The organism is Alteromonas naphthalenivorans (genome assembly GCF_000213655.1).
GTDB lineage: Bacteria > Pseudomonadota > Gammaproteobacteria > Enterobacterales > Alteromonadaceae > Alteromonas > Alteromonas naphthalenivorans.
In genome coordinates this window covers 2,076,176-2,998,921 of the sequence record NC_015554.1, presented here as the reverse complement: position 1 = coordinate 2,998,921, position 922,746 = coordinate 2,076,176, and the positions used below count along the sequence as shown (strand labels likewise).

The following is a 922,746-nucleotide window of genomic DNA, read 5'->3' as shown; positions in this document are numbered from 1 at the left end:
CATTCTCGGGATCTGTACCCCCAAAGCAAACTAGAATACGTTTTCTTTTTTCTTTCTCGTTGGTTTCAAGTGCGATGTTGGGTATGTGTTTTTGGGTTCTTTTAGGGGAAGCCGCGTAGAACTCTTCTCGCAATAACGTGTACTGTGGCCCCAAAAGCGTGATGCAATCTTTCGGAACAAGACTTTCATATCGTGAAGTGCTATTTGGCAGCAAGTTGCCATCTAAAAGCAGATCGCAGTGGTGTTTTCTATTGGCAAGATCATCAATCACCATCACACCCGAAACCTTCTTGTATAAACGTGTTTCGTAGTGAGCGTCTAAGCTATAGTGGTCGATAATAATCAGGTCGGTTTTAGGCGATATTACCGCTAATGTATTCGCAGCGTGTTGCGCCGGGTCGTTGTCTATGTCAGCAATAACATGTACATCGTACCCAGAAGCTTCTATCTTGGATGAAAGCGCAGCCCCGCTGTTACTGATAATAAATTCGCAATACGCAACGTTACGCAGTGCTCGAGCCAAGGTAAGGCAACGCATAACGTGGCCAGCACCAATAGCGATGGAAGCATCAACGCGAAAAGCGACTTTTAACATTCACCCATCTCTTTAAGTACTTTGTACAACACTTCTGCACGCTTCCAATCTTCGGGTGTATCGATATCTTGAACTAGGTGTGATGGGAGTTTAATCATGCGAGATTGAGGGGAAAATACCCGCTTAGTTTTATCTAGCCATGTATTGGCATAAGCAACGTATAGCTGCCCAGCATCATGAAAGGTGTCGGGTAAATCTTGCGAGCGTTTACCAATCGTTTCAGGATTAAATGGCATTACTTCACCATATTCAGATTGCAATAGTGCTCGTTGAATAGGGAAAGAGAATTGATTTACCGTAAAGACAAACTCAGCATTATCTTGCTGAAGCCGGTGAACAGCATCATCCATTAGCGACCCACTTAAAAAAGGTGCGGTAGCATACAAGCACGCACAAACATTAACATCCCACCCCAGAGCGACTAAAGATTCTAGCGCACTGCGAATTACCGGCGTAGTACCTGTCTTGTCGTCTGCCAGTGATACCTCTCTTAAGAAAGGCACTTCTGCGCCATATTGAATGGCAATATCGGCAATTTCCCTATCGTCAGTGGACACCACGACTTTATCAATAGCAATACTGCTAAGTGCGGCTTCTATTGAGTAGGCAATAATAGGCTTACCCCGAAATAACTTAATATTCTTTCGAGGGATGCGCTTACTTCCGCCTCGGGCTGGAATAATGGCTATATTCATGAGTAACGTGCTCTATACCTTTGCTTTCATTACGGCTTCATTATTTTGTACTCGCGGCACTTATCAAGCGACGAGTAAGCGTGCTTCTTTTACTTTATCGGCCACAAGTGAAATTTGTGAAGGCGTAAGATCTGGAAATAGTGGAAGGGTAACTGCTTGTGTGTAGTAGGTTTCGGCATTCGGGCAATAACCCTTTTTGAAGCCCAAAGCTTGATAGTAAGGTTGAAGATAAATTGGAATATAATGAACATGCCCTACAATACCTTGTTCGCGCAAGAACGTTATAACCTGGCGATGCTGATTATCATCAATGCCAATGAACCGAACCACATAGAGGTGATAACTGCTATAGCTGTTTTCGTCGACGACTAACGGTGCTATCTCGACTTGGCTTTCGGCCAGCAACTCGTGCATTTCAGAAAATAGCTGGTGGTAGCGCTTAGCATGTTGATTACGCTTCTCTACAAACTGGGGCAATTTTGTAAGTTGGCTTAAACCTAGTGCCGCTTCTACATCGTTCATACGGTAGTTGAAACCTAACGAGTGCTGCTGATAATACCAGGGACCGTGGGAAGGTTCGGTTAACAAAGCCGCATCGGCAGATACACCATGACTTCGTTGCAACGCCATTTGGTTGCATAGTTCTTCGTTATTGGTAAGCGCCATACCACCTTCCATCGTGGTAATGATTTTAACGGGGTGAAAACTAAAAATACAAATATCTGAAAACTCGCAACTACCTACGTTTTTGTCGTTGTAACGAGCGCCTACCGCATGTGAGGCATCTTCGATTATTCGAAATTGATACCGTGTTGCAAGTTTCGCAAGTTCAGCCATGTCACAGGACTGCCCTGCAAAATGAACGGGTATCAAAACTTTAGGTAGCGTGTTGTCGCGTTCTGCCGCTTCAAGTTTTTCAGCAAGAGCCCGCATGCACATATTGCCGGTGGAGAAATCAATATCAACGAAATCCACATCTGCGCCACAGTAAAGGGCGCAGTTTGCTGATGCCACAAAAGAGTTTGGTGATGTCCATACACAATCACCTAAACCCACATTGAGTGCCAAGCAGGCAAGGTGTAATGCGGAAGTGGCGCTGTTGGTTGCTACAGCATGATTGGCATTGCAATAACTGGCCATCGCTTGTTCAAACTTAGGTACAGCGGGGCCCTGTGTAAGCCAATCCGATTTTAGGGCTGACACTACTGCCTCAATATCATCGTCATCTAAATGCTGACGACCATAAGGGATCATGCCTCAGACTCCTCGTTAAACTGAATTATCTCATCAACAGTTAAAAACGAAGGGTTTGTATCTGATATATATTCGAAACCTTCCGCTACTGGCTTACCTTTTTCATCAAGGGCATTGCTAGTAAAATTATTGCTGCGGTGAAAGAATTTAATGGCCGGCGCAATCACGAAATGATCGTCAAATTCGTAAGTGTGAAATGCCATATCGCCGGGGCACATCATTTCGTGTAGCTTTTCACCTGGTCGTATACCAATAATCTTTATAGGTAAGTTAGGTGCCATCGCTTTTGCTAATTCGGTAATGCGAATAGAGGGGATTTTAGGAACAAAAATCTCTCCGCCCAGCATACGCGCAAAGTTTTTCAATACAAAATCTACGCCTTGCTGAAGCGTGATCCAGAATCGCGTCATATCTTGATGCGTAATAGGTATATGGTCGTTACCTTCATCAATTAATTTATTGAAAAAAGGCACCACTGAGCCTCTAGATCCCACAACGTTACCGTAGCGTACCACTGAGAATCGAGGTTTCTTACCGCCAACCATATTATTAGCAGCTACAAATAATTTATCTGAAGCGAGTTTTGTTGCACCGTATAGATTGACAGGGTTAGCCGCTTTGTCAGTGGATAATGCAATGACTTTACTCACACCGTTATCGATGGCGGCGTTAATCACATTTTCAGCGCCATCTATATTCGTGCGTATACACTCGGTTGGGTTGTACTCTGCAGCAGGCACTTGCTTCATAGCAGCGGCATGAATAACATAATCAACACCTTGCATAGCACGAGTTAACCGGTCTTTATCACGAACATCACCAATGAAATATCGCATACAAGAGGCGTTAAATTTCTGCTGCATTTCGTATTGCTTGAGTTCATCACGAGAGTAGATGATTAAGCGCTTAGGTTTGTAACGAGACAACAAGGTTTCTGTATATTTGTGTCCAAAAGACCCAGTACCACCTGTTATCAGTATTGATTTACCGTCGAACATGTCTCGCTCGCTATTTTTATCATTATGAAAATAAATATATCATGTGTCGGCGCGAATGCCATAAACCATTAGTTTTTAACAGTTCCTATTCGCTATATTTCGCTTTTAAATACAAATTTAGCACGCCAATCTATATATGAGTATGCCAATGTATACTTATTAATGATGAAGTGGGGTACTTGAGTTTCGTAAAATGCTGTATAATTACTGAACTAATTACCGCAATTATCACTTAACCGGAGGTTAATATGTTGAAAGTTGATTCTGACATAGGCAGTTCGCTTCTTCAGCAAGTACAAGAAAAGCAAAATACGCTTTTGGAAAAACTTGCGTCCGGCAAAGAAATTAATAGCGCTTCAGACGGCGCAGCGGCCCAACAAATTATTGACCGTTTAACTTCTGAGGTTGAAGGCAATCGTCAGGCTGTTAATAACGTTTATGATGGCATTTCGTTAGCCCAAGTCGCTGAAGGCGGGTTAAGTAACATCAATGATGATGTTAACCGTATACGTGAACTTACCATTCAGTCAGGTAATGGCGTTTTAAGCGACGGCGACCGTCAAGCACTGCAATCTGAAATATCACAGCTTCAAGAGAACATCAGCTTTACCATTGAACAAACCAATTTTGCAGGTAAACCCTTGTTGTCAGACAATGGCGCGCTAAGTTTTCAAGTTGGGGCGAATGGTGGCAATTCAGTTGATGTTAAAACCCAAGATATTGGCAGCCAACTATCAGATGTTCTTTCTATCGATTTAACCTCTGGTAGTAGTGTTGATGATGCGTTAAGTGCTACCGACGAAGCGATTGAAATTTTGGGTGGCGCACGTGGGGATTTGGGCGCTACGCAAAATAGTTTGGCTAGTACTGCTCGAAATTTAACCCAATCCAATGTGAACACCGCAGAAGCACGTAGTCGAATTCAAGATTTAGATTACGCTCAAGCAAGCTCTCAACAAGCGGCAAATGATGTGCAAGGACAAGCGGCTTTAACGGTTCAAGCCCAAGCGAATCAGCAGCAAGGGCAGGTTTTAGCGTTGCTCAGTTAAACATTAAATTTGAGTGAGTTATTCGAAAGAAGCAGGGAATCCTGCTTTTTTTATTGCTACATTTCCGAAAACACCAGTTGCGCTGCGATCTTTTGTCGTTACAATTTACAAATGCGCTAAACTGTAAATAATAACAAAGCGTTCTCGGGGATTTGATGAAGGATATTTTGCTGGTTAGTGATAGCCAGGAACTAATTCATAGCTTAGAAACCATAGTCACCTTTTTGGGAGAGTCGTGTCAGTCACGAGGGCTTTCTGACTGTGAAAGTTACCTGAAAGAAAAGGGCGCAGATGCGGTACTTATTGAGTACGCGTCACCGTCAGTGGTGAATTCACTGGTTGCTCGTTTTCCACACATACCATTCGTTGCCATTTTACATTCAAATGGCGAAGTGGCCGCGTCGTGCAATTTAGTCAGCGTGATCACCTTACCGCTTACTTACCCAGTACTTACGCAATCAATTCACCGATGCCAAGAATACAGCCGCAGAAAGCCGGGTAAAACCCGCGCTGGTGGGTCTAAAACTCGCTTGTTTAGAAGTTTGGTTGGTAAAAGCGACGAAATTCAGATTGTGCGTAGGTTGGTAGAGCAAGTGGCTCCAACAGAGGCAACAGTGCTAATTTTGGGTGAGTCTGGTACAGGTAAGGAAGTGGTGGCACGTAATGTACATTTCTTGTCAGAACGTAAAGATGGCCCCTTTATTCCTGTTAACTGCGGTGCTATTCCCGGCGAGCTTCTTGAAAGTGAATTGTTTGGTCACGAAAAAGGCGCGTTTACTGGAGCTATAAGTGCTCGAAAAGGCCGTTTTGAATTAGCCGAGGGTGGAACATTATTTCTAGATGAAATTGGCGACATGCCGTTGCAGATGCAAGTCAAACTGCTGCGGGTACTGCAAGAGCGTATTTACGAGCGAGTAGGTGGTAGTAAGCCTCAACAATGCAATGTTCGTATTATTGCGGCAACCCATCGTCATCTAGAAACTATGATCAAAGAAGATAAGTTTCGTGAAGATCTCTACTACCGCTTAAATGTGTTCCCTATTGATAGCCCTGCATTACGTCAACGCAAAGACGACATCCCGTTACTGCTGCAAGAACTCAACAGCCGTATTCAAGGGGATGGTGTAGATAGTGTGAGGTTCACTGAACGCGCAATAGAATCGTTAATGGAACATAATTGGGCGGGTAATGTTCGTGAACTCTCAAATTTAGTTGAGCGCCTGAGCATACTTTATCCCGGTCAAATCGTTGATGTGGCCGACCTTCCAGAGAAATACCAGTACGGTGAAATTCAAGCGTACGAACCAGATTACCCCGAAGAGTTGCTAGAGCGAGACGCGTTTAATGCGCTTTTCGCAGAATCAGCTTCGCAAGACCCGTACGATGAACCAGAAGAAGAGTCTGGCTTGCCGGTTTCTTCCTCACTTCCTGAAGAAGGGGTTAATCTAAAAGAGTATCTTTCTGAGCTTGAGATCACCCTCATTCGCCAAGCATTAGAACAACAAGAGTGGGTCGTTGCTCGCGCTGCAGATAAGCTCGGAATGCGTAGAACTACCCTTGTTGAGAAAATGCGTAAGTACGATATTCAGCGTATGGAAGAAGTTTAACGTCAATTACCTGACGTTAAACTTCTGCCTAAATTTATCGTAACTATCTGATAAATATCATCTAAAAAACTGGCATGGCTTCTGCTATATAAAATCATATACACAAACCGTCTTTAAATTGACGAGAGCCATATGATTTTTGATAGCACACACGACAGCAGTACTTCATCTTCTGAACAATTCACTTCATCTTATGATGTGCCTAGTGTCGAGCATGCGCTTGAGGCTGCAACACCGTCGTATGTGAGTGAAGCAGAAGTCAGTTCACTTCGTCGCCAAGCTAGTCGTTTGGAGAACTTGCTTCAGGTCATGCCAGCTGGCGTCATCGTTATTGACGGCAAAGGGGTTGTGCGTCAAGCCAATGACTTAGCTAAGGCATTGCTGGGTGAGCCGTTAGAAGAACAAATATGGCGTAGCATCATTGCTCGCTCATTTAACCCTCGTGCAGACGATGGTCATGAAGTGTCATTGGTAGATGGTCGTCGCGTTAAACTTTCTATAACGCCACTTGAAGACGAGCCAGGGCAACTGATTGTTATTACCGATTTGACGGAGACACGTCGGCTTCAAGCCAGTGTCAGCCATATGCAGCGTTTATCTTCGTTAGGCAAAATGGTGGCATCCCTTGCGCATCAGATTCGCACGCCTTTATCCGCCGCTATGCTTTATGCCTCTAATTTAACGCGAAAAGATTTACCCCAGCATGCATCTGAGCAATTTGCTCGAAAGATGACAGACAGACTGAAAGAGTTAGAAAGCCAAGTTAATGACATGCTGTTGTTCGCCAAGTCTGGTGAACAACAAGTTGTGAATACCTTGTCGCTTGCCAGCTTGCGAGAAGCCATTGAGCCGAATGCGCAAACCATCACTGCGCAGCAAGCACAAAAAATTGCTTTTCATGGCTTCGATTCAACGGATGCACTTATCACTGGGAATCTCACCGCGTTGCAAGGTGCTGTGCTGAACCTTATTCAAAATGCGAGTCAAGTTACGCCTAAGGGCTACACGGTTTCAGTTAATGCAGTAGTGCATGAAGATAAGGTGCTACTTTGCGTTAATGATAAGGGACCAGGTGTACCCAATACCCTAATCAATAAAATATTCGAGCCGTTCTTTACCACCAAAACTCATGGTACAGGGCTGGGGTTAGCCGTGGTGAAATCGGTAGCTAAAGCACATAACGGTTCGCTTAGCGTGGTAAATCTTAATGAAGGAGGTGCTTGCTTTACGCTTGCATTGCCTTGTAACACTCAGGCTATCGGGCAACACAATAAGCCTCACTCAAATGTCGCTTAATTGCTAGGAGAATTAGAAATGTCTAAAACAACTATTCTTATCGTGGAAGACGATGCTGGGTTACGCGAAGCGTTGTACGACACCTTATTACTAGGCGATTACGATGTTGTAGATGCCGACTGTGCCGAGGCTGCATTAATGGTATTAGCGGGTCGAAAGATAGATCTTGTGGTGAGTGATATTCAAATGGGTGAAATGAGCGGCCTTACTTTGTTGAAAAGCATTAAGGCGAAATACCCTCAACTGCCTGTATTGTTAATGACAGCGTATGCCACCATTGATGATGCCGTGCAGGCCATGCGAGATGGTGCTACTGATTATCTGTCTAAGCCATTCGCCCCTGAAGTGCTACTTAATCTTGTTGGGCGCTATGCACCTGCTCAAAAAGTAGAATCTTGCACGCCTATTGTGGCTGACCCTTCTAGTTTAAAACTACTTGAATTATCAAGAAAAGTGGCGAAGTCAGAAGCGACCGTGATGGTGCTTGGGCCAAGTGGTTCTGGTAAGGAAGTACTTTCTCGCTATATACACGATCAGTCTACTCGCGCCGATGCGCCTTTTGTGGCAATTAACTGCGCCGCTATTCCTGAAAACATGCTTGAGGCTACCTTGTTCGGGTATGAAAAAGGCGCGTTTACCGGCGCTATTCAGGCCTGTCCGGGTAAGTTTGAACAAGCCCAAGGCGGTACACTGCTATTAGATGAAATTACCGAAATGGATTTAGCGCTTCAGGCGAAACTACTTCGTGTTATTCAAGAGCGTGAAGTAGAGCGACTCGGTGGGCGCAAAACGATTAAACTAGATGTACGGGTTATTGCCACCAGTAACCGCGATTTACGTAAAGCGGTAGAACTAGGAAACTTCCGAGAAGATTTGTATTACCGCTTAAATGTTTTTCCTATCACATGGCGGCCACTTGCTGAGCGTCCGGGTGATATTGTACCGCTAGCTGAACATCTGATTAATCGTCACACTAGCGTACAAGGCTTAGGCAATGTTCGTCTCAGTGCCGCGGCACGAAATAAATTGGCGCAATACACTTGGCCAGGTAACGTGCGAGAGCTTGAAAATGTTATTCAGCGGGCTCTCATACTGTGTGAAGATGGCAGTATAGAGTCTGGTGACTTAATGATTGATATGGCGGTGCATGACGAGATGGCAGTAAAGCAGGACGAGCCCGAAGATAATAGTCGTTTAGGCTCAGAGCTTCGCCAGCAAGAACATCAAATCATCCTTGATACACTTACCTTGTGTAACGGTAAGCGTAAAGATGTGGCAGAAAAACTAGGTATCAGCCCTCGAACCTTACGTTATAAGTTAGCTAGAATGCGTGAAGATGGGATTGAATTACCCGCCTAACATATCAAACTAGCTTGGTAATTAAGAGGGGCTTTTATTCTTTATTTTAGCCCCTTATTTTTAACGTGTTATCTGCTGTGCTGTACTATTTGTTGGCTTAGCTTGGCCTTGTATTTGGTTGTGCGTCACGGTAATACACGAAGTGTTTTGCGCTGCTCCTCGCTATTTTACATTACGCATTTACACCACTTTACGCCCATTCACTTTCTTGACGCTATTTCCCCCTCTCTGTCATAAAATTGGCTACTTCTTTACAAATCTGCGTAACTCATTGCTTTGAAATGGTTTTTGCGTGACTTTTAAAGTTGGCTTGCCACTTGCTAGTAGTCTTATAGTTATAACTAGTTGTCTTATAGTTAAGTATTAGTCATCAGAGCGCATTGTCGTTAAACGGCAATTCCCCACCGATATTCGAAGGAGTGGTTATGGACGTTAAAGCCAATAGTTTGTACCAAGAAATGCAAAGCATGATTGGGCAAACTCGTATGCCTGCAAACGAACTTCAACCATCAAACGAGATTAACCCCTCGGCCAACGAGTTCTCTACCATGCTTAAACAAGCGGTAGATGGGGTTAATGGCATGCAATTAGAATCTAAAGATTTACAGCAGCGGTTTGAAATGGGTGATAAGTCATTGAGCCTTGCCGAAGTTATGCTAACCAAAGAGAAAGCAGGCATAGCCTTTGAGGCCACAGTGCAAGTACGTAACAAGGTACTTGAAGCGTATAAAACCATTATGAACATGCCGGTGTAGTTGGAGTAAGTCATGGCTGAAGCAACAGGCACAAATTTAACCGTTAACGACCCTTCCATGGGGAGCGATAACGAGCCTGAGAATAAATCAGGATTTATGGATACCTTAGGCAGTGCAGACATGATGCGCCAAATGGCGTTAGTGGTAGTGCTTGTTATTTGTGTCGCAATTGCAGTCTTTATACTAATTTGGGCGCAAGAGCCTGATTTTCGTCCGTTAGCAAAAATGGAAACCCAAGAGCTTATCGAAACCTTGGATTACATGGACGCCAATCAAATAGAATATCGTTTAGAGGGAAATACGGTTTACGTTCGAAGTGACGAATTTCAAACTATACGCTTGGGCATGACACGTCAGGGCTTAACCGGTTCTTCTGATGCTGGTACCGATATCATCATGCAGGACATGGGATTCGGAGTAAGTCAGCGGGTAGAGATGGAACGCTTGAAACATGCCCGTGAACAACAAATAGCCGCCACTATTGAAGATATCTCCAGTATACAAAAAGCACGCGTTCTATTGGCCATGCCAAAAGAAAATGTGTTTGCTCGCCGAGAGAAAAAAGCCTCGGCTACGGTAGTACTTACCGCTAAGCGCGGCAAAGTGATTGCGGGAGAGGAAGTCGACTCAGTTATCGATATTGTGGCGTCAGCCGTACAGAACATGGAGCCTTCAGCGGTAACGGTGACCGATAGCAATGGCCGATTGCTAAATTCGGGTTCACAAGATTCACTCAGCGCTCGTGCACGAAAAGAATATGAAATTGAAAGACAGCGCGAACAAGAATATCTAGAAAAAATTGACGCTATTCTTATTCCTGTTTTAGGTATTGGTAATTACACCGCGCAAGCGGATGTGAGTATGGACTTTACTGCACTTGAGCAAACTCAGCGTAGCTATAATCCCGACTTACCAGCTGTTCGTAGCGAAATGATCAACGAACAAAATAGCGTGGGTGGTGGTGCTATGGGTATTCCTGGCGCGTTAACTAATCAACCTCCGTTAGACTCGAATATTCCTGAAAATCCAGAAGCAGGCGCACAAGCTACTTTGCCAGGAAGCACGTCGAAAGTATCTACTCGTAACTACGAACTAGACACCACCATTAGTCATACCAAAAAGCAAAGTGGCGTAATTCGCAGGTTAAGCGTATCGGTGGCGGTAGACTATCTTCAAGTTGCTGGTGAAGATGGTACTACCTCGGCAGAGCCTCGCAATCAAGAAGCGTTATTAAACATTCGCCGTTTGCTACAAGGTGGTGTTGGGTTTGATGTGACTCGTGGCGACTCGCTAGAAGTGGTGAGTGTTCCGTTCACTCGTATGGATGATGGTGTTATTGAAGATGCGCCAATATGGGAACAGCCCGCATTTTTGCCTATACTCAAGCTAGTCATTGGTGGTTTGGTTATTATCGTGCTTATCATCTTTGTGATAAGACCAATGCTACGTCGCTTGATTAACCCTGATGAGTCGAAAGAAGCTGACGACTTTGATGCAGATGAAGGTTTAGACCTTGGTGACGAAACCATTAGTATGCTGTCTACTGACTTCGATGAAGGTCAGGTGGGCTTCGCGGCAGATGGTTCACTAATGCTGCCAGATTTACATAAAGATGAAGACGTATTAAAAGCGGTTCGTGCACTGGTTGCGAACGAACCTGAATTGTCAGCCCAAGTTGTTAAGGGCTGGCTGATGCAAGATGAGTAAGTGAGAGCGTATTATGGCTGAAGAACTTGCCACTACTGAAGAAGCGTCCTATGACGTCAGTAAGCTAGAAGGGGTTGAAAAAGCCGCTATTTTGCTTCTGAGTTTGTCTGAAGAAGACGCTGCACAAATATTAAAACATCTTGAGCCAAAGCAAGTTCAAAAGCTGGGCTCTGAGATGGCAAAAGTGGATGATATGACGCAGACAAAAATTACGTCTGTGCATAAACACTTTATTGAAGAGATTCAAAACTACAGTACCATCGGCTTCCAGAGCCAAGACTTTGTTAAGCGAGCGCTTACAGCTGCACTAGGTGAAGATAAAGCGGCTAACTTAATTGACCAAATACTGATGGGAAGTGGGGCGAAAGGCCTAGATTCGTTGAAGTGGATGGACTCGAAGCAAGTGGCCAGTATCATTCGAAACGAGCACCCTCAGATTCAAACCATTGTATTGTCGTACTTAGAGCCAGAGCAGAGTGCCGAAATATTGGCGCAGTTCCCAGAAAAAGTGCGCCTAGACTTGTTAATGCGTATTGCTAACCTTGAAGAAGTTCAGCCTGCTGCACTGCAAGAGCTTAACGAAATCATGGAGAAACAGTTCGCCGGTCAAGCGGGTACGCAAGCAGCTAAAATGGGCGGCCTGAAATCTGCAGCGAACATCATGAACTATCTTGATACCGCTATTGAAGGTCAGTTGATGGATGCCATCCGTGAACAAGACGAAGAGATGAGCCAGCAAATTCAAGATCTCATGTTTGTCTTCGACAATTTAGTCGATGTAGACGATAAAGGTATTCAAGCTATCTTGCGCGAAGTGCAACAAGATGCGCTGCTTAAGTCAATTAAAGGCGCCGATGAAGAACTTAAGAACAAGATTATGAAAAACATGTCGAAGCGTGCAGCAGAAATGCTTAACGACGACCTTGAAGCCTTAGGGCCTGTACGTATATCTGAAGTTGAAACCGCACAGAAAGAAATTCTCTCTGTTGCCAGAAGACTGTCTGATTCAGGTGAAATTATGCTGGGCGGCGGAGGCGGTGAAGAGTTCTTATAACCCTTCATTAATTATTCGCCATTGTGGTTAAAATAGGCCTTTGCGTTAATTTCCTAAAGGCCTCATAAACGTTACCTGGGTAGATTGATGTCATCAAATAAAGGCTTCAGCGACGACGAATTAAATGATGCAAAACCTTGGGATTTGCCCTTCGTTGAACAGCCCGAAAAGCCACAAGATAAAGACAAAACCAATGCGCTAAATTTCCGTTCAGATTGGAAATACGAGCCACCGGAAGAGGAAGAAGCTGAAATTCTTCCTCCTACTGCACAAGAAATTGAAGCGATTAGACAAGCTGCTCATGATGAAGGCTATGGACAAGGCAAGGCGCAAGGTTTCGAAGAAGGTAAAGCCGAAGGCCTAGAATTAGGGCTTAGTGAAGGACGTGAGTCTGGTCACGCAGAGGGTCTTGAACAAGGGTTAGAAGAAGGTAAGGGCTTAATTTCTGCGCAAGTTGAAATCTGGCAGCAACTTATCGAAAAGCTTCATACGCCATTGTCACAAGCCAACGACGAAACCCGCGACCAGCTAGTAAAGCTTGCAGTTACCCTTGCTAAGTCGGTGATTAAAACCGAAATCACATCGAATCATCAAGTGATTTTACAAGCGCTTAGCGAAGGAATGAAAGCCCTGCCGGTTAATCAAACTCGGTATCAAATTCATATGCATCCTGATGATATAGCGTTAGTAACCGAACATTATTCTGAAGCTACATTGAAAGAGAAAGAGTGGCAATTCATTGAAGCGCCTACGATGGAGCGCGGTGGCTGCGACATTGCAACTGAACAAAACGCCGTAGATGTTTCCATTGAACGCCGCTGTCGCGATGTCATTGATAAATTCATGGTGAATCAGGGTTTATCAGATGAGTAGCCCTTGGCATGCACATTTTGATAGTTTGCAGAAACAAGTGTCATCGCCGCCTATTGTGGCGGCAGGTAAACTTGTCAGAGGCATAGGCCTTACACTGGAAGCAGTTGGGTGCCAACTACCAGTCGGTAGTCAGTGTCTTGTGCAAACTATTGAGGGCGAAATTGAAGCCGAAGTGGTGGGGTTTGGTGCCGATATTACTTATTTAATGCCCACCGAAGCCGTACGGGGCATAGTGCCAGGAAGTCGGGTAATGCCGCTAAATCGACAAAGTGGTCTTGCTGTGGGTATGGGGCTGTTGGGTCGTGTTGTCGATGGCAACGGTAACCCTTTAGACGGACTTGGCGAAATTAAAACTGAAACCCGCGTACCTACTACGCGCCCTCCTATCAACCCTTTAATTCGCCGCGCTATTACCCAACCTATGGATGTGGGTGTTCGCGCCATTAATGCATTGAATACCGTTGGCGTAGGTCAACGTATGGGGCTCTTTGCGGGCAGTGGCGTGGGGAAAAGTGTTTTACTCGGTATGATGACCCGGGGCTGCGAAGCCGACGTGGTTGTGGTTGGCTTAGTGGGAGAACGGGGCCGAGAAGTAAAAGAATTTATCCACGATATCTTAACCGAAGAAGAACGTGCCCGCGCGGTAGTGGTAGCAGCGCCTGCTGACACTTCACCGTTAATGCGCTTAAAGGGCTGCGAAACAGCAGTTACCATTGCTGAATACTTTCGCGATCAAGGTTTAAAAGTATTACTGCTTATTGACTCTCTTACTCGTTATGCCATGGCCCAACGTGAAATTGCATTAGCGGTAGGTGAACCACCCGCAACAAAAGGCTATCCACCTTCAGTATTTGCCAGGTTACCCGCATTGGTAGAAAGGGCTGGTAACGGCAGCGAGAAACAAGGGTCTATTACGGCGTTTTATACGGTATTGACCGAAGGTGACGATTTGCAAGATCCAATCGCCGATGCTGCAAGGGCTATTTTAGATGGTCACGTTGTGTTATCGCGCACTCTCGCTGATAGCGGTCATTACCCTGCCATCGATATTGAAGCTTCTATTAGCCGTGTTATGCCTATGGTGGTCAGTGATGAACATCAACAAATGGCACGCAGAGTAAGGCAAGTTTATTCAAACTATAAACAAAACCAAGACCTCATTTCCATTGGTGCTTATGCCAAAGGTTCAGATCCTCGCATCGACCTAGCCATACGAGCAGAGCCTGCAATTAACGCGTTCCTGCAGCAAGGTATGAAGAACGTGTTGCCTTATGATGAATGTTTAGAGGGCATGGCTGCATTAGCGAAAGGCTTGGGACAAGGGTAATCAATTATGTCTAAACAACTAGAGCGTCTGGCTGAGTTTGAACGAGAAAGAGAGCAACGCATTGCGCAAATGTTCCAACAAGCGCAGCAAAATGTGATGCAGCAGAAACAAAAGCTCACCAGCCTCGAGCAATATAGAATTGATTACTTAAAAGGCATTCAGCAAACGGGAAAGGCGGGTGTGACTGCTACCCATTACCAACAGCATTTATCGTTTGTAGGCAAATTAGATAAGGCCTGTGAACAGCAAATGAATGTGATAGCACAAGCGAATATGGCTGCCGATCAACGCAAGCAGCTTTGGCTTAAGCAGCAGCAAAAAGTGAAAGCGGTAGAGTTGCTTCTTAATAAACGCCATTTAGCTAAAGTGGCAAAAGAAGCGAGGGCAGAGCAAGCCATGATGGACGAATTTGCCACACAGAAATTTTTTAGAAGCGGAAAAACATTCTTCTAGCCAGTTTATCCAATTTGCTACTTACCCGAAGTCGTTCAATTCTTTCGATTTTTTAAATACCTCGTCATTTAATCTCCACAATGGAACACTCTTTGCAAATTCGTTAGTCATTAATGTGTTTATTCGCCTAATTTGAATACTGATACGGAAGCTTTTATAAGTTAAGTGTCGGTCTACAGCCCACGGACACTGGGGTTGTAGAGACAAAACGATTCAATCTGGGTTTTCATGGTTCTGACTTTTAAAGTCATAGCAGGACGGTAAAAATATGATGCAACAAGTTGCCGCACAAAAAACAGACATTGCCGCATTGCCTTTCTCTGCTTCGTCAACGGCAAAAGCCGTAGAAGCTGGCATGGGTGCAGAGGATTCATCGCAGAATAATAACGCGTTTGAAGCTGCGTATATTCAAGCTAAAGAATCGAGTGCAAAATCTCTCGAGGCCCAAAACAAAGGTCATTCCTCGCGACAGACCAGCACCTCAGTGAGCGACAGTGCAAACCCTGCTATCGATAAGAAATCAGCTGATAGACATGCGTCTGACCCAGAAAGGGGGAACGTTGATTTACCTCCGGTGAAAGATGACGAAGCGCAAGCGCGAAATGGTGATCAAGCAGACAAAAAAGCCCAAGAGGGCGACTTAACATCACCTGATGAAGACACGGATGAATTAATCATTGCCGATGCACAGTCACGTCGAATCGACACTGACACAAAGAAAGATGGCTCACTCCTTATTGATGGTAAAGGCACAGGCAAAGAGGACAGCAAAGGCGTTGGCAAAGACGAAAGCCAAAATGGCAGCGACAACAAAAAAGACTTCTTTGGCGGCCATATTGATTTACCGCCCGAAGAGTTAACAAGTATTGGAAACGGGGATAGCGAAAGCCCCACAGATTGGATTGAGTATGTCACATCCATGATGGGCGCGTCTGGCGATGACAACGTTATTTCAGATGCAGAGGCTACCGCGATCACTGATGATTTATTAGACGCAGGCGAGATAGAGGATGCCGAATTAGCCGCGAAGCAATTAGCACAAGCTTTGCTAGCGGGTGATGAATTGGCGGGCGAGGATGTATTAAGTGCGTTGGCGTCTAATAACGGTAGTAACGAAAGCGATGCAGCAGTAAACGGTACATTAACCTCGACGAATCTTCCTGAGGATGTTGATACAAGCTCAGCAACAGAAATAACCGCTTATTTAATGAGCTTGCTAGAGAATCAAGCCGGTGAGGAACTTGGTCAAGATGCAGGCGAAGGGCTTAGTAGTGAAACCTTAGAAGCAGTAAAAGCACTCACCGCGGCCTTATTGGCTAAAGCAAATGAAAACGCTGCAACAAGCGATGTCGATGCAGGGCAGTCTGAAAAAGTCGACCCATTAGCCAACCTGCTTGCGCAGTTTTTAGGTGATGCTAGCGAAAATGGCGAAGAAACTTCTGATGCTCAAACACAGAATTCAGAGCACGCGCTATTAGTCGAACAAGAAGCCGCAGATGAACAAGCCTTGAGTGCCGATGAGGCGTTAGTATTAAGTCTTCTTCAAGAGCAAGTTACTGCGCAAACTGACACCAAAGAGACGCTAAATGCAGCGCTAGCCAACGGTGTTTCAAGCCAATCTACTGCATCAACGCAAACGAATAGCAACCCTATCGATACAGTCTCTACAGAAGCTAGCGATATACTTACCGATAGCCAAGGCGAGTCTTTATTGCAGTCAATTGCGATGATGTCACCAGAAAGTGCGCAAAAGGCGGCTGAAGCATTTGCCGAACGCGTAGCGGCATCATTACCTACTGCGACAACCGCAGCCCAACAGCAAGCGGTTAAATCTAACTTGATTGCTGGCATAAACGAGTTTCAGCAACAAGTCGCTCAAGGGCGTGAGCCAGGAATAGATCTTTCGGCACTTGTAGCCGATGCAGCGTCTGAAGCAGGGTTAACACAAACACAAATGCAAAATGTAGCGGGGCAAACTGATGCGCTCGCAGGCCAATTTATGCAATTGGTAAACGGCACCCAGCAAAGCGCTCATCAAGCATTGCAAAGTGAGCTCGTCAGTATCGATTCTCACATGAATGAAAACAACCAAGTTCGCGCGGAGTCGACCAAATCTCAGCTTCAATTTGAGGGCGCTGACAAACCGGTCAATATTTTAAAGCCTGAAGGTCAGCAACAATTGCATGAGAAAATTCGTTGGATGGTGAATGCGCGAAACAGTATGGCAGAAATTAGGCTCGATCCGCCTGAACTGGGCAGTATGCAGGTACGAGTGAATGTATCGGGTGATGCAGCCAGTGTGAGCTTCATTGTGCAGTCACAGCACGCTAAAGATGCACTAGCCGATGCCATGCCTAGGTTAAAAGATATGCTAGCAGAACAAGGCATTAATTTAGGTGAATCAGAAGTGCGTAAAGATAACTCATCACAAAATGGTGATGGAAGTGGCCAGCAACTTGCAGGTAACGGTGTACCTAGCCAAGATATCGACGGTGAGTTCGACGAGGGTTCCACGGTGATAGAGCAGTCTGTCACAAGGGAAGCGAAAGGCGGTATAGACTATTACGCTTAGTAGGTTGATAGCGAAGGCAAAGACTTAAGTAGGGTTGATGTACAATTGCGCTATCTGCTATAAGAACTGCAAATTTATGCAGGCTTACGTTGCCATTTGCGTCGTAAGCCTGATAATACGAGTTCCTCGTGGGATATTGACGGATTAGACATGGCTGAAGAAGAGTTACAGATTGAAGAAGGTGGTAAAAAGAAAGGCAAAATGATGCTGATTATTATTATCGCCGTAGTGTTAGTTGGCGGTGGTGCAGCAGCCTATTTTCTTTTATTCGCTGGTGGTGAAGAGCCTGTAGCTGCAGAGCAACTTGCCGAAACCGACGAGCAAGCCGCCACTGAAGCCGCGGCCCCAGGTGGAAGCGCAGAAGTAGGTACCGCCTTGTACGTTGCTATGCCGCGCCCTTTCGTGTTTAACGTTCCGGGTACAGGTCGAGACCGATTAGTACAAATTAAAGTGCAGCTTCTAGTGCGGGGCTCAGACAACGAAGAGTTGGCTAAAACCCACATACCGTTAATTGAAGGCACTTTGCTGCAAGTCTTTAGTACATCAAATGCCGATGATTTGGTGACTGAAGCAGGAAAAATTGAACTGCGTGAACAAGCGGTGACTGAAGTACAAAAAGTGCTTAAAGACATCGCGGGAAGTGATGTGGTTGAGCGTGTGCTCTTCACTGGTTTTGTGATGCAATAACAGGTAGATAACTGTGAGTGATTTATTATCTCAAGATGAAATCGATGCCCTTCTACACGGGGTAGACGATGTAGAAGAAGACGAGGTTGGCGATGCCGACTCCGATGCTTCTACGCTAGAGTACGACTTCTCGTCACAGGATAGGATTGTTCGTGGGCGTATGCCTACACTGGAAATCGTTAATGAACGCTTTGCCCGTCACATGCGGGTGAGTTTGTTCAACATGATGCGCCGCTCTGCGGAAGTGTCAATTAACGGTATTCAAATGATTAAGTTCGGTGAGTACATTCATACCTTGTTTGTACCTACTAGCTTGAACATGGTGCGGTTTCGCCCGCTTAAAGGTACCGGCCTTATTACCATGGAAGCCCGCTTGGTTTTCATTCTGGTAGATAACTTCTTTGGAGGTGATGGCCGCTATCATGCAAAAATTGAAGGGCGGGAATTTACGCCAACAGAGCGGCGTATTATTCAAATGCTGCTTAAGATTATTTTTGAAGATTATAAAGAAGCGTGGGCGCCAGTAATGGACGTGTCTTTTGAGTATTTAGACTCAGAAGTAAACCCCGCGATGGCGAACATTGTGAGCCCCACTGAAGTGGTGGTGATTAGCTCGTTTCATATAGAGCTTGACGGTGGTGGTGGTGATTTCCACGTGTCACTTCCATACTCAATGCTAGAGCCTATCCGCGAATTGCTAGATGCGGGTGTGCAAAGTGATAAAGAAGACACTGATTTACGTTGGAGTAAAGCGCTTCGCGATGAAATCATGGACGTAAAAGTGGCACTGACAACCCACATGCTTGATGTGGATGTGTCATTACGCCAAGTAATGGAATTTAAGCCAGGAGAAATTATTCCTGTGGAAATGCCAGAAACCATTACTGTGCTAATTGAAGATTTACCTACGTTCAGAGCTAAGCTAGGTCGCTCACGAGATAACTTAGCCCTGAAGATAGTAGAAAAGATTGCAAGACCGACTTCTGTGAAGTCTGAGCTACAATTATTAACCCGCGGCGGGCGCATTATAGATAATGATGCCGAGCTGCAAGTACTCGAAGAAGACCTGTAAGGTGAGGGGAATATCCCATGAGTGAAGACGGTATGGACGATTGGGCTGCCGCCATGGCGGAGCAAGCCGATTCTGAGGCTGACGATCAGGAAAATGATGATGTTCAGGTTGCAGAACTCGACGAATTAACCGACGACACACCCATAACCCAAGAAGAGAAAAAGAAGCTGGATACCATTTTGGATATTCCAGTCACTATCTCGATGGAAGTAGGGCGTAGTCAAATAAGTATCCGAAATCTGCTACAGTTGAACCAGGGATCTGTGGTGGAGCTGGACCGAGTTGCTGGTGAGCCATTAGATGTATTGGTAAATGGCACGTTGATTGCTCATGGTGAAGTAGTAGTGGTCAACGATAAATTCGGTATTCGGTTAACGGATGTTATTAGTCAAATCGAGAGAATCAAGAAGCTTCGATAAATCTTCTTACATAGCAAGGGGTTGCGCAATGCTGCCCCTTATATTTACGCAAGTAGTGAATGCGCAATCTACCCAATCAATCACTAACCCCACCTCTGTAGTGTCAATTTTTCTATCACTTCTTTTAGTGGTTGGAATTATTTTTGCGCTTGCTTACCTCATGCGTCGATTTAATGTCGGTAACATGGGTAGTGGGCAAATGAAGGTGGTCGCCAGTATGGTGGCAGGCACTAAAGAAAAAATAATGGTTATTCAGGTGGGCGATGAACAGCACCTAGTGGGCGTGACCAGTCATAATATTTCCCATTTAAGTAAACTTGAAAAGCACTTAGACACGCCAGTCGCAAATGGGCAGCAAGGCAGCGGTGACGCATTTAAACAAAAGCTGGTTGCCGCCATGGCAGGTAAGCTGAACCCTTCAATAAAGGAAGATAAAAACGATGCGTAAGTTTTGGACCGCATTTTTTGTAGTGTTAGCTTCTTGGGTGATTGCTGAGCCTGCACTGGCACAGCAAGGAATTTCAGCCGTGACCGTTGTGACTAATGACGATGGGTCGCAAGATTACACTATGACGTTACAAGCGCTGTTTATCATGACAGCGCTCAGTCTTATTCCTGCATTCATCATGATGATGACCTCGTTCACCCGCATCATAGTGGTGTTATCAATTTTGCGCCAAGCGATTGGTTTGCAGCAATCTCCTTCTAACCAAATTTTGGTTGGGGTGAGTTTGTTTTTGTCTATGTTTATTATGGCGCCGGTGTTTGAAGAAATTAATGAACGCGCATTGCAGCCTTATCTGTCGGAACAAATGACAAGTTTGGATGCCATAGAGCAAGCTAAAGGGCCTATGCGCGCCTTTATGCTGTCGCAAACCCGAGTGAAAGATTTAGAAACCTTTGTGCGTATTGCTGGTGATGAGGGGAAATATGCAGATACAGACGAAGTACCGCTAACTATCCTTATTCCTGCGTTCGTGACCAGCGAGCTAAAAACCGCGTTCCAAATCGGATTTATGTTGTTTATTCCGTTTCTTATTATCGACCTTGTTGTGGCCTCAATATTGATGGCCATGGGTATGATGATGCTGTCGCCCATGATTGTTTCACTGCCATTTAAACTCATGTTGTTTGTGTTAGTTGATGGCTGGAATCTAATATTTGGCACACTGGCTACCAGCTTCGGTATGGGTGTGTAGGAGGGCTTATGTCTCCAGAAGTCTTTGTTGAAATACTCCGCGAAGCCATGTTTATGGTTATCGTTCTGGTGTCTGCGGTTATTGTTCCAAGTCTTATTGTAGGGTTAGTGGTTGCTGTGTTTCAGGCTGCTACCTCAATTAACGAGCAGACCATGAGTTTCTTGCCGCGCTTACTTGTTACCTTACTAGCGCTTAGCTGGGGTGGTAACTGGTTAGTACAAAAGTTAATGGACTTCACTTTCCACATGGTAGAAATGATACCTCAGGTTGTCGGTTAATATGGTCGTTGAACTGGCTACCATCAATCAGTTTCTTGCTGATTTAATGCTGCCTTTTATGCGCATTAGTGGCCTGTTTGTGGCGATGATTGGCTTAAGTGCACAATCTATTCCTCCGCAAGTTCGTGCTCTGCTTGGCATTATGCTGACCCTTATTATCATGCCGGTAGTGCCGCCAGCCCCAGTAGACGACCTCGTCAATTTGGGAACCTTTATTTTGGGCATTCAGCAGTTGTTAATTGGTGTCGCTATCGGGTTTGTTTCCATGATGGTGCTAAATACCTTTGTACTGGCTGGGCAAATTATCGCGATGCAAACGGGTTTAGGTTTCGCCTCAATCGTAGACCCAGTCAATGGTATTAACGTGCCAGCCGTAGGCCAATTTTACTTAATTCTAGCTACCTTGCTTTTTTGGACCTTAGACGGGCATCTAGCGATGATCCACATGATTGTGTTGAGCTTTCATGCGTTCCCAATAGGAGAAGCATGGTGGACAGGGGAGCAGTTTAGGGAAATTGCTCACTGGGGCGGTTGGATGTTTGTTTCAGCGATTACACTGTCCTTGGCGCCCATTGTTTCCCTACTTATAGTAAATTTAGCGTTTGGCGTAATGACTAAAGCAGCGCCTCAACTTAATATTTTCAGTATCGGTTTTTCTATTGCACAAGTAATGGGGTTGCTTATCATTTGGATAACCCTAGACAACTTTACCGCGCATTTTGAAACACAGTGGCTGCGGGCAGAGCAGTTTATGTGTCAACTTCTTAGGATTTGCCCATGAAAATAAGTCAGGTGATATATGGCTGATTCAGATTCTAGCGAAAAAACAGAAGACCCCACGGGGAAAAAACTCGAAGACACCCGAAAAAAAGGGCAGATAGCCCGATCCCGAGAGCTATCCACAACCTTAGTGTTAGTGGTCAGTGCCTTTATGTTTTTGTTCGTTGGAGGCTGGATTGCCGAGTCGGTATTTAAGCTGACGCAGCGTATGTTTGTTCTGTCTCGAGATGAAACCTACGATACCACCCATATGTTTGGTGCATGGGGCGAAGCAATTTCGACAGTCAGTGTACCTGTATTGCTTTATATGACGGTGGCCATGTTAGCCGGAATATATGGCTCTATTGCGTTAGGCGGCTACAACTTCACCTGGGAAGGTGCCAAATTTAAAGGCTCTAAAATGAGCCCGCTTAGTGGGTTTAAGCGTATGTTTGGCATGAATGGTTTGGTTGAGTTAATTAAATCTATCGCCAAAGTGGTTGTTATTGTGGGAATGGCGTTAGGCGCACTGCTGTTTTTTGAAGACGAAGCACTGCACCTAGATTTAGAGCTGTACCCGGGGAATATTTTTCACGCGTTAGATATGTTGAAATGGGCCTTTATCATGTTGGTTTGCGGCATGATACCTATTGCACTTATTGATGTGCCTTATCAGATTTATAAGCACAACAAAGAAATTAAGATGACTAAGCAAGAGGTGAAAGACGAGCGTAAAAACTCTGAAGGTGATCCTCTGGTAAAAGGGCGCATCCGTCGCTTGCAGTATCAAGCTGCCACAAAGCGCATGATGCAAGAAGTTCCTCAGGCCGATGTGGTGGTAACCAACCCAACTCATTACTCTGTAGCAATTAAATATGATGACAGTGGTAATCGTGCCCCCGTCGTTGTGGCAAAAGGCACAGATGAATTAGCCATGCATATTCGTAAAATAGCCACCGCCAACGATGTACCGCTTATTCCATCGCCCATGCTAGCCCGAGCCGTTTACTACTCTACAGAGATTGACGGTGAAGTGCCTAACGCCTTGTTTATGGCGGTAGCGCAAGTATTAGCCCATGTTTATCAGTTAAAAGCACACAGAGCGGGTAAAGGAAAACGACCCAAACCGCTTAAGCGTGATTTACCCATACCACCAGAGCTGCGCCGTTAGGGCGCTGCTTTTGGCCTAAATTAGCGTTAAATTTTTTGCTGAAATATCGCTAAAACCAGGGCGCAAAGTGATCCCCTCTTAATTGTAGTTCTGCAAATTGCGCCCCTCCTACTTACGTTTAATCAGTTTTGAATAAAGCTGGCACGGTAGTTGTAATACTCATTGAAAGATAGCGTTAAGCGTCAATTTTCCGATAGAGAGACTCCCTGTAATGCAGTTATCCGGTTACCTTCAGCGATTCGATAAAAGTCAGCTGCAGAACATTACCAGTGGCTTAGGCGCTCCCATTGTTCTTCTTGCCATTATGGGCATGGTTATTCTTCCCATGCCGCCATTTCTGCTCGACGTATTGTTCAGCTTTAATATAGCCCTGTCTTTAGTCATTATTTTGGTGGCAGTATTAACGCAAAAGCCAGTTGATTTCGGTATTTTTCCCCTAGTATTACTTATCGCTACTGTTTTGCGCTTAGCGCTAAACGTGGCCTCTACCCGTGTGGTATTGCTTTATGGGCATGAGGGGGGCGATGCGGCTGGTAAGGTTATCGAAGCATTTGGTGCGGTGGTTATTGGCGGCAACTATGCAGTGGGTGTGGTGGTCTTTGCTATCTTGCTTATTATCAACTTTAAAGTAGTCACCGCCGGTGCTGGGCGTATTTCAGAAGTAAGTGCCCGCTTTACGCTTGATGCCATGCCAGGTAAGCAAATGGCTATTGATGCCGATTTGAATGCGGGTTATATCGACCAAGATCAGGCGCGTGCTCGCCGAGAAGAAATAACCGCCGAAGCAGACTTTTATGGCTCAATGGACGGTGCGTCAAAATTTGTGAAAGGTGATGCGGTCGCCGGACTCTTTATCATGCTTATCAATATTGTGGGTGGCCTTTTTATAGGCATGATTCAACACGGATTAAGTTTTGGTAACGCCATCGAGGTATACACCATTTTAACCATTGGTGACGGTTTGGTGGCGCAAATACCCTCACTGTTACTGTCTGTGGCTACCGCTATTATTGTTACTCGTGAAAACGAAACCCAAGAAATGGGCAAAGAAATACGTAGTCAATTAGGTAACAGCCAAGCCCTTTATATTGCCTCTGGTGTTTTATTTGTCATGGGGATTATTCCTGGTATGCCTCATTTGGCCTTTATTGGGTTTTCAGTGCTTATCGCTGGTTACGCTTATTGGCAGGGTGTTGCGGCTAAACGCGAGGCAGAAAAACCTAAAACCCCAGCGAATATCGTGAAAGATGACACTGTTGCGCCCGAAATAAAAGAGCTTGGGTGGGATGATGTGCAGCACGTAGATACCATCGGTTTAGAAGTCGGGTACCGATTAATCCCCTTAGTAGATAAGTCTCAGGGCGGAGAACTGCTCACTCGTATCAAAGGGGTGCGTAAGAAGTTATCTCAAGAGTTAGGCTTTCTTATTCCACCGGTGCACATTCGCGATAATTTAGATTTAGAACCTAATTTATACACCATTGCGATGTTGGGCGTAACTATTGGCGATGCGCAAATAAGTCACGATGAAGAACTTGCGATTAATCCGGGTCAAGTATTTGGCAAGCTGGAAGGCCGTGCAACCAAAGACCCTGCCTTTGGCTTAGATGCGGTATGGATAAAACCGAATAAGCGTGAGCATGCGCAAACACTGGGTTATACCGTGGTTGATGCTGCTACTGTGGTTGCTACTCATTTAAGTCAATTGCTGACAAACAACGCCTACCAACTACTTGGACATGAAGAAGCGCAGCAGCTTCTAGATATGCTAGCTAAGCAGCATCCTAAACTAGTTGAAGGGTTAGTGCCTGATATTCTGCCGTTAAGCACCATTGTTAAAGTGCTGCAAACCTTGCTGTTTGAAGGAGTGCCTATTCGTGACATGCGTACCATTGTACAAACCTTGAGCGAATACGGCCCGCGTAGCCAAGACCCAGATGTACTAGTGTCTGCGGTACGTATTGCGCTTAAACGCCTAATCACCCAAGAAATTACCCAAGGTGCGAAAGAGATACCCGTCATAACCTTGGCGCCAGAGTTGGAACAGATGTTGCACCAGTCATTACAAGCAGGTGGCGAAGATGGCGCTGGTATAGAACCAGGACTGGCCGATAAGCTGCAAAAATCATTGCAGCAAGCTAGTCAGCAACAAGAATTAGAAGGTGAGCCTGCAGTACTTCTCACTTCCGGTATGTTGCGCCCCGTACTATCTCGCTTCTTAAAGTATTCGGTCGCGGGTTTACATGTACTTTCCTATCAGGAAGTACCCGACGATAAGCAGATAAAAATAGTCAGTTCGGTCGGTCAATAATCTGACACTGGGTGATTGGAGAGTTTTCAATGAAAATCAGACGTTTCTTTGGCAAAGATATGCGAGAAGCTTTAAGCCAAGTTAAAGCGGAATTGGGCAGCGATGCCGTTATCATGTCAAACCGAAAGCTTGCTGACGGTATCGAATTGGTCGCCGCTTACGATAAAGAACCGGAAGCCAAACTGTCGATTAAAAAGCCAGCGCCTAGTGCAGCAGGGCGAGCGAAAGCGGCTGTTCCAAGTCTTAGCGAAATCATCGGTGATGATGGCCCAGATAGCTTAAAAGCGCTGTTGGAAAAACAACATGGTGGCAGTATTCAAAGCCCAGCTTCAGCACCTAGTGCTAACGCTCAGCATGCCAATAAAATTGCATCACACTTAGACTTTTCAGAAGCCTTTATCGACGATGTAGAAGCCAGTCAAGTCGCCTCAGAATTCCCAAGCCATCAAGCGTCAAGTCTTAATGAAAGCATTGATAACAGCAGTGCTCCTCAGTCTGACGAATTATCTCAAATTAAAGAAGAGTTGGCGTCACTACGAAATGTGCTTCAATACCAAGTTGCTGATTTGATGGAAGCAAAAAGTCGTCGTCAGCAGCCTGTACATCATTATTTAATTCAGCGTTTAACCGACATGGGGTTAAGCCAATCATTGGCAGAGCAACTGATTAGTTATACGCCGTCGCATTACAACGAGCGTGACGCTTGGGTATATCTTTTAAACCTATTGGCTAATCGCATTAATGTGACAGGTAACGATATACTTACGCAAAAGGGCGCAGTAGCGTTAGTGGGTCCTACCGGAACAGGTAAAACCACTACAGTTGCTAAATTAGCTGCTCGTTACGCACAGAAATACGGCGCCGACTCCGTTGCCATGATTACGATTGATACCTATCGTATTGCAGCGTTTGAGCAATTAGCCACATATGGAAAAATTATTGGCTGCACAGTGCGTAAAGCACAAAGTAGTGAAGAATTATCAGATTTATTGTTTCAATTACGCCATAAGAGACTAGTGTTAATTGATACGGCAGGCTTTAGTCAACGAGATAGTCGATTAATTAAACAGATAAATCAATTTGATAACGGTCAAATGCAGCCAGTGAAAAAATACCTAGTAGCGCAAGCGAATACCCAATATGCTGCATTACAACGTATTATAGATGCGTACGAAGGGGTGGAACTTAGCGGTTGTATCTTTACAAAGCTTGATGAGTGCTACTCTCTAGGCGAAGTGCTTAGCGCAGCGGTGGAGTACCAGTTACCTGTCAGTTATGTAACAGATGGACAGAAAGTTCCTGAAGACATTAAGATTGCAGAAGCAAAATCTTTAGTATCTGCTGCTGCAAAGCTTTATAAAAAGTACGGTTTGAATCATACTACTAGTAACAATGTGGTTAAAACAGCACGAGCAGTATGATTGATGATCAAGCGAGTAGCTTACGAAAAATGAAGCAATCACGATTAATCAAAGTTATCGCCGTCACCGGAGGTAAAGGTGGCGTTGGTAAAACAAATATTACGCTAAACACAGCTATTGCTATGGCAAAGCAGGGAAAGCGGGTAATGGTATTGGATGCAGACTTAGGTCTGGCCAATGTGGATGTAATGCTAGGATTGCGAGTAGAGAAAAACCTCTCCCACGTATTATCTGGTGAGTGTACCTTGGACGATGTTCTCGTTACGGGTCCTCACGGTATAAAAATAGCACCAGCCACATCAGGTTCTCAATCAATGGCAGAGCTATCACCAACGCAGCATGCAGGACTCATAAGAGCATTCAGCGAGTTGCGCACGCCCATTGATGTGCTTATTGTGGATACCGCAGCGGGTATTTCCGATATGGTGCTAAGCTTCTCCAAAGCCTCCCAAGATATTATGGTGGTAGTGTGTGATGAGCCCACTTCACTTACCGATGCCTATGCATTAATTAAAATTCTTAACCGAGAACACGGTGTCTTTCGCTTTAAAGTGGTCGCTAACATGGTCCGCGATGTTAGAGAAGGTCAGGAACTTTTCAGCAAATTATCTAAAGTAACAGGGCGATTCTTAGATGTTGCGCTAGAATTGGTAGCAACAGTTCCTTTTGACGAGAACATACGCCGAGCAGTACGTAAGCAAACGTCAATTGTAGATGCTTATCCAAGTTCTCCGGCAGCAGTGGCGATTAGCCAGCTAGCAGCCAAAGCAGGATCATGGCCTATACCTGCGCAACCGGGTGGCCATTTAGAATTTTTTATTGAGCAACTAATAGCAGATAAAGCAGTAGGAAGTCAGCGTTGAATAGCAAAGCAGCCGCTTATCAACAGCAAACAGACAAGTCACAATTAGTTGAGCGTCACGCTTCGCTAGTGAAGCGGATAGCACACCACTTAATGGCGAGACTACCAGCCAGTGTTCTTGTCGATGATTTAATCCAGTCAGGTATGATTGGACTGCTAGAAGCTGCACGAAACTTTGACGGTTCCAAAGGGGCAAGTTTCGAAACCTTTGCAGGTATTCGTATTCGTGGCGCCATGCTTGATGAAATAAGAAAAGGTGATTGGACTCCTCGTTCCGTTCATAAAAACGGTAGGGCAATCACAGAAGCCATCTCTCAAGTTGAAGGTGAAACAGGCCGAGACGCGCGAGATGTAGATATTGCAGCTAAAATGAATGTTAGCATGCAAGATTATCATCAAATGCTGAACGAAGTGAATGCCGGAAAATTGGTGGGGATTGAAGACCTTGGGGTTTCTGAAGATGTCATTTCTACAGAAAAAAACCGAGGCAGCGACGCACCGTTAGAAGATTTGATGCAAGGGGCTTTCCAAAAAGCGCTAGCACATGCTATTACTACATTACCCGAACGGGAAGCGATTGTACTTTCTTTATACTATGATGAAGAACTGAATCTTAGAGAAATAGGCGAAGTTCTTGATGTTAGTGAATCGCGAGTAAGTCAAATTCATAGTCAGGCCATGTTAAAACTCAAATCACGAATGAAATCGTGGCAAGTTGACGAAGAATAGAAATTAATAACAATTAACCCCTCATTGGAGGCTATTTTGGATAAAAGTATGAAAATTCTCGTGGTTGACGATTTTTCTACCATGAGACGTATCATAAAGAACCTGCTAAAAGATTTGGGTTTTGCCAATATCCAGGAAGCGGACGACGGTAACACCGCGCTGCCTATGCTACAACAAGGTGATTTTGACTTTGTTGTAACAGATTGGAATATGCCAGGTATGCAAGGTATCGACTTATTACGCGCTATACGTGCCGACGATAAGTTGAAACACCTACCGGTTCTTATGGTGACAGCAGAAGCGAAGAAAGAACAAATCGTTGCCGCAGCGCAAGCTGGTGTGAATGGTTATGTTGTTAAACCTTTCACTGCCGCTACGTTGAAAGAAAAATTAGATAAAATCTTCGAACGTTTAGGTTGATCCAGACGCTCACCAGAGAAATGAGGTTTACTGGATGTCGACAAATGAAAGTGTCTCCATAACGCTCGAAGAAGCCAAAAAATTGGTAGCGTATCTTGAAGAGGGCGATAACGCATCAGCGAACGCTGTCTTAGAAGCTGTTTCGATGAAAGAGTCCATTGAGCTCTTTGCTGAAGTGGGTAAATTAACGCGTCAACTTCATGACTCGTTGAATAACTTCCAAATCGATGAACGTATTAAAAATTTAACCGTTGATGACATTCCTGATGCGCAAACGCGACTGATGTACGTTATCGAAGAAACGGAAAAAGCTGCCAATACCACCATGGACGCAGTTGAAGAGAGTATGCCAATTGCTGAAGTGCTCTCTACCCGTATCGAAAAAATTATGCCGGAATGGAAGAAACTGATGAATCGTCAACTTGAGTTGGGCGAATTCAAAGTTTTATGTGCAGATTTAGACGAATTGCTAGAAGACGGATCGAAACAATCAGCTAAGCTTACATCATTGCTTACCGAAGTGTTAATGGCACAAGGTTATCAAGATCTTACCGGTCAAGTTATTCGCAGAGTGATTGAACTCGTAAAAGAAGTGGAAGATAGCTTAGTTAATATGCTGACGATGTTCGGTGAACCCGAACAGGCGGAGCAAGACAAGCCATTGGAAGCGAAAGTCGAAAAAGTTAACAAGATCGATAGTGTCGAAGCCGAAGGTCCAATTATTGATGCAGACCAACGCGATGATGTGGTATCTGGCCAAGATGACGTAGATGATCTTTTGTCTAGCTTAGGTTTTTAGGGGAGCGGGCGCATGGCGTTTGATGTTGACGAGGATATATTACAGGACTTTCTAGTTGAAGCTGGGGAGATCCTTGAACAATTACAAGAACAGCTCGTTGATCTGGAAAATAATCCTGAAGATGCAGATTTACTGAATGCTATCTTCCGTGGTTACCATACCGTAAAAGGTGGCGCCGGCTTTTTGTCGCTTACCGAATTAGTTGAAATTTGCCATGGTGCAGAAAACGTTTTCGATGTAATGCGAAACGGACAACGTACTCTTACGCCTGAATTAATGGATACCATTCTTCAGGCCACCGATGTAGTAGTCGATATGTTTGAGCGTGTTAAAGCGCAAGAACCACTAATTCCTGCAGACGCAAAGTTAGTTGATTTGCTGCATAAGTTAAGCACCCCAGAAACCCCAGACGAAAACATCTTTGGTGACAGTAGTGAAGCGGCTGAAGTCCCCGCTGCCGAAGAAGAATTCGCGTTAGAAGAAGCGCCTGTACCTGAAGCGCCTGCCGCAAGTAGCGATGGCGGCATCGACGAGATTTCTGAAGATGAATTTGAAGCCTTGCTGGATGAACTTCATGGTTCAAATGCCCCAGGTAAATCTGCGAAAGCAGAACCAAAAGCGGCAGCCCCCGCGGTTGGTGGTTCAGGTGATGATATTACCGACGATGAATTTGAAGCACTGCTAGACGAATTGCACGGTAAAGGTAAATTCAAAGAAGAAGAACCAGCGCCTGTAGCTGCGCCGAAAGCGGCAGCGCCTAGCGGTGAAGAAATTACCGACGATGAATTTGAAGCATTGCTTGACCAATTACATGGTTCAGGACAAGGCCCTACAGCGCAAGGTGCTGAACCAGCAGCAAATACGCCGCCCGTAGATAAAAAGGCGACAGAAGCAATTCAGAAAGCCAAGGCAGAGCAATCTGCCGCTAGTACGCCGGCTAAATCAACGCCTGCCGCAAAAGCGCCAGCGCCTAGTCCAGCAGCTAAAAAAGCGTCAGAGCCCGCTAAACCAGCGGCTAAGAAAGACGACAAAAAAGCAACCCCAGCACCTCCTCAAGCAGAAACTACAGTTCGTGTTGATACCAAGCGCCTAGACCAAATTATGAATATGGTTGGCGAGTTAGTATTAGTACGAAATCGTTTGCTGAGTTTAGGAATAACCAATGCCGACGAAAGTATGTCGAAGGCAATTGCTAACCTAGATGTGGTGACGGGTGATTTGCAGGGTGCGGTTATGAAAACCCGTATGCAGCCAATTAAGAAAGTGTTTGGCCGCTTCCCTCGCGTTGTTCGAGACTTAGCACGTAGTTTGAAAAAAGAAATTACCTTGGAATTGGAAGGTGAAGAGACAGATTTAGATAAAAACTTGGTAGAAGCATTGGCTGATCCCTTAGTTCACTTAGTAAGAAACTCAGTGGATCATGGTATTGAAATGCCTGATGACCGTGCTGCTACAGGTAAAACCCGAATGGGGACCGTGAGATTATCGGCTTCTCAGGAAGGTGACCATATCTTACTTACCATTGAAGATGATGGTAAGGGGATGGATGCTGAAAAACTGAAAGAGATTGCTATAAGCCGAGGTGTTTTAGACGCCGATGCGGCTGCGCGTATGTCTGATGTTGAAGCGTTCAATCTTATTTTTGCACCTGGTTTCTCAACGAAAACTGAGATTAGTGATATCTCGGGCCGTGGTGTAGGCATGGATGTGGTTAAAACAAAAATTAACCAGCTTAACGGTACTATTAATATTGATTCCCAGCTTGGGAAAGGTACTCGACTCGATATTAAAGTCCCACTCACGCTTGCAATATTACCGACCCTAATGATTGTGGTTGGGAAACAAACGTTCGCGTTACCGTTAGGTGCGGTCAACGAAATTATCAATATGGACATCAAGAAAACCAATACGGTTGATGGCCAATTAACCATGATAGTTCGTTCTAAAGCGATACCACTGTTCTTCCTCGGAGAATGGTTGATCCGCGGACCTAAAAATATAAGCAAAGAAAAAGGTCACGTCGTCGTGGTTCAAATAGGCACCCAGCAAGTTGGATTTGTTGTTGATGCGCTAATAGGCCAAGAAGAAGTGGTGATAAAACCATTAGATGCCTTATTACAAGGAACGCCAGGTATGGCGGGAGCAACTATCACATCCGACGGTGGAATTGCACTCATCTTAGATGTTCCTAGCTTACTGAAGCGTTATGCTAAAAAGCCCTTAAAGTAAAACGGCGTAACAAATAGGAAATTAACATCCATGGTCTTTAAAGTCCTGGTCGTGGACGATTCTACTTTTTATCGTCGTCGAGTTCGCGAGATTCTCGACGATGACAGAGAGCTTGAAGTTATTGGTGAAGCTCGTAACGGGCAAGATGCACTAGATAAAATAGATACACTGCTACCTGATGTAGTCACAATGGATGTGGAAATGCCGATAATGGATGGCATTTCAGCGGTAAAAGCCATTATGGAAAAACGGCCCGTGCCTATTTTGATGTTTTCGTCGCTTACGCACCATGGTGCACAAGCGACCCTAGATGCGTTAGAAGCCGGAGCATTAGATTTTCTACCAAAGAAATTCGAAGATATCGCCCAAGACCGTAAAGACGCAGCACGACTGCTGTGTACAAAAGTAAGATTGATTGCACGGCGTGGTGTCGGTATAAAACGCCCTGTATTAAAGCGTATTGAAAGTAGGAAGTTTCCTGATAACGCGCCGAAACCAGCGTTTTTCAAGAGTTCTAATCTACTTAGCGGAAGGAAAGATGCCACGAGGCAGCCCACCGTTTCCTCGATTAAGGCTTCTGGTAAAAGGTATAAGTGTTTAGCAATTGGAGCATCTACGGGTGGACCAGTGGCATTGCAGAAGATACTGGTAGCACTGCCATCAGACTTTCCTTATCCAATTGTGTTGGTGCAACATATGCCAGGCACTTTTACTAACGCATTCGCACAGCGACTTAATTCACATTGCGATATTGCGGTTAAAGAAGCTGAACATGGTGACATATTGAAACCAGGTTGCGCTTATTTAGCGCCCGGCGGTAAACAAATGTTGATAGAGAGTTCAGGCTCTCATAAGAAAGTAGTAATTACCGACGCTAACCCGTCTGATAAAATAAACTATAAGCCGAGTGTTGATTTAACCTTCGGTTCGCTGGCCAAAGCTTATGGTGGCGATTTATTGGGTATTATATTAACTGGTATGGGTGCAGATGGGCGAGAAGGTTGCCGGTTGATGAAAGACAACGGTGCCACTATTTGGGCGCAAGATCAGGATTCATGTGTTGTTTATGGCATGCCTCAAGCGGTAGCTGTTGCAAACATATCGGTTAACAGTATTGATATAGATGATATGAGCAGCTGTATCTTAACCGAAATGACATAGCCTAAGCGCAGCGATAGTATTGCCTGTGAGTGAATGACAACCCAAGTAAATATAAGCTGGGAATTAAAACGATGAAGGTGTGGACAGTTGCAAACCAGAAAGGCGGAGTTGGTAAAACAACAACAACAGTAACCTTAGGTGGTTTGTTAGCTCAACGCGGGAAGCGGGTATTGATGGTCGACACCGATCCCCACGCCTCATTGAGTTACTATTTTGGCATAGACGCAGAGTTACTCAGTCAATCTGTCTACGACATTTTTATTAAGTCTTCTGAAATTACTGCCGATATGGTCATGGACTGTTTGTGTCCAACTAAGCTAGATAATTTGTACGTTTTGCCCGCTACCATGGCGCTAGCCACATTAGACAGAACAATGGGTAGCGAGCAAGGAATGGGCTTAGTGCTAAAAAAAGCGCTGGCCAAAGTAGAGAAAGAATTTGATGTGGTCATTATTGATTGTCCGCCAGTACTTGGTGTACTTATGGTCAACGCATTGGCAGCATGCAATAAAGTGATAGTGCCGACACAAACAGAGTATTTGGCGCTGAAAGGCTTAGACAGAATGATACGCACTATGGAAATAATGGGGCGCTCTCTTCAAAAGTCTTTTGACACTGTGATTATTCCTACTATGTTCGACAAACGCACTAACGCGGCGCTTGAATCTAGAAAGCGTTTAATGAGCGATTATGGAGAGCGGGTTTGGCAAGGTGTAATTCCCGTAGATACGCATTTTAGAGATGCGAGTTTAGTACAGTTGCCAATTTCCGCAGCATACCCGAAAACCCGAGGGGTAACGGCTTATAGCAAGTTACTTGAGGTTTTGGAGAAGTAAAGTTAGATGAGCAATCAAGGACCTTTTGCACGGGAAGACGTTGTAGAGGCTTATCTCGATAGCCTATTAAAAGAGCCAGATGATCCGGCAGACGTGACTGCGCGAACGGCAAAATTGCTTGAGCAAGCGGTGCAAACGTTAGCCGAAGAAGCCACATTTGATGAAGCACCTACCACTGAACAAGTAGTGGTTGAAGAAGCCATTATTGAAGCAGTGTCATCTAGCACAGGCAAAGATGTCGAAGAAACTACGCAATACGAAAAAAGCGACTACAATGAAATAGATAATGAGACTGCTGAATCAGTCGATGCCTCTTCAGAAGAGGAGCAACCTTTAGAAAAAGCATTGTTGGTCGACAGCCTCGAAAATAATTTTCAGGCATTATTTTTTGAAGTGGCAGGGTTAACATTAGCAGTGCCATTAACCACCCTAGGTGGTATACATCAGATTGAAAAGATAGGCCCTCTATTTGGGAAGCCGGATTGGTTCATGGGGGTAATGATACATCGCGAAGAGAAGCTTAGCGTTGTAGATTCTGCAAGATGGGTCATGCCAGAAAAGTATGATGAGAGTCTCGCAGAGTCATTGAACTACCGATATCTTATTATGTTAGGGGATAGTTCGTGGGGATTGGCCAGTGAGAAACTGGTTAACACGGTCACCTTGGCAAAAGCTGACGTCAAATGGCGTGAGTCTACCGGTAAGCGTCCCTGGTTAGCGGGGATGGTTAAAGAGAAAATGTGCGCGTTAATTGACGTTAACGAATTAATATCTATGCTTAACAAAGGCTTAGGCAGTAACGACCAGACACCGAGTATTGGGAGCCAGGTTCATGAGCGACGAAAGAACGAACAGTAATACCACCGATAGTAACGATGAAGTCCTTCAATGGGTGACATACCGCTTAGGTGAGGAAACATACGGTATTAACGTAATGCAAGTACAAGAGGTATTGCGTTACACTGAAATTGCACCTGTACCCGGCGCACCTGACTACGTACTAGGTATCATTAACCTACGTGGTAATGTTGTTACGGTCATAGATACACGTGCACGTTTTGGATTACCACCAACAGAAATAACGGACAATACCCGTATTGTGATCATCGAGTCTGATGAACAAGTCGTGGGTATACTTGTTGATAGCGTGGCTGAGGTGGTTTACCTTCGCTCGTCTGAAATTGACAGTGCGCCAAACGTGGGTACTGAAGAAAGTGCTAAGTTTATCCAAGGTGTAAGCAACCGAGACGGTGAGCTTCTTATTCTCGTGGATTTAAACAAGCTTTTAAGTGACGAAGAGTGGGATGAACTAAGTTCAATTTAGTCAACCTACACGTCTAAAGGGCAGGTAACTAAGTTATCTGCCTTTTTTATTTCCGGTTTACATAGGTACGAATTAAGGCTTCTTCGCATATGGATCTGCAGTTTATTGCTCCAACAATCAACGAACTTATATTGCTTGCGCTTGTGATAGCACTTGGTGTTTTTGCAATATGGCTGACGTTTAAAGAGCGAAAAACACATGCGGCATTAAGCGAACTGCAAGACCTGGTAACGCGTAGAACCGATGACATGGATACCCAAATTCGAGATTTTGGTCATCAACAAAATGAAGCACAAACCAGAAGCTTAGTGGTCACTCGCCATCTACAAGCCCTTCAAACTAAACAAGATGACTTCGAAAATCAGATTCGTGAACTAAAACTCCAGGATCCCTCCCTAAGGCTTTATCAGCGAGCGGCCGAGTTAGTAAAGCAAGGCGCTAGTATCGAGGAAGTGATGGAGGCTTGTGATATTCCTCGTGCCGAAGCAGAAATGTTATTTATGGTACACAAACAATCCCCTTCTGGGTAATGTAATTAAACGTCCGTTTAGACGTCTAGACGTAAAGATGTTGACATCTGTGTGGTAATTGCCACAATACAGTCATAGTAACTTATGACTGGAGCCTTCTATGCCAATTCGTATACCAGAACAACTGCCTGCGCAGAATGTGTTGTTGGGCGAAAACATCTTCACCATGGAGAGCAATAGGGCGGCGAATCAGGATATACGTCCTCTTAAAGTGGGTATCTTAAACTTGATGCCTAATAAAATTGAGACTGAAGTACAGCTGTTGAGATTACTTTCCAACACTCCACTTCAAATTGATGTAGATTTTATTCGCATCGATAGTCAGGCACCCAAAAATACCCCTCAGTCTCACATGGATGCTTTCTATCACGACTTTTCACAAGTGGCAGACAAAAAGTACGATGGGCTTATCGTGACTGGTGCTCCTCTAGCATTGTTGAAATACGAAGACGTAAAGTACTGGGATACCATGACTACCATTTTAGAATGGGCACAGCGTCACGTTAACTCCACGCTATATTTATGCTGGGCTGCACATGCTGCTATGTACCATTTTTATAACTTTACCCGCACGCTGCGCAAAGAAAAATTTTCAGGCGTGTTCGAGCACAAAGTAAACGACCCCCATAATGAATTATTGCGTGGCTTCGACCCGGTATTCTATGCGCCTCATTCTCGCTATGGTCATATCGATACCGCGAATTACAATAGTGTAGATGGACTGCATGTGGTGGCAGAGTCTGAAGAAGTAGGCGCTTATATTGTCGCCTCAGAAGATAAGCGCATGGTGTTTGTTACGGGGCATCCAGAATACGATGCTGATACCCTTGGCGATGAATATTTTAGAGACGTAAAGGCAGGGCAGACACCGTCTATACCCAAAAACTATTTTACGGATAACGATCCGACCAAGCCACCTATCGTCAGATGGCGCTCCCACGGGAGTCTGTTTTTTACGAACTGGTTAAACTACTATGTTTACCAAACAACGCCATATGACTTAAATCAGTTAGCTGAAAAATCACAGCCAAAGAGGTAACGCGTGAGTCAACATCCAGTTTCTAGCGCCCAAGCAACACTGCTACGCGCTGCACAACAACGTATTCTTGTATTAGATGGTGCGATGGGAACCATGATCCAGCAGCATAAGCTGGAAGAAGAAGATTACCGTGGTACCCAGTTTGCCGATTGGCACTGTGATGTGAAAGGCAACAACGACCTTTTAGCCATTACACAGCCGGATATTATTTATCAAATTCATTGTGATTACTTTGAAGCTGGCGCCGATATCGTTGAGACCAATACGTTTAATGCTACCACAATAGCCATGGCCGATTACGACATGGAAGCGCAGTCTAGAGACATCAATATTGCTGCCGCTAAATTAGCCAGAAAAGCCGCTGATGAGTTCACAGCGAAAACCCCTGATAAACCCAGATTTGTCGCTGGTGTATTAGGCCCAACGAATCGTACTGCGTCTATCTCTCCTGATGTTAACGACCCAGGTAAGCGCAACGTGACTTTCGACGCCTTAGTAGAAGCCTATACAGAGTCTACCGAAGCGCTAATCGAAGGCGGCGTAGATTTGATTATGCTTGAAACCATTTTCGATACGCTAAATGCTAAAGCGGCAGCTTTCGCCGTGGAAACCGTGTTCGAAAAACTAGGTAAGTATTTGCCAGTGATGATTTCAGGCACCATTACCGATGCCTCAGGCAGAACGCTTTCGGGGCAAACCTCTGAAGCCTTTTATTATTCAATGCGCCACATTAGCCCGTTTTCGTTTGGCTTAAATTGCGCTTTGGGGCCTGACTTGTTACGCCAATATGTTGAAGAAGTCTCTACCATTAGCGAGTGCCTTGTCTCTGCTCACCCCAATGCGGGTTTACCCAACGAGTTTGGCGAATATGATTTAGAAGCGCCTGAAATGGCCGAGCATATCAAAGAATGGGCAGAGTCTGGATTAGTGAATATTGTAGGCGGCTGCTGTGGCAGTACGCCAGAACATATTCGTGCTATTGCCGAGGCAGTTAGCAGCATAGCACCAAGAAAGGTGCCTAAGTTCGAACCCAAAATGCGTTTGTCTGGCCTTGAGCCGTTTGTACATTAGGAGGCAGCGTGAGCGCACAATTTTCTACATTTATTAACATTGGTGAACGTACTAACGTTACCGGTTCAGCACGTTTCAAACGTCTTATTCTAGAGGGTGATTATGAAACGGCTCTTGATGTTGCCCGCCAGCAAGTTGAAAGCGGCGCGCAAATTATCGATATCAATATGGACGAGGCCATGCTTGATTCCAAGCAGGCCATGGTTACCTTTTTAAACCTGATTGCGTCCGAGCCCGATATCAGTCGGGTTCCTATTATGATTGACTCATCAAAATGGGAAGTGATTGAAGCGGGGCTAAAATGTGTGCAAGGCAAGGCGATTGTAAACTCAATCAGCCTTAAAGAAGGCGAAGAAAGCTTTCTTGCCCAAGCACAAAAAATCAAACGTTATGGTGCTGCCACGGTAGTCATGGCTTTTGACGAAAAAGGCCAAGCCGATACGCAAGCTCGAAAAGTAGAGATTTGTCAGCGCAGTTATAAATTACTGACAGAGTCTATCGGCTTTCCGCCAGAAGACATTATCTTTGACCCGAATATCTTTGCGGTAGCAACGGGTATAGAAGAGCACGATAACTACGCCGTAGACTTCATAGAAGCAACCCGAAAAATTCGTGAGCTTTGCCCTTATGCGCATATCTCGGGGGGGCTTTCTAATATATCGTTCTCGTTTAGAGGTAACAACCCTGTTCGCGAAGCGATGCACTCGGTTTTTTTGTATCACGCCATTCGTGCTGGTATGGATATGGCTATTGTGAATGCGGGGCAGCTTGAAGTTTATGATGAAATACCAAAGGAGCTTCGCGAAGCGGTAGAAGATGTCATTCTTAACCGCCGTAGTGACTCTACGGAGCGTTTGCTTGATATTGCCCCTAACTATCAAGGCGACGGTAAAGCAGCGGCAAAAGAAGATTTAAGCTGGCGAGAGCAAGACGTGAATAAACGTTTGGCCCATGCGCTTGTAAAAGGCATTACCGATTACATCATTGATGATACTGAAGAAGCCCGCCTTCAAGCCGAGCGCCCGCTACACGTAATTGAAGGGCCGTTGATGGACGGCATGAACATTGTTGGCGACTTGTTTGGTGAAGGCAAAATGTTCTTGCCTCAAGTTGTAAAATCGGCGCGGGTAATGAAAAAAGCCGTGGCTCATTTACAGCCTTACATTGAAGCCGAAAAATCCGACGGTACCAAGAGCAATGGCAAGATACTGCTTGCCACGGTGAAAGGTGATGTACACGACATTGGTAAAAACATTGTAGGCGTTGTGCTGCAATGCAATAACTTTGAAGTGATAGATCTTGGGGTGATGGTGCCGGCTGCCACTATCTTGCAAGTTGCAAAAGATGAAAACGTAGACATGATTGGCCTCTCTGGTCTCATTACGCCTTCACTTGATGAAATGGTGCATGTGGCAAAAGAAATGGAGCGTCAAGGTTTCGACTTACCGTTATTAATTGGTGGCGCAACGACTTCCAAAGCACACACAGCTGTGAAGATAGAACAAAACTATCATGCCCCTGTGGTGTATGTACCCAATGCAAGTCGCGCTGTTGGCGTGTGTCAAAAACTGCTTAATCGTGGCTCTCGAGATATTTACGCCGAAGAACTAGCAAAAGAATACGACAAAGTACGCGACCAACATGCTCGTAAAAAGCCGCGCAGCAAGCCTGTGACCTTAGCGCAAGCGCGAGCTAATGCCTTCACGCCAGATTTTACAGAAGCACCAGTAACACCTAAAAAATTAGGCGTAACGCCGGTGGATGTAGATATCTCGACCTTGCGCCCGTATATCGATTGGACGCCCTTCTTCCTAACCTGGTCTTTGGCTGGTAAATACCCACGAATTTTAGAAGATGAAGTGGTTGGGGAAGAAGCAAGATCCTTATTCGCCGACGCTAACGAGATGCTAGATAACATTATTGCTAACAACTCATTAGCCGCTAAAGGGGTTATTGGCTTATTTCCTGCCAACCGCGTAGATGATGATATTGAAGTGTATACCGATGAGTCGCGCTCAGAAGTGCAAGGTGTAGCGCATCATCTTCGTCAACAAACCTTAAAAGATAAATTTGCTAACTACTGCTTAGCCGATTATGTTGCAGAGAAATCATCAGGTATTAATGATTATATCGGTGCTTTCGCAGTGACAGGCGGAATAGGTGAAGATGAGCTAGCCGATAGCTTCATTAAAGCTGGTGATGACTACAACGGTATTATGGTGAAAGCCGTGGCCGATAGGTTAGCCGAAGCATTTGCCGAATACCTTCACGAACAAGTGCGTAAAGTGTATTGGGGCTATGCCGAGAGTGAAAACTTAACCAATGACGACCTTATTCGTGAAAATTACCAAGGTATTCGCCCTGCGCCAGGTTATGCCGCGTGCCCAGAGCATACCGAGAAGCAGCTTATCTGGGATTTATTATCGGCGGAACAACACACCGGCATGAAACTAACCGAAAGCTACGCCATGTGGCCAGGTGCGGCAGTGTCGGGTTGGTATTTCTCCCACCCTCAAAGTAAATACTTTGCCGTGGCTAAAATACAAAAAGACCAAGTGGAAGACTATGCCACGCGCAAAGGTTGGACACTGGAAGAAGCTGAGAAATGGTTGGGGCCTAATTTACATGACTGAGTCGTTCTCAAAGCCGTTTAGCCAAGCGTGCGAAAACAATAAAGCGCCAATCTTAGCTGTGCTTAATCGCACGTTTGCTAATTGTAAAGGCGTATTAGAAGTTGGCAGTGGGACAGGTCAGCACGCGGTATATTTCGCTGAAAACTTGCCGCATTTGCAATGGTATTGTAGCGACCAACCTGACTATCATGAAGGTATTATAGCCTGGTTAGAAGAAGCTTCGTTACCCAATGTCACAAAGCCCGTGGCGTTAACTATAGGTAAAGACAGCTTTCCATCGCTACCCATTCAAGGTATCTACAGTGCTAATACCGCCCACATTATGCAGCGTCATGAAGCTGAACTGTTGATGAAATCAGTAAGTGAATACTTACCTTCGGGTGGTGTTTTTTGTCAATATGGCCCCTTTACTATTGGCGGCGAATTCTCTTCTGAAAGTAACAGAGTATTTCATGAATCACTTATCGAACGTGGATATGGTGGCTATCGTGATATCAGCGAGCTGACAGCATGGAGTAATGACTTAGTGCTGCGTGAAATACATAAGATGCCGGCCAATAACTTGTTATTGGAGTGGCATAAGCCGTAACCTTTATGTTTTTCCGCATACAGCCATGATGTATTTGGTCGTGGCTGTATTGTTCATTTTGTATTTTTAAAAGAGTCTTGAAATAGTTTCGAAATAGTTTCGAAATAGTTTAAAAATTTTGGAAATTTTCGAAGACCTATCTTCTGTTATTACTCTAATCAGTTTTCAGCATCTCATTCTCTGTTGGCTTTATTCTCTATCAGTGTTTTATTCACTGTAGCATTTCTTACTGACATCACAGCTTACAGCTTACAGCTTTTTGTATCGGCTTCCCTTCATTGGTTGCGGTAAATTTAACCACTTAAAGCTATCTTGTGTGCGAAATAAACAAAAATATCTAATCTGTTTTTTTAAACTTTAGTTGAATTGGCTTTTTGCGTTAAATATGAGTTGAAATCGACTCGTTTGTATTGGAAAGTAATAATGCACTGTTTATTATGAGTAAAGTGGAAGGGAGCGCCTTTTACTATTTTAAGAGAGTGGACGATATTAAGCGCCAGATGTTCATTATCTATTGCGCGCGACTAAAATAAAAAACAAATAGAGTAGTAATCATGAGTTCATTGTCCCTTCAGAAGAAGTTTATGTTGATCGTGGGGGGAAGCATTGCAGTTATGTTGCTTGTCACCGCGTTCTTTTTGGTGAATATAGTTGGTGATAATACGAGGCACCAAGTAGAACAAGAAGTTGCAGCACTAGTGGCTAACGAAGCCGATTCAGTGGAAGCCTTTTTTTCCCTCTATGGTGGTGTAGCCAAAACCTTTTTAAGTAACCCTTTTCTTAAAGATTTCTTTATACAACACACCCGTCGTGGTGCCAGTGAAGCCCAACTTTCTGACGCCGCCACTGTTTACACTGTTTTTGACAATATAAGTAGCCAAGACACTAATATTAAGTCGGCTTTTTTTGCATCTGCCGCTACCAGTGAGTACTTTTTTGAGCAAGGGCGTGTTGGGGTTGATGAAAGCGGCCCTGATGCTGGAGATGTGAATAAAGGCTACTTTGCATCTAAACGACCCTGGTTCCAATCGGCGGTAAGCAAAGGAGAGCTTTACGTTACCCCTCCCGCGGTAGATTCGCAGGATGGCAGTGTGTCAGCGGTAGTACAATCACCTGTTTATCAAAACGGTAGGCTGATAGGCGTAGGTGGCATTGATATTCTTATCAGTACCATAGGGTCGGTTATCGACAATATTCGGTTTGAAGGTCAAGGTACTGCGTTCCTACTGGATGAGAACCAAAACATTGTTTACTTTCCAAAGCAAACCACACCGCTCCCGCTGAGCTCGTCGTTAACGTCATTTGATTCAGTATTTAGTGATACTAAGGGTTTTAGTGCCTTGTCGAGAAAGATAGCGTCGACATCATCAGGGCAAGTGTCAGTAATATGGCAAGGTGAAGAATACGTGGCGGTATTCAGGCACGCTAAGCTTGATAACCCTACGATGGATTGGTCGTTAGGTATTTTGATCCCCGCGAGTATTATAGCGGCACCAATTAATAACGCTATTTCTACCGCAGTTATTGTGGCACTAGCGATTATTTGCCTTATTGCACTTATCACTTATGTAGCCAGTGCAAAAATCACTCAGCCGTTAACCAAAATGCGTGTTGCAATGGCGGATATCGCTAGTGGCGACGGTGATTTAACAAAACGATTAGACATTACTAGTAAAGATGAAATTGGAGCATTGGCGGTAGAATTTAACCGTTTTACCGACAAGCTCCGAGGTTTGTTAACGGAAACGGCATTAAACACTAAGGCTGTTTCCGATGCAGCTGATCATTTACGAGACGTATCCCAAAGTACCAGTGCAGAAATTCATCAAGAGCGAAGCCAAGTTGATAATGTATCTTCTGCGGTTACTCAAATGGCCGCCACAGTCGTGGAAATATCAACAAATGCGGCGCACTCTAGTGAAGCGGCTAACCAAGCAGAAGCCATTGTTACTCAAGGTAGTCAACAAGCAAAAGACGCCATGGCTGAAATCACTTCTTTAGCCGAAGCCATCGACCAAGGGGTGGAAGTGGTGAGTGGGTTAAGTCAGGAGTCGGACAACATTGGCGCGGTAATCGATGTTATTAACAGTATTGCTGATCAAACTAATCTACTTGCACTAAATGCTGCCATAGAAGCTGCTCGAGCTGGTGAGCAAGGCCGAGGATTTGCTGTCGTTGCAGATGAAGTCCGCTCTCTTGCCAGTCGTACGCAAGAGTCCACCACGGATATCCGTAAAATGGTAGAGCGTTTGCAACATATGGCAGAGCAAACTGATTCAGTTATGCAAACAGGCAAGGGCCTTTCTCAAAGTGGCGTTGAAAAAACCGCTAAAGTGGTGACTTCGTTGGAGCAAATCAATCAAGCGATAGGCACCGTGCATGAACAAAGCACGCATATAGCTCACGCTACTGAACAACAAACTGAAGTCGCCCAAGATATTCATAAATCTTTGGTGGCAATTACAGGTTTAAGCGATCGTACAAGCCAACACGCAGAAGAACTGGCGGTTGAAGCAACCCAGCTTAGCGGTGTATCAACTGAGTTAAATGATTTGGTAGCGCAGTTTAAAATTTAAGTACCTATAAGTACTTATTGAGGCCGCACGGTTGCTTTGGCTAACGAGATAAATTCGTCAACAAACCCAATTGGGTCAACTTCTTTACGGTGACCCAAATATAAGGTTTTCTGTAAGCCCTTTTCACCTAAGGGCTTATACGTTAACACCGCACTTTCTTTCGCTTCATCAACCAACCATTTAGGTAGTGCGGTAACACCGCGCCCCGCTGCCACCATTTGCAAAATAATTTCTGTGGTTTCAATGGTTCTGTGTTGTTTCACGCTTGCCCCTGCAGGGGTAAGGAAGCCTGAAAAAATATCCAGTCTATTGGTTTCTACCGGATAAGTGATCACCACTTCATTGGCTAATTGCGCAGGTGTGATATAGGCGCATTCAGCCAAAGGGTGCTCATTATGCATCACCAATACTTGTTCGTAATCTAATACGCCGGTGTAACTTATTGTATCTAAATGTAATGGGTCGGGCGTGAGTAATAAATCGATGTCGTAGCCATGTAAGGCTTGTAAGCCACCGAATGAAAAGGCCCGTCTTACGTCAACGTCTACATCGGGGAAGGCCTTTAAAAACGGTGCAACCACTTTTAACAACCATTCGAAGCAAGGGTGACATTCCATTCCAATACGCAATATACCTTGCTTGCCTTCCGCCATACGGCGAAGCTGTGCTTCGGTATGCTCGAATTGAGGAAGCACTCGCTGAGAAAGCCCAACCAGGCTTTTGCCAGCTTGGGTTAACACTAACCTTCGCCCTTCCTTTTGCCACAGTGGCAACGAAAAGCTTGCTTCAAGCTTTTTCATCGAATGACTAAGCGCTGACTGAGTAACGAACAACGACTTGGCAGCTTCCGTCATGGTGCCGTGTTTATGAATAGCGCTAATTATTTTAAGGTGCTGACGTTCAATCATAATTTATGAATTTTGTTCATGTATTAACGCAAATATACCATTTTTTTTATCAATCGTGTCATGAACATGGGGTAGCTCGTGATAATATCTAGACAAGTGATTAATCGTTAATAACTTCCACCGCAGTGGAAAGTCGATTACCTATAATATCTCTTATCACAGAGGTAATTTCTCTAAAGGTCTTGCGCCCCGGGGCGGTATTTCTCCATGCCAAGGAGTGCTGCCTTTCAATAGGCATACCCTCTATTTCACAAACGTGAAGTGCTTCAGGGTGATGCAACTCTGAATGTATATATAGCCCCGGCAAAAATGCAACGCCCATACCCATGACTACCATTTGTCGCAGTGTATCTAGGCTTGTTCCTTCATAGTCTCGTTGCAGGTCTGCGCCAATTTCATCGCAAATATGTTGCACTTGATGATGAAAGTGGTGTCTATCTTCTAGCGTGAGTACTTTTTCTCCAGCAATTTGCTCAGGGCGAACAAAAGCATTTCCGGCAAGCTTATGATCAGAAGGCACAACGAATTTAAGCGGTTCGTTAAACAGAGGCTCAGTTATAAGCTGCGAATATTCACTGGAAAGTGGTGAGATAATTAAGTCGTATTCACCGTGCAGCAATCCATGTTGTAGTGCCTGTGGTGCAGCTTCTCGCACGTAGAATCGAAGCCCTGGCTTGCGCTGATGCAATTCGGGTAAAATATGGGGCAACAAGTAAGGACCAAGCGTAGGGGGGATACCAAGGCGGAAAGTAACCACTTCACCTTCAGCCAGATCCCGTGCTATTTCATTGAAACGGTGATTCGCTTGAAGTACTTCTTCCGCCGCTTCGAGTAGCGCTTTGCCTTGAGGCGATAATAAGGTGCCAGTTCTTGAACGTTCAAATAAGACTAAATCTAAACTGTTTTCAAGGGCATTAATTTGACTCGTTAAAGTAGGCTGACTAATACCTAGGCTTGTGGCTGCTTGACGAAAGCTTAAGTATTTAGCTACTGCAACAAAATAACGAATTTGGTTAATAGATGGAGTTTTACCGTTCAGTAACATGGTTATTACGTCGCCTTAATTTTTTTAATTCTCACGCTTGATAGGTGTGGGCTATCACGAACTAGTATATTAAACTATTAATCTATCAGGTGACACTGGTGCAGACAGTTAAAGACAATAATTATTATTTAATGGAGAAATTTATGGACCACGTTATTTCGGGTGTTGCGAAATTCCAGAAGGAAGTGTACCCAAATAAAAAAGCAGCTTTCCAAAAACTGGCGAACGGTCAGAACCCAGAAGTGCTTTTCATCACGTGTTCAGACTCTCGTATAGATCCAAACTTGGTAACGCAAACCGAGCCGGGTGAATTGTTTATCTGTCGTAACGCGGGCAACATCGTGCCGCCGCATAGCAACCAAACGGGCGGTATGACTGCCTCAATCGAATTTGCTGTTGCAGCACTAGGCGTTACGCATATCGTTGTTTGTGGACATACAGATTGTGGCGCAATGAAAGGCGCATTAAAGCCAGAAGGGCTTTCTTCATTGCCGCACGTTAAAGAGTGGCTGGGCCATTGTCGCGCTGCAACTGAAGTTGTTAAAGAGCGTAGTGGTTGTTCTGAACTAACCCACGATCACCTAGAAGATGTAACGAAAGAAAACGTGGTACAGCAAATTCAGCATTTACGTACACACCCTGCTGTTGCCGCAAAAATTGCGAACAAACACGTTACGCTTCATGGTTGGGTTTATAATATAGGTAGTGGCGAAGTGTTGTGCTACAACAGCGAGTCTGGTGAGTTTGAGGTAATGGATCAATCTCACGCAGAAGCGCAGCTTAAGCGATAAGCACTTTTGCGCGATAAGAATTTAGGAAACATTCCATGTTTAAGTTAAATGTAAGTAATTTACGTGGTGACATCACCGGTGGTTTAACCGCCGGTATTGTTGCCTTGCCGCTAGCCTTAGCGCTAGGGGTAGCCTCAGGACTTGGTCCGATGGCCGGCCTTTATGGTGCTATTGCGGTGGGTTTCTTCGCCGCGTTGTTTGGTGGCACACCCTCACAAATCTCTGGGCCTACAGGGCCTATGGTTGTTGTATTAGCAGGTTTGTTTGCCAGCCTCTCAGGCGATGCAAGCTTGATCTTTACCGCAGTTATACTCGCCGGTATTTTTCAAATTATCTTCGGCTTCTTAAAAGTTGGGGAATATATCCGCCTAGTTCCATACCCTGTTATTTCAGGCTTTATGTCGGGTATTGGTGCCATTATTATCATTCTACAATTAGGCCGCTTGTTGGGGCATGAGCCTCCAGGTGGCACTATTGGCGCATTAAGCTATCTACCCACAGCACTTGCAGATATTAATTTTGCAACGCTAGGCTTAGGTATTGGTACATTAATTATTGCCTACAAATGGCCTGCGTCATTAGGTAAATATGTACCGGGTGCGCTAGCAGCACTGATCATTGGTACTCTTGTAAGCTTGGCGTTATCTGTACCTATCTTAGGTCAAATTCCTACGGGCTTACCAAGCATCCAAATGCCAGTATTCGAGCAAGGTACAGCATTACTAATTTTAGAAGCTGCGTTTATTCTTGCAGTTCTTGGCGCTATCGACAGTTTGTTGACGTCATTGGTAGCAGACAACATGACCCGTACTCGTCATGACAGCAATAGAGAGCTAATCGGTCAGGGTATTGGTAACACCGTAGCGGGTTTAATTGGTGGTATTGCGGGTGCCGGTGCAACCATGCGAACGGTTGTGAATATTCGTAGCGGTGGTAAAGACCGTATTTCGGGTATGGTTCACGCATTGGTTTTACTTGCGATAGTGTTGGGTCTTAGCCCGCTCGCGGCGCAAATTCCTCATGCTGTACTTGCTGGTATTTTGGTTAAAGTGGGCTTAGATATTATCGATTGGAGCTACTTAAAGCGTGCTCATAAGGGGCCTCGTTGGGACTTCGGTCTGATGATATTGGTACTTGCACTCACTGTGTTTGTTGACCTTATCACTGCTGTGGGTGTGGGCGTGGTATTCGCAGCCCTTGCTTATGTGCGCCAAGTTGCTCACTTGCAATTAGAAGAGCTTCGCAAAATTCCAGAGTCGCTTAACGATCCAGAAGAAAATGCATTACTTGAGTCGCTTAAAGGCAAGGTCTCTATTTTCAGCTTCGGTGGCCCGTTAAGCTTTGGTGCTGCTGCTGATGTAGGTCACCATGTAAGAGATAACGTGAAAGCGGGATCGAAGGTGATGATCTTAGATTTCACCCGTGTGCCTACTGTGGATGTCTCTGCAGCAATGGCGGTAGAAACAGTGACTGTGGATGCTATAGCGGCTGGTAGACAGTTAGTGATCTGCGGTGCTAATGCCGCTGTGAACGAAGTGTTAGAGAGTATCTGTGTTAATCATCCAGGCATCGTTATTTATGACAACCTGCATGATGCATTGCTTTATGCGAAAAAAAAAGTGACGGAAACACCTAACCAAGAAGTTAATTTTAAGGCTGTATCGCAATCTTAACTTACTGTTAAATAAGATTATTTAATGAAAGCCCTTCTCATGAAGGGCTTTTTTTTTCGCTTTTTTCATTTCCTGTCACTTTTTATTAATTGAATGTTCAATTTAACTTAACGTAACTGTCACATCTGCTTTTTAAGGTGGTTGGGTAAAACACACTCAAACGATTAAAAAGGGAACATTACACATGACGCGTTACCATCTCATTGCACTTAGTGTACTTGCCGGATTATCAGGCACATCGAATAGCCACGCCGAAGCGATAGCCGAAGATAAATCTAATGAAATAGAGGAAATTACGGTTGTTGGCCGAAGCGTGTCATACGCTAATAACGCCGCTTCTGACGACATGCAAAAGCAACAAGCTAATTTAAGCAGTGTGCTTGCTGTTGTAGATAACTTACCGGGTGTACTAATTAACGAAGGGGATACCTTTGGGGCCGATGATTGGTCTACTTCTATTGTTATTCGCGGCTTTCAAGTTAACTTGAACGAACAGCAAATCGGTATGACAGTAGATGGTATTGCCAACGGCAACTCTAACTATGGTGGCGGTGCTAAAGCAAACCGCTATATCGATACCGAAAACTTACAAACCATTGAGGTATCGCAAGGCACGTCCGATATTGCTTCTCGCTCTCATGAAGCGCTGGGTGGCACTTTAAACTTCACTACTATCAATCCTAGTGAGGAAGAAGGCTTTGTTGCAAGTGTTACGGCGGGTGAGTTCGATGCGTCTAAATACTATGTGCGTTATGACACCGGCGAGATCTTAAAAGATACGTATGCATGGATAAGTCTTTCTACGCAAGAAAGCAGTGATTTCATGGATCAGGTAGCTGAAAACACCCGTGACCATCTAGCGTTGAAAGTTACCTCTATGGTGGAAAACGTTGCGTTAACTGGTTACGTCTCGTACGACGATACCCACGAAGAAAACTACCAGCGTATCTATAGCCTAGAGCAATATGCGCAAAACCCAGACTGGGATCAGCTTACCAGTGAGTGGACGGGTATTCCTTATCAAGATCAATCTTATCGTCGAGGCTGGTCTACGCTACGGGAAAACCTATTGGCTTATTTAAAAGCTGAGTTCTCTGTTGGCGCGGTCGATATTTCTACTAGTGCCTATTATCATGAGAACGAAGGGCGTGGTGATTGGGTACCGCCTTATCTTGTAGACGTAAAAGATGACGGCACTGAAGGTCATTCAGAGTTGGTTAATGGGAATACGGTTTACGGTGGGAGCGCACTGGGCAATATTTATTTTGTCGACCGCGATGGCATGCAGCTTTCTCCTATTGCTGGCTGCGAAAGCTCAATTACTTTTCCTTATGGTGGCGCGGGTGCAGAGTACGATCCAAGCTGTCATGAACAAGGTGCAATTCCAGTTGGTTCATACCGACACACCCACTACAACAAAGAACGCATCGGTTTTAATGCAGATGGTATCTGGTACGCCAAGTTAGGCGAATTCGACAACACGCTTCGCTTTGGTTTGTGGTGGGAAGATTATGAGCGTGATGAATACCGAGACTGGCACAAAATTACCGACTCAGCGATTGGGTACGATTTTAATAACTCGCCTTACTGGGTACAGTATGACCGCAGTTTCCCCGTTGATACCCTAATGTATTATGTAGAAGACGAAATTGATTTTGGGGTAGCGAAAGTACGTCTAGGCGCTAAGCGTTTCAACGTTGATATTGCGAAGAACGATAATTTCGACAGCGCTAACAACTTAGAGGTTAATTCAGATTCTGACACGCTATTTTCTGCCGGTTTTGTAGCGCCTATCGCAGTAGATGGGTTGGAGCTCTTCGCTGGTTACGGTGAAAACTTCGCTTCAATTAAAGATGCACAACTTGAGCGCGACGACACGGATTTACGCTTCATTGAACCAGAGACCGCAGAGAACATTGATGTGGGTCTTCGTTATTCAAGTGCTAAATTCAATGCCAATATTACTTATTACACCATCGAGTTCAATAACCGCATTCAATTCACCAGCAATGAAACTGCTAGCGGTATCGACTTCTTAGAAGCCGCGGCAGGTGGATATAGAAATGTGGGTGGTATTGAGTCTAGCGGTTTTGAAATGTCTGCAGACTTTGCGATTACCGATAACCTTACTGTATTTACGTCACTAACGTTAAGCGAGTCGGAATACATTGAAACCATTGGTGGCACGGGTACGCAGTATGACTCACTGGCTAGCGCACAAGCCGCTATTGCCGATACTACTAACGCTGAGTCTTCACTGGTAGCTGTAAAAGGAAATACGGTTATTGGTACGCCAGATACCATGGCAGTTATTAGCCTAGATTGGAGTAAAAACAATTATTTCGCAGGTATATCGACAAAGTATGTCGACTCTCGTTTCATCGATATTTACAATACCGCTGAAGTAGATGATTATTTGGTTAGCGACCTTTATATTGGTGGTTACATTAGCAATATAGGTCAAGGCATGGAAGAACTTGAAGTTCGCTTAACCGTAAACAACGTGCTAGATGAAGATTATGCGTCTACCATTGCCCCTAATGCATTTTGGATAGGTGCGCCACGCGCGGTTGCCATTAATGCGCGTTTAACGTTTTAATTCACTGTAAGACGGGTTGCTGTAACGTACATTTCGAGTGCGTTGCAGCGGCTCATACGGTATGGAGCAGTTACATGCCAAAAGTAGGAATGGAGCCCATTCGAAAGAAGCAGCTAATTGATGCCACCTTGGTGGTCATAGCTGAGTACGGGTTTCACAGCGCCACAATTAGTTTAATTAGTAAACAAGCGGGTCTTTCAAGCGGTATTATTAGTCATTATTTCGGCGGTAAGCAGGGGTTAATTGAAGCCGCTATGCGATACCTGCTCGAAAAGCTCAAACTCCAAGGGAGTTTTAGTAGTCATTTAGAGCGTATTGACACCATTATAGAAAGCAACTTCTCGGTTGAACAGCAAGAGTCGTCGGCAACGAATACATGGCTAAACTTTTGGGCTTTGTCGTTACATAGTGAGGGCTTACATAGACTTCAGCGAATTAACCACAAACGACTAGAAAGCAACCTAACTTATAGTTTTACAAACCTTATCCCTAGAGAGCATGCGAAAGAGGCAGCGTTGTCTACCGCAGCCATGATTGATGGTTTTTGGTTACGTAATGCCCTTGAAGGTGAAAGGCAAAATACTAAGGAAAATGTGACTAAGGCAAGCAACGCAGTTAAGCGTTATGTACGATTGGTGCTATCACAATATCAATAAAACGGTGTCTTATTACCAGTAAAATCGGCATGTAAGTCGCCGGGAAGTTGACGTTAAAAGCGAACGTGAGGTTAAAAGCCTTCAATCATGAAAGCGGCATTTAAAAATACAGTCATCAAAGAAGCCCACACGGACAAAGCGTCCGCATGGGTATCCACTTACATTACCAAATACGAACACGCTCTTCTGGCGGAAGATACAAGTCATCGCCAGGTTGCACGTTAAACGCTTCATACCAGGCGTCGTGGTTGCGTGGGGCTTGTGCACGGTAACGACCCGGAGCATGCGTTCCACCACGTAGCTGGTTTAACATGCTTTCCTCGGTACGCTTTTCACGCCAGACTTGCGCCCATGCAAGGAAGAAACGTTGATCGCCAGTTAGGCCATCAATAACCGGCGCTTCCTCACCATTTAAGCTTAGTTTGTAAGCATGATAAGCCATCGACAAACCACCTACATCACCAATATTCTCGCCTAAGCTATTACGGCCATTAACGAAGTTCCCTTCAATCGGCTCATATTGGTTGTATTGCTCGGCTAACATATCTGCTTTTTTCTCAAATGCAGCGCGGTCTGAGTCAGTCCACCAGTTGCGCTGAATACCATTAGCATCAGACTTAGAGCCCTGATCGTCAAAGCCATGTCCCATTTCATGACCAATAACTGCGCCGATTGCGCCATAGTTTACCGCGGCATCTGCGTTAGGATCGAAAAACGGCGGCTGAAGAATAGCGGCAGGGAAAACAATTTCATTAAACGAACTGTTGTAATACGCGTTAACCCGTTGCGGGGTCATGCCCCAGCGCTCACGGTCGGTTTTATCTAGTTCTTTTTCGATATCTTCAGCTTTAAAGAATTCTCTTAGGTGACGTACGTTCCCCACCAAATCATCACTGTTAATGGTTAGTCCATCGAAAGATTGCCATTTGTCTGGGTAGCCAATTTTAGGGCGAAACGCCATAAGCTTTTCTTTCGCATTTACTTTGGTTTCCTCTCCCATCCAGTCTAGGTTATCGATACGCTCACCTAGCGCGGTACGTAAATTTTCAACCAGCTCGGCCATTTGCGCTTTCGAGCTTTCTGGGAAGTACTCAGTAACGTATATCTTACCTATAGCAAACCCTAGAGATTCCGTGCTCGACATCTGGCTTACTGCACGTTTCCAGCGAGGGCGAGGCTCTTGCTGACCACTTAACGTAGTACCATAGAAATCAAAGTTGGCTAAATAAATATCTTCCGATAGTAAGCCAGCGTTGTTTTTAATGGTGTGGTACGTCAGGTAAGCCTTCCAGTCATCAAGGCTGGTCTCATTGATAATATCAATGACATCTTTGATAGGCTCAGGTTGGGTGATATTAAGTTCAGGGGCTTGAAAGCCGGTTTGTGCTAGAAAAGTGTCCCAATCAAATTGAGGATAAGCATCGGTAAGTTTGCTGCGTTCAATTTGATTCAATGTAAGGTCGCGGTCGCGGCGTTTTTCACGCGGCCACTGGATGTTTGCTATTTCGGTTTCAAGTTGAAGAATAGTGGCTGCTTCCTCTGCGGCATTTTCAACGCCTGCAAAGTTTAACATCTGTTCAATGTGCGCAAGGTAAGCTTCACGAATTTTTACGAACCTTTCGTGATCGCTAATGTAGTAATCGCGATCGGGTAAGCTAAGGCCACCAACACCAACGCTAAGCTGGTACTCATTAGGATCTAAACGGTTGTACCACATGCCAGTATCAATAGGAGAGCTAGCACCGGTGAGCCAACTTTTACCAAATACTTCGGTCAAATCTTTGGTTGAAGCAATAGCATCAATAGACGACAACACATCAGAAATAGGTGTAAGGCCTTTTTCATTAAGGGTTTCTACATCCATATAGGAGACGAAGAAATCATGAACAAGCTGCTCATCAGCGTTCAAGTTTTCTTTTTCCATTAACCCGTCAATAATATTTTTAACCTGCTCTTCACTGCGCTCGGCTAGGGCAGTAAAAGCACCAAATCGGGTTTTATCTGCAGGAAGCTCGTAATTGTCGTACCAGGTACCGCCAGCGTACATGAAGAAGTCATCGCCAGGTTTAACCGCCTCGTTTCGGGCAGATAAATCTACGCCAAATGAACCGAGTTCAGCCTGACCCATTTCTTCTTCCATCGCCGTCTTGTCAGCTGCTTGTTGTTTATTTTGTTCTGGCTGACCACAGCCTGCTAAGCCCAGCGATGCTGCTATGGCTAGCGCGAGTAGTTTTTGTTTCATATCGTTTTCTCATTATGATTATTCACCGCTAATAAAGGATTAGGGGTGTTTGTCGTTTTAAGGGTAGGTGTTATATCGTTATTAAAAGGTAAAACATCTTGGGCCTGATTGAAATACGCCACAATATGTTCTGATTCTTGTTGTAAAAATGACGCTACAGCATCATGAAAGGGGGCCGAAAATAGTTCATGTTGCGATTGGCAGTAAATAGGTTCAAAACCACGAAGAATTTTATGTTCGCCTTGGGTGCCAGGGTTAAAAAGTGGAAGCTTTTTTTCAATCGCAAAAGCAATACCCTCAAAATAACAGCACGCAAAATGTAAGCCGCTGACTTCCTCTAACGCGCCCCAATATCTGCCATATAAGCCTGTATCATCAAAAAAGAACAAAGCGCTGGCGATAGGAGAGTCATGTTTGTAAGCCGTGACAATAAGCATGTTCTTGGCCATGGTGTTACGCAACTGCCGAAAAAACGTCTCGTTTAAGTAGCCTGTATGCCCGCTGCGCTTTAAATACGTTGCTTGATAACACTGCAAGAAAAAGTCGATGACCTCATCGGTTATTTCACTGCCGGTTAAATGATGGTAGCGAATGCCTTGTTCAACAAGCTTTCGCTGTGTTTTTTTCATGTCTCGGCGCTTGCGTGATGTTAGCGCATTCAAAAAACTGTCGAAATTGGTATATTGGTAATTGTGCCATTGAAATTGAACGGCGTAGCGGGTGAGCAAGCCTGAATGATTAGCGAGTAACGCTTGAGTGAGGCTATTAGTAAATAGCCAATGACAGGAAGAGACGGCTTCTTCGCCCATGGACTGCACGGTTTGAGAAATAAGGGCTAAAAGCGCGTCACTAAAGGGCGCCTTTTCATGCGTTAGTATTCGCGAACCAGAGACTGGCGTAAAAGGAATAGCAGCAACCCATTTAGGGTAATAAGGAATACCGTGCTGGTGGTAGGCATTTGCCCATGAATGATCAAACACGTACTCGCCGTAACTGTGTGTCTTTAAATAGCCGGGTATAATGGCTATTACCGTGCTTTCAACAGACGAAGGGCACGCATCCTTGTTAATAGCCGCCTGGTCAGTCGTTTGCGCTTGTTCAATGACAAGATGTTGCGGGAACCAGCCTGACGCTTCATCGCAGCACGCACTTTGTTCTAGCGCATTTAAAAAGTCGTAACGTAAAAATGGGCCTTCGCCTTCTGCAAGCGCATCCCATGTAGCTTGGGGAACATCCGACACCGCACTAACAACTTTTACCTTATATTCCATGCTTACGTTTACTTTATTCACTTTCGTTCAACGACGCTAAAGATTACCATTAATAGTAATATAACGAGATTGAAAAGTATTTTAAGAAGGTTTCGATTAATAAAATGTCAGAATTTGACAGAAAATTCATTACCGACGCGATTACCCGCATGCTTGCACGACGAGAGCATAGCTTTTCAGAGATTTGCCGCAAGCTTGCACAAAAAGGCATCGAGAGTGAGGCGTTTATGCCTGTACTGGAAGCCTTTCGGGAGGCGGATATTCAAAGTGACGAGCGGTTCGCTGAAAGTCGCGCCCGTGCTTTGTACATGAAAGGCTCTGGCCCTCGAAAAATTAAACTCGATTTGCAGCAATACGGGGTGGATGAACTTGCCGCTGAACAGGCCCTTGATGAAATAGAACCTGACTGGTTTGAAAAAGCGAAATGGGTTAAAGACAAAAAATTTGGCCCCTTCAAAGAAACCGATTTTAAGCTATTGATGAAGCAAAAGCAGTTTCTTCAATATCGAGGTTTTTACAGCGAACACATTGAATATGCCGTCAAAGGTGAATAAAAATCGCATAAAATTCATTTATGCCCTTTATAACGGGTATAAAAGGGCTTATTTATACTAGTAGAGCAGGCTATGGGCTTAACAAAAAAGCGCTAACCATGGTATTGTTGCGCACATCCGTGCGAGGGCATGAAATGCATAAACAGCTAGGCGCTTATTAGAAAGGTTAATCTAAGGATTAATCGGCTAGTGGCATCAATCCCGCACATTCTCATTCAATGTATTAAGGAAGTTAGGTTTTCAATGACATTATCAACTGCTGACTTACGCCAAAAGTTTAAAGATTATTTCCAGAGTCATGGTCACCAGCCTGTGGCTAGCTCGTCTCTCGTTCCAGCAGATGATCCAACGCTTCTTTTTACAAACGCGGGAATGAACCAGTTTAAAGATACGTTTTTAGGTGCGGAAAAACGCAGTTATACCCGTGCAGTTTCTTCTCAGCGCTGTGTTCGTGCTGGTGGTAAGCATAATGATTTAGAAAACGTTGGTTATACCGCCCGTCACCATACTTTCTTTGAAATGCTAGGTAACTTCAGTTTTGGTGATTATTTCAAAAAAGAAGCCATTGAGTTTGCATGGAATTTCTTAACAAAAGAAATCGGCCTTCCAAAAGAAAAGCTTCTGGTTACCGTTTATTCAGAAGACGAAGAAGCCTTTGATATTTGGGAAAACCACATTGGTGTACCCAAAGAAAAGATAATCCGTATCAGTACATCAGATAACTTTTGGTCTATGGGTGACACAGGGCCATGCGGTCCGTGTTCAGAAATATTTTACGACCATGGCGCGCATATTTGGGGCGGGCCTCCAGGAACACCAGAAGAAGATGGCGATCGTTTCATCGAAATCTGGAACCTGGTATTCATGCAATACAACAAGCAAGCTGATGGCACGATGGAACCATTGCCTAAGCCGTCTATCGATACCGGTATGGGGCTTGAGCGTATTTCAGCTATTTTGCAAAACGTGCATAGCAACTACGAAATCGACTTATTCCAAAACCTAATTCAAGCTGCGGCTACAATTGTTGGCAGCGAAGATTTAGAGAATAAATCTTTACGGGTTATCGCTGATCACATCCGTTCTTGTAGCTTCCTAATTTGTGATGGCGTAATGCCTTCTAATGAAGGCCGAGGTTATGTACTTCGTCGTATTATTCGCCGTGCTGTACGTCATGGTTACCAGTTAGGTGCCAGCGATATTTTCTTCTACAAACTAGCATCGGCACTAAGCAAAGAAATGGGGGAAGCTTACCCAGAGCTTGTAGATCAGTTACCTGTAGTTGAAAAAGTATTACGAGTAGAGGAAGAGCAGTTTAGCAAAACCTTAGCCCGCGGTATGGCAATGCTAAACGATACGCTAGAAACCCTTGAAGGTGACACTATTCCAGGTGACGTGGTGTTTAAGCTTTATGATACTTACGGTTTCCCCACAGATTTAACTAACGATGTTGCCCGTGAGCACGATTTAAAAATTGATGTAGATGGGTTTGAAAGTGCAATGCAGGCACAGCGCGCCCGTGCGCAACAAGCCAGTAACTTTGGTGCCGATTATAACAATACGCTGACTGTAGACCATGCGACATCCTTCACCGGTTACAGTGATGTTGAAGGCGAAGCAAATATTGTAGAGCTTATTGCCGATAATGCGTTTTGTGAGCGTTTAGAAGACGGTCAAGAAGGGGTTGTGGTTTTAGATCAAACGCCTTTCTACGCAGAAAGCGGTGGCCAGTCTGGTGATAAAGGGGTACTGCGTGTTGCGAATGGCGAGTTTATCGTTACCGACACTCAAAAAATGGGCAATGCTTTTGCCCACAAAGGGAAAGTGAAGGGCACCATTACCAAAGGTGAGCGTGTAACGTCTGCCATTGATAACACAAACCGTGATGCTGTGAAGAAGAATCACAGTGCTACACACTTACTTCACGCAGCCCTTCGCGAGACGTTAGGTGATCATGTCACGCAAAAAGGTTCATTAGTAGAAGCGCAGCGTATGCGTTTCGACTTCTCTCACTTTGAAGCAGTAACACCCGCTCAGCTTATTCAGGTTGAGCGCAGAGTTAACGAAGAAATTCGTGCAAACCATGCGTTGAAAACCCAACTGATGGATTTAGATGAAGCCAAAGCATCAGGGGCAATGGCGTTGTTCGGTGAAAAGTACGACGAGAAAGTACGTGTAGTCACTATGGGGCCTTTCTCTGTAGAACTATGTGGTGGAACGCATGTTAACCGAACTGGCGATATTGGTTTATTCAAAATTACCAGCGAAGCGGGTATAGCATCAGGTGTGCGCCGTATAGAAGCCATTACTGGTGAGCAGGCGCTACATTATGTTCAAGACCAGCAAGCAACGCTGGCAGAGCTGTCTAGTTTGTTAAAAACCGATACGCAAAACTTGGTTGAACGGGTAGTCGCAGTACAAACTCATACTAAAGAACTAGAGAAATCACTCACTTCTGCCACACAAAAACTGGCGAGTCAGCAAGGTGCTGATATGCTTAGTAATGCAATTGAAATAAATGGTGTGAAAGTACTTATTGCTAAGTTGGAAGGTGTTGAAGCGAAATCTCTACGTTCAATGATGGATGATATTAAAAACCGAATTGGCGAAGGCATCGTAGTACTTGGTGTAGCAAGTGAAGATAAGGTCAATCTTATCACTGGCGTGACTAAAAACCTTACCGGTAAAGTGAAAGCAGGTGAACTGGTTAACTTTATCGCTGCGCAAGTTGGCGGAAAGGGTGGTGGTCGCCCAGATATGGCTCAAGCAGGTGGCGATAAGCCAGAGTGTCTAGGTACAGCGTTAGATTCAGTTAACGCTTGGTTAGAAGATAAGCTATAATCAAATCTGAAACTTGCAGTGAGTTTTTGAAGTGACACAGAAACATGGAACCACTGTTGCTACTGTCGGGTCGTGCCGATAAGTGGCGGAGTAATTAAGGAAATGTTCAGTATTAAGGAACAGGAGCAATCGAATGCTTATTTTGACTCGTCGAGTTGGTGAAACACTTATGGTTGGTGATGATGTAACTGTCACTGTTCTGGGTGTTAAAGGGAATCAGGTCCGAATTGGTGTTAATGCACCAAAAGAAGTTTCTGTGCACCGTGAAGAGATTTACATGAGAATTCAAGCTGAGAAAGGTGGACAACCTGGAACGGCTGAGTAATCACTCTCTGCACAAAAATCGGTCAGCTTATGCTGGCCTTTTTTGTTTATAGGGATTTTTTTAAATTAATTTAAAAAAATTTAGGTATTTTTCGATATTTATTATAAAAGTTCATTTTGCACTAAGACGTGCATTCCTAAATTAACCCGCTAAAATTTGATTATAACCTAACCAAAATACAGGTTTTTTGTACGAATCGTACAAAATGACAGCGAGTGAACATTTTTATCTAAAAAAGGTTTGACTCCGGCCGGTGAATCCGTAAAATGCGGCACCACTTAAGGAGAGGTGGGTGAGTGGCTGAAACCAGTTCCCTGCTAAGGAACCATACCTAATACTGGTATCGAGGGTTCGAATCCCTCCCTCTCCGCCATTGTTCGTTGATGGTGTGACGGTCAACAAAAGTTTTATTGCGCGTGTGTAGCTCAGCTGGATAGAGTACCTGGCTACGAACCAGGCGGTCGGAGGTTCGAATCCTTCCACACGCGCCACTTCTTTTAAATGCGTCACCTTTGGGGATAATACCTTAAAGTAAAAAAGTTTACGCGTGTGTAGCTCAGCTGGATAGAGTACCTGGCTACGAACCAGGCGGTCGGAGGTTCGAATCCTTCCACACGCGCCATATAAGAAAACCCACCATCTGGTGGGTTTTTTTATTTCCGCATTTTTGTTTCCGCATATCAAATTTCTATTCTTTTACGAATCTGCACAATTCGCTTCAACTCAACGATACACATTAGTCCCCAATCCCTGCCTCATCTCCTTCATGGCGATTGATAAAGAAGGACGTTCGGTTAATGTATCTTCTTATACTCCTCAAGAGAAAAACGACTTCCAGTTAGACCTTGTTGCTATGCACGCTAAATATTTCGCTAAACAACTTGATATGGATTTCACGTAAACCACAGGAGTTCATTAATTACATTTTGTGAAAATATATCCATTCACTTAGCATAAATAGTTATTTTATTGCTTTTTATTAGCATAAAGTGTGATTGCATATGCATTTTGCTTGCTTTTTTGTTGTGTTTTATACCCTCGCATGATACTTATTCACAACGAAATTTTTGAAGGGTTCACCATGGAAACAGAATCAGTTAGCAGTTTGCTGCTTGAAGCCGGCTCACTGATGCTAATAGGAATGGTATTTGTTTTTTCATTCCTGGCATTGTTAATCGTTGGAATTCACCTAATTGCAAAGTTTTGTGAAGCATTTCCGGGCGAAGCCGCACCTCAGTATGCTGCACCTCGTAGAAAAGCGGTTCAAGCTGGTGTCGATGGTAATGTTGTTGCTGCTATCACCGCTGCTGTTCATACTCATCGTCAAGCCAATAAAAATTAATTAAACAAATCATTCAGGAGTTACCATGTCTAAGCCACTGGCCTTAACCGAGCTAGTCTTGCGTGATGCCCATCAATCGCTACTTGCTACGCGGATGCGCATAGAAGATATGCTGCCTATTGCCGAAAAACTTGATAAAGCAGGTTTTTGGTCTGTTGAATCTTGGGGCGGGGCGACATTTGATTCCTGTATTCGCTATTTAGGGGAAGATCCTTGGGATCGCATTCGCCAGCTTAAAGCGGCAATGCCAAATACGAAGCAACAGATGTTGTTGCGAGGTCAAAACTTATTAGGCTATCGCCATTACGCTGATGATGTAGTGACACGTTTTGTTGAGCGTGCACATGAGAATGGGGTTGATGTATTTCGTATTTTCGACGCCATGAACGACATGCGTAATCTAAAAACAGCGATTAAAGCGACTGTTGACAGTGGCGCTCATGCCCAAGGTACAATTTCTTACACGGTAAGTCCTGTTCACAATCTTCAACTGTGGCTCGATATGGCTAAGCAACTTGAAGATATGGGCGTTCATTCTATTTGTGTGAAAGACATGGCAGGGCTGCTTAAGCCTTACGACTGTGAAGCACTTATTAAAGGGCTTAAAGAAACCGTCAGTTTGCCTATTGCTATGCAGTGCCATGCCACCACAGGATTGAGTACGGCCACTTACCAAAAAGCCATCGATGCCGGCATCGACATGCTCGACACGGCAATTTCTTCAATGAGTATGACTTACGGTCATACCGCAACGGAAACCATGGTGTCTATTGTAGAGGGCACAGATCGAGATACGGGCATGTCATTGCCGGATCTTGAAGAAATCGCCAGCTACTTTCGTGGCGTGCGCAAAAAATACAGTAAATTTGAAGGTAGCTTGAAAGGGGTTGATGCCCGTATTTTGCTCGCTCAAGTACCTGGCGGCATGTTAACCAACATGGAAAGCCAGTTAAAAGAGCAAGGCGCTGAAGATAAATTTGAAGAAGTGCTAAAAGAAATTCCTCGTGTACGTGAAGACTTAGGCTTTATTCCTTTAGTTACGCCAACCTCGCAAATTGTAGGTACGCAGTCGGTATTAAACGTACTTACCGGTGAACGTTATAAGAGTATCACCAAAGAAACGGCGGGTGTCCTTAAGGGCGAATATGGCGCTACGGCTGCGCCAGTGAATAAAGAATTACAAGAGCGTGTGCTTGATGGTGGCCAGCCCATTACCTGTCGTCCGGCAGATAATATTGCACCTGAACTAGACAGCCTTGAGACCGAGCTCACTAAGTTAGCATCAGAGAAAAGCATTACATTGTCAGATACTAAGATTGACGATGTACTTACCTATGCCTTGTTCCCGCAAATTGGCCTGAAGTTTTTAGAGAATCGCGGTAACCCTGACGCATTTGAACCTGCACCCGGCACTGAATCTGATGTTGCATCAAGTGCACCAACTGCTGCGGCGCCTGTGTCAGCTAGCGGCGCACCGGCGGCCTACGATGTGAAAGTTGAAGGTAAGGTATACCATGTTGAAGTAGCAGCATCCGGTGAATTATCTAGCATAACCCCAAGTCAGCCATCAACAGCCGCACCACAGCCGGCATCTGCTGGCAGTAGTGAAAGTGCTCAAAGCATTAACGCACCGTTAGCCGGTAATGTGTTTAAAATACTAGTGCGTGCTGGCGATGTAGTGAACGAAGGTGATGTGGTGATTATTTTAGAAGCCATGAAAATGGAAACTGAAATTCGCTCTGCTGTCACTGGTACCGTTAGCGAAGTACTTGTAGGTGAAGGCGATGCCGTAGCCAGTACTCAACCACTTATTGCACTGGGGTAATTCATGGATAAGTTGATGGTGCTGTGGGACAGCACTGCACTGGCACATTTTGAGTCAGGCCAGTTAATCATGATGGCAGTAGGTTTCCTGTTGCTGTTCTTAGCGATTGTGAAAAAATTTGAACCGCTGTTGTTAATTCCTATTGGGTTTGGTGCCTTATTAACCAATATCCCGTTAGCTGGGTTTTCAGAGGCGGGAGGATTGCTTCATTACATTTACGCTATCGGTATAGACACCGGGGTTTTCCCGCTGCTTATCTTTATGGGTGTGGGCGCAATGACGGACTTCAGTGCCTTAATTGCAAACCCTAGAATGTTGTTGCTAGGCGCGGCTGCGCAGTTTGGTATTTTTGCGACCTTGTTCGGTGCTATTGCGCTTAATATGATCCCAGGATTTGAGTTTACTCTCAAAGATGCCAGTGCGATTGCTATCATTGGCGGTGCTGATGGTCCAACGGCTATCTTTTTGGCCTCTCGATTAGCGCCCGATTTATTAGGGGCTATTGCGGTCGCAGCTTATTCATATATGGCGCTGGTACCTATTATTCAGCCTCCAATTATGAAAGCGCTGACCAGCAAGGAAGAACGCACCATAGAAATGGCGCAATTACGCCCTGTATCGCAACGTGAGAAGATTATTTTCCCACTGGCTACACTATTCCTAACTATCCTATTTTTGCCATCAGCAACGCCTCTAGTGGGTATGTTTTGCTTTGGTAACTTATTAAAAGAGTGTGGTGTAGTAGATAGGCTTAGCAAAACAGCGCAAAACGAGCTAATTAACATCGTTACTATTTTCTTAGGGCTAGCGGTAGGTTCTAAGCTATCTGCCGAGAAATTTTTAACCGTTGAAACCTTGGGTATTCTTGGGTTAGGCGCTGTAGCGTTTGCTATTGGTACTGCAACAGGCGTGTTAATGGCTAAGCTAATGAGCCGAATGAGTGGTGGTAAAATTAATCCACTCATTGGTGCTGCTGGTGTATCGGCAGTGCCAATGGCTGCAAGGGTTGTGAATAAAGTTGGCCTTGAAGCTAACCCTCATAACTTCTTATTGATGCATGCCATGGGGCCGAATGTGGCAGGTGTACTTGGTTCAGCTGTTGCTGCGGGTATCTTGCTGGCGCTAGTAGGTTAATGCGTTAGCCAATTGACTTAAATTGGCGACATTGCGAGGTTATATAGACTCACTCATATAAACAAAAAATGCGGCCTAGGCCGCATTTTTTGTTTGGGTATAAAGCGCAATGTTAAAAGGCGTTGTAAGAAATGGCGTCAGAGTCGCTGAATGACGTAGCGTCAAATCAATTTCCAAGCACCTACAAAAACCAACGTTAGCTAACTGATGGTATTGTTCGTAATTAACGACTGATAGGCCAAGATCAGCTTCTTAGTGATGGTATGTTCTGGCCAACGAAAAATCGTTTCGGTTTTCCCTTCTTCCACAATATTGCCATTTTCCATCACAATAACCCGATCGGCGATATGTCGAACTATTCCCAAATTATGGCTTATGAAAATAAACGCCAACCCCATTTCTTGTTGTAGCTTCAAAATAAGGTTTACCGTTTGCGAGCGTATAGACGGATCTAGGGCTGCAAACGGTTCGTCGGCAATAAGTACTTTCGGCTTTAATATAATGGCGCGGGCGAGGGATACACGCTGTTGTTGGCCATCAGACAGCATATGACGATAGAAATAATAATGTTCTCGTAGCAAGCCTACTTTTGTCAGCATTTCTTCAATCAGGGATTTACGTTCCGCTTCTGTTAACTCTGTGTTTAAACGAAGGGGGTCGTCGAGCACTTTTCCCACGGGCACAGAAGGGTTCATCGACTCACTACTGTGTTGCAATATCATACGAATGTCGTGGGTGCGTTTTTGTTGATTATTGTGTTGGTTGTATTTCGCCAAATATTTGTGGCTATTAAGCTCAATAACCCCTTCATCAGCAGGAATAGCGCCCACTAGCAATTTTGCTAACAATGACTTACCTGCGCGGTTTTCACCAATAATCGCAATGGTTTCGCCACGTTGCACTGTCAGGTCGATAGGCCCTAATTCAAATATCTCAGGCTTTTTTAGCCAACGTTTCTTATCGTTATGCCTAAACGTTAATCCATCTACCTGCATGATATCTGTCATAAATTCTCCATATGCAGCGGGAAATGGCAGTTATAGGTGTGGTCGTGAATATGCCTTACTGCAGGTCTAGACACACAAGCACGCTGTGCACGAGGACAGCGCGGCCCTAACCTGCACCCAATAGGTAAATGCTGCAACGTAGGGATAGAGCCGCCCAGCGTAGGAAGTTGAGATTTCGGCGGCAAATCCTTTCTGAAGCTCGGTGCGCTGTCCAACAATGCTTTGGTGTACGGGTGAAGCGGACGTTTCTTAATGTGCTTCATTTTACCCGACTCTACGGTTTGCCCTGCGTAAAGCACGGTCATGGAATGGGACATACTGGCAATAGCCAGCAAATCGTGACTCACAAACAATATACTTAGCGAACGGGTTTGATTTAAGCGAGTAAATAACTTAAGAATTTGTGTTTTGGTAGTTGGCTCCATCCCACGGGTGGGATCATCAGCAATTAATAGTTTCGGCTGAGATACCAAGGCCATGGCTATCATAAACTTTTGCCCAATATCACTGGGGATTTGGTGGGGATAGGCATTCAAATAATGCCTGTGTTGCTTTATGCCCACCTTATGTACAGTGCTTATGGCTATGCGTTTTCTATGTTGCGCACGTTGCCAAAACCAGTAACCTTCTACAAATTCGTCGGGAATGCTTTCCTCAAGTTGTTCACCTAAGGTGGCTGAGGGATCTAAGCTAGTTTGAGGGTTTTGAAATACAACAGCAATATCTCGGCGCATGACTTCTCTGCGCTGATATTTTGACATGCTTAATAAGTTTTCCCCTTTCCAACTCATGCGATCTGCAGTCATTCTCCACTGCGAGGGCAGGGCGCCACAGATGGCAGATACAATTAAACTTTTCCCCGAGCCAGACTCTCCCACCAGAGCGCGAATTTCACCGGTATTAACGGTTAAATTTACCTTGTCGAGCGCCTTGATGGTGGTGTCACCATCTACCATTTCTAAGGTCAAATTTTTAATGTCTAGCATAGGCATATTAGTGGCTCACTCTTTTTCTGAGTGCAGAACGTAGACCGTCACCCACAATATTTATCGACAACACCAATAAGAAAATCGCAATGCCAGGCAATGCCACATTCCAAGGGGCGAGGTAGGCCACATCAAGACCGTCGCCCAAAATTGCCCCAAGCTCTGCGAGTGGTGACTGCGCTCCTAAATTCAAAAAGCCTAATGCAGACACATCAATTACCGCAATCGAAAGTGCCACAGTACCTTGCACCACAAGCATTTCTGTCATGTTAGGAAGAATAGAGTGTACGAATAGTTGCCATCTATTCGCGCCGTCTAATTTCGACGCCATAATGTATTCTTTTTTCATTTCAGCGCGCACAAAGGTACGTGTACGGTGAACAAATTGTGGAATGAGCGCAAGCGTAATAGCCCACATACTATTGACCAACCCTGTTCCAAGAATAGCCACGATAATAATAGCAATAAGTAAGGTTGGAATGGCCATTAAGGCATCTAGCAAGTGGTTCACAATACTTGAACGCACGCCCCGTAGCATACCCGCAAATGTACCTATGCTTACGCCAATCAGCATGGCTAGCACTACCATAAGAAACCCCGAACCTAACGTAGTGCGGCAGCCGTAAATAATACGAGAGAAAACATCTCGGCCGAGGGGGTCGGTGCCAAATAAATGAGTTATTGAACCACTGCTTTCCCAACTAGGGGGAATGAGTAGCGCATCTATATTTTGTTCCGCTGGGTTGTATGGCGAAACCACCGGGGCGAACAGTGAAAAAATGATAAAGAAGCCAAGCAAAATAAGACCAACAATCGCAATGTGACTGCCACGGAAGGCTGCCCAAGTGCGTTGCCAGGGAGACGGATGAAACTCCTCTTCGTATAAACTAAACTGTGGCACGTTCGTACTTTTCTCGGCTAGGATCGATAATGCGGTTAAACAAATCGACCATAATAGTTAACGTAATAACGAGCGTTGATACCGCCAGCATTCCTACTCGAAGCGCAGGGAAGTCTCGTTGATAAATTGCTTGAATTAACCAGCTACCAATCCCTGGCCATGAAAATAAGGTTTCAACTATCATGGCATTGGTGATGAGGGTAGTAATTTGGATTGCCATTAAGGGCAATATAGGCAGCAATGCATTGCGAAGAACATGCCTAAAGAAAATTTGCCATTCAGATACACCTCTAGAGCGCGCGGCCACAATATAAGGGCGGTGAATAACATCAATAACCGAGCGACGGGTAATGCGCACCATTGAAGCGGTTGTTATTGCTCCTATTGCCAGCGTAGGCAAAGCAAGGTGCGAAATAGCATCTCGGTAGGCAAGCCCATGATCGATATCCTCTGCCAGCATAATATCTATAAGCACAAAGCCAGTTACAGGTTCAATATCGAACAATAAACTAAGCCGGCCCGACAAAGGCGCAATATCAAGGTGTAAGCTAAAAAACAGGATTAGAATAAGTGCCAACCAGAACACGGGAAATGAATAAGTGGTAATGCTCAATGCATTAATAGTGTGGTCGGTAGTAGAGTAACTTTTCAGCCCTGCGTAATATCCCAAGGGGATACCAATGAAAAGCGCCATTAGCATCGCATAAGTGCTGAGCTCGATAGTCGCGGGCATGGCGATACCAATTTCTTCTCGAAGGGGCAGACCTGACGCTAGGCTGTAACCCCAATCGCCTTGTAGTAACGACGATAAATAGTAAAAAAACTGTACTACATAGGGTTGGTCTAGACGAAATTGACGCATAAGCGCCTCACGCTGAATCTCATTCTGCGGCACAATGCCGGTAAGGTTTTCTAGTACATCACCAGGAAATAGATACACCAATGAGAATGACATGGCGGTTAACACCAAAAGGGTTAAGATAAATAACACACCGTATCGCGATAATATTTGAATCACAGTGATTTACCTACTCCGCCAAATCTAACACCGCCAAAGGGGTTAATGGTCATGCCTTCAAGTTCATTTCTATAGGCCTGATAACGATAAGCGTGGGCAATAGGCACCAACGGCAACCGCTCGTAAAGCAGTCTATTTACCTGTTGATAGATCAATCGCCGCGCTTCAAGGTCTTCTGTCTGCAAGGCTTTATCTAAAAGCTCGTCATAATCGTTATCACACCACATGGCGCGGTTAGTACCAGAAGGTATGGCGCCACAACTCAGTAACGGTCGGTAAAAGTTATCAGGGTCACCATTATCGGCAGACCAGCCTATTAATACAGAGTCGTGTAGGCCTTCTTGCAAGTGACGTCTAAATGTCGCCCAGTCGTAACTAACGATTGTGGCGATAACGCCCACTTCCCGTAAATATCGTTGGATCAGCTCTGCCATTTTGGCCGCATTAGGATTATAAGCACGCTCAATGGGCATAGCCCATATGGTCATGGTAAACCCAGGCTCTACGCCTGCATTTTCTAGTAGCTTTCTTGCTAGTACAGGGTTGTAAGCCGTATCATCCGCATCGTTTTGAAAGGCCCAACTTGCGGCTGGTAGCAGTGTTTTCGCGCGGGTAGCACTGTCGAAATAAACCGCTTCTAATAACGTGTTTTTATCAATAGCCGCGGCTAATGCACGCCGTACATCGGGATTATCGAAGGGAGGGCGCTGGGTATTGAATGCCCAAAAACCAACATTCAAACCGGGCTTTTCAGCCAGTAATAAGTCGTCACGGGAGCGGATAATTTCCAATTCCGTTTGTGCAGGAAATGCCGTCGCATCACACTCGCCGGTCATTAACTTAGCCAAACGCAACGAGCTCTTCGGCGTTATATCGTAAATTAAGCGTTCCGCATTGTTTTGTTCACCCCAATAGGTTTGGTGACGTTGGTAACGGATGTAGTGATCTTTGCGGTAGTTTTCGAATTTAAACGGGCCTGTACCAATAGGGTATTGGTCAATTCGATTGGGCAGACCTTGTTGTAACAATGCCTCACCGTACTCTTGTGACAACATCACCGAAAAGTCCGTGGCTAAATTAGCTAAAAAAGAACTGTCCCTGCGCGTTAATTTTATTTCTACCCTGTACCCGTTTAATCGCTCAACTGAAGCAATATTTTGTGCCAACCCCAAACTTTCAAAGTACGGGTAGCGTCCGCCCGATACGTAATGGTATGGGTGTGAGGTAAGTCGCCACCTATCAATACTAAAAATGACATCATCAGCATTAAAGTTTCTGCTAGGCGTGAAATAGCTGGTGGTATGAAATTCAACGTCTTTTCTGAGTTGAAAGGTGTAGGTTAAGCCGTCATCAGAAACTAACCAGCTACTCGCCACGCTAGGTATAATACGGCCTGAATCAGGGTCGAAATCGAGCAACCTGTCATACAACTGATGCGATGACGCATCGGTTGTAGTGCTAGACGTATCTAACTGAGGATTAAACGTCACAGGGTTGCTTTCAGAGCAATACACCAAACCGCTATTATAAAATGCATGTTCATCTTGTTTTGAACAGGCCGCTACCAGTATTACCATAACAACAGTAAAGGCAGCGTAAAAAAGCGGTTTTACAGGCATTCAGTTAGCACTCCATCGATTCAGGGGAAGAGTCTAACAGGTTGTATTTTTTTAGATAACCTCGAAGTTGATGATAAGTGAGACTAAGTTTCTCAGCAGTCTTCTTCTGATTAAATTGACTGTCGGACAATGCTTGCTTAATCATGTCAATTTCGTATTGCTGCGAGCGGTCTTTTAAATCAATTGGGTATTCAACCGTTTCGGGTTTTAACGACGGTAATACAGCAGGCGATGAGTTTGCCGCAGGTTCACTATTGGTGACTATGCCTTCTACATTAGCTGCAACTGTATTGGAAGGCACTGTTGGTTCTGCTTCAGATGTACTCGAGGTTCTGTCGTTTGTTTTAATACGAGAAGTTGGTCTGAATAAAGACTCAAAAGGGTCGAGAACAATATCGTGAACAGGTAAATGTGGGTTGTTCGTTCTATAAACCGCACGTTCAACCACGTTTTTAAGCTCTCGAATATTTCCAGGCCATTCATAATCAAGCAAGGTGCGTTTTGCTTTTTCGGTAAAGCCGCTAAAAAGTTCCATCTCCATTTCTCTTGCCATACTAATGGCAAAGTTTTCAGCAAGCATCATGATGTCTTCACGTCGCTCTCGTAAAGGGGGGATGGTAATAACATCGAAGGCGAGCCTGTCGAGTAAGTCTGCACGGAACTCACCAGCGTCAGCTAAGGCCGGTAAATCTTCGTTTGTAGCAGCAACCAAGCGCACATCGGTTTTAACCGTTTTATTCCCGCCCACACGTTCAAATTCGCCGTATTCTACTACCCGCAATAATTTTTCTTGGATTAAACCAGACGTGTTCGCCAGCTCATCAAGAAATAGGGTGCCATTGTGGGCAATCTCAAAGCGTCCTTCTCGGCGCTTTGCTGCGCCAGTAAATGCGCCAGCTTCATAGCCGAACAGCTCACTTTCTAATAAGCTTTCGTTAAGCGCGGCACAATTGAGCTTGACGTAATTTTGATCCCAGCGCTTAGACAGAAAGTGTAAACGGGCTGCTATAAGCTCTTTACCGGTTCCGCGCTCACCAATTACCAATACGGGTTTATCCAGTGGTGCTATTTGTGAAATTTGCTCTAGCACTTCTAAAAAACTATTCGCTTGGCCTAGCAAATTATCCTGCTGACGATACCTACTCATTAAATCCCTCAAATATTAGTCATTTCGACCAATTAATAGTGTAGAGTAAAAAAACTTGTTGTTCGAGCATTATTTAAACTAAACGAATATCTTTTAAAATTATCAAGTTAGGGTAATTCAAAAAACTGGCAAGCATATTGAATAGTCTTACTACAAGTTTATCTTGGTACAACCAGTTTTCGACTATGAGGTAATTATTATGGGTATCTTCTCGCGTTTCACTGATATTGTGAATTCGAATATTAATGCGCTTTTAGATAAAGCGGAAGATCCGGAGAAAATGGTCCGGTTGATTATTCAGGAAATGGAAGACACATTAGTAGAGGTGCGCTCAGCATCGGCTAAAACGTTGGCGAACAAAAAGGAAATTGTAAGCCAAATTAATAAATACGAAGCAGACGCTAACGATTGGCAGATGAAAGCGGAACTTGCGTTAAGCAAAGACCGTGATGATTTAGCCCGCGCAGCACTGCAGGAAAGAAAGAAATCAGCCGAAGCTGCTGAGACACTGACTAACGAGTTGACGGTTGTTGAACAGCAAATTAGCAAACTTCAGGATGAAATTGGTCAGCTTCAAGACAAGCTAGCTGATGCGAAGAGTCGTCAAAAAACGATTATCATGCGTCAGAAAACGGCGAGTTCACGCTTAGAAGTGAAACGCACGCTAGATAACACCAAAGTAGATTCAGCTATGGGGCGCTTTGAACAATACGAGCGTAAGATTGACGACTTAGAATCGCAGGTAGATGCCTACGACCTAGGTAAGAAGACCTTAAATGATGAATTTGCAGAATTAGAAACCGGCGATAAGATAGACGAAGAGCTAGCTGCGCTTAAAGCAAGAGTGAAAGGTGACACAAGTTCATCTTCAACATCAGAATAATAATTATAGGTAGCCTGCTTAGGCGTTAGATTTATAGTGTTGGTGCACTAGGCAGGCTAATCGGGGTTTTTTGGAGGTATTTACAATGGATGAAGGTATCATTGCAATGTTGGTAATGCCCTTAGTCATATTTATGATTTTTGTGGCACCGATTTGGTTAATTTTGCATTACCGTAGCAAAAAACAAGTCAATCAAGGTTTGAGTGTTGAAGAGCAAGCTTCACTGCAATCACTTGCTGAACAAGCTGAAAAAATGAGTGATAGAATTCAAACCCTTGAAGCTATCTTAGACAGCGAAGCCCCAGAGTGGAGGAATCGCGCATGAGAAATGGCAAGCAGCTATACCGTGATACAGACAACGCCAGAATAGCGGGTGTATGTTCGGGAATAGCGCACTACTTTGGTTTAGAAACTTGGTTAGTGCGAATTCTAGCCGTGACGGGCTTTTTCTTACTTGCAGGCCCATTCATGTTTGTTGCCTATATCGCGGGCTGGTTCATTTTAGATAAGAAGCCTTTAGGCGATGCTTCAGAAGAGCAAACTCCTGTGCATCAAAGCCGCGGCAAAGGATGGAAAAACACAAACTCTACATCAAGCAATAGTCGTCATAAGGTCGAAGTGAAAACAAAAGTTTGGCAGTCTGGTGAGCCACCTAAACAAGCATTTCACGATATTCGTAATCGTTTTCAGAAATCGGAAGTACGACTACGCAAGATGGAAACGTATGTGACCTCTAGAGAATTTGAACTTAACCGAGAAATCAGTAGATTGTAGTTAAGTAAGATTAAAATACATTCGCTAGAGACGCCCCGACAAATGCAAAACCGCTCTTCTTTAAGAGCGGTTTTTTGTATGTAAAGCATTATGTTATGAGGTTTTGTAAATAAGTTGTTACGGCTTGGCTGTGTAGCAAGAATAGGTAAACACTTCCCGTTAGCGTGCATTTCATTAGACTAATTGACAGAAGTCAGTCACGGAATATGTCGAAAGCAGTTATGGCAAAATCTAGCGTTTATCAATCAAAAACCTCAGGCAACAAAGGCGTTATAAACTGGTCAGAAGAAGAAAATCAAATCTGGGCAGAGTTGTACGCCAAGCAGCTTCCGTTATTGAAAACGCGAGCCTGTAGTCAATACATGGAAGGCTTATCGTTACTGGCACTGCCTGATGATCGCATTCCCCAGCTCCCCGATATCGATAAAGTACTATTAGCACAAACCGGTTGGAAAACTGCCGAAGTTCCCGCGCTCATCAATTTTGGCGAATTTTTTAGATTACTCGCCAACAAGCAGTTTCCTGTCGCAACCTTTATTCGCTCGAAAGACGAATTTGATTACCTACAAGAGCCCGATATTTTCCATGAGGTTTTCGGTCATTGTCCTTTACTTACGAATCCGGCGTTCGCGCACTTTACCCATACCTACGGAAAACTTGGCTTAGCGGCTAGCAAAGAGGACAGAATCTATCTCGCACGACTTTATTGGTTTACGGTTGAGTTTGGGTTAGTTCGAAGTAAAGCAAATCCAGAAAAACTAGAAATTTATGGTGGAGGTATATTGTCTTCACCGGGTGAAACGCTATATGCATTAGAGAGCGGCGATGCAATAAGGAAGCCGCTTAAAGCGATAGATGCGTTAAGGACACCGTATAGAATTGATATTATGCAGCCTTTGTATTACATACTTCCTGACTTTGATTATCTGTTCGAGTTGGCCGACATGGATATTATGAGCCTAGTGAATAAAGCGAAAGGGCTTGGGCTATATCCCGCCTTATTCGACGCCAAAAAGCAGGCTTAAGTTAATATTTTGTTACAGCGTGGCGTGATAAGGGGAAACGTTTTCACACCTTCCACTTCGCCGAATCGCTTAGAAACCCAGCCTTCCAAGGAGAAAATCTGGCATAATTAACTTGTTATCTTTTTGTAAAAGTGTGATATTGTGTACATATAAGTTTACAAGAGATGTGAAGTCACACCCATGCGATTAGAAATCAGTTGTCAGGACAGACTGGGTATTACTCAAGATGTGTTGGATATCCTCGTTACCCACGAAATCGATCTAAGAGGTATTGAGATTGATGAAACAGGCAAAATTTTTCTTAATTTTCCCAATATTGAATTTGCAGACTTCCAGCATCTGATGCCCAAAATTCGTCGCATCGATGGTATTTCTGACGTTAAAACGACGCATTTTATGCCAAGTGAAAGAGAAAAAACTCAGCTTTCTGCCATATTGCGCACGCTTCCTGATCCGGTGTTTTCTATTGATGCGAGAGGGCATATCTTACTATGCAATGAAGCAGTAACCTCTGGGTTAGAGCAGAGCGTCCACGATGTTGAAGGCATTGAAATAGGCGAAGTAGTGAAGGGCTTTAACTTCACCCGTTGGATGGATGGAAAGTTGCCTCGCGCTCAGTCTTCTAAGGTAAAGTTTATCCAACAAGACTATGTGGCTGATATGTTGCCTATTACCGTGCCTGACGGTGATAACAACATTATTATGGCCGGTGCGGTGGTTATTCTGAAATCAGAAATGCGGTTAGGCCAACAGTTTAGTGTATTCCATCAATCGCCGACTGACAGTTTTGATAGATTCGTCGTGGAATCTCAGGCGATGAAACGTGTGGTGAGTGAAGCAAAACGTATTGCTGATCTTGATGCACCGGTTCTTATTTTCGGTGAAACAGGCACGGGTAAAGAAATGATTGCCCGCGCTTGTCATCAATCCAGTCGACGCAGTGAGGGCGCGTTTTTAGCGCTAAATTGTGCATCGCTACCTGATAGCGTGGCGGAAACTGAATTATTTGGTTATGCGCAAGGTGCTTTTAATCAACCTAATGCTAAAGAAGGTCTGCTAGAGCAAGCAAGAGGCGGCACACTGCTGCTTGATGAAATTGCTGACATGAGTTCTCAGCTACAAGCCAAACTACTACGGGTGTTAGAAGACGGTGAATTTAGACGAGTAGGCGATGCGGAACCTGTTACTGTAGATGTTCGTTTTATTTGCACTACCTGCCGCGACCTAGGTCAATTGGTAGAAGAAGGGCGTTTTCGCAAAGAATTGTATTATCGCTTAAATGTATTGAGCTTAGTGATGCCATCGTTAAAAGAACGCCGACACGATATTGTTCCACTCGCCGAATCGTTTATTGCCCAGCACAGTACGAAGCTGGGTCGTAGACCGGCTAAATTAAGTAAGTCCTGCGTTGATTTTTTGCAGCAATACCCTTGGCCTGGCAATGTCCGTCAGCTTCAAAATGCACTGTTCAGAGCGTTGTCTTTGCTAGATGGCAAGGAAATTACCAAAGAAGATATTCAGCTTCCTAGTTGTGCCCCTAGTGTGACCTTTATCGATGAAAACTTCGAAGGTACATTAGACGATGAAGTGAAAAAATTTGAAAAAGACTTACTAAAACGGCTTTATCCTTTCTATCCGAGTACGCGTCAATTGGCGAGAAAGTTAGGATTAAGTCATACCGCGATTGCGAATAAATTACGTGAGTACGGTATTAATAAGGCATCAATAAAAATGTAGGTTTCACTGTTTCGTTAAATTTACGTTGCCTTGCTTAGCTAATAAGGGCGGTACTTCAGTAAGAAGTGCCGCCTTTTTTTGTACAACCAAGCTTACAGTGAAAATTATTGTCGTGTGCTCCTGACTTTTCATCTTGTTACGGGTGATGCATAAAGAATAATAAATGTTATATACGCAAAAGCGCTGATCACAGTAAGGATCCAATTTATGAAACTAGCTACTTATAAGAACGATAGCCGAGATGGCCGTTTAATGTTGGTATCTAAAGATTTAACACGTACCTGTTCAGTAGAAGATATCGCTCACACTATGCAGCAAGCACTCGACAGCTGGCAGGTTACTGCTCCGCAATTACAGATGCGCTACGAACAGCTCAATAATGGGGTAATAGAAAGTATTGAATTTGATGCTACTCGCTGTGAGTCACCCCTACCGCGCGCTTACCAGTGGGCAGATGGCAGTGCGTATGTAAACCATGTAGAGCTAGTACGAAAAGCGCGAGGCGCTGAAATACCTGAAAGTTTCTGGAGCGACCCACTCATGTACCAAGGGGGATCTGACGACTTTATCGGCCCACGGGATGACATTATATTGCCCAGCGATGAATGGGGCATTGATTTTGAAGGTGAGGTGGCCGTTGTTACCGATGATGTTCCGATGGCCTGCACTGATGCACAAGCGGCAGAGCGAATTAGACTGGTAATGCTTGTGAATGATGTATCCCTAAGAGGCTTAATTCCAGGTGAGTTGGCGAAAGGGTTTGGGTTCTTTCAGTCAAAGCCGGCCTCTAGCTTTTCACCCGTGGCGGTAACACCCGATGAACTCGGGGATGCGTGGGAACAAGAGAAAGTACATTTACCGCTTCGTTCCACCTACAACGGTGAATTGTTCGGTAAACCACAAGCAGGTGAAGACATGACATTTAGCTTCGCTAAGCTGGTGTCACATGCAGCTAAGAGTCGAAACTTAGGCGCTGGCACCATTATTGGTTCAGGTACCGTATCGAACAAACAAGGTACTGACCACGGCTCAGCCATTGCTGAAGGTGGCCTTGGCTACTCGTGTATTGCTGAAGTGCGCATGATTGAAACTATCAGGGATGGAAAACCTACTACTCCCTTTATGCAATTTGGCGATCGAATTAGGATAGAAATGTTCGATAGTAACGGACAAAGCATTTTCGGTGCTATCGAGCAACAGATTAAGCCTTTAAGCTAAATTTGATAAACGTAAGCTGAGGGTTAGGCCCATACGCTCGCCCTTAGCAAATTACGCTATGATTATAATGAGTAATACAACACACACGTAAGGCGGCGGGTATTTATGAGTTTAACTTTATATGGTTACTGGCGCTCAACGGCGTCTTACAGAGTAAGAATTGCACTTAATTTAAAAGGTGTAGAGTATCAATATGTGCCTGTGCACTTAGTCAATGAAGGTGGGCAGCAGCACAGTGCGCCCTATAAACAGCTAAACCCCGCTCAGCTAGTGCCCACTTTGGTTGACGATGATGAAGATATTATTCTTAATCAGTCTTTAGCCATTATCGAATACTTAGATGAACGTTTTCCCTCACCGTATCAATTGATACCATCGCACAAGACAGAACGAGCAAGGGTAAGGGCGCTGGCTCAGGATATTGCATGTGACACTCAACCTTTAAGTAACTTGCGTGTACTCAATCAGCTTAAGAATGAATATAGTGCCGAACAAGAAAGTGTAAACAAATGGGCGGCGCATTGGATAACGCTGAGTTTCGATGCCATTGAAAAGCGGCTACAAACCCAAGCTGGTAAGTACTGCTTTGACTTTGATGTGACCATGGCTGACTTGTGTTTGGTACCGCAGGTTTATAACGCGCATCGCTTTAATGTGGATATGACACGATATCCGCTTATTCAAAAAATAACAGACAATTGCAATGCATTACCTGCTTTTGAAAAAGCACTGCATGAGAATCAGGTTGATAGCGTGCTTCAATAACGTGAGAAAGAAGCGCAGTCGATGGGCAGCAGGGCGTAGGTTTCAATGAAACCTACTGTCGTTTGATGGGTAGCTCAGTGGTGTTCTTCACTTGTTTTAATGCGAAGGTAGAGCTGACATGATCAACCAAAGGAAGATGAGTAAGCTTCGTTTTCAGTAAAAATTCATATTCTTCAATACTTTCCACAATCACTTTAAGCAAATAGTCTTTCTCACCGCTGGTGGTGTGGCACTCAACAATTTCATCAATACTTTGTACTGCATTTTCAAAATCGGTAAGGGAGTCGCCATCATGATTTTTAAGTGTGACATAAATAAAAACAGACACCCCAAGGTTGAGTTTTTTACTATTTAAAAGAGTGACTTTACCAATAATAATGCCATCGGCTTCCATGCGTTTTACCCGTCGCCAACAGGGGGTATGGGACAACCCAACCTTCTGGCTCAACTCGGCCATAGAGACAGTGGCATCTTGTTGAAGTACTCGTAAAATCTCACGATCGAATTTATCTAATTTCATTGAACGCAGCTTCCGTCGTTTTTATGATGTTTATTATATAGAAAAATAAATTCTAGGATAGATATCCTAGAAAAATAGTATTCATACTTTGTGTATTTCACTTTACGAGGGCCGGTCATTAACTTAGCAAGGCGTGTCCTCTGGTTGTTGGGCTACACTTGGGCAAAATCCATCACATTATTAATAGGGAAAGTATGTCGGTTTTCGATCACATAGAGTTTGATAGTCACGAGCATGTCGCTTTTTATCACGATAAAGAAGCAGGCTTAAGTGCCATTATTGCCATACACAACACAAACCTAGGCCCAGCATTGGGTGGTTGTAGAATGTGGCCCTATGTAAGCAGTGCAGAAGCACTAACCGATGTACTCCGTCTTTCTAAAGGAATGACCTACAAAGCCGCGATGGCTAATATTGCATTAGGTGGTGGTAAATCAGTCATTATTGGTGATCCTCGCAAACAAAAAACGCCGGCGATGATGGAAGCCATGGGGAAATTTGTAGATTCATTGAGTGGCAAATATTTTACCGCAGAAGACTCGGGCATTTCAGTTACCGATTTACAAACCATGGCGACTCAGTCTGATTACATTGCCGGAGTAAACGCACAATACCACTACGCTGACGAACAGCCAGACGGTAATCCAGCACCCTCTACCGCTTATGGTGTGTTCGTAGGCTTAAAAGCCAGTGTAGAGCACGGATTGAATAGCAGCTTAGAGGGAGTAAGCGTAGCAATTCAGGGTATGGGGCATGTAGGGTATCGCCTTGCGTCACACCTTCATGCAGCCGGTGCAAAGCTCTATGTTGCTGATATATTCCCCGAAGGTGTTGAAAAGGCCGTAGCAGAACTGGGTGCTACGGCGGTAGCGCCTGAAGAAATTTTAGGGCTGGACGTTGATGTACTAGCACCTTGTGCATTAGGCGCGGCAATTAATGACCAAACATTACCGATGATTAAAGCTAAGGTCATCGCTGGCGCGGCGAACAATCAACTTGCACGCGAAGAAATTGGCGATATGTTAGTCGAACGAGGTATTTTGTACGCGCCTGATTATGTGATTAACGCAGGTGGCATTATCGATATCTTCCATCAGCGTATGGAAAAGAGCACGAACGCAGCGCTACGCAAGCATATTGAAGACATTGGTACGACGCTAAAAGAGATTTATACCCGTGCTGATGCCCAAAAAGCAGCCACAAATCGTGTGGCAAACATCATTGCAGAAGAGAGATTTTCGTTAAAGGGTTGAAAGTTATCGGGCAAGTAGTCATAATGCGCCCCGCGCTTAAGACTGCTGACGCCTGTTAGCATTTTATTCGCTTTCAATGGTGGGCTTTTGGTCCTCCCGCAATGATACTCTGTGAACTCGGTCAGGCCTGGAAGGGAGCAGCCGCAGCAGACGACTCATGTGCCGGGATGTGGCTGGGAGCCCGCCACCCAATTTACTCCCCCGTATTTTTGACCTTTGGCGTTACTCTGCTTTCTCGCTTACCGATGTTTTATCTGTGTCGTCTAAATATTTCATCGCATTATCGATAGCATACGTAACATTCATCTCCATTTGATTTCGTTCACTCTGGGGAAGATAAAAGGCCATATCGACTTCATAGCGGATGTAGCGTGGAGGGACTTGGTTAAGTGCCAAGCAGCATAAGTCAGCTAAATAATCAGGACTTTTAGTATTATCCAGTCCAAGTTCTGTTACACGTTGTAATACAAGATGTTCGTAATAATTATGAATGTCATCATCAAGCTTCATATTTGTGCCCTAATTTAAATTTTAACGCGATGTTATTTTTTATGGGTATGTATATTTTTAATAACGCCCCTAGATAATTTATAGCCTGTATTTTGTCGATGTCGAGTTAGCGATGTTAGAATTTCTTTCTGTGCATAACGACGACAAGAATAATCGGCATGAAAAAAAATATTGAACCCTGCTATTACGGTGATTATCTAGCGTTAGATAAAATACTTGGCGCACAAAAGCTTCAAAGTACCAAGTACGGTGAACCTGCTCATGAGGAAATGCTATTTATAGTAGTGCATCAAGTGTATGAGCTATGGTTTAAGCAACTTTTACACGAACTCAATGCGGTTATCGACACATTCAATCAAGCAGCAGTAAAAGATCAGCAACTCACTTCAGTAGTACATAGGCTGCACCGTGTTATTCAAATTCAAAAGCTGATGAACGACCAAATAGGTATTATGGAAACTATGACGCCTCAGCAGTTTCTTTCATTCAGAGATTATTTGGTTCCCGCCTCAGGCTTTCAAAGTATCCAATTTAAACAGCTTGAAATTTCATTAGGCCTTAAAAGGGAATATCGTATCGATTTCGATAAGCAAAGTTTTTATAACCGATTAAGTGATGATGATCGCAGCCTATTGGAAGCGTTAGAAGAAAAACCAAGCTTGTTTGAACTAGTGGATAAGTGGTTGGCACGTATGCCACTACTTAAAACCGAGGATTTCCACTTTTGGGATTACTACCGAAATGCAACAGATGAAATGCTTAACGATGACAAAGAAACCATAGAAAAGAATGCGTTTCTGTCGGAAGTAGAACGTCGACAAGAGCTTAAAGACTGGCAATCGACCAGAGAGAACTTTGACGGGCTATTTAATCATGATACGTATGAAGCCCTTCTTAATCAGGGTAAATTCCGCTTATCACATGAAGCATTATTGTCGGCTTTATTTATAAAGCAGTATTCAGAAGAACCCGTTTTTAATCTGCCTTTCCAACTCATTACCGCACTAACAGAAATTGATGAACAATTAACGTTGTGGCGTTATCGCCATGCCATGATGGTACAACGAATGCTGGGAACAAAAATAGGAACGGGCGGCTCATCCGGCCACCATTATTTGAAGAAAACGACGGAATCTAACAGGGTGTTTCTAGACTTTTTCAACATGGCTACGTTTCTTTTGCCAAAAAGTTCACTTCCAGAATTGCCTGAATCGGTAAAACGCAGCTTAGGCTTTTATTTACAATAGACGAAAAATGCGACATTTCTGCATTTGCGACGAATGTAATTCGTCGCAAATGGGGAACTCTTTGAATACCCCCCAAAGCCAAGCCACTCAAAAGATTACGTGTAATTTCCCTACTTCACGCCCATACCATTCATCGTAAAAATTTCCATTTACGCTTGCTTTACCCCCTTTACACATGTCAATTATACTTTCGGATAACCATAAAAATCCGTATAAAAAACAATCGTTTAGATTATCTTTATGGTTTTTTTAAATAAAGTTAAGACTAACGAAAACACACATCCAGGGAGTTATACATGCTTCAATATAAAAGAAGTGCAGCGGCTTTTGCCGTAGCGCTCAGTCTTGGTGTTTCGGCACCAGTATTTGCAAACGACACAAATGGTTTTATTCAAGGTAATACTGCAGAAATTAGCGGTGCAGAAATTAGTGGCGTTACTGTAACTATCACTAATGTTGATACAGGTCTAGTTCGTACAGTTACCACAGATGCTAACGGCGATTTTCGTTTTCCATTGTTACCGCCAGGTATCTACAATGTGGTTGCTGAGAAAGACGGCTTTCGTAACACCATCCAAGAATCTGTAAAAGTTGGTATTAGTGGTAAAACTAACTTAAACATGAAACTTGCCGGTGACGATGTTGAACGAATCGAAGTAACTGGTTCAACAATTGCCATGGTAGATGTAACAAGTTCAAGCACTGGTATCGTTGTAGACACTGTTACCCTTGATAGAGTTCCTGTTCCTCGTAACTTAACGTCAGTTGCGCTATTGGCACCAGGTACAACCCAAGGTGACTCAGCGTTTGGTGACCTTCCTTCCATTGGTGGTGCATCAGTTGGTGAGAACGGTTATTACATTAATGGTCTAAATATTACTAACTTTAGAACGGGTGTGGGTTCAAGTGAGCCACCTTTCGACATGTACGAAACCTTTGAAGTTAAAACCGGTGGTTACTCAGCGGAATACGGCCGTGTAACTGGCGGTGTTATTAACGCTAAAACTAAAAGTGGTAGCAACGAATTTAAAGCTGGCGTTAATGTTTACTGGGAGCCTGATGCACTTCGTGAGCAGAAAAGTTCTTACAGAAGAACAACTGACGGCAATTACCGCATTGATAATACCGGCGATGAAAAAGATTCGTGGGATGCAAACGTGTGGGCTAGCGGCGCGCTAATTGAAGACAAATTATTCTTCTATGCGTTGTTTAACCCGCGCTCTGTAGAAGAGAAATTCGTAGGTGAACAGCAGATAAACAGTACTGGCTTAGTTCAGAACGGTTTTACAGAAACCGATGAAGATGCGTTTTGGGTAGCGAAAGTTGATTGGTATGCTACTGAAAACAACATATTGGAAGTGACAGTATTTTCAGATGAGCGTTCAACCGAAATCCAAACGTTTGATTCGACTGATGGCGTTTTTACCACAGACTCGAGAGTTGGTTACGAAGATGAAGGTGGCCTGAACTACACGGCTAAATGGACCAGTATCATCAATGATGATTTCTCTATCTCTGCCCAGTACGGTGTGAACAAGCAAGACCGGACCGTGCGCAGTGAATTAGATGCTAATCCAGTAGCATACTTTACTTACGATAGTACTGGTGCTTTTGTTCCAACAAGCACGTGGGCTGGTTTTACTGTTGAGCAGGGGGACGATAAACGCGAAGTTATCCGCATTGATGCTGACTGGTATATTGGCGACCACTCAATTCGCTTCGGTTACGATTACGAAAACTTAACAGCAAGTAGTTATACGATTAACTCAGGCGGCGCATACTATCTTTATTATGTAAATGATGACGATTTAGCTAACGAAGAAATCTACCAAGTGCGTCATAGAGATTACGAAGTTGGTGGTGATTTCGATTCAGAAAATATTGCATTCTACGTACAAGACCAATGGCAGGTTACTGATGACTTAGTGATTAATGCCGGTATTCGTAACGACTCTTTTGAAAACTTCAATGCAGATGGTGAAACCTTCGTAAAACTTGATAACCTTTGGGCACTTCGTTTAGGTGCGGTATGGGATGTGCGTGGCGATGGTGAAACGAAAGCATGGGCAAGTTTCGGTCGTTACTACCTTCCAGTTGCAGCCAACACGAACATTCGCTTAGCCGGTGCAGAAACCTATACGCAAGAATACTATGAGTTTGACGGATACGCTGATGAGTCTTTATTCATTCCTAATCTTACCGGTGATAAAACTCAGCCTGACGATGTTTTCGCTAACGGTGAAGCAAAATCTCCAGCTGAATTAGTTGATCAAAATATTGATGCAATGTACTCAGATGAATTTATTGCTGGTTATCAGTTCCAATTGAACGACGAGTGGAGCATGGCGATTCAAGGTACTTACCGAGAATTGGCGACTACTGTTGAAGATATGGCAATTGATGCAGCGGTTATCGAATGGGCTGCGGCTAATGGCTACGGTGACGTTTCTGGTATTTGGGACGGTTTCCATCAATATGTATTAACTAACCCCAATGTAGACATGCGTATTGGTACCACTGAATTGCCAGGTACTAACGGCGAATTGGTTTATATGGATTTGTCAGCCGAAGACTTAGGCTACCCAGATTCAGTACGTAAATACGCTGCCGTTGACTTTACCTTCCAACGTGCTTGGGACGGCGTTTGGATGTTCAATGCTGCCTATACGTGGTCGCATAACTGGGGTAATAACGAAGGTTTTGTGCGTTCTGACAACGGTCAAGATGACGCAGGCTTGACAACATTGTTTGACCAACCTGGATTGTTAGATGGCGCCTACGGCGACCTTCCTAACGATCGTCGTCATCAAGTTAAAATGTACGGTGCCTATGCGGTTACCGAAGACTTAACGTTAGGTGCTAACTTGCAGTTCTGGACCGGTAAGCCAGTGAATGCATTTGGTTATCACCCGACTGATAAATTTGCACAAGCATATGATTCAGAGTCATTTTATGCCGGTGGTGAGCTTGCCCCTCGTGGCTCTCGCGGTCGCACAAGTAGCTACTACTCAATTGATGTTTCGGCGTCATATAATATTGATATTGGCGAAGATCAAACATTGGTTGTTCGTGCAGATGTCTTTAACGTGTTGAACAACGATAAAGTGACAGAGGTTTATGAAATCTATGACAGTGAATCGTCTCAAGACCCATTAGACCCAGATGTAGATCCTAACTATGGAACGCCTACACAATGGCAAACTCCTCGTTATGTTCGCTTTAGTGTGAACTATACGTTTTAAGACCTAATGCTAGGGAAGTGCGACTTATCGCGCTTCCCTAGCAATTCATCCTGTATAGGTCGAAAAATAATCGCTTCAAGACTTTAGTTGTAATATTTACGTAAATTGTAAGTAAACATTTACAGAAAAAGTAAAAAAACTTAAAAAAAGTTGAACTTTTAATTATTCCTCTCCCGATCTCAGTTGACCGTTTACGCTTGTTGTGTTTATTATCTTAGTGAGGCTTTGACCTTACTAATAATAATTCGTTATAAACGATTTTAGAAATACACACTAAACAAGTTTTAGTGGTCCAGGGAGACAACACATGTTTACAAATTCTAAGCTGGCTAAGTCAGTTAGGTTGGCCTGCGCGTTCGGCGCGGTTTCAACAATAAGTTTTTCTGGTGCAGTTGCTGCACAAGAAGCCGAAGAAGCAGCCGATACTGTTGAAAAAATCGAAGTAACCGGTTCACGTATCCGTCGCACAGACATTGAAGGCGCTAACCCAGTAACGGTTATGTCACGTGTAGATATCGAAAAATTCGGTATTACTTCAATCGGTGATGTTCTTCAAGCTATCCCATCTGCTGGTTCAGCAATCAACACAAACAACAACAACGGTGGTAATGGTACAACTACTATTAACATTCGTGGTATCGGCTCAAACCGTACTCTTGTTCTTGTAAACGGTAAGCGTTGGGCTCCAGGTCTAACAGGTTCAGTTGATTTAAATAACATCCCAGCATCAATCATTGAGCGTATCGAAGTACTTAAAGATGGTGCTTCAGCGGTTTATGGTTCTGACGCAGTAGCCGGTGTTGTAAACATCATCACTCGTCAAGATTTCGAAGGCGTTCACGCTTCTGGCTATATCGGTCAATATGACGAAGGCGACGGTAACAAAGAACAGTGGGATGTTGGCTTTGGTGCTGCGAACGACAAAGGTAACGTTTATTTCAACGTTAGTTATGTAGAAGAAGAAGCGACACTTGCTGGTGACCGAGCTATCTCTGCAGTTCCAGTTTTCGGTACGCCTGAAGGTTTCGGTGGTTCATCTGCGCCGCCTCAAGGTCGTTTTTGGACTTTTGATCAAGCTGGAACGTCTTTTAGTGAGCAAGGTGATAGTGCCGGTGGTTTAGAGCCATGGGTTGAGCCAGATAGCCGATTCAACTTTGCTCCTTTCAACTACCTATCTACGCCACAAGAAAGAACAAATATTTACTCTCAGGCGCGTTACGAGTTAACAGATAACCTAAGTGTAAACGTAACTGGTTTCTACGGTAACCGTAAATCAGAACAGGCTTTAGCACCTACACCTTTGTTTATCGGTACGGCATTTGGTGATTCAGGCTTTACTCTTTCTGCTGACAACCAATACAACCCATACGGTGTTGATATTTCTACAGACCAATCAGTTCTAGATGCAGATCCAAATGCACGTGAATTGTTCTTGTTTGGTCGTCGTATGATGGAAGCAGGCTTCCGTAGCTTCAAACAGAACGTTGACCAATTCCAGTTTAATGGTGGATTTGATGGTGTTCTTGAATTTGCAGACAGAGAATTCTACTGGGATGCAAACTACACTTATGCTGATATCACTCAAAACCAGTTAACAGATGGTCTTCTTAATATGAACCGCGTTGCGCTTGCAATCGGTGACCCAGCTAACTGTACTGGCGATTGTACTCCGCTAAACCTATTTGGTGGTTCTACTGCTCTTGGTGAAGGTACAATCACGCAAGAAATGCTTGATTACATTACTTTCACTGCACAAGATGAGCAGAGCACATCGCTAGAAAGTTACTCTGCAAACATCTCGGGTGAAGTACTTGAATTACCAGCAGGTTATTTAGCATTTGCTGCTGGATACGAAAAGCGCTGGCAAGAAGGTTACGACCAACCAGATGCAATTATTGCAGCAGGTATAACGTCGGGTAATGCACGTCAACCAACTGAAGGTTCGTTCAGCGTTGAAGAAGCATATCTAGAGCTAGCTATTCCACTTCTTTCAGACCTTGAGTTTGTTGAACAGTTAGACCTTGAACTTGCTACACGTTACTCGGACTACAGCAACTTCGGTGACACTACAAACTCTAAAGTTGGCTTGAAGTGGCGTGTTAACGACGACTTAATCATTCGTGGTACGTGGTCTGAAGCATTCCGTGCACCATCTCTAGATGAATTGTTCTCTGGTAACAGTGATAGCTTTGCTCCGCTTACCGATCCATGTAACGGCGGTGCAGCAGCAAACCCAGACTTACCTGGATGTGCTGGTATACCAGCAACGTATGAGCAGCCGAACTCACAAATTCGCACGACTGTTGGTGGTAACGCTAACCTTCAAGCGGAAGAAGCTGAAAGCTTTACTTACGGATTTGTATACTCTCCAGAGCAAGTTGATGGCCTATCAATCACGTTTGACGTATTTGATATTGAAGTAGACAACGCGGTTTCAACAGTAGGTGCGCAAACTATTCTTAACGCATGTGCGGAAACGGGCGTGAACTTATGTTCACTAATCACTCGTGGTGCAGGCGGTAACGTTGTTGACTTGTTCAACGGTGCGGTAAACCTAGGTGGACAAACTACTTCAGGCTTCGATTATAACGTTGCTTATAACTTCGAAACTGACTACGGTGATTTCCGAGTAAACTGGGATGGTACGTATGTTGACGAACGTACAACTATCGTTATCGATCCAGTTACCAACACAACCGCTGAATTTAACGATGCTGGTTTAGCGGGCGACCGTGATGTTGTTCCACGTATTCGTACTAACTTAGCAGTAACGTGGAGCTATGAAGACTTTACAGCTAACTGGTTGGTTCGCTTCATCGGTCATACTACTGAACTTTGTTCAATTGACGGTGATGTGTTAGATCAACAATTATGTAGCGACCCAAGTCTAGAAGTTGGCGGAACTAGCTACAATGAGTTAGATGACATGGCCTACCACGATGTGTCACTAGGTTATGCGGTTAACGATAACCTTCGTATCACGCTAGGTGTTAACAACTTATTTGATACAGATCCTGAGGTTTCTTACTCGACGTTTGCTAACAGCTTTGACCCGTCTATGTATGAAATTCCTGGACAATTCTTCTACACACGTTTGAATGTAAACTTCTAATTTAAAGTGTAGTTTGAATCTTTAAAAAGCCTCTTCGGAGGCTTTTTTGCTATATGGTGCATACGTTATGAATATTCAACAATTGATCGCTAAAGCAAATAAAGCACATGCTGCGAACGATATCTCTTTGGCAATGGGTTTTCTGAAGCAAGCTGGCGAAGCAGGAGACATAAATGCCGCTTTAGATTATGCATATTATCTATCGCACGATAAGCCTATTGAGTCCGTTCAATATTTAGAAAGCCTCTCATGTGTTGAAAATCCAATTGTTCAATATCACAAATTATTGATAGCTTATTTTTGCGATCTAATTACAGAATCGAATGGTGTAGCGAAAAGCTTAGTGGCTCTGGGCCAGAAAGGGGTAATTGAAGCATATTTAGTTATTTTGTCCTATTTAGAGCAAAGCAGTAGTGAGTTTTCTTTTATAGCGAATAAAGTAAGAAACATTGCACCAAATATATTCAACCAACTGAAACTCGATGAATTTGTAAATAGCAAAGTATGTGAATCAAATAACGATAAAGTAGCTCAGGGGTTGGAGAGTAAACTGTTCGAGCCGTTGCCATTACCGATTACACTAAACGAAGAGCTTCCTATAAGTTTGTTTGAGAGTACGTTGTCGGGTTTTGAGTGTAATTACCTTATCACTAAGTTCAGTGCATTATTACAACCGTCCATGGTGGTTGACCCTATTACGGGTCAAGGCCGAATAGACAAAGTTAGGACCAGTTACGTTGCTATTATTTCGCCAGAGCACTGTGACTGGCTCACGCGAAAAATTGATAAGCTTGTTGCCAAAGCAACTAAAACACGTTGTTGTGAAGGTGAGGTTCTGAATTTACTTAGATATGTACCAGGCCAAGAGTACAAACCCCATTATGATGCATTGAATAGATTACATGATGCTAAGACTTTCGAAGATGGTGGGCAAAGAACAAAAACTGCAATTATTTATTTAAATACTGTCAATGAAGGGGGGAATACCACGTTCCCCAAATTAGGTATGCGGGTATCTCCTAATAAAGGAAACATGCTTGTTTTCAATAACAGTGATGACAAGGGAAATGTTCTGATCAACAGTTATCATGCTGGAGAATCGACCCAAAAAGAAAATAAATGGTTAGTTACAAAATGGATTAGAGAACATAAAACAAATTATGGTAAATTCTTATATGGCAATCACTAAAAAAAGGGAATAGGGATGAAAAAGCTAAATCAGGTATGTCTAGTTGTAGGTCTAGCGTTAACGCTTGGAGCATGTGGCTCAAGGAGTAACGAATCTTCTCAATATGCTAAGTCTGATAGTAATGCTACAGATGATGGTATGAAGTGTAAGATGGAAAAGAAGATTGGCTCCAATCGCATGCAGCGTGTTTGCTATTCGGCAGAAGAAAGAGAACAAATGCGTGAGGCAGGTAGAGAGGGTTGGACCCGAATGCAGCGCGGCACAGAAACAAGTGGCGGTGATATGTAATTGACAGTCATTTTAGTTTAAGATGGGAGGCAAAATGCTTCCCACTTTTATGAATCAGAAAAAAAGCAAAATAGACTCAATACTCGCTAACATTGCCAATTTGATTGAAAATGGCCTTTACGACACTGCTCTTGCGGATTATAGGCGTCTGTATCAGCAGGCACCAAGTTTTTTAGAACCCTCTGAAGAATTTTCCATCACGAAGTCGCAAGCGACTCATATACATAATGCCGCAAACTTGGCACGTCGTGATCTAATCATCAAGACAAAATCCATATGCTCGACGAAAAGAATTGAAGAATCAGTAAGTGCGCTATGTGGGTTGTCTCAAAAAGCTTTTGACAAGCAGCACCAGTCACCTAGTTTTCTGTTTGTACCCCAACTGCCATCTAGCCCTTTTCCATCAATAGATTCCGTTGAAAATCTTCGCGACTTTATCCAGCAACTTTCGTATCACAAGGGATATTTTTTATCGTGTGTTTCAAAGGTAAATGAAAAGTATATACACGATATAGATGAAGTGCCGGATACACAAGAATGGCGTAATCTAACGAAATGCTGGAATTCGTTGCATTTAATGAAAGGTGGCAAGTTGACTCCTGTTGGAGAAACGTTGCCTGATGAAATTAAAACGATAATAAGATCCCCCTTATTAGCAGATTGTCCGGAACATGCTCCCGAGATTGTTATTTCAGTGCTTGATGCAAAAACCAAAATACCACCGCATTTTGGTATATCTAATATTAAGTGGACACTTCACATACCTCTGTTAGTCAATGAATTATCATACATAGAAGCCGCTGGTGAGCGCCAATATTGGACACAAGATAAAGAAGCTCTTCTATTTGATGATAGCTACAAACACAGCGCAGAAAACGGGGCGGATGAAAAAAGAGCGGTATTGATTTTAGATATATGGAATCCGTATCTATCTATAGAAGAACGTAGCGACATTAAAGCCCTAATGGAGATATATAGTAAATGGTCTTCCCAATATGGCAGCTTAGCGACACTGGATCGGAGACTTTATAAGTAATGCAAAACTCGCCCTCTATAATTATTCCTCAACTCATTCAGGCGTTTAATAAACGCGAATACAACGTGGTGTTGGATATGATTAAATTAAATCCAACACTGCTTCGTGTAGATGCAGTTGTGCCTCAGTTACAAGCAAGTGCTTTGCGTAAGTTGGGTTTCGTCAATGAAGCAACGAAAGCTTACGAAAAAGGGCTAAAGCGCTTTCCTAGTGCGTGTGATTTGATGAATAGTTTCGGAAATCTCTTGCTTGAAGTGGGTCAGAATAAAAAGGCGCTATTGTTATTTAGCAAAGCCAATAAAATAAGCCCAGAGAGTTATGACTATAAATATAATTTGGCGAGGACGTTATTTGCTGATGAACGTTATGCCGAAGCCGAAAAAAATGTACGGGAATTAATAAAGGTTCACCCGTTAAAGTTGGATTTGTTGTTAATGCTGTCGTCTATTTTGAGTCAGAAAGGACAGAACGTAGAAGCAGAAAAATATTTGCTACAAATATTAGAAATAGACTCGTCCAACATAAAGGCGCTCAATAATTTAGGTAACATTAAACGTAGTATTGGGCAACAAGACGAAGCGCTCATTCTTTACAAACGCGCCTTGGATACTGGAGCTGCTGGTGCAGAAATATACCAGAATCTTGCGGCCATATTAGCGCTTAAAGGCACCCACAAAGAATCATTTGAAGTATATGAACAAGGGTTGTCAAAATATCCTTTAAATGTCACGCTTCACAAGGAGTATGCACATTTTGCTTGGATACAAAATGCTAATAGTCCTTTTGCCCTTTTAGAGAAAGTATTGTCTACCGAACAACCCGGTTTAGTAATGGCTTATACGGAATTAATGCTCAAGATCGATGACTTTGAAAAAGCGAAACTTTGGTTAGAAAAGCTTGTGGCGAAGCAAGACCCGTCAATTCAAATTGCAGCAGTAGCTAGTCTATCTAATGCTTTGAGGGGGCTAGGTCAATTCCAAGAAGCGCTCGATGTTATAAATAGCCTTCCTAACACCAAAAGTGCTGAGTTACTGCCATTACTTATTGAAAAAAGCTATTCGTTGTTGAGCCTCGACCGAGCTAAAGAAGCTATCAGCGTGCTCGAATTAGTATGTCGAATTGCTCCTTTAAATCAAGGCTACTGGACACTGTTATCTACTGCTTATAAAGCAAATGGTGATGAGACAAAATATCAAACATTATGTCAGTATCAGGATTTTGTGAATGTCACATCGCTATTAGAAAATTCAGAAGAAAACATGCACTTTATTAATGAATTGGCGGGTTATCTAAATTCATTGCATAGCAGTACCAAGCATCCCATAGGGCAGTCGCTGAGAAATGGCACTCAGACATTTGAAAACTTACTAGACAGTGAGCACTATTTAATTCAAACCCTCAAGACTGCCCTTAAAAATAGAGCAAAGTCGTTTGTGTGCTCTCTATCAACGCAAAAAAAACATCCTTTTCTCTCTCGTATTCACTCTAACTTGCAGTTTATTGGAAGTTGGTCGGTTAGATTAAGAAAGGCGGGGTTTCACAAGTCGCATTATCATTCTGAAGGGTGGTTGAGCGGGGTACTTTACGTTGATGTGCCCGATGAAGTAAGGGAAAATGGCAACGGTTGGCTGGTGTTCGGGCGCCCAGATATTAAGGGGGTCGAAATGTTAGAAGATTTCGCCATTAAGCCTTTAGCCGGAAATGTTGTGTTTTTCCCATCTTACATGTGGCACGGAACTAACCCAATTTACTCAGATACTCAAAGATTAACTGTCGCATTTGATATAGTACCTGAGTCATAACCAAAGATCAGGCTAGTTCTAATTTGAAGGCCAATGTGTATCTAGATGTATAGCAGATTCGATTTGGTGGTCTGCCTACATGTTTGATCGCGCCATGAAATATGACAGTACGTCCTGGTTTTGGAGTACACGCGAATTCACAATCATCATCTTCGTTGTAAAATAAAGTTTCTCCACCCCATTCGATATTCCACTCCGGACACAAGAATACCAACACAGTGAGTTCATCCGCTTCAGGCAAACAATCAGTGTGAGTAAAAAGCATATCACCATAGGATGCATAGTTAACGTATCCACGATAAGCACGATACTGTTTTCCTGTAGTATGACTAATTTGGAGAATAGCTCGTTGATAAACGGCTAAGCCCCTAATTTGTTCTTCAGAAAGAGAGACGGCCCAATGTCGGAACTGAGCGGTATCTGGGCGAGCAACTTCATTTCGTTTAAAAGCACTTATCTCTAACCCTTTAAAAATAGTACTTGTTTCATCTACTGTGCAAAGGTTATCAAAAACCCATATTGGCTTATCATTAATCAGACAATTGTATTTCGGTGATTGATTCATAAATAATTTTGATTCGTTGTTTTATTGTTTAAGGCATCCGTATTATTACCAAATCAAAACCCGTACGCCAATAAATCGTGCGCAAATGAAAAAGATAAAAAATTGAATCTCGGTGCGAGATTGTTTCTATGCTTTAGTGATATTAAATAAAACTCCCACATAACTAAAAATTCTCAGAAATGGGATAACTAAAAGTACGACAGAATTTAAAGGGTTATAACGAACATATAAAGCGCAGTGGTCGGTTGATTTTCAAGCGGGTGTGAAATGATAAGGGTCAATAATGGGCGTAGATAGGACAATGTCATAAACCTTGCACCAAAATGGCACCCTGATTGGGGAGGTTTGCTTCAATACTTTGAACCAGATGGTACAACGACCGAATCTTGGTCACCTGAATTTAACACTTTGAGCTTATTTGATGTAAAACACATTCATAGTGTGACTTATGTCACTCCATTTGCCAAACAGCCTCGATATGCCCTGACAGGTTGGATTAAAGCAAGGTAAAAGCGGGGTTTATCTTTGCTCGTAAACAAAAAAATAACCGTGTATTTGCCAGTTATTTGTACGTTGGAATGAATTCTGCAGGAGAATTCGAACGTATATTAAACAGATGATAAAAAATCTACTTGGTGTAAACAGGGTGTTACTTGACTCAGTGCTGTAATCCGTGTGAGTATAATACGTTCGTAGTACTGGAAGCTAAGGTCCGTGCTACATTCCTAAAACATAATTGTGAAAGTTTAATACGCCCCTTGCCCGAACGGTTTTCCTTTATCGGCGAGGATTCAAATAAGAAATTTGGTTGGGAACTATGTCCAAAATGAGCAAGAGAACTCTTATTGCTTCTACTGTTATCGGTGCTTTCGCACTAACAGGTAGTGCAGTCTCTGCAGATACGCTTGAAGACCTTCATAAAGAAGAAGCGAAAATCCACGCAGCTGCAGCGAAATCTCAGGAAAAAATCAACACGTTGTTTGAACAGTCTCAAGAATTACTGGTTGAGTACCGTCAAACAGTAGATGAGACAGAAAACCTCAAAATATACAATGACTACATTGCGAGTCTTGTAGCAGATCAACAACGTGGTATTGATTCTTTGCAACGTCAAATTGACAGCATTGAACAAACTAAGCAGGGCATCGTTCCTCTTATGTTCCGCATGATCGATAGTCTTGAGAAATTCATCAAACTTGATCGTCCTATTCACTTAGACGAGCGTCTAGAGCGTGTTCAGCGTTTACGTGATGTTATGTCTAACTCTAACGTAACTGTTTCAGAACAGTTCCGCCAAGTAATCGAAGCATACTTGGTTGAAGTTGAGTACGGCACTAAGATTAACTCTTACCAAGGTACTATTGATAGCAACGGCACTGAGGTGACGGTTGACTTCTTTAACCTAGGTCGCACTGCACTAGTAGCATTGTCTCTTGACCAAGAAAACGCTTGGGCATGGAACAATGAAAGCCGCGCTTGGGAACAACTTGGCGACGAATATCTGTCATCAGTTGTTGACGCAGTTAAAATGGCTAATAACGTCATTCCTGCGGATCTGATCAAACTACCAATTAGTGCAGCGGAGTAATTGTTAATGAAACCAGTATTCAAATCTCTTTTAACCGCTGCCACTCTTGCGGTTGTAGCAACCGGAGCTCAGGCTCAGGAAGCAAAGAGCCTTAAAGAACTTTTAGACCAAGTTCAGGATAACCGTGTTTCTGAAACACGTATCAACAAACAGCGTGAAGCAGAGTTCCAATCTGCTCGTGCAGACAAGCAAGCGCTTCTTCGTAAAGCAGAATCTGAATTGAAAGCTGAACAGGGTCGTGGTGACCGTCTTCAACAACAATTCTCTGACAACGAAGTAACGCTTAACGAAAAAGCCGCTGAGCTTGACCAGGCAACTGGTACACTTGGTGAGATGTTCGGTGTGGTTCGTCAAGCTTCTTCAGAAGCTTATGGCCGTGTTGCTACATCAATCGTTAGTGCTCAATTCCCAGGCCGTGGTGAGTTCCTAGCTGGAATGGCAGAAGATTCTAAAGGTCTTCCTAACATTCAAGAACTAGAAGACCTATGGTTTGCTCTTCAGAAAGAAATGACTGAAGGTGGCGAAACAGTTCGTTTCACTACAGAAGTTGTAAACCTTGACGGCGGTTCTTCACAGCAAGAAGTTGTTCGTATCGGTACTTTCAACCTTGTAGGTGAAGACGGCTACCTAACTTATGATGCTGAAAACGAAATCGTTCAGCCTCTAGGTCGCCAACCAGATAGCCGCTTTGTAGGTTCAGCTGACGATTTAATCGCAGCGACTTCAGGTATGGTTCCTTTTTATGCTGACCCTTCTCAAGGTGCAATCCTTGGTCTGTTGAAGCAAAAAGCAACAATGTCTGAGCGTTATCATGCGGGTGGTGTAGTAGGTTACACAATCACTGTAATGCTAGCGATTGGTCTACTTATCGGTCTTTACAAGCTAATTACGCTTACCGTAGTTGCTGGTAAAATGCGTTCACAGCTTAAAAACCCAGGTAACCCTTCAGATGGCAACCCACTAGGTCGCATCTTGAAGGTTTATCAAGAGAACAAAGCTGCTGATGCTGAAAACTTAGAACTTAAACTTGATGAAGCTATCCTACGTGAACTTCCACGTATCGAAAGCGGCATCAACGTAATCAAGATCTTTGCTGCAATCGCTCCGTTACTAGGTCTACTTGGTACGGTACTTGGTATGATCGCAACGTTCCAAGCAATCACATTGTTCGGTACAGGCGACCCTCGTATGATGGCTGGCAGTATCTCTATGGCGCTTGTAACTACGGCTCAAGGTATTATCGCGGCGTTGCCACTGATTCTTACTCACAGCATCGTAGCTTCACGTAGCAAATCAATCATCCACATTCTTGATGAGCAAACTGCGGGTATCGTAGCAGCTCATTCAGAGTCGGAGAAAGCGTAATATGAATTACCTGATTGGATTAGTTGAATCGGTCAGGGATTTTATCGCTACCGGCGGTGACGTGCTTTATTTCGTTGCTGCCGCGCTCTTTCTCATGTGGGTTTTAATGATTGAGCGTTATTGGTATTTAACCTCGGTCTTCCCAACGGTGAAGAAAAACATCATCAAAAATTGGGATGCCCGAGCAGATACCACATCTTGGTATGCGCATAGAATCCGTGACGCGTGGATTTCTCAGGCGTCAGATGATCTGAACGCTAGAATGCTGATTATTCGCACCATTATTGCAATGTGTCCGTTAATCGGGCTACTGGGAACAGTAACCGGTATGATCGGTGTTTTCGAGACGATGGCGACACAAGGCACCAGCAATGCACGTTTAATGGCAGCTGGTATCTCCATGGCAACAGTCCCGACTATGGCGGGAATGGTAGCCGCGCTTTCTGGACTGTTCATCAGTTCTCGTCTTGAAGCGAAAGTGAAGCTGGCACGCGAAGGGTTAGTTGATAGCCTGCCACATCATTAGAGAGAGATATTATGGCTCGAAAAGTCAGAATCGAGGAAGAAGACGCACAGATTGACATGACACCCATGTTGGATATCGTGTTTATCATGCTGATCTTCTTTATCGTTACCACTGTTTTCGTTAAAGAAGCAGGGATTGAAGTTAATAAGCCCGACGCGAGCCAGGCGGTTCTTCACAAGAACGCAAACATTTTCATAGCGGTAACAGAAGATGGAAGCGTTTGGTTAGATAAACGTGAAGTAGCGCCGGACAGCGTTAGAGCGAATATTGAACGACTGCTTACCGAGCAGCCAACTGACTACGTAATCATTCAGGCTGATGTTAAAGCCAAGCATGGTTTAGTAGTAGAAATTATGGATCAGGTTAAAGCTGCAGGCGTTAATCGTGTTTCGGTAGCGGCAAGGGGTTAAGATGTTACGTATAATTGTATCTATATTCTTAGGTGCTGGTGTTGCATTTGCCCTGTTCGTACTTATGGCTAAGTTGATTGAAAACTCAGCCAGACCTGCGGACGAAGTACCTGAAGCACCGGTAATCGATATTGTGATGCAGGAACCAGACGATCAGACGCAAACGCGTCAACGTGTTCCGCCTCCACCTCCACCTCCGCCTCAACAGCCTCCTAAAATGGAGCTTGTTGAGCCAGAAGCAGCTGAACCGGATGCAGATGGCTTTAGCCTAGCAATCCCAGCTATTGATACGGGTGGTGTTGGTGTAAACATTGGTGGTGTTGGCGCTATGCAGCGTGATGGCGATGCTACTCCAATCGTTCGTATCGATCCGAAATATCCGCCTGATGCAGCCCGTGATGGCCGTGAAGGTTGGGTAAGATTGTCTTTCACTATCAATGAAATTGGTGGTGTAGACGACATCGAAGTAATTGAAGCTGAACCTAAGCGTGTATTCGACCGTGAGGCACGACGTGCATTACGTAAGTGGAAATACAAGCCTAAGATTGTTGACGGCAAAGCTGTTAAGCAAACTGGCATGTTCGTACAGCTAGACTTTAAACTGGAGCAATGATCATGATGAAAAATAAATTCAAAATGTCTGCATTTGCTTTAGTGCTTGGTGCCGGTGCAGTATTTACTGCGCCAGCGGCACTAGCACAGTCTTCACCTGTAATGTGTCCTGGTTACGAAAAGCCAAAAACAACCTTAGTAGGCGAGCGTACAGGTAAAAAAGTTCAAAAAGCGTTTGAATTTTACAACGAAGATCAAGTTGATGAAGCGTTAAACATTCTATATGAAATTGACCCTTCTGAAGACTTCGATGCGGCGTATGTAAATCGCTTTATTGGTAACTTATTAGCTGCACAAGAAGGTAAAGGCTCTAAAGCACTTGGTTATTTGAACCAGTCTGTAGAACCGAAAGTATTGAATGATCTCGAGCATTCTCAAACACTTAAGTTATTAGGTGATTTGAACATGCAAGAGAACAAATATACTGATGCGATTAAATGGTATAACGCGTGGATGGACTTTACGTGTAAAGAAGATGCGGACGTTTATACCCGTTTAGCGCAAGCTTATTATGAAGCAGGCCAATTGGATAAGATGATTGAGCCAGCTGACAGAGCAATTGCTTTGTATGATAAGCCAAATAAAAACCCTTATGTGTTAAAGCTAACGTCATATTACGAACGTAAGATGTTTCCTCAAACAGTGGCAGTTGCAGAAGAACTTGTTCGCAACTTCCCTGAGGAGCCGCGTTGGTGGACTCAGCTTGGTTTCTTCTATCTTTCAGTAGAAGACTTCGAGAAAGGTTTGTCTACGTTCGAAATGGCTTACATTCAAGGTTACCTTAAGAAAGTAAATGAGATTAAAACGTTATCTCAGTTGTTCCAAACCAACGGCATGCCTTTTAAAGCTGCTCAAATTTTGGAAAAACACGTTAAATCTGGTTTACTTGATGAAGATGCCGATATGCTAGCGAGTATTGCTAACGCATATCACCAGGCGAAAAACTATGACAAAGCAGCTTCGCTTTACGCTAAGGCTGCCGCGAAAAGTTCAGATCCTGAGCATTACAGAAAGCAAGGTACCTTGTTGTTAGTTGCTGAAGATTACAAAGGCGCGATTAAAGCATTAAACAATGCATTAGAGCGCGGCGTTGAAAATCCTGGCAAAGTTCACTTCACCCTAATGGAAGCGAACTTCTACGCAGGCGACTTCAGAGAAGCTTATAAGCACATTCAAGAAGCGAAGAAAGATCGCTCACTACGTCGTAATGCGGCGGCTTGGGAGCCTTACATTAAAGAGAAGGCTAAGAACCGCGGTATTAACATTTAGTAGTTATATCGATAAATAGAAAGGCCTCCGTATGGAGGCCTTTTTTTTCGTTTAGTTTGCTTAAAACAATTAATGCCTCAGGTCATTACACAGGACAACAAATAGCGTACTTTTTTTCTTAGTGCGTCGGTTAATGCCTTACGACCACTTACGTTTAACAGCTGAATAAGCTGATTAGTGGGGAGGGGGGATGAGCCAAGTAATAAAAGAAGTTGAGGTGTAACTGCTTCAGTTTCATTCTTACACATCTTAGTTGGCATCTTCGTAGACTTTTCAGCATTGCTAATATACTTATTAGATACAGATAGCTCAGCGGCCAGCGCGTTTATCGCAAAACCAACTTGGTTTAGCGGCCTAGTAGCATTCACAAAATGCTGTAGCTTTTTCATTAGCGTTTTTCTTACGATATCCGGTAAGGCACTCAAAAGTACGCTTTCGTTTTTTTGGCTATAGGCAAACAAGCAAGATAGTATTTCTTGTTGCGGCCGATAGCGTTCAGATATGGCTTTTACCACCAACGCACTAGTCTCTCCACTTGCTTTGTTAGGTTTTTCACCCATATCCACAAGTTTGAATCCGCATTGTTGCCAAAACTTATTAAGCTTATAAGAGGTGCCATAGGAGCTTGTCAGTGCATCAATGTCTTGTGAAAGGGCTTGCGATTTAATAAAGCGTATAAGGCCTGTACCTATACCTTGGCCTTGAAGATAAGGAGCTACTGCTATGCGGTTTATTCGCCAATAACGATAAGCTGCAGTCTCCGGATGGGCCGTGAGTAGCGTAAGCCTTTGCGCACCTAAATGTCCTTTAGGCCGGCGGGAACCATCTGCAATCCCTTTTTGTACATCAGCTAAAACCTCGCCGCCTTCACAATTTATTACTGCAGCTGCGGTTAAACGACTTGCATTCCATTCGGTGAACAATATGATATCTGGGCTGTCACAGAGCCGCATGAAGTCATCGGGTGTGGTCTGATAGTGGGCAGTGGCCAACAGTTGCATAACACTCTGTAATTGGTGTTCTGATAATGCAGACACCAAACCCATCCTGTAGTCATTGCTACATTTATTTGTCGATGGTTTATGCGGTACTTCTATCGGTACTTCTCTTGGTACTTCTTGCGGTGCTTGCCGCGATACTTCTTGTAATACTTGCCGCGGTGCATCACTGACAGTATTTAATGATTCTGTACCTTCAAATAAGCAAATATTATGTATCAGGTTTTCTAGCTTATCGTGCTTAGGCCAGCGCAGCGGTGTGCGCAATGAAAGGTGTACAGCGCCTTCAGTTTCAAAAGCAGGTAGCATGCGTTGCATAAAGCCTTGCCCACTCCCTTCGTATCCCTGCAATGTCGTGGTGATCACATAGTTATCATGAGCACCAATTAACAACTTAAGAACAGGCAAGGGGAAGGATGCTGCTTCATCAATAATAAGTAAGTCAAAGTCACCATTAATAAGCGTGGGGTTATCTGGTGCAAGCCACTGTGCGCTACCGCCTTTCTTAATACTAAAATTCTCTTTAGTGGCCGATTTAGCCGCGTCTGGCTCAGTGTCATTACTATCAGGGGGATTAGCAGTGCAGTCACTAGACTGACCTGCTTGGTCTTTGTCCTCTGAATTAAGTAAACCCATGCCTAGGCGAATATGCTTGAAAAGGGTGGTAGTGTTGTCACGAATGGCGCTTGTGATAGCTACTTTCTCGCCTTTATTCAGTCTTGAAGCAACAAACAGCCCTACCAGCGCAGACTTTCCTCTGCCCCTAGGCGCTGTGATGACAGCTTTACGAATATCTTGCGACCACCTATTTGTTAGGCAGTCAAATGCCAGCTGTTGATCCAGTGATTTAAACTGTGGTTTGCGGGTTTCATCATCACCTAGTGGCTGAGTTGCTTGTGCATTTTTTGAGACTCTCGGATAAATCGAGCCTTCGGGTTCAATCGGGTTTACATTGTTTGATGAATCAGGCGCATCGCTCCCCACTAAATCGGGGATATGGCGATGGTTACCATCCCATACAGCTACGTCTGCATTGCTTTTTATTATTGCGACAAGCCTTTTTATATAAAGGCTTTGGGTTGCTTTAAACCCGTGAGATAGATGAGTATGTTTGGCGTGTAAATGCCAAGAGGCTAACGCAGGGCAGCATAAAATGAGACACCCACCCCAACGAATAGTGCCTGCAATGGCCATCATATTTCCCGGATTAAACCCTTGATGTGAGTGTACCACCCCAATATCGCATTCATTACCTAGCAGATGTTTACGAAGGAGTGAGGTCTCCCCGCCTATTTCTTTAACGATAAGTGAAGGGGGAATATCGCTCAAAAGAGACGTTAAACGCTGGTTAACCCATTCATAATCGCCAGTAAGCACGAGTAGACGTCGATGCTCGGTATCTCGTGCTTGCGAATAAAAAGGGTTAAACAACCATTGAGTTAATTCCGGTGGCGCCATAGATGTGTTTTTTCGGTATAATTAAGACTTTCTGTGCTTATAGTAACTACTTATCTAAAGGAATTCGAATGCGCTTTCTTTCTCGGCGTCTAGTGATGCCAAACGACTTAAATTATGCCAACTCTTTATTTGGTGGCCGTGCGCTTGAGTGGATTGATGAAGAGGCTGCTATTTGGGCAATTTGTCAATTAGAAACCAATTGTTTGGTCACCAAACATATAGGGGAAATTAGTTTTGAGTCGCCTGCACTGCAAGGGGATATTGTTGAGTTTGGTCTTGAAACCAAGGCGGTTGGTAGAACGTCGATTACCGTAAGTTGTTTAGTGCGCAATAAAGCCACTAAAAAGACGATTTGTTTTGCTGACGACATCGTCTTCGTTAAAGTTGATCCAGAATCACGCCAACCTGCAGCGCATGGTAAAACACTTGAAGCGTTAGTGTCTCAAACTAACGAAGAAGTACGAAAGCTCAATCTAGAATTAGAAGAACAAAAATAAAGTCATAAGACCAAAATACGAAGTCTACTGTTACGCCAAGTTAACCGTTTAATATCTTGACGGTTTTGGCGTAACTGGTAGACTCCTCGCTGTATTCGGTATTCTAACTGAATGCATATACCAAGGGGTGTCCGTACCGCGGACTGAGATTCACATCATCACTGTGAGAACCCTTACACCTGATCCGGATAATGCCGGCGTAGGGATGGTTGACCACATAGTCGTATCACCTGCCGTACACCCGGATCTTTTTTCTTAGAAAAGAATAAGAGATCCCATGCAAAAACCAATATTTTGTCTTTCTTTAATTGCTGCATCGCTTTGTGCTAATGCGCAAACCTCTGAACAAGAAACACAACTTGAAGACGTTGAACGTATAGTCGTTAGCGGAGACTTTCGCGAAACCGTATTAGATCAGCTAAGTGCCAGTGCTACCATTTTGGGCGCTAAGCGCTTAAGCAGTCGCCAGCCTACCCATATTGATAGTGTGCTAAACAGTGTGCCAAACGTGAATTTCGCCGCAGGCGCCTCACGAGGCCGCTTTGTGCAAATACGAGGTATCGGTGAACGTAGTCAATTTGTAGAACCTATTAATCCTTCTGTTAGTTTCATCGTTGACGAATTTGATTTCTCTGGTCTTGCGGCAGCGGGGCTTATTTTTGATACGCAGCAACTAGAAGTGTACCGAGGCCCACAGGCCACCTTATTTGGTTCTGGCGCGTTAGCCGGTGCAGTAAAGCTGTCTAGCACGCCTGTAGGTTCAGAAGGCGCTGACTATGTTGAATTAAGAGCTGGTAACAAAGATAGTTATCGCGTGGAAGTTGCTACAGGTGATGATATTAACCAAGATTGGGGATATCGCGTTGCGCTAATGCACAACCGTAGTGATGGTTTTGTAGAAAATACCGTGGTTGATAGTGATGGCACCGAGCAAAAGCGTGATGATACTAATAATCTCGATGAAACCGCAGCGCGCATAAGTATTGCTGGGAATATTGACGAAAGAAGTACTTTGGCGCTGACATATCGTTGGTATGACATCGACAATGGGTACGATGCGTTCTCTCTAGACAATAATAATCAGACCTTATCTGATGAGCCTGGCTTTGACACCCATCAAACTCATGCGGTAAGTGCCAGATCTACTACCTCGACTAATGGCGGTGACTTTATTCTTATCGCCACTCATGCATCACACAATATCGGTTATGGATATGACGAAGATTGGACTTATGAAGGTTTTCACCCTTTCGGGTATACCTCATTCGACGCTTATTTTCGTGATGTAGACACACAAACCGCAGAAGTACGCTTTGTATCATCAGACAGTGCCGCGTTATTTGATGGCGCGACCGCTTGGACGCTTGGCGCTTTTTATAAAACCAGCGAAGAAGATTTGTTACGACAGTACACCTATGCTTCAGGTGATTTCACCAGTGTGTATGAACCTACCACCAAAGCAGTATATTTACAGACTGAATCTACGCTTACCAATAGCCTAACGTTAGTGGCAGGGTTACGTGTAGAAAATTATGGTTTTGACTACTCAGATAACAATGGCCTTGAAAGTAGTCATGATACTACGATGACAGGCGGGAAAGTGGCATTGCAGTACACCGCTCGGAACCACTTTTACTACGCCAGTATTTCTCGCGGTTACAAAGGGGCAGGGTACAACCCTGACGAACGAGTATCAGATGATCAGCGATTCTTTGATGAAGAATACAACTGGAATTATGAGCTTGGTGTTAAAGGACCTTTGCTAATACCAGAACTTACCATGCGAGCCGCCCTTTTCTATATGGATAGGGACGATACGCAAGTGAGTAATTTTGATGTTCAAATTCGAGAAGACGGCACACCTGATTTTATCGACATTATAGACAACGCTGATATAGGCACTAACAAAGGTGCTGAGCTAGAGTTAAGTTGGCTGGTAGATGCAAACTGGACCATGAACATGAGTTTAGGTTACCTAGATGCTACCTTTGAAGATTATACGCTGACCGACGGCACTGTGATTGAAGAACAGCGCCAAGCACAAGCACCTAAATATACGGCTAACTTATTTAGTGAGTTATCTATCACTGATGATGTGCTCTGGCGTATTGATATCGACTTTAAAGACAGTTATCGCTTTTCTGATGGGCATGACGTAGAGGCCCCTTCGACCACGTTAGTGAACAGTGAAATTGTATGGTTTTCCAATGATTGGCAAACTAGCGTGTGGGTTAAAAATGCCTTCGACAATGAGTATTACACCAGAGGTTTTGGTGGATTCAGTAACGATCCTCGTGATGAGTATGCGTTTGCAGAACCTTACTATCAATTAGGTAATGGCCGCCAGTTCGGCGTTACCGTTAAATACGAATTCTAGGAGTACGCTATGCAAGTCATGGTTGAGCTATCGCTATACCCACTAGTAGGGGAATACATTGAGCCCATTCAGCAATTTATCGATCGCTTAAATAGCTACGGCAATATTGGCGTGTTAACGACTTCCACCAGTACGCAAGTATCCGGTGATTACGGGCATGTGATGACTATTCTTGGTAAGGAAATGCAGCGAACTCACGAAGAAGTCGGGCAGGCTATTTTTGTGGCGAAATTTCTAAACTACGATGCCATGCAGGCTAATAAGCAAGCCAGAAAAGCTGAAGCATGAGTGCATTTTTTACTGAGTTTTTGTCGCAGATAGCAGCTACATCAAAATTGGAATGGCTAGCAGTAGTGCTTGCCATTGCCTATGTGTTGCTTGCGGCTAAACAGAATAGCTGGTGTTGGCTTTGCGCCTTCGCCAGCACGGCTATTTATACCTGGCTGTTTTGGCAGGTGACGTTGCCGTTTCAGTCCATGCTGAATTTTTTCTATATGATAATGGCGGGCTATGGTTATTATCAGTGGTCAAAAGGGGGAGACGAGGGCACCGAGAAGCCGGTACGTTCATGGCCGCTGTGGATACATCTAACGATAGTCCCGGTGCTGTTATGCTGTGCGTGGGGATTGTCTAAATTAGTGACCGCCCAATTTAACAGTGATCATTTATTGCTAGATGCGAGTATCCAACTGTTAAGTATAGTTACCACTTTCATGGTGGCACACAAAGTTCTACAAAATTGGATTTACTGGTTTTTTATTAATTTGGCCTCCGCCTTTTTATATTTTCAAGTGGGGATGGCATTATCAGCATGCTTGTTCCTTGGATACGTAGGATTCTCGATTTTTGGGTATCTACAATGGCAAGCGCAGTGGAATAGGCAAGATGAAACCGGAAACTATCATTCCGCTTTTGAAAGAAGCACTTAATTTATCTGATTCGGCCACAGTGGAACGTCACCCTGCAGGCTTGGTGAATCAGGTATATCATTTGAAAGACGGTACGCGTGGGTTTGCGGTTAAATGGGTGGGAGAAGATGCTTTCAGCGGCATCGACAGATTCCATCAATTTGTATTGCAACAGCAACTTGCAGAGCGAGGCATTGCACCAGAGCCTGTTTGGTTAAGCGATGATGAATTAATTTGGGTAGAGCAATGGGAAGAAGAAGCCGATCCTCATCCCAGTATTCGTTCACCCGAAGCGTTAGCATCAGTACTTGCCCGTGTGCATAGGCTGCCTATCACCGCTAGACCACTCAACTTATTTTCTCGTTGGTTGCACTACATGCATGCCGCTGGTTTAAAAGAGGGAGATACGCTTTTCGACCAGGCGATTCAACTTCGCGCAAGCTTAGTGAAAAGTGAAGGCAACACAGACGACTATGTACTGTGTCACAACGACTTACTTGCTCATCATGTGGTACGTGATTCCACGCCTTTCATTGTTGATTGGGAGTACTCCGCCATGGGTAATCGTTATTTCGATGTAGCAGGGTGTGCAAAGATAAACGCAATGAGCGAAATACAAACACAGGCATTAGCCATCGCCTATGCAAAAGAAGTCGGTAAAGATGAAAGTGAGGTCTTATCGCAAGTTCAGCTACACATGGAAATCGTTAACGTGACTAACGATTTGTGGCAGGCAGCCCTTGAGGCTAACAAGCAAACTGCTGGCTAAAGTACGCTTTTTGTTTGTTTTAACAGCGCTTTGTTTGTTTAATAAGCGGTAGTGCATAAGGTAGTAGAAAAATGCTTTACCTTTTTAATGTCATCCGTATAATGCACAGCGCGCTAGGGGTGTAGTTCGAATTGGTAGAACAGCGGTCTCCAAAACCGATGGTTGGGGGTTCGAGTCCCTCCACCCCTGCCACTTTCCCTTCATGTTTTTTAAATTCATCTTTATCATCATTTGCTATTCTCAAGCTAAGTTAAATTCAGCAAGTTAATCATTCCGTATCTGCCATTTTTATTCTGGTTTCCACTTCTACTGTGGGGTTCTAGGGATTTTCCCCTCTAAAAAGACATAATCCTCTGTAGACCACACCAATAAATGGCTGCGGAGGTGGTTTACTTTCAGCTTGGAGCCTAATCATCCACTATCGGCCTTGTTATTTCGCCAATATTGGGCAATTTCCCAGTATTAGTGAAGTTATACGTTCCGCTTAAGTTGATATTTTGCCACGCAACGGGCGAAACAGCACGAGTGATACCCGCTTTCTCTTCATCTCCTCTCGCTTCAAAGTGTCCCAGCAGATGACTCAGTATCGCGGAGTTGAAGTAGATGATCGCGTTGGCAAGCAATCTTGCACATTCATTCCAGATAGCGATTTCACTCTCGTTTTTGCCTCGGAACTGATCGCCATTCACCGACGCAATAGCCCGTCTCAGGAAGTGCCACGCTTCTCCCCGGTTAAGGGCACGCTGAACGTACTGCCGCAAACTGGCATTGTCTATGTAATCCAGTAAATATTGCGCTTTGACCAGTCGATTATACTCCGTCAGCGCCTGTAATGTCGGGTGCCCCGAAGGATAACCAGACAACTTTCTTACCAGCATTGCCTGTGTCGTTCGCTTTGTCTGAAGTGACAGAACAATGCGCCTAATATCCTGCCATCCCGTTTCGATGACATTCGTCCTGATGGGCTTTTTCAGGGCAAGGTTGGTGCCGCCGTGTTCATTTTCAGTTACGTCAAACAGATCATTGATGACACTACTGAACTGCGCGTATCGCGGTGCAAAACTGTAACCGCATAGATCCAGTAAGGCGAAGTTAACATGATTGACACCGTGTGTATCTGTCGAGAGTACGTCAGGTTTGATTTCACTGCTGTTGGATTGTAACAGGTCATAAATATAGTGTGATTCGTGCTCGTTGGAACCGATGATCCGAGCATTGAGGGCGCTGTGGTTGGCCACCAGTGTCATGGCCGTGATCCCTTTGTTGGTGCCGAAATACTTAGAGGAGTACCGGGTTTTAAAGGTTTCCAGATGGGTTTCGAATTTCTGACCATCCGCACTGACATGCAGCTGGTCCTCCTGAATATGGTAGTGGCGGAAGATGGGTAGCGCTGCAACCGCATTATTGATCACGTCGCTGGCGTCATGCAGCGTTTCAGGCCGGATATAGTTGGCCTGCACCGTACTCAGGTGTTCATAGCTTCGATCGGAGATCTGCGCCATGCCATACACACCACGGTGAGTGGCGTTGGCAATCAGAATGGCCAGTAAATCATCCTGATGAGTGAACCCTTGTTTTTGTATCGGAAGTACATGAGTCAGACATTTCATGAACCCGGTTTCGCGCTCTACATACCGCAGTACATCCGCGATACCGACCGGTTGCATTCGCTTAAAAAAGGGATTGTTGACCAGAGATGTAGCGCTTTTGGTCGGCAGACGCCAGCGGGTACCGGTACGATTTTTCATGATCACATTTCGATTGTCTCCCTCATCAATATGGAGAGCAACGTCTTTGAGTGCACTTTCCAGCCGGTGTTGTTTCTCCTGTAACAATAACTCTGCGGGCTGTTTTAGTCTGTCCAGTGTTGATGAGGCCAGCAAGGTATCCTGCGATGTCTGGGGGATCAGGTCGTCTTCCAGTGCGCGGTATTTGGTAACATTTGGCAAATAAATGCGTCCATTCAGTCGTGAGGTTAACTGCCGGTAGAGCAGCCATTCGTAACGTTGCGGGTTAACGTTATCCTGTTTAACCAACCATGGGAGGTGCTTTTTCGGGATGAGCGACGTATCCATCGTCTTCAGTGGTCCACCGAATGCGATTTCCGTCTGCATCTGTTGAAGTTGGGCGACGACGGCTTCTGAGCCTTTACCGGCCTCACATTCAAGGCACAAGAACACCTGCCTTAACAGTTGCTCCAGGAGATTGCATTGTTCATCGTAATGTTGCCACTGGTACTCTTCCACGGTCCGTTTCTGTTTTTTCAGGTAAAGGCAGAGGGTCTGGATATCCCTGTCATTCATGACCTTCAATGCCTGTTGTCTGACTACTGAGAAGGGTTGATTATCATCAATGTTCTCATCCACAAACAGATGCAGTAACTCTGCCGCTTTCGTGACATTGTCCGCGGCTGACTGCCAGGACAGGAACACTGCTTGTTGTGCAAAGGTGTTGGCAGCTTCTTGTTGCTTGCGGATATGGTAAATGAACCCATCAGTTAACCGTTCCAGTGCCAGTTGTATCCGCTCTGTCAGGTGACATAGCAACCATAGATGCTGCTGTGCGCGTTTGAATCGTTTGAGTTTACTACCGTAATAGTTGATGAGCTCACCGAAGTGTTGTCGATTTTTAAGAGACAGATTAAGCCCATCGATAACGCCATTGATTTGCGTGCGCCATGGCGCTAACTGATGATAAAGGGCAAGCTCTTTTTTAAGTTCAGGTACGGTCAGACTTTTTGCACCGCCTCTGAGCTGGTTCAGGCTTAGTCCGTCATCAATGGCTGTTATGCTGTCCAGAAAGACGTGAAGTTCAGGACTGGTGAGTTGATTAAGTTGGTGCGCCAGGTCTTTTCTGACCTGCTGCATCGCTCTGCTTATCAGTCTCTGGAGTACGGTGTACCTAGGGATAGCAATGCTGTGACTGGTTAGGAATTCAATAGCAGTATCAAAGAGGTAACGCGGCTCCAGCCAGGCATTGCCCACCTGAACAAGGTGGTCGAAAAGAGAATTGAAGTGCTGACTTTCGTCCCATTTGTGATAACCAGCAAGGTCTAATACTTTTGCGTAGAGTCGATCTTTTTGTTTTGTGAGGGAGTGAATGGTCTGAGCCCCTTGCCGCCAAGCAGCTCTTTACTGATGAACATTAAATCCTTAGAAACCTGCGAGTAAGCGATATCTAGGATGACGGGCTTTGATTTGAAGTATCCCAAAATCGCGACAAAGTAACATCTATGAGCTCTGAGACGAATTGACCGAAAAACTGCCAATTCCGCATCGTTCAGAGAAAAGTACAGACGTTGTTCTTCGATTGAAAAAATGGGTGGGGAAAAAAGATCTGCCTGTTCTGCTCTCGTGAGAATAGTAATTTCGTTTTTGATGGCCATATCAGGGCTGTTCCGTATTAAATGTACGATATTTACCTAATTTGCCACACTTATAAGTAGTAACCCACCTCCGCAGCCATTTATTGGTGTGGTCTACAGAGGATTATGTCTTTTTAGAGGGGAAAATCCCTAGAACCCCACTGTCGTTACCTTTTATTCTCGTTACCTTTTTTGTTCTCGTTAATATACAATGTTAAGCAATTAAACGAGGTTGGATTTTATGTCGCTTTCTACTTTTCAGCGTGCTGTGTTGCAAGAAATGGGGATCCCGGTATGGGTGAGCCAGTCATCGCTGCAAGATGAAGACTCGCACTCAGTTGCGGCTGATGTTGCTAATAAGCGCTCTGCCAGTGCTTCTTTTGTAACGACTAATAACCATTCTGCAGCTATGCCTTCTAATGAAGAAAAGCAAAGTCGGTTGGCACAACTTCGTGCGCAGGTATCATCAGATTCTCCCAAAGCCTCTGGCCAAACTAAATCTGCTGGCCAGAACGCCAGTGGTTCACCGTCATCGGCGCCGCAATCGATAGCTAGCAGTGCAAGCCAAGGGCAGTTTAAATCTGAGCCTACTCCATCATCGAATCATTCGCCGAACTTTTCATCCAATCCTGCTCCAAGTAGCACACCTGCTATAGTTGAATTAACCCAGGTGCAGCGATTACAGGGTAAACAGTGGCTACAAGATTTAGATGTTGCGCTAGCGTATCTTCAACTCTCCTTTACCAGCACTCAGGTAAAGATAGGGCAAGCTGTAGCAGTAACGCACGATGGCATCGTTTTACCATCAGCGCCTCACTTGCTTAACGCGGGAATGCAAAAGCAGCTGTGGAAAATGCTTTGTGCTTTATCCAACAATACAAGTTCGCCTGAAGCGCGTTAAATTCCCTAACTCGGTTGTCTATTTTGCATATCCAATTAGTTTCAGATTCAAGTAGTGCTGGCGCATTAGCGCAAGCCTACGGTATTCACGAAGCGTCCCAATTCAAACCTTGGTCATATGACACGTTTGCTGATTGCACAACGGCTCCTTATTTCGGTGTCCTTGCCATAAAAGACGATCAAGTAGTGGGTTACGCACTGGTACTTGAAGTGGTTGATGAAGCTACTTTAATGGATATTGCGGTAGACAAGCGTCACCGCCAAGAAGGGATAGGGCGGACGTTAGTGGACTATGTAAAACAACACGCTCAGCAAAACAAAATGTCGTCCATGTGGTTAGAAGTTCGAGCCAGTAATGTTGGGGCAATTAACCTTTACGAAAATGCTGGTTTTGAACATATCGAAGTAAGAAAAGGCTATTACCAAACGGCTAAGGGCAAAGAAGACGCCAAAATAATGAAGGCTTCATTCTAAACCGAACATGCTAAACAAAAAGTGCTAAACAGAACACGTTAAACTGAACACACAATCGCACAAGTTATACCTTCTCGATCTACCCGTTCACTTACGTTCCACACCTGTTCTTTGAGATAATACCTTCCAATGTTTACTTTGTTGAAAACTAACTAATGAGGATAAATGCCAAAGGTTATCAATCGTGAGATTGTGCGGTTCAAACGGTTTGCAATTAATCTGGTGACCTATCCTGAAGGTCATCGGGTAATGAGACATAACGACCCTGTTAGCGAAGGAAAATACTATAAGTTCAATGTGGTATTAAAGCAGCCAAAAGTAGGTGGGCAGTTCTGCGCCGACAAGGTTATCTTTAACCTGTTTAATCGTGTGTATTTCTTCAGGCCCGATTTATACAGTCATAGTGTCACGCCCATTCAAAAGGGACAGCGTAAGCTTTTGTCGGTAGCTATACTTTTACCATAGCCATAGCCATAGCCATAGCTTTAGTTGCTTTTGCCTTCATGCGCGATAAGGCACCTAATTATGTTGTTAAGGTTTATTTTTTGTTCAACGTAATTCCCGTATATTGCGCGCCTCAGTAAAATTTCACTTACTGTGCTTATTTTTTGTGAAACTGCCCATGCTTTTTCATTTTACAGGTATCTACTATGTCTTCTGCGTTGCCAGCTCCGTCCGTTCAAGCCAAGGGCATTAAAATGCTGTTTGTTTCAGTGTTGTGCTTAGGCTTAAGTTGGCCAGCAATGAAACTAGGCTTAGATTCCGTAAGTGCGTATTGGATGGTAGCACTTAGGCTATTATTTGCGTTACCTGTTATCGCCTTATTTGTGTTTATCACCAAAAAACGATTACCTACTTTTTCACGCCCAGACCGCGCGGGTTATCTTTACGGTAGCGGTGGTACAGTTTATTGGCTCTATGGGGTTAATTACGGTTTGTTTGCAATATATTCCAGCAGGTACGGCGAGTATTCTAATTTACACCACACCATTGTGGATGTTAGTCATTGATACCTTGTGGTATCGACAGCGTCCTACAGCAAAACGATTATTACTAACCAGCACATCCACATTAGGTGTGGCTATGATCTTGTTTGCACCTGGAGCTTGGTTACCTTTGTTTGGCATGCTGTTAGCATCAGGGCTATGGGCAGTGTCTATAAGGCGTGTATCATTTCACAAATGGCATGGCAGTGTTATTGATGCGGTGTTTTGGCAGTTCGCGTTGGCCGGTGTGGTAATGCTAGCTGTTGCGTGTGTCATCGAGGGTGTCCCCAATTTTTCTGAATACGGCTGGCGAGGCTGGTTGTCACTATCTTACATTGGGCCAATTGCCACGGGCTTAGGTTTTGGTCTTATGGTCTCTGCTGGGCCTAAACTGCCTCCCGAACGCATAGTACTTATTAGCACATTAACGCCTATTATTGGCTACGTCAGCTCGGTGATTCTACTCGGTGAAACTTTGCTGCCAATGGTGATTGTTGGCGCCAGCGTTATGCTTTGTGCGCTGACCCTCAATGCGTTGCCAAAGTCGGCATTAAAAAAATTGATATCAAAGGTGCCCGGGCAAACTAAATAAATAGGTAAACAGGGCGAACAAATAAGCTGGTGCTCTGTTATACCTGTACTAGAACGAAGTCGCTATAGCGTGAGGCGTGATTGTATAAAATCTAAGAAAGCCGAGATACGTGAGGATACTGAACTGTTTCGGTAGTACACCGCTTGTACGGGTTCTCGGTTGTTTGGCGTAAGTAAGTGCTCGCCTAATACGCTGATAAGTTTTCCGTTTTTTAAATCATTTGCCACCATAAAGTGCGACAGCAGAGCAATGCCTTGGCCTGCCAAGCATAGCAGGGCAACCGCATGAGTGCTCACTAATTAATCATGCCACTAAAACCCGCAGTTAGCACAGCTTCCAGATAGCTGGCTTTCATCCAAGCCCGTTTTTGCTTGGCGGGTATGCTGCCTTTTGATGACTCTGCCCGCAACATGTTTAGCGCTAAATGGCGTAGCATCGACCAGTTTTCGGCACCGTGATTCTGGTGTATCTGGCAGTCGTCTTCACCCATGCTGACATCCAGTACCCAATGCAAGCTGTTCTCTACAGCCCAGTGAGAACGTACTGCTTCGGCTAGTTGCTTCTCACTTAATGGTGCGGAGCTGATATGGTAGCGATATGTCAGTTCAGGTGCTTTGCCTTGTTGTTGGCGGAAGCTCATGCTCATGCCAAGCGTCTTTAACTCAGGCCATTGCGGGAACGCTTTGCTCACGTCATCAGCACTTAACACATGGTATGTCCGGGCTTCTATGCGACCCCGCTTTTGCTCGAAGGTTAAGCCACCAAGTGGTGCTTCCCGTGTCTCAGTAAACGCATCCTCGACTGCTTTACAGAGCTTGCCCTGATTGCTTTTGAGTGTGAACAGGTAATCACCACCTTGCTCGACTATTTGCTCTGCGATGCTGGTCTGGCAGCCCATAGCATCAATTGATACCAAGGTGTCCTGAACATCAAGTAACTGAATAAGCTCAGGGATCGCTGTAATTTCGTTCGACTTCTCTGAGGTTTTAACCTGACCTAAAACGACTTTATTGGTGCAGGCAAACGCGTTGACCATGTGTATCGTTGATTGGCGGTCACCGCGCTGGTAGGAGCTTCGCAGCGTTTTACCGTCAATCGCAATCAATTGTCCTTCGGTGCTTTCATGTACAGCCTGCATCCAGTTGATAAAGCAAACTCTAAACTGCTCTGGGTCGATACGCGAAATGGTACGGGCAATAGTGTCATCAACGGGGACGCCATCGCGCAAGTAACCATGTTGTTGGAACCAGCCAATATGACCGTCGGCATAGTCCCGGATATCGCTCCACCCTTCGGCTCCAGCGACGACACCACACAAGGTGATAAACAAAATATCCTCAAGTGGATAGGTCACTTTTGCTGATTGACGCGTGTCAGATAATTCCCCAAAGTGGGTGGTGAAGGCTTCGATATACATGGTTTTACTCCCCAAAAAGAGAGTATAAGATCACGACTAAACCGGATCGTCAAACTGATCGTTTAGTTTCCGCCAACTGGTCAATAAATATTCACGATCTCACCCTGCCAAGCATAGTTGCCTGATGGTTTCCCCACTAGATGCCTTTAAGTCGAAGTTGAGTTTAACCTCTTCTGATAAAGGCCATCGGTTCAAGCTTGCGCTACTGGAAAACCCAATGAGTCGATGTTTGCCCAATGAAGACAGCGCAACATCAACGTTCGAGCTAGCGAGGTATTCTGGACTTGCCACTATATGAAGCGCGCTTCGCCCCAAGGTTTTTGCATGTAGGTTAGAATCGCTAAGGTCACCGATTCGAATGGCAATGTCGGTTTTGTGTTCAAGCAAATCTATAATATTGTCGTGACTGGTGATATCGAGTTTTATTTCTGGGTACGCTTCGCGAAACTCGCCAATCAACGGGGTTATCTGATGCAGAACGAATGGGCTTGCAGCGTCTACTCTTAATAATCCAGAAGGCTTTTGATTTAGCAAACGTAGCGCTTCTTCGCCTCTTTCCAACAAATTCAAACTATCACGGGCGTACTGTAAATAGACTAGCCCTTCTTCGGTTAGCTCTAATCGGCGGGTGGTACGATTGAGTAGGGTGACATCAAGTACACCTTCTAAACGTCCCACAGCGCGAGACACTTTAGCCACTTGCTGACCGAGCAATTCAGATGCGCGAGAAAAGCTGCCAGTATCTACAACAGCAACAAAGGCTTCGATATCTTCGGTTTTGGCATTAACAGGCATAGGTTTCAGTCTATTTACTATTTTAGAAGCTCAAGTTTGAAAGACTAAAGCTTTCAAGGCTAATATACGAGAGGGCGTGTTAAGAGGCCTGCCAGTCCACGGTTGGATTATAAGCGCCCGAGTATTCATCAACACCTACTCATCGCGGTCATTAATACCATAGTTTACACAGTACATTATCAATAACGACAAAAGTATTTTGGTATTATTACTGTTTTTAACAACCAAAACAATCTGCACTACACGCCCTAGTTAAAGCAAAAATTCAATGGTTTCACGCGCAATGAATTATCACAGGCTGGGCATTACGTCTTGCGATGCGTAAAAAGCGATTGAAGACAATTATTGTGGCTGTTACGCCATGCAGCCTACATGGCTCATACTTCGCATGTCTTGTCTCCGCTGTCGTCAAGCTGAGCGCTAAAAGTGTAAATAATGCTGGATATCGGTATTGTTAATACTGAAAGCACTTTTGTTTCAAATGATACCGGTTTATATTTCGATTAATTTACGGCGCTATACGCCGTAAAAGTTAATAATAGTAAACCGCTATTTATTATGTTAGTTTATGTATGTTGTTTTTTACGGCGATTAGCGCCGTAAGTAAAGCTAATAGTAAACTAGAGGGTTGTCCGCTTGGTTGATAGCACTACTTCACATGATGATGTAGCAAAAGGGGCTTACAAACAGTCTCTTAAAGCACTTCTACCTTATGGCATGCTGGCTACTAAAAAGTGGCTGGCTGAACAAGGCTTAAATACCCATGCCATCGATAACGCAGTGAAAACAGAAACTTTATTATTACTGGCTACTGGCGTATATAGCCAGTATTCCCGCTCATTGAGCTGGGAAGGAGTGGTCGCCTCAATGCAGCGTATGAATATGCACCACTCGGATAATCTACCTTCAGTCATCGTCGGCGGATTGTCGGCATTGTCTTTGTCGGGGTTGTCGCAGTATCTTTCGTTAGGCAGCACGCCACATATACATCTATATGCACAAGGCAAGTTGCCATCATGGCTGGGGCGTTTGTCGTTGCCCGTTGTCTGTGAGGGGCATAGTACTAATACCTTATGGCCAGAATGGCTGACAAAAGATAAAAGTTTTATCAGGCTGCATGAATGGGGCGCCGAACTTCCCCCTGTATATTTTTCATGTCCTGAAAAAGCGTTATTGGAACTGCTGGTGGATTTGCCCAATGCCGTAAGTTTTGAACATGCTGATGAGATAATGCAGGGGCTAGTGAATTTATCACCCAGAAAACTCGATACACTTTTAAAAGCTTGCAAAAGTGTAAAGGTAAAACGCTTGTTTTTTTGGTTGGCTAAACGTCAGAATTATCCTTGGTTTAAGAAGCTAGGCGAAACTAGCTACGATTTAGGTTCAGGTAAGCGTGTTGTGGCTAAAAGCGGAAAGCTGGATACAGATTATTTGATCACTGTGCCGTCACATATGGCAACGGAAAGCGAAAGTTAGCTATGGATAGGAACAGTATTTATTACAAGCAAGTGCAGTTATTGATGCAAGTGTTGCCATTTGTCGCTAAACAAGAATGCTTTGCGCTTAAAGGCGGTACGGCGATCAATCTCTTTGTCAGAGAGTTTCCGCGCTTATCGGTTGATCTTTATGCCGGTGAATTTGCAAATATGAGCGAGACGGATGTACCGCTTAAGGAGCTGGTGGCCGTGAGAGAGCGTTTGGTAGCGCTGATTCACCAGGGGCTGACCAATAGTGAAAAAGGTTTTTTATTATCGTTTAAGAACCGAGAGCCGAATTGGGGATTACTTAATCTAGACGATGTAAGTGAACTTCCGGCCATTAAGTGGAAACAGATTAATCTGGCCCAAATGCCAGATGAAAAACATAAGCTAGCATTAGATAAGCTTAAAGAAGTACTGAGTGTTTGATTTATAGTACTTAGTTATTTTGCTAGAATAGCGCTCAAATTTTTCAATGCTTTGATGGAAGGTTTTGCTGGGTGTAGGCTATGGCAATCTGCTTGATGATCAGGGCGTAGAGTTAACTTTATTTTTTGTACAAATAGTTGTACAAAATAGGAATTTAGATACATGGCAAATGCCGATTTTCTTAACGAAATCAATAAGCGAAGAACGTTCGCTATTATCTCGCATCCAGATGCGGGTAAAACCACCATTACTGAAAAAGTACTGTTGTTCGGAAACGCACTGCAAACTGCAGGTACGGTAAAAGGTAAAAAGTCTGGCCAACATGCTAAATCAGATTGGATGGAGATGGAAAAAGAGCGTGGTATATCTGTAACTACCTCTGTAATGCAATTTCCTTACAACGATCATCTGGTTAACTTACTTGATACGCCTGGACACGAAGATTTCTCGGAAGATACCTACCGTACACTTACCGCAGTAGATTCTTGCTTAATGGTTATCGATGCCGCGAAAGGGGTAGAGGATAGAACCCGTAAGTTGATGGAAGTCACTCGTTTACGTGACACACCTATCCTGACCTTTATGAACAAGCTTGACCGCGATATTCGCGATCCACTAGAAGTGATGGATGAAGTTGAGAGCGAACTCGATATTCTCTGCGCACCTATTACCTGGCCAATCGGTTGCGGTAAAAGCTTTAAAGGGGTTTATCACCTTTATCGTGATGAAACCATTTTGTATCAAAGTGGCCATGGGCACACTATTCAAGAAGTTCGTATCTTAAAAGGGCTAGATAACCCTGAACTTGAAGATGCCATTGGCAGCGACCTAGCTGAAACTTTACGTGACGAGCTAGAGCTTGTGCGCGGTGCATCAAATGACTTTGATAAAGAGCTCTTTTTAGACGGCCAGCTTACGCCAGTCTTTTTCGGTACCGCATTGGGTAACTTTGGTGTCGATCATATGCTTGATGGCATGGTTGAATGGGCACCTGCGCCCCAAGGCCGTGAGACCGACGAAAGCCCCGTTGAATCGACAGATACCAAGTTCAGTGGTTTTGTATTCAAAATACAGGCGAACATGGATCCTAAGCACCGTGACCGTATCGCGTTTTGCCGTATTGTGTCTGGCAAGTACGAGAAGGGCATGAAAATGCGCCACTCACGACTTGGTAAAGACGTGCGTATTTCTGATGCATTAACCTTTTTGGCCGGTGATAGAGCCTTGCTTGAAGAGGCGTATGCGGGAGATATTATTGGCCTGCATAACCACGGTACCATTCGAATTGGCGATACCTTCACCTCAGGCGATAACTATCGCTTCAGTGGTATTCCTAACTTCGCACCAGAATTATTTAAGCGCATTCGATTGCGAGATCCGCTAAAACAGAAGCAATTGCTTAAAGGCCTTATTCAGCTTTCTGAAGAAGGTGCAGTACAGGTATTTAGGCCACTTGCCAATAATGACCTAATTGTAGGTGCGGTAGGTGTGCTTCAGTTTGATGTGGTCGTCGCCCGCTTGAAGGCAGAATACAATGTTGATGCGTTGTACGAGCACATTAACGTAAATACAGCCCGATGGGTGTACTGTAAAGACGAGAAAAAGCTGGATGAGTTCCGCCGCAAGGGTGAGCAAAACCTTGCACTAGATGGTGGCGATAATCTTACCTATATCGCACCTACTAGAGTGAACTTACAGCTGTCTCAAGAACGTTTTCCAGACATCGAATTTAAAAACACGCGCGAAAATTAAGATAAAGAACAACTATGAATATACATGCATTATTAATTAATCGATTTAGTGAAGCTTTAGAAACAATGGGTGTTGAAAACGCACCTATTCCAGTATCGCGCAGTGCTCGTCCTGAATTTGGTGAATATCAATTCAATGGCGCAATGGCGTTGGCGAAACAACTTAGACAAAAGCCTCGCGATATTGCAGAAAAGATTGTTGAGATTGTAAAACTTGACGATGTAGCCAGTAAACTAGAAGTGGCTGGCCCTGGCTTTATCAATGTTCATTTGAACAACGAGTGGCTGGCAAATCAGTGTGAGCTAGCGCTACACGACCCACGCATTGGCGTAGCAAAATCGCCAGAGCAAACCGTTGTGGTCGATTACTCTTCTCCAAACCTAGCCAAAGAAATGCACGTAGGGCACTTACGTACCACCATTATTGGTGACGCTGTAGTTAAAGTGTTGGAGTTCTTAGGTCATAAAGTCATTCGCCAAAATCACATGGGTGATTGGGGGACGCAGTTTGGTATGTTGTTGGCGCATTTGTCAGACAAACTGGAACAAGAAGTTGCTGAAACGGCGTTATCCGATTTAGAAGACTTTTACCGTGAAGCCAAAGTGCGTTTTGATGACGAAGAAGGCTTTGCCGATCGTGCCCGTGAATACGTGGTTAAGCTTCAAGGCGGTGATGAAAAATGCCTGAGCTTATGGGAAAAATTCATTGATGTGTCTATTGCACACTCTGAAGACGTTTATAAGAAATTAAACGTAAGCTTAACCCGTGCTGATATTATGGGTGAGTCTGCCTATAACCACGATTTAGCTAACGTGATAAGCGAGTTAAAAGAAAAAGGTATAGCAGTAGAAGACCAAGGCGCTCAAGTAGTATTTATTCCTGAGTTGGCTGACAAAGAAGGCAATCCTGCGGTTTATATTGTACAAAAATCCGGTGGCGGATATTTATATGCCACCACAGACCTGGCCGCCATGCGCTACCGTAGTGGTACGTTAAACGCCGACAGAACGCTTATTCTTACTGATGCTCGCCAAGCGCTACATTTCAAGCAAACCGAAATAGTAGGTCGTAAAGCGGGATTCATGGAAGAGGCACAAACCTACGAACACTGCCCATTTGGCATGATGTTGGGCAGTGATGGTAAGCCGTTTAAAACCCGTACCGGCGGTACGGTTAAACTGGTTGAATTATTAGATGAAGCAGTAGAACGTGCAGGTAAATTGATTGCCGAACGTGACAACGACTTATCAGCAGACGAATTAGCGGAAGTTGCCCGTAAAGTAGGTATCGGCGCAGTAAAATATGCCGATTTAAGTAAAAACCGTACCACTGACTATATGTTTAACTGGGACACCATGTTGAGCTTCGAAGGTAATACTGCCCCGTATTTGCAATACGCTTACACGCGGGTTAAAAGCTTATTCAGAAAAGCAGGTGTTGCTATTGAAACCATGCCAGTAGATATCAATATTGTTGAAAAACAAGAACACGCTTTGTCGGTACTGTTATTGCAGTTTGAAGAAGTGGTGGGCTTGGTATCACGTGATGCCACGCCTCATGTGTTGTGTACTTACTTGTACGAACTAGCTAGCGCCTTCATGAGCTTCTACGAAGCCTGCCCAATGCTAAAAGACGGCATTGAACTGAAAGTACGAGACAGCCGTCTGGCCTTATCAGCACTTGTGGCAAGCACGTTAAGCCAAGGCTTGAACTTGCTTGGTATCGAAACATTGGAAAAAATGTAATTCAGATAGCATAAGCGTTATCGGCCGAATATTTGCCAATGCACATGTTCAGCATGCAATGCCTATGTTGTTACTTAAAAAAGCTGACACTCGTGTCGGCTTTTTTTATGCCTCGTTGTCGAGAAGCTGTGGGGTAGGAGATTTCCACTCGGTTTTAGTGGACCAGTGCGCTATCCAATCAGGCATGTCTGTGGCGGGCATAGGCCGAGCTATACCGAACCCTTGTGCTAGCTCGCAGCCTAAATTTAGCAACGATGTGCCATGGGCAATAGTTTCTACCCCTTCAGCAATAACACTGCGATTAAACGATTTAGCTAGGGCGATAACCCCCACTACAATAGTTCTATCTTCTGGGTCGATTAACATATCACGTACAAAGGTTTGGTCTACCTTGATGACCTTTGCCGGCAATCGCCTTAAGTAAGTGAGAGAGGAATAACCTGTTCCAAAGTCATCAATGGCGAACGTGACCCCTAGCTTTACGCAATCATCCATAATTTCCGCGACTTTTTTAATATCACCTAGCTTACTGGTTTCTAATACTTCTAACTGAAACGCTTCAGGGGGAACATTGGGTACTTTAGACAACAGACGAGCTAAGCGAATAGGAAAGTTTCTTTGCTGAATCTGCAACGCAGAAATATTCACACTAATGGGAATATGAACCCCTAATTTATTCCAGCGACTAAATTGCTGCAATGATTCTTCGATAACCCATTCACCAATATCTATACTGAGCTGATGATTTTCAATAAACGGTAAAAAGGCTGCAGGGGAGAGTATGCCTTCAACGGGGTGTTTCCAACGAATAAGGGCCTCTGCGCCAATAATTTCTCCGGTGCGCATATTCACTTTCGGTTGATAGTAAAGTACGAACTCTCTGTTGTGTAGGGCTGTGGTTATGCTCTGGAGTATTTCATGACGTGCTTTTATGGCGTCCTCAGACTCTATATCAAATAAGTGATAGCAATTTTTACCTTTCTGTTTTGCTAAATACATCGCTTGGTCGGCGTGGCGGATAAGCTGGTCAGCATCAGTGTTATCTGCAGGGTAAAGCGTTACCCCGATACTGGCAGATACTTTAAGCTGGCTCTCACCAATTTTTACCGGTTCTGATGCAACTCTTAGCATATTCTTAATGATGGCAACAAAATCTTGAGGTTGCTTTAAGTTTGCCAATACCGTCACAAACTCGTCACCCCCAAAGCGTGAAATAGTGTCAGTTTCTCGCAATGTTCCTTTTAAACGATGAGCCAAGATCACAAGAAGTTCGTCGCCCACACTATGACCGAAGTTATCATTTATTTCTTTAAAGCCATCTAAATCGAGTAGTGCTACTGCCACAAACCCTTTATCAGATTTACATTGAGACAGGGCTCTATCTAGCCGCTCGGCAAGCAACGAGCGGTTGGGTAAATTAGTTAATACATCATAATGTGCCATGTGCTCTAGTTTGTATTGCTGCTCTTTGGCTTCAGAAATGTCGCTAAATATTGCGATGTAATTTTTAACATTGCCTTCATCATCATTAACTGCGCTAACGGTTAATAGTTGGGCATAAACTTCATGATTTTTACGTTTGTTCCAAATTTCTCCTGCCCAGTAACCTTTGTTGAGAATAGATGCCCATAGGTGATGGTAAAACTCTGGAGATTGTTTTCCTGACTTAAACATATTGGGCTTTTTGCCTAACACTTCGTTTCGCTCATAGCCTGTTATATCAACGAAGGTTTTGTTCACATCTATAATGTTTGCGTTGCTATCTGTAATGAATATGCCTTCTCTTGCGTGAGAAAACACACTTGCTGATAGTTTTAGTTTTTCTTCTAGATGCTTGTTCTTAGTTATGTCCTGAACTAACGAAGTTACGCTTATCACGTTGCCAGCTAGGTCAAAAATAGGGGTGCTATACCATTCGCAGATTATGGGGTGACCTAGTTTGGTAACGTTTTTATTTATTTTTCGCTTTGGCGCCTTTTTCTTAAGCAGTTGAGCGAATCCGTTGTCTATTTCCGTTTGAAGTTCAGGGGGGATAATGAGCTCCGAAGCATGTTTACCAATCGCTTCTTCTTTTTTATAGCCAAAAATAAATTCTGCCGATTTATTCCAATCGGTACAGATAAGCTGAGGATCCCAGGCTATGCACCCTAAAGGCGTATTTTCGATATGACTTGCTAATATATTTTTACTTTCCAGCAAGGAAGCTTGGCTATCGATGAGTCGTTTTTCTGCCTCAAGCCGTGTTTTTGCCATCGAAGTGAAGCGTTGCTGTAGTTTAACCAACTCAACACTACCATGCATCGGCGCGTCGCTTACCTCTTTGCCCTCAGCAAGAGCTTTAGTAGATTGAAGTAAAGTGCGTATTGGTTTCAGTACATTTCTTCGCACCCCCCATACTGAGACACCTACAAGTAGTATGACTATCGCGGTCAAAATTCCCGCCGTTTTAATCAATCGTTTATTAATGGCTTCAAGGGTTTGTTTAAGAGGAATGCCCACCGTGATATTGATTTGCTTGCCATCTTCAAATAATGGGCGTTTTACATAAACCCGTTGATAGGGGGCATTGCTAACAAAGGCGCTGGAATTAGTTGCAGTATTGGAACTATCTATTGCAGCGCTGGAGGTGTTTAATGGGGTCCCTAAGAGGCTATTGTTCGTTGGATATGCGGCAACAATTTTATTCTCGCTATCGGTAATGTAAGCCACGGTATTATCAGGTAAATGGGACTCAGAGAGTGCTTCACTCCACCATTCTAGTGAGATAACCGCTACCACTAACGCCACCACAGAATCGTTTGTAGTGTTCATTACCGGATAGGCAAAATTCACACTGGTAAGGTTAGTTGCTCGGTCTATTTGAAATTCACCTATCGAAAATTCACGAGTAGCTAGCGCCTCTTGAATGTAAGCGCGATCGAAGACATTTACGGGGGTTTTTATGGGGTGGGCGTTACACAGTAGTTCGCCATCTGCCCGTGGTACGCCGAGGTTAATATAGTTACTATTTACCTTAAGTACATCGGCAAGAAATGCACTGCATGCTTGGGAGTTTGGATTTTTAACCGCATCGAAGCTGGCAAGGTTTTGCAGAAAAATACGTGTTTTATCAATAAGCGCAGATTGGAATTTTGAAGTGGCTTGGGCGGTATTAACCGATTGGCTTATGGCAGCTTCTACAGCGCGCTCTCTTTCAACGTATGAGTCGTAAAAAACACCAATCAACCCTGGTAGGGCAACCATAATGATGAGAAGAATTATTCTCGACTGCAGTGTTTGAAAAAGATACGCCATGTAATTTTTTATAAATCCATTTTACGAAGGTGACTACGAAAAATGTAAGATTTATCGTAGTGTATAAACATAGCAAACCGTGCGTTATCTTTGGTTGTATTGCAAGCGCACTGGCAACTGGGGTAAGTATAGTAATAATACTATAAAAGCGTTAACTATGATTAACGTGTTGCTTTAACTAAATTTTATTGAATGCGTCACGACTTGTTTACTAATAGAGTAGGGAACTATTTTACAGTAACGTTTAATTAATAGGCCCGCCCTTCGCATTTTTATGTTCAATAATGTAGTAATGTATCCGCAACGGCACGTTAAATTTGTAATGACACCAATACAGGAATTTATATTATGACGAAGCTACTCGCTTTTGCTGGAAGCACACGGAACGGCTCTTTTAATCAAGCGATACTCACGGTTGCAGCTGAAGGAGCTCGGGGGTCGGGCGCCAAAGTAACAGTGGTTAATCTAGCCGATTATCCAATGCCTCTGTTTAATGAAGATGAAGAGAAAGTGTCTGGCGTGCCAGAAAATGCAAGAGCCTTCAAGCAGCTGTTAACTGAACATGATGGTTTCTTAATTGCTTCTCCAGAGTACAATTCGAGTTATCCTGCACTACTTAAAAATGCCATAGATTGGGCTACTCGCATGGAAGAAGGTGATAAACCCATGCAGGCTTTTAAAGGCAAGACGGCAGGGATTATGGCTGCATCTGCCGGCGGTTTGGGCGGAATGAGAGTATTAGTGGTTTTACGCATGTTATTGGCAAACATAGGCGTTACGGTGTTACCAGCACAACTTGCTGTAGCCAAAGTGAATACCTTAATGGATAACAATGGCGTAGTAACCGACGAGAAAACCATCAAACAACTTAAAAACTTGGGTAAACAAACCGCTGAATTAACGATGAAAATGACCGCACAGGTTCTATAAGGTAGGGCTAGTGCTCAGGAGAGGGGGCGTCAAATCGTCGCCTCTATTTTTTCTCAATCTAGCCTTTTGTAATTTAGTCTTGCTCTACTTCATTAATAAACCACTTGATCACATTACCTATTGCAAAGTTAGCGTATTGGTCTGAACAAATCTGATATCCCCGAGTTTCAGATTTTAATCGCGGCCCTAACTCAACAAGTTTACCATCTTCTATAAAAGGGTTTATTAACCCTTCCCATCCTAAACAGAGACCATGGCCGCCAATTGCCGCTTCAACAATAAGGGGGTAATTGTTGTAACGAAATAAAATTGGACTAGAAGAAGGCTTCACATTTAACGCTTGTGCCCAGCGTTGCCAATTTAACCACCTAGAATCATCTACATCTTTATGCAGTAGAGGAAGATTTCTAAGGTCACTAAGCATTTGGCCGGCCTTTAAACCATGTTTAATAGCGAAATTCGGTGAGCAAACCGGGAAAACCACTTCGGGAATTAACATCTTTTCAAACTGGTATTTACCAATTTTTGATGAGAAGTGAAATAATATATCTGCATGTGCAGTGGTTAGGTCGCTTAAGCTATTAGTGGGTTGGATTTCAAAAAGACAATCAGGAAAGGCTTGTTGTAAACGTTGTAGCCTAGGCATTATCCAGTGAAACGCAAAGCCAAAATAGGCACTAATAGATATCTTTGTTTTTGTATCGCGAAAATCTTTACGAGCATTATCAGTAGCACGCAGAATAGATGATGTAGAGCCTCTTAACTCGTTGTAATACTTAAGCCCTTCAACGGTAGGGGTAACGGGTTTCTTACTACGGTCAATTAAAATACCACCTACCACATCTTCCAGGGCGCGAATTCTTTGGGATACCAATGGCTGTGTAATACCAAGATCTTCCGCTGCTAATGTCATAGAGCCATGTCTTACCGTCGCTTCAAAACACAATAAGCCGTTAAGGGTAGGTAACTCAGATTCTTTCATTATTACTAATTTGCATGTTAGCTATAAGGCTTTGCTACTGTAATATAAACCACGATTACTTGATACTTATCTTATTGATTTTTAAGGGAGATTCTCGTGCAGCAAATAGACTATGTTATCAACGAAGCGAATGCTTCCGTGTCAGCGATTGTAAATGGACAACACTATCCTTTACCCGCATTGTGGCTTCGAGAGCGTTGCCAAGATTCTGAAAATCTTGATAAAACCACCAAACAGCGCTTTTTTGACCCACATCAGCTAGATGAAAATGTGTCGCTGACCAAGGTAGAAAAGAAGCACAATACCCTAGCTAACCTTACGTTTAGTGACGGGTATTCAGGTGAGTACGATTTGAATGAGTTCGCTGCCGACTTCGATGTTTGGGACGGTGCGCCTAACGATATAGCGTGGAAAAGCGATGTAGACAAGTCATTGTTTCATATTGATTTAGCTACATTGAAATCACAAGAGGGTTTAATTAAAGGAATAGAAATATTTTTAACCTACGGCGTATTAATTGTTGATAACGTGCCTACTGAATCCGACGCGGTATTAGAAGTAGCAAATTTATTTGGGCATGTAAGGGAAACTAACTTTGGTAAGTACTTCGAGGTATTTACCCGTCCAAATTCGAACGATCTTGCCTATCGCTCTGTGCCGTTAGGGCCGCATACTGACAACCCTTACCGTAACCCCATGCCGGGTATTCAACTTCTGCATTGTTTAGAAAATCAGACTACCGAAGGATTGTCGACGTTGGTCGATAGCTTGTCAGTTTTAGAACAGCTGAAAAAGGAAGATCCGGAAGGTTTCGCCCTGCTTTGCAAGGTACCTGTTCGTTACCGTTATTACGACAACGATGTTGATTTGATAGAAAGACGTACCATGATTGAGTCTGACCCTAGTGGCAGAATTACGGGTATCGCATACAGCCCTCGCTTGGACTATTTGCCGCTGTTACAAGATGAAGACATGATTATATTTCATCGAGCCCGTAAACGTTTGGGGCAGTTGTTATGTTCGCCTGAATACGAATGGCGCTTCAGATTAGAGCCGGGGCAATTGCAGATGTTCCACAACACCCGCGTATTACATGGGCGCACCGGGTTCGACCCGAGCGAGGGGCGACGTCACCTGCAAGGCGCTTATATTGATATTGATGCGCCGAAAGGCCGTTACAATGCGCTTAAAAGAAAGCAAAGCTCTATTCGCATCCAGGATGAACTCGAAGCAGAAAATACGAACGGTGAGTTTAAAATAGTTAATAGCAAGGCTACAGCAGAAACAGCAGAAATGAGAGGTTAAGAAATGGAAACTGTTCAATTTCGCCAAATGAAAGACGGAACAAAAGAAGAGTATTTGTTTCTTACCAAACATGAAGATGAATACGCGAAAGGCTTGCCCGATAGAATATTGGAAGCGCTTAAAAATTTAGAGAACACCTTATCGGGTTATCAGGTTTCACGGCTTGGACACTCACTACAATCAGCAACTCGTGCTGAAGCCGATGGTGCCGATGAGGAAATGATAGTCGCGGCACTTATCCATGATCTTGGTGATGACTTAGCGCCGCACAATCACTCACAATACGCGGCTTCAATTTTGCGCCCCTACGTACGCCCCGAAGTAACTTGGATTATCAACCAGCATGGGTTATTTCAAAACGTGTACTACGCCCACTTTTTAGGGGGCGATCCGAATGAGCGCGACTATTTAAAAGATCACCCTTGGTATCAAGCTTGTGTGGATTTTTGTGAAAAGTGGGATCAGTCGTCATTCGACCCTGATTACCCAACTAAACCACTCTCACACTTTGAGCCCTTAGTCAGAAAGATATTCTCTAGAACGGCTTTCGATCCTCAGTATGTAGGTGAACAAACCATGGGGAAAAGTGCAGTAGATATCGCTATGTCGGGGACGAGTGAGTAAATGGTGTAAGCCTTGTAAATGTTAGGTAAAGGCATAAGTGGTTCTGTTCTTGTGTTGGTCTATACCCCCATATAACTAAGTGCACGGCATAGTCGCCGTACTCTTAATTTGTTGGGAGTAATACTTTATGAAACTACTTATGAAATTACGCTTAATACCCATTATTTGCTCAATCACTTTGCTAAGCGCGTGTGCGGTGCCGCTGCATGGAGGTGGTGCTCGTGGCGGCTTTCACGGTGGAAATGCCGCACTAAGTATCGGCGCTGGCATTGCGGCAGGGGTTGCTGTCGCCGTGCTTGCATCTCCGCGATATGAGCCGGGGCATAGGGTGAAGCACTTACCTAAAGACGCTGCCTTTATCCGCCATCGAGGCATAGACTATCGATATAGAAATGGTGTGTATTATCGCAAAATGGGGGGCGATTTTACGGTAGTGCTTCCACCCCCTGGTGTCATCATTCACACCCTGCCTGACCACCCTGATACTATTTTTGTCGATGGGGAAACTTACTATGTCGTAGAGGGGGTGTACTACAAGCGCATAGATGGTGAGTATATCGTAGTGAAGGCTCCTGTTGAGTGGCCGCGAGCAGAAACCAACGAGTATGAAGCAGGCAAGCGCTATGATGTCCTTCCCGAAGATGCGCAGCCAGTAAAAGTACATGGCACTCAATACTTTTTGTACGGTGGTTTATATTTTCTTCCCCAATCATCTGAAGGGAAAGTTAGCTATCTAGCGGTAAGATTGAACTAGGGTTGTGAGGGCACCAATTTTTCATATTGCTATTTTATTCATAGACATGACACACTGAAAAACTACGCTTGTTTATGAATGGAACGTGAGTTCATGCTACAAAAAATTATTACGTTTTCTTCCAGTATTTTGCTGTCGATACTGGCTATTTTATTGTGCTTTGGTGTGTTAGATGCATTATGGCTAGGTTGGATAGCCCGAGATTGGTATACCACTGAAATGGCGACCTTACTGCGGGAAAACTATATTACCTGGCCTTGGGTGGTGTTCTATTTAATGTATGGTTTTGTCGTCTTTGTATTAGCCGTAGTGGCGAACAGAGATAAACCACTTTACTACGCAGGTATTGATGGAGCGCTGCTTGGGCTCGCCAGTTATGGTGCTTATAACCTAACCAACTACAGTATTGTTGAAGGCTTTACGCTGTTTATAACCGTGGTGGATTGGGCGTGGGGCACCTTCTTAACCAGCGCAAGCGCAATGGCTGGCTGGGTAGGTTTTCAAAAAGCGAGAAAGCCAGACAGCATCTGAACTGATCGTTCGAAAAAATAGTTAGCTTTTAAAAAGAGGGTTTACGACATTTTAAAAGCGTAGCGAGCAGGTTCATTGCTGGCTACTAACTCATGAATTACGCGCGGCAAGCAAGCGCAATTCTTTTGAGATATACATTCTGTTGGTTTGCATGTAAATCCATAGTTTGGTCGCAATTTGTGCCTGAAAGCTCAGTATTAATAATACCCCCCAGAATACTTGCTCATTCTGGTGAACCGTAAAAAACTGATAGCCAGTGTAAAAAAGAGCAATAGAAAATAGTACACCTAAGCCGTAAGCTGCTTTCATCATCCAGCCCATGTTGCTACTGAAACCTAGTTTAAGGTAACCGCCTAAACTTTTGTTTTCACTCATTAATGAGTCAAGTTCTTCTGATTGCTTATTAAGATCTTGTTTTAGCTTTTGTTCAAAGTTCATAGTTAGATTCCTCGTATATAGAAGTGCGAAGCGTTTCTCTTGCGCGTGATAACCGTGATTTAACGGTTCCTTCTGGAACATCCAGCGCAAGCGCGGTTTCCTGAACTGAAAGCCCATTTAAGTAATGAAGCTCTACTACGTCAGCTTCAGATGCAGGCAAGCCTGCTAGTATTGGCATAAGCTGGCCCATGTCCAAAGCTTGGTCTGCTACTTGAGAGTCGCTAGCGTCTTCATGAGCGCTATTTGCTAATATTTTATTTTTACTGCTTTTCACCCAGTCAGAAATTTCCCACTTCAGTGCTTTGAATAACCAGCTTCTAAACAGGGTGATATCGTCAAGCGTTTTAATTCTCTTACTGATTTTTAACCACACATTTTGTACAAGATCTTCGGCTAACATAGTGTCGTTAACCCGCACAAACGCAAAGCGCTTCATAGGTATGAAAAAGTGCGTGTAGAGCATATTAAATGCACGGTCATCACCATGCTTTGCTTGCAGTACAAGCAGGTTAATCATGTCTAAAGTTAACGCTGTAGATTTGCTCATAAATACCGCAAAATTAATTCAATAAGTCCTTTCAATAAGGCCCTCAAAAAATCCAGTAGGGCACGTAATACATCACTTGAAAAAGTACAGAGTCCATGTCGTTTGGTAGCCGTTTTCTTACTAGTACTGTTACTAATCTTGGCGCGGCTTTTGGGGCTAGTATTGTAACGATAAGTATTGATTTTGTTGTTAGTATGGCAGCACATTTTCATTCGATGTCACTATAACAGTGTGTATTAATTATTAAAGACGACAAATACACTCACTAGGTTCGTACACTTTTAACTTTTTATTCTAGATTTTGCCTTTGTCCTAACCATGCTCTTCATCTTATAGGACTCTGGAATTTGTTTTTTTAGATATGACACCCATTATCGGGTTAATGAAATTCTTACCAAGTCGCTAAATAAACCTGCTCAGGCGACTGTTTTATTTCTCAAAGCCCCTATCAAATTTCGTCCAAATTCGGTACTATCCGCGGTCTTATTTTACAGTTGATAAGCGGACTATGTTTGAAGTAAACCCCGTTACCAATGCGATAAAAGATATCCGCGAGCGCACCGACGCGCTTAGGGGGTATCTTTGACTTTGATGCGAAGTCAGAGCGCTTAGAAGAAGTTAACCGAGAGCTTGAAAGCTCCGAGGTTTGGAACGAGCCGGAACGCGCACAAGCGTTAGGCAAAGAAAAGGTGGCCTTAGAGCTGGTTGTAGAAACGATTCACAACCTTGAGCAGGGCACCGAAGACGTTGAAGGTTTGCTTGAACTCGCCGTTGAAGCAGAAGATGAAGAAACTTTCGATGAGGCCAACAAAGAACTAGAAGGCCTGCTGGAGCAACTTGAAAAGCTTGAGTTTCGCCGTATGTTTTCCCAGCCTAACGATGCCAACGATTGTTATATTGATATTCAATCTGGCTCTGGCGGTACAGAAGCGCAAGACTGGGCGAATATGCTCCTTCGCATGTACCTTCGTTGGGGTGAAGCCCACGGCTTTAAGACCGAACTTATTGAAGTGTCTGATGGCGACGTAGCGGGTATTAAAAGTGCTACCTTGCGTATTGCGGGTGAGTACGCTTTTGGTTGGTTACGTACCGAAACGGGTGTGCATCGCTTAGTGCGTAAGTCACCATTTGACTCAGGTAACCGCCGTCATACGTCATTTTCATCAGCGTTTGTTTACCCTGAAGTGGATGACGATATCGATATTGATATAGACCCTTCAGATTTACGTATTGATACTTACCGCGCATCTGGCGCGGGTGGTCAACACGTAAACAGAACAGATTCCGCGGTGCGTATTACCCATGAACCTACAGGTATTGTAGTGCAGTGCCAAAACGACCGCTCGCAGCACAAGAATAAAGATCAGGCGATGAAGCAGCTGAAAGCTAAACTCTACGAGTATGAGCTTCAAAAGCAAAACGCCGAGAAACAAGCGATGGAAGACAGCAAGTCAGATATCGGGTGGGGAAGTCAAATTCGTTCATACGTACTAGACGACTCTCGCATTAAAGATTTGCGTACAGGCGTGGAAACACGCAACACTCAGGCCGTGCTAGATGGTGGTCTGGATAAATTTATCGAAGCCAGCCTTAAATCAGGGCTGTAATCCGAACAACGAAAGTGAATAGGTTATGACTGACCAACAAACCGACGAAAATAAATTAATTGCTGAGCGCCGAGCAAAACTAAGCGCAATTCGTGAGGAGTGCCGTGCAAATGGCTTCCCAAACAGCTTCCGTCGTGAAAACTATGCTGACGAACTTCAAGGCAAGTTCGGTGAATTAGATAAAGAAACCTTGCAAGAGCAGGGTAATAAAGTAAGCATTGCTGGCCGTATTATGGCTAAGCGTGGCCCGTTTATGTTGCTTCAAGACATGACTGGTCGCATTCAAGCTTACGCTGATAAAGACACCCAAAAAGCCCTTAAAGCGCAGTACGGTGCGTTAGATATTGGTGACATTATTGGTGTTGCTGGTGTTTTGCATAAGTCGGGTAAAGGCGACTTATATGTGAACACGGAAAAGTATGCATTGCTAACAAAAGCGCTGCGCCCTCTACCAGAAAAGTTCCATGGCCTAAGCGACCAAGAAACCAAATATCGTCAGCGTTACGTTGACCTTATTACCAGCGAACAAACGCGAAAAACCTTTATGATCAGAAGTAAGATTGTAAATGGTATTCGTAACTACCTTACTCAGCGCGACTTCCTTGAAGTAGAAACGCCTATGCTGCAGGTGATTCCAGGTGGTGCAACTGCGAAGCCGTTTGTTACACACCATAATGCGTTAGACATTGATATGTACTTACGTATTGCCCCAGAGCTTTATTTGAAGCGCTTGGTAGTAGGTGGTTTCGAGCGCGTGTTCGAAATTAACCGTAACTTCCGTAACGAAGGGCTTTCAACACGTCATAACCCAGAGTTCACCATGTTGGAATTTTATCAGGCCTATGCTGATTTCAACGACCTGATGAACCTAACAGAAGACATGTTGCGTACTCTTGCCGAAGATATTTTAGGTTCTAGTATTATTACTAACACCACCAAAGATACCGACGGAAACGTGGTTTCAGAAGTACAGTATGACTTTGGTAAGCCGTTTGAGCGCTTAAGCATGGGCAACGCCATTTTGAAATACTGGCCAGAAGCTAATGAAGCCGCTATTCGCGACCCAGAAGCGAACCTTGATGCACTTAAAGCCATGGCGAAACAGTTGCATATTAAAGAGCCTGAAGTTGATGGTATTTGGGGTGCTGGTAAATACTTATGTGAAATCTTCGAAGCCACTGCGGAAGAGAAGCTTGAACAGCCAACGTTTATTACCGAATATCCGTGGGAAGTATCGCCACTTGCTCGTCGTAACGATGAAAACCCATTCATTACCGACAGGTTTGAATTCTTCGTTGGCGGCCGTGAGCTAGCCAACGGTTTCAGCGAGTTAAACGACTCTGAAGATCAAGCTAAGCGTTTCTCTAAGCAAGTTGAAGAGAAAGATGCAGGTGATGATGAAGCGATGCACTACGACGAAGATTATATTCGTGCGTTAGAGTATGGTTTGCCGCCTACGGCCGGTGAAGGTATTGGTATTGACCGTTTGGCCATGCTATTTACTGACAGCCCAACGATTAAAGACGTGATTTTATTCCCGCATATGAAACCTGAAGTGTCTAAAGGCGCCGAAGAAGAATAAGCTGCGTAAATAACGTTATGCGTTAGTTACTTTATATAAAACAGCGTTATAAAAAACTGCGTTATAAATTATAAAACAGCTCGCAGCGCTTATGTTAAACGTGCAGTGATTTGTTTTGTAAGAAGGGTATTGAGGGGAACTTCAATACCCTTTTTTTGTGCCATATTAACAATGTAGCCATTAATGGCTTCAATTTCGGTTTGCCTTTGGTTCTTCACATCTTGATGCATACTGGAGTAATTGCTGGCGGTAAGGCCAGCAACTTTAATTACCTGCTGTTCAATTTCAATCGCATCAAAAGACTGCCCACATGCGTTTGCCACTTGAGCAAACTCTTCACAAAGTGTTTTGCGTTCATTAGCAAACTGCTCACCAGCAATATGGCTATTGGTTATATTATTCAGCGCAGTTAGCGGGTTTATCACCACATTAATAGCAAGCTTGGCCCACAACGCTTTCATGATGTCAGTTTGATAACGCACTGGTGGAAGTAGCGCATGTAAAGTGTGACACACACTTTTCGCCCACTCAGGCATAGTGAGTTGTTTGTGTGAAACCAAATGGGGAGCAATACCAATTTGGGTGTTGCCCACACCGGTGTAAATAACCTGAGTTGACGTGCGCTTCATTGCCCCATGGCTGGTGGTAGCAAGCAGCAATGGTTGCTGGGCTGGCAATATAGATTTTGCTATTTCATACCCACCCATACCATTGTGTAGAAGCACAACAGGGGTACGCTTATCGATAAGTGGCAGCCATTGAGTAAGCGCGGTTTTCAAGTGGTGCACTTTTAATGGCAATACCAACATATCGCTAGGCGAAAGATGTGGCTTGTTACTGTTGATTTGCCTAATGGGGTATTCGGTGCCGTCAGTCCATTCTACAAAATAGGGTGTGGGTGTCTCAGTTTTAGCGGGCTCAAATTCAGGTTTCTCTATACTCGCTTTGTTAACTTGAAACACTGGGTTTCTTGGGTAAAGCCCGTAAGGTAAGCCTTGTTTTTCTGCAGCCCCAGCAAGTAAAGAACCAATAGCGCCACTGCCCGCAATGTGGATTTTTTTTATTTCGAGCTGCTCAGCCTTAAATTTGCCTTGTGCCTGCGACTTGCTCTTACCCAATAGGTTTTCTGTTCCTTTCGCACCTTGCTTGGCTTTTTGACCTTTCATAAGCTTTAGGTTTTGCTAACTAGCTGTAGTAAAGAAGAGGCAATCGCAGGCCAATTGAAGGTATCTGGCTCAGGTAATTCAGTAAGCCAACGCTTTACTTCGCTATCAGTAAATAAATCACCAGAGAGTATCGGCGCTTTCACTGAAATAGTGCGAGAGGGAAGGGGAATGCGTAGCCAGCCGGCATGTAAATGTAATCTGTCGGATGGTGCACCGCTATAAAGTGTGTCACCAAGTATCGCTGCGCCCACACTCTTAAGGGCGACTCGAATTTGATGGGTTTTTCCTGTAAGCGGTTTTACGATAAATCCGCGATAGCCAGGTTTGGCTGATTGACTAAAAAACTGGGTGACTGCAGGGTTATCTTTGCTTTTAAGAAGCATGAATTGGCCGCCGCGACGGTTTTTCATATCGCCTACAATAGAACCTTGTTTCTTTTTCGGCTTGTCGGCACTAATGGCTAGGTAGTATTTACTAACCTGACGGGATGCAAAGGCATCACCAATAAGCGCTGCTGTTTGGGCATTTTTGGCTAAGCACAGACAGCCAGAGGTGCCGGTATCTAAGCGATGACAAAGGTGAAGTTGGCTATAACCGGTTTGTTCTCGAAGTAGGGTGACAATACCAAATGCATGGGTGTCTATTTTACTATCTATTTTACTACCTATGTTATTGAGACCGCAGGCGTCAGCGCCTTCACCGGCGCTAATGTTCTCAGCAGTTCCAGTACTCTGGGTATTTGCAATATTGACAGTATTAGCACAGTCATGCATGGCGATGCCGGAAGGCTTGTTGACGATAAGCACATCTTCATCGTCAACTAAAATAGGTATTTCGTTCACTTAGGCTTTTTCAAGCAGGGCGATGGCTTCGTCGTAGTCTAGTTCGTCTACCGCGTCTTCAATTCCTTGCTTCGTGTCAGCAGAAAGTGAAAGCACGCTTAGCCACTCATCAAGTGTCGATTGGGAAATGAATTCACTGGCTTTTAATGCGGCCATAAATTGCTCACGAGCTTGTGTAGCAACTGCGCTATTTGCTTCAGGCGCGGCGGGGACAGGGGTTGCAGATAGTGCATCTACAGCCGCTATGGTTTCATCAACAAGAGCAGAAAAACTGGCGTAGTCATCAGGAAGGCATTTGTCATTTCTAACGCTTGCTTCAACGGGTTTACTGGCATGATGCAAAGCAAATAAGCCTAAGTTACCTGCCACACCTTTTAGCGTATGGATTAAAGAGTATGCCTCGTCGAAATTCCCTTCTTTCACTAATTGCTGTAAATCATCGTTTGCTGAGCGATATTCATCTGAAAACTTATTTAATAAGGTTAACAACAGTGTTTTATTACCACTTAGTTGAGACATGCCAAATTCAAAATCTAAGACTGTTGCGGGCTGATCCATATAAGTTCCTTTAACTACGTTTTTATACTGTGTTCTATGCCAGTGTATTTCAGAATTTTACAAATTAATACAATGATAGCAAGTCAGAGCAAGTAAAGCGTTAAAAAGTCTGGTAGTCTTCGATGAAACGTATGCCCCAGGCCATTGTCTCAACGGTTGTATTATTATAGACGCTAGTGTGATGCGAGTTAAATGTATTACAAAAGCGAGGCCACCTAGAAGGATCCAGCATGTCAGGAAGTTTGGCGTTTCGCCTTATTGTTGCAGTTTTTGCTATTAGCGTACTTAACGGATGCCAACGGGCAAAAGTAGATACCCCCGCCGATAGCTCCGCAGTTACTATCCCCTACGAAAAGTACACGCTCAGTAATGGATTAACGGTTATTCTTCACGAAGACCATTCAGATCCCCTCGTTCATGTAGATGTGACTTATCACGTAGGCTCTGCGCGTGAAGAAGTGGGTAAATCTGGTTTTGCACACTTTTTCGAGCATATGATGTTTCAAGGCTCAAAGCATGTAGCAGATGAACAGCATTTTAAAGTGATCACCGAAGCCGGTGGTAGTTTGAACGGTTCGACAAATACCGACAGAACAAATTACTACGAAACTGTGCCTGCTAACCAGCTTGAAAAAGTGTTGTGGCTTGAATCAGACCGCATGGGGTATTTGCTTGAAGCGGTAAACCAGGCTAAGTTCGAAAACCAACGTGAAACGGTTAAGAATGAGCGTGCTCAGCGAGTAGATAACCAGCCTTATGGTCTAAGACACGAGCTAAACGGCGAGGCTATGTATCCAGAAGGGCACCCCTATTCCTGGATGACCATTGGTTACGTTGAAGACTTAGATCGGGTTAACGTAAACGACCTTAAAGCCTTTTTCAAACGCTGGTATGGGCCAAATAATGCCGTGTTAACCATAGGCGGTGATATAGATGCGACAAAAACCAAAGCATTAATAGCCCAATATTTTGGTGATATTCCTAAAGGGCCTGAAGTAAAAGATCCTGAGCCTCAGCCTGTGACCCTATCTGAAACTTGTTATATGACGTTAGAAGATAAGGTTCACTTACCGTTACTACAAATTACTTTCCCAACCGTTTATGCACGCCACCCTGATGAAGCACCATTAGATGTGCTATCTGATATTCTAGGCGGCGGTAAAACGTCTTTATTTTATAAAAATTTAGTAAAAGAAGGCATGGCTGTCCAAGCTGTTGTGTCACACCCGTGCCGTGAGCTGGCCTGTGAATTTCAACTAATTGCTTTGGCTAATCCAGCCAAAGTGCAGTCACTTGATGAGCTTCATAAGGTAATAGAAGCTACATTAACCGAATTTGAAACCCGCGGTGTTAAGCCTGACGATTTAGCGCGCACCAAAGGCAGTATTGAAGCATCGACTGTTTTTGGCTTACAAAGCGTAGCTGGCAAAGTGACTGCGCTTGCGGCTAATGAAACTTTTTATCAAACGCCAGATTTAGTGTCTGAAGATATCGCACGATATAATTCTGTGACCGCTGAAGACGTGATGCGTGTGTATAAAAAATATATTAAAGACGCCAATAGTGTGGTGTTGAGTATTGTGCCTAAAGGTCAGCCTCAACTTCAAGCGGCAGAACCAACTTTTGAGCGCCCCGTTAGAACATTGCCTGAAACTGAGCCTGATAATCACGAATATACGTCCTCACCGTCTAGTTTCGATAGAACCGTGCAGCCTAAAGCAGGTGAAGCGCCTGTGGTCACGGTTCCGGATTATTGGGAGCGTGAACTCAGCAATGGCGTAAATGTAATGGGGGTGACTATGAGTGAGACACCCACTGTCACATTAACCCTTAGCATGGATGGCGGGATGTTGTTAGACGCTGAGGGTAAAGCGGGTACAGCATATCTCACCGCGTTAATGATGAATGAATCTACTCAAAACTACACGAATGAAGAATTAGCGAACGAACTTGCTAAGTTAGGTAGCTCAATTCGTTTTAGTGCGGCAGGTCGATACTCTCAGGTATATGTGTCTACATTAACTAAAAACGTAATGCCAACCTTGGCACTACTTAAAGAGAAGTTCTTCAACCCTGCTTTTGCACAAAATGATTTCATTCGAATGAAAGAGCGGGTGCTACAAGGTTTGCAGCAGCAAGCGAAAACCCCGTCTAGTTTGGCTCGACGTGCACGAGATTTAGTATTATTTGGTGCAGACAATCGTGTAAGTCTTCCTGATGAAGGTACCATTGAAACCGTTCAGTCCATCACACTTGACGATGTGAAGCAGTTTTATAATCAGTACTATTCACCGAGCAAAGCGAGTGCCGTCGTTGTTGGCAATATGAGTCCTGATGCAGTAGTAAATGCATTAGATTTTGTAGCGCAATGGGAAGGTGAGTCTTACACCTTTGAAGATTATGATGCGTTCCCTACCTACAATAAGAATCAGGTCTTTTTAATAGATAGTCCTAGTGCGGTTCAATCTGTTGTTTATATCGTTAAACGCAGCTTACCTTTCGATGCCACAGGCGATTACTTTAAATCTCGTTTAGTGAACTTCCCGCTAGGCGGCGGCTTTAATAGCCGCATAAATCTGAATTTGCGCGAAGATAAAGGCATTACCTATGGCGCGAATAGTGCGTTTATGGGAGGCAAAACCCTTGGCTGGTTTGAAGTTGGAACCGATCTTACTGCTGCGAACACAGCCCAAGGTATTACTGAAGTCTTTAACGAAATAAATCAGTATATCGACAAGGGGGCGACGGACGAAGAAATTCAATTTATGCGCAATGCGTTTACGTTGAGCGATGCGTTAGAGTTTGAAACCCCGAATAGTAAGGCGCGCTTTCTTCGTCAATTGCAAAGCTATGGCCTTGAAAAAGGCTACAGAACAGAGCAAATTGAGATAATTAATAGCATTAGCAAAGATGAAATTAACGCACTGGCTAAGCAGTATTTATCGACAGATGCGCTACAAGTTATCGTTGTTGGCGATAAAAATGCGATTCTTGAGCAACTGGAGTCGTTAAATATGCCGATCATCGAATTATCGGTAGATACCAATAGTAGAGAAAAGATAAACTGAGTATCTGATAGCAAGTCATTGGTAATATTGACTTGAATTTAATACGTTGTTCCCCATTTTGTGGGGAACAACTCATCCAAGGATATGAACATTGACTGTAAACTCAACGTGTTTCAACGAGCGTTTGGCTGCGCTTAAATCACCTGAATTTTTATTGGCACTCACGCAAATAAAGCGCGGTGTTGAGCGTGAAGCGTTACGAATTAAGCCAAACGGTGCTCTGTCGCAAGAGCCTCATCCCAAAGCGTTAGGTTCAGCATTAACGCACGACACGATAACCACAGACTTTTCCGAGTCGTTGTTAGAGTTTATTACGCCGCCTGAAAGTAGCGCCGCTAAATCTATTACACAGTTACAAGATGTTCATAAATACACCATTGATAATATTGGCGATGAGCAAATTTGGCCGCTTAGTATGCCGTGTTTTATCGAAGATGAAGCGCATATTCCTATTGCTTATTTTGGTGAGTCAAATATTGGCAAGATGAAGCGAGTATATCGAATTGGGTTAAAAAACCGCTACGGCAGTATGATGCAGGCGATTGCTGGTGTGCATTTTAACTTTTCTTTCTCTGATGATTTCTGGAAGCAATGGGCTGAGCTTAATGGTACTGAGCATAGCCAAGATCAGACATCAGCCGATTATTTCTCATTGATTAGAAACTATCGTCGCTATTGCTGGATAATCCCTTTTTTATATGGCGCCTCACCTGCGTTGTGTGGTTCGTTTTTGAAAGGAAAAGAACACGCATTACCGTTTGAAAAAGTCGGCAAAGGCACGTATTACATGCCGTATGCTACGTCACTAAGAATGAGTGACTTGGGATATACCAGTGCTGAGCAGTCATCGCTTAAAATTTGCTATAACCAGTTAGATAACTATGTTCGGTTGCTTCGTGGTGCTATGGATACGCCGTCAAATCGTTTTAGTAGCTTTGCTGCGGGCGACGGTGGTAACTATCAGCAGCTCAGCCGTAATATTTTACAGATTGAGAACGAGCTGTATTCGCCGATACGCCCCAAGCAACCTACGCAATCGATGGAAAAGCCTACCGATGCCCTGGTAAAACGTGGCATCAGCTACATTGAAGTGCGTGCGTTAGATGTAAATCCCTTTTCGCCAATTGGTATTAGCCAAACCCAATTTGATTTTCTTGATGTGTTCTTGTTGACCTGTTTATTGAAGCCTAGTGCGGAGTTAGACGAAGCGCAGTTGAATGAAGCTAAAGACAACATGAATAGCGTGGTATTAGAAGGGCGAAAACCTAATTTGGCGCTTGTTCGCGATAATGAGGAAACAACATTAACGGCGTGGGCTTCATCATTGTTTGACGAGTTTGAGCAAGTGGCAGAGATACTCGACTTGGCAAATGACACAACACGATATAGTGACGCGGTTGCCGCAGAGTCGAAGAAAGTTGCAAACCCTGCGCTAACTCCTTCAGGCGTGCTTTTAGAGGAATTACTTAAGCATGACAAAGATAATGGTGTTTACGGCCTAGAGTTAGCTGCACGTTATCAAGAGGAAATGAAAGGGTTCGCTTATCAGCAAACTACACAAGCTATGTTTAAAGAGGCTGCTGAGACGTCGTTAGCTGCGCAAGCCGATGTGGAAGCTGCAGATACCAAAGACTTCGATAGCTTTATTCGTGATTATTTTAACGAGCCGCTAGCAAATTCAACGAACCGTTAGCAAAAAAAAACGCCTGATAGAAATCAGGCGTTGAAGGTTCCAGGGAAACACACATTTTACTAGAACATAAGTTAAGACAAGCTATGCATCAAAAGTTCAAACCGTTGTGCATTTTTTTATCAAGTTTGGTCGTGCTTTTTCCGCTGTTTATCGCTGGATGCGCTACAACACCACCGAAAGACAGCAGTAATTTGTGCGAAATCTTCTTTGAGAAAGATGATTGGTACGATGCAGCAGCCGACGCGCGTGATAAATGGGGTGTGCCAATTCATGTGCCTATGGCGATGATGTATCAAGAAAGCTCCTTTCGCCACGATGCCTTGCCTCCCCGTGATTACGTATTTTTCGGCTTAGTCCCTTGGGGCAGAGTAAGCTCCGCTTATGGCTATTCGCAAGCTAAGACACCCACATGGGCTGACTATATGCGCGAAACCGACAACAGCGGCGCTGACCGCGACGATTTCGAAGATGCTATCGACTTCATGGGCTGGTTTATCTATAAGTCTCAAAAGGTGAATGGTATTTCGAAGTGGGATGCTTACGCCCAATACTTGAATTACCATGAAGGCTGGGGTGGCTATAAACGTAGAAGTTACGACCGCAAACCTTGGCTGAAGAAGGTTGCATCTAAAGTAAAAGCACGATCATTACGCTACGCAACCCAGCTTAAAACCTGCGAAGAAGAGCTAAGCAAAGGCTGGTTCATGAAGTTGTTTAGCTAGAAATGCAGACACCCATTTTCAACATAGACACCCACTTAATAAATTTGGACACTCACAGATTTCCAAATCTTGGACATTAATGGGTGTCCAAGTTTTTTGGTTCACTCGGCGAGAAAGGGGTGAGAAGAAACCCACATAAGGCGAAACTTAATCAATTAACCCGAAGCAGGTAGAAAAACTATCCCAAGGTTCGGTTTTTCTTTCTTGCGTATTAATCCACTATAAGCATCAAATATCCACACCAAAATTTAAGCATGCCGCGTCCTCGTAAGTCACTAATATGTTTAGAAGACACTCCTTACTATCATTGCGTTTCTCGTTGTGTGCGAAGAGCATTTCTATGCGGTAAAGACAAGTTTAGCGGAAGAAGCTACGAGCACAGAAGGCAATGGGTTGAGAATCGGCTGCTTAAGCTCGCAAGTGTTTTTGCAATCGATGTTTGCGCTTATGCAGTAATGAGCAACCATACCCATACTGTATTGCGTGTTGATAAGGGGCATGCGCTTGCAATGAGCCCTGAGGAAGTTCTGAGTCGGTGGCATACTCTTCACAATGGAACTTTGCTCACTCGTCAATTTATGAATAAAGAACAGAGGCCTGGCCTCTCTGAAGCGCAAGTGAAAACGGTACTATCTTGTGTGGAGATGTATAGAAAGCGTTTATACGATATCAGTTGGTTCATGCGGCTTCTTAATGAGTTTATTGCGAGAAAAGCAAACAAGGAGGATGAATGCACAGGGCGCTTTTGGGAAGGGAGGTTTAAGTCTCAGGCTTTACTAGATGAATCAGCGTTATTGGCCTGTATGGCCTATGTTGACTTAAACCCCATTAGAGCTAGTAATGCGAATACGCCTGAAAAGTCCATGTATACCAGTGTGAAGCGTCGTATAGCAAAGGCGAAAAAGAATAAACAACCCCAAGAGTTACTTCCATTTATTGGTGATTCACAAGATAGTAAGGTAAAAGGCTTACCTTTTCGGTTAGATGATTATTTGCAGTTAGTCGATCAAACCGGTAGACAGCTAAGAAGTAACATCAAAGGAGCGATCCCGCGAAATTGCGAGCCTATTTTATCCCGTACTGGTTTAACACAAACAGATTGGTCAGCCGTTGTAAGCTCTATTGAGAGTAACTTCTCCAGTAAGATAAGCTTGGCACTGGTAAAACGAAAAACTGGATTGAGCCCTCAATTAGCCTGCTGAACTTGAATTCGCTATCCCAACTTATGTAATTCAAATCAATAAGTACTGAGGGAGTTAATGCCTGTTTTTTAGTAACCTCAGTAATTCTTCTGATATTAAACGCCACATTTAACCAACCCGTCCGCACAGTATAACCGGACAGAAAAAAGTGTCCGTTCGGACACTTTAATAACCGTTTATCTAATAAAGTCATTATTAATCATTCAGTTAACTTTTGGCACGTTATTCGTAGTACTAGTTTACACTCCTAACAGAAACTAGATGAATATGTTGCTTTTTCACTTTATCAGCCTACCTATTGTTATTTTTATTATTGTAGTGTTGCTCGCTAATTTTGAGTCAGTAAGTCATGAGGATGTCTTATGATTCAGGATACTAGTAGTCAGGATACCGTTGTTGTAACGCAGCCGTCGCGAAAAAAATGGGTGGGTGTCTTAGCTATACTCTTAATAGTGGGTGTCTTCGGATATTTTTTTCTTTTTTCTAGCTCAACCGCCGGTCTATCTAGCAGTCGTGATTCGCTAAAATTCAGTGTAGTAACAAAAGGCGAACTGATTAGGGATATCGTCACCACTGGCAGAATAATCGCTTCAAATGCCCCGCAATTGTATAGCCCTGAGCAGGGCTATGTACTTTTAAAAGTAAAGCCCGGAGACTCGGTAGAAAAAGGGGATATTGTAGCAATAGTCGATTCTCCCGAACTGCAGAATACTATGAAGCAAGAGCAATCCGCGCTAGCAAGCTTGAAAAGTGATCTTGCTAGGCAAGAGCTTGATGTACGTAGACAGGCACTGTTATTAAACAAACAAGCTGATATTGCTAACGTAGAATTGGTTGCCGCCCAGCGAGAAGAAAAAAGAGCAAAATTGTCAATTAAAGATCACCTCATAAGCCAGATAGATTTAGAAGAGGCGCTAGATAATTTAGCCAAAGCACAAGTGACTTATAAGCACGCCATTAGTGAAATTGAACTAGCAACAGACACGTTAGCCTTTGAGCTTAAGACCACGAAAGAGAAGGTCGCCAGGCAAGCTCTAGTTGTTGATGACCTTACCCGCCAACTTGCCGATTTAACTATTAAAGCCAGCGTGTCTGGTGTCGTGGGGAATGTACTGATTCAGCCGAATGCGCTTGTGGCCAAAAATGAGCCATTAATGAAATTGGTAGATTTAACGGCTTATGAAGCTGAGCTAAATGTTGCTGAAAGCTACGCAAATGAGTTGGGGTTAGGGATGAGTGTTGAATTAAAAGTGGGTGTCCAAAAAGTGATTGGCACACTGGCTTCAATATCCCCAGAAGTTGTCGATAGGCAAGTTATTGCAAGGGTACGCTTCCCTGAAAACAGCGTGCAATCAATTCGTCAAAATCAGCAGGTGTCAGCACGAATATTGTTAGAGAACAAAAGTGATGTACTCAAGGTAGAACGTGGGAGTTTTCTTCAAGCAGGAGGCGCAACGGCCTATTTAGTTACCGGTGATCTGGCCGAGCGAATAGACATTCAGATTGGCGCAACTAGCATCCGAGAAGTCGAAATTCTCAGCGGCCTGGAAGAGGGTGATCAAATAATAGTTTCAAATTACGAACAGTTTAATCAAGCGTCTACAGTACTTCTGCGCTAATAAAAAGGATAAATAGCAATGTTAACCATGAACAACGTAAGCAAAATATATCAGACGAACAGTGTACAAACTCATGCGCTAAGAGATTTTTCGCTAACCGTAAATGAAGGCGAGTTTATTGCGGTAACAGGGCCTTCTGGCTCTGGGAAAACAACATTTTTAAACATTGCTGGTTTGCTGGAACCGTTCACATCAGGCCAATATACCTTAGATGGCGTGGATATCGGTGGATTGTCAGATAATCAAACTGCCGACTTAAGAAACCAAAAAATTGGTTATATATTTCAGGGTTTCAATCTAATACCTGATTTGAATTTATATGAAAATGTCGAAGTGCCCCTGCGTTATCGGGGCATTGCCGCAAAAGAGCGTAAAGTAAGAATTGAACAATGTTTAGAGCAAGTTGGTTTGGCCAGCCGAGCTAAACATTTACCGCAACAGTTGTCTGGCGGGCAACAGCAACGTGTTGCAATCGCACGAGCTCTTGCGGGCAAGCCTCGTTTCTTACTTGCCGATGAACCTACGGGAAATCTGGACAGCCTGATGGCCCGCCAAGTTATGGAGCTACTTGAAGAGATAAACAAAAATGGCGCCACGATTGTAATGGTAACCCATGATGCCGAATTAGCGCGCCGAGCGCCTCGGAATATTCAAGTCGTAGATGGGCAGTTAGCCGACTTTACCTTATATCAGGGTAAGCCGTCTTTAGCAGCCACCCTCGACAATAAAACCGTTGTTGCGTCAGGAGTGTAATATGTTTCTCCACTATATTGATTTAAGTTGGCGAAGCATAAAACGCACGCCCGTCATTAGCTTTTTAATGGTGTTTGCCATTGCCATTGGTATAGGGCTTACTATGACCAGTCTGTCAGTTTATCACATGATGTCGATGGACCCCATTCCCCACAAAAGCAGCGCGATTTATTATCCTCAGCTAAATATTATGGACGATGGTCGTGAGTGGCATTCATCTGACAACCTGCCGTATCAACTTACTTATCAAGATGCCGTTAATCTGTACAACGCAGACATTTCAGTCCCCAAGTCACCTAGTTTTAGAAGTGGCTTCTCTGTACACCTAAATTCGCCCGACGTTAAACCTACCATGGAGCCCGCGCGAATGGTGAATAGAGAGTTCTTTTCTATCTTCGACCGACCTTTTATTTATGGCGCACCTTGGTCTTTACACTCACAAGACACCCATGAATATGTAGTGGTGATATCAGAAAAAATTAATAACCGTTTATTTGCAGGTAAAGACTCGGTTGGCCAACATATTTACCTTGATAATAACAGTTACCGAATTGTGGGTGTCTCAGCCAATTGGGACCACCATGTGAAGTATTATGACGTGAACAACGGTGCGTTTAACTCCTCTGAACAGCTCTATATTCCTTTCGCTATTGGCGCGCTGGAAGAAATTACCACCTGGGGAAACTTAAACGGGTGGAAGCATGAGGGAATTAAGAACTATCAAGATTTAATGCATTCAGAACATGTGTGGATTCAATTTTGGGTTCAGTTGAATACGGAAGCAGAGAAGCAACAATTCGCCAATTTTCTTATGACTTTCATGGAAGAGCAAAGAGAAAAAGGCCGCTTCAACCGAGAAACGTTGGAATACAAGCTTCGAAACGTGACGGAATGGCTGGAGTACAACTCAGTGGTATCTGAAGACAATCGTATTCTGGTGGGGTTGAGTTTTATGTTTCTATTAGTGTGTGTGTCCAACATTTTAGGGTTGCTGCTGGCGAAGTTTTTAAAGCGGGCGCCAGAGGTGGGTGTCCGGAGGGCACTCGGTGCCAGTAAACGTCATATATTTGCCCAGCATATTGTCGAAGTGTCGGTGATTGGGCTAGCCGGTGGCTTGTTAGGAATTGTGATTGCGCAAATTGGGTTATGGGGAATTCGGGTGACCAACAGCTATTATGATGCCCTAGCAACTATGGATGTCTCAATGTTACTCGCTGCGCCAATTATCGCCCTTGTGGCCAGTTTCTTGGCTGGATTGTACCCAGCTTGGTTGGTGTGCAGAACACAACCCGCTATCTACTTAAAAAGCCAATAAGGAGCAGGCTATGTTAGACATTAAACCTATCTTCAATGCAATACGCCGTTCCAAAATTGGCGCCGTGCTTCTGTTACTTCAAATAGCGCTTACCATGGCGATTGTTAGCAATGCTGCATTTATGATTAATGATCATGTTTCGTATCTTCGCGAAGATACAGGGTTCCCAGAAAAGGAAATCTTTAGCTTGTCGGTCATGACATTCGGGAAAGACCGCTCCCTCAGCCAACAAGCAGAACTCGATGAAACAATGATTCGAAGCCTCCCTGGCGTAATTGACGCCAGTTTGATTCAAGCGGTACCCTTGTCAGGCGGTGGATCATCTTCATCAGTGGCATTAAAGCCTTCTCCTGAGCAGTCTAAATCTATCAGCGTGCCTTACTATTATATGGACGAACATGGTTTAAATACCTTCGGTATAAAACTGCTTGAAGGGCGAAATTTTAGGCCAGAAGAGGTTATTGTTGGCAATGACTTCACCGGTAACGGCCCCAACACAATTATTGTTTCTCAAGCCCTTGCTGATGCATTATTTTCCGATGGTGGTGCGCTGGGAGAAACGGTTTATCTTAAAAATAGACCCCTTGAAATTATCGGAATAGTGGGAACAATGAAAAGCCCTTGGCCTAATGGTATGCGAGATAAAACCACTGCTATTGTGCCGTTTATGGATGTCCAAAATTATCAACATATTCTAGTTCGTACGGATAAAACTGAACGAGCTAACATCATGGCGAATATTGAACAGAAAATGTTGGACGTTTACGATAAGCGGGTCATTATTAATGTGGACGGGTTAGATAAAACCAAAGAAAACTATGACGCCACCGATGTGCTCATGATGCGTATGTTGATTGTACTTGTTGTTATTCTTCTACTGGTGACTGCACTTGGCATATTTGGGCTTACGCAATTCAACATTAGCAAACGCACAAAACAAATTGGTACCCGCCGAGCGCTAGGGGCAAGAAAGTCTGCTATCGTAAGGTATTTTTTAGTCGAAAATACCATGGTCTGTATAGCGGGTTTAGTGATAGGGGGATTAGCGGCAGTGGTTTTAGGTGATGTAATGATGAAATCCTACTCTATTTCATCATTAGAACCCGAGTTCATTGTGGGTACTGCCGTGTTCATTTTTGTAATGAGCCTACTGGCCGTTATTGTTCCCGCCATGCGAGCCGCTAATATTTCACCCAGTATTGCTACTCGCAGTATATAAGTCGTATTTAAGAAGTGTAGACATGACCAAAGTCTTAATTGTTGATGACAACGCCGCTGTATTAGAGGCGTTATCACTATTGCTAGAAATTCATGGTTACGAAGTGGTGACAGCCACAACGCCAAAAGCGGCGCTGCAGATAGTCAATTACCAAGCTATCGGGCTAGTGTTGCAAGATATGAACTTCAGTGCAGACACAACCTCAGGCGAGGAAGGGCGCGAGCTCTTCTTCGCGCTGCGTCAGTTAAATCCGCTATTACCCATTATTCTCATCACGGCGTGGACAGAGCTAGAACAAGCGGTAGAGTTGGTAAAAGCAGGCGCAGCTGACTACATTCCAAAGCCGTGGGATGATAGTAAGCTTATTACCACCATTAAAAACCTCGTGGCGCTAGGGCAAGCCGCCAGCCAAAATAGAGTGTTGAAGCAACAAGCGGCAAATTTTGACAATACCCGCCAAGCAGCCGTAAGTATTGGGTTGGTGTACGAAAGCGCAGCCATGCAGCGGGTAGTAGATATGTCGGTGCAGGTGGCTAAATCTGATGTACCGGTACTCATCACTGGGCCTAATGGAAGCGGAAAGGAAAAGATTGCAGAACTCATTCAATCTCAATCACCCCTTAATCAGTCAGCATTTGTGAAGGTAAACGCGGGCGCCCTTCCTCAAGAGCTTATTGAAGCAGAGCTCTTTGGCGCAGAAACCGGCGCGTTTACCAGCGCTAACAAAACGCGAATTGGCCGTTTTGAAGCCGCCCACCAAGGAACCTTGTTTTTAGATGAAATCGGCAATTTGCCGCTGTCAGGCCAGGTCAAATTATTGCGCGTATTGCAAACGGGTGAATTTGAAAAGCTAGGGTCGGTGAAAACACAAAAAACAGACGTAAGGATAATATCGGCCACCAATTCTGATTTAACTCGCGACATCGCAAACGGCGCATTTCGCGAGGATTTGTTTTATCGCCTCAATGTCATCGAAATTAATGTGCCGCCCCTTAATGAGCGAGGAGATGATGTGTTGGCCTTAGCAAAGCATTTTTTACCAGGTCGAGATATTAGCCTCACTGGGCAGCAGGCGCTACAAGCCTATGCGTGGCCAGGAAATGTGCGTGAGCTTGAAAATGTATGTCGACGAGTCAGTATATTACATCCAGATGGTACGCTGGATGCTGATGACTTCGGTTTACCCTCTATTAGCGGTGAGGTGAATACAGAGCGAAAAGGGGGAAAAGAGCCGAGCAAATCAGAGATTGAGGCGGCGCTTACAGAATTTAACGGCACTATATCTAAAGTGGCAAGGTACTTAGGGTTATCCAGACAAGCGCTTTACCGCCGGCTAGATAAATATGGAATTGATTATAAATCGTGAGGTTAATTAAAAATAAGCTTCGGGTCGCTGCGCTTTGTGCCACAGCAATAGGTATGGCGCCTATGTTGTATGTAAGCGACCTGTCGGTTGTTCAAAAAGCTTTGCTTGTCCTTGTGTCTTTATGCTTATGTGCACTTGCAGTCAAAGTCTGTACAGCGCCAATAAACAAACAATTAGAGGCGCTTAAAATAGGTTTGCTCAATTTTAAAGACGGTGAGTTTTCGTCAACACTGGCTTGTAAAACAAGCGACGAGTTTAAAACCTTATTCCAGCTTTATAACGATACCGCAGAAACCCTTCGCCGAGAAAAGCAGTGGTTGTATCAACGAGAGCTAATGCTAGATAAAGTGCTGCATAGTTCACCTGACGTTTTATTATTAGTGAACGATCAGAAGCATGTGGTGCTAAGTAACCGCCAAGCCTGCGAGTTCTTCCATCCAACAACTAGGATGGAGGATACTGGCTCTGAGGAAAATGGCGCTGGTGCAAATAAGTTGGGCGCCAGTAGGTTGGGTGCTAGCAGTTCGGGTACCAGAAGCTTGGAAGGTTACACCCTCGGCACTTTACTTAACAATAAACCAGACACGCTAAAAGATGTTTTGCTAGAAAATCGAGAAGGGCTATTCACTTTGCCTCAGGGGGCTAGCGGCATTCAAACATGGCATATGTCTACAGGAACGTTTTTATTAAATAACCAAACTCACCGACTGTATATTCTTAAGCAAATGACGCGAGAGCTTAACCGACAAGAAGTATCGGTGTGGAAAAAGGTAATAAGAGTAATTAGTCACGAGCTCAATAATTCCTTGGGGCCTATTTCTAGCCTATTACATAGCGGCCAAATTGTAGGCCAACAAAATGGTGATGCCCGTCTGGTGCGTGTGTTCCATACTATTGAAGAACGTATCGCCCACTTAAACCAATTTGTTCAAGGGTATGGAAGATTTGCAAAATTGCCTCCACCAGTTTTAGCAACAATTGATTGGGATAAAATAACGGCGCAACTCAGCAATCAATGTGACTTTAAGTTAACCATGCAAGAGGCTGTTGAGGTGAAAGCCGATGCAGTCCAATTAGAGCAGCTATTAATTAACTTACTTAAAAATGCCCATGAGTCGGGAGGCGACCCACAGGATGTGGAGCTCGTCATTAAACAAACGGCTTCTCAAGTTATTATTGAAGTACTCGATAGCGGAAAAGGCATGACGGATAGCGTGATGACGAATGCGCTGGTTCCTTTTTATTCCACTAAAGCTAATGGGAGTGGATTAGGGTTAGCGCTATGCCGAGAAATAACGGATGCGCATAATGGCCACTTAGTAATTCAAAACCGAAAAGATAAGGGATTATGTGTGCGTTTTATTATTGATAAAACGACAAAGTAGCAGGCAAAAAAATAGGGGAACAGACGGGCGTCTGCTCCCCTTACGACGCTAAGCCAAGACCGTTTTTAACCTACGTCGAACAGGCATGTACAATGTATTGCAAATGAGAATGATTTGCAATGGCATTATGGGTTATTTTTAATTTTTTTATACATTGATCTCGATCAACTTCTCTACATCCCTCCTATTTACCGTATTTCAGACTTGATCCAGATCACAAACCTTCGCCAAGAAATCGCTATCATTACCTTATTAACCCTGTGAGGAGAAACACTATGTTACTAAGTATGATTTCAGATCCCGTTGTATGGGGCTCGCTTTTAGGTATTAGTATTATTATTGGAATGGGCGTGTTTTATACCTACCTATTTATGCACAACAGCGCAGAACTTGATAAGTAAAAATTGTTTTGCCTGTAAGTCGCGGCGTTTGACATGAATTAGGTAAATGATAGGTCAAAAACTCAGTAACGATAACTACGTTCACTATCGCTTATATTCTGGCGTGGGCACATCTAGCAACACAAGCAATGCCGCTTGTCCGCCGTATTCAAGTGGTGCTTGATGGAAAGCATTCACGTGTGGATGCTGTATTAAGTAGTGGGGGAGTGCATTTTTTAAAACGCCCTGTCCAAACCCGTGCATAATAGAAACACAATCTACCGACTCTTTTCGGGCGGTATAAATTAATGAGGCTATTTCTGTTTTTGCCATTTCTCGGGTCATACCGTGCAAATCCAGCAGAAACTCAGGGGAATAGTCTCCTCGTCTAAGCTGTTTTAGTACATGCGTTGGCACGCCTTCTCGGCAATACCGCATGGGGCCTTCTTGCGGAAGTACGGCTTGGTACATATCGGAAAAACTAAAACTCGCCGCTACTTGCTTACTGCCTTTTAGGTCTTTAACCCCTGCTAATTGCTTTTTCTTTTCAAGGGCGACTTTCTTATTCGGAACAATCTTGTCCTGCTCCATGGGCTTTACACCTTGCACAGCATCAGCAAATGAGAAGGTATCTTCAATCACTTTTAGCTTCTCAATGCCTTTTTTCATGGCTTTTAGTTCTTTTTTAAATGCTTTCATTATGAACCGATATGCAAATTAACGTGGGCGCAGGCGTTATCTTTGGGTATGATACCAGCTTTCATATTCCTGATGTACCCAAGCTCTTATGACCGACAAGTTTTACTTAGAAGAAGCCATCGAAGATTTACACAGCATACTTGATATGATTCGGTGGGCTACCAGTCGATTTAACGACGCCGCCCTCTATTTTGGTCATGGTACCGATAACGCTTGGGATGAAGCATTAAGCCTTACCATGCAAGCGCTACACTTGCCGCATTCGTTATCTGAGCATGTTGGCGACAGCATGTTGTCATCAAGACTCACAAAAAGTGAGCGCGAAAAAATTGCTGAGCTTGTTTTAAAACGAGTTCAAACCCGTATGCCTCTGCCTTACATTACCAACGAAGCTTGGTTTTGCGGCATGCCATTTTACGTTGATGAGCGCGTGCTTATCCCTCGCTCTCCGTTTGCAGAACTGATTCAAAATAATTTTGAGCCCTTCGTTAAAGAAGCACCGTCGCATATTTTAGATATGTGCACAGGGGGTGGTTGTATTGCTATTGCGCTTGCGCATGCGTACCCCGACTCACAGGTTGATGCGGTAGATATAAGCGAAGATGCCCTTGAAGTGGCCGATATTAATATTCAAGAGCATCAATTAAGTCACCGTGTTTACCCTATTCATTCTGATTTATTTACTAATTTAACCGGGCAGAAGTACGATTTAATCGTATCAAACCCACCTTATGTTGATGCTGAAGACATGGCCGACTTACCTGATGAATATCATCACGAGCCCGAGCTTGCATTAGCAGCCGGAGACGACGGGTTAGAACTTGTGGATATTATGCTGCGTGAAGCACCACAATACCTAACCGATAACGGCTGGTTGTTCATTGAAGTGGGTAACAGCGAAGTGCACATGGACACTCGTTTCCCAGGCCTTGAAGTCATTTGGCTTAGCTTTGAAAATGGCGGGCAGGGGATATTTGCCGTGAACAGCTCAACATTAAAAAACTATTTTAACAGCAAGGATTAATTCTCGATTATGTCAGGCAACAGCTTTGGAAAACTCTTCACCGTTACCACATTTGGAGAAAGCCACGGTATCGCCATTGGCGGTGTTGTTGATGGTTGCCCTCCTGGCCTCACGTTAAGTGAAGCTGATTTACAGGGCGATTTAGACAGACGTAAGCCTGGTACATCCCGTTATACCACCGCCCGTCGTGAAGATGATGAAGTGCAAATTTTGTCTGGCGTGTTTGAAGGAAAAACGACGGGTACCAGTATTGGTTTGTTGATTAAAAACAAAGATCAACGAAGCCAAGACTACTCAAATATTGCCGACCGTTTTCGCCCAGGCCATGCCGATTATACCTACGATCAAAAGTATGGTTCACGTGATTATCGTGGTGGTGGTCGCTCGTCTGCCCGTGAAACTGCGGTACGTGTTGCTGCGGGTGGTATTGCCAAAAAGTATTTAAAAGAAGTGCATGGCGTTGAAGTACATGGCTACCTTTCTCAATTAGGGCCTATTAGCGTTGAAAACGTTGACCATGCGGTGACGAATACCAATCCTTTTTTCTGCCCTGATGAAAGCAAACTCGAAGCGCTAGATGAATACATGCGCGAGCTAAAGAAATCTGGCGATAGCATCGGTGCTAAAGTTTCAGTCGTGGTAAAAAACGTACCAGTGGGTTTGGGCGAGCCAGTATTCGATAGATTAGATGCCGATATTGCGCACGCTATGATGGGCATTAATGCGGTTAAAGGCGTAGAGATTGGCGACGGTTTTGAGGTTATTAACCAAAAAGGCAGTGAGCACCGAGATACGCTTTCACCTGAAGGTTTCCAATCAAACCATGCGGGTGGCGTATTAGGCGGTATTTCAACAGGACAAGATCTTGAAGTACATATGGCACTTAAACCAACATCTAGTATTTCAGTGCCAGGTAAAACCATCAACAAGCAGGGTGAAGAAATCGAAATCATCACCAAAGGTCGTCACGACCCTTGTGTCGGTATTCGTGCGGTGCCTATTGCTGAAGCGATGATGGCGATTGTATTGATGGATCACTACTTGCGTCACCGTGCGCAAAACGCTTCTGTGGTATCGACTACCGTAGCTATTGCAGGTCAGGCAGGTCAGGCAGGTAAAGCTGAATAAGCGCTAACTAAGCGCTAACTAAGCGCTAACTAAGCGATAAGAAAACAGCGCGTCAGTATAATATACCATCCAGCTTATCCCCTTCATACGCCACAGGTAACGTTACCTGTGGCGCTATCGCATACGGAGTTGTGCAGTGCCATTCGCTAAATTGCCTTTTGCTAACCATAAATCACTCATTGTTCTCGCGTTAACCTATTGGCTGTACTTTGGTCAGTTAGGTGTTTTGGTCCCTTACTTGGGAATATTTCTCGATGGTCGTGGTTTTAGCTCTGCTGAAATAGGGGAGCTTTTTGCAGTGATAACCCTTGCACGTATCTTAGGGCCAGGAATATGGGCGGGCATTGCTGATAAAAAAGGCAACGCGGTGAGTGTGTTAAGGCTGGGTAGTTTTCTTACCGTGGCAACTTTCTGTTCCGTATTCTTGTTCGAAGGATTTTGGGGGCTTACCCTTTCTTTCGGCTTAATGATGATGTTTTGGACCGCGGTACTACCTCAATTAGAGGTTATCACCATGAAGTCAGTAGAAGGCACTAAAGCCAGCTACGGGCTTATAAGGTTGTGGGGAAGCATTGGCTTTATATGCTTAACGGTAGGTGTAGGTAAAGCCTTAGATAGCTTTTCTACTGAAACGCCAGTAATAGCGAGTGTGGGCGTGTTATTGCTGTTGTTCGTGACCACGTTATTCATTCAAGCGCCTAAAGCCAGTGCCGAGAAACACACGGCCGTAGGCAGTATTTGGCAGTACGCCAAACAGCGCCCGTTTGTAGTTTTCATCTTTGCTTCTATATGCTTACAAATTAGCTTCGGAGCCTATTACGGCTTTTTCGCGTTGTATATGCGCGACCTTGGCTACAGCGGTCAGCAAACTGGTTTATTTATCGCCCTGGGCGTACTGGTTGAAGTGGGTATTTTTCTTATTGCTAGCCGTTTAACTGCACGTTTTGGCGTGTGGAATCTGTTATTCGCCAGCTTGTTATTAACCGCACTGCGTTGGTACGCATTAGCATCTGCTGCCGATAGCATGGCGGTGATATTACTCAGCCAAGTTATTCATGCACTCAGTTTCGGGTTAACCCATGCGGTGTCTGTGCACTTCATTCATCAATTTTTACCACCTGCATTTCACAGCCGAGGTCAAGCCATTTATATTAGTGTGGCATTTGGGTTCGGTGGTGCGTTCGGTAACTATATGGCAGGGCAGCAATGGGACCAAGGAGCCAACGCGTACGAAACCTTTGCCACCGCAGCGGTGTTCTCGGCGATAGGGGCGGCTTCCTTGTTTTTCTGTAAGCGTAAGCACCTCATGTAGAAGTTATTCTTATCAAAGACTATTGTTCAAAAGCGCTGCCAAAAATTAGCCTACTTACAATAACTGACTATACTGTGAGAGACGCAACACGAAAAAGGTAGGAAGAATCGATGGCATCATGGAGCGATACTCTGCGCCATAGATATAGGCTTTATTGTCAGCATTCTTCTTGTATTAAAGAGGAGTGTTAGCATGAATACACGCTCTGATATGGTGTGTTATAAAAAGTTTCCCCATGCCGCTTATAGCATTGAGATTGTGGGCTCTACACTTATTAGTGAATTAGTCGGTCAATGGTCTACTGAAATATCAAATAGCTATATTGCTGATGTTAAGCAGGAAGTATCGTCAAAATTTAATAAGCGTTGGCTGCATATCGTGTTATTGGATAAGTGGGATTTGACCACATTTGATGCCATGGACAAGTTTACCGAATACGGAATATGGTGTTACGAAAAGGGTGTTAAAGCAACGTTTTATGTATACCAAACTAACCCCGTCAAACGATACCAACTGGCTAAAATGCTACCCGAACGAGCCAAAGATTACGTCAGCTTTCACGTGCTGAGTATCGATGACGCGTTTCTCTACGCCTCTGAAAATGGTTTTCTTGATGAGCCTAAGCCAAATCAAACAATTAAAACACTGAATGCCTGACATACCCCTGCCTTTGCAGCAGTAAGTCAGGCTCCTGTGTGCAACTAAGAATGTGCATATGAGTGATTGCCCCGCATATCAGAAGGTGAAAGGTACAATCATTTACTGGTTCGACACTCGGCCAGTAGGGTAGGAAGCCCGGCACTGTTTTCTTGCTCAAGTCTTACATCAAACTTCCACAATCTATGAAGATGACGCATAACCTCACCTTTGGAGTTTCCTAAGGGAATACCATGTTGAGGAACGTAGCGAAGGGTTAAAGACCGATCGCCTCTTACATCAACGTTATATACCTGAATATTAGGCTCCAAATTACTCAAATTATATTGGGCGGAGAGCTTTTCTCTAATGGTCCGATAGCCGTTCTCATCGTGAATAGCACTGACGCTTACATAGGAATTACTCGCGTCGTCCTCTAAGGCAAATAATTTGAAATCTCGCATTAGCTTGGGTGACAAAAACTGACTAATAAAGCTTTCATCTTTAAAGTTGTGCATGGCGAAATGCACGGTTTCAAGCCAATCTTTACCAGCGATAGTTGGCAAGTATTCATAATCTTCTTTGGTGGGAGACTGGCACACCCGTTTGATATCCATGAACATCGAGAACCCTAATGCATAAGGGTTGATACCAGAATAGTATGGGCTGTTGTAATCGGGCTGCATGACTACGCTGGAATGACTGTGCAAAAACTCCATCATAAAGCGGTCGCTGACTAATCCCTCGTCGTACATTTTATTTAGAATGTGGTAATGCCAAAAACAGGCCCAGCCTTCATTCATTACTTGAGTTTGTTTTTGTGGGTAGAAGTACTGAGATACCTTGCGCACAATGCGCACAATTTCGCGTTGCCAGGGTTCTAACAGTGGCGCATTCTTTTCAATGAAATACAGTAAGTTCTCTTGTGGCTCGGAAGGAAAACGTAGGGTGTTTGTATCTTTACTTTTAGGGTTGTCCGGCAAGGTTCGCCACAGCTCATTAACCTGTGACTGCAAATACTGAGCACGTTCTTCTTGACGGGTTTTCTCTTCCTGAAGCGATATTTTTTGTGGCCTTTTGTATCGGTCTACACCGTAATTCATTAGGGCGTGACAAGAATCAAGAATGTTCTCAACTTCCTCTACACCGTGTTTTTGCTCACATTTAGAAATGTACTTCTTGGCAAATACCAAATAGTCGATAATGGAACTGGCATCTGTCCAGGTTTGAAAAAGGTAGTTACCTTTAAAAAAAGAGTTGTGGCCATAGCAGGCATGGGCCATCACCAACGCTTGCATGGTAATGGTATTTTCTTCCATTAAATACGCTATGCAAGGGTCGGAATTGATCACAATTTCATAGGCCAAGCCCATTTGGCCTCTGCGGTACTGTTGTTCGGTTTGAATAAACTTTTTACCAAACGACCAATGGGTATAGTTTAGCGGCATACCTATGCTGGCATAGGCATCCATCATTTGTTCGGCGGTAATAACTTCAATTTGGTTTGGGTAGGTGTCTAGCTTAAACGCTTTAGCAATACGGTCTATTTCTGTTTCATAGTCGGTCAGTAACGAAAACGTCCAATCTGGGCCATCACCTAATTTATGTTTTTGACGCGTTGCACTTACAGACATGGGCTAACCTCCTTGCGTACTCAACTGCTCGGTACGCTTGAATATTTCTCTGAATACAGGGTAAATATCATCCGGTGTTTGAATGTGTTTACATACTATATTGTCGAAAGATTGACTGACCTTTTCGTATTCTCGCCAAAGGGTTTGGTGTTGGCGTTCGGTTATTTCAATATAGGCAAAGTAGCGGGTGGCGGGTAATAGGTTATTAACTAAAAGTGAGCTACATAAAGGCGAATCATCGGCCCAGTTATCGCCATCTGACGCTTGAGCGGCATAGATATTCCAATTGCCATCGCTAAACCGTTCGCGAACAAGCTCGTCCATGAGCTTCAGTGCGCTAGAAACAATGGTTCCGCCGGTTTCTTGAGAGTAAAAAAACTCTTGTTCGTCGACTTCTTTCGCTTGAGTATGATGCCTGATATACACCACCTCTACATTTTCGTAGGTACGTGTTAAAAATAAATACAGTAGAATATAGAAGCGTTTTGCTACATCTTTGGTCGCTTGATCCATAGAGCCTGAAACATCCATCAAACAAAACATCACCGCTTTGCTCGTTGGGATAGGGCGCTTGTCGTAGTTTTTAAAACGTAAATCGAAGGTGTCGATAAAAGGGACTTTAGCCACTTTGGCTTTAAGTAGTGTGAGCTCTTTTTCAATCTCTTCAATGGCTAGTGCATTGTTAGTAGGCGCAGTCATTAGTATGGCTAACTGTTCTTCTAACTCTCTGATACGCTTTCGGGTAGAACCGGTTAACGCAATTCGTCTTGCCACCGATCCCTTAAGGGAACGAACAATGTCTAAGTTACTCGGCACACCGTCAGTTTGATACCCAGCACGATAGGTTTCATGTTGAATCACTTTATCAAACTGCGTTTTCTTTAAATTAGGCAGCGCCAAGTCGTCGAACAAAATATCTAAATATTCGTCTTTTGAGATGGAGAAAACGAATTCATCTTCTCCGTCGCCGCTATTACCCGCTTCCCCTTCACCAGAACCGTGACCCGCGCCACCTGGTGGGCGGTCAATTTTATCGCCTGCAATGAATTGGTCATTACCGGGGTGGACAATATCTCGCTTGCCCCCTTTTCCGGTATGAAATACAGGTTCAGAAATATCGCGAGTAGGAATGCTTACCTGCTCGCCCGAGTCTAGGTCGGTAACAGAACGTTTACCAACAGCATCGGTAACAGCACGCTTTATCTGTTGTTTGTAGCGTTTAATAAAGCGCTGTCTGTTTACCGTGCTTTTGCCTTTACTATTAAGTCTTCGGTCGATGAAATGCGCCATAACCACCTGCTTGTCATAGGGTGAACCACGAGTAAATAGCCCATTATGAGGCTTTACGAACTCGTAAATACCACTCACACAATAGTCTGACTTGCTTTTGTGTATAGCCTTTTTCCGTCATTCGATTTACAAAGTCGTCATGCTTTTTCTGTTCGTCGGCCGACCCTTTTGTATTAAACGAAATAACTGGCAGCAAATCTTCCGTGTTGGAAAACATTTTCTTTTCAATCACAGTGCGTAATTTTTCATAACTCGTCCACGATGGGTTTTTACCACCATTGTTGGCTCGTGCACGAAGTACGAAATTCACTATCTCATTACGGAAGTCTTTAGGGTTGCTAATTCCCGCAGGCTTTTCGGTTTTCTCAAGTTCAGCATTTAGCGACGCGCGGTCAAAAAGTTGACCGGTTTCAGGGTCACGATACTCCTGATCTTGGATCCAAAAGTCTGCATAGGTGACATAGCGGTCGAAAAGATTCTGCCCGTATTCTGAGTAAGATTCTAAATACGCGGTCTGAATTTCCTTACCAATAAATTCAACATATTTTGGTATCAGATAGCCTTTTAAGAACTCTAAATATTGCTCACTTAAATCAGGTGGAAATTGTTCACGTTCAATCTGCCTTTCAAGCACATAAAACAAATGCACAGGGTTGGCAGCCACTTCTTGATGATCGAAGTTAAACACACGGGATAGTATTTTAAAGGCAAAGCGAGTGGACAACCCTTCCATGCCTTCATCTACGCCTGCATAGTCGCGGTATTCTTGGTATGACTTCGCTTTAGGATCGGTGTCTTTCAAGCTTTCCCCATCATAAACCCGCATTTTTGAGAACAAACTCGAGTTTTCAGGTTCTTTTAATCGAGATAGCACAGTGAACTGCGCTAAGCATTCCAAGGTATCTGGTGCGCACGGTGCCCCTTTAAGTTCACTGCTATCTAGCAGCTTACGGTAGATATGAATCTCTTCACTTACACGCAAACAGTAGGGCACTTTAACAATGTAAACGCGGTCTAAAAAGGCTTCGTTATTCTTGTTGTTTCTGAAGGTTTGCCATTCTGACTCATTTGAGTGGGCTAAAATCAGGCCATCGAAAGGCAACGCTGAAAAGCCTTCCGTAGGATTATAGTTACCTTCTTGGGTGGCAGTAAGTAGTGGATGTAGCACTTTAATTGGCGCCTTAAACATTTCTACGAATTCCATCAACCCCTGGTTCGCTTTACACAGTGAGCCTGAATAGCTATAAGCATCTGGGTCGTTCTGTGCGTATTGTTCTAACCGGCGAATATCTACCTTACCTACCAAGGCTGAAATATCTTGGTTGTTCTCATCGCCAGGTTCAGTTTTCGCAATACCCACCTGATCAAGCACAGAAGGGTAGACACGCACAACTTTAAATTGAGTAATGTCACCATTAAATTCGTGCAGACGCTTACGTGCCCACGGCGACATAATGGTTTTTAGGTAGCGTTTAGGAATACCATATTCTTGCTCAAGTAGATGTCCGTCTTCTTCGGCGTCAAATAAGCAAAAAGGGTGGTCATTTACCGGAGAGCCTTTAATGGTATAAATCGGCACATGTTGCATCAGTTCTTTTAAACGTTCAGCTAACGACGATTTACCTCCACCTACAGGCCCCAATAAATAAAGAATTTGTTTCTTCTCTTCTAACCCCTGTGCGGCATGTTTTAGGTAAGAGACTATTTGCTCAATAGCTTCTTCCATACCATAAAATTCATTAAACGCGGGGTAGCGAGAAATCACGCGGTTTGAAAATATGCGACTCAGTGCGGGGTCCGTCGCGGTGTCTATCATTTGAGGCTCGCCAATGGCACTGAGCAATCGCTCAGCAGCATTTGCATAAGCTGCTGTGTCGTCCTTGCAAATCTCAAGGAACTCCTCAATGGTAAACTCTTCCTGCTTTCGTTCTTCGTATCGGTTTTGGTAATGTTCGAAAATACCCATGAATACCTCTTAAAAAAACGGTTGCCCGTAATTTCAGCTTAGTCGGTATTTAGAAATAGGAAACAAAAATCATAGTAAACTTTTGTATAGACGTGAAATGTTTGATCTAACGAAAAATGGAATTTTTTCGTTAAAATTGAGTCAAATACCCCCATTAGTATTACTTAAAAGTCTGTATATTATTAAATAATGGGCATAAAAAAACCCGCCTAAGCGGGTTTTTGAATTTGTCTGAAAATGATTACGCGAAGTTCGCGCTAGCAAATTCCCAGTTAGCAAGTGCCCAGAAGTTTTCTAGGTACTTAGGACGTACGTTACGGTAATCGATGTAGTAAGCGTGTTCCCAAAGGTCAACCGTCAATACAGGTGTAAGCTCGTCACCAGAAATTGGTGTTTCGGCGTTACTTGTATTCACGATGTCTAGAGAACCGTCAGCCGCTTTAACTAACCAAGTCCAGCTAGAGCCAAAGTTGTTCACTGCTTTATCATTGAATGCTGCTTGGAAGTCAGCGAATGAGCCCCATTTTGCATTAATTGCGTCAGCTAGTGCACCAGTAGGTTCGCCGCCGCCATTTGGACTTAAGCAGTTCCAGTAGAACGTGTGGTTCCAAACTTGTGCTGCATTGTTGAAAACGCCACCTTCAGAAGACTTGATGATCTCTTCTAGGCTTTTGCTTTCCAAATCAGTACCTTCAACTAAACCGTTTAATTTAGTTACGTAAGTAGCGTGATGCTTGCCGTAGTGATAGTCCAGCGTTTCAGAAGAAATATGCGGTTCAAGTGCATTTTTTTCGTATGGTAATGCTGGTAATTCAAAAGCCATATCGGTCTCCATGTTGGTTTAATGTTTTTTAAACAACGTTAATTTAAGCTCGCAATGCCTGTTCAACGAGCCTGTATAAATACTTTATCTAAGATGCTTATTTTATAATAGCAAAAGCATGCTGTAGATGTAGGGGCAAATTTGTATAACTCAATGACAAATTTATGAAAATTCTAAATTCTTGTCTAGTTATAATAATTGCCTTTCAAATCCCCATATCATGAATGCTAGGTTATGCTGCGTAGCCGCTACTTTGCAAACGATAGAAACGAGAGTACTGATAGTAAGTAATATCAGCATTGGATATAAGATCACTTTCATCTTACCAATGCGACTACGCTATATAAGACTACTGCTATCCACAATTGTCGTGGGCACCACGGGTTATATAAATATCCCTTTCAGATGCGGTGAGTATAAACCCATGAAAGAAACTATGATAATATTACCCTTGAATTCTACACGCTCATTCCCACTTATAGGGAATAACTTTTCCGCTGAGAGGACCTGATGGATAACACTGAAACTCAATCCACCGTAGACAGAATTAAGCAACAAATTGAAGAAAACCCTATTCTTTTATATATGAAGGGTTCTCCTAAACTGCCAAGTTGTGGTTTTTCTTCACAAGCATCACAAGCACTAATGGGCTGTGGTGAACCGTTTGCGTATGTAGACATTTTGCAAAATCCAGATATTCGCGCTGAACTACCAAAGTATGCGAACTGGCCAACTTTCCCGCAATTATGGGTAGACGGCGAGTTAGTTGGTGGTTGTGACATTATCATGGAAATGTTTCAACAAAACGAATTGCAGCCGTTAATTAAAGAAACGGCAGAGAAACACAAGACTGAAGAATAAGATTAGAAAGCCGGCAATTAGCCGGCTTTTTTGATTAAAACCCCGCAAAATCACACCACTTTCAATTCCCGTAAATACTAATAGACAGACCAGAAAACAAAATCCTCTATGGTTTGAAAATAAATAATTATTTTGTCCAAAAACGTTTGTTTTATAAGAGTTTACATCTTATAAAACGTGGGTGCTGACAAGTATATGGTCAGCGTTAAAGGTATAAAATAACTATCACTCGCTGCACTTATTACGTTTATGAAAGCGTAGAGGTGACAGGGGGAAAATCCCGGGAAACCACTATGAATACATCTTTGTCTTTATTGACCAAACACGTTCGAGGCGTACTTGCTGCGTCAGCGGCATTTTCTGTTATGGCCATTGCGCCAGTGCACGCCCAAGAGGCGGCAGATGCAGCAGAAGCGAACGCAGAAGATTATGAACAAATCGCCATTGTAGGTTCACGCGCAGCGCCACGTTCTGTCGCTGAATCTGCGGTACCTATCGATATTATCTCTGATGAAGAGTTTAAAAATCAGGGTGCCACCGATGTTGTCTCTATGATGCAAACGGTTGTTCCGTCGTTTAACGTTAACGACCAACCTATTAATGATGCATCTACCCTAGTTCGTCCTGCTAACCTTCGTGGTATGGCATCAGATCACACGCTTGTGCTAGTAAACGGTAAGCGTCGTCACCGTTCTGCGGTAATCACATTTCTAGGTGGTGGCTTGTCTGATGGTGCACAAGGCCCAGATATCTCGGTTATTCCAGCAGCGGCATTAAAGCAAATTGAAGTATTACGAGACGGCGCTGCGGCGCAGTATGGTTCAGACGCCATTGCCGGTGTTATTAACTTCGTATTAAACGATGCGTCAGAAGGCGGCTCATTTGAAGCTCGCTACGGTTCGTATTACGAAGGTGACGGCGACATGATTCAGCTGTCTGGTAATATTGGTATGCCGTTATCTGATAAAGGTTTCATTAACCTTTCTGCAGAATACCGTACTGCCGATGATACTTCTCGAAGTGTTCAGCGTGATGATGCAGCTGCGTTAGTCGCTGCTGGCAATACTTTCGTTGCCGACCCTGCACAAATTTGGGGTTCGCCTGAAATTAAACACGACTACAAACTTTTCGCTAACCTAGGGTTAGAGCTAAGTGATACCGCAGAAGCCTATATGTTCGGTAACTTCGCTGAGCGTGAAGTGGAAGGTGGTTTCTACTACCGTAACCCGCACACTCGTGGCGGTGTTTACGCGGCTGATGACGGTTCCCTATTGGTTGGTGACTTAACCGACGACCTTTCAGGTAACTGCCCTACCGACATCATCCCTGGCGACAACGTATTAACTAACGAACGCTACATCAATGAAGTGGCTAATAACCCCGATTGTTTTGCGTTCAACGAAATATTGCCAGGTGGTTTCACACCGCGTTTCGGTGGAACGGTTACCGATATGTCATTGGTATTCGGAACCCGTGGTGAATTAGCGAACGACATCACTTATGACGTAAGTTTGAACTTAGGTGAAAACGAAGTTGATTTTGTTATCAGCAACACCATCAACCCATCACTTGGTCCCGATACTCCGTTCGAGTTTAGCCCTGGTCGTTATACGCAATCAGAGCAAACCCTTGACGTAGATTTCACTAAGCCTTTTGAAATTGGTTTGTATGAGCCGTTATTTGTAGCAAGTGGTTTCCAATACCGTCATGAAAGCTACGAGAGTTTTGCCGGTGATACTGCATCTTATGAAATTGGTCCTCTAGCGTCACAAGGCTTTGGTATTGGTTCAAATGGTTTCCCTGGTTTAGCGGCAAACAGCCAAGGCTTAGTATCGCGTCATAACATCGCGTTCTACGTAGATGCAGAAGCGTACATCACTGAGACCTTTATGTTAGCGGGTGCTATTCGTTACGAAGATTACTCAGACTTTGGTGATACCACTAAAGGTAAAGTGGCGTTCCGCTGGCAAGCGCTTGAAAACATCGCGTTCCGTGGTGCTTTCTCAACTGGCTTTAAAGCACCTACATTAGGACAAAGTAACGTACGTAACGTAACCACAGCATTTGGTACTGATGGCAAGCTTATCGACCGTGCTACGCTTCCACCTACCGATCCTGTGTCACAGCTTAAAGGTGGTGAGCAGCTTACTCCGGAAGAATCTGAAAGTATTACCTTTGGTGTAGTGGCAGACTTCGATAACGGTTTGTTCGTTACTGCTGATTACTACAACATTGAACTTACTGACCGTATCAGTACCGCTTCTGGTATTGCGCTTACTGATGAAGATATAGCGATTTTGCTTGATCAAGGCATCAGTGATGCGTCTAGCTTTAGTGAAATTAGTTTCTTTACCAATGACTTCGATACCACAACCGAAGGTCTTGATGTGGTAGCAAACTACAGCATGGATATGTTCGAAGGCGAAACTAAGTTCTCGCTCGCGTACAACTGGACGTCCACCGAAGTAGATAGAGCATCTGATAATATTTCAGCTGAACGCATCCGCATGTTGGAAGATAACCTTCCGGCAGTACGCTACAGTGCAACAGCTAACCATACGAATGGTGACTGGCGCTTCCTAGCTCGCCTAAACTATTTCGGTAGCATCTATGAAGATCACCTAGATTCAGCACTACCTATCGATAAAGTAGGGTCTGAAATCACGATTGATTTGGAAATGGCTTATAACTTCACAGAAGAGCTGACCGTAACAGTGGGTGCGAAAAACGCGTTTGATGAGTACCCAGATGAAAACACGCAGTATGCAGGTATTGCAGGTTCGTTGTATCCGACTACGTCTCCCATCGGTATCAATGGCGGTTTCTATTACCTGAGAGGTGTTTACACTTTCTAAAAACGGAAACCAGGTAAAAGGAGGCGTTCGCCTCCTTTTATTTCTCTAAATGCTAAAAATATAAGATTTCATCGTGCAAGCAGACCAATAAATTGGCATGATGGTGAAATAACTGTAAGCAATTTGAAACACCTGCAAAATTTTAATATGACCAGAAAGTCGACAGTCACCGAATCCTTCTTAAAATATCGCGCAAAGCTAATGCGTGCGGTGAGTACTATTGTGGGTGCCGACGATATAGAAGACATCGTTCAAGAAGCATTCATAAAAAGTTATGAAGCTGAGATGAATCAAGAGATTCGCTTTGAACGCACGTACATGCTGAAAACAGCACGTAACTTAGCATTAAACCATGTTGCCAGAGCCGAAAATAAAAATAATCAGCCTATTGATGACATGGACATTTTACCCCACGAACTGGTGGGTTATAGCCTAGAAAAAAATGTAGAAAGTAAGGAGCGCTTCATCCACTTTTGTCGAGCGACAGATACATTGTCTGCGGATGTTAAGCGGGTATTTTTACTTAAAAAAGTATATGGCATGCGCCAAAAAGACATCGCAGAACTCGTTGGTTTAAGCGAGAGTACGGTAGAAAAGCATGTCGCTAAAGGATTAATGTTGTGCTCGAAATATTTAGCCGAGCTATCTAAAGATGACGCCCCCGTGCGCACATCTCGTAATGCGACTCAGGACATAAGCCGTAGTTAACATGAACAATATTCGTCAGTTTTCCAGCAAAGAAGATATCCAAGAGCAAGCCTGCTTGTGGATAAGCCGTCTCGATCGCGAACTTAGCGAAGACGAAAAAACACAGCTAGATGCGTGGCTTGCCGAAAGTCCAAATCATCGCAAGGCACTCATGGAGGCCGCAAGCTTGTGGGATGATATGTCAGTACTTAACGAGTTAAGTGGCTTGTTTCCTCGTCATCAGAACAAAACCGAATCCCATAATCGCCAAAAGCGCCGCGTGGGTATAGTTACTCAAGCTCGCATGAGCGTAGCAGCTGCGTTTTTAGTTATGACTATTGCGGTAGCTGTTGTGGTTGACCGTATTTGGCTAGAAGCGCCAGATGTAGTGGCGCACATGTCTGAGAAAATTGAAACCGGTATTGGTGAACAAAGAAATCTCGTGCTTTCAGATGGCTCTACACTGCTTTTAAACACAAACTCGCGTGTTACCGTCGATTTTTCTGACGATGTGCGAAACATTGTATTGCTAAAAGGCGAAGCGCATTTTGAAGTGGCGCACGATACCACGCGACCTTTCACGGTAACCGCAGGTAATAATACGGTTACCGCAGTGGGTACTGCGTTTAACATGCAGTATGTTGACGACAACGCTTTCGAATTAGTGGTAACCGATGGAAAGGTATTAGTTAAAGACAGATTTAGTGCATTCAGTAGTAACCAATCATTATTTTCCAAAACACCCGTTGAAGGCGAAGGCCTGCTTATGTTTGCGGGTGAAAAAGCGACAGTTAAAGGCGATGTTGATGCCCGTGAAAGCTTATCGCAAAATGATATCGATGATGACTTAGCATGGCAACAAGGCATGATTGTGTTTAAAGGTGAGCGCTTAGAAGCCGTGCTTGCTGAAATTGGCAGGTATACGCAAGTACATTTCCAGATTTCTGACGAGTCACTCAAAAGCCGCCGTGTGGCTGGCTACTTTAAAGTGGGTGATATCGATGGCTTGCTAGCGGCCCTTAAAAACAGTTTTAATATTGAATACGAGAAAGTATCTGATACCAATATTCAGTTATCGGTTTCCCGAAGCTAGTTTAATACTAGTGTAAGGGCCACTACAGGGCCATTAAAGAGCTAATTCGCAGATAACGCGCGATTGATGGTCAAAGGCAATGCTTCAAGGTTAATGCTTGTCTTATAAAAGCAATACACGTGCATTACTTGGCATAAGCTTAACTATTGTGACAATATAATAAAACAAATAATAAGTACGATTTCTCATCTTGCATCATTTGCGTTCGGCCAATTTTTCTCGTGCAGTAGTGCGCAGCTATAACAGTGTGCGCAAGGCAAGTATTTGCTTTGTGTTAGCCGTTTGTGCTGGTCCTATTCAGGGCGCATTCGCGCAAGAGCCCGAGTCTCAAGCTGGTCAACGTAGCAAACAAGAAAATGCGCCAAGCCCAATAAAGCAGTCTAATCAAACGGCCTTTCAGTTTTCAATTCCAGCCCAAGATGCCGATGACGCGCTAACAGAACTAGCAAAGCAAGCTAATACCACACTCTTATTTCCTTTCGACTTAGCGCAAACGGTTAAAACTAATTCTTTAGAAGGCAACTTCACCCTTAACGAAGCCTTATCAAAATTGCTTGATGGCACCGAGCTTGCTGTGGTGACTGACAGTGCTGGGCAAGTCAGTATTCGTTCTCGCAGTGATGTAGTTGCTCAAAATAGAAAAGACGAGGGTGAAGAGAGTGTTCAAGAAGAAGACACAAGTAATGCGCTTGAGCGCATTGCCGTAGTAGGGACCAGAAGTTCTCCTCGTAGTGTGGTCGAATCGCCCGTGCCACTCGATATTATTGGCTCAGAATCGTTACGTTCACAAGGCAACAGCGATGCCTTGTCGATGCTAAGCACCATGGTGCCTTCTTTAAACGTCAACGATCAGCCTATTAATGATGCTACCAGTTTAGTGCGACCTGCTAATTTACGAGGTATGGCGTCAGATCACACATTACTGCTCGTCAACGGTAAACGCAGACATCGCTCGGCAGTCATTACTTTTCTTGGCGGTGGCTTATCTGATGGCGCACAGGGGCCGGATATTTCGGTTATCCCTGCTTATGCATTAAAACAAATTGAAGTTTTACGAGATGGTGCTGCGGCACAATACGGTTCAGATGCCATTGCCGGCGTGATTAACTTCGTACTTGATGATAGTGATTCAGGTGGCAGCATCGCACTTAAAACGGGTACCTATTCTGAAGGTGATGGTGAGTTATTTCAGATACAGGCTAATAAAGGTTTTCGTTTAGGTGAAAACGGCTTCTTGAACGCCACGGTAGAATATCGACAGCAACAAGGCACATCACGCTCTGTTCAGCGTGATGATGCACAAGGCCTCATTGATGCGGGTAATAGGCTTATAAGCAGCCCTGCGCAAATATGGGGCGCGTTAGATGTTAACGAAGACATGAAAATGTCGGCAAATGCGGGGTGGGACATTGCGCCTAACTACGAAGGTTACGCGTTAGCAACTTATGCCCATCGTGAAATAAGTGGCGGTTTTTACTTTCGCAACCCACAAACCCGAGAAGGTGTCTTTTCTGAAACGAACGAAGAAACGGGCGAGAGTCGTTTATTGGTTGGGGATTTAGACGGTATAGGGCAGGGGATTAGATGCCCCACCATTTTCCTTGATGATACCAATGTATTGGATAACCCCGATTATTTGCGTATTGCCGATAATACCACCGCACTTGGTGCGAACTGCTTTGCCTTTAACGAGTGGTTTCCCGGTGGGTTTACCCCACAATTTGGTGGCACAATCACTGATGCCTCTGTATTTGCTGGCGTCAAAACGGAATTAGATAATGGCTGGGCGATGGATTTGAGTGCCAGTGTAGGGTATTCAGATATCGCTTATCGTTTATCTGGCACCGTTAATCCTTCTCTTGGGCCAGACTCTCCGCTCTCTTTTTCTCCAGGCTCAGTTAGCCAAGTAGAGCGTACGTTTAATCTTGATTTCGCAAAGCTAATTCAATCCGTATTTGAAGAGCCAATTAGTATTGCTATGGGCGCAGAGTGGCGCAGAGAAACTTACTTTCAAAAAGCCGGTGATGATGCCTCTTATGCCGCTGACTCGCTCGCTTTTGACCCCACAACGGGGGCATCGCAAGGGTTCAGCATTGGCTCGAACGGATTCCCTGGTTACCAGCCTCAATCTGCAGGGCACTGGAGCAGAAGTAATTGGGCGGTGTACATAGACTTGGAGTTTTTCTTAAGTGAAGCATGGCAGTTTGGTGTAGCCACCCGCGTTGAACACTTTACTGATTTTGGCTCTACCTTTGATGGCAAGCTAAGTACGCGATATAAGGTTAATGACTTATTTGCCCTTCGAGGCTCTATCAATACTGGCTTTAAAGCGCCGACGGTTGGTCAAAGTAATGTGATTAATGTCACCACGGCTTATAGCGCGAATGGACTAGAAGACCAAGCCACACTGCCGCCCACTGATTTGATATCACAACAGCTAGGTGCAACACCGCTCACTCCAGAAGAGTCGGTTAACTTTAGTTTAGGTGTGGTGATGCACGTAAGTGATACCTTTTTCGCAACCCTCGACTATTTTAATATCCGTTTAATGGACAGGATCAGTACCACGTCAGCAATACCGCTTAGTGAGGCAGACATCCAAGTGCTTAGTGCGAACGGCCGCGACGATGCGGCGAACTACAATGCCGCCAAATTTTTCACCAATGACTTTGATACCCAAACCCAAGGGGTCGATTTAGTGGTTCACTACGACTTCATGGTACAAGATTGGAAGCAGACATTGTTGTTAGCTTACAATTGGACAGACACACAAGTAGAGCGGGTGACCTTGTATCCCACCATGGTTGATGGTGAGATAACCTTAATGCCAAACCTGACAACGCAGCGCATTAGAATGCTAGAAGATAACTTGCCAGCACACAGAGGCAGTTTGACGCTCGAACAGTACATTGGTGACTTTAATTTTACGTGGCGGGCAAACTACTACGGCAAATATTACGAAGACCATCTAGATGCTTCTGCGGGAATGGATATTTATGGAAGCGACACGCTAACGGCAGATGCGCAAGTAGCATGGTTTTTTTCACCGTCGTGGGGAGTTACGCTAGGTGTGCAAAACTTATTTGATACAAAACCTGATAGCAATCCGTTTAGTGGGGAAGTAGGGGCTTTATATCCGCCAACATCGCCAGGGGGGATTAATGGCGCATTCTATTATTTAGGATTGGAATACAGTGTTGATTAACGACACAAAAGTTGATTGAAATAGAAGGTCAGATAAATTTTGGATAGAATCTAAAAAATAGAAACTAGGAAAATACCTAGGAAAAAAGAAAGGGCTAGCCTACGTTTTTAAACATAGAATCATCGATGATGGTTTGATCGATAATCTGTTGTGCCATTTGGATGCACTTGCCACACTGGGAACCAAGTTCCATATGTTCACGCAATTCACGCATGTTACCTACGCCATTACCTTGTACTGCGGCGCGTATGCTTTTATCGGTAACGCCGTAACACATACATACAAACATAAAACACTCCAAATAAGTCTGTAAATGATAATAATTGCTATTTCATTCTAATGCAAGTGAGATTTAGTCGTATTCACACTCAAGAAATCATCAAAAAGGGTGGCCGTTGGTACGATGAGTGAAAAATTAGCAGAAGTAGAGTGCGTTACCGCTTGTTATCTAAGATAAAGTACCAATAAAGAGAGTTAGAAAACGCCAAGTGAAAAGACGTTTTACTTATTATTTAGTTTTTATATAAATTGGAGATATTTATGAGTGTATTAGTTGGCCGTCCAGCGCCGGATTTTACCGCTGCTGCAGTATTAGGTTCAGGTGAAATAGTTGATTCATTTTCACTATCTGAAACCATCAAAGGCAAAAAAGCGGTACTTTTTTTCTACCCGCTAGATTTCACCTTTGTTTGCCCATCTGAACTTATTGCTTTTGATAAGCGTTTTGAAGAATTTAAAAAACGGGGCGTAGAAGTGATTGGGGTTTCTATCGATTCACAGTTTTCTCATAACGCATGGCGAAATACGCCAGTAAACGAAGGTGGCATTGGTCCAGTTCAATATACGTTAGTGGCCGACGTGAAACATGAAATTTGTCAGGCGTATGATGTTGAGCATCCAGAAGATGGCGTGGCATTTAGAGGTTCTTTCCTGATTGATGAAGAAGGCCTAGTACGTCATCAAGTGATTAACGACCTTCCGCTAGGCCGTAATGTAGACGAAATGCTTCGTATGGTCGATGCACTTGCATTCCATCAGGATCATGGCGAAGTTTGCCCAGCAGGTTGGACACAAGGTAAAGCGGGTATGGATGCTTCACCAGAAGGCGTAGCCAAGTACCTTGCAGCAGAAGCTGACAAGTTATAATAGGCCGAAAGTATCTACAAAAGCTTTAAAAGTAAGCACTCAGGCTTGTTAAATAGGCTTTATGCAAATACGTCTACCTAATACTAAAACAGCGCCATTCGGCGCTGTTTTTTATTTCTACTGAATAAATTTTAATTTGAAGCGATTGCAGCTAAGGCAGCATTTCAGACGTTGCTTATCAGCAAGGCTCATCAGGGCTGATAGGTTCACCAGCTAAGGGCCAGCCGCCAAGTGCTTTGTAGCGATTTACCATAAAGCAAAATAGCTCTGTGGTTTTTTGCGCATCATATAAAGCGCTATGGGCTTCTTTTTGATCAAACTCAATACCTGCCGCTCGGCAGGCTTTAACTAATACGGTTTGACCTAAGGTTAAACCTGCAAGGCTGGTGGTATCAAATGATACAAACGGGTGGAAAGGCGTGCGCTTAATGTTGCAGCGAGCTATGGCGGCGTTCACGAAACTTTGATCGAAGGTGGCGTTATGCGCCACGATTACCGAACGCTGGCAATCCGCATCTTTTTGCGCTTTTCGAATACCTTTGCACAGCGACTTCATTGCTTCACTTTCTTCTATGGCACCGCGCAGGGCACAGTGAGGGTCAATGCCGTTAAACTCTAGCGCTGCAGGCTCTAAGTTCGCGCCTTCAAAAGGATCGACATGGTAATGAAAAGTTTGGTCGGGATAAATCAGACCATCTTCTTCCATTTTTACCGTTACGGCAGCAATTTCAAGTAAGGCATCGGTCCCAGCATTAAAACCGGCGGTTTCAACGTCGATAACAACAGGGAAGTAGCCCCTAAAACGATGAGGAAGGGAGTGGTGCAACTCAGACATAGTTTCTCTTAGCAGGTTCTTTGGTTACGTAACAAAGCTGTATCAACATAGAAATGCTACAAAAAGTGCTGGGATTATGGCAAGGATAACCCACGGTATCCAGCCTGAATTTCAATGTGGGGCGTTAGAAACCTGAAATGAGGGCATAATTGATGGTATTAATGGTATAGAAGGCTAAACTTTTCTACACTAAGGACGATATATTCTGTAAGCGCCTTTTCGTTAGGTATGGTTTATCAGTTGAGTGGGTATAGTTGTGAAGCGTAAATTCGGTTTACTTATTCCGTTGTTTTTTACTACGGTCGCAAGCGGTGCTATGCGTCAGTATTCTGCTACGGTAGAAACGTCTAACTGGGAAGTGGTTGATGCATCGCGTTTGCAATGTACATTGAACCATCCTTTACCCGGTTACGGCGATGCCATGTTTACAAGCGTGGCTTCTAAACGGCTTAATATGGAATTTGAGCTAGACATGCATTTATTGCCTAACCGCTTCGATGTAGCTGCTGTTTATTCTGTACCGCCAAAGTGGATGCCGGGTGTAGCGCCTAAAACCATCGCCGATATGACATTGCGCACGCAATATAACGGTGACCTTCCGCAAGACGCTGCATGGACTATGCTAAGTGAACTCGAAAAAGGCTTCTGGCCCACCATTTATTATCAAGACTGGTATAACGAATACGATAAAGTGAGTGTTGCATTAAACGCCAGTAATTTCTCGATGGTGTATCGAGACTTCGTTAAGTGTGTGTCTAACTTATTGCCTTACAACTTCGACGATATTGCCTATACGGTGTTGTCGTATCAGAAAAACAGTACCGAACTGACTAAGTATTCTCAAAAGCGCCTAACAATGATTGGGGAATACCTAAAAGAAGATAGCGACTTAGAGTTAGTATTGCTTGATGGCTATACCGATAGCTATGGCGGGCGATGGAACAACGAACAATTATCTATACGCCGAGCCAATGAAGTAAAAAGCTACTTAACTACCATAGGCGTGCCCGATGACAGAATTCAACTGACGGGGCACGGTGAGAAGCGCCATATAGCAAATAACGATACCCGAGAGTCGCGAGCGCAAAATAGAAGGGTAGTAGTGCGGTTATCTAAATCTTAGGGTTATCTAAAAACTAAGTAAAAAATATAAACAAATTTGAAAAAGCGGCTTAATGGCCGCTTTTTTGTGAAGTGAATAATATATTTGTTGTTGCTATTCGCCTTGTGCTTCAAGCCAGGCTTTTACCGGCGGCACATGGTCGGTAAATACGCCGTCTACGTTTACCACGTGTTTCAGGGTAGAAAGAAGTTGCTCTGCAGTCATACCTGGCGGTAGGGCATCTTGACGGAACGTGTAGGGATGAATAATGAAACCTTCTGAATGGGCATACTCAACCCAAGATGCGGGTATCAGTTTGCCTGTTTCCATCGCTTGGGGGTCTAGTAGTTGGCCTAACCAAGGGCCTAAACCGTCGGCATATTTAGCCACTTCTTTCATGCCTGCTTCACTTTTGATCCAATCGTAGTCTGTGGTTGATTCTCCCCAACTGTTTTCACCTATTAGCATGACCACTTTTCCCGCATAGTTTAGGTCTTTTCTAATGCGCTTTATTTCATCGAAGTCGAAACACTGCAAGTAACTGTTGGCGTCTTTATTGGCAAGATTAAATCGTGTTAGTGATGCAATCACAATCTGGCTAGCATCTACTCCTTGTTCGTTATGCCACGCTGGTGATTTTACTTCCGTATAAACCCCTACATTGGTATTGAACTCTCGATTAAGCTGAGTAATAAGCTCGTAGTGTTCTTCTAAGGTTGCCACGGTAAAATTTGCCGTATTCCCTGTATAGCGTTTTGTAAAAACTTGTTCACCCTTGCTGTTCGCTCGTTCGTGTACTTGCAGAGTACGAAGCTCAGCTAACGTGAAGTCTAAGGCGTAAAAGCGACCATCTTTACGTGCACGCTCTGGAAATACTTGCTCAACATTGGTTACTGTTTCTAAGTGTATGTCGTGCAAGACCACAGCAATCCCATCTTTAGTAATAACCGCATCTTGCTCAATAAAGTCAGGGTTCATGGCAAAAGCAAGCGTGGCGGCTTCTAATGTGTGCTCAGGCAGATAACCTGACGCGCCCCTATGAGCAATAACATCGAAGTCTTTCGCCAATAGTACTGGGCTTGCAAAAATCGAGATAGAAAGCGAGAAAGTAAGTAGAGCGTGACGAATTTTTAGCATGATAGGGCAATATCCTTATTAATAGGGCCGCTGTATTTTAAAATAGAGACTTATTGTTTTGTTTGAATAAGTTCGATGGCATAGCCATCTGGATCGCGAACAAAAGCAATGACAGTAGAGCCGCCCTTTACGGGGCCTGGCTTACGGTATACATCACAGCCATTTTGCTCTAGGTTTTCGCAGAACTGATAAATATCGTCTACTTCGATGGCGATGTGGCCGTAAGCCGTGCCTTTTTCATAGGTGTTGTCGCCCCAGTTATAAGTGAGTTCAAGTACGGTAGTGTTAGTTTCTTCACCATAACCCACGAAAGCGAGCGTGTATTCATAAGCTTGGTTTTCAGACTTCCTCAATAGCTTCATGCCCATCAAGTGAGTGTAGAAGTGCAAAGATGCATCAAGATCTTCAACACGAAGCATGGTGTGTAGCATTCTCATTCGACTCTCCCCGTTCTTCTAAGAACATCATATATATCAGTTTACTATGGGTATGTGAAAGGAATGAGACACTAAAGCCCAAATACAATAGCTGCAAGCACCTATCGGTAAACCGCTAGCAAAAAAGGACAATTAAAAGTTATACATTCCCTTATTGTCTATTTTAAGGTGACGGCGACGTTGTAGTAAATAACACAACTATTCTATCGACTTACGTATGTGAAATGTCTGTAGTGATTGCGCCTGCCATTGATGGTGAATGAAGGGGGAGGGCACGAGGGTTAAGGTGTGTGGGCGATTGTAATGGAAGTAATACAGTAATATGTTGCTCGATAATAGAAATAAATAGCAATATCGGTAGACTTACCTTACGGAAAGATGTACATTATGCCCGCTTTAGATAATAAAAAGCTTTTTCTACTACTGCCTTGTACCCTTTTATTCTTCAGTTTTACCGAAGTTTTAATAGATATACATTTGCGTTACTAGTAAGTTAAATCTATTGCTATCCGGTGAATTTCACCAATTACTTCAAATATATAAGGTTACAAACATGTCTGATACAGTAAACGGCACAGTTAAATGGTTCAACGAAGATAAAGGTTTTGGTTTTCTTACTCAAGACGGTGGCGGTAAAGACGTATTCGTACATTTCCGTTCAATCGCTTCTGACGGCTTCAAAACTCTTTCTGAAGGCCAAGCGGTTAGCTTCAGTGTAGAACAAGGTCAAAAAGGCCTTCAAGCTGCAAACGTTGTTGTTCTTTAAGTAGAACTTTAAAATACAACGACAAAAGGCTAAGTTTCTACTTAGCCTTTTTTAATTGTGCAGTACTAATATTTTTATTTATTTTTGGTTTGATAAGAACAGAATTTTGAAAGGAATTTTAAAACGAATAAAAAACTAGCAACATTATTATACAAAGAAAAATTATATGTCTCATACTATTAACGGCGCTTCGCTCCGTACACTTCCCCCTATTTCGACAATCTCAGTAAATAACTTCAACGTTGTTTTTACCGATAAAGAGTGTCAAAAGTCAGTTCAATTTCACAACAACAGAGATACTAAAGTATTTTTACGTTGGTTGCTTAATACTACGGTTGAAAGTATTTATGCTTAGCTAATAAGCAGGCTGAAGCAAAATTAATACTGCGTTAAGAGCTCGTGTGTCGCTATTGCCTTACAGAATATTGCGTATAAAAAAGTAAATTTCCTCTTTTATATTATGTATTCTGAGCAAGCAGCTTTATGCTTGATATAGGACAAGTAACAGTTTTGTTGCCCTTTTACCTGCAGACAAGGTTCGATTTTGCTTTCTTACTTTCATTTGGGTGTTTTTTATTTTCTCCTCATACTGGTGGTAGTCCCCGCATTTGGTCAGGAACCTATATCAGTCGGTGATGATAAGCGTATAATCGCTGATGCTAATGTGTGGCACGAATTAGATTACTCTTTTGATACATCAAATCTCGAATCAAAAAATAAGCTAGCAATTTTAAAAGAGGCTTATGAATACGCCGCGGTTGTGCCATCACTGGGTGGGAAGTCGGGAAGTTACTTTACCAAAGTAGTCTTAGATATTTCACAAAAAGGGCAGTACTTTGTTGTCGTTAATGCCAACTTCATTGATGTTGGTTTAGCTTCATATTCGTCGCCTGTTCAGCCTGAACTTAGCACTCAAGTCTTCTCTCAACTTCTTGATGACAGCTCGCCGCCGGTGCTTCATTTTCAAGCCGTGACGGTGCAAACCGTTATGGCAAATGAGCGAGTAGAATTATGGCTGTTTATTAAGGCCAAGCAGTTTCCTACGCCAGTTTCCATTACTGTGTTAGACAGTACAGAGTTTTATCGTTTCCAAAAATTTAATAACGGTATTTCCATAGCTGGCATTACCACCATGTTCATTTTGTCCTTGCTGGCCTTGCTCATCTATTCTGGGACGAGGAAAAGAGTAGCATTAACCTGTGCAGGCTATTTGGGTATTCACGCTATTGGCTGGATGGCAGCTTCTGGAATGCTAGGTGATATCGTTCATTTCCCATTCAATACCAGTTATTGGGGAATGCTACTTTTTCCTTTCGCTATTGCCTGTGCTGCTCAGTTTGTCTCAGATTTATTTGAGTGCAAAACCGACCACAAAAAGTTGTTCAAATTTCTTAACACTTTGAGTCTAGTAAGCGTTGTATTAGGCGTTGGCATGTGGTTTATGCCATTTTCTATCGCATATTTACTATCTCACTTATTGGCTATGTTCTGGATAGTGGTGACCATAGCGGTGGGTGTGAGCATGATTAGACAGCAAGATTTCCGCGCGAAATATTTTTTGGCAGGCAATCTACTCTACAGTGCATCACTTGGCTACTACATTGCTGCTCACAGCCAGTATTTCGGTGAGCTAGCGTACCCCGAATCTGTTGTTATATTTGCATTGTCGCTAGATTGCTTATGTATTTTGTTGTGCTTAACTGAGTGGTTTAAATTAAAGCAAAAGGAGTTCAATCGAAACCAGTACTTATCGCGCATAGACTCAATGACTCAGCTTGGTAACAGATTCTCTCTAACAGAATGCATTGAAGCCTTAGATGACTACTACGTTATTATTTTCATCGATTTAGATGGTTTAAAGGCCATTAACGATAAACACGGTCATGATGAAGGCGACAAACTTATTATTAAGGCTGCGAGCCTATTGCAACAATCGTTTTACTTTTTGGGAGATATCTTCCGCTCAGGAGGCGATGAGTTTGTAGGGGTATTGCAAGCCGATTCGACCAGAGAAACCCGAAACGTGGCTGATAGCGCCTTATCAATAGTATCGAATGTTTCAATGGAGCTTAGCAAGCAATGGAGTGATGCGGGCGTTAGCTTTGGGATTGCAACAAGCCTTGAGACTAAGGTGCCTTCAGAATGTATATCGTTGGCAGATAAACGTATGTATCAACACAAAGCTAAATCGAAGCATCCGCGCTCTGGCTAGGCGCTTAGTGAAAAGGCTTTTTGTAAGAGTTCTTAATAAGGGCTCAGTGGAAACGCTTAGCCTCTGTAAATAATATGACTTCGCTTTTAGTTTCAGTGCCAACTATTTAAACCGCCAAGCGTGGAGAGCCAAGCTTTATCGTATTAGGTGTTGAACTCAGTAAAAATTACGCATTTCACCATCACAGTGAACATTATCAAGGTTTCTTTGAAGCTTTACGGTGATGCTGAGCGTAAAAAAAAGCGGCTATCATCAAGGCCAAGGGCAGTAAAAAGATTAATTCAGGTCTCATGCTCAACACCCACTGTTTTGTTCACTTAATAGATAGATCAATGATTAATCATGTATTTGCAAGTGGCTCAAGCGTCCAGCCCGCTCAAATGAAAAGTCGCTCGCCTGGGGGGATCGGCTCTCATTTCTGTCTTCCTATGGCGCCTTTTTCCACATCCTTGTTCGCCTCCTTTTCCGACCCCGTTGATTTTGTGGTAACGTAATTAAATCGCACAATTTATCATAACGCATTAAAAGGACTTAACTTTCATGGCGCTGCAGCGAATAAAGGTACTATGTTTTTTTCTACTATCAATCAGCCCAATCTCCTATGGGCAAGATGCTTCTGTAGAAGATGAAACACAAAGCTTCAGTTACACCCTAATTACCGAAAAGCTAACATCGAAGGTATTATCAGAAGAGCGCACTGTGGTTGTTCAACTCCCTAAAAGCTATGCTGAAAACCCAGATAAAAAATACCCTATTATTTACCGTCTTGATGGCGCTACTACGCTCGTCATGTTGAATGCGGTTCTTGAAAGTTTGCAATCTCAGCGGGCGGCGCCAGAAGTTATTGTGGTGGCAATCGAAAACACCGACCGTCTTCGGGATTTATACCCTAACGTAAATAAAGACCCCAGTGGTCCCGTGGGTTATGGCGGCGGAGGTGCTAAGTTTTTACAATTTATCACTTCAGAATTGATGCCGATGGTGGAAAGTAAATATCGGGTGCATGATTTTCGAGTTATTGCAGGTGCATCGGCTGCAGGCGCTTTCTCATTGTATGCAATGCAGCAAGCGCCTGAATTGTTCAATGCTGCCTTAACTTACAGTGCTGCGGTATGGTGGGCACATGGCGCAACGGCAAAGACTACGGTTGAGTTCATAAAGAATAATAAAAAGCTCGATCATTACCTTTATACCGCTATTGGCAACGAAGGTGCGCCCATGCGCCCTTATTACGATGCGATGATTTCAGATATCCGTAAAAACAAGCCGGTGGGGCTACGGTGGCATAACGATGTATTCAATGACGTACCTCATAACCTTGTGACCAATGCAGCAAGCTTTAAAGCGTATTACAGTTTATTTTACTCAGAGTATATGCGCCCGAAAGACTATGATGGTGATTTGAGTTCGATTGAAAAATACTACGAAGCAGTATCACAGCAGCGGGGTGAGAAAATTGAAGCTGCAGAATGGGTTATACGAGATTTGGGTTATCACTTCGTGACACAACAAAATTTCGATGAAGCCTTTAAACTATTTAAGTACGGTATTGAACGCTATCCCAAAACGCCTGATGCATACAATGGTCTTGCCTATGGCTACGAGCAGTCAGGCCAGTTTGAAAAAGCACTGGAGCAGGTGAATAAGGCATTAGCGCTAGCTTCATCGGATTACGATGGCTATGACGTTTACGTGGGTAGACGGGAACGGTTATTGAACAAGCTGGATGAGAGTTAAAGCGCAAATGTAAACGGGCAGGAGAGTTGCTCAGTTGTACTAGCTCAGTCCTAGCCCGCTTATGCCATCTTAAGGTTAATGCCACATCTGAATCAGCAATTAAATATATACTTGCTGCATAAGCGGCAATATTTTGCGCTAATTCATTGGGATCAATCTTATCAAGCGTATCATCAGGCGTATGATGTAAATCGAAGTAATCCTGTCCATTTTGGTTTAATCGAATGGTCGGTACACCTTTTTTAGCCAAGGGAATGATGTCAGGACCACCGCCGGGAACATCTGATCCTCCTCTCACTATGCCAAGAGGGGACAATATTTTTCCTACTTCATCCATCAGCAAGGTAGCTTCTGGATTGACGTTTGATACTAACTGCCAAATGGTTTGCGCACCAAAGTCAGATTCGGTTGCCAAAACATGGTTTTGTAGGTTCGCATCATGTTGTTTCGCATAGGCGAATGCACCAAGTAAACCCACTTCTTCTGCACCAAACATTACCACACGAATAGTGCGCTTGGGGCGAGTTGGTAAGTTAGCAATTAAAGCGGCAGCTGCGGTTGTGATGGCAATGCCTGCGCCATCGTCAACCGCGCCAGTGCCTAAATCCCAGCTGTCTAAATGGCCTCCAATAAGCACGATTTCTTCAGGCTTTTCACTTCCCACTAAATCGAGAATAACGTTCCCACTTTTTACGTCGCCTTTCCACTTTGATTCTGAGTGCAATGAAATACTCATAGGCTTGCTTAAATTATGTAAGCGGCGAAGATGGTCAGCGTCTGGGTTTGAGATGGCGATAACGGGAATACTTGCCCATTTATCGTCATCACTACTCATCATTCCAGAGTGCGGAAAGCGATGTGAGTCTGAGCCAACAGAGCGAACAACCAACGCGCTAGCGCCTGCGCGCTGTGCATGTTGCCAACCAATTCTACGACGTTGATTAGCTTGGCCGTAGCCCGCGCCCGTTTGGCTTTTAACCATTTTGTCGCCATCGACAAAAGCAATTTTTCCGCTAAGGCTGCCATCCTTAACATCTGATAATGCGTGAATATCTCTAAAATATACTACATCGGCATCAATACTCTCTTTTGATGGAGCGCCACCACCTAAAGCAGTACCGTATAAATCCTGCTGGTAGGGCGAGGTTAGCGATATGTGTAGATTCCCTCTATCCCAAAAAGGCATCGTAAATGGTTCGATACTGACGTTGTCGAATCCCAAATGTTCGCCTAACTTTACCCCCCAGTCTCTCGCGCGTTTCTCAGCTTCAGAGCCTCCCAATCGAGGGCCCATTTCTGTTGTCAGCGATGTCACGATGTCCATACCTAAGTCACTTTTCAGCGCAGTTTCTATAAGGTCGTTCGCAGTTTGTTTTTGTTCGTTTGTTATCACATTAGAAGCTGCCAGTAGCGGAAAACTAAAAAAAGCTACAATAGCGGTAAAAGTGAGGCGTCTAAGTTGATGCATGTGTTCTCCATTAATACTGTTATTTGGGTCGAATTCTTATAGTAACTGCAACGTACCCCAAAATTGTTTTTTATTATTTAAGCGCTCTTTTCTAGTTTTAACGGTTTAGGCCGTAAAGTAATGCGAATTTGCTCGCGTAGAAGATGTTGCCGTTTACAGCTACAGTCTCTTAGCTAAAAGAAGAAAACCCTGAGCGCGACCAGAATATGAAATTCAACCTATAAATACTACTTTTTACATCAAAGGTAAGGTATTTCTACTGTTATATAAGCTATGTTAGACCTTCAATAGTCATTCTATTTATCGAATTAAAACAATTAGAGCAAACGAGTCATGAATAAGAGATGTTTAAGCAAGTCGGCGTTAACACTAGTCATAAGCACATTATTAACTGCCCATTCGGTTTTGGCAGACGAATCTGCAAGTAATACTTTGTCTTTAAAAGACGTATTTAATCTTGAGTATGCTACAAACCCAGTGGTAACACCTGATGGCAAACATGTTGTGTACGAGCGTCGTAGCATGGATATTATGACTGATTCAATGCGACGGAATCTGTGGACAATAGCCTTAGATGGAAGTGCTCATCTGCCTATTCTTTCTGACAGTAAAAACCACTTTAATCCTGTGTTTTCACCTGATGGCGCTAAAATGGCTTACCTTTCAAGTAAAGAAGGTAAGGTTCAAGTTTATCTAAAAGATTTAGCATCAAATAGCACAACTCGCGTAACTGATGTCGCAATGCGCCCGAGCGGTATGAGTTTTTCACCAGACGGTAAATATTTAGCTTTTGCTATGTTTACACCCACTAAAGCCAAACCGTTATTTAATTTAGATTTTAAGCCTAAAGGCGCTAAGTGGGCAGAAACCCCACAGTATATCGACCAAACCAATTTCCAACGAGACGGCATGGGAATGAAACGCCCCGGCAACATGCAAATATATGTTGTGCCAACCATTGGCGGAACGCCAAGACAAATTACTTCTGGGGAACATGACCACGCCGGTACCATAGCATGGTCTGACAATGGTCAACAGATCATTATCTCTGCTAACACCAGCGACGAAGCTGATTTCGATATGCTTAATAGCGATCTGTTTAGCATTGATGTAAAAACGTCAAAGGTGACTAGATTAACTGATATGAGTGGCCCTGAACGAAGCCCTCATTTAAGCCCTAACGGTAATAAAATTGCCTTTGTTGGTAATGAAGATAATGGAAAATCAAATCAGCTAAGCCATTTATATGTAATGAATTCAGACGGCACGGGCATCGAAAACCTGACTAGTGAGCTAGACCGCTCTGTCGGTGCAATTAAGTGGGCTGACAACGGTAAAGGGGTATATTTTAGTTATGATGATATGGGTAAGAAAAGTGTCGCCTATGTTAGTTTGTCAGGTAAAATTTCAACGAAAACAAGTGATTTAGGTGGCACTAGTTTAGGTAGGCCGTACACATCGGGCGATTACGATGTAACCCCTAAAGGTAGCGTTGTTTATACCGCTTCAATGGGCGATCGCCCTGCTGATCTTGCAATAGTGACCAGTAAAGGGAAGGTTAAACAACTGACTGACTTAAATGGTGATGTGTTTGATCACAAAACAGTGAATAAACCAGAGTTGGTGGAACTAAAAAGCAGTGTAGATAATAGAGACTTACAAGCTTGGTTGGTTACCCCTCCTAACTTTGACCCTAAGAAAAAATACCCGCTAATTTTAGAAATACATGGCGGGCCTCACACTGCGTATGGCCCCAGTTACTCAACAGAAATACAATTAATGGCTGCTGCTGGTTATGTTGTTTTATATGGCAACCCTCGTGGGTCTACTTCTCAAGGTGAAGAGTTCGCTAGTTTAATTGATAAAAATTATCCATCACAAGATTATGACGACCTTATGGATATGGTGGATGCCGCTATTGCCAAAGGTTATGTGGATGAGTCTAACTTATTTGTTACTGGCGGTTCTGGCGGGGGGACACTGACCTCTTGGATCATCGGAAAGACCGACCGTTTCAAAGCCTCTGTAGTGGCGAAACCCGTTATAAACTGGACAAGTATGATTGGTACATCTGATATCTATGCGTATATGAGCAAGTATTGGTTTACAGACTTACCTTGGAACGATTACGAGCAATATTGGAACCGTTCGCCGTTATCATTAGTGGGCAATGTAACAACGCCTACCATGGTGCTCACCGGTGAATTAGATGTACGTACTCCTATGTCTGAAAGCGAACAATATTATGGTGCATTACGCTTACAAAGTGTAGATAGCGCACTGGTGCGTATTCAAGGGGCTTATCATGGTATTGCAGCTAAACCTTCTAACTTAGCACGTAAAGTTGGATATATTTTAGCGTGGTTTGATAAGTACAAAGACGACACGAACAGTGAAAAGAAAGAAGACTAGAGATTAGTTTTCTTTAGAAGTAAAGCTTAAAAATAAAAGCCCTACATACTGTTTTAGTATTAGGGCTTTTTACTTTTTAAATGCCGTTAATTTGGCTAAGCATTTGTTGCAAATAAGCTATCTTTTACTAACCGTTTTATTGCTTATTTAATGTTTATTTAAAAAGCTTAAAATATCTTTAGATACACGTTTCACATCTTCCACCATAGGCATATGGCCAAGATCTTCATAAATAAGTGTGTTTGAATTGAGCATCAATTTCCAGTGGGTAAAATCGTCTACCGGTAACAGCTTATCGTTAAGCCCCCATATCAGCATCGACTCAGGATAATCGAAACGGTAATCACGAGAATAAAAATCGCGTAAGTTGAAAAATTGAGTAAACATGTGCGTGTATTGCTCACGCTTATTAATAAATTCCCATGCCAGTGCCCGTAAAATAAACCTTGGCACAAATGGCGGTTTTGCCATGATTAAATCGTAAAAATTAAAAAAGTCCTGCTCATTATTGTGTTCAAAAGGGTTTATATTGTTATCTATCATGTTTTGCGCGAACGGTGATTTAGCGCCCGCTGGGTCAATTAATACCGCTTTATCAATACGTTCAGGCATTTCATCGAATAGTTTAGCTGCCATCATTCCGCCCATAGAATTACCCACTATGCTAAAACGCGTAATGTTCAGTTGCTTTAATAGCGCCAATAACATTCGGCATTGGCTAGGTACAGAATAATCATCTGTGGGGCTGTAAGCCGTTTGGCCATATCCTTTAAGGTCGGGAATAATTAGATGATATTGAGAAGAGAACCTTTTAGCAAAGCGATTCCACACATACTTATCAGCACTGAATCCATGTAAAAGCACCAGCACAGGCTTATCATTAGAAAAGTGTTTCGTGTTGCTATGATAAAACACGTCTAGCCCATCAATAGAACGGCTTTCACAATGCAATCTAGCAAGTTTTGCTTCTACTTGATTAATAAAATCAAAAATTAATCGACTAATTAATATACGTCGCCGCTTAGTCGATAAAATAATCATCAATCCTACAATGACAGCAGTAATCAATAAAAAGATGATAAATAATTCCTAATGATTTCTATATTGGCTTACAACGATGTGCAGACTTTTGCTTTTAGATGGGAGTTTAATCGGAATCTAAGGCGTTGACTAGTAACGCTATTCGGACGGAAGGTTTTCGACCCGGCGGGCAGCATTGCGATAGACGTTTGTGGCAGGTAACTTATTGCAATATCTCAGCTAGCTCACTACTCAATCTCAGCTACTCTTAGTTAGCTATCTCTAGCAGGTTAAGCATCATATTTTAGCTATTCAGCATATTCAGTTTTATCTTTAAACTCGCATAAGTCTTCAATAATACAGGCGCCGCAGCGTGGCTTACGGGCTACGCAAGTATAACGACCGTGCAGAATAAGCCAGTGGTGCACATCGACTTTAAATTCGGCTGGTACCACTTTCAGCAACTTTTCTTCGACTTTCTCAACGGTTTTACCCATAGCAAGTTTAGTGCGGTTGCTTACGCGGTAAATATGGGTGTCTACAGCGATGGTAGGCCAGCCAAATGCGGTATTCAGTACTACGTTAGCCGTTTTACGGCCAACGCCAGGCAGAGCTTCTAAGGCTTCTCGGCTTTCGGGTACTTCACCATCGTACTTTTCAACCAAAATTTCACTAAGGCGATGTACATTTTTGGCTTTTGAGTTAAACAAGCCGATGGTTTTTATATATTCTTTTAACCCGTCTTCACCAAGAGCAGCAATCGCATGGGCTGTATTGGCAACGGGAAAAAGTTTGTCCGTGGCTTTGTTTATGCCAACATCGGTAGATTGCGCCGATAAAGTGACCGCGACCAACAGCTCAAAGGGCGTGGAGAAATTAAGCTCAGTGGTAGGGTGGGGGTTATCGTCCCGAAGTCGGGTTAAGATTTCACGTCTTTTTGTGTTATTCATTTTTATTTAGCTCGTTCTTTTTCCACTCGGGCTTGGTGATATTCTCTGCAACTCGCAACTCGCAACTCGCAACTCGCAACTCGCCACTTAGATTTCGTTATGCTTCAGCGGTAACACGTGCGCGAGTGGCTTTTTCTTTTACCGTAGTCTCGCGGGCTGCTATTCGAGCATCAATCATATTCTTAAAAGCAATTAAAAGCCCCATGCCCAAGAACGCACCGGGAGGCAATATTGCTAGCAAGAAAGGAGAATCGGTTTCAAATAAGGTGAGTGTCCAGTTACTGGCAATGCTGCCGAATAGCCTGTCGGCACCTGCGAACAAGGTTCCAGCACCTAAAATTTCTCGCATACCGCCAAGCACAACAAGTACGAAGGTGAACCCTAATCCCATCACTAGGCCATCATATGCTGATGCGCCCGCACTGTTTTTAGAGGCAAAAGCTTCCGCTCTACCGATGATTGCGCAGTTAGTAACAATCAACGGAATGAATATGCCCAGCGCAAGGTATAACTCGTAGGTAAAGGCGTTCATTAAAAGCTGCACTATGGTAACAAAGGCGGCAATAATCATAACAAATACAGGAATGCGTATTTCGTTTCGAACAATATTCCGTACCAATGAAACGGTAACGTTACTGCCAATCAATACTAGCGTGGTAGCTAAGCCTAACCCTAGTCCATTTATAAAGGTGGCGGTTACCGCCAGCAAAGGGCATAAGCCTAGAAGTTGCACTAGGGCAGGGTTGTTCTTCCAAATACCTTGGAGGGTAAGGTCGCGATAATCTGTCATTCGCTTAACACCTCATTGGTTGGTAATACGTCATTTTCAATACCGCACATATTAGGAGCGGAAAATAAAGTTTGTTGGTTATCTTGCACGTAAAGCAGTGCATTTTTAACCGCGCTAACCACCGCTCGCGGCGTTATTGTGGCACCAGTGAATTGATCGAACTCACCGCCGTCTTTTTTCACTTGCCATACAGGCAAGGCACTTACTGAAAAGTGTTTTCCGGTGAATGACGTTATCCAATCGCTGATCGACAATTCTATTTTATCACCCAGTCCTGGGGTTTCTTTATGCTCTAACACGCGAACACCAAGCACATTCATTTGCGTATCTACCCCAATGACCAGCGCAATATCACCGCTATAACCATCTGGTGCGGTAGCTTCAATGGCTAGAGCTGTAGGTTCGCCGTTTATCCGTGCTCGATAAACCGTATGAGGTTCTTGGGTGCCTAAATTGGAGCTTACCACCGCCGTGCAATCAGCATAAAGCTCATTGTCATGTAACTCATGCGGCACCACTTCATTTAATATACTAAGCAATTTTTGCTTTTGTTGCTGTGCAATACGTTCGGCTGTACCGTTATAGGTGAGGGCGATGAGCGCAGTACCAATTATCGCAAACGCACTTAGCATCAAACCATTTTTTACTAGCGTCTCTTTTACCATTTACTCTACTCGCCTTGCTTTCTTAGTAACCTGATGCCCGTATGTACGGGGGCGGGTATAGTAATCAATCAGCGGCACGACCATATTCATAATAATGACTGCAAAAGCAATGGCGTCTGGGTAACCGCCAAAAACTCGAATAATAACCACCCAAAAGCCAATGGCTGCGCCATAAATTATGCGCCCTTTTGGTGTGGTTGACGCAGATACCGGGTCGGTGGCAATAAAGAATGCGCCTACCATCACTGCACCGTTAATGAGATGAAAAAGCGGCGATGCATAATGATCGGCATCAATCATATAAAGCAATAATGCAAAAACCGCCACTGACGCCAACATGCTGCCTGGAATATGCCAGCTAATCACTCTTAACTTCACAAGCCACAGGCCGCCGAGTAAATAACTTAAACTTACCCATCCCCAACCTGCACCAGCAGATTGAAATAGCCCCGTGGAAAAAATAGGTCTGAGCAATGATTCTGAGTACGTAATACCCAAGGTTAAGTCAGTTTTTAGGGTGTCGAGCGGTGTGGCCATTGTTACACCGTCTGCCACAGTCCGTAACTGGGTAACATCGTAACCTGTGGTCGAAAAGTCGGTAAAAATAAGTGCCGCAGAGTCTAAGAAGCTAGGTGTTAAGCTAGCTAGGTGCTGCGGGGGTAACCATAAACTCATGGCGGCCGGGAATGAAATTAACAGTACTACATAGCCAATCATCGCTGGATTGAAAATGTTAAACCCTAAGCCACCGTATACTTGTTTGGCGACGGCAATGGCGAAAAATACGCCTGTAATCGTCATCCACCATGGCAGTGTAGGCGGAATGCTAATAGCAATTAGCAGGCCGGTTAGTATGGCGGAGTAGTCGGTTAACGTACGCTCGATAGGGCGTTTACGTAACCAGAGGATAACCCCTTCAAAAACGAGGGCACTGGCGACCGCTAAAAAGGCTTGAATGAGTGTACCCCATCCAAAAAATACGGTTTGAGCAATAATACCAGGCACCATGGCATAAATGACCAAGCGCATGACCTGGCCAGTATCGCGCTTCACTCTTTGATAGGGAGAACTCGATAAGATTAATTTCATGATTGATTGTTCTCACTTTCTGCCGCTGCTTTTTTTGCTTTAGCCTTAGCGACGGCCGCTGCAATACGGCTTTTTTTCTCAAGAGCAGGATCGTTTGCTTCTTCAGATAGTACTGATTGTGGAGCGGTTTGCTCGGCTTCGCTTGTAGGGGTAGGTAACTCGGCTTTCTCTGATACCTTTACCTGCTCAGGCTCAACATCTTGACTAGCAGTGCCTGAATCATCAGTTTGCGTTTTCTGAATTTCCGCTAAACGTTTTTTCGCTTTAGCTTTTGCTACCGCCGCAGCTATTCTGGCTTTCTTGTCATCCGCGGTGTTCGTGGTTTCGTTGTTTGACGCTTTTTCGACATTGTCAACACTACTGTTTGGCCTTTCAAGAGGCTTTTCGTGTTCTGTATCAATATGGCTAGCTTTAGCTTCAACAGTACCTTCAGCATCATCTGACGCTGTTTTAGGCGCTTTTAAATCGCCACGGCTCTGCTGTTTTTGTAATTCTGCTTTCTTAGCTTTTGCTTTAGCAATTGCGGCGGCAACCCGGGCTTTTTTCTCATCTTGCAGTTGCGTTGATGAAGCTGAGGTAGAAGCCTCTTCCTTTGCCTGACTTTGTGGTAAATCGCTTCCAATTACTTCAGCGCTGCTTTCGTCTAGTTGTTGGCGTGCTGCTTTTTTGGCTTTTGCTCGCGCGATGGCGGCGGCAACTTGCGCTTTCTTATCGTCGGCAGCCGTGCTTACATTTTCAGCTTGGTTTTCAACTTGGGTTTCAGTCGCTTGTTGATCTGTCTGTGCTGTCGATTGAGATTCTGAAAAAACTTCATCAGATTTAGGTGCTTCAGACGCCGATTCTTTAAGCTTCTGGGCTTTTTTAGCTTTAGCGCGTGCTATGGCGGCGGCAACTTGCGCTTTTTTATCATCAGCAGGTGAGCTTGCGGTAGTGCTTGTGCTATTTGTGGCTGCAGGTTTTGCGTCAGCTACGCTTGTTTCGTCAGAATTAGCGCTCTGAAGGGCTGCTTTTTTCGCTTTGGCTCTGGCTAATGCAGCCGCGACTTTATCTTTAGAGCTATTTTGCTCTGTAGAAGGGGCTGGTGATGCAGATTGGCTATCGGAATTATTCTTTGCAGCAAGTCGTGCTTCTTTAGCGCGGCGGTGTTTGGCTTCACGCTCTTCTTTTTCCCGTTCTAGGCGCTCGTTTCGCGCTTCAAAACGTTGTTTCGCTTTTTCTGCTTTGTTCTTTTCGTCTCGTTGCAATCGTATTTCAGATTTAGCTTGGCGGTAATAATGAACCAAAGGTATTTCACTGGGGCATACATACGCACAAGCACCACATTCGATACAGTCGAAAAGATCGTAGTCTTCAGCTTTGTCGTATTCTTTTGCTTTGGCGTGCCAAAACATTTGTTGTGGTAGTAAAGAAACAGGGCATGCGTCAGCACACGCACTACAACGAATACACGGGCGTTCGGCGTTATCGTCTACCAGTTCTTTTTTGCTGGGTACTAATAAACAGTTAGTGGTTTTCACCACAGGTATGGTGGCATCCGCCAAGGCAAAGCCCATCATAGGGCCGCCCATAATCACTTTAGGCGACGTTTGCTTTTTAGCTTGGTAGCTGGCTTCTTCTAGCAAGTGCTTTACTGGTGTACCAAGTAAAGCTCGAAAATTAGCAGGCTTAGCTACGGCATCACCGGTTACCGTGACAATACGTTCAATAAGTGGCTTACCGTGTAAAATAGCATCGGCAATGGCAAAACAGGTCCCCACGTTAAACATCATGACGCCAATGTCTGCCGGAAGACCGTTACGGGGCACTTCGCGGCCCGTGATAACTTGAATTAATTGTTTCTCACCACCTGCAGGGTATTTCGTTTCAATAGGTACTACCCGATACGCATCCTTGTCTTGGCAGGCTATATTAAGTGCTTGAATGGCTTCAGGCTTGTTATCTTCAATGGCAATAACAATCGCTTTAGGCTCAATAATATGCGCTAAAATGTCTAAGCCTTGGCGAATCTGCCACGCGTGTTCGCGCATAAGGCGATCATCTGCAGTAATGTAAGGTTCGCACTCAACGCCGTTTAGCACTAAAAACTCAACGGGCTTACTGGTGGCGGTTTTAATATGGGTAGGAAAGCCTGCGCCTCCCATGCCAGAAATGCCGGCTTGGCAGATGGCATCTACAATCGTATTTTTATCTACCCCAGTATAATCAGCTAAAGGTGATAGCTCGCCCCACGTATCTTTATCATCGGGCTTAATGCTAACGCACATTTCCGTAAGACCACTAGGATGAGCAACCACGTGAGGTGCTATAGCAACGATATGCCCCGAGGTGGGCGCATGCACTGGCACAGCGTAAGGTGTTGTAGCATTAGATAGCGCTTGGCCTTTGTAAACATAGTCACCTACGTTTACGCAGCATATACCTTCTGAACCCACATGTTGACGTATAGGCAATGTGAGCAGATCTGGCATTGTTGGCTGCACAATAGCGGCCTTGTTCGACAGTCTCTTTTTATCATCAGGGTGCACGCCGCCTGGGAACGAAAAGAGTTTCCCTGAATTTAGGCGTTCAATAATGTTATCAAAATCTGGGTAGTTCAACGCTTACGACACCATTTTAATTGGAATGTCACCTTTAGGTGATGAGGAAAAATCCCACTTCCATGTTGCTGTGGTTGGTGTAACAGGCACCATATCGATACAGTCTACTGGGCAGGGATCTACACATAAATCGCAGCCCGTACACTCTTCAACAATCACTGTATGCATATGCTTTGCTGCACCTAATATGGCGTCAACGGGGCATGCTTGAATACACTTGGTACAACCAATACATTCGTCTTCTCGAATGAAGGCGACTTTTTTCGTATCTTCTTCGCCGTGAGCCGCATCGAGAGGTTTTGGTTCTACCCCCATCAAATCGGCAAGTTTTTTTATGGTCGACTCACCACCTGGGGGGCATTTATTAATTTCATCACCATTAGCAATGGCTTCTGCATAGGGTTTGCAACCAGGGTAGCCACATTGTCCACATTGAGTTTGGGGCAATATTTCATCGATTTGATCAACCAATGGGTCGCCTTCCACCTTAAATCGAATACTGGCATAACCTAAAATTAAACCGAAGAGAAGCGCAAGCGCGCCTAATGCGATGATGGCGTATGTCATGGTCATTATACTTTCACCAAACCGCTAAAGCCCATAAATGCCAAAGACATAAGGCCCGCCGTTATCATTGCAATCGATGCCCCTTTAAATGAAACAGGCACATCGGCAGCAGCTAAACGTTCTCGCATGGCCGCAAATAGAACTAGCACTAATGAAAAGCCAACAGCCGCACCAAAGCCATAAATAAGGCTTTCCATGAAGTTATGCTGCTCGGTAAGATTCAGCAAAGCAACACCAAGCACAGCGCAATTGGTGGTAATAAGAGGTAGGAAAATACCTAATAAGCGGTAAAGGGTAGGGCTGGTTTTATGCACCACCATCTCGGTGAACTGAACCACGACAGCAATCACTAAAATAAACGCTAATGTTCGTAAGTAGCCAATACCTAAAGGCGCAAGTAGATAAGTCTCTACTAAGTAGCTTGTGGCCGAGGCTAGCGTTAATACAAACGTGGTGGCCATAGACATGCCCATGGCAGTTTCGAGTTTGCTCGACACACCCATAAAAGGGCATAAGCCAAGAAACTTCACCAGCACGAAGTTATTAACTAATACGGTACCAATTAATAGTAATAAAAATTCAGTCATGAAAATCGCAATTCCTACGAGGAATTAGTTGAGTCTCGGCATAATGGCCGTACTCGAAATTGAAACAGGAATAATTTGTCTATTATCGCTTTTTAGGCGCAGATTAACAACTTGATTGAATTAGGGTTATTTAATGAATATATAAGCTATTTCAGGAAGAAAAAAACGTATGAGATAATAGAAGAAGTATAAAGCGGTAATGAGCCAACCAAGTGGCTCCCCCTCCCCGATTCGAACGGGGGACCTGCGGATTAACAGTCCGTCGCTCTAACCAACTGAGCTAAGGGGGAATTGCACTTAAAGTTGTCGATGAAAAGTTGGCTCCCCTTCCCCGATTCGAACGGGGGACCTGCGGATTAACAGTCCGTCGCTCTAACCAACTGAGCTAAAGGGGACCTGCTTTTCAACGGGGCGGAATATTAAAGAGCATCTGGGTTTCTGTCAACAACCTTAATCAATTTTTTATGCTAAGTGGTCAAAAAATAGCTTTTCAGGGGTTTTGTGCTCAAGTTTGCACCAAAACCAAGAAAGTGATGCTTAATTACTGAGCGAGTATTCGTATCGCCGTATTTAACTGTATTATCGAAGGAGTGAATATTAACGAACAGCGACTCGTTTTTTGGAGTAGCAAAATACGAAACCTATATAATAAAATAGAATAAAAAATGTTTTGTATACTGGTATTGTGTACAGTGTTTAATAAATATGTAACCTACGGCTTAGTATCTCAAGGTTAGTCTTCACTTACATAATTAGGAAGGGGTTACCCAGCATAGGGCGTAATTGCTGGGGTAGAGCTACTTATCCACTAATTCTGTGGATAACTATGTTGATAGTTATTAACTTGAGGATAAATTGGTAAGATCATCGTGGTCATGATCGTTAACTTCATATGCCCGTTAGCACTAAAATTAAAATCATTTCAATAACTTATGTGTTAACGCTAGATCTCTTGTTAAGATCTTAATAGATCTGTTGGACAAAAAATATCTTGTGTGTTAATTCGTCGACTATCAGTTACTTTTTCAACGATATAACAGTCAGAAATGAAAGGTTTACATAAATTTTACATTTTGTTCGGCATAGTTCTTAAGGCAACCTAGGGTTAATCGACCGAACGACTGTCTTAAAAGCGCAATCTAGCCGTAATGAAATTGTCATTACAGTAAATTGGCTTAATTTATAAACTAACCTGACAAGGCTTCTAACATTAGCTAGCAAAAAAGTGTGTTCAACGACATCTGTGCCAATGTCTGCCTAAAACGTGTAAATTAGCCATTAGTATTAATTTAAAAGATGCTCAGGTGGCAAAACCGACACCTGACCAAGCCCAAACCTAGCTTGGTCGATTTAACATAGCCAATGTGGTCAGTCTCACATAGACTACTGTCAGCATCTTGTTGTGAGGCAAGTTTAGTTATATACGATAGTCAGTATTTATTAGCGCCAGTTATTTCTACCAATCAACTATTGAGAGGGTTTGTGAAAACAGACGAGTCCCCGAGCCGAGCAGCGAATCTTTTAAACGGTGATATTCCTTCTACCCTAAAACGCATGACAATACCTATGATACTGGGCATGGTCATGATGATGAGTTTCGGGTTAATCGATACCTTCTTTGTCAGTTTACTCGGCACTGAGCCTCTCGCTGCCATTAGCTTTACTTTTCCCGTCACCTTTACCGTTATTAGTTTAAATATTGGGTTAGGCATCGGTACGTCGGCTATTATTGGCAAGCTGCAAGGCAGTAGAGAATTAAGTGAGTCGAAGAATTACGCGACTGGTTCGCTGATGCTTTCTACCCTATTAGTGGGTACGCTGGCGTTAATTGGTTACTTCACCATTGAACCCATTTTTACTTTGCTAAACGCCTCGCCAACATTATTACCCTATATAAGGGATTATATGTCCTTGTGGTACGCGTCGAGTATTTTCCTTTCATTGCCTATGGTGGGAAACAGTGTACTAAGGGCCTGTGGCGACACGCGTACCCCAAGTATTGTTATGGCAACCGTAGGGGGCTTAAATGCATTGCTCGACCCCTTGTTTATTTTCGGTGCAGGTCCGGTTCCCGCAATGGGCATCAAAGGCGCTGCCCTTGCTACGTTATTAGCGTGGATGGTGGGTGCAGTGTGGATACTTTATTTACTGGCGGTTAAACGAAACCTTATTCTGCCCCGACTTCTTTCATTGCTAGAACTAAAGGCAATAAGCGGGGATATATTAAAAATAGGCTTGCCGGCGGCTGGGGCTAATATGCTTACGCCGATAGCTGGTGGCGTAATGACCGCAGTGGTGGCCAGTTATGGTGCCGAAGCGGTAGCAGCTTGGGGAGTAGGAAGCAGAATGGAGTCTATTGCCAGTATTGTGGTACTTGCTCTTTCTATGACTTTACCGCCATTTATTAGCCAAAACGTGGGTGCAAATAGATTTGATAGAGTGCATAGCGCTTATATGGTGTCGTTAAAATTTGTGCTTTTCTGGCAGTTGTTCGTATTTGTTGTTATGTGGGTGTGTTCCGGCTGGATTGCTGTTGCCTTCACCAGCGAGCCGGAGGTGAGCCGACTCATTCAACTGTTTTTAATGATAGTGCCTTTAGGGTATGGCATGCAGGGTATTATTATTTTGACGAATTCTTCGTTAAATGCGATGCACCACCCTTTGAGTGCATTGGCTTTGAGTGTTATCAGATTGTTTGTATTTTTTGTGCCAATAAGTATCGCGGGAAGTTACTTTTTCGGTTTAACCGGATTGTATTGGGGAACGGTAGTGGCAAACATTGCCATGGCGACCGTGTCTTTTGTTGTATTTAAAAATACGCTCTCGGTATTTAAACAGGAACAACATGCTACCTAGGTGGCAAGGTAAATAAGGTATTTAATAAATGAGTAAAGGTTTTGAACTTCATTCAAGCTACAAGCCAGCGGGCGATCAACCCGCTGCCATAGAAACCTTGGTGGATGGCCTAGAAAGTGGCTTAGCAGCGCAAACCCTATTAGGTGTTACCGGTTCTGGTAAAACTTTTACCATGGCGAATGTTATTAGCGAAGTTCAAAGACCAACGCTCATTCTGGCGCATAACAAAACCTTGGCGGCACAGTTATACGGGGAAATGAAAGATTTTTTCCCTAACAATGCGGTTGAATATTTTGTTTCTTATTACGATTACTACCAACCAGAAGCATACGTACCAAGTACCGATACGTTTATTGAGAAAGATGCATCGATAAACGATCATATCGAGCAAATGCGTTTGTCTGCAACAAAGGCATTGATGGAACGCCGAGATGTTGTGATTGTAGCCAGTGTTTCGGCTATTTATGGTTTGGGTGACCCCGAGTCGTACATGAAAATGCTTTTGCATTTGCGACAGGGCGATACTATGGATCAGCGAGATATTTTGCGCAGACTTGCCGAGCTTCAATACAAGCGTAACGATTTAGCCTTCGAGCGGGGGACATTCCGTGTGCGTGGCGATGTGATTGACATATTCCCTGCGGACTCAGAGAAACAAGCGGTGCGTGTTGAGCTGTTTGATGATGAAATTGATAAAATTAGTTTGTTCGATCCGCTGACAGGCGCAGTCGACAAATCGGTTGTACGGGCAACGGTGTTTCCGAAAACCCATTATGTAACCCCAAGAGAAAAAATCCTTGATGCCATCGAGCACATAAAAGGGGAATTGAAGTCTAGAAAGGCGCAGCTGCTAGAAATTAACAAACTAATAGAAGAGCAGCGAATTTCTCAGCGTACTCAATTTGATATTGAGATGATGATGGAGCTTGGGTATTGCTCGGGCATAGAAAACTACTCACGTTATCTCTCTGGCCGAGCGCCTGGCGAGCCGCCCCCAACGTTGTTAGATTACTTTCCTGCTGATGGCCTCATGTTCATTGATGAATCTCATGTAACGGTTTCTCAAATTGGTGCCATGTACAAAGGTGATCGCTCTAGAAAAGAAACCTTGGTGGAATACGGGTTCCGTTTACCTTCAGCGCTTGACAACCGCCCACTTAAATTTGAAGAATTTGAGCAAATTTGCCCACAAACGGTCTATGTGTCGGCTACACCCGGTGAGTACGAACTTAAGAAAACCCATGGCGATATTGTAGAGCAAGTGGTGCGCCCCACAGGGCTGTTAGATCCCATCATTGAAGTGCGCCCAGTAGCGACCCAAGTGGATGATGTATTATCGGAAATTCACAAACGAGTGGCGCTTGATGAAAGGGTACTTATTACTACGCTCACTAAGCGAATGGCCGAAGATTTAAGTGAATACTTAAATGAGCATGGCGTTAAAGTACGGTATTTGCATTCAGATATCGACACAGTAGAACGTATTGAGATTATTCGCGACTTGCGTATTGGTAAGTTCGATGTGCTGGTAGGGATTAACCTGCTTCGTGAAGGCTTAGATATGCCTGAAGTTTCACTGGTAGCAATTCTTGATGCCGATAAAGAAGGCTTTTTGCGCGCAGAGCGCTCGCTAATTCAAACGATTGGTAGAGCGGCACGTCACATCAACGGTCGCGCCATTTTATATGGCGATAAAATTACTAAGTCGATGAAAAAAGCCATGGACGAAACTGAGCGTCGCCGTGAAAAACAGATTGAACATAATAAAGCGAATAACATCACGCCGATGCGCTTGAATAAGCCAATTACCGATATTATGGATTTGGGTGAAGGGGCTCATCCAGCGTCCGGTAAAGTAAGGCTTCGCAAAGTAGAAGAGAAGAAGAAACAGAAGAAGGCGGCAAGTGCGACTGAGTTAATGGATCAAATAGCCGAGCTTGAAAAGCAGATGTTTGAATATGCCAGAGAGCTTGAGTTTGAAAAAGCTGCGTCGTTAAGAGACGACGTAGAGGCTCTAAGAAAGCAGGTCGTTGCGTTGTCGTAATGAACTCGTTGGTGATTCTGCTTAGAAAATAATCACGTTAATTTTGTTTAATCGCATATAACAGTATGTTTATCGCAGAGATTCACCTTAAATTGTCGTTGTAATCGAGGCGCCAGTTGCATATAGTTGATACTTAAGTATCTATAACTATACCTATAATGGTGCCTTTATGCTAAATCGTCTTCAAGAGTCGGATATCAAATTGTTACGTGTGTTTTATGCGGTAGCAAGTTGTAATGGTTTTACTGCTGCAGAACCTGTGTTGCGCATGCAACGTCCAAATATCAGTGCTGCAATTAAGAAGCTTGAAGAACGTTTAGATTTGGTATTATGCCACCGCGGTCGTGGTGGCTTTCAAATGACAAAAGAAGGCGAAGTGGTTTTCCAAGAAACCAAGCGTATTTTCAACGCCTTCGATAATTTTGTGTTTAATTTGAAATCATTGCACGACGACTACTCAGGTCACATTACGCTCGTGCTTATGGCTGGTCTGCCGCTTTCTATGCATTTAGCGGTGAGTAAAGCCGTTAAAAGCACGATGAAAAAATTTGATGATATCCACGTGAATATCCAAACACGTTTATACAATGAAGTAGAGCATGTTGCCTTATCCGGTGAATGTCATTTGGTGGTATCGACCTACGATATGGTAAAACCCGAATCTGTGACTTTTCATCCTATAGGGATCACCACAGATGGGCGTTTATATTGTTCACCTACACACCCGTTAGCTAAATATCGTGATACTGCGGCACTGCCTGAAAATATAAAAATTGAAGACTATCCGGCCATTGGTATCTCTGGTTTATCTTCAGCAAACTACATCGATAATGAGTCTCGTCTTGCTATTCAAACCTTTTCAGACTCCTTCGACGCTGCAATGTCTGCCATCATGACAGGTGAGTATATTGGTTTGTTGCCTGACTACATGGCAAAAGAGCAGGGCGCAGCGCTAGGGCTAGTACCTATCGCCAATGGCAGCTTGTATAACTTTAGCCACGATCTATTTGTAATGAATGGCAAGAACACACGATTGAACCCAGTGTTACGACACTGCATCAAAGAGCTCACTTACTTTATAGCTGAAAGTCAAAAGTAGGTTAGGTACGCAAATTAAGTATGAAAACGCCTTGTGAAAACAGGGCGTTTTTCGTTTCAACCAAAAAGGAATGGTTTATCTTCTTCTTAGTTAAATTAGTGTCGTTCTTTTTCGGAACGTATTTATGCTTTTCACTGCATCATTATTTTGATGTACCAGTAGTGTTGGCCGCTGCTTTTACGGGTTTAGTAGGCAGTTTTTGGCATTGGCCTAAAAAGTATGGCAATCACCCTCAAGCCGCTATTTATGCTGGCGCTTTCGCTGGTATGTGTTCAAGTGCAATTATCACGGGGTGGGAAGCGCTATTATTTATTTCTGTGGTAGGGGCTGGCGTCTATACCCTAACGCGCAATATTTTCGAAGGTTTTGGTGGTCGGCTAGGGGCTATTGCATTTACCGCAGTCAGTAGCCTTATTTTTCTAAGGGCGTTGTTTTGACGGAATTATTAGTTGTTATCACTACCCTTGCCGGCGCGTTCACCACTTACCGGTTAGCCAAGCTGCCAAGGTTTAATGTAATTCGAGCGTCCAGTTTACTCACTATTGTATTTTACTTTTCAGTGCTACTTATTCACAGCGTACTAATAAGTGAAACTCGTTCACCCGATGCGGCTGAATTTTGGGCCACGGTGTTTTTCGGAGGTAGTTTTGTAGGTATGAGCGCACCACATCGTTTTTCGTATTACTTGCTAACTATTTCGTCGTTATGTTTTGCCGTCATTTTTATGGTGTTGCTGCCATTGCTAGATGGAATTGGTGGTGCACTGGGGTGTAGTGCTTTTATTTCAGTGGCCATAAGCCACTCACTTCGCGTAACGGTGAATAAGCTAAAAGGCGCCTGAGTAGGCGCCAAATCGATTATTCGTAGCTAAGTGGGTCAGTGCAGTGATTCTCTCTGAACGCCTCTAAGCGCTCTTCACAGGCCCCGCATTTGCCGCAAGCTTTCTCTCTTCCGTTATAACACGTCCACGTTTCGCCGTAGTCTAAGCCCATTTTCAACCCGTCGGTTAAAATCGCTGTTTTGCTGTCTTTAATATAAGGCGTCACAATCTCTACCGGGGTGTAGTTGGCAATGCGACAAACATCACTCATCTTTTCCACAAACTCAGGACGGCAGTCTGGGTAAATAGCATGATCGCCCGAATGCGCGCCATAATACACTTCGTTTGCTTCTAAACTTACGGCATAGCCCACGGCTAACGACAGCAAAATCATATTACGATTAGGCACGACCGTTTGCTTCATGCTAGGTTCTTCGTAATGCCCTTCTGGTACATCGATATCAGAGGTTAGCGATGAGCCACCTATTAAGCTATTAATAGCACTGATATCCACAATTTTGTGGGGCACGTTTAACGATTTACACACTGCTGCCGCATAATCTAATTCTTTCTTATGGCGCTGACCATAATCAAAAGAAAGGGCGTGAACGGTCTTACCATCACGTAAGGCTTTGTGTAAAACAGTGAATGAGTCCATTCCACCTGAATAGATAACAACAACGTTTTCTGACATAGTTTTAAAGTTTTGAGAAATTATGCCCGAATTTTATGTGATCCTTGGTAAAATCGAAACATACAATCGTTAAAGGGTGACATTTTGTCGAAATTAATCACGCTGAACATCAATGAAATGTTCGAAACCATCCAAGGGGAAGGGGCACATACTGGTATCCCGTCTATCTTTGTTCGCTTACAAGGATGTCCTGTGGGTTGCCCATGGTGCGATACCAAACATACTTGGACGCTGGATAACGCCTTGGTAACCACGGCACAACAAGTTATTGATAAGACCAACGAGTCTGAGCACTTTTTTGAAATTGATGAAAACAAGCTATTGTCGCTATTTTCTGAACAAGGTTATGTGGCAAAGCATGTGGTTATCACCGGCGGTGAGCCTTGTATGTATGACTTGCGCCCACTTACCACGTTGCTACACAACAATGGCTTTTCTACTCAAATAGAAACCAGCGGTACTTATGAAGTGTTGTGTGATGATAGAACTTATGTGACGGTATCACCTAAAATTAATATGAAAGGGGGCATGCCAGTTTTGCTGAGTGCCCTTGAGCGCGCGAATGAAATAAAACACCCTATTGCCATGCAAAAACACATTGATGAGTTAGATGCGCTGCTAGCCGATGTCTCTTCGTTAGCAGGTAAGCAGGTTTGTTTACAGCCGATAAGTCAGCAACCAAGGGCGACCGAACTTGCAGTACAAACCTGCATAGCCCGTAATTGGCGACTATCCTTACAAACACATAAATATATTGGTATAGAATAAATTACATAAGCGTGAGCAAAGGAGTTCGATAATGGCGTTGAAGTATGTAAAAACGGCACTGCTTTTGTGTTCGTTGCTTGTAGCAACACAAAGTGCCGCGGCATTGTGGACAATTAACTACCCTAAACCGCTAGATGACTCTGACGCTCGCGCCGAATACCCCATTGCTTTGCTTAAACTGGCCCTTGATAAAACGGGTGTAAATTACGAGTTATTACCATCAGATCGCATTCTTTTGTCTTCAAAGGCATTGCGACAACTGCGTGAAAATCGTGAAGTGAACGTGGTGTGGAGCATGACGGACAGCCAACGTGAAAAAGACCTTCTCCCTATTCGAATTCCCATTGCGAAAGGACTCATTGGTCTTCGGGTATTTGTTATCAATGTAGACAGGGAAGCGGAGTTTGCACGGGTTTCATCAAAAAATGAATTAATGAACTTCACACCATTACAAGGTGAAGAATGGCCAGACACTAAAATACTACAAGCTAATGGCTTTAATGTTGCCACAGTGCCGAATTTCAAAGATGCCTATTCGTTATTGCTTCAAAACAAAGGGGATTTCTTTCCTCGCTCGGTTATTGAGGTATCAGCTGAACTTGAAGGGCGATCGGCATCACTTAAATTAGAGCCCGATATGGCACTTTATTACCCAACTGCCATGTACTATTTCGTTAATAAGAGTAACCCAACGTTAGCACGCCTAATTGAAACAGGATTGAATCGTGCAATTGAGGACGGCTCTTTTGAAGCGTTATTTAAATCTTCGAATGAAGCAATTTTAGAAGAGTTAGACATCAAAAACAGACGAATCTATACGCTTGATAACCCCTTATTACCGCCTGAAACACCGTTAGCCGACGAGCGGCTTTGGTACGTAATTGAACAGTAAAGTAGGGCTTACAATTCGCTCTAGATTTTATCTACAGCCCTTATAGAACATACATATAACTCATAAAAAAACGCGGCAAGAGCCGCGTTTTTTATTTAAAAGTTCAGGTGACTAGAATTAGTCAGAGGCACCTGAATGCACGTCTTTCATTGAACGACCTGAAGGATCGGCATTGTTCTTAAAGCTTTCATCCCACTCAAGCGCTTCAACCGTACTACAGGCAATAGATTTGCCACTAGGTACACAACGGGCAGCGCTTTCTTGCGGGAAGTAACCTTCGAAGATAGTACGGTAGTAGTAACCTTCTTTGGTATCTGGTGTGTTCACTGGGAAGCGGAACTCAGCAGAAGCAAATTGTTGGTCAGATACTTCGTTCTCAACGAAATCACGGATAGAATCAATCCAAGAATAGCCTACGCCATCACCGAACTGTTCTTTTTGACGCCATAGCACTTCAGCAGGCAGAGTATCGCCGTTGTCGAACGCTTTACGTAAAATCCATTTTTCCATTTTACCATCAAGACACATTTTATCTTGTGGGTTTAAGCGCATGGCCACGTCGATAAAGTTTTTATCTAGGAATGGAACACGGGCTTCAACACCCCATGCTGAAGTTGCCTTGTTCGCACGAGCACAATCGAACAAGTGAAGACGATCTAGTTTACGTACTGTTTCTTCGTGGAATTCTTTCGCATTTGGTGCTTTGTGGAAGTACAAGTACCCACCAAAAATTTCATCGGCGCCTTCACCAGACAATACCATTTTAATGCCCATGGCTTTAATCTTACGGGTCATTAAATACATTGGCGTTGCCGCACGAATGGTGGTGGTGTCATAAGTTTCTAGGTGGAAAATCACGTCACGAATGGCATCAAGGCCTTCTTGTATGGTGAAGTGAATTTCGTGGTGTACCGTACCAATCATATCAGCCACTTTCTTCGCAGCTTTCAAATCGGGTGCACCTTCAAGGCCTACCGCGAAGCTATGTAGGCGAGGCCACCATGCTTCTGTTTTATCTTCGTCTTCAACACGTTTAGCAACATATTTTGCCGCAATCGCAGAGACTAATGATGAGTCAAGACCACCCGATAACAATACCGCATAAGGTACGTCAGACATCATGTGAGATTTCACTGATTTTTCAAACGCTACACGTAAATCGTCAAGATTAGTGGTGTTGTCTTTTACTGCATCGTATTCCATCCAATCACGTTTGTAGTATTTCGTGATCTGACCGTCTTTACTCCAAAGATAATGCCCAGGAGGAAATTCGCTAATGGTTTTACAAATAGGCGCTAACGCTTTCATTTCTGAAGCAACGTAGAAGTTGCCATGCTCATCGTAACCTGTGTATAGAGGAATAATACCCATATGGTCACGAGCAATTAGATAAGCATCTTGTTCTTCGTCATAAAGCACAAACGAGAACATGCCTTCTAATTCATCAACAAAACTCACACCTTTTTGTTGAAAAAGCGGAAGAATAACTTCGCAATCTGAGCGAGTTTTAAATGGATAAGGTTCTGCTAAATCGTCAGCAAGTTGCTTGTGATTATAAATTTCGCCATTGACGGCTAAAACTTGTTTGCCATTTTGGCTGATAAGCGGCTGAGCGCCGGTGTCCACATCAACAATAGCCAATCTTTCGTGACAAAGAATGGTATTGTCATTATTCCAGATTCCCGACCAGTCAGGGCCACGGTGGCGCAATAATTTTGTTAATTCGAGGGCTTGGGTTCTGAGTTCAGACACATCGGTTTTGATATCAAGGATACCGAAAATACCACACATAAAACGGATTCTCTCTGTTCACTTGTTGAAAAATAATTGAGGTTTTTTCTGTCGGGTACTCGCGAACGAGTTGGCGAAGGTATTGTTGTTTTTTTTAATCGCGCTTTCGCATGCCTTGAATGTGCCAGTCTGACAGGAAATTGCAAGTACAATATGATGAGAAAATGGAAATTATTATTCCAAAACACGATGTTCTTTAGTGAAAGCATCGCTGCTGTTAGTGTCATTAACTAAGATGTCGCACAAATACTAGGCAGTATACAAGTTTCACCTCCTGTGTTTATATCAAAATTTATTTTATAACTCTTTGATTTTATAGTTTTTATATTTGTATCTCTTTGCGTTCTTTGGGCGCATAATCTGCCGGTTTTTTCAACACCTGGTAAAGGGTATGCAATTTTCAAACGACCGAGTTTCGGTATATGTTATTCCTGATGTAGATAGCCTTCAAATGGACGCGAGTGTTCAGGGTTCACGCTATCGTGATGCCATGCACATTGAAGTGACAGGCGGTGAAGCTTGGCTTTTTGAGTATGGTGTGGTGGTTTTTTGGGGTGTCGTAGAAGAGGAGCGTGTAGCCTTGCTAAATAGGTTACAGGTTAGCCCTAAGTTGTTGTCTGGTATTCATCAAGAGCATCTGCAATTTGCATTTACTAGTGATGTACTTAGATTGCAACGGGACTTAATTACGCTCTCGATTGACGATCCATTACTTCGGTTATCAATCAGCCACGGATTAGCGCAATCAATAAAGCTCAATGAATACGAGCATAAAGCGCAAGATACTATTACGCGCTATGCGTATTTGCCAAAAGCGTTGGCCGAAACAGGCAAGATAACGTTACGTCGACCCGCATTGGCGAAAATCCGCGGGCATTTATTTAGCACAAAGAGCGACATCTTTTTGCACTATGGGTTGCTTGATACACCCGAGTTCTTTTGGGAATATCCAGAATATGAACATGCTTATAATGCCACGGCGCGATACTTAGATATCCGCCCCAGGGTAGATGTGCTTTCGAACAAGCTGAATGTTATTCATGAGTTGTTCGAGATGTTAGCTGAAGAGCTAAATCATAAACATTCATCGTTTTTGGAATGGATAATTATAATCTTGATTGCGTTTGAAATAGCGACGTTTGGCGCTGAAGAGCTCAAAGGGTTGTTTATGTAAATGGTTGTGCTTAGTGCCATATAAGGGCCATATAAGGGCCATACGACGAGAGTATATGCCGTAAAGCACCTGATCTAGTACTAACAAAAAGCCCTGTCTTAACAGGGCTTTCAACGTAAATTCACACTTTTATTTTAGAATACGGGTTAATCTTGGCGTTGGAATTCACTGGTTTCTTTCCACGAAGGCCATTGTTCAGCGTTAGCTACGTTAAAACCTACATCAAACAACAGTTGGGTATCCTCCACAATGCCGCTCAAATCCCAATCGTCACGGTATTGGTCGCACACTTGATGGTAGCAACCCGTTACTATGACATTCATACGCTTACGATATTTGGCGGTTGCTTCGTCTGCGGGTTCATCTCCGCCTTCGGCATACAATGCAGGTACACCTTTTTTCGCGAAGCTGAAGTGATCGGAGCGATAATAGTAGCCAGCTTCAGGGCGATCTTCTTGAGTAAGCGTTCTGCCTTGCTTATCAGCAGCGGTTTTAAGGTAATCCTCTAAGTCTGACTTACCCATGCCTACCACGGCGACGTTCTTAGTTTTACCTAACACGTTCATGGCATCCATATTGATATTGGCAACCGTATCTTCCAGTGGGATGACGGCGTTGTCTGCGTAGTATTTGCTGCCTAATAAACCTTGTTCCTCAGCGGTAACTACTAAAAACGATACAGAACGCTTCGGTGCAATATCTAAGTTGGCGTAGGCTTTTGCCATAGCCAAAATAGCAGCACTTCCTGTGGCGTTATCGTGGGCACCATTGTAGATATTGTCGCCTTCTTTAGTTTCATCTTTTCCTAGATGATCCCAGTGCGCGGTGTAAATAACATGCTCGTTGGGTAGCTCTGAGCCAGGTAGTGTGGCAATAACATTGTGGCTTTGTGATTTTTTAAATGTATTTTGCACGGTTACCGAAGCATTGATATCCATCGCTTTATGATAAGGCCCAAGCTTGGCTTGATTCTTTTCGTCTTGAAAATTAAAACCTGCATCAGCAAATACTTTTTCTGCGGCACTTAAGGTTAGCCAGCCTTCAATGGCAACACGGCTAGCGCCTTGGTCTTTTGATACTAATCCATACTGGGGACCACTCCAGCTATTCGCCACTACTGACCAACCATAAGAGGCTGGAGCCGTTTCGTGAACAATGAGTGCGCCGGCAGCACCTTGGCGGCTAGCTTCTTCGTATTTGTAACTCCAGCGACCATAGTAGGTCATCGTTGTACCTTGGAACTTCCCACTTTCAGGGTTTTCGAAGCCTGGGTCATTCACCAATATCACGACGGTTTTGCCAGTAACATCTAAGCCTTCATAATCGTTCCAGTCGTATTCTGGTGCGTTAACGCCGTAGCCCACAAACACAAGTTCTGAGTTTTCAAGTGAAACGGTTTCTTGCTCACGCTTAGATGAAGCAACCATGTCTTCTTTATACGCAAAGCTATTATCACCAATTGTCATGGTCATTTCAGGGTTAGCGGTAATTTCCATTAACGCGACTTCTTGAAGGTAGCTGTCGCCATTACCCGGTGACAATCCCGCTTTTTCAAACTCACGGGTGAGATAATCCAGTGTTTTTGTTTCACCGGTAGTGGTGGGCAAACGACCTTCAAATTCATCAGATGACAGTATTTTTAATGGTTCGCGAATATCTGCATCTGAAATGCTGGCGTAAACTGCGTCGAAATTAGTCGCGATATTCTTTTTTTGAGTTTGAGTTTGAGTTTCAGGCTGCGTCGTGTCGTTTTCAGGCGCGCTATTGGGGCTGCAAGCACTTACCGCTGATACGGCAGTTACCAGCAAAGGCAAAAACATTTTTTTCATTGTTAGTCTCTGTTTGCTCTACAATACCGCCCAGTATAGAGAAAACCTTAAGACGAACCAATATTAAGTATGCCAATACCTGTTACTCCTTGGTGTAAACACCATATTCAAGATAATGCGTCTTTACCAGTACATACGCTGTTGAAAGAATTCATGTTGTTAGACGACACTGATTTTCCTAGTGCTACAAGGCTTAATCTTTTGCGTGAAGCGTTTCAACCGCAATGGCAGGGCCCTTTGTTTATTGCGCAAGGAGAGCTTGATAAGCGAACGGCTAACAGCTGTGACAAAAGTACAGAAAATGACAGCCGTTACTATGAAGAAATTATCGCGTGCGACAACTGCGTACCTACGCGGGGAAATAGCTGGCATGATTTGTTCAATGCCCTTATCTGGATCCAATTTCCCGCGACAAAAGCGTTACTGAATACGCTACACATGCAAGATATTGCGCACCATGGCACACACCCAAGAACCGAGCGACGAAACCGCATTACGCATTTTGACGAATGCGGCGTAGTACTGGCGCTTGAGGAAGGCGACGCGAGTAAATCAAACATGTTGCTAAATACGTTAGCCCAACATCAATGGCAGGATAGTTTTTTAACCCATAGGCACGAGTGGGGAACCCACATAACCCCCTTTATTTTCGGGCATGCAAACCTTGAGATGATGCTCTCGTCTTTTATCGGACTTACGGGGAAGTGGTTGGCAGTGAGTGTGCCTAAAGGGTTTAGCGAGATGAATAAATGGGAACAGCGACAAGAGGTAGATAAATCATTGGTAAAACGTATCACTGAGCTTGATGCGTTTAACAAATCTCCGCTATTAAAACCTATTCCTTTGCTTGGCATACCAGGGTGGTACGAAAACCAAGATGAAGCTTTTTATAACAATAGCGAGTACTTTAGGCCTATAAGGGCGGGAGCGAAACCTTCTATTCAGCTACCGCTTTTCGACATAACGACGGTTTGAACTCACTTCTTACACCAAGCTTAGGTGTAAGAAGCGCGTTGCAAGTGGTATAGCATACTAGATAAGCGCGAACACCCCCCAAATACCGTAAATCACGACGTATGGCGCAGAAGCAATAATTGCCGCCTTTTTCGTAGAGAATGAGGTCCATTGGGTAATGCCTACCATAGTGAGGTAGATAGTCCAAAACAACTCAACACGAATAGCTTGAGCAAATGCAAACCATGGTGATGTCATTTCGACACCGAGTAGGTAAGAAAGTGACAGTGGAGCAAGTATTGCCGGTGATATTTGATGATCGCCCGCAAACATAATAAGTGCCGCCGCGATAAGGCCTGTTACTACGTAAGGCATAGATACCCACCAGGTAAAACCATACCAATCTGTAAAGCCGAAAACATGACTGTCATCACTGCGTGTCGTTAAATTCAAATAAACAGCAAAAATAGCGTTAACGATAGTAAGAGCAAAGAATGCGCCTACTAATTGGGAAAGCATGAGGGTGTTTCTGGTGAAAAAGGCGCGCATTTGGTCTTCTTCTGCTGGGCTCATGGCATCTTGGGCTGCAATATTAATATTTGCAAACCATTCGATATCAACGAAGTTAACGTATAGATATTGAGCCGCTAACGTGATCATCATAACAATAAGAAAGGGGAACCAACTCCAGTTGTTTTTTTCACCGACGGCTTTAAACACGCCATTAGGCCGAAAAAATATATCATTACACGCTTGAAAGGGGTTTGATACCGAATGCATCCGTTGCTCCGAGATAAAATATTATATTAGTTTTGTTTAGGTTACTGATATACCAAGGCTAAGTACAGGAGCGGGTTAAAGAACTGTACCTCTTTTTAGTAAAAACTTGTGTCGAGAGCCTAGCTGAGAAACTCAACTGTACTTACAGCAATGCCAAAAACGTAAAAAGGCCAGTATTACATACTGGCCTTTTGATAACGTCATCTATTGGATAGCTACTACTTAGTAATAGCGGTTTATCGTTACTGACTTAAATACGTTAAGTTCAATAAACACAGCACGATAGCGCTATACAGTAACGAGATAGGTAGCCCTATTCGTATAAAGTGGCTAAATTTATAATTAGCCGCATTAAACACCAATAAGTTCGTTTGATATCCAAACGGCGAAATAAAGCTAGCACTTGCCGCAAAGGCAACCGCTAAGGCGAATGGCATAAGCGGTGCGCCTATTATTTCAACCAGCCCATATGCGAAGGGGAACATGAGCGCCGCTGCTGCGTTGTTGGTCACAAATTCGGTTAATAGTAGGGTAGTAAAATACACTACAATTAACGCAATAAACCAATTGGTGTCGGCTAAGTAGGGAATCAATTGCGCAGTAGAAATGGCAATAACGCCCGACGACTCTAATGAGGTGGCTAAGCTTAATGCTCCAACAATAACAATAATAAGGTTCAGCGGTAAATTACGCTTCATCTCACCGTTGTTCGTTACCTTTGAGCCAATCAATACGGCCGCCAAAAACAACAGCCCGATTGCGAGTGAAATAATATCTGCCGCGGCTAATGTCACAACGGTAAGGAAACCGCCAAGGGTTATCCATTCCTGTCGGTTGGTAAGCGGGCGAGAGATTTTTTGCTCAGACAATATAAAGAAGTTCTTACTTAAATTTTGTCGCGTATTGAAATCTGGGCCAGCGGCAAGTAATAGGAAATCACCTGCTTTAAGTTTTATTTCACCGAGCTTGCCTGATAGCTGCTCGCCATCACGGCGAATAGCCACTACGGCTGAATCGAACAAAGCCCTAAAACCGAGGTTTTTTATGGTTTGTCCAATAATTTGAGCGCGGTTTGCTACCACCACTTCGGTTAAGCTTTCACGCAAAATGCCATCGGTTTCGGCAAAGGTGGTTAACCCTTTTATGTGGCTTAAGTTATCAAGCTTTTGCACATTGCCGGTAAAGATAAGTTTATCGTTTTCAGCAATCACTAGGTCGGGGCCTACGGGAGAAATAAGGTTCCCGTCACGAACCACTTCAACCAAAAATAATTCAGGTAAGTTACGAAGGTGGTTTTGCTCAACGGTTTTGCCAATGAGTTCTGAACCCGAATTTACTTTCGCTTCTACCATGTACTCTTGGTAGTTGTCATTCTTGTTCGCAATATTAGGTAGTAATGGTGTAAGCAAAAACATCAGTACGCCGCAGCTTAAACCGGCTACTAGCCCATATAGCGTGAAGTCAAAAAAGTTAAACCCAGGATGACCATGCTCTTGCAAGAAACTATCTACAATTAAGTTGGTGGAGGTACCAATTAGGGTGACTGTTCCACCGAGTATGGCGGCATAGGAAAGCGGAATAAGTAAGCGCGAAGCAGGGTGATATTGATTCTGCTTAATAGGGCCTATAAGGCTGGCCACAATAGCCGTATTGTTTAATAGCGCTGAAGAAATGAAGGTGAGTGAAAACAATTTCCAATATGATTTAGAAAAGCTCGTACTCACTAGCTTTCTACCAATACGCTTTATTAACGCAGTTTTATCAATTGCACTGCTGACTAGCAGTAGCAAGACAAGGGTTATTAACCCTTTGTTGGTTAAGTTCAGCAAAATGTCGTCAAGCGACAACTGCTGAGATACCAATAGTAATAACACGGCGCCTGAAAAAACAGTAGACGGGCGCTGATTTGAAAAAATCAGCGCAAAAATCGTGCTGGCGAAAATCGCCAGCACGATAAACTGGTTAATATCCATATATTTTCCAGTCCTGCTTTTACAGCTTGCTAATGTCCACAGCGCTCCAATGAGGGAAGTGCTTACGTACTAGTGCATTAAACTCTAATTCAAACTCTGAGAAGTCTGGAGAAGCGTGTTGTGCATCTTTAGCAAGTTCATCAATGATCATACCTGCACCAACAGTACTGTTAGTCATGCGATCAATAACGATGAAAGAACCAGTAGGGCGATTACGCTTGTACGGGTCGCACGCTACGGTTTGGGTAAATTTCACATCTACCACACCAATTTCATTCAAGTTAAGGTGCATCGCGTCTTTTTCTTCAAGGGTGTTCACATCAATTTGGTTATCGATATGAGACACAACACCTGTTGTTGACTTGGTCGCAAACTTAAACAAGAACTGCTTGTTTGGCATAAGTGGCTCTTCGTCCATCCATACCAAATGTGTTTTAAATTGAGTAGAAAGTAGCGGCAAGTTACCTGACTTAACAATCATGTCGCCACGTGAAATATCAATTTCATCTTCCAGCGTAAGAGTAACCGCTTGAGGTACGTAAGCACGCTCTTGGTCGCCTTCAAAAGTCACAATCGATTTTACTTTCGACGTTTTTCCAGAAGGAAGAGCAGTTACTTCGTCGCCTGGTTCAATTTGACCAGATACCACCGTACCGGCAAACCCACGAAAATCTAGGTTAGGGCGGTTCACGTACTGAACAGGGAAACGGAAATCATCATGATTATCGTCTTCACCAATTTTTGTGTTCTCTAGCATCTGCATAAGCGGAATACCATCGAACCATGGTGTGTGTTCGCTCACGTTTACTACGTTATCACCTTCAAGTGCAGAAAGTGGTACGAATTGAATATCTGGAATATCCAATTGCTCTGAAAACTTCAGATAGTCTTGCTTAATCTGGTTGTACACTTCTTCAGAGTAATCCATCAAGTCCATTTTGTTGATAGCAACAATAACGTGCTTAATACCTAACAAAGATACTAGGAATGAGTGACGTTTAGTCTGTACTTTTACACCGCCACGGGCGTCAACAAGTATGATGGCAAGGTCGCATGTAGATGCGCCAGTTACCATGTTACGTGTGTACTGCTCATGTCCTGGAGTATCAGCAATAATAAACTTACGCTTATCAGTAGAGAAGTAGCGGTACGCTACGTCAATCGTAATACCTTGCTCACGTTCTGACTGAAGGCCATCAACCAATAAGGCTAAATCGACTTTCTCACCAGTAGTACCTGACTTTTTGCTGTCTTTAGTAATGGCAGCAAGTTGGTCTTCATAAATCATTTTTGAGTCATGAAGTAGGCGACCGATTAGGGTACTTTTACCGTCATCTACACTTCCGCATGTAAGGAAACGTAGCATGTCTTTTTGTTCGTGTTGCTCAAGGTAAGACAGTATGTCTTGCTTTAATAAATTGTTTTCGTTGTTCATGTTATGCGCTCACAAGGAAAAAGGGGTTTAACACAGACTCTTTTTGGTTGTAAGTAAGAGCGTCGGCGTTGTCATTTAACGGATCGTTCGGGTCTAGCACAGTTACATTGGCACCTGCGGCTAGGGCTACAGCATGGGCGGCGCCTGTGTCCCACTCAGATGTTGGGCCTAAGCGAGGATAAAGGTGAGCTTCACCTTCAGCCACTAGGCATAACTTTAATGAACTACCCATGGCCACTAATTCAGTTTCACCCTCTAGTTGAGACAGTAAATTTTGAATTTCGGGGCTTTGGTGAGAGCGGCTACCTACTATTTTCCATACTTCAGCACCATCGTGCTTGCGTGCAGAAATAGCAGTAAATTCGCCGTCTACTTCAGTCCATGCGCCTTCACCCACAATACCTACATAGCTTTTGTTAAGTGCCGGTGCGTACACCACACCCATGGTAGGTTTGCCGTCTTCAATTAACGCGATGTTCACTGTAAATTCACCATTCTTTTTAATGAATTCTTTCGTGCCGTCAAGCGGATCAACAAGCCAATAAGACTGCCATTGTTTGCGCTCATCCCATGAAATGTCTGCCGACTCTTCCGATAAAATAGGAAGGTCAGATTCTTTTCCAAGGGCATCAACAATTACGTTGTGCGCCGCTAAGTCAGCTTCGGTTAGCGGGCTAGTATCTTGTTTTTCGTAAATAGCGAAATCTTTATCGTAAATCGCCATTATCTTATCGCCTGCTTCTTTAGCAATGCGAAGAATGGTTTGTGCCAGTGTATTAGTCATTGTATTAGCCTGGGCCATTACACAAGTCCTTTTTCTTGCAGTAACGCATATAAGCGTTCAGCAGTTTGCTCTGCAGGTTCATCTTGATACGTTAAATGTATCTCAGGCTTTTCCGGTGCTTCATAAGCAGAGTCGATACCAGTGAAATCTTTAATCTCACCGCTACGCGCTTTTTTATAAAGCCCTTTCGGGTCGCGCTTTTCACACACTTCGATAGGTGTGTCGATAAACACTTCAACGAACTCACCGTCTTCTAAAAGGCCACGGCAATAGTCGCGATCCGCTTTAAAAGGAGAGATGAACGCTGTTAATACCAGCGTGCCAGAATCGACAAATAGTTTTGCTACTTCACTGATTCTGCGAATGTTTTCTACACGGTCTTTATCGCTAAAGCCCAAGTCGCCACATAAGCCATGACGCACATTGTCACCATCTAATAGGTAAGTGTGCTTAGCTTGCTCGTGAAACTTCTTCTCAAGCAAGTTGGCCAGAGTTGACTTACCAGAACCACTTAGGCCGGTAAGCCAGAACACGCGAGGCGATTGATTCAGCTTTGCAGCGCGGGTGGTTTTATTCACCTCATGCTTGTGCCAAACAACGTTGTCGGTGGCCATTAGAAATACCCTTCCATTTTCTTCTTCTCCATAGAGCCAGAGCTATCGTGATCGATCACGCGGCCTTGACGCTCAGAGGTTTTAGTCAGTAGCATTTCTTGAATAACTTCTGGCAAGGTAGCCGCAGTAGATTCAACAGCACCCGTTAGTGGGTAGCAACCTAGCGTACGGAAACGTACTGAACGCATTTCAGGCGTTTCGCCTTCGTTCATTGGCATACGTTCGTCATCAACCATAATCAATACACCATCACGCTCTACAACAGGGCGAGGCTTCGATAAGTAAAGCTGAGGAATGTCGATGTTTTCTAGGTAAATGTACTGCCAGATATCAAGCTCAGTCCAGTTAGACATAGGGAATACACGAATGCTTTCACCTGGGTTAACTTGAGAGTTGTAGATGTTCCAAAGCTCAGGACGTTGGTTTTTAGGATCCCAACGGTGGTTGCTATCACGAAATGAGTAAACACGCTCTTTCGCACGAGATTTCTCTTCGTCACGACGTGCACCACCAAAGGCAGCATCAAACTTATATTTGTTTAATGCTTGCTTAAGTGCAGCAGTTTTCATGATATCAGTGTGCTTTGCTGAACCATGTGAGAACGGGCCTACGCCTTGTTCAACACCTTCTTCATTAATGTGTACTAGCAAATCGAAACCATGTTTCTTGGCTTGCTGGTCACGAAACTCAATCATTTCCTGGAATTTCCACGTAGTGTCTACGTGAAGCAATGGAAATGGAATTTTACCAGGGGCAAAAGCTTTGCGCGCTAAATGCAACAACACCGAAGAGTCTTTTCCAACAGAATAAAGCATTACCGGATTATCAAATTCCGCAGCAACTTCACGGAAAATTTGAATACTCTCGGCTTCGAGTTGTTTCAGATGCGTAACAGACGGGATACTTGCAGTCATTTTCGAGTCCGATTTATGTTATATAAGATTAAGTTATATACGAGTTATTTTTATGCATAGAACAATAACACATTTATTTACTAATGTAGTATGCGATTTAGCTATTTAAAATAGCTGCCTTATTCCAAGAAATAAAACTGTCATACAATTTTGGCATAAGCGCCGAATTTTCAGTCAAAGGTCGCCGGTGTTACATACTCTAATTGTCAGAAAATAGTGCAATTGTTAACGGGTGAAACCTACAAAAAAGCCCCGTAAAACGGGGCTTTAAATAACTGTCTATCGACTATTTATGCGATTCAAGTTTCTTTTGAAAGACATCGAAGGTTTCAAGCACACCCTCACGAGGCGAGCCTGATTTGCTTAAGATTAGAATGGTCAGACTAGATAGAATGAACCCAGGAACAATTTCGTACATCCAGCTACCTAACGATTCTCCGTTAATAGTCACGGGTAGGTAAATCCAGAGTAATACGGTAACCGCACCCACAATCATGCCGCCGAGAGCAGCACGACGGGTCATTTCGCGTTTAAATAGGCTGAATAATACCAGTGGTCCAAAAGCGGCTCCGAAGCCAGCCCACGCATTACTGACTAAATCTAGAATACTGCTGTCTCTGTCGTAAGCTAAGAAGATTGCAACAAGGGCGACCGCCACCACGCTAACGCGACCGGCAATAACCAATTCCTTATCAGATGCATCACGTCGAACAAAAGTCTGGTAAAAATCGCTAGTTAATGAACTTGATGTTACTAATAGCTGAGATGAAATAGTACTCATGATGGCAGCGAGAATAGCTGCTAGCAAGAAGCCACCAATTAGTGGGTGGAAGAGGATTTGAGATAAGTAAATAAAGACAGTCTCAGGGTCAATATTATTCCCATTGCCCGTCACATAGGCTAGGCCAAACAAGCCGGTCATTAGCGCGCCAATAATAGAAACTATCATCCAACTCATACCAATTCTTCGTGCCGTTGGAATATCTTCTACAGAGCGAATCGCCATAAAACGCACAATAATATGTGGCTGTCCGAAATAACCAACACCCCAAGACATCAAAGATATGATACCGATTACCGAGATAGCCTCATTGGTAGATGCATCCATAAAAGCATTGAATAGGGCAGGGTTAATAGTATCAAGTGCATCAATAGAAGCGCCTATACCACCTAATTCAGTGATGACCACAGCAGGCACGAGTATTAGCGATATAAACATAATACAGCCTTGCACGAAGTCAGTCATACTGACTGCCATAAAACCACCTACCAGTGTGTAAGCAACTACTACGCCTGCGGTAACATACAAACCGGTTTCGTAGGAAAGACCGAATGAGGTCTCAAATAGCTTTCCACCCGCGACTACCCCTGAAGAGGTATAAAGGGTAAAAAAAATAACAATAACAACCGAGGCAATAACACGAAGTAATCGAGAGTTGTCAGCAAAGCGGTTTTCAAAATAATCAGGAAGAGTAATAGAGTTATTCGCAACCTCGGTATAAACCCTTAGACGAGGTGCAACCAAGATGTAATTAGCTAATGCGCCTAGTACAAGGCCAACGGCAATCCACGCCGCGGAAAGGCCTGAAACATACATTGCTCCGGGAAGACCCATGAGCATCCACCCGCTCATATCTGATGCACCGGCTGATAATGCAGTGACGGCTGGACCGAGTTGCCGGCCACCTAACATGTAACCTTCTACATTAGTATCTGTTTGGCGGTAAGCGAAAAGACCGATACCCAGCATGACAGCAAAATAGAGTCCCAATGAAATGATCGTACCCGTAGCCATATAAATTCCCTATGTTTTTTCATGCAATGCTACCATCAATAGCAAAGACTCTCTACGTAAGTCATTAACCTTGCATATGTTGGATACGTGCAAACCCCGATAAAGTTTTCTAAATGTAGAAACCTATCAAGGCCGAAATGGACGTTGATTTTATATGTTTTCATTCAAATAAGCGGGGAACGACATGGTTTCTATCTTACCTCTGCCGGTACTTTTAGCGCGATAGAGTAAATTGTCGCATGCCTTAATAATCTTATTGATATTACGCTCGCCTTTTACCTGAATGACGCCGGCAGAAAAGCTAGCACTGAAAGTGGACTCAGTTGCTGACCAATTCTTATTGCTCTCTAACGATTTTTTTATGTCTTCAAGCAAGGCATTCGCGTTTTCTTCTGTTGTATCGTGCAAATATAACAAAAACTCTTCACCGCCATAGCGGCAGAACTTATCTGTCTTTCTAATACGCTGGCGAACAACTTGCCCAAATTTTGTTAGTACTTCATCCCCAACCACATGACCATATCTGTCATTGACTTGTTTAAAGTGGTCTAAGTCGATGAGCACTAAACAAGATGCAATTTTGTTGGACATAGGTTTTGCGATTTCTTTAAACATAGCACGTCGAAAAAGAGCGCCTGTTAGCTCGTCAATTTCACTGGCTTGAGCACGCGAACGCTGTTCACGCCAAAACCAGAAAAGTAAAAACGTCGACATCAGGGCAGCTAACGCAAAAGTGAGGGCTTGGAATCGCTCCGCTTTTAACTTTAAGGTTTGTTTGTCTTTTAGTCGTGCCATTTCTTGCAACTTGTTAATGGTGATGTCTCGTTGCAACGGTGAATCGATACTTAACTCATCCAAGTGTATATATGCTCTATTGGGCTGGCTTTTCAGAAAATCGTACTGATGCTGGTGGTAAAGCGCTTTCTTAAAATGGCCTCTTAACGTAAATAAATCTCTAAGGAGGGTATGCTTGTTTAGTAAAATAGACCTACTGTAGGAAGAACGCTTAGCTTGTGAGTCAAAATCCGACGTTAACAAATTCATGGCCTCTTCGAAATTAGCGTCGCTGCCTTCAAGGGCCAAATAAGTTGCTTTAAGAACAGATAATACGGGCACTAAATTTATATTAGTGGGAAGTGTAGTGCCCTCAAAGTGAGATAAGTTTTCAGTTAGCGCGGCTATTTTCTCACGATCGCCCTGTTTATCTCTGTGAAGGTAAACACTGACTTTTAACCATAAACTGAATAGCGTTTGTTGAACACTTCGATTTTCGTTAGAAACTTGCTCAGCCTCCTCCACCAATGTGAAAGCATCGTCGAATCTTTGTAAGTGGTTTAGACTATTGATAATTCCAACATATACGTAGGACGTCGCAATGTCATGTTCGTGGCTATCTTCTATGACGAACCTCTGGTGTGCGACTGCACGACTATAAACATTCAGATTAGTGTAAGCATCGGCGAGCCATGAATGCGCCATTCTTTTATTAAGTGCAGTTTCTAGGTTGTACTCTTTATCAAAATGTTTCAAGAAAGGCAGTGCATATTCAATTTCCACGACTGCTTTCATTTGATTTATTTCGGAATATTCCATCGCAAGCCAGATGCTTGCAATGGCGACCGCATGATGATTTGTGGTTTTTAAGGCTTCTTGTTTGAGCGAATAGAGTAGGGGAATACTATATTCTAAACGTTCACTCGTTTCTAAATGCGCATTCGCAGTTTTATACATAATAAAGACGGCTTTTAAAGCAAAATACCGGCTTACATTAATATTCTTGAGATACGCCCAATCAGCTGGCGATGCTTCCTCAACCAAATTTAAGGGAAGTTTTGAATCTGGAGTAGATAGGGAACTGTCTAAGTGATAAAGAACGGTTTTGATTACCTTGCCAATCTCTGATGAATCCTGTTGAATTCCGCTCTTTTCAACCAGAGTAATGATCTCATCGTTACTCATCCCAGAAGAGCTGTTCCACATGTACATAACAGTGTTGACAAGATTGCCTAATTGGCGAAACTTTTCTTCTTCGATTTGAAAGTTATTAGCAACCGCATTAACTGAAGTAAGAGAGAGCAGGACTGCGAAAAAACAGAGGCGTGTCTTCTGAAAAAAGAAGTAGAAAAGAGGGGAAGCCGCACTACTAAAGCGTATATTCATAGGGTAATACTCGTTTTCTTATCTACTCTAGACGGGCGCTAGGAAAGAAAAACGACACCAAATGTTATTATTATTAGACAATAGTATAAAGTAAACTGCGCAGTGTTTAAATATACTGGGCCAGATAACTATATTTTATCTTATACTTAAGTATAGAAAATCGGCCGCAAGGGCCGATTGAAAAAGGTGGGTATAGTGGATACCGTTAAGCTATTCAACCTAAGCTAAAACAGCCAAAGCTAAAATAGAATAAGCTAAGCAGAAAAGTGAATTCTGTCGGTAATGGCTTTTTTCATTTCAGTTAAGTCAGCGTCTTTATTACCAACCACCATAATATTGGCGTGATGCATTTTTATGCTTTCGCCATGATATTGCTTGTCTTCAAACTCAGCCGGTACTCTCACATCACCGCGCTCGGGCACGATAAACACTGACATTTTCCCTTGCGGGGTATCAACAATAAGATGCAAACTTCTTACCGTACTTAAGTGGCAGTAGTTAACCACTTCAACATCACCAATCATGTCTGTAAAACTGCCACCAAAACTGGCTAGTTTTGCATTAACTTGCTCTAAATCTACTGGCAATAACGTATGCGCTCGCTCAGTCTCTGCGTATTGCATGTGAGCAAGTGCCTGCCCGCCAATACTAACCGGCTGGTGATACCACATAGTAAAACCTATCCCCACCGTAAAGGCAATACTAGCGGCCATAGCCACATACCAGCGACTACGCTTCTGGTAGCTTGCAAATTCGTTCGCCGATTGCTGCCAAATAAGTTTGTGCTTTAAATCTTCAGGCACGTCTACTTTTACAGCTTGTTTTAACTGCTTATCGAATTGCTTTTGTTCGTTCCAGAATTTACGTTTGTTTTCATCAGCTTTCGCTGCGGCGATAACATCACTGTCAGTGGTTTCTGGATCGGCGTAAATTCGACGCCTAAATTCTAATTCATCCATTTGCCTGACCTCTCTGTTCATTTTGCCTTTCTAACGCCTCTCTCAATTGGTTTCTTGCTCGAAATAATCGTGTCATCACGGTATTCTTATTTAAATTCAGTTGCTGTGATATTTCATCACCACTAAAGCCAAATATAAGCTGCAAGACAAGGGGCTCACGATATTCGTCGCTTAGTCCGCCTAACAAACGATGTAGCTCTCTGTCTTGTACATCGCCTTCTGCGTCTTGGGTTTCGTCATGCACCGACACATCATCGATATCGACAGTATCAAATTGCTTACGTTCGAAACGACGTGCATTTTCACGGCGCAATATGGTAATTAACCATGATTTGGCCGCTTTTTCATCGTTGAGTGAGTCGAGTGAGCGCCATGCTCTTAAAAAGGTTTCTTGCACAATATCTTCCGCAACCGAGCGGTCTTTAACCAGCCAGTATGCATAGCGGAATATATCTGCGTGAAACGCATTGACGAGCGCTTCGTATCGTTTGTGTTTTGCTTTCATGTTGGATAAGACCTGACTACTTCCAGATCTATTTCGTGCAAACATAAAAAATCCGACATTTTTTAATTTAATTAATTATGACACAAAAAAGCAGCCAGAAGGTTTATCCTTAAGGCTGCTTTAAGTTTCATTGCTAGAGGTTATTAAATTGCGTAGAAAGCGGATTTAATAACAAACGCGTCTAATGTTAGAACCCGTTTAATTTTGAAATACACAACTAGCTAACTTTTTTACTGGCTATCCAATTGTTGATATTTTCTTCTAAAATTGAAAGCGGAACAGGGCCATGTTTAAGTACTTCATCATGGAAACCGGCCCAGTCGAAATTATCACCTAGCTCAGTCATGGCTTTTTCTCGTAGCTCCATAATTTTAAGCTTACCAATCATGTAGGCTGTGGCTTGGCCCGGCATGGCGATATAACGCTCGATTGCTTTTTGTGCATCGTATTCTGGGTTAGGCGTGTTTTCAACTAAATAGGTCACCGCTTCTTCACGGCTCCACTTTTTAGCATGAATACCGGTATCAACAACCAGTCGGCATGCACGCCATAATTCCATCGCAAGTCGGCCAAAGTCAGAGTATGGGTCTTGATAAAAACCCATGTCTTTAGCAAGCTCTTCGGAATATAGCCCCCATCCTTCGGTATACGCGGTAAAGCTTAGGAATTTTTGGAACTGAGGTACACCTTCAAGTTCTTGTGCAATGGCGCGCTGCATGTGATGGCCAGGAATGCCTTCATGGTACGCCAATGCTTCTAATTGATAAGTTGGCATTGCGCTCATGTCGTAAAGGTTTGCGTAGTAGGTACCTGGGCGGCTGCCATCTTGCGCAGGGCTTTGGTAAAAAGCCTTTCCTGCTGATTGCTCACGGAACGCCTCAACACGCTTAACTACCATAGGGGCTTTGGGAAGAATGCCGAAGTAATCTGGAAGTGCTTCGCGCATGTCGTCAATGGCTTTCGTTGCGTCATCTAAATATTGCTGACGTCCGGCTTCAGTGGCAGGAAGATAAAATTGTTCATCTTCACGCATAAATACGAAAAACTCTTGCAATGTGCCTTCAAATTCCACCTTTTTCATAATATCGCGCATAGCTGTATGAATACGTTCAACGTTCTCAAGGCCTATCTGATGCACTTCATCGGCAGTTAAATCAGTGGTAGTAAACCAGTTTAAGCGGTTCTGATACCACTTATCGCCATCAGGCAAGCGCCATACACCGTCACCTTCAGGGGTAATGGTTTTTTGATGTTCTAATTCTTGAATAAAGTCTTTGTAAGCCGGCATTACAGACGTAACTAGCGCGGCTTTCGCTTCACCTAGTAGGGTGGTTTTTTCTACATCATCAAGCTCAAGGTTATCGACCTTTGTATTGAAATCTTCCCAAATAGTGGAGGGGGTATCACTGGTATCAAACGGTGCGCCAGTAACCACATTTTGTGATGCTGCAATCATTTGCTCATAAGCCCAAGCAGGGGGAAATACGCCTGCTTGCTCACGTAGCTTCATCTGCTCGATAACTTGTTTAAAATATTCGCTCACATTGTCTAGACGGCTAATGTAGGCTTGTGCGTCTTCTTTGCTTTTTACACCATGAATATTAATTAAGAAGCTAGGCACTTGGGTATGGGCGGCACGAAATTGGTGTACTACATAGCTGTGATGACGAAATTCATCGTTAGCTAAATCTCTTTCAATACCCAATTTATATAAACGAAGGCTTAATTTTTCTTGCTCGCTCAGCTTAGTTGTATCGAAACTTTCAATAGTTTCAAGGCGATTTTTTGCTTTGGCAATGTCTTTTTCTTTTTGCTCTTCAGAAACATCATTCCACTTATCATAGTCCCACTTGATGCCTAGGTAGCTTTGAAACATAGGCGAGCTTTTGAGATCTTCTTCGAAAGTGCGTTCAAAAAAAGCATTAACTCGTGCTGAATCAGTTTGGCTTTCAGTTTCTACTGCTGGCGGCGGTTGTTGAGTGGTTTGGCTTGTTTCAGGGGCGGGTGAACATGCCATTAGCCCAAGCATTGCAATAGCAATTGGTGATAACGATAGCAGTGGTGTTTTCATGAATTCTCCTGGTTAGGTGGTCGCGGTAGTATTGCTACCGTCTATTTTTTAGCTTTCTCTTTAAATTCGTACTCCTAGCACGAGTTAATGCCTATTGTTAAGGCACTCGTGCCAAGCAGTCCAAGTAAAGCGCCTTTCCTGTGCGCCATATCTAGGTAGAGGGGTACAAATTAGTTAAGGTGTTTTTACCAGACTTCTTGTTTCTTAACCAAGTATCTCTGGCTTTTTTAATCGCGCTTTGCATTGATTCGGGTTTCCAGTTGCTTTTCGACTGGCTAAACCGCGTTTGCTGCAATGCATTTAAATGAGGCTGAATCTCACTAGTTGCACCGTGGTCGGATGGATTTATAAACCCTCTTTGATTAGGATATAAACACTTCAACCAGGTTTGCAATGCTGGTGCAATTGCCAATGTATTACTCGCTTTTACTGACGCCATTAACGACTTAAATGCCGCCGCTTCATCACCTGAATTCGCTGCTGAAAAAGTATTAGCGGAAGTGGCCGTATAATCTGGCTTTTGCTTTCTTTGCATTAGATAAGTCGCTATCCAAGCGATAGCCGTGATCACCCAGAGGGCTGCAAATAGCCAAGTTAAGTAATGGGGAGTTTGCGCTTCGCCATTATTGGCTACTGAATTTTGTGATTCACTATTTAGCCCGCTATCACTTTCAGTTTGGCTAGCTTGATTAGCAGGTATTGAGGACGCATTACTAGCCGATTGATTATCGAAACCTGACTGTGTAGGCATAGAAGGTGACGTTGCACCAGCATCTGGTTGAACGTTGGCTGGTTGAACAGTGACTGTGCGGGCAGGGATAGTCGCATACTCTGTTTGCTCGGTTAAGGTATTAAACCAAGGGATAGTCACTTCAGGTAATACAAAGCTGCCTGCTTGAGTGGGAATTACCGCCAACGAGCTCTTACGCTGTGCAATCAAGGTGCTGTCTTTTTCTACCGTGGTAGTAGAGGATTGATCTGGATACAACTTAAAGTGAGGAGGATAAAACTCTGGTATTTCTGGTAACTGTTCTTCCACTACACCTAGTGCCGTAAGCGTGACCACGCGAGTAATCGGCTCGCCGACTACAAAGGCATCACCTTGGGGCCATTCTTCATCAACCCGCGCCAATTCAGTGGGTAACCATGGGTAGTCAATACCTGCAGGGATGGGTTTGATATTGACCGTAATATCGGGTCCAACACGGTTCACTTGTTGAGTTCTATTAAATAACCCGAAACGTTGATTCGTATTAGCGGCAGCCACTTCAGCAGTAAATACCGGCCCTCTAATAGTAAATTCGCCTGATGCTTGGGGCACAATGGCAAACTGGCGTTCGATAATTTGGTAACGGCGACCGTTTACAATGTCGGTATATTGCTTATCGTCACCTAACTGCTTTATTTCTGCATTTTGCATGGTGGGCGATTGCAAGCTGCCGCGCTCGATATTTGTCGCAAGATGCAATTTTATGGTGTAGAAAAGTTGTTGGTTTAGATAGGCTTCTTTTAAATCAATACTAGTAGTCACGAAGTAATCGCGGGCAACGTTCTCAGATTGTTGAACGGGAATAACATTCACCGACATTGGCGCAGATTGCTTGCCTTCTATACTAATAGCAGGAATGGTGAAGGTACCTTCTTTACGCGGAAACAAGGTGGTAGTCCAGGTGGTGGTTTTCTTGGTATCGAAGTTCACAATAGAGGTTTGACTGCTCACCGACGTTCTACCAACAACGAAGTCTTTTAGTAATATTGAGCTATCAAAAGACTCACGGTCTGCGCCGCCATTTGCCACAACAGTTAACCGAATAGCCTCATCAAGCATAACTGGGTTTTTATCTATAGTGGCTTCAACTGAAGTCACATCTGCCAGCACAACCATGCTGCGTAAAAGTAAGAAAAGGGTTGTAGTGAATAAAATTGCTTTCATCTACCAATCACTCCGATTTGAAGGCATGCGTTGTCTTTGGCGCTTCTGCGCTTCTAATTGCATTTTTCGTTTTAATAAGAACGCGGGGTCATCTGGTACTCTGCGCATTAAATTTTCAAGACGTTGCTGTTGTTCTTTTTCAGCATCTGTCATCTCGCCAGCTTGAGCCATGGCGGCATCACTTTCTTGCTGGGCTTCATCGGTACCTTCTTCATTCCCAGTATTTTGTGGGGCGCCTGCGTATTCTTTGTCGTTTTCTTCACCGTTGGCACCATTTTGCGCCTCCGACTCATTTTGGTTTTTGCTATCATCTTGTTCACCCCCTTCATTTTGTGAAGACTGGGGATCACTTTGACTGTCATTTTCATCGTTAGCATTCTGGTTATCAGACGCGCTCTGCTCACCATTTTCTTCAGATGTATCTTCACTGTTTGAACCATCATTATTTTGGCTATCTTGGCTACTATCGTCGCTACCTTCTTGATTTTCATCTTCGCCAGAATCTTGTTGGTTTTCACCCTCATTCGATTGCTGATTTTCTTGGTTTTGCTGTTCTTGTTCTTCTTGTTCTTCTTGTTCTTCTTGTTGCTGCTTCAACTGTTCCAATATCGCTTTATTTTCTGCAGCATCTTGATAGTTAGCATCTAGTGATAATACTTCATCATATTTGGCGATGGCCTCATCTAGCTTGCCTAAACGAGCCAATGCATTGCCTTGGTTGTACAAACCTTCAATACCGCCTTGTTGTTGATAAGCGGCAAGTGCTTGTTCGTAGTCGCCGGCCTTGTAATGCGCCGCACCTTGCCAAGCAGGGTCTTCGAATGTAGACGCGGCTTGATCAAAGGCGTTATCTGAGTAGTTTGCTAAGCCTTCTTGATTGGCATTTAAAAATGGCTTTTGCCACCATGACACAGAAGAGGAAGTTGAACTCTCTGACGGCGGCTCTTGGGTAACAGATTGCGCCATCACTGATTCACTGCTCATCGGCATGTAGATAGCTGCTATAACAGCAAACACTAAACCTCGCCGAAACCCAAGGGCTATTAAGGGAAGTAAACCCAATAATAGATAGGGGCCAAACTCGCGCCATTGGTCGCCTTCGGTATCACTCGCATCTTCCTCAGATTCGCCGTCTCTATCAAGTAACGACAAGGAAGCGAGTGAAGTAATATCATCATCATTAGTGGTGATTTCACTAAATTTACCGCCGCTAGCTCTTACAACGGCATTGACTGCACTGCTATTAAGTTTAGGGATCACAATAGCGCCACTTCTATCTTTAAGTAATTCACCTGTTATCTGCCTGATAGGTGCTCCGTCATCTGTTCCTACCGCCAGCGCATTTAAGGTGAAAGGTAATTCGGCCACGTATTCTTGTAGTTCTTGTTGCTGGCGAAAGTCAACGCCATCGGTTATCCAGTAGATCATACCTTTACTGTAGCCAGCGTTCGTTAATAACTCAGCTGCGGTTTCAATACCTAACAAAGGGTCGCTACCAGGAACGGGCATGATTTCGGGTGATAAACTTGGAAGCAGGGTAGTGATATTGGCTGCATCTTGAGTGAGTGGACTCACTACAAACGCGTCTCCCGCATAAGCCACTAAACCCATTTCGCCTTCGCCTATTTGATTTACAAGATCGATGGCTTTGTATTTTGCACGGGTAAGTCTATCTGGGGTAATGTCGGTAGCACGCATCGACAGAGACATATCCATTACAATGACATGGCCCATTTTAAGTTGATAAACCGGTTGGGGGAGGCGCTCCCATGTTGGCCCTGCTAAGGCAACAACGGCTAGCAACCATCCTAATGCAAGCAGCCAGAATGGGGGCTTCTGCCCTTTCGTAAATTTCCCTATCACCATATGCTGATATAAATGTGAGGGTATAACCGACTGCCAGCCCGACTTTTTCGACGTATTTCGCTTAAGAGCTATATAGAGTATAAGCGCGGGAATAAGTGCTATAAACCACTCGGGTCGCAGAAAATGGACATTGTTAATAAAGTCTTCCATTACACACTTTCCTTTTTATCGCTTGATGAAAGAGGTGTGCGTGACAGTGATTTAATCAATGTACTTCCAATTATTACTAATGCCCATAAGGCAGATAAAGCTAAGGCTACCGCCAATGGAAAGTAGAAAAGAGCGGTAAGTGGCCGCATTTTGCGTGCTTCACCCTGTATAGGTTCTAATGCATCTAACTTTGCGTAAATGGCTTCTAATTCATTTACATCTCTAGCGCGGAAGTATTGCCCGCCTGTAGAGGAAGCAAGGTCACTTAGCATGTCTTCATCTAACTCTTGAGAAGGATTCACCTGTCGACTACCAAAGAAACTTTGGATCAGCATTTTATCTGCGCCCACGCCAATGGTGTAAACCTTCACTTTTTTATTTACTGCCAATTCTTTTGCTTGCTCAGGAGTAATAAAACCAGCGGTATTTTGTCCATCAGTAAGCAAAATAAGTACATTGTTTGACTCTTCTTTTTCGTCAAATCGTTTAACAGCCAAACCAATAGCATCGCCAATAGCGGTTTGCTCTCCCACCAAACCAATCACAGATTCGCTAAGTAAAGTCGAAACTGTATCTCTGTCATAAGTGAGTGGCGCTTGAAGGTAGGCAGTATCGGCAAACAATATTAAGCCTAAACGGTCACCCACGCGGCGCTGGATAAAATCGTACAGCACAGACTTTGTCATGGTCAGTCGATTCACTTGCCTGCCATTTAACTCCATGTCATCAATTTTCATACTGCCGGATAAATCTACCGCCAACATCATCTCTCTGCCTTCACTCGGAATGCTTATGGGCTCTCCCAACCATTGAGGGCGTGCTGCTGCAATTACCACGCAGAGCCAAATTAGCGATGCAATAACCACTGGGATTTTGCTGCTTTTAAGCGGTGAGGGAGTGTCTTGTATACCCGGTCTCAACGCAGGGACTTGTAAGGCAGCCATTACGTGCTGGGGTTTCGCGGGCACTAAATATCGAACCAGTATAGGAAGGGGAAGTAGGAACAAAGCCCACCACCATGCGAACTCAAGCATGGGTTGCCTCCCGAACTTTTGGCTGTTCGAACGATGATGGCTGTTGTGAAGCGCGCAATCTCTTATTATTCGAAGGCGAGGTGACGTTAAAGTGTTTCACCCACGCAATTGCTGCTTTACTACATTCGTTAAAATGCTTGTTATCACATTTGGGCGCGTACTGCTGCGAATGCAGCGTTGATAGTGAGTCGCTCATAGTATTTTTGCGTCTTTCTGGCAGCGTATTCAATAGAAAATCATGCCAACTGTTCCCATAAAGCCCTGCTACTTCTTGTGGTTTGAAATAGGTCACGGCGGTACGTTTTAGTACACTATTGATTTGCATAGGCCAGTTTTCATCTGAAGATGAGATACTTCCAAGCAGTTTTAGTGCATCGCGACGAGGCTTGTTGAATTTATGCTTTTTGACAAGATAAACAATGAGGCTTATAGCACCTGCTAAAAATAACGCAATTAAGCACCACCAGCCCCAGTCCAGAGGCCAGATGTCTACATTGTCAGGAACGTGTATATCTTTAAGCTGTGCAAGAGGATCGGTTTGCGGCATACCTTGGGCTGATTGCATCAAAAGCGCTCCTGTTGCATGCCTTGAATTTGGGTATCAAGAGGCAGTCCCGCAGAAATATGGTAACGAGAAATATTTGCTTGTTTAAGTGATTGTTCCATTGCATTGTTTTGTTGTTCACGCCAACGTTGATAGGTATCTTCTTCTTTTCTGTCACCTAATAGCCATCGTTGTTGGTTAATGCCATCGGAAACGCTTACCCGTTGAATGGAGCGAGTTTGAGGCAGTGTATGCTCAATAGGATCGTCGACAATAATTGCTCTCACTTCACAATGACGTGAAAGCTGACTTAAATGCTGCTGTGCTGCACTGCCTAAATGCTGAAAATCAGACAGTAGGTATACTAGGCTACCGGGGCGAGCTAACCGACGAAGTCGAGCACACGCATCGGCAAAGGCTTGGACATCAGCCTCATTACTCGCTACCTGCTCATGGCTAGTAGCATGTAAATCCATCAATTCGTGACAAATGTGCAAAACAGCTCGTTTTCGAGCAAGGGGCTTCACTTCTTTATGCTGGCTTTGGTTAAATAACAAGGCACCTACTTTATCGCCATGGGCTGCCGCAGACCAACTTATCAACGAACAGATGTGGGCAACCTGCATAGATTTAGTCAGTAATCGTGTGCCAAACATCATTGATGGCGAGAAGTCGCAAAACAAAAATACAGGGCGTTCTCGCTCTTCACGGTATATTTTGGTGTGGGTTTTACCGGTACGGGCGGTAACTCGCCAGTCGATTGCTCGAATGTCGTCACCTGGTTGGTAATGTCTAGCTTCATCAAACTCCATGCCTCGACCCTTGTGTTTGGTCAAATAGCTACCGGCAAGGCGAGCTTGAGGCGAGCGCTTGGGCGCAAGACTAAATAATTTTGCCAACTGCTGATACCGCAATAGTTCAGCAGTAGACAAATTAACCCCGTTGGTTTGCAGTAACGCTAACTGCGAATGAACATCACTCATCTTTTATGGAACAGCTACGGTAGCAACAATTTGGTTAAGCAGATCATTCATAGTAATGCCTTGTGCTTCTGCGTGATAAGACAAAATAATGCGATGGCGAAGTACATTATGTACCACCGCTTGAATATCATCAGGGCCAACGAAATCTCTGCCACTTAACCACGCATGTGCGCGTGCGCATCTGTCTAAACTAATGGTGGCACGAGGGCTAGTACCCATCGCAATCCATTCGGCAAGGTTGGCGTCAAATTTAGCTGGCTGTCTGGTCGCCATCACCAATTGCACTAAATACTGCTCAAGTTCGGGCGCCATATGTAGTGCTAGCGCCTCTTTACGTGAAGAGAAGATATCTTGCTGGGTTAATTTAGGCGGCGTTACTGGCGGTACTGATAATGCTTCACCACGGGTCAATCGCAAAATCTCTAACTCTGTTTCGGCATCTGGATAATCAATATCGACGTGCATCAAAAAGCGATCGAGCTGAGCTTCTGGTAGTGGGTAAGTCCCTTCTTGTTCTAGAGGGTTCTGTGTCGCCATTACCAAGAATAAAGGAGGAAGCGGGTAGGTCTTGCTGCCTACCGTTATTTGGCGCTCAGCCATGGCTTCCAACAGTGCCGATTGTACTTTAGCTGGAGCACGGTTAATTTCATCGGCTAATACTAAGTTGTGAAATAGGGGGCCTTTTTGAAAAACAAATTCACCGGTTTCAGGGCGATAAATATCAGTGCCGGTTAAATCAGCAGGCAGTAAATCAGGGGTAAACTGAACGCGATGAAAGTCACCGTCGATACCATTAGCAAGCGCGTTAATTGCTCTGGTTTTTGCCAGACCTGGAGGCCCTTCTACTAAAAGGTGCCCATCAGCTAAAAGCGCAATAAGGAGGCTTTTGGTAAGTGCACTTTGACCAATGATTTGCTGATCTAAATACTTCTGCAGTTGCTGAAATTGTTCCGCTGCCATAATGCAATTATTCCGTTGAAATTCTAGTTATCAGGAAAAGTAAACCAATTAACTCGCCCAAATGTATGTTACGAGTAGATAAATTGGCATAAAACAGACTATGTTTTTCTTATATGGTTCCCTTGTCGTCTAGTTCAAGTCGTTAAAAACATCTAATTTTCAGATAGGCGACGATTATTCGACACAAATAGGCTGAAAACTGTCCGTGAACGTTGATAATTTGCTATTTTGTTCATTGTTTGTAAAAATTGGGTTTATTACAGGTCAGACCACTTATTTCCCGTGGTCCTTAATTTAGGTGCATTATGTCAACAAGACAATCTGTTACTACCCGCGAGGGTGATCGTATCGCCATTGTGGCGGGGTTACGTACTCCGTTTGCAAAAATGGCGACATACTTCCACGGTGTTCCCGCTGTCGATTTAGGTAAAATGGTCGTAAACGAACTGCTCGTTCGCCATGGCATTCAAAAAGAATGGGTTGATCAGGTTGTCTATGGTCAGGTTGTTCAAATGCCTGAAGCGCCGAATATCGCCCGTGAAATCGTATTGGGTACTGGCATGAATGTGCATACTGATGCTTACAGCGTCTCTCGTGCATGTGCAACCAGCTTCCAGTCTACCGTTAATATTGCCGAAAGTATGATGGCTGGCCACGTTCAGGTAGGTATTGCTGGTGGTGCTGACTCTACGTCTGTATCGCCAATTGGTGTATCTAAAAACCTAGCGCGCGCATTGGTCGATCTTCAAAAAACCAAAACTTTGGGTCAGAAGTTTAATATCTTTAAGCGTTTAGGCCTTAAAGATTTAGCGCCTGTGCCGCCAGCGGTTGCAGAATACTCAACAGGTTTGTCTATGGGACAAACGGCTGAGCAAATGGCGAAATCCCACCATATCTCACGTGAAGAACAAGACGCACTTGCGCATCGTTCACACAGTTTTGCCGCGCAAAGCTGGGAAGAGGGTAAGTTAGACAGTGAAGTAATGACCGCTTACGCAGAACCGTATAAAGGCGCGTTATCTCGCGATAACAACGTACGTTTCGATTCTAAGCTTGAAGGCTATGCCAAGCTTCGCCCTGTTTTTGATAAAAAATACGGTACAGTAACGGCAGCGAACGCTACTCCGCTAACTGATGGTGCTTCAGCCGTTATTATGATGACGGAAAGCCGTGCTAAAGAATTGGGTTATAAGCCATTAGGTTACCTTAAGAGTTATGCCTTCTCAGCCATTGATGTATGGGAAGACATGCTGATGGGGCCATCTTACGCCACGCCAATTGCGCTAGATCGCGCAGGCATGACATTAAACGATATTACGCTTATCGAAATGCATGAAGCTTTTGCCGCACAGACACTTTCGAACGTAAAAATGTTCGCCAGCGATAAATTTGCCCAAGAAAAACTTGGTCGTGCAAAAGCTACCGGTGAAATCGACATGGACAAATTTAACGTTATGGGAAGTTCTATTGCTTACGGTCACCCGTTTGCGGCAACAGGCACGCGAATGATTACCCAAATGCTTAACGAACTTAACCGTCGCGGTGGTGGTACTGGTCTACTAACCGCTTGTGCAGCGGGTGGTTTAGGTGCAGCTATGATTGTGGAGACAGAATAATATGAGTCAGGACACAACAATGACAAATGACGTTCAAGCAACATCTGGTGCCTTTACGTTAACCAAGCAAGACAATGGCGTTGCCATACTCACCATGGATGTACCTGGTGAGTCTATGAATACGCTAAAAGCCGCTTTTGGCGATGAAATATCTGCCATGCTGGATGACATTGATGCTGATACCAGTATTAAAGGTGTAGTGCTGGTAAGTGGTAAAGCAAATTCGTTTGTAGCCGGTGCCGATATAAGTATGTTGGCAGCGTGTAATACTGCAGAAGATGCCACCACCATCGCGGCTGGCGGCCAAGCTATTTTTGACCGTATTGAACGCATGAAAGCAACTTTTGTTGCAGCCATAAATGGCCCAGCATTGGGCGGTGGTCTAGAGCTTGCCCTAGCATGTCACTATCGAATTTGTACCGATTCACCGAGCACTCAGGTAGGTTTGCCTGAAGTTCAACTTGGTCTATTGCCAGGTAGTGGTGGAACGCAGCGATTACCTCGTTTGATTGGTATACAGCAAGCCATGAAAATGATGCTTACTGGTGCGCCAGCGCGCGCCAAGCAAGCTAAAAAGTACGGCATTGTTGATGATGTAGTACCGCATAGCGTGTTACTAAAAGTGGCAGAGCAGTTCGCCCTTAAGCGTAAGCCTGAGCGTGAAGCGCCGCAAAAAAGCGTAATGGACAAAATGCTTGAAAATACCGGCCCAGGCCGCGGTATGATGTTCAAAAAGGCCCGCGAAGCAACGTTTGCTAAAACCAAAGGTAACTATCCAGCGCCAGGTTACATCATTGATGTCATCGAAACTGGCATGCGTGATGGCATTGAAGCGGGCCTTAAAGCCGAAGCTGAAGCATTCGGAAAGTTGGTGATGACACCAGAATCTTTTCAATTGCGTCAGATTTTCTTCGCGACTACCGATATGAAGAAAGAAAACGGTATTGAAGGCGTAGCGCCAGAGAAAATGAAAAAAGTTGGCGTACTCGGCGGCGGATTAATGGGCGGCGGTATTGCGTTTGTAACCTCTACTAAAGCTGGCGTGCCTGTTCGTATTAAAGATGTTCGTCCTGAAGGCATTGCTAATGCGATGAAATACAGCTACGACATTTTAAATAAGAAAGTGAAGAAGCGCTTCATGCGTAGTAGCGAAATGCAAAAGCAACTGTCGCTTATCACTGGCACCTTAGATTATAGCGGCTACCAAGATACCGACATTGTAGTTGAAGCAGTATTCGAAGATTTAGATCTTAAGCAAAAAATGGTCGCGGATATCGAAGAAAATTGCAAAGAGAACACCATCTTTGCCTCTAACACTTCTTCTATTCCAATTACCCAAATTGCTGCCAAAGCAGCTCGGCCTGAAAACGTGATTGGTCTTCATTACTTTTCACCTGTAGATAAAATGCCATTAGCCGAAGTTATCGCTCATGAAACTACGTCGGATCAGGTTATTTCATCTACCGTCGAATTTGCGAAAAAGCAGGGCAAAACGCCAGTCGTTGTTAAAGACGGCGCAGGCTTTTACGTTAACCGTATTTTAGCCCCATATATGAATGAAGCGGCAAGCTTAATTCTTGCTGGTGAGCCTATTGAGCACATTGATAAGTCCCTAGTTAAGTTTGGCTTCCCAGTTGGACCTGTGAAGTTACTTGATGAGGTAGGCATTGATGTTGGTACTAAGATCATTCCTTTCCTAGTAGAGGCCTTTGGAGAGCGTTTTACGGCGCCTTCAGCTTTCGATAAAGTACTGGCTGATGGTCGTAAAGGTAAAAAGAACCAAAAAGGTTTTTACAGCTATGAAGGTAAGAAGCCAGGTAAAGAAGTAGATGAAAGTATCTACTCGTTATTGGGCTTAACACCGTCAACGAAATTAAGTGAAAAAGAAGTGGCTGAACGCTGCGTTCTTATGATGCTTAATGAAGCCGCTCGTTGTCTAGACGAGAGTGTTATTCGCAATGCCCGTGATGGCGACATTGGTGCTATTTTTGGTATCGGATTTCCACCTTTCCTAGGCGGACCTTTCCGTTATATGGACACATTGGGAATTAAGCATGTTGTTGAGCGTTTGAATCATTACGCTAGCACTGTGGGTGACAAATTCACACCTGCAGATGTATTGGTGAAAATGGCTGAAGAGAATAGCACCTTTTACTAATATGTAAGCTACAGATAAAAAGCCGGGAGCCTGAAAAATGAAGGTTCCCGGCTTTTTTGTGCGCAATAAGTAATTTTGCTGGTTTGCTAGTCAATTTTCAGTACAATCCTGCAGTTTCAAAGAATACCAGTCAAAATTTTGGCGCTGTATTTAAAAGAGTTTTTTATTTCCCTTAAATGGTGGGCTAAGTAGGAGAGCGTCTTGTTAGTTTTAATATCGATAAGCCTGTTAAGCAGTGTTTTCTTTTATGTAGAGGCTGTGAAGTGGGGAATGGATGCCAAATATTGGGCAGTGCTTGCTTTAGTGATAGGGCCTTTTGTATTCCCTATGTTTGGTATTGCCAGACATATACATTGGCGCAGGGCGGTAGGATTTAATAATTTGATGGTAGAAGCTTAAGCAACTACAGATTGGCTAGAGAACGACTATAGAAGCCCTGTTGTGGTTAAAGGGGTTAACCCTCTCTGTTTCTCATTGAGCCTATACATCTAGTGCGCAGCTAAATTACAGACATAAAAAAAGAGAGTCGATACTCTCTTTTTTGGAATTCTGGAAGGCTATTATAAACCTACACCGTAGCCATTACCCGTTTTAGGGCGATAGTTTTGAGGTTGTGTAACAGACTCTTTTTGCTGCTCAGGGGCTTGTTTAGCGCCTTCTTGGTTATCAGCAACAACAGGAGTGGCGGTAGATAGTACTAATGCAACAGCATACTCTTTTAACATTTTAATATTCCTCTGATTTTTTATTTTAAGAACGAACAAACAAAACCGATAGAAAGGATGTTTACCGGTTATAGAGGATATTGCGAGAGTTGTGCCAACTTTTTAACTTGTTGATTTTATTGGTTTAATTGTTGTTTTGGTGTGTTTTTTGACACTTGGATTAGCCAAAAGTAGTAAGCGCCAAAATATAGTCAGATATTTGAATGGCCAAGCAGGTTATGAAGTTTTTGATTTTCAGAAAGTAATTTTTCAAAACGCTCTGCATTGAGCGGACGGCTATATAAAAAGCCCTGTAGCATCTCGCAATCATAGCGACGCAAGATATTAAGCTGCTCTTCTTCTTCAACCCCTTCAGCCACTACTTTGAGGCCAAGGTTATGGGCGATATTAATTATTGCTGCTGCCATATGACGGTCTACGCTACTTTTAGCGATATCGTCAATAAACGCTTTGTCTATTTTAAGGGTATTGAGCGGGAATCGCTTTAAATAGGCTAAGGATGAGTACCCAGTACCAAAATCATCAAGGGCAAGGTGTATGCCGCGCTCTCTCAGTCGGCTCATCATCCGAAGACCATTTTCAGGGTCTTCCATTAGCGTCCCTTCGGTAATTTCACACTCTAAGTGCAGTGGAGATAGGCCTACTTCGCTTAAAATTCGGTTAATTCTGTCGTCTAAATCTGGAAGTTCGAATTGCTTAACTGAGATATTTACGGCTACTCGGCCGGTAAACAGGCCTTGAGAGACCCAGCGTTTTGTATCTACACAGGCTTTACGTAACACCTGCTCACCAATTTCGATAATTTGGCCTGTTTGCTCAGCAAGGGGAATAAATTGCCCGGGACTCACTATGCCTTTCTGCGGGTGTTCAAAACGCACCAACGCTTCCATGCTAACAAGTTTACCAGAGGCAATATCAACCTTCGGTTGGTAGTAAACCGTAAATAAGTCGTCTTTAATTCCCTGGCGAATTAAGTTTTCGATTTGCAACTGACGAACCGCATTTTGGTTCATTTCACCGCTGAAGAATTGATAGCTATTACCACCATTATTTTTTGCAAAGTACATGGCGGTATCTGCATTTTTTAGCATTTCTTGTGGCGTATTACCGTCGTCAGGGAAGAAGGCTATCCCTAAGCTTGCGCCCAATACAAACTCTTGCTTATTGATAATGAAAGGGCGAGCAAGGGTATCGAGTAGGTTTTGCGCATAATGGGTGACAGTATGAATATCTGCGCTATCTTCCATTAAGACACTGAACTCATCGCCACCAAGGCGATAGCAAGTGGCATTTTTGCCCGTAATTCGTTGTAAGCGTTTAGCAATTTGTTTAATTAAAATGTCGCCAGTTTGGTGGCCAAGCGAGTCATTTATTTTCTTAAAGTTGTCCATATCCAAACACAGCAGGGTGTGAGGGGCGCCTTTACGGACCAAGTTTTGATGACTCGCTTGATAGAATGAGCGGTTAGGCAGCTCGGTCAATGGGTCTATATTAGCCAGTTTCAGCAATTCTTTTTCAGTGCTCTTACGTGAGGTGATATCACTAAATACACCTACGAAATGACTTATTTTTCCATCGTCGTCGTGCACCGCATCAATGTTCAATTCCATTTCATAGCGTTCACCATTAACGCGAACAGATTCTACTTCACCTGACCAATTTCCTTTGGTTTTCAGGGTCTTTTTAATCTCTTCGGTAAATGCATCGGGATACAAATGGAAATGCAGATAGCTAGCTAAGGCTTGTTCTCTAGTTTCACCTGTGTAGCTACAGTAAGCGTTATTTACTGAAATAAACTTGAACTGTGTGGTGGTAATAAACACACCCTCAGAGATATTTTCAATTGAACGCTTAAACAGGTTTAGCTGTTCTTCAGCTTCTTTTAGATGGTTAATGTTCTTCAGTGTACCGGTCATACGAACCGGCTGCTGATTATGATCCCGTTCAACAACTTTTCCGCGATCGAGTAACCATATCCACTGGTTTTTGAAGGTTTTAGCGCGATAGGCAAGCTCGTAGAAGTCACTTTTACCTTCTAAATGGCTGCGTAATGCATCTCTAACACGTCCAATGTCGTTAGGATGGATATTAGCATCATAGGCGCCAGTGGTTCTTATATCGTCTTGTGGGAAGTCTAATGTACCCCATGTGTTGGCTCGATAAACTTGACCGCGGTACACATCCCAATCCCATAGTTCGTCACCAGAACTCCATAGGGTAAGTTTAAGGCGTTCCTCTGATTCACGTATAGAAAGTTGATTCGATTTACGTAACTGATACTGTCGAATGATAAAGGCTAGAACAATAGTCAGTATGAGTGCATAAAAAACTAATGCGACTGAATGTAACCAAGGAGGGCGTGCAATGTAAATTTTTAATTCGCGACTCTGAGACCAATGCTTCCCAGGTTCGATAGCTTGGACTTCGAAAATATAATTTCCAAATGAAATGTTGTTAAATTGTGCCGTTCTAACGTTTTCATTGTAAACCCATAAATTATCCATGCCTTTTAGGCGATATCGGTATGAGACTTCTTTAGGATATACTGCATTTATCAAGCCAAAAGAAATGCTGAACCTAGATTCAAAGTATTCGAGAGCTTTTTCGTTTTTATATGTGATGTTTGCAAGTAAACTATCTTCTTCAACTACTTTATCTGTACCAAGCAACCCCGTATTTGCTTGGTTTGACTCACCAAATACTCTAAATTCGAATAATTCAGGCATACTTGTTCGGTTCTCACTTTCAACCGTCGATGCTTGATGTGCCTTAGATATTATGTTGAAGCCTTTGTTGCCGCCAAAATAGATATCTCCATTGGAGGTTGCTAAAACTGCGCTTTCTCCTAGAGAATTAAATTCGAGTTGATCGTTTGAAACACTCGATATTTCCGTAAGTGTTGAGAGTTCGATTTGGTGGACACCCGCACTGTCTGCGTACCAAATACTGTCGTGGGTGCCAATTGATGAAAAAATGAATCCTTTTCCATCATCGCGAGTTTGTCGCTGTACGACCTGCAGAGTTTTCTTGTCGATCTTCAGTACGCCATCAGAACGGGTGGTTAACCAGTACGCGTCAGGCGTTTCATATACGCCATAAACGGGCGATGAGAGGCCTTTTTCTTTTCCAATTCGCTCAACTATTCTGTTACTTTTCAGGGAGTAAAGAAGAATGCCGCTTTCTTGCCGAAGCCACAAACGATTGTTATTGTCGCTAAATATGGGGAGGAGGATTGTAGAAGTAGCATCTACTTCATGATGAACAGGCGAAGAGCTCCCCGTATTCATCGTAGTGTCTAATGAATACAGGCCGTTATCTTCCAACCAAACCCAAACTCTGTTGTTTCCTTTATAGATATAGTCGACAAACTGACCGGGAAAATAACGCTTTAATAATTCAAGCTTATTATCTATTCGTTTATAAACACTTAAACCATTTGAACTAGCGACCCAAAAATAGCCTTCTTTATCAATTTCAACGTCCCAATAACTAGTACCAGGGGAAATATCTTCATCAAAAGATAAATAGTCGAAATCACCTGTCACTCGATCAAGCTTTCCAATTCCGTCTTGTTGAGAAGCAAAATATATATCATTTGATGAGTCTTGAGCTAGGCCCCATATTGTTGAGTTTTCATCTCTATCCGTAGCTTTAAGTGCACTAGAATGAAAACGTATTTCGGAAAATTCTGAGTGGAATTTGAATGCATTTTGCATAGTGCCGAGCCACAGCGCACCAGATCTATCTTTAGTAATACCGAAAATAATGTTTTGGCTGAGCTTTGTTATATTTTTTTTGTCTGAACTTAAATGGGCAATGTCTGCAGAAGATATATTTTTTGGTGATTCAATATTGGTGTTAACGATAAAAAGCCCATTGTCTGAACTGAACCAAACATTACCATTGAACTCTATAATGGAAGTGACATTCACGTCGGCATCAAGGTTTAATAATTCTTTACTAATGTGTTTGAGTTGGCCGCCATTTGCACTAATAATGTATACGCCTTCATTAGTAGCTAACCAATAATTGCCTTCAATTACCGTAACATCATGCAAGGCACCTGTTGCTATACTTATTCCCCACGGATTGACCTTGCCTAAGTCAAAAACTTCTTTGGTATTTTTATCTAAAATTTTTGCACCTAGTTCGTTAGAGCCAAACCAGATTCGAGACGGTTCATCGAAAATTAACTTAATAGTGCTATCTGTCTTGTAGACTTGAGCGAGTATTTTTATTTGGTTATTTTCATTCTTAGATAGAGAGTAAGCATACTTATGGTCTGAAAACAGGATACTGCCGTCATTACCTTCACTAATTGTGGTGATTACATCGAGTTTTATGACAGAATTCTGTTTGGAAAATGTTTCAAAGTCATCGCTCTCTGGTCGGTAGCGGGCTAACCCTGAATGAGTAGCAATCCAAAGAATACCATCAGAATCAACAAATAATTTTTGAATAAATCCACTGGGAAGTGCATGGGGGTCATTATCTGAAGGGTGGTACTGATTAATTTCATAACCAGAGTAACGGTTGAGCCCGTTAGGTGTCGCAAGCCATATGTATCCCTTGTCGTCTTCGGCAATGTCGAGGACAACAGTACTAGATAACCCATCTCGATTATCTAACTCAGTAAATTGTAAATCAGCAACTTCTATGGCTGCCGCATCGGAGAAAATTACTCCGAGCAGTTGAAGCCATATAGCTATAACTGAGTAAGCTAGGGTTGAGCGCACCTACACACCTTTGGCATTACGCCTTATCATTATAATTTATAGTTAGGCTGGCCGCATCCCTAACAGCCAGAACAATAAATATGCCGAAATAACGCGGGCTCTACAAGCGATTTTTAGTTATAGGTGGGTGATGGTTCAATTGTTAACCATTATTTGCTAATAATAAGGAATTTGGGATTTAAACTCAGAAATTCCATTTATGGTTCTGTGCTTTGGCGTTTCTAGTTTTTCGTGTTTACCTTCAGCAAACAGAATCAACTCTCCGCAACGCTCTCGTTTGGCAAGTTGATGCGCATAGCTTTGTATATCTTCGAAACTTAATGCGCTAATGCATTCAGCAAGTTGGGTATTTCTATTAAAGCTTAAATCTTGCGTGCCTAAGCTTATCCATAGTCTTTGTGACTTCATCGACAAGTTAAGGTCGCGCTCTTCTAGTTGCTTCAATAAGTTCTGTTTGATGGTAGACCAATAAAAACGATAGAACTCGATTTCTTCTAACTGTTGAAATAAAAATACCGTCATCGCATCTAGAAGCGTTTTGGCACTGTTATTTGGGCTTTGTACATAAAATGCCATTCCTGGGTGTTGATTGTGGGGAACATAACCGGTTCCAACAATATAGCCCAACTGCTGTTCTGTTCTAAGCGCATTAAAAAATGGTGCAGCCAACATTTGCTCTAACACCATACAAAGTGCAGTGTCGTGTAGGCCTGCAGTGGGTGCTTGTAAATACAGCACAACAGCAGCATCGTCGTGCTCACAACTGACTTGATGATAAAAAGCTTCACCAACGGGAAGTTTCGACACCGCGCGAGACAAAGGCGCACCGCTGGTATTAACACATTTACTATCAATACTTTTCGCGAAGCTTTGTGCTTGCTCGCTGGCCCAATTGCCATGCACAAAGCTTTCTATGAAATAATCGTCAAATGCAGTGTCACGCACGTTAATCATATCTTCATAGGAAGTGTTGGCTACTGCTTCCAGTAATTCCACAGGAGCTTGAGTATTGCGCTGTATCAACACGCTCAACCTAGAGAACAAGCGGTTAGTCGGTTTGTTCAGCAGTGAGTTCTGTAAATTCTGAAGCTGCATTTGTTTGTAATGCTGAAAGTTAAACTCTGATGGTTTAAACGATAAGACTGCTTCTAATAACTGCTCAGCTAATAACATCTGCTGATTGGTAAAGCCTCGGGTATGCAGTGTAAAGCCAGCTTGGTGGCCATAAATTCGATAATGTAGCCCCGCAATTTCGGCGCGGTAATACTTGGCTTGCAAGTAGTCATTTAATGCACTTAACCAAATTCGCTTAGCAGCAACCGCGTTTAAAGAATCAGAAAAGTGCACCATATCAAACGAGACATAAATGTCGCCCTTGGGGCTAAAAAACTGTTGGTCTTGTGCGAACCAAAAGCGCACGCCGTCTTTATCAACCAATTTCGTAGGGTTATCGAATCCTGTTTCTGGTAACACTAACGCGTAGCTTTCCCCTAAATAAGGGTTCGGAGGGGGCAGCGATAATGCTTCAATCGTTATTGGTGACGCAAAGGCGTTCAATTGTTCTTCAGCAATAGGCTGAACACGGTATCTTGCATTGTAATATGCGCAGCTTCTGTCGGTTTCTACATCCGGAGAGATTACCTTTAATCGAATGTTAAACGGCGTAAAGAACGACAAGGCCTCTTTCATGACTGCGCCGTCGTAGCTACCGATACTTGTGCGAAGCTTTCTTAGTTGCTCCGGAGTGAATAAAAACTGATGCTGAGCAAATTCGCTAACCATCGTTAGCGGCTTGACGTTCTCTTCATATTCTAGAGCTAGTGCGGTAAGTTGTGCTTTCTCTTCGAATCGCCATGAATCATTAATAGAAAGCTTAACCAATTCTAAGTAACTAAATAGTGCCATTACCACATGGTGTTGGTTTGCTAACCCAAGCTCTGTTAACTGAAAGCTAATATTGAAGTCTTTGAATTTGTCGCCTTCAATACCCGAACCAGCAATTAGATTTACCGCCCAGTTTTGGCTCTTTAAGTAGGCAAGTAGACTGCCTTCGCCTTCATCGCCAAGTAAATGACTAATATAATTTAGCGGTTTGGTATCAATATCATTGTGAATGCCTGGTAATGCAAAGGTTACTATCATTCGCCGCGCTGTTTGCAGCGGTTTGATATTAATTTGAATGCCAAGCTGAGAAGAGGAATAAAGCGCAGGCCAAGAATCACTGGCTAACGCGCCGGCCTCAAAACTTGAAAAACTCTGTGTTATTAACGCTTCTAGCTGAGCAATGGGAACAGGGCTTGAAATACACAAACACATATTTCGCCCACAATAATACTGTTTGTGCAGAGCTCTTAATGCCTCCCGAAGGCTGTTAACTTCGTGTTTTGAAAATATATCAGCATTGCCAACAGAAAATTTGGAGAAGGGGTGAGCGGGATTACACGTTTCTTTGTGAATTTGATAAAGCCGGCGTAAATCGTCTTTAATTTTAAACTGAAACTCTGCATCAATGGATTTGATTTCGTTTATAAGCGCGGTTTCATTTAAGATGGGCTGGCGCAACATATCGGCAAAGGCCGGAAGGGTTTGTGCAATCGCAGAACCGTCACACTGATAGTGATAATTCGCATATTCAGTACCTGTCCACGCGTTAATATTACCGCCATGTTGCTCGATGAACCCGTTGATACTATTTGGGTTTGGAAAATGTCGACTTCCCATAAAGAGCATATGTTCTAGTAAATGGGCTAGCCCCTGACAATCGCTTGGATCGTAAAAATGACCCGCACGAACCGCCATAGAAACATAGGAGGTGCTGGATTGTGGCTCGTGGCATAACATAACCCTAAGGCCGTTAGGCAGGGTAAAGTGATATGCATTGTCAAATTTTTGAACGTTAGTCACATGATCTCATTGTAAAAACTCAAGACAAAATTGTCAGGAAACCACAAACTGCTCACAATCCCTGAAATGAAATAATACAGTTTAATAACCACTATTTAGGTTTTGTGCTATGCGTAATTAAAGCACTCTGTTATCGTAACTGCACATAAAACATAGTATGCGTAATGTTATGTCAGGTCAAAGTAGCAACGACGACATTTTTTTATTTATCATGCGCCACGGAGAGGCAGAAGCGCCGCGTTTGGATGACAAAAGTCGGCAGCTCACTCAAGTTGGTAGACAGCAATCGTCGGCCGCCACGCAGTGGTTGTGTGCGAATTATTGTCCCGACAACGCCGTGGATTTGGCGTTAATCAGCCCTTATCGCAGAACGCGTCAAACCCTTGATATGGTGTCTCTCGATATTGTCGCTGATAAAGTCGAAGTCAATGAAGATATTATTCCCGACGGCTCAGCAGAATTGGTTAGCGATTATTTGTCGGCACGCATTCACAGTGCTGTGAATACAAAACAACCTCTTAAGCGAATATTGGTGGTTAGCCATATGCCCTTAGTTAGCTATTTAGTTGATGCACTGTGCCAGTCTTACACAACCAGTTTATTCGCTACCGCCTCTATTGCCGTCATCCGATACTCACCCAGAACACAAAAAGGTATCTTGGTAACGCATTATCAAGGCTGAAGGTTTAATTGACGATAATAGGCCGAGATAAGTGTGTATCTGACTTGAACATCCATGGTTACATTAGACTAAAGATTTATTTGTGAATTTTGCTTCAGAAGTTTTGTTTTTGACCGATAATTAATATTGAGAGTGTCAAAGTTTATTCGAAAGCAGGGTGGGGAATGACCAGCAAATCTATTCCTGAACTCCTCAAGCGTTCATTGCAGTCGCACATGGCGGAAGCAGATTTGCGCGAAGATGAGGAGATGCAGGACATTATTACAAAATTGTCTACGTTGTCTGACAAGGTTGCGGCTGCAAAAGCGCAAGTGCTTGCCAAACGTGCTCAAAAAGCAGTAGATAAAATCTAGTCTGAAGCGCCAGACTGGGGTGCATTGAAGTACTCCGGCATAATACGAACCGTTTTGATCATGTTTTCGGTAATATCCACAATCTCTAACGGGTAACCTGCCAAGCGAACACTCACTTTGTTCTCAGGAATTTCTTCTAAATACTCTAGCAATAACCCATTCAACGTTTTCGGCCCTTCGGTAGGCAAGTTCCAATCCATTTCTTTATTTAGGTCGCGAATGTTAGCACTGCCGTCTACCAGTACAGAACCGTCTTGCTGAACGTGCGCTTCTTTGCTGTGATCAGGCACCATACTTGTCGTGAAATCACCGATAATTTCTTCAAGAATATCTTCTAGCGTAACCAAGCCCATAATATCGCCATACTCATCAACAACGAGTGCTATACGTTCTTTTTCTGCTTGGAACTTATACATCAACGTATGTAATGGCGTTGATTCTGGCGTGTAGTATATCTCTCTTACCGCACGTAATAGACTCGACTTGGTGAACTGGTCTTTTGATAGTAACCGCAGTGCATCGCGCACATGCACAAACCCTACTGCATCATCAATACTATCGCGGTAAAGCAACACGCGGGTATGTTGGGCATGGGTAAGGTGCTTCTGAATCCGCTTCCATTCATCGTTAATATCTATGGCAACAATTTCAGCTCTTGGCACCATGATGTCTTCAGCAGTGACACTTTCTAAATCAAGGATGCTCACCAACATATCTTGGTGTTTTTTAGGGATAAGGCTTCCCGCTTCGTATACCACAGTGCGTAATTCTTCGCGGCTTAAAGAGTCGTCATTACCATCTGAGGGGCTAATTTTAAGCAGTGCTAAAATGCCATTGGTGATGCCATTGATAAACGCCACGAACGGATAAAGTATCGTTAGCAAGGGTAATAGTATGACTGAACTCGGGAAGGCCACTTTCTCGGGGTAAAGCGCAGCTAATGTTTTTGGGGTGACTTCCGCAAAAATAAGTAGAATTAAAGTTAAGCCAAAGGTAGCGGCGAACAAGCCCCAGTAATCGCCAAACAAGCGTATACAAATAATTGTCGCTAACGATGACGCGGCAATATTTACAAGGTTATTCCCTATTAATATAAGACCGATAAGTCTATCGGGGCGATCAAGAAGTTTTTGAACCCGTTGGGCAGATTTATTGCCTTCATTTTGCAAGTGCTTGAGGCGATATCGGTTTATCGACATCATGCCTGTTTCAGAGCTAGAGAAATACGCAGAAAGTAATATGAGTACGCCGAGCGCGATAAACAGCGTACTCGTAGATATGTCGTCCAACTATTGGGTTCCTATCATTTATTGATGTTCAAATACTATAATTTGAAATTAGGTCTACATGTGCAATATACGCAGCATACGCTAGGTGTGCACGTAAAATTGATTAATTCATTTGGATAAATGGCGATTTATAGCAATATTTCTCGTACCAATTTACTACCGAAGTAAGCAAGTGACAGTAGAATAACGCCGAGTACTGTCATAAATATCACTTGTTTGCCGCGCCATCCTCTAAGTTTCTGACCGACCAATAGTATTAAGTACACCACTAACGCGGCACTTGATAGCACCGTTTTATGCGCATACGTTTTATTAAACATATCGTCTAAGAAAACAAATCCACTAAGTAGTGATACAGATAACAAGCAGGTACCCGCCAGCAAAAGTTTAAACAATATGCCTTCGACTAACATCAAAGGTGGCAAAGATGAATGTAGAAGCGTTGCGCCTTTTTGCTTCAATCGATAGGTAATGTATGACATTTGCAAGGCATAAAGAAAAGCAATAACCAATGTGCAATAAGCAAACAGAGACAAGCTGATATGCACCACTAGCCCCGGTTGCAGCTCTATATGCATGATGTAAGACACGGGGATAAATAGCGAGGCCAGCACTGATAAGCTAGCAAACCCAAATACTACCGGAAGCAAAATTAGGTTGGGAATAGCGCGAGCAAATATCAGCATGGCGGTGGTGATTATCCACGCCACGAGTGAAAGCACATTGGTAATACTCATGTCTTGGCCAGGCGCAACCATAATAACTTTAAGCAAAAACGCAATATGCGCAACAACACCTAAGCTAGCTATGCCTAGGCCTAAGCGTTTGTTTGGGCCTTCTTGATGTACAAACTTGCCAAGTAAAACAATGGCGGCCATAGCGTAAAGCGCAGCGGCGGCAATGGCGAAAGCGGTGTTCATGATGTTTCCTGTAAAAAATGGTGTTTATCACCAATACTGGCGGTATTGATACTGGAAGTTGGGCTTAAATTCAACCATCTCCTTGTTTTTCTTTATGCAAGTACCATGTATTGGGGCAATAGAGTTCGTTTAATTCCCTCGCATGCAAGCCTGCGAGATGAGACAATAACGACCTGAATTAGTTTAATGGTGGCTCATAGCGCGCTTGTATGCGTGAGCAGTAGACAGAGGAAAGAAATTTCCTTCACTAGACGGTACGTTAAGTTGCCCTTTTACGTTACAATAGGCGCATTACGTCTGAAATAAATAGAAGTTTCATACTATGTTTGAAAATTTATCAGAACGCTTAGGCCAGACATTACGAAATGTCAGTGGTAAGGGGCGTCTTACAGAAGACAACATTAAAGAAACGCTTCGCGAAGTGCGCATGGCGTTACTTGAAGCGGATGTTGCATTACCGGTTATTAAATCCTTCGTTGCACAAGTTAAAGAACGTGCGGTAGGGACTGAAGTTACCAAGAGCCTGAAGCCTGGACAAATCTTTATCAAGATTGTTCAGTCTGAACTTGAAGCTGTGATGGGGGAAGCTAACGAAAAGCTAAACCTTGCTACTCAGCCACCTGCGGTTATTTTGATGGCAGGCCTTCAAGGGGCGGGTAAAACCACCTCAGTGGCTAAGCTCGCTAAATACCTTACCGAACGTGAAAAGAAAAAGGTGATGGTAGTAAGTGCCGATGTTTATCGCCCCGCAGCGATCAAACAATTGGAAACCCTTGCTAGCGAAGTGAATGTAGCTTTTCACCCGTCAACTATTTTGCAAACGCCTATTCACATTGTTGAAGGCGCCATTGATGAAGCGAAGAAAAACTTCTTTGATGTACTGCTAGTTGATACCGCGGGTCGTTTACATGTCGATAGTGACATGATGACAGAGATTAAAGATTTACATGCTGCTGTGAAGCCAATTGAAACCTTGTTCGTGGTTGATGCCATGACAGGCCAAGATGCGGCTAATACAGCAAAAGCGTTCAACGATGCACTACCATTAACCGGCGTAATCTTAACGAAAGCCGATGGTGATGCGCGCGGCGGTGCTGCCCTTTCTGTTCGTCATATTACAGGTAAACCTATTAAGTTTATCGGTATGGGCGAGAAAGTAGATGCGCTAGAGCCATTCCATCCAGAGCGCATCGCGTCACGTATTTTAGGCATGGGTGATGTACTCAGCTTAATTGAAGAAGTAGAACGTAAGGTTGACCGCAATAAAGCGGAGCAACTGGCCAAAAAAGTTCAAAAAGGCAAGGGCTTCGATCTGCAAGATTTTAAAGATCAGCTTGAGCAAATGAAGAACATGGGCGGCATGATGGGAATGATGGACAAACTGCCTGGTATGGGCGGTATGTCAGAAAAGATTAAAGAACAAGCCAACGACAAGCAGTTTAATCAGATGGAAGCCATCATTAATTCGATGACACCGGCTGAACGTTCTCGCCCTGATATCATTAAAGGGTCGCGCAAGCGTCGTATTGCTGCAGGTTCTGGTACTCAGATTCAGGATGTGAACCGTTTACTTAAACAGTTTACTCAAATGCAGAAGATGATGAAGAAAATGTCTGGCGGCGGCATGAAAAAAATGATGCGCCAGATGAAAGGCATGATGCCTCCAGGTGGCCCGGGCGGACCAGGTGGATTTGGTGGCGGCGGAGGCCCAGGTGGTTTCGGCGGCGGTGGCGGTATGTTCCCCCCAAGATAGCTGTTAAAAATTGATTATTTTGAAAGCCTCATTTGACTAAATGAGGCTTTTTTTATTTTTTTGCATCTAATTCTATGTGCAAGTCGTTTGGTTTAAGTGACAGGGCGTTAGCAGTTTTACGCGTCTATCACCGCGCCTGAATTGGCATCTGTATTGCTAATTAAGTGAATTTTATCAGTTAGTAAAATTATGGTTTAGACAACCGTGAGCTATAATAAAGTCTTACGCGATTAGATTTTTATACGAGACCATAATGATCAAAGCGAACTACTTCATTAGAACAGACAATAATGAGGTGGTTGTGCATGTCAAAGGCGCTTGGGATCTTGCTATTGCAGAGAAATTTAGCCAAGAATTTAAAAAAGTAGGCCGACAGCTTAATCATACTCCTTGGGCACAAGTTAATAATATGACACATACAGCGAGGGTCTATAAAGATCACGCACTTAAAACGTACCAGCTTAATCGCATGTTAGATGCAGAGAAACACAAGGACAATATTTGTCATGTCGAAAATTCGAGCGAAGGTTTCGCATGGCTTACAAAGCATGGTTTCCACGTTACTACTGCCAAGGTAGTCGCTTAACTTTCCCTTTTTAGTACAACACTTATCACCATTGCGTAAAAAAACAGCAGTTACTCATTCTACTGTGTTTGTCTCTTCATACTGCCTGTGCAAATCATTCATTTCATAATACACTGAACGGCTCATTAATCGATTTACAAGTAGCACCTGAGGTGCATTTTGTTAATTGTAAAAATACAACGTTTAAAATAGATAAATGTGCTTCAAGCTCCAAAGGGGGCTGTGTGCTGATACTCAAAATAATAGGATACTGAATGGCAGGCTTAAAACGTATTGTTCTCATCGATACCCATTTACCGGGTGTAGTAGAATTGAAGCTTGATGGGCATACCAACATTTGTGGTACAAATGCATCGGGTAAAACTACCTTGCAGCGGCTCATTCCAGTTTTTTACGGCGAATATCCTAGTCGTGTAGTACCAGCCACCCGTGACAGTTTTGAACGTTGGTACTTACCTCGTTTATCTAGCTTTATTATTTATGAGTATGCTCGCGCCGACGGTGATATATGCCAAGCGGTTTTAAGCTCTAATGGCACGGGCGTTAACTATCGCTTAGTAGGAAAACCGTTCGATATTGACGACTACTTAATTAAGCAAAAAAGTGGTAAACACGTTAGCGTAAGCAGTGCGGAACTTGCTCGCGCAATGAAACGCAATAACGTGATGGTAACCAGTTTGCTGAACACCAAAGATTTCCGCGCGATTGTACAAAACGATCATGGTGTATTAAACCAAAGCGGTAACGGTCGAGAACTATTAGGTTACGCCAAAATATTCAGCCTGTGCGAGCCCAGCAAGCATATGCGTCATATTGAAAAGCTTGCAAAAGCAGTACATTCAAAAGAAGGCAAGATGGAAACCATCAAAGCCATGATTGCCGCTATTTTGGAAGAAGATGGGGTAACACCGCCTACATCAGGCTTAAGCCGTAATCGTGTTGATGACTGGATTAAAGAGTGCCAGTTAATTAAACAGTTCGACAATATTCGCCCTGAGTTCAGCAAACTTGAACAAGCCGATATGGCGTTAAGCAGCATTGAGCAACTGTTAGCCAACTTAAAGCATAGCTTTGAGCTTGATAAGGTACACTTATCTACTCGCGTTGATACCACTAAAAACGAATTAGATGAGAATACCTTCCAGCGTAAACAAACTGATAGTCAGTGGCACGATACGCGGGATCATCTTAATCAAGTTATTTCGTCTGCCCGTGCTGATGTTGAAAAATACACCAGTGAACTCGATACCGTTGAGCGTGAATTCGATAAATGGCAAGACCAGAATATCGATAAACTAAAAGAAGATGTAGCCAATCTAGCGCAGTGGCAAAACGCCCGCGAACTGGCCGACAGCCGCTATCTATTGCTTACCGAAAAGCACCAAGATATTGAATCAGCTTATAACAAACGATTGGCTGAACTAGGCGATAAGTTGTCACTCTCGTTAGAGTCGCTATCAGCGGCTAGGCAAGAGGCAGCGGAAACCAAAGCAGAGCAAACCCAACAAGAACATGAAGCCATTGCCCGCATTCGCGATGATTACGCAGGCCAGCTCAGCACCCTACAAGCCAATTTTCAAACCGCCTCTGGTGAGCTTAAAGTAGCTGAAGCTGAACTAAAGGCCTCGCTATCTAACGCGGGTTACAACGAATTTGAGCAGTCGCAATTAGATTTGCTTGATGCCGCTACTAAAGAAGCGTCAGTTAACGAAGATGCAGCTCGAGCGGCTTACCGACAAACTCAGCAAGCCCACAGTAAAGCGGTGCAGTTTAGGCAAGATGCTTCAAATGCGCTTGATAAAGCGCGCGTTGCCTTTCAAAAAGAAGAAAGTGCAGTTTCAAAAATCAATGGCTTGTTGTACCCGGGTGAGGGCTCATTGCTAGAGTTCTTACGTGCCAATGTTGATGATTGGGAGTTATCGCTAGGTAAAGTACTTCGCCCTGAATTGTTAGACCGGAACGACTTAAGCCCCAGCGTGACTAAAGCTGCCGAAGACGCTAAATCAGACACCGGCGAAACGAGCACTTCGCTGATGGGCATCAACTTAGCCCTCTCAGAGCTTGAAACGCCTGAATACGCGCAAACTGAACAAGCCTTGAAGCAACAGCTTCAGTTAGCTGAAACTCGTCAAGCGGCATCCCTTGCTGCGCAGAATGAATGCGAAACGCGCTTAGCTAAAGCCAATGAAGATGTTCGCAATGCTGAATTGTCGATGACGCAAAAAGACAATGCGGTTAAAAGTGCTGAAGCTAGCCGTAAGCGCGCTCAACAAGACCGTGATAGCCTGTTAAGTGAATATCAGCAGGCGCTTTCCGCACGCAAGCAAAAGGCGAAAACAAAGCTTGAAGCTAATCTTCAAGCCCAAAAACAAGCCAAAGCCCAATATGAACTTAGCCGTGACGAAATAAAAGATCAGCAGCGAGAGTCGGAAACAGAACATAGCTTCCATTGGCAACAGCTAATTGCCGATAGCACAGGGCGTATTTCTCAAATTGATAAAGACATGCAGCAGGCAAAAGCGAATGCCGCTCGCGACCGTGAAGATATGCAAAAGTGGCTTGAAAATGAGCTGAATAATCGCGGTGTAGACATAGACGAAATAGGTCAGCTTAAGAAGCAAATTAATAAGCTGAAAGAAGATATAAACCGCACCGAAACCCACCGCCATAAAGTGGCCGATTATGAGCGTTGGTACACTACCATATTCACTAAACAAAAAGTGGTATGGCAAGACGAACTGGCAAAAGCGCGGAAATCGTTAGGGGAATCTGAGCGCGGTTTGGCTCAAAAGCAAAGTGAATATAAAGCGACGCGTGAACAACTACTTGAGATGCAGGCTTCACTTGAAACTAGGCTGAAAACTGCAACAGATCAATTAGAACAAGTTCGTTCGTTAAGCAAATCACTCAGTAAGCTTACCCTGCAAGCTGCAAAAGAGTTTACTGAAATTAAGCATGACGATGTCAGTGTGAACCAGCGTATTTCTGAAGTACAAGGGCATTTGCAAGAACGAGACACCCTTTATAGCGATATTCGTGCTTATGTAGAAAGATTCGATCAGCTAATTGCAGCGCAAGCTGGAACTGGGCTTTCTGATACCTGGGAACGGGCTCGCGAAGAATGCGCCACCATTAACGCCCATGGAGTAAAGAGCTTCGACCATCGCCGTATGGTATCGCACTTATCTCAGCTGCTTAACGTGATAGTACCTCAGAAACTGCAAGGCCTACGTGAGCAGGGCAGAATATTCGGTGCCGACTTGTCTCAGTACTACTTTGTACTTGCCGATATAGATAAGCGCATTGTGTCGCAAAGCCGCCGAATTACCCAAGAAGTCGACGGTGAGTTGTTCCTAGATGGCGTGTCTGATTCAGCTGTGAAAATTCGATCTCGCATTAGCGAGCTAGAATTTTGGCCAGAACTAGAGCAGTTTAGAAAGCTGTACGAGCACTGGATGGAAGAGGGCGCAAATACCTTGCCTGATGAAGAGTACGGGCTAAGTATGCGTCGTGTGCTAGACATTTTAGGGCGCGCTGCACTTACTGGCGGCATCAGTAAATTGCTTGATATCGAACTTCATTTACGTGAAGGCAAGAGCGACTTGGTTATTCGCACCGATCGCCAGTTAAATGAATCGTCTAGTCATGGTATGGCTTACCTTATTTTATGTAAGTTCTTACTGGCCTTTACCCGTTTATTGCGAGGCGATGCAGAAGCAACCGTACACTGGCCCATTGATGAGTTGGGTACACTGCATCAAAGCAACGTGAAGAAAATTTTCGATGCCTGTCAGAACAACAATATTAGTGTTGTAGGCGCATTCCCGAACCCTGAATCGGAAGTACTGACTTTGTTTGAGAATCGCTACCTTATTGACAAAGTCACCCGCCAGTTGCAGGTAGTTCAGCCGAGAACCAGTGGTATTGCTGCTCGCCTACAGGCTAAAAAAGCACAAGATAAAGGGAATGCCGCTAGCCAGGAGACATTATCATGATGACGGAACAAGGCCGCGTGTTAAGCGCACTATTGCAAGGGACTTTTATTTGTCAGGTTACTGACGAAGAAGCATGGCGCTTTTTGAAAAACCGTGAGAAAGCTCAGCAATTAGAGCCTCATTTAGCATTGCTAAACCGCACACTTTCAAGCACAGCTGAAGGCGATGTTTTTTTTGCCAGTTACTTAACCATTGGTGAGGCAGAGCGCAAAATTCTAACCCAACAGTTTCAGGATACTGCGTCGAACTTAGTGCCGCTGGTGGAATGGTTGTTGTTAGTACAACAAGCCAATGAGTCTGATATGCCGGTGACTATGGGCAACGCTATTCGCTTAAACGAACTGCAAACTACTATTGAAGATACCCCTGCGTATGCCGAGCAACTAGAGAAAATTTCTCGTTACCGCATGTTTGGTTCTACCAGCGTGAATTTAGATGGCCAGTTAAAGCAGGTATTTAAACGCTTAACCGAAATGGGTTACTTAACCAAGCCAAACCCAGAAAAGCAGATTTACCTTGCCACCGGTAAAGTAGAGCACTTGTATGAAATGCTGCGTTTTATTGATGAAACAGAAGCGTTAAGTTTATCTGAGCAAGCTGATGCTGCTATTACCCAGGGTAGTTTGTTATGAGCCAAGCGCTTATTCAAACAGGTGCTCGCTTACTAAATGCATTGGGTAAGCACAGCGACCTTATCATGCAGGTTTATATAAACGGCACGGTTGATGAGCAAAACCACAGCCCTAAGGTATTAGAGCAATTGGTGCAGCTTGGTGTGCTGTGGCGCCCTGAATCGCAAAGTGAATTACGACTTAAAAGTGCAGTTCGTACGTTACTAGAAGGTAGCTTACAAGATGAAAGAAACCGCACCATTAATGCCAATATCGGTGCGTCGCTCGCGAGTTTAAAAACCTTAGCAGAGCATTATAAAGAAGCCCTGCATTACAATAAATACAACGAATCCGCTGCGCACATGAGCGATTTAACCGAGCATGTGTATCAACTGTCAGAGTCTTTATCGAACAGCGTACGTGTGTTGTTCGGGCGCATTACTAATGAGTTTGGTTATGTGTCGTCGGTAGATGCGAAAATTCGTGAAAATGAACTAGCGCAAGGGCAGGTGACTGACTTGCTATCACAGCTGGAATGTTTCCGCTTCGATGAATTAAGTGAAATAGCGGGTTCAAACCGCGAACTTCGCCATTTGCTGGTGGTGTCTTTGCAGCAGCGTTTTTCAAAAGCTGCGCAAGAACTCTCGGTGGTGCAAGCGCGTTTGATAGATTTACTCGGGCGATTCAGAGAATTCCAAGGTCGTACTCGCTTGCTTAAGGGCTACTTGCTACACATGGAGCAACACCCTGACTTTGCGCCGGGTAACTACACTAACTTGACGCAAGTGCCAGTACTGTTTAATCAATCAAGCAGCGTGATGAGTGCCGCTGCGCCAGATGTGAATAATGTTGAGCACGAAAACGATTACCAAGAGATTGTGTCCTCGCTTACGCATATTCATCAACGTGCTACTAAACATGATGATGCTGAACCACAGCAAGATATCGATGTAACCGAACAATCTACGGTATCTCTTGAAAAGGATGAATTACAGTTAGCCATAGAAGACTTCTTCTGTGAGGTTATTGATTCGGGCCAACCGAAAACAGCGTTAACCTATTATGAAGAAAAAGCGTTAGCGTTTGATCGTGAGGTATGGATGTATCAAGTGATTGGAGGCTATCAAGCGCTTGCCGATCAAGAAAAGCAATTTTTTGCCCTCGATCCTCATGGTGAAAATGACAAAACGTTTACAGGCAACTTCTACATTAACGATATCACCCTAGGGCTGCGCTAGCGGCTCTATTTATTATATTGGTTTTTACATTTGTCTTTACACTTATTTCGGGCTTCTTATACGCAAGTTTACTTGGATCTCGCAAAGAAAAGACTATAATAGCAACAGTTATTTTACATTTAATTCACACATTGAACTTAATTGTTCATGGTGGCGTGATATAGCTGTCAACGAGCAGGAGCAACATTAATACTCTCGTGAAAAACAATAAACTGCCTAGCAGGATGCGGGCAAGTAGTGGTGCCAATGCGTATGGCACGAAGAGGATGAAACTATGCAACTTTCACAGCAACAAACCTTTAATCAAGCACTTATCAAATTGTCAGTATTGTTATATCAAGTAGACGGTATGGTGACGTTATCTGAACAAGATTATCTCAATTCCATGGTTGAAGAACTAGATTGGCAAAGTCCAATCTGCCGGGAAGCTTTTTTAAACGATACGATTTACCAGACCAGACAAGCTATTGATACTGGCGATGAACTTGAGTTCATGCGCGCGTTAAAAGATGACCTATCTTTTAACGCGGAAAAAACCCTAGAGGTTGCCATGGCAATCACTGGCGTTGATGGAGAGCGAAGTGAAGCAGAAACAGAGCTGTTATCGGTACTTACCCACAAACTATTGGCCAAGGCATTGATAGCAGGCAGCAGTACGCTGTCTAATCAGCTTAACAACCAAGCTCCGCACTAACTGCCTAGCGCTCGGTAAACGCCTAGCGCTTAGCTAGATGTTATGCACACAAGTTACTTTTTTTGTATCAAAGCTTGGTAACAAGCTTTGTAACAAAGATTGGTAGCAAAGACTGGGTCACTGAATAGTGATTTCAGTACATTTTCTCGCTAGTACATTGTCTTACTAGTACATTGTCTTACTAGAAAAATGCATTAGCTAACAACAAAACCATGGTGTAGCCAACGCTATAAGTAAGCAGTAATAGGCCAGAGTAACGTAGGAAAGTAGCGAATGTTAGCCCTTCCACTTTACTCATGGCCACAATACCTGCTGCAGATCCTATCACCAATAAAGAGCCACCCACACCTACCGCATAAGTGAACGATAACCACTCGGGCGTCGTCATTGCTATTTCAGCTTTTAACAATGCTGCGGTTAAAGGTACGTTATCTATCAGGGATGACACTATCCCCATCAGATAATTGGCTACGCTCACAGGCAGTGAATCGTATAAATACATAAAGCCATTAAGTGCGTGAATGTGTTCCAGCATGCCTACAAGCAATAGCACACCTAAGAAAAACAGCAGGGTATCGAATTCAATGTAACGAATGTAGTCAAGTATGGGGTCGTTGTCGTTATGTTTCCCGTAGAGCGTTGCCACCATAAACATAACCGCCATACCGGTTAAAAAGCTAAGTACGGGCGGAATGGAAAACATGACGTTGGCGACCAATGTAAATATTATGGTCGCAAGAAATATGGCGGCAATCATGTAATCAACCGTCGCAATATCATTTCGCTGTTTCTTAATTCTTACTTCCCCAGTAATGCCAATACTAAGCAATGCTGCTAGCAACATCACGGTGACAAAAGAAGGGACTATCAGCATGAGAAGTTCGGTAATAGACACTTTTTGTTGCAGGAAAATCATCAGCGTTGTGACATCGCCGGTAATCAATGACACCCCACCAGAATTGACGGCGAACACCACCAAAACGGAAAAGCGTATAGTTTGTTTTAATGGTAAGCCCAAAGACAAGACTAATGCGATTGAAACCAGAGTTGCTGTAATGTTATCGGCTAATGAGGAGAAGCAAAAACTGAAAATAGCAGTAAAGAACAGTAATGCTTTCAAGCTAATTTTCTTTGGCATCACAATATTCATCACATTTTCAATTAACCCTTTTCGGTTTAAATACGCCACGAATGTCATCGCTGCCACCAAAAATAACCACAGTGTGGAAATCTCAGTAAGGTTAGTCATCAAAGCATCGTTGATGTGCTCGGTCTGAGAAATAGAGGGGGAAAATATAAATAGAAGTAGCCAAGAGATAGTGCCAAGTAACAAGGTGGTTTTGGCTTTGTCTATATGAATGAGGTCTTCAAAGATAACGCACAGTAGTGCAAGAATGGCGATGACAATAAGTGCCACGTCTAACATGGTGTCAGTTCCTAACAGCAATTTTTATTCGCGCGGATTTTAAGAGCTAGGGAATGAAATAAACAGCGAAATGGGCATGAATGAACTATTTTATGCGACATTTTAACTATCAGCCTGATAATGTTCCGCTATCACCTGATAAAAGAGTGAAAAAATGATTTACCAATTACACAATCGGCGACAATTATAATCATGATGAAGCTTAAATAGTGCAGCTTTTAAAAGCCGCTGAGTTATAAAAAAGCCCCGTTAAAAACGAGGCTTTTAGAAGATACTTTAGGTACAAAGGAGTAGGTGAGTATTCACGCCTTTTGTATTGGCCTTAACTTACACTGGCTTCTTCGCGCAGTTCAGCCTCTCGCATTTCCCCTTCTAACCGCTGGCTTTCATCGGCGCGAGGTTTAGTAAATCGCGCTAGGGCAAGATAAAGTACTGGCGTTAGGTATAAGGTGAAGACCACCGCAATACCTAGTCCACCAAAGACAACCCAACCAATCGCATTTCGCGCTTCGGCACCTGCGCCTGTTGAAAGTATCAGTGGTAGGCCACCTAGTATAGTGGACACCAATGTCATCATGATTGGGCGAAGACGAACGCGACCCGCTTCTATAATGGCATCGTAAACGCTATAGCCTTTATCCCGTAACTGATCGGCAAACTCAATAAGTAAGATGGCATTTTTCGCCAATAGTCCTATTAGCATTACCAAGCCAATTTGCGAGTAAATGTTAATGCTTGTGCTGGTTAGGTACAGGGCATAAATAGCCGCAGCAATACCGAAGGGCACCGTTAACATTACCACAACGGCAGAATTCACACTTTCAAACTGCGCTGCCAACACTAGCAGTACAATAATAAATGCGAGTACGTAGGTTAGGGCGACTTGCTTAGACGTTTCTTCATAGGTTTGTGCTTCACCTAAGAATACTAATCCCATGCCATCGGGTAGCGTTTCGTTACCAAGTTCGCGAATGCTGTCTACTACATCACTTAACGCTAAGTCTTCCGGCAAATCCATCTCGATATTAATTGCACGGCGCTGCGCTTGGCGTTCAAGTTCAGCGGCCACACCTTCTTCAGTAATAAATGCGACACTGGATAATGGCACCAGGTTACCAGTACTGCTTTTCACATACAGATTAGTAAGGTCTGAGGGGTTAATAGAATTTCTATTATTGGTTTGTAGCATAATGGGAATGGCTTGGTCACCCACGTTTAAATCAGCAATATCATCACCATTTACCGCAGCGCGAAGGGCGCTGGCAATATCAGGCAGTGGAACACCTAATTCCTCTGCACGACGTCTGTCAATATTAACTCGCATTTGAGGCTGAGTAGGGTCGTAGCTAATTTGCGGTCTACCCACTTCAGGTAACGCATTTTCTATCTCGATAGCAAACGCTAACGCCGCTTTATGAATATTTTCATAGGTATCACCAGTGAGTGCCAGTTCTAAACCACCACCTTGACCCCGTAAATTAAGGCTGTTTCCGCCAAAGGCATTGCCCGGCGCTCCTGGAATGGCTTGCAAGCCAGGGCGAATTTCACCCACGATATCTTGTAACGACTTGTCGCGGTCATCCCAATGCTTAAGGGGAACAGTAATAAATACAATGTTAGGATCCCATTGCCCCACCACCGTATAAATTGAGTCGATGGTGCCGTTTTCTACATAAGGGAATAGCATTTCTTCCATCTTCTCGGCCTGTCGGTCCATGAAGTTCAAGCCTGCACCATCAGGCCCGCGAGCAAATATACGAATTGTGCCTCTATCTTCACTTGGCATTAATTCATTATCGATATTCTTTGCCAGCAAGTACGCACCACCGCCAGCCAATAAGCTTACTATGCCTACCGCCCATGCGTATTTTAGCGCAAACACCAGTGACTTTTGATACAGACGTAAACAGGCGTGACCGAAGCGGCCAAAGGTGGCATCGAAAAAGCCCGACTTCGTAGATTGCTTTTTCGAAAGCCTAGCGGTAAGCGCGGGTACTAACGATAAAGCAACAAACGAAGATATGATAACTGCCCCAGCTAGCACGCCGCCGAATTCTCTGAATAAGCGTCCTGCGGTAGATGGCAGGAATGCAATGGGTATAAACACCGAGGCTAATACTGCCGTGGTAGCAATAACCGCAAAGAATACTTCACGAGTACCAATAACCGCTGCTGCCCGAGGACCAAGCCCCATGGCTCTTCTGCGCTGAATGTTTTCAGATACCACAATGGCGTCATCAACAATCATGCCTGTGGCAAGTACCAACGCCAATAAGGTTAGAATGTTAACTGAAAAGCCCATGGCCCAAATAATGCCTAGCGCGCCGGCCAGTGAGACAGGAATGCTAAGGGCTGGCACAATAGTGGCGCGCCAAGAGCCAATAAACACGAGTAAAGTGAGAACAACTAACGCCACGGTAAGACTCAGCGATACCACAACTTCTTTTACCGAGTCTCGAATAAATTCAGCGTCGTCAGATGTCACTACAATCTTCATATCAGTAAAGCGTTTGTCCAAGTCTTTCACCATAGAAAGCACTTCATCTGAAATTTCAATGGTGTTTGAACTGGCTTGGCGGATAACGCCTAAACCAATAACCGGGCGGCCATCAAGGCGAACCATACTGCTGGAATCGGCAGGGCCAAAATACACACTGGCTACGTCGCCGATTCGTATATCACCTGAAACAACAATATTACCTACATCTTCAGCACTAACTGATGTAGCGTCGGCGCGCACAATTAAGGCTTGGTCGGAAGATTGAATACTCCCTGCGGGCACATCAAAAGGGGCTAGCGCTAATGCGCTGGCAATTTCAGCCATCGATAACCCAAAGCTGGTTAAACGAAGTGGGTCAACGGATACCCTAAGTACACGTTCTCTGTCGCCACTCATACTGACATCGGCCACCCCAGGAATGCTCAAAAAAAGCGGAGCCACATCGGTGTCAACACGCTCAGTTAAGGTTTCCATGTCTAAGGTGTCGCTTGAAATCGCAAGGCTTACCACCGCTTGCGCATCACTGTCTGCGCGAATAATCGCAAGCTCTTCGACATCATCTGGTAATTGTCGCTGAACGCGGCTCACCGATTCTCGGGTTTCGTTAGCGGCATCTTCTAAGTTAACGCCAGCGCGAAACTCTACCCTTATACGTGCTGAATTTTCTTCGCTTTGTGCGGAAATGTTTTTTACGCCACTAACACGAGCTACCGCGCCTTCTAGGCGACTGGTAACCTCTGCATCTACGGTTTCCGGTGATGCACCAGGGTAAGTGGCGGTAACCGTAATTCTTGGCGTATCTACGTCGGGTAGTTCTCGTACTTCTAGTGCATTTAATGCCGATAAACCAGCAATTGCAATAAGTAAGTTAAGAACAACAATGAGTACCGGTCGTCGAATTGATAAAGAGGGAAGGTCATTGGTTACCGGCGCGTTACTCATTGGCGGGGCCCCCAACCAATTCCGTCGTAATCGCTTGTCCATTTCGAAGGCGTTGTACACCTTCAGCAATTAACGTGTCGCCTTCGCTAATGGCGCCAGACACTAAAATCGCGCCACGCAAACGTTGATGAACATTCACATCAACCCGTTTCGCTTTTCCAGATTCTGCAAGCCAAATGTATGCGCCAGTGGCACCCCATAGTAATGCGGCTTCTGGAATGGCTGCATAGCGGTCGCCTTTAATGCTTAAATTCACCCGAAAGCTCATGCCAGGGCGAAATTTGTCTGCTGAGTTGTCTAACAGTGCGCGGGCTCGCAAGGTACGATCTGCTTCGTTAATGCGCGAGTCAATTTGTGCAATTTCTGCTTTAATAGACGCTTCGCGGTCGCTCCATGGCTCTAAGGTCACATCGGGCGCGTTCATCAGCACAGGTAAAGCGGCTTCTGGGGCTTTGAAATTAATGTAAAGCTTGCTTCTGTGGTCAAGCGTAGTGATTAACGTTTGCTCGTTAATTCGGTCGCCTACTTCAATGTCAGTAATGCCGACAACGCCGTCAAAAGGTGCTTTTATAAAACGGTCATCTAAGTCGACAATAGCTTCTTCCAAAGCCACTTCGGCTAGGTCACGCTGGGTGCGTGCAAGGTCAAGTTCACTGATAGGCACTGCGCCTTGGGCATGGCTGGTGATAAGTCTATCAAGCGTACGCTGTGCATCCTTTAATGTTAGCTCAGCACGCTTAACGGCATTCTTCTGGCGACGATTATCTAGCTTTATTAATACTTTCCCAGCTTCAACAAGTTGGCCAGGAACAAAATTGACTTCGATGACTTCATCGGCAACGGCGGGGTAAAGTGCAATGGAGCGAAGCGCCTCGGCACTACCCACAGCCTCCACTTTTCGGGTTTCATACATAAAAGAGACAGGCTCAGTCACGACTAACTTAGCCTGTTTGTCACCCATAAATTGGCTGTAAGCCGGTACACTTGTGAGTGCCAATACTACACAGCACGCCGATACCCTCGCGTATCGGGAGATCATATTTGTCATTTTTTTCCGAAATCTTTTAGTTTTTTATTTTTCTAATAATGATAATTAGTGGCTGTTTTCGCGTTCTTTTATTGCCACTTAACCCAAGCAAAATTCTAGTGTTATAGCACCATAGGCAGCTTAGCTAAGCAATTGCAGTTCAGCGTATTCCCTGTACAGGGTATCGCTTTTCATTAATTGTGCATGCGTTCCGATACTGACAATTTTGCCTTTATCCATTACCACAATGCGATCTGCATGCTGAACGGTGGCAAGGCGATGTGCGATAACAATACTGGTCTTGCCTTCCATTAAACGATTCATTGCCTGTTGAACCATACGTTCACTCATGGCATCTAGCGCACTTGTTGCTTCATCTAAAAGTAAGATAGGGCGATTTGCTAATATTGCACGGGCTATAGCGATACGTTGTTTCTGACCACCAGAAAGTTTGATGCCACGCTCACCCAACTGAGTGTGATATCGGTTTTCTAGATTATCGATAAACTCATGAGCAAAGGCTTTTTTGGCTGCATTAATCACTTCGTCGTCACTTGCATTCGGGCTGCCATAGCGAATATTTTCCATTACGCTACTGGCGAATACTACAGGCTCTTGGGTAACAATGGCGATATGTTGGCGCAAGCATCTTAGCGGCATGCCCACAATGGGCGTGTCGTCAAACGTGATTTCACCGGTAGTGGGGTCATAAAAACGCATAAGTAATTGGAATAGTGATGATTTTCCAGCGCCACTCGCCCCTACCAACGCAAGGTTCTCACCGGCTTTTATATTCAAGTTTAGGTTGTTAAATAATGGCTTAGTGCCTGGGTAGCCAAAACTCATGTCTTTGAACGCAATAGCGGGCGCTACCTGAGGCACTTGAGATGAAGCGGAGTGTTCAGACAGCGAGGTCACGTCTGATGTTGCATTCAGTAGCTGATAAAGGCGTTCACTAGCGCCTACGCCTCGTTGCACTTCACCAATTACTTCACTCACAGTAGCAATACTGCCACCTGCCATCACTGCATAAAATAGAAAGGCGGACAATTCCCCAACGGTCATTTTGCCTTCTAAAACTTGGCGTGCGCCTACCCATGCAATAAATATTATCGCTGTCATGCTTAAGCACATAATGCAGCCAATTAATAAAGACCGATAATGGATACGATGTTTAGCTGCATTCATCGCCGACTCTACTCGTGAAGAAAAGTGAGCGCGTTCTTTGTCTTCTGCGGTGTACGCTTGAACCGTCATAATTTCATGCAGGCTTTCATCAATGTGAGAGCCTAAATCTGCCACCTTATCTTGGCTGATTTTAGCGAACTTGCGTACTTGTGGTGCTAAAACTTTTATGGGTACAAGTACAGCAGGTACAGCGATGATGACGCAAAAAGTAAGTAGGGGACTAGATATACCCATCAACACTAACGCGCCAATAAATGTTACTACCGAGCGAAGTGTCATAGAGAGGCTCATACCTACCACGGTTTGAATTACCGTAGTGTCGCTAGTGAAGCGAGAAATAACCTCACCGGTTCTAAGCTCTGCGAAAAATGAAGGAGGAAGTGAGAGCAAATGAGAGTAAACCTGATTTCTAATATCGGCACTGACTCTCTCGCCCAACCATGTCATCAAGTAAAAGCGGGCATAGGTCGCAATGCAGGCAATTAGCGTTATTACCAATACAATAACCGTGGCTTGGTTTAAGGTTTCAGAAGCGCTTTCTACAAAGCCGCTATCGATAGCATATTTAATGCCTTGTCCTAACATTAACCATGCTATAGCGGCAGTAAACAAGGCGGCAATGGCCCCAGCGACACGTTTTTTGTATTGGCTTAAGTGTGAACCTATCCACTGCAGTACTTGTTTTGTTGACACTTCATTTAACGGTGTTGCCAAAATAACCTCTTTTAAATTTTCAACAGGATAAAGCGACGCTACGGAAAACCGTATCTAATTTGCGCTATTGATGCGTTCGAACAGAAGCCGAGAACGATTAATCGTTATGACTATACGCTGAATTAGGAAAAGTTGATTTATTCATTCGACTACAGTTGCAGTAAATCAGGTGGGTGGAACCTGGCTTGCCCTGACTTACGCGGGCCGGGTTAAAAATTTGTAAGAGAAGCCGGAAGTCGCAAAGAAATAGCTAAAAAAGAAAAGATTTTAGAAAAGAAAAAACAAGAGTAGAAAACGGCTGGGTTCAAAGTAAAAAACAAAAGTCTGGGGTTCCATTTATAACCTGGAACCCCGACGTACCTAAATGTAATAAAGCACTTTGAAGTGCAAAGCTTAAAAGCTTTGAGCGCTTAGCTTAGCAGCTTCAAGTGCTCAGCTTTGGCTAGCAATGAGGGCTTGCTCGATGTCAGCTATAATATCGTCAATATGTTCAATACCTACCGAAATACGAACCATATCTTCACTAACGCCGGCCGATGCAAGCTCATCAGCATTTAATTGACGGTGTGTAGTGCTAGCAGGGTGACAGGCTAAAGACTTTGCATCACCAATATTAACTAAGCGTAGAATTAGCTGTAGGGCGTCGATAAACTTAGCGCCTGCTGGCAATCCACCTTGAATCCCAAAGCTAATAATACCGGCCGCTTTACCGCCACAAATGCGTTGGCAGGTGTCGAAGTGCTCACTATCAGGCAGAGCCGCATAGTTAACCCAATTCACTGAAGGGTGCTTTTCAAGAAACGCAGCCACTTTTTCTGCGTTTTCGCAGTGGCGCTCCATCCGTAACGATAAGGTTTCTAAACCTTGCATAATATTAAACGCACTTTGTGCTGAAAGTGCAGCCCCTGTATTACGCAGAGGCACTACGCGGCAGCGGCCAATATAAGCAGCTGGGCCAAGTGCTTCTGTGTAAGTAACGCCATGGTAGCTAGGATCGGGTGTAGTCAGCATACTGAATCGTTCTGGCTGAGCAGCCCAGTCAAAGTTACCTGAATCAACAATAATGCCGCCCACGGTAGTGCCGTGACCGCCAATATATTTGGTTAGGGAGTGAATGGCTATATCTGCACCGTGATCGAACACCTTGCAAAGAATAGGGGTGGCAACGGTGTTATCAACAATTAACGGCACGCCTGCGGCATGTGCAATATCGGCCCAACGTTTAATATCAACAACGTTTCCTGCAGGGTTACCAATAGACTCGCAAAATACCGCTTTGGTATTTTCATCAATAGCAGCAGCAAGGCCGTCGAAGTCATTTGCTTGTACGAAGGTAGTTTGAATACCTTGGCGAGGAAAAGTATGCGCAAAAAGGTTGTAGGTGCCGCCGTATAACTGTCCAACACTTACAATATTGCTACCGACTTCTGCGATAGCTTCTATGGCGTAGCGAATAGCGGCCATGCCAGAGGCTACCGCTAATGCCCCAACACCACCTTCTAATTCAGTTAAACGCTGCTCTAACACAGCATTGGTGGGGTTCATAATTCTACTGTAGATATAACCTGGCACTTTAAGGTCGAACAAATCAGCACCATGTTGCGTATTATCAAACGTAAACGATGTGGTTTGATAAATAGGAGTAGTTGCTGCTTTTGTAGTTTCTTCGCTAGTATAGCCTGCGTGTAATGCAATGGTTTCTGGTTTCATTGAACATACCTTAAAAGTTAATTCATATTTTGTGCGTTTAGATGTTTAGATGGTTAGACGTCTATAAAGCTTTTGATCAAGGTAATCCAAAAATCTTTACTTGTGAAGTATTAAAAATTTATTTGTTAATTAAATGTAGGAGAGTGTTTTGGAAAAGCCAGTGCATCAGCCCAGACAACAAGTAACACAGCAAGGTAGTAAATCTATTCTCTACTACGTGCACGACCCCATGTGCAGTTGGTGCTGGGCGTTTGTACCAGTATGGAACACCATAAAACAAAACCTGCCAGATCACATAGAGGTGCGATATGTATTAGGCGGGCTAGCGCCCGATTCTAACGAACCCATGCCAAGTGCTATGCAAGCTGCCATCAGCGGATATTGGAAAACCATTATGCAGCGGGTGCCGGGTACCACATTCAACTTTGATTTTTGGGAAAAATGCGAGCCACGACGCTCAACTTATCCGTCATGCCGTGCGGTAATTGCTGCAAGAAATCAAGATGCCAGTAAAGAAGAATCGATGATAAATGCTATTCAACAAGGGTACTATCTTCGCGCCATGAGTCCGTCCAATGACAGTACGTTGATTGAACTGGCCAGCGAGTTAGGATTAAACCCAGAGCAATTCGAAGAAGACTTAAACAGCGCAGAAACTCAACGAACATTAATAGAAGAAATAAACATGGGGCAAGCTATTGGCGCCCAGGGCTTTCCCAGCTTAATTTTAAAAAATGAATCAGGTTATCGATTTATTGCCCTTGATTATAACGATGCGAATGTAACGTTGGCTCAGTTAGGTTTATAAACTACAGCTATAAAACTCTCATATGACATGGGTCAACTTGGGCCCATGTCGCAAAACTGTTTACGCATTTTTAACGGCTTCTAATAAAACATTATTCACTAACATTCCCTTTTTTCGTCGCACTAGACATTACAGAACGCCCGTTTTACTCTCATTATTCTTCCTGTTTCTATTCAAGCCTTAAATGATAATAAATAAGAGAAAATTCATGATCAAAAGAATCAAATTCAACACTTTGTTCGTTGGCATGCTATTCATGTTTAGCCAAACCAGTATGGCTAATACTGCCACCGAGCAGAAAATTACAAAGCATATTAATGATAACCTCACCCAATCCCAAGCGCTGTTAGAAAAAACGGTGAATATCAATAGTGGCACCATGAATTTCGACGGAGTCAAAAAAGTAGGGGCTATTTATCAAGCCGAGTTCGATGCAATGGGTTTTGATACCCAGTGGGTTGATGGAAGTGAATTTAATCGGGCTGGGCACTTAGTGGCCAGCTATGGCAATTCGGGGCCAAAGATTCTGATGATAGGCCATTTAGATACAGTATTTGCTAAAGATGATGCATTTCAGCACTACAGTGTCGTTGATGACACCCATATTGCAGGGCCTGGCATCACCGATATGAAAGGCGGCGATGTGATTATTATTGCGGCACTGCAAGCGCTGAAAGCCTTAGATTTACTCGATAAAATCAGTATTAAAGTAGTGATGACAGGCGATGAAGAAAGTAGTGGCCGCCCACTTTCACTATCTAAGAAAGCTTTAGTTGATGCAGCAATATGGGCAGATATCGCGCTAGGGTTTGAAGATGCCGATGGCGATATTAAAACGGCGGTGGTTGCACGTCGCGGCTCAATAGGGTGGCAGTTAGATGTTGCAGGCAAGCCTGCGCATTCATCACAAATATTCACCGACAATGTGGGCTATGGTGCAATATTTGAAACGGCTCGTATTTTAAATAGTTTTCGCGAACAGTTAGCGGGCGTTGGTAATATTACCTTTAACCCTGGGTTAATAGCGGGTGGTACTGAAGTTGAAGTACAACCCGAGAATTCTATCGTACAAGGCTTTGGTAAAACCAATGTGGTGGCAAAAGAAGTTACCGTGAAAGGCGGCATTCGCACATTAACCGCCGACGAGTTGGTAAAAGCTAAAAAGGTTATGCAGGAAGTGGCTTCGAACAACCTAGCGCATACCTCTGCGACATTAACCTTTGCCGATGGTTATCCGCCAATGGCACCTACCGACCAAAACTATGCACTGTTAAAGATGTATAGTGATGTGAGTGAATCTTTAGGTTATGGCCCTGTAGCGCCGGTTAACCCAAGAAACGCAGGTGCCGCTGATATTTCATTTGCAGCAGATCATGTAGACATGGCAATTGATGGTTTAGGTTTAATGGGCGATGGCGGACATACAAAGGATGAAGTGGCCGACATGTCCACCTTTGCGCAAAACATGCATAAAGCGGCTATTTTACTCTATCGTTTAGGGGAAGCTAAGGCCTTATAAGCAAGCGAAATTTTTACTCCTTCCACACTAATAGCCAATAAATAATAAATAGGGATGCATAATCCCTATTTAACCCGCATTTATACTTGCATTCACAGCCCATATCCGTATAATTCGGCGGCCTTCTCTTAGGCGCTCAATTTATAAGCGTCTAAAGAAGGATTAAGTTAACGGTAACGCTACAACGAGTTTGAGGCATTTATGGTTACTATTCGTTTACAGCGTGGTGGCGCGAAAAAGCGTCCATTTTATCAACTAGTGGTGGCTGATAGCCGTCGTGCAAGAAACGGTCGTTTTATTGAAAACGTTGGTTTCTTCAACCCAACTGCACAAGGTCAAGCAGAGCGTTTACGCGTTGACCTAGAACGTGTTGATTACTGGGTTGGTGTTGGCGCGAGCTTATCTGAGCGCGTAACTAGCTTGGTAAAAGAAGCTAAAAAATCTGCAGCGTAAGTTGCAATTAACTGGTGAGTATAGATGAGTTTAGCGTCTGACATTGTGGTTGTTGGCAAAATCGGTGCACCTTACGGTGTAAAAGGTTGGGTCAAAATCAACAGCTATACACAAACACCAGAAGGTATTTTTGAGTACTTGCCTTGGTTCCTTGGCGAAGAAAACGAATACCAAATTGACCAATGGCGAACGCATGGTAAAGGCCTGGTAGCAAAGATTGTTGGTGTGGATAACCGAGATGATGCAGAACGCATCAAAAACTTGGATATAAACATTAGCGCTTCGCAACTTCCCGATTTAGGGGACGATGGTATTTATTGGCGCGAGCTCACTGGCATGAAAGTGGTAACTACGCAAGGTTACGACTTAGGTGTGGTGAAAGAAGTATTTAATACAGGTGCCAATGACGTGGTTCACGTTAAAGCGAATGTAGGCGATGCTTTTGGTCAAAAAGAAAGATTAATACCTTTTGTGTTCGACGACGTTGTACAAGAGGTAGATCGGGAAGCGAAGGTCATTAAAGTTGACTGGGATCCGGGGTTTTAAGTGACACCGGAAAAATGGTTCGGGGTAGTTAGCCTGTTTCCAGATATGTTCGCGCCATTCACCCAGCAGGGTGTAATCGGCAGGGCAGTTAAGTCTGGTAAATTATCGGTTGATACCTTTAACCCCCGCGACTTTACTCATGACCGCCATCGCACAGTTGACGATCGCCCCTATGGTGGCGGACCCGGCATGCTGATGATGGTTAAACCGCTTACCGATGCTATACAAGCTGCCAAGAAAGTTGGTGGCGAAAACAGTAGCGTGATCTACTTATCACCCCAAGGGAAACCCCTTGACCAAGCAGGCGTTCAACGTCTTGCTGGCATTGACCGTACGATTTTAATCTGTGGTCGATATGAAGGAATTGATGAGCGCGTAATCGAAAGCCATGTAGATGATGAAGTCTCCATTGGTGATTACGTTCTAAGTGGCGGTGAACTGCCGGCAATGGTCTTAATGGACGCAGTTGCCAGATTAGTTCCCGGCGTGTTGGGGCATAAAGCTTCAGCAGTTGAAGATTCCTTTACCGATGGTCTTCTGGATTGTCCGCATTATACGCGGCCAGAAGTACTAGATGGTCAATCGGTACCTGATGTGTTGTTAAGTGGTGATCATGAAAAAATTAGGCAGTGGCGATTAATGCAGTCTTTGGGTAGAACCTTACTGCGTCGCCCTGATTTGTTAAATCACCTAGCTCTGACTGAGGAGCAGCAGCGGTTATTGGAAATATTCCAAACGCAGTTGCAGCGAGATGACAGTTAACTAGGACGAGAGGATATGATGAGCAAAGTCAGTCAAGATATCATCAAGAAAATTGAGCAAGCACAGCTTAAATCTGATGTTCCAGGGTTCGGCCCGGGTGACACAGTAGTTGTTAAAGTTCGCGTTACCGAAGGTGACAAAGAACGTCTTCAGGCTTATGAAGGTGTTGTTATCGCTAAGCGTAACCGTGGTCTGCACTCGTCTTTTACCGTACGTAAGATTTCTAGCGGCGAAGGCGTTGAGCGTGTGTTCCAAACACACAGCCCGGCTATCTCTTCAATTGAAGTTAAACGCCGCGGTGCGGTTCGTCGTGCTAAGCTTTACTATCTTCGTGAACGTTCAGGTAAATCTGCACGTATCAAAGAAAAGCTTAACTAAGATTACTAATCCTTGCGTTATTGTTAACTTCGAAAGAGCCCGCTTATTAGCGGGCTTTTTTGTGGGCGAAGAACATGTCCTTGGGTTTATGACACGCCGTAAACCCGTCCATGGGGGCTCTGCCAGCGCGTCCTGCGCTGGAAGGTCATAAACCCAATGACATATTCTTCCCACGGCACGGGGGGGAGATGTGGTGTTGGGTTCTCTGACTCGCCGTAAACCCATCCATGGGGGCTCTGCTAGCGCGTCCTGCGCTGGAAGGTCAGCGAGCCTAACACCACATCCCTTCTGAACAGCCGGTTAAGGCTCACCGTTGAATATTAATATTAGTCGCCAGTAGAAGCCCACGTGAAACGAGGCGCGAATCCATCTATGGAGTTTTCGCAATAGCTCCATGTTGTGGAAGGCTTCTGATGGGGGCGACTCCCTCTCCTATAAACGCTGACCCGTACCATGGAGTAGTGCGGCATAAACCCATCCGTGAGCGCTATGTCAGCGCATCAATGCGCTGAAAGGTCACTGCCAACTACATAGCATTCCGGATTGTATTACTTGGTGTTGGCACAATTGCTCAATGCACGTTTGCGAGATAAGATGTTGAAAATAGATAATTAAAACAATGAGTGGCCCCATGCGATTGCGTTTTTTCTGGGTAATAACGGTGTTTGTCTTTAGTGCTATGGCTAGTACAGTGGCAAATGCTGACGTTGAATTCAAAATACCTAGAAGTACTGTTGTGGAACTTCAAGACAATAAATCTAACCGAACTTACCCCATTTTTATTAAGTTACCGAAAAGCTATCGAGCTAATACGAAAGCGTCTTACCCGGTCATTTATTTGTTGGATGGTTCGTATGCATTTCAGGTTGTGTCAGGGGGAACACGATTTCCCATGAATAGCGGTGTAATGGAACAGGCTATCATCGTGGCCATATCCTACTCTAAAGGGTCTAAAGGCGCCTCTAGTCGCGTTCGCGACTATACCCCTTATCTTGCTGAAGACTGGAAGCTTGAAACTGGCAAAGCGGGGCAACATGCTGACTTTATCAATGACACGGTATTTACCTACATGGAGAATAACTATCGCGTGAAGGGAATGCATAGAACGTTAGTGGGAAATTCTTTAGGTGGGTTGTTTAGTGCCTATGTGCTTTTTACCCGTCCAAATATGTTTAGTAGTTACATTATTGGCAGCCCATCGGTATGGTTTCGCGACAATGCCATTTTGTCTGAACCGGTTGTTAAACCTAAAACGCCAGTTAAGGTCTTCCTTGCTGTAGGCGAATTAGAACGTCCCGAATATGGTGAAAGGCAAAATATGGTGGAAGGAGCACAAAAACTAGCTCAAAAAATAACGCTGCAGAATGATAATCAGGTAAATCTGAAGTTCACACTCATTGGTGAGGCCACTCACGCTACGGCGTTTCCCACCACAACAATTCAGGGGGTAGATTGGCTTTACGCAAGCAAACCACACGTGAAAGCGCAGCAGTAAGCATGAGTGCTATTGTGCGTTTTGGGGGCCTGATTCACTAATCCAACGTTTTAGCGGAATCACCCATTCATCCATAGGACGATAAAACGCACCATGTTCTTTTCCTGTTGAGATGGCTATCTCTTTAAATTCCCTTAGTTTACGGCTTCGAGCTTCTAAGAGGTTGCATGAGCCTACGTCGTCAGAAGTTTCATAAATAGAAAGCACACGACCGTATAGCTGAATATCCCGCTTACGATTAATCAATCCTGCGCAGCCCGCTAAAATCACAACGTTAACCCGAGCGTTTTTTAACTCGTTTGACGCGAGTATTGTAATCGCGCCGCCGCGTGAAAACCCGGTAAGGGTAATGTTCTGTGGGGGCACACCTGCGGTGATAAGTTGTTTAACTTCTCCAGCAAGGCGTTTAGCGTAATCGATAGGACTTACACCTTCTGGTCTGTGGTGTGCTATTAAAACATAGCTATCGTCATCAAGTGCTTTTTGAACGCTAGGAAAATTGTATACACCCCACCTAGGATGTATGGGCGTTAGATCATCCCCTTCTACAATAAAGCCATGTGAATAGAAAACGTAGCGTCTGGCAGGGTCTATACTATTTGGGAACGCATATCCGCTGGACGCTGCCTGAGCGTTAACTGTAGTAACAACAAAGAATAAAATGAGTATAAATTTCATCTACAAGATAGGTTTGCATACTTAAAACAATAATACTGACACGAAATTCGTAAATTAACGATCTGTACTCAACTATTTTCAGAATAAACCTATAACAAAAACGCAAGTGAGACAGGAATGACGGCAGATTACTTTCTTTTTTTAGGGCTATTTGGGGTGGCGTTCTTCGCGGTTTCTGGCGCACTGATGGGGCACGAAAAAAGCATTAATGGTTTTGGGGTGGTAGTGGTGGCGTCGGTCACTGCATTAGGCGGGGGAACCATCAGAGACTTATTGCTTACCCAACCTATTTTTTGGGTAGAAACGCCTTCTTATTTATACTCTGCCTATGGTGCAGTGGTACTCACAGTATTATCCATTCGCTATCTACCGCCATTATCTAACTATTATTTTATTTTGATGGATGCGGCAGGGCTTGCCATCTTTAACATCATGGGCATAGAAAAAGCACTGATAGAAGGTACAGGAATGATAGTGGCGCTAACCATGGGAATGACTACAGGGATATTTGGCGGGTTATTAAGGGATGTAATTTGCAGAGAGGTTCCTTTAGTCATGCGCGGCGACCTTTATGCAACCGCGTGCCTTTCTGGTGGCTTAGCGTATGCGGCATTGTTTGCATTAGATGCACCCTACGCGTGGTGTATTTTTGGCTCACTAATAACAACCGTATTTATTCGTCTAGGTTCGCTACATTGGGGTTGGAAACCTAACATATTTAAGAAAGGATACACTCCGAAGAGCTAACACTCACCTTTGGTTGAAAAGTAAACTAAATAGGCGTGAACTTAACTGATCGTCAGGTGAAAAACATATTTGTTGGACTTAAAGCAAAGTATTATACGTTAAAGCTTGCTTGCTTATTCGTTTGTTGTTAAAAAGTCAATGACGTTAAAGAAAATTAGAAAATGCCTGTTGTACAAATAAGTTTACATGCGAAAATATACTCTTTTGACGTTTCATTTTTTCCGTTTTTAGTAGTTAAGAGAGCCCCATGATCAAGGACACAGTAAATAATATCCACGTAAGCGCTGAAGATGTGCTTATTACCCCAGAAGCTTTAAGCGCTGAGTTGCCTGCCTCAGAGAAAGCGCTTGCAGCTATTTCAGAATCTCGCAAGATTGTTTCTGATATCATTCACCGCCGTGACCATCGTATGTTGGTCGTATGTGGGCCATGTTCTATTCACGATGTTGAAGCAGCTAAAGAATACGCGCTTAAGTTAAAGGAACTGCATGAATCATGCAAAGACACCTTATTCATTGTGATGCGCGTTTATTTTGAAAAGCCCCGTACCACAACGGGTTGGAAAGGGTTAATTAACGACCCTCACATTGACGATACATTCGATATTGAAGCTGGTCTGCGTAAAGCCCGTGAACTATTGATTTGGTTGGCTGAACTCGAACTTCCGGTTGCGACTGAAGCGCTAGATCCAATTAGCCCTCAGTACTTAGCCGAATTATTCAGCTGGTCTGCAATTGGTGCTCGTACCTCAGAATCACAAACTCACCGTGAAATGGCCAGTGGTCTATCAATGCCAGTAGGCTTTAAAAATGGTACTGATGGCAGCTTAGATATTGCCCTAAATGCCCTTAAATCAGCAGCATCAGGTCATCGCTTCATGGGTATTAACAAGCAAGGTCAAGTGAGTGTTATTGCCACCAGTGGTAATCCAGATGGCCATATTATCCTACGTGGTGGTAAACAACCAAACTACGACTCAGTGTGTGTGTCTGAGTGTGAAGTTGAAATGCAAGAAGCTGGGCTAACAGCGGGCTTAGTTGTTGATTGTAGTCATGCGAACTCTTCAAAAGATTACCGTCGTCAGCCTCTGGTTGCACAAAACGTAGTAAATCAAATACTCGAAGGTAACCAGTCTATTATTGGCGTGATGTTAGAAAGCCACTTAAAAGCGGGTAACCAAAAATCTGATGGGAAAAAGCTAAGCGAAATGGAATATGGTGTGTCTATCACCGACGGCTGTATTGACTGGGAAACCACAGAATCGCTTATTGCTCAAACCAGAGATAAATTAATAACTGTGCTACCCTTACGCCAAAATAAGCGCACCGATGTTGCCTAATAGGTGAGGTAGTCAGTGCCATTTGATTTGAGGGACACACTGAATGGCCGATTTTTCGCAGCAATCAAACACGCTGCGTGAAGGAATTGACGAGCTGGATACCCAGCTCGTTGAACTTCTCGCAAAACGCAATGCACTTACTACACAAGTAGGTCAGGTAAAAGCCGAAGCTGGCATGCCTGTTTATGTACCTTCCAGAGAAAAAGAACTCATTGCTTCACGACGAGCGCAAGCTGAAGCGTTAGGCGTTTCCCCTGATCTTACTGAAGACCTGTTACGCCGCATCATGCGTGAGTCTTATCATACGCAAAATAATCGATACCTTGGGGTAAATGCTGACGTTGGTACCATTGTGGTTATTGGTGGGGCCGGTGCACTGGGTAAAATATTCGTAAGCTTGTTCGAGCGAAGCGGATATTCAGTCTCTGTCGTTGAAAGAGAAGACTGGGAGAGTGGTCATGCTGCAAACGTGCTTTCAACCGCTGCATTAGTGGTAGTAGCTGTGCCTATTAACCTCACTGAACAGGTAATAGGTCAGCTCTCAATGTTACCCGAAAGCTGTATTTTAGCGGATATTACGAGTATCAAGGTTAAGCCCATTGAAGCCATGATGGCGGTGCATAAGGGCCCCGTGGTTGGCTTGCACCCTATGTTTGGGCCTGATGCTCCAGGTATGATTAAACAAGTTGTGGTGGTGTGTGAGGGGCGCAATGAAAGCGCTTATGATTGGCTCATCGCTCAAATGAAAATCTGGGGTGCAACTATTCATAGTAGTACCGCCGAAGAACATGATAAGTCTATGGCTTACATTCAGGTAATGCGCCACTTTAATACCTTCGTGTATGGTGAGCATTTACGTGGAGAAGATCCCGATCTTGAATCTCTCACTATGTTTAGCTCGCCAATCTATCGGTTAGAGTTAGCTATGGTTGGCCGATTATTCGCGCAAGCCCCCGAGTTGTACGCCGATATTATTTTCAACAACCCTGAAAACTTCGCTTTACTCCGCCGTTTCTATGACCGTTTCGGTTTAGCCTTAAACGTGTTGGAAAAGGGTGATAAAAAAGCGTTTATCAAACAGTTTCTAACCATTGGGAATTGGTTTGGCAGTTATGCAAAAAACTGTCTGGTAGATAGTAAGCAATTGTTGTTAAAAGCCGATGACGGCCAGCTATTGCGTAAGAAATAATAGGGTATGTTTTCTGCGAACTAGCAACAAAAAAACGGTACTTCGATGGCCATTAACCCCCGCAGTACCGTTCTTATAGCTGGCTTATATTATTCCGCTAGCGCACTAGCCGCAGCCACTTTGGTAGGGCTAATTTCTTCACTAGGGTAGCAGCCCAGTATTTTAATGTAACGGGTAATGTTTCTAAGGGCTTCAATGGCATTTTGTACAGGGCCATCTTCCACATTGCCTTTCACATCAATGTAAAACATTTCTTCCCAAGGATTACCTGGAATAGGACGAGACTCTAGCTTCGTCATATTAATGTTGTTTTCACTTAGCACCAACAGCGCTTCAACTAATGCGCCGGGCTTTTGGACCGTTGACATAACCAGTGTGGTTTTAGCGGGTACTTGAAGTGGAACTACTACGGCTTTTCGAGCAACTACGATGAAGCGACTGTGGTTTTCTTTTTGGTTGGCCAAGTTACTTTTTATTGCTGTAAGTCCATATAGGTTTCCGCCAGCCTCACTGCCAATAGCTGCAATATCATCTCGCTGTAGCTCACTCACTGTCAACATAGCCGATGATGTACTGTCCATGGTTTTCACTTCAATGTTGCCAAGCTCAGCCAAGAAGTGGCTACATTGTGTGAATACTTGTGGATGAGCGTACACGGTTTTAATTTTATCTACGGTCGTATCTGCGCCAACAAGCAAGGTGTGACGAATAGGGTGAGTAAGTTCGCCAATAATGCTTAAGTGAGTATGTTGAAGTTGGTCATAAACTTCATTAATACTGCCTGAGGTTGTATTTTCAATAGGCAGAACCGCATAGTCGGCCTCTACATTCTCTACTTTTTGAATAATTTCACTGAAACTCTGACAACCTATTTCCAGCAATTCACCCGGACGTCGAGAGAAATATTTCTGGGTAGCAAGGTACGAGTAAGAGCCTTTGTCGCCCAAGAAAGCCACGCGATTTAGTGGAAGCGTACTGCCAGGGTTCGCGCGTTCAGCAAGCATTGCCTGCTGGTTTAACACTGAGTCTTCAATGATGACGTGAAAAATCTGAGTAACGTAGTGTGGGTCAAGACCTACATCTTTACCTTCTTTAATAAGGCGAACAAGCAGTTGCTCTTCACGTTTCTGATCTCGAACTGGAATATGGTGCTTAATTTTAGTTTCAGCAACCTCGTTGGTGAGCACACGGCGCTCAGCCAATAAGGTTAGAAGTTCACTATCTAATGATGTTATGCGCTCTCTTACAGCATCTAAGGCGTTGTCAGACATAGTTTTCCACTTATCGTATTAGCTAAAAAAAAACCTCCCTTGAGGGAGGTTTTTATGCATGTAGCTGCGCCTCCCTATTTAAAGAGCATAAACGCAAAAAAGATAGCCACTGCATGTATATTATTCTGTTTCATACGATTGACTTTATGCGTACAGCGTTTCAGTGTCAACCTGTTTTTACATTGGTTTTGATTTTTATTGGGGGGAGGGCTTGATAGATACTAGTAGAAGGGGTAGGGCGAATAACGAATTTGCCTTAAAGCAGTAAACCGACGCTATGGTGTCGGTTTTCTGCTTTAATCAATATGGGGAGATTATTTGCAATTCGTAATGTTAGTTACCTAACAAGGCCGCTAGCATTTGTCGAACTTCCGTAGGTTCGAAGGGCTTATCACATAGCGCATTCACACCGGTTTGTTGAATATTGGCCATATGGGCGCTATCTGCCGCTTCGGACGTTACCATGATGATAGGAATATGCGTAGTTTCGGGGTTGAAACGGATAAACTCAGATAGCTCTCGACCATCCATTTCTGGCATATTGTAGTCGGTAACGACTAAATCAAAGGCTTCATCCTTTATAAAGGTAAGTGCCATTGCGCCGTTCTCAGCTTCTTTTATGCGCTGCAAACCCATGCCTTCAAGTACACGACGAATGTGATTACGCGCCAATTTACTGTCGTCAACCAGCAGCACTCTAACATCGTGAATATCAAATAGTTCGAGTTCAAGTTCGTCGTGATTGATTAAATCAAGGCTAGCGTTAAGCGCGCGAGACAAATGAAGAGGCTCGAATGGTTTAGGAAGAATGGCTGAAACGCCAGCTTGTTTAAATTCTTCCAATTTGCTTATTCTGTTCTCGCTTGAGACCAACATGAATGGAATAGTTTTAAATTCGTCATTTTCTTTAATGAATTTTATCAAATCTAATGCTGTGCCGTCTTCGAAATACATCGCGCTAACAATAAGGTCTGCACCGTGCGCTTTAACCGCTGACATAGCCTCAGAAAGGGTGCTAACAGGATCAATTTCCTTTACCTTTTCTTTCAACAATAGGGTAGTAATAATCTTCCTCTGTGTATCAGAGGGTTCAACTAATATGATATGTAAATCAGAAATTGACAGCTTTTCCATTCCGTTCTCTTTTTGGTATTTTAAGGAAAGTAAGGGGAGTGAATTAACCCCCAGCAATTTTAGCGCTAAAGCCCTTATCCAGCAGCAAAGCTTTTAGCTTCTCACGGTCATCCGTTTGAACTTCAATGTGTCCATCTTTTACCGCGCCACCACAGCCGCACTTCTTTTTTAATTCAGTGCCTAGCTTTTTTAACGCATCGGGGGCTAAATCGAGCCCTTTAATTATAGACACGCCTTTTCCTTTGCGGCCTTTTGTTTCTCTATGTATGCGAACAATACCATCGTCGGAAGTGGAACGCTTTGCTTCTTTAGGCGAAGGTTTAACTTTACCTGTATCGGTACTGTATACCAGCAGTGCATCTTGCCAATCTTGCATTTTATCCTCTGATTTTTTCCTGTGCGTTAAACGAGCCATATTTAGGCTTATCTACAATTGTAGCATGGCATGCTGAAATATCTGCGCTAGAATAAATTCAGTAAAGCCTAAATATACACTGAGTTCACTCCTGGAATAGTTCAGGATAAAAGGAAAAGGGAAGCAGTGTAGTTAACGGAAAAAGGGGTGATTGGATGAATGTATTAAAGGACAAGGTCAATGATCAAGAGACTTTAATCATAGAGATGGGAGACAAGTTTGATTTCAGTAAAGTGGAAGCATTTCGCTCAGCCTATCAAGATTTAGACTCTGATGTGAAGCACATCACCGTTGATTTAGCTAAGACAGAATACATGGACAGTTCAGCCTTAGGTATGTTGCTTAATATGCAAAAGGTATTATCACAAAGGTCACTGACATTTAGTATTGAGAATAGCCGACCACCCGTTGAGCGAATACTAAAAATATCGCGTTTTGACAAAAAATTTATTATTCGTTGAGACGTAGCGGTAAGTAAGCCACAGGGCGCTAACATTAAATGAAAATTCTTATCGTTGATGACGAACCAATAAATCGCACCATGTTAGTTAGCATGTTAAGCGAGGCGGGGTTTACTGATTGTGTTGAAGCTGCATGCGGTGAAGACGCGCTAGCGATAGTTGAACAAGCGATACCCGATTTAGTGTTACTTGATGTAATCATGCCGGGTATGAGTGGTTTCGAAGTTGCACCACAAATTAGAACCTTAGCTGGCGGCCGATACTTACCTATTTTATTCATCACCGCGCTGGATGACAAAGAAAGTCTGGTTAAGTGTTTAGAGGTAGGAGGGAATGACTTTGCGACCAAACCTTTCGACAAACATATTCTCACCGCTAAAATTCGTGCTCACGAAAAAATTCGTAACCTAAGCGCGCATATCGAACAGCAAAATGAAGAGCTTAGATTTTATCAGCAACGGGTAGCAAGAGAGCATGCCATTGTTGAGCATATTTTCAGTCATGCCATTGTTAATAAAAGCCACATTCTTAACTATTTTGATCACGCATTAACGCCAGCTGAAACATTTAATGGGGATGTATTTGTGTGTGAGGCTAGCCCAAGTGGCGGCCTGTACTTTTTAGTGGGAGATTTTACTGGGCACGGGCTTGCTTCAGCCATAGGTGCATTGCCGGTAACGCGCGCATTTCAAGAGATGTCAGCAAAAGGGCTGTCGGTCAATGAAATGGCGACAGAGTTTAATAAAATACTATTGCGATTTTTACCCAGCGATATGTTTATGGCTGCGGTTGTCGGCGAGGTTGGCTCTGATGGTTCACGAATTACTTTGTGGCAAGGTGGCATGCCACAGATGATGGTGGTGTCAGGCAAACGGCGATTTATCAAAACGATTTCTTCACCTCATATGGCACTGGGTATTCTTGAGCAACATGAGTTTGACAGTGAATGCGAAATTTTTGAAATGCTGGCAAATGACAAGTTAATTATCTATTCCGATGGACTAACAGAAGCGGTTGATGCTGACGGAAATATGCTAACCGAAGAGGGGGTAAAACAATGGTGTGCTGATGCTAGTGATATTACTGCCGACGGGATTTTTAATCACGCTAAAGCATTTTCGGCTACGCCTAGTTTTGACGACGATGTTTCTGTGGTTATCTTTAAAAGTCAGTCGTTAGAAGGCGTGCAGCCCTATAGAGCTACCGACGATATTCCATTGAATATAGTTATTACCTTGAGTGCCAAGCATTTGAAGCAGCCCGATATTCAAACCCGTATGCTCCACCAAACCTCTCAGTGTAGCGGTATTGAACATGTTCGTTCGGTGCTTTTTACCGTGGTTTCCGAAATGTTTAGCAACGCCTTAGAGCACGGTATTTTGAACATGGACTCACGTTTAAAGCACTCACCAGAAGGCTTTCAACTATATTATGAGCAGCGAGAAAAGCTGCTGAGCGCCCTAGATGAAGGGACGATTATTATTAGTATTGAGTCTGATCCTGTGAAAAAGGTTGTCTTTCTTTCAATAGAAGACAGCGGCAATGGTTTTGATTGGGAGCGTAAAGCCAGCCCCGAAAGTAATGACTCATTCGGAAGAGGGCTGGGCCTTATTAGAGCGCTAAGTAGTAAAGTGTGGTTTGAAAAAGGCGGGCGAAAAATAAACTGTTTGCTCAATACAGCCGTTGAATAACTACCACTAAACTAAAAATGCCAACGATTTGCCGTATATTCCCACTTCAGAACGGTGGATATGTTATGCAATAGCGTCGTTGTTTAATTGGAGCGCCTAATGCTTAAATCTTTGTTACAGCTTTTCGAAACGAAAGAGTCAGAAGAGCAACAGAAACATACTGTCGAACTTGCCACTGCTGCATTGTTAAGTGAAATTATGCGGGCTGACGATAATGTTACAGACAGTGAGCTTAAAGCTTACAAAACGCACTTATATAAGCAGTTTGAGCTCTCTGATGATGAGCTAAAATTGCTAATGGAAGAAGGTCGTATGTCAGCAGAAGAAGCTGTCGATTTAGTACAATTTACTAAGATAATTAATCAAACGTGTGATCCAGACCAAAAGCGGGATATTCTCGAAGGCTTATGGGTTATTGCTTATGCAGATAATCAACTTGCTCCTATTGAAGAGCATACAATACGGCGTATATCAGATTTACTACATGTGCCGCATTCCCATTTTATTAAAGCCAAACTGCATGTTTCACCAGAAAATTAATACAGTACTTGAAACACTTGCTCGCTATTAATAATGTAAAAAGTGCTTGTTACACAGGTAATTAGTGAAAAATAATGCTATAAATAAATCATGATTTTCTGTGGTCTCAGACATCGTCGAGATTGTGATAATAACGTAAGATTTATTTAAAACATGATTGCAATGTATAACGCGGGTGGTGTTTAAGCAAGTGGGTGTATTTAAGTCTATAAAGGCCCCAATTAGTATTGTCGTAACTTTGTCTATGTCAGTTATGGCTGCAGCTGTGTTGTGGTTTGCGGTAATAGAGCACAAAGCGCTTTATCTCAATTTGGCACATTCTCATACCGTTTCTCTTGCAAATGGCGTGGTGAAAAATGTAGCGCCAGCTATGTTATTAACTACACAAAAAGCCTCGTCTATTTCGAATGTTTTGAGCCTATTAAAGGAGCATGAACATGTTATTTCAGCAAGAATCTATGACAGTGAATTTACGCTTTTACTAGAAGAAGATGGCCCATCTGCCGATAGGTTAAATGAGCCCTTTTTCTATACACTCGAGCCATTTTCTTTAAGCGAAGGCGTATCCTCAGAAAATGACGTTATTATGGCACGAAGGGTTATAGGTTCTTCGCAATCGCCAGATGGTTTCTTGATACTCTTCGTGGATGCTAAGGCACCACTCACCGGTAGTGTTAAAAGTTTATTGCTGAATGTCGTTCCCCTTATCTTCGTGCTGTGGGTAATAAGCATTATTGGCACATTGTTTTTCATTAGTCGTGTATTTCGCCCTTTAAGTGAGTTGAGTTTTTTCACCAAACAAGTCACCGATACAAAAGATTATGCGTTACGACAAAACCTAACTTCGAGAGATGAAATTGGAGAGTTAGGAGAAAACATCAACCTCCTGTTAGAAATGATAGAGGTTGAACTACTCATCAATCATGAACAAACTCAAACGTTGGTCAATCAACAGGAAACCATGATTCGCCTGGCTAACTATGACAGCCTAACCGGGCTACCTAATAGGCAATTTGTGCTTGATAATTTGCGTTTAGAGTTGGCCCGAGCACGAAGAAATGATGATGATCTAGCGCTACTGTTTTTCGATTTAGATGGGTTTAAAGGAATAAACGATTCACTCGGTCATGAGACCGGTGACCTAATATTGATAGAAGTGGCAGATAGGGTGAGCGCACTGTTGCGGGAAGGGGATTTAGTCGCCCGTTTAGGGGGAGACGAATTTTTAGTACTACCCGACAGGGAAACGGGAGATACCACTCTTGAAAATATGGCTATTCGATTAATTGATGCCTTTACCAGTCCTTTTGAATTACGAGGATTGTCATTGTCTGTCGGCGTTAGTGTGGGCGTAGCACGAGCCATAGACGCCGACTACGATTTAAGCGAATTAATGAGCAATGCAGACCTTGCCATGTACCGCTCTAAAGCTAAAGGGCGTGGCAGCTTTACCATATTTACACCTGATATGGTGGAATCACATAAGCGTAAATTCCATTTAGCTAATGCCATAGAGCAAGGGCTAAAGAATGATGAGTTTATGGTGTACTACCAAGTTAAAGTCGATCAAAAAGGGAAGGTTATCGGCTTAGAGGGGCTTCTTAGATGGCAACACCCCGAATATGGCTTGGTCAGCCCGAATGAATTTATACCCATCGCGGAACAAGGCGGCAAGATATCTGCCATTACGCGCTGGGTCATTGAAAAAGTCTGTATTGATCTGCCCAAATTAAGAGAATGGCTTCCCCATCGTTTTCGCGTGTCAGTGAATCTATCAGGGCACGATCTTCGTGATAGCAACCTGTTTGATAATATCTATGAGATTTTTACGCGCTACGATGTAAACCCTGAATATGTAGAATTCGAGGTAACCGAGTCTGCTTACTTAGAGAACTTTGCGTCGTCAAATAAATTCTTTAAACGCATGAGCAACATGGGATGCGCCATTGCCCTTGACGACTTTGGGACGGGGTATTCTTCACTAAGTTATTTGACCCAAATTAGTATCGATACCCTAAAAATTGATAAGCAGTTCGTACATGAACTAGAAACCTCCGAAAGAAGTCGACTGGTAACGGGCGCTATTATCGATTTGGCCAAACGTCTTTCACTGACTGTATGTGCTGAAGGTATTGAGAATGAAACACAGTGGCATTATTTGATTGATCACGGTTGTGACTACATTCAAGGGTTTATGTTTAGCAAACCGATTCCTATGGATGAGCTTGTTCAATCACCTAAACAGTTTTACATAGGCAATACAGACAATAGTGAAGCCTAGGTAGGCATTCAAAGCCCATGCATTGCTTTTTTTAAGGGAAGTTAAATAGACTGTTCTAACGAACTGTTTTTGCAGCCTATTTGACGCTTTATTAGGTTGTTGGATACATTTACAGGAGTTCGTGTAACTGTGTCTGTTTCTAGAGACATCGAATAGGAGGCAAGTCGGTTTATAATTTGTAAGTGTATGATATATAGTTTATTTGTATTTTTGGCTCAATTTTAGCTTATTCAATCAGAGTTAACAGAGTTATCGAAGTTAGTTTAAGGGATTTATAAACAAGCAGTAATGCGGAGGATTCATGATGAAACGACTAGAGAAGGTTTTTCTGATTTTAATGACTATCGCGGCGATACAAGCTATATCGGTAGTTGAAGCGCACGCTTCACCTGCGAAAACGTTGATGCAGCAGCTAGATACTAATAAAGACGGTTTGATATCACTAAAAGAAGCGGTTCGTCACACCGAACTATTGCGTAATTTTGGGTTAATTGACGACAATGAAGATGGCAAATTAACCGAAGACGAATTAGCAAAAAGTAAACTGACACCGGGAAATGCAAAATCTGCCGTTAGTAAATAGCGGCGGTCAGCGAGCAAAATAAATAAAAGCCTAGCAGATGCGCCTGCCGGTACTTGTTTGAAGGAATACCACTCTGATTGAGAAATTTTCATTTGGTGAACGGCTGGTTCAGCTAGGCTCATTACGTCAACTAACGCTAGGTAGCTTCGTGCTGGCGTTAATCCCATTAATTGCGCTGTTGTGGCAAAGTCAAAGTGACTTAGCTAAAGTGGGGCAAATGACCACGCTGGAAACCCGGTATGTGGTTGATGTTGTGGGCGATATGCAGCGCCTGGATGGTGCTGTTGTTGATTTAGAGCGAAGTATTCGCCAATACGCCGTTATTCGCACCGAAAAAGTTGCCACCTTATCCGATAATGCACTCGATCAATTTGCCGTGGCTGCTGATAATCTTTGCCAAGCCTTATCTGTTCAGAGAACCTGCGAGAGGTTGTCAGAACAATTAGGCGACCTTTCTGATTACCGCATAATTGAAGATCAACTCCTACTTAATGCGTATCTAGCTAACGTCTCACGCAGTGTTTCACAACTTCGAGGCGACGTGGAACTTGCTATTTCCGAACGGGTCAAAGTGCAGCAAGATGACTTAAACGCGATGCAAGCAAAGCAGGCGTGGTCTACGGCGATGTTGGTAAGTGTTTCTTTGCTGCTTATCCTATTAGGAAGCCAACTGATTGTTAATCCAGTCAATAAACTAAAGCAAATAATACGCATAGTGGCTCATCAACAAGGTGATCTTCCCCCTTTGTCTCGCCAAGCTCCGCGAGAGTTAATAGATGTGGAGAAAGATCTGCATTGGCTGTACGATCGCCTTGGTCAATTGGAACATATACGCACAGCATTGTTGCGGCATGCTGCTCACGAGTTGAAAACACCGTTAGCCAGCATTAAAGAAGGATGTAGTTTATTATCGGAAAATGTTGTGGGCGATTTAAATGATCCTCAACGTGAAATATTGTCGCTTCTTAGCGCAAGTACGCAAAGATTGAACACCCTAATCGAAAAATTACTCGATTATAATTTGTTATTACAGCAAGCTCAGCCCGACATTGTTAAAACTGATGCGAAGAAGTTGGTTGATGCATGCTTGGGTGATTACGCACTGGCGTTACAAGAACGCGAAGTGACGGTATCGGTAGAAAGCAGTCATATTTGGGCTGACGAAGAGTTATTCCGACGAATACTCGACAATTTGGTGTCTAACGCAGTAGCTCATGGTGCTGTAGGGCGACCCATCAATGTACATATATATTTAGATAATAACTTTGCTATATTGGACGTTGCAAATCGGGGCAAGCGGATTGCCAAAGAGTCGGTTGCAACACTGTTTGAACCTTTCACCCGTGGCGCAGAGCCGAGAAATGACAACGTTATAGGCACAGGATTAGGTTTATCGATTGTTGCGGATTGTGCGCGACTGATGCATGGCGACGTGCAAGTTGTCGATGTTGATTATGCTGATGTGTGCTTTAGGGTGACGATTCCTCAACAGGAAAAATAAAATGAGAATAAGTTGTATGATACTGGCCCTGACGATGATGTCGGGTTGCAGTGTGTTGTCTAAGCAGCCAATCGAACAGAAAATTGAAGTTACTCCACCCCAGATCGTTGAAGTGGCTGTAGATGACGATATTTGCCTGTTCACTTCAGAACCTGAAAATTTTGATTACAATTGCGACATGGCTTACTGGTTAGAAGTTTGGCTTGAAGCTGATGCTACGCCTTGGATTGAACGCAAAGCGCAATTGACAGCGCTTGGTCAATCGAAAAAAGACAAAATTCACGCTTACCTTTTATCCTTATCCAGCGATACCCCGTATCAAGACAGGCTACGAGCCCAACTTTCTATAGATGATTTAATGCCTGAATTTACCGACGCTGCCGCGTTGGTTATTGACGTTGTGGTAAGTAACCCAAACAAACAATTAATGGAACTTGAGTCTGCGTTGAGTGTATTAAGCAAAGAAAACACCCTTCGAGGTCAAGAATTACAAAAGCTGTATGCTGAGCTTAAAGCTCAGCAGAAAAAACTAGAAGAACTACTCCAAATTGAAGCAACACTTATGGATAAAAACAGGAACAACTAACAATGAGTGAAAGTAGCAAGAACAAACCCCATTTATTGTTGGTTGATGATGATAAAAGTTTACTTCGCCTTTTAACCATTCGTTTAGAAGGTGAAGGTTATCAAGTTACTGCGGTTGAAGATGGTAATGCGGCGTTAAGAAAGCTTCAAAATGATGCTTTTGACGTGGTACTCAGTGATTTGCGCATGCCTGGCCTTGACGGATTAAGTTTATTTGAAGAAATCATGGGCATTCGAAAAGATATTCCCGTTATTTTAATGACCGCCCACGGTACTATTTCGGACGCGGTTGCGGCTACTCAGCGTGGCGTATTTGGTTTTCTTCCAAAGCCTGTTGATCATGATGAACTGCGTACCTTGTTACAAAAAGCATTAAGTCAGTCACAAGCGGCTCAGCCCGGTGAATGGGCGAAAAGTATTGTTACCCGCTCTCAAGATATGCTTAATGTACTTGATCAAGCGTACCGGATTGCACAACGAGAAGTCAGTGTACTCATTAGCGGAGCAAGTGGTACAGGTAAAGAATTACTTGCCAATGCCATGCATCAGGCAAGCGATCGACGCGACAAGCCGTTTGTTGCCATTAACTGTGGCGCACTGCCAGAAAACTTACTTGAATCAGAGTTATTCGGACACGCTAAGGGTGCTTTTACTGGTGCGGTAGCTGCTCACCCAGGTTTGTTTCGAGAAGCCGATGGCGGTACTTTATTTTTAGATGAAATTGGCGATATGCCAATGACACTACAAGTTAAACTATTACGTGCATTACAAGAGCGTCAAATTAGGCCTGTAGGCAGCAGTAAGCATGTAGATATCGATGTTCGTATTATCTCGGCAACGCACAAAGATTTGCTCAAAGAAATGGAAGAGGGCACTTTCAGAGAAGACTTATATTACCGTCTAAATGTGGTGAACTTAAAGCTTCCATCGTTGAAAGCGCGTAGCGAAGATATTCCATTACTCGCTCGTTCATTGTTACAGCAAAGTGCCCAGCGTCATGGTGTGAACGTGAGCCAGTTTTCAGACGATGCAATGCAGTTGTTAGTGAAATCATCTTGGCCAGGAAACGTGCGTCAATTGGTGAACGTGGTAGAGCAATGTGTTGCGTTAACACAAACTCCAGTAGTGCCTCTGCATCTTGTAGAGCAAGCACTATCAGCCACTAAGCAAAGTTGGCCAACGCTGACCGAAGCCCGCGATGCCTTCGAACAACAGTACTTGAACAAGCTTTTGAAAATGACGGATGGAAACGTGACCCGTGCAGCTGAGCTAGCCGGTCGTAACCGAACCGATATGCATAAGTTAATGAAGAAGCATGACTTAGATGCAGGAGACTTTCGCTAGTACGATCTGCACTGGAAGTATCTTTGAAGCGTAAAGCGTAAAAGCTGCCACCCAATGTGGCAGCTTTTTTATTTAGAAACGTAGGCTTCAATAGCCTTGTCAGCGATGGTTAATCTACCATTGATTCTCATTAATGATGGTTTCCGCTTTCTTGGCCATCTCTTTTAACATAAGAATTTCTTCAGCAGAAAACTCTCTCGGTTCATCATGAATTACACATAAGGTGCCAAGCTCGTACCCATCGGTTGAACGAAGAATAGCGCCTGCATAAGAGCGAATGTAAGGCTCACCTTTAACCAAGGGACCGCCTGCAAAACGGCTGTCTTTTGTTGCGTCGGTCACAATCAAATATTCTTCTTCCGCTATCGCGTAAGTGCAAAATGAAATATTGCGCGGTGTTTCTGACACATCTAAACACTGGCGAGACTTAAACCATTGTCTGTCTTCGGCAATTAAGCTCACCAAACAAATTTTGCATTTAAAATATTCTTGGGTTGCTTTGGTAACGGCATCTAGCTGTGCGTCGGGTTTGGTGTCTAGAATATTTAAATTTTCTAGGGCTTTTAATCGCAAGGTTTCGCGATCAAGCGTTGATGATTCCATTAATTATTTCACTTAAATAAAAAGTTACTATTGAGACTGTCTCAATAACTTTCATCTTATAGTAAGGTAAGAATAAGCACTAGTTAATATTCTTAATTTATAGTGCACGGCTTTGCTATTTTAAAGAGGTAAAACAGCAGCATTTTTAAAGAAATTTATGTGCATCAGAATGCATGCTAAAACAAGGCGTTTTGGCTCGGCTGTTGTTTAATGGCAAGGTTAGGAATTGCCGTATCACCATGCTTTTGGTTGTACAAATCAATAAACTGCTGCGCCAACCACGGGGCATCTTTGTTATCGGGTCGATGACAAAAGAAATACGGGCTTTTTCCTTCTAGCCGCCATTGATGAATTTTATTTACCCAAGGCGTTAAGCACGCAATATTATCTTCGTCTGTATCATTTCCTACAAAACGAACGACAGGGTTATTCGCGGTGGCAATCACATTCACCGGCACTTTAGGTTTTTTATGTCGTACCTCACTTAATAGCGCACTGTTGCTAGCCCTTGTATTAGCCCCTGTATCTAGCCTTGAAACAGGGCCGGTAAACAAGGCGCGAGTATCCATAATAATACGATTAACGTTTTGCTCAATTAACAGTTGATTCAATTGCTTTTCTTCATCGCCCTTACCGAAAAAAGCCAAATGCCTGACTTCAACCGCAACGGTAATGTGGCGTGGTAAATGGTGTAAAAACGCAGCCAGCCTTTCTAGTTTTTCAGGGCCAAAGCTTGCAGGAAGTTGCAGCAACATTATACCGAGTTTGTGCTTAAGTGGCGCAAGTGTCTGTAATTGCTCATTTACTTCATCTTCACAGTGCAATAATTGATGAACGTGGGTAATTTGTTGGTTAAATTTAAAGGTAAACGAAAAATCGCTTCCTACCGATTGCTCCCAGCGTGCTACCGCATCAGAATGGGGGAGAGAATAAAAGGTCGTATTTCCCTCAACCGTATTACACTCATTAGCGTAATGAACCAGTTGATTGTCACTTTTCGGGTAATTAGCAAACCAGGTTTTAGGCCAATGACTATGCTGCCACTGTGGCAAGCCAATAAATACCTTGGGTAGCGCCGAAGAAGTTGATAATTTAGTTACTGCAGGATTGTTTGTATTTGTCATTGGGCTTTACTGCGCATTTGTTTATACTATGCGACCTTAATTTAACACATAGTGCATGATGGCAAGGGGCGCGATCGCCTCATTGTAGAGTAATGGCAAGCAGGTTCAAGGGTTTGCCTTCCATCGTGTAACGCAAGATAAGAATATCAGGGGTCAACGACCATGCGCACAGATTACTGTGGGAACATCGATTCATCATACATTGGGCAAGAAATCACCCTATGTGGTTGGGTAAACAAACGCCGTGATTTAGGTGGCGTTATCTTCATCGACTTACGAGACCGCGAAGGTATCGTTCAAGTGGTATTCGACCCTGATTTACCAGAGGTATTAAGCGTAGCGAATAAACTTCGCGGTGAATTCTGCGTGAAACTTACTGGTAAAGTTCGTGCTCGCCCAGAAGGTCAAATTAATAAAGATATGCGTACCGGCGAAATTGAAATTTTGGGCACAGGCCTAGAAATCATCAATCGTTCTGATGCGCTTCCACTTGATTGGAACCAAGAGAACTCTGAAGAGCAGCGTTTACGCTACCGCTACCTTGATTTACGTCGCCCTGTTATGAGCCAGCGCTTGCAGTTTCGCGCTAAGGTAACTGGGGCAGTACGTCGTTTCTTAGAAGGCGAAGGCTTTCTAGATATTGAAACCCCTATATTGACCAAAGCGACACCTGAAGGTGCTCGTGATTATTTAGTACCTAGCCGTACGCATAAAGGCGAGTTCTTTGCACTGCCGCAATCGCCACAATTGTTTAAGCAATTGCTGATGATGTCTGGCATGGACCGATACTATCAAATCGTAAAATGCTTCCGTGACGAAGATTTACGTGCCGATCGCCAACCAGAATTTACTCAAATCGATATCGAAACTACGTTTCTAGATGCCGATGGCGTAATGGCGATTACCGAAAGCATGATCCGCGATTTATTCAGCACTATGTTGAACGTAGATTTAGGTGACTTCCCACGCATGACCTACGCCGAAGCAATGAAGCGTTTTGGTAGCGATAAGCCTGATTTACGTAATCCACTAGAGCTTACCGATATTGCTGACTTACTTGAAACTGTTGAGTTTAAAGTATTCAGTGGCCCTGCGAACGATCCTAAAGGTCGTGTTGCTGCTATTCGCGTACCTGGCGGTGCGAGCATGTCTCGTAAGCAAATTGACGAGTACACTAAGTTTGTTGGCATATATGGCGCGAAGGGCTTAGCCTGGATGAAAGTGAACGAAATGGCACCTGGCCAAGAAGGTTTACAATCACCTATTCTTAAGTTCTTAAGCGAAGATATTACCGACGGTATTTTGCAGCGCACTGGCGCTCAAGCTGGCGACATCTTGTTATTCGGTGCCGACACTAACACAGTAGTTACCGAAGCTATGGGCGCACTTCGCCTTAAGCTAGGTGAAGACTTTGAACTCTTAGAAGGTGAGTGGAAGCCGTTGTGGGTTGTCGACTTCCCTATGTTTGAAGAATTCGATGGACAGCTTCATGCTATACACCATCCGTTTACTGCACTTCGCGGCTTAACCGCAGAAGAGCTTAAAGCAAACCCGGTTGGCGCATTGTCTGATGCCTACGATATGGTATTAAATGGTTGCGAGCTTGGTGGTGGTTCAGTACGTATTCACAACGAAGAAATGCAATCTGCCGTGTTTGAGATTTTGGGTATTGAAGAAGAAGAAGCGAAGAATAAATTTGGCTTCTTACTTGATGCGTTACGCTTTGGTGCGCCGCCTCACGCAGGTCTAGCGTTCGGTTTAGATCGCCTTGTTATGCTTATGACAGGTGCTAGTTCTATTCGAGATGTAATGGCATTCCCTAAGACCACGACAGCGGCTTGCCCATTAACATCTGCGCCAAGTCCAGCGAATCCACAGCAGTTGGAAGAGTTGGCGATTGCAACGGTAAAAAAGCCGTCGTAAACGATGGCTTATAAAAAGCCCGAGTCGGTCCTTGTGGTGTTGTACGATCAGCACCATAAGGTACTTTTGCTACAGCGCAATGACGACCCTGAATTTTGGCAGTCGGTTACCGGCGCAATGGAAGATGGCGAACTCCCTATTGAAACCGCATACCGAGAAGTAGCGGAAGAAACAGGGATTGACGCCAAACAATTGTCTATAGAAATGTTTAACCACAATAGACAAAACCAATACGAAATTCGCAGCCGCTGGTTGCATCGATATCCCCCCGGAACCCGGTTCAACACCGAACACGTTTTTTCTCTTCAAGTAGACAGTACCTTACCGTTGGTGCTTACTGAACATTTGCAGTATGAGTGGGTAGATAAAGCACAAGCATTAGCGCGACTTTGGTCGCCTTCAAACAAAGAGGCGGTATCAATGTTTGTACCAAACGTACCTTAATGGTTATACTGGGTATAGATCCAGGTTCTAGGGTTACAGGCTACGGTGTTATTGAACGTAAGCAGGGTAAACTTGTGTATGTGGCGAGCGGTTGTATTCGCGTAGGGACGGCAGATTTGCCGTCGAGACTAGCCAATATTTATACCGGTATTAGCGATATTATTCGCCAGTACAACCCTGCGCAATTTGCTATCGAGCAAGTGTTTATGGCAAAAAATCCCGACTCTGCATTGAAGTTAGGGCAAGCCCGTGGTGCCGCTATTGTGGCAGCCACTCAAGGTGAACTGCCAGTAGCAGAATATTCGGCAAGGCAAATTAAACAGGCTGTCGTAGGTAAGGGAAGTGCAGATAAAACCCAAGTGCAGCACATGGTGAAGCATTTATTGAGTTTAAGCGGTACACCGCAAGCTGATGCTGCTGACGCTCTAGCTGTGGCGCTATGTCATGCCCATACCGAGCAAAGCCTAATAAATATGGCAGGGCAAGCACGTAAAACAGTGCGAGGCCGTTTACGCTAATTGCTTTGCTCGCCTATAAAAAGCATGGGTTTTTGTAATCACTTTTTGTAAACACTGTTTGTAAACAATAGAACCTTCCTATTCGTTTTATTTCCCTAAGTTGGGAAAATATCAGGTAAGAGAGCAGTCATGATTGGACGTATTCGCGGTACATTAGCCGAAAAGCAGCCCCCAGAAATATTGGTAGATGCAAATGGGGTAGGTTATGAAATTCATATGCCAATGACCAGCTTCTATCAATTACCAGCGGTAGGTGAGGAAGTGGTGGTTTATACCCATTTCGTCGTGCGAGAAGACGCGCAATTATTATTTGGTTTTGCCGATAAAATGGAGCGAGGATTATTCCGAGAGCTAATTAAAGCAAACGGTGTGGGCCCTAAATTAGGCTTAACCATATTATCGGGTATGTCCGCAGGCCAATTTTTGTCAGCGGTTCAAAATGCAGATGTTTCGGCACTAGTAAGTTTACCGGGTATTGGTAAGAAAACCGCTGAAAGGTTAGTGGTTGAGTTAAAAGATAGGTTAGCGAAGTTTGGCAAAGTGCAAAGTATTGCTATTCCACCGCCAAGTGGTGATTTACTTAATACCAATACGTTAGTAGAAGTAAACGATACGAGAGAAGATGCCCAGAGCGCGCTAGTGGCACTAGGCTATAAGCCTGCGCAGGCCAGTAAACTTATCGATAGTGTGTATAAAGAAGGCATGGAAAGCGAATCGCTTATACGTGAAGCGTTAAAAGCCGCTATTTGAACCTAGTTACGCAAGGCCAGAATAAGCTAAGGCTAAAATGAGCCAAAGCTCAATATGCCAAGAATGATAGAGCAACGTTGCCGATTTACACTAAAGCAGAGCCATAATGATAGAAGCTGACAGACTGATTACGCCTGATGCGAGTACCGAAGATGAAGTTATCGACCGTGCTATTCGCCCCAAAATGCTTGATGATTACACAGGCCAGCCTCACGTATGTGAGCAGATGGAAATCTTCATTCAGGCAGCTAGAAAGCGTGACGATGCTCTCGATCACTTATTAATATTTGGTCCGCCTGGGCTAGGTAAAACTACGCTAGCAAATATTGTGGCGAACGAGATGGATGTCAGTATTAAAACCACCTCAGGGCCGGTACTTGAAAAGGCTGGTGACCTAGCTGCATTGCTGACTAACCTTGAACGCAACGATGTGCTTTTTATAGATGAAATTCATCGATTAAGCCCTGTAGTGGAAGAAATTCTGTATCCGGCGATGGAAGACTATCAATTAGACATCATGATAGGCGAGGGGCCTGCTGCTCGTTCTATTAAGCTAGATTTACCTCCCTTCACACTCGTTGGTGCTACAACGCGGGCAGGTTCGCTTACCTCGCCATTGCGTGACCGGTTTGGGATAGTTCAACGATTAGAGTTTTATTCGGTTAAAGACCTTACCACCATTGTGGCTCGTAGTGCGAGTTACTTAAATTTGGATATGAGTTCAGAAGGCGCTCAAGAAATTGCACGTCGCTCTAGAGGTACACCGCGTATTGCAAACAGGCTATTGCGACGAGTTCGAGATTACGCTGAAATTAAATCTGATGGTACGGTAGGTGTTGAAACCGCTGCAAAGGCATTGGATATGCTAGATGTAGACAAAGAAGGTTTCGATTACATGGATCGGAAATTGCTTTGTGCCATTATAGAGAAATTTGATGGCGGCCCAGTAGGGCTAGACAACTTAGCAGCGGCAATTGGTGAAGAGAAAGAAACCATTGAAGATGTAATAGAACCCTTTCTTATTCAGCAAGGCTTCCTGCAGCGTACTCCACGTGGACGTATAGTGTCACAGCGGGCGTATCTTCATTTTGGCTTCACGCCTTCAGCTTAACTGTCCACTGTATGCATGGTTGTGTGGGCAGACCTTACGTTTGCTCATACTCAATGCACTTATATCTGCTATGTACATCACTTTTCTTCAGGCAAAAAAAAGCCCGCTCAATGAACGGGCCAAAACAACAAGTGTTAAAGGAAATAAATCCAGGGAACTCATGTCTAACAGGAGAAAAACTCTTGCATAACCGTGTGATACACCATTACGCTCTGTAGGACTGATGCTGCGTATTATAGGCTTAGTTAGTATTCTTGCAATTGAGTAAAATTGTTTTTTAGCCTTAGAAAAACTAATGTGTTGCGAGGGTGTTAATAGTTTATCATTTTATCTTTAAAAACAGCTAAACGCTCTACGTAGCTGAGGTTGAGAGGGGTGGTTGTGGTAAGTTGAGTTAATGATATGCAGCCAATTACCTTGATTATCGATGAATTTTATTGACGGTGAAAGAATATTTATGCATTTACACCAAGTAAGAGTGTATTACGAAGATACCGATGCAGGTGGCATTGTTTATTATGCCAACTACCTCAAGTTTATGGAAAGGGCAAGAACCGAGTGGCTTAGAGCCCTTGGCTTCGAACAAGATAGATTAATGGAACAATCGGTCGCTTTTGTCGTCAAACGCGTTGAAATGCATAACTATGCGCCTGCTCGATTCAATGATCTGTTGAGTATTGAAACGCAGGTTGTAGAATTGAAAGGTGCGAGTATGACGTTTCAACAAACCATTAAAAATAAACAAGATGTAACTTTGGTATCTGCCGATATTCAAGTTGCTTGTGTCAGTCTAGATACTATGAAGCCTAGACGACTACCACGTACATTGTTAGGGGAAATAACGCGTGTCATCTGATCTTACTTTTATCGGCCTATTTTTGCAGGCCAGCTTTATTGTTCAACTTGTTATGTTGCTTTTATTAGGCGTATCAGTTGCCTCTTGGACATTTATCTTTCAGCGTAGTAAGGCGCTTTCAAGTGCACGAGAAGAGATGCGTCAGTTTGAAGATAAGTTTTGGTCAGGTGCTGATTTAAATCGACTTTATCAAGAGCTATCTGCTCGCCCTAACTTATCAGGTATCGGCACTATCTTTTGTGCCGGCTTCAAAGAATTTGTCCGCTTACGCAAATCAAATACCGGCACCAATGCTATTGTAGACGGTACTTATCGCTCAATGCGGGTAACAATGTCTCGCCAAGTAGAAGAACTAGAAAGCCGACTCCCGTTTCTAGCAACAGCTGGTTCAATTAGCCCGTATATCGGCCTATTTGGTACGGTTTGGGGGATCATGAACGCCTTTATCGCGCTAGGGGAAGTACAACAAGCTACGCTAGCCATGGTTGCACCAGGTATCGCTGAAGCGCTTATTGCAACAGCTATTGGCTTATTTGCGGCCATTCCTGCGGTTATTGCGTATAACCGTTTTAGTCACCAAGTTGAAAAATTGGAAAACAGTTACGGTAACTTTATGGAAGAGTTTTCTGCCATTCTTCACCGTCAGGCAGTATCTGGTCAAGCTCAGCAGCCGCAAGCGTAAATGCGAACATTGATGCGAGCTTAATTCACTGGTGAGAGAGGAATTATTATGTATGTAAGAAAGCGCCGTAGGCCGGTTTCTGAAATTAACGTAGTGCCCTACATCGATGTAATGTTGGTGCTACTGATTATCTTTATGGTAACGGCTCCGCTAATTTCGCAAGGGGTTAAAGTTGATTTACCTAAAGCGAGTGCGAATCCTATTGAGCAAGAAGATAATCCACCTATTATTGCGTCAGTAGACGTTAAAGGTCGCTATTTTCTTAATGTGGGAGACGACCAAGAGTCGCCCCTGCAACAAGAAGACTTAGCAGCCTTAGTACAAGCTCAGCTACAAAAAGATCCTAATACGCCAGTGGTAGTAAAAGGAGATGGACAAGTTGCTTATAATGAAGTCATTCAACTTATGGTGTTATTGCAAGGCGCGGGCGTGCCTTCTGTAGGTTTAATGACAGACCCCGTTGAGCCAGAGTAGGTTTATTGATGACTGCAAGTTCTGTTGGCATTTATAAATCTATCGCACTCCACCTTGTGGTGGCTGCAGTGTTGCTAATTAGCGTCAGCTTTTCACCTTCTCCTTTGCCGACAATGGCCACTAATGCGCCGGTTATTGAAGCTACCTTTATTGATGCTCAAGCCATTGCCGATACCAAACGGGAACAAGCACAAGCAGAAGCGCAAGCACGAGAGGCAGAAGCGCAAAGAAAGAAGAAGGAAGCGCAGGCTGCTGCAGCTAAGCGTAAGCGAGCGGCAGAGGCTAAGCAGGCTAGAGAGAAGAAGCAAGCTGAAGAAGCAGAATTCAAACGTCAAAAAGAGCTAGAGCAGTTGGCAGCGCAAAAGGAACAACAGCGCAAAGAACGTGAAGCAAAAGCGAAAGCCGATGCAGAGCGCAAGAAAAAAGAAGCCGCTGAAAATGCTGAGATGGAGAGAATTATGCAAGAGCAACTTGCGCAAGAGCAAGCGGCTCAGCAACAACGAAGAGGTGCACAAGTTTTGACTGAGGTAGAGCGTTATACCGCATTAATTCAGCAAACGATAAAACGGAACTTGTACAACGATGACAGCTTCAAAGGTAAGGTATGTAGATTGAATATCAAATTGGCTACCACAGGTTATGTGACTAGCATACGTATCTTAGGCGGGCATGATGCCTTATGCAGAGCGGCAGAAAGTGCCGTACGCCGCGCAGAAGAACTGCCGGTCTCAGATGCGCCCGACGTTTATGAGCAACTAAAAGATATTAACTTAAAAGTGGAACTGTAGTGCAATGAAGAAAACAGGTTTATGGATAGCCGCCATCGCGATGGTATTTAGTGCCAAGGTGTTCGCGACATTAGAAATTGTGATCACTGAAGGCATAAACAGCGCTCGACCTATTGGTGTCGTGCCGTTTAAGTGGAAAGGTACAGGTACATTGCCTAGCGATATTTCTGAAGTCATCATGGCAGACCTGATGCGCAGTGGTAAATTTAGCCCCGTTGCGACAAGTAAAATGCCACAAATGCCTGAAACCGCTGATGAGGTTAATTACTCTGCGTGGGCGTCTCTTGGTGTTGATACCGTTTTGGTCGGTAGTATTGAACCTGAAGGTACGGACAAATATTTAGTTTCTTACCAATTGGTCGATGTACTAAAAGGGCAGTTAGACGGTGGCCAGTCTCAGGTATTAAAAAATGGTGAGTTAGTTGTAAGTAACGAACATGTAATAGCAGCGCGCCAATCTATTATTAGCCCTAGAGACTTTAGGCAATACGCACATCGCATTAGTGATGTCGTGTATGAAAAGTTAACAGGTGTTCGCGGTGCATTCTTAACCCGTATTGCTTATGTCATTGTACGTGATAGAGATGCGTACGAAAAACCATACCAACTAGTAATTTCAGATTATGATGGCGAGAACGAAACACGCTTGTTGTCGTCACCTGAACCATTGATGTCTCCGGTTTGGTCACCAGACGGTGAAAAGCTAGCGTACGTAAGTTTTGAAAACCGTAGACCTCAAATCTTCATACAAGACATCTATACTAGCAAACGTACAACCGTAACCGATTTTCCTGGTATTAATGGGAGTCCCTCGTTTTCACCAGATGGCAAGCAACTTGCAATGGTTTTATCGAAAGATGGGAACCCAGAGATCTATGTTATGGATCTTGCTACGAAAAATTTGACTAGAGTAACGCGCAACCGTGCTATCGATACAGAGCCTTCATGGCTACCTGATGGTAGTGGTTTAATTTTTAGCTCTGAACGGGGTGGTAAACCCCAGATATATAGCGTAAATTTAAATTCTAGAAAGGTAAGACGCGTTACTTTTGTAGGCGAACAGAACTTGGGTGCTACATTAACGCCCGACGGTAAGCAAATGGTAGTGGTTAATCAAACCAATGGAAACTACCATATTGCTAAGCAGGCATTAGACGGTGGCTCTCCACAGGTACTAACAAGAACCTTTTTGGATGAGTCTCCTAGTGTAGCGCCTAACGGTAGTATGATTATTTATAGTACCCTTCATGAAGGGACACAAGTACTTTCACTTGTTTCTCTTGATGGGCGCTTTAAAGCCAGATTACCTGCAGCCGATGGGCAAGTGAAATCGCCAAGTTGGTCACCATTTTTGTTCTAACAATTGAAATATCAAACAATAACATTTAAGGATTAGTAGGATGCAAATGAATAAATTAATGAAGAGCTTCATTATCGTCTTGCCAGTGGTGACCATGATGGCTTGTTCGTCTGGCCCTAGCGAAGAAGAGCTAGCCGCTGAACGTAACCGTCTTGCACAAGAACAAGCACAAGCAGAGCAAGATGCTCGTCAAGCTGAAGCACAGCGCGTAGAAGCAGAAGCTGCTCAGCGTATGAAGCGTTCAGAAGAAATGGTTCAGCAAGAAATGGAAGCGCTGAAAAACGAACAAACCGTTTACTTCGATTTTGACCGCGCTAGTATCAAGCCAGAATTCCAACGTTTACTTGATAAACACGCGGCGTTCTTGGTGAAAAACCCTAGCACGAAAGTGACTATTGAAGGTCACACTGATAGTCGTGGTACGCCTGAGTACAACATTGCACTAGGTGAGCGTCGTGCCCAGTCTGTTGAAACTTACCTAATGAACGCTGGTGTAAGCAGCAGTCAAATTACGGTTGTTTCATACGGTGAAGAAAAATCTGCGGTAATGGGTTCAACTGAATATGCATTCGCGCAAAATCGTCGCGGAGTGGTTGTTTACCGATAATGGCTTTTACAGCAATTAATACTATTAAAGCAGGCGTCACCTTGTGTGCCGCCTTTGCTATTTCAAGTTCAGCTTTCGCGCAGGCGCCAGTGGTAGATGCCAATGGCGGCAGCAACCTAGAACAGCGTATTGCGGTTTTAGAACGTATTGTTAAAAGCCGAACTGAAATGCAGCACCGTTTACAAACCCAATTGGACAACATGCAAAGCGAAGTTGACCAATTGCGAGGGTCTGTTGAAGTTAACACCAACGAGCTGGAAAAGGTGCTTGAACGTCAGCGTGAATTGTACCTTGAGATAGATAAGCGTGTTGAGGCACTTAAACAAGGCGGTTTGGCAAACGTAGGTGGTACTGGCGCTTCGCAAAGCAATTCTGCAGGGGTTACCCCTTCTACAAGCTCATCATCCCCACAAGAGGGTGAGGACGAAGCATACGACAGTGCTGTTAATCTTATTCTGAAATCTCGTGAATACGATAAAGCCATTCCTGCTTTTCAGTCATTCATACAACGATTTCCGAATAGCGAATATGCGCCAAATGCGCACTACTGGCTTGGACAGCTGTTGTTTAACAAACAGCAATGGAATGACGCTATTGAGCAGTTTAATATTGTATCGAACCGTTTTTCTGATTCAGTGAAACGTCCGGATGCATTATTAAAGTTAGGCGTCATTGCCGAACGCACTGGCGACAGTAGTGGAGCGCGAAACTTCTTTCAGCAAGTGATTAGCGAATACCCTAATTCTTCTGCAAAGCGGTTAGCGGAATCTAGATTAAATAATCTATAATAAAAAAACCTCTCTTAACGAGAGGTTTTTTTTCACCCCTTTGAAATTTTATACCTCTGTTGTACTGAACCAGACACAATATTTATAAGTATATTTTTAAAGAAATTCCAAAAACTACGCATTTTTTTAGACTTAATTCGGTAACATTTTGTCGGTCTAAAAAAGTTTTATAATGGTTTTGTGGTAGGAATTATGCGCGATTTGTGTTGATTTTGAGCGGTTGAAAGCTTTTTACTACAAAAATCAAAATAAAAACGCCTTTTGGGTTGCGTCAGATAAAAATCTGAGTATTATATGCCGCCGTTGCCAAGACACAGGCAACATCAGGAAAGATTGGGTCGTTAGCTCAGCTGGTAGAGCAGTTGACTTTTAATCAATTGGTCGCTGGTTCGAATCCAGCACGACCCACCAATTCTTCTCCTGGCTCCAAATGACGGGTCGTTAGCTCAGCTGGTAGAGCAGTTGACTTTTAATCAATTGGTCGCTGGTTCGAATCCAGCACGACCCACCATCATTTGAAAGCGAAGTACAATCAAGCTAATACCAACAGCTTGTATGCTCATTGTTTCATTTGTAAATGTGTGAGTAGTAAATGTGTTATTTGATGGGTCGTTAGCTCAGCTGGTAGAGCAGTTGACTTTTAATCAATTGGTCGCTGGTTCGAATCCAGCACGACCCACCATCATTTCATAAAGTGCTTTCTACCAAGCTTACTACATAAAAAATATCACTCCCAAAGCGATATATTCAAAAATTCCCTTCTACCTATTAGTGTGCTGCGCCAAAGTTGCTCCAGAACACAATATTCAAGTAAAAGAAACGTAGCGCTGTTAGGCTATCTGCTGCTAACAATTCTGCAAAAATGGGGTTACCGGCTCGTGTTAATCCTCAACTAGCACTTATTCCATGTGTAATTCACTTTTTTAGAATGATGTGGTTGAAAATCGGTCAATCATCCTTAACTAAGTAGTATGTATTTTTTATGACAGTTGGGTATAATCCACGCCCTTGTCACAACCGAGATGTAGGTCAATGTCAGTAGCCTTTCGAGTGGAACAGGTAGAGTATCCTTTTCCCGCTAAACCGCAGCCATTATCAGATGCCCGTAGAGCATCGCTTAAAGCTGAGATTAAATCTTTGCTTAAACAGCGAAATGCTGTGCTGGTTGCGCATTACTATACCGATCCTGAAATTCAGGCATTAGCTGAAGAAACTGGTGGTTGTGTTGCTGATTCGTTAGAAATGGCACGCTTTGGTCGTGATGCAGCAGAACAAACGTTAATTGTAGCGGGCGTTCGCTTCATGGGGGAAACAGCAAAAATACTCAGTCCAGAAAAAACGGTGTTAATGCCAACTCTGGAAGCTACCTGTTCGCTGGATATTGGTTGTCCCATCGAAGAATTCAGTGCGTTTTGTGATGCACACCCCGATCACACGGTCGTGGTTTATGCTAATACTTCGGCTGCCGTAAAAGCCCGAGCAGATTGGGTAGTGACCTCAAGTATTGCATTAGAGATAGTTGAGCACTTAGATAGCCAAGGTAAAAAAATCATCTGGGGGCCTGACCGTCACTTAGGCTCGTACATTGCCAAACAAACTGGCGCGGAAATGTTGATGTGGCAGGGCGAATGTATTGTTCATGATGAGTTCTCAGCGCAGAAGCTGGCTGACATGAAAGCACTGTATCCTAACGCGGCAGTATTGGTTCACCCTGAATCACCTGCCAGTGTGGTAGACATGGCTGACGCAGTAGGCTCCACTAGCCAACTGATTAAAGCGTCGCAAACCATGGACAACGACACCTTCATTGTGGCCACCGATAAAGGCATTTTTTATAAAATGCAGCAACTCACGCCCAATAAAACATTTATTGAAGCACCGACTGGTGGAAACGGCGCAACGTGTAAGAGCTGCGCTCATTGCCCGTGGATGGCCATGAACGGCCTTGAGGCGATAAAAGCCTCATTAGGCGCTACATATGAAGGCCATGAGATCTTCGTTGACGACAGCCTGCGTGAGGGCGCTTTAATCCCACTCGATCGTATGCTCACTTTCTCAGAAGAACTAAAAGCAAAAGGCGGCCTATAACGCTTATTAAGGTAAAGACGAGTAATTATTCAGCAGTTAGCGTGTTTTTTCGCGCAACGTCTTGATTAAGACACTCGCTTTACCTACTATACGCGCGCTCTAGGCAAATGCTTTGGCAGTATTTCGTTATTTGCGTTCACCGCAAATAGCACAAAAATTTGGAGAGGTGGCTGAGTGGCTGAAGGCGCACGCCTGGAAAGTGTGTTTAGGGTTAAACCTAACGAGGGTTCGAATCCCTCTCTCTCCGCCAAATAGAAAAAGCCCCGTTTCTTTGCGAAGAACGGGGCTTTTTTGTGTTTAATGCAAAATGTGTAAAAGCATAAACCATGCATGCATAAAAATTTTAAAACTCAGCTTATTGAAGTACCAAAATTTAAAGCCTCTTCAATGAGCAGATGACACAACCACTACATGAATAAATTTCATGATCTTAATTATCAAAGCGCGGCACCAAGTAGTACAATCGCGTTTTTTATTTCATCATTCGTTAGTAGAGCCGTAAAATGAAATTCTTTATAACCCTTATTCGCAACTTACTTGGGGCTATCATTGCATTTGTCGATGTAATAACCCGGGGCACTAAACTAAAACGTTCGCCAGAACAACAAGTGCAAGTGGCAGAGGAAAGCCAAAATTTGGCTTTATACCAGTTCTTTGGTTGCCCTTTTTGCATTAAAACTCGCCGCGCAATGTACAAATATAATCTGCCTATTCAAAAGCGAAATGTATCAGAAGGTTCGCCTTACAGAGAAGAGCTGTTACAAGGCGGCGGAAAAATTCAAACGCCATGTCTTCGAATTGAAAATAACGATGGCGTTGAGTGGCTATACGACTCTAAAGCGATTATCGGCTATTTAGAAACACGCTTTGTTGAAGCAAAGTAACTGATTATTATAGTTGAAGTTATTGTTAAAGTTCCTAGCTTCACTGTAACGGCTAGCCCTGCTAAAAGGGCTAACCCTCTACGAAGAACAGCTGTAGTGTGAAATACCTCCAGCATTAAAATATTCTCGCGGGCGCAAACGGTAATAACCGCTTTGTGTTTGCTCTGATTGTTCTTCGTAGGGTTTAGTCAGCACGTCTTGCAGTGCGTGAATACGATCAAAATTGCCAACTTGTGCGTCTTTATACGCCGGTACAACTAACCATTCACGCCATGTAAACTTAGGGTTAGTAAGCTTCATCTTTTTTGAAATATCATTAATATCACCCGACTTTTCAAGTTGAGTTCGCCAACTTTTTAGCCACTCATTCCATTCAAAACTCATGCTTTCTTTAAGCTCAGCATAAAAACTTGTTTTTAGTGCTTCAACATCTTTAGGAAGGTTAGATAGCTCTCTAAAAAAGTGGTTATAGTCCACACCAGTGCGCATCATTAAGTGTAATAGTTGAAGCAGCAGCTCATTATCGTAAGCGTTAAGCCCGAGTTTTGCGGCCCACATGTTGTCCATCTTTTCTTGCATGACCGTGGCAAAGTTGCTGTTCACATCACGTAATGCTTCTAGTTCAGTTGGTGCATTGATGAGCAAGGGCTCCACAGCGCGACAGAACATATCAAAGTTTTTTTCTGCCGCTACAGGCTGGTTTAAAAACGAGAAGTGACGACCTCCACCAGTCCATGGTTGGTAAGCTGGGTCGAATAACTCACAAAACCCAAAGGGTCCGTAATCAAGTGTATATCCTCCAGCCGCGCAGTTGTCGCTATTGAAGTTTCCTTGGCAATAACCTACTCGAATCCAATGCGCCACAAGGGATGTGAGTCGGTCTTGAAACGCAGTAGCTAGGGCAACAATCTGAGCTTCAAAGGGTTGGGCTGTATCGATATCATTTTTATATTCACGTTCAATCAAATGCGTTGCTAGAAGCTGAAGCTCTTTTAAAGCCGTAGGGTGTTGGTTGCTTCTTGCTCGTCTTCCAAAAAGTTCTAGCTGGCCCACGCGAATAAATGAAGGGGCAACGCGGGTTGAGATGGCCACAAGATTTGGCACCATCTCTTCTGGGTCTTGAGAGTTTGAGCCCTCTAAATACCAAGGTCTGTCGACAGTTTCAGACTGAGACATAAATAAACTGAGAGAACGCGACGTAGGAACACCCAATGCGTGCATATGCTCTTGTACTAAAAACTCTCGAACACTCGAGCGCAATACTGCTCTGCCGTCAGCGCCTCGGCAGTATGGTGTTCTTCCTGCGCCCTTTAACTGCATTTCAAAGCGCTTTCCATTAGTAACAATTTCCAGTACTGAAAGGGCTCGGCCATCTCCATATCCATTGCCCGTTGAAAATGGGCATTGCTGAATATATTCGGTGCCATAAATTGACAAGGCATAGCCGGTAGCCCAGCCATAGGGTCGTAACTCGGCGGGTAGGGAAGTCATGCCACCAGAAAACAAACGCATAAATTCAGGCGTGTGGGCAAGACTGTTATCAAAGCCTAATTCTTCAAAGAACGCTTGGCTATGAGCAACGTAGATAGGGTTTTCAATAGGGGTGGGCGTTACCGGTACATAATGGCCAGAGAATACCTGCCTTGGGTTATGCTCATTACCATCTTCTTTAGCGTGCGGATCCACAACCAGACTATTTAAAAATGAATAATCAACGTATTTTGCAAGGTCGCTAACAGTTTGAATTGGCTGTTCAGTTTTATTCTCTTGATCGTCTAACATTGGCGCCTCTTTAACACGTTTGATTTAGAGGGCATTGTACTACATATCCATCTCGTTACTTTACACTGTGGTGAGTATTTGAAGTTGCAGCTCATAGCGGTAAATTTAGATAGCCGATTCATGTCACAATTATGGTCACTTAGTCGGTGATACGGTTCTCAAAACGATTGCCGACACCATTAAAGTGACCTTGCGGGATTATGATACTCCAGGGCGTTTTGGCGGCGAGGAGTTTATTGCTATTTTGCCAGGCACTTCAGGTGAACAAGCCCTGACCATTGCTGAGCGGGTTAGAGCAGCTGTGAGCAAGCTAGAAATTGGCTTAGAAAACTCATCACAGGTATCTAACGTTACGGTTAGTTTAGGCGTAGCTAACCTAGTACCAACCGACAGCAAAGCAGAATCTATCATCGACAGAGCCGATAAAGCCTTGCTAAAAGCCAAACAGATGGGCCGTAATCAAGTGGTACTTGGTGATTAACTGTTGCACAACCTATTCGTTCAATAAGACCCAGAAGCATGTAAACCTGCTTGCAACCCTACACATACGATTTTACACTTCCGTTTTTTAAGACCCGTAACGGAAATTTTATATGAATTACAACAATGTCGATGCTTTAAAAAAGCACTTAATTAAATCTCCTGAAAGCGTTGAGTTTGGAGATGTAACAGCCCTTATCGATAATGCATTCACATTCACGCCAACGGCCTTTACCAATGGTGAAGTAACTAATGAAGCTAACCAAAACAATGGTTCTTGCAAATTACTCGCGTTAGGCCAGCATCTTCAACTTAACCAAGCACAGACATTAGCACTGTTTGGTGGCTTCTATCGTGATGACGTTTTAAAAAATCCTGATGGTGATGACCACGCAAATATTCGCAATTTTATGCAGACAGGGCATGAAGGCGTGAGTTTTGAGGCTTTTCCTCTATCCGTTAAAAGCTAGATTCTTATCTAGGCTCAGAATCTCTTAATGTTAGTATTTCTGCGCCTGTCGCCGTTACCAATACCGTGTGTTCCCACTGAGCAGATAGTTTCTTATCTCGTGTAACCACGGTCCAACCGTCTTTTTTAAGCTTTGTTTTATACGTGCCTTGGTTAATCATGGGCTCTATTGTGAAGGTCATGCCTGCTTCCAATTTAAGCCCAGTTCCCGCGCTACCCACGTGGACTATTTCTGGCTCTTCATGCATTTCTTTGCCAATGCCATGGCCACAATAATCGCGAACAACACTGTACCCATGTTTCTGCGCATGCTCTTGAATAGCGGCACCAATGTCACCAATTGTCGAGCCGTGTTTAACGGTCTCTATGCCTTTGTACATCGCTTCATAAGTCACATCAATTAACTTTTTCGCAATAGGTGAAACTGTACCAATTGCGTACATTTTGCTGCTATCTGCAATATAGCCATTTTTTTCTAGGGTGATGTCTATGTTGACGATATCACCATTCTTAAGCTTTTTAGCTGCAGAAGGAACACCATGGCAAACCACGTCATTCACAGAACTATTGAGTACAAATTGATACCCATATTGCCCTTTACTTGCGGGTCTTGCTTTAAGGCAATCAACAATAAACCGTTCTACAAAGCTATCAATTTCAAGGGTGGTAATGCCAGGAGCCATAAAGCTATCTAGCTCGTTGAAAACCTTTGCCAGTAATTTGCCTGATTCACGCATTAGTGCAATTTCACTGGCTGATTTTATAAGGCTATTCACTAACCAACCTTACTGAAGATACGTTTTGAGAGCGCATCTCTAAATCAATGATTTGTTCATAAGATAATTTGGGATTTTGCTCTGCTAGCCGGCCGACTTTCATCCAAAATTCTGCTTGCGAATTAATAGAACGTTCCATCACTGCGCTGGTTTTACGCACCTCTTCATGCAATGCATCAGATATCTTAACAATTCCCATAATAAACCCAATTTAGAAATATATGTTTTGCTACATAATGTACTAAAACATGTATCTTGTCTAATGCTTGATTCGTGAACTTAATAGCAGCAGACGTTAACAAAACACATGCGACACTTTTTGTCGCATGTGTTATTTATGCTAATAGGCAATTCCAATAACAGGTCGATACTTGTGAACGCATTCCAGCGAAAGTTAGACATTCTACAATTTATACCCCGCGCACCTCGTAAAGTGTCGAGTCGGCAGATTTTAGATAACTTGCAAAACAGTGGTCACGCCAATATTGATATGCGTACTGTGCAGCGAGATTTAAAAAGCCTTGAGCAAATAGGCTTGTTTGGCCTTGAAGTGGATAAACGCTCAAAACCCTTTGGCTGGAATATTAATGCCTGTTTCAAGAAATTAAACTTAAGCTTGATGGATGGCAATACCGCCCTTGCGTTCAATGTACTCGAGCAATCTAGTGAAACCCTTCCGAATACTACATTGAAAGAACTACAGCCTTACTTCAATAAGGCCGAGCAAATACTAGCTCATGATAACGACTCGCTTTTGCAGCATTGGTCAAAGTCGGTGAGTAATGTGCAAGTGTCACAACCTTTGGTGCCACCTGATATCGACCCGGTTACGTTAGAGCGTTTAAAAAACGCTTTGTATTACAAAAAACAGGTGAATGCAGATATAAAAAGGCTTTTCAAGCGCGCAAAAAAAGCAGTATGGAAGCATTATGATAAAGTGAACCCAATGGGGTTAATACAGCAAAATGGTCGTCTAATATTTATATGTACTTTTGGATCTTTGCATACCAGACGATATTCCTTACCGATAAATTTTATTCGAAATGTTGAGGTGACAAAGAGTGATTGCCAGCAAAGCAATGACTATCACAAAAGCCTCCGAGCTGAGTTGGTGTCAACGCAAGAAAAAGCGGAATTGAAACTGCTTATCAACGACAATTCTTTCTTCCTATTACACGGCTATAAGCTGGCTGAAGATCAAAACATCTGCAGCTCAACGATTGCCGGAAAGTCACTATTGACGGCAACGGTTACCGACGACAGTAAGCTTCGCGCATTTTTAAGAGGGCTAGGAAGTAATATTGAAGTTCTTGAGCCCTTATCGCTTAGACGTTACTTTACAGGCTTGTCGGAAAGCCTCTACCAGACTTACTGCAATTAATATAACAACGCGCGTTTTAGCGTTGATTATTCGGGCTGGCGAAGCGTTATTCTCTAGCCTTTTCCTTTTAGCCTCACGAAAGTCGGGGTATCTAGATACTCGCTTTTACCATTATAGGGTTGAGATAGTCTTGGTCGCTTCATCTCTACTATCTTTTCAGAAGAAGGTTCGCTTTGCGCATCAGGTGGAATGCCTGTCGCAATAACCAACACCTCAGCAAAGTGGGGAAGTTCTTCCGAGATAGTTACGCCACTAATAATCAATGCTCGAGAGCTGTCTATCAAGGTTTGTAGCTCAGCCAGCATACTTTCGTACATTGCAAGGCTGGGCTCTTGTTGACAAGATAGCTGAACTATTACACCTTGCGTGCCTTTAATATGGTTGGTTTGTACTAAAGGGTTCTTCAAAGCATGCGTTAGTGCATCACAAAGTGTTTCATCACTGTGCGCCACGCCAACGCCTAAGGCGGTATCACCTTCAAGTGATAGAATATGGCTGAAATCGTTGATATCAACATTGATGTAACCCGTGCTGGTTAGCATAGTAATGATGGATTCAACAATTCGCTGCATTTGCGTGTCACAATGCCGGAAGGCGCTAATAATGCCCACGGTTGCATCAAGCGCGGTGATAAGTGCATCGTTTGAAAGCACCAGGGTCGCGTTGGCTTTGCGCTTAATTTCTTCAAGGGCGTGATAGGCTATTTCTTTGCGTTTATCCCCTTCAGATTTAAAGGGCAGGGTAACAAAGCAAAGGGCATCTATTCCCATTTCTGATGCTAAATCTAACAACACTGAAGTGGCACCGCTGCCGGTTCCTCCTCCAAGCCCTGCTATCACTATAATGAGGGTGTCGTCGGCGATCAGGGCTTTTAATAACTCAATACTATGTTCGGCGGCATGTTTAGCCACTTCAGGGTTGGCGCCTGCGCCGAAACCTTTTGTGGTGTGCTCGCCAATCAACACAACTTCATGCTTTGTTGAATGTTCTTGAGATTGTTTATGTGAAAGGTTTTGACACTGGTTTAGCGCAGAAATATCGGTATTAATCGAGCTAAACCTAATGGTGCTGTGCGCTGAAGCGGAAGACATATTGCTAATTGCGTTACCTCCACACCCACCTACACCAATAACGTGAATATTTATTTTTGTTGCGTCTTTTTCCCACATAACCACCACCGAAACTTGACCAAAGAAGAGTACTTAGGATGATGTATTAATGCGGTAAAAACTGACGCACCCAGCGTTTACCTCAGTAAAAGAGCACAGTTATTTTAGTAAAAAAAGAACCTAAATCTCAAAAAGGCACTTTAGTTATCACTTTGCCATCTATCGCACGAAACATCTCTTTGTGTTCTTTCCAATAGCCGCTTATTGTTACCCTTACAGTAATGGGGCCCTCTTCAATATTCATAAAGTAAAAGCCATGATAACCTGCAAAAGGCGTTGTGAAAGCGCCACTTTGCTTGATACCTTCACCCCGGGAATACGCCATTTCAAATCCGTCAGGGTACTGCATCGCGTCTTGGCTTGAGGGATGGCCATGAAAATCGTAATACACACCTTCACCCTTGTGGTTTAGCACTTTCCAGCTATACACGAATGTACTGTCAGCAGGCATAATGAATTTATGTTCTATTTCGCCGTAGTCTTCAATATCGATATCAAAAGTTTCTGATTTAAACGGCGTATCTTCAAGATGAATAAGCCCTTGTACCGACTCGTTTATGCGCTCGGCGGTGGGATCGTAATCACCTATATTAAATGACAGCGTTAAATCTTGTGTATTGAATCGAGCAGCGCTTTCCTGTTGTGTATGTTCACTTACCGATTGCTCGGCTTTACCCATCTCGGCTTTACCCATCTCGACAAGGCCAAGTGTGCTACCTAAACCTGTAGGATCGATGCCATATTCTGCAGGCAAAATAGCCACCACTAAAATAGCGCCAGCGGCAAGGGTGGTGAGTATTATTTTATTTAACAATGTCATTATTTATTTTCCTTCACCGCGTCTTTTATCGCGGTGTTTTCGCTATTTCTAATAGTTTTAGCTTCAAGTCTTTTAGATAGCTATACCTTGGGTTTTCATGCTGTATTTGCGTTGTTTTAGCCCAATAAATAGCCGGTAATGTGCAAGCCGAACAACATAAGCCCAGCACCAAATAGCCCCATATTTACAGCGTTTGAAATAGCAGGGTAGTGGGGCTGCCTGTGCAGCCAAGATAAACTGCTCAATAGCATGACAAGTGCTAACAATTGGCCGATTTCGACACCTAAATTAAACGCCAACATGTTAGGAATGAGCCCATTCGTAGCCAAAGCCAAATCTTGCAGTTTACTCGAAAGCCCGAATCCATGAGCTAACCCAAAGCCAAACACGGCCATTTTAGGGTTTAAAAAGCGAAACTTACTTAAGTTTTCCAGTGCCTTATAACAAATAGATATGCCAATAATAGCGTCAATAAGATAGGGGTTAACATGAAGACCTGACAACACTCCAAGTAGTAGTGTTATGGAGTGGCCCAACGCAAAAAGGCTCACAAATATAGCGATGTCGCGAAATTTGGATAAGAAGAAAATGACACCCACAAGATAAAGCAGGTGGTCGTATCCGGTTACCATGTGTTTGGCACCCAAATACATAAAAGGCCAGATGTGAACACCGGAGGCATTGGAGAGAAAGCCTTGATCTTGTTGTGCTACACCATGGGCTAATGCCGACGGCGTTGCTAACAGAAAAACTAATATGCCGGCTAAAGGAAAAGCGGGTAAAAAGGCTAATAGAAAGCGAGTTAATGTGTTTTTGACCACAGCGTTATTCATTTAAACACTCTAAGCTATAGCCTCAAACCCGCGAATCTGCGGGTCCGAGTGGTTCAAAGTGAAAGCTTGCAGCACACGAGCCGGTGGTATTGGAGCTCGTGCACACCCAGGTCTAGTCAATTAAGGGGTTTCCACATAAGGAATAAAGCGCCCTAAAATAATAACGCTAGTCCACAAGAATAGTGATATCCAAGCTACCACCTGCGCATTTTTATCTAGTTGCGCCGGGGTATTCAACGCACGCGCAGATATCGGCATAGTGGCCATTTGCGGTTTGACTCGTATTACAAAATACAGTGTGTTGAGCCCCGCCAGTATTATGCATCCCATTTTGACCCAAAACGCAATATTCACAAGGTACCTATCGGCATCGCCCACAACAAAGAGCAAGCCTGAAATCACATTGATGGCGAAACCAATTAACGCCCAACGTAAGAATACGTCAACCTGCTTGATGGGCACAGCCTTAGCAAAGCCTACCATTCTTAAATCAACCACAAGCAGCGAGCCAAAAAGCAGACTCAGCCCTAGAAAATGTGCCATTTCTAATGTTGGAAATACGACGGCATTGTCCATCACAAAGCTGTTGATAGGGCTAGCATTAAGGGTATCGATAACCCACGAAAGTAACGAATTCATAGGTAACCTCCTTAAGACATGTAGCCAATTAATCGGCCAGCAATAATTGCGGCCACCCAACTGACCATGGCAATGGCAGCAAGTTTTTTATGCTTAGCCGACACGCTGTCAGTTTGTTTAATACAAATAATGACTAACCGCCATGTCAGCACAAGGCCTGCAACAACCAAAAGAATTTTAATCCGAAATGCCCAATTAAAATAAAGCTCTGATGCATTTCCACAAAATAGCGCCACACCGGAAACGAAATTAATGCCAAACCCAATTAAGGCAATATTCCAATAACTTGCCATTGCAGTAACCGGAATAACTGAAGCGAAGCCAAGCACCCGAAGGGTTAGCATTAATGCTATGCCCACCATAGTAGCCATCCCTATTGCATGTAACGACAGCACGATAGGGTAGCCCCATTCGGTAGTTGATATGGTTTGACCTACTTTTGAGTCTTCAAGTTTGTACAGCGAGCTCATAACAGATTGACTGTTTGCACTGCTGTTTTTTAAATTGTCATTTCCTGTATTTTTGTTGTCGAGTGTTGTGGCGCTAATATCAAGATTACCTGAGCCTCGTTCGGCAGTGAGGTCGTCACAGTCATAAGGTTGATAGCTGTCTTTTGTGAGAGTTACTTCATCAGACCCCGTCATTGGCGCTTTAAGGTAAAGCGGATCGGTCAGGGTATATTCACGTTTTAACACCGTGCCGTCTTCGTTTAATGAAAAGCGCTCAACAACAACCAACGCAGTGCTATTTTTGGCCGGTGACGGTGGCCCGCCATTGCCTCTTGGGCCTGCTGGAGGACCTTTTTTACCATCAGGTGCGCCTTCAGGGCGTGGAGGACGATTGTTGCCTTGAGGGCTTCCCCCCATAGGCGCCATTATCCAACCCTCATTAAACCCAGTGGTGGTAACGACTAAGGTATTTCCTTCCCATACACCGGTTGAAAATCCTGCACGATTGGGCTCATAGTCTTCGGGCATCTTAGTACCATCTAAATAAATGGTACGTGTCAGACTCATAAATCCGTAAGTCAGGTTTATCTGAGTGCTAGACTGTTCAATTTTATTAACCATAAGATCGAACCACCAATCCATGATGATATTAGTCGGTTCACATTGGTATCTAGGGTTTTCATCTTGAGTAGCCCCTTCTACCGCCAAAGCACCTGCATCAGTTAACTGTGCAAAAGCGCCGCCACCGCCAGGTCTGCTACCTTCTTTGCGCACCATTGCCCAATTTCCTGCTAGATTTGGTCTTCCATCAGCGCGAATAGTTTCGCGTTCAACGGTAACGTCACTGTCAACAGCTGATGCGGTACTTGCGCCGTTAACAAGGCTCCCGTTGTCATCAAACACACTATTTCGGTTAGCGGTTACGCCATTTTCGAAAGTAATTTGCTGCATATAACATGTAGTGGGGTCGTTTCTATCGGGAGAGCCTAAAATGGTAATAGCACTGCCTGCTTTGAATTGCTCTGTGTTCCATCCTCTACGTTTGAGTAACGAGCCTGACTGTAGCTCACAACGCATATTTGTTACGCTGCCATCTTCGTTCGTAACATCGAAATACACATAGGCATGCGGGTTTACTAACCGTACTCGAGTAATCTCGCCAGACAACTCAATCGTTTTATTCGTTTCAAATTGACCGCTACTTCCATGATGGGCGAAGGCCACATTCGGTAAAATAAGCGCTACAAGTACACATAGGCATCGTAGATTCCACATTGGTGTTGATTCCTTCCCACTTAAAAAAAGTAAATAATGCGAGCCGTTCCTCGCCTACTGAGTATCAATGAAAAAAGCAGTGATGCTAGTAATGTAAAGATCATAAAGTAAACTCGCAACGCTCGCCATTGACGAAATGTAAAGACTGGTTAAATACTTTCAAAAGCTCGGCCTTAAAGCGGTTGCTGTCATCACAAATGGTTTATCAGCCATTGTGATTGACTATTATCTTCATTTTCAAAATTCTGTTTATACCTGTATCCCATTTATCTCTTGTCCTTAAAAAACTATATTCCCTCGCATCGGGGAAACCTATACCATTTTTTAAGGAGTGCTTTATATGGCTATAGCCACAGTAAACTATCATGTGAAAAGTAACGAAGTTCAGGCATTTCATTTCGATGTTAATGGCGTTGTTGGGAATTTGATTTCACCTAAATTAATTTCAGTCAAAGTGCCGGTTACTGATATACGAAAAAAAAACTATTCAGTGAATTTCAATAAAGATGGGATCACTTTTATAAACGCACCAACAAAGGTACATGGGTTCGATGAGTCTGAAGCGTGGGCGAGTGACTATGAAAGTGAGCTTACTGCCATTCTGCAGCAACAGATAAAAGCAAAAGAAGTCATTGTATTCGACCACACAGTACGAATCGACGACCCAAATGCAACACGAAGACCTGCCCGCAACGTTCACAATGACTATAGTGAAGCTGGAGTAGAAAAGCGTTTGTTGGATATTTTAGGTGCCCAAAAAGCGCAAGAGTTTCAGCAAGGGCATTTTGGGTTTGTTAATGTATGGCGCCCAGTGGAATACACGATACCTTCATCCCCTTTAGGGTTTATCTGCCCACGCTCGATGCAAGAAGATGATTGGATGAACATCGAATTGGAATACCCCGATCGCAAAGGTCAAATATTAGGGGTAGCGGAAAATGAAACCCACGAATGGTTCTATCAATCTGATATGACGCCCGAAGAAGCGATTATATTTAATATTTACGATAACCGTGGAAGGCCACATTTGGCGCATAGCGCACTCGATATGGAAGGCGATACTGCTGTGACGAAACCACGAAAGAGTATTGAAACGAGAACCCTTGTTCGGTATTAGTCTTTTAACATGGTACAGAGCGCACTTCAGAAATTGTGGGTGGTATATAAATAGAGGTGAATACCTTTTTAAGGGTTGAGGTATTTATCTAACACTTTAAGCAGCTTTTCTTTTCTTATTGGCTTGCTAACATGGTCGTTCATGCCTGCATGTAGACAGGCGTCTATATCTTGCTGCATAGCATTTGCTGTTAACGCAATAATAGGTAAGGTGCCGTTCATTTGATGGCGTATTACCCGAGTGGCTTCGTACCCATCCATTTCTGGCATTTGAATATCCATCAAAATAATATCAAATGATTGTTGAGATAACGTGTAAATAGCGTCGTTTCCGTTAGCAGCACGAATTATTTGTAGATTTGTGGCGTTTAGCATTGCCATTATAACTTCAACGTTTATGTCATTGTCTTCGGCCAATAGCACGCGTGTTTTTTGGAACTGGGTAATGAGTTGTTCGGCTTCTTGGTTCTGAATGTATTCTTCACCTATTGAATGACAAAATTCCAAAGTAAAGTAAAAGCGTGAACCTTGTCCAATGGCGCTAACAACGTGAAGTTTAGAGCTCATTTGCTCTAATAATTTATTGCAAATATTTAAGCCTAGGCCTGAGCCTCCATACTTTCGTGCCGTTGAGCTTTCAGCTTGAATGAAGGGTTGAAACAAGTTTTCTTGTTGAGACTCACTAATACCGATGCCGTTGTCCTGAACCCATACGTCGAACAAGCAGTGGGTGTTGTCTTTCTGTTTAACCTTAATACCTATTTCTATATCCCCAGCACTTGAAAATTTAATGGCGTTGCTAATCAAGTTAGCAAGTACTTGTTTAAGCCTAAGTTCGTCAAAAATCATCTCTTTAGGAAGCTCTTTATCGATATTTAGCTTAATCGTTAATCCCTTGTTGCTTGCTTGCGCGTGGAATATATCAAGTAGCTTTCTTATGCTTTGACGTAAGTTATACGGTCCGTAATCTAGCGCTAGCTTACCCGCTTCAATTTTAGAGAAGTCCAGTAAGTCATTAATAAGTTGCAGAAGCATTTCAGATGAATTGACAATTTGGCTGGTGAGCTTTTTAGTTTGTTTATCTTCTAGTTTGTCAGTCAGTACTTGCCCAAAACCAATGATAGCGTTCAAAGGGGTTCTAATTTCGTGGCTTATGTTAGAAATGAACTCTGTTTTAAGCCTGCTGTGAAGTTCGGCTTTTTCCTTCGCTGATATATAAAGTGCATTGGTCTTGCGTGCTTTTTTAAGCAAAATTAAAATAATAACCAAGGTGACAAGGGTTAATGCAATAAAAATCACGAGCCAGCGGGTGAAGAGCTTTTGCGTTTGCTGAGCAGCTTCCCTAGCGTCAAGCAGTTCAGAAATAGCGCGGTTTTCTTTTTCTAATAGTGTGGTTTTTTCTTTTTGCTGCTCTATTTCGTAAACTAAATTTGCGCTCTCTAATAGCTCTAAATCTTCATACTTCTTAGCTTCAAGGTATTCGTTATGGTAAACCTCGTATTCCTTGTACGCCGTTTCAAAGTTACCTTCTTGCGCACTAATTTGTGAAGCGAGCTTTTCAAGTTCTGCCCGCCATGTTGTCTTTTCACCCACGCGGTAGTCGTCATAGGTGCTGCGAGATTTATCAAGCGCGACTCTCGCCTCGCTCAAACGTCCCCGTTCCATCAATGCCTTCGCTTTTAATCTATAAATTTCGCTATCGTAAAAAGAGGTGGTAAGTGGGTGAGAAGTGACTGTTTCAGCAAGCTTCAACGCTTCTTCAATGTCGTCAGTTCGAAAATAAGTAGACGCCATTCCATATAAGGCGATGTATTCTGCGTAATTAATGTCTATCTTTCTGTCAGATTCAATGGTTTGCTTAAAGTAGGTAATCGCTTTATCGAAGTTGCCCATATTTCTAAATAAAATGCCAATGGCGTACAGGTTGTCACTAACAAGCGGCCATTCATTGAGGGCTTTCGACCCAGCTAACGACTTCTCATAATACTCAAAGGCAATATCAAAAGACTTTACCGAGTGATAATAATCAGCAGCCATATAGTGATACAGGGCCGTGGCATAAGTGAGGTTATTTTCATGAACCAGTTCGTTAAGGGTATTTAATAAGTTAGCGCTTGATGCGAAAACTTGCCCTTCATTGTAGGAAAGGATGAGATACGCAATTGCTATAGCCTTAACAGAAGAACTGGCAGCAGGAGATTGTATGACTTCACCGAACAACTGATATGACCGGTCATAATTAGCATTGATGCCTACCATTCTCGCCAGCCCCAATTTAATGATTAAACCATCTTCCGTTTCAGTGACTAAAGATTCTAGAATAGTCATCACATCATCAGGGGCGGTGTGATGTAATTTGAGCTTAAGTTGAATGTAGCTAACGGCTATTTTAGTTTTTTCAAACGAGGTGAAGTCAGGGGTGAGTAATCGTGTTTCCAGCGTCGATATCACTTCGCCAATGGGCATGGGGCTTTCAGTTTTAACCCGTGAATTCAACGACTCAAGTTCAGTCAATACATTCGCATACGCCACTATTTTTCTGCTGCTTTTTATTAACGGCTGGGTGCAAGGTATGGGGTGGCCCGCCTGTGGCCGTACTATCGTACATTGGTACTCGGGGAATGAACGAGGACAAGTTGTTTCGGTTTGGAATATTGCTCATAACGTTGGCGGCGGACTCATTGGCCCTTTATTTATCTTGGGAATGGCGTGGTTTAATGATTGGCATAGCGCTTTTTATGTACCCGCAGCTTTCGCTGCATTAATCGCCGGTTTTGTATTTTTAACCTTACGAGATACACCGCAAAGTTGTGGTTTGCCGCCTATTGAGGAACATCGTAATGACTATCCCATCGATTATGAAGAAAAGCATGAGCAAGAACTCAGTGCTAAAGAAATATTTGTTACCTACGTATTGAACAACAAACTCCTGTGGTTTATCGCTATTGCCAATGCGTTTGTGTATCTCATTCGATATGGCGTTTTAGATTGGGCGCCGACGTACTTGTCAGAGGTAAAAGACTTCTCCTTCGAGCATAGTTCTTGGGCGTACTTGTTGTATGAGTGGGCGGGCATTCCAGGTACGCTGTTATGCGGTTACATTAGCGACAAATGGTTTAAAAGCCGTCGTTCACCAGCTGCTATTTTGTACATGGTGCTCGTATTAGTCGCCGTTCTTGTATATTGGTTTAACCCTGCTGGAAACCCTTCCATAGATATGGCTGCGCTAATGGCTATCGGCTTTTTAATCTATGGACCTGTTATGTTGATAGGTTTATACGCGCTAGAATTGGTGCCAAAGAAAGCCGCTGGCACGGCAGCCGGGTTAACAGGACTGTTTGGGTATCTTGGTGGTGCCGTTATCGCCAATATTGCTTTAGGTTTTACCGTCGATTACTTCGGTTGGAATGGCGGGTTCATACTTCTCACAGGTGGGTGTATTTGTGCCATTGTGCTAATCGGATTTACGGTTAAACATGAAATTGCGCATTTAAAAAGTAAAGAGGCGTCTGCAGCTAGCTAAATGATGACGTTTATTTAACGCTAGAACGTCAAGATAGACTGGGTAATGGATAGCCCGGTCTTTTCTTACATTTTGTTAAGTGACTGCTAGGCTCAAGCTAATAAGTTTGACTTAAATGCTCTACGCGTCGCTGAAGCATTTCTTTGTAATCTTGCCGGGCATCGGCCATGAAGGTGATGTACATACCGCATAGCACTTGTGCTCTGTATCTGTCTAAATCAATATAGCTATTAACCCAATCTTGTCGGGCCAAGCGTTGGCAGCCAAACACCTGTATAGCCAGAATTTCGGTGTTGATATTACCTAACAAATAGCCATCTTCACGGCCTTTTTGGCACACTTGTGAGCAGATGTCTAAGGATGTCTGAAAAATACCTCCGGGTAGTTTTTGATCAAATATTTTCGTGTTTTCCCCAGCTACAAAGGCCGCTTTATACAACCCCTCATTTGCCCTAAAAAGCGAGATAAGTTTGTCGATAAAAGCTTCGCTTGCGGTGATAGGATCAGATAATACGAGGTCTGCAAGCGCCTTTTCTACTCGCTCAATCATTTCAATAACGAGTCTTTCAAAAATATCCGCTTTTTTACCAAACAAATTATGAATGGTGGGCACGGTCACGTCGGCAGCAAGGGCTAACTTACTCATGGTAAGCGCATCTACGCCTTGGGTGGCAATAATATCTCCAGCGCGCTCTAGAATAATATGTTTGCGTTTATTGACGTTGGCAGCTCTAGTGCTGCTGCCTCGTGCTAACCCTTTTTGTGTCATCGTTATTTTTCTGCCTAGGTGACTTGCTTTATATATACGTTGTTACTGATAGCTCAGCATTAAGACACAGTTTATCATTTTTATTTTTGTTGACCACAGATTTTATTGATCGTAAAGTTTTATCACTAATAAAAACTGTGAGATCAAAAATGACACCCATAAAACACCCTGTAGATATTAGTGAATCAATTGAAGCCTGCGCGGCGCATTACGGTAAAGATGCTAACGCGATGAAAAGCTACTTGTTGGAAGGTCAGCGTAAAGCGCTTGCCATGGATAACCGCGGCCCGCTCAAGTTTGAAACAGATGGTTCTCTTGCCACCCACATTAAAGATGCTTACTCAAAATATGGCTTTTATATATTTGAGGGATTAATCTCTGATAAAGAACTCGCCGATTTAGAGCAAGACATCGAACTGCTAAAAACTCAATTTCCATTAAAAAATGGCGAAAAATTAAATGCCCAAGGAGAAAAAGCACTCGCCATTGATGCTTTAGGGCCTAGATTAATTTGGTCAAAACCACTTGGTGATCCTTTAGGCGGAACCCCTATCGCAAATGGCCGTCATCAGGTGAAATTATTTGAGCCCAGCGCCGCGAAAGATGCTCCAGAGGAAGCGGTATTTGTGCTACTCGGTTCACTTGAATATTCTGACGCTTGCTTACGTGCTTATGCACACCCGGAATTGTTAAAAGTAGCCGAATCTATTAATGGTAAAGACTTTGCGCCTTTTCATGAATGCTTGTTTATCAAAGAGCCCGGGTTAGGCGCTGCGGTATCTTGGCATCAAGACGGTGATACTCACTGGAATAGCCCAGACTTCGATGAAGGCATTCATGGTTTTAATTTTATGGCACAGGTTTACGGAAGTACCGCAGTAAACGGGGTGTGGGTAGTACCTGGTACGCATAAACAGGGCAAGCTTGATATTAAAGAAATGGTGGCGCAGGCGGGTAGCGAACGGTTAACTGAAGCGGTCCCTCTTATTTGTAATGCCGGCGATGTAGTTATTTGTAACCGTCAAATTGTACATGGCTCTTTTGCCAATACAGGCTTTGAGCCTAGAGTTACAGTGAACTTTGGATTCCATCGCCGGAGTTCGGTGTTGAATGTCAGTGGAGCCGGTATTCATTGTGCTCCGCAAGAATTCGACGACGAACATATTGCAAAGCGAACGGCGGTATTAGGTTATGCCATTGATGCTCGTATGAAAAAGTATCCAGAAGAGACACCTTATGTTTATGCATTATTTGCAAATTCCGATACCCAGTTTGAATACAACAATGATACAAAGGAAGCACTAAAAGACTACAACCTTTTAGATCTTAGTATTTAGCACAGCAGTAGGTTAATCATGAGCAAAACAGCGACAGCAAACAAAGCGAATATCGTCATATTGGGCGCTGGGAGCATTGGATGTTATTTAGGAGGTTGTTTGCTGTCTATTGGCGCGAATGTCACCTTAATTGGCCGTGCAAGACTTAAAGATCAAATTGCGAATAGCGGCTTAACGTTAACCGATTGGCGGGGTAGGAATACAAAGCTTAAACCGGCCGACGTTAACTTTACTGAAAATGCCGAGGTCATGGCGGGCGCTGATTATATTTTAGTGTGCGTAAAAAGCGGTGATACCCAAGAGGCCGCGTCGCTTATTGCGCAATATGAAAATAGTGACTCGTTGAAGGATAATCCTGTTGTCATCAGCTTTCAAAACGGGGTAAGAAACGGTCAAGTGCTATCAGAATGCTTACCGAATCATACCGTCATGAAAGGCATGGTTCCATTTAACGTGCTGGGGCAGGGCGACGGGCATTTTCATTGTGGCACAGAAGGGAATTTGTGTATTGAAGACACAACAGGGAAATCGGGAGATCTCGTCGGCCTGTTTGCCATGGCCGACTTGCCTGTTCAGGTGTACAAGGATTTATCTAGTGTGCAGTGGGGTAAACTGCTCATGAATTTAAATAACGCCGTTAATGCACTTTCTGGCAGGCCATTGCTTGAGCAATTGCACGAAAACGAATACCGAAAAGTAATGGCGGTTGTGCTAAAAGAAGCATTAGTCGCAATGAAAGCTGCCGGTATTGAGCCGGCTAAAACAGGTAAGGTCGTCCCTAAGCTTATGCCTTACATTATGTCTTTACCTAATTTTCTATTTAAAAAGGTGGCTGCAGCTACGTTAAAAATTGACCCTCAGGCACGCTCATCTATGTATGAGGATTTAGCGCTGAATAGAAAAACAGAAGTCGATTACCTAAATGGCGAAATTGTTGCTTTAGGTGAAGCGCATCAAGTGAGTACCCCCGCCAATACCGCAATAGTAAAACTCATTAAAGCGGCCGAAAACGCAAGCGACGGGTCGCCGAGGTTGAGCGCTGCCACTTTACAACAAGCGATAGCTGCTACCTAGCCCTAGCCTATCGCTTTTAATCGTCTTGAAGGTCTTTAATATCGTCAATAATATTGTTGAGCTTTTTCAGCAGATGTGACTTCTGTTTTGCGGTCATTGTTTTTACCAACTTATCGGCCAGCGATAAATATGCTTCTCGATTAGCTTGTCTGCGTGCTAGGTACTCTTCGGTGCGGTAGTCATCAGGGTGAGTAAGTAGGTGGGTTAGCTTTTGTTGAAACGCTTCTGTGTTTTGTCTGCTTGCAAACAATCGGCGCGCTTCATTCTGCATGGCTATTCGGTATTCAAGCCAGTTTCCACGGGTACGGGCGAAGTGAGGTGCAGCGTTCGCTATCTTCGTTTTTTGCTCGTCAGTTAAGTCACCTACACTGTCTTCAAAACCTTCTTCGAAATTCTCAATTAACTTTTCAAGCCTTTCACTTTCAGACATTGAGTCGTACTCATCAAGCTCTTCTTGCTCTTCGTCATTTTCTTTTTGGATGGCAGCAAACAAATAAATAACTTGGTCGTCACTTAAGCGGGAAGCGAGTTCTGCTAACTCAGGCGCTATTTTTGAGCGTAACGTCATTACGTGTTCATTAGCCTGATTTAGATGATTGGCAATAACAGCTTTGTTTAACTTATCTTGTTTGATATCTTCGGTTATCTGCTCTAGTTGGGCCAAATATAAAGCCAATTGTTCTTCTCTGTGCCAATCAATCCACCCTTCAAGCTTAATATCGAAAATAGCTTCTTGTGAATCGTTAAGCTCTACATAATCGTCCATGTACCAATAAATAAGCCAATCGAGGTTATTGTATGCAAGCTTAGACGAGCACCCTGTCAGTACTAAGAAGCCAAGAACAAGCCATAACTTTTTCATCTTTAAATCCGTTGTAGATGTAGCTATTAGCTACTGATATATAAATTAATTACTGAGCACTAATAGTTCTTAGTAATTTAGCCGCCTTTTGGATTTCGAAATCGATAAATCGCTGCTGAATTTCTATGGCAGCGCCACACATGAATATAGCTATGCGTCGATGTCCGCTAACACATCTTCAAGTTCGGCAAGGCTGTAGTTTGAATAATCAAGAGCTTGCATTAAATACTTCCATGTGGCTTTTATATTATTGAAGATGACATTCATTGACGTGTTAATAATACGGAATATTAGCCGCTAACACTACAGTATTCACCATATCTACCTGAATAGATGAGGAAAAAACATGGCAATACATGAAAAGCTTAACTACGTTGAGTTCGGTACATTCGATATCAGTAGTACTAAGCGCTTTTTCGAAACTGTATTTGGTTGGGCGTTTACCGATTACGGCCCCGAATACACGGCATTTTCTAATCAAGGATTAGACGGGGGCTTTTTTAAAGCTAAGCATGCTGGCATTACAGAAAATGGCGGTGCGTTATTAGTTTTTTACAGTGCTGATATTAGACAAACCTTAAGCAAGGTAGAAGACGCTGGTGGCAATGTGAACAAGCCTATCTTTGAATTTCCAGGCGGTTGTCGATTTCACTTTATAGAACCTGGGGGCAATGAATTCGCGGTTTGGTCTGAAAAGGAATAGAGGTCTGAAAAGGAATAGTGGCCTGAAAAGGAGCAGTGCCCTGAAAAGTAATAGAAGCCTGCGCATGTTCAGGCTGGCCCAGAGATGATCTGTATAAAAGAGCCCTTTATAAAAAAGCGCTGTATAAAAAAGCCCAGCTTAGAAAAAGCTGGGCTCTGTCGCTTATTTTTAGCGGTGTTTACGCTATTATTTATTAAGCCTTACCAAGAACTATACGCAGCATTCTTCTAAGCGGCTCGGCAGCACCCCATAGCAGTTGATCGCCCACGGTGAAGGCTGAAATATATTCAGGCCCCATGGTCAATTTACGAATTCGACCTACAGGAATAGACAATGTGCCTGTCACTTTCGCTGGCGTGAGTTCTTGCATGGTGGCATCACGGTCATTTGGTACCACTTTCACCCACTCGTTATGCTGGGCAAGAATTTGCTCAATTTCTTCAACTGGCAAGTCTTGTTTTAACTTGATGGTGATAGCTTGACTGTGACAACGCATCGCGCCTACGCGTACACAAATTCCGTCAATAGGAATAGGCTGTTCAGTTAAACCCATAATCTTATTGGCTTCAGCTTGGGCTTTCCATTCTTCACGGCTTTGCCCAGATGGCAACTGCGAATCAATGTAAGGAATTAAGCTTCCTGCTAGCGGCACGCCAAATTGCTCAGAAGGGTAATCATCGCTTCTGATAAACTCAGCGACTTGCTTATCGATATCTAAAATAGCAGACGCTGGATTGTCTAAATTTGCTTGTACATTAGTGTGAATGGCACCCATTTGGCTAATAAGTTCGCGCATATGCTTAGCGCCAGAACCTGAGGCAGCTTGGTATGTCATGGGTGAAGCCCACTCAACCAAGTCCTTTTCGAATAAGCCACCTAGTGCCAACAACATTAACGATACCGTGCAGTTTCCACCTACGAAAGTGCGAATGCCGCTTTCAACGCCAGCGTCAATTTCTTTGCGGTTTACAGGATCTAAAACAATGACCGCATCGTCTTTCATGCGCAGCGCTGACGCTGCGTCTATCCAGTATCCATTCCAGCCGCTGTCGCGCAGTGAAGAATACACTTCTTTGGTGTAATCACCGCCTTGGCAGGTAATGATAATATCTTGCTTCGCAAGCGCTTGAATATCGAATGCGTCTTCTAGTACGCCAGCGTTAGCACCTGCAAAATCTGGCGCCGGAAGGCCTTTTTGCGACGTAGTAAAAAATGTGGGTTCAATGTGCGCGAAATCTCGCTCTTCTTGCATGCGCTGCATTAACACTGAGCCAACCATACCGCGCCAGCCCACTAAACCTACTTTTTGTTGTGACATTAACTTGAGAACCCTATAAAACTAAACTGTGTATTTATGTTGAACCAGCGGTGATATCACTCTGGCAACCCTATACCTGTCGCATATTCATTATTATGCCTGCAGTCTATAAACAATTTAAAACGCTGGCTAGCGGGTTTTTAGAAATATTACGTTATAGATATAAGTGAATCACATTTGGCGAGGGCATTATCAATCTTTTGTTGAAACTAATTCTTAAAATGCATAATTATCATTCATGTTAGAGAAAGGTAGTCTTGATTCAACAGTTTTTCAGGCTTTAGCAGTCTAAATGAGTACCGAGTCAAACGCGCTCTACTTTACGAAATTTAAAAGGAAATAAACGGATGAAAACCATATTAGTAACAGGCGCGACCGACGGCATTGGTCTTGAAACCGTAAAATTGTTAGCTCACGAAGGGCACAATTTGATCATTCACGGAAGAAGTGCTGATAAGTTAAAGCGTGTAGAGCAAATGTTAGGTGCCGATTACCCTGCAATAAAGGTGACAGGGTTCGTGGAAGATTTAAGCGACTTTCAAGCAGTTGATAAATTTGCAACTGATGTGGCAGGCGCTTTTTCAGCCATTGACGTTATCATCAATAATGCGGGTGTGTTTCATTCTCCCGACATTGAGACAAGCGCAGGACTAGACGTACGCTTCATGGTAAATACGATAGCGCCGTTCATCATTACTAAACGTTTGTTGCCACTTATGCCAAGTGATGGCCGTGTAGTTAACGTGTCATCTGCGGCTCAAGCCCCCGTTAACTTTGATCTGCTAAGCCAAGGCCCTTCTATGAGTGACGGCATGGCATACGCACAAAGCAAGCTTGCTATAACCATGTGGACACGCTTTTTTGCCGAAAAATACGCAGCAACAGGGCCATTGTTCGTGTCTGTTAATCCTAAATCTTTGTTAGGCAGTAAAATGGTGAAAGAAGCTTATGGTGTAGCCGGAGGTGATTTAGCAATAGGTGCGAAGATATTTGTGGAAGCAGCTCTTAGTGATAGGTTTGCAAACGTAAAAGGTGAATATTTTGACAACGACAACAATCAGTTTGCGCCTGCACATCCATTTGGTGAAAACTCAGCAAATAGAGAGCAATTGGTTAATGCAATTGAATCTATTGTTGCCTGTCACCTAAGTTAATTATTTTCAAACATTAGCATCTTCATGTAGAACACATCAGAGCCTTTGGTGTGTTTTGCCTATTCGGCACTATTTCATTTTTTCAATCTCGCCCTTGTACTAATTTTAATCCTTATCATTGCTTGCCTTGCGAGTATGTAAAATATTCCTTCTTCTTGTAATTTCTCTAATGCCCATAAATCGGTTTTAACTTAAGTCATTAATTTAATTTAATAATTTAACATGGAATTCTCCTTGCTTCGTTCAGTTCTGAAACATGAATGTTTCACCCGAGACCGTTATTACAACGTAATCAATTAGGTTATCTCTATAAGGAACTGAAATGGCTGAATCGTTTAAATACCAAGGACAAAAAGGGCAAGGCGGCGAGTTACATCAAACCGCGGGTAATGGACACCCAGCTATGACAACAGCGCAAGGTTGCCCCATTCACGACGATCAAAATTCTCTTAAAGCTGGCCAACGAGGGCCTACTGTTTTAGAAGATCACGTACTTAGAGAAAAGATTTTTCACTTCGACCACGAGCGTATTCCTGAGCGTGTGGTACATGCTAGAGGCTTTGGCGCTCACGGCTATTTTGAAACTTACGAATCATTATCAGATATTACATCAGCAGATATTTTCCAGCGTAAAGGCGAAAAAACGCCTGTATTCACACGCTTTTCTACTGTTGCGGGCAATAAAGGTTCACCCGATTTAGCGCGAGATGTGCGCGGCTTTGCCGTGAAGTTTTATACTCAGCAGGGTAACTGGGATTTGGTAGGAAACAATATCCCTGTATTTTTTATTCAAGATGCTATTAAGTTCCCAGATCTTATTCATTCTGCAAAACAAGAGCCTGACCGCGGCTTTCCTCAAGCGCAAACTGCCCATGACAACTTTTGGGACTTTACCAGTCTATCGCCAGAATCTACACACATGTTGATGTGGGCTATGTCAGATCGCGCAATACCTCGATCTTTCCGATTTATGGAAGGTTTCGGTGTGCATACCTTCAAGTTTATAAATGCAGAAGGTGAGATGAAATACGTTAAATTCCATTGGAAGCCAAAGCAAGGTTTACAGTCGGTCGTATGGAATGAAGCACTTAAAATTAATGGCGCAGATCCTGATTTTCACCGCCGAGATATGTGGAATGCCTTACAAGCAGGTGACTTCCCAGAGTGGGAATTAGGCGTTCAGGTGTTCGACCAAGATTTTGCAGACAATTTTGAATTCGATGTTTTGGATGCGACTAAACTGATCCCTGAAGAACAGGTGCCAGTGAAAATAGTAGGCAAAATGGTACTTAATAATGTGGTTGATAACTTTTTTGCAGAGACGGAACAAGTGGCGTTTTGTACCCAAAACATAGTGCCAGGTATCGACTTTACCAATGATCCTTTGTTGCAAGGCAGAAACTTTTCCTACTTAGATACGCAGTTAAAGCGGCTAGGTAGCACGAACTTTACGCAGCTTCCTATTAATGCACCCAAATGCCCAATGCGCCATTTTCAACAAGACGGCCATATGGCAATGCAAAACCCGAAAGGGCGAGCAAACTACGAACCAAATTCGTGGGATGCTGATGAAAATAACCCTCGTGCGTGCCCAGAGACGGGTTATCAATCACATGCAGAGCCTATGGAAGGCAGTAAAACACGCTACCGCTCAGAAACCTTTGCAGACCATTACAGCCAAGCACGTCAGTTTTATATTAGTCAAACTGAAACAGAGCAAAAACATATGCGTGATGCATTTGCGTTCGAACTGTCAAAAGTTGAACGGTTAGCTATTCGCGAGCGGGTAGTGTCTCATTTGCTAAATGTAGATAAAACATTAGCCGAAAGCGTTGCACAAGAGTTGGGTTTTTTAGAAATGCCTGAACCCGCTGAAGCAGCGATGCCTACCAGACAAGATTTACCGGTATCTGACGCTCTTAGTATCTTAAAAAATGCTCCTAACACTTTTAAAGGCCGTAAATTAGGCATTCTTGTGTCTGATGGAATTGATGCCGATATGCTTTCAAATGTTATCGACTCCCTAATGGCTGAAGGGGCTATGTTTGAGTTAGTGGCGCCTAAAGTAGGTGGTGTAACATGCAGCAAAGGAAAACATATTGCGGCGCATCAAAAGGTAGATGGTGGACCATCTGTGCTTTATGACGCCGTACTATTATTACTTTCAGAAGATGGCGCAACATCTTTATCGATGAAACCTGAAGCAAAAGATTTTGTTTCAGATGCGCATGCTCACCAGAAGTTTGTAGGTTACACGGCGAACGCCATGCCATTGATTAAAGCTGCAGGTTTGGGTGATGCAATGGACGATGGTTGGTTGGATATCGAATCTATCAAGCCAGATGCGTTTATCAAACAGCTTCGCGACATACGTTTTTGGGCTAGGGGTTAAGGGCGTTTTTTGGCTATTTTCCCTTTAACAAGTTTACAGTAATCGAAAGGGAATTGGCCCTAGTCTCCAACCTGAGGGGGGGCGCTTTATAGGCGTTTCCCCCTATACCCAAGCAAATTTTCTCGTGCTAAGTTTAATTTTTAATTTAGAATAGCTAAAAGGCTCGTGAGCTTTACTTTGCAAGTTGCGTAAAATGTAATTGCATTTGCGGTAAAAAGTAGCAAGGCTCTATGAAATGTATAAGAGCGCAATTTCACTATGTCTTTTATGGTGATGCACATTAACAACCATCGCGTTAATAACCATCGCGTTGCCCGAGGAAAATATGCAGTACGATACACATCAAAAGTTTTCACCTACCACACTATTTTTACACTGGACTGTTGGCTTAATCATAATTGGCATGCTGGCTTCAGGTGTCTATATGGTAGAGCAAAATGCCTATTGGGTATTTTCGTGGCATAAATCTTTTGGCTTTATTGTGCTATTCCTAGCATTAGCTAGGGTGGCATGGCGAATGAAAAATGGTTGGCCTACAGCGGCAGGGGATTACTCTGCGTTAGTACACGGCGTAGCTAAAGTGATTCATTGGGTACTTATTCTTAGCACGCTGCTAATGCCAATATCAGGGCTTATGACTTCGGTACTGGGTGGCCACGGTTTATCTGTGTTTGGATTAGAGGTATTCGCACAAAATTTCAGTGTAGAAGACCCTGAAAAAACGTTGCCAATAAACTACGAGCTTTCAAAACTCGGCGGCACTGTGCATCATTATTTAGGCTATGTATTGATTGGTGCTGTTGTACTTCACGTTGCCGGTGCGTTAAAACACCACATTATGGACAAAGACGGCACGTTACGACGTATGTTAGGCAAAAGTATTTAGTTAGTAAAATTTAAGACTAACGGCTTCGAATAGACAAAAAACCACAGTTTACTTGCTGTGGTTTTTTTATGACTTTTCTATGCTTTTGTTAAAGACCCGCTTCTCTTAACGCTTTATCCCAGTACGGTTCACCATTATATCGCTTTTTTAAAAAGTCAATAAAGGCGCGCACTTTGGGCGCTAATAAACGGTTGCTTGGATATACAGCCCACAGTGCACACTCAGCGGTTAGGGGGTAATCTTTTAAGACTTGAACCAATTGACCACTTTCAAGATATGGGTAGCTACACCAGGTGGCCGTGAGGGTTAAGCCGTTGCCACCAATGGCTGCGTCGCGTACTGCTTCACCGTTATCCATACGAATTCGCGTTTTCGGTTTTATCGATACTACGCCCTGGGGTGTGTCGAATTCCCATGTTTCCAAACCCACAAGATTTACAGCAGCATGTTGAGGTATGTCTTGCGGGGTTTTCGGCGCACCATATTTCTTAATATAGTCTGGTGACGCTACAATAATTCGCTTGTCATCAGCCAGTTTCCTAGCGTGCAAATTAGAGTCTTTTAGCACCGCGTCACGAATTGCTACATCAAACCCGCCTTCTATCAGATCTAAAATACTGTCGCTGAATCGAAAGTCGATATTTAGCTGAGGGTAAGAGGCTAAGAATTCTTCCATAGCAGGTACTAAGTGTAGGCGACCAAAAGAGGCTGGAGCGGTTACTCGCAATGTGCCCTGTGGCGTTTGTGAGCCAACCCCAACGGCGGCTTGAGCGATCTCAATACTCGATAGCACCTCTTCCGCATGAGGTAAGAATAGTTTTCCTTCATCGGTTAACGACACTTTTCGCGTGGTTCGGTGAATAAGCCGCACCCAAATTTTCTTCCAATTTATTAATGTGAGCGCTAGCCACGGCCGGTGAAACATTCAGTTCACGCCCAGCAACACTGATGTTATTGGTATTGGCGATACGTACAAAAAGCTTAAGGTGATCGATGTTCATAATGGATTATCAATAAAATCTATAAACTGTATGTGTTTATAACCTAATTATCATATGCCTGGCTAGTGTCTATTATTAGTCTCGAACTTAACGCAACGAGGCTAACTCACATGAAAGCAATGGTTATTAACGAATTTGGCGGACCTGAAGTATTTACTGCGGCTGAAATAGATGCCCCACGACTTAAAGCGGGCCACGTCATTGTGCGTATTGCAGCAACTAGCGTAAACACTGTAGACACCATGATCCGTGAAATGGGTCAAGACCTACCATTTTCCCCTAAACTTCCAGGCGGTGTTTTAGGGATGGATTTCGCCGGAACAATCGAATCTGTAGGCGAAGGCGTAGAAGACTTTAATGTAGGTGATGAAGTTTACGGTTGCGCGGGTGGATTAGCTGACTTGCAAGGTACATTAACTGAGCTCATTCTAGCGGATGTGCGTTTGATTGCGCCAAAACCTAAATCTCTATCTATGCGTGCAGCGGCAGCGCTACCTTTAGTGGGGATCACCGCTTATGAAGGATTAACCCGCGCACAAACTGCAAAAGGTCAAACCGTGTTGGTCCATGGCGGCGCTGGCGGTGTAGGTCACCTTGCTATCCAAATGGCCCGTCACTTTGGTGCAACCGTTTTTGCTACAGGTGGCTCAGATGAGCAAGCCGCGCTTATTGAGAAGCTGGGTGCTACTTATATTGATTATCGCTCAGAAAAAGTGGCTGATTATGTTGCTAAGCACACCGATGGCGCAGGTTTCGATGTGATTTATGATTCTGTGGGTGGCGGCAATTTACAGAACTCTTTTGAAGCAGCAAAACTATGCGGTCAAGTGGCGACTACTGTTTCATTGATTGAAACTGATTTGAGCCCTGTGCACTTCAGAGGTTTGAGCTTACATGTGGTATTCATGCTGATCCCTATGATCCACGACTACAAGCGTGAAAGTCATGGCGCTATATTACGCGCTATAACCGACATTGTTGATGCAGGTGCATTAACCCCAATCCTGGATAGCGAGGTGTATACCCTTGATCAAGTAAGTGATGCACATGCGCGCTTAGCAAGCGGCAAAGCCATGGGCAAAATCGTTATCGATGTAGCCTCTTAAATTTCCGAGCACAAGCTGTTGAATACGTTCTTGAACAAGCTCTTGAAATAACGACTTGTGCTAACTTTTAGATTTGTACTGTTTACTTTCCCTAAGCGCTACCCTTTGCGCACTTTTACCCTTGGTGATAGCCGTTATGCTCGCCAAGGGGCTTTTATTTTTTCTCTCGCCTTTAATTAATCGTCAATATCCTTATCTCTGTATTAAACCATAGAGCATATTTACTTATGTTCGCATGTTGCGTTGCGAGTTTTTTAGCGCTATTGGTATTTTGTACTCGCAATTGTAAACATCCCCTAAACTATCTTCACTTGCTAATCAGGAAGGAAATTTTATGAAAGTAATGCGTTTGAAAGACAACAGTGAAGGATTAGCATCACTTTACTGCGCAGACGAAGCAGAGCCAACCGTCGTCGGCAACGATGAAATTAAAGTAAGGATCCATGCTAGCTCTCTAAATTATCATGATTACAGTGTAGCGACGGGCGCTATTCCCACAGAGGGCGATCGTATTCCTATGTCTGACGGCGCTGGCGTAGTGGTAGAAGTTGGGGAAGGCGTTACACAATTTGCCCCAGGAGACCATGTGGTTTCTACCTTTTTCCCTGACTGGTTAAGTGGCGCACCTACGGTAGGTGATTTTAGTCGCACACCTGGCGACGGTATTGACGGTTATGCCAGAGAAGTCGTGGTAAAACCGCAGCAGTGGTTTACTAAAGCACCGAGCGGGTGGTCTCATGAAGAAGCGGCTACTATTACTACGGCAGGGCTGACCGCATGGCGAGCCTTGGTTGTAGAAGGCGGGTTAAAAGCTGGAGACACGGTTCTGTTGTTAGGTACGGGTGGTGTTTCTATCTATGCGCTTCAAATTGCCAAAGCAATGGGAGCGAAAGTGGCAATAACCTCAAGCTCTGATGAAAAGTTAGAGAAAGCAAAAGCCTTGGGTGCAGATTTCACGGTTAACTATAATACAGACGAAAAGTGGGGCAAAACCGTTGCCAAATGGACTGGTGGAAAAGGTGTCGATCACGTGGTTGAAGTTGGTGGGCCCGCGACATTAGGGCAATCTATTCATGCGTGTAGAGTAGGGGGCAGCATTATACTTATTGGTGTATTAACCGGTATTAAGGGTGATATTCCAACGGCTACCCTTATGCGAAAACAAATTAGGTTAACTGGCGTAATTGTGGGAAGCAACAAAGACCAGTGGGACTTTGTCAGTGCCTTGGAATGCATGAACTTTAAGCCTGTGGTTGATACTACATTTGCCCTTGAAAGGCTGTCGGATGCGTTTGCTTTTGAGGAATCGGGTAAACACTTTGGCAAAATTTGCGTGAGCATTTAAGCTAAGCATTGTGGGCAGCAACATCGCACGCTGCCCCCTTATTTAGCAAAGCAGGAATCGCTAGGGTTAACGTAAAAGTAAAAGTAAAAGGAATACCATGAGTTTGTCCCATATTATGTCTACTCGTGTGGTCAGTGTGCACATGGATGATAGCCTAGAGTTGATACAAACCTTGTTCGCTGAAACGGGGTTTCATCATTTGGTAGTCGTGCATCAGAATCAACTGCAAGGCATCATTTCAGACCGCGACGTGTTAAAGGCGACAAGCCCTTTTGCAAATACGGTTAATGAGCGTTTTCGTGATAAAGCGACACTAGAAAAGAAAGCGCACCAAATTATGACACGAAATGTGTTAACCCTTTCTGCAAGCGATTCAATTGTTAGCGCAATTTCATTATTCAATGACAACAAGATTTCCTGCATTCCTATCATTGATGAGAAGCGATGCCCGGTTGGCATTGTCTCTTGGCGAGATGTTATGCGATTTATGGAAGCGAGGGTGAATGCTAAGAAAGGTTAGAGGCTATTGGTAGAAGTTGTGAAAACCATATAATCAGCGATGCTAACATCAATAAAAAAGGTGCGTATAAACGCACCTTTTTTGATTCTTTCCTAGTTTACAGTAAACAAACTAACTGGCTTTTCGATAGCTTACTTTGAACAAAATGCTATAGAGAACAGGCACTGCAATAAGCGTTAGAATGGTGGCAAAGGTTAGTCCGCCCATAATCGTCACTGCCATATCTGCAAAGAAGGCATCGAATAACAGTGGCGCCATACCTAAAATAGTGGTTAATGCAGCCAACGTTACAGGACGCAAACGGCTTAGCGTTGCTTCTACTATTGCCTTTTTAATTTCTAGCCCTTCTTCAATTTGTAAATCTATCTCTTCAATAAGTACGATGGCATTTTTAATCAACATGCCGAATAAACTTAAGAACCCAAGAAGTGACATAAAGCCAAATGGCATATTGGTAGACAGAAGCCCTGTCACTACACCAACTATCGCCATAGGCACCACTAACCAAATGATCAGCGGCTGACGAGCGTGTCCAAATAGCAGTACAGAAATAATGAACATCACTAAGAAACCCACAGGTAAACCTGCACCAAGCGCCGCTTGTGCATCGCTAGAGCTTTCAAACTCACCACCCCATTCAAGGGCATACCCGGCAGGAATGTCCATTGCTTCAATTTGAGGGCGAATACGGGCAAATGCTTTCGCGGCAGTTTCATTATCGCTAGGCTCAGCTTCTACTGTGATAGTACGTAATCTGTCTTTTCGGTGAATGCGCAGCTCTTCTGTCACAATATCTAAACCGCTAGATACTTGCGTAAAAGGCACGTATTGACGTTGCTGTGACGACCATACTTGGCTTTCTCGCACCGATTGAATGGCGGTATCATCAGGATGCCCCATTTTTGCCACAATACTGTAGGCATAGTCTCCATCTTGCACGCTGCCTAGACGCAATCCGCTACTGGCATATTGTACGGTTTGACTAAAGTCAGAGTGAGAAACACCAGCAATACCGGCATTGTAATTATCGTACTGGGTGTTTATGGCTACGCCTTTTTCACGCCAATTATGGCGAATATCTTTAATATTACCATCGGCCAGCATCATGCCTTTCGCTTCTTCGGCAAGGGTGCGTAAAACTTCTGCATCAGGGCCTGAGAAGCGTGCTTCAAGTTTAGCGCCAGAACCTGGCCCAAATTGCATACGTTCTTGGTAGAAGTTGGCATCAAGGTCGATGTTGTCGAGCAAGCCCGAAAGCTTTTCTTGAACGGCGGGAATATTTTCTAATTCATTAACGCGTACCATGAAAAATCCATAGTTTTCATTGGCACTTTTGGGCGCGTAAGTCAGCGTAAAGCGGTCAGCACCTTGACCTATAATGGTGGTTACAGCCGTTACATTTTCTTGCGCTAAAATACGTTCTTCAGCCTCTTTAATGATTTTTTCGGTAGCCCGAATATCACGGTCTTGAGGGCCCCAATAATGCACAAAGAACAGCGGTGCGTTGGAGGGTGGGAAAAAGCCTTGTTTAACCATCCCGAAACTGCCGTAGGCTACCACGGTAATCACAAACAACACGGCCATGGTCACCCATCGTAATTTTAAAGCCCCAGTGAGGGTTTTGGTGAACCAGCGCTGCAGTAAGGTTGGTTCATCACCATCCGTTTGCTTTATGCCTTTACGGAACACTAGCTCGCCAAGCACTGGTACTAAGGTAACAGCAAGTACCCAACTCATCATTAAAGATACTAATACGACGGCAAATAAGGAATACAAGAACTCACCGGTAGCATCATCAGATAATCCAATCCCTGAGAACGCCGCGATACCTATTACTGTTGCGCCTAATAAAGGCCACTGCGTTCGTTTTACAATAAAGCTTCCTGCATCTTTGGCAGAGGCGCCGGTAGCCATTCGAAGCATCATGCCTTCGGCCACTACAATAGCGTTGTCTACCAACATTCCCATGGCAATAACCATCGCGCCAAGGGATATACGCTGAAGCTGAATGTCCATTAGCCACATGATAAGAATTGTACCAAGTACGGTAACTAACAGTACCGCGCCCACTACCACGCCAGAGCGCCAACCCATGAATAGGCACAGCGTCAGGGTCACAACGACTACCGACATTACTAGATTTGCAATAAAGCCATCGACCGACTCATCAACCACCGAGGCTTGGTCGTAAATGGGGGTAAGGGTAATCCCCACAGGAAGGGTATTCAGTAGGTGGTCCACTTTGGCATTTACTCGGGTGCCTACATCAACAATGTTCACGTTAGACAGCGCTGAAACCGATACAGTTAAAGCTTCTTCACCGTTATAACGAATGAGCTGGGACTGAATATCAGCAGGCTCTAACTTGAGGGTGGCGACATCGGAAACGCGAATAGAGCGATTTGTACCGGGAATAACTAACGAAAGGTTAGATATTTCTTTTATTTTATCTGGTGCCCGTTCTACGATTAACCGTACATTCTTTTCGTCTACCAACACTCTGCCGCCGTTAAAAGGGCGTAAGTTATCTTCAAACAGTGAAGTTAGATCAGGAAAGGATATACCCAATCCGGCAAGCTGATAAGGATTCACGTAGGCAACTATTTGTTCGGTTTGTACACCACTTACAGTGACCTTGGCAACGCCTTCAGTCGTTAATAGGTCTCGTCGAATTAAGCGCGCAAATTCCCGTAACTCACTGGTGGTAAAGTCGGGGGCACTTAGGGCGTAATAAAGCCCGTAAACATCACCAAAATCATCAAAAACCACTGGGTCTTGTGCGCCGGTGGGCAAGGATGTGGCGGCATCTCGTAAGCGCTTCCTAAGTTCATCCCAAATTTGAGGAAGTTCAGTACTGTCATAGTTGCTTTTAACTTCAACAGTAATTTCAGACAAGGCTGGCGAAGAAGTTGAGGTCAGCTTTTTAAGTTGCGGCATTTGCTGTATAGCAATTTCTAATGGTTCGGTAATTTCCTGTTCCACTTTCTCTGCGCCAGCGCCAGCGTAGCTGGTGTAAACCTTCACCTGTTTAATCGTGAATTCGGGGTCTTCCAAACGACCAATATTGGTCATTGCAATAATACCGCCCAACAGCAGTATTACTACCATTAGCCATACATTTACAGGTTTATCAATTGAATAACGAGCGATATCCATAACTTACTTTTCTCCCTCGTAAGGAAGCACCTTCATGTCTGCTCGCATTTTAGTTGCGCCTGCTGCAACCACCTTTTCACCCAGCGCTAATGAACCACTTAGTACTGCGAAATCTTCGTGAATGTGTTCAACAGTAACGCTAACTTTGTTCACTAATTTGCTGCTTTCGTTATATACCCAAACCCCAAAGCCTGAGGCTTTGTCACCCACTAACGATTGCACTGGAACAACGACACCGTCAGGAAATGGTGAACCTTGTAAGCTCACTTTCACAACCGCGCGAGCGCCTGGCGTAAGAGGTAAATCTGCACGTGGCTCCATAGCAAAAACGACTTCATAAGTTTGCGAGACAGGGTCGGGCTGAGTGTTGTGCTCTACATAATTAACTGGATACCACTGTGTTTCTTCTGTCGTTAACGATGCACTAGCTTGCTCTATTCCACGATTAAGGTTCGCGGTGAGTAGCCTTTCAGGCACGTTAATATTGAAGTAAATTTTAGAGACATCTTGTAACCGAGCAATAGGCGTTCCTGCGGCTACAAAGCTATTATTTTCAACAAGACGCTGAGACACCTTGGCATCGAAAGGGGCATATAATTGGGTGTAACTTAAATCCTGCTTTGCCGTTTTTAGTTCTATTTCAGCTAATTCGTAGGTGGTCTTTGCCGTATCAAGAGTACTCTGCGCAACCAGTTTCTGCGCATACATTTTTTCAATACGATCTAATTCGCGTTTAGACTGTTCCAAGCGAGTACGTTGTTCATCAACACGGCGCTCGAAAGGCTGTCGGTCAATCGTAGCTAACAGCTTTCCTTCTTCAATGTCATTACCAGTGGTTAAATCGGTTTGTACTAACCGACCTGACACTTCAAAACTAAGATCTACCGTTTTCACTGCAGAAACCACTGCCGGAAAGGTAAATTCATCAAATGCAGGAACCGTGCTCACCTCGGCAAGTTTCACATAGCGGGGGGCTACCGTTTTATTTTGTATGTCATCCTCTGATGTACAGCCAGCAAGGGTAAGAACAGACAAGGCAGTAAACGCAACAAGGTGACGAATTCGCGAAATGGGCATAAGAATTTTTCGATCCGTATTTGTGGTGAACACAGTATAGACGACTATATTCACTATAATTAAAGTAAACTGTGCGGTGCATTTTAAAGATCATCCATTGAAAAGTAAACTGTGCAGTGTAAAATGGCTACATAATATTTTTAGACAGCAAAATTATGACTAGCACTACACGTACCCGAAGTGATGTTAAGCGAGATGCCATTATTCAAGCGGCAAAGCACGCATTTCAGGAGTTTGGCGTAAATGGAACCAGCATGGATAAATTGGCTGAGCTAGCAAACGTGTCTAAAAGAACAGTGTACAACCATTTCTCAGCGAAAGAAGAGCTGGTTATGCATCTCATTAAAGAGCAGTGGCAATCGGCCCTTGTTGATATAGGTGCGCCTTACAATCCTAAGGCGTTGTTGGCTGACCAACTTACCGATCTTATTATGGCCGACATAAACTTTATGAGCGGTGATGAGCACTTAGAGTTGGCTCGTGTAGCTATTGGCCATTTTTTTTACGAACCTAATCGTTTAAAAGACGAAGTTGCTCAACTTCAAGCCCAAGAAAAAGCCATGCATAGGTGGTTAAAAGCCGCAAAAAAAGACAACCGTATGGATTTTGATGACATTGACCAAGTGGTTGAAGAGTTGGATAGCCTTGTAAAAGGACAGTGTTTCTGGCCTCAATTGTTTAAGTTAGAAGACCCACTTACTGAAGCGCGTAAGTTGCAAATTGCAAAAGGCGTGACTGAACTGATACTTTGTCGTTATGGCGTGAACACTTAGTTCAAAGCAGATGCAATAAGGCTGCGAAGCTAATCAGCATACTAGTGAACCCCACAATATTTTCTTTCTGCGTCTTAATATTCCCACCGCTATACACCAGTGGGAATATTGTTAGACGTTAAAAAATCTTACCTAGTTGCCATACTCAATCTCAACCTCCACCTCAGAATCATTTGCACGAGATCTACGAAAGATTTTACGTTTTATCCACGAAAACGGTACGGCTAAGTCGAGCATGATTAAGTACAAGCAAGGCACTAAAATTAATGTGACCAGTGTGGCGTAAAGTACGGCAAAACCGAGTGCGGCGGCCATGGGTACGACGAACGCCGCTTGTAGGCTACTTTCAAACATAATCGGCAGTACACCGGCAAAGGTAGTAATCGAAGTCAGTGTGATAGCCCTGAAGCGCGCACTGCCAGCTTCTGTTACCGCTTCTTTAACACTGTAACCTTGTGCGCGGCGTTGATTAACAAAGTCTGTCATTACTAGGGAATCATTTATCACCACACCAGCGGCGGCTATCAGACCAAAAGTAGACATCATGCTTAAATCTAGGCCGAGCCAGAAGTGACCCCATATTGCCCCAGTAAAGCTAAATGGAATAACCGACATTATGATAAGCGGTTGCCCGTAGCTTTTAAGCGGTACGGCCAGAAGAATATAGACCATAATCATCGCGGCTAAGAAAAACAATAATTGCTCACTTTGCTGCGCTTGCTGTTCTTCAATATCGCCGCCAAGTTCGGTCATCACTGATGGAAATTCTTCTTGTAACTGAGGAAGTAGTTTTTCCTTAATCTGTTCTACCACTTCGTTTGGCTCTACCGCCTCTTCATCGATATTGCCCCACACATACACGCTACGGTATCCACCTTCACGACGAATGTAACTGATGCCAGGTTTTTCTTCCAATAACGCAATGTCACCTAGCAATACGTCACGGCCTTCAGGTGTTTTGATAACGGTATATTTCAAATCAGCAAAACGCTCACGGGTAAGTTCGGGATAGCGCACCATTACCTTCACTTCTTCGCCATTACGAATAACGCGTTGTGCTTCGCCGCCATAGAAGCTAGCGCCAACTTGAGAGGCAATGTCAGAAAGGGTTAAACCTAGGTCATAGGCCACCGGCAACATAACTAATTGCACTTCTTTGCTGGCAGGATCTATGGTTGAACTAACGTCAAATAGTCCATCTTGTTGTTGAAGCATTTCAATAAACTTCAAACCTGCAGCGTTCAATGTGTTGATATCAGGGCCGAATAAGAGATAGCCAAATTCACCATCATCACCATTTCCGCCATTCACATCGTCTATCACGGTGAACGACTTCATACCGGGAATGTCCGGTATGGCTTCTCGCCAGCGCCTTGCTAACTCGAAGGTATCAATAGGGCGTTTGTCCTCGTGCACCAACGGAGTCAGAATTTGGCCTTGGGTACGCTCATTGTTGAAGGCCAGTCTGTCGCGGATCATACCGGTGCCAAACTCTTCAATAACTTGTTCTTCAACGTCTAAAATAGTTTGTTCTATCGTTTTTAACGCTGTGATGGTGGCGGTATCTGACACGTTTTCATTCATTTCAATGCGAACGCTAGGAAAGTCATGAGGCACTTTCGGATTAGGCACCATTCGCACATAGTTTGCGTTGATTAGCCCGATACTAATCATCAATATCCCAAAGAATAGGAAAAACACCGCCCAACGCCACTTTAACGCGCGCTCAACGGTGCGTTTATAAGGACCGTTTACAAAGCTGTAGAATCGGGTGTTAAATTTATCCCGCCAGCTTCCTTTTTTAATCGGTGTAAAGTGTGTATGGGCAATATGTGCTGGTAGTATTAGCTTCGATTCAACTAAGCTGAACGCTAAGCAAAAGATAACCACAATTGCGATATTGTAGAAGAAGGCACCTTCAGGGCCGCTACTTAGGGTAAACGGAGCGAACACGGCAATGGTGGTCAAAACACCGAATGTAGCTGGCGTAGCAACACGCTTTGCGCCCCGTACTACGTTATCAATGCCGCCGCCTTTGCTTTCTATTTCGGTATAGGCACTTTCCCCTATGACGATGGCATCGTCTACCACAATACCTAGCACCATAATGAAAGCGAATAACGAAAGAATATTAATACTGATGCCAAATATCGGCATTAGCATAACAGCACCTAAGAAGCATACCGGTAAGCCTACCATTACCCACAAGGCCAGCTTGAAACGTAGAAATAGGGTTAGCATCAAGGCGACAAGAATGGAGCCTTGAAACAGGTTTTTAAGCATCATATCTAAGCGAGCATTCAAGTAGTAGGTCATATCTACCAATATTTCTAAGCTCACCCCATTGGGAAGGGTTTTATTTCTTTGCTCGATATAGGCTTTCACCGTGTTAGCCACGGGGATGGTATTTTGCGACTTAGTCGCACTTACCGACATGTAAATGGCGTTTTTACCATTGTATTTAAAGTATCGTTCGCCTTCGGTAAAGCCATCTTTAATTGTAGCAATGTCACCCAAAGTGACTTTGGCCCCTGCAGTGCCAATCTTAACGGGAATTTGGGCAAACTCATTTCCGCTGTAATACTGGTTTTCTACCCGAACAGAAATGATGCCTGCATTAGTACGGAGCTGACCGGCTGATATGTTAGTAGAATAGTTGCTTATTGCACGGCTAACATCGGCAATGCTAAGGCTGTATTTACGCAACATTTCTGGCTTTATTTCAATGGCAATTTCATCACTGGGTGTAGACACTTCTACTAAGGACACGTTGCCTAGTTGAAGCAGTTCATCTTCAATCTCATTGGCGATGATTTTAAGCTCTGGAAGAGGTAAATCGCCCACCAATGGCATTTCAATCACGTCTTGTTGAAACTCAATTTGCGATATATTTACCGGCTCCATTCCCGCAGGGAAGGTAGCAATACCGTCAACTCTCAGTTTAACTTTATCGAGTACATCGGTGAGTTCTTCATCGGTATCAATTTCAAGTGTTACGGTTCCAGAATCACGAAAAGCGCGGGCTACTGTTCTTTTAATCTCGGTAACGTCTTTTAGCGCCTCTTCTACTTTAATAAGAATACTTTCTTCTATTTCTTGTGGAGATGCACCAGGATATTGTGCCGACACCGTAATGTAGTTTATTTCGATGTTGGGAAACATTTGGCGCTGAATCGTAAAGTAACTGGCCAAGCCCATCAAAATGATAAATATCATTAATAGGTTCGCGGCTACGGCGTTATTGGCAAACCACGCGATAATGCCCGTTTCTGAATTTGTTTTATTCATAGTGACGCTCCTATTTCGCGGTGTCGCTGTTCGCCGCAAAACCAGCGCTGTTATCGATGACTTTTACTTCCATGCCATTTTGAGGGTATTCAGGTAAAGACATCACCACTTTGTTCGGGTTAAAAGTGCCTTGAATAAGAAAGTCGCTGCCATCTTCACGAATAACCTGAATTTTTTGCGAGACCAACTTACTTTCTTCATCTATTGTCCAAAGCGTGCGGTTGGTGACTAATTCTTGAGGAATACGGTATACATCTTCTAGCGTCTTACCTTCAAAACTTATCGTGGTATAGGTACCGAATTTCACGATAGGTTTAGTTGCATTCAGGGCGTAAGGGTCTTCAATTCTGGCTACAAAATGGGTCATTCTGGTGGCACTGTCGATAACGCCCGTGTCACGATGAATTGTCGCGGTAACTTGCGTTTTGCTTACATCGTCAAGGGTAAGTATCGCTTTTGTTCCTAGGGTGTTTTCATCTAAGAATACCCGGTCGAACCCCGCGATAGGGAAGGTGATTTCTGCCTGCTCAATATTATTGATAACCGCCGCGGTTGTGCCTTGGGTAACATAATCGCCGGTACTGATCTCTCTTGAAATAATAAGGGCATCATAAGGGGCAGCCACTTCGCAGTTATCTAAGTCGCGCTTGGCAATTTTGAGTTGAGCTTCTGCCGATTTAACCGATGCTTGTGCGCTCATAACTTGCGGCTTTCTAAGATACAAGTCGGTGACCCTTGCATCAGGCATAGATTTGGCCTCTCGAGCCGCTACATCCGCTTGAGCTTGCTCTTGTATTAATTGGGCTTGTGCGCTGGAAAGGTTAGCTTGCGCGAGTAATAGCGCTGCCTCGTAGGCATCTTTTTCAACCGAGAATAATACTTCACCTCGTCGAACCAGTCCGCCACTTACAAATTTGGGGTTCCAAGACTCGACTTCACCCGAGACCTGAGCAGCAAGGTTTGTACTTTCTAGTGGCTGCACTTCTCCATATGAAGATAATGTAATGACAGAGCTTTCGACATCAATTTGCTCGATAGTGACGGTGGGACGGGTGTCTACCGCTTCAGTTATGGCTGAATCTGAGGCAGAGGCCTCAATGCCTTTCATTATAAAATAACTTACTACCAAGATGGCAACGGGAAGTATGAATTTCATCCATTTCATAATCGGGTCTTTATTTAAAAAATTAGCTGAGAGTAGTTTAACGCCAAACTGTGTCTAAGTTATTCATCAATTGTAACTAAACGTAAGTCAATATATGTAAAGACTCAGGGAGACCAATGCTTGCATACGTAAGGGAATTAAGGGAGGGAATATCTTTGGTTGATTAGTCTAGCGACTACTTTTACGCTTGTGCTCTGTTGCGGTACATACTTTATTTCTACCGTCATTTTTTGCTTGGTATAACGCTTGGTCGGCCAAGTTTAACGCAGTAGTGAGTGTCATAGACGGCGTAATCTCGCACACCCCAAAACTTGATGTAACACGGTGCGATTTGTTATCAACCGGAATGGCATTAGCACTCAGGTTTTCTCTTATTTGTTCAGTCACCATTCTCGCATCTTGCTCATTGGTTTCTGGAAAAATAAATAAAAATTCTTCGCCGCCCCATCGTGATAGACCATCTTGAGCGCGCAAGCGACTGCTGAAAACGCTGGCAACCTTTTTTAAAACCTCGTCACCCGCATCGTGTCCGAAGGTATCATTTATAGATTTAAAGCGGTCGATATCAGCGAGCGCGATAGAAAATGGTTTTTTGTTTCTCTGCATTCTGCTGAGTTCTTGCTCAAGCTGCTGCTGCCCGCCTCTACGGTTTAAAATGGTGGTAAGGGGGTCGTATCTGGCTTGACGTTCGAACTGTTCGCTCAGGTACACGGCCGTATTGTAGCTACGTTGACGGCTATATTCATAAACTGCGGATAGGAAAGAAACCGTGATGAAAGTATAAACAATACGCGTTTTAAACTCGAAAGAATACTCTGTCGCCAATAAGGCATTATCGGGTGTAAAAAATATGACAATAATAACTGCGGCAAAACCTGTTAGCGCCATTAGCCCCCGGCGAAAACCGGTAAAAAACATGGTGACGGAGGGAACGGTAAATATCCAAAGAGGCCCCGTATTTTCACTACCACCAGTCACGACTAGTATCAGCATAAGTGACATTAGACAGGCAATTAAAACGGTAGCAGAAATGAAACTGCCTCGCTTTGCCCCTATCATTGCTTGTAGTTTATGAGATATTGCAAACAGTATGGTGGCAGAAAATAACACGCAGGTTAAGAATGTTTCTTGTGCAAACAGTGCCCGAAACCCAAGTAAAAAAGTCACGGTCATCCCAACCGCAGAGAACATGTTAACGACTCTGATTCGACGATTTAGATCGTCAGACAGAGATGCGTCGGTTCCAAGGTCTACAAACTTTTTAATGGCACTAATCATAAAAATAGGGTTATCCCTTTGTGACTTCGCTAGCGATATTTTCCGCCAAGGCATGAATAGCTTCTCGCATCACTTCGATACTTGCAGGGAATCCATCAACTGCAAGGGGGAGTGTGTACTCAAAATCCGTTGCTGACTGCGATTCGTCGATATGTTTTACAGTGTATTGACCGCTCAGAATAATATCGCCTTGCCATGTCGCGATAAAGTCGTCTATCTGTAGGGTTAAATAGTCATTAGCCTCTTTTGCATTCATATTGTGGGTAACTAACATTACACCTTGGGAGCGCAACGATGCTTTTAATGACTTAGTAATACCCTCATCAAGTGGCTCGGCCCAAAGGTGATCAGTCGCGATATGTAAACTGGTAGAGCTGGTTTGATAAACAAGGCCACGCTGTTTTAGATAGTCGGGAAGGATAATCTTATTTATTAATAAACGATGGGGGGGAGTTTCATACTCATTTGCAAAAGACGAAGTCGTTGAATGTAGCAAGTAATATTGCAGTGCGCTGCCAGATGAAGCACAGCCTACTAGTGAAGCGCCAAGAAAAGCAGCGAAAATTAATCTTGCTCTAATAACTTTGCAAACCAGCGCATTCCTATTGTTAATAAAAGTGTTCATTATTATCCTTACAGTACATAGATAGCGCTTAGCTCAGCCGCTTCTAGGTTGGCATTTACTTGCCCACGCAAACCCAGAAGCCTTATACGTATTTTAGTTCTTAGTTGACTAAGTTTCTACTTCGCTAATTTTTCGCTTTTGGTTCAATACCAGAGCTATTGCTATCAGTAAAAATTAAGCTATTCGGTGACTGATTCAGCTTTAATAACAAAGGCTGAAGATTACGCATAGTATCTTGCATAGTATCTACCGTTTCTTTGATTTCAGACTGGCTCAAGCCCCCTTCGCTGTAGTTTTTTAACAAGCTGTCTAAGCTTATCAATACTTGATTTAAGTTAGTGTTAAGCAGCTCTGTATCTACATTTTCAATAAGCAAATCAAAGTCATCACTCGCCGTTTCAACAGACTGCGCAGCCAGTTTCATATCTTCCACGGCCAATAATACGTTTGATACCATGTCACCCAAAGGCAGTTGATTTATCTTGTCTAAAATCGCATCTGCTTTTTGCGTAATTTGCGTAAACTCGTTAGATACAGTTGGGATCACTTCGTAACCGTTCAGCACCGCTATTTCATCACTGTCGTCAGGTTTTGAAACGTGCTGTAAGTCTACAAAAAGACCACCGGTGAGTACATTACCCATTCGGAGGGTAGCCCTTAAATCTTTACGAAGCCAATTGCGTATGGTTTGTTTGATGGCATTCAAGCCTTCTTCTGTGTCCGGCTGTCTGACTTTTCCAGGGTAGATGTTAATAATGACGGGGATGGGATAATCCCGTTCAAGTATGTTGCCTTCCACGGCAGGAAACGAGTTAATAGCCGTTACATTACCGATTTCAATACCTCGGTATTCAACGGGGGCGCCTACGGTAAGCCCACGAACACTTTCATCAACTAAAAGCACATACTCGGCGGTAAGCTTGTACCGTGCATTGGAGGCAGTAGCAATATCGCCGTAAATAGTAAAAAACGCGTTCTCTACCACTTGCTCACCAATTTGAACCCCTTCAGGTACACCAAAGGTAATACCGTTGGCTAACAGGGTTTCTAAACTGCCGGTTTCCATTTTTACGCCGCTTGATTCAAGCTTAAGCTTTACGCCGCTTACATCCCAAAAACGCGTATTCTCGGTAACAAGCTTATGGTAGGGGGCTTCAATAAACGCATCGTAGTACACCACACGTTCTTCAATATTAAAGACCGCATCTTCAAACTCACCGACTTTGAAGCCTTTGTAAATGATGGGGTCGCCTGGTTTATAAGCAAACTCATCATCGCTTTGCAGAATGACGTGTAATCCAGGTGTGCCAGCAGGTGTTACCGGAGGGCGCTCGAGGGCGATAAAATTGAGCTGTTCTTTACCGCTGTCATTCGCAGCCATGGCGATATAACTACCAGAGAGTAAGGTGTTTAGACCGGACACTTCTGAAAAACTAATTCGCGGGGCTACCACCCAAAATTCACTTTTATCGGTAAGTAGGTGAGATGCATTGGCATCGATGCGCGCAGTTACTAATACACCGTCCAAGTTAGGCTTAAGCGTAATTTTTTTCACTTGCCCCACATCTAAATCCCGCACTTTGATTGGGGTTTTGTTAACTTCAATGCCAGTGGCAGATTGTAACTCTATGGTGATTAGAGGCCCTTGGTTTTTCCATTGTTGATAAACCATCCAGCCACCAACCACGACTACTAATATGGGAATGATCCATATACGAGAGATTGATTTTGTGGACGTAACTTTTGCCTCTTCTGTCATGGTAGTTGTTTCCAATGCTGCCAAATTAACCGTGAATCAAATGTCATCGCGGCTATCATCGTAGTAAAGACCACCGCGCAAAACGCAAGCGCTGCGGGGCCAGGGAAAATAGAAAGTGTATTACCCATTTGAATCAATGCAACCAATACCGCGACAACGAAAACATCAATCATAGACCAGCGTCCAATTGCTTCGGTGATGCGGTAATAGCGAATGCGTAATTGTGTAGAGCCTGTTCGGCCCAGTTGAACACTTAGATTCAACCAACACAGAATGATAATTTTAGCGACTGGTACCACTACGCTGGCCACTAAAATAATAATGGCGATGGGGTAGGAGCCCCCCTCCCACAGCGTGATCACGCCGCCTATAATGGTATTTGGGGTTTCTTGACCAAAAAATTCAGTTCGCATGATAGGTAATACGTTAGCGGGGATATACAAAATAGTTGATGTAAGTAGCAGCGCCCAAGTGCGTTGTATACTGCCACTGGCTTGTTTTTCTTCTAAAGGTTTTGGCGGTGGTAAGTTGCCTTCGTGCAGCCACAACGCAAACCCTGTACTGTCAAAGTTCGACATAGAAAGAGCCATAAATGCGGTAAAACCAATAAAAGCGTAAAAAGACATACCAATAGCTACATCGGCGAGTTCGGAGACTTTTATCAAACTAACTAATGTTCCAACTAAGAATATCTCGGCCATACTCCACGGTAGCAAGGCTCTTACCCAATAAAACATTCGCTTAATAAATGGGGTTCTTGCATTGTTTAAATGTGCTAACCCAAGGGTAATAAAACCTAAAAGCACCATGCCGGGTAAAATTAACGTCGCTAATCCGGTAATAATAGCCAACGATAAATAGTCATTTTCCATTAAAACAGAAAGACCACCGGGAAGATCGATACTATGCTTCTGACCACTTGATTTAAAAGTCAAAAAGTTAAAAGGTAGGGATAGGGCCAAGAACACAAACGCACTTATTGAAAACGCCAAAAGCCGCTCGCTCGCATTTCTCTTAAATGTGAGCAAGGTATGATGGCATCGAGGGCATACTGCCCGTTCTCGATGATTCAATTCTGGCAATACAACGCGATGATGGCATTGTTCGCAAACGAGGGTTAACCTATTACCTTCAGCCATAGGGGTAAGAAAACGACTACCTTATTTTAAATGGAAACATCGAACTGTAGATCCAAGCCTTAGAGCCGGAATGTATACCCAAACTATAAAAACGACGGTTAAACCGTTGAATTGTAATTGTTAACAGAATAGCGTATTCCACGGTTAGCGGGAAGCTTCGCTGAGAAGTACAACTAAAAATAATCACCACATAAGACATTACATGAACATAAAAATTCAAATCCAGCGCCGCTTTGGGGTATTTAAGCGCGTAATCGAGCGTGGCTTACTAAAACGATCTTCAAGGGGAACAACGTTTTGGAAAAGCCTGAATTTGGCGCAGCGTTGTTATGCTGCTGCAACCTTGGTGTATTTTAGTGTACTGTTTTTCGATATTCAGGGTGTTTTCTTTAACATCGTAATTGGCGCATTGGTGACGATTGCCATTCTTCATGAATTCTGGCCAAGGTTCATGGTGGTATGGAATAGCTTACCAGGTAAAGCTTTGATCCTTTTCATTTATGCTGTAATCGCCAATTTTGCGTTGGCTTCGGCAAGTGGATTAGTGAATAGCGTTTCGGGTGTCAGCGCAGCATCACTGCCTTACAGTCATAATTTCGCCATTATCCTCATGCTACCAAGCTGGTTTTTTATCACCACGCTCTTAGCGCTGGTACTTGTTCAATTAGTCATGCCGCTGTACTTAATTGCATTACTGCTGCTAAAGCCTTTTGGCGTTCATGGCTTATGGCATGCGCCAGACTACCGGTTTGTGTTCACCACTGCTTTAGTCCGCTACGTATGGACGATATTGATATTGGTAAAGGTGTTAGAAGTGTCGATGGAATCGGGGGTGGTGAGCTTTTTCTCAGACACGCCCTCTGAAGTCGTGTCGACCAGCTCTGAAGTTGAAGATAAAGGTGTGAATGATGCCCAAATCGGCAACGCAAAAAAAACGGTTAGGTTGGCTGACGCTGCTAATAATTTAAAAGGGCTGATTGAGGCGGAATTTGAAGCTGAGCGTAAATCTTCTGCAGTTCTCGAAGCCGATTCAAAAGCATTACCAGATGCTACCTCGCCAGGCTCAACCGAAGATGAAAAAGTGGTTAGCTTTGACCTTGCTGCTCAAAGTGCTAAGTTTCGACTTATGCAGATGCAATTGCTTGCTGAGTTTATCTTCCATTATGAAGCTGATGAGTTCTCTCGCTGCGCTAACCCCGAAGGTACACGAGTTGTGGAATTGAACGACTATGAAATTTTAACTATCAGCCTTTTAGAAAATAATGATATTGGCTATTCCTATACGGTAATACCGTGTCGCTCAGCAGCGATTGGCAATGGCATAACGCCTTAATAAAATAGCGTGAAGTGATGAGTGGTAAGAAACGCTGACTGCAGAAAACAAAAAGCCAGCACAAGGTGCTGGCTTTACATAAACAAGATTTCCGACATTTAGAAGCTTGCGTTACCTGGTGTACGTGGGAATGGAATAACATCACGTACGTTTTGCATACCAGTCACATAAGCAACCAAGCGCTCGAAACCTAGTCCGAAACCAGAATGAGGTACGGTGCCATAACGGCGAAGGTCGCGATACCAAGCGTAGTCTTCTTTCGACAATTCCATTTCTTCCAAACGGGCATCGAAAACATCAAGACGTTCTTCACGCTGCGAACCACCAATAATTTCACCAATACCTGGTGCAAGGACGTCCATAGCTGCAACGGTTTTACCGTCGTCGTTAATACGCATATAGAATGCTTTAATATCCTTAGGATAGTTTTGCATAATGATAGGCGCGCCAACATGTTCTTCGGCTAAATAGCGCTCATGCTCAGAAGATAAATCAATTCCCCATTCAACAGGGAATTCGAACGTCTTTTTGCAGTTTTGTAGAATGTCGATAGCGTCTGTGTAGTCCATGCGAACAAAGTCAGAACTCACTAGCTTTTCTAAGCGTTCAACGGCATCTTTTTTAATGCGCTGAGCAAAGAAGTTCATGTCATCTGGCAGCTCTTCAAGTACGGCTTTACATACATATTTCAGCATATCTTCAGCTAACTGAGCAATATCGCTCAAATCAGCAAAAGCGACTTCCGGCTCAATCATCCAAAATTCAGCCAAGTGGCGAGATGTGTTCGAGTTTTCTGCGCGGAAAGTAGGCCCAAAGGTATAAACCTTAGACATAGCTGTACAGTAAGTTTCAACGTTCAACTGACCCGAAACGGTAAGGTAAGTTTCTTTACCGAAGAAATCTTCTGAGTAATCAACGTTACCTTTGTCGTCTAGTGGTAAGTTCATCATATCTAATGTAGATACGCGGAACATTTCACCAGCGCCTTCTGTGTCACTTGCGGTTAAAATTGGGGTTGATACCCAAAAGTGGCCGCGTTCGTGGAAGAAGCGATGAATGGCCTGTGATAAGCAGTTACGCACACGGGTTACCGCACCAATTACGTTAGTACGAGGGCGCAAGTGAGCGTACTCTCTCAAATACTCGATACTGTGACGCTTAGCTGACATTGGGTAGGTATCTGGGTTTTCTACCCAGCCTAATACCTCAACCTCAGTTGCTTCAATTTCTACCGATTGGCCTTGGCCTTGAGATGCTTTTACCACACCCGTTACCGATAGTGAGCAACTTGCTGTTAAACGCTGTACGTCAGCGTAATTTGACAGAGAACTCAGTGCTACCACTTGAATAGGGTCAAAGCAACTACCATCGTGTAGTGCTATAAAAGATAACCCAGCCTTAGAGTCGCGGCGTGTTCTTACCCAACCTTTAACGGTTACCGATTCGCCAACTGCGTACTTACCTTTAAGCACGTCGACAACGGGCGCATGCGTCATGTTAATTTCTCCGTCTCACTGATTTATGCTGTTTTGTGTCATTATCCACACGCAACAACAATGTGCATTTGCACTAATAATGGTTTTTACGTCAATCTTTTGGATTTTTTGCCGATAATTCAGCATGTTTTAGAATTTTCATCCTGAAAAAGCGAGATAGCACTTAGTCATTTTAAAAACGCGAGAATGGCGTTTACAAGAGGACTAAAAATAAATACCGCTAATAACGCATAATCCAATAGCACGCTAGTATACTCAACCTAAAGCGGGATGCCAGAGAACAGAGTGACAAATGGGAAATAAATATAATCCGTACGGTGTTGAAGAGCGACGTTCAAGACCTAGAACCGAAACGAATTTCTTTCGTGTGATGCTGGCCCTGAATGTACTAGGGTGGTTAGCATTGGTCGTAACCCTGGTTCTATTTCACTTTGCGCGCCCCGATTTTATCAGTGGCGTTCAAGAATATTGGGGCATTGAAGGCGATACAGGCTGGTCGGCTGAATATGTAAAAGCCATGCAAATCATGCTGCAAGTGTGTTTGTTGGTGAGCTTGGTGAGTATTGTAATGCGCGCCCGTCGAAGCAGGCGACAGGGCGATCAGTTCGGTTTTAATTTATTCGTATTGGCCAGCATAGCTGTGATTAGCCTTATTACGCTGGCCACTACCATGGGGGCTGCTACATAAAGGCAATGCTAATGAGCCAATAAGTGTAAATGGCGTAAGCTGCCACAAAAGCGCCACCTTCTACTCGATTTAAGCGCCCTTGGCGTTTAAAGCCGATGCAAAATACAAATAGTGCCACAGTGGCTGCTAGCATCACCACTACATCGCGATACAAGAAATCTGCACTGACTGACATAGGCTGAATAGTACCCGCAATACCCACAACAGCTAATGTGTTAAACATATTCGAGCCAATAACATTACCTATGGCTAAGTCATGCTCACCTTTTTTCACCGCTATTAAAGAGGAGGCGAGTTCAGGTAACGACGTACCAATGGCAATAACCGTTAAACCAATGATGGTATCGCTAACACCAAAGTACGTAGCAACTTCAACGGCTCCCCACACTAACATGCGAGAGCTAGCCACTAGCAGTAATAGGCCGGTAAGAAGCCATACAATGTGGGTTTTGATTGTGCCTTCAGATGCATTGATTTCCTCGCTGTATTCATCGGCGAGTTTATCTTTACTGCCTTGCATGCCGTGCCAAATACTCCAAGAGATCAGCAATACAAATAAGCCAAGTAAAGAGAATGCATCATCCTTTGATACCGTTTGGTCTAGCACCTGCCAAGAGGCAAAAAAAGTAATGCCCAGTAGTACGGGAATTTCTTTTTTAATAATGTTCGATTTAACCGCAATAGGGCTGATAAGCGCGGTTAATCCCAAAATAAGCAGTATGTTGGCAATGTTTGACCCGTAGGCGTTACCCAATGCAATACCCGAGTTCCCTTGAATAGCGGCGAAGATTGAGACAATGATTTCAGGGGCTGACGTTCCAAAACCAATGATGAGCATACCAATAAGAAGCGGAGACACCCCAAAGTGATTGGCAACAGATGCCGCGCCGCCTACAAATTTTCCTGCACTCCATAGCAAAACCGGCAGCCCAATAAGAATGGCTAAACTGGCTAATAACATACAATCTCCTACTTGTTTCTCTAAAATATGTTCGCAGTATTTTTTATAAAAAAGCTAAGTGAAAACGATCGCTTTCTTCGGCTTTCGCCTCATTTCGGCTGAGTGTGAATCACAGACTAGCGCCTTCTATCGTGCGACAGCTCTTCGCTATCAATAACCCTACTGGATAGATTAGTTTTCGTTGTCTTAACGATGAAAAAAAGCCGTGCTCAATTCGCTTTGCAATTTTCACTTTCGGCGTAAACTCAGCGCCAATCTTACTCGAGCGGTAGTGAGTATTACTTCAAATATCGCACTACTCGAATTGTAACTTACTTAATATTATTTAGAAGCGAATTACATGCACAATACGTTGATTGTGGCTGACGATGTTACGCCATTTAGCGAAACAGCGTTAACGGTACTTACCTTTCAAGATTACTTGGCGGAGTTTCCGAAGCTTAATGAACCAAAAATACGGGTGATAAACCTGTGTGATACTACCCGCTATTTAAGCCAAGGGTATTACTGTTCATTGTTAGCGCAGGCGCGTAACCATTTAGTATTACCCGGTGTAAATACCATAAACGATTTACGACTAGCAGAAGCACGCAGTGTGGATAGGCTGCCTTTTGCATTGTCGCTACCCGTGGATGAAATTGACATTCCTACTGCACCTTTATTAGTACTTTTTGGTGAAGTTAAAGATCAGCGTTTCAAGCGTGTCGCCCGTCAAGCGTTTGAAAAATATCCGTGTCCAATTTTGCTACTTACCCTGTCGGTATCTGATTCCCGTGCAGACAAAAAGGAAGGTAAAAAAGTAAGTAGTAAACATAATGTGGTTGGCTTTGCTGATATTGCTGCGAAGCCCTTTACCGCGCTAGACAGTAAACAACAGCAACAGTGTATTGCACAGTTAGAAAACTACACTACGAAACAGTGGCGCGCTTCTAAAGTAAGTAAGCGCACTCGTTGGGATATGGCTATTTTAGTTAACCCTGATGAGTCGACGCCTCCTAGCGATGAAAGAGCCATTCGTCACTTTGTAAAAGCGGCTGAGAAGGTGGGTTTTAGAGCTGATGTGGTTTCACGTTTGTCGCCTGAAGATTTGGGGCACTATGATGCGTTATTTATTCGTGAAACTACGGCGATAGACCATCATACCTACCGTTTAGCCAGAGCGGCTGAGCGTGAAGGAGTGATAGTGATGGATGATACCCAGTCTATATTGCGCTGTTGCAACAAAGTGTTTTTACAAGATGCGTTTACTTATCAAAAAGTACCGGCACCGAAAGCCACTTTTGTGTCGAATTCAGATGATGAAACCTGCGATAAGCTTATTGAAGAATTCGGCTTACCTTTGGTATTGAAGTTACCTGAAAGCTCATTTTCGAGAGGGGTGCACAAAGCAGAAAACCGTGACGTGTTAAAAGCTCGATTAGTCGAAATGTTAGCTGAATCGGCCTTAGTACTGGTTCAAGAATATATTTTTACCGAGTTTGATTGGCGTATTGGTATGTTGGGCGGTAAGCCGATTTATGCGTGTCAGTATTTTATGGCGCGAAATCACTGGCAAATTTATCACCATCAAGGCGAGCGTTTTTCATCCGGTGGCTTTACCACTATGCCAACCTTTGAAGTACCGAAGCCGGTATTGCAGGCAGCAATTAAAGCAGCAAAGGTTGTGGGTGATGGTTTATATGGTGTAGACATCAAGCATTCGGGCAATCAGGTATACGTGATTGAAGTAAACGACAACCCAAGCATAGATGCTGGAGTGGAAGATAAGTATTTAGGCAAAGCCTTGTATGAGTTAATTATGCAAGAATTTGCTGACAGACTAGAGCGGCGAGGGCGATAAGCATGAACAATGCACTTGCGCCTGAATATAATAAACTTGCACCTGAACGTAAAGGTGGGGATGAAGCTGAAAAGAATGCCGCTAACAATGTTCAATTGAGAAAAGCCACGTTAGATGATGTGAAACAAATACAACACATTGAAAACACATGCTTTAAAAGCGATAAGCTGAATGTCCGTCGTTTTCGTTTTTACGTTACGGCCAAACATGCTGAGTTTTATATTGCCGAGCATCACACCGCGCAAGGGGTTTCGCTTGCGGGTTATGGATTACTGTTGCTACGCAGAGGAACACAACTTACTCGGTTGTATTCCATTGCGGTGTTGCCCGAAGCCCGTGGTTTTGGAATTGCTGAAAAGTTGATTGCGAGACTAGGGGAGCAGGCGTTAGCCAGGGGAAAGCGCTTTATGCGCCTGGAAGTGTCTGCGGACAATAAAGGCGCTATTTCACTTTACCAACGGCTAGGCTTTAAACAGTTCGGTATGTACGTTGATTATTACGACGATCATTCAAATGCCTTGCGTATGCAGAAGGTATTGGTGTCATCGAAAGCCATGTCTCACGCTATATACCCTTGGTATCAGCAAACGACTGAATTTACCTGTGGACCATCAGCATTAATGATGGCTATGTGTTCGTTGCAAAATAATTATGAAATGAACCAGCAAAAAGAATTAGCGATTTGGCGTACGGCGACCACAATATTTATGACGTCAGGTCATGGCGGTTGCCACCCTATTGGATTGGCGCTAGCGGCACAATTGGAAGGGTTTACGGCAGAAGTTCTGATTAACCAGCCTTTGCCATTGTTTGTAGATGGCGTAAGAAGTGAGCATAAAAAGCATATTGTTGGGCAAGTAGAAGCTGACTTTTTGCTTCAAGCACAAAAAAGCAATATGGCTATTGCTACTGAAGAGTGGCGGGTTGATGTTATAGAACAGGCCCTAGATGCTGGTAAAGCAGTGGTGTGCTTAATAAGCACCTATGCATTTGATAAGAAAAAAGCACCACATTGGGTGGCTATTACCAGTTACGATGAACAATGCTTTTACTTGCACGATCCCGATGCTGACGAAGGCAATAGTCAAAACGAAAGTCAGCGTGTTGAATTTCAACACATTCCGGTGGCAAGAGACGACTTTGTTCGCTTAGCCAGTTACGGTACACGCAAAGTGCGTACGCTAGTGCTACTGTCTACAAAAGCTGCTACGTAAATAACCGGTATATTAAGTACTAATTTCTAAAGCCTTATGTAGCTACAAATGTATGCCCAATAGCCAAGATTGCTTCAATAATAAAAGGCGCAGTTGTTTTCACAACGCTAAGAAACAAAAACTAAGGTAGAGCCTAAAAGCCTTTGTTTGAGAACCTTTGTTTGAGAAGCTTGAGTTAGAAAATAGCAGCGCCTTTGTTAGTGCTTAACCTGCGCAATCGTAACTTCTTCATTTAGCGCGTTCAAGCGGCTAACTAAACCTGATAATTCCTTAACTGAACCAGAGTAGGCAAGTTGCTTGCTGGTATGTTGACCTTTCACCGCAGATTTAAAAATGGCGGTGCTTTCGAAGCAGGCTGTTTTCTTATCAAGTGCGTTCCATTCAGTCTGTAACTCGTTAGGGATACAATGACGTTTTGCACTAATTTTGTCTTTTATTTGCAACACTTTCCCAATAAGTAATTGTGCGTCAGTAGGCATTATGATTCTTCCTTACTATTTAACTAACTAAAATAATTGCGTTTTTTGTAATTGGCATAGTTTGTTTATGCTGAAACAATAAAACTCGTAATAAGGTTGTAGCATGGAGAGTGCCAAATTTGCATAGAATTTACTCAAAGTGCATTTTAGAAGAAAAAAGTAGGAGAAATAGACAGGGAAATAGATAGGGAAATAGGCAGCGCAAAAAGTGCGTTAGCGATAGCTGGCGTGCCGCGGTTTGTGCTTCAAGTGCCTAACTTGGCAGTAGCAAAGGTAAGGGCTCCACAATAATAAATTAACTAGCAAAGCAGTAATAAAACTGAAAACAATGGAAGATGGCGTAAGCGGCACCGACGGGCTGAAATTACCCAACACCTTTTGCAGCGTAGGCGCGTTTGAAGGGGAGACCATATACCAGGCTTTTTCATAATAATGCCCGTACTCAAGGGGCTTGACCCCTTGCTCTATATGGCTTAGCTTGGTGTAAAGCGCCGATTTACGTTCTGCATCTGCCCTCACCACAGCTTCACTGTTTTGCCTTAGTGCATTTAACATTGCCCCCACTGATGCATAGCCATGCTGCGTTGCTAATGCCGACATGGCCGACACTTCTTCGCGGGTTGCATCGTAATAGCCGCTTAAATACTGTCTATAGTGATCGGCTAAAATAGGCACTTGCAATGCGGCAACAAACAGAGTGGCAAAAACGATTTTATCGACAACGCGTATGAACATATAAATGACTGACCTAAAGTTATTTTTCAGCAATTAAAAGCATATAAATTTTATTAGACCAGTCATCGCACCCCTTAATTTTCACCCCTATTTTTTGCCTTGTTTTTTAACCTTATAAGTCACCTTACTGTCCGGCTTAAATAAGTGTAAATAGCATGGGTGAGTTTGCTCAGCTGGTCTGGGCTAATGATGTACGGAGGCATAATGTATACCAGCTTACCAAAAGGCCGTATCCACACACCTTGTTTTACAAAATGACGCTGAATATCGGCCACGTTAACAGGGTGAACGGTTTCAATAACACCTATTGCGCCTAGCACTCTTAAATCGGCTACCGTAGGCAGATTGGCACATTTTGACAGTTCAGTGTGTAATTGTTTCTCAATGGCGGGGATTTGTTGCTGCCAGTGATTTTCATTAATAAGTGCCAAGCTGGCGTTTGCCACGGCGCAAGCCAATGGGTTACCCATATAAGTAGGTCCATGCATGAATACACCGGGGGAGCCTTGGCAAACACCCAACGCTACATCTTCAGTACATAGGGTGGCCGCTAGGGTCATGTAACCGCCAGTAATAGCTTTTCCTAAACACATAATGTCTGGCGAAATGCCGGCATGTTCACAGGCGAATAGCTTGCCTGTTCGCCCAAATCCCGTAGCGATTTCATCACAGATAAGTAGCACGTCGTAGTTGTCGCAGAGTTGGCGGCAGCGTTTTAAATATTCAGGGTGATAAATACGCATACCGCCCGCACCTTGAACTACGGGCTCAAGAATAAGCGCTGCCATTTCATGATGATGATTTTCGAACAGCTCGGCTAAAGGTAAAATGTCGTCTTCACTGAACGTCTGGCCGAAACGGGTTTGTGGGGCTGGGGCAAATAGTTGTTTGCTTAATACACTCTCAAATAAGCTGTGCATGCCGTTTACCGGATCGCATACCGACATGGCCGCAAACGTATCGCCATGATAACCATTACGCGGTGCCACGATGCGTGATTTTTCAGGGCGGCCTTGGCACGCCCAGTATTGAATGGCCATTTTGATAGCCACTTCTACCGAGACCGAGCCGGAGTCGGCTAAAAAGACCCGTTCAAGACCATCAGGCACCATTTCTAGAAGCGTGCGACATAGGTCGACCGCTGGCTGGTGGGTAATACCGCCAAACATCACATGGGAAAAAGCATCTATTTGGCTGTGGGCCGCTTGGTTTAATACAGGGTGGTTGTAACCGTGAATGGCCGCCCACCAACTCGACATGCCATCTACTAAAACGTCGCCCGTTGAAAGCGTAAGCTCTGCTCCTTTAGCGCCAACCACTTCATAGCAAGGCAAAGGGTTGGTTGCTGACGTATAAGGATGCCAAATGTGTTTTTTATCAAAATCTATATTGTTCAAAATTCAACCGTTAGTAAAGCTTTTGAAATGGTCAGAGTTGACAACTCGTGTTTGCAGCATAGACTAAGCCAGCATTCTTAATTAGTAAAGGACAGTCAATGACTCTGGCTTCAGCGCCTGACGCGCAAAATAATACAATTCGTCACGATTGGTCACAAGCCGAAGTAGAGGCGCTATATGCCTTGCCATTTAACGACTTGCTGTTTCAAGCGCAGGTAGTTCACAGACAACACTTCAATCCAAACGAAGTACAAGTAAGCACCTTGTTGTCGATTAAAACCGGTGCATGCCCGGAAGATTGTAAATATTGTCCGCAAAGCGCGCGTTACGATACCGGCTTAGAAAAAGAGCGCTTGCTTGAAATTGAAAAAGTGATTGAACGAGCAAAAGAAGCCAAGCAAGTAGGCTCTACTCGTTTTTGTATGGGTGCTGCATGGCGTAACCCACGTGACAGAGATATGCCTTATATTGTAAAAATGGTGGAAGAGGTTAAACAACTTGGCCTTGAAACCTGCATGACCCTTGGCATGTTAACCCGCGACCAAGCGGTAGCGCTTAAACAGGCTGGTCTAGATTATTACAACCACAACCTTGATACCTCGCCTGAATACTACGGCGATATCATTACCACTCGTACCTATCAAGACAGACTAAACACCCTTGAAAACGTACGCGCGGCAGGCATGAATGTGTGTTCTGGCGGTATTGTGGGTATGGGCGAAACCGCGGGCGACAGAGCTAGCTTATTGATTCAATTAGCGAACTTGCCGGAACAACCGCAAAGTGTGCCAATTAACATGTTGGTTAAAGTAAAAGGTACGCCACTAGCCAGTTTAGAAGATTTAGATTATTTCGAGTTTATCCGCACCATCGCGGTAGCCCGTATCATGATGCCTAAATCTCATGTGCGTTTATCAGCAGGCCGTGAAGCCATGAATGAACAGATGCAAGCGCTATGCTTTATGGCCGGTGCGAACTCTATTTTCTACGGTTGTAAGTTGCTGACTACGTCTAACCCTGACACCCACGAAGACGTTATCTTGTTTAAGAAGTTAGGTATAAACACCGAACGTACTCGCGATTTTTCTGATGAAGCACATCAGCAAGTCTTAGAAGAAGAAATTGCGCAGCAACAAGAACAAGGTTCTGATGCTAGCGATTTATTTTACGACGCTAGCGCACCGCGTAAACAAAAACAGCAGCCCGCGGAGGCATAATGGCCTTCGATTGGCTTGAAGCCCGCTTAAGTGAGCGGGCTCAGCGAGGTTACCTGCGCAAGCGGGTATGCCAGCAATACGAAAAAGACAACATTATCTGTATTGATGGTGAGCACTATTTAAATTTTGCCAGTAACGATTACCTTGGCATGCGGCAACACGAAGGCGTGTTGCAAAGCTGGGTAGAAGGCTTGGCACAATTTGGTGGTGGCAGCGGTGCTTCGCCCCTGGTAACGGGCCATACCCAAGCACATTTGGCTCTTGAGGCGTACATTGCCGACGGTTTAAATCGAGACGCTGCGTTGTTGTTTAATTCGGGTTTTGCGGCTAACCAAGCATTATGTATGGCGCTATTTAGTGGTGCTCATAATCAAAGCGCTAGTAATAAAAGTGCTAGTAATCAAACCCCAAGTGCCGCAGCCGGCATTAAACATTCCGGTGAAATTTTTGCCGATCGGCTTATGCATGCCTCCTTCCTTGAAGGTGCTATGGCAACCAAAGCCAAGCTGCGTCGCTTTAGGCATAACGATTTAGCTCACCTATCCAATTTATTAGAAAAGGTTGATACCACAAGTAACAGTGACAAGTTAGTCGTCACTGAAGGTGTATTCAGTATGGACGGCGACAGCGCCCCCCTTCGTGATATGGCGGGTATAGCAAAGCAAAACAAAGCATGGCTAATGGTAGACGATGCCCATGGTATGGGTGTATTAGGTGAAAACGGGCTGGGCAGCGTTGAAGCGCAGGCGTTGTCTCAAACCGATGTTCCTATCGTGATGGGCACCTTCGGTAAAGCCGTAGGAACCGCAGGTGCGTTTATAGCTGGAAGCCAGGCGCTCATTGATTACCTAGTCAATTTTGCCAAGCATTATGTCTATTCCACTGCCATGCCACCGGCCCAAGCAGTAGCAACATTATATTCGTTAACCCATATTGCCGCTGATTCAAGTCGAACCGATGCCTTGAATCACAATATCGCGTATTTTCGTGAACGGTTTAGTACCCAAATCGGGAGTGCACGTTGTAGCAATGATGACAGCGAAGACGAAAATGGACACATACTCAAAGCGTCATCGAACAACGCTTCGTCAATCAAAGCTTCGTCAATCAAAGCTTCGTCAAATACCCATCATGATTTAGTCTTGGCTAATTCACATAGTGCAATCCAACCTATTATTGTAGGTAGCCCTGAGCGCGCTTTAGCATTAAGTGATGGCCTAAAAAGTCGAGGCATATGGATACCTGCTATTCGCTACCCTACCGTACCAAAAGGGGAAGACCGATTGCGCATTACACTAAGCGCTACTCATACCCAGCAAGATATAGACGTACTTGTTGATGCTATTGCCCTTGCGATGGAGTCGATATCATGAGCCCGCAATCTTTAGCTAAACAAGCGCCACAGCCGCTTAAACAAGATTTATCTCAACCGCTTTGCCAACAGGGCGCAGTTGCAGTGCATGCTGCTAGTCACTCCGATGGTTTATTAGACTCACAATCTGAAAGCGGGATCAGTGAAGCGGTGATCGCGAAGCAATTTTCAAAAGCCGCAAATAAGTACGATAACGAAGCGCATATTCAGTGCGAAATTGCGCAGGCAGGGTTAAACAACTTACCTATTTCTTTAAAAGGCGACTTACTTGATATTGGCTGTGCAACGGGAGCCCATAGTGACGAACTTCAGCAACGTGGCGCTAACGTCACCGGGGTAGATATTGCACCAGGCATGGTACACAGAGCACAAGCCCGCTTCCCTGATGTTAATTTCAAGCAGGGGTCGGCACAGTCTCTACCATTTCAAAATAGCTGCTTTAGTACGGTATTCTCCTCTATGGCATTGCAGTGGTGTAACAGCCCGCAAGCAGTGGCTAGCGAACTTTACCGCGTACTTAAGCCATCGGGCATGGCGGAAATTGCCATTATGGTGAGTGGTTCTTTTTCTGAGCTTCAAAAAGCGAGAAGTGTTGCCCAACTACCTGCTGCGGTAACACGTTTGCCCGAAGCTAGGTTGTGGCTTAATTCGTTTCTTGGGGCTGGGCTGCGGGTTAGCCGTCTTATTAATAAAGATTATGTTGATGAGCACCAAGATGTACTTTCTTTACTTCGTTCAATTAAAAACGTAGGGGCGGGGGCTACGGGCGCTAAACAGCAATCGCTGTCACGTAGTGATATTAAGAAATTGTCGTTGGCCTATAAAAATATTAGCGCTGTCGATGGCGTGCTACCCCTTACTTACAAAGTGTGTCATTTCAGACTAGAGAAACCATGAAGCAGTATTTCATTACCGGAACCGATACCGAAGTAGGTAAAACCTACGTTACTTGCCATCTACTAAAAGCCGCTGAAAGCGCGCAAAAAACGAGCTTAGGTTATAAACCTATTTCGGCAGGCTGTGAAAAAGTGGGAAACGACTGGGTAAACGAAGACGCATCTGAAATTCAGCAAGCAAGTAGTATTAAACTGCCTATTAGTTCTATCAATCCTATTACGTTTGTTCCGCCGATTGCGCCGCACATCGCAGCTAAAGAAGCGGGCGTAACATTAACCAGTGAAGCTGTGGTTGAAGGGCTAGTTCGCCTACAGCAAGAGACTCCTGATTTATTGTTGATGGAAGGAGCGGGAGGTTGGCGATTACCGTTAACCGATACGCTGTTTCTTTCAGATGTGGTTAGCGACTTAAAAATGGACGTGATTTTAGTGGTGGGTATGAAGCTGGGCTGTTTAAACCATGCATTACTTACCGCGCAAGCAATTCAAAATGACGGGCTTAATATTGTAGGTTGGGTAGCTAACGATATCACCGGTTGTATGTCTAGATATGATGACAATTTGGCTACGCTTAAAAACGTTATGCCAGCACCGCTGCTGCTGGAAGTGCCATTTTCAAGCGCGCCAAGTACCGAAGCGCTACAAACTGCTATTCAAAAGCTCTGTTAAATTTTCATTTGGCGCGATTGGGCGCTTTTCGTTACCTAAAAATATAAACCCGCCTTTCTCACCCACCAGTGTTAATTGCTGCTTAGACAAAGAAAGAGCGGTACCTTCACGAATGGCTACCACGGGTGTGGTGGGGTTTAGCACCGTAAATTCAGCCAATCGCTGATCACGTGTTTCACCATTGTGCCCCGGCGGGTGATAATCGCTGTAGTGCGGATTCAACTGAAAAGGAACTACATTGAGCGCATTAAAGCTTTCTGGCTCAACAATTGGCATATCATTGGTTGTTCGAATGCTTTGCCCACAAATATTTGAGCCCGCACTCCAGCCAATATATGGCGTGCCTTCAGCAATGGCGTGCTGAAGTGGTTCCAATAAGTTTTGTTGGTATATAGTATGCATCAAATGGAAGGTATTTCCGCCGCCTACTACAATGGCTTGATTATTTGCCTTTGCATTATTGATAACCTTTACAGGGTGATCAAAGGTATGAATCCCTGTCACATTACATTCTGGCAGGGCTGTTGCGACAGCTGAGACATAGTTATCGTAGCTTTGTGTCACTGCTGCGTAGGGAATAAATAGTAGGTCGCGAATGCCACCTAAGTGTGCAAGAATAAGGCTTCTCGCATGTTCAAGGTACGCTTCGTCGCCCTGACGAGAACTACTTAACATTAATACATGTGCGGTCATTACTGCTCCACAATTTTTTTAAACGGCGTTATTTACGTGAAAGTTAACATAAAGTTTAGCTTAGTGCCGTTATTGGTTTTAAAGGAATTTTTATATGGGTCAGAACACATCGGTGTTATTCGTTTGCTTGGGTAACATTTGCCGCTCACCTACGGCCGAAGCTGTGTTTCTTGCTAAGGCCGCTCGAGCTGGTTTAAAACTAGACGTAGGCTCTGCAGGAACCCATGGGTATCACATTGGCAAACAACCCGATAAACGCTCGCAAGCAGTTGGCGTAGAGCGTGGTTATAGCTTTAAAGGCTTAAAGTGTAGACGGGTAGATGACAAAGACTTCGAAAAGTACGACTACATTCTGGCGATGGATAATAGCAACTTAGACAATTTGCGTGAAATGTCGCCGCCTGAACACCACGAAAAAATTCACTTGTTCTTAGACTTCGCTAACAGTGAAGATAAAGAAGTTCCCGACCCTTATTATGGCGGAAAGCGGGGCTTTGAATTAGTGTTAGATTTAATTGAAGAGGCCTCTGACGGGCTAATTGCACATATTCAACAGAGCTAGATATGCACACTGTGTTAAAGGGAAGGGCTGCCACCTTCCTACTTTGTAGTGTTACCTTCTTGCTAACCGTTGGTGTGTTAGCCACGGTGTGGCTAACCGATTCACCCACGGCATTAAAACAACACATCACACTACAGCTTCAAATTCCGCTTATCATTACCGCTATCTTAGTAGGTAGTGTATTAGCAGTCAGTGGTGCCACTCTTCAAATAGTATTGCGCAATCCGTTGGCAGACCCAGGTATTATTGGTATCACTAGCGGCGCCAGCCTAGTGGCTGCATCCCTGTTGTTACTTACTCCTTTGTGGGCACAGCCTTATCTTCATTACATACTACCTTTAGGCTGCTTTATTGGTGCGCTAATAACAACGTTTGTTATTTATCGTCTTGCTAGAAAACTTCTGGGTTCTGCGGTTGCTGTTATTTTATCGGGTATTGCTATCTCTACCTTGAGTGGGGCAGTTATTGCTTGGTTGTACATGTTTAGTGATGCCCAATCATTGCGTAATTTAACGTTTTGGCTGATGGGAAGTGTCTATCAAACCACGTGGCCTATTTTATGGCTAAGCGGCCCACTAATTGTTGGTAGTTTATGGTATCAAATACGCCAATCTGCAAAATTCAATCGCCTGTATGCTGGAGATTTAGCCGCGTTAAGTAGCGGCGTGAATGTGCAACGACTTACCGAACGTAGTCTTATTGCTACCGCCGTGGGGGTAGGGGCGGCGGTGTCTATTGCGGGTGCTATTGCCTTTGTTGGGCTGTTAGTGCCCCACATTCTTCGGCTTATTCTTGGCCATGACAATAGAATACTGTTACCAGCAAGCGCGTTATGTGGCGCCAGTTTATTACTTGTTGTGGTGCTCATGTCTGAACTTACGCGTGCGATAACCCTGCCGGTATCGATGATCACTGCCACCCTCGGTGGCCCTTTACTCATTTGGGCATTACTTAAAGGGCAGCTTCGATGAGCCCAGTTATTTCATTGCGCAATATTAACGTGAACAAGCGTTTAACGAATATCACCCTTGATATCAATAAAGGTGATTGCGTCCATATTTTAGGGCCGAATGGTGCTGGAAAATCTACCCTTTTATCGATAATGGCAGGCGTATTACCCGCTGAACATGGCGAGGCTTTACTGCTAAAACAACCCCTACCTCAATGGCCTCTAAGTGCATTGGCAACATTTAGAACCTTATTAGCACAGCAAAGTGAAGCTGTATTTGCGGTATCAGTAAGAGAATACCTTTCGTTTTTTTCAAGTGAGCAGGCGTTCGAACTTCCCAGTTTGTTAGAGGCCACACTGGAAGTAACGGGTTTTTATCAAACGCCCTTAAACCGACTTTCAGGTGGAGAGCGTCAGCGCGTTGAAATTTGCCGTGCACTGCTGCAAGTTTGGCCTGCCATTAAGCGGGGGGAAGCGCTTTTATTGTTAGATGAACCCTTGCAAGGGGTAGATATTCGCCATCAATACGCATTGATGGCGCTGTTTCAAGCCTTATGCAATAAAGGGAATACCTTAGTGCTAAGCAGTCATGACATTTCATTAAGCGCAAACTATAGTTATAAAATGCTGCTCATGAAGTTGGGTACTAGCGTAAGTTTCGGTTTACCCGAGTCGGTATTGTCGGTTAAAAACCTAGAACATACCTTTGATTGTCATTTTGCAGTGAATAAGCGCGACGACTTTCTAGATATTCAAGTTTGCGCACCTATTGTATTAGATCAAATGTGGTAAAATGGCGCGCATACAGATAAGCGCTCATACAACGAGATTAACGTTTGCCTAAACGTAAAAACACTTAAATCAGGAGAACCCCTTGAGTAATTGGCAAGTAGACAGTTGGAGGCAAAAACCTATCCTTCAACAACCAGAGTACGATGATGCGGCACAACTTAAACAAGTAGAGCACACGCTAAGTACATATCCACCGCTGGTTTTTGCCGCTGAAGCCCGTGATCTTCGCCGTCAACTTGGTGAGGTTAGTTTAGGTAAAGGCTTTCTGCTTCAAGGCGGTGACTGCGCCGAATCGTTTGACGAATTTAATGCGCCAAAAATTCGCGATACCTTTAAAGTATTGCTTCAGATGGCCATTGTTTTAACCTTTGCAGGTCGGTGTCCAGTTACAAAAGTGGCTCGCATGGCGGGTCAATATGCTAAGCCTCGTTCATCAAACTTCGAAACCCGTGATGGTGTTACATTGCCAAGCTACCGCGGCGATATCATTAATAGTTTCGAGTTTAACGAAGCGGCTCGCCGCCCCGATCCGAACCGTTTGATTGAGGCGTACCACCGCAGTGCATCGACGCTTAATTTACTTCGCGCTTTTTCTCAAGGTGGCTTAGCCGACCTTCATGAAGTAAATCGTTGGAATATGGCATTTGTTGAAAACAACCCGCTTAAAGAGCGCTATCATGATATGGCCGTGCGTATTCAAGATACGTTATCGTTCATGGATGTGATTGGTATTAATTCCCAATCTAGCCCTACATTGCACGAAACGTCATTGTTTACGTCGCATGAAGCATTACTGCTTAACTATGAACAAGCCCTCACGCGAATTGATACGCTAACGGGTAAGCCTTACGATTGCTCTGCGCACATGATTTGGATTGGTGAGCGTACCCGTCAGCTAGACCATGCCCATATTGAGTTCTTCCGCGGTATTCACAACCCTATTGGTGTGAAAGTTGGGCCTAGCATGCAAGAAGACGAACTTATTCGTTTGATTGATGCGCTTAACCCGAATAACGATCCAGGTAGATTGACCCTTATTACCCGTATGGGGGCTGATAACTTAGCTGATAATTTACCTCGCTTATTGCGCCGCGTTAAAGCAGAAGGTAGACACGTAGTATGGAGTTCAGACCCCATGCACGGAAATACGTTCTCTGCATCAAGCGGTTACAAAACTCGTAATTTTGATGCCATTTTGCGTGAGATTAAACAGTTCTTCCAAGCACATAGCGATGAAGGCACACATGCTGGTGGTATTCACCTTGAGATGACTGGCCAACACGTGACTGAGTGTACTGGCGGTGCATATGAAATTAGTGATGAAGACTTAGCGCAAGCGTATAAAACCCAGTGCGATCCGCGTTTAAACGCCGATCAAGTACTTGAAATGGCGTTCTTAGTGGCAGACCATTTACGCAACGCATAAGCGTTAACAAAACAGAGTGAAAAGGGTAAATCGCATGTCGATTTACCCTTTTTTTGTCTGACCTTTAGATTAAATCATCACCTACGTGCACAGCTCTAAACGCTAGTATGAGAATGAAGATTCTTAATGCGCGAGCGATTCAAATTATTAACGAATAACGCACTACTAACAAATGCTAGGCTAACCACAACCACACCAAGCCAAGAAAATCTGTTAAACGCAATGAGGCCAGCATAAGAGCCTAGTGCACCACCGAGATAATACCCCAGCATGTAAATACCATTTATTCGACTTTGCGCTGAAACGTCGATTGAAAATACGCGAACTTGATTGGACACTTGGGCACTGAATATCCCCAGATCGATAAGCACTATACCTACAATTAACCCCCATAAGTTTTCTCCGAACAAACCTGAAATAGTAAACCCAAGAAAGATAAGTCCCAACGCTATATTTATCATATTGCGAACGCCCACTTTGTTTACCAAGCTCCCTGATACTTTTGCACCCACAATACCTGCCAATGCCACTACACCAAACAGCCCAGCTTGTTGTGCATTGTAGTTAAAAGGAGACTCATGAACATGTAAAGCTAAGGTAGCCCACAAGGCATTAAACGCAGCGAACCACAAGCTTCCGGTTAACGCAGACTGACGAAGCGCGGCATGTTGTTTTATTAGCGAAATCATACTTAATACTAACTTGGGATAAGGCATTGTGCTGGCGGGTTTATTCGCAGGTAAGTATAAATAGAGCAAGATACCAAAACATGTAGCTAGTAGTGCTGACATGAGAAACACCGCGCGCCAGTTAAATAACTCTCCTACAAACCCACTTACGGTTCTAGACAATAATATGCCCACGGTTAGCCCTGTCATGATAGTACCGATAACTTTCCCTTTATTCTCTGGTGTACTTAAGGACGCCGCGAATGGAATAATTTGTTGCGTAATATTGGCCCCAAGACCAATTGTGAAACAGGCGGCAACGAGCATAAATAAGCTAGTTGTTGAAAATGCCACGAGTGAAGCGATAACAAGCAAAACAGACAGTAAACCAATTATCGTTTTACGGGATACGGTGTCGCCCAAAGGAGATAGAAATAACAAGGCCACAGCATATCCAATCTGGCCAGCGGACGGAATTGCACCGAGCTGGTGGGTACTTAGCCCAGTTCTTTGCCTATCTGCGGCAATATAGGTTGATTGTAATATAGATTAGCAACGGTAGCCGCCACCGCGCTCGACATGAGCAATAATTTACCTGTTGTGAGAGAGGGTGATGATTTGGGATCCATAATAATATCTACATGTTGTGTGAGCTGTTAATGGAGGTATTTTATGGTGTTTTTATTTATTACAGAAATGATGAATTTGTATTTGATTAATCTCTATTTTGCATAAATCGATTTGTGAGCTGGATCATTCACAGCGCTTAAAAACTCGGAATAGGTTAATAGGGGGGACGCACTTACTTGTTATGCATCATTAAAATTAAATAGTGAGCCGAACTTAGTCGTCATTAAGTAGAGGCTCAACAACTGACTCTAATCCATTTAGTTTAATTTCGTACATGAGCGCGAGTTGCTGCCCCAGCTTTCCTTCGGGAAAACCTTGTTTGTTAAACCAAACTAAATAAGGTTCTGGTAGGTGAAACAGGCGTCGTCCTGCATACTTTCCGAATGGCATGGTTTGGTTGATTGCACTTTTTATTGCTTCTGGATCCATATTGCTCAAAATTACTTTAATGTCGTTAGGTTGTTAGAGTGCCTACAAGGTGTCAATATTCTCGTCTGCGATGAACAGGTATATGCACTTGTGTTCACGGTTTGAATATAAATGTCGAATATACTGGATGGGTACATTCGGTAAGAGCCTCAAGCCGCATCACTTCTTTAGTATTCATTGGCCCATTTCTTCATGATTTGAATCTCGCTGCTGAGTAGCCCACAGCCGATTGTATATACCTTGTTGTGCTAAAAGAGTCTCGTGGGTGCCATGTTCGGCAATCATGCCCTTGCTTAACACTAAGATGGTATCGGCATCGACGATAGTAGACAGCCTATGGGCAATAACCAAGCTAGTATGCCCCTTTGCGGCGTCTCGCAGCGCGCCTAATATCGCTTGCTCAGATTGACTGTCTAACGAAGAGGTCGCTTCATCGAATATCATTATTGGCGCACCTTTTAATAGCGCACGAGCGATGGCAACTCGCTGTTTTTCGCCGCCAGAGAGTTTTAGCCCACGTTCGCCTACTGTTGTGTCTAGTCCGTCTGGCAAGCTTTCAACAAATTGGGTTAAATGCGCAAGCTTAATAGCATGAGTAACTTCTTCGTCGCTAGCATCAGGGTTGCCGTAACGGATATTTTCTACCAAGGATGTATTAAACAACACGGTATCTTGTGGAACAATACCGATATGGCTTCGTAAACTGTGTTGGCTAAGTTCGCGAATATCCTGCCCGTTTATGAAAATGCCACCCTCGGTGGGGTCGTAAAAACGAAACAGCAACTTCATGATGGTGGATTTTCCAGCACCACTTTCGCCAACCACAGCAATCTTGGCGCCTGATGGCACCTCGAAGCTGATTCCTTTTAAAATAGGCCGTGCTTGCTGATAGTGAAATTGAACGTTACTAAAACGTATGCTCGCCTGTTTTGCTGAGAGGTGGGTAGCATTGGGTTTATCTTCAATTGCGGGTTTTTGGGATAGCAGGGAAAACAAGTTTTGAATGTTCGCTAGCGAGCCACGGATTTCCCGATACACAAAGCCCAAGAAATTGAGAGGCATAAATATTTGCATGGTGAAGGCGTTAATTAGCACGAAATCACCAATGGTCATCTCGCCTTCCATTACGCCATAAGCTGCATTCGCCATCATGGCTGTCATTGCTAGGGCAATAATGCTGGCCTGTCCGCCATTTAAGGCAAACAGTGATAACCGATTTTTACGCCTGGCTTTTTCCCAGCCAGCTAAATCTGTATCGTATCGATTTGCTTCGAAGCGCTCATTGTTGAAATACTTTACGGTTTCAAAGTTAAGTAAGCTGTCTACCGCGCGTGAGTTGGTGGTGGAGTCAGCTTCATTCATTTGCTGCACAAATCGCGTGCGCCAATCGGTAGCTTTCATCGAAAACATGACATAGCTGATGACACTGACCACAATGATCATCGCAAACGACCAGCCAAACTGAATCAATAGCAATATCACGACTAAGCCAATCTCTAAAAGGGTAGGCACGATGTTAAACACCATAAACCGCATTAAGAAACTTACGCCATTTGTGCCACGTTCAATATCTCTTGATAAGCCGCCCGTTCTGCGGTTTAAATGAAAGCCTAAATCTAGATTGTGCAGATGATTAAATACCTTTAAACCTAGCCGGCGCATAGCGCGTTCGGTGACACGTCCGAATAAGGTGTCTCGTACTTCGCCAAGTAAAACATTGGTGAGCCTAAGTGCGCCGTACGCAATAATTAAGCTGATAGGTACGGCAATGGCCAGTGCTTCCACATCCCCATTTAAACTATCTACCGTGTATTTGAGTACATAGGGTAGACCAATGCTGGCAAGTTTAGCGGCGACTAAGCACAGTAACGCTAATGCTACCCTACCTTTGAACTCAAGAAGGTAAGGCCACAACTGCTTGAGCACTTGCCATTTGATAGGCTCATTTTCGTTTAGCGGAAATCGATTTTTTCGCATGGTGTAATATTGTTCTCACTGCATATTTGTGACGGTGTAAAACGAAGACGTTAACGGAAGGCAGGAAGGAAAGCCCCTGCATAAAGGTGAATTGTGATAGATTAACGAACTTTAAACTACATTGTTTACGGTGAACCGTTATATTTATTTAAGAGAAATAAGTTAACGGTACGATAAAACGTTCTAATTTATGCGTTATCAAACATTTCATTCTTATTTGCAGCCGCGTAAACTGGCGAAAAGACATCATAGTCTATTTAATCACATTATTTGTTTTACGTACCCCTAAAGGGAGAAAATTTGTTAGAAGATAGCTTTGGGCGACAATTCCATTATTTGCGTTTATCGGTAACGGAGGCGTGTAATTTTCGCTGTCAGTATTGTTTGCCTGACGGCTACCAAGGTCCTTCCAGTGAGCATTTTCTTTCCTTAGGCGAAATCAACACGCTATTGAGTGCCTTTTCAGGGCTGGGTACGTCAAAAGTCCGCCTTACTGGCGGTGAGCCAACACTTCGCCGCGACTTTCTCGATATTTTAAGTGCAACGGCAAATACTCCCGGCATAAAGCGAGTGGCCATGACCACCCATGGTGGTCGTATGGCTGAACATGCTGCCGCGTGGAAACAGGCGGGTTTACACCAAGTGAATGTCAGCATAGATAGCTTAGATCCCAGGCAGTTTGCGGCAATTACAGGGCAAGACAAATTAAAGCAAGTGTTAGCCGGGCTGGACGCTGCGGTTGAGGCTGGTCTTGATGTAAAAGTAAATTCGGTGCTGCTAAATGATTTTTCTGATGCACGATTGAATCGCTTCCTTGATTGGCTGAAAACGATGCCTGTCACATTGCGGTTTATTGAGTTGATGGAAACCGGCGATACTACTCATTTCTTTAAAGCGCAGCATCAAGGTGGAACCCCACTTAAGCAAACGCTTATAGATGCCGGATGGCAACCCATGGTTAGACGAAAAGATGCTGGCCCTGCACAGGAATTCTTTCATCCTGACTATGCCGGTAAAATTGGTCTTATCATGCCGTACAGCAAAGATTTTTGTAAAAGTTGTAATCGACTTCGCGTTGCCGCCAATGGTAAATTACATTTGTGCTTATTTAGTGAGCACGGTATTGATATGCGACACCTACTAGCCGACCAAGATGTAGTAGGACTACAACAGTTTTTAGTTGAGTGCTTAGGTGAGAAGCATGCAACGCACTTTTTGCATGAAGGTAATACTGGAGCAACGAAGCACTTAGCTATGTTAGGTGGCTAAATTTACGTTCGTTGCCCAAAAAATACGAAAGCAGCAGTATAAAGTTGCTTGTAATAATGATTGGAAAGGGAAATCTATGTTTATTGAAGATAGCGCGCGCCTGTCTTTCCATTATATCACCGACGCTGATGTAGAGTTCCTGTGGGAGCTTGATCAAGATGAGGAAGTAATGCGATTTATCAGTGACGGTCAGAAAACATCTCGTGAAGATATTACCAACACCTTCGTACCACGCTTTCAAGCATATTCAAATCCAGCCCTTGGCTGGGGATTATGGCGAGTGCAAGAAAAAGAAAGTGAAGAGGATATTGGCTGGGTTTTAGTTCGGCCTTTTGGCTTTTTCACTAAAAATCCTGAGATTGATAATATTGAACTTGGCTGGCGTTTCAAACAAGCCAGTTGGGGGAAGGGATATGCCACAGAAGCAGCGATGCAAGTGAAAGATGCCCTGTATCAAATTGGTATCGACAAATTTTGTGCTATGGCAAAACCTGAAAATTTAAATTCAATCAAAGTGATGGAAAAAATAGGCATGACCTTTAGCCACGAAATTGAATATAAAGATAATCTTTATCAAGAGAAGGTTGTGGTTTACACCACCTGATCTAATAGCCCTTTAACCGTTTCGTAGCGCTGACTTTGTTCTTCAGATAGAGAAGCACTTTCCAGCGTAAAGCGGCACCTCTTCATTACCGCGTTCATATTGCCTTCCGCTTTACCTTCACGAGAGCGTCGCATTGCCGACGCTTGCAGAAGGTTTAACGCAATGGCAGGGTTTCGGGGCATAACCCTAAATGCTTGCTCGAAGGTTTTGTAAGATTTTGCCAGTTCGCCACGCTTATACTGCACTACCGCCACGTCATTGAGGTTTTTAGGGCTTATTGATATTGCTGTTTTCTCTTCAACTTCTTGGTTGATATAACGGCTAAGTAAACTGTTTGGTGCATCCAACTCTTTTTGCCGTAACGTCGCTTTATCGAGTAATTTGAGAGCGCTCCCTCTTAATCCTAAATCGTGAAACGCTTTTGCGGAATCAAGTAGCGTTTCGACAGACTGTTCTTCCAGGTTATCAATATCTAAGGCATCAAGCAGATCTTTTGCTTTATCGTTTTCATCTTTTAGATAGTGAATTCGTGCGCTAATAACTTGCAGTTGGTGGTCAAGATTCACCTTTGGGTAGGCGCTTTTTAATTGGCGCAGATATTCATTGGATTGCTTGATAATTTTGTTTGTTTGCGAGGTTTCTGCCGTCATCGCAAAATCAATACCCGCTCTGGCAACAGACAAGTACATCTCAGGGGTGTCGTGCACTGAATTCTTACCGAAACGAACCACTTTTTTTGCGCTGTTAAATTGCCCTTTATAGTCGTGGGTTAGCCTAGCAAGTTGCACTGCAGTAATATGACGCATCACATTTCGAGGTGAAATGTCGCTGGCCACATTCACACATTCCAGCGCTTCATCATACGCTTCTAACTTAATTTGCAGCTCTGCTAATAAATCATATGCGCTCAGCATACTTTCAGGTTGTAGCGCTAGCTGAATAAGGTCTCGTTCTGCATCATCAAACTCATCTAGGTGAATGTAACACTGAACGAGGCCAAGCTTTGCCCATGTAAAATTTTGAATATTGATGATTGATTGGTAAAAGAGCTTCGCGTTTTCAAACTGTCTATTCAATAGCAATAAGTCGCCCTTCGTTTTTAGGGCTAACGGGAAGTGTTCCGCGTTCTTAGGCTCAACTAAGATAAACTCTAATTCTTTAAGTGCCTGTTCGGGATTCTGCTCATCCATGTAACGATAGACATCGTGAAACATTTTTTTACGGGTGACGACTTTACTAAGTCGTTTATCTAATTCGTTAACGGAAAATGGTTTTGCTAAGAATTCGTCGGGTTGCATCTCGATTATTGCATGGACCACATCAATGGCAGTATCGGCACTAGTAAAAATAAAACCGGTAGTAAGAGGAATAATCTTTTCGGTTTTCAGCTGCTCGAATAAATTATAGCCGCCTTGTTCGTGCCTTAAATCATAAGCGCAAACAATGACGTCGTATTGCCGAGTGCGCAGTGAGGTAAGGGCGTTCGCAGCACGGTCTACATAATCGATATGTTGGAAGCCAAGTTGCTCCAAAGCATATTTCATATGGCTTTTTGCCAAAGCCTGATCTTCCGCTATTAATAAACGGGTTTGTCTTGCCAACTGTAGGTTCATTACAACCTCGTATATGCGTCAATGCTTACTCGTGTAAACAACCTAGTAGGAGTTTAGTAGAAGAATTAACTTATCACCATTGTTAAATAGTGTCCCAAAGATTGCGGTGCACGGCATGAAAAACAGCTAGAGGGCAGGGGAAATGAGTTTTCTTTTGAAAGAGTGGTGGACGTCTACTATGGTTCCTAACGAAGTTATCGCAACGAAGTTATTGAACCAGTGATTTTTGATTGTATAAAGATAAAGAGAGATGGTGGACGTCTGCTATGGTTCGTAACGAAGTTGTTGAACCAGTGATATTTTAATCGTATGAAGATAAGGAGAAGTGGTGGACGCTACTGGGCTTGAACCAGTGACCCTCGCCTTGTAAGGGCGATGCTCTCCCAACTGAGCTAAGCGTCCGATATATCAGATTTGAAGCAAAAAGTGGTGGATGTCTGCTATGGTTCGTAACGAAGTTATCGCAACGAAGTTGTTGAACCAGTGGCACTCGCCATACACTTTCAGAAAAAGTGGTGGACGCTACTGGGCTTGAACCAGTGACCCTCGCCTTGTAAGGGCGATGCTCTCCCAACTGAGCTAAGCGTCCGATATATCAGATTTGAAGCAAAAGTGGTGGACGCTACTGGGCTTGAACCAGTGACCCTCGCCTTGTAAGGGCGATGCTCTCCCAACTGAGCTAAGCGTCCGAATACTTTTTCTAATAAACAAAATTGGTGACGTCTGCTATGGTTCGTAACGAAGTTATCGCAACGAAGTTATTGAACCAGTGGCACTCGCCTGACACTTTTAAAAAAAGTGGTGGACGTCTGCTGTGGCTCGCAACGAAGTTGTTGAACCAGTGGCACTCGCCTTACACTTTTAAAAAAAAGTGGTGGACGCTACTGGGCTTGAACCAGTGACCCTCGCCTTGTAAGGGCGATGCTCTCCCAACTGAGCTAAGCGTCCATCTTGTTTATTATCTTGCCTAAGCAAGTGGGGCGGTATTATAGAGTCGGTTCTCATACTGTCAATAATAAAATGAAAGAAAAATGACTGTATGCCTGAAAAGTGAACATTTTGGGCTTTTTTTATCTGAATTGATGAAATTGTAAGCGTGATGCGACGCCATGCTATCAAACAAGACTTCATTAAAGCATAAATATAAGTTTCTATTGGTAGCTATATACCAAGCAAATGCATCGTGCTGCTTTTGTCGTGAAGCGGAGACTGGTAGAATGCGCGCAATTTCACAATCTAATAAAGATAGAGAGTTTTTATCATGTCGGTTGTAACACGATTTGCACCAAGCCCTACTGGCTACCTTCACGTTGGTGGCGCCCGCACCGCTTTATATTCTTGGCTACTTGCTAAAAACAATGGCGGAGAATTTGTACTTCGTATAGAAGATACAGATATTGAACGTTCTACAGAAGAAGCAAAGCAAGCAATTTTAGATGGCATGCAATGGCTTGGTTTGACTTGGGACACCGGTCCTATCTATCAAACCGATCGTTTCGACCGATATAAAGACCTTATCCAACAATTGTTAGACGAAGGTAAAGCGTATAAGTGCTTTATGAGTGCAGAAGAATTGGATGCTATTCGTGAAGCGCAAAAAGATCGTGGTGAAAAACCTCGTTACCCTGGCACATGGCGTGACCGCACAGATCACCCCGAAGGCGAACCTTTTGTTATTCGCTTTAAAACGCCATTAGAGGGCACGGTTGTTATTACCGACCACGTACGCGGTAAAATCGAAATTAACAATAGTGAATTGGATGACTTAATCATTCAGCGCACCGACGGCACGCCAACTTACAATTTCTGCGTTGTAGTAGACGATTGGGATATGGGCATCACACACGTTGTGCGTGGTGAAGACCATATCAATAACACGCCCCGTCAAATTAATATTCTGCAAGCATTAGGTGCGCCTGTACCTGAATATGCTCACGTATCTATGATTTTAGGTGATGACGGTAAAAAGTTGTCGAAACGTCATGGCGCAGTAAGTGTTATGCAATACCGTGATGATGGCTTCTTGCCTCAAGCGGTACTGAATTATTTAGTTAGGCTAGGGTGGTCACATGGTGACCAAGAGATATTCACTCTTGATGAAATGATTGAGTTATTCAGTTTAGATGCAATTGGCCAGTCAGCTTCTGCATTTAATACTGAAAAATTGATTTGGTTGAACCAGCACTACATTAAAAGTCTACCAGCCAGTGAAGTGGCCACACACTTAAAATGGCACTTTGATGGCTTAGGCATAGATTTAACTGCGGGGCCTGCACTCGAGTCTGTTATTGCTATTCAAGCTGACAGAGTAAAAACGTTAAAAGAACTTGCTGAGATCTCTACTTACTTTTATCAAGATTATGAAGAATTTGATGCTAACGCTGCCAAAAAGCATTTACGCCCAGTAGCACGAGGGCCGCTAGAGCGAGTAAAAGAGAAGTTGATGGCTATTGAAGCGTGGGAGCCGGAAAATATTCAGGCTGCTATTAATGCAACAGCTGAAGAATTAGAAGTGGGTATGGGTAAAGTAGGGATGCCATTGCGTGTTGCTACCACCGGAAGTGGCAATTCTCCGTCCTTAGATGTAACCCTTAATTTGCTGTCAAAAGAGAAAGTTGGCGAGAGAATCGACAAAGCGCTTACTTTTATAGCAAACAGAGAAAATTCATAAAAAAACCGTTGACATAAATGGGGTGGATGCCTAGAATGCGCCCCGCTGTCACGGAACAGTCACACAATAGTGACTATGACACAACGGGGCCATAGCTCAGCTGGGAGAGCGCCTGCATGGCATGCAGGAGGTCGGCGGTTCGATCCCGCCTGGCTCCACCAAATCTAACTGCAAGTTATATTGCGGTTTAGGCTGAAGGTTTTACCTTCGGGCATAAATTGTTTTGTAAGGATGAGGTCGTTCGGTTCGCGGAGCTCACCTCTCCTTACAAAAATGATTGATTGTAAGGATAATGTCGCTCAGCTCGCAGAGCTCGCTTCGCCTTACAAAAAATCTCAAAAGCGTAGCTTTTGAAAGAAGATTTTTTGTCCCCATCGTCTAGAGGCCTAGGACACCGCCCTTTCACGGCGGTAACAGGGGTTCGAATCCCCTTGGGGACGCCATTTTCCGGTGTCACAGTCCGTAACTGTGAAATAGGCCGGTAGTAATTAGAAAGTTACTATCAGCGACAAAAATTTGTTTTTGTAAGGTAATAAGGTCGTTCGGTTCGCGGAGCTCACCTCTCCTTACAGAAATTTAGTGAAGTGTTACTTCACTAGCAAAATTTCTGTCCCCATCGTCTAGAGGCCTAGGACACCGCCCTTTCACGGCGGTAACAGGGGTTCGAATCCCCTTGGGGACGCCATTTTCCGGTGTCACAGTCCGTAACTGTGAAATAGGCCGGTAGTAATTAGAAAGTTACTATCAGCGACAAAAATTTGTTTTTGTAAGGGTAATGTCGCTCAGCTCGCAGAGCTCACCTCTCCTTACAGAAATTTAGTGAAGTTTTACTTCACTAGCAAAATTTCTGTCCCCATCGTCTAGAGGCCTAGGACACCGCCCTTTCACGGCGGTAACAGGGGTTCGAATCCCCTTGGGGACGCCATTTTCCGGTGTCACAGTCCGTAACTGTGAAATAGGCCGGTAGTAATTGAAAAGTTACTATCAGCGACAAAAATTTGTTTTTGTAAGGTAATGTCGCTTAGCTCGATTCGCCTTACAAAAAATCTCAAAAGCGTAGCTTTTGAAAGAAGATTTTTTGTCCCCATCGTCTAGAGGCCTAGGACACCGCCCTTTCACGGCGGTAACAGGGGTTCGAATCCCCTTGGGGACGCCATATCGTTAAGCCAACCTTCGGGTTGGCTTTTTCGTTTCTACAGCTTAATTCCTGCCATTCTTATCGATATTCCACATACAAACCAATACCATCTTGATAATATAACCGTGTTAACAAAGAGGTTATTTATGCAAAATTATCCTATCGGCACGCCAGGAAAACCTTGGGGTGAAGAAGAGAAAGAAGAATGGAAACAGCGCCAAACGATTAAGCGTTCGTATAATGATGAAGTGCTTAAGCAATTAGGCAGTATTCCTGAAGGGTTTGAATTAAAGCAGTATGGCGCGTTGCCTTACGATGAGTCTCGATACCCGTTGTATGCCATAGTTCCTAAAGATATGCCTAAAAATATCCCTAAAGATATGCCTACAAATATTGATGCAGCTAAGCCTGCGGTGCTAGTTACTGGAGGGGTACATGGGTATGAAACCAGTGGTGTGCAGGGCGCACTTCAGTTTATCAATACTAAATTAAGTGATTACGCAGAAGATTTCACCATCATTGTTGTACCGTGCGTTAGCCCTTGGGGTTATGAGACGATTAACCGTTGGGATCAGTATGCGTTAGATCCTAATCGTTCATTTTACCCTAATTCTCCGGCACCTGAGTCAGCCCAGCTAATGGCATTTGTTGAATCGTTGAACTTACCATTTACATTGCATATCGATTTACATGAAACCACTGATACAGACAACAGTGAGTTTAGGCCTGCATTAGCAGCAAGAGATGCAACGACTCATGATAATTGGAATATTCCTGATGGCTTTTATTTGGTGGCTAATACCCCGAATCCACAAAAACAATTTCAGGAAGCTATTATTGATGCAGTTAAGCAAATAACTCATATCGCGCCTGCGGATGAAAGTGGCAAAATTATAGGTGCTGACTTACTGTCTGAAGGTGTGATTTGTTACGACAAAAAAGCATTGTATCTTTGCGGCGGTATGACAGGTGCAGCTTATGTAACCACAACAGAAGTTTATCCTGATAGCGCTAATGCAACGGCTGAAAATTGTAACGCTGCCCAAGTGGCTGTAATAACTGCTGCGTTGAAATATATAAAATAGACGTTTAGATGTTTGAATGTTTAGACGTCTAGATGTATAGTTGGGCCTTCTCGATGAGGAGGCTTACGTGTTTACATTTTCTGCATTAATTTATGATGGTTATAAACAACAACTAGTGACGGGGGATTATGAAGATAAAGCCCAGTTCGACGCATTCTTAAATACGAAGTTTGGTGTGCATGTTTGTATGTGGACCGCCAAAGAACCTACGCAAAAAGTAATTGATGTTATGCTGCAAGCAACTCTTGTAGCTAAAGAAAATGCCAGTAATAAACTAAACCTTAAGGCCAAATATTCGTGAGTATTACTTCACCCTGTATTGCCAACTGTAAACTAGACGAAGACGAAGTATGCACCGGTTGTAAACGTACAATCAAAGAAATTACCAACTGGTCGAATTACAGCACACAGCAAAAACAAAACATCCTCACCCGCCTAGAACAACAAAAGTTGGACACACACTCAAGTTAAGGTTAGACACAAACTTAAATCTTGGACAGTCACTCAAACTTCTCTCAAGCAACGCATCAATGTGTATAAAATCGGACAGTCAAAAAAACGTACACAAATTCTTATCGACACTTAAATAGCATGGTCATATAACCCGCACTTTGCTACACTCTCGCGCCCATTTTAATCACTCAGTTTTAGCGAAATTTTAGTTATGAAAATCATGCTGGCGCCTATGGAAGGTGTTGTCGACCATTTAATGCGAGATATGCTTACTCATGTGGGTGGGTTCGATCAGTGTGTAACTGAATTCGTTAGAGTAGTTGATCAAAAACTTCCCAATAAAACCTTCTACAAACTATGTCCCGAACTACATAATGGCGGCAAAACCCCTAACGGCGTGCCTGTGCGCGTGCAATTATTAGGGCAGCATCCACAATGGCTGGCAGAAAATGCTCACACTGCGGTTGATTTGGGTTCACCGGGTGTAGATTTAAATTTTGGCTGCCCTGCAAAAACCGTCAATAAAAGTAAAGGCGGGGCGGTTCTGTTAAAAGAAACCCAAGCTTTGTATGACATCGTAAAAGCGGTTCGTGATGCCGTACCAGCCTCACAACCTGTATCAGCTAAAATTCGGTTGGGATTTGAAGATAAATCTCTTGCCGTAGAAAATGCTATCGCTATAACCGAAGCGGGCGCATCTGAGCTAGTTGTGCACGCCAGAACAAAGACGGAAGGCTATAAGCCGCCAGCTTACTGGGATTGGATCGCTAAAATAAAGCAAAATACCGATATTCCATTAGTGGCCAATGGCGAAATATGGAATGAAGAAGACGGCAAGCGTTGCCAGGAGCAATCCGCCTGCACCAACTTAATGGTAGGTAGGGGGGCACTTGCCATGCCAAACCTAGCAAGGTGTATTCGTGATGGCGAACCGCCTATGGCATGGGAAGATGTGGCCGCGTTGCTTATCCGCTATTCGGGCTACGAAATCTACGGCGATAAGGGCAAATACTACCCAAACCGAATAAAGCAGTGGTGTGGCTATTTAAAAAGGCAGTACCCTGAAGCTGAATTATTGTTTAACGACATCAGGCGATTATCAAAATCACAAGAAATTGTAGATGTATTAGCCAGGCAAGCCTCACACTAGACTATTTAAAACATATCAACCGTGGTGTTTTGTTGATGTCGCTTAAAAAAACTAAAACCTAAAAGTCTATTGAAGATATCTTCTGGCATTAGCTATGTTGGGTTTTCTGCCATATTCGCAAGCTGATGCAAACACGCAAATTCGCTCAGCAGAGCCAATAGGGCCTGTAAATTTCCTTTCTAGTTTGGTTGAAAGGGTAATCCATGAATTATTAGAGAGTTTAAGTCTGTCCAAGATAGGCTTCATTTTCTGAGGGATAGCACCCTTCTTGTCTGGTCGCATAACGCGACCGGTTTCATCTACAAGCACTAAGTAGTCGCTCAATTTGAAAGGTAGGCTTATTTCATTAACCGGAACTTGGTCATTAAATGGCATAAGCCGAGCAGGTACTTTGTTTACTTTCAATGCGTTAATTCTGTATTGAATACTGGTAAAGTTTGATTGTTCTGATGTTTTGGCTATACCGGCTCGGATGGGGTTTAAATCGGTATAGGCCATGGTTACCGCTAGCGCATTCTCCGACAATATTGCTTGGCTCTTAAATCGGCGCTCCCAAAAATATCCAGTACATTCATCTTCTTTGTTAGCTTTTCGCGCAATAAATTCATTAAGCAGGCGCATAAACCAACTTACGCTATATAGCCGATGCCGATAAATTTCGCTTAATTCTTCAACTTTTTGAAGCTCTACTTCAGAAAGTGAACCTCGACTTTCTTCATCGAGATACCGTTGGACTAATGAGGGGCAGCGATAAAAAGACTTCCACCGAAGTAACACTTCATCCATGCTCCAGTGTTCAGCTCTCGCTTTCGCTATATGCACCACAACATGGGTATGATTGTGCATTACTGCATAGGCACACAAGTCAATCGCGAAGGTTTTCGTGAGCCTATGAAGTCTATCTACAATCCACTGTCTGCGATGGTTGTAGTTTTTGCCAGTAATAGCATCAACGCCACAAAGGAAAGATTGCCGCACACAACGTGATGTGCAGTGATAGTAGGGCGTAACTTCTAAATTGACTTGCTTGTAACGAGGTAGCGGCATTTCCATATCTCCGAGTGGTTCGGAAATAATTATGCTGGAAATGCGGTAATAAACTACTGTGCTTAGGGCGGGTTTTCAATTAAACGTAAGTGTCGATACGGGAACCCACTCTACTGTCAGAGGCAGGAGCCGCTTGTTGCGTCTGTTGGGGCGCACTTACTTCAGTTTGCTGACTAGCACGTTGTTGAACCTGTCGTTGAGGTTCTTGTTGTGGCGACTGAAGTACATTCGATACTGGCGTTGACGTTGATGATGAAACGTCCATAACAATCTCCAAATTAAGTTGTTACTTGTTTTCGCATTTACATTCTAAGTTTAAGAGCATAGCACACGTTATTGATTATTCATGATCAAAGGCGTCAGTTTTTCGAACATAAATTCGACAATCATAGGCTGAGCTTTTGCGTTAGGGTGAATACCATCACGTTGCATCAAGTCTTTTTGAAGTGCTATGTCCTCAAGAAAAAAAGGAATTTTTGTAACTTCATGTTGCTCTGACACGGTATCAAAAGTGTCGCTAAACATTTGTGTATAGCGTTTACCGTAATTAGTGGGTATCTGCATGTCTTGCACAAAAACGGTTGTATTGTCCGATTTTGCTATGCTAACAATTGCGCTCAAGTTGTTCCTAATCTTACTGATACTGTGCCCTTGCAGGCCATCATTACCACCGAGTTCTACTAAAATATGGCTTGGCGTATGTTGTTCAATTAACCTCGGAAGCCTAGCTAAACCGCCATCAGTGGTCTCACCGCTTACCGCAGCATTTACAATATCGATCGATATATTCTCGTCACGCCAGCGTTTTTGTAACAAACTCACCCAACCTTCTTGTTGATCTAACCCATAAGCAGCAGATAGGCTGTCACCTAGAATCAGTAATTTAGCTGAATTATTGGGGACGATGGTATCGGTCTGATCTGATAATGCAGATAACGGTATTAATAAAAGCAGTGTGAACAAAACGGCGCTGCGAAAACGATAAATCACGAATTAATGACCCCTATATGATAAAAACATCCAAAGTAACTAAGTCTGTAAATACGAGCGAAGGTAAGCTTGAGATCCTTCATCCTATCTCTTTTGAAGTCAAGTCCGGTGAGTCCGTTGCCATTATTGGTGCGTCAGGTTCAGGAAAATCTACTCTGTTGGGGCTGTTGGCCGGCCTAGATGAAGTTTCCAAAGGCGAAATTCACCTTGATGGTGAACCACTGCATACCATGGATGAAGAGGCTCGCGCTGTACTTCGGGGGCAAAAAGTAGGGTTTATTTTTCAAAGCTTTATGTTAGTGCAAAGCTTAACCGCTATTGAAAACGTAATGCTGCCAGCCGAAATTGCGGGTTTAGATAACCCTAAGCAGATGGCGAGTAAGATTCTTGAACAAGTAGGCATTGGGCATCGCGCGAGTCATTACCCAAATCAACTTTCAGGTGGTGAACAACAGCGAGTTGCTATTGCGCGGGCTTTTATTACTTCACCTAAAATTTTATTTGCCGATGAGCCTACTGGAAACTTGGATGCAACAAACAGCCACAAAGTCGAAGAGCTCCTTTTCGCGCTCAATCGAGAGAAAGGTACAACATTGGTACTTGTTACCCACGATAACGAGCTTGCCGCTAAGTGTGACAGGCAGTTAACCATGCAGGCGGGTGTTTTGACAGAGTCGACCCCAGTATCGCCTCGTCAGCGCTCAGAGGCTGTTTAGATGGAGGCCCTATAAATGAGCATGACATCGACCTTGGCATGGCGATTGTTTCGGCATGAGGCGAAGCGCGGAGAGCTTACCATTATCTTGTTGGCAATTGTATTGTCGGTAGGCGCGGTATTGTCGCTGTCGTTATTTAGTGAGCGGTTGCAAGGTGCGCTAAAAGAGCGTTCAGCGGCTTTTATCGCAGCTGATGCACAGTTACGCTCTGATACACCCATTAATGATACTTGGTTGCAGCAGGCTCGAGATGAGGGGCTTAACACGGCAAAGCAGGTGACTACTCGGTCGATGGTCTTTCATCGTGACGAAATGTCATTGGTGGACCTTAGGGCTGTAAACGAGAATTATCCACTGAAGGGCACGGTTAATATTACTGATGTGCCTTTTGGACAAAAAGAAGCGGCAACAGATTTGCCCAAGCCCGGCGAAGTGTGGCTGCAGTCTCTGTTGTTTCAAACTCTGAAGCTTAGTTTGGGAGACAGTATTGAAATAGGCGATGCTGAATTCACGGTAACCAAAGTGTTGGTTGATATACCTGATGCAGGGTTCAGTGTATTTAACACCGAACCAATCGCTTTGATTAGACTGTCCGATTTGGATGCAACGGCTATAACCGGGCCTGGCAGTCGGGCACGTTACGTGGGCTATTTTGAAGGCGAAAGGAGTGCTATTAGTAATTTTTACGACTGGCTCAGCCCTAACTTGCAAGATGACTTACATAATTGGCGTACCGTTGAAGATGACGAATCGGCCATTGGACGTTCGGTAGCGAGTGCTGAGCGGTATTTTTTATTGGCGAGTTTACTTGCCATAGTGCTTGCAGCGGTTTCCATTGCGGTGGCAGCCCAGCGTTACAGTCAACGTCATTTCGACCCTGTCGCTATCATGAAAACACTCGGTGCGACAAAGCAAGTCATTCGCCGTATCTATCTTCTTCAAATTCTATTTATTACTGGGCTAGGCATTATTATTGGATTAATAATGGGCTTCATTGGCCAGCAAGTTGTGGTGTGGTTAGTTGCTGAACAAGTTGATGTGGCGTTATCTATTTGGCATTGGCGGCCAGTGCTAATCGCTGTTTTCACAGGGGCAACCTGCTCGTTATTATTCTCGCTTTATCCATTGATGCAGTTGTTTTCAATTCCTCCACTGCGTGTGCTAAGGCGTGATTTAAGCACTAATTTACGTTCTCGGACCATTCAGTATGTGGCCTCAGGCGGTGCGATATTTCTCTTGATGTGGATTTATAGCCAAGATTTGATGATCAGCCTTATTTTGTTTGGCTCTGGCGTGGTTTTAGTCGCGGGGCTGCTAGGCGCAACCTTTTTGCTGATTGCAGCGGGACGTAAATTCGGCTCAGGAAAAATGGGGCCTTGGCAGCTTGCTTGGGCGCGAATTAAACGCCGTTCAATGGAAAATAGTGTTCAGCTGATTAGTTTTTCAGTCACTACCATGTTGTTGCTAGTTGTATTGGTTATGCGCAACGACATGGTATCGCAGTGGCGCTCTCAGTTGCCAGAAGGTACACCCAATTACTTTTTGATTAATATCACTGGCGATCAAAAAACAGAATTGGACACACACTTCAAATCAAACGGAATTACCATCGAAGAGTTCTATCCTGTAATACGAGGGCGCTTCGTTGCAGTGAATGATGACAGTGTAAATACCGAAGTATCTAAAGAGGAAGATTCAAATACTGAAGGTAGACAAGGACTTGGACGTGAAGCGAATTTAACTTGGAGTAATTCGTTACAAAAAGAGAACGAGATTACCAGTGGTACATGGCATGGTGACAACCCTGATGCATTAGACGAAGGCGTATTCGCTGTTTCAGTTGAAACCGATGTAGGCGAGCGACTTGGTATTGAATTAGGCGATATGCTCACATTCAATGTGGGCAGTGAAATCGTTAAAACTAAGGTAACAAGTTTTAGAAAAGTGAACTGGCAAACCATGCAGCCTAACTTTTTCTTTGTTATTCAACCTGAGGCCATGGCGGCGTTCAATCCAACCTACATCACCAGTTTTTATTTGCCCGAAGCGCAGAAATCACAACTAACCACGTTGTTAAAGCCATTTGCGTCTATCACCATGTTCGATGTTGATGCGCGAATTAATCAGCTAAGAGATATTGTTAATCAAGTGTCGGTGGCCATTGAGTTTATCTTAGTGCTGGTGCTTGTAGCAGGCAGTTTAGTGTTAATAGCCCAGGTTCAAGCTAGCATGGATGAAAGACGACAAGAGCTGGCTATTTTAAGAACGCTTGGGGCGAAAGGCAGTTTAATTCGCAAAAGCGTGGTGTTCGAGTTTGTCATCATAGGTGTTGTTGCAGGTTTCATGGCAGCGCTCGCCAATGAGCTCAGCTTGTTTATGCTGCAAACCAACGTGTTTCAAATGACTGCAAGTCTTCACTTAGAGTATTGGGTAATTGCACCGATTGTCGGGGCAATTGTGGTGGGTGCTTTAGGTGCAATTGGCTGCTGGCGGTTACTTACCTTAAATACTTCGGCACTGCTTAGGAAGATGGTCTAAAGGATGTATAGCTGTTGAAAGTTAGGAAAGACCGTTTTAAAGCGTAAGGGAGATGAAAGCGGGATGAAAGGGACAGTCACTCGAAAATAAGTACAAAAATAAATCGGACAGTCACTCAAGTGAGTATCTGAAGTCGGTACAAATAGTCGTACGAGTCACTCGATTAAATGTTGCGATTAAATGTTGGACACACACTTAACTTTGAGTGTGTGTCCAATTTCGTTCTGTGTCCCATAAAGCCGGTTGGTTCAAGTTCGAGTGTGTGTCCAATCCTGTATTTGCTTCCGAACGTCAGTGCTTATAAATTGCATCCAACGCCCCTTGCAAAGTAGGGTAAGCAAACGTGTAGCCTGAGGTTACGAGCTTTTCAGGGAGCACCTTTTGCCCTTTTAAAATCATATCAGACGATTCACCCATCGCTATTTTTAATACAAAGCCTGGAACGGTAAACAAGCAGGGCCTTGAAAGCGTTGCCGCTAATGTGTGGGAGAAGTCTTTATTAGTTGTAGGAGATGGAGCCGTAAGGTTGAACGGCCCATGGCAACTATCATGTTCAAGTAGGTAAGCAATAGCTGACACCATGTCCTCAATGTGGATCCACGATAAATACTGTTCGCCATTTCCTATTTTGCCGCCTAATCCTAGTTTGAAGGGCAGTGCCATTTTCTCTAGTGCTCCGCCATTTTCAGCTAACACTACACCGGTTCTTAGCGTACAAACCCGCGTTTCGTCGCGGGCGACAGAGGTAGCGATAGCCTCCCATTTGGCACAAAGGTCGTGTGTGAACTCTTCATGAGGGGGCGTTTGCTCGGTAACATCAACACTACCTTTACTGCCATAAAAACCGATGGCCGAACCAGAAATAAATACAGGTGGTGGGGTGCCGGCACTATTGATTTTCGCGACAAGTTTAGAAGTAATATCCCATCGACTATCGCAAATTCTTTGCTTTTGCGTGTCTGTCCAACGTTTGTCGGCAATGGGTTCGCCAGCCAAATTGATGATAGCATCGAAAATTCCAATATCATCAATGTCACTCACATCTGAAACAAACGCTACATTGCTACCCAGCAGGTGCTTAGCTTTTTTTGGGGCTCTTGTTATGACAGTAAACTGATGCTCGCCTTTAAACTTTTCAATAAACGCGCTACCAATGAGGCCAGTGCCGCCTGACATTAAAATTTTCATACAATGTGCCTATAAGAATGACTATAAAAGTGCTTATCAAATGTCGCGCAAAAAACAATCAGCCGGTTTTATTGCACGAAAGCGTTAGCGACACCGAATCAGAAAATCGCAATGCATGCGGCTTATCCACCTCAACTTCGGCGTAACGTACTGATGAGTGTTCAGCAGCCAAGCTTAATACGTCGGCGGTGAGCTTTTCGAGCAATGAAAATCGGTTGTCCTCAACCAGCTTGATAATGGCCTTGGTAATCACCTTATAGTTTAGCGCGTCTTCCATATTGTCGCTGTCCGTCGCTCTTTGGGCATCGTAATCAATCTTCACATTAACGATAACGTCTTGTTTGTTGGTGATTTCATCTTCGTTAATACCAATATAAGTTCTCAATCTCAGGTTTTTAATTTTAATTGTGGCTAAGTTGAAGGTCATTGTATTCTCGTATTTGTAGTTATGTATAAGTCACTGTAAAGTGTCTGAGTTTTTTATTAGGAATGAAGCATAAAAATGTCCATGGAATTGCGCTCACCCATAGCGAAAGTACTTATTGTCCTCGCATGTTTAGTCGTTGTGATGGCGGGGATAAAGTCCGCTAGTACGATTATGGTACCTTTTTTCTTATCAATATTTATCGCTATTGCGTGTAGCCCAATAATTCATTGGACCGGACGTTTTGGTGTACCTAAATGGCTTTCTATTACTTTAGTAATACTAATAATTTTAGTCTTTGGATTTCTTCTTGCTGGTCTAGTAGGACAGTCTATGACGGAATTTAGAGAAAATCTTCCACAATATAGGGAACAGCTCGATACCGAATTTTCGTGGATTATAGAAAAGCTCGCACAATACAATATTAACGTTAACCAAGAACTGATTGCTACCCACTTAGATCCTGCCACCGCGATGTCGGTAGCGACCAATTTTATTAGTGGTATGGGCGGCGTATTGTCGAACTTATTCCTTATATTGCTAACGGTTATTTTTATGTTGTTTGAGGCAGACAGCATTCCAAAGCGACTGCACATTGCATTGTCAGACCCCGACATGAAATTAAAACACATCGACCGTTTCATTCGTTCTGTAAATAGCTATTTGGCTATTAAAACCGTGGTGAGTTTGGGTACTGGGTTAATTATCGGTACGTGGCTTTATGTGATGGGAATAGACCATTTCCTGTTATGGGCGGTATTGGCATTCATGTTGAACTTCATCCCTAACATAGGCTCAATAATTGCTGCCTTACCAGCAGTACTTATTGCTTTTGTTCAATATGGGTTAGCTTCAGCAGGCATGGCGGCGTTAGGTTTTGTTTTAGTTAATACAATTATGGGAAACATGGTAGAGCCAAGGCTGATGGGTAAAGGAATGGGGCTATCTACTTTGGTGGTTTTTCTGTCTTTAATCTTCTGGGGATGGTTATTGGGTACGGTGGGAATGCTACTCTCTGTACCTCTTACTATGGTGGTGAAAATAGCATTAGAGTCTCGAGAGGAGAGCCAATGGCTTGCGGTGTTATTGTCTAGCGCGGGCGATAAAAAAGGTAAAGCTTAAACCGGAAACTTCACAATAAAGCGAGCGCCGCCAATAGGCGCGCGTTCGATAAGCAATTTACCTTGGTAGATGGCAATAAGGTCGCTGACTAGAGCCATGCCTATGCCTTGCCCGTCGGCGTATGTATCTAATCGGGTTCCACGCTCTAACAGGGCTTGTTTCTTATCTGAAGGTACGCCGGGGCCATCATCATCAATGGTTAAAACCGCCCAATTTCCTTCGTTTTTCAGTGCAACTAATACCTTTGAATCAGCAGCCTTACAGGCGTTATCTAACAGATTACCTACCATTTCCATAATATCGGTTTCGTCGGCTTTTATGGCGACATTGTTGATGGCTTCAATTGTTATCGATAATTGCTTATGCTGATATACCTTATCCATAGCGTTAGCCACTTTTTGTGTGATAGGTAACAGAGGAATAGCCGCTTGCCACCCCGTCTTACCAGCACTAGCACGTTTTAATTGGCGTTGAATAATTTGGTCAATTTGATTTAAAGATTCAACGGCTTGTTTGGGAAGTTTTTCAACCCCTAAAGCTACAGCCAGTGGTGTTTTTAAACTATGAGCAAGGTCACCTAAGCTGTTTTTATAACGAGCACGCTGCTGAGATTCAGATTCAATCAGTTCGTTGATTGACTGTTTCAATGGGTTAAATTCAACGGGGTAGTGGGCGTCAAGCTGTTGTTTCTGCCCGGTAGAGGTAAGTGAAATTTCGCTAATAAGCTTTCTTACTGGCATTAGCACAAGGCTGATACCCACAATTATTAACACAAGCAAACCGCCGGATAAGATAAGCAACCAACGCCACACCACCGATATAAAAGTTTCGCGCTCTTCATTAAACAGGTGTTTATTATTAAAAATATAAAAACGAACTGGCTCGAAGTTGCTTTCTGAGGCAAATTCAGCCGTAAAAGCGTAGGCGAAATAATCGGTATCATTGTCGAAATTGGCTATATACGATTCAACAAAGAGCTCGTTACCCACGTTCACGTTTAAATTCGGGGCAGGCAATGTGTAATCTAATGCTGAAGCCGACTGCCACACTACGTGACCGCGAAAAACAATCACACCCAAGTAGCCAGAGCCAGGCAAGTTAAGTTGCTCCTCGTATAAAATCTCGGGCATAAAGGGAATGTCGCCATCTAGCTCGAAAGCCGAGAGTAACCCTAGGTTCATGAGTCTAAGTTCACTCATTTTGGCTTGGGTCAAGCTTGTGGTATAGGCGTCATCTAAAATAACCACAGTAAGCGGTGCAAATAGGGCAAGTACGCTCATCGCTAATAAAATGCTCCTTATTCTCAGCGACAGTTGTTTCATAGATTGCGGTTGATCCTATACCCACGTCCGCGTAGAGTTTCAATGGGTTTAAAGCTATTTTCTGGATCTAGCTTCTTACGCAATCGGCCAACAAAAACTTCAATGACGTTACTATCAAGATCAAAATCTTGATCGTAAATATGCTCTGTTAACTCTGTTTTCGAGACTACTTTTTGCGGGTTCAGCATTAAGTATTCCATGACTTTGTATTCGTACGCAGTCAACTCGAGGGGGGCATCATTTACAGTGATTTCTTCAGCGACCGTGTCCAGCGAGATAGGACCGAACTGTATAACAGGATTTGCTTGGCCAGAGGCGCGGCGAATCAGTGCCTTAACCCTTGCCAGCAATTCTTCATTGTGAAAAGGTTTGGTAAGGTAATCATCCGCTCCTGCATCCAAACCTTCAACTTTTTCCTGCCAGCGATCACGAGCGGTTAAAATAAGTACGGGGCAGCGTATGTCTTCTTGCCTTGCATTTCGAATAACTTCGAAGCCATCCATTTTAGGTAGGCCGATATCAATAATAGCTAGGTCGTAAGCATACTCATTGAGTAGATAAAGCGCGTGCTCGCCGTTGTCGGCCAAATCTACACTGTAGCCGTGTTGCTGTAATAGACTATCAAGCTGGGTTAGAAGGCGGCTGTCGTCTTCAGCAATGAGTATCCGCATGTTAATCCTTTGAATTCTTCTTAGAGGTCTTCACTTTTCCAGAGCGCTTGTCTACATCAACAGAAACAACTCGCCCCGACTCCTTTAAAACTTTAACGCGGTATTTTTGGTTAGTCTGGCTTACACGAAGCACACGTCCAGATTCTGCCTGACGGGCACGTTCTACAGCTTGGCTTTTGCTTAATTCACCACTTTTTTCCTGCTGCGCGAAGGCACTACCACCACTGCACATAAACAGTGTTAGCACTAAAGCCACAGCGCGAAGTGTATTCACCATATATCCTCACCAAAAAAGGAGGCAAAGCCCGATAGGAACCTAGTATAGAGACCGGAGCTGAACCATTACTGAATATCTGTGTAAGTCTACCTTGCCAAATAGAAGGTGTACATAAAGCGATAGCAAGAATGATGTTAAGGACTAATGAGGTTATGAATGTGGGACAGTCACTTAAGTTTACAAGTAATTCAATGAAGTACTCGATTGGACACACACTCCAATTATAACTTTTTTGGTGAAAAAGATACTCGTGCTTGAGTGACTGTCCAATATCAAGGGCTAAGAATGAAGCGGCTAAAATTAAAGTGATTATCTAACTTTTCTTCTGAATTTAAGTGTGTGTCCAATCTTAGTCGGTGTGAAAAACTTACTGCAAGAGTGAATAGGTTATAGGTTTTAGTAGCAAGTGTTTTACTCGTTTACAGAACGTGATGCCTATGTAGCCCTTACATAGTTTGGTCTGTAGCGGTTAGAGGTTTTTCTGGCACGTAGTGTGAATTGTAATTGGGTAAGTTTATTCAAATGTATGCAACGGAGGCAATATGTCGCACGATATTAAAACGGCAATGTGGGAAGCTATGTCTAGCAGTCCAAATGTAATGGTAAGCCTTACTAGTAAAAACACGCACGCTGAACCAATGCGTGCCCAGCTCGATAAGCATGCTAATAGCGAGTTTTGGTTTTACACCACAAAAGATAATCGCATCGCTGAAGGTGGCGAAGCCATGGTACAGTTTTCATCAAAAGGGCATGACGTGTTCGCATGTATTCGCGGAACATTAGTTCAGGAAACTCGTCAAGATATTATCGACAAGTATTGGTCTAACGGCGTAGAAGCTTGGTACGAGAAAGGTAAGGACGATCCGAATTTACTCATGCTGCGATTTAATTTGGCGGATGCCGAGATTTGGGAGGCTGACCCATCCCTTAAAGGAATGTTTAAATTGATGACCGGCAAAACCATTTCACCTGATGAAATGGGCGAACACGATAAAGTGACTTTGTAGCTAGAATGCTCAAATGAGTGTGTGTCCAATTTAGACTCTAGCATTCAGTTAGCCGAAGACATCATTGGAGTGCCTGTCCTAAATTGAAAATGTTTTCGAGTGTCTGAATTTGCCAGAATATGAGTGTGTGTCCAATTTAGACTCTACAATTTAGACTCTAGCATTCAGTTAGCCGAAGACATCATTGGAGTGTCTGTCCTAAATTAAAAATGTTTTCGAGTGTCGGAATTTGCCAGAACATGAGTGTGTGTCCAATTTAGGTTTAGTCAGTGGAAAACGTAATTGGAGTGTGTGTCCAATTCAGATTCGCACACTAAAAAGCCTGAAAGGAATGCGTTAGCATTTCTCTCAGGCTTTTTTATGAGCGGTAATCAAGTTGAGTGCTCAATTGACGCTGGCTATTCATGAGGCCGAGTCAGTTAACATCACGATTGCTACTGTACCTTTGCTAGTTACAACAAAACGTAGAGTAGGTACAGGTCGATAACCGCTGAGCGTGACCGCTAAGGAAGCACTTTTTTGTAAGGTTTAACAATCACACTTTCGTAAACACCCGCTTCAATATACGGGTCAGCATCTGCCCAAGCTTGCGCCGCTTCTAGCGATTCAAATTCTGCAACCACCAATGAACCTGTAAACCCTGCTGGGCCAGGATCCGGGCTGTCGATAGCAGGGAAGGGGCCAGCTATAACTAACCTACCTTCATCTTTTAACGCATTTAAACGTGCTAAATGCGCAGGGCGGGCCGCTAAACGATTTTCCAAACTGTTTGCCACATCGGTAGCACAAATCATATAAAGCATATAATGACTCCTTAACCCTTAGCAGTGGCGGCTTTCATAGACTGCACAAACTCACCCAATGCACTTAGCATAGCATCGTTGTTGTCTAAGTTTGCTGCAATCAAGTTCACTGTAGCTGAACCTGAAATAGCGCCCGCTGCACCAGCATCAATGGCCGACTTTACTTGTGCTGGCGTAGAAATACCAAATCCAAGTAGTGGCGGTGCACATTTATGTGCCGTTAGTCGTGCAATCAACTCAGCGGCAGGAATTTCTACAGCAGTTTCAGCGCCAGTTACCCCAGCTCTACCTAACAAGTACGTATAGCCTTTCGAATACTCACCAATTTTTTCCATGGTTTCATCGGTCGCATTCGGCGGAGCTATCAAAATTTGTGATATTCCATTAGCATCAGCCGCTTTTTGGAATGGTGCTGCTTCACGAATAGGCACATCAGCAACCAAAATAGAATCTACCCCTGCATCGCTGGCTTTTTTATAAAAGCCATCGATAGACTGTGCCATCACTAGGTTGCTGTATAGAAGTAAACCAATAGGGACTTGTGGGTACTTACTGCGTACGCGCGCCAATAATTCAAAACATTTAGCTACTGTAACGTTGCTTTTGTGCGCACGAATACTCGCCGCTTGAATAGTAGGGCCATCGGCGATGGGATCTGAATAAGGAATACCAAGCTCTAGCGCATCAGCACCACTTTCAACCAATTGGCAAATAATCGCTTCAGATTGTGCTAAATCAGGGTCGCCTATCATCACGAAAGGAACAAAAGCGCCTTCATTTTTTGCGTCTAGGCGCGCAAACATTTCTGCATATCTTTCCATTACAGTTTGTCCCCTAAAATTTTGGTTACGTGAGCCAAATCTTTATCACCACGGCCAGATAAATTCACCACAATAATGGTTTCTTCTTCTGCTTCGTCGGCCATATTTAATGCGTGTGCTAGGGCGTGTGAAGACTCAAGCGCGGGAATAATACCCTCTTTACGTGCAAGCAATTGGAACGCGTTAAGCGCTTCTTCATCGGTAGCGGCAACGTACTCAGCACGGCCAGTTTCAGCTAAATAGGCATGTTGAGGGCCAACTGCTGGGTAATCTAATCCGGCAGAAACTGAATAGCTCTCTTCAATTTGTCCTTCTTGGTCCTGCATGATGAAAGTGTACGCACCGTGTAATATACCTTTAGTACCCGTCACAATAGTAGCGCCGTGCTCTTTGGTATGGATCCCTTTACCTGCAGGTTCAACACCTACCAGGCGTACAGAGGGTTCGTCGATGAAATCAGCAAACATACCAATAGCATTAGAACCACCACCTACACAGGCCACAACGGCATCTGGTAAACGGCCCTCTTTTTCTAGAATTTGTGCACGTGTTTCTTCGCCTATCATACGGTGGTATTCACGTACGATAGTGGGGAATGGGTGAGGGCCAGCTGCCGTACCTAGCAGGTAATGTGCAGTATCGTAATTAGCAGACCAGTCACGCATGGCTTCGTTTACCGCATCTTTAAGTGTGCCTGAGCCAGCGTTTACAGGAATAACTTCTGCACCCATTAGTTTCATACGGAAAACGTTAGGCGCTTGACGCTCAACATCTTTTGCACCCATATAAATACGGGCTTTTAAGCCTAATAATGCGCATGCTAACGCTGTAGCAACACCGTGTTGACCGGCGCCCGTTTCGGCAATAACTTCGGTTTTACCCATACGCTTAGTCAATAACGCCTGACCGAGTACTTGGTTTGTTTTGTGGGCACCGCCGTGAAGTAAGTCTTCTCGTTTAAGGTATAATTTTACCTTAGGGTTGCTCACCAAGTTGCGGGTTAGCGTCATTGCTGTTGGGCGGCCTGCGTAATCTTTTAATAACCCCAAAAACTCTTCGTTGAAGCTAGGATCATCTTTCGCATCTAGAAACGCTTTTTCTAGTTGGTCCAGTGCAGGAATAAGTAGCTCTGGCACATACATGCCACCGAACTCTCCAAATTTTGTATCTAATTGATTCATGCGTTGTCCTAAGTGTTAATAGCGGCGACAAATTGAAAATAGCTCGGCTAATTTTTCAGCCGACTTTTCGCCTGGGGCACTTTCTACCCCTGAATTTATGTCGATGGTTGCACAACCCACGTCAATGCCTTGAGCAATGTTGGTTGCGTTAATTCCACCGGCTAGAATGATTTTTTGCTTGTTGGCTATATTGTCTAACAATCCCCAATCGAAGCTTTCTCCTGTACCGCCCTTGGCATTACCTACTTGGCAATCAAGCAGTACATAATCGATATTTTCATCTTCTAATAACTTAGGTAGCTGTTCAGGCAAAGCGCCTTTCACGCCTTTGGCTTGCCATATTTCACAACGTGACGGCAGGGCGTCTTTCAGTTTTGCTCGATATGTTGCATCTTCGCTGCCATGTAATTGAACGGCGGATAGCGAAAGCGTTGTAGCTAACTTAGCAACATGGTCTATGTCATGATTCACAAACACGCCCACGTAATCGCCTTCAACGGTTTCTACAATATCTTTTGCGACTGATTCGGCCACAAATCGAGGTGATTTTTCAGCGAAAATTAGCCCGCCCATGCTCGCGCCACTTTCAAAAGCAAGTTGGGCCTGTTCAACACTGGTTAACCCGCATACTTTTACCGAACCGTAAATTAAGCTTTGAACGGCGCGTTTCAAATTAGCTTGCGACATAAGTGCACTGCCTACCAAGAAGCCTTGACAAAGCGGGCTTAAGCGCAATACGTCTTCATGGGTATAAATACCCGATTCTGAAATTACCACAAAGTCGTGTGTGGCACTTTCCAGCATAGGTACCAAGTGTTCTGTGGTGGCTAAATCGGTTGATAAGTCGCGCAGGTTACGGTTGTTAATACCAATAATGTTTGCTTCAAGAGCAATGGCGCGACGCATCTCTTCTTCGTTGCTTACCTCAGTAAGAATATCTAACGACAAGCTATTGGCTACGGTAGCAAGTTCACGATACTGCACATCGTCTAACACGCTTAGCATGAGCAATACGGCATCGGCATTGTAATGACGCGCTAAATAAACCTGATAAGTATCAATAAAGAAATCTTTGTTTAATACAGGCTGTGCTACACGTTCTGTAACGTAGGCCAAATATTCAAATTTACCTTGGAAATACTTCTCGTCAGTAAGTACTGAAATGCCCGCCGCATAGGGTGTGTATGCGGCTAGAATTTCGTCTAGGTCGAAATGTTCGCGAATAAGCCCTTTTGAGGGGGAAGCCTTTTTGCACTCAAAAATAAAGCCAGCATTCGGTTCATTCAGTGCATCAAACAAGCTTTTGTTCGAAGGCACTAAATCTGCTTTAAAGCTTTCAAGCGGCAAAGCCGATTTTCTGGCATCAACTTCAATGCGTTTATCGGCAACAATTTTTTCTAGCACATTAGGCATCAGTGCTGACCTCCTGACTGATTTTGGCAACCTGGTTTAATACTGCCAAAGGTTTTGCATCTTTCATTGCTTGCATGGCCATCTCGGTGCCATCTTTAAATGAATCGGCGGTACCGGTAACTTTAAGTAGTGCGCCGCAGTTCATTGCAATGGCAGCGCGATGGGCTTCTTGGCCTTCACCGGCTAATGCAGCTTCAATGTATTTCTTGTTTTCTTCTGGCTCGCCGCCCTCAATGGCCGATAATGGGTATGAGGAAAGGCCAAAGTCTTCCGCGGTGACGGTTAACTTACGAATGTCACCATGCTCAAGATCGTAAATAAGAGATTCACCATGCAGAGCAAGTTCATCTAAGCCATCGCCGTGAACAATCATGGCGCGATGTTGGCCAAGAAGCATAAGGGTTTTTGCGTAAGGTTCAAGCAGTTCAGGGGAGTAAACGCCGAACACACCATGTGTTGGGCCCGCTGGATTGGCAAGTGGCCCCAGTATGTTAAACAAGGTTCTGGTCTTCAGGGCAGCACGGACGGGGGCTGCGAAACGCATGCCTGCGTGATATACCGGCGCAAAAAGAAATGTGAAATTTGCTTCATCTAAGCATTTTCTCGACAATTCCGGCGTAATTTCTAAGTTTAAACCAAATTGTTTAAACAGATCAGCAGAGCCTGATTTACTCGATACGCTTCTGTTGCCATGTTTGGCCACTTTCACACCACATGCTGCTGCCACCACCCCTGCGGCGCTCGAAATATTAATGGTGTTATGACCATCTCCACCTGTGCCTACAATGTCGGCAAATGGGTAAGAGGGTGCCGGAAACGGCTTGGCGTTGGCAACCATAGCACTAGCTGCTCCGGCAATTTCACCCGGAGATTCATGCTTAATTTTTAGTGCTGTAAGCACCGCGGCAATAACGGCTTCGCTTTGCTCACCGTGCATAATACTGTTGAACAACGTGTAAGCCTCGGTTTGAGACAGCGCCGATTGTTTGATGAGTTTTTCAAGTAATGGAGTAGCGTCAAACATGGCTTTATCCTTGTTGCGTTAAATAGTCGATGCTTTGCTTCAGCAGCACACTACCTTGGGCCGTCAATATCGACTCAGGGTGAAATTGAAAGCCGAGCATTTTATCAGTTTTGTTAAACACGGCCATGACGGTTTCAGTTCCATCATCGTTAACACAAGACGCACAGGGTTCAAGGGCGTCAGGTAGTGTTTGTGCGGCTAACGAATGATAGCGAGCTACATGTAATGGCTGTGGCAGGTCTGTAAACATGTCTTTTTCTGAATGGGTGATGGCAGAGCTTTTACCATGCATAACTTGCGTGGCGCGGCCTACAATACCGCCATAATATTCAACAATGGCTTGATGGCCTAAGCAAATACCCAGTACCGGAAAAGTACCTGCTACTTTTTCAAGTAAAGCCGGCATACAACCCGCTTCGCTTGGGGCGCCAGGACCTGGCGACAGCATTAGCAAAACTGGGCTTTTGGTGGCTTGTTCTTGCATTTTTTCAAATAACATATCAGCGCGCACTGTGTTGCGATATACGTTTATTTCTAAATCAAGCGCACGTAATTCATCTACCAAGTTATAGGTAAAAGAGTCGACGTTATCGAGTAAGAATAGGGTGGTTTTGTTGCTCATAGTCATACTCATGCTTGAGTCTCCGCTTCCGCTTTGAGTGCTGCGGTAACCGCGCTAATAACCGCTTGCGCTTTTGCACGGGTTTCATCGGCCTCAGCTTGTGGAACAGAGTCGTAAACCACCCCAGCGCCTGCTTGAATGAAAGCACGGCCGTTTTTCACAAATGCCGAGCGAATAACAATACAGGTATCCATGTCACCTTGTCCGTTTATATAACCTACTGCGCCGCCATAGCTACCACGACGTTTTTGCTCTACTTCACGAATCAGCGTAGCGGCACTCACTTTCGGCGCGCCCACTAAGGTGCCCATGTTCATACATGCTTGATAAGCATGTAGCGCATCTAAATCGTCACGAAGTTGGCCAACAACACGGGAAACAAGGTGCATAACATGAGAGTAGCGGTCTACTTTCAATAAGTCTTTTACAAAGCGGCTTCCCGGGCGGCTTACTTTTGCCACATCGTTTCGCGCTAAGTCGACCAGCATGATGTGCTCAGACTTCTCTTTGTTGTCTTCACGCAAGTTAAGTTCAATACGACTGTCTAAATCGTGATTAATTGTGCCGTCAGGGCGTTTGCCGCGAGGGCGAGTACCAGCAATGGGGTAAATTTCAACTTGGTTGCTTTCACTTTCATATTTAAGTGCAGACTCTGGTGAAGCACCAAATATAGTAAAGGCTTCATCTTGCATATAGAACATATAAGGGCTGGGGTTTTGTTCTTTTAAATGCGCATAAGCTAGAAGCGGAGAAGGGCAAGGCAGTGAGAATGTACGTGATGGAACCACTTGGAAAATATCCCCTGCAAGGATGTGCTGTTTTAACTCAAGCACATTGTCACAGAATTCTTCATCACTTTTATCTACGTTTACCGAAATGTCTCCACCGATAACAGCGCCATCAATACCTGCGCCATCAATACCAGTGCCAGAAGTTAAAGTAGGTGTCTCAGGCATAGATTGCAATTGCTGGTGCAATGATTCTAAGCGCTGGGAAATTCCAAAGTATTGCTGGGCTACGTCTTCGCCACTAAACACGCTGCCAATCAAGTGGGTTTCGCGAGTTTGGTGATCTACCGTAATAAGCGTTTCAGCCAAGTAAAAAACGAAATCTGGACAATCATTATCGCCATCTTCTACATGAGGAAGCGATTCAAATCCCGCAAGCATGTCATAGGCAAATACACCGCCTAAAAAAAGCGCGTGGGGATGTTGACGAATAGGCGTGATTTTTTTCACGATAATACGCAAGGTATCCATTACGCTGGCAGACTTTAAACGGCTATCTTCGTCTAACTGCGCATCAGCAGGTTCACATAATAAGGTGACCGATGTGTCGGTACTGTCAACGCATGTTACCCCATTAGGGCACTGAGATTTAAATATTGGCAACACGGAAGCGCCGTTTTCCGTAAGGGCTTTTACGTCAACACGGTTTCCAGTGCACTCTAGGCGTAAAGCCGCTTGTACCATTAATAAACTTTGTAAATCGTCTTTCGAATCGATTTCTGCCGACTCTAATAACAACGCATTAGGACGTTCGGCACAAATGTGTGCGAAGGCTGCAAGAGGGTCGTCGATGTAATGCCCAACCTGCTCAATTGTTTCGACTTTGCCTGGGGTTGTGCCCAGTTCCGCTAAACTCATTTTTGCCACTCTCCGACTGCAAAAAGATAAAAAAAAGGCCCGTAAATACGGGCCTTTTGTGTTTTATTCACGCACAAATGCGCACACCACCCGTTAATCGAGGGAGTGCCACCACCAAGAAGCAATAGTTGTTGCAGTTGTGATTGTCATTAATTGCATGAATAAACTCGTGTTTGGTTCAATCTTGTACGAACATCGATAGTTATCGAAGGCGTAAATCTGTATACTTGTGCGTATAGAAGAAAACAAATTCACCTTTGTGTCAACCAATTATTGAAAAGCCTTTGAAAATAGATCTCCACAGCCATACAAAATTCTCCGATGGGCACCTCACTGCAGAGGAGCTTATACTGCGTGCGCACACCATGCAGGTTGACGTATTAGCCATTACCGACCACGACACAGTGGCGGGATTAGAAACGGCGCATAACACGCAGGCGAAACAAAAACGGCCGTTGAAAATTATTGACGGTGTCGAAATTTCCACCAATTGGCATGGTTTCGATATTCACGTTGTGGGGTTAAATGTTGATAGAACCAACCCAACATTTCTAGCGCAACTTGAAGGTCAGGCTCAAACTCGAAAAGTAAGAGCAGAAAAAATAGCGGAAAAGTTGGGCAAGTGCGGGTTTGAAGGAGTACTTCCTCGGGCTATGGCGCTGGCCGGTGAAGGGCAGGTAACCCGCGCACATTTCGCACGTGTGCTGGTGAATAACTATGGCGTTGGCACCATGAACGCTGCGTTCAAAAAGTATTTAGGAAAAGGCAAGCGTGCAGCTGTGAAAGCAGAGTGGCCAAGTGTTGAAACTGCCATTGAGTGGATCCACGGTGCAGGCGGGCAAGCCGTGCTAGCGCACCCCGTTCATTACGACATGACCGCAAAATGGCTACGTAGATTAGTTGATTTATTTGCCCAAGCGGGCGGCGATGCAATTGAAACTGCGTTTCCTGGTATTAGCAAAGACAAGCAAGCGCTGGTGAATGAACTCGCCGCTAGCCATAATTTATTAGCCTCGGCAGGCTCAGATTTTCACTTTCCATCAAGATGGACAGAGTTAGGTAAAAATTTAGGTATTAGCAGTAACTTAACGCCTATTTGGCATGATTGGCCTGTGGTCGCAGGGGTTGCAGACGCTGTGAATCAATCTGCACCTAGTATTAACGATTAGCGGCTAGTGGTTCGTAGCGTGGTATTAGCTGCCTTCTTTCGCTAAACAACAGCCAAGCAATAGGCATGAACAGGACATTATCATGAGTCAGTTTTTCTATATTCATCCTGAAAACCCACAGCAACGTTTGTTGAACCAAGCTTGTGAGCTTATACGTGAAGGGGCGGTAGTGGTTTATCCTACCGACTCTGGTTATGCCATTGGTTGTCAGATGGAAGATAAAAAAGCCTTAGAGCAACTATGCCGCATTCGAGATATTGGCAAAGACCACAACTTCACCCTGATGTGCAGAGATATGTCTGAATTATCTATTTACGCAAAAGTGGATAATACGGCATTTAGACAAATTAAAAATAATACGCCAGGCTCGTACACGTTTGTACTAAAAGCCACCCGTGAAGTGCCTAAGCGTCTGCAAAATCCAAAGCGTAAGACCATTGGAATTCGTGTGCCCGATAACGCCATTGCATTAGCGCTACTTGAAACCTTAGGCGAGCCGCTAATGTCTACCTCACTTATTTTGCCAGGCAATACCATGGCAGAATCAGACCCTGACGTTATTCGCGATAATTTAGAAAAGCAGGTGGGGGTGATTATTCACGGCGGGTATTTAGGTGAGCAACCTACCACCGTAATTGATTTATCTGAAGATACCCCTGTCATCATGCGCCGTGGTACCGGCGACCCTGCTCCGTTTGAATAGTATATTCAGATGAGCAGTGAGCAATCGCCCATTCAGCAGCCGCTTCCGCTCGCATTTATTCATGGTGAGGCGTTAATAGAAAAGCCTGAAGACTTATTTATTCCGCCTGATGCGCTAGAAGTTATTTTAGAAACGTTTGAAGGGCCGCTCGACCTTCTGCTGTACCTTATACGAAAACAAAAATTCGATATTATTACCTTGCCGGTGGCGACAATCACTAAGCAATACATGGTATATGTCGATGCTATGATGTCGTTAAAGCTAGAACTAGCCGCAGAATACCTGTTAATGGCCGCTATTTTAGCCGAGATAAAATCACGGTTATTGCTACCTAAACGTAGCAGCGATAGTGATGAGGAAGAAGACCCTCGCGCTGAACTTATTAGGCGGCTGAAAGAATATGAACTCGTTAAACAAGCCGCTGAAGATTTGGATATTCAGCCTCGTTTAGAACGAGACATATTTGATACCAATGTGTTAGCAGCCGACAGTGTTGCGCCGGTACGAATTGAACCAGAGATAAGCCTAGCGGAAATTGTACTCGCGTTTAGTGGTGCAATGAAACGGGCGGCGGCATTTGAACACCATACTATTGCCCGTGAAGCCCTAAGTACACGTGAGCGTATGTCGATGATACTCAGTTTGATAAATGCCAGTGAATTTACACCACTTGAGGGATTATTTACGGTGGAAGAGGGACGCGCTGGTGTGGTGGTATGCTTCCTAGCTATTCTAGAATTGGTAAAAGAACAACTGATTTTTTGTATTCAGGCAGGTCCTTACGCCCGAATTCATGTAAAATTAGGCAGTAGCGTTGAGTAAAAATGAAAAAAATAAAAACAGCTCAATTAAAACAACTGGTTGAAGCCGCCATATTCGTTGCCGATGCTCCTGTATCTATTCAGCGATTAAGAGACACGGTGCTAAGTGACTTCACGGTAGCAGAGAGAACCTTAAAAACAGTCATTAATGAGCTAACCTTAGATTATCAACCTAGGGGTATACAATTAGTAAAGGTAGCCAGTGGCTACCGATTTCAATCTGTGGATGCGTTGAGTCCATGGTTGAGCAAACTATGGCAGGAGACTGCCCCAAAGTATTCCCGCGCTATGATGGAAACTTTGGCACTTATTGCCTATCGTCAACCTATTACTCGTGGAGAAATTGAGCAAGTAAGAGGCGTAGCGGTAAGCAGTAGTATAATGAAGACACTCACAGAACGAGAATGGGTAAAAGTAGTGGGGCATAAAGAAGTGCCAGGCAGGCCAGCTTTGTATGCTACCACCAGTACTTTTTTAGATTACTTTTCGCTTTCATCGTTATCGGAGCTTCCCAATTCCGATGCCTTTGATGAAATGGCTAAAAGTATTGATTCCACCTCGTCGCTTAAGGTGTTAAATGAGGCACCGTCTGAGGTAACAGACCGTGCGACCGAAAACAAGCAAATAAAGAGTGATACAAATGACTGAAAAGTTGCAAAAAGTACTAGCTAACCAAGGGCTAGGCTCGCGACGAGAAATGGAACGTTGGATAGAGCAAGGTCGCGTTTCTGTGAATGGTACATTGGCAACATTGGGCGACCGTGTTGACGAAACAGGCCAGATTCGTGTTGATGGACATTTGTTGTCTCGTCAAACCGAACAGCCTGTATGCCGCGTTTTAATGTATAACAAGCCTGAGGGCGAGTTATGCAGCCGCCACGATCCTGAAGGGCGTGACACGGTGTTTGACCGTTTACCTGCTATTCGCATGGGCCGCTGGATTGCGGTAGGGCGTTTAGATATGAACACAAGCGGCCTATTGTTGTTTACTAACGATGGTGAGCTTGCAAACCGTTTGATGCACCCTAAGTGTGAAGTAGAGCGCGAATATGCTGTTCGTGTATTTGGCGATGTAACGCATCAAACGTTAAATACCTTGAAAAAAGGTGTTCAACTTGAAGATGGTGAAGCTAAGTTTTTAAGTATCTCGGGTAAAGTCGCTCCTCCAGGCTCAGAAGAAGAGAGCATGAACCGTTGGTTCAACGTTACGCTTAAAGAAGGGCGCAACCGAGAAGTACGTCGTTTGTGGGAATCACAAGGTGTTCAAGTTAGCCGATTAATCCGTGTTAAATACGGTCCAATGGACTTACAAAAGCGTTTACCTCAGGGAGCTTGGGTAGAGCTGGGTTTAGAAGACGTAAACTCACTACGGGACATTGTGCAATTACCTGAAGAAACACAAACCATGGTGGATGTACGCCAAGGCAAATTAGATCATGCACGTTTAAGCCGTATGCGTCGCTCTGTGAAAAAACACAAGGTACGTAAAGAGAATGGCGGTGTTAAAAAGCGGGTGGCAAGAACGCCTAAGCGTTAATAACAGTGTGAAATAGCAGATTCGAAAAAACGGGCATTGCCCGTTTTTTTTGCAGAATTATTTTGTATACACCTGTCTTAGCAATCGAACTTGCGCTCAACAGACATTACTTTAATGCAATGAGTCGCAATTAGTCCCGGCAGCAATACCATACTCTCGCGCTTTAGCATCTATTGATTCGCGGTTTTCAATAACATAGCGATTAAGTTTAGCGAGTACTTCTGGCTGTGACTGAGTAGAGATACGATACTTTACGCCGTCAGCAGGGACATTTTTTGCTACTGCTACTAATTCTTCAGACAGGCCCAGCGATACCAATTCACTTTTAATCGTCGCAATATTTAAATCAATAGCATCCACTAATCCTTTTAATAGCATGCGAGTAAGAATACGGACCGAACGCTCATTGGCTATAGTCAGCGTGCCTTCAGTACGCCTTTCACGCCATTTGCTGGATGGGGTAAAGCCGTATAACAATCCAAGTTTAGTAACCTCATCCATTGGCATGTCACTGTTTTCAGTTAGCACAACCGAGGTATCACATACGGTTATTAGCGCTTCACCGTAAATCAGGCCTGGGGTACCACTTTGGGTCCATCTAGGGTTATCAGGTAAGCGAAAATCAATGGCATTATCTTCAAACCAGTGATTGAAACGTTGCAAGGGAAGGGGAATGAATTCAAACGAGATATTATGGCTATTGCCAAAGTCCGTCATGATATCGCTTAATAATCCGCGATGTTGCGGTGTGGTAAAGTCCATTACGGGGTAATAATTCATAGCTTCAACACCAACTCGTAGGTGCTTAATTTCAGAGGATATAGCTAAGTTGCTGATAGGAAATAATAAAAGTATCAGCAAAATAAAACGGTTAAGCATGAGGACTACAAGGCATATATTTAATGCTGAGCAGGATACGATTAAGTGGCGTCATTTTCCACTTATTTTGTCATTTTCGATGCAGATGGGCGAATTTTTGTGAAGATACAAACGGTCCAAAAATATAGATTAACTTTTTGCAGTGAATTCGATCTCCTCAAGGTTTGAGTGCGTAGGAACAACACATCAATGATTTGATAAACGTGCACACAAAAGGAGACTGATATGAAAGATATGCCTCAGTTAGGAATGGGAACATTCCGCTTGGAAGGTGATACTGCACTCAATGCCGTAACCGATGCACTAGATGTAGGTTTCAGGCATGTAGATACCGCACAAATATACAAAAATGAGGAGCTCGTTGGCGATGCGATTAAAACCAGCGGCATTACACGCTCCGATTTATTCATTACCACCAAGGTGTGGTACGAGTCTTTAAGTGAAGATAAGTTTATTCCTAGTGTTCACGAGAGCTTGTCGAAGCTAAAAGTTGAGTATGTTGATTTACTGCTTATTCACTGGCCTTACCCAGGTAATGACATTTCTTTAGAAGATTACTTGATGCGCTTGAAACAAGCTAAAGAGCTTGGTCTTACGCGCCATATAGGGGTGTCTAACTTCACGATAGATCAGATTAAACAGGCTGAGAAAATTTTAGGTAAGGGAGAGATTTACACCAACCAAATAGAGCTGCACCCGTTTATGCAGAACCGTCAAGTTGTAAAAGCCTGTGAAGAGCGCGGTATCGGCGTAACGGCTTATATGCCATTTGCCGTCGGTGATGTAATGAAGGATGACACATTAAACGCTATAGCCGATGCGCATGACTCCAGTCCTGCTCAGGTGGTATTGGCATGGTTAGATAAAAAAGGGATTAACACCATTCCTTCTTCAACCAGCAAAGAGCACTTGGCGCAAAACTTCTCTTACACCGATATCTCACTCACAGATGATGATATTACCCGCATCGATGAACTAGATAACGGAGAGCGTATTGTTAATCCAGACTTTGCGCCTAAGTGGGATTAATGGTTAGGTGGAATAAGCCAAACCTAAATTTTAAGAGTAATTAAAAAGCGCGATAAAACGATTTCCCTTACTTCAAAAGATAGAGGGAAGTCGTTGTTTTTAATTTTTTATGGGCGTTGACGTTAAAAAAGCGTAAAAAGCCGGCATCTGTAAGAAGCTATCTTCTTCAGAAAGTAAAGTGAAAATTTACTAAGACTCACTACCAATAGTTTGATACCTTGGCTTGTAATAAAGCACGAGGAAACACAATGACTTTATATAAATTATCATGGATGATTTTTCTACTACTCGCAAACCATTCTGTATTAGCTCAAGAAACCTATTTCAAACATCAGTCCCTAGTAAATACAGAGCAAACGCCATCAATTGTTTCTTCTTCTCACGTAGCCACCGACTCATTTGTCGGTTGTATTGATTACAAAATAACTTATAGCGGCGTGAATGCACTTGATGAAGAAGCTCAAAGCAAAATCGCATTTTTAATAGAAAACAATACCGAAAATTTGGGCGTTAATAAGTCCTACTGCTTCAATGAGTTCGGGGATAAGTTGGAAATAAATTACAATGCCAACGTCGCGGATAAAACATGGTACTTTGCTGACACTAACGAGGAATACACATTATTTAAAAGCGGTATCATGAAATTTGGCGTAAATAATGTGGCAGAACCTGAGGGCTTTGAAGGTCTAGCGATTAAAAAACTTGAGGTTTTAGGACCTCAAAAAGAAATCTTGGGTTATCAAACTAATCAGGTATTGCTGGTAAGAGAGTCAGGAATAAAAACGGAATTCTGGGTTAGCGATAAGCTACTCCGTCATCCACTATCATACCAAAACAATAAATTTGGTTACGCCGACGAAATCTATGACGCAATAAAGGGAGTCCATCTTTATCAACGCAAAGTGATAGGCGATTTATTCATAATAGAAGAAGAGGCTACTGCCATCCACGCTGGTTCGCCGGATAAAGAGCTATTCATATTACCCAATGTGGATCTGTATCATTGGTAGGGTAATAAATACCCTATATCGGGGGCGTCTATTGTGTTTACTAACTACAATAATGAAGGGCTTCAACAGAGCCCATCGTCATTTGTAACCATAATATGTTTAATGATTTTCGCCGGATTACCGCCAATAACAACGTTGTCACCAAAGCTTTTGGTGACAACGGCCCCTGAAGCTACCACCACATTATTGCCTAAGGTAACACCTGGATTTATTACCGCCATACCGCCAATCCAACAATTGTGACCGAGAGTAATTGGCTTTGCGAACTCGATACCGGTTTGTCTAGATGTTGGATCGATAGGGTGTGTGGCAGTGTAAATACCTACTTGCGGTGCAATCATACAATTGTCACCAATAGTGACTTTAGCGGCATCCAATATGACGCAATTAAAATTAGCGTAAAAGTTTTCACCCACATGGATGTTTTCGCCATAGTCACACTTGAAAGACGACTCTATGTATAGGCGTTTGCCCGTAGTGCCAAAAAGCGCCTTTATTTGACGAGTGCGAGCTTTGTGTTCTGTTTGACAGGTAGCATTAAGCTCGTCTAATTTTATCCTGCAGGCCTTGCGTAATCCGGTTAACTCACGATCGCTAGGGTAGTAGAGTTCACCGGATAACATTTTCTGTTTTTCGTTCATGCCAATCTACATTTGGAATAATACCAAGACCTTACTTGCTAGATGAATAACTGACAATCACTTTTTCTTGTAGAGCGGCGTTAGCAATATCCATATTTACAGGGCGTTCAAGAATTATTGAGCCGCCGATAGAAACATCAGCGTCGATGGTGAGCTTAGGTTTCGTGCTATTTCTTTCCAGCCAGCCTTCATCACGCATCTTATAAATAATGTCGCCCTTCACTAAGGTATCGCCTTTAAGGGTGATGTCTCCATTCATACTTTCAATATTGTTCTCAACTACGCTGTCTACAATTTTAATATCACCATTAACCGTTTCTACGCTGCCTTGAATTGTACTTTGCTTTTCAATGTTTATATCACCGTTAACGGTTTCAATACTGTTAGTTACATGCAGATTCGATCCCGCATCAAGGTCGCCATTCACGATGTTGATGTCGTCAATGCGTACATGAGAACCTATCTCTACACCGCCGTTCACAACGCTAATATCTTCCGCTTGTGCATAATCTTCAATCGATACATTGCCATTGACCGAAGAAAGATCGCCTACCGAGCGATGTTCTGCTACATCTACACTACCAAACACGCTACTTATAACCTCTCCCTCTTGGGCACTGGCATTACCAACATGAATTACGCAGCCCGAAAGCATTGTTGTCGCTGCAAAGCATAAAGTGCTGGCAATAAGTGTTTTTTTCATCGTGAAGCCTTCTCAGTGTTGTTTAACGTTCTAAATTACTCATTAATGTACGCTTATCTATCACAGAGCATGCCAAGATAAAAATAGTATAATTATCAATGTTTTAATGGTTTCTGTGTCATTTCTCAATCATAGTTTTTTATGACTTCACTAGATAATAGCGAAATACACCAATTGTTCGGCATTCAAGTTATTTCTATATGAACAGCCAAGCGCCTTAAAAGGTTGTTAATAAAGGTAGATTTGGTAACTAATCAAAAACTATGAGAATTGGACACACACTCGGATATGTAGGACAGAATATGTAGGACACACACTTAAATGAGCAGCAATTGAGTTGGACACACACTCAAATGATAATAAATATGAAATATCATATGTGTTAAGCTGTTATTATCTTAATTCAGTAAGTCACTTTTCCTACAAGGTCTAAATTATGATTGTTATTCACCACAACCCCGCCTGCGGCACATCTCGTAACGTGCTTAAAATTATTGAAGATGCTGGGTACTCGCCAATTGTTGTAGATTATTTGAACGAAGGTTGGACCCGTTCTCAGTTACTTGGTTTATTTGCAGCTGCGAACTTAACCCCTAGGCAAGCACTCAGGACAACAAAGTCACCGGCAGAAGAGTTAGGGTTACTGGATGAGTCTGTATCAGACGATGCTTTGCTTGATGCTATGTTGGTACACCCAGTTTTGGTAAATAGGCCTATAGTTTGCACAGAAAAAGGCGTAGGGCTTTGTCGGCCTAGTGAAAAAGTACTCGACTTGCTACCTTCATGGCCATCAGGCCCTTATTTTAAAGAAGATGGTGAGCAAATATTAGATGAACTTGGTAAAAGGATGTAATTTATGCACGACAAACATTCGCAGTTAAAGCGAGCGAAGCAAAATGCATTAATTTGCTTATTGATAGCCGCGGGTGTTTTCGTGATTGCCATTGTCACACAGGTGTATGTTCCCAGCTTGGCTAGTGCTAAATGGTTGGGGCTGATAAAAATGGCTAGTGAAGCTGCATTAGTCGGAGGGCTCGCCGACTGGTTTGCGGTAACAGCGCTTTTTAAACCGATACCTGCTCGGTATCCCATTCCTCATACCAATATTGTCGCGAGCAATAAAAGAGTGATAGCGCAAAACTTGTCACTATTTGTTAAAGAAAAATTCTTTCATGCTAGTGCCATTGAAAGCTTAATTGCATCTAGTCAACCTGCCAAAGGGGCAGGGCGATGGTTAGAAGACCCTCAACATGCGAAAAAATTAAGCCGATTTTTATGTGATGCACTTGCCGGCATTCTTCGTTTAGTGGATGACAAGCCAGTTAAAGCCTTTATCGGTAAAACAGCTGAAAAAGGAATTAATCAACTCGACTTACAACAGCTTATAGCCACTGTGTTGAGCAGTATTACCCGAGAGCGGCATCATCAGCTTGTATTAGATAAGCTGCTCGGAAACGTTGCTAAATTGATGGGTGAGCCTGAAACGCAAGAATATATTGCTGCCACACTCATAGATTGGCTTAAAACAGAGCATAACCGATTAGAAAAACTACTTCCTTCAACTTGGTTGAGTGAGCGGGGAGCACTTATTGCGGTAAAAGCGGTTTCTCGCGTACTTGATGACGTGTACGCCGATGATAATCACCCTTTGAGGCATGCGTTTGACGAGCAGGTAAATGACTTTTTACATGAAGTGCAAACCAGTGACTCGATGGCTCAACGTATCAACAATTATAAAGAGCAACTGGTTCATGATCCCGCCCTTAAAGCTTTTTTAAATAAAAGCTGGGTAGCGTTACATGGCCGGATGCTTGAATCTTTGAGTACTGAAAGCGGTAAAGCAGAAACGAAAGTGACACATTGGCTAAATGAATTAGGCCGTTCTTTAACCACCGATGAGCGCTTATCGAGCGCATTCGACCGGCATATTGGTGAAGCTGGAAAGTACATGGCACCAGAGTTGGCAGACTTTTTAACCAAGCATATTGAAGATACCATAAATAGCTGGGATGAAAATGAGATGGCTGAGCAAATTGAGCTAAATATTGGGCGCGATCTTCAAAAGGTACGAATTAACGGCACCTTGGTGGGAGGCTTAATTGGCGCATTGTTATTTGGTTTAGAGCAAGTTATCGCACTTACGTCGCAATAGAGAATGTTGGGTTATGCGATGTTTTAGGCAATTACTGAAGAGGGAGCGCGTTCTAAAGCCTGTGCTACTGCGCTTTAAACTTACTATTTATGCTTCAGATTGAAGACTAGTGAGTCTGCCGCTACTTTACCCTTAAGGCCACCTTCCAGTGGTTCACGTTCAAGCAGAGTAATAGAATAACTAGCGTTGTATAGCCGAGCTACCTCTGTTTCGTCAACGCAAAATGGAGGGCCAGGAATAACGCTTTGGTCATAATCGAAGCTTATCAAAAGGATGGGGGCGCATTCGGTGATATCACAAATATGCGCTGCATATTTCTCGCGAAGCTCGGTAGGCAACGCAACTAATGCGGCTCTATCGTAAATACCGGTTATGCCACCCAGTGTTTCGTTGGTTAGCTCAAAAATATCACCAACAAAAATACTTAGTGGTCCATTTTTAAATAGTTTAAGACTACCTAAGGTCGTGATCTCTGGCTCAATGTCCAACTCGGCAAATAGCTGCGTGATCGCAATTTCACTTAATTCCGCACCTACTACTTCGCAGCCGTTAGCAAGCAACCAATGAATATCCTTAGTTTTACCGCACAAGGGTACGAATACTCGCGGTGAGGTAGAAGCTAATAAGGTATCAGCATACTTAACTAAAAGTGCATTGCCCTCAGGTTCATGGAAGCCAATTTCATTTTTATGCCACTTGCTGTGCCAAAAATCATGTTCCATCAATATATTCCTTAACGTGTGAGGGCTACAGATAAATCGAGGGGATAAACTTGTTTAAAGCAACTTGTGTAAACCTCTAACAAGCAAGGAGCAATCTGTTAATAAACAAACGCTCCTTCGCCATATATGTGTTAGTACTTACGGTTGCTATTTAACTGTCTAGCGGCGTATTGAATTCTTCAGACAGCTCAAAGTCACCTTCTACTGACGTTACTTTGCCGTCTTCAAATGTAATAACCATTTGCTTTTGGAAATCTTCACCGCGTTTTTTCATGCCGCGTTTCATATCGTAAACGTAGTACCAGGTATCATCATCGAAAGAATCTTGTACTACTGGGTTACCAAGTACGTAGATAACCTGTTCTTTAGTCATGCCGATGCGTAGTTTAGAAACGTCTCTTTGATCGAGAAAGTTACCTTGAGGCACATCAATACGATAAATCCAATTAGAACAAGCGCTTGATGTAAGGGTAAAACCTAAAATTATTAATAAATGTTGCAACTTCATGCGTAAATCAGTCCAGTATTGCTTTTTCTTCGTTACCCAACAGCATACAAGCGGGTGGGGTGCGTTAATGTAAGCACGAAGGCATGCTACATCGACAAGTATGACCAATCAACTGCATTTTAGTTCGATTGCGCGCTTTTCAATAACTCTTTTGCGTTAGCAAGGGCCGACTTGGTTACTTTGTCGCCAGCTAACAAGCGTGCTAATTCATCCACTCTATCTTGTTTCGTTAACGCCAACATTTGTGTTTCAGTACTTTCACCGTCGGTAAGCTTAGTAACAAAGAGTTGGTTATGCGCTTGCGCAGCAACCTGAGGTAAATGGGTAACGCACATGACTTGTACCTGTTTGCCTAAACGGCGAAGCAACCCACCCACAATCGACGCGGTAGGCCCGCTAATGCCCGTATCTACTTCATCAAAAATCATAGTAGGCGTGGCATGGTTATCGCTGGCAATAACTTGAATGGCTAAGCCAATTCTTGAAAGTTCACCACCAGATACAACTTTATCTAGTTTGTCAGCTGCTTGGCCGGGGTTAGTAGAAACTTTAATTTCTACCGAGTCTTGGCCTAAAGCTGATGGCTTTTTAAACTCATCGTAATTAACTTCAATGGCTACCTTAGCGTGAGGCATGTTCATTTGATGAATTTGGGTTTCAATTTCACTAGCCAAATAATTTGCCGCTTTTAATCTACATTCAGACAATACTTTCGTTTCACTTAGATATTGGGCTTTAAGTACATCGACTTCATCTTCTAGTGTGGTTAACAAAGACTCTTGATCGCCTAGCGAAGCAAACTCAGTCGCTAGGGTTTGGTGATGCGCAAATAAATCTTCGGGCATAACGCTGTGCTTGCGTGCTAATTCCATCGCTTTTGCGTACCGAGCTTCTACCTGCTGTAAACGAAGAGGGTCTATTTCTAGGTCATCGCAATAATGGCGCAATTCCCCGGCCGCTTCTTCAACCTGAATGGCCGCTTCATTTAACAACACAAGAATAGGGCTTAAACTGGCATCGTGAGATTCAAGTTCGCCCAAACGGTCTATGCTATTTTGTAATATAGACAGTGCATTGCCTTCGTCACTTTCGTACAAGTGATAAAAACTAGTTTGTGCTTGCTCTAGCAAACTTTGCCCATTGCTTAAACGCTTATGTTCAGTTTCGAGTTCTAAAAACTCACCGTCTTCTAAGGCAAATTCGTCTAGCTCTCTAACTTGATAAGTAAGCAATTGCAATCTGTCTTCACGCTGCTGAGCTTGCGCTTGTAGCTCGCTAAGCATTTTTTGCTTTTCACGCCATAGGGCAAAGTGTTGTTTTACATTTGAAAGGCTGTCTTTGTGGTTGCCCACAGTATCAACAAGCTGGCGTTGATAATCTTCTTTCAAAAGTTGAAGGTGAGTATTCTGACCATGTATAGCAAGCAAGTGTTGGCCTAAACCTTTCAATTGCTGAAGTGACGCGGGAATACCGTTAATAAAAGCTTTTGAACGGCCTTCTTTCGATATAACTCTGCGGATAAAACAGCTGTTTTCATCCTCGTCAGAGGTGAGTTCATGCTCATCGAGATAGCGCTTTGCATTCGCATTTGTGGCCAATGCAAAATGAGCAATAATTTCTGCTTTAGACGCGGTGCTTCTTACGGCGTTTGCATCAGCTCGTTCGCCTAAGCACAAGCTTAAAGCATCAATGGCAATAGACTTACCGGCACCGGTTTCCCCAGTGATGGCAGTAAGCCCTTTTTCAAGATTAACTGACAGTTGCTTAACCACTGCAAAGTTACTAATAGAAAGATGCGCTAACATAACTATACTCGATGTTTATACAGTGCATGTAAATATATACAGTATTTTTCACATGTAAAGTATAGTCTCATAATTTTTCATTTTACGTAGTCTATTTGTCCGAGTTGAAGAAAAAATAATATAGTTGGTTAATTTTTAACCTGTATGTATATTTATATTGATATCAGCATGACCAAGGAATGGACAATGAAAGATCCTGAGACTATCGCCGACAAAAATGCAAATCAAAAGATTCCTTACGTTGCAATACCTGTAAGTACAAAGACCTCGAAAAATAATCAATCTATAGGAAGAGCACGCTTCAAGATAAAGCTTAAATCATCTATTTCTGAGGCAATGAATGGAAAAGGGGCGAGTTTCTTAGTTGGTGGCTACAGAGGGATTGGAAAAACCCATTTAGTGGATAATGTTTCTAATAGTTATGCAGAAGCCATCAATTCAGGAGTTAAGTTAAATAGAGAAAATATCACCAACCTACATAAACTAAAACTTAAACTGAAAAAAATATATCACCATGTTTCGAGATTATGGCCTGTAAAACTGAGATTATCTTCTTTGAAAGGATCAGCCACATTTGATACCAATAAGGAGGTGGGCACTAGATCAAGTCAAGCTCTTATAATTAATTGCCATATTTTGAAATTAGACATCGGTGTTGATTCGGATCTCTCTACCCGTGACATTCTTTGCGATATAACAGAGTTGATGTATTCAATAAGCTTAGCTGGGTATCGTCGTTTCAAAATATTTTTATTTATTTTATTTTTAGGCTCGACTCTACTCTATGAGCTTTTCATTTCAGAATATTTTGCCTTCCAACCTCTATTCAAAGCGGTCGATAGTGAATCAAATAACAAAGCGTTTAATATCGACTGGCTTATCGTCAGATATTTAATCGCTACAGCATTACTCTATTGGATTGGAAAGTTCTTTTACAAACATATAGCTACCCATCACGGCTTGCTTGAAGAGCTTACATTTGCTTCGCGATTTAGTCGAGAATGGGACAACAGTAATGGTGTTGCTATTCCACAAACTAGAGTTCCACTATTTCAAAATCGTAAAAAGTTTACTCAAGAGCCAATATCCGCTCGGCGAATTCAAGAGCAACTTCAACAGTATATTAACAAGCAGCGGGCTGGAGGGCAGGGCTACATAATAATACTTGATGAAGTCGATAAAATTAACCCATCTCCTACCGAAAGTTATGCTACGAATACAAAGTCTCGCAAACAGAAAGTTGATGAGCTATTGGGAGGCTTGAAAGCACTTATGAGTAACTCACGTTGTGTGTTTATCGTGGTGGCGGGCAGAGAAATTGTAGATGCTTATTATTCTGAATCAGGCTATACCAGTGTGCTATATGAGAGCGTTTTCGATGATATTTTTTATATTCCTACACTACTCACTGATTGGTCCGACGGTCAATTCGAGCACTATACTTCTATGGTCAGGCAATATATAAATACAGTAGTTTTCGATTCGGACTCAGCTGATATTATTGGTTTTTTGAAAAGTAAAAAAGCAGATATTAATAACCTTGAAGAGAATACTATTGTTGATACTCTTTTTTACTTCGAAATCTTTGTCAAATATCTCACTCTTCACTCTTGGGGGAACTTCAAGCGTCTTAAGCTGATGTTAAATGATCATTTTGAATACTATACCGAAAATTTGAAAACTCGAATTGATGGCAACAATAACGCTTTCGTGTTTACTGCCGGTGAAGCAAAAAATCAAAAGATCCTATTATTTACCCCGTCAGATATTCGTCGTATGTTTGTTAGCGCTCGATTATATGCACTTTACGAATCAAATATTGGAAGAATAACGTCTAAAACTGACGATAAAGCAGCAGTTTCAGGTCTTATCACTATTTTAGATACCTTCCGATTTCATAGTCGTGGCTTTTCACGTTCAATGATAGATAGAACTATCGCAGGTATTGATGTTCACGCTGAATCTACGCTTTCATACATAGCTGATGACTATGTGCATTCAACTTTCCAATCTATGATTCGTCGCACCTCTAACAATATCTATCCTTATAGATATTACTTATCAACAGACATGGAGTTTAGCTTTTTCGCCAAAATTCTTGGTGCAAAATCCTCAAGCTTTGAGTTCGCATTGGACTCTTCTGAACCAGTAAGAGAATTTTATTTGCGCGAAGCAAAACGTCAATCTCCTGATGGTTCAGTAAACAGCTTTTTAGCAAGTGCTAAGCTACAGGCAATACTCGGAGACATTTTTGTTTCTGAACATCGGTATGACCTAGCGTCTAGCAGCTACAGTAATACTGTTTTCCTATTGAAGAAAGTGCTACGTACAGAAAATGAAGAAGCGTGGAGGGGAAGCGGGGGAATTTCGTTGGAAGCTCAATACATGCTTATTCGTAACTTATTAAAGAAAGGTCGGTTAGAGGAAGAGAGGGAAAATACAAATAAAGCACTGGCACTTTATCATGAAGCTAAAAAGACCGCGCAAATCTTATTTGAAGTTAGTGATAAAGACGGAAAACAAACTTCTAATAAACTTGTACATGATGATTTTTCTAATTTTGACAGAAAAAATGATACGCACCACTTCTTAAAAGAGTCACTTATAGCGAAATTTGCAGCTGATTTTGCTTATATTAAAGGCGGGAATTTTACTAGGTTAGAAAACTATGAATCTAATTACCTTATAGGTGAAAATATTGATGACTCGAATGAGGATGTAGGCAGGTTTTTGTCGAAATATCTTTCAGTTGTGTATTTTAGTGGATTTTATACAACATTCGTGAATAACCAAAGTAATGGTTATGAAAAGATAATTAGTACTATCGAAAATCTACGAAGAGAATTTAGCCAGGGCAGCGGAGATAAAACCGTGACCTCTGCAAGTTCAGTGCTTTATATATGGGGGCAATGTCAGTTTTCATTGCTGGCTAGCAACTTAAAGCTTTTGGCAAAGGAGAGTATAAAAAGACCGAGCAAGCTACGATTTTATCGGCAGTGGCTTCTGCTTGTAGATGTTATGTTTGGATGTGATTATAAGTTGTCAAAGCTACGCGATCCGGCAGTCGACTGCCAGATACATAAGAGACAAGAATATCTAACATTGCTTCCATATGAAAAACAAAATATAGATTTATTAGTTGATAGCTTTGTTAATATCTTTACCGCTGCAGATAAATCTAAGAAATCTGGCCGTTATGCAGAAGCTGCTCATCAATATACAGCAATCTTATTAAATTGGATTTCATTATTAGAAATTTTACCGTGGCAGAAGTTTAAAAGTGTACTACCCGCGAAGGCTAGCTCTAGCCAAATCTCTACCGATGAAAAAACGTTAACTGATATACTGAAAAAGATAGGTACTAAGGTTGGAAAAAAACCTGTTTGGCTAGGTGATGTTATTGAATGTGCTCAAGACTGTGTTGAGAAAGCAGATAAGTCTTCGAATGTAGCGTTACGAGAAAGAGTATTAAGTTCTTACAATGATTGTAATGTTGACTCCGCTAATTATTGCTCTTGGGGCTCCCTTAGAGTAGCCGATATCTTGAAGAAGGTCGAGAGTGAAGAGAAAGGCAGAGTGTTTCCTACACTAATTTGGTGTCGTTCTAATTTAAGTAATTATTTATTAGTTTTTGGGCTTTGGGAAAATTATTGTAGATACTCTTTCAGTCTTTGGAGTAATAATTTTTCAGAAAATAAAGTAATATTTAATTTTAAAGAAATACCTATGCCAATTGGTAACCTCCCTCGGGTTCAAGGGATTTACAATTGGATAGGAGCTCGATATCAAATGCACGAGCTAAAAAAGGAAATAGAAAAGCCAACGTCCAATCAGCAAGTTTCACCAGATAGTATAATAAAATTTACAGATTTTAAAGAAATACCTATGCCAATTGGTAACCTCCCTCGGTTTCAAGGGATTTACAATTGGATAGGAGCTCGATATCAAATGCACGAGCTAAAAAAGGAAATAGAAAAGTCAACGACCACTCAGCAAGTTCAAAAAGATAGTATAATAAAATTTGCAGACATTATCGAAAAGCTTTCTTCGACTTTGGACGATTACAAAAAAGCGTTTAGAAGTGATGATCCGGATAGTTTTCCATCTAAAACGCATGTGTTTTATAATTTGGCAGAAATTATAAAGTACATCGAGACCAATTATGAAGAATCGAGTAAGGAAGTAATAAGTAAGATTGTTAAAGAGCTGAAAATCCGAAAGCAGAACAAAGTTAGCCCTTTTTTATCTGAAAGCAATAGAGGGATTTTTTTGGAAGAAGATACAATACAATGCATGTATTTAGATAAGAACTATATAGACCTTCACTTGAATAAATACCGCTTTGATCTCCTCGAAATTGATAATATAAGCTCGCTATCCTATAAGCGGAAGTTACGTCATAAGTACTTCCTTTATGATGATTTCGATGACCCCTTTTATATTGCTGAGTGGGCATATTTAAGAATGATGTCTAGTACCTGTAGACTACTTACGGTCTGAATGGGCACCCAAAAACGTTTAGTATTTTTCAATCTTAAGGTATTGGCTGCTGTGGAATGGTTGATGTGTTTTACTCAATAAAGCTTACTACCCCAGCCTAATTTTTTACGTAACACATTGAAGTAGCTGTAACCCTTTGGGTGCACTAAATAAAGTTTATCTTCACTTTTGTTGATGCGTATTTCATCGCCAGGAAGTACAGGAAGTACGATGTGGCTGTCACAACTTATTTGCAGTGAGTCGCTGTTAACCTTCGATACTTTCATCGACACTTGGCTATCGGCGTCTACCACAATCGGTCTGCTGCTTAGTGTGTGGGGAAACATAGGCACGAGTGTAAGCGCATCAAGCTTAGGCATGATGATAGGACCACCTGCCGACAGTGAGTAGGCGGTAGAGCCAGTAGGCGTCGCAACAATTAGCCCATCGGAGCGTTGGCTGAACACAAATTGGTCATCTATATAAATTTCAAATTCCATCATGTGCGCCACTTTTCCGTGGTGAAGCACCACTTCGTTCACTGCGGAATTGCTACTTTTTAATTTTTCATGACGATACACACCCACATCTAATAAAAAGCGTTTTTCAACTACGCATTCACCTTCAAAAATGAGATCAAGTTGCTGAACGATTTCATCGGGATGAATATCGGTTAAAAAACCCAAGTTGCCTCGGTTTACGCCTACTACATGGATATCAAAGCGTGCCAATACCCTTGCTGCACCTAGCATACTGCCATCACCGCCTACTACTACGGCAAGGTCGGCTTCTTTACCAATGGTCACTAAGTTGCATGCGCGATGGTTATCACTTTCTAATTCTTTTGAGATGCTCTCTTCAACCAATAATTCACAGCCTTTTGCGGTGAGGTATTGAGCCAATAGATTTAAGCTGTCGTGCGTAGCAGCGTGTTGAGGTTTGCCAATTAAAGCAACGGTTTGATAGGGCATGTGGTGCTAATGTGTTTTCCTTACTGATGTCGGGACATTAGCACAGATATTTTACGAATGGAAAGGCTTAGCGTAACGTTTATCGGGCTGTCCAGCCGCCATCCAGTATCATGGTTTGGCCGGTAATATTGCGTGCACTATCCGACATTAAAAATGCCGCTGTGTCAGACAACTCATCTAGGCTAATAAACTGCTTTTTAGGCATTGGCTCAAGCATTATTTTGTTGATCACTTCCTCTTCTGTAAGGTTATTTTCTTTAGCCTGAGAGGCAATCTGCTTTTCGACCAACGGTGTTTTTACATAGGCAGGGCATAGAGTGTTGATGGTGACATCACAGTCGCCGGTTTCAAGGGCGATAGTTTTAGCAAACCCCAGCAGGCCATGTTTCGCTGCCACATAAGCCGATTTATAAGGGGATGCCACCAGTGAGTGAATTGAACCGATGTTGATTATTCGCCCAAAGTTTTGCTCGCGCATGTTAGGTAAAAACGCTTGGGTTAAAAGCGCGGGGCCAACCAGCATAATATTAATCAGTTGCTGCCATTTTTCAGGCGGGAAGTTTTCAATGCGTGAGACATGCTGAATACCGGCATTGTTAATCAACACATTTACTTTTTGCTCTTTGAGCAAGTCGGGTAAAGCGGCTACTTGCTGTGCATTGCAAACATCAACTTCAATAGCGCTGGCACTGCCGTTTTCTCGTATAATATCGTTCGCAGCACGCTGTGCGGCTTGTTCGTTAATATCGGCAATGATGACATGATGTCCCGCTTTCGACATCGCTTGTGCTATACCAAAGCCAATACCGCTAGCGCCACCAGTTATAAATACGGTTCGCTTAGTCATTATTTGCAGTTCCTGTATTGGTCGTTTCTTTATTGATAGCGCCTGTGTTAATGCCTTTAATCATATTGGCCACAGCAGAAATTTGCGCGCCCTTTCGATTTGCATAATCATCTGAAGTGTATCCCCACCAATCCCAGCAACCTTGGGGGTTTAATGGCATAAATAACGATTTTTTAGTTTGCGGGTACAGCACAACGATATTGTTGTCATCGGCCCATCGGTTGATACCTGTTTTGGTTACATAGCTATTGCCAACTACTTCGGCATATTGATTGCAGCCATGAAAACTAATATGTAGCCTGCACGATTCACCTGATGCACAGTTTTCGGGTACAAAAACAAACCCTTTTTCCGCCAAGGTTTCGCCATCGCTGCCCGCAAGTTTTTGCTGAGAAATAGTGTAAACCTTGCCTGAAACCGAATCATCGGGTGCGGTTAAGTAGGGCAACAGGTGGTTCAACATATTACCCGCAGTGTCGTAATTACAGTTACCAATAAAAGGGCTTTCTGAAACGCTGCAATTACTGCCTTCATTCAAGGTAGGGAAGTGGTGTGCTGCGCTTTGGTCATTCACGTATACAATATTTTGAGTGTCTGTCCAACTTTGGTATTGGCGGTACAGTAAATCGCTGGCTTGCGCCGTTACACGCACGTCGTTTGTGCCGTGAAATAACCATACTTTGGCATCTTTAAGGCCCGCTAAAGGCGCAATACTGCCTTCGTTTGCATAGTCTATGGCAACGCTTGAAAGTGCATCTAGATTAATTGGTGCGTCTACCTTATTCACGCACTGGTTTAATGCAGTGGTGATATCATTTTGCGCACAATAATAAGGCCCTGCAGCAATGATGCCTGCGCCTTTTACCCAATCACTGTGTGCAATATGAAATTGCGTCGCCATATATCCGCCAGAAGAAAGGCCAGATACCGTAACTTGCTCTACATCAAGACTTAGCGGGGGTAGTCCATTGCCTGAATTAGCAGCGTTAGATAACGCTACGCCACTGTATAACGCACAAAAGCTGGCCAATATTTTATAAGTTGTTTTCATATCAGGTTCCTACAGTTAAATGCTTAGTTTGCCGCTAAGCATTGCACTTATTTAAACGGTTCTTTTTAGTATCTATAAAGCGCTGGCAAGAAACGCGGCAATACGCTCGCCTTCGGCTTTTACATTCACAATGCCTTCAAGGTGTCCGAACGGGCCATTTAGTGTTTCCAGTTCACTTTTTTTCCCCAACTGCTTGAGTTGATTGTGCGTTGATTCTGCTAAATAGGGCATAAGCAACAAATCAGTGGATGCCGGTAAGAACAAGGTTTTAGCTTGAATTTGCTTAAGCCCTGCTTCCAGGTTATTACCATGGCCTGCTAAAAATAATTGGCAGGCGCGAACTAAATAAAGAAGATGATTAGCATCCATTTTTTCAGCGCGCTGACGAGCACGGCTTTCTAACCATTTCACAATAGAGTGCTGAGCATTAATGTTCTCTAATGGCGCTTGCTCCACCGCTTGATAGCCTAGCGTTTTACCTTGCTGGTTAAAGTACGTAGGGTACAAGGCATCTTGGGTGATCAACATCAAAGAAGCCACTAACCCTTCTGTTGGTTGGTTATGTCGAGCGTAACTACCTTGTTTCCAGTTAGCATCTAATCGAATAGGCGTTGCCCAGTGCGAAAGGGCGGCGGTTGTCCACGCATCGCTTTCACCCGTGCCAATAACCGATATCATTCTTGGCACCCAGTCGGGGTAAGCACTAGCCCAGTCGATAGCCTGCATCGACCCCATAGAAGGGCCAACCACAGCATGCAGTCTCTGTATGCCTAAGCTTTCAAGTAACGCCTTTTGTACATTCACGAAGTCACGGATTGTCACCACGGGGAAGTCTAGCCCCCACGGTTTATCGGTTTCTGGGTTGATAGTAGCAGGGCCGGTAGTAATAACGTGCTCATCGTAGGCGTTTAAATTCACTAAACTGTCTACACTTATAACGTAATAGATATCGGTATCAATGGCTTTGCCAGGGCCAATTAACGCATCCCAGTAGCCTATACTAGGGCTTGCAATACCCTGAGAGCTCTCATATACACCAGCGGCATGCGATGTGCCCGAAAAGTGGTGGGTAACAAGAATAACGTTGCTTTTGTCTGCATTTAATTGCCCGTAGGCTTCCCAACCCACTCTTACGTTATTAATGGTTTTGCCACCAAATGTGGTGAAGCTTTCTATTGAGAACGTTTCTTTCTTCGTAATAAGCGTTGGCTTATTGGTTTCTGGAGCATTTGCATCAGCGGTATTGGCGGTGTTGACAGACTTCGCGGTGAGATCTGAAGCTGAATTGGCCACATTAGCACTGCACGCTGTTGTGGTAATTAATGAAAAAGCCAGCAAAGCACAATATAAAAAAGCTATTTTTAGTTTCATGGAAATCCTTGTCTAAAACACGCTGAATAGGCCAATGGCAAGGGCAAGCCCTATAACCGGTACTACTACCGTCAATGCTGCAACGGCACCATAGGCTGCCTTATGGGTTTCATGACATATGGCGCGAATTGTGGTGACAACATACCCGTTATGAGGCAGTGAATCTAGCGCACCTGAAGAGATAGAAACAATACGATGTAATTGTTCTGGCTGTACGCCTTGGTCAAGATAATGCGGTGCAAGTAGTGGCAGTGCGATAGCTTGGCCTCCTGAAGCCGAGCCGGTTAAGCCTGCTATTACGCTAATCGCTATAGCAGCGCCAATTAACTCGTTACCAGGGATTTGCGTCATTAAAGCTACCGTTTGCTGAAATGCCTCTGTGTTTTTAGCTATAGCGCCAAACCCTACGACTGCCGCAGTATTGCCAATAGCGACCAGTGCCCCTGTGGTGCCGGTGTTTATCGCCGCTTGTAAATTGTGAAAGTGGGCGCGGTTTATAATAAGCAAAGTAAGTACGCCTCCCCCTAAGGCTACAATAAGCGCAAGTTGCGCTAGTGCTTCGTGTAAAAAGAAGGAAATACACAGCACTACTAGCAATGGAATAATACCGGTGAGCGGGTGAGGGTAGTCTCGTTCGCGTATTTCAGGGTCGGTAATACGCGCTTCAAACTCCTCGCCATTAGCTATCGCTTTGCGGATCATTTTCGCTAGCCACCAGTAACCAAGCACTGCCATGAAAATAGCAACCACTAAGCTTACTTCCCATGCAGCAAAAGGTGAGGTGCCCAAATACTTAATAGGGATCCAGTTTTGGATTTCTGGTGAGCCGGCAGAGGTCATAGTAAAGGTGACTGAACCAAATGCCATGGCTGCGGGAATAAAACGGCGAGGCAAGTTCGCATCTTTAAATAAGCTTACCGCCATAGGGTAAACCGAGAAGGCGACAACAAAAACGCTGACTCCCCCGTAAGTTAAAATAGCGCAAGCAAGCACCACTGCTAACACGGCCTGTTTGTAACCAATGCGTTGTATTATCCAACGAGAGACCGAATCGGCAGCGCCACTGTCTTCCATGAATTTGCCAAACAAAGCACCAAGCAAAAACATAAAAAACCATGCGGCAATAAAGCCTGAAAACCCACTCATGTAGGTTTCCACAAAGTTTATATCACCAATAAAAACAGACATACCGTTGGTTAACGCCACCACCAGCGCACACAAGGGGGCTGCAATGAAAAGATTCATTCCCCGAATGGTTAACACAATTAATAACACTAGTCCGCCTACCAGACCCATCATACTTAACATCATTGTTTTTCCTTAAAAATCTGTGACCGCAGATTCTCCAGAACAGTTAAGTTTATGTTTATATTGCGTTTATATGGCTTTAAGTCATGGCTTTTCACTTCAATAAACAATTGGTGAAGTCATGTCCTAGGGCTAAAGTGTGGCGGTAGTGGCGCTGAATTCCCATAGTACGATGGTACTACATACGACGAGGGTAAAATTACCTAGAGTAAAGTTCGACCGCAGGCATTACATCCGACAGTAACGATAATTTAGAACTAAAAAGGACACATTATGTCACTCACTACACACATGCAGCGTTACCCTCGCTCTATCTGTGCAGCTGCTGTTGCGAGCGCACTGTTAGTTTCACCCGTTACGTTTGCTCAAGACGCAGATGCTGACGATAAAGGCAAACTAGAACGTATTGAAGTTACCGCACGAAAAACCGTTGAATCATTGCAGGAAACCCCTGTGGCCATCACCTCAATTGGTGCGGTTGAATTAGCCGAAAAGGGCATTAGCGTACTTACTGAAGTACAGCAGTTTTCGCCGAACACTACATTGCAAACCAGCCGTGGTACTAACTCTACCTTAACCGCTTTTATTCGTGGTTTAGGTCAACAAGACCCGCTTTGGGGATATGAGCCTGGCGTAGGTATTTACGTTGATGATGTGTACATTGCTCGCCCACAAGGTGCGGTACTCGATTTGTTAGATGTACAGCGCATTGAAGTACTACGTGGGCCGCAGGGTACGCTTTATGGTAAGAACACTATTGGTGGGGCTGTTAAATATGTCACCAAAGAAATGTCAGGGGAAACCCAGTTAAATGTGCAAGCTACCCTTGGTAGTTATAGCCAGCGGGATCTTAAGGTCACAGGGCAAATCCCATTAATAGAAGATACAGTGTATTTGGGTGTAGGTTACGCTAATTTAAACCGCGACGGCTTTGGCGAATACTTAGTCAGCGCATTAGACGGCCAAGATAAAGAAAACTATAACAAAGATTTATGGGCTGCCCGTCTTACCTTAGAAGTCCACGCTAGTGATGATTTGTTTTTCCGTTTCGGCTGGGATAAAACCGAAGATACCTCAAACGCAAAAGGTGGCTATCGTCTTATCCCCAGTATTCTAACCGACGCGCCAGTGCCTGATTCAAAGTTCGATTCGTACACCAGTCTACCTACTTGGAATAAAGTAGAGCTTGAAGGGTATAACTGGCTAGCCCGATACAATGTAAGCGATAATTTAGAACTTAAATATATAGGCTCTCATCGTGAAAGCTACTCGCCTACGAATATTGATTTTGATAATACGGCATTACCTATCTTTGATGTGCCGGCCGAATATGATGACAGCAATGACACCCATGAATTGCAGCTAAATTATACGGGAAATAGCTACTCGCTCGTTTCTGGCTTATATCTTTATGATGGTGAGTCATGCGGAAACTTCGATGCAGTATTAGGTGTGTTAGGTGTGGCGCTAGGCGCACCGGGTTTAACACGTGAAGTGAGCGGCTGTAACAACTCGGAAAGCTGGGCTGCTTATGCGCAATTTAATTACGACATCAACGACAAACTTTCTCTCTCACTCGGAGCCCGCTTCACTGACGAAGAAAAATCGGCAACGGTAAATAACGGCTTAATCTTCGCCAATGTATACCCTTCTACCGATTGGATTGATGGCTATGTTCGCCCTGATGGTGACTTAGTGCCTCAAGTGCTTGGCACAGACAGCGACGGTGATGGTGTATTTGAAGGACCTGCGGTAGAAAGCTGGTCACGCTTTACGCCACGAGTAGGTGTGGAATACCAAATGAGCCGAGATACCCTATTTTTTGCGAGTTATTCGCAAGGCTTTAAATCGGGCACCTTTAACCCACGCGCTACGGTAAACGAGCCAGGGGTTGAACCTGAAGTCGTTGATAGCTACGAAGTGGGCATGAAAAGCGATTTGAATGATGCATTGCGATTGAATGTGACGTTATTCTCGTATGACCATTCAGACCGACAATATATTGGTATTGAAGGTGATTTAAGCGACCCAACTGCACTTGATCAAAGGTTACGCAACGCGGCAGAAACCGCTGCAAAAGGTGCAGAAGTAGAAATGACATGGGTAGCCTCTGATAATTTACAATTTGATGTGGCTTACGGATTTATCGATTTTGAAATTAAGAAAAATAATGCAGTACCTCCCCTTATTGGTTTGGCTAGCACACCTGAAAATACACTGAACATTGGTGCTAATTATCTTCTGGAAACAGGTTTTGGTGATATTTCATTTAATGCTAACTATTACTATCGTGGTGATTATTTATTATTTGAAACTAGCGATCTAATCGAGCAAGACGCCTATGGCATGGTGAATTTAAGCGCGCGTTGGGAAAGTGTAGAAGGCGATTGGTATGCAGGCCTTCATGTGAAAAACCTAACCGACGAAGAGTACTTGGTGGGTGGATATGACTTTGTTACTCGAGACGAAGACGGCAACTTTGGACCGGGCTTAGGCGGTGACACCACACTGATTGGGTATTATGGAGACCCTCGTACAGTTCACGTTACGCTAGGTTATCGTTTTTAGTCGCGGTAAGCCGTAATAAATAGCGTATGTATTAGCGCAATATCGCACTAGTTAGATGTACAAATAATATAAAACAGCGATACAAAGAAGGCCGGAATGAGAGTTCCGGCTTTCTTGTTTGTTTTTAACTTCACCCCGCTTCTGCATTTACCCACATCAAGGGCGGCTATTAATGCTGGGCATTTGTAACTATCATGTTATTATTGTTTTAACATTTTAATTACAACATTGCGGCAGATAATAAAATGAAAATACGCGTACTTATTGCAGATGATCACCCTTTGTTTCGAGCGGCAATGTGCCAAGCCCTTGGCGACATTGTAGGGCCTCTTATATTGCAAGCATCTACGCTGAATGAAACCCTTAGTCAGCTTGAAGCTAACCCAGATATCGATTTGGTATTTTTGGATGTGAAAATGCCAGGTAATGATGGCTTGATAGGGTTATCTGAAGTGCGGGCACGATTCCCTGACGTATTGGTGGTAATGGTGACAGCCTTAGAAGAAGCTAACCTTATTCGTAAGGCGCTTGCTTTAGGTGCGTGCGGTTTTATCCCTAAATCGGCATCTATAGAATGTATAGCCGAGGCGGTTGAACGTGTGATAGATGGCGAGCAGTGGCTCCCTGAATCGGTAGCGAATCTTAATGATGATGCGACCGAGACAGAGACTAAAACTGATGATTTTAGCGTTAAGCTAGCCATGCTCACGCCTCACCAATTAAAAGTACTTCGGATGGTGGCAGACGGGCTGTTAAATAAGCAAATCGCCTACGAACTGGATATTTCTGAGTCTACTGTGAAACAGCACGTTTCAGCGGTATTGAGAAAATTGAATGTTATTAATCGAACAAAAGCAGGTATTGCCTTTAAACATGCTATGGCTGTGCATGAGTAGGCCTAAGCGATTATCTAGACAAGTCGATTTTAACTAACGCATTAAGCAAAATAACCTATCGCCTAAATTGACGCGTTAATAAGCTATCCCTGTTAACGACATATAACCACTCATATTGTTCATCTACCAATCACTAATTTGAACACTAAGCTAGCCATCAAGTTTCAATTCATTTTTAAGCAGGCGCTTAAGGGCTAAAGGTTTAACAGGCTTGGGTAAGTAGTACAGCCCTAAGTCACTAGCAGCGTCCCTAATACCCTCACTTCTGTTTGCCGTAATTAACACCCCGGGTACCTTGCGTCCCCACTTTTCCTGTAATTGAGACACCGCTTGCGTTCCTGTTTCATTGGCATCTAAGTGGTAGTCAACAAGAAGCAAATCTGGAGGGTTAGGGCACGCTTGCATCGATTCAGCAATATTTGTGGCAACTAGCACTACCGCGCCCCAATCTGAGAGCAATACTTCCATGGCTTGGGCTATTTGTGCATCATTTTCTATCAGTAGTATTAGTCTGCCAGATAAAAATAGCTTACTTGGCATTGAGCGTGGTGTCTGTGCACTAGGCTCTATTGCGCCATTTGTTGTTTTAGTTCTAGTTTCTGCCGTTTGGGTATGTGCAAGGTCGGCGCTTTTTACTTGTAAGTTCCCGTTATCAGCGGATACGCCAACGCAAGGCACAGACACACTAAACTTGCTGCCCTTGTTTACTGTGGATACCAGCGAAATAGGGTGGTGTAGTAACCGGCCCATACGCTCTACAATGGTTAACCCTAACCCCAAACCTTGAGCGTTTTGTTTTTCATCTAATTGGTGAAATTCGTTAAAGATTTCACTTTGCTGGTGGTTGGGAATACCAGCCCCTGTATCGTACACACAAATATCAATTAGCGGTGTGGTTGATTTTAATGGGCGCTGGTGGCCTGATTTTGAGTACTTGCGCCTTATACCAACCAGTACCTTGCCTACTGTGGTATAGCGTATCGCATTCGATAATAAGTTTTGCACGATACGGCGCAACAAATTTTTATCGGAATGAATAACAAGTTGGGTGGGGACATAGCGCAAGGTTAAGCCTTTAGATGCTGCTATAACAGTAAACTCTTGCACTAGGGGCGCTAACATATCATCTAATGCAAAATTGCTTGTTTGAGGAGTAAGCTTGCCCGACTCCAACTTGGTCATATCTAGTAGCATGGTTAGCAGGGTTTCTGCACTATTAAGTGAGCTAACCACCCCTTCTGAAAGCGTGGCCAGTTCAGCACCTTTGGTTTTTTGGGCCAGCATAGCGGCAAATAAGGTAGCGGCATTAAAGGGCTGCATGAGGTCGTGTCCAGCAGCTGCTAAAAACTTTGTTTTGCTTTCGTTTGCCTTATCGGCTTCAAGTTTTGCATGCTGTAGCTCTTCAGTGCGAGCAGCTACGCGGCCTTCTAATTCAGATTTGGCGCGCTCAAGGGCTTCTTGAATGGCAATGTATTCAGTTATATCACTGTAGGTCGTTACATATCCGCCCCCAGGTAATGGCGAGCCATTTAGCTCAATCACTTTTCCATCAGGCTGTTTGCGTACATATTTGTACCGGCTGCCTTCTTTCATATAAACAATTCGTTTATTAATTTCATCGTTGGTTAGCGTGGCGTTGCCGAATAGCCCTCTTTTGGCGTTGTAAGCAAGAATACTTTCAATCGACATACCGGTTTTAAGGAAAGCTCGAGGATAGTTAAACATTTCAATATAGCGCTCATTCCACGCTAACAACTGTAGCTTTTCATCTAATACGCTAATACCTTGCTCAATATTTTGTACCGACGATTGCAGTACTTCATGATTAAACTGAAAAGATTGCGACGCTTCTTCTACCCAATCTACCAATTCAGGCAAGGTCTCATTTTTAGTTTCAGTAATAGCGCCTAACAAAATGCGCGCGCTCGGAGTGCCTACTTGAGCACTGAGCAATTTTTCTGTGCGCTGCAGCAGAGTATGGTTAGCATAGCCAGAGTTAGCATCATTAGCTTCCGAGATGTTCACTGACAATTGGTTCACTAGCGCTAGGTGAACACTGGGGTCTAGTACGCGCTTCGTTAACGCCGTTAAATCTTTAATACGAATAGCAAAAGCAGGTGATGATATAGCTTCCTGTTCAATGCCATGAAGCGGATGCTTAAACGTAGTATAAGAAACCACAATGAAGGTGACGCAGTTCGCAAACAATGAATAAGCGAACCCCATTCCTAACTCGGCATCTGAAGGTGGGTTATTAAAGTAATAGCTCGACATTATGCTGGGGTACAGCAAGTACACTACCCAAAAACAAAAACCGGCTAACAGCGCCCATACGGCGGCAGTTTTGGTGCTTCGCTGCCAATAAATGCCGAACATAAGCACAGGAAGGCACTGGCCTAATAAGGCAATGGCAATAATACCGCTTTTCACCAAAGGCGCCGATTGGCTAACATTTAAGTGATACCAAAGTGCCACCGACAACACCACTAATACGGTAAGCCGGCGAATAGTCAAAATTTTACTGGGCTGCATGGTGTGGTTGGGTTCGGCGCGCAAGCGTAGTTTTAACCATAGTGGAGTAACTAAGTTGTTGGCTATCATGATGCCAAGGGCAAGTGTTGCCACAATCACCATGCTGGTGGTAGCCGATAGGCCACCAACAAAAGCAACGATAGAAACAGACATATTTTCTGCGTAAAGAGGAAGGGCTAATACATACGCATCGGAATTCACGCTTTGCGGCAGTAGTACTTTACCAGCCAATGCTAGGGGAATAAGAAAAACCGTCATACCCAATAGATACAGGGGAAATAGCCAGCGAGCAGTGCGAAGTTCACCTTCGCCGTTTAGTTCAACAAAGTTCATATGAAATTGGCGCGGTAATACAAACATAGAGCACACACCTAAAAGCACGTGGGACAAATACACCCATGGTGCCCTATCGGCATAAATGACACTGCGCGCAGCGTCGTTGCTGGCGGCTTGCGTGACTAAATCAAGCACGCCATCAAACAAGTAAAAACAAACAAATATGCCCACCACCCAAAGTGCAACAAGCTTCACCACAGATTCAAACGCAATACTAAGCAATAAGCCTGGGTGCTTGTCGGTGAGGTTGAGCGTTCGTGTTCCAAAGACAATGGCAAAAATAGCCATTAGCCCCGCCACATACAAACTCACGTTTTGCGTTGAATGCTGGGTATCGGGCGTAATGAGATTAATGCTTTTTGTAATGGCGTCTAATTGCAAGGCAATGTAAGGAATGACACCGATAAAGCACAATATAGTGATTAAGGCGGCAATTAGGTGTGAATGTTGATATTTAAGGCCGATTAAATCGGCCAGTGAGCTGATATTGTGTTGCTGACATAACCGGCTTATATGCAATATCACAGGAAAGGCGAATGCCATGGTAAGAATAATACCCATATAGGTAGGTATAATCGCCCAGCCATATTCAGCAGCTTGCGATGTAGTACCGAAGAACGCCCAAGATGTGCAGTGAACTCCTAATCCCAAGCTATATAAAATTGGATGTTGTTGATTATCACGTAGCCGTTTATCGCCCCAGAAGGCAATGGCAAATAAGGCGAGCAAATAAAGGGCAACTACCGTTCCTACGGTCCAAATACTGAGCATCAAGATTCCCTAATATAATACCTGTCAAAGTTAACATGTTTTTTACAAAGAATGGGTGTGCAGCTCGCATTTATTGATCTATTTAAAAAAACTTAAAAACAAACCATAAAAATAGTGTGGTTACCCTTGAAGGCGGTTAAAGCAGCCCCATAATTAATTCCAACACAGACATTGCCCATGATTGAGTACGAGTCATTCATGGGTTTATGCAGTATAGACATTAACGTTTGGAGGAAAGCATGAGCGATAACCGCGACGTGCAGGCAGAGCAAGAAGTTTCTGGCGTAGACGAAACCGTACAAGATGCTGAAGTAATTCAAGAAGAGCAATCTTCACCAGAAGCTGGATCAGATGCGACACAGCGCATCTATGAGCTAGAGACCGCACTTTCAGAAGCACAGGCAACCATTAAAGAACAGCAAGATAGCGTATTACGTGCCCGTGCTGATGTGGAAAACGCCCGTCGCCGCGCTGAAATGGAAGTAGAAAAAGCACGTAAGTTCGCATTAGAGCGTTTTGCGGGCGAGCTTCTTCCTGTTGTTGACAACCTTGAGCGCGCTATCGAATTAACTGATGGCGAAAACGAAGCGGTTAAGCCGTTGCTTGAAGGTGTGGAAATGACGCATAAAAGTTTCTTAAGCACCATTGAGAAATTTGGATTAAGCCTTATTGATCCGCAGGGTGAAACCTTTAACCCTGACTTGCACCAAGCTATGTCTATGCAAGAAAGTGCAGACCACGCACCGAATACGGTAATGGCGGTTATGCAAAAAGGGTATCAAATTAACGGCCGTTTGTTGCGCCCAGCCATGGTTATGGTTTCGAGAGCGCCTAGCGGTGGTGTAGATACGCAAGCGTAAATACGCATTGCGGCTTAAATTACACAAAAATGTCAGTTTTTTTACTGACAACTATTGAAAATAGTGCGGAATAACCCCACTAAAACTGTAGATTAAATAAATTTTTGGAGACACGTAATGGGTAGAATCATTGGTATCGATTTAGGTACAACGAATTCATGTGTCGCAGTGCTAGACGGCGACAAACCTCGCGTACTTGAAAACGCGGAAGGCGATCGTACAACGCCATCAATCATTGCTTACACAAACGACGGCGAAACTTTAGTAGGTCAATCTGCTAAGCGTCAAGCGGTAACAAATCCTGAAAACACGCTTTTCGCGATTAAACGCTTAATTGGTCGTCGTTTTCAAGATAAAGAAGTACAACGCGACATCGACATTATGCCTTACAAAATTGTAGGTGCAGACAACGGTGATGCATGGGTAGAAGCGAAAGGCGAGAAAATGGCGCCTCCTCAAGTTTCTGCTGAAGTACTTAAGAAAATGAAGAAAACCGCTGAAGATTATCTTGGCGAAGAAGTAACGGGCGCGGTAATTACTGTTCCTGCTTACTTTAACGATTCACAGCGTCAAGCAACGAAAGATGCGGGTCGTATTGCTGGTCTAGAAGTTAAACGTATTATCAACGAGCCAACTGCGGCTGCGTTAGCGTACGGTATGGACAAAAAGCAAGGCGATAACGTAGTTGCGGTATACGACCTTGGTGGTGGTACGTTCGATATCTCTATCATCGAAATTGATGAAGTAGACGGCGAGCACACGTTTGAAGTACTAGCAACTAATGGTGATACTCACCTTGGTGGTGAAGATTTCGATAACCGTGTAATTAACTACCTTGTTGACGAATTCAAGAAAGATCAAGGCATCGACTTACGTAAAGATCCGCTTGCTATGCAGCGTCTTAAAGAAGCCGGTGAGAAAGCGAAAATTGAGCTTTCTTCTTCACAGCAAACTGAAGTTAACTTGCCGTACATCACAGCAGACGGTTCAGGTCCTAAGCACTTAGCGATTAAGCTAACCCGTGCAAAACTTGAGTCATTGGTTGAAGAGCTTGTTAAAAACACGCTTAACCCGCTTAAGCAAGCATTGGCAGACTCTGACCTATCAGTAGGTGATATCCAAGATATTATCTTGGTAGGTGGTCAAACACGTATGCCATTGGTACAGAAGCTAGTTACTGAATTCTTCGGTAAAGAGCCACGTAAAGACGTTAACCCTGATGAAGCCGTAGCCGTTGGTGCAGCAATTCAAGGTGGTGTACTTTCTGGTGACGTTAAAGACGTACTACTTCTTGACGTAACGCCTCTGTCTCTTGGTATCGAAACCATGGGCGGCGTGATGACAGCACTAATTGAGAAGAACACGACTATTCCAACGAAGAAGTCGCAAACTTTCTCTACTGCTGAAGACAACCAGTCTGCGGTAACTGTACACGTACTACAGGGTGAGCGTAAGCAATCTAGTGGTAACAAATCACTAGGTCAGTTCAACCTTGAAGGTATTCGTCCAGCTTCTCGTGGTACCCCTCAAATCGAAGTAACTTTCGATTTGGATGCGGATGGTATTTTACATGTGTCTGCGAAAGATAAAGACACAGGTAAAGAGCAGAAGATCACAATCAAAGCATCTTCAGGCTTGAGCGATGAAGAAGTCGAGAAAATGGTTGCTGATGCAGAAGCTAACAAAGAATCTGATGCGAAGTTTGAAGAGCTAATTCAAGCACGTAACCAAGCTGATGGTATGATTCACGCTACTCGCAAGCAACTTGAAGAAGTTGGTGATGCACTAAGTGCAGAAGATAAAGCGCCAATCGAAGAAGCCGTTAGCGCGTTAGAAACAGCGGTTAAAGGCGAAGACAAAGCAGACATCGAAGCGAAAACGCAAGAACTTATTCAAGCGTCTAGCAAGTTGATGGAAGCGGCTCAAGCACAGCAAGCAGGCGCAGCCGGTGAAGCGGGTGCTGAAGGCGCTGAGCAACAAGCATCAGGCCAAGCCGATGAAGACGTTGTTGACGCTGAGTTTGAAGAAGTCAAAGACGAAGACAAAAAGTAAGCAAACTGTTGCGATATGCCCGGTAAGCCGGGCAAACTTTAGCAGTTAAGGCGCATCAGGTTCACTTGTTGCGCCTTTGTCGTGTAATAAAACACGATAATAAATGTAGTTTCACAAGGGCGATAATGTGCTCGAACAACGTGCTTGTGATAATAATAGGTAGGATAAGTAAACACTATGTCGAAACGTGACTACTACGAAGTGCTTGGGGTAGATAAAGGCGCTGGCGAACGCGAAATTAAAAAGGCGTATAAAAAGCTAGCGATGAAATATCACCCAGACCGCACGCAGGGCGACAAAGCCCTTGAAGTTAAATTCAAGGAAATCCAGGAAGCCTACGAAGTATTAAACGACGCGCAAAAGCGTGCCGCTTACGATCAATACGGCCACGCTGGTGTAGATCCTAATCGCGGTGGCGCTGGCTTTGGTGGTGGTGGCGACTTCGGTGATATCTTTGGCGATGTATTTGGTGATATTTTCGGTGGCGGCGGTGCTCGTGGCGGTCGTCAATCTCGAGCCCGTCAAGGCTCAGACCTTCGCTACAACCTAGAGCTATCGCTTGAAGAAGCGGTACGTGGCAAAAGCGTTGATATTCGCGTGCCTACATTGGTTGAATGTGAAGTGTGTGACGGTTCTGGTGCGAAGAAGGGCTCTACGCCTAAAACGTGTCCAACCTGTCATGGAAACGGTCAGGTGCAAATGCGCCAAGGCTTCTTTGCGGTTCAACAAACTTGCCCAACCTGCTCGGGTAAAGGCAAGATTATTGAAGATCCATGTAATAGCTGTCATGGCCATGGTCGTAAAGAAAAAACCAAAACCCTTAATGTCAAGATTCCATCTGGTGTCGACACTGGCGATCGTATTCGTTTATCTGGCGAAGGCGAAGCAGGAGAGAACGGCGCACCGGCAGGTGACTTGTATGTTCAAGTACATGTTCGTGACCATAAAATCTTCCAGCGTGACGGCAACAACTTGTACTGTGAAGTACCATTAAGTTTTACTACAGCAGCCCTAGGTGGCGAGCTAGAAGTACCTACACTCGACGGTAAAGTGAAACTTAAGATTAGCCCTGAAACCCAAACAGGACGCATGTTCCGTTTACGTGGTAAAGGTGTTAAGTCGGTTCGAAGCGGCGCGGTGGGTGATTTGATGTGTAAAGTTGTGGTGGAAACGCCCGTTAGCTTGTCATCACGTCAAAAAGAACTGCTGCAAGAGTTAGAAGAGTCGATGGGTAAAGCATCAAGTAAACACAGTCCAAAAGCACAAGGCTTCTTTGACGGTGTGAAAAAGTTTTTCGATGATTTAACTAACTAAATTATATCAAGTTAATAAAGCCCTCACATGAGGGCTTTTTTTTGCCCAAATATTGGAAAAATACAAAATTTACGTGCTAAAAACTTGCGCAAAAGCTGGGTATTCGTCAGGATAGAAAACAGACCAACACAAACGAACAGGCATGGCGATAACTATGAGCAAGAATCTAGGAAAGATAATCAAAACCACATTAGCTACCGCAGCTTTAGCAACGTGTTTAGCGGGTGGCGCAATTGCGGCGACCGAAACGTCAGAAGCTTCGTCAGAGAAGCATGCAAAAGCGGCTACCCAATACCGTCAAGCGATATTCCAATTGGTACGCAGCAATATGGGACCATTGGGCGGCATGGCGAAAGGTGCACTCCCTTTTGACGAATCTGTCATGATGACTAACGGTGTAAGGTTAGAGCAACTTGCGGATATGATGAGTGACTACTTGTCTGTTGATACCCGTAAATTTGATGTAGACACAGGCGCAAAAGACGCAATGTGGGAAAACTTTTCAGATGTAGAATCTAAAATTGCAGCTTTGAAAGAAGCGTCAATGGGTTTACAAGCAGCAGTTAAAGCTGGAGATGAAAGTGCTTATCGCAGCGCGATTGGCAAAGTTGGAGCAAGCTGTAAATCTTGTCACGACGACTACAAAAAAGACTAACTGTTTAAGTCATTCACAGCGCATGTATTTCGTGCGCTGTTATTTCCTTTCCCTTCAAGTTTTAACCAACCTGTATACCCATCACTCATGCTAGTTCATGTATCTTTCTATAGAGAGCAAATGATTGCGCTTTACATATTGCAAATTTACTGGATAAAACAGTAAAAACTCTTTATTGTTGACTAAAAAATGATCACGTCTTTAACGTAAGCAGTAAAAGACGAAAAGCAAATAATTAACTAAAAATGATCGCACTATAACCATCTTAAGATGGATTGGAGTTCAACTATAATGCAGCTTCACGACGGATTGTTGGGCTCTTTACAAGATAATAGTTTACCAGAAATTACCTCGCGGTTGAGTGAAGCCAAGGTAAATATGGAAGCTACTGCTGTCTTGCTCGTTTCTATATCTCCTGTTTCCACTCGCGTGGGTATTCTATGTTGCGATGACATCAATGCAGATTCTGAAAAAGAATCACTGATCATGCCCAAGCATGCTCAGCTCCTATTATCGATGACAGAAGTGAGCGCCACTTTGCCGGGCAGCGATTTTGAATGGCCAAAGGCGCTAATCAATTGTGCCAACCAAAACGTCATTGTAGGTGGGATTAAAGATTTTCAAGGTAATATTATTGGGGCCGTTTTAATTGTGTTGCGTTGTCACCAACTAACGAGCCAACAAAAGCACTACGCCAGTATAGCCCGCCAGCAGATAGAACTAGGTCTTCAATATAAACTTATTCAGCACCCCTTTACTGACAAGCTAGCCGAAAAAATTCAGTTGCTCAATGAAATCGGACGAATTTCTCATGTTGGAGGCTGGGAGCTAGATTTACATGCTAGTCTTGTCTCGTGGACGCGGGAAACTTACTTATTGTTTGGTGTTACGCCGGGCAGAGATATTACGGTAGAGCGAGCGTTAGCCAACTTCCCACAGGCGAGCCGTGAAAAAATTGCTAAAGCAATGAAAGCGTCAAGAAAGTCGATGTCCACGTTTGCATTAGAAGTAGAATACATTAATGCAGAAGGTTATCGGCGCTGGCTGAAAATGACAGGTACGCCACAAACAGACACTACACATTCGCATCAAGAAAAAGTGTATAGGATTTATGGTTCTGTACAGGACATCACCGAACATAAACGTTTGTCAGATACACAACACAACTACACGGAGTACCTTTCTACTATTTTGGATAGTATGGCAGATGCTTTAGTGACCATTGATGTCGATGGCACTGTGATCACAGCCAACAACAGTGTAGAGCACGTGCTGGGTTACGACGCTGATGAACTGATAGGACAAGATATCGGTATTTTGGTCCCTAAAGTTGAATCACAAAATACCAAAGAACATTTGGAAACGTTCATGAAAGGGGACAGGAAAACCACTAAAGCATCCTTAGAGCATCATTTTGTTAGCCACAAAAATGGTGGCCTTATACCTGTTGATATTTCACTATCATCATTTCATTTCGATATGCAAAAACGGATAGTGGTGGTATTTCGTGACATGAGTGTTCGAAAACAATTGGCAGACCAAGTTTATCAAGCCGCTTATTATGACTCCATTACCCAATTACCAAACACTAAGTTGTTCGATAAGGCGTTGAAGGGAGTTATTCGAAAAGCGGGAGTGACGTATGCTGATATTTATTGCGCGCAAATTGCTATCGATAATATCAGTCAGTACAAGCAGGCGTTTGGCCAGCCTACCGCCGACTATGTTATGCGTATTCTTGCCTCTAGGCTCACTCGAACATTTTCTAAGCCCTTTGCTATTTTCAGAGGTGCAGAAGACAACTTCTATTTATTATACGAAGACATCATCACTGAAGAAGATAAAGACGCGCAAAAGACTATAGATGCAGTTCGCCGACAATTTACCGATGAAGTGTGTAGCGACATTACCTTGCACAACAGCCCACATAAGATTTATGCCGTGGTAACCATTTGCCAGCTAAAAGGTATGAAGGCAAATGTGTCGAAAGTAAGGCATATGCTTGAGGAAGGGTATAAACAACTCAGTAGAGATAATGTGAATACACCAGTGGTTTTTCATAGTGCTTCTAGTGTGGGTTATGACAGGTACAATTTCATTCGACAATCTCTTGGTGCTGCGGTCAGTAATCATGAACTATTCATACAGTTACAACCCCAATATGAAAGTGATGGCAGTATGGTGTGTGCCGAGGCATTAGTTCGTTGGCAGCACCCCCAATTAGGTTTAATTACCCCCGCTGAGTTTATTCCCATTGCCGAAGAGAGTGATGCAATAGTAGAAATTGGCCAATGGGTGATGAATGAATGTGGAAAGCTATTATACGAGTGTAACAAAAGTGGTTTGAGAACACGGCTTTCAATTAATATTAGTGCCAAACATATGGCTAGAGCCGACTTTACCGAGAAAATGCTAGCTGTGATTGCTCATTGGAATGTTCCTAAAGGGAGCCTTACCATTGAACTTAGAGAAGCCGTACTCATTGGAAGTTTTGCCTTGGTGCGTAATTCAATGAAAGAGCTAGCAGATAAAGGGGTATCATTCTCTATAGACCATTTTGGCAGTGGTAATTTGAATTTAAGTTACCTTCGCGATCTGTGTATAAAAGAAGTGAAACTTGATAGGCACTTTATCGATGAAGAAGATAAAATTGGGGCCCAGAGCCCACTGCTGAATAGTATTTTCGATATCGCAAAAATCTTTGAATTAAGAACAGTAGCGGAAGGAATAGAAAATACTACGCAATTTAACGACGCTATAAAGCGTGGTTGCCATGTGTTTCAAGGGTACTTTTTAGACAAGCCCCTGAATGTCACAGATTGGCGCGCAAAATTACCCGTAAAACAGCATGCTGGTGGTTAAAGTGAAGCAGATTAAGTCTCACGTTTTTAGTGACGAAGCCCCAATTTTTGATGCGGGTAGTGCTAACGATAAAGAAATAATCTCCATTTATACAATGGGTTAAGCAGCGTAAGCCTGAAGTCTTATACGATAAAATCATGTTTATGCAGTAGGGTAAAGTAATACTCTATTGCGGAAACGGTCATGAATTATCATCAAGAATATCAGGCGTCAATTGATAACCCAGAAGCATTTTGGCAAGATAAAGCACTGCATCTCGATTGGTTTACTCCCCCTAAAAAAGCACTAAGCGAAAATACAAACGGCTATCCTCAGTGGTTTAAAGGGGGAAAGCTCAATACCAGTTATTTGGCGTTAGATCACCATGTTAATGCAGGGCGGGGCGAAAACGCGGCGCTAATTTACGATTCTCCGGTTACGAATACGCAAGAAACCTGGACCTATAATACCCTGCTTAATGAAGTGGCTACGCTAGCGGGCGCGCTCACAAGCCTTGGTGTCACAAAGGGCGATACGGTTATTATCTACATGCCCATGATCCCTCAAGCTGCGGTAGCAATGTTAGCGGTGGCAAGAATAGGGGCAATTCACTCTGTGGTATTCGGTGGTTTCGCAGCCAGTGAATTAGCGGTTAGGATAGATGATGCTGAACCTGCACTTATTATTACGGCATCGTGCGGTATAGAAGGTAAAAAACTATTGCCTTACAAACCCATGGTTGATGATGCTATCGCCCTTGCTCACCATAAACCTGCAGGTTGTGTTGTTTATCAACGCAAGCAGCTTAATGCGAACTTGGTAGATGACTTTGACCATGATTGGCAAGCATTATGTCAAGCTAGTGAACCAGTAGAATGCACACCCGTGGATGCTACCGATCCCCTTTATATTTTGTATACCTCCGGCACGACGGGTAAACCCAAAGGGGTTGTTCGTGACAATGGTGGTCATGCGGTAGCACTTAATTATTCTATGCAAGCCATTTACGACATAGATCAAGGCGATGTTTTTTGGGCTGCATCAGATGTGGGCTGGGTAGTAGGGCACTCGTACATTGTTTATGGGCCACTAATAAAGGGCGCTACTACTGTTATGTTCGAAGGCAAGCCGGTAGGTACACCTGACGCTGGCGCATTCTGGCGTATGGTAGAACAGCATAGAATTAATGTATTGTTTGCCGCGCCAACAGCATTCAGAGCGATTAGGAAAGAAGATCCTGAAGCTAATTGCATCGCGCGATATGACCTAAGTAGTTTACGAACCATATTTATGGCCGGTGAACGATTAGATCCGCCCACATATCATTGGACGGTAGAAAAAACCGGTAAGCCGGTGGTTGATCACTGGTGGCAAACTGAAACCGGTTGGCCTATTTGTTCAAACCCTATTGGCATTGAACCGCTTAGCACTAAACCGGGTTCATCAAGCGTTCCTACCCCAGGTTTTAACGTGAGAGTATTGGGCGCTAACGGTGAGCCGGTTGCTACTGGTGAAAAGGGGGCTATTGCCATATCTTTGCCGTTACCTCCAGGGTGTTTAACCACTATCTGGCGAGACCATAAGCGTTTCACTCAAGGATATTTACAGGAATTCGAGGGTTATTACAGCACGGGTGACAACGGATACATAGATGAAGAAGGTTTCGTGTTCATTATGGGTAGAACCGACGATGTCATCAATGTGGCGGGGCATCGGTTATCAACGGGTGAAATGGAAGAAGTGTTGGCTTCACACAATGCCGTGGCCGAGTGCAGTGTTATTGGAGTGGCTGACGCGCTAAAAGGGCAGATTCCAGTAGGCTTAGTGCTACTTAAAGATGGCGTTAAAGTAGAAGAGGCAGCTTTTGAGCAAGAGCTCATTGCTAAAGTACGAAACACCATAGGGCCGGTGGCTAGTTTTAAGCGTGCCGTGATTGTGAACCGCTTGCCAAAAACACGATCAGGAAAAATATTGCGTAAGCTGCTAAGACAAATCGCCGCAGATGAGCCCATTAATATACCCTCTACCATTGACGATCCAGGCAGTGTGACAGAGATTGCCGATTTAATGAAAAGCAAAGGCTTAGTTGAACGCTAAGCCTTATCGTTTCTTTTGCACAAGGAATTAAAAGTACTCTTCTACTTCAGGTGCGGGCGGGGCAATTTCTATCGCGTAGTAAAGCGCAGCCGCTGTTACTAGCGCAACTGCAAGTGCAAGCCAAAGACGAGACGAGGGAATAGGCTTGTCTTCAGTGTCCTTTTGACCATGAAACATAGGGGGTACAAGTTTTTGCTTTTTATACACGGCATAAAACCCAATAGCAGCAACATGTAAGCCTATTACCCATAGTAAAATATCGAAGGCGAGATGGTGCAAGGTATTCATAAGGTCTAACGTGCTGCCGCTGACAAGATGGCGATAGGGGCCATCAAGAAAAATATCGTCGGTCATGAACAGTCCGCTTACCGCTTGAACTAATAAAAGTAGAAGCATTACCACCACAAACCAGCCACCAAGAGGATTGTGGCCTGCCACGGCGGCACTGTTTTTATCAAACAATGTACGTAAATAACCTATTACCGCACTTGGTCCTTTCACAAATTGACTAAAGCGGGCGTAAGTTGGACCTATGACTCCCCAAATTAACCTAAAGACCAAAAGCCCTAAAGTAAAATAGCCAATATAGAAATGCCATTGGGTCGCATCGTCCATCCACTCAGCGGTAACATATTGTGCTGCAATACTGGCAACCAAAAGCCAGTGAAAAAGCCGGGTGGGAAGATCCCATATAAGCTGTTTACGCATATTATTCTACCTATGTGTTTTGAAGTAATTCAATAACCATTAATGTAAACCTTGTTTAGGTCTTGGGGTAAACCCACTTACTTTCATGCTAGCTATTTTTACCGTTAAAAACGATAGGTTGCCCGCCTTTTTTGTATTAATGCTGCAATTTTTCAATTATCAGTAATATTTAAGCTTATCTCGTTGCAATAGTAACTGCATTTGGCAAAATGCGTTTACTGTTAAAGGAAAAGAATAACGTAAATGAAAGTAGGTTTATTTGGCGCCAATGGGCGCATGGGTCGGGTGCTTATTGAAGCACTTGATCAAAACGAAAATGCAGAACTGAGTGTTGCTACGGTACGTGATGATTCTCCTTGGATTGGCATGAACGTGGGCGAGTTGGCTGGCATTGGTAAAAAGCCAATTGATTGTTTAGGCATGTCTTCGCTAACTCAACAACATGCTGATGTGATGATTGATTTTACCTTACCTGTGGTTTTTGAAAATAACATTGCATGGTGTGTGGCCAATAAAATGCCAGTGGTCATCGGTACTACTGGGTTAAGTGAAAGCCAATTGGCTGTGTTAGATGAAGCGGCTAAAACCATTCCCATCGTTTTTGCAGCAAACTATAGTGTGGGCGTTAACCTGATGTTGTCATTGGTTCGACAAGCTGCGAAGGCGTTAGGTAATACGGCTGATATAGAAATTACTGAAGCCCACCACAGGTTCAAACAAGATGCCCCTTCTGGCACCGCCATGGCCATTGGGGAAGCCATTGCCGATGAGCTAGGTCGCGACCTTAAAACTTGTGCGGTTTATGGTCGTGAAGGCAAAGAGCCTGAGCGAGACCAGGGCACTATTGGGTTTGCTACCGTTCGCGCAGGCGATATTGTCGGTGAGCACACCGCATTGTTTGCCGATATTGGTGAGCGTTTGGAAATAACCCATAAAGCATCAAGTCGCTTAACGTTTGCTAAAGGCGCGGTGCATGCGGCCCAATGGCTTCACGGCAAGCCAGCAGGATTATATTCAATGGTCGATGTGCTAGACCTGAAATAATAACTAAAGACCGTGAAGATAGTTTTCATTTTAACAGCGGCTTTAGTCGCATTACTTTGCACTAATAAGTAGTGGTTTTGGCGGTTATACAAGACAAATGAGTTTAAGTGGTTATTTTAATGATTTTTAATATTTAAATTAGACATTTTTAGTCAGTCATGTATACTCGCCGGAATTTGCCCGAATTTCGTATTCTAAAGCTATAAAACTGGCTGTAGAACACGGTTTTATTAGCTGCAAAGATCGTAAAATGAGCGCTGTTAAATCAGTACTCTCATTTTTTGTGGGGTTTGGACAGAAATTCTGTTCAAACACATAGTTATCCTTAATCTGGAGGTTGACTTGGCTAATTCTGCCCTTTTGGTGTTAGAGGATGGTTCTGTCTTTAAAGGAACGGCGATAGGTGCGCAAGGCACTGCCGTTGGTGAAGTTGTTTTTAATACTTCAATGACAGGCTATCAAGAAATCATCACTGACCCATCCTACGCTGAACAAATCATTACCCTTACTTATCCACATATTGGCAATACCGGTATTAACGAAGAAGACGTTGAAGCAGATAAAATCTGGTCTAAAGGTCTTATTATTCGTGACTTACCTCTTGTTGCTAGTAATTTCCGTCAACAACAAACGTTATCAGAGTACCTCAAAGCCAAAGGCGTTGTAGGTATAGCCGATATCGATACTCGTCGTTTAACACGTATTCTACGTGATAAAGGCGCGCAAAACGGCTGCATCGTTTGTACTGATGAGTTAGATGAAGCGAGCGCGTTAGCACAAGCAAAAGATTATCCTGGCTTGAAAGGCATGGATTTGGCAAAAGTAGTAAGCATTACTGAGCCAAAGACGTGGACTGAAGGCAGCTGGAAATTGGGCGAAGGGTATATCACTCCAGCCGATAGTAAATATCATGTAGTCGCTTACGATTACGGGGTTAAGAGCAACATTTTACGTTTGCTTGCAGACCGTGGTTGTCGCGTTACCTTGGTACCCGCGCAAACACCTGCTGAAGAAGTGTTAGCTATGCAACCTGATGGTGTGTTCTTGTCTAACGGCCCTGGTGACCCTGAGCCGTGTGATTATGCCATTACAGCGATTAAAACTATCGTTGAAACAGGTTTGCCAGTGTTTGGTATCTGTTTAGGTCATCAACTACTTGCGCTTGCCAGTGGTGCTACTACGGTGAAAATGAAGTTTGGTCACCATGGTGCTAACCATCCAGTGAAAGACTTAAAACGCAATGTGGTGATGATCACCAGTCAGAACCATGGCTTCGCTGTAGATGAATCAAGCCTACCTTCTAATTTAGAAGTAACGCATGTTTCGTTGTTCGATAAGTCGTTACAAGGTATTCATCGTACCGATAAGCCAGCGTTTAGTTTCCAAGGGCACCCAGAAGCAAGCCCTGGACCGCACGAAGCTGCGCCGCTATTCGACCACTTCATTGAATTAATCGAACAACACAAGCAGTAGGAACGAGCCCGCTATGCCAAAACGTACCGACATAAAAAGTATTCTCATCATAGGTGCTGGCCCTATTGTTATTGGCCAGGCCTGCGAGTTTGACTATTCAGGCGCTCAAGCATGTAAAGCGCTACGCGAAGAAGGTTATCGCGTTATTCTGGTTAACTCGAACCCCGCTACTATCATGACCGATCCTGAAATGGCCGATGCAACATACATCGAGCCAATTCACTGGGAAGTGGTACGCAAAATTATCGAAAAAGAGCGTCCAGATGCCATCTTGCCCACAATGGGCGGACAAACTGCGCTTAACTGCGCGCTAGATTTAGATCATCACGGTGTATTGAAAGAGTTCAATGTTGAACTTATCGGTGCAACGGCTGATGCTATCGATAAAGCTGAAAACCGTGAGCGCTTCGACAAGGCAATGAAAAACATTGGTCTTGAATGCCCACGCGCCGAAATTGCACAAAGCATGGATCAAGCCCACGACGTACTAACGCGTATTGGCTTTCCATGTATTATTCGTCCGTCATTCACCATGGGTGGAAGCGGCGGCGGTATTGCATACAATATTGACGAATTTAACGAAATTTGTGGCCGGGGTCTCGACCTTTCGCCTACCAAAGAACTCCTTATTGATGAGTCGTTAATTGGTTGGAAAGAATACGAAATGGAAGTAGTTCGCGACCGTGCAGATAACTGTATCATCGTGTGTACTATTGAAAACTTCGATGCCATGGGTGTACATACTGGTGACTCAATCACAGTCGCGCCAGCGCAAACCCTTACTGACAAAGAATTCCAGCTAATGCGTAATGCCGCCATGGCAGTATTACGTGAAATCGGTGTTGAAACCGGTGGCTCTAACGTACAGTTCGGTGTAGATCCAAACACAGGCCGTATGGTGATCATCGAGATGAACCCGCGGGTATCGCGTTCATCTGCATTAGCATCAAAAGCGACAGGTTTCCCAATTGCTAAAGTGGCTGCCAAGTTAGCCATTGGTTACACCCTTGATGAGCTTGCTAACGATATTACCGGTGGTTTAACACCAGCATCTTTTGAGCCTTCAATCGATTACGTAGTCACAAAAATTCCTCGCTTTAACTTTGAAAAATTTGCTGGCGCGAACGATCGCTTAACCACGCAAATGAAATCAGTGGGCGAAGTGATGGCGATTGGTCGTAACCAACAAGAGTCACTACAAAAAGCACTTCGCGGCCTTGAAGTTGGCGCGAACGGCTTGAACTCAATGGTCGATTTAGAAGACCCAGAAGCACGCAACAAAGTGATTTACGAACTACGTGAGCCTGGTGCTGAGCGTATTTGGTACATTGGCGATGCGTTCCGCATGGGCATGACCGTTGATGAAGTATTTACGCTCACTAACGTTGACCGTTGGTACCTCGTTCAGCTTGAAGAACTTATTCAGCTTGAAGCTCAAGTAGCTGAATGTGGATTACACGGCATTGATGAAGACCTTATGCGTAAACTTAAGCGCAAAGGTTTCTCTGACTCTCGCTTAGCCGAGCTTACGAAAGTAGGTGAAGGTGACATTCGTGAAACTCGTCGCGGCTTTGGTGTAACGCCAGTTTATAAGCGTGTTGATACCTGTGCGGCAGAATTTTCTACCAGCACGGCTTACATGTATTCAACCTACGATGAAGAGTGTGAAGCTGACCCCACTGACAACGATAAGATTATGGTGTTAGGTGGTGGTCCAAACCGTATTGGTCAAGGTATCGAGTTTGATTATTGTTGTGTTCACGCGGCGCTTTCAATGCGTGAAGACGGTTACGAAACCATTATGGTTAACTGTAACCCTGAAACGGTTTCTACCGACTATGACACATCTGATCGCTTGTACTTCGAACCGGTAACGCTAGAAGACGTACTTGAGATTGTGGCTAAAGAAAAGCCAAAAGGCGTAATAGTGCAATACGGTGGCCAAACGCCGCTTAAGTTAGCACGTGCCCTTGAAGCTGCTGGCGTACCTATTATTGGCACGTCGCCTGAAGCTATCGATAGAGCAGAAGATCGTGAACGCTTCCAGCAAATGGTGAATAAGCTAGGCCTTAAACAGCCAGCAAATGCTACGGTAACTAACATCGAGCAAGCCCTAGCCATGGCTGACGGTATTGGCTTTCCGCTTGTAGTACGTCCTTCGTACGTACTAGGTGGCCGCGCAATGGAAATTGTTTACGACCTTAAAGACTTAAAACGCTACCTAACGGAAGCGGTGAAGGTTTCTAATGATTCTCCTGTACTGCTAGACCGTTTCTTAGATGACGCTATTGAAGTCGATATCGATGCAATCTGCGACGGTAAAGAAGTCGTTATTGGCGGAATCATGGAGCATATTGAGCAAGCGGGTGTTCACTCTGGTGACTCAGCCTGTTCATTGCCACCTCACTCCTTAAGTAAAGAGATTCAAGATGTTATGCGCGAACAAGTGAAAGCCATGGCGCTTGAACTTGGTGTTGTTGGCCTAATGAATACACAATTTGCGGTAAAAGATGGCGAAGTGTATTTAATTGAGGTTAACCCGCGTGCAGCACGTACAGTACCATTTGTATCGAAAGCTACAGGTGTTCCACTTGCTAAAGTTGCCGCACGCGCAATGGCGGGTGTTAGCTTGGCAGAGCAGGGTGTTACGACAGAAATTATTCCTCCGTTTTACTCTGTGAAAGAAGTGGTATTACCGTTTGCTAAATTCCAAGGTGTTGATCCACTATTAGGCCCAGAAATGCGCTCTACCGGCGAAGTGATGGGTGTGGGTGATACTTTCGAAGAAGCATATGCTAAAGCTAACTTAGGTGCAGGGGCGCCATTACCTAAATCAGGTAAAGCGTTAATTTCTGTGCGTAATAACGATAAGAACAAAATTATCGAATTAGCCAAAGCATTGAACGGCGCTGGATTTAGCATTGAAGCGACGCGAGGCACAGCAACCACACTTTATGATGCAGGTATTGCCTGTTCTGTAGTGAATAAGCTGTCTGAAGGTCGCCCTAACATTGTGGACTCCATCAAAAATGGAGAGTACGCCTATATCATCAATACTACGGAAGGTCGCCAAGCGATTACCGACTCGGTTTATATTCGCCGAGAAGCGTTGCTGAATAAGGTGACTTACACCACCACAATGAATGCTGCTTTTGCTACTATTCGTGCGAAGTCCGCAGACGATCGTGACAAGGTGGCTTCAGTCCAAGAGCTTCACGCAAGACTCTAACACTGATGACATTACATGGGATACGCGGTATCCTGTGTATATGACACTTATGTGAACCAATCAAAAGTGCGCCGGAAGGCGCACTTTTTTCTGTTTAAAATCAACTAGCTAGTCGAGACTGTATTCATGAGTCAGTATCCAATGACCGCGCACGGCGCACAGCTTCTGCGCGACGAACTAAACGAACTTAAAACAAAAACTCGCCCGCGTATTATTCAGTCTATTGCTGAAGCTCGCGAGCACGGCGACTTAAAAGAAAATGCTGAATATCACGCCGCCCGTGAACAGCAAAGTTTCTGCGAAGGCCGTATTCAAGATATTGAAGGTAAATTGTCAAACGCACAAATTATCGATGTCACCAAAATGGAAAACAAAGGTAAGGTTATTTTCGGCACTACCGTTACCATTTTGAATGTTGATACGGATGAAGAAACCACATATCGCATCGTGGGCGACGACGAAGCAGATATTAAGCAAAACCGTATTTCGGTAAATTCACCTATTGCTCGCGGCCTTATCGGCAAAGAGCTTGATGATATGGTGACTATTCAAACGCCAGCAGGTAGTGTTGAAGTAGAAATTATTGAAGTTCAATATATCTGATACACCGTAAACCAGTGGCTCTGGCCACTGGTTTCAATCAGCGCAAAGCCCCTCTATTTCACCCATTACCATCCCACCATTCTTTAATTCTCAACCTTTCTTTTTTAGGATTGAGCTAGCATACCCTGCAATTCCCAGCACTTTACACTAATTGATAGATACCAAAATCACAGATAATAGCCTACGTTTTAATAGCGCATACATTTTTTGGCAAAAGCTTACTTAAACTTTTTTGTTGCTGACACAACGCTTATTTAATCGTAAACCACCTTATCTATCTAATAGAGGCTGTCATTCGTTATGATGTTGAAAAAACTCTCGGTATTGCAGCTTACTATTTTAGGTACGGCATGCTTGTTTATATCAATCATGTTTCTGGCTTATAAAGATATAAGTACCTCTAGAGAGGTATTATCTTCCGCCGAAAGGGACATTAAGTTGGTGACATTGATAGCAGCCGTAGAGCGCGTGGCTCATCATCATGCGGTCGAAAGGGGGCTAACGGCAGGTTTTTTAGGTAATCCAAGTGATACCTCCAGAAGCAAAGTACTAAACCAAAGAAAGAAAGCCGATGCGGCCATGGACAAGATAACTAGCATAGTGGCTGAAGACTGGAAAGAGGCATCGTCAGTTGAAAAAATTCTGTCTCCTGTTTTTTCTTTAGTGAAAAACAAAAGTGAAATAAGAAAAGAGGTAGACGATTTAAATGGGAAAAATGCTTTTTCCTTCTACAGCAACCTTAATAAACGTGCGTTAAATACCACTAATGCGTTGACCATGCTGGTTAACGCTCCCGAGGCTAAACAGGTATTGTCACAAGCCTTGCTATTTGCACAAGCTAAAGAAAAAATGGGGCAGCGTAGAGGTAAAGTGAATGCTGTTTTAGCGGCAAGCGCAATTTTAGATCCCGTTAGGCAGCAAGTTTTAGCGTATACCAACGAAACCAAGTACATAGAAGAAAAGCTGAAGCTTAATTTAGATGGCGATGCATTAAACGGGTTTCAAACATTATTGAACAGTTCCACAAGCCGAGAAATTAATCAAATTGTGAATGAAGCCACCGCTGATAACCCGGAGTTCTCTTCACTACCCTCAAATGCAGAATGGTTTTCATTAGCTTCAGAGCAAATAGGCGGAATTGCTGCGTTGTTAAGTGAGCGGTTTGATTACGTGGTTAGTATTGTTAATACAAAAGCGAGTAGCGCGAATACAAACTTAGTGGTTACATTCGTCGTTATTGCGTTGCTAACGTTATTTATTGTTGTCATATATCGCACATTGCTCGGTATCATTACGCAACAGTTAAATAAATTGGTGGCGAACCTAGATAAAATTGCGAAAGAGGGTGACCTCACTATTGATTTATCAATGAGCACTAAGAACGAACTAGGTGATATATCTCGTTCAGTTAATACCACCATTTTAGCATTGCGGGATCTCGTGCGTGGGTTAGGACAATCTATTCTCACAAGTTCCAGGCTTTCCCGTCAGTTAGAAGATTCCAGTGGTGAAATGTTGGATGATGCGGGGAAAACTCAGCAACTTACCGCCAATATCGCGTCAGCAATTGAACAAGTTGCTGCGACGAGCAGAGAAATTGCCAAGGCTGGTGTAGATACGTTACGTGCGAGTAAGCAGTTAGATGGCCTTGCTGAGGCGTCACTACTGGCGAACGACAACATTCGTCATAGTATGGAAGTACTCGCTGATGATATTAAAGGGGTGCAACAAAATGCTGCCGACATGGAACAGCAAGTAACAGAAATTGGCTCTATTTTGGACACCATTAACTCGCTTTCGGATCAAACCAATTTATTGGCGTTAAATGCCGCTATTGAAGCAGCTCGCGCAGGTGAGCATGGCAGAGGTTTTGCTGTTGTTGCTGATGAAGTAAGAAAGCTGGCGCAAAGTAGTCGCGCTTCTTCTGACAAAATATCTAGCTTACTGTCTAACTTAAAAGATGCCAGTGTGGTCGTGGTGACAGATATCAACAAAAACGTAGCCTCAATTACAAGTTCTATGGATGTGACCAATGAAGGCCGCTCCACAGCACAAAAAGTAAAAGAAGCAGCCACTAATGTAGAAGGCATGGCTCACACCATGTCTTCTTCGGCAGAACAACAGTCTGCCACCACCTTAGTCATAGCTCAAGATGTGGTGAATGTTGAAGAGGCTGCGCGGCATGAAGTAAATATAGCTAAACATTTATCCAAATTATCGGGCGACATGAAAGAAAACAACCTGCTTCTTCAGCGCACAATAGATGGATTTAAAGTGGATAAAGATTAACTTTTGAAGCTTATCTCGATGAAAAAGGATAAAAGACAGCTACCACCTGAAAATGGGCTTCAAATAGAGAAGCTCCGTTAGTAATTGGACACACACTTATTTTGCTTTTCTTATATTGAGTGTCTATTTTAAGTTGCTGGCTCACGCCTAACTGCCAACCCTTTACAATCTTACTGAGACTTTTCATTGCCTAACCCCTAGGCAAAGTTTATTCTGCATAAGCTTTTTATTTAACAGGGATTTTTTCAATGGCATATGATTTTGGTTCACAGACGTTAGGCATAGCCAACCCTTTCAAAAAAGAGGGGCTTTTCCGCGCAGTGGGCGGTGGTTTGGTACTCGCTTTAGCCATTTATGCAGTAGCGGGCGTGCCCGATTTGTTTGCCGAGAACAAAGTGCGAGGTTACACGCTACTAGGCGTAGCTTTTGTCCTGATCGTGTCTGGTATTAAACATTGCGCAGTGGGTATTTTGCAGCTCATGCGCTTTTTTGTAGGACGTACTGTGCCTACCTCTCTTGCGTATAACCACTCGGTTTCCGAACAGGATGCAGCGCAAGCAGAGAAAAAATCCCTGCTGTATTCGAAAGAAAGTTTACACGCTATGTTAATGGGGCGTCGTAACACCACGTTTGAAGAGCCTCGAGGTTGGCTAGCCCGACTAGTGCATAGCGTGTTGCCGAAACTTACTTTCCTACCTTTTCCTTTGCGCCATTTATCTCAAGAAATTATTGCCATGGCGGTAACCTTCCTTGTGGCGCTACTTGCATTCGCTATTGTCTACTTTTTAGTAAGTAACGGATTAGCGGGTGAAGTCGCTAAAGTATTAGTAATGCCTTTACTCTCAATATTGCTTCTTGTTTACTTAATCGCGAATTGGGGCTCTACGGCAAAAGGCATTCACAATGAAGGCAACTCTCAACTTGCGAAAGCGAGCAGTTTATCGCTAGGAGTGATTATTGGCTTGGCGATAGTCGTGCCGTTAGGCGCGGGTGTATTCCTAGATGAGTTAGTAGGTCGCGATATCGATAAAGTACAAGCATGGGCAAATACGTTCCCACTATTTAGCGCTTGGGCAAACTTAGCCTTGTTACTAGTTTGCGTAATTGCTGTGATGGCGTTAATCATGCCGTTACTTTACAAACGAATGGGGCAGGTTACCCCTAAAACTGAAGTCAGTGAGTTTCGCGCTAATATGCAAGAGTCGGTTCACCCGAATGAAATCTTCATTAATATTGAAAATATCGTGCTTGCCAACCGAAGATACCGCGAAGTACCGAATCGCATCTATGCCGATTTCGATCCTAGATTAAAAGAGCAAGCAGAAGGTAAAGGCAGTTTTGAGGGGGAGTTATTGATAGAAACTCAGCCTACATTAACTGACGGTGTTACCTTGCCAGAGAAAAAGAAAATGGCCCTAACTGCCGTAGCGCAAGTCGCCGTGGTGGCTGCCGCCATTTTATTTTATGTGGGTGGTTTACAGCTAGCTGAGGTTCTCGATTTAGTTATTCGCCAAGGTGTAAATACCGACGCGCAAGTTAATACCGCAATTACCATGGGTAACAACCTCATATGGTTAATCTTTGCCTGGTTAACGGTTCGTGGTGCTGCCAATGTGATGAATAAAGCGTCCCACATGTTTTGGGGAGAAATGACATTCTCATCGTTACTCATGTTTATGAAAACGGAAGGTACCTATACAGAGTCTCGTGTATCTACAGGCATGGCCATTCACGATTCTACTCGTTCCGAAAACGTTGTGGTGCGTAGCAGTATTACTCCTTGGATTATAACCAGTAGAATCAACACCTCTATTTTTGCTACAAGCGGTATGAACAATTTAGAGTCGCCACGGTTCATTATGGGAATGAATAAGAACGATGCCGAGCTTGGCGAGATTGTCACTGAAATAAAGGCATTCCTGCGCGGGCGTGAAACCATCGCATCTATTACCAACGAGGCCGACTTAGCGAACGCTGGAACCATTCATCAGGTAAATCAGCAAACCCGAAGCCACAATGACGCGCCTCAAAGCAAAATTACCCTTGAGCAGGAAGAAGATGCAGCCGGCTTCTTGCGTAATAATGCCGATAAAGAAGACGAGAATAAAAGCTAAAAGCTAGGCTTTGGTACCATTTACTTTATTTAGATATCGAATGTATTTATAGAAAACGTTTATTGGACACACACTTAAATTTTGATACATATGAGTGTGTGTCCAATTTTTTGCTACAATTTTTTGCATCTCGTCTTCCAGCCTCACTCACTACTTTATTTGCTTCGTTAAAGCGGCTTAGTCAGCTTAAAATCACGCATGTTTGTGTGACTGTCCTATCTGCTATTTGTGTGACTGTCCTATCTGCTACTATCCGCTAACTATCTGTTTGTACTCGTTCTGCCATCTGAACACCTCATCTCTTAAGTCTATTTTGAGTGACTGTCCAACATATAGTTGATTCGTGGGTGGACGGAGTTGCTCCTTGCTATATGCACTTGTACACTAACTTTTTAAGGCTTACTGAAAGGCGCTGTTATGTCGGATAAGGATATTGAAACGCTCTCGTCGAAAGTGGTTTATGAAAATAAGTGGCTTAAAGTACGTGAAGATAAAATTCGTCGTGCTAGTGGGAACGAAGGACTTTATGGTGTTGTTGAAAAACCAGACTTTGCGATTATTCTTCCCATCGACGGTGATATTGTCTATCTGGTCGAGCAATACCGATACACGGTACAGCAGCGATTGCTAGAGTTTCCGCAAGGTGCCTGGGAAGATAACCCAGATGCCGATCCGAAAGTGTTAGCTGCCGGCGAATTGAAAGAAGAAACGGGGTTTACAGCCACAGAAATGCATTATGTTGGTTTTCAATATCTTGCTTATGGCTTTTGTAATCAGGGTTATCATATATTCGTTGCGAAAGGGCTAACGCAGGGCGAGCAAAAGTTAGATGTAGAGGAAGAGGATTTAAAAATTGTACCTGTGCATATTAAAGAATTGGAATCTATGATAACTGAAGGCACGATTAAAGATGCTTCTACCTGCAATGCTTACGGACTTGCCCGTTTAAAAGGATTTATTTAGTTAACAGTCTGACTATTGACTGTAACAGAGTGTAACAATTTTATGTTGAACGGTATCGCACTCACTTGTATTGTGTGACCACACTTTTTCTTTGGAGCAAACAATGGACTGCAATGGGCAATTTTCCATTACGGGGTGGGATGAAAATATACTAAGTGAAAAACGAGAAGGTGTTAAGCAAACCCATGCTAGCATAACGCAAGCTTATGAAGGCAGCATGGCGGGGCAAAGCGACGTTGAATTTCTCATGTCATATCAGACATCAATGTTGGCGCTATTCGTTGGATTCGAGAGTTTTGTAGGAGTTATAGACGGACGTCGTGGCACAGTTTCATTTAAGCACGATGGAAAATTTGTAAATGGCATTGCCAGTAGCAACTTTTCATCGATTGATGGCAGCGCTACGGGTGAACTCTCTAATTGCACTATTTCAGGAACATTCGAGTCTGCTGAAGGCGGTAAAGCAAACTACACAATAAATCTTACCGAATAAATCTTACCGATTACCTGTTTAAACACATTATGTGTAAACGAAAAAACGGCGCTTCTCAGCGCCGTCCAAAACCAGGGAAACGATTTTTAAAAACTTTGTTTAACTCTCTATTAATCGAGAACCAATCTCAATTTGACGAGGTTTTTTAGCTTCGGGTATGACACGCTCCATATCGATGTGTAATAACCCATTTTCCATATCAGCAGCTAACACCTTCACATGGTCGCCAAGCTGAAATTTTCTTTCGAAATTCCGCTCAGATATCCCTTTGTGAAGAAACTTACGCTCAGCGGTTTCTTTTTCTTCCGGCTTGCGTGTACCCGTTATTACTAGGGTGTTTTCTTGAACTTCTATGGATACGTCATCTTTACTGAAACCCGCTATTGCCATAGTCACGCGATATTTATCATCGCCAAGCAATTCAATATTGTAAGGGGGGTAAGTACTTTGTTTTTCAGCACGAGATGCAGCATCAACAAGTGAAGCTAAGTGGTCAGAACCAATGAATGAACGGTAAAGTGGAGATAGATCGATAGTACGCATAGTCATATCCTATTAATTTAGCAATATGTTAAAAATAATTCGCCCCGACTATTCGGCGGCGGTGTTGTCAACCTGAGCTTTCAGCGTCGACATAATAGATATAGGGTGGCTCAAAATCTTTTCAAGGGCTTTTTTTCAAAAAATTTTAAATTTTATTTTGAAACGTAAAACACCTTAATTTTTTCCGGCTTCTAACATGTCACCGTTGTCGTTACCGGAAATATTAAGGTGCGACCGAATTTTTATTATTCAAGTCTATTATTTTAGGTTTCGATATTTACTTTTGTCACCTTAATTTGCCTCTTATATGCAGCGCTCTATCAAATCAAACTCAAGCATTTATATGCAAACAAAAAGGGGCGAGTAAAATAAGCACTGAACTAAATGATAATTAATTGTATTTGGGTTTTGTGGGATAGTACTATAACAATCTACTTGAAAGAGTATTAAGTAAGCATTTATGTACATAAATGCTACACTTAGCGTTCTTTTTGTTAATTAATCAAACTCAAGAAATCGAATGAAAAAAGAAGTTATTGTATTAAATTGCGGCAGTTCGTCAGTTAAATTCGCTATTATCGATGCTGACACTGGTGAGGCCGGTCTAAGTGGCATTGCAGAAAGCTTAGGTAATGATGACGCAAGCATATCGTTTAAATTAAACGGTCAAAAAGAACAGCAAACCCTACCTGCTAACGCCTCTCATGCAGAAGCTTTAGCAGCAATTCAAAACATAATTGCCAGTACAGGTGTTGAGCCAATAGCCTTGGGACATCGAGTTGTTCACGGTGGTGAACGCTTCAAAGAAGCAGCGTTAGTCGACGATAGCGTATTAGCCTCGGTAGAAGAATATGCGAGCATGGCACCGCTGCATAACTTAGCTAACCTGAAAGGAATTACCACTGCCCAAGCCGCCTATCCAGATTTACCGCATGTCATCGTGTTCGATACTTCTTTTTTCCAACAAATGCCAAAACGTGCCTATATGTATGCACTACCCAAGGCCTTGTACGAGCAGCACGGCGTGCGTAAATATGGTTTCCATGGCACTAGCCACAAGTTTATTTTAGATAGCACTGCACAATTGCTTAATAAGCCTGTTGAACAAACCAGTATTATTAGTGCTCACTTAGGCAATGGTTGTAGTGTTACCGCTATTGAAAAAGGTGTAGCGGTAGATACCAGCATGGGGTTTACGCCCCTTGAAGGGTTAATGATGGGAACGCGTTGCGGCGATATCGACCCCAGCTTGCCAGGCACTTTGCAAGAAAAACTAGGCAAGTCAGCGGCTGAAATTAATTCACTGATTAACAAAGAATCTGGCCTTGCGGGTATTTCCGGGTTAAGCAACGATTGTCGTACGCTAGAAGAAGCGGCAGAAGCGGGGCACGAAGGCGCACTGTTAGCCCTTGAAATGTTCTGTTATCGCTTAGCTAAATATATATCTAGCTACATGATAGCGGTGCCGTCATTAGATGCCGTGGTGTTTACCGGTGGTATTGGTGAAAATTCATCGTATATTCGTGCAACTACCATGGGGTATTTTTCCCATCTTGGGTTTACCATTGATGAGCAAAACAACCAAGCTATGCGCTTTGGTGCGAAAGGAAACATTGCGTCTTCCTCATCCACCAAACCTGTTTTAATCGTACCCACAAATGAAGAGTGGGTTATCGCCGCTGAAGCTGCGAAATTCGCTTAGCTTTTTTGGATAAATTTTCGCGAAAAATGTCTTCGCTCAGATTGTTTTTGCTTTAGGAGCATCTATGTCACGCCGTATTATGCTGATCCCTGTTGGCACTAGCGTAGGGTTAACTACTGTCAGCATTGGGCTAGTTCGAGCATTAGAAGAACAAGCCATTAAACTGAATTTTTTTAAACCTGTAGCACAGCCTCGTAGGGGCGATACCGGTGAAGAGCGCTCAACCGCTATTATTAGTCACCACTGTAGCGTTAAACCCATAGCGCCATTCGATTTGAACGTAGTAGAGCAAATGATCAGTAGCGATAATACTGATGAATTACTTGAAGAGATTATAGAGCGCTTTGAAGCGCATCAAGAACCTGATGCAGTGGCAGTTATCGAAGGTCTGGTGACAACCCGCCACCATCCCTATGCAGAGCGCTTAAATCTTGAAATTAGTCGGGCGTTAGATGCCGACATTGTGTTTGTTTGTGTGCCAGGAAATGATGATCCTGTTGATATTAATCATCGCCTTGAAATTGTGGTAGACGCTTACGGCGGCCACAAAAGTAAAAAGGTAATAGGGTGCATATTTAACAAAGTTAACGCGCCTTATGATGAACACGGTCAACTACGTACCGATTTAAGTGTGCTTGAAGCGCCAGAGCACGATGAAACACGCAGCAAAGCGTTGCGTGAACTGCCTATATTTGCAAAGGGCTTGAACCTGCTTGGGAATATTGATTGGAATGCGGAGCTAATGTCTCCTCGTGCTATCGATATTGCTAAGCACTTAAATGCCACATTAATAAATGAAGGCAATATTGCTTCACGTCGATTAAGCAGCGTTACGTTTGCGGCCCGTGAAATTCATAACATGACACACACCTTAAAGCCTGGCGCACTGCAAGTAATGTCTGGTGACAGAGGTGATGTGTTTGTTTCGTGTTGCTTAGCAGCGTTAAATGGCACCAAGTTAGGCGCATTATTATTAACTGGCGGCTACCAGCCAGATGAAAATATAAAGCAGCTTTGTAACCAAGCATTAGAAACCGGCTTGCCTGTTATGTTGGTCAATACGAATACGTGGCAAACCGCACAGAACCTTCATGCGTTTAATCAAGAAGTGCCGGTAGATGATAGTCAGCGTATAGAAAAAGTGATGGTACATGCGGCTGAAAGTTTAGATGCTAAATGGGTCTCTTCGCTTACTGAAAAAGTATCGCGTCAAAAGAAACTTTCTCCGTCTGCATTTCGCTATTATCTAACCAATCGTGCGCGCCAAGTTAACAAGCGCGTGGTATTACCTGAAGGTAATGAACCGCGCACTGTAGCCGCAGCTGCCATTTGTGCTAAACGAGGGTTAGCGCGGCCTGTGCTGATTGGTGATGAAAATGAAATTCAACGTGTGGCACAGCAACAAGGCGTGGTGCTGGGCGATGGGGTTGAAATTGTTTCACCTGCTGCCATACAAGAAGATTATGTGGCAGGGTTAGTGAAGCTTCGCGGTCACAAGGGGGTTACCGATGTGGTTGCTCGTGAGTTGCTACAAGACAACGTTACCCTAGGTACTATGATGTTGCAGCAAGGTGATGTTGATGGCTTGGTATCTGGCGCCGTTCACACTACAGCAAATACCATTCGCCCCGCATTGCAGTTAATTAAAACAGCAGAAAATGCATCGTTAGTTTCGTCGGTATTTTTCATGTTATTGCCAGACCAAGTCTTGGTTTATGGTGACTGTGCCATTAATCCAGACCCTAATGCCCAACAGCTGGCAGATATTGCGATTCAGTCTGCTACGTCGGCGCAGATGTTTGGTATCGAGCCAAGAGTCGCTATGATCAGTTACTCTACTGGTACATCGGGTGCTGGAAGCGATGTTGAAAAAGTGCGTGAGGCTACCGAAATTGCACAAAAACTTCGCCCGGACTTACTCATTGATGGGCCGCTTCAATACGATGCCGCTGCCATTGAAAGTGTAGGGCGCAGTAAAGCGCCAAACAGCCGTGTTGCGGGTAAAGCTAATGTATTTGTGTTCCCAGATTTAAACACCGGAAATACCACTTACAAAGCGGTTCAGCGTAGTTTTGATTTGGTGTGTATTGGGCCAATGCTGCAAGGCATGCGCAAGCCTGTCAATGACTTAAGCCGTGGAGCGTTAGTAGATGATATTGTGTTTACTATTGCGTTAACTGCTATTCAAGCCGCCAATTAGTTAAGTGCGTTTAAGCTAGCTTAAGGCTATTAAAATTAGCTCAAGCTGTATTAGTTTTTGACTATGGAAATTCGATAGTGACACGAACAAAAACGGCGCATAATGCGCCGTTTTTTTATGTTTACATTTTAGTTAGTTCGTTAAACCTAACTCGTCGACTAAATAAAAATTTTGCGATTAAGGCGCCACTTTTTTTAATAAGCTTTAGCACGTTTCCTTAACCAAATCGCAATGCCGAAAAACACCAGTACCAGCACCCATACGCCTATATCTTGAATCAGGTAATAGGGCGTGAAACCAGAGGTTGCCAACACAGGGGCAGTTAAACTTGCCGCTTCAAATTGAGGTAACCGTGCAGTTATATTGCCTTTGTGGTCAATAAAGGCAGTAATGCCATTATTGGTAGCACGCACCACTGGGCGGCCAAATTCTACCGCACGCATTCGAGCAATGTCTAAATGCTGCGCTGGGCCGTGAGAATGGCCAAACCACGCATCGTTACTTACCGTAATAATCATGTCAGTAGTTTTGTAGATATTCGCGGCTACTTGCCTTGGAAAGGCAATTTCAAAGCAGATTGCTGGTGCTAAGTGAATACCGTTAGCAACAAGATTAGCTTGCTGAAAATCACCTCTGGCAAAAGAAGACATGGGTAAATCAAACAAAGGCGCCAAGGGGCGCAACCAATCTTCAAAAGGCACGAATTCACCAATGGGCAACAAATGGTGTTTAGCGAAACGATTGTTGTGGAAGTACTGATAATCCGGCGTTTTAGAATCGGGTGTTCTTTTGCCCAGCACTATCAAATTGTTCCAGGCCTCATCGGTTTCCCAATTATAATTCACAATGCCCGTAATAAGGGCTGTGTTCTCAGTAAAGGCGCGCGCATTGACTTGAGTTAAATAATCTAGCGCCAGTGGCTCTAGTTTTGGTACGGCTGCTTCGGGCCAAATTATCAGGTCGTTATCCCACAGCGGTTCCGTAAGGCTTAAATAACGGTTCATGGTAGGGGCGTCTTGTTCAGGTACCCATCGCAAAGACTGCGCAATATTACCCTGAGCCATCGCGACGTTATACTGCTGTTTAGGCGCAACCCATGTATGCTGATTGGCAATAAACCCGCTAATATACAAAGCTAAGCTAACCAAAACCGCGCCGGTGAAATGCCGTTTAGTACGGGACACGGCAAACAAGCTTGCACCGATAACTAGCAAGGCTGTTATGCCGGTTTCACCTATTATGGGGGCCCAACCCACTAGGGAACTATCGATTTGGCTATAGCCTAACGACAACCACGGAAAACCGCTTAACAACCAACTGCGTAACCATTCTGCGAATACCCAGAAAAAAGGTAAAGCCAGTGGCCAAAGACGATGTGGGAAATAGCGAGCGGTAAGCTTAAACGCAACTGCTGGAAACAACGCAAGGTAACTACATAATAAAACCATGAGGCCTATAGATGCAATTAGGGGTAAACCACCGAAATCGGCAATGCTTACGTGTACCCAACTAATGCCCGAACCAAACCAGCCTAGCCCAAATACCCAGCCGGCTAAAAAAGGGCGATGTGGAAGTTTAATAACTTGCCTAATCCCTAACGCAAAAGCGGGGATAACTAGTGGCCAGATACCAAAGGGCGCAAACGCCAGCGTTAAGCTAGCGCCGCTTAGCAAAAGCAGTAAATAAGGAATGAACCGTTTCAACGGAGTTACTCCAGAGAGGCCACCGACACTTTGAGGTGTATAAGACGGCGTTTATCAGAGTTGGTTACCTTAAAGTGAATATCACCAATGGTAACTTCATCGTTCGTTTCAGGCATGTGCCCGAACGCTTTAAGCACAATACCGCCAATGGTATCGGCTTCTTCTTCGCTGAATTTGGTTTCAAAGAAGGCGTTAAATTCGTCAACAGGCGTTAACGCTTTAACTGAATAGGTCGATTTGTTCAGTGGGCGAATATCATCGGTACCGTCTTCTTCGGTATCGTATTCGTCTTCAATTTCACCAACAATAATCTCTAGTATATCTTCAATGGTAACAAGCCCAGACACACCGCCGTATTCATCCACAACAATGGCCATGTGATAGCGTTGTTGGCGAAACTCTTTCAGCAGTACATCTACACGCTTACTTTCCGGCACAATAACAGCAGGACGTAAAATATCACGTAAGTTTAGACTTTTTTCTGGATTAAACGCATAGCTTAGCAAGTCTTTAGCAAGCAGAATGCCTTCAATATGATCTTTATCTTCACTAATAACGGGGAAGCGGGAGTGGGCTGATTCCAACACGACAGGTAGGAATTCATCTACGTTTTTTTCAACGTCTATGGTGGTCATCTGCGCGCGTGGGATCATAATATCCCTAACTCGCATTTCGTTGACACCTATAACGCCTTCAATCATCTCCCGGGTTTGGGGATCGATGATTTCGTTCTGCTCGGCTTCAGTAATAACTTCAACCAGTTCTTGTTTGCTTCTCGGCTCGCCAGAGATAGAAAGTTTAAGTTTGTCTAACCAACTTTTTCCTTGGGAGCCGTTGGTAGAGTGAGGATTATCGTCGCTCATAATGTCCGCTAATTTATTGATACAACGTCAACGTTAAATGTCTTGGGGAGGGGCGTCAATGCTTTATTGTTTATTTGCACGTAAAATACGCAACTGCCCAAGTGTAACTTGTTGGCGCTATTGGGTTTTATTGATAAGGATTACCAATATTTAAAGATGCCAATATACGAATTTCTTTTGCTTCCATTATGTCAGCATCTGCATCGTCTATGTGATCGTACCCCAGAAGATGTAATATTCCGTGAACGACCATATGGGCATAGTGATTGGTGGGGGTTTTGTCTTGTTCTTCAGCTTCACGCATGATCACAGGTACACAAATAACTAAATCACCAAGCAAGTTCATTTCTATGCCTGGCGGCACTTCAAAAGGAAAAGACAGCACATTGGTAGGCTTATCTTTACCTCTGTATTCATGGTTTAGCGTTTGCGACTCTTCGTCATCGGTGAAGCGTACGGTAATTTCTTGCTCACCGGTATTTTCGGCAACCAGTACAGCATTCGCCCACGCTTCAATTTGCTCTAAAGAGGGAATGGCCTTAGCCATTCCCTCGTCAGCTTCATAGGCTTGCTGGTAATCTACAATGGCTATCACTGGCTATCGCTATTTTGTTGTGCAGATGAGCTATTTGATGAACTATTAGATGAAGCGTTAGCATCAGCCTGTTCACGTTGAAGACGAAGGGCTTCCTCTTTCTTCTCTTTGCGAACACGCTCTTGCTGGGCGTCATAATGTTCATATGCGCGAACGATTCTGGCTACTACAGGGTGTCTTACCACATCTTCAGCGTTGAAGAAGTTAAACGAAATATCGTCAACATTATCTAATACTTCAATAGCGTGACGTAAACCAGAGCGGGTGCCGCGAGGTAAATCAACTTGAGTAATATCACCGGTAATAACCGCTTTCGAATTAAAGCCAATACGGGTTAAGAACATTTTCATTTGTTCAACCGTGGTATTTTGACTTTCATCCAAAATAATAAAAGCATCGTTTAATGTACGGCCACGCATATAGGCTAATGGCGCTACTTCTATTACGTTACGTTCCATTAACTTTTCTACTTTTTCGAAACCTAGCATTTCAAATAAAGCATCGTAAAGCGGGCGTAGGTAAGGGTCTACTTTCTGTGAAAGGTCACCTGGCAAAAAGCCTAGCTTCTCACCCGCTTCGACAGCAGGGCGAGTAAGTAGAATTCTACGTATTTCTTGGCGTTCTAACGCATCAACTGCTGCAGCAACGGCTAAATACGTTTTACCTGTACCAGCAGGGCCCACACCAAACGTAATATCATAATTGAGAACATTTGCCACGTATTGAGCTTGATTCGGGTTACGGGGCTTAATAACCCCGCGTTTTGTACGAATGTGTACTTCTTTACCGAAATCGCCAGTACCTGACTCTGCATCTTGCTCTAAAGCCGCGGCCTGTTGAATGGCTAAGTGCACTTGCTCAGGTTCAAGTTCAGGTAAGCGGCCTTTTACTGGTTGAGTTTCTACATACAGTTGCTTAAGTAACTCAGTGGCGCTCTGAATTTGACGTGGCTCACCTAGCACCTTGAACGCATTATTCCGGTAAGTAATTTCTACTCCCAACCTGCGCTCTATTTGCTTAATGTTGTCGTTAAACGGCCCACATAAGTTAGACAAACGTTTTGTGTCTGCCGGCTCTAAATCAAATTCATTACTTACCAATGTACTCAAACTACTGTATTCCTCACTTTTACTATTTATGCTGGGTTGAACTGGCCTACGCCTATCGCGTCAGGCAAGTCAGCCTCGTGCTTGGCCATAATAGATTGGGGCGAAACAGCAACACGCAAGCCCATTTCATCTTCACGGCGAATAACATCACCACGTAATGAATTAGAGAATACGTCTGTCACTTCCACGTCTACGAATTCACCAATCATATCCGGCGTACCTTCGAAGTTAACCACGCGGTTATTTTCAGTACGGCCAGAAAGCTCCATAGGATTTTTCTTTGACGGGCCTTCTACCAAAATACGTTGTTCAGTACCTACCATGTTACGCGCAATACGCAATGCTTGTTGGTTGATACGTTGCTGTAAAAGGTATAAACGCTGCTTCTTGGCGTCTTCGGTTACATCATCTACTGCATCTGCCGCGGGTGTACCAGGGCGAGCACTATAAATAAAGCTAAAGCTTAGGTCGTAATCAATGGCCTGAATAAGGTCCATTGTGGCTTCAAAGTCAGCATCGGTTTCACCTGGGAAACCAATAATGAAGTCGCTCGACATACTAATGTTTGGGCGAACTTTACGAAGCTTACGAATCTTGGACTTATACTCAATGGCGGTATGACCACGCTTCATTAAGTTAAGAATACGGTCTGAACCACTTTGCACAGGCAAATGCAGGTGATCAACAAGCTCAGGAATAGTGGCGTACACGTCGATAATATCATCGGTAAATTCAACCGGATGCGACGTGGTATAACGAATTCTGTCTATACCATCAATAGCTGCAACAAGTTCTAATAACTCGGCAAAGCGACATACGGTTCCATCGTGGTTCTCACCGCGAAACGCGTTTACGTTCTGGCCTAACAAGTTAACTTCGCGTACACCTTGACCGGCTAGCTGGGCAATTTCAAGTAATACGTCGTCTACCGGACGGCTTACTTCTTCACCACGGGTATAAGGTACTACGCAGAATGTGCAGTACTTAGAGCAGCCTTCCATAATAGAAACAAACGCCGTTGGGCCTTCAGCACGGGGTTCAGGTAAACGGTCGAATTTTTCAATTTCAGGGAAGCTTACGTCGATAACCGACTTTTCACCGCCTTTAAGTTGGTTAATCATTTCGGGCAAACGATGCAAGGTTTGCGGGCCGAAAACTAAATCAACATAAGGGGCGCGCTGACGAATAACGCTACCTTCTTGAGAAGCTACGCAACCGCCCACGCCAATAATAAGCTCGGGTTTATCTTGCTTAAGGTTCTTCCAACGACCAAGCTGGTGGAACACTTTTTCCTGCGCCTTCTCACGAATAGAGCACGTATTAAGCAAGATAACATCGGCTTCTTCCGCAGTTTCTGCTGCAGAGTAGCCATGAGTAGAGTCGAGTAAGTCTGCCATTTTCTCCGAGTCGTACTCGTTCATTTGGCAGCCCCAGGTTTTGATATACAGCTTTTTAGTCATAACAACTAGTCGATAACCTGATAGAGTTCCCGTAAGCAATTGACTGGCGGTTGAAAATGCCACACGCTAACTAGGTTAGGTGTAATTTCTGGCAAAGCCTGCCACTGCAGTTTTGGGAAGATGTTCAAAATAGCCGCGTATTTTACCTGTTATAACGTCGAATGCCCAGTGTATTCACGCACATTCGCCGGAATTTAATGCACTGCCATCTTGCAAGGGCGGTGTGGCTGATATAAAGCATGAAGCAGAAAATATTAGTAAATTAAAATGGCGAACGTATTTGGGCTCACATTCGTATTATTTATTAGTGCAAAGCGAGTAAGCCATTGGGTAAGTAGAAGAGATTTATAGTATGTATGATTTTTGTATAAATGGTGGTGGTATGGTGGGGGCTGCGCTTGCATTGGGTTTAGCGAAGCAGCAATACCGGGTAGCTATAATTGAGCCCCACTTGCCCAAAGCTTTTGACGAGGCCAGTAAGCCAGACTTAAGAGTCTCTGCCATTAGTGATGCGTCTGTATCGCTATTAACCTCATTAGGCGCGTGGGAATACATTGAAACGATGCGTGTTAAGCCCTATACGGGCCTGAGTGTGTGGGACGATCCCGCCCATCGAACAGACTTTACTGCAAAAAGCATTGATGTGCCTCAGCTAGGCTTTTTTGTTGAAAACCGTTTATTGCAATTAGGGTGTCATCAAGCACTAAAGGCGTTTGACAACGTAACATGGTTTACCGGCTGTAAGGTGACTGATATTGCGGTTGGCAATAGCTCAGTTGATAGCTCAATTAATAGCTCGGCTGATTCTGAAGCTTCATTGGCCCACGCCGCTACCCTCAGTCTTGATAACGGCGAGATTATTCACGCTAAGTGGTTGATAGGTGCCGATGGTGCGGCCTCGCAAGTTAGACAATCTGCAAATATTGGTGTATCGGGTTGGCAATACCGCCAACAAGCTATGGGCATTACTATTGAAATGGCAAATCCGGTTGACGCCATTACGTGGCAAGAATTTACCCCTGAAGGCCCTAAAGCCTTTTTGCCAATGTTCGACAATTACGCCTCGTTAGTATGGTACGACTCGCCCGACGAACTTAAGCGGTTATCAACCCTTAATGCCGCACAATTAAAGCAAGCCATTATAGAAGCCTTTCCCAGTGAGCTAATTAAAGACGGCAACGACTTTACAGTAATAGATAAAGCTACATTCCCGTTAACCCGTGCACATGCTAGCCGCTATGTTACCGATAGGGTTATTTTGGTGGGCGATGCGGCCCATACCATTAATCCATTGGCAGGGCAGGGAGTTAACTTAGGGTTTAGAGATGTTGAAACCTTATTGGCGGTGACCGGCGATGGTATCGATTTAACGTCGCTAGCGTTTAAAAGCAGCTTAATAACAAGCTACGAAAAGCCGCGCCAGCGTGATAATGGCTTGATGATGTCTGCCATGGATGGTTTCTATGGCTTGTTTAGTAACGATATCGGCCCCATTAAATGGTTAAGAAACCAATTACTTTCTGTAGCACAACACTTTGAGCCAGCTAAACGGGAAGTACTTAAATATGCGATAGGGATGCGAGAATGGAAGTTTTAATCATACTTGCCGTACTGTTCGGCGCACTTTTTATAGTAATACCACTTATCGAGCGCTCGAAAATGCGCATCAGTGACGAAGACACTGCCAAATGGGCGAAGTGGATTTGGCCGCTAATGGGCATCTTACTTGTTGCACAACTTCTGCGAATGCTGTTTAGTTAGTCTTTACTTGGCCCTTGGGAAAGCTTGCATTAGAAACGCGCGGTAAACCCATCCATGGGCGCTCTGCCACAGCATCCATGCTGTGGAAGGTTTCTAATGCAAGCTCTCCCAATGCCCCAGATACACCGAGTGAAAAGCTAACATTGAGAAGTACGTGGTAAGCCCACCCAAAAGTACTCTGCTTTAGCATCCATGCTATGGAAGGTTTTTAATGCCCACTGTCCCAATGCCCTAGATGCACTGAGTGAACAGCTACCACTTAAAAACCCCGCATTAACTCATCCATGGGCGCTCTGCCACAGCATCCATGCTGTGGAAGGTTTCTAATGCAAGCTCTCACAATGCCCCAGATACATCGAGTGAAAAGCTAACATTCAGAAGTACGTGGTAAGCCCACCCAAAAGTACTCTGCTTTAGCATCCATGCTATGGAAGGTTTTTAATGCACACTGTCCATATACCTCTATCACTCAGGCCAAGAAGTTTTAAGGTCGATGAGTACTTTATCTATCATGGTTTCAATGGCGTGATCGTCGCTTTGCATTAACGCAAAAGTGCGAAGGCCTACAAATTGGTTTTGTAACCAATCTGCAGCTTTATCAACCGGTGTGCTGGTGGGAAGTGAATTGGTTTGCACGGCTTTTTCTACAATAGATTTGAAACATGCTTTCAAAGTGCTCATACCATCAAGCACAGACTGTTTTCCATTTTCACCCAACATCTCTAGTTCGGTAATAGACTTAATTAATAAGCATTGGCGCTGAAAGCGCATTTCTTCTGGGTTAATCAATTCGCTAACAAAAAATGCACGCAAAGCGTCAAGTGGGCAATCGGCATTAATAACAATGCTGAGTTTTTCTTGGCTGTTCGTAACATACTTTTCCACTACTAATTGGAATAAGCCCTCTTTACTTTTGAAGCGAGCGTAAATACTGCCGGGTCGCATATCTAGCGCTTGTTGAATGTCGCGCATACCAGCGGCCTGAAAGCCTTTTTGCCAAAAAAGCGTGGTGGCCTTCTCAATCACTTCAGACTCTGCATATTTCATTCTGGTATACCTTATATTCGAATGCTTTGAACACTTGTTCAATTATGACTTGAACACTTGTTCAAGTAAACCTATATTGTATTACATCAAAACGTAATCAGTATTTATTATCTTTTTAGTTACTGGTTTTCAGTTCACATCAATAGGAGAGTGACATGAGCGATTTTACATTACACACAGCAGATAGCGCACCAGAAGCAGCTAAACCACTTCTTGAGAATTCTCAAAAAGCTTTCGGTATGATCCCTAACTTGCATGCAGTAATGGCGGAAGCGCCAACGTTGCTTGAAGGTTATCAAGTACTTCACGGTTTGGCACAAGATACGTCATTTAATGCAGAAGAGCTTACTGTAGTATGGCAAGCGGTTAACGTAGAGCATGCGTGCCATTACTGCGTACCAGCGCATACAGGTATTGCTAAAAGCATGAAAGTAAGTGACGAGCTAATTGAAGAGTTACGTAACGACGAAACCCTTTCTGATGCCAAACTAAACACATTGAAAGATACCGTACTTGCGGTAACGCGTGGTCGTGGCCACATCGATGATGCACAGCTTAAAGCGTTCTACGATGCAGGTTATGCACACAAGCAACTATTAGAAATCATTCTAATTTTGGCGCAAAAAGTGATGAGTAACTACACAAACCACCTAGCTGAAACCCCTGTAGACGATGCATTCAAATCGTTTGCTTGGGAACCTAAGTAGATAAACCTTACGCTTAATTAGCAGCAATACAATTGAGCAGTAAAAAGATAAGTTAACGTGTTAGCACAAAGGGCTCTGATTATCAGAGCCTTTTTTATTCTGATTTACCATTATTCAAAGCTAATCTCTCGACTGTTCCAAATTTATGCGATCGTATTAATATAAAAGCAATATTTGCTGAAAAAAAACGAGGAAGTTGTAATAATGACTGTCAGAATGAACAGTCGGTACAAAAAGTTTGAAGGTTATGTTGAAAAGATTAGCTAAATATTTAGCATGGAGAAATCCCAAATATTTACCATTATTTTTAAGGCTAAGTAAGCCTGACGGTATTCTATATGCGCGATTTATAAAAAAACATAACTTGTTCTATAGCATGGGAGATAATTGCTCGATAATTCCGGATACTTATCTGGGAGATGCTAAGTATATACGTCTGGGTAATAATGTAAGATTAGCCAGTTGCAAAATGTTTGCGCATGATGGTGTTATAAATATGCTTGGAGAAGCATATGGTTTAAAGTTAGACGCTGTAGGTAAAATAGACATAAAAGACAATGTTTTTATTGGTCATAATGCTATTATCATGAGGAATGTCACAATTGGAAGTAACTGTGTTGTGGCTGCAGGAGCATTAGTTACGAAAGATGTTCCAGATGGTACCGTCGTAGGCGGCATACCTGCCAAAAAAATCTGTAGTACCTTAGAATTAGTAGACAGGTTAGGAAAAGAAACGAATAAACTACCTTGGGTTGAAATTATTGAAAGCCGGAAGGGCGGTTACGACCCTTCGTTAGAGCCTTTACTATATAAAAAGCGGATTGAACATTTTTTTAAAGATTAGGGCATTTCAAATTTTGGACGTAACCTAAGATAGTTTAGAGTTAAGGTGTATTAAATGCGTTTCAATTATTTAAATATTTAATTTATATAGTTTTTAAGGTAGCTGTAATAGATAATGATTGATCTTCATAGCCATATTTTACCTGGCATAGATGATGGTGCTCGCTCAACAGAAATGTCGCTAGCAATGGCTCAGCAAGCGGTAGATGCTGGCGTTACTTATATGATGTGTACGCCTCACATGCATTGGGGCACGTTCGACAACGACATTGAAATCATTCAACCTACCTTTGTAAAACTGCAAGAAGACATCAAGAATGAAGGCATTGCTCTTACCATAGGCTGGGCTGCAGAAGTGCGTTTGAATGAGATGGTTCCTGTTTGGTTTAAAACAGGTAAGCTTCCATTTATGGGTGAATTTAAAGGTAAAAAAGTACTTTTACTAGAATTACCCCACAGTCATGTACCAGCTAGTACCGACCAGTTAATTAAATGGTTGCTAAATAACGGTGTACAACCATTAATTCCCCATCCCGAAAGAAATAGAGATATTTGGGAAAGGCCTGAAAAGTTAAGATGGCTGAAAAATATGGGCTGTTTATTTCAAGTTACTGCGGGTGCTTTAACTGGGCGTTTTGGCGAACTAGTACAAGATATTTCACTTAATATGCTAGATGATGAGCTTATTGATATAGTGGCGTCAGACACGCACGATACTAAACGTAGACCTAACGATATGAAAGAGGCATTTGATATTGTGGCCTCGCAGGGTTCAGAAGAAGTCGCCAATAAACTGTTTATCAGCACACCTTCCCAAATAGTCGGTTTATGACCGAAGCAGCTCGAATGCGTGTTGCCAAATCAGCTCCAAACTTACCTTAATGATATAACCCTAAGATTACCTAGCTGTAATTAAACGTTTTCGACGTTCAACTTTAATACTGCTCAAATTACCCAATACTATTAATGCAATAAAGTTAACCGTTGTGGCCGGTGCTTGCAGCGGAAAATCGACTGAAATATGAATAAGCATTGCGATAATACCCATAACTGCCGCGAAGGCTAACCCTTGACTCATGGGATCACTTCGAGTTCGTAGTGCAAATAGCGCTTTATAAAACGAATATAGTACGGCTAAGCCTAATAACGCCGTGGCTACAATACCATACTCTATAACAAACTGAAGATACTCGTTGTGCGCGTGGTCGTAATGCAGATGAATTGTATTGGTATGATATTTTGGAAATACCGTATAAAAAGACCCAGCACCACTTCCGGTAAGCCACACCTCCTTAACAAGAGGTATACTCATGGTAACTACATCATCTCGTGTTTCACCCTCGAAAGACGTAGCATCTATCCGTTCTTTTACTTTGTCTATGCCAAACATAGCGCCAACTATAGCAACGTCAACTACCACTAAACTCACAATTAGCCATTTAAGCATGGGTGGTGGTTTTTTCATTAAGAATAAGGCCAGCATGGAAGTAGTAAGCAAACTGATGAAAAAAGCACTATTCCCCATTCTACTTCTAGTTAAGATTAGTGCCACGACCATAGTAATAATGCTAATTCTTATTAGCCATTTAGAACTCATGATGGCTTCCATTGCAGCAATTAATACTCGTTTAATGCTTTGCTTACCTTCACTTTTTCTTTTTAATTGTGCAATCAACAACCCAATAGCCAACGAGCCGCCAATGAGTAAATAGTTAGCAAGGTGATTGTGGTACACAAAGCTACCGTTTGCTCGATCGTAAATTTCATAGCCGAAGATGGGAGTAAAATCTAAACCAGAGAACTGTAAATAAACAGCGTACAGCGCTTGTAGAAAAACCGTGGTTATAATACACAACACAAACTGCTTAATTCGTTTGGGCGAACAAAGCAACCACGTCATATTGCATATAAACAGGCAGTAGCTTAACCCTTTTAATAGTGAAATTTGTGTTTGAACGGGGTCAGCACTTATTCTAATACCACCAATATCTATAAGCTGAATAGCAACATATATTTGTACTAAAACGAACGGAACTACAATTAAGGTATGTTTTTTTAAGCGGGATATAAGATGCTTAGTAGGAATGCTCCAAAGGCAAATAATAGTAGTTACTGCTACTAACCCTTCAAAGATACTCCAGGCCCATGGCCTGTTTGAGCCAAGCGGTAAGGGTAGAATAAAAATAATACTTAATAGAACGTAAAAGGCTAAACGTTCAAAATAACTTTGGAATGTCGACTGCTGCATATAAAACTTCTATAAAAAAAGGCCCTTACGAGCCTTTTAAATATTACTAATGTTAGTTCGTTGAAACGCTTACGCCACCGCTACCTGAACCACCGCCTGTTGAAGGTGGGGGAGGGGGAGGTAAGGTGCTTCCATCATCTCCAGGTGCTGGAGGTAATGGGAAGAAGAAACCAAATGCAGTTGGCTCAAGCATTGCCGCTGGGTCTACACCTTCGCTTAGTGCTGTAGCTATCAAGAAGTCGTCTGATAAACCGCTTTGCTTCGCTATGCCATAAACAATATTGGCTTGTTCTTTATTATTGCTAAACAGTTCAGAAACAAAGGCTTCTTTATCTTCTGTTAATTCTAGTTTTGAAGAAAGCGCTGTAAAGTATTCAGGTAGTTCAGATTCGGAAAGCGTAGATATATCTACTAGCTCTGCTTCCGTCACAAACGAATTAGTAGCAGCTTGCATATCAATAGCTAAAGCTGGTGTGCTCAAAACTAATGATGAAGCGAAAAACAAAACATATTTTTTCATGAAAAAATCCTTGTAATAATCTACTTAATTCTACTTGTTTCTACGGCGAAGTGATACACCAGCAAGGCCAAGAAGTAAAATACCAAAAGTTGCTGGTGAAGATACTGGAGCTGGTGGCGCAGCAGGTACAACTAAATCTACACCATAAAGGCCGCCGTTTAGTCCTATCACCTCTTCTAAATCTATGTAGGCGAAAACGTAATAATCAGAAACTCCATTAGCAGCGCTGTATTCGGTAACCAAAGGTGTAGGTACATTCTCGTTTAAAAAGCTATCGAAAGTTAATTCGTCATTAGTATCTGCAGTGGTTTGCCAATCGTTAATATCAGACCACAGAATGGAATTGTCAGATATTAAATCAAAGCCGATAAACTCAATAGTAGTACCATTGAATACATAATAACCAAAATTTACGGTAAGAAGACCATCGCCATTCAAGTCATCAGTTGTTTCATCTAAAGCAGACAATTGAAACTGAGTTAGTACACGGATATCGTTATTAACGTTGAAGCCTGAACCAATTTTCGTGCCTTCAACTTCAATTTGTGCTGCTGAGGGCGTCATGCCATCTAGCAAAGTAATAAATGCTGCGTTCGCGGAAGCCGATCCTAAGATACAAGCTAATAATACAAAAATCTTTTTCATTTATGGGATCCTTTTTTCCATCAAATTTTCCACAATACGAATTGGGATTTATCGCTTGTAATCTTCAAAACCACGCTAAACTTTAAGCGATGTTGAATTCACTGAAGCACAAATCGTTCCAACTGATAAAGTTTGCACACCAAGTGCTTTCAAAAGTTTGTAAGCTAGAATCGTGCCTATTTTGTAACTTGTTGTAGCTTATTGATATTTCATGGTTGCGTAACAGATTTGAAATGGTGGTGTAAAAAAACTTGACAATATATAGGTAGTATTTAATATTCACTAAAACAGTAGGTTAAAACCTAACTGCACGATTTTTGTGCATTTTAGCACCTTGGTTGAGCATTTAATGTAAGGGAATAGAAGAGCTACCATCGTGTTCTTAATTTTCTAACTTCCATTTGTTTAGCGTATCTTGCCACCTTAACAATTGGTGTGGTGTGCTTTTTTCATTTCTGATGAAATTAATAGGTCGGCCTATCCAAATACCAATTTCGTTAAAGCTATATTTATATGTAAGGTCGGTTCTCAAGTTAGAGGCTGTTATTTTTTCAACGATGTTATCCAATACATAAAAACCATTATCTTCAATGCTTTGATAGATCAGTACCATGTGTGGTGCTTCTTGGTCAATGTAACTAACATGGCTTAAATACAAGCGTTCTTTGGGTATCCCTAAATCAACCAGAAGAAAGTATTTTGTCATGGCGTAGTCTTCGCAATCAGCAGCTCCTTTTGCGATTGTTTCATAAGGGGTGGCCCAATAATCTTCTTGTCCCCAAATTGAGTAATCTGTTCCTTGCTTCGCTGAGTTATTAACCCATTGGTTCACATAAGAAATTTTTTGCCATGCTGTCTTGCTGCTAGCAATGCTTTTCATTGAATTAATTGTTTCCTGCGGACTTATATTAGGCTGGTCAGTAGATTTGCAAGCACAACAAAGTGTCACGAAAATATACATAACTATTTGTTTTGAAGAAGACATTTCATTTATCCAGAAAATAAGGTGCTTTATACAGCGGGCAGTTTATTACATCATATACTAGGCATTTTAAAAGTTGGAATTTTAAAATTTTAGTCTGTAGAATAAATCGGAATGGAAAGTAATCTGGAACGTTTAATGCATTCAGCTGATGTATGTTGGCGAGTGTCTAAGGCTTAAGTAAATCTTATAGTTTAAGCAAACAGTCAGTAACTGTGTTGCTATGAGACTGCACTAGCTTCTAATAACTCATTAAATGCCCAGCTAAAATGATAATAGAAAATAATAGCAGAAAAAACGAATAGAACATTTTTAAATGTCATGGTCGTGAAACAATAACAATTCAAGATTTTATTAGTAATCGACATTTATCGGAAAAGCCGTGTTATTCATGTGCAGGAAGCAAGATGAACAAGCAGTACACAAAACTTTCACTCCCGCTATTGGCGTTATCGGTGTTGGCCTTTTCTGGTCGGAGCCACGCACAAGAAAGCTTAGGCTATAAACTAGACAATGGCGCTATCATATCTCCTTCTGTTTATTTCGGAACAGGGTACGAACAGAATTTAGCACTCACTAACGATAATGAAATCAATTCAGCATTCTGGCAATTTACCTCGTCAGTTTTGATGACACTTGCGCCAGGCAAAGCTAGCCATGAACTCTCATTGTCATCAGATATTGCCCGCTATACCAGTAGCAGTGCTGATGACTATGAAGATATATTGATAGGTTATGCTGGTGAGTGGGAGCCCACAAGCCGACATAGAACAAACTGGACGTTAAACCAAAATTTTGGGCATCAAAAACGAGGCTCACAACAAACACGATTCGAGCTGGATAGATTTGATGAGGTGTTACAGTTTAGTAGCACAGATGCTTTAGCTTCATACGAATTTGGAAGTTTAGTAGCTAGAGGGCGCTTAGGACTAAGTGTAGGCTATGGAACACTCAACTATGATAATTTCACCGATTTTACCTCTCAATTTGAACGTGACACCTACGATGTCGCGGCTTGGTTTTACTATCGACCCGCTCAAGTAACCAATATCAGTTTCGATATTATGCAGCAAACTATTTCATATAAGAATGATGTAGTAGCGGAGCCTTCACGAGATGCAAGGGTATTAACATTTCTAGTAGGGGCTATATGGGAAGGGCTAGCTAAAACCACTGGCGAATTTAAAATCGGTATTGAAAACCGTGAATACGATGAGCCTGGAAGAGATGAACAATCGAATTTAGCAATAGACGCTGAAGTTGTTTGGACACCTAAAACTTATTCGTTAGTTACGTTATCTGCTACTCAAAGTACTCAGGAAGGTGTAGCGGGTAGTGATGCAACCTTAACCACAGTGGTGAGTGCAAACTGGGGACACAGTTGGTCTGAATATACGATTACGCAGTTGGGATACGAATTCCAGAAGCGGGATGAGCAAGGTTTAGCGCGTAAAGACACTCAACATTATATGTTCACATCTTATCAGCGCTTACTCAATCCTTGGTTGTCGTTGAACGCGCAAATAAAATGGTTAGTTAACAGTTCGAATGTAGCACTGTACGACTACGACAATCAGCAGTTTACAATTGGCTTAAAGGTGGAAATATGAGTTTAATTCGTGTTGTTTTTGGAGTCATGGTTTTGTCATTAAGCTTTAATTCTATTGCACAAAGTAGTGATTATAAGTTGGATACAGGCGATACCATAAGTATTCGTGTGCATGGGGAACCAGACCTAACCTTTGATACTAAAATTGGTATTTCAGGTAAACTGCTATACCCATTTTTGGGCGAGTTAAATGTAAAAACAAGAACTACCGCTGAAGTACGCTGGTTAATAGAAAATGGCTTAAAAGGCGACTATCTATTAAACCCCGAAGTAGATGTATTTATTAAAGAATACAGACCTTTCTTTATTTTAGGCGAAGTGCAATCACCAAAAGACTATCCCTTTCAGCCGGGTTTAACCGTTTCTCAAGCTCTTGCCGTTGCTGGGGGGCTTACGGAGCGTGGCTCACAAAAAGGTATAGAACTAAAGCGTAAGCTTGAAGATGGCACAACAAAAATAATTGAAAATGTAGACATGGATGAAACACTGCAACCTGGTGATGTAATTACTATTAAGCAAAGTTTTTTCTGATTGGTACAGGAAGTAGAGTAGATAATGAACGAATTAAAAACACAGTCTAGCGCTAACGAAAATGCCGAAGAAAAACAGTTCGATATAGGTTTTTACATTAAGGCATTATGGCGAAGTAAATGGAAAATAGTGTCATTTACCTTTGGTGTAACCGTAATTGCCGCTCTTCTAATATTAAGGCTGCCCTCAATTTACGAAGCTAAAGCAACGTTATATATAAAGAAAGAGAACGCTACACCAGTTGCTAGCAATAGCGCACCCAGCATGGACATGGGAGCACGAGAATACTTAAAAACTCAATTTGGTATATTGCAATCTGATTCGTTAGCACTAGAAGTTATCAATGAGCTTCAACTAGCCAAAGTTACTTCAGAAGACAAACAATTATCCACCGCTAGTGACGATTCTGTTGTTTCTATTTTGAAGCAATCACTCAAAGATTTTGTTGGCGCACCACAACAACTATCAACAAGTGAAATTTCCGCTGCAGATATTAAACTTCAGCAGACTCTTGAATGGTACAAACGAAATATTTCTATTAAACCGGTTGCTTTCACGCAACTTGTTAACATCAGTTTCCAGTCTGAAGACCCTCAATTAGCCGCAGATGTAATTAATACGTTGGGCAACGCTTATATCAACAGCTTCCTTAGTGCGAAGATGGAGCAAACAGACAAAGCTATAGAGTGGCTGCAGAGCCGTAATGTAAGCGTTGCTGATGAACTGGCAATGGCTGAAAACGAGTTGCAGCAGTTTATTAGACGTGAGCAAATTGTAGGCTCAAGTAATGGAATGCAATCTTTAAACGCTGAAACATTACGGAATTTGAATGAGCGTCGCCTTGAAGTTCGAGAGCAGCGTATTCGCCTAGAAAACATTTTGTCACAGACGAAGTCTTCAGAAATACTTGATACGGGAGTGTTAAGTCAATTTACGGAAAGTACTGTACTTCAAGAGCTGGGGCGAGCTGAACGAGAAGCGGAAAATCAGTTTAACGAAGTTAATCAACGTTACGGCCCCAAACACCCTAAATACATTGCGGCAAACACACAATTACAGCAAGTAAGATCGCGCCTTAGTACTCGTGTACAAAGTGAGCTTTCTGATTTAACTCAGAAGCTAGCAAACCTAAAGCAAACTGAAGCTAGCTTGCAAAGAGAGCTTGCTAGTGCAGAAAGTGAAGTACTGAACGATAGTGGTAAAGAGGCTGAACTCAATCGCTTAAAGCTTAATGTAGCGCGTTTAAGTGAGCTGAATGAGTTAATAAGTAGACGCTTCAAGGAATTAGATATAACCAGTGACTTTAGTTCCGAAAATGCTAGGTTTATAGACCAAGCTAAACGGCCTCTGTACCCAGTAAAGCCCGCAAAGGCTAAATTACTCATTGTGGTTATTGTATTAAGTTCTGGTTTTGCCTGTTTTGTAGTAGTGCTACTTACATTCCTTAACAATACTTACCGACGCTCGGTGGAAATAGAAGAAGAGCTTAAAGCTAAGTTCTTAGGGTTAATTCCAAAGGTGAGTACTAAGAAAAATCAGGTGTTACCGCTTCATATCTATTTTGACAAAGAATATCGCTTATTCAGTGAAGCAGTTAAAACGATTAGAACTGGTCATATGTTAGGCCAATTAAACAACAACAATGTAGTAACTCTCGTTACTTCAGCCGTGCCCAGTGAAGGTAAATCAACCACGTCTTGTAACCTTTCATTCAGTTTTGGGCAAATGGATAAAGTATTATTAATAGATGCTGATTTGCGTAAACCGTCTATAGCGAAGCGATTCGGGCTTCCAGCTTATCAGCAAGGCTTAAGCGATATTTTAAACACTGGAGTAGACGTTGAAAGTTGCATTGTACCAGATAGCCAATCTGGAATTGATATACTACCGGCAGGGCATTACACACACAATGCGCTTGAATTATTTGCTGGTGATGCATTTGCTACTTTGCTTGAAAAACTAAAGCATAAATACACCAAGATAGTGATTGATTCTGCACCATGTCAGGCGGTAAGCGACACGCTGGTACTCGCTAAATTAGCCGACACAGTCATATTTGTTGTGAAAGCCGATTCTACCAAGAAACAAGTGGTTAAATCGGCAGTTAGGCGTTTGCGCGAAGCGGGAGGCATTATCGAAGGGGTAGTGCTGAATGCGGCCGATGTAAGCAAGCAAGACGGTGAATATTCGGGCTACTACGATTATTACGGCTATGCTGACACTGAAAAAGCTTAGCGCTTAATTTTAACGTTTGTTTTTACGGCTTAATGAATATGCAATATGTTGCAAAAGCTCTAGTGACTTTGTTTTGTTTAGGCATGTTAATAGTGGCTTATCGGTGGGGTGTGGCTAACGTTCACTATGTGAAAGCAAGCAATAAACTTAAGCAAGCCGAGAGTGTCGAATTAGCAAATTCGAATGTGCTTGATTCAGTAAAAAGTAGTGTGGATGGAATGCTTGCTTGGCATCCCTCCCACCCGCATTACCTAAATACTGCGGGTACTTACTATGAGCGCCTAGCCTTTGCCAACGAAAATCCAGTAGAAAAAAATAAAAATTTAAAAGAAGCGTTGAAGGTATACCAAGAGTCTGCAGCTGTTCGTGAAGTATGGCCTAGAACTTGGGCTAACATTTTTAGAGTTAAAGCTAAACTTGGGGAGTTCGATAGCGAATTTTCCCATGCCGTGAAAATGGCGAACCTATATGGCAGCAAAGACGAATTTGTTGCCAAAGAGCTAGTTTTTATCATGTTGAGGCATTGGAGGCAGTTCAATTCTCAAAATATTGCTGTAGCAATAGAGCAGCTAAATAATTTAACCGATTACAATAGGTTTAAAAACGTTTACGAGTATTCTCTTCTTATCGGCGAACGAGCATTTTTCTGTAATTTAGTAAAACTAAACTCAATAGAAACCAAATTCCAAGGCTGCAGTCGATAGCCCTCCTTTTGTGAATTTACCAAGGAACTTAGGTAATGATAACGGTAATTCGGATATTACTTTTTTTAGTGTTAGCGCTTCTTGCCGTTTGGTCGTTCTTCGGCATTTTTAATGATGGTGTTGTTCTATTTAAATTTTTGAATTTTATGGGGCAGATAATTCCTCTAGTCGCTTTAGCTGCGCTATTGCTGCTAATCTGGGTTTACAATGGAAGTAAATTGAAGTGGATTGGAGCAATTTTAGCAGTACCTCCGATTGTCATTCCTCTAATAATTCCAAATCTAAATACCTATAAAGGTGCGGAATTGTTCGGTGATCAAAATACGATCTCTAAATTTTCATTTATTACTTTTAGTAAGATGACACACAATAGGAATTATTCAGAAATAGCGAAATTAATCGATTGTCAAAAGTACGACATAATCCAAGTTCAAGAAATTCCTGACCTCTCTGTGTTTTTACAAGCTAACCCAAAGGTTAGCGTTAACTGCAATTTTTTGGTTAATACTAAATATGAAAATTTAGTTACCTTTTCGAAATACCCTTTATCGCAACAGTTAATTAGTAACCAAGAAGTAGTAAATGTACACCTTAACTTTAACAATCATGTTTCTCTAATTAATGTGAGGGGAGCTAAAGCGATAACGCGTGCTAATGATCGACAAATGAACGGCGTGAAAAGAATCATCAAAGCCGCTGAAAAGTTAGAAGGGCCTGTAATCGTTGCTGGCGATTTTAACGCAACACATTTCAACTCAGCCATTTTATTAATGAAGAAGCACTTTTTTAACGCAACTATTGATTCTTACTTTACTTCTAGGCATTCATCGTGGCCTGGAGAGGGGAGAAGACTAGGTTTGTTAGGGCCTTGGATCCAAATTGACTATATTTTTTTCAAAGGCTTGGAAAGTAACAATACATTCGTGCACTCAGAGAGTTATGGTTCAGATCATTACCCCATTGAGACTACTTTTTCGATACGCATTAAGAACTGATTAAACAATGGAAATATCTAGAACGTCCAAATTAAAATCAATTTTTCACTCTGACTCAACGAAAGCAAGAGCTATGCGAGGCAGTTTGTGGACGATTTTCGGGCATGTTACATCACAAGGGCTTAGGTTACTCTCAAATCTGATATTAACGCGCCTATTATTTCCAGAGATCTTCGGCGTAATGGCTATTGCCCAAGTAATTTTGCAAGGTTTGGTAATGGTATCTGACCTCGGCCTCGTACCTTCTATTGTAAGAAGTAAAAACGTCAGTGATTCTCGATTTTTGAATACAGCATGGACGCTCCAGTTTATTCGAAATTGCTTGTTGTGGATGATAACCCTAGCTATCTCTTTTCCTATAGCGACTTTCTACGAAAGAAGCGAACTAGTTTATTTAATCCCGTTGGCTGCCCTCGCGCTTCTTGTTTCAGGGCTTTTTCCTATAAAAGTAATTTTAGCAAGCCGGAGTATGAACCTTTTCAGAGTGACAAGTATACAGCTGGCAGGCCAAGTTATAGGTACTTCGGTTTCCGTAATACTGGCTTTCTATTACAAGAACGCGCTCATTTTCGTGATCGGCGCATTATTAGCAGAGTTAAGTAGATTATTCTTGTACAGATGTTATTTAAAAGGCGCGAATAATTCCTTTGAGTGGCACAAGCCATCTGTGCACGAGCTTTTCACGTTTGGAAAATGGATATTTGTTTCTTCAACATTTGGATTTGTAGTGCAACATGCAAATGTTTTTATTTTGGGTAAATTACTGGCCGCTCACACATTCGGAATATACACAGTGGCTTTGGTACTAGCGATGTTACCGATAACTGTTTGTCACATGTTGAATGGAAAAGTTCTTCTGCCTCTATTTAGTGAAATGAGTCGTAACGGAGCTAGCGTTCATGATATACAAAAAGGGCGCTACATAGTTTTAGCAGGTGGTACTTTAGTTACATTGTTCTTGATGTTTATTTCACCTTATTTCTTTCCTCTACTTTATGATGACCGTTACAGCTTAGCCGGTTATATAAGCTTACTTGTTTTAATGGCCTCACTGCCGGAGCTACTTTTGATCGTTACTTTAAATAAGTTGATGGTTGACGGTAGGAGTAAAACTTTCGCGCTATTGACTCTCTTTAGAGGAAGCTTATTGGTTATATTAGGTATTACATTAGCAACTAGTTATGGAATTGTTGGTGTATGTATTGCTTCGTTAATTTCTGGACTGACAACGTACATACTTGCCCTAAAAGTAAAAGGTATGGGGGTCTTAGTAAAGCCAACTTATGAGGCGCTTATTTTTATAGTATTTTTCGTAGTATCAGTGGGTTGTATATTTTTATATTCTGAAGGGCTAACCAAAGTAACCTTACTCACTTAATGAAGTGCTTTTGGGCTGCAAGTAGTTCTAATTGTCGATAACAGTAAGTAAGCATAACTCGCGTAGAAGCGAAATGCGTTGAAACCAATAGATTTAATTACGTTAAGAAGAGTGAACGCATGGATAACATAGGGATAGTGGCGATTGGACGAAATGAAGGCGAGCGATTCCAAAAGTGCCTTTCTTCATTTAAGTCGTTAAGTATAGACTTTATCTTCGTTTATGTTGACTCAGGTTCCACGGATAACAGCGTACAAAATGCGATAGATGCTGGCTATGCCGTTGTGGAGTTAGATACCAGCATCCCCTTCACTGCAGCAAGGGCTCGTAATGCGGGAGTCAATTACTTAAAGCAGCATGTTTCAAAACTTAGTTTTATTCAATTTGTTGATGGTGACTGCCAAGTTGATGCAAGCTGGATCGATTTAGCACTGAAAACACTTAGCGATGAGCCTGATTTAGCCGCAGTGTGTGGTAGGCGCAGTGAAATAAATCCAAATGCTAGTGTTTATAATAAATTAATCGATATTGAATGGGATACGCCGGTTGGCTATGCAAAGGCATGTGGGGGAGATGCGTTATACCGAGCTACGCCATTTTTGGAAGTGAATGGGTTCAACGAATCCATAATTGCGGGTGAAGAACCTGAGCTATGTTATCGATTAAGACAGCAAGGTTGGAAGATTAAGCGCATTGATGCTGCTATGACCTATCATGACGCAGCATTGTACCTATTTAGTGCATGGTGGAAGCGCGCAGAGCGATATGGCCATGCTGCGTTTGAAGGTGCATGGCGTTATGGAAAAGAAAAAGAGCGTTATTACGTAAAAGAAGTAAGAGGTATTTTTCTTTGGGGGGCATTGCTTCCATTAGCGTTGATTTTGTCACTATTCACATTTCCTTTTATATTTTTTGCAATCCTAGCGGTATTTATATTTCAATGGTTTCGGCTTTCGAAGTACTTTAGTAAATCGATGACTAGCAAAGGGCTTGCAAAAAAACGTTCATTTTTAACCTTAATATGTAAATTAGCTGAATTTAAAGGCGGCTTGCGTTTCATTAAAAACAAATTCCTTAAGAAAAATAGTGAAATTATCGAGTATAAAAGTGTGGCAGCGAAGGAAACTAATAAATGAAGCGATTAGTTATGCTGTGCGGAGAATATCCAGTATTAAGTGAGACGTTTGTTTGGCGAGAGGTGCAAAGCTTAAATACTCATAACGTTGATTTAAAAGTAGCAACTTTACGTAATGCTGAGAACTCGGCAAAAGGAATAGCGCCAGCTAGTTGGGTTTTATTTGATAAAGGTGTAGTTCCCGCAATAATTTCGAGCATTAAAGCTTGTATTCTTGCCCCTAAATCTTCTCTACGGACCCTTTTGTTTGTGGGAAGAACAAGCGTCAAAGCAAAAATGTCTAGTAAAAACAAAGCAAAGGTAATATTCCAAGGTTTCTGCTCATTAGGCTTTTCGTACGAAATGAGAGCTTTTTCACCGGATTGGTTACATTGCCACTTCGCGCATGCCTCTGCTACTTACGCTTTGTTTATAGCCCGCTTCCTAAACATTCCATGGAGTTTTACTGGCCATGCAAATGATTTGTTTCAGCGTAGGATATTATTAGAAGAGAAGCTTAATGATGCTAGCGGAATAGCATGTATCAGTCATTGGCATAAGGATTTTTATTACAATTTAGTGCCCAACTGCGAACCAAAACTACACATTATTCGTTGTGGAGTAGATATACCTGAATTTTCTGATAGTAATTCCATATCAAACTTTAGTATAATAAGTGTAGGTCGTTTGATTGAAAAAAAAGGCTTCCATATTTTACTGGAAGCGTGCATCAAACTACGCGATATAAATAATACAATTACAATAAATATAATCGGCTCTGGCCCTGAACAAGACAATCTAAATAAATTGGCAACTAAGCTGCCCGAAAATATAAAAGTAAATTTTTGGGGAGCATTAGAACACAAAGATATTTTAGCTAAATTAACTACTGCTAGTCTTTTTGTGATGCCTTGCATAGATGATAAAAATGGCGATAGAGACGGAATCCCCGTTTCTATGATGGAAGCCATGGCTGCTGGAGTACCGGTGTTGGCAGGAAACTTGCCTGCTATCAGAGAGCTTATCCAAGATGATGTTACTGGCTGGGTTAGAGACGCTACGCCGGAAGCATTCGAAAGTACTTTACGTGAAATCTTAAGCGCCAAAGAGCGTATAAGGACGATTGGCGATAACGCCCGAGCATGGGTGTATAAAGAATTTTCGACCGATATTAATACGAAAAGATTAATTAAAATGATACACGGAGAGTAACAGTGAAAGGAAGGTATTGCCTTATAAGCCCATGTAGGGATGAAGAAGACTACATGCGCAGAACTCTTGAATCTGTAATTAATCAAACCCGAATCCCTGATTTGTGGGTTATCGTAGATGATGGCTCGAGCGACTCGACTCCGCAAATTTTAGAAGAGTATGCTAACAAAGTTGATTTCATCAAAATCATCAGGAGAGAAGATCGTGGTGAAAGGAAAGTCGGCCCTGGGGTTATAGACGCATTTTATACCGGCTATGACACTATTAACCCTGATGAGTTTGAATTTGTATGTAAATTCGATCTCGACTTAGATTTACCCCCTCAATATTTTGAAATAATGATAAACCGTATGAATGGTAACCCGCAAATTGGGACCTGTAGCGGTAAGGCTTATTTTCCAGGTACTGATAATAAAAATAAAACTTTTGACGGTACGTTAATTTCAGAAGGCTGCGGCAGTGAAATGTCGGTGGGTATGATCAAGTTTTATAGAACTGAATGCTTTAAAGAGATTGGCGGATTTGTTCGTGAAGTAATGTGGGACGGTATCGATTGCCACACTTGCCGTATGCATGGTTGGGTAGCATGTTCATGGGATGAGCCCGAAATACGTTTTATTCATTTACGGGCAATGGGTTCTAGTCACAAAAGTATATTAACAGGCAGAATGCGACATGGTTTTGGCCAGTGGTTTATGGGAACAAGTCTATTGTATATGACTGTTAGCGCAGTATTTCGTATGACTAAGCGGCCCTTTGTGATTGGTGGTTTGGCTATGTGGTGGGGTTATGTTTCTAGTATGCTTAAAGATAAAAAGCGCTACGATAACCCTGCATTTCGAAAGCATTTAAGAAGCTTTCAATATAGTGCTTTAGTGAAGGGGAAAAGTGATGCCGCAAGAGCATCTACTTCGCCGACACAATCCAAACAACCAAGTTAAATAAATTTCAATATAAAAACATAGTTTATCAAATAGAGAGCTAATTTCTCTATTTGGTAAAAACTATGATTCGGTTTTAAGATGAAACGGACTGACGTTTTGAACCGTTTTAAATATAAAAATAAAAAGTAAGTAGATTATCAAATGGATCATTGTAAACCCCCAATAATAGAGTTCGATGACGTTACAATCGATGCTGCAGCCAACAAAATTACATCTATGGCTGAAAGCGAAAAGTTCGATATCGTTATTACACCTAATGTCGATCACCTCTCTCGGCTAATTGGCAATAGAAATCCACATCTTCATTCTATTTATCGAGAAGCATCTTTAACGCTTTGCGATAGTAAAATTGTTGAGAAGTTGATGCGCTTTAAGGGAAAACTGATAAAGAATGTTATTCCCGGAAGCACTCTTACTGAGCACCTTTTCAATAATGGTCATCTAAACGAAAAACGCGTTTGCATCATCGGTTCAGATGAAGAAGATATTGATAAATTAAGGTTTCTATTCCCGCGTGTTGATATTCTTCACATCAACCCTAGTATGGGATTTATAAATAGACCAGCTGAAGTAGATGACATTATTCAGGAAGTTGAAGAAGAACAACCCGAGTTTATCTTTTTAGCCGTGGGTTCTCCTAGACAAGAAGTTTTGGCGAGCAAAATAAAGTCGCGTTATAACCGAGGTGTCGGGCTTTGTGTAGGGGCTTCGATACTATTCTTGGTTGGTAAAGAGAAGCGTGCACCAGAGATTTTTCAAGTACTTCACTTAGAGTGGATGTATAGAGCCCTCCAGCGTCCTAGAACGCTTATGATGCGTTACGCTAGGAACTTCTTAGCACTAATGGCTATTTATTCAGAGCTCTGAAATTGTCATTTTTTAGTAGTAATGACTGAGGAGCCTTACGGTGAAGTTTAGGTCTGATATTAATGGGCTGCGTGCAATAGCAGTTGTCGCGGTGGTTCTATTCCACTTCTTCCCTAACTTACTTCCTGGTGGATTTGCAGGTGTAGATGTATTCTTCATCATTTCTGGCTATTTAATGACGGCAATTATCTTCACAGGCCTAGAAGCAAAAACATTCAGTTTATCGAAATTTTACCTTTCCAGAGCAAATAGAATTATTCCTCCTTTGGCTGTGTTATGTATAGCGTTAGCGGTATGGGGTTACTATTTTCTGCCTATTTACGATTATAGGATTGTTGGCCGGGATATATTGGGGGCGATTACTTTCACCAGCAGTATTATCTTCAGCCTTAAACAAGACTATTTTGAAGGCAAAACTAACTTTCTTTTGCATACATGGTCACTTTCGACCGAGTGGCAGTTCTATATTATCTATCCAATAATATTGGTGATGCTGTCTCGACTAGTCCATCTAGAGAAGCTTAAATACGTTCTAATTGTTTGCTTCATTTTAAGTTTGCTTACTAGCATATTTGGAACGCAGTTTTATCCCACAGCATCTTATTACATGTTACCCACTAGGGCATGGGAAATGATAATAGGTGGCCTTGCGTTTCTGTATCCGTTAAACCTTTCAATTAAGCAAAGTAAAATTACAGAAGTTACTGGTATTGCAATTATAGTTGCGGGGTATTTGTTCATAACCGAACATACTCCTTGGCCAGGTTACATGGCCTTACTTCCGGTAATAGGCACTTATTTGGTTATTATTTCCAACAGAGAGGCTAGCTTTATTACAGCAAATAAAGTCAGTCAGTACTTAGGAAAGTGGTCATATTCAATTTATTTGTGGCACTGGCCAATAGCGGTAGGTTTCAGCTATTACTATACAAATAAGAACTATCTTTTTGTCGGTGTTTTAGCTTCTGTAGTACTAGGTTTTTTAAGTTATCGCTATATAGAAAGTATACGAATAACTACTAAGAAGACTCCTACAAAGCTTTTTGCATATTCAGTTTTTGTTTTGGCCTTTTCCAGCGTAGGTTTTTATATTTATCAGACTAATGGCTTGGCGTCTAAAGAAGACCTAACAGCAAACAGCCTAATCTATGGTGGAATGGATGATAATTACAAGAATGAAGAGGGCGTTTCGCTTTTAAATACTGATAAAGAATACGACTATATTTTAATTGGAGATAGCAAGGCTGGTCATCTCGTTCGAGGAATTTTACGTTCTGAAGTTCCTGTAAAGCTAAGTTGGTATTCTGACTGCTTGTCTTTGCCGCATGTTTATACATATTCTAATTCTTATGGAAGCCACTGGATTGAGTCATGCAAAAACAACTATAAAGTGGCAGTTGATGGAAAAAGTGATGTAATTATTTCTCAGCGTTGGGTTCGCGCAAATAGCAGAAACCCCCTTTTTTGTAATAACGTTTCGTGTGCACTTACAGGCGATTACATCAAAGATCTGAAGCTACATTTGTCAGCGTTGATTGACGCAATCGGTAGTAATCGAAAGATATATATTCTGGGAGAATTAGCCCGCCCTATAAACGGTGAGATTGAGCGTTGTGCTAGAACTAATCAACTACTCAAACTAAGCGTTGAGTGTCGTGACAAAGGTAAAGCAGTTCATGGGGCTAAAGGTATTAACCTCGTACTGAAAGAGTTAGCCAGTGAATACCGAGGAGCATACTTTATAGACCCAGCAGATGCATTTTGCTCTCAAGATAAATGTAGGTTTTCAATTAATAATAAGTCAGTCTATCAACCAGATTTAGGGCATTTAACTGGTTATGGCTCAGAAGTCTTATGGCATTTTGTATTACAACAAATATATGGAAATACGAGCCCCAGACAAGACATCACCATAAGTGGAACCGCCCACTAGCACCAACTGTTAACACTCCATAATTAACAATATTTAAATAGTAGCTTTACAGGGAAGCGATATGAACAATATAAAAAAACTTCGGATTCTAGTTATCGCTGAAGCTGCAAACCCAGAATGGACTAGCGTACCTCTTTTGGGGTGGTCGTTCACTAACGCATTATCTCAGCATTTTGATGTTCATCTCGCAACCCAGCAAAGAAACAAATCCGCTATTGAAAGATTTGGTTGGAACGAAGGTGCAGAGTTCACTTCAATTGATACCGAAGCTATTAATAAGCCTTTTTACCAATTGGGTAAATTACTTCGTGGGGGGACGTCACTAGGCTGGACGATTGCCACGGCCGTTGCCAGTTTTACTTACCCTTATTTCGAATATTTATGCTGGAAAAAATTTAAAGGTGAGTTGTTAAAGGGAAATTACGATATTGTTCATCGCATTACACCCGTAAGCCCTACTGCACCAAGTTATTTAGCAAAAAAACTTAAAAAAATCGGGGTTCCATTTGTTGTTGGTCCTCTTAATGGTGGGGTGGCGTGGCCAGACGAATTCGATGAGCTAAGAAAGAAGGAAAAAGAGTGGCTTACTAAGGTTCGTAATTTCTATAAATTTTTGCCCGGGTATACTGCATTAAGAAGAGATGCTTCCGCAATAATATGCGGCTCGATTGCGACACAGAATGAAATGCCTAGTTCAGCAGCAGGAAAGCTTTTTTACCTCCCTGAAAATGGTATTGATACCGAGCGTTTCTCAAAGGTTAGCTCTTCAGGTTTTAACTATCCCATCAAAGCAGTTTTCATTGGGCGATTGGTGCCATACAAGGGCGCTGATATGGCCATTCAAGCGATGAAAGGTTTATTGCAACAAGGAAAAATGACTTACGATATATATGGAAACGGACCTGAAGAAGAAAACTTAAAATCCTTAGTAAAAAGGGAAGGTCTTGAACAATACGTCACGGTTCATGGGTTTGTTCCTCATGAACTTCTACAAAGTAAATTGTTAGAGAGTGACATATTAGTTTTTCCCAGTATTAGAGAGTTTGGGGGTGGGGTTGTTTTAGAGGCGATGGCTACTGGAATTGTGCCTGTAGTAGTAGACTACGCGGGTCCAACTGAATTAGTAAATGAAAGTAGCGGGTATAAGGTTGCTATTAGCGACAGAACTCAATTGATTAGAAACCTTGAGAATACATTGGAAGAGATTGCATCTAATCCAGAGCGTTTAGCATTAAAAAGAGCGGAGTGCCTAAGAAGAATTCAGCAGCATTATACTTGGCAGGCTAAAGTAGACCAAATCAATGAAGTTTATATGTGGACATTAGGTCAAGGGCTAAAACCTAAATTCACTACCAATAGTTTTTCATAGCTATTGCAACAAAAGCGCTGAAAGCTAGCATCACCAACTCTATTTATATACTCCATCGCGTTGGAATAGAATAATAGTAGGAAACTTATATGACTTCTTCGCGGAAGCACGTGTTTATTGAACCTGTTAATTCACTTGCGTATGTTGATGCGCTTTTTAAAAGCTTGAATGAAGGATTAACAGTCGAACAAATAGCCAAGCATAACGGAAAACATGACGTGATTGCCATTAATCAGTCTTATGGTTGGTATGAGGGAACAGCTTACGTACCTCAAAGTTCATTATCCACAGCACAAATTCTATACACATCTGGGACTACAGGTGAACCTAAAGCCGTCCATATTGCTCATGAGTCATTAAAAAATACTGCAGAAAGGCTAGTTGAAGTCATGGAGATGACTTCAGAGATCAAAGAATATGTAGGTATCCCAGTCAATTACTCTTTCGGGTTTGGCAGATGTAGAGCCATTTCCCTCGTTGACGGAAAGTTTTATGTGCCTGAAAAATTCGATCCGTTAGAAATAGTTAGAATGTTAGAAGCTGACGAAATCAATGCGATCTCTGCTGTTCCAAGCTTGTGGCGTGTCTTGTTGTCGTTTAGTGACCTGATCACCCAAGAGTTAGCTAAAAAAGTATACTGGATAGAAATTGGTAGTCAGTATATGGCTGCAGAAGAGAAACTGAAGCTGGCTGAACTTTTCCCTAACGCTAAGATTGTTCAGCACTACGGACTAACCGAAGCATCCCGAACTACTTTTCTTAAAATCCACGAGAAAAAAGCATTAGACTCTGTCGGTAAAACATACTTTGACGACGTAAGCGTTAAGATTTCTGAAAATGGTCGTATAGCTATCAAGGGGCCGCACGTCACTAGTAAAATTTGCTCTGATAAAGATTACCTGTTCGGTAAGGAGAGTTGGTTTGAAACTACTGATTTAGGCGAAATAGATAATGGCTATGTCTATTTCAAAGGGAGGGATGATGACGTTATCAATTGTGGCGGAATTAAGCTTTCCCCAGATACGCTGGATTTAGCGCTATCCCAAAAAGTTGGTGTTGATACTTCAGATTTCACAGTGTTTAAATATTCAGATGAGCTAAGAGGTGAACTGCCAGCAATCGCTATTTCGCGTAGAGCGCTAGAAAGAAAAAATGAATTGATTAATGCACTCAACGATGAGTTGGTAGAAAAGAAACTAAATATAAAATCACTGATAAAAGTGCTGATGGTAGATGAACTACCAAGAACCGCTACTAACAAGGTTAAGCGCAAAGAACTCTATTTTAGCGACATAGAAGGTGAGAGTGTATTAAATGAAGAGTCTGTTAGTGACGAAAACTTTGAAGAATTACTTGTAAAAGCATTAAAGGTTGTTCTTAAAGTCAATGAAGTAGGCCCTGATGACTCAATTAAATCTTTAGGCGGGGATTCACTTTCGACACTAATGCTGTTGGTAAAGCTTGAGAAAATGGGCTTACCCAATGATGAAATCATGTGGTTGGTTGATGGATTGACTTTGAAAGAGGTTATTCAAAGAAAAGAGCAGAAAAAAACACTAATAGAAGACAGTGACGATAATAGTTATGTTGAAAACAAACATGCCTTTTTCACAACGCCTGAAAACTTATCACTATATTTAATTCGCGGGATTTTTGTTCTCATAAATATAATAGCACACTGGAGTACGGGCTTGTTTGAACGTATGCCACTATTTCTTCACGGACTAGATAGACATTTTGCTGTAGTTTTTAATTCTGGCACTACGGGATTCGCGCTAATGTTCGGTCTTACTTACGGTGCAAGCTTAGTCAAAAACAAACTGAATGACATTAAAACGTTAAAATCTACGTCAATAAAAAATATGAATATTCTATTGGCAGGTATATTTTTACTAGCAACTTTAAGGTTGATAAGCAATACATTAGCGGGAGGTCAGTTCTCAGCAATGACGGTTACAAATTCCGTATATTCAGTTTTATATTTTTATTTTTTTGCTGTGCTAACATTTCCGTTTATTATACTTTTTCTAAGTCGCTATACAAATTTTGCTACAAGTATTGTTACAACAGCGCTTACTTTTTGGCTATTATCTCTATATATATCAAATTTAGATATTGAGGCGTCTGAAAATTCTTTAATACAGTTAGTCATACTTTTATTTACTGCAAAGTATGACTATTTAGGAATGTCTGCAATTGCGCTAATCGGAGCTTTGGCTGGATATTATCTTAGGTGGAGTGCTATCTCAAACAAGCAAATGTTGTACAAATTTCAAGCTGGCATTATGTTGTGTATCGCTGCGATATACATCGGAATTTCTAGCGGCGAAATAGATATGTGGACGAACTGGCCTACATCTAAACTTTACATGTCTTTGGTATTTCTCTTTGTTAGTGTAATTGTAGTGTTAGATGCGATTTTTGTGTTCTTGCTACAGAGTAATATAAAATCAAGAGTTTTAATAGTCTCGTTCAGGTTGCTGGCTTCAGTCGGGTTGCTAGCGTTTCCGCTCTTTGTTTTGCACGAATTAGTTCTTCCAAGTGTGTCTATACTTAGTAGTTTAGGTTTCGAAAGTATAAGACTTTTGCCATTTATTATCTTTTCACTATTATTCTTTGTTTTGATAAGAAGAGTGTATAAAGTAATATGAATTAATATTACGGAACCTAAAATTCCAATTTAAGCTATCGGTGGGTCATGCTTTTCTATTCTAACAATAAAAAAGAAGCAGTGTTGTAATGCAAGATTATCTAAACATAGGCTTAATAGCGCTATGGCCACTTTTATGTTGTATTTTTTTTCTTAAGTTCGATACCCTCACTGCTACATTTATAGCAATTGTCGGAGGAATGTTATTACTCCCTGTCGGAGTAGAAATAGACTTTCCATTAATCCCCGCTATAGATAAGTATGTTGCGTCGTATATAGGTTCCATAGTTGGTATCGTATTGATTAAGAAAAATACGTTTTATTGGCTTGGGCAAAAAGGAACTGTGCGGTGGATAATAGTAGCTATTGTTTCGATATCGTTTATAAATTTTATTTTTAACACTAATCCACTTTATAATGGCGTTTGGAAAGCTGGGCTAACGATCCATGAGGCAATTTCTAGTAGTATCGCGACTTACTTGGCCTTGCTACCGTTAATTATCGGAATTAATATTGTAAAGTCGGAAGCCGATTTAATTAAAATTTATAAGTTGTTAGTCGTCGCACTACTGCTTTACTTGCCTTTTGTATTGTTCGAAATTAGGTTCAGCCCTCAATTACATAAACTAATTTATGGTTTCTCGCCTCATGAGTTCAAACAGCAAATCCGTGATGATGGTTTCAGGGCGGTTGTTTTTCTAGGCCACGGACTGTTAACTGCTAATATTTACTTGTGTGGTTTCTTTTCTCTGATTACCTTAACGAAAATGAAACAGTACTTCATATCTAAAATCATAAATTACCAACTTATCTTTGTGTTTTTTGTATCTCTTATATTGCTCAAGTCGGCTACGGCTATAGTATTAGCGCTGGTGGGGTTGGTCGTTTTTTATACTAATTTTAGTACTGTTAGGAATTTTTTATTAAGGGCGATAGTAGTCTTTGCATGTATTTATCCATTAGTAGTTTACACATCAATTCTACCGCTGGATTGGTTATATGCAAATTTACAGGGTATATTCGCAATAGAAAGATTAGACTCTCTGTATTTTAGGTTTTATAACGAAAGTTTATTACTCGAATATTTGGGAGATTATTTTCTAATAGGTTATGGCGGGTCGGGAAGGGCGATATTAGCAGGATTAATACCCGATGGGACGTGGGTGGTTTGGACGTTGCGTTACGGTTTTATTTTCTGGGTTCTCAATGTTGTACTCTATTCTGTATATGTATTTCAAAAAGCAGATTCTTGCTACAAAAGAAACGCGATGCAAATTTTTTCTGTTATGCCAATGATTATCCTCTTAGATCAGATTCCTAATTCATCATGGAGTATGCCCTTTATTTGGCTGGTCTCCGGGGGTCTCATTTCACTAAGTACATATTACAATAAGGCGCAAACCTAACCTTTTCGAGATAGAAAAATTAAGGTTTCTTGCTAATTTCATATATGTATGAAACCTAAGTTAGGGGTAGCCGGTAGATATTATCGATACAGTTATATATTTCACTTTTTGCATGCTAATTTTCAATTTTTATAATGTAAACCTGTGTATGTCCATGAGGTAATTCATCGATTTTAAGCTTAGAGTTTCTAATTGAAGTTAATTTTTTGTCCATCAAAAATTGGGAATTAACGGTTTTCGCATTGCTCGTTCGATAGTCGCCAGTCATATACCACTTCTCAATTAATTCCGTTTTTTCATACGGAATTCTAATAGTAATATCACTGTAGTTTTCAGGGCCTGATTGCGTTTTTTCACTGAATCTGGAAATGACTACGATGGTCAGTATTTTGTTATTCAAAAATGGATAAATGTCGAGCATGGGCATGTTATCTAAAGCCTTCCTTCTTGCAATTGCAGGCACATCGCGAGTTGGTATATTTTCAGATTTTGTCTTAAGTAAGTCTCCTAGACCTTCACCATTATTATTTAAAAGTGTTAACCATTGCCATGTCGGGTAAGGGTGACCGCCCAAATACCATTTTGCATGAGAACTCCAGTAGTCACCCCTTTGAAATAAGAACAAATTCTGAGTAATATAACCTGCTCGTGTAAGAGTTAAAAATGTATCTACAGTTGCAGTCCCAGCCGCGACACTCTTCATTACTTGTTCTTGTTCTTCGTATAGGGCTTTACTAACTTTGGCGTTGTTTAGTCCATTTCTAGCGTAACCGGGGCCGGCTTCATATGTTCCGACGCTCAAATGAGTTCCTCGCTGCTCCGCTATTTGAGTAGCTTTAGTAATATGCTTAACCGCCCTTGAAGAAGCAGTTTGCGCTGCAAAACTCAGTAACGATGAATACCCCTCGGGTGTATCGGTTACCACACCTTCACCTTGATCCCAGCCGCCATTATATTCTGCTATGGTTAATAGTGGAGTTAACGGTGTTTTAGATGCCGCTTCCTGGCCATACGATTTTATGTTCCAACCCCCTAAGACAGGTTCTAGTTTATTCTGTAATCGATCCCAATACGGGCTTTCGCGAAATATAGATAATACATAGCGTTGATAAAGCCCATATGTATCACCTGAAGAGTAATGCTCATTTGTAACACCGTCTTTCATTATAGGAAACGTCCATGGGGAAAACAGTCTGTTCCACGTTTCGTTACCAATCTCAAACCTTATGTTATTAAATACATCGGTGTACGGTAATTTTTGGCCCGAGTAGTACCTCTTCGCAGCCCAAGGTTTTTCATTTTGACTGCTTGTACTCGGTGTATATGGTGCTGCTATAAACTCAATTAGTCCTAACCATTCATCTTTCGTAAAGTGTGGTTCAATTTGAAGCCATGGTTTAATTCCCACATCCATAAATGCTGAAAGTGTCTGGGGCAAAGTATTGCCGTGAGTTGATGAAGTAACGCCGGCTGGATTGGTAAGTTGCGTTAAGTCATAGGTCTTTTGAAAAGTTTTTACAAAACCGTGAGTTCGTAAATAACTCATGCCCGATTTTTTCAAAGAAGTTTTGTCATCAGGAAGCAACCCTAAATAAGGGGCGTCTTTTTGGTAGATTCTTAAATTATCTATATTTATCTTACCGTCGCCACTTATTAATAAATCTATTCTTCTAGTTTTACTATCTTCGTATAATTCAGGTACAGTAAAATCAAAACTATGTAGTTTCCATTGCTTAGTCAACTCAAGATTAGTATGTTCATTTTGACGACGTGCAATAACTTTTAACTTTCCAGTACCTCGAAGCCAAACTTCAAATGTATAGGTTTTCGCAGGGTCTAAAACATCATACCAACTTTGTGATGTACCCGAATGATTGTACCTCCCTACACTCAATAGATTAGGGGGGGTGATCGCAGCAGATAGAAACGTCTCACCGCCGTCTATAACTTTAGTATTTGGGGCAGGGTGAGATCGTGAATATTTATTGACCAGTTGGCGGAAACTAAACGATCAGTTTGACGATCCGGTTTAGTCGTGATCTTATACTCTCTTTTTGGGGAGTAAAACCATGTATATCGAAGCCTTCACCACCCACTTTGGGGAATTATCTGACACGCGTCAATCAGCAAAAGTGACCTATCCACTTGAGGATATTTTGTTTATCACCTTGTGTGGTGTCGTCGCTGGAGCCGAAGGGTGGAGCGATATCCGGGACTATGCCGACGGTCATATTGGCTGGTTCCAACAACATGGTTACTTGCGCGATGGCGTCCCCGTTGATGACACTATTGCCCGTACCATTTCGCGTATCGACCCAGAGCAGTTTAGAGTTTGCTTTATCAACTGGATGCAGGCTGTACATGAAAGCACCGAAGGACAATTGATTGCGATTGACGGTAAAACGCTGCGAAGCTCCTACCAGCGCGGTGACCGCCAATCAACGATACACATGGTCAACGCGTTTGCCTGCACCAATAAAGTCGTTTTAGGTCAGGTTAAAACCTCAGAGAAGTCGAACGAAATTACAGCGATCCCTGAGCTTATTCAGTTACTTGATGTTCAGGACACCTTGGTATCAATTGATGCTATGGGCTGCCAGACCAGCATCGCAGAGCAAATAGTCGAGCAAGGTGGTGATTACCTGTTCACACTCAAAAGCAATCAGGGCAAGCTCTGTAAAGCAGTCGAGGATGCGTTTACTGAGACACGGGAAGCACCACTTGGTGGCTTAACCTTCGAGCAAAAGCGGGGTCGCATAGAAGCCCGGACATACCATGTGTTAAGTGCTGATGACGTGAGCAAAGCGTTCCCGCAATGGCCTGAGTTAAAGACGCTTGGCATGAGCATGAGCTTCCGCCAACAACAAGGCAAAGCACCTGAACTGACATATCGCTACCATATCAGCTCCGCACCATTAAGTGAGAAGCAACTAGCCGAAGCAGTACGTTCTCACTGGGCTGTAGAGAACAGCTTGCATTGGGTACTGGATGTCAGCATGGGTGAAGACGACTGCCAGATACACCAGAATCACGGTGCCGAAAACTGGTCGATGCTACGCCATTTAGCGCTAAACATGTTGCGGGCAGAGTCATCAAAAGGCAGCATACCCGCCAAGCAAAAACGGGCTTGGATGAAAGCCAGCTATCTGGAAGCTGTGCTAACTGCGGGTTTTAGTGGCATGATTAATTAGTGAGCACTCATGCGGTTGCCCTGGTATTTGGGGGGTGCTTAACTAATTCCCATTGTGCACTATTCTCGTCATTGCTGAGACTACCTAACATGGGCTGTGAGAATTTACCTGCAACCCCCTTAGCTTTCCAAACACGATTGGTTAATAGGTATTCTCTTTTTGGAGAGTATAACTTGTGCCTAAGGATAATTAGATCTCCCTCTTTAATAGGAGGACCCGTTTCATTCAATTTTAGTGAATATCCACGATGGTGTTCTGGATGCTTATCCGAACGGTAGATGATGTAGCCTATTGCGTCTTTCACTGAATTCCAACTAATGGCTAAGGAATTGTCTATGTTTTTTGCAATATGTAAGTTTGTAGGCGCATGAATAGGTGATAGTTTCTCGTGTAGGTTTACTTTTGTTAAACCTGTTTTACTGTTTTGATTCTGTGAGGCTATAGGTGGGACTAAAGCTATAAAATTAGAGAATTTTGATAATTGATAATTTTTATCGACAGCCCTGACCGCATAATAATATTCTGTTTGTGGCTTACTCCAACCAGGTATTGAAATATTAAATGTGTTTTTGTTAGCTGGCACTGCTAATCCAGAAAACTGTGGTTGCCAGCCAGATGCCCTATGTCCATCGATGGCAACTTTCGAATTTCGAATGGATTTAAATTCACCATTCTCTATTCTTAATACCTCAACTGATGCTCCATTAAAGGCACCTTCGTTCCATGAATCATAATGGCTTAATGCCTTTCTGTGTATATAAACGGTATTAGGAGAGTCATTTGTTGCAGTAAACATGCTGCGAAAAATAATAGGCTCAAACCCTCCGCCTTCACTAAGCTTAACTCCGTTGCCAAAGGCAGGTAGGGTCGTTGTGAAAGATTCCACATTCGATTGTTTGATATCGTCGAGAATAGAAAAGCTGGGTTGAGCACCTTTGGTAGCGGATGAAGTTACTATAACGATGAAGATTACAATGACTATAAATATAGAGTAGTTCACTTGTCACGACCCCTGAAAATTTCAGCTAAAAGAAACTGACTAGCGTCTAGCGCAGTAGCATTGTATAAGTTTGACGTAAGTCGATAAAAAACTCTGGAAAATAATGTTTAAATAACTTTTTTGCTACTTTCCAAGTTAAAGTTATGTCGAGTGATTTTTCAAAATGTAACTTATAAATGGAATGGCTCTTGGCCTAAGTATCCTTGATGAAGCGATGTATACAAACTAATGTGTTCATAGTTAAATATGGTGTCAGCTACAAAATACGTAAACAATTTAAGATGGAGTTGTGTGAGCGCAAATAGCATCCTAAGGCTAGTTAAGCAGCGTTACAAGTATAGACATTGTCCTGCAAGCTTTTTTAGTATTAAATAATACTTCGGAATTGCTGTAGAAACGTTAAAATGTAACCACTTAAAATTCATACGTTCGCTTTGACTAAACGATAGATTAACCTGTGGTCAAGTAAACTTGTATATATAAATATCAAACAAAAACCAAATAGAAGCCTTACATACGGGCAGTTGAGTCCCTATATCAACCTATTCTTTCTAGTAATTCAGATGATGCGCGGTATAGAATAGAGACCATAAAATATAAACTATTTACCTCTTAGGATAAAACGTTACCAACAGCATTTTAGGTGTAACTGTAATTTTAAATGGTAGCAAAAAGGAATTTTTAATGTTGAAGGATGACTGCAAATATATTGCAGCAATTATTATTAATTACGGTACTGCAGACTTGACTGTAAAGGCAGTTGAATCTGTTCTTTTGATGAAAAGTAACAATATACGCATCAAGGTTTTTGTTGTAGATAATTGCTCTCCCAAAGATGATGTTAATATATTGAATCGAGCTCATTCTAGCTATGGATGGGGTGAAGAAGTAGAAGTATTGCCCGAAAAAATAAATAGTGGTTTCGGTTCTGGCAACAATGTTGTGTTGGAGCGCCTGAAGGTTTCTACAGAAAAGCCAGAATTCGTTTTCTTCCTTAACCCTGACGCATACCTTCAAAACGATGTTGTTAGCATTCTCGCGAGTAGACTACAAACTGATCCTAATTCAGCAGCCGCAGGGGCTTTAGTTTTAAGAGAAGGTACTAATCAACCTGTTGTATCCTCATTCCGTTTTCCAACTTTTATCAGTGAGTCTGTTTCAGCATTGGGGGTTGGGCCTATTCATCGATTGTTTAAGCATAAAACAGTAGCTATTCAGCCTTCTGAAAAAGCTTACTGTACCGATTGGGTTACTGGGGCAGCCTTCATGGTGAAATTTTCAGTGTTAGAAGACGTCGGTTTTTTTGATCCCAGTTTTTTCTTATATTATGAAGAAACCGAATTAATGCATAGGATTAGGGCAAAAGGCTATAACGTATGGTTTCACCCCAAAGCGAAAGTAATTCATGCGGCTGGAGCAGCGACAGGTATGAAAGATGGGAAACATGAAGAGAACCGAAAACCAATATATATTTATGATAGTTGGAGAATATATTTCGTAAAAACTCATGGTATATGGACGGCACGCTTTATAGCTGTTTCGAACTACGTATTGTCATTATTCAATCTACTCCTTACCAAAGTAACGTCAAAGAAGCCTAGTTTACCAACTAATTATACCAACGATTTTTGGCATTATTCTTTGAAGCCTCTTTTTACTCGTGATCCAACGGCAAGGCATTTCCCTGCAGTAAAAGAGAACAAATAAATTGAAAGAAGAACGAAATACAGCAGCACCACTAGATGACGGTAGTTTGAACAATAATCCTTCTGATATTGGCTATTGGGCCTTAATTAAAGAAGATTTCTTTGTTCACGAGCGTAAATTTGGCTCACAAGGTTTTTGGACGCTATTTTGGCATCGCTTTGGTAACTGGAGAATGAGCGTCAAACCTAAACTATTAAGAATGCCGTTTAGTCTGATTTACAAGGCGATGTTTAAAAGCTGTGAAATTTTGTGCGGAATCAAACTCTCATACAACGTTCCAGTTGGAAGAAGGGTTAAATTAGAACATTTCGGCGGAATGATTCTGGGCGCTAGGTCTATAGGCTCGGATGTAATTATCCGACAAAATACTACTTTTGGCGTGGCCGATACGAAAGATTTGAATGCTAAACCAACTATCAGTAGCGGGGTTAGTATCGGAGCTGGAGCGGTTATTGTCGGTAATATCACGGTTGGCAAAAATGCCGTGGTTGGTGCTAATGCAGTAGTAATCAAAGACGTCCCCGATGGTGCAGTTGTTGTCGGGGTACCTAGTAAAATAATTCGAATAAACAAGTAGATTAAAAGATAGTTTGTCCTTTTTAATAAGCGGATGGATAAAGCTAAAAATCATCATACTTCTATAAAACTCACTTTGACAAATAGAGATTGAAAATTTCCACATGGAACAGAATCTAAAGCGTGAACCGGCGGATTATTATCCTTACTTTGACTTCTTAAGGTTTTTTCTTGCCAGCGTTGTAATGTTCTATCACGGCGACTTAATTGAGTGGACTTACGCTGGGAAGCTCGCGGTAGAGGTATTCTTCGCTTTAAGCGGCTGGCTGATTGGTGGAATTTTGCTGAAAACTAGATCAGAGGATATGCCTAAGTTCTATTTCAATCGCGCTATTCGTATTTGGATTCCATATTATTTAGCGTTTACCCTGCTTATATTAGCTAGCCTTTTAAAAGAGCCTATCACTGACAAGTGGCTCGAATTTGTTTTTTACAAGTTTACATGGGTCTATAATATTTTCGGCCCGCCCCAACTCGCAGAGTGGGGCGACATGATGCCTTTAGACGGAACTGGCAATCATTTTTGGAGCGTCAATGTTGAAGAGCAATTCTACTTAGTTGCACCTTTGCTTCTGGTTGTAGTTCCCAAAATAGGTAAAAGTTTAATCACTTGGTGTTTACTATCAGTTCTATTATTGTTCGTTGGAAGCTATGTAACGCTATGTTTAGGTGTTATTGCGGCTATTGTAAATAATAGGTTTCCGAAGATTATAATGTGCGATACAACTCGGTTAATATCTGCTGTGATATCGATTGGCGCGTTTATTCTTCTTCTAACAACGGCTTCTTACAAATTGGTTGCACCAATTTTTGCTATATCCATAGTATTAGCATTGACCATCAAAGGTAAGAAAACGGGGGCAGGTGCGTTACTCGGTGGAATATCTTATCCTCTCTATTTAAATCATTGGATCGGATTGATTTCAACGAATGCTATTTTTAAAGTTTTTGCTCTAGAGGCTAGCCCAATAGAGCATTTTATCTACGCTTTTATAAGCTATGCTCTGGCTACGTTTTTATACATTATTGTAGATAAAAAAATCCATGAAAAAAGAAAGCTTTGGTTTTCTCATGAGAGGGGAGTGAATGTAATTATTTACGCTTACACCTCCATTTTAATTGGTATCGTAGGCGGTTTGGTTTTTTTTAATTAACTGTACTTGGTGGTCGTTGGACTTTACGAAAGCTCAACGACCGATATGCCACTTCTATCGTACGTATTGACGCTTGTTTACTTTAAGTTGTGGTATTGCATTTTAAAGCTATTGCTTTGCCTTTGTAGCCAACCAAAGTCTATTGCCTATCGGTTAGGTCTATCGCAGATATTTAGCCCCTTCTTTTTCTATAACCTAGCCTCTACCAAGCTATAGCGTTGACACTTTAACTATAGAGGCCAGAGGATATCCCTAGTATTAGATATTAAACTTTTAATGTATATACAAATGCTATATGCTGTATAGCCATAAATCGCATGAACTGGTATGTGCTGGCTTTTACAGGCTGGCTTTTGTAGATAATACCGTTCTTGATGAGGACTTACGTTGGATAAGAAGAAGAAAAAAAAGAATAGTCAGCTGATCATTCGTATTAACGATCAGGAGCGTGCTGACTTCATTCATCTCTGCGAAGAGTTAGATACTACAGCGGCTAGAGAAATCAGGCGATTTATTAAAGAATTCACTGAAGAGCAAAAAGCCAAGTCTTCGGATTAGCGCTTCTGCTTTATCAAAAATGCACTGCTCTTAAACCAGTGATTACATCGAGTGGGCGCATATTGCCTTGCGTTCTTCACTCAATAAAAAATAGCACAAAAAGGATATTCATAATGGCTAAAGCTAAAAAAGTTAAACAAGAAATCAAAGTAACAAAAGCTAAAATTTCTAAGCAAGAAGGTAAACTTAAAAAGCTTAAGAAAGAGCTTAAAAAAGCGAAGAAGTAAGTAATTCGCAAGATTGATTTATTGTGACGAAACGGCGTATAAGCATGGCTTTACGCCGTTTTTTTGTTCCCTTCGTTATGTAAGTCAATGACGAATACTCATCACCTAATTAATATAACCGGTACTGCTATTTAAACGCCTTAGCCGCTATACTCGTATTGGTAAAATAACGTTAGTAAATTGACGATAGTAGCTGCTAAGGAAAACTCTTGTCCGATATTCATTTTTACGAACCCAAGTTAGGTCACAACCTCGCACACGATCCGTTCAACGCCATTATCGCTCCTAGGCCAATTGGTTGGATTTCATCAAAAAGTAAAGACGGTAAGCTAAACCTCGCGCCTTACAGTTTTTTTAATGCACTAAATTACACGCCACCTATTATCGGTTTTTCTAGCGTGGGTGATAAAGATTCGCTGAAAAATATTAAAGCAACCGGTGAGTTCTGTTGGAATCTTGTCGGCAAACCATTATTAGAGGCTATGAATCAAACCAGTGCGGCTTTAGCTTTCGATGAAGATGAATTCGCGTTTGCAGATTTAGATACAGCAGCTTCACACATTGTTGATGTGCCACGAGTAAAATCAAGCCCCGTTAGTATGGAATGTAAGCTTACCGATATCGTACAGCTAAAAAATGCGCAAGGCGGCTTGTGTGAAAGTTGGTTTGTGATGGGGGAGGTCGTAGGTGTGCATATTCAAAAGGACATGATTGAAGCGGGTGTGTATAAAACGTTGAAAGCTGAACCTGTCATGCGCGGTGGTGGAGCAGGGGATTATTTCACCGTAGACAGTAGCAACATGTTTGAGCTTTTCAGACCAAAATAAATTGGGCTGTAACGATAAAAAAGCAGTGGCAACTATTTAAAAGTTCACAAAATAGTGACCACTGCTTTAGCTTTATTTTTAACTAAAAAGCTTACCAAATACCGTCTTCAGATTTACCCTGAATCTCACAGTCTCCAGTTTTATATTCTACCTTTTCACCTCTATCGCGCTTAGCAAAGTAATCTTTGCTGATAGATACGATAGTAGGTGTCATCCACACGATAGCAATGATATTGATAACAGTCATTAACCCTAATGCCATATCGGCCATGGCCCATACTTGTGGCATGGCCGCTTGAGCACCCCAGTAAATCATTCCCAAGTAACCTATCGTGTAGGCAGCTCGGCCTGCACGGTTATCGAGTTTGAACATATGTAAGTTACTTTCGCCGTAGGCATAGTTGGCTACAACCGAAGTAAACGCAAACAAGCTAATGGCTGCGGCAACAAAGTCGGTTCCGCCTTCGCCTAAATGGCTGCTCATTGCATCTTGGGTTAATCTAATGCCTTCCATTTGCTCGGAGCTAGAGCCGCCTGCAAGTAGAATAATGAAGGCGGTAGAGGTACACAGCACCATAGTATCTAAAAACACGCCCAGCATTTGAATGTAACCTTGTGACACTGGGTGGTTAGGATTAGGCACTGCACTGGCCGCAGCATGTGGCACAGAGCCACTTCCGGCTTCGTTTGAGTATAGGCCGCGCTGAATACCGTTTTTAATCGCTGCACCTAATGCGCCCGCGCCGGCTTCTTGCAATCCAAATGCAGACTTGATGATATCCATCAACATAGCAGGAAGTTCTGAGATGTTGATAAAGGTAATCCCCAATGCCACTAAGACATAACCAATACCCATAAAAGGCACAACAAATTCAGCAAATCTAGCAATGCCCCGTAAGCCACCTATTACGATTAAAGAGGCTAGAGCAATAATCGCTATGCCCGTGTATTCGCTGGGGAACTGATACGCGTTGTTTAACGCATCAGTGATGGTGTTGGCTTGCACCGCACTAAATACAAAGCCGTAACCGAAGAAAAGACATAAAGAAAAGGCTACTGCTAACCAGGTTTTATTCAAACCTTGTTTAATGTAATACGCAGGGCCGCCACGAAACTCACCGTTTTCATCACGTACTTTATACAATTGCCCTAAAACGCTCTCAGCGAAGCCTGTGGCCATGCCTAGTATGGCAATCATCCACATCCAAAAGATAGCACCAGAGCCACCAAGCGAGATGGCTACCGCTACCCCTGCTAAGTTACCGGTACCTACTCGGGCAGATAAACTAGTACACAGTGCCTGAAATGAGCTAATACCGTCTTTGGTCGATTTATTGCTTCCTTTTAACAAAGTAAACATGTGACCAAAATGACGTAATTGAACACCACCTAATTTAACGGTAAACCAAATACCACATGCTAATAGCATGATGATTAATACTTGGCCGTTACCCCATAAAACGTTATTTACCGCCGAGACAAAGTTTTCTATCACGCGTTTTCCTTTGCTTTTGTTGTTGTGAGACCCGTAGAAAACCTCAAGAGGCTGTTTATCGCTTAAAAGGCTACTATCTAAAATTGATGAACCTTAAAAGAGCGTACTTAAAAAGAGTACCTTGCTGGAGAGCTCAAAAGACACAGTAAGCAAATATAGTAGCATGTGGAAAAAAAGAGTGAAGAGGGAATAAGTAGTTAGATTACAACTTTATGTATGCCAGAAAACAAAAAACCGGTCGAAGGACCGGTTTCTTATGTATGGCTGGGGTAGCAGGACTCGAACCTACGAATGGCGGGATCAAAACCCGCTGCCTTACCAACTTGGCTATACCCCAAGTGATAACCACGCAGCAAAAGCGCAATTACTAGGAAAAAATGGCTGGGGTAGCAGGACTCGAACCTACGAATGGCGGGATCAAAACCCGCTGCCTTACCAACTTGGCTATACCCCAACTGTGGTGCGGAAGGAGAGACTTGAACTCTCACGCCGTGAAGCACTGGAACCTAAATCCAGCGTGTCTACCAATTCCACCACTCCCGCACAGTCAGAACCTCAAGAGAAGTTAGATAAAAAGAAAAATTGGTGGCTATGGCGAGATTCGAACTTGCGACCCCATCATTATGAGTGATGTGCTCTAACCAACTGAGCTACATAGCCTCCGGCTTTTTCTTTTCCCTCTCAGGAAGTGGCGCGTATTATGCGGATATGACTGGCGACCGTCAACCCCTTTTTTACTAACTTTTTCTAAGTGGCTAATATCTGTGCATCCAGGTTTAAAATCTAGCCAAAGTGCAGTGAATTTAATCAAATATCGCCAATAAACCCAAACTTAATTCCATGGCGTTGATGAAGTTTTAGTCTGGTAATAGCAAACATCTATAGGTCTAGGACTATAAATTTTGTCATGAAAGAAAGAATTATCGAGTGTTTGCCCAGTTTTCATACGTTTTTGGTATTCGGGATGCGAAGGAAGCTGAATATAATACTGTTTACCCGACGTATCTTTGTTACCTGCGTAACTATTTCTAATTTGGCTCTTATCCGAAGGCACTTCAATAACGCCACTATTTTCTATTGGGCCCCTTGGTAATTGCTGCAATACTTCCATTCCTTCGAGTACACGCCCAATAACTGACATATTTCTATCTAAGTGCCGCGGCGCTTGTCCAATCACAATATAAAACTCGGTGCTGGCAGTGTCCTTTTCACTATTACGGGCAAAAGCGACCGTGCCAGGGCAGTGAAGTGCCCACATTTCATTTCTCGTGCTGTCTATTCCTACAGGAAACCCATTTAGAAAACCTGTCGCGGGGGCAAACATGTCGTTTTCTTCTATAACAACCGCAGAAGATGAAAGTGGGGTAACAAACTCAGCTTTCAAATTACCGGTTTCTGGCGAGGGCTCATGGCTTTCATTACTCCCTCCTTGTGCAACAAAACCATCGACCACACGGTAGAAGTACTGCTGCTGATAAAAATCACTTTTTATTAGCTTACGAAAGCGTTTTACATGATGAGGCGCTAAAGCGGGGTTCAGCGCGATGACCACATCACCATAGTGTGTTTCAAAAGTAACGATATGTTTGTTAGGCACTTTGTACCATTTGTTGGTGATGTCGGTATCCATCAAGAGTTTTTCTTTTACCTGAGTGGCCTCAGGGCTTTTTTCATGATTATTTGCGTGCGCGGTAGACACTACGCTGCTTACGCCCAAAAAGGCCACACAGAGCGATACTGCCAATGCTGATATCTGTGGACGTGCTGATACCCGTAAAAGTGCTGATATCTGAGTAAGCGAAGAAAGTGAATGGACGAGTCTTTTAATCATTTTATTGTAAGCCCTGATGTAAATCATATTATTAACACTGGTATAAGTGTCTATTTATGTGTTTAAAGTACCGAGTCATTGCCCGTTAAATCAACAACTAATTCTACAGGCAATAAAAAACCACCCCTAAGGGTGGTTTTTTGGCGTAAATAGAAACGCTAGTAGGCTACATTTCTTTTTACACGTTAAATCTAAAGTGAATTACATCGCCATCTTTAACAATGTATTCTTTACCTTCTAAGCGCCACTTACCGGCGTCTTTCGCGCCTTGTTCACCGTTGAATTCAACAAAGTGATCGTAGCTAACGATTTCGGCACGAATAAAGCCTTTCTCGAAGTCGGTGTGAATCTTACCAGCTGCTTGAGGTGCGGTAGAGCCTTCAGGAAAGGTCCAAGCACGTACTTCTTTAACACCTGCCGTAAAGTAGGTTTGAAGGGTAAGCAAGTTATAGCCTGCACGAATAACACGATTAAGACCTGGCTCTTCAAGCCCCATGTCTTGCATGAATTCTTCACGCTCGTCGTCTTCAAGCTCAGCAATGTCAGACTCGATAGCCGCACATACTGCAACTACTACGGCATTTTCGCCTTCAGCGATAGCGCGTACTTTGTCTAGGTATGGGTTATTTTCGAAACCGTCTTCGTCAACGTTTGCAATGTACATGGTTGGCTTAAGGGTAAGCATGTTCATGTAGCTGATTGCAGCGTGCTCTTCTTTAGTCAGTTCTAAAGAGCGAAGTAATAAACCTTCATCTAAGTGAGGTTTAATTTTTTCCAATACTTTAAGTTCATACTTAGCATCAGAATCGCCACCTTTAGCGCGTTTAGCAACACGGTGTAGGGCTTTTTCTGTGGTTTCTAAGTCTGAAAGTGCAAGCTCGGTATTGATAATATCAATATCGTCTTGTGGGTTAACCTTGCCTGCAACGTGAACAATGTTTTCGTCGTCGAAACAGCGAACCACGTGGCCAATTGCATCGGTTTCACGGATGTTAGCTAGGAATTTATTTCCTAAACCTTCACCTTTTGAAGCGCCTTCAACCAAACCTGCAATATCAACGAATTCCATTGTGGTTGGAATAACACGCTGAGGGTTTACAATTTCAGCCAGTTTGTCCAAGCGAAGATCCGGTACAGGTACAACACCTGTGTTGGGCTCTATGGTACAAAAAGGGAAGTTTGCCGCTTCAATACCTGCTTTTGTCAGTGCATTAAAGAGTGTTGATTTACCTACGTTTGGTAGTCCAACAATACCGCATTTAAAACCCATGGTAGGGATCCTTGTCTGGAATTAGTGCTAGCTTAGGCTCACGCCTTAAAGGAGTGTAGCCGATTTTGCGCTTGCTTCAGGTCGTTTTTAAGGAGTATTTCGGTACAACGCACAGCTTCGTCAATGACACTTTCTATAGCCATTTTTTCGTCAGCGGGGGGCTTACCTAATACATGTCCGGTAACACGGCTTTTGTGACCCGGATGTCCAATACCAATACGCAAGCGTAAGAAGTCTTTATTGTTACCCAATTTTGCCACAATGTCTCTAATACCGTTTTGACTAGAGCTACCGCCTATTTTGTATTTTGCTACACCGGGAGGTAAGTCGAGTTCGTCAAAGGCCACTAAAATTTGTTCGGGTTCAATACGGTAGAAATTGGCTAATGCCGCTACAGCCTGACCACTCTTATTCATAAAAGTTGTAGGATAAAGTAAACGTACATCATGCCCAGCAATAGTTACGCGAGCAGTTTTACCGAAGAATTTGGATTCTGGTTTTAGCGGGGTATTGAAGGTGTCGGCAAGTTGGTTTAGAAACCATTCACCGGCATTGTGTCGGGTATTATCATATTCGGGGCCTGGATTTCCCAGGCCCACGATAAGTCGGATATCAGCCAAGCTGATTATTCCTCAGAAGCTGCTTCTTCGTCGCCTTCTTCTGCATCAGCTGCTTTAGGAGCAGGCTTAACAGTGACTACTGCAAGGTCGTGAGTCTCGTCGTCTTTTCCAAGCTCAACAGACGTGATACCAGCAGGTAGTGTAAGGTCAGACAAGTGAAGAGTAGAATCCATTTCAACGTTAGCAATATCTACTTCGATGAATTCTGGAAGATCTTTAGGCAGACACGTAATTTCGATTTCGTTTACGTGGTGCTCAGCGATACCGCCAGCTTTGATAGCTGCAGACTTGTCTTCGTTGATGAAGTGAAGAGGTACGTTAGTGTGTAACTCTTGACCTGCGATTACGCGCTGGAAGTCAACGTGAAGAATACGAGGCTTGAAAGCGTGACGTTGCATGTCTTTAACGAGTACTTCAACAGCTTTTCCGTCTACGTTCAAAGTAAGAACGTGAGAGTAGAACGCTTCAAAGTCAGCAGCGTTGTTTACTTTGTTGTGATCAAGAGTGATCGACACTGGCGCTTCTTCACCACCGTAGATGATACCAGGAAGCTTGTCTTCACGACGTAGGCGGCGGCTCGCACCTTTCCCTAGGTCTGTACGTACAGTAGCGTCCAGAGTAAAAATTGCTTTAGACATTATATGTCTCCAATAAAAAATTAAGAATGTAAGTTCTTGCGACCAGAACCTACTGTTATAGGGCGTTGTAGCTACAAATTGTATACAACAATCGCCGCCTCAAATTTTGAGGGCGGCGAATTCTAACACCGAGGCCTATAACATACAAATTTTACTTGGCGGGTGTGCTTATGTTAGCGAGGCTTCATAATATTAGAAGCCTTACTAACCACTAACCTAAAGCTTATTTAGTTAACACTACGCGATAGTGGGCTTTACCATCTCGAAGTCGTTGTACTGCTTCATTAACGTCATCGAACTTGAAGGTTTCGGTTACTGGCGCAATATCATGCAGCGCAGCAAAATCCAGCATGGTTTTGATAGTAGCCGGGCTACCTACCGGCGAACCTGAAACTGAACGTTGGCCACCAATAAGGTTAAACGCGCCTATGTCTAAAGGCTCTAACGTTGCACCCACAAAGTGTAAACGGCCTTTAGGCGCTAACGTCGAGAGATACAAGTTCCAATCAAGCTTCACATTCACGGTAGAAATAATAAGGTCAAACTTACCCGCGGCGGCTTTAAGTTCGTCTTTATCACGGCTATTTAAGGTTTCGTGAGCGCCTAGCTCTAACGCTTCTTTTTTCTTCGATTCACTTGAAGTGAAAGCAACAACCTTACATCCCCATGCATTTAAGAACTGCAATGCTAAGTGACCTAGGCCGCCAATACCTACCACGCCAACCACCGAAGTGGGTTTAATATCAAATTGTACTAAGGGATTAAATACAGTAATGCCACCACAAAATAGTGGCCCTGCACTTTGTGGGTCTATACCATCAGGGATAGGGACTACCGCCGTAGCTTGGGCTCGAACTTTATCGGCAAATCCACCGTGGCGACCGCCAATTGTCATTGTGGCATTAGAACATAAATTTTGATCGCCAGACTCACAGGTGCCACAGCTATTACAATAGCCGGCGTGCCAGCCTAAGCCAACTCGCTGACCTACTTTCAATGACGTAACGTGTTCGCCTACCGCATTTATTGTTCCTACCACTTCATGGCCTGGTACGAATGGGTATTCACTTATACCCCATTCATTATCCAACATGCTTAAATCACTATGACAAATGCCGCAGCTCTCCACGTCTATCTCTACATCGTGAGAGGCTAATTCGCCGGGATCATATTCAAACCTTTCCAGTTTTCCACCTGGCTCTTTTGCTGCATATGCATTAATCATTTGTTACTCCTAGTATTAACAGTGACGTTTGTACGGCGTAGCTAGCCGTAATCGATCACCGTTTCCCTTTTCTTGCCAAGCAATACGTAGTCGAGGCATGCTTAGTGAGAAGATGCGTTTCCTATCACTCTGCTAGCGTCGAGTATTTCTACACTATCGACTTTTAACACGGTGCCGTATTGGGTGATAGTCATAAGATCTGGCATAGGCATGCCGGTTATCTTAACGATTAAGCCATTTCTATGAAATTTCTTATCCAGTTTTTGAAGCGTGTAGCGGTCCCCATTTTCAGCAATAAAAGCGTAAAAACCGCCTTCCATTTCTTTGTACACAATGGTGCCGGTTAGGGTAACTTCACTGGCTTCACCAGATGCGCTAAGACGTTTTTGTTCGGCAGTTTTAGGGACAAAGGCTTGCTGAGGCTTTTCATCTGCTTTTTCAGTCATAAGGGGCTCTTCTTTAACATCAACTGTGGTGTCGTCTTCATTAGAGCAGCCAGCAAGGACAAATAATAATGTGACGGCTGACAGCGTAGATAATGTACGAGTGAATTTCATAAATGCCTCTTTTATAGTTTTTTATTAGATACCAACCGTAAACCGAAAGTGGCCATATGGCTATAAAGAAAGACTACTTTAAAGCAGATTTAGTTCTCTTTATTTTGAATGTCAGGCCATTGGCTGATGAAATTTTCAGCGTGTTCGGCGGTCATCGGGCGACCATAGAAAAAGCCCTGTGCATTAGTAAAACCTAGCTTTTGTAGCAAAGTGGAAACGTCTTGTGTCTCTACACCTTCTGCAGTGGTTTGCAAGTGTAATGCATTAGCCAATTGTAGTATTGCTGACAAGATAGATTCCGCATTTGCACTGTTTACGTTTTGAACGTTTTCTGACGCGGCAATAACGAAACTTCGGTCTACCTTTAGCTTGTCAAAAGGGAAACGTTGAAGGTAAGACAGAGAAGAGTACCCTGTACCAAAATCGTCCAATGCGATCCGAACGCCTTGTTCTCTTAAGCTATTTAAAAGCATGATTGTGCTGTCGCCATCACACATTAATGATGATTCAGTTAACTCAAGTTCTAATCGAGAAGCGGGCAGACTGGTTGCTTTAAGCGCCTTGATCACCGTAGTGAGTAAATTGGTTCGCTCAATTTGAACGGGAGACACATTCACCGCAACTTGCAGTGGCGCAGGCCAGTTCATAGCATCACTACAGGCCTGTCTTAAAACCCATTCCCCTAACTGGACTATCATGCCATTTTCTTCAATCAGGTGGATAAAATCGGTAGGTGACACGACGCCTCGTTCGGGATGGTGCCAACGAACCAATGCCTCAAAACCGATTAGCGTATTATCGCTAAACCGAATTTGAGGCTGGTAGAGCACAACGAAGTCGCCGTCTGCAAAGCTTTGACGAAAATCACTTAACAGCGCTAATCTCAACATGGCATATTCATCGAGTTTAGGGTCGTAGAAGCATAGTTTGTTTTTACCGCTCGCCTTGGCTGCGTATAGTGCCATGTCGCTGGCACGTTGAAGAGACACTGGGGACACACCATCCATTGGCGCGTTTGCTACCCCTATACTGGCGCCTAAATCAAATGAGTGCTCTTGATGTAACCATGGCTCAGCCAATAACTCGTGGATTTTCTGACCGAAACGGGTTGCTTCTAGCGGCGTAAGGCTATTTTTGAAAACCCAAGCAAATTCATCGCCACCCAGTCTTGAAAGTAAAACACCCTTTGGCGTGATTTCTTTAAATCGACATGAAATGTCTTTTAATAACGCATCACCAGCTAAGTGACCTAACGTATCGTTAATCACTTTAAAATTATCAAGATCTAACGTAATTAAGGTTATATCCTTAATTATTTCAGGGGTCTTCGTTCCATCTTCAGCGTCATCGGCAAAGCATTCATGTAATGTTTTGGCGAATAAATGACGGTTAGCCAACCCAGTCAGAGAGTCGATGTTGGCTAAAAATGTCATCTCTTTTTCTCGAAGTAGCGCATCTGTCACATCAGTGCTTACACCGCGCCAGCCCGATAAGTTACCTGTACTATTTATAAGAGGTTGGGCTGTCAGCGACCACCATTTAGTATCGCCATTGACTTCAATAGGAATGTTATCTTGCGTGAAGGGCTCATTCTGCTGAAAATTAGTTGCTAATTCCCTCAACACGTTCTGGTTCGCTGCAGATGTGCTGTCTGAAAGTAAGTTTACAAAATGGCTGCCAGAGAGTTGGTGTACAGGCTTCCCTAAAACATGTTGCATACGCAACGAGACATGCTTCAAACATCCGTGACTATCAATTTCCCATAGCCAATCACTGGCGTTTTCTTCAAAATCTTTCAACAACAAGCCTACCACTTGGCGTTGATGTTCAATGGCGGTTTCTGCCACTAACCCGCGAATAAAACGTTTCGATGTAACCAGCACCACACAGCTTAGATATATCCAATAGATCAACAGCAATGCAGATATAAATAAATACTCGCCAAGGTAACTTATGTGGATACCTACTGATACCCCCAAGGTTAAGAACAAAACCCAAAATAACGCGGCTGCGGGTAAGGACGCAAACTGCCAAGCGCCAGTTGCAATAAATGCTGCAAGAATAGCAACTAAGATAATCTTACCTTGGGTATCCAATACTCCAAGTAATACGGTCGTCATTTGCGCATATAAAACAGCCGCCAATCCCAACATGAGTGCCAAGAGAAATTGCACCCGCTTAGAGCCGGTATTCTCAATTTTTCGTTTAACCAATAAGTACCAAGCAATAACATCACCGGCTGCGATAATAAGTAATGACAACGACCATGCAATCATGAAATCACTATTAATAAGGCCATTAGCAAAAAAGGAACATAAAATAACGATGAGAACAGTTGCACTGCTGGCAAGGGGAAGTTGTCGAGATAGAGAGTCAATTTGCCGGGCACGATAGTAGTTAGCCAGCTCAGACGTAGCATCGGGGTCGGTCCAAAATCGACTTAACCAATACCAAAATGCTGTTAACGAGCGTGTTTTTCTTACATTCACTAACCGCTCCTTTTTTATTCTTTGTATATTGATAACGCTGATAAGAAAGCTTACGCGCAATAAATCGCATTAAACCGTTAAATCGTGGTTCAGTTATCGACCGATAGTTTAAGAGCTTTAAGGATAGTAAAAGCGTGGCTACTTTTTGAAAATTTTTAAACGTTTTGGATATAGGAAGTAAAGAGTAAACATGCGGGTAATAAAAAAGGGCCTGTAGGCCCTTTTTCGAGAAGTGAAGTTCGAATGGTAATCGCTTTATATGCTCGCAGCGACTATTCGAGTTGAGTACTCACGTCTAGTGCTAGAAACTAGTACTCAAACATCGCTGAAATAGACTCTTCGTTGCTAATACGACGAATCGTTTCGGCAAGCATTTCAGATAATGTTAGTTGTTTCACTTTTCCAATCTTCTGCATATCTGCACTAAGCGGAATAGAATCGGTAATGATAATTTCATCGATGACAGATTCTTTTAGGTTCTGTGCTGCGTTACCAGAGAAAATCGCATGGGTGGCGTAAGCATAAACATTACGTGCACCATGGCTTTTCAATGCTTCAGCTGCTTTCGCTAACGTACCGCCAGTATCAATCATGTCATCCACAATAATACAGTCACGGTCATTAACGTCACCAATGATGTTCATTACCTGAGCAACGTTCGCCTTAGGACGGCGTTTGTCGATAATAGCAAGATCAGCATCGTTAAGTAGCTTAGCGGTAGCACGTGCTCGAACAACACCGCCAATATCTGGCGATACTACAACCGGATCGGCGAAATCACGTTGAACCATATCGGCCAACAGAATAGGCGTTCCGAATGCATTATCTACAGGTACATCGAAGAAACCTTGAATCTGCTCGGCGTGCAAGTCGATAGTAAGTACTCTATCTACACCAACGTTAGAAAGAAAGTCTGCGACAACCTTTGCAGTAATTGGCACCCGGGCTGAACGAACGCGACGGTCTTGACGCGCATAACCAAAGTATGGAATTACCGCAGTAATACGACCTGCTGATGCGCGGCGCAAAGCGTCGATCATCACGATCAATTCCATTAGGTTGTCATTTGTGGGTGCACAGGTTGATTGGATAATAAAAACGTCCGAACCACGGACGTTTTCATGAATTTCTACGCTAATTTCACCATCACTGAAACGGCCTACTTTGGCGTTTCCGAGTTTGGTATAAAGGCGATCGGCGACTTTCTGGGCAAGTTCTGGTACGGCATTACCTGCAAAGAGCTTCATATCTGGCACAAGTGGGTTCCTCAGTGCGTTGATAAAAGAGGTTTGGCTGGGGTAGCAGGACTCGAACCTACGAATGGCGGGATCAAAACCCGCTGCCTTACCAACTTGGCTATACCCCAATTTTTTATTTCTTGTCCGATGTGGCGTACACGTGCTCTGATTTTTTTAATTTTTGTAATAGCGGTGAGCGATTCACACCTTTTGCAACAAAACTATGCCAAGCAGCAGGCAATTTAGCCTGAACTTGTTTGGCGCAAACGTCGTCAGAAAAGATGGCAAATACGCAGGCACCTGTGCCCGTCATTCGCGACGGTGCGTAGTGTACCAACCACTGTAATAAATTTGCAACTTCGGGATAGCGATTAACGACTAATTGCTGACAATCATTGCGAGTTTTTTCAAATTGGTAGTCTTCCCACTGCATAATTGGTGTATTTCTGGTCAATTTCTCAGCTGTAAATACCTCGGCAGTACTAATATGCACATTGGGGTTCGCCACCAAATACCATTTTTCTTCTTGCGGGGCAGGGGTGATTTCTTCACCTACCCCTGATGCGAAAGCGGTAAGTCCGCGTACAAAAATAGGTACATCTGCACCTAATTCAAGCCCAAGCTCAGCAAGTTCATCTTCTGATAGTTTAACGCCCCATAACTGGTTTAGTGCGACTAGGGTGGTGGCTGCATTTGATGAACCGCCGCCAATACCGCCGCCCATGGGCAAGCATTTTTCTAAACTGATGTTTACACCTTTATTAATGTGAGCATGTTCAGCTAGCAGTTTGGCGGCACGAACAATAAGGTTATCTTCATCTTTTACCCCTTTTAGCGGGGTCGCCATAGAAATTACACCCGAGTCATTAATATCAAAAGCAAGCTTGTCGCCGTAATCAAGCATTTGAAATAAGCTTTGCAATTGGTGATAGCCATTTGGGTATCGACCATTAATATGCAGAAAAAGATTAAGTTTGGCAGGAGAAGGCCACCAATCTAGGCCTATCTCTTGTAAGTTCGTTACTTTAGAATTTGTCATTAAAGCAGCGTCCATTCGTATATTTTTATTTTTAATTGGGTTGATGGCGGGTTGGGTTGAACCAAATTAATAGCGTGGGGTAGCCACACATTATTGCCTTCGGGGGTAGTCACATTGCCATAGTTAGCATAACTGACTTGCCACCCCTTACATGCACTACAGTTGCTTTCAAGGGTATTGAGTAGTCCCTTTTCGGTAAGGGTAAACGTGTCATCAGCAAGAGGAAGCCCTTTAATCCACGAAAGCAAGGGTTCGACGGGAATATCCATGCCCGTTGTATGATAAATTAACGGTTCGGGATCGGCGTCTTCATATACCTCGTTACCCGCTTCTAAAATGGCTTTATCGCCGTTCACATTCAAATCAACCATGGTTACACCAAGTAAATTGGTTAATCGGAAATGAAAATCGGCATCATCGGTTTTCCACAAAAGGTTAGCGCTAGCCCCTTCTTTTTCCTGTCTAAAGGCTATTTTTCCGCGCAATTGCCACGCATCTACTTGTGCCACCTTTTTAAGCTGGGCACTAAGGTTTACGGCGTCTTCAGGACCATCAGGTAGTGTGGTACAGGCGCTGATAAATAGGGTAACCAGTACAAGTATAAAAACGAAGCGAATCATTGGGTGTCGTCTTAGGTAAAGTGCATACTTTATGTGAACACAGTTCTACCAACACTTTCAATCATTTTGGGTTTTTCGTACAATGCGCGTCCGACGTTGCCAGCACAGATTTGAATGACTCTACTCGCCCTTGGTATTAATCACAAAACCGCCCCTGTCGCATTGCGTGAAAAAGTGGCTTTTACACCAGATTCTCTGGTGGAAGCACTTGCGTCATTAAGAAAGGTGGATGGCGTAGATGAGTCGGTGATTGTATCAACGTGCAATCGCACAGAGCTTTACGTGAACACCCAGCATGAAAGTGCTACTGCCTTATTAGAGTGGTTATCAAACTTCCACCATGTTGAAGTTGATGAAATTGCCAACAACAGTTATGTGCTTGCCGCAGATGATGCGGTTAAACATATTATGCGAGTGGCAAGTGGGTTAGATTCGCTCATTCTTGGCGAGCCTCAAATACTGGGGCAGGTAAAGCAAGCCTTTGGCGATGCCAAACACTCAGGTATGATTAATACCGAGTTCGATAAACTATTTCAGCATACCTTTTCTGTGGCTAAGCGAGTACGCAGCGAAACTGAAATCGGCGCGAATGCCGTTAGTGTAGCTTATGCTGCAGTGCAATTAGCAAAGCATATATTTGCTGAGCTACCCAAGCGCTCAGTGCTACTGGTGGGTGCGGGTGAAACCATTGAGTTAGTGGCACAGCACTTAAAAGAGCAAGGTGTTACTTGCTTAGCTGTTGCAAACCGGACTATTTCTCGTGCAGAAGCGTTGGCTGAATCATTGGATGCCAGTGTGTATACCCTTTCACAGGTACCGGAACATCTAAAAGATTTCGATATAGTGATCAGCTCTACCGCCAGTCAGCTACCCTTAATAGGCAAGGGCATGGTAGAAAAGGCGTTGAAACAACGCAGAAATATGCCCATGTTTTTAGTGGATTTAGCGGTACCACGTGACATTGAAGCTCAAGTGAACGAATTGGGTGATGCTTATTTATACACCGTAGATGATTTGCAGCACATCGTTCAAAAGAATTTACAAAATCGTGAGCAAGCAGCACTTGAAGCTGAAAAGCTAATTGAAAAGCAAGCTGGCAATTACATGAGCTGGAAGCAGTCTCAACAATCTATCGATTTAGTTAGGCAGTATCGTCAAAAGGGCATGGAACAGCGCGACGACGTAGTAGAAAAAGCATTGGCGCAGTTAACCGAAGGCAAAGACGCCGAAACGGTACTTAGTGAAATGGCCTACAAGCTAACCAATACATTGCTGCACCCCACAACCCTGGCACTTAGAGAAGCTGCCATGCATGATGACCCGGCGTTGAGTCGGTGGTTGGGGCAAGCATTATCGTTATCCGACACTACGTCAGATATCAAAAAATAAGGTAAACATAAAAATATGAAAGACTCGGTTGTCAGAAAACTCGAAAACTTGGTGGAACGCTTTGAAGAAGTGCAGGCTTTATTAGGCGACCCACAAGTAATCGGCAATCAAGATAAGTTTCGTAATTTGTCAAAAGAGTTTAGCCAGCTAGAAAGCGTAGTTGGGGGCTTTAATGCTTATCAACAAGCGCAAGAAAATCTTGATTCAGCGAATGAAATGTTGAAAGAAGATGACGCAGAAATGCGTGAAATGGCGCAAGAAGAATTAAAAATTGCTAAAGCGGATATTGAACGCCTAGAAACTGAGCTTCAGGTTTTATTGTTACCCAAAGATCCTAACGATGACAGCAACTGCTTCTTAGAAGTACGTGCTGGTGCTGGTGGTGACGAAGCCGCAATATTTGCAGGCGATTTATTCCGTATGTACAGCCGTTATGCTGAAACTAAAGGTTGGCGCGTAGAATTAATTAACGCCAATGAGGGTGAGCACGGCGGTTATAAAGAAGTTGTCGCGAATATTAGTGGTGACGGCGTTTACGGTATTTTGAAATTTGAATCTGGCGGTCACCGTGTTCAGCGTGTACCCGACACAGAATCACAAGGTCGTATTCATACGTCTGCCTGTACCGTGGCTGTATTACCTGAAATTCCTGAATCAGAAGCTATAGATATTAACCCAGCGGATCTTCGCATCGATACTTTTAGAGCATCGGGTGCAGGTGGTCAGCACGTTAACAAAACCGACTCTGCTATTCGTATTACTCACTTGCCGTCAGGGTTAGTGGTGGAATGTCAGGACGAGCGTTCGCAACATAAAAACCGTGCGAAAGCCATGTCGGTTTTGCAAGCGCGTTTGAATAACATTGAAGAAGAAAAGCGTGCGGCAGAAGAAGCCTCTACGCGTAAGAGTCTAGTCGGAAGTGGTGATCGTTCAGAGCGCATCCGTACCTATAACTTCCCGCAAGGCCGGGTAACTGATCACCGCATCAACTTAACGATATACCGTTTAGATGAAGTAATAGAAGGTGATTTGAAGCAGCTTCTCGACCCTATTATGCAAGAACATCAAGCTGACCTGTTAGCCTCGTTGTCAGACGACTAATACCATGCGTATAGACGCCGCATTAGCGTGGGCGGTAGCCGAGTTACATGAAGGCGAATCGCCAGCTGTTGATGCAAAAGTATTGTTAAGCCATGTATTAGATAAACCTCAGGTTTATCTTTTTACATGGCCAGACAAAACCTTAAGCGTCGACGCTATTTCTCAATACAAAACTCTGGTGGCCAAACGCGCCCAAGGTATTCCTGTGGCGTACCTAACGGGTAGCCGTGACTTTTGGACCTTACGTTTAGCAACCTCGCCCCATACCCTTATTCCTCGCCCCGATACCGAAGTACTAGTAGAGCAAACTCTTTCTTGTATAGCGTCAGCAGAATTTGCCCTTGAGGTAGAAGATAATAAGCTAGCCATTTGTGATTTAGGTACAGGTACAGGGGCAATTGCCCTCGCGCTGGCCTCTGAATTGCCCACTGCAAATATTACAGGTGTAGATTTACTGCATGAGGCTGTTCAACTCGCCACTAGCAATGCGGCGCTTAATAGCATTACTAATGCGCAATTTAAGCAAAGTAGTTGGTTTGACAATTTAGCGAATGAAAAATTTCACGTTATCGTTTCCAACCCGCCCTATATAGAAATATCCAGCCCTTTTCTTCAGCAAGGTGATGTGCGCTTTGAGCCTGCATCAGCGCTTACATCAGGCGCCGATGGGCTTGATGATATAAAACACATTATCGCACTTGCACCCGCCCATTTATTAGAAGGTGGCTTACTGGCTTTTGAGCATGGTTTTGACCAAGCAAAAGCGGTTGGCGATCTGTTAAACGCCCACGGCTTTGTGAACGTGTGCACCGAAAAAGACTATGGTGGGAATGACCGAGTCACATACGGTTATCTACCTACCACAAGATAAGCATTTGATACTGCTATTTTGTTACTGTTATATAGGGACTTGCTAAAAATACGTATTGCATTAGTATTTTAAAAGTATTTTGGGAGCAGGAAGTTACAGATGAACGACGATTTACTTTTCATCGACGATGATGAAGAAGATGTTGTAGAAGACCTGGGCACATGGAAAATTCTTATTGTTGATGATGAGCCCGAGGTTCATGCCATCACAAAATTGGCGCTCAACGACTTTTTCTTAAATGGTAAAACCCTCGAATTTATCAGTGCTTACAGCGGTGATGAAGCAAAACGTTGTTTCAGAGAGCATGATGACATTGCAGTGGTTTTACTTGATGTTGTTATGGAAAGTGACGATGCGGGCTTACTGGTTGCTGAATATGTTCGCAACGAACTCGATAACCATTTTACGCGTATTATTCTTCGAACTGGACAGCCAGGACAAGCGCCTGAAAAAGATGTCATTATCAATTACGACATCAATGACTATAAATCGAAAACAGAACTAACCGCACAAAAGCTATTCACAGTTATTATTGCCGCGCTGCGTTCTTATCGCGATATTATTGTGATTGAAGAAAGCCGTGCAGGCTTAGAAAAAATTATTGATGCGTCTGTGGATTTGTTTTCATCCAGTTCGCTCGAAAAATTCATGCAAGGCATCATTCAGCAACTGGCTTCTATTTTAGGGTGTTCGAAAGATGCTGCCTACATCACCACGGCGGTAGCGGCCACACCCGATGCATCACCTAATCCTACAAATGCACTCGATCTTAATGAGTTGTACGTTTTTGCTGGCAACGGTGAATATTCAGATAAAGAAGGTGTGCTATTAAAAGATGCAGTGTCACCTGAAGAATATGAACTGTGCAAGCGCGCCATGCGCGACCGCGAAATTGTGTATGCGGAAGACCACGTAGTGGCGTATTGCAACAGTAAAACGCAAAACGGCGCTTTATTGTATTTATCAGGTTTACCTCGTCGGATTGGCGAAAATGACAAGCATTTAGTTAGGCGTTTTTCAAACAGTGTCCAACTAGCGTTTGATAATGTGCTCAAAACCATTGACGTAGAAAGTACGCAAAGAGAAATTATTGAGCGCTTAGGTAAAGCGATGGAGCATGACGGGCAGGGCAGCAACCATATTGCGCGAATGAGTGCGATGGCAGAGGTTATGGGTTGTGGCATAGGCATGAATGAAAATGATGTGCGGTTACTCAAGCATGCTATACCTCTTCATGACGTAGGCAACTCTCGTGTACCTGTCACTATTTTACGTAAAACTGAGCCTTTGACAGAAGATGAAATTTTTGCCATTCGTCAGCATGCCGAATTTGGTTATCAGATTTTAAAAGACTCTTCTAGGCCCACTATTCAGCTAGCCGCAACGTTAGCACGACAACACCACGAGCGATGGGATGGCAAAGGCTATCCTGAAGGGCTTCAAGGTCAAGCTATCTTACTGCAAAGTCGCATAGCAACTTTGTTAGATGTGTTTGATGCACTAATCAATACTCGCCCTTATAAAACCGCATGGCCATTAGATAAGGTTGAAAAGGTTATCAATGAAGAAAAAGGGCGACACTTCGACCCGCTATTAGTTGATTACTTGTTGAACCACATTGAAAAATTCATGGCCATTCAACATCAGCACCCTGATATTCCTGAGTATGTTTAACTTAGTCGAATGCCCATAAATAACGTACAATAACGAATAATTACATAATCAAAACTTAAGAATGATAGGAATTATTGTATGTATATGATGGCGAAACATCTGCACTTAACCGCAGTAGGGCTAAGTATTTTACTGTTTGTTTTTCGCTTTATCTGGTCACAATTCGACGCCACAGTTTTAACCAAAAAGTGGGTTAAAATTGTGCCTCATATTATTGATACGCTGTTACTAGCCAGTGCTATTTGGCTTTGCGTTATTTTGTCTCAATATCCCATTGTAAATGCATGGCTCACATTTAAGTTAGCTGGCGTTATCGCTTATATCGTGCTTGGGTTATTTGCCCTTAAAAAAGCAAAAACCACCGTGGGCCGCTGGGCCTTTTTCATTGCCGCGCTCGTGGTACTGATGACAACTGCGATGGTGGCAGTTACCAAACAACCCTTATTCTAGAAATTAACGGATAACGAATTAATTATGTCTGAATCTCAACAGATCATTCGTGTTGGCGATGTAGAAGTTGCTAATCACTTACCTTTCGTGCTTTTTGGCGGAATGAATGTATTAGAGTCTCGCGATCTTGCCATGCGCATTGCTGAGCATTATGTTGAAGTTACCCAAAAATTGGGTATTCCTTATGTTTTTAAAGCTTCATTTGATAAAGCAAACCGCTCATCGGTAACGTCTTATCGTGGTCCAGGTATGGAAGAGGGCTTGCGTATATTCGAAGAAATTAAATCTACTTTCAATGTGCCATTAATTACCGATGTTCATGAGCCTCATCAAGCCGCACCTGTTGCTGAAGTGGTAGATGTTATTCAACTCCCCGCGTTTTTAGCCCGTCAAACTGATTTGGTGGTTGCTATGGCTAAAACCGGTAGCGTAATTAATGTGAAGAAACCGCAGTTTCTAGCGCCTCATGAAATGCGTCATATCATTACTAAATTAGGTGAAGCGGGTAACGATAAAGTCATTTTATGTGAACGTGGCAGTAGCTTTGGCTATAACAACCTTGTGGTTGATATGCTGGGCATGGATGCAATGAAATCCTACGCACCGGTAATCTTTGATGCTACCCATGCGTTGCAAATGCCAGGAGGCAGAGCAACATCAGCCGATGGTCGTCGTGCTCAAGCGGCACAATTAGCACGAAGCGGAATGGCGTTGGGCCTTGCTGGGTTGTTTATTGAAGCACATCCTAATCCGGATGAAGCAAAATGTGATGGTCCATGTGCGTTACCATTGGCAAAACTTGAGCCGTATTTAGCGCAAATGAAAGCGTTAGATGAATTGGTGAAAGGATTTGAGCCGTTAGATACCAGTAATACCTAGGCAAGTCTGATGGCGAATACCGGTGCGTCGCACCGGCATGCGTATCAGGTGTGGGCGTGTATTATTCGCTTTCAGCAACTAATACAGTAGATTCTTTATTTTTTTCTTTCGCCATGGCAAGTAAATTTTTATGTAACGCAATTTGCGTCTCTTCTGCCAGCAATGCAGCTGACTGCTTTTTAACAACAATGTGAGCGTCGTTTTCAGGCAATACGTCTGCCATGTTTACGCTGGTCATCGCAGTAGCGATTAATGATTGAAGATTGATCTTTTCTGGTTGTACGTTAGCATTCGCAGCAGCGCTTGCAAAAGCCATTACAGATACACTAGCTAGTAGTAGTTTTTTCATTTTCACACCTAATAAAAATAATTTAAAAATATTTTTCCACTTGTTAAATCGTTTAACAAATAGGCTTTGTAAAGAGTTGATATTCGTAGCTCTTTCCAAAGTTCGCGCAAATAATAGTCAAAACTCGTGCAAAAATAAAACGAGTAAAAGTATGGTTTATCATTAGTAAAACTAATGCGATTACTGCTACTATAGTATGAGTAGGTCACACAGGATTTATTTCTTAACATGCATCGACGTCTTCCCCCTCTAAATGCGCTAAAAGCCTTTGAAGCGGCTGCCCGGCATTTGAGTTTCACTAAAGCGGCGGATGAGCTTTTTGTTACGCAAGCCGCGGTCAGTCATCAAATTAAAGCGCTTGAAGAATTCTTATCGATGAAGTTATTCATTCGTCGTAACAGAACCTTGTTATTAACCGAGGAAGGCCAGGCTTACTTCCTTGAATTAAAAGATATCTTTAAAAACCTGCAAGAAGCGACGGAAAGACTACTCGCAAGAGGCAGTAAGGGCGCCATAACTGTTGCCATGCCGCCGAGCTTTGCCAGCCAGTGGTTAGTGCCACGAATTAGTCAATTTAGTGTTGCGCAACCGGACATAGACGTAAGAATAAAAGCGGTAGACTTCGATGAAGGCTTTTTAGACGATGACGTAGATGTTGCTATTTACTATGGCAAAGGCCGCTGGAGTGGGTTGCAAGCAGACAAACTGCACCGTGAATTCCTAACACCATTATGTTCCCCTATGCTTTTCAATGGCCCTAAGCCGTTATCGAGTTTGGCAGATTTACGTCATCACGTGCTCCTTCACGACTTAAGCCGCGCGGCGTGGAAAAATTGGCTTAAACATGTGGGTGTGTCGGGCGTGAATGTAAACCAAGGGCCGGTTTTTAGTCATTCTATGTTGGTACTGCAAGCTGCCGCGTTGGGGCAGGGGATTGCGTTAGGTAATACCGTACTTGCCCGTCCAGAATTAGATGCAGGGCGATTAATTATGCCTTTTGAAGAGAAAGTAGAAAGTCGTGATGCCTTTTATTTGGTGTGCGAAGAATCCCAAGCTGAGCTTGGTAAAATTGCCGCTTTCAGAGAGTGGATCTTAGGCTTGGTTGAAGAAGAGCAAGAGTGATGAATTTTACATATAGAAATAATTCAGATAATGAGTCAGTCGATGTTTGATATTGAAATTCATTCGGTAAATACGGATGGAAAGACTAACGCACCTTTAGCACGCCTTATTCTTGCGCACGGCGCGGGTGCCGGTAAGCACCACGATTTTATGCAGGCAATGGCTTCTCAGTTAACAGGCCACAATATTGAAGTTGTACTATTTAACTTTCCCTATATGCAAACCATGATGGAAACGGGAAAGCGTAGGCCGCCAGATAAAGCCGAAAAGTTACTCTCACACTTTGCGGCGCTTATCGACGAGGTGGCTAAAACCCAAACTAGCGTACCGACGTTTATTGGCGGTAAATCCATGGGAGGACGCATGGCGACCATGGTACTTAATGAAGCTGAATCAATAATAGGCGCCATAGCATTTGGTTATCCATTTCACCCTCCAGGTAAGCCTGAAAAACTCAGAACCGCCCATTTAGAAACGCTCATAAAGCCACTGCTTATACTGCAAGGCGAGCGTGATACCTTCGGGACGAAGGATGAGGTAAGTGCCTATGCGTTATCGAGTACTATTGTGGTTTATTACCTAACAGACGGCGATCACAGTTTTAAACCCAGAAAGCAAAGTGGCTTTACGTTAGAGACCCATATAGAATGCGCGGCTAAATCGACAGCTGATTTTATAAAAGCACGCGTAAATAAATAATGAACCACCATTTAACCTTTGGTTTAACTTACACTCAATGTCATGGGCAGGTGCTTTGAATAAGGCAACAAATAACACAGGGTCTGTTGATCAGAACCTAAGTAATAAGCAAGGCCTAAACAAACTCTGGCTGTGTGCTGGCATTCTTTTGGCGGCTACTGCAGTTATGCTGGGCGCTTTTGGCGCGCATGGTCTAAAAGCAATATTAGCACCATCGGCACTGACTACATTTGAAATTGGTGTTCGCTACCAGATGTATCATGGTTTAGCCATTGTGGCGCTGCCCGCATTGTCGGCATACGGTTCGCCTAAATGGCTTAACGCGGTAGCTGCACTTTTTGTGGTTGGCTGTGCACTGTTCAGTGGCAGTTTATATTTATTAGCAGTCACCGGTAACGGGTTATTTGGCCCCATTACGCCTTTGGGCGGCCTTTGCTTTATTATCGGTTGGATAGCATTGGCTGTAGCTGTATTCAAAGGAAAAACTAATGACTAGCATTTTGGCCTATTGTCGCCCTGGCTATGAAAACGACACAGCCAATGAACTGGCTACTCGGTACGGCGAAAAAGAATACTTTGGCTATCCGGTATCAAAATCGAATACGGGCTTTGTACATTATAATTTGTACGATAATACGAGCCTAGGTAATGCATTGGCATTGTTCGCGGTAAGCGAGTCTATATTTCCCCGCCAATTGATAGGTGTGTTCGCTACGCTTAATGATATTAAAAAAGACGATAGAGTAGGGCAAGTACTCGACGCGCTAGAAGACGTGTCGCTCGAAGCGCTTACTGGTGCTCATGGTGTATTCGGTGCCATCGATGTTGAATACCCAGATACGGAAGACGGTAAAACCCTTGCGAAATTTTGTAGGAAGTTTACCGTTCCTCTTCGTCAGGCATTAAGAAAGAAGGGCTGGTTATCACCAAAGGAAAACGAGGTTAAGCCTAAACTGCATGTTTTCTTCGAGTCTTTTGAAACCTGTTATATAGGCTATAGTCTTTCTGGATATCGCTCTAATGACCATTTAGGCATTTGCCGATTAAAATTTCCGTCCGATTCACCAAGCCGCTCAACCCTTAAGTTGGAAGATGCCTTGGTGAACATGTTAAGTGCTAACGAGCAACGTGAAGTACTTCGCGCTGGCGGCAGAGCAGTAGACTTGGGTGCATGCCCTGGTGGATGGACTTATCAACTAGTTAAACGTGAAATGTACGTTGAAGCGATTGATAATGGGGCTATTGCTGACAGCTTAATGAGCACAGGGCTTGTTGAACACCATGCTGCAGACGGGTTTACTTACAGACCACAATTTGGTCGTGTAGATTTACTTGTGTGTGATATGATAGAGCAACCCGATCGGGTAGCAAAGCTGATGGGTGACTGGTTGGTAAAACATTGGGCCACTCATGCAGTGTTTAATTTAAAGCTACCCATGAAACGACGATATGAAACCGTAATAGAGGCCATGTCGACGTTAATGACCAGATTGAATGCGTTAGACGATGCATTCACTGTCAAGGTAAGACATCTCTATCATGACAGAGATGAAGTTACAGTAACGATTGTACGCACTTCGTGAAGCGAGGTGTGTTTTTGTTATTTTTAAAAAAATATCTAATATTCTTATATTATTGATATTTAAATAAAAAATTAATGGTGGCTCGGTTTTTCACAAACGTTTTCAGAGTTTGTGCTAAATAAAGGTGTATCTCTTGTACAGAAATCCTTTATAATCCGGCCGTTTTTTTACTCTGAATCAATGAAAGTGAACTAATGTCAGACTTATCCCTTTACAGAAACATTGGTATTTTCGCCCACGTAGACGCGGGTAAAACTACCACTACAGAACGTATTTTGAAGCTTACTGGTAAAATCCATAAAACCGGTGAAGTACACGACGGTGAGTCAACTACTGACTTCATGGAACAGGAAGCTGAGCGTGGTATTACTATCCAGTCGGCAGCAGTAAGCTGTTTCTGGAAAGATCACCGCTTCAACGTTATCGATACTCCAGGACACGTTGACTTCACAGTTGAAGTTTACCGTTCACTAAAAGTATTAGACGGCGGTATCGGTGTATTCTGTGGTTCTGGTGGTGTTGAACCGCAATCAGAAACTAACTGGCGTTATGCTAACGAATCAGAAGTTGCACGTATTATATTCGTAAACAAATTAGACCGTATGGGTGCTGATTTTTACCGTGTAACTGAGCAAGTACGTAAAGTACTTGGTGCTGTACCACTAGTTATGACGTTACCAATTGGTATCGAAGATGACTTCGTAGGTGTAGTAGACGTATTGACTAAACAAGCATACGTTTGGGATGACACTGGTCTTCCTGAAAACTACGAAATTAAAGACGTTCCTGCAGACATGGTAGACAAAGTTGATGAATACCATGAAATGCTTATCGAAACTGCTGTAGAGCAAGACGATGACCTAATGGAAGCGTACATGGAAGGTGAAACTCCTTCGGTTGAAGACATCAAGCGTTGTATCCGTAAAGGTACACGTGACCTTGCTTTCTTCCCTACATTCTGTGGTTCTGCATTCAAAAACAAAGGTGTTCAATTAGTACTTGACGCAGTTGTTGACTACTTACCATCTCCTACAGAAGTTGATCCTCAGCCTCTTATGGATGAAGAAGGTAACGAAAATGGCGAACATGCAATCGTATCTGCTGATGAAACGTTTAAAGCGTTAGCATTTAAGATCATGGATGACCGTTTTGGTGCACTAACATTCGTACGTATCTACTCTGGTAAATTGAACAAGGGTGACACCATCCTTAATTCATTCACTGGTAAAACTGAGCGTGTTGGCCGTATGGTTGAGATGCAAGCTGACGAACGTATTGAGTTATCTAGCGCACAAGCGGGTGACATCATTGCTATCGTAGGCATGAAGAACGTACAAACTGGTCACACACTTTGTGATCCGAAAGATCCAGTAACACTAGAGCCAATGGTTTTCCCAACGCCAGTAATCTCGATTGCTGTTCAGCCTAAAGATAAAGGCGGAAACGAGAAAATGGGTATCGCTATCGGTAAAATGATTGCAGAAGATCCTTCGTTCCAAGTTGAAACTGATGAAGATTCAGGCGAAACCATCCTTAAAGGTATGGGTGAGCTTCACTTAGACATCAAAGTAGACATTCTTAAGCGTACTTACGGTGTAGACCTTATTGTTGGTCAACCTCAAGTTGCTTACCGTGAAACTATCACTCAAGAAATTGAAGATAGCTACACGCATAAGAAGCAATCAGGTGGTTCTGGTCAGTTCGGTAAAATCGACTACCGCATCAAGCCTGGCGAAGCGGGTTCTGGCTTTACGTTCACATCATCTGTTGTTGGTGGTAACGTACCGAAAGAATTCTGGCCTGCAGTTGAGAAAGGCTTTAAGTCAATGATGGGCGAAGGTGTTCTAGCTGGCTTCCCAGTACTAGACGTTGAAGTTGAACTTTATGACGGTGGTTTCCACGCAGTAGATTCATCTGCAATCGCGTTCGAAATTGCTGCTAAAGGCGCTTTCCGCCAATCTATCCCTAAAGCGGGTGCACAACTTCTTGAGCCAATCATGAAAGTTGACGTATTTACGCCGGAAGATCATGTTGGTGACGTAATCGGTGACCTTAACCGTCGTCGTGGTATGCTAAGCGACCAAGAAGCTGGTTTAACTGGCGTTCGCATTAAAGCAGACGTTCCGTTATCAGAAATGTTCGGTTACATCGGTTCACTACGTACAATGACATCTGGTCGTGGTCAGTTCTCTATGGAGTTCTCACACTACGCAGCTTGTCCACAAAACGTAGCTGACAAAGTAATGGAAGAAGCTAAAGCACGTAAAGCAGCTAAGTAATTAGCTACTAACTAGGTAAGCATTCATGCTTACCTTAGTGTTAAGCATATAAAAGCCCGTCTGGAATACCAGACGGGCTTTTTTGTTGCTAAATGCTAATTAATACATCTTGTAGGGTAAGAACTTTCCAGACATCACCACACTTACGCGGTCACCTTTAGGATCGTTCTCGCGTTGCAAATCCATTGAGAAATCGATAGCGCTCATTATGCCGTCTCCAAATTCTTCATGAATAAGTTCTTTTAAGGTTGTGCCATAAACACTGACTAATTCGTACCAGCGATAGATAAGCGGGTCGGTAGGCACTTCGGTCGGCAACGAACCTTTATAAGGCGCAATTTGTAACCAAGCAATGGCTTCATCACTCAGTTCTAGCATTTCGCCCACGGCTGTCGCTTGTTCTTTAGTCATCGCCATTTGCCCTAAACACGCGGCGGTACTCCATTCTTTTGATTGTCCTACCGCTTGGGCAATTTCACTCCATTTAATGCCTTTAGAAATTTTTGAAGACTGGATCATGTCGGTAACTTGAGTTCGATTGGTAATCATTGCATTTCCTTTTTTGAGTGATACGGGTTATTGATAAAAGTTAGTTGTTGCCATAAAGCAGTATGAAGGTAATTACATTACTAATAACTAACAGCAGGGACAGTCCCTGCCAGAATTTAAGTGGGTGACGTTGTATTAATGGCGCGGTCACGCGGTTAAGAAAAGCGGGGCTAGGGTGTCGAAGGTGATAGGTAAACTCAGATAAGCTAGCAAAACGCTTTTCAGGATTAGGCTGTAATGCTCGTTTCAGCGTGGCATCTATCCAAGCTGGAATAGGCCGTCTATCATCAAGCACCGATTGATATTTGAGTTTGTGCTGCGCCGCCACGGTCCGGGTTTTAGCTACTTGTGTGCCATAAGGAAAGCGGTCGCTGAGTAAGTAATAGGTGAGTACGGCAAGAGAATAAAGGTCGGATTGATCACAGCCGCTATCGCCTAAGAAGTATTCTGGAGCAACATAAGCTGCGGTGCCCATAATATCACTCTCGTGTTCAAATAATGCGTCACTAATGCCAGCAACACGGGCAGAACCTAAATCTATTATTTTGCAGTTACCTGAAGCTTCGATCATGATGTTTTCAGGGCGAATGTCTTGATGGAGAAGTCCTTCTCGGTGCATGGCCATTAAGCCTTGTGCTACCTGCTCAATAATACTTCGTACTTTTTCAACATCTGGCTTAGGGTTATCAGTTAGCCACTGGGTTAAGTTCTGCCCTTCAATATATTCGCTAATGGTATACATACATGAAGGCGGCTGAATACGAGTAGGTACGTTAATTACATGGTTGGATTTAATTCGTCGTGCCAGCCATTCTTCTAATGCAAAGTGCTCAAGGTAGTGGCTGTCTTGTGCCAGTTCAGTAGACGGTATTTTAATAACGATATGTGCTTTGTTATTTTCATCCCACGCTAGGAAAACATGGCTTCTAGCCGACTGGTATAGCTGTCGCTCAATGCGGTAGGCATCTATCGTCTCTCCCACATTCAACTGCTTAATAATGGGAGCTGACGTTTCATCAACAGCATATTCCGGTGTTAAAAACTTACCATCGCCCACGCTCTCTACTGTTATAAATTGGCAAGAAACGTTGTCATCACTGTTGTTTTCTAACGCAAGATCTACAAGGCGTTGCGCGAGGTGCTTGGCGCTCTTTTTTGCTATAGAAGTTTTTGAAATAGCAGTTTTTTGACTAGAAGTGCTATGAGCAGAAGCATCATCCTCAGACGCATAAATCGGCGATATAAGTGAGGCAAGCGTAGGGGATGAAACATATTCATAAACGCCATCTGTCATTAGAATAAGGGTATCGCCTGCTTTTAGCGGGACCGCGAGGTAATCAATGTCGACATTCGCATGCACACCCAGCGCATTAGCGAGATAAGACTCATGCTGTGAGTGGTCTACTCGATGAGATTGGGTAAGGACTTGTATCCTATCGTCAGAATACAAACAGACTCTAGCATCACCCACATGGAATATATGTGCCGTATCGCCTTTAACGATAACTGCAGAAAAAGTGCATACGTAGCCCTTATCAGGGGTATAGCAAAAAGGGCTTTGCTGAGTTTTGGTATATAAAGTGGCATTAATACTTTGTATTACGGTTTTAGCGCTTTGCATCACACCCCAAGTTTCAGGGGTACAAAAGTATTGTTTTATGAAATCTTTAATTGCTAAATCACTGGCTATTTGGCTAACCGTGCTGCTACTTATGCCATCGGCAAGTGCAAAGGCGGCGCCTTTTAATGTTAAAGCTGGGTCGTTACTAGCTGGAATAAACGCATCGCAAGCGTCTTGATTTATTGGCTTAACGCCGGCGCTACTGCATTCGCTATAGTGAAGTGATAAGGATTGAATCTGCATATTAAAAAAGCCCGATACAGAGGAAACGTACCGGGCTTGCTAACTTATACTGTAGCGGCTTTTGCTGGCGCTTTTTCAGCAACAGCAATTTTACGCTTAGGTGCAGTTTTAACGTGTGTGCTGTAAATCGTTAAACCTGTAAACGCTAAACCACCAACAAGGTTACCTAGCGCTGTTGGAATTTCATTCCACACGAAGTAATCCATGATAGAGAATTCACCACCCATGATAAGACCAAATGGGAATAAGAACATGTTCACAACAGAGTGTTCAAAACCCATGAAAAAGAACAGCATGATAGGCATCCACATGGCCAATACTTTACCGCTCACATGAGTAGAGATCATCGCGCCAACTACACCCAGTGATACCATCCAGTTACACAACATGCCGCGAATAAAAATAGTAAACCAACCGGCAGTACCATGTTCTGCGTAACCTAATGTTCTCGCTTCACCGATACTAGCTACTTTAGCAGCAATAGCACCACCATCTACGTTGTAACCCATGGTGAAAATAAAAGACATCATAAAGGCAACAGTCAGTGCGCCACCAAAGTTACCTAAAAATACTAAGCCCCAGTTACGTAAAATTTGTTTAGGGGTAACACCCGGTCGCTTAGCAAGCCAAGCAAGTGGGGTTAATACAAATACACCCGTTAATAGGTCGAAGCCCATTAAATACAGCATACAAAACCCCACCGGGAACAAAACGGCCCCCAGTAAGAAGATGCCGGTTTGCACCGCAATCGTAATAGCAAATACAGCCGCTAACGCTAATATTGCGCCAGCCATAAATGCGCGGATTAGCGTATCTCGTGTAGACATGTAAATTTTAGATTCACCGGCATCTACCATTTTCGTAGCAAACTCGGCGGGAAGTAAATAAGCCATAATTAATCACCCTGATTTGTAATTTATTTAAAATAACGAGCCACATCACTGCTTTCATCGATAGAACAAACGAACAAAAAAAAACGTCCACACCATTCCCTGTTTCCAAAGAAGGTTGTGGACGTCTTTATCCAATTCGATAGATTGTGTTAGCCAGTTTACAAACCGACTCGTACTGTTAAAAGATTAGCGAAAATAGTGCCAAAAAAGCATTTTAATAATAACTTTAATTAAATCATTGGGTTATTCTTATTTAGTTACACTAATAAATGATTGGAGTGATCAGCTTTAAACCACAATGGTGCAAATGAAGTGCTAGGGTGCACCGAATTGGTGGTTAATAAACCAAAAAATTCCACCTCACACTTTTTATTATTGACTGACTCTAGCGTTATATGGCTTTGGTTTGCTTTAAGTCTTTTTTTAACGCGACAAGTGTATCTTTCATTGCTCGTTCTTTTTGACTTCGGCTATCGCGACTTTCATCTGTAGCACTTTGATATAGTGCATGTTCAAAATCTTGGGTGAGCGAGTTAAATAGCGAGGCCGCGTTTGTTGGTAAAAAGGGTTTCACTTGTTTGAAGTATGCAGTGCTTCCTTTGTTCTCTCGCGCTACCTTAGTAAAATTCGACACCAACTCAACAGCGTTTAAATAAATGTGTTGATGTGCAGGCACGGTCGACTTCTTTCTAAGAGGAAAGAACAGCACAAGCAGAAAAATACTGACTATCCCCAGAAGACTCAAAAAGAAGAACGTCATTTTCTGAGAGGTTAAATCGCCAAGAAGCTTTTTTAGCAAATCCGTTTGAGTTTGGTTATCAAAACCCAGAACTAATCTACTCCACTGATAATCAAGTTGGCGAAACCATCCTCTTATAGATAAAAACAGTTCAGCTGAATTTAAATTTTTAAACATGCCTTTACTGCGAGTTTCATTAAAATCGGCTAACGCTTGTTCTAATCCAAAGGTAATGCGTGATGGTGCCACCATACTAGTAGGATCGTACGACACCCATACGCCGTCTATTAATGCTTCTACCCAAGCGTGGGCATCGTACTGGCGAACTTGTATTACGTTGTCACTTAATAATTCGCCACCTTGATAGCCTGTCACCATACGAGCAGGAATGCCCGCAACCCGAAGGGCAAACACCATGGCGCTGGCATAGTGAGCACAAAAACCCGCCTTTGCTTCGAACATAAAGGTGTCGATGGGCGAGTTCGGCATAGCGTCAGGTTGTAAGGTGTAACTAAATCCGTTGGTTTTAAAGTGGCGTAGAATGTCATCGGCAATACTTCGCTCACTGTGCGCATTTGCTTTTAGCTGCTTTACCCACGCTTGAGTACGTACGTTGCTGTCCATGGGGTATTGAATATTAAGTTGATAATCAAAGTCATATATCTCACTAACACGTGGCGTTTCTGGATAATAAGTTAAATAGAACGCGCGTTTGCCAACAATTGGACGCGCTGCACGTAATGCATAATTGAACTGACGCCGCATCTCAGGATTGTCTAAATTTGTGTTTTCAGCCGACACATCAAGAGAATACAGCCAGCGTTGGTTACTGGGCTCTACTATCAATTGATAGTTTTCTGAGGGGGGAAGCGATGCGTCAGTTGAAGGCGCCGCGACACGTCGACCCATAGTTTTAAGCTGTGCCTCAGCTTGTTTTCGTCGTGGGCTAATTGTCCACGTTTTACCGTCAAAGGCTTCCATCGTCATGGCGCGCCAATACCGCTGTTCGGCCAATGGTGGGCGTTGCTCAAAGGTGGCGGTGAACGCTAAATCAGACGACCTCGCCAGCGAGGCAATATCCCCTGGCGTGACCGAATCTGATAACCCTGTTTCATTAGACTTAGACGTAGGCATTTGCCAAAGAGGAGGAAACTGCGGCATCACTACAAATAACAGTGCGGCCAAGGGAAATGCTTGCAGCAGTATTATCGACGATTTACGCATCGACCCCCTAAAACTTCTCGCGGGGGCGTATACCAATGACAATGCGGTGAACAAAAGAACGATAACCGCGACATAGCCTATCCATGCTTCAATACCTAAAGCAAAAATAAAACCACAGCCGACCAGAAATATGCACGAGCAGAATAGCTGTAAAAAATCTTTCGTTTTTGAAAGCAACATAAGCTTCAGCGAGCAGGCAATCACTAAAAGGTTAATCATGCTGTTGAGCAAACCAATAGAAAGACCGAACCAGCCTAGCGCTATTAAGGATAATACGGCTAACAAATTTACGGTGCGGCTACTTGGGTTATATTCTTGCCACCTAAAATACAACGCGCTTTGCATAATAACCGCGCATATGGCAAGTAATATCACCCAAGTTAGCAATGGGGTAAGCAGGCTAAGGGTTAGTACCATAAAGCAGGTGGATAGCAGCATATTTGCTTTATGGTTCATTTACTCAGCCCTTGGAAATCACTGTTGTCTGCGGCTTGCGCGGCAAGAGGAGCCGCCGGAGAGATAGATGCATGACTCGAAGACTTAGCCGAACTAGCATCAAAAGGTGTGTTGGGATAAGTCGCCAGTGCCTTCAGACATTGATGCATGTGTGAAATAGAATTATTGGGGGTAAAGGTTGCACTACCTAGTTTTAAACCGTAGTGCAGACCTTGCGATTGCATCGACACTATTTTTTGAGTCAATGCACTTAATCCTTCTTCTAGCGGGGTGTTAGTCGGCAAACTTAAATACACGTCGTCGCTTTTTTGTTCGCTAAACTGCTTTACCACCCAATTTCCTGTTTTAGCGACTTGCTTCCACGCTACGCGGTTTAACGGTTCGCCTTCAATGAAATCGGTGAGGGCAAAAAAGTCTTCATTACCTTGTCGGTCATCTTCTTTACCACCGACGGCATCTTCCGTGTTGTGAACAACTTCACACACCGGTCCAGCTTTGGGTTCTGGATACACGATGACTTTTACGTCGAAATCTAAGTGAGTCCAACAATGATACAAACCGAAGGGGTAGGCGCTTTTAAAGGTAATTCGAGGGAGTCTGTGCTCACCTCTAGTGTGAAGTAATAAAGGAACAGTCAGTCGCTGTTCTCGATTGCCAATATCAAAGGAGATAGTGCTCGTATCTTTTCGCCTAGGCAGTTGAAGCTTATTTATCTCAAGCCAATGCGCCTGCAATAAGCCTTCCGGTGTAGTTTTATAGTCTGAGTGCTTAATCCGATTGAGGGTAAGGTGTGCTGACGTATTAGCAAATACGGTTTTGGGGGAGGATGCGCTAAGGGCAATAGCCGCAAAATTTTGATAGCTGTAAAACAAAGTGATTAACATTACGCTAAGTAACAAATAGCTTAATAACAGCATAAGGTTGTTTTGATAGTTAGTGCCTAATAGAAACAAGCACATACACATCACGATAAATCCCCAGCCAAAACGGCTCGGCAAAATAAACACCGAACGCATATTCAGAGCATGTGAAGAATGTGGAGGAATACGTTTGTCTAGCCAAGCAAGCCAATGCTTATGTAATACCTTTTTAAACATGGATTACGCCGCCAGCGGATCGATACTATCCAGTAAATGCTGACTTAGCGACGTGCCCGTATGTTCAGGGGTACTTGCACTAAGCCTATGCTCAGTAACGGCAACGAATATAGCTTGCACGTCATCTGGCGTCACAAAAGTTCTATCGTGCATATAAGCCCAAGCTTTAGCGGCCTGCAATAAGGCTCGGCTAGCCCGTGGCGACAACGGGGTAGGGTAGCGCCCTTCTGCGCGACTCTCTGTCACTAATCGCAATATATAATTAATCACATCATCGCTAGCATGCACATGGGTAACCGCATCTTGCATAGTGATCAAATCGGTCTGCGATAAACACGAGGCTATCTGTTGCTGAACGTCAGTCGATTGTTTCAGCATGGCTTTTTCGGCTTCCCAGTTCGGAAAGCCCAGTGAAATACGCATAAAAAAGCGGTCTAGTTGTGACTCAGGTAGCGGATAGGTGCCAGATTGATAACCCGGGTTTTGCGTGCCGATAACAAAAAAGGGAGAAGGTAAAGCATGGGTGGTGCCATCAATACTCACTTGTCGCTCTTCCATCGCTTCTAACAAGGCACTTTGGGTTTTAGGGCTTGCTCGGTTTAGCTCGTCGGCAAGAACAACTTGGCTAAAAATGGGGCCGTGCCTAAATTGAAATTCACCATTGTGACTTTGATAAACGTTAACCCCTAGCATGTCTGATGGGAGCAAATCTGACGTAAATTGAATACGTGAATATTGAAGGCCGAATACGTGGGAAAGTGCGTGGGAAAGCGTGGTTTTGCCCATACCAGGTAAATCTTCAATAAGAAGGTGACCATGAGCCAGCAAACACGTAACCGCAAGTTTTAACTGTTCAGATTTGCCGATAATCTTCTGACTTAGCGCGTCATGCACTAATTGAATTTCTTTTCGCATGATAAAACGTTACCTTTTTAACCCCTTATGTATTGATAGTAGCAACTAAAGTGCTGAAATAGCAGTTGGCACCCATACAAAGGTATGAGCATGGTTATTTAACACGTTAAAAGCATCATTTTAATGTTGGTTTTAACGAATTTAGGGCTAGGTTAGAAATAGTGCTGCGCTGTGCGTATCGGTTGTCTATAATGGGGCATCTTGTTAAGGAAGTAGTTATGAAAAGCATTGAAATAGATGATGATTTGTATGCCTTTATCGCCAGCCAAACAAAACATATAGGCGAGAGCGCATCAGAAATTTTACGTAGGCTTTTATTGCCTGAAGATGGTGAAATAAAGGGTGCAAGCAACGCCTCCCTACCTGATGAGTCAGTACAATCGGCGAAAGCACCGGTTGCTGCTACCACTACCGCCTCGGCGCAAAAGGCAGAAGCGAAACCAGCCACTAAAACAGTGTCAAAAGCGGCGCCAAAAGCAACCGTTGCCAAAGCACCAGTGACGAAATCACCCGCGGCAAAATCGACAACTGCAGCCAAAGCGCCTGTTAAAAAAGACGTAGTTGCGCCAGCGGTGACTGAAATAGAAAATCACAATAAAGATGATATTGTGGGTATGGTATCTAAAGATGCGTTATCGACCTTTACCAAACGTGTCGATCAGTTCTTATTTATTCTAAGTGCTGCGCATAAGTTAAATAGCGATACCTTTGAAAATGTTAAATCGATTATTGGTAAAAATCGTACCTATTTTGCTACAAGCAAAGAGGCGTTGTTAGAGAATGGCAGTAGTACTAATCCTAAAGCCATTCCCGATAGCCCATTTTGGGTGGTCACCAACAACAATACCGCGAAGAAAGTAAACATGCTGGAACAAGTTTTGCGTACATTAGGGTATCAGCCCGATGTCGTCGAAACGGTAGTAAGTCGATTCGCCCCAGAGGGCAAATAAACGCTTAACTTAAAATAAGGACTTTTCATGGCTTTACATCCGCAGGCTGGTAAGCCAGCTGCACCTGAACAACTGATTAATGTGGCACAACTTGTTAGCCAGTATTACAGCTACAAACCAGACGCCGCTGCCCCAACTGAAGCAGTAAGTTTTGGTACTTCAGGGCACAGAGGATCGGCGTCGAACTATACTTTTACCGATACCCATATTAGTGCAATCTGCCAAGCACTGGTTGAATATCGTGAAGCAGAAGGTATTACCGGGCCGCTATTTATAGGTAAAGACACCCATGCATTGTCTGAACCTGCCATGATCACCGCTATCGAAGTACTCAGTGCCAACGGTGTTGATGTGGTTATCCAGCGAAGCGACAATGAAAGCTTAGGTTATACCCCCACGCCGGTAATTTCTCGCACTATCATTCGTTATAACCGTGAAAATACGGCGGCGAAGTCTGACGGGGTAGTCATAACCCCATCACACAACCCACCTGAAGATGGAGGTTTTAAATATAATCCTCCTCATGGTGGCCCAGCTGATAGCGACGTTACGACCAAAATTCAAAATCGTGCGAACGCGCTTATTGCCGAAGGCAATAAAGATGTTAAACGCATCGATATCCGCTCCGTAAGAGCCCAGAAGTTAGTTCGCGAAGAAGATTTCATGGAACCTTATATTGATGACCTAGCACAGGTTATTGATATGCAGGCCATCGCAAAAGCGGGATTAAAACTCGGTACAGACCCCCTTGGTGGTGCAGGTATCGGTTATTGGTCTCGTATTGCAGATAAATATGGATTGGACATCACGGTTGTAAACCCTGCTGTCGACCCTCAGTTTGGATTCATGCGCCGCGATAAAGACGGCAAGTTACGCATGGACTGTTCAAGTGCTTTCGCCATGGCGGGCTTAATCGAATTAAAAGATGATTTCGACCTTGCATGGGGCAACGATCCAGATTTCGATCGCCACGGTATCGTATGCAAAAGTGCTGGCTTGATGAACCCCAATCATTATCTTGCGGTGGCTATTCAGTATTTATATACCCACAGACCCGAGTGGCCAGCATCACTTAAAATCGGTAAAACACTGGTTTCAAGCAGCATGATTGATCGCGTAGCGAATAGCTTAGACAAACCCCTTGCTGAAATGCCAGTAGGCTTCAAATGGTTTGTAGAGGGTTTATCTACCGGTGAAATTGGTTTTGCAGGTGAAGAAAGTGCTGGTGGTATTTTCCTACAGCGAAATGGCGAAACGTGGGCTACCGATAAAGACGGCTTTATCCTGTGTTTATTAGCTGCTGAAATTCTTGCGGTGACTAAGAAAGATCCAGGCGAACACTATCAGGCATTAACTGAGCAATTTTCATCGCCGGTTTATAACCGTGTAGATGTGGCTGCTACCTTAGAGCAAAAGCAGAAGTTATCTGCTATGGATGCTTCGGTAGTCACCAGTGATACTCTAGCTGGTGAGCCCATTACCGCCGTGCAAACCCACGCCCCAGGTAATAATGCCGCTATTGGTGGTGTAAAGGTTTCCACAGAAAATGGTTGGTTTGCAGCACGCCCTTCAGGGACTGAACAAATCTACAAAATTTATGCAGAAAGCTTTAAAGGTGAAACTCACTTACAGGAATTGATTAAAGAAGCGGAAGCTTTAGTGGGTAAAATCATCAAATAAGGTCAAAAAGCAACCTAATATAGTTAATGTTTGTCAAATAAATGTTAAAAGCCGGATGATTGCATACGTTTTCATCCGGTTTTTTGTTATTTTAACAAAATTATTACAACATAATCGTTTAAGCACTGCTATATTGCTCTCATATTGTTGATTTTTTCTGTAATTAAATTACACATTGAGTGTGTATTAGCACACATCAACCAGAGTGAGACGCAAAATGAACGCAAAAGCCGCCAAAACGCAACCCTCTTCACCGCTAGACAAGGCAGAGTTTAAAGCTGCTATTGTTAAGCACCTTCACTGTTCGCTAGGTACAGATGAAAATAAGGCTAATAACCACGCATGGTGGAAAGCCACCTGTGCTGCCATTCAGGCTCAGGTACTAGAAGGCCTTCGCAAAACGCAAAAAAGCCACTACTTCAATGATACTCGCGCAGTACATTATTTTTCTGCTGAATTCTTAATGGGTAGATTATTGTCGAACAACCTTCAAAACTTAGGTTTGTTTGATGTGGCTAGTGGCGCGTTAAAAGAACTTGGTGTTGAAATTACCGACATCATGGAAGAAGAGCCAGACATGGCACTAGGTAATGGCGGGTTAGGGCGATTAGCCGCGTGCTTTATCGACTCACTTGCCACAATGGAATTGCCTGCAATTGGTTATGGTATTCATTATGAACATGGCCTTTTCCGTCAAGAAATTAAGAGTGGTGCTCAGATAGAACGCCCTGATAGTTGGCGCGATTACGGTAACCCGTGGGAAATCTGCCGCCCAGAGTCAATTCAAGAAGTGCCTTTATTTGGTTATGTAGAAACCAAATACGGCGAAAGCGGCCGAATTCAGAAAGAATGGCACCCTGGCTCAATTGTTAAAGGGATCCCATGGGATATTCCTGTCGTTGGTTATGAAGGTAAAACCGTAAACGTGCTGCGTTTGTGGCAGTCAGATTCATCTGATTACTTCAACTGGGATGTATTCAATGCTGGTGGTTATGTAGATGCGCAGCGTGAAAACGTACAAGCAGAAACCATTTCAAAAGTACTTTATCCAAACGATGAAACTGAAGCAGGTAAAGAGCTGCGTTTAATTCAGCAGTACTTCTTCTGCTCATGTTCATTAAAAGACATCATTCGCCGTTATAAGCGTGCTCATGGTGATGACTGGAGCCGCTTTGCTGATCAGGTTGTCATTCAATTAAATGATACACACCCAGCTATCGCCATTCCTGAACTTATGCGTATCTTAGTTGACCGCGCTGAATTAGATTGGGATCAAGCATGGGGTATCAGCACGAAAGTATTCGCTTATACCAACCATACGTTGTTACCTGAAGCCTTAGAAAAATGGCCTGCACGTATGATTGAAAAAATCTTACCGCGCCATTTAGAAATCATCTATGAAATTAACCATAGATTCATGGCAGAAGTCGATAAGAAATGGCCAAGCGATAACCGTATTAAAGCCAAGCTTTCTATTATAGAAGAAGGCAACGAGAAAATGGTACGTATGGGCCACTTATCGGTTATTGGTTCATTCGCGGTAAATGGCGTAGCTGAAATGCACTCTCGACTCGTGAAGTCTGACTTGTTCCCAGAGTTCGATGCATTATGGCCAGGCAAATTAACTAACGTAACGAATGGTATTACGCCACGTCGTTGGTTAAAAGCGTGTAACCCTGAACTTTCTAAATTAATTGATAAGAAAATTGGCTCAGATTGGCCAAAAGACTTATACAAACTTGAAGCACTAGAAAAGTACGCCGATAACAAAACGTTCCAAAAGCAATTCATGCAAGTGAAGCTTAACAACAAGCAGTTGCTGGCTGATGAAATTCGAGAGTCGTTAGACATTGAAGTAGACGTTAACGCTATTTTCGATGTACAAATTAAACGCCTTCACGAATACAAGCGTCAACATTTGAACTTGCTTCATATTATGGCCTTGTATCGTCGACTGCTAGAAAACCCTGATTACGATATGGTGCCTCGCGTATTCATTTTCGGCGCGAAAGCAGCACCGGGTTACAAGTTGGCAAAAGATATTATTTACGCCATCAACAAAGTGGCTGATAAAATCAATAACGACCCACGTGTAAACAATAAAATTAAAGTGGTGTTCTTGCCGAACTACCGCGTATCGCTTGCTGAGAAAATGATCCCAGCATCAGACGTGTCTGAGCAAATTAGTACTGCAGGAAAAGAAGCGTCTGGAACCGGTAACATGAAGTTGGCACTTAACGGCGCTATTACCGTAGGTACACTTGATGGGGCTAACGTTGAAATTGCCGAAGAAGTAGGCGATGACAACATCTTTATCTTTGGCCTAACCGTTGAAGAAGTTCACGAGCTGAAGGATAACGGCTACAAGCCTTACGATTACTACTACCGTGATCCTGAAATTAAAGCGGTTCTTGATTGGCTTGAAACCGATTACTTCACGCCGGGTAAACCAGGTGCGCTAGTGTCGATTAAGCAAAGCTTGTTAGATCATGGCGACCAATACATGGTACTAGCAGACTTCCGTAGTTATTGCGATGCGCAAATTGCTATTGATGAGGCGTACCGCGACAAAGCGCGCTGGGCTAAAATGGCCATTATCAATACCGCGAAGATGGGTAAGTTTACCTCAGACCGTTCAATTAAAGATTATGTAGAACGTATTTGGAAACTTTCACCGTGTAAGATCGAAAATTAGTCTCAAGAGACTCTAAAAAAAGCCCGGAAATGCTATGCTTTCCGGGCTTTTTGTTGTGATATATTTATCCACTTAAACTAAAAATAAATTAAAAAATCAATAAGTAGCCGATTTAATATAAAAAAGTCTACAATCTATAATTAGGTATCGATTCATATACTTATAACACGTTGCGCTTAGTGTTAAGTCGTGTTGAACTACCGTTTGCTTATTTTAAGCACCTAGCCGCCGTTTAGTGCAAGGAAACCGTCATGAGCCAACATCATAATTCGCTGGCTACACTTCCCAATCGATTTGCGTTTATCGATACCGTATCGAAGTGTGGTGTATTGCATCCATCATTATCACTAATGCTAGTGGATGTAGTCCGTTTCTCAGACGTAACCACCAGTTTAGGTATTAATGTTGGTGACAGGTTTCTGCTAGAAATTGCTAACCGCATTCAATCTCTGTTTGGCGGTGACATTTGCCTTGGCAGAATTAGTGGCGACGTGTTTGGACTCGCTTTTCCCGGCATGCGTAGTGCTAGCCAAATGCGCGATATGTTCGAACGGCTTGTTGAGCACTTTAAAGCACCCATGCATCACGATGGCCATGCATTCATTGCAGATTTCAATGTGGGTGTAGTGACATCAGATAGTCAAGCCTTTGAAATTACGGCTTTTGTGTCTCGTGGTGAAGCCGCATTAAAGCAAGCAAAAGAAAATAAGTACGAAAACTTTTGCCTTTATAATATGCAAGATAAAACCGATACGGGTCGTAGTCTTGCATTAAAAGCTGATTTGAAACGCGCCTTATCGCAAAATGAATTAGAGCTTTATTATCAGCCTAAAGTTAACCTGCAAACCCTTGAAGTTATAGGTGCTGAGTGCTTACTTCGCTGGAATCACCCGTTAGACGGCGTGTTATTTCCTGGCCCGCTTATTGAAGCGGCAGAATCATATAACATGATGAATGAGCTGGGCTATTGGACGTTAGAGCAAGCGTTTAGAAGTTTAGTTGATTTTGATTTTCACCGTTTGTCGCTGACCTTGTCGGTCAACATATCGCCTACTCAGTTGTATGATAATCATCTTATACCCTCGCTGAAGATGCTTAGTAAGACCTACGCCATGCCGCTTACTCGTATAGAGCTAGAGCTGACTGAAGATGTAGCCTTGTCTAATTCACTGATGGTGAAAAAACAGCTTGATGAGCTTCGCGCCCTAGGGGTCGCCATTTCGGTAGATGACTTTGGGAAAGGTTACTCAAACCTTGCATACATTCGAGATCTTGATTTAAGCGCGCTTAAAATAGATAAAACCTTTGTTATAGAATTAGCGAAACATCCTGTTAATCGTGCCATTATCGAAGCTGCGAAAATTATCGGTAAAGCGAAAAACTGTGATGTCATTGCCGAGGGCGTAGAAACCATCGCTCAACTGCACATACTCCGAGAGGTGGGTGTAACGATAGGGCAGGGGTATTTGTTTTCAAAAGCCATTCCGCTGAATGACTTTATTAGTCTAGCGCAGCAAGAAATCATTGTCGGTAACTCTCCTTTACGTGCCTAAATAAAATCCCTCCGTTTCGAAGGGGCAATACGTGCATTCGCTTGGCTGAGTCGCTAAACTAGTGTTATTCAAGCTACTTTTGGTTTATGTATGCAACAACTTATCGAGCAAGGAAATTTTCTTTCTTTGTCTAGAACTCAACCTGAATTATTTACCTCTTCTATTCAATTTACGTTAGGCAATGGTACTGACGTTGCTATCGCCGCTCCCGGTATTATTGCTTTTACGCCAACGGCGAAAACGTCTATCAATAAGCATGTTGTGTTATCTAGCGGCGTTCATGGAAATGAAACGGCCCCCATCGAAATATGCGACGAGCTGGTACAGCATATTCTTACTAACAAGCTTGAGCTTAGCCATCGTGTACTTTTTCTATTTGGTAACTTACCCGCCATGGATATTGCTGAAAGGTTTGTAGAAGAAAACATGAATCGGTTGTTTAATGGCGCCCATTCGAAAGGGGAAGGATGCAACAACAGTGAGCGCAAACGTGCTAAAGCGCTAGAAGAGGCAATAACCGATTTCTTCTCTGTGGCAGCTTCTGGTGATGATAAGTATCACTACGACTTACATACGGCTATTCGTGAGTCTAAAAATGAAAAGTTTGCGGTCTACCCGTATTTGCATGGTAAAGCGCATAGCAAAAGCCAGCTTGGATTTTTAGCTGCGTGTGGTATTCAAACCATTTTGTTATCTGAATCAGAAACAACAACCTTTAGTTACTCGTCTTCTGTGCAGCATCAAGCGCATGCATTTACCGTCGAATTGGGCAAAGTGCAGCCATTTGGTCAAAACGACATGAGCCGTTTCGAAGCAGCAAAACAATCAATTACTGCATTAATTTGTGAAGATGATTTCAGACCTGACGTTGATATAGACTCGCTAGATATTTATCGGGTGAATCAAGTTATCAATCGCCATCAAAACGATTTTACGTTGCATTTCGATGACGACACGCCTAATTTTACCGATTATGCTAAAGGCACGGTGTTGGCTACTGAAACCGGCGCTACCTATACTGCACAGCAAGACGGAGAAGCGATAGTGTTTCCTAATGCTAATGTGGCAATAGGGCAACGTGCTTTATTAACGGTAGTCCCAACAAAGCTGGAGAAACTTAGTGTTTAAGTTAGATGCAAGGCTAGAGGCTGATACGTTCTTCATTCACGATTTACCCCTTTGTAGGGTATTACTAATGAATGATAGCCAGTTTCCATGGTTAATATTAGTGCCTCGGGTAGATGGGGTAATTGAAATCATTGAATTGTCATACGCCCAACAGCAACAGTTTTTAAGTGAGTCGGCACAGGTGAGCCGTTTACTGCAATCGCAATTTTCACCGGATAAATTAAACGTCGCGGCACTGGGTAATGTGGTCAGTCAGTTGCACATTCATCATGTTGCACGGTATAAAAGTGATATCGCATGGCCAAAACCAATTTGGGGCGCGCAAGCCGTTGTGGCTTACCCTGAAGATAAAGCCGCTGCACTGGTAGACGTGCTGAAAAAGGCATTGTCTTGATAGGCTAGGGTAACCGTGTGCTAGGTTATTTGTGCACTATATGATTAGCACCTCTGTGAATAACTTATGGTCTACTATAAGACCAAAATAAAACCCAATTTTTAAAACAACTCAGCAAGGAGCAACCCATGATAATTTCAACTACGCCTACTCTGGAAGGCCAAAAAATTGAAGCTTACTATGGCATTGTGGTTGGCGAAGCCGTAATGGGCGCTAACATAGTAAAAGATTTATTTGCCTCTATACGTGACATTGTAGGTGGCCGTTCTGGTTCATATGAAGAAGAATTAACGCGAGCAAGAAAGCTAGCGTTTACAGAGCTTGAGCATGAGGCTCGCAGCATGGGTGCTAACGCAGTTGTGGGAATAGATCTTGATTACCAAGTTATCGGTGACAAAGGCAGTATGTTGATGGTGAGTATTAGCGGAACTGCAGTAAAAACATCGCCACTTTAAAATGTAGTAGGTAGGCTAATTCGGACAAAGAACCTGATTCAATGCCAGCTTAAACCCAGATGTTAGCAGTTTGAATCTGGTTAGTCTTAATGTGATTAGCTTTGATGTGGTTAGCCTTCCAGCAGGGCGACTGTTTTACCAGTCGTCCTCTTCATCTTCAAATCCATTCTTCTTTTGCTTATCGTCTTTCTTTTTAAGCGGTGTTGGAAATTTAAATTTAGCGCTGTATTTTAACAGCGTAATATTGCCAACCACCACGCCCAATACAATAACGATAATAATGACAACCCAAAGCGTATCCATTACTGTCTCCGTTAAAGCTATTTAGTTGTAAAAGCTTATCTAGCCCAACTTTCACTATCCCAACTCTCGCCACGATTTAACACGTAGCGATAGTAAATTTCATCAATATGCTGAAGAACAACGGCCTTACCTTCAATGCTACTGTGTTTGATGGCAGTAGTGAGTTCCGTCAGCGAAAGCGCTTGTTCAAACTCAGTGGCAACAGCCCGGTGGCTCAGGTGCCAAAGCTCACACGCTACGCCGCCTTTATCTTCATTGAATGGGCGAAAGAACCCAAAGGTGCTCATATTCGCTTCAAGCCAATTAGCTAACAAAAAACAAGGCCCACCTTTTCGATATTCGCTATCAACTAACGAAAACTTACCGTTCCATTGTTCAACGGCGTGCTTGTCATAAACATCAAAGTCACTTCCCCAATGATGTCGACTGCCGCCAGGCAACGCTGACCACATCAGTATTGCATGTAGCTTTTCTACGTCTGATAAACTATTCGGGTTTAATGCAATACCCTCGCTATCTAACAGCGCCGCTTCGCCACGCCATTTTCTATTCCAAATAGCACACTGTTTATCAAAGTGACGAAAGCTGCTTACTAAGCACAAATCTATACCGTCATCTCGGGCGGCTTGTTGCATATTAACAAAAGCGGGTAGCACGTTGGCATGCAGGAAGTGTCCATTTCCTGCATCAACAAGGTGAGGATTGTCTTGCCCTAACCAGGTAGCTGGTTTCATGCGAGTAGATTTACCAAAATACCGTAGTACATGTCGCTTAATAACTCTAAATCACTCATTTTTACACATTCATCTATTTTATGAATGGTGGCATTTACTGGCCCTAGCTCAATAACTTGTGCGCCAGTCGGCGCAATAAATCGCCCATCAGATGTGCCGCCAGCGGTAGATAAAATGGTAGGCGTGCCACGTACATCGGCAATTGCTTTTTCAGTGGCAGTAAGCAGCGGGCCTGAGTCTGTCAAAAAAGGCTGGCCGTTAAACGTCCACTTTATGTCGTAGTCAAGTTCGTGCTTATCCAGAATGGTCGTAACGCGCTTAATGAGTTCTTGATCTGTCACTTCGGTTGAAAACCGGAAGTTAAAGCACACATGAAGCTCGCCAGGAATTACATTACCTGCACCAGTGCCGCCATTAATGTTTGAAATTTGAAAGCTGGTGGGCGGGAAAAACTCGTTGCCATTGTCCCAATGAGACTGAGCCAATTCCGTTAAGGCAGGTGTGGCGCAATGTACTGGATTTTTCGCTAAATGCGGATAAGCAACATGGCCTTGAATACCTTTAACAGTAAGATCGCCAGTTAATGAACCACGTCGGCCATTTTTAACAATATCGCCCACTTCATCGGTCGAAGATGGTTCGCCAACCACACACCACGTGATTTTTTCATTTCGTGCTTCAAGGGTATCGATAACACGAGTAGTACCATTAATAAACGGGCCTTCTTCGTCACTGGTAATAAGATACGCAATACTGCCTTTGTGATCAGGATAATCGGCCACAAATTTACGGGTTGCGACTAACATTGCGGCCAAACTGCCTTTCATGTCGGCAGCACCACGGCCATGTAAATAGCCGTCTACTTCAGTAGCCGTAAAAGGCGGGGTTTTCCATGCGCTTTCAGGCCCACTAGGAACCACATCGGTGTGACCAGCAAAACAAAAAACAGGACCTTCTGTGCCACGACGTGACCACAGGTTGGTGGTATCGTCAAACACCATGGTTTCATTGTTGAACCCCAAGGTACCTAAAAAATCTTTCATGGCTTCTTGGCAGCCCTCATCTTCCGGGGTAACCGAACGCCTATTCATTAGGTTTTTAGCAATGTCTATTACGTTATCGTTTAACAAAATATTTCCTCATACTGCGCAGGTTTAAAGCCAATATGAAACGTGCCGTTATGATTTAAAATAGGGCGCTTCACCATCGCAGGGTGTTCAAGTAACAAGGCGAGTGCCTTTTCGCGGGTGATATCTGTTTTATCACTGTCATCGAGTTGGCGAAAAGTAGTGCCACGTTTGTTCAACATCACTTCATAACCAAGACTGGCTTCAGCGTTGGCAAGAAAATCGGCGTCTATACCGTCTTTTCTGTAATCGTGAAAAGTAAATTCGATGTTGTTCTCAGTAAGCCATTTTTTGGCTTTTTTGATCGTGTCGCAATTTGCGATGCCATACATTGTTGTACTCAAAAGGATACTCCGTTACAGCGTGAAGTTAGTGTAAGTGCATAATAAGCTCGTTATTATACATTTTCAAAAAGGGTTCGAACTTGCCTAAATATAAAGGGTTAACAGCGTGTCGTTACCCGCATCAACAAATTTTTGATGCGTTGGTAGAACGCCTATTAGTGCTTTGGCATTTAATAAGGTCATTATACAAATATTTTCCACGCCTTGTTGTTTTAGCCATGCGGAATTTACACTAAATAACATAGCACCGGCTTTAATCTGTTCGCCCTGTTTTAACTGAGTTAAAAACTGCGCCCCGTGCAGCATTTGGGTGTGTAAGCCATATTTGATTCGGCACTTAAGCCCAAAAGAAGATCTAATTTCAATTGAATAGTCTAGGGGATCTATTTTCATTACTGTTGCATTGAACGGGGAAACCACTTTACTGGAAGCGGTGATAAGCGCTAAACCTGGCCCCCATGCTCCAACATTGATGAGGTCATCATTAACGTGTTGCAGTAACACACATTGGCCTGAAACCGGTGATGCGATAGGAATGGCTTTTTTAAACTGTTCAGGAGGCGAGGTCAGTTGCTTTTCTATTAACACTACTTGCCCTCAAGAACCGTATAGCCTGCATTTTTTAATGCCTTTGTTGCATCAGCAAGTTTATTATCTTTCACAAGGAAAAAATCGGTTTCAAATGTCGATACAACAAAGATAGAGACTTTCACTGCGGCAAGTACCGCGCCAATCTGCGCCATAATACCTACCATAGATAAATGCAGCGGGCCGAGCAATTCAAGTGCTCGCCAGCCTTCGTCAGAATCTAGTGAATCTACATCTACATTCGATGGTATAACAATAGACAATTCATCTTCTGTTTTGCCCAAGAAAAAAAGCGGGCTTTGAAGTACATTTGCAGGAATTGCACTGTCGCCATCTAGGCTGTGGATCGTAAATGGTTGGGGAAGTACCGAGAGTGTTTGTTTTGGCATGAATAACCGAAAAAAAGGTTTCAATCAAAGTATCCACATTAAAACACTATCTGTGGTTAAGTGCTACGTGTTATCCACTTAATCTGTGGATAAGTTTGTTGAGTAGTTTGGGGCTTTTGTTTAACCTTATGAAATTAAACAATAAAATAAATTGTACAAACAATAGTCAGTGGATAACATTTACCTATTCACAAGCATTTTCCACAGCCTCTGTCTATACATATTTAAAAATTGTTCTGCTTATTTTGCAATTTCTTGTCTTGACACTGCTGTCTTTTATCCAACGTAATAAACCGGATCGCCACGTGGTTTTTTATCAATGGCTGTGCAATTATCAAAGAGTACTATATTTAAATACTGGGTTTACATACTAGGTTACAGACTGGCTTGATGACCTAATAATGCCAAACCTCAAAAGGGGAATGATATGAGCGATAGTTTATGGATGGATATCACCACTGAAGACGCTGATGCCCTAGCTGATTTTTATGTGAATGTAATGGGCTGGAAAAAAGAAGCCTTCGATATGGGCGGCTACAACGATTATGTGATGATGAAAGAAGATGGTAGCCCTGCTGGTGGTATATGTCACAAGCGAGGCTGCAATAGTAATATTCCTGGCGGGTGGGTGCCGTATTTCACGGTAGCCGAATTAGACTCAGCATTGGCCGCTTCTAAAAGCGCTGGTGGGCAGCAAATAGGAGATATTCGCCATCATGGTAAATCTCGCTTTTGTATTATAAAAGACCCTTCAGGGGCGTGTTGTGCACTTTATGAACAAGGCGAAGAGTAAAAGGGCACTACCAGAACACGGCAAGTACACGCTGAGGAAAGGAGGGGAAAGATTAGGAAAGGTTAGGAATACACAGGGTGATGTCAGCTTCAGGCTAAGGGGGCTGACATCACTAACACCACTATGTGTAAAATTTTTGAGCAAGCATTGATTAGGGCGACTATTTATTTAATACGCCGCGATTTACCTGATCCCGCTCAATCGATTCAAATAACGCTTTAAAGTTGCCTTCTCCAAATCCATCGTCTTCTTTGCGCTGAATAAACTCGAAAAACACTGGGCCAAAAACGGTTTCTGAGAAAATTTGCAGTAGCAAACGAGGAGACTCGCCTTCCGTGGTGCCGTCTAACAAAATACCTCGTTGTTTAAATTCTCCAACAGGCTCACCGTGGCCGGGTAAGCGCTCTTCTAACATGTCGTAATAAGTATCAGGAGGTGGGGTCATAAACTTCATGCCCTTCGCTTTAAGTTTATCTAAGCAGCTTATAAGGTCGTCACAAGCAAAGGCAATATGCTGGATACCTTCACCGTTGTATTGCATTAAAAATTCTTCGATTTGACCGCCACCGCCCACGGCTTCTTCATTAAGTGGAATTCGAATTTTGCCATCAGGCGCGGTCATGGCTTTAGATAGTAAACCCGTGTATTCACCCTTAATGTCAAAATAGCGAATTTCGCGAAAGTTAAACAACGATTCGTAGAATTTCGCCCAATGATTCATTCGGCCGCGATACACATTGTGAGTAAGGTGATCCAGCGTGTGGAAGCCACAACCTTCAGGGTGTCTGTCTACCCCTTCAATCCATGTGAAATCGATATCATAAATGGTGTTTTCGCCTTGATAGCGATCGATTAAATAAAGCATGGCACCGCCGATACCTCTGATAGCCGGCAGTTTTAATTCCATTGGGCCCGTGTGGGTGTCCATAGGTTGAGCGCCGCGCTTTAGCACTTCAGAATAGGCGTGCTGAGAGTCTTTAACGCGAAAGGCCATGCCACACGCTGAAGGGCCGTGTTCTTCGGCATAGTAAGAAGCGTGGCAATTTTTTTCATAGTTACTTAAAAGATTGATATCGCCTTGGCGCCACAGCTCCACCTCTTTTGATTTATGCTTGGCCACAAGGGTGAAACCCATCGCTTCAAACATAGGCTCCAATAAACCCTTTTTAGGCGCGGTAAATTCTAAAAACTCAAAACCATCTAACCCAATTGGGTTTTCAAATACGTCTGCCATTTTCTTTCTCGCTTACTGAAGTCACTGCCTTTGCGTTAGTTAATTAGTTTTTGATATTGAACCCACGCTAAGGCGATTGTAATTAGAAGAGATGATTGTAATGGTGAGGTAAATATAAGGGCAATAGAGTGTTAAAACACGACGAGAGCCGTTGTAGCGTATTAAGTGTAACGTTTAGTTTTCAGCTGTGTGAAAACGCAATTTAATCTGGTTTTTAACGGTGTAACCAGCTGAATTTAAATGTTTTATTTTTATTTATGGTCAACTAGGGAATGTTCATAAATACATACATTCAAAGAATTTCCCTACTATTATGATTTTTATATAGTACTTATATCTTACCGTCGAAATGCTTCGTTATTCCTTTCCAACAATCGATATAGTCTGTTTGGCGCAGTGGAGTACTAAGTGCAAACTCAGTTGGGGCAATAGGAAAGCGAGATTCAAACATAAACGCCAGTGTATTTTCGTATTTCTGTGGGGCTAATTCTGTATTCGAGGCAGCTTCAAATACAGAAGCTTCGGGGCCATGAGGGGTAAAGCAATTATGTAAACTCATACCACCAGGCGCAAAGCCTTTTTCTTTAGAATCATAACTCCCCTCAATTAAACCCATAAATTCACTCATCACATTTCTATGAAAATAAGGCGGGCGGAAGGTATTCTCAGCCACCATCCAGCGTGGGGGGAAAATGACAAAATCTACATTGGCAGTGCCTTCAAGTTCCGAAGGCGAGGTTAGCACCGTAAATATGGAAGGGTCGGGGTGGTCAAAACTGACGGTATTCATTACGTTAAAATTTTTAAGATCATATTTGTAAGGCGCTGAATTACCTACCCACGCCACGACATCAAAAGGCGAATGTGGAAGCGGGGCTTGGTATAAATGGCCACAAAATTTGTTAATGATGACATGGGGCGTGTCTACATCCTCAAACCATGCAGTGGGGTACAAAAAGTCTCTTTGATTGGCAAACCCGTTTGCGCCTGCGGGGCCTCGCTCAGATAAAACAAATGACTGCCCATAGTTTTCACAAATATACCCTCGAATTGCGCCATCAATAGGAGTAACGCTAAAGCGAACCCCACGAGGGATCACCATAATTTCACCTGCAGATAGATGTAATTTGCCAAACTCAGTTTTTACTTCCATGTTTCCATGTTGTGGAACGAACAGCATCTCACCGTCGGATGAGTAAAATACCTTATTCCCCATAGACGAATTCGCACTATAGCAGTGAATGCCGATGCCGATTTGCTGATTAGCGTCGCCGTTCGTGGCTATGGTCACTAAACCTTCAATAAAGTCTATGTTGCTACTCTCATCAATTAGGGGGAGAGGATCCCAACGCATTACATTTGGCGGGCACGGCGATTGCGTTTGAGGGCCAGTTTGAAGCTGTGTGTTTTTATAAGGTGAAAAATCACCCATAGCAACAGAAGGCCGAATTCGATAAGTCCAACTGCGTCTATTTTTAGTCCGAGGCGCGGTAAATGCACTGGTGCTGACTTGCTCAGCGTAAAGTTTATAATTAACTTTCTGCGGGCTAAATTGCCCTTTGGGTAGTGCATTAGGCAAGGCTTCAGTTTCATGCTCATTATTAAAACCCGACAAATAAGTTAGTTGACTCACAATACCCACCTTTCAAATACTGCTGATGCTAAACGCTTCTATTTACGTAGCGTAAATATTAATAAAAAGTAAATCAATTGCGTGGCTAGAATAGGGCCCTTATAAAAAATTGATGTGTGATGATTTGTTTACGCGGGTGGAAACTTCAACATCAAATGCACTGCTTATAGTTGTGGTTTCATAAAGGTGATGGACGGCCCATTGATTTTACGGCTTTTACTGATAAATTAGGCGCATACATGATAAGTAGAGTCAATACGTGGCACCGCTAGAAATTTATGCCGGCAATGGGGCAATGAATACCATTAAGCAGCAAGGCTTTCACCCTGAAATATTTAGTTATTTTCTCGGCGCTTCAGGCGGTCCAAAATGGTTTTCACTTGCAGGTTTAGACAGAGTACTGTTCCCTGAGTGGTTTAGTAATGTAGAACATCAAATACATGTTATAGGGTCTTCTGCGGGGGCATTTAGGGCTATTTGTGCAGTACAAAACGACCCGCTTGCAGCCATAAATCGGCTAGCCACGTCTTATTCAACCACTACTTACAGCGATAAGCCTACTCCTGCGGAAATAACCCGCAAGGCGGAAGCGTTAGTAAAAGAAATGGTGGATAGCGAAGGAAAAAAAGAGGTGTTGGCCAACGAGCGATTCAAAGCACACATCTTTGTGGCCAAATGTTTAGGGGCTACCCGGCGCGAGCATAAGTTTTCGCAGTTATCGGGCCTTGCGATGAGTGCTGCCGCTAACGCGGTCACGCGAAAGAACTTAGGTAGGTATTACACACGCTGTATTTTTTCGTCGCCAAATACAGAATTTTCAATTAAAGACCCGTACCAATTGCCCACCGAACATTACGAATTAAATAACGAAAATATCCACAATGCACTGCTTGCCTCCGGTGCTATTCCCGTTGTGCTAGAAGGAATAAGAGATATTGCGGGGGCTCCGCAAGCTATGTATCGCGATGGCGGTATAGTTGATTATCATTTTGACCTAGAATTTGGCCCTGACAAAGGTTTAGTGTTATATCCACACTTTTACCCTAAGCCCATTCCGGGTTGGTTCGACAAGGGCTTAAAACGCCGCGTGGCACATAAAAATAGTTACGACAATGTGGTCATGCTAGTGCCATCTGCCAAGTTCGTTGCAAGCCTGCCATACGGTAAAATTCCAGATCGAAAAGACTTCGAGCAACTCGATGCCACTACCCGTATTAAGTACTGGCAAACGGTATTGCAGGAAACCGATAGGTTAGGGGAGTACTTTATGAAAATAGCGAGTGATGGCAGTATTGTTGATAAAATCAAGCCGTTGCCATTTATGCAGCGTGAGAACGTTTAATTCGGTGTGAAATTGCTCACTTTTTCAATAAATGGTGGCAAATCAATCAAACACACACCTTAAACACAAAATAAGCTTGCAGGACGCACTGCGCATCGCTATGATACGCGCCGTCCTTCAGGCAGTTCTGCCGAAGTATATTTGCGACTATAGCTCAGTTGGTTAGAGCGCTACCTTGACATGGTAGAGGTCCCCTGTTCGAATCAGGGTAGTCGCACCATTTTTACTTGCCTTCCTTGTTAGTATCTACTTACGCAATTTATCAGAAAAAATAAATAGGGCCAATTTAGGGCCAAATTTTATATTTATCAATTTATCCACTTTATACCCACTTTAATTTCTTCCTATAGGCTAGATCCGCACTCATTCTTAAAGTAATGTTTTGGACTACTGATAAATATAAAAAGGAACACGCATGCAACATGGAAAGTTTAGCTCCAAGTTGGAAATTTTTTACACAGATATAGAAAAAATATTAAGTGATAAACCCAAAAGCCAAGAACGATTTGAAAAAGAGTTTGATGACCTAATAAAGAAAGTAGCGCTGAATGCAAACCAGAAAGGGCGCCGTGGGCAAACTATCGATGAAGAAGCATTAACAGCAATGTTAGAAACTGATAATGAGGTAAAATTTCCAAGGTCTCAATTGGTTTCATCATACTTAAAGGTTTGTAGGGATTATAAAAAACTGTCTGATCAGGAAAGTCGATTGTCTAAGTTTGATTTCAAAGAACGTGTTAGGTTTTTGATTTTTCGGATTTGCACAGCAATTGGTATTGCTGCAGTTATTTTGGGTACTGCGATAGTAGCAAAGGAGTTAGGTATTGCCCTCCCGTTGTCATCTTTAAAGTCGAGCTAACCAAATGTTGACCTCAAATTTTTTATTGATTAGAGCTTCTGATGGCCTATTTGACTTCGTTGTTAACGATTCCCGCATCACATTCGAGAACCAATCTGGAATTTGTGTGTTTATTAACTTTGTAATAGTCGGTTTAAAGCGAACCGGCGTTAGGTTGGTGTTTTTATTTCAATATAGCTAAGAGGAACCGGCTCTGCGGTAAGAAAACACAACAACCACGAGCCAAAGTAAGTCATATATAGAGACAGTAAGCGGTGAGAATTACCCCTTAGATTGAGGGGTCTACACAGTACCTATTGGTTTTTACATCAGGCAGCCAAAATTGCGTTCACTTTACTTCCCAATGCGATAGTTAAAAGCCTCAAATATCGACCAGCTGTAGCCTATAGATATTTCACTATTCTCAGAAGAAAACAAAAAGTCGGATCCTCGAACCCTTGCACAAATTGTTTTACGCGCTGCGAATTACCTGCGTAGGAAATATTTCAGAAGGACCCAAAAAGGCTTATCTAGTGCGGTCAGAGCCGACATAAGGTCTTGCAGGCATGCCAATCACCATGCTGTAAGGCTTTAAAATTTTCACGCTTAGGATGCCGCTGTGGGCGTTATTTTAGGTGCCGCTTTTCCCAAACTGAGCGCTAAAATAATTTTTAGTGACCTCCGTTTCAATATGGGATAGTTAACTAATCGGTTAGTTTATATCAACCGAATAGTTAACTTTACGCTACTGATCAGTTTAACCCCAAATGAGTATTTGAATGATTGGTCACTTGATTGGTCACTTGGGGTGCGGTTTGGGGTGTGATCTCTGGTGCTCCAATAATCCCGAAAACAGGACAGAACGGCCCCAAAATCAGGACAGGTCGGCCTTGATTTTCCGAACCCTTGCAATGTGCGTTTTGCTTATTTGTGTATTCCACATTGGAACACCCGACATTTACGCTACATTGCTGTAATTATTGGTTAATTCGTGATTTTGCGCTTTATGCGCTGGCGCTCGGCTGGCGTTCTCAAATCCATTAAACAGCCAGTCGTGATACTGGGTTAATGCTTCACGTTTTACCCGTCATGAATATTTCGCGTTTTCCCTATTAGAAAACGCCAAAACTACGCCAACTTACTGAATAAATTATTGTTTTCGTCTACTTGCAGTTTTCCCATGCCAAGCCCCTTGCAAGGTTTGAACTATCAAATAGCCACTTATGGTCTTGCTTTAAAGTTTCACATTTTTCCTGTCATGAATATTTCGCGTGTTCCTTATTAGAAAACGCCAAAACCAAGTTAAGCTGTTGTATTTAAATAAAATTGAGGTGAATGCGAGTTTTCTTGTGGACGGGATAAGGACGGGGCTTTCTGTTCTCTGGTAGGGATATAATGTTTCAGGGTAAAAAAGAGGCTCACGCAGATAAATTAAGTAAACAACGTAGTTTGTGGCCACCCAACCGAGGATGCTTTAAACCGCCACAATAATACAATACTTAATATATACGGTGAGCCTGTAACTTAGTTAACTCTGACAAGCCCTCTATAGTCAGTGGCGCGAACATCGTAATCTAATCGGTGCTTTACCTGTAAACCATCCAAATTAAATACCGCACTTGTAAATATTTGAGGAACCAGCGCCCCTCTCAAAGTGAATAGAGAAATACTAGCAAAAGGGTTATCGCAAGCTAGGAACCAACCATCAAACCCTGTTAATCGACTTTCTACGATAACCACCAATAACTGCTGCTCCGTAACGGCTTTGTTATATTCACCAACCACTTTTGCTGCAGATAAAGCCTTCTCTGGGGGCACTATCACGTATTTAGGTTGTATCCGTACTTCCTCTTTCTCTGCAGCATTAATATCTATTGTTTGCCCGTACATCAATGCTAACGCACTACCCAGATCTGTCATAAAGTCGTTGGATGTAGCCACTTGGTTTTTGTGGGCGCTGTCAAAAATTGGGGTTTCATCAAACGCTATTGGATTCTCAGTAAGCAAGCTGTAAATCTTATCGCCAATTTGCCGATCGTAGGCTGATGCAATACCGGATAATATTGAATTTATAGCGGAAATATCGTCACTAAAAACAGTCTGGCGCTCTATGTTGATTAGGTTGCCATAGGTATCCAATTTGGCAAAAGCAACTTCTCCATAAAGGTCTGTTCTTTTGTATGTACCATGAATTGGAATCAATTCAGGCTTTGGAATAACGCCAACAGCGGTTACCGCCGTTGGTTTGAAGTCGGTAAGACTGTAGTTGTTTACCCAAATTCGCCACGTTTCGCTGGTAGCAGACCACTTATCAATTAATAAGTTATTTAATGTATCGACAAATATTGTCTCGAAATTAACTAAGTTTAAATACGCTTGAATATTCTGACGTTTATTTTTAACATCAATTTCAACACCTGAGCGCTGTAGACCGTCATTCACTAACGATGTGAACGATTCAGTACTGATGCCTTTATATTTTTCAGCTAAAAACTTATGAGCTGTGGCTTGTAAAGAAACTGCGCTAGTCATTTTATTCCTCCCAAATGCCAGATAATACGGCAACGCTTGGGGCAATTACTTTACTGCCGTTTACATCAGTAACCATTTGAGTACCCGATTTCATTTCAATCTTATAGGTTTCGTCTTTAAAGGTGTCAATCTCAAGTGTATTAACAGAAGAGGAGAAAGTACTCATTATATAGATATGATGCTTTTTCCCTTTAAGTGAAATACTTATGTGATCGATATTCTCTCTTTGCTCGATAAAAAGGTGTAACTTTTTACCCTTCGCTTTAAAGGTGAATTCGTCATTGCCATTTTTAAATGACTTTGAATACAGTGTTTCGATATTAGACATTTTTTATCTCGCTATAGTGTTTAGGCGTAGTGTGTTGTGAGTTAAATAAATTGGCGGGTTGTGTCATCTTTCTGTGTTCGCAAATCTTAGCTGCGCTTTGACGAACGTCAGCAGCAAAAGAGTGTTGGCTTTGTTTGATCTCGGCTTGTTTGGCAACGCACACTCGTTCAAATTTGGCATTAACTGCATCTTGGCTAACTGAATCGGTAAGGCCATCAATAAACCCTTTCTCAAAGCAATCTTCGCCATTCATCCAGGTTTCCTGATCCATCAGTTGAGAAACTTCACTTTCTTCTAACCCTGTCTTTGATATATAGGCCGCTAACATTGAAGCTTTCATCACATCTAGTAGGTCGGCAGTTTTGCGATGTTCGATTGCTTGGCCTGTTGAAACACCCCAAGGGTTGTGAATCATCATCAAACCATTTGAAGGCATCAGTATGGTATCGCCAGCCATGGCAATTACTGAGGCCATTGAAGCGGCCAGAGAGTCAATAAACACCGTCTTTTTCCCAGAATAAGCTTTCAACATGTTGTAGATTGCTATTCCTTCGGTAACAGCTCCCCCCGCCGAGTTAATATGAATCTCAATTGATCCTCGATGGTTGCTCAATTCCTCTTTAATTTGTTTTGCTGTAATACCATCACGGCCTATATCATCATCGATGTGAATTTGGTTGTTGCTGCTAAACGCTTGTATTTCTATCGGGTTAGTCATGGTCGAGTGTTTCTCTTAGGGTGGTGATTGTTTTGCCGGCTGGCACTATTGCGCATTGTCGTGAAAACAATTGCCTCGCAATCTGTGAGTTTTCAAATAGGCCACAGTCTTTTGCTTTACCCCAACCATCTATTGCGAAAACAAAATCTGGGTTAAATTCGTCAGTCTTTGCAATTTTGATGAATGCTTGCTTCAACAGTGCAACGTAAGCACTTTTGCGTGGGCCAGTGTGATAGTTAAGCAACCGGCAATAAGCAATAATAAGAACTGAGTACTTTGCCCTGGTTAAGCTTTCTAATTTAAAGCCAAGTTCGAGCCGCGGTATGTAGCGGCGTAGAACCCAATTGTTAAATTGGGAGCTAGTTACATTTGCGTGATACAAAACTTCAGCTTTAGTAAATTTGGTTTCTGTTAGTTTCATTGGGCTAGTGAATGCAATTAATATATTCACTATTTTAAGTTGAAGGGATTTTTAGCGTTATAGGCTGCATTGTGACACTTATAAAAAAACCGACTAATAAGTCGGTTTTTCATTCTATGGAGAAATACATGGTCAAAACGAATTTACAATCTAGTGGCACCTTCCGTACATTCAACTTTTACTTGTTCTAACAAGGCATGTAAAACACTGTCGTGTTGTGGTTCCAACTCATGAACGTTATCCAATATGTATCCCTGTATCGTATGGGCCAGCTCATGAATAGATTTAAAAGACTGGTTAGTTATAGCTGTAACTTCACTTACAGACGTTAATAGCTGGTCAGGTTGGTTGTTGATGATAGTGCCCGGGCTTTCATTATTAGTACTAGACATGTTTCGGTGCCTCTTCTTGAGAAAAGCGTATATGCAGCCCTGATTCAATTTGTTCCGACAAAAACGCTGCATCAGCTGTTTTTGCTTCGTCAATTAGGTCTGTCGCGGTCGCAATCGCAGTAGTAATGATTTCGGCTTTCATATTTGTACCATCGTTCAAGGCCTCTTGGACCAATCGTAAAACTGATACTGCTTTTTCCATCGCTATTGATTTTCTATCATCAAGCTCAATCGCTTTATCTATCATTGAAGTGGTCATGGTGAATTACTCCGTTCCTAAAGGTTAGTTAAAATGGTTTCTTTTCGTATCGCAAAACATTTAGAAGTGCGATCGCTTTGAGAACACTTAGCGAGAATTGCTCTCGCCCTTTCAACCGTTTCAATATCTGTTTCAACAATCTTGTAAGGGGCCTTATTTTCGATTACTGAAAAAAAGATATAACTATCAGGTTTTACTTTTTCGCCGCTCATAGACGTTGAAGATGTAGCCATAGAGAATTACTCCGTTTGTTCATTTTGAATTACTGATGTATATTGGTACGTACCAAACAAAATTAACAGGTGGTACGTACCAATGCAAGAAAAAGATAAAAAAAGTTTTGAGCGATCCGGTTCGACAAGAAAGCAAATTAGGTTCGAAGATGAACTATTAATCAAAATCGAAGCTGATAGATCTAAAACTGGTGAAGCCTTTTCCGAGTGGGTTAAAGATGCCTGTCAGCAGAAACTAAATAACTAAGTTTCAAACTAGTCGTATTCAACTTGAAACCAGTTGTATTCGACTAGTTTTTTTCGCCTCGCGGTATTTCCCCCATATTTCCCTACTTTTTCTTTATATTTTCACTCTAAGAAACCATCCAAAAAATCGTATGTATGGCTATATATAAAGGACTTCGATTTTTAGGGGATGGTGGTTAGTGTACACTTACAGCAAAACCCTTAATAAAAAGCTATTGTTGCTTCTCTCACCCCCTAAAAATTGGTGTTGTATATTGCTTCATCCCCTAAAAACTGGTGTTGTAAACGCATTTCACCCCCTAAAAACTGGTGTGTCATTTCTGCTAGGCTGCTTTATCTAAATTTAAGCTTCTCGCTTCAATGCTAAATTTTCTCAGAGGTGTAGTAGTTGGTAGTAGATCCATTTCGAAACCTTCTACTTTATCTATAGGCTGCCAGGTTAAACCATAATAATTAGGCTCTCGCTTTCCGCTTCCATACATTCCACGCTTGGTCAACACGATAAGTTTTGCGGCTAATAATTCCTTTAGGCATTTCCGTAGCGTGTCTTCTGAACGCCAGCCTCTAGGTTTTAACTGTGAATACGTTGCACAAAGCTTCCCATTATTTTTACCGGTATATTGCTTTGCAAATTCAAGCAGTAAGGCCCTAGAGCTAAAACTCAGTGATAAATAATCGCTACTATCCATGACGTGTACGGGCACACCAGCGAACCGCCCTTTATTCCGCCTGATTTTTTTATCTGCCATATCTCCCCCTTGGTAGCACTACCCAATTAGGGGTAATTACTTACCTTAATACGGGTAAATAATTACCCGATTAAGGGTAATCAGAACGGTTACGCTGCTTTATCTGATGTACTATGCCAGGCTTCGTATTTAACTTTTTCAAGTCCCCGATTAGAACGGTAAAAATTTAAAAGTCGTAGTGCCTTCACTCTGTCGCTGTCCGTTGCTAGCCAATATCTGTTAAAGGGTTTTTGGTGAAAGTGAGCGACTGTTTCGAGGTCTGGCAGTGATATAAAGTCGATATTTTTATCATGTCTCAAGGAACTTATTGTTGTATGCAGGCAAGACTCTCGATAACTAGAAAATGCTTCGGGTTGCGTGATTCCTCGTGGCCCGTTGTGAAGAATTGAGTTAAGTGCTAATTCAACCTTGTAAGGTCTCTTGTTTTCCGCGATATTAGTCTTGGTTAACGGTGTAAATTCGCTGCCTGTCGGGGCAGCTTTTTTTTGCTTGTTCATAACTGCTTCCTCACAGGGCAAATTTTCGAATGGGGGTGATCGAGCATTAAAGCTTCAGGTTCTAGCATTGGGAACGTGTCTATCATGCGGCCACCTCAACACGTGCTTCATCTATCCAAGCAATAATGTCTTCGCGCTTGTACCTAATCATTCTGCCTAATTTCACGTGTGCTGGTGCTTTACGGCCTAGCAGATAGCCGGTGCTTCTAGATTTGCGGAGGTTGTCTTCGTGGATACCAATCAAGTTTGCAAACTCTTTGCTTTTTAAGATTGGTTTAATCTGTTCATTGTGGTTTGTCACTGTCATTGTGCTACCCCTTTGTGGTTATATTGTGATGACAGGAGAAATTCTTAACTAGTGAGCGAACTTATAAGAGGGGCAAATTTTATTTATTTTCAGAAAGTTTGTTCTTAAAGTCAGGGTGATTATTGAAATAGTATTTATACAAATCATAAGACGGGTGGCCTGATATGTAGTTTTTTATTCTTTCATAGTAGTCCTGTTCTTTTGCTCTTTTGATAGTGGCGCTAGGGTCCTTATCAATACCTAAATCAGTGAATAATACCGCGATTATCGAAACAAAATTAGAAGTCTCTGAGTATGAATCCTTTCCACCCAGAATGTTATAAATGCCTGCAATTCTAGCTATTAGTTGACGTGTCCTCTTGGTTTCAATATTTACGCCTTTAAGGCTTGCTATATCTCCGTTTTTTATATTGCTTTCAATAACAGTTTTACAGCTATCTAAAACAAAACTAAGAAGCTTCGGGCCGTGGACTTGTAAATGAATAAAAAAATCATCGCACGCTTTTCTTGTGTCCTTATCCCCAAACCTGTCACCTAAACTCTCCGAGTAAAGGCTACATATTCTTGAGTACAAGTCTGGTGTACCCCAATTAAAAGCGCCATGAGATAAATTATTTAAAACTGTGGCTGTCTTAGAAAGTTGATTATTTAGAGCCTCCAATTCTGAACTCAATTCAGTGAACGAGCTCGTTTCTGAATGGTTGTGAAACAAGATAAGCGCATCAGAAATAGCAAATGTCAGGAACTCATCGACCTTTGGGTGAACAATCCCATTTTTTAACATCTCTCTTAATTTATGGTTCACCGCTTATACCCCCATGCCAAAATCATCTGATATTTTTGCCAGCGCTTCAGCAGCATGATGCGGCGATAAGTGGCCGTAATGCTCCTCAATCATTTTTACCGACTTATGCCCAGCTAATCGTGCGACAGAGAAAAGGGGAGTGCCCGAAGCAACCAGTTTGCTTATGTAATGGTGTCGCAGTGAGTAAAAGTCCAACTGTTCCGCAAATTCAGCGTGCTTTAGAACGTTTCTCCAATGCTTCTTATGGGCGTCTTTCGAAAGTTCATTTCCCGTTTTAGGGGAGGGGAAAACTAAGCTGTTTTCTTGGGGATCTCCTAACTGTACTTTCCATAGTCGCATTACATTGACTATATAATCATTTAAAGGGAGATCAATTTTCGCGGGGTTCTTATGGTGTCTTGTTTTGTTTGGTATCTTTACCAGCCTTTTGAAATCCAAGTTTATCTGGTGCCAATGTAAATTATATAAATCGCCAGGGCGCATACCTGTATATGCTGCAAGTCTAAAAAACGGAAAAAACCAGTTTGGGAAACTTAAACGTGCAAGCGACATTAGGTGGGGTTTGCCATGTCTTCGGCTATTTTCTCGACCTTGTATTAATTCTTCTTTGTAAAGCGCTAGGCCTCGATTCAAAGATGCTATTTCTTTAGTGTTAAGCATTCTTCGGCTTAAATGCTCTTTGTCGTGTAACTTTATTTTCTCTGCGTCTGACATATCTAATAACGAAACTTCTGCGAGCGGAAACTTACTAATGGCGCCGTTAGTGTAAGCGTGCCGAATCATTGTTTTGAAAGCTCCATACACCCTGCTTATAGTTTGGTAAGAGCGGGGGGTCAGTTCACCGGTCGTTTTATTCTTACTCCCTAAAGCGTACTTGGCTTGCCATTCGTGAATTTGATTTTTAGTAATTTCCTCCAACGGTTTGTCGAGTAGCTCCGAGAAAGCTCTCTCTATCATCTGGATAGTATGTTTGCCGCTGTTTTTTTTTCGGCTTTGGTGAAGTGAGTAAGCACCATTTAAATAGTCTTTACCCGTTATAGAGCCTTTGTCTTGATTGCTTAAAATGAATTGCTTCTTTTTATTTTTAATTTCTTCAGACGGATCATCCCCACGATTTAACTTCGACTTCAGTTCAATTACTTCGTCGACAGCGTCAATTCTATCTTTGGACCCATCTATAAACTTTCCAAGATTTATCTTTCTTCTTTTACCAGCAAAGTCAGTATACCTAAATTGCCAGGTAGCATTTTTCTGTGTCTTAAGTAAATAAAAACCCTTTATCTTTTGGCATGAAAGCTGTTTGCCAGGGGTAGAAGTTTTTAAAAACTTGCTTGCTTCTGTTTTAGTAATTGAGGTGTCAGAACTATTCGCCATGAGGCTATACCTGATGAATGGGGCCAAAGTGGGGCCATTATGTATCACTCTAAAACCACAATCAACCCCCTCCAGAACACATTGATGGTCTATTGTTCACGCTAATTTTTGGTGTAAAGTTCTGAATTATAGGGTTATTATTGCGATTTGTTGTGGTTTGGCGTGGTCTTGCATTAACTTTGGTTTTTACCTTGACATGGTAGAGGTCCCCTGTTCGAATCAGGGTAGTCGCACCATCTATTTTTCCCCTAAGAATTTTTTCTAGCGTCATTTTAAAAATATTTAAGATTCCTAACTCATTGACAGTATTGAACTAATCGGTTTTACGCAGTTTTTTCAGGATTTGTGTTTATTTTCGTTTTTTCCTTTAAAAACAGATAAATACTGTCAGAATGGTCACGAGTGGTCACAATTCGTGACCACTCGTGACCAAATCTAGATTTCACTCCTTTGTTATTTGCCGTTAAAAACCATGGCGTTTTTCTCTTATGGCATTTTGTATTTAACAAAGTCACTTAAGAACATTTCACTATTCTGCTTCACACAACCACGAATTAAATAATGCAATGCCGATTTTTCGTGAGGTTTTAGGAGAGCGGTATCGCGAAATAATGTGCTGCTTGTAGATATGCCGTATCCATTTGCCGAGCACTTAACACTGAATAACGTCACGCCATCAATCGATGCAAATGCAATATATTCATTATCCCCAGTATTTCTGAAAAACAGATGAAGGCGCACTTGATTATCTAAAAGTATGAAGTGGCCATTTGAATAAAATAAGTTATCTTTTAACCCCAAGTTTGGATGAGCGCACAAAAGTAAAATGGATTCGGCGGAAATAGCCATTTCCGATTCAAAAGCATATTTCTTCACTTTTACAAGCTTTAAGCTCCCGCTTTTTAATGTTGAGCGATGCATGCCTTTTTCGGCAGAAGCTTCTTTTAAGCTGGTAAATGTGCGCCCTTCTGAATCTGTGACAATTAAAGCATTGCTATGACGGGTAGGGGAGAGACCCGGCAGGTTAAGCCACTCTCTAATACGTCTTCGCCTCAAAGATAGACGTTTTCCCACGCTACTCGCTTTTATTCCCTCTTGAGCAGCAAATTGTTCGATACGGTTTTGATAGTTCATCGTTGGCAGTTTTCGCTCAACAATTTCAAGTGCTTCATAAATGTTCCATCCGCAGCGAACGCGTTCAAGCACTTTGTCGCTATTTAATCCGAAGGCTCTGGCTGCTGCGGACAAGCTATCGTAGAGTTGGCCTTGTACTTCAACTTGCTTACTATTAGATTCATAAGATGTCATGGAATTACTCCTTTCAGTTAAATTCCATAACAGTGTGTTAAGTTTTACGTAAATTTTAAAAAAAATGTGGCAATGCAAACATAAAGCTTGAGCTTAAGTGTAAAAATTGAGGAATTAATTGCTTTCTGCGCGCGTCAATGATGGTCGGTCCGGGATAAACGAACAAATGGATATAAAACGGTTGTAGTGGGCAACTGTGCAGAATCTCGCAGATAAATGCAGAATAATGAACAAAGGTATTAGAGTATCTGAGTTAACGTAATTAATGGACGCTCAGTGAAAGCGGCGAGACTGTCACTTTAAAAGATAGCAATTGCTCTACTGCTGATTAGGAGAAGTGCTTCTATTTTTCATAATCTTACTATTAATGTACCGGCCGCTATGAGTGAGAGGTGGGCTAGCATTTTACAAGAGGTAATGGGCCGCTAAAGACCTTGAGTTCAATCAATGCGCGCAACGTGGGTGCTGTTCACCCGCTGCGTAACCAAGGAAGGCATGCACTGTGGTACCCCGGTATGGCTTCATAGTCGGCGTAACGACACCGCTTCTTGCCCCGTCCATTCGTGTTCGGGCAATTGCCAGCTGGTAAGCAAGTTATTTACGTCGGTATCTAAATTAATCGGGTTATCTTGGCGGTATTTCATCAGTACTGTCGCAAATGCGGGTTTTGAAATACTGCCTGCTTGGAATACTGTTTTTCATCAACAACCCGCTCGGTAGTTACGTCTTTAACGCCGCTTTCCATGGTCCAAGCCAGTTGCCAATTTCGCATGAAAGCTACCGACACGCTAGGCGCTTTGTAGTTCGCCAGTCGTTGTTCTAAAGACCAATAATCAACTTTTTGGCTTTCAATGCGAATGCGCTCACTTAACCCTGTTTTTAAAAAGTTGGCTTTTTGTGATTCTTTGACTGGCGAGGGTGAAGCTGTTTGCGTTTCGGGTTTTGCACAACCCACTAATGAAACTAGGCAGATGGAAAATGCAATAGCGGTAGGTGTTTTGGCTGGTTTTGTGTTAGGTATTCTATAACGCAGCACATTTCAGAGGGGTACTTTTTTTTCTATCTATATTAGTTATGTGTTTGATAACGGTGGTTATAGATGGCATTTTACGTTATAAATCCAAATGCATTCGTGGTGTGTATAAATCCAAGAGAAAGGACTTTCGTTTGACATATTTGAGGAAAAGAGTAGTTTTTTGTATACTACGTATTGTAAAATGCAACTTTAAGGAGATTTCAGATGCGTGCAACAACAGAAAGTGGTCCAAAAGTTTACTAATACTATCGCTTGTTTTTAGTTCGACAAACGCTCTTGCTCAAACCCAGAGCGAACCCATTGCCGAGCCTAAGCAAGATGTCGTGGCAACAGCGCCTAACAATAACTCTGTTGCCACGAACAAACCCACTCAGTCAGTAGAAAATCTACCCATACCGCCCAAAAAGTCAGTAAGCACAACCCCAGTTAACATTGTTAATAAACCCGGTACTCTCTTTAATGTAGATCCAGACGACGCACTTGTAATAATGCGTATGCTTGTCACGATTGCCGCCCTCATTTTCAGTACAATGTTAATCCCTTTCATACGCTACGTGCATAACTTGCGAAGCGTAAAGCTTAGTTATCTTGAATTTTTTAAAGCTGACATTGATAGCGTCATGCAGCGTTATCACCATGTATTAACACAAGATGAATTGGCTTTAAAATATCCCGATTGTCATATGAACAAGCCATGGTTAAAAACCCTAAAAGATGGTGGTTATAAAAACGAAATACCCCATGAAATCGTTCTTATAGACGATCTTTTAAAACGGGCTCTCAACGAGGTCAGCAATGATGTCGCTTACTTTCCAGTCATAACTTATACTTCGATGCCCTCAACTAACACTAGCCATGATAATCCTCTCTGGAAATTAAAGCGTGAGCATACCAAAGTCATTTCGGAGTACCTTAACTCCGAAGTTGAGGTGCAGGAAACAACGCGTATGCTTTATTCTTCTCCTATCTTTGACTGGATTAACAGTAATGATCAAGAGCAACGAATGCGTTGGATCCGAGGGGCTGAGTCTTTGTTAGATGAAATAGCCAAGCATTATATAAGAGTAAGACGCCTAAACGATTTGTTGAATAAGCTATTAAAGCCAAAATTTTTTTTATGGATAAAATGGTTGCGATTCTACCCTAGCGTGTAATAGGCAGTTAACCTGCCACGCGACCAGCTGAGCATTATTACAATTTTAACGATTGATAAAAAAGGGGCTAACTGATGGAAAATGATAAACAACCACTGTTTCAACTATTGGAAATAAAATTTCTTCTAATAATAACAGCTGTCGTTGCTGTTTTTCTTTATTTCCTTCAGTATTTTGGTCAAAGTAAAACGGAAAATTTATTGTTTGTGATCCCAGTTGTACTTTTGTGGCTACCACATATTTTTGGTAAAAAATTAGAAGCGTTTTCCCGAAAGCATTTCAATGAAGATCGCTCTGATAGAGTCATCGCGTTCATCGAATCTGGCGAGCCAACAGGACTTAACTTCGAAACGTTAATGAATTATATCAGTAATCTGACTATTAACGGCCTACTAATATCAAGCTCTGTTTATGTTTTAGAGAATAGGGGTTGGTGCGGTTACTTTATAGGGGGGATTATATTCCTAGTAGCATTGATATTTATGCTTTTTACGATTTTAAACTTTGCGCATAACATAGCAGTTAGATCAGAGTCTAAACAAGTCTCCGAGAGCAAAGTGCCTGAGAACAGAAAAATGAATCAATCAGGCTTAGCCATATTTTCCATATTGTCTTTTCCTTTAATCGTTATAATTTCAATAGTAGTTCCCGCTGTTTTGGGAATAATTTCGGAATAGGTACACATGAATATTCATTCAATAGAAAATTGTAAATGCGGTTCAAAGCCTCTAATGCCTAGCAAAGTCAAAGGGCTCACCAATGGGTTTTTAATTCGTTGTGCTAAAACGTCTTGTACAGAGGGTAGGGAAAACAAATTGCATTGACAGATGGAATGAAATGGCTTCGGCCTAAGAGTGAGTTCTTAAGCAGCCACGTTGGTGTGGCTGCGCAGGGCTACTTATTACATTGTCATTGCACTATGGAAAGTGTCAGATAGATTTTCTTTTATTTCTTCCGTTACCTTCTCACATAAACCGCTATAGTGGTTCACCATTATCACTCTTGTTATGTCAGTGAATAAGAAAAATCAACGCCATGAGCTGTATCTTGCAAAGCCTTTCAAAAACAGCCCTGAGGGCATTTTTGAAGTGGATTGGCTAAATGCTAGAATGAGAAAGAGATTTATCTTACTGCTGGAGCGTTGGTTGGCCTTGCTATGAATTGGAATTACAGTGTGTCGATAATTTTCATGTAAATCTGCTGCTCACTAGGGTGAAAAATGAATAGCTCCAAGGTCCGGTTTACGCTCACAGCAGCCGCTCAAACAAGAAAAAATGCAAGCCAGCTATTGGCACTTTACAGCAGCACCAGTGAGTAGTTTAGTTAATCCTTTTTGTTACTTATATAACTAAGTCCTTCTATAGCTTGTTTACGCTTGATACCACTGTTATTTTCACTGGTCAACCACTTGTTAAAGTGTCCGTTCAGTCCTGAAGGATGAGAGACGTGAACCCATAAAAAACCATCAGCTTGTATACTGACGTCATTAATCTGCTTGAACGTATCGCTGAATAGCCGCTTTAATACGGTTCGGATTGATTTTAAGTACGCGTCGCTGTTACCGAGTAATATTACTGCTCTAATACTTTTGGGTAGGTCTCGCAAATACCTATCAGTACAATTTTCGATGATCTGTGGTATTTCTTGAAAAGCTCTGTTGATTACAGGGCCAATGCACGAATAGCCACAATTCAATCCGTTTTTGATTTCAGCTTTGGATACGCTACAGCGAATCAACGAGCCAAACGCAATATTCGAATGAGGATCTTCAATTTTGCTGTCGACACAACAGTCATGCTCTAATACATCAACTACGTGCAGTGCTTTCGTTAACCGGTTTCTCATTTTCGCAAAAGCAACATCCTCGAACCGCTCCTGTTCAAATAGGTTTGCTTGCGTAAATCCTTTAGAAAAGCCCAGAACAAGATATTCCGGGTTAGATGAACCCCAAGCACCAGGGTTGTTAACCATGCGCCAGTGCAATGCGGGTTCAAATACTTTTTCCTTTATACCTTGGTTACAGACTCTACATTCTATTTTTCCGTGTTCGGGTAACATCATTCTGTCCTTAGTCTAGGTTAAAGAAATTGGTATTTGACAATATTTCATCTAGAGATAACTCGTTTCTGGCTTTGAAGGCATCTATTAATTCCCCCGCTTCGTTGATGCACACGAAATCATTTTCGCTTTGATTGAGTAACACATAAGCTTGCTGGAAATCCTGCTCTTGTTTAAAAGAAAACATTTCTTTAGAGAGAACGGTGTTAAACACATAAACATCAAGCTTTGCATGATATGTAGCGACCACAACATGCTTTCCGCTAACGAAAAAGAGTTTGGCTGTCTGTCTATCGGACGTTCGGTGATGCTTGTCAAGCCACAGAACCATGCTCATCAACATGTTTTTAATGTTTTGTGTTTGTAGGGGCGAAGCACGTTGATGCACCCGTTGTAAAAAGTGTTCATGTACATAGCACTTTGATGAGTAGTGGTGGTAAGGCTGCCTTCTAACTCTTATGTTTCGTGTGATTACTCTTTCGCAAATTATGCAGTGCAATATTCCTAGCTCGCCAAAGTCAGCGTGGTCAGGGTTAATTGCAAGATTCAGTGAGTCGAAGTGCCAGCTACTGTTTTGCTTATCTATTCTATGAAATAGCAATAGGTCACCATACATATCAAAGATATTCTGTACGTAAGCGGTCATACTTTTTCTGGAAAAGGGTTTATTTTGGCCAACTCTTTTTTCGGCTTCAGCGTTGTATTTGTCGAGAACATCATTTGCTACTCTGAACGTGCCTTTGACTTGTGCCTTAGCTATTGATGAATGCATTGAAAAATCCTTATGTAACAATGTTTTTTACAGAAGTTGGCTAATTAGGCGTTCTGCATGATCAAATGATTTTACTTTTACTTTCGCAATAGCCGCGGTATGAAACTCTTTATAAGTATGAAGACCGCTATGCCTCCCAACACCATCTTCAGAAGATTCGTACCAAGTTATTTCAAAGTCGCTTGAATTGAGTCGCTTTGCCATATTGTGAGTCACCCAAATACTCGGTGTTTTCGTTCGTTCGATGGCGATCGACAGGCTGCCTTTTTTTAATGCAAAAAGTTTCTTATTTTTGCTCCTGTCATCAGGGTGAGTAGAAAAATCATATTCTACTTTTAGGTAGTCGCCGAGATTATCAGCGGTGAAAGAAATATTCGGTTTTTGAAATACGTTTGGTTTGGCAGTGGCTTCAAGGGTATCACGATCCCCTGACTGTTCTGAGGGACGTAAGTAGTTTTCCAATGAAGAGCTATTAGCCAATGCCGAATTCATTTCATGCGCTACGTTCTCCACTGCCACAATAAGAGACGGCAAATCAAGATTCAATTTCCCCAAAAAACTTCCAATTTTGCGAGCAATGTCACCGTAGAGGGAAAATAAAGCGATAAACTTAATATTGCTATCAGAGTCAGCATTAACACCTGTTTTCGAATAAACCGTTTCCAAGGTATCAACGAGGTTATACTTGATAGCGCGTTGCTCTATCGCATAAATGAGCGCACTGCAGGTTCTTACGCTAGATAAATCCAATGGGGCGTCAAGAGACACACTATCGTACTGCTTAAAAGGTTTGAAACGCTCCTGTGACTCTAAGTATTGACGTAGTTCATGATTATTCATTGCTGCCAGCGATTTAAGAGAAACCATGTTTTTGAGCGTGCTGACCTTAACACCCAAAACAGCAGCCACGGCTTCATGGGTGATTTCGCAGTAGTTCGCGACGTATTCGTCCTCAACAATGTAGAGCGATGAATATAGCCCTAAGCAACTAACCGCCGTAGTGAGAGTAGGGTACTCTTCCTCGATGTTCATGTTGTTAGCGACAGTTGGCAACATAGTTTCCATCGTTTCGACGAACGCCACTAAATCGAATTCATTAAACCCTAGAAAGTTATCCATAGTTCCAAAGTTCGCTAGTTCAAACGCTATATCCGTAAATCTGTAAAATCGTGTTTCATTGAATTTGGCATTCATTTCTAATCCAAGTATGGACGTGATCTTTTCGCAGAAAGCTTCTAAAAACTGCTCTCTTTCTATTTGAAATTTATTTCTATCCAACATAATTAACTCTCCCAAAAAGTCATATTGAAAACTGCAATTACAAAATAGCATCATTTTGTATTTTATTGCAAGCTTAAGTGATGAAGGTGAGTCATTCGTGTGTTCGTTGTATTTAGTTTGGGAAGTGTAATGATTTTTTAGAGTAATAATTTTTCGGAATGGAAGGGGAAGTGGAGAGTAGGCTAGCATCCAATACTGATACGAAGGTTTCAGCGCTAGATTATTATCAATTTTTTTCTATGCGGAACGTTTGCGATTTCCCCTAGAGAAAAACTACTAAGGGAAATGCATCTTTGGGGGTAGAGAAGGTTAAAAAGAGAGGTAACTGTCAGATCAAGTCTGAGCTAGTACAAATTATGTTGTACAAATTATGTGATAGAACGGTGTTTGTCCCATCTGATTCATGTCTTGACATGGTAGAGGTCCCCTGTTCGAATCAGGGTAGTCGCACCACTTCTTATATTCAATTTATTACCACCTGATTTCTACCATTTTCTTTTGCCTGATATAGCGCATCATCTGCACGCTTTATTGACGTATCTAATGTTCTGTTGGATTTATTCCCAAGCGATACCCCTACGCTAAATGTCATGCTTAAATCTCCTTTAAGGGCATCAATGTTGTTGCAGTACTTTTGATAAGTTGCAGCTAGCTTTTCAAACATCAGTCGAACCACTTTTTCGTCCGACGAATGTAAAATGAATAACCATTCCTCGCCGCCGTAACGGCCAAAATCATCATGTTTAGACAGTGTCTCTTTTGCAGCATTGGCAAAAGCAATCAGCACTAAATCACCCACATCGTGTCCATACTCGTCGTTAATTCTTTTAAAGTAATCTAAATCAACGATGGCGATGGTTATGTTTTGTTGGGCAAGTTTAGAGTTGGCAGTAGCCAATATTCCCCGACGATTAAGACAGTTTGCTAGGTGATCAGTGGATGCCATACGATGATATTTTTTTCGTTGGCGTGATTGTCTGTAAACTAAAAGCGAGGCGACAAGAACTAAAATAAAAGCGATGGTAGCACTTAAGCGCCATATAATTTTTTGCTGATATTCCTCTTTAGCTTGAAGGTTACTAATATCTTTTTCGTATTCTAACTTACGGATTGTGTCTTCTTTTTCTTTTACTTCAAACTTTACTTGTAAGGCTTTAATGTTACTTTCGCTCGTGGCCTCGAAGTGTTTTTTAGTATAAAAAAGCTTTTTTTCTATGGCATCAAATGCTTCATCAGTACGATTAAGTTTTCGCTTTAATTCGTATCTTTCACCAAAAAATTCCGCTTTATAAATACTACGGCTAAATTTATCTATGATGAGAAAAACGTCATCATTAATTTTATTAGCTTTCTCTAATGCATCTTGTTTTATATATACATTGCTTAGCAAAATCATCGAAGCAAGTTGCATATCATTAATGCCCGCTGACATAGCAAGCTCGATATTTTCTTTAGCTAATATCTGCGCGCTATCGTAATTGGCCTGAAGATATTGAATATTTGCAATTGAGTATTGGGCAAAAGCGAGCCCCTTGTTCATATTAACGTCTTTAAAATAGGCTAATGCTTTGTTTAAATAGACTAATGCGCTTTGTGGGTCGCCAGTCTCAAGAAGTATATTACCCAAGCTCCAATACGCTTTTGCCGTAAAAAGCCCATCATTTGTTTTCTCGAATGTCTCTACGGCCTTTTTCGCGTAACTTACCGCTTTGTCCTCATCTTCCTCTAAGTACCCATAGGCATCGGCTATCTTTCTGTAAAAATAGCCTCGCGAAGGAATGTCATCGCTTTTTATTGCTAATTCAAGACCTTCTAACGCGGCACTCAGCGTTTTTCTCAACGCATCATCAGCCGTATAGTAATAAGCCAACGCGCGAAAAATAATAATTTTTTCATTTACTGAGTGTTGCGAAATTTGCGCTTCTAGCTTTTTAGAAAGATTTTTTGCTGGGGTGGGATCATCTAATCTGGTAAGAGCCTTTAGTTTTGTCTCTAAGAAAAGTAGATAAATATCTTTTCGATTTATTAATTCTTTGTGATTTAAATAGTGTGATAAATGAGCCGTTAAATCAGCATATTTTTCCTGTCTAAAGAGGAGTTCAGAATAGAGCGCTGCTGCTTCTAAGTGAAGTTCCTCCCAGCTTTGTTCCTTACTTACTTTAAAGGCACTTTCTAATTTTTCTTTGTTACGCAGGTAATCAAGTTTGTTTTGCCTAATGTCATTAATAACGCTGCGTGTACTTTCAAAGTCGAGAACGCCTAAAAATGGGTTTGAAGCGCTTTCGGATGCACAACTAGTTTGAGTCACAGACATTTGAGTCAAGCATAAGAAAAGTAAGATCGCCCAAGCGTTACGCCAACGCCCGTTAAATAACCCTTTATTCTGCAATTTCTTATTGATAATTATCACTTGTAAACCAGTAGATATTTATTGCTCCTAGCACTGTAGCATTAGCCGAAAAATTAATGGCTTATGCTTAGAACGTAATACTTACTCAATTGTTATAAATTGAACATATATTGTTTGCATCATGGTTGTAAAATTACATACCTAGTTTGCTTTGCGAACGCTACAAATAGCAGGGTTATCTCTACTCATCAGTCACAGCATCTAATTCTCTGTATCAAGGTTGCCAACCTTACCTTTGTCAAAAAAGCTTCAATTATTACGTTAATAAAGTGTAATGCATCATAATCCAACGCAATCTGAAAATGTTGACTACACTTGAAGTTTACATCGAAAACGTAGCGTAGTGGGTAGTGAATGGATAGTGCGGGGTTAATGAGAGAAAAGGATATTTTCGAAAAAACATTTGAACAATGTGGCGTAGGATTAGCGCATGTTAGCCCGCATGGTGATCTTATCCGTGTGAACAGTAAGCTAAGTGGTTTTTTAGGATATGAGAGCGCGACACTTGTTAAAATGTCGTTTCAAAGCATTACAGAAGCTTCACACGTTCAAGAGGATTTATACCTTCTTCACCAAGTGCTTCGCGGCGAAATAGACACTTACAGCATAGAAAAAAAATACATTCATGCTAAAGGTCATCACGTTTGGGCAAAATTAACGGTTTCTTTGGTTCGTGATGAAAGCGGAGAGCCTGATTATTTTATCTCGGTCGTCGAAGATATCGATGATAAGAAACGCATTGAATCTGAGCTTTATAAAGCAGAAGCACTGTTCAGTAAAATAGTGGCCGCGTTTTCTGCGCATTCTTTTGTTTGGGTTGCGAACCCAGAACTAACCCGCCTTCATTACATTAACGAAGGTTATCGTAATATTTACGGGCGTGATGAATATGAATTGCATGCTAAGCCCGATGCGTTTTTGTCTTATGTGCATGAAGACGATCGTTTGCTTGTAGAAAAGGTATATGAAGCGAAACCGTTAGAAAGTTGGGACTTACAATATCGCATCAAAAATAGTAGCGCAGAGATAAAGTATATTCACGATAGGGGCATGCCACTATTTGACGAGAACGGGCAACAGATACTGGTGGTAGGCACTGCGGACGATGTTTCTCATGAAAAAGAGCAACAGCAAGCATTGTTAGAGGCTATTTCTAAACTTGAGTATCTTTCCAAGACAGATTCACTCACCGGCATTTCAAATAGACGAGAAATGTTCATTCAACTAGATAGAGAAATACAACGAATGAACCGCGGTCAGAAACCGTCAACGCTTGTATTTATCGATCTTAACGACTTTAAAAGTATCAATGACACCTTTGGCCATAAAGCCGGAGATAGAGCATTGGTGGGTTTTTCAGACATTATGAAAAATACCCTGCGAGAAACCGACCGCTTTGCTCGCTTAGGCGGTGATGAATTCGTTGTGCTTTTATTTGGTTCAGATGACGCCGATGCAGAGGTGTTTTTTGAACGCTTAGCAGAAACCTCATTCCAAATTGAATTTGACAGTGAATTTGGCAGTGAATTAGCGGCTTCCGGCGCTAGTCAAGACAGTAGCGTGAGTAGTGGAAGTGATGGTATCACTACCACCGGAACCTCTCTGTCATTTAGCTTGGGTTGGCACACGTGGGATGCAAATATTGTGACGGCACAAAACTGGGTAGATGCCGCTGATGAAGCCATGTATAAACAAAAACGCCAGCACAAAAGGCATGCTGACGTTTAAAGATAGGTTGAAACATTGGCACATTCTAAACTAATCCAATTACGCTAAACCTCTTAACTTAGAAGCAGTGAAGGTATGCGATAACATGAAGGGCAATGCTACATTACCCCATCAGGTTTTAGTTTTCTCTTTTGGCATGCGTAGTGGCAAACCACGCGGCTATTTCGGCCCGCTCTTCCTCTGTCATGCCGGTTTTATTTAAAAACGGCATGTCTTTGGTCACGGTAGTACGTCTTACTAACTGAGGCGCATACCGCGTGATATCTTCCCAGCTATCTAACACCACACCTAGCGGTGCAACTTTGAATATTTCATCGGTAGGGGAGCGTGAATGACAGCCTACACAATGGGTATCCACAAGCTCGGTTACTCGTTCATTAGTTACCACAGCTACACTTTCATTTTCAGTACCCGCTACCTCAACATTCGCTGGCGTTTTCGGCCACGAAACCCAAAGCGCTATGGCAAGCATAGCAACAGCACCTGTGACTAATATCGATAGTTTAGTTTTGCCAACATGACGCAGGTTAAAGAAATGTCGAATCCACGCAGCAGCCGCCATTAATGCAATAAGCACTAACCAATTTTGCTCATGCTGATAGGTCATAGGGTAATGATTTGAAATCATGATGAACAATAACGGCAAGGTGAAATAGTTATTGTGCATCGAACGCAATTTAGCGCCTGCGCCCCACTGTGGGTCGATACTTTCTTTTGCTTGCACCGCAGCAACCATTTTACGTTGGTTGGGCATAATGTTGAAAAACACATTACCCACCATAATGGTGCCAATTAACGCCCCTACATGAATGTAGGCGCCGCGGCCACTAAACCATTGTGTTGAAAGATAAGTGACTACACAGATAAGCGTAACCAAACATAACGCAAAAACGATGGGGTATTTAGCTAGCGGGCTTCTGCAGGCAAATTCGTAAATGGCTATGCCGCCAAAAATAAGCCCTAAACCTAAGGAAATAGCTGTAGTAGGCGACATATTATTAACTTGAGGGTCAATCAAGTATACCGAAGCGCCAAAGTAATACACAATAATAAGTAGCGCAAAGCCCGATAGCCAGGTGGTATAGGCTTCCCATTTAAACCAGTGCAGGGTTTCAGGCATTTTTTCTGGGCCATAAGCATACTTGGCTACTTCATAAAAGCCGCCGCCATGTATCGCCCATAAGTCGCCTTTTATGCCTTTATCTTCTTTCCACTTAGGCGGGGTGCGCAAATTATTGTCTAACCAGACAAAATAGAACGACGCACCAATCCACGCCACACCGGCAATTACGTGAAACCAGCGAACAAACAAGCTTATCCAATCAAGCCATGGCATAGTGTGTTTCCTTCTTATTATAACAACATTGACCGCTTATCCAGGTTTCTGCAATAGCGCGGTCATCACCCAAAATACTGAGTGCAAAAAAGACATCGTCAAATTCTGCATTGGGTTTAATTCGTAATTCCATAAGTTCATCGTAACGGGGCGTTACAATAATAAAGTCGGCGACTGTATCAGGGTTTAAGTTTCCAATTTCGTCATCGAGTTTATGTGCTACCGCAGCACCTTGGGTCATCAAGTAAAACCCTTCGATAGGGTCGATAGGCGCGTGGCGCAACTGGCTAACCTTATAGGCATCGCCATAGGTTTTTAGCATACTAAAACTCGTACCTGCGCCTACATCGGTAGCTAATGCTACATGCACATTATTGGCTCGTGCGGTCTGTAAATCAAACAGCCCGCTACCTAAAAACAGGTTTGATGTGGGGCAAAACGCCAGTGTTGCGTCTGCTTCACCTAAGCGCTGCCATTCATCGCTAGAAAGGTGAATGCCATGGCCGAACACCGCGCGTGGGCGCACTAAATTGTACTTATCGTAAACATCTAAATAGCCAGATGCCTTCGGGAATAAAGATTTCACCCACGCAATTTCATCTACATTTTCAGACAAGTGGGTTTGCACAAAGACATCTTTGTATTGGGTTGCCAGTTCACCTAAAGCCGCCAATTGCGCTTCTGAACTAGTCGGCGCAAACCTAGGGGTTATTGCATAGCGATTTCGGCCTGTGTTGTGCCATTTTTCTATCAATACAGCACTGTCTTTTTGGGCGGTATCTGGGCAATCTTGCAAGTCTGCAGGGCAGTTTCTGTCCATACACACTTTACCCGCCACAATAGCCATGTCTATTTCACTGGCAGCACTGAATAAGGCGTTACAACATCCTTGGTGTACCGATGAAAAAACGAAGCCAGTAGTCGTGCCGTTTTTCAATAACTGTTGCAGAAACACCTTGGCAATCTTTTGGGCATGTTCCACGCTAGCAAACTGCTTTTCGGTAGGAAAAGTATAGTTTTCAAGCCAACTCAATAGCTGCTCACCGAAGCTAGCAATACTTTCAGTTTGCGGGTAGTGCAAGTGGCTGTCGATTAACCCAGGTAAAATCCAGCTGTCTTTATGATCATGTAACACAGCATTAGGGTACTGCTCACGCATGCTAGAAAACGAGCCAGTGGCGATAATTTTTTTACCCTCTATTACCAAGCCGCCATCGTGAATAATGGCAATATCTTCAGCAAACGTGGATGACGCAGTATTAGGCGTTGGAAAGTGTGCAATATTCGCACGAAAAAGCTGCATTATATTTAGCTGCCTCTATAACTGCTAAAACCAAAAGGAGAGATAAGCAAAGGCACATGGTAATGGCCGCCGTCGCTTTCAAGTTCAAACGCAATATCAATATGAGGGTAAAAACTCTTGCCATGTGCAGCAATTAAGTAGTCATGGCTATGAAAACGCAGTGTATACACACCGGCTTCAAACTTCTGACCCCATTGATTGAAACGTCCATCGTTATCGGTTTTACCAGTAAGTACGTCGCCATTAGGCAAGGTAAGCGTAAGCGCAATGCCTTCAACGGGTTTGCCCGATGTAGTATCTAATACATGACTTGATAAGGTATTCATTAATTTTCGTCCTTGGCAGTTAACGCTTTGTCTATGCGCAACAGGGTAATTTTAATTTGTTCTTGGGCGGCGGTGCGAATTTCTTCATCGGTGCTGTTCGGTAATCGCGTTTGCAAGGCGTTAAGCATCGCGTCGGCCGAAAGCCCAGTGGCACAAATGATGAAAATAAAACCATGCTTATCAAGATACGCTTGATTCGCTTCTTTTAATGTAAGCAGCGTCGCTTCTGATGCACTGGCTGTGCCTGATTGCTCTCCGCTGGCTATGGTTTTCGTGTTGGCAAACTTTTTACGCAACGAATCAACATCGCCAATCATTGGATGGGCGGTGAAAGCCTCTAAAAAATCGTCTTTGCCGCATTTTGACCAAGCGGTTTTCGCATATTCTTTTACATCGTTAGCGGTGTCAAAAGGGCGGCCGTTAACCATGCTATATATCCACGACTGTGCTGCGCAGGTTTGTTGAAACCAATCGCTAGCAGCGCTGGCCGATAGGGTATTAAGTTCGTTTAAGGTCATACATTATGTTCCTTAGTGTTAAATCTATCGGCGTTAGTAACAGCAGTATCTTGATTATTGTCTTCACTGGCGTGTAAACGCTGAATAATTTGTGAAGCAATTGATACCGCCACTTCAATAGGACGCTTGCCGGGTATTGAAGTATCGCCAATAGGGGTTGCTAATCGAGCTAAGTCATTTTCATCAAAACCGCGATGTTCCAATTTAGTGATAAAACGCTTGGCTTTGGTTTGTGAACCAATAAGGCCAACAAAGGGCAACGCAGGGTATTTTAATGCTTGCTCGGTAATGCGGTAATCGAGCTGATGATCGTGAGTTAATATTACTAACCAGGTGTTTTCTTCCAGCCCACGCACTTCAGTCTCTGGCGCTTCTTCTACCACCATTTTTACGTTTGCTGGTAGCGGGTGGCTGAACAAATCTTCACGGCTATCAATCCAGGAAATACGAAGTGGAAGCTGGGCCAAAATAGGTACTAAAGCTTTTGCTACATGCCCTGCGCCAAAAATAGCGATGTGCTGCGCATGGCGATTGCACACTTCAAACAATACTTTAACAGCGCCGCCACAGCATTGGCCTAGCTTACTGCTAAGAGGGTATGAGCGTATTTCGGTGCTAGTATTATTTTTACCACGAGTACCGCCACTTAGCATCTCACGGGCTGTGTTGATTGCATCGAACTCTAAATGCCCGCCGCCAATGGTATCTATGCTTTGTGCATCGGTAACTACCATTTTGCTACCGGCTTCACGGGGAGTAGAGCCAGCAATACTAATCACCGTCACAATAACGTAGGGCGCACCGTCTTGTTGACACTGCGCTACCGCTTCATACCAGGTACTCGCTTTCATTGCTGTGCCTGTTGCAACTGCATTACAGCATTCAGTACACGCTCTGGCGTGGATGGTGTATCTAGTTGCGGGTCTTGGGTGTAACCAGAAATACTTGAAATGGCATCTTTCAAAGCACACCATACTGAAATTGCTAGCATAAATGGCGGTTCACCTACCGCTTTTGAATGGTAAATACTGTCCTCAGCATTTTCTCTGCCAAACAGTTTTACATCAAAATGTTTAGGGGTATCGCCAATAGCAGGAATTTTGTAGGTGGCCATGTTTTCACTGGTTAAGCGACCATCATTATTCCACACCAGTTCTTCGGTAGTAAGCCAGCCCATGCCTTGAATAAAGGCACCTTCTATTTGGCCAATATCAATAGCAGGGTTCAAGCTATTACCCACATCATGAAGTACGTCTACTTTATCAACGCAGTACTCACCACTTAAGGTATCAACAGATACTTCACTTACCGACACACCATAAGAGAAATAGAAAAACGGGCGGCCATCGCCAGTTTCGCGATTGTAGTGTATTTTAGGGGTTTTATAGTAGCCATTGGCCGATAATGACACGCGGTCAAAATACGCCACCTGAACTAAATCGCTAAACGCTTTTTGGTGTTCACCTAATACTAAGTTACCGGCAGTAAACTGTACCTTTTCAGCTTGCTCTGGCATGCCTAGCTCGGTAGCAAAGCACAGTGCTAAGCGTTCCTTCAACGTAATACATGCATTTTGCACCGCTTTACCGTTTAGGTCTGTACCGCTCGACGCCGCCGTTGGAGATGTGTTGGGTACTTTATCGGTGCGGGTCGCAGTCACTTCTATCATGTCCATAGACACACCAAATTCATTCGCCGCAATTTGAGCTATTTTGGTGTGCAGGCCTTGGCCCATTTCTGTGCCACCATGGTTCACTTGAATGCTACCGTCGGTATAAATGTGTACCAGTGCGCCCGCTTGGTTTAAGTGTTTTGCAGTAAAGGAAATACCAAACTTAACCGGAGTCAGAGCTAGGCCTTTCTTAATAACAGGACTGTTGCGGTTAAAGTCGGTAATCGCGTCTCTGCGTGCCCAATAATCGGCGTCTTTTTCAAGTTTTGCGATCATTTCAGGCAGTAGGTTGTGCTCAACTTCCATGCCATAAGGGGTAGTGGTGCCAGTTTCTGGCCCGTACAAATTTTGTTTACGTACGGTAAGTGGGTCTACTTCTAGCTTGCGTGCCATAGCATCCATCATGGCTTCAGCCATGATCATACCTTGCGGCCCGCCAAAACCACGGTACGCCGTGTGCGATACCATGTTAGTTTGCAAGCGGTAACCTACAATGTTGCTTGCACCTAAAAAGTAACCGTTATCTGCATGAAACATGGCTCTGTCTACAATAGCGTCAGACAAGTCAGGTGAATGCCCACAATTACCGTTTATATCTACTTTTGTGGCAACAATTTTACCGTTTTCGTTAAAGCCAATCTCAAAGCTATTATCGAAAGGATGGCGCTTGCCTGTCACGTGCATATCTGTGCTTCGGGGCAGTCGGCATTTAACAGCACACTGATTGCGAGAAGCTAACAAAGATGCCAAACATGCCCACTGAGCAGCTTGGGTTTCTTTACCACCAAATCCGCCACCCATGCGGCGCATATCTACCATTACATGATGCAGCTTAATATCGAGTACTTCAGCCACTAGCTTTTGCACTTCACTAGGATGTTGGCTTGAGGTATATACCTTCATGCGACCATCTTCGTCGGGAATAGCCAGCGACACTTGCCCTTCAAGATACATATGCTCTTGGCCGCCAATAGAAAGATGGCCTTTACAGCTTAGAGGTGCAGTGGCAAGTTGAGTATCAGCATCACCTTGACCGAACCTGTGAGTAGGGCGCACAAAGCGTTCGTGTTTATGCGCTTCTTCGGTGGTAAATACCGCGGCGGTAGGAATAACCTTAATGGTGCCTTTTAGTGCCGCTTTACGGGCTAAATGTACCGAAGTAGCAAGCACTGCAAAATAGGGCTGACCGTAGAATTTAACTTCGCCATTAGCGAGAAGGGGGTCGCCTTCAAAAACCGGCCCGATATCTTTATGACCAGGTACATCGTCGATGGTAATAACATCTACCACACCTTCACTCGCACGTACGGCAGATAAATCTATTGATTCAATAATGCCCGCCGCGCACTGGCTGGTCCCTACAGCCGCGTAAAGCGTGCCTTGCGGCTCTACCAAATCGTCAATATATTTCGCACTTCCTTGAACCTGTCTGGCAGCACTTTCATGCTTTACCGACGTATGAACAACCTGTGTTGAAGCTGAATCTTTCGCGCTATCGATAAGCTTACGCATGTTGCACCACCCGAGTTTCAATCTTGTTTCTTACATGACTACTTGCGTGACTGCTTGTACCACCGGCCGATTGGCTAGTGTTTTGATGCTCTAGCCAGAATCGATGCCATAAATTAGCCAGCACGGTTTTACGGTATTCTGCACTCGCTCTCACATCATCTATTGGGGAAAATGCTTCGCTTAAAATCTGTTTACCAATACTCAAGCATTCGCTACTTGCCCATTGTTTGCCTTTTAATGCGCTATTTAATGCTTCGCAACTAACTGGCGTTGCGGCAACGCCGCCAAAGCCAGTGCTAACACTTTCAACCTTACCGTTATCAAGGGTTACGTTGAACACGGCACACACAGCAGAGATATCATCTTCCATGCGCTTTGAAATTTTGTACGCGGCCACTAACTCACTGGCCGTCAGGTAAGGTATTTCAATGGCAGACAGCCATTCGCCTTTTTCTAGCGCCGTTTGGCGATAGCCAGTAAAAAACTCACTTACAGGTATAGTGCGAGTTTGTGTACCATTATCAATATGCAGCACAGCGCTTAAGGCTAGCAACACCGGCGGCATATCGCCAATAGGTGAAGCGTTTGCCACATTACCGCCCAAGGTGGCTTGGTTACGAATTGGCAACGAAGCAAAGCGGGTGATTAATTCTGCTAATTGAGGAAAGTGCCCTAGCAAAGGCTGTGTCAAATCACTCAACGGTGTGGTTGCACCAAACGTGATCGAATGTTCGTTTGTAGTGCATCCATTTAATGATTTGACCCCACTTAAACTAATTAGCGTGTTCACATCTTTCAATTGCTGAGTAAACATCAAGCTTAAGTCAGTGCTACCTGCTACTAAAAGCGCATCTGGGTGCTGAGCGATAGCATTGGCTAAAGCCGAGCGAGAGTCTGGAACAAGTAAATTATTGGTGCCAAGTACGGGGGTAGCGGCTAGTTCCTTCAACGCGCTTAGCGTAGAAGACTCATTACGTGCGAATGTGTCATCAGGCGTGTTTCCACACACAGATAATGCCGCATCAATAATAGGGCGATAGCCAGTGCAGCGGCATAAGTTGCCGGACAATGCATGCAATACATCATCGCGATTTGGCGTGCCATCTTGATGATACAACGCAAACATAGACATGATAAACCCTGGCGTACAAAAGCCACACTGCGAACCATGAAAGTCGATAAGTGCTTGTTGTACAGGGTGTAATGTGTTGTTTTGAGTTAAATGCTCTACTGCAATAAGTTGTTTGCCATGTACAGCCGACATTAAGGTAATACAACTGTTTACCGTGCGGTAATGTAACCCATCGAACGGTGGGGTAGGCTCGGCAATCACTACGGTACATACACCGCAATCGCCTGCTGCACAACCTTCTTTGGTACCGGTAAGTTTTCTGTGCTCGCGTAAGAATTGAAGTAACGTCAGGTCAGCCCGGGTATCGTCCAATTCAACGAGTTGTTGATTAATAAGAAAGCGAATCATACCCGCACCTCATCACTATTTTCATTGATATATCCATTAATATAACGGTATTCTTGATAGAAAAGTAGACCATTTGGTCAAAAAATTGCTTTAAAAAAAAGGCTTCCCTGAGAATAGCCCCTAATTCGGTAAGCAAAACTGCATACTTGTTAGTGTCATACAGGCAAGAATCGTGCAAGGTTGAACATAGAGAAAACAAAGTTAAGTAGGGGTAACGGTATAGTGATTACGTTTTCTATTTTACGCTAAAACCGTGATAACGTAATACAAACGGATGCCAGACGTGTAGTGAAGGATAAGAATTAACGATGACCAAATTAAGAGACACGGACGCGAGTGTAGGTGCCACAAATAAACGAAATATTCTGCAAGCCGCTGAAAAATGTTTTGCCCAGTTTGGATTTAAGGGCACTGCGGTTCAAAAAATTGCGGATGAAGCGAACCTGCCTAAAACCAATGTGCTTTATTATTTTAAAACGAAGCAAGAGTTGTATGTGGCAGTGCTAGAAGAAACATTGTCGTTGTGGAACTCCCATTTCGACAGAGCCACTGTTGATGACGACCCAGCTGAAGTGTTAGCCGCGTACATCACAGAAAAAATGGAAGTATCTCGCACCCATCCACAAGCTTCTAAAATATTCGCGATGGAAATTATTAACGGTGCGCAGAACTTAACCGGTTATTTTGACGAAGAACATGCCAAATGGATGGAAGGGCGATTAGCACTTATCGACCAGTGGATTGAAGTAGGTAAACTCCCTCAGCTTGATGGTGAATATTTACTTTACACCATTTGGGCTAGCACCCAGCACTATGCTGACTTTTCTGCTCAAATTACCCGTCTTCGTGGTCGTAAAATGATTAAGGCCGATTTTGAAACGGCCACACGCCAATTAATTCAATTGGTGCTAGGTGGGTGCAACCTGCCAGTGCCAAGTCGTTATATTGAGAATGTTGATGTCGAATAATTCCCATACTTACCCTCGCGACCTTATAGGTTACGGGGCTGATGTACCTAAGGCCAATTGGCCGAACGGCGCTAAAATTGCGCTCCAGTTTGTTTTAAATTATGAAGAAGGTGGTGAGAACTGCGTGCTTCATGGTGATGCGCAATCTGAAACCTTTTTGTCTGAAATTATTGGTGCCCAAGCATTTAATGATAGGCACCTTAGTATGGAGTCTATTTATGAATACGGGAGTCGTGCGGGATTCTGGCGACTTCATCGTTTGCTCACCAGCTACAATATTCCGGTAACGGTTTTTGGTGTCACTATGGCCATGCAACGTCACCCAGATGCCGTGCAAGCCATGTTAGATGCTAAATGGGAAATAGCTAGCCACGCTATGCGTTGGGTTCATTATCAAGATATGGATGAAGAGACTGAACGAAAAGAAATAGACGACGCTATCATGTTGCATGAGCAACTTACTGGTAAGAAGCCGGTTGGTTGGTACACGGGGCGTACCAGCCCTAATACGCTTAAATTGATTGCTGAACGTGATGATATCCTCTACTGCGCCGACTCTTATGCCGACGATTTACCTTATTTTGATAATCATTACAGCAAACCTCTTTTAATGGTGCCATATACGCTAGATACCAATGATATGCGTTTTGCTGCCCCACAAGGTTTTAATAGTGGCGAGCAGTTCTTTCAATATCTTAAAGATGCGTTCGACGTGTTGTACGACGAGGGCAGCAAAGCACCTAAGATGCTTTCGATAGGTATGCATTGCCGTATTTTAGGGCGGCCTGCGAGAATGGCGGCGTTAAAACGTTTTATTGAATATGTGCAATCTCATGACAAAGTGTGGCTGGCTACCCGTGAAGACATTGCCCGACATTGGCTAGCCGAACATCCTTTAGTTGAAAAATCCCAGTAAAGTGTAAAGCTATAAGAAGCAAGCTACGCTATATAAAGTGGAGATATAAAAATGAAAGTAAAAATTGCCTTATGTTTATTAACTGCGCTCGTTTTAACGGGCTGTTCAAAGCTAAATAAAGAGAACTACGACAAATTAAAAATGGGTATGTCTCAAGATGAAGTATCATCGGTAATCGGGGCGGCAGATAATTGCTCAAAAACCATGGGCGCAGTATCTTGCGTTTGGGGTAACGAAGAAGCGAAGCATGTAAAGATAGTCTTTATGGGCGATAAAGCCGTTACCTTTAGCTACGATGGTTTAGAGTAGGGTTAGCAAGCTCAATTTCTATAAGCTATGTAATCCACCTAGCCTGAATAGATTACCTAAGGCATAAAAAACGGTGAAGATTATCTTCACCGTTTTTTTTTGTTAGGCATAGGCTGGCGCTTGCTATTTTAAGTCAAATATATAGCGCAGTATAAACACACCCGCTAACACGTAGGTTAACCCACTGACTTCTTTGAATTTACCGGTTCCCATCTTAATGCCAACGTAGGTAATGAAACCTAGTGCAATACCTTCACTAATACTGAATGTGAGCGGCATAGCTAATAGCGCAACGGTTGCGGTAGCAAGAGCACCTAAATCGTCGAAATCTATCTGGCGAATGGCTTCCATCATTAGAATGCCTACCATGATAAGCGCTGGAGTAGTCGCCATCAAAGGAATGACTTTCATTAAAGGGGTAAGGAACAAGGCAAAAATAAAACACAGTGCAACCACTACCGCGGTTAATCCTGTTCTACCACCTGCAGACGCCCCAGTAGCAGATTCTACGTAACTGGTTACTGGTGATGTACCAATAAATGCACCTACCACACTGGCAGACGCATCGGCGGTCATGGCAGGGCCAATTTTAGGCAATCTTCCGTTTTTATCTAGCAAGTTCGCACGGCGAGAAACACCGATTAACGTACCTATAGTGTCGAACATATTCACAAACATTAGTGCAAATATTAAATCCCAAGTTTCAGCGATATGGTCAATAGGGTACCAAAAGTCCATTGCCATAAAGGTATTCGAAATTGGTTCTGGTAAGCCGATAATGGCTTCAGGCGTTGCAGTTAACATGCCATTCTCGGTTGGCACGAAGGCACCAATTACGGTAAGCAACACAATAGATATAAGAATGCCTCCGGTAACCTTTTTCACTACCATCACAATAGTAAAAATAATACCAAGTAGCGCAAGCATTACCGCAGGGTCAGATAAATCACCAAGACCCACAAAGGTAGCCGGATTGTCTACAACCAGTCCCGCATTTTTAAGGCCAATAAAGGCAATAAATAACCCTATGCCGCATTGCACACCAATTTTGAGGGCCGGGGGAATAGACTCAGCAACTTTAGTCCTCACCCCAGTTAAGGACAGAATTAAAAAGAGAATACCGTTCCAAAATACTATGCCAAGGGCCGCTTCCCAGGGAATCTCTCGAGATAAACAAATAGTAAAAGCAAAAAAAGCGTTTAAACCCATACCTGGCGCAAGCGCAATGGGGTAGTTAGTCATAAACGCCATCAATAAAGTGCCCAAACAGGCAGCTAGCGCGGTTACCGTTATTAACCCTTCGATAGGCATGCCACTTAAACCAAGGATCCCAGGGTTTACCACTAAGATGTACGACATGGCGGCAAAAGTGGTTAGCCCCGCTACCACTTCTGTTTTTATTGTGGTTCCATGCGCCTGAAGCTTAAAAAGGCGCTCTAATACGTTATTAGACATGTAGATTTCTCTATGCGTTGAGTCATTTATCATTATTTGTTGTTGCATGAAGCAAAAACTTGACCACTTAGTCAGTTTGTTGGTGCGTTTTGTGCTACGGTAAACATAGCCAGAATACGCAAAGTCAGTGTTACGCCAGTGAAATTAACTAATATAGGTTTTAAAAACCGCGTATTTCACATTGGAAGCGTTATAAGAACGCCTGACTAAATCAACGCTAGAAAAGAAGTTGCGCACTAATTAAGATCAAATTGCATCAAAATGGTGCGCTTCTAACTGTGAGGGGCCATGTCGCTATCAACAATAATTCAAAAACTCCCGAAGGCTGAACTGCACTTGCATATAGAAGGCAGCCTAACACCTGAGCTTATGTGGCACCTGGCAAGTAAACATAGTATCACGTTGCCATATAAAAGCATTGAAGAGATAGCTGCTGCCTATCAATTTACTAATTTGCAAAGCTTCCTCGACATATACTATGCCGGTGCGGGCGTGCTCATTGATGAAGATGATTTTTACGCGTTAATGTGGGCGTATTTCACCCGCTGTCATGAAGATAACGTGGTTCACACTGAAATCATGTTCGACCCGCAAACCCATACCGCAAGAGGTATAGGATTTGATGTGTTCATGCCAGGTTTTTTACGGGCCATGAAAGATGCACAAAAGCAGTACGGTATTTCTAGTTACTTAATTATGTCTTTCTTAAGGCATTTACCAGAAAGCGACGCGTTCGCCACACTTGAAGCTGCCAAACCTTATTACAGTGTTATAGATGCGGTGGGTTTAGACAGTTCTGAACTGGGTCATCCACCATCTAAATTCGAACGGGTGTTTCGAGAAGCGCGAGCTCTTGGGTTTAAAATAGTCGCGCATGCAGGTGAAGAGGGGCCGCCAGAATATATTTGGGAAGCATTAGACTTGCTTAACGTTGACCGAATTGATCATGGCGTAAGGTGTCAGGAAGACGAGAAGTTAATGGCTTACATAAACGCCAATCAAATTCCTCTTACCGTGTGTCCATTAAGTAATCTGAAATTGTGTGTGGTAGATGACTTAGCCAAACACAATATATTATCGCTACTCGATGAGGGTTTAATGGTTACTGTGAATTCGGACGATCCTACGTATTTTGGTGGGTTTTTGAATGATAACTATATAGCCCTGTGTGATGCATTGCCTGTAACCGAAGCACACGTGAAGCAACTTGCTATTAATAGTTTTGCGGCTAGCTTTTTACCGGATGACATTAAACAACAACACATTGCGCATATACATTCGTTAACACGCTAAAATGATAAGCCGCTCATCTCATCTTTCTAGGCGTGGGCGGCAGCCATTTCCGATTTAGTGGCGTCGATTACTGACGCCAACGCGCTAACGTTTACTTCAATTTCATTCCAATCACCTGATGCCGACAATATTTCGATGGATGAGGCTTTCTGGCGCAATGCCTCGGCGCCCACATCACCCGATACACCTTTAATAGCATGGCTGGTAAAGCGAACGTCTTCTAAATTTCTATTTGAAACCGCTGTAGTAAGCGTTAAGTGTTTTTCATCGATTTGATCAATGAACATTTCAACAACACGTTTTAAAAGCGCGTGGTTTCCTGCCAAGCGTTGCAGTGCTTTTTCACGTAGCCAAAGCGACGTACTTTCAAAACTCATAAGTTATTTTTGCCTTGTAAACCAAGTGTGTAGTGAGAACATTTACTGTAGAACGAAAACTGTATATCAAAAAAATTTAAATGTGAACCCAGTTCTAGCGAGATTTCGGCTGTTTTAATGAAGACAGACTTAAGTATTTCTTTATCGCTCTTGTGGCACTTATCGTATAACAACGACTTCTCAGTAGCGCTTTACGACATAATCGGTACTGTAAATGCATCAGCAATTACAATCAGCAAGAACAATTAGCAATTACAATCAGCAAGAACAATGCCGATAACATAAGTGCAGTTGAATGTAGACTAAAGGCTAATAACGAAAAGCATAGCATGGCCGATACTTACATAGAGAAATAGGTAAATAAGGAGAAACGATAGCTATGGATATGCGAGCGCAAAAAGTGCTTATTGTTGATGACGAACCCGTTAATATCGTCATTATAGAATCTGCTGTAAGTAGTTTAGCGAACGTAATTAGCACCAGCAACAGCTTAGAAGCCCTCCATCTTGTTCAAATTCACAAACCCGATTTAATTATTCTTGATATCAGTATGCCTAAGCGGTCAGGTTTCGACATCTGCAGGGCTATTAAGGCTGATTTGGGATTACGAGAAATTCCGATACTCTTTGTTACATCGTTTACCGACAGTGAAAATGAGCGAAAAGCACTCGCATTGGGTGCAATAGATTTTATTGCTAAGCCTATAGATATCGAAATTTGTAGGATGCGGGTAAAGAATCACCTGCTAATGCAACGGCAAAAATCACAGCTATCTATTTACAACGAAAGGGTACTCGAAGAAAAAGAGCAGCTAAATATTACACTTAATGCTATCGCTGATGGGGTTATCGCCACAGATGCCGACGGTATTGTGACTTTTATTAACCCGGTCGCTCAGCGCTTAACTGGCTTTAATGAATTTGAAGCGTGCGGGCGAATGGTGGACGACATTATGGAGTTACGAGACGCCACGACTAATGCTGGAGTGATTAACCCAGCGTTATATACCATGAAGGTTAAGCGGCCTGTTGCTATGGCGTTCAACGTAAAGTTAGTCAGCAAGCAAGGTAAAGAGTGCAGGGTAGAAGATACCGCTTCACCGATATTAGACACACAAGGGAGAGTTAAAGGCTCAGTCGTTGTATTCCAAGATGTGTCTGAATCGGTGGCGATGGCCGTTCAAATGACCCATGTCGCTAATCACGATCAACTTACTGGCTTACCTAATCGGGTGTTATTGCACGACAAAATTGTTCAATCTATTAATCGCACCGACAAAGCGAAGCATAGTGTCGCTTTGTTACTTATAGACATTGATAATTTTAAATATTTAAACGATGCACTAGGTCACAAAATCGGCGACTCTATTATTCTATCTATATCAAAGCGTCTTCAACAAGCATGCGGTCCGTCAGCAACGGTCGCAAGGGTGGGCGGTGATGAGTTTGCATGTTTATTAACTCATGTTAGTGGTTTAAGTGTCGATGGAGTGGCAATGAACTGTTTGCAAAGTGCAAGAGAGCCTATTCATATTGATGGTCAGTATCACCAACTTAGTTTGAGTATTGGTATTAGCTTGTTCCCTCAAGATGCTTCTAGTGCAGAAGAAATGATGCGCCACTCTGACACCGCCATGTATCGCGCAAAAGCGACTGGCAAAGACAAGTTCAGCTTCTTCTCGAAAGATTTGAAACTTGCCATGCGCAAGCGGGTTGAAATGGAAGTAAAGCTTCGTACAGCACTTGATAACAACAGCTTGGCAATATTTTTCCAACCTAAATATGATTTAAACTTAAACAAAGTCGTTGGCGCAGAAAGCCTCGTTAGATTGATTGATGACGATGGCAGTATTGTTTCACCAGATGAATTTATTCCATTGTCTGAAGAAACAGGGTTGATTCATCGCTTAGGTAAGCAAGTTTTGGTCAAAAGTTGTGAGTTTATTGCTAAATGCGTTGAAGCGAATGAACCGTTTAAAATTGCGGTAAATGTGTCAGCGCAGCAAATAGCAAACCCTAGTTTTGCAAAAGAAGTTGGGGAAGTTATTTTGTCGACCGGAATCGATCCGGGGCTATTAGAATTAGAGGTAACGGAGTCTGCATTGATGGCTGATTTCGATCAAACGCGAAACGTATTACTAGCGCTTTCCTCGTTAGGGCTCTCGTTAGCACTAGATGACTTTGGCACCGGCTACTCAAGCTTGTCTTACTTACGTCAGTTTCCTTTAAACGTACTTAAGATTGATCGATCTTTTATAAAAGACATGGATACCGAACCCCAAGCGCTTGATATAGTGACGGCTATTGTTCGTCTCGGTAATTGCCTTAACATGGTCTTAGTGGCAGAGGGGCTTGAAACCGAATTGCAGTTTCACTCGCTTAGGCAGTTAGGCTGTGAATATGGTCAAGGCTACTACATGTGTAAACCGATATCAGAAGATGAATTTACCACACGGTTTTTAAACCAGAAGACAATGATGACGTAAGCGTAAACTTTAAAAACCTGAAAAGATGGCAGTTTGTCTTTTTTGGCTTAATATCTTTTAAGTAATGCTGTAATATAACTTTATGCTTTTTTCCCTTCATTCTCTTAAGACAGTCCTGTTAAATTTATGCAGTTAGAACTAAAACCATACTCGGCATGCAAGGTACTCGTGGTCGATGATGAGCCTATTAGCAGAATGCTGCTTACTTCTATACTTGAGCCTTTTGTTAACTGTATTTCTGCGTCAAACGGTGAAGAGGCTATTGACCAATGTGTGATACACAATCCTGACCTCATTCTGTTAGATATGAACATGCCGGATGTCGATGGCCTTACTGTTTGTCGTACCTTAAAAGACAAAGCTGATACCGCCCAGATACCTGTTGTCTTTGTCACCTCTACGATTGATGTCGAAACTGAAAATATGTGTTGGGAAGTGGGAGCCTCTGATTTTGTGTTGAAGCCGGTTACCGCTTCTACACTGGTTCACCGCATAAAAAACCATTTACAAGGTAAGCTACGTACAGAGCTGCTTGAAAGAATGACGTTTCACGATCAGTTAACGGGCTTATACAACCGGCTGTACTTAAGTAATGAAATTCCATTATTAGTAAAACAAGTGGCTCGTGACCATAGCTCGCTCGGCGTCATCATGATGGATATCGATTTTTTTAAGCTGTACAACGATAACTATGGCCACCTTCAAGGTGATATCTGCCTTCAACAAGTAGCAGCCATTATTGGGGCGCATGCGCGCCGTCCCAAAGATGCAGCCATTCGATTTGGCGGTGAAGAGTTTATGCTGGTTTTGCCGTATACCGACATGAACGGGGTTAAGAAAGTTGCTGAAGACATTGTGGCTGCAATAAGTAGTGAGAATATCACGCATTATGCGGGCAAGGATGGAAAGCTAAGTATTAGCGCTGGCTATGCTGTAAGGCCTGCTAATGAATTGCAAGACACCGGCATATCTTCACTTATCGAATCAGCTGATATTTTTCTTTTTGAAGCCAAAGAAGCTGGGCGTAATCGCGCAATAGGTTAATCGGCTTCTCCGTTAGAATAATAGCCTATTGTTTAATTTTTTTTCTTTTGTAAAACCACTATTATTGCCTTAATGGAGCAGTGTAAAAGCTGTAGTAGCTCCTCTCTCCCTTAGAGGGCTTCTTGATTTTAATGGCGGTTTGCTATGTCTCAACAATTCGATAGTAAAGAACAGTACCCTATTTCCGTTTCATCAACAGTGCTTAACTTTGAAAAAGTACTTAAATCTGGTTGTGACATATTATCCATGCAGCAAGGCTTACTCTTGCACGTTACGGGTGAGCATATAGACGTTATCGCTAAAGCCGCCGCCTCTCTAGCGCCTAATAAATACCTACTACCCCCTTTTCCTGTTGATATTGACTCTCTTCCTTCCAGTCAGTTAGAAAGCTGCGCTGAGGTTAAACTATGGGCAAAGCAAAATTTATCGGCGAAAGACTTTATTATTGGCCGTATTCACCGTGTTGGTCACTACCACGTTGTGTTAATACTGGCAAACAGCATAGAAGATGTCGATTTTTCCTACGATAAAGGGAAGTTATCGTTGCTCGATAACTGGCTGGAAAGCGTTTTACAAAAAGAACGTGGAGCAGACGACAATTCACTTAAACATGCCGAGTTATTTGAAAAGCTACAGTCAGTGGCAAATATCGGTGTGTGGGAAGTTGATATCGTTGAAAATGCCCTTTTCTGGTCTTCTCAAACCCGCGTTATCCATGAAGTGCCTCAAAACTACGCCCCAGAGCTTGGCTCTGCTATCGAGTTTTATAAAGAGGGTGCAGATCGTGATGAAATAACAAGGTTAGTTAATCACGCTATAGAAACAGGTGAACCATGGAGCGCTACCTTGCAGATCATAACTGCAAAGGGAAAACCTATATGGATCGAAAATCACGGCATGGCTGAAATGTTTGAAGGCCAATGTGTTCGGTTATTCGGTACGTTTCAAAATGTTGATAAGTCTGTAAAGCTTCGCCTGGAGCTTGAAGCAAGACAGAAAGAGGTAGAAGCGGCCTTTAACGAACGAGGTAATTTGTTATCTCGTATCAGTCACGAACTAAGAACGCCGCTTAATGGTATTACGGGAATGTTACAGGCCATAAAGTTTGAGCAGCGAGTGAATATTCGAGAGCGAAAAACTGATTTGGCGCTAAAAAGCGCCGACCGTTTATTGATGCTTATAGACGATGTTTTAGACTACACAGAAATCTCCAGTGGTGAGCTTGTACTGAAGAAAAATGACTTCTGCGTGCGGGCAATGGCAGAAGAGTTGATTGATGTATTTAAACCCTTGTGCAAAGAAAAAGGCCTTCGGTTATTCGCGGTTCTCTCGTTTCCTGAAAATACCTATATAAATGGTGATGCCAATCGAATAGGGCAGATCATCTCCAAACTATTGCACAACGCCATTAAGTTTACTTCACGAGGTCACATTTCTATACACTTAGCACTTAAAGAAGCGTTCAATGTACCTAATTTGCTAATTTCCATAGAAGACACTGGTGAAGGAATGGATGGGGTAACTAAGGCTTCATTATTCACTCCTTTTATACAAGGGGAAAAGCAATCGGCCGTTAAAGGCAGTGGAACGGGGCTAGGACTGTCTATCGTAAAGCAGTTAGTTGAGAAAATGGATGGCGAGATAGATTTCCGCTCTGAAATGCATGTAGGTACTAACTTTGATATTGTGCTTCCTGTCACCCTGACAGACGCTAAGCATGGGCTACTTGACCACGACGATGCTTTATCATCAAGTTTACTCACTATCCCATTATCTATTCTGGTGGTGGACGATAATGACATTAACCGCATTGTGCTTGCTTCGATGTTGGAAAAATATAACTTTATTGCCGATGAAGCTGAAGACGGTGAAGTGGCAATACAAAAGGCCAGAGAAAAAGACTACGATCTTATCTTCATGGATTGTGCAATGCCGGTGCTCGATGGTGTATCTGCCACAAAAATCATACTTGAAGAAGGATTGATACGCAGTCAAGGTAGTATCGTAGCAGTAACGGCTAATACGTCCGAAGAAGACAGAGAAGCATGTAAAGAGGCGGGAATGTCAGCGTTTTTGTGTAAACCCGTCGATCAACGCAATGTCACCTTAGAGCTTAAGAAAGTATTGCTTAGTAAGTCATTTGCAATACATCAGTGACAGCGGAAGCCCGCTGTCACAAATAGCGTGTAATTGCAGTTTTACTACGGCTTAACAGGTAATTCGTTTTTAACCGTATCCCAGTTTGTCGTAATTTCCTCAATCACCACCGACCCTACAGCATAGGCAGCCTCTACAGCAGACTGAAGTGCCGCGTAGCCTTCGCCAGAGCTTTCTAGTTCTAAGTTCTTAGCTGCCGTTAGCCCTGCTGGCTGCATAGTAAAGTTACTGGCAGTTCGAAGAATAAGAACACGGTCTTTATCAACCAAGTTAGCATTGTCTAGGTAAGTAAGCGCTTGTAGTGTGGCTGAATCTTCCATGCCTGAAGTCACAAAGTTACCCTTGCTTTGCGTCCAGTAGCCCACCCAATCGTTTGCCCAGTCATTAAGTAATGCACCGTGCCAGAAGGTCGAAGCCGATAAATGCGAGCCTGTCATAATACTTGGTTTCTCAAGTGCTTTAGGATAGCCCGTATAGGTGGCTCGTAGTTTATCCATAGCTGGCGTGTTCGGTAATGACGTACCTTTAGTTAGGTTGAACGCCCAATCTCTTAAACTCACATTTAAAATATAAACTTCACCGTTAGGGGCTTTTTCTGGATTTACCGATGCTGCGTTAGCATAAGGAGAGTGGGTGAAAAGCGGGAAGTAGCCCGTTTTCCAGTCACCTGGAATTTCACGTGCATCAATTTGATGGGCAAGGTCGCCGTCAACTACATAGTCAGTCCATACCGCAGAACCAATAGTGCCGTCAGCAGGATCCATACCTGCAATGCCGGCTACAAGCCAATAAGCATGCGTTAAGTCGAATCTAGGATCTAAACCGAGTGCCATAATAGCGGCTGATGCGCGAGCGATACCCATACCCGTTACAATACCTAATACGCCGGTTTCTTCATTAACAAAAATATCATGGTGAGCATGGGGCAGGGCATAGCGGGTTGAAAGCTTTTGGCCTTTTTTCCAAAGTTGGAACTCACCGGGCTTGTCACCTTCGTCTTCACCAATTTCAAACATGGCAACCACAACGGCTTTAATCTCAATAGGGGAAGTATCGGTTGTGTCAGCGCAGTGCCCAGCAGAAGCAAAGAAAGAAAGGGCGAGAATAGCATTAGCAAAATAGCGCATTAATAATTGTCCTCTTAGGTATAAAAAAAGGTAAATCTACGAGGGTAGATTTACCTTTATAACGTTTTTTATTACAAAAGCGTTAAGACGGTGTCTTAGAACTTATAGGCGAACTTCGCGCTCCAATGACGTGGTAATTCAGGTAGTACAACCTGGCTACCAAACAAGTCAGGGAAGTTAGCGCGGAAATAACGCTCATCAGTTAAGTTCTTAACAGTAAAGTTAACAGACCAGTCATCTGCTTGATAAGAAACACCTGCATTCACTAGCGTGTATGCTGGAAGCATTACCGAAGCAGAGAAGCCAGAAGCCACTTCTTCAACGTCAACTACGCTCAGGTTAGCCGCATAACCGTTTTGGAAGTCGTAAGTTGCCGTAACGGTATACACATTTTCAGGAATACCCGCTTTACGTGCATCAGTGTTAGCAAAGCCTTCACCAATTAAGTTCAAGCCAATCACGTTACCACCAAATACAAGCGATGGATCGGTAAGACTTGTTAAGTCTTCAGCACCAAGGAAACCAAACTGGCTACCGTTTTCAAGTGCAGTAAGGTTGATAACCTTAATGTTAGTGTAGCCTGCAGACATCACTAAGTTTTCGTTAACAACCCAACGAAGTTCAAATTCAGTACCTTTGTTATTCGTGGTGTTGTTAGTAACCGTGTTTTGGCTGCTAAAGTCGGTTCTTTCCATTTCAAATGATGAAAGTGCAAAGTAAAGGGTATCGTCTAGCAATGAACCTTTAATACCAAATTCGAAAAGTTCTGAGGTATCGAACGCACCGCTTTCTAATTGGCCAACACCAATTTCAGCACCTTGACCCGCAATAATCGTTGCTTGCTCAGCCGCGGTGATATAAGGAATTAAGCCAAACGGAAGTTCGTAAGAAATACTGGTGTTCCAAGACCATCCACCTACTGTGTCTTCAGCGTATAGAGGCGTTTCATCGCCAGTGGCGCCTAGCAGTAAGTCGGTACGAGATGTTGTTTCAATATCAATAGTGTCATAACGTACACCTAGTACAAGGTTCAGACCCCAATCCCAAGTAAGGTCAGTCATTGCCCCAATACCTAAATCAAGGTAATTACCTTCATCGTAGTTATCAAAGTTCTTTCCAGAACGGGTAGACAATAAGCGTCGGTCTAACGCTGAAGAAGCCATGGTTAAATCACGACGGTTAAAGTACTCGTACGTAAAGTCATCACCGTGTAAAAAGTCGGTGTAACGAATTGACGGTGAAATTTGAAATTGTGCTAACAAGCTGTCGTTTTCATATTCGGTAGCGAAAACAATCTTATCTTCAATTACCCAGCTATCGTGGAATTGAGAGAAGCCGTACGCATTTTCGTTGATGTTATCGTATGAATCGTAGAAGAACTGGTTACGAATTTCCCAGTTGTCTGCGTAATAGATGGTATCGAAGTAGAAAGTAATCGCTTCGTTACCCAATTGGTCATCTGGTGCAACCAATACTTGGCTACCGCTTAGGGTAGTCGTACCTACGTTTTCAAGTGCCATTAGGGCAGTCGCTTCATCATCGGTAAATGCAGCACCAGGCACGTAGAAGAAGCTGTTACCCGCAATGTTTACGGCGCCATATTCTTCGTGACTAATTGAGCCGTCACCGTCTGTATCAAGCGGTTGTGCAGTACCTGTAATATACGTACCGTCGTCAATTAGATCTTGTGTTAATCGGTTCCAACCAGCAACTTGGTTACCATCGTAATCATGATACATACCACCAAATTCAACACGTAGGTTATCAGTAATATCTATGTTGAAAGCGGCTTGTAGAATAGTTTGGTCAGTTTGCGTATTTTCATAATAGCTATCTGAGTTTTCAACTTCACCGTACAGGTAGTAACCTACTGTTTTGTCGCCAACTTGTGCTGGACCACCAACTTCTGCCGTTAGCACGCTCTTATCCCACGAACCCGTAGTATAAGAAATTGCGCCTTCAGGCTTCTCTAAATACTGACCAGAAGAAGCTCGAGCAGATTTAGGGTTAAAGTTTAAGTAACCACCAATCTTAGACGGGCCATAAATAGGAGAGGCTGGACCACGAACAATATCAATTCGGCTTGAAGCACCAATTGGCGTAGGGTAGTTACCTGGGTTATCTAGGCGTTTAACGCCGCGGAAATAGGTTTCACCAGGTGTACCACGTACATCAAGTGAACCTGCAACACCAAAGAATGATTGGGTAAATGTACCAGGTGCAAATGCCACTAGTTCATCAATATCTGAAACGTTAAAACGCTCCATTTGTTCTTGAGAAATCGTTGATGCAGAACGCGGTGTTTCAAGAATTGATTTTCCAAAACCAAAAACTGATTCAACATCTTGGCCAGGCAAACTGCCCAGAGAGCCTGTTACTTCAATTTTTTCAACGTCAGCGTCTTTCGGCGCAGATTCAGCCTCTTGTGCAAGTGCGATTGAAGGCACTGACAATGTCAGACCGAATGCTAGCGCACGGGCTAGTGGGTTAAGCTTGAATGTAGTGTTAATCATGGTTTCCTCTATTTTTAATAACCTTTTAAAAGGCCTTTTATACTTTTTTATTTTTCTGTCTGGGTAAAAGCACAATGAGTGCCAGCTTCTTGTCCAGTTGGTCAGGAAATCAAATAAAATTAAATTTATGATTTTATTGAATTTTTTTAGAGTAGTGAAAATAGATAATGTTATTTTATTGTGATATTTAGCGTGAGTATTGCACCAATTTCGCTCTTTACACTTCACCTTGGGTCTTTGACGCCGTGCTGGAAGTTTTTTGCGGTGCACTGGGTAGGGTGAGATCTAAAATGATAGCGGTTAAACCCGCAGAGGTAACCGGTGAAAGTAAAACGTTTTCAAGCCAAGTGGGTAATTGTGATAATGCGCTGGGTACCATCATTACACCAATGCTCATCCCTAACGCACACGCGGTGATTAAGCTGCTTCTTCTATCTAACGCGTAGCTGGCAAGTAGCTTCAGACCACCCACGGCCACCATGGCAAACATAACCAACGTTGCGCCGCCCAACACCGGCTTAGGTATAGCTTGCAGCACTCCGCCAACCGCAGGGAACAAACCAACAAATACAAACATGCCCGCCACGAAGAAACCTACTTTTCTACTCGCAATACCCGTTAGCTGAATAACGCCGTTGTTTTGGCCAAAGGTGGTATTGGGGAATGTGTTAAAGGCGCCCGCAATCATAGAGTTAAGTCCGTCACCTAAAATGCCACCTTTAATACGCGATAAGTAAAGTGGGCCTGACACGGGCTCTTTGCAAAACAAGCTATTCGCGGTTAAGTCGCCTGCGGTTTCAATTGCGGTAAACAAGTAGATAAGTGCGATAGGTAAAAACAAGGTAATGTCGAAGCTAATACCAAACGCAAAAGGCTGGGGAACGGCAATAGCGGGTAAATCATTTAAGTGGGAAAAGTCTAATCCTTTAGTAAACCACACATAGGCGGTACCCAAGGTCATGCCTATAAAAATAGCCGATAGCCTTACCCAATGATTATTCGACGCGTTCAAAAATACAATAATAAGTAAAACGCTTACTCCTAAGCCTAAATTATCTAAGCTTGCGAATGATTCAGCATTAAACCCACCTGCTAAATCTGTCATTCCAACATTAATCAGTGATAAGCCAATGGCAGTAATCACAATGCCAGTCGTCAATGGTGTGATAATGCGTTTAAGTTGTGTAACAAATAAACTAAACACCACCTCAACCAAGGCGCCCGCCAATGTAAGGCCAAAAAGAAGTGATAAAATTTCTTCGCTACTGCCACCTTCATTTTTTACCTTCATGCCAGCCAATAGCAACGCACTGATAAATGCAAAGCTGGTGCCCTGAATGGCCACTAAGCCACTGCCTACTGGCCCAAATTTTTTAGTTTGAATAAAGGTGCCCACACCACTAACAAAAAGCGCCATGCAAATAAGGTAAGCGGTGTGCTCTGTCAGCCCGAGGGTGGCAGAGATAATTAATGTAGGCGTTATCACGCCAATAAAGCTCGCCAGCATGTGCTGAAGCGCAGCGGTTAAGCACGCTACCGCATTGGGTTTGTCGTGCAGGCTATAGAGTAAATCTTGATGTTGTTCTTGCATGATTAATCCTTATTGCCGCTGCACAGTTCGCTTTCAAATTTACAGATGAATGCACGAAACATTGGGGGAGAGGTAGGCACAGTATCTGATGCCACCTGAGTTTCAAATTCAGCAACACGTTGATGAAATAAAGTAAGTTGCTGCGCTTTCACATTTGGTTGTAAAAAGCTGTACTGCAAACTGTTGGTGCCTAATGTGAGTACTTCTTCCCAACTTAAGTTGAATTCGGTTACCGCGATATAAAATTCATCGGTTAATATGGAGTCGAACATGCCTCTGTCATCGGTAGATAGCGCGGTAGGAATACCGGTTCGCAGATATTCTGGAAAGGGGTGGGTATCGAAGCTTGGCACATATTCAAGCAGCAAGTTTGAAATAAGGTTAATTTCGATAAGGTACTGGCTGTTTCTCATTAGCAATAGCGTATCTGGGTCGAAAATGGTATTTAACCCGTGCCCAATGCGCTGTGAACCAAGCAACAAAGTGTCACGCACATTCGAATCGGCAGTTTCTGACTCGCCAGCGTGAAAGGCCAATAAAATTTTAGGGTATTTAGCACGAAGCTTACGAAGTGTTGATGCAAACCGTTTCGGTTGCCCATTTATATCATCTTCTCTGCCAACCAAGTTAATGCCTACATAAATATCCCTGTGGCTATCAACAAAGTTATAAATCCACTCTAGCTGAGCCTCTGCGTCGGGTAGAAAGCGCACTAAGGCATACTGAAAACGAACGGTTACGCCGGTGGCTTTTGCTTCTTCGCTAGCGAGTACGTCGGTGTAAATTGCTAAGGCTTCATCTGGGGTATACAAACTGCCGTCAGGTTTTTTTGCGTGACGCATATTCACTTGGGTTTCCAAATATTGCAGATTTTCCTTTTGGTAAGCTTGCATGTTACGTAGCAATATTTTTGACACTAACGTGGGGTTTGCGGTTAATTCGTTTAACCGTTGCCAATGGGTAGAAAAGAATTCTTCTCGTCCTTCCGACGCCGTATGTAAGCGAATACTATCCATAAACTCGCGTTTTAAATTGTTATCAAGCAAGCCTAATTCAGTGTAATTTTTCTGAATGCACGGGGGTAATTTAGCCCATGTCGTTTCGCTGATGGTATGAAAGCGTAAGGCACTTTGTGGGTCTGAATGGCATGGTTTGATACTTACCTGAGTGTAATAGGTATAACCCCCATTTTTTGTAGGATCGGCTGCCAGTTCGTACCACCATTCACTAAACCCTGAACCTGACAAGTGATGATGTAAATCACCGCCTTTTGGCATGGCGTGTAAAAATTGATACATCTGTTGTGGTGTGGCTGTTTTTTTGAAGCCTTCAAACCACAACGGCATAGAAAAAGATGAAGAAGCAGAAAAAGAAGTAGAAGTAAATTCAGGAGTAGAAAATGAGGAATTGGCTACGGCACTGGATGCGGCAACACTTTTATAAGCAAAACTGGTAAGAGAGATAAATACAACAAGATAGAAAGGCAAAAAGGTAAGTCGCAAACACATGAGTACTACAGCAGTATTAAAATTATAATGCGGGTTTTTGCAAGAAGCTGACCACTTAGTCTATGGTCTATAAGAAGGATAACTTAATGATTAACAGCTATTTTTATTTAGAAGAAAGGTGGAAAGGAAAGAAGTGTAAAGATGTGGCGCACCAAGTTGGTGCTCTAAAAGGAAAAGCGCGCCAATATGACGCGCTCAAATTAACAGCAAGGCGATGAAAGTAATTAAAATTCAACACCTTCATCTAGCGTAACAAAGATGGAGTGACGCACTTCGTTGTACATGGCTTTTGAGCAGTGACCTTCACCTTCCGTATCTTCTAGCAAGATAACATCACCAGAACCAAATACATGGCGTTCACCGTTAGAAACCGTAAACTCTGCGCGGCCTTTTAAGATAAACAGAAGTTGGCGTGCTGGCGCAGGGTGCCATTTAAAGTCATAGTCTGCTGGCGTTTCCCTAAAGATGATTTTATCGGCGCCAAACTTTTCTGATAACAGTCCAATAGGCCCGCCATCTTTCAGTGGAATATCAATTTCTCCAAAGTGGCTCTTGCCTTCATCGTCGTTATATATCCTTGCTATCTTCATCTTACTCATACCTGTTTCTTATCATTTAACGAATAATGCTTAAACGTGAACCTTGCGTAGGCTAGAACTAAGTTTTAGTACTTTAACGTGCGAAGACTATGGTGCATTACCGCTAAACTCGCGGCAACATCGTCTGTGGTGATAGACTCAGCCGGATGGTGACTAATGCCACCCTTACAGCGTGTGAATAACATAGCAACAGGGCATATTTCAGCCATTGCCATTGCATCATGCCCTGCACCCGAGGCCAGTACTTTGGGTACTATGCCTGCTTCAGTTACACCTTTAAGCAATGTATTTTGTAGGGCACTATCACAATGAACCGCTGGCGCACTGTGTGTTTGCTCTATCTTCAATTCCACATTGCGTAACACGGCAATGTCGTTGATTTTTTGCAAAATCTCTGCCAATGCGGCATCTCTCAATGGGTCTTCTTCACTGCGAATATCTAAAGAGAACTGGCATCGGCCAGAAATCACATTCACGCCATTGGGCGCGTTCTCAATTTTACCCACGGTAGCCACAACACCTGGACGCTGTTGACTAATAGACTCTACCGCTAAAATCATTTCGGCGCTGGCGCATAAGGCGTCGTGGCGCATCGACATAGGCACAGTTCCCGCGTGTCCTGCCATGCCGGTAACCGTTAATGAAAAGCGTTTCGCACCAGCAATAGCATTTACTACACCTACAGGTAAGTTCTCTTGCTCTAACACTGGGCCTTGCTCAATATGCAGTTCTAAGTAACCCAGCAAGTCAGTTTGTGCAATGGTGGCGCTGTTAATAGCATCAAAATCCAGCCCAAAGTTTTTCATCGCATCTTCTAGGGAAATGCCATCTTCGTCTTTTAGCCTGCGCCATTCGTCTTGCCACTTGCCTGTTAACGCACGGCTACCTAATAGGGTAGTACCAAAACGGGTGCCTTCTTCGTCACAAAAGCCAACAATATCAATGTGAAAAGGAAACTGTCGACCTTCGCCGCTGAACATGGCCATGAGCGTTACCGGTGCAACTACACCTAACATGCCGTCGTATTTACCGCCATTTGGCACCGTGTCTAAATGACTGCCAATAATCAAGCGAGGCGCGTTAGGAACGGCTGATGTATAGCGGCCCCAAATGTTACCTACGCTGTCTTGCCAGGTTGTCATACCGGCTTCTATCATCCAGCCGGACGTTAGCTGATTGGCCAGTTTGTGTTGTTCGGTTAAATAGCGCCTGTCTAAACAGCTTGGGTTTTGGCTTAGTGAACCTAGTGCTTCACAGCGCGCCATTACTAGCGCGGCCGCATCAGAAAATTCAGACATTCATGGCTCCCGAATACACAGCAAGTGCAGCGTCTACGCCAGCACCAGCCGGTAGCGACATACCTTGCTTGCGTAATACGGTTTCTAGCGACTGAAGGGTATGCAACACCGCATCTTGGCGCGCGTTATAACCCATGGTGCCTATTCGCCAAATTTTCCCTTTAAGGGGGCCAAAGCTGGTGCCAATTTCAATGTTGAAACGCAGTAGCAGGTCTTCACGTACTTGTTCGCCGTGTACGCCATCAGGAATAACCACGCCCACAACGTTACTCATTTTGTTGGCAAGGTCGCCAAATGGCGTTAGGCCAAGGGCTTGAACACCCGCTAGCATGGCATCGCCAGCCACTTTATGGCGTGCAATAACATTTTGCTGGCCTTCTTCAAGGTGCAAAATAGCGCATTCACGGGCGCAATAAAGCATGGTTGCGGCTTCGGTATGGTGATTTAAGCGTTCGTCACCCCAGTAATCCATGATCATGCCAAGGTCGAAATAGTTAGACCGAATTTTCGGGCCGCGGGCACTTTCATGATGTGCATCACGAATACCAGCTTCAACGTGATGGCGAGTACGCACCACATCAACAAACTTTTGGCTCATGGTAATGGGCGCACTGCCTGAAGGGCCGCCTAAGCATTTCTGCAAACCCACTGACACTGCATCTAGCTTCCACTTGTCTACTTCTAACGGGTTACCCCCTACCGATGCGGTGGCATCGCAATAGAACAACACGTCGTTGGCTTCACAAATAGCGCCAATGTCTTCAAGAGGTTGAAACATAGTGGTAGACGTATCGCCTTGTACTATGGCTAATAGTTTAGGCTGTACTTTCTTAATGGCCGCTTCTATTTGCTCGGGTTTAAATACTTCACCCCACGGCACTTCAATAGTGTGAACTTCTGCATCGGCGCGCTCTGCAATTTCAGCCAATAGGTGGCCAAAACGCCCGAAGATAGGCACTAGCACCTTATCGCCAGGTTCAATAGCCGACACTAACACCGCTTCAATACCTGCCCGCGACGTACCATCAATCAACATGGTTTGTTGGTTTTTGGTATTAAATAGCGTGCGGTACAGCGCCATGGTTTCGTTCATGTAGCCTGTCATTACAGGGTCGTATTGGCCTACTAGCTGAGTAGACATGGCCGACAATACACGCGGATAACAGTTAATAGGGCCTGGGCCCATTAAAAGGCGTGGTGGAGGTGTTAATGGTGCAAAACCAGTCATAATAGGCTCCTAGATAAACACCTGCGCAAGCATGCGCAGGCCAGTAATGATGAGAACAACAGCAAAAATTTTCTTAAGCAGACCAGCATCTAACTTGTTGGCGATGCTTGCACCAATTGGCGCAAAAATTACCGTTAGCGGCACAATGCACGCGAAACCAAGTAGGTTAACGTAACCGTAGGTAGCAAATGGCGCATCAACAGGCGTAGTGCCTACGAATAAAAGAGTAATAGCGGCAGGCAGCGAAATAATTAGGCCAACAGCGGCTGCTGTACCTACTGCTCTGTGCGCTGGGTAATTACAAAAGGTAAGTGTAGGGACGGTAAGCGTGCCGCCACCAATGCCAACCATGGAACTAAAAAAGCCGATACACGCTGCCATAATAGACTGTCCAACACGACCTGGTAGGCCGTTAAACAAGGCATCTTTTTTACCAACTAGCATGTTAATAGCAGATAACGTGGCAATAACACCAAACATCAACGTTAGAAAGTTAGCGTCCAGTACCGTGACTAAGTAACTACCTGCTAATACACCAATTAAGATAAACACTGCCCAAGCCTTAAGTAGGGCAAAGTCTACGTTGCCTTTGCTATGGTGAGCGCGAATAGAGCTAATAGACGTAGGTACAATAGTGGCTAGCGATGTTGCAGTTGCAATCACCATGGCGCTTTCAGCCGATACCCCTAGTGCTTGAAATAAGAAAAACAGGACCGGCACTATAACAATACCGCCGCCTACACCTAATAGGCCAGCCAATAATCCGGCGAACACGCCTGTACCAATTAACGATAAAATTACCGTCATGTTATCGAGTAAAAACTGCATAAATTAAAGATCTCGTTGTGAATGTGTGCTTGCTAAAACATGTATGCCCAATGAAATTATGGCGGGTTGCTCTGGCTTATCCTAAAAGGGGTGGACGTCCTTTAAAAACAAGCCAAAAGCAACACACCGATAAAGCGGCTTGGGGTAATGTTGCTGCTAGATGTTATCGTTTGATTAAACCTAGAATTTAGATTTTTCGCGGCGTTACACCTTATCAGTGAACGCTTTACCGTCGCTTCGCGGGTCGCTTGCTGCGCTTACTGTGCCTGTTGGCGCGCGAATAACCGCGCCAGCGTGGCCCATCAATTCGTTACAAGGGTCGACAGTCACCATGTCGTGACCTCGGGCAATAAGGCTTTCGCCTACATACTCGGCTAAGTCACGCTCGGCTTTTAAGTTGTTACTTTCATCACCCCAAGTACGGCCTAATAACCAGCGGCCTAGGGCAATGGCTTTATCAATAGGTTGGTTGTGATAAATATGGCGGGCAAATAAAGCCGCTTGTGTTTGTGGCTGACCTTCACCGCCCATGGTGCCGTAACTCATGCGTCGCCCATCGGCTAAATCGGCAAACGCAGGGTTAAGCGTATGAAACGGTTTCAACCCCGGCTTTAGGTATTGGTTGCTATTTGGATCTAACGAGAACGAAGTACCTCGGTTATTCCATACAATGCCGGTTTGTGGGCTAACAATGCCTGAACCAAATTCCCAGTAAAGCGATTGAATGTAACTTACCATTCGGCCTTCGCTGTCACACGCACCCATCCAAATGGTATCGCCAGGTTTCGCCACGTGCGGCCATGGCTGTGCTTTTTCTACCGAAATGTGTTTAACCATTTCATCTAACGATTCATCAGTTAATAAGCTAGACAAATCAACAGGCGTGCGTGATGGGTCGGTAACGTTCGCATTTCGTGCAATAAACGCCTGTTTGGTGCATTCAATTAACAAGTGCACCATATCAGCATCGGTAGAACCTAAGTGCTGCACTTTGTCGTACAGCGCTAAAATAATTAACGACGCCACACCTTGCGTAGGCGCAGGCAAGTTATACAAAGTACCTTTGCTGGTGGTTACCGAAAGCGGCTCGACAATTTGCGCTTTGTATTGATTAAAATCTTCAATACGAATAGGTGAACCTGCGGCTTCTAAGTCGGTTGCCAGTTTGCTTGCTAATTCGCCATGATAGAAATCATCAAGCCCGGCTTTGGCTAAGTGGCTGAGTGTTTTAGATAGCGCCGTCAGTTTAAGAATTTTGCCTTTCTTAAGTGCTTTGCCCTTTATTAAAAACTGATCGAAATTCGGGTCACCGGCTAAATCGTCAAAGGTTTTATTGCTGGCATCTACCAAGCTTTGCGTCACCTCAATACCCCAATTAGCCTGGCTAATCGCAGTATCGAACAACGTATTAAGCGATAAACCATCTTGCCACTGGTGACTTATTTTTAATGCTTCATTCCAACCAGCAACAGCACCAGCCATAGTTAAGGCTGATTTTCCGCCTCGGCTAGGAATGGCACTTTCGTCTTTATAAAATTCAGGTGTAGCACCTAATGCGGCAACGCCCGAAGCATCAATGCCAATAGGGGCTTTGCCAGGTTCACTAATTAGCCAAAACCCATCGCCACCCATGCCATTCATGTGAGGGTATTCAACGGCAATAGACGCAGCGGCGGCCACCATTGCTTCAATCGCGGTGCCGCCTTTTTCTAAAATATTCAAACCCACTTGCGATGCCGCAAAGTGAGGGGCTGTAAAGCCGACGTTATGCTTTTCACTCATTGTCTTTTTTTATCCATTTGTTATCTGGCCAATGCAACCTTGTATATTCAATAAGCCTAGTATGACCAACTAATTTGCTGTCAGTGCTTTCGCTAGCTTAATGAGTGCAAGATCGCTGCCTTTTTTGCCTACCAGTGATAAACCACATGGGGCATTTTGTAGGGTAAATAGCGGCATATGAATTTGTGGAAGCTCTGCTAAACCTGCAATTGAGGTAAGCGCCAGCAGGGCATTCCTATCGTTCGCTAATGTTTCTTCGTCAGCATCACACCGGGGTGCAATACCGGGGGTAGTGGGTATCAATAATACGTCTACAGTTTCAAATAAGCTGTTTATGTATTCTTGAAACGCCACTTGCTGCTTCTTGGCGTCATCAACTTCTTGTTCAGAAATCGTTTCGCACCAATTTAGTCGAAGCATTATATCGTGAGCAATGTCAGGGGATGTATCTGTTATCCACTGGCCATGCTGTTGCCAAATTTCAGCGCCTTGTAATACGCGAAAAGTCGCGGCAGTATTCAGTGCCGATAAATCTAATTCGTGTTCGGTAATCGGGGTAATAGTAAAACCCGCATTGTCGCTATCTGCTTTTTCATTAAGTGTTTCTAACCATTTTGTGGTCAAAACACCGTGTTTAGCACTTTGCAGCAAATGCTGAACAGTACCGATTCGTATTGTGGTGTCTGTAGCGTCGTCTGCGGTATTAGATAGCGTTTCCTGCGAAGCATCGGCTAAACAAACGTGGCTGACTTTTTCTAAGGTGTCGAGATCGCGGGTCATCCAACCTACAGTGTCGAAAGACGGTGCCAACGCCACCATGTTGTCACAGGGTATAGCATTGTGCGTGGTGCGTAGCCCCCACAACCCTTGATAACTCGCAGGAACACGAATAGAGCCGCCTGTGTCTGTACCTAAACCAATGTCAGCTAAATGTGCCGACACCGCAACGGCCGAACCTGAAGATGAACCCCCAGGGATGTGCGCAGGTGCAACGGGGTTTACCAGTTGCGGATAATGTTTATTTTGACCGTGTAAGCTATAAGCGAGCTCATCGGTAATTGTTTTACCTTTAAAGGTAGCGCCTGCATCAAGCAACTTTTCAACTGTGCTATTGCTAGCCGTTGGCACAGGGTGAGTGGCCAACCAATCGGGATTCCCGGCTGCGGTTGGTAGCCCTTCAATGTGAAATAAGTCTTTTACCGCTAAACCATAGCCTTTCAGAGCATGGCCTGTTAATTCGCAAGCTGTTGATGAAGCATTAGCTGTCACAGAACTTGATCCAGAATCTGAAGCGCTCTTGGCGTTTACTTTACTATCAGCAGGAATCGAAACAAAAGGAGAAGACACGGCACATTCGCAATAGATAAAAATATACCTCCATGAAACAATCGTCTCTCTTTATTGTCAAGTGAAACGTTTGTTACTGGCGTGTAATATGCTTTGTTTTTTGGTTTGGTTATGTGGTTTAGTTTTTGTGGCTTAGCTTTTTTGACGTATCTTTTGTGACGTATCTTTTGTGACGTATCTTTAATGGCGTAGATTGTGAAGTGTTTTCAATAACCCAACTAAAGACGATGCGAGAAGTGGGTGAACAACCAATACAAGGGCGAAGCTGTGGTTCGTATTAAAACCGACTGCCAGGCTTTAAAAGAAACGCTTCTTCTTCTTTCGTACTGGTTCGGCCCAACACTAAGTTTCGGTGCGGATATCGCCCAAATTGCTTAATAATATTCACGTGTTTCAACTCATATTCATATTGTTGTTCTAAACCAGGAGCCGCAAAAAGTTGAAGCGCAATATCGTGTATAGCCAAAGATTCGCTATGCATAAATGGCATGTACAAGAATATACATTGCTGGGGGGTAAGGGTTTTATCAGCCTCAACACTAACCGCCTCTTGGGCTAGTACCAAGGCCATAGGATCTTGCGAGAAAGCGTGGGGCGTGTCTCGGTATATATTTCTTGAAAACTGATCAAGCAAAAGAATTTCCGCTAACCGACCTGTAGGCGTTGCTCGCCAGGGCCATAGTTCACCTTGTGATGCAGCGCGGTGCAAGTTTAAAAATTGCGATGCAATAGTGCGATCAAGGGCAGAATCTTGAGTAAACCACTGTGAAGGGGTGAGTTCATTAAACCAAAATGCTAAAACTCTGCTAGACTCTTCTATAACAAGGTGGGATTTATCCATTTCAACTCCAACATCAAATGCTTGGTTGCCTTTTTTACGGGAGAACAGCGCAGTTGTCTCTTTGTACCTCGTGTGGCAACACGAATTGTTATACGTGCTTATTTAGTAATTCGATCTTTTATTCTTGCTTAAAAAGCAACCAATTAAAAGTAGTTAATACTACTTTGCATGTTATTTTAAATCGTACTTTACATACTACTTTCGTTCGGAAGGCTCTAATTCATCAAGGTCGCCATACAGGCTAGTAATGGCCTCAACACGTTCCGATGCGCTGCTCCCTAAGGCAGAATACGTAAAGTTACACAGGGTAGACACCAAGCTCATTGGGGCTGCGTAACTGTCGAATGGCGTGTAGTTATCTACCTGCGAACTTAAATGATTGCCTAAATGACACACCAATAAATGCTTTACATTATCTCGGTATACTTGCCCGGTGGGGTCGGTAATTAAAATAGTTTGGCAATGAGAAAGCGTATTTAACACATGCTTGAACTGCCGAGTGCGCCTGCGAAACCCAAACAACACCACAACATCATCTTCACCCAAATCGACTAAATCTTCCCCTAAGGTTTGGCCTGGTTGAGGCAAAAGCCTTACCGATGTACGAATTTGCTTAAGTTGCTGGCGAAAATGCAGCGCTAATGGGTAAGCGTTTCTAAACCCGATAAGGGTAATTTGTTGCGCGTTTGCCAGCTTTTCAGCAATGGCAGTAAGGGTAGCAATATCAATATTGTCGAAGGTTTGCGAAATATTATTCAATTCTTGTTCGTGCTGAAGAACCGCTGTGGTGCTAGGGCTAACAGGCACGCCCTGTTCGCGTAGGGTAAGCAACGTATTTTTTGCTTCTTGATGCGACTCAAAACCAAGCTGACGAAAAAAGCGACTTACCGTGGCTTTCGAGGTGTTGGTTTGTTCAGCAATATGAGAGGTTGATTGGGTAACAACCGCAATAGGATTGCGCTGTAAATACTGAGCAATAGTTTGGCCTGATGGCGATAAAGACGCGTAATGCTTCTCTATTTGCTTAATAACATCGTTCGAATTTTTGGCCATAGGGAATAATCTTCAACTGCTCAGTGTGTGTCGCGTTCTTTTGGGTTGGCAACTATATTGATGCTTTTTAGCAAATAACAACATTACCCTGAAGGAAAATTACCGTGAAGGAATAAATTTCAGCAACAGTGCTTATTTGTGTGTTATTTATACACACGAAGTGAGCGTTTATTGCGTGTTAATAAGCAAACCGCAACCGCCGTACCTTCGTCACATACCATCGTCACGTGCCATCATGTTCTATTCTCACACTTTATTCCACTGCCAGAAATTCAAAAAACACGCTGCGTTTTAGTAACTTACTTATTTACGCCTAATGTATAACGCCGCAACGTAAGACTTCTATGCGAATTGGCACTATAATTTCATTATCTTTTTAAGTTCACATTTCTGTCATCAATTTGCAATTAAGTAGGGGTTGTTCGTGGTAAAGCTATGGTCTGAATTGATCATCTTGTTCGTTGCACTGCCCATTGCCGTTCTTTACTGGATTAACCACGTTGCCGACTGGCTTATGCCTATTTTGGCGATCGTGTGCTTGTTTTGTTTATGTGTGCTACTGGCCGACAAACAATTCCAACGAATTCGACTATGGCATTGGGAAGATTACGGCCGTCATTTAAAAAGTACTCTTAAGCTTTTTTTACCATGGGCAAGTTTGCTTGCGCTGTGTGTTTATCTCATTAAGCCTGAGCTTTTTTTGCACTGGCCGATTAACGAGCCATGGATGTGGGTAGTCACCTTGTTGGTGTATCCTGTGGTGTCGGTTATTCCGCAAGAAATCATTTTTAGAACCTTCTTTTTCCACCGTTATAAACGCATTTTACCTTCACGTAATGCACGCTGGATTATAAGTACCTTTGTGTTTGGTTTAGCGCATCTAATTTACGGGAACTGGGTGGCAGTGGTTATATCGTGGTGTGGTGGCGCAATATTTGGCTATCGTTACATGCAAACAAACTCAACCCCCATTGTAGTAATAGAACATGCTATTTGGGGAAGTTTTTTATTCACCATTGGCTTGGGCTCATATTTGGTGGTAGCTGGACCATAGCGTAAATCAGTGCATGAAAGTGTAAACCAGTACACAAGCCTATGCGTATCCTATCTGTAAATATGCTAAGTAGTATTAGTGACAATTATTAGTTACAAGTTAACTTGGTGAAGCTTATATTGTTTGGCTTCATCCGTGGTAAGTAACCTCATTTCAAGGAGCGAAGGTGGGCATCATCAATTCTTTAACGGCTTTTTTTAACCTAGTCGATTTCTCTCTAACAAAGCTCGACGTAACAAATTTCATTCTAACAAACATATTGCCCTTAGCTTTATTGGCAGCAGATACAGTTGCGCCTTCCTCTGGGGTAGAAAACTTTACCGAAGCCCAGTCGGTGCTATTAGATTTATGGCATGGCTTTTTGTATCGCTTACCCGGCCTTGGTGTAGGCTTGTTAATTATGGCGCTGTTTATTATTGCAGCGGGCCCGCTATCCCGGTTGCTGCTCAAGCCGTTTTCTTTCTCTTCGTTAACGCCCTTAATTAAGTCGGTAGCGCAACGTTCTATTAGCTTGGTTATTATATTGCTTGGGGTGTATTTATTCCTGTTTATGGCAGGTTTAACGGGCTTTGCGGTGGCGGTTATAAGCGGAACTGGCGTAGTAGGGTTAATTCTTGGTTTTGCCTTTCGTGATATTGCCGAAAACTTTATTTCTAGTTTATTGCTTACCATTCAAAGACCATTTCGAATAGGCGATATTGTTGAGATAAACGAGTTTACGGGCATTATTCAAAAGGTAACGTCGCGTGCCACTACCATGGTCGATTTCGACGGCAATCATATTCAAATACCTAACGCGACAATTTACAAAGGGGTGATTAAAAACCTAACCGCCAACCCACTCATGCGCGGACATTTTGTATTGGGTGTAGGGTACGATGCCGACATTCGCAATGCACAGAATTTGGCAGTCGAGATAATATCCAGCCATGCAAAGGTGCTTAAAGATCCGGAACCCCAAGTGTTAATAGATAATTTGGGGGCATCCACTTACAACTTAAAAGTGTATTTTTGGGTGAATGTTGAAGACACCAGCGTGCTTAAAATGTCGTCGCTGCTTATGCGCCAAATTGTAGGGCGTTTCACTGAAGAAAATATTAGTATGCCAGATGATGCCCGCGAACGTGTTTTCCCCAATGGGTTAGCCATAGTGTCTAATCAATCGGTTAGTAAAGAAGATACAATCAATGAAGCCAGCGGTTTCACGTCGCTAAATAAACCCTTTTGTGAAAGTAAAAATACCGAATTAGCAGGCAGCAAAAAGCCAGCCTTAGAAATAACAGGTAAACCTGTAGAGAATAATGCGTCTTCATCGAGTCTTGCCGCATCTAAATCGCAGACCAATACATCGGATAATAGTGCTAATTCAGCGCTTGAAAATGAAAATGAAAATGAAAATGAAAACGAAGACGTTAGCAGTGAGGCCGAAGATATTAGAGAGCAAGCGAAGAAAGCCCGCGACCCTGAAAGCGGTGAAAATATTCTTTAGCTTACTTAAGATACCGTCAGTACAAGGGTGTTGAACGTTCATAACGTTTAGCCGCATTGGCTAAGCTATGCACATTAAATAATGCCAGGTTAATCTGTACCACGCTACACATGTGATAAGTAAAGCTAGGGCGCGGTGGGTGATAAATTGCAGCGACCTAGAAAGTCTTGCCATAAGGAAACATGGGCTTTCATTGTGGCACTGTATTGTACAAAATTATCAATAGCGTGGGTGCGTATGTGCGCTTTAAAGGGGGCGCTTAACGCGGCGTTTTCTGCCCATTGTTTCCATAAAGGTTGTAGCTGGTAGTGGTAACTATTTAGCGTGCTCGCAATGGGTTGAATTTCTTCTATAAAGTACAAGTAAAACACATTTCGTAAAATAGTGGCTTTGTCGCTGTCTATTCCGTTTTCACACTTCACGTTGTTAAGCGCAGGTGCTAATACTTGGTTCAGTAACGCTAAACGGTTATTCAATACAGCTTGCGTTTGCCATAGCTTTGCGGGAAGCCGAGAAGACGCAATAATTTGTAATTGTTGTTCAAGCTCACCATTGTTGTTAGCGCTAGCTACTACGTTAGTATCCACAACATTTTTTTGCTTCAACGTTTCTGCTAAACCATTAATGAAGTTAAGCGCATTAACCGTTGCCTTGGCATCTTTATTTTCACTTGCCTGTAATGGTGCCCCCGCCATGCTTAACCCTAGTTTCATCTCAGTACTGGTTTGCACTACATTTGCCCACACGCTTTGATATTGAGCTTGCTTTTGTTTGCGCCATTCCGCCACGGTAGTAGCAATGGGGTTATCAGCGGCCTGTAACCTAGCTTCGCAATTTGCCAATACGTTCAATAGGCGATGCTCGTACTGTAAACGCTGTGAAGGTAACTGTGTTTTACCCAACGCCGTGTTTCTTTCAGCCACTATTCGGCCAAGTTCGCAATCTTGTATGGCGTAGAACTCTCGTATATTAATATTCAACGGGGTCACGTTGTTGCCAAGCTCAGCAAGTGTTGGGTAGGTGTGAGAAGGCAGGGCGATATTGCTTGTCGCCAATGTGCTGTTTGTCGAAGCCTCTTGTGACAAAGCCTCGTATGTTAAAGGCTTATCCAGCACCCTAGACAAACGGGTGGTGTACTCATCCATGGTGTCATCAATGCTAGGCGCACCAAAGCACCCTTGTAATAAGCTAACCGCCATCACAACGCTAACTAGCCGCACGGTTTTTCCAACTATCACGTTTGCAGCGCAACGGTTCGCGTCATAAAGGCACTTGCTATCAATCATGCTTTTTACATTAACGTACTTATGCCGACGCATTCGTGTGTAGGCTTCGGCCACCATCCACATAAATAATTTGCCCCGTAATATAATTAGCTGAAATTAAGAATGTTGCGGCGTTTGCTATATCTTCAGGCGAGCCAAGCCCGCCCAATGGAATGCTATCGAGTAATCGTTGCTTTTGGTCGTGCTCCAATTCTCTTTCAGGCCATAATATAGCGCCTGGTGCAATACCATTTACCCGCACCTCGGGTGCCATTTCAACCGCCAGTGAACGAGTAATAGACGCCAACGCCGTTTTAGCAAGGCCGTACACCGTATGGTGCGGTAGTGGCCGGTCTATGTGCATATCAACCATATTGATAATACAGCCGTTGCTTGCTTTTAAAGTAGGCCATAACGCTTGCGACAAAAACAAAGGGCCTTGTACGTTACTGCCCACTAATGCTTGCCAGTCGTTGGCAAAAATGTCGCCAAGGGGAGTTGGGTAAAAGCTAGATGCGTTATTAATCAATACATCAATGCGGGCCTTGGCTTTCACATTTGAGTCGGCTTTCACGTTTAAATCAGCCTCCACACTTGAATCAGCCTTCAGGTTCGAGTCGGCATGCACTGTGTTACTGCCCAACGAAAAAGCGTCTGGTGCAGTGGCTTGTTCAGCTAGGCGGGTAATATCCTCTAACTTACACAAGTCGGCCTGTAAGCAAATAGCACTATTAGGCCGTTCGGCATTTAATGAATTCACCAATGCGTTAGCGTCTTCTGCTGAATGGCCGTAATGTATAATTACACGATAACCTGCACTATGAAGGGTTTTTGCCATGGTGGCACCAATGCGTTTCGCTGCACCGGTTATTAGCGCAACCGGCGAATTTTCTTCAAGCGCTAATTCGGTAGCCATGTCTGAATTCGCGGCTTCATCTATAGTGTTTTTGGCAATTTTTGGTTCGTTAGGCATTGGCAGGCACTACTCCATTGTTCGGTTTTTTATTCAGCGTAACTTTTTATTCAGTATAACTTTTTGCTCGGTGTTACTTTTGGCCTAGCTTGTTTGCAAAAGCCCGTTTGAAAAAGCTCGTTTGCAAAAGCCGGTTCGCATAAGCGTGCTTACATAAGTTTGAATACACAAGTTTGACAGCATTTCCAACAATTTAAAGATAAGAATAAGTAAGCTTTGCAGCCGCGGGTGGAATATTTCACGTGTTGTTTATACCCCATACGCACAAAATATCGCCCGCAAGGCACCGAAAATACGCCTGCCCATTGCATGTGTGTTTACAGCCGTTATAATCGCCCATCGATAATTGTTTATACCGCCAACCCAAGTATGCGTGTTGGCAAAGAGTAAACGGTTATAAGGCTTATATGGTTTATATAGCACTTTCAGCTTATGTAATGAATATAACAACTACGCGTAAACACCAAAATGAGTGTTTTTATAATTAAAGATGCAAGTGGCGCAGAGTAGGCGTCACCACTGTAAAGGATATATCATGCCAGTAATTACCCTTCCTGATGGAAGCCAGCGCGCTTTCGACCAATCAGTTTCTGTATTAGATGTTGCCAACGATATCGGCCCAGGTTTAGCGAAAGCGACCATTGCGGGTAAAGTGAATGGCGAATTGGTAGACGCAGTTGACCTTATTGAGTCAGACGCTCAACTACAAATCATTACCGCTAAAGACGAAGCAGGCTTAGAAATTCTTCGTCACAGCTGCGCGCATTTGTTAGGCCATGCTATTAAGCAACTTTGGCCAAATACCAAAATGGCGATTGGTCCTACTATCGACAACGGTTTTTACTACGATGTTGATATGGAAGAGAGCCTAACTCAGGAAGATATCCAAAAGCTTGAAAAGCGTATGCTTCAACTAGCTAAAACTAACTATAACGTGGTTAAAAACAAAGTTAGCTGGCAAGAAGCCCGCGATGCATTCGAAGCTCGCGGCGAAACTTATAAAATGGAAATTCTAGACGAGAACATCAGTCATGATGATCGCCCAGGGTTATACCATCATGAAGAATACGTAGACATGTGCCGTGGCCCTCACGTGCCTAACATGAAATTCTGCCAAAACTTCAAGCTTATGAAAGTGGCAGGCGCATATTGGCGTGGCGACAGCGACAATAAAATGTTGCAACGTATTTACGGCACCGCGTGGGCTGACAAAAAGCAACTTAAAGCATACTTGCAGCGCCTAGAAGAAGCTGAAAAGCGCGACCACCGTAAAATTGGTAAAGCGTTGAACTTGTTCCATTGGCAAGAAGAAGCACCGGGCATGGTGTTTTGGCACAACGATGGTTGGTCTATTTACACCGAGCTTGAAAAGTTCGTGCGTGAAAAGTTACGCGACTACACTTACGACGAAGTAAAAGGCCCATTAATGATGGACCGTTCGTTGTGGGAAAAATCGGGTCACTGGGAAAAGTACGCCGAAAACATGTTCACTACCGAATCAGAAAAGCGTGAATATGCTATTAAGCCAATGAACTGCCCAGGCCACGTTCAAATATTTAACCAAGGCTTGAAGTCTTACCGTGACCTTCCGTTGCGTATGGCTGAGTTTGGTTGCTGTCACCGTAACGAACCTTCTGGTGCGCTACACGGTTTAATGCGCGTTCGTGGGTTTACTCAAGACGACGCTCATATTTTTTGTACCGAAGAACAGATCCTAGAAGAAGTAAGTGGCTGTATAAAGATGGTGTATGAGACTTATGCAGCATTTGGTTTTGACAAAGTAGCGGTTAAACTATCTACTCGCCCTGAAAAGCGCGTAGGCAGTGACGAAATTTGGGATAAATCGGAAGCAGCATTAGCCGAAGCACTTAAAGCTAACGATATTGAATTTGAATATCAGCCAGGTGAAGGTGCGTTTTATGGCCCTAAAATTGAATTCACATTGCACGATTGCCTAAATAGGGCATGGCAGTGTGGAACGGTTCAGCTAGATTTCTCTATGCCGGGTCGTTTAGGTTCAACTTACGTAGCTGAAGACGGCGAACGTAAAGTGCCTGTTATGATCCACAGAGCTATTTTAGGTTCATTAGAAAGATTTATCGGTATTCTTACCGAAGAGTTCGCTGGCTTTTTCCCGCTGTGGTTAGCCCCTCAGCAGGTGGTAATTCTAAATATTACCGATAGCCAAGGCGAATATGCACAGGAATGTGTAAAAAAACTGCAAAAAAGTGGATTTAGAGCAAAGTCGGACTTGAGAAATGAGAAGATTGGCTTTAAAATCCGCGAGCACACTCTCAAGCGTGTTCCGTATATGCTAGTAGTAGGTGATAAAGAGATGGAAGCTGGCGAAGTAGCAGTACGCTCTCGCAGTGGCGACGACCTAGGCAAAATGAGCCTGGAATCTTTTATTGCCATGGCAAATCAGGAAGTGGCAGAAAAGACCATTAAGTAGTTTGAGGGTTTTCGTGTATACTACACGACGGTGTTTGCTTATCAGTACTGAATTAAAGACAGATGATGAGCAAACAGAAGAATTAAATGTTTGGAGGAATGCACATTAAAGGCGCTAATAACAAGGCTCAGGGCGACAAAGCCCGCATAAACGATGAAATTAAAGCCAAAGAAGTTCGCTTAATTGGCAAAGACGGTGAACAAGCCGGCATTGTGACGTTAGCAGAAGCGACGAAACTTGCTGAGGAAGCCAGTCTTGATCTAGTAGAAATCAGTCCGAATGCTGAGCCGCCAGTCTGTAAAGTTATGGACTATGGCAAATTCCTCTTTGAAAAAAGTAAAGCTCAAAAAGAGCAGAAGAAAAAACAGAAGCAAATTCAGGTCAAGGAGATTAAGTTCCGCCCTGGCACTGATGAAGGCGATTACCAGGTAAAACTGCGCAACCTGCGTCGCTTTCTTGAAGGTGGTGATAAAGCCAAAGTTACGATCCGTTTCCGCGGACGTGAAATGGCGCACCAAGAGATCGGTATTGAACTTCTTAACCGTGTTAAAGCGGATTTGGAAGAGATTGCTGTGTGCGAGTCTTTCCCACGTCGTGTGGAAGGCCGCCAAATGATCATGGTGCTAGCCCCAACTAAGAAGTCGTAGTGGTCTAAAAGTTTTTGAGGTACTGCAATCTCAAAACACCCTGCGGCTAAACATTAACCGACAACCGGTAACTGCATACCCAGCGTCGATACTAACAATGCGGAGTTTTAGCAATGCCTAAAATGAAAACTGTAAGCGGTGCCGCCAAACGTTTTAAGAAAACGGGTTCTGGCCGCTTTAAAAGCAAACAGTCTCACTTACGTCACATTTTGACTAAGAAGAGCTCTAAGCGTAAACGTCACCTTCGTGGCAAGAAACTGGTTCATGATTCTGATACCAAATTGGTTCAGCGCATGTTGCCGTACGTATAGACTTAGGAGACTGATTAATGGCTAGAGTAAAACGCGGTACGGTAGCACGTGCACGTCACAAAAAAGTCCTCAAGCAGGCAAAAGGTTATTACGGTGCTCGTTCACGTGTTTATCGCGTAGCGGTACAAGCCGTAACTAAAGCTGGTCAATATGCTTACCGTGACCGTCGTCAGCGCAAGCGTCAATTCCGTCAATTGTGGATTGCACGTATTAATGCTGCTGCACGTCAAAATGGTATGTCATACAGCCGTTTCATTAACGGTTTGAAAAAAGCGTCTGTTGAAATCGATCGTAAGATCCTTGCCGACATCGCTGTACATGACAAAGCGGCTTTCAGCGCACTAGTCGATGCGGCTAAAGGCGCATTAGCTTAATTATTAACTAATTAAGTTTAAGTTCTTTCGGAAAAAGGCGAGCAGGATGCTCGCCTTTTTTCGTTTCTGGCGTTTAAGAAACGCTACCTAAGATTTTAACTTAGTAGGGTACGGTTAAATTTATCCCTTCGCTCATATAAATATCGTCGTAAGCCAAACCCCCATTGCCATAAGGTTGCTTAAGTGGCCCGGTATTACAGTTAGCCAAAAAGTAAATAAGCGGTAATTCCCGCTTCATTCTAAAATTGGCATTTTCGTAAACTAGCGATTGGCTTGAAAATTCGCCGCCTTTTACATAAACGCTATAAACTTGCCCGCCATTTTCAGTGGTGGCGTTATTAACCACATACCAAATGCTATACCATTCACCTTCTTGCAAAGGCTTAGCATCTTTGTTGCTGTCAGTGTTTTTTACATTGGCATATTGGCGGTACTTGTCCTCGCTGTCTATTTTAACCATCAGACTACCATTGTTTTTAAAACCGTTAGATTCGGCCTTGTCGGTAATTCGTAGGGTAGGCTCAAACGCGTTATAACCATGTTTAATTATGTCGGCAGGGTGCAAGTTGCTTATCCCAAAAGCATGGTTATTAGGAAAGCGCTCAACGCGAATTCTGGTATAAAAAGTGTAAGTTTCACCTACAGGTACGGGCTTGGGTAACGCTTTAAACGAAAGGGCTTTTCTATTGCCTACCACACCATCTGGTGCGGGCTTTTTAATTAGGTAGCCATTGTTAACACCTAATTCTGAAGTAGACACAAGCGCAGGCACAGACGACGACATAGTAGTGGGCACAGTATCTGTTGCACCTTTAATTGAATTTGAAGCTGATACTGAATCTACCGCTGAAGCTGAACCTGAAGTTAAATCGAAGAAAGACCGAATTTCAGTAATTTGGGCATTCTCTAAAAAGGGGATAGTGTTATTTTGCGTGTCTGCTAATTGCCAACCGGTTAGCGTTTTAGTATTACAAGTATCAATTACCAACCAAGGCGATGGCTTTTGTGTGGGTAATAAGTAACAAGCAGTGAGTAAAAATGACGTACTAACCAGTAATAGGTACTTCATTACGTGCCTTAAATGTAATAGGTGTTGCTTATTTATACACGCAAGGCACTGAAAACTTCAATGTAAAATAACCACTCAAGCGGCCTGAGTGTTGCGGCTGATCTTTGCAATTAACGTTAAACGCGGGCCCAACACTGTAAAAACAAAAAAGCCTCAACACAGGGTGTAGAGGCTTTGTGTATCAAAATTTTACAATTCTGAACTGACTAAATGAGAACCGATAGGGTTAGTAGGCGTTCTTATTCGCCAACCCACCAAATACTGTCATAAATACAATTTTAATATCGAACCAAACAGACCAACGGTGAATATAATCTAAATCGTACTCTACACGTTGTACCATTTTGTTCACTGTCTCTGTTTCGCCACGTAGGCCGTTTACCTGCGCCCAGCCAGTAATGCCTGGCTTAACCTTGTGGCGTAGCATATAACCGGTAATAAGCTTACGGTATTCTTCGTTGTGCGCTACCGCATGAGGGCGGGGGCCCACAATAGACATTCTGCCCTGCAGAACGTTAATAAATTGCGGAAGCTCATCAATAGAAGAGCGTCGCAAAAAGCCACCAATTTTGGTTAGGCGCGCATCATTCTTGGTGGCTTGTTTAACCACAGCACCGTTGTCTTGCGTAGTCATAGACCGGAACTTATAAACCGTAATTTGTTTTCCATCTAAGCCGTAACGCTTTTGTTTGAAAATTACGGGGCCTTTAGAAGTCAGTTTAACCGCCGCCGCTATGCCTAACATAGGGATGGCTAACATCATTAATATTAAGATGCTTAACACAATGTCTTCAAAGCGTTTTAAAACGTCGCTAGCACCCTGAAACGGGGTGTCGTACACACTTAACGCTTGTACCGACCCAATCGATTGCCAGCGGGCATTAAGCAAGTTATACATAAAGAAGTTAGGGATAATATAAACATTAGCCGTTGTGTCGCTGCACTTTTCAAGAATGTGACGAATACGGTTCTCTGCACTCATTGGCAGGGCAATGTAGATGTAATCCACTTCATTGCGTTTAGCCATTTCAATGGCCGATTCAATATTACCTAGTACTTGATTTTTAAACTCATGAGGTAAGCGGTCTTCGCCTCTATCATCAAACAACCCTAAGAAACGAATACCCAAATGTTCATTTGAAACGATTTGATTAGCCATGTTGTAACCCAACTGGGTTGCACCAATAACAATCGATTTTCTAGAGTTTAACCCGCTGCGGCGAAGTCGAAAAAGAAATTTTCGCATTACGAAGCGCCAAGCCAGTACAACAACAAATGAAGATGCGGCCCACAGTAAAACGCCGGGAGGCGTAATTTTTAAATCGCCAAAGAAAAAGAAACCAAAAGCAGTCGTAGCTAACATGCTCAGTGCCCACGCAATCGCAGCTGCACGAAGCATTTCATTCGTTCTATGACCACGCCAAGAACGATAAAGCTCTACGCATTCACCAGAAAATTGGAAACTTATAACGTAAACAAACAGGAATAGAAGGCTACCAGCCGTTACAGGGCTGTCGTAATAAAATGCTGAAGCGTAATAAAGTAAGGTGACAAGGCATAAATCGATAAGCCTATAAATGGTTGAAAAGCCACTTTGGTTCCTAACTATTAGCCCGCCCGAAGCATTGGGTTCAACCTCGTGAGATTTGAGGACTTGGTTAGGTGCTACTTTATTATCCATGTGTGTATCTCTTTAAAATAAAAAGTCACGCCGACTTCAATTGTCAATAAAGCAAAAGACCACTGCGTTAATTATTAGCTTTAACTTATAGCCAGATAAAGCAAAAAATGTACCGAAAAAGTGAAAAAAAGAAAAATGACATCTGCTGCAAAAACATATGCTAACGAAAGGGTGTAAAAAAGAAAAACTTGCCACCCGCTGAAAAGCATCAATGCCTGTACTGCTAAAGTATAGTATAAGCAGGTTGTAATTTTATTACAAAACTATTGAAAGCAATTACCCAACTGATATTGTAAGATAACATATAACCATTATACTGCGTGCCAAAGCTTTTAAACTTACAGCCATAAAATTAACACTACGTCTTGTATTGAATCATGTATTGAATCGTGTTTTGGATCATGCAGTAAAGCGTTGTTTTTGCTTAACCAGCAAGCCTGTAAGTTAGACACATTGCTGCAATAATTTATCGTTAAGCTAACGGGAATAATTGAATGTGTTGTTGATAAAACGCTAATAAAGCAAAGTGTTTTCACGCGCACTACGCCCTGTATGGCACAGTATTAGCATGCCATCCGGTCAATAGCTGAAAAATTATAAATATCACACTCAAAGCGGTTAAATAAATATATTGGTGTTGCTTTTGTGAGCATTAAAGCTGATGTTGCACTGTTTTACCCCAAAGTTTAACTGCATAAGACAAAAAAATTTTAGGAGCGAGTATGTTTAAAAGGACAACAAGCCTTGTTGCACTGTCGGTAATTAGCGCCATATCGAACGCACAAGAGGCTGGCCGTATTGAAGCAGGCCAATTCGACATTATCCCCACTTTCAATACATCCATGAGCTATGTTGATAACGTTGCTTATGCTCGCGATGATGACCCTAAAATTTACAGCTGGCGCGCCACGTTTTCGCCAGAAATTATTGCCGCCACAGAAATTGATGGTAACCCTGTTCAATTTGGCTATCGCCTAGCGCGCGGTGTGTATTTTTCAAGCAGCGCCGACGATTACACCGATCACTTTTTTGAAGCTTCCGGTGAATACGAACTAAATAGCCATCATCGCTTAAGCGGCACCGCGCAATATGAAGATGGGCACGAAGACCGTGGTACGGGGTTCTCACTAGGTGCCGGCGACGACATTACTTCGCCTGATACCTTTAAAAGTATGTATGCTGGTGCTGAATACAGTTACGGCGCGTTAACCTCAAACGGCATGTTAACGCTCAAGGCAAATCGCGAAACGTTAGATTATGACCGAGAAGAACAAGCTTACCTGCTTCGTGATCGTGCCAAGAATAAAATAGGTGCTGAGTTTGCTTATAAAATTGCACCTTCAACAGCATTAGTGATTGATGTAACCAACACATACACTCGCTACGACCGCCAGTTGTCAGAAGCATCTAGTCTAGACAGTGACACGCTGCGTGTTTTAGGCGGTATAACGTGGGAAAGCACTGCTGCAACTACAGGCTTTGCTAAAGTAGGTTACACAGAAAAAGATTTTGAATCTGCAACCCGTAGTACTTTCTATGGGGTGGATTGGGAAGCGGGTGTTGAATGGCAGCCTGTTTCTTATTCAACGTTTCGTTTTTCTACTAGTGCCGATACACGTGAAACCAACGGTGAAGGTAACTTCATTCGTGGTCGCGATTATACAGCATCGTGGGACCATGAATGGCTTCAGCGTTTAAGCACATCTACTAGTATCAGCAAACTTACTGATGAATATGTACTAGACGACGAAGGCATTGCTAACCGTGAAGACGATTTAATGCGTTATACCGCTGCAGTAAACTATCAAGCACGTCGTTATTTAAGCTTCTCGTTATATTACACATTAAATGACAGAGACAGTAACCGAGATGCCATTGGTTATGACAGAAGTATAATTGGTTTATCTGCCGAGGTTAGCCTGTGAAGCAAAGTGTAAACAGTATTTTCGCCTTCCTTTTTGTTGTAGTGATGTCGTTCAATGCTCTAGCACAGGAAGGTAATTTGAGCATGAGTCGCTACCAATTGGGCTCCGGTGACAGAATTAGTATAAATGTATTTGGTCAGAGCGACTTGTCGATGGAAGTACGTTTGCCCGATGTTGGCACTATCAATTACCCGTTTATGGGTGAAGTTAAATTAGTAGGGTTAACACTAGGCGAAGTAGAGCAGCTTATTTATGAGGGCTTAAAAGGGGATTACTTAGTAAACCCGTCGGTATCGGTGACTATTATTGACTACCGCCCCTTCTTTATAGACGGTGAAGTAAAACGCCCAGGTGGTTACCCTTACCAGCCTGGTTTGTCGGTTAACAAAGCCGCTGCGTTAGCTGGCGGTTATACCGAACGAGCAGCAAGAGACAAAATAACTATAGTTCGAGAAAAAGATGGCACATCACGCAGCTTTACCGTTAGGGTAAGTGACATGATTCAGCCCGGTGACATAATCACCGTAAATCAACGCTTTTTCTAATTAACAGAATTTCAGGATATAAAAACAACATGGCAGTAATTAATAGGGATGATGTTAATCACGGTGTGTTAGATAGCGAAACTATCGATATTGCACACTACCTTGGAATTCTGAAACGCTACGCTTTTCGCATTGTTTCGTTAGCCATCGCTTTTACTATATTGGTGGCTTTGCTGGTAATGCGGATGACGCCACTTTATACGTCGTCTACCACTATATTGGTCGATTCTGAAAATGCCAATGTGGTATCTATAGAAGAAGTGTATGGCTTAGACACTAAGCGTAAAGACTACATGCAAACCCAATACGAAATACTACGGTCGCGCCAAATTGCCGAGCGCACCGTAGAGGGAATGAATTTACACTTAAACGATAAGTTTATGCCGCCAGCTGAAGGCCCAAGTGCTATCGACTCGCTAATAGACAGTGCAAAAGACATGCTGCCATTTCTACCGCAAGAAGAAGTGGTAGAGCGTACCGAAGCGCAAATTATTGCAGCAAAAAAACGTTCCGCAGTATTCAGATTAATGCGTGCCGTAGAAGTTAGCATGGTAGATAATACCCAGGTAATGAAGATTTCCGTTACTACCGAATCTGCTTCTTTGTCGGCTCAAATTGCCGATACCATTGCCGATGTTTACATCGAGAATTACCTTCAAGCTAAACTAGATATGACAGCAAAGGCCACGTCGTTTCTTACAGAAAGCTTAGAAGGCTTGAAAGATAAGCTCGATATTGCTGAAAAGAACCTATCGCAGTTTTATGAACGTAATCAAGTGGTAAATATAGATGGCGTAGTAGGCCTTGCTGCCGACGAACTAGAGCGTTTAAGCACGCAATTGCTTGATGCACAAACCGCATTAAAGTTAAACGCGGTAATATATCGTCAAACGCGTAACAACGTGACCCTTGAAGACATCGCACGGTTACCTGAAGTTCTGAATCACCCTACCATTCAAGGTGTACGCCGCGACGAAGCGAAAGCTATGACCCGCGTGTCTGAACTTAGCAAAGTATACGGGCCTAAACACCCTAAAATGATTGCGGCAAATGCGGAGCTGTCTTCCATTCGCGAAACGTTAACTACCCAAACTCGCGATCTTATTTCTAGTATTACTACTCAATACCAAGTTTCAGAGCAACGCGTTGCGCAATTGAAACAAGAAGTAGAAGTGGCAAAAGCTGAATTCCGTGGATTATCTGCGTTAGACAATCAACGCAAAGCCCTTCAGCGCGATGTTGATATTAACCAGCAGTTGTACAATTCATTCTTTACCCGTTTAAAAGAAACTGACGAACTAGGTGGTTTTGAATCGGCAAACGCCAGAATTTTGGACAGCGCTGTAGTGCCATCGGTACCTTCTGAACCGAATAAAAAATTGCTAATTGGGGCGGCTTTTGTATTTAGTATTGGGTTTGGTGTGTTCTTGGCCATTACCATGGAAACCCTTAATAGCGGTATTCGTTCGGTAGAAGATGTAGAGCGTAAGTTAGGCCAGCGTATGTTGGGTTTAATTCCTTGGCTTGCCCATAAAAAGAAAACCAATTTACCTATTCGCACTTATTTCGACGGTAAAAAGCATCAGTTTGCAGAGTCGGTTAGAACCTTACGTACTAGTTTGTCGTTATTGAATTTAGATAAAGACAATCAGGCTATTATGGTTACCTCTAGTGTGCCTAAAGAAGGTAAAACTACTGTGTCTATTAACCTAGCGTTCGCGTTAGGTCAGTTAGATAAAACCATTCTTATAGATGCGGATTTACGCCGCCCAAGCATTGGTAGGCAGTTTAATATTCCTAATTACCAGCCAGGTGTTGCTAACCTTATTCTTAAAACTCACAGTTTCGATGAATGTTTGGTGCGTGACGAACAAGCGAATATCGATATTCTTTCGGCAGGTACAATACCGTCTAACCCACAAGAGCTTCTTGCGGATAAAGGGTTCGATGCGTTAATTAAAGAATTAAAAACCCAATACAAATATGTGGTGGTAGATACCGCGCCTACTCAAGCGGTAAGTGATTCAATGGTAATTGCTAACTCGTGCGACTCTATTATTTACGTAGTACGCGCCGACAGTACCAGCGAAAAAGTGATTAATACAGGGTTGTCTCGTTTCTTACAAGTGGGACATCGCCTTGATGGCGTAGTGCTAAATCAAGTAGACTTACGAAAGTCTGATGTAGCACAGAGGTACGGCGGGTTTTATGATCAGTATGATTATACTAGTCATAAGGACAGCTAATAATTAATTGATAGACCTTCACAGTCATATATTACCTGGCATTGACGATGGTGCCAGAACCATGGCCATGTCGATTGACATGGCCAAACAAACACTTGAATGCGGCGTGACGCATTTAGTGTGTACCCCACATATACACCCAGGGTTCTTCGATAATACGCCCGCTATTATTGAAAACGCGTATAACGAACTTGTGTTAGCGCTTGAACAAGAAAACATTCCCCTTACCTTATCTTATGCCGCCGAGCTTCGTGTCTCGGAGCACATTCCTATATGGATAAAACAAAATGCGGTTCCTTTTTTAGGCCAGATTAACAGCAAAAACGTGATGTTGCTTGAAATGCCTCATAGTCATGTGCCATCGGGAATGGAGCCGTTGGTAAAATGGTTATTAAAAAACAACGTGCAACCGCTTATAGCACACCCCGAACGTAACCGAGAGCTATTGCGCGAGCAACACAAGTTTGACTGGTTGCAGCGCATAGGCTGCTGGTTTCAGGTGACAGCAGGCGCACTTACAGGCCGATTTGGAGAGCCTGTACAGAACTTTGCGTTAACCATGCTTGCCAACAAAAGCTTTCATGTAGTGGCGTCAGATACCCACGACACGGTTAGGCGACCTAACGATATGGGCGAAGCATTTGCTGTGGTATCGGCAGTGGACGCAGCTTACGCCCAGCAAGTTTTCGTTACTACACCGGGAGAAATAGTAGGGGCACCTAGTGTCGTTATCTAACGTGTATGAGCGTCATCAGTTATTGATAAAACGTGTGGTGCGCTCTGTGTTTTTTATCACAGCTGCATGGGGCGTAATATGGAGCGCACAGTTTTTTATATCGGGTAACTATTATTATCGGGTGAACAACCAATTAGAGGCTTGGCAGAATAATCCTGAGCGCGCAACCGCTAGCAAAGTAAGCGATGCTATTACCAAAATAGATTCAGCCATTTCCATGTTTCCCAATAACGCGCTTTATTATCAAATGCGTGGTCAGCTTTATGAATGGCAAGCCTTTGTATCTAAAAGCACTGCTGAAAGTGCTGTTGAAAACGCTGCTGAAAAAGAAAAAATAAATAGTTTGAAACTGGCCTTTAGCAATTACCAGCACAGCTTATTGCTACGCCCGCTTTGGCCTGCGAGCTGGATAGGGTTAGCATCGGTGAAATGGAAGCGTAATGAAGTAGACGACGCTTTCTATCAATATATGAATAAAGCCATTCAGGTAGGCCCACAAGACGCTATAGTTCACAAATTCATCGTAGAGTACGGGTTAGCGAATTATGCAGCACGGTCGCCTGAATACATTAAGGTTATTCAGCCGTTAAAACACCATATGAAGTTGGGGTTGATAAACCCTCATAGCAGAGACGCAATAGTGCAAAGTATTGTGAGCTATAATGCAGAAGAGCCTGCATGCCGATGGATGCGCTTGGCCGCTTACCCAGTAAGAAAACGCATTCCCAACTGCATTACTTACAAATAATATTATTACGCTCGCATTTAAAACTTGCTTTTAAGCCAATCCCACAAGCCTAGTGAATAGTTTTCGAATAAGTTAATACCCAGCCACGATTTCAATATGTACAGCAGTACCATACCTACCAGTAATGAAAATAGAATAAACAGGGTAAAGCCGAAAGCTAACGTAAGTTGGCCAATTTTACTTTCTATACGGGAAGGATCGCGTTTATCTTTACCGCCTAACAGCACAAAATAAAAGCGGCTATGGCCAATGCCAAGGGTGCCACGTAAATCTAACTTATGCTTGCCCCAGCGCCTGCCTGCTAACGCGGTATTAATATGGGTAAGCTGCTCTTCACTAAACGAGTTCGCCACATGCTTGGGCATTCTTTCTAGCATGTGCTTTACGTTAGGTTCTTCCTGAATGGGGTGATTAACTTTTAACACCACGACTGATTTTCCATAACTGAATCCATTAGTAAATACTTATTGAAATCCCTAATTAGGCGCTTACAAAAAAAACCTAATTTTACGACTTACGATTTACGACTACGTGTTGTTGATTGTCGAACCCGAATTCGATTACTCATGGCACCAAGTGCAAGTAGAGTAATAAAGATAGCAGTGTTAGCAGGCGCTTGTAAGGGAAAGTCTACGCTGGTGTGCATTGCCATACCAATAATAGCCATAAAACACGCAAATGCCGAACCGCGAGGAAGAGGGTGGTGGCGCTGACGAAAAGCATTGAACGCATTAATGCCGCAAAACAACACAAATACGCCCATTAGTAGTGCGCCAATAACGCCAAACTCAATACTAAACTGTAAGTATTCATTATGAGCATGATCGTAAAAGTGTTGAATACTCTCACTTTGATATTGTGGGTACACAGTATAGAAGGTTCCGCCTCCTGTACCTATTAGTGAGTATTTTGCTAGCAAGGGCAGTGCATCGGTAACCACTTCGTCTCGGCTTTCATGGGTTAAATCGGTCTGCTCAAGACGTTCTTTCACTTCGTTTAACCCAAACACGCTACTTACTATCATAATGTCGATAAAGAGCATGCTAACAAACAAGGCAATGTAGCTTTTTTGTCTAGGCTTGAAATACCACAAACCCATGGCTGCGGTTATTGTCATGCTAACAAAAAACGCCGTATTACCCATTCGTGAACGCGACATTACCAGTGCAATAACCATAATAATTATGCCAATACGAAACAGCACTTTATTGCCTAGCCAAAACTTAAGCCATTTTCTAAGGCGCTCTCGTTTTGATAGCCCATCGTCATCACCTAAACTGGCAATCAGATAACCTAGCGCAGCACACAATGTAAGCAGCAAGTAGTTTGCAAAATGGTTTTTGTAAATGAAGCTGCCAGTAGCAATGTGAGTAACCGGTTGTTTGAATACTAGGCTGTATTCAATGCCCGACAATACCTCTAGCGACCCATAAATGGCTTGAAATATACCGCTTGCACTAATGGTGATTAACACTAGTTTCAACCGAGAAGTAGAGCGTACCAAGGCTAAAACACTGAAAAAAAGCAGGCAATAACAAAGAGATTTTAAAAATACTATTTGGCTTTGGCCTACATCAAAACTAAGGGGTAACCAACTGGTATCAGCCGATACGTTAGCGTATTCAGGTAAAAGTTTTTCTGGCCGTAGGCTGGCAATAAGTGAGGCGGGTAGGGGAACTAAGTTTAATAACTGCCAAGCAAGAAATAATAGCCAAAGCAGAACAAAAACACGATATTGGCGAACTACAACAGTAATGGTGCGAAAATGAAAGGCCATTAACGATGCACTTATACAAAAAACGGAAATTTGCATAAGGGCCCAAGCCCATGGCCTATTAGCACCTAAAGGAATAGGCAGCCAAAAAAGGGTAAATAAAAGAAAACCGAAAAGAAGCTTTTCGGTTTTTCTATTATTAATACTCAGCATTCACTATCGCCACTTCTTACTACCACTAACGATCACCAACACAGAGTTTAACTATAATACAAACTTAGTTTGCTGAAACCGTGGTATCGCCACCACCCGCACCTGCAGCACCAGTACCTACACCTAATGGAGATACATCGTTGCCAGCAGCCCCTGCCGCAGTAGCGGTAAGTGTTGAGGTATCGATACCTGCATTAATCGCAGCCAAAAGTGCATCTTCTGCACTAATTACACCGGTTTGCAATGCAATGTTGTAAATTTCGTTGGCATCTTCAGGGAACAGGATCATAGATATAGTCACCACTTCCGATGGCTGCTCTGGTAAAGATCCGAACCCAGCGATTGCAAGCTCAAATCCAGTCGCGCTGTCGCTCAATAAACCTGTCATGTTTTCAAACTCAGCCGGCTTAGTTTGAAGATATGAAAGGTTTGATTGTGAAATGGTTGGCATACCATTACTTAAAATATCATTGCTGATTGATGCGGCTGCAGTTTCAGCTGCGGTACCACCATCGATAGCATCAATTAACTGGGCTCTAATTTGCAAACCTGGAACGCTACCTGCGCTGTCTTGTGCTATAGCCACTGGCGAAATAGCAATAAGCACACTCATTACTAATGAAAAAATAAATCTATTGCGCATAATAGTTCCTACTTCGAAAAATTGGTTTGCATACACTGGGTATTGTATACCAAATGAACGCCCGTTGTCTTAGCTTTATTTGCTGTGAAAGCCGCCAATAAACTAGCTACTTAAATTATTTCCCTAAGCGCCAAGCTGTGGGCTTTGCAAAGTGATAGCCTTGCTGATAAACAACCTGCAGCTTACTAAGAGTGTTACTTTCTAACTCGCTTTCAACCAGCTCGGCTATCACTTTAATGTGTAACCCATTCGCAATACTTACTAAGCTGCTAACAAATAGCTGATTGTCTTTGTCTTCATGAATATCCTTGGTCAATTTGCCGGATATTTTTACAAAATCGGGTTGAATCGCCCTTAACCCGCTTAATGATGCAAGATTGTCGCCAAAATGTTCAATAGTAATGGTGCATCCTGCTTTTTTAACCATATCGCAAAATTTAAGGGTAGCTTCCCTATAATAAATAATGGCGGAGTCTTCAATTTCAAACGCTAATCTGTCGCACAATGACTTGTGTTCAAGAAGATAACCACCAAGCCATTGGCAAAAGTCGGCATTCGCTATTGATGCAGTGGCAATGTTTACCGCTACCGTGTGAGGAGAGGCCATGAGTTTACTGACTACCAGAGACGTTACCAACCTATCTACTTGAGGAATAAGGTGCAGCCGCTCCGATGCAGGAATTAACTGTGACATAGGTATATCGGTATTGGTAGACACATCTTTAAAGCGCGCGAACCCTTCGTAATAACACGGGGCTTTATTCTCGGTACTAAAAATAGGCTGTATTAAAATATCGGCATACTGTTGTAACAGAATATTGTTTAGCCTTTCACGCCATTCAGTATTGCTATGAATGTAAGTTAGCTCTGAAGCAAACTGCCAGCCTCTGTCTAACTTAGTTGCCGCTAATAGTGCGCTATCTGCTTTTTCCATAACTTCAGCAAAGCTATTTTCACTAGAATATTTAGCTGCGCCAATCCACGCTGTTTTATCGCCGTCTTTAAGAAAATCTATTTTATTCATTTCATCGCTAAGGCTTTTCAGTCTTTTTTCGCACTCTTGTTGCGATACTGCTTCCATTAATATGGCAAAGTCGGAGCCCGATACTCTAAAAAGCGTTACCTTATCTGGAAATTGCATGGCGGCCAGTTTCAGCTTTTTCGCAGCCGCGCTAACATATTCATCACCTTCAGCGCCGCCCAGTAAATTATTTACCCGAGCAAGCTGCGTTAATCTAATCAACACCACGTAACCTTCTTCTACCGTAGCTGCGCCACTTAATAGTGCATTCATGTGTCGATTAAAGGCATTTCTATTAGAAAGCCCGGTTAAGCTGTCGCCATACGCAATTGCCTTGAATTGTTCAGCCCGTGCAGTAAGTTCTTTGAACATGCTTTCTACTGCTCTAGACAACTTATTTACAGCTAGCGTGATAAAAGAAAATTCCTTAGTAAAAGGTTGATAGTCAATTTCAGAAAACTTTTGGTTTTGAATATCGCCTATTTTTTGGGTAACAATTTCTAAGGGTTTGGTAATTTGGCGAATAATAACCAACAGCACCAAGTAGGCAATAACAAAGGCAATAAAAAACATTAATGCACTTTGGGTAATGCTATCCCATAGCTTTTCATTCGCAAGGCCTGGGTGGCTTTGTACGGTAAGTTGCCCTGCCATTGTCCAACCATCGTTAAGTTCGGTGTTTTTTACCGGCGGGGTAACGTGTACCGCTTCGGTAAACCAATTTGGTACGGTATCTATTTTATTCGGGTTTTGACGAATAATAAGGGTATTCCCGCTGGCGTCTTTAACCGAAATAGTTTGGTAGTAGCCCCTGTCGAATATGGCGTTCACCATGGTTTCAGCTACAGCCTGACCATTTTCTTGCGTTATATAGGGTGCCATGGCTAAACCTAGCGATGTGGCGGTGTCTTGTGCGTGGGTAGCAAGTTGTTCATTCACGTATTCTTTGGTCATTTTTACGTTAATAAAAAAGGAACCGGCGAACACGGCCAGTAAAAAAATAAGTAAGCTAACGCTTAGTTGGGTAGATAATTTCATTGTTCTTGTGTATCTCCGAGCATTACGCTGTTTAAACGATCTATCATGTCGTCCCACATTTTCATGGGGCCGCTGCCTCTTAATTTTCTGCCTGTTCCCATAGACTTCGCCGCCCATAGACCATCACCGTTAAAACTATAAACAGGCGCAAGGTCGCGCCGTTGGTTTGCTGGCAGTATTCGGCGGTTAATATTATCAAGCACTAAAGGAACAGAAGTAGGGCTTGGGTAATAGGCTAACACCATATGAGGTTGGTTTAACTCTAACGCGGTTACATACATAAGCCGAAGTTGCGATTTAGGAATACCAAGTTCTATTAACGAAAAGTATTTGGCAATTGAATAATCTTCACAGTCGCCAGCGCCCGTTCCAATAAACTCGATTGGCGTGGCCCAGTAATCGGGTTGGCGCCAGTGCCTTAGATCATCTACAAAATCGAATCGATTGAAAAAGCGATTCACTTGGTAAAGTTTTTCATCAATATCGTCGTTCTCAATGTTGTCTACTAGTTGTCGCCACTTTGCAACATCAGCCGCACCATTTTTACCAAACAGGGCTTCAACTCGGCTGTAAACCTCTTTAGTAAATATGTTTTTTTGTTGCGCGATAACCAAAGATGTCATACCTAAAAACAGCCCCACTAGGGCATAAATACAGGTTCGTCGGTAAGTTTTACGCGCGTAGCGGGTTGTCATGCCAATTGAGCCTTAATGCACCATTATGAGACGAGTTTATTAAAATAATAGCTGTAAGAAAACGTTAACCACTTCATAGTATAGTAAACATGTGGCAGTAAATTGATAATGTCAAACTTATACAAAAGTTGAAAGTTATTTCAACAAGGTAAAGCACGTAAACATAATAATACCGATATTTGGCATGGTTCATGTATAGGGTTCATACATGGGGTTCATGCGTGTAATTGGCATATTCCATATGTATAGATGGTATTACCATTTACTAAACTTTGCGCAATAGTGCATAGTAATAACCGGAACAAAACAAGAGCCAAATACTAACTAGAGTATATTCCGTTTTTTGTACTGCACATTCGCAAGCTTAAAGTAATGCAGCTTGCTCTGTTGTAATTTTACTACAAAACTAAAATCGAGCTGTGCTAAACTTAGCGTTAGCATTTAGTCTAATGACAAGGATAATGAAGTTTCATGCTAACTAGTAACCGCCCAGTAGTGTTTATTATTAATTCCTTAGAAGGCGGTGGTGCCGAACGGGTAATGGCAAAATTGCTAGCAATCATGGAAGACTACTTTTCACATGCAAACGTGCCTGTTTATCTTGTTTTGTTAGACACGCTGGAAGAAAGTCAGCAGTGCCCCCCTTATGTTACCAAAACAGTACTAACCAGTAACGGTAGCCTTAAAGCCGGTTATCAACAGTTAAAACCGTTACTTAAAACCCTAAGCCCTCAAATTTGTTTTAGCTTTTTAACGCGCAGTAATTTTTTAAATATAGCGATAGCAAAGTCGTTAGGCTACCGCGCCATTATTAGTGAACGTGTAAATACTACTAGCCATTTGTCGGGTGGTTTAAAAGACGGTATTAGTCGCTTTTTAGTTAAGCTTTTGTACAAGCGGGCTGATAATGTGGTGGCAGTGTCTGAAGGTGTAAAAGCCGATTTAATTGAAAACTATGCGGTGCCAGAACCTAAAGTATCCTTGTTATATAACCCGTACGATATTGAGCAGCTGCACGAACTAGCAAGTGAAGCGGTAACCGATATTCCTAAAGCGCCATACATTATTGGGGTAGGGCGGTTAGTTAAAAACAAAAACTTTTCATTGTTGTTAAGCGCTTACGCCAAGGCCGATATTGTTGAAGACTTAGTTATTTTGGGCGTGGGCGATGAAGAGGCCATGCTTAAAGCGCTAGCTAAAACACTTGGCATTGCAGATAGAGTACATTTTTTAGGTTTTAAGCCAAACCCTTACCCGTACGTGGCCAAAGCAGAATATTTTGTTTCCACCAGTAATGCAGAAGGTTTCCCCAATGCCATAGTGGAAGCCATGTGTTTGAACAAACCGGTAATTGCAACAAATTGCGAGTCGGGCCCGGCTGAAATTATTGCCGAACAATACCCTTACCAAGTTTCTGGTGCCAGCGAAGAAAAGAATGGCATACTGTGTGAGTTAAACAACGCACAAGGTGTTGCCGATGCATTGGTGTTATTCAAAGGTAGCGCTAACAGAGCGCGATATGTTGAAAAAAGCCAAGCATGCGCGCAGCAGTTTTCTTATGCCGCTTTTCACAAGCGGGTAAGTGCCATTTTAGAAAAAGATGACTAACTAATTATGTTTGAAGCAATCAAACTACTGGTAGGGTTTATTAGCCTAATAATGGTGTATAGAACCATTACCGGTAACTGCAACAAGTATTTAGCCTTTGCCATTTGCGCAATATGGTTACGCTACTTCCTATCTGCATTCCACACTGTTACTTACCCCTCTTTAGTGGCGGGTTTTTCAATAAATGCTTTAGGTAGCATAGGGGTGGCTGGTTTAGGTTTGTTATTGATTCCAACCGCTGTTTTTACGTTAAAAAAACTGTTTCCTTTTTATATATTCTTTACTGCTATTGCAGCAAGTGGCTTTGTGAATATGCAAATTCCCGGCACCATTAATGTATTGGTGAAATGGTGTTATTTCTTAGTGTTGGCCGGAGCGTTGTTTTTATCTATACGCAGCCAAGGGCAGAATGAAACGTTTAAAAAGCTATTGGTAGCTTTTGCTATGCCTCTTGCTTTGCAGGTGTTTTCAGTATTGTTAGGTCATGCAAAGTCAGCCGAAGCCGACGGTTCAACTAGTTACATTGGCGGATATAATCATGAAGCTGCATTTTCTATGATAATAGTGTCATTCATATTTGTTGTGGGTCTTATCGAGCGAGGCACTATTCGATTTAGAACTAGTTTGTTCACGTTAGCCGTATTTTTACTCATATTAGTAAATTACAGAACATCTATACTCACAATACTTCCAATTGCAGCCGTATTTTATTTCACACTTATTGAACAGCGACTTAAACCTTCACAGAAAGCGCCAGTACTTACTATCGTAGCCATGCTTTTCGCTATGGTTTTTATGGCTTTATCATTCACTATGCAAGAACGTTTCGCCGATGTAGGCTTAATGCTAGGCAATTTGGACCTTATTACAAAAGCCCCGATATATTTTAGTGAAGCTGAAAAAGATATTATGTCTGCTAGGGTATTCATTTGGAGTCAATATATTAATGCTTTTGCAAACGCGGATGGTTTAAATCAAATATTTGGTTTTGGCCCAGACTCTTGGAAGTCTAGTTTTACTTTATACGCGCATAATACATTTGTTTCCTATTTGTATGAGTATGGTGTTTTAGGACTATGCAGTTTTATTCTTTTATGTGTGTTCATGATTTTACAGCCGCTTAGTTTAAAAGATAAAAAGCTATCGAAAATATTGATTCTATCATTTTTAGGCTTTTTAACGATGAATTTAGCAACCATGCCGCTTTGGAATATAGAGGGGTTGATATTTTTCTCTATTTTCTGTTCTTTAGTTTTCGGTGCGAAGGCGAAAACTCGGCAATTAAGTTTAAAACAAAAACCAAGTGTGCTCGCCAATGCAAATTAACAGTAAAAAAGATTATAAATTCTTTTTAGAGGCTGATTTAAAAGCGCTTAATATAGTGCCAAGCCTTAAAAATAAGCTTACTCACGATATTTGGGCGTTTCAAAAAAAACTAAGAAAACTTGAATACTATATAAATTGTAAACGTTCTCCTTTAGGTAAGCTATTTACCGTATATCTTAGATTAGACCTGCGACGGAAGGGAAGAAAGTTAGGCTTTTCAATACCACCTAATGTCTTTGGTCCGGGCTTATCTATTGCCCACGCTGGCACTATCGTAGTTAATTCAAATGCTAAGATTGGTTGCAATTGTAGAATACATGTATGTGTTAATATTGGAGCTGATATAAACGACGGCTCGAAAGCACCGAAAATAGGAGACGACTGTTACATTGGACCTGGCGTAAAAGCTTATGGTGATATCGAAATAGGTAGCAATGTAGGCATGGGCGCGAATGCGGTAGTTAACAAAAGTTTTGGTAGTAATTTAACCATAGCGGGTGTGCCAGCAAAAATTATCAGCCAAGTAGGGCCTCTACAATACAGGGATACCAGTAAATGAAAGTAGCAGTTGTTGGTTTAAGAGGTATACCCAACATAATGGGGGGCATTGAATCCCATTGTCAAAACTTGTACCCCCGAATGGTGAAACAAGGATATGACATTACTATTTTAGGGCGCACGCCGTATCTCCACGAGCCTGAATATGATTATGATGGTGTGAAGGTTAAGGGTGTTTGGGCATTCAAGAGTAAGTTTCTTGAAACTTTTTTACACACCTTTGTAGCCATTATTTATGCAGGTATAGTCCTACGCCCAGATGTTGTTCATATCCACGCCATTGGGCCCGCATTATTTACACCCTTAGCAAGGTTATTTGGCTTGAGGGTTGTTGTTACGCACCATGGCGCAGACTACGATAGGCAGAAATGGAACCGTTTCGCCAAAACGATTTTAAAGGCTGGCGAATTAATGGGAATTAAGTTTGCTAATTCAATCATTGTAGTAGGACGTTCCTTAACAAATAAGCTAAAGCTGAAATACCCTAAGTGCAGTGAAAAGATACAATTTATACCTAATGGAACCTTAGTTGGATTTTCCGATAATGTCACTGAACAAGACTTGCCCAGTGATTTGGGCTTAGTTCCGGAGAATTATATTCTAGCTGTAGCACGATTGGTGCCTGAAAAAGGTATTCATGACCTAATAGAAGCCTATAAATTAAGTAATACAGTACTTAAATTAGTAATAGTTGGAGATGCTGATCATGGCGATGAATATTCTCAAAAGATAAAAAGTAGCGCCGATCAAAATATTATTATAGCGGGGCGAAGGAATGGCGCTGCACTTTCTAGTTTATATAAGTACTGTGGTCTGTTTGTATTGCCTAGTTATCATGAGGGGCACCCTATCGTTGCACTGGAAGCTATAAGCGCAGGGAGTAGGGTTTTACTTTCTGATATATTGCCAAATAAAGATATAGACCTGCAAAATGACTGCTACTTCCCTGTTGGTGATATCACTTCTTTGGCAAATAAAATAACTAATTTGTCATCACTTAACTTATCTGTTGATAAAGCAACATTTCTAGCAAAGTACGATTGGAACTCAATTGCTACTGAAACTATGAAAGCTTATTCCACGGTTGTAAGGAGTGAAGGTTGATGGAAAGTAGTAAAAAAATTGATGTTGTTTATATTCTGTCAGAAAAGTCATCAGGCTCTAGCTTTTTATTTAGAAGCTTAAATGACGCACTAGGTATAACTTCTTATCCCACAACTAAACATTTTGAGTCAGAAACGTTATTTTGGACAAAGGCGGCATCACTTTTAGATAAACCTCAACTGAGCATGTTAGCGAGTGCTGTTCCTTACGATAAAGACAGAGCTAGAAAAGAGTTAACAGAGTTTTTAGCAAGTAATTTACCGACTAACATCACGTTTAATACAGACGAAGAATTAGTATTTAATGGTTGGTTTGAATTACTTAAAGAATTTGGTCCAATTTTTATAGAAAAATCACCACATCACCTTCTGCAATGGAATGCGTTAGCGCTTATGCTGGAATTCGAGAAACGATTCAGTGATAGAGTTAACTGTCATTATGTTTGTATTGCTAGAAATCCAAAAGATGTCTTTTTATCTCAGTTTAGACGATGGAACGTTAATATAGCACATCTTGAGAATCAGTGGCTTACAACCTACATGAACTGGGAACGCTTTCGCGATGAAGGTTCTGCAAGGTCTAGTAAAATTTTTACCAGATATGAAGAATTAGTTGCTGATAGGCAAAGTGTTATAGCAAAAATATGTAAGGTTGTGGGAGTAACACCAAAGCTCAAAGGCGAAGAGAAGGTTAGAAAAAGCAAGTCGTCAAAACAGTCAGAATCGTTTGGTTATGCACTTTCCAGTTCGGTTATCAGTTTGGCGAAATCAATGGGCTATTCACACAGTGAGCTGCAACACACCCAATCTTTCAAGTGGACGTTGTATGAAATGTACATTCGATATTTGTATAGCCCCGCCAAATCTTTATACAGAATAGTAAAAGGGGTTTAGTTTTGGATTTTAGTGTAGTTATAACTACTTATAACAGGCCGGATTACTTAACGCTATCTCTCGATAGTGTACTAAACCAATCCGCAGCGGTGAAAGAAGTCACCATTATTGATGACAATTCCAGCGTCGACTACTCAACGGTGTTAGAAAAGTATAACGATACAAGAGTTCGCTATATAAAACAGGCTGTATCTGGTGGTGCAAATGTAGCAAGAAATCTAGGTGTTAAAGAGTCTACAGGTGACGTGGTCGCATTTCTTGATGACGATGATATCTGGCTACCTGATTATTTATCTTGGCATTTAGCTGAGTATGAGAAGGGCTGCCAAGCAGTTGTTTCTGGCTTTAAGCACTTAGGCAATGAGAAAGAAGTTAGAGTAAACAAAGATACGTCAGTAACTAAAGAGTCTTTATTAAAAGGTAATACATACTGTGGTATGAGTGGCTTTTCGTGTAAGAAAAGACTATTAGACCAAATGCCGTTCGATACAGCGTTAAATAATGGACAAGATTGGGATATGTTTGTTCGCCTTTATCAAAGCAATGTTCAATTTAATAACATCCCAAAACCAATATTTTTATACCGCTACCAAAATTTAGACGGTATTGGAACAAAATTACGGAAAATGAAACCTCAAGATATTGACAAGAGACTAGGTTCGGCAAATAAGCATAAAGAGTTTTTAGGTCAATACTGGTACAACAAAAGAGTCGCTGATCAAATCTTACTTTCCTTAAAGTACAAATCCAATAAACACAAATGGTTGTTGCTAGCGGTTAGGAAGGCTGGTGTTTCCGCTACGTTTAACTTTTTCAAACAACAAATTAAGAATAGATTTCTTAAACGTGCCTAAATCGGATATTCAAGCATGCAATCACAATTATTAGTCACAGTGATAGTACCGGTATGGAACGATATCGACCGCATACTCCTTTGTGTAGAAGCACTTAAAGCGCAGACGCTTAAAAACAATGAGTATGAAATTTTTGTTGTCGATAATGGTTCAACAGACGGCACTTATGAAAAATTACAAAGCCAATGTGGTATTACTTTATTACGAGAAAGTAATCCTGGTTCTTACGCAGCTAGAAATAAAGGATTAAAAGAAGCTAGGGGGAAGTACGTTGCGTTTACTGACTCAGATTGTATTCCTGATGACAAATGGTTAGAAAACTTAATTTCTTGTGCAATTGATAAACCCTCGATGGGAATAATTGCCGGAGATATACAGTTTTTTAAAGAAAACACGTTAGTAGAGGCATCTGCTCTTGCCTATGAAGAACTGTTTTCAATGGATCAAGAAGCATACGCTAAGTTGGGGCTATGTATAACTGCGAATTGGTTGTCGGACCGAGAGGTCATAATTAATAATTCTGGCTTTGATACAAGTTTAAAATCAGGCGGCGACCATGAAATGGCACAAAGGCTTACAGAGCAAGGACTTAAAGTTTATTTTTGCGAAGATGCGATAGTTATGCACCCTGCTAGGAATAAGAAAGAGTTATTGAAAAAGAGAAGAAGGGTAATCGGTGGAGCATGGGATAAAAGCTCCACAAGATTGAAGTCAGTTAAGCTTGGGATAAATGCTACAAAATTGTTTTTGAAAAGATGCCCAAAGGTTTTGCTGAATAGAGGCTTTACATTTCAATGTAAGTTTTCAGTTTTTATTATAGTAACATCAATTTATATGATCTCGCTCAGTGAGATCATAAAGTTGTCGTTGGGTTATAAGAGCTCTAGAAGTTAGCTCTTTGTATATTCAACAACTTAGCTTGGCATAATAATGTATTTTTCCTCTGTTTAAATTTCTGGATAAAAAATGACACATGATAAATTAGGTGATATTTACCTATATCCATCGAGAAGTAAAAATGAGTTTTTAGCAATAAATAAGAAGTCCTTAGAAAAAATTGGGTATAAAGTTAAAAATATTGATAGCGACTTTTATTTAGAATTAATAAAAGGTAAAAAAAATGCTTTAGTTGTTCTTAATTGGGTCGAAGATAGTGTTTACGGTAGGTCATATAAGCGGTTTGTTCAATATTTTTTTAAAATGATATTTTTAATTTTATTTTCGAAAATTTTATCTAAGAAAGTTATTTGGGTTAGGCACAATTTCAAGCCTCATAACGGTAATAAAACAAATGTAAGATATAAAACAATTTGTAGTTTGTATCGGTTTTTAAATATAAAACCAGTTCCGTTAGAAAGTTATTATAGTAAGCCAGCGCTTTCTCACCCGCTCTATAAAACTAATAAGAAGTTAATGTCAGACGTAATAAAATACAAAGGGAATGATGAATCATTTAGTGATCTTATTGTATTCTTTGGTGCAGTAAAGCGATATAAAAATTTACATGCAATTCTTGAGTCCTGGCCGAAAGATGTTCCTTTAAAAATTGCAGGGTTTTGCGGCGATGAAGACTATAAAAAATATTTAAAGGGTATAATTGAGAAAAATAATCTTATTGTAGATTGGAACAACAAATTTTTATCGGATATTGAGCTGACCCAGTTACTGCAAAATACTAAATTTGTATTGCTTCCTCATGCTGAAAACTCGATGATAAGCTCTGGATCTTTTTATCATGCGATAGGTGAGGGCTGTAATATTATCACTAGTAACAATCAGTTTGGTTTGTCTAAATCAAATGAACATTCATTCGTAACAATTTACGAAGCTTCAAAAATTTCAAATGACTACTTGGATGAAATATACGTAGAAAGATCTCAAATTATGCAAGAGGCAATGGATAAATATGGCGAGGCAGTAGTGTGCTCAGCGTGGGAAACTGTTTTGAAAATGTGATATACAAGTAGCGATCAATAGCTGACACAACTAATCTAGCCCAAAATGAAATAAGCCGAAGATATCTGAAACTTTGTCTGGTGATATTACATTCTACACTTAGTAATCAATTGTTGTTGTAATTCTAAACTTCATCGAGAAATTAAAATGTCCCTCAAGAAAAAAGCTACTAAAGGTAGCATATGGACGTCGATTACCCGGACAGGGATTAACGTAATTGACTTTATAGTATATGCATACTTAGCAAGAGTCTTAACTCTGGAAGAATTCGGCTTAGCTGGTTTTTGTTTCTTATTCATAGAATTTGCCAACACACTCGTAAATGCAGGTGTCAATCAAAACTTGGTACAACGGAAAGAATGGGAAGATAGGTATGCAGCAAGTACAATGACTTTTGTATTTGGTATCGGCGTTCTGGCAGGCATAGGCATTTTAGGTATAGGAGCTCCGGTTGCGTACTATACATATTCGGAAACTGCCGCCTGGGTTGTAGCTAGCCTTGCCCCTATTACGTTAGTAACAAGTTTACAGGTAGTTGTAAGTGGAAAACTACTGCGGGAATTCAAAAATAAAGAAATGGGCATCGCTAAATTTTTAGCATCTTTAATTTCAGCTGTATTCATAATAACTTTAGCGGAATACGATTATGGGCTTTGGGCATTAGTAACTGGAAAGTTAGTTAATACAATTTTACAGTATTTATTTTTAATTTATACAGCTAAATTTAAACCATACTTTAACTTTAATAAAGATGATAATAAGGAGCTTATTAGTTTCTGCTTACCGCTATTTGGCATGACTTTAATGAATTTTTTGCACCGTAAAGCCAGCAATATCTTTACTGGTATAGTGCTAGGGCCGGTTAGTTTCGCATTATTGGCGGCAGCGCAAAAAGGGTCTATGGTAATTAACCAAGTAACTATGAGCTCTATTAATTCAATGGTAGTGCCGAGCTTTTCGAGAGTAAAAGAAACAAGAAAACTTGGAGATACCTATATTAAGATGGTGACTGTTACAGGGCTGATAGTATTACCTATCTTCATGGGTCTAGCAGCAATTGCTGATCCTTTTGTTGTAGTTGCATTTGGTGAAAAATTTGGTCCTAGTGCCGAATTCATGGCAATAACATCTTTCACTATGTTTCCTAGTATTATTGCATGGTTTCTACCCAACTTACTTATATCAGTTGCCAAAACTCGAGATGCATTTAGACTAACAGTTTTAAATGTGGTTTCTAACATAACAGTTGCAGGCATCACTATTTGGTTTGGTATAAAGGTGATGCTTATAAGTTTGGTGATAGCTAGCTTTATATTTTTACCAATAAGACTATTCATCGTCACACGTCATATACATATAAATATAGCTTTCCTTTTTAAATCATTAGTTCCCTCCTGTGTCAGTTCTCTACTGATGTTTGTACTTTTGATTGAATTGAAAGCATTGCTAACTCCAAATATTTCAAGCGATATCGTTCTGTTAGCTTACCTTATGTTATCAGGTACTATTATTTACCCGTTAATTTTGCTTCTGTTTTTCCATAAACATACTAAAATTCAGGTGAGTGAACTGAAAGATATGTTATCGAAAAAAAGAAACTAAATAGGTGTCAGAAAATTTTACAAAATTGATTTTTAAATGGGGTTGAAGTTCTTTAAAGTCATGTTAATTAGGTGGTTTTTATATTTGGCTTGAAGTTTGCTTAATGTTTTGTAGGGCATGAGATTCTTCTCTCAGCAGCAATCAAACAAATTGTATATTTTAGGGGTTACAATGAAAACTAAATTTTTAAAAGCAATTATGGCTTTTTGTGTCTTAGGTGCAAGTTTCAACTCAAACGCGGCATTTATGTCGGTGGACGGGGTAGAAGTTGAAGCGTTAGATATCAACCAGAGCTTAGAATCGTTCTATAATTTTTCTAGTTCCAATTATAGCGCAAATACTGGATTTGAGTTAGCGAATCAATTGGTAGCTTTTTTTGCAACGGATAACGCTGACAACTTGGGGCTATATTTAATATTCGGCGGACCTGGAAGTGACGCTGGCAACGTTAATTTTGATATCACTTCTTCCGATGGTGAAATTATTTATGTAGACGATCCAAATGCTGCTACACGCTCTGATACTGTAATATCAACCTCAACTGGCTATAGTGTTGACTTGATTTACGGCGCTAACAGAACCGATGGATTGATTCTATCTAATTTCGCTGGCGATATCTGGGATATGGCTCTTTCATTTAATGAAACCACTGGGATTGACAGTTTTTCTTTTCTAACGTTTGACAGCAGTGGCGCAGACAGCGTAGCACTGTTTAGCAATGATGTAAGTGAAATATTGATATCATCTATTAGCACGACGGCTCCAAATAGCCCTACTGCAGTAATTGCTCCATCGACTTTGATGATTTTAGCTCTTTCATTATCTTGCATTTTTGTTTCACGTCGAAAATTTAATTAATTTTCGAGCGTATTAAATATAACCGGCAAATATGCCGGTTTTTTTATGCTTATTCTGTCATTTCTAACTAGTTTTCGTCTATGCCTTTTCAAACAACGCTGAAAGCAATATTTATTTTGAATATGCGGATTTTGGAGGTAGGTTAAAAGCTTTAATTGGAAAGGTAATTTAGTTATAGTTATTTACTATTTAACACGGAAGGTTTTATGAGTATGAGTCATTTTCAACGTCTAGCGTACCTCAGCAAGAACCTTAGTTTACTGACCGCTAAGCCCAACCGAATTTACATGCTAAGTCACATGAGAAGTCGTTCCTCTTTACTTTCTCATATTTTAGGTTCAAATCCTAATATAAGTGGTTATAGTGAGCTTAGTATAAAGTATCGTGATCGTCTGGCTGGCTTAGATCAAAAAATTAAGCTTCATCAGGATGAATTACTAGTTAACTCAGTAGTTAAATTATTTGATAAAATATTGCATAACAGCTTCGATTTTCAAAATGTTTCATCATTGAACACTCCTGAAGTAGATATATTGATAATGCTTAGGCCACCTGAATCGACAATTAAAAGCATCGTTACTATGGGAGAAAAAAATGATAATGCTAAATATGCGGATATTAGTTGGGCTTCTGGATATTATAAAGACAGAGTTGAGAAAATTACCAGAATGGCAAAAGAACTCGAGCGATTTTTTTTCTTGAAATCAGACGATATTGTAAATTTCCCCGAAGAAACATTATCAAAACTTTCTAAATTTATGGACCTTCCTATCCCGTTAACCTCTGAATATGGCTCTTTTAGTCAGACTGGTATGAAAAAATCAGGTGACACATCTGAAAATATTAAATTAGGTAAAATAGTTAAAACTGTGTCCGTCCGGTAATCCCCACATTCAATTCATAGGTTTTCTACGTCATGGTGCTCTCTTTGTTAAGGAGAATGACCATGGCGCATCATCAACGAAGAGAAGTAGAAGACTGGCTCAATTTATTTGAGCAACAAAAACAAAGTGGACTCACAGCGGTGGCGTTTTGCCGCCAGCAACAGATTAATGTCCAAACCTACTACACCAGGCGACGTGATATTCGTCTTCAGCGTACTCACAGCAAGTTCGTTCACGTCAAACGTGAAGTAACAAAGGTTGAGTCACACACCGATGAGACCGGTGGCGAACTTCTTCTGCAACTTGGGAGCGCTCATCTTAGCGTGCCAACGAATGTTAGCCCTCACTGGCTTGCTACCGTGATGAAGGCACTAGCTGAATGAAGATGTTTGTTGAGCCTGCCGACGTTTATTTATACATGGATATCGTCGACTTTCGTAAATCGATTAATGGCTTGATTGTAGTGGTCGAACAGAACATGGAGCTCAATGCCTTTCGTGATGCGCTGTTTGTGTTTTGCAATAAAAAGCGCGATAAGCTCAAAATACTCTATTGGGATAAAACGGGCTTTGCGCTTTGGTACAAACGTCTCGAGAAGCATCGGTTCAAGTGGCCTGTCGATGCTAACTTACAGCATCTGAATGTAAGTGAACAGCAGTTACAGTGGCTGTTATCAGGCTACGATGTAATAGGCCATCAGCCGTTGCACTACAATGCATCCGGCTTATAACCTGTGATCATAAGTAGCGATTAACGATCACGAAATCGTCTTAATAATGTCGGTAAATCAATGCATTATTACATTATAATAAGACCATGAATATTGATATCGAAAGCTTACCTGATGACCCAGCAACATTGAAAAAGGTGTTGTCGCAGGTGATGTCTCGCTATCAATATCTTGAGGAGCAGTTTCGTATTTCCCAGCATAAACAGTTCGGTCAAAGCGCCGAAGGTCATCCTGGGCAAGGTGAGTTGTTTAATGAAGCGGAAGCGCTTGCTGTTGAATCAGATACGCAAGAAGAAGCCATAAGCTACACGCGTAAAAAAGCCCACACGTAAACCGTTACCCAAAGGCCTACCTCGTGAGGTTATCGTTCACGATATTAGCGACGAAGAAAAGTCTGTGGCTGTTGTGCAGGTGAGCTACATCGCATTGGTGAAGATAAGTCAGAAAAGCTTCAGTTTATTCCTGCTCAGGTCAAAGTGATTGAGCATGTTCGCCCTAAATATGCGTGTCGTACCTGTGAGAAAGACGGTATTAGCAACACAGTAAAACAAGCGCCTGTACCTCACAGCGTTATCCCTAAAGGTTATGCGACCCCAAGTTTATTAAGCCAAATCATTACCAGCAAATATCAGTATGGGTTACCGCTGTATCGACAAGAGTCTATGTTCAAACAGCATGGTATCGAATTAAGTCGTAAAACCATGGCTGACTGGATAATCCGCTGCGCTGAGCTATTTAAACCGCTTTATGACCAGCTCCATCAACATATCCTGAAACAACCGGTTATCGCGGCGGATGAAACCACGCTGAAGGTCGTTGAATCTGAGAAAGTGAATAGCTACATGTGGTTGTACGCCAGTGGCGCTGACTCACCTACCGGTAATATCTCGGGGACAGAGATACCTAATATCGTGCTGTACGACTATCACAATAGTCGCGCTGGGCAATGCGCCGTAGACTTCCTTAAAGGTTACAGCGGCTACTTACAAGTGGATGGCTATCAAGGCTACGAGCAAACGCAAGCCATACTCATTGGTTGCTGGGCACATGCACGCCGTAAGTTCATGGAAGCCAAAAAAGGCGCAGGTAAGAAAGGCAGTGGCAAAGCGGATTGGGCACTCAATCACATCCAAAAACTCTACCGCCTAGAAACCCAGCTAAAAGATAAAACGGTAGAGGTGCGATATATTACAAGACAAGAAAAAAGTGTGCCGTTACTGAGCCAGCTTCATATGTGGCTAATGAAATCGGCTCAACAAGTGTTACCCAAAACCAAGTTGGGCGAAGCGATACAATACTGCTTAAACCAATGGAAAAAGCTGGAACGCTATACACTCGGCGGGTTATTGAGTATCGATAATAATCGCGCTGAGCGCGGGATAAAGCCGTTCGTCATAGGTAGAAAAAACTGGCTGTTTAGCCAAACGGCCACGGGCGCCAACGCCAGCGCTGTTCTCTACAGCATCATCGAAACGGCTAAAGCCAACGACCTGAACGTATTCGAGTATGTGATGACTTGCCTTGATGAACTCAGCCAGCCCGACGTCAATATCGAGCAACTGCTACCATGGCAGTTTGCTAAGCGCTAGGTGGAATTATCGGACGCTTACTTAAAACTAAAGAAAACGATCGTATTGTTATACCTAATACAATTTCATACAATCTAAACGAATTGTACAATAGAGCTATCGAATTATTGGAAAATGGTAGCAGTAAGTAATGAGTAATATTTAAATGCTAGTATCTAAAGATTGATTAAATTTTAAGAAAGCTATTCTTTATAACTGTTGTGTCTGGTGTTTTAAATTCAGGGTACCATTTAGCAAGCCCGAAATTTTTTAGGAGGTTTTCAGCTAATAAAATTTGTTCATCAGTAACATTTTCCCGCCAGATAGTTAGTGGATCTTTCTTTTCAATTATAGAACTACCTTTAAAAGATACTTTTGATGAAGCTTTAAGAATATTACTAGATAACTCAGTGTCTTGATTTTTATTTGCGTAAGCCAATGCTTTTTTAACACAGATATCAGGGTTCAAATAGGCATCTTCATAGCAAATTATGTGTATTTCGTTTTGCCTGAATTGCTCGCTAAGTACCCTGTGAATGATACACCAATTAAGCACTTGCTTCTCAATATAGTCATTTCGCCTAATAACTCCATCTATAACGTCATCAAGTCCTAACAAGTGTGTATCAGATAACTTTCTATTTATATTAGGCACATATTCTGGCCAATTCCATCGTTTAGTTACAAACTTTGATGATGCTACCGACAAAGGGTTTCTAATTAGTAAGATCGGCTTTACCTGTGGAAAATTCTGAATGGCCCACTTAGCATGTAAATTGGCAAAAACATCTTTGATTAATAGACCTGAAAATTTTTGATTTTTTAGCTCTTGATCAACCCATGAGTTAGTGATGGCCCCTTCAAATATCTTTTGCATAAAGCTATGGAGTTCACTATTCTCTTCATCTGGATGTAAATACATATTTTCACTAAAGTTTTTCGCTTCCGAAACTTTTACCGGGTGAAATGGTTCAAACATTTCTCGATAACTTCTGTCTGAATTTAAAAGATTCGCAATCCAGGTTGTTCCACTTCTGCCATCCCCAATGAGCCATATTACGTTGGAAAATTCTTTTCTTTTTAATGATTTCTTAATAATCGAGTTATTCTTTTTTTCTATATAAAAATTTCTAATATTAAACATATTATTTACTACTGCTCGAATTTAAATCAGATCTTAAACTTTTTACTGGCGATAGCTTTAGTTTTCTCTTTAAGATTCCATAGCTTTTTTGCGCATATACGAATCGAGAAAATTTAATATTAATGCCTTTAAGTTTAAAGAATAGTAATATGAGTACCCAGCCAGTTTTAAAAATACCACCCTGATCCTGATGGTTATTATAGATTAACCGCAGTTTATTTTTTATTTTCTTATTTTTTACATCACACAGGTTCTTATAAATAGCTTCGACTGCACTTTCTCTTTGGTTTTTTCTATTTTTTGAAGTAATACTTTCTGAGTGAATTCGATACTGAAATAGAACTTCATTTAGTAGACTAATACCAGTCGTTTTCGAAAGACGAGTCCATAGCTCAAAATCTTCAACTTTATCAAATTTGGGGTCATAAATTAAATCATCTTTGGTCAGCTTATTCATGTTAAACATCGCTGTTGGGTGGCACAAAGGGCAGCCGAACAGAAACTCCACAGGTTCTATTTCCCTTGTTTTGTCAGAAACTTTTTTTCGGATTATATTACCATTTTCGTCAATATATTCGAGACCAGTAAACAAAACACCACAATCGATATGATGTTCAAAATACTTTACTTGTTGTTCAATTCTAATAGGGGAGGAGATATCATCTGCATCCATCCTTGCGATATATGATCCTCGGCTCAAATTAATTCCTTCATTCAAAGATGCTATGAGCCCTCTATTTTCTCTAGAAATAATTCTTATTCTGTCGTCCCTGATCGATTTTATTATCTGTAATGACTCATCAATAGAGCCATCATCAATGACAATAATTTCTATATTTTTATAAGATTGGTTGCAGATACTTTCAATGGCTTTTTCAATAAAACGCTCTGCGTTGTAGACTGGGATTACAATAGAGATTAGCGGAGGTGTTGGGTTCATTTTTGCTCCTATACTTAAAATGTGCTTAAACTTAATTTTTTTGTCAAGTCAAAATTAAATGTGAATTATAGTGACCGCCAATGTCCCATTAGAAAATATACAAGACCTTCAGATTAGTAATATAATACTTTACTAAGATAGTATGTAAAGTTTTCAACTGATTTAAATGAAATATTTTATTTCTGAAGTTTTGTCGGTATATAATCTATAAAAATACTCTTAAGTTATTTTTTCTATATTTAAAATTAGTATTTAATCTTTTTTAATATGCCTGTCACGAATGATTTAATTGAAATTTATTAACAATGAAATTTTATTCATTTTTGCATTTCTTATTTAACTTTCTTGTTAAAAGGTTGTTCTGACTAAAGACCCATCTGACCTATAGGTATCATCTCTTTATATAACTTGTTTTGAGTTTTTTGGTTTTTTTCTTGGAGTTTAATATTGTGAAACGTCATTTTGCTATTATTATTTGATTCGATTACATCATTGTCTAATATAAATACAATGTAATTTAAATTTCCAAGATTATATTCACCAATTGGTATATTAACCTTCGTTTCTCTCTTATTTCTCGTCACATTAGTCAAATTGTGTCCGTAGGGCTGTACTCCAATAAATTTAAATACTCTCGAAGCTGTCACTTTGTTATCGGTTTCGAAGGCGACCCCCCCAATCTCTATCCTGCCTTCGGCAATATAATTTAGGCTTAATACAGTATCTTTAGTAATTTCATAGTCCACAGGTATTTTATACCAACCATTTCCTGACAAAGATAAGGTATCTTTATCGTTGATTATTACCGTGCCGTATTTAGTTTGGGTAGCAAATGGTGTTACTGGGTAATCAAAAAAGTTTACGATAAGTTCATTTTTTGGTGTCTCGACGTTTTCTATTGAGCGCGTAAAATTATAAATAGAATCTTCAGAAAAGATAGGTAATTCAACGTTTGGCTCATTATTTAATGAGCCGACAAACTGACTATCATATGTTAAAAAATGTTCTTTAATACTGTCATGCGCCACTTCAATATAAGGTGCTTCTGCTTGAATATTATAAATTACATTGTTATAAAAATTCGATAAGAAGTATTTCTGTTTATCATAAATACCCAGTCCAACCATATTACTTTTGTTGCGATTGATAATGATATTATTTCTTACTTCTAACCAAAAGCTATTGTCATTGTTAACATTTGATGCCGCAATACCGTTCCGATTTGTAACAATGTAGTTTTCTAAGATATATGTTTTCCCACCAGGTTTTGCTAACAAGCCCCCAGCTTTTATAGCTGTCCATTCTTTTCCCCGCTCGTCGCCTAAATCGTGAATATAGTTATGGAATAAATAACTCGGTCCAAGCATGTTAGGGGCGACACTTATTCCAACATATCCTTGGGTCAGTTCGTTTTCGTAAACCAATACGTTGCGTTGGCCTCCATCAATCTCGATAAGGTCATCATTAGCATAAGCAAGATAATTTCCATAAATAGCGGAATCCCGTACAAATCCGCCATTTCTCCAAGTGTTTTTTCTTCCTTCTATAACGTCGTTGAATCTGTGTAGGTCCGATCCATAAAATTTATTATTTCTTACAATCATTTGTCCACGGAACTGTTCTTCCGGATGATATGCGTAAACCTGCAAAGCGTTTGGACCATTAGGGTGTCCATAGCCCCAATGGTTTGCTTTACCGTTGGGGCTGTGTATTTCACACTCTTCTATAACAGATACTCCAGTCTTTTCTAGATATATCCCTGAATCATAATTAATAGGTGAGGTACTAGTTTCTGAAGAGTAAGCTTTACCATTTTTAACAATAGTTGCTTCTCGTCCGTATTTGGAAATATTACAACCTTTAATCCATATGTGATGCGTATTTTTTGCGAAAATTCCGTATCTTACCCCGCTTTCAATTGTGAGGTTTTCAAGTATGATATAACTCTGGCTTCCAATATTAACTGCCGATAAGTCGTCCTCATTCGCAATTATAGTTTCACCATCACCTATAACTTTTGCGTAACCATCTTCACTACCATAGATATTTAGTGCTTCGAGGTCCAGTTGGCCGCCATTATATATTTCTGATAAATAATAAATTTTTTCAGAGTCAATTGGTGGGGAATCTGGTTGAGTAGTAAATTGGAAAGAGTATGACTTCGTGTTCGATTCATAATCGGTAACCAGAACTTCTACTTCATAGTTGGTGTTAGGGTCTAAATGAACAATACTACCAGACAGTGCCCCATAAATTGGATCCCAACTAAGCGCAAGTGCAGGTAGCCATTTGCTACTACCTTTTATTCTATATTTAACCTCACTTTGGTTTTCTTCATTTTGACCGTATATGACTAGTCCCGCAGAATGAATCAAAGGGGTTGCAGAATTTTCCATGCCGGATGCCGCCGCATTTAATATAATTGATGGGTCTAATTTTTTCTTTACAGCAATCGCTAAAATGTCTGACGTATCAATTATTCTGTTTTGCTCGACATAAGTTAAAATTCTGTAAGCATCTATAGGAAATAATGAAATGAGTGTTGTTATTGCATTAGCTTTATCTTCCGAGCCACTTAAGCTTTCGGCCAATAACGAACCTTGGAAGTTTTTTTCACTAACTATCGCTAGTGAATTTAAGCGATAAAGCCGAATGATAGTGTCAGTGTTACCACGCACTAGAGCTCGCGTTTTCTTTCCAGCATCAATTGACAGAAGAAATTTTTTTAGTTCACTATTATCTAATTTGGCGTGACCTGCCAATTCATCTTGTATTAAAGCTCCTGGTTGACTATTACTAATGTCCATTTTATTTGGTAGATTGATGACGGAACATGACGCGAGGAGTAGAACAATGAAGGTTGAAAATAGCGTGTTTGAATAGCAAGATTTAACTTTGCGAAGTTCCATGAGAAATTCCTTTGGCTAGTAAACGAAAAATAATTACAAAAAGCGACTGGAATGAAATTAATACTTATCGCCGAGATGAATATTAAAGCTTAGTTTTAAGCCCCGCAGAGTACAAGGTGCCGATTGGAACAATAAATTTTTTACAGATAAATCATGAACTCGTAGTTGTACTTGGCCTTTTAAAGCCAGTACAACTGCTTAGATTGATATTATAAATGGCTAGCAATCACTATTTTATAAGTGCTTTTAAGGTAATAAGATCTTTACCGTACAAAGTAAACCTATTTAGGGGCTCGTCCATATCTGTCTGAAAATCTAACTATGTCGTCTTCACCAAGGTATGCGCCAGACTGAACCTCAATGAGTTCTAATGGAATTTTCCCAGGATTTTCTAACGCATGAACAGATCCAATAGGTATATAAACTGATTGGTTCTCACTAACTAGTTGTGTATTATCATTAATAGTAACGTTTGCCGTACCAGATACTACAATCCAATGCTCAGCTCGATGATGATGCATTTGAACAGATAGCTTTTCGCCAGGTTTAACTGTGATTCGTTTAACTTGAAAGCGAGCGCCATTATCAATTGAATCATAACTTCCCCATGGACGAAAAACTTCTCGATGAAACTGAAACTCTGGGCGTTCATCGGCTTTTAATTTATCGACCACTGTCTTTATACTTTGTGTATCGTCCTTGTGCGCAACCATTACTGCGTCTTTTGTTTCAACCACAATCACATTGTCTAAACCTATTACTGAAACAAGACGTTGTTCAGCATTTACATAACTACCTTTAGTATTTTCTAAAATAACATCGCCAACGGTTGCATTGCCACTATCATCTTTCTCTGCTACATCCCAAATTGATGACCAACTTCCAACATCAGACCACCCAGCATCTAAAGTTACCATCGCTGCACTATCAGTATTTTCCATCACTGCATAATCGATAGAATCATCTTTGCACTTGCTAAATATATCTTTATCAACGCGGATAAAATCTAAATCTGGGCTTTCTGTCGCGATAGCTTGTTTGCAAGCGTTAAGTATTTCTGGGCTATATTTTTCCAACTCTTCTAAATAACGACTTGCCCTAAACATAAACATACCGCTATTCCATAAGTATTTTCCTGAACTTAAATATGTCTCAGCAGTTTTTAAACTCGGTTTTTCCACAAATTTTTCAACTTTAAAACCTTCATTTAGACTCTCTCCTGCTTTTATATATCCATAGCCTGTATGAGGCTGTGTAGGCACTATTCCAAATGTAACTAAGTGACCTTTTTCAGCTAAAGAATTGGCCTTTACTACTGCTTCATGAAATGCGGGCTCATCGGTTATTAAGTGGTCTGCCGCCAAAACCAATAGTACGGGGTCTTCTCCACTCAGCGTAGCATGAAGCGCTGCGAGTGCTATTGCCGGTGCAGTATTTCGCCCAACGGGTTCTAGTAAAATCCCTGAATGGTCAATGTTTTTTTGTCTTAGCTGTTCAGCGACAAGAAATCTATGTGCCTCGTTACATATAAAAATTGCGCGCTGAGTATTAATGCCGGCTAACCGTGAAACAGTATCTTGGAGCATTGTATTTTCTGACGTTAATGATAGAAATTGCTTAGGAAGCGCTGCGCGTGATTTTGGCCATAAACGGCTTCCGCTGCCGCCAGCGAGTATTACTGGTTTCATATTACTATTTCCCATGATTGAAGCTGTTTAAAATGAAAAAAACTAACGTAGTTGGATCTAAAAGCTAAGTAACGAAACGATATCCTAAATAAAGATAACTTCAACAACTAATGCTTACTGTTGGGCGTATCTTCGACTATTCTGATATTGACTTTGAGCCTACCATCTATATGAAATTGTGTTTCATCTCCCACCAGATATCCAACTAAATGAACACGTTTTGAATTGATAGGCAGTAGTGCTATTGTTTTCAAACTTCTTTCATAGATTATGATACCAGACAGTCGTGAGTGGATTTATGACTACGTACAGCAAAAATTGAATAGCGGTAAGGTGTATCTTATACATAAACTACTCGCGGAAAGGGCAGCCGACATGAGCAGAACTTTTTAACTAATTTAGATGCTGCCGCACTTCGGAGCTAGGTTCGTAGTTACATAGTGCTCTATTCGTTATTTTGGCTAAGCCAATTATATCCTACGAAGAAGGTGACCTAAATTTCTTGATATGATTACATGCGATCTAAGCAAATATATAAATGAATAATGAAGCTGCTTATGATTTTTTAATCATATTTTTACGATCTATTATCACAGCCACAACTAGCATTATTATCAACGATGATAGAACTAGTGGTAAATATAAAGTAGTGGGTTGAGAAGTTTTAATCCATATTCCCAGGCTCACATATGCACATACTACACTTGTAATGAATGAGGAGAGAGACTGACGGCCAATTGTTTCTATCAATTTGAACAATGGAGTATTTGAAAACTTTTTAGTTAGGTGCAATCCGCTCATAAGGCACGTTAGTACTATGAAAAAATGCATAATCCTGATAGGACCCAACCCTCCTTTATCAACAAGCCAAGTCCCACTAATCGACAATAGATCGTGCCGCTGTATGAAATATCCTATAATCAAAAGTATAAAAGGTACTGCGATGTTTATTTTGTTTTTCGTTACTATAGAAAATAATTGCTTGAAACCGGATTTGTGGCCAAATAAAGTTCCTAGCATAAATAAAAACTGGTAAGAAAATATATTAAAGCTCCACATTTCATCGGGTGAGGAAATATTGACCAATTTTATATTGGGAAAAAGCTGGGAAAGAAAATATAGAGCTAGAGATAAAGTGATAAATAAAAGGGTGCTTTTATAAGATATACGTGAATGGTATAGACATTAATAGTAGTAAAAAATATAGATATAGTAATTCTGTAAATAAGGGGCAGTACTTTAATGTCAAAAAGTTCTTAAGACTATCTACTGGATGTGCGTATAAAGTAATTAATTGAGTCTGCTCAGAGAGAAGATTTAAGGAAAAAAACATTCCAATAATTGCTAGTAACGTAAACAAACCAATATTAGATAAATATAAATAGATGGCTCTACTGCATAGTTTTTTGTTAACTTTTGGTTTATTCAAGTAAACCATACCTACCATGCAACCAGACATGAAAATAAAAATTTCAGCTGCTGAAGAGTATCCATAATGTGTTAAAGTAGGGAATCGAGATTCATTGTATCCCGCTTTTTCTAACAACCAAGTTACATGGTTGACGCAGATAGTAATCATTGCATAACCCCTAATAAAATCTATCCGTGAATCTCTACCTACCACTATTGCCCTCCGTCATCTATAAGTTGTATTTTAAATATATCAGAAATCTTGTGTTATCAAGATTTTGAATCACTCGGAGTTTTAAATTATATGATAATACGTTTTAAACTCCACAAGCGATTAGTCGGAACAAAAAAAGTACTAATTACGGACTTATATAACTATTTCGTTATTTTATTCAGTGTGGTGTGCAATTATTTTGTGTATCCGAATCCAGTTCATACTAAACTTAGGGAAAACTCGGGTAACGTAGGCTAATAGGGAAAGGATTGATGTCACATGTGTGTGTTGTTGGCACAAGAGGGGTGCCCAACTTTGTCGGCGGTGTTGAAACAATTTGTCAAAAGCTGTATCCCTTGATACGCAAAGAGAGCCCTTCATATAAAATAACAATAATTACTAGGTTGCCTTATAAGCAGCAAGAAAGTTACCAATACGAAAAAGTTGATATAAAAGTAATAAAGGCGCTTAAAATTTCCGGGTTTGAAACTTTTTTTCATACGTTTGTCGCTTTGTGTTACGCCCGTATCTTCATACATCCTAAAATTATGCACCTTCATGGAATAGGTCCTGGCTTCTTTAGTTTGTTCTCGCGGCTATTAGGGTTTAAAACCGTAGTTACACATCATTCACCTGACTATAAACGGCCTAAATGGAAATGGTACGCCAAGCTAATATTGAAAATAGGGGAGTTGTTTACTGTTCTGTTTGCTTCACGAATTATTTGCGTAAGCGCTTCGGTAAAAGAAGAGTTAGATGCTCGCTTTCCGTTTCTATTACAAAAACGCCTTGTCATTCGTAATGCTGGCTCACTCAATAACTTGACCGCTGGAACCGAGCAAGATGCGCTTTTGAAGGAGTTAGGTTTAGAACCAAAACAATATCTTTTAGCGGTTGGAAGGTTAGACGCAACAAAAGGCTTTGATAACCTTATAGATGCTTACCTAGCAATGCATCCGACTCAGTTAAAGTTAGTGATTGTAGGCGATAATTACATCGCTAATGATTACGTGAAAAAGATTACTCAGTATAAAAGCGAGAATATTATATTTGCAGGTCCTCATACTGGTGCTAATCTGGCTACCATTTACCAAAATGCTGCACTTCTAGTGAATCCCTCATTTATGGAGGGGTATTGCCTAGTAGTAGCTGAAGCTTTGTCGGCCAACACACCTATAGTGGCCAGTGATATACCAGCCCACCGTGAGTTCAAACTCAATGAAGAAAGCTATGTAAAAAAGGGCGACGTACTCGCGCTTACTGCAAAACTAAATGCTGAAGATTATTCGATTTACAGAAGTAAATCGGCTGAATTTCTGCAATCGAATAATACATGGGAAGCGAACGCACACGAACACCTTATTTTATTCAACTCAATGCTGTAGTAACGTTTGTCGCAAAAATTGCCAATATTCATTAGCAATAGTTTCTATAGAAAAATCTTCAGCTCGTTTCCTAGCTTTTTCAGCGTAATTGGCGCGAATAGGTTCTTCGCTGTACAGATTAAAGGCTCGAGTTAATTCTGAGGTGTTATTCAGGGGGGCTAACAAGCCGTGTTTGGCTTCTGTGAGCTCATCACTCGTATATTGTGGGTTTTCATTTAGTATTTCGGCAGGTCCAGAAGGGCAGTTTGTCATTATTACTGGTAAACCTAAAACCATGGCCTCTACAAGCGCATTGGGAAAACCTTCATTCAACGATGCGGAAACATAATATTTGGCTTTTGATACAATGGCGAAGGGGTTTTCAGCATACCCAAGTAGTAACACTTTCTGCTTCGCATTTTTAAGTATAATGTAATCTTCTATTTCTTCTTTTTGCTCACCTTCCCCTAAAATACATAGGGGAGCGCTCTCGTTCGATGCCAAGTAAGCATCTATCAGACCTTTTACGTTTTTGCTTGGCGTTAGCCTTCCTGTACTAACAACAAAAGAGTCAGGCAATGCAAATTCAGGTTCAATATCTGAATGCTCTTCAATTTGTGAAAGATTGTAGGGGTTAAATATGGTTGTGGCTTTGGTAGCTGGAACGCTGAAGTTTTCAACAAGATCACTTGTTACCCCAGTTGATACACCAATTACAGCGTCGGCAAGGCGATAGGTTAATTTGGGTAATATACCCGCCAACACCCGCTTCATGTTTTTAAATTGCCCGTCTAGATGACTACTTAAATGCATGCGCTCACATAAAACGACCTTCCTGTTTCTAGAAGCCAATTTAAGTGCAGCGTTCACGACATTAGCCCTAACCAGAAAACTAACGCATAAATCAGGTTTACACTCGCGCTGAAGGCGCATTAAATTAATAAAACTACGAAATAAACCTCTTTTACTTTCTAATTGATGTAGCGTGATGTTATCAGGAAGCGTGCGAACGATGGGCTCATCATCTAGAAGAGCAACATGTACATCAAACTCAGAGTAGAATGAAGGTTTACTCAATAAATTCACCAGTGCCCTTTCTGCACCCCCATACCCAATAGAATTTATAACAAACAAAACTCTCTTCACTTAACTTCCTTTTTACGGCAGAGGCTATTTAAAAATAATAATGTTAAAAGCTACGTTAAGCTCGAGAACACCGCTAATAGGTGCGCACGCATATAGTTAAGGTAAAGCATTAAGCTAATCCCAGAAGCCTATATTTTGGTTCAACATAGAGGAAATAAAATAGCTGCTTCCAAGCTCTGATAAATGACCAGCGTCTTTCACCATTAGGTTACCTTTCTGAATTATCTTGCATTCTCCGTGATCACAAAATGTACTCATACTATCTATAACTGGAATGTTAGAGGTGTATGCAATTTGTTTAATCTGTTTGCTTTCTTTCTGGCCTTTACTTGGTTTTAAGTGCCAATCTTCATTCAAGGGTTTGCCGTTGGACAAACGCAAAATTAAATACTCTGGATTATTGATAGGGTAGATAGGTAGTTGATTAACCAGGGACACCTTCACATTTAATGCTTTAAGTGTCTTTATTGTGTCGCCTAACTTATTTAGTTCTACACCTTGAGTGGCTGCATATTGCCAGTTAGATGCAAGTACTACGTGGTCAATATTATGAGATTCAATAACTTGAATTACATTACTATTATTGTAAGCGCAATTTGGTCGATTGTTAGGTTGCGCATCGAATATAGGAGGGCAGCCTGCACTGGCAAACAAAAGAATATTACTTTTAATTTTTTCTTTCTGACTATGAATGCCGTAAACCAAATGGTTCGCATGAGAGTCACCCCACAAAAGGGTATTATGGTTACTTTCTTGCTTAGCGCCAATAAAACAATTATCGCCAGACCATTTTTCATAGCTTTCATTAGTGGACAGGAAACACTTACCTGAAAAAGCGCGGAATACTGGTCTTTCTTCGCTAACTACTTCATTAATAGCAAATCTTTGCTTAAAGCCATCCTGAAGGTGTATTAACCCACCAATGCAAGCCACAAATACTGAAAAAGCGATGGTGTACATAAACGTTGTTTTCGATTCTTTTGAAGTGATTTTCCCTTTCCTGAATCTATTTTCAACGGTGGAATAAATAATGTAACCAAAAACAAATGATAGGAAAACAAGAGTGATTTTCTCAACTAAATTAATTTCACGAATGATGTAGTAGGTATAAAACACTACTAATGGCCAATGTATTAAGTAAGTTGAGTAAGAGATTTTGCCTATAAATACAATAGGCTTTGCTGCTAGAAATTTGCTTATATAAGTTTCATTATTATTGAAGGCTATGACTAAAGCTGTTCCTAAACAAACGGGTATGGCACTAATACCAGGAAAAAGCATAGATTCATCAATGACAATTACCGAAAGCGCGATTAATAATAGCCCAATTAGCGTAATAATTTCTCGAATAGTGTTTTTTACGACTAGCCTTACCACTAGCGTACACATCGCCCCAGCTAAAAATTCCCAAATTCTAAATGGCATAAAGAAAAATGCGGCGCTGTTATCGATATGTACATATAAAGTACAGGCGATTAGAGAAAGTAATAGCAGAGCAAATAGTGCAAGGTTTCTAAACTTTTTGTGCAATTTAAAAACAAGAATCATTATAAGAGGGAATATGATGTAAAACTGTTCTTCCACAGCAAGAGACCAAGTGTGGAGAAGTGGTTTTAGTTCAGAGGGTCCATCGAAATAATCACTTTTTAACCAGAAAAAAATATTGGATAGATACGTTACTACACTGACAGCGCTTTGCCCCAACTCTTTGAATTCGTCAGGCATAAAAATGAAATAACCGCCAATAAGAGTAATGAATAACGTAAAAACAAGCGCGGGATACAATCGTCTAATTCTTTTAGCGTAAAACGCTGTAAGACTAAAATCACCTTTAGTTAGGTCACGGATCAGCAATGAAGTTATGAGATAACCGGAAATAACAAAGAATATATCGACGCCTATAAATCCACCAGATAAGCCATAAAAACCACAATGGAATAGTACTACTGCAGAAACGGCAAAGGCTCTTAGCCCATCAATATCCGGTCTGTAACTAATTTTGGGTTTATCACTAATTTCCATTAAAGTAATCACTTATATTCATAAATGTAATTGGAGCGCTAAAAGTTTTAGCCAAACAGCCTTCAGTTTCAGTGGAGTAATATTACGTCGAAGTGTATATAAAAAACATAAAAATATAGCTAAGGACGAGAAATAATAGTGTACATTCTAAAGAGTTGGTTGCTTACCTTTTCCGCCCGATACGAGTTTGGGGCTCAACGAGGTCGCGTAGTCATACTGCACTTCACCTGAGAGACTGCTTTTTAAACGGCCTTACTCAATAACGTGTTACACAAAATGCGTTTAAGTTAATAGAATGATGCAAAATAAATAAAAATTAGTGTACCAGTGTGGTGGCTTCGCCTTTGCTAAGCATATACTTCTATTAAACGATCAAACTAGTGGTTCTAAGACGTCGAAAATAATAGACTTGTGTTATCGCTATTAAAAAATATAGCGAGATTTTAATTTTGAATAGGGACGTTTTTGTGAGCTCGATAGGGTGGTTTCAGTTTAGGCGTTATTTTTCAGTGGGGGTTATCAATACCCTATTACACTGGGTAATTTTCTATTTGTTAGTAAGTTTAGGTCTTTCTCAGGCTATGTCTAATCTTTTAGCGTTTCTTGTCGCTGTCACCTTTTCTTATTTCGTAAACAGCAAAGTTACGTTCAATTCGCAATATTCATTCATTAAATACGTGTTGTTTACGGGGCTAATGGGGATTATCGCTTTTACATTTGGCCTAATCGCCGATTATTTTTCGGTAGCTGGTATCTATACTTTAATTGCGTTCTCTGCAACAAGCTTTGTATTGGGTTTCATCATTTCCAAAGTATTTATCTTTAAGGATCCTAAGAGTGAGTAAAATAACATTAGTCGTTCCAGTATTGAACGAGCAGGAAGTCATAGAGATTTTTTACAACAAGGTAAAGGCGGAGCTTAGTCAGTACCAAACGGAAATCGTATTTGTAGACGATGGCAGTACCGACAGTACTTTAAGTATTATTGAAAAACTGGCTTCTGAGGATGCATTAGTGGTACCTCTATCACTATCAAGAAATTTTGGGAAAGAAGCGGCTTTATTTGCTGGATTGGAACATGCTACAGGCGACGCAATAATTCCTATAGATGTAGATTTACAAGACCCTATTGAAGTAGTTCATGAGCTTATTGAAAAATGGAAAGAAGGGTTTGAAGTTGTTCTCGCTAAGCGCGTGAGTAGAAATTCTGATACTTATTTGAAGAAAAAGACAGCTCAGTGGTTCTACTCGTTACACAATAAAATTAGTTACACGAAGATAGAAGAAAATGTGGGTGACTTTCGCTTAATGGACAAGAGTATCGTCGAAAACATCATAATGCTCGACGAGCGAAACCTATTTATGAAAGCAGTGCTATCGTGGGTAGGGGGGAACACCGCCATTGTAACTTACTCACGAGAAGAACGTGCGGCTGGTGAGACAAAGTTTAATGGTTGGAAGTTGTGGAACTTAGCCTTAGAAGGGATTACGAGCTTTTCGACAGTACCTTTAAGAGTTTGGACTTATGTAGGTCTATTTATCGCATTTATGTCTTTCCTTTATGGTGGGTTCATGATTATTGATAAGCTAATCTGGGGAAATGAAGTTCAGGGTTACCCCTCCTTAATTGTCTCGGTTCTGTTCTTGGGCGGAATTCAACTCATAGGAATTGGTGTTCTAGGCGAATACATCGGTAGAATATATGTAGAAACAAAGAGAAGGCCTAGGTATTTGCTGAGAAACAAAAGACCTGATAAAAATAGTTAGCATTCACTAATAAACAGGCTCAGCAATCTTTAACATATGTTTGAGATTGCCGAGCGCCTGCCAAGAAAGCTATTTCTACCAAAAATTACGGACTGGCTACAGTCGGATAAGTTTTATTATCTTCCACTGTACAATTTAAGTTCATTAGTTGAAATTAACTCCCGGTCAGGTAAATCTTGTTCTATATCCGTCAAGAAGTAGTCTGTATTCTTAATAGGTACAGCTGTACATGTTTTATTAGCTGAATATAGTAAAGAATCATTACAAAATAGACTACTTTGATGTAAATGATAAAGCTTGATGTTTTCAATTTTATAAATTAAAAACCTTGCTAAGTTTTTCTCTTTCCACTCACTCTCAAGGTCAATAGTCAAAGCGAAATCGGGAGCATATGAAAGTTCGATTAATCTGTCTATGACATGCTGTCTATCATCTACTTGTGAAGAAAATTTAATAAAGCCGTTGACCGTTAAAGCTATAAAAATAGTAAGCACACTTAGAAAGTAGAAACTAAACTTTTTTCTGACCAAAGAGTTTGCAAAAATTATCATGGATATATAGAAAAGATAATTATAGTAAGGATAAATGTTGAAAGCGCCAGGAGCTTTATATACGAAAACGCTATACAGCATCATTGGTATTGTAGCGATGTATAACGAGCTATAAAAGTCAGGTTTTCTACGATAGATAAAAACTATAGACATGAGTACAAAAAGTGTAATTTCAGCTATATTATTTAAGATAAGCTCCAATGAAGAATAATCTGCCCTTTTGGCTACGTAGTCAGGGTTCACGTCTCCCCCAAGAAGAATAAATGCGATAAACCATAGGAAGCAAGAAAATATATATAGCGTTTCTAAGCTATGAATACTCTTAAATAGCGTTAACTTCCAGTCCGGCTTATCTGAATAAACTTTGATAGCTTTAAACAAGAGGCTGGATGCTGCAAAGCTCGCGATAAATAGTACGGTTGTTTCTTTAAAAAATATTGTTAGGTAAACTGCCGATACGCTTAAGAAAATAAAAAGAGTTTCTTTATAACGGTTTTCAGATTTAACTGCTTTTCTCAACCAATAAAAAGAAAGTAAAAATAGCAACAGTATATTTCTTTCTGAATAAATAGGGGAGGAGTAAATATTGACAATTGGTGGGCAAAGTAAAAATAAGCAAAGTAAGAATACCCTTTGCTTTACTGTTAAAAAATTAAAAGCCACGAAAGCTAATACAGTTACAACTAACAAATGAGCAACTAAATAAATTTTTAACGCGTTGAAATTTCCAAAAATCTTAAGAATTACAGCGTTGTCTACGTGCGAAAGAGGGAAAAACCTGCCCTCCCATATCTGTAAGCTGATATTATTTTTTATTAAAAAGTTTAGCTGAACCGACATCGAGTCATAGTCGATAAAAAAACCTTTTAAGTTAGAAAGGACTAAAGAAATACTTAATAGAAAAGTAAGCGTTAAAAATAACAGGTACTTATAGTCACTTTTGGTTTTTATATTATAAGTATCTACTAATTTCGTCGATGCGTAGCAACCGCTAATAGAGCTTCTAATTTTTGAGTTAGAAGAGGCTATCGCAATCAAAACTAAAGAAAAAAGCATTATTATCGCTAAGTAAAGAGCCAATTTTATATCCTTATATACTAGTACAGCTAATGTGTTTTCTATTTTTTGATTAACTCAGAGGTGATGCGGTCAAATAATTTAATAGATTTGTGTGCGCTGATTATTTTACCCTTGAGTCAGTTTTTTGGAAACTTGAAGATTCTAAATCGATACTTTTAATAAGTTATTTGCACAGCTTACTCTGCTTGCAGGTTTGTCTCAACGACATTAAATCCAACTTGGCGTTTTTACTGCTAAATAGTATTACAAGCGATTTAACAAAGGGCCTTGTTGAAACTAAAACTTTTTATTTGCATTTACTTCATTTTTAAGGGGCTTAAAAGGTTAAGCACAGCTTACTTATTTATGCTCGCTATTGTCTTATAGAAATCACTAATAGTCGAGAGAGTATGGCCCAAGGATAGGCTGTATTTAACAAACACCAAATAAAGCAAGCTTGCTGCCAACTTTAAATGTGCGTATGAATTCAGCCGTGATCCCCGTGACGCAAGGGGGCTTCTGTTGTGTCGAGTAGTGCTAGAAATAAAAGAGCTGAGTTAAATGCACCTTATTGGTGAAAAGTTGAGTTTTTGATTATATATATCGTCGATTTCTTTAGTGCGAAATTTACTCGATTGGCCTTTTAATTCGAGTAAGTAAATACTTTCTTGCACATGATGCGATTCCTATAACGATAAATATCAACCAAGTACTAGGCGAATCTACACGAACAGCACTAACACTAGCTAGCGTAAATTCTAGCTTTGAATCAATGTTGCGCTCAAAACCACCTGCCGTAGGGTAAAAGCTCTCATATACGTCAAACGTACCCGAACCTTCTTGGTTATCATCAGTGAAATCTGTATCTTCCCAGAAAAACGATTGCGAAAAGTCGGGCTGTTTATCGAATAATTCAGTTTCTTCGCTGAATACCAGAAAGTCATTAATTAAATCGAAAAAATAAATGCTTAAATCGTAGGTTAAGTTTGTTTCACCCAGGGGGGCCGTTTCTGTAAACCTAGCAAAATCGCTAAAATATTCGCCGTCACCAATAGGGCCGCCGTCATAATATGGCCCGTTATACATTTCAATGTGCTCTTCAGGAAAGAAGTCATCTTCAAAGGCGTTGTAAATACCTTGATTGGCAAGGCTGTATATTTTGCTACCTAGTTTTAATTGGGAAGTTAGTACGGGTAAGCCAGTTTCCACTTGCCCCCACCAGTACCAGCCAGTTTCCAGTCTGCCTCGTACTTCGTTAGAAAGATCTAATGTGAACGAACCGCTTACAGGCTGGCCGAGTAAAGTAGCTTCGTCGAAAAACGTTGCTTCATAATTTTCAACACTAGAAACAAAGCCTGTGAAATTGAAATGCATGAACGCAGAATGCGCGTTGTAGGAAGTAAATAATAAGAGTACAGCTAATATCTTGGTAAGCATAAAAGCCCCTTTTTACGCAAAATGAAAGAAGATTTTGTAACTGCTTAGGTACGTCTATATTGATAGCATGAACTGTATATAAAGTGCACAGTTGATTTGTTTTATTGTCTATTAAAATTTTGGGTAACTACCCAGATAAGTATTTTTTAGCTGCTGGGCAAGGGATAAAACGGCATTGGCATCTCTTTAAATACATGTGTTGTCGTATTTTGACATAACGGTCTGAATGTAAAGCCTTAATAAAGTAGATAGTTAGCTTTGAAAACGGAAGGCTATAATTTACATTATTGAAAATTACCAGAATGTTACTAACCAATGCAGCGATTAAGATGTCAAGTATATTTACATATCTTTTCAATTTGAATTCTATTTTTTTCATAAGTTATTGAAAATTAAGTGTATTTGGTTTTTGGTTCGAAGCTTGCAAGATTTTTGACAAGTTGCAGTAAGAACGTGTTGGCTCTAGCTGATAATTCCTGTTGCAAATTTTAAATTAAATCAAATAAGTTAAGGACGACTAATGGCTAGCTTTAAAATTTTTACCGGAAGAAAATTGATTTTTGGCAGTGTACTCTGGGCTGCAACTAATTATGTTTACGGTGTGCCGATTGACCAGTTTATGTTAATCAATCCTATACAGATATGTGATGATAATGGTGCGAACTGTGCAAGTTCACCTTTGTCTATCCAAAAAACACAAGAAATTTATGAGCAAGCTGGTGTAGCGTCAATATTTTTACCAACGCAGTCAATCAATGATTCTAGCCTCCTTACTGTAAATGGTATAACTGACGTAAATTTATTGGGGAATGGCCAGTCGAGTAATGCGAACACATTAAATGTCTGGTTTGTCGACTCACTCAATTCCGCTCCTAATACTACTTTGTTTGGACAAGCTTATATTAATGGGAATGGAGCTGTCATCAATTCAGATGCTGTTACGGCCACAGGTAGGTCGGATACTGTAGCACACGAGATTGGCCATAATTTAGGGCTTGGTCATTCCAATTTTGGTGCCGGTGATGCTGATAATGTACTTACAACTGGCTCTAACCGTGATGCTCCGGCAGATCAACTAACGCAGGCCCAAATTGACCAAATTCGAGCTAGCAGGTTTACAAATGATGCACCAGAAGTAACGGTAGATTTAAGAGGTTCTACACCCTTCAATACTGATGATTTTTTCGACATTAGTTTTGATACAGGTCCAGCTGGAATTAGCTTAACTAAATTCACAATTGATTTAGCTCCCGCTAATGCTTTTTTTGACACAACGAATGATGCGCCTGGAAACTCTGGTAGCGGGTTAAGAACAAGTGGTTTTACGGGCGTCTCTTTGGCTGATATGGTATTTAACGGCATGACCAATGGCAGTCAGTCTATGTCAATAGATATTGCGCCTGGTAAATTTACGGTTGGCGATTCGTTTGCGTTCGGCTCTGATATAGATCTTTTCAGCGCAATCGATCGATATGGTGCAACCCCTTCAGAATTAGTTGGTATTAAATTTGGCTTTGAATTCGATATCGGCCTTTCGTTGGAAACGGTTCTAGACAGCGATCTCGTCACCGGTTCTCTTGACCCTTCACAATTAAACTCATTTTTTGGTAGCCCTATATCATTTGGCCCTCAAGTTTCTGCTGGACAACTTCCGCCTGGGAGTACAAATTTAGTAGCTGGAACACCAGTACTAACAAGCGTTCCTACCCCTGGAACTCTAACACTCTTTGTTTTCGGAATAATGCTCGCTTTTTCTCGAAAGTCTAAAGTTTAGCTTGCTCAGTATGATATATATGTTTCGTGCCATATTAGTTAATGTTCTTTTTGTATTCTTTTTAACAGGCATTAATAATATGGCGTATTCCTCTGATAGCATTCTGCTTCCAGATAAGCAGCGGTGTGTTTGGTCTAAGGATAGAAACTTTAAGGTGTTAGTGCAGCGTCCGGAAAAAATTGCGCCAGATATCTTTCCCATTGCAACGTTATTTAGGTATGTCGAAGGTAAAAAGGAAATTGTTTGGTCCTTAGATCTGCCAATTCATGTCGGTCCGAGATACATTTTGGTTGCAGATGACGGTGTCGTCCTTTTTGTGGATGAATGGATTCGAAAGCGTCAGACTGACTATGCACTAATGATTATTGATCAATTAGGGAAAGTAAAGTCGACTACACTGGATGCAGTTTTCGACATGGCTGGCGCGGCGAGAGATGAAGCACTTAAATCCTCGCGTTTCGGAGGGTGGATATCTACCGAACCTAAATTTATCACGGCAAATGAGGTTCTTTTAGGCATTGGTGGCAAAGACTTGCTCATAGATTTACACGGAGATATTTCAAGTGATTAATAATTTTATGGGATTGATTATTAAGTTTTTTGTATTGTCAATTTTCTATCTTGGTTTAATTTTCAATGTTAATGCCGCAAATGAAGATGGTAGCTTTGCAATTAAGGGAATTGGTTCAAGTACTTGTTCTAGATATCTGGACTTAATGCAAGCTGGTGAATCTGAAGCCGTGTTTCAGTTTGGTGGGTGGATGAATGGGTATATTTCAGCCTCAAATGAATTCCAGCAAGATACTTTTGACTTAGTCAGTTTCGAAGAACCCGATACGTTGCTTGTGTACGTAACAAAATATTGTAGAGCCTATCCGAGTCATCGTTTTCTGTTTGCTGTGAAGGCAATATTAAAGTCTTTTAGTGATAATCGAGTTAAACAAAATTCAAAAATGATAACGTTTCCCGGGCAATCTAAGTTAAAGCTTTATGAGGAAACAATCGATTGGATTGCGGGTGAATTAAAGAGCAAGGGTTTTATTGAGGATCCTTTACCAAGTCTAGAAGACATAAAAAAAGCGTTGGTTAAATTTCAAATTGAACAAGGAATTGATGGAAAGGGTGAGCCAACACAACAAACCCTGATTGCCTTACTTAGACGCCACAAATAATCTAACTGTGTTGAATATCGAAGCTAAAGTGTGAATCAATGAAACTAACCTTTTTATTTGGTGTTGATTTTTCCGTGAAGAAGAGTATCAAAGAACCATCTTCACTATTCTCCGTTTAAAACACGTAGCTAGTTTTATTTAACCAATCTAAAAACTACCTAAAGTCTTGTTTGCCACCAAAGTAACCCCGCATTCAACAACTTTTATTCTAGCTTGGTACAAAAATCTGCCAATATCAGCCATATAGGGTAGCGGTTATGTCTATCAGTCGTGTAAACTGTCGCCTTTATTCAGGCAAGCCACACTTTAACGCACTATATTTAGCCTTTACGGATTTAATCTATTACAAGATTTAGCCTAATTACAGGGCAATGCATAGCGCATCGTGGTTATCCAGTCATCATGTCAATTGAGGAAAACATGGAGCTTGACGCTATTATCAATCAGGCAAAAGAACTGATTGACGCTGCACAAGATGCAGCCACACTAGACCAAGTTAGGGTCGAATTCATGGGTAAGAAAGGTAAACTTACCGACTTACTTAAAGGGCTTGGGAAGCTTTCTAACGAAGAGCGCCCAGCGGCTGGTCAAAAAATTAACGTGGCCAAACAGCAAATTCAACAAGCTATTTCTGCAAAAGGCGAAGCCCTGCGCAGTGAAGAGCTAAACAAGAAGCTTGCTGAAGAAGCCATTGATGTTACGTTACCTGGCCGTACTGAAGCGCCGGGCAACTTGCATCCGGTTAGCCGTACCATTGCGCGTATTGAATCGTTCTTTGGCGAGTTGGGTTTTGCGGTTAAAACCGGCCCTGAAATTGAAGATGGTTTTCATAACTTCGATGCCTTGAACATTCCGGCTAATCACCCAGCGCGTGCCGATCACGACACCTTCTATTTTAATCCAGACATGATGCTGCGTACCCAAACATCGGGTGTTCAAATTCGTACTATGGAAGCTGAACAGCCGCCGCTACGTATTATTTCACCTGGGCGTGTTTATCGTAACGATTACGATCAAACCCATACGCCTATGTTCCATCAGGTTGAAGGCTTGATGGTAGACAAAAACGTTAGCTTTACCGACCTTAAAGGTATTTTGCACGACTTCTTGCATCACTTCTTTGAAGAGTCGCTTGAAGTGCGTTTTCGTCCGTCTTACTTTCCGTTTACCGAACCGTCTGCCGAAGTAGATGTGATGGGTAAAAACGGTCAGTGGTTAGAAGTATTAGGTTGCGGAATGGTACACCCAAATGTACTTAAGGCCGTAAACATCGACCCTGAAGAATACACTGGCTTTGCCTTTGGTATGGGCGTAGAGCGTTTAACCATGTTGCGCTATGGCGTGAATGATTTGCGTTCGTTTTTTGAAAACGATCTTCGTTTCCTTAAACAGTTCAACTAAGGCAGAGAGTAAGCATGAAATTCAGTGAAAAGTGGTTAAGAGAATGGGTTAACCCTGCTTTGTCGGCTAACGAACTGTCTGAACAGTTAAGCATGGCTGGCCTTGAAGTTGATGGTGTTGAACCTGTTGCTGGCGAATTTAGCGGCGTATTAGTAGGTGAGGTGGTTGAATGTGGCCAGCACCCGAATGCCGATAAATTACGTGTTACTAAAGTAAACGTAGGTGACGGTGAGTTTCGCGACATTGTTTGCGGTGCCCCGAATTGCCGTGAAGGCATTAAAGTAGCCGTTGCTGTAGTAGGCGCGGTACTGCCTGGTAACTTTAAAATTAAAAAAGCAAAACTACGTGGCGAACCTTCTATGGGTATGTTGTGTAGTTTTTCTGAGCTAGGCATTAGCGACGATCACGATGGCATTATTGAATTGCCAGCCGATGCCCCAGTAGGCACGAACATTCGTGAATACCTAGACCTAGACGATACTTCTATTGAAGTTGATTTAACCCCTAACCGAGCAGACTGCTTAGGTATTCGTGGTATTGCCCGCGAAGTAGGCGTGTTGAACAACTTAGATGTATGCGAGCCGGCTATTAGCCCTGTGGCAGCCACTATTGACGATAGCATTGCTATTAACTTAAGCGCGCCAGAAGCGTGCCCACGTTATGTAGGTCGTGTGCTGCGTAACGTTAATGTAGCAGCCGCTACGCCGCTATGGTTAAGCGAAAAGCTTCGCCGCTGTGGTATTCGTAGCATCGACCCTATTGTAGATGTCACCAACTTTATCTTGTTAGAGCTTGGCCAACCTATGCACGCGTTTAACCTTGCGTCTATTGAAGGTAGCGTAAACGTGCGTATGGCGAATAAGGGTGAAACCCTTACGTTGCTAGATGAAACCGAAGCTAAGCTTAACGACGATACCTTGGTGATTGCTGACGACAACAAAGCCCTTGCTATGGCGGGTATTTTTGGTGGTTTACATTCAGGTGTAAACACAGAAACCAAAGATATTTTGCTAGAAAGTGCGTTCTTTAGCCGCGATGCCATTATGGGCCGTGCACGTCAGTATGGTTTACATACCGATGCGTCGCACCGCTACGAGCGTGGCGTAGACTCACAACTTCAACGTAACGCTATGGAGCGTGCTACTGCCCTTATCTTAGATATTTGTGGTGGTGAAGCAGGGCCGGTTGTTGAAGCCTGTGAAGAAGACAAATTGCCTAAGCAGGCCAGTGTTTTATTACGACGTGATCGTTTAGCCCGCGTGTTGGGTATAACCATTGATGATGCTCAAGTGCTTGAAATGCTTGAACGTCTTGGTTTAGACGTTGTCCAAACCAATGAAGGTTGGGAAGCGAAGGCGCCAAGCTATCGTTTCGACATTGCGATTGAAGAAGACTTAATAGAAGAAGTAGCGCGTGTGTATGGCTATAACAACATTCCACATGTTGCGCCAACCGCTGCATTGTCTATGTTGCCTTCTCAAGAAGCGGTGTTGCCGATTAACACCATGAAGTCGTTATTATTGAGCCGTGGCTATAATGAAGCGATTACATATTCGTTTGTCGACCCTAAAATTCAAAGTGCACTATTTCCTGATGCGAAAAGCATGGTATTGCCGCATCCTATTTCGTCAGACATGTCTGTGATGCGTGTTAGCTTGTGGCCTGGGTTACTAGGTGCAACGGCTTACAACCAAAAGCGTCAACAGGGCAGAGTACGTTTGTTTGAAACTGGATTACGCTTTATTCCTCAACAAGATACGCCTAATGGTGTATTGCAACAGCAGGTTATTGGTGGTGTTGTAGCAGGGCGTCGTAACGAAGAGCACTGGGACTTAGGCGACAACCCAGTAGATTTCTTTGATGCAAAAGCAGATGTAGAGGCATTACTGGCCTTAACGGGTAAAACCGGTGAGTTTAGTTTTGTAAGTGCTCAACATAGTGCGTTGCATCCAGGTATGACTGCAAAAATTTTGCTTAATGATGAAGAAGTTGGCTATATTGGTGCTATACATCCACAGTTTACAAAATTGTTGGGTGTTAATGGTCGGGTATTTGTGTTCGAGCTTGAAGTGGAAGCTGTTGTCGCACGTAAATTACCGTCTGCCGCGCCTGTATCGCGCTTCCCATCGAACCGCCGTGATATTGCTATTACGGTGAAAGATGAAGTGAGTGTAGGAAATATTCTTTCTTACATAGAAAAAATTGGCGTAAATCAACTAGTTGGCTTAAACTTGTTTGACGTGTACAAAGGCAAGGGAATTGAACCTGGTTACAAGAGCCTTGCTTTGTCACTTCACTTACAAGATCCGGAAAAAACCTTGGAAGAAGCTGAAATTCAGCAGGCTGTAGATACTGTGGTTAAAGGTCTGGAATCTGAGTTTGAGGCCGCGTTAAGAGAGTAAACTATGGCATTGACCAAAGCCGAGATGGCTGAACACCTATTCGAAAAGTTAGGCATTAACAAGCGTGATGCTAAAGATCTGGTAGAGCTTTTTTTCGAAGAGATAAAAGGCGCTTTAGAAGCTGGTGAGCAAGTAAAACTGTCAGGTTTTGGCAACTTCGACTTGCGTGATAAAAACGAACGTCCGGGCCGGAACCCTAAAACCGGTGAAGACATTCCAATTAAAGCGCGTCGGGTGGTAACTTTCCGCCCGGGTCAGAAATTGAAGAGTCGCGTAGAAAACTCTTCGCCTATCGACCAGTAATCTACCGGTCGTTACAATACTGATAAAAGAGCGGGGTAACTCGCTCTTTTTTGTATTGCCTATTAAAAACCAGTAACCTTGTTACTGCGTTTCATTTCATTTTGTCTGGAGGAAAGTGTGGTTAAAGCGCTTCTGATTATTGTTGCTGTTTTCACGTGTATTGTTTTTGCCATTGCGGGTTGGTTTGTTTATTTGGCGGAAGATACTGATCAGCGCGATCAAGCGTCGGCACAAGTTCCTGTTATTACCCTAATGGAAATTCTGCACGCCAGCGACTTACAAGCTGGGGTGAAAGAAGCGGTTAAAAACGGCGATAAAGACGCCATTAATCAGTGGATGGAACAAGCGCAAGTGGTGGCTGAAGCCGGCCATTTAGCGCAAACTCACATTGAATATTTAGATTCGCAGCAAGCCTATGATTATGTAGTGTTTAACGCTAAGCGTCAGTTGTTTAACGAAGCGTTTGAAGCGCGTTATTATGCGCTGGAAGATATGGGTAATTTAAAAGATGAATACCCAGAGGCGTACGACTTGTTCGAACGTACTGAAGCTTTGCTTGAAAAACGCGATGCGATTATTGTTCAAATGGCACAAGCTTTGTCGGGCACTAACCCGCCAAGTGACGCGGCGTTGAACGAAGCTAAACAACGCTGGCTGGCACGTGCCGAAGGTGATTCGTTATCGCTGACCATAGATGAGCCCCAATCAAATAAAAAGTAAAGCCAAAGAAATTGAACCCAAAGCAAGTAGACCTAAAAAATAAACGATAAGCGTAATGTCATTAACACCCGCATAACGGGCAAAAATACGTAGGCTAAAATACCAAGCGAAGCGCAGCGAGTGTTAATGCGTTTGTTATGCGCAATTTGCTACAATTGTAGCGCATTGCTACAATGTTATGGTGAACTATTAGGAGGCATGTTATGGCAACAGCGAGCGTAAGACTAGACCAGAATTTAGTTGAGAAAGCGACCATTATGGGAAAAGCATTAAACCGAACTATGCCAAAACAGATTGAGCATTGGGCAAAGATAGGCGAAATGATGGAAGATAATCCTGATTTACCATACGAATTCGTAAAACAGGCAATTATTTCCAAAGCGGAAAAAGAGGCAGGAAAGTTAGAGCCTTACGATTTTGGCTAAGATTTCCAGTGTTTTACAGACAGCTAATTTCAAGAGAGCAGTAAAGAAGTTACATCAGAACCAAAAAAAGACTTGGATAAAGCTGTAAAGGAACTGATGGACGATCCTCTACTAGGAGAGCAAAAAAAAGGCGACCTAGCCTTTCTTCGCGTGTACAAGTTCAAGATGGTTAAACAGTTAACCTTACTCGGCTACAGCTACGAGGATGGCACTGTAATACTTGAATTGATAGCACTTGGCTCTCATGAAAACTTTTACCGCGATGTTAAAAAATTATTCTGACAAATTACGTATAACAATAAGCTTATTGTTTTACTTTGCTAGTCGGCGGCAATCTGAGCGGTCTTAGCTTGCGTTAAGTTAATGATGCGTTGCGGGGGTATTTCTAGTTCTAAACCCCGCTTACCTGCACTTACGTAAATCATCTCGTGTGCTAATGCGCTTTCATGCAACACAGTTGCTAGGCGTTTTTTCTGCCCTAATGGGCTTACTCCACCTAATAAATAGCCGGTACTGGCAACCACGGTGTCGCTAGGTGCCATGGTAATTTTTTTAACCCTAAGTACCTTTGCCAGCTTTTTTTCGCTTAGTGTGGTGTTTACGGGCACCAGCGCTACGGCTAATTTATTAGTTTCATCGCACACCACCAAGGTTTTGAATACTGCACTTGGGTTAAGACTTAGCTTATCGGCGGCTTCTAAACCATAAGAGGGCGCCTTGCTGTCGTGGTCGTACTTTAAAATAGTATGCGCAATACGCTTTTTCTTTAACAGAGTAATAGCAGGAGTCATCGCGTTATCCTTTTTCCTTCTTTCTTTTGCCCTTTATCCTTCGTCCTTTGGGTACCATTGTCGTAAGTGAATAAGTTCACTTGGCAGTAACGGGGTAGCGGCTTGTGTGGCGTAGTCGCTAAAGCCCGCTTTAAAAAAGGGTGATAGCGGGTGGCCTGATTGAGCCCCAGGCAGCGTTAGAATGGCGTCATCTAAATGACCTGGGCTAACAAAAAAGCGTTCTGATGCGCCGAACGTCGATGATTGAACGGCTGGCATATAAGTATCCCCAAAACCTTCAACAGTATCCATATTCAGCTTATGCCCTACAAAAGGAATTTGCGCGGCAAACGGATGCTTTACCGTAAGTGCATTTACACTGCCCCAACGTAAGTCTTCCATATTGGCTTCAATAGGGGAGTGCTCATCTAATAGCGTGTGTTTGGCACGGCGATAGGCATCAACCAGTAGATCATCGAAAGATTCAGTGCCTTCGGGTAGCCAGCTATCTGGCTGAGTGTGAATGAGTTGCCATACCGCAGGCTCGATGCCGCGAAGTAACGAACGGCTTTGTACGCCTTGGTCATCAATGCTAGACAGTATTTTACCAAACAGTTGGCTTACCACCTCTTTACGAAAATGCTTTACTAGCGTGTAACCTACAGAGTCTTCGCACGCGCACTCACCCCATTTACGCAAATAGGCAAGGTCGGCCTTAAATTCAATATTATCGTTTAATAACAAACCCGATAGCAGCTGCTGCCACGGCAGCAAAAATTGCGCGTGGTTGTCTAACTGAATGGCGTAAAAGTCGTTTTCGTTAAAGGTGTCTTTTTCAAATAAGCGATCTCTTATTTGCTGGCCTCTGGCACCAAGGGCATAACCACCATCACCCAGTCTTGCTATGTCATTGGCGGAAATTACCCGCGCATTGGCGGTCCATATTCTGTTGCTGCTTGGGTTTTTTACTACCGGAAGGTTAGTCGTGCGTGAAGGGGCTATTGGCGCAACGGTACTTTCATCAACGGCGGTAAACGAAGCTTGCTCTCTGTTCATTACTGCGCCGCCGGGTAACCATGCAGCGCTACCAGCATCATCAACTATCACCATATTCTGGGTAGGAATGGCAATCTCTTTGCCTACGGCGATAGCATCGTCTACGGTATTCGCGGTGCCCATATCAACAATGGCAAGGTTTACTGCAAAAGGGTGATGTGCCACCCAGTTTAATGCGTAACGCTTACCGTTAACGAGTTTTACCGGGCCGTACTCGCTAAGCGCTAGGGTATAGGTATGCGATACCTCTTTGCTTACTATTACTTCATCTACCATATGGGTAGGCGTGTCGTCGGCAAGGGCTATCCAATCAAGGTTATCTAGATTGGCATTCGTGAAGCCCCACGCTACCTTGTTGTTTGTGCCAACTATTACGCCAGGTAATCCAGGCAGTGACACCCCTGTTACCGACACGTTAGCCACTGATGAGTTTATGCCTGATACAGCAAGGCTATCATACCCTTCGCTTACGGGGGCGCGGGGCGTGTCTTTATAATTCAGCTGTGTGCGATACCAAATAATAGGTACACGCAAACCTAGGTGCATGTCGTTAGCCAGTAAACCGCTTCCTGTTGCCGTAAGGTTTCCGGTAACCGCCCAGTTATTGCTGCCTATATCAGGCAGCTCTTCAGCGTTGTAAGACTGCAGTGCTATTTTTGCGGTAATTGGGGGGGCCGAATCATCAATGCCGTCACTATGTTTTGGGGCCTGCTCAGAAGGGCTAGACTCAGACGGGGTAGAATCAGGAGAAGCTGGCTCTGTTAAAGCGGGCTCTGGTACTAAAGGCTCTGGTAATACAGGCTCTGGTAATACAGGCTCTGGTAATACAGGGTAGGGCGGTACGTCGGCGTGATAAAGCGCCAGCTCGCTGCCATCCAAAGCGGCTTGATAACGGCTGGGCTGGGTAATGAAGTTATATAACGGCGTGCCGTAGGTTTCTTTTAGTGCGGTGCGCGCCAAATCAATTTCAATTTGCCCGCCTTGTAAATCTAAATACATGCTGTAGGCCACCAAAATACTGTCGGTGGGTTGCCAAGGTGATAGTGTTAACCCGGCTGCAATGTATTCGAAGGGGGGCACGGTATATTCGTCTAGCGCAGCATTTACGCCATGAGAGTAACTTACCAGCAACTGCTTTTGCGTTAATGGTAGGCTGTCGAAAACTTTTACAGCGCGTTTTGAAAACTGGTGAAAGCGGGCGTTTTTATCTATCTCTAGCGCCACATCGCCTACCCATTCTGATAAGCGGCCCGATGCACTTCTTCGTTGTAAGTCCATTTGAAAGAAGCGGTCTTGGCCGTGGGCAAAGCCTAGGGCATATGCGGCATCGAATTTGTCTTGTGCATTTATTACCGCATGGCCCATATTGTCGCGGGCGAGGGTAGCGGGCGCAGTAATACGAGACGTGGTATGATTGCCGTCTAATGTAGGTAAACTTAGGTGCAACGCCATATACACGCCACCTAGTGCTAAAACGACTAATGCAATTGCACCTAAAACCAACCACTTAATCCAATTTAACACGTGTATTACTCCATTTTTTTCTCTATCCTAACCACACTATCTACAAATTTGAAGTGATGTTTTATGACACGTTTGCGAGAAACACTATGGGCCCGTTAATGCTTGATTGTCAGACAGAGCGTTTATTGCCTGAAGAGAGAGAAAAATTAGCACATCCTGTGGTGGGCGGCGTCATACTATTTAGCCGTAATTATCACGATCGCGAGCAACTTACTCAGTTAGTAAAAGAAATTCGAGAAAGTGCCAAAAAGCCTTTATTAATAGCGGTCGATCACGAAGGGGGCAGGGTTCAACGCTTTCGTGAAGGTTTTACCAAGTTACCTGCTATGGGTAAGTTATCCGGGTTGGTACAGGCGAAAGCGGCAGGAAAAGATATCGACTGGGCAGATTTACTGGAAATAGAGCCAGAAGCAGAAGAGACAATAGTCAACGATGCCACGCTAGAACTAGCTAAAGCCTGCGGTACCATTATGGCTCATGAGCTAAAACAGATAGACATCGATTTTAGTTTTGCCCCTGTGCTTGATATTAACGGGGTATCGAAAGTGATTGGCGACAGAGCCTTCGCTGAAACCGCAGAAAAGGTGATCCCCTTAGCCTCGGCGCTAATTGAAGGTTTACAGGTTGCCAATATGCCAGCCATTGGAAAGCACTTTCCTGGGCATGGCAGTGTGGCCCCAGATTCTCACGTGGCGTTACCTGTAGACGAAAGACCGCTTGAAGAAATTAAACAAACTGATATGGTTGTTTTTGAAAGATTAATTTCTAAACAGTTGCTAGATGGTGTAATGCCAGCGCACGTTATTTATTCTCAAGTTGATAGCAAGCCAGCCGGCTTTTCCGAGCACTGGTTACAAAAAATATTAAAGCAAGACTTGGGTTTTAACGGTGCCGTGTTCTCTGATGACCTGTCTATGCACGGTGCCAGTGTTGCCGGCAATTATGTCGATCGTGCCATGGCTGCATTATCAGCAGGTTGCCATATGGTATTGGCATGTAATAACCCGAAAGGGGCGGAATCTATTTTAGATGCGCTGCCCCATTCAACAGACTCTTTCGAGGCTTTAACCTCACTTTACGGGCGCAAAGCAGTTGTGCATGCCAGTGCAGCTTATAAAAACGCATTAAAGGTGTTGTCGCGCTATGGAATCGGTTAAACCGAAACTAATAATAATATCCTTCGTTAGCGCAGTTGCTCTGTATGGAGTGCTGTTGTTTTCAGGCCTGTCACATATTATGGCCATTAGTGCGGCCATTACTGTGCTGGTGGCCATGTTGTGGGTTACCGAAGCGCTACACATTGCGCTGCCCGCACTCATTCCTTTCTTCGCCTTTCCTATGGCGGGGGTTATTAGCTATCAAGACGCAGCATCGGCATTGGGTAACCACGTTATCTTGTTACTGATGGGCGCTTTTATGTTGTCTAAATCGCTAGAAAAATCTGGCGTTCATCAACGTTTAGCGGTGTACCTTATTCGGCTAACCGGTGCGAACAGTGCCCGCAGGCTGGTATTTGGCTTTATGTTTACCTCGGCCATATTAAGCATGTGGATTTCAAATACCGCCACCACGCTTATGCTGCTTCCTATTGCGCTTGCCATTATTCATGCATCTAATTCACCTAAACTGGGTGTAGCCGTGTTACTGGGTATTGCTTACGCTGCTAGTGTGGGCGGTGTAGGTACGCCTATTGGTACGCCACCTAATATTATTTTTATGAGTGTGTACCAGCAAGCTACGGGCACAGAAATTAGTTTTATTGACTGGATGAAAACCGGAGTGCCTATTGTATTGGTAGCATTGCCCTTAATGGCGTTGTGGTTAACTCGGCATTTAAAGGGAGTGAAAACCGGTGGGCTTCCCGATGTTGGCCCTTGGCGAAGCGCAGAAGCACGGGTGCTGTTAGTCTTTACTTTAGTGGCGATGGCGTGGGTATTTAGGCCTTATTGGACAGCGTGGTTCGGTATGGACTTCGTGGGAGACAGCACCATAGCCTTAGCGGGTGTGGTACTAATGTGTGTTATTCCCAATGGCGAGCGTGAAGTTACTCCTTCTGGCAGCAAACAAGGTTGCTTACTTGACTGGAATACCGCGCAGCAAATTCCATGGGGAATGCTGTTGGTGTTTGCTGGGGGCATTTGTTTGGCCCAAGCGTTTACTGCGTCGGGCTTAAGTGAATTACTAGGGCAGGGATTAACGGGCTTAGCGGTGTTACCCTTGTTCTTATTGGTGTTAGTGCTGTGCTTGTCGGTAAGCTTTGTAACAGAAATTACATCAAATACGGCTACTGCTACCTTATTAATGCCCATTTTAGCCAGCGCGGCGGTGGCTATAGATGTAGACCCGCTTATTCTCATGATGCCAGCAGCCATTAGTGCAAGCTGCGCGTTTATGATGCCGGTGGCAACACCCGTAAACGCCATTGTGTATAGCAGTGGTGAACTTACGGTGAAAACCATGGTGCGCGAGGGCGTAGTACTAAATATTATTGTGGCGTTTGTGGTAACCGCTGGTGTGCTGTTAACGCGAACTTAGTTTTCTTATCTGTACAGGAAAGCGCTATTTAGCGACTATTTATTAGCGTTTAGTTAGCGTTTAGTTAGCGCTTAGTTAGCGTAAATTTCACTTACCTGAATGCCGTGAAGCGTTAGCCGTGTTTATACGGCCACTTCATCAAAACCGGCTTCGGCATTTAAGAAGCGTGCGAAGGTAAACAAGTAGTCAGACAACCGGTTTAAGTAAGCAGGCACTACGGCAGGTACATCGTAGTGCTTGGTAAGCACTATAACAGCCCGCTCGGCTCGTCGGCATACCGCACGGCATACATGGCTTTGGGCAGCCGCTTTACTGCCGCCAGGTAGTACAAAGGTAGTTTGCGGGCCCAGTGTGGCTGTCATCTTATCAATATCACTTTCAAGCTTAACAACATCGTCTTGCGTTAGGGTAGAGCTAGCTGAAATAGCAAAACCTGCCTGAAACAGGTTGCGCTGTATGGTGTAAATGTCTTCTTTCAAATGCACGGCTACCATTGAAGCCAATAGCCCCAAGTGGCTGTTAAGTTCATCGATATCACCGTAGCTTTGTACTACCGCATCATCTTTTTCTACTCTTACTGGCTTATCGGCATATATTTGCGTACTGCCTTTGTCGCCCGAGCGGGTATAAATTTTCATGCTGGTATTAATCCTTGTTCTTACTCTTCAGGTGCGCTTGGGCGTTTGTAACGACGAATTTGTACCACCATGCCAAATAAGGGGTGATCAAAGTAATGAAGCTGGTTGCTGATTACCCGGCGCTGTTCGCTAAAGGGCAACGACACCAATTGATATTCTGGCGTAGCGTTGGCATCTTCATTGCTGCTTGCGCTAATAATAGAGCTTGATGAGCTGGCTGCCGCTTGCCCTTCAACAGGAATAGGCTGGCGATAGAAAAGCTCACTATCGATATGCAAATAAGGCACACGGTTAATGTATTTCAAAAATACTTTCATGTTGCCGTCTACTTTCCAAATAGGCGCACGAAATGCTGCACTTATATTACTTTCGTCAGCGTCGTCGATAACATCGGCGTTATCTAACGCTAGTAAATCTTTAAATAAGATGGGCGCTGGACTAGCAAGCCGCGCATCTAAATCGTAAAAGAAGTCGCTTGTTATAGTTTCAGTGCTGGTGGCATTCAGCCCAAATGGCTGGCTATTACCTTGGTTTTCATTTAAACCGTTAGTTTCACTAATGCCGCTAACGCCACTGGTGCCACTGGTTGTAGCGTCTAGACTTTGGATTTTATCTTCTAAATTTTGATAGCTGTTTTCGTCAAAGCCGTTTGAACCAGAGCTGTTTGAACCAGAGCTGTTTTCATCAAAGCCGTTTGAACCAGAGCTGCCAGAGATTGACGCAGTGTTGCCAAAGCGTAGTGGTGGCTGCGGCGGGCGCTGAACGCCGTCTTGGTCAAATTCATCTGAAAAGTTGTTGCCGGCAAAAAGGCGAACGTTGAATGCATCGTCTTTACCGAATTTTACAGGCTGACGCCAAGTAACGTGTAATAAGCGAGTGAGATCGCGGTTTTGTCTAATTTGGCGCGATAAAGACGCCATTTCTTGTGCGTTCTTCGTTAATAAATGGGCATGGCTGGCGTATGGCCAATCGCTCCCTTCAGGGGTAATGGGCAGCTCTTTAGGCGCTGGTAAGCGGTTGTCTGGGCGATGAATATGCCATTTACTGTCGTAATAGCTCAACCAAGGCTTTTGCACTACGCAATACGGCTGGTTAGGTACCGTAACGGTTTCTGTTTCATCTAAACCTAGAAACTCTATCCAATAACCGGCTATTTCTTCTGCCGATAAGCCGTTATCTGATAAATCGTCATTTGATAACGTGTCGGTTAAAGCCTGGGTGCCCATTAATGATTGGGAGCCCAGCTCATTGGCAAAGTTGGTTTGAGTAGACTGAAGTTGATATGAATTGGTTTCTTCAGATATTACTTTTGATGTCTGATTTGTTGCTTGCGCATCCGTCTCACTTGACGCACTGGCAAAATAATCGAATTCTGGCCACTCAAGCGCATTGTTTTCACCACAAACCGCAATGCCTTGTTTTAGCATGCTAATGTCGGGGGTAATAACCGCGCCTATTACATCGGCATCGGTAGCCGGAACGGCTAATGAATCAGCTAAATCGAACTGTTCTTCAAGGGCAGACATTGCCACCTTTCTTTCAAAAACAATAACTTCAACATCGAACCACCAGTCGTCATTTGCCAACAACGGGGTAGAAGCCAATACAGCAAGTAGTGGGCTCCAACGAAAAAACCTCATGTTATCGCGACTCCTTTGCAAGGTCGGCAATGATATCGCTAATAAACGCAATACGCGCTTTTGCAGTATCAGTCTGTTTTACTAATCGTAGTTTCTGGCTGCCTTCAAATTTGAAGGTATTTGGCTTGGTTTGTACCAGCTTAATAATATAGCCAGGGTCAACCTTGGTGGTATCTGTAAACTCTATGGTACCGCCTTGTGATGACAAGTCTACTTTAAGCACGCCTATGGCTTCTGCTTTTATTTTTATTTCCGCTACTTCTACTAAGTTTTTCGCCGGTTCTGGTAATAAACCAAAGCGGTCGATACATTCTACTTGGAATTCGTCTATGTCGTCTTGATTTTTACAACTGGCTAAGCGTTTGTATAGCGAAAGCCTGGTGTTTACATCGGCAATATAGTCATCTGGCAGTAGGGCAGGAATGCGAAGCTCTACTTCGGTGTGGCCTGCCATGGCATCGTCTAGCGAAGGCTCTTTACCTTCTTTCAGCGATGTTACCGCTCTATCTAGCATGTCCATGTAAAGGCTGAAACCTATGCTGGCAATTTGCCCAGATTGGTCGTCGCCTAATAATTCACCTGCACCACGAATTTCAAGGTCGTGGGTTGCTAGCGCAAAGCCTGCACCCAAGTCTTCCAATTTCGATATGGCGTCTAATCGCTTCGCCGCATCTTTGGTCATGCGTTTAGGGTGCGGAGTAAGCAAGTACGCGTAAGCCTGGTGGTGTGAACGACCCACACGGCCACGCAATTGGTGCAATTGGGCAAGGCCTAAATGATCGGCTCTGTCCATAATAATGGTATTGGCGCTTGGCACATCAATGCCGGTTTCAATGATGGTGGTACATACCAACACGTTGTAGCGCTGGTGGTAGAAGTCGCTCATCACACCTTCTAGTTCACGTTCGCGCATTTGGCCGTGGCCCATGGCAATTCGTGCTTCAGGTACAATTTCGGCAATTTCTTCAGCGGTTCTGGCAATGGTATCTACTTCGTTATGAAGGAAATAAACCTGCCCACCACGTAAAATTTCCCGCATTATCGCTTCGCGAATAGTGGCCTTGTTACGTTGCTGCACAAAGGTTTTAATCGATAAGCGTCTTGCTGGCGCAGTGGCGATTATCGATAAATCACGCATGCCCGACATGGCCATATTCAACGTTCGAGGAATTGGCGTAGCGGTAAGGGTAAGAATATCTACGTCGGCACGCAGCGATTTTAGCTTCTCTTTTTGGCGAACCCCGAAACGGTGCTCTTCATCGATGATCAGCAAGCCTAAATCTTTGAATTTAATATCGTTCGACAATAGCTTGTGCGTACCTACTACAATGTCTACTTTGCCTTCGCTAAGGCGCTGCATGGTTTCTTTCTGGCCCTTGGCGCTAATAAAGCGGCTCATCACTTCAATTTCAAACGGCCATGCGGCAAAGCGATCTTTAAAGTTTTCGTGATGCTGTTGGGCAAGTAGGGTGGTGGGCACCAAAATAGCGACTTGTTTGCCTTGGTTTGCAGCTAAAAATGCTGCGCGCATGGCCACTTCTGTTTTACCGAAGCCTACGTCGCCACATACCAGTCTATCCATTGCGTGCGGGCTGCCCATGTCGTGAATAACGGCAGCAATGGCTTGGGCTTGGTCTGGCGTTTCTTCAAACGGGAAGCTGTCGGCGAACTTTTGATATTCGTCCCATTCAATGTTGTACGCAAAGCCGGGTTTAGCGGCGCGTCGGGCGTATACATCAAGCAGTTCTGCGGCAACGTCGCGTACTTTTTCAGCCGCTTTTTGTTTTGCTTTGCTCCATGCATCAGAGCCTAACGAGTTAAGCGGTGCATGATCGGCATCGCCGCCGGTATAACGAGAAATAAAGTGTAACGACGCTACAGGCACATACAGCTTAGCTTGTTTGGCGTATTCAATGCATAAGTATTCGGTGGTTACACCGCCAGCATCAAGAGTTTGCATGCCAATATAACGGCCTACACCATGATCTAAATGTACCACGGGCTGGCCGGTGGTTAGCTCGGCCAAGTTACGAATAATGGCACTTTCGTCAGTGGCGGAGCGTTTGTCTCGGCGTCTGCGTTGGCTTACCTTATGACCTAATAGCTCGGTTTCGGTGATAAATAGCAGTTCGCCACTGTCACTTCGCCAGTTAAAGCTATTTTCAACCATGCCCACGGTAATACCGATGTTGTCGCTGGCACTAACAAAGGTATTGAACGATTCAGCCGCTTTAGGCTTGATACCCGCCTTTTGTAAAACGGTAAGTAGCCCTTCACGGCGGCCTTGGGTTTCAGCGCAAAACAGTACCTTGGCACCGCGCTTTTTGGCATTGTTCACCGTGGCAATTAATTGTTCTGCCGGTACTTTCTTTTGGGTGTTAATAGCAATGTCGTCAAGCTTGTCGCAGCCTAAGTTAAAGCTGCCCGGCTTTTCTTCAATCACGTCTTTGGTCAAAGTTACCCGCGGCCACTGTTTAATTTCACCAAACAAGGTATTTTTTGGTAAAAATAAATCTTCAGGTGGCAGCAATGGCCTTGCTGGGTTGTATCTGTGCTGTTCGTAACGCTCTTGAATGTCTGCCCAGAAAAACTCGCTGGCATCTTGTACATCACCATGTAATAACAGCACACTTTTAGGGTGTAGGTAATCGAATAAGGTAGCGGTTTTATCAAAAAACAACGGCAAGTAATATTCCACACCACTAGGCATGGTGCCTTTAGTTACTTGAGAAAACACCGATTCTGAGGCGTTGTTTGCATCGAACTTTTCTAAAAAGCGCTGACGGAAAAGGGTGATAGATTCTTTATCGGTGGGGAATTCCCGTGCTGGTAGCAACTTTATTTTTTCAACCGTATCGCCAGAGCGCTGGGTTTCGGTATCGAAAAAGCGAATAGAGTCTACTTCGTCATCGAACAAATCAATACGAAACGGCTTGTCGCTGCCCATGGGGAATAAATCGATAATACTACCGCGCACCGAAAATTCACTGTGGCTCATCACCTGGCTAACGTGCAAATAGCCCGCTTGTTCTAAGTTGCGTCTGAATTGGTCTCTATCAAGGGTGTCTCCCTTGTTCAGCATCAACAGGTACTTAGCGAGGTAATCGGTAGGTGCCAAACGTTGCATTAACGTGTTTACTGGCACAATGAAAATGCCATTTACCTGCTGGGTGAAGCGGTACAAGGTTTCTAAGCGCTGCGAGACAATATCTTGATGCGGCGAAAACGAATCGTAGGGCAGGGTTTCCCAATCGGGGAACACTGTAATAGGTACGTTGGTTTCACCGCTTTTATCACCAGAGGCGCCGCCAGGCATAAAGAACGCCAGCTCTTTTTCTAGTTTTAGCGCCGATGGAGTGTCGGCGGTCACCAGCACAATAGGGCCATTGTATTGGGCTTGTGCTTGAGTAATGCACAGTGCGGCGCTGCTGCCTTGTAACTGACCCCATTGCTTGTGGTCTTGCACAGAGGCGGATTTTTTCTGGGTCGGCAAAGGCAAAGATAAAAGAGTTGCTGTCATGTCGTCCTATAAACTACTTATTCGGTTTAAGTGTGTTGCTGGCTTTTATTATAGCGTCAGGCTCCGGAAGCCTTGTCTTGCGCGCGTTTTTTCAATTGCTGCGTTTGCAAATGCAAGCTGGCTCGAACAAGCAATTCTTGATCTTGCTCTCGGATGCTATTGAAAACAAAAGCTATATGGTAGTCATCCTCGACGTTCTCGCAAGTAATAACTTCCCCGTAGCAAAATATAGCGGCCGCTTCAGTATCAAGAAATAATTTGAGTTCAGCTTGGCTGCCGATGTTCATGGCGGTTGAGCTTTTAATAATTACGCCCCCGCCACCGAGCTTTATTGTGCTAAAACGATGATCTGGTTCATCTTGCTGGTGCAAAATAAATGACATCATCAAATCTATTTTACGAGCTTGGTGATTTAAGTATTCCGCCAACGATTCAGCATGGTCGCTTAAATGGCGCAACGGGCGAAGTGCTTGAGCTTCAATACTTGCCATTTCGCTCGCTACGCGAAAAGCATAGGGCATGGCTTGCTCTAAACCCGCTTCAGAAGGTACGGATTCACTTTCAGCAAGTGGCTTCACGTTAATGTTAACGTTGTGCTGAATAGAGAAATACTCATCGAACTGGGCTTTTTTTTCTTCTAGGCTTAGGTTTTCCATCATATCTCCCGCCACTTATCTTGTACGGCCAGTAGCTTACACGTAGTATACGCACTTTACTATTTTGAGATTGCCCCGTCATCACACCTTTGGACTAAGCGCGCATTATGTATTTTCCTCTTCCCGCTTTTATTGCTTATCGGTATGCGAAATCTGGCCCGGCGCAGTCGTCTAGCCAAAATAGCTTTGTTTCCTTTATCAATCGCTTTTCGGTAGCCGGTATTGCACTTGGCCTAACGGCGCTTATTATTGTGCTTTCGGTAATGAACGGCTTTGAAGCCCAGTTAAAGCAGCGTATTTTGGGCATAGTGCCGCATATTGAAATTAATGCCCCTGTTGAAGATAGCTTTGTAATGGGCTTGCCCAATGTGGTGGCAAGCATGCCGTTTAGAGAAGCTGAAGCGGTAGTGCAATCTCGTTCCGATTTACGAGGTGTACAATTACATGGTGTGCAAGCAGACAGCATGGTGCAGCACACCATGGTTGCTCACGAAATGCAGCAGGGCGATTTTGCAAGTTTAACGGCAGGTAGCTATAACGCTATTATTGGCAGGGCGTTGTCTATACAGTTGAATGTGCGCGCTGGCGACAAACTTCGGGTGATGGTGGCTGGCGCTAGTGTTTACACACCATTTGGTAGAATGCCAAGCCAACGGTTGGTCACTATTTCGGGTGTATTCGATATGGGCTCGCAAATGGATGACAAAGTTATTTATATGCAGCTTGATGATGTGAATCGATTACTGCGAGATGTTTCAGGCAAGAATACAGCTACTCGATTATTTTTAGACGATGCTTTTTTGTATCAAGACACGCTAAAGCCTATTGTTGAGGCTGATTTGCCTGTACGTACGTGGCGTGAGCGCCAAGGCCCTTTGTTCGATGCGGTAAAAATGGAAAAGAATATGATGTTCTTAATGCTGCTATTAATTATAGCCGTGGCAGCGTTTAATTTGGTTTCATCGTTAGTGATGGTGGTGTCTGAAAAACAAGGCGACATTGCAGTACTGCAAACCCAAGGTATGCTGCCTGGCACCATTATGACGGTATTTGTTTTAAACGGATTGTTTAATGGCGTGAAAGGCGCGGGTATTGGATTGGTGGCTGGTGTGGTGATTACTTTACTACTAAACCCCGTCATGAGTTTACTGAATGTGCCTATTGCGTTGTCGTCAGATGGGCAGGGGTTACCGATTGATATGCACTGGCTGCAAATAGTTTTTGTGACCCTGTTTTCATTGTTGCTTTGTATTGTAGCGAGTATTTACCCTGCTAGGCGTGCCATGAAAACCCAACCTTCGCAAGCACTTCAAAACGAATAAGTTAGTGAAATTGCCGTGCAAATTGCGGCAAAATTCACTATAATCGCGGTCTTTAAATTTCGGCCAGTGAGACGTCATGAACAAGAATTTTATCACCTCGCAAGCGTTGCTTCAGGATTCCTTTCGTTTAGCAGCAAAGGTGTATGATGACGGGTTTCGCCCCGATTTCATCATTGGTATTTGGCGCGGTGGTGCACCTATCGGCATAGCGGTACAAGAATTTTTTGAGTTTAAAGACTATTCTACCGACCACATTGCGGTGCGTACTTCTTCTTACTATGGCATTAATAAGCAATCTAAAGAAATTCGTGTTCACGGTTTACACTACTTAGTGGAAAACGCTGACGCTGAACATAAGCTACTTATTGTTGATGATGTTTTTGATTCGGGCCGCAGTGTTGATGCGCTTATTCAGCAAATTCGCAAACTAATGCGTTTGAATATGCCAAAAGATATTCGTATTGCATGCCCTTGGTACAAGCCTCAGAACAACACTACTGACATCGTGCCTGACTACTACGTTAACGAAAGTGACGAATGGTTAGTGTTCCCACACGAAATCGCTGGGTTAAGCGAAGAAGAAATTCGTGAAGGCAAAGGCGAACTAGCCGACGTTATGGATATCTTATTCGACAAAAAGTAAGCGCAACACGCTAGCTTTTACAAAGACACCCATTCTAAAACCGCCAACCAGGCGGTTTTTTTATGCCTAGCTTTTATCAATGCATTTATTGAGACACCCACGTTATTTCGACATTCTATTATCAAGACACCCATGTTATTTCGTCACCCTCTTATCGAGACACCCATGTTATTTCGACATTCTCTTATCAAGACACCCATGTTATTTCGACATTCTATTATCAAGACACCCATCTTTATGCTTATCACTATAAGGTGGATGCTCTTGGTTATATTTAAGGCTGCAAACGTGGGTGTCTTCATAAATCTGGATTTGAAAAAACATGGGTGTCTCCGTAAGGAGTTGGTGTCTCCGTAAGGAGTTTATGAATTAGGGTGGGTGTCCAGATAATTCATCAAGGTTTAAAGGTGGGTGTCTTCATAACGCTCGGGTTACAAACGTGGGTGTCCATGTAATTTACTTGAGTGCAAATGATGGGTGTCTCGTTAATGGTGAGACGAAAAACATGGGTGTCTTGTTTAGTTATTGCTTAGTTATCGAAATAAAACTTATCGTGGAAGGTGTAAACCCAAGTGGGTTGATAGATAACAAGTAGGGTGATGGCCATTCCGTTGAGTAAGGCTTCTGGAAAGACCAAAAGTGGAATGAGAAGTACAAAATTATCGTAAATAACATCCCACGTATAAATGCCATCAACAAAATAATAACCCGCAAGTGCGCCGGTTTTAAGAGCAATGCTGAGTGCGCCTGGAAAGAAAGCGCACACAAAAATATAAACGAACAGCTGGCGGGGTAAATGGTGAAAAGACACTAAATATACCAAGTAGGTTACCGCGACAGGCAGCATAACCCCTAATACGCCATTTACACCTAAGGTGTGCCACTGTGCAAAACCAGCGGCGGTAGCACCCAATAACGCGAGGGTGCCTGCCAGAATGGCGTAACGAAAGCCGAGCATAAGTGTGACCACACTCAAACCTACAAAATGTACATCTAGCCCTTCAAAAATTCCCACTTTGAAGATCCAAAAAGCGAACAATGCGGCAGCGCTACCAAACAACAGGTGCTGTTGGTGTTTATCACCCATTAGGCCTACAACAGAAATTTGTTTAATAACGCCAACTAGGGTTAAACAATATAAAGCTAGGCCAAGCCACTGTAGCGTTGTCACGTACTCTCCGTTATTTATCTACTGTCGATTTCTTATTTACTGTAAGTAGCCCAAATAGGCGCATGATCTGACGGCTTTTCAATGCCGCGAAGTTCATAGTCTATTCCGGCATCACTCAATCGTTTATGCATAGAAGGGGTAGCCAGAATAAGATCAATACGAAGACCACGATTATCATTAAAACCTTTTGAACGATAATCGAACCACGAGTACCTGTCGGTAGTGTCAGGGTTCAAGGTTCTAAAGCTGTCTTCAAATCCCCAATCCATTAGTGTGTTCAACCACACTCTTTCTTCGGGTAAAAAGCTACACTTGCCCGTGCGCAACCAGCGTTTTTTGTTTTCTTCGCCAATGCCAATATCTAAATCGGTATGAGAGATGTTCACATCGCCCATCACAATGACATTTTCATCTGGAGTATGGTGGGTGTCTAGATAAGTCATTAAATCTTTATAGAACTTACGTTTTGCGGGGTATTTGGTTTCGTGCTTTTCGTTTTCGCCTTGTGGGAAGTAACCATTTAATACCGTTACTGGCTGGCCGTCGTTGTCAGTGGTTTTCAAAATAATCATGCGACGCTGCGCATCTTCTTCATCAGTGGGAAAGCCCATAAGCACAGACTCAGGCTCTTTTTTTGCTAGAAAAGCAACGCCGTAATGGCTCTTCTGACCATGGAAATAAACGTGGTAACCCATCGCTTCAACTGCTTCAACAGGAAACTGTTCGTTATGAACTTTTATTTCCTGTAGGCCAATAATGTCAGGCTGATGTGCATCTATTAATGCTTGAAGTTGGTGAAGGCGGGCACGAATACCATTGATATTAAATGAGATTACTTTCATAAGAACTTCTTAAAAAAACGAATTAATGAATATTAACAGAATGCTGGGTTTAACTTAACGTTTGTGGTGGCAAATTTGTACTTTTTCCTAGCGATATAAGATGATCAAACCAAAGGTTCGCATCGTTGATAATAGCCACGCTTAACGTTTCACTGTTTTGGTTCTCAACATCCGGCCCTTCAATTATTAGGGGTAATATACGTACTACTTCTTGCTTAAATTCGGGCCAAGCTTTGGCCTGTTTTGCCATGGATTGGTAGTAATGTGTAGGAAAACCGAACCCCGCCTTTTCAAGCCTACGGCTAATAATATTGGCGCCCATCGATGAGCCTAACCATACATACATCGCAGAAATGGTAGCAGAAAGTGGAGTTTCAAAATTAGGTAAGTCAACGTTTTGTAATTCACTAGTACATTGTGCGCTGATTGAATTTAGCTCTGCTAAGTCGTTATTAAGCGCCGTTATCACTGCTTGGGTTTCAAACTGATTTGCTAAAGCCTGAAGAGTAGGGTATTTCTCAGTCGCATCGTTAATGACTAACGTGCAACGTTGGTGGAATTCTCGCATAACGCAAAGCACATTAAGGTAATTTCCCCGGTGAGCTTCATGAGCTTCACTGTCGTTACACCCCACCATATTATGAAAAAGCGCAAAAGGCGTGCTTTGTTCTAGCTCGTCATGTTTGTTGTAAGTTTTTGCTTTTAGGTCGCTAAATAAGTTCTGCATGAAGTTTTAAGCTTTGCGTTTTTTGAAAGAAAGGCAGATGTAATGTACTACCATGAAATGCAGATTGCTAACATACAAGAAGCATTTGGAGTGCGTTTTGAACCCTCAGCTTAAGACTTAGGCAACACTACACAAAACTGCTCGCAATAATATTAGCCGTAGGGAATGTTTTCAACTTGAATTTACAAGATTAAAGAGGCTTTGCTATTTGGCGGAGAAGCTTGCAAAGGGTATACTTAGCGCCTCTTATCGGCGCCTCTTAAATATAAGGTAATTTTTTGTGTTTCCAGATACTGTAACAGCCACCCTGAATGATACTGTGCTAGCGCAAGCTAAAAATTTGTCTGCTGAAGACCGACAAATGCTAGTGATCAGCTACGTACCCAAAGCGAAAGAAATTTGGCTAATCCAAGGTACAGAAGGCTTTGTCATGCTGGAAGACAACGACATCACTCGACTACCCGTTTTTCCTCACAATAACTTAGCGCAGGCGTGGTTGGACGAAAATCAAATTACAGGTACATGTGTGGCAGTGCCATTTGATGAGTTTACCGAAACGTGGTTACCTGGTTTAACTAAAAATGGGGTGGAATTGGTTATGTTTCCTACCTCTGCCGATGCTGAAAATTTAGTGATGACGGCAGAAGAGTTAAGCGCAGAATTTAGTGCAGATGCTAGTGCCTAGCTGTTGGGCTCAGTTTTCTGAAAACGTTGATATGAACAACCACGCTGTAACCTCATAACGATGACAGAATCTACCCAATTGTTGCCTTTGGGGCAAACCGTGGCTACGGCTAAAGGCTGGGATGGCGCCACTCGCGCCATAATGCTGGCTGGCAAGCAGTTGTTGACTTTACCTGAGTCGGCACGCACAGAAGACTCATTGGTACCGGGTTGTGAAAGTAAAGTGTGGGTAGCGTGCACACCTTCACAGCCCTCGAGCGACCTTGTTATTGCAGCCTATTCACCCAGCAAAATTATTCGAGGTGTACTGGCGGTACTACTAGAAAAAGCAAATAGCCTTTCAGATGAACAAAGAAAGGCGTACGATTTTGAGCAATACATGAACGCGTGTAATTTGCAGCGCCATTTAAGCCAATCTAGAGGCAATGGTATCTTAAGTGTATTGCGCCGCTTAAATACGCTATAAGTTTTGGTTTTTAGCTTCAATCCACTGCGACATGTATTTACTCGCATTCAAGGTTTGATGCCATAGCAGCCCTTGTAAAAACAAGGTCTTGCGATGGTCATTTACATCTGAAGCTATAATGGCAACTCGTTCTGCCAAGGTTTCACTCTCGCTGTCATTTTCAAAACCGTGATACAAGGTTAACCCTAATTTACTTGCTAACGACCAACTCTCTTCGCTGTTGTAAAGCCTAGCGGCGTGCTTCGCGAAGTCTTCTGCGGTATCGCAAATTGCGCCTCCCCATGCAGGCTGCGTAGCACTATTCTCTGTTGCTTCTGTACTCTTCAACGAAGAACTTACCGCGAATGGTGTTATGGGGGACATTTCTTCAGCAATACCTTCAGCGCCAACCCAGGTTGTAAGGGTAGGGGTACCACATCGCATAGCTTCTAGTATTTTGCCTTTAATACCTGCACCAAAGCGCAGCGGCGCTATAAGAAGCTTAGCGTTAGCAATCACATCGTGTGCATTTTCAGCCCAGCCATCTACGTAAAATCCAGTTTTGGGGTTATGTAATTGCGTTGCCTTTTTAGGTGGGTAGGCCCCATAAATATGTAAATTTGCTTGAGGGAGCACCTTTCTAATAGCAGGCCAAACGGTTTGCTTTAGCTGCAAGACGGCATCCCAATTTGGCGCATGTCGAAAATTGCCAATAGTGACAATGTCGGTGCGTTTTTCAAAATCTGGAGCCTTGTCAGTTACCGTCGCGAGATTAAGCGGATGGTAATAAAGCTGTTTTGCGGGAACGTGGTAATAATCGGTAAGCAGTGCGTACTCTGTGCGAGAAATGACCAACGTAAGGTCGCAGCGTAAAATAGCAGCAATTTCCCGCTGGGCTAAAGGCGTATTGTAGTCAGCCTCTTTCGCGGCGTTGGCAATGTGCGCCACAACAGGAGAGGCTGCAGTTTCTTTGGATGCCCGCAGTGCATTATCGTGTGCTTTAACGGCATCGTGCCTAGCTTGTCGTAAACTGTGCAGGTCTTCGGTGTTTAAAATGCGGATAGCAGAAGGACAGGCGTCTTTTACTCGCCAAGAAAATTGCTCTTCGGTCATATATCTGTCGAAAATAACCACGTTAGGCGACAGTTTCTCAATTCGTTCATTAAAGCTGCTGCAATTAAGTGCAACTGCTTCACTACTTACACCTATATTATCTAGGTCTGTTTTATGAATACTGTCTGTTGCCGCGGTCATAAAAGTAACGTTATGGCCGTAGCTTAGAAACTGATTAATTAAGGCCAGCATATTTTGACCTGCGGCGGAGGAATTGGGTTCAGGCCACACGTAGCCAATGACTACAACCTGCATTATGCCTTGTGACATGCCTTGTAACATGATTACCTGTGCTTAAATGTGTAAAGCGCGAAATAGTAGCACAGCAGGAAATAAAGAAAATGAAACTCTATCGCGAATAAAAGTGCTTAAAACCTTCTGCTTTTAAGGGGGAACCCCTATTGGGACTGAATAAAATGTAATGTAATTTATCGCATACTATACGAAAGATAATGAATTCTAATTAGCTAGGCTAAATAATCGCGCTATAATGTAGCTAGTAGTGAAAAAGCTAATCATGTTTTATAGTTACCGTTTTATTTTAAGACTTGATTGCGAGATACCCTCTTCTAAATAGAGTAGGTTATATCAGGAGCGTACACCTAAATGACCCTACAAGATATTATCAGTAACGCGAGTACGTTGTTTGTGCTGCCCGACTCGGTAACGCGTTTAAAAGCGTGCATGGATGATGGAGCATCTAATATTGACGATATTGCAGACATCATCTCTTTTGACCCTTCGTTAGCGACACAGCTATTAAGAGTGGCGAATTCGGCCTTGTACCGTTTTCCAAATAAAATAGATACTATTACTAAAGCGCTACAAGTAGTGGGTACGCGCTCTACGTACGATCTAGCACTTGCATTTGGTGTTAGCCAAGCGTTCAAAGAAATAGATGGCCAAGTTATCGACTTAGATAAATTTTGGGAGCAAAGTGTCTCTTGCGGTCTGTTAGCAAAGTATTTTGCTGAAATGCGAAATATCAGAGAGCCGGAACGCTTATTTGTTGCGGGCTTACTGCATAATATTGGTGAGCTGGTGGTCGTAGACATGTTGCCAGATAGCGCGAAACGTTGTCAGGCGTTCAACGCAAGAGTTAGTCCTGCTGAATTACAAGCTGGTGTTTTGGGCTACACATTTACGAACGTGTCTGCGGGGATCATCAAAGAGTGGGGTATCCCTGAAACAATCTATAAGCCTATTGCAAATATACACGGCGACAAAAACACCACTTCTGATGTGGAAGAGCAAATCTTGCAGTTGTCATACGTTTTGGCTTTAGATAACGTGAATTCAGAAATTTATCCTAGCTACAATAACTTAAAACCTGAATTGCACGAGAGCCTATCGCTTAATCGCGACGATTTAGAAGATGCATTGGATATTACCAACTTGCAGTGTATTTCAGTTATTTCCCTGTTCAACCCTAACGCGTTTATGCTTTATTAACGAAAAGGGCGTACTCATTTATGCAGTACGCCCCTTTTTACTATCTACTATTAATGCCTTTCTAGACAAGCATCTCGTTCAAAAATTACGTTCTAACTAATCAAAAATTGCCACGGTCTGGCGACTTATGGCAACAACTTCGTTGTCTTTATCCCAAATAGTGGCTTCAGTATGCCCATAGCCATCTTCTGCCTGACGGGTATGCGCTTGGTAAGCAAACCAGTCTGTAGGGTCTACCTGCTTATGCGGGTGGATAAATTCTAAATTCCAACTAACGGTACTTGCTGGGGCAGGCAACTTCATCATTTGTAACAGCGTGGGCGGCCAAGCATCAATCATGGTAATGATGTGTGCATCTGTGATCTTCGCGGGTGGCTTTTTAAAACGCATGTGCCCGTGGTAAACGCTGGTCTTTTTGCGGGTGAAGGGAATGCCTCCCTTATCGATGGCTAAATCGAAATGACGCAAAAACTTAGGGGTAACCTTTGGAATTTGCGGTATGAACTTGCCTTTGGTGGGCACCGGCATGTCATGGGTGTCTTGGTTTTCTACTTTAATGCCTGATTTTCTGCCAATACCAAAGCAGGCTTGCACGAACACACAGCTTTTTCCGTTTTGCTTCGCATGAGCGGTATATTGAGAAACGTTTTTGCCCTCACGCAACAAGGTTACTTCAATTGAAAATGGCGTATCTGGTGAAAGTGGACCTACAAAGTTAGTGGTAAATGAACGCAGCACGCGTTCTTCACTGACTTTTTGACGAATAGCGCTGTACGCCATGCCTGCTGAAATACCGCCGAATGCTGTACGCCCTTGCGCCCAATTACTGGGAATAATGAGGTTATCTACTTTCCACTGATTTTCAGAAAGTGCCTCTAATGAAGAAAGAGTTAAAAGCTCGTCTACCGTCATGGTGTTTGTCTGGTCTGATGAGTAAGGGTGCCAATATCCTACCTTAAGCTCAAGCTAACAGAAAGCCTAGGCTAACATTCCTTTTTATATTTACAAATAAGTAACAATAAGTTGTCAATCTTTTAACCTGCCGCGTAGACTGAGTTTTCATTGAATTTAAAGGGAATGATATGGCCCATAGTCAGGTTCAAACGGCACCAGTAGAGAAAGCGGATACGTCCCGCGCCTACAGAAATTATGTGTTAGTGATACTAACGCTGGTTTACGCATTTAATTTTATTGATAGACAGATCATAGGTATCCTTTCTCCATTCATTAAAGCTGATTTGGGTTTAGATGACGCGCAGTTAGGGTTATTAAAGGGGGTATATTTCGCCATTCTTTATACCGTGGTGGGCATTCCTATTGCGTGGCTTGCCGATCGTTATAGTCGCGTGAATATCATTGCTATCTCGCTCACCCTATGGAGTGGATTTACCGCTGCTTCTGGGCTTGCCATGAACTACACCCAACTGGCGCTGGCTAGAATAGGTGTGGGCATTGGTGAAGCAGGTGGTAGCCCACCATCACACAGTATTATTTCCGACCTATTTCCTAAAGAAAAACGTGCTGGCGCATTGGCAGTGTACTCATTGGGTATTCCGTTTGGCGTGATGTTGGCATTCTTTGCTTCTGCATTCTTCTTACAAGGCGGTTCCGCTGATTGGCGCACCGTAATGATTAGTGTGGGGTTACCAGGCGTAATACTAGCGCTACTACTCAAGTTTACGGTAAAAGAGCCAAAACGCACCGAGTCAGTACAAACCGATGACGCTGAAAAGCCCAGTGTTTCAGCTTCACTCAAAACTTTATTGAAGATTCCAACGTGGTGGGGAATGGCGTTAGGCATTTCTTTTGGTTCGTTCGGTAACTACGCCATTTCAACATGGATCATCGATTATTATGTACGTGCCTTTGCAGGGCTAGATATAACGCAGTTGCTTATTGCGTTCGGTATTATCAATGGCTCTGCTTATGCGATAGGCGTATGGCTGGGTGGTTATATTGCCGATAGATGGGGTAAGCAAAACAAGAAAGCGTATGCGTTGCTACCTGCTATTGCGCTAATCATTGGCGTACCAGCGTTGTATTTTTCGCTTCAAGTTAACGACTTATGGTTGTCAGTAGGCTTAATGACGTTCTTACTCTTCACCAGTGGTTCCTATTTAGGCCCAAGCTTTGCCATGGCGCAAACCCTTGCACCTATCAATGTTCGCGCTATGTCTACTGCATTGTTTTTCTTTGTGCTGAATATAATTGCATTGGGCGGGGGGCCAACGATTACCGGTATTATAAGCCAAGCGTTAGTGCCGTCGTTGGGTGAAGTTGAAGCGCTTCGTCAATCTTTACTGTATTTGATTGTGCCTTATGCGCTTTCTATTATCGTGTTCTTATGGACCAGTACTAAAATTGTTAAAGATTGGGAGATGGCAGAGTCGAGAGGGCTGTAGTACTATCTTCTTCATAAATAACATGTTGTTTTAATTGAGGGCTGGTTTACCAGCCCTTACTTTTCCCGCTTTGCTATCGGTACGTATAGCTTTAGTACCGCTTTTCGTGAAGGAGTATTTCATTGTCGAAAACCGATATAAGTTTTCACTTTGCCCATGCAAATGGATTTCCTGCAGGTAGTTATAACGCGCTTTTTTCTTCATTACCTGAGCACTTTCATCGTCTTCATGTCGACCGGTTTGGTCACGATCCTCAATTGCCAGTAAATGCGAATTGGCGCAATCAAGTTAATGAGCTTATTAAATACGTAAAAGCCGAAAACACCGACAGTAGAGGTGTTTATGCGGTAGGGCATTCTTTTGGTGCGGTGATTTCATACATGGCAGCCTGCGAGGAGCCCAGCTTGTTCCGAGGGCTTATCATGCTTGACCCTCCGTTAGTGATGGGGCCCATGAGTTACTTTTTTCGCTTTGCAAAGAGGACGCCGTTAATTAATAAATTAACCCCAGCAAAGCTAGCTGAAACTCGAAATACGCAATGGCCATCTCATATTGATATGGAAGCGTATTTTCAAGGAAAAGCATTGTTTCGTAATATGGATAAGCGGTGTATTCGTGATTATGTAAAGCATGTAACCCACACTAAAGGTGAGATGACATCGCTAACATTTAAAGCCGAGGTAGAAGCGTCGCTATTTCGAAATGTACCGCACAATTTAGGTAAGTATAAAGGTAAATTGAAGTGCCCGGCATTGCTGGTAACGGCTAAAGATGGTGCCGTGTGTAGGCCGGCTATGTACGAAAGGTTAATTCAGCATAACAACATTGACCATACTGAATTTAAAGGTGGGCATATGTTTCCGCTAGAACATCCTGAAGCAGTGGCCGAACTTATTTCAACCACTATTTCAAAATGGAATAACTAGCTTTTAGTTAGGAGATAGGCCGCCAACAGGTTGGCCTAGCATTTCTCTTGTAACTAACACCACGCCTTTTTCTGAAACACGGAACCCTCGAGCTCTATCATCGTCATGGTTGTAGCCGATAACGGTGCCCTCTGGAATAACACAGCCTCTATCTAGCAGTACTTTTCTTAGCTTACAATGACGCATGATTTCTACATCAGGTAAAATTACCGCATCTTCTATAAGCCCGTACGAGTGCACTCTTACGTTAGAGAAGCAAATTGTGCCGCGAAGGGTTGAACCAGAAATGATACAGCCGCCAGACACAACCGAATTAATCGCTTCACCGCGTCTGTCGTGATCTTCCCACACAAATTTTGCAGGCGGTAATTGTTCTTGGTAGGTCCAGATAGGCCACTTCTGATCGTACAAATTAAGCTGTGGAACCGGCGCAACCATTTCCATATTGGCTTCCCAAAATGAATCAATGGTACCTACATCGCGCCAATAGGCATCGCCACCGCCGGTGCTTTCAAATTCAAACGCATACACGGGATGATCTTTGATAATCGACGGAATAATATCTTTACCAAAATCACGCTGTGAGCCAGAGGTTTCAGCGTCTCTTCGTAATTGTTCGAAAAGAAACTCAGTATCGAAAACATAGTTGCCCATTGATGCTAGGCAGCGGGTATCATCGCCAGGTAGGGGAGCCGGATGCTCAGGTTTTTCTGCAAAACCATTAATACGGAAGTTTTCGTCAACGGACATAACACCAAATGAACCGGCAGCTTCTTCGATAGGCACTGACATACATGACACGGTCATTTTTGCGCCACTTTCAACATGACGAGCTAGCATAGTACCGTAATCCATGCGATAGATATGGTCGCCAGATAAAATCATTACGTACTTGGGGAGTTCGTCTCGAATAATGTCGATATTTTGGAATACTGCGTCGGCGGTACCTTCGTACCAGCTATCTGAAAATCGTTGAGAAGCGGGTAGAATTTCTACCGACTCGCCAAGTTCCTTCTTGAAGTGCCCCCAACCGCGCACTAAGTGCCTTATCAAGGAGTGTGATTTGTATTGGGTAACTACACCAACTCGCCTAATACCTGAGTTGATACAATTGGAAAGGGGAAAGTCGATAATTCTAAATTTACCACCGAAATAGAGAGCAGGTTTTGCACGCCATGTTGTTAGCTCATGCAAACGTGACCCTCGGCCGCCGGCCAGAATCAATGCGTAGGTATCGCGAGTCAGATTACTAATATAGCGTGGACTCTGATCTGCCATGTCCTCGTTCTCCATTTTTTAAGACACAATTTTGCGGTGTCGATGAATGTGTAAAAACCGTAATTCATACCGATTGCACTAGGGCGTAGTAAGTAGAATATTGCCCTTGAAAATTAGGTTTTATGATAACCTAACTTCATATTACACAAGAATAAATATAAAGCCACGGCGTTTTACTGAACTATGTAAAAAAAACGTTATTTTTTTCTTAAGGGATTTTTTATGTCTTCTACTACCCCAGTTATTTTTGACCACGATGGTGGTATTGACGATTTATTATCGTTAATACTTTTGCTGCGTTTGCCTAATATTGATGTGGTGGGTGTCACCATTACGCCGGCCGATTGTTATCCTGATGATGCTTTGCTTAGCACTCGTAAAATTTTAACATTGACAGGGAACACTCATATTCCCGTGAGTGTAGGGCAGTTAGCCGGCCCAAATCCGTTTCCGCCTGAATGGCGGGCTCAGCCTAAAATGTGCCATGCTACACCTTTAATGTTACGTACGTCTCATGATGAAGTGAAAGTAGAAACCAAGGCCGCTCATGAATGGATGCAAGATGCATTAGCTCATGCTGCTGAGCCTGTCACCGTGTTAATGACTGGCCCTGCAACCAATTTAGCCGCCGCGCTGACCCAAAGTCCAGACCTGGTAGATAACGTACAAAAGGTAGTGTGGATGGGTGGAGCGGTGAAGGTTAAAGGCAATGTGGCTATGCATGATCACGACGGTTCAGCGGAATGGAATGCATATTGGGATCCTAAGGCGACTAAAGCATTGGTAGATAGTGGTGTAAATTTGCTATTGGTGCCTTTAGATGCCACCAACGATTTGCCAGTTAGTTGGGATTTCTTGCGGCAACTTGCGGTAAAAAATACGCCAGTATCAGACCTATCTGGTCAATTCTGGGCGTCTACGGTAACGTCTATTCCGTCTTATGAATTTACGTATTTTTTATGGGATATTCTTTCTACTTGTATCTTAGCGTTGCCAGAAGACAAGTTACGTATTGAAACCGGTCAAGTTGCAGTGAGCACAACCACGCCGAATGCGGGACATACTTACCTCTGCGGCAAATCGGGGAGCTCAATTTCTTGGGTGGCAAGTGTTGATGCTGATTATGTTCGCGAAATGGTAATTCATTATTTAAGCGGAGAATTTAGTCAATCATCAGTGCCATTTGTTAAATAATTGTTATATATTTCTAATCCTATGTGATTATCATGGAGTTTTAGATGGCAGTTTTAAAGAAGATAGTTTTAGGTGTGGGCTTACTGATTGCTTTGGTAGTTGTGGTTGGGCTGTTCCTGCCAAAGCAATACACAGTTGAAAGAAGCATTTTGATTAATGCACAACCTGAAGAAATTTATCCCGATGTTGTCGATTTACGGGCATGGCAAAACTGGGGCGTTTGGTTTCAACGGGACCCTAGTATGGAAATCGATTACTCTGGACCTGATAGAGCTATTGGAATGATGTCATCTTGGACAAGCGTGACGGAAGGCTATGGGGAGATGAAAATTACCGATTTAGAACACAATAAAAAGGTGGTTTACTCATTGGCTTTTCCTGAATGGGAAATGGGTTCGACGGGTTCATTGGTAATATCGCCCGCAGGTGAGGCTACCAAAGTGACGTGGGTTGACTCCGGCGACGTAGGCAACAATATTATCAGCCGCTACTTCGTATTTATGATGGATGGCATGATTGGCCCAGATTTCGAAATGGGATTAGAAAATTTGAAAACGGTTGTAGAAAATAAAGGGTAGTAATTTAGTCTAGCTTTTACCTTAGCGCAAAAGCGCCAAATGGTTTTCACTACAGACTAAGCCGAGTTCGCTTATATGGATATTTTCCAAAGCGAACTCGGCTTTTTTCGTTTTCAGCACTAGAAATCCAAATGGATTTTCTAGTGCTGCTAGCTGATGTTATTGGCGTTATAGAGATGGCGTTATCGAGACACCCACGTTTAGAAACAATACATCGTTATGAAGACACCCATGCTTTGGTCGTCTTAAAAGCGTTAACGAGACACCCATGCTTTGGTCGTCTTAAAAGCGTTAACGAGACACCCATGATAGTGTTTAAAATATAATGTAAAACTCTGATGGAACCCTCGCGATCGTACTTGAACAAATTAGTGGGTCAGTCAGTTTATAATGGGTGTCTCGATAAGCTTTTAGTTCTAAATTGGCCTAATTGTTAAGATTGTTCAGTGTGTTAGTACGATATAGTGCCCATAAACGCAGCATGATCAAGTATCAAGGGTTTTTAGTATAAAGTTCTTTAAGTAATGCTAAAATTGATTTTGGTACGCTTGCTGAGTAGTCGCATTTGTGATTTCGTGAAATTACCTTAGGAAAGGACATGCTGGGAAATAAACGTCGTCTAATTGTAGGCCTAGCTTTTAATAAATTGGCCGATTTACTGGCGTCTGCAAAAACTACATTACCCGCACTATTAATCTCTTTAGGGGCTCCTGGCTGGATGGTGATGTGGTTGGTGCCAATTCGCGAATCTGGCGCACTATTACCCCAAGCCCTAATTGGTATGTATTTACGCAGGAAAAGCGCTAGACACCACGTTTGGCGATTGGGTATGGTTGTACAGGTATCGGCCATATGTACCATGTTAGCTGCCGCGCTTGTCACCGAAGGTTTTGTGGCTGGGCTAATTATACTCGCTTCGCTTGTATTTCTTAGTTTAGGCCGCTCTGCAAGCTCACTTACCGTAAAAGACATGGAAGCCGATGTCAGTCAAAAAGGGGAACGGGGGAAGTTAGTAGGGTTAGCTTCCACGGCGTCTGGTGTGATGACGTTGTGCGCCGCAGTACCTTTGGTGTATTTTGAAAAAGAGCTTGAAGGCTATTCACTTTATATTTTGCTAGGGTCATCAGCGCTTGCATTTTGTGTCACGCTATTTTTAATGTTTTCAATAAAAACCCATGTTGAAATAGAAGAATCTAAAAATAAGTCTTTGTTTAATTGGCGTTTTGACAACACGGTATATCGGTTCGTTTTTGTGAGGGGGTTGTTCGTCCACTCTGCGCTAGTGGCGCCATACTTTATGCTGGAAAGTTCACAAAGCGCTAAATCTTTGCTCCCGTTTTATCTTGCTGCACAAGCCTTAGCTTCTATGCTTTCTTCTTTTCTTTGGGGAAAAATTGCAGATAAAAGCGCTCGATTCACCCTTCAATTGTCAGGTGCCTTGGCAATAATTGCCTGTGTTGGCTTACTTGCTATGGAGCCTGAAAATTTGTGGATGTCTGCAGGGTTGTTTTTTATTCTTTCTATTGCTCATGCGGGTGTGCGAACAGGGCGCAAAACTTACAGTTTAGATATTAAAGATGGACAAGACAGGACTGAATTAGTCGGTTTTTCAAATACAGCTATAGGCCTTATTTTACTTGGCTTTGGTGGATTGTACGCGATTTTATCGTCTTTTATCGACTTTTCAGTGGTGTACATTATGGTAGCAATGCTCACTATGGCGATTTGTACTACGCTTATGTTACCAAGGGAAAAATAAGGGAATAGGAGGTCGAACGCCGTGCAAATTACCGTGATTGCATTTCTGAAACCCAATTTATATATCAGTCGATATTGGGCGAACGTGGCTTTAGTAATCAAGTTTGGTTTCACATATGTCTTATAAACAGCAAGAAAACAATGGCCCGGCAGCATTGCCAGTAAAAGATCCCGAGGAATTAGAGGGTTATCTTAATGCGTTTTTGGATATATCAGCTGACCCTGTATTTATAAAAGACGGGGAGGGTAAACTTTTAGTTGCTAACAACGCCTTTTGTGAGCTTGTAAACGTTTCTCGAAAAAAACTCATTGGAAAAACCTTCTCAAATAAAATTTACCCACAAGAATTGGTGAAGTTAGCGCACAGCGATCAGTATGTTTTAGATACCGGAGAAGATAAAGTCATAGAGCAAGCCCTGCAAGGTAAGGGCAACCAGGCACGGGTAGTACTTGCTAAACTGAGCCGATTTATCGACCGCAATAATAGACGATTTATTGTTGGTGTTATCCGAGACGTTACTAAACGCAGGCAGAACGAGTTAAGAGAAACAACGCGTAGCGAGGTATTAGAACTCATTACCAGCGGAGAACCTCTAAAAAAGGTGCTAGACGCCATTGTCAGCGTGGTTGAGCTTAATAACCCAGAAATGATGTGCAGCATCTTGATCCTTGAGGATTCAGGGGGGCATCTGCGCAACGGAACTGGAACTAGTCTTCCTAAATTTTATACCGATGCTATTGATGGTGTAGAGATAGGTATGGGCGTGGGTTCTTGCGGTACAGCGGCGTTTACTAACGAACGTGTCATCGTGGCAGATATTCAAACACACCCTTACTGGGAAAATTTCAAAGCGTTAGCTGAACGCGCTAATTTAGGAGCTTGTTGGTCTGAACCAATTCGTTCTACGCAAGGCGCTGTGCTCGGTACTTTTGCTATTTATCACTCTAGTATTAATAATCCCTCGGATACTGATCTTGCGCTAATTGAGCAAACTGCAAGTTTAGCGAGTATCGCTATCGAAAAGAATCGTTCCGAAGAGACACTAAAGCGTGCTGCTAGCGTTTTCACTCATGCGAACGAAGGAATTATCATAACCGACGCCTCAGCGACTATTATTGAAGTGAACGATACGTTGTGCCGAATCACCGGTTACAGCAAATCGGAAGTGCTAGGGAAGAACCCTAGAATTCTTCAGTCTGGACGACACAGCGCGCAGTTTTATAAAAACATGTGGAATACGTTGAACACCGATGGGCACTGGAGAGGTGAGATTTGGAACTGTCGTAAGGATGGTGAAGTTTATCCTGAGATGGTCACAATTAGTGCGGTCAAAGACGCGGAAGGGCAGGTGCAACACTATGTATCACTCTCAACCGACATATCCGAAATTAAGCTCAATGAAGGTAAGTTAGAACGAATAGCGCATTATGATCTGCTGACCAACTTACCTAACAGAGTGTTGCTTGCCAAGCGACTTAATCAAGCCATTAAGCACAGTCAGCTACAACAAAATTCACTGGCCGTCGCATTTATGGATTTAGATGGTTTTAAAGCGATTAATGATAATTACGGACACGACATTGGTGATCAGTTTTTGGTTGAAGTCTCCAATGGCTTAAAAGCTAGCTTGAGAGCAGGAGATACAATTGCACGTATTGGCGGTGACGAATTCATTATTATTATGGCTAATTTGGATGAGTTTAGTGACTGTGAGCATGTTCTAAATCGACTTCTTAAATCTGCGTCGGCCCCCGTCAATATTGCTGAGGCGGTTATGCAAGTGTCGGCCAGTATTGGCGTGACTGTTTTCCCTCAAGATAACGTAGATGCGGATCAGTTGATACGCCACGCAGACCAAGCCATGTATGTTGCAAAGCAGGGGGGGAAAAACCGATATCATCAGTTCGATTTAGAGCAAGATAACGCGATTAATTCCTATAACAAGAGCATTGATAATGTTCGGGTTGCGTTGGATCGCAAAGAGTTTGTCTTACACTACCAACCTAAGGTGAATATGCGCTCTGGTGAAGTGATTGGTGTAGAAGCTTTGCTCCGCTGGGAGCACCCTGAAAGCGGCTTGATTCCACCGCTCGAATTTTTGCCAGTTATTGAAGGACATGGTATCAGCTTGAAAGTAGGAGAGTGGGTTATTGATGCGGCTTTAACACAAATTTCGCATTGGCAGAGACGCGGTATTTCATTGCCCGTAAGTGTGAATATTAGTGCACATCAACTGCAGCAAGACAACTTTACTTCTCGGTTACAAACACTTTTAGCGGCGCACCCCGACGTAGACCCAGGCTATTTAGAGCTGGAAATTTTGGAAACCAGCGCGCTTCAAGATACCTTTCAAGTATCATCAACAATGAATGCGTGTCACGATTTAGGGGTTAGCTTTGCTTTAGATGACTTTGGTACTGGTTACTCATCACTTACTTACCTTAAACGTTTGCCAGCTTACTTAATCAAAATTGACCAAAGCTTTGTACGAGACATGTTAGATGACACCGATGACTTAGCGATTGTTGAAGGTGTTGTGGGATTAGCAAAAGCATTTAAACGAGAAGTGATTGCGGAAGGCGTAGAGTCAGTTGAACACGGCGTTGCGCTTATCCACTTGGGATGTGTGTTAGCGCAAGGCTATGGCATTGCTAAGCCTATGCCAGCTAATCAAGTTTCACAATGGCTAACGACCTGGAAAGCTAATGAGTCTTGGTTGGCATTAAGTGGTAATCGAGAACCTGCTTAGATTAAGAATTCTCAGACGTTATAAGAGTTATCAAGAGAGTTATCAAGACACCCAACTTAATAACGCTATCAGAGAGCTAACAGGACACCCATCTTAAGAAGGTTATCAGGGAAACCTTAGCTTATAAGACTACTTAATTTTACGAAGACACCCAAGTTTACATTTAACTAGGATTTGTGGTGAAAATATAAAAGATATGAGGACATCCACCCTAATGAAGGTTTTTAATCTCATTCCTGCTCAAGGAAATACAGTGGGTGTCTCGTTAGTTTTATTAGCCGAGCAGAAGTTTAAAAAGGCCCAAGTATTTGACTCGGCGATTATTTATGGATGTGATGTGCTTATTTAGACAGTTTAAAAAAGGTTAGTAAGGACGTAGTGTTACCACTAAGGTAGGGCTACAAATTAACCTTTAACGTTAATGGGTTGGAGAGTCAAAAAGGGAGACTTTTATCAATTTAGCTCATATTTACGAACAGAAGACAGTAACTAACTTGCGTGGGAAAGCAATTTTGCGTTCTTTATTCCCCTTACTCGCTGCCTATTGGTATTTTGCTTAAACTTTCTCATTGTAACTTCACACCCAGCCGCATAACTAAATAACTTTTCGAAGCTAGTGGTAAGCGTCTGCCAATGCATCTGTTTTATCCCTAATCTAGACAATATCGGGGCGTAATTGCTATTTATGTAACCTGGTTTGTCGTCACGAATGATTCTTCCCATTGTATCGACGAGTTCAAGGTAGTCGGGTAGGCCAACGGATAATAGTTTGGAGTCGTGTTGTTCACACTCTCCTGTGAACGGTAGTAATTCAGAAGTATTCGAATTGCACTTCATTGCCTGTATTCGTGAGTGAATACTGGTGTACCTAGAATTTTCAGGCGTTGTCGCTATATTAGCTCTAACCGGATTTAAGTCCACGTAAGCCATACAGGAAAGTAGGGCGCTTTCATTTAATAAAGCTTGGGATTTAAACCTTCCTTCCCAAAATCGTCCTGTACACTCATCCTCTTTATTAGCTGCCCTAGCGATGAACTCATTAAGGTTTCGCATAAACCAACTAATGTCGTACAGGCGCTGGCGGTAAACTTCAGCAGTATCGGTTACTGTTTGTAATTCGGCTTCCGAGAGGCGCTCACCCTTAAGATACCTTTGGGTAAGTAGAGTGCCTTTATGGATACGGTGCCATTGGGTTAGAACTTGCTCTAGATTCCATGAATTGGCACCTTGTTTATCAACATGCAGGACTACATGAACGTGATTGCTCATCACCGCATAAGCACAAATATTAATGGAGTACACCGAAGCTAACTCTAATAAGCGGCGCTCGACCCAGCCTCTTCGATGTTCGAAGCTTTTTCCCGAATTCTGATCAACACCGCATAGGTAGCATTGCCTAACGCAGCGTGAAACGCAGTGATAATAAGGAGTATCAGCAAGGCTGATTTGGCTGCGTCTTGATTGCGGCACGGCTAACATCCAGTAAATTCATATACGTCCATGCTAGCAATCAATTGCAATTGATGAACCTGTATCTTAGGTGTGAATTAATCGAATTGATTCTTTGTATTATCGTGGGTGTCCGGTTAGCTGACCTTTACTAAGGGTGTCTTGATAGTACTTTACTAAGGGTGTCTTGATAGTACTATTGAATTGACCCTTTATTTTACAATGGATGTCTTGGTTGCGCTAAATGCCGAAGGAAGTGAATCTAATTTACCTTGGCAAGCAATGCATTAGCTACCTTAGACACTGGTTTTCTGTTTAATACAGAAGAGATAAATTCAGTGGCAACAAGCAACTTATCCATACTTACGCCACTTTCAATTCCAAGTCCATTTAGCATATACAGAACGTCTTCTGTCGCCACGTTTCCGCTGGCGCCTTTAGCATATGGGCAGCCCCCAAGGCCTGCGACAGCGCTATCTATGCTCGATATACCAAATTGTAGCGCGGTGTAGATATTGACTAATGCTTGGCCATAGGTGTCATGAAAGTGGACAGCTAAGTCGGCAACTGGTACGTGGTGGCAAACGTTTTCGAGCAAACGAGCAGTAGATGCTGGAGTGCCGGTTCCAATGGTGTCGCCAAGTGAAATTTCATAGCAGCCCATATCATGTAGACCCTTGGAAACCTGCGCTACCGAGTCGCTAGATATTTCTCCTTCATAAGGGCAGCCCATCACACAAGATACGTAGCCCCTAACTGGGATATTATGCGTGTTTGCGGCCGCAATAACGGGCTCGAATCTTTTTAGGCTTTCACTGATTGAGCAGTTAATATTTTTTTGAGAAAAAGATTCAGAAGCCGCGCCAAATATAGCAACTTCATCAACGCCAACAGACAGCGCAGCTTCAAACCCTTTTAGGTTAGGGGTCAGGGCTGAATAGATAACATCATTGGAACGGCTAATTCCATTGAAAACTGCGTCAGAATCTGCCATCTGAGGAACCCACTTGGGAGAAACAAAGCTGCCAGCTTCAATACGCTTTAAACCACTTGCGCTAAGCAAATTGATGAGATGTATTTTGTCTTTAGCGCTAAGAATCGCCTTTTCATTTTGCAACCCGTCACGAGCACCAACTTCCACGATCCTCACTTTAGAGGGAAAGTGAGTCGCAGGGTTAGAGGGTGAATTTACGATGGGTGTCTTCATAGCGGTTTCCACACTCATTCAACTTCTGACTCAGAATCGAAATCAATTAGCACTGAGCCTCCATCTACCAACTCACCAGGTTGATAATAATAGCCTTGCACCACACCGTCGCAAGGCGCTGTAATACTATGTTCCATCTTCATGGCCTCCATAATAAGTAGCGGTGCACCTTTTTTGACGCTACTACCAACCTCAACTAAGTGAGCCACCACGGTACCATTCATTGGTGCATCTAAGCTTGCACCACTGTGGTTGTCGTCATCCCCCATATCAGGTGCTAAGACCTTAAAATTGCAGGTTGAGTCTTGACTAAATAAGCCAAATTGACCTTCGTTGTTCGAGAAATGGTATGTCCGTCTTACTCCATCTACAGAGGCAATTAATTCATCACCAGCAAGATGACCAGTTGCTTCAATGCTTTCCGTATCCGTGATTACCTCAAGGGAAATACCTTTTTGATTCAGGCTATTACCTGATTGGGCGATATGTCTTATTGTGAGTGAATGAACTTCATCACCCATCATAATCGAAAGGGATTCTTGATATCCCATGTTGGGGCGCCACGAGCCAACAATCCCCCAAGGTGAGGGCAGTGAATTACTCTTCGCTGTACTTTGATTACGTGAAAGTACAGACAAAAGTGCTATTGCGGGAAGCTCAGCATCAACTGATTGACTCTGATTGTTGAACAGGGTGTCAGTATGTTTATCAATAAAAGTTGTGGTTAATTCAGCGCTAATGAAAGGCGCACTTGAAGCCACGTCGATAAGAAAATCAATATTCGTGGTTACGCCGTCAAGGTGATATTGCTTAAGTGCACTAACTAATTGTTTTAAAGCAGCTTCTCTGTTCTCACCCCATACAACGAGTTTAGATATCATCGGGTCGTAATAAACGCTAATGTCGTCACCTTGCTGCACGCCGGTATCGATACGGACTTTACTTGTTGATCCTTGGCTAAATAACGTGGGTGTCTTGTTTAGCGACTGGCTATTTTGATAGGACGTCGGGCTTGATAGCATGGGTGTCTTGATAAGCGAGAGCGTGCCGCTGGCGGGCAGAAAATCATTGTTTGGATCTTCGGCGTAAATACGCGCTTCGAATGCGTGTCCCGTTAGCGTTAATTCTGATTGGGTCTTGGGCAGGGTTTTTCCTTCTGCTACATCAAGCTGCCAGCGAACCAAGTCTTCACCGGTAATCATTTCCGTAACAGGGTGCTCTACTTGCAAGCGGGTATTCATCTCCATGAAATAGAACGAGCCGTCTTCGTCATACAAAAACTCAACGGTTCCCGCACCTACATAATTAATCGCTTTTGCTGCTTGAAGGGCCGCTTCGCCCATTTGCTGCCGAATATTGGCAGGAAAATTAGGGGCAGGTGCTTCTTCTATCACTTTTTGATGACGACGCTGCACTGAACAGTCACGTTCAAATAGATACACGCCATTACCATGGGTGTCACAGAAAACTTGTATCTCAACATGGCGCGGCCGGGTGAGGTATTTTTCAACCAACATATGTTCATCGCCAAAGCTTGCCATCGACTCTCTTTTTGCTGCACTTAGCGCCGCCGAAAACTCGCTTTCTTTCCACACCTGACGCATGCCTTTACCGCCGCCGCCGGCAGCAGCTTTAAGCAACACAGGATAGCCCATTGCATCACTGGCTTGCTTTAAGGTAGCCTCATCTTGATCATCTCCGTGATAACCTGGCACCAAAGGCACGCCGGCATCTTCCATAATTTTCTTGGCCGCAGATTTAGATCCCATGGCTTCTATGGCAGACGCAGGTGGGCCCACAAATATAATATCGTGCGCGGCACATGCTTTAGCAAATTCGGCATTCTCAGATAAAAAACCATACCCAGGATGGATGGCATCTACACCAAGCTTTTTGGCGTATTCAATAATTGCAGTTCCGCGCAAGTAGCTATCTTTCGAGGGGGCAGGGCCTAAATAAACCGCTTCATCCGCCTGTAAAACGTGTAAGGCATTTGCATCAGCGTCTGAATAAACCGCCACCGTTTGAATACCCATGGCTTTGGCTGTACGCATCACTCGGCATGCAATTTCGCCGCGATTAGCAATCAGTAATTTTTTGATCATGCTTGTTTCTCCTGCCACGCTGGGGCGCGCTTTTCGATGAACGCCCCCAAGCCTTCTTGCCCTTCTTTCGAGGTTCTTATTTTGGCAATTTGTTTGCTTGTATCATCAAGCAATTCAGCATTAATAGGCGCATTGGCAACTTGCTGCACTAAGGCTTTGGCTTGCGATACCGCCACGGGTCCGTTTTTTAAAATTTGGGTGACAATATCGTCTATAGTGCTATCAAGTTCATCTTCGGTCACAGCCTCGCTAAGCAGTCCTAGCCTGCGAGCTCGGCGGGCAGAGAAGACTTCTGCGGTTTGAAAATAGCGTCGACACACCCGTGCCCCCATGGCTTCTATCACGTAAGGGCTGATAGTGGCGGGAATTAAGCCTATTTTTACTTCGCTTAAACAGAACTTGCTTAATTTGCTTCCAATGGCAATATCGCAGCAAGCAATAAGACCAACCGCGCCGCCAAATGCCGCCCCTTGCACGCGGGCAATAGTGGGCTTTGGCAAGGTGTATAAGGTGTGTAACATAGTAGCCAGCGCCATTGCGTCGATATGATTTTTGGCTTCATCGTACTGCGCCATGCGCTTCATCCACTCTAAGTCGGCACCAGCACTGAAGCTCTTTCCTTTGCCTTGTAAAACAACGGCGCGAACGCTGCTGTCGTTGCCGGCGCGCGTAAATAGCTCGGTTAACGTAGCTATCATGTCATCGTTAAATGCATTGTGTTTGTCAGCGCGGTTTAACGTAATAAGGGCAACGTTTCTTTCATCTACGTGATAAGTAACTGCTTGTTCCATAATAAATTCCCCTCAACTACATGCGAAAGACACCGAAGCGGGTGTCGGGTATAGGTTGATTTAATGCCGCAGATAACGATAGGCCTAACACTGTGCGGGTATCAGCAGGGTCGATAACGCCGTCGTCCCATAATCTGGCTGAGGCATAATATGGATGTCCTTGTTTCTCGTAGGTGTCGATAACCGGTTGTTTGATGGCGTGCTCTTGTTCGTCGGTCCAGGCTTCACCTGCACGTTCTTTTTGATCCCGCTTCACTTGAGCGAGTACGCCAGCGGCTTGTTCGCCGCCCATTACCGATATGCGAGCATTTGGCCACATGAATAGAAATCTGGGGTCGTACCCACGGCCGCACATCCCGTAGTTTCCTGCACCAAAACTACCGCCAATTAATACGGTAATTTTAGGCACTTGGGCACACGCAACGGCAGTAACCATCTTGGCGCCGTGTTTAGCTATCCCGCCATGTTCGTACTGTTTACCCACCATGAAACCAGTGATGTTTTGTAAAAATACGAGGGGAATCTTACGCATTGCACACAACTCAACAAAGTGTGCGCCTTTTAGTGCACTTTCGCCGAATAAAATGCCATTATTGCCGATGATGCCCACCGGATAGCCGAAGATGCGCGCAAATCCGCACACTAACGTAGTGCCGTATAAGGGTTTAAATTCATCAAAGTCTGAATCATCTACTACCCGTGCGATAATTTCTCGCACATCGTAAGTTTGTTTTGAGTCGGCAGGCACGATGCCGTAAATCTCTTTAGCATCGAAGCGCGGGGGCTTCGGCTCTGCCACATCCAATGCGACATGTTTGGTACGGTTAAGCCTAGAAACTGCATTTCTTGCAAGAGATAGTGCGTGATGGTCGTTATTGGCTAATTGGTCTGCTACCCCTGAAATTCGGGTATGCACGTCACCGCCGCCAAGCTCTTCGGCAGTTACCACTTCACCTGTCGCTGCTTTCACTAGTGGTGGTCCACCTAAAAAGATGGTGGCTTGCTCTTTTACAATTATGCTCTCATCTGCCATGGCGGGCACGTAGGCACCGCCAGCTGTGCATGACCCCATTACCACCGCAATTTGTGGAATATTCTTTGCCGACATGTTGGCTTGGTTAAAGAAAATACGGCCAAAGTGTTCTTTGTCGGGAAACACTTCATCTTGATAGGGTAGGTTCGCACCGCCTGAATCTACCAAGTAAATACACGGCAGGTTATTTTCTTCTGCAATGGTTTGTGCGCGTAAGTGTTTTTTCACGGTAAGCGGGTAGTAACTGCCGCCTTTTACCGTGGCATCGTTAGCCACTATCATGCACTCAATACCTTCCACGCAACCTATACCGGCTACTACGCCCGCGCAGGGTACATAATCGTCGTACACATCCCACGCCGCCAATTGGCCTATTTCCAAAAAGGGCGTGTTGTCGTCAATTAAGGCGTTAATTCTGTCTCGGGGAAGTAATTTTCCGCGTGATTGATGGCGTTGGGCAGCTTGTGCCCCGCCGCCTAATGAAACTTGTTCTATTTTTGCAACCAAGTCATTTACTTGTGCTTGCATATGCTGCGCATTGGCAACAAAGGTGTCTGATTTTGTATTTATCTTTGAACGTAGAACGGGCATACCCCCTCCTGTTTGTTCAGTGCGACCTTATGAGCCGCACAGTCTGTCGTTAAGAGCAAAAAGCTGAACTGACACGTTATAATTATTATTTTGATTCGTTAAACAACTCGCGGCCAATAAGCATTCGGCGAATTTCTGAGGTACCCGCACCAATTTCATACAACTTGGCATCTCTTAATAATCTGCCCGTGGAATATTCATTGATATAACCGTTTCCACCTAAAAGCTGAATGGCGTCTAAGGCCATCTTGGTGGCTAATTCTGCAGAATATAAAATGGCGCCAGCGGCGTCTTTTCGGGTGGTATCACCGCGATCGCAAGATTTTGCAACGGTGTACACGTAGGCTCTGGCGGCATTCATTTGGGTATACATATCGGCCACTTTGCCCTGAACAAGTTGAAATTGACCAATAGATTGACCGAATTGCTCTCTGTCATGAATATAGGGTACAACCACATCCATACAGGCTTGCATAATGCCCAAGGGGCCACCAGACAGTACCAATCGCTCGTAATCTAGCCCGCTCATGAGCACCCTAACGCCTTCGCCTTCTTTACCCAGAATATTTGCTGCAGGTACTTCACAGTCTTGGAATACAAGTTCACAGGTGTTTGAAGAGCGCATGCCTAATTTGTCTAGCTTTTGTGCGCGGGTAAAGCCTGGGAAATCACGTTCTACAATGAATGCGGTGATCCCTTTGGGTCCGGCTTGTGGGTCTGTTTTTGCGTAAATGACAAAGGTATGGGCGTCTGGACCATTGGTGATCCACATCTTGTTGCCGTTCAAGATATACTTATCGCCGCGCTTTTGTGCACGCAGCTTCATACTCACCACATCTGAACCCGCATTAGGCTCACTCATGGCCAACGCGCCAATGTGCTCACCAGACACTAATTTAGGCAGATATTTCTCTCGCTGTTCGTCGTTGCCGTTTCTAAAAATCTGGTTTACGCATAAGTTAGAATGCGCACCATAACTCAGGCCAACACCTGCTGATGCGCGGCTCACTTCTTCCATTGCGATGGTATGGGCTAAATAACCCATATCGGCGCCGCCATATTGCTCTGATACCGTAACCCCCAACAAACCCATTTCACCCAGCTTGGGCCATAATGCATTGGGGAATTGGTTATTAGCGTCGGCTTCTTCTGCTAACGGGGCAATTTCATTTTGTGCAAACTGGAAGACTTGCTCGCGTAATAAATCGATATCTTCGCCAAGGTCAAAGTTTAATGTAGGGTAGGAGGTATTCATGCAATTTTTCCTTGTTCTAATTCCGCTAGCTCTTCACGGCATCGCGCTTCTACTTCATCGAGTTCTTGCATCAGGCTTTGAATATCCTCAAGTTGCTGATGAAGTACAGCCCGTTTTTGTGCGGTCATTTCCAACATGGTGCCTAGCTGAACGGCGGAATTGCCATTGGTGTCGTACATCTCGAATAAGGTTTTAACTTCTGCTAAGGAAAACCCCAATCGTTTCCCTCTAAGAATGAGCATTAATCTCACTCTATCTTTGTTGTCATACACACGGTTTTGCCCGGTACGCTTTGGGCTAAGTAGCCCTTGCTCTTCATAAAAGCGAATGGATCGGTGAGTTATATCGAACTCTTTTGCCAGTTCACCTATCGCGAATACCGACTCTTTCTCGTTGTTATTCATAACACGTACCTTTGGTCTTATGTCGTTGTCTTGTGCTGTTTACAAAAAGACTTTCCCTGAATGAAAGGGGATTCTTGACACTAAATATATTGAGGTTTACGTTAACGTTAATTACCTTTTACGTTAAGGTAAAGTAACATTTTGCTAACGTCAATTTTTCATATGTGAGATAGTTCGCTTATCTAAACATGGGTGTCTACATTTTTATACGAAAGTAAAGTTAGTTGAATATTATTCCATAAATTACAAGTGGTTAGGAGGTCAAGTGATGAGTAGTGAAACAGTAGTGATCGTAGCAGCGAAGCGCACACCAATGGGGGGCTTCAATGGAAGTCTGTCTGGGGTAGCCGCCACCGAACTAGGTGCCACTGCCATTAAGTCGGTGTGCGATACATTCGATGTAAGCCACGTTGATGAAGTTATTATGGGGTGCGTTCTACCTGCTGGCTTAGGTCAAGCGCCCGCTCGTCAGGCATCGTTAGGCGCAGGCCTTTCTCTTAGCGCAGGCGTAACCACCATTAACAAAGTGTGTGGTTCTGGTTTAAAAGCGGTAATGCTGGCTCACGATTTAATCAAGGCCGGTAGCGCTGAAGTGGTTGTAGCTGGTGGGTTCGAAAGTATGAGCAATGCGCCGTATATGTTGCCAAAGGCAAGAACAGGCTATCGCATGGGGCACGGACAAGTACTCGACCATATGATGTTAGATGGTCTTGAAAATGCTTACGATGGAAAGGCGATGGGATGTTTTGCGCAAGATACTGCGGATGCTGAAAACATTACGCGAACTCAAATGGATGAATTCGCGCTTAGTTCGCTTTCAAAAGCCAATGAAGCTATTAACAGCGGTAGTTTCAAAGATGAAATCGTGAATGTGACTATCTCAGGCCGCAAAGGCGATGTAGTGGTTGATACTGACGAAGGCCCGGGTTCAGCACGACCAGAAAAGATCCCATCCCTTCGCCCTGCATTTAAAAAGGATGGCACGGTAACCGCAGCAAATTCCAGCTCTATTTCAGATGGTGCGGCGGCGTTACTCGTGATGAGTGAGTCTAAAGCACACGCGCTGGGATTAGCCCCACTTGCTAAAGTGGTAGCCCATGCCACACATTCTATAGAGCCAGAAAATTTCACAGTAGCGCCTGTTGGAGCAATGGAAAATGTGCTTTCTAAAGCAGGCTGGTCTAAAGATGAAGTCGACTTGTTCGAAATTAATGAAGCCTTTGCCATGGTTACTATGTTGGCAGTTCAAAAGCTGGGATTAGACGAGCGAAAAGTGAATATAAAAGGCGGCGCATGTGCGCTTGGTCATCCGATTGGCGCATCGGGTGCACGAATTTTGGTTACCTTGCTGCACGCGCTAAATCAAAAGAATGCGAAAAAAGGCATTGCCTCTTTATGTATTGGAGGTGGGGAAGGCGTAGCACTAGCGGTTGAAATGCTATAAGCAGCATGCTTGATTGATGTCAAAAAAGCATGACTTTGAAGTAAATGGCACCACAATCCGGTGCCATTTGTGTTTTAATTATCCTAACAAAGCGTTCATTATTCGTCATTGCATAGATTCGTTTTATTATTGACGAGTGTCGAATAATTAAACGGATTTTTCAGCAAGTAGCAACTATGAAACGAAATGGCGGGTAAATTGCCTAAATTTTGGCTGAATGTGTTGGTATCGTGATTTTTTAGTTTAGACCGATGTTGCATTTTCAGGCGCTAAGTTAGATACTCTGGTATGCGATTTTTCGCATTTTACGTATTTGTATTTAGGTGGTCTTTTTGATTTCTTTCAGGTGTTTACGCCTTGTCTTCTTCGCAATTTTGCTTACGCTTTCTTACTCAGTAGAAATAGCAGCACAAGCGCTTCAACAGAATATTTCTCAACCGCAATCGACAAACAACACGGCTTCTCGTGAGATAACGTATTGTGTCGATCCCGATTGGGCACCTTACGAAGCCATACGAAATAATAACCATGTTGGTATTTCTGCCGATTATATTAATACTATTTCCGAGCTCTCTGGCTTAACCTTCAAGCTAGTGCCAACTGAATCATGGGAACAAAGTTTGGCATTCGTACAGGAAGGTACCTGCCAAGTTATCTCCATGCTGAACGTTTCTGACTTTAGAAAACAGTTTCTTTATTTTTCCGCGCCATACTTTGAAGCACCCAATATTTTAGTTGCCCGTTCAGGCACGCCTATTTTACAAGGTTACGCAGGCATTGGTCACAGGACTGTTGGGGTAGTGAAGGGCTACAGGCAAGTAGAGTATATTTCTAGGCATTATCCTGAGTTAAGGCTTAAGTTAGTACAAACAGAAAGTGAGGGGCTTGCTGAACTGGCAAGAGGAGACATCGACGTTATGGTGGGCTCGTTATTAAGCGTAAACACGCATATCAATAATCAAAAGATAGATAACGTGAGCATTGTGGGTTACGCGGAGCCGTTCGATTCACTTGCGTTTGGTGTTAACAAATCGTCTCGCGACATTATTCCTATCTTGAACACTGCAATTGCCACTATTCCAGAGAATCGAAAGGTTGATATTTATAAGCAGTGGAATAACGTTCAGGTTCGTTATGAGCGGAATTATTTTAAACTTGTGGTAACCACGTGCTTCGTATTGCTGGCCATTGTTTGCTTAGTGTGGCGCAATAGAACAGTGTCACAATTTAAACGTTTAACAAAGCAGAAGAATGATGAAATAGAATCGTTGCAAACGACGTTGTTAGACAGAAATCGTACCCTAGAATTTTTGTCAGCCCACGATACTCTGACTGGGCTATACAACCGCAATCATATGATTCAAAAAGCGGAAGAAGAAATCTCTCGCTTCCACCGCTTTCATACTACTGCATCGTTAATTATTGTGGAGATTGAGGTTAAGCGCGATTGCCGGGGCGAATTAAACGAGTTCGATAGAGAAAATATTTTAAAACAGGTTGCGTCCCAATGTCTTGCGACCGTAAGAGAAGTCGATGTTGTGTCACGCTTCACAGGTGAGCAGTTCATCATTTTATGCCCACAAACCGCCTTAGATGCAGGACGGGTTCTCGCTGATCGATTAGTGGAATGTATCGACGAAGACGTACTTACCAAAAATACTAAAATGCAAGTCAGTGCGGGCTTAGCTGAACTAAAAGAGAGTGAAAACTTCACCGATTGGTTTGAGCGCACAACGAAGGCCTTGTATCACTCAAAAAGATTGGGCATAGCGAAGGTATCAATAGCAGACTAGCGTGGGACAAAGTGACGCTTAGCCTGCTGCAGTAAACCTTTCTCAAACCATGCTTGGCGGTTTAGATTTGCGATGCAATTGCTAGCGCTTTAAATAATAGGTTCGTAATGCCATTGGTGCGAGTCATAGTGAATATGGGCTCGCTCATACTCACGCTCTGAGCGCCAATTACGATTGTTCAATTTAGCTGTTACACCAGGGTACAGCTTCTTATTGGCAATAAGCTTAATATCTTGTTGGTACTGAACTTTTGCATCGCTGATTTCTAGCACTTTCGACTCAATCCAATCAAGCAATGCGTTTTCGTTGTTAAACATTTCAAGCGCCTCAGCCACTTTTGTTTTAAGTTCTTTAGGCACTTTTTTACTTTTCAAAATATCAATTTTTTCTTTGTGCTTGCTATTGTTTTCACGTAGTTGGCGCACAAGTTCGTCTAACGCATCTTTACGTTCAAGTAGTTGAGCAAAGCCAGGGCTAAAATCGACTTTAAGCATGCTACCAGATACTGCACCAAGGGTGCCGGCCTCTATTCTATCTTGACTTACAATATCGCAAGCAAACAAGTTCCCCATTGGTTTGTCTATTTGGCCCACAATAACGGCGCCACCACAGTGAAGCTTACTATAAGCTAATTGACGGCCAACGGTAATGTTGCCTGAACAGTGAATTTCGATACCTTGACCATGCTGAACGTGAATACTGCCTTTCGCTATGAGGTGGCAGTTGAATTCACCTGCGCTGTCATTGACTTTCCCCATTGCACCTTCGGTGATAATAATATCGCCACCAGACTCAATGTGAGCAGACTCGACGAAACCATTTATGGTAACGTCACCCTCTGCTTTTATTTGCATTTTTTCTGTTACGTCGCCATTAACCAGCACTGCACCTTCATAATTTACGTGACCCGTACCCACATTAACCCCGTTACAAATATAGGTATCGTCGATATTCATGGTTTGGTCTTGGTATTTCGGCATACCCGCAATGGATGACATTAATAAATTTTGATCGTTATCAGCCTGAACGGTACCGGTACCTTTGCGAAATTCTACCCACTCACCAGGAATGGGAGGGAGCTTGCTACCGCGCACATCAAAACCACTTCTGCCTAAGGTAGGCTCTGTTCTGCGAAGTACAGGGGTGTCTACTTTTACACAGATAACCTCACCCAGATTGCGCATATCAACCCGCTCACCTTCGTTGGTTTGCGGTTTTAAAATACGTTCAAGCGCATTGGGTACTAACGGTATAAATCGCGATGAACGGCCATTCCTAGCAGGTAGGCCCTTTGCTACTGTACGCTCGATGATGGTGCCTGGAGGTGATTTTCGTGCTTCCACTAACATGGCTTCGATAACGCGTGAGCCAAGGCCTCGATGAATATTGTTTTTTAAGGCTAAAGACTTAATGGTATTTATCGTGGGTGATTTTCCACCGTAGGGTGACGTGATCACAAGGTTGGCTGTCATTGCGTCTTCAGGAATACGAAACTCTATTTCGGCGTTCCGTCTCTCACCAACGCGCTCTTGGACCACGGTGTTGTCACCGGTTTTGAAGTAATGATTAGCAGTATCGCAAGCCGATTTTAAAGCCGCATCAGAAACATATAACCGTTTAGTTTCACCGGTTGCTAACTCCGTTTTTACTTGGCGTATGTCTATTTCTTTAGAAAACTCTGAAGGGTTTAGCGTCAGGTTTATATAGGTTCTTGTTTTATCGAAGCTTATTGTTACGCCGTTCATTACTACATTCATCCTTTGAGCAGTCTTGCTTACTTTTCTATAGTCAATATCGACCTTAACGCTGCAGACTTAAGCGTGTTTCTACATTATTGCAGAGAACGATAACGCATTAGACATAAGTTTAATGTAATGCGTTTCATTGCGCCGCGTCAAAGGTTTTCGGCATATTGAAATAATGCTCTTAAAATAGCTTGTTTTTCGGGGTTATCAACATGTTCATGAGCAAGGCGTTCTAACGTACTCATATAGTGTTCAAGCGTAATAGATGCTGACGAAGTGGGATCAGTTAAACGCGCTTGTCTATGTCGTTGCCACTTCAAGGTTTCATCATAAGTAAGTGTAGACGGGAAATTACGTGCTCTATATCTAAACAATAAAGCCCTAAGGCCGACATGTTGAGTCTCTTCAGCTAATGCGCCAAGTTGTTCTGGGCTTGATGCTAGCACTTTGTCGCACCAATGGCGGTCTTCAGTACTTAAAAAGCCACCGCTATAAAGCGCGTGATCAATATCTTGCTCTTTGTCGTCTGTGTCGTTTTCATACACGTTTGACAGCTTCATGCCTAAGTCACGTTCTTGTGCCAGAATGCGATAATTTTCAAGGCAGGTATCTCTGTCTAACCCTAATCTATGCGCATTGTCCTCAGTCATCGCTTTTGCGGTAGTCACAAAAGGGGAACGGTTAATATGAATGAGCTTCAACCCGGGGCGCAAACTATTGGCATCACTGCCAGGCTCGTAACGCGCGTAAAGTTTGGCTTTTATTTCTTCGGGAGAATCGTTAAGTAGGCTATCGATAGGCTTTGATAAATCTACAGCAATAATCGCGTTACTGTTGGTCGGGTGTTTTGCAATAGGCATTATCCAGGTACAACACCCTTGGCTAGCAGGCAACTTAGCTGAAATATGCAACAGTACGGAAGGCTTAGTTAAATCAAACTGGTTAGCCACATTGTGCTTACTACGAAGGGAATAAGCATATTCAAATAACCTAGGCTGCTTTTCTTTGATTAGCTTTGCCAAGGCAATAGTGGCATGAACGTCACTTAATGCATCGTGCGCGTTTTCGTGGCTTATGTCGTTTTCTTTAGTTAAGTGCTCTAATTTGAAGCTAGGCGTACCATCTTCGCGAGTGGGCCAGTTTATGCCATCAGGGCGAAGTGCGTAGCATGCTCGAGCCAAGTCTATAATATCCCAACGGCTATTGCCGTTTCGCCATTCTCTAGAGTAAGGGTCATAGAAATTTCGGTAAAACAAGAATCTAGCGACTTCATCATCGAAGCGTATGCTATTAAAACCCAAACTGCAGGTGTTGGGCGTCGACATTTCCTGATAAATACGCTTGGCAAAATCAGCTTCGTTCGAGCCATCTCGCAAGGTTTGCTGAGGCGTAATACCGGTAACCAAACAGGCTTCAGGGTGGGGCAAGTAATCGTTCGCAATGGCGCTCATAATATTAATGGGCTTACCAATAATATTAAAGTCCAGATCGGTTCTAATGGCAGCAAACTGACAAGGTAAATCTTTTTGTCCACTGGTACCGAACGTTTCGAAATCGTACCAAAGAAAGCTAGGTTCGTGCATGTTCTAGGTTACATTTTTGAATAAGTGTCATCATGCTGGCAGTGTACACTGCGTGGGTTTGAATACCAAACCTAGCTATTTAAAATGAAATTGATTCATAACTTGCCAATCTGCAAATCGGAAACTAGTTTTTAATGTATATCAGATAATTGGAATATAGTTCACCTTGGCAGCGGTTATAAAACAGAAACTGGGAGCAACGTATTCCCAAAAAATGCTGGGTTTCGCTGTTGTTGGGGCAATCCTAGTCACTGTATTAGTGGCTTTTCTATTCGAAAGCAATCTTTCGCAAAGCGTTTTAGATGATGTGTCGTCCCAGTTAAATCATCAAACGAGTGAGATAGAGGGCTTTACACAACGCCAAGCGGTTCAATATGCTGATAATTTGAAATTTTTGCATGCCACGCCACCAATATCGGGTATACCACGTGCTATTGAAGCGGGAGGCATTGACCCTAAAGGTAAAGACGACTTCGCACTGTGGAAAAAGCGCTTAGAAATCATTTTTATTGCATTTTTGGAAAATAATGAAGAAGTTGATCAGCTTCGCGTAATCAGCGTTGAAGACAATGGTCAAGAACTCGTGCGTGTTGAGAGAGATGGTATAAAGATTGCAGCAGTAGAAAGCGTTGAGCTTCAAAAGAAGAGCGAAAGAGACTATTACCAAGAAAGTGCAAAGTTATCTCGAAATCAGCTCTATATGTCGGGCATCAGCCTCAATAAAGAGTACGGCAAAGTTGAATTTCCTTATAAACCTGTTAACCGTCTATCCTTACCTATTTTTAGAGAAAATGGCGAAAGATTTGGCTTTATAATTATGAACGTTAACACCGCTGTAGCGTTACGCGGTATGCAGCAGTTTGTATCTCCTAACCAACAACTTTATCTTACTGATGATGAAGGCTATTTCATTTACCACCCAGAAAAAAGCTTTAGTTTCAGTAAAGAACTGTCGCCAGAAGTAACGTGGCACACTGAATTTTCATCGCCCTTATACGAAGGAGCTCGGTTGTTAATAAATCGCGCTGATGGGAAGAAAAGTGAGATATACATAGCAAGTCGAAGAGTCATTGTAAGTAGCTCACCTCGCCCTATGTTTATATACGTGCACCTTGCTCTACCTGCAAAAACTATTGCTAATTTAATGAATGAAAGACGATTGGAGGTTTACGGTTTTCTTTTTGCAATGTCTCTCTTGTTCGCCGCGGTATTACTGGTTTTTCATCGTAGTGCCAAAAAGAGCTTTGAGCTGGCAGAGGCTAGGGGAGAGTCGGCAGCGATAGTCGCTGGGTCTAGCGATGCCATAGTGAGTATCGACACCAAGGGAATAGTGAAAAGCTGGAACATGGCCGCAGAGCGACTTTTTAGGTTACCAAGCTCTACCATTTTAGGTCATCACTACAGTGCCTTTGCGTCGATAAGCTCTATATTTTGGGATAAATATCTAAATTCTGAGGTAGCGCGAACCGGCTATTTTCAGGACGAAATTTTATTTAAACAAACATCAGGTATTGAGAGTTGCCTAGCGGTTACTGTGTCTCCCATTTGGGGAGATCACGGGCAGTATTCTGGCGTGGCAGTGGTTTTACGCGACATTACCAAAGAACGTAATACTCAACGCGCTATCGAGAAAAATAACTTAGAGCTTGAAGAGAAAGTGCAAAGCCGCACTAAGCAACTTGCAGAAGCGCGTGATGAAGCCCAAGAAGCTAGTCAGGTAAAAAGTGCGTTTATCTCTAGGGCCTGTTGATCTTTGCTGCATATATTTCACTCAGCAGTACATGGGTAGCCACATCATCGAAAATGCCAGTGATACCATGCTGGCATAATTCCTTGCTAACTTTTCATACCTCGTTGATATTGAACGATAATGCTTTATTCGAGCAAAGGCGTTTTCAACTAGGTGGCGATATTTATAGAGGCACCAATCAACGCTGCCTTTGTCTATATCTTGGCCATAGTTCCGTTTCGGTATGACGGAGATACCTCCTTTGGCTTCAATATATTCTCTTAATGCGTCACTATCGTAGCCTTTGTCACCTACGAAAATGTTTACTTCCCTTAAATGGTCAACCAGACTTTGAGCCCGAGCTATATCATTTCTCTGGCCTTCTGATAGTTCAAAATAAATTGGAAGCCCACCACTATCCACGGCTAAATGAATTTTTGTGGAGTTACCACCTCGGCTTTTTCCTAATGCACTCATTATCCTTAGTAGCTGCTCCGGCACTATGCTGATGAGCTTTGACAATCGAACCATCAGCAAAGACCCAGTCGTAATCAGCCAGTTTGGCTAACTCATTGAATAACATATTCAATAAACCTTTCTTCGACCATAAATTGAATCGGCGATAAACGGCGCTCCAACCGCCGAATTCTGTTGGTAAATCACGCCAAGGAATTCCTGTTCTCAGCCGGAAGAGTATCCCTTCAAACGTCATTCTATGTTCTGGTTTATTGTAAATGCGGCCTGTACTCTTCATTACTTGAAGTAGCTTTTGCCACCGCTTATCAGTTAGCATTAGTCTCGGCATGGTAGTGAGTTGTTCTTTTACTTTTGGCGAAGCAAATTATAACTCTTTACCATGCTGCTCAAAAACCAATCACGAAAGATCAACACGCCTTAGTATTAGTCATGAAATGCGAACCCCATTGAACGGTATCGTCGGGTCGCTCAACCTGTTGAAACGCCAACCGCTTTCTTCTAAAGCGGAACAACTGGCGTCTATGATGGATGTGAGTTGTAACAACTTAAGTGTTTTAATTAATGACATATTAGATATGTCGAAAATTGAGGCCGGGAAATTAGACTTGAACGTGCAAGCGTTTAATCCTGTGCAATTAATAGAAACATTATCTTCATCATTGGCGGTACGAGCTCACAACAAAGACTTGGAATTTCTTGTAGATACCACAGAGTTAAAAGCTGAAGCATTGGTGTCAGATCCCCATCGGGTATCTCAAATTATCAGTAACCTAGTAAATAATGCCATCAAATTCACCGAACGAGGTCATGTGGCGCTCACTGCATCGCTGACACGCAATGACAAGGATACCGCCCAGCTCAATGTGACGATAACCGACACCGGGATCGGCATAGCAAAAGAGCACCAGTCGAAGCTTTTCACTGCCTTTACACAAGCAGATGCCTCTGTTGCTACCCGATTTGGGGGCACAGGGTTGGGTTTATCTATCTGCAAACAACTTAGTGTATTGTTGGGTGGCGATATCAACTTTTCTTCCACGCAAGGCCAAGGTAGTTCCTTTTCGTTTTGGATTTCAGTGGATGATGTTACTTCGGCAGATAGTCAGCAAAACTTGGCATTATCTAATCAAATGGACGGGTTGCGTTTAGCGGTGTTTGCTCAGTACCCACCGCTTGCAGAAAATATTAACGGCTTAATTAAGAGTGAAGCTGGTAGCAGTGTAGAAACTTACACCGGCATCGTTTTGTTCGAGGAAGTTTCTTGGGATACCATTGATGTAATTGTTACTGATTACAACAACCCTATCTTGTCGGTCGTGGACGAAAATTGGGACAATTTGCTTAAGCAAATATCTATTCCTCATATCTGTATGTTGCAAAGTATTGGAAAACAAGCCACGTATTATGCCAACTTTACGCCGGCTATTTTAACTAAGCCCTTGTTAAAATCTGAGTTCTTAAAAGTCGTTGACAGTTCTTCCTCTGAGTTCATCGATAGCCCACCTGCCCAGCAAGTCGAATCCAGTGCAACTGATATGGAAAAAGAGAGCATAGCGGGGGCTCATGTATTAATAGTGGATGACAACGCGATTAATATAGAGGTGGCCAGAGGCGTGCTCGATAATTTGCCTGTGTCGGTGAAAATTGCTAGTAACGGTGAACAGGCGCTAGATATTGTAAGGGAGTGCGAAAAAGAAGGGCACTATCTTCACTGTATTTTGATGGATTGCCAAATGCCAATAATGGACGGGTATGCTTGTACTAGCGCTATCCGAGATGGCCACGCAGGGCAAGTACATCAGCAAATTCCTATTATTGCTATGACGGCAAATGCAATGTTAGGGGAAAAGGAAAAGTGCATTGCAGCCGGCATGAGCGACTACGTTACCAAGCCTATAGTGGCGAGCATGGTAGAGCCTAAAATTATTAATTGGATCCAGTCTGCCTACAGCCCCCAATTTCTAGGTAAATCAGTCATGGACGAAACTCGCGTAGTACACAATGAAGTGGCAGATGAAAGACCGTTTTTGGCATCGACATCTGGCTTTGTTGAGCCTTCATCACCTTTATCTCCCTCATCACATGCATCGCCCACAACACCTGTAGCATCTATCTCATTTACCACACCTTCTTCGTCAGAGGGAAGCGATACGCCTATTTGGGAAAAATCACGCGCCTTAATGCGGTTAGCGAATAACCAAGTTCTATTCGATAAAATATGTGAAATGTTTATTGAGAGTGTGCCTAGAAAATGTGATGAAATGAAAGCTGCTGTAAACGATAAAGATGCCTCTAAAGTCAAACTGGTGTCTCATACCATTAAGGGTATGGCGGGGGATATTGGCGCAGTGCGTGTACAAAGTCGCTTTAGTGATATTGAGCGACTAGCCAAGCATGAACAATTACTAGAAATAGACAATGTATTGCCAGAAGCCATTAACGAGATAGCCGTATTTTTAAATGAGTTAAAACCAGCCTAGGCTAGTGTGCTATGTGACATTTATGGTAAGTGCGCAATTTGGTTTAAAAAGCCGCTTAAAATAATGTTTTAGTGGGTAAATTCGAATAGAAAAAGTAGCTGTCATAAGCATAGTCTACTAGGCTTAAAGCGTAACAAAAATAATTTGATTACAAAAAGATAACATTGCGTTACATCATTACTATAACAAGCAGTGCCGTCTCGTCTTCAGGCTGTATAAAAATATAAAAGACGCCGCGGCCGGGAGAGAAATATGGAATCGTTGCTAGTCAGTGATTATATGAATACTCACCCCGTGAAATTAAATGGGGATATGACGGTGGCCGAAGCCGTAGAGGCTTTATTGGCTTGCGGGCAAAGTGGAGGCCCAGTGATTGATATTAAAGGGAAGGTAATTGGCTTTTTGTCTGAACAAGATTGCATTGCTCAAATGATAGCGTCGAGTTACTACCGAGAACAGATTTGCCGAGTGGCAGAAATAATGAAAGCGCCGGTTGTGGTTATTAAACCGTATCTGTCGGTAATAGAACTTGCACAATTACTGATTAAAAATAAGCCTCGCGTTTACCCTGTGGTTGACGACGATGGGGTATTGGTTGGAAGTATTAACCGAACGGCAGTGCTTCGAGCAATAGACGTACAACTTCGATCGGGCTATCAGCGCGCTAGCTAGCATTGGTCGTTTTGTAAAAGCACTCCAAAAGTATAAAGGGTAAGCCATTCAGCTTACCCTTTTTTTGAGTAACATATTGTTCTCATATCGTTTATCTCAAGCAGCTCATCGGCGCCTGATTATGGAATATGGCTATAAAAACGGCTATGAAAAATGATTGAGAGCAGTTAATTACCTAGAGTGAGTGCTTATGTGTGTGCTTACGTGAGTGCGAATAGCATCAGCTAAGTCGTCCCCAGCTACAAACTTAAAGTTTTGCCGTTGGCTAGGCATCACATTTCTTCCATCTTGTACCACCAATAGCCCACCATTAAAGGGGCCGCCTAGATTGACGTTGGAGGTTTCAAGACCATCGGTTTCCGACACCCCATCAATGCCTTTATCATAATTTGCACCAATGCTAATCATACCCACCAAACTATAAGGTGCCTTGCTTTCATAAACAGCGTACTGATTATTACCTTGGCTAGAAGCAACTAAATAGCGTACACCGTCTACATCGAATAACGATAAACCTTCGATGTCAGCGGTAACCGGGGATTTTATAGGAACAATAAGCATGGGTGTCTTGTTAAACGTTTTGCTAAGGGTTGATGAAGGCATTGTTTCGGCTTCAGAAACATCCAACGCCCATATGCCTGCACCTTCTTCTCCCAAGTAGGCAATTTGTGTATCGGTGTCTACAACGCAACCTTCCGGCTGAGACGGCAATTCAAAGTCGTGAATTAGGGTGGCAGAAACGCGTGAAGCATCTTCTAAGGTATTCAACTGATAGTGCAAGTACCGGCCATCAGTACTATTTACTAATACTTGGGTGTGATTATTGTTTGAAAATGCACACAGCCCATAAATATCGGTTAGCGGGGTAGGGATGTTAGTGTTGAAGGTTAGCTCGCCAGTTTTCTTATCGATGAAAAAGACTGACATGCTGTTACTGCTTCGGTTACTTGCCACTGCGATATCGTGTTGTGGTGCCCAGTTGTATGCCACGCCCACGTTGTTTACTCGTCCTACCTTGTGTGAGGCAACTAACTCACCTTGTAAGTTGTAGGTATTTAGGCTGCCTTTTTTGTTAGTGCCAATCACCAAACTTTTAGATGGGTTGTTTTTGTTTACCCAAATAGCAGGATCATCGGCTGCATCACCATAATTTTCCACCACATCGGTTTCATAAACAGGCTGCAGTTCTATAGCAGAAAACATGGGTGTCTTGTTAGTGGGGACGTCATCGTTTGTGATGGGTGTCTCTCTAGTGAGGTTTTCTTTTTTTACTATGGGTGTCTTGTTAAGCGTATCGCTAAGTGTGGGTGTCTTGTTAAGAGAGGCTTGGTTTGTTTTGCAAGCGTACAGCGCTTTTATGGCGTGGGTGATGTCGGTGGTGAAGGTACTGCCTGAGTTGTCATCGTAGATGTTGGCGAAAACCGTATCGCTTTTTACCGACAGCGCGATATCTTCTGGGGCTATGTCTTTATCAAAACCAAAGTAGGTTGTGGCGCAGGTATTGTGCAGCCAAAGCCCGTTGTGTTCTGGGCTTACCCACGCGGCAAGCGAGCTTTGTGTATCTGGGCTGTTTGTAACTGTGCTGTCTGTATCTGAGCTGGAGGAAAACAAGTTACGTGCCTCCAATCCATTAAGCGTAGCAACACCTTCAACCGGTATATCGGCTTGGTTGAAGGTAAGCGTGCGCTCGACCTCTGCTTCTTCATCTGCAGGCATGGCCCATACGCCAGCGTACTCGTCGGCTAAATATAGGGTAAGTTCCGCGTGACGTGCCGCTGAACGATTAAACTTTGAGTCAGAAACGTAAATGTCAGAAGCGTTGTAGTTAACCCCAAGCGCACAACTTTTTATGCCTGGGCCAATAGCCAGAGTTCGTAAATTATGAACGGTGAGTGTGCTATCGCTTTTATCGGGTATCGCCACGTACTGGGTGAGCATGCCTAAGGCATCGATATTAACGAACTGTAATTTGCCGTCGATATTAGCACTACACAAGGCTTCCGAGTCTTTTACTTCAGTTGCTGATGTTTGGGTAATGCGAATAGTATGGTTTGGCGTATTTTCAGTACCTACTGTGTAGCTACGTACTTGTTGGCTGTTAATATCAAACACTAAGGTTTGAATATAGGTGCCGTTAGTATGCTCTAACTCATCAGTAACTAAGTAACTTCCAGCTGCAACAAAGTGGCCTTTTTGCGACGCGAGCATATTTTTATCATCAGAAACAGTCAAACCATTGGTTTCACTAATGGTTACGCTTATCGTCTTACCGTTTAATTTGTATGTTGTTTCAAAGTCAGTAGAAACACTAGAACCAGTTTTGGTTAGCGTTAGGTCGGCTACGCTTGATGCAACTGCATTCGTACTTGTCATAACGGCCAAACAAAAAGCGAATTGAGTTGTTTTTATGGCAAATGTTGTAAGGCTGTTCTTTACTTTATTCATTGCCAGTTCCTTTTGTTCCAGCGCTAAGCTTTTGTACTTTATGGCGATAAATCACGGCCCCTTTGTGGTTAATAAAGGTAAATCCAAGTTCGTTATTAGTCATACTTACCGCCACAAAGCCCCCCGTCGATTCAGCAAAACGGGTAAAGTCGTAATGTCCTACTGGGCGCACTTCTGAACCACCACCAGATACAATATGTACCAGCGAGTCATTGGGTAACTGGTTATGTTGCAAGTCATGTTCGTGGCCAGCAATGTAGGCGTCTACGCCGTGCTGATGCAGTATAGGCTCGAGTACATTTTTAATAGCGCTGGTAGTGCCATAACGTTTTCCACTTGAATACAGTGGGTGATGGCCAATCACAATGTTCCATTTAGCATTGCTGTTTGAAAGCATGGTGTTTATCCACACTAATTGCTTTTTTGAGCCTTGAGAATAGGCTTCTTGGTATTTCGCTTCAGTGGCGTAATCTGGGTTTAGCGGGTTAGTGTCGATAAATAGAATAAGCGCAGTGGTATCATCTTCTAATTGTACCGTTTTACTATAATACTGCGCGGGCATATCCCAGCGTCGACTCACTTTACTGTAGTCAATTTGGGCTTGCCAATTGCCGCGATAATCATGGTTGCCCAGCACGGGGTGCCAATCAACAAATAAGTGGGGCTGATGGTAAATGTCTTCAAATGAAGTACGCCAGTAAGGGTCTTCAACCGACGCCACCCCGTTATCATAAAAATTATCGCCGGTAGTGGCGATGAATTCAGCATCAAGCTGGTAGCTGGCAATGTCCATCCATTTAGCGACATCCCGTTGATAAAAATGGCCATTGCGGCCCCAGTCGCCCACCACTAAAAAGTGAAAAGCATTATCTTGACCTTCAAGATTATTAATGTGGTGTTGTTGGTAGTAATTGTGTGATGTGATTTGCCCTTGGCACGTCAGTGACAAAAAGGCAAAAAGAAGCAGTAGTACGCGCATGAATTTATCTCTAATAAGGGCGCGCTTGTAGCGCGCCCATTTTTTAAACGCCTGTGTATGACGTTTAGGGTTTGACGTATATTTAAACGTAAGATCTTGTTTTACAAATATGGGGTAAATAATGCGCTTAATTAGCGCATTTGCCATGTAAAACCTAGCTCAAACGTACGGCCATATTCTTCAAATTGTGCATTATTCGTGCGCGAATCGAAGTAGTTATAAAATGGCTCGTTATTGATATTGATTGCGTTGAAATACACCTGCATATCATCGTTAATGAAATACTTTGCAGTGAAATCTAGCTGGGCATGTTCATCTTCGTAACGCAGCATGTCACCGTCAATTTCTTCAAAGTTTTCACTCTTATAGGTCATGGCTAAGCGCAAGCTAAAGTCGTTGGCTTCGTAACCAAAGGTTAGGTTTCCAATGGTGTCTGACTGGTTAGGCAGTTGAGTTTCAAACTTTTCACCGTCTAAGAATGTGGTGGCGTCTGAATCGGTGAAGGTGGCATTGGTCGACATAATAAAGCCGTTGTTAAATGCTTTAACCCACGACAATTCTAGCCCGTGTAAACTGGCACTTTCACCGTTAATGGCTTGAATGGCTTCATCGTAGTCTTCCCAACCTTCGGTGCCTGCTACATCGGCATACACTACAAAGTTATCAATATCTTTATAGAAATAACCGGCTGACAGTACGCCAATATCACCAGGGTAATACTCTAAAGACACATCAAGGTTTTGTGCTTCGTAAGGTTGAAGCTCTGGGTTGCCAACTTCTGCTTCACGCTCGGTAACAAAAACGCCGTCATCTTCTTCGGTTTTGCTTTCGATAATTTGAAACGCTGCTACATCTTCAAATTTAGGACGCGAAATGGTTTGCGTATATGCGGCGCGAAGTTGAAGTTTATCTGAAAACGCGTAGCGTGCGTTGATGCTGGGTAACCAGTGATCATAATCTCGCTCGGCTTCCCATACCGTGTTTACCACGTCTTCTACATCAGTTTCTTCATTTTCAATAAGTTCAACACGCATGCCTGAGGTACTGAAATCAGTGCGCTCGTAGCGTACACCAGCCACAATATGAAGCTTATCAATATCAACACTACCCATAATGTAAGCAGCAAAGATATCTTCTTCGTTAACGTAGGTAGCACCATTAGATTCAATTTCTGAATCAAGTTCGGCCAATTCTAGTGCAGCACGATTAGTGTTGAAATAATCACGCATACCAGAACGAGACAAGCCTGGACCAAAATCACCTAGTGAATATTCTGGTGAGTCATCACCGAAATCAGCAGGGTTAATGCCGTCAAAATCGCCATCGTAAATGAATATGCTGCTGTCGCGGTCTTTTTCGCGGCTACGGTATTTTGTGCCTAATTTTAATTCACCCAAATAGCTGCCAAAATTTACAGGGCGAGCCAAATCGAGTTTAAAACTGGTTTCGGTGTCTTTGGTATAGTTATCTTCAAACGAAATTTCATCAAGCTCGTACGTTGATAAGTCCATTGCGTCGGCGTTTTGTGTAATAGCAGGGCGAATGGTACTTAGGTTTGCATCGATGCTGTCGTTTTCAGTCACAAAATTATAGTAAAGCGCGTCTGGCTCATCTTCATCAGATTTAGCATAACCAAGTTGCCAGTCAGCTTTCCATGTTTGAAGCTGGTGTTCACCCCCAAGGGCTACCGTAAAAATACTTTGGGTTTCTTTTCTGTCTTTACTGCCGCGCTCAATTTCTGAATCTTCACCATCTAGGGTGAAGGTATTACTTAAGCGGTATTCTTCGTCTGAAAACTCACTGTACAGAGTGCGAAGATAATACTGGTTGTTAAAGTCTGGACGGTAGTCAAGGTTTACTGCCCCACCCAAACGCTCGCGGGTAATGGTGTACTGGCGTTGTTCTACCTCATCATCGCCATTACTTTCAACGTTATCAGAGCCGAAATCACGGTCAAAGTACGACAAGGCAGCAGCAATACCCCAATCAGGCGTTAATTTTTTTGTAATGGTGCCAGATACTTTAGGGCTGACTTCGTCACGCAAGTCATTTTGGCTACCTTGTACGGTAATGCTCGCCGTATCTTGTTGTTTGTCGAACGCGCTAACACTGGTCACTTCAACTGAGCCGCCGATGGCGTCGGCGTCCATATCAGGGGTAACCGACTTCGACACTTCAAGGGTTTGAATTAGCTCTGAAGGGATAACATCTAGTGCCACCGAACGTACACCAGATTCTGGTGAAGGAATGTTTAAACCATTAATGGTCACGTTGTTTAAATTTGGATCGATACCACGAATGCCCACAAAGCGGCCTTCGCCTTGGTCGCGCTCTATCGACAAGCCTGGTAAACGTTGCAACGATTCTGCGGCATTTTGGTCGGGGAATTGCCCAATGGCATCGGCAGATACCACATTAGATATACGGTTAGATACTCGCTGTTGGTTAATCGCGCTAGCTTGGCTACTACGTTGCCCTAGTACGAGTAATTCTTCAAGTTCATCGCCTTCACCCAGCTCAATAGTCGGGCGTACCGTGTCATCATCGCTTACTGTGACTTTCTGCGTGACCGTTTCTTCACCTAAATAAGAAACTTCTAAGGTATAGGTACCCGCAGGTACACCCGAGAAGCGAAAGCTACCGTCGCGTCGAGATTCTGTGGTTAAGTTTAGCTCTACAAGTTTCACTTTAGCGCCTACGTACACTCGCGCTTCTGCGGCGTCGTTAAGCGTGCCCGTAATTGCGCCATTAGCGGCTAAGGCTTGATGAGACAGTGAAAGGCCAAGGGCGGCAATACAGGCAATGCGTAATGTAGAATAGCGGGTTTTAATTTTCATTCTTAATCCGTGAGTAAAGTGTGCAAAGTAGTGTGGTGATCAATGTGTATGAGCCATGTTCGATGCCGAATACGGTAAAAAGTGGATATGACAATTACATGACGGGAACGCTATCAACACCGGCAGAAATAGCGAATATGATCAGAATGAAAGAAAGGTGAGCTAAATTGACCTGCCAGTAACATGCTAATAAGTTTAGGTATTTTGATACTTTTTTTAAATTCAAAGGTGCCTTGCCACCAATTTGTCACATTGATGAGCCAAACTGACCCTCGACAATCAGGTTAAAAATGGGATATTTCCTGAGTCTTGTTCTACTGCTTGTTCCCGATTGCTTCCTTGGTAATGGCGGGAAAAGCACAGTTTGCTACCCATAAGAGTGCGACATCATGTTTACCTTACGAAATGCCACACAGTTTAGTCACCACAAAGGTTGGCTATTCTTTACTTTTGCTACTGTTGCACTGGCGAGCTCCTTGAGCCTGACCTTTGGCAACGGCAAGCCTCTCGCCATTATATCTGGCCTAGACATCGTGGGTGAGGGCAGTGTAGTACTGTTGACTCTGGGATGGATTGTTGCCGTATTGGCCAGTCGGCCGCCAGGTAAGGTCACTAGCCTGTTAATTGTGGGCTTAGTATTTTTCTTATTCTCAATGACACTCGACTTACTTGATGAGTTTTTACGTTACCCTGATTCCGCGTTGTGGCTCAGCATGATTGAGTCGATACCCGCCGCTATTGGCATGATTATCATGACAGCGGCGCTTTACCTATGGCATTTAGAACAGCGTGCAATCAATTTACAGCTTCGGCGCCGAGAATGGGACTACCGAGACCACCGAGAAATAGATCCTATTACCCAGTTGTATCGAGGCGATTACTGGCAATCACGGGTTACCGCATTGCAAGCATCGGGAAATGATGGCTACGTGGCCATTATTGATATTAATGAATTTTATTATTTTAATCAGCGCTATGGGCAGGCCGAAGGCGACCGCTACTTGCACGAAGTCGCGCAACTGGTGGTGATGAACCTAAGACAGCAAGATTTAGCTTGTCGATATGCCGGCGATAGATTTGCGCTATTGCTGCCTAATGTGAATGAAGCCGAAGCCCAAGATATTGTAAAAGAAGTTAGAGCCAGTATTAGCCATGTAGCGTTTCGCTATAAAGAAGACACGGCCGCCATTTATACCAGTGCGCGCGCAGTGGTTGCGCCACTTACTCAACAAGGATCGCTCACCGATACTTTGCAGCATTTGCTGCTTCAGCTTGAAGACAGCAACAGCGCCCAAAACAATAAAAACGGCAGCAGGAACGCTGCATAGTGATAGCTAGCTCAGTGGTGACTTCAGGGGAAACTCAAAGGCCTGTGAAAACACTTTCGCCAGTACCAGTGACTCAGTCAGACAAAGTGATACCAGCGTATCACCTTGTAAATGCAGTGCTGGACGTGGCCATTCCCCGCGGCGCAAGTAAAGACAGAATACTTCGTGGTACGGGCATTTTTGACGATAGCCTTACGGTAAATACGCGTATTAGTGCCAAACAATGTATAGCCTTATTTTCAAATGTAAGAGGGCAGTGCAAGGGTAACGACGTTAGCTTTTTGATAGGTAAAAGTTTAGGTGGGGTATGGCTACGTGAAGATATAGCCAATATTAAACGAAGCCAAAACCTTGAGCAGGCCATTGAAGCGCTTACAGCAATTCGGTGGGGGAGTATTCCCTTGGTATCGTTTAAGCGCTTTTCGCTACAAGATAAATATATTTGGGTGTTACAAGACACTATGGGGTGTGAAAAAAGAGGTGCTCATAAGCTTTGGCCCTTTATTGCCGAGTTGTATTTATCCATGCTGGTTGCCTTACTTAAGCAGTGGACTGGCACCCGTTTACCTTTGAGTTTTACAATAGATTCAGAAAGACCACGCAACGTTCAAGATTTCGAAACTTACCTAGGACTTCGGGTTGCTTTTCATTCGCCCCTGATGTCTATAACCCTCCCCAAATCTTGTATGACTTCCGCTTTCCCGTTTGCCGATGAGAAAGCAGGCAATGTTCAAGGCGATATTCAAGGTGATGTTCAGGGTGATATCCAAGGCGAGGCACAGCGTAGTTTGGCATATCAGCAAACCCCGGCTTCACCTCAACACACACCAAATTTGAGCTTACTCGATTATATAAGAATTCAGACATTACAAGAGCCTCAAAAAGGCTTAGCGGATTTAGCGAGAAATTTAGGGTGCAGTACCGCAACGTTAAAACGAAAGCTTAGCGACCATAACTACACGTACCGCGGGCTAAGCGAAGAAGCACGGCGGCAACAAGCCATCGTATTGCTGGCGCTTAAAAAGCTAAACAACGAACAAAGCGCCTCGCAAATGGCCTTTTCCGACCTGCCTAACTTTCGCCGTACGATAAAACGATTAACCGGTTTGACCCCAAGTGAGCTGCGCGCCCGTTAATTTGCTTTGCATTAGGTACAAAACCTTTTATCCTTTCACTCGTTTTTACATTATTGTTTAAATGTCTACCAATGTAAGCGCGCTAATCTAAACCCGTTTGTTTATAGTTATTTAGACGTAAAGCGCCTTATAGATACAATAATCGTCGGCCTTACGCCGTGCCCATTCAGATTTAAAGAAGTAGAGTTTTCTGTGCAGCAATCAATTTCAAGTAGCCAACCTAAACCCAATCCAATGGGTTTAACGCCCATTTTATTATTTGTCATTTTGGTGGTAGCTACAGGCCTTATTACTAACGATATTACCGCTATGCCTATTTTGGTGGCGTTTTTTATTAGTGCAGGTTATGGGCTATGCCTAAACCCTAAAGGCGAAAAGGTAAGTTTCTCAGAAAAAGTACAAACGTTCTGCAAAGGCGGCGGCGATAAAAACATTATTCTACTGGTGCTGATATTTCTTCTTGCTGGCGCCTTCTACGCGGTCACCATCGATATTGGTGCGCGCGACGCTACGGTAAATATGGCACTACAATTTGTACCTACTGCCATGATATTGCCCGGGTTATTTTTGATTTGCTGCTTTATTTCGTTTGCCATGGGTACCTCTATGGGCACCATTACTGCACTTTCACCCATTGGGGCGGGGCTGGCAAACAGCTTAGGCTTACCGGTTGAGCTTGCCCTTGGCGTGGTAGTAGGCGGCGCTATGTTTGGTGATAATTTGTCATTTGTATCAGACACCACTATTGCGGCCACTCGAACCCAAGGTGTACAGCTTAAAGACAAATTTCGTGCAAACTTGATGGTAGCTTTACCAGCTTGTTTGGCCACCATGGTACTGCTGTTAATCTTTGTTGATGTAGATACCTCAGAGCTTATTGAAACTAAAGATTACGATGTATGGCGCATATTGCCGTATTTATTCATTATTGGTTTTGCACTAACAGGCTTTAACGTTATCACTGTTTTGGCAGTGGGTATTGCAAGTGCTTGCGTGGTTGGCTTGCTGCAAGGCAGCTTTACCGTGCTTACCATGATGCACAGCATTCAAAAAGGCATGGGCTGGATGCAAGACTTAGCCATGATAGCCATTACCATTGGCGGGATTGTGGCCTTGATGCATGCGAACGGTGGAATTACCTGGCTTATTAACCGGCTAACTAAACGTGTCACTAGCAAAAAGGGCGCAGAGTTTAGTATTGCTGGACTAGTCAGCTTTTTAGATATAACTACCGCCAACAATACCATTGCGATTGTCACTGCTGGTCCTATCGCGAGCGATTTAAATGAAAAGTATGGAGTAGATCCTCGCCGTACTGCATCACTACTCGATATTTTTTCTTGTAGCTTTCAAGGGCTGGTGCCTTACGGGGCGCAGTTATTAAGTGCTGCTGCGGTAGTCGGTATATCGCCGCTTGCCATTACACCTTACTGCTGGTACCCCATGCTTATCTTCGTGTTTGGCTTGTTGGCTATCTGGTTCAACTTTCCCACCTTTGAACAAAAAAATGACGATGAGTTAACAGAAGCATAGGCTGTTGTGAAGTCGCGCTAACTCAAAAATAGCTAGGCAACAAACTAGCGTGATTAACGGTGGAAATTTAGCGCCACTTCTTCTAGGATCGTTCTCCGCTGTTTAGCCGTATAGGTTGGTATAGTTGCGGCTTAGGTTGTTTTTACAACATTGGTTTACAGCACGTTTTGCTATTAAGCACCGCAGCTATAATTCGTAAGTACAGACCGCAAGTACAGATAGTACAAATTATACAGATTATACAAATAGTACAGTTCGCATCACCCAGTTCGTATTAAAAAGTAGGATGGTAAATTGTCTTCACCTAACGCGCCTTCGTCGCCTGTCGCTTTTCAAATTAAACCGCTTTATGCACAACTCGATGATTGTCTGTCGGCGGATAAATTCCCGTTAAAACGGCGTATTCAGCAGTTCACGAAGCAGCTAAATAGCGGTGAAAAGGTAAAGGATGAAAAGGTAAAGGATAGTAACCAAACAGATGCTTCTACAGATAGCCCGCAAAGCAAACTAGCCACTCGATACGAAAAGCTTGTTAACGATATTCAAGCATCAAAAGATAAGCGTGCGTTCAGGCTAAAGAATTTGCCAGAAGTGACGTATCCGCCACTGCCGGTGAGTGATAAAAAAGACGATATTAAAGCAGCCATTGCAGCAAATCAGGTGGTGATTGTAGCGGGTGAAACCGGCTCGGGTAAGACTACCCAGTTGCCGAAAATATGTTTAGAGCTTGGCCGTGGTGTCAGCGGCATGATAGCGCATACCCAGCCACGTCGATTGGCTGCTCGCAGTGTGGCAACTCGTATTGCTGAAGAGCTCAACACGCCGCTTGGTGAAAAGGTAGGCTTTAAGATTCGTTTTAGCGATCAGGTTAGCGAGCGAAGCTACGTAAAACTGATGACAGACGGTATGTTGCTGGCAGAAATGCAAAACGACCGTTTCTTGAATCAATACGACACCATTATTATTGATGAAGCCCACGAACGTAGCTTAAACATCGACTTCTTGCTGGGCTATTTAAGGCAGCTATTAGACAAGCGCCCTGAACTTAAACTCATTATTACCTCGGCTACTATCGACCCCGAACGTTTCTCGAAGCACTTTAATAATGCGCCTATTATTGAAGTGAGCGGACGTACGTATCCAGTTGAAATTCGTTATCACAGCCCTGAAGACAATGAGAACGATACCGATCAAACCGACGCCATTGTGGGGGCGGTTGATGAACTATTAACCGAGAAACCGGGCGATATTTTAGTGTTCTTAAGTGGGGAGCGTGAAATTCGCGACACCCAAGATGCGCTCATGCGCAGGCAATACCGCAATACTGAAATAGTGCCTTTGTATGCTAGGCTTTCCGCCGCAGAACAAAACCGTATTTTCCAATCTCACACCGGTAGGCGCATTGTGTTGTCTACCAACGTGGCAGAAACCTCGTTAACTGTGCCGGGCATTAAGTTTGTTATCGACCCAGGTGTGGCGCGTATTTCACGCTACAGTGCTCGCAGTAAAGTACAGCGGTTGCCTATAGAAGCTATATCGCAAGCGTCTGCGAATCAGCGGGCAGGGCGATGTGGACGTGTTTCCGATGGTATCTGTATTCGTTTATACAGCGAAGATGATTACCTTGGCCGCCCTGAATTTACCGACCCAGAAATACTGCGTACTAATTTGGCCTCAGTTATTTTGCAAATGCTTGCGTTGGGTTTGGGGGATATTGCCGATTTTCCGTTTGTTCAACCGCCAGATAACCGCAACATCAACGACGGTTTTAGGTTGCTAGAAGAAATTCAGGCCATAGTGAAACAAAAAGGCCGTATGCAGCTTACCAAAATGGGTAGACAGATTGCCCGTTTACCTATCGATCCTCGCTACGCCCGTATGGTGGTTGAAGCGCAGCGTACCAATGCGTTAATGGAAGTCATGGTAATTGCCGCGGGGCTATCTATTCAAGACCCTCGTGAGCGCCCACAAGATAAACGCCAACAGGCGGATGAAAAGCACAGCGAATATACCGATAAAGATTCAGACTTTATTAGTTTGTATAACTTGTGGGACGCGTTTAAAGCGCAGCAAAATGAATTAAGCCAGAACCACCTTCGTAAATGGTGTAAGAGCCAATTTATTAATTATCTGCGTATGCGCGAATGGCAAGATATTGTTAGCCAACTTAAAAAGTCGGTGGCCGAACTGGGCTTTGGCATTGTGAAAAACGAGCCAGATTATCAAGCTATTCACGAAGCCATTGCCAGTGGGTTACTGTCGCATATTGGCTTTAAAGATAAAGACAGAGAATACTTAGGCTCGCGCAACACCCGCTTTATGATTTTCCCAGGTTCTGGGCTTTCTAAATCGCAACCTAAATGGGTAATGGCGGCTGAACTCGTTGAAACCTCTAAGCTATTCGCCCGAATGGTGGCAAAAATAGACCCCGTGTGGATAGAGTCTTTAGCTGGGCATGTTAGTCAGCATAGTTATTCTGAGCCCCATTGGTCGAAAAAACGCGGTGCAGTTATCGCGTTTGAAAAAGTGACCTTGTTTGGTTTACCTATAGTGATGAAACGAGCCAAAGTGTATAGCCTAATTGACCCGCCGGTATGTCACGAACTCTTTATTCGGGAAGGCTTAGTTGAAGGTAATACGCGGCTTAATTTTGGTTTCTTGAAAGAGAACCAAGCTTTATTAGAACAAGCCGATGAGTTTGAACAAAAGACCCGACGCCGAGATCTTTTGGTTGATGACGACGAATTAGTCCGTTTTTATGCCTCGCGTATTCCGGTAGAAGCGAACAACGAAGCCGCGTTTAAGAAATGGTATAAAAACCAAGAAGCGTTAGTTAAGCAAGCGGGCGGCGAAAAGTCTGGTACCGAAAAGATAAGCGACGTGCTTACCTTTACCGAGGATGACGTGTATCGCCAACAGCCTGGACAAGCCATAGAGAACGCCTTTCCGGATGCATGGCGACAGGGCAACATCACCATGGGGCTTCGTTATCATTTTGAGCCGAATGCGGATGACGATGGTGTTAGCGTGATTATTCCTTTGCCGGTACTCAACCAAGTGGAAAATATTGGCTTTGATTGGCAAGTGGCAGGGCTACGACATGAACGCATAGTGTCGATGATCAGAACCTTGCCAAAGCGCTTACGCCGCAACTTTGTGCCTGCGCCTAACTTTGCGGATGCCTGCATTGCAGATATAAGCGAGACGGATAAAAATGGCCGCCCCATAAGCCTTGTAGAGGCGGTTACCGCCAAGCTTCGTAAAATGACCGGTATTACCGTAGAAGAAGATGAATGGAATCTGTCGCAGCTAGATAGACACCTGATCATGCACTTTACGGTAGTAAACGATAAAGGCGAAACCATTGCGCGCTCAGACGATTTACACGCTCTTAAACAGCAATGTGCTGGGCAAGTAAAAGAAACCTTTGAAAAGGCGGCTACGCCTGAGCTTGAGCGTAGTGGTATTGAAAGTTGGGATTTCGACACACTGCCTACTACTTTTGCGCAAAAAATGGGTGGCTTTGAAGTACAAGCTTTCCCCGCTTTAGTAGAAAAGGGCGACAAGGTAGATATCGCGCTTATAGACGAGCCAGAAAAAGCGCAATCAATGCACCGAAAAGGTGTGAACGTGTTAATTAAAAACGCCATGCCGTCCCCGCTAAATTACTTGCAAAGTAAGTTACCCAATAAAGCGAAGCTGGGTCTTTACTTTAATCCGTTTGGGCAAATTAAAGCGCTTATTGATGATTGTATTTTTGCCGGTATAGATGCGCTGGTGGGCGAATATTGTGAAAAGCACAACACAGATATTCGTAGCAAAGCGGATTTCGATGCCTGCGTAGATATAGTGCGCGCTGAAATAAACGACAAAGTATTAGAAATAGCCAAGCAGGTAGAGCAGGGCTTAACGCTCGCACATCAATGCCAAAAGCAAATGAAAGGCAATGTGCCCCTTAACATGATAAACGCATTGGGCGATTGCAAAGGGCATCTTTCTAGCTTGGTATTCCCAGGGTTTGTTTCGGATATAGGTGAAGCACGGCTTAACGATTGGAACCGATATATAAAAGGCTTGTCTCGTCGTTTAGAAAAACTACCGATTGATCCGAATAAAGACAGAATGCATCAACTCACCGTTGAAAAAGCCCTAAGTGAATGGGAAAAAGCGTGTGGTAAATACCCTAAAGGCAAAGTACCAGAAGCATTATTAGATACACGTTGGATGATTGAAGAATTAAGGGTGTCTTTATTTGCCCAAGCATTAGGTACGGCTTACCCCATATCGGCAAAGCGTATCTCACTGTTTTTAGCTGACTTCTAGCTGGGAAATTAAGCGGCTTGTTTAATTTCCCAAATGACAGAATCTAATTTTCTAAATATAAATGGACAATTATTGATCAGGCTGATTGACAAGCAGCCAAGCTCGCCCTATAACAGGTAGAGCAACATGTGGTTTGAATACGTAGTGGAGATGTAGAAATGTTGGGATACGACGATAAGCGAAATTTTTTCAGGATGATGGTTAATTCGCCTTGTCAGTTACAGGTTACTGATGATGAATCGAGCCGCACTATGCAAGCAATGTGTAAAGATATAAGTGCAACAGGCATGTCTTTAGAAGTTGATGAACCTTCGATAGAAATTGGTACGCAAGTTAGCGTTGCCATAGATTCTCCAAGCTCTCAAGTACCTTCACTAGCAGCCATTGCTACTGTGGTTCGCTGTGAGCCAGACACGGAATCTAGCTGTTTGATTGGGGTTGAAATCACAGAAATGAAATAGGCTGATAGTGTTTTCGCAAGCCTAAGTATATTCATTACAATGACTCACGACGTCTCTCGTGAGTCTCTCTTGAGTTTCTCTTGAGTCAGACTAGCCTTTTTTCTCACCGCTACCCATAGCTAATTACATTTAGTCATCGATAAATTATTGGCAATCATTTTGCCGACTTCCCCGGCGGTATGTTTCACGGGCTTTAATGGCCGCTGATTTATCTCGTTGGCTTATCTCTTCACATTATGACTGCGCGTATATGACTTGTTTTAAACCCGCTAAGCAACGCCCTTCATAAGTTTGAAATCGAATAAGTCGATGGCGCCCTTCGTAAAAATCAATTGTCTTTAATGTATCTAATCGATAATAATTCTCATTAACGATTCGAGACAAACTTATTAGGTCAATCATTATGAAAAAGACAATCACTTTTGCGTGTATGCACTTCACCGTCGCTTTTACAGTGGCATATTTATTAACAGGCAGTGCAGTAGTGGGTGGGGCAGTAGCCTTAGTTGAGCCAGCTGTGAATACGGTGGTATTTTATTTTCACGAGCGAGTCTGGAAGAAGTTTGAGAACCAGCCTAAAGACCAAGCTAGCGATCAGCAACTACGTAGTGGTCCCGAGCAGGCTTTTGCTTCAAATGAGATGGCATTGGCATCATAAGCGTTTGCTAAGTTTGCCTCTTATTTGAATTTTCGAAGAACGTGGCACTAAAGGTGAGTTAAGTTCAATAACACTTAATAAAACCTTAGCGCCACGTTTTTTATGCTTAATGAATTAAACAGTAACCCTGTATTAATTCGCTTTTATTCGTCTGTGGCGTGTATTTCGTTGGATGTAAAAGTACGCCAGAAATTACAGATCAGTGACTTCACAAACTAAACCTTTCAAGTAATACCCTTCAGGATAACTGCCTATCACAGGGTGATCGGTGGCTTGGTTAAGTCGCGCAATAATTTTGATGGTTCTTCCTGCATCCAATGCGGCATCAGCCACAATTTTTTGAAACAAATCGGCTGGCATTAAGCCAGAGCAGCTAAAAGTAAGCAGTAATCCACCATTTCTCACCGCATGAATTCCGTACAGGTTTATATCTTTATAGCCGCGGGCAGCGCGGGTGAGTGATGCTTTGTTGTCGATAAATTTTGGGGGATCGAGGATAACCATATCAAATTGTTCTTTACGTTCGTGGTATTCACGCAACTGCTTAAAAACATCTTTTTTGACGTAATGACTTTTGGTTTCATCTAAACCATTTAACGCCACATGCTGCTTAGCAAGGTCAAGAGCAGGTTGAGAAACATCCACATTAGTAACCGATTTTGCACCGCCTTGTAGTGCGTAACAAGAAAAGGTGCCGGTATAGCTAAAGCAATTAAGCACGTCAGCGTCTTTGGCATAATGTGCAGCGGCAGCACGACTATCTCGTTGATCAAGATAAAAGCCTGTTTTGTGGCCGTTCTCTATATCAACAATGATAGAAAGCCCATTTTCTTTTACGGTAACTTGCATAGGTGGCTCGCCGCTCACCACACCTGTAACTGGCTCTAAACCTTCCTTTTTACGTACATCAACATCGCTTCGCTCGTAAACGTGGGTGCCGGGCTTTAACTTGTTTATTGCCCACACAATTTTATCTCGGTGCTTCTCGGCCCCAGCGCTTAATAGTTGCAATACGGCTACGTTGTCGTACAAATCTATGGTAACACCTGGAAGGCCATCACTCTCAGATGCAATCCAGCGAAATGCATTGGTGACTTCTGGGTCAAATAAACGCATTCTCAAATTAAGCGCAATTTCCATACGGCGTAAAAAGAACGCGTTATCGATGCTTTCTTCTTTACTAAATGTCCACATGCGCACGCGAATTTGCGAAGTAGGAGAGTAAGCGCCGCGACCTAACCAATCACCTTCTGAATCGAACACATCAACAGTGTCACCACTGCGCCCTCTACCTTTTAGTTCTGCCACGGCGCTTTCAAACACCCAAGGATGGCGACGACGAAGGGATTTATCTCTGTTAGGGTGCAAAATAACTTGTGATGACATGAAACGTACTCTATTTCTTGAATTAGCTAGGAAGTGGGTATTGCATTGAAAGCCTTTAGCCTTATAAGAAGCCTTTAGCCAAATAAAAAGCCTTTAGCAAATGAACGGCCTTTGCAACCACACGTAAGCGGCGGGGCGAAGTATAGCGATAAAGCGTTGCCTATGCGAATGATTACCCCGTTTACTGACCAGAAGTTAGCTATTTTACTAAGTTTGATAGAAAGTTGTTTAGGCCGCGCAGGCGAGTGGAAACACATAAAGTTATAGCAAACTATTGGTGATCATGAGTTTTGTTTTAATCGCATTACGTTACATTATTTGAAGTCTAATTTTGCACAATAAGATAGGTGTTAGTGATATGAGGCTAAAATTGTAAACTCAATTATGCACTTAAAATTATCATCCACGTAGTCATAGGTTAACGTATTTATTCATGCTATCACTAACGTGCAAAGACATACTGCACCCCCAGTGAAATTCCAAAAAAGAGGATACTAATGCAATTTGTAAACTTCGAAAAAGGCTGTGCACCTGAAGGCCTAACAATAGCAGAGGTTGATGCACCCGTACTCACCGACGACAAAGTGCTAGTGCAAGTACACGCCTTTGGTGTGAACCGTGCCGATACACTGCAACGACAAGGGCACTATCCACCGCCCCCTGGTGAAAGTGAAATTTTAGGGCTTGAGGTTGCCGGTGAGGTCATAGAGGTTGGCACTACAGTCAGTGAGTGGAAAGTGGGGGATAAGGTCTTTGGATTAGTGGCAGGCGGCGGCTATGCACAACAAGTTGCCGTCAATCCACTACATCTAATGCCTATTCCCGAGAACATGCCGTATAGCTCGGCAGCAGGGCTTGCCGAGGTGTTTCTTACTGCATTTCAATGCTTGCGCCTTATTGCGAATGTAAAACCAGCAGAGCGAGTACTCATTCACGGTGGTGCTAGTGGTGTGGGATTAGCTGCTACTCAGCTTTGTCATTATTGGGGAGTAGAAAGCGCCGTTACCGCGTCATCCCAAGAAAAGCTAGCACACTGCCAGCAAAACGGCGCTAACCTGCTGATAAACTATAAAGATAAAAACTTTGCTGAAGAGATAAAAGCTAATTGGCCTGAAGGCGTTAATATGGTGCTTGATATGGTGGGGGGCGATTATCTAAATCGGAACCTTCACATTCTAAAGCGCGATGGCATTGTGGTTTACCTCGCCATGTTGGCTGGGCGTTATGCCGATAACCTTGATATGGCATTAATGCTGGGTAAACGAGCCAGAATACAAGGTACTACGCTGCGCAATAGAACGGATGAATACAAAAGCGCGCTTATCAGTGACTTCTCGACAACCTGTTTACCTGCATTCACTTCGGGCGAGCTTAGCGTAAACATAGATACGGTATACGCAATAAATGATGTCGCAAAATCTCACGCACGTTTAGAAAGTAACGACACGCAAGGAAAGATAGTTGTAGAGTGGTAGTGAGAAGTGAAACATAAAAACAATTTAGCGTAATAAAAGAAAAGGCAATGCTGCCTTTTCTTTTTTGCATAATCACTAACCTTTACCTATACCTATAGAGGTATCTGCTTGCAAATCCATTGGCCTTGTAAGCTATTAATCCTTAACGCAATTAGCCTGTAAAGCCACTGTCTGGTGTTGTAGGTTTGGCTTCTGCCGCACCCCGAGCTAAATCATCGCAGCGTTCATTTTCAGGGTGACCCGAATGGCCTTTTACCCAGTGCCAATTAATTTTATGCTTGCTCACTGCTTCATCAAGGCGTTTCCAAAGGTCGGCATTTTTTACCGCTTTTTTGTCTGATGTGCGCCAGCCGTTCTTACGCCAGTTGTGGATCCATTGATTGATACCGTTTTTCACATACTGACTATCTGTCGTCAATTCAACGTTGCAGGGCTCAGTTAAGCTGTTTAATGCTTCAATAGGCGCCATTAATTCCATACGATTGTTGGTAGTATGCGCGAATCCGCCACTTAGCTCTTTACGGTGACTGTTATAAACTAAAACAGCACCATAACCGCCAGGGCCTGGGTTTCCAAGGCATGAGCCATCAGTAAAAATGTGAATGGTTTTTTGAGCCACTGGGTGTCCTTAAATTATTTACTTTCATATTTCGCTTTTCCCTTAGCCTGTGGCGAAGGGGTTGATATACTATCAAAAAACAAAAGGTAAGATTAGAGGAATCATGCGTCAGATTGTACTAGATACAGAAACTACAGGTATCGACCCTAAAGAAGGTCACCGAGTGATTGAAATTGGGTGTGTTGAGCTGGTTAACCGTAAACTTACTGGCAATCACTTTCATGTATACATTAATCCAGGCCGCCAAATTGAACAAGAAGCGATAGATGTTCACGGTATTACTAATGAGTTCTTAACCGACAAACCTACATTTAGAGATGTAGCCGAAGATTTTGTGAATTTTATTCGCGGTGCTCAATTAGTTATTCATAACGCGCCCTTCGATGTGGGCTTTATGGATCACGAATTTGGGATGGAACCGAAAACCCGTGGCGTTATCACCAAAGATATTTGTAGTGTGCTTGATACCTTGGCGGTTGCGCGCAAAATGCACCCAGGGCAGAAAAATAACCTAGATGCGTTGTGTAAACGTTATGGCATAGACAACAGCCACCGTGAGCTTCACGGGGCATTACTGGATGCTGAAATACTCGCCGACGTTTACCTGCTAATGACCGGTGGACAGACAAAGCTTAATTTGGCATCTAAGGGCAGCGGTGAAAACCAATCAGATGCACTTCGCCGGTTGAACAGAAACGGAAATAAATTAAAGGTTATCAAGGCTAGCGCCGATGAATTAGCACAGCATGAATCCCGTTTAGATATTGTAGAAAAAGCAGGGGGTAAATGTTTGTGGCGCCCAGAGCAAAACGATGCATAGCTAATTCAGGTGCAGGTTATGGTGTGTTGCTTTAGCTGCTAGACGTACTTAACCATTTTTAAAATACATTTCCAAAGGAGCGGGCAACAGTGAGAGTAGGTGTGATGAAACTAGTGTTGGCGTTGTGCCTATTAGGATGTACTTCAACGGTATTTTCACAAGATACTTCGCTGCCAGCTCCGTCATCACAGGACACGCAAGTCGACACTGCGCCTTCCCCTATTACTGACTTGGGGGATGAATACGAAAACTCGATTAAGTTATTACAGAATCGTTTTCGTATTGATTACAACGTGAAAGAGGTCTCCATGATTTTCTTTCGCGAATACGGCTCTGCCCCCGTAGTATTAGTTCGCCCCGATGGTTCAAAGTTATTTCAAGGTCGGGTGGACGAGACCTACGTTAAGTGGTTCGATGCCGACACCTTCGACATGATCACTATTGAAAACCCTATGCCTGGCCCTTGGCAGGCGGTAGGTCAGGTTAACCCAGCAAGTCGGGTTATGGTCATTTCTGATATTAAGCTTCACGCCACATCGCTTCCCAGCATTCTCTTTTCGGGCGAAATATTAAAATCTACGGCTTACCTAACCAACGGCGGCGAAAAAATAGATAACCAACAGTTCCGTGATGTTGTGGAATTGTCTATTGAGTTCGAAAGTGCAAATGACCCTAATTACGACAACTTTGGTGCTAACGATGCAGAAATTGCAAAGTTTGAAGATAACGGTCGGGGTATGGATGAGCGTCCAATGGATGGCGTGTTCACTGGCCAATTCAATTTAAAGGTTGCAGCAGGTAAATGGCAGCCTGTTTATCGAGTAGACACGCCAATGTTCACGCGAGAACAAATTGGTGCACCCATTATCCTTTACAACAACCCTGTTTATGTGGATGTTGAATTAGACGCTACCGATGGCACGGGAGACGGTTATCACACGCTGCTCATTGATGTGAACCGCGAGCTAGTTAATATTGAGTCACTCCTGATTGACGGTAAAATTAAATTTCCAAACGCAGATATTCAAAACTTTTCGTTAACCGAAGGCGGCGATAGTGTGCGAGAGCATCTTATCGTGGCGTACGAAGAGGGGGTTTATCGCGTTAAATTAACCGCCTATGGCACAACATCAGAAGGCCGAGACTTCATACTGGATGTTCCTGAATATACTTTTGTGGCTGAAGCGCCTGAGCCAGAAGTGATAGACCCGCTTATTGACGGCGAAGACCCTATTGTTGATGGCAGTGAAGATCCGCTTTCAATGGGTGATAGTTCAACATCTCTCAATCAAGACAATACACAGTCGATGGCTGAAGATGATGAAATGGATTCAGGCACGCTAACCCTGATTATTTTAGCGGTGAATGGGACCATCATTTTAATAGGTGTTATTGCTGCGGTTATTATTATCTTGAAAAGACGAAAGGCCAGTGGTCCTGCATCTGCAAAAGCAGCCACGAAAAAAGAAAATAAAAAGGCCAAGAAGAAAGTGGTGTCTGAATCTGACTTATCGCTTGATAATGAACCTAAGGGCTTTAAAAAGTTGCTGGCAAGGTTTAAGAAGTCGAAACCGGCAGAGTAGGGTAAAGAGTGGGGCAAATAAATAGGCCATTTAAATAGGGCTGTATCGCCGTAGCAGGAGTTCTTTTGCTATTCATTAATACAAAAGTGTAAGTAAGCTATCCTAAGGTGAGCGTGGCCTGTGGGAAGAGCGTCCTAGTTTTATGTGTACGAATTCCCGCCTGATTGAATTATATTTCAACATTGTGTTTATTTATCGTGCAAACAGTGCCCAGATGACAATTTTATTAATAAAAAGCATTGACTCTGCAGGGTCTAAACCGTATTATCTGCGCCGCAGTGAGGGCAAGGGGTTTTAACAACTCAACTAACTCACTGATAACATTGAAATTGTGGAGCGGTAGTTCAGTTGGTTAGAATACCGGCCTGTCACGCCGGGGGTCGCGGGTTCGAGTCCCGTCCGCTCCGCCACTTTCAATGCTATAACTAAAAGGCCACGGAGCGGTAGTTCAGTTGGTTAGAATACCGGCCTGTCACGCCGGGGGTCGCGGGTTCGAGTCCCGTCCGCTCCGCCATTTAGTTATAACAAAGTGTCTCTTCGATGATGTGGAGCGGTAGTTCAGTTGGTTAGAATACCGGCCTGTCACGCCGGGGGTCGCGGGTTCGAGTCCCGTCCGCTCCGCCACTTATCGAAATAGCACACTTTCCCATTATGCGGAGCGGTAGTTCAGTTGGTTAGAATACCGGCCTGTCACGCCGGGGGTCGCGGGTTCGAGTCCCGTCCGCTCCGCCATTTTCGGGAAAGCATTTACTCTGGCAGGTTCTACTGCTCACTGTTAAAACTTCTTTATCAACTTCATACTGTTGCAGACAATCTGTTTGCGTTTCATCTATTATTTCTTCTACTTTTCCTTCACTTAGTTTTCCCTTGTTTTTCTTGCAGTACTACAATCTATAGTTCTTGCTCCTGTAGTTTGTCTTTACCACATATAAACCTTTCTCCATACTAAGTATTAATATCCCTTGATGGCGCCTTACTGTTAGGCAATTGAATAATTAGTCAGAGCAGCAAACTACACGCTTTATTTAATATTGCGGTGGCTGCGTGTCATCTGGACGTTAGATAACTTTATTCTCTTCACTTCATTGACTTAACTTAATCTTCTGCAATGCTTAAATTCATCTAAAGTATTATTTTAATAGTCAATTTTTCGACTACTTTCATGTATATACAACAATGTGTCTAAATTTCATGTGGTACGAATGACTTATAATGAGCATAAAAAATTTTTACTCGCTGACAACCTTAAAGCTATAGCCGTATCTTTTCTGTCAGTTGTACTTGTGAGCGCTGTGCTTGGCCTACTGATGTTCTCAGTCATTAAAGAGCATGAGGATGATCGTGCAGCAGATATCTTATTAAACGTGCACATGGTGTTTAAAGACGCCGAGGCCGCCTTAGATCATCTGAACAGCAAGTCCTACCTCGCTTGTAGCGAAGAAAATCTAAACGAAATGCGACGCACGTTGTTTCGCTCTCGTTTCGTGAAGGAGATTGGTTTCTTTGGTGATGGAAAATTATTGTGCAGTACTTACCTGGGGATTTTAAAGCAACCCATAGACGAAGCTATCCCAGACTTTGAGACTTCTTTGGGGGATGCATTTTGGATAAATACCCCGTTAGAACTTTTTGACAACCAATCAAAAGGCACTATTGCAAAGCGTGGCCGTTACAATGCTGTATTAGATATGGATGCGGTTATTGGCCTAAACTTTAGTCAAGATTGGGCGCTATTTTACAAAGGGGATAGGTTATTTCACATGGCTGGGAACGCCAATTTAATGCCCCAGAGAGCAGGTGTTGCCAGCCTTGATACTAGCTACTTCTCTTTACATTTGATCAAGTGCGATGAATATTATTCTGCCACTTGTTTGAGCGTAGTATCGGATAAAGGACGAATTTTTAACATTCATAAAGGCAAATTGGTTTTGTTCGTTTGTGTAATGTTAATGACTGCAGCGTTGACCCACATGCTTATGTTTAATTACTTAAGACGCAGGCGTTCACTAGAGTCGCGTATTAGTCGAGGGCTTAAGACGGGTAAGTTTTATTGTCTATATCAGCCGTTCGTAATATTAAAGTCTGGCGAAGTTGTTGGCTGTGAAGTGTTGAGCCGATTTGAAGATGAATTTGGCCCGATTTACCCCGATGAATTTATACCTCAAGTTAAAGAGTTAGGGAAAACGTGGGAATTCACTACTGTGATGATTGAATCGGCAATGACTGCCCTCAACGAAAACAAGGATATTCCAGAATGCTTTAAAGTATCATTTAATCTGTTTCCGTCAGACTTTATGCAAGATGAGCTACTCGACTTAGATTGGGTGCTCGATATGAACGACAAAAAATTTAAGTTGGTTCTGGAGATAACCGAAGATGAGCAGCTAGCCACAGCTAGTGCGGTCAAGCATATAAAGGCACTCAAAAGCAGAGGTTTCTGGATGGCCATCGACGATTTTGGGGTAGGCTATTCAAACCTTAGCCAACTTAAATCTCTTAAATGTGAATTTTTGAAAATAGATCGTAGTTTTGTGATGGATATGGAGGATCACAGTATTCGTTCCTCTCTAATTCCTCATATTGTCAGTATCGCCGATGAATTAAGAGTAACATTAATTGCCGAAGGTGTTGAAAACACCGAGCAGTGTCAGGAACTTGTGAACATGAATGTTGAGTACGGGCAAGGGTGGTTATTTGGTAAACCGCAAACGGTTGAGAATTTAGCAAATACGATTGACCTGTCTTTCCAAACCCATTAATCGGTTGGCGTGTCTGTCGTTCCGCGATACCATGCAGTTATTGTTAAAAGACGAAGAACGGCTGCATGCAGGACGTATTACATTGCCGCAAAATCTGTAAAATTTATCAAGAAGGCGACAACAGTACGCCTGTTTTAAATAACATTTCACTTTCTATCAATGCAGGTGAGCATGTTGCCATTTTAGGTAGCTCTGGGTCAGGAAAAAGTACCTTGCTGCATTTGCTTGGCGGGTTAGACACACCCACAAGCGGTGAGGTGTGGTTTAAAGGCGAGTCGCTTACACAACTAAATGCTAAACAACTTGCCGCCTTGCGAAACAAAGAAATGGGCTTTATTTACCAATTCCATCATTTGCTAGGTGAATTTACTGCACTTGAAAACGTTGCCATGCCCCTTCGCATTGGCGGCGAGAGTGCGAGTACCGCTAATGCGAAAGCAAACGCTTTACTTAACGATGTAGGGCTTTCTCATCGTGCAGATCACTTGCCTAGCGCGCTCTCAGGCGGCGAACGCCAACGGGTCGCCATCGCTCGAGCATTAGTCGCATCACCGTCAGTTGTGCTTGCCGATGAACCAACCGGTAATTTAGATGCCACCACAGGTGAGCAGATTTATCAGCTGTTAAAACGTTTAAGCGAGCAAAAACAAACTGCCTTTGTGGTAGTAACCCACGATATTACCCTTGCTAACCGTATGGACAGAGTGCTTCGCATTAAAGATGGTGAACTGCTTAACGCAGCAACAGAGGAGCAACGCTAGTGGCGTTGGCATGGCAACTTGCTAAACGATTTCGTCGAGCCAAAGTTCAAAATCGCTTTATCTCATTTATTTCGATGTCGTCTACCGTAGGTATAGGCCTTGGTTGTTTCGTGTTAATTACCTTGTTAAGTGTAATGAATGGTTTTGAGCGAGAGCTAACGCAGCGAATTTTAACCGTTATTCCTCACGGCGAGTTATATAGCACCGACAAGACCGGTATTGAGAACTTAGATGCGCAGCTTTACCGCCTGAACCAAGACCCCAGAATTGCCAAGGTTGAACCTTACACCCCACTTACCGGCATGTTGCAATTCAAAGGTGAGTTAAAGGCGATTTCATTGACGGGCATTGCGGCAGACGCACAAAACACGTTTAGCCGACAAGTAACGGACGAACATTGGCAAAACTTCGCGTTAAACAGCGACAGTGTGCTGATAGGTCAAGGGATTGCCAACAAGCTTGATATTGAGGTGGACGATACCGTACAGGCACTTATTCCCGTTACCACGAAAGATTTACGCTTTAGCGCACCCACATCAATAACCTTAACCGTTGCAGGCTTTATGCATGTTGGTGGGGAGCTTGATAACCAATTGGGGCTGATGCACCTTGCGAAAGCTACCGCGGCCGCTGGCATAGAGGGCCAAGCATTGGGAATGCGCTTTACATTACACGATCCGTTTTCGGCCTATATCACCATGCGAGATATAGGTTATAGCTACCCTCAAGCAGTCTATATGTCTGACTGGACGCGAACCCAAGGTCATTTGTACAACGACATTCAGCTCGTTCGCACTGTTGTGTATATTGCGTTGGTGCTGGTGATTGCCGTGGCCTGTTTTAATATTGTGTCTTCATTAGTAATGGCGGTACGAGAAAAACAACCTGCCATTGCTATCTTAAAAACCATGGGCGCAACCGATACACTAATCCGGCGCACGTTTATGTTTCAAGGTGTGCTGAATGGACTCATTGGCATAGTGGTAGGGGTAACCCTTGCAATTATTATTGCCCCTAATCTTTCTACTATTGTGAAGTTTTTAGAAGGTGTTTTTGGGGTTGAAGTGTTGTCAGGCGATATTTATTTTATCGACTTTTTACCTTCCGCACTTATGTGGCAAGACGTGGTAGTCACCTGTGTGGTCGCCATCATCATGTCCGTACTAGCAACCTGGTACCCAGCCCATAAAGCGACAAAAGTGTCTCCTTCTCAATCCCTTCATTAACGGTGTTGGGGTTTATATATAGGAAGAGGGATTGTCATCGCTTGTATGACTAGCTAGCAATAATCTTAGCTATTAAAAATTGTAGATGATAACCATAGCTAGACGCACACTGAAGCTTTTGATTGAGCGTATTACAGCACCAATATACTTGGTCATTCACTTACCAATATGTATTGAGATTGTCAGTATATTGAAATTCAAAAGCGTATTTGCACTGGGTGATGGCAAGACCTATAAGGAATAAAAAAGGGTTAGCGATGCTAACCCTTTTGTGTAGTTCGAAAGTAGTGAAGGAATTAAGCGTTCTTGTCAAACTCGCTAAAATTCACATCTTCTTCTTTTTCACCAGCATGTTCATTGTAATAAATATCTTCATCAAGCCCACCTTCGCTTTTCGCAACAACACACGACACCATACAGTCACCTGTAATGTTAACTGCAGTACGGGTCATATCAAGTAAGCGGTCGACACCAATAATCAGGGCGATACCTTCAACTGGCAGGTTAACTTGCTGTAGTACCATGGCTAGCATGATTAAGCCCACACCTGGCACACCCGCCGTACCGATAGAAGCTAGGGTAGCGGTTAACACCACCATCATGTAGTCGCCCAAACTCAAATCAACACCATAAACTTGAGCGATAAATACGGTAGCCACACCCTGCATAATAGCGGTGCCATCCATATTGATGGTTGCACCTAAAGGAAGGGTAAAAGACGCGACTGAATTGTTAATACCCAATTTATTTCGCGCCGTTTCCATGGTGACTGGCAGCGTAGCGCTACTGCTTGAAGTACTAAATGCAAATAAAGCTGCATCGCGCATTTTCTTTAGTAGAACAACGGGGCTCAAGCCGCTTAAAAGTTTAAGCAATATTGAATAGGTCACTAAACCATGGATGATAAGCACGCCAAATACTAAGAAGAAGTATTTGGCCAAGCTAAAGATAGTGTCGCCACCAATGGTAGAGAACAGTTTAGCCATCAATACAAACACGCCGTAAGGCGCAAGATTCATGATGATGGTGACAAGGCGCATGATAACCGTGTTGATGTCTTCAAAAAACGCACTGACGCGTTTGCCTGCTTCGCCAGTCATCGCCATAGAAATACCGAATAACACTGCAAACACGATGATTTGAAGCATGTTGCCTTGCGCCATCGAGTTAATAGGGTTACTTGGAAACATATTAACGATAACGTCACCCAAACTTGGTGCAGTTTTCGCTTCAAATGACGTTTCAGTGGTTAGATTTAACCCTTCTCCTGGCGAAATAAGTAAAGCCATACTCATAGCCAGTGTGATTGCTATTGCAGTCGTGACAACATAAAGACCAACAGACTTAGCGCCTAACCGACCTAATTTACTAGGGTCGGACAGGGTACTGGTACCGCATATAAGCGAAACAAATACTAGTGGTACCACCAACATCTTTAAACTAGCGATAAAAATCTGCCCAAGGGTAGAAAATATACCATCTACAAAAATGCTATACGCAGAGAACTGGAAACCAAATACCGAAAACGTGAAATCTCCGCTATCATCGAACAATAGTTGAAGAAGCACACCTATCACGATACCGGCAATCATGCCGATAAAGATTCTGGTGGTTAAACTAAATTTATGTGCAGATTGAGACATTAAAATTCCCTGTACATTTTTATATTTTTATTTAGTGTGACAGATTCTATTGATTTTAAAACATAAAAAACGACCCAATTGTCATTTATAAAGGTTCAGGAACGAATTATGCGACAAATTACGCGCGTCTTGTCTAAGACACTCTGGCTATTTAGTACAATTTTCATACTAGCAGCATGTGGCGGAGGCGATTCAGTCTCTAGAGATGATAGCGATGGCTCCGATGATGGTGGTGATTCCTCCGCTACTGTTAATGTTGTATTAACCGTTCAAAACGCCAGCGGCGAAACCGACCGCAACCTAACCGCCGACAATTCTCTTACCGTTATTGCCACTGTTACCGATACCGAGGGCGTCGCCCAAGCCGACCAACTTGTCACGTTTGCATTAAGTAATACCGACCTTGCGGTGTTCGGAAACGACACCGGTACAGCGCGAACTGACGTGAGCGGGGTAGCAAGAATTACCATTAATGCCAGCACTGCCTCAGGTGATGGTGAGATAACAGGTAGCTTGAGCAGCGGTGAAACTGGCTCTACTACTTTTTCGGCAGTAGGTAGCGCAACGGTTGACCCAGCAACCACGGTATCGTTGGCATTGCAAAATGCCGCAGGTGAATCAGACAGTGACTTGTCTTCAGAAAATAGCTTAACCGCAGTTGCTACGGTATTGAACAGTGAAGGTGAGCCACAAGAAGACTTAATTGTTACCTTCACACTAAGCAATGACGAATTAGCTGTTTTTGGAAATGATACAGGGACTGCCCGTACTAACGAGAGCGGTATTGCGAGTATCAGCTTAGCAGTTGGCACTGCATCGGGAGATGGGGAATTAACAGCGACACTTTCAACCCTTGAAAGTGACACGACTACCTTCAGTTCTACTGGAAGTGTTACCGTTAGCGAAGACCCCGCATCTCTACAATTATATGCAAGTGCGGTTCAGTTGGCCTCTAGTGGCTCTGACGATATCGAACTTATCGCATTAATTAAAAACGAACAAAGCGTGTTGATGGAAGGTGTTGAGGTTAACTTTTCTGCTAGCAATGAAGCCGGTGTCGAATTGCAATTAACCCAATCTACCACCACCGCCGATGGTACTGCCAGAGCGTTAGTGTCTACTCAGAATGATGCGTCGAATCGTACGGTAACGCTAACGGCTCAAACCGGCGCATTAGTTGAAACCGTTGATATTTTGATCACCGGCACCGAAGTGACTATTAATGGTGCAAATTCAGTCATATTGAATGACACCGCCGAATATACGTTGCGTGTTCAAGATTCTGATGGGGTAGCCATTGTTAATCAAACTATCCTATTAGAAGCAGCGAATGGCTCTTTAAGTGAAACCTCGGTTAATACGGGGGCTGATGGTCAAGCGACTATTACTTACACAGCAACTACTTCGGGTGAAGATACGATCACTGCTTCGTCACTTAATGCCTCTGTAGAATTTGAATTAGAGGTTCAACAAGACGAATTTAGTTTTGTGGTACTGCCAGATGAAGAAATATCATTGAATGAAGCGGCCACCATCAGTGTTCAATGGCTACAAGATGGCAGCCCTGCTGTGGGTAATAACGTGATATTTAGTGCTTCTCGCGGAGCGATTATTGGCGCAGCGCTTGTCACCACCGATGCTGAAGGTATTGCCTCTATCTCAATAGAGTCTGACAACGCCGGTTTTGCTTCCATTACTGCCACAGGTACTGAGTCTGGTAATGAGTCTACGGTGAATGCGGTTGCGCAAGTAGAGTTTATTGCGGTTGAACCGTTTACCTTGATAGCTGATGCTACACCTGACCTGATTGGCCCTGATGGGCAAACCAGTACTATTACCGCAGTGGTTAGAGACCCTTCAGGTAACCTAGTTAAAAATACCGTGGTTAACTTCAACGTTGATGATGTATCTACTGGTTCTATTTCACCTTCTCAATCTACTACCGACAGCAGCGGTATAGCGTCTACGGTATTTACCTCAGGTGCGCCTTCAAGTGAAGATGCTGTGATTATTCGCGCTTCTGTAGCAAGCGATGAAACGATTACTGACGAAGTGTATATGACCGTAGGGGATAGAGCATTTGATATCTCAATTGGTACTGGCAATGAAATTGAAGAGCCTGACTCAACCACTTACCTAAAACGCTTTGCTGTGTTTGTGTCTGATTCAGCCGGCCAGCCTGTTAGTGGCGTTGAGTTAACAGCTTCAGGTACGCCTGTTAAGCGTGTTTTAGGAGGAACATATTTAAAAGGGTACTGGTATTGGGATGAAGACGAGTCTATTTATAAGCCTGACGTAACAATCGAATGTGATAATGAAGACATCAATGGCAATGGTATTCTTGATGTTGGAGAAGATACAAATGATGATGAATTCTTAACACCAGGTATAGTTGGAACATTGTCGTTTGCAGAGACGAATATAACGGATGAAAATGGACAAGCTGAGCTAGAGTATCGTTATCCGGCAAATTACGGTTTTTGGTACGATATAGTTATTACGATTTTCGGTCAATCGACAGGGAGTGAGGCTAGCCAAGATCATTATTATCGATTAGGCGTTTCTTCAGACGACTTAACCAATGAAGGGGCAGGTCTACCTGCGAACCCATTTGGATCTGAAGCTAATTGCAGTACTATTAATTAATACCATTTCAACTAACAAAAAAGCCGGCGCAAGCCGGCTTTTCTATATGTAAAACAATAACTAATCTTGTTGAAATGGATATACAGAACCAAGCTTTAATAGCTGAGTAAGTTCATCCAGTGCAGTACGTGATTCAATCAGTAACTGCGGATCGCGTAAATCATCTTCAGCGAGTACATCACGGTAGTGTTTATCTACCCATTTGTTAAGACGCGCAAATTGCATGTCGTTAATTAAAGTCGATGGATTTACCGCATCAAGCTCTTGGTCGTTCATGGCTACACGTAAACGCAAGCACGCAGGGCCGCCACCATTTCGCATACTTTGCTTTACATCAAAATAGTTCACCGATTTTATCGGCGTGCCCAAAGTAACTAGTTTGTCTAAATAACGCTTAACCGCATCGTTTTCTTCACAGTCTGTTGGCGCAATAATCGTCATGTCACCGCTAGGTAGGGTGATGATTTGGGTATTGAAAAGATACGTTTTAATTGCATCTTGTACTGACACTTCATCAGTAGGCACTTCAATAAGATGAAGGGGGGAATCACCAAACTTGGTTTGTAGTTCTTTTAGCCCGGCGTCTTTTTTATAAAAGGCTTGGTCGTGGTAGAACAGTACGTTTTGGTTGCCCACGGCAATCACATCGTTATGGAAAACCCCTTGGTCGATAACATCAGGGTTTTGCTGCATGTACACCACGCCTTCTTCGCTTAACCCATGCAAGCGAGCAACAGCTTGGCATGCTTCTAGTGTTTGGCGGGCAGGGAATTTAGTGGGGGCGGGTTTACTGGGGTCGAAAGCGTGACGGCCATATACAAAAAGCTCTACTCCAGCGTGGCTGTAATCGGAACACAAGCGAGTATGATTTGCTGCGCCTTCGTCACCGAAATGTTCGTTATCTGGTAAATGTAAGTGGTGGGCAAAGTGCTTTTCGTTTGCGAAGGTTGCTTTTAAAATATTACCCGTCACTTGCGGCTCTAACGAACGATGAAACTTGTTTGTTAAGTTTGCAGGTGTAAAATGCACGCGACCATCGGCCGTATCAGCGCTTGGAGAGACTGTGGCGGCGTTTGCTGTCCACATGCTTGATGCAGAGCAACATGCTAAGAAAATCTCTCTAGATTGCTTTGCAGCGCTTTCTAGCACTCTGGCATCTGAACCAGAAAAGCCGAGTCGACGTAATGCTGCTATGTCTGGGCGTTCTTGAGGGGCAAGTACACCTTGCATCATGCCCATGTCAGACAAGGCTTTCATTTTTAGTAAACCTTGTTTAGCTGCTTGCTTAGGGCTGCTAACTGCATTGGCATTGTTCAGAGAAGCAACATTACCAAACGAGAGTCCGGCGTAGTTGTGGGTTGGGCCAACAAGCCCATCAAAGTTAACTTCAAATTGCTTCATACTTTCCCTCTATTTGGTGTTTGAGCGTTTGACCGCTACCCTATAAATGCATAACCCATGATTTGGGGAGTATTTACAGTGAAGCTAACGTCTCTTTTTTTGTTAGCCGCGAATTAATAAGCATAATAAATGCCTGTTAATTACTAGGCGCAAAGGCATAATGGCTGGCATTATACGGTTTTTATGCGCCTTGCCAATCAAGGTGGTTGAAAAGTAAACAGGAATTGCACGCGATTGAAGCAATGGGAAGAATAACTATTAAGAAGATCTTGTTTTCCATTCACTTTGTCGATATATGTTAAAAAAGCACGGGCACCGCAATGGCACAGTCTACGGGCCCTTTATCTTTGAGAATGACTAAAATAGTCCTTTAGAATCAATAGGTTTAATTCAATTATATGGCAAAATCTCTAGTCATAGTCGAGTCGCCAGCCAAAGCGAAAACGATAAATAAATATCTTGGTAAAGATTTTATCGTAAAAAGTTCTGTCGGCCATGTTCGCGATCTGCCTACGAAGGCATTGGGCAAAGTTGAGCCCAAAAAGCCAGCGAAAGAACTCAAAACTTATAGCGAAGAAGACAAGCAAGAATATCTTCGCAGACATGAATATTTAAAACTTGTTGACCGCATGGGTGTAGACCCAGAACAAAACTGGAAAGCCCACTATCAGGTTTTACAGGGTAAAGAAAAAGTGGTTAACGAGCTTAAACGCTTGGCCAAAGACGCTGACACTATTTATCTCGCAACGGATTTGGATAGAGAAGGGGAGGCTATTGCGTGGCACTTACAAGAGTTGCTGGGCAGTAAAGGCAAAACCTATCAGCGTGTGGTGTTTAACGAAATTACTAAAAATGCCATTCAAGAAGCCTTCTCAGACCCAGGTGAAGTGAACGTTGCTCGCGTAAATGCACAGCAAGCAAGACGTTTCCTCGACCGCGTTGTGGGCTTCATGGTATCGCCGCTACTTTGGAAAAAGATAGCACGTGGTTTATCTGCTGGCCGAGTTCAATCGGTAGCTGTACGTCTAGTCGTTGACCGTGAACGTGAGATTAAAGCGTTTGTTCCAGAAGAGTTTTGGGATATTCATGCAGACTTAACCAGTGAGCAAAAAGCGGCGCTGCGTATGTTGGTAGCCAAGCATGAAGGTAAAGCGTTTAAACCGGTTAATAAAGCGCAAGCAGACAAAGCATTAGAAGATTTAAATGGCGCTAAGTACTTAGTTGAAAGCCGTGAATCTAAGCCTACGTCTAGCCGACCTTCAGCACCGTTTATTACCTCAACGTTGCAGCAAGCCGCGAGTACCCGTTTAGGTTTTGGTGTTAAGAAAACCATGATGATGGCGCAGCGCTTGTATGAAGCGGGTTACATCACTTATATGCGTACTGACTCAACAAACTTGAGCCAAGAAGCACTGGATAATTGCCGCGCCTATATCGATGATAATTTTGGTAGCCAATACCTACCAGAATCGCCTAATCGTTATGGTAGCAAAGAAGGCGCACAAGAAGCGCACGAAGCGATTCGTCCTTCAAGTGTTAAGGTAAATGCTGCGCATTTAGGTGATATGGAGCGTGACGCTCAACGCCTTTACGAGCTTATTTGGCGCCAGTTTGTAGCGTGTCAAATGACGCCGGCTAAATACGATGCCACCACTATTAGAGTGGGTGCAGGTAATTACGAGTTAACGGCGAAAGGTCGTGTGTTGAAGTTTGACGGCTGGACACGTGTTCAACCACAGCTTCGCAAAAAAGGTGAAGAAGAGTTAATGCTGCCTGATGTTCAAAAAGGTGATGTATTAAACTTAAATGCGCTTGATCCCAAGCAGCACTTTACCAAACCAGTGGCGCGTTTTAACGAAGCGTCTTTGGTAAAAGAATTAGAAAAACGCGGCATTGGCCGACCTTCTACATACGCAAGTATCATTTCTACCATTCAAGATCGCGGTTACGTTCGCCTTGAAAATAAGCGTTTTTATGCTGAAAAAATGGGTGAAATCGTTAACGACCGTTTGATGGAAAACTTTGATGACCTAATGAGTTTCGACTTCACCGCCAACATGGAGCAACAGCTTGATGATATAGCGGAAGGTAACAAAGATTGGAAAGACGTACTTAACCTTTTCTACAGCGATTTTTATGGCAAGTTGCTTAATGCCGAGAAAGCCCCTGAAGAAGGCGGAATGCGCCTTAATCAAGCTATTCCTGCTGGCATTACGTGTGACAAATGCGGACGTGAAATGAACGTGCGTACGGCGTCTACCGGTGTATTCCTTGGATGCTCTGGTTATAACTTACCGCCAAAAGAACGCTGCACTAACACCATGAACCTGACACCAGGTGATGAAGTGGTGAAAGTAGATGACGAAGAAGAGTTAGAAACCGAAGCGTTACGTGCTAAGAAGCGTTGTCCTATATGCAGTACTGCTATGGACAGCTACTTAGTGGACGAAACCCGTAAGTTGCATGTGTGTGGTAATACACCAACCTGCGAAGGTACCTTAGTGGAAACCGGTACGTTCAAGATCAAAGGTTACGATGGTCCCATTATCGAATGTGATAAGTGTGGCAGTGACATGGAGCTGAAAAACGGTCGCTTTGGTAAATACTTCGGTTGTACCAATGAAGAATGTAAGAATACGCGTAAGTTGTTACGTAACGGTGAGGCTGCGCCACCTAAAGAAGATCCGGTAGATTTACCAGAACTTCCTTGTGAAAAATCGGATGCGCACTTTGTATTACGTGATGGTGCTTCGGGTATTTTCATGGCGGCGCATAACTTCCCTAAATCTCGGGAAACGCGTGCACCAAAAGTGGAAGAGCTGGCGCGCTTTAGAGATAGAATTTCTGAAAAATTCTATTATCTGGCCGATGCACCGCAAAAAGATCCGGAAGGTAACCTTGCTATCGTTCGCTACAGTCGTAAGACCAAGCAGCAATATGTGATGTCGGAAAATGAAGCGGGTAAAGCTACGGGTTGGTCTGCATGGTATAACGACGGTAAGTGGGAAACACAAGCCGCCAGTAAACCTGCTGCTAAAACCAAAGCGAAAGCCAAAAAGAAATAAGAGATTTAGTATATGGCCTCGTTACAGGAACAGTTATTAAAAGCCGGCATAGCAGACAAAGGTTCTGCTAAGCAGGCGCGTGCTGAAAAGCGCAAAAAGAATAAGCAAAAGACAAAGAACAACCAGGGTGTGGTGGACGAAGCAACTATTGCTGCTCAGAAAGCCGCTGAAGAAAAGAAAGCCCGTTCACGTGAGTTGAATCAGTTGCAACAGCAAGAGCGTGAGAAGCGCTCTGTCATTGCACAGGTGAAGCAACTCATTGATGTGAATAAACAGCCGCGAAAAGGCGATACCGTACTGAATTTCACGCATGACAATGTAGTGAAGCGTATGTACGTGAGCGCTGAAATGCACAAGCAAGTGACTAAAGGCCGCTTAACCGTGGTGATTTTAGGTGATGCTTATGAGCTAGTGCCTACGCCTGTAGCGGATAAAATTGCGCAGCGTGACGATAGCTTTATTATTTACCGTGCCGACTTAGACACCAGCGACAATGACGGTAAAGAAGAAGCACAAGATGATTGGTATGCCGACTACGACATTCCAGATGATCTGACCTGGTAACGAAATCCTTGCCTTGTATCCAAATAAAATGACGTGAAATTCTTTTTCACGTCATTTTTCTTTTTCCTTCTCACATTCCCCTTCAATTTTTATTTCACTGTTTTCGCCGTTAGTTTGTCATGGCGGTATTCTCGGGGCTGATTGTTACATCGGTGCTTGCGCTTTACCTGCACGGTTAACAATCTATTGAATTAAGCGCACTTAGCTAAATAATCATTAAGCCCAGCTAAATATTGATCTTTTTCGGTAGATGTTAGCCAGCTTGCTTTAAAGCTGTTTGCCACTAACGTACTTAGTTCCTCTTGACTAAATCCACCCTCTTGCTGCAGCGCAATAAGGTTTTTATTTAAATATGCACGAAAATAGGAAGGATCGTCTGAATTAATCGTTGGCATTAATCCACGTTCAAGCATGGTTTTTATTTCGGTTGAGGTTAGTGATTGCACCACGAATTGATTCGACACTGGGCAAATGGTTAAGCCAATATTTTTTTGTTTCACTAAGTCGCATAATGCGTCTGATGCTAAAATATTTACGCCGTGATCTATTCTGTCTACATCGATATCTTCTAATACTTGGCGAATGTGCTCTAGGGTATTGTGTTGGTTAACATCGCAATGCATAGTGAGTTTTAATCCCCACTCACGGGCTTTAGCAAACACCTCTGCAAATTTAGATGGTGGGTTATTGTGTTCATCTGAATCTAATCCCACACCAATAAGTTTACTCAAATGAGGTTCAGCCATGAGTAAGTGTTTCATAGCCGAGTCGGCCGACATATCACGAAGGAAACACAGTATAAGATTGCTTTGTACACCTAGCTTGGTATTAGCATCCTGTTGTGCGCGATAGATACCTTCAATTACAGTATCGAATGCTACGCCTCGGGACGTATGAGCTTGTGGGTCGAAAAAGAGTTCCACATACACAATGTGCTGCGCCGCCGCTTTTTCAAAATAAGCCATGGTAAGCGCGTAAAAGTCTTCTTCTTCAATTAATACACTCATCCCTGCGTAATAAATATCTAAAAAAGAGGGTAGATCATGAAAGTTATAAGCGGCTATCATTTGCTCTGGGGTTTCTGCACTCAGGCTTACGCCATTCTTCTGTGCTAATGCAAAGCTTAGCTCAGGCTCTAATGTGCCTTCAATATGAACATGGAGTTCGGCTTTTGGCATTTTTTGTATGAATTCTTGCATGTGGCCTCTGTGTTATTTTTAGAAAAACGCGCACAAAACGACGCATTAAGGCTGAAATACAGCTAGTTTAAGACGCTGTGTCATCTAGGTTTATGTGTAAATTCACATAAAAAGCAAAGCCAAACGATGCAAAAAACAAGCCTTAGTTAAAAAGTATTATAATCTATTGATTAGCTTAAGTTATTAATAGTAAAAGATAAATGACGATTTTAGTTTGAATTCATGACTAAGTGGTTAGTGGCCAATGATGAGTAAACATGTGCCTGAAGTGGTGCGAAGGGCACTAACGTTAATGGCGTCACGCGACAATAAGTGGCAGGTGCATCGAGTTAGTGCAAGGTTTTCATTTGCAATTATGCAAGAAGGCCTGCGACAAAGCAGACCTTCTCTTGTGAAATTCGCTATTGTATTTCTATATCAACATAGCCCGTTTTAAAATACTCTGGGCCGTGCAGTTCTACACAAGAAAGTTCATCGGCTGCTTTTTGCGCCATTAGATAAGCATCAGAGTGAGTGCTATTTTTTATAAGACCACTATGCGTGCGCGATGGCGGGCCAAATATGGGCCTACCAGAACATGTAATCGTATACTTCCAATCAGCTAATTGCGACGAAAAAGAAGTGCTTTTGGTTTCGGTTGAGTAAGTGTAACTGCTTGTTGTTTCTGTTGCTTCCCAGCTTTTTGATAAAGTCGAAGCGCTAAAATCAGCATAGTAAGGTAGGTCATGTAATAGCTTTTTGACCGATGTAAGTTCATTTCGACCAAGTTTACAATTGAAAACGTCATAGGTGTAAGCCACTTTATCGTCACCATTTAAGGTCACTAACGATTCCAAGAAACCTCTATTTCGTACGCCATTTTTGGTTTCTTTAAAATCGCAATTAGCATCTTCTTTTATCCTGATATTAATGTCAGGATAAGTTAAGTCCAAGTTCAGATACTTGTGATGGTAGTTAACGTTTAATTGAGGTGTGAAGTATTGCAAAATGTATTGATATTCTATTGATTCTAAATAGTTATCGGTTCTGAAGCTTGTGTTAATCCCCGATAATTTCAACAATTTTTTTGAGTAGTCGTTTATGCTTACATCGTTTATTTTATCAAGTAGGCCAGCAAACTCAGATATAGAATTTTTATGTTTGATTTGCGCTTCGAAATACGTATCTAGAAGTTGTCGATTTACATGCACACTTTCATTAGAATTCACAATTGCGTTTTTCGCTAACGCTAGAAAGCTGCGTTTTTTTGTTAGTGCAAATGCATTCATATATCCATCAAATGACGCTTGGCTGACAAAAATTGCTTTTTTGGCGAGTACTGCCTCGTTTCGGTACGCCCCCTTTTTATGTTGTGCGAGGTAGCGATCGAATCCTGCTACAGTATTTTTCTGTTTAGCCGCTTTGAAGTCAGCCTCATCAAGCAGAGCATATCGTTTTGCCTTAAGCTTGTTGTGTCCGTCCGGTAATCCCCACATTCAATTCATAGGTTTTCTACGTCATGGTGCTCTCTTTGTTAAGGAGAATGACCATGGCGCATCATCAACGAAGAGAAGTAGAAGACTGGCTCAATTTATTTGAGCAACAAAAACAAAGTGGACTCACAGCGGTGGCGTTTTGCCGCCAGCAACAGATTAATGTCCAAACCTACTACACCAGGCGACGTGATATTCGTCTTCAGCGTACTCACAGCAAGTTCGTTCACGTCAAACGTGAAGTAACAAAGGTTGAGTCACACACCGATGAGACCGGTGGCGAACTTCTTCTGCAACTTGGGAGCGCTCATCTTAGCGTGCCAACGAATGTTAGCCCTCACTGGCTTGCTACCGTGATGAAGGCACTAGCTGAATGAAGATGTTTGTTGAGCCTGCCGACGTTTATTTATACATGGATATCGTCGACTTTCGTAAATCGATTAATGGCTTGATTGTAGTGGTCGAACAGAACATGGAGCTCAATGCCTTTCGTGATGCGCTGTTTGTGTTTTGCAATAAAAAGCGCGATAAGCTCAAAATACTCTATTGGGATAAAACGGGCTTTGCGCTTTGGTACAAACGTCTCGAGAAGCATCGGTTCAAGTGGCCTGTCGATGCTAACTTACAGCATCTGAATGTAAGTGAACAGCAGTTACAGTGGCTGTTATCAGGCTACGATGTAATAGGCCATCAGCCGTTGCACTACAATGCATCCGGCTTATAACCTGTGATCATAAGTAGCGATTAACGATCACGAAATCGTCTTAATAATGTCGGTAAATCAATGCATTATTACATTATAATAAGACCATGAATATTGATATCGAAAGCTTACCTGATGACCCAGCAACATTGAAAAGGTGTTGTCGCAGGTGATGTCTCGCTATCAATATCTTGAGGAGCAGTTTCGTATTTCCCAGCATAAACAGTTCGGTCAAAGCGCCGAAGGTCATCCTGGGCAAGGTGAGTTGTTTAATGAAGCGGAAGCGCTTGCTGTTGAATCAGATACGCAAGAAGAAGCCATAAGCTACACGCGTAAAAAGCCCACACGTAAACCGTTACCCAAAGGCCTACCTCGTGAGGTTATCGTTCACGATATTAGCGACGAAGAAAAAGTCTGTGGCTGTTGTGCAGGTGAGCTACATCGCATTGGTGAAGATAAGTCAGAAAAGCTTCAGTTTATTCCTGCTCAGGTCAAAGTGATTGAGCATGTTCGCCCTAAATATGCGTGTCGTACCTGTGAGAAAGACGGTATTAGCAACACAGTAAAACAAGCGCCTGTACCTCACAGCGTTATCCCTAAAGGTTATGCGACCCCAAGTTTATTAAGCCAAATCATTACCAGCAAATATCAGTATGGGTTACCGCTGTATCGACAAGAGTCTATGTTCAAACAGCATGGTATCGAATTAAGTCGTAAAACCATGGCTGACTGGATAATCCGCTGCGCTGAGCTATTTAAACCGCTTTATGACCAGCTCCATCAACATATCCTGAAACAACCGGTTATCGCGGCGGATGAAACCACGCTGAAGGTCGTTGAATCTGAGAAAGTGAATAGCTACATGTGGTTGTACGCCAGTGGCGCTGACTCACCTACCGGTAATATCTCGGGGACAGAGATACCTAATATCGTGCTGTACGACTATCACAATAGTCGCGCTGGGCAATGCGCCGTAGACTTCCTTAAAGGTTACAGCGGCTACTTACAAGTGGATGGCTATCAAGGCTACGAGCAAACGCAAGCCATACTCATTGGTTGCTGGGCACATGCACGCCGTAAGTTCATGGAAGCCAAAAAAGGCGCAGGTAAGAAAGGCAGTGGCAAAGCGGATTGGGCACTCAATCACATCCAAAAACTCTACCGCCTAGAAACCCAGCTAAAAGATAAAACGGTAGAGGTGCGATATATTACAAGACAAGAAAAAGTGTGCCGTTACTGAGCCAGCTTCATATGTGGCTAATGAAATCGGCTCAACAAGTGTTACCCAAAACCAAGTTGGGCGAAGCGATACAATACTGCTTAAACCAATGGAAAAAGCTGGAACGCTATACACTCGGCGGGTTATTGAGTATCGATAATAATCGCGCTGAGCGCGGGATAAAGCCGTTCGTCATAGGTAGAAAAAACTGGCTGTTTAGCCAAACGGCCACGGGCGCCAACGCCAGCGCTGTTCTCTACAGCATCATCGAAACGGCTAAAGCCAACGACCTGAACGTATTCGAGTATGTGATGACTTGCCTTGATGAACTCAGCAAGCCCGACGTCAATATCGAGCAACTGCTACCATGGCAGTTTGCTAAGCGCTAGGTGGAATTATCGGACGCTTACAGCTTGTTTATTTTGTCTTGGGGAATACCAGCAAGATGTTCTTTGTTATTCAAAACTTTATTAATTGAGGTCACGGATGAACCTGACACTAGGCCAGCGTAGCGCTGATTTAGCCTTACGTTATTTTCTCGATGTGAAATAGCTTTTTGTGCATCAGCAAGCCGCGACAACAGTATCTTTTTGTAAATCCAACCTTCGCCGTTATAAACCCATCCGTCTTCTATTTTTTCGGAAATTATAAGCGTCCCCTTATTGTGCTTATTAATGATTTTTCCTCGAGTAGACGGTCTATTTCGTTGGTTGACGACAGGTGATTTCACTACAAACCCATAGTAATTATCTTCGCTTAACAATCGCTTTATGCTTTCAAGCTTTTCTATACTTTGAGCGTTGTTTATTGCTTTTATCAAAATGTCATGATCGATCAAGCTTATGTACGGCTTTACGTTTTTACTAAAGGTAGTGACGGCGTTGTTGGTTAATACGTCATGAATTTCATTCTTTGTGGTGAATATGTCACTTTTTATTGTTGCGCCAACGCGGTTTAACAAATCACTATCAATTTTGTTATTCACATAAAAGTCGCCGTCAGAAGCAGCCCCTACAACTATATAGGGAACAAGCACTGTCATCAGCACCATGCCGCCAGAGACTTCTGAATCGTGAAATACCGAGTTTTCAGGTATGTTCTTTTTGGCATCGGTAAAGCAAGGTTTTGAACGGTTAGTATGTGTTAGCACTACGCAATCAATAAACGTATCCCCATTCGTTATATTTTTTCCTTCATTTTGCTTTAGTAGCTTTATTAGTGCTTGCCGACTTATTTTCTTAGCTGATATATCGACAACGTCGATTTTATCCTTCGTAAGTTGAAAGATAACTTGCAGCTCTTTATGAGGAAGTTCTTCGTTAGCATATTGAGATTGAGTTTTTGCGCTAAGTGATGAAAGATTTTTCATTTGTGATGCATTGTTCGACGAACAAGACGCTATCAAAATGGTTGTGATAGTTACTATTGCTTTGCGAAAAATACTGCTGTTTTTCATAAAGTGGTTCTTGATGATGTTTTAGTTATCCACTTATTTAAACAAAATAGAAAAACACTGTCCTTCCTCAAATCGCGCATAATTGGGTTGTTTCAGCGTCCAAAATTAATCTAGCTGACTAGGTGTCGTGTAGGTGTGGTGACACTGGAAGTATCACCACACGCCGGTATGCTCAGTGTGAATTGACCTTTCAATGATAGGGTGCTTGAAGGGGTAAATACTAAAAACCCGGGTAACGTCTTGAATGGATACTTGTACAAACCGCTCCGCGCCAGCAAACCCTTCCAGTTTTGGGTGAGACCACAAGATGGATGCTTTGCCATTAACGAACAAGATATCCCCATTGCTATCATCAACAAAGCATAAACCAACACGTCCATCTGATTCGATGTTACCAAGGGTATTAAAAAACTTATTCCCACTAAAGTCAGGAAACAACAAGCTACTTTCATCTACGTCAATGAAGCCAGGCTTGCCGCCTCGATGCGATACATCGAGTCCGTGGCGAGGGTCGTCGGTAAAGTCATGGTGCCTTGAGGCAATGTAAAATGTATCCGCCCGAGCGATTAGCAAAGCATCTTTACTGGTTAGCGCACTGGAACGTGCATATTGAGTATTTGAATTTGTGCTTAAGCTGGCTTCCAGTGTAGGTGCCACATCACGGTGCAAGGTACCTCGAGGGTGAATATACTGAGGGCAGTTTCCATAACTTTGCTCTACTTGCACGCGTATAACACCACCCCGATTGTGCATTATTAGTCCGTTGAGCCTATTACGGCGGCGAGTGCTGAGTTGCAACCCAAGTAGCGCAATTTTACTGCCAGTATTACCATCTAACAATGCGACATCATTAATTAACCAAGTTACATTATCGTCTAAGGCAAGTGAAAGCTGAGTGGGTGATGGCGACTGAATATAGTGGTGGTCGTCAACAGTGGTATGGTCACCCCAAAGTGGTATAGCCCAGGGATGCCCCTGACTATCCACAAGGCCAGCCATCATGAATGGGCTATTGCAAAAAAAAGCGCGGTGCTGCGCTGGCATAAAAGGGCGTATGAAGCCTTTCATCTGCTCATCCATACGCTCAGCAACGCCTAAACGTTGCTGAATGCGATATTCCTCAGTATGAAAGACACTCGCATTACTTGAATTAACGCTGCTCATAACAGATCCTACAGCCTACATTCCACTATGGGAGAACTGGCCATAGGAATGAAATTAGCGAGCGATTCAATGCGGTTAACCCAAGCGCGAATAGCGGGGTAGGGTTGCAACGAAACACCCCCTTCAGGTGCATGGGCTATGTAACTGTACATGGCAATATCCCCAAGCGTCAGCGAGTCGGTAGCCAAGTATGATTTGGTGTCGGTTAAAGTATCTTCCATCACTTTTAGCAAGTTTTCAGTTATTGCTAATGCGCTGGCTACATCAATATTGGCACCAAATACATACTCAAGACGAAGTGCTGCTGGGCCTTTGGCAAGTTCACCTGAAGCCACTGAAAGCCAGCGTTGTACACGGGCCTTTTCAATAGGTGTCGCCCCCATCCAAGGATAAATACTGCCGTAAGTATCTGCTAAATAGACAATAATGGCGTTGGAGTCTGACACTGTGTGTTCACCATCAACAATCACTGGTACCTGCCCGAAAGGGTTCTTGGTAATAAAGTCTGTCGATTTGTGTGCGCCGTTAACCATATCAAGTTCGTGATTAATGTAGCTAATACCGAGCAGCGACATAAACAATTCCACTTTATGACAATGCCCAGATTTTGGGTTTCGATAATGAATAATAGGTGCGTCTTTCATTGTGCTATTTGGGGCATTTTTCGGTAATGAAGTCATCAACATTCTCCTTATAAATCAAGTTCTGTAAGGCTTGGAAAGTCATCGGGACGGCTATCGCCTTCCCAAGTCAGTTTTCGTTCATTGTCACTAATAGGGTGGTCATTAATACTGGCAATGCGGCGCTGCATTAAGCCTTCTGGGTTGAACTCCCAGTTTTCGTTGCCATAAGCCCTAAACCATTGTGCTGAGGCATCTTGATATTCATAAGCAAAGCGAACAGCAATACGATTATCAGTATGCGCCCACAGCGCTTTTACCAATTTATAGTTAAGTTCTCTGGCCCATTTTCGTGTTAAAAAAGCCTCGATTTGAGCCGTTCCGGTAATAAACTCAGCACGATTTCGCCACTGACAATCAGCCGTGTACGCTGCAGCTACTCGCACAGGAGAACGACTATTCCAAGCATCTTCAGCCAGGCGAATTTTTTCAATAGCAGTTTCTTTGGTAAAAGGGGGAAGTGGAGGTCTCATAAGCTCATCCTGTTTATTTATATTGCAGTGAGTATGATTGCTTGCTAAAAATAAATAATTACTCAATTTTGAAATTTATAATTTCATTATTTGAAATAATAAAAGTGTAGAATAGTTGGTAAACCCCATTAGGAATGAGTAAAGCGACTCGGTATGGATAGAATACAAGCAATGTCAGTGTTTGCGGAAGCAGCTAAGCTTGGCAGTTTTGTGAGCGCTGCCGAGCAATTGTCGATGTCGGCTCCGGCGGTAACGCGGGCTATCGCTACTTTAGAAGCACAGTTGAACACGCGATTGTTCCATCGTACAACTCGTCGTATTCGATTAACCGAAGCGGGCATACAATACCTTAATGACGTACAGAGAATATTGGCAGACATAGCACAAAGTGAAGCTGCAATTGCGGGTGTTCAGTTATTGCCAAAGGGTACGCTGAGTGTAACGGCGCCCGTGTTATTTGGTGAGCTTTACATTACACCTATCATTGCTCAGTTTTTACGAGACTTTCCTGAAGTAAATGTGCATGGCTATATGTACGACAACATTGTTGATCTACTCGACACAAAAATTGATGTGGCAATAAGAATTAGTAAGCCGAAAGACTCTGGTTTATATGCCACTACTGTGGGGTACGTAAGAAAGGTAACGGTAGCATCGCCAGACTATTTAGCTAATGCACCAAACCTAAAAACACCGGAAGATTTAAAACATCATACTTTGCTGTACCCGAGTGACTTCAAGGAGCCGCCGGTGTGGAATTTCAAACGTAATGGTAAAACGGTAGCCATCCGTTTACAGCCTAGATTTGAATGCAATCAAAATCGTTCGACAATTAGCGCCGCAAAATCTGGGCTAGGCATCACGCGCTTGATGTCTTATCAAGTAGCGGATGCAATAGAGAAGGGGGAACTAGTGAGTGTGTTAGATGAATTTAACGATGAAAAGTTACCTATACAAGTAGTCAGTCTTGAAGGGCGTCATAACCTAGAAAAAGTGAAGAAATTCGTAGAATATGTCAAAAGTGCCTTAGCAAAAGATGTGTACTTGAATTCTTAATCTCACGCTAATATTCAACAAGCTGATAAACAATCCGTTTAACAAGTTGTTCATTCGAGCTGTTCATAAGAGCTCGGCACAACCCTTTTTAAAAGCGCTGTACTTAAACGTTGAATTGCGATTGATACGTTACTTCTACTTACCCTGGTTAATACCCTCATTAATGACTTCGTTTCTTTCTCGTTCGTAGGTGTCATAGCTTTTTTGATACTGAGCTTCGCACTCTTCTTGTTGTGCGCCATAAAGTTTACGGCACTCTTGAAGACGGTTCTCTTGCGTAGCTTCGTACAAATCTTGCGACGTGCAAGCGAATAAAAACGGCGATACCGTTGCCACTACCGCGAGGGATGCGAGTTTGCGATTAAACATAAATTACCTTTGAGAAGAGAACTGCCACACTCGTGGCTAACAGGTATTTGTTATGACGGTTCAAATTCCATTTGGTTCATTGATTCACCCGTGCATTTTTTAGTGCTATCTTCATGCAGGTTTGATAAAAATAGCCCCATAAATAAAGAGTAAATAACCAGTCTTATGATTTCTTGGAAAGTATTAACATTTACTCAGCTCAATACCCATCAGTTGTTCGAGCTTATGAAGCTGCGAGTTGATGTATTTGTGGTAGAACAAACATGCCCATACCCTGAGCTTGATGAAAAAGACAGACATAGCGATACGCGGCATTTATTGGGCTTTACTAACGACAAATTAGTCGCTTATGCCCGTTTGATCCCTGCGGGGGTGAGTTATCCTGGGGTAAGTATTGGCAGAGTGGCTACCCATGCTGACTTCAGAGGCAATGGTGCGGGTATAAGCTTGTTAACTGAGGCGATAAAACAGTGTGAAAACCTGTGGCCGAATAAAGATATTGAAATTGGTGCACAAGAATATTTGTTAGCGTTTTATCGTAAGTTTGGTTTTGTGCAAACATCACAAATGTATCTGGAAGATGATATACCTCATGTGGACATGAAGCGTAAAGCCGTAGTTTGATTCAAGTATCGCCTGGGTATTTAGGGGGGGGAGATAATTAGGGCTGGTAGTTAATTAGGGCGGGTAAACGCCCGCCCTAAAAAAAACGGTAATTATTGTTGCTTAGGTAGCATGTCTACCAATTCGTTAAGGTCATTTACTTTGTAATCGGGTGCAATAGCCAGTGGATACAATACCTTGCCTGGGCGGGCAATAAAGGCGGCTTGCCAACCGGCTTGTTTAGCGCCAGCAATATCCCAACCATGTGCAGCAACTAGCATCGCATCTTCGGGTTTAACCCCCATTTTTTCAGCGGCCCATGCATAAGTGCGAAGATCAGGTTTGTATAGGTTGATATCTTCAACACTTAAGCGGTGTTCAAAAAAATCCAGTAAGTCAGCGTTTTTAAACTGGGTATACACGCCTTTGTTTGAAGAGTTGGTCAAGCTTACCAGTGTATAGCCTTTGTCTTTTAACGCTTGTAAACCACTACGCACATCTGGGTGTGGTGGCAAACTACGAAGTGGGGTAACAATGGCCGTTTTCGCTTGTTCTTGAGTAAGCGAGATGCCTTCTATCTCAGCCACCATTAGCAATGACGCCACACCAATTTCACCGAAAGTGTGAAAACGTTGGGTGGTAGAGTCTACCAATGAGTGATGCAACATGGTTGAAAACCACAAAGGGAGTAGTTCATTACGCCCGCCTAATGCTTCTCCCACTGAGCTTCGCATTGCAGTCAGATCTAGCAGGGGTTCGTTCACATCGAAGAATATAACTTTTGGGGCTGATGGCTTACCCGTTTCCATGTTGCTGTCTGCAGGTTGTTGAGCATAGCTTGAAAATAACGGTAGTGTGAGTAGTACCGCAGTAATAAATCGTTTCATAAGGTGTCCTCTTCTAATGAGCAAGGTAAGTGAGCGAATAATAAGAGTGGGTTTTACCAATGATATAAAAATAGACGTTCATATTTTGAATGATTGCTCAAAACGATAAAGGAGATTGCAGTAGGGTTCAATAACTTTTTGAGTGTTTGTTCAAAATTGCTATGATGTAAATAGAAAAAATAGGAAATAAGCGAACGAAAGGTACCTGTGATGGCTAAAGCACAATTTGATAAAAACAGTATATTGGATAAAACGATTATGCTGTTTTGGCAGCAAGGCTACCATGGAACATCGATGCAAGACGTTACCGCTACCACAGGGTTAAAGCCGGGCAGCTTGTACAACAGTTTTGGCAATAAAGAGCAGCTGTTTATTGCCAGTTTGGAACGTTACGCACAGCGTAGCGCTGACAAAATGAAGCTTGCGATGTCATATGGCACAGGTGAGGGCATTGTTATGCTGCTGACCGACATGGTGGCAGCAAGAGGGAAGAAAGACTACGCAAGCTGCTTTATCATTAAAACCCAACTAGAACTTACCAGTACGGAGCCTAAGCTCGCTAAGCTTGCTGGAGACTATTTAAGCCGTACTAAAGCGCAGTACAAACTGGCGATTGCCAGCGAATACGGTGAAGCGCTGAGTGAGGTGTATGCCACGTCGGTCATGATGGCTGTTTTCGGTATTCGGGTTTACGGATATCAGCAACCAAACGAGGCCGATGTGCTTGAAAGCCTCAGGCTGTCTTTACACTGGTTGCCTTGGACAAAGCACTAAATTAACGTCGCTAAGGCGATATCGGTTTGCCTAGTCAGTTCACCGTTAATCTTCCAGTGGTCAGGGCTCCAACCGGCTAAAAATCGATTAAAATCAGCGCAGGCAACAGGATATAGCGCTCGCCACTCCCGTTCTATTTCTTGATGTTGTGATTGGTATTTTGTGCCTATTAGTTGGCTGCTTAGGCACTCGAAATAGTAATCCAAGCATTGAGTAGTGTGGGTTCGTTGATTGCTTTCACTTAATGCGCTGCCAATAAAATAAGCAACGTCTTTTATTCCTACACCTAATCCAGTGTATTGAAAATCCACACCACCGCATCGGGTAAAGTCGGGGGTAAAGCAAAAGTTGGCAACCTTGGCATCACCGTGTAATAAGGTTTGGAAGCGTGCTGATGAAAGTTGGGTCGACAATCTGCTAGCTTCCCGTTTTAAAGGCCCATCTACCATGGCTTGCCATTCATCTTGTCGTGTACTCAAATGCCAGTAAGTGCCTTCGGGCCAAACATTCGTGTCAACAATACCCATGAAGCGAGCATGAAATGCTGCCAGCCAACGCAATACCGATTGCGCTTGTTTTACACTTAGCGAAGTGGCACGTGTTGTCAATCCCGCGTTATCTAGATCGTCCATTACTAAGATATGTGCATTGCTATCGTTTTCACCGCTAGCGGCTGCTAAGCACATAGGGGTTAAGCAGTCTGCGTTAGTGCTAGGTTGCAAACGGGTGTAAAAGTAGTGCTCTACCTGAAATGATCGGCATTTTCTAAGGTGACTGGTATTGGATTGCCATCCTTTTGGGTGGCTAATTTGTGAAGAGGGTTGAACGCACTTGGCCACCACAGGCATTGAAGTGTTCTTAGCGTTATCAAACAGGGTTGCACGAAAGCATGCGCCATAACCACTCCATAGTGACTGAATAAGCACTGGGGAGCGCACTTCTTTTTGGGTGGTTCTTTCTAACCAATCAATCAAGCTGGGTTTAACTTTATCCAACGTTTTACTCCCACTGTTCAGCAATATGAATGACCATTAAAAAAGCCGCGATTAAGCGGCTTCTTATCGTGTGTAAACAACCTTAGTTCCTAGTAACAACGCTAGTCAAGGATGGCTAGCGCTATCACTAACTAGGGTTGCTAGTCACGCTTAGGCGTTTTCATCAACACTGGATGGCAGTGTTGTTGGTGCTGATGCGGCGGCACTTGCCTTCGCAATAGCTGCGCTTCTACCCGATACTACAATGGCTGGGCGGCTATCGTCAGACTTAGCGGTAAGCGCTACGTCATTGAACGTGTCATCAACCGATGCTGGCGCTGCCATTGGCGCAGATGCATTAATACGACCACGGCTGCTAGCTGCTACACCTGTAGTAATAGGCTTAGATACCGCTGCTTTGGCTTTCTTAAGGTTCGCTTTTGGCGCAGGTTTAGCCTTAGGTTCACTTGCTGCTTTAGCAGAATCTTCACCTAGGTTAATTTCAACCTGTTTAGGTGCAGCTTCAGCGACAGGAGCAGGAGTAACATCAGCTTTAGCTGGCTTAGGTGCGTCTGCTTCACTTTTAGGCGAAGCTAGCTCGAACTGCATTTCGTCTTGAACTACTTCAGCTGCTGGCGCTTCTGGCTTAGCTGATGCGGTTTCTGTTGTTGCAGGTTCTGCTTTTTCTTCCGACGGCGCTAGTACACTAGGCTTAGTGGCTTGAGTGTCTTCTGCTTTAGTCGCAGTAGGCGCTTCAGCATTATCGGCACTTGCATCAATAGCAGCAGGCTGGGCATTCTCATTTTGAGTATGCGCAGTGTCTGCCTCAAGTTTACCAGGCATTGCTGCTTGTGTATCTTCTGCACGAGGTGCTGATTCACTAACGTCGGCGGCAGGAGCCGTTGAAGCTGGTACTTCTTGTGACGGTGTAGTTTCAACGTTTGTTGTTGACTGTTCACCTACCGGGGCGCTGTTGTCATCATTAGACTGCTGCGCTTCCTTCTTGCGGCGCTGACCAGCAGCACGAACATGACGAGGAGAGCGACGTGAACGGCCACGGCTTTCACGTTTTTGACCATTTTCATCAGTGTCGTTGTTCGATTGCTCTGAAGAAGATTGAGCATCTTGTTCAGTGGTCGACTTAACGTCAGCTGGCTGAGAGGCTTGTGTTACAGGCGCTGCTGATTCAGAAGCTGCTGGTGCATCAGTTGACTGAACTGGTGAAGTATTAACCTCTTCAGTTTCAGCAGGGGCTGCTTTAGCAGGTTTAGGCTTATCAACTGCAAGAGATTTAACTGGTTTGCTAGCCGGTGCTTCGTTTGACTGTGTATTGTCATCTTTTTTCACACGTACGCTGCGACGAGTATCTCTGCGTTTGCGGCGCTCAGCCACTTCTTGTTTCTTCTGCGCTTCTTGAGGCTTAGCATCTTGAGACTTCCTGTCTTGGGTCTTAGGTGCTTCGTCTTGCGCGTTATCTCTGCTTTGGTCTTGCTTAGGCTTCTGAGTCTCGTCACGAGGTTTACGAGGCTTACGAGGCTTATTGTTACTTGCGCGTGGCTTGTCGTCTTGCTCAGAACGTGGCGTACGCTGTTCTTGTTCGCCATCTTTGTTTTGAGGCTGGTTACGACGTGTGTTCTTTCTTGGCTTACGGCGACGATCATCACCATTGCGATTGCGAGACTGATTGCCACCACGATTATTGCGGCTTTCAGATTGCTTCTGCTTTTCTTTTTCTTTCGCTTCAGCTTCTGCTTTCGCTTTCTCGTCTTCACCACCAAGCACATCACCTAACCATTTACCTATGCGGGCAAATAGTGATGGTGAGCTTTCAGCTTTAGCTTCAGGTGTTTCTGCTTTAGGCGCAACAACAGGTGCCGCGGTAGGCGCAACTAGCCCTTTCAATGCTGGCTCTTCACGCTTAACCGGCACTGAAGTTGTGGTTTCAGTTTCCGTTTCAACCGTTGGCATTAACTCTACTTCGTAGCTTGCGTCATCTAGAATATCATCTGGACGGCGGCGAGTGACTTGGTAGTGAGGTGTTTCAAGGTTGGCGTTAGGGATAAGTAATAAGTTAACCCCATGACGCTTTTCTAAGCTTTGAATTGCTTTACGCTTTTCATTAAGCAAGTAGGTTGCTACTGATACAGGAAGCTGTGCTTCAATTTGGCCTGTGTTTTCTTTAATGCTTTCTTCTTCAAGAATACGCAAAATAGACAGCGCTAATGACTCGGTACCACGAATGGTGCCGTGACCTGAACAGCGAGGGCACACATGGTGCGCTGAATCACCCAATGATGGACGTAAACGCTGACGTGACATTTCAAGCAAGCCAAAGCGAGAAATACGGCCTAGTTGAACGCGAGCTCGATCGCTGCGAACTGCGTCTTTCATGCGGTTTTCAACTTCACGTTGGTGACGTACTGGGGTCATATCGATAAAATCGATAACAACCAAGCCACCTAAGTCGCGTAAACGAAGTTGACGGGCAATTTCGTCAGCGGCTTCAAGGTTTGTATTTAATGCCGTTTCTTCAATATCTCCACCTTTTGTTGCGCGGGCAGAGTTAATATCAATAGAAGTAAGCGCTTCAGTAGGGTCGATAACAATTGAACCACCAGAAGGTAAGCGAACTTCACGTTGGAAGGCAGACTCAATTTGGCTTTCAATTTGATAATGACTGAACAAAGGTACTTCGCCACGATAAAGCTTAACGCGGCTAGCGAAGTCAGGGCGCACTAGTTGGATGTGCTGCAGCGCTTGTTCGTAGATGCTGGTTTTATCAATTAAAATTTCACCAATATCGCGACGTAGATAGTCACGAATTGCACGTACAATTACGTTACTTTCTTGGTGAATTAAGAAGGGCGCTTCACGCTCTTCAGCCACTTTAGAAATTGCTTCCCAATGGGTAAGTAGTACTTTTAAATCCCACTCTAATTCTTCGTAAGATTTGCCTACGCCAGCGGTACGAACGATTAAGCCCATGCCATCAGGCAGGTCTAGTTTGTTCAAAGATTCTTTAAGTTCTGTACGCTCATCACCTTCGATACGACGAGAAATACCGCCAGCACGAGGGTTGTTTGGCATTAATACTAAGTAGCTACCAGCCAGCGATAAGAAAGTAGTAAGCGCTGCGCCTTTTTGGCCACGTTCTTCTTTATCAATTTGAATGATAACTTCTTGGCCTTCCTTAATAACATCTTTGATGTTTGGACGGCCTTCGAAACGGTAGCCTTTAGGGAAGTAAGTGCGAGCGATTTCTTTAAGAGGTAGGAAACCGTGGCGATCTGCGCCGTAGTCTACGAATGCCGCTTCGAGGCTTGGCTCAACGCGGGTTATTTTACCTTTGTAAATGTTTGCTTTTTTCTGTTCGTGCCCAGGACTTTCGATGTCCAAATCGTATAACCGCTGCCCATCAACAAGGGCAACACGCAACTCTTCTAATTGAGTTGCATTAATTAACATTCTTTTCATTGTATCTAACTCTGTTTTTAATACAGCCGTCCAGATACAAAATTAAAGTGACATGTACAAACCCTCACCGCGCAACCTCACGATTGTACGGGGACCTTGTTGTAACGCCGCATTATCCTTGAACTTACGCGGCATGTAACGTTTTTCGTTCCGCGTTTTATATTGTTCTTAAGGATGTCGGGAGCGACATACCCTTATCTCTATCTATCTTTTTAACAAACACCGCTCTTAGGCTGGCGCTTGTTTGTCAATTCAATTCTGTTAGCTAAACGGCGAACTTATTTTATGTTCGCAAACAGCATCTGAATTATCTAACGGCAGTGTAGTCGTTGCCTCTATAATTCTCGTTCCAGATATAAAATTGCGTGTTCATTGAATAATGCAATTGGAACGTGACGCTGTTCTTATGGATAACAAAAGTGGCGAAATAAACGGGTAACGAATTAACCTGCTCTAAATGCTCACTATGTTAAATGTTGTGTTTCACCGGCATGATTTGGCCGCGTAAAATACAGTTTTTATTATGGCATCAAAGGTTCAATTTAAGCAAGGTGTGAGGGGTAAATAAGCCCAGATAATGCGGTTTTTCTGTGCTAAATGCTCGTTTAGTATCAAAAGTAGTCAAAGGGTTTTATTTTTAAGGCACATCAAAGTTTCTGTATCGGTCTGCTTTTGCAATGCGTTATAATGGAGTTTATGAAAGAACAAACCCAACAATCAGTCCGTTTCGTTACCGTTGAACCCGATTTAGCAGGGCAACGTGTAGACAATTTTTTGCGCACCCAATTAAAGGGTGTGCCCAAAAGCATGATTTATCGCATTTTGCGTAAAGGTGAAGTGCGCGTAAATAAGGGCAGGGTAAAACCCGAATATAAACTCGTTGCCGATGATGTGGTGCGTATCCCGCCTGTGCGAGTTTCTGAAGGAACACCTGGGCCATCGCCGAAACTCGATAAAATTGCAGCGCTTGAATCTCAAATATTATTTGAAGACGAGCGCATTATAGTGATTAACAAGCCTTCAGGTATTGCCGTTCATGGTGGTAGTGGTTTGAGCTTTGGTCTTATTGAAGGTTTACGGGCACTGCGTCCCGATGCCAATTTTATGGAATTGGTACACCGTTTAGACAGAGACACTTCTGGCTGTATTCTTATTGCTAAGAAACGCTCGGCGCTTCGTCATATGCATGAGCAGTTGCGTACCGGTAAAATGGATAAACGCTACCAAGCCCTCGTGGCGGGGCAGTGGCCTGACAATCGCTTTAAAGTAAAAGCGCCTCTTCGTAAGAATGTGTTGCAATCGGGTGAACGCATGGTGAGCGTAAGTGAAGATGGCAAGCCATCTGAAACCCGCTATCGCATATTGCAAAAGTTCGACACCGCTACTTTGGTAGAGGCTTCACCTATTACAGGTAGAACCCATCAAATCCGAGTGCACTGTTTACACGCTGAGCATCCTATTGCTTGCGACCCTAAATACGGTGATGCCGAGTTCGATGAGTCTATGCGTCAAAAAGGCTTAAATCGCCTATTTTTGCACGCACATAGCATTTCGCTAATTCACCCTGGCACAGAAGAGCGGGTTAAATTTACCGCACCGTTAGATGCCACGTTAACCAATACCCTTAAAGCCTTGTCATAAAGCTTTTAGGGTATTCGGTAAGTTTACTTATTAATTAAGTACTATTTATTTATATAGATTCTTTATATAGAAGGAACGCTGTAACTATGCGCTATAAGTTGGTTATTTTTGATTGGGACGGCACCTTAATGGACTCTGCCGATAAAATTATCAACTGTATGCAGATAGCAGCAAAACACTGTGACATGCCGGTTCCAAGTGCTGATGCGGTAAGTCACATTATAGGTATTAGCTTAAAACCTGCTATTAAGCAGTTATTTGGTATTAACGATGATGCCCTTGCTGAGCGCTTAGTACTGGCTTATAAAGAAGCCTTTGTAAGCCATGATGCTACGCCGTGCCCGTTGTTTAATGGTGTAGAAGATTTGTTATCAGCACTAAAGGCAAAGGGAGCTACCCTTGCTGTAGCAACAGGGAAAGCGCGAAGAGGTCTTGATAGGGCCTGGTCGCAAACCGAGACTGGCCACTTTTTTAGTGCGTCACGATGCGCTGATGACGCGCAGTCTAAACCGTCACCTGACATGCTACTGCAAATTTTAGACGAGCTAAATATTAGTGCGAATGATGCCGTCATGATTGGCGACACCACTTACGATATGCAAATGGCAAAATCTATTGGTATGCGCAGAATAGGGGTTTCTTACGGGGTGCATGCACAAGTTCACCTTGAAGCGTTGGCGCCTGAAACCATTGTGCATTCCATTGGCGAACTTCAGCAGTTTTTGCTCCGCTAGTTTGGCGTTCAATAGCAAAGCAAATCTTCATCCGCTAGGCCTTGGCAGTAGCTAGGTCTAGCAAATCGATATTAAAATGTTTGTCTAGCATATTATGTAGCAGCATAACGGGAAGCCCTATTAACGTATTCGGGTCGCGGCTGGTAATACGTTCAAACAATAAGGCCCCCATGCCTTCACATTTGAAACTCCCCGCACAATCAAGTGGCATTTCGGCTTCAACGTAAGCACGTAGTTGTGCTTCTTTATGGCTACGAAAATACACACAGGTTTCTTCAGCCCGAGTAATAGTGTCTAAATTGCTAGTAAGGATGTCGGGTAGGTCTTCGTCGTTTTCAGCTTTACATAAACTTATCGCGGTATAAAAATACACCGATTTTCCTTGGCACATTTTCAGTTGCGCTACGGCGTTTTCAACTGTTCCCGGCTTGCCTAGTATAATTTTGCCATCAGGACCTTCGACAGAAGCAACTTGATCGCTTCCAATTACAATTCTCCCTGGCTGCTGTTGGGCAATCTTTTTAGCTTTTTCGAACGCTAAACGTTTGCACAACGCAAGGGGTGTTTCGTCGGGTAGGGGAGTCTCATCTATATCTGGTTTGCTTATTTCAGCTTGAATGCCAATATTCGACAATAATTGCTGGCGGTACTTAGATGATGAAGCTAGAACGAGTGTGGTCATACTACAAAACCTCAATCTTACATTAAGTGTTAATTAACCGGTCTACGCGTTGTGTGTCCTCTTACGCAAGCCTGTGCTTATCCTTAAACACTGAACTCCTTTTTATCTGGCTTATTTTTCGAGTAACCCCAAAAAAAACCACCAAAAACCTTTAAATTACTCATAAAGAGTAATTACAACTTACCTTAAATATAGCGTGTTTTTATAAATGAGCGTAATGCCGTTTGCCAACTTGGTTTGTTTTGACAATACGCCATTTTACCAACCTTCCGCTATTTTAAACACATCATGTTCTTTTTACTTGTTATTTGGGGCTATTCCCTTAAAATTCGGTTTATGAAAAGAAGTACAAAATCGCTAAATTATTATACAAAAACGCCCATTAAATCTTTGACAGTGGGACGTGGAATCTATAGAATGCGCGCCCTATGCAGAAAGTGAAACTCCCTCATACGGTCGAACCGACCAGCAGCGCTATGAAACGTTCCGATTATCGGGGTGTTCTTGTGTCTGAAGATATGGAACGATTGAGTGGGGCAGTTGTCCGATGTAGTGAATATGTGAACGTCGATGTGCAGTTCAAAAAAGACGAGCAGGGTCTTACTGTATTTCACGGTCATTTAGACACTCAGGTAACACTTCTCTGCCAGCGGTGTAATGGTGAATTTGATACCACACTTGATGTGGATTTTTGTTTTACTCCAGTGCAGGGAGAAGAACGAAATGAAGAAGATCCAATACCCGAGGCTTACGAACCGGTAGAGGTCAACGACCACGGAGAAGTTAATCTGCTTCAGATATTTGAAGACGAGTTACTTTTATCTTTGCCCATCGTACCCCTTCATGCAGAGGAGGAGTGCTCAGTGTCTAAAGATGATATGTCATTTGGAAAGATTGAACCGGAACAAGAGCGAGAAAACCCTTTCGCGGTTTTGAAAGAACTTAAGCGAGACCAGGAGTAAGTTATGGCTGTACAAAAAAATCGTAAAACGCGCTCTAAGCGTGGCATGCGTCGTTCACACGATGCATTGACAGCGTCGACTTTGTCTGTCGACCCTACGTCGGGTGAAACACACCGTCGTCACCACGTGACAGCTGACGGTTATTACAAAGGCAATAAAGTAGTCGGCGCGTAATTCGGCGTCTACATTTTGTCTAAGCTAACCATCGCGTTAGATATCATGGGGGGCGATCATGGTCCCCCTGTTATCCTTTCTGCGGCTGTAAAGGCCATTGAACTTCATCCAGACGTTCATTTTTTGCTATGCGGCGACCAAGCCGTTATATCCCCAGCAATCCAAAATCTCACCGCTTCCCAACGAAGTCGGGTAACCGTATCTCATTGCGACCAAGTGGTTGAAATGGGTGAGGCGCCTACCTCTGCGTTACGCAATAAAAAACGCTCTTCAATGCGCCGTGTGATTGAATATGTTCAAAGCAACGAAGCCGATGCATGTGTAAGTGCAGGCAATACTGGCGCGCTCTTAACCTTATCGTTCTACTTATTAAAAACCTTGTCGGGTATTGATAGGCCAGCACTTATCAGCATGATGCCCACCGCGAGTCACCATAATGTATTCTTGCTCGATTTAGGCGCGAATGTGAATTGCACGCCTGAAATTTTATTTCAGTACGGTGTGATGGGTTCGGTGTTAGCGCAAGAAGCCGCGGGTATTCCTTCGCCGCGAGTTGCCTTATTAAACGTGGGTGAAGAAGATATAAAAGGAAATGCGTACGTAAAGTTAGCCGACCAACTATTTAAAGATGCACCAGGCATTAACTACATTGGCTATGTAGAAGGTGATGACATCTTTACCGATAAAGCCGATGTGGTGGTAACTGACGGTTTTACCGGCAATGTTGCGCTTAAATCCAGTGAAGGCCTAGCCAAGTTAGTCATTAATGAAGTGAAGCGCCAGTCACAAAAGAACTTTTATACGCGGCTAATGGCCAAAATTGCTTTTCCATTGCTCAAATCTATCTATAACAGCGTGAACCCCGACCAGTATAATGGTGCGAGTCTGATAGGATTGCGCGGCATTGTTATCAAGAGTCATGGAAATGCATCTAAAGACGCCTTTTATTACGCCATTGTGCAAGCAATGAAAGAAGCAAAGATGCGAGTTCCAGACAAGATAAAAACGAAGATAGAAACGGTTTTATTGGAGCAGCTTTGAGCAAATATTCTCGATTTATCGGTACTGGAAGTTATTACCCTAGTGATATACGAACCAATGCCGATTTGGAAGTTATGGTTGATACCAGTGATGAATGGATCACTGATAGAACCGGTATTAAAGAACGCCGAATTATAGGTGCTGAAGAAACCGCTGCGACCATGGGGGCAGAGGCAAGTAAGAAAGCCATAGAGATGGCAGGCATCGACCCTCAATCAATTGACATGATAGTGTGTGCTACTACGAGCGGACGCTATGCACTTCCTAGCACGGCCTGTGAAATCCAGCGCATTTTAGGTATTAACGGTATTCCTGCTTTTGATGTGGCTGCTGCGTGTGCGGGTTATTGCTACGCATTAAGTGTGGCCGACCAATACATCAAATCTGGCATGGCTAAGCGTATCTTAGTTATTGGTACAGATTGTCTTAGCCGTTTGATAGCACCTGAAGATCGCACTATGGTCATTCTTTTTGGTGACGCCGCGGGTGCCACTATTATAGAAGCCAGTGATGAGCCGGGTATCTTATCTACTCATATAAATGCCGATGGTTCTTACGGCGATTTACTTTACGTTGGAAACCCTACGCGTGGTGATGAAGCATCAGTACACGAAAATTGGGGCGTTATGCGCGGAAACGAAGTTTTCAAAGTTGCCGTGAACAAATTGTCTGAAGTGGTTGAGCAAACCCTTGCGGCCAACAATATGCAAAAATCTGATCTGGATTGGCTAGTGCCTCACCAAGCGAATTTCAGAATTATTAAAGCGACAGCCAAAAAATTAGATATGTCGTTAGACCAAGTGGTAGTGACGTTAGAAAAATACGGTAATACATCCGCAGCCACAGTACCCACAGCACTAGATACCGCTATTCGCGATGGTCGGATTCAGCGTGGGCAACATTTATTATTAGAAGCGTTCGGCGGCGGTTTTGCTTGGGCATCTGCGCTGGTACGATACTAGTTTCTTCTATCAGTCTTATTGAATTCGTTGTATTCAAAAATTCGTTGTATACAAAAAATAATAAGGAACAACAATGACAAAAACAGCCTGCGTCTTTCCTGGGCAGGGCTCACAATCGGTGGGCATGCTTAAAGAGTTGGCCGACAGCCATCCTTCGGTTTTAGATACCTTCAAAGAAGCTTCAGACGTATTAGGTTACGATCTTTGGGATCTGGTACAAAACGATACCGATGGAAAATTGAACGAAACTCATATTACTCAGCCAGCTTTGCTTGCTGCTAGTGTTGCGACTTGGCGCGTATTAGAAGCACAAGGCATTGAAGTGAGCTATTTAGCGGGTCACAGTTTGGGTGAGTATTCAGCCCTAGTATGTGGCGGTGCTATGTCTTTTGCTGATGCGATAAAGCTGGTTGAAGCTCGTGGTCAATATATGCAAGAGGCGGTGCCAGCGGGTGCCGGTGCTATGTATGCCATTATTGGCTTAGATGATAACACCATTGCCAACGTGTGCCACCAAACGGCGATTGCGACAGGCGATGTAGTGTCTCCGGTTAATTTTAACTCGCCAGGCCAAGTGGTTATTGCTGGCGAAAAAGTGGCCGCTGAGCAAGCTGCTGCTGCGTGCAAAGAAGCGGGTGCCAAGCGAGCGCTTCCATTATCGGTAAGTGTGCCTTCGCACTGTGAACTCATGCGCCCCGCTGCTGACAAGTTAGAAGACGCACTGGCGACACTAAACGTTCATACCCCTGCAATTAATATTATCAATAATGTTGATGTGACCATTGAAACTGACGGTGCATCAATAAAAAGTGCGTTGGTACGCCAATTATATTGCCCTGTTCAGTGGACGCGTACCGTGGAGTATTTGGCTGCAGCAGGTGTTGAACGTATCATTGAAGTAGGCCCAGGTAAGGTACTTACAGGATTAAATAAACGCATTAATAAAAGTTTAGAATCCATTGCTGTAAACACCCCAGAAAGTGTGGAAGCATTAAAACAATAAGGAAACGCTATGAGTCAGTTAGAAGGCAAAGTAGCACTGGTAACAGGCGCTAGCCGAGGCATTGGTAAAGCCATTGCTAGTCAGCTTGCAGCGCAGGGTGCTACGGTTGTAGGCACCGCTACAAGCGAGAGTGGTGCAAGTGCAATTACTGAATATTTATCTGAATTTGGTGGCAAAGGTATTGCACTAAATGTTACCGATAAAGACAGTATAGATGCTATAATCAAGGAAATTAATGACACCTTCGGTGGCATTGATATTTTGGTTAATAATGCAGGTATTACTCGTGATAACTTGTTAATGCGTATGAAAGATGACGAATGGCAAGACATCATTAATACTAACCTTACAGCCATTTTTACGCTGTCAAAAGCAGTACTTCGCGGTATGATGAAGAAACGCTTTGGCCGTATTGTAAATATCGGTTCTGTGGTGGGTAGTTCGGGTAATGCTGGGCAAGCAAACTACGCAGCAGCGAAAGCAGGTGTTATTGGTTTTTCGAAATCTATGGCACGTGAAGTGGCTTCTCGTGGTATAACTATTAATGTTGTTGCGCCTGGTTTTATCGATACCGACATGACAAAATCATTGACGGACGATCAAAAAAGCGCAATTTTTAAAGATATTCCTGCTAACCGTTTAGGTGAACCTGATGAAATAGCAGCCACTGTTGCCTTTTTAGTGAGCAGCGGTGCAGCCTATATTACAGGCGAAACTATCCATGTAAACGGTGGTATGTATATGGGTTAAATTCACGAAAATTGTGAATTTAACTGTGTTTGGGGTGGATTTTCCCCGAACTTGGATGTAAAAATAGAACATTAAGAATTTGGGATGCCGCTGGTTTGACCAGAAAATTTGTTTAAACTGGTGCTTGCAAGCTTGTACCTTGCAAAATAAACTAGCGGCACTTTGACTATCTAGTGACGTTTAAGGGAAACCTAGAATTATGAGTAACATTGAAGAACGCGTTAAGAAAATTATCATTGAACAACTTGGCGTAAAAGAAGAAGAAGTAAAAGCTGAAGCTTCATTCGTTGATGATTTGGGCGCAGACTCACTTGACACTGTTGAGCTAGTAATGGCGTTAGAAGAAGAATTTGATACTGAAATTCCTGACGAAGAAGCAGAAAAAATTACTACTGTTCAGTCAGCTATTGACTACATCAATGCTAACAAAGACGCTTAAGTCTTCGTTACAGTAAATTAAAAAACGGCTCTCTTTAGAGCCGTTTTTGTATTCCCACCTTATTGGTTCCAATGCGAGGGCTTTTTGTGACAAAACGTCGCGTAGTGGTTACTGGTCTTGGCATGCTTTCACCTTTGGGTCTTTCTGTAGATGAGACTTGGCGTCGTCTGTTAGCAGGCGAAAGCGGTATTGGTGAAATCACCCACTTTGATTGCAGTGACTATTCCACCCGTTTCGCAGGTCAAGTTGATAACTTTGACCCGCAGGAATATATCGAAAAGAAAGAAACGAAAAAAATGGACAGGTTTATTCAGCTGGGTATTGCAGCGGGTAAACAGGCCATGGCTGATTCGGGCTTAACGATAACTGAAGAAAATGCACACCGTGTTGGTGTAGCTATTGGTTCAGGCATCGGTGGGCTAGAACAAATTGAACAAAACCACACTAAATTAATGAATAGCGGTCCTAAGCGCGTTTCTCCATTTTTTGTGCCTTCCACTATTACCAATATGATTTCAGGCTTTTTGTCTATCATGGAAGGGCTTAAAGGGCCAAACTTAAACGTTGTGACGGCGTGTACCACTGGTGTGCATAACATTGGTATTGCTGCGCGTACTATCGCGTATGATGATGCAGATGCCATGCTAGCAGGCGGTTCAGAAGCGTCTATTACGCCATTAGGTATTGCGGGTTTTGCTGCGGCACGTGCATTGTCTGCACGAAACGACGATCCTCAAGGGGCTAGTCGCCCTTGGGATAAAGATCGTGATGGTTTCGTGATGGGCGAAGGTGCTGGCGTAGTAATGCTAGAAGAATACGAAGCGGCGAAAGCCCGTGGTGCAACCATTTACGCTGAACTTGTTGGTTTTGGGATGAGTGGCGATGCCTATCATATGACATCACCACCTGCTGACGGTGAAGGTGCAGCGGCTTCAATGAGTAACGCTATTCGCGATGCAAAAATTGAGAGCAGCAAAATTGGCTACGTTAACGCGCATGGTACATCTACACCAGCGGGTGATATAGCAGAAGTAGCAGCGGTTAAGCGCGTCTTCAACGAACATGCGCATAACATGCTGGTAAGCTCTACTAAGTCGATGACAGGTCATTTACTTGGTGCAGCAGGCTCTGTAGAAGCTATTTTCACCATATTGGCACTACGTGACAAAATGGCACCGCCTACCATTAATTTGGATGAACCAAGCGAAGGATGCGATTTAGACTTCGTGGCGAATAAAGCAAAAATGTTTACTTCAGACTATGCGCTGTGTAATTCATTTGGCTTTGGTGGTACTAACGGTTCGCTTATTTTCAAACGAATTTAAGCCCGAGCACACGTTCGGACATCCGTAGTTATTGATTAAAGGCAGCGCAAGCTGCCTTTCTTGTCTGCGCACAACAACTTGGTATACTGCACGGCAGACGTTAATTATTAGAGCTAGTTGTGAAAATAGTCGCAAATACCGACACCGCATCTTCAACCCCTTCATCCGCCGATGCAATTGCCTTAAACGACAGGGCACTGAACTATGGTGATGGCGTTTTTACTACTATGTGCGTTAGCCAGGGGAAAGTAGAACTTCTGTCTTTTCATCTTGCTAGGCTCAATCATGATGCTAAAGCGTTAGCCATTTCCCTCGACATGACTGCACTTAGACAGGCAATTGATGTTTATGTCAGCGCACTTACCGAATCTCTTGAACACCTCAGCATTAAAAGAGTAATGAAGGTTCATGTGTCTTCAGGAGAGGGCGGTCGTGGGTACGCACGAGATAGCCAAGCTCCGGCCATTGTTCGGTTTTCCACCCATACGTATCCTGCGCATTATTCTGAACTTGCCGTTAGTGGTTTAACCCTAATAAACGCGAAAACACCTTTGGCCATACAGCCTTTGCTGGGTGGTATTAAACATATGAACCGGTTAGAGCAGGTATTGGTTAAGCGTGAAGTTGTTGAGGCGAATGCCGATGATGCCTTGGTGTTCGACACGCAAGGGCACCTTATTGAAGCCAGTGCGGGAAACGTATTTTTTCAAACCGATACTGGATGGCACACACCAAAGGTAAATAACTGCGGTGTAAATGGTGTTGTGCGCCAGTGCTTGTTAAGTACGTTGGAAAAAAATTCGGTAAACGAAAGCCTAACTAACGCTGATGTTATTGGCGACAACGCCTTAAACGTTTATGAAGGCGAATACACTCTGGCTGATATCGCTAATGCCACGGCAATGGTGATCACCAATGCCTTAATGGGCGTAATGCCAGTTAATAAAGTTGTGCTAAACGACGGAAAAACGAGTGATGAGTTAGCATTTAGTGCGTCTCATGAAGGGGCAAAGCGCCTTGCTAAGTTAGTATTAGATAAAATTCAGGACGATCATGCGAATAGTTATTAGCATTGGGATAATGCTAGCGCTTGTTGTGGGTGCAATTACCTTTGGTGTTTTATATGTAAATGGGCAAGCTTCATCGCCCATGTCGATTTCTCAACCGCAGCTTTATACGGTAGAAAAGGGCAGTAACGGATACAAGGTGGTAAGGGAGCTTCGGGCACGGGAGTTAATCGATAGCCCTGAATTAGCAACAAAACTTTGGCTCAAGTTTTTTGCTGCCAATACCCATGTAAAATCGGGTACATACCGCTTAACACCTGGGCTATCACTACGAGAAGTATTCGGTATATTAAGCCGTGGTGAAGAGCACTATTTTGCCGTGAGCTTGGTAGAAGGACTGACACTAAAAGAGTGGTTGGTTACGTTAAAGGCGAAAACTGAACTTATCAACGATGTATCGCTGGATCAGGTTGAAGAGACAATTAATATCACAAGCTCGGTAAATGAGGAAAAAGCGCCAATGCTATGGCTGAACGAAGCTAGCAGCGCCGAAGGCTTATTTTTAGCTGATACGTATTTCTTTACCGCTAACACTGCGGCCAGTAGCATTTTAAAACGCGCACACAAGGCCATGTTAGATTATGTCGAAACCCAGTGGCAGCAACGGCAAGAAGATTTGCCATTGAACTCACCGTACGACGCCCTAATATTGGCAAGTATTATTGAAAAAGAAACCGCAGTGAGTGCAGAACGAACCAAAATAGCGGGGGTATTTGTAAACCGACTGCGGAAAAATATGCGATTACAAACCGATCCCACTGTTATTTACGGTATTGGTGATACGTATGATGGTAATATTACCCGTAAGCACCTTCGTACGCCCACACCTTACAACACGTATACAATTAAAGGTTTGCCGCCCACGCCTATCGCGATGGCGGGTAAGGATGCCATTTGGGCCGCGTTAAACCCAATGGAAACCGATGCCTTGTATTTTGTGGCTAGAGGTGATGGTAGCCATGAATTTTCATCTTCGCTGGCAGCCCATAATGCAGCTGTGCGAAAATATCAGTTAAATCGAAAATAATAAGTCCAGCAACGAATAATTATGAACGGAAAGTTTATTGTAGTAGAGGGCCTTGAAGGGGCCGGAAAAAGTTCAGTGATTGGGCTTATCGTAAAGCATTTGCAAGAAGCACGTATTGCGGTTGAGCAAACACGCGAGCCTGGCGGTACGCCTATGGCCGAGGCGATACGCGAGTGTGTTAAACACGATTGGGACGAAACCGTAGCCGAAGAAACAGAATTACTGTTGATGTACGCCGCCCGGGTACAGTTATTAACTAACCGTATACTTCCGGCGTTAAATGCAGGGCAGTGGGTAGTAGGTGACAGGCATGATTTGTCTTCACAAGCCTATCAAGGCGGTGGCCGCGGCGTGAGTGCTGATACTATGACTGCCATTAGCAAAATAGCGCTTAACGGTTTTAAACCTAATTTGACCTTGTACTTGGACGTTGAGCCAGCCATAGGGCTAGAACGCGCTAGAGGCAGGGGAGAGCTAGATCGTATTGAACAAGCAGGTTTGGCCTTTTTTGAGCGCACCCGTGAACGGTATTTAAGCTTAGCAGCACAAGACGACAGTATTGTGGTGATTAATGCCATGCAAGCTATGGAAGATGTACATAAAGACGTGATAACCGCTGTGCAGGAGTACCTTTCTTAATGCAATCTGGGCAAATGCTTCCTTGGTTCACGGATACCTATAACGAATTGCTTGTACGCTATTTTAATAACAAGCTGCACCATGCGCTGCTATTCATTGGCGCTAAAGGTATTGGTAAAGCAAAATTGGTTGCTGGGCTGTCGGATACGCTGTTGTGCAAAAAGCCAACCCCTCAAGGTGCGTGCAATGCATGCCAAAGCTGCCATTTGCGTCTTGCTGGTAATCACCCCGATTTTTACGTGTTAGAAAGCGAAAAACAATTGGGCGTGGATAAAATTCGTGAAGGTATTGCCAAGTTAAGCGGCACGGCGCAAATGGGGGGTAATAAGGTATTGGTGATCCCCGTGGCCGATAGCATGACAGAAGCGGCGGCCAATGCACTCTTGAAAACGTTAGAAGAGCCCACCAATAATACTTACTTGCTGCTTATCACTGACAGCCTGAATCGAATAATGCCCACTATTTTGAGTAGATGTGAAAAACATTCACTTGGTCTGCCTGATGTGCAAAGTAGTTTGGACTATTTACAGCAACAAGGCGTACAAGATGCGAGTGAAGCGTTACTAGAAGCCTATGGTTATGCGCCACTTCGTTTAGAAGCAGCACTTAATAGCGAAAGCGATTTTAATTATCGTACCTTTACCGACGGTATGGGCGCACTACTTGCTAGTTCAGGAAGTCAGCAACTTTTAGCACTGGCTAATAAATGGCAAGGTGACGCTGTTCAGGTAGCAACATGGTGTCAACATATGGCGCATAAATCGTATGTAGAACGCCAGCAAGCGCAAGATTACGCACGTTATCGTGCTTGCGTAGACGCAGTAAAAACCTTACAGCACCCAGGGGTGAATAAGTCCATGGTGTTGGTCAGTATTTTGAAACAATTTCAGCGCTAGGCCAGGTTATTATTGGGTTAGCCGTAAAAAAGATAGGTATATTTTGTTCGTAGATTCACATTGTCATTTAGACAGATTAAAGCAATCGCCAGAAGCATTGGCAGAAACTCTTAACTTTGCTCGTACCCGCGGTGTAGAGCACTTTTTATGTGTGTGTGTATCGGTGACCGATTACGACAGCATGTTAGAAACCGTAAAGAGCTTCGATGACGTTTCTGTCTCTTGTGGCGTACACCCCCTTCACCAAGAAGATGCATGTACTTATCAAGAGTTACTTGAAAAAGCGCAAGACGATGCGGTAGTGGCCATTGGTGAAACAGGCTTAGATTATTTTTATAGCCCTGAAAGCAAAACGGTTCAGCTAACGTCGTTTGTTGATCATATTAAAGTCGCTAACGAAACGAAAAAACCACTTATTATTCATACCCGTGATGCCCGTGACGACACCATTAATTTGCTGCGCGAACACAAAGCTAGCCATACAAAGGGTGTGCTGCATTGTTTTACCGAATCACTTGAAATGGCGCAGGCGGCCATTGAAATGGATTTCTATATCTCTATCTCAGGCATAGTCACCTTTAAATCCGCCAGTGAATTACAAGAAGTTGTAAAGGCGGTTCCCCTTGAGCGCTTATTAATTGAAACCGATTCGCCTTGGCTTGCACCAGTGCCTCACAGAGGTAAACAAAATCAGCCTGGCTATGTGGTAGAAGTGGCAGAATTCATTGCCGAATTAAAAGGTATTTCGGTGAAGGAATTAGCACGCATTACCACCGAAAACTTCTATACCTTGTTTTCGCTTGTCCAACGTAAAGCCGCTTAAGCGATCGGAGAATTTCAAAAATGCCGCAGTGGCGTACAGGGTTAACAAAAAGCTTACACGCTAGCAGAAGCATGCCTGAGAGCCGTTATTTTCAGTTGGCAACCGCTGATAAAGATGGCGTGCCGTATTGCAGAACCGTGGTGTACCGAGGCTTAAGTGATGACAACAAGCTGATTGTTATTTCAGATACCCGTACCGAAAAATACAACCAGTTGTCGCAACAAGCGAAAGCACAAGGTTGTTGGTATTTTTCGAAAACTCGTGAGCAGTATCGATTCAGTGTAAATGCGACTATTGTGACTGAAAACGAAGATAGGGCGCTAATAGAGGCGCATTGGGCAAAATTGTCTGATGCTGGTAAGAAGCAGTTTCTATGGGGCGACCCCGGTACGCCAAGAAACAACGGGTTGCCGCTTCAAATTGCAGGCGACTATTCTGTCGCCCCTGAACATTTTTGCGTTATTTTGTTAGATATTTTCAACGTGGACTATTTGAATTTACGCGGTAATCCACAGTATCGAGAGTTACATCGTCGTGACGAAATGGGTAACTGGGTAAGCCAGTCTATTGTCCCTTAATGCAACGCATTGAACGCTAGCAATTAAATAAAAAAACGCCAGCAAATTTGCTGGCGTTTGTGATTTTATCACTTAGCAGTATTCGCTTATTCGAAAATTTTCGAAATCGGCGTATCACCCTTAAACAGGTAAGTGGTTATGTTATCAGTGTTACTACGATTCACTGCTTCGACGATAGCCGTTGCCACATCTTCTCTAGGAATGACAGCATCATCTTGGTTGTCAGGCATATCGGTAGACACCAGATGTGTACCTGGCTCGTTTAACAGTGTGCCTGGGCGTAAAATGACATAAGGCACACCGCTATTCATTAGGTGCTCGTCAGCCATGTGTTTAGCGACTAAATAAGGCTTAATGCTAGAGCTTACTGCGTCTGGATCGCCAGCCCCTATTGAACTTACCATCACAAATTTAAGCGTATTAGCTGCCTTAGCGTAATTTGCTGCATTTCGCGCAGCCCAAAGGTCGATAAGAAGCGTTTTATCATCGCCCGAATTACCGCCGCTGCCGGCAACGAATACAACGCAGTCTGCACCTTCGAAATGTTCAGAGAAGTCTTTTTCAAGATCTTGCTCTTTAACGACAAGGTTTTCGTTTTCAACGTCGTTTAGCTTTTCGGGGCTTCGTACAGGCGCCACCACGTGGTGTCCTGCTTCAAGTAATTTTCCAGTAGCCTGTTTACCAATTTGGCCTGATGCGCCAATGACAAGTACCTTAGCCATAAATGTTACCTCCATGATTGAATATGGTTATTCATAAGCGTGGGAGGGGATTTCGATCACACCGTACGATGAGTTTCATCATGGTGCGCTAATTGACAAAAAGGCATTAATTGATTAACTAGGGAGCACGGTGGTTAGCATAGTTTGTAAAAATAGGGGCTTAAGCAGCGGGTTCACATAAGGCTATTTCACAACGGCATTGCGCCCATCAGCTTTACCTTTGTAGAGTTTTTTATCAGCAGCGTGTATGCATTGCTCTACACTATCGCTTTCACGAATGTCTGCAATTCCCGCGGTGATAGTTACATTCACATCATACCCTTCACAGTGAAAAGACGCTTTCTCTACCGATTTTCTTAATTTTTCGCCAACCCAATAGCATTCATGGACGTTAAGCTGGGGCAGTAGAATGAGAAACTCTTCGCCGCCCCAACGACAAATAACGTCGGAATTTCTCAAATTCGTACGCAACAGTTCTGCCACCTTAACTAGTACAAGATCGCCTACATGGTGACCGTAAGTATCGTTAATTTGTTTAAACCAATCGATATCCACGATAAGTAACGAAAAGGCTTGTGCGTAACGCTCGTAACTGTCCCAAGCCTCGTGAGCTCGGCTGGTAAAGTAGCGCCTATTTTTCAGCCCGGTTAACGGGTCTTGGCTTGATATCAGCGTTAATTTTTCTACCACGTCTTCAAGATCTTTGGTTTTTTCTTCTACCATTTTTGCAAGCGCAACCGAGCGATGTTTAAGCGTTTGAATACGCCACCACACAAGTAGCGTTAAAAGAAGAAACGCGGACACAAAAATGGCACTTCGCCATACAGGTTTTTCCCACCATGGTGGAACAATACTGATCTGGAGATTGGCCTCATTCGGGCTCCATACTTTTTCTTTGTTCATCGCTCGAATAGTAAGTGTGTAATTGCCGGGATCTAAATTGGTGTAGGTAACCCCGCGGCGGCGATGGTCCGTAAACCGCCACCTATTATCAAACCCTGATAATTTATAGGCATAACTCACCTCGTTTGCGCGAGTAAAATCGAGCGCGGCGAATTCGACAGAAAATGAGACATTGTCGGAATTGAGTACTAATTCATCCACATTGGTACTTGGGAAAAGGTTTTCAGCTCCTTTACTATGCTCATCAATAATTTCTATATGCGAGATATTGACCTTGGGCGACCAAGGCTGCTGTTTAATATCAGTGGGCTTGAAGCGAGTGAGTCCCTGTGGACTGCCCATAAATATAGTATCGTCACCGGTTTTTACGGCGGAGCCTATGTAGTAGCCAGATTCACTGACTCCATTTTGTGCCCCAAAATATGAAATCGACGATAGGGTAGAATCGATATGGGCGATGCCGACCGTTGTGGAGATCCAGAGCGCATTTTCTTGATCTTCAATAATTGCGCCAATTGAGAGGTTACTTAAGTAACTGTCTGCTTCTATCTGGGTAAACGACACGGTGGGCTCATCGTTATCCTCAACCACCATAAAATAGATACCGTTCGCCTGCGTGCCAACCCAATAGCCGCCACGAATAGACCGAGAAACCCACGTCACCACCGCGCCGTCAGGGAAATTCGTGCTATTTTCACCAATATTGCGAATTTCACCCGTAAATTTATTGGCAAAATATAAGCCCGATATGCTTGCCAGCCATGCACTCTCGTTATCTTCAAATACGATGCGAGTGGTGAGTGAGATTGGCCATTGTCGAATCACCCGGTTCTCGGAAGGGCGATACACAAAAACGCCATCGCTATAACCGCCATACCAAACGTCACCATCGGCATCCACGTTAAGGGTATAACCTGCCTTACCCTCCAATGCCACTAAATCCAATTTTTCAGTGGCGGTATTAAGTTTCGCTAGCCCCGCGCGAGTAGATAGCCAAACCGAGTCTGACGGTTTATCGTAATGCACGGTTAGTAGCTTGTTTGAAGATACCTGACCTTCAGACTTAATCTTCGAAGTATAGGGCCCGTTAACCTTGCCAGATTGATAATTGTAATGCCAAAGGTTGTCATGTGTAGCAAGCCATAAGGAACTATCTGTGTGGGTAGCAATGCCAGAAATATTATTACTAATAACAGCACTGGTTGAAAAGTTGGCCAGTACAGGGTGGTAAATAGAAAAACCATTATCGCGCGACCCCGCCACAACTGTGCCCGCGTCTGTTTGATATAGCGATGTAATGTAATTATTCGCGAGATTCGATCGAGAAACCGATAATGACACAATCTCTGATGCTTCTTTAGCGGGAATAATATCCACGCCGCTACTCGTAGCAACCCAAATATTACCATTACGCTGAAATAAAACATTCAGCACATCATTAGATGAAAGGCCGTTAATTTCATCAAAACAGGTAGACGCGGAAAAATCGTTGTTCGTGAATAAGGGGTACCGGCAAAGACCGTTAGCGCCGGTGCCAATCCACAAGCTTTCGTCAGCAGCGAGTGCCATCAACGTTAATTTTTTGCCCGCCAGTTGTTGAAGCTCTAAGGTATTAAACGCTGAATTAAGCTTGTATAACCCTGATGTAGAACTAAGCCAAACATGACTATTTCTATCAATAACGATGTCGGTGAGTGTACTGGTCACGTTCTCTAGAACAGCAATTTGAACCAGTTTATTTAAAAGCGTTGAAAAGCGATAAAGCGCACGGCCACTAATAACCCAAACGTTACCACTCTTATCGATTTTTATGCGTTTGATTGAGCCGGCTTTTATTTCGCTGGAAACCGAAATAGGGAAGTGTTCGAACGTTGCCGTTTCGATATGAAACTTGCTTACACCAGCAATAGAACCAATCCATAAGTATTCTTTGTCTAACGAAGATTCTATTTGAAAGGTAGTAACAGTGTTGAGCCCATCAGACTTATCTTTCTGCCATTTACCGAAATGCTTAAATTCGTTTCCATCAAACCTGTCGAGCCCCGACTGTGTCGCCAGCCAAATATAACCGTTTTTATCTTCCGCAATATCTAAAACCGATACCTGCGATAGGCCTTCTTCGATTGAAAAACTTTTAAACACGGGCATAGGAAAGTCTGCGGCACGAGATGTGGCCGCAAAGGAAAAAATAATAGGGAATAGCATAGTGGCGGTAACCAGAAATCTTACCACTACAAACTTCATAAATACGCTCGGGAAGAAGGAATCAAGCGTTACGATATACTAGGGTTAAGCTAGTAAAAATGGGACATAAGTATTAATTTTGCAAGTACAAGATATAAGTGCAGATAAAAAAGAACCCCGATTATCGAGGTTCTACTATTAAATCATTTAGTTGGCTAAAAATTACCAGCCACACTGACGGGTAGCATTTTGCTCATCTAACCAGGTTTTTAAGGGTGCAAAGTAGTCAGCAATGGTACTTGCATCCATTTCAGGTGAACCAGTAAGGGTTTCTAACGCATTTTGCCATGGCTGGCTCATGCCCATTTCAAGCATGGCGTTTAGTGCTGTACCCGCTTCTTCACTGTTGTAAATAGAGCAGCGATTAAGTGGACCTTCATCACCTGCAATATCACATAACGCTTTATGGAATTGAAATTGCAAAATATGTGCTAAGAAATAGCGCGTGTAGGGCACGTTAGCAGGAACATGATATTTAGCGCCTGGGTCAAACGCATCAGCAGGTCTGTCTATCGGTGCTTTTACGCCTTGGTATTTTTCTCTTAATTCCCACCAAAGTGTATTGTATTGCTCAGGTGAAACTTCACCAGCCATTACTTTCCAGCGCCATTGATCGACCATCAAACCAAATGGAATAAAGGCAATTTTATCTAGCGCTACCTGCATTAGCATGCCTATGTCGTTAGATGCATCTGGAATCTCGTCAATCAAACCAATTTCTTTAAGGTACTTAGGGGTAATCGACAAGGCAATGGTGTCGCCAATCGCTTCATGGAAGCCATCGTTAGCTGAACCGCGATACAGCAAAGGCTGGTCTTTGTAAGCGCGCTGATAATAGTTGTGACCCAGTTCATGATGAATAACGTTGAACTCTTCCCCCGTTTTTTGGATACACATCTTAATACGCAAATCGTCTTTATCGTCTAGGTCCCATGCTGAAGCGTGACACTGTACGTCCCGACCTTCAGGTTTTTGGAACATAGAACGTTCCCAAAACGTATCAGGCAGCGGCGCAAAGCCCAGTGAAGAAAAGAAAGATTCAGCCTGTTTCACCATCTTTATTTCATCATAGCCCTGCGCAACAAGTGATGAGGTAACGTCGGGTACTGACATTTCTTGTTCAGGTTTCACGATATCGTAAACATTGCCCCAGGTTTGCGCCCACATATTGCCTAACAAGTGCGCTGGAATAGGTTGGTCTTGCGGAACCAATTCTTCACCATAATGCTCACCTAACTTAGCACGAACGTGACAGTGTAACGATTCATAGAAAGGCGCAACTTGCCCCCACAATCTATCAAGCTCTTTCGGAAAATCGTCGGCTGGCATATCGTATTTACCGCGCCATAGTTCGCTAACGTTTTGAAAGCCTAATTCAGCAGCGCCTTCGTTGGCCAAATTGACCTGTTGTTCATAAAGCGGCTTCATAGGTACTGACACTTCACGCCAACCTTTCCAGTACTCTAGTAAGGTGTCGGCATCGCGAATAGTCGCCATTTCACTACTCATTTCTACCAAGCTTTTACAGGTGCCATCTTCCATGCAGTACTGGCCAGAACCATACATTGCACTAAGCTCAGAACCAATTTTAGCAAGTTGCTCTGCTTTCGCCGGATCTGACGGAGGTGGCATGGTAAGCCCGTTTTTGAGCAAATTGAGTTGACGACGGGTATCTTCATCTACTTCAACATCGTTAAATTTAGCCGCTTCTTTAGCTAATACCGCTACTTTGGTAGACAGCACTTCATTAAAATAGGCACTTACCGCGGCGGTATCAAAATTGATGTTAGTGGCGTAACTCCACTCGGCATGTGCGGCTGGCACCTGCATTTTACTAATGTCGTTTTGCGCATTAATAAGGAATTCTTGCGCATCTTGCGCGGTAGGGGCCGCAGGTGTGGTTTCAGTTTTGGTAGTAGCTTCACCGCAACCTATTAGCGTAATGCTAACGAGTGCTGCGACGATAGTGCGTTTAGTTGAAAACATAAGTTTGCTCTTGTCGTTGTTGTTTTTATGTATTGGGAAGTACATATATTTTAGCGTTATATTTTGGAGTGGCTTGTGGGTTTTGTAAAATAAAATTAATACTGGAAGCAATATATAGCTTAACGTGAGGCCGGTTAAGGCAATGTCTATCTTTCGAGAGGCAGCCTTATGAACAAACCGCTAATGAAAAAATTTCATCGGTACTAATTTCATCGGTACTAATTTCATCGGTACTATATGGTAAGTATCAAGCCTATATTGTATTCAATGAATACCTTACTTCATGTACGCAAAGTCGTATAAAAGAGAATGTTATGGATAAATACAAAAATAAATCAAGGCTTAAAGAGTCTACGGATGGCTTAGATTTCGTTAGAATGCAAACAGAAGTTGGTTTAATTGATTCAATGTTAAGGTCTAAGACGCTTACCGCAATTGTTGTTGTGAGTATTTTACTTTTCACTGGCTTCTTTTATTTTCTGTTTAAAATTGCTATCTCAGGGATTTAAATGAATTTTGATGTCAGCTTTAGATTGCTAAAGCTTAATAAATTGCAAGCTCACACATTAGAAAGAGAAGTTCCACGCTCATCTTTCAAGTATGTTGATAGTAAAAGTTGTTACGTTGGAGTGATCCCACTAACCGAAGATATCTTCGACCCTTTAATGATTTTTTTCGAGCGCCAACAAATTAATATTGCAGATTGTGATATTTTTCTATCGGTATTTAGTGGCAAAGATACTGACATTATTGATGTGCCTTCCTCGGTCAACAAGATGCTAAAGCATATCAACTGTAAATTAGTGTTTTCTTACACGGCAGCAGGTAATGATTGATTAACCCGTTCGGCGCCCAAGATTGGCCGCAACGATCCGTGTCACTGCGGTAGTGACCTTAAATTTAAGAAGTGCTGCGGTAAAAACTAACTCAGCATTTTTCGATTGTTAACAGAGCCGAGTGTGCGACTATGAGTAAATGGAAGTTTAAGTATAGCCCTCAACGCCCCACAACACCTATCAGCTACTGGGTTCATAAATGTGTGGGAGAGGACGGCACTTACCGAGCAACGAGGTCGGAGTTTGGGGCCAAATAACCATTGGCTTAGTCGTTTTCCTGCCCGTTTGAAATCGTGGAAAAAACGAGAGACTATTATTTTGGCAGTAAAAAAAGCGCAAAAAGAAATAGAATCTTCGGGAATAAGCTTCTAACGATGCCGTTATGTTCAGCATCATTAGTGCTATTGTAAGTGAATTAATGGCATGTCGTGGTTCATAAGGTTTAATGATGAGATGGATTTTGTTGGGGCTATGCGTCGTTGTACTACTTGGCTTTGTTATACCAGAACCGCGAACTATTCCCGTAGATAACGCCAGTCCCGCTGATTGGAACAAAGACACTTTTTGGTATGAACCCTGGGGCACTTCAGGGGTCCACAAAGGTATCGATATCTTTGCTCAAAAGGGCACGTCGGTGCTGTCATCCACGCATCAACTTATTATCTATCAAGGTCAAAAGCCAAAAGGTGGCAATATCATACTTGCCTTAGGGCCTAAGTGGCGGCTGCATTATTATGCACATCTTGATTCAATAGAAATTGACGGTATTACCCTTGTTTCCAAGGGGACCAAAATCGGTACGGTTGGTTCAACAGGCAATGCCCAAGGTAAAGCGCCTCATCTGCATTATAGTATTGTTTCGTTATTTCCTTATTTTTGGTTGGCTGATGAATCGACTCAAGGTGCTAAGAAGGCGTATTATTTAAATCCAATATCGTACCTAAGCGCAGCTGATTGATTGAAAATGGAGATATAAATGAGTAGTACAGGCCTCTCAGATACTGGCGCTGAATATAAAACAGCATACGAAGAAGAGCATGTGTATGCAGGTTTTGGGATTAGATTTGGCGCATCAATTATTGATACATTACTTTTATTAGCGATTACTTTCCCACTACTGCATCTAATTTATGGCAAGGGATATTGGACCGCTGGGGACTCTGTTGTAGGTATAGTTGATGTCTTAATTAGCTACGTTCTACCGTTAATTGCCACAATATTATTTTGGGTATATAAATCGGCCACCCCAGGCAAAATGGTGCTTAAAGTAAAAGTCGTTGATGCTAAAACGGGAAGTGCGCCCACAATACGCCAGTCTGTAATTCGCTATATAGGGTATTACGTTTCTCTATTACCCCTAGGCTTAGGCTTTCTATGGGTGTTATGGGATACCAAAAAGCAAGGATGGCATGACAAAATGGCTGGCACTGTTGTTATTCGACCTAAAAATAAAGGTGTTGAACCGGTCAGTTTCGATGAAACTTGAGCAAAAAATCCCGCCCGTAGCCGTCTTTTTACTGTCAGCCTTTTTTATGGTGGTGACGACTAAAGTCGCCCGGAATGTGAGTGTTGAATATCAATACAAGTTTGAGACGCTAATTCTATTTCTATTGTTGGGTGTTGGAATAGCGGTTATAGGTGTCGTTTCGTTCAAAAAACACAAAACCTCGGTACATCCTATCAAAACCGAACGTGTTGTTAGCTTGGTGACTTCAGGTGTGTATCAGTACAGTAGGAACCCCATGTATCTAGGTATGTTGTTGTGTTTGGTGGGTATTGGGCTTTACACGGCCAACCCAGTTAATGTTGTCTTTATTCTGCTTTTTGTGTGGTACATGAATAAGTACCAGATAATACCCGAAGAGGCATTTCTAACGGATAAATTTGGCGCCAGCTATACAGAATATAGGAAAACGGTTCGAAGATGGCTGTAAGCAAATTCGGCGTACTTATCACTCTTATCTTTTGCACCGCCTTAATAGCAGCGGCTTTTCTCAATTTATTACCTGTAGAAGTGGTATACCTTTACATTACTATCAGCACGATAACGTTTGCCATGTATGCGTTTGATAAGTCGGCCGCTCGCAAAGGAAAATGGCGTGTACCAGAAACTCGTCTTCATCTTTTAAGTTTACTTGGTGGTTGGCCTGGGGCGTATCTTGCCCAACGAAGATTAAGGCACAAGTCGGCTAAAGTTTCATTTAAGCGAGTTTATTGGGCTACGGTGACGCTAAATTCCTTTGCGTTTATTTGGCTTTTTAGCGAACAAGGTCAACATTTCATCAATGCTATTTTGAGGTAAATAACGTGCCCTTTTCTTGTGGGCATTGAGCGGGTAAGATTAAAAGTTAACCACGGACTAAAACTAAAAAAATAAAGGAATATGTTGTGTTCAGATCGGTCATTACGATTGCAGTATTTTTACTTATTTTGGTGCCTTCACACTCGTACTCAAAAGTACGTGGGGAAACTACGCACCTAAATATTCATTCTGAAATACTCGATGAAGAGCGTGAGTTGTTCATACACTTACCCAATAATTATCACCGGCCGAATAAGCTACATTATCCCGTACTTTATTTACTTGATGGTCAACGAAATTTCAGCCATGCAGTAGGTACTCTAGACTTGCTCAATCAATCGAATATGGCGCAAGAAATGATAGTAGTTGGTATCGCAAATACCCATCGCACAAGAGACTTCACCCCAACCTATGATGAGAATTATAACGAGTGGGGTATATCAGGTGGTGCCGATAACTTCCTAGATTTTATCGAGAAAGAGCTCGTGCCATACATTAACGAAAACTATCGCGCCAACAACTACAAAGTAATATCAGGGCATTCGTTAGGTGGGCTATTGTCGGTGTATGCCTTACAGTCTAGACCCCATTTGTTCCAAGCTCACTTTGCCTTCAGCCCAAGTTTATGGTGGCAAGAACAGATTATCTTTGACGACGCCGAAACCTTCTTTTCCGATACTTCTGAATTGAACATTTATTTGTATATCAATATGGGCAGCGAAGGCGGCAATATGCTGAGCGCTTACCAGCGCTACAACGAATTGCTAAACACACATAAGCGAAAAGGTTTTAGTTACAACACAGATTTAGATACCTCAGAAAGCCACAATACCACCGCGCTTGCTGGGCATTCGTTGGCTTACCAAAATCTTTACACGTCGCTGCAGCCATCAAAAGAAGTGTTAAGTGGCGGGATACCAGCAATTAAACAGTTTTATAAAGCACAGTCTGAAATGTACGGTTATGACATTAAGCCCAGTTATCGCGCCATTAACAGTGTGGGATACAAAGCATTATCTGAAAAAGAGTATTCATCGGCTATTGCGATATTTCAAAGCAATGTCGACAGCTACCCTTATAAAGCGGATGCCTACGACAGCTTAGCAGATGGGTTTGAAGCTAGTGGAGATTTACAAAAAGCACTAGAAATGAGAGCGCTCGCGATAAAGAAAAGCACGGCTGAAAATGTTGAAAACGGCGCTTATAAAACCCGTCATGCGAATCTACTCAAAAAAATTCAGGACAAAAAGCTTTAGTACTTTCTCTTTACGCGCGTTGAACATAATTTATAAAGGAAAACGTTGTGGTAGTAATCTATGGAATTGATAAGCACTTAAACCCAATTAAAAGCCAGTTGTCTGATGTGATCCACCGTTGTATGCAATCTGTTTTGGGTATGCCGGAAGACAAACGCGCTCATCGCTTTATTCCGCTTGCCAATGAAGACTTTTTCTATCCTGATGGCAGAACAGATAGCTATACCGTTATTGAAATTAACTTGATGAAAGGGCGCAAGCCCGACACCCAAAAAGCACTGATTAAAGGGCTTTTTGAAGCAATCGAGTCTCAATTGGGTATTAGCACGGTAGACGTTGAGATAACGATTAAAGAACAAGAAAAATACCAATGGGGTTTTCGTGGTATTACCGGCGATGAAGCGTCAGATTTAAAATACAACGTTGATGTGTAAACTAGGCCTGCGCTCATACTTACACAAAGCCACATTATGGCTATCTCGTGCCTTATATAGTAATAAATATAAATTTTAGGTAATTTGAAGTATTACGATTAACGCCTTAAACGATAAATACCATTCAATTTCGTAACCTTTCAATAGCAGTAAAAAAGGATTGTCGATGACAACAAGAATATTAAAAACCATGTCTGGGGCAATGTTACTCACAGCACTCTTTTCACTCGCAGCATGCAGTGCAATAGTCAGTAACAACACAGGTAAACAAGCTCAATCTAGCAGTTTAATGGATTTCCTTTACCCTGATGAAGAAAGCCGGGTTAAGCACCAGCCTGAAATTCCCACGCTACAATTACCGGTAAAGGTTGGGCTCGCATTTGTTCCTTCAAGCAATTGGCGCCGAGATGGCCTGCATGGTAAAGATCAAGTAGAGCTTCTAGAAAATGTTAAGCAGTCTTTCCTTCAATACGAGTATATCGATCGCATTGAAATCATTCCTAGTGAGTACTTAAGCGGGGGAGAAGGTTTTTCAACGTTAGAGCAAGTAGGAAGGTTATATGATGTTGATGTAATGGCGTTAGTGTCTTACGACCAAGTTACTCAGTCACTCGAAAATAACGCGGCGTTACTGTATTGGACCATTGTAGGAATGTACGTTATTCCAGGGAATGAAAACACGGTTCAGACCTTTGTGGATACTGCAGTTTTCGATATCAAAAGTAAAAAGATGCTGTTCAGAGCGCCAGGGGTAAGTAAGCTTGAGAAGCGTACCACCGCTGTAGGTATTGACGATACGTTGGCCGAAAAATCTTTAGAAGGGTTTGGTATAGCCGTTGACGATATGTCTACAAACTTAGATGCTGAACTTGCTCGATTTAAAACCAGAGTAAAAGAAGAAAAGATTGCGAAAGTAGAACATAGAGAAGGCTACAGTGGCGGCTCACTTCAGGTTTTTTGCTTACTGTTTATGGGCGTCATGTTATTTAGAAAAATGACTTTGCGGTAACACACTGCCAAGGAGTGCAGATTGAACGTCACCAAGCAACATATTAAAGACGCAGTAAGCGCCAATATTCTTTCATCAGAGCAGTCTGAACAGTTGATCGCGTTTTTGAATCAGCAAACGAGTACCACTGCCAAGTTCGATTTCACCCATGTGTTGTATTATCTTGGTGGCTTAATTGCCATTGGCGCAATGACACTGTTTATGAACCTTGGCTGGGTATCGTTTGGCGGAATCGGTATTGTTTTCATCAGCTTATTCTATGCAGCTGTGGGAATTAAGTTAGCTAACGTTTTTAAGATGAAAGGATTTTTTGTGCCGGCGGGCCTATGCGCTACCTTTGTTGTTGTGCTAACCCCGTTGGCAGTTTTTGGTGTTCAGCAGGCTTTAGGCGTTTGGCCTGACGATACCGTTTACCGCGACTATCACAGGTACATTCATTGGCACTGGTTGTATATGGAGCTAAGTACGTTGGCGGTGGGTGTTGTCATTGCTTGGAAGTATAAATATCCATTTTTAGTCATGCCTATTGCGGTTACGCTATGGTATTTAACCATGGATGTCTCGGTGATGTTGTCAGACGGGGAATACAGCTGGGAACTAAGAACAATAGTTTCTATGTACACAGGTCTTCTTATGATAGCGCTCGGGTTTTGGGTAGATGTACGTACAGCAAACAAAGCCGACTATGCATTTTGGATATACTTATTTGGCGTTATTGCGTTTTGGGGAGGGTTATCTTCTCAACATTCTGACAGCGAGCTTTCGAAATTCTTCTACTTTCTCATTAATTTCGTGATGATATTTATCGGCGTACTCTTAATTAGAAGAGTGTTTGTCGTATTCGGGGCTATTGGGTGTACAGGATACGTAGGCTATTTGGCAGCAGAAGTGTTCGCAGATAGCTGGTTTTTCCCTATTGCGTTAACGTTTTTGGGGTTGTTTGTGATTTACCTAGGTATAAAGTGGCAAAAGAACGACGCGGCTATTACCGCGAAAACACGTAAACTTTTGCCCAAGGCAGTGCAAACACTGTTGGATGCTAAACATCTCTAGATTAGCCCGTGTTAAATGCACAAGCTGATACTCGATGAGGAACCTGTTTATAAATTAGTGTGTTTTTAAACTAGCGGTAAATAGGCCAGCCAAAGATTTGGCTGGCATTTATGCACTTTGCGGTTGGTTAATACTTTCTTCGTTTTAACCCTGTTTCCGCCAATATTTTCGCTGAAATCTCTTCTATTGAATATTTGGTACTGTTTAAAAACGGAATTTTTTCTTTTCGGTACAAGTTCTCAACTTCTCGTAGCTCCATTCTGCATTGCTGTAATGACGCATAGCGGCTATTTGCTTTTCGCTCAGAGCGAATTTGATGTAGTCGTTCTGGCTGAATAGTGAGCCCAAAAAGTTTGTCTTTATAGCGGCGAAGCGCCGTAGGCAATTTAAGCATGTCGCCCATGTCATCTTCGGTAAAGGGGTAGTTTGCCGCCTTAATACCAAACTGCAGGGCTAAGTATAAGCTGGTGGGCGTTTTACCCGAGCGCGAGACGCCTACTAAAATAATGTCGGCTTCGTCGTAATCTTTCAGGTTAGAACCGTCATCGTTGGCTAAGGCATAGTTAACCGCCTCAATACGAATGTCATAGGTGGTTTCGTGAATGCTGTGAGTGCGATGTTTTTCTGGTTTTGAGGGCACACCAAGCACTTTTTCCAGCGGCGCCACGAATTGATCGAGGAAATTGTAGTTAATACCTACCGATTTTGAAATTATCTTGCGAACATCTACATTCACAATTGTATAAAAAACGAGCGGCCTTTCTCCTGTGTCTTGAAAACTTTCAGATATTTTGTCCAAAACCTTGTTGGCTTCTTCCTCAGTTTCAACAAAAGGAATGGTATTGTGATTGAATTCAATAGGGAACAAAGACAGCAGGGCGTGGCCAAACACCTCTGCTGTAATGGCGGTACCATCTGAAATATAAAAAGCTGTGCGCACAACAAATCCTTAACATTGTCGTAATTTTATTACAAAAGTAATAAAGAGTTTACTTTCCGATTTCCCCCATTCTAAGATGATTTCGTCGAAAAGCTATATGGTTATTAATGATGACTTGATGTAACGCAAGCCTGCTTTACTTGGTACTCGTTAATATTAATAAGCATTAAGCGCGTTTGGATATACGCAGTCGACACGTATTTTACCAATGTTGGGCATGTGGCCCGCCATTGCTTATACCCTACTCAAAAATAAGCTGGAGGCTTCGGCAGTGAAAGAATTCGTACTTTGGTATCAAGAACTGGGCATGCATGATGTAGGTCGCGTAGGCGGCAAAAATGCATCTTTAGGCGAGATGATTTCTAACCTAGCTAACGCCGGTGTACAAGTACCGGGAGGTTTCGCCACAACTGCAGAGGCTTTTAATGAATTTCTAGAGCAAAGTGGTCTAGAGGCAAAAATTCATAACGTATTAGATACACTTGATGTAGACGATATTGCTGCGCTGAATGAAGCAGGCAAAGATATTCGTCAATGGATCATCGACACGCCTTTTCAGCCTGAACTAGAAGACGCTATCAAAGAAGCGTTTGTGAAGTTACAGGGTGATGCAGGCGACGAAGCATCATTTGCAGTTCGTTCATCAGCTACCGCAGAAGACATGCCAGATGCGTCGTTTGCCGGTCAGCAAGAAACCTTCCTTAACGTGAAAGGTTACGAGTCTGTATTAGTAGCCATTAAACACGTATTCGCCTCGCTATTTAACGACCGTGCTATTTCGTATCGTGTTCACCAAGGTTACGACCATAAAGGTGTCGCATTGTCTGCTGGTATTCAGCGCATGGTTCGAAGCGATATTTCATCGTCGGGCGTGATGTTCACTATCGACACAGAGTCGGGCTTTGAAGACGTAGTATTTATTACGAGTTCATACGGCCTGGGTGAAATGGTTGTGCAGGGTGCGGTAAACCCAGATGAATTTTACGTACACAAACCAACCCTTGATAAAGGGCTTCCAGCCATTGTTCGCCGTAACCTAGGCAGCAAGCTAGTTAAAATGATTTACTCAGACGATGAGGCGCATGGCAAGCAAGTGTCTATCGTTGATATCGACAGCGCTGAAAGTAAAGCTTTCTCACTGAACGACGAAGAAGTGATGGAGCTGGCGAAGCAGGCGCAAATTATTGAAAAGCACTACGATCGCCCGATGGATATCGAATGGGCCAAAGATGGCGTAGATGGTAAGTTGTATATTGTTCAAGCGCGCCCTGAAACGGTTCGAAGTCGTGAAGATTCTCAAAGTATTGAGCGTTTCCAACTTAAAGGTCAAAGTAATATCGTGTGTGAAGGCCGCGCTATTGGGCATAAAATTGGTGCAGGCGTAGCGAAAGTACTTGGCTCTATTGAAGAGATGGACAAGATTCAAGCTGGCGATGTACTGGTTACCGACATGACAGACCCAGATTGGGAACCTATCATGAAAAAGGCGTCTGCCATTGTCACTAACCGAGGCGGTCGTACATGTCACGCAGCGATTATTGCTCGTGAGCTAGGCATTCCTGCAGTAGTAGGGTGTGGTAACGCCACTGACAGTATCGAGAACGGCGATAAAATTACCGTATCTTGCGCAGAAGGTGATACAGGTTATATCTATGGTGCAGAGCTAGAGTTTGACGTAGTGACCTCACGTATCGACTCTATGCCTGACTTACCACTAAAAGTAATGATGAACGTGGGTAACCCAGACCGCGCCTTTGATTTTGCGCGTTTGCCTAATGCAGGTGTTGGCCTTGCTCGCTTAGAATTCATTATTAACCGTATGATTGGTGTGCATCCTAAAGCGTTACTTAACTTCGATAGCCAGCCTGCTGAGCTTAAAGAAGAAATTGGCGATATGATTGCCGGTTACGACTCACCAACTGAATTCTACATTGAAAAATTGGTTGAAGGTATTTCTACCATTGGTGCTGCGTTCTCGCCTGAAAAAGTCATTGTTCGTATGTCTGACTTTAAGTCTAACGAATACTACAACTTAGTTGGCGGCTATCAGTACGAGCCAGATGAAGAAAACCCAATGCTCGGTTTCCGTGGTGCGAGTCGTTATATCTCGGAAGATTTCCGCGACTGTTTTGCCTTAGAGTGTGAAGCCATTAAACGGGTTCGTAACAACATGGGCTTAATCAATGTTGAGATCATGATCCCCTTCGTACGTACTCTCGAAGAAGGCCGTAAGGTTATCGAACTACTAGAAGAGCAGGGGCTTAAGAAAGGCGAAGACGGTTTACGCGTTATTATGATGTGTGAACTACCCTCTAATGCATTACTTGCCGATCAGTTTTTAGATATTTTTGATGGCTTCTCGATTGGTTCGAACGATTTAACTCAGTTAACCCTTGGGCTAGACCGCGACAGTGGCGTTATTGCTCACTTGTTTGACGAACGAGATCCCGCCGTGAAAGCCTTGCTATCAATGGCTATTCAAGCGGCTAAGAAACGTGGAAAGTACGTCGGGATTTGTGGTCAAGGCCCATCAGATCACGAAGACTTTGCTGCCTGGTTGGTAGAAGAAGGTATCGATTCAGTATCGCTTAACCCAGATACCGTCGTTGAAACTTGGTTATACCTTGCTGAAAAGCATGGCTAATCTTTTTGACGCTAGCCTAGCAATACGCTATTTATAGAAGCTTAAACATCAAAAAGCCGCTTAGATTTTTCAATCTAAGCGGCTTTTTTAATGCGTATTTATTGTGCTTTATTGCGCCTTTATCAAACTATTAACTTTGGAGCAAACTAAGTCAGTATTAGGCTTTTAATTGGTTACCAATGGGTAACTGTCTGATACGTTTGCCACATGCCGCGAAAATAGCGTTACACAAGGCAGGCGCATAAACCGGCGTTGCTGGTTCACCTACACCTGCTGGTGGTGCATCACTTGGGATAATCTCAACCTCAACGTCTAGCGGCGCATCACTCATACGCGGTACGCGGTAGTCATGGAAGTTACTTTGTTGAGCACGACCTTTATCAAAAGTAATACCGTCACTAATGGCGGCAGTAATACCAAAGATAGACCCACCTTGTACCTGGTTTTTCACCGTGTCGGTATTTACCACAGTACCTGCATCAATGCTGGCCCATGATTTGATGATCTTAAGGTCGCCTGCGTCAGACACTTCTACTTCAACCACAGTCGCCACATAGGTTAAGAAGCTTCGGTGCGCTGCTATCCCAAGGCCTCTGCCTTTTGGTAATTCACGGCCCCAGCCACTCATATCAGCCACTTTCTCAATCGCTTTACGTAGTCGGCCAATATCGAGTGGATAAGCGTCTTTGTCTGCGCCGTAGTTGTCGTATTCTGCATTTTGTTCGGTTACATCGATAATACGATCGGGGCCAATGGTTTCAAGTAGGTAGTCTTTTTGATCCCGTCCCGCTTTGTGAGCCGCTTCAGCAATAAAAGACTGAATAGCGAATGCATGGAAGATGTTAGACACCGAACGCATCCATCCTATACGCGCTTTCGCCGGTGCTTCACCACTTTCAAGTTTCATATTAGGGGTATTGATAGGATTATCCGTAAAGCCTAAACGAAGCTCGAAGCTGAACGGTGCGGTAGCGTCTTGTTGGAAGGTAGACGCAATGGGCGAAAAGGCCGTGCGGTGCAAGTAAGCATCAATGCCGCCATTTTCATCCAAAGAGGCTTCAATATGCTGTGCTGAAACCGCATGATAGAAACCATGCTGAATGTCGTCTTCACGAGTCCATTGCACGCGAATTGGCTTGCCTGTCTTCATTGAAAGGTAGGCCGCTTCAGCAGAAAAGTCGGGTTTCGATTTACGACCAAAGCCACCGCCTAGCATGGTGACATGCACGTTAATCTTCTCTTTCGGCATGCCAATCATGGCACCCACGGTTTCCATATCGGCCTGTGGGTTCTGCGTAGCAGCCCACACATCAACACGGTCTTTATAATACATTGCCGTAGCGCAAGGTGGCTCCATAGGCGCTTGTGCTAAATGCGGCACGTAATAGTCGGCAACCAATTTATCACTAGCATTGGCAAGCACATTGGCTGCATCACCTTTTTCGCGAACTGATTTTTGTGGCTTCGATACTGTTTCCAGCAAGCTTGCTTTGAAGGCTTCGGAGTTATAATCACCGTTTTTACCATCGTCCCAACTTACTGTAAGGGCGCGACGGCCTTTTATGGCAGCCCAGGTATTGTTAGCAATAATGGCGATACCGCCTTTAGGTTGAAACTGTGGTGCGCCTTTCGCCGCAGGAATTTCAACCACATCTACCACACCATCAATAGCTTTAACGGCTTTTGCATCAAAGCTTTTTACTTTTCCGCCAACAACTGGTGGGCGAACCACCACTGCAATTAAGGCTTTTGGCTCAAGTACGTCAGCCGCAAAAGTCGCTTTACCGGTAACAATGTCTTTTAAGTCGATGTGCGCCATGGCGGTATTAATGTAACGCCACTCGCTGCGTTCTTTTAGGGTAATGCGATCGAGCTCTGGCGGGGTAATTTTTAATGCATCGTTTACCAGTTCAGCATAGGTAAGGGTTTTACCTGAGGTATGAGTAACCACATGTTGCACTGCGCTGCATGAATCGAAAGGTACGTCCCAACGGGTGGCGGCGGCTTGCTGCATAAGGTGGCGAACACTTGCGCCCATTTCACGTAAACGTTGCATGTTGTAACGAATACTGCGTGAACCATCGGTATTTTGATCGCCGTACTTCGGGTCGCCTTTACCTTGGATCACCACGACTTTGTCCCACGAGGCTTCCATCTCATCGGCCACAATTTGCGCCAATGCGGTACGAATTTGTTGGCCCATTTCAGAGCGGTGACACGTAATCTCAACAACGCCATCGGGGCGTAGTGCTACAAATAAGTTAGCCATTTTGGCTGATTCAGAAGGCTTTGCTAGTACGCCCGCCATGGCGCGAGGTGCAGCGCCCATGAAATACGTACCTAAAACGAGTGCACCAGCGGTGGCCGATGACTTTAGAAAGCTGCGACGCGTTAAGTCGAAATACTTGCTCATGCTTCTTCTCCCGCAGACTCAGATGTGGCTGTTTCTGGCGAGCTTGCTACAGGAACATAATACTCCACACCAGCCATAGTTTTCGCCGCTGACTTAATCGCTTTGTGAATACGTGGGTAAGTACCGCAGCGACAGATATTGCCTGACATACCTTGCACAATTTCCTCATCGCTTGGGGTAGGGTTACTTGCTAACAAGCTGGCCGCTTGCATCATTTGGCCGCACTGACAATATCCACATTGAGGCACCTTATGTTCAACCCATGCTTGTTGAACGGGATGTTCACCGTCTTTACTCAAGCCCTCAATGGTCGTTATTTTACTGCCTGAAACCGCTGAAACAGGCAATACGCAAGAGCGCTGTGCTACACCATTAATGTGTACGGTACAGGCACCACATTGTGCCATGCCACAGCCAAATTTAGGGCCAGTTAGATGTAGTTCGTCACGTAAGTACCAAAGTACGGGAGTGGTAGGATCGCCCGCAAATTCACGTGTTTCACCGTTAACGGTAAACGTAATCATGGTCTTGTCTCCATTGTCGTAAGTGTCGATGGTCAGTCGAATGCCTCACGTTGCCTGTTTGAATAAATGAAAGGTTTTTGATTTTTATAAAATGTTATTAATCGTGTCGTTGAATTTTATACTTTTAACGAGTTTAGTGTATAAAAATAACATGACTATGAAGGTTATACTGAAACTTCAGATTAATGGTTTACGATGTGCGATGACAGGGGGGAAAGCGTAAATTACGCAGTAATTGCTTAGCGAAATTTACGCATTAATAATACGCGGTCTATTCTTCTAGCGCTTGACGCCATCATGTTCTGACTTATTTTGAGCCATCCACGTGCACGGGGCCAGTCGTAACTCAGTAACACTAATCCACCTATCACTAACAAAATTGACCCTGGTAAAAGGGTTAAAATAATGCCGCCGATAAAAAGAATGCTACCAAGGGTTAACCGAACTATTTTCATAATAATTTTTCCATGCGATTAAATGCTGGCTACTGACTTTTAGCTATTAACGGCAAGCCATCAAATGCAGCCATCGAACCTAATCGCTTAAGCCCAATGTTCGAATTAAAGCAATCGAACTCAGGGAATCAAAGGTAACTCAGTTCATTGTGGGTCAAAACCGAACAATTGCCAACCATAAAAGTGTAAACAAGTGTATAGCGTGGGCTTTGAGCACCTATTAGCTCTTAAACCAGGCCTAGCATGGCTAAACTGCCAAACCCGATGGCGGTAATAGGTAACGACACCAATGTGCTTAGGGCAATAATACTCGCCGCCAGACGGTGATCGCCACCTAAGTTTCTTACCATCACATAGCTGGCTGCGGCTGTCGGCGCAATAGACAGCAATAATACTATGCCTAGTTCCATACCTCTGAAACCGGAAAAATAGGCAATACCTACTAGTAAGGCGGGGTAAACAATGCACTTACTTACTGTGGCTAATGCGATGTTATACCAGTCGCTAGAAAAAGAGCGGAACTGCAGTGATGCGCCGGTACAGATAAGTGCTAAGGGAAGGGTAAGCTGGGCAAAATACTCTCCGGTTTTTAAGGCAACCTCGGGCAACGACCATTGAAAATAAGAAAATGGTAATGCTGCAACAATTGAAATAATAAGCGGGTTTCGAGCAATACCTTTAATTTGATTCATTGGCGCTGTAAAACCCACCTGATAGAAGTTGAGCACAAACACCGACATAACATTGTACAAAATGGTAATACAGCCCATATAAACGGATGCGGCTGCCAAGCCTTCTTGCCCATAAGTATTCGCGCAATAGGCTAAGCCGATAATACCCATGTTGGCCCTAAAGCCACCTTGCACTACTACACCACGTGCATTTTGTGGGTTCACGGTGAAATGCACCAATAACATTAATACCGCGCACATCAATATTGAACCACTTATTCCAATAGTGATGAGGGTAAAATTAGCGGCATTAGAAAAGTTTGACTGACTAATAGATAAAAAAAGCAACGAGGGTAGGGCGACATTGAACACCAGCTTTGAACCCGACTCGATAAAGGCTTCGTTTAACCAACGGATGCGAAAAAATACCCAACCCATTAAAAGTAGGATTAGAACGGGCACTAAGGTACTGGTGATAAATGAAAGCATGGGAGTTAATCGATAAAAGCACTAAATTCAGGAGATGGGTAATACAGTATCAAACTTAAACAAGGTTGCGGCATTAGTTTGAAAATATAATTTCAATACTTTCATAGTGATGAGCTAATTTTTAACCTTCAGGGCATTACACTGATGTACTATTCCTTAAAAGGCGGCGCTTTATTATAGCTAACGCTGTTTTCATCCCATCAGTGCCGCACTAGTGAAAACAAAATAGGTTAAGCCTTAGGCGCCGCGCATGATGAGCGTTCCACCAAAGAACAGGGCACCAGCATACGCGTATTTACCGATTTAGGATTATTGATTTTATTCATCAACATGCGCGCTGCTTCGCCGCCTAATTCGTAAGGTTGCTGTTTGATAACGGTAATAGGCACCTTAAAAAATTCAGCCATAGGGATTTCCTCGAACCCAAGTAAAGACACGTCTTGGGGAATAGGAATGTTAGCGGCTTCTAATTCTTTTAGTACATCAATGGTTATTGCAATTTGCTGAGTAAAAAAAGCGGTGGGTGGGTTGTCTGACTTCAGCATATCAATGGGAGAGCGATGCAATCCGTCCTGCCGACTCCAATGTATAGTTAGGGTTTCGTCAACGGGTAGATTATGTTTTGTATGTGCATCTACAAAACCTTGATACTTCTCTTGGCGAGACTTAACCGATTCGAACTTTTGGGTTACAAAACAAATATGTTTGTGCCCCAAGTTAATAAGGTACTCAGTGGCATCAAAAGACGCCCGTTTGTAATCAGCAACCACAATGCCGGTGTCACAATCGTCATGTTCTAATTGAAATTGCACCACTGGCATAGTGTTATTCGAAATGTCTTCTATTAGCTTTGCGTTGTTTCCGCAAGAGGCAATAATGGCGCCGTCTACATTTAATTGGCAAAGTGTAGTCAGCGCATTTTTTTCGGTTTTGGGTTCAAAATCCGAATTATAAATGAATAAATCGTAGCCATGACTTTTACAATAATCGTCCATACCACGAATGGTCTGACTGGTGTAATAGCTAGATATATCTCTTACAATAACACCCAGGGTTTTGGTCTTATTGGTTTTCAAGCTACGGGCGATATTATTGGGAACATAATTCAGTTCCTCTACCGCTTTTTGCAATCGCAAACGGGTGTCGAACGACATAAAATCGAAGCGACCGTTTAAAAATTGCGAGGCGGTACTTTTTGATACGCCCGCTTTCTCAGCCACATCGATAAGTCTAACTTTACTTTTATTCATTATTATTCTCTTACTAAAGGCGTTTATAGGAGTATTTGTGTTACCAAATACTCTTCACTATTTAACTGCAATAGCATCGCCTACCTGCAAATGAGAGAAGGACACGCGGGTGTAGTTACCTGCTTTTTTATCGGTTTCCCAGTCGCCCGTTCCCGGACAAGCGGGGTAGCGGAATGTTGGGGCATCCTTCGTACTGCATTGGTTATACGCGCCAGCTTTGAAAAAAAGCCAATCATTCTTGTACGCCACAGGGTCATCATAGTCATCTATAAAGCCATTAGCATCAACATTGTTTGCCAAGTTTATCTGGTGCTTAACCGTGGGGTGGTTCTCTGCGCTAAAGGTTAGATACATTGTATCGCCGTAAACGTTAATCTCATAACTGAAAGACTCACCAAGCGCGATGCCTGTTTCACCGGGATCATTGTCGTCATGCCACCCATCTCCCCATACAGGGTAAGCAATGTCAGTACGTTTAGGGTTATCTTCTGGTAAATTTAGCTCATAGTTCCAAAATACCGTACCTGTCTCATGGTTTGGGTACTTCTTATAATAAATCTTTAGTGGTTCGTTACCCCAACCAAAACCCGACACATCATTTCTAAGGTCATCTAGCTTACCAGCATGAATTTGCCCTACAACAACCGAATATGCGGGGGGTTTGTCATGATATTTAGCATTGGTAGAAACGTGGTCTACTTTAAGGGTGGCTTCCATACGGGCACCGATGGCAGCGAACTTATCTGAGTCTGGGTTTGAGGCAAGTGCAAAGTAATTAGCTGGGCTTTCTAAGCTGGGAACATTGCCGTTTTCATCGGCGTACACTTGACGAAGCTCACTTCGGGTATTCGTTGAGGTGGGAGAGGTGAATGCTTTATTCGCCGCCGCAAATACCATGTTGTTATTGTCGTCTAAATAAAAGAACTCATCCACATGAAAGCTTGCTAAGTCTTTATTTTTAATTTTGTCGGCCTTACCGTCACCGTCTCTATCTAGCGGTAAAAGTATGTTCCAAGGGGAAAGATCGAATACTTCGCCAGGAGCCTTAGCACCCGATACGGCGTGTGAATCTTGCTGTGCTGTGTTGGTCGATGAAGAAGTGTCAGCGTCGTTACACGCTGCCACCAAGGAAAGCGCGGCTAAGCCGGCCAGATATACATGTTTAGTGTTTGACATGAATGCGCTCCTTACGGAAATCGTCAAAAGAAAAAAAAGTGATTGAATGAATTAGAAAGTTAGCCGTAGCGTTTACTACGGCAAATGGTCTGGTTAAATAACTATAATTGGTGCTAGCGTAGAGTGAACGTTGCACATACTTCGCCAATGTTGCCAATAGCGAAGTATGCTACAAAGCCTTACCAACGAGCTCGTACGCCGAAGGTAAAGCGTCTATCCGACTCGCTATACTGCCAAATGCTATCAAGCTCTGTTACTTGCACGATAGGCTCACCGGTTAAGTTAACCGCGTTCGCTACAAGCGTAATATGCTCGTTTACATCGTAACTGGCCGAAAAGTCGAACTGGCCGCGAGCATCACGATAGTTATTACCCAGCGTTGGGTCAAAAAATGCTTCTTCAGGATTGGTACGGTTGTACACACCGGTGGCTAGCGCGCCAACAGGACGTACACGTTTTTCATCTTGAGTGTCTAAATACTTATCACGCCAGTTATAGGCAAGACGTATTTGGATACCCGCATTTTCCCAGTAAACCTGGCCATTGAAGGTGTGGTTAGAAATATCTAGCAGTGGGTTACCATCAGGTTGTTCACTATCGGCATAGGTATAGTTGGTGCTAACACCTAAACCAGACCACATGCCAGGAAGAAAACTAAACTGTTGTTGGTAGGCAAGTTCGATACCTGCAATTTCACCGCTTCCACCATTAACATCTGTGTCGATAACAATACCGGTTAGGCCGGCATCACGCTGAGCTTCTACATACGCTAAGTCTTGGTCGCCCGAAGCGTAATTCACATCAGCTTGGCTTACCCCTGCGGTATCCAGTAAACATACGTTAACGTACTCAGTCACGTTTTGGCCTGTTACCGTGTTGCTATCAGCCATGCAAGAGCTGCTTGCTACGGTAAACGACTCTACATCTTTATAAAATATAGCGGCAGAGACCATACCACCTTGACCAAAGTAATGTTCAGCAGATAAGTCGTACTGGGTAATACGATAGGGGTCAAGTTGGTACGAGCCTTGTGTACCGGTAACGAGTGAATTATCGACACTAATTGCAGGGCTAAGCTCGCCAAATTCTGGTCGGCGCATTACTTTGGCCGCAGCAAAACGTAAAATGGTATCGTCTGCTAACGAGTAGGTGGCATTGATGCTTGGAAGAAAATCTGAGTAATCATAGCTGCCAGTTTGATCAAACGTATTAGACGTTAAATCAGTTTGCACATACCGTGCACCGACTACCGCGGTAAGTTTGTCGAAATCTAAATGAAACTGGGTATATAACGCTTGAGTTTCTTCGCTTATTTGGGCGTAAGAGCCAGTATTTCGAACCATGTTGTCATCTAATGATCCGGTTAATTCATGGCTACTGCCATCCAGCATTTGTTTTACGCGGTCGTAAGTACCATTAATATTGTAAGCCAGCTCAGCACCATCGTAAACGTAGTAATGGGTGAGCGCGTTAGTGCCAAAAATACCAGATTGTTCAAAGGTATTACTGTGGTTTATTTCCTTAAATCCCCCAAAAGCAGAGTTAAATTCATCTACCCATGTTGGTCTTATCACACCATCATAAGACACACTGGTTTGTAAGTTTTTAAGTTCACTACCATTATTTCTTAAGTCGTAGCGGTCTAGTTCGTAATCTCTATCCGTAGTACGAATACCTGCTTTTATTTTAGTGAGGAAGCTTAAATTTGAAAAAGGCTCGATGTATTCCATGTCAAAACGAATTGCTGTTTCTTCGTTTTCTTCATAGTAACGCTGGTGGGTAAATTGGCGAATAGCCAAGTTACTTGGATCTAATAGCGCGTCCTCATCCGAAAACGCAATACCAGGTACTGCATCGCCTTCCTGGGTCATGGTAATGGTAAATAAATTTTCGGTAATAGTACCGTCTTCTTCATATTGATCGCGAGAAATAGGGCGTAAGTTAAATTCAGAATTGGTACGCAGGCTTTCAGACTTGGTATACGCCACTTCACCTGAAATTTTTAGTTTATCGGTAATAAACCATTCACCACCTAGCGCGTTGGACATCGAGTCGTTGGTGGTAAAATCGGCCCATGTTTTAGGCTGTACAAACGCACTGCCTGAGCCAAAACTTTGCAGTTGACCTTGGGCATCGCCGTAGGCGTTGTCTAACACCAAATCAGAATAGTCTTTGCTGTCGTTCAGTACAGAGTAGGCTTCTTGCCCACCGTCAAGGTCGGTAGCGTTTACGTCTAAGTAAATAAAGGCGTCGGTATCTTTTGGCGCCCATTGAAGGGACAATCCATAAGCGGTACGTTCACGCTGTTCAGTTTTTTGCTCAACGGTGTTTTGACTGCGAACTAAGTAGTTACCGCTAGGGGTATTAGCAGCGTCACTGTTGCCGTCGCCGTCTAAATCTAATTCGGTTGGGGTTACAAGATTAAAGAACTCATCACGTCTTAGTGTGCGGTCTTGATACGACATCACTACTGATGCACCAAACGTACCGGCATCACCTAGATCCCAGTTTCTTCCGGCTGCGCCTGTAAACATAGGCGCCCAGTTTTCTGCTTTGTCTGCGTACTCTCCATCTAAGGTCACGGCTACCAGAGGCTCTTCAAGCTCTAGCGGGCGTACAGTTGTCATGTTAATAGTACCGCCTAACGCACCTTCAATCATTTCTGGAGTAGGGGATTTAACCACTTCAACGGTTTTTAAGAAGCTAGAAGGAAAGTCATCAAGACTAATACCACCACGACCACTGCCTGAGGTAGAACGACCATTTAATTCAACGCGGTTTTGTGAGATACCACGAATGGTTACCGACTCACCCACACCAAAATCTCGGCTTATAGACACACCAGTGATACGCTGAAGCGCTTCAGCGATATTGTTATCTGGCAACTTACCAATATCTTCCGCCACAATCGCATCTACAATACGAGAGTCGTAACGTTTTAATCGGGCAGACTCAGCAATACTGCTAGCGATACCACGAACTTCAATCACCTCCAAAGAATCTGGGGTTTGTGTGTCCTGTTCTTCTTGCGCAAAACTTGGCAAAGAAAAACCTACAGTGGTAGCGGATAATATGGCTACCGTAAGTTTTGATAATTTGTTGTTCATTTTGCTTCTCCAAAAGCTGTTCAGCTAAGTACCTCACAAACATAAAATTATTATTAAATTCTCTTGTGAAGCGATGGCTTGTCTTATTAATCAGGCAACGTTAATTCGCACTACTATCTATTTCTCATGACACTAAACCGGTTTAGTTTTTATTAAAAAAAATTGCTCTGCAACCGGAATATTAACAATAAGGTTACATTTGCATCCCTTTTCGTCAACAAAAAATTATCCAAAAGTATCAAATTTATTCGTTTAGGCCGAAAAAAAGGTTTTTATATCCTTTTAAAATGGTGGGGTGCGGCGTTTATAAACATTTTTAGTTATCATTTTACTGTGAACTAGATAGTACGAGCGTGAAGTGAACGATGCTGGGTAAGGTTAAATGCCAATTGTCGTTTTTTACATTTAGCACTGTGGTTACAAGTTTTAATAGACTAGTCCCCTGAAATAATTAAGAATTTTTTATGTTTTGCATGTGTGATTTGTTAATTTATTGAGTGTAAAATGTATATTTCATTGGTATTTTAACGTTGACATCAATCACTTCTATGTTAGCTTGTTGGAAAAACTAAACCGGTTTTGTTCTGTTTTGTAATTAACGAATTTAACGCGGTATTGAGCATGTTTCGCAGAGATAATTGCGGGTTTTCGGTTTACGACATCATTGTATTTACGAAAATGCACAAAGCGTTATCTGTGAATTTGTTAACAGATTTTCAATTCTATAGAGGGTATTGACGTGAACACGTTAACAGGAAAAAGAGTATTGGTAACAGGCGGAGCCAGTGGTATTGGTGGTGCTATTTCTTCTGAACTTGCGGCACAAGGCGCTACCGTTTTTGTGCATTACTATAGCTCGAAGCATGCAGTTGAAGAGCTTCAGCAAGAAGTAGTGGAATCTGGTGTTGGGGAAATCATTCCGCTACAAGCCGATTTAACCAAAGAAGAGAGTGTTAACGCCTTTGCTAACGACGTTGCTAATCTAACATCTACGCTTGATATATTGGTAAACAATACCGGTGACTTGGTTGAGCGACACACCTTGAGCGATATTAAAAATGACTTTTGGGAGCAAGTGATGGCGGTAAATGTGACTTCCATGATGATGGTTACCCGTGCGCTCTTGCCCATGTTAAAACAAGCCGAAGACGGAGCATCTATTGTTAATTTGTCTTCGCTTGCAGGCCGAAAAGGCGGGCATGGCGGCTCATTAGCCTATTCCACGTCGAAAGGTGCTGTGCTTACGTTTAGTCGTTCGCTGGCAGCTGAATTAGCTGGCGATGGTATTCGCGTTAACTCGGTAACGCCAGGTTTAATTTTAGGCACACGTTTCCACGCTACCCATACCACCGATGAATCGGCGAACAAAACCATTAGTGAAATTCCGCTTAAACGGGCGGGAAATCCTCTTGATGTAGCTAGGGCGGTTGCGTTTTTTGCATCGGAATACAACGGTTTTATCACAGGCGCTACATTAGATATTAACGGTGGCGTTTACATGGCGTAATGCCTTTAGCTCACATCGTACTTCAGCCAGTTCAGTTCAAATATAAGCGGTTGAAGGGCTAAGTTCCCAAAAATGACAGAGGTAACGAGATGTCGTCGTTAATAAAAAAAATAATGGCCTTTGGGCCTGCCTTCTTTGCAATAGGGTACACCATAGGTACTGGTAGCGTTACGTCTATGATAGTAGCGGGAAGCACCTATGGCATGTCTTTACTGTGGGTGTTGTTTCTAAGTTGCTTGTTTTCAGGTGCACTTATTTATGCGTTTGGTAATTACGCCATTGTGACGGGCGAAACAGCGCTTTATAGCTTTAAAAAGCACCTCAAGTTCGGTCGGCCTATTGCCATACTCATTATTGCGGGCGTTACCTTTGGTCAGTGGAACTCTTTAATGGGCATTCTAGGTATTTCATCGAACATTATATTTGAAATGCTGGCGCTTTATTCTCCATCGTTAAACGACTACAAATACGAGTTAGTATTAGCTATTGCGGTGAGTGTCATCAGTATTATGTACGCCATCATGCTAATTGGTAAGTACTCGTTGTTTGAAAAAATTCTGGTTATGTTTGTATCCTGCATGGGTATTTCTTTTGTGTTTTCCCTATTGGTGGTGCACCCCATGCCTGCAGAAGTGGCGGCGGGTTTTGTTCCATCAATACCTGAAGTAGAAGGTGGGAAAATGATGGTGGCTGCATTTGTGGGTACAACTATGGCTGCCGCTACGTTTTTATCTCGCCCGCTGTTTATTCAAGGTAAAGGGTGGGGAATGGAAAACCAAAAACAACAAAAGAAAGATGCTTTTGTGGCGGCGTTTTTGGTGTTTGTTATTAGTGCGTCGGTAATGGCAGTAGCCCACGGGGCGTTGTTCCATGAAGGTAAAAAGATTACTCATGTACTCGACATGGTGAACGCCCTTGAGCCAATCGCGGGTAAAACTGCATTAACAGTATTTTTCTTCGGTACGTTAGCGGCGGGACTATCGTCGGTATTTCCCTGTTTACTTATTGCGCCCTTATTAATTGCCGATTACCGCTCAGGAAAGCTAGACACAAAATCTACTCAATTTAAAACTATTACCGGTATAGCGTGTTTAGTGGCGCTTATCATTCCAGTATTCGGTTTCAATCCAATAAAAGGGCAGATTCTTTCTCAAGTGTTTAACGTGTTTGTGTTGCCTTTGGTGATTATTGGCATACTCGTGGTTATCAACAAACGAGAACTAATGAAAGAACATGCGCCAGGCAAATTTTTGAATCTTATGTTGGGGCTGGCACTGTTATTCGCCATTGTGATTTCTGCCAATGGTGTGATTGCCATTGTTGAGCAGCTATAAAAGGGAGTGGCAATGATTATTGTAGTAATGGGCGTGTCAGGAACCGGAAAGTCGACGGTGGGGGGATCCTTGAGTGACCAATTAGGGTTGCCGTTTATAGACGCCGACGATTTTCACCCCGAAGTAAATAAAGCAAAAATGCAAAGTGGAACGGCGCTTACTGATGAAGATAGGTGGCCGTGGTTGCAAACTTTAGCGAGCGAGCTTGCTCGCTATGAACAACAAAAAGGTGTGGTGCTAGCGTGTTCTGCACTAAAAGAGAGTTATAGAAAGATATTAAGCGCCAATAACACGCTTCCTATCAAGTGGGTGGTGCTTACAGGCAGCTTCGAATTATTAAGTGCGAGGCTTTCGGCTAGGGTCAATCACTTCTTTGACGGCAGGTTACTGAAAACTCAGTTAGATACCCTCGAAGTGCCCGGTTACGGCATAAAAATAGACGTAGAAAAGCCCATCACAGCGGTAATTCAATGTGCTGAGGCATACGTTAATCAACAGTCTTAGTGCGTAGCCGTTGAGCATACCTTTGACATAACAATTATCTCGAACAATCCATTTATTGACACCGCCGACTTAAAGAAACCATTTTGGCGTGTCATCGAGAAGGAGTTAGATTATGAAAGACGTTTTATCACTACCAGTTAGTGCGTCGAAAGTACCGAAATTAAGCAAACAAGCTTTTACCGTATTTGCGAGTGGATCATCAGTACTTGCAGTGGGTTTAAAGCGCTGTTTCGCTGCACCTAAACTTTTCATCTTGTTCGCGCTTATATGCTTTCAAAATATCGCTTCGGCGCAAATGGTTAATGATCTTAGTGAATTTAATCAAGCTGTGGCGGCGGCACAACCCGGCGATACCATCGTTATGGCAAATGGTGAATGGCATGATGTTGAATTGGTGTTGAAAGGAAAGGGTACTGAAAATAAACCCATTACGTTAAAGTCCCAAGAGCCGGGCAAAGTGAAAATAACCGGCCTGTCTAACTTAAGTGTTTCAGGTGAATACCTTGTAATAGAAGGGCTTGTGTTTACCGATGGCCATACCCCTACGGGTGAGGTTATTGCTTTTCGTACTTCTCCAGACGAATTAGCGAGTTATTCTCGTTTAACTAACGTGGTCATTGATAATTTTAGTCACCCAGAACGCCAACTGTCTGACTTATGGCTAGCTATTTATGGTAAGCACAACCGAATCGACCACAACGCTTTCATTAACAAACGTAACCGTGGGGTAACCGTCGCGGTACGTATGAACTCTGAAGGCAGCCGTAAAAATTACCATACTATCGAGTACAACTATTTTGGCCCACGCCAAGTGCTTGGTGCTAATGGTGGTGAAACCCTGCGTATAGGGACGAGTCATTTTTCTAGAGAGTATGCGAATACGTTAGTGCAATATAACTACTTCGATAGAACGAACGGCGAGCACGAAATTATTTCTAATAAGTCGAGCGGTAATACGTTTAAAGGTAACGTGTTTTTTGAAGCGCAAGGTACCTTAACCATGCGCCACGGCCACTACACTACAGTGGAAAACAACTACTTCTTGGGTAACCGTAAACCCAATACGGGTGGTATCCGCATTATTAACGAGCACCAAACGGTAAGTAACAACTACATGTATGGCTTAACAGGGCGTCGATTCCGTGGTGCGCTAGTGATCATGAATGGCGTACCGAATTCGCCACCAAACCGCTACGACCCTGTTATTGAATCTGCCATGAACAATAACGTGGTTATTGATAGTGATTACATTCAGCTAGGAGCGGGCGCAGACGAGGAACGCTCAGCACCGCCTACTACAACTGAAATGCAAAATAATATTATTTTGGGTAAGCAAAACCTTAACCCTATTACCGTATTTAGTGATGTTTCTGGCATTTCCTTTAAAGGCAATGTGTTAAATGAAGACGCCAGTAACCCTCTTTCTTCAGGTTTTAAAAAGGTACCTTATAAGGTAAGTAAAAATAGCAACGGTTTGTGGGTGCCTGAAAAAGGTTTGCTTGAGCAGATTAATTTCGGCGAAGTAAAACTACCGGTTAACAAAAGTGAAACCGGCGCTAGTTACTACGCTAAAAATGAGAGCCACGTTGCGTTTAGAAGTGGTAACAAACTAGTCGTTAAACCCGGTATGGACACGCTTGCCACCGCCCTTGCTGATAGTAAACCTGGCGACGTATTGGTGCTTGAAAATGGCGGTGACTATTTGTTAACTCGCTTTGCACAAGTAAACCACCCAGTGACTATTATGGCCGAGGAGGGTGTTAAACCCGTTATACGCTCTGAAAAGCCAAGTTTTATAGTGATAGAAAACGGCGGCGCATTAGATGTTGAAAATTTATGGTTTGATGGAGCAGCTTCACCGGATTACAAAGGTAACAGCATCATTAGAACCAGCCGTTACTCTATGAACATTAACTATGCCTTGTCGGTTGAAAATGTGAAGGTGACCAACTTAGACATCAACGGTTATTTTTACTTTTTTAAAGCGCATCCTGGTACTTTTGCCGACTATATCGAGGTTAAAAACTCACATATGGAAAATATCACGGGTGCGGTATTGTCTTTAAATAAAGAAACCGATGACCTAGGAGTTTATAGCGTAGAAAACTTAACCTTGTCGGGCAACACGTTTAAAGACATTAAAGAAGAAGTGGTAACCATATACCGTGGTGGCTTCGATGAAAGTACCTTCGGTCCAGCGGTTATTATAACTGATAATACGATAAGTAATGTAGGCAAAGGTTCTACCCATAGAACTGGTGCTTCCATGTACTTCCATGGGGTACAGAACCTACACATCAGTGATTCAAAATGGGTAAACAGCGCCCCCGTATCGCTTTATCTAACTAATGGCGAACCGATCACTGTAATTGAAAACGTCACTATGAAAAATACGCCTAAGATACAATCGAATAGCGATAGTTTTGAAGTGAAAAATGTGACGTATTAAATTCGTTCGCGGTTATGTAAAACGCTGAATAAACGCTTAGGTAAATCATATAAACTCGGCATTTAATGCCGAGTTTTTTTATGGAGCGAACTTGGTTGGGTAGCTTAAAACCGATACTCAGTTCAGTATAAAAATAAATTCAATAGCTCAAAATGGTTACGCCTTAATGAGAGGCTAAATATAATTTGAGGAATTGAAATATGGAATTTGTAGAACTTTCACATGACGAACTTGACCAAGTTAACGGTGCATTTTTACAAGGTGCTGCAATTGGAGCTGGAGCCTACCTACTGGGATCTGCTTTTAACGGCGGTTTTTCTTGGGGCGGCCTAGCTGGAGCAACCGTTGCCGGAACTTTTACAGGCGGTTTTTCAGCATTAGCGGGAGGAGCTAGAGCGTTGGGAGTCGTTGGTAGGGGGGTAGTTGGAACGAATGGTGCTGCACTTGGCGGAGCAACTCAGCAAATTGTTGACGCCTCTATTGAAACTACGGATGAATAATTTTTTCTACTGTAAGGGGCTAGGCCCCTTAACTGGAATTTTTATGAAAAAGCTATATTTAAAATTTGTTGTAACGCATTTTGTTTTAAGCGCCATTATGTTTTGTGTTTGGTATTTGGTTGCGGGTATAGAGAATGCGAGGGAGATGACTTTCGTTATAAGTACCTTAGCGAGCTGTATAGCAGCTAAAAATCTAATGGAAGACACCTTGAAGCAAAAAAGCTGACAACAATAAGTGTTGGTTCGCGTAATGTCAGCATAACGTCTTTTGAGAAGTGTCGGCCACATGCTAGTTTTTATCCTATTGAGTAGAGCGAATAGACAAATAGCCAAAGTATTTGAAAGCCATAACTCAAACGTTGATATAGTCCAGGGTGAGTTTTAGCTTTCAGTGCACCTGATAATTTATAAGAAAAAAAGAAACAGCCCAGAATGCAATAAAACGAAAATAAGCGCAGTGCTATTGGGTAGACGCTTGAAAATATCACGACAGCGGGCGCGATAATAAATGACAGCAGCATAACTAGCCCTGACCACGTATGAATTTTACAGCTTGTTGTTGGTTTAGAGGTGTAAGGGTCGGCATCCATTGGGAAGTAGCCGCAGACCCAGGTGCATAGGCCATGAATAATCACCATTGCACCTATTATTGTAGTGGGGGTAATTGATGAGGGATTGTGCGCCGAGTCAGCCACTATTAAATAGTAGCCAAATAGGATAAATAAAAAGCCTAATGGGTAGTTGTTAATAGCGGGGGATAGTTTTTGGGTTGGGCTACCAAAAGCGCCAAGTTCACTACAGAATTGTTTGGCGTGACTATAGTTCGGGTAATATAACGACGCGATGTAAATGCCCACAACAATCCATATTGATGCGACTATCCCAGTATACGACAATAAATCGAGCATGCTTAACTCTTCCTTGAAACTTGTTCTTTGAAACGTATCACCTTGCTATATAATAATTTTGAGCAATGTAAAGTGCTTACACTTGTTATGTGGCTTATGAGTTTAAATGTCTATTTCAATCTGTTGAATTGAGCGGCCAACGCCGCCAGCCATCAAACGAGTAATACAACCATCAACCAACTGTAAATCAACACTTATCACGCTACCTGATGGGGGATGCATCAAATGGCCTTGTTCAATAAACAAAGTCGTTTCATCTATACCCTTACGGTCATGAAGGTAGCAGGCTAAAGGGCCAGCAGCCATACCGGTAGCAGCCTCTTCGTCAATGCCATAGCGTGGGGCAAACATTCTAGCGCCCGCGTGACGCCCGGGCACAGTGGTTTCACTAGAAAAAACGTAAAAACCTATTAGGTCATATTGTGCGCTTATTTTCTTGATGAGATCTTGATTGGGCTGAATTTCTGCTACTGAAGATGCATTGTGAAGAGGTACAAGTAAAAAGGCGTTCCCCGTATTCACAATTGATATTGAATGAAGCGGTACGTCGCTTGAAAGATTAAGCGCAGCGCGCACTTCTTCGGTGTTTAACACATCCGTGTAGATTGGCCGTGATTGCTCCATAAATGCCATTGAACCATCAATGATTATTTCTCTGGTTCCATCTACCGTCTCTTTCGACATCCGACCATTTTGTACTAGGCCAAGCTCACTCATTCTGCTAAACGTCGCTATGGTGGCATGACCGCAATGCGCTATTTGCTGTACGGGGGTGAAAAACTCCAGCTTTATAGTGGCAACTTCTGAGTTTGAAACAAAGGCGGTTTCAGAAAGCCCCACTTTTTGCGCCACTATAAGCTTCTGCTGTGCCGTTAAGGGGTTCGCATCTAAAACTACACCGGCGGGGTTTCCACCTATGTCACCGTCAATAAATGCATTTACTATTTCAACAGAGACTTTCATGATGAGCTCCTCTAGCAAACAATAGGACTGAATGTACTAACGTCAGACTACTAACCTCTAACACTTGAGGTTGGGCAGTTATTCCTTAAGCGCTATGAATATATCTTTATTAAGAGCCCTAATCCAATCCTTCTTGTGCCATCATGTTTTTCACCGCGTTACGGCTTAGCATGGTTTGATAGTGCGCATTTAAATGCGGCCAGTCTTGAGCTTTACTGGCATACCGACGGCTCCATTAGGCAACCATGAACAAGTGGAAGTCGGCAGCAGTAAGTTGCTCACCTACTAGCCATGGTCCATTATTGGTGAGCACTTTTTCAAGTACGCCCCAGCAATGGGTGAGCATATCATTCGCGTTATCTTTTACTTGCTGCAAATTGCTGTCGCCGCTAACGTATTGTTCAGGGTGCGCCCAGCGGTTGGCGGCCTCTTGCAGCGTAGAAGACATCCAAAATAAGTATTGATAGTACAAGCCGCGTGCACGAGAGTGTATATCAGGCGCTAGTCCAGATTCTGGGTACTGATCTATCACATACAGTAATATTGCGGCAGATTCATAAATAACTCGCCCTTCATGCACCAACGTAGGCACTTTACCGTTTGGGTTAATGGCTAAATATTCAGGCGATTTTTGCATGTTTTTAGCTAAGTCTATTTCTATTAACTCATAAGAAACGCCAAGCTCTTCAAAAATGGCGTGGGTAGCCATATTCGCGCCGCCTTTATCCCAATATAATGTATAAATAGTTGTGCCTTTTTTTTGCTGCTATAGCTAAAAATTGAAAACCTATTAGGTGTTTTTTTAAAGCTTATCATTTTCGCGAAATTTTCGACATGATGGCAGCGGCTAGAATGGGTATTTCCGACTTCTTAAGCCTGCAATATTAATTCTACCGTTTGGCATGCCGTAAATAACGAACTCACCTTGTAGTAACTGCATTTGTTTTGCTGATAACGGTAATAATGAAAACATGCCTCTTTAAATAGCAAAATGACGTAGACGATGACACCGAACTTACACTAACCCTATTACTACCAGTCGGCGCTATATTTTTTATTCGCTTCAAAAGCTTCTACTTCTAACGGCGCATTATCGTAACCGTACGCTGCTAAATCAGAATAATGCTGCGTTATTATTTTATCTAAGCTGGCATTTTCTATCTGCCGCACATGCACTAATTCATGGGCTAGCGTTCCTTTCTAATTTTCGATGTATCTAAATATTCAGACATTTTAATACTCAAGGCCTTTCAAACTGTTTTACTTGCCTAAGTACCAAACAGCTAAGATTAATATTGCAAGATAAATGGCAAAGATACCATAGCTAGCCGACGTTGAAGCCGGTGAAATATTTTGAATTGTAGGCTTATCGTCATCTTCAAGTTCATCAAAATTTACTGTTTCAAAATTTAACGGGGAGCCAGAATGAATCTTTACTGCTATTGCGCCTGCACCAATAGCTAACTCTTTAAAAGCTCGCTTTTCAATCATAGTGAGACCACCTTCGGTTTTTTCCATAGGATGGATAATGACCTTAGGTCTGGGCCGTAATATTTGGTTAGTACTTAAGTGCTTAAAAGCGTGTTGTAGTAGCTTTTCGCCTACATAGAAATCAGAAAAAAGTACTCTGGGGTGTGAGAAAGGGTTTACGGCAATTTCATCCTGTTGAAGATTTTTACTCGCTTCTTTACCAATTCCCGATATTAGTTTCTGACCTTTGTCGGTCGTCTTTATGACTACAACGGGGTAATCATCAAAGGACGTGCGCTTTGCGGTATCAGTGACTTTTAATCGATGCTCCCAAATTTGCATGTACATGATCGGTGCAAATCTAGAACGTAAATTTGACAGCATCTTAATTTCCTTAGCATGGGTGGGGCAGGGTAGATTTCAATTTTTATAATAGTTTTATTCTATATCTCTACAAGTGTTTGTGTCACTGACGTTGGGAACGACAAAATATAGTTGATAACCACTAAATAGAGACTCTCTCAGCATTTGGAAATAACAGGCAAGCTCGGTCAAACACAAGCGCAGTATGTCTTTGTGATAGGGTGATATCGATGGCATTTGAACTATGATTAAATACCGTAATAATGTTGTCGGCATGTTGAATACGCGCTGCGTTTTGTTTATTAATTCGCTTACCCTGAGACGGCCACAATCTTGCCAAGGGAGTATGAAGAATTAACACTTCATCACCAACGTCTTGCAATACATGCTTCGGATTATTTAGGCGTGGTGAGCGGAACATAAAAAAAGTAAACAGAAATATAAGCAAGGCTACTAAATAGAGATATTCCATGTGGGCACATTTTCCTTTGGTGAATAAATCCAGATTACCGCCTAATTCCCCCAAATTAAATAACAAACTAAATAACAAAGTAGATTAGCGTACTTCGCTAATTGATCAAAACCACCAACACGCTCCGCTAAAAGAGAAAAGTGTATTTTGTTTAATCACTATGCTATAAACTATACTATGTATTGCATAGTAATAAGTTTAACCTAGCTGGAAGATCATGACAGAAGCTTCAAATCCAAGTGCGAAGTGGGATGCGCAACTTCGCAAAGGCACCTTAGAGTTGGCCATACTTGCCGCAGTCGCGGGCGAAGAAAAATACGGGCTGGCGATACTTAATTACCTGCATGGTTTTGAAACCATGGTGATTAGTGAAGGCACGCTTTACCCATTGCTCGATAGGCTGAAGCGCGAAGGGGTACTGAATGCGAAATGGCATCAAGAGGGTGAAGTACGCCCACGAAAATATTACTCGCTTACCGAAAATGGTCTTGAACGGTTACATATTCTGCGCGCACGCTGGAAGCGTTCGGTAGTCGATATGGAATCGCTGCTAGCAGATTCAGCTATCGGCGAAGGTAACGGTGCAGACAACGTGACAGAAACTGGAAAAAGAAAAGGATAATGAAATGAGTGGAAGGGAACAAATTAGCAACTACCTGAAAAGCTTTAGTCGTTACTTGGCCTCGTTAAGTTCTGAAGATGCAGCAGAAGTCATTCAAGAAATTGAATCTCATATTTATGATGTTATCGATCAACAGGAAATGGCAGGAAAAAAAGCCAATATTGAAAGCATCTTGTCTGGGCTTGGTGCGCCTAGAGTACTTGCCGAAAATTACGTGAGTCATATTCAACAAGGCACACCCCCACCTAAAGGGTTTCGGCCTTTAACATCCGTCACTAAAGGCCTGTCTAAAACTTTGTATTGGGGCATGTTGGCTTTTGGTTATGGTACGGGTTTGGCACTAATTGTATTGGCATTTGCAAACTTATTGCTGCCCAACGGCATTGCCTTTTGGGTAGAAGCTGAGGGAAATTCAGTTGCTATTGGCTTTTTAAGTAACCCTATATTGGCAAGTAGCGAGGCTACTATTACAGGTTTATGGATAACGCCGGTTGCCTTGGTAAGTGCCTACGCGATTAGCCTATTAACCTATCGCATTCTGGCTTTGCTTAAACGGTTTGCTGTTGGCTATCAGTATGCTTAAGCGCGCAGCGAAACGTATAGCGAAATCAGTCGGGCATTTTCTACTTGTTTCTTTTGTATTGGCTATTATTGGTGTGGGTGTCTTAATAAGCCAGCATGGCTCTATCGATATCGGAGACGCCCCATTGGCTTATAAAGTAGGCGGGGAAGGGCCCTTTGTATTTTTTAACGATGAGACACAGATAGGCACTAATGTTACAGGCTCTGATAATGTAGGTGCTGATCTTCTAGGTACTGGCGTTGAAATTAATTACATCCGCGGAAGCCGAGAAGAAAACTTCTTCATTGAAAAACGCTCCGTGCCTTTAACAAACCAAACAGCAGAGCCCCTTAAGGTTTATTTTGCTTTAGAAGATGCCACGTTTACCTTCAATTTAAAGCCATTAGACACATTGAACACCAATACGCCGTCGGTGTATGAAAGCACTGCGCCTATTTTGGCAATGTCTGACTTAGAAGGGAATTACAAAACCTTCCGTGATTTCCTTATTACCCATAGTGTTATAAATGAAAACCTTGAATGGCAGTTTGGTGAAGGCCATTTAGTGCTAGTGGGCGACATGGTAGACAGAGGATTTTCTACTACCCAATTGCTTTGGTTCATTTATAAGCTAGAACAAGATGCCCAAAAAGCGGGTGGGGTGGTGCATTATATTATTGGCAATCACGAGCTGAAAAACCTTCAAGGCAATTTTAAATCGGCGGCCAATAAGTATATTCCCATTGCGGGCTTAATTGGCAAAAGCCAAGCCGATTTATTCAGTCACAATTCATATATAGGGCGCTGGCTTGCCAGTAAAAATACCATTGAAAAAATTAATGGCCATTTGTTTGTACATGGCGGTATTCATGAAGATATCGCGAACCTTGATTTAAGTTTGCAACAGATAAACAACAAGTCTAAAGCTTATTATCGACAAATGTATTTCCCCGGCGTGGCTGACAAGGTAACTGAATCGTTAATTTCAACCGAGACTGGACTGGCATGGTATCGAGGGTATTTCAAAGGTGACGCCAGCAATACATCTATACAGCAAACATTAGATAAATTTGATGCTCGCTCAATAACGGTAGGTCACACCTTGCAGTTTAAGGTAAATAAGCAATTTGATGGCCGCGTGTTCGCTATTGACGTGAAGCACCCTAATGACTATCGAGGAAGTTTTCCAACAAAACATTCTGAGGCGTTATTGATTGAAAGGGAAAACTTTTATCGGCTTACAGAAACCGGCGAAAGAACAGCTTTATAAGTATGTGGGGATAAAATAAGGGGGCAGAATCTGAGGTATCCCCACGAATAATATAGCGATATCAGTGAGATAAAAAAGATAGGAACATTCATGATGTTTGGTGATCAGATCAATCGCCAAAAATCACCGAGACCAAACAGCCATGAATGCTTTATCTATTGTGAACAAAGTCGTTTCGCTTGTCAGCTACAATGTGCATAAAACTCGACTAGATGCGGTAACAGCGTGCGTCAAAAGCTTGCTTATCGGAAGCGCAGCTACTGTAACGAGCATAGGTCGAGGGATTAATACTAAAGCCTTTGAAAAGCATCGGATTAAGCGTGCAGACCGTTTGCTTTCAAACCCACATTTGTTAAACGAAACACCGCTTATCTACGCATCTATCTGCCAACTATTTTGTGGCAGCACTTCACGCCCTGTTATCTCAATCGACTGGTCAGATCTAGATGACTGTAAAGCGCATTTCCTTTTACGCGCAGCAATATCTTTGAAAGGTCGGCCCATCACACTTTATCAAGAAGTGCACTGCAACAAGACTAAAGAAAAGCCAGCTACGCACAAGGCATTCTTAAAGACGCTGCATGCCATATTACCTTCCCACTGTCGGCCCATTATCGTCACCGACGCAGGGTATAAATCGCCCTGGTTTAGAGAAGTCTTAGCGCTAGGATGGGACGTTGTCGGACGCGTTCGCAAACCTCACTTTTACTCGCTCAACAACGGTAATAGTTGGCAGTGTATACGCCACCTCTACGCCCAAGCGACCTGTCGACCGAAGCGTTTTGGTAACAGCCAAATAGTAAGAAGCAACCCCTTTTCCTGTACGCTTATTCTCTTTAAACAGAAAACGAAAGGACGCCACGCTTCAAATCCAGATGGTACACGCAAGGCATCAAAGCGTTCGAAAGTTCACGCACAAGGAGCAAAAGCCCCGTGGCTGTTAGCGACATCGCTAGCACCTCATCGAAGCTTATCGAAACAAGTTGTGGCTATTTATCGCCAGCGCATGCAGATTGAAGAGGGCTTCAGAGACATGAAAAGCACCAAGTTCGGACTTGGTTATGAACAAAGCAAAACTGTGAAAAAGAGCCGCCTTAGCATATTGATATTGCTTGCGACGTTAGCGTCACTCGTGGCTATATTACTGGGTATGGTGCTCGTCTCTTCGAATAAGCATCGGCGCTTCCAAGCCAATACCGAAACCAGAAGCGTACTCTCATTCCACTACCTTGGACTCAGGGCTATTGCTTGCCGAATACGGTTCTCTATGCGGCAGTGGAAAGCTGCACTCAAATGGTACAGCTCCATCATCGAGGGGGCCTGGGCTGGAACCGTATGGAATTAAATTCGTGGGGATCCCTCAGGGACAGGACACATTTTCATTCTAAAATATCCTGTTACCTTATCAGGTTGTAACTCTGACTCGTCTGGCAGCGCTTCAGTACCACTTACCTAATAGATAACTGTGGTGAAACGCGAGCTAAGCTGGTCTTATGACTACAGCTTAAGCCCCAGTGGCGCGATTGAAAATGGCTCTGACTATTTGTGCGAACTGTTTGAATAAAGCGCTGTATTTACATAGATTGGGTCAACGTACATTGGTAATTTTCAAAGTGCTTTGACTTTCTTTACGGCTCTTTCTTCGGACTTTACTTCGCTGTTTGCGTCGCTATACCCACTTCACTATTTTCATCGATTTCCCAAAAGATTTAGTCAGCTTCGTACCGCAGTTCGGCTTTGGATTAACTATGATTTGTTGATTGCAAAGGCGTAAAAGGGGGATATCAATTGAACTATCGGAGTAACCTATAATTGTTTCGTATTCTTCAAGGTTATAGCGCATTTTGATGCGTTCAACTTTCTTAGTTGAATAACAATGAAACTTGCTGACCATACCTCCAGCGAGCCGAGTTTCTTCAGAGCAAGCGAACTCCAGCATTGGAATACACAGCTTTACAATAATACGCTTAACCATCCATTCTGATGCACCACTGACAATCACTACTCTGTCCTTATTTTGGGCATGTGAAATTAACTGTTCAATTGCGTTTTTATATATAACGGTAGCCTTATTTTCCAAATACCTATTAATAAAATGCTTGCGTAAAGTAACAATTTTTTTAGGAGACATTCCACACGTCACTAGCCACAGAAGCACAGAGAAACCAATAAACTTCGTTTTATTCAGTATCAAAAAGGGCAGGGTGAAAGGTAGCGCGAAGAAGCATAATACAAACCGAATAGGATTGCGTTGCACCATGAACTTCATATACTCGGCGCCGGTATCTTTGTTTATTATTGTTTTGTCAAAATCAAACAATATTAAATTCACGGTGCTAAATATTTCCTTAATTTGACTACATGAGTCTTGGTAGCTATTCCACAAATAATGATATTCCACCGTTTGGACAAGTATAATTTGTGAATGTGAACATGATCCATACCATTAAACTCAAAACTAATGTGATTATTCCGATACTAAGATCCATTTTTTCCTTCGTTTTTGAAACTCAATTGCAATTTCAATGGGAGTCAAAACTATTTACCTATAACGCTCAAGCTAAACGGAAAATACGGCGCGTTTTGGCCGAAGGCCAGCGAGTAATTGCCCTTACTAGCGAAGAGAAGTTTGATGCATCTGCTAGCGGACATTTCTAACATCACCTCTACCTAATTCTTTTTTTTTCAACGCGTACCAGTTTTCTTTAAAATATACCAATGAACCCATGGCTACTGCGAAAGGGATGAGCACTGGATTGTTTGATATGTAGCTAAAAGCTAATATAGGGAATGCCGAAGCGATAGCAAAGCCCAAACGTTGGTTCCTTGTATAGCGCACTTTTTTAAACTTATTTGCTTTCAATAGCACCTGCTGAACAAACAGAGCTGAAACGATAACTAGTATTATAATTACTTGATAAATGCTAATTTCTTCCATGATATCTCCTGTTGATTTGCTTGTTATATGGCAGCTTATTTAAACCACTTTCCTATGTCTTCTTCACTAGCTGATGGATGTGAAAATATACCTTCATCTAGCGCTGCAACAAAAGAGTCAGCATCTTTTGGGGTTAAACCAGTATCTGCATAATTTAACACTTTAATATTGTCGACCAATGCGAAAGGCTGTGTATTATACATTTGGTATAGCTCCATAGGTTCTGACATTCCCTTAGCCCAAGCTTTGATAAAATAAACATCTTGCTTACTGCCGTTTTCTAGGGTTATTAATCCATCTTGAACATATGCCCAGCTATCAGACTTTTGTGACAAAGAATGTAAAAATTCTTGCCCAAGAATAACCGCATTTTGTTGTGTGACAGCTTCAAAGGTTTTAATTTCTCGGTTTTCACCTAGATAGTAAATAACTAAAGGAACTAATAGCTCACCTTCTTGTAAATCACTGCCAATCAAAACACTATGTGCTAATACTAAACCTATAATTTTCCCTACTGCTTCAGATATCAACATGTACCCCTTGCCACATAACAGTTTACTAGACCCAAAATCGGTCTGTTTAAACACACTATTATGGTTTTTTTGATTTTATCTATATTTCCAGATTACCTGCTAACCCCCCAAAACAATAAAGCCGGATGGCGTTTTTTGCTCACAAATTAAAGGTACAAAAACGGTATGTTCGGGGCTGAAGGAGTATTTGACTCATTTACTTTGTATTATGGTGTAGTAAGTTTAATTTAGCTAGAAGACCATAAAAGTACTACAAATTAAGCTCTATAAATAAAAGCGCTTAGGTAAAACAAATGACAAGTGGCATTTATGGCGAAAGGTACGCTAAAAAATAGTTGTCTAACGCAGAGTGCCTAGAACGATTGTTTATTCTTCGCGTATGATTGAAGCGTTCCAAAAGGGATAGGGAATCGCTATTAGCAAATAGATAAAGCAGCAAAAAATATAGCTACAATTAACTTACCTGCATCAAATTCACCCAACGCTGTCACCTGCATTATTAACAAGTGCAGCGTTAGGTAAGCCTAAGCAATAAACTTCAGCTAGCTATAAAAACAAAGATAAGCAGTAGGTGTTTCAATTTTTACATCGAAAGAAAGGTTTGCATCAATAGTAAACTCTGTTCCCGTTTTGAAAGACTGCCAGTCGTTTGAACCTGGAAGTTTAACGGTCATTTCACCTTCCATTACTTTCATTACTTCGTGCTGACTGGTGTTGAAGGTGTACTCACCTGGCGCCATTACGCCTGAAGTACAGGGGCCATTTGCTGACTCAAATGCAATTGAACGAACCTTGTCATCAAAATAACTGTTTACTGTAAAAGACATATGCGCTTTCCTTTTATTGAAAATAGAAGAGCGAGCATTGTGCAATAATTAAAGCTGAATGGCTAACCTGTGATTTTCTAAGATATTCTCATTCGCAAAATAAGCCGGCATTAAAAAGGCATCCAGTTATATAAAGTGCAAAATTAGTCATTAAAACCACATGAAATATGTGTAATTGGCTAGAGACTCGCAAGCGCTGTGGTTATACTAGCTCACAATCGCATTTCCAGAGGTTTTACAGCAATTGAGCACAATGAGTTTGCCACGTGTGGTGCCCCAGCAGAGTCTTTTAACACATTATCAGACATATCTAGAACAGCTTGCTAGTACCGCTTTTACCGGCGATGTTGAGTACAGCTATGCCAGCCGTCTTGCTGTGGCCACCGATAATTCGGTATATCAAAAACTCCCTCAAGCTGTGGTATTTCCTAAAAGCGTTGCCGATTTGCAAGTATTAGGCAAGCTGGTTAACGACCACCCGCTAGTGAAATTCTCGGCGCGTGGCGGCGGCACAGGCACTAATGGCCAAAGTTTAACCGACGGCATTGTGGTTGACATGTCGCGTTACATGAATCAAATTTTGGAAATCAATGTTGAAGAGCAATGGGTTAAAGTACAGTCAGGCGTAGTAAAAGATGCACTGAATGACGCCCTTCGCCCCCATGGATTTTTCTTTTCCCCTGATCTTTCTACTAGTAACCGCGCTACGGTAGGTGGGATGATTAGTACCGATGCGTCGGGGCAGGGCTCGTTGGTTTACGGTAAAACCAGCGACCATGTATTGGGCTTAACTTCGGTGCTGGCTAACGGTGAAGTATTAAACACCACACCAATTAGTGTGCAAGAAGCGAAAGAAATAGCTGACACAAACGCAGATAACAGCGCCTATGTGGGTATTTTACGCCAAGTACTTGCTACTTGCGTAGATAAACGCGATGCCATTATTGAAAAATTCCCCCGTTTAAACCGCTTTTTAACCGGTTACGATTTAGAGCACGCCTATAATGAAACCGAGCAGCTTATAGATGTGAGCCGCTTGATTACCGGCGCTGAAGGCTCGTTAGCTATGGTGGCCGAAGCTAAGCTTTCTCTTACGCCCATCGCGAAACATAAAGCCTTAGTTAATATTAAGTACGATACCTTTGAATCGGCGCTTCGTCATGCTCCCGAAATGGTAAAAGCAAATGCCACGTCTGTTGAAACGGTAGACTCTAAAGTATTAAACCTAGCTAAAACCGATATTATCTGGCACTCCATTGCCAATTTAATTACCGACGTTCCACATAAGGAAATGTTGGGCTTAAATATGGTGGAGTACAACAGCAACGATGAAGAAGAAATTCGCACCCGCATTGCCGAGCTAGAAGCCAGGCTTACCGCCGCTGCTGAAACTGGCGAGGGCGGGGTAATTGGTTATCAGGTTACGTTTGATAAGGCGGATATTGGTAAAATATACGCCATGCGTAAAAAGTCTGTTGGCCTGTTGGGTAAAACCAAAGGGGTGCAAAAGCCAATCGCCTTTGCAGAAGATACTGCAGTGCCGCCTGAAAATTTGGCCGATTTCATCATGGAATTTAGGGCTCTGCTAGACAGCCATGGTTTAAAATACGGTATGTTCGGGCACGTTGATGCAGGTGTGTTACACGTACGGCCAGCTCTTGATTTATGCGATGTTGAACAAGAAAAGTTGATGCATCAAATATCAGATGAAGTAGTCGCGTTAGTGGCTAAATATGGCGGCTTAATGTGGGGCGAGCACGGTAAAGGTTATCGCAGCGAGTATGGTCCCGCCTTTTTCGGTGACATGTTATTTACCGAATTGCGTAAAATAAAAAGCGCATTTGACCCGCTTAATAAAATGAACCCAGGCAAGGTGTGTACGCCTTTAGATAGTACTGAGAGCTTGGTAAAGGTTAGCGATACGAAACGCGCAACATTCGATAGAACTATTCCACTCACGTTTAAAGAAGCTTTTGCGCCTGCCATGGAATGTAATGGTAATGGCTTGTGCTTTAACTACGACACTACGTCACCTATGTGCCCATCGAGTAAAGTGACTCGTGATAGACGCCATAGCCCGAAAGGCCGTGCGGGCCTTATTCGTGAATGGATACGTTTGCTCGCGAAAGATGGAGTAGACACTAAAACACTAAGTGCTGAACAATTCGATACGTCTTGGTGGCAGCGCTTTAGTAATAGCCGAAACAAACAAGACGATTTTTCTCACGAAGTGCTAGACGCCATGAATGGTTGCCTAGCCTGTAAGTCGTGTTCAAGCCAATGCCCGGTGAAAGTAGATGTACCTGATTTTAGGTCGAAGTTTTTATCTATTTATTACCAGCGCTACATGCGCCCAATGAAAGACCATCTTGTGGGAAACATTGAACGCATGGCGCCAATTATGGCTAAGTTCTCGCCCGTGGTTAATTTGTTTTTGAAACGAAAGTGGATGCAAAACGGTATTGAGAAAACCATTGGCTATGTAGACACGCCTATTCTATCTGAGCCTACGTTGGCGAATAGAGTAAAAGGGAAAGTGGCTACTTATAACCACGACGCGTTATCTAAGCTAAGTGCCCAAGAAAAGCAAAAGACGGTGTTGATAGTGCAAGACCCTTTCACCAGCTATTACGATGCGAGTGTGGTTGAAGATTTTGTTACCTTAGTGAATGCCCTTGGTTTTACACCGGTAATGTTACCGTTTAAACCGAATGGCAAACCAGAACATGTAAAAGGCTTTTTAGCTAAATTTGCGAAGACCGCAAAAAATACCGCAGGCTTTTTAAATGAAGTGGCGCAGCTAAACATTCCTATGGCAGGTGTAGATGCGTCTTTGGTGTTAGTTTATCGTGACGAGTACACCAAAACCTTGGGTAAAGCCCGTGGTGATTTTCATGTGTTGGCAGTGCATGAATGGCTTGAAACGGTACCCAGTGATGTGTGGCAAGCGAAAAGCAAGAATGCAAGTGAGCCTTCAGCGCAGCCTTCAAAACAGCCTTCAGCTCAGCCATTAGCACTGCTAAGTCACTGTACAGAAAAAACGGCGTTGCCCGCATCTGAAAAGCAATGGCAGGGTTTGTTTGCTAAAGTGAATCAGCCAGTTGATATTGTGGCGGTAGGCTGTTGCGGCATGGCGGGAACTTACGGCCATGAAGCCGATCAAAAAGAAAAGTCGTTAGCCATTTATGGGTTAAGTTGGGAGCAAGCGGTCAAACGTTATCCAGCAGATGCTATTCTTGCCACTGGCTATTCATGCCGAAGTCAGGTAGCGCGTATAGAGCAGTTTAAGCCGAAGCACCCTTTACAAGGTCTGTTGGCCTGTGTTTCATCATCGCAGTAGCCTAAACTCAACATCAACCGACTACGTAAAAACTAAAAATAAAACGAAATAGATTAGAGAATAATATGACAGACAATACACCTCAAAATGAAATGACCGATCAGCAACGCAGTGAATGGGTGCGTGAGCAATTTCAAAAAGCCAATAAGCACCTTGCTGAAAATGGTGTGCTTTTTGAATCAGTTGTAACAAATGAAAGCCGCTACCTAGTACCTTACTTGGCGGTATGGAAGATAAAAGACACCAACAATGCGATGTATTGGGTAATGAGTGGTGATTTACCTACTGACTACATTGCTGAGTCTACGGCTGCTACTGCTCGCGATGCAATTAAGCATTTTGCAATGGCATGGCAATTAAAGGCGGCAAATTTACGTGAGTCAGACAGTGCGGATTCATCATCGTTGGAGTATGCAGAATTATTAGAAAGTAGAGCAGAAGGTTTGCACGCCATACAAAACCAAGATGAACTATGGCAAGGCGTTTAAGCTAACCTTTAATGGTGCAATTGCTAATGTATTAGCTAGTGCATTTGTGAAACATCGGGGAATGGAAAACGCTCTACAGGGCATTGCATGCGCTGACGTGCTACGCCACCGTCCATAAACACTTGCCCTTCGGGCTTAAAGCCTAAGCCTTGATGGTACGACACACTATCAAGGCTGCAGCTTACTTTTAAAATAGTGACGTTATGGCGATTGGCGACTTCTATTAAAGCCGCAAACAGCGCACGATAAACAGACATGTTTCGGTAACCGCGCTTCACTGCGATCCTGCCAATTTCTCCACACTGAGTTAACCGCCCGGTTGCAATGGGTAAGCTGGCTTCCTCACCTTCTTCCAAAAGCAGTACATGAAAAGCGCTGGCATCGCGCTCATCAAATTCACTGTCTTGGGGTACTCGCCATTCCAAAACGAATACATCTTCCCTGATTGCTTTAAGTCGATGCTTATCCCTTGCCCAATCGACGTTCTCTATCGTATAAGCCATGTGGTTGCGTTACGCTTCTATCCATTCCCAGTAACCCTTATTTACAAGTGTAGTTAATGTTGCTAAAAACGCAAAAGAGGGTAGATCAGGCAGGATTTCGGCAAAAAGTACGTCGTTGTTCAATAAAAGCTGAACCCATTGCTCATCTTCTTTGTTATAACTGAAACGTTCACCGTTAACATAAAAGAAGCGACCTTGGTGAGAAGGTGTCGTGTTTTCAGTATCTGTTGCAATGAGCGCACGTACTCCAGGGGCGGCTGCAAACTCCACACCTTCTTCAAACCCTGCGGTAATTTGGCTATCAGTATATAAATACTCAGGTGGATACTCTGGAAGGCCTTGTTCACTTAGTGATTCAAGCAATGCATGGGTGAAGTCATCGGAATTAATCGCTGTGATGAGCTGTTGCTTTAACGCGGCAATATCACTAGATTCAACTACTGCCGAAGGCATTGACAACTTTCTACCTGAATCGGTAAATCGCACATTAATGTCGCTGGTTTCTAACATTAACGAAAGGCTATCGGCGAGCTGACTGGTTTCAGGGGCACGAAAGCCTACAGAGTAGGTTAAGCAGTCTTCCAACGCTTTGCCATCATGAGGCCAACCCGGCGGAATATACAGTACGTCACCTGGGTTTAGTACTTCATCAATAATAGGGTCGAAGCCTTCAATTTGACGAAGTTTAGGGTGTGGGAATACTTCTTTGTATTCTCCAGGCTTACCTACGCGCCAACGACGCTGACCCTTTCCCTGCACTAAAAATACATCGTATTGGTCGATATGCGCGCCAACACCTGCATTTTTAGTGGCAAAACTTACCATTAGGTCGTCTAAACGCCAATTTGGAAGAAAGCGGAAGGGTTCAAGAATGTCAGCTACGTCATGTACGTACCTGTCTACACTTTGTACAAGTAGTGTCCATGCACCTTCGCAAACGGCTTCAAAATCATGAATTGGCCCTTGATGAACTTTCCATTCGCCTGCGCCATCCGCTGGGTTGCCACTGGTATTTTCAAAGCTTAGTAGTCGGCTATCTATTTCTTCTTCTTGGGCTAAGCCGGCCAAATCGTGCTCATCGATAGGATCTTCAAAATCTTGAAAAAAGCCACGTAATACAACAGGCTTTTGTTGCCAATAATGAGATAGAAAATGTTCTATATCGAATTCTTTCATTAAGTAATCTCCACGCATCTATGGGGGTATTATCGTTTATTCTATAAAGGGTTACTAGCTTAGTGTGTATTAGTAAGCCGGTGTTCGAAGGCGGCCAATTCACCAATTTTGCTATCAATTAAAATGGGGCAGAATTTAGCTTGGGTTTCAGCGGTTAAATGAGAAAATGTACTATCGCAAACGGTAACAGCATTCCCTTTGCAATGTTGTTCTAGCATAGACGCCAAATTAACCGTGTTGCCCCACACATCGAAAATGCCGTGCTGTCTTCTAGGCATGCCAGCAGTAACAGGGCCTGCTGCAACGCCGATACGAATTTGGCAAGGCCAACCTTCTTTTAACGCAAAGATTTTAAAGGTGGCGGTAACAGCAAGCGCAAACAACACGCCGTTATTTATATGATGTGCACTTTTTTGTTCGCCTTTTTGTTTGCCATTTGAAGCACTTAAAGGAGGAAACATACACAGTTCGCTAACCGCCATGTATTCATCGCCATTCGTTTTTACTGGGTACATTTTATGGGCAGCGGCTAACACATCAATTTGGCTGTAAAAGGCATCCAATGCCTCTATCACTTTTTGTTCTCCAAACAAGGGGGCCAGTGTTTGATAACCTTTTATATCTGCAAATAACACACAGGCCGAGGAGAAGCTTTGCCGCATTAGCCCGGTCGAAAAGCCTGTTGATGCACTACTTGAAAACCTACTTAAAGGAGTATTCGGAACATGGCTCAAAGGGGGAGTAAAAGCGCTTGTAAGCTTGGCGGCAGGGGTTGCTTTTATCAACAATTGCCGTGTATGACGGTAGTTCACAGCAAGGTGATGAAGGTGGCGCCGGCTATGAGCATGCAAGGTCAGTATAAGTCCCACGCTGGCTAGAGTTAGGGTAATACTATTGCTACGACGAATAGCGCCTTGCCAACCGTGAAGTGAGTAGCTAAATAGGCCATCAATAGCACAGAATGTTAGGGCGAAAAGCAACCCCCAGTAAAGTCGTGGACGTTGCTCATGCTGGCTAAATACCCCCACACAGCATAAGCAGCCAATCAATAAAAAGTGCTGAATGTACATGTCGCCACGCCATAGGAATGTCGCTAGCACAATATAGCTGTAATAGCTGGTTAACAGCAGTGTACGGGCCCGCGTTGGCAGGCCTTTGTTGCACAAATATAGCGTGGTAAATGCACAAAGAATATGAAAGGTCAGATTCCACCACAGTGCAATATGGTGTGCGCTGTAGTGAGCATACGCCATCAATAGCGGTGTTTGTAACAACAAGCACAGGGCAAAAAAGCGTGCAGTTGCGTGAATTATTGCCGCTTTTGAATGAAATGTTTTGTGTGTAAGCATGCCTAAATCCCAACCATAAAAAAACGCGGACTGGCCGCGTTTTTAAGTGTATGGAAAAGGCGATGCCTTTATAACTGATCTACTAGCCTGATTGCATCACCAATGTAGCTTGCAGGTGTTAATGCTTTAAGGTCAGCTTTTGCTGCTTCTGGCATGTCTAAGTTATCAATAAACTCAGCCACGATTTCAGCGTTAACCTTTTTACCACGGGTCAACTCTTTCAATTTCTCGTAAGGCTTTTCAATACCGTAACGACGCATTACCGTTTGAATTGGCTCAGCTAGTAATTCCCAGTTGTTATCAAGTTCATTCAACAAGCTTTGCTCGTTAACTTCTAACTTGCTAATACCTTTAAGGGTAGCTTGATAAGCGATTACCGCATAACCTACACCCACACCCAAGTTACGAAGTACGGTGGAGTCGGTTAAATCACGCTGCCAGCGAGAAATAGGAAGCTTCGCGGCCAAGTGATTAAAGATAGCGTTAGCTAGGCCTAAGTTACCTTCCGAGTTTTCAAAATCGATAGGGTTAACTTTATGCGGCATGGTTGAAGAGCCAATTTCACCGGCAATGGTTTTTTGCTTAAAGTGACCTAGAGCAATATAACCCCACACATCACGATCGAAATCGATAAGAATGGTATTAAAGCGGGCTACTGCATCAAACAACTCGGCAATATAATCATGCGGTTCAATTTGCGTGGTATATGGGTTCCACGATAAGCCTAGCGATGTGACAAACTTTTCAGACTCGCTGTGCCAGTCTACATCAGCGTAAGCAGATAAATGGGCATTGTAGTTACCTACGGCGCCATTAATTTTGCCTAAAATTTCAACCTTAGCAATTTGTGCGCGTTGACGCTTCAAACGCATTGCCACGTTAGCCATTTCCTTACCCATGGTAGAAGGAGAGGCGGGTTGGCCGTGAGTACGTGCCATCATTGGAATATGTTGGTATTCCTTGGCAAGTGCTATTAAGGCATCGATAAGTTTGTCACAGTAAGGTAGCAACACGGTATCACGGGCTTCGGTAAGCATTAGGCCGTGAGAAAGGTTGTTAATATCTTCAGAGGTACATGCAAAGTGAATAAACTCGTTCACAGCAGATAATTCGCTGTTGCTAGCCACTTGCTCTTTTAGAAAGTATTCAACCGCTTTAACATCGTGGTTGGTGGTGCGCTCAATATCTTTAATGCGCATAGCATCATCAACACTAAAGTTAGCCACAATAGCATCTAATAATGCGTTTGAGGTATCAGAAAACGCAGGAACTTCTTCAATTTTAGTGTTCGCCGATAGCATTTGCAGCCAACGTACTTCCACTTCAACACGGTATTTCAGTAAGCCGTATTCGGAAAAAATACTACGTAATTCTACGCTTTTTCCAGCATATCGACCATCGACAGGGGAAATTGCAGTTAACTGACTCAGTTCCACCTTCAGCTCCTTAACTAGTTTATCAGCCTGAGCGCCTTTACAGCGCTATTTAAAATTTGTTTTCTGCGAAACAAAATGTTCCGACGTTTACCACCCATTTGACGCCACATTACCGCGGCGCGCACGCCTGCAAGTAATATAGCGCGAACTTTGTGCTGCGTAGCCGGTTGGCCAAGATGATCCGGATTACCCGCAATTTGAATACGCGGTGCTAATGGACTAATAATATCGCTGTATATACTGGCCAACGACGACACAATTTGCGGGTTTTGAAAGTCTACATGCGCCAATTGACGCTGCACGTGAGAAATACGCTCTGCCAGTTCTTTCATGGCGGCAGGTTTACGTGCAAGTTTTCTTTCAAGACCAAGAATGCTGGCAATATAACGGGTCAGCTCGGTGTCTTTGCTCTGTTGTTTATCTGATAACTGTGCGAATAAGGTTTTATATCCTACTTCAAGGTTACTTAACTTGCCGAACACTTGCTGTGGATTTTCAGGATCGGTAACCAATATACTGGAAAGACTCGCTTCCACCGCTTCGTCGTTTGCGGTGCCTTTTCTTGCAAGGCTTTGCACAAGCGCCGCCGATTGGCAAACGCCAGCCAAAGCTAAATTATTTTCTACGTCGGTATCTAACATTAACGGATATAGCTCTCAATAATTCCGCCGCCTAAACACACTTCATCTAGGTAGAAAACGGCAGATTGACCAGGTGTAACCGCTTTTTGCGGCTCATCAAAAATAACTTCAATCATATCATCATTGATTGGCGCGATTGCGCAGGGGATATCAGTTTGACGATAACGAGTTTTTACCACTGCTCGCATAGGTTCTGTAATAGTAGTACGGTCTACCCAATGCAGTTGTTTTGCCACCAAGCCTTTAGAGTATAGGCGAGGGTGGTCGGCACCTTGGCCTACAATTAATACGTTGCGTGCTACGTCTTTATCTACCACATACCAAGGCTCTTCACCGTATTTAGCATGGCCACCAATGTGCAGCCCTTTGCGTTGTCCTAGGGTGTGATACATCAAGCCTTCATGTTTACCAATTTCTTCCCCTTCCGCGGTTTCAATAATGCCGGGTTGGGCAGGTAAGTAGCGGCCTAAAAAGTCTTTGAATTTACGCTCACCAATAAAACATATGCCGGTGGAATCTTTTTTGTCGTGGGTGATTAGCCCTTGTTCTTCAGCAATTTTACGTACCAGAGGCTTTTCAATATCGCCTACAGGGAACAAGGTTTTCGCTACGTGTTCTTCACCTAGGGTATAGAGGAAGTAGCTTTGATCTTTATTTTCATCCAACCCGCGCAATAGCTGCCACTTGCCATCTTGATGGCGGCGGCGCACGTAATGACCGGTTGCAATATAGTCTGCACCTAAGTCTTCGGCGGCAAATTCAAGGAACGCTTTAAACTTAATTTCCTTGTTGCACATTATATCGGGGTTAGGCGTTCTGCCTGCTTTGTATTCTTCTAGGAAATACTCAAATACGTTATCCCAGTATTCAGCGGCAAAATTGATGGTGTGAAGCTCAATGCCTAATTTGTCAGCGACGGCTTGTGCATCTTTTAAATCTTCGGCGGCTAAGCAATATTCATCATTATCATCTTCTTCCCAGTTCTTCATGAACAAGCCTTCTACCTGATAGCCTTGCTGTAATAGCAAGTAGGCAGAAACGGAAGAGTCGACGCCGCCGGACATTCCGACGATCACTTTTTTGCTCGCGTTTGATTCAATATCAGTCACAACGTAGATAACACTCATTTAGGTTGATTTCAGGGTGGCGGATTTTACCAGATAAAGCACACCAATTCACATAATAAAGCGATTGTGTTCAATCGTTTTGCTTTCTCGACAAATTTTATTGTCGGGATGCGTAAATTGGTCGTTTAAATGCGTATTTCAAGCGCCGAATTTCAATATTCAATAAATCAAAAAGCTATAACTAATAATGAACGTAATCACAGTTAGGTTTCATCATTACAGTGACGTATTAAAAAAAGAAACACACTATTGAGTATTTGAAGAAATCGGCATTACTATAACGCTGATGTTAGAAACACACGTATTTGCCATTATCGATGCCATCAATGGTCCAGTTGCCCACGCGATAGCGCACCAAACGTAATGTAGGAAAGCCAATGTGGGCGGTCATGCGTCTAACTTGGCGGTTCCTGCCTTCACTGATTGTGATAGACAACCAGCTAGTAGGAATAGCTTGACGAAAACGAACTGGCGGGATCCTGTCCCATAGTTCAGGTGGGTCTATAGCCACAACTTTTGCGGGTTTGGTCATACCGTCTTTAAGCTCAACGCCGTTCCGTAAGGCGTCTAGCGCGGCCTCGTTAGGAATACCTTCAACTTGTACCCAATAAGTTTTGCTGGTCTTGGCTTCGGGGTGCGCCAGTTTATGTTGTAGTTTTCCGTCGTTAGTCAGCACCAATAACCCTTCGGAATCTCTGTCTAATCGACCGGCAGCATATACCCCAGGTATATCAATATAGTCTTTGAGGGTTTCTCGGCCGTCCGCATCGGTAAATTGAGACAGTACTTGAAATGGTTTGTTGAATAATACGATTTTGCTTTCGTTTGCCATGGTGTGAATAATTACTCTTATTCGAGGGATACTTTCTATTGCAAAAGCCTATCACAATGCGCGAAAAACTGCCCAAATAAGACACGGCTAAAACCAAAAAGGGCATAAAAACATGTGGGAAATTCGGTGAAATTCAGGCAAGTCGTCGGTTAAGACAATGGTATGACTTGTAACTAAAAGTTTCGACCTTATACTAATGTTCGCAGTTATAAAAATAACAGACTGCCCATTCGTGTTGAGTGCATGAAGGTTGCGTTAATCTCAGCATGAGGACGAAAACAACAAGTGGTTCTGTTGTTAAGTGCAACAGAACATAAAACATCAATTACGTATCGTAGTGACCGAAGGCTTTCCACATGCTTTGTGTTAGTGCGACTAATGGACTAAAACGGTAGTACGCTACCGATAACATTGAGGTACATAATGACCAAGTCTAAGATCATCTATACTAAAACAGATGAAGCGCCAATGCTGGCGACGTACTCGTTGCTTCCTATTATTAAGAAGTTTGCTAGTGCTGCCGATGTTGAAGTAGAGCTAAGTGATATCTCTCTTGCAGCCCGTGTGTTGGCTACTTTCCCCGAGTTTCTTTCTGAAGAGCAACGTGTACCTGATACGTTATCTGAACTTGGTGCGATGACGCAAGATCCTGAAGCTAACATCATTAAATTACCAAACGTTAGTGCGTCTATTCCTCAGTTACGCGCCACTATCGCCGAGCTAAACGAAAAAGGTTTTAACGTACCAGCTTTCCCAGACTCGCCTAAAACTGACGAAGATCAAGAGATTCGTGAGCGTTATGGCAAGGTACTAGGTAGTGCAGTAAACCCTGTATTACGTGAAGGGAACTCAGATCGCCGTGCACCCACTGCGGTTAAGAACTTTGCCCGTAAGCACCCGCATTCAATGGGCGAGTGGTCACAAGCATCTCGCACTCACGTAGCGCACATGCGCGGCGGCGACTTCTACTCAGGTGAAAAAACAGTAACCGTTGAAAAAGAAGGCTATGTAAGCATTGAATTTACCGGTAGTGACGGTAGCAAGAAAACCCTTAAGCCTAAGGTGAATTTACTTGCTGGTGAAGTTATTGATGCAATGTACATGAGCAAAAAAGCACTGTGTGAATTCTTCGAAGAACAAATTGAAGATGCGAAAAACACAGGCGTTTTATTCTCGTTACATGTTAAAGCGACAATGATGAAGGTATCTCACCCCATCGTATTTGGTCACTGCGTTAAAGTATTCTACAAAGACTTGTTTGAAAAATGGGGCGACCTTTTTGAAGAACTAGGCGTTAACGCTAACAACGGTCTTGGTAGTGTATACGATAAAATTGCTAGCCTTCCTGAATCTCAGCGTTCTGAAATTCAAAAAGACATCAATGCTTGTTATGCCGACCGTCCACCTATCGCAATGGTGAACTCAGACAAAGGTATTTCTAACCTACACGTACCAAGTGACGTAATTGTAGATGCTTCTATGCCTGCAATGATCCGTAACTCTGGTCAAATGTGGGGACCGGATGGAAAGTCGCACGATACGAAAGCGGTTATTCCTGAAAGCACGTACGCGACTATTTACCAAGAAGTAATCAACTTCTGTAAAACCCATGGTGCATTCGATCCAACAACAATGGGTACAGTACCTAACGTTGGTTTAATGGCACAGAAAGCGGAAGAATACGGTTCACACGATAAAACGTTTGAAATGGAAGCTGACGGTACGGTACAAGTTGTTGATCAAGACGGTAACGTATTGATGGAACATGCTGTTGAGGAAGGCGATATCTGGCGTATGTGTCAGGTGAAAGACGCACCTATTCAAGACTGGGTTAAGCTAGCGGTTACTCGTGCACGCCAATCTGGTATGCCAGCAGTATTTTGGTTAGATGATGAGCGTGCTCACGATGCGCAGCTAATCACTAAAGTAGAGACTTACTTGAAAGACCACGATACGTCAGGTTTAGATATTTCAATCATGGCACCTGTTCGCGCTATCCGTTTCAGCATGGAACGTGCAATTCGCGGCCTAGATACTATTTCAGTAACCGGTAACGTACTACGTGATTACCTAACTGACTTGTTCCCAATTCTTGAGCTCGGCACCAGTGCTAAAATGCTTTCAATTGTGCCTCTAATGGCAGGCGGCGGTTTGTATGAAACTGGCGCTGGTGGTAGTGCACCTAAGCATGTTCAACAGTTTGTTGAAGAAGGCCACCTTCGTTGGGATTCACTGGGTGAGTTCTTAGCGTTAGCGGTTTCACTTGAAGACGTTGCTATTAAGCACGATAACAAGAAAGCAAAAATTATCGCTACTGCGTTAGACAAAGCGACTGAAACATTGCTTAACAATGGTAAGTCACCAATGCGTAAAGCGGGCCAATTAGATAACCGTGGTAGCCACATTTATCTTGGTTTGTACTGGGCAGAAGAAGTGGCTAACCAAACTGAAGACGCTGACTTAGCGGCACAGTTTAAAGCGGTATATGACGAACTATCGGCTAAAATCGATACGATCATTACTGAGATTGATGAATCTCAAGGTAAGCCTCAGGATATCGGTGGTTACTACTACCCTGATTCAGAGAAATTAGAAGCGACTATGTCGCCTAGTGAAACCTTGAAAGCAATTCTAAACGCTTAATAAAACTAAATAGGTTACTGATTTTTTAGTCACCTGTTTTAAAAGCGCTCCTGACCAAATAGTCAGGGGCGCTTTTTTTATATTTATTAACATTTAAAACAATCCTATCGGAGTAAATTTTTAAAAAATTTACTTATCTTTATGCTAATTAATTTTGGTTTTTTGCTGGTTAGTGCAATTTAATCTAACAATGTGAGTGAGCAGAAAGGCAATTTATCTGAATTAAACTCAGAATATTTAAAAATAAGTAATAATTAAAAGAAGCGTTGCGAGGAAATAAAGAAAATTTAATAAAAAGAGTAGAGCAGACTCATCTATGAGAGTGAACGATTGTCGACTCCCTAAGAAAAAACCCACTGCTGCCTAAGTAGGCAACAACAGGCTTCTGTAGAATATGTTCGGTGTTACTTAACGCTCTGGTTCTTCTTTAAAGCCTATGTTTTCGGCGTGTAGGCCTTTAGGGCCCTGTTGCACGTCATACGTGACTTCTTGACCAGCTTTAAGTGAGCGATATCCTTCCATTTGGATAGTTGAGTAGTGTGCGAAAATATCTTCACCACCATCTTCAGGTACAATAAAACCAAATCCTTTCGCGTTGTTAAACCATTTAACTTTGCCAATCGCCATACTTCGACTTCCTCTTAATCCTTGAACTAACACGATTATGCCCCCACAATATAATTGAAGGCAGCGTGACGTGTTTTGAAAACAACAACGTCACCTCTAAAATGTAGATTTTTTAACCATATTATGTCAAGTGCAAATGTGAATTAATTTTATCCTAAAGTTAGTGAGACATCTGCCAACAAAGCACTATTATTAATTATGAGTAGAGACAACGCCATTAGCATCGAAAGGGAAAAACTCAAAGACGCGCAGCGCCAAAAAACGCAGCCGCCGCCAATGTATAAAGTGTTGTTGAACAACGACGATTACACGCCAATGGATTTTGTAATTGAAGTGCTCATGCAATTTTTCAATATGGATGCTGAGAAAGCGCATCAAATTATGCTAACAGTACACTACCAAGGTAAGGCGGTTTGTGGCATTTTTACTGCTGAGATAGCAGAAACCAAGGTGATGCAGGTTAATCAGTATGCGCGTAAGCACAATCATCCGCTTATGTGTACTATGGAACAGGCGTAAGTCAATTTGTAGAGGGCGAGCGAAATGTTAAATAAAGAATTAGAACAAACGTTGAATGATGCGTTTGTATTTGCCAGAGAACATCGCCATGAGTTTATGACGGTCGAGCATTTATTGCTGGCGCTACTTGATAACTCGGCAGCCCGTGAAGCACTGCATGCCTGCGGTGCGGATATTGAAGCAATTAAAAGTGAGCTGATTTCTTTCGTTAAAGACACTACCCCGTTGATTCTTGACGAGCAAATGAACGAACGAGAAACGCAGCCTACCTTAGGTTTTCAGCGCGTGCTCCAACGCGCAGTTTTCCATGTGCAATCATCTGGTAAAGAAGAAGTCACTGGTGCCAACGTACTTGTGGCTATTTTCAGTGAGCAAGAGTCTCAAGCCGTTTTCATTCTCAAAAAGTCTGATGTAACCCGCTTAGATATTGTTAACTTCATTAGTCACGGTGTGAGTAAAGCCGAAGATGATGCGCCACTTAACCCAGAAACGGGTGAAGAGGGTGAAGGCGGTGAAGAAAGCGGGTCGGCACTAAGTAAATACGCGACAGATTTAAATCGCCACGCCAAAGAAGGCAAGGTAGACCCATTGATTGGGCGCGATAAAGAAGTCGAGCGCACGATTCAGATTTTGTGTCGCCGTAGAAAAAATAACCCGCTGCTTGTGGGTGAAGCTGGCGTAGGTAAAACCGCTATTGCTGAAGGGTTAGCCTATCGAATTGTAAACGAAGACGTGCCTGAAGTTATCAGCAACAGTACCGTTTACTCGCTAGACTTAGGTGGCCTACTAGCCGGCACTAAATATCGTGGTGATTTCGAGAAACGCTTAAAAGCGATATTGAAAGAATTATCGAAAGACGAAGACGCCATTTTGTTTATTGATGAAATTCATACCATCATTGGTGCTGGTGCGGCATCTGGCGGTGTTATGGATGCATCTAACTTGCTGAAGCCTAAGCTTTCAAGCGGTGAACTTCGTTGTATTGGCTCAACAACTTATCAGGAATACCAAGGTATTTTTGAAAAAGACAGAGCCTTGGCCCGTCGTTTCCAAAAAGTGGATGTGACTGAGCCAAGCGTAAGCGACACTACCAAAATTCTACTTGGCCTTAAAAGCCGATATGAAGATCATCACAACGTACGCTATACACAAAAAGCTATTCAGGCTGCAGCTGAGCTTTCGGCTAAGTACATAAACGAACGTCACTTGCCTGATAAGGCTATTGATGTGATGGATGAAGCCGGTGCAAGCCAGCGCTTGTTGCCGCAATCGAAGCGTAAGAAAACGATTGGGGTAGGGGATATTGAGCAGATTATTGCGAAGATGGCTCGAATCCCTGAAAAGTCCGTCTCCGCGTCTGACAAAGAAGTACTTAAGAACCTTGGCCGCAACCTTAAAATGATGGTGTTTGGCCAAGACAAAGCCATAGAGACGCTTAACGACGCTATTTTGCTATCGCGTTCAGGGTTGGGTGCGGAAGAAAAACCAATTGGTAGTTTCTTGTTTGCAGGGCCTACCGGTGTGGGTAAAACCGAAGTCACGCAGCAACTTGCTAAAATAATGGGCGTTGAGTTGGTTCGTTTCGATATGTCTGAGTACATGGAACGCCATGCGGTTAGCCGTTTGATTGGTGCGCCTCCAGGTTATGTAGGTTTTGAGCAAGGTGGATTGTTAACCGATGCGGTTATTAAAAACCCATACTCAGTGGTACTGCTAGATGAAATCGAGAAAGCGCACAGTGATATCTACAACATTCTGTTGCAGGTCATGGATCACGGTACGCTTACCGACAACAATGGCCGCAAGGTAGACTTTAGAAATGTAGTATTGGTAATGACGACCAATGCGGGTGTACAAGAAACGGTGCGCAAGTCTATTGGCTTTAAACAGCAAGATCATAGCCACGATGCGCTATCTGAAATCAACAAGGTGTTTACCCCTGAATTCAGAAACCGCTTAGACGGCATCATCTGGTTTAATCACCTAGATGCTGAGGTTATCTTGCAGGTTGTTGATAAGTTCATTATCGAGCTTCAGGCGCAGCTGGACGTTAAAGGAGTATCTTTAGAGGTTACCCCTGCAGCACGTGCTTATTTAGCCGAGAAGGGCTACGACAAGTCCATGGGTGCCCGTCCTATGTCTCGCTTAATCAAAGAAGAGATTAAGAAAGAACTGGCGAATGAATTGCTGTTTGGTGAATTAACGAAAGGCGGCGACGTTAAAGTAGATTTGAACGACGATAAGTTGGAGTTTGAATATTCGGGCGTTGATGCAGTTAAAGAAGAAACAGAGTCTAGCTAACACCTAGTGACCTTGTTGCACTAGACGTGTAATGTTGAATAAAAAATGCTGCGCCTGAAAGGGTGTGGCATTTTTTTTGTTTTTAAAACCTTGAGCCTCTAACGCGATAAACGCGATAAACGCGATAAACGTGAAAGGGCTAGGCAGTTTGATTGCCTGTTGATGCAAAGTGCCAAATTCTAAGTGTCAAATACTAAGCGCTAAACCCAAACCCCAAATGCAAACCCAAACACTTTAATGCTAAACCCCAAGCGTTAGGGTACTGCCAAATGCCTTCGCGGGGCTTAACTCTACACATACAAAAAAGCCCAATGATTTACATTGGGCTTTTTTTTGGAATGCGTTGACCGCTTAATGGCTCATTATCTGGCGCGATAAATGATACGACCTTTTGTTAGGTCATAAGGAGTCATCTCAACAGTGACCTTATCGCCAGTAAGAATTCGGATATAGTTTTTACGCATCTTACCAGAAATATGTGCTGTCACTACGTGACCATTCTCTAGTTCAACACGGAACATAGTATTAGGTAGGGTGTCTTGAACCGTACCTTCCATTTCAATACAATCTTCTTTTGCCATGTAAAGCAGTTACCTCAGTAATTCAAATTTTTTGCCGCGCAGACATTAACCAATCTTGCGTTGCGTGTAAAGCGATTAAGCAGGTTTTTTATCAAAACGGTGCCATTTGTTGCCAGAAAATTGCTCATAAGGGAAAAATTTATGCTTATAAGACATTTTTTGGCATTCTTCTACGTAATATCCCAAGTAGACAAAATCTCGTTCTTGTTGCTTTGCCTGCTCGATTTGCATCATGATCATCCACGTCCCAAGAGACGATGAGTGATAATCAGGATCGTAAAAAGTATAAAGTGCCGATAAGGCTTGATGCTCTTCGCCATTGTCGATGGTGTCTGTCACTGCTACTGCAATCAACGTATCGCCATCGTAGGCTTCAATAAATTGGGGGCGTTTCCACTCGCACAAAATAAAGTTTTCAAACTGTTCGCTAGAAGGCGGATACATACTACCATCGGTGTGCCGGGCGCAAATATATTTCTCGTACAATGGGTAATATAAATGATTGGCGCTCTTGGCGCTGGTTACTACAAAATGTTGGTTGCGATTGAGTATACGCTTTTGACTTTTAGAAGGACAAAAAGTAGCCACCGGTATTCTTACCGATTCACAGGCATGACAGTCTGGACAGTGTGGGCGGTAGATTTGCTCACCGCTGCGTCTAAACCCTACTTGAATAAGTTGACCGTAACGCCACGCAAGCTGGTTATCTGATTCGGCATAAACCAGTAATTGTTCTTGTTGATTGGGCAAATAGCTACAATCAAAAGATTGCGTAATTCCAAATCTCACGGTGTGATAACCTGCGGATGCCACTGATGCATGTAGTCGGTAGTTAAAGAGCCTTCATCGGTTAGAGTGTGGTTGCTAGTTTGCAGTTTTTCAATAAATTCGTTACGGAAAATTGTTTTCGCACCCAGTGAGGCAAGATGATCCGTTGGCAGCTGACAATCAATGAATGCCATCTCGTTACGCTTCATGTGCTCAACTAACGCTAGCATAGCCAATTTAGAGGTGTTGCTTTGTTTGTGAAACATAGACTCACCGCAATACACTTTCCCTACACCTACGCCGTATAAGCCTCCAACAAGCGCATCACCGTCCCACACTTCTACCGAATGCGCTAAACCAAGCTGATGCAAATAACTGTAAGCTTTTTGCATATCTTCTGTTATCCAGGTGTCTTGACTGGGCGCTTGTGAATTCGGATTCTTACGTGGAATATTGGCACAGGCATTAATCACAGAATCGAAGGCGTGATTTAACGTCACCTTGTAGCGCTTTTGTCGAGCCAGTTTGCGTAAACTTTTCGAACACACAAAATCATCTAACTCGATAATAGAACGTGGATTGGGCGACCACCACAACAAGGGTTCATCATCGCTAAACCAAGGAAATATTCCGCTAGAATAGGCAGAAAAAAGACGCTGGGCGCTAAGATCTGCGCCAAAGGCTAGTAGGCCGTTTGGATCGTCAAGTGCTTCAGATACAGGAGGAAAGGGTGTATCAATGTCTAAATAAGGCAGCGCTATCATAAAAGGAAAGACATCAAGCCCTGAAAATGGCAGGGCTTGAAATCGAACAAGGCTTAGCCTTGCTCAGGCATAAAGCCATCTAAGTATTTTTCTGCATCTAACGCAGCCATACAGCCTGTTCCCGCAGACGTTATTGCTTGACGGTAGATATGGTCGCTCACATCACCGGCAGCAAATACACCTTCAACACTGGTTTGCGTTGCATTGCCATGCAAGCCGCTATTTACCACAATGTAGCCGTCTTTCATTTCAAGCTGTTCAGCGAAAATGTCAGTATTAGGCTTGTGGCCGATAGCCACGAAAAGACCCATTACATCAATTTCTTCGGTGGCTTCACCATCGGTTTCTTTAATACGAATTTTCGTTACACCCATTTCGTCACCCATGACTTCATCAAGGGTACGGTCTAAGTGTAATACCACATTGCCATTTTCCGCTTTGTCGCGAAGACGCTGTTCAAGAATTTTTTCACTACGGAAAGTATCACGGCGATGCACAACGTGAACTTCAGACGCAATGTTAGATAAATACAAGGCTTCTTCCACTGCGGTATTACCACCGCCAATGACCGCTACTTTTTGGTTACGATAGAAAAAGCCGTCACAGGTAGCACAGGCCGAAACCCCTTTACCCATAAACGCTTGTTCAGATTCCATACCAAGATATTTAGCAGATGCACCTGTGGCAATAATTAAGGCGTCACACGTGTATGTGCCACTGTCACCATAAAGAGTGAAAGGACGCTTGGTTAAGTCTGTTTTATTAATATGGTCGAAGATAATTTCAGTATCGAACTTCTCTGCATGCTTTTGCATACGAACCATAAGGTCAGGACCGGTTAGTCCTTCAGGATCGCCTGGCCAGTTTTCTACTTCTGTGGTCGTAGTAAGCTGTCCGCCTTGCTGGATCCCCGTCAAAAGCACAGGTTCTAGGTTTGCTCTAGCTGCATAAACTGCCGCTGAGTAGCCTGCTGGGCCCGATCCTAAAATAAGTAGGCGAACATGTCTGTTATCTGCCATTTGTATCTCCAACTAATGCCCATTTATCCGGGCTGAATTCTGCTATAATTTTGAAGCGAAGCTTGCCAACTGTCTGTCGCGCTGTCACTACGCTATAGGTAGCTAGGTAAGGACTGTACCTTGCTTTTTCAACTGCTAATCGGCCAATACCTTTGAAAAACACGATACCTTCGCACAATAGCACTGAAAGAAGGGCATTATGATGCCTTCATGATGATGAAAAGTCACCCATCTGATGTACTTGGTGATAATTAATTATGCAATTAAGTCTGTTTTTAAATTATTTATAATAAAAGGCGGCGATATTGCGACGAACTTGCGTTGTATTAGGCGAAATTCGTATTACAATTCATGTTGTAGCAATACGTTAAATCTGTGCTTTAGAAATCATGTTTAGACACCATATTAACCTTGAGCGCTGGGGTAATAATTAAGTGTTTGTATTATCACTGAGCTTTATGGCAAAAACAGCGTTTAAATATGCATAGCGTTTTAATTTGCGATAGTCACGAGCCAATACGGCGTTAAAGCGGCGCCAACTGGCTATTAGTGAATAAGAACAAGTATCCAGAGTGCGCTACTTACTGAAGCGAAATGAGGTGGTTTATGTCACAGTCTGTGATAACAATGCTAAAAGATGGCCAGCACTACATGAAAACCTGGCCCGTCAAAAAAGAACTGTATGCCTACTTCCCTGAATGTAGGGTGGTTGCAGCCACGCGTTTTGCTATAAAGACCATGCCACCTGCGGCGATACTCTCTTGCGCACTGTTACTTCAGAACATGGGCACAGACTATTTCCCCCAAACTATCACTATAGGTGCATTCTTTCTCAGTATTCCGCTTCAGGGATTATTGTGGTTGGGTCATCGTTCAAACCAATACTTACCACCGCAGTTAAATAGCTGGTATCTAGATATTCACAGCAAGATGCGCTCTGAAGGTTGTAATGTATCGTCGGTCAAATCGAAACCGAAATATAAAGAATTGGCAGCGTTGCTCAAAACTGCTTTTAATGATTTAGATAATGTATTTACTAAACATTGGTTCCGCTAAAATACGGTTGCTTGTTACTTTGTCGAAGCACGTTCGCGAGCTAGCGAATTAACCAACTAATTAACTAACTTTTCTTCTACAAGTACGCCATTGCATTTTCGGCACTTGTACTGCGCCCCTTTTAAAATTTTGTTGTGTCGTCTTATTGTCAGTTGGTGTGAACTGCAAAGGCAGGCATAGTTGAACAACTTACCAATCACGCCTTTTACATCAAAACTGTGGGTAGCGTTAGCCGGACGCTTAAACACATCAACCATAATCGCCTGCCATTCCACACCGTGGGGTTTTACCTTTTTGAATAATTGCCAAGTAAGTAAATGGCTCACTTCATGGGGAATGACATCTTCGATAAATTCGTGTTCATTCTGTTTGAATAGTTCGGGGTGTAAGTTAATGCGATTTTGTTGAAGAAACGCAGTGCCTGCATTTTTACCAGAGCGTCTAAAGGTAAGCGCAGGGCGGGGGAATGTGCGCTTAAAATATTCATCAGCGCGTTGGTAGCAGCCTTCTACAGCATCAGCAATGTGCTGACGCTGTAGAGAGGTTAAATCATGGTTTGCTATAGTAGTACCTTACCTACGTGACTAATTATTCTACTTGGCACTGCAGGCAAAGAATATAGGTACCCATCGGGTCGTTCAGTTCGTTGAAAATACTGAACTCGCCTAATACACGTTTAAATTCATTAATTAGCGCAGAGTCTGAGTTAGCAAACTGCCACTTTCCAACAAACGTAAAGGCTTGACCGAAGAACTCTTTCCAAAACAGTTCTTGTGCTGAAAGTGTACGTTGAACATAGAATGTATCGTAGTTTTCTAGTGCAGCGAATTCTGCCGCGGCATTAACAGCGTCTTCTAGCGTGCCCAGTTCATCAACTAGTCCAAGTTCTAAGGCGTCGGTACCAATCCATACACGGCCTTGTGCAACGTCATCTACTTCATCTACCGTCATATCTCGGGCGTTCGATACCAAAGATAAGAAGTTACCGTAGCTAGTTTCAACATTACGTTGCAAAATTTGACCAAATTCTGGTGCTAAAGGGCGTACTGCTGAGAAACCCGCTAGCTCATTCGAGCCAACACCATCACTATGAATGCCTAAGTAATCAAGTGAGTTTTCGTATGTCATAAACATGCCGAATACGCCGATAGAGCCAGTAATAGTGCTTGGGCTGGCAAAAATGCGATCGGCGTTTGCTGCAATCCAATAACCGCCTGATGCAGCGTAAGTACTCATAGAAACCACCACCGGTTTACCTGCGTTTTTCAACTCAAGTACTTCTTGGCGGATAATCTCTGAACCTAACGTACTGCCCCCTGGGGAATCTATTTGCAGTACTACTGCTTTAACGTTTTCATCTAGACGTGCTTTACGCAATAACCGTGCAGTACTGTCGCCGCCAATGGTGCCCGCTTTTTGATTGCCATTTAAAATAGTGCCCTTCGCTACCACAATAGCCACCTTATCGATGTCACTATTGATAGACGGTAGGGGAGGATTAACGACTTTCAAGTAGGTGTTAAAGTTAGTCACGTTAACACCGTGATTGTCTTCGTTTTCGCCCACAAGACCGGTAAGTTCAACGCGAACCTCTTCTCGGGTTTTTAGTGCATCTACCCAATTATTTTGTAATGCGTAATTTGCAAAATCCCCACCAGCTTGTTCAAACTTAGCCAGTAAGCCTTCCAAGGTTTCATCAAAGTTGGAAAGTGGGATGCCACGGGCCGCAGCAACGTCTTCTTTATATTGCTGCCAGTAACCGTCTAACCATTTACGCTCAGCTTCTTTGGCCGCTTCAGACATATCGTTGCGAATAAGTGGTTCTACGGCAGATTTATAAGTACCCACGCGGAAAATATGTGTAGTAACTTTAAGTTTTTCCAGGAAATCTTTGAAATACATGCCATAACGACCATAGCCATCTAGCAGTAATGAACCCATAGGATTGAGATAAACGTGATTCGCATGAGACGCAAGGTAGTACTGCTCTTTAGTGTAGTAGTCACCAATAGCGTAAACAGGCTTTTCAGAGGTTTTGAAATCGTTGATGGCGCGCGCAACTGTGCGAAGTTTGTCTAAACCGCCGCCAGATAAACCTTGAAGGTCTAAAACTAACGCTTTAATCCGTCTGTCTTGCTTAGCGTTTTCGATAACCTTTACGACATCACGCACTAGCACTTCTGGGTTATCAGGCTCTGACCCCATGGCATCTTGTAAAAACTGTTCAAAGGGATCGACAGACTCTTTTTCAATAACAAGTTGTCCGTTCAACGTAAGTAAAAGCGCACTATTCGCTTTAACCGTAAGTTGGTCGTCTTCTTGAGAGGTAATCGCAATGATTATGCCAACAAAAATCACCAGAAAAATGACATTGAAAAAAAGCTTACGGGTGAAGTTTAAAACCGTCCACAGGCCAATAAATAAGGATTTAGTCCAGTTTCCTTTGGCAGCCATAAATTACATTACCTTCTGTTTGTTTAACTCTATTATGTTACCGAATCGAAACTAGATCGCTAACTTATTTGTAATTGTTTGTGATTGTACCGCAAAGTCACTCACTTATGGGCATTCTCGTCATCTGTTAGCCATTGCGCAATCACTTCAGCGATGTGCTTATGATCATTCGCGCTTAGTTGCATCATTAAGTCGCCAGTGGTCTTTTTATAGCCTACTTTTTTGTGGCCACGCACAAACAACCGCTTAAGCGGTGATGTTTTTTGCGTATCCCGTGGTTGTTTTCTATTGTTAAGTGAAAGTTTATTCACTTCATCACGTTCCTATAACAATACGTTAAAAACCAAACTCCATTAACAAGGCGCTTGATAATGATAAAGCAATTATACGCGAACCTCTTTAAAAAACTAAGTGTGGCAGATGGAATACCATTACTGTTGTTAAGGCTTTATTTAGCCCCTGTCATGATTCAAGCTGGTTGGAATAAGGCGAGCAGCTTTTCGTCCATTGTTGACTGGTTTGGTAATGAAGACTATGGATTGGGATTGCCATTTCCGCTCGTGCTTGCTTTTCTAGCCACTGCTGCTGAGTTAGTAGGCGGTATATTCTTATTACTCGGTTTACTTACTAGGTTGGTGGCTATTCCGTTGATGGTAACCATGTTAGTGGCCATATTCACCGTGCACATCGACAACGGGTGGTTAGCCATTGCCGATGCATCATCTTGGCTAGCCGATGGCACTATTTTGATGAACGACAGTGTCATGGCGGCACCTGAGAAATTAAGTGCTGCTAAATCTTTACTGCAAACGTATGGCAACTACGATTGGCTTACTTCCAGTGGTAGTTTAGTGGTGCTAAATAATGGTATTGAATTCGGTGCTACCTATTTTGTGATGCTGCTGGTGCTATTTTTCTATGGGGGTGGTCGCTATGTAAGTATTGATTACTTCGCCCTAAGTTGCGAGATAACAACTTTAGGTAGCCTGCCCCTAAAATAGACCCGCTATGCTGGTCTTTTCTCATAATAGAACGTAGGATCTTCATAACGCTTTGTTCGATAATAGGATACTGAAATGGATGCACTTACGTTACTGCTTAACAGAAGCTCTCAACCTAGACTTACTGCGCCTGCTCCGTCAGGTGATGCGCTTGAAAACATTATGCAAGCTGCACTTCGTGCCCCTGATCATGCGTGTTTAACGCCGTGGCGTTTTATCGTTTGTGAGGGTAAAGGGCTAGATAAACTAGGCAGTTTATATGAGCAATCTGCTATCGATAACGATAAGTCTGAGAAAGAAATTGAGCGGGCAGTGCAGTTACCTCGTCGAGCACCTATGATTATGGTGGCGATTGCTAAGCATGTTGAACATGAAAAAGTCCCCCGTGTAGAGCAAATTGCTTCTGCATCGTGTGGGGTGATGGCTATGCAAATGGCTGCAGTAGCCCAGGGGTTTAATGGCATGTGGAGAACGGGAAGTTATGCCCATTGCGATACGGTAAAGCGTGGTTTTGATTTAAACGATGACGACGAGATAGTTGGGTTTTTATATTTAGGTACGCCAGCGTTTGAACCTGCGGCGAAACCCGAACGTGATACTTCTGACTACTTTGAATATTGGCGCTAACCCCCTAGCTTTTTGAATGCTGGACGGCAGTTTCACGCTTTATGCTATAGGGTTGGTGCTAAGAGGTTTATGTGACGAGCTTTGCATTACAAGGTTATTGCTAAGAGATTAACGCTACGAGATTAGCGCTACGAGATTAACGTTACGAGCTTTGCGTTACAAACTTTATGTTACACGCTTAGGCAGAAAGCTAACCGTGCAGACAAAGTATAGGACAACATTATCTGCACGGATTGCGCGGGAAGGGGCGGTGTTACAATTTGAGCCACCTCTTATCCCAAACTTTATCCTACATGCAGATTTACATTGTATCCGGCGTATTTACGGATATTGATAACACGGTCGCCATCCAGCATCCAATACTGGCCTTTAATTCCAGTGAGTACGCCTTCAAATTCTGGGGTTTTATCTAAGTTAATCGATTTGATTTTTTCAGGATAAGTATCAACAGGGTAGTGAATGTTATGCACTTCACCATCGGCTTCAGACACCGCTTGTATCCCTTTTGTCTGCTGAATTTGAGCTAATCCATCAGCAATTTTCGACAATATAGTGGCTTTTACCTCAAGTAAATCAACCTGATCTGGTGCACTTTTCAACATAGTGCGCCAATTGGTTTTATCGCCAATATGCTCTTTGCAAAGCATTTCCACTAGGCCGCTGGTGAGCCTGTCTGTTACGCGTAACATGACCGTGGCTTGGGTAGCACCCTGATCCATCCAGCGGGACGATACCCCATCAGTAACGTGGCGAGTGATGCCGACTTTTACATTGCCGGTGTTAGCTAAGTACACAAAGTGCTCGCTAAAGCAGTGTTCTTCGCCCCATTGCGGTTCTCGACATGTTCCTTCGTGGTAGTGACATTTTTCAGGTTTAATAATACAGCTATCGCATTGGGCTAATGAAATTAAGCAAGGGTAGCAATAGCCTTGGCTAAAGCTTTTTTTGGTCTTTCTATTGCAATGTACGCAGTTAATGTCGCCCGTAAAATCTAGGGAAACCTTTTGGCCGATAACTGGGTTTATATCTACCTTGTGTTCTCCAATAGGAAGCTGGTAGTTTACCGTGTTGTTGTCGTCAGCATGAGTGCGCATTTTTCTAAGCGCACCGCTATAAGATGTGGTCATGGTGTATTCCTATTCGCTTAGCTCGCCGCAGAGGTTTTGGGTAAGCTTGGCTTTAATGGTTTCAAACGGCAGATTCTTACTTAATAAATAATGTAATTTTGCCAATGCTGCTTCGGGGGTCATATCGCTGCCAGATAACACGCCCACTTCTTGTAAACCATGCCCAGTGGCATACCCGCCCATGTTGACGCGACCGCGCATACACTGGGTGCAATTAAGCACCGGTATTTGCCTGTCCCTTGCATATTCTAATTGAGCAATTAGGGCTGGGCTTTGGGGGGCATTTCCCACGCCGTAACTTAATAAAATGAGTGCATTTACCGGTTGTTGCAAGGTATTTTTAAGCACTTCTGAAGAAATGCCAGGGTACAAACTTACCATACCAATGGGCTGAGCTTTTACACTCGAAACCTTCAGGGGTTTATCTGACTTAGTGGCAAGTTCACCGGCTTTAAGGCGGATGTTAATACCTGCTTCAAGAAGTGGTGGGAAGTTAGGTGAATCGAAGGCACTGAATCCATCGGCATCTACCTTACGACTGCGATTTCCCCGTAATAAGCGGTTATTGAAAAACAAACCGACTTCTGCAATGGGGAAATTAGCCGCAACGTAAAGCGCGTTTAGCAGGTTAACTTGACCGTCAGAACGCAGCTCTGCAAGAGGAATTTGTGAACCAGTAACTATCACAGGCTTGGTTAAGTCTTCCAGCATAAAGCTCAATGCCGAGGCTGTATACGCCATGGTATCTGTGCCATGCAAGATGATGAATCCGTCGTATTTATCATAGTTTTCTGCAATATCATCGGCAATGCGCTGCCAATCAGAAGGGTCCATATCCGATGAATCAATCAGGTTATCGTACTCATGCAGTGTGAATAATGGCATTTCACTACGATGAAACTCAGGCATGTCATTCAATGTATCACCAAGGAACCCAGCTGCAGGAATATAACCATGATCTGATGGTTTCATCCCGATGGTGCCGCCTGTGTAGGCAATATAGATATGTTTACGCATTGCGTAACCTCACTTCTTTTGTGGGTTTAGGCAGAATGACGGCATTCTAACAGCACATAAAGTAAAGTCATCCTGTTCGCGCAAAAACCTTGTAATCAATAGGCGGTAACAGGCAATATTAGGCCGTAAATCAATAATAAATATACGACAGGTTATTTTTATAATGAAAACAATGAAGATAAGTTTACTTAGTGCTGCCATAGTGAGCGGCTTAATGGCTGCATCCGCATTAGGGCATCAGCAAGACAATGACAATACAGCGGTTTCTACACAACTGCAGTCTGCGGTTAGTGAAACTAAAGACATCATGGAAGTGGATGCAAATAAAACCGAGGCAGAAAAATTAGCCGCCTTAACGCTTAAATATTTCAACGAGTCGTTGGAACAAAACCCAGTAATGGCGACATTTTATGGCGTGAGCGATTATAACGATAAGTTTAACGAGCCGTTAAGCGAGGCGTCTATCGCAAAATCAAAGGCGCACGAGCAAACGTATTTAGCAGCCATTAATGCTATTGATGCGTCTAAACTTTCTGGGCAAGACTGGATCAGCTACCATATTTTCAAAAACGACAGAGAACACCGCATTGCGGGATACGAGTTTGGTAGCCAGTACATGCCAATTAATCAAATGTATGGTGTGCATACTTTTTTCCCCATGCTGGGCTCGGGTCAATCTGCCCAGCCGTTTGTTACGGTAAAAGACTACGAAAACTTTACTTCACGTACTAAAGGCTACGTAGCGTTTATCGATAGCGTAATCCAGTATATGAAAAAAGGCATTGAGGAAGGCGTGGTTTTACCGACTGCTATCACCGAAAAAATGGTGCCGCAGTTAAGTGCTCACGTTGTTAAAAAGGCCTCTGAGAGTGTGTTTTACGGTCCAGTAAAACAGCTTGAAACAAATGAAAACATTAGCGACGATGAAAAAGCGCGTTTAGCCGCAGCCTATGAAGGAATGATCACTGAAATGATTGTACCTTCGTATCAAAAATTGCACGACTTCGTAGTAGAAGAATACTTGCCCCACACTCGCGCTACCGTAGGTTACTCAGATTTACCGAACGGAAAGGCGTGGTACGAGTACAAAATTAAAGACAATACCACCTTAGCGCTGAGTGCCGATGAAGTGCATGAGTTTGGGTTATCTGAAGTGTCGCGCATATTAGGTGAAATGAAAGCGGTCAAAGAAATCGTGGGCTTTGAAGGAAACCTAGCGGCGTTCTTCGACCATCTTCGTACTGACGATAAATTCTACTTCGAGTCTGATGAAGCCTTAATTAAAGCGTACACCGACGTGAAAAAGGATATAGACGCCCGTTTGCCCAAGCTTTTCAGCGTATTTCCGAAAGCTGATTATATTGTAAAAGCGGTAGAACCTTATCGTGAAGCGTCATCGGCAGCAGCTAGCTACATGTCTCCTGCCCCTGATGGCAGTAGACCCGGCATTTTCTATATCAACACTCGTGATTTAAAAGCGCAGCCAAAGTTTAGTTTGGAAACCCTTAGTATTCACGAAGCGGCGCCTGGTCATCACTTCCAAATAGCTATTCAGCAAGAAGTGGAAGGTTTACCTTTGTTTAGAAAATTCAACGGCTATACCGTGTTCAGTGAAGGCTGGGCCTTGTATGCGGAAAGCTTAGGAAAAGAGCTTGGCATGTTTACCGACCCCTACATGTGGTACGGACGACTAAACGACGAACAGCTTCGTGCTATGCGCCTGGTGGTTGATACAGGGCTGCATGCTAAGGGGTGGAGCCGCGAAAAGGCCATTGCGTATATGCTTGATAACTCATCAATGGCTGAGTCTGATGCGGTGGCAGAAGTAGAACGTTATATTTCTATTCCTGGTCAAGCGTTAGCGTATAAAGTGGGAGAACGTCATATCAGACATTTACGTAATCAAGCCACAGAAGCCTTAGGTGACGACTTCGATATTAAAGCGTTCCACAGCAATATACTGACCGATGGGGCAATGCCAATGCCTATCTTGAGTGACAAGATGTCGATGTGGATAGACGAAGTAAAATCTAAAATCTAAATTCTAAAAGCTAAGGCGAGTAAGTTGATAGCTTAGCTTAGCGAAAAGAAAGGCAAATAAAAAAGCGGCTGTGAAAAGCCGCTTTTTTTATATTTATTTTACTTCTTTACCCGCTGCCTGTTGGTCGGCATGGTAACTAGAGCGAACCATTGGGCCACTAGCTGCATGAGTAAAGCCAATGTCTTTGGCGTAAGCGCCTAGCGCATCAAATTCATCAGGGTGAACATAACGCTTAACAGGGAAGTGATGGCGACTTGGCTGTAAATATTGGCCAAGTGTTAACATGTCCACATCGTGAGCACGTAAATCGCGAAGTACGCCTTCAATTTCCACATTTTCTTCGCCCATACCCATCATTAAGCCAGACTTGGTCTTAACATCTGGATGCTGCGCTTTAAATTTCTTGAGCAAGTCTAGTGACCACTGATAGTTAGCACCAGGGCGACACTCGCGGTATAAGCGCGGAATAGTTTCCAAGTTGTGATTGAACACATCAGGAACACCATTTTTGAAAATTTCTAATGCGCGATCCATACGGCCACGGAAGTCCGGTACTAGCACTTCAATTGTGGTCGTCGGGCTGTGCTCGCGAATCGCGTTGATACAATCAACGAAATGCTGTGCACCACCGTCACGCAAGTCATCGCGGTCTACCGAGGTAATTACCACGTAACGAAGATTCATTTCAGCAATGGTTTTCGCTAGCTTTTCTGGTTCTTCTGCACTTGGCGGTAGTGGTTTACCGTGGGCAACATCACAGAACGGACAACGACGGGTGCAAATGTCACCCAAAATCATAAAGGTTGCCGTACCATGGTTGAAGCACTCAGCTAAGTTAGGGCAGCTGGCTTCTTCGCACACAGAATGCAGTTTATTCTTTCTTAAGGTCTTCTTAATATGGTCAATTTTATCGGTGCTGCGTGGCAGCTTAATTTTGATCCACGAAGGCTTGCGCAGCATTTCTTCCTTTTCAGTAGGAATAATGGTGACAGGAATGTGTTTTACTTTTTCGTCGTCGCGGAGTTTAACTCCAGCTACAGGTCGTGCGTTACTCATCAAAACCTTCTTTATGTCGTTTTTCCGTAATGGAAAGCGCTTCAAGTAGTAAGTCGGTGAGAACTTCACCGGCAACACTTATCGAATCTGGGCCATTCAGACTGGCGGTATCAATCATTTCCATACCTGCATAACCGCATGGGTTAATGCGCTGAAACGGTGACAAATCCATACTAACATTTAATGCCAATCCATGAAATGAGCAACCGTGACGAATTCTTAACCCTAGTGAGCAAATTTTTTTCTCATCTACATAAACCCCTGGTGCATCGGGTTTAGGGTAGGCGGTAACACCGTATTTGGCCATTAAGCCTACCACAGCATCTTCCATCGCAGTCACTAAGTGACGTACACCTAGCTTGCGTCTTCGAATATTAATAAGAAGATAGATAACCTGTTGGCCTGGGCCGTGATAGGTTACCTGACCGCCTCTGTCGGCTTGCACCACGGGAATGTCACCGGGCATCAAAATGTGTTCAGCTTTGCCTGCTTGACCTTGTGTGAATACAGGGTCGTGCTCAACCAGCCAAATTTCATCTTCAGTCGTATCATCACGTTCATCCGTGAACGCTTTCATGGCAGCCCATATGGGCTCGTAGCTTTGTCTGCCAAGTTGCCGAATAATGACAGAGTCGGTTAGGGTGCTCACTTATAGTACGACTCTTACAAGTTCTAACTTAGCAAGTTCAGTGTAAATAGTTTCCATGTGCTCTTTGCTGGTCACTCGTACACTTACCGATACAGAATGGTAATTACCTTTGCTGCTTGGCTTCACTGCGGGTGAATAATCACCTGGCGCGTGCTGCTGTAAGCACTCAATTACGTGATTAGGTAAATCGTCATGGGCGATGCCCATTACTTTAAATGTTTGATTTGTCGGAAAATCTAGAAGTTCATCGAAACGGGTATCCATGCGATATCCTTTTTATACAGTCATTAAATACAAAAACGGCCCGATTATACCAATCAGGCCGCCCTTGAACTAGTGTAGCGAGGCGTAATGTTACGCTTCGTCGAAGCCCAGTTGCAGCATAATGTAATCTTTAATGCGGTTAAACATGCTGCCTTCTTTCACTTCTTGCAAAGTGACAAGGGGGTAGCTGGCTACATCTTCGCCTTCGAGTTGAAGGAAAAGTGTGCCGACAACTTGGCCTTTAGCCAGTGGCGCTTCTAGTTTTTTATCTAGTTCAAAATTGGCTTCCAAGTTAGCCGCCTGGCCGCGTGGAATGGTAATGGGGGTAGATTGGTTAATTCCAAGGTCTACGGTTTCTCTATCGCCCATATAAATGCGGTGTGCTACAAAACTATCGCCAGCGTGGTAAGGCGTTAGCGTTTCATAAAAGCGAAAACCATATTTAAGTAGCTTCTTGTTTTCAACCTTACGGGCTCTTTCACTATCTGTACCCATAACTACAGAGATTAAGCGCATGTCGCCTTGTGAGGCAGAAGTAATAAGGCTGTAACCCGCGTCTGACGTATGGCCAGTTTTAATGCCATCAACGTTTAAGCTTTTGTCCCATAATAGGCTGTTACGGTTATATTGCTTGATGCCATTAAATGTAAATTCTTTTTCGCTGTAAATTTTGTACATTTCAGGAGTTTCAGCAATAAGCGCACGAGACAGCACAGCCATATCACGAGGGGTAGTGTAGTGATCTGGGTCGTGCAGGCCGTGGGCATTAACAAAGTTAGACGATGTCATACCAATAGCTTGTGCATGCGCATTCATCATGCTGGCAAACGCCGCCTGTGAACCGGCAACGTGCTCTGCCATGGCAACACACGCATCGTTACCTGATTGCACTACAATACCGCGTAATAAATCGCTTACCGATACTTGCGTTCCCACTTCGATAAACATCTTTGATGAATCTGGGAATTTTTTAGCCCACGCATTTTCAGAAATGGTCACTTCGTCTGAAAGGCTAATGTTACCGGCTTGCAATTCTTTTCCAATCACATAAATGGTCATGATTTTAGTCAAGCTGGCGGGTGCCAATTGCATGTCTGCGTTTTTCGACGCGATTACGTGTCCGGTTTCAAAGTCGGTTAAAAGAAAGCCTTCCGCCGCTACCGATGGAGCTGGTGGAGTAACCACTGCTGCATTCGCTGACAGTACTAGTGCACTGAAAAGCATAAAAGCGAAGGAGAGAAAGGACGGTTTAGCGCGTTGAATTATTCTGAGCATGATTTTATTTTCTTTGACCGTTTATTATCCGTTTAAAACTGAACAGCAGGCACGCTACACAGTTTATACTACTACTTAGTTTAGAATTCTAACGTAAGGCGCATAGTTCGACTAGGGTTAAACCAAAAAGTTTAGCTGTTAATAGAGATTAGGCTACGAAACAACGAAAAAGCGCCATAAATGACAGATTTGAAACGTGTTTCGCCACATTGTCGCCATAGTTGTGGCGGTTTTTTAAACGAGTCGTTAGAGGGTTTGTTTTATCTTGTAAGCTTGGGGGTAGCCGTTTTGTTTTAACTGCTCTAACAATTCATGAGCAAGCGCTTCATCTTCAATCGGACCAAGTTGAAGTTTGTACACATTGCCTACTACTGGCATGTGTGTTGGCACCTGATAAAGTGCAGAAAGTACATTTGAAATAGACTCAGCTTTCTTCTGATTTGATAGTGCTGCCACCTGAATAAAATAACCGTCCAGAGAGATTGACGTTTGCTGAAGATTATCGCTTTGCGCTGAAGTACTCGCGGCGACCTCAGATGATGGTGTCACTGGTGATGTTGATGCTAGTGCTGAGGGAAGGGGAGCAATACCAATGTATTCGTCGTAACTAACGGTCGGGTTAATACCAACCGTTACATTGTTTTCGGGGTCGAAGTGAATGACTTCAATTTTTACCTTTGCCGTACCTTTGTTGTGATAACCCAACTTTACCGCCGCAGCGTACGACAAATCGATGATACGGTTATCGTGAAAAGGGCCACGATCATTCACTCGCACAATCGCTTGTTTGTCGTTGTCTAAATTAGTCACGCGCACGTAAGAAGGAAGCGGTAAGGTTTTGTGGGCAGCCGACATAGCAAACATATTGTAGGTTTCACCGTTTGACGTTAAATGGCCATGAAACTTCTGACCATACCAACTGGCGTAACCTACTTCTTCAAACCCTTTACCTGATGTCAGCGGTGTATAATGTTTGCCTAGCACCTTATAAGGGCGGCTGTTAAACATTCTATATGCTTCATACTTAGGAACTGCATCCAAAGTTTCAGGCACTTTCGCTACATGATTCGGGGCAGTATCTTGATGCTGAGTATAGCGTCCACTAGGCGCTGACTTACACGCGGCGAGTATAAATGAAGCAAGCAGTATTAACAGTAGTGTGCGCATGTTATCGAGACATTAATCGTTTTTGAGTGGCAATAGACATTAGCATGCCAAAGCCTGCCATTAATGTCACCATGGAAGTGCCGCCATAACTGACTAAAGGTAGTGGCACTCCTACTACAGGAAGTAACCCAGATACCATCCCCATGTTTACAAACACATAAACGAAGAAGGTTAAGGTAATACTGCCTGCCAGTAATTTAGAGTAGGCGTCTTGAGCTCTACTCGCAATAATAAGCCCACGTAAAATAACGCAAAGGTAAATAATCAGTAAAACAATAACCCCTGTAAGGCCAAATTCTTCACTGAAAACCGAGAAAATAAAGTCGGTATGTCGCTCGGGTAAAAATTCTAATTGTGATTGGGTGCCCTGCAACCAGCCTTTTCCATCTACACCACCTGAACCTATCGCTATTTTCGACTGAATAATATGGTAACCCGAACCGAGTGGATCGCTCTCTGGGTTTAAAAAGGTCAATACGCGTTGCTTTTGATACTCCGCCATTAAAAAGAACCACATAATGGGCGCGAAACCACCGAGCAACAGCGCAACAAACCCGATAAGCCGCCAACTCATACCGGCGAGGAATATCGCGAAGATGCCGGAGCTGGCAATAAGCAGCGATGTCCCTAAATCGGGTTGTTTAGCAATAAGTACCGTTGGGATAGCCACCATTAGAAAGCCAACCACAATATTCATGGTGCGAGGAGGTAGCGTGAACTTGCTAATATACCAGGCGACCATCATAGGCACCGCGAGCTTCATTAACTCTGACGGTTGAAAGCGAATAAACTTTAAGTCGAGCCAGCGCTGAGCGCCTTTACCCATGTCGCCAAATAACAATACCGCGATAAGCATTAGCAGCCCCGCGATATAGGCGTATGTCGACAGGCGGCGAAATGCGCCGGGGGGAATTTGCGCAATGCCAAACATAACTGCCACACTCAGTGCCAAGCGCGTAATTTGGCGTTCTACTTGGCCGCTGTCCTGTCCTGATGCAGAATACAGCGTTACCAAACCCACTGACATAAGTACTAACAGGCTTAAAAACAGCCAACCATCAATATGAATACGCTGTAAAAAACTGGTCTTATTTGGGTTGAGCGTGTTCTTTTTCATTATTCGTCAACCTTGCTAATTTCGGTGTCGAAAACCCGATCACGAAAATAGAAATCCATGATTTTCTTGGCCACAGGAGCGGCATTTTTACTACCGCCACCGGCGTTCTCAAGCACGACGGTTACTGAAATTTCTGGGTTTTCAAAGGGGGCAAAGCCTACATACATGGCATTGTCTCGCAAACGCTCATCTATTTTTTCAGCATCGTATTTTTCATCTTGCCCCACGGAAAATAGCTGTGCAGTACCGGTTTTGCCCGCAGACTGATAGGAGGCGTCAGCAAACGTATGGCGAGCACCACCTTCTTTACCATGCACTACGTCGTGCATCGCATTCAGTACAATATCGACATTATGCTGGTTTTTAATCTCGATAGGTCGAAGGGTTTTAAGTGGAATAATTTCTACCGAGCTATCTTCATGCATAAACCCGCGAATAATTTGCGGAATTATACGTTCGCCACGATTAACCAATGTGTTCACTGATTGCGATAACTGAATAGGGGTGGTAGACCAGAATCCTTGACCAATACCGACAGGAATGGTGTCACCGATATACCAAGGCTGGTTGAATCGTGCACGCTTCCAGCCTCTGCTAGGCATATTCGCATCAGATTCTTCGTATAAATCGATACCGGTAAAATCACCAAATCCAAATTCGTACATGGCTTCACTGATTTTATCTATCCCCAACTTATAAGCTAAATCGTAGTAATAAATGTCGCAGGAGACTTCTATTGCTTTTGCGATATCTACCTCGCCGTGGCCCCACTTTCGCCAGTCCCGCCATGTATGCGATACGTTGGGTAACTGATAGCGACCATTATCTTGAATCGTATACTCTTCGGTGACTATCCCCTCTTCAAGTCCAATTAAGCCAAGGTGAGGTTTAATGGTAGATGCAGGTGGATACTGGCCTTGAGTGGCGCGGTTTATTAGGGGGCGATCGGGGGAATTTAACAGGGCAGAGTAATTCTTTCTGCTGATACCGTGAACAAACAAGTTCGGGTCGTAACTGGGGTTTGAAAATAACGCCAATACCCCTCCCGTTTTTACATCACTCACGATCACCGCGCCGCGCTGACCTTCCAGTGCTTGCTGGGTGGCAATTTGTAGCGAAAGGTCGATGTTTAATACAATGTCTTTACCGGGCACGGGTGGGTCGACGTTTAACACACGAATTATCCGGCCCTGGTTATTCACTTCCACTTGTTGGTAACCCACTGAACCGTGCAATAGCTCTTCGTGGTATTTCTCTACCCCCAATTTGCCGATGTCGTGGGTGGCAGCATAGTCATCTTCTTGCCCTGCTTCTACCAGCTTTTGGAGGTCTTTCTTATTAATACGCGCCACATAACCTAATACATGGGTAAGGGCTTCTTTATAAGGGTAATGACGAGCTAGTCGCGCTTCAATTTGTACCCCGGGGTACAAATGTTTGCTGGCAGAAAATAATGCAACATCCTCTTCGGATAATTTAGTCCGCAGGGCAATAGGTTTAAAACGTCGTTGGCCTTTTAAGCTGCCATTAAAGCTTTCACGTTCTTCTGGGGTAATGCCCATCAATTGGGTTAAGCCATCTAAGGTGGCGTCTAAATCGTTAGTTTGCTCAGGTGTGATCTCTAAGCTAAATACAGGGCGGTTTTCCGCAAGCAATATGCCGTTTCTGTCATAAATTAACCCACGGTTTGGCGCAACAGGTAATACCTTAATGCGATTCCCGTTTGAGCGAGTTTGGTAAACGTCGTGTTGTTCAACTTGCAGGGAATAAAGGTTATTCAGCACCACGCCTAGCATCATAACAACAATAATAAAGGCGATAGACGCACGTCTGGCAAATAAGTTTGCTTCAGCCGAGTGGTCTCGAATTGCTTGGCGCTTGCGATGCATAAAAGGCTATTCTCTCACTCGCGATGATACGGGTGGTTCTGAGTAACAGACCAAGCGCGGTATAGACTTTCAGAAAGAATAATTCTTACAAGCGGATGAGGAAGCGTAAGTGCAGACAGTGACCATTTTTGTTCAGACACGGCAATACATTCAGGTGCTAAACCTTCAGGTCCGCCAATCAAAAGACTGACATCACGGCCATCCATTTTCCAATTATCTAACTGTTTAGCTAATGTGGGGGTGTCCCAAGGCTTACCAGTGACTTCTAATGTCACTACGCGGTTACCTTTAGGAATAGCGGCGAGCATTTGTTCGCCTTCTTTTTCTAAAATGCGTTTAATATCAGCATTTTTGCCGCGTTTACCAGCGGGAATTTCGGTGAAACTCACCGGTAAATCGGCGGGGAAACGGCGAAGGAATTCATCTACCCCAGTGGTGACCCAGGCGGGCATTTTTGTACCTACGGCGACAATTTGTATACGCACAGTGGGTAAATCCTTTAGAACATCAAACTACCAACAAAGTTAACCGCAGCCCTTTTTATAAGTCTGCGGTTGGCTTTGTTATGACCACAGCTTCTCTAACTGATAGAAATCGCGGGTTTCGTCTTGCATTACGTGCAAAATAACGTCGCCAAAATCTACTAATACCCATTCGCCAGTTTCTTTGCCTTCCACGCTTGTTGGTGCTTCGTCTGCGCTTTTAGCTTCTACTATTACATTCTCAGCAATAGCAACAACATGGCGCTTAGAGTTACCAGAGCAAATAATCATGGTGTCGGTAATGGTTGATTTGCCACGAACATCCAGTTCTATAATATCGCGGCCTTTCATGTCGTCTACTTTATCTTTTACGAACTGCTTGAGTTGTTGACTCTCCAAGTGTTTCCTCACTTATTTGATAATTCTTGGTATAACCGATGTGTATAAATATAGTCTGAGACTGCCTGAGGCAGCCACTTTGCTATTAATGTCGTGGCTTGAAACTTTGCGTCATGCAATGCTGTTTCGTTCATATATGTTTCTTGCAATGTCGATGATGCATCCGTTTGAACGGCGCTGCGCAATTGCGTTGATGAAACAGGGTGTAATGGGGTATCCGCAAGAAATACTAAGCCATTAGGCTGAGCATGTAGTTGCAGAACGTCCTCTGTTTTGTTGGCTTTTAACCACTCAACCAAGTCATCAGGTGGTGTAAATGTATCGCTGTCGCGACGCATTACCACTAGGTGACAGAAATCAAGCAAACGCTCCCACTCAAACCAAGACTTAAGATTATACAGGGAATCGGCGCCAATGAAAAAACAGATTGTCTTATTGTCTCTTTCTTTTAATGCCCGAAGGGTTTTTACCGTGTAAGAAGGTGAAGGTAACGAGAGTTCGATTAGCTCGGGGTACAAGCGTTTATCTTGCTCACAACACAGCTTCACCATGTTGACCCGGTGTTCTTCGCTAACGGCCACTGATTTGTGCGGCGGTAATTTACAAGGCATTAAACCGAGGGCGTCGATATTCAGCGCAGACAATAAATGGAGCGCAGGTGATACATGACCTAAATGGGGCGGGTTAAACGTCCCCCCTAAAATGGCGCGAATAGCCAAAATGTTAGGCTTCCATCAAAGGAAGGTGAAAAATACCCATCGCCATAAACATCATGCATAAGTGGCAAAGCTTCACGAAGGGGCGAGAAATAACGTTTTGTTTAAACGCTAAATCAGCTTGGGTGAGGGCATCCTGAATTTGTAGCAGCTGTTCTATGCTAAGGCGATTTAACGCACTTTGATAGAAGCCCTGCCTGTTGCGCCAAATACCAAACTTTTGCCATTGAATGGCTTCACCATTAGCGGTAGCACTTTTCAATTTCCATAAGACTTCCCATTCACGAATCAGGGCCCAAATAATAATATTTGGCTCTAAGCCTTCACTTTCTAATCGGTAAAGCATTTTCACGCAGCGATTGGCATCGCCGCTTAGCATGACATCTACTAACTGAAACACGTTGTAGCGAGATTGATCTACCATCGCCCGTTCAATCTGTGCTTCAGACACGGACTGTTGAGGGTAAAGTAGGGCAAGCTTATCTATTTCTTGTTTTGCTGCTAGTAAATTACCTTCGCAAAAATCGGCAATCATTTTCATTCCAGCTGCATTAATAGTCAGCTGATGTTGTTTTACTTGATTGCTGATCCATGCACTAAGTTGCCTGCCTTCTAAAGGGTAGCAGAGTACAGAAACGCCCATGTCATCGAGTACTTTGAACCACTTCCCACGCTGTACGTCTTTGCCAATTTTAGGACCATGCACTAGAAGAAGAGTATCTTGAGTTAACCCTTTAGCCACTTCTTGCAGCATTTTGCTGCCTTCTGCGCCGGGTTTTCCTGTAGGAAGTTCTAATTCAATAAACTGTTGGTTTGAAAACAACGACATGCTTTGGGTTGCTTCAAGCAGCTGATTCCATGAAAAGCCAGTGTCGGCCACAAGCACTGTGCGCTCATCAAAACCGTTGGCTTTTGCCGTGGTGCGGATTTGCTCTATCACCTCAAACTTCTGCTGAGGCTCATCACCAAACACCAAGTAACAGGATGCTAATCCTTTACCTATCTCACTGGAAAATTGGTTTGGGTAGACTTGCATGCTTAATTAATCAGCTTAGCAGCAGAGGCTTGGCTTGAAAGCCTACGGATAATAATGTCCGCTGCCTCGGCACGCATTTCATCGAGTACTAATTCGAGTTCTCTTGATTTCGCCAATACTTGATCGGGATCATCTTGATAATCACGCATTACATCGAAGGTAGCCATAATGGCTTCCTCGTCAGGGAATTGAACCCGATAACGCACGGTATAAATCAGTTCGTATTCAGCAACTTGACCCGAAGTGTAAACCGAAAGCAGTCTGCGCTCTAATTTTTCAGGCAGTAAATACAAAGATACGCCGTCGTTAGACGACGTACTATCTTGTTGGTAGACGCCATTTAACCCGTACACAGTAAGGCGGTTGTGAAGCGCTCTTGCAAGAGGTGCATGAGCGCGAGCACTGGTGATAAGCACTGATTTTACATTTTCAGGAAGGCTAGGGGCACTTCTTAAATGAAATCCACAACCGCCAAGTGCAAAAAGTGCACTCAATACCACTGTGTAACGAAGTAAACGGCGCATATTAGTTAGCCACTATGTTGACAAGTTTTCCTGGTACCACAATAACTTTACGTATTGTTTTACCTTCAATAAACGGTTGCACGTTATCTTGTGCTTTGGCCGCTTCTTCAATGGCGTCTTTGCTGGCATCAGCAGCTACGGTCATCTTAGCGCGAACCTTACCGTTAACTTGCACGATAATAAGCTTTTCGTCTTCAACCAAGGCTGCTTTATCGGCGACAGGCCAAGGGGCATGATCGATATCGCTTGTCTGGCCCAATACTTTCCACAATTCATGAGAAATGTGAGGGGTAATAGGGTTAAGTAGCAAGACTAATGACTCTGCAGCTTCACGCATAATGGCAATATCTTGCGCATCTTCTTGTGGTGCTTTTTGAAGATGGTTCAATAACTCCATAATAGCAGCGATAGCGGTATTGAACGTTTGGCGACGACCTAAGTCATCAGACACTTTTTCAATAGTCTTGTGCACTTCGCGGCGTAATGCTTGTTGGTTCTTATTCAGCGCTTTTGCGTCAAGGGCAACAGGCGTACCTTTTTCAACGTGCTCGGTTACCAGCTTCCAAATACGACGTAAGAAACGGTTAGCACCTTCTACGCCCGAATCTACCCACTCTAGTGTTTGCTCTGGAGGCGCAGCGAACATCGTAAATAAACGCACCGTATCGGCACCATATAGGTCGATAACTTCTTGTGGATCAATACCGTTGTTTTTCGACTTCGACATTTTAGTCATGCCGCCATGAATAACCGGTTCACCATCGGCGGTTAGCCATGCTTTTACAATACGGCCTTTCTCGTCTTTTTCGGTAGACACTTCAGTGGGTGAATACCAGGTTTTCTTGCCAGCATCATCTTCGCGGTAGTAAGAATCTGCTAGCACCATGCCTTGACATAACAAACGCTTAAACGGTTCATCAGAATTTACCAAGCCTTCATCACGCAATAGTTTGTGGAAGAAGCGAGAGTATAATAAGTGCAGGATGGCATGCTCGATACCACCGATATACTGATCGACAGGCAGCCAGTAGTTCGATGAAGTAGGGTCAAGCATTGCATCGTGATTTGTAGCGCTTGCATAGCGAGCGTAGTACCACGACGATTCCATAAAGGTATCGAAGGTGTCAGTTTCGCGAAGTGCAGGTTCACCGTTGTAGGTGGTTTTCGCCCATTCAGGATCGGCTTTAATCGGCGATGTAACACCGTTCATTTCCACATCTTCAGGAAGTACTACCGGCAATTCGCTTTCTGGGACAGGAACCGATTCACCATTTTCCAAGTTAAGCATGGGAATAGGTGAACCCCAGTAACGCTGACGGCTTACACCCCAATCTCGTAAACGGTAGTTTACTTTGCGTTTACCAAAGCCTTTTTCTTCCAGTGCGGTTGCGATGTTATTAAACGCATCGTCAAACGCGAGGCCATCGAATTTTTCAGAATTTATTAAGGTGCCTTTTTCGGTATACGCAGAGACGGTTAAATCACATTCTTCTTTTGCATCTGCATTTGGCGCGATAACTTGCTTAATGGTTAAGCCATATTTGGTCGCAAATTCCCAATCACGTTGATCGTGACCTGGTACAGCCATTACTGCGCCTGAACCGTAATCCATCAATACAAAGTTCGCCACCCAAACAGGTAACAATTCACCCGTTAAAGGATGTACTGCTTGAATGCCCGTATCACAGCCTTTTTTCTCCATGGTAGCCAACTCTGCTTCGGCTACTTTGGTGTTTTTGCACTCGTCAATAAAGGTAGCAAGTTCAGCATTCGTCTTAGCTGCAAATTCCGCTAATGGATGCTGTGCAGCGACTGCTACGTAGGTTACGCCGTAGAATGTATCAGGGCGAGTGGTGTAAACGGTTAGATCGTTTATGTCGCTGCCGTTTTTACCTAAGTTAAAGGTAATGTCTACCCCTTCAGAGCGACCAATCCAGTTCGCCTGCATGGCGCGCACTTGATCAGGCCATTCTTCAAGCTGTTCTAAGTCAGCCAATAACTCTTCGGCATAGTCGGTAATTTTAATGAACCATTGTGGAATTTCTTTTTGTTCCACTAATGCGCCAGAGCGCCAACCGCGACCGTCAATAACTTGTTCGTTAGCCAAAACGGTTTGGTCTACCGGATCCCAGTTAACGGTTGAGTTCTTTTTATAAACCAAGCCTTTTTCGTAAAGACGAGTGAAGAACCATTGTTCCCAGCGGTAGTAGTCTGGCTTACAGGTTGTTACTTCGCGGTCCCAGTCGTAACCAAAACCCAAAGAGCGAAGCTGAGTTTTCATGTAATCAATATTGGAATAGGTCCAATTGGCAGGCGCGGTATTATTATTAATCGCGGCGTTTTCTGCTGGAAGACCGAAAGCATCCCAACCCATAGGTTGGAGAACGTTTTTACCCTGCATGCGCTGATAACGGCTAATAACATCACCAATGGTGTAGTTACGCACGTGACCCATATGCAAGCGACCACTTGGGTAAGGGAACATAGAGAGACAGTAGAACTTCTCTTTTTCTACATCATCATTTGCTTGAAATGAGTTGTTTTCTTCCCAGTATTGCTGAACACGTTGTTCTATATCTTTCGGGTTGTACTGATTTTCGGCCATGAAACTTAGGCTTCCGCATTATTAGAGTTAAAACGTTCATGAAACCTGCTCCCCCAAATTTCATTGTGGGGTGTGACTCGTCGTTGGACAGAATCACAATATTGCAGGTTTAACTTGCATGTAGCCGCATAGAATAACCCAGCGCTACACTTAGCCTCAATAGCTAGTGCTAGGTTAGCACGACTTTTTTGTGACTACTTGTTGAAAAAGTAAGCGTATTGGCAAAGGTTTCACTTGATAGCGGTTTCGTACATAAAAATTAATAGCCGCGATTGTTCGTTAATTCATCGATTAGAGGCCCGAAACAGTGCTTTACGGCATAAGGGTTTGACACACTACTTAAATAGGGTTTCACTTACCCTAAAGCACAATAAATAGAACACTATGCCAGGCGAAAGCACCACTATGGCCCTAGATCCAGTTGACCTAACCCCAACCATTAATCGAAAAGCAGTGAATGCTGCCTTAAAAGACGATGAAGCCCTAAATGCCACATTTATAGGGCAGGAGCGCGCGCGAGAAGCGTTAACCTTCGGTCTTGGCATTAACGCGAAAGGTTATAATCTTTATGTGATGGGTGAACCGGCTACGGGTCGCTTTACCTTGGTAAAAGATTACATTGAACGCCAAGTAGCCGTGCTGCCTGCACCCGATGATTGGTGTTATATCAATAACTTTGATGAAGAGCGCGAGCCAGTAGCCCTTCGTTTTCCGCCAGGTGGCGGTAAAGCATTTCAAAAAGACATCACTAGCTTAATTGATGACGTGCTCGATACCTTTCCGGTGGCATTTGATAACCCAGGTTATCAGCGCCGTAGAACCAGCATTTCTCGCGAGTTCGATCAAAAATACGATAGCGCCATTGATGCGGTAGAGCGTTTCGCAAAAGCTAATGAAGTGGCAATGAATGAAGACGGGGGCACTATCACGTTTTCACCTATTGTTGATGGTAAACCCATTAGCGATGCCGAATTTGCAACGGCTAGCGACGAAAAGCGCCAATTCTTTTACAACTTGATAGACGAGCTAGAAAATAGACTAAGTGAAAGTTTATTAAGTTTACCGTCGTGGAAGCGTGAAAATTCAGAGCGCTTGCGTGAGCTAGATAAGCAAACTGCCGAGCAAGGCATTAAGCCACTTTTAAAGGTACTAGAGCACAAATACGCGTCAGATTTAGGCATTTTAAAATACTTAAAGCAGCTTAAAACCGCACTTGTGAATGCTATTTTACTTATTTTGGCTGAAGAGCAAAAAGACGAAAAAAGTGATGAATTCGATAAACGCTTATTCTTAGAAGAGCAATTTCTGCCTAATGTATTGGTTGCGAATCGTCTAGATGACTCCGCGCCAGTAATCTATGAGCCAAACCCAACGTATCAAAACCTGTTCGGGAAAATTGAATACACTAATATTCATGGCAGTGTTTACACTAATTACCGAATGATTCGCCCTGGCGCATTACATCGTGCCAATGGCGGTTATTTGCTGCTTGATGTCGACCAGTTAATAGAACAGCCCTATGTGTGGGATACCCTTAAGCTGGCGGCGAAATCGGGTAGTTTGAAAATGGATTTACCACAGCAAGATGTCGGTATGGTAAATGCGATTACCCTAAACCCTCAACCTATCGATTTGAACGTAAAGATAGTGCTGCTAGGGTCGCGAGACTTGTATTACACCTTGCAAGATTACGATGATGAATTTGATGAGCTGTTTCGTGTGCTGGTCGATTTCGATTTAGAAATTCAGGTGACTCGACAAGCTTTGTTCGATTTTGTGGGCAAAGTGCGCAAACACATTTTAGCGCTTAACTTAACCGGTATTACCGCCAATGCTATGTGCCGTTTAGTCGAATATTCATTGCGCATGGCTGAACACCAAGAAAAGCTTTCAGCACATTTTGCTGAAGTGATTGAGTTGGTGAATGAAGCCCATTATTTTTGCGTAAAGTCAGGTAGTGAAACCCTAGAGCTTGACCATTTGCGCACCGCACTTAGTGCTAAAAAACGCAGAACCGGGCGCGTAAGCCAAACCTTACTGAATGATATTAAAGAAGGGCATGTACTTATTGCTACCGATGGCAAAGCCATTGGTAAAGTGAATGGCCTTACGGTGCTAGATATTGGCGATACCGCCTTTGGTACGCCTGCGCGCATTACCTCTACGGTATTTGCTGGCGCAAGTGGCGTGGTTGATATTGAACGTGAAGTAGAGCTAGGCCAACCGATTCACTCAAAAGGCGTGATGCTATTAACAGGGTATTTAGGTTATAAATACGCTCAGCACTTCCCGCTAACCTTGTCGGCAAATATTGCGTTGGAGCAATCGTACGGGCACATCGATGGTGATAGTGCGTCATTAGGTGAGTTGGTGGCGTTAATTTCTGCGTTAACCGAAATTCCATGCGTCCAAACCCTCGCTATTACAGGCTCCATTAACCAGTATGGCGAAGTGCAAGCGGTGGGTGGGGTGAATGAAAAAATTGAAGGCTTCTTCGACTTATGTCAGCACCGCGGCTTAACGGGTACACAAGGTGTGGTCATTCCTAAATCGAATGCAATCAACTTGGTATTAGATGCCACTGTCATTGATGCGGTGAAAAAAGGCTTGTTCCACATTCATACTGTAGAAACGGTAGATGATGCCTTGACCGTATTGATGGGGCAAGATGCCGGTACATTAAGTAGCCGAGGTCGTTACCCCAAAAACACCATTAACTATCATGCAGTGAATCGTTTATACAATATTGCACTCATGGTTAACGGTGGCGACGGCGAATAAGCGCTTTCATTCGCCGGTCGCTCAATGCTGCACCCGTTCAGGCCGCTCGGTCTTTTCGTAAGAGAGTTTGAGCATCAATTTGATGCTCTTTGTTGTTATAGCAATACAGCCAATTATTTTGGCGGCATTCTTAAGCCGCCGTCTAAGCGAATAGTCTCACCATTTAAATAGTTATTTTCGGCAATATGCAGCACCAATTTACCGAACTCTTCAGGCAAACCTAAGCGTTTAGGAAATTGAACGTTACTAGAAAGAGCGTCTTGTACTTTTTCTGGCATGGCAAGCAGCATAGGTGTTCCCATTACCCCTGGCGCGATAGTGTTAACCCGAATGCCTAGCGGGGCAAGATCTCTCGCCATAGGTAGGGTCAGCGCAATAATGCCGCCTTTGCTTGCTGCGTAAGCGGTTTGTCCTATTTGCCCTTCATAGCCTGCTACAGAGGCTGTATTAATGATAACGCCTCGCTCGCCTTCCTCATTCAATGCGGCTTGTTCCGCCATGGCTGCCGCCACAAGACGCGCCACATTAAAGCTACCTACTAAATTAATATCAATCGTGTTTTGAAAGTCACCTAAGGGGGCTGGATTACCATCTCGGTCCAGTAAACGCTTTGCAGGGGCAATACCGGCGCAGTTTACGCACAGAGAAAGCGTGGAAAAACGAGAAAGGCATTTATCTATCGCATGGGTAATGTCGTCTTCGCTTCTTACGTCAACCTTAACAAACAAGGTATGTTCAGCACCGAGTTCTTCTACACGTTGCTTACCCATGTCTTCATTTAAATCGAGCAAACACACATTGGCACCAGCAGCACGAAGGGCAATGGCAGTAGCATGACCAAGACCGGAGCACCCACCAGTAACTATGGCAGTTCGGTTTTCAAGTGACTTTTGTTGCAAATAGGGAGTTTTAAGCGAGTCGGGAATAGGCTTGGTTTCTATCATAGGGTTTCCGCGTAGGTTCCGTATTATTGTTTGTTAATTTATGTCCACAACGACATTATCATGTTTGTTAACATAATATTAACGGGAATACGGTACGAAAACTATGGCGCCGGCAAAAACCGGCACCACGGCATGACTTATTTTGGCAACTGAATTTTACGCTCTTCACTCGGACGGTAAAGAATAAGCGTGTGTCCAATTACTTGTAGCTTTTCTGATTTAGTTTCGCGAACAATCGCATCCATGATGAGCGATTTTTCTTCACGATCATCAGTGGGAACTTTAACTTTTATCAGTTCATGGAAATTTAATGCGTTGTCGATTTCCGCAACAACACCTTCAGTAAGGCCGTTTGAACCTAGCTGTACGATAGGCTTTAGCGGGTGCGCTAGGCCTTTTAAAAATTGTTTCTGTTTATTTGAAAGTTTCATGTAGTCAATTTTCTTACAATTAATCTATAAATTTAAGCTTGAATTAACGTATTCTAACGCCATCTTCTCTACAATCCTAATGACAATGTATTGGAATGACAAAAAAGAAGCACTCTGCCAGCAGTAAACGCTGGTTAACAGAACATTTTAACGACCATTATGTGCAAAAAGCGCAGAAGCAGGGTAAGCGATCGCGTGCCTTCTTCAAATTGGAAGAAATTCAGCAAAAAGACAAACTTATCAGCAAAGGTAACACAGTAGTGGACCTTGGGGCTGCGCCAGGAGGCTGGTCTCAACTCGCTTCTGAACTGGTAAGAGACAACGGGCAAGTTATCGCATGCGATATTTTACCGATGGATTCTATTGTTGGCGTTGATTTTTTGCAGGGTGACTTCAGAGATGAAGCTGTTTTAAATGCGTTATTGAACAGAATTGGCGGGAACACCGTAGATATAGTGTTGTCTGATATGGCACCGAACTTGTCTGGAAATGCAGCGGTAGACCAAGCTGGCTCGATGTACTTGTGTGAATTGGCGCTGGATATGTGTCATCAAGTACTGAAACCAGGTGGAGGTTTTATGATTAAAGTCTTCCAAGGAGAAGGCTTTGATACCTTTCTACGTGCATTACGTGACTCGTTCACAACCATAAAAACACGTAAGCCCGATTCATCACGATCACGGTCTCGTGAGGTGTATTTGGTGGCTCTTGGGTACAAAGTGTAGTACGCTTTGAGTAAGCGATTTTCGTTGCGAAAGTTTATGTGTGTAAGGGAAGCACTCGTGGTTTTATCTTTCACAAGTATATTCTTTCGGATTTTTAGAGGTTAGTAGCATTGAGCGATATGGCAAAAAATTTAATCTTATGGTTGGTTATCGCCGTTGTGTTGATGTCTGTATTTCAGAGCTTTTCACCTGGTGAATCGTCGAAAACACAGACCGACTACACAACTTTTTTAAGAGAAGCTGAGCAGGGTAACATCCGTGAAGTTCGCATTGATAATAGCGGCGAAATTCGTGGTACCCGACGTTCAGGCGAAACATTTCAAACGTACGTACCATATTTTGATGACAAGTTAGTTTCTGACTTGGTTAAAAACGATGTGCGCGTTTACGGTGAGCCGCCAGAAGAACAATCATTTCTCACATCTATTTTCATTTCTTGGTTCCCAATGCTTCTGCTTATTGGTGTATGGATTTTCTTCATGCGTCAAATGCAAGGTGGCGGTGGTCGCGGCGCTATGTCTTTCGGCAAAAGCAAAGCTCGCCTTTTAGGTGAAGACCAAATTAAAACGACATTTGCTGATGTTGCAGGTTGTGACGAAGCAAAAGAAGATGTGACTGAACTGGTAGACTTCTTACGCGACCCATCTAAGTTCCAAAAATTAGGCGGTAAAATTCCTAAAGGCGTTCTGATGGTTGGTCCTCCTGGAACGGGTAAAACCTTGCTTGCAAAAGCAATTGCTGGTGAAGCCAAAGTACCGTTCTTTACCATTTCAGGTTCAGATTTCGTGGAAATGTTTGTGGGTGTTGGTGCATCGCGTGTTCGTGACATGTTCGAGCAAGCGAAAAAAGCAGCGCCTTGTATTATTTTCATCGATGAAATTGATGCGGTAGGTCGTCAGCGTGGCGCAGGTTTAGGTGGTGGTCATGATGAACGTGAACAAACGCTAAACCAGATGCTTGTTGAGATGGATGGTTTTGAAGGTCATGAAGGCATTATTGTTATTGCCGCGACTAACCGTCCCGATGTGTTAGACCCTGCATTGTTACGTCCAGGTCGTTTTGACCGTCAAGTGGTTGTTGGTTTACCTGACATCCGTGGTCGTGAACAGATTCTTAAAGTTCATATGCGCAAAGTACCTGTGTCCGATAACGTTGAACCAAGTGTTATTGCTCGTGGTACGCCAGGTTTCTCTGGTGCTGACTTAGCTAACTTAGTTAACGAAGCTGCTTTATTCGCTGCACGTGGTAATAAACGTCTAGTGGCGATGGAAGAGTTTGAGAAAGCGAAAGATAAGATCATGATGGGCTCTGAGCGTAAGTCTATGGTGATGACTGAGGAAGAAAAGACCAACACGGCTTACCACGAAGCAGGGCATGCAATTGTTGGTCGCTTGGTTCCAGAACACGATCCTGTTTACAAGGTTTCTATTATTCCTCGTGGGCGTGCGCTGGGTGTCACTATGTATCTTCCAGAACAAGACAAGTACAGCCACAGTAAACAGCATTTAGAAAGTATGATTTCTAGTTTGTATGGTGGACGTATTGCTGAAGAAATGACCCTTGGCGAAGCTGGCGTAACTACTGGCGCTTCAAACGATATTGAGCGCGCCTCTGATATTGCGCGAAAAATGGTGACGCAATGGGGCTTGTCGAGCAAGATGGGGCCATTGCTATACGCAGAAGAAGAAGGCGAGGTGTTCTTAGGTCGTTCTTCATCTAGCTCAATCAGAATGTCAAACCAGACTGCTTTAGCAATTGATGAAGAAGTTAAAGACATCATCAATCGCAACTACGCACGAGCTGAAAAGATCTTAAAAGATAACGCGGATATTCTGGAAGCCATGAAAGATGCGTTAATGAAGTACGAGACTATCGACGCGAAGCAAGTTGATGATTTGATGGAACGTCGCGAAGTTCGTCCTCCTGCAGATTGGGATGATCGTCGTCCTTCTGATGGTGATAAGCCTAGCGGTGGTAAACCTACTCGCGAAGGCGAAATTACTAACGATGGTGTTGATAAGCCGTCTGTTGGTAAACCAGGTGACTTACCTAGCTAGAAATTGATATAAAGTTAATAAAACGCCAGTATTTCTGGCGTTTTTTATTTGTGCAGTGATAATTTTTTAATGATCGATACCACGCCCAGCTGGCTAATTGATTGTAAGAGTAAGTAAATGCAGTTTTCTTCCAACACACTAGACTTATCCCGCCCACAGGTGATGGGCATCTTAAACGTCACCCCCGACTCCTTTTCTGACGGTGGCAAACACGCGCTTCTTGAGAATGCGGTAAAACATGCTGAAAAGATGCTATCTCAAGGTGCTACGTTAATAGATGTAGGCGGTGAGTCGACTCGACCAGGTGCTGCAGCCGTTTCACTTGATGAAGAACTAGACCGGGTTATTCCGGTAATTGAGGCATTGCGCGCTAATACCGATTGTATTATTTCAGTAGATACCAGTAAAGCTGAGGTCATGACGCAAGCGGTTAACGCTGGGGCTGGGCTCATTAATGATGTAAGAGCTTTACAGGAACCCGGTGCATTATCGGCAGCGGCTAATGCGAATGTGCCAGTGTGTTTAATGCATATGCAAGGCCAGCCTAAAGATATGCAGCAGCAGCCTCATTACAAAGACGTGGTGGCTGACGTTAAACAATTCTTATTAGCAAGAGCATCAGATTGCATTGCAGCTGGCATTAAAAAAGAGCAAATTTTGTTCGACCCCGGCTATGGATTTGGCAAAACCCTGGAACATAATTACGCACTGGTTAAACACCTCCCAAGCATAATAACGCTGGGCTATCCGGTGCTAGTAGGTATGTCTCGTAAATCAATGATTGGCAATTTGTTAAATAGAAATGTAGATGAACGCTTGGCGGGAAGTATTACCCTCGCTACAATTGCAGCACAGCAAGGTGCGCATATTATCCGCGTTCACGATGTACAAGAAACAGCGGACGCAGTTAACATTGTTAATATGCTAACAACAATAGAATAAGGAACCTTCATGGGGCAGCGCAAATATTTCGGCACTGATGGCATACGCGGGAAAGTGGGCGAAAGTAATATTAATCCCGAATTTGTTATTAAGCTTGGTTGGGCAGCAGGGAAAGTACTTGCTGGACGAGGCACCAATAAAGTACTTATTGGCAAAGACACTCGTATATCTGGCTACATGCTAGAGTCTTCATTAGAAGCTGGCTTATCAGCAGCGGGTATTGATAGTGGGTTACTAGGCCCCATGCCCACGCCTGCTATCGCTTACTTAACGAAAACATTTCGTTCAGAAGCCGGTATTGTGATCAGCGCTTCACATAATCCTTATTACGATAATGGGATTAAGTTCTTCTCAGCAGACGGTTTCAAGCTAGACGATGATATCGAGTTGGCGATAGAAGACATGCTTGATAAACCAATGACATGCGTTGCTTCGGATAAGTTGGGAAAGGCGACCAGAATTAATGATGCCGCTGGCCGCTATATAGAATTTTGTAAAGGTAGCTTTCCGTCTGATTTATCTCTTACCGGTTTAAAAATAGTCGTAGATTGCGCCCACGGTGCTACTTACCACATTGCGCCTAATGTACTGCGTGAACTTGGTGCTACGGTTGTTGAAATAGGTACCGCGCCAAATGGTTTAAATATCAATGAAGGTGTTGGCGCCACATCGATGGACGCGATAGTTGAGAAAGTAAAAGAAACCAACGCGCATCTTGGGTTTGCCCTAGATGGTGACGGCGACCGTATTATGATGGTTGATCATTTAGGCAATGTGATAGATGGCGACCAAATTGTTTATATGATTGCCCGCGATGCGCTTAAAAATGGTCGTATGCAAGGCGGTGTCGTAGGCACCTTAATGAGTAACCTTGGATTAGAAATCGCCTTTAGTAAGTTAGGTGTTCCTTTTGCACGAAGCAAAGTAGGGGATCGCTATGTAATGGAAATGCTTCAGCAAAAAGGCTGGGCAATTGGTGGCGAAAACTCGGGTCATATTTTGAATTTAGCAACGTCTTCTACCGGTGACGGCATTATTGCTGGCTTACAAGTTCTTGCTGCAATGTTACGCTCAGACTTAGATTTACATGATTTAAGTAGTGGCTTTGATATGTATCCTCAGTGCTTAGTCAACGTGCGTTATCAAGATGCTAGTCAAGATTATCTAGCCCACGCTGATGTGCAAGGTGCTAAACAAGAAGCAGAGGCAGCATTAGGTAAGAAAGGCCGCGTACTACTACGTAAAAGCGGAACTGAACCTCTTATTCGCGTTATGGTAGAGTCTGATAATGAAGGGCATTCTTCCAAGTGGGCAGAGCATATTGCTGAAACTGTTCGTAAAGTCGCCAATTAGTTGGCAGAACTACTAATTTTGCGTTTTATACTTGTATATTTTTACTGAAATCGTTAATATCACGCCCGCTTTAAGACAGGGCTAAGGTCTGCATTGTGAATAACAATAAAAGAAAGCCGCTGGTAGCGGGCAATTGGAAAATGAACGGTAATCGTTCTCTCGTCACTGCGTTCAACGATGCATTTGAGAATAATGCGGTTGATAATGTTGATGTAGTTATTTGTCCTCCTGCTTTATATCTTTCAGCATTTTCTACCCAAGCTTTTGCGCTGGGTGGACAAGATGTGAGTCATCTTGATAATGGCGCTCACACGGGTGACCTTTCTGCTGACATGCTGTGTGAACTTGGTTGTAAGTACGCCATAGTAGGGCACTCAGAGAGAAGAGACGACCACGGTGAAAGCAATAGCTTAGTGGCCGAAAAAGCAAAGAAATCAATTGCGAGTGGATTAACCCCAATTATTTGTGTGGGTGAGTCGCTTGATATTAGAGAAAGTGGTCAGGTTGAGTCTTTCATTGGCGAACAACTTGATGCATTAGTTAACGGTTTAACCGTTGAAGAGCTTTCTAAATCGGTACTTGCTTACGAGCCTGTTTGGGCCATAGGTACTGGAAAGACTGCTTCACCTGAACAAGCGCAAGATGTACATGAATTTATTCGTGGATACTTTGCAAAAGTAGACGCAGAGCTTGCTCAAGGGTTACGAATTTTATATGGCGGCAGTGTTAAAGCAGATAATGCTAAAACATTGTTTGCACAACAAGACGTAGATGGTGGCCTCATTGGTGGCGCCAGCTTAAAGACAGAAGATTTTATTTCAATTTGCCAAGCGGCAAACTGACGAGGTAATTATGGTTTACGAAGTGCTACTGGTAGCATATTTAATTGTTGCATTGCTGTTGATTGGTTTTGTTCTTATTCAACAGGGTAAAGGTGCAGATATGGGCGCTTCTTTTGGTAGCGGCGGCTCAAACACGGTTTTCGGTTCAGGTGGTTCTGGTAACTTCATGACTCGCACTACCGCTATTCTTGCTGGTTTGTTTTTCTTCATCAGCCTTACTTTAGGCGCGATGACAGCGAACCGCGAAAGTGCAGAAGACGAGTGGGATAATTTAGAAGTACCAGCGGCTGTTGAAGCGCCGGTTCAAGCGCCAGCTGATATGGATGTTCCAGTTATGGATACGCCTGTAGAAGACGCAGCAACGTCGAATGATATCCCAATGGATGACGCTCCTAACGCTGAGGCTCCTCAGGCTGAAATTACTGAGGAAGACGTACCTAAATCTGACGATTCAGACGTACCTAACTAAGATTTTTGCGGAAGTGGTGGAATTGGTAGACACGCCATCTTGAGGGGGTGGTGAGCATAGCTCGTGCGGGTTCAAGTCCCGCTTTCCGCACCAACTTTAAAAACCGGCTTTTAGCCGGTTTTTTTGTTTCTAATCCGTTATAAAATGAAGAATTACGACAACCTCGCGACTATAAGTATTGCGGTAATTGGGCTATGCTACTAACTCAATTAGAAAAAGTGAATACACGTATTATGTATAGATCGGCGCGCTGGGAGCGGTAGGTTGCAAATATCACTTCGACAAAGTCTTTTTAGAACGCTTCTTGGCGGGATTTTTATAGCCTCACTCCTCATTGTTGCAGGGGTGTGGAAGTCAGCCAACAACTTAGTTAAACAAAATATTAGTCAAGATATTGCTGTTACCGAAAAGGTGCTGCATAGGCTAATTGAAGATCGCCAAGCTATCATTAAAAGCGTCTCCAACGTACTCCTTCGGTCTTACGATTTTCGCCAAGCAGTGGGGACCTCAGATTTACCCTCTATACAAACTGCATTAGAAAGTTATGCATCGCGAATTAATTCAGATGTGATTGCATTAGTGAATTTAGATCACACCATTGTTGCTTCTCATAGTGCCTTATTTAAACCGGGTGAAACCTTAGAAGCCAGCACCGCTTTGGTTGCAAAAGGCTACGAAAATGGTTTTTTCCTCATTGATGACTCATTAATTCAGTTGAATCTCTATAAAGTAGAAATTCCGACATTACGTTATTACATGATCATTGGTGTGGAGTTTGATGAAACATTATTACAAGAACTAAGAAATCTTGTTGATGCTGAAATTATTATCACCAATATGAGTGACAATACGCCGATTGCATCAACGCTCTCACCAGAGCAAGTAGAATCAGTGTTAACAAGTGACCCCACACCGTCTTGGGTCGATGTAACGTTCAAGCAGAAAAACACCTACATAAGCCGTGAAGTTAGCTTACTGTCGGTGTCGGAGCTTCCTGTACGCATTACTATAGCTGTGGACGTGTCAGAGGCTTTTCAGGCGTTTACTAATATCCAATTAAGTATTTTGGTGTTAACCCTAATTGCAGTTTTAGTGGCGTTAGGGTTCTCAATGCTATTGGCTCGAAATGTCAGCAGTTCTGTTTCTAACCTTGTAAAAGCAGTGAATCGGGTAGCAGGCGGTGAGTACGGCGCGACACTAGATAAACCTTCAAAGTTACGTGAAATTAGTGAGCTCGCTACGGCAGTTGATAGCATGCAAGAGAGCATTCAACATCGAGAAAAGCATATTAGGTATCAAGCGCAACATGACGTGCTTACTGGCTTGTTTAATCGAAATTATGTTGAAGGCTACTTTGATGGAAAGATGTCTGAAAATGAAAATTTGCAGGTTGTTGCTATTACCATTATAGGTTTTAGAACCACTAACGACCTTTATGGGTATTCTAACGGGGACAACACGCTTAAGGCACTTGCTACGCGTTTGCTTCGTTGGCCTGGCACATCTGCACGTTTAGCGGGGGGAGAAATTCTCTATATTACCGATACAGCGTTAGATGAAAACCAACTCGAAACGTTGAAACACATTTTAGAGCAGCCCGTCGAGAGTAACCTAATCTCCATCCCTGTCAAAGTGGCGATGGCCGTGGTGTCTTGCCCTCAGGATGCCACCAACTCAGAAGAACTATTTCGTAAAGTTAATATTGTTACCGACGAAGCTATTCACTCAAATGCATGGTGTGTGCATTATCGCCCCGAACTTGAGGCTAAGTACGTTAGGCGTTTGACCATTACTACCGAGCTTAAGCGGGCGCTTGCTAGCAATCAAAGCGAGCTTTCAATGGTGTATCAACCTAAAATTGATCTCAGCACGATGAAAGTATGCAGCATGGAGGCGCTAATCAGGTGGAACAACGAAACACTTGGCTTCGTACCACCAGATGAGTTTATTACTATTGCTGAACAGGCAGGCCTAATTGAACAAGTCACGACATGGGTTATGCAACGAACCATTGCTGATTTGTCGTACTTTAGGCAGAAAGGTTATGGCTTTACGGTTGCGATGAATTTATCCACTCAAGATATTCAAAATAAGCCGTTACTCGATAAATTGGTTTCTATACTTACCGACGCAGCCCTTTCTCCAGATGCCCTAGAGCTAGAAATCACAGAGAGTGATTTGGTGGCCGATGCGTCGCTTGCTATTGAAAACTTAAACGCGTTAACGAGCAGGGGTTTTCACTTTGCTATTGACGACTTTGGCACTGGTTACTCTTCGCTTGCCTATTTGAAGAACCTGCCTGTCGATACAATCAAAATTGATAAAAGCTTTATATTATCGTTAGCAACCGATGATAACGATAAACAAATAGTGCATACCGTGCTGGGATTAGCCACTGCTTTCGACTTAAAAGTGGTAGCTGAAGGGGTAGAAGACGAGATGTCGCTCAATATTTTGAAAGAATGGGGCTGTGATATTGCACAAGGTTACTTCATTAGCCGACCATTAGCGAAGGATGCGCTAGAAGAGTGGTTAGAGAATTCACCTTTAGGCGAATAGACGGGAACCGTTAAATTCCTTATTGTTGGCAGTATATATGCATTATAAAAACAAAGCCTGCTTAAAAACGTAAGATATTGCCGTTAGAGTGGGTAAACTGTGAAATTACTTCAAAAACAAGGATATTATTATGGACATTATTCGCATTATACTTTCAATTTTACTGCCTCCTCTAGGTGTGTTCTTACAAGTTGGTATTGGCGCTCAGTTTTGGATAAACATCCTTCTAACATTGTTTGGTTATTTCCCTGGTGTTATCCACGCCGTGTACATTATTGCTAAACGATAGTTAATTTTACTAATTTTTAGTAAACCAAGCATGAAAAGAAAGGCCAGTCTATGACTGGCCTTTTTTGTATCAGTAAGATTTATGTGAAACGCGCGCCTAGTGAGGCGCGAGTTCTTTTGCCATTTCTTCTTGGTAAGCGTCGGCAAGTTTACTCTTTTGAGAATCGTTAAGAAGTCGGCCAGCAACTTGAAAAAACTCTTGCTCTTCGTCAGCAAGGTGATGCTCAACTTTTTCTTGAAGAGATTTTAAGTGACGTAGCCACCCGGGTGAGTCCATTTTGGTCTCATCCAATTTTTCGATAAGCTCATCAATCTCGTGATGCTCTGCAATACCATGGCGGGTTAAATCTACCGCTTCATCTTTTTTAAGCAGCGGAGAATAAAAATGACGTTCCTCCGCCACTGCATGACTTTCAAGCTGATCTTTCAACTCTTGGTAGTATTCACGGCGAGCAGCGGTGTCTCCGCTGGTCTCAGCGAGTATTTTAAGTAACAATCGTTGCTTCTCATGATCTTGGCGTAGTGCTTCAAAAATTTTCATCGGTAATCCCTCAACTAGTTGTACTGAATAGGTGGCGTAAAAGCACAATAAAGAATGCGAGAAGTGTTCCACTATATTGAGTTCACTAAGTCATTGTAAATGCTGATTTTAGCGGTTACTTATTATTTCAATACATAAGGAACCGCTTAAATAATGCATTTCTTACATAGCGTTTACGGTAATCTTTACCTAACGCTATTGCGCTGGGGATTAACTATTGTTTTGCGTGTGGTCGATTCCAGTTAATACTCGTAAACTTGCAGGGTGTGTAGTGATACTAATTTCACTAGCGCTGAAAATCTCACCATCAACTGCATAAGATACTTCTTCGTCGAAATAAAGAGATATCGAAGGGGTTTGTTTGTGCCTAATACTGTCTGAACTGGTTTTATATTCTTCAGGTCCAAACACTAGCTCAGCCAAAGAAAGTAATTGTCGGTCGGATGAATCTTGTGGGGTTAGCCAAGTAATATCTAATTTACCATCAGTCACATCGGGTAAATTTCCGCCTTGCGCGAGTGCGGTGGTAAGTGGTGCGGCATTAGCGATGACTAAGCTTGGCGTTTCCAAATGCTGAGATTCTTCATCATCAAATTTTACCTGAAAATTAAGGTTGTCATTTTTTCCTATGGCTTCCCAAAGCCCTTTAAGGTAGGCAAATTGTCCGCCAGAGTCTTTCTCACCCCGTCCCGCAGCAGATATCATATGCTCTTCAAATCCCACCGCAGCAACCAGCAACATCATTCGGCCATTACACTGGGCAGTATCGATATCTGCGGTTTTACCGTCAATAATGACGTCACACGCTGTACTGATAGGAACAATTTTACTGGCATAACCATGGAGTACCTGACAAAGGGCATTGGCCGTACCAAGGGGAATTACCCCTAAAGTGACATTCTTATCGGTAAGGGCATTGGCCACCTCCGTTATGGTACCGTCGCCACCACAAGCTACGATAATTTGTGCCCCATCGCCTAAGGCTTCTTTAGCCAAGACTTCGCCGTTTATTTCTTCGGTTGTTTCTTTAACGGTAACTTTAAACTTTTCGTTAAGTCGTGCCAGAATATCAGCCTTTTCAACTTCCCATTTACCCCCTCCTGCAACGGGGTTGGCAATAAGGGTAAGACGTTTAGTTAATGACAAGCTCCCACCATTCTTTATTTTTTCCAGAGCTGCCAATTGATGTTTGTTTAGCCTTGCTGTTGAACGAACCGATTGAATTTTATCCATCGCATCTAGAATGGATAGGGAAGGATCCCTGGCCAGTAGATAGGCGGCTAGCACTAATACAGAGCGGCCTCTACCTAGTGCACAATGCACAACTACATTCTTACCTTCAACGAGCTGTTGATCTAACCAGTTAATTGCAAGGGTTAGTTGTTCTTGAGTGGGGCTGGTATGATCAAGAACAGGGATGTTCAAATAATCAAAATCTAATTGATAGGCGGTCCAGTCTAATCCATCGAATTCGGCAGTAACGTCTAAAATAGCGTTAATATTGTTGTTTTTCAGCATATCTACATGTTGTGAAGACATGCGACAACCTAAATAAAGTTGCTCATCAATTTTTTGAAAAGGGGGAACCTTGTCGGTACGCCTTGCATACTCGTTGTATAACCAGCTTCCCATTAAAAATGGAACGAATATCCAACGAATATAAATAGGGATTGAACCATCTTCGCGTTTTCTGAACAATGCAGGGTAATTAAGCAAGTAGGCGCTACTAACTGCAATCAGCGAAAAACTGATCCAAGCAAAGATAACAGAGAGCCATAGTATTGGGCTAAACCAAGTTAGCACTAATGCTAAAATTGCGCCGAGTACATAATATTTAACCATCTTCATACTGTTCACATTTCCTTTGTTCAAACATTCAGTTTATTTATACAGTGGTTCCGCCAATTTTGTTTATTACTAATGAGCATCTATGAAGGTAGAATGAAAATAATAGTTAAAAATTACGTTTTGTTTAATCTTTATAAGTGAACTGGGTCATAGATAGCGGCGTAAAGGTTCCATCAGATTTTCCACATCAGTCAGTATATTCATAAACGGGCGAATGCAATGTCGAACAGTTTCATTATCAAATTAGTAAACTTTTTATGGTTTCAAACCATTTGGTGGTTAGTGGTTCTATACCAAAGCACTTTCTTGGTTTTAGGTTTACTGATTGCCTGGCTTATTTATTCACCGTTGCGAAAGTCAGATAGTAAAATAATGATAGCAGTGCTGTTGCTAGGTACTCTGGTGGACTCACTTTTGATGGTGACAGGGGTATTTGGCTTTGAGCGTGGTGCTTGGTTCAGCGGTGGCGCATCTCATTTGATAATACCTATTTGGCTTGTGTGTCTGTGGGCCGCATTAGGAGGGTCGATTCAGCATAGCTTAAGTGAGTTTGCTGATAAGCCATTACTTGCAATGTTTGGCGGTGCAGTCTTCGCCCCGCTCAGTTATTTCGGTGGGCAAAAGTTTGGTGCTGTCACCTTTGGGTATTCCCCCCTAGTTACGGGGTTAATCTTAGCTGTTGTATGGGGTGCAGTATTTCCAGCGTGCTTTTTATTGGCGAAAAAATTAACGGCTCACCATGAATTGAGCCAAGACCATTAAACATAGCCACTCCCTTAGTCTGTGATTAAAGGGAGTTGGCTGCTACTTTCGATTTGAGCAGTTCTTAAGCAGCTGTAAAGCGGTGTTAGCGTATTGCTTCAACCACATTCTTGCTTCGCGAATGTAAAAACGATGAAATGTCAGACGCTGATTGACTCTTTTTCAAGTTAATAACCACAGCCACATGATTCCTTCTAATAGCATGCCTTACCGCTTGCACTATCTCTGAACGGTCTGGACGAAGACCAACTAAGCCTGCTACGAACAAACCGGTAAAGATACCTGGGCTTATCAATGCGATATAGGTAAATAGTGGGTTTTGTTTTGTCAGTTCAGGGCCAAACGAAACCAAAAGAAATGCTGCTAGCATGCCTACAAGTAAACCTACACCACCAAGCATTAGGTGAGAGTGCCATAAGTTTTTACCTATACTTTTACTTTCTTGTTCTAACTTCTCGCTCATTGCAGTGTCGCTTGCGTCGATAAAGGCAACTTGATCAGTACTGACGTCAGTTGAATTTGCCAGTTGTTGAATGGTTTTTTTTGCCGTCAATTTGTCTTCAAATATGGCAGCAACTTGAATTTGGTCCTTTGGCGCTAGAGATGCGCGAAGATTTTCATGATTAGCAGTTTGCATAACTTCTCCAATAAATCCGGTCAATTTATACCTGTGCGGTACCCTTCAACGTTTTTGCCAAAGGCGGGTAAATTCAAAACTATTAAGCGAATTTACAAATATTCATTCATAACCATTCAAAATGCGTTCCGCTGGCGGGCAATACTTTGGTCTACATGCTTTCGAAGCGCTCTGTTTTAACCTAACGTATTGAATTGTAACGTTAATATTGCTTTTTTAATAAGGTTAACTTAACTTCATGTCGATAAAACTGACCCTAGGTCTAAAGATAACATTTTCACTATGTTTCATATTTACTCACAGTATGAAAATTTGTCTCAGTCTGTAAATCTGTTTTTATCAAAACGTTTTACTGCTTAGCATTTTGAAGACGGCAAATGATTTGTCAAAAGTAAAATCTAATCGCTAACTTAATGTAATTGATAGAAAATATTTTTTAATCGAATCAATTTCCTTGCAATAAGTCATAGTTTTTGGCTGGCACGTCAACATGCACATAACTTGCATCTTCCTTCAGCATTTAAAATGGCATTAATAAGTTGCCATACTACCAAGCAGCCTTGATGTAAGTTTGCGGTACACATAATTCTAAAAGGGAGTTCACGTGACTATAGGGCAAGTCGTTGAAAGGGATATGCCTCATCCACACCTCACCATTAAGCGGATCCCTTGTGGTAAAGGTGTCTATTATCGTTATACCAGCGGTCGAAAGGTAGAAGGGCAGCGCGTGCTGCGCAGAATCAAATCCCTTGCCATCCCCCCTAACTGGAAAAGTGTCACTATTAGTCGCAACCCTAAGGCAAGTATTCAAGCTATTGGCCTAGATGCTAAAGGGCGAAAACAATATCTCTATCATCCTGATTGGCATAAACAGCAGCAAGCAGAAAAATTCAAACGTCTGGCGGTTTTCGGACAAAAGGTACCTGAGTTTCGAGAATATTGTAGGACACTCGTTAATGGCGAGCAGTGGACAATAGAGCGAGCATCAGCCTTGGTGTGTCTGTTGTTAGATTATACCGGCGTGAGAATAGGCAACGCTCAGTATAGTAAAGAAAATAACACCTATGGCTTAACTACGCTTCGTCGTAAACATGTTCAAGAAGCAACGCTGGAAAAGGTGTCTCTTGAATATTCTGGTAAGCACAGCAAGCGACGCACCATTACTATCGACGATCCTTTATTAGCATCCCTAGTGTGTGAATGTACGCAGCTTCAGGGTTACAGCTTATTTCGATATCAGTTAGCTGACGGCTCGTGGTGTGATATTCATAGTGAAGACGTCAATGCCTTTATTCACGAGCATTTAGGCGACAACTTTAGCTGCAAAGATTTTCGAACTTGGGCAGCCAGTCGATTTGCACTGCAAAGCTTTCCAGAGGTTGATAGGTATTTGCGAGAAGGGCGTAACCGTAAATGGCCTAACTCGTTGAGTTCACATGTGTCAAAAATGCTGGGAAATACCCCTTCTGTTTGCAGGCAGTATTACATTCACCCGAAGTTATATTCTGTGTTTGATGAGAAAAATACGTTTGAGAATTTATTAAAGACACTCGAGCAGGCTAATGAGGAACTTTGCGATCCTATTGAACGAGATTTAAGCACTGAAAAGCTTTTGTTGTCGATTATTTCATCTGAGTGACAATTGGATTAACTTTTAATAATAAATGTTTCTATTGATGCTAATAGTGTGCTGGTTGAACGACGTAGAGTACAAAATGTTGCGTTTCACGGAACCGGATAGATGCAGTAAACTCTATTTTAGTCAGTGGTTTGTATGAGATTTTGAAAGAGGTAATGTATGTGAAACCTTTTGGGCTATATTCACGCAGCAAATAGACCTCATAACAAATTGGCTACTATTTAAACTTGAAATCACAGCAGTGATGCTTATATAATTAGAGCTCTAATCATTATTGTTCAATTTAAATGTTTGATTCTGGGTTTGGCTTAAGACTAAATTTGGAAACAAATGATGCGTGTTATTCAAGCTTTCAAATCTTGTATAGCATTTCGACGGAATGCAATGTCCTTCGAACATCTGAATGATGTGATTTTAACTAACATAGGAGAGCAATCTCACATTATGCCAATTGAAAGTTATATATCGCTGGCAATTTATTTTCTGGCGATGTTGGGTATAGGTCTTTTTGCATATCGTCAATCTACCAGTGATATTTCGGGTTACATTTTAGGTGGTAGGAAAGTTAGCCCTCAAGTTACTGCACTATCAGCGGGCGCTTCTGATATGTCAGGTTGGATGTTAATGGGATTGCCAGGGGCAATGTTCTTAACCGGGTTCGACGCAGTTTATATTGCTATTGGTCTTGTCGCAGGGGCATTAGCAAATTATATATTGGTTGCACCTAAGCTTCGTGTTTACACCGAAGTCGCGGATGATTCCTTAACCGTGCCGGAGTTCTTCGCAAAGCGCTTCGACAACCCTAAAGCAAACGTACGCATCGTTTCAGCTGTCATCATTGTCTTATTTTTTACTTTATATACCTCTGCAGGGCTTGTAGCCGGCGGAAAGCTTTTTGAAAGCGCATTCTCAGTTGATTATCAGCTTGGACTGTTTATCACGCTAGGCGTGGTGGTTTCATACACCTTACTGGGTGGGTTCCTAGCCGTTAGCCTTACTGATTTTGTGCAAGGTTGCATTATGTTTATTGCCCTTGTGCTTGTTCCAGTTGTGGCCTTTACCGAGTTCAACAATATAAACCAAATGACGGCTGCTGCGTATGAATCAGTGCCTAATTTTACTGAGTCATGGGGCGCACTTACTCTTGTGGGCTTGCTTTCAAGCCTTGGATGGGGCCTTGGCTACTTTGGTCAACCTCACATCATTGTGCGCTTTATGGCTATTCGCGATGTTAAATCGGTAAGCACCGCACGAAATATTGGTATGTCTTGGATGCTAGTGACTATACTTGGGGCACTAGCAACGGGTTTTGTTGGAATAGCGTATGCAAATCAATTCAATTTGAGAGTGGAAGATGCTGAGACTATTTTCATCGTTTTTTCTCAGTTGCTATTTCATCCTCTCATTAGTGGCTTTTTGATGGCTGCTATTTTAGCTGCCATCATGAGTACTATTTCGTCACAGCTGTTGGTTTCGGCTAGCTCTTTAACCGAAGACATCTATCGGGTGGTGGCAAAAAAAGACATCAGCGAAAAAGAAACAGTGACCATCGGAAGAGTTGGCGTAGCGGGCGTTGCCGTTGTGGCATTGCTACTGGCGATGGACTCGTCAAACTCTATTCTTTCGTTAGTGAGTAATGCATGGGCTGGCTTTGGCGCCGCATTTGGCCCATTGGTACTGTTTAGTTTATACAAAAGGGATTTAACTCAGAATGCGGCATTGGCTGGCATTATCAGTGGTGCAGTAACTGTACTGTTTTGGATATACGCCCCCGTTTTAGCTGACGGTAAAACGTTAAGCAGTGTTATTTATGAAATTATTCCTGGTTTTGCGGTAAGCACCGCAACCCTTTGGTTGGTATCGCGCGCAGGTGTTGCGCCGTCTGAGAATGTTCAGCGCTTATTTAAAGCAACTAACCAGCAATTAGCAGATCAACAATCTTAAGGTGAATGAAATATTATGAGTCATCCCAATTGGAAACGCGTGGTCATTAAAGTAGGCAGTGCACTAATCTCGCCAAACAAGCAAGGGTGCAGCAGCCACTACTTGTTAAGTATTGCCCAGTTCATCGTGCGTTGTCGGGCAAATGGAACACAGGTAGTGTTAGTGTCTTCAGGTTCAGTCGCCGCTGGAGCACATTTGTTCCCGGATCACGAGAAATCGAATATTGCTGTGAAAAAGGCAATGGCAGCAGCAGGGCAGACAGAAATGATTGCGACCTGGGACAGATTATTTGACTTCCCATCTGCACAAATGTTGTTAACCCATGCTGACCTGCGTGATAGGGAGCGATACGTTAGTATTCGGGAAACCATTTTTAGTTTATTAGAGCATAATGTTCTACCTATCGTTAACGAAAACGATACGGTAACGACCGATAAACTAAAAGTGGGTGATAACGATAACTTGTCTGCTATGGTCGCTGCAGCTGCTGACGCAGATGCACTCATTATTTGTTCTGACATTGACGGTTTATATAACAAAAACCCTCATGATCACGATGATGCTGAGTTGCTTAAAACAGTGGATACCATAGACGCAAGTATTTATGCCATGGCGGGTGGCGCGGCGGAAGGTGGTGTTGGCACCGGTGGTATGCGCACAAAAATTGAAGCGGCAGAAAAAGCAGTTTCGCATGGGATAGATACATATATTATTAACGGCTTTACCGAGCTGTCATTTAATATGCTACTTGCAGGTGAAAACCCAGGTACGCACTTTAGTCCTTACGACAAACCCATGCTGGAAAACGTGCATTGGATGCGCCACACCTCGAACGCGCAGGGCGAAGTGATAGTTGAGGGAGACTTTGATTCCTCGCTTGAAAACGACAGTGAACAACTTACCAGCAGCGAGATAGTTGATGTGAAAGGCGAGTTCTCAGTGGGCGATACCATTTTGGTACGCAAAGCTGATGGAACTAAGCTTGTTAAAGCGAAATCAAACTACAGTAGCTGTTTACTAAATTTTATCGCGAATCAGGAAAACGATGACTTCGCCAGTGAATTTGAAGATAAGACTGGCCCTATCATTTCTGATCAGCATGTAGCAAATTTGGAGAAAGAATGAGCATTATTACAGAATTAGCAAAACAAGCGAAACAAGCAGCACAAACACTTGCCATCTTAGATGAAGCTGAGAAGAACGCGGTGTTAAAAGATATGGCTGCGGCTATTCGTGGAAATAAAGGCACGATTAAAGCGGTTAATGAAAAAGAAGTGGCGCGCGCAAAGGAAAACAACCTAGACGATGCCATGATTGACCGCTTGATTTTGGACGATGCCCGCATTGAATCTATGGCAGAAGGCATTGAAGTCATTATTAGTCTAGACGATCCTGTGGGCCGTGAGCGCGTTATTGGCACCCGTCCAAACGGCATTGAAATTAAAAAGATGCGTATTCCATTAGGTGTTGTATGCATGATTTATGAAGCACGCCCTAATGTAACTGCCGACGCTGGCGCACTGTGTTTCAAATCGGGTAACGGTGTTATTTTACGTGGTGGTAAAGAGGCACTGGACACTAGCTTAGCCATCGCTGGGCTTATGCAAGATGTACTTGAAAAACACAATTTACCTAGAGCATTGGTTACTGTAGTGCCAAATCCAGATCGTGCGCTTATGCAAGAGCTGATGGAACAACGCGACTACATTGACGTTATTATTCCACGTGGCGGTGAAGGGCTAATTAACTATGTGACCGAACATTCTAAAGTGCCTGTGATACAGCATTTTAAAGGGGTATGTCATTTATATGTAGATAAAGACGCTGATTTAGATAAAGCGTTGGCTATCTTGCTAAATGGTAAGACGCAACGTACTGGCGTATGTAATGCGTTAGAAGGTTTGGTAGTACATCAAGCTATTGCGGGCGACTTCTTACCTCGCGTTGCCGAAGCGTTTGAGCAACATAAGGTAACAGTGCATGTCAATGAAAAAGGCGCTCAGTACTTTAACAACGCTGACGTTATTAGCGAAGACGCTTACGGCGAAGAGTACTTAGGTTTAGAAATTGCCATTCGTGTAGTGGATGATTTCGCAGGTGCCATTTCTCATATTGCTGACTTTGGTAGTAACCATACTGAAGTTATCTGCACAGAAAACGAAGATAGCGCTAAGAAATTTCAGCGTGCCGTAGACGCCAGTGTAGTAATGGTAAACGCATCTTCACGTTTCTCTGATGGCAGCCAACTTGGTTTAGGTGCTGAAATTGGTATCGCGACTACTAAGCTTCATGCCTATGGGCCAATGGGATTAGAATCGCTTACGTCTGAAAAATACCTAGTGAATGGTGTTGGTCAAATTCGCGAATAAGCGACTAGAAAACTAACACGAAATAGCTTCGTTCAATTTAAGCATAAAATCCCGGCCTTTGTATGGGAATAATCCCACTGGTCGGCATTGTGCCCATCAATAGCATGCTTCATAATAAAGGCGCTGTATTTACAGCGCTTTTTTATTTTCTATCAAATGGTTAACTGGAGCATCTACATGGAAATAGCGATAGACCCAACACAAATGTGGCATAACTTTGTTCAATTTGTGTTGGATTACAAGCTATTGGCCTCGCTCTTTTTAGTGGTATTACTCCACTTTTTCAAGAAGGGCACCCTTCGCCTTATTAAGCGTCGGAGCTCGCGCAAAGGGGAAGATCGACGTAACCAGATTAATATTTTAGAGCAGCTAGGGCCTGTTGATCTTTGCTGCATATATTTCACTCAGCAGTACATGGGTAGCCACATCATCGAAAATGCCAGTGATACCATGCTGGCATAATTCCTTGCTAACTTTTCATACCTCGTTGATATTGAACGATAATGCTTTATTCGAGCAAAGGCGTTTTCAACTAGGTGGCGATATTTATAGAGGCACCAATCAACGCTGCCTTTGTCTATATCTTGGCCATAGTTCCGTTTCGGTATGACGGAGATACCTCCTTTGGCTTCAATATATTCTCTTAATGCGTCACTATCGTAGCCTTTGTCACCTACGAAAATGTTTACTTCCCTTAAATGGTCAACCAGACTTTGAGCCCGAGCTATATCATTTCTCTGGCCTTCTGATAGTTCAAAATAAATTGGAAGCCCACCACTATCCACGGCTAAATGAATTTTTGTGGAGTTACCACCTCGGCTTTTTCCAATGCACTCATTATCCTTAGTAGCTGCTCCGGCACTATGCTGATGAGCTTTGACAATCGAACCATCAGCAAAGACCCAGTCGTAATCAGCCAGTTTGGCTAACTCATTGAATAACATATTCAATAAACCTTTCTTCGACCATAAATTGAATCGGCGATAAACGGCGCTCCAACCGCCGAATTCTGTTGGTAAATCACGCCAAGGAATTCCTGTTCTCAGCCGGAAGAGTATCCCTTCAAACGTCATTCTATGTTCTGGTTTATTGTAAATGCGGCCTGTACTCTTCATTACTTGAAGTAGCTTTTGCCACCGCTTATCAGTTAGCATTAGTCTCGGCATGGTAGTGAGTTGTTCTTTTACTTTTGGCGAAGCAAATTATAACTCTTTACCATGCTGCTCAAAAACCAATCACGAAAGATCAACACGCCTTAGGTAATGCATTCATTATTGTGCTGCTGATGATGGTGTGGTCATCTGAAATTCAGAACCTTGCCATTTCAATTGCCGCTTTCATGGTGGCTATTGTGTTAGCTACCCGCGAATTTATTCAATGCTTTATGGGCTTCATTTACTACCTAGGCGCACGGCCATTTAGGGTAGGGGATTGGATCCAGATGAATAACGTCATCGGGGAAGTGGTAGAAATGGATTGGGCAAAAACCGCCTTATTAGAAGTTGACCCTGAAACCTTCAATTATACCGGTAAGCACGTATATGTGCCTAATAGCCAGTTAGTTACTCAGACAGTGCGTAATTTAAACTTCTTACGTCGTTATAAATTGCACTCTTTTAATATTGTGAATGAGCCGACGGTAAATGCCTACAGCTTGTTACCGGCATTTAGGGCCAGTGCCCATGCTCACTGTGACTACTTTCGTGATGTAGCAGAACGATACAAAGGCCTTATTGAGCGTCACTTAGAACAAGACTTCATTCAAATAGACCCTGAAGTTGAAATTAAAACCAATGAGCTGGCTAAGGTAGTCGTAAAAGTCAGTTTGTTTTGCCCTACCGCAGAGGCACACGAACTTGAACACAAAATGTGTTCAGATTGGTTAAGCCTGTGGTTTGAGGCGTTAGAAAAAAGTGCTTGTCCGCCGAACACTTCGTCTACCTCTCAATCGCTAGGGGAAACCGTTTAATTGCCATTCTCGTTTATCTGTAAAGTGGCCTTTTAAGAATGCCATTTGGTCAGCCAATATTCGTCGGTTGACCAAATAAAACCTCTCATACACGTTTGGCCTAAAAGGGACAGCAAGCAAGGGCATGCCGGCCTCCTCAGGGGTTTTGGCCGCTTTAGCATGGTTGCAGCGCTGACAAGACGTTGCCACATTAGTCCAGCTATCTTTGCCACCTCGCGAACGTGGAATAATATGATCGCGGGTTAACAGGCTAGGTGAGAAGCGTTGGCCGCAATAGAGGCACAAATAATTATCACGCCTAAACAGATATCGATTGGTTAACGCTATTTTTCCGCTTAAATCTGTGACTTTGCCATCGCAAGCAATGATACTTGATAAGGTTAACTGACTTTGATGGCCGTCATGATCCCAGCCACCTTTTAGCGTAATAGCATCACTGCCTAATTCGAATAATACCTTTTCCTGACAATAGAGTTTTGCAGCTTGCTCAACATGGATCCATTCCTGTGGCATGCCAGCTTTATTTAGTCTAAGTACTAGCATTACGTTCCCCTTAGCGCACCGTGTAGGTTTAGTTATAGCATACGAGGTTTTATGTCATTATGATGAAAATACATACAATTTGACCGTATTCATACAAATTTCATCTGGTTATGGTGATATTTACGTAGCGGTGAGTATTTGTGCGCCTATTTGTTCAATGTGAACTACATTGAGTAGTGGGTTAATCACAGTGAATACGTGATGTGGACGAAATAGACACAAACCGCAACGAATTCTACGAATAGAAAATTTGTTAATGGTATTAGCGTTAGTTCATCGCTATACTATGCACCGCGATTATAAGCGATAAATAAGATTGAAATTAAAGGACAAATAGTGACTCCTATTACTAAATCATTTCAGTATGGACAGCATACTGTAACACTAGAAACGGGCGTTATCGCTCGTCAGGCCACAGCAGCCGTCATGGCAAGTATGGATGACACCGCTGTATTAGTTACCGTTGTAGGTAAGAAAGAAGCGAAAGCAGATCAAGATTTCTTTCCATTAACAGTAAACTATCAAGAAAAAACATATGCTGCGGGTAAAATCCCTGGTGGTTTCTTCAAGCGCGAAGGTCGTCCTTCTGAAGGCGAAACCCTTACAGCGCGTTTGATAGACCGTCCAATCCGTCCATTATTCCCTGAAGGGTTTAAAAACGAAGTACAAGTTGTTATCACGGTAATGTCTGCTAACCCAGATATCCCAACTGATATCATCTCAATGATTGGTACTTCTGCAGCACTAGCCATTTCTGGTATTCCATTTAATGGGCCAATTGGTGCGGCGCGCGTTGGTTACACTGACGGTGAGTACATTCTAAATACCCGTGTTGAAGAACAAGCTGACAGCGATCTAGATCTTGTTGTTGCTGGTACTGAAGGCGCGGTATTAATGGTTGAGTCAGAAGCTGATGTGCTTTCTGAAGACGTTATGCTTGGTGCAGTAATGTTCGGTCACGAGCAACTACAAACGGTAGTAACAGCAGTTAAAGAATTTGCTGCTAACGTTAGTATCGACAAGTGGGACTGGAAACCAGAAGCAGAAAACACAACCCTTAAAGATAAAGTGAAAGCATTAGCTGAAGCTGAAATGGTTGCTGCTTACCAAATCTCTGACAAGCTTGCGCGTAAAGACGCAGTTACTGCTGCAACTGAAAAAGCACGTGATGCTATCCTTGCTGAAGACGAGACCCAAGATAAGAAAGAAGTATCAAACCTTCTTCATGATCTTGAGTCTGACGTAGTGCGTTCACGCATCCTTGCTGGCGAGCCTCGTATCGACGGTCGTGATCCTAAGATGATTCGTGCACTAGACGTTGCAACGGGCATTTTACCACGTACTCACGGTTCTGCTGTTTTCACTCGTGGTGAAACTCAAGCAATCGTTGCTGCTACGCTAGGTACAGAACGTGATGCGCAGATGATTGACGAGCTTCAAGGCCGTCGTGACAGCCGCTTCATGCTTCATTATAACTTCCCTCCATACTGTGTTGGTGAAACCGGTATGATTGGTTCTCCTAAGCGTCGTGAAATTGGTCACGGTCGTTTGGCGAAGCGCGGTATTCAAGCAGTAATGCCAAGCGAAGAAGAATTCCCGTACGTAGTACGTATCGTTTCTGAAATTACAGAATCAAACGGTTCATCTTCAATGGCCTCTGTATGTGGTACTTCACTTGCGCTTATGGATGCAGGTGTACCAATTAAAGCTTCAGTTGCTGGTATTGCAATGGGTCTAGTGAAAAGCGACGAAAACTTCGTTGTACTTTCAGACATCCTTGGTGATGAAGATCACCTTGGTGACATGGACTTTAAAGTTGCTGGTACTACCGGTGGTATCACTGCATTGCAGATGGATATCAAAATTGAAGGTATTACTAAAGAAATCATGCAAATTGCCCTTAAACAGGCAAAAGAAGCACGTTTGCATATTCTTAATGTAATGGACGAAGCTATTGGCGGTCACCGCGAAGAGCTTAGCGAATTTGCTCCACGCATTTACACTGTTAAAGTCGATCAGGACAAGATCCGCGACGTTATCGGTAAAGGCGGCGCAATGATTCGTTCAATTACTGAAGAATCTGATACCAACATCGAAATCGAAGATGATGGTACTATCAAAATCTTCGCAACTGAGCGTGCGAAAGCCGATATTGCTATCAGCAAGATTGAGCAAGTTACCGCTGAAATCGAAGTGGGCAAAACTTACCACGGTAAGATTACCCGTATCGTAGATTTCGGTGCGTTTGTTGAAGTATTACCAGGTAAAGAAGGCCTAGTACATATTTCTCAAATCGCTCACGAGCGTGTTAACAAAGTAACTGACTACCTTACTGAAGGTGCGATGATTGACGTGAAAGTGATGGAAATTGACCGTCAAAACCGCGTACGTCTAAGCATTAAAGAGTTACTTGAAAAGCCTGCTCCTAAGTCTGACGACGCAGAGTAAGGTTTTTATTTGCTAGTTTGCTATAGCTTAGGCTTACGCCTAATCACTATGGCAAAAAGCAGATTTAAGACAAAGATAAAAAATTAGAAAAGGGAGCTTAGCTCCCTTTTTTGTTTTTAAAGAAAGGAGCAACATGGAAAAGCAAACGCAAACCGAAATTGAAGCGGCTGTGTTTCGACGTTTGGTCGATCATTTAGACGCGAACAAAGATGCACAAAATATCGACCTGATGATTCTGGCTGATTTCTGTCGCAACTGTCTTGCCAAGTGGTATTCGTCTGCTGCTGCAGAGCAAGGTGAAGACATCGATTACGATGCTGCTCGAGAAGTCGTGTACAAAATGCCGTATTCTGAGTGGAAAGAAAAGCACCAGCTACCGGCCAGTGATGAACAGCTAGAAAAACTAGCAGCACGTCAAAAGAAATAAACAATAAACCCAGCTAAAAGCTGGGTTTTTCATTGATAAACGTGTAAGTCGTTTTATGTAAGCCGAATCCACAAAAGCCTTATCCTCAACGCCATACTAAGAACGTTTCATGGAAATCGTTTCACGAGAATCGAATGCAGTAAAGATAACTATCCTTGGTAATCTCGCATATCAAGCATGTTTTCGATACCCTTAATCGCTTCATCGGCTATATGAGTAACATAAAGCAGGGTGGTGTGGTTCGAAGCTGCTAAACGTTTTATCAGTGCCAACACATTGGTGCGATTAATATCATCTAACCCATTGCAGGGTTCATCAAGTATTAACACCGCAGGGTGCTTCACCATGGCGCGCACAATAAGTAATAAACGCTGTTCACCAAAAGAAAGGCTGTTGAACGGTGTGTGTTTGTTATCGGTAAAGCCTATAACATCAAGCCACGCATCGGCAATCGCATTTTCAGCGTTGGTCGGCGTGGTATAAAGCCCGATGCTATCGTAGAAGCCAGACGTCACTACATTGTGAGCGCTGCAATTTACCCGGTACTGCATGTGCAGTGCGTTCGACATAATGCCAATGTGTTGTTTGATATCCCATATGCTTTCCCCTGACCCTCGCTTTATTCCAAATAAGGTTAAATCATTGGTGTAGCAGTGAGGGTTATCGCCTGTAATCATGGTAAGCAAGCAGGTTTTACCCGAACCATTGGGCCCAGATATTTGCCAATGCTGGCCGGGGTAAACCATAAAATCTAAATCTTTAAATACGGTATTGTCATCGTACTTAACAAACCCATTTCGAAGCGCAATTAAGGGCGCATCTTTGGCAAAGGTTTTAGACATTTCAGTGGTAGGTGGCAATGTGGGTTCAGCCGTGTTTAAGCTAAACCATGAAGATAGATGATTAATCAGCGCTTCAGGAGCCATTCTGTCGTCGCTAGACGATACTATTTTTAATGCCTCAACCAAGACTAATTTACATGCCATATTCGGCACGTCACGCACCGTGTTTGCGGTAATCACTAAGGTGGACTGAGTTTGTTGGCTTAAGAAGGTGTTGAAACGTACCCGTGCGTCTTTATCTAGCCCTTCAAAAGGTTCATCAATTAAAATTACGTCGGCATTGCTCACCCAGGCTAGTAACATCAGGATTTTACGTGTTTCACCAGTGGACAGTGAAAGAAAGGCCGTATTAAGTAAATGTTCAACCTGCAAGGCGGTTGATAAGGCTTCGTACGCGCTGTGTTGTTGATAATTAGCGTTTGCTTCGCTTAAAAGCTCGTGCACCAGGGTAGGCTCGGCCACAATATCGAGCAGATCCGCACTGTCTTTTTGTTTTTCTTCAAGAATAATCGCTTGCTGAACCGCTACGCTCACTTCAGCAACTGACACATTGCATGAGCGCGAACCCGCTAAAGGCTTGCCACGACCAGCTAATGCCGCCATAAGTAAAGATTTGCCTGCACGGTTTCGCCCAGCAATGAGTACATGCTCACCTTGATTAACGGTAAAAGTAAATGAAGGAGTGGTGAAGTTGTTTTCTAGTTTTACTTGATAGTTGTGTAGCGAAAGCGTGGTCAAAATGCAGACGTTTCAGTTAGCCAGTATTAAAGCATTTTGGCGGGGATAACGGGGATGTGTCAATGTTAACTAACGGTTTGGTCATAAAGTGGCTGTTGGGATCAAGCTGATAATTGCCAAAAGGCTCGCAATCCTTAAATCCGTTTTTGGCATATAGTTGCCGAGCAGCGTTGAAGTAGCCTTGCGTGCCCGTTTCTAAGCTTAGCGTTTGGTAACCATTTGCTATCGCGAATTCAATCACATAGGTGAGTAACTGTGTTGCTACGCCTTTATTACGAAAAGCTGCAACAGTTCGCATAGATTTCAATTCAGCTTCAGTGCTGCTTAATTTTCTTATAGCGACACAGCCAGCTAGAACATCACTTTGCCATGCGCTAAAGAACGTAATGTTAGGTAACTTTAACGCTGTAACATCCAAAGCATGCACGCTCTCTGGAGGAGACGTGGCATACATGTCTTTTAAGTGCTCTTCTAGCAGGGCGATAACATCGCCGCTGCTAAGGTCGTCATGTTTAATTTTCATATATAACGTTAATTGACCAACTTGAGTGGTTATTTAAGAAACGTAATACTCAGGGGGTAAACCCATAATTCGCCCTTGTTGGCTTTTATTGCTGCAACAATAGCAAAAATGAAGTTCAGTATGGCGAGTATTACTAAGCCGAACATACCAATAATAATTAACGTGAGCACGCCACAAATAAGTGAGTAAATGAACAAGCTAATCAACCAATTAACGGTGACCTTTCCATGCATATCAATATCTTGGTGCTTATCTTTATTCACAGCCCACATAACGATAGGCAGGATAAACCCTAAACCAGGCACTATAATACTGGTTAACTGGCTAAGGTGAATAAGCATGCAATAGGTGTTAAGTGGCATCCCCCAATACTCTTGAACGCTTCCGGTTTCATTACTAGCTTGATTACTGTTGTTCATATCATCGCTCATACAACTATCCTTGTTTAATTATGCTTATTTATATTTATTTGCGTTAAGGGCAGTTACTTCGAATTTTTCGAAGGGAATGCCAACATACTCTGTTAAAATAACAAAATCAACGTACTAGCGAGCTGATTAATCGCGATACGTATTTGTTTCTATTCGGAATTAGCATTATGAACCAACAGCAGCCAAATAATCCTCTTCACGGGCTTACCCTTGAAAAAATTCTTGTTCGTCTCGTTGAACATTATCAATGGGAAGGCTTGTACTCTGAAATTAGGGTGAATTGTTTTAACAACGACCCTTCTGTGAAATCTTCGCTTAAATTTTTGCGCAAAACTCAGTGGGCGAGAGACAAAGTAGAAGCGTTATATATTCGTACATTTAGCTAATCTACTCGTGTAATAGGCAAGCTTCCAAACAACATCAAAAAGGCTGAGCCTTCTAGCTATCAAAAGGACTAACCATGGATAACGTTGCGCTTTTCGTTGACGTGCAAAATATTTACTACACCACGCGACAAATTCATAAGTGCAATTTTGATTACAATCACTTTTGGCGCTTGGCTACCGAAGGTAGAAACGTGGTGAAAGCAGTGGCGTATGCTATTGAGCGAGGCGACACAAAACAGCGAGAGTTTCAAAATATACTCCGTGGTATTGGCTTTGAAGTGAAGTTAAAACCTTTCATTCAGCGAGCAGATGGTTCAGCGAAAGGCGATTGGGATGTGGGTATAACGATTGACGCTATGGAGTATGCTGATCTCGCTGACACTATTGTGTTTGCTACAGGAGATGGTGATTTCGATATATTGGCCAGTAAGCTTGTTGATAAAGGTAAAGAGGTGGAAGTGTACGGCGTTCAAGAACTCACTTCGGTTTCTCTTATAAAGGCTGCCAGCAAATATGTTCCTGTACAAGGTGACTTGTTACTGCGTTAGTCTATGTGGGTTAAGCTATGTCATTGTTGCTGATAAAAATTTATTTTGGCAGTTTTATTGATATCGGTCAGTTTGACTTTCTCTACTAGCGAGTACGCTAGCCTAATCTGAGTAGTAACACGACGAGGGATTATGATTTCTCAGCTTCCTAAGTGGGTAGAGTTCGGCGCATTTATCTTGGCGCTGGTGGCTGGGTATGTGAATGCGATTGGACTACTTGGGTTTGACCATCAATCTGTCTCGCATCTATCGGGTACTGCAACCCTGCTAGGTACTGGTGTTTACCAAGGGTCTCTGCAAAATGCATTTCATCTTGTAGGGGTTTTGCTTTCCTTTCTTGCAGGCGCTTCCATTGCTGGCTTCTTACTGCATGGTTTTACATTGAAACTTGGCCGGCATTACGATACTGCCCTTGTGATAGAAGCACTTTTATTGCTTATTGCGTTGGCGTTTTTGTATAACGAACAGTTTATTGGGCATTTTTTTGCCTCAGCGGCTTGCGGGCTTCAAAATGCGTTAGCTACAACCTATAGCGGCGCTATTATTCGCACCACTCACGTTACTGGTATTTTCACCGATTTAGGCATTATGCTTGGGGCCCTGTGCCGAGGGGAAAAGCTAGATACCAGAAAAGCCAAGCTATTCTTGTTAATTATTACCGGTTTCATTTTTGGTGGCACAGCGGGGGCAATTCTGTTTGGCATGTTTCAGTTCTTTTCGCTTATTGCGCCAGCTGGCGTATGCCTAGTGATAGCGATGATTTACAACGTCTATTTGCGAAAAGCGGTATAAGTGAAACATTGGCAAAGGTAAACACTAAACGAGGCCGCTGACATTAGCGGCCTTGTTTTGGTCTATTTTAAAGGTTATTTATGCGCTAGATGTGGCTTAACAGCACCATAATGGATACAAGCAAGTACTGGACATGCAAGTAACACAGACAAACCAAAGGTGTGTGGCGCAAAATAAATAACCAAGGTGTTTAGTGCAGCTAACATGGCGAAAGCACTAGGCTGTGCAGAAACAATCGAAAAGGTTGTTGCCATACTTTGTTTAAAAGTGCGTTTAGCTATTAACATTAGTGGTGCAACAAACAGAAATAGCATAATAAATGGCACTGCCGATGAGAATAGTAAACCTAACGTTTGGGCGCTTATATCAATAAGCTTTTGGAATAAAAGCAAATCTACGCCGCTACTACCAAGTAGTACCCAAGAGAACAAAAGCTGACTTAAAAACGGTAGCAAAAGGAGAGGGCTAATAAGTAGAAATTTTCCCCACGACGCATTGCTTATTGCAGAGAACGACCATACTTTCCCTTTTGTCGCCAAGTTATGAATGCATAGCCAAGTAGCGCCAATAACAGGCACCATTATCCATTTTGAAAGCATTATGGACATGGGTGCTGCTAGTAGGGGATCAGGTATTAGTTGCGCAGGTAATAGCTGTATAATACCTTCAATAATTAACGGGCTCAGCATAAGAACAAATAGTGAAAAAGGGGCTTGCTTAAATAATTGCCACCCTTGTTGAAGCCACGCCTTGTTATCTAAACGCCCTGTATTTTTCCCATAGGTATTGTTTTCGTATGTTTTGGGGGCTTGTAACGCTAACTCATTTTGATTGCCTGAAGTTTGTGCCGTCATCGTGATTCCCTATATATGCTTTGGTGATTATTAATTAACCTTCAAAGCTATAGTCACGGGCAAAAAATAAAAATTACAAAATGATTGGAAAATAATCTAATTAAAGTCGAAAATGCCTTTAACGCTATGAAATATTTGGCTTTATTTTATCTTTTTACTCTAGAAGTTATTCATAAGGACGTGTTAATGAAAGCGATGGCGAGAATAGCTATTCTTTTCAATGTACTTTTAGTGGTTTCGTGCACTGACAGCCCTCAGCAAGCAGACGCGACATTTGAACCCTACCAGCGAACAGCAACTTACACCTCAAATGCTAGCCCAGTGGTACTGGTTGATGAATCTCACCACAATTTTCTCACCATCAATAATCGCTTCAAACCCTTTGCTCAGGTGTTACTAAGCGACGGAGTCACGGTTGATTCAAACAAGGTAAGTTTCAGCCAACAGGCCCTTAAAAATGTGGATATTCTTGTTATCGCCAATGCCCTTGATAAAAAGCGAAGCAATTGGCAACCCCCTTTTAACCAAGCGCTGACTAATGATGAAGTATCTGTTGTTATTGAATGGGTACGAAATGGCGGCTCACTTTTTCTTATTGCCGATCACGCCCCTTTTCCGAAAGTCATAGAAAGCCTAGCAACAGCGTTGGGCTTCACTTTTACTAATGGCCACGTCAAAGCAACACTATTTAGCAAGGCCACGGGTACGCTGATTAGCCATGAAGTAACCTATGCACATGAAAATACTAAGCAAGATGATAATTCTAGCGCTAATGCTAATGCTAATTCTAATTCTGAAGCCAATCCAGAAGCCAAAACCCCAAACCATGTCGAACTTCCTGTATTTATGCAAGAAAGTCAAAATGGCGCATTCACATCAGTATTAAATAGTCAATTGCACGTAAAAGAAGTGATACAAGTTAAAACTTTCGGCGGCGCTGCCTTTTTACCACCAGAAGGGGCCACTTCACTGTTAACCCTTGGACCACGTACTGTATCTATTGAGCCAGAAGTTCCTTTTGAAATAACGTCAAGCACACGTCGAAGAGCCATTGAAGGGTGGAGTCAAGGTGCCTTGTTGAAATTGGGTAAGGGGCGGGTTGCAGTGTTTTCTGAAGGCATGATGTTTTCTTCTCAAATCGATACGCGTACAGGAGATAAACATGGTATGAGGTCGGTAGGAGCTGAACAAAACGAACGATTTTTATTTAACATTATTCATTGGCTAGCAGGTTAAACAGAGCTGACAAAAAAGTTGAGTGGCGCATAGATGCAAACTCAATGTCAGCTCTGTAATCGCTATCAGGACAGTAGCATTAACGCGTTAATTCTTGTCTAATGATTTCGGCACCTGCACTCAATGCGTTGAGTTTTCCGCGTGTTACATGTTGTGATAACGGCACCATGCCACAGTTAGTACAAGGGTATAGTTTATCAGCATCAACGAACTGTAAGGCCTTTCTTAGGGTATTAGCGACTTCTTCTGGTGTTTCAATAGCATTGGTGGCTACGTCTATAGCACCAACCATCACTTTTTTCCCACGAAGCAGCTCGATTAGTTCCATGGGAACCCGAGAATTTTGACACTCTAGCGAAATAAGGTCGATAGAGGACGATTGCAGTTTTGGAAAAATCTCTTCGTATTGTCTCCATTCATCACCTAATGACTTTTTCCAATCGGTGTTGGCTTTAATCCCATAGCCGTAGCAGATATGTACGGCAGTTTCACATTTTAACCCTTCAGCTGCGCGTTCAAGTGCCGCAATGCCCCAGTCATTCACCTCATCGAAAAATACATTAAAAGCAGGTTCATCAAACTGAATAATATCAACGCCTGCAGCTTCCAACTCTTTGGCTTCTTGGTTTAATATTTTCGCAAATTCCCAAGCAAGCTTTTCGCGACTTTTATAGTGGCTGTCGTAAAGGGTATCTACCATCGTCATGGGGCCGGGAAGTGCCCATTTAATTGGTTGGCTAGTTTGTTGACGTAAAAACTTGGCATCATCGACAAAAACGGCTTTTTGACGAGTAACCTCACCAACCACCATAGGCACACTGGCATCATATCTGTCACGGATTTTTACCGTTTTACGCTGCTGAAAATCAACACCGTTTAAATGTTCAATAAAGGTGGTAACAAAGTGTTGGCGAGTTTGTTCACCATCGCTAATGATATCAACGCCAGATTGTTGCTGATTGAGTAACGACAAGCGTAAGGCGTCTTGTTTGCCCTGAGTCAGTTCATCACCCTCTAATTTCCAAGGTGACCAAAGTGTTTCAGGTTGCGCTAGCCAAGACGGTTTAGGAAGGCTGCCGGCAATTGAAGTAGGTAATAATTTTTTCATAATATGTACTACACGTTTGAATGAGTTAAAGGGCGCAGTTTGCAGACCATTGTTGAAGAATATTGTGGTAAGGCTTGATGAAATTCTCTTCAACAAACTTACCTTGTTGAGCCGCTAAGTGATTGCGTTCTTCTCGGTCATATTCTATTTGTGTGAGTGAATGATCTTGGTGTTTTAAATTCGGCTGATACACTCTACCTGCGACCGCGTTTGCGTTATAAATCTCAGGGCGATAAATCTTTTGGAAGGTTTCCATGGTGCTAATCGTGCTTATCAATTCAAGATTGGTGTAATCGTTTAGCAAGTCACCAAAATGATAGAATGCCAAAGGGGCAACGCTATTAGGCGGCATGAAATAGCGAACCTGCAGTCCCATCTTTTGGAAATACTGCTCGGTTAACGAAGCGCTATTAGGCTGGTATTCAAAACCTAATACAGGGTGCTGATTTTCCGTTCTTTGGTAAGTTTTGTTTTCCGACACACTCAGGCAGATAACAGGTAACTTACTGAAACTTTCTTTGTAAACGTCTGAGTTCACGAATGCTTTAAACATCTTCCCGTGCAAATCACCAAAATCATTGGGAATGCTAAACTGGTCTCGGTCTTTATTATGCTCAGATAAGATCACGCTAAAGTCGTAGTCTCGTACATAAGACGAAAAGTTGTTCCCCACAATTCCTTCAATAGTCGTATTGGTTTTGCGATCAAGAATATTGGTTTTTAGTATTTCAATGGTAGGAAAGGTACAGCCGTTACCTTCAACATCAATATCAACCGAAATGATTTCAAGCTTTGCCGAATAACGATCGCCGCTAATATTGTCCCAATACGCTAGAGCATTAAAACGATTGTCTATCATCTGTAATGCGTTTCGAAGATTATCCTGGCGTCGTCTACCTCTAGCCAAGTTAGCAAAGTTAGTAGTGATGCGTGTGTTGTCAGATGGACGGTAGTTTTCATCAAAACAAACGCGCTTAAGCGAAAAAGTAAAAGTGTTATTCATGGTGATCTGACATTCCATTTGTGAACATAAACCCAAATTTTTAGCTCAGTTCAACTGTTCTGTATTTTCTAATTAAGCGCCTAGTAGCTAATTAAAAACGAATGCAATACGTTAGTTGTGTCGAGCAGAGAAGGTTTTATACGCAGATTAACTGATGAATAAAAATGATTTAATTTCATTAAATTATGAACTTTACTCATAATTGTCAGTTTTAAGTTTTAAGTTTTAATTTGAATAATGACAGCGCTGCCGTAAAAGCAATCTACTTGTGTGAAGGGATGTGAAAATTCAACACAATCAGTAAAAAGAATCAGTAAAAAGAATGAGCAAAAAGAATGAATAAAAAGAATAGAGGTAAATGCTTCAAAAGCCCGAAGCAGCAGACTTGTTTGCTTCGAACTTATTTGCTTCGAACTTATCTGCTTCGGGTTTTGAACATTTTGAATGACAGGGTAACTATTAGTTCGCCGGGTAAAAGCGTTTTGTATTAAAGGGGATAGGGGAATACAGCCACACAGCTAATGAAGCTTTACCGTGCTTTTACCGTGCTTTGGTTGCACAGCATTGCTTAAATTTTTTCCCGCTGCCACAAAGACAAGGTAAGTTACGGCCGTATTTTACTTTGCCGCAGTCATCATGGAGTATCCCGTCGTGATAGCACCATTTGCCATCTTCAACAATAAAGTTCGATGTCTCATGTAACTGATATAGGTTTATATTTTCAAAATAATAAGCCGTGAAATCTACCGTATCCGTTGCACCTTCATTAATTTGCATAATGTCCTCAGTAAGCCCTTCAGCTTGGGCAGTAAGAGGCACATTGTGGGTTTCACCCACTTCCAGTGCAAACCACGTAGCATTAGCTGCATTGGCAGTTAATTCATTAACACTTAATTCCGGTTGACGTACTTTTGTGTAGGTAGCCAGTACATAATCGAATTGCTTACTGGCATACGCAGAAAAACGAGAGCGCATTAACTGGGCAGCAGTTTGAGGTGTGGCATGCCCTTTTAAAAAAGGTTCACAGCATGCAGAAAAAGGTAAATTTGAACAGCAAAAACATCGCATAATTTTTTACAACCAAGTTAGCAGTGCACATATTGAATATATGTGCAGGTAAACGTGCACTCGGGCGCAATGCTAACGGTTAATTAAACGAATTACCATGGCCCTACTGCAAGGTTGCCTTCATTTAACGCTGAATCTACTCGCACATTTACCAAACATACAGAATAAAGTTCGCAAAGCTTTCTGATCATATCGCTGTCGGTAGGCTGCAAATCTAAATCAATATTTTCAACATACAGTGTTTTGCATTGGCCGCCGGTTATCAGTTTGCTTATCCATTCTGGCATTTTTTCCTTTTCAGGTTTTTGAATACGAATAGCGTGGTCGACTTCTTTTGAAAACGACACTGAATCGGCTAATAGATAATTCCAGCCCTTACTCGTGCCACCTTTTCCTTCACCTGGATAGCCTTCGAAAGGTAAGGGGAGCTGTACAACGTTAGAAATAGCGGTGCTTGAAACAGACTTATTGGTCACTGAGGTACGTAATGCCTGTAAACGTGCAATTGGAGAAGTGTTCATAGCGTTACCTTTTCGTAAGTTATTTTCAAACTGGTTATCTATACAGTGTGTATGTGTATACAGTAGTTTTAAGTTGAAAGGATTGCAAGCATTAAATTGTGTTTTTTTCACACAATGTTTATTTCTTAAATGCTTTTGAATGGTTATACCGATTTGAAGAGGGAAGTGCTTCGCGCGCAAACGCTGTAATATTAATGACTAGAGCGTACTGTCGCTAAAGGGGAAGCTTAGAGCCAAAGGGGTAAGCAAACTTAATGACTAAATTGGCGACTTAGGTACACTACAACCGCATAGAATTTCATTAGGTTAAACACGATGGCGTTAACCTAGTCACAAAAAATAAGGCATGATTTGCGGTGAGCAGTTTAATAACACTAGGGTATGTTGGTATGTTTGTTTCAGCGTTTCTTGCTGCCACAATATTACCCTTAAGTTCTGAACTGGTATTTACCACCTTGGCGCTAAACGGTTCATCTGCATTGGTGTTACTCGTTGTTGCATCTACAGGTAATGTATTGGGTTCAATCGTAAATTATGTTTTGGGCTTTCGCTTCGGCCAATTGGCAGCGACCAAGTTGCTGCGCGTTTCTCACGCCACCTTTATGTGGGCTGAAGTCATGTATAAAAAGTGGGGGAAATGGTCTTTACTGCTAGCCTGGGTGCCAATTATTGGTGACCCATTAACTCTGTTAGCAGGCACCTTACGTACGCGCTTTTGGTTTTTCTTACTGATTGTGGGAATAAGTAAAACTGCGCGGTATGCCGCGCTGTTGTTTTTTATCACTCACTAAATTTGCACCAGTACTGGTTAAGTTTGTACAGCGTGTTTCCGGTTTTTATTACGAGCATGTTTTTTTCGTGCAGTAGTCACCAAACCTTTAATTCGGTTGAATAACAATACAAAGGCAAACAGCCAATACCATATGGGTTCTTGCAATAGGGTTTTTTGCGACCATGAAAAATGAAGCAACGCCAAAGGTACTATTAAATAAATACTGTTATGTAAATGCTGCCAACGCTTGCCCATACTGCGACGAATTTTCTGAAAAGACGTGACTGTTAATACGAAGAGTAAAACCAAAGCGGTAAGCCCTACTACAATATAGGGTCGTTTAACCAACTCAGTAGCAATCAAGCCCATGTCTAGTTGCAGTTCGAACAGGATGTAAGTCGCAAAATGCGACAGCGCATACACAAAGCTATATATCCCCAGCATTCGCCTGAATTTAATTGGCTCTGGGCTAGGCAGTATTTTTGCTAATGGGCTTAACATCAGCGTAATAAGTAATAGGTGTATTGCCCATATACCGGTTTCGTTTAGCAACGTATCAACAGGATCGGGGCCTAAATTATCGGTGACGCCAGCGTAAAAAAGGCCAACTAGATACCCAAGTGCCAGTAAATGAATGATGCCCTTTAATGACCTGCGAGTTAAATTCGAAACACGAACGGGTTTTTTGAATATTTTCATTAGAAGTTACGGGTTAAATCCATGTTTGCATAAAGTGGCGCTACTTCGCTGTAACCATTGTACATTTCGGTAGGTATTCTATTACGTGATAACAAGCCACCAGTGGTAATACGGCGTTCGCTAGCTTGACTCCAACGAGGGTGAGATACTTCAGGGTTCACATTAGCGTAAAAACCATATTCGTTAGACGCTAAGCGGTTCCATGTAGTGGGGGGCTGTTTATCGGTCAACCGGATACGGACTATCGACTTAATACTCTTAAAGCCGTACTTCCAAGGCACAACTAATCGAACGGGCGCGCCGTTTTGTGGTGGTAGGGTTTTACCGTAAAGTCCTACCGACATTAGCGTAAGCGGGTGCATGGCTTCATCTAAACGCAGGCCTTCAACATAAGGGTATTTAATACCACCACCCAAGAAACGGTTACGCTGCCCAGGCATTTGTTCAGGTTCGTATAGGGTTTCAAACGCGACATATTTGGCTGACGATAAGGGCTCTGCCGCTTTTAGTAATGCGCCTAACTCATAACCAATCCAAGGAATAACCATAGACCAGGCTTCTACACAGCGAAGGCGATAGATACGCTCTTCAAGTGGAAAACGCTTCGTTAAATCATCAAGATTTAGTGTAAGCGGTTTATTCACCAACCCATCTACTTTTAGTGTCCACTCAGAAGTATCAAATTCTTGCGCGTTTTTAACCGGCTCATCTTTGGCAGTGCCAAACTCATAAAAGTTATTATAAGAGGTGGCTTTAGATTCTGGCGTTTGAGTTTCGCTAATTTGGTATTTTTCTGGTTGGCTAAATTTCAACGCTTGGGTTTTAAATGCCACAGCTTGCTCTTCATCGTCTTCCCAAAACCAACCTGCTGCATTCGCAGAGTTTGAAAGCAGAGCAGAAGCACCTACAAAACCAAGAGATTTTAGTAACTGGCGACGATTAAGGTAAACACTTTCATCGGTCACATGATTGTCGGTTAACTTTACTGATGGTTTAAAGGTTTTGGACATACTTACACCACTATTATTGAGCGCGCTTTAACATTAAAAATCGATTAGCAGAGTACCGTCGACGTCGCGCGAAGGCGCCGAGGTTACATTACTTACGTGAAGGCAAGGTTTTAAGATTGCACAAGGCAACAAACACGCACTATTGTAACGATAAGTAAGAATTTTGCGTAACTACAAAGACCCACCAACTAAGAATAAAATTTCATGTATTACCAAGAGCACAGTGAGACATAATGGTAAGTAAGGGATACCAATTGAACTAATTAGGTTTTTTTGTGCATAGTAATCAATAGCTTTAGCTTGAGCTAAAAATAAAAAGCGCGTAATTTAAATGGTTTACCTATTTTATTAACAAGTATAAAAATGAAAGCCAACGAAAAAGAGCAATCAGCGCTATCTGGTTCAGAAACCAGAGATGTGATCACCCCGTATGCTTTTAACGTTGACCAAGCGCTATTAGGTATCCCTCTAGCCACACCGATTAAGCGCGCACTGGCAATGATCATTGATGTCATTTTAATATTTATGGCTGCGAAGCTTAGCGCAACGTTAATTGCCTTTGTTGCTGCTATGGCTTTTTATAAAGGCACTGCACAACAATACCTCCCTAAAATGTCGCCGTTTTGGCGCAGAGCATTAAAGCTTTTTGCAGCAAGCTTTTTATTTGTAAGCTCGCTAACGGTACTCTCATTAGCAATAGATTTCTTTGAAGGCGATAGCGCTATACAAGGAACACAAATAAAAGAAGCAGAGCGAAAAGATGAGTTAAGTGAATATGATAAATCAATAATACGTACCTATTTAGCGCAAACAGACAACGATAAAAACTGCGATGAAATTTGCCAGAGCGCTGCTAGCGCTAATCTAGTTGCTCAATTACCTGAACTTGCTGAAATTGAAGACGCTGAAAGTACTCAATTTACCCGATCGCTATTGCACTTGATGGCTATAGCAGATGAAGAATTTGATACAGCACAGGATGTTAATAATTCAGATTTAGTGCCAGAGAGCATTGCGGGAGAAGTTACAAATGAAAGTAACGTAACACCCGTCACCAGTATTTTGCAGTGGGGTAAAGGGATTATTCAAGACTTAGGTTTAGGTTTCGGTTGGGCTGCGGTTTATTTTACCTTGTTCTCTTTACTCTGGCGCGGGCAAACTCCAGGTAAAAAAGTATGTAACATTCGCGTGGTTTCGCTTAGCGGTGAGCCACTTGGCATGCTTGATTGCTTTGGCCGGTACGGCGGTTACGGAGCAGGTTTTGCGACGGGGTTATTGGGCTTTTTGCAGGTGTATTGGGACCCAAACAGACAAGCCATTCAGGATAAAATATCAGCCACCGTGGTTATTCAGGGGAGTGTGAACCAAGTTGTAGATGCGCAAACCGTTGCAGATGCAGTTAACGTTTAGCCCTGGTTTACGCAACTTACTAACCTTTCTCCACACTCAACCTTTTTCACACTCAGCGCTAACCGTGAAAGTTATCTTGAATGCCACCTTGTCGAGGAGAAAAGAGTGTGCCATACAAGCGTGAGGCAAATTCATCGGTCATACCAGAGATGTAGTCTGCGAGCACGCGCATGCCGTTATTTTGTTCGCACGCTTTCAACCAACGCTCTTGGGTATTTTCGGGTAATAAGCGTTCGGGATCAGAGCTGAAGGCTTCTAGTAGCTCCATCACTACCATTTGGCCTTTATATTCAAGCTGCTGTACATCAGGGCGGCGAATCACTTTGTTATAAACAAAGCGCTTGAACAGTTCTAAACCATTTTCAAAGTCGGTTGGCATCTTAGCGTTATAGGCAAGCAGCGGATGCTCAAAGCCTTCTACATCCGCTATTTCTATGGCGGTAATGAAACTGTTTACCAAAGCACCAATAGCGTTTTTGCGCTCGTGATGGGCTTTGCTGAAAAGCTTATCGGTCAGTTCATCAATATTATCTGACAACCATTTTATCTCTAGTGACTTAAGCGGGAGGGTAACATCGCTAATGAAGTCTTGCCGGTTCACCATGTCCATGACAATTGCGTCTTCTAAATCGTGTATGCCATAAGCTATATCATCGGCAAGCTCCATAATCGAGCAATCAAAAGACTTAAAGCGAGTTTTGCTGTGCTTGTTATCAAACTGGTTGAATGACATGAGCTTGTCTTTGTCAGAAGTGCTAAAAGGCGCTAGCAACCAATCGAACAAAGGTTCGTCGCAGCGAAACAAGCCTTTAGGCGGGTGCCATTGGCTGGCTTTTACTTGGCGTAAAGAAGCGGGGCGCGCACTGTTAACACCTGGCGCTGTTAACGCATCAATATAATTAGGGTATTTCACAAGGCCCAAAACGCTTCGGCGGCACAAGTTCATGCCGTGTTCTGCAGTGTAAGGCTCTAACTGAGTAACAATGCGAAAGGTCTGGCCGTTGCCTTCAAAGCCGCCATGTTCATGCATCATATAATGAAGGGCTATCTCACCACCGTGACCGAAAGGCGGATGGCCAATATCATGGGCTAAGCATAGGGTTTCAATAAGCGTAGCATCAAGGGCCAATTTACTGGCAATATCTGGAAACTTACCGCATAACTGCGCAGTAATACCGGTACCTATTTGCGCGGCTTCTAAAGAATGGGTAAGGCGAGTGCGATAAAAGTCACTTAGTCCAACCCCCAATACTTGGGTTTTGGCTTGTAAGCGTCTAAACGCGGCACTGTGCAGTACACGCGCTTTATCCCGCTGGTAAGGGTTACGATGGTCGCCGTCTCGTGAAACACTTCGCGGCAAGCGGCGAGCGTGTAATTCCTGTTCCCATCTTTGTACTGTCACTGCATGCATTCCTTAACATTCAACATTTATGCTAGCTAGATTGGTATTGTTAGACAAGTATCAACCTGTATTGGATTCTTCAGACACGGTGTCACTTAACGAAAGTGTTGGGTAGGGAAAACCGCCCGAATAACGTAAAAGAATTTTATCGTGCACAAAGGTTAATAACCTGAATGACAGGCACTAAATAGCATAAAAATTCAAATAGATACCTTGATACTATTCACTAATACTATGTATGTCTAGCGCATAGTTTGAGTAGTATATAAAGCGACTATTTTTCATCAGCGATTTCATACAAGTAATCAACCATGGCTTCAGCGTGGTTCCGCTTAACCCTTAGGTTGGGCATTAGGCTCTGAGGCTTAAAATGTGGTGGGTCCATAATCCACTGGATCAGATTTTCTCGCGTGGTTGGCAAGGTACCGGCAATAAATCGTCTATTTACCATATTATTTAAGGGGGGACCAACATGATAGCTTGCAGATGCAATACCATCGATAACATGGCAACTAGAGCAGTTGTATTGTTGCATTGCAACTTGCCCAGAAAGTGCTTGTGTAGCACGAGGCTCTGCTAAGCTAGACTGCATAATAGCCGTTTCGTCTTGCTGGTTGGCAAGTACACTCTCGACACCCTCAATAGCGAAGTTATGGTCTGCCAATTGGGCATATTCAGCTTTTGACAATGTGGGCAACACCTTAACCAGGGCGACCAATTCCCATAATTCCTCTTGGGTTAAACGATATTTCCAAGCTGGCATACCCGACATTTTTATGCCATTTTCTATCACCCAATATAATTCAGCGGGTGAACGCTGGCCAGCCACGCGTACAATAGCACTTGGTGGTGGCATCATGCCAAGCGAAAACGGCTCGGGTGCAACACCGGGTGCGCCATGGCATGCAATACAATGTCGCTGGTAGTTTTTCAAGCCAGACCTTTGCCAGTCAAACAGGGTTAAATCTGGAACTTGCTCGTCTACCCGGGCATCTACCGCTTGAATACGTGCATGTTCTAGAAACTTATAAACCGGTGTCGTGTGTCCGGTCAGCGCGGAAACGTTGTACACGCCAAAATAAACCAAACTAAATATCACAGCAGCTATGAGCGCCAGTACAACGCCTGCTAATGAATAAAATCGCTTGTTGAGCTTAATATTAATCGTTTTAGTCATGGTTAAAAATCACTCTTTGAACAAATAATCCGTGATGTGACGAGCTTCTTGTTCAGAAATATCGGGCGTAGGCATGGCAGTATCACTGTGAAACTTTTTGGGATCGAGCAGAAATTTCGTCAAATTCTCGCGGGAATTTGGTAGTACACCAGCTATATAACTTTGCGAGGCCATTTTGTCTAACGGCGGCCCTACTAATCCCTTGGCGGCAGGCAATTTAGTTAATTGGTGGCAGCTGCTACAGCCTTTGGTGATCATAAGAGTTTTGCCTTGCTCTAGCTGCGCATCGATGGACTGCGCACTGATGGGGAAAGCCCAAATACCGAATGTAATAACTATCGCAGCACGTAAGGAGCTAGAAAACGCGAGACGTAAACTCGAAAAAGTGGTCAAAACACAAGTGGACACGTTTAACTTTTGCAATTCACTACTCCCTTATTTACTGCTTTGATGGGTTTCGACCGCTTCTTTCTCGTCAATATCGGCGGTGCTACCAATGCGACCATCACTATCATTCGTAGAACGCAATAACCGCGCCAAGGTCACTAGGGCCGCTAGGATGAAAACAATTCCTGCAGGCATCCACATAATGAGTCCTCCTAACTGTTGGTCTTCAATAGGACTAAGCCCCCATTGCTGTGTAGTGTGCGCGTAAGGGCTGTACCAGATGCTAGGTGAGAATGTCAGCAAGGCGCCTAACAGACTCGCATGAATACCGGTGGTGAATAACGAGATAACTGCTGACATCGAATTAGATTTATCGAGACGGAAAATTGAATACCAGAATAACCAAGCGATGAGTAAAAATGTGGCATGCTGTAAGCTATGCACCCAAGAACTGGTTAAACTGGCATTTAACAGAAAAGGTAAATGCCATAGCCAAAGGCCGAAAAAGTGTATTAGCCAGCCCCAGAGGGGGGTAGCTAATTGACGGTAAAACCGTAGCATACGCGGTGAACGACCGGTAAAGCTGTGCACGATAGGGGTTAGAAAACCTCGCCCACCAAGCAAAATGGTTTGTTCTGGTCGAGATAACACTAGCAAAGGTGCGGCTATCATCATCAACATCTCGTGCTGCACCATGTGTACTGAAAATAGTTTCTCCCCGATAGAATCAATCGGCGAAATTAAAGCGATCACCAGGGTTAACCAACCTGACCAAAACCAACGCATTTGTCGGCGATATTGCTTTTGCTTCGATTCTACTCGCTTACTGATTTTTCGACTGCCTCGAAAATAGCAGATAGCGATAATCAGCAACAATAGTGCTGAAACCGGATCTATGGATAGAAAGCTATATTGTGATGATAGAGGTACATTAACCACATGCGCAAAACTGCTAAAGGGCAATAGGGCTACCAATAAACTTAATGTGCGAATTAGCATGCTTTGTTATCCTCCCGCACTGCTACAGGCGGCTAGAAGTAAGGTTGGCCAACCTTGCATCAAAATCACTGCGGCTAAAAACCCGCTCATTATGCAGGCACCCGAGGACATGAATATTTCCCGCGAGTGGCTGCTTTTTTGTTTCTTGAGTTGTCGATAATAGCGAAACGCGTAACGCAGGTTTACGAGTGCCGCGACAAAGCATACAGCGGTAACAATACCTACAATCCGCTGTAATGTTTGCTCAGAAAAAGTGCTGGGTCTGGCACAGTGCCATTCTACAAGGGCGTAACAGATAAACAGTTGCAGTGCCCACGCTGCGATGGCAATGAACCAAAAACGCCAAAGGTATCCGGAACCAACTCGGTTAAGTGAAACGGGTTTAGTCATTATTTATAACCTAGGAAAGAAATACAGTACTAAGTAAAAAGGAAGCCATGCAAAGGCGACAAAGTTCCAATACATAGTATCGACTACTACGCCAATCTGGCGTTGTCTGGTATAAAAGCCGGCCATACCAAAAAGGCCGATGGCAGCAGAAACAATATGAATAAAGTGAAAACCCGAAATGGTCCACAGCAAAGATCCATAGACGTGTTGATCCCAGCGCATTTCAAAGTTGCCAAATTGCAACCACCGTATCCACAACACCGAACAAGCCATGACCACCGACGCGAAGGTATAGACAACAAAGTGCTTAGCCTGATTTTTTTCAACAGCTTTACCCGCTAGATACATAGTTACGCAACTTAGCAACATTAAAATCATCGACCAGGTCGGAATAAGCAAAGGTGGCGCAGGAATATCATTAGGGGGCCACTGAGGGTGCTGCATATATAAATACAGATAGGTAACGGTAAACGCTGAGACCACGCTAAGCTCAATTAATATTAGGCCGATAATTCCCCACCAGATAGGTGCATTATGACCATTTAAATGCCGTGAAAAGTTGGATACGTCCACATCTGAGTTATTATCTGGGCGCTCACTATTCATTTGTTCGCTCATGCTATTCATTTGTTCGCTCATGCTATTCATTTGTTCGCTCATGCTATTCATTTGTTCGCTCATGACTGTAAACCTCTGACAGGATGACCGTCTTTAGGCTCTTTTTCTTCTAGCCAAGGTCTTGTAGGCCACAACCACCCCACAATAGCGAAAAAGCTTAGAAAGAAACCAACCACAAATAAAATAGGCTTAAACATAAACCCTAGAAAACCAAACCCAACGGTTAATGCCAGAACAAATGGCCAGTAAGTAGGTGAGGGCATAATACACACCCCCTGGGGTTTTGCGTCTAGCAAAGTTGTGATGATTATTTCGCGGCGATCAGCACGGATCCCGGTTACTTTTTGCAAAGGCACTTTTTGCCAAAGTGGTGTGCGACTGCTAATAACAGGAAGATGCCTGAAATTGTAATTTTGCGGGGGCGATTGAGCCCACCATTCAAGGGTATCTGCATTCCAGGGGTTACTGCTAGCAGCGCGAGATTGATAGGGGCTGATAAGCGTATTGATAAAGGTGAGTAAAAAACCGAACGCCATTAAAAACGCGGCACAGGTTACGAAAAAGTTAACTTCTCCCCAGCCCATGTTGTGTAAGTAGGTATAAACCCGCCTAGGCATGCCATCAAGCCCTAGTTGATGCATTGGAAAAAAGGTTAGATTTAACCCTATAAATATAAGCCAAAAACTCCAGCGTCCTAAGCGCTCATTTAGCATCGAACCTGTCATTTTAGGGTACCAGTAATATAAACCTGCAAAAAACGGCAATACTGCTCCACCGATAAGAACATAGTGGAGGTGAGCAACTACGAAATAGCTATCGTGAGCTTGCATATCAAATGGAATTGAGGCGGCCATTACCCCAGTTAAACCGCCAATAACAAACACAGCAAAAAAGCCCATAATAAATAGCATGGGCGTTTTAAATTGAATTTTTGAACCCCATAGCGTGGCAATCCAACAGAAAATCTGCACCCCGCTGGGGATCGCTATCATAGCGCTTGCTGCGGTGAAAAAGCTTAGCCCTAAGTGAGGTAAACCTGTGGTAAACATGTGGTGTACCCACAATCCAAAAGACACGAAACCTATGGTAACCATCGATAGCACAACCGCGGTATAACCAAACACTTCTCGCTGACAGAATGTTGAAATGACAGTGGATACAATACCGAGCGCCGGTACTACAATAATGTAAACTTCGGGGTGGCCAAAAAACCAGAATAAGTGTTGCCATAACAGTGGGTCGCCGCCACCCGTAGCCACAAAAAACTGAGTAGAAAATGTGCGGTCTAGTGCCAGTAATACGCTACCTACCATTACGGTGGGCATAGCGAATACAATCATGAACGACATAACCAGTATGGACCAAACGAAAATTGGCATTCGATTTAACGTCATTCCCGGCGCTCGTTGTTTTAAAATGGTAACAATTAACTCAACTGCCGCTGTAAGCGCTGATATCTCGATAAAGGTGATCATGGTCGTCCAGAAACTCACCCCTCGCCCTGGGGAATACTCAATGCCCGCTAAAGGGACGTAACTAAACCAGCCCGTATTGGGTGCCATTCCCAGAAAGAGCGCCAAATACAATGTGATACCAGCGATCAAATAAACGTAATAACCAAATGCATTAAGCCGGGGAAACGACATGTCTCTAGTACCAAGCATTAAGGGCACTAAGTAGATACCCAGCCCTTCCATGGCCGGCACCGCAAAGAAGAACATCATGGTGGTGCCATGCATAGTCATTATTTGATGGTAAAACTCAGCCCCCATTAAGGTGTTTTCTGGCTGTACCAACTGTAATCGCATCATTAGCGCGAGAAGCCCGCCTAAGGCGAAGAAAATGAGAGATGTGACAACAAAGCGAAAGCCAATTTGACGTTGGTTTACATGGGTGAACCAGCCAAAGAAACCAGGAGGTGACAGCCACGTTTTATCTAAAATAGGTTCAGAACCGTCTTGGTCATCGAAAATAGCTTGTTCAGTTTGTGGTTGATTTTTCAAGCTCAATCCCTTTTTATCAAGTGTTTTTAACCGCGGTTTAACGCACTCTTTGCTGTCGTTCAGTGTGATTAATTCAGGCTCTGTAAGTAATCCAGTAGGTTGGATAGTTCCTCAGGCTCCAATTGAGACATAGGCATTTTTGCGCCAGGCTTGATTCCATTAGGATCAGCGACCCATCCACCCAAATGTGCTCTACTGTTTTGCCTAGTAACTGAAGCGATTGATTGTCGAGACGCTAGATGGGTTAAATCGGGGCCTGCAGTGCCCGTTGCGTCTGTGCCTTTAATAGTATGACAATGCTGGCAACCTGCTTCAAAGAAGACCCGTTGACCCGCTGTAGTTTCACTAGTAGATGGTGCACTTGATGGGGTTTGCTGATTTGCCAACCAGGCATCAAATTCAGCTTGAGGCTCAGAGACCACCAAAAAACCCATAAGAGCATGTTGTAATCCACAGAATTCAGCACATTGCCCGCGGAAGGTGCCTGAAACATCAACCTCAAACCAACTTGAGTTTGTGCGCCCAGGAATAAGGTCGGTTTTGCCGTGTAATTGGGGCACCCAGAAACTATGGATAACATCACCACTTTCTAGGTAAAGTTGAATGGGCTTGTTGACGGGGACATGCAATTCGTTCGCAGTGGTCGCAATAGTGTTTGAGTTTTCATCAAGGTATTCAATTTGCCACCACCACATCCATCCGGTGATACGTATTTCGAGTGCGTCCGCTGGTGGTTTTTCCGATAATGTACGGCCTAAAAATAAGCTACCGCCCACTAAGCATATAACGGTTATCAAAGGTACCGCTACGCCAGCTACGATGACCAAATTACGGCTGGCGAGGTAACTAAGATGAGTAGGTTTGTCAGCTTTTCCACGCCACAGGCCCCAAGCTAATATAAGCATAACGGCAATAAAAACCGCTACCGCAACCCAAAACATACTCCACCAGATGTAGCTGATCCCTCGTGCTTGGGCACTGGCAGGTTCAATAGCAGATTGGCTTTGCGCATACAGCAAAGGTATATTTGATAGCAACAACATGCCTACATAGATGGCGCTACGACTAACTTTGGACCAAAAGTGCATCTTTTATAACCTATCTCCATTTTATTGTTCTATCCTGACTTCAGATCACCTAGGTACTTATTATTTGAAGCATTTACAAAAAAAGCGGAGTAAATATTACTTAGACGGTTTGTAATAATTACACGTAGCCAACTCTTTGCTTTTCGCCTCGACCCCCATCTTAATTGAAGACTTATAGCGCGCTGATAACACCTCAGCACGGTTATCACCACTTGTAAGGCTTGATTTCAAATCTTGAAATAAAGTGTGTTCGCCTAAAGAGATTCTTGCACATTTTGCTCGTTGCATGATCCTAGCCAGAACGTCCCAGCTTATTCACTCTGGTCAACCAGCATCTACATTGTAGATTGCAGAAAAATGGCGACGGCGGAGTGGTTATTTAAGGTTTGAACCCGATATCCGAGCCGAATCAAACGTTTAAAAAGATTTTATGCATAAGTCACAATGCCTCTTTGACTAATGCATGTAAAAAATTACCGGAGGGCGAAAATATTGCGCATACACGCGAACAGGGCGGCAATAATCATAAAATCTGAATGAGCCAGAATAGGTCCGATGAGTCCTGAATTATTGATGCACAGCGATGAACGGCGGTATCGCCAAACAGGTGCTGGACAAGTGGCAAACTAACTGCACGAAAAGATATTTTTATCTTGTCATGTTACGTGAATTGCTCAAAGGGCATCTAAATGGATCACTCAACGGACCTCTCTATGAATAATGAAACCGATTCTCAAGATACTGGTAAGCCACTCGTTTTAATAACGGGGTCCTCTGGAAATATAGGCACTCACCTTTGTCAGCAACTAAGTACTAACTACACCACAATTGGATTGGACCGCGATGAATGTGAGAGCGCAGATGAGAGCTACATATGCGATTTAACCTCAGATGAATCAATCGAGTTGGCCTTGCATAAAATTCGCGAATATCACGGAAAACAAATTGCGGCAGTGGTGCATTTGGCAGCGTATTTTGATTTTACAGGTAAGCCTGACCCGTTATATGAAGAGGTAAATGTTGAAGGGACTAAGCGCCTTTTAAATGGTCTCGCCAACTTTGAAGTTAAACGCTTTGTTTATTCCTCCACCATGTTGGTACACAAAGCGGGGGTGCCAGGTCAAAAAGTCGATGAAGATACAGCTGTTGAGCCCGCATGGGAATATCCCAAATCGAAAGCCTGTACCGAAAACGTAATCATAAAAAATGACAATAAAATACCCTACACAATATTACGTCTAGCTGGGTTATACGATGATGAAACCGCGGTGCCTACCTTGTCTCATCAAATTGCGAGAGTGTATGAACGGGATATGAAAAGCCATGTGTATGCTGGCGACCTTATGGCTGGTCAGTCGTTTATACATCAAGAAGACATGATAAACGTGTTTGAAAAAGTCATTGAAAGACGAGAGTCACTGCCAAAAGCGCATGTTGTTTTGGCGGGCGAAGAAGAAGTCATGAGCTACCAGGCATTACAAAACAGAATTGGTAACTTATTATTCGGTGAGACACAGTGGAATACTGTCAATGTGCCAGACATGTTCGCGAAAGCAGGTGCTTGGATGCAGGTGAAAACTGAGCCAGTTGTCCCGGATGCAATCGATCATGGGGAAAAGCCGTTCATTAAGCCTTTTATGATTGATCTTGCATCGCAACATTATCATCTCGATATTTCCCGTGCGAAAACGCAATTAAATTGGCAGCCTAAACATAAAATCTTCGATAAATTACAGAGTTTAACGAGTCATTTGAAAGCCGATCCCTCCGCTTGGTATAAAAAGAACGGTATTACTCGCCCTGACTGGATACAAACAAGTAGCGAAAAAGATAAAAATTCTCACACAGTACGAGAGCAGAATGAGAAACGTTACCGTGACCAACATCAAAACTTTTTATGGGCACATTTTCTTAATATAGGACTCGCGTTTTGGTTGCTGAGTGCGCCATCCATCTTGGGCTATGTATCGCAAGCCATGAGTGTCAGCAATTATATAAGCGCATTTGCGTTAATGTTTTTCTCATGCATGTCGCTGTCATGGAGGATGGGGTGGGCACGATGGGGCGCTGGCTTAGTCGGGTTTTGGCTGTTGTGTGCTCCTTTGATATTTTGGGCACCAAGTGCCGCAGGGTATTTGAATGACACTTTGGTCGGTATGTTGATAATTGGTTTCGCTGTATGCACTAGACCTACACCAGGAGTGGCTAACGTGGCTGCGGAAACGGGTCCAAATGTACCGCCGGGTTGGGATTTTAATCCATCAGGATGGTTACAGCGGATGCCAGTTATAGCCTTAGCCTTTGTTGGGTTCCTTATATCGCGGTATTTATGTGCGTACCAACTCGGTCACATTGATGCAGTTTGGGACCCATTCTTTACTGGGGTTGCTTCAGACCCGCAAAATGGTACCGAGGAAATTATCACATCCTCATTTTCAGAAGCGTGGCCGGTTCCAGATGCAGGTCTTGGGGCAATGACTTACGCACTCGAAATTCTAACAGGAATAATGGGCTCTACCCGCCGTTGGCGGACTATGCCGTGGCTAGTTATGCTCTTTGGGATCATGATAGTTCCCTTAGGCGCTATTTCTATACTCTTCATTATCATTCAACCAATCTTATTAGGTACATGGTGTACGCTTTGTTTGATTGCAGCGGCGGCCATGCTAATTCAAATCCCTTATTCATTAGATGAACTAGTGGCAACATCAGCGTTTTTGTATCGTCGCAAAAAGCAAGGTCGTCCTTTTCTGCGAATATTGTTTACCGGTGATACCGATGAAGGTACAGCCGAAAAGATTGAACGTTCTGAGTTCGAGCGCACCGTAGGCACCATAATAAAAGACTTGGTAGGTGGCGGTGTGACATTTCCAATAGGTTTGGTTTTATGCGTACCTATTGGTATATGGCTAATGTTTACTCGAATGACCTTGGGGGCAGAGGGAGGCATGGCCAACGCAGACCATCTTATTGGTGCATTGGTAATAACGGTGGTTGTCACAGCGTTGGCAGAAACAGGGAGAGCGTTTAGATATGTGCTTATTCCGTTGGGAGGTGCGTTGTTTGTTACCCCGTTTATTTATAGTGTAGGCGCTATGGCTATTGCATCTAGTATCTTTTCTGGTGCTTTACTCATTGGGTTAAGTTTACCAAAGGGGAATATACATAATCGTTATGGCCTTTGGGATAAGGCCATATTTTAGATGGCATACTGTAATAGTAAGTATGCCTAACGTGCTAAGAGGTTTAGGGGATAAAGGGCTAAGGAAATCGGGCGTCTAAGTTTCTGACAATTTGTCTAACGTAGTGGTGCAACTATCTAGGAATATATCCATGAAGCATTTCACTTCTGGCATGCTAGATTCTAGTGCTTGTAATTTGGCTGTAAGGTGCTCTTCTACATGACAAAATTCATCGTTATTGAAACGAAGCTCATTTTTTGTTTTAACATAAGCCTGAAGTAGGTCAGCAGCTTTTACGATAGCCTTGTACTCAGGGTCGACCTTAGATTGCACAATCAACGACTCCATTTCATCTCGAAGATCTTCAGGTAGCGTCGCTAAGCACTCTTTCTCAGCAATATTTTCAAGTGTCTTGAATGCCTTAGTAAACTCGGGGTTATGATACTTTGTGTTGGTATTGATATCTTGGAGTTTAGTTTCCGATACTTCGTGATATAGGGCCAAGGTTGCCGCTCTTTCAGGGTTGAGATTTCCGTTAAAGCGTTTGTTTTTTATAACAGTCAGTAGATGCGCTATTACAGCGACTTGGTGACAATGCTCTGATACATTCTCCTGTTGAAAACAGTGCATCAATGCCCATCGTTCTAACAGTGGCATCCTGGTGATCCATGCCAAAAATGTGCTTTTTTCTTTCATTAAATGGTTCCTAGTCGAAAGGGAAACAAAAGAGCAGGGCCGCTATTGGTAAGCGCCCCGCGAACGGCTAAGCGCCTTGCTGATAGTGCTGAAAGAAATTACCGATACGGTGAAGTGCGGGAACGAGTACATCACTGTGAGGCAAAAACACTAATCTGAAATATACACCATCAGTAAGATTAAATGCCTTACCATGTACAAGTAATATTTTCTCTGCTCGAAGCAAATCTAAAATCATTTGCTCGTCATTGTTTATGTTGAATTTTTTCTCATCAACGCGAGCGAAGCAATACATAGCACCTTTAGGCTTAACGCAGTGTATACCGTCAATACTGTTTAGCATGTCTACCGCCACATCCCGCTGAATGCGAAGGCGACCCGTGTCTTTCACTAAATCGTTTATGCTCTGATAGCCCCCTAACGCAGTCTGAATTGCACTTTGGCAGGGAACGTTTGCACACATCCGCATAGACGACAGAATATTTAAGCCTTCAATGTAATCTCTTGCTAAACGTTTGTTGCCACTTACCACTAACCAACCAGAGCGAAACCCTGCAACACGATAGTTTTTCGACAATCCGCCGAACGTTACGAAAAATACATCGTCAGCAAGAGAGGCAATACAGGTGTGCTCGGCATCGTCGTATAAAATTTTATCGTAGATTTCATCACTGAAAACAACCAAGCCATGTTCTCTTGCTAAATCGACGACATCTTGCAACAAGGCTTTGTCGTACACTGCGCCAGTAGGGTTGTTCGGGTTAATTAGTACAATAGCCCGTGTTTTGCTGGTAATTTTGCTTTTTATGTCGTCTAAGTCAGGGAACCAACCCGCTTGTTCATCACATCTATAATGTACTGGAGAGCCAGAAGATAAGCTTACTGCCGCTGTCCACAATGGATAATCTGGGCTTGGGATCAGTACTTCGTCGCCATGATTAAGTAGCGCCTGCATAGCCATCATTATTAATTCGCTAACGCCGTTACCAATGTAAACATCGTCTACACGAATATGCTGAATATTGCGCTGTTGGTAATATTGCATAACGGCCACACGTGCTGCGTAAATTCCCGTTGAATCTGAATATCCTTGAGAAGTTGGCAGGTTATGAATAACGTCTTTAAGAATATCGTCGGGGGCTTCAAAGCCAAATGGGGCAGGGTTACCAATATTTAGTTTTAAAATACGGTGGCCTTCATCTTCCATCTTTTTAGCTTGCGCCGCAATGGGGCCGCGAATGTCATAACAAACGTTATCTAATTTGTGTGAGCGAGATACAGTTTTCATGGTCTTTCTGGTTAATTTACAGACCTTGAGGTTAACGTAAACCACATACCCTTGCGAAGTCTAATTTAGCGCTAAACGTGAAAAATATTTCGATTTGGTTAAAAAGTGCACGGCCAATTGAAGTTTGCATCATAAAACTGGCCGAAAACACTTAAAAATTGATTGTTAAACACAATATTAAAAAAAACTTCATAGAGTAAACTTACCAATTAACAGCTAATTAGAAATAAAAAATCATCTAAAAGGCTAAAATCTTGTTAATTAATTGTAAAATTGCGTGAATCGGCCTATCGTATAAGTACGGCGCATTAGTATGGGCGCGCCAACACCTTTTACGTGTAATAGCAGAGGTAATTCTCATTATGTCGCACCATTTTAAAGAAACCCCAGAAAATGCGATAACACAAAGCGGTATTGCAAGGGTAATTCCTTGTAAGGAACTCGATATAGGCGATCCTATAAAATGGCTTTCACTTGGTTTACGTGACGCAATGCGTACACCTATTTTAACCGCGGTGTATGGCGTTATGTTTGCCGTAATCCCGTGGTTCATAATGTACTTGGTAGAGATGACAGGTTGGCATTTAGTCATCATGCCTGCCATTGTGTGCTTTATGTTGATTGGTCCCTTCTTAGCTGCAGGCCTTTATGATATCAGCTGGGAGCTCGAGAAAGGACACAAGCCTACCTTTATGCATTCATTGCGGGCAATGCGAAGAAATGCAGTAAATGAATGGGGGTTTGGAATATTGCTAATGGTGATGATGATATTTTGGCTGCGTGTAGCATCACTTATTCATGCACTGTATCCATCGAACATTGAAACTACGCTAGAGAGTTTAATGCCATTTTTAGTATTGGGCTCAATTGTAGGTGCAGGCTTCACGTTAGCGATGTTATTTATTACCGCATTTACTCAACCTATATTAATGGAACGTAAGGTCGATTTGGCCACCGCGTTACTTACTAGTGTAAATGCAGTATGGGTCAATAAAGTTCCCATGCTTATATGGGGCGCCATTATATTTACGGCGGTAGCCATCGGCTTCGTTACAGGATTTGTTGGCTTCATCATATTAATGCCGCTAATTGGTTATGCGTCATGGCATGCATACATCGACGCTATTTCGACTAAACGCGTAAGGAAATATGATTAAAATGTAGTTTTATTACGACAAAATGAGGCGGGCTTACGACTTTATATTCAGTTTGCCCGCCTTTTTTTGTGAAAATTTCATACAAAAGACTTTTATTTGTACAAGGATAGACAAAAGTATTAGACCTTTTTAATAGTAAAAGATCCCCACCTATAACGAACTGTTATAACTAAAACTAATAAACCCATATAAATCAGACGTATAGTTTGTTAAAGACTTAGTAACATTCTGATTTACCGTTAGTTTACTCACCTTATACAATCTTTAAACAGCAATTATTTCCATTTTAGGTCATAAATAAAGGGCACTCAGGGAATACCTTCCTTGTACTGCTTTTACGAGTTTGCCAAAACCTTTGAGGATCTAATGATGAAATTGCTTAAAACTTTAGCTGCTACTGCTGCACTAGCTTTTGCTGTTAATGCGAACGCTGCCCCAGGAAAAGACGTACGTTTTGTAGGCGAAACACAATTTTCTGGTTTCTGTAAAGCGGTAGTACTTGATGATATTAAAGTATTGCGTTCAAGCCTTGCCCGTAACGTAGGTCGCATTGGTGCTAGCCAACGTGAAGTATTACGCATGGTAACTGCAGAAGACGGTTTAACATGTAATGGTGTTAACTTAATCAAGTTCTCTGTTGAGCGTGATGCCAACTCAGTTCACGAATACCT

Annotated in this window: 793 protein-coding genes, 30 tRNA genes, 1 other RNA gene, 8 pseudogenes and 1 riboswitch (2 of these 833 only partly in view); of the genes and pseudogenes, 461 read left to right on the top strand and 371 right to left on the bottom strand. The window is 43.2% G+C overall.

Annotation, left to right across the window (positions count from 1 at the left end):
• The 4 genes from pseG to pseB all read right to left on the bottom strand — a co-directional run.
• A protein-coding gene (pseG, locus tag AMBT_RS13130) for a UDP-2,4-diacetamido-2,4,6-trideoxy-beta-L-altropyranose hydrolase (protein WP_013785115.1) crosses the window boundary here: on the bottom strand, window positions 1-595 show its 5' portion. It extends 530 nt beyond the left edge of the window; only the first 595 of its 1,125 coding nucleotides appear in the window; it begins with the start codon at window positions 593-595; its stop codon lies beyond the left edge, outside the window.
• A complete protein-coding gene (pseF, locus tag AMBT_RS13125) occupies window positions 589-1,290 on the bottom strand; it encodes a pseudaminic acid cytidylyltransferase (RefSeq protein WP_013785114.1) in 702 nt (233 codons plus the stop codon). The genes pseG and pseF overlap by 7 nt, the downstream gene beginning before the upstream one ends.
• 63 nt (window positions 1,291-1,353) lie before the next feature.
• Window positions 1,354-2,544, bottom strand: coding sequence for a UDP-4-amino-4,6-dideoxy-N-acetyl-beta-L-altrosamine transaminase (gene pseC / locus AMBT_RS13120; protein WP_013785113.1), 1,191 nt, complete (start codon window positions 2,542-2,544; stop codon window positions 1,354-1,356).
• Window positions 2,541-3,542 (bottom strand): UDP-N-acetylglucosamine 4,6-dehydratase (inverting), encoded by a 1,002-nt coding sequence (gene pseB / locus AMBT_RS13115; RefSeq protein ID WP_013785112.1) that lies wholly within the window; start codon window positions 3,540-3,542, stop codon window positions 2,541-2,543. Before pseB ends, pseC begins: the two co-directional genes overlap by 4 nt.
• 248 nt (window positions 3,543-3,790) lie before the next feature.
• Between pseB and AMBT_RS13110 the strand changes: the two genes are divergently transcribed.
• The 36 genes from AMBT_RS13110 (at window position 3,791) to AMBT_RS12935 (ending at window position 43,709) form a co-directional block, all read left to right on the top strand.
• A complete protein-coding gene (locus AMBT_RS13110; protein ID WP_013785111.1) occupies window positions 3,791-4,591 on the top strand; it encodes a flagellin in 801 nt (266 codons plus the stop codon).
• Between the two features lie 155 nt (window positions 4,592-4,746).
• Complete coding sequence (locus AMBT_RS13105; protein WP_013785110.1) at window positions 4,747-6,198, top strand: sigma-54 dependent transcriptional regulator; 1,452 nt, start codon at window positions 4,747-4,749, stop codon at window positions 6,196-6,198.
• 132 nt (window positions 6,199-6,330) lie between these two features.
• Entirely contained in the window at window positions 6,331-7,494 is a 1,164-nt protein-coding gene (locus tag AMBT_RS13100; RefSeq protein WP_013785109.1) for a sensor histidine kinase, read from the top strand.
• A gap of 18 nt (window positions 7,495-7,512) precedes the next feature.
• On the top strand, window positions 7,513-8,853 hold the full coding sequence (locus tag AMBT_RS13095) for a sigma-54-dependent transcriptional regulator (RefSeq protein ID WP_013785108.1): 1,341 nt from the start codon (window positions 7,513-7,515) through the stop codon (window positions 8,851-8,853).
• Between the two features lie 425 nt (window positions 8,854-9,278).
• Window positions 9,279-9,608 carry a flagellar hook-basal body complex protein FliE gene (gene fliE / locus AMBT_RS13090; protein ID WP_013785107.1) on the top strand — a complete coding sequence of 110 codons (330 nt, stop codon included), beginning with the start codon at window positions 9,279-9,281 and terminating at the stop codon, window positions 9,606-9,608.
• Window positions 9,609-9,620: 12 nt separating this feature from the next.
• Entirely contained in the window at window positions 9,621-11,315 is a 1,695-nt protein-coding gene (gene fliF / locus AMBT_RS13085; protein WP_013785106.1) for a flagellar basal-body MS-ring/collar protein FliF, read from the top strand.
• Between the two features lie 13 nt (window positions 11,316-11,328).
• Window positions 11,329-12,369, top strand: a complete 1,041-nt coding sequence (fliG, locus tag AMBT_RS13080) for a flagellar motor switch protein FliG (RefSeq protein WP_013785105.1) — start codon at window positions 11,329-11,331, stop codon at window positions 12,367-12,369.
• Window positions 12,370-12,456: 87 nt separating this feature from the next.
• Window positions 12,457-13,242 carry a flagellar assembly protein FliH gene (gene fliH, locus AMBT_RS13075; protein WP_013785104.1) on the top strand — a complete coding sequence of 262 codons (786 nt, stop codon included), beginning with the start codon at window positions 12,457-12,459 and terminating at the stop codon, window positions 13,240-13,242.
• Entirely contained in the window at window positions 13,235-14,569 is a 1,335-nt protein-coding gene (fliI, locus tag AMBT_RS13070; protein ID WP_013785103.1) for a flagellar protein export ATPase FliI, read from the top strand. Before fliH ends, fliI begins: the two co-directional genes overlap by 8 nt.
• Window positions 14,570-14,575: 6 nt before the next feature.
• Entirely contained in the window at window positions 14,576-15,022 is a 447-nt protein-coding gene (fliJ, locus tag AMBT_RS13065; protein WP_013785102.1) for a flagellar export protein FliJ, read from the top strand.
• 268 nt (window positions 15,023-15,290) lie between these two features.
• Entirely contained in the window at window positions 15,291-17,594 is a 2,304-nt protein-coding gene (locus tag AMBT_RS13060) for a flagellar hook-length control protein FliK (protein ID WP_013785101.1), read from the top strand.
• A gap of 150 nt (window positions 17,595-17,744) precedes the next feature.
• Window positions 17,745-18,281, top strand: a complete 537-nt coding sequence (fliL, locus tag AMBT_RS13055; RefSeq protein ID WP_013785100.1) for a flagellar basal body-associated protein FliL — start codon at window positions 17,745-17,747, stop codon at window positions 18,279-18,281.
• Between the two features lie 13 nt (window positions 18,282-18,294).
• Entirely contained in the window at window positions 18,295-19,353 is a 1,059-nt protein-coding gene (fliM, locus tag AMBT_RS13050) for a flagellar motor switch protein FliM (protein WP_013785099.1), read from the top strand.
• 17 nt (window positions 19,354-19,370) lie between these two features.
• On the top strand, window positions 19,371-19,772 hold the full coding sequence (gene fliN, locus AMBT_RS13045; protein ID WP_013785098.1) for a flagellar motor switch protein FliN: 402 nt from the start codon (window positions 19,371-19,373) through the stop codon (window positions 19,770-19,772).
• A gap of 28 nt (window positions 19,773-19,800) precedes the next feature.
• A complete protein-coding gene (gene fliO / locus AMBT_RS13040; protein WP_013785097.1) occupies window positions 19,801-20,220 on the top strand; it encodes a flagellar biosynthetic protein FliO in 420 nt (139 codons plus the stop codon).
• Window positions 20,213-20,971 carry a flagellar type III secretion system pore protein FliP gene (gene fliP / locus AMBT_RS13035; RefSeq protein WP_013785096.1) on the top strand — a complete coding sequence of 253 codons (759 nt, stop codon included), beginning with the start codon at window positions 20,213-20,215 and terminating at the stop codon, window positions 20,969-20,971. The genes fliO and fliP overlap by 8 nt, the downstream gene beginning before the upstream one ends.
• 8 nt (window positions 20,972-20,979) lie before the next feature.
• The gene (gene fliQ, locus AMBT_RS13030) at window positions 20,980-21,249 is read left to right on the top strand and encodes a flagellar biosynthesis protein FliQ (RefSeq protein WP_013785095.1); all 270 of its coding nucleotides are present in this window, start codon (window positions 20,980-20,982) and stop codon (window positions 21,247-21,249) included.
• A 1-nt stretch (window position 21,250) separates the two neighbouring features.
• On the top strand, window positions 21,251-22,030 hold the full coding sequence (gene fliR / locus AMBT_RS13025) for a flagellar biosynthetic protein FliR (protein WP_013785094.1): 780 nt from the start codon (window positions 21,251-21,253) through the stop codon (window positions 22,028-22,030).
• Between the two features lie 18 nt (window positions 22,031-22,048).
• Window positions 22,049-23,179 carry a flagellar biosynthesis protein FlhB gene (gene flhB, locus AMBT_RS13020; RefSeq protein WP_013785093.1) on the top strand — a complete coding sequence of 377 codons (1,131 nt, stop codon included), beginning with the start codon at window positions 22,049-22,051 and terminating at the stop codon, window positions 23,177-23,179.
• Window positions 23,180-23,390: 211 nt separating this feature from the next.
• Window positions 23,391-25,490: a flagellar biosynthesis protein FlhA gene (flhA, locus tag AMBT_RS13015; protein ID WP_013785092.1), complete on the top strand. Its 2,100-nt coding sequence runs from the start codon at window positions 23,391-23,393 to the stop codon at window positions 25,488-25,490.
• A 29-nt stretch (window positions 25,491-25,519) separates the two neighbouring features.
• Complete coding sequence (gene flhF, locus AMBT_RS13010) at window positions 25,520-26,911, top strand: flagellar biosynthesis GTPase FlhF (RefSeq protein WP_013785091.1); 1,392 nt, start codon at window positions 25,520-25,522, stop codon at window positions 26,909-26,911.
• Window positions 26,908-27,774, top strand: coding sequence for a MinD/ParA family protein (locus AMBT_RS13005; RefSeq protein WP_013785090.1), 867 nt, complete (start codon window positions 26,908-26,910; stop codon window positions 27,772-27,774). The genes flhF and AMBT_RS13005 overlap by 4 nt, the downstream gene beginning before the upstream one ends.
• Window positions 27,771-28,502 carry an RNA polymerase sigma factor FliA gene (locus AMBT_RS13000; protein ID WP_013785089.1) on the top strand — a complete coding sequence of 244 codons (732 nt, stop codon included), beginning with the start codon at window positions 27,771-27,773 and terminating at the stop codon, window positions 28,500-28,502. The genes AMBT_RS13005 and AMBT_RS13000 overlap by 4 nt, the downstream gene beginning before the upstream one ends.
• Before the next feature lie 36 nt (window positions 28,503-28,538).
• Complete coding sequence (gene cheY / locus AMBT_RS12995) at window positions 28,539-28,922, top strand: chemotaxis response regulator CheY (protein WP_013785088.1); 384 nt, start codon at window positions 28,539-28,541, stop codon at window positions 28,920-28,922.
• A gap of 34 nt (window positions 28,923-28,956) precedes the next feature.
• Window positions 28,957-29,721 (top strand): protein phosphatase CheZ, encoded by a 765-nt coding sequence (locus AMBT_RS12990; protein ID WP_013785087.1) that lies wholly within the window; start codon window positions 28,957-28,959, stop codon window positions 29,719-29,721.
• 12 nt (window positions 29,722-29,733) lie between these two features.
• Window positions 29,734-31,950, top strand: a complete 2,217-nt coding sequence (locus tag AMBT_RS12985; protein ID WP_013785086.1) for a chemotaxis protein CheA — start codon at window positions 29,734-29,736, stop codon at window positions 31,948-31,950.
• Window positions 31,951-31,980: 30 nt separating this feature from the next.
• Window positions 31,981-33,111, top strand: coding sequence for a protein-glutamate methylesterase/protein-glutamine glutaminase (locus AMBT_RS12980; protein WP_013785085.1), 1,131 nt, complete (start codon window positions 31,981-31,983; stop codon window positions 33,109-33,111).
• A gap of 71 nt (window positions 33,112-33,182) precedes the next feature.
• Entirely contained in the window at window positions 33,183-33,947 is a 765-nt protein-coding gene (locus AMBT_RS12975) for a ParA family protein (protein WP_013785084.1), read from the top strand.
• A 6-nt stretch (window positions 33,948-33,953) separates the two neighbouring features.
• A complete protein-coding gene (locus AMBT_RS12970; protein ID WP_013785083.1) occupies window positions 33,954-34,805 on the top strand; it encodes a chemotaxis protein CheW in 852 nt (283 codons plus the stop codon).
• Window positions 34,780-35,271: a chemotaxis protein CheW gene (locus AMBT_RS12965; RefSeq protein WP_013785082.1), complete on the top strand. Its 492-nt coding sequence runs from the start codon at window positions 34,780-34,782 to the stop codon at window positions 35,269-35,271. Before AMBT_RS12970 ends, AMBT_RS12965 begins: the two co-directional genes overlap by 26 nt.
• An 89-nt stretch (window positions 35,272-35,360) precedes the next feature.
• Window positions 35,361-35,801: a DUF2802 domain-containing protein gene (locus tag AMBT_RS12960; protein WP_013785081.1), complete on the top strand. Its 441-nt coding sequence runs from the start codon at window positions 35,361-35,363 to the stop codon at window positions 35,799-35,801.
• A gap of 100 nt (window positions 35,802-35,901) precedes the next feature.
• A complete protein-coding gene (metA, locus tag AMBT_RS12955) occupies window positions 35,902-36,840 on the top strand; it encodes a homoserine O-acetyltransferase MetA (protein ID WP_013785080.1) in 939 nt (312 codons plus the stop codon).
• Between the two features lie 3 nt (window positions 36,841-36,843).
• A complete protein-coding gene (locus AMBT_RS12950; RefSeq protein WP_013785079.1) occupies window positions 36,844-37,911 on the top strand; it encodes a homocysteine S-methyltransferase family protein in 1,068 nt (355 codons plus the stop codon).
• Between the two features lie 8 nt (window positions 37,912-37,919).
• Window positions 37,920-40,544 (top strand): methionine synthase, encoded by a 2,625-nt coding sequence (gene metH, locus AMBT_RS12945; protein WP_013785078.1) that lies wholly within the window; start codon window positions 37,920-37,922, stop codon window positions 40,542-40,544.
• Window positions 40,537-41,133, top strand: coding sequence for a DUF938 domain-containing protein (locus tag AMBT_RS12940; protein ID WP_013785077.1), 597 nt, complete (start codon window positions 40,537-40,539; stop codon window positions 41,131-41,133). The genes metH and AMBT_RS12940 overlap by 8 nt, the downstream gene beginning before the upstream one ends.
• 554 nt (window positions 41,134-41,687) lie before the next feature.
• Entirely contained in the window at window positions 41,688-43,709 is a 2,022-nt protein-coding gene (locus AMBT_RS12935; protein ID WP_041452572.1) for a methyl-accepting chemotaxis protein, read from the top strand.
• A 14-nt stretch (window positions 43,710-43,723) separates the two neighbouring features.
• Here AMBT_RS12935 and AMBT_RS12930 read toward each other — a convergent pair whose 3' ends face one another.
• Entirely contained in the window at window positions 43,724-44,617 is an 894-nt protein-coding gene (locus tag AMBT_RS12930) for a LysR family transcriptional regulator (protein ID WP_013785075.1), read from the bottom strand.
• Between the two features lie 100 nt (window positions 44,618-44,717).
• Window positions 44,718-45,662, bottom strand: a complete 945-nt coding sequence (locus tag AMBT_RS12925; protein WP_013785074.1) for a hydrogen peroxide-inducible genes activator — start codon at window positions 45,660-45,662, stop codon at window positions 44,718-44,720.
• 143 nt (window positions 45,663-45,805) lie between these two features.
• On the opposite strand from AMBT_RS12925, the gene AMBT_RS12920 reads away from it, so the two are divergent.
• The 4 genes from AMBT_RS12920 (at window position 45,806) to betI (ending at window position 51,381) form a co-directional block, all read left to right on the top strand.
• Window positions 45,806-46,453, top strand: a complete 648-nt coding sequence (locus AMBT_RS12920) for a carbonic anhydrase (RefSeq protein ID WP_013785073.1) — start codon at window positions 45,806-45,808, stop codon at window positions 46,451-46,453.
• A 35-nt stretch (window positions 46,454-46,488) separates the two neighbouring features.
• Window positions 46,489-48,126, top strand: coding sequence for a SulP family inorganic anion transporter (locus AMBT_RS12915; protein ID WP_013785072.1), 1,638 nt, complete (start codon window positions 46,489-46,491; stop codon window positions 48,124-48,126).
• Between the two features lie 184 nt (window positions 48,127-48,310).
• The gene (locus AMBT_RS12910) at window positions 48,311-50,725 is read left to right on the top strand and encodes a TonB-dependent receptor domain-containing protein (protein WP_013785071.1); all 2,415 of its coding nucleotides are present in this window, start codon (window positions 48,311-48,313) and stop codon (window positions 50,723-50,725) included.
• Between the two features lie 74 nt (window positions 50,726-50,799).
• Window positions 50,800-51,381: a transcriptional regulator BetI gene (betI, locus tag AMBT_RS12905; RefSeq protein ID WP_013785070.1), complete on the top strand. Its 582-nt coding sequence runs from the start codon at window positions 50,800-50,802 to the stop codon at window positions 51,379-51,381.
• 163 nt (window positions 51,382-51,544) lie between these two features.
• On the opposite strand, the gene AMBT_RS12900 is transcribed toward betI, so the two are convergent.
• Window positions 51,545-53,623, bottom strand: a complete 2,079-nt coding sequence (locus AMBT_RS12900) for a M13 family metallopeptidase (RefSeq protein ID WP_013785069.1) — start codon at window positions 53,621-53,623, stop codon at window positions 51,545-51,547.
• Window positions 53,620-54,894 (bottom strand): GNAT family N-acetyltransferase, encoded by a 1,275-nt coding sequence (locus AMBT_RS12895; protein WP_013785068.1) that lies wholly within the window; start codon window positions 54,892-54,894, stop codon window positions 53,620-53,622. The genes AMBT_RS12900 and AMBT_RS12895 overlap by 4 nt, the downstream gene beginning before the upstream one ends.
• Before the next feature lie 104 nt (window positions 54,895-54,998).
• On the opposite strand from AMBT_RS12895, the gene AMBT_RS12890 reads away from it, so the two are divergent.
• From AMBT_RS12890 to AMBT_RS12845, 9 genes are all read left to right on the top strand, one after another.
• On the top strand, window positions 54,999-55,448 hold the full coding sequence (locus AMBT_RS12890; protein ID WP_013785067.1) for a regulatory protein RecX: 450 nt from the start codon (window positions 54,999-55,001) through the stop codon (window positions 55,446-55,448).
• A 243-nt stretch (window positions 55,449-55,691) separates the two neighbouring features.
• A complete protein-coding gene (alaS, locus tag AMBT_RS12885; protein WP_013785065.1) occupies window positions 55,692-58,289 on the top strand; it encodes an alanine--tRNA ligase in 2,598 nt (865 codons plus the stop codon).
• 133 nt (window positions 58,290-58,422) lie between these two features.
• On the top strand, window positions 58,423-58,614 hold the full coding sequence (csrA, locus tag AMBT_RS12880) for a carbon storage regulator CsrA (RefSeq protein WP_013785064.1): 192 nt from the start codon (window positions 58,423-58,425) through the stop codon (window positions 58,612-58,614).
• Window positions 58,615-58,896: 282 nt separating this feature from the next.
• Window positions 58,897-58,987, top strand: a tRNA-Ser gene (locus AMBT_RS12875).
• 41 nt (window positions 58,988-59,028) lie between these two features.
• Window positions 59,029-59,105 (top strand) — tRNA-Arg (locus tag AMBT_RS12870).
• A gap of 54 nt (window positions 59,106-59,159) precedes the next feature.
• Window positions 59,160-59,236: transfer RNA gene (locus AMBT_RS12865), tRNA-Arg, on the top strand.
• A 459-nt stretch (window positions 59,237-59,695) separates the two neighbouring features.
• Complete coding sequence (locus tag AMBT_RS12855) at window positions 59,696-59,956, top strand: OadG family protein (protein WP_041452987.1); 261 nt, start codon at window positions 59,696-59,698, stop codon at window positions 59,954-59,956.
• Between the two features lie 25 nt (window positions 59,957-59,981).
• Window positions 59,982-61,781, top strand: a complete 1,800-nt coding sequence (gene oadA / locus AMBT_RS12850; protein ID WP_013785061.1) for a sodium-extruding oxaloacetate decarboxylase subunit alpha — start codon at window positions 59,982-59,984, stop codon at window positions 61,779-61,781.
• Window positions 61,782-61,784: 3 nt separating this feature from the next.
• Complete coding sequence (locus AMBT_RS12845) at window positions 61,785-62,915, top strand: sodium ion-translocating decarboxylase subunit beta (RefSeq protein ID WP_013785060.1); 1,131 nt, start codon at window positions 61,785-61,787, stop codon at window positions 62,913-62,915.
• A gap of 200 nt (window positions 62,916-63,115) precedes the next feature.
• On the opposite strand, the gene AMBT_RS12840 is transcribed toward AMBT_RS12845, so the two are convergent.
• Genes AMBT_RS12840 through pspF form a run of 6 tightly spaced genes read right to left on the bottom strand, consistent with a single transcriptional unit; the run spans window position 63,116 to window position 69,593 of the window.
• The gene (locus tag AMBT_RS12840; protein ID WP_013785059.1) at window positions 63,116-63,922 is read right to left on the bottom strand and encodes an ATP-binding cassette domain-containing protein; all 807 of its coding nucleotides are present in this window, start codon (window positions 63,920-63,922) and stop codon (window positions 63,116-63,118) included.
• Entirely contained in the window at window positions 63,919-64,914 is a 996-nt protein-coding gene (locus AMBT_RS12835; protein WP_013785058.1) for a peptide ABC transporter ATP-binding protein, read from the bottom strand. Before AMBT_RS12835 ends, AMBT_RS12840 begins: the two co-directional genes overlap by 4 nt.
• Window position 64,915: 1 nt before the next feature.
• A complete protein-coding gene (locus AMBT_RS12830) occupies window positions 64,916-65,809 on the bottom strand; it encodes an ABC transporter permease subunit (RefSeq protein WP_013785057.1) in 894 nt (297 codons plus the stop codon).
• Window positions 65,796-66,827: an ABC transporter permease gene (locus AMBT_RS12825; protein ID WP_013785056.1), complete on the bottom strand. Its 1,032-nt coding sequence runs from the start codon at window positions 66,825-66,827 to the stop codon at window positions 65,796-65,798. The genes AMBT_RS12830 and AMBT_RS12825 overlap by 14 nt, the downstream gene beginning before the upstream one ends.
• A complete protein-coding gene (locus AMBT_RS12820; protein WP_013785055.1) occupies window positions 66,824-68,446 on the bottom strand; it encodes an ABC transporter substrate-binding protein in 1,623 nt (540 codons plus the stop codon). Before AMBT_RS12820 ends, AMBT_RS12825 begins: the two co-directional genes overlap by 4 nt.
• Before the next feature lie 4 nt (window positions 68,447-68,450).
• Window positions 68,451-69,593 (bottom strand): phage shock protein operon transcriptional activator, encoded by a 1,143-nt coding sequence (gene pspF / locus AMBT_RS12815; RefSeq protein ID WP_013785054.1) that lies wholly within the window; start codon window positions 69,591-69,593, stop codon window positions 68,451-68,453.
• Window positions 69,594-69,792: 199 nt separating this feature from the next.
• Between pspF and pspA the strand changes: the two genes are divergently transcribed.
• From pspA to maiA, 7 genes are all read left to right on the top strand, one after another.
• Window positions 69,793-70,476: a phage shock protein PspA gene (pspA, locus tag AMBT_RS12810; RefSeq protein ID WP_013785053.1), complete on the top strand. Its 684-nt coding sequence runs from the start codon at window positions 69,793-69,795 to the stop codon at window positions 70,474-70,476.
• A gap of 85 nt (window positions 70,477-70,561) precedes the next feature.
• Window positions 70,562-70,801 (top strand): envelope stress response membrane protein PspB, encoded by a 240-nt coding sequence (gene pspB / locus AMBT_RS12805; protein WP_013785052.1) that lies wholly within the window; start codon window positions 70,562-70,564, stop codon window positions 70,799-70,801.
• Window positions 70,798-71,250 (top strand): envelope stress response membrane protein PspC, encoded by a 453-nt coding sequence (pspC, locus tag AMBT_RS12800; protein ID WP_013785051.1) that lies wholly within the window; start codon window positions 70,798-70,800, stop codon window positions 71,248-71,250. Before pspB ends, pspC begins: the two co-directional genes overlap by 4 nt.
• A gap of 221 nt (window positions 71,251-71,471) precedes the next feature.
• Entirely contained in the window at window positions 71,472-72,275 is an 804-nt protein-coding gene (gene phhA / locus AMBT_RS12795) for a phenylalanine 4-monooxygenase (RefSeq protein ID WP_013785050.1), read from the top strand.
• 180 nt (window positions 72,276-72,455) lie between these two features.
• Window positions 72,456-74,012 carry a transcriptional regulator TyrR gene (tyrR, locus tag AMBT_RS12790; protein ID WP_013785049.1) on the top strand — a complete coding sequence of 519 codons (1,557 nt, stop codon included), beginning with the start codon at window positions 72,456-72,458 and terminating at the stop codon, window positions 74,010-74,012.
• Window positions 74,013-74,219: 207 nt separating this feature from the next.
• Window positions 74,220-75,230, top strand: coding sequence for a fumarylacetoacetate hydrolase family protein (locus tag AMBT_RS12785; RefSeq protein ID WP_013785048.1), 1,011 nt, complete (start codon window positions 74,220-74,222; stop codon window positions 75,228-75,230).
• 105 nt (window positions 75,231-75,335) lie between these two features.
• A complete protein-coding gene (maiA, locus tag AMBT_RS12780) occupies window positions 75,336-75,995 on the top strand; it encodes a maleylacetoacetate isomerase (RefSeq protein ID WP_013785047.1) in 660 nt (219 codons plus the stop codon).
• A 52-nt stretch (window positions 75,996-76,047) separates the two neighbouring features.
• On the opposite strand, the gene AMBT_RS12775 is transcribed toward maiA, so the two are convergent.
• A complete protein-coding gene (locus AMBT_RS12775) occupies window positions 76,048-76,515 on the bottom strand; it encodes an Lrp/AsnC family transcriptional regulator (RefSeq protein ID WP_013785046.1) in 468 nt (155 codons plus the stop codon).
• Between the two features lie 194 nt (window positions 76,516-76,709).
• On the opposite strand from AMBT_RS12775, the gene AMBT_RS12770 reads away from it, so the two are divergent.
• Both AMBT_RS12770 and ffs read left to right on the top strand, forming a co-directional pair.
• Complete coding sequence (locus AMBT_RS12770; RefSeq protein WP_013785045.1) at window positions 76,710-77,768, top strand: Glu/Leu/Phe/Val dehydrogenase dimerization domain-containing protein; 1,059 nt, start codon at window positions 76,710-76,712, stop codon at window positions 77,766-77,768.
• Window positions 77,769-77,853: 85 nt separating this feature from the next.
• An RNA gene (ffs, locus tag AMBT_RS22230) (signal recognition particle sRNA small type) lies at window positions 77,854-77,950 on the top strand.
• A 40-nt stretch (window positions 77,951-77,990) separates the two neighbouring features.
• Here ffs and AMBT_RS12765 read toward each other — a convergent pair.
• Complete coding sequence (locus tag AMBT_RS12765; protein ID WP_013785044.1) at window positions 77,991-78,278, bottom strand: late competence development ComFB family protein; 288 nt, start codon at window positions 78,276-78,278, stop codon at window positions 77,991-77,993.
• A 158-nt stretch (window positions 78,279-78,436) separates the two neighbouring features.
• Here AMBT_RS12765 and AMBT_RS12760 point away from each other — a divergent pair, with 158 nt between their 5' ends.
• The 7 genes from AMBT_RS12760 (at window position 78,437) to AMBT_RS12730 (ending at window position 90,194) form a co-directional block, all read left to right on the top strand.
• Window positions 78,437-79,525: a tryptophan 2,3-dioxygenase family protein gene (locus AMBT_RS12760; RefSeq protein ID WP_013785043.1), complete on the top strand. Its 1,089-nt coding sequence runs from the start codon at window positions 78,437-78,439 to the stop codon at window positions 79,523-79,525.
• 296 nt (window positions 79,526-79,821) lie between these two features.
• Complete coding sequence (locus AMBT_RS12755; protein ID WP_013785042.1) at window positions 79,822-82,767, top strand: TonB-dependent receptor; 2,946 nt, start codon at window positions 79,822-79,824, stop codon at window positions 82,765-82,767.
• Between the two features lie 307 nt (window positions 82,768-83,074).
• On the top strand, window positions 83,075-85,879 hold the full coding sequence (locus tag AMBT_RS12750; RefSeq protein WP_013785041.1) for a TonB-dependent receptor: 2,805 nt from the start codon (window positions 83,075-83,077) through the stop codon (window positions 85,877-85,879).
• A gap of 67 nt (window positions 85,880-85,946) precedes the next feature.
• Window positions 85,947-87,068 (top strand): prolyl hydroxylase family protein, encoded by a 1,122-nt coding sequence (locus AMBT_RS12745; protein WP_013785040.1) that lies wholly within the window; start codon window positions 85,947-85,949, stop codon window positions 87,066-87,068.
• A 15-nt stretch (window positions 87,069-87,083) separates the two neighbouring features.
• Window positions 87,084-87,356 carry a hypothetical protein gene (locus tag AMBT_RS12740; protein WP_013785039.1) on the top strand — a complete coding sequence of 91 codons (273 nt, stop codon included), beginning with the start codon at window positions 87,084-87,086 and terminating at the stop codon, window positions 87,354-87,356.
• Between the two features lie 34 nt (window positions 87,357-87,390).
• Entirely contained in the window at window positions 87,391-88,392 is a 1,002-nt protein-coding gene (locus tag AMBT_RS12735) for an aspartyl/asparaginyl beta-hydroxylase domain-containing protein (RefSeq protein ID WP_013785038.1), read from the top strand.
• Window positions 88,392-90,194, top strand: a complete 1,803-nt coding sequence (locus tag AMBT_RS12730; RefSeq protein ID WP_013785037.1) for a tetratricopeptide repeat protein — start codon at window positions 88,392-88,394, stop codon at window positions 90,192-90,194. Before AMBT_RS12735 ends, AMBT_RS12730 begins: the two co-directional genes overlap by 1 nt.
• Before the next feature lie 7 nt (window positions 90,195-90,201).
• On the opposite strand, the gene AMBT_RS12725 is transcribed toward AMBT_RS12730, so the two are convergent.
• Window positions 90,202-90,759, bottom strand: coding sequence for a 2OG-Fe(II) oxygenase (locus AMBT_RS12725; RefSeq protein ID WP_013785036.1), 558 nt, complete (start codon window positions 90,757-90,759; stop codon window positions 90,202-90,204).
• 345 nt (window positions 90,760-91,104) lie between these two features.
• On the opposite strand from AMBT_RS12725, the gene AMBT_RS22225 reads away from it, so the two are divergent.
• The 7 genes from AMBT_RS22225 to AMBT_RS12695 all read left to right on the top strand — a co-directional run bounded on the left by AMBT_RS22225 (window position 91,105) and on the right by AMBT_RS12695 (window position 96,529).
• Window positions 91,105-91,269 carry a 2OG-Fe(II) oxygenase family protein gene (locus tag AMBT_RS22225; RefSeq protein ID WP_232363140.1) on the top strand — a complete coding sequence of 55 codons (165 nt, stop codon included), beginning with the start codon at window positions 91,105-91,107 and terminating at the stop codon, window positions 91,267-91,269.
• A gap of 316 nt (window positions 91,270-91,585) precedes the next feature.
• Complete coding sequence (locus AMBT_RS12720) at window positions 91,586-92,347, top strand: DUF3450 domain-containing protein (protein WP_013785035.1); 762 nt, start codon at window positions 91,586-91,588, stop codon at window positions 92,345-92,347.
• Window positions 92,348-92,353: 6 nt separating this feature from the next.
• Window positions 92,354-93,712: a MotA/TolQ/ExbB proton channel family protein gene (locus AMBT_RS12715; protein WP_013785034.1), complete on the top strand. Its 1,359-nt coding sequence runs from the start codon at window positions 92,354-92,356 to the stop codon at window positions 93,710-93,712.
• 1 nt (window position 93,713) lies between these two features.
• Window positions 93,714-94,238, top strand: a complete 525-nt coding sequence (locus AMBT_RS12710; protein ID WP_013785033.1) for a MotA/TolQ/ExbB proton channel family protein — start codon at window positions 93,714-93,716, stop codon at window positions 94,236-94,238.
• Window positions 94,239-94,249: 11 nt separating this feature from the next.
• On the top strand, window positions 94,250-94,648 hold the full coding sequence (locus AMBT_RS12705; protein WP_013785032.1) for an ExbD/TolR family protein: 399 nt from the start codon (window positions 94,250-94,252) through the stop codon (window positions 94,646-94,648).
• A gap of 1 nt (window position 94,649) precedes the next feature.
• On the top strand, window positions 94,650-95,261 hold the full coding sequence (locus AMBT_RS12700; RefSeq protein ID WP_013785031.1) for an energy transducer TonB: 612 nt from the start codon (window positions 94,650-94,652) through the stop codon (window positions 95,259-95,261).
• A 2-nt stretch (window positions 95,262-95,263) separates the two neighbouring features.
• Complete coding sequence (locus tag AMBT_RS12695; RefSeq protein WP_041452571.1) at window positions 95,264-96,529, top strand: tetratricopeptide repeat protein; 1,266 nt, start codon at window positions 95,264-95,266, stop codon at window positions 96,527-96,529.
• A 77-nt stretch (window positions 96,530-96,606) separates the two neighbouring features.
• Here AMBT_RS12695 and AMBT_RS12690 read toward each other — a convergent pair whose 3' ends face one another.
• Window positions 96,607-98,985, bottom strand: coding sequence for a GNAT family N-acetyltransferase (locus AMBT_RS12690; RefSeq protein WP_013785029.1), 2,379 nt, complete (start codon window positions 98,983-98,985; stop codon window positions 96,607-96,609).
• 68 nt (window positions 98,986-99,053) lie between these two features.
• Here AMBT_RS12690 and AMBT_RS12685 point away from each other — a divergent pair, with 68 nt between their 5' ends.
• The 6 genes from AMBT_RS12685 to AMBT_RS12660 all read left to right on the top strand — a co-directional run bounded on the left by AMBT_RS12685 (window position 99,054) and on the right by AMBT_RS12660 (window position 103,728).
• On the top strand, window positions 99,054-99,482 hold the full coding sequence (locus tag AMBT_RS12685; RefSeq protein WP_013785028.1) for an acyl-CoA thioesterase: 429 nt from the start codon (window positions 99,054-99,056) through the stop codon (window positions 99,480-99,482).
• Between the two features lie 113 nt (window positions 99,483-99,595).
• A riboswitch (TPP riboswitch) is annotated at window positions 99,596-99,705 on the top strand.
• Between the two features lie 54 nt (window positions 99,706-99,759).
• Window positions 99,760-101,859, top strand: coding sequence for a TonB-dependent receptor (locus AMBT_RS12680; protein WP_013785027.1), 2,100 nt, complete (start codon window positions 99,760-99,762; stop codon window positions 101,857-101,859).
• Between the two features lie 9 nt (window positions 101,860-101,868).
• Window positions 101,869-102,147, top strand: coding sequence for a hypothetical protein (locus tag AMBT_RS12675; RefSeq protein WP_013785026.1), 279 nt, complete (start codon window positions 101,869-101,871; stop codon window positions 102,145-102,147).
• Window positions 102,144-102,788: a nicotinamide riboside transporter PnuC gene (gene pnuC, locus AMBT_RS12670; RefSeq protein WP_013785025.1), complete on the top strand. Its 645-nt coding sequence runs from the start codon at window positions 102,144-102,146 to the stop codon at window positions 102,786-102,788. Before AMBT_RS12675 ends, pnuC begins: the two co-directional genes overlap by 4 nt.
• Complete coding sequence (locus AMBT_RS12665; RefSeq protein ID WP_013785024.1) at window positions 102,745-103,536, top strand: LPS biosynthesis choline kinase; 792 nt, start codon at window positions 102,745-102,747, stop codon at window positions 103,534-103,536. Before pnuC ends, AMBT_RS12665 begins: the two co-directional genes overlap by 44 nt.
• A gap of 115 nt (window positions 103,537-103,651) precedes the next feature.
• Window positions 103,652-103,728, top strand: a tRNA-Trp gene (locus AMBT_RS12660).
• Window positions 103,729-103,943: 215 nt separating this feature from the next.
• On the opposite strand, the pseudogene AMBT_RS12655 reads toward AMBT_RS12660, so the two are convergent.
• Window positions 103,944-106,921 (bottom strand): annotated as a pseudogene (locus AMBT_RS12655) (Tn3-like element ISShfr9 family transposase).
• Between the two features lie 220 nt (window positions 106,922-107,141).
• On the opposite strand from AMBT_RS12655, the gene AMBT_RS21945 reads away from it, so the two are divergent.
• The 5 genes from AMBT_RS21945 (at window position 107,142) to AMBT_RS12630 (ending at window position 109,852) form a co-directional block, all read left to right on the top strand.
• On the top strand, window positions 107,142-107,801 hold the full coding sequence (locus tag AMBT_RS21945; RefSeq protein ID WP_013785023.1) for a hypothetical protein: 660 nt from the start codon (window positions 107,142-107,144) through the stop codon (window positions 107,799-107,801).
• A gap of 23 nt (window positions 107,802-107,824) precedes the next feature.
• Window positions 107,825-108,274, top strand: coding sequence for a ribosomal protein S18-alanine N-acetyltransferase (rimI, locus tag AMBT_RS12640; protein WP_013785022.1), 450 nt, complete (start codon window positions 107,825-107,827; stop codon window positions 108,272-108,274).
• 165 nt (window positions 108,275-108,439) lie between these two features.
• Window positions 108,440-108,739 (top strand): hypothetical protein, encoded by a 300-nt coding sequence (locus AMBT_RS12635; protein WP_013785021.1) that lies wholly within the window; start codon window positions 108,440-108,442, stop codon window positions 108,737-108,739.
• Window positions 108,740-108,924: 185 nt separating this feature from the next.
• Window positions 108,925-109,284 (top strand): EamA family transporter, encoded by a 360-nt coding sequence (locus AMBT_RS23185; RefSeq protein WP_013785020.1) that lies wholly within the window; start codon window positions 108,925-108,927, stop codon window positions 109,282-109,284.
• Entirely contained in the window at window positions 109,193-109,852 is a 660-nt protein-coding gene (locus AMBT_RS12630) for a DMT family transporter (RefSeq protein ID WP_417873477.1), read from the top strand. The genes AMBT_RS23185 and AMBT_RS12630 overlap by 92 nt, the downstream gene beginning before the upstream one ends.
• A 62-nt stretch (window positions 109,853-109,914) precedes the next feature.
• Here AMBT_RS12630 and AMBT_RS12625 read toward each other — a convergent pair.
• The 3 genes and pseudogenes from AMBT_RS12625 to AMBT_RS12615 form a co-directional block, all read right to left on the bottom strand.
• Window positions 109,915-110,145, bottom strand: a pseudogene (locus AMBT_RS12625) (LysR substrate-binding domain-containing protein); the annotation flags it as partial.
• Window positions 110,146-110,147: 2 nt separating this feature from the next.
• Window positions 110,148-111,269 carry an ISAs1 family transposase gene (locus tag AMBT_RS12620; RefSeq protein WP_013782999.1) on the bottom strand — a complete coding sequence of 374 codons (1,122 nt, stop codon included), beginning with the start codon at window positions 111,267-111,269 and terminating at the stop codon, window positions 110,148-110,150.
• A 102-nt stretch (window positions 111,270-111,371) separates the two neighbouring features.
• A pseudogene (locus AMBT_RS12615) lies at window positions 111,372-112,064 on the bottom strand (LysR family transcriptional regulator); the annotation flags it as partial.
• A 636-nt stretch (window positions 112,065-112,700) separates the two neighbouring features.
• On the opposite strand from AMBT_RS12615, the gene AMBT_RS12610 reads away from it, so the two are divergent.
• The 4 genes and pseudogenes from AMBT_RS12610 (at window position 112,701) to argS (ending at window position 117,468) form a co-directional block, all read left to right on the top strand.
• Window positions 112,701-113,540 carry a type IV toxin-antitoxin system AbiEi family antitoxin gene (locus AMBT_RS12610; protein ID WP_013785016.1) on the top strand — a complete coding sequence of 280 codons (840 nt, stop codon included), beginning with the start codon at window positions 112,701-112,703 and terminating at the stop codon, window positions 113,538-113,540.
• Between the two features lie 2 nt (window positions 113,541-113,542).
• Window positions 113,543-113,689: pseudogene (locus tag AMBT_RS23180) on the top strand (nucleotidyl transferase AbiEii/AbiGii toxin family protein); the annotation flags it as partial.
• A gap of 444 nt (window positions 113,690-114,133) precedes the next feature.
• Window positions 114,134-115,723: a peptide chain release factor 3 gene (prfC, locus tag AMBT_RS12600; protein ID WP_013785014.1), complete on the top strand. Its 1,590-nt coding sequence runs from the start codon at window positions 114,134-114,136 to the stop codon at window positions 115,721-115,723.
• A gap of 14 nt (window positions 115,724-115,737) precedes the next feature.
• Window positions 115,738-117,468 (top strand): arginine--tRNA ligase, encoded by a 1,731-nt coding sequence (gene argS, locus AMBT_RS12595; RefSeq protein ID WP_013785013.1) that lies wholly within the window; start codon window positions 115,738-115,740, stop codon window positions 117,466-117,468.
• Window positions 117,469-117,573: 105 nt separating this feature from the next.
• Here the strand turns inward: argS and AMBT_RS21940 are convergent, their stop codons facing one another.
• Window positions 117,574-120,762, bottom strand: a complete 3,189-nt coding sequence (locus AMBT_RS21940; protein ID WP_049791764.1) for an EAL domain-containing protein — start codon at window positions 120,760-120,762, stop codon at window positions 117,574-117,576.
• 348 nt (window positions 120,763-121,110) lie between these two features.
• On the opposite strand from AMBT_RS21940, the gene AMBT_RS12585 reads away from it, so the two are divergent.
• Entirely contained in the window at window positions 121,111-121,692 is a 582-nt protein-coding gene (locus tag AMBT_RS12585; RefSeq protein WP_013785011.1) for an NADPH-dependent FMN reductase, read from the top strand.
• 73 nt (window positions 121,693-121,765) lie between these two features.
• Here AMBT_RS12585 and AMBT_RS12580 read toward each other — a convergent pair whose 3' ends face one another.
• Entirely contained in the window at window positions 121,766-122,674 is a 909-nt protein-coding gene (locus tag AMBT_RS12580; protein ID WP_013785010.1) for a LysR family transcriptional regulator, read from the bottom strand.
• Between the two features lie 96 nt (window positions 122,675-122,770).
• On the opposite strand from AMBT_RS12580, the gene AMBT_RS12575 reads away from it, so the two are divergent.
• From AMBT_RS12575 to AMBT_RS12560, 4 genes are all read left to right on the top strand, one after another.
• Window positions 122,771-123,979: a TauD/TfdA family dioxygenase gene (locus AMBT_RS12575; RefSeq protein WP_013785009.1), complete on the top strand. Its 1,209-nt coding sequence runs from the start codon at window positions 122,771-122,773 to the stop codon at window positions 123,977-123,979.
• A 3-nt stretch (window positions 123,980-123,982) separates the two neighbouring features.
• Window positions 123,983-124,603: an HD domain-containing protein gene (locus AMBT_RS12570; protein ID WP_013785008.1), complete on the top strand. Its 621-nt coding sequence runs from the start codon at window positions 123,983-123,985 to the stop codon at window positions 124,601-124,603.
• 127 nt (window positions 124,604-124,730) lie between these two features.
• A complete protein-coding gene (locus AMBT_RS12565) occupies window positions 124,731-125,357 on the top strand; it encodes a DUF6515 family protein (RefSeq protein WP_013785007.1) in 627 nt (208 codons plus the stop codon).
• A 93-nt stretch (window positions 125,358-125,450) separates the two neighbouring features.
• Window positions 125,451-125,888, top strand: coding sequence for a DUF2177 family protein (locus AMBT_RS12560; RefSeq protein WP_013785006.1), 438 nt, complete (start codon window positions 125,451-125,453; stop codon window positions 125,886-125,888).
• A gap of 90 nt (window positions 125,889-125,978) precedes the next feature.
• On the opposite strand, the gene AMBT_RS12555 is transcribed toward AMBT_RS12560, so the two are convergent.
• Both AMBT_RS12555 and AMBT_RS21935 read right to left on the bottom strand, forming a co-directional pair.
• Entirely contained in the window at window positions 125,979-126,326 is a 348-nt protein-coding gene (locus AMBT_RS12555) for a DUF6768 family protein (RefSeq protein ID WP_013785005.1), read from the bottom strand.
• Window positions 126,316-126,873, bottom strand: coding sequence for an RNA polymerase sigma factor (locus AMBT_RS21935; protein ID WP_013785004.1), 558 nt, complete (start codon window positions 126,871-126,873; stop codon window positions 126,316-126,318). The genes AMBT_RS12555 and AMBT_RS21935 overlap by 11 nt, the downstream gene beginning before the upstream one ends.
• A 508-nt stretch (window positions 126,874-127,381) precedes the next feature.
• On the opposite strand from AMBT_RS21935, the gene prfB reads away from it, so the two are divergent.
• Window positions 127,382-128,480 (top strand): peptide chain release factor 2 gene (gene prfB / locus AMBT_RS12545; RefSeq protein WP_126871927.1). Its coding sequence is split into 2 segments (ribosomal slippage): window positions 127,382-127,456 and window positions 127,458-128,480, totalling 1,098 coding nucleotides; the frame shifts between segments, so codons are not numbered across the junction.
• 25 nt (window positions 128,481-128,505) lie between these two features.
• Window positions 128,506-130,062: a lysine--tRNA ligase gene (gene lysS, locus AMBT_RS12540; protein ID WP_013785002.1), complete on the top strand. Its 1,557-nt coding sequence runs from the start codon at window positions 128,506-128,508 to the stop codon at window positions 130,060-130,062.
• A gap of 89 nt (window positions 130,063-130,151) precedes the next feature.
• Here the strand turns inward: lysS and AMBT_RS12535 are convergent, their stop codons facing one another.
• From AMBT_RS12535 to AMBT_RS12525, 3 genes are read right to left on the bottom strand one after another with little or no spacing between them, the layout of a single operon-like run.
• Window positions 130,152-131,228 (bottom strand): ketopantoate reductase family protein, encoded by a 1,077-nt coding sequence (locus AMBT_RS12535; protein ID WP_013785001.1) that lies wholly within the window; start codon window positions 131,226-131,228, stop codon window positions 130,152-130,154.
• A 5-nt stretch (window positions 131,229-131,233) separates the two neighbouring features.
• The gene (locus tag AMBT_RS12530) at window positions 131,234-132,070 is read right to left on the bottom strand and encodes a pseudouridine synthase (RefSeq protein ID WP_013785000.1); all 837 of its coding nucleotides are present in this window, start codon (window positions 132,068-132,070) and stop codon (window positions 131,234-131,236) included.
• Complete coding sequence (locus AMBT_RS12525; protein WP_013784999.1) at window positions 132,071-132,628, bottom strand: Hpt domain-containing protein; 558 nt, start codon at window positions 132,626-132,628, stop codon at window positions 132,071-132,073.
• A gap of 230 nt (window positions 132,629-132,858) precedes the next feature.
• Between AMBT_RS12525 and AMBT_RS12520 the strand changes: the two genes are divergently transcribed.
• The 11 genes from AMBT_RS12520 (at window position 132,859) to AMBT_RS22220 (ending at window position 147,371) form a co-directional block, all read left to right on the top strand.
• Window positions 132,859-135,696, top strand: a complete 2,838-nt coding sequence (locus AMBT_RS12520) for a M16 family metallopeptidase (RefSeq protein WP_013784998.1) — start codon at window positions 132,859-132,861, stop codon at window positions 135,694-135,696.
• 91 nt (window positions 135,697-135,787) lie between these two features.
• Window positions 135,788-137,389 carry a glutamate--cysteine ligase gene (gene gshA, locus AMBT_RS12515; RefSeq protein ID WP_013784997.1) on the top strand — a complete coding sequence of 534 codons (1,602 nt, stop codon included), beginning with the start codon at window positions 135,788-135,790 and terminating at the stop codon, window positions 137,387-137,389.
• Between the two features lie 83 nt (window positions 137,390-137,472).
• Window positions 137,473-138,111: a transglycosylase SLT domain-containing protein gene (locus AMBT_RS12510; protein ID WP_013784996.1), complete on the top strand. Its 639-nt coding sequence runs from the start codon at window positions 137,473-137,475 to the stop codon at window positions 138,109-138,111.
• Window positions 138,112-138,365: 254 nt separating this feature from the next.
• Window positions 138,366-139,313: a transposase gene (locus AMBT_RS12505; protein ID WP_041452569.1), complete on the top strand. Its 948-nt coding sequence runs from the start codon at window positions 138,366-138,368 to the stop codon at window positions 139,311-139,313.
• Between the two features lie 362 nt (window positions 139,314-139,675).
• A complete protein-coding gene (locus AMBT_RS12500; protein ID WP_013784993.1) occupies window positions 139,676-140,932 on the top strand; it encodes an efflux RND transporter periplasmic adaptor subunit in 1,257 nt (418 codons plus the stop codon).
• An 18-nt stretch (window positions 140,933-140,950) separates the two neighbouring features.
• Window positions 140,951-141,685, top strand: coding sequence for an ABC transporter ATP-binding protein (locus tag AMBT_RS12495; protein ID WP_013784992.1), 735 nt, complete (start codon window positions 140,951-140,953; stop codon window positions 141,683-141,685).
• 1 nt (window position 141,686) lies between these two features.
• A complete protein-coding gene (locus tag AMBT_RS12490; RefSeq protein ID WP_013784991.1) occupies window positions 141,687-143,000 on the top strand; it encodes an ABC transporter permease in 1,314 nt (437 codons plus the stop codon).
• Window positions 143,001-143,010: 10 nt separating this feature from the next.
• The gene (locus tag AMBT_RS12485) at window positions 143,011-144,219 is read left to right on the top strand and encodes an ABC transporter permease (protein WP_013784990.1); all 1,209 of its coding nucleotides are present in this window, start codon (window positions 143,011-143,013) and stop codon (window positions 144,217-144,219) included.
• Window positions 144,220-144,241: 22 nt separating this feature from the next.
• Window positions 144,242-145,585 carry a sigma-54-dependent transcriptional regulator gene (locus AMBT_RS12480; RefSeq protein WP_013784989.1) on the top strand — a complete coding sequence of 448 codons (1,344 nt, stop codon included), beginning with the start codon at window positions 144,242-144,244 and terminating at the stop codon, window positions 145,583-145,585.
• Window positions 145,582-146,970 (top strand): sensor histidine kinase, encoded by a 1,389-nt coding sequence (locus AMBT_RS12475; RefSeq protein WP_013784988.1) that lies wholly within the window; start codon window positions 145,582-145,584, stop codon window positions 146,968-146,970. The genes AMBT_RS12480 and AMBT_RS12475 overlap by 4 nt, the downstream gene beginning before the upstream one ends.
• 275 nt (window positions 146,971-147,245) lie before the next feature.
• Window positions 147,246-147,371, top strand: coding sequence for a DUF3149 domain-containing protein (locus AMBT_RS22220; RefSeq protein WP_013784987.1), 126 nt, complete (start codon window positions 147,246-147,248; stop codon window positions 147,369-147,371).
• An 84-nt stretch (window positions 147,372-147,455) separates the two neighbouring features.
• Here the strand turns inward: AMBT_RS22220 and smrB are convergent, their stop codons facing one another.
• Entirely contained in the window at window positions 147,456-148,049 is a 594-nt protein-coding gene (gene smrB, locus AMBT_RS12470; RefSeq protein ID WP_013784986.1) for an endonuclease SmrB, read from the bottom strand.
• A gap of 88 nt (window positions 148,050-148,137) precedes the next feature.
• Here smrB and prmB point away from each other — a divergent pair, with 88 nt between their 5' ends.
• The 4 genes from prmB to AMBT_RS12450 all read left to right on the top strand — a co-directional run bounded on the left by prmB (window position 148,138) and on the right by AMBT_RS12450 (window position 152,170).
• Window positions 148,138-149,073, top strand: coding sequence for a 50S ribosomal protein L3 N(5)-glutamine methyltransferase (gene prmB / locus AMBT_RS12465; protein ID WP_013784985.1), 936 nt, complete (start codon window positions 148,138-148,140; stop codon window positions 149,071-149,073).
• A 9-nt stretch (window positions 149,074-149,082) separates the two neighbouring features.
• Window positions 149,083-150,201 carry a chorismate synthase gene (gene aroC, locus AMBT_RS12460; RefSeq protein WP_013784984.1) on the top strand — a complete coding sequence of 373 codons (1,119 nt, stop codon included), beginning with the start codon at window positions 149,083-149,085 and terminating at the stop codon, window positions 150,199-150,201.
• 136 nt (window positions 150,202-150,337) lie between these two features.
• Window positions 150,338-151,513 (top strand): MFS transporter, encoded by a 1,176-nt coding sequence (locus tag AMBT_RS12455; RefSeq protein ID WP_013784983.1) that lies wholly within the window; start codon window positions 150,338-150,340, stop codon window positions 151,511-151,513.
• A 192-nt stretch (window positions 151,514-151,705) separates the two neighbouring features.
• Window positions 151,706-152,170, top strand: a complete 465-nt coding sequence (locus AMBT_RS12450) for a hypothetical protein (protein ID WP_013784982.1) — start codon at window positions 151,706-151,708, stop codon at window positions 152,168-152,170.
• A gap of 98 nt (window positions 152,171-152,268) precedes the next feature.
• Here the strand turns inward: AMBT_RS12450 and AMBT_RS12445 are convergent, their stop codons facing one another.
• The 4 genes from AMBT_RS12445 to sodB form a co-directional block, all read right to left on the bottom strand.
• Window positions 152,269-153,783 (bottom strand): SpoVR family protein, encoded by a 1,515-nt coding sequence (locus AMBT_RS12445; RefSeq protein WP_013784981.1) that lies wholly within the window; start codon window positions 153,781-153,783, stop codon window positions 152,269-152,271.
• A gap of 3 nt (window positions 153,784-153,786) precedes the next feature.
• Complete coding sequence (locus AMBT_RS12440; protein ID WP_041452976.1) at window positions 153,787-155,073, bottom strand: YeaH/YhbH family protein; 1,287 nt, start codon at window positions 155,071-155,073, stop codon at window positions 153,787-153,789.
• Between the two features lie 43 nt (window positions 155,074-155,116).
• Window positions 155,117-157,039 carry a PrkA family serine protein kinase gene (locus AMBT_RS12435; protein ID WP_013784979.1) on the bottom strand — a complete coding sequence of 641 codons (1,923 nt, stop codon included), beginning with the start codon at window positions 157,037-157,039 and terminating at the stop codon, window positions 155,117-155,119.
• A gap of 241 nt (window positions 157,040-157,280) precedes the next feature.
• On the bottom strand, window positions 157,281-157,862 hold the full coding sequence (gene sodB, locus AMBT_RS12430) for a superoxide dismutase [Fe] (protein ID WP_013784978.1): 582 nt from the start codon (window positions 157,860-157,862) through the stop codon (window positions 157,281-157,283).
• A 510-nt stretch (window positions 157,863-158,372) separates the two neighbouring features.
• Between sodB and AMBT_RS12425 the strand changes: the two genes are divergently transcribed.
• From AMBT_RS12425 to AMBT_RS12405, 5 genes are all read left to right on the top strand, one after another.
• Window positions 158,373-158,723, top strand: a complete 351-nt coding sequence (locus AMBT_RS12425; protein WP_013784977.1) for a Grx4 family monothiol glutaredoxin — start codon at window positions 158,373-158,375, stop codon at window positions 158,721-158,723.
• A 293-nt stretch (window positions 158,724-159,016) separates the two neighbouring features.
• Window positions 159,017-161,578: a TonB-dependent receptor plug domain-containing protein gene (locus tag AMBT_RS12420; protein ID WP_013784976.1), complete on the top strand. Its 2,562-nt coding sequence runs from the start codon at window positions 159,017-159,019 to the stop codon at window positions 161,576-161,578.
• 147 nt (window positions 161,579-161,725) lie between these two features.
• On the top strand, window positions 161,726-162,286 hold the full coding sequence (locus AMBT_RS12415; RefSeq protein ID WP_013784975.1) for an RNA polymerase sigma factor: 561 nt from the start codon (window positions 161,726-161,728) through the stop codon (window positions 162,284-162,286).
• A 1-nt stretch (window position 162,287) separates the two neighbouring features.
• On the top strand, window positions 162,288-163,358 hold the full coding sequence (locus tag AMBT_RS12410; RefSeq protein WP_013784974.1) for a FecR family protein: 1,071 nt from the start codon (window positions 162,288-162,290) through the stop codon (window positions 163,356-163,358).
• A gap of 370 nt (window positions 163,359-163,728) precedes the next feature.
• Complete coding sequence (locus AMBT_RS12405) at window positions 163,729-166,563, top strand: TonB-dependent receptor (RefSeq protein WP_041452975.1); 2,835 nt, start codon at window positions 163,729-163,731, stop codon at window positions 166,561-166,563.
• 94 nt (window positions 166,564-166,657) lie between these two features.
• Here the strand turns inward: AMBT_RS12405 and AMBT_RS12400 are convergent, their stop codons facing one another.
• Window positions 166,658-166,852 carry a bacterioferritin-associated ferredoxin gene (locus tag AMBT_RS12400; protein ID WP_013784972.1) on the bottom strand — a complete coding sequence of 65 codons (195 nt, stop codon included), beginning with the start codon at window positions 166,850-166,852 and terminating at the stop codon, window positions 166,658-166,660.
• A gap of 251 nt (window positions 166,853-167,103) precedes the next feature.
• On the opposite strand from AMBT_RS12400, the gene AMBT_RS12395 reads away from it, so the two are divergent.
• Window positions 167,104-167,709 (top strand): peroxiredoxin, encoded by a 606-nt coding sequence (locus tag AMBT_RS12395; RefSeq protein WP_013784971.1) that lies wholly within the window; start codon window positions 167,104-167,106, stop codon window positions 167,707-167,709.
• Window positions 167,710-167,887: 178 nt separating this feature from the next.
• Here AMBT_RS12395 and rnt read toward each other — a convergent pair whose 3' ends face one another.
• Window positions 167,888-168,544 carry a ribonuclease T gene (gene rnt, locus AMBT_RS12390; protein ID WP_013784970.1) on the bottom strand — a complete coding sequence of 219 codons (657 nt, stop codon included), beginning with the start codon at window positions 168,542-168,544 and terminating at the stop codon, window positions 167,888-167,890.
• Between the two features lie 316 nt (window positions 168,545-168,860).
• Between rnt and AMBT_RS12385 the strand changes: the two genes are divergently transcribed.
• Window positions 168,861-169,667 carry a flagellar protein MotY gene (locus tag AMBT_RS12385; RefSeq protein WP_049791830.1) on the top strand — a complete coding sequence of 269 codons (807 nt, stop codon included), beginning with the start codon at window positions 168,861-168,863 and terminating at the stop codon, window positions 169,665-169,667.
• A gap of 93 nt (window positions 169,668-169,760) precedes the next feature.
• Here AMBT_RS12385 and glpQ read toward each other — a convergent pair whose 3' ends face one another.
• Both glpQ and gloA read right to left on the bottom strand, forming a co-directional pair.
• A complete protein-coding gene (gene glpQ, locus AMBT_RS12380) occupies window positions 169,761-170,783 on the bottom strand; it encodes a glycerophosphodiester phosphodiesterase (protein ID WP_013784968.1) in 1,023 nt (340 codons plus the stop codon).
• Between the two features lie 50 nt (window positions 170,784-170,833).
• Window positions 170,834-171,220 (bottom strand): lactoylglutathione lyase, encoded by a 387-nt coding sequence (gene gloA, locus AMBT_RS12375; protein ID WP_013784967.1) that lies wholly within the window; start codon window positions 171,218-171,220, stop codon window positions 170,834-170,836.
• A 553-nt stretch (window positions 171,221-171,773) separates the two neighbouring features.
• On the opposite strand from gloA, the gene cspE reads away from it, so the two are divergent.
• The 4 genes from cspE (at window position 171,774) to AMBT_RS22215 (ending at window position 175,935) form a co-directional block, all read left to right on the top strand.
• On the top strand, window positions 171,774-171,986 hold the full coding sequence (cspE, locus tag AMBT_RS12370) for a transcription antiterminator/RNA stability regulator CspE (RefSeq protein WP_013784966.1): 213 nt from the start codon (window positions 171,774-171,776) through the stop codon (window positions 171,984-171,986).
• Between the two features lie 166 nt (window positions 171,987-172,152).
• The gene (locus tag AMBT_RS12365) at window positions 172,153-172,341 is read left to right on the top strand and encodes a hypothetical protein (RefSeq protein ID WP_013784965.1); all 189 of its coding nucleotides are present in this window, start codon (window positions 172,153-172,155) and stop codon (window positions 172,339-172,341) included.
• 189 nt (window positions 172,342-172,530) lie between these two features.
• The gene (locus AMBT_RS12360; protein WP_013784964.1) at window positions 172,531-174,198 is read left to right on the top strand and encodes a sensor domain-containing diguanylate cyclase; all 1,668 of its coding nucleotides are present in this window, start codon (window positions 172,531-172,533) and stop codon (window positions 174,196-174,198) included.
• Window positions 174,199-174,738: 540 nt separating this feature from the next.
• Entirely contained in the window at window positions 174,739-175,935 is a 1,197-nt protein-coding gene (locus AMBT_RS22215) for an alpha/beta hydrolase-fold protein (protein WP_083820157.1), read from the top strand.
• A 181-nt stretch (window positions 175,936-176,116) separates the two neighbouring features.
• On the opposite strand, the pseudogene AMBT_RS22945 reads toward AMBT_RS22215, so the two are convergent.
• Window positions 176,117-176,671 (bottom strand): annotated as a pseudogene (locus AMBT_RS22945) (M20/M25/M40 family metallo-hydrolase); the annotation flags it as partial.
• A gap of 1,065 nt (window positions 176,672-177,736) precedes the next feature.
• Here AMBT_RS22945 and AMBT_RS12350 point away from each other — a divergent pair.
• Window positions 177,737-179,815 carry a S9 family peptidase gene (locus tag AMBT_RS12350; protein WP_013784961.1) on the top strand — a complete coding sequence of 693 codons (2,079 nt, stop codon included), beginning with the start codon at window positions 177,737-177,739 and terminating at the stop codon, window positions 179,813-179,815.
• Window positions 179,816-179,962: 147 nt separating this feature from the next.
• Here AMBT_RS12350 and AMBT_RS12345 read toward each other — a convergent pair whose 3' ends face one another.
• The 10 genes from AMBT_RS12345 to AMBT_RS12300 all read right to left on the bottom strand — a co-directional run bounded on the left by AMBT_RS12345 (window position 179,963) and on the right by AMBT_RS12300 (window position 188,475).
• Window positions 179,963-180,856 (bottom strand): alpha/beta fold hydrolase, encoded by an 894-nt coding sequence (locus tag AMBT_RS12345; protein WP_013784960.1) that lies wholly within the window; start codon window positions 180,854-180,856, stop codon window positions 179,963-179,965.
• A gap of 287 nt (window positions 180,857-181,143) precedes the next feature.
• Entirely contained in the window at window positions 181,144-181,785 is a 642-nt protein-coding gene (gene nth / locus AMBT_RS12340; RefSeq protein ID WP_013784959.1) for an endonuclease III, read from the bottom strand.
• A gap of 97 nt (window positions 181,786-181,882) precedes the next feature.
• Window positions 181,883-182,575 carry an electron transport complex subunit E gene (locus AMBT_RS12335; RefSeq protein WP_013784958.1) on the bottom strand — a complete coding sequence of 231 codons (693 nt, stop codon included), beginning with the start codon at window positions 182,573-182,575 and terminating at the stop codon, window positions 181,883-181,885.
• Entirely contained in the window at window positions 182,572-183,240 is a 669-nt protein-coding gene (gene rsxG / locus AMBT_RS12330) for an electron transport complex subunit RsxG (RefSeq protein WP_013784957.1), read from the bottom strand. The genes AMBT_RS12335 and rsxG overlap by 4 nt, the downstream gene beginning before the upstream one ends.
• Complete coding sequence (gene rsxD, locus AMBT_RS12325; RefSeq protein WP_013784956.1) at window positions 183,241-184,329, bottom strand: electron transport complex subunit RsxD; 1,089 nt, start codon at window positions 184,327-184,329, stop codon at window positions 183,241-183,243.
• Window positions 184,326-186,926, bottom strand: coding sequence for an electron transport complex subunit RsxC (gene rsxC, locus AMBT_RS12320; protein ID WP_013784955.1), 2,601 nt, complete (start codon window positions 186,924-186,926; stop codon window positions 184,326-184,328). Before rsxC ends, rsxD begins: the two co-directional genes overlap by 4 nt.
• Window positions 186,927-186,929: 3 nt before the next feature.
• The gene (rsxB, locus tag AMBT_RS12315) at window positions 186,930-187,499 is read right to left on the bottom strand and encodes an electron transport complex subunit RsxB (RefSeq protein WP_013784954.1); all 570 of its coding nucleotides are present in this window, start codon (window positions 187,497-187,499) and stop codon (window positions 186,930-186,932) included.
• Window positions 187,499-188,080 carry an electron transport complex subunit RsxA gene (gene rsxA, locus AMBT_RS12310; protein WP_013784953.1) on the bottom strand — a complete coding sequence of 194 codons (582 nt, stop codon included), beginning with the start codon at window positions 188,078-188,080 and terminating at the stop codon, window positions 187,499-187,501. The genes rsxB and rsxA overlap by 1 nt, the downstream gene beginning before the upstream one ends.
• Before the next feature lie 213 nt (window positions 188,081-188,293).
• Window positions 188,294-188,370, bottom strand: a tRNA-Asn gene (locus tag AMBT_RS12305).
• Window positions 188,371-188,398: 28 nt separating this feature from the next.
• Window positions 188,399-188,475: transfer RNA gene (locus AMBT_RS12300), tRNA-Asn, on the bottom strand.
• Between the two features lie 1,087 nt (window positions 188,476-189,562).
• Between AMBT_RS12300 and AMBT_RS12295 the strand changes: the two genes are divergently transcribed.
• From AMBT_RS12295 to AMBT_RS12275, 5 genes are all read left to right on the top strand, one after another.
• Window positions 189,563-190,936: an MATE family efflux transporter gene (locus AMBT_RS12295; protein WP_041452567.1), complete on the top strand. Its 1,374-nt coding sequence runs from the start codon at window positions 189,563-189,565 to the stop codon at window positions 190,934-190,936.
• A gap of 28 nt (window positions 190,937-190,964) precedes the next feature.
• Entirely contained in the window at window positions 190,965-192,980 is a 2,016-nt protein-coding gene (uvrB, locus tag AMBT_RS12290; RefSeq protein ID WP_013784951.1) for an excinuclease ABC subunit UvrB, read from the top strand.
• Between the two features lie 169 nt (window positions 192,981-193,149).
• Window positions 193,150-194,079, top strand: a complete 930-nt coding sequence (locus AMBT_RS12285; protein ID WP_013784950.1) for a LysR family transcriptional regulator — start codon at window positions 193,150-193,152, stop codon at window positions 194,077-194,079.
• Between the two features lie 20 nt (window positions 194,080-194,099).
• Window positions 194,100-194,516: a hypothetical protein gene (locus AMBT_RS12280; protein WP_013784949.1), complete on the top strand. Its 417-nt coding sequence runs from the start codon at window positions 194,100-194,102 to the stop codon at window positions 194,514-194,516.
• Window positions 194,513-194,920, top strand: a complete 408-nt coding sequence (locus AMBT_RS12275; protein ID WP_013784948.1) for a hypothetical protein — start codon at window positions 194,513-194,515, stop codon at window positions 194,918-194,920. Before AMBT_RS12280 ends, AMBT_RS12275 begins: the two co-directional genes overlap by 4 nt.
• Before the next feature lie 16 nt (window positions 194,921-194,936).
• Here AMBT_RS12275 and queC read toward each other — a convergent pair whose 3' ends face one another.
• Window positions 194,937-195,593 (bottom strand): 7-cyano-7-deazaguanine synthase QueC, encoded by a 657-nt coding sequence (gene queC, locus AMBT_RS12270; RefSeq protein WP_013784947.1) that lies wholly within the window; start codon window positions 195,591-195,593, stop codon window positions 194,937-194,939.
• Between the two features lie 117 nt (window positions 195,594-195,710).
• On the opposite strand from queC, the gene queE reads away from it, so the two are divergent.
• Both queE and AMBT_RS12260 read left to right on the top strand, forming a co-directional pair.
• Window positions 195,711-196,361 carry a 7-carboxy-7-deazaguanine synthase QueE gene (queE, locus tag AMBT_RS12265; protein ID WP_041452970.1) on the top strand — a complete coding sequence of 217 codons (651 nt, stop codon included), beginning with the start codon at window positions 195,711-195,713 and terminating at the stop codon, window positions 196,359-196,361.
• 31 nt (window positions 196,362-196,392) lie between these two features.
• Entirely contained in the window at window positions 196,393-197,253 is an 861-nt protein-coding gene (locus AMBT_RS12260) for a type 2 periplasmic-binding domain-containing protein (RefSeq protein ID WP_013784945.1), read from the top strand.
• A gap of 117 nt (window positions 197,254-197,370) precedes the next feature.
• On the opposite strand, the gene asnB is transcribed toward AMBT_RS12260, so the two are convergent.
• Entirely contained in the window at window positions 197,371-199,044 is a 1,674-nt protein-coding gene (gene asnB, locus AMBT_RS12255; RefSeq protein WP_013784944.1) for an asparagine synthase B, read from the bottom strand.
• Between the two features lie 391 nt (window positions 199,045-199,435).
• Here asnB and AMBT_RS12250 point away from each other — a divergent pair, with 391 nt between their 5' ends.
• Complete coding sequence (locus AMBT_RS12250; RefSeq protein ID WP_013784943.1) at window positions 199,436-200,218, top strand: RMD1 family protein; 783 nt, start codon at window positions 199,436-199,438, stop codon at window positions 200,216-200,218.
• Window positions 200,219-200,364: 146 nt separating this feature from the next.
• Here the strand turns inward: AMBT_RS12250 and AMBT_RS12245 are convergent, their stop codons facing one another.
• Entirely contained in the window at window positions 200,365-202,047 is a 1,683-nt protein-coding gene (locus AMBT_RS12245) for a M28 family metallopeptidase (RefSeq protein ID WP_013784942.1), read from the bottom strand.
• Between the two features lie 69 nt (window positions 202,048-202,116).
• On the opposite strand from AMBT_RS12245, the gene AMBT_RS12240 reads away from it, so the two are divergent.
• A complete protein-coding gene (locus AMBT_RS12240; protein ID WP_013784941.1) occupies window positions 202,117-203,022 on the top strand; it encodes a DUF3025 domain-containing protein in 906 nt (301 codons plus the stop codon).
• A gap of 57 nt (window positions 203,023-203,079) precedes the next feature.
• Here AMBT_RS12240 and AMBT_RS12235 read toward each other — a convergent pair whose 3' ends face one another.
• From AMBT_RS12235 to AMBT_RS12155, 17 genes are all read right to left on the bottom strand, one after another.
• On the bottom strand, window positions 203,080-203,781 hold the full coding sequence (locus AMBT_RS12235) for a YIP1 family protein (protein WP_013784940.1): 702 nt from the start codon (window positions 203,779-203,781) through the stop codon (window positions 203,080-203,082).
• A gap of 242 nt (window positions 203,782-204,023) precedes the next feature.
• Complete coding sequence (locus AMBT_RS12230) at window positions 204,024-205,754, bottom strand: SLC13 family permease (protein WP_013784939.1); 1,731 nt, start codon at window positions 205,752-205,754, stop codon at window positions 204,024-204,026.
• Between the two features lie 19 nt (window positions 205,755-205,773).
• Window positions 205,774-207,189 carry a sulfate adenylyltransferase subunit CysN gene (cysN, locus tag AMBT_RS12225; RefSeq protein WP_013784938.1) on the bottom strand — a complete coding sequence of 472 codons (1,416 nt, stop codon included), beginning with the start codon at window positions 207,187-207,189 and terminating at the stop codon, window positions 205,774-205,776.
• A gap of 1 nt (window position 207,190) precedes the next feature.
• Entirely contained in the window at window positions 207,191-207,991 is an 801-nt protein-coding gene (gene cysQ / locus AMBT_RS12220) for a 3'(2'),5'-bisphosphate nucleotidase CysQ (protein ID WP_013784937.1), read from the bottom strand.
• A complete protein-coding gene (cysC, locus tag AMBT_RS12215) occupies window positions 207,991-208,587 on the bottom strand; it encodes an adenylyl-sulfate kinase (RefSeq protein ID WP_013784936.1) in 597 nt (198 codons plus the stop codon). The genes cysQ and cysC overlap by 1 nt, the downstream gene beginning before the upstream one ends.
• The gene (cysD, locus tag AMBT_RS12210) at window positions 208,587-209,501 is read right to left on the bottom strand and encodes a sulfate adenylyltransferase subunit CysD (protein WP_013784935.1); all 915 of its coding nucleotides are present in this window, start codon (window positions 209,499-209,501) and stop codon (window positions 208,587-208,589) included. Before cysD ends, cysC begins: the two co-directional genes overlap by 1 nt.
• A 286-nt stretch (window positions 209,502-209,787) precedes the next feature.
• Window positions 209,788-211,296, bottom strand: coding sequence for a sodium/proline symporter PutP (gene putP / locus AMBT_RS12205; protein ID WP_013784934.1), 1,509 nt, complete (start codon window positions 211,294-211,296; stop codon window positions 209,788-209,790).
• A 150-nt stretch (window positions 211,297-211,446) separates the two neighbouring features.
• Window positions 211,447-213,255: a GGDEF domain-containing protein gene (locus AMBT_RS21930; protein WP_158306772.1), complete on the bottom strand. Its 1,809-nt coding sequence runs from the start codon at window positions 213,253-213,255 to the stop codon at window positions 211,447-211,449.
• A gap of 455 nt (window positions 213,256-213,710) precedes the next feature.
• The gene (locus tag AMBT_RS12195) at window positions 213,711-214,415 is read right to left on the bottom strand and encodes a DUF3379 family protein (protein ID WP_013784932.1); all 705 of its coding nucleotides are present in this window, start codon (window positions 214,413-214,415) and stop codon (window positions 213,711-213,713) included.
• Window positions 214,408-214,965 carry a sigma-70 family RNA polymerase sigma factor gene (locus AMBT_RS12190; RefSeq protein WP_041452566.1) on the bottom strand — a complete coding sequence of 186 codons (558 nt, stop codon included), beginning with the start codon at window positions 214,963-214,965 and terminating at the stop codon, window positions 214,408-214,410. Before AMBT_RS12190 ends, AMBT_RS12195 begins: the two co-directional genes overlap by 8 nt.
• Before the next feature lie 172 nt (window positions 214,966-215,137).
• Window positions 215,138-216,991: a DUF885 domain-containing protein gene (locus AMBT_RS12185; RefSeq protein ID WP_013784930.1), complete on the bottom strand. Its 1,854-nt coding sequence runs from the start codon at window positions 216,989-216,991 to the stop codon at window positions 215,138-215,140.
• Between the two features lie 151 nt (window positions 216,992-217,142).
• A complete protein-coding gene (locus AMBT_RS12180) occupies window positions 217,143-218,924 on the bottom strand; it encodes a BatD family protein (RefSeq protein ID WP_013784929.1) in 1,782 nt (593 codons plus the stop codon).
• Window positions 218,925-220,940: a VWA domain-containing protein gene (locus tag AMBT_RS12175; RefSeq protein WP_013784928.1), complete on the bottom strand. Its 2,016-nt coding sequence runs from the start codon at window positions 220,938-220,940 to the stop codon at window positions 218,925-218,927.
• Entirely contained in the window at window positions 220,940-221,974 is a 1,035-nt protein-coding gene (locus tag AMBT_RS12170; RefSeq protein ID WP_013784927.1) for a vWA domain-containing protein, read from the bottom strand. The genes AMBT_RS12175 and AMBT_RS12170 overlap by 1 nt, the downstream gene beginning before the upstream one ends.
• Window positions 221,967-222,539 carry a DUF4381 domain-containing protein gene (locus AMBT_RS12165; protein ID WP_013784926.1) on the bottom strand — a complete coding sequence of 191 codons (573 nt, stop codon included), beginning with the start codon at window positions 222,537-222,539 and terminating at the stop codon, window positions 221,967-221,969. The genes AMBT_RS12170 and AMBT_RS12165 overlap by 8 nt, the downstream gene beginning before the upstream one ends.
• Entirely contained in the window at window positions 222,539-223,501 is a 963-nt protein-coding gene (locus AMBT_RS12160; RefSeq protein ID WP_013784925.1) for a DUF58 domain-containing protein, read from the bottom strand. Before AMBT_RS12160 ends, AMBT_RS12165 begins: the two co-directional genes overlap by 1 nt.
• Window positions 223,502-223,504: 3 nt before the next feature.
• Window positions 223,505-224,461, bottom strand: coding sequence for an AAA family ATPase (locus AMBT_RS12155; RefSeq protein ID WP_013784924.1), 957 nt, complete (start codon window positions 224,459-224,461; stop codon window positions 223,505-223,507).
• A 305-nt stretch (window positions 224,462-224,766) separates the two neighbouring features.
• Between AMBT_RS12155 and fadI the strand changes: the two genes are divergently transcribed.
• The 3 genes from fadI (at window position 224,767) to AMBT_RS12140 (ending at window position 228,634) form a co-directional block, all read left to right on the top strand.
• On the top strand, window positions 224,767-226,077 hold the full coding sequence (gene fadI, locus AMBT_RS12150; protein WP_013784923.1) for an acetyl-CoA C-acyltransferase FadI: 1,311 nt from the start codon (window positions 224,767-224,769) through the stop codon (window positions 226,075-226,077).
• A gap of 19 nt (window positions 226,078-226,096) precedes the next feature.
• Complete coding sequence (gene fadJ, locus AMBT_RS12145) at window positions 226,097-228,235, top strand: fatty acid oxidation complex subunit alpha FadJ (RefSeq protein ID WP_013784922.1); 2,139 nt, start codon at window positions 226,097-226,099, stop codon at window positions 228,233-228,235.
• A 201-nt stretch (window positions 228,236-228,436) separates the two neighbouring features.
• Window positions 228,437-228,634, top strand: coding sequence for a hypothetical protein (locus tag AMBT_RS12140; protein ID WP_013784921.1), 198 nt, complete (start codon window positions 228,437-228,439; stop codon window positions 228,632-228,634).
• 161 nt (window positions 228,635-228,795) lie between these two features.
• Here AMBT_RS12140 and AMBT_RS22705 read toward each other — a convergent pair whose 3' ends face one another.
• The 3 genes from AMBT_RS22705 to AMBT_RS12130 form a co-directional block, all read right to left on the bottom strand.
• Window positions 228,796-228,960, bottom strand: coding sequence for a hypothetical protein (locus tag AMBT_RS22705; protein WP_013784920.1), 165 nt, complete (start codon window positions 228,958-228,960; stop codon window positions 228,796-228,798).
• Window positions 228,961-229,151: 191 nt separating this feature from the next.
• Window positions 229,152-233,696, bottom strand: coding sequence for an EAL domain-containing protein (locus tag AMBT_RS12135; protein WP_013784919.1), 4,545 nt, complete (start codon window positions 233,694-233,696; stop codon window positions 229,152-229,154).
• Between the two features lie 156 nt (window positions 233,697-233,852).
• A complete protein-coding gene (locus AMBT_RS12130; RefSeq protein WP_013784918.1) occupies window positions 233,853-236,600 on the bottom strand; it encodes an insulinase family protein in 2,748 nt (915 codons plus the stop codon).
• 169 nt (window positions 236,601-236,769) lie between these two features.
• Between AMBT_RS12130 and sixA the strand changes: the two genes are divergently transcribed.
• Entirely contained in the window at window positions 236,770-237,282 is a 513-nt protein-coding gene (sixA, locus tag AMBT_RS12125) for a phosphohistidine phosphatase SixA (RefSeq protein ID WP_013784917.1), read from the top strand.
• A gap of 164 nt (window positions 237,283-237,446) precedes the next feature.
• Window positions 237,447-237,635: a hypothetical protein gene (locus AMBT_RS12120; protein WP_013784916.1), complete on the top strand. Its 189-nt coding sequence runs from the start codon at window positions 237,447-237,449 to the stop codon at window positions 237,633-237,635.
• Here the strand turns inward: AMBT_RS12120 and AMBT_RS12115 are convergent.
• Both AMBT_RS12115 and AMBT_RS12110 read right to left on the bottom strand, forming a co-directional pair.
• The gene (locus tag AMBT_RS12115) at window positions 237,632-238,924 is read right to left on the bottom strand and encodes an HlyC/CorC family transporter (RefSeq protein ID WP_013784915.1); all 1,293 of its coding nucleotides are present in this window, start codon (window positions 238,922-238,924) and stop codon (window positions 237,632-237,634) included. The genes AMBT_RS12120 and AMBT_RS12115 overlap by 4 nt on opposite strands.
• A 128-nt stretch (window positions 238,925-239,052) precedes the next feature.
• A complete protein-coding gene (locus tag AMBT_RS12110; RefSeq protein ID WP_013784914.1) occupies window positions 239,053-239,844 on the bottom strand; it encodes a cytochrome C assembly family protein in 792 nt (263 codons plus the stop codon).
• A gap of 322 nt (window positions 239,845-240,166) precedes the next feature.
• On the opposite strand from AMBT_RS12110, the gene ffh reads away from it, so the two are divergent.
• The 6 genes from ffh (at window position 240,167) to AMBT_RS12080 (ending at window position 248,721) form a co-directional block, all read left to right on the top strand.
• On the top strand, window positions 240,167-241,597 hold the full coding sequence (ffh, locus tag AMBT_RS12105) for a signal recognition particle protein (RefSeq protein WP_013784913.1): 1,431 nt from the start codon (window positions 240,167-240,169) through the stop codon (window positions 241,595-241,597).
• 253 nt (window positions 241,598-241,850) lie between these two features.
• A complete protein-coding gene (locus AMBT_RS12100) occupies window positions 241,851-242,183 on the top strand; it encodes a hypothetical protein (RefSeq protein WP_013784912.1) in 333 nt (110 codons plus the stop codon).
• Between the two features lie 254 nt (window positions 242,184-242,437).
• Window positions 242,438-246,178 (top strand): ATP-binding protein, encoded by a 3,741-nt coding sequence (locus AMBT_RS12095; RefSeq protein ID WP_013784911.1) that lies wholly within the window; start codon window positions 242,438-242,440, stop codon window positions 246,176-246,178.
• Window positions 246,175-246,810, top strand: a complete 636-nt coding sequence (locus AMBT_RS12090; protein WP_013784910.1) for a condensin complex protein MksE — start codon at window positions 246,175-246,177, stop codon at window positions 246,808-246,810. The genes AMBT_RS12095 and AMBT_RS12090 overlap by 4 nt, the downstream gene beginning before the upstream one ends.
• Window positions 246,807-248,027, top strand: a complete 1,221-nt coding sequence (locus AMBT_RS12085; protein ID WP_013784909.1) for a hypothetical protein — start codon at window positions 246,807-246,809, stop codon at window positions 248,025-248,027. Before AMBT_RS12090 ends, AMBT_RS12085 begins: the two co-directional genes overlap by 4 nt.
• A gap of 274 nt (window positions 248,028-248,301) precedes the next feature.
• A complete protein-coding gene (locus AMBT_RS12080) occupies window positions 248,302-248,721 on the top strand; it encodes a tellurite resistance TerB family protein (RefSeq protein WP_013784908.1) in 420 nt (139 codons plus the stop codon).
• Window positions 248,722-248,902: 181 nt separating this feature from the next.
• On the opposite strand, the gene nhaD is transcribed toward AMBT_RS12080, so the two are convergent.
• From nhaD to AMBT_RS12055, 5 genes are all read right to left on the bottom strand, one after another.
• A complete protein-coding gene (gene nhaD, locus AMBT_RS12075; protein ID WP_013784907.1) occupies window positions 248,903-250,147 on the bottom strand; it encodes a sodium:proton antiporter NhaD in 1,245 nt (414 codons plus the stop codon).
• A 322-nt stretch (window positions 250,148-250,469) separates the two neighbouring features.
• On the bottom strand, window positions 250,470-253,589 hold the full coding sequence (locus AMBT_RS12070) for an efflux RND transporter permease subunit (protein ID WP_013784906.1): 3,120 nt from the start codon (window positions 253,587-253,589) through the stop codon (window positions 250,470-250,472).
• Window positions 253,582-254,628, bottom strand: a complete 1,047-nt coding sequence (locus AMBT_RS12065; RefSeq protein WP_167319347.1) for an efflux RND transporter periplasmic adaptor subunit — start codon at window positions 254,626-254,628, stop codon at window positions 253,582-253,584. The genes AMBT_RS12070 and AMBT_RS12065 overlap by 8 nt, the downstream gene beginning before the upstream one ends.
• A 129-nt stretch (window positions 254,629-254,757) precedes the next feature.
• Entirely contained in the window at window positions 254,758-256,518 is a 1,761-nt protein-coding gene (locus AMBT_RS12060) for an ABC transporter transmembrane domain-containing protein (RefSeq protein WP_013784904.1), read from the bottom strand.
• Window positions 256,519-256,950: 432 nt separating this feature from the next.
• Complete coding sequence (locus tag AMBT_RS12055) at window positions 256,951-258,228, bottom strand: O-acetylhomoserine aminocarboxypropyltransferase/cysteine synthase family protein (protein WP_013784903.1); 1,278 nt, start codon at window positions 258,226-258,228, stop codon at window positions 256,951-256,953.
• A 148-nt stretch (window positions 258,229-258,376) separates the two neighbouring features.
• Here AMBT_RS12055 and AMBT_RS12050 point away from each other — a divergent pair, with 148 nt between their 5' ends.
• From AMBT_RS12050 to AMBT_RS12020, 7 genes are all read left to right on the top strand, one after another.
• Window positions 258,377-259,036: a DsbA family protein gene (locus AMBT_RS12050; protein ID WP_013784902.1), complete on the top strand. Its 660-nt coding sequence runs from the start codon at window positions 258,377-258,379 to the stop codon at window positions 259,034-259,036.
• A gap of 208 nt (window positions 259,037-259,244) precedes the next feature.
• Window positions 259,245-260,555 carry a M20/M25/M40 family metallo-hydrolase gene (locus tag AMBT_RS12045; protein ID WP_013784901.1) on the top strand — a complete coding sequence of 437 codons (1,311 nt, stop codon included), beginning with the start codon at window positions 259,245-259,247 and terminating at the stop codon, window positions 260,553-260,555.
• A 201-nt stretch (window positions 260,556-260,756) separates the two neighbouring features.
• Complete coding sequence (rpsP, locus tag AMBT_RS12040; RefSeq protein ID WP_013784900.1) at window positions 260,757-261,008, top strand: 30S ribosomal protein S16; 252 nt, start codon at window positions 260,757-260,759, stop codon at window positions 261,006-261,008.
• Window positions 261,009-261,032: 24 nt separating this feature from the next.
• Complete coding sequence (gene rimM / locus AMBT_RS12035) at window positions 261,033-261,554, top strand: ribosome maturation factor RimM (RefSeq protein ID WP_013784899.1); 522 nt, start codon at window positions 261,033-261,035, stop codon at window positions 261,552-261,554.
• Window positions 261,555-262,316, top strand: coding sequence for a tRNA (guanosine(37)-N1)-methyltransferase TrmD (trmD, locus tag AMBT_RS12030; RefSeq protein ID WP_013784898.1), 762 nt, complete (start codon window positions 261,555-261,557; stop codon window positions 262,314-262,316).
• A gap of 18 nt (window positions 262,317-262,334) precedes the next feature.
• Window positions 262,335-262,694, top strand: coding sequence for a 50S ribosomal protein L19 (gene rplS, locus AMBT_RS12025; RefSeq protein WP_013784897.1), 360 nt, complete (start codon window positions 262,335-262,337; stop codon window positions 262,692-262,694).
• Window positions 262,695-263,325: 631 nt separating this feature from the next.
• A complete protein-coding gene (locus AMBT_RS12020) occupies window positions 263,326-264,189 on the top strand; it encodes an alpha/beta hydrolase (RefSeq protein ID WP_041452965.1) in 864 nt (287 codons plus the stop codon).
• A 9-nt stretch (window positions 264,190-264,198) separates the two neighbouring features.
• Here the strand turns inward: AMBT_RS12020 and AMBT_RS12015 are convergent, their stop codons facing one another.
• Window positions 264,199-264,867, bottom strand: a complete 669-nt coding sequence (locus tag AMBT_RS12015) for an alpha/beta hydrolase family protein (RefSeq protein ID WP_013784895.1) — start codon at window positions 264,865-264,867, stop codon at window positions 264,199-264,201.
• Window positions 264,868-264,984: 117 nt separating this feature from the next.
• On the opposite strand from AMBT_RS12015, the gene AMBT_RS12010 reads away from it, so the two are divergent.
• The 3 genes from AMBT_RS12010 to tyrA all read left to right on the top strand — a co-directional run bounded on the left by AMBT_RS12010 (window position 264,985) and on the right by tyrA (window position 268,142).
• Complete coding sequence (locus AMBT_RS12010) at window positions 264,985-265,614, top strand: trimeric intracellular cation channel family protein (protein ID WP_013784894.1); 630 nt, start codon at window positions 264,985-264,987, stop codon at window positions 265,612-265,614.
• Between the two features lie 247 nt (window positions 265,615-265,861).
• A complete protein-coding gene (locus AMBT_RS12005) occupies window positions 265,862-266,953 on the top strand; it encodes a 3-deoxy-7-phosphoheptulonate synthase (RefSeq protein WP_013784893.1) in 1,092 nt (363 codons plus the stop codon).
• Between the two features lie 43 nt (window positions 266,954-266,996).
• Entirely contained in the window at window positions 266,997-268,142 is a 1,146-nt protein-coding gene (tyrA, locus tag AMBT_RS12000) for a bifunctional chorismate mutase/prephenate dehydrogenase (RefSeq protein ID WP_013784892.1), read from the top strand.
• A gap of 89 nt (window positions 268,143-268,231) precedes the next feature.
• On the opposite strand, the gene pheA is transcribed toward tyrA, so the two are convergent.
• From pheA to yciH, 3 genes are all read right to left on the bottom strand, one after another.
• Window positions 268,232-269,413 (bottom strand): prephenate dehydratase, encoded by a 1,182-nt coding sequence (gene pheA, locus AMBT_RS11995; protein ID WP_013784891.1) that lies wholly within the window; start codon window positions 269,411-269,413, stop codon window positions 268,232-268,234.
• A gap of 333 nt (window positions 269,414-269,746) precedes the next feature.
• On the bottom strand, window positions 269,747-270,547 hold the full coding sequence (locus AMBT_RS11990) for a response regulator (RefSeq protein ID WP_013784890.1): 801 nt from the start codon (window positions 270,545-270,547) through the stop codon (window positions 269,747-269,749).
• 43 nt (window positions 270,548-270,590) lie between these two features.
• Entirely contained in the window at window positions 270,591-270,923 is a 333-nt protein-coding gene (gene yciH / locus AMBT_RS11985; RefSeq protein ID WP_013784889.1) for a stress response translation initiation inhibitor YciH, read from the bottom strand.
• Between the two features lie 194 nt (window positions 270,924-271,117).
• On the opposite strand from yciH, the gene AMBT_RS11980 reads away from it, so the two are divergent.
• The 8 genes from AMBT_RS11980 (at window position 271,118) to AMBT_RS11945 (ending at window position 279,948) form a co-directional block, all read left to right on the top strand.
• Window positions 271,118-271,423, top strand: a complete 306-nt coding sequence (locus AMBT_RS11980; protein ID WP_013784888.1) for an STAS domain-containing protein — start codon at window positions 271,118-271,120, stop codon at window positions 271,421-271,423.
• A gap of 38 nt (window positions 271,424-271,461) precedes the next feature.
• A complete protein-coding gene (locus tag AMBT_RS11975) occupies window positions 271,462-273,114 on the top strand; it encodes an ATP-binding SpoIIE family protein phosphatase (protein WP_013784887.1) in 1,653 nt (550 codons plus the stop codon).
• 99 nt (window positions 273,115-273,213) lie between these two features.
• Complete coding sequence (locus AMBT_RS11970; RefSeq protein ID WP_013784886.1) at window positions 273,214-273,654, top strand: tellurite resistance TerB family protein; 441 nt, start codon at window positions 273,214-273,216, stop codon at window positions 273,652-273,654.
• Window positions 273,655-273,898: 244 nt separating this feature from the next.
• The gene (locus AMBT_RS11965; protein WP_049791827.1) at window positions 273,899-275,935 is read left to right on the top strand and encodes an EAL domain-containing protein; all 2,037 of its coding nucleotides are present in this window, start codon (window positions 273,899-273,901) and stop codon (window positions 275,933-275,935) included.
• A gap of 301 nt (window positions 275,936-276,236) precedes the next feature.
• Window positions 276,237-276,518: an EF-hand domain-containing protein gene (locus AMBT_RS11960; RefSeq protein WP_232363138.1), complete on the top strand. Its 282-nt coding sequence runs from the start codon at window positions 276,237-276,239 to the stop codon at window positions 276,516-276,518.
• Window positions 276,519-276,621: 103 nt separating this feature from the next.
• Window positions 276,622-278,019: a sensor histidine kinase gene (locus AMBT_RS11955; protein ID WP_041452563.1), complete on the top strand. Its 1,398-nt coding sequence runs from the start codon at window positions 276,622-276,624 to the stop codon at window positions 278,017-278,019.
• A 1-nt stretch (window position 278,020) separates the two neighbouring features.
• On the top strand, window positions 278,021-278,605 hold the full coding sequence (locus tag AMBT_RS11950; protein WP_041452562.1) for a hypothetical protein: 585 nt from the start codon (window positions 278,021-278,023) through the stop codon (window positions 278,603-278,605).
• Window positions 278,606-278,607: 2 nt separating this feature from the next.
• On the top strand, window positions 278,608-279,948 hold the full coding sequence (locus AMBT_RS11945) for a sigma 54-interacting transcriptional regulator (RefSeq protein WP_013784881.1): 1,341 nt from the start codon (window positions 278,608-278,610) through the stop codon (window positions 279,946-279,948).
• Between the two features lie 114 nt (window positions 279,949-280,062).
• Here the strand turns inward: AMBT_RS11945 and AMBT_RS11940 are convergent, their stop codons facing one another.
• Window positions 280,063-280,551, bottom strand: a complete 489-nt coding sequence (locus AMBT_RS11940) for a GAF domain-containing protein (protein WP_013784880.1) — start codon at window positions 280,549-280,551, stop codon at window positions 280,063-280,065.
• A 176-nt stretch (window positions 280,552-280,727) separates the two neighbouring features.
• Window positions 280,728-281,675: a DUF72 domain-containing protein gene (locus AMBT_RS11935; RefSeq protein WP_013784879.1), complete on the bottom strand. Its 948-nt coding sequence runs from the start codon at window positions 281,673-281,675 to the stop codon at window positions 280,728-280,730.
• 162 nt (window positions 281,676-281,837) lie between these two features.
• Here AMBT_RS11935 and aspS point away from each other — a divergent pair, with 162 nt between their 5' ends.
• From aspS to AMBT_RS11845, 18 genes are all read left to right on the top strand, one after another.
• Window positions 281,838-283,598: an aspartate--tRNA ligase gene (gene aspS, locus AMBT_RS11930; RefSeq protein ID WP_013784878.1), complete on the top strand. Its 1,761-nt coding sequence runs from the start codon at window positions 281,838-281,840 to the stop codon at window positions 283,596-283,598.
• 3 nt (window positions 283,599-283,601) lie between these two features.
• Window positions 283,602-284,042, top strand: a complete 441-nt coding sequence (gene nudB, locus AMBT_RS11925) for a dihydroneopterin triphosphate diphosphatase (protein ID WP_013784877.1) — start codon at window positions 283,602-283,604, stop codon at window positions 284,040-284,042.
• Window positions 284,042-284,560 (top strand): crossover junction endodeoxyribonuclease RuvC, encoded by a 519-nt coding sequence (ruvC, locus tag AMBT_RS11920; RefSeq protein WP_013784876.1) that lies wholly within the window; start codon window positions 284,042-284,044, stop codon window positions 284,558-284,560. The genes nudB and ruvC overlap by 1 nt, the downstream gene beginning before the upstream one ends.
• 129 nt (window positions 284,561-284,689) lie before the next feature.
• Window positions 284,690-285,310 carry a Holliday junction branch migration protein RuvA gene (ruvA, locus tag AMBT_RS11915; RefSeq protein WP_013784875.1) on the top strand — a complete coding sequence of 207 codons (621 nt, stop codon included), beginning with the start codon at window positions 284,690-284,692 and terminating at the stop codon, window positions 285,308-285,310.
• Window positions 285,311-285,416: 106 nt separating this feature from the next.
• Window positions 285,417-286,421 (top strand): Holliday junction branch migration DNA helicase RuvB, encoded by a 1,005-nt coding sequence (gene ruvB / locus AMBT_RS11910; RefSeq protein WP_013784874.1) that lies wholly within the window; start codon window positions 285,417-285,419, stop codon window positions 286,419-286,421.
• A gap of 457 nt (window positions 286,422-286,878) precedes the next feature.
• Window positions 286,879-287,277 (top strand): tol-pal system-associated acyl-CoA thioesterase, encoded by a 399-nt coding sequence (gene ybgC, locus AMBT_RS11905; RefSeq protein ID WP_013784873.1) that lies wholly within the window; start codon window positions 286,879-286,881, stop codon window positions 287,275-287,277.
• The gene (tolQ, locus tag AMBT_RS11900) at window positions 287,267-287,959 is read left to right on the top strand and encodes a protein TolQ (RefSeq protein WP_013784872.1); all 693 of its coding nucleotides are present in this window, start codon (window positions 287,267-287,269) and stop codon (window positions 287,957-287,959) included. Before ybgC ends, tolQ begins: the two co-directional genes overlap by 11 nt.
• Before the next feature lie 48 nt (window positions 287,960-288,007).
• Window positions 288,008-288,433, top strand: a complete 426-nt coding sequence (gene tolR / locus AMBT_RS11895) for a protein TolR (protein WP_013784871.1) — start codon at window positions 288,008-288,010, stop codon at window positions 288,431-288,433.
• An 8-nt stretch (window positions 288,434-288,441) separates the two neighbouring features.
• Window positions 288,442-289,221: a cell envelope integrity protein TolA gene (gene tolA / locus AMBT_RS11890; RefSeq protein WP_013784870.1), complete on the top strand. Its 780-nt coding sequence runs from the start codon at window positions 288,442-288,444 to the stop codon at window positions 289,219-289,221.
• A gap of 4 nt (window positions 289,222-289,225) precedes the next feature.
• The gene (gene tolB / locus AMBT_RS11885) at window positions 289,226-290,581 is read left to right on the top strand and encodes a Tol-Pal system beta propeller repeat protein TolB (RefSeq protein WP_013784869.1); all 1,356 of its coding nucleotides are present in this window, start codon (window positions 289,226-289,228) and stop codon (window positions 290,579-290,581) included.
• A gap of 40 nt (window positions 290,582-290,621) precedes the next feature.
• Window positions 290,622-291,188 carry a peptidoglycan-associated lipoprotein Pal gene (pal, locus tag AMBT_RS11880; RefSeq protein ID WP_013784868.1) on the top strand — a complete coding sequence of 189 codons (567 nt, stop codon included), beginning with the start codon at window positions 290,622-290,624 and terminating at the stop codon, window positions 291,186-291,188.
• A complete protein-coding gene (gene ybgF, locus AMBT_RS11875; RefSeq protein WP_013784866.1) occupies window positions 291,188-291,976 on the top strand; it encodes a tol-pal system protein YbgF in 789 nt (262 codons plus the stop codon). Before pal ends, ybgF begins: the two co-directional genes overlap by 1 nt.
• 335 nt (window positions 291,977-292,311) lie before the next feature.
• Window positions 292,312-292,387, top strand: a tRNA-Lys gene (locus AMBT_RS11870).
• 24 nt (window positions 292,388-292,411) lie between these two features.
• Window positions 292,412-292,487: transfer RNA gene (locus AMBT_RS11865), tRNA-Lys, on the top strand.
• 95 nt (window positions 292,488-292,582) lie between these two features.
• Window positions 292,583-292,658, top strand: a tRNA-Lys gene (locus AMBT_RS11860).
• A gap of 350 nt (window positions 292,659-293,008) precedes the next feature.
• A complete protein-coding gene (gene nadA / locus AMBT_RS11855) occupies window positions 293,009-294,064 on the top strand; it encodes a quinolinate synthase NadA (protein ID WP_013784865.1) in 1,056 nt (351 codons plus the stop codon).
• Between the two features lie 160 nt (window positions 294,065-294,224).
• Window positions 294,225-294,314, top strand: a tRNA-Ser gene (locus AMBT_RS11850).
• A 253-nt stretch (window positions 294,315-294,567) separates the two neighbouring features.
• Window positions 294,568-294,948 (top strand): glutathione S-transferase N-terminal domain-containing protein, encoded by a 381-nt coding sequence (locus AMBT_RS11845; protein WP_013784864.1) that lies wholly within the window; start codon window positions 294,568-294,570, stop codon window positions 294,946-294,948.
• Window positions 294,949-295,026: 78 nt separating this feature from the next.
• On the opposite strand, the gene AMBT_RS11840 is transcribed toward AMBT_RS11845, so the two are convergent.
• Window positions 295,027-296,730: a protein adenylyltransferase SelO family protein gene (locus tag AMBT_RS11840; RefSeq protein WP_013784863.1), complete on the bottom strand. Its 1,704-nt coding sequence runs from the start codon at window positions 296,728-296,730 to the stop codon at window positions 295,027-295,029.
• 184 nt (window positions 296,731-296,914) lie between these two features.
• On the opposite strand from AMBT_RS11840, the gene AMBT_RS11835 reads away from it, so the two are divergent.
• Entirely contained in the window at window positions 296,915-297,211 is a 297-nt protein-coding gene (locus AMBT_RS11835; RefSeq protein ID WP_013784862.1) for a diguanylate cyclase, read from the top strand.
• 112 nt (window positions 297,212-297,323) lie between these two features.
• Window positions 297,324-297,680, top strand: a complete 357-nt coding sequence (locus AMBT_RS11830; RefSeq protein WP_013784861.1) for a HopJ type III effector protein — start codon at window positions 297,324-297,326, stop codon at window positions 297,678-297,680.
• Window positions 297,681-297,684: 4 nt separating this feature from the next.
• Here the strand turns inward: AMBT_RS11830 and map are convergent, their stop codons facing one another.
• Both map and AMBT_RS11820 read right to left on the bottom strand, forming a co-directional pair.
• Window positions 297,685-298,416 (bottom strand): type I methionyl aminopeptidase, encoded by a 732-nt coding sequence (gene map, locus AMBT_RS11825; protein WP_049791826.1) that lies wholly within the window; start codon window positions 298,414-298,416, stop codon window positions 297,685-297,687.
• Between the two features lie 31 nt (window positions 298,417-298,447).
• A complete protein-coding gene (locus tag AMBT_RS11820) occupies window positions 298,448-298,654 on the bottom strand; it encodes a ParD-like family protein (protein WP_013784859.1) in 207 nt (68 codons plus the stop codon).
• A gap of 174 nt (window positions 298,655-298,828) precedes the next feature.
• Between AMBT_RS11820 and AMBT_RS11815 the strand changes: the two genes are divergently transcribed.
• Window positions 298,829-299,836, top strand: a complete 1,008-nt coding sequence (locus AMBT_RS11815) for a helix-turn-helix transcriptional regulator (protein ID WP_013784858.1) — start codon at window positions 298,829-298,831, stop codon at window positions 299,834-299,836.
• A 53-nt stretch (window positions 299,837-299,889) separates the two neighbouring features.
• On the opposite strand, the gene AMBT_RS11810 is transcribed toward AMBT_RS11815, so the two are convergent.
• The 5 genes from AMBT_RS11810 to AMBT_RS11790 all read right to left on the bottom strand — a co-directional run bounded on the left by AMBT_RS11810 (window position 299,890) and on the right by AMBT_RS11790 (window position 305,021).
• Window positions 299,890-301,005, bottom strand: coding sequence for a cell division protein FtsZ (locus tag AMBT_RS11810; RefSeq protein ID WP_013784857.1), 1,116 nt, complete (start codon window positions 301,003-301,005; stop codon window positions 299,890-299,892).
• A gap of 127 nt (window positions 301,006-301,132) precedes the next feature.
• Window positions 301,133-301,825, bottom strand: a complete 693-nt coding sequence (locus AMBT_RS11805; protein ID WP_013784856.1) for a hypothetical protein — start codon at window positions 301,823-301,825, stop codon at window positions 301,133-301,135.
• 116 nt (window positions 301,826-301,941) lie between these two features.
• Entirely contained in the window at window positions 301,942-302,658 is a 717-nt protein-coding gene (locus tag AMBT_RS11800) for a HupE/UreJ family protein (RefSeq protein ID WP_013784855.1), read from the bottom strand.
• A 120-nt stretch (window positions 302,659-302,778) separates the two neighbouring features.
• Window positions 302,779-303,297, bottom strand: a complete 519-nt coding sequence (locus tag AMBT_RS11795) for a DUF6644 family protein (RefSeq protein ID WP_013784854.1) — start codon at window positions 303,295-303,297, stop codon at window positions 302,779-302,781.
• 11 nt (window positions 303,298-303,308) lie between these two features.
• Entirely contained in the window at window positions 303,309-305,021 is a 1,713-nt protein-coding gene (locus tag AMBT_RS11790; protein WP_013784853.1) for a DUF6152 family protein, read from the bottom strand.
• Window positions 305,022-305,361: 340 nt separating this feature from the next.
• On the opposite strand from AMBT_RS11790, the gene AMBT_RS11785 reads away from it, so the two are divergent.
• Window positions 305,362-306,138, top strand: coding sequence for a CmcJ/NvfI family oxidoreductase (locus AMBT_RS11785; protein WP_013784852.1), 777 nt, complete (start codon window positions 305,362-305,364; stop codon window positions 306,136-306,138).
• Window positions 306,139-306,206: 68 nt separating this feature from the next.
• Here AMBT_RS11785 and AMBT_RS11780 read toward each other — a convergent pair whose 3' ends face one another.
• Window positions 306,207-308,603 carry a hybrid sensor histidine kinase/response regulator gene (locus AMBT_RS11780; RefSeq protein WP_013784851.1) on the bottom strand — a complete coding sequence of 799 codons (2,397 nt, stop codon included), beginning with the start codon at window positions 308,601-308,603 and terminating at the stop codon, window positions 306,207-306,209.
• On the opposite strand from AMBT_RS11780, the gene AMBT_RS11775 reads away from it, so the two are divergent.
• Entirely contained in the window at window positions 308,602-309,660 is a 1,059-nt protein-coding gene (locus AMBT_RS11775) for an MFS transporter (RefSeq protein WP_013784850.1), read from the top strand. The two genes, AMBT_RS11780 and AMBT_RS11775, sit on opposite strands and share 2 nt — an antisense overlap.
• A gap of 97 nt (window positions 309,661-309,757) precedes the next feature.
• Here the strand turns inward: AMBT_RS11775 and AMBT_RS11770 are convergent, their stop codons facing one another.
• Window positions 309,758-310,429: a TetR/AcrR family transcriptional regulator gene (locus tag AMBT_RS11770; RefSeq protein ID WP_013784849.1), complete on the bottom strand. Its 672-nt coding sequence runs from the start codon at window positions 310,427-310,429 to the stop codon at window positions 309,758-309,760.
• A gap of 149 nt (window positions 310,430-310,578) precedes the next feature.
• Between AMBT_RS11770 and AMBT_RS11765 the strand changes: the two genes are divergently transcribed.
• Window positions 310,579-311,766: a phytanoyl-CoA dioxygenase family protein gene (locus tag AMBT_RS11765; RefSeq protein ID WP_041452959.1), complete on the top strand. Its 1,188-nt coding sequence runs from the start codon at window positions 310,579-310,581 to the stop codon at window positions 311,764-311,766.
• Window positions 311,767-311,784: 18 nt separating this feature from the next.
• Window positions 311,785-312,840 (top strand): 2-dehydropantoate 2-reductase, encoded by a 1,056-nt coding sequence (locus AMBT_RS11760; protein ID WP_013784847.1) that lies wholly within the window; start codon window positions 311,785-311,787, stop codon window positions 312,838-312,840.
• A 16-nt stretch (window positions 312,841-312,856) separates the two neighbouring features.
• Here the strand turns inward: AMBT_RS11760 and AMBT_RS11755 are convergent, their stop codons facing one another.
• Window positions 312,857-313,702, bottom strand: a complete 846-nt coding sequence (locus tag AMBT_RS11755) for a DUF6279 family lipoprotein (RefSeq protein ID WP_013784846.1) — start codon at window positions 313,700-313,702, stop codon at window positions 312,857-312,859.
• 346 nt (window positions 313,703-314,048) lie between these two features.
• Here AMBT_RS11755 and AMBT_RS11750 point away from each other — a divergent pair, with 346 nt between their 5' ends.
• Window positions 314,049-314,405, top strand: coding sequence for a VOC family protein (locus tag AMBT_RS11750; protein ID WP_013784845.1), 357 nt, complete (start codon window positions 314,049-314,051; stop codon window positions 314,403-314,405).
• 193 nt (window positions 314,406-314,598) lie between these two features.
• Here AMBT_RS11750 and asd read toward each other — a convergent pair whose 3' ends face one another.
• The gene (gene asd, locus AMBT_RS11745) at window positions 314,599-315,723 is read right to left on the bottom strand and encodes an aspartate-semialdehyde dehydrogenase (RefSeq protein ID WP_013784844.1); all 1,125 of its coding nucleotides are present in this window, start codon (window positions 315,721-315,723) and stop codon (window positions 314,599-314,601) included.
• A gap of 347 nt (window positions 315,724-316,070) precedes the next feature.
• On the opposite strand from asd, the gene AMBT_RS11740 reads away from it, so the two are divergent.
• The 3 genes from AMBT_RS11740 to AMBT_RS11730 all read left to right on the top strand — a co-directional run bounded on the left by AMBT_RS11740 (window position 316,071) and on the right by AMBT_RS11730 (window position 320,155).
• Window positions 316,071-316,877, top strand: coding sequence for an SDR family NAD(P)-dependent oxidoreductase (locus tag AMBT_RS11740; protein ID WP_013784843.1), 807 nt, complete (start codon window positions 316,071-316,073; stop codon window positions 316,875-316,877).
• Window positions 316,878-317,199: 322 nt separating this feature from the next.
• Entirely contained in the window at window positions 317,200-319,269 is a 2,070-nt protein-coding gene (locus tag AMBT_RS11735) for a catalase (RefSeq protein WP_013784842.1), read from the top strand.
• A gap of 325 nt (window positions 319,270-319,594) precedes the next feature.
• Window positions 319,595-320,155 (top strand): cytochrome b, encoded by a 561-nt coding sequence (locus AMBT_RS11730; protein ID WP_013784841.1) that lies wholly within the window; start codon window positions 319,595-319,597, stop codon window positions 320,153-320,155.
• Between the two features lie 88 nt (window positions 320,156-320,243).
• Here the strand turns inward: AMBT_RS11730 and AMBT_RS11725 are convergent.
• Window positions 320,244-321,156: pseudogene (locus AMBT_RS11725) on the bottom strand (LysR family transcriptional regulator).
• A 110-nt stretch (window positions 321,157-321,266) separates the two neighbouring features.
• Here AMBT_RS11725 and AMBT_RS11720 point away from each other — a divergent pair.
• The 3 genes from AMBT_RS11720 to AMBT_RS11710 all read left to right on the top strand — a co-directional run bounded on the left by AMBT_RS11720 (window position 321,267) and on the right by AMBT_RS11710 (window position 324,127).
• Window positions 321,267-322,262, top strand: coding sequence for a zinc-dependent alcohol dehydrogenase family protein (locus AMBT_RS11720; protein ID WP_013784839.1), 996 nt, complete (start codon window positions 321,267-321,269; stop codon window positions 322,260-322,262).
• A gap of 334 nt (window positions 322,263-322,596) precedes the next feature.
• Window positions 322,597-323,607 (top strand): zinc-dependent alcohol dehydrogenase family protein, encoded by a 1,011-nt coding sequence (locus AMBT_RS11715; RefSeq protein WP_013784838.1) that lies wholly within the window; start codon window positions 322,597-322,599, stop codon window positions 323,605-323,607.
• Window positions 323,608-323,704: 97 nt separating this feature from the next.
• A complete protein-coding gene (locus AMBT_RS11710) occupies window positions 323,705-324,127 on the top strand; it encodes a CBS domain-containing protein (protein WP_041452560.1) in 423 nt (140 codons plus the stop codon).
• Window positions 324,128-324,238: 111 nt separating this feature from the next.
• Here AMBT_RS11710 and AMBT_RS11705 read toward each other — a convergent pair whose 3' ends face one another.
• Window positions 324,239-327,283 carry an efflux RND transporter permease subunit gene (locus AMBT_RS11705; RefSeq protein ID WP_013784836.1) on the bottom strand — a complete coding sequence of 1,015 codons (3,045 nt, stop codon included), beginning with the start codon at window positions 327,281-327,283 and terminating at the stop codon, window positions 324,239-324,241.
• A 3-nt stretch (window positions 327,284-327,286) separates the two neighbouring features.
• Window positions 327,287-328,360, bottom strand: a complete 1,074-nt coding sequence (locus AMBT_RS11700; protein WP_013784835.1) for an efflux RND transporter periplasmic adaptor subunit — start codon at window positions 328,358-328,360, stop codon at window positions 327,287-327,289.
• Window positions 328,361-328,515: 155 nt separating this feature from the next.
• Here AMBT_RS11700 and AMBT_RS11695 point away from each other — a divergent pair, with 155 nt between their 5' ends.
• Complete coding sequence (locus tag AMBT_RS11695) at window positions 328,516-329,133, top strand: TetR/AcrR family transcriptional regulator (RefSeq protein ID WP_013784834.1); 618 nt, start codon at window positions 328,516-328,518, stop codon at window positions 329,131-329,133.
• A 132-nt stretch (window positions 329,134-329,265) separates the two neighbouring features.
• On the opposite strand, the gene AMBT_RS11690 is transcribed toward AMBT_RS11695, so the two are convergent.
• The 6 genes from AMBT_RS11690 to AMBT_RS11665 form a co-directional block, all read right to left on the bottom strand.
• Window positions 329,266-332,421 (bottom strand): efflux RND transporter permease subunit, encoded by a 3,156-nt coding sequence (locus AMBT_RS11690; RefSeq protein ID WP_013784833.1) that lies wholly within the window; start codon window positions 332,419-332,421, stop codon window positions 329,266-329,268.
• Window positions 332,422-332,431: 10 nt separating this feature from the next.
• Complete coding sequence (locus AMBT_RS11685; protein WP_041452559.1) at window positions 332,432-333,586, bottom strand: efflux RND transporter periplasmic adaptor subunit; 1,155 nt, start codon at window positions 333,584-333,586, stop codon at window positions 332,432-332,434.
• Window positions 333,587-333,754: 168 nt separating this feature from the next.
• Window positions 333,755-334,918: a GGDEF domain-containing protein gene (locus tag AMBT_RS11680; protein ID WP_232363136.1), complete on the bottom strand. Its 1,164-nt coding sequence runs from the start codon at window positions 334,916-334,918 to the stop codon at window positions 333,755-333,757.
• Entirely contained in the window at window positions 334,875-335,489 is a 615-nt protein-coding gene (locus tag AMBT_RS11675) for a PqiC family protein (protein WP_013784830.1), read from the bottom strand. Before AMBT_RS11675 ends, AMBT_RS11680 begins: the two co-directional genes overlap by 44 nt.
• 124 nt (window positions 335,490-335,613) lie before the next feature.
• On the bottom strand, window positions 335,614-337,248 hold the full coding sequence (gene pqiB / locus AMBT_RS11670; protein ID WP_013784829.1) for an intermembrane transport protein PqiB: 1,635 nt from the start codon (window positions 337,246-337,248) through the stop codon (window positions 335,614-335,616).
• Window positions 337,245-338,240, bottom strand: coding sequence for a paraquat-inducible protein A (locus AMBT_RS11665; RefSeq protein WP_013784828.1), 996 nt, complete (start codon window positions 338,238-338,240; stop codon window positions 337,245-337,247). Before AMBT_RS11665 ends, pqiB begins: the two co-directional genes overlap by 4 nt.
• Window positions 338,241-338,589: 349 nt before the next feature.
• On the opposite strand from AMBT_RS11665, the gene AMBT_RS11660 reads away from it, so the two are divergent.
• Complete coding sequence (locus tag AMBT_RS11660) at window positions 338,590-339,720, top strand: hypothetical protein (protein ID WP_013784827.1); 1,131 nt, start codon at window positions 338,590-338,592, stop codon at window positions 339,718-339,720.
• Between the two features lie 98 nt (window positions 339,721-339,818).
• On the opposite strand, the gene asnS is transcribed toward AMBT_RS11660, so the two are convergent.
• Entirely contained in the window at window positions 339,819-341,216 is a 1,398-nt protein-coding gene (gene asnS / locus AMBT_RS11655) for an asparagine--tRNA ligase (protein ID WP_013784826.1), read from the bottom strand.
• A 292-nt stretch (window positions 341,217-341,508) separates the two neighbouring features.
• Between asnS and AMBT_RS11650 the strand changes: the two genes are divergently transcribed.
• Complete coding sequence (locus AMBT_RS11650; protein WP_013784825.1) at window positions 341,509-341,904, top strand: hypothetical protein; 396 nt, start codon at window positions 341,509-341,511, stop codon at window positions 341,902-341,904.
• On the opposite strand, the gene AMBT_RS11645 is transcribed toward AMBT_RS11650, so the two are convergent.
• Entirely contained in the window at window positions 341,897-342,865 is a 969-nt protein-coding gene (locus tag AMBT_RS11645) for a calcium/sodium antiporter (protein ID WP_013784824.1), read from the bottom strand. The genes AMBT_RS11650 and AMBT_RS11645 overlap by 8 nt on opposite strands.
• 340 nt (window positions 342,866-343,205) lie before the next feature.
• Here AMBT_RS11645 and AMBT_RS11640 point away from each other — a divergent pair, with 340 nt between their 5' ends.
• Window positions 343,206-344,705, top strand: a complete 1,500-nt coding sequence (locus AMBT_RS11640) for a RimK family ATP-grasp domain-containing protein (RefSeq protein WP_013784823.1) — start codon at window positions 343,206-343,208, stop codon at window positions 344,703-344,705.
• Window positions 344,706-344,707: 2 nt separating this feature from the next.
• Entirely contained in the window at window positions 344,708-345,919 is a 1,212-nt protein-coding gene (locus AMBT_RS11635) for a GNAT family N-acetyltransferase/peptidase C39 family protein (protein ID WP_013784822.1), read from the top strand.
• A gap of 197 nt (window positions 345,920-346,116) precedes the next feature.
• Here AMBT_RS11635 and AMBT_RS11630 read toward each other — a convergent pair whose 3' ends face one another.
• The 3 genes from AMBT_RS11630 to bioA all read right to left on the bottom strand — a co-directional run bounded on the left by AMBT_RS11630 (window position 346,117) and on the right by bioA (window position 348,530).
• Window positions 346,117-346,398 (bottom strand): hypothetical protein, encoded by a 282-nt coding sequence (locus AMBT_RS11630; protein ID WP_013784821.1) that lies wholly within the window; start codon window positions 346,396-346,398, stop codon window positions 346,117-346,119.
• A gap of 213 nt (window positions 346,399-346,611) precedes the next feature.
• Window positions 346,612-347,133 carry a DUF2937 family protein gene (locus AMBT_RS11625; RefSeq protein ID WP_013784820.1) on the bottom strand — a complete coding sequence of 174 codons (522 nt, stop codon included), beginning with the start codon at window positions 347,131-347,133 and terminating at the stop codon, window positions 346,612-346,614.
• 119 nt (window positions 347,134-347,252) lie between these two features.
• Entirely contained in the window at window positions 347,253-348,530 is a 1,278-nt protein-coding gene (gene bioA, locus AMBT_RS11620; protein ID WP_013784819.1) for an adenosylmethionine--8-amino-7-oxononanoate transaminase, read from the bottom strand.
• 98 nt (window positions 348,531-348,628) lie between these two features.
• On the opposite strand from bioA, the gene bioB reads away from it, so the two are divergent.
• Genes bioB through bioD form a run of 4 tightly spaced genes read left to right on the top strand, consistent with a single transcriptional unit; the run spans window position 348,629 to window position 352,684 of the window.
• Window positions 348,629-349,747, top strand: coding sequence for a biotin synthase BioB (gene bioB, locus AMBT_RS11615; RefSeq protein WP_013784818.1), 1,119 nt, complete (start codon window positions 348,629-348,631; stop codon window positions 349,745-349,747).
• On the top strand, window positions 349,747-351,120 hold the full coding sequence (locus tag AMBT_RS11610) for an aminotransferase class I/II-fold pyridoxal phosphate-dependent enzyme (protein ID WP_013784817.1): 1,374 nt from the start codon (window positions 349,747-349,749) through the stop codon (window positions 351,118-351,120). The genes bioB and AMBT_RS11610 overlap by 1 nt, the downstream gene beginning before the upstream one ends.
• Window positions 351,117-352,016 carry a methyltransferase domain-containing protein gene (locus AMBT_RS11605; RefSeq protein WP_013784816.1) on the top strand — a complete coding sequence of 300 codons (900 nt, stop codon included), beginning with the start codon at window positions 351,117-351,119 and terminating at the stop codon, window positions 352,014-352,016. Before AMBT_RS11610 ends, AMBT_RS11605 begins: the two co-directional genes overlap by 4 nt.
• Window positions 352,013-352,684, top strand: a complete 672-nt coding sequence (gene bioD, locus AMBT_RS11600) for a dethiobiotin synthase (protein ID WP_013784815.1) — start codon at window positions 352,013-352,015, stop codon at window positions 352,682-352,684. Before AMBT_RS11605 ends, bioD begins: the two co-directional genes overlap by 4 nt.
• Here the strand turns inward: bioD and pepE are convergent.
• Window positions 352,655-353,377 (bottom strand): dipeptidase PepE, encoded by a 723-nt coding sequence (gene pepE, locus AMBT_RS11595; RefSeq protein ID WP_013784814.1) that lies wholly within the window; start codon window positions 353,375-353,377, stop codon window positions 352,655-352,657. The genes bioD and pepE overlap by 30 nt on opposite strands.
• 94 nt (window positions 353,378-353,471) lie before the next feature.
• On the opposite strand from pepE, the gene AMBT_RS11590 reads away from it, so the two are divergent.
• From AMBT_RS11590 to AMBT_RS11575, 4 genes are all read left to right on the top strand, one after another.
• Window positions 353,472-353,939, top strand: a complete 468-nt coding sequence (locus AMBT_RS11590; protein WP_013784813.1) for a low molecular weight protein-tyrosine-phosphatase — start codon at window positions 353,472-353,474, stop codon at window positions 353,937-353,939.
• Window positions 353,940-353,941: 2 nt separating this feature from the next.
• Window positions 353,942-354,910: a FecCD family ABC transporter permease gene (locus AMBT_RS11585; protein WP_013784812.1), complete on the top strand. Its 969-nt coding sequence runs from the start codon at window positions 353,942-353,944 to the stop codon at window positions 354,908-354,910.
• Complete coding sequence (locus tag AMBT_RS11580) at window positions 354,907-355,680, top strand: ATP-binding cassette domain-containing protein (protein ID WP_013784811.1); 774 nt, start codon at window positions 354,907-354,909, stop codon at window positions 355,678-355,680. The genes AMBT_RS11585 and AMBT_RS11580 overlap by 4 nt, the downstream gene beginning before the upstream one ends.
• Before the next feature lie 82 nt (window positions 355,681-355,762).
• On the top strand, window positions 355,763-357,106 hold the full coding sequence (locus AMBT_RS11575; protein WP_013784810.1) for a class II 3-deoxy-7-phosphoheptulonate synthase: 1,344 nt from the start codon (window positions 355,763-355,765) through the stop codon (window positions 357,104-357,106).
• Between the two features lie 95 nt (window positions 357,107-357,201).
• Here the strand turns inward: AMBT_RS11575 and AMBT_RS11570 are convergent, their stop codons facing one another.
• From AMBT_RS11570 to AMBT_RS11560, 3 genes are all read right to left on the bottom strand, one after another.
• Complete coding sequence (locus AMBT_RS11570) at window positions 357,202-358,233, bottom strand: MFS transporter (protein WP_232363230.1); 1,032 nt, start codon at window positions 358,231-358,233, stop codon at window positions 357,202-357,204.
• A 384-nt stretch (window positions 358,234-358,617) separates the two neighbouring features.
• Window positions 358,618-358,833 (bottom strand): DUF3820 family protein, encoded by a 216-nt coding sequence (locus tag AMBT_RS11565; RefSeq protein WP_013784808.1) that lies wholly within the window; start codon window positions 358,831-358,833, stop codon window positions 358,618-358,620.
• A 174-nt stretch (window positions 358,834-359,007) separates the two neighbouring features.
• A complete protein-coding gene (locus AMBT_RS11560; protein WP_013784807.1) occupies window positions 359,008-360,810 on the bottom strand; it encodes an ABCB family ABC transporter ATP-binding protein/permease in 1,803 nt (600 codons plus the stop codon).
• Window positions 360,811-361,110: 300 nt separating this feature from the next.
• Here AMBT_RS11560 and moaA point away from each other — a divergent pair, with 300 nt between their 5' ends.
• Complete coding sequence (moaA, locus tag AMBT_RS11555; RefSeq protein ID WP_013784806.1) at window positions 361,111-362,079, top strand: GTP 3',8-cyclase MoaA; 969 nt, start codon at window positions 361,111-361,113, stop codon at window positions 362,077-362,079.
• A gap of 76 nt (window positions 362,080-362,155) precedes the next feature.
• Window positions 362,156-362,683 carry a GNAT family N-acetyltransferase gene (locus tag AMBT_RS11550; protein WP_041452953.1) on the top strand — a complete coding sequence of 176 codons (528 nt, stop codon included), beginning with the start codon at window positions 362,156-362,158 and terminating at the stop codon, window positions 362,681-362,683.
• On the opposite strand, the gene AMBT_RS11545 is transcribed toward AMBT_RS11550, so the two are convergent.
• The 5 genes from AMBT_RS11545 to AMBT_RS11525 form a co-directional block, all read right to left on the bottom strand.
• Window positions 362,671-364,296, bottom strand: coding sequence for a response regulator (locus tag AMBT_RS11545; RefSeq protein WP_013784804.1), 1,626 nt, complete (start codon window positions 364,294-364,296; stop codon window positions 362,671-362,673). The genes AMBT_RS11550 and AMBT_RS11545 overlap by 13 nt on opposite strands.
• A 326-nt stretch (window positions 364,297-364,622) precedes the next feature.
• A tRNA-Val gene (locus tag AMBT_RS11540) sits at window positions 364,623-364,698 on the bottom strand.
• 111 nt (window positions 364,699-364,809) lie between these two features.
• Window positions 364,810-364,885, bottom strand: a tRNA-Val gene (locus tag AMBT_RS11535).
• Window positions 364,886-364,909: 24 nt separating this feature from the next.
• Window positions 364,910-364,985: transfer RNA gene (locus tag AMBT_RS11530), tRNA-Val, on the bottom strand.
• A gap of 183 nt (window positions 364,986-365,168) precedes the next feature.
• Window positions 365,169-365,244, bottom strand: a tRNA-Val gene (locus AMBT_RS11525).
• Window positions 365,245-365,557: 313 nt separating this feature from the next.
• Here AMBT_RS11525 and gltX point away from each other — a divergent pair.
• The 10 genes from gltX (at window position 365,558) to dusC (ending at window position 370,793) form a co-directional block, all read left to right on the top strand.
• Window positions 365,558-366,967 (top strand): glutamate--tRNA ligase, encoded by a 1,410-nt coding sequence (gene gltX / locus AMBT_RS11520; RefSeq protein ID WP_013784803.1) that lies wholly within the window; start codon window positions 365,558-365,560, stop codon window positions 366,965-366,967.
• A gap of 85 nt (window positions 366,968-367,052) precedes the next feature.
• Window positions 367,053-367,128, top strand: a tRNA-Ala gene (locus AMBT_RS11515).
• A 206-nt stretch (window positions 367,129-367,334) separates the two neighbouring features.
• Window positions 367,335-367,410, top strand: a tRNA-Glu gene (locus AMBT_RS11510).
• 166 nt (window positions 367,411-367,576) lie between these two features.
• A tRNA-Glu gene (locus AMBT_RS11505) sits at window positions 367,577-367,652 on the top strand.
• Window positions 367,653-367,816: 164 nt separating this feature from the next.
• Window positions 367,817-367,892 (top strand) — tRNA-Glu (locus AMBT_RS11500).
• 155 nt (window positions 367,893-368,047) lie between these two features.
• A tRNA-Glu gene (locus AMBT_RS11495) sits at window positions 368,048-368,123 on the top strand.
• Window positions 368,124-368,251: 128 nt separating this feature from the next.
• The gene (locus tag AMBT_RS11490) at window positions 368,252-369,190 is read left to right on the top strand and encodes a M14 family metallopeptidase (protein ID WP_013784802.1); all 939 of its coding nucleotides are present in this window, start codon (window positions 368,252-368,254) and stop codon (window positions 369,188-369,190) included.
• Window positions 369,191-369,257: 67 nt separating this feature from the next.
• The gene (locus tag AMBT_RS11485) at window positions 369,258-369,491 is read left to right on the top strand and encodes a hypothetical protein (RefSeq protein WP_013784801.1); all 234 of its coding nucleotides are present in this window, start codon (window positions 369,258-369,260) and stop codon (window positions 369,489-369,491) included.
• The gene (locus AMBT_RS22210) at window positions 369,488-369,661 is read left to right on the top strand and encodes a DUF1289 domain-containing protein (protein ID WP_083820154.1); all 174 of its coding nucleotides are present in this window, start codon (window positions 369,488-369,490) and stop codon (window positions 369,659-369,661) included. The genes AMBT_RS11485 and AMBT_RS22210 overlap by 4 nt, the downstream gene beginning before the upstream one ends.
• A 193-nt stretch (window positions 369,662-369,854) precedes the next feature.
• On the top strand, window positions 369,855-370,793 hold the full coding sequence (gene dusC, locus AMBT_RS11480; protein WP_013784800.1) for a tRNA dihydrouridine(16) synthase DusC: 939 nt from the start codon (window positions 369,855-369,857) through the stop codon (window positions 370,791-370,793).
• 66 nt (window positions 370,794-370,859) lie between these two features.
• Here dusC and AMBT_RS11475 read toward each other — a convergent pair whose 3' ends face one another.
• The 3 genes from AMBT_RS11475 to AMBT_RS11465 all read right to left on the bottom strand — a co-directional run bounded on the left by AMBT_RS11475 (window position 370,860) and on the right by AMBT_RS11465 (window position 372,830).
• Window positions 370,860-371,846 (bottom strand): hypothetical protein, encoded by a 987-nt coding sequence (locus tag AMBT_RS11475; RefSeq protein WP_232363135.1) that lies wholly within the window; start codon window positions 371,844-371,846, stop codon window positions 370,860-370,862.
• A gap of 73 nt (window positions 371,847-371,919) precedes the next feature.
• On the bottom strand, window positions 371,920-372,105 hold the full coding sequence (locus tag AMBT_RS11470; RefSeq protein ID WP_013784798.1) for a hypothetical protein: 186 nt from the start codon (window positions 372,103-372,105) through the stop codon (window positions 371,920-371,922).
• Between the two features lie 68 nt (window positions 372,106-372,173).
• A complete protein-coding gene (locus AMBT_RS11465; RefSeq protein ID WP_013784797.1) occupies window positions 372,174-372,830 on the bottom strand; it encodes an arylesterase in 657 nt (218 codons plus the stop codon).
• A gap of 17 nt (window positions 372,831-372,847) precedes the next feature.
• Between AMBT_RS11465 and AMBT_RS11460 the strand changes: the two genes are divergently transcribed.
• A complete protein-coding gene (locus AMBT_RS11460; protein WP_013784796.1) occupies window positions 372,848-373,546 on the top strand; it encodes an ABC transporter ATP-binding protein in 699 nt (232 codons plus the stop codon).
• Between the two features lie 15 nt (window positions 373,547-373,561).
• A complete protein-coding gene (locus tag AMBT_RS11455; RefSeq protein ID WP_013784795.1) occupies window positions 373,562-376,084 on the top strand; it encodes an ABC transporter permease in 2,523 nt (840 codons plus the stop codon).
• Between the two features lie 291 nt (window positions 376,085-376,375).
• Here the strand turns inward: AMBT_RS11455 and AMBT_RS11450 are convergent, their stop codons facing one another.
• Entirely contained in the window at window positions 376,376-377,272 is an 897-nt protein-coding gene (locus AMBT_RS11450; protein ID WP_013784794.1) for a TIGR01777 family oxidoreductase, read from the bottom strand.
• A 58-nt stretch (window positions 377,273-377,330) separates the two neighbouring features.
• Window positions 377,331-377,699, bottom strand: a complete 369-nt coding sequence (gene folX, locus AMBT_RS11445) for a dihydroneopterin triphosphate 2'-epimerase (protein ID WP_013784793.1) — start codon at window positions 377,697-377,699, stop codon at window positions 377,331-377,333.
• Between the two features lie 75 nt (window positions 377,700-377,774).
• On the opposite strand from folX, the gene AMBT_RS11440 reads away from it, so the two are divergent.
• The gene (locus AMBT_RS11440) at window positions 377,775-378,818 is read left to right on the top strand and encodes an AI-2E family transporter (RefSeq protein ID WP_041452556.1); all 1,044 of its coding nucleotides are present in this window, start codon (window positions 377,775-377,777) and stop codon (window positions 378,816-378,818) included.
• Here AMBT_RS11440 and AMBT_RS11435 read toward each other — a convergent pair.
• Genes AMBT_RS11435 through AMBT_RS11425 form a run of 3 tightly spaced genes read right to left on the bottom strand, consistent with a single transcriptional unit; the run spans window position 378,815 to window position 381,088 of the window.
• Window positions 378,815-380,098 (bottom strand): ATP-binding protein, encoded by a 1,284-nt coding sequence (locus AMBT_RS11435; protein ID WP_013784791.1) that lies wholly within the window; start codon window positions 380,096-380,098, stop codon window positions 378,815-378,817. The genes AMBT_RS11440 and AMBT_RS11435 overlap by 4 nt on opposite strands.
• Window positions 380,099-380,136: 38 nt before the next feature.
• Window positions 380,137-380,811, bottom strand: a complete 675-nt coding sequence (locus tag AMBT_RS11430) for a response regulator transcription factor (RefSeq protein ID WP_013784790.1) — start codon at window positions 380,809-380,811, stop codon at window positions 380,137-380,139.
• A 1-nt stretch (window position 380,812) separates the two neighbouring features.
• Window positions 380,813-381,088, bottom strand: coding sequence for a PepSY domain-containing protein (locus AMBT_RS11425; RefSeq protein ID WP_013784789.1), 276 nt, complete (start codon window positions 381,086-381,088; stop codon window positions 380,813-380,815).
• A 542-nt stretch (window positions 381,089-381,630) separates the two neighbouring features.
• On the opposite strand from AMBT_RS11425, the gene AMBT_RS11420 reads away from it, so the two are divergent.
• A complete protein-coding gene (locus AMBT_RS11420; protein ID WP_013784788.1) occupies window positions 381,631-382,095 on the top strand; it encodes a pyridoxamine 5'-phosphate oxidase family protein in 465 nt (154 codons plus the stop codon).
• 503 nt (window positions 382,096-382,598) lie between these two features.
• Here AMBT_RS11420 and AMBT_RS11415 read toward each other — a convergent pair.
• Genes AMBT_RS11415 through AMBT_RS11385 form a run of 7 tightly spaced genes read right to left on the bottom strand, consistent with a single transcriptional unit; the run spans window position 382,599 to window position 389,605 of the window.
• Entirely contained in the window at window positions 382,599-382,898 is a 300-nt protein-coding gene (locus AMBT_RS11415) for a YciI family protein (protein WP_013784787.1), read from the bottom strand.
• Between the two features lie 11 nt (window positions 382,899-382,909).
• A complete protein-coding gene (gene trpA, locus AMBT_RS11410; protein WP_013784786.1) occupies window positions 382,910-383,719 on the bottom strand; it encodes a tryptophan synthase subunit alpha in 810 nt (269 codons plus the stop codon).
• Window positions 383,719-384,900: a tryptophan synthase subunit beta gene (trpB, locus tag AMBT_RS11405; protein WP_013784785.1), complete on the bottom strand. Its 1,182-nt coding sequence runs from the start codon at window positions 384,898-384,900 to the stop codon at window positions 383,719-383,721. The genes trpA and trpB overlap by 1 nt, the downstream gene beginning before the upstream one ends.
• A 15-nt stretch (window positions 384,901-384,915) precedes the next feature.
• Window positions 384,916-386,313, bottom strand: a complete 1,398-nt coding sequence (gene trpCF, locus AMBT_RS11400; RefSeq protein WP_013784784.1) for a bifunctional indole-3-glycerol-phosphate synthase TrpC/phosphoribosylanthranilate isomerase TrpF — start codon at window positions 386,311-386,313, stop codon at window positions 384,916-384,918.
• Window positions 386,306-387,337: an anthranilate phosphoribosyltransferase gene (gene trpD, locus AMBT_RS11395; protein ID WP_013784783.1), complete on the bottom strand. Its 1,032-nt coding sequence runs from the start codon at window positions 387,335-387,337 to the stop codon at window positions 386,306-386,308. Before trpD ends, trpCF begins: the two co-directional genes overlap by 8 nt.
• 4 nt (window positions 387,338-387,341) lie before the next feature.
• Window positions 387,342-387,971 (bottom strand): aminodeoxychorismate/anthranilate synthase component II, encoded by a 630-nt coding sequence (locus AMBT_RS11390; RefSeq protein WP_013784782.1) that lies wholly within the window; start codon window positions 387,969-387,971, stop codon window positions 387,342-387,344.
• Window positions 387,968-389,605, bottom strand: a complete 1,638-nt coding sequence (locus tag AMBT_RS11385; RefSeq protein ID WP_013784781.1) for an anthranilate synthase component 1 — start codon at window positions 389,603-389,605, stop codon at window positions 387,968-387,970. Before AMBT_RS11385 ends, AMBT_RS11390 begins: the two co-directional genes overlap by 4 nt.
• 284 nt (window positions 389,606-389,889) lie before the next feature.
• Here AMBT_RS11385 and AMBT_RS11380 point away from each other — a divergent pair, with 284 nt between their 5' ends.
• From AMBT_RS11380 to rluB, 5 genes are all read left to right on the top strand, one after another.
• The gene (locus AMBT_RS11380; RefSeq protein ID WP_049791824.1) at window positions 389,890-390,774 is read left to right on the top strand and encodes a PHP domain-containing protein; all 885 of its coding nucleotides are present in this window, start codon (window positions 389,890-389,892) and stop codon (window positions 390,772-390,774) included.
• 82 nt (window positions 390,775-390,856) lie between these two features.
• A complete protein-coding gene (locus tag AMBT_RS11375; protein ID WP_013784779.1) occupies window positions 390,857-391,477 on the top strand; it encodes an L-threonylcarbamoyladenylate synthase in 621 nt (206 codons plus the stop codon).
• A gap of 9 nt (window positions 391,478-391,486) precedes the next feature.
• Window positions 391,487-392,299: a segregation and condensation protein A gene (locus tag AMBT_RS11370; RefSeq protein WP_013784778.1), complete on the top strand. Its 813-nt coding sequence runs from the start codon at window positions 391,487-391,489 to the stop codon at window positions 392,297-392,299.
• A gap of 2 nt (window positions 392,300-392,301) precedes the next feature.
• Window positions 392,302-392,946: an SMC-Scp complex subunit ScpB gene (gene scpB / locus AMBT_RS11365; protein WP_013784777.1), complete on the top strand. Its 645-nt coding sequence runs from the start codon at window positions 392,302-392,304 to the stop codon at window positions 392,944-392,946.
• Window positions 392,939-393,835, top strand: coding sequence for a 23S rRNA pseudouridine(2605) synthase RluB (gene rluB / locus AMBT_RS11360; RefSeq protein WP_013784776.1), 897 nt, complete (start codon window positions 392,939-392,941; stop codon window positions 393,833-393,835). Before scpB ends, rluB begins: the two co-directional genes overlap by 8 nt.
• A gap of 111 nt (window positions 393,836-393,946) precedes the next feature.
• Here rluB and AMBT_RS11355 read toward each other — a convergent pair whose 3' ends face one another.
• Window positions 393,947-394,615, bottom strand: coding sequence for a hypothetical protein (locus tag AMBT_RS11355; RefSeq protein WP_148259104.1), 669 nt, complete (start codon window positions 394,613-394,615; stop codon window positions 393,947-393,949).
• Window positions 394,616-394,939: 324 nt separating this feature from the next.
• On the opposite strand from AMBT_RS11355, the gene dkgB reads away from it, so the two are divergent.
• Window positions 394,940-395,743, top strand: a complete 804-nt coding sequence (dkgB, locus tag AMBT_RS11350) for a 2,5-didehydrogluconate reductase DkgB (protein ID WP_013784774.1) — start codon at window positions 394,940-394,942, stop codon at window positions 395,741-395,743.
• Window positions 395,744-395,991: 248 nt separating this feature from the next.
• Window positions 395,992-396,753 (top strand): hypothetical protein, encoded by a 762-nt coding sequence (locus tag AMBT_RS11345; protein WP_013784773.1) that lies wholly within the window; start codon window positions 395,992-395,994, stop codon window positions 396,751-396,753.
• Between the two features lie 62 nt (window positions 396,754-396,815).
• Here the strand turns inward: AMBT_RS11345 and AMBT_RS11340 are convergent, their stop codons facing one another.
• Both AMBT_RS11340 and AMBT_RS11335 read right to left on the bottom strand, forming a co-directional pair.
• Window positions 396,816-397,394, bottom strand: coding sequence for a sugar O-acetyltransferase (locus tag AMBT_RS11340; protein ID WP_013784772.1), 579 nt, complete (start codon window positions 397,392-397,394; stop codon window positions 396,816-396,818).
• 31 nt (window positions 397,395-397,425) lie between these two features.
• Window positions 397,426-398,097, bottom strand: coding sequence for a DUF4097 family beta strand repeat-containing protein (locus tag AMBT_RS11335; RefSeq protein ID WP_013784771.1), 672 nt, complete (start codon window positions 398,095-398,097; stop codon window positions 397,426-397,428).
• A 436-nt stretch (window positions 398,098-398,533) separates the two neighbouring features.
• Here AMBT_RS11335 and arsC point away from each other — a divergent pair, with 436 nt between their 5' ends.
• Window positions 398,534-398,950, top strand: coding sequence for an arsenate reductase (glutaredoxin) (gene arsC / locus AMBT_RS11330; protein ID WP_013784770.1), 417 nt, complete (start codon window positions 398,534-398,536; stop codon window positions 398,948-398,950).
• 3 nt (window positions 398,951-398,953) lie between these two features.
• Window positions 398,954-400,249 (top strand): DUF445 domain-containing protein, encoded by a 1,296-nt coding sequence (locus tag AMBT_RS11325; RefSeq protein ID WP_013784769.1) that lies wholly within the window; start codon window positions 398,954-398,956, stop codon window positions 400,247-400,249.
• An 83-nt stretch (window positions 400,250-400,332) separates the two neighbouring features.
• On the opposite strand, the gene tmpT is transcribed toward AMBT_RS11325, so the two are convergent.
• The 3 genes from tmpT to recN all read right to left on the bottom strand — a co-directional run bounded on the left by tmpT (window position 400,333) and on the right by recN (window position 403,284).
• Complete coding sequence (tmpT, locus tag AMBT_RS11320) at window positions 400,333-400,971, bottom strand: thiopurine S-methyltransferase (RefSeq protein WP_013784768.1); 639 nt, start codon at window positions 400,969-400,971, stop codon at window positions 400,333-400,335.
• A gap of 151 nt (window positions 400,972-401,122) precedes the next feature.
• A complete protein-coding gene (locus AMBT_RS11315; RefSeq protein WP_013784767.1) occupies window positions 401,123-401,479 on the bottom strand; it encodes an outer membrane protein assembly factor BamE in 357 nt (118 codons plus the stop codon).
• Window positions 401,480-401,598: 119 nt separating this feature from the next.
• Window positions 401,599-403,284, bottom strand: a complete 1,686-nt coding sequence (gene recN / locus AMBT_RS11310; protein ID WP_013784766.1) for a DNA repair protein RecN — start codon at window positions 403,282-403,284, stop codon at window positions 401,599-401,601.
• 186 nt (window positions 403,285-403,470) lie between these two features.
• Between recN and AMBT_RS11305 the strand changes: the two genes are divergently transcribed.
• Window positions 403,471-407,784: an ATP-binding protein gene (locus tag AMBT_RS11305; RefSeq protein ID WP_013784765.1), complete on the top strand. Its 4,314-nt coding sequence runs from the start codon at window positions 403,471-403,473 to the stop codon at window positions 407,782-407,784.
• 74 nt (window positions 407,785-407,858) lie between these two features.
• Here AMBT_RS11305 and nadK read toward each other — a convergent pair whose 3' ends face one another.
• From nadK to AMBT_RS11280, 5 genes are all read right to left on the bottom strand, one after another.
• On the bottom strand, window positions 407,859-408,734 hold the full coding sequence (gene nadK / locus AMBT_RS11300; protein WP_013784764.1) for an NAD(+) kinase: 876 nt from the start codon (window positions 408,732-408,734) through the stop codon (window positions 407,859-407,861).
• A gap of 79 nt (window positions 408,735-408,813) precedes the next feature.
• On the bottom strand, window positions 408,814-409,581 hold the full coding sequence (locus AMBT_RS11295; protein ID WP_013784763.1) for a 3-hydroxybutyrate dehydrogenase: 768 nt from the start codon (window positions 409,579-409,581) through the stop codon (window positions 408,814-408,816).
• Complete coding sequence (locus AMBT_RS11290; RefSeq protein ID WP_013784762.1) at window positions 409,574-410,632, bottom strand: extracellular catalytic domain type 2 short-chain-length polyhydroxyalkanoate depolymerase; 1,059 nt, start codon at window positions 410,630-410,632, stop codon at window positions 409,574-409,576. Before AMBT_RS11290 ends, AMBT_RS11295 begins: the two co-directional genes overlap by 8 nt.
• Before the next feature lie 72 nt (window positions 410,633-410,704).
• Window positions 410,705-412,003: an E22 family MetX-like putative esterase gene (locus AMBT_RS11285; protein ID WP_013784761.1), complete on the bottom strand. Its 1,299-nt coding sequence runs from the start codon at window positions 412,001-412,003 to the stop codon at window positions 410,705-410,707.
• Window positions 412,004-412,015: 12 nt separating this feature from the next.
• Complete coding sequence (locus AMBT_RS11280; protein ID WP_013784760.1) at window positions 412,016-413,311, bottom strand: GntP family permease; 1,296 nt, start codon at window positions 413,309-413,311, stop codon at window positions 412,016-412,018.
• Window positions 413,312-413,584: 273 nt separating this feature from the next.
• On the opposite strand from AMBT_RS11280, the gene AMBT_RS11275 reads away from it, so the two are divergent.
• Together AMBT_RS11275 and AMBT_RS11270 are read left to right on the top strand one after the other, a co-directional pair.
• Window positions 413,585-415,879, top strand: a complete 2,295-nt coding sequence (locus AMBT_RS11275; RefSeq protein WP_013784759.1) for a TonB-dependent receptor — start codon at window positions 413,585-413,587, stop codon at window positions 415,877-415,879.
• Window positions 415,880-416,124: 245 nt separating this feature from the next.
• Entirely contained in the window at window positions 416,125-416,775 is a 651-nt protein-coding gene (locus AMBT_RS11270) for a response regulator (protein WP_013784758.1), read from the top strand.
• Window positions 416,776-416,925: 150 nt separating this feature from the next.
• Here the strand turns inward: AMBT_RS11270 and AMBT_RS11265 are convergent, their stop codons facing one another.
• Entirely contained in the window at window positions 416,926-420,414 is a 3,489-nt protein-coding gene (locus AMBT_RS11265; protein WP_013784757.1) for a hybrid sensor histidine kinase/response regulator, read from the bottom strand.
• 239 nt (window positions 420,415-420,653) lie between these two features.
• Between AMBT_RS11265 and grpE the strand changes: the two genes are divergently transcribed.
• From grpE to AMBT_RS11235, 6 genes are all read left to right on the top strand, one after another.
• Window positions 420,654-421,274, top strand: coding sequence for a nucleotide exchange factor GrpE (gene grpE, locus AMBT_RS11260; protein WP_013784756.1), 621 nt, complete (start codon window positions 420,654-420,656; stop codon window positions 421,272-421,274).
• Between the two features lie 117 nt (window positions 421,275-421,391).
• Window positions 421,392-423,326 (top strand): molecular chaperone DnaK, encoded by a 1,935-nt coding sequence (gene dnaK / locus AMBT_RS11255; RefSeq protein WP_013784755.1) that lies wholly within the window; start codon window positions 421,392-421,394, stop codon window positions 423,324-423,326.
• Window positions 423,327-423,503: 177 nt separating this feature from the next.
• A complete protein-coding gene (gene dnaJ / locus AMBT_RS11250) occupies window positions 423,504-424,640 on the top strand; it encodes a molecular chaperone DnaJ (protein ID WP_013784754.1) in 1,137 nt (378 codons plus the stop codon).
• A 154-nt stretch (window positions 424,641-424,794) separates the two neighbouring features.
• Window positions 424,795-425,295 carry a c-type cytochrome gene (locus AMBT_RS11245; protein ID WP_013784753.1) on the top strand — a complete coding sequence of 167 codons (501 nt, stop codon included), beginning with the start codon at window positions 424,795-424,797 and terminating at the stop codon, window positions 425,293-425,295.
• Window positions 425,296-425,586: 291 nt separating this feature from the next.
• Window positions 425,587-428,157, top strand: a complete 2,571-nt coding sequence (locus tag AMBT_RS11240) for a sensor domain-containing protein (protein ID WP_013784752.1) — start codon at window positions 425,587-425,589, stop codon at window positions 428,155-428,157.
• 183 nt (window positions 428,158-428,340) lie between these two features.
• Window positions 428,341-430,233, top strand: a complete 1,893-nt coding sequence (locus AMBT_RS11235; RefSeq protein ID WP_013784750.1) for a propionyl-CoA synthetase — start codon at window positions 428,341-428,343, stop codon at window positions 430,231-430,233.
• A gap of 27 nt (window positions 430,234-430,260) precedes the next feature.
• Here the strand turns inward: AMBT_RS11235 and AMBT_RS11230 are convergent, their stop codons facing one another.
• Window positions 430,261-430,941, bottom strand: a complete 681-nt coding sequence (locus tag AMBT_RS11230) for a cytochrome b/b6 domain-containing protein (protein ID WP_013784749.1) — start codon at window positions 430,939-430,941, stop codon at window positions 430,261-430,263.
• A 243-nt stretch (window positions 430,942-431,184) separates the two neighbouring features.
• On the opposite strand from AMBT_RS11230, the gene dapB reads away from it, so the two are divergent.
• The 8 genes from dapB to AMBT_RS11190 all read left to right on the top strand — a co-directional run bounded on the left by dapB (window position 431,185) and on the right by AMBT_RS11190 (window position 443,149).
• Window positions 431,185-431,985 carry a 4-hydroxy-tetrahydrodipicolinate reductase gene (gene dapB / locus AMBT_RS11225; protein WP_013784748.1) on the top strand — a complete coding sequence of 267 codons (801 nt, stop codon included), beginning with the start codon at window positions 431,185-431,187 and terminating at the stop codon, window positions 431,983-431,985.
• Between the two features lie 342 nt (window positions 431,986-432,327).
• Window positions 432,328-433,458 carry a glutamine-hydrolyzing carbamoyl-phosphate synthase small subunit gene (gene carA / locus AMBT_RS11220; RefSeq protein ID WP_013784747.1) on the top strand — a complete coding sequence of 377 codons (1,131 nt, stop codon included), beginning with the start codon at window positions 432,328-432,330 and terminating at the stop codon, window positions 433,456-433,458.
• 13 nt (window positions 433,459-433,471) lie between these two features.
• Window positions 433,472-436,687 (top strand): carbamoyl-phosphate synthase large subunit, encoded by a 3,216-nt coding sequence (carB, locus tag AMBT_RS11215; protein ID WP_013784746.1) that lies wholly within the window; start codon window positions 433,472-433,474, stop codon window positions 436,685-436,687.
• A gap of 126 nt (window positions 436,688-436,813) precedes the next feature.
• The gene (gene greA / locus AMBT_RS11210) at window positions 436,814-437,290 is read left to right on the top strand and encodes a transcription elongation factor GreA (protein WP_013784745.1); all 477 of its coding nucleotides are present in this window, start codon (window positions 436,814-436,816) and stop codon (window positions 437,288-437,290) included.
• Between the two features lie 300 nt (window positions 437,291-437,590).
• A complete protein-coding gene (locus AMBT_RS22205) occupies window positions 437,591-439,579 on the top strand; it encodes a methyl-accepting chemotaxis protein (RefSeq protein WP_013784744.1) in 1,989 nt (662 codons plus the stop codon).
• A gap of 248 nt (window positions 439,580-439,827) precedes the next feature.
• Window positions 439,828-441,693 (top strand): hypothetical protein, encoded by a 1,866-nt coding sequence (locus AMBT_RS11200; protein ID WP_013784742.1) that lies wholly within the window; start codon window positions 439,828-439,830, stop codon window positions 441,691-441,693.
• Between the two features lie 417 nt (window positions 441,694-442,110).
• Window positions 442,111-442,656, top strand: a complete 546-nt coding sequence (locus AMBT_RS11195) for an NUDIX domain-containing protein (RefSeq protein ID WP_013784741.1) — start codon at window positions 442,111-442,113, stop codon at window positions 442,654-442,656.
• 103 nt (window positions 442,657-442,759) lie between these two features.
• Complete coding sequence (locus AMBT_RS11190; protein ID WP_013784740.1) at window positions 442,760-443,149, top strand: DUF3224 domain-containing protein; 390 nt, start codon at window positions 442,760-442,762, stop codon at window positions 443,147-443,149.
• Window positions 443,150-443,248: 99 nt separating this feature from the next.
• On the opposite strand, the gene AMBT_RS11185 is transcribed toward AMBT_RS11190, so the two are convergent.
• Window positions 443,249-443,692, bottom strand: coding sequence for an Hsp20 family protein (locus tag AMBT_RS11185; RefSeq protein ID WP_013784739.1), 444 nt, complete (start codon window positions 443,690-443,692; stop codon window positions 443,249-443,251).
• A gap of 520 nt (window positions 443,693-444,212) precedes the next feature.
• Here AMBT_RS11185 and AMBT_RS11180 point away from each other — a divergent pair.
• Both AMBT_RS11180 and pta read left to right on the top strand, forming a co-directional pair.
• Window positions 444,213-445,394: an acetate kinase gene (locus AMBT_RS11180; protein WP_013784738.1), complete on the top strand. Its 1,182-nt coding sequence runs from the start codon at window positions 444,213-444,215 to the stop codon at window positions 445,392-445,394.
• A 64-nt stretch (window positions 445,395-445,458) separates the two neighbouring features.
• The gene (gene pta / locus AMBT_RS11175) at window positions 445,459-447,594 is read left to right on the top strand and encodes a phosphate acetyltransferase (protein ID WP_013784737.1); all 2,136 of its coding nucleotides are present in this window, start codon (window positions 445,459-445,461) and stop codon (window positions 447,592-447,594) included.
• Window positions 447,595-447,788: 194 nt separating this feature from the next.
• Here the strand turns inward: pta and lnt are convergent, their stop codons facing one another.
• From lnt to miaB, 5 genes are all read right to left on the bottom strand, one after another.
• Complete coding sequence (gene lnt, locus AMBT_RS11170) at window positions 447,789-449,297, bottom strand: apolipoprotein N-acyltransferase (RefSeq protein WP_013784736.1); 1,509 nt, start codon at window positions 449,295-449,297, stop codon at window positions 447,789-447,791.
• Window positions 449,298-449,302: 5 nt separating this feature from the next.
• Window positions 449,303-450,160, bottom strand: a complete 858-nt coding sequence (locus tag AMBT_RS11165; protein WP_013784735.1) for a CorC family transporter — start codon at window positions 450,158-450,160, stop codon at window positions 449,303-449,305.
• Window positions 450,161-450,287: 127 nt separating this feature from the next.
• Window positions 450,288-450,755, bottom strand: coding sequence for an rRNA maturation RNase YbeY (ybeY, locus tag AMBT_RS11160; RefSeq protein WP_013784734.1), 468 nt, complete (start codon window positions 450,753-450,755; stop codon window positions 450,288-450,290).
• A complete protein-coding gene (locus AMBT_RS11155; RefSeq protein WP_013784733.1) occupies window positions 450,752-451,864 on the bottom strand; it encodes a PhoH family protein in 1,113 nt (370 codons plus the stop codon). Before AMBT_RS11155 ends, ybeY begins: the two co-directional genes overlap by 4 nt.
• 26 nt (window positions 451,865-451,890) lie before the next feature.
• The gene (miaB, locus tag AMBT_RS11150) at window positions 451,891-453,324 is read right to left on the bottom strand and encodes a tRNA (N6-isopentenyl adenosine(37)-C2)-methylthiotransferase MiaB (RefSeq protein WP_013784732.1); all 1,434 of its coding nucleotides are present in this window, start codon (window positions 453,322-453,324) and stop codon (window positions 451,891-451,893) included.
• Between the two features lie 352 nt (window positions 453,325-453,676).
• Between miaB and AMBT_RS11145 the strand changes: the two genes are divergently transcribed.
• A complete protein-coding gene (locus AMBT_RS11145) occupies window positions 453,677-454,921 on the top strand; it encodes an FAD-dependent monooxygenase (protein ID WP_013784731.1) in 1,245 nt (414 codons plus the stop codon).
• On the top strand, window positions 454,909-455,085 hold the full coding sequence (locus AMBT_RS22700; protein WP_013784730.1) for a hypothetical protein: 177 nt from the start codon (window positions 454,909-454,911) through the stop codon (window positions 455,083-455,085). The genes AMBT_RS11145 and AMBT_RS22700 overlap by 13 nt, the downstream gene beginning before the upstream one ends.
• Here AMBT_RS22700 and AMBT_RS11140 read toward each other — a convergent pair.
• Complete coding sequence (locus AMBT_RS11140; protein ID WP_013784729.1) at window positions 455,078-455,275, bottom strand: hypothetical protein; 198 nt, start codon at window positions 455,273-455,275, stop codon at window positions 455,078-455,080. The two genes, AMBT_RS22700 and AMBT_RS11140, sit on opposite strands and share 8 nt — an antisense overlap.
• Window positions 455,276-455,550: 275 nt before the next feature.
• The gene (locus AMBT_RS11135; RefSeq protein ID WP_013784728.1) at window positions 455,551-456,132 is read right to left on the bottom strand and encodes a TetR/AcrR family transcriptional regulator; all 582 of its coding nucleotides are present in this window, start codon (window positions 456,130-456,132) and stop codon (window positions 455,551-455,553) included.
• Between the two features lie 155 nt (window positions 456,133-456,287).
• On the opposite strand from AMBT_RS11135, the gene AMBT_RS11130 reads away from it, so the two are divergent.
• The 3 genes from AMBT_RS11130 (at window position 456,288) to AMBT_RS11120 (ending at window position 458,514) form a co-directional block, all read left to right on the top strand.
• Window positions 456,288-456,839 carry a carboxymuconolactone decarboxylase family protein gene (locus AMBT_RS11130; protein WP_013784727.1) on the top strand — a complete coding sequence of 184 codons (552 nt, stop codon included), beginning with the start codon at window positions 456,288-456,290 and terminating at the stop codon, window positions 456,837-456,839.
• 247 nt (window positions 456,840-457,086) lie between these two features.
• Window positions 457,087-457,683 (top strand): acyltransferase, encoded by a 597-nt coding sequence (locus AMBT_RS11125; protein ID WP_049791760.1) that lies wholly within the window; start codon window positions 457,087-457,089, stop codon window positions 457,681-457,683.
• Between the two features lie 114 nt (window positions 457,684-457,797).
• Window positions 457,798-458,514 carry a tyrosine-protein phosphatase gene (locus AMBT_RS11120; RefSeq protein WP_013784725.1) on the top strand — a complete coding sequence of 239 codons (717 nt, stop codon included), beginning with the start codon at window positions 457,798-457,800 and terminating at the stop codon, window positions 458,512-458,514.
• Between the two features lie 66 nt (window positions 458,515-458,580).
• Here AMBT_RS11120 and AMBT_RS11115 read toward each other — a convergent pair whose 3' ends face one another.
• From AMBT_RS11115 to AMBT_RS11100, 4 genes are all read right to left on the bottom strand, one after another.
• Window positions 458,581-459,930 carry an O-antigen ligase family protein gene (locus AMBT_RS11115; protein ID WP_013784724.1) on the bottom strand — a complete coding sequence of 450 codons (1,350 nt, stop codon included), beginning with the start codon at window positions 459,928-459,930 and terminating at the stop codon, window positions 458,581-458,583.
• 52 nt (window positions 459,931-459,982) lie between these two features.
• Window positions 459,983-460,450, bottom strand: a complete 468-nt coding sequence (locus tag AMBT_RS11110; protein WP_013784723.1) for a hypothetical protein — start codon at window positions 460,448-460,450, stop codon at window positions 459,983-459,985.
• A gap of 30 nt (window positions 460,451-460,480) precedes the next feature.
• Window positions 460,481-461,095, bottom strand: coding sequence for a hypothetical protein (locus tag AMBT_RS11105; protein ID WP_013784722.1), 615 nt, complete (start codon window positions 461,093-461,095; stop codon window positions 460,481-460,483).
• 382 nt (window positions 461,096-461,477) lie between these two features.
• Window positions 461,478-462,080, bottom strand: a complete 603-nt coding sequence (locus AMBT_RS11100) for a transglutaminase-like cysteine peptidase (protein ID WP_083820152.1) — start codon at window positions 462,078-462,080, stop codon at window positions 461,478-461,480.
• Window positions 462,081-462,484: 404 nt separating this feature from the next.
• Here AMBT_RS11100 and AMBT_RS11095 point away from each other — a divergent pair, with 404 nt between their 5' ends.
• The 14 genes from AMBT_RS11095 (at window position 462,485) to AMBT_RS11030 (ending at window position 481,024) form a co-directional block, all read left to right on the top strand.
• Entirely contained in the window at window positions 462,485-463,687 is a 1,203-nt protein-coding gene (locus AMBT_RS11095) for an outer membrane beta-barrel protein (RefSeq protein ID WP_013784720.1), read from the top strand.
• Window positions 463,684-464,217: a polysaccharide biosynthesis/export family protein gene (locus AMBT_RS11090; protein WP_013784719.1), complete on the top strand. Its 534-nt coding sequence runs from the start codon at window positions 463,684-463,686 to the stop codon at window positions 464,215-464,217. Before AMBT_RS11095 ends, AMBT_RS11090 begins: the two co-directional genes overlap by 4 nt.
• A 24-nt stretch (window positions 464,218-464,241) precedes the next feature.
• Window positions 464,242-466,452 (top strand): GumC family protein, encoded by a 2,211-nt coding sequence (locus AMBT_RS11085; RefSeq protein WP_013784718.1) that lies wholly within the window; start codon window positions 464,242-464,244, stop codon window positions 466,450-466,452.
• 38 nt (window positions 466,453-466,490) lie between these two features.
• Window positions 466,491-467,156: a hypothetical protein gene (locus AMBT_RS11080; protein WP_013784717.1), complete on the top strand. Its 666-nt coding sequence runs from the start codon at window positions 466,491-466,493 to the stop codon at window positions 467,154-467,156.
• Window positions 467,157-467,191: 35 nt separating this feature from the next.
• Window positions 467,192-468,151 (top strand): endonuclease/exonuclease/phosphatase family protein, encoded by a 960-nt coding sequence (locus tag AMBT_RS11075; RefSeq protein WP_013784716.1) that lies wholly within the window; start codon window positions 467,192-467,194, stop codon window positions 468,149-468,151.
• Between the two features lie 7 nt (window positions 468,152-468,158).
• Window positions 468,159-469,529 (top strand): oligosaccharide flippase family protein, encoded by a 1,371-nt coding sequence (locus AMBT_RS11070; protein ID WP_083820151.1) that lies wholly within the window; start codon window positions 468,159-468,161, stop codon window positions 469,527-469,529.
• Between the two features lie 119 nt (window positions 469,530-469,648).
• Window positions 469,649-470,665 carry a glycosyltransferase family 2 protein gene (locus AMBT_RS11065; RefSeq protein WP_013784714.1) on the top strand — a complete coding sequence of 339 codons (1,017 nt, stop codon included), beginning with the start codon at window positions 469,649-469,651 and terminating at the stop codon, window positions 470,663-470,665.
• The gene (locus AMBT_RS11060) at window positions 470,662-471,855 is read left to right on the top strand and encodes a glycosyltransferase family 4 protein (RefSeq protein ID WP_013784713.1); all 1,194 of its coding nucleotides are present in this window, start codon (window positions 470,662-470,664) and stop codon (window positions 471,853-471,855) included. Before AMBT_RS11065 ends, AMBT_RS11060 begins: the two co-directional genes overlap by 4 nt.
• Window positions 471,856-471,908: 53 nt before the next feature.
• Window positions 471,909-472,796: a glycosyltransferase family 2 protein gene (locus tag AMBT_RS11055; RefSeq protein WP_013784712.1), complete on the top strand. Its 888-nt coding sequence runs from the start codon at window positions 471,909-471,911 to the stop codon at window positions 472,794-472,796.
• A 144-nt stretch (window positions 472,797-472,940) separates the two neighbouring features.
• Window positions 472,941-473,666 carry a WecB/TagA/CpsF family glycosyltransferase gene (locus tag AMBT_RS11050; protein ID WP_013784711.1) on the top strand — a complete coding sequence of 242 codons (726 nt, stop codon included), beginning with the start codon at window positions 472,941-472,943 and terminating at the stop codon, window positions 473,664-473,666.
• Between the two features lie 40 nt (window positions 473,667-473,706).
• Complete coding sequence (locus AMBT_RS11045) at window positions 473,707-475,599, top strand: acyltransferase family protein (protein ID WP_013784710.1); 1,893 nt, start codon at window positions 473,707-473,709, stop codon at window positions 475,597-475,599.
• Between the two features lie 61 nt (window positions 475,600-475,660).
• Window positions 475,661-476,968 carry a glycosyltransferase family 4 protein gene (locus AMBT_RS11040; RefSeq protein WP_013784709.1) on the top strand — a complete coding sequence of 436 codons (1,308 nt, stop codon included), beginning with the start codon at window positions 475,661-475,663 and terminating at the stop codon, window positions 476,966-476,968.
• Window positions 476,969-477,078: 110 nt separating this feature from the next.
• Window positions 477,079-479,619, top strand: a complete 2,541-nt coding sequence (locus tag AMBT_RS11035) for an AMP-binding protein (protein ID WP_158306771.1) — start codon at window positions 477,079-477,081, stop codon at window positions 479,617-479,619.
• Between the two features lie 88 nt (window positions 479,620-479,707).
• Complete coding sequence (locus AMBT_RS11030) at window positions 479,708-481,024, top strand: hypothetical protein (RefSeq protein ID WP_013784707.1); 1,317 nt, start codon at window positions 479,708-479,710, stop codon at window positions 481,022-481,024.
• A gap of 115 nt (window positions 481,025-481,139) precedes the next feature.
• Here AMBT_RS11030 and AMBT_RS11025 read toward each other — a convergent pair whose 3' ends face one another.
• On the bottom strand, window positions 481,140-482,918 hold the full coding sequence (locus AMBT_RS11025; RefSeq protein ID WP_013784706.1) for a hypothetical protein: 1,779 nt from the start codon (window positions 482,916-482,918) through the stop codon (window positions 481,140-481,142).
• Window positions 482,919-483,093: 175 nt separating this feature from the next.
• Between AMBT_RS11025 and AMBT_RS11020 the strand changes: the two genes are divergently transcribed.
• Window positions 483,094-484,215 (top strand): ISAs1 family transposase, encoded by a 1,122-nt coding sequence (locus AMBT_RS11020; RefSeq protein WP_013782999.1) that lies wholly within the window; start codon window positions 483,094-483,096, stop codon window positions 484,213-484,215.
• 7 nt (window positions 484,216-484,222) lie between these two features.
• Here the strand turns inward: AMBT_RS11020 and AMBT_RS11015 are convergent, their stop codons facing one another.
• Window positions 484,223-485,215, bottom strand: a complete 993-nt coding sequence (locus AMBT_RS11015) for a hypothetical protein (protein ID WP_013784705.1) — start codon at window positions 485,213-485,215, stop codon at window positions 484,223-484,225.
• 684 nt (window positions 485,216-485,899) lie between these two features.
• On the opposite strand from AMBT_RS11015, the gene AMBT_RS11010 reads away from it, so the two are divergent.
• The 5 genes from AMBT_RS11010 to AMBT_RS10995 all read left to right on the top strand — a co-directional run bounded on the left by AMBT_RS11010 (window position 485,900) and on the right by AMBT_RS10995 (window position 490,264).
• Window positions 485,900-486,922, top strand: a complete 1,023-nt coding sequence (locus tag AMBT_RS11010) for a glycosyltransferase (protein ID WP_013784704.1) — start codon at window positions 485,900-485,902, stop codon at window positions 486,920-486,922.
• Window position 486,923: 1 nt separating this feature from the next.
• Complete coding sequence (locus tag AMBT_RS11005) at window positions 486,924-487,499, top strand: serine O-acetyltransferase (protein WP_013784703.1); 576 nt, start codon at window positions 486,924-486,926, stop codon at window positions 487,497-487,499.
• A gap of 103 nt (window positions 487,500-487,602) precedes the next feature.
• On the top strand, window positions 487,603-488,652 hold the full coding sequence (locus tag AMBT_RS11000; protein ID WP_013784702.1) for an acyltransferase family protein: 1,050 nt from the start codon (window positions 487,603-487,605) through the stop codon (window positions 488,650-488,652).
• 387 nt (window positions 488,653-489,039) lie between these two features.
• Window positions 489,040-489,210: a hypothetical protein gene (locus AMBT_RS22695; RefSeq protein WP_013784701.1), complete on the top strand. Its 171-nt coding sequence runs from the start codon at window positions 489,040-489,042 to the stop codon at window positions 489,208-489,210.
• A 436-nt stretch (window positions 489,211-489,646) separates the two neighbouring features.
• Window positions 489,647-490,264 carry a flavin reductase family protein gene (locus AMBT_RS10995; RefSeq protein WP_013784699.1) on the top strand — a complete coding sequence of 206 codons (618 nt, stop codon included), beginning with the start codon at window positions 489,647-489,649 and terminating at the stop codon, window positions 490,262-490,264.
• A 91-nt stretch (window positions 490,265-490,355) separates the two neighbouring features.
• On the opposite strand, the gene AMBT_RS10990 is transcribed toward AMBT_RS10995, so the two are convergent.
• The 16 genes from AMBT_RS10990 to lolB all read right to left on the bottom strand — a co-directional run bounded on the left by AMBT_RS10990 (window position 490,356) and on the right by lolB (window position 503,286).
• On the bottom strand, window positions 490,356-491,759 hold the full coding sequence (locus AMBT_RS10990) for an alanine/glycine:cation symporter family protein (protein WP_013784698.1): 1,404 nt from the start codon (window positions 491,757-491,759) through the stop codon (window positions 490,356-490,358).
• 261 nt (window positions 491,760-492,020) lie between these two features.
• Window positions 492,021-492,096: transfer RNA gene (locus tag AMBT_RS10985), tRNA-Gln, on the bottom strand.
• Between the two features lie 41 nt (window positions 492,097-492,137).
• Window positions 492,138-492,213: transfer RNA gene (locus tag AMBT_RS10980), tRNA-Gln, on the bottom strand.
• Between the two features lie 4 nt (window positions 492,214-492,217).
• Window positions 492,218-492,302, bottom strand: a tRNA-Leu gene (locus tag AMBT_RS10975).
• Window positions 492,303-492,342: 40 nt separating this feature from the next.
• A tRNA-Met gene (locus AMBT_RS10970) sits at window positions 492,343-492,419 on the bottom strand.
• 172 nt (window positions 492,420-492,591) lie between these two features.
• Window positions 492,592-493,590, bottom strand: coding sequence for a peptidylprolyl isomerase (locus AMBT_RS10965; RefSeq protein WP_193352897.1), 999 nt, complete (start codon window positions 493,588-493,590; stop codon window positions 492,592-492,594).
• 178 nt (window positions 493,591-493,768) lie between these two features.
• Entirely contained in the window at window positions 493,769-494,860 is a 1,092-nt protein-coding gene (ychF, locus tag AMBT_RS10960; RefSeq protein ID WP_013784696.1) for a redox-regulated ATPase YchF, read from the bottom strand.
• A gap of 38 nt (window positions 494,861-494,898) precedes the next feature.
• Window positions 494,899-495,480, bottom strand: a complete 582-nt coding sequence (gene pth, locus AMBT_RS10955) for an aminoacyl-tRNA hydrolase (RefSeq protein ID WP_013784695.1) — start codon at window positions 495,478-495,480, stop codon at window positions 494,899-494,901.
• A 5-nt stretch (window positions 495,481-495,485) separates the two neighbouring features.
• Window positions 495,486-496,118 carry a 50S ribosomal protein L25/general stress protein Ctc gene (locus AMBT_RS10950; RefSeq protein ID WP_013784694.1) on the bottom strand — a complete coding sequence of 211 codons (633 nt, stop codon included), beginning with the start codon at window positions 496,116-496,118 and terminating at the stop codon, window positions 495,486-495,488.
• A gap of 223 nt (window positions 496,119-496,341) precedes the next feature.
• Window positions 496,342-497,343, bottom strand: coding sequence for an NADPH-dependent aldehyde reductase Ahr (gene ahr / locus AMBT_RS10945; RefSeq protein WP_013784693.1), 1,002 nt, complete (start codon window positions 497,341-497,343; stop codon window positions 496,342-496,344).
• A 101-nt stretch (window positions 497,344-497,444) separates the two neighbouring features.
• A complete protein-coding gene (locus AMBT_RS10940) occupies window positions 497,445-497,900 on the bottom strand; it encodes a hypothetical protein (protein ID WP_013784692.1) in 456 nt (151 codons plus the stop codon).
• 89 nt (window positions 497,901-497,989) lie between these two features.
• Window positions 497,990-500,389 carry a putative bifunctional diguanylate cyclase/phosphodiesterase gene (locus AMBT_RS10935; protein ID WP_013784691.1) on the bottom strand — a complete coding sequence of 800 codons (2,400 nt, stop codon included), beginning with the start codon at window positions 500,387-500,389 and terminating at the stop codon, window positions 497,990-497,992.
• Between the two features lie 308 nt (window positions 500,390-500,697).
• Window positions 500,698-501,636: a ribose-phosphate pyrophosphokinase gene (locus tag AMBT_RS10930; RefSeq protein ID WP_208806010.1), complete on the bottom strand. Its 939-nt coding sequence runs from the start codon at window positions 501,634-501,636 to the stop codon at window positions 500,698-500,700.
• Window positions 501,637-501,679: 43 nt separating this feature from the next.
• A tRNA-Gln gene (locus tag AMBT_RS10925) sits at window positions 501,680-501,755 on the bottom strand.
• A gap of 5 nt (window positions 501,756-501,760) precedes the next feature.
• The gene (ispE, locus tag AMBT_RS10920) at window positions 501,761-502,666 is read right to left on the bottom strand and encodes a 4-(cytidine 5'-diphospho)-2-C-methyl-D-erythritol kinase (protein ID WP_049791759.1); all 906 of its coding nucleotides are present in this window, start codon (window positions 502,664-502,666) and stop codon (window positions 501,761-501,763) included.
• Entirely contained in the window at window positions 502,666-503,286 is a 621-nt protein-coding gene (gene lolB / locus AMBT_RS10915; RefSeq protein WP_013784688.1) for a lipoprotein insertase outer membrane protein LolB, read from the bottom strand. The genes ispE and lolB overlap by 1 nt, the downstream gene beginning before the upstream one ends.
• 114 nt (window positions 503,287-503,400) lie before the next feature.
• Here lolB and hemA point away from each other — a divergent pair, with 114 nt between their 5' ends.
• The 6 genes from hemA to kdsA all read left to right on the top strand — a co-directional run bounded on the left by hemA (window position 503,401) and on the right by kdsA (window position 509,650).
• A complete protein-coding gene (hemA, locus tag AMBT_RS10910) occupies window positions 503,401-504,675 on the top strand; it encodes a glutamyl-tRNA reductase (protein ID WP_013784687.1) in 1,275 nt (424 codons plus the stop codon).
• Window positions 504,676-504,690: 15 nt separating this feature from the next.
• A complete protein-coding gene (gene prfA, locus AMBT_RS10905; protein ID WP_013784686.1) occupies window positions 504,691-505,776 on the top strand; it encodes a peptide chain release factor 1 in 1,086 nt (361 codons plus the stop codon).
• A gap of 4 nt (window positions 505,777-505,780) precedes the next feature.
• Entirely contained in the window at window positions 505,781-506,647 is an 867-nt protein-coding gene (gene prmC / locus AMBT_RS10900) for a peptide chain release factor N(5)-glutamine methyltransferase (RefSeq protein WP_013784685.1), read from the top strand.
• 99 nt (window positions 506,648-506,746) lie between these two features.
• The gene (locus AMBT_RS10895; protein WP_013784684.1) at window positions 506,747-508,321 is read left to right on the top strand and encodes a DUF3369 domain-containing protein; all 1,575 of its coding nucleotides are present in this window, start codon (window positions 506,747-506,749) and stop codon (window positions 508,319-508,321) included.
• Window positions 508,322-508,399: 78 nt separating this feature from the next.
• Window positions 508,400-508,771, top strand: coding sequence for a SirB2 family protein (locus AMBT_RS10890; protein WP_013784683.1), 372 nt, complete (start codon window positions 508,400-508,402; stop codon window positions 508,769-508,771).
• Window positions 508,772-508,795: 24 nt separating this feature from the next.
• Window positions 508,796-509,650, top strand: coding sequence for a 3-deoxy-8-phosphooctulonate synthase (gene kdsA, locus AMBT_RS10885; protein WP_013784682.1), 855 nt, complete (start codon window positions 508,796-508,798; stop codon window positions 509,648-509,650).
• A gap of 61 nt (window positions 509,651-509,711) precedes the next feature.
• Here the strand turns inward: kdsA and AMBT_RS10880 are convergent, their stop codons facing one another.
• Window positions 509,712-509,999 carry a hypothetical protein gene (locus tag AMBT_RS10880; RefSeq protein ID WP_013784681.1) on the bottom strand — a complete coding sequence of 96 codons (288 nt, stop codon included), beginning with the start codon at window positions 509,997-509,999 and terminating at the stop codon, window positions 509,712-509,714.
• Window positions 510,000-510,227: 228 nt separating this feature from the next.
• Between AMBT_RS10880 and AMBT_RS10875 the strand changes: the two genes are divergently transcribed.
• The 5 genes from AMBT_RS10875 to fusA all read left to right on the top strand — a co-directional run bounded on the left by AMBT_RS10875 (window position 510,228) and on the right by fusA (window position 515,682).
• Window positions 510,228-511,121: a transcriptional regulator GcvA gene (locus AMBT_RS10875; RefSeq protein ID WP_013784680.1), complete on the top strand. Its 894-nt coding sequence runs from the start codon at window positions 510,228-510,230 to the stop codon at window positions 511,119-511,121.
• Between the two features lie 42 nt (window positions 511,122-511,163).
• Window positions 511,164-511,820, top strand: coding sequence for an alpha/beta family hydrolase (locus AMBT_RS10870; RefSeq protein ID WP_013784679.1), 657 nt, complete (start codon window positions 511,164-511,166; stop codon window positions 511,818-511,820).
• 166 nt (window positions 511,821-511,986) lie between these two features.
• Window positions 511,987-512,316, top strand: coding sequence for a DUF423 domain-containing protein (locus tag AMBT_RS10865; RefSeq protein ID WP_232043584.1), 330 nt, complete (start codon window positions 511,987-511,989; stop codon window positions 512,314-512,316).
• Window positions 512,309-513,403 carry a 23S rRNA (cytidine(2498)-2'-O)-methyltransferase RlmM gene (rlmM, locus tag AMBT_RS10860; RefSeq protein WP_013784677.1) on the top strand — a complete coding sequence of 365 codons (1,095 nt, stop codon included), beginning with the start codon at window positions 512,309-512,311 and terminating at the stop codon, window positions 513,401-513,403. Before AMBT_RS10865 ends, rlmM begins: the two co-directional genes overlap by 8 nt.
• A gap of 194 nt (window positions 513,404-513,597) precedes the next feature.
• On the top strand, window positions 513,598-515,682 hold the full coding sequence (fusA, locus tag AMBT_RS10855) for an elongation factor G (protein ID WP_013784676.1): 2,085 nt from the start codon (window positions 513,598-513,600) through the stop codon (window positions 515,680-515,682).
• A gap of 99 nt (window positions 515,683-515,781) precedes the next feature.
• Here the strand turns inward: fusA and cynS are convergent, their stop codons facing one another.
• The 6 genes from cynS to AMBT_RS10825 form a co-directional block, all read right to left on the bottom strand.
• Complete coding sequence (cynS, locus tag AMBT_RS10850; RefSeq protein ID WP_013784675.1) at window positions 515,782-516,231, bottom strand: cyanase; 450 nt, start codon at window positions 516,229-516,231, stop codon at window positions 515,782-515,784.
• A 40-nt stretch (window positions 516,232-516,271) separates the two neighbouring features.
• Complete coding sequence (locus AMBT_RS10845; RefSeq protein ID WP_013784674.1) at window positions 516,272-518,095, bottom strand: bifunctional protein-serine/threonine kinase/phosphatase; 1,824 nt, start codon at window positions 518,093-518,095, stop codon at window positions 516,272-516,274.
• 44 nt (window positions 518,096-518,139) lie between these two features.
• Entirely contained in the window at window positions 518,140-518,988 is an 849-nt protein-coding gene (locus tag AMBT_RS10840) for a formate/nitrite transporter family protein (protein ID WP_013784673.1), read from the bottom strand.
• A gap of 391 nt (window positions 518,989-519,379) precedes the next feature.
• A complete protein-coding gene (locus tag AMBT_RS10835) occupies window positions 519,380-521,407 on the bottom strand; it encodes a transglutaminase TgpA family protein (protein ID WP_013784672.1) in 2,028 nt (675 codons plus the stop codon).
• Window positions 521,404-522,504 (bottom strand): DUF58 domain-containing protein, encoded by a 1,101-nt coding sequence (locus AMBT_RS10830; RefSeq protein WP_013784671.1) that lies wholly within the window; start codon window positions 522,502-522,504, stop codon window positions 521,404-521,406. Before AMBT_RS10830 ends, AMBT_RS10835 begins: the two co-directional genes overlap by 4 nt.
• A 3-nt stretch (window positions 522,505-522,507) precedes the next feature.
• A complete protein-coding gene (locus tag AMBT_RS10825) occupies window positions 522,508-523,419 on the bottom strand; it encodes an AAA family ATPase (protein WP_013784670.1) in 912 nt (303 codons plus the stop codon).
• Window positions 523,420-523,637: 218 nt separating this feature from the next.
• On the opposite strand from AMBT_RS10825, the gene seqA reads away from it, so the two are divergent.
• The 7 genes from seqA (at window position 523,638) to AMBT_RS10790 (ending at window position 532,274) form a co-directional block, all read left to right on the top strand.
• A complete protein-coding gene (gene seqA / locus AMBT_RS10820; RefSeq protein ID WP_013784669.1) occupies window positions 523,638-524,369 on the top strand; it encodes a replication initiation negative regulator SeqA in 732 nt (243 codons plus the stop codon).
• A gap of 27 nt (window positions 524,370-524,396) precedes the next feature.
• Window positions 524,397-526,049 carry a phosphoglucomutase (alpha-D-glucose-1,6-bisphosphate-dependent) gene (pgm, locus tag AMBT_RS10815; RefSeq protein WP_013784668.1) on the top strand — a complete coding sequence of 551 codons (1,653 nt, stop codon included), beginning with the start codon at window positions 524,397-524,399 and terminating at the stop codon, window positions 526,047-526,049.
• Window positions 526,050-526,266: 217 nt separating this feature from the next.
• The gene (locus AMBT_RS10810) at window positions 526,267-528,744 is read left to right on the top strand and encodes a glycogen/starch/alpha-glucan phosphorylase (RefSeq protein ID WP_013784667.1); all 2,478 of its coding nucleotides are present in this window, start codon (window positions 526,267-526,269) and stop codon (window positions 528,742-528,744) included.
• 251 nt (window positions 528,745-528,995) lie between these two features.
• Window positions 528,996-530,297 carry a putative bifunctional diguanylate cyclase/phosphodiesterase gene (locus AMBT_RS10805; RefSeq protein WP_013784666.1) on the top strand — a complete coding sequence of 434 codons (1,302 nt, stop codon included), beginning with the start codon at window positions 528,996-528,998 and terminating at the stop codon, window positions 530,295-530,297.
• Between the two features lie 90 nt (window positions 530,298-530,387).
• Window positions 530,388-531,425: a succinylglutamate desuccinylase gene (gene astE, locus AMBT_RS10800; protein ID WP_013784665.1), complete on the top strand. Its 1,038-nt coding sequence runs from the start codon at window positions 530,388-530,390 to the stop codon at window positions 531,423-531,425.
• Window positions 531,418-531,819, top strand: coding sequence for an HIT domain-containing protein (locus AMBT_RS10795; RefSeq protein WP_013784664.1), 402 nt, complete (start codon window positions 531,418-531,420; stop codon window positions 531,817-531,819). The genes astE and AMBT_RS10795 overlap by 8 nt, the downstream gene beginning before the upstream one ends.
• A gap of 128 nt (window positions 531,820-531,947) precedes the next feature.
• Window positions 531,948-532,274 carry a heavy metal-binding domain-containing protein gene (locus AMBT_RS10790; RefSeq protein WP_013784663.1) on the top strand — a complete coding sequence of 109 codons (327 nt, stop codon included), beginning with the start codon at window positions 531,948-531,950 and terminating at the stop codon, window positions 532,272-532,274.
• Between the two features lie 135 nt (window positions 532,275-532,409).
• Here AMBT_RS10790 and AMBT_RS22200 read toward each other — a convergent pair whose 3' ends face one another.
• The 6 genes from AMBT_RS22200 to AMBT_RS10765 all read right to left on the bottom strand — a co-directional run bounded on the left by AMBT_RS22200 (window position 532,410) and on the right by AMBT_RS10765 (window position 535,759).
• Complete coding sequence (locus tag AMBT_RS22200) at window positions 532,410-532,577, bottom strand: DUF2897 family protein (protein WP_013784662.1); 168 nt, start codon at window positions 532,575-532,577, stop codon at window positions 532,410-532,412.
• A gap of 35 nt (window positions 532,578-532,612) precedes the next feature.
• Window positions 532,613-533,311: a M15 family metallopeptidase gene (locus AMBT_RS10785; RefSeq protein ID WP_013784661.1), complete on the bottom strand. Its 699-nt coding sequence runs from the start codon at window positions 533,309-533,311 to the stop codon at window positions 532,613-532,615.
• Window positions 533,308-534,441 carry a succinyl-diaminopimelate desuccinylase gene (dapE, locus tag AMBT_RS10780; protein ID WP_013784660.1) on the bottom strand — a complete coding sequence of 378 codons (1,134 nt, stop codon included), beginning with the start codon at window positions 534,439-534,441 and terminating at the stop codon, window positions 533,308-533,310. The genes AMBT_RS10785 and dapE overlap by 4 nt, the downstream gene beginning before the upstream one ends.
• Window positions 534,435-534,770, bottom strand: a complete 336-nt coding sequence (locus tag AMBT_RS10775; RefSeq protein ID WP_013784659.1) for an ArsC family reductase — start codon at window positions 534,768-534,770, stop codon at window positions 534,435-534,437. The genes dapE and AMBT_RS10775 overlap by 7 nt, the downstream gene beginning before the upstream one ends.
• 96 nt (window positions 534,771-534,866) lie before the next feature.
• Entirely contained in the window at window positions 534,867-535,370 is a 504-nt protein-coding gene (locus tag AMBT_RS10770) for a PTS sugar transporter subunit IIA (protein WP_013784658.1), read from the bottom strand.
• Window positions 535,370-535,759, bottom strand: a complete 390-nt coding sequence (locus tag AMBT_RS10765) for an ACT domain-containing protein (RefSeq protein WP_041452552.1) — start codon at window positions 535,757-535,759, stop codon at window positions 535,370-535,372. The genes AMBT_RS10770 and AMBT_RS10765 overlap by 1 nt, the downstream gene beginning before the upstream one ends.
• 427 nt (window positions 535,760-536,186) lie before the next feature.
• Between AMBT_RS10765 and AMBT_RS10760 the strand changes: the two genes are divergently transcribed.
• Window positions 536,187-536,552 (top strand): VOC family protein, encoded by a 366-nt coding sequence (locus AMBT_RS10760; protein WP_013784656.1) that lies wholly within the window; start codon window positions 536,187-536,189, stop codon window positions 536,550-536,552.
• A 160-nt stretch (window positions 536,553-536,712) separates the two neighbouring features.
• Here the strand turns inward: AMBT_RS10760 and hppD are convergent, their stop codons facing one another.
• Both hppD and hmgA read right to left on the bottom strand, forming a co-directional pair.
• Entirely contained in the window at window positions 536,713-537,786 is a 1,074-nt protein-coding gene (gene hppD, locus AMBT_RS10755) for a 4-hydroxyphenylpyruvate dioxygenase (RefSeq protein ID WP_013784655.1), read from the bottom strand.
• Window positions 537,787-538,117: 331 nt separating this feature from the next.
• On the bottom strand, window positions 538,118-539,419 hold the full coding sequence (gene hmgA / locus AMBT_RS10750) for a homogentisate 1,2-dioxygenase (RefSeq protein ID WP_193352901.1): 1,302 nt from the start codon (window positions 539,417-539,419) through the stop codon (window positions 538,118-538,120).
• Window positions 539,420-539,678: 259 nt separating this feature from the next.
• On the opposite strand from hmgA, the gene AMBT_RS10745 reads away from it, so the two are divergent.
• From AMBT_RS10745 to AMBT_RS10735, 3 genes are all read left to right on the top strand, one after another.
• Window positions 539,679-540,761, top strand: coding sequence for a hypothetical protein (locus AMBT_RS10745; protein ID WP_013784653.1), 1,083 nt, complete (start codon window positions 539,679-539,681; stop codon window positions 540,759-540,761).
• A gap of 143 nt (window positions 540,762-540,904) precedes the next feature.
• Window positions 540,905-540,981 (top strand) — tRNA-Val (locus AMBT_RS10740).
• A 195-nt stretch (window positions 540,982-541,176) separates the two neighbouring features.
• Window positions 541,177-541,620 carry a hypothetical protein gene (locus tag AMBT_RS10735; protein ID WP_013784652.1) on the top strand — a complete coding sequence of 148 codons (444 nt, stop codon included), beginning with the start codon at window positions 541,177-541,179 and terminating at the stop codon, window positions 541,618-541,620.
• A gap of 1,503 nt (window positions 541,621-543,123) precedes the next feature.
• Here AMBT_RS10735 and AMBT_RS10730 read toward each other — a convergent pair.
• The 7 genes from AMBT_RS10730 to AMBT_RS10700 all read right to left on the bottom strand — a co-directional run bounded on the left by AMBT_RS10730 (window position 543,124) and on the right by AMBT_RS10700 (window position 546,482).
• Window positions 543,124-544,131, bottom strand: coding sequence for a phage major capsid protein (locus AMBT_RS10730; RefSeq protein ID WP_013784651.1), 1,008 nt, complete (start codon window positions 544,129-544,131; stop codon window positions 543,124-543,126).
• A gap of 1 nt (window position 544,132) precedes the next feature.
• On the bottom strand, window positions 544,133-544,459 hold the full coding sequence (locus AMBT_RS10725) for a hypothetical protein (RefSeq protein ID WP_013784650.1): 327 nt from the start codon (window positions 544,457-544,459) through the stop codon (window positions 544,133-544,135).
• The gene (locus AMBT_RS10720; RefSeq protein ID WP_013784649.1) at window positions 544,452-545,177 is read right to left on the bottom strand and encodes a head maturation protease, ClpP-related; all 726 of its coding nucleotides are present in this window, start codon (window positions 545,175-545,177) and stop codon (window positions 544,452-544,454) included. The genes AMBT_RS10725 and AMBT_RS10720 overlap by 8 nt, the downstream gene beginning before the upstream one ends.
• The gene (locus AMBT_RS10715) at window positions 545,170-545,598 is read right to left on the bottom strand and encodes a hypothetical protein (protein ID WP_232363213.1); all 429 of its coding nucleotides are present in this window, start codon (window positions 545,596-545,598) and stop codon (window positions 545,170-545,172) included. The genes AMBT_RS10720 and AMBT_RS10715 overlap by 8 nt, the downstream gene beginning before the upstream one ends.
• 143 nt (window positions 545,599-545,741) lie before the next feature.
• Window positions 545,742-545,990 carry a hypothetical protein gene (locus AMBT_RS22600; protein WP_013784647.1) on the bottom strand — a complete coding sequence of 83 codons (249 nt, stop codon included), beginning with the start codon at window positions 545,988-545,990 and terminating at the stop codon, window positions 545,742-545,744.
• Window positions 545,983-546,249, bottom strand: coding sequence for a hypothetical protein (locus AMBT_RS10705; protein WP_013784646.1), 267 nt, complete (start codon window positions 546,247-546,249; stop codon window positions 545,983-545,985). Before AMBT_RS10705 ends, AMBT_RS22600 begins: the two co-directional genes overlap by 8 nt.
• A 17-nt stretch (window positions 546,250-546,266) precedes the next feature.
• Window positions 546,267-546,482, bottom strand: a complete 216-nt coding sequence (locus AMBT_RS10700) for a hypothetical protein (RefSeq protein WP_013784645.1) — start codon at window positions 546,480-546,482, stop codon at window positions 546,267-546,269.
• Window positions 546,483-546,564: 82 nt separating this feature from the next.
• On the opposite strand from AMBT_RS10700, the gene AMBT_RS22195 reads away from it, so the two are divergent.
• On the top strand, window positions 546,565-546,729 hold the full coding sequence (locus AMBT_RS22195) for a hypothetical protein (protein ID WP_013784644.1): 165 nt from the start codon (window positions 546,565-546,567) through the stop codon (window positions 546,727-546,729).
• A 322-nt stretch (window positions 546,730-547,051) separates the two neighbouring features.
• Here the strand turns inward: AMBT_RS22195 and AMBT_RS10695 are convergent, their stop codons facing one another.
• From AMBT_RS10695 to AMBT_RS10665, 8 genes are all read right to left on the bottom strand, one after another.
• Window positions 547,052-547,477 carry a hypothetical protein gene (locus AMBT_RS10695; protein WP_013784643.1) on the bottom strand — a complete coding sequence of 142 codons (426 nt, stop codon included), beginning with the start codon at window positions 547,475-547,477 and terminating at the stop codon, window positions 547,052-547,054.
• A gap of 89 nt (window positions 547,478-547,566) precedes the next feature.
• Window positions 547,567-547,974 carry a hypothetical protein gene (locus AMBT_RS10690; protein ID WP_013784642.1) on the bottom strand — a complete coding sequence of 136 codons (408 nt, stop codon included), beginning with the start codon at window positions 547,972-547,974 and terminating at the stop codon, window positions 547,567-547,569.
• An 82-nt stretch (window positions 547,975-548,056) separates the two neighbouring features.
• The gene (locus AMBT_RS10685) at window positions 548,057-548,281 is read right to left on the bottom strand and encodes a helix-turn-helix transcriptional regulator (RefSeq protein WP_013784641.1); all 225 of its coding nucleotides are present in this window, start codon (window positions 548,279-548,281) and stop codon (window positions 548,057-548,059) included.
• A gap of 79 nt (window positions 548,282-548,360) precedes the next feature.
• Window positions 548,361-549,086, bottom strand: a complete 726-nt coding sequence (locus AMBT_RS10680; protein WP_148259103.1) for a hypothetical protein — start codon at window positions 549,084-549,086, stop codon at window positions 548,361-548,363.
• Between the two features lie 3 nt (window positions 549,087-549,089).
• Complete coding sequence (locus tag AMBT_RS10675) at window positions 549,090-550,460, bottom strand: site-specific integrase (RefSeq protein WP_013784639.1); 1,371 nt, start codon at window positions 550,458-550,460, stop codon at window positions 549,090-549,092.
• Between the two features lie 486 nt (window positions 550,461-550,946).
• Window positions 550,947-551,768 (bottom strand): hypothetical protein, encoded by an 822-nt coding sequence (locus AMBT_RS10670; RefSeq protein ID WP_013784637.1) that lies wholly within the window; start codon window positions 551,766-551,768, stop codon window positions 550,947-550,949.
• 521 nt (window positions 551,769-552,289) lie between these two features.
• Complete coding sequence (locus tag AMBT_RS22940) at window positions 552,290-552,412, bottom strand: hypothetical protein (RefSeq protein WP_013784636.1); 123 nt, start codon at window positions 552,410-552,412, stop codon at window positions 552,290-552,292.
• Complete coding sequence (locus AMBT_RS10665; RefSeq protein WP_013784635.1) at window positions 552,412-552,804, bottom strand: hypothetical protein; 393 nt, start codon at window positions 552,802-552,804, stop codon at window positions 552,412-552,414. Before AMBT_RS10665 ends, AMBT_RS22940 begins: the two co-directional genes overlap by 1 nt.
• 323 nt (window positions 552,805-553,127) lie before the next feature.
• On the opposite strand from AMBT_RS10665, the gene AMBT_RS10660 reads away from it, so the two are divergent.
• Window positions 553,128-553,958: a hypothetical protein gene (locus AMBT_RS10660; RefSeq protein ID WP_126873870.1), complete on the top strand. Its 831-nt coding sequence runs from the start codon at window positions 553,128-553,130 to the stop codon at window positions 553,956-553,958.
• Between the two features lie 74 nt (window positions 553,959-554,032).
• Window positions 554,033-554,635, top strand: coding sequence for a hypothetical protein (locus AMBT_RS10655; protein WP_013784633.1), 603 nt, complete (start codon window positions 554,033-554,035; stop codon window positions 554,633-554,635).
• 646 nt (window positions 554,636-555,281) lie between these two features.
• On the opposite strand, the gene AMBT_RS10650 is transcribed toward AMBT_RS10655, so the two are convergent.
• From AMBT_RS10650 to AMBT_RS10635, 4 genes are all read right to left on the bottom strand, one after another.
• Window positions 555,282-556,019, bottom strand: a complete 738-nt coding sequence (locus tag AMBT_RS10650; protein WP_148259102.1) for a hypothetical protein — start codon at window positions 556,017-556,019, stop codon at window positions 555,282-555,284.
• Between the two features lie 7 nt (window positions 556,020-556,026).
• Window positions 556,027-556,788, bottom strand: a complete 762-nt coding sequence (locus AMBT_RS10645) for a hypothetical protein (protein WP_013784631.1) — start codon at window positions 556,786-556,788, stop codon at window positions 556,027-556,029.
• A 27-nt stretch (window positions 556,789-556,815) separates the two neighbouring features.
• Window positions 556,816-558,069: a hypothetical protein gene (locus tag AMBT_RS10640; protein ID WP_013784630.1), complete on the bottom strand. Its 1,254-nt coding sequence runs from the start codon at window positions 558,067-558,069 to the stop codon at window positions 556,816-556,818.
• Window positions 558,070-558,532: 463 nt separating this feature from the next.
• A complete protein-coding gene (locus AMBT_RS10635) occupies window positions 558,533-560,470 on the bottom strand; it encodes a tetratricopeptide repeat-containing diguanylate cyclase (protein WP_049791820.1) in 1,938 nt (645 codons plus the stop codon).
• 363 nt (window positions 560,471-560,833) lie between these two features.
• Between AMBT_RS10635 and AMBT_RS10630 the strand changes: the two genes are divergently transcribed.
• On the top strand, window positions 560,834-562,207 hold the full coding sequence (locus AMBT_RS10630) for a diguanylate cyclase (RefSeq protein WP_013784628.1): 1,374 nt from the start codon (window positions 560,834-560,836) through the stop codon (window positions 562,205-562,207).
• 118 nt (window positions 562,208-562,325) lie between these two features.
• On the opposite strand, the gene AMBT_RS10625 is transcribed toward AMBT_RS10630, so the two are convergent.
• Genes AMBT_RS10625 through xdhA form a run of 7 tightly spaced genes read right to left on the bottom strand, consistent with a single transcriptional unit; the run spans window position 562,326 to window position 570,354 of the window.
• The gene (locus AMBT_RS10625; protein ID WP_013784627.1) at window positions 562,326-563,543 is read right to left on the bottom strand and encodes a urate hydroxylase PuuD; all 1,218 of its coding nucleotides are present in this window, start codon (window positions 563,541-563,543) and stop codon (window positions 562,326-562,328) included.
• Window positions 563,530-564,846: a guanine deaminase gene (gene guaD, locus AMBT_RS10620; protein ID WP_013784626.1), complete on the bottom strand. Its 1,317-nt coding sequence runs from the start codon at window positions 564,844-564,846 to the stop codon at window positions 563,530-563,532. Before guaD ends, AMBT_RS10625 begins: the two co-directional genes overlap by 14 nt.
• Before the next feature lie 5 nt (window positions 564,847-564,851).
• Window positions 564,852-565,172 (bottom strand): hydroxyisourate hydrolase, encoded by a 321-nt coding sequence (uraH, locus tag AMBT_RS10615; RefSeq protein ID WP_013784625.1) that lies wholly within the window; start codon window positions 565,170-565,172, stop codon window positions 564,852-564,854.
• Window positions 565,172-565,690 (bottom strand): 2-oxo-4-hydroxy-4-carboxy-5-ureidoimidazoline decarboxylase, encoded by a 519-nt coding sequence (gene uraD, locus AMBT_RS10610; RefSeq protein WP_013784624.1) that lies wholly within the window; start codon window positions 565,688-565,690, stop codon window positions 565,172-565,174. The genes uraH and uraD overlap by 1 nt, the downstream gene beginning before the upstream one ends.
• The gene (xdhC, locus tag AMBT_RS10605) at window positions 565,687-566,541 is read right to left on the bottom strand and encodes a xanthine dehydrogenase accessory protein XdhC (RefSeq protein WP_013784623.1); all 855 of its coding nucleotides are present in this window, start codon (window positions 566,539-566,541) and stop codon (window positions 565,687-565,689) included. Before xdhC ends, uraD begins: the two co-directional genes overlap by 4 nt.
• Entirely contained in the window at window positions 566,538-568,874 is a 2,337-nt protein-coding gene (gene xdhB / locus AMBT_RS10600) for a xanthine dehydrogenase molybdopterin binding subunit (protein WP_013784622.1), read from the bottom strand. Before xdhB ends, xdhC begins: the two co-directional genes overlap by 4 nt.
• A complete protein-coding gene (xdhA, locus tag AMBT_RS10595; RefSeq protein WP_013784621.1) occupies window positions 568,867-570,354 on the bottom strand; it encodes a xanthine dehydrogenase small subunit in 1,488 nt (495 codons plus the stop codon). Before xdhA ends, xdhB begins: the two co-directional genes overlap by 8 nt.
• A 308-nt stretch (window positions 570,355-570,662) precedes the next feature.
• Between xdhA and AMBT_RS10590 the strand changes: the two genes are divergently transcribed.
• Genes AMBT_RS10590 through AMBT_RS10580 form a run of 3 tightly spaced genes read left to right on the top strand, consistent with a single transcriptional unit; the run spans window position 570,663 to window position 572,547 of the window.
• Window positions 570,663-571,322 (top strand): TetR/AcrR family transcriptional regulator, encoded by a 660-nt coding sequence (locus AMBT_RS10590; protein ID WP_013784620.1) that lies wholly within the window; start codon window positions 570,663-570,665, stop codon window positions 571,320-571,322.
• Window positions 571,312-572,238, top strand: a complete 927-nt coding sequence (puuE, locus tag AMBT_RS10585; protein WP_013784619.1) for an allantoinase PuuE — start codon at window positions 571,312-571,314, stop codon at window positions 572,236-572,238. Before AMBT_RS10590 ends, puuE begins: the two co-directional genes overlap by 11 nt.
• A gap of 51 nt (window positions 572,239-572,289) precedes the next feature.
• Window positions 572,290-572,547, top strand: a complete 258-nt coding sequence (locus AMBT_RS10580; protein ID WP_013784618.1) for a hypothetical protein — start codon at window positions 572,290-572,292, stop codon at window positions 572,545-572,547.
• 123 nt (window positions 572,548-572,670) lie between these two features.
• Here AMBT_RS10580 and AMBT_RS10575 read toward each other — a convergent pair whose 3' ends face one another.
• Complete coding sequence (locus tag AMBT_RS10575) at window positions 572,671-574,002, bottom strand: NCS2 family permease (RefSeq protein ID WP_013784617.1); 1,332 nt, start codon at window positions 574,000-574,002, stop codon at window positions 572,671-572,673.
• A 288-nt stretch (window positions 574,003-574,290) separates the two neighbouring features.
• Here AMBT_RS10575 and AMBT_RS10570 point away from each other — a divergent pair, with 288 nt between their 5' ends.
• Window positions 574,291-575,295: an adenosine deaminase gene (locus tag AMBT_RS10570; RefSeq protein WP_013784616.1), complete on the top strand. Its 1,005-nt coding sequence runs from the start codon at window positions 574,291-574,293 to the stop codon at window positions 575,293-575,295.
• Window positions 575,296-575,321: 26 nt separating this feature from the next.
• Here AMBT_RS10570 and AMBT_RS10565 read toward each other — a convergent pair whose 3' ends face one another.
• Window positions 575,322-575,672, bottom strand: a complete 351-nt coding sequence (locus AMBT_RS10565) for an Hpt domain-containing protein (RefSeq protein ID WP_013784615.1) — start codon at window positions 575,670-575,672, stop codon at window positions 575,322-575,324.
• Between the two features lie 379 nt (window positions 575,673-576,051).
• Between AMBT_RS10565 and AMBT_RS10560 the strand changes: the two genes are divergently transcribed.
• The 3 genes from AMBT_RS10560 to AMBT_RS10550 all read left to right on the top strand — a co-directional run bounded on the left by AMBT_RS10560 (window position 576,052) and on the right by AMBT_RS10550 (window position 581,358).
• Entirely contained in the window at window positions 576,052-578,157 is a 2,106-nt protein-coding gene (locus AMBT_RS10560) for a GGDEF/EAL domain-containing response regulator (protein ID WP_013784614.1), read from the top strand.
• A gap of 126 nt (window positions 578,158-578,283) precedes the next feature.
• Entirely contained in the window at window positions 578,284-579,201 is a 918-nt protein-coding gene (locus tag AMBT_RS10555) for a GGDEF domain-containing response regulator (RefSeq protein ID WP_013784613.1), read from the top strand.
• 144 nt (window positions 579,202-579,345) lie between these two features.
• On the top strand, window positions 579,346-581,358 hold the full coding sequence (locus tag AMBT_RS10550) for a PAS domain-containing hybrid sensor histidine kinase/response regulator (protein WP_013784612.1): 2,013 nt from the start codon (window positions 579,346-579,348) through the stop codon (window positions 581,356-581,358).
• Window positions 581,359-581,402: 44 nt separating this feature from the next.
• Here AMBT_RS10550 and AMBT_RS10545 read toward each other — a convergent pair whose 3' ends face one another.
• The 12 genes from AMBT_RS10545 to AMBT_RS10490 form a co-directional block, all read right to left on the bottom strand.
• Window positions 581,403-582,485 (bottom strand): purine nucleoside permease, encoded by a 1,083-nt coding sequence (locus tag AMBT_RS10545; protein ID WP_013784611.1) that lies wholly within the window; start codon window positions 582,483-582,485, stop codon window positions 581,403-581,405.
• Between the two features lie 95 nt (window positions 582,486-582,580).
• Window positions 582,581-584,998: a TonB-dependent siderophore receptor gene (locus AMBT_RS10540; RefSeq protein WP_013784610.1), complete on the bottom strand. Its 2,418-nt coding sequence runs from the start codon at window positions 584,996-584,998 to the stop codon at window positions 582,581-582,583.
• Window positions 584,999-585,215: 217 nt separating this feature from the next.
• Window positions 585,216-586,589 carry a uracil-xanthine permease family protein gene (locus tag AMBT_RS10535; protein WP_013784609.1) on the bottom strand — a complete coding sequence of 458 codons (1,374 nt, stop codon included), beginning with the start codon at window positions 586,587-586,589 and terminating at the stop codon, window positions 585,216-585,218.
• A 2-nt stretch (window positions 586,590-586,591) separates the two neighbouring features.
• The gene (locus tag AMBT_RS10530) at window positions 586,592-588,097 is read right to left on the bottom strand and encodes an amidohydrolase family protein (protein ID WP_013784608.1); all 1,506 of its coding nucleotides are present in this window, start codon (window positions 588,095-588,097) and stop codon (window positions 586,592-586,594) included.
• A gap of 224 nt (window positions 588,098-588,321) precedes the next feature.
• Window positions 588,322-588,687: an AraC family ligand binding domain-containing protein gene (locus tag AMBT_RS10525; protein ID WP_013784606.1), complete on the bottom strand. Its 366-nt coding sequence runs from the start codon at window positions 588,685-588,687 to the stop codon at window positions 588,322-588,324.
• Window positions 588,688-588,761: 74 nt separating this feature from the next.
• Window positions 588,762-589,994: an allantoate amidohydrolase gene (locus AMBT_RS10520; protein WP_013784605.1), complete on the bottom strand. Its 1,233-nt coding sequence runs from the start codon at window positions 589,992-589,994 to the stop codon at window positions 588,762-588,764.
• Window positions 589,987-591,222: a (S)-ureidoglycine--glyoxylate transaminase gene (locus AMBT_RS10515; RefSeq protein ID WP_013784604.1), complete on the bottom strand. Its 1,236-nt coding sequence runs from the start codon at window positions 591,220-591,222 to the stop codon at window positions 589,987-589,989. Before AMBT_RS10515 ends, AMBT_RS10520 begins: the two co-directional genes overlap by 8 nt.
• 9 nt (window positions 591,223-591,231) lie before the next feature.
• Complete coding sequence (locus tag AMBT_RS10510) at window positions 591,232-592,050, bottom strand: sulfite exporter TauE/SafE family protein (RefSeq protein ID WP_013784603.1); 819 nt, start codon at window positions 592,048-592,050, stop codon at window positions 591,232-591,234.
• A 204-nt stretch (window positions 592,051-592,254) separates the two neighbouring features.
• Entirely contained in the window at window positions 592,255-593,832 is a 1,578-nt protein-coding gene (locus AMBT_RS10505; RefSeq protein WP_013784602.1) for a gamma-glutamyltransferase family protein, read from the bottom strand.
• 69 nt (window positions 593,833-593,901) lie between these two features.
• Entirely contained in the window at window positions 593,902-595,101 is a 1,200-nt protein-coding gene (locus tag AMBT_RS10500) for an amidase (RefSeq protein ID WP_232363211.1), read from the bottom strand.
• A gap of 355 nt (window positions 595,102-595,456) precedes the next feature.
• Window positions 595,457-596,020 carry a DUF924 family protein gene (locus AMBT_RS10495; protein WP_013784600.1) on the bottom strand — a complete coding sequence of 188 codons (564 nt, stop codon included), beginning with the start codon at window positions 596,018-596,020 and terminating at the stop codon, window positions 595,457-595,459.
• A 195-nt stretch (window positions 596,021-596,215) separates the two neighbouring features.
• Window positions 596,216-597,073, bottom strand: a complete 858-nt coding sequence (locus tag AMBT_RS10490; protein ID WP_013784599.1) for a MurR/RpiR family transcriptional regulator — start codon at window positions 597,071-597,073, stop codon at window positions 596,216-596,218.
• A 424-nt stretch (window positions 597,074-597,497) separates the two neighbouring features.
• Here AMBT_RS10490 and AMBT_RS10485 point away from each other — a divergent pair, with 424 nt between their 5' ends.
• Together AMBT_RS10485 and AMBT_RS10480 are read left to right on the top strand one after the other, a co-directional pair.
• The gene (locus AMBT_RS10485) at window positions 597,498-598,127 is read left to right on the top strand and encodes a CPBP family intramembrane glutamic endopeptidase (protein ID WP_013784598.1); all 630 of its coding nucleotides are present in this window, start codon (window positions 597,498-597,500) and stop codon (window positions 598,125-598,127) included.
• Between the two features lie 166 nt (window positions 598,128-598,293).
• Complete coding sequence (locus tag AMBT_RS10480; RefSeq protein WP_013784597.1) at window positions 598,294-599,616, top strand: mechanosensitive ion channel family protein; 1,323 nt, start codon at window positions 598,294-598,296, stop codon at window positions 599,614-599,616.
• Window positions 599,617-599,741: 125 nt separating this feature from the next.
• On the opposite strand, the gene AMBT_RS10475 is transcribed toward AMBT_RS10480, so the two are convergent.
• Window positions 599,742-600,902 (bottom strand): DUF3080 family protein, encoded by a 1,161-nt coding sequence (locus AMBT_RS10475; protein ID WP_158306770.1) that lies wholly within the window; start codon window positions 600,900-600,902, stop codon window positions 599,742-599,744.
• A 19-nt stretch (window positions 600,903-600,921) separates the two neighbouring features.
• Entirely contained in the window at window positions 600,922-601,797 is an 876-nt protein-coding gene (locus AMBT_RS22190) for an SDR family oxidoreductase (protein ID WP_083820191.1), read from the bottom strand.
• 592 nt (window positions 601,798-602,389) lie between these two features.
• On the opposite strand from AMBT_RS22190, the gene thrS reads away from it, so the two are divergent.
• From thrS to rplT, 4 genes are all read left to right on the top strand, one after another.
• The gene (gene thrS / locus AMBT_RS10465) at window positions 602,390-604,306 is read left to right on the top strand and encodes a threonine--tRNA ligase (protein WP_013784594.1); all 1,917 of its coding nucleotides are present in this window, start codon (window positions 602,390-602,392) and stop codon (window positions 604,304-604,306) included.
• Between the two features lie 98 nt (window positions 604,307-604,404).
• On the top strand, window positions 604,405-604,953 hold the full coding sequence (gene infC, locus AMBT_RS10460; RefSeq protein WP_126873690.1) for a translation initiation factor IF-3: 549 nt from the start codon (window positions 604,405-604,407) through the stop codon (window positions 604,951-604,953).
• Between the two features lie 113 nt (window positions 604,954-605,066).
• A complete protein-coding gene (gene rpmI, locus AMBT_RS10455; protein WP_012518091.1) occupies window positions 605,067-605,264 on the top strand; it encodes a 50S ribosomal protein L35 in 198 nt (65 codons plus the stop codon).
• A gap of 17 nt (window positions 605,265-605,281) precedes the next feature.
• Window positions 605,282-605,638 carry a 50S ribosomal protein L20 gene (gene rplT, locus AMBT_RS10450; protein WP_013784592.1) on the top strand — a complete coding sequence of 119 codons (357 nt, stop codon included), beginning with the start codon at window positions 605,282-605,284 and terminating at the stop codon, window positions 605,636-605,638.
• A gap of 100 nt (window positions 605,639-605,738) precedes the next feature.
• On the opposite strand, the gene AMBT_RS10445 is transcribed toward rplT, so the two are convergent.
• Complete coding sequence (locus tag AMBT_RS10445; RefSeq protein ID WP_013784591.1) at window positions 605,739-606,707, bottom strand: hypothetical protein; 969 nt, start codon at window positions 606,705-606,707, stop codon at window positions 605,739-605,741.
• A gap of 226 nt (window positions 606,708-606,933) precedes the next feature.
• Complete coding sequence (locus AMBT_RS10440) at window positions 606,934-608,388, bottom strand: undecaprenyl-phosphate glucose phosphotransferase (protein WP_013784590.1); 1,455 nt, start codon at window positions 608,386-608,388, stop codon at window positions 606,934-606,936.
• Between the two features lie 722 nt (window positions 608,389-609,110).
• Here AMBT_RS10440 and AMBT_RS10435 point away from each other — a divergent pair.
• From AMBT_RS10435 to AMBT_RS10415, 5 genes are read left to right on the top strand one after another with little or no spacing between them, the layout of a single operon-like run.
• Complete coding sequence (locus AMBT_RS10435; protein ID WP_013784589.1) at window positions 609,111-610,313, top strand: outer membrane beta-barrel protein; 1,203 nt, start codon at window positions 609,111-609,113, stop codon at window positions 610,311-610,313.
• Window positions 610,314-610,357: 44 nt separating this feature from the next.
• Window positions 610,358-610,858 (top strand): polysaccharide biosynthesis/export family protein, encoded by a 501-nt coding sequence (locus AMBT_RS10430; RefSeq protein WP_041452928.1) that lies wholly within the window; start codon window positions 610,358-610,360, stop codon window positions 610,856-610,858.
• Window positions 610,859-610,887: 29 nt separating this feature from the next.
• Window positions 610,888-613,104 carry a GumC family protein gene (locus AMBT_RS10425; protein WP_013784587.1) on the top strand — a complete coding sequence of 739 codons (2,217 nt, stop codon included), beginning with the start codon at window positions 610,888-610,890 and terminating at the stop codon, window positions 613,102-613,104.
• Window positions 613,105-613,111: 7 nt separating this feature from the next.
• Window positions 613,112-613,840: a tyrosine-protein phosphatase gene (locus tag AMBT_RS10420; protein WP_013784586.1), complete on the top strand. Its 729-nt coding sequence runs from the start codon at window positions 613,112-613,114 to the stop codon at window positions 613,838-613,840.
• Window positions 613,827-614,588 (top strand): VpsP family polysaccharide biosynthesis protein, encoded by a 762-nt coding sequence (locus tag AMBT_RS10415; protein ID WP_013784585.1) that lies wholly within the window; start codon window positions 613,827-613,829, stop codon window positions 614,586-614,588. The genes AMBT_RS10420 and AMBT_RS10415 overlap by 14 nt, the downstream gene beginning before the upstream one ends.
• A 17-nt stretch (window positions 614,589-614,605) precedes the next feature.
• Here AMBT_RS10415 and AMBT_RS10410 read toward each other — a convergent pair whose 3' ends face one another.
• From AMBT_RS10410 to AMBT_RS10390, 5 genes are all read right to left on the bottom strand, one after another.
• On the bottom strand, window positions 614,606-615,016 hold the full coding sequence (locus tag AMBT_RS10410; protein ID WP_013784584.1) for a hypothetical protein: 411 nt from the start codon (window positions 615,014-615,016) through the stop codon (window positions 614,606-614,608).
• An 86-nt stretch (window positions 615,017-615,102) separates the two neighbouring features.
• Complete coding sequence (locus tag AMBT_RS10405) at window positions 615,103-616,515, bottom strand: O-antigen ligase family protein (RefSeq protein WP_013784583.1); 1,413 nt, start codon at window positions 616,513-616,515, stop codon at window positions 615,103-615,105.
• Window positions 616,516-616,579: 64 nt separating this feature from the next.
• Complete coding sequence (locus AMBT_RS10400; RefSeq protein WP_013784582.1) at window positions 616,580-617,158, bottom strand: hypothetical protein; 579 nt, start codon at window positions 617,156-617,158, stop codon at window positions 616,580-616,582.
• A 115-nt stretch (window positions 617,159-617,273) separates the two neighbouring features.
• The gene (locus tag AMBT_RS10395) at window positions 617,274-619,217 is read right to left on the bottom strand and encodes a bifunctional diguanylate cyclase/phosphodiesterase (RefSeq protein WP_013784581.1); all 1,944 of its coding nucleotides are present in this window, start codon (window positions 619,215-619,217) and stop codon (window positions 617,274-617,276) included.
• Window positions 619,214-619,840, bottom strand: coding sequence for a transglutaminase-like cysteine peptidase (locus tag AMBT_RS10390; protein ID WP_148259178.1), 627 nt, complete (start codon window positions 619,838-619,840; stop codon window positions 619,214-619,216). The genes AMBT_RS10395 and AMBT_RS10390 overlap by 4 nt, the downstream gene beginning before the upstream one ends.
• Before the next feature lie 543 nt (window positions 619,841-620,383).
• On the opposite strand from AMBT_RS10390, the gene AMBT_RS10385 reads away from it, so the two are divergent.
• The 14 genes and pseudogenes from AMBT_RS10385 (at window position 620,384) to tnpC (AMBT_RS10320) (ending at window position 633,874) form a co-directional block, all read left to right on the top strand.
• The gene (locus AMBT_RS10385; protein WP_013784579.1) at window positions 620,384-621,520 is read left to right on the top strand and encodes a glycosyltransferase; all 1,137 of its coding nucleotides are present in this window, start codon (window positions 620,384-620,386) and stop codon (window positions 621,518-621,520) included.
• Window positions 621,521-621,526: 6 nt separating this feature from the next.
• Complete coding sequence (locus AMBT_RS10380) at window positions 621,527-622,846, top strand: O-antigen ligase family protein (RefSeq protein ID WP_013784578.1); 1,320 nt, start codon at window positions 621,527-621,529, stop codon at window positions 622,844-622,846.
• On the top strand, window positions 622,836-623,405 hold the full coding sequence (locus AMBT_RS10375) for a serine O-acetyltransferase (protein WP_013784577.1): 570 nt from the start codon (window positions 622,836-622,838) through the stop codon (window positions 623,403-623,405). The genes AMBT_RS10380 and AMBT_RS10375 overlap by 11 nt, the downstream gene beginning before the upstream one ends.
• Window positions 623,402-624,508: a glycosyltransferase family 4 protein gene (locus AMBT_RS10370; RefSeq protein ID WP_013784576.1), complete on the top strand. Its 1,107-nt coding sequence runs from the start codon at window positions 623,402-623,404 to the stop codon at window positions 624,506-624,508. Before AMBT_RS10375 ends, AMBT_RS10370 begins: the two co-directional genes overlap by 4 nt.
• On the top strand, window positions 624,508-625,401 hold the full coding sequence (locus AMBT_RS10365; RefSeq protein ID WP_013784575.1) for a sulfotransferase: 894 nt from the start codon (window positions 624,508-624,510) through the stop codon (window positions 625,399-625,401). The genes AMBT_RS10370 and AMBT_RS10365 overlap by 1 nt, the downstream gene beginning before the upstream one ends.
• 2 nt (window positions 625,402-625,403) lie before the next feature.
• Complete coding sequence (locus AMBT_RS10360; protein ID WP_013784574.1) at window positions 625,404-626,255, top strand: glycosyltransferase family 2 protein; 852 nt, start codon at window positions 625,404-625,406, stop codon at window positions 626,253-626,255.
• Window positions 626,256-626,270: 15 nt separating this feature from the next.
• Window positions 626,271-627,149: a glycosyltransferase family 2 protein gene (locus AMBT_RS10355; protein ID WP_013784573.1), complete on the top strand. Its 879-nt coding sequence runs from the start codon at window positions 626,271-626,273 to the stop codon at window positions 627,147-627,149.
• A 72-nt stretch (window positions 627,150-627,221) separates the two neighbouring features.
• The gene (locus tag AMBT_RS10350; RefSeq protein ID WP_013784572.1) at window positions 627,222-628,211 is read left to right on the top strand and encodes a glycosyltransferase family protein; all 990 of its coding nucleotides are present in this window, start codon (window positions 627,222-627,224) and stop codon (window positions 628,209-628,211) included.
• 147 nt (window positions 628,212-628,358) lie between these two features.
• Window positions 628,359-629,813 (top strand): oligosaccharide flippase family protein, encoded by a 1,455-nt coding sequence (locus tag AMBT_RS10345; protein WP_013784571.1) that lies wholly within the window; start codon window positions 628,359-628,361, stop codon window positions 629,811-629,813.
• A gap of 171 nt (window positions 629,814-629,984) precedes the next feature.
• Entirely contained in the window at window positions 629,985-630,671 is a 687-nt protein-coding gene (locus tag AMBT_RS10340) for a hypothetical protein (RefSeq protein WP_013784570.1), read from the top strand.
• 299 nt (window positions 630,672-630,970) lie between these two features.
• Window positions 630,971-631,555, top strand: coding sequence for a sulfotransferase family protein (locus AMBT_RS10335; protein WP_148259101.1), 585 nt, complete (start codon window positions 630,971-630,973; stop codon window positions 631,553-631,555).
• A 62-nt stretch (window positions 631,556-631,617) separates the two neighbouring features.
• Window positions 631,618-631,938 carry an IS66 family insertion sequence element accessory protein TnpA gene (gene tnpA, locus AMBT_RS10330; protein ID WP_013784481.1) on the top strand — a complete coding sequence of 107 codons (321 nt, stop codon included), beginning with the start codon at window positions 631,618-631,620 and terminating at the stop codon, window positions 631,936-631,938.
• Window positions 631,935-632,285, top strand: a complete 351-nt coding sequence (gene tnpB / locus AMBT_RS10325; protein WP_013784480.1) for an IS66 family insertion sequence element accessory protein TnpB — start codon at window positions 631,935-631,937, stop codon at window positions 632,283-632,285. Before tnpA (AMBT_RS10330) ends, tnpB (AMBT_RS10325) begins: the two co-directional genes overlap by 4 nt.
• 86 nt (window positions 632,286-632,371) lie before the next feature.
• Window positions 632,372-633,874, top strand: a pseudogene (gene tnpC / locus AMBT_RS10320) (IS66 family transposase).
• Window positions 633,875-634,040: 166 nt separating this feature from the next.
• Here tnpC (AMBT_RS10320) and AMBT_RS10315 read toward each other — a convergent pair.
• From AMBT_RS10315 to opgC (AMBT_RS23170), 6 genes are all read right to left on the bottom strand, one after another.
• Window positions 634,041-634,997: a sulfotransferase domain-containing protein gene (locus AMBT_RS10315; protein ID WP_013784568.1), complete on the bottom strand. Its 957-nt coding sequence runs from the start codon at window positions 634,995-634,997 to the stop codon at window positions 634,041-634,043.
• 1 nt (window position 634,998) lies between these two features.
• Window positions 634,999-635,937: a glycosyltransferase gene (locus AMBT_RS10310; protein WP_013784567.1), complete on the bottom strand. Its 939-nt coding sequence runs from the start codon at window positions 635,935-635,937 to the stop codon at window positions 634,999-635,001.
• 365 nt (window positions 635,938-636,302) lie between these two features.
• Window positions 636,303-638,846 (bottom strand): right-handed parallel beta-helix repeat-containing protein, encoded by a 2,544-nt coding sequence (locus AMBT_RS10305; RefSeq protein WP_013784566.1) that lies wholly within the window; start codon window positions 638,844-638,846, stop codon window positions 636,303-636,305.
• Between the two features lie 281 nt (window positions 638,847-639,127).
• On the bottom strand, window positions 639,128-640,534 hold the full coding sequence (locus AMBT_RS10300) for a mannose-1-phosphate guanylyltransferase/mannose-6-phosphate isomerase (protein WP_013784565.1): 1,407 nt from the start codon (window positions 640,532-640,534) through the stop codon (window positions 639,128-639,130).
• A 555-nt stretch (window positions 640,535-641,089) separates the two neighbouring features.
• Window positions 641,090-641,626 (bottom strand): OpgC domain-containing protein, encoded by a 537-nt coding sequence (gene opgC / locus AMBT_RS23175; RefSeq protein WP_417874138.1) that lies wholly within the window; start codon window positions 641,624-641,626, stop codon window positions 641,090-641,092.
• Window positions 641,627-641,690: 64 nt separating this feature from the next.
• Window positions 641,691-642,113, bottom strand: a complete 423-nt coding sequence (opgC, locus tag AMBT_RS23170; RefSeq protein WP_013784563.1) for an OpgC domain-containing protein — start codon at window positions 642,111-642,113, stop codon at window positions 641,691-641,693.
• A gap of 317 nt (window positions 642,114-642,430) precedes the next feature.
• On the opposite strand from opgC (AMBT_RS23170), the gene AMBT_RS10285 reads away from it, so the two are divergent.
• Window positions 642,431-643,543, top strand: coding sequence for a glycosyltransferase family 4 protein (locus tag AMBT_RS10285; protein WP_013784562.1), 1,113 nt, complete (start codon window positions 642,431-642,433; stop codon window positions 643,541-643,543).
• On the opposite strand, the gene AMBT_RS10280 is transcribed toward AMBT_RS10285, so the two are convergent.
• Both AMBT_RS10280 and AMBT_RS10275 read right to left on the bottom strand, forming a co-directional pair.
• Window positions 643,532-644,608 carry a glycosyltransferase gene (locus tag AMBT_RS10280; protein WP_232363228.1) on the bottom strand — a complete coding sequence of 359 codons (1,077 nt, stop codon included), beginning with the start codon at window positions 644,606-644,608 and terminating at the stop codon, window positions 643,532-643,534. The genes AMBT_RS10285 and AMBT_RS10280 overlap by 12 nt on opposite strands.
• Window positions 644,609-644,782: 174 nt before the next feature.
• Window positions 644,783-646,690, bottom strand: a complete 1,908-nt coding sequence (locus AMBT_RS10275; RefSeq protein WP_013784560.1) for an acyltransferase family protein — start codon at window positions 646,688-646,690, stop codon at window positions 644,783-644,785.
• Between the two features lie 467 nt (window positions 646,691-647,157).
• Here AMBT_RS10275 and AMBT_RS10270 point away from each other — a divergent pair, with 467 nt between their 5' ends.
• Both AMBT_RS10270 and AMBT_RS10265 read left to right on the top strand, forming a co-directional pair.
• Entirely contained in the window at window positions 647,158-647,535 is a 378-nt protein-coding gene (locus AMBT_RS10270; protein WP_148259099.1) for a GtrA family protein, read from the top strand.
• A complete protein-coding gene (locus tag AMBT_RS10265; protein ID WP_013784558.1) occupies window positions 647,528-648,457 on the top strand; it encodes a glycosyltransferase family 2 protein in 930 nt (309 codons plus the stop codon). Before AMBT_RS10270 ends, AMBT_RS10265 begins: the two co-directional genes overlap by 8 nt.
• Before the next feature lie 116 nt (window positions 648,458-648,573).
• Here AMBT_RS10265 and AMBT_RS10260 read toward each other — a convergent pair whose 3' ends face one another.
• Together AMBT_RS10260 and AMBT_RS10255 are read right to left on the bottom strand one after the other, a co-directional pair.
• Window positions 648,574-650,088 (bottom strand): hypothetical protein, encoded by a 1,515-nt coding sequence (locus tag AMBT_RS10260; RefSeq protein ID WP_013784557.1) that lies wholly within the window; start codon window positions 650,086-650,088, stop codon window positions 648,574-648,576.
• 606 nt (window positions 650,089-650,694) lie between these two features.
• Window positions 650,695-651,504, bottom strand: coding sequence for a hypothetical protein (locus AMBT_RS10255; protein ID WP_013784556.1), 810 nt, complete (start codon window positions 651,502-651,504; stop codon window positions 650,695-650,697).
• Window positions 651,505-652,024: 520 nt separating this feature from the next.
• On the opposite strand from AMBT_RS10255, the gene AMBT_RS10250 reads away from it, so the two are divergent.
• From AMBT_RS10250 to AMBT_RS22935, 9 genes are all read left to right on the top strand, one after another.
• Window positions 652,025-653,278 carry a zinc-dependent metalloprotease family protein gene (locus AMBT_RS10250; RefSeq protein WP_013784555.1) on the top strand — a complete coding sequence of 418 codons (1,254 nt, stop codon included), beginning with the start codon at window positions 652,025-652,027 and terminating at the stop codon, window positions 653,276-653,278.
• A gap of 19 nt (window positions 653,279-653,297) precedes the next feature.
• The gene (locus AMBT_RS10245) at window positions 653,298-653,849 is read left to right on the top strand and encodes a hypothetical protein (protein WP_148259098.1); all 552 of its coding nucleotides are present in this window, start codon (window positions 653,298-653,300) and stop codon (window positions 653,847-653,849) included.
• Window positions 653,842-654,450, top strand: coding sequence for a hypothetical protein (locus AMBT_RS10240; RefSeq protein WP_013784553.1), 609 nt, complete (start codon window positions 653,842-653,844; stop codon window positions 654,448-654,450). The genes AMBT_RS10245 and AMBT_RS10240 overlap by 8 nt, the downstream gene beginning before the upstream one ends.
• Window positions 654,451-654,870: 420 nt before the next feature.
• Window positions 654,871-655,851, top strand: coding sequence for a phenylalanine--tRNA ligase subunit alpha (gene pheS, locus AMBT_RS10235; protein WP_013784552.1), 981 nt, complete (start codon window positions 654,871-654,873; stop codon window positions 655,849-655,851).
• Between the two features lie 14 nt (window positions 655,852-655,865).
• The gene (pheT, locus tag AMBT_RS10230) at window positions 655,866-658,253 is read left to right on the top strand and encodes a phenylalanine--tRNA ligase subunit beta (protein WP_013784551.1); all 2,388 of its coding nucleotides are present in this window, start codon (window positions 655,866-655,868) and stop codon (window positions 658,251-658,253) included.
• A gap of 3 nt (window positions 658,254-658,256) precedes the next feature.
• Window positions 658,257-658,556, top strand: coding sequence for an integration host factor subunit alpha (gene ihfA, locus AMBT_RS10225; protein ID WP_013784550.1), 300 nt, complete (start codon window positions 658,257-658,259; stop codon window positions 658,554-658,556).
• A 117-nt stretch (window positions 658,557-658,673) separates the two neighbouring features.
• On the top strand, window positions 658,674-659,276 hold the full coding sequence (locus AMBT_RS10220; protein WP_013784549.1) for a hypothetical protein: 603 nt from the start codon (window positions 658,674-658,676) through the stop codon (window positions 659,274-659,276).
• A gap of 203 nt (window positions 659,277-659,479) precedes the next feature.
• Window positions 659,480-659,701, top strand: a complete 222-nt coding sequence (locus AMBT_RS10215; RefSeq protein WP_013784548.1) for a TA system antitoxin ParD family protein — start codon at window positions 659,480-659,482, stop codon at window positions 659,699-659,701.
• Between the two features lie 72 nt (window positions 659,702-659,773).
• Entirely contained in the window at window positions 659,774-659,983 is a 210-nt protein-coding gene (locus tag AMBT_RS22935) for a type II toxin-antitoxin system RelE/ParE family toxin (protein WP_335328948.1), read from the top strand.
• A gap of 38 nt (window positions 659,984-660,021) precedes the next feature.
• On the opposite strand, the gene ybaK is transcribed toward AMBT_RS22935, so the two are convergent.
• Both ybaK and AMBT_RS10200 read right to left on the bottom strand, forming a co-directional pair.
• Window positions 660,022-660,492, bottom strand: a complete 471-nt coding sequence (gene ybaK / locus AMBT_RS10205; RefSeq protein ID WP_013784546.1) for a Cys-tRNA(Pro) deacylase — start codon at window positions 660,490-660,492, stop codon at window positions 660,022-660,024.
• A 33-nt stretch (window positions 660,493-660,525) separates the two neighbouring features.
• Window positions 660,526-663,051 (bottom strand): penicillin acylase family protein, encoded by a 2,526-nt coding sequence (locus tag AMBT_RS10200; protein ID WP_013784545.1) that lies wholly within the window; start codon window positions 663,049-663,051, stop codon window positions 660,526-660,528.
• Window positions 663,052-663,149: 98 nt separating this feature from the next.
• On the opposite strand from AMBT_RS10200, the gene nagZ reads away from it, so the two are divergent.
• Complete coding sequence (gene nagZ, locus AMBT_RS10195) at window positions 663,150-664,208, top strand: beta-N-acetylhexosaminidase (protein WP_041452921.1); 1,059 nt, start codon at window positions 663,150-663,152, stop codon at window positions 664,206-664,208.
• Window positions 664,195-665,586 (top strand): SLC13 family permease, encoded by a 1,392-nt coding sequence (locus AMBT_RS10190; protein WP_013784543.1) that lies wholly within the window; start codon window positions 664,195-664,197, stop codon window positions 665,584-665,586. Before nagZ ends, AMBT_RS10190 begins: the two co-directional genes overlap by 14 nt.
• A 122-nt stretch (window positions 665,587-665,708) precedes the next feature.
• On the opposite strand, the gene AMBT_RS10185 is transcribed toward AMBT_RS10190, so the two are convergent.
• From AMBT_RS10185 to AMBT_RS10170, 4 genes are read right to left on the bottom strand one after another with little or no spacing between them, the layout of a single operon-like run.
• Complete coding sequence (locus AMBT_RS10185) at window positions 665,709-666,224, bottom strand: cob(I)yrinic acid a,c-diamide adenosyltransferase (protein WP_013784542.1); 516 nt, start codon at window positions 666,222-666,224, stop codon at window positions 665,709-665,711.
• A 20-nt stretch (window positions 666,225-666,244) separates the two neighbouring features.
• Window positions 666,245-667,864, bottom strand: a complete 1,620-nt coding sequence (locus tag AMBT_RS10180) for a CsiV family protein (RefSeq protein WP_013784541.1) — start codon at window positions 667,862-667,864, stop codon at window positions 666,245-666,247.
• 1 nt (window position 667,865) lies between these two features.
• The gene (gene mfd, locus AMBT_RS10175) at window positions 667,866-671,384 is read right to left on the bottom strand and encodes a transcription-repair coupling factor (protein ID WP_013784540.1); all 3,519 of its coding nucleotides are present in this window, start codon (window positions 671,382-671,384) and stop codon (window positions 667,866-667,868) included.
• Window positions 671,385-671,440: 56 nt separating this feature from the next.
• Entirely contained in the window at window positions 671,441-672,040 is a 600-nt protein-coding gene (locus tag AMBT_RS10170) for a PilZ domain-containing protein (RefSeq protein ID WP_013784539.1), read from the bottom strand.
• Window positions 672,041-672,147: 107 nt separating this feature from the next.
• On the opposite strand from AMBT_RS10170, the gene AMBT_RS10165 reads away from it, so the two are divergent.
• On the top strand, window positions 672,148-673,362 hold the full coding sequence (locus AMBT_RS10165; RefSeq protein ID WP_013784538.1) for a lipoprotein-releasing ABC transporter permease subunit: 1,215 nt from the start codon (window positions 672,148-672,150) through the stop codon (window positions 673,360-673,362).
• Window positions 673,363-673,438: 76 nt separating this feature from the next.
• Window positions 673,439-674,005 (top strand): phosphoribosyltransferase, encoded by a 567-nt coding sequence (locus tag AMBT_RS10160; protein ID WP_013784537.1) that lies wholly within the window; start codon window positions 673,439-673,441, stop codon window positions 674,003-674,005.
• Between the two features lie 529 nt (window positions 674,006-674,534).
• On the opposite strand, the gene AMBT_RS10155 is transcribed toward AMBT_RS10160, so the two are convergent.
• The 3 genes from AMBT_RS10155 to AMBT_RS10145 are packed head-to-tail and all read right to left on the bottom strand — an operon-like array spanning window position 674,535 to window position 676,745.
• The gene (locus AMBT_RS10155; protein ID WP_013784536.1) at window positions 674,535-675,176 is read right to left on the bottom strand and encodes an energy-coupling factor ABC transporter permease; all 642 of its coding nucleotides are present in this window, start codon (window positions 675,174-675,176) and stop codon (window positions 674,535-674,537) included.
• A 32-nt stretch (window positions 675,177-675,208) separates the two neighbouring features.
• On the bottom strand, window positions 675,209-676,018 hold the full coding sequence (gene xthA, locus AMBT_RS10150; protein WP_013784535.1) for an exodeoxyribonuclease III: 810 nt from the start codon (window positions 676,016-676,018) through the stop codon (window positions 675,209-675,211).
• 49 nt (window positions 676,019-676,067) lie between these two features.
• Entirely contained in the window at window positions 676,068-676,745 is a 678-nt protein-coding gene (locus AMBT_RS10145; RefSeq protein ID WP_013784534.1) for a heme oxygenase-like domain-containing protein, read from the bottom strand.
• Between the two features lie 280 nt (window positions 676,746-677,025).
• On the opposite strand from AMBT_RS10145, the gene AMBT_RS10140 reads away from it, so the two are divergent.
• Both AMBT_RS10140 and AMBT_RS10135 read left to right on the top strand, forming a co-directional pair.
• Window positions 677,026-677,430, top strand: a complete 405-nt coding sequence (locus AMBT_RS10140) for a DUF2750 domain-containing protein (RefSeq protein WP_013784533.1) — start codon at window positions 677,026-677,028, stop codon at window positions 677,428-677,430.
• 60 nt (window positions 677,431-677,490) lie between these two features.
• Window positions 677,491-677,895, top strand: a complete 405-nt coding sequence (locus AMBT_RS10135; protein WP_013784532.1) for a SufE family protein — start codon at window positions 677,491-677,493, stop codon at window positions 677,893-677,895.
• Here AMBT_RS10135 and AMBT_RS10130 read toward each other — a convergent pair.
• Window positions 677,890-679,269 carry a glycosyltransferase gene (locus AMBT_RS10130; RefSeq protein ID WP_013784531.1) on the bottom strand — a complete coding sequence of 460 codons (1,380 nt, stop codon included), beginning with the start codon at window positions 679,267-679,269 and terminating at the stop codon, window positions 677,890-677,892. The genes AMBT_RS10135 and AMBT_RS10130 overlap by 6 nt on opposite strands.
• Before the next feature lie 324 nt (window positions 679,270-679,593).
• Here AMBT_RS10130 and AMBT_RS10125 point away from each other — a divergent pair, with 324 nt between their 5' ends.
• Window positions 679,594-680,439, top strand: coding sequence for an HDOD domain-containing protein (locus tag AMBT_RS10125; protein WP_013784530.1), 846 nt, complete (start codon window positions 679,594-679,596; stop codon window positions 680,437-680,439).
• Between the two features lie 96 nt (window positions 680,440-680,535).
• On the opposite strand, the gene AMBT_RS10120 is transcribed toward AMBT_RS10125, so the two are convergent.
• Window positions 680,536-681,351: an acyl-CoA thioesterase gene (locus AMBT_RS10120; RefSeq protein WP_013784529.1), complete on the bottom strand. Its 816-nt coding sequence runs from the start codon at window positions 681,349-681,351 to the stop codon at window positions 680,536-680,538.
• Window positions 681,352-681,521: 170 nt separating this feature from the next.
• On the opposite strand from AMBT_RS10120, the gene AMBT_RS10115 reads away from it, so the two are divergent.
• Both AMBT_RS10115 and AMBT_RS10110 read left to right on the top strand, forming a co-directional pair.
• Window positions 681,522-682,841, top strand: a complete 1,320-nt coding sequence (locus AMBT_RS10115) for a spinster family MFS transporter (protein WP_013784528.1) — start codon at window positions 681,522-681,524, stop codon at window positions 682,839-682,841.
• 122 nt (window positions 682,842-682,963) lie between these two features.
• A complete protein-coding gene (locus tag AMBT_RS10110; protein WP_013784527.1) occupies window positions 682,964-683,767 on the top strand; it encodes an alpha/beta fold hydrolase in 804 nt (267 codons plus the stop codon).
• Between the two features lie 3 nt (window positions 683,768-683,770).
• Here the strand turns inward: AMBT_RS10110 and glgC are convergent, their stop codons facing one another.
• Window positions 683,771-685,045 (bottom strand): glucose-1-phosphate adenylyltransferase, encoded by a 1,275-nt coding sequence (gene glgC, locus AMBT_RS10105; protein ID WP_013784526.1) that lies wholly within the window; start codon window positions 685,043-685,045, stop codon window positions 683,771-683,773.
• A gap of 222 nt (window positions 685,046-685,267) precedes the next feature.
• Between glgC and AMBT_RS10100 the strand changes: the two genes are divergently transcribed.
• The 5 genes from AMBT_RS10100 (at window position 685,268) to AMBT_RS10085 (ending at window position 691,325) form a co-directional block, all read left to right on the top strand.
• Window positions 685,268-686,239, top strand: coding sequence for a nucleoside hydrolase (locus AMBT_RS10100; RefSeq protein WP_013784525.1), 972 nt, complete (start codon window positions 685,268-685,270; stop codon window positions 686,237-686,239).
• A 44-nt stretch (window positions 686,240-686,283) separates the two neighbouring features.
• Window positions 686,284-686,817, top strand: a complete 534-nt coding sequence (locus AMBT_RS10095; protein ID WP_013784524.1) for an SRPBCC family protein — start codon at window positions 686,284-686,286, stop codon at window positions 686,815-686,817.
• A gap of 131 nt (window positions 686,818-686,948) precedes the next feature.
• On the top strand, window positions 686,949-687,143 hold the full coding sequence (locus tag AMBT_RS22440; RefSeq protein WP_148259097.1) for a hypothetical protein: 195 nt from the start codon (window positions 686,949-686,951) through the stop codon (window positions 687,141-687,143).
• A gap of 272 nt (window positions 687,144-687,415) precedes the next feature.
• A complete protein-coding gene (locus AMBT_RS10090) occupies window positions 687,416-688,576 on the top strand; it encodes an MFS transporter (protein ID WP_013784523.1) in 1,161 nt (386 codons plus the stop codon).
• A gap of 115 nt (window positions 688,577-688,691) precedes the next feature.
• On the top strand, window positions 688,692-691,325 hold the full coding sequence (locus AMBT_RS10085; protein WP_013784522.1) for an EAL domain-containing protein: 2,634 nt from the start codon (window positions 688,692-688,694) through the stop codon (window positions 691,323-691,325).
• Window positions 691,326-691,814: 489 nt separating this feature from the next.
• Here AMBT_RS10085 and AMBT_RS10080 read toward each other — a convergent pair whose 3' ends face one another.
• The 7 genes from AMBT_RS10080 to AMBT_RS10050 all read right to left on the bottom strand — a co-directional run bounded on the left by AMBT_RS10080 (window position 691,815) and on the right by AMBT_RS10050 (window position 700,160).
• Window positions 691,815-692,795 carry a transposase gene (locus tag AMBT_RS10080; protein WP_041452917.1) on the bottom strand — a complete coding sequence of 327 codons (981 nt, stop codon included), beginning with the start codon at window positions 692,793-692,795 and terminating at the stop codon, window positions 691,815-691,817.
• Between the two features lie 241 nt (window positions 692,796-693,036).
• On the bottom strand, window positions 693,037-693,981 hold the full coding sequence (locus AMBT_RS10075; RefSeq protein ID WP_049791817.1) for a hydroxymethylglutaryl-CoA lyase: 945 nt from the start codon (window positions 693,979-693,981) through the stop codon (window positions 693,037-693,039).
• Between the two features lie 14 nt (window positions 693,982-693,995).
• Window positions 693,996-696,086 (bottom strand): acetyl/propionyl/methylcrotonyl-CoA carboxylase subunit alpha, encoded by a 2,091-nt coding sequence (locus AMBT_RS10070; RefSeq protein ID WP_013784518.1) that lies wholly within the window; start codon window positions 696,084-696,086, stop codon window positions 693,996-693,998.
• Entirely contained in the window at window positions 696,083-696,877 is a 795-nt protein-coding gene (locus tag AMBT_RS10065; protein ID WP_013784517.1) for an enoyl-CoA hydratase/isomerase family protein, read from the bottom strand. The genes AMBT_RS10070 and AMBT_RS10065 overlap by 4 nt, the downstream gene beginning before the upstream one ends.
• A gap of 16 nt (window positions 696,878-696,893) precedes the next feature.
• Window positions 696,894-698,501 carry a carboxyl transferase domain-containing protein gene (locus tag AMBT_RS10060; protein ID WP_013784516.1) on the bottom strand — a complete coding sequence of 536 codons (1,608 nt, stop codon included), beginning with the start codon at window positions 698,499-698,501 and terminating at the stop codon, window positions 696,894-696,896.
• An 85-nt stretch (window positions 698,502-698,586) separates the two neighbouring features.
• Window positions 698,587-699,756, bottom strand: a complete 1,170-nt coding sequence (locus tag AMBT_RS10055; protein WP_013784515.1) for an isovaleryl-CoA dehydrogenase — start codon at window positions 699,754-699,756, stop codon at window positions 698,587-698,589.
• Window positions 699,753-700,160, bottom strand: coding sequence for a MerR family transcriptional regulator (locus AMBT_RS10050; protein WP_013784514.1), 408 nt, complete (start codon window positions 700,158-700,160; stop codon window positions 699,753-699,755). The genes AMBT_RS10055 and AMBT_RS10050 overlap by 4 nt, the downstream gene beginning before the upstream one ends.
• A gap of 268 nt (window positions 700,161-700,428) precedes the next feature.
• On the opposite strand from AMBT_RS10050, the gene AMBT_RS10045 reads away from it, so the two are divergent.
• Together AMBT_RS10045 and AMBT_RS10040 are read left to right on the top strand one after the other, a co-directional pair.
• The gene (locus AMBT_RS10045) at window positions 700,429-701,604 is read left to right on the top strand and encodes a thiolase family protein (RefSeq protein ID WP_013784513.1); all 1,176 of its coding nucleotides are present in this window, start codon (window positions 700,429-700,431) and stop codon (window positions 701,602-701,604) included.
• A gap of 332 nt (window positions 701,605-701,936) precedes the next feature.
• The gene (locus AMBT_RS10040) at window positions 701,937-703,397 is read left to right on the top strand and encodes a diguanylate cyclase (protein WP_013784512.1); all 1,461 of its coding nucleotides are present in this window, start codon (window positions 701,937-701,939) and stop codon (window positions 703,395-703,397) included.
• Window positions 703,398-703,486: 89 nt separating this feature from the next.
• On the opposite strand, the gene AMBT_RS10035 is transcribed toward AMBT_RS10040, so the two are convergent.
• Together AMBT_RS10035 and sbcB are read right to left on the bottom strand one after the other, a co-directional pair.
• Entirely contained in the window at window positions 703,487-705,142 is a 1,656-nt protein-coding gene (locus AMBT_RS10035) for a FapA family protein (RefSeq protein WP_013784511.1), read from the bottom strand.
• A 149-nt stretch (window positions 705,143-705,291) separates the two neighbouring features.
• Entirely contained in the window at window positions 705,292-706,725 is a 1,434-nt protein-coding gene (gene sbcB, locus AMBT_RS10030; RefSeq protein WP_013784510.1) for an exodeoxyribonuclease I, read from the bottom strand.
• A 166-nt stretch (window positions 706,726-706,891) separates the two neighbouring features.
• On the opposite strand from sbcB, the gene AMBT_RS10025 reads away from it, so the two are divergent.
• Entirely contained in the window at window positions 706,892-708,475 is a 1,584-nt protein-coding gene (locus tag AMBT_RS10025; protein WP_148259096.1) for a PAS domain S-box protein, read from the top strand.
• A 21-nt stretch (window positions 708,476-708,496) separates the two neighbouring features.
• Here AMBT_RS10025 and AMBT_RS10020 read toward each other — a convergent pair.
• Window positions 708,497-709,259 (bottom strand): IS5 family transposase gene (locus AMBT_RS10020; RefSeq protein WP_167319342.1). Its coding sequence is split into 2 segments (ribosomal slippage): window positions 708,497-708,925 and window positions 708,927-709,259, totalling 762 coding nucleotides; the frame shifts between segments, so codons are not numbered across the junction.
• A 106-nt stretch (window positions 709,260-709,365) separates the two neighbouring features.
• Between AMBT_RS10020 and AMBT_RS10015 the strand changes: the two genes are divergently transcribed.
• Together AMBT_RS10015 and AMBT_RS10010 are read left to right on the top strand one after the other, a co-directional pair.
• Entirely contained in the window at window positions 709,366-711,411 is a 2,046-nt protein-coding gene (locus AMBT_RS10015; RefSeq protein ID WP_158306769.1) for a hybrid sensor histidine kinase/response regulator, read from the top strand.
• A 252-nt stretch (window positions 711,412-711,663) separates the two neighbouring features.
• Window positions 711,664-712,083: a CBS domain-containing protein gene (locus AMBT_RS10010; protein WP_013784507.1), complete on the top strand. Its 420-nt coding sequence runs from the start codon at window positions 711,664-711,666 to the stop codon at window positions 712,081-712,083.
• A 171-nt stretch (window positions 712,084-712,254) separates the two neighbouring features.
• Here the strand turns inward: AMBT_RS10010 and AMBT_RS10005 are convergent, their stop codons facing one another.
• The 3 genes from AMBT_RS10005 to AMBT_RS09995 all read right to left on the bottom strand — a co-directional run bounded on the left by AMBT_RS10005 (window position 712,255) and on the right by AMBT_RS09995 (window position 718,344).
• Window positions 712,255-714,528 (bottom strand): phytase, encoded by a 2,274-nt coding sequence (locus tag AMBT_RS10005; protein ID WP_013784506.1) that lies wholly within the window; start codon window positions 714,526-714,528, stop codon window positions 712,255-712,257.
• A complete protein-coding gene (locus AMBT_RS10000) occupies window positions 714,521-715,507 on the bottom strand; it encodes a metallophosphoesterase (RefSeq protein ID WP_041452912.1) in 987 nt (328 codons plus the stop codon). The genes AMBT_RS10005 and AMBT_RS10000 overlap by 8 nt, the downstream gene beginning before the upstream one ends.
• A 131-nt stretch (window positions 715,508-715,638) precedes the next feature.
• The gene (locus AMBT_RS09995) at window positions 715,639-718,344 is read right to left on the bottom strand and encodes a TonB-dependent receptor (RefSeq protein ID WP_013784504.1); all 2,706 of its coding nucleotides are present in this window, start codon (window positions 718,342-718,344) and stop codon (window positions 715,639-715,641) included.
• 389 nt (window positions 718,345-718,733) lie between these two features.
• Here AMBT_RS09995 and AMBT_RS09990 point away from each other — a divergent pair, with 389 nt between their 5' ends.
• The 6 genes from AMBT_RS09990 to AMBT_RS09965 all read left to right on the top strand — a co-directional run bounded on the left by AMBT_RS09990 (window position 718,734) and on the right by AMBT_RS09965 (window position 727,783).
• The gene (locus AMBT_RS09990; RefSeq protein ID WP_013784503.1) at window positions 718,734-719,672 is read left to right on the top strand and encodes a GGDEF domain-containing protein; all 939 of its coding nucleotides are present in this window, start codon (window positions 718,734-718,736) and stop codon (window positions 719,670-719,672) included.
• Entirely contained in the window at window positions 719,672-720,808 is a 1,137-nt protein-coding gene (locus tag AMBT_RS09985; RefSeq protein WP_013784502.1) for a helix-turn-helix domain-containing protein, read from the top strand. The genes AMBT_RS09990 and AMBT_RS09985 overlap by 1 nt, the downstream gene beginning before the upstream one ends.
• A gap of 234 nt (window positions 720,809-721,042) precedes the next feature.
• Window positions 721,043-722,341, top strand: coding sequence for a Na+/H+ antiporter NhaC family protein (locus tag AMBT_RS09980; protein WP_049791815.1), 1,299 nt, complete (start codon window positions 721,043-721,045; stop codon window positions 722,339-722,341).
• 294 nt (window positions 722,342-722,635) lie between these two features.
• A complete protein-coding gene (hrpA, locus tag AMBT_RS09975; protein ID WP_013784500.1) occupies window positions 722,636-726,664 on the top strand; it encodes an ATP-dependent RNA helicase HrpA in 4,029 nt (1,342 codons plus the stop codon).
• 158 nt (window positions 726,665-726,822) lie between these two features.
• The gene (locus tag AMBT_RS09970; RefSeq protein ID WP_013784499.1) at window positions 726,823-727,125 is read left to right on the top strand and encodes a PilZ domain-containing protein; all 303 of its coding nucleotides are present in this window, start codon (window positions 726,823-726,825) and stop codon (window positions 727,123-727,125) included.
• Between the two features lie 403 nt (window positions 727,126-727,528).
• Entirely contained in the window at window positions 727,529-727,783 is a 255-nt protein-coding gene (locus AMBT_RS09965) for a DUF2061 domain-containing protein (RefSeq protein WP_013784498.1), read from the top strand.
• A 192-nt stretch (window positions 727,784-727,975) separates the two neighbouring features.
• On the opposite strand, the gene AMBT_RS09960 is transcribed toward AMBT_RS09965, so the two are convergent.
• Window positions 727,976-729,169: a class I SAM-dependent rRNA methyltransferase gene (locus tag AMBT_RS09960; RefSeq protein ID WP_013784497.1), complete on the bottom strand. Its 1,194-nt coding sequence runs from the start codon at window positions 729,167-729,169 to the stop codon at window positions 727,976-727,978.
• A gap of 497 nt (window positions 729,170-729,666) precedes the next feature.
• Here AMBT_RS09960 and AMBT_RS09955 point away from each other — a divergent pair, with 497 nt between their 5' ends.
• On the top strand, window positions 729,667-730,644 hold the full coding sequence (locus AMBT_RS09955; protein WP_013784495.1) for an NAD(P)H-quinone oxidoreductase: 978 nt from the start codon (window positions 729,667-729,669) through the stop codon (window positions 730,642-730,644).
• A 151-nt stretch (window positions 730,645-730,795) separates the two neighbouring features.
• On the opposite strand, the gene rnhA is transcribed toward AMBT_RS09955, so the two are convergent.
• Window positions 730,796-731,263, bottom strand: a complete 468-nt coding sequence (rnhA, locus tag AMBT_RS09950) for a ribonuclease HI (RefSeq protein ID WP_013784494.1) — start codon at window positions 731,261-731,263, stop codon at window positions 730,796-730,798.
• A 103-nt stretch (window positions 731,264-731,366) separates the two neighbouring features.
• Between rnhA and dnaQ the strand changes: the two genes are divergently transcribed.
• From dnaQ to AMBT_RS09905, 9 genes are all read left to right on the top strand, one after another.
• Entirely contained in the window at window positions 731,367-732,083 is a 717-nt protein-coding gene (dnaQ, locus tag AMBT_RS09945; protein WP_013784493.1) for a DNA polymerase III subunit epsilon, read from the top strand.
• A gap of 89 nt (window positions 732,084-732,172) precedes the next feature.
• Window positions 732,173-733,666 carry a TIGR03503 family protein gene (locus AMBT_RS09940; RefSeq protein WP_013784492.1) on the top strand — a complete coding sequence of 498 codons (1,494 nt, stop codon included), beginning with the start codon at window positions 732,173-732,175 and terminating at the stop codon, window positions 733,664-733,666.
• Window positions 733,667-733,999: 333 nt separating this feature from the next.
• Window positions 734,000-734,076: transfer RNA gene (locus tag AMBT_RS09935), tRNA-Asp, on the top strand.
• A gap of 27 nt (window positions 734,077-734,103) precedes the next feature.
• A tRNA-Asp gene (locus tag AMBT_RS09930) sits at window positions 734,104-734,180 on the top strand.
• A 33-nt stretch (window positions 734,181-734,213) separates the two neighbouring features.
• A tRNA-Asp gene (locus AMBT_RS09925) sits at window positions 734,214-734,290 on the top strand.
• Window positions 734,291-734,321: 31 nt separating this feature from the next.
• Window positions 734,322-734,398, top strand: a tRNA-Asp gene (locus tag AMBT_RS09920).
• A 470-nt stretch (window positions 734,399-734,868) separates the two neighbouring features.
• Window positions 734,869-736,425: an EAL domain-containing protein gene (locus AMBT_RS09915; protein ID WP_013784491.1), complete on the top strand. Its 1,557-nt coding sequence runs from the start codon at window positions 734,869-734,871 to the stop codon at window positions 736,423-736,425.
• Window positions 736,426-736,490: 65 nt separating this feature from the next.
• Complete coding sequence (gene lolD / locus AMBT_RS09910) at window positions 736,491-737,186, top strand: lipoprotein-releasing ABC transporter ATP-binding protein LolD (RefSeq protein WP_013784490.1); 696 nt, start codon at window positions 736,491-736,493, stop codon at window positions 737,184-737,186.
• Complete coding sequence (locus AMBT_RS09905) at window positions 737,186-738,412, top strand: lipoprotein-releasing ABC transporter permease subunit (protein WP_013784489.1); 1,227 nt, start codon at window positions 737,186-737,188, stop codon at window positions 738,410-738,412. Before lolD ends, AMBT_RS09905 begins: the two co-directional genes overlap by 1 nt.
• A gap of 296 nt (window positions 738,413-738,708) precedes the next feature.
• Here the strand turns inward: AMBT_RS09905 and AMBT_RS09900 are convergent, their stop codons facing one another.
• A complete protein-coding gene (locus tag AMBT_RS09900) occupies window positions 738,709-740,055 on the bottom strand; it encodes a dicarboxylate/amino acid:cation symporter (protein WP_013784488.1) in 1,347 nt (448 codons plus the stop codon).
• Between the two features lie 108 nt (window positions 740,056-740,163).
• Here AMBT_RS09900 and AMBT_RS09895 point away from each other — a divergent pair, with 108 nt between their 5' ends.
• Window positions 740,164-742,701: an Ig-like domain-containing protein gene (locus AMBT_RS09895; RefSeq protein WP_013784487.1), complete on the top strand. Its 2,538-nt coding sequence runs from the start codon at window positions 740,164-740,166 to the stop codon at window positions 742,699-742,701.
• Between the two features lie 60 nt (window positions 742,702-742,761).
• Here AMBT_RS09895 and astB read toward each other — a convergent pair whose 3' ends face one another.
• Window positions 742,762-744,102 carry an N-succinylarginine dihydrolase gene (gene astB, locus AMBT_RS09890; RefSeq protein ID WP_013784486.1) on the bottom strand — a complete coding sequence of 447 codons (1,341 nt, stop codon included), beginning with the start codon at window positions 744,100-744,102 and terminating at the stop codon, window positions 742,762-742,764.
• A 398-nt stretch (window positions 744,103-744,500) separates the two neighbouring features.
• On the opposite strand from astB, the gene topA reads away from it, so the two are divergent.
• Window positions 744,501-747,167: a type I DNA topoisomerase gene (gene topA / locus AMBT_RS09885; protein WP_013784485.1), complete on the top strand. Its 2,667-nt coding sequence runs from the start codon at window positions 744,501-744,503 to the stop codon at window positions 747,165-747,167.
• Between the two features lie 12 nt (window positions 747,168-747,179).
• Entirely contained in the window at window positions 747,180-747,731 is a 552-nt protein-coding gene (locus AMBT_RS09880) for a DUF2058 domain-containing protein (protein WP_013784484.1), read from the top strand.
• Window positions 747,732-747,922: 191 nt separating this feature from the next.
• Here AMBT_RS09880 and add read toward each other — a convergent pair whose 3' ends face one another.
• Together add and AMBT_RS09870 are read right to left on the bottom strand one after the other, a co-directional pair.
• Entirely contained in the window at window positions 747,923-748,930 is a 1,008-nt protein-coding gene (add, locus tag AMBT_RS09875; RefSeq protein WP_041452547.1) for an adenosine deaminase, read from the bottom strand.
• Window positions 748,931-749,331: 401 nt separating this feature from the next.
• Entirely contained in the window at window positions 749,332-750,405 is a 1,074-nt protein-coding gene (locus AMBT_RS09870) for a hypothetical protein (protein WP_013784482.1), read from the bottom strand.
• Between the two features lie 53 nt (window positions 750,406-750,458).
• Between AMBT_RS09870 and tnpA (AMBT_RS09865) the strand changes: the two genes are divergently transcribed.
• From tnpA (AMBT_RS09865) to tnpC (AMBT_RS09855), 3 genes and pseudogenes are all read left to right on the top strand, one after another.
• Entirely contained in the window at window positions 750,459-750,779 is a 321-nt protein-coding gene (gene tnpA / locus AMBT_RS09865; protein ID WP_013784481.1) for an IS66 family insertion sequence element accessory protein TnpA, read from the top strand.
• Window positions 750,776-751,126, top strand: coding sequence for an IS66 family insertion sequence element accessory protein TnpB (gene tnpB, locus AMBT_RS09860; RefSeq protein WP_013784480.1), 351 nt, complete (start codon window positions 750,776-750,778; stop codon window positions 751,124-751,126). Before tnpA (AMBT_RS09865) ends, tnpB (AMBT_RS09860) begins: the two co-directional genes overlap by 4 nt.
• Window positions 751,127-751,212: 86 nt before the next feature.
• Window positions 751,213-752,713, top strand: a pseudogene (gene tnpC / locus AMBT_RS09855) (IS66 family transposase).
• A 17-nt stretch (window positions 752,714-752,730) separates the two neighbouring features.
• On the opposite strand, the gene AMBT_RS09850 reads toward tnpC (AMBT_RS09855), so the two are convergent.
• From AMBT_RS09850 to AMBT_RS09835, 4 genes are all read right to left on the bottom strand, one after another.
• A complete protein-coding gene (locus AMBT_RS09850; RefSeq protein ID WP_158306768.1) occupies window positions 752,731-753,693 on the bottom strand; it encodes an SH3 domain-containing protein in 963 nt (320 codons plus the stop codon).
• Window positions 753,694-753,933: 240 nt separating this feature from the next.
• Window positions 753,934-754,944 carry a pyridoxamine 5'-phosphate oxidase family protein gene (locus AMBT_RS09845; protein WP_013784476.1) on the bottom strand — a complete coding sequence of 337 codons (1,011 nt, stop codon included), beginning with the start codon at window positions 754,942-754,944 and terminating at the stop codon, window positions 753,934-753,936.
• 8 nt (window positions 754,945-754,952) lie between these two features.
• Complete coding sequence (locus tag AMBT_RS09840) at window positions 754,953-755,624, bottom strand: glutathione S-transferase (protein ID WP_013784475.1); 672 nt, start codon at window positions 755,622-755,624, stop codon at window positions 754,953-754,955.
• A gap of 11 nt (window positions 755,625-755,635) precedes the next feature.
• The gene (locus AMBT_RS09835) at window positions 755,636-756,097 is read right to left on the bottom strand and encodes a nuclear transport factor 2 family protein (protein ID WP_013784474.1); all 462 of its coding nucleotides are present in this window, start codon (window positions 756,095-756,097) and stop codon (window positions 755,636-755,638) included.
• A 153-nt stretch (window positions 756,098-756,250) separates the two neighbouring features.
• Between AMBT_RS09835 and AMBT_RS09830 the strand changes: the two genes are divergently transcribed.
• Window positions 756,251-757,153 (top strand): LysR family transcriptional regulator, encoded by a 903-nt coding sequence (locus AMBT_RS09830; RefSeq protein ID WP_013784473.1) that lies wholly within the window; start codon window positions 756,251-756,253, stop codon window positions 757,151-757,153.
• 135 nt (window positions 757,154-757,288) lie between these two features.
• On the opposite strand, the gene AMBT_RS09825 is transcribed toward AMBT_RS09830, so the two are convergent.
• Window positions 757,289-757,522, bottom strand: a complete 234-nt coding sequence (locus tag AMBT_RS09825; protein ID WP_013784472.1) for a hypothetical protein — start codon at window positions 757,520-757,522, stop codon at window positions 757,289-757,291.
• 165 nt (window positions 757,523-757,687) lie between these two features.
• Here AMBT_RS09825 and AMBT_RS09820 point away from each other — a divergent pair, with 165 nt between their 5' ends.
• Window positions 757,688-758,146, top strand: a complete 459-nt coding sequence (locus AMBT_RS09820; RefSeq protein ID WP_013784471.1) for a GNAT family N-acetyltransferase — start codon at window positions 757,688-757,690, stop codon at window positions 758,144-758,146.
• Between the two features lie 92 nt (window positions 758,147-758,238).
• Here the strand turns inward: AMBT_RS09820 and AMBT_RS09815 are convergent, their stop codons facing one another.
• Window positions 758,239-759,012 carry a haloacid dehalogenase type II gene (locus tag AMBT_RS09815; RefSeq protein WP_013784470.1) on the bottom strand — a complete coding sequence of 258 codons (774 nt, stop codon included), beginning with the start codon at window positions 759,010-759,012 and terminating at the stop codon, window positions 758,239-758,241.
• 210 nt (window positions 759,013-759,222) lie between these two features.
• Between AMBT_RS09815 and AMBT_RS09810 the strand changes: the two genes are divergently transcribed.
• Window positions 759,223-759,786, top strand: a complete 564-nt coding sequence (locus AMBT_RS09810; protein WP_013784469.1) for a TetR/AcrR family transcriptional regulator — start codon at window positions 759,223-759,225, stop codon at window positions 759,784-759,786.
• On the opposite strand, the gene AMBT_RS09805 is transcribed toward AMBT_RS09810, so the two are convergent.
• Both AMBT_RS09805 and rne read right to left on the bottom strand, forming a co-directional pair.
• Entirely contained in the window at window positions 759,783-760,781 is a 999-nt protein-coding gene (locus AMBT_RS09805; RefSeq protein ID WP_013784468.1) for a phosphotransferase family protein, read from the bottom strand. The two genes, AMBT_RS09810 and AMBT_RS09805, sit on opposite strands and share 4 nt — an antisense overlap.
• Before the next feature lie 150 nt (window positions 760,782-760,931).
• Window positions 760,932-764,234 carry a ribonuclease E gene (gene rne, locus AMBT_RS09800; RefSeq protein ID WP_013784467.1) on the bottom strand — a complete coding sequence of 1,101 codons (3,303 nt, stop codon included), beginning with the start codon at window positions 764,232-764,234 and terminating at the stop codon, window positions 760,932-760,934.
• Window positions 764,235-764,930: 696 nt separating this feature from the next.
• Between rne and rluC the strand changes: the two genes are divergently transcribed.
• Entirely contained in the window at window positions 764,931-765,875 is a 945-nt protein-coding gene (rluC, locus tag AMBT_RS09795) for a 23S rRNA pseudouridine(955/2504/2580) synthase RluC (protein WP_013784466.1), read from the top strand.
• An 86-nt stretch (window positions 765,876-765,961) separates the two neighbouring features.
• The gene (locus AMBT_RS09790) at window positions 765,962-766,609 is read left to right on the top strand and encodes an HAD-IIIA family hydrolase (protein ID WP_013784465.1); all 648 of its coding nucleotides are present in this window, start codon (window positions 765,962-765,964) and stop codon (window positions 766,607-766,609) included.
• Between the two features lie 34 nt (window positions 766,610-766,643).
• Here the strand turns inward: AMBT_RS09790 and AMBT_RS09785 are convergent, their stop codons facing one another.
• Entirely contained in the window at window positions 766,644-767,291 is a 648-nt protein-coding gene (locus AMBT_RS09785) for a Maf family protein (protein WP_013784464.1), read from the bottom strand.
• Between the two features lie 428 nt (window positions 767,292-767,719).
• Between AMBT_RS09785 and yceD the strand changes: the two genes are divergently transcribed.
• The 14 genes from yceD to AMBT_RS09715 all read left to right on the top strand — a co-directional run bounded on the left by yceD (window position 767,720) and on the right by AMBT_RS09715 (window position 778,977).
• Window positions 767,720-768,253, top strand: a complete 534-nt coding sequence (gene yceD / locus AMBT_RS09780; RefSeq protein WP_013784463.1) for a 23S rRNA accumulation protein YceD — start codon at window positions 767,720-767,722, stop codon at window positions 768,251-768,253.
• Between the two features lie 3 nt (window positions 768,254-768,256).
• Complete coding sequence (gene rpmF, locus AMBT_RS09775) at window positions 768,257-768,427, top strand: 50S ribosomal protein L32 (RefSeq protein WP_013784462.1); 171 nt, start codon at window positions 768,257-768,259, stop codon at window positions 768,425-768,427.
• A gap of 15 nt (window positions 768,428-768,442) precedes the next feature.
• The gene (plsX, locus tag AMBT_RS09770; protein WP_013784461.1) at window positions 768,443-769,468 is read left to right on the top strand and encodes a phosphate acyltransferase PlsX; all 1,026 of its coding nucleotides are present in this window, start codon (window positions 768,443-768,445) and stop codon (window positions 769,466-769,468) included.
• Window positions 769,465-770,430 (top strand): beta-ketoacyl-ACP synthase III, encoded by a 966-nt coding sequence (locus AMBT_RS09765; RefSeq protein ID WP_013784460.1) that lies wholly within the window; start codon window positions 769,465-769,467, stop codon window positions 770,428-770,430. The genes plsX and AMBT_RS09765 overlap by 4 nt, the downstream gene beginning before the upstream one ends.
• Window positions 770,431-770,503: 73 nt before the next feature.
• Window positions 770,504-771,433: an ACP S-malonyltransferase gene (fabD, locus tag AMBT_RS09760; RefSeq protein ID WP_013784459.1), complete on the top strand. Its 930-nt coding sequence runs from the start codon at window positions 770,504-770,506 to the stop codon at window positions 771,431-771,433.
• A 9-nt stretch (window positions 771,434-771,442) separates the two neighbouring features.
• Window positions 771,443-772,183 carry a 3-oxoacyl-ACP reductase FabG gene (gene fabG, locus AMBT_RS09755; protein WP_013784458.1) on the top strand — a complete coding sequence of 247 codons (741 nt, stop codon included), beginning with the start codon at window positions 771,443-771,445 and terminating at the stop codon, window positions 772,181-772,183.
• Between the two features lie 199 nt (window positions 772,184-772,382).
• Window positions 772,383-772,622 (top strand): acyl carrier protein, encoded by a 240-nt coding sequence (gene acpP / locus AMBT_RS09750; protein ID WP_013784457.1) that lies wholly within the window; start codon window positions 772,383-772,385, stop codon window positions 772,620-772,622.
• An 86-nt stretch (window positions 772,623-772,708) separates the two neighbouring features.
• A complete protein-coding gene (gene fabF / locus AMBT_RS09745; protein ID WP_013784456.1) occupies window positions 772,709-773,947 on the top strand; it encodes a beta-ketoacyl-ACP synthase II in 1,239 nt (412 codons plus the stop codon).
• Window positions 773,948-774,066: 119 nt separating this feature from the next.
• Window positions 774,067-775,017 (top strand): aminodeoxychorismate lyase, encoded by a 951-nt coding sequence (gene pabC, locus AMBT_RS09740; protein ID WP_013784455.1) that lies wholly within the window; start codon window positions 774,067-774,069, stop codon window positions 775,015-775,017.
• Window positions 775,001-776,041, top strand: a complete 1,041-nt coding sequence (gene mltG / locus AMBT_RS09735; RefSeq protein WP_041452546.1) for an endolytic transglycosylase MltG — start codon at window positions 775,001-775,003, stop codon at window positions 776,039-776,041. The genes pabC and mltG overlap by 17 nt, the downstream gene beginning before the upstream one ends.
• 21 nt (window positions 776,042-776,062) lie before the next feature.
• Window positions 776,063-776,680, top strand: a complete 618-nt coding sequence (gene tmk, locus AMBT_RS09730; RefSeq protein ID WP_013784453.1) for a dTMP kinase — start codon at window positions 776,063-776,065, stop codon at window positions 776,678-776,680.
• Entirely contained in the window at window positions 776,680-777,576 is an 897-nt protein-coding gene (locus AMBT_RS09725; protein ID WP_013784452.1) for a DNA polymerase III subunit, read from the top strand. The genes tmk and AMBT_RS09725 overlap by 1 nt, the downstream gene beginning before the upstream one ends.
• Before the next feature lie 43 nt (window positions 777,577-777,619).
• The gene (locus AMBT_RS09720; RefSeq protein ID WP_013784451.1) at window positions 777,620-778,399 is read left to right on the top strand and encodes a TatD family hydrolase; all 780 of its coding nucleotides are present in this window, start codon (window positions 777,620-777,622) and stop codon (window positions 778,397-778,399) included.
• Between the two features lie 20 nt (window positions 778,400-778,419).
• Complete coding sequence (locus tag AMBT_RS09715; protein WP_013784450.1) at window positions 778,420-778,977, top strand: pyridoxamine 5'-phosphate oxidase family protein; 558 nt, start codon at window positions 778,420-778,422, stop codon at window positions 778,975-778,977.
• A gap of 86 nt (window positions 778,978-779,063) precedes the next feature.
• Here the strand turns inward: AMBT_RS09715 and AMBT_RS09710 are convergent, their stop codons facing one another.
• The 3 genes from AMBT_RS09710 to AMBT_RS09700 all read right to left on the bottom strand — a co-directional run bounded on the left by AMBT_RS09710 (window position 779,064) and on the right by AMBT_RS09700 (window position 784,832).
• On the bottom strand, window positions 779,064-779,699 hold the full coding sequence (locus AMBT_RS09710; protein WP_013784449.1) for an SDR family oxidoreductase: 636 nt from the start codon (window positions 779,697-779,699) through the stop codon (window positions 779,064-779,066).
• A 183-nt stretch (window positions 779,700-779,882) separates the two neighbouring features.
• Window positions 779,883-782,846, bottom strand: coding sequence for a ligand-binding sensor domain-containing diguanylate cyclase (locus tag AMBT_RS09705; protein ID WP_013784448.1), 2,964 nt, complete (start codon window positions 782,844-782,846; stop codon window positions 779,883-779,885).
• Window positions 782,847-783,008: 162 nt separating this feature from the next.
• Window positions 783,009-784,832, bottom strand: coding sequence for a M2 family metallopeptidase (locus tag AMBT_RS09700; RefSeq protein ID WP_013784447.1), 1,824 nt, complete (start codon window positions 784,830-784,832; stop codon window positions 783,009-783,011).
• A 314-nt stretch (window positions 784,833-785,146) separates the two neighbouring features.
• On the opposite strand from AMBT_RS09700, the gene AMBT_RS09695 reads away from it, so the two are divergent.
• The 11 genes from AMBT_RS09695 to AMBT_RS09650 all read left to right on the top strand — a co-directional run bounded on the left by AMBT_RS09695 (window position 785,147) and on the right by AMBT_RS09650 (window position 791,722).
• Window positions 785,147-785,341, top strand: a complete 195-nt coding sequence (locus tag AMBT_RS09695) for a hypothetical protein (RefSeq protein WP_013784446.1) — start codon at window positions 785,147-785,149, stop codon at window positions 785,339-785,341.
• Window positions 785,342-785,668, top strand: a complete 327-nt coding sequence (locus tag AMBT_RS21920; RefSeq protein WP_013784445.1) for a hypothetical protein — start codon at window positions 785,342-785,344, stop codon at window positions 785,666-785,668. It begins immediately after the preceding gene.
• A gap of 21 nt (window positions 785,669-785,689) precedes the next feature.
• On the top strand, window positions 785,690-785,758 hold the full coding sequence (locus tag AMBT_RS23165) for an SEC-C metal-binding domain-containing protein (protein WP_083820188.1): 69 nt from the start codon (window positions 785,690-785,692) through the stop codon (window positions 785,756-785,758).
• Between the two features lie 358 nt (window positions 785,759-786,116).
• Window positions 786,117-786,626: a M23 family metallopeptidase gene (locus tag AMBT_RS09685; protein WP_013784444.1), complete on the top strand. Its 510-nt coding sequence runs from the start codon at window positions 786,117-786,119 to the stop codon at window positions 786,624-786,626.
• A gap of 18 nt (window positions 786,627-786,644) precedes the next feature.
• Window positions 786,645-787,154, top strand: a complete 510-nt coding sequence (locus AMBT_RS09680) for an RDD family protein (RefSeq protein ID WP_013784443.1) — start codon at window positions 786,645-786,647, stop codon at window positions 787,152-787,154.
• Complete coding sequence (locus tag AMBT_RS09675) at window positions 787,078-787,602, top strand: methyltransferase family protein (protein ID WP_126872193.1); 525 nt, start codon at window positions 787,078-787,080, stop codon at window positions 787,600-787,602. Before AMBT_RS09680 ends, AMBT_RS09675 begins: the two co-directional genes overlap by 77 nt.
• The gene (locus AMBT_RS09670) at window positions 787,593-787,970 is read left to right on the top strand and encodes a DUF1294 domain-containing protein (RefSeq protein WP_013784441.1); all 378 of its coding nucleotides are present in this window, start codon (window positions 787,593-787,595) and stop codon (window positions 787,968-787,970) included. The genes AMBT_RS09675 and AMBT_RS09670 overlap by 10 nt, the downstream gene beginning before the upstream one ends.
• A gap of 86 nt (window positions 787,971-788,056) precedes the next feature.
• Window positions 788,057-789,226 (top strand): alpha/beta hydrolase-fold protein, encoded by a 1,170-nt coding sequence (locus tag AMBT_RS09665; RefSeq protein WP_013784440.1) that lies wholly within the window; start codon window positions 788,057-788,059, stop codon window positions 789,224-789,226.
• 47 nt (window positions 789,227-789,273) lie between these two features.
• Complete coding sequence (locus AMBT_RS09660) at window positions 789,274-789,660, top strand: tautomerase family protein (protein WP_013784439.1); 387 nt, start codon at window positions 789,274-789,276, stop codon at window positions 789,658-789,660.
• Between the two features lie 166 nt (window positions 789,661-789,826).
• Window positions 789,827-790,669 carry a rhombotarget lipoprotein gene (rhlP, locus tag AMBT_RS09655; protein ID WP_013784437.1) on the top strand — a complete coding sequence of 281 codons (843 nt, stop codon included), beginning with the start codon at window positions 789,827-789,829 and terminating at the stop codon, window positions 790,667-790,669.
• 21 nt (window positions 790,670-790,690) lie between these two features.
• Window positions 790,691-791,722, top strand: coding sequence for a hypothetical protein (locus tag AMBT_RS09650; RefSeq protein ID WP_013784436.1), 1,032 nt, complete (start codon window positions 790,691-790,693; stop codon window positions 791,720-791,722).
• A 127-nt stretch (window positions 791,723-791,849) separates the two neighbouring features.
• Here AMBT_RS09650 and ppsR read toward each other — a convergent pair whose 3' ends face one another.
• A complete protein-coding gene (ppsR, locus tag AMBT_RS09645) occupies window positions 791,850-792,662 on the bottom strand; it encodes a posphoenolpyruvate synthetase regulatory kinase/phosphorylase PpsR (RefSeq protein WP_013784435.1) in 813 nt (270 codons plus the stop codon).
• Between the two features lie 271 nt (window positions 792,663-792,933).
• Between ppsR and ppsA the strand changes: the two genes are divergently transcribed.
• Window positions 792,934-795,306, top strand: a complete 2,373-nt coding sequence (gene ppsA / locus AMBT_RS09640; RefSeq protein WP_013784434.1) for a phosphoenolpyruvate synthase — start codon at window positions 792,934-792,936, stop codon at window positions 795,304-795,306.
• Window positions 795,307-795,463: 157 nt separating this feature from the next.
• On the opposite strand, the gene AMBT_RS09635 is transcribed toward ppsA, so the two are convergent.
• The 7 genes from AMBT_RS09635 to AMBT_RS09605 form a co-directional block, all read right to left on the bottom strand.
• The gene (locus AMBT_RS09635) at window positions 795,464-797,719 is read right to left on the bottom strand and encodes a xanthine dehydrogenase family protein molybdopterin-binding subunit (RefSeq protein WP_013784433.1); all 2,256 of its coding nucleotides are present in this window, start codon (window positions 797,717-797,719) and stop codon (window positions 795,464-795,466) included.
• The gene (locus AMBT_RS09630; protein ID WP_013784432.1) at window positions 797,716-798,243 is read right to left on the bottom strand and encodes a (2Fe-2S)-binding protein; all 528 of its coding nucleotides are present in this window, start codon (window positions 798,241-798,243) and stop codon (window positions 797,716-797,718) included. The genes AMBT_RS09635 and AMBT_RS09630 overlap by 4 nt, the downstream gene beginning before the upstream one ends.
• A 239-nt stretch (window positions 798,244-798,482) precedes the next feature.
• Window positions 798,483-798,698, bottom strand: a complete 216-nt coding sequence (locus tag AMBT_RS09625; protein WP_013784431.1) for a PGPGW domain-containing protein — start codon at window positions 798,696-798,698, stop codon at window positions 798,483-798,485.
• Window positions 798,699-798,925: 227 nt separating this feature from the next.
• Entirely contained in the window at window positions 798,926-799,858 is a 933-nt protein-coding gene (locus tag AMBT_RS09620; RefSeq protein WP_013784430.1) for an AEC family transporter, read from the bottom strand.
• A gap of 230 nt (window positions 799,859-800,088) precedes the next feature.
• Entirely contained in the window at window positions 800,089-801,108 is a 1,020-nt protein-coding gene (locus tag AMBT_RS09615; RefSeq protein WP_013784429.1) for a LacI family DNA-binding transcriptional regulator, read from the bottom strand.
• 57 nt (window positions 801,109-801,165) lie between these two features.
• Window positions 801,166-802,284 (bottom strand): polysaccharide lyase family 7 protein, encoded by a 1,119-nt coding sequence (locus tag AMBT_RS09610; RefSeq protein WP_013784428.1) that lies wholly within the window; start codon window positions 802,282-802,284, stop codon window positions 801,166-801,168.
• A gap of 179 nt (window positions 802,285-802,463) precedes the next feature.
• Window positions 802,464-805,391 (bottom strand): TonB-dependent receptor, encoded by a 2,928-nt coding sequence (locus AMBT_RS09605; protein ID WP_013784427.1) that lies wholly within the window; start codon window positions 805,389-805,391, stop codon window positions 802,464-802,466.
• A gap of 739 nt (window positions 805,392-806,130) precedes the next feature.
• Between AMBT_RS09605 and AMBT_RS09600 the strand changes: the two genes are divergently transcribed.
• The 5 genes from AMBT_RS09600 (at window position 806,131) to AMBT_RS09580 (ending at window position 811,685) form a co-directional block, all read left to right on the top strand.
• Window positions 806,131-806,898, top strand: coding sequence for an SDR family NAD(P)-dependent oxidoreductase (locus AMBT_RS09600; protein ID WP_041452544.1), 768 nt, complete (start codon window positions 806,131-806,133; stop codon window positions 806,896-806,898).
• An 89-nt stretch (window positions 806,899-806,987) separates the two neighbouring features.
• Window positions 806,988-808,232, top strand: coding sequence for an Nramp family divalent metal transporter (locus tag AMBT_RS09595; protein WP_013784425.1), 1,245 nt, complete (start codon window positions 806,988-806,990; stop codon window positions 808,230-808,232).
• A gap of 12 nt (window positions 808,233-808,244) precedes the next feature.
• Entirely contained in the window at window positions 808,245-808,736 is a 492-nt protein-coding gene (locus AMBT_RS09590; protein WP_013784424.1) for a gluconokinase, read from the top strand.
• 112 nt (window positions 808,737-808,848) lie between these two features.
• The gene (locus AMBT_RS09585; protein ID WP_013784423.1) at window positions 808,849-811,185 is read left to right on the top strand and encodes a chondroitinase-B domain-containing protein; all 2,337 of its coding nucleotides are present in this window, start codon (window positions 808,849-808,851) and stop codon (window positions 811,183-811,185) included.
• Window positions 811,186-811,385: 200 nt separating this feature from the next.
• Window positions 811,386-811,685, top strand: a complete 300-nt coding sequence (locus AMBT_RS09580; protein ID WP_013784422.1) for a hypothetical protein — start codon at window positions 811,386-811,388, stop codon at window positions 811,683-811,685.
• A gap of 296 nt (window positions 811,686-811,981) precedes the next feature.
• Here the strand turns inward: AMBT_RS09580 and AMBT_RS09570 are convergent, their stop codons facing one another.
• From AMBT_RS09570 to AMBT_RS09550, 7 genes are all read right to left on the bottom strand, one after another.
• Complete coding sequence (locus AMBT_RS09570; protein WP_013784420.1) at window positions 811,982-812,593, bottom strand: DUF998 domain-containing protein; 612 nt, start codon at window positions 812,591-812,593, stop codon at window positions 811,982-811,984.
• Between the two features lie 102 nt (window positions 812,594-812,695).
• Entirely contained in the window at window positions 812,696-813,556 is an 861-nt protein-coding gene (locus AMBT_RS09565) for a PhzF family protein (protein ID WP_013784419.1), read from the bottom strand.
• 235 nt (window positions 813,557-813,791) lie between these two features.
• Window positions 813,792-814,265, bottom strand: coding sequence for a glutathione S-transferase family protein (locus AMBT_RS09560; protein WP_013784418.1), 474 nt, complete (start codon window positions 814,263-814,265; stop codon window positions 813,792-813,794).
• A 138-nt stretch (window positions 814,266-814,403) separates the two neighbouring features.
• Window positions 814,404-814,529 (bottom strand): hypothetical protein, encoded by a 126-nt coding sequence (locus tag AMBT_RS23075; RefSeq protein WP_257720344.1) that lies wholly within the window; start codon window positions 814,527-814,529, stop codon window positions 814,404-814,406.
• 59 nt (window positions 814,530-814,588) lie between these two features.
• Window positions 814,589-814,726 (bottom strand): hypothetical protein, encoded by a 138-nt coding sequence (locus AMBT_RS22595; protein WP_158306767.1) that lies wholly within the window; start codon window positions 814,724-814,726, stop codon window positions 814,589-814,591.
• A gap of 90 nt (window positions 814,727-814,816) precedes the next feature.
• Window positions 814,817-815,410, bottom strand: a complete 594-nt coding sequence (locus AMBT_RS09555) for a rod shape-determining protein (RefSeq protein WP_013784416.1) — start codon at window positions 815,408-815,410, stop codon at window positions 814,817-814,819.
• Window positions 815,411-815,531: 121 nt separating this feature from the next.
• Complete coding sequence (locus AMBT_RS09550; RefSeq protein ID WP_013784415.1) at window positions 815,532-815,861, bottom strand: hypothetical protein; 330 nt, start codon at window positions 815,859-815,861, stop codon at window positions 815,532-815,534.
• A gap of 217 nt (window positions 815,862-816,078) precedes the next feature.
• Here AMBT_RS09550 and AMBT_RS09545 point away from each other — a divergent pair, with 217 nt between their 5' ends.
• The 4 genes from AMBT_RS09545 (at window position 816,079) to AMBT_RS09530 (ending at window position 819,660) form a co-directional block, all read left to right on the top strand.
• A complete protein-coding gene (locus AMBT_RS09545) occupies window positions 816,079-816,483 on the top strand; it encodes a PadR family transcriptional regulator (RefSeq protein WP_013784414.1) in 405 nt (134 codons plus the stop codon).
• 4 nt (window positions 816,484-816,487) lie between these two features.
• Window positions 816,488-817,066, top strand: a complete 579-nt coding sequence (locus AMBT_RS09540; protein ID WP_013784413.1) for an HAAS signaling domain-containing protein — start codon at window positions 816,488-816,490, stop codon at window positions 817,064-817,066.
• Complete coding sequence (locus AMBT_RS09535; protein ID WP_013784412.1) at window positions 817,059-818,315, top strand: metallophosphoesterase; 1,257 nt, start codon at window positions 817,059-817,061, stop codon at window positions 818,313-818,315. The genes AMBT_RS09540 and AMBT_RS09535 overlap by 8 nt, the downstream gene beginning before the upstream one ends.
• Window positions 818,316-818,415: 100 nt before the next feature.
• The gene (locus tag AMBT_RS09530; protein ID WP_013784411.1) at window positions 818,416-819,660 is read left to right on the top strand and encodes an IS4 family transposase; all 1,245 of its coding nucleotides are present in this window, start codon (window positions 818,416-818,418) and stop codon (window positions 819,658-819,660) included.
• Window positions 819,661-819,984: 324 nt separating this feature from the next.
• On the opposite strand, the gene AMBT_RS09525 is transcribed toward AMBT_RS09530, so the two are convergent.
• From AMBT_RS09525 to ppnP, 4 genes are all read right to left on the bottom strand, one after another.
• On the bottom strand, window positions 819,985-820,647 hold the full coding sequence (locus AMBT_RS09525) for an HAD-IB family phosphatase (protein WP_013784410.1): 663 nt from the start codon (window positions 820,645-820,647) through the stop codon (window positions 819,985-819,987).
• Window positions 820,648-820,956: 309 nt separating this feature from the next.
• Complete coding sequence (locus AMBT_RS09515) at window positions 820,957-821,253, bottom strand: hypothetical protein (protein ID WP_013784408.1); 297 nt, start codon at window positions 821,251-821,253, stop codon at window positions 820,957-820,959.
• 35 nt (window positions 821,254-821,288) lie between these two features.
• Complete coding sequence (locus tag AMBT_RS09510; RefSeq protein ID WP_013784407.1) at window positions 821,289-821,786, bottom strand: hypothetical protein; 498 nt, start codon at window positions 821,784-821,786, stop codon at window positions 821,289-821,291.
• Window positions 821,787-822,328: 542 nt separating this feature from the next.
• A complete protein-coding gene (gene ppnP, locus AMBT_RS09505) occupies window positions 822,329-822,613 on the bottom strand; it encodes a pyrimidine/purine nucleoside phosphorylase (RefSeq protein ID WP_013784406.1) in 285 nt (94 codons plus the stop codon).
• 253 nt (window positions 822,614-822,866) lie between these two features.
• On the opposite strand from ppnP, the gene ydiJ reads away from it, so the two are divergent.
• Both ydiJ and AMBT_RS09495 read left to right on the top strand, forming a co-directional pair.
• Window positions 822,867-825,953, top strand: coding sequence for a D-2-hydroxyglutarate dehydrogenase YdiJ (gene ydiJ / locus AMBT_RS09500; protein ID WP_013784405.1), 3,087 nt, complete (start codon window positions 822,867-822,869; stop codon window positions 825,951-825,953).
• 65 nt (window positions 825,954-826,018) lie between these two features.
• Complete coding sequence (locus AMBT_RS09495; protein WP_013784404.1) at window positions 826,019-826,441, top strand: DUF4826 family protein; 423 nt, start codon at window positions 826,019-826,021, stop codon at window positions 826,439-826,441.
• A 35-nt stretch (window positions 826,442-826,476) separates the two neighbouring features.
• Here AMBT_RS09495 and AMBT_RS09490 read toward each other — a convergent pair whose 3' ends face one another.
• The 7 genes from AMBT_RS09490 to AMBT_RS09460 form a co-directional block, all read right to left on the bottom strand.
• The gene (locus tag AMBT_RS09490; RefSeq protein WP_013784402.1) at window positions 826,477-826,944 is read right to left on the bottom strand and encodes a GNAT family N-acetyltransferase; all 468 of its coding nucleotides are present in this window, start codon (window positions 826,942-826,944) and stop codon (window positions 826,477-826,479) included.
• A gap of 9 nt (window positions 826,945-826,953) precedes the next feature.
• Window positions 826,954-828,120 (bottom strand): JmjC domain-containing protein, encoded by a 1,167-nt coding sequence (locus AMBT_RS09485; RefSeq protein ID WP_013784401.1) that lies wholly within the window; start codon window positions 828,118-828,120, stop codon window positions 826,954-826,956.
• Window positions 828,121-828,179: 59 nt separating this feature from the next.
• Window positions 828,180-829,469 (bottom strand): adenylate/guanylate cyclase domain-containing protein, encoded by a 1,290-nt coding sequence (locus AMBT_RS09480; RefSeq protein WP_013784400.1) that lies wholly within the window; start codon window positions 829,467-829,469, stop codon window positions 828,180-828,182.
• 68 nt (window positions 829,470-829,537) lie between these two features.
• Entirely contained in the window at window positions 829,538-830,905 is a 1,368-nt protein-coding gene (gene purB, locus AMBT_RS09475) for an adenylosuccinate lyase (RefSeq protein ID WP_013784399.1), read from the bottom strand.
• Window positions 830,906-830,919: 14 nt separating this feature from the next.
• The gene (gene hflD / locus AMBT_RS09470) at window positions 830,920-831,546 is read right to left on the bottom strand and encodes a high frequency lysogenization protein HflD (RefSeq protein ID WP_013784398.1); all 627 of its coding nucleotides are present in this window, start codon (window positions 831,544-831,546) and stop codon (window positions 830,920-830,922) included.
• Complete coding sequence (gene mnmA, locus AMBT_RS09465) at window positions 831,546-832,673, bottom strand: tRNA 2-thiouridine(34) synthase MnmA (RefSeq protein WP_126872213.1); 1,128 nt, start codon at window positions 832,671-832,673, stop codon at window positions 831,546-831,548. Before mnmA ends, hflD begins: the two co-directional genes overlap by 1 nt.
• Before the next feature lie 289 nt (window positions 832,674-832,962).
• Window positions 832,963-833,505, bottom strand: a complete 543-nt coding sequence (locus tag AMBT_RS09460) for an rRNA large subunit pseudouridine synthase E (RefSeq protein WP_013784396.1) — start codon at window positions 833,503-833,505, stop codon at window positions 832,963-832,965.
• 423 nt (window positions 833,506-833,928) lie between these two features.
• Here AMBT_RS09460 and AMBT_RS09455 point away from each other — a divergent pair, with 423 nt between their 5' ends.
• Window positions 833,929-836,148, top strand: a complete 2,220-nt coding sequence (locus AMBT_RS09455; protein WP_013784395.1) for an NADP-dependent isocitrate dehydrogenase — start codon at window positions 833,929-833,931, stop codon at window positions 836,146-836,148.
• A 408-nt stretch (window positions 836,149-836,556) separates the two neighbouring features.
• On the opposite strand, the gene cspD is transcribed toward AMBT_RS09455, so the two are convergent.
• A complete protein-coding gene (gene cspD / locus AMBT_RS09450; protein WP_013784394.1) occupies window positions 836,557-836,775 on the bottom strand; it encodes a cold shock domain-containing protein CspD in 219 nt (72 codons plus the stop codon).
• 198 nt (window positions 836,776-836,973) lie between these two features.
• Here cspD and clpS point away from each other — a divergent pair, with 198 nt between their 5' ends.
• Together clpS and clpA are read left to right on the top strand one after the other, a co-directional pair.
• Window positions 836,974-837,294, top strand: coding sequence for an ATP-dependent Clp protease adapter ClpS (clpS, locus tag AMBT_RS09445; RefSeq protein WP_013784393.1), 321 nt, complete (start codon window positions 836,974-836,976; stop codon window positions 837,292-837,294).
• A gap of 24 nt (window positions 837,295-837,318) precedes the next feature.
• Entirely contained in the window at window positions 837,319-839,595 is a 2,277-nt protein-coding gene (clpA, locus tag AMBT_RS09440) for an ATP-dependent Clp protease ATP-binding subunit ClpA (protein WP_013784392.1), read from the top strand.
• Between the two features lie 362 nt (window positions 839,596-839,957).
• Here clpA and infA read toward each other — a convergent pair whose 3' ends face one another.
• The 4 genes from infA to trxB all read right to left on the bottom strand — a co-directional run bounded on the left by infA (window position 839,958) and on the right by trxB (window position 842,727).
• Window positions 839,958-840,176, bottom strand: a complete 219-nt coding sequence (gene infA, locus AMBT_RS09435; protein WP_013784390.1) for a translation initiation factor IF-1 — start codon at window positions 840,174-840,176, stop codon at window positions 839,958-839,960.
• Between the two features lie 75 nt (window positions 840,177-840,251).
• The gene (locus AMBT_RS09430; RefSeq protein ID WP_013784389.1) at window positions 840,252-840,965 is read right to left on the bottom strand and encodes an arginyltransferase; all 714 of its coding nucleotides are present in this window, start codon (window positions 840,963-840,965) and stop codon (window positions 840,252-840,254) included.
• Window positions 840,962-841,708 (bottom strand): leucyl/phenylalanyl-tRNA--protein transferase, encoded by a 747-nt coding sequence (gene aat, locus AMBT_RS09425; RefSeq protein ID WP_013784388.1) that lies wholly within the window; start codon window positions 841,706-841,708, stop codon window positions 840,962-840,964. The genes AMBT_RS09430 and aat overlap by 4 nt, the downstream gene beginning before the upstream one ends.
• A gap of 53 nt (window positions 841,709-841,761) precedes the next feature.
• A complete protein-coding gene (trxB, locus tag AMBT_RS09420; protein ID WP_013784387.1) occupies window positions 841,762-842,727 on the bottom strand; it encodes a thioredoxin-disulfide reductase in 966 nt (321 codons plus the stop codon).
• 606 nt (window positions 842,728-843,333) lie between these two features.
• On the opposite strand from trxB, the gene yfbV reads away from it, so the two are divergent.
• Complete coding sequence (yfbV, locus tag AMBT_RS09410; protein ID WP_013784385.1) at window positions 843,334-843,783, top strand: terminus macrodomain insulation protein YfbV; 450 nt, start codon at window positions 843,334-843,336, stop codon at window positions 843,781-843,783.
• 56 nt (window positions 843,784-843,839) lie between these two features.
• Here the strand turns inward: yfbV and AMBT_RS09405 are convergent, their stop codons facing one another.
• From AMBT_RS09405 to AMBT_RS09395, 3 genes are all read right to left on the bottom strand, one after another.
• The gene (locus tag AMBT_RS09405) at window positions 843,840-844,307 is read right to left on the bottom strand and encodes a SprT family zinc-dependent metalloprotease (RefSeq protein WP_041452540.1); all 468 of its coding nucleotides are present in this window, start codon (window positions 844,305-844,307) and stop codon (window positions 843,840-843,842) included.
• A 64-nt stretch (window positions 844,308-844,371) separates the two neighbouring features.
• Window positions 844,372-846,237 carry a signal peptide peptidase SppA gene (gene sppA, locus AMBT_RS09400; RefSeq protein WP_013784383.1) on the bottom strand — a complete coding sequence of 622 codons (1,866 nt, stop codon included), beginning with the start codon at window positions 846,235-846,237 and terminating at the stop codon, window positions 844,372-844,374.
• Between the two features lie 101 nt (window positions 846,238-846,338).
• Entirely contained in the window at window positions 846,339-846,548 is a 210-nt protein-coding gene (locus AMBT_RS09395) for a hypothetical protein (protein ID WP_013784382.1), read from the bottom strand.
• A 60-nt stretch (window positions 846,549-846,608) separates the two neighbouring features.
• On the opposite strand from AMBT_RS09395, the gene AMBT_RS09390 reads away from it, so the two are divergent.
• Window positions 846,609-847,238: an HvfX family Cu-binding RiPP maturation protein gene (locus AMBT_RS09390; protein WP_013784381.1), complete on the top strand. Its 630-nt coding sequence runs from the start codon at window positions 846,609-846,611 to the stop codon at window positions 847,236-847,238.
• A 75-nt stretch (window positions 847,239-847,313) separates the two neighbouring features.
• Entirely contained in the window at window positions 847,314-847,865 is a 552-nt protein-coding gene (locus tag AMBT_RS09385) for an NAD(P)H nitroreductase (protein WP_013784380.1), read from the top strand.
• 284 nt (window positions 847,866-848,149) lie between these two features.
• On the opposite strand, the gene AMBT_RS09380 is transcribed toward AMBT_RS09385, so the two are convergent.
• Complete coding sequence (locus AMBT_RS09380; RefSeq protein WP_013784379.1) at window positions 848,150-848,992, bottom strand: DUF2797 domain-containing protein; 843 nt, start codon at window positions 848,990-848,992, stop codon at window positions 848,150-848,152.
• Window positions 848,993-849,001: 9 nt separating this feature from the next.
• A complete protein-coding gene (gene ansA, locus AMBT_RS09375) occupies window positions 849,002-850,009 on the bottom strand; it encodes an asparaginase (RefSeq protein WP_013784378.1) in 1,008 nt (335 codons plus the stop codon).
• Window positions 850,010-850,172: 163 nt separating this feature from the next.
• Between ansA and AMBT_RS09370 the strand changes: the two genes are divergently transcribed.
• Window positions 850,173-852,050: a DUF885 domain-containing protein gene (locus AMBT_RS09370; RefSeq protein WP_013784377.1), complete on the top strand. Its 1,878-nt coding sequence runs from the start codon at window positions 850,173-850,175 to the stop codon at window positions 852,048-852,050.
• 93 nt (window positions 852,051-852,143) lie between these two features.
• On the opposite strand, the gene lipA is transcribed toward AMBT_RS09370, so the two are convergent.
• The 13 genes from lipA to leuS all read right to left on the bottom strand — a co-directional run bounded on the left by lipA (window position 852,144) and on the right by leuS (window position 865,229).
• The gene (lipA, locus tag AMBT_RS09365) at window positions 852,144-853,106 is read right to left on the bottom strand and encodes a lipoyl synthase (protein WP_013784376.1); all 963 of its coding nucleotides are present in this window, start codon (window positions 853,104-853,106) and stop codon (window positions 852,144-852,146) included.
• Entirely contained in the window at window positions 853,099-853,683 is a 585-nt protein-coding gene (gene lipB, locus AMBT_RS09360; protein ID WP_232363227.1) for a lipoyl(octanoyl) transferase LipB, read from the bottom strand. The genes lipA and lipB overlap by 8 nt, the downstream gene beginning before the upstream one ends.
• A 72-nt stretch (window positions 853,684-853,755) precedes the next feature.
• A complete protein-coding gene (gene ybeD / locus AMBT_RS09355) occupies window positions 853,756-854,019 on the bottom strand; it encodes a DUF493 family protein YbeD (protein ID WP_013784374.1) in 264 nt (87 codons plus the stop codon).
• A gap of 90 nt (window positions 854,020-854,109) precedes the next feature.
• Window positions 854,110-855,294 (bottom strand): D-alanyl-D-alanine carboxypeptidase family protein, encoded by a 1,185-nt coding sequence (locus AMBT_RS09350; protein ID WP_013784373.1) that lies wholly within the window; start codon window positions 855,292-855,294, stop codon window positions 854,110-854,112.
• Window positions 855,295-855,540: 246 nt separating this feature from the next.
• Window positions 855,541-856,461 (bottom strand): septal ring lytic transglycosylase RlpA family protein, encoded by a 921-nt coding sequence (locus tag AMBT_RS09345; protein ID WP_013784372.1) that lies wholly within the window; start codon window positions 856,459-856,461, stop codon window positions 855,541-855,543.
• 1 nt (window position 856,462) lies between these two features.
• A complete protein-coding gene (gene rodA, locus AMBT_RS09340) occupies window positions 856,463-857,578 on the bottom strand; it encodes a rod shape-determining protein RodA (RefSeq protein WP_013784371.1) in 1,116 nt (371 codons plus the stop codon).
• Window positions 857,578-859,467 (bottom strand): penicillin-binding protein 2, encoded by a 1,890-nt coding sequence (mrdA, locus tag AMBT_RS09335; protein ID WP_013784370.1) that lies wholly within the window; start codon window positions 859,465-859,467, stop codon window positions 857,578-857,580. The genes rodA and mrdA overlap by 1 nt, the downstream gene beginning before the upstream one ends.
• 14 nt (window positions 859,468-859,481) lie before the next feature.
• On the bottom strand, window positions 859,482-859,952 hold the full coding sequence (gene rlmH / locus AMBT_RS09330) for a 23S rRNA (pseudouridine(1915)-N(3))-methyltransferase RlmH (protein WP_013784369.1): 471 nt from the start codon (window positions 859,950-859,952) through the stop codon (window positions 859,482-859,484).
• A 78-nt stretch (window positions 859,953-860,030) separates the two neighbouring features.
• Window positions 860,031-860,348, bottom strand: a complete 318-nt coding sequence (rsfS, locus tag AMBT_RS09325) for a ribosome silencing factor (RefSeq protein ID WP_013784368.1) — start codon at window positions 860,346-860,348, stop codon at window positions 860,031-860,033.
• Between the two features lie 8 nt (window positions 860,349-860,356).
• Window positions 860,357-861,067 (bottom strand): nicotinate (nicotinamide) nucleotide adenylyltransferase, encoded by a 711-nt coding sequence (gene nadD, locus AMBT_RS09320; RefSeq protein ID WP_013784367.1) that lies wholly within the window; start codon window positions 861,065-861,067, stop codon window positions 860,357-860,359.
• A 4-nt stretch (window positions 861,068-861,071) separates the two neighbouring features.
• Window positions 861,072-862,100: a DNA polymerase III subunit delta gene (gene holA / locus AMBT_RS09315; RefSeq protein ID WP_041452538.1), complete on the bottom strand. Its 1,029-nt coding sequence runs from the start codon at window positions 862,098-862,100 to the stop codon at window positions 861,072-861,074.
• 2 nt (window positions 862,101-862,102) lie between these two features.
• Window positions 862,103-862,624, bottom strand: a complete 522-nt coding sequence (locus AMBT_RS09310) for an LPS-assembly lipoprotein LptE (RefSeq protein WP_013784365.1) — start codon at window positions 862,622-862,624, stop codon at window positions 862,103-862,105.
• Between the two features lies 1 nt (window position 862,625).
• The gene (gene leuS / locus AMBT_RS09305) at window positions 862,626-865,229 is read right to left on the bottom strand and encodes a leucine--tRNA ligase (RefSeq protein ID WP_013784364.1); all 2,604 of its coding nucleotides are present in this window, start codon (window positions 865,227-865,229) and stop codon (window positions 862,626-862,628) included.
• Window positions 865,230-865,634: 405 nt separating this feature from the next.
• On the opposite strand from leuS, the gene AMBT_RS09300 reads away from it, so the two are divergent.
• Window positions 865,635-868,010 (top strand): Lon protease family protein, encoded by a 2,376-nt coding sequence (locus tag AMBT_RS09300; RefSeq protein WP_232363210.1) that lies wholly within the window; start codon window positions 865,635-865,637, stop codon window positions 868,008-868,010.
• 113 nt (window positions 868,011-868,123) lie between these two features.
• Here AMBT_RS09300 and AMBT_RS09295 read toward each other — a convergent pair whose 3' ends face one another.
• Together AMBT_RS09295 and yhbY are read right to left on the bottom strand one after the other, a co-directional pair.
• Window positions 868,124-868,954, bottom strand: coding sequence for an SDR family NAD(P)-dependent oxidoreductase (locus tag AMBT_RS09295; protein ID WP_013784362.1), 831 nt, complete (start codon window positions 868,952-868,954; stop codon window positions 868,124-868,126).
• Window positions 868,955-869,091: 137 nt separating this feature from the next.
• Window positions 869,092-869,385 carry a ribosome assembly RNA-binding protein YhbY gene (yhbY, locus tag AMBT_RS09290; RefSeq protein ID WP_013784361.1) on the bottom strand — a complete coding sequence of 98 codons (294 nt, stop codon included), beginning with the start codon at window positions 869,383-869,385 and terminating at the stop codon, window positions 869,092-869,094.
• Window positions 869,386-869,480: 95 nt separating this feature from the next.
• Between yhbY and rlmE the strand changes: the two genes are divergently transcribed.
• The 9 genes from rlmE (at window position 869,481) to AMBT_RS22180 (ending at window position 878,621) form a co-directional block, all read left to right on the top strand.
• Window positions 869,481-870,110, top strand: a complete 630-nt coding sequence (rlmE, locus tag AMBT_RS09285) for a 23S rRNA (uridine(2552)-2'-O)-methyltransferase RlmE (protein ID WP_013784360.1) — start codon at window positions 869,481-869,483, stop codon at window positions 870,108-870,110.
• Window positions 870,111-870,220: 110 nt separating this feature from the next.
• Window positions 870,221-872,167, top strand: a complete 1,947-nt coding sequence (gene ftsH / locus AMBT_RS09280; protein ID WP_041452537.1) for an ATP-dependent zinc metalloprotease FtsH — start codon at window positions 870,221-870,223, stop codon at window positions 872,165-872,167.
• A 117-nt stretch (window positions 872,168-872,284) separates the two neighbouring features.
• Entirely contained in the window at window positions 872,285-873,109 is an 825-nt protein-coding gene (gene folP / locus AMBT_RS09275) for a dihydropteroate synthase (protein WP_013784358.1), read from the top strand.
• Window positions 873,110-873,118: 9 nt separating this feature from the next.
• A complete protein-coding gene (glmM, locus tag AMBT_RS09270; RefSeq protein ID WP_013784357.1) occupies window positions 873,119-874,462 on the top strand; it encodes a phosphoglucosamine mutase in 1,344 nt (447 codons plus the stop codon).
• 95 nt (window positions 874,463-874,557) lie between these two features.
• Complete coding sequence (gene tpiA / locus AMBT_RS09265; RefSeq protein ID WP_013784356.1) at window positions 874,558-875,304, top strand: triose-phosphate isomerase; 747 nt, start codon at window positions 874,558-874,560, stop codon at window positions 875,302-875,304.
• Window positions 875,305-875,314: 10 nt separating this feature from the next.
• Window positions 875,315-875,773, top strand: a complete 459-nt coding sequence (gene secG / locus AMBT_RS09260; protein WP_013784355.1) for a preprotein translocase subunit SecG — start codon at window positions 875,315-875,317, stop codon at window positions 875,771-875,773.
• A gap of 7 nt (window positions 875,774-875,780) precedes the next feature.
• Window positions 875,781-875,866: transfer RNA gene (locus tag AMBT_RS09255), tRNA-Leu, on the top strand.
• Window positions 875,867-876,037: 171 nt separating this feature from the next.
• Window positions 876,038-878,332 carry a bifunctional diguanylate cyclase/phosphodiesterase gene (locus AMBT_RS09250; protein ID WP_013784354.1) on the top strand — a complete coding sequence of 765 codons (2,295 nt, stop codon included), beginning with the start codon at window positions 876,038-876,040 and terminating at the stop codon, window positions 878,330-878,332.
• Window positions 878,333-878,462: 130 nt separating this feature from the next.
• Window positions 878,463-878,621, top strand: coding sequence for a YqaE/Pmp3 family membrane protein (locus tag AMBT_RS22180; protein ID WP_013784353.1), 159 nt, complete (start codon window positions 878,463-878,465; stop codon window positions 878,619-878,621).
• Window positions 878,622-878,717: 96 nt separating this feature from the next.
• On the opposite strand, the gene AMBT_RS09240 is transcribed toward AMBT_RS22180, so the two are convergent.
• Window positions 878,718-879,161 (bottom strand): hemerythrin domain-containing protein, encoded by a 444-nt coding sequence (locus AMBT_RS09240; RefSeq protein ID WP_013784352.1) that lies wholly within the window; start codon window positions 879,159-879,161, stop codon window positions 878,718-878,720.
• Between the two features lie 210 nt (window positions 879,162-879,371).
• Window positions 879,372-881,009 carry a diacylglycerol kinase family protein gene (locus AMBT_RS09235; RefSeq protein ID WP_013784351.1) on the bottom strand — a complete coding sequence of 546 codons (1,638 nt, stop codon included), beginning with the start codon at window positions 881,007-881,009 and terminating at the stop codon, window positions 879,372-879,374.
• A gap of 219 nt (window positions 881,010-881,228) precedes the next feature.
• Here AMBT_RS09235 and AMBT_RS09230 point away from each other — a divergent pair, with 219 nt between their 5' ends.
• On the top strand, window positions 881,229-881,771 hold the full coding sequence (locus AMBT_RS09230) for a DUF2878 domain-containing protein (RefSeq protein WP_013784350.1): 543 nt from the start codon (window positions 881,229-881,231) through the stop codon (window positions 881,769-881,771).
• Window positions 881,772-881,856: 85 nt separating this feature from the next.
• Here the strand turns inward: AMBT_RS09230 and AMBT_RS09225 are convergent, their stop codons facing one another.
• Window positions 881,857-882,408, bottom strand: coding sequence for a hypothetical protein (locus AMBT_RS09225; protein ID WP_013784349.1), 552 nt, complete (start codon window positions 882,406-882,408; stop codon window positions 881,857-881,859).
• 604 nt (window positions 882,409-883,012) lie between these two features.
• Here AMBT_RS09225 and AMBT_RS09220 point away from each other — a divergent pair.
• The 5 genes from AMBT_RS09220 to AMBT_RS22430 all read left to right on the top strand — a co-directional run bounded on the left by AMBT_RS09220 (window position 883,013) and on the right by AMBT_RS22430 (window position 888,822).
• Window positions 883,013-884,047 (top strand): DNA topoisomerase IB, encoded by a 1,035-nt coding sequence (locus AMBT_RS09220; protein WP_013784348.1) that lies wholly within the window; start codon window positions 883,013-883,015, stop codon window positions 884,045-884,047.
• A gap of 444 nt (window positions 884,048-884,491) precedes the next feature.
• The gene (gene putP / locus AMBT_RS09215; protein ID WP_041452895.1) at window positions 884,492-885,991 is read left to right on the top strand and encodes a sodium/proline symporter PutP; all 1,500 of its coding nucleotides are present in this window, start codon (window positions 884,492-884,494) and stop codon (window positions 885,989-885,991) included.
• Window positions 885,992-886,006: 15 nt separating this feature from the next.
• Entirely contained in the window at window positions 886,007-887,116 is a 1,110-nt protein-coding gene (proB, locus tag AMBT_RS09210; RefSeq protein WP_013784346.1) for a glutamate 5-kinase, read from the top strand.
• On the top strand, window positions 887,113-888,360 hold the full coding sequence (locus AMBT_RS09205; protein ID WP_013784345.1) for a glutamate-5-semialdehyde dehydrogenase: 1,248 nt from the start codon (window positions 887,113-887,115) through the stop codon (window positions 888,358-888,360). The genes proB and AMBT_RS09205 overlap by 4 nt, the downstream gene beginning before the upstream one ends.
• Window positions 888,361-888,537: 177 nt before the next feature.
• Complete coding sequence (locus AMBT_RS22430; RefSeq protein WP_193352900.1) at window positions 888,538-888,822, top strand: hypothetical protein; 285 nt, start codon at window positions 888,538-888,540, stop codon at window positions 888,820-888,822.
• On the opposite strand, the gene AMBT_RS09200 is transcribed toward AMBT_RS22430, so the two are convergent.
• On the bottom strand, window positions 888,765-889,526 hold the full coding sequence (locus AMBT_RS09200) for an IS5 family transposase (protein WP_013783868.1): 762 nt from the start codon (window positions 889,524-889,526) through the stop codon (window positions 888,765-888,767). The genes AMBT_RS22430 and AMBT_RS09200 overlap by 58 nt on opposite strands.
• Window positions 889,527-889,561: 35 nt before the next feature.
• On the opposite strand from AMBT_RS09200, the gene AMBT_RS09195 reads away from it, so the two are divergent.
• Window positions 889,562-890,329 (top strand): mechanosensitive ion channel family protein, encoded by a 768-nt coding sequence (locus AMBT_RS09195; protein ID WP_417874137.1) that lies wholly within the window; start codon window positions 889,562-889,564, stop codon window positions 890,327-890,329.
• Here AMBT_RS09195 and AMBT_RS09190 read toward each other — a convergent pair.
• A complete protein-coding gene (locus AMBT_RS09190) occupies window positions 890,312-890,872 on the bottom strand; it encodes an HNH endonuclease (RefSeq protein ID WP_013784343.1) in 561 nt (186 codons plus the stop codon). The genes AMBT_RS09195 and AMBT_RS09190 overlap by 18 nt on opposite strands.
• Before the next feature lie 336 nt (window positions 890,873-891,208).
• Here AMBT_RS09190 and pnp point away from each other — a divergent pair, with 336 nt between their 5' ends.
• Together pnp and AMBT_RS09180 are read left to right on the top strand one after the other, a co-directional pair.
• On the top strand, window positions 891,209-893,320 hold the full coding sequence (gene pnp / locus AMBT_RS09185) for a polyribonucleotide nucleotidyltransferase (RefSeq protein WP_013784342.1): 2,112 nt from the start codon (window positions 891,209-891,211) through the stop codon (window positions 893,318-893,320).
• A gap of 133 nt (window positions 893,321-893,453) precedes the next feature.
• Window positions 893,454-893,747: a DUF1244 domain-containing protein gene (locus tag AMBT_RS09180; RefSeq protein ID WP_013784341.1), complete on the top strand. Its 294-nt coding sequence runs from the start codon at window positions 893,454-893,456 to the stop codon at window positions 893,745-893,747.
• 149 nt (window positions 893,748-893,896) lie between these two features.
• Here AMBT_RS09180 and AMBT_RS09175 read toward each other — a convergent pair whose 3' ends face one another.
• From AMBT_RS09175 to AMBT_RS09165, 3 genes are read right to left on the bottom strand one after another with little or no spacing between them, the layout of a single operon-like run.
• Window positions 893,897-895,327: an ATP-binding cassette domain-containing protein gene (locus tag AMBT_RS09175; protein WP_013784340.1), complete on the bottom strand. Its 1,431-nt coding sequence runs from the start codon at window positions 895,325-895,327 to the stop codon at window positions 893,897-893,899.
• A gap of 16 nt (window positions 895,328-895,343) precedes the next feature.
• A complete protein-coding gene (locus AMBT_RS09170; RefSeq protein ID WP_013784339.1) occupies window positions 895,344-895,850 on the bottom strand; it encodes a GNAT family N-acetyltransferase in 507 nt (168 codons plus the stop codon).
• Between the two features lie 29 nt (window positions 895,851-895,879).
• Window positions 895,880-896,281: a DUF4870 domain-containing protein gene (locus tag AMBT_RS09165; RefSeq protein ID WP_013784338.1), complete on the bottom strand. Its 402-nt coding sequence runs from the start codon at window positions 896,279-896,281 to the stop codon at window positions 895,880-895,882.
• Between the two features lie 167 nt (window positions 896,282-896,448).
• Here AMBT_RS09165 and AMBT_RS09160 point away from each other — a divergent pair, with 167 nt between their 5' ends.
• The 3 genes from AMBT_RS09160 to AMBT_RS09150 all read left to right on the top strand — a co-directional run bounded on the left by AMBT_RS09160 (window position 896,449) and on the right by AMBT_RS09150 (window position 898,007).
• Window positions 896,449-896,667: a VF530 family protein gene (locus tag AMBT_RS09160; RefSeq protein ID WP_013784337.1), complete on the top strand. Its 219-nt coding sequence runs from the start codon at window positions 896,449-896,451 to the stop codon at window positions 896,665-896,667.
• 74 nt (window positions 896,668-896,741) lie between these two features.
• A complete protein-coding gene (locus AMBT_RS09155; RefSeq protein WP_013784336.1) occupies window positions 896,742-897,215 on the top strand; it encodes a LabA-like NYN domain-containing protein in 474 nt (157 codons plus the stop codon).
• 132 nt (window positions 897,216-897,347) lie between these two features.
• Window positions 897,348-898,007, top strand: coding sequence for a YoaK family protein (locus tag AMBT_RS09150; protein WP_013784335.1), 660 nt, complete (start codon window positions 897,348-897,350; stop codon window positions 898,005-898,007).
• A gap of 74 nt (window positions 898,008-898,081) precedes the next feature.
• Here the strand turns inward: AMBT_RS09150 and AMBT_RS09145 are convergent, their stop codons facing one another.
• Window positions 898,082-898,861, bottom strand: a complete 780-nt coding sequence (locus AMBT_RS09145; RefSeq protein WP_013784334.1) for a hypothetical protein — start codon at window positions 898,859-898,861, stop codon at window positions 898,082-898,084.
• 186 nt (window positions 898,862-899,047) lie between these two features.
• On the opposite strand from AMBT_RS09145, the gene AMBT_RS09140 reads away from it, so the two are divergent.
• Complete coding sequence (locus AMBT_RS09140; RefSeq protein ID WP_041452535.1) at window positions 899,048-900,097, top strand: DUF4350 domain-containing protein; 1,050 nt, start codon at window positions 899,048-899,050, stop codon at window positions 900,095-900,097.
• 79 nt (window positions 900,098-900,176) lie between these two features.
• Here the strand turns inward: AMBT_RS09140 and AMBT_RS09135 are convergent, their stop codons facing one another.
• From AMBT_RS09135 to AMBT_RS09120, 4 genes are all read right to left on the bottom strand, one after another.
• Window positions 900,177-901,205 (bottom strand): methionine synthase, encoded by a 1,029-nt coding sequence (locus AMBT_RS09135; protein WP_013784332.1) that lies wholly within the window; start codon window positions 901,203-901,205, stop codon window positions 900,177-900,179.
• A gap of 25 nt (window positions 901,206-901,230) precedes the next feature.
• Entirely contained in the window at window positions 901,231-902,208 is a 978-nt protein-coding gene (locus tag AMBT_RS09130) for a DUF1852 domain-containing protein (protein ID WP_013784331.1), read from the bottom strand.
• Between the two features lie 540 nt (window positions 902,209-902,748).
• Window positions 902,749-903,183: a YchJ family metal-binding protein gene (locus AMBT_RS09125; protein WP_232363209.1), complete on the bottom strand. Its 435-nt coding sequence runs from the start codon at window positions 903,181-903,183 to the stop codon at window positions 902,749-902,751.
• A gap of 185 nt (window positions 903,184-903,368) precedes the next feature.
• Complete coding sequence (locus AMBT_RS09120) at window positions 903,369-903,797, bottom strand: hypothetical protein (RefSeq protein ID WP_041452892.1); 429 nt, start codon at window positions 903,795-903,797, stop codon at window positions 903,369-903,371.
• A 356-nt stretch (window positions 903,798-904,153) separates the two neighbouring features.
• Between AMBT_RS09120 and AMBT_RS09115 the strand changes: the two genes are divergently transcribed.
• Complete coding sequence (locus tag AMBT_RS09115; RefSeq protein WP_232363208.1) at window positions 904,154-904,588, top strand: YqaA family protein; 435 nt, start codon at window positions 904,154-904,156, stop codon at window positions 904,586-904,588.
• 17 nt (window positions 904,589-904,605) lie between these two features.
• On the opposite strand, the gene AMBT_RS09110 is transcribed toward AMBT_RS09115, so the two are convergent.
• Together AMBT_RS09110 and msrP are read right to left on the bottom strand one after the other, a co-directional pair.
• On the bottom strand, window positions 904,606-905,268 hold the full coding sequence (locus AMBT_RS09110) for a protein-methionine-sulfoxide reductase heme-binding subunit MsrQ (protein ID WP_013784327.1): 663 nt from the start codon (window positions 905,266-905,268) through the stop codon (window positions 904,606-904,608).
• Entirely contained in the window at window positions 905,268-906,278 is a 1,011-nt protein-coding gene (gene msrP, locus AMBT_RS09105) for a protein-methionine-sulfoxide reductase catalytic subunit MsrP (RefSeq protein WP_013784326.1), read from the bottom strand. The genes AMBT_RS09110 and msrP overlap by 1 nt, the downstream gene beginning before the upstream one ends.
• Window positions 906,279-906,641: 363 nt before the next feature.
• Between msrP and AMBT_RS09100 the strand changes: the two genes are divergently transcribed.
• Window positions 906,642-907,688, top strand: a complete 1,047-nt coding sequence (locus AMBT_RS09100) for an RDD family protein (RefSeq protein ID WP_013784325.1) — start codon at window positions 906,642-906,644, stop codon at window positions 907,686-907,688.
• Between the two features lie 58 nt (window positions 907,689-907,746).
• Here the strand turns inward: AMBT_RS09100 and AMBT_RS09095 are convergent, their stop codons facing one another.
• The 8 genes from AMBT_RS09095 to coxB all read right to left on the bottom strand — a co-directional run bounded on the left by AMBT_RS09095 (window position 907,747) and on the right by coxB (window position 915,752).
• Window positions 907,747-909,099, bottom strand: coding sequence for an anti-phage deoxyguanosine triphosphatase (locus AMBT_RS09095; protein ID WP_041452534.1), 1,353 nt, complete (start codon window positions 909,097-909,099; stop codon window positions 907,747-907,749).
• A gap of 265 nt (window positions 909,100-909,364) precedes the next feature.
• The gene (locus tag AMBT_RS09090; protein WP_013784323.1) at window positions 909,365-910,267 is read right to left on the bottom strand and encodes a c-type cytochrome; all 903 of its coding nucleotides are present in this window, start codon (window positions 910,265-910,267) and stop codon (window positions 909,365-909,367) included.
• A gap of 9 nt (window positions 910,268-910,276) precedes the next feature.
• The gene (locus AMBT_RS09085) at window positions 910,277-910,690 is read right to left on the bottom strand and encodes a c-type cytochrome (RefSeq protein WP_013784322.1); all 414 of its coding nucleotides are present in this window, start codon (window positions 910,688-910,690) and stop codon (window positions 910,277-910,279) included.
• Window positions 910,691-910,702: 12 nt separating this feature from the next.
• Entirely contained in the window at window positions 910,703-911,653 is a 951-nt protein-coding gene (locus tag AMBT_RS09080) for a cytochrome c oxidase assembly protein (RefSeq protein ID WP_013784321.1), read from the bottom strand.
• 6 nt (window positions 911,654-911,659) lie between these two features.
• Window positions 911,660-912,043: a hypothetical protein gene (locus tag AMBT_RS09075; RefSeq protein ID WP_013784320.1), complete on the bottom strand. Its 384-nt coding sequence runs from the start codon at window positions 912,041-912,043 to the stop codon at window positions 911,660-911,662.
• A 3-nt stretch (window positions 912,044-912,046) separates the two neighbouring features.
• Window positions 912,047-912,724, bottom strand: a complete 678-nt coding sequence (locus tag AMBT_RS09070; RefSeq protein WP_013784319.1) for a cytochrome c oxidase subunit 3 — start codon at window positions 912,722-912,724, stop codon at window positions 912,047-912,049.
• Window positions 912,721-914,664 carry a cytochrome c oxidase subunit I gene (gene ctaD / locus AMBT_RS09065; RefSeq protein ID WP_013784318.1) on the bottom strand — a complete coding sequence of 648 codons (1,944 nt, stop codon included), beginning with the start codon at window positions 914,662-914,664 and terminating at the stop codon, window positions 912,721-912,723. Before ctaD ends, AMBT_RS09070 begins: the two co-directional genes overlap by 4 nt.
• A 68-nt stretch (window positions 914,665-914,732) precedes the next feature.
• The gene (coxB, locus tag AMBT_RS09060) at window positions 914,733-915,752 is read right to left on the bottom strand and encodes a cytochrome c oxidase subunit II (protein WP_013784317.1); all 1,020 of its coding nucleotides are present in this window, start codon (window positions 915,750-915,752) and stop codon (window positions 914,733-914,735) included.
• 713 nt (window positions 915,753-916,465) lie between these two features.
• On the opposite strand from coxB, the gene AMBT_RS09050 reads away from it, so the two are divergent.
• Window positions 916,466-918,955 (top strand): vitamin K epoxide reductase family protein, encoded by a 2,490-nt coding sequence (locus AMBT_RS09050; protein ID WP_041452890.1) that lies wholly within the window; start codon window positions 916,466-916,468, stop codon window positions 918,953-918,955.
• A gap of 75 nt (window positions 918,956-919,030) precedes the next feature.
• On the opposite strand, the gene yfbR is transcribed toward AMBT_RS09050, so the two are convergent.
• Window positions 919,031-919,630: a 5'-deoxynucleotidase gene (yfbR, locus tag AMBT_RS09045; RefSeq protein WP_013784314.1), complete on the bottom strand. Its 600-nt coding sequence runs from the start codon at window positions 919,628-919,630 to the stop codon at window positions 919,031-919,033.
• A gap of 67 nt (window positions 919,631-919,697) precedes the next feature.
• Window positions 919,698-920,918, bottom strand: coding sequence for a pyridoxal phosphate-dependent aminotransferase (locus tag AMBT_RS09040; RefSeq protein ID WP_013784313.1), 1,221 nt, complete (start codon window positions 920,916-920,918; stop codon window positions 919,698-919,700).
• Between the two features lie 362 nt (window positions 920,919-921,280).
• On the opposite strand from AMBT_RS09040, the gene AMBT_RS09035 reads away from it, so the two are divergent.
• A complete protein-coding gene (locus AMBT_RS09035; RefSeq protein WP_013784312.1) occupies window positions 921,281-922,075 on the top strand; it encodes a DUF2189 domain-containing protein in 795 nt (264 codons plus the stop codon).
• Window positions 922,076-922,444: 369 nt separating this feature from the next.
• Window positions 922,445-922,746, top strand: partial view of a DUF3718 domain-containing protein gene (locus tag AMBT_RS09030; RefSeq protein WP_013784311.1) — the 5' portion only. The gene runs 16 nt beyond the window's last position; 302 of the gene's 318 nt are visible here — the first part of the coding sequence; the start codon lies at window positions 922,445-922,447; its stop codon lies off the right edge, out of view.

Excerpts from the sequence above, each read along its gene's own strand:
- pseF (WP_013785114.1), bottom strand. The coding sequence starts at position 1,290 with ATGAATATAGCCATTATTCCAGCCCGAGGCGGAAGTAAGCGCATCCCT.
- pseC (WP_013785113.1), bottom strand. The coding sequence starts at position 2,544 with ATGATCCCTTATGGTCGTCAGCATTTAGATGACGATGATATTGAGGCA.
- pseB (WP_013785112.1), bottom strand. The coding sequence starts at position 3,542 with ATGTTCGACGGTAAATCAATACTGATAACAGGTGGTACTGGGTCTTTT.
- AMBT_RS13110 (WP_013785111.1), top strand. The coding sequence starts at position 3,791 with ATGTTGAAAGTTGATTCTGACATAGGCAGTTCGCTTCTTCAGCAAGTA.
- AMBT_RS13105 (WP_013785110.1), top strand. The coding sequence starts at position 4,747 with ATGAAGGATATTTTGCTGGTTAGTGATAGCCAGGAACTAATTCATAGC.
- AMBT_RS13100 (WP_013785109.1), top strand. The coding sequence starts at position 6,331 with ATGATTTTTGATAGCACACACGACAGCAGTACTTCATCTTCTGAACAA.
- AMBT_RS13095 (WP_013785108.1), top strand. The coding sequence starts at position 7,513 with ATGTCTAAAACAACTATTCTTATCGTGGAAGACGATGCTGGGTTACGC.
- fliE (WP_013785107.1), top strand. The coding sequence starts at position 9,279 with ATGGACGTTAAAGCCAATAGTTTGTACCAAGAAATGCAAAGCATGATT.
- fliF (WP_013785106.1), top strand. The coding sequence starts at position 9,621 with ATGGCTGAAGCAACAGGCACAAATTTAACCGTTAACGACCCTTCCATG.
- fliG (WP_013785105.1), top strand. The coding sequence starts at position 11,329 with ATGGCTGAAGAACTTGCCACTACTGAAGAAGCGTCCTATGACGTCAGT.
- fliH (WP_013785104.1), top strand. The coding sequence starts at position 12,457 with ATGTCATCAAATAAAGGCTTCAGCGACGACGAATTAAATGATGCAAAA.
- fliI (WP_013785103.1), top strand. The coding sequence starts at position 13,235 with ATGAGTAGCCCTTGGCATGCACATTTTGATAGTTTGCAGAAACAAGTG.
- fliJ (WP_013785102.1), top strand. The coding sequence starts at position 14,576 with ATGTCTAAACAACTAGAGCGTCTGGCTGAGTTTGAACGAGAAAGAGAG.
- AMBT_RS13060 (WP_013785101.1), top strand. The coding sequence starts at position 15,291 with ATGATGCAACAAGTTGCCGCACAAAAAACAGACATTGCCGCATTGCCT.
- fliL (WP_013785100.1), top strand. The coding sequence starts at position 17,745 with ATGGCTGAAGAAGAGTTACAGATTGAAGAAGGTGGTAAAAAGAAAGGC.
- fliN (WP_013785098.1), top strand. The coding sequence starts at position 19,371 with ATGAGTGAAGACGGTATGGACGATTGGGCTGCCGCCATGGCGGAGCAA.
- fliO (WP_013785097.1), top strand. The coding sequence starts at position 19,801 with ATGCTGCCCCTTATATTTACGCAAGTAGTGAATGCGCAATCTACCCAA.
- fliP (WP_013785096.1), top strand. The coding sequence starts at position 20,213 with ATGCGTAAGTTTTGGACCGCATTTTTTGTAGTGTTAGCTTCTTGGGTG.
- fliQ (WP_013785095.1), top strand. The coding sequence starts at position 20,980 with ATGTCTCCAGAAGTCTTTGTTGAAATACTCCGCGAAGCCATGTTTATG.
- fliR (WP_013785094.1), top strand. The coding sequence starts at position 21,251 with ATGGTCGTTGAACTGGCTACCATCAATCAGTTTCTTGCTGATTTAATG.
- flhB (WP_013785093.1), top strand. The coding sequence starts at position 22,049 with ATGGCTGATTCAGATTCTAGCGAAAAAACAGAAGACCCCACGGGGAAA.
- flhA (WP_013785092.1), top strand. The coding sequence starts at position 23,391 with ATGCAGTTATCCGGTTACCTTCAGCGATTCGATAAAAGTCAGCTGCAG.
- flhF (WP_013785091.1), top strand. The coding sequence starts at position 25,520 with ATGAAAATCAGACGTTTCTTTGGCAAAGATATGCGAGAAGCTTTAAGC.
- AMBT_RS13005 (WP_013785090.1), top strand. The coding sequence starts at position 26,908 with ATGATTGATGATCAAGCGAGTAGCTTACGAAAAATGAAGCAATCACGA.
- AMBT_RS12990 (WP_013785087.1), top strand. The coding sequence starts at position 28,957 with ATGTCGACAAATGAAAGTGTCTCCATAACGCTCGAAGAAGCCAAAAAA.
- AMBT_RS12985 (WP_013785086.1), top strand. The coding sequence starts at position 29,734 with ATGGCGTTTGATGTTGACGAGGATATATTACAGGACTTTCTAGTTGAA.
- AMBT_RS12980 (WP_013785085.1), top strand. The coding sequence starts at position 31,981 with ATGGTCTTTAAAGTCCTGGTCGTGGACGATTCTACTTTTTATCGTCGT.
- AMBT_RS12975 (WP_013785084.1), top strand. The coding sequence starts at position 33,183 with ATGAAGGTGTGGACAGTTGCAAACCAGAAAGGCGGAGTTGGTAAAACA.
- AMBT_RS12970 (WP_013785083.1), top strand. The coding sequence starts at position 33,954 with ATGAGCAATCAAGGACCTTTTGCACGGGAAGACGTTGTAGAGGCTTAT.
- AMBT_RS12965 (WP_013785082.1), top strand. The coding sequence starts at position 34,780 with ATGAGCGACGAAAGAACGAACAGTAATACCACCGATAGTAACGATGAA.
- AMBT_RS12960 (WP_013785081.1), top strand. The coding sequence starts at position 35,361 with ATGGATCTGCAGTTTATTGCTCCAACAATCAACGAACTTATATTGCTT.
- metA (WP_013785080.1), top strand. The coding sequence starts at position 35,902 with ATGCCAATTCGTATACCAGAACAACTGCCTGCGCAGAATGTGTTGTTG.
- AMBT_RS12940 (WP_013785077.1), top strand. The coding sequence starts at position 40,537 with ATGACTGAGTCGTTCTCAAAGCCGTTTAGCCAAGCGTGCGAAAACAAT.
- AMBT_RS12935 (WP_041452572.1), top strand. The coding sequence starts at position 41,688 with ATGAGTTCATTGTCCCTTCAGAAGAAGTTTATGTTGATCGTGGGGGGA.
- AMBT_RS12930 (WP_013785075.1), bottom strand. The coding sequence starts at position 44,617 with ATGATTGAACGTCAGCACCTTAAAATAATTAGCGCTATTCATAAACAC.
- AMBT_RS12925 (WP_013785074.1), bottom strand. The coding sequence starts at position 45,662 with ATGTTACTGAACGGTAAAACTCCATCTATTAACCAAATTCGTTATTTT.
- AMBT_RS12920 (WP_013785073.1), top strand. The coding sequence starts at position 45,806 with ATGGACCACGTTATTTCGGGTGTTGCGAAATTCCAGAAGGAAGTGTAC.
- AMBT_RS12915 (WP_013785072.1), top strand. The coding sequence starts at position 46,489 with ATGTTTAAGTTAAATGTAAGTAATTTACGTGGTGACATCACCGGTGGT.
- AMBT_RS12910 (WP_013785071.1), top strand. The coding sequence starts at position 48,311 with ATGACGCGTTACCATCTCATTGCACTTAGTGTACTTGCCGGATTATCA.
- betI (WP_013785070.1), top strand. The coding sequence starts at position 50,800 with ATGCCAAAAGTAGGAATGGAGCCCATTCGAAAGAAGCAGCTAATTGAT.
- AMBT_RS12900 (WP_013785069.1), bottom strand. The coding sequence starts at position 53,623 with ATGAAACAAAAACTACTCGCGCTAGCCATAGCAGCATCGCTGGGCTTA.
- AMBT_RS12895 (WP_013785068.1), bottom strand. The coding sequence starts at position 54,894 with ATGGAATATAAGGTAAAAGTTGTTAGTGCGGTGTCGGATGTTCCCCAA.
- AMBT_RS12890 (WP_013785067.1), top strand. The coding sequence starts at position 54,999 with ATGTCAGAATTTGACAGAAAATTCATTACCGACGCGATTACCCGCATG.
- alaS (WP_013785065.1), top strand. The coding sequence starts at position 55,692 with ATGACATTATCAACTGCTGACTTACGCCAAAAGTTTAAAGATTATTTC.
- csrA (WP_013785064.1), top strand. The coding sequence starts at position 58,423 with ATGCTTATTTTGACTCGTCGAGTTGGTGAAACACTTATGGTTGGTGAT.
- AMBT_RS12855 (WP_041452987.1), top strand. The coding sequence starts at position 59,696 with ATGGAAACAGAATCAGTTAGCAGTTTGCTGCTTGAAGCCGGCTCACTG.
- oadA (WP_013785061.1), top strand. The coding sequence starts at position 59,982 with ATGTCTAAGCCACTGGCCTTAACCGAGCTAGTCTTGCGTGATGCCCAT.
- AMBT_RS12845 (WP_013785060.1), top strand. The coding sequence starts at position 61,785 with ATGGATAAGTTGATGGTGCTGTGGGACAGCACTGCACTGGCACATTTT.
- AMBT_RS12840 (WP_013785059.1), bottom strand. The coding sequence starts at position 63,922 with ATGACAGATATCATGCAGGTAGATGGATTAACGTTTAGGCATAACGAT.
- AMBT_RS12835 (WP_013785058.1), bottom strand. The coding sequence starts at position 64,914 with ATGCCTATGCTAGACATTAAAAATTTGACCTTAGAAATGGTAGATGGT.
- AMBT_RS12820 (WP_013785055.1), bottom strand. The coding sequence starts at position 68,446 with ATGCCTGTAAAACCGCTTTTTTACGCTGCCTTTACTGTTGTTATGGTA.
- pspF (WP_013785054.1), bottom strand. The coding sequence starts at position 69,593 with ATGAGTAGGTATCGTCAGCAGGATAATTTGCTAGGCCAAGCGAATAGT.
- pspA (WP_013785053.1), top strand. The coding sequence starts at position 69,793 with ATGGGTATCTTCTCGCGTTTCACTGATATTGTGAATTCGAATATTAAT.
- pspB (WP_013785052.1), top strand. The coding sequence starts at position 70,562 with ATGGATGAAGGTATCATTGCAATGTTGGTAATGCCCTTAGTCATATTT.
- pspC (WP_013785051.1), top strand. The coding sequence starts at position 70,798 with ATGAGAAATGGCAAGCAGCTATACCGTGATACAGACAACGCCAGAATA.
- phhA (WP_013785050.1), top strand. The coding sequence starts at position 71,472 with ATGGCAAAATCTAGCGTTTATCAATCAAAAACCTCAGGCAACAAAGGC.
- tyrR (WP_013785049.1), top strand. The coding sequence starts at position 72,456 with ATGCGATTAGAAATCAGTTGTCAGGACAGACTGGGTATTACTCAAGAT.
- AMBT_RS12785 (WP_013785048.1), top strand. The coding sequence starts at position 74,220 with ATGAAACTAGCTACTTATAAGAACGATAGCCGAGATGGCCGTTTAATG.
- maiA (WP_013785047.1), top strand. The coding sequence starts at position 75,336 with ATGAGTTTAACTTTATATGGTTACTGGCGCTCAACGGCGTCTTACAGA.
- AMBT_RS12775 (WP_013785046.1), bottom strand. The coding sequence starts at position 76,515 with ATGAAATTAGATAAATTCGATCGTGAGATTTTACGAGTACTTCAACAA.
- AMBT_RS12770 (WP_013785045.1), top strand. The coding sequence starts at position 76,710 with ATGTCGGTTTTCGATCACATAGAGTTTGATAGTCACGAGCATGTCGCT.
- AMBT_RS12765 (WP_013785044.1), bottom strand. The coding sequence starts at position 78,278 with ATGAAGCTTGATGATGACATTCATAATTATTACGAACATCTTGTATTA.
- AMBT_RS12760 (WP_013785043.1), top strand. The coding sequence starts at position 78,437 with ATGAAAAAAAATATTGAACCCTGCTATTACGGTGATTATCTAGCGTTA.
- AMBT_RS12755 (WP_013785042.1), top strand. The coding sequence starts at position 79,822 with ATGCTTCAATATAAAAGAAGTGCAGCGGCTTTTGCCGTAGCGCTCAGT.
- AMBT_RS12750 (WP_013785041.1), top strand. The coding sequence starts at position 83,075 with ATGTTTACAAATTCTAAGCTGGCTAAGTCAGTTAGGTTGGCCTGCGCG.
- AMBT_RS12745 (WP_013785040.1), top strand. The coding sequence starts at position 85,947 with ATGAATATTCAACAATTGATCGCTAAAGCAAATAAAGCACATGCTGCG.
- AMBT_RS12740 (WP_013785039.1), top strand. The coding sequence starts at position 87,084 with ATGAAAAAGCTAAATCAGGTATGTCTAGTTGTAGGTCTAGCGTTAACG.
- AMBT_RS12735 (WP_013785038.1), top strand. The coding sequence starts at position 87,391 with ATGCTTCCCACTTTTATGAATCAGAAAAAAAGCAAAATAGACTCAATA.
- AMBT_RS12730 (WP_013785037.1), top strand. The coding sequence starts at position 88,392 with ATGCAAAACTCGCCCTCTATAATTATTCCTCAACTCATTCAGGCGTTT.
- AMBT_RS12725 (WP_013785036.1), bottom strand. The coding sequence starts at position 90,759 with ATGAATCAATCACCGAAATACAATTGTCTGATTAATGATAAGCCAATA.
- AMBT_RS12720 (WP_013785035.1), top strand. The coding sequence starts at position 91,586 with ATGAGCAAGAGAACTCTTATTGCTTCTACTGTTATCGGTGCTTTCGCA.
- AMBT_RS12715 (WP_013785034.1), top strand. The coding sequence starts at position 92,354 with ATGAAACCAGTATTCAAATCTCTTTTAACCGCTGCCACTCTTGCGGTT.
- AMBT_RS12710 (WP_013785033.1), top strand. The coding sequence starts at position 93,714 with ATGAATTACCTGATTGGATTAGTTGAATCGGTCAGGGATTTTATCGCT.
- AMBT_RS12705 (WP_013785032.1), top strand. The coding sequence starts at position 94,250 with ATGGCTCGAAAAGTCAGAATCGAGGAAGAAGACGCACAGATTGACATG.
- AMBT_RS12700 (WP_013785031.1), top strand. The coding sequence starts at position 94,650 with ATGTTACGTATAATTGTATCTATATTCTTAGGTGCTGGTGTTGCATTT.
- AMBT_RS12695 (WP_041452571.1), top strand. The coding sequence starts at position 95,264 with ATGATGAAAAATAAATTCAAAATGTCTGCATTTGCTTTAGTGCTTGGT.
- AMBT_RS12690 (WP_013785029.1), bottom strand. The coding sequence starts at position 98,985 with ATGGCGCCACCGGAATTAACTCAATGGTTGTTTAACCCTTTTTATTCG.
- AMBT_RS12685 (WP_013785028.1), top strand. The coding sequence starts at position 99,054 with ATGCGCTTTCTTTCTCGGCGTCTAGTGATGCCAAACGACTTAAATTAT.
- AMBT_RS12680 (WP_013785027.1), top strand. The coding sequence starts at position 99,760 with ATGCAAAAACCAATATTTTGTCTTTCTTTAATTGCTGCATCGCTTTGT.
- AMBT_RS12675 (WP_013785026.1), top strand. The coding sequence starts at position 101,869 with ATGCAAGTCATGGTTGAGCTATCGCTATACCCACTAGTAGGGGAATAC.
- pnuC (WP_013785025.1), top strand. The coding sequence starts at position 102,144 with ATGAGTGCATTTTTTACTGAGTTTTTGTCGCAGATAGCAGCTACATCA.
- AMBT_RS12665 (WP_013785024.1), top strand. The coding sequence starts at position 102,745 with ATGAAACCGGAAACTATCATTCCGCTTTTGAAAGAAGCACTTAATTTA.
- AMBT_RS21945 (WP_013785023.1), top strand. The coding sequence starts at position 107,142 with ATGTCGCTTTCTACTTTTCAGCGTGCTGTGTTGCAAGAAATGGGGATC.
- AMBT_RS12635 (WP_013785021.1), top strand. The coding sequence starts at position 108,440 with ATGCCAAAGGTTATCAATCGTGAGATTGTGCGGTTCAAACGGTTTGCA.
- AMBT_RS23185 (WP_013785020.1), top strand. The coding sequence starts at position 108,925 with ATGTCTTCTGCGTTGCCAGCTCCGTCCGTTCAAGCCAAGGGCATTAAA.
- AMBT_RS12630 (WP_417873477.1), top strand. The coding sequence starts at position 109,193 with ATGGGGTTAATTACGGTTTGTTTGCAATATATTCCAGCAGGTACGGCG.
- AMBT_RS12620 (WP_013782999.1), bottom strand. The coding sequence starts at position 111,269 with ATGTATATCGAAGCCTTCACCACCCACTTTGGGGAATTATCTGACACG.
- prfC (WP_013785014.1), top strand. The coding sequence starts at position 114,134 with ATGGCAAATGCCGATTTTCTTAACGAAATCAATAAGCGAAGAACGTTC.
- argS (WP_013785013.1), top strand. The coding sequence starts at position 115,738 with ATGAATATACATGCATTATTAATTAATCGATTTAGTGAAGCTTTAGAA.
- AMBT_RS21940 (WP_049791764.1), bottom strand. The coding sequence starts at position 120,762 with ATGGCGTATCTTTTTCAAACACTGCAGTCGAGAATAATTCTTCTCATC.
- AMBT_RS12585 (WP_013785011.1), top strand. The coding sequence starts at position 121,111 with ATGACGAAGCTACTCGCTTTTGCTGGAAGCACACGGAACGGCTCTTTT.
- AMBT_RS12580 (WP_013785010.1), bottom strand. The coding sequence starts at position 122,674 with ATGAAAGAATCTGAGTTACCTACCCTTAACGGCTTATTGTGTTTTGAA.
- AMBT_RS12570 (WP_013785008.1), top strand. The coding sequence starts at position 123,983 with ATGGAAACTGTTCAATTTCGCCAAATGAAAGACGGAACAAAAGAAGAG.
- AMBT_RS12565 (WP_013785007.1), top strand. The coding sequence starts at position 124,731 with ATGAAACTACTTATGAAATTACGCTTAATACCCATTATTTGCTCAATC.
- AMBT_RS12560 (WP_013785006.1), top strand. The coding sequence starts at position 125,451 with ATGCTACAAAAAATTATTACGTTTTCTTCCAGTATTTTGCTGTCGATA.
- AMBT_RS12555 (WP_013785005.1), bottom strand. The coding sequence starts at position 126,326 with ATGAACTTTGAACAAAAGCTAAAACAAGATCTTAATAAGCAATCAGAA.
- AMBT_RS21935 (WP_013785004.1), bottom strand. The coding sequence starts at position 126,873 with ATGAGCAAATCTACAGCGTTAACTTTAGACATGATTAACCTGCTTGTA.
- lysS (WP_013785002.1), top strand. The coding sequence starts at position 128,506 with ATGACTGACCAACAAACCGACGAAAATAAATTAATTGCTGAGCGCCGA.
- AMBT_RS12535 (WP_013785001.1), bottom strand. The coding sequence starts at position 131,228 with ATGAAAGGTCAAAAAGCCAAGCAAGGTGCGAAAGGAACAGAAAACCTA.
- AMBT_RS12525 (WP_013784999.1), bottom strand. The coding sequence starts at position 132,628 with ATGGATCAGCCCGCAACAGTCTTAGATTTTGAATTTGGCATGTCTCAA.
- AMBT_RS12520 (WP_013784998.1), top strand. The coding sequence starts at position 132,859 with ATGTCAGGAAGTTTGGCGTTTCGCCTTATTGTTGCAGTTTTTGCTATT.
- AMBT_RS12510 (WP_013784996.1), top strand. The coding sequence starts at position 137,473 with ATGCATCAAAAGTTCAAACCGTTGTGCATTTTTTTATCAAGTTTGGTC.
- AMBT_RS12505 (WP_041452569.1), top strand. The coding sequence starts at position 138,366 with ATGCCGCGTCCTCGTAAGTCACTAATATGTTTAGAAGACACTCCTTAC.
- AMBT_RS12500 (WP_013784993.1), top strand. The coding sequence starts at position 139,676 with ATGATTCAGGATACTAGTAGTCAGGATACCGTTGTTGTAACGCAGCCG.
- AMBT_RS12495 (WP_013784992.1), top strand. The coding sequence starts at position 140,951 with ATGTTAACCATGAACAACGTAAGCAAAATATATCAGACGAACAGTGTA.
- AMBT_RS12490 (WP_013784991.1), top strand. The coding sequence starts at position 141,687 with ATGTTTCTCCACTATATTGATTTAAGTTGGCGAAGCATAAAACGCACG.
- AMBT_RS12485 (WP_013784990.1), top strand. The coding sequence starts at position 143,011 with ATGTTAGACATTAAACCTATCTTCAATGCAATACGCCGTTCCAAAATT.
- AMBT_RS12480 (WP_013784989.1), top strand. The coding sequence starts at position 144,242 with ATGACCAAAGTCTTAATTGTTGATGACAACGCCGCTGTATTAGAGGCG.
- AMBT_RS22220 (WP_013784987.1), top strand. The coding sequence starts at position 147,246 with ATGTTACTAAGTATGATTTCAGATCCCGTTGTATGGGGCTCGCTTTTA.
- smrB (WP_013784986.1), bottom strand. The coding sequence starts at position 148,049 with ATGAAAGCATTTAAAAAAGAACTAAAAGCCATGAAAAAAGGCATTGAG.
- prmB (WP_013784985.1), top strand. The coding sequence starts at position 148,138 with ATGACCGACAAGTTTTACTTAGAAGAAGCCATCGAAGATTTACACAGC.
- aroC (WP_013784984.1), top strand. The coding sequence starts at position 149,083 with ATGTCAGGCAACAGCTTTGGAAAACTCTTCACCGTTACCACATTTGGA.
- AMBT_RS12450 (WP_013784982.1), top strand. The coding sequence starts at position 151,706 with ATGAATACACGCTCTGATATGGTGTGTTATAAAAAGTTTCCCCATGCC.
- AMBT_RS12445 (WP_013784981.1), bottom strand. The coding sequence starts at position 153,783 with ATGTCTGTAAGTGCAACGCGTCAAAAACATAAATTAGGTGATGGCCCA.
- AMBT_RS12440 (WP_041452976.1), bottom strand. The coding sequence starts at position 155,073 with ATGGCGCATTTCATCGACCGAAGACTTAATAGTAAAGGCAAAAGCACG.
- AMBT_RS12435 (WP_013784979.1), bottom strand. The coding sequence starts at position 157,039 with ATGGGTATTTTCGAACATTACCAAAACCGATACGAAGAACGAAAGCAG.
- sodB (WP_013784978.1), bottom strand. The coding sequence starts at position 157,862 with ATGGCTTTTGAATTACCAGCATTACCATACGAAAAAAATGCACTTGAA.
- AMBT_RS12425 (WP_013784977.1), top strand. The coding sequence starts at position 158,373 with ATGGATAACACTGAAACTCAATCCACCGTAGACAGAATTAAGCAACAA.
- AMBT_RS12420 (WP_013784976.1), top strand. The coding sequence starts at position 159,017 with ATGAATACATCTTTGTCTTTATTGACCAAACACGTTCGAGGCGTACTT.
- AMBT_RS12415 (WP_013784975.1), top strand. The coding sequence starts at position 161,726 with ATGACCAGAAAGTCGACAGTCACCGAATCCTTCTTAAAATATCGCGCA.
- AMBT_RS12410 (WP_013784974.1), top strand. The coding sequence starts at position 162,288 with ATGAACAATATTCGTCAGTTTTCCAGCAAAGAAGATATCCAAGAGCAA.
- AMBT_RS12400 (WP_013784972.1), bottom strand. The coding sequence starts at position 166,852 with ATGTTTGTATGTATGTGTTACGGCGTTACCGATAAAAGCATACGCGCC.
- AMBT_RS12395 (WP_013784971.1), top strand. The coding sequence starts at position 167,104 with ATGAGTGTATTAGTTGGCCGTCCAGCGCCGGATTTTACCGCTGCTGCA.
- rnt (WP_013784970.1), bottom strand. The coding sequence starts at position 168,544 with ATGTCTGAGTTGCACCACTCCCTTCCTCATCGTTTTAGGGGCTACTTC.
- AMBT_RS12385 (WP_049791830.1), top strand. The coding sequence starts at position 168,861 with ATGCGTCAGTATTCTGCTACGGTAGAAACGTCTAACTGGGAAGTGGTT.
- glpQ (WP_013784968.1), bottom strand. The coding sequence starts at position 170,783 with ATGCTAAAAATTCGTCACGCTCTACTTACTTTCTCGCTTTCTATCTCG.
- gloA (WP_013784967.1), bottom strand. The coding sequence starts at position 171,220 with ATGAGAATGCTACACACCATGCTTCGTGTTGAAGATCTTGATGCATCT.
- cspE (WP_013784966.1), top strand. The coding sequence starts at position 171,774 with ATGTCTGATACAGTAAACGGCACAGTTAAATGGTTCAACGAAGATAAA.
- AMBT_RS12365 (WP_013784965.1), top strand. The coding sequence starts at position 172,153 with ATGTCTCATACTATTAACGGCGCTTCGCTCCGTACACTTCCCCCTATT.
- AMBT_RS22215 (WP_083820157.1), top strand. The coding sequence starts at position 174,739 with ATGGCGCTGCAGCGAATAAAGGTACTATGTTTTTTTCTACTATCAATC.
- AMBT_RS12350 (WP_013784961.1), top strand. The coding sequence starts at position 177,737 with ATGAATAAGAGATGTTTAAGCAAGTCGGCGTTAACACTAGTCATAAGC.
- AMBT_RS12345 (WP_013784960.1), bottom strand. The coding sequence starts at position 180,856 with ATGATTATTTTATCGACTAAGCGGCGACGTATATTAATTAGTCGATTA.
- nth (WP_013784959.1), bottom strand. The coding sequence starts at position 181,785 with ATGAATAACACAAAAAGACGTGAAATCTTAACCCGACTTCGGGACGAT.
- AMBT_RS12335 (WP_013784958.1), bottom strand. The coding sequence starts at position 182,575 with ATGACAGATTATCGCGACCTTACCCTCCAAGGTATTTGGAAGAACAAC.
- rsxG (WP_013784957.1), bottom strand. The coding sequence starts at position 183,240 with ATGGTAAAAGAGACGCTAGTAAAAAATGGTTTGATGCTAAGTGCGTTT.
- rsxD (WP_013784956.1), bottom strand. The coding sequence starts at position 184,329 with ATGAAATTAATCTTATCGAGTTCTCCCTATCAAAGAGTGAAGCGCGAT.
- rsxB (WP_013784954.1), bottom strand. The coding sequence starts at position 187,499 with ATGACCATGACATACGCCATCATCGCATTAGGCGCGCTTGCGCTTCTC.
- rsxA (WP_013784953.1), bottom strand. The coding sequence starts at position 188,080 with ATGACTGAATTTTTATTACTATTAATTGGTACCGTATTAGTTAATAAC.
- uvrB (WP_013784951.1), top strand. The coding sequence starts at position 190,965 with ATGAGTAAAGGTTTTGAACTTCATTCAAGCTACAAGCCAGCGGGCGAT.
- AMBT_RS12285 (WP_013784950.1), top strand. The coding sequence starts at position 193,150 with ATGCTAAATCGTCTTCAAGAGTCGGATATCAAATTGTTACGTGTGTTT.
- AMBT_RS12280 (WP_013784949.1), top strand. The coding sequence starts at position 194,100 with ATGAAAACGCCTTGTGAAAACAGGGCGTTTTTCGTTTCAACCAAAAAG.
- queC (WP_013784947.1), bottom strand. The coding sequence starts at position 195,593 with ATGTCAGAAAACGTTGTTGTTATCTATTCAGGTGGAATGGACTCATTC.
- queE (WP_041452970.1), top strand. The coding sequence starts at position 195,711 with ATGTTCGAAACCATCCAAGGGGAAGGGGCACATACTGGTATCCCGTCT.
- AMBT_RS12260 (WP_013784945.1), top strand. The coding sequence starts at position 196,393 with ATGGCGTTGAAGTATGTAAAAACGGCACTGCTTTTGTGTTCGTTGCTT.
- asnB (WP_013784944.1), bottom strand. The coding sequence starts at position 199,044 with ATGTGTGGTATTTTCGGTATCCTTGATATCAAAACCGATGTGTCTGAA.
- AMBT_RS12250 (WP_013784943.1), top strand. The coding sequence starts at position 199,436 with ATGCAATTTTCAAACGACCGAGTTTCGGTATATGTTATTCCTGATGTA.
- AMBT_RS12245 (WP_013784942.1), bottom strand. The coding sequence starts at position 202,047 with ATGAAAAAAATGTTTTTGCCTTTGCTGGTAACTGCCGTATCAGCGGTA.
- AMBT_RS12240 (WP_013784941.1), top strand. The coding sequence starts at position 202,117 with ATGCCAATACCTGTTACTCCTTGGTGTAAACACCATATTCAAGATAAT.
- AMBT_RS12235 (WP_013784940.1), bottom strand. The coding sequence starts at position 203,781 with ATGCATTCGGTATCAAACCCCTTTCAAGCGTGTAATGATATATTTTTT.
- AMBT_RS12230 (WP_013784939.1), bottom strand. The coding sequence starts at position 205,754 with ATGGATATTAACCAGTTTATCGTGCTGGCGATTTTCGCCAGCACGATT.
- cysN (WP_013784938.1), bottom strand. The coding sequence starts at position 207,189 with ATGAACAACGAAAACAATTTATTAAAGCAAGACATACTGTCTTACCTT.
- cysQ (WP_013784937.1), bottom strand. The coding sequence starts at position 207,991 with ATGGCCCAGGCTAATACAATGACTAATACACTGGCACAAACCATTCTT.
- cysC (WP_013784936.1), bottom strand. The coding sequence starts at position 208,587 with ATGGCCACCGACAACGTTGTTTGGCACAAGCATGAGGTGAATAAAACC.
- cysD (WP_013784935.1), bottom strand. The coding sequence starts at position 209,501 with ATGACTGCAAGTATCCCGTCTGTTACGCATCTGAAACAACTCGAAGCC.
- putP (WP_013784934.1), bottom strand. The coding sequence starts at position 211,296 with ATGGCTACGGGTACGATCATTTCATTGGGACTCTATTTTGCTGTCATG.
- AMBT_RS21930 (WP_158306772.1), bottom strand. The coding sequence starts at position 213,255 with ATGAGTAACGATGAGATCATTACTCTGGTTGAAAAGAGCGGAATTCAA.
- AMBT_RS12195 (WP_013784932.1), bottom strand. The coding sequence starts at position 214,415 with ATGGATGAATTAGAATTTAGGCGTCGAATTTACGCCGATCCAGAAACC.
- AMBT_RS12190 (WP_041452566.1), bottom strand. The coding sequence starts at position 214,965 with ATGTTTGCACGAAATAGATCTGGAAGTAGTCAGGTCTTATCCAACATG.
- AMBT_RS12185 (WP_013784930.1), bottom strand. The coding sequence starts at position 216,991 with ATGAAAACACCACTGCTATCGTTATCACCAATTGCTATTGCAATGCTT.
- AMBT_RS12180 (WP_013784929.1), bottom strand. The coding sequence starts at position 218,924 with ATGAAAGCAATTTTATTCACTACAACCCTTTTCTTACTTTTACGCAGC.
- AMBT_RS12175 (WP_013784928.1), bottom strand. The coding sequence starts at position 220,940 with ATGGAAGACTTTATTAACAATGTCCATTTTCTGCGACCCGAGTGGTTT.
- AMBT_RS12170 (WP_013784927.1), bottom strand. The coding sequence starts at position 221,974 with ATGCTTGAGTTCGCATGGTGGTGGGCTTTGTTCCTACTTCCCCTTCCT.
- AMBT_RS12165 (WP_013784926.1), bottom strand. The coding sequence starts at position 222,539 with ATGCAATCAGCCCAAGGTATGCCGCAAACCGATCCTCTTGCACAGCTT.
- AMBT_RS12160 (WP_013784925.1), bottom strand. The coding sequence starts at position 223,501 with ATGAGTGATGTTCATTCGCAGTTAGCGTTACTGCAAACCAACGGGGTT.
- AMBT_RS12155 (WP_013784924.1), bottom strand. The coding sequence starts at position 224,461 with ATGGCAGCGGAACAATTTCAGCAACTGCAGAAGTATTTAGATCAGCAA.
- fadI (WP_013784923.1), top strand. The coding sequence starts at position 224,767 with ATGTCAACAAGACAATCTGTTACTACCCGCGAGGGTGATCGTATCGCC.
- fadJ (WP_013784922.1), top strand. The coding sequence starts at position 226,097 with ATGACAAATGACGTTCAAGCAACATCTGGTGCCTTTACGTTAACCAAG.
- AMBT_RS22705 (WP_013784920.1), bottom strand. The coding sequence starts at position 228,960 with ATGTTAAAAGAGTATGCTGTTGCATTAGTACTATCTACCGCCACTCCT.
- sixA (WP_013784917.1), top strand. The coding sequence starts at position 236,770 with ATGTCAGGTCAAAGTAGCAACGACGACATTTTTTTATTTATCATGCGC.
- AMBT_RS12120 (WP_013784916.1), top strand. The coding sequence starts at position 237,447 with ATGACCAGCAAATCTATTCCTGAACTCCTCAAGCGTTCATTGCAGTCG.
- AMBT_RS12110 (WP_013784914.1), bottom strand. The coding sequence starts at position 239,844 with ATGAACACCGCTTTCGCCATTGCCGCCGCTGCGCTTTACGCTATGGCC.
- ffh (WP_013784913.1), top strand. The coding sequence starts at position 240,167 with ATGTTTGAAAATTTATCAGAACGCTTAGGCCAGACATTACGAAATGTC.
- AMBT_RS12100 (WP_013784912.1), top strand. The coding sequence starts at position 241,851 with ATGATCAAAGCGAACTACTTCATTAGAACAGACAATAATGAGGTGGTT.
- AMBT_RS12095 (WP_013784911.1), top strand. The coding sequence starts at position 242,438 with ATGGCAGGCTTAAAACGTATTGTTCTCATCGATACCCATTTACCGGGT.
- AMBT_RS12090 (WP_013784910.1), top strand. The coding sequence starts at position 246,175 with ATGATGACGGAACAAGGCCGCGTGTTAAGCGCACTATTGCAAGGGACT.
- AMBT_RS12085 (WP_013784909.1), top strand. The coding sequence starts at position 246,807 with ATGAGCCAAGCGCTTATTCAAACAGGTGCTCGCTTACTAAATGCATTG.
- AMBT_RS12080 (WP_013784908.1), top strand. The coding sequence starts at position 248,302 with ATGCAACTTTCACAGCAACAAACCTTTAATCAAGCACTTATCAAATTG.
- nhaD (WP_013784907.1), bottom strand. The coding sequence starts at position 250,147 with ATGTTAGACGTGGCACTTATTGTCATCGCCATTCTTGCACTACTGTGC.
- AMBT_RS12070 (WP_013784906.1), bottom strand. The coding sequence starts at position 253,589 with ATGAGTAACGCGCCGGTAACCAATGACCTTCCCTCTTTATCAATTCGA.
- AMBT_RS12065 (WP_167319347.1), bottom strand. The coding sequence starts at position 254,628 with ATGATCTCCCGATACGCGAGGGTATCGGCGTGCTGTGTAGTATTGGCA.
- AMBT_RS12055 (WP_013784903.1), bottom strand. The coding sequence starts at position 258,228 with ATGAAACCAGAAACCATTGCATTACACGCAGGCTATACTAGCGAAGAA.
- AMBT_RS12045 (WP_013784901.1), top strand. The coding sequence starts at position 259,245 with ATGATCAAAAGAATCAAATTCAACACTTTGTTCGTTGGCATGCTATTC.
- rpsP (WP_013784900.1), top strand. The coding sequence starts at position 260,757 with ATGGTTACTATTCGTTTACAGCGTGGTGGCGCGAAAAAGCGTCCATTT.
- rimM (WP_013784899.1), top strand. The coding sequence starts at position 261,033 with ATGAGTTTAGCGTCTGACATTGTGGTTGTTGGCAAAATCGGTGCACCT.
- rplS (WP_013784897.1), top strand. The coding sequence starts at position 262,335 with ATGAGCAAAGTCAGTCAAGATATCATCAAGAAAATTGAGCAAGCACAG.
- AMBT_RS12020 (WP_041452965.1), top strand. The coding sequence starts at position 263,326 with ATGCGATTGCGTTTTTTCTGGGTAATAACGGTGTTTGTCTTTAGTGCT.
- AMBT_RS12015 (WP_013784895.1), bottom strand. The coding sequence starts at position 264,867 with ATGAAATTTATACTCATTTTATTCTTTGTTGTTACTACAGTTAACGCT.
- AMBT_RS12010 (WP_013784894.1), top strand. The coding sequence starts at position 264,985 with ATGACGGCAGATTACTTTCTTTTTTTAGGGCTATTTGGGGTGGCGTTC.
- AMBT_RS12005 (WP_013784893.1), top strand. The coding sequence starts at position 265,862 with ATGATCAAGGACACAGTAAATAATATCCACGTAAGCGCTGAAGATGTG.
- tyrA (WP_013784892.1), top strand. The coding sequence starts at position 266,997 with ATGGCCGATTTTTCGCAGCAATCAAACACGCTGCGTGAAGGAATTGAC.
- pheA (WP_013784891.1), bottom strand. The coding sequence starts at position 269,413 with ATGTCTGACAACGCCTTAGATGCTGTAAGAGAGCGCATAACATCATTA.
- AMBT_RS11990 (WP_013784890.1), bottom strand. The coding sequence starts at position 270,547 with ATGGAAAAGCTGTCAATTTCTGATTTACATATCATATTAGTTGAACCC.
- yciH (WP_013784889.1), bottom strand. The coding sequence starts at position 270,923 with ATGCAAGATTGGCAAGATGCACTGCTGGTATACAGTACCGATACAGGT.
- AMBT_RS11980 (WP_013784888.1), top strand. The coding sequence starts at position 271,118 with ATGAATGTATTAAAGGACAAGGTCAATGATCAAGAGACTTTAATCATA.
- AMBT_RS11975 (WP_013784887.1), top strand. The coding sequence starts at position 271,462 with ATGAAAATTCTTATCGTTGATGACGAACCAATAAATCGCACCATGTTA.
- AMBT_RS11970 (WP_013784886.1), top strand. The coding sequence starts at position 273,214 with ATGCTTAAATCTTTGTTACAGCTTTTCGAAACGAAAGAGTCAGAAGAG.
- AMBT_RS11965 (WP_049791827.1), top strand. The coding sequence starts at position 273,899 with ATGTCAGTTATGGCTGCAGCTGTGTTGTGGTTTGCGGTAATAGAGCAC.
- AMBT_RS11960 (WP_232363138.1), top strand. The coding sequence starts at position 276,237 with ATGATGAAACGACTAGAGAAGGTTTTTCTGATTTTAATGACTATCGCG.
- AMBT_RS11950 (WP_041452562.1), top strand. The coding sequence starts at position 278,021 with ATGAGAATAAGTTGTATGATACTGGCCCTGACGATGATGTCGGGTTGC.
- AMBT_RS11945 (WP_013784881.1), top strand. The coding sequence starts at position 278,608 with ATGAGTGAAAGTAGCAAGAACAAACCCCATTTATTGTTGGTTGATGAT.
- AMBT_RS11940 (WP_013784880.1), bottom strand. The coding sequence starts at position 280,551 with ATGGAATCATCAACGCTTGATCGCGAAACCTTGCGATTAAAAGCCCTA.
- AMBT_RS11935 (WP_013784879.1), bottom strand. The coding sequence starts at position 281,675 with ATGACAAATACAAACAATCCTGCAGTAACTAAATTATCAACTTCTTCG.
- aspS (WP_013784878.1), top strand. The coding sequence starts at position 281,838 with ATGCGCACAGATTACTGTGGGAACATCGATTCATCATACATTGGGCAA.
- nudB (WP_013784877.1), top strand. The coding sequence starts at position 283,602 with ATGGCTTATAAAAAGCCCGAGTCGGTCCTTGTGGTGTTGTACGATCAG.
- ruvC (WP_013784876.1), top strand. The coding sequence starts at position 284,042 with ATGGTTATACTGGGTATAGATCCAGGTTCTAGGGTTACAGGCTACGGT.
- ruvA (WP_013784875.1), top strand. The coding sequence starts at position 284,690 with ATGATTGGACGTATTCGCGGTACATTAGCCGAAAAGCAGCCCCCAGAA.
- ruvB (WP_013784874.1), top strand. The coding sequence starts at position 285,417 with ATGATAGAAGCTGACAGACTGATTACGCCTGATGCGAGTACCGAAGAT.
- ybgC (WP_013784873.1), top strand. The coding sequence starts at position 286,879 with ATGCATTTACACCAAGTAAGAGTGTATTACGAAGATACCGATGCAGGT.
- tolR (WP_013784871.1), top strand. The coding sequence starts at position 288,008 with ATGTATGTAAGAAAGCGCCGTAGGCCGGTTTCTGAAATTAACGTAGTG.
- tolA (WP_013784870.1), top strand. The coding sequence starts at position 288,442 with ATGACTGCAAGTTCTGTTGGCATTTATAAATCTATCGCACTCCACCTT.
- tolB (WP_013784869.1), top strand. The coding sequence starts at position 289,226 with ATGAAGAAAACAGGTTTATGGATAGCCGCCATCGCGATGGTATTTAGT.
- pal (WP_013784868.1), top strand. The coding sequence starts at position 290,622 with ATGCAAATGAATAAATTAATGAAGAGCTTCATTATCGTCTTGCCAGTG.
- ybgF (WP_013784866.1), top strand. The coding sequence starts at position 291,188 with ATGGCTTTTACAGCAATTAATACTATTAAAGCAGGCGTCACCTTGTGT.
- nadA (WP_013784865.1), top strand. The coding sequence starts at position 293,009 with ATGTCAGTAGCCTTTCGAGTGGAACAGGTAGAGTATCCTTTTCCCGCT.
- AMBT_RS11845 (WP_013784864.1), top strand. The coding sequence starts at position 294,568 with ATGAAATTCTTTATAACCCTTATTCGCAACTTACTTGGGGCTATCATT.
- AMBT_RS11840 (WP_013784863.1), bottom strand. The coding sequence starts at position 296,730 with ATGTTAGACGATCAAGAGAATAAAACTGAACAGCCAATTCAAACTGTT.
- AMBT_RS11830 (WP_013784861.1), top strand. The coding sequence starts at position 297,324 with ATGAATTACAACAATGTCGATGCTTTAAAAAAGCACTTAATTAAATCT.
- map (WP_049791826.1), bottom strand. The coding sequence starts at position 298,416 with ATGCGTGAATCAGGCAAATTACTGGCAAAGGTTTTCAACGAGCTAGAT.
- AMBT_RS11820 (WP_013784859.1), bottom strand. The coding sequence starts at position 298,654 with ATGGGAATTGTTAAGATATCTGATGCATTGCATGAAGAGGTGCGTAAA.
- AMBT_RS11810 (WP_013784857.1), bottom strand. The coding sequence starts at position 301,005 with ATGTGGGAAAAAGACGCAACAAAAATAAATATTCACGTTATTGGTGTA.
- AMBT_RS11805 (WP_013784856.1), bottom strand. The coding sequence starts at position 301,825 with ATGACATTGTTAAATAAAATAATACTCACCACCCTTGCCGCTGGCGCT.
- AMBT_RS11800 (WP_013784855.1), bottom strand. The coding sequence starts at position 302,658 with ATGAATAACGCTGTGGTCAAAAACACATTAACTCGCTTTCTATTAGCC.
- AMBT_RS11795 (WP_013784854.1), bottom strand. The coding sequence starts at position 303,297 with ATGAATTCGTTACTTTCGTGGGTTATCGATACCCTTAATGCTAGCCCT.
- AMBT_RS11790 (WP_013784853.1), bottom strand. The coding sequence starts at position 305,021 with ATGTGGAATCTACGATGCCTATGTGTACTTGTAGCGCTTATTTTACCG.
- AMBT_RS11785 (WP_013784852.1), top strand. The coding sequence starts at position 305,362 with ATGGCTATAGCCACAGTAAACTATCATGTGAAAAGTAACGAAGTTCAG.
- AMBT_RS11775 (WP_013784850.1), top strand. The coding sequence starts at position 308,602 with ATGGGGCTTTCAGTTTTAACCCGTGAATTCAACGACTCAAGTTCAGTC.
- AMBT_RS11780 (WP_013784851.1), bottom strand. The coding sequence starts at position 308,603 with ATGCCCATTGGCGAAGTGATATCGACGCTGGAAACACGATTACTCACC.
- AMBT_RS11770 (WP_013784849.1), bottom strand. The coding sequence starts at position 310,429 with ATGACACAAAAAGGGTTAGCACGAGGCAGCAGCACTAGAGCTGCCAAC.
- AMBT_RS11765 (WP_041452959.1), top strand. The coding sequence starts at position 310,579 with ATGACACCCATAAAACACCCTGTAGATATTAGTGAATCAATTGAAGCC.
- AMBT_RS11760 (WP_013784847.1), top strand. The coding sequence starts at position 311,785 with ATGAGCAAAACAGCGACAGCAAACAAAGCGAATATCGTCATATTGGGC.
- AMBT_RS11755 (WP_013784846.1), bottom strand. The coding sequence starts at position 313,702 with ATGAAAAAGTTATGGCTTGTTCTTGGCTTCTTAGTACTGACAGGGTGC.
- AMBT_RS11750 (WP_013784845.1), top strand. The coding sequence starts at position 314,049 with ATGGCAATACATGAAAAGCTTAACTACGTTGAGTTCGGTACATTCGAT.
- asd (WP_013784844.1), bottom strand. The coding sequence starts at position 315,723 with ATGTCACAACAAAAAGTAGGTTTAGTGGGCTGGCGCGGTATGGTTGGC.
- AMBT_RS11740 (WP_013784843.1), top strand. The coding sequence starts at position 316,071 with ATGAAAACCATATTAGTAACAGGCGCGACCGACGGCATTGGTCTTGAA.
- AMBT_RS11735 (WP_013784842.1), top strand. The coding sequence starts at position 317,200 with ATGGCTGAATCGTTTAAATACCAAGGACAAAAAGGGCAAGGCGGCGAG.
- AMBT_RS11730 (WP_013784841.1), top strand. The coding sequence starts at position 319,595 with ATGCAGTACGATACACATCAAAAGTTTTCACCTACCACACTATTTTTA.
- AMBT_RS11720 (WP_013784839.1), top strand. The coding sequence starts at position 321,267 with ATGAAAGCAATGGTTATTAACGAATTTGGCGGACCTGAAGTATTTACT.
- AMBT_RS11715 (WP_013784838.1), top strand. The coding sequence starts at position 322,597 with ATGAAAGTAATGCGTTTGAAAGACAACAGTGAAGGATTAGCATCACTT.
- AMBT_RS11710 (WP_041452560.1), top strand. The coding sequence starts at position 323,705 with ATGAGTTTGTCCCATATTATGTCTACTCGTGTGGTCAGTGTGCACATG.
- AMBT_RS11705 (WP_013784836.1), bottom strand. The coding sequence starts at position 327,283 with ATGGATATCGCTCGTTATTCAATTGATAAACCTGTAAATGTATGGCTA.
- AMBT_RS11700 (WP_013784835.1), bottom strand. The coding sequence starts at position 328,360 with ATGCCCATTTCGCGAATTCGTCACCTTGTTGCGTTTACTGCCTTGTCT.
- AMBT_RS11695 (WP_013784834.1), top strand. The coding sequence starts at position 328,516 with ATGACTAGCACTACACGTACCCGAAGTGATGTTAAGCGAGATGCCATT.
- AMBT_RS11690 (WP_013784833.1), bottom strand. The coding sequence starts at position 332,421 with ATGAATAAAACAAATTCAGAAACGGGCATTATCGCGTGGTTTGCCAAT.
- AMBT_RS11685 (WP_041452559.1), bottom strand. The coding sequence starts at position 333,586 with ATGAAATGGATGAAATTCATACTTCCCGTTGCCATCTTGGTAGTAAGT.
- AMBT_RS11680 (WP_232363136.1), bottom strand. The coding sequence starts at position 334,918 with ATGCCTTGGCGGAAAATATCGCTAGCGAAGTCACAAAGGGATAACCCT.
- AMBT_RS11675 (WP_013784830.1), bottom strand. The coding sequence starts at position 335,489 with ATGAACACTTTTATTAACAATAGGAATGCGCTGGTTTGCAAAGTTATT.
- pqiB (WP_013784829.1), bottom strand. The coding sequence starts at position 337,248 with ATGACAGAAGAGGCAAAAGTTACGTCCACAAAATCAATCTCTCGTATA.
- AMBT_RS11660 (WP_013784827.1), top strand. The coding sequence starts at position 338,590 with ATGAACATAAAAATTCAAATCCAGCGCCGCTTTGGGGTATTTAAGCGC.
- asnS (WP_013784826.1), bottom strand. The coding sequence starts at position 341,216 with ATGACGCATGCGCCCGTTGTCGACGTGCTTAAAGGTAAGTACGCAGTT.
- AMBT_RS11650 (WP_013784825.1), top strand. The coding sequence starts at position 341,509 with ATGGGAAATAAATATAATCCGTACGGTGTTGAAGAGCGACGTTCAAGA.
- AMBT_RS11645 (WP_013784824.1), bottom strand. The coding sequence starts at position 342,865 with ATGTTATTAGCCAGTTTAGCCATTCTTATTGGGCTGCCGGTTTTGCTA.
- AMBT_RS11640 (WP_013784823.1), top strand. The coding sequence starts at position 343,206 with ATGCACAATACGTTGATTGTGGCTGACGATGTTACGCCATTTAGCGAA.
- AMBT_RS11635 (WP_013784822.1), top strand. The coding sequence starts at position 344,708 with ATGAACAATGCACTTGCGCCTGAATATAATAAACTTGCACCTGAACGT.
- AMBT_RS11630 (WP_013784821.1), bottom strand. The coding sequence starts at position 346,398 with ATGCCTACTGACGCACAATTACTTATTGGGAAAGTGTTGCAAATAAAA.
- AMBT_RS11625 (WP_013784820.1), bottom strand. The coding sequence starts at position 347,133 with ATGTTCATACGCGTTGTCGATAAAATCGTTTTTGCCACTCTGTTTGTT.
- bioB (WP_013784818.1), top strand. The coding sequence starts at position 348,629 with ATGACTCTGGCTTCAGCGCCTGACGCGCAAAATAATACAATTCGTCAC.
- AMBT_RS11610 (WP_013784817.1), top strand. The coding sequence starts at position 349,747 with ATGGCCTTCGATTGGCTTGAAGCCCGCTTAAGTGAGCGGGCTCAGCGA.
- AMBT_RS11605 (WP_013784816.1), top strand. The coding sequence starts at position 351,117 with ATGAGCCCGCAATCTTTAGCTAAACAAGCGCCACAGCCGCTTAAACAA.
- bioD (WP_013784815.1), top strand. The coding sequence starts at position 352,013 with ATGAAGCAGTATTTCATTACCGGAACCGATACCGAAGTAGGTAAAACC.
- pepE (WP_013784814.1), bottom strand. The coding sequence starts at position 353,377 with ATGACCGCACATGTATTAATGTTAAGTAGTTCTCGTCAGGGCGACGAA.
- AMBT_RS11590 (WP_013784813.1), top strand. The coding sequence starts at position 353,472 with ATGGGTCAGAACACATCGGTGTTATTCGTTTGCTTGGGTAACATTTGC.
- AMBT_RS11585 (WP_013784812.1), top strand. The coding sequence starts at position 353,942 with ATGCACACTGTGTTAAAGGGAAGGGCTGCCACCTTCCTACTTTGTAGT.
- AMBT_RS11580 (WP_013784811.1), top strand. The coding sequence starts at position 354,907 with ATGAGCCCAGTTATTTCATTGCGCAATATTAACGTGAACAAGCGTTTA.
- AMBT_RS11565 (WP_013784808.1), bottom strand. The coding sequence starts at position 358,833 with ATGGATCCAGAAGCAATAAAAAGTGCAATCAACCAAACCATGCCATTC.
- AMBT_RS11560 (WP_013784807.1), bottom strand. The coding sequence starts at position 360,810 with ATGCGAAAAAATCGATTTCCGCTAAACGAAAATGAGCCTATCAAATGG.
- AMBT_RS11550 (WP_041452953.1), top strand. The coding sequence starts at position 362,156 with ATGTTTATTGAAGATAGCGCGCGCCTGTCTTTCCATTATATCACCGAC.
- AMBT_RS11545 (WP_013784804.1), bottom strand. The coding sequence starts at position 364,296 with ATGAACCTACAGTTGGCAAGACAAACCCGTTTATTAATAGCGGAAGAT.
- gltX (WP_013784803.1), top strand. The coding sequence starts at position 365,558 with ATGTCGGTTGTAACACGATTTGCACCAAGCCCTACTGGCTACCTTCAC.
- AMBT_RS11490 (WP_013784802.1), top strand. The coding sequence starts at position 368,252 with ATGCAAAATTATCCTATCGGCACGCCAGGAAAACCTTGGGGTGAAGAA.
- dusC (WP_013784800.1), top strand. The coding sequence starts at position 369,855 with ATGAAAATCATGCTGGCGCCTATGGAAGGTGTTGTCGACCATTTAATG.
- AMBT_RS11475 (WP_232363135.1), bottom strand. The coding sequence starts at position 371,846 with ATGGAAATGCCGCTACCTCGTTACAAGCAAGTCAATTTAGAAGTTACG.
- AMBT_RS11470 (WP_013784798.1), bottom strand. The coding sequence starts at position 372,105 with ATGGACGTTTCATCATCAACGTCAACGCCAGTATCGAATGTACTTCAG.
- AMBT_RS11460 (WP_013784796.1), top strand. The coding sequence starts at position 372,848 with ATGATAAAAACATCCAAAGTAACTAAGTCTGTAAATACGAGCGAAGGT.
- AMBT_RS11455 (WP_013784795.1), top strand. The coding sequence starts at position 373,562 with ATGAGCATGACATCGACCTTGGCATGGCGATTGTTTCGGCATGAGGCG.
- AMBT_RS11450 (WP_013784794.1), bottom strand. The coding sequence starts at position 377,272 with ATGAAAATTTTAATGTCAGGCGGCACTGGCCTCATTGGTAGCGCGTTT.
- folX (WP_013784793.1), bottom strand. The coding sequence starts at position 377,699 with ATGACCTTCAACTTAGCCACAATTAAAATTAAAAACCTGAGATTGAGA.
- AMBT_RS11440 (WP_041452556.1), top strand. The coding sequence starts at position 377,775 with ATGTCCATGGAATTGCGCTCACCCATAGCGAAAGTACTTATTGTCCTC.
- AMBT_RS11435 (WP_013784791.1), bottom strand. The coding sequence starts at position 380,098 with ATGAGCGTACTTGCCCTATTTGCACCGCTTACTGTGGTTATTTTAGAT.
- AMBT_RS11430 (WP_013784790.1), bottom strand. The coding sequence starts at position 380,811 with ATGCGGATACTCATTGCTGAAGACGACAGCCGCCTTCTAACCCAGCTT.
- AMBT_RS11425 (WP_013784789.1), bottom strand. The coding sequence starts at position 381,088 with ATGGTGAATACACTTCGCGCTGTGGCTTTAGTGCTAACACTGTTTATG.
- AMBT_RS11420 (WP_013784788.1), top strand. The coding sequence starts at position 381,631 with ATGTCGCACGATATTAAAACGGCAATGTGGGAAGCTATGTCTAGCAGT.
- AMBT_RS11415 (WP_013784787.1), bottom strand. The coding sequence starts at position 382,898 with ATGCTTTATATGATTTGTGCTACCGATGTGGCAAACAGTTTGGAAAAT.
- trpA (WP_013784786.1), bottom strand. The coding sequence starts at position 383,719 with ATGGAAAGATATGCAGAAATGTTTGCGCGCCTAGACGCAAAAAATGAA.
- trpB (WP_013784785.1), bottom strand. The coding sequence starts at position 384,900 with ATGAATCAATTAGATACAAAATTTGGAGAGTTCGGTGGCATGTATGTG.
- trpCF (WP_013784784.1), bottom strand. The coding sequence starts at position 386,313 with ATGCCTAATGTGCTAGAAAAAATTGTTGCCGATAAACGCATTGAAGTT.
- trpD (WP_013784783.1), bottom strand. The coding sequence starts at position 387,337 with ATGTTTGACGCTACTCCATTACTTGAAAAACTCATCAAACAATCGGCG.
- AMBT_RS11390 (WP_013784782.1), bottom strand. The coding sequence starts at position 387,971 with ATGAGTATGACTATGAGCAACAAAACCACCCTATTCTTACTCGATAAC.
- AMBT_RS11385 (WP_013784781.1), bottom strand. The coding sequence starts at position 389,605 with ATGAGTTTAGCGGAACTGGGCACAACCCCAGGCAAAGTCGAAACAATT.
- AMBT_RS11375 (WP_013784779.1), top strand. The coding sequence starts at position 390,857 with ATGAGTCAGTTTTTCTATATTCATCCTGAAAACCCACAGCAACGTTTG.
- AMBT_RS11370 (WP_013784778.1), top strand. The coding sequence starts at position 391,487 with ATGAGCAGTGAGCAATCGCCCATTCAGCAGCCGCTTCCGCTCGCATTT.
- scpB (WP_013784777.1), top strand. The coding sequence starts at position 392,302 with ATGAAAAAAATAAAAACAGCTCAATTAAAACAACTGGTTGAAGCCGCC.
- rluB (WP_013784776.1), top strand. The coding sequence starts at position 392,939 with ATGACTGAAAAGTTGCAAAAAGTACTAGCTAACCAAGGGCTAGGCTCG.
- AMBT_RS11355 (WP_148259104.1), bottom strand. The coding sequence starts at position 394,615 with ATGAATTATTACCCCGTAATGGACTTTACCACACCGCAACATCGCGGA.
- dkgB (WP_013784774.1), top strand. The coding sequence starts at position 394,940 with ATGAAAGATATGCCTCAGTTAGGAATGGGAACATTCCGCTTGGAAGGT.
- AMBT_RS11345 (WP_013784773.1), top strand. The coding sequence starts at position 395,992 with ATGACTTTATATAAATTATCATGGATGATTTTTCTACTACTCGCAAAC.
- AMBT_RS11340 (WP_013784772.1), bottom strand. The coding sequence starts at position 397,394 with ATGAACGAAAAACAGAAAATGTTATCCGGTGAACTCTACTACCCTAGC.
- AMBT_RS11335 (WP_013784771.1), bottom strand. The coding sequence starts at position 398,097 with ATGAAAAAAACACTTATTGCCAGCACTTTATGCTTTGCAGCGACAACA.
- arsC (WP_013784770.1), top strand. The coding sequence starts at position 398,534 with ATGATTGTTATTCACCACAACCCCGCCTGCGGCACATCTCGTAACGTG.
- AMBT_RS11325 (WP_013784769.1), top strand. The coding sequence starts at position 398,954 with ATGCACGACAAACATTCGCAGTTAAAGCGAGCGAAGCAAAATGCATTA.
- tmpT (WP_013784768.1), bottom strand. The coding sequence starts at position 400,971 with ATGGAACATGATTTTTGGCACAGCAAGTGGCATAAAAATGAAATTGGC.
- AMBT_RS11315 (WP_013784767.1), bottom strand. The coding sequence starts at position 401,479 with ATGAAGTTGCAACATTTATTAATAATTTTAGGTTTTACCCTTACATCA.
- recN (WP_013784766.1), bottom strand. The coding sequence starts at position 403,284 with ATGTTAGCGCATCTTTCTATTAGTAACTTTGCAGTGGTTAAGCAACTG.
- AMBT_RS11305 (WP_013784765.1), top strand. The coding sequence starts at position 403,471 with ATGAAAGATCCTGAGACTATCGCCGACAAAAATGCAAATCAAAAGATT.
- nadK (WP_013784764.1), bottom strand. The coding sequence starts at position 408,734 with ATGCCCTATCAAACCGTTGCTTTAATTGGCAAACCTCAACACGCTGCT.
- AMBT_RS11295 (WP_013784763.1), bottom strand. The coding sequence starts at position 409,581 with ATGACTAAGCGAACCGTATTTATAACTGGTGGCGCTAGCGGTATTGGC.
- AMBT_RS11290 (WP_013784762.1), bottom strand. The coding sequence starts at position 410,632 with ATGAAAACAACTTATAAAATATTGGCCAGCTTTTGTGCGTTATACAGT.
- AMBT_RS11285 (WP_013784761.1), bottom strand. The coding sequence starts at position 412,003 with ATGAAACTAAAAATAGCTTTTTTATATTGTGCTTTGCTGGCTTTTTCA.
- AMBT_RS11280 (WP_013784760.1), bottom strand. The coding sequence starts at position 413,311 with ATGTTAAGTATGATGGGTCTGGTAGGCGGACTAGTGTTATTAATTGTG.
- AMBT_RS11275 (WP_013784759.1), top strand. The coding sequence starts at position 413,585 with ATGTCACTCACTACACACATGCAGCGTTACCCTCGCTCTATCTGTGCA.
- AMBT_RS11270 (WP_013784758.1), top strand. The coding sequence starts at position 416,125 with ATGAAAATACGCGTACTTATTGCAGATGATCACCCTTTGTTTCGAGCG.
- AMBT_RS11265 (WP_013784757.1), bottom strand. The coding sequence starts at position 420,414 with ATGCTCAGTATTTGGACCGTAGGAACGGTAGTTGCCCTTTATTTGCTC.
- grpE (WP_013784756.1), top strand. The coding sequence starts at position 420,654 with ATGAGCGATAACCGCGACGTGCAGGCAGAGCAAGAAGTTTCTGGCGTA.
- dnaK (WP_013784755.1), top strand. The coding sequence starts at position 421,392 with ATGGGTAGAATCATTGGTATCGATTTAGGTACAACGAATTCATGTGTC.
- dnaJ (WP_013784754.1), top strand. The coding sequence starts at position 423,504 with ATGTCGAAACGTGACTACTACGAAGTGCTTGGGGTAGATAAAGGCGCT.
- AMBT_RS11245 (WP_013784753.1), top strand. The coding sequence starts at position 424,795 with ATGAGCAAGAATCTAGGAAAGATAATCAAAACCACATTAGCTACCGCA.
- AMBT_RS11240 (WP_013784752.1), top strand. The coding sequence starts at position 425,587 with ATGCAGCTTCACGACGGATTGTTGGGCTCTTTACAAGATAATAGTTTA.
- AMBT_RS11235 (WP_013784750.1), top strand. The coding sequence starts at position 428,341 with ATGAATTATCATCAAGAATATCAGGCGTCAATTGATAACCCAGAAGCA.
- AMBT_RS11230 (WP_013784749.1), bottom strand. The coding sequence starts at position 430,941 with ATGCGTAAACAGCTTATATGGGATCTTCCCACCCGGCTTTTTCACTGG.
- dapB (WP_013784748.1), top strand. The coding sequence starts at position 431,185 with ATGAAAGTAGGTTTATTTGGCGCCAATGGGCGCATGGGTCGGGTGCTT.
- carB (WP_013784746.1), top strand. The coding sequence starts at position 433,472 with ATGCCAAAACGTACCGACATAAAAAGTATTCTCATCATAGGTGCTGGC.
- greA (WP_013784745.1), top strand. The coding sequence starts at position 436,814 with ATGAGTCAGTATCCAATGACCGCGCACGGCGCACAGCTTCTGCGCGAC.
- AMBT_RS22205 (WP_013784744.1), top strand. The coding sequence starts at position 437,591 with ATGATGTTGAAAAAACTCTCGGTATTGCAGCTTACTATTTTAGGTACG.
- AMBT_RS11200 (WP_013784742.1), top strand. The coding sequence starts at position 439,828 with ATGGCATATGATTTTGGTTCACAGACGTTAGGCATAGCCAACCCTTTC.
- AMBT_RS11195 (WP_013784741.1), top strand. The coding sequence starts at position 442,111 with ATGTCGGATAAGGATATTGAAACGCTCTCGTCGAAAGTGGTTTATGAA.
- AMBT_RS11190 (WP_013784740.1), top strand. The coding sequence starts at position 442,760 with ATGGACTGCAATGGGCAATTTTCCATTACGGGGTGGGATGAAAATATA.
- AMBT_RS11185 (WP_013784739.1), bottom strand. The coding sequence starts at position 443,692 with ATGCGTACTATCGATCTATCTCCACTTTACCGTTCATTCATTGGTTCT.
- AMBT_RS11180 (WP_013784738.1), top strand. The coding sequence starts at position 444,213 with ATGAAAAAAGAAGTTATTGTATTAAATTGCGGCAGTTCGTCAGTTAAA.
- pta (WP_013784737.1), top strand. The coding sequence starts at position 445,459 with ATGTCACGCCGTATTATGCTGATCCCTGTTGGCACTAGCGTAGGGTTA.
- AMBT_RS11165 (WP_013784735.1), bottom strand. The coding sequence starts at position 450,160 with ATGAGCGACGATAATCCTCACTCTACCAACGGCTCCCAAGGAAAAAGT.
- miaB (WP_013784732.1), bottom strand. The coding sequence starts at position 453,324 with ATGACTAAAAAGCTGTATATCAAAACCTGGGGCTGCCAAATGAACGAG.
- AMBT_RS11145 (WP_013784731.1), top strand. The coding sequence starts at position 453,677 with ATGTATGATTTTTGTATAAATGGTGGTGGTATGGTGGGGGCTGCGCTT.
- AMBT_RS22700 (WP_013784730.1), top strand. The coding sequence starts at position 454,909 with ATGGAAGTTTTAATCATACTTGCCGTACTGTTCGGCGCACTTTTTATA.
- AMBT_RS11140 (WP_013784729.1), bottom strand. The coding sequence starts at position 455,275 with ATGCTAAAGCAGAGTACTTTTGGGTGGGCTTACCACGTACTTCTCAAT.
- AMBT_RS11135 (WP_013784728.1), bottom strand. The coding sequence starts at position 456,132 with ATGAAATATGCAGAGTCTGAAGTGATTGAGAAGGCCACCACGCTTTTT.
- AMBT_RS11130 (WP_013784727.1), top strand. The coding sequence starts at position 456,288 with ATGAGCGATTTTACATTACACACAGCAGATAGCGCACCAGAAGCAGCT.
- AMBT_RS11125 (WP_049791760.1), top strand. The coding sequence starts at position 457,087 with ATGTTGAAAAGATTAGCTAAATATTTAGCATGGAGAAATCCCAAATAT.
- AMBT_RS11120 (WP_013784725.1), top strand. The coding sequence starts at position 457,798 with ATGATTGATCTTCATAGCCATATTTTACCTGGCATAGATGATGGTGCT.
- AMBT_RS11115 (WP_013784724.1), bottom strand. The coding sequence starts at position 459,930 with ATGCAGCAGTCGACATTCCAAAGTTATTTTGAACGTTTAGCCTTTTAC.
- AMBT_RS11110 (WP_013784723.1), bottom strand. The coding sequence starts at position 460,450 with ATGAAAAAATATGTTTTGTTTTTCGCTTCATCATTAGTTTTGAGCACA.
- AMBT_RS11105 (WP_013784722.1), bottom strand. The coding sequence starts at position 461,095 with ATGAAAAAGATTTTTGTATTATTAGCTTGTATCTTAGGATCGGCTTCC.
- AMBT_RS11100 (WP_083820152.1), bottom strand. The coding sequence starts at position 462,080 with ATGTCTTCTTCAAAACAAATAGTTATGTATATTTTCGTGACACTTTGT.
- AMBT_RS11095 (WP_013784720.1), top strand. The coding sequence starts at position 462,485 with ATGAACAAGCAGTACACAAAACTTTCACTCCCGCTATTGGCGTTATCG.
- AMBT_RS11090 (WP_013784719.1), top strand. The coding sequence starts at position 463,684 with ATGAGTTTAATTCGTGTTGTTTTTGGAGTCATGGTTTTGTCATTAAGC.
- AMBT_RS11085 (WP_013784718.1), top strand. The coding sequence starts at position 464,242 with ATGAACGAATTAAAAACACAGTCTAGCGCTAACGAAAATGCCGAAGAA.
- AMBT_RS11080 (WP_013784717.1), top strand. The coding sequence starts at position 466,491 with ATGCAATATGTTGCAAAAGCTCTAGTGACTTTGTTTTGTTTAGGCATG.
- AMBT_RS11075 (WP_013784716.1), top strand. The coding sequence starts at position 467,192 with ATGATAACGGTAATTCGGATATTACTTTTTTTAGTGTTAGCGCTTCTT.
- AMBT_RS11070 (WP_083820151.1), top strand. The coding sequence starts at position 468,159 with ATGGAAATATCTAGAACGTCCAAATTAAAATCAATTTTTCACTCTGAC.
- AMBT_RS11065 (WP_013784714.1), top strand. The coding sequence starts at position 469,649 with ATGGATAACATAGGGATAGTGGCGATTGGACGAAATGAAGGCGAGCGA.
- AMBT_RS11060 (WP_013784713.1), top strand. The coding sequence starts at position 470,662 with ATGAAGCGATTAGTTATGCTGTGCGGAGAATATCCAGTATTAAGTGAG.
- AMBT_RS11055 (WP_013784712.1), top strand. The coding sequence starts at position 471,909 with ATGCGCAGAACTCTTGAATCTGTAATTAATCAAACCCGAATCCCTGAT.
- AMBT_RS11050 (WP_013784711.1), top strand. The coding sequence starts at position 472,941 with ATGGATCATTGTAAACCCCCAATAATAGAGTTCGATGACGTTACAATC.
- AMBT_RS11040 (WP_013784709.1), top strand. The coding sequence starts at position 475,661 with ATGAACAATATAAAAAAACTTCGGATTCTAGTTATCGCTGAAGCTGCA.
- AMBT_RS11030 (WP_013784707.1), top strand. The coding sequence starts at position 479,708 with ATGCAAGATTATCTAAACATAGGCTTAATAGCGCTATGGCCACTTTTA.
- AMBT_RS11020 (WP_013782999.1), top strand. The coding sequence starts at position 483,094 with ATGTATATCGAAGCCTTCACCACCCACTTTGGGGAATTATCTGACACG.
- AMBT_RS11010 (WP_013784704.1), top strand. The coding sequence starts at position 485,900 with ATGTTGAAGGATGACTGCAAATATATTGCAGCAATTATTATTAATTAC.
- AMBT_RS11000 (WP_013784702.1), top strand. The coding sequence starts at position 487,603 with ATGGAACAGAATCTAAAGCGTGAACCGGCGGATTATTATCCTTACTTT.
- AMBT_RS10965 (WP_193352897.1), bottom strand. The coding sequence starts at position 493,590 with ATGATTAAAAGACTCGTCCATTCACTTTCTTCGCTTACTCAGATATCA.
- ychF (WP_013784696.1), bottom strand. The coding sequence starts at position 494,860 with ATGGGTTTTAAATGCGGTATTGTTGGACTACCAAACGTAGGTAAATCA.
- AMBT_RS10950 (WP_013784694.1), bottom strand. The coding sequence starts at position 496,118 with ATGTCTAAAGCAATTTTTACTCTGGACGCTACTGTACGTACAGACCTA.
- ahr (WP_013784693.1), bottom strand. The coding sequence starts at position 497,343 with ATGATTAATGCATATGCAGCAAAAGAGCCAGGTGGAAAACTGGAAAGG.
- AMBT_RS10940 (WP_013784692.1), bottom strand. The coding sequence starts at position 497,900 with ATGAAATTCACTCGTACATTATCTACGCTGTCAGCCGTCACATTATTA.
- AMBT_RS10930 (WP_208806010.1), bottom strand. The coding sequence starts at position 501,636 with ATGAAGCTCTTTGCAGGTAATGCCGTACCAGAACTTGCCCAGAAAGTC.
- ispE (WP_049791759.1), bottom strand. The coding sequence starts at position 502,666 with ATGACAAATTCTAAAGTAACGAACTTACAAGAGATAGGCCTAGATTGG.
- lolB (WP_013784688.1), bottom strand. The coding sequence starts at position 503,286 with ATGATTCGCTTCGTTTTTATACTTGTACTGGTTACCCTATTTATCAGC.
- hemA (WP_013784687.1), top strand. The coding sequence starts at position 503,401 with ATGACTCTACTCGCCCTTGGTATTAATCACAAAACCGCCCCTGTCGCA.
- prfA (WP_013784686.1), top strand. The coding sequence starts at position 504,691 with ATGAAAGACTCGGTTGTCAGAAAACTCGAAAACTTGGTGGAACGCTTT.
- prmC (WP_013784685.1), top strand. The coding sequence starts at position 505,781 with ATGCGTATAGACGCCGCATTAGCGTGGGCGGTAGCCGAGTTACATGAA.
- AMBT_RS10895 (WP_013784684.1), top strand. The coding sequence starts at position 506,747 with ATGAACGACGATTTACTTTTCATCGACGATGATGAAGAAGATGTTGTA.
- AMBT_RS10890 (WP_013784683.1), top strand. The coding sequence starts at position 508,400 with ATGTATATGATGGCGAAACATCTGCACTTAACCGCAGTAGGGCTAAGT.
- kdsA (WP_013784682.1), top strand. The coding sequence starts at position 508,796 with ATGTCTGAATCTCAACAGATCATTCGTGTTGGCGATGTAGAAGTTGCT.
- AMBT_RS10880 (WP_013784681.1), bottom strand. The coding sequence starts at position 509,999 with ATGAAAAAACTACTACTAGCTAGTGTATCTGTAATGGCTTTTGCAAGC.
- AMBT_RS10875 (WP_013784680.1), top strand. The coding sequence starts at position 510,228 with ATGCATCGACGTCTTCCCCCTCTAAATGCGCTAAAAGCCTTTGAAGCG.
- AMBT_RS10870 (WP_013784679.1), top strand. The coding sequence starts at position 511,164 with ATGTTTGATATTGAAATTCATTCGGTAAATACGGATGGAAAGACTAAC.
- AMBT_RS10865 (WP_232043584.1), top strand. The coding sequence starts at position 511,987 with ATGCTGGGCGCTTTTGGCGCGCATGGTCTAAAAGCAATATTAGCACCA.
- rlmM (WP_013784677.1), top strand. The coding sequence starts at position 512,309 with ATGACTAGCATTTTGGCCTATTGTCGCCCTGGCTATGAAAACGACACA.
- fusA (WP_013784676.1), top strand. The coding sequence starts at position 513,598 with ATGTCAGACTTATCCCTTTACAGAAACATTGGTATTTTCGCCCACGTA.
- cynS (WP_013784675.1), bottom strand. The coding sequence starts at position 516,231 with ATGATTACCAATCGAACTCAAGTTACCGACATGATCCAGTCTTCAAAA.
- AMBT_RS10845 (WP_013784674.1), bottom strand. The coding sequence starts at position 518,095 with ATGCAGATTCAATCCTTATCACTTCACTATAGCGAATGCAGTAGCGCC.
- AMBT_RS10840 (WP_013784673.1), bottom strand. The coding sequence starts at position 518,988 with ATGGCTTATTTACTTCCCGCCGAGTTTGCTACGAAAATGGTAGATGCC.
- AMBT_RS10835 (WP_013784672.1), bottom strand. The coding sequence starts at position 521,407 with ATGAACCATAAAGCAAATATGCTGCTATCCACCTGCTTTATGGTACTA.
- AMBT_RS10830 (WP_013784671.1), bottom strand. The coding sequence starts at position 522,504 with ATGTTTAAAAAGGTATTACATAAGCATTGGCTTGCTTGGCTAGACAAA.
- AMBT_RS10825 (WP_013784670.1), bottom strand. The coding sequence starts at position 523,419 with ATGCGAAAAGAAATTCAATTAGTGCATGACGCGCTAAGTCAGAAGATT.
- seqA (WP_013784669.1), top strand. The coding sequence starts at position 523,638 with ATGAAAAGCATTGAAATAGATGATGATTTGTATGCCTTTATCGCCAGC.
- pgm (WP_013784668.1), top strand. The coding sequence starts at position 524,397 with ATGGCTTTACATCCGCAGGCTGGTAAGCCAGCTGCACCTGAACAACTG.
- AMBT_RS10810 (WP_013784667.1), top strand. The coding sequence starts at position 526,267 with ATGAACGCAAAAGCCGCCAAAACGCAACCCTCTTCACCGCTAGACAAG.
- AMBT_RS10805 (WP_013784666.1), top strand. The coding sequence starts at position 528,996 with ATGAGCCAACATCATAATTCGCTGGCTACACTTCCCAATCGATTTGCG.
- astE (WP_013784665.1), top strand. The coding sequence starts at position 530,388 with ATGCAACAACTTATCGAGCAAGGAAATTTTCTTTCTTTGTCTAGAACT.
- AMBT_RS10790 (WP_013784663.1), top strand. The coding sequence starts at position 531,948 with ATGATAATTTCAACTACGCCTACTCTGGAAGGCCAAAAAATTGAAGCT.
- AMBT_RS22200 (WP_013784662.1), bottom strand. The coding sequence starts at position 532,577 with ATGGATACGCTTTGGGTTGTCATTATTATCGTTATTGTATTGGGCGTG.
- AMBT_RS10785 (WP_013784661.1), bottom strand. The coding sequence starts at position 533,311 with ATGAAACCAGCTACCTGGTTAGGGCAAGACAATCCTCACCTTGTTGAT.
- AMBT_RS10775 (WP_013784659.1), bottom strand. The coding sequence starts at position 534,770 with ATGTATGGCATCGCAAATTGCGACACGATCAAAAAAGCCAAAAAATGG.
- AMBT_RS10765 (WP_041452552.1), bottom strand. The coding sequence starts at position 535,759 with ATGCCAAAACAAACACTCTCGGTACTTCCCCAACCATTTACGATCCAC.
- AMBT_RS10760 (WP_013784656.1), top strand. The coding sequence starts at position 536,187 with ATGAGCGATAGTTTATGGATGGATATCACCACTGAAGACGCTGATGCC.
- hppD (WP_013784655.1), bottom strand. The coding sequence starts at position 537,786 with ATGGCAGACGTATTTGAAAACCCAATTGGGTTAGATGGTTTTGAGTTT.
- AMBT_RS10735 (WP_013784652.1), top strand. The coding sequence starts at position 541,177 with ATGCAACATGGAAAGTTTAGCTCCAAGTTGGAAATTTTTTACACAGAT.
- AMBT_RS10730 (WP_013784651.1), bottom strand. The coding sequence starts at position 544,131 with ATGACTAGCGCAGTTTCTTTACAAGCCACAGCTCATAAGTTTTTAGCT.
- AMBT_RS10725 (WP_013784650.1), bottom strand. The coding sequence starts at position 544,459 with ATGTCTAATATCGAAACACTGTATTCAAAGTCATTTAAAAATGGCAAT.
- AMBT_RS10720 (WP_013784649.1), bottom strand. The coding sequence starts at position 545,177 with ATGACTAACCCGATAGAAATACAAGCGTTTAGCAGCAACAACCAAATT.
- AMBT_RS10715 (WP_232363213.1), bottom strand. The coding sequence starts at position 545,598 with ATGAAACTAACAGAAACCAAATTTACTAAAGCTGAAGTTTTGTATCAC.
- AMBT_RS22600 (WP_013784647.1), bottom strand. The coding sequence starts at position 545,990 with ATGTCTAGTACTAATAATGAAAGCCCGGGCACTATCATCAACAACCAA.
- AMBT_RS10705 (WP_013784646.1), bottom strand. The coding sequence starts at position 546,249 with ATGACCACTTCAATGATAGATAAAGCGATTGAGCTTGATGATAGAAAA.
- AMBT_RS10700 (WP_013784645.1), bottom strand. The coding sequence starts at position 546,482 with ATGGCTACATCTTCAACGTCTATGAGCGGCGAAAAAGTAAAACCTGAT.
- AMBT_RS22195 (WP_013784644.1), top strand. The coding sequence starts at position 546,565 with ATGCAAGAAAAAGATAAAAAAAGTTTTGAGCGATCCGGTTCGACAAGA.
- AMBT_RS10695 (WP_013784643.1), bottom strand. The coding sequence starts at position 547,477 with ATGGCAGATAAAAAAATCAGGCGGAATAAAGGGCGGTTCGCTGGTGTG.
- AMBT_RS10690 (WP_013784642.1), bottom strand. The coding sequence starts at position 547,974 with ATGAACAAGCAAAAAAAAGCTGCCCCGACAGGCAGCGAATTTACACCG.
- AMBT_RS10685 (WP_013784641.1), bottom strand. The coding sequence starts at position 548,281 with ATGACAGTGACAAACCACAATGAACAGATTAAACCAATCTTAAAAAGC.
- AMBT_RS10675 (WP_013784639.1), bottom strand. The coding sequence starts at position 550,460 with ATGGCGAATAGTTCTGACACCTCAATTACTAAAACAGAAGCAAGCAAG.
- AMBT_RS10670 (WP_013784637.1), bottom strand. The coding sequence starts at position 551,768 with ATGACATCTTATGAATCTAATAGTAAGCAAGTTGAAGTACAAGGCCAA.
- AMBT_RS22940 (WP_013784636.1), bottom strand. The coding sequence starts at position 552,412 with ATGAAATACCGCCAAGATAACCCGATTAATTTAGATACCGACGTAAAT.
- AMBT_RS10655 (WP_013784633.1), top strand. The coding sequence starts at position 554,033 with ATGGAAAATGATAAACAACCACTGTTTCAACTATTGGAAATAAAATTT.
- AMBT_RS10650 (WP_148259102.1), bottom strand. The coding sequence starts at position 556,019 with ATGATGTTACCCGAACACGGAAAAATAGAATGTAGAGTCTGTAACCAA.
- AMBT_RS10645 (WP_013784631.1), bottom strand. The coding sequence starts at position 556,788 with ATGCATTCATCAATAGCTAAGGCACAAGTCAAAGGCACGTTCAGAGTA.
- AMBT_RS10640 (WP_013784630.1), bottom strand. The coding sequence starts at position 558,069 with ATGTTGGATAGAAATAAATTTCAAATAGAAAGAGAGCAGTTTTTAGAA.
- AMBT_RS10630 (WP_013784628.1), top strand. The coding sequence starts at position 560,834 with ATGGATAGTGCGGGGTTAATGAGAGAAAAGGATATTTTCGAAAAAACA.
- AMBT_RS10625 (WP_013784627.1), bottom strand. The coding sequence starts at position 563,543 with ATGCCATGGCTTGATTGGATAAGCTTGTTTGTTCGCTGGTTTCACGTA.
- guaD (WP_013784626.1), bottom strand. The coding sequence starts at position 564,846 with ATGCAGCTTTTTCGTGCGAATATTGCACACTTTCCAACGCCTAATACT.
- uraH (WP_013784625.1), bottom strand. The coding sequence starts at position 565,172 with ATGAATACCTTATCAAGTCATGTATTAGATACTACATCGGGCAAACCC.
- uraD (WP_013784624.1), bottom strand. The coding sequence starts at position 565,690 with ATGACCTTAAACGAACTTAATACCCTATCGGCCAGCGCTGCTAGCGAT.
- xdhC (WP_013784623.1), bottom strand. The coding sequence starts at position 566,541 with ATGAAAGCGAGTACCTGGTATGAAGCGGTAGCGCAGTGTCAACAAGAC.
- xdhB (WP_013784622.1), bottom strand. The coding sequence starts at position 568,874 with ATGCGTAAGCTTATCGATAGCGCGAAAGATTCAGCTTCAACACAGGTT.
- xdhA (WP_013784621.1), bottom strand. The coding sequence starts at position 570,354 with ATGATTCGCTTTCTTATTAATCAACAACTCGTTGAATTGGACGATACC.
- AMBT_RS10590 (WP_013784620.1), top strand. The coding sequence starts at position 570,663 with ATGACCAAATTAAGAGACACGGACGCGAGTGTAGGTGCCACAAATAAA.
- puuE (WP_013784619.1), top strand. The coding sequence starts at position 571,312 with ATGTCGAATAATTCCCATACTTACCCTCGCGACCTTATAGGTTACGGG.
- AMBT_RS10580 (WP_013784618.1), top strand. The coding sequence starts at position 572,290 with ATGAAAGTAAAAATTGCCTTATGTTTATTAACTGCGCTCGTTTTAACG.
- AMBT_RS10575 (WP_013784617.1), bottom strand. The coding sequence starts at position 574,002 with ATGTCTAATAACGTATTAGAGCGCCTTTTTAAGCTTCAGGCGCATGGA.
- AMBT_RS10570 (WP_013784616.1), top strand. The coding sequence starts at position 574,291 with ATGTCGCTATCAACAATAATTCAAAAACTCCCGAAGGCTGAACTGCAC.
- AMBT_RS10565 (WP_013784615.1), bottom strand. The coding sequence starts at position 575,672 with ATGAGTTTTGAAAGTACGTCGCTTTGGCTACGTGAAAAAGCACTGCAA.
- AMBT_RS10560 (WP_013784614.1), top strand. The coding sequence starts at position 576,052 with ATGGATATGCGAGCGCAAAAAGTGCTTATTGTTGATGACGAACCCGTT.
- AMBT_RS10555 (WP_013784613.1), top strand. The coding sequence starts at position 578,284 with ATGCAGTTAGAACTAAAACCATACTCGGCATGCAAGGTACTCGTGGTC.
- AMBT_RS10550 (WP_013784612.1), top strand. The coding sequence starts at position 579,346 with ATGTCTCAACAATTCGATAGTAAAGAACAGTACCCTATTTCCGTTTCA.
- AMBT_RS10545 (WP_013784611.1), bottom strand. The coding sequence starts at position 582,485 with ATGCGCTATTTTGCTAATGCTATTCTCGCCCTTTCTTTCTTTGCTTCT.
- AMBT_RS10540 (WP_013784610.1), bottom strand. The coding sequence starts at position 584,998 with ATGATTAACACTACATTCAAGCTTAACCCACTAGCCCGTGCGCTAGCA.
- AMBT_RS10535 (WP_013784609.1), bottom strand. The coding sequence starts at position 586,589 with ATGCAAGAACAACATCAAGATTTACTCTATAGCCTGCACGACAAACCC.
- AMBT_RS10530 (WP_013784608.1), bottom strand. The coding sequence starts at position 588,097 with ATGTGTTTGCGACTTACCTTTTTGCCTTTCTATCTTGTTGTATTTATC.
- AMBT_RS10525 (WP_013784606.1), bottom strand. The coding sequence starts at position 588,687 with ATGAAGATAGCAAGGATATATAACGACGATGAAGGCAAGAGCCACTTT.
- AMBT_RS10520 (WP_013784605.1), bottom strand. The coding sequence starts at position 589,994 with ATGTCTGAATTTTCTGATGCGGCCGCGCTAGTAATGGCGCGCTGTGAA.
- AMBT_RS10515 (WP_013784604.1), bottom strand. The coding sequence starts at position 591,222 with ATGACTGGTTTTGCACCATTAACACCTCCACCACGCCTTTTAATGGGC.
- AMBT_RS10510 (WP_013784603.1), bottom strand. The coding sequence starts at position 592,050 with ATGCAGTTTTTACTCGATAACATGACGGTAATTTTATCGTTAATTGGT.
- AMBT_RS10505 (WP_013784602.1), bottom strand. The coding sequence starts at position 593,832 with ATGAGTGAAAAGCATAACGTCGGCTTTACAGCCCCTCACTTTGCGGCA.
- AMBT_RS10495 (WP_013784600.1), bottom strand. The coding sequence starts at position 596,020 with ATGGATAAATCCCACCTTGTTATAGAAGAGTCTAGCAGAGTTTTAGCA.
- AMBT_RS10490 (WP_013784599.1), bottom strand. The coding sequence starts at position 597,073 with ATGGCCAAAAATTCGAACGATGTTATTAAGCAAATAGAGAAGCATTAC.
- AMBT_RS10475 (WP_158306770.1), bottom strand. The coding sequence starts at position 600,902 with ATGATTGATAGCAAGTGCCTTTATGACGCGAACCGTTGCGCTGCAAAC.
- AMBT_RS22190 (WP_083820191.1), bottom strand. The coding sequence starts at position 601,797 with ATGGCTACCGAATTAGCGCTTGAAGAAAATTCGCCGGTTGCGCTAATA.
- thrS (WP_013784594.1), top strand. The coding sequence starts at position 602,390 with ATGCCAGTAATTACCCTTCCTGATGGAAGCCAGCGCGCTTTCGACCAA.
- infC (WP_126873690.1), top strand. The coding sequence starts at position 604,405 with ATGCACATTAAAGGCGCTAATAACAAGGCTCAGGGCGACAAAGCCCGC.
- rpmI (WP_012518091.1), top strand. The coding sequence starts at position 605,067 with ATGCCTAAAATGAAAACTGTAAGCGGTGCCGCCAAACGTTTTAAGAAA.
- rplT (WP_013784592.1), top strand. The coding sequence starts at position 605,282 with ATGGCTAGAGTAAAACGCGGTACGGTAGCACGTGCACGTCACAAAAAA.
- AMBT_RS10445 (WP_013784591.1), bottom strand. The coding sequence starts at position 606,707 with ATGAAGTACCTATTACTGGTTAGTACGTCATTTTTACTCACTGCTTGT.
- AMBT_RS10440 (WP_013784590.1), bottom strand. The coding sequence starts at position 608,388 with ATGGATAATAAAGTAGCACCTAACCAAGTCCTCAAATCTCACGAGGTT.
- AMBT_RS10435 (WP_013784589.1), top strand. The coding sequence starts at position 609,111 with ATGTTTAAAAGGACAACAAGCCTTGTTGCACTGTCGGTAATTAGCGCC.
- AMBT_RS10430 (WP_041452928.1), top strand. The coding sequence starts at position 610,358 with ATGTCGTTCAATGCTCTAGCACAGGAAGGTAATTTGAGCATGAGTCGC.
- AMBT_RS10425 (WP_013784587.1), top strand. The coding sequence starts at position 610,888 with ATGGCAGTAATTAATAGGGATGATGTTAATCACGGTGTGTTAGATAGC.
- AMBT_RS10405 (WP_013784583.1), bottom strand. The coding sequence starts at position 616,515 with ATGCTGAGTATTAATAATAGAAAAACCGAAAAGCTTCTTTTCGGTTTT.
- AMBT_RS10400 (WP_013784582.1), bottom strand. The coding sequence starts at position 617,158 with ATGCGCAATAGATTTATTTTTTCATTAGTAATGAGTGTGCTTATTGCT.
- AMBT_RS10395 (WP_013784581.1), bottom strand. The coding sequence starts at position 619,217 with ATGAAATTATCTACCCAACTAAGCGTTAGCTTACTTATTTTTTTACTG.
- AMBT_RS10390 (WP_148259178.1), bottom strand. The coding sequence starts at position 619,840 with ATGACATCTTTGGTTATCGCGCAACAAAAAAACATATTTACTAAAGAG.
- AMBT_RS10385 (WP_013784579.1), top strand. The coding sequence starts at position 620,384 with ATGCTAACTAGTAACCGCCCAGTAGTGTTTATTATTAATTCCTTAGAA.
- AMBT_RS10380 (WP_013784578.1), top strand. The coding sequence starts at position 621,527 with ATGTTTGAAGCAATCAAACTACTGGTAGGGTTTATTAGCCTAATAATG.
- AMBT_RS10375 (WP_013784577.1), top strand. The coding sequence starts at position 622,836 with ATGCAAATTAACAGTAAAAAAGATTATAAATTCTTTTTAGAGGCTGAT.
- AMBT_RS10370 (WP_013784576.1), top strand. The coding sequence starts at position 623,402 with ATGAAAGTAGCAGTTGTTGGTTTAAGAGGTATACCCAACATAATGGGG.
- AMBT_RS10365 (WP_013784575.1), top strand. The coding sequence starts at position 624,508 with ATGGAAAGTAGTAAAAAAATTGATGTTGTTTATATTCTGTCAGAAAAG.
- AMBT_RS10355 (WP_013784573.1), top strand. The coding sequence starts at position 626,271 with ATGCAATCACAATTATTAGTCACAGTGATAGTACCGGTATGGAACGAT.
- AMBT_RS10350 (WP_013784572.1), top strand. The coding sequence starts at position 627,222 with ATGACACATGATAAATTAGGTGATATTTACCTATATCCATCGAGAAGT.
- AMBT_RS10345 (WP_013784571.1), top strand. The coding sequence starts at position 628,359 with ATGTCCCTCAAGAAAAAAGCTACTAAAGGTAGCATATGGACGTCGATT.
- AMBT_RS10340 (WP_013784570.1), top strand. The coding sequence starts at position 629,985 with ATGAAAACTAAATTTTTAAAAGCAATTATGGCTTTTTGTGTCTTAGGT.
- AMBT_RS10335 (WP_148259101.1), top strand. The coding sequence starts at position 630,971 with ATGAGAAGTCGTTCCTCTTTACTTTCTCATATTTTAGGTTCAAATCCT.
- tnpA (WP_013784481.1), top strand. The coding sequence starts at position 631,618 with ATGGCGCATCATCAACGAAGAGAAGTAGAAGACTGGCTCAATTTATTT.
- tnpB (WP_013784480.1), top strand. The coding sequence starts at position 631,935 with ATGAAGATGTTTGTTGAGCCTGCCGACGTTTATTTATACATGGATATC.
- AMBT_RS10315 (WP_013784568.1), bottom strand. The coding sequence starts at position 634,997 with ATGTTTAATATTAGAAATTTTTATATAGAAAAAAAGAATAACTCGATT.
- AMBT_RS10310 (WP_013784567.1), bottom strand. The coding sequence starts at position 635,937 with ATGAACCCAACACCTCCGCTAATCTCTATTGTAATCCCAGTCTACAAC.
- AMBT_RS10305 (WP_013784566.1), bottom strand. The coding sequence starts at position 638,846 with ATGGAACTTCGCAAAGTTAAATCTTGCTATTCAAACACGCTATTTTCA.
- AMBT_RS10300 (WP_013784565.1), bottom strand. The coding sequence starts at position 640,534 with ATGAAACCAGTAATACTCGCTGGCGGCAGCGGAAGCCGTTTATGGCCA.
- opgC (WP_013784563.1), bottom strand. The coding sequence starts at position 642,113 with ATGATTACTATCTGCGTCAACCATGTAACTTGGTTGTTAGAAAAAGCG.
- AMBT_RS10285 (WP_013784562.1), top strand. The coding sequence starts at position 642,431 with ATGTCACATGTGTGTGTTGTTGGCACAAGAGGGGTGCCCAACTTTGTC.
- AMBT_RS10275 (WP_013784560.1), bottom strand. The coding sequence starts at position 646,690 with ATGGAAATTAGTGATAAACCCAAAATTAGTTACAGACCGGATATTGAT.
- AMBT_RS10255 (WP_013784556.1), bottom strand. The coding sequence starts at position 651,504 with ATGCTTACCAAGATATTAGCTGTACTCTTATTATTTACTTCCTACAAC.
- AMBT_RS10250 (WP_013784555.1), top strand. The coding sequence starts at position 652,025 with ATGGCTAGCTTTAAAATTTTTACCGGAAGAAAATTGATTTTTGGCAGT.
- AMBT_RS10245 (WP_148259098.1), top strand. The coding sequence starts at position 653,298 with ATGTTTCGTGCCATATTAGTTAATGTTCTTTTTGTATTCTTTTTAACA.
- pheS (WP_013784552.1), top strand. The coding sequence starts at position 654,871 with ATGGAGCTTGACGCTATTATCAATCAGGCAAAAGAACTGATTGACGCT.
- pheT (WP_013784551.1), top strand. The coding sequence starts at position 655,866 with ATGAAATTCAGTGAAAAGTGGTTAAGAGAATGGGTTAACCCTGCTTTG.
- ihfA (WP_013784550.1), top strand. The coding sequence starts at position 658,257 with ATGGCATTGACCAAAGCCGAGATGGCTGAACACCTATTCGAAAAGTTA.
- AMBT_RS10215 (WP_013784548.1), top strand. The coding sequence starts at position 659,480 with ATGGCAACAGCGAGCGTAAGACTAGACCAGAATTTAGTTGAGAAAGCG.
- ybaK (WP_013784546.1), bottom strand. The coding sequence starts at position 660,492 with ATGACTCCTGCTATTACTCTGTTAAAGAAAAAGCGTATTGCGCATACT.
- nagZ (WP_041452921.1), top strand. The coding sequence starts at position 663,150 with ATGCTTGATTGTCAGACAGAGCGTTTATTGCCTGAAGAGAGAGAAAAA.
- AMBT_RS10190 (WP_013784543.1), top strand. The coding sequence starts at position 664,195 with ATGGAATCGGTTAAACCGAAACTAATAATAATATCCTTCGTTAGCGCA.
- AMBT_RS10185 (WP_013784542.1), bottom strand. The coding sequence starts at position 666,224 with ATGAAAATTTATACCCGCTCGGGCGACAAAGGCAGTACGCAAATATAT.
- AMBT_RS10180 (WP_013784541.1), bottom strand. The coding sequence starts at position 667,864 with ATGAGGTTTTTTCGTTGGAGCCCACTACTTGCTGTATTGGCTTCTACC.
- mfd (WP_013784540.1), bottom strand. The coding sequence starts at position 671,384 with ATGACAGCAACTCTTTTATCTTTGCCTTTGCCGACCCAGAAAAAATCC.
- AMBT_RS10170 (WP_013784539.1), bottom strand. The coding sequence starts at position 672,040 with ATGGAAAACCTAAGCCTAGAAGAAAAAAAAGCCCAGTTCGATGAGTAT.
- AMBT_RS10165 (WP_013784538.1), top strand. The coding sequence starts at position 672,148 with ATGTATTTTCCTCTTCCCGCTTTTATTGCTTATCGGTATGCGAAATCT.
- AMBT_RS10160 (WP_013784537.1), top strand. The coding sequence starts at position 673,439 with ATGAACAAGAATTTTATCACCTCGCAAGCGTTGCTTCAGGATTCCTTT.
- xthA (WP_013784535.1), bottom strand. The coding sequence starts at position 676,018 with ATGAAAGTAATCTCATTTAATATCAATGGTATTCGTGCCCGCCTTCAC.
- AMBT_RS10145 (WP_013784534.1), bottom strand. The coding sequence starts at position 676,745 with ATGCAGAACTTATTTAGCGACCTAAAAGCAAAAACTTACAACAAACAT.
- AMBT_RS10135 (WP_013784532.1), top strand. The coding sequence starts at position 677,491 with ATGACAGAATCTACCCAATTGTTGCCTTTGGGGCAAACCGTGGCTACG.
- AMBT_RS10130 (WP_013784531.1), bottom strand. The coding sequence starts at position 679,269 with ATGTTACAAGGCATGTCACAAGGCATAATGCAGGTTGTAGTCATTGGC.
- AMBT_RS10125 (WP_013784530.1), top strand. The coding sequence starts at position 679,594 with ATGACCCTACAAGATATTATCAGTAACGCGAGTACGTTGTTTGTGCTG.
- AMBT_RS10120 (WP_013784529.1), bottom strand. The coding sequence starts at position 681,351 with ATGACGGTAGACGAGCTTTTAACTCTTTCTTCATTAGAGGCACTTTCT.
- AMBT_RS10115 (WP_013784528.1), top strand. The coding sequence starts at position 681,522 with ATGGCCCATAGTCAGGTTCAAACGGCACCAGTAGAGAAAGCGGATACG.
- glgC (WP_013784526.1), bottom strand. The coding sequence starts at position 685,045 with ATGGCAGATCAGAGTCCACGCTATATTAGTAATCTGACTCGCGATACC.
- AMBT_RS10100 (WP_013784525.1), top strand. The coding sequence starts at position 685,268 with ATGTCTTCTACTACCCCAGTTATTTTTGACCACGATGGTGGTATTGAC.
- AMBT_RS10095 (WP_013784524.1), top strand. The coding sequence starts at position 686,284 with ATGGCAGTTTTAAAGAAGATAGTTTTAGGTGTGGGCTTACTGATTGCT.
- AMBT_RS22440 (WP_148259097.1), top strand. The coding sequence starts at position 686,949 with ATGGATTTTCTAGTGCTGCTAGCTGATGTTATTGGCGTTATAGAGATG.
- AMBT_RS10090 (WP_013784523.1), top strand. The coding sequence starts at position 687,416 with ATGCTGGGAAATAAACGTCGTCTAATTGTAGGCCTAGCTTTTAATAAA.
- AMBT_RS10085 (WP_013784522.1), top strand. The coding sequence starts at position 688,692 with ATGTCTTATAAACAGCAAGAAAACAATGGCCCGGCAGCATTGCCAGTA.
- AMBT_RS10075 (WP_049791817.1), bottom strand. The coding sequence starts at position 693,981 with ATGAAGACACCCATCGTAAATTCACCCTCTAACCCTGCGACTCACTTT.
- AMBT_RS10070 (WP_013784518.1), bottom strand. The coding sequence starts at position 696,086 with ATGATCAAAAAATTACTGATTGCTAATCGCGGCGAAATTGCATGCCGA.
- AMBT_RS10065 (WP_013784517.1), bottom strand. The coding sequence starts at position 696,877 with ATGGAACAAGCAGTTACTTATCACGTAGATGAAAGAAACGTTGCCCTT.
- AMBT_RS10060 (WP_013784516.1), bottom strand. The coding sequence starts at position 698,501 with ATGCCCGTTCTACGTTCAAAGATAAATACAAAATCAGACACCTTTGTT.
- AMBT_RS10055 (WP_013784515.1), bottom strand. The coding sequence starts at position 699,756 with ATGAATACCTCCTACCCTACATTAAACTTTGACCTTGGCGAAGATATC.
- AMBT_RS10050 (WP_013784514.1), bottom strand. The coding sequence starts at position 700,160 with ATGAATAACAACGAGAAAGAGTCGGTATTCGCGATAGGTGAACTGGCA.
- AMBT_RS10045 (WP_013784513.1), top strand. The coding sequence starts at position 700,429 with ATGAGTAGTGAAACAGTAGTGATCGTAGCAGCGAAGCGCACACCAATG.
- AMBT_RS10035 (WP_013784511.1), bottom strand. The coding sequence starts at position 705,142 with ATGAACGGCGTAACAATAAGCTTCGATAAAACAAGAACCTATATAAAC.
- sbcB (WP_013784510.1), bottom strand. The coding sequence starts at position 706,725 with ATGCACGAACCTAGCTTTCTTTGGTACGATTTCGAAACGTTCGGTACC.
- AMBT_RS10015 (WP_158306769.1), top strand. The coding sequence starts at position 709,366 with ATGCGAACCCCATTGAACGGTATCGTCGGGTCGCTCAACCTGTTGAAA.
- AMBT_RS10010 (WP_013784507.1), top strand. The coding sequence starts at position 711,664 with ATGGAATCGTTGCTAGTCAGTGATTATATGAATACTCACCCCGTGAAA.
- AMBT_RS10005 (WP_013784506.1), bottom strand. The coding sequence starts at position 714,528 with ATGAATAAAGTAAAGAACAGCCTTACAACATTTGCCATAAAAACAACT.
- AMBT_RS10000 (WP_041452912.1), bottom strand. The coding sequence starts at position 715,507 with ATGCGCGTACTACTGCTTCTTTTTGCCTTTTTGTCACTGACGTGCCAA.
- AMBT_RS09995 (WP_013784504.1), bottom strand. The coding sequence starts at position 718,344 with ATGAAAATTAAAACCCGCTATTCTACATTACGCATTGCCTGTATTGCC.
- AMBT_RS09990 (WP_013784503.1), top strand. The coding sequence starts at position 718,734 with ATGTTTACCTTACGAAATGCCACACAGTTTAGTCACCACAAAGGTTGG.
- AMBT_RS09980 (WP_049791815.1), top strand. The coding sequence starts at position 721,043 with ATGGGTTTAACGCCCATTTTATTATTTGTCATTTTGGTGGTAGCTACA.
- AMBT_RS09970 (WP_013784499.1), top strand. The coding sequence starts at position 726,823 with ATGTTGGGATACGACGATAAGCGAAATTTTTTCAGGATGATGGTTAAT.
- AMBT_RS09965 (WP_013784498.1), top strand. The coding sequence starts at position 727,529 with ATGAAAAAGACAATCACTTTTGCGTGTATGCACTTCACCGTCGCTTTT.
- AMBT_RS09960 (WP_013784497.1), bottom strand. The coding sequence starts at position 729,169 with ATGTCATCACAAGTTATTTTGCACCCTAACAGAGATAAATCCCTTCGT.
- AMBT_RS09955 (WP_013784495.1), top strand. The coding sequence starts at position 729,667 with ATGCAATTTGTAAACTTCGAAAAAGGCTGTGCACCTGAAGGCCTAACA.
- dnaQ (WP_013784493.1), top strand. The coding sequence starts at position 731,367 with ATGCGTCAGATTGTACTAGATACAGAAACTACAGGTATCGACCCTAAA.
- AMBT_RS09915 (WP_013784491.1), top strand. The coding sequence starts at position 734,869 with ATGACTTATAATGAGCATAAAAAATTTTTACTCGCTGACAACCTTAAA.
- lolD (WP_013784490.1), top strand. The coding sequence starts at position 736,491 with ATGCAGGACGTATTACATTGCCGCAAAATCTGTAAAATTTATCAAGAA.
- AMBT_RS09900 (WP_013784488.1), bottom strand. The coding sequence starts at position 740,055 with ATGTCTCAATCTGCACATAAATTTAGTTTAACCACCAGAATCTTTATC.
- AMBT_RS09895 (WP_013784487.1), top strand. The coding sequence starts at position 740,164 with ATGCGACAAATTACGCGCGTCTTGTCTAAGACACTCTGGCTATTTAGT.
- astB (WP_013784486.1), bottom strand. The coding sequence starts at position 744,102 with ATGAAGCAATTTGAAGTTAACTTTGATGGGCTTGTTGGCCCAACCCAC.
- topA (WP_013784485.1), top strand. The coding sequence starts at position 744,501 with ATGGCAAAATCTCTAGTCATAGTCGAGTCGCCAGCCAAAGCGAAAACG.
- AMBT_RS09880 (WP_013784484.1), top strand. The coding sequence starts at position 747,180 with ATGGCCTCGTTACAGGAACAGTTATTAAAAGCCGGCATAGCAGACAAA.
- add (WP_041452547.1), bottom strand. The coding sequence starts at position 748,930 with ATGCAAGAATTCATACAAAAAATGCCAAAAGCCGAACTCCATGTTCAT.
- AMBT_RS09870 (WP_013784482.1), bottom strand. The coding sequence starts at position 750,405 with ATGTGGGGATTACCGGACGGACACAACAAGCTTAAGGCAAAACGATAT.
- tnpA (WP_013784481.1), top strand. The coding sequence starts at position 750,459 with ATGGCGCATCATCAACGAAGAGAAGTAGAAGACTGGCTCAATTTATTT.
- tnpB (WP_013784480.1), top strand. The coding sequence starts at position 750,776 with ATGAAGATGTTTGTTGAGCCTGCCGACGTTTATTTATACATGGATATC.
- AMBT_RS09850 (WP_158306768.1), bottom strand. The coding sequence starts at position 753,693 with ATGAAAAATCTTTCATCACTTAGCGCAAAAACTCAATCTCAATATGCT.
- AMBT_RS09845 (WP_013784476.1), bottom strand. The coding sequence starts at position 754,944 with ATGAGCAGCGTTAATTCAAGTAATGCGAGTGTCTTTCATACTGAGGAA.
- AMBT_RS09840 (WP_013784475.1), bottom strand. The coding sequence starts at position 755,624 with ATGACTTCATTACCGAAAAATGCCCCAAATAGCACAATGAAAGACGCA.
- AMBT_RS09835 (WP_013784474.1), bottom strand. The coding sequence starts at position 756,097 with ATGAGACCTCCACTTCCCCCTTTTACCAAAGAAACTGCTATTGAAAAA.
- AMBT_RS09830 (WP_013784473.1), top strand. The coding sequence starts at position 756,251 with ATGGATAGAATACAAGCAATGTCAGTGTTTGCGGAAGCAGCTAAGCTT.
- AMBT_RS09825 (WP_013784472.1), bottom strand. The coding sequence starts at position 757,522 with ATGTTTAATCGCAAACTCGCATCCCTCGCGGTAGTGGCAACGGTATCG.
- AMBT_RS09820 (WP_013784471.1), top strand. The coding sequence starts at position 757,688 with ATGATTTCTTGGAAAGTATTAACATTTACTCAGCTCAATACCCATCAG.
- AMBT_RS09815 (WP_013784470.1), bottom strand. The coding sequence starts at position 759,012 with ATGAAACGATTTATTACTGCGGTACTACTCACACTACCGTTATTTTCA.
- AMBT_RS09810 (WP_013784469.1), top strand. The coding sequence starts at position 759,223 with ATGGCTAAAGCACAATTTGATAAAAACAGTATATTGGATAAAACGATT.
- rne (WP_013784467.1), bottom strand. The coding sequence starts at position 764,234 with ATGAAAAGAATGTTAATTAATGCAACTCAATTAGAAGAGTTGCGTGTT.
- rluC (WP_013784466.1), top strand. The coding sequence starts at position 764,931 with ATGAAAGAACAAACCCAACAATCAGTCCGTTTCGTTACCGTTGAACCC.
- AMBT_RS09790 (WP_013784465.1), top strand. The coding sequence starts at position 765,962 with ATGCGCTATAAGTTGGTTATTTTTGATTGGGACGGCACCTTAATGGAC.
- AMBT_RS09785 (WP_013784464.1), bottom strand. The coding sequence starts at position 767,291 with ATGACCACACTCGTTCTAGCTTCATCATCTAAGTACCGCCAGCAATTA.
- yceD (WP_013784463.1), top strand. The coding sequence starts at position 767,720 with ATGCAGAAAGTGAAACTCCCTCATACGGTCGAACCGACCAGCAGCGCT.
- rpmF (WP_013784462.1), top strand. The coding sequence starts at position 768,257 with ATGGCTGTACAAAAAAATCGTAAAACGCGCTCTAAGCGTGGCATGCGT.
- fabD (WP_013784459.1), top strand. The coding sequence starts at position 770,504 with ATGACAAAAACAGCCTGCGTCTTTCCTGGGCAGGGCTCACAATCGGTG.
- fabG (WP_013784458.1), top strand. The coding sequence starts at position 771,443 with ATGAGTCAGTTAGAAGGCAAAGTAGCACTGGTAACAGGCGCTAGCCGA.
- acpP (WP_013784457.1), top strand. The coding sequence starts at position 772,383 with ATGAGTAACATTGAAGAACGCGTTAAGAAAATTATCATTGAACAACTT.
- mltG (WP_041452546.1), top strand. The coding sequence starts at position 775,001 with ATGCGAATAGTTATTAGCATTGGGATAATGCTAGCGCTTGTTGTGGGT.
- tmk (WP_013784453.1), top strand. The coding sequence starts at position 776,063 with ATGAACGGAAAGTTTATTGTAGTAGAGGGCCTTGAAGGGGCCGGAAAA.
- AMBT_RS09725 (WP_013784452.1), top strand. The coding sequence starts at position 776,680 with ATGCAATCTGGGCAAATGCTTCCTTGGTTCACGGATACCTATAACGAA.
- AMBT_RS09715 (WP_013784450.1), top strand. The coding sequence starts at position 778,420 with ATGCCGCAGTGGCGTACAGGGTTAACAAAAAGCTTACACGCTAGCAGA.
- AMBT_RS09710 (WP_013784449.1), bottom strand. The coding sequence starts at position 779,699 with ATGGCTAAGGTACTTGTCATTGGCGCATCAGGCCAAATTGGTAAACAG.
- AMBT_RS09705 (WP_013784448.1), bottom strand. The coding sequence starts at position 782,846 with ATGAAGTTTGTAGTGGTAAGATTTCTGGTTACCGCCACTATGCTATTC.
- AMBT_RS09700 (WP_013784447.1), bottom strand. The coding sequence starts at position 784,832 with ATGTTTTCAACTAAACGCACTATCGTCGCAGCACTCGTTAGCATTACG.
- AMBT_RS09695 (WP_013784446.1), top strand. The coding sequence starts at position 785,147 with ATGGATAAATACAAAAATAAATCAAGGCTTAAAGAGTCTACGGATGGC.
- AMBT_RS21920 (WP_013784445.1), top strand. The coding sequence starts at position 785,342 with ATGAATTTTGATGTCAGCTTTAGATTGCTAAAGCTTAATAAATTGCAA.
- AMBT_RS09685 (WP_013784444.1), top strand. The coding sequence starts at position 786,117 with ATGAGATGGATTTTGTTGGGGCTATGCGTCGTTGTACTACTTGGCTTT.
- AMBT_RS09680 (WP_013784443.1), top strand. The coding sequence starts at position 786,645 with ATGAGTAGTACAGGCCTCTCAGATACTGGCGCTGAATATAAAACAGCA.
- AMBT_RS09675 (WP_126872193.1), top strand. The coding sequence starts at position 787,078 with ATGACAAAATGGCTGGCACTGTTGTTATTCGACCTAAAAATAAAGGTG.
- AMBT_RS09670 (WP_013784441.1), top strand. The coding sequence starts at position 787,593 with ATGGCTGTAAGCAAATTCGGCGTACTTATCACTCTTATCTTTTGCACC.
- rhlP (WP_013784437.1), top strand. The coding sequence starts at position 789,827 with ATGACAACAAGAATATTAAAAACCATGTCTGGGGCAATGTTACTCACA.
- AMBT_RS09635 (WP_013784433.1), bottom strand. The coding sequence starts at position 797,719 with ATGAGCAAGTATTTCGACTTAACGCGTCGCAGCTTTCTAAAGTCATCG.
- AMBT_RS09630 (WP_013784432.1), bottom strand. The coding sequence starts at position 798,243 with ATGATTACGTTTACCGTTAACGGTGAAACACGTGAATTTGCGGGCGAT.
- AMBT_RS09625 (WP_013784431.1), bottom strand. The coding sequence starts at position 798,698 with ATGAAAATAGTTCGGTTAACCCTTGGTAGCATTCTTTTTATCGGCGGC.
- AMBT_RS09620 (WP_013784430.1), bottom strand. The coding sequence starts at position 799,858 with ATGCTTTCATTTATCACCAGTACCTTAGTGCCCGTTCTAATCCTACTT.
- AMBT_RS09615 (WP_013784429.1), bottom strand. The coding sequence starts at position 801,108 with ATGAATAAAAGTAAAGTTAGACTTATCGATGTGGCTGAGAAAGCGGGC.
- AMBT_RS09610 (WP_013784428.1), bottom strand. The coding sequence starts at position 802,284 with ATGTCAAACACTAAACATGTATATCTGGCCGGCTTAGCCGCGCTTTCC.
- AMBT_RS09605 (WP_013784427.1), bottom strand. The coding sequence starts at position 805,391 with ATGAACAACAAATTATCAAAACTTACGGTAGCCATATTATCCGCTACC.
- AMBT_RS09595 (WP_013784425.1), top strand. The coding sequence starts at position 806,988 with ATGTCGTCGTTAATAAAAAAAATAATGGCCTTTGGGCCTGCCTTCTTT.
- AMBT_RS09590 (WP_013784424.1), top strand. The coding sequence starts at position 808,245 with ATGATTATTGTAGTAATGGGCGTGTCAGGAACCGGAAAGTCGACGGTG.
- AMBT_RS09585 (WP_013784423.1), top strand. The coding sequence starts at position 808,849 with ATGAAAGACGTTTTATCACTACCAGTTAGTGCGTCGAAAGTACCGAAA.
- AMBT_RS09580 (WP_013784422.1), top strand. The coding sequence starts at position 811,386 with ATGGAATTTGTAGAACTTTCACATGACGAACTTGACCAAGTTAACGGT.
- AMBT_RS09570 (WP_013784420.1), bottom strand. The coding sequence starts at position 812,593 with ATGCTCGATTTATTGTCGTATACTGGGATAGTCGCATCAATATGGATT.
- AMBT_RS09565 (WP_013784419.1), bottom strand. The coding sequence starts at position 813,556 with ATGAAAGTCTCTGTTGAAATAGTAAATGCATTTATTGACGGTGACATA.
- AMBT_RS09560 (WP_013784418.1), bottom strand. The coding sequence starts at position 814,265 with ATGGCTACCCACGCCATTTTTGAAGAGCTTGGCGTTTCTTATGAGTTA.
- AMBT_RS23075 (WP_257720344.1), bottom strand. The coding sequence starts at position 814,529 with ATGTTTTCATTATTACCGTTATCAGCAAAACAAATGCAGTTACTACAA.
- AMBT_RS09555 (WP_013784416.1), bottom strand. The coding sequence starts at position 815,410 with ATGCTGTCAAATTTACGTTCTAGATTTGCACCGATCATGTACATGCAA.
- AMBT_RS09550 (WP_013784415.1), bottom strand. The coding sequence starts at position 815,861 with ATGGAATATCTCTATTTAGTAGCCTTGCTTATATTTCTGTTTACTTTT.
- AMBT_RS09545 (WP_013784414.1), top strand. The coding sequence starts at position 816,079 with ATGACAGAAGCTTCAAATCCAAGTGCGAAGTGGGATGCGCAACTTCGC.
- AMBT_RS09540 (WP_013784413.1), top strand. The coding sequence starts at position 816,488 with ATGAGTGGAAGGGAACAAATTAGCAACTACCTGAAAAGCTTTAGTCGT.
- AMBT_RS09535 (WP_013784412.1), top strand. The coding sequence starts at position 817,059 with ATGCTTAAGCGCGCAGCGAAACGTATAGCGAAATCAGTCGGGCATTTT.
- AMBT_RS09515 (WP_013784408.1), bottom strand. The coding sequence starts at position 821,253 with ATGGAAGAAATTAGCATTTATCAAGTAATTATAATACTAGTTATCGTT.
- AMBT_RS09510 (WP_013784407.1), bottom strand. The coding sequence starts at position 821,786 with ATGTTGATATCTGAAGCAGTAGGGAAAATTATAGGTTTAGTATTAGCA.
- ppnP (WP_013784406.1), bottom strand. The coding sequence starts at position 822,613 with ATGTCTTTTACAGTAAACAGTTATTTTGATGACAAGGTTCGTTCAATT.
- ydiJ (WP_013784405.1), top strand. The coding sequence starts at position 822,867 with ATGAGTTTGCCACGTGTGGTGCCCCAGCAGAGTCTTTTAACACATTAT.
- AMBT_RS09495 (WP_013784404.1), top strand. The coding sequence starts at position 826,019 with ATGACAGACAATACACCTCAAAATGAAATGACCGATCAGCAACGCAGT.
- AMBT_RS09490 (WP_013784402.1), bottom strand. The coding sequence starts at position 826,944 with ATGGCTTATACGATAGAGAACGTCGATTGGGCAAGGGATAAGCATCGA.
- AMBT_RS09485 (WP_013784401.1), bottom strand. The coding sequence starts at position 828,120 with ATGAAAGAATTCGATATAGAACATTTTCTATCTCATTATTGGCAACAA.
- AMBT_RS09480 (WP_013784400.1), bottom strand. The coding sequence starts at position 829,469 with ATGCTTACACACAAAACATTTCATTCAAAAGCGGCAATAATTCACGCA.
- hflD (WP_013784398.1), bottom strand. The coding sequence starts at position 831,546 with ATGTTAGATACCGACGTAGAAAATAATTTAGCTTTGGCTGGCGTTTGC.
- mnmA (WP_126872213.1), bottom strand. The coding sequence starts at position 832,673 with ATGAGTGTTATCTACGTTGTGACTGATATTGAATCAAACGCGAGCAAA.
- AMBT_RS09460 (WP_013784396.1), bottom strand. The coding sequence starts at position 833,505 with ATGGCAAACGAAAGCAAAATCGTATTATTCAACAAACCATTTCAAGTA.
- AMBT_RS09455 (WP_013784395.1), top strand. The coding sequence starts at position 833,929 with ATGACCAAGTCTAAGATCATCTATACTAAAACAGATGAAGCGCCAATG.
- cspD (WP_013784394.1), bottom strand. The coding sequence starts at position 836,775 with ATGGCGATTGGCAAAGTTAAATGGTTTAACAACGCGAAAGGATTTGGT.
- clpS (WP_013784393.1), top strand. The coding sequence starts at position 836,974 with ATGAGTAGAGACAACGCCATTAGCATCGAAAGGGAAAAACTCAAAGAC.
- clpA (WP_013784392.1), top strand. The coding sequence starts at position 837,319 with ATGTTAAATAAAGAATTAGAACAAACGTTGAATGATGCGTTTGTATTT.
- infA (WP_013784390.1), bottom strand. The coding sequence starts at position 840,176 with ATGGCAAAAGAAGATTGTATTGAAATGGAAGGTACGGTTCAAGACACC.
- aat (WP_013784388.1), bottom strand. The coding sequence starts at position 841,708 with ATGATAGCGCTGCCTTATTTAGACATTGATACACCCTTTCCTCCTGTA.
- trxB (WP_013784387.1), bottom strand. The coding sequence starts at position 842,727 with ATGGCAGATAACAGACATGTTCGCCTACTTATTTTAGGATCGGGCCCA.
- yfbV (WP_013784385.1), top strand. The coding sequence starts at position 843,334 with ATGTCACAGTCTGTGATAACAATGCTAAAAGATGGCCAGCACTACATG.
- sppA (WP_013784383.1), bottom strand. The coding sequence starts at position 846,237 with ATGGCTGCCAAAGGAAACTGGACTAAATCCTTATTTATTGGCCTGTGG.
- AMBT_RS09390 (WP_013784381.1), top strand. The coding sequence starts at position 846,609 with ATGATAAAGCAATTATACGCGAACCTCTTTAAAAAACTAAGTGTGGCA.
- AMBT_RS09385 (WP_013784380.1), top strand. The coding sequence starts at position 847,314 with ATGGATGCACTTACGTTACTGCTTAACAGAAGCTCTCAACCTAGACTT.
- AMBT_RS09380 (WP_013784379.1), bottom strand. The coding sequence starts at position 848,992 with ATGACCACATCTTATAGCGGTGCGCTTAGAAAAATGCGCACTCATGCT.
- ansA (WP_013784378.1), bottom strand. The coding sequence starts at position 850,009 with ATGCGTAAACATATCTATATTGCCTACACAGGCGGCACCATCGGGATG.
- AMBT_RS09370 (WP_013784377.1), top strand. The coding sequence starts at position 850,173 with ATGAAAACAATGAAGATAAGTTTACTTAGTGCTGCCATAGTGAGCGGC.
- lipA (WP_013784376.1), bottom strand. The coding sequence starts at position 853,106 with ATGAGTAACGCACGACCTGTAGCTGGAGTTAAACTCCGCGACGACGAA.
- lipB (WP_232363227.1), bottom strand. The coding sequence starts at position 853,683 with ATGAAAGCGTTCACGGATGAACGTGATGATACGACTGAAGATGAAATT.
- ybeD (WP_013784374.1), bottom strand. The coding sequence starts at position 854,019 with ATGGATACCCGTTTCGATGAACTTCTAGATTTTCCGACAAATCAAACA.
- AMBT_RS09350 (WP_013784373.1), bottom strand. The coding sequence starts at position 855,294 with ATGCTCAGAATAATTCAACGCGCTAAACCGTCCTTTCTCTCCTTCGCT.
- AMBT_RS09345 (WP_013784372.1), bottom strand. The coding sequence starts at position 856,461 with ATGCGCACACTACTGTTAATACTGCTTGCTTCATTTATACTCGCCGCG.
- rodA (WP_013784371.1), bottom strand. The coding sequence starts at position 857,578 with ATGAAAAAGAACACGCTCAACCCAAATAAGACCAGTTTTTTACAGCGT.
- mrdA (WP_013784370.1), bottom strand. The coding sequence starts at position 859,467 with ATGCATCGCAAGCGCCAAGCAATTCGAGACCACTCGGCTGAAGCAAAC.
- holA (WP_041452538.1), bottom strand. The coding sequence starts at position 862,100 with ATGCAAGTCTACCCAAACCAATTTTCCAGTGAGATAGGTAAAGGATTA.
- AMBT_RS09310 (WP_013784365.1), bottom strand. The coding sequence starts at position 862,624 with ATGCGCCGTTTACTTCGTTACACAGTGGTATTGAGTGCACTTTTTGCA.
- leuS (WP_013784364.1), bottom strand. The coding sequence starts at position 865,229 with ATGGCCGAAAATCAGTACAACCCGAAAGATATAGAACAACGTGTTCAG.
- AMBT_RS09300 (WP_232363210.1), top strand. The coding sequence starts at position 865,635 with ATGGCCCTAGATCCAGTTGACCTAACCCCAACCATTAATCGAAAAGCA.
- AMBT_RS09295 (WP_013784362.1), bottom strand. The coding sequence starts at position 868,954 with ATGATAGAAACCAAGCCTATTCCCGACTCGCTTAAAACTCCCTATTTG.
- yhbY (WP_013784361.1), bottom strand. The coding sequence starts at position 869,385 with ATGAAACTTTCAAATAAACAGAAACAATTTTTAAAAGGCCTAGCGCAC.
- rlmE (WP_013784360.1), top strand. The coding sequence starts at position 869,481 with ATGACAAAAAAGAAGCACTCTGCCAGCAGTAAACGCTGGTTAACAGAA.
- folP (WP_013784358.1), top strand. The coding sequence starts at position 872,285 with ATGCAGTTTTCTTCCAACACACTAGACTTATCCCGCCCACAGGTGATG.
- glmM (WP_013784357.1), top strand. The coding sequence starts at position 873,119 with ATGGGGCAGCGCAAATATTTCGGCACTGATGGCATACGCGGGAAAGTG.
- secG (WP_013784355.1), top strand. The coding sequence starts at position 875,315 with ATGGTTTACGAAGTGCTACTGGTAGCATATTTAATTGTTGCATTGCTG.
- AMBT_RS22180 (WP_013784353.1), top strand. The coding sequence starts at position 878,463 with ATGGACATTATTCGCATTATACTTTCAATTTTACTGCCTCCTCTAGGT.
- AMBT_RS09240 (WP_013784352.1), bottom strand. The coding sequence starts at position 879,161 with ATGAAAATTTTTGAAGCACTACGCCAAGATCATGAGAAGCAACGATTG.
- AMBT_RS09235 (WP_013784351.1), bottom strand. The coding sequence starts at position 881,009 with ATGAAGATGGTTAAATATTATGTACTCGGCGCAATTTTAGCATTAGTG.
- AMBT_RS09230 (WP_013784350.1), top strand. The coding sequence starts at position 881,229 with ATGTCGAACAGTTTCATTATCAAATTAGTAAACTTTTTATGGTTTCAA.
- AMBT_RS09225 (WP_013784349.1), bottom strand. The coding sequence starts at position 882,408 with ATGCAAACTGCTAATCATGAAAATCTTCGCGCATCTCTAGCGCCAAAG.
- putP (WP_041452895.1), top strand. The coding sequence starts at position 884,492 with ATGCCAATTGAAAGTTATATATCGCTGGCAATTTATTTTCTGGCGATG.
- proB (WP_013784346.1), top strand. The coding sequence starts at position 886,007 with ATGAGTCATCCCAATTGGAAACGCGTGGTCATTAAAGTAGGCAGTGCA.
- AMBT_RS09205 (WP_013784345.1), top strand. The coding sequence starts at position 887,113 with ATGAGCATTATTACAGAATTAGCAAAACAAGCGAAACAAGCAGCACAA.
- AMBT_RS22430 (WP_193352900.1), top strand. The coding sequence starts at position 888,538 with ATGGAAATAGCGATAGACCCAACACAAATGTGGCATAACTTTGTTCAA.
- AMBT_RS09200 (WP_013783868.1), bottom strand. The coding sequence starts at position 889,526 with ATGCCGAGACTAATGCTAACTGATAAGCGGTGGCAAAAGCTACTTCAA.
- AMBT_RS09190 (WP_013784343.1), bottom strand. The coding sequence starts at position 890,872 with ATGCTAGTACTTAGACTAAATAAAGCTGGCATGCCACAGGAATGGATC.
- AMBT_RS09180 (WP_013784341.1), top strand. The coding sequence starts at position 893,454 with ATGGAAAAGCAAACGCAAACCGAAATTGAAGCGGCTGTGTTTCGACGT.
- AMBT_RS09170 (WP_013784339.1), bottom strand. The coding sequence starts at position 895,850 with ATGAAAATTAAACATGACGACCTTAGCAGCGGCGATGTTATCGCCCTG.
- AMBT_RS09165 (WP_013784338.1), bottom strand. The coding sequence starts at position 896,281 with ATGAGCGATGATATGAACAACAGTAATCAAGCTAGTAATGAAACCGGA.
- AMBT_RS09160 (WP_013784337.1), top strand. The coding sequence starts at position 896,449 with ATGAACCAACAGCAGCCAAATAATCCTCTTCACGGGCTTACCCTTGAA.
- AMBT_RS09155 (WP_013784336.1), top strand. The coding sequence starts at position 896,742 with ATGGATAACGTTGCGCTTTTCGTTGACGTGCAAAATATTTACTACACC.
- AMBT_RS09150 (WP_013784335.1), top strand. The coding sequence starts at position 897,348 with ATGATTTCTCAGCTTCCTAAGTGGGTAGAGTTCGGCGCATTTATCTTG.
- AMBT_RS09145 (WP_013784334.1), bottom strand. The coding sequence starts at position 898,861 with ATGACGGCACAAACTTCAGGCAATCAAAATGAGTTAGCGTTACAAGCC.
- AMBT_RS09140 (WP_041452535.1), top strand. The coding sequence starts at position 899,048 with ATGAAAGCGATGGCGAGAATAGCTATTCTTTTCAATGTACTTTTAGTG.
- AMBT_RS09135 (WP_013784332.1), bottom strand. The coding sequence starts at position 901,205 with ATGAAAAAATTATTACCTACTTCAATTGCCGGCAGCCTTCCTAAACCG.
- AMBT_RS09130 (WP_013784331.1), bottom strand. The coding sequence starts at position 902,208 with ATGAATAACACTTTTACTTTTTCGCTTAAGCGCGTTTGTTTTGATGAA.
- AMBT_RS09125 (WP_232363209.1), bottom strand. The coding sequence starts at position 903,183 with ATGCGCTCTCGTTTTTCTGCGTATGCCAGTAAGCAATTCGATTATGTA.
- AMBT_RS09120 (WP_041452892.1), bottom strand. The coding sequence starts at position 903,797 with ATGAACACTTCTCCAATTGCACGTTTACAGGCATTACGTACCTCAGTG.
- AMBT_RS09110 (WP_013784327.1), bottom strand. The coding sequence starts at position 905,268 with ATGAAAATATTCAAAAAACCCGTTCGTGTTTCGAATTTAACTCGCAGG.
- msrP (WP_013784326.1), bottom strand. The coding sequence starts at position 906,278 with ATGTCCAAAACCTTTAAACCATCAGTAAAGTTAACCGACAATCATGTG.
- AMBT_RS09100 (WP_013784325.1), top strand. The coding sequence starts at position 906,642 with ATGAAAGCCAACGAAAAAGAGCAATCAGCGCTATCTGGTTCAGAAACC.
- AMBT_RS09095 (WP_041452534.1), bottom strand. The coding sequence starts at position 909,099 with ATGCATGCAGTGACAGTACAAAGATGGGAACAGGAATTACACGCTCGC.
- AMBT_RS09090 (WP_013784323.1), bottom strand. The coding sequence starts at position 910,267 with ATGACTAAAACGATTAATATTAAGCTCAACAAGCGATTTTATTCATTA.
- AMBT_RS09080 (WP_013784321.1), bottom strand. The coding sequence starts at position 911,653 with ATGCTAATTCGCACATTAAGTTTATTGGTAGCCCTATTGCCCTTTAGC.
- AMBT_RS09075 (WP_013784320.1), bottom strand. The coding sequence starts at position 912,043 with ATGACTAAACCCGTTTCACTTAACCGAGTTGGTTCCGGATACCTTTGG.
- AMBT_RS09070 (WP_013784319.1), bottom strand. The coding sequence starts at position 912,724 with ATGAGCGAACAAATGAATAGCATGAGCGAACAAATGAATAGCATGAGC.
- coxB (WP_013784317.1), bottom strand. The coding sequence starts at position 915,752 with ATGCACTTTTGGTCCAAAGTTAGTCGTAGCGCCATCTATGTAGGCATG.
- AMBT_RS09050 (WP_041452890.1), top strand. The coding sequence starts at position 916,466 with ATGAATAATGAAACCGATTCTCAAGATACTGGTAAGCCACTCGTTTTA.
- yfbR (WP_013784314.1), bottom strand. The coding sequence starts at position 919,630 with ATGAAAGAAAAAAGCACATTTTTGGCATGGATCACCAGGATGCCACTG.
- AMBT_RS09040 (WP_013784313.1), bottom strand. The coding sequence starts at position 920,918 with ATGAAAACTGTATCTCGCTCACACAAATTAGATAACGTTTGTTATGAC.
- AMBT_RS09035 (WP_013784312.1), top strand. The coding sequence starts at position 921,281 with ATGTCGCACCATTTTAAAGAAACCCCAGAAAATGCGATAACACAAAGC.